Raw genomic sequence first — 922,746 nt, forward strand, 5'->3', positions numbered from 1 at the left:
TCCGAGCGGCTTTTTTTTTGCCTGTCATTTGGCCACGACTTTGTTGGCAGTTATCTCTGGAATAACGGGAAATAGCCTTTTGAGGTATTGAAGTCTGCCCTGCTCCCTACCCCGAAAATACCCCCTCAGCAGCTTATGAATAACTGATACCCCCATGTTATGTTAAGGGCAACCACCATATTCTAAGGGTACCTATGAACACCTTCCCTCTGGACATTACGCTTAATAAACATCCCGCTGAATCCGCTACTCAATTGTGTCAGTTTCTGCAACAACATCGGCAGGATCCAGCATTTATCCCTGTTTTAAATATGGATTTAACATTTATCAGCCCACATGCACGTTCGCTCAACGATTTCGCTATCAGCAAGGTTGAACACCTTCAGGGCAATACCTACGTTCTGTATTACAAAATTAACTATTTCATCTTTAACTTATGTCAGGACATGAATATTGAGGATGTGTACGACACCTCGATTACTTTTGACATTCAGGATGGCTGTTTAGCGTTTAACGTGATTAATAATGACCGCGATACGGTTGATGAGTTTTGATAACTGGCTGTCATTCACTGCCCGAAATATAACGAAGCCGAGGCAGGCCAGGCAGCCGCGTTTTTTCACCCGACCAGCCGACAATTTCCTATAAATCTCCCGTCGATAACTGTACAATCCGTGCCCTGAACATACTATAACTGATTAATTTTTGAACTATGAGCAATGTGAACCCGCAGCCAAAAATCGGCTTTGTCTCCCTCGGCTGTCCAAAAAACCTCGTCGATTCTGAGCGCATCCTGACTGAACTGCGCACGGAAGGCTATGAAGTGGTCCCAAGCTATGACAACGCTGACATGGTTATCGTCAATACCTGTGGCTTTATCGATAGCGCCGTGCAGGAGTCTTTAGAAGCCATCGGTGAAGCGCTTACCGAAAACGGTAAAGTTATCGTCACCGGCTGCCTGGGTGCAAAAGTCGATCAGATTCGTGAAGTTCACCCGAAAGTGCTGGAAATCACCGGTCCGCATAGCTACGAGCAGGTCCTTGAGCATGTGCACCACTATGTGCCGAAGCCAAAGCACAACCCGTTCCTGAGCCTGGTGCCGGAGCAAGGGGTTAAGCTGACCCCGCGCCACTACGCTTACCTGAAAATTTCTGAAGGCTGTAACCACCGTTGCACCTTCTGCATCATCCCGTCCATGCGTGGTGACCTGGTCAGCCGTCCGATTGGCGACGTGCTGGGTGAAGCCAAACGTCTGGTAGATGCAGGCGTTAAAGAGATCCTGGTGATATCTCAGGACACCTCCGCCTATGGCGTCGACGTGAAGCACCGTATGGGCTTCCATAACGGCGAGCCGGTGAAAACCAGCATGGTTGGCCTGTGTGAGCAACTGGCGAAGCTCGGCATCTGGACGCGTCTGCATTACGTCTACCCGTACCCGCACGTTGACGATGTTATTCCGCTGATGGCAGAAGGCAAAATCCTGCCGTATCTGGACATCCCGCTGCAGCACGCCAGCCCGCGCATCCTTAAATTGATGAAGCGTCCAGGCTCTGTAGACCGCCAACTGGCGCGCATCAAGCAGTGGCGTGAAATCTGCCCGGAACTGACTCTGCGCTCCACCTTTATCGTCGGCTTCCCGGGTGAAACCGAAGAAGATTTCCAGATGCTGCTCGACTTCCTGACCGAAGCCCGTCTGGATCGCGTGGGCTGCTTCAAATACAGCCCGGTTGACGGCGCAACCGCCAACGAACTGGCCGATCAGGTACCGGAAGAGATCAAAGAAGAACGCTGGAACCGCTTCATGCAGCTACAACAGAAAATTTCTGCTGAGCGCCTGCAGGAAAAAGTGGGCCGCGAAATTCTGGTCATCATCGATGAAGTGGACGAAGAAGGTGCTATTGGCCGTAGCATGGCGGATGCACCAGAAATTGACGGTGCGGTCTATCTGAACGGCGAAACAAAGGTCAAACCTGGCGATATCGTCCGCGTGAAAGTTGAAAACGCTGACGAATACGATCTGTGGGGAACCCGCGTCTAATCCTGCCGCCGCCTGTCACCAGGCGGCGTTTTTGTTTTGCTACTCCGCCACACGCTCAAAACGGGTCGCTATCAACAGATAGCTGATAACAGCCAGCACCCCGTGCGCTGCTACAAACCACAATGCGTTATTAAACGAACCAGTCACCGCCACCACATAACCAATCACCAGTGGTGTGACTATCCCGGCAATATTACCAATTCCGTTAAACACGCCACCGCACAGACCAATCATGGTCTTCGGTGCTACGTCCGACAACACCGCCCAGCCCACTGCCGCAAATCCCTTACCGAAGAAGGCCATTGCCATCAGCGCAATCACCGCCGCGTTGGTGTCGACATAGTTGGCAAACACCAGCATGGTCGATAACCCCATACCGAGCACAAACGGCGTTTTACGGGCACGTGAAGGATGCACACCACGGCTAATCAGGAAGTCAGAAAGGTAGCCACCGAGTAATCCTCCGCTGAACCCACAGATAGCGGGCAGTGCAGCCACCCACCCGGCCTGCATAATCGTCATGCCACGCCCCTGAATCAGGTAGATCGGGAACCAGGTAATGAAAAAGTAGGTCAACGCCGTGATGCAGTACTGGCCGAGGTAAATGGCCCACAAATTACGGTTGGTGAACAAGCACTTAGTATCACGCAACGACGTTTTTTTGCCCTTTTTCGCCCCTTCGCTGTCGAGATCGACCAGCGCCCCGCCCTCACGCATCAGCGTTTTTTCTTCTTCCGTCAGACGCGGGTCTTTGTGCGGCTCTTTGTACCAGGCAAACCAGACTGCTGCCAGTACCAGGCCCAGCCCGCCCATCCAGATGAAGACGTGCTCCCAGCCCAGCGCGTGGGTCAGCCAGGCCATGATCGGCGTGAACACCACAACCGCCATGTACTGCCCCGAGTTAAACAGCGCCGAAGCCAGTCCACGTTCGCGAGTCGGGAACCAACTGGAGACAATGCGTGAGTTAGCCGGGAAAGCCGGAGATTCAACAAGGCCCAGCATGAAACGCATCAGGAACAGCGTCATCGCCGCCAGGCTGCCCGTCAGCCCCATCCAGCCGACAGTGCCTTGCAACATGGTAAATATCGACCACAATACCAGGCTTGTGCCATACACTTTCTTCGCGCCAAAGCGGTCAAGCAACCAGCCGCCGGGAATTTGCCCTAGTGCATAAGCCCAGGCGAAGGCAGAGAAGATCATCCCCAGCATCATCGGATCCAGACCCAACTCTTTCACCACCGTGGTTCCGGCGATGGACATGGTGGCACGGTCGGCATAGTTAATGACGGTGATGATAAAAATCAGGCTCAGCACCCAATAACGGTGGTGCCCGACGCGTTTGATTTGCTCCAGAGAGACGTCCATTTGTTTGCTCATGATTTACTCACTGTTGTTTTTGTAGGGTACATGGCGTCACGGTGTTACACGCGATGTGGTGGCAACTGACCGCTAAAACAGGCGGCCAGGTTTTCCAGCACAATCGCCCCCATCTCCAGACGCGTCTGGACGGTGGCGCTGGCACGGTGCGGCTGCAGCGTCACGTTGTTGAGCGTATAGAAACCTTCCGGCACATGCGGCTCGTGGGCAAACACGTCCAGACCGGCTCCGGCAATACGCTTTTCCGTTAAGGCGTCGAGCAGTGCGTGCTCATCCACCAGCTTGCCGCGAGCGACGTTGATGAAATACCCCTGCGGCCCAAGCGCTTCCAGCACCGACTGACTAATGATGACCTTGCCGCTGTCGGCAGAGGCGGCAAGAATCAGCACGTCGACTTCCTGTGCCAGCACGTGGATGTCAGAGACAAAGGTGTAATCGAGTGCGGCAATGGCACCCAGATCGGTGTAGAGGATTTTCGTGTTGAAGGCGGCCACACGTTGCGCGATAGCCTGACCGACACGACCCATGCCGATAATGCCCACGGTGGTGCCGCTGACTTTGCGTGCCAGTGGCAGGTTAGTTTGTGGCCAGCGCCCGGTACGGACCACCTGTTCGCCTTCGCTCATCTGGCGGAGTGTGGCGATCATCAGCCCCAGCGCCATGTCCGCCACATCGTCCGTTAGCACGCCCGGTGTGGTGGTGACGAATATGCCGCGTTCAGCGGCATACACCAGGTCAACGGCGTCAGTGCCAATACCGCTTACAGCGACGATTTTCAGTGCAGGCAGGCATGTCATTATTTCGCGTGACAGCCCTTTTGCCCCACCAGTGACCACGCCTTCAATGATGTTGCCAATATCTGCCAGCATCTGTTTCGGCTCACTGGCTTCATAAAGACGATGGACGTGATAATCTCGCAGCAATATTTCATCAATCGGTCCCGGCACCGCCTGAGTTAATAAAATGTGAGTTTTTTGTTGGTCGATTTTATTTTTCATTTCACTGGCCTTTCGAGAGTAATTAATTCGATGATGGACAGCGCAATAATTCATGTCTAATATAAATCCGGTATTCATTAATATAAGAATTGAATTATGGATTTGCACCAACTTCGCTGTTTTATTGCCGTTGCTGAAGAACTGAATTTTGGCCGCGCTGCCGCCCGTTTGCACATGACCCAACCGCCGCTTAGTCGCCAGATTCAGTTACTGGAAAAAAGTCTGGGCGGTTCCTTATTTGACAGGAATAACAGGCATGTGCAGCTCACTCACATGGGTCAGCACCTACTGACTGAAGCGCGATTAATTCTTAAATTAGCGGACAGGCTGGAAACCTCTGTACAGCAACGCGCCACCGGTGAAACCGGCTCGCTTTCATTAGGCTTTACGGCAGTATTTTCGTGGAATTTTATTCCCCAGTTGTTAAAAGAACTGGCGATAAAATTGCCGGGGGTCACTTTTCAGTTACAAGAACTGGTATCGCATAAACAAATAAGCGCGATTGAAAACAACAGTCTTGATATTGGTTTTGTGCGCCATGTCCCACCAAATCCACTGCTGGCGTACCAGCCTCTGCAAGGGGAGACCTTTGTCGGCGCATTTCACTCAGAGCATCCACTGGCGCGTAAGCGAAAAATACCTCTTAGTGCGTTTAACAACGAACCTTTTTTCCTCTATAGCCCCAACGAAGCGCGCCATTTTTACGATCGCATAACCGACCTGTTTGTCTTTAACGACATCACGCCAGACTATAAGTATCAGCTCGCACAAACCCACACAATCCTGGGACTGGTCAATGCTGGCTTAGGGTGCGCCATCGTGCCCGCCTCTTCCCGCTCGTTGGGCATGCCCAACGTGACCTTTATGAATATAGAAGGGGTGAACATTCAGGCGCATAACTTCCTCGTGTACTCAAAAGCCAATCCGAACCCGGTGGTTCCGGTGTTCCTCAAAGCCCTGAGTGAGGCGTTAATTACCCTTTGATTTTCGGGTCCAGCGCATCCCGCAGGCCATCGCCCAACAGGTTAAACGCCAGCACGGTGAGGAAGATGGCCAGTGACGGGAACAGCGCCACATGAGGCGCAATCACCATATCTGCACGGGCCTCGTTGAGCATTGCCCCCCACTCCGGGGTTGGCGGTTGCGCCCCCAGGCCCAGGAACGACAGACTGGCGGCTGAAATGATTGACGTACCGATACGCATCGTGAAATAGACCACAATTGACGAGACCGTCCCGGGAAGAATATGGCTAAACAGAATGGTCATATCGCTGGCCCCAATGCTGCGGGCTGACTCAACAAAGGTTTGTTGTTTCAGCACCAACGTGTTGCCGCGTACCAGGCGAGCAAAGGCCGGGACCGAGAAAACGGCCACCGCAATAATCACGTTGGTCATGCCGCTACCCATCACCGCCACCACGGCAATCGCCAGCAGAATACCGGGGAAGGCAAACAGGACGTCGCAGATGCGCATAATAATGCGATCCCACCAGCCTTCGTAATACCCGGCGAGCAGACCGAGTACCGTCCCAATCGCTGCACCAATGAACACCGAAAATACACCTGCGGCGAGGGAAATTCGCGCCCCCAGCAGGACACGACTCATGATATCGCGCCCCAGGGAATCCACGCCAAACCAGTGCACCAACGAAGGCCCATCGTTGAGACGGTCATAATCGAAATAGTTTTCTGCATCAAACGGGGCAATCCAGGGGGCAATTACCGCCAGCAGGATCAGGATCAACACAAAAAGCCCGGCGGTCATTGCCACCGGTTGACGACGAAAACGCCGCCAGAATTCATGCCATGGAGTTCTGACCTGCCCCGGTTTTACTCCGGGCAGGGCATTTAAAATCGCCTGTCGACGCCAGTTAAACAGTCGCATCCTTACTTGTACCTGATTGCGGGGTTAATGGCGGCGTAAAGCACATCCACCACTAAGTTGATAAGAATAAACTCCAGGGAGAAGAGCAGCACCTCTGCCTGGATAACCGGATAGTCGCGCATCTCAACGGAATCCACCAGCAGGCGCCCCAGCCCCGGCCAGTTGAACACCTTTTCGACCACTATCGATCCACCAAGTAAAAAACCAAACTGCAGCCCCATCATGGTAATGACCGGAATCAGCGCATTGCGCAATCCGTGTTTGAGGATAACCCAGCGTTCACTGACTCCTTTGGCGCGGGCGGTACGCATGTAATCTTCATTCAGCACATCGACGAAAGAGGCGCGGGTAAAGCGTGCCATTACCGCCGCCACCGCCGCACCGAGCGTCATCGACGGCAAAATATAGTGCAACCAGGTGTCTGCGCCGACCGTCGGCAACCAGCCCAGTTCGACGGAGAAAACCTGCATCAGCAGCATACCCAGCGCGAAAGCCGGGAAGGAGATCCCAGTGACGGCCAGCGCCATGCCCAGCCTGTCCGGCCAGCGATTACGCCACACCGCCGCCGCAATACCGGCCACCAGACCGAACAGCATCGCCCAGGTCATACTGGCAATGGTCAGCCAAAATGTCGGGAAAAAACGGCTGGCAATTTCATCAACCACCGGACGGCGAGACGCCATTGAGGTGCCAAAATCACCTTGTAAGACATTGGTAATGTAGTGCCAGAACTGCACGTATAACGGTCTGTCCAGCCCAAGCTGTTGACGCACCAGGTTCACCACCTGTTGGTCAGCCTCCGGTCCGGCAATCAGCCGCGCCGGATCGCCGGGTAAAAGATGCACAAATAAAAACACCAATACCGCCACAATCAGTAGCGTCGGGATAAGCCCCAGCAGGCGTTTTAAAACATAGTTCAGCATGTCTGTTTTCCCTCACCCCACCGCCACACGGGCGGTGGGCATGAGTTTCTTTATTTCAGGTCGGCATTGTCGAAGCTAAAACCGGTGTCAGGCATAATGTAGAACCCGGTCAGGTTCTTGTTATGCGCGGAAACCAGCTTCTCGACAACCAAAGGCACCCACGGAGACTCTTTCCAGATAGTATCCTGGGCGTCTTTGTACAGACGGGCTTTTTCTTCGCTTTTTGTGGTTTTTAGCGCATCCACCAGGTCCTTATCCACCTGAGGATTGCTGTAGAACGCAGTGTTAAACAGGGTTGGCGGCCAGTTCTGTGACGCGAACAGCGGTGACAGCGCCCAGTCGGCTTCACCAGTTGACGCCGACCAGCCGGTGTAGAACATTCTCACGCCGCTCTCTTTCTGCCCTTTCGCTTCCACTTCGGCAGCACGCTGACCCGCATCCATCGCTGTCAACTGTGCCTTAATACCCACCTGCGCCAGCTGTTGCTGCGTAAATTGCAGCACTTTTTGCGCCGTGCTGTGGTTATGTGAAGACCACAGCGTGGTGCTGAAGCCGTTCGGGTAGCCCGCTTCTTTCAGCAGTTCACGCGCTTTTGCCGGGTCGTATTTCCATTCCGGGTAGCTCTGGGCATAGGCCAGTGACGGTGGCACCACGCCCGTTGCCGGAGTGGCATAACCCGCAAAGGCCACTTTCACCAGAGCCTGACGGTTGATAGCGTAGTTAATGGCTTCACGCACTTTCGGGTTATCAAACGGCTTTTGCGTGACGTTCATGCTGATGTAGCGTTGCATGATGGACGGGCTCGCTACCAGCTCCAGCTTGCTGTTCTTCTCCAGTACAGCGGCCTGCTCGTAGGGGATCGGGAAAGCAAATTGCGCTTCGCCCGTTTGCAGCATTGCCGCACGGGTGTTGTTGTCCACGACCGGACGCCAGGTGATGGAATCGAGCTTCGGCAACCCTTTCTGCCAATAGCCCGGGTTCTTCTTCACTTTGACGAAGTCGGTCTGGTTCCACGTATCAAGGGTATACGGACCTGTCCCCACCGGGTGGAAACCAATCTCTTTACCGTATTGCGCGAGCGCCTTCGGTGAGATCATCGCTGTTGCCGGGTGGGCAAGAATATTGATAAACGCCGAGAACGGTTCTTTAAGTGTGATTTTTACCGTCGAGGCGTCAACCGCATCGGTTTTGGCAATGTTTTTGTAGAGGTTATAGCGCTTGAGCTTGTTGTCGACATTGCTGGCGCGGTCGAGGTTGACCTTAACGGCTTCTGCATTAAAGTCGGTGCCATCCTGGAATTTTACCCCCTGACGCAGCTTGATAGTGTAGACCAGGCCGTCGTCCGAAACCGTGTAGCTTTCTGCCAGCACATTCTGCAACTTCATGTCTTTATCGAGGCCAAACAGCCCCTGATAGAAGGACTTCGCTACCGCCTGAGACAGTGTATCGTTCGCATCATACGGGTCGAGGGTGGTGAAATTCGACGCCACGGCGACCACGACATCTTTGGCAGCCAGTGCCGGAGCGGCGGTGAGCACGGCTGCAACAGCAACCCCCACCTGCCATTTACGTGAGACGAATTGTGTCATGTTGTTCTCCTGAGTTTCCCTGCCTGAGTCTGTCAAAAACGGGATTGGGTATTACCGGGCGTCGTGCGTGCGACATAGTGCCCGGCGCTAACGTTGTGTAACTGCACGCGTTCGACCGTGTCGCCGCGTTTATGGATATTGCTGGGTATCTCATCCGACAGCAGAACCCGTTGCGCCCGGTGGTGAGACGGGTCGGCCACAGGTACGGCCGTCATCAGTTTTCGCGTGTACGGGTGCTGTGGATTTTCAAATACCGAACGGCGTGGGCCAATCTCGACAATCTGCCCAAGGTACATCACCGCCACCCGGTGACTGATGCGTTCCACGACCGCCATATCATGGGAAATAAACAAGAAGGCGATCCCCATTTCCCGCTGGAGATCCAGCAGCAGATTGATTATCTGGGCACGAATGGAGACATCAAGTGCGGAGACCGACTCATCGGCAACCACCACACGCGGGTTCAGCGCCAGCGCCCGGGCAATACAGATACGTTGCCGCTGCCCGCCTGAAAACTGATGAGGATAACGCCACGCATGTTCGGGTTTTAGCCCCACCCGCTCAAGCAGCCATAGTACCCGGCGCTGAGCCTCTTCTTCGCTCATGATTCCATGTACCCGCAGCGGCTCCATAATCGAATAACCGACGGTCTGACGCGGGTCGAGCGACGCATACGGATCCTGGAAAATGAACTGAATATCGCGGCGTAATGGCTGCAACTTGTTGGCAGGCAAGGTATCGATGCGCTCACCTTTAAAGGTTATCTGCCCGCTCTGGCTTTCAACCAACCGAAGCAGCGCCCGCCCAGTGGTGGATTTGCCGCTGCCGGATTCCCCCACCAGTGACAGCGTCTCCCCCGGCCACAGATCAAAGCTCACGCCTTCGACCGCATGTACTTCACGGGTCACGCGGTTCAGGATCCCACTGCGAATAGGGAAGCGCGCCACCAGATCGCGAACCTGCAGAATAGGTTCGCCGGGCACGACGGTATCCTGCTCCGTCTCTTCTTCGTGGACGTGCGGATTTTGCGGTGTCATTAACGGAAAGCGTCTTGGCAGATCGCGACCATTCATCGCCCCCAGACGAGGAACAGCTGCCAGCAACGACTGGGTATAAGGGTGCTGTGGCACGCTGAAAATCTGCTCCACCGTACCGGTCTCTACCGCTTCGCCCTGATACATAACCAGCACGCGATCGGCAACATCGGCCACCACGCCCATATCATGAGTGATGAAAATCACCCCCATCGCCATCTCTTTTTGCAGTACGGCGATGAGTTGTAAAATCTGCGCCTGGATAGTGACATCCAGCGCGGTTGTCGGTTCATCGGCAATCAGTACCGCCGGACGACACGAAAGCGCCATCGCAATCATGACGCGCTGGCGCATCCCACCAGAAAGCTGGTGTGGAAAACGCGATAAAATCGCCTGTGATTCCGGGATACGCACCAGATCCAGCATGCGCCGTGCTTCAGCCAGTGCCGCCTCTTTATCCAGCCCCTGATGCAGGCGAATCGACTCGGCAATTTGCTCTCCCACCGGGAAAACCGGGTTCAGGGAGGTCATCGGCTCCTGAAAAATCATCGCAATGTCAGCACCACGCACGCTATGCAGACGGGAAGCACTCAGCGTCGAGAGATCGACGCGTTCACCATTGCGACGCGTCAGTAACATATGGTCGCAGCTAACCTCTCCGCCCGACGTTTCCAGCAGGCGCAGCAGTGACATGGCGGTCACCGATTTCCCTGAACCGGACTCACCGACAATGGCCAGCGTTTCACCCCGTTTCAGCGTAAACGAGAGATTGCGCACAGCCTGGGTAAGCTGTTTTTCCTGGCGGAACTCAACATTCAGATTGCTGACGTCGAGGACATCTTGCCCCCCAGCTTCGGATCCTTGCGACATAGTGCTCCTCTTATTCACGATAAATACCGACGCTCGGCGCATCTCCTGCATAACCCCATGCCCGGTACATCCCTTCACTGTTAAAAGGCAGCGCCACGTTACCTTCGCGATCCACCGCGATAAGGCCACCACTTCCACCCAGCGCCGGGAGTTTTTCCATCACCACCGCCTCGCAGGCTTCATGCAGACTCAGTCCACCGTAATCCATCAGCGCCGCGATATCATAGGCGGCCAGCGTACGAATAAAGACCTCCCCCGTCCCGGTACAGGAGACCGCGACGTTGGCGTTATTTGCATAGCAACCCGCACCGGGCAAAGGACTGTCGCCGACGCGTCCGGGTAACTTATTGGTCATGCCCCCGGTAGACGTCGCTGCCGCCAGGTTGCCCTGTTTATCGAGCGCTACCGCGCCAACGGTGCCAAACTTTTTGCTTTCATCCAGCGGCGCAGTACCATGATCCAGGCGCATCTCACCGCTCGCCCTGGCCTCCAGCAATTGCTGATAACGCTCCTGCGTGGAGAAAATCTCGGGAGAAACGGGCTCCATACCCTCAGCAAAAACAAATTTTTCTGCCCCTTCCCCCACCAGCAGGACGTGTGGGCTGCGTTCCATTACACATCGGGCAGCAAGAATCGGGTTACGCACACGGCTAACACCCGCCACTGCACCCGCCAGCAACGACTCGCCGTCCATGATGCAGGCATCGAGCTCATGGGTTTCATCACGGGTGAAGACTGCCCCAATCCCCGCGTTAAACAGTGGGCACTCTTCCAGCTGACGGACCGCTTCGGTCACCACGTCCAACGCGCTCTCACCCGACTCAAGCATACGTTGACCCTTTTCAACGATGATAGAGAGCGCCTCAATGTAGCGTCGCTCTTGCTCCGGACTAAGCTGTGCGCGGGTAATCGCCCCTGCACCACCGTGTATCGCAATTACTGCTTTGGTCATTTTTTCATCGCCAGGTCAGGTAGCTTGCTGCTTTTTCTATAAATATCATTATCGTCATCACAACTTCATACAATTTTTGAATATAGAAAGACGTTACAGCGATGTAAAGCAGGCTTCGAACTCTCGTCCGGGAGGAGTACATGCAGCGAGAGGGCATTTTCTGCCATAATGCCCACTTTCCTATGTCTTACTGGAGCGCACTCATGGAACATACTGCGGGCCTGATCCCACTCGATTCGGCTATGGCTCAAATGCTGTTGGCCATCACCCCACTTGAACAAAGTGAAACGCTGCCGCTGCTGGCCTGTTTTGGTCGTGTCGTTGCGCAGGATGTAATTTCTCCGCTGAATGTGCCGGGTTTTGATAACGCCGCGATGGACGGTTACGCGGTACGCATGGCGGACATCGACAGCGGTGAACCGCTGCCCGTCGCGGGTAAAGCGTTTGCCGGGCAGCCTTTTAACGGCGAGTGGCCAACGGGCACCTGCGTGCGCATCATGACCGGCGCGCCAGTTCCATCTGGCTGTGAAGCGGTGGTGATGCAGGAAGAGACTGACGTAACGGATACGGGTGTGCGTTTTACCGCCAACGTCCGTGCCGGGCAGAACATTCGCTATCTCGGCGAAGACATTCGCGCCGGCGCCGTCGTGTTCACTCCAGGTACCAAACTAACCGCCGCAGAGCTGCCGGTGCTGGCCTCGCTGGGCATTCCTGAAGTGAAAGTGGTGCGCAAAATTCGCGTCGCTCTGTTCTCGACCGGTGATGAGTTGCAGCTTCCGGGGCAACCGCTGGCTGACGGGCAAATCTATGACACCAACCGTCTGGCGGTGCATCTGATGCTCGAACAGCTGGGCTGCGAGGTCATTAACCTGGGCATCATCCGTGATGACCCGGCACTGCTGCGCGAGACCTTTATTGCGGCCGACCAGCAGGCTGACGTAGTGCTAAGCTCCGGCGGCGTCTCGGTGGGTGAAGCAGATTACACCAAAGCGATGCTCGATGAGCTGGGTGAAATCACCTTCTGGAAACTGGCCATCAAACCGGGCAAACCGTTTGCCTTTGGTCGCCTGCAAAATAGCTGGTTCTGCGGCCTGCCGGGTAATCCGGTGTCTGCTGCTCTCACCTTCTATCAACTGGTACAGCCATTGCTGGCAAAACTGAGCGGTAATACCGAAAGCCCGCTGCCACTGCGTCTGCGCGCTCGCGCTGCCACGCGGCTGAAGAAGACGCCAGGACGTCTTGATTTCCAGCGTGGCGTGCTCAGCCGTGATGAAAATGGCGAACTGGTGGTACGTACCACTGGACCGCAGGGCTCGCACATCTTCAGTTCGTTCAGTCTGGGTAACTGCTTCGTGGTACTGGAACGCGAACGCGGTCATGTTGAGGCGGGTGAGTGGGTTGAGGTTGAGACCTTTAACCATCTGTTCGGAGGTTAGAACGTGGAAGAGCTGAGCGATGCAGAGATGTTGCGCTACAACCGGCAGATTATCCTGCGTGGGTTTGATTTTGATGGTCAGGAGCGGCTGAAAGCCTCTCGCGTGCTGGTGGTCGGCTTAGGTGGTCTTGGCTGTGCGGCGGCGCAATACCTTGCGGCCGCTGGCGTAGGCCAGATGACGCTGCTGGATTTTGACACCGTGGCTCTCTCCAATTTGCAGCGCCAGACGTTGCACAGCGACGCCACAATTGGGCAACCGAAAGTGACATCGGCGAAGGAAAGTCTGGCTCGCATCAACCCCCTCGTTCAGCTCGCCACCCTCAACGCGCTGCTCGATGAGCCCGCGCTGTTTGCGCAGATTGCTGCGCACGACCTGGTGCTGGATTGCACCGATAACGTGACCATCCGCAATCAGCTCAATGCCGGTTGCTTTGCCCACAAAATCCCGCTGGTTTCCGGGGCCGCTATCCGCATGGAAGGGCAAATCAGCGTCTTCACCTGGGGCGAAGGCGAACCCTGCTACCGCTGCCTGAGCCGCCTGTTTGGCGAGAATGCGCTAACCTGCGTGGAAGCGGGCGTGATGGCCCCTCTGGTGGCGGTCATCGGTTCGTTGCAGGCCATGGAGGCCATCAAAGTGCTCACCCACTTCGGCACCCCGGCGTCGGGCAAAATCGTTATGTACGATGCCATGACCTGCCAGTTCAGAGAAATGAAGCTGATGCGCAATCCCGGCTGTGAGGTGTGCGGGGATTAGCAAGAGCGGGGGGTTAGAATGAGAGTGCACATCTTCCCCCTCACCTCTCCTTTCAAAATGTGACCTCCCACACGCTTTAACCCTGCCCTGGCACAACCTGCTCTGGAGTTGACCTTTATCAAATAAACTTTCATTCGAAAGTCATTTAATCTTCATACGCAATATGAGGGTAACTTATGATTTTCAATATTCAGCGCTACTCCACCCACGATGGCCCTGGTATTCGCACCGTGGTGTTCCTGAAAGGCTGCTCACTGAGCTGCCGCTGGTGCCAGAACCCGGAAAGCCGGGCACGCGATCGTGAAGTGCTGTTTGATGCCCGCCTGTGCCTGGAAGGTTGCGATCTCTGTCAACAGGCCGCCCCAACGGCGATTACCCGCGCCCTCAACGACCTGCTGATTCAGCGCGACAAGCTGAACGAAAATGATTTGGATGCCCTCACTACCTGCTGTCCGACCCAGGCACTGACCGTCTGTGGCGAAACCCAGTCCGTCGATGAAATTATGGCGACAGTGCTGCGCGATAAACCCTTCTATACCCGCAGCGGCGGCGGTATTACCCTCTCCGGTGGCGAACCTTTTATGCACCCGGATCTGACCTTATCGCTGTTCAAAGCCAGCCACGATCAGGGCATTCACACCGCCGTTGAAACCTGTCTGCATGTGCCCTGGCACTACATTGAACCGTCGCTGCCGTATGTGGATCTGTTCCTGGCGGACCTTAAACACGTCGACAGTAAAGCCTTTAAACAGTGGACTGATGGCAGCGCCAAACGTGTACTGGATAACCTTAAACGCCTGGCGCAGGCCGGTAAGCAGATGACCATTCGCGTGCCACTGATTCCCGGCTTTAACGCTGACGAACAATCGATTACCGACATCACACGTTTCGCCGCTGACGAACTCAACGTCCGCGAAATCCATTTCTTGCCGTATCACACGCTGGGTATGAACAAATACACCCTGCTTAATCAGCCCTATACCGCTCCGGATAAGCCGCTTGATGCGCCTGCGTTACTGGCTTTTGCCCAGGATTACGCCCGCCAGAAAGGACTCACCTCCACATTACGAGGATAACGCTATGACTACCCTGCAACTGACCACCCTGACCGAACGCATCAAAGCGCACAAAAACGCACTGGTGCACATTGTTAAGCCGCCGGTCTGTACCGAGCGTGCGCGGCACTACACCGAGATGTATCGTGCACATATGGACAAACCGATTCCGGTGCGTCGTGCGCTGGCGCTGGCACACCATCTGGCTGCCCGCACCATCTGGATCAAACACGATGAACTGATCGTCGGCAACCAGGCAAGTGAAGTGCGTGCGGCCCCTATCTTCCCGGAATACACCGTTTCATGGATTGAAAAAGAGATTGATGACCTGGCCGATCGCCCAGGAGCAGGCTTCGCGGTAAGCGAAGAGAATAAACGCGTGCTGCACGAAATCTGCCCGTGGTGGCGCGGTCAGACGGTGCAGGATCGCTGCTACGGCATGTTCACCGATGAGCAAAAAGCGTTACTGGAAACCGGCATCATCAAGGCCGAAGGCAATATGACCTCGGGTGACGCCCACCTGGCGGTCAATTTCCCGCTGCTGCTGGAAAAAGGGCTCGATGGCCTGCGCCACAAAGTGGACGAGCGCCGTTCGCGCATTAATTTGACCGTGCTGGAAGATTTACACGGCGAACAGTTCCTGAAAGCGATTGATATCGTACTGGATGCGGTTAGCCTGCATATCGAACGTTTCGCTGACCTGGCACGCCAGATGGCCAGCGCTGAAACCCGCGAAAGCCGTCGCGATGAACTGTTAGCTATCGCAGAAAACTGCGATGTCATTGCCCATGAGCCGCCAAAAACCTTCTGGCAGGCACTGCAGCTGTGCTATTTCATTCAGCTGATTTTGCAGATTGAGTCTAACGGACACTCGGTCTCCTTCGGACGTATGGATCAGTATCTCTATCCGTTCTATCGCCGCGATGTGGAACTGAATCAGTCGCTTGAACGTGAGCAGGCCATTGAGATGCTGCACGGCTGCTGGCTCAAGCTGCTGGAAGTGAACAAAATCCGCTCCGGTTCGCATTCCAAAGCCTCCGCAGGCAGTCCGCTGTACCAGAACGTGACCATCGGCGGGCAGCATCTGGTCAACGGCAAAGCGATGGATGCGGTGAATCCGCTTTCGTATGCGATTCTCGAATCCTGTGGCCGCCTTCGCTCAACGCAGCCGAACCTCAGCGTTCGCTACCATGCGGGAATGAGCAACGACTTCCTTGACGCCTGTGTGCAGGTGATCCGCTGCGGCTTTGGTATGCCCGCGTTTAACAACGATGAAATCGTCATTCCTGAGTTTATTAAACTCGGCATTGAACCGCAGGATGCCTATGACTATGCGGCGATTGGCTGCATCGAAACCGCCGTCGGCGGCAAATGGGGCTACCGTTGCACCGGCATGAGCTTCATCAACTTCGCCCGCGTAATGCTGGCGGCGATGGAAAGTGGCCGCGATGCGACCAGCGGTAAAATCTTCCTGCCACAAGAGCATGCCCTGTCAAAAGGTAACTTCGCCGGGTTTGATGAGATGCTTGCCGACTGGGACACCCAGATTCGCTATTACACCCGAAAATCCATTGAGATTGAGTATGTTGTCGACACCATGCTGGAAGAGAACGTGCACGACATTCTGTGTTCAGCGCTGGTGGATGACTGTATTGAGCGGGCGAAAAGCATCAAGCAAGGCGGCGCGAAATACGATTGGGTTTCCGGCCTGCAGGTGGGGATTGCCAATCTGGGTAACGGTCTTGCGGCCGTGAAAAAACTGGTCTTCGAGCAAGGTGCCATTGGTCAGAAACAGCTGGCAGAAGCCCTGGCCGCAGACTTTGAAGGACTCACCCACGAACAGCTGCGTCAGCGCTTAATCAACGGCGCACCAAAGTACGGTAATGACGATGACAGTGTGGACAACCTGCTGGCGCGTGCTTATCAGACCTACATTGATGAGCTGAAAAATTACCGCAACCCGCGCTACGGTCGCGGCCCGATTGGCGGCACTTATTACGCCGGGACGTCATCCATTTCAGCCAATGTGCCCTTCGGCGCAGCCACGATGGCAACACCGGACGGGCGCAGAGCGAAGACGCCGCTGGCTGAAGGTGCAAGCCCGGCCTCGGGAACGGATCACCTCGGCCCGACAGCGGTGATTGGCTCCGTGGGTAAATTACCGACCGGTTCCATCCTGGGTGGGGTGCTGCTCAACCAGAAACTGAACCCGGCAACGCTTGAGAATGACAGCGACCGCGAAAAACTGATGCTGTTGCTGCGCACTTTCTTTGAGGATCACAAAGGGTGGCATATCCAGTACAACATCGTTTCGCGTGAGACGTTGGTGGAAGCGAAAAAACACCCGGATCAGTATCGCGACCTGGTGGTGCGTGTAGCAGGATATTCCGCGTTCTTCACCGCGCTGTCACCGGATGCGCAGGACGATATTATCGCCCGTACTGAGCATACGCTGTAACGCTGGGCTCCTCTGCACTCTGATGCCCTCACCTCTGCCCTCTCCCACGTGGAGAGGGAGAAAGGCCGCTCAGGCAAATAATTCACTGCACATATGTGAAACCCTACTTTCATTCGAAATAAATTTGTGCTGCAGGTCACACTGTTATTACAATGTTACTGGAGAAACATATTCCAGGAGCCTATGTATGACCGTGAAAGTTATCGTCACAGATATGGACGGAACTTTTCTTGACGACGCCAAGCAGTATGACCGCGATCGTTTTATGACCCAGTTCACCCAGCTTAAAGAGCGTGATATCGAATTTGTCGTCGCCAGCGGCAATCAGTATTACCAGCTCATCTCCTTCTTCCCTGAGCTCAAGGAAAAGATCTCCTTTGTGGCTGAAAACGGTGCGCTGGTGTACGAGCACGGTCAGCAACTTTTTCACGGGGAACTCACCCGTCACGAAGCCCAGGTGGTGATCGGCGAACTGCTCAAAGACAAGGGGCTCAACTTTGTGGCCTGCGGTCTGAACAGCGCCTACGTCAGTGAGAATGCGCCGGATGCATTCGTACAACTGATGTCGAAACACTATCATCGCCTGCAACGCGTCAGTGATTATCACCAGATTGATGACACGCTGTTTAAATTCTCACTGAATTTGCCAGACAGCGAGATTCCGCAGCTTATCGACAAGCTCCATGTTTCACTGGACGGCATCATGAAGCCGGTGACCAGCGGTTTTGGCTTTGTGGATCTCATCATCCCGGGCCTGCACAAAGCCAACGGGATTACCCGTCTGCTTAAACGCTGGCATCTCACGCCCAAAGAGTGTGTGACCATTGGTGACAGCGGCAACGATGCAGAAATGCTGCGCATGACCGATTTCTCCTTTGCCATGGGCAATGCCGGAGAAGCCATTAAAGCAATCGCCCGTCACCGTACTGATGACAACAACCACCAGGGCGCACTGAACGTGATTCAGGCTGTTCTTGACGGCACCACACCGTTTAACTGACCGACCTGCCGGAGCTGCTGCTCCGGCCTGTTTTCCCTCAGCCTTCACTCCCCCTTTTGCTCTCCCGTGTACTTCTTTTCAGCTTTGTGCTCAGCATCAACTTTTTAAACTTGCATTAACTTATTTTTAACTTAAATTACCATATGTAAGTTTAATCACTTTCGAATGAAAGATTGCGAGGCCATTATGACGTTCACCAGCGAAATCTTACCCGTCGACCACAAAGAAGCGATTCGCCATATGAAGCAGGCATTACGCCAGCAGATTGGCGATGTGCAGGCGGTGTTCGACGCCCTTCATGCGCGCATCCAGGAGCGGGTGGCAGAAATCAATGCCCTGAAAGCCAACGGCGAAGCCATCTGGCCGGTGATTCCTTATGCAGACCTGGCCGCAGGTAACATCACCGAGGCGCAACGCTCTGCGGTCAAGCGCCGGGGCTGTGCGGTGATTAAAGGCCATTTCCCCCGTGAAAAGGCGTTGGGCTGGGATCAGGACATGATGGCCTACCTGGATCAAAACCATTTTGACGACGTCTATAAAGGGCCAGGCGACAGCTTCTTTGGCACCCTGGACGCTTCACGTCCTGAAATCTATCCAATTTACTGGTCGCAGGCGCAAATGCAGGCACGCCAGAGCAATGAAATGGCGTCCGTGCAATCTTTCCTTAACCGCCTGTGGCGCTTTGAGAGTGAAGGCACGCAGTGGTTCGATCCGGATGTGAGCGTCATCTACCCGGATCGCATTCGTCGTCGCCCGCCGGGAACCACCTCGAAAGGTCTGGGTGCACACACCGATTCCGGCGCGCTGGAGCGTTGGCTCTTACCCGCTTATCAACGCGTGTTTGCCAGTGTCTTTAATGGCAACGTGGACGAATACGATCCGTGGAACGCGGCCCACCGCACCGAAGTGGAAGAGTACACGGTAGATAACACCACCAAATGCTCGGTATTCCGCACCTTCCAGGGCTGGACGGCGCTCTCTGATATGATCCCAGGTCAGGGTCTGCTGCACGTGGTGCCGATTCCGGAAGCGATGGCCTATGTTCTGCTGCGTCCGCTGCTTGACGACGTGCCGGAAGATGAGCTTTGCGGCGTGGCACCGGGTCGCGTGTTGCCGATTTCGCAGATGTGGCACCCGCTGCTGATTGAGGCATTAACTTCGATTCCGGCGCTGGAAGCGGGCGATTCCGTCTGGTGGCATTGCGATGTCATTCACTCGGTCGCCCCGGTCAACGATCAGCAGGGTTGGGGCAACGTGATGTACATTCCCGCTGCGCCTATGTGCGAGAAAAACCTCGCCTACGCGCGCAAAGTGAAAGTTGCCCTCGAGAACGGTGCGTCACCCGGCGACTTCCCGCGTGAAGATTATGAGGCCAGCTGGCAGAGCCGTTTCACCGTCGCTGACCTGAATGATTACGGTAAACGGGCGCTGGGGATGATGCGCTAAACGTCATATAACCCCTCGCTTTCCACGGCGGAACGTCGCATTCCCGGGCGTATCCGCCGTACTGATTCACGCACCACCAGCGTCCCATTAAGCAGTAACGATCCCACGGGCGCCTTAGGGCGAATCAACCGTTGTTGTAACAACTGCACGGCTTCACTCCCTAACTCATCACGCGGCACATGCACCGCCGTCAGGGGTACATCCTGGATGGCGGCAAGATTGAAGGCATCAATGCTCATCACTGACACATCCTGCGGCACGCGCAAACCACGTTGTTGCAGGGCGCGCACCGTCCCTTCAGCCATAAAATCGCTCCCCACCAGAAACGCCGTCGGCGGCGATTTATGGGCCGACGCATCCAGCCATGCCCCTACCTGCTCTTCCGCTTGTCTGGAGGCAAAGCTGGGCACGATGATCAGATCCCGCTTGCTCAGAAAACGCTGGTTCCGCTGCTGCCAGGCCGCCTTGATCCCCGCCAGGCGGAGATCCATGGTGTAACGACGCAGGCACATCACCGTCACCACGTCACGATGGCCCAGATCAAACAGGTAGTCCGCCGCAAATTCACCGATCGCCCGGTGATCCGGTGCCACCGAGGGTAAACGCATGCGTTTATCCCGACAGTTGATCAGCACGCAGGGTTTGCCAAAATCTGCCGCCAGATCATGAATATGGGGATCGTCGATACCCAGCAGGATCGCCGCCTGGGTCTCCGGTAAATTCATGCGCTCAATGAAGAGATTGGCATCGCTGTCGAGCTCTTCCAGTGCGCAGTAACGCAGCCGCACCTCATGGGAATCCAGCGCTTTACTGATGCTCTGAATGACGCGGTAATAGAAGATATCCGAGCGCTCATCGAACGCCCTCTGCGGGGCAAAAACCACCAGATTGTTGAGCAACAGGCGACCTGCCGCCATCCCCTCCATCACCCCCATATCACGGGCACAGGTCAGCACCTGATTACGGGCAGCTTCGCTGGTGTTCGCCTTACCGGCCAGCACCCGGGAAACCGTGCTGGTCGACAGATTAGTACGTCGGGCAATTTCGGCAATATTTAGCTTTTTATCCATTCTGTGATCTTGCTCCGTTTCCACCGTGGGAAAACTTTCATGAGACATAACCGCCATGAATACTCACTCAGAAATGATAATGCCCAAAAATGCAGAGCGTTGATGAGAATCCTTGCACAAAATCCGCTATGGCGACCCGTTTTTCTCCCCTACCGTAAATGTGTCGTACAACTTCCATACTAGTTGTATGAAAAGTTAAGGCCTGAAAGACAAAAAATCCCCACGCGAGCCATTTCGGTATAACAAATCACTAATGGCCGCCACGACTTCCCTACAGAACGGTGTGCGGAGAAAAGAATGAGCCAGGGAATCAACAATACAGAAGGGGTGGCAACCAAAAGCCGCCGAATCGTCAAAAACTTACGCTGGTGGGTGCTGGTCCTGTTTTTACTGGGGGTAACGGTGAACTACATCACCCGCAACTCTCTCGGCATCCTCGCCCCGGAGCTGAAAACCAGTATGGGGATTACCACCGAACAGTACTCCTGGATAGTCGGTGCCTTCCAGTTAGCCTATACCCTCTTCCAGCCGCTTTGCGGATGGTTGATTGATGTGATCGGCCTGAAAATAGGCTTTATGGTCTGCGCAACAATCTGGGCCATCGCCTGTATTGCCCATGCCGGAGCCGGAAGCTGGCTGCAACTGGCTATTTTACGCTTCACCATGGGGGCCTCCGAAGCGGCAGCCACGCCTGCCAACGCCAAAACGCTGGGAGAGTGGTTCCCGAAATCTGAACGCCCTGTCGCCGCCGGCTGGGCAGGCGTAGGCTTCTCTATTGGTGCCATGCTCGCCCCACCCATCATCTATTTTGCCCATGCTTCTTTTGGCTGGCAGGGTGCCTTTATGTTTACCGGCTTCCTCGCCCTGGTGTGGGTACTGCTGTGGTGGGCGTTTTACCACAACCCGGATAAGCACCCGAATCTGAGCAAAGACGAGCTGGCCTTTATCAATCAGGACAACGAGCCACCGGCGGTGAAACTGCCCTTCCTGACGGCCCTGAAGACAGTCTCAAAAAACAAGCGCTTCTACGGCATTGCCATCCCGGCATTTATGGCTGAACCGGCATGGGCGGTGCTGAGCTTCTGGGTACCGTTATACCTGGCGAAAGAGCACGGCATGGACCTGAAACAGATTGCCATGTTTGCCTGGCTGCCGTTCCTGGCCGCAGACCTGGGTAGCGTCGCCAGCGGTTATCTCACCAAACTGTATGTGCGCTGGTTTGGTTGCTCCCGGGTGAACTCGGTGGTGGCAAGTTCGGTGACCGGTGCTTTCCTGATGATCTCGCTAGGCGTTGTCGCCCTCACCCGTGACCCGTACATCACCATTGCCTTGATTTCGATTGGCGGATTTGGTCATCAGATTATCTCCTGCATGCTCAGCGCGCTGGTGGTGGAATCTTTTGATAAAGGCCAGATGGCGACCGTCAACGGCATGCGCGGCTCAGCGGCGTGGATCGCCAGCTTCCTCTTCTCACTGCTGATTGGCGTTACCGCCGACAAAATTGGCTTCAACCCGCTGTTTATCGCCATGGGCTTCTTTGACCTCATCGGGGCCATTTTCCTGGTGTCATTTATTGCTGAACGTCGCGCAAAACGCGCCTGATAATGGATATCTGCTATGAAAATCTTGAAAAACTGGACGCTGCAAAACCAGGCCGCTCACCACGTTGAGCTGTGCGTCGACGGACAACACACGTTGTGCCTCTATGTGCTGGAAAACACTCTGTTCCGTGTGCTGCTAAAACGTAAAGGGGAGCTGGCACTGAACAGAACCTGGAGCATTGCACCTGCGCAGGATGTGCCCTGGGAAGGACGCGACCGTGAGGATTTAAGCGGTTTTTCCTGTCCGGCCTGGACACTGAAGCAGCATCCTCAGCAACTGACGATTGCCACCGATCAACTGCGGGTGACCGTCCACCAGCCTCTTTGGCTGGAGTGGCACTACCGTAATGATGCCGGAGAGTGGCAGTGGCTGGCCGAAGACAGACCTACCAGCGCCTATCTGATCAATGCACACGGTGATGGTGTCGCGCATTATCTCAGCCGCAAAAAAGAGGAACGCTTCTACGGGCTTGGAGAGAAAGCGGGTAATTTGCAGCGTACCGGGCAGCGCTATGAAATGCGCAACCTCGACGCCATGGGGTACAACGCGGTCAGCACCGATCCGCTGTACAAACACATCCCCTTCACGCTGACCCGTCGGGATGACATCAGCTACGGCCTGTTTTACGACAACCTCAGCAGTTGCTGGATAGATCTGGGTAATGAAATCGATAACTATCACACCGCCTATCGCCGCTGGCAGGCCGAAGCGGGTGACATCGATTACTACATGTTTACCGGCGCGCGGGCGCTGGATGTCACCAAAGCCTTTGTCCGCCTGACGGGGAAAACCCTGTTCGGGCCGAAGTGGAGCCTGGGCTACAGCGGTTCGACCATGCATTACACCGATGCACCTGACGCGCAAAACCAGTTGATGAACTTTATTCGTCTGTGCGAAGAGCATGCCATTCCGTGCGACTCGTTCCAGCTTTCGTCGGGTTACACCTCCATCAACGGCAAGCGCTACGTCTTTAACTGGAACTACGACAAAGTGCCGCAGCCAAAGGTGATGAGTCAGGCCTTCCACGATGCCGGGCTGAAACTTGCCGCGAATATCAAACCCTGCCTGTTGCAGGATCATCCGCGCTACAACGAAGTGGCTGAACGTGGGCTGTTTATTCGTGACTCCGAAACCAATGCACCGGAACGCTCCAGCTTCTGGGATGATGAAGGCTCCAACCTCGATTTCACCAACCCGGAAACGGTCCGCTGGTGGCAGGAAGGCGTGACCACCCAACTGCTGGAAATGGGCATCGACTCAACATGGAACGATAACAACGAATTTGAAGTCTGGGACGGCGAAGCGCGCTGCCACGGCTTCGGGCAAGAGATCGCCATTAAACATATTCGCCCGGTAATGCCGCTACTGATGATGCGCGCCTCGCTGGAAGCCCAACAGCGCTTCGCCCCACAAAAGCGCCCGTATCTGATTTCGCGCTCCGGCTGCGCAGGGATGCAGCGCTACGTGCAAACCTGGAGCGGCGATAACCGGACCAACTGGGACACGCTGCGTTACAACACGCGGATGGGGCTGGGCATGAGTCTTTCCGGGTTGTTTAACGTCGGTCACGATGTCGGCGGCTTTTCCGGTGATAAACCTGATGCCGAGCTGTTTGTACGCTGGGTACAAAACGGGGTGATGCACCCGCGTTTTACCATTCACTCGTGGAATGACGATCACACGGTCAACGAGCCCTGGATGTACCCGGGCGTGACGCCAGCTATCCGCAGTGCGATTGAGCTTCGTTATCGCTTGTTGCCGTATCTTTATACTCTGCTGTGGCAGGCACATGCTGATGATGAACCGATGCTGCGCCCGACCTTCCTCGATCACGAGCACGACCTGCAAACCTTTGAAGAGTGTGATGATTTCTTGTTAGGGCGGGACATACTGGTGGCCAGCGTTGTGGAGCCGGGTCAGCGTGAGCGTCGCCTCTGGCTGCCTGACAACGAAACCGGTTGGTACGATTTCTACACCCATGAGTGGTTCTCCGGCGGCCAGTGGATTGTGCGCGATGCCCCGCTGGAAAAATTGCCGTTAATGGTGAGAGCGGGGGCTGGTTTGCCGTTGAGCGAGCGGATTACCCATGTGTCAGTTGAAAAAGACGATACCCGTGAGCTCAAGCTGTTCCCGGTGAAAGGCGTCGGGCGTTCAACGGGTCTGCTGTTTGAAGATGACGGCGAATCCTGGGGCTACCAGAATGGCAATGCATTGTGGATCGAATGGGAGATGGCGTGCGACGGCACAAACATTCACCTGACGGTGACATCCAAAGGCGATTACCGCCCGGCATGGAAAGCGCTGAAGATCGCTTTACCGGCGGGTGAGAAACGCAAATTACTGGTGAATGGCGAAGAAAGGGGTGAATGGGTGTTGTAGCGAGGCCTGATGCCCTCACCCTAACCCTCTCCCACCGGGAGAGGGAACAGAAGCAACACTTCTTTCCCTAAGTATTTCGCGTTGCAGGAAGGCGGCAAACCTTTGAATCCCCGGGAGCTTACATAAGTAAGTGACCGGGGTGAACAGGTGAAGCCAACGCATCTGCAGCGTGAAAGACGACGGGAAATTACCCGTCAATCCCTTTACTGCGCAGGTAATCTTCGTAGTTACCGGAGAAGTCGACCACTTTCTCTGGGGTAATTTCAATCACTCGGGTCGCCAGAGAGCTAACAAACTCACGGTCATGGGAGACGAAGATCAGGGTGCCCTGATACATCTCCAGCGCCATGTTCAGCGACTCGATAGATTCCATGTCCAGGTGGTTAGTCGGTTCATCCATGATCAGGATGTTGGGCTTCTGCATCATCAGCTTGCCGAACAACATACGGCCCTTCTCACCACCGGAGAGCACCTTCGCTGGCTTCTTGATATCGTCCTGGCTGAACAGCAAGCGGCCAAGGAAACCACGCACTACCTGCTCATCGTCGCCTTCCTGCTTCCACTGGCTCATCCAGTCAAACACGGACAGATCGTTATCAAAATCGTCAGCGTGATCCTGCGCGTAGTAGCCAATTTGCGCATTTTCAGACCATTTTACGGTGCCGTTATCCGGTGCATGCTCGCCCACCAGCGTTTTCAGCATGGTAGATTTACCGACGCCGTTAGCACCGATAATGGCGATCTTCTCGCCCACTTCCATCATCAGGTTGAAGTTTTTAAACAGCGGACCGTTATCAAAACCTTTGGTCAGCGCTTCCACTTCCAGCGCATTACGGAACAGTTTCTTGTCCTGCTCGAAGCGGATGAACGGGTTCTGACGGCTGGAGGCTTTCACTTCATCCAGTTTGATTTTATCAATCTGGCGGGCACGGGAAGTTGCCTGGCGAGACTTGGAGGCGTTGGCGCTAAAGCGGCTGACGAAGGATTGCAGGTCAGCAATCTGCGCTTTTTTCTTGGCGTTGTCGGCCAGCAGACGTTCACGCGCCTGAGTGGCGGCGGTCATGTACTCGTCGTAGTTACCGGCGTAAACGCGCAGTTCACCGTAGTCCAGATCCGCCATGTGGGTGCAGACCATGTTGAGGAAGTGACGGTCGTGCGAAATGATGATCATGGTGCTTTCGCGTTCGTTCAGCGTCTGCTCCAGCCAGCGGATGGTGTCGATGTCCAGGTTGTTCGTCGGTTCATCGAGCAGCAGAATGTCCGGGTTAGAGAACAGTGCCTGCGCCAACAGCACACGCAGCTTCCAGCCAGGTGCGACTTCGCTCATCAGGCCGTAGTGCTGCTCGACCGGGATACCGACGCCGAGTAGCAGCTCACCGGCACGCGCTTCTGCGGAGTAACCGTCCATCTCGCCGTATTGGGTTTCGAGATCGGCCACTTTGTAGCCATCCTCTTCGCTCATTTCGGCAAGACCGTAGATGCGGTCACGCTCCTGTTTCACTTCCCACAATTCGCCATGGCCCATGATCACGGTATCCAGTACGGTGAAGGTTTCGAAGGCGAACTGATCCTGACGCAGCTTACCGATGCGCTCATTCGGATCGAGTGAGACGTTCCCCAGCGTAGGCTCTAAGTCGCTGCCGAGGATTTTCATAAAGGTTGATTTACCGCTCCCGTTAGCGCCAATCAGGCCGTAACGGTTGCCGCCGCCAAATTTGACGGAAATGTTTTCAAAGAGCGGCTTGCTGCCGAACTGCATGGTGACGTTGCTGGTAACTAACACGGAAGTATCCTGAAATGTGTGACAAACACCATATTATGCCACAATTCCGAATTAGATTCCTGCTTCGAAACGCAGGGCTAAAATGAAACCAAAGGGAAAAAAGTGTGATTTCGTACACATCTGAATTCCCTGCGCGGGGGAATGCACATATAATGCGCTCCCATCCAAGAAAGCATTATTAACCCAACGGCCTGTGGCACGAATCTCGCACAACATGAACATGAAATTAAAAACGCTTTTAGCGGCGGCGTTTGCCGTCGTAGGCTATTGCAATACCGCGTCTGCTGTTACTTACCCGCTGCCAACTGATGGTAGCCGTCTTGTCGGCCAGAACCAGGTCGTGACGATTCCGGAGGGCAACACCCAGCCACTGGAATATTTTGCAGCTGAATACCAGATGGGCCTTTCCAACATGACGGAAGCGAACCCTGGAATTGATGCCTTCCTGCCGAAAGGCGGCACCGTGATGAACATTCCTCAGCAGCTGATTCTGCCGGACACCGTTCATGAAGGTATCGTCATCAACAGCGCCGAAATGCGTCTGTACTATTACCCAGCGGGCACCAAAACCGTAATCGTACTGCCAATCGGTATCGGTCAGTTGGGTAAAGACACCCCAATCAACTGGACCACCAAAGTTGAACGTAAAAAAGCGGGTCCAACCTGGACGCCGACGGCGAAAATGCACGCTGAATACATTGCTGCGGGTGAGCCGCTGCCTGCGGTTGTTCCGGCTGGCCCGGATAACCCGATGGGCCTGTACGCGCTCTACATCGGTCGTCTGTATGCGATTCACGGCACCAACGCCAATTTCGGTATCGGTCTGCGCGTGAGCCACGGCTGTGTGCGTCTGCGTAACGACGACATCAAATTCCTGTTTGAAAACGTGCCGGTCGGCACCCGCGTTCAGTTCATTGATGAGCCAGTGAAAGCGACCACCGAGCCAGACGGTTCACGTTATGTTGAAGTCCATAACCCGCTGTCGACCACTGAAGCACAGTTCACCGAAGGCGAAATCGTGCCAATCTCTCTGACCAAAAGCGTTCAGGGTGTGACCAGCCAGTCTGATGTTGATCAGAGCATCGTAGACCAGGCGATTCAGAACCGTTCCGGTATGCCGGTACGTCTGAACTAAGCGATTGCTGCCAATAAAAAAGCGGGTCTGAGACCCGCTTTTTTTTATCCGTTATTCACCACAATCACACCGCCGTGATCGTAGCGGTAGTGGCAGTGGGCATACTCCAGCGGAGTGCCGTCTTCCAGGTAAATCACCTGCTCCACCTCCAGCACCGGATCGGTTTCCTCGCAGTTCAGGTATTTTTTGTCCTCTTCGCCCGGTTTAAGCGCCCGCACCACACGGTACGACCCCATGATTTTGAGCGACAGCGCATCCTGCACGTAGCTAAAGACTGAACTTTCGAGGTGCGAACGGTTAAGCCCTGGCACCAGGTTCACTGGCATCAGGGTAAACTCCAGCGACATGGGTTCACCTTCCAGCAAACGCAGACGAATGAAGTCATACACCGGATCGTCCGGCCCCACCAGCAGCGAGGCCTGCTCTTTTTCGCTGGGAAAACGCAGCTCAAACTTGATGATTTTACTGGTGACCTGGCCGACATGCTCCCAGGTTTTGGTGGCACCGTAGTAATCGCTGCCGGGTAAATCCCAGCGGCTGAGCTGCAGAAAATTTTTACGAATAAAAGTGCCCTGCCCCTGGCGGGTATAGACCAGCCCTTCGACGATCAGCTGGCGCATCGCCTGCTGAATGGTCATCCGGCTGGTGCTGAATTCATCCGCAAGGGCAAACTGATCGGGCAAGGGCTCGCTGGCGTTATACCGCTGGCTGAGGATTCGCTGTTTGATTTCCCGCGCAATAAGTATGTATTTCGCCGCCATTGCCTTTCCTTAGTTTTATTCAGTTATACCATTGTTTTTTAAGGCCACTCTCTCGGCTATCTTGAGGAAAGGCAGGTAGAAGAATACACCAAAGATGATGATTATCAACTGAACGACCACCGCCCGCCAGTCCCCGGCAGTGGCCAGCCAGGCGCTTAAAACTGGCGGTGTCGTCCAGGGGATCATCACCACGCATCTCGACATTAGCCCCAGCGTTGTGCAAAGCCAGGCGAAGTAAATACCGATGGCGGGCAACAGCACAAAGGGAACCATTAGCGGCAGGTTAAAAACGATCGGCAGGCCGAAAATCACCGGTTCGTTGATGTTAAACAAGCCTGGAGAGATCGAAAGCCTCGCCACCTGGTTAGCCGATTTTTGCTTTGAGAAAATAAATATAGCGATCAGCAGGGAGAGCGTGCTGCCCGTGCCACCAATCATGCCAAAGGTCGGCACAAAGATGCTGTTGATAATATGTGGAATCGGCTGCCCGTTGGCAAAGGCCAGCATGTTCTCGTTGGTATTGATGAGCAGGAACGGCTCCAGGATCACGCCGTTCACCACCGACTGATGGATACCCAGCGTAAACAGGAAGTTGCCGAAGCTATAAATGAAGAGCGTGCCCGGCAGACTGGTGTTGATCAACCGCAATGGTTGCTGAATCAGGGTGGTGATCAGATGGATCAGATCGGTGTGCAGCACGTTCGCCAGCAGCGCGGCCACAATGGCAAAACTCGACAGTGTGATGATGGTCGGAATAAGCGCCGAGAAAGACTTGCCCACCGCAGGCGGCACGTTTTCACCTAACGAAATGTTGAGTTTTTTGATACTCGCAATGCGAATAAACAGCTCGGTCGACAGCAGGCCGATAATCACCCCGGCGAAAATCCCGGTCGAACCAATGTTACCGAAGGAGAGCATCTGGCTGACGGTCACTACTGCTTTGCCGCCTTCAGGTATCACCTCCAGCTTCATCGGCATCATCATGATGTAGCTCGACAGCGCAATCACCACTGCCGAAACCGGGTTGTCAAAATTGCGGTTGCGCGCCAGTGACCAGGCGGTCATGGGCGCAATCAACAGCGCCGCAATGTTCAGCGTGCCATTAATGATGACATCCCCCCAGATTTTGAAACGCGCCAGCGTCTCACCTTCCAGGACCCACGGGAAGACCACGTTGTTTACCAGTACCGCCAACCCGGCCAGGATAAAAATCGGCATCACGGCGGCGAAGGCATCCCTTAGCGATCGTAGATGTACCTGACCTGCCAGGCGAGCGGAAAAATCGACAAACCTGTCGACAAAGGACGGCGTACTTTCGGTCTGTTTTGTGTCAGACATAATGGTCTCCCGTGAATGGCAGAAGCGGCCTTACGCTTTACATCTCGCGCCCGTTGGTGTGGATCACCTGTTTGAGCCAGGCGTAACTCTGTTTCGGAATGCGTTTCATGTCTTTCAGGTCATGGTTTTCACGGTTGACGTAGACCACGCCGTAGCGTTTACGCATATCGCCCTGCGAGCTAAGAATGTCGATAAGTCCCCAGCCGAGGTAGCCAATCACATGCGCACCATCTTCAAACATGGCGTCCTTCATGGCCTGCAGATGGTCGCGGTGATAAGCCACACGGTAGTCATCCTGAATCGGGTTCACGCCATCCCAGCTTTCAATCACTCCAATACCGTTTTCAATCGGGAAGACCGGCAGCCGCCAGTCGTTGTAGTAGCGGGTGATGATGGTACGAAAACCGAGCGGGTCAATCTGCCAGCCCCACTCTGTCGCCTTCAGATGCGGGTTGGGTACATCGCCCTGTTGCAGGTAGTAGTTGACCGGCGCGTCGGGGGTGATGGCGTCGCTGTCCATCGTTTTACTGGCGTAATAGCTGAAGGCCATGTAGTCGCTTTTCACCTGGCTGATGAGCGTTAAGTCTTCAGCCCGATAAATGTCGCCAAAACCTTCGCGTTCCACTACCGCCATCACCGCCGGGCTGTAACCCTGGCCGGCGAATACCCGCAGCAGATTCTGGTTGAGGAATTCGTCGTACTGCTGAGCGCAGAAAACGTCGCGCGGCTTGCAGGTTGCCGGGTACACAAGCTGGTGCGCCAGCATGCCGCCCATCAGCTTGCCAGGTTTCGTCTTATGCAGGTATTGGGTGAGTTGCACATGGGCCATCATCACGTGATGCTGAATCTGATAGAGCTCGCGCAGGGTTTTATCGCCCTTGAGATAACCGCCCACCTTGAAAGCTTCCGGCATGTGGTAGATGTTTTGTTCGTTAAAGGTCAACCACCAGGTCACCCGGTCGCCGAAGCAATCCATCATCTTCTGCCCATAACGCACAAAGGCATCCAGCACACGACGGTCGGTGAAGCCGTTGTATTTTTCCGCCAGCGCCAGCGGCATATCGAAGTGGTACAGGCAGATCATCGGCGCAATGCCACGGGCAATGAGATCGTTAATAAAGCGATCGTAAAACGCGATCCCCTCTTCATTGAACGCACCGTCACCGTCCGGGCAGACGCGGCTCCAGGAAATCTGGAAGCGATAGCAGTTCATACCGAGATCCTGCATACAAACAAAATCTTCGTCATAACGGTGATAGGAATCGGTCGCCACTTTCCAGTCAGAGGCAAATTCGCTGGCTTCACGAATGTCGTACACCGACGGCCCCTTCCCGCCTTCGTTCCATGCCCCTTCGGTCTGCATGCTGGAAACCGAATTGCCCCATAAAAAGCCTGGCGGTAGCGTTTTAGTCATCTCGTCATCTCCGTGTTTACATGTAAAGTCATTTCATTTTCATGACTAGTCATATAGACAAACATGGAAAGTCAGACTACGAAGACGATCGTTTTTTGTGACTCGTGTGGAGAAAAAAGCGTCAGAAAGAAAAAGCCCCGGTGAGCTGAAAAGCACACCGGGGCCAGGTTTACGAAGGGGATTATTTGGCTAACTGATTGCGACGATACTCGCCCTGGCGCTCCAGCATCCAGCCCGGATATTCACGCGGTAACGCACTGACCGCATCGAGCTGGCGCAGTTCGTCTTCGGTCAAACGAATATGGGTCGCGGCGATGTTGTCATCGAGTTGTTCCTGGCGTTTGGCACCAATGATCACGCTACTTACCACCGGCTGGTGCAGCAGCCAGGCCAGCGCAATTTGTGCTACCGACACCCCTTTCGCCTCGGCGATAACGCGCATCACATCCACGCAGTCAAAGGCGCGGTCTTTGTTCACTGGTGGGAAATCAAACTCCAGCCGGCGGCTGCCCGCTTCACTCTGCCCGTCGCGACCATATTTGCCGCTTAACAGCCCACCCGCCAGCGGGCTCCAGACCATCAGACCGACGTTCTCACTCTGCATCATCGGCACCAGTTCACGTTCCAGATCGCGCCCGGCGATAGTGTAGTAAGCCTGTAACGAGGCAAAACGCGCCAGCCCCAGACGTTCAGAGATCCCCAGCGCCTTAGCGATTTGCCAGGCCGCCCAGTTGGAGACGCCGATGTAGCGCACGTGGCCGTGCTGCACAAGATTATCGAGTGCATAGAGCATCTCTTCCATCGGCGTTGCCGGGTCAAAGCCGTGCAACTGGTAGAGATCGATATGATCCAGTTGCAGACGCTTCAGGCTCTCTTTCACGCTGCCGATGATGTGATAGCGCGAACTGCCTCGCGAGTTAACGCCTGCGGTCCCGGTTTCGCCAAAGACTTTGGTCGCCACCACCACGTTCTCACGCGGAATTTTCAGGTTTTTCAGCGCCTGCCCGGTTATCTCTTCCGAACGGCCCTCAGAGTAAACGTTGGCGGTATCGATAAAGTTAATGCCCGCATCCAGCGCGCTGCCGACCAGCTGATCCGCCTGAGCCTGACCCAACTGGCCGATTTTGCTCCACATCCCGCTTTCACCACCAAAGGTCATGGTGCCAAGGCATAATTCAGACACAAACAGACCGGTATTGCCGAGTTTTTGATAACGCATGGGGCGTCTCCTCTCACTGTTGGTTGACGCAAATAGTTATACGCAAAACGTGGCGTGCCGGAATGTGATGTTCCTGTCTGTTTCTTGCCCAATCCTCTGAACTTATCCGCGCGGGGCATCACCCAAAACGTTGTAATCCGGCAATCGCACGTTCTGATACGGCTCCCAGCCACCGCCGAGTGCCTTATACAAAGCCACTAAATCGAGGCTGCTCTGCACTCGCGCCTGCGCGCGCTGCTGCTCGGCCTGTGCCAACTGGCGCTGGGCATCAAGCACATCGATAAAGGTCGCAATACCCTGACGGTAGCTGTCACTGGCCAAATCAAAGGCGTTATGCAGTGCCTCGATGGTTTTTTCCAGCCCCGCTTCACGCTGCTGGTCGCTGCGGTAGCTGACCAGTGCGTTTTCCACATCCCCCAGCGCTTCCAGCACCGTCTGGCGGTAGTTGAGCACCGCCGCCCCCTGCTGGGCACGGGCCAGTTTGACGCTGGAGACCAGTCGTCCACCCTGGAAAATGGGGATCGAGATTTGCGGGCCGAAGCTGTAAAAATGGCTGCTCCAGTCGGTCAGCCAGTCCGTTTCGCTGTTATGCAAGCCAAACTGCCCGCTGAGCGACAGGCTGGGGAAAAGCTGGGCCACCGAGACGCCAATCTGTGCCGTTGCTGCGTGCAGAGACGCTTCAGCTTCACGCACATCCGGGCGGCGACGCGCCAGGGTGGACGGTATCCCGGTGGGGACGATTTTTGGTAACGCAGGCAACGGCTGCACACTGCGCAATTCTCCATCAAGCGCGCCCGGTGGCTTGCCGAGCAGAATAGCCAGCGCATTCATCGCCTGCCGCTCCTGGGCCTGATACTGCGGCAGTTGCGCTTCCAGATTGCCCACCTGCGCGCGGGCATTTTCCACATCCAGCTGCGGCGATAGCCCTCCACGCTGGCGGTTTTCCGTCAGTTCAAAGGTTTGCCGGGCTGTATCGATTTGGGTTTGTAAGGTGGTGATAATGCTTTGCGCGCCGCGCAGTTGCAGCCAGGCACGCGCCACTTCCGCCTGCAGTGAAACCAACGCATCGTTGCGCTGCTCTATAGCCTGCTGTTGCTGAGCTTGCGAAGCCTCTACCTGACGGCGCACTTTGCCCCACAAATCCAGCTCCCACTGGGCGTCGAAGCTGCCCTGGTAGAGATTTACCGGCTGGGTTAATGACCCCAGCGCACCGGAGATTTCCGGGTCGACGTTATCCAGTTGCCCGGCAACGTCGTGGGATTTGAGTTCCCCTTCCAGCCCAAGCTGCTGCCGGGTGGCTTTGAGAGTGCCATTGACCGCCGGTAAATATGCCCCACCGGCCTGGTTTATCTGTTCACGTGCTCCGGCAATGCGCAGCACCGTCTGTTGCAGTGACAGATTACCGGCAATCGCTCGGTCAATCAGGCTGTCGAGCTGAGGAGAGTTGAACGTCTTCCACCAGCGGGGATTGGTCGCCTGAGGAGCCGCTTGCGACGCCACGCTTTTGTCCCCCGGGTCGTTCCAGCGCGCCGGGGTCTGAGGTTTGGGCTGCTGATAGTCCGGCCCGACTGCGCATCCTGCCAGCAACAGTGACAACATCATCAAAGAGAGACCACGCCTGGACATATTAATGTGCTCCTGCGCTACCTTCGCTCTTGATCGGCGAAAGCAGTAAACAAAATGGAATCAAGAGAAACGCCACGACCGCCAGCAGCGTGAATACGTCGATATACGCCAGGAATCGTGCCTGGGCGATCATGGTTTTGTACATCTGCCCCGTTGCCGTATTCAGCGCATCACCGGTGATGGAGGTGAAATTACGGATGGCATCCGCCGACTCGCGCAGTGCCAACTGGAACGACTCATTAAAGGGTGAGGCATGCGTCGAGAGATGGGCGCTATGGGCCTGAGAGCGTTCAGTTATGGCCGCCGTCGAGAGCGAAATACCTATCGAACCCGCGACGTTTCGGAACATGGTAAAGAGCGCGGCCGCATCAGCGTTGAGCTGTCTGGGAATGGTAATAAAGGCGATGGTGGTAAGCGGCACAAACAGGAAGCCTAAACCTATCGACTGGGCGCTACGGAACAGCACCAGGGTTTCAAAGTCGATATCGGGCGTGAGCGTGCGTGACCACCAGAACGATGCCCCGAGGCAGAAAAAGCCGAAGGCGATAATCCACCGCGTCTGCACGATCGGCATCAGTTTGAGCACCAGTGGAATGGTCAGCACAATAAGCACCGCACCGGGTGACAGCACCAGCCCGGACCAGGTGGCGGTATAGCCCAGATCCTGCTGCGCCAGTTGGGGAATCACCACCGAGCTACCGTAAAGGATCATCGCCATCCCAGCCATCAGCAGACTGGAAACGGCAAAGTTCTTATCCGCCATACAGCGCAGATCCACCACCGGCTTTTTGGCGTACAGCAGCCAGTAAATGGCACCAATGATGCCGATCATCGTCAGGACCGCGAAGGTACGGGTAAAATCTGAGGCAAACCAGTCCTCATCTTCCCCTCTGTCGAGCATGACCTGCAGGCAGCCGAGCCCCAGCGCAATCAGGCTGATCCCCGTCCAGTCAATCGAGAGCTTGTCTTTCGATTTGCGCTCCCAGGGCGGATCTTCCAGCAGCGGATAAATTGCCAGCACCGTGACAATCCCAACCGGGATGTTAATAAAGAAGACCCAGCGCCAGGAGTAGTTATCGGTTATCCAGCCGCCAAGCGTTGGCCCCAGCACCGGGGCGACGATAATCGCAATCGATGACAAGCCAAAGGCTTTACCCCTGTCCTCCGGCTTGAAGTAATCAAGCAGAACCGACTGCTGCGTCGGTTGCAAACCGCCGCCAAAGAAGCCCTGCAAAATACGAAACAGAATGATTTGCCATAGCTCCGTGGCGATACCGCATAAAAACGAACAGACGGTGAACATCACAATGCAGATCAAAAAGAACTGTTTGCGACCAAAGACCCGACTAAGAAACGCCGAGATAGGCAGGACGATCCCGTTTGCTACCAGATAACTGGTCAGCACCCAGGTTGATTCGTCATAGCTGGCGGAGAGTGAACCCGCCACGTGAGGAAGCGCAACGTTGACAATGGTCGTGTCGAGAATTTCCATAAACACTGCCAGCGTCACGACCCACGCCACCGCCCAGGGGTTACTGGCCGGACGCCAGTTTTCATGGCTGACGTCCGTCATTCCAGCGTGACCTTAGGTTCAACGGATAAGCCGAGCGGCAGCGGACGGTTGGCGTCCAGCCCTTTGTCGATGACGATTTTCACCGGCACGCGCTGGACGATTTTAACAAAGTTGCCGGTGGCATTTTCTGACGGGAAGGCCGAGAACTTCGAACCACTGCCCTGCTGAATGCTGTCGATATGGCCTTCAAGCTCCATGTCCGGCCATGCATCCACTTTTACCGTCACTTTGTTGCCCGGCCGCATGCGCTCGAGCTGCGACTCTTTAAAGTTCGCCGTTACCCAGATTTGCGGTGAGACCAGCGAAAAGAGCGCCGTTCCCGCCTGCACCAGCGTGCCAATCTGCACGTTGCGTTTGGTGACAAAGCCGTCAAACGGCGCACGCACTTCCGTCCAGGAGAGATTCAGTTCAGCGGTTTCGAGTTGAGCTTTGGCCTGATCGACCTGACGCTGGCGCGCCTCGACGTTGGTTTCCTGTTGTCGTACCTGTAACTGAACCTGTTCGGCGACCTCAAGCTGTGCCTGCGCACTGGCAAGCTGGGCCTGAGCACTGCGTAACTGGGCGTTGGCACTGTCGATATTTTGTTGGGTGGTGGCACGCGGGTCAACGCCGCGCTGGCGTTTGTAAGCCGCCTGGGCGTTGGCTAAATCGGCCTGGGCTTTCAATACCTGCGCTCTGGCTTCATCGCGCTGTGCCGGGTATTGCACTTTGGAAAGGTCAAGCTGCGCCTGGGCCTGGTGAAGCTGCGCCTGCGCAAGTCCCAACTGTGCCTGAGCCTGGTCGCGCTGAGCGGTGGCATCACGTGGGTCAATCACCAACAGCAGATCACCCTTCTTAACCTGTTGGTTATCTTTGACCCGCAGATCGGTCACGTAACCCGCCGCTTTCGGTGCAATGGTTACCGCATCGCCGTCGGTAAAGGCGTCGTCGGTAGTCTCTTCATTGCGGGTCATCATCCACCAGACCAGGGCTACGATCACCATCACAATGACCACAATGCCCAGTATGATCAGGGGCTTTTTTCCGGGGCGTTTGCGGGGGGGTGTTTCTTCATTTTGCTGCCCGTTCTCAGGCGTGGTGGTGGTTTCAGCCATAGCTTGCAACAGTCCTGTTAGTAAACGACGTGGCAATTACGTCGTTTACTAACCGTAGAAGCTTGCTATACATTTGCCAGGATAAACTGACAAATCAGCACTATCTTAGAAGAAGCAGCAATCCGTAACCGACAAGAGCGGCCCAGAGCAACATGGGGAGGGAATAAAGGTGGAAACGCCACCAGATGCGTCGATCGTTGGCCATTCGCAGGGCAATCAAATTTGCCAGGGAGCCTGGCAGGAGTCCAAAACCGCCTACGTTGACCGCCCAGGCCAGCAGCGTATCCGGTTGAACATAGTTGAGCAGCAAAATAGTCGCGGGCACGTTACTGATAAATTGCGACAATCCAATGGCGGTTAGCCATAGGCCTGACGAGGAAAGCTGGCGGGTGGCACTCAACAGGTCGTGCAGGAATGGCAGTTGAATCAGCAAATGTACATCAATAAACATCGCCATAAAGACCAGTAGCAACGTCCAGTCAACGCTCAATACCACCCGACGGGCGAGCACAATAAAGCCCGCCGCAACCAGAGCGAGTCCCCAAAGCTCCTGCTTCAGTTCAAGTGCCGTAATAAAGACGAGATAGAAACCGAGACAGGCCCAGACCAGACGCGGCTGCCAGTTCGGATTTGTGGCACCGCTATGGTAACGCAGCGCGTTCTTGGGAAAGCAGAACCAGCAGAGGATCAGCAGCGAAACCATCATCGCCAGCGCCAGGGGAGCCATCTGCCCGATAAACGCCAGGAACGAACTGCCGGATCGCCCCCAGAGCAGAATGTTTTGCGGATTCCCGATGGGGGTTAACAGCGAACCTGCATTGACCGCCAGCGCTTCGAAGATGATCAGTCGGTTGACCGGGATTTCGCAGAGCTTTTTTAGCGTAATGGTTAGCGGCACCACAATAAACAGTGCCACATCGTTGGTCAGGAAGGTAGAGAGCAGTGCGGCGGCCAGCACCATAAACATGGCCAGCTGCCGCTCGTTGCCAAAACGGCGAACCATGCGCCGCCCTAACACATCAAAATAACCGCTCATCTCTACCCCTTTGGTCAGCAGCATTAATCCACTCAGGGTAATAATGGTGTGCCAGTCAATGGCCGCTGGCCATTTTGCGGGCGCAAAAGGGACCACAAAACAGAGACCGATACCAATAAGAAGTAAGAGATGTAAGAAGTGATCCCGCATTAAGGCGCGGAGAAACGGCAGGTTCATTCAGGCGGTAACCCATGTTGTTGCGTAAAGAGGCGAAAACGCTCCAGCGTCTCTTCGCTCACGTGATGCTCCATACCTTCCGCATCGCGACGGGCGATATCAGGGCTGACACCCAAAACCAATAAAAAGCTTTCGACTATCTGGTGACGTTCACGGCTGGCCTGCGCCAGTTTTTCCCCTTCCGGCGTCAGAAATACGCCGCGCCAGGGAATCTGTTCAATCAATCCTACCGTTGCCAGTCGTTTTAGCATTTTGGCAACGGTAGGTTGTGAAACGCCTAAACGAGCCGCCATATCCACCTGACGAGCTTCCCCCACTTCGCCGATCAAATCAGAAATCAGTTCGACATAATCATCAATCAGCTCGCGACGATGCGCTTCGCGCACCTGACGAAAGCCTTCGACATGCTCTTCAACATTTACCAGCGTCACTTTTTTTATTGTTTGCTTTCCTGCGCGACGATTCATTGTGCTTCCTCTGAGGTGTGACGCGACATCCGCGCCATAAGAGAGGCCTCATTGTAAACCAAACGTGAAGCAGCACAAAAAATTAACGCATTAGCCATAGCTATAAAATATAGCCTATGCTATATCTGTATGCATAACGTTCACTGCCATACAGGAAGGGCAGGCAGGAACGAAGAAGTAAGGAGGTCACCATGAATGAATTTAAGAGGTGTATGAGCGTGTTTAGTCACTCCCCCTTTAAAGTACGTTTGATGCTGCTCAACATGTTGTGCGACATCATCAACGGCAAGCCTAAAAAAGACGATAAGTCTTCACACTAAATGCGGCGTCGCGGTACGCCGCTTCATTTTTCCGTCACAATCCCCCGTTATACTTGGCCTTACCGACCATAATTCCCGCTTATTTTCGGAATTTGCTGTGTTCCTCCCAAAACAATCCCTTAGCGGGTGTTGACCTTCGTCGTCGCTCACTTTATCTTTGCGCTGCCCTGCACAAATTGCGGCTCGCAGAAGTGGACCACTCCCCTCTCCACGCACTGTCCGGCAGGTATTGACCCTTACGCCAGGGTGTTCACATGGCGTTTTCGTGATAGTGACTATGAGCCTAATAATCAAAGAACCTCTTGTCTCCCGTGGGCAAGCGTTAAGCCCGTGGACAGGCTTCTACTTTTTACAATCTATCCTGATTAATCATGCCCTTGGCTATGAATTCAGCTTACTGTATGCGGTGGTGCTGACCTGCTTTATGTGGGTTATGTGGCGTCATGCGCCGCGCACGCAAAAAGTGTTGATCGGAATTTTTTCGCTCGTAGCCGCGTCTTATTACCCGTTTGGTCAAGCCTACGGCGCACCTAACTTTAATACCTTGCTGGCGCTGCACTCTACCAACATGGAAGAGTCAACAGAAATCCTGAAGATCTTCCCGTGGTATCACTATGCTGTCGGCCTGGCTATCTTCGCCCTGGGCGTCGTGTCGATGCGCCGTAAAGCGGAACGCAAAATCCCTTGGGTAAAATGGGATACTCTCGCTGCGGTGTTCTTGTGTCGCCTGCTATTTTGTTGGTCCGGTGCAAAACTATTTCCGTGGCTATGATGTGCATCTGCGCGACACCGGAATTCCAGTGCTGCGTTTTGTGCGCGACGTCGTGGTCAATAACCAGGGCGTCATCGACGAGCAGGCAAGCATGGCGCAGCTCGCGAATATGAAAGATTCCTGGAATGTGACCGCAGTTAAACCGAAGTATCACACCTATGTAGTGGTGATTGGGGAAAGCGTACGCCGCGATGCAGTGGGTGCGTTTGGTGGTCACTGGAATAACACCCCGTTCGCCAGCCAGGCCAACGGTACTTTCTTTATGGATTACATCTCTGCCAGCGGCTCAACGCAAAAATCCCTGGGGCTTACCCTTAACCGCGTGGTGAACGATAAACCGGAATACCAGAACAACTTCGTCACACTGGCTAACCGTGCAGGTTTCCAAACCTGGTGGTTCTCCAATCAGGGGCAGATTGGCGAATATGATACCGCGATTGCCAGTATCGCCAAGCGTGCGGATGAAGTGCAGTTTCTGAAAAATGGCGATTTCGAAGCAGACAAAAATACCCGTGACGAAGACTTGCTGAAGATGACGTCACAAGTGCTCTCCACCCATCGTACACAGACACAGCTCATCGTCCTGCATTTGATGGGTTCACACCCGTCAACCTGCGAGCGCTCTGGCGACAAATACAATGAGTTTGTGCAGTCGAAAGAGACCTCCTGCTATCTCTACTCCATTACCGCGACGGATGAACTTCTCGGTAAACTCTATTCGCAGCTCAATAATAGCGGTGAGAGTTTCTCCATTGCTTATTTCTCCGATCACGGATTAACGTTCAGAGAGCGCGGTAAAGAAGTGCAGTATCTGGCGCATGACGACAAATTTCAGCAGAACTTCCAGGTACCGTTCATGGTGATTTCAAGCGATGACAAAACGCATCGGGAGATTAAAGCGCGTCGCTCAGCGAATGATTTCCTGACCTTCTTCTCGCAGTGGACGGGAATTAGTGCGAAGGAGATTAAAAATTCGTACCCGTTTATGTCCGAGAAAAAAGCCGGGCCAGTCTACGTTACCAACTTTAAGTTACAGAAAATTGACTACAGCCGCCTGGCAACAGATATTTTTGAACCGCGTAACCGTTAAGTTCTGCGCGTAAAGCAGACAAAAAAAATCCGCCATCAAGGCGGATTTTTTTATGGGTTACCGAATTAGAAACGGTAGCCGACGCCTGCGATCCAGGTACCAACGTCAACGTTACGGATGCGAGACTGCTCGTAGGAGAAGTCCAGTGCAACGTTTTCAATCGGGTTGAACTGCATACCTGCGCCGTAGGAGAAACCGTAGTCGCTGTTGCTTGCAGTTTTGATCTGATCTTCAGACTGCTGGAATTTACCGTAGCCTACACCCACAACACCGTAGATGCTTGCCCAGTCGTTCAGACGATAAGCCGGACCTGCGGTGATACCGTAGTACTGACCTTTGTTGTAATCGTTGCCTTCAAAACGATCTTTCTCGGTGTAAGTGAAGGAACCAATCACACCCAGCGGGCTGTTGTCTTCTTCATAACGGTATTTCAGGTTGAAACCGTTCATTTTGTTCTGTACGCCCTGCGCGTCGCTCTGAGCATAACCACCGGTAACGGTAGAAGTTGCAGCGGAAGCAGTACCTACGGAAACAGCCAGAACTGCGGCCAGTGCTGAAAGACATGCAATTTTTTTCATAACCACCTCAAATGTGCTTCAAGTAAATCCTAAGTTTTAAATATATCAAAAATTGTTAAGAAACTCTTCGGGATTAACGATGTCTAAAGAGCCCTTTCATGTAACAGAACATTTCTTCTGCTTACTAACTCTTTCAATAAACAGTCGTTTTTCCACATAACATGCCATTATGAAGGTTCAATAGCGGCATGTTCATCCAGATTAATCCTAATCGGACAGGTTAATTAACCATCAGATGCATTCTATTTTACCTGGTTTGCGCCGTTGATTTTCAACAAAGCCTCAACCAGCCGGGTCTATTTCAAGTAGACTCATTGTTTTACTTCTATTGACATAATTTGACGGGGGGAAAGGATGCCAGGGGTGTCTCGTAAAATGCCGGTCTGGCTGCCAGTCATCGTGCTGCTGGTGGCAATGTGTTCTATTCAGGGTGGCGCTTCGCTGGCTAAATCATTGTTTCCTTTAGTTGGTGCGCCGGGTGTTACCGCGCTACGTATCGCACTGGGTACCGTCATTCTGATTCTGGTCTTTAAACCCTGGCGACTGCGATTTACCCGCGAGCAGCGTCTGCCACTGGTCATGTATGGCCTGTCGCTGGGTGCAATGAACTACATGTTTTATCTTTCTATCCAGACCGTTCCGCTGGGTATTGCGGTCGCACTGGAATTTGTTGGGCCGCTCTCCGTTGCCCTTTTTGGCTCTCGCCGGGCTATTGATTTTCTATGGGTTATTTTGGCTGTTGTCGGCCTTTGGTATTTATTACCGCTGGGTGACAATGTTTCCCATGTGGATTTAATCGGTGCCGCTTATGCATTAGGCGCAGGGGCATGTTGGGCGATTTATATTATTTCCGGCCAAAAAGCGGGAGAAGAGCATGGTCCAGCGACAGTGGCGATGGGTTCGTTAATTGCTGCCATCATATTCGTACCTTTAGGTACATTCCAGGCAGGAGAATTATTATGGCACTGGTCCATCCTTCCAGTTGGCCTGGCCGTGGCTATATTATCTACCGCTTTACCTTATTCACTTGAAATGATTGCCCTGACGCGTATACCTACGCGTACCTTCGGCACATTGATGAGCATGGAGCCAGCGCTGGCTGCCATGTCGGGCATGGTGTTTTTAGGGGAAACTCTGAATCTTCAACAGACTATAGCGCTCATGTGCATTGTCATCGCTTCAGTCGGTTCCACGCTCACGTTGCGTAAAGAGAGTAAAGTCGAAAAAGTGGATATTGGTTAAGATCAGTATTCAGCATGACCGTCGGGGTCATGCTGAATAAATACGCATAACATTACTTCTCTCTTCATGTAATATTTTCATACACCTCAAAACATTTCAATATATAAAAAGACCACAGTTAATGTGTCGCTTTATATTTATGAGAAAGGTTCTAACTTGATAATAATTATTATTTAAACTCAGATTAAACTTAATTAATACCGATGCTATCGGACTGATAGGTATATTCAAATTATCACTCTGAAATCTGGTGCTATACTTAGTTTCAGTCATTACCTGGGACACTAACATCAAGAGGATATGAGATTATGAGTACCGCTAAACTGGTAAAAACGAAAGCGTCTAATCTGCTTTATACCCGCAACGATGTATCGGACAGCGATAAAAAGGCGACCATCGAGTTGCTCAATCGCCAGGTGGTCCAGTTCATTGACCTGTCACTGATTACTAAACAGGCCCACTGGAACATGCGTGGCGCAAACTTCATCGCCGTTCATGAGATGCTGGATGGCTTCCGTACCGCGCTGGTGAATCATCTGGATACGATGGCAGAACGTGCCGTACAGTTAGGTGGCGTTGCACTGGGAACGACTCAGGTTATCAACAGCAAGACTGCGCTGAAAAGCTACCCGCTGGACATCCACAGCGTGCAGGATCACCTGAAAGAACTGGCAGATCGTTATGCAGTTGTGGCTAACGATGTGCGCAAAGCAATTAGCGAAACGAAAGACGAAGATACAGCGGATATTTTCACTGCTGCATCGCGCGACCTCGATCAGTTCCTGTGGTTTATCGAATCTAACATCGAATAAACCCATAAGCTGTCATAATGACCCTTTTGCGCGCCACGCAAAAGGGTTTGCACTTTTATGGTGCGTTAGTTTTTTTACCTCCTCTCAACACCCCCCTTCTCTGTTATCATCACTTCACAAAATTGTTATGAAAAGATTGTTTAATGGTGATTTTCCGCGCTAAATTGCCATGAATGTGTGCAAGCAATGTTCACGCACCAATTAAGAGCCCCAATTTGGTGCAGAAGACCTGTCAGGCAACCATTATCGTGCTATTTCAGAATCTCGCCTCTTTACAAAACAACGGGTTGTAAACCTGGCATGATTTTTTCATACTGCGTACGTTCTCGCAGGGGATTGCCCCGTGGATATAAAAGGAAAAACTATGAAGTCTGTATTCAAACTTTCCCTGGCTACACTCGCACTCGCTTTCGCTGTTTCTTCCCAGGCCGCAGAAAAATTAGTTGTCGCGACTGACACCGCATTCGTTCCTTTCGAATTCAAACAAGGTGACAAGTACGTCGGTTTTGACGTTGACCTGTGGGCTGCTGTCGCTAAAGAATTGAAACTGGATTACGACCTGAAGCCAATGGACTTCAGCGGCATCATCCCTGCGCTGCAGACCAAAAACGTTGACCTCGCACTGGCCGGTATCACCATCACTGACGAACGTAAAAAAGCGATCGACTTCTCTGATGGCTACTACAAAAGCGGTCTGCTGGTAATGGTTAAAGCCAGCAACAACGACGTAAAAAGCGTTAAAGATCTCGACGGTAAAGTGGTAGCAGTGAAGAGCGGCACCGGTTCTGTTGATTACGCTAAAGCGAATATCAAAACCAAAGACCTGCGTCAGTTCCCTAACATCGACAACGCCTACATGGAACTGGGCACCAACCGTGCTGACGCCGTACTGCACGACACACCGAACATTCTTTACTTCATCAAAACCGCTGGTAAAGGCCAGTACAAAGCGGTTGGCGAGTCTCTGGAAGCGCAGCAATACGGTATTGCGTTCCCTAAAGGTAGCGATGAACTGCGTAACAAAGTGAACGGCGCGCTGAAAACACTGCGTGAGAACGGCACTTACAACGAAATCTATAAAAAATGGTTCGGTACCGAGCCTAAATAAGAATGTTGTCTTAGCTATTAGTCTGCCCGCTGACGCTATGCTTATCGGGCAGACTAAAGCTGGTTTATCACCCGTAGGCCAGACTTCTGGCACTATGGGTGTTTGTATATCGCCACCACGGTTTACAGGAATTCATCATGCAGTTTGACTGGAGTGCCATCTGGCCCGCCATTCCGCTTCTGATTGAAGGTGCCAAAATGACGCTATGGATCTCGGTCCTTGGCTTAATTGGCGGCCTGATTATTGGTTTAGCGGCAGGTTTCGCACGCACCTTTGGCGGTTGGATTGCCAACCACATCGCGCTTGTCTTTATCGAAGTTATCCGCGGTACCCCTATCGTTGTTCAGGTGATGTTCATCTACTTCGCCCTGCCAATGGCATTCAACGATTTACGTATCGACCCTTTCAGCGCCGCCGTGGTCACCATCATGATCAACTCGGGCGCCTACATTGCGGAAATCACCCGTGGTGCGGTTCTCTCCATCCATAAAGGCTTCCGTGAAGCGGGGCTTGCACTGGGCTTGTCCAGAGGCGAAACCATTCGCCATGTGATCCTGCCGCTGGCACTGCGACGCATGCTGCCACCGCTGGGTAACCAATGGATCATCAGTATCAAAGATACCTCGCTGTTTATCGTGATTGGCGTGGCCGAACTGACCCGCCAGGGCCAGGAAATCATCGCCGGCAACTTCCGCGCACTAGAAATATGGAGCGCCGTTGCTGTTGTCTATCTGATCATTACCCTGGTACTGAGCTTTGTTCTGCGCCGCCTTGAAAGAAGGATGAAAATCCTGTGATTGAATTTAAAAATGTTTCCAAGCACTTTGGGCAAACTCAGGTGCTGCACAATATCGACCTGAATATCCAGCAGGGCGAAGTCGTCGTGATTATCGGACCGTCCGGCTCGGGTAAATCTACTCTGCTGCGCTGCATCAACAAACTCGAAGACATCACCAGCGGTGAACTGATTGTTGATGGCCTGAAGGTCAATGACCCGAAAGTTGATGACCGCCTTATCCGCCAGGAAGCGGGCATGGTGTTCCAGCAGTTTTATCTGTTCCCGCACCTGACGGCGCTGGAGAACGTGATGTTTGGCCCGCTGCGTGTACGTGGTGCCAAAAAAGCGGATGCCGAAAAACTGGCGAAAGAACTGCTGGCAAAAGTCGGCCTCGCAGAACGTGCGCATCACTATCCTTCTGAGCTTTCTGGTGGTCAGCAGCAGCGCGTGGCGATTGCCCGTGCGCTGGCAGTGAAACCGAAAATGATGCTGTTTGATGAGCCAACTTCTGCGCTCGACCCGGAACTACGCCATGAAGTGCTGAAAGTCATGCAGGATCTGGCCGAGGAAGGGATGACCATGGTCATCGTTACCCACGAAATCGGCTTTGCTGAGAAAGTGGCTTCGCGCCTGATCTTTATTGATAAAGGCCGCATTGCTGAAGATGGCAATCCGCAAACGCTGATCGAAAATCCGCCGAGCCCACGTCTGCAGGAATTCCTGCAACACGTCTCCTGATTTTCAGTACGCGACAACGTACTGCTCAAGCCGGGTTCGCCCGGCTTTTTTACGCCAGAATCTTCCCAAATCCTCCCCTCCCCCGCTTGCCATCTATACTTATCATTTTGCTACTGTTTTTCATTGGAGGAAGCTGTGCCGTGGATCCTGCTGCTGCTTGTTACTCTCTTCTGCGCGCCGGTACAAGCCGTTACCATACCGGGCGTCACCACAGGTGCCACGAGTTCAACAGCACCCGCTGCGACTCCTGAACCGGACGTCGAGCAGAAAAAAGCCGCTTATGCCGCACTGGCTGACGTGCTCGATAATGAACAATCCCGCCAGGAACTGATCGATCAGTTGCGTAAAGTCGCCACGACGCCACCACAGGAACCGGTTCCGATCATTACTCCGCCAGCGATCGCCGAGCAGAAAACCGTACTGGAAAAAGTCACCGAGGTCAGCGGCTATTACGGGGAGGCCTTCTCCTCGCGCTTTGCCCAGCTTTATCGCAACATCACCGGCTCACCGCACAAGGCATTTAATTCACAGACCTTCTCCAACGCGGCAACCTACTTTTTGCTGCTGGCAGCATTAGTCTTCGCCTTCTGGTTCCTCGTACGCTTTAGCATGATGCCGCTGTATCGCAAAATGGGGCATTGGGGGCGGCATAAAAATCGCGACAGAAGCAATTGGCTGCAGTTCCCGTCGATGATCATCGGCGCTTTTATCATTGACTTGTTACTACTGGCCCTAACGCTGTTTATCGGGCAGTTACTCAGCGCTAATCTCAATAACGGCAACCCTACCATCGCCTTTCAGCAGAGCTTATTCCTGAACGCCTTTGCGCTGATCGAGTTCTTCAAAGCCATTCTCAGATTGGTCTTCTGCCCGCGTATTCCTGAGCTGCGCCCGTTCAGAATTACGGATGAGACAGCGCGCTACTGGCACATGCGACTGAGCGCCCTCAGTAGCTTAATTGGCTATGGACTGCTGGTTGCTGTACCCATCATCTCCAATCAGGTCAACGTGCAGGTTGGCGCACTGGCGAACGTGGCGATCATGCTGTGCATTACCGTCTGGGCGCTGTACCTCATCTTCCATAACAAGAAGGTGATTCAGCAGAACCTGCATACCCTTGCTGACCGCTCCCTGGCCTTCTTCAGCCTGTTTATCCGCGCTTTCGCCCTTGTGTGGCACTGGCTCGCCAGTGCCTACTTCATCGTGTTGTTCTTCTTCTCGTTGTTCGACCCGGGTAACAGCCTGAAATTTATGATGGGGGCGTCAGTCAGTAGTCTGGCTATCCTGAGCATCGCCGCGTTTCTCTCCGGCATGTTGTCACGCTGGATCAATAAGACCATCACGCTGTCACCGGAAACGCAACGTAATTACCCGGAGCTACAAAAGCGGCTTAACGGCTGGCTCTCTACTTCACTGAAGGTCGCACGCATTCTTGTGGTTTGCGCCACGGTACTGCTGCTGCTTAACGCCTGGGGATTGTTCGATTTCTGGTACTGGCTGACCTACGGTGCAGGAGAAAAGGCAGTCGATATTCTCATCCGCATCGCCCTGATCCTCTTCTTCTCGGCGGTAGGCTGGACGCTGCTGGCGAGCATCATTGAGAACCGTCTGGCGCTGGATATTCATGGTCGCTCGCTGCCCAGCGCTCGCACACGTACGCTGCTGACGCTGTTTCGCAACGCACTGGCGGTGATCATCAGTACAATAACTATCATGATTGTGTTGTCGGAGATTGGCGTCAATATCGCACCTCTGCTGGCGGGGGCCGGGGCGCTAGGGCTGGCAATTTCCTTTGGTTCGCAAACGCTGGTGAAAGACATCATCACCGGGATTTTCATCCAGTTTGAAAACGGCATGAACACCGGCGATCTGGTGACCATTGGCCCGCTTACGGGAACCGTTGAGCGTATGTCGATACGCTCGGTGGGGGTACGCCAGGATACCGGGGCCTATCACATCATTCCCTGGTCCTCGATCACGACCTTCGCCAACTTTGTGCGCGGCATTGGGTCGGTGGTGGCGAACTACGATGTGGACCGTCATGAAGACGCAGAGAAAGCGAAGAAAGCGCTGGCAGATGCCGTGGCTGAGCTGATGGAGATGGAGGATATTCGCGGACTGATTATTGGTGCGCCGTCGTTTGCGGGGATTGTTGGACTGACTAACACCGCTTTTACCATTCGTGTGACCTTCACCACGCTGCCGCTGAAGCAGTGGTCAGTGCGTTTTGCACTCGACAGCATGGTGAAGAAACATTTCGATCTGGCAGACGTGCGTCCACCGGTGCAAACCTATCAGGTGCTGCCTGCCCCGGTTAGCCAGCCGCATGCGGCGACTTTACCACAGCCGCCTGCTGAGCCGACGTTGTAAAACTTAGCCTTTGAAACGGGTATGCGCCCAGCGCTTGCGCTGGGCATCATCCATAAAGGTCCAGGCGATAAAGCGGCTTTGCTTCTGCCCTTGCGCCATCTCTTTTTTCACTACTTTCACTGCACCGGCCTGCGTTAGCGCACGGTAGAGCAGCGGCAAATTATCGCCGCGAGAGACCAATGAACTGAACCAGAGGACCTGGCGAGCAAACTGTTTGCTCTCATCAATCATTTTGCTGATGAACGCCACTTCGCCGCCTTCACACCACAGCTCCTGCTTCTGACCACCGAAGTTGGCTTCGCTGTCTTTGCTCAGTCCCAGGTTGTGGCGTTTACGCTCACCACCCTCTGCGGCCGCCTCCGCACTGCTGTGGAACGGCGGGTTACACAAAATGGCATCGAAGCATTCATTCTTGTGAATGATGCCCGGCAAAATCAGCGCAGCATCTTTCTGGCGACGCAAGCGAATAGAACGAGTCAACCCTGGGTTGGCGTTCACAATTGCCAGCGCACTGGTCAACGCTTCCTGATTCACTTCACTGCCTGTAAAACGCCAGCCGTATTCATGGACGCCAATCAGCGGATAGATGCAGTTTGCACCGGTACCGACATCCAGCACGCTGGCCTGTGTGGGCACGACACCTTCATTGCTTTCTGCCAGCAGGTCGGCCAGATGGTGGATATAATCCGCACGTCCCGGGACCGGTGGGCACAAAAAGCCCGCAGGAATATCCCATTCGTTCACGCCATAAAAATGCGCCAACAGCGCCTTGTTCAGCGTTTTGACCGCCTGTGGGTCAGCAAAATTGACCGTGGCATCGCCCGCCGGGTTAGCGGTAATAAATTCACGCAAGGACGGCGTCTTCTCACAGAGGGCGTCGAGATCATAGCGGCTATGGTGGCGGTTACGTGGGTGTAAACCCGGCTTCTGGTCATTCATGGCATTCTCCTGTTGGCAGCGGCGTAAGATACCCGTTGACGGCGGCAGGGTAAATAAGTGAGGTTAAAGAAACTCTCATTCCCGGACACTCACCATGTATTTTTATGAACCCGCTCAGGGCCACGGCCTGCCACACGACCCGCTGAATGCCATCATTGGTCCTCGCCCTATCGGCTGGATATCGTCATTAAACGGCAACGGTCAGCAAAATCTCGCACCCTACAGCTTCTTTAACTGCTTCAATTATCGCCCGCCGATCATTGGCTTTGCCAGTAGCGGCTGGAAAGACAGCGTGCGCAACATTGTAGAGACAAAAGAGTTTGTCTGGAACCTGACGACCCGCACGCTGGCTGAGAGAATGAACGAAACCTCAGCCTCACTTCCACACGGAGAAGATGAGTTTGCCTTCGGCGGACTGACACCGCTTGCCAGCCGCATCGTTAAAGCACCGCGTGTCGCAGAGAGTCCAGTACATTTTGAGTGCCGTCTCTCCCAGTGTATTCAACTGACCAAAGCTAATGGCGAGACGCTGGACACCTGGCTGGTGCTGGGTGAAGCGGTAGCGATTCATATTGATGAGTCACTGCTGGAAAACGGCGTATATCAAACAGCCAAAGCACAGCCGGTTTTGCGCGCAGGTGGCCCCACGGCTTATTACACCATTACAGAGGCGCAGCGTTTCGATATGCGTCGCCCGGACGACAGATAATTCTTTTTCAACACGACGTCGCCCGCCACGTTCGCGGGCTTTTTTATGTGCGCCACTTGAAATGGCGAAAAAATGCACAAATATTCATCTTAAGAATGGTCAACAATAAGGTGATGGCGATGGCTTCCGGTTGGGCTAATGATGGTGCAGTGCAGGATCAGATCGACAGTACTATTGAAGATGCGGTTGCGAGGGCGCGTCACGACCTGCCGAAGGGAGAGAGTTTGACGGAGTGTGCCGAGTGTGGGGAACCTATTCCCGACGCGCGCCGTAAAGCGATTCCCGGCGTACGTTACTGTTTGCAATGCCAGCAGCAGAAAGATTTACATAACTCGACACATGCAGGATATAATCGCAGAGGATCGAAAGATAGCCAGCTTCGTTGACTGTTCTTTACCTTCAAACCCAGCGCAAGCGGTTTCGCCGTTGCGCACACTTTTTCCGTTAAAAAGTAGCAATCTGTGCCTAAAATTTCCGTCCTGCATAGCGCAACGGCAATATATATAATCCGCATGAATAAATCACAATTAATTCATTGACTTATTGCTTGTTCAATTTTTTTAAACAAGGTCGTCAATTCTCTTAGATTTTCTCGCTCACAAAAAACCGTGATACTTATCACATCGACGGAACATCGTCCCCTTAACAGAATAACCTGCGAGAGATTAACCATGAAAACCATCAAATATGCTGTAGCTGCTATTGCCCTTTCTACTCTGTCCTTCGGTGCCTTTGCGGCAGAATCTATTACCCCGGCTCAAGCTCAGGGTATGAACAAAATCGGTGTGGTTTCTGCTGATGGCGCAACGACACTGGATGGTCTGGAAGCAAAACTGGCTGAGAAAGCTGCTGCCGCTGGCGCAACGGGTTACAGCATTACTTCCGCGAACAACAGCAACAAAATGAGCGGCACCGCTGTTATCTACAAGTAACTGAAATGAATTTTTACCCCGTAGATTAACCCTCTAACGGATGCTCCACCCTCATTGACCCTGCTGTTATTACCCTTTTTTGGCCCGTCCAGTGATGAGACGGGCTTTTTTTTGCCTGTTAGTCAGAAACTTTGTGCAATTCGTGCCAGCCCGGCATCAAGCGATTCGCTCGCTCCGGTCGCCACCAGACAGCACGCCATCTCAATTTTCAACGATTCCGGCACCGGTTCGCTTCCCGCCAGGCAGCGTTCAATCCAGCGTGCGGTGGTTTCCGGATCCTTCGCCGTCGGCAGCACGGCATCGACCGGGATATCCTGACGCTCAAACAGCACGCGGGAACCCTGGGCATCAATCAGATTGATCTGCGGGCAACGCTGCGGATTGGCGTACACCTCACCTTCCGTTCCATGCATCAACAAACCGCGACCGCCAATATCAGCAAAGAATTTGCCTACGCGCTCCACATACTCCGGGTGAGAAACGCTGGACAGACGCAACGCAGCGTCTTTCTCAAACGGCGTGGCGAGCTTTGCCAGGGTATGCGCGCTGTTACGCACGCCCATCACCCAGCGCAGCGAAAGCTGTTTTTCCAGTGGCGGACACAGTGCGCTCACCGGCATAAAGACCGGCTGGTGCCCTTCAAGCTTCGCCTGCGCCTGGCCTGCATGGTGTGTCGCCTCAATGCCAAGCATGGCAAAGATGGTCTCACTGACCACGCGGGTGGGGTCCACACTCACCCCGTGCACAACAACCGGAAAACCGAGCTTATTCAGCAGAATCGCCAGCAGAGGCGTCAGGTTCGCTTGTTTACGCGCACCGTTGTAGGTGGGGATAACAATCGGCATTGGCTTAGCGACTGGCGGGGTCAGGCGAATAGTCTGCTGCTGCATAGCCTCATAGAAGCCGAGCATTTCTGCTTCACCTTCACCTTTAATACGCAGGGCCAGCAGAATGCCGCCCAGTTCCAGATCCGGGACATCGCCATTTAACATCCGGGAATACAATCCACGGGCAGTGTCAAAATCCAGATCGCGGGCGTGGTTCTTACCCCGACCAATCTCTTTAATGATTTTGCGGTAATCCATCAACACTCCTCACTGACTCACATTTTCAGCGGCGCTTACGGCGGCTTTGCTTCGGTTTCTTCACTATAACGTCTGGCACGTCGGGTTGTGAAATAGGAAACACAGGCAGTGCGTTCAGCAGACGCTTGCCGTAGCTTTTACTCAGTAAGCGATTGTCATAAATGACCACTTCACCGTGGCAGCTGTGGCTACGGATTAAACGTCCGACCTGCTGGATGAGGGTAAAAGAAGCGCTTGGCAAACTTTGCACTTCGAAGGGGTAACGATTGAGGCTCTTTAACCATTCGCCTTCGGTAATGACAACCGGGCTGTCGATGGGGGGGAAGGCGATTTTGTGGATATGCACCTGCGTCAGGTAGTCACCTTTCAGATCCAGCCCTTCCGCAAAGGACTGTAACCCGACCAACACGCTGCGCTCTCCCCCGTCGATACGTTTACGGTGTAACTCCACCAGTCGATAACGCGGCTGATCGCCCTGCACCAGCAGGAGCAGACGTAAGTCAGTGACAAAGGTCAAAAAGAGCTGCATCGCCCGCTGGCTGGCGAACAGCACCAGCATGCCCGTATGCACCTTACTTTCCACCTGTTCACGAAAGTAAGCCGCCATTTCAGCGAGGTGTTCCGCTTCGTTCTCTATCAGCGGCGCATGGCGCATCTGCGGGATGACGATTTTGCCCTGTTCCACGTGGTTAAAGGGAGAATCCAGTGCCACAAAGCGATCGCCGGCTTTCTCTTTGAGGCCGCTCATCTCCTGCAGACGTGAAAAGCTGTTCAGGGAACGCAAGGTCGCGGAGGTAACAACAATGTGCGGCACGCTGCGCCACAGTAGCTTTTCCAGCTGATCGCTAACGCGGATCCCCACACAGTGGAAGAAGAGGTGTATCTGCCCATCGCGCACTTCCCGCGTCGCCCATTTGGAAACAGGAGCCCCTGAAGCCTGGGCCATCGACGCCAACCGCCAGAGTTTACTTTGGGATTCGAACATACCCAGCGCCCGGTTCATCTGCAACAGCACCCGGTGCAGGCGCACGATGTCATGGGTACCGGTTTTCTCGCTGAGATCGTTGAGGAACAACTCCGCCAGCCCACGCAGCATTTCGGTAAGTTTTGCCAGACGCTGGCAAATCACCATCACCTCTTCCGGGAGTTCGCCCATCGTAAAGCGATGTTCCGCTTCCTGGCCCGCAGGCAGGTAGAGATTAAGAATGTTGTTCAGCGAGGCAATGAGCTCATACAACTCTTCGTTGTGAGCATTAAAACGTTCGGGGTTTGCCAGCGGCGGCGTGGTTTTCGGCCGAAACTGCTCCAGGCAGGTCGCCACCAGCTTGCTGAACAGATCGAGTTGCAGGCGAAACCAGGGGGCGGTGATTTCCGCGCTCATTTCCAGCGCATCACGCGCCACGTCCGGCAAATGGTGGCCTTCATCAAGCACCAGCAACAGATTTTTAGGCTCGGGCAGGACAGCTTCGCTCTCCAGCGCCGCCATCACCAGCGCATGGTTCGCCACCACCACTTCCGCTTCCTGAATCTCACGACGCGCCACAAAGAACGGGCATTCGCGATAGTAGTGACAGTTACGGTTGAGACAACTGGCTTTGTCGGTGCTCAGTCGTCGCCAGAGATCGTCGCTGATCGGCTGGTCGGTGTGATCGCGCAGACCGTCCCATTTGTAGCTATCCAGCGATCCCTTCAGCTTTGCACAAAGCTTCTGTTCTTCCTGGTTATTGGGCGTCAGTTCATCTTCCAGAAAAGCCAGCAGATCCTGTTGAGTGGGATCGGTACTCGACAGCGCCGCCAGGTTACGCGGGCAGACGTAGCGGCCACGACCAAAGGCGGCAGTGAAGCGCAGATCCGGGATAATTTTGCGCAGCAGCGGCAAATCTTTACTGAAGATCTGGTCCTGCAAGGCGACGTTAGCGGTGCTGACCACCAGCGTTTTCTGCTCTTCACGGGCAATGGCGATACCGGGAATCAGGTAGGAGAGCGTCTTGCCGACGCCGGTGGGCGCTTCAATCGCCAGATGCCGTCCTTCATCCCCGGCGAGCGTTTTTGCCACATCGGCAATCATCTGCCGTTGCGGTGCGCGAGGGATAAAATCCGGGATCTGTTGTTGCAACGCCTTATACCAGGCGGCAATTTGCGCTTTAAGCGCAGCGGTGAGGGCCATTGATAAACCTGAAATACTGTATAAACAGCCACTATTGTGGCATTTTTCGCGTTTCAGGGGTAATGCTTTTTCCGGTTATGGAAAGGGCCTCGGAAAAAAGGAGCCCACAGGCTCCTGTTCGCTTATTTCAGCTCCGGCCAGTAATCCTTATTCGCCTCAATCAACGCATCCAGCACCTTACGTGCCTTCTTCGCATCAATAATGGTGCGATTCAGCGTCAGTGCCTGCAACGCCTTGGTATACGAACCCTCAAACCAGGCCTCTACCGTCAGACGCTCGTAGGCAAACTGCTGCTCGATCATCCCTTTGTAGAAGGTCGGGATTTTCCCCACGCCATAAGGTCGTGGACCGTTGCTGCCCACTTCCGCCGTGAGTTCCACCATGACGTCATCATCAAGGTTTTCCACCAGCCCGTTGTTCGGCACCATGACGATAAATTTCTTCTTCAGGTTGAAGGCTATGGCTTCCGCCAACTCAACGATCATGTCGCCGTGGGCATCGTTGTGCACCACATGCACGTTACGTGTCGTCCCTTCAGCTACCGCGGTTCTGCACTCATCAAACACCCGTTTTTCACGGCCGTTGATCACCTCGTTGGCACGGGTAAAGTTCGGATCCAGTTTGGAGAACTTGTACTCCGGGTAGAGGTAATATTGCAGATAAGTGTTGGGCAGGTAGTCCGGAAAATCGTGCAGCATATCGGCAACGGCGGCATAGGTATCGAGCCAGGACTGGTCACGCTGCTCGGCATCCGCCGGAATAAATCCATTTTTTGCGATATAGGCTTTCAGCTCAGGCGCTAAATCATGACCGTTCTCATCATACAGATGGGTGAACCAGCCGAAGTGGTTAAGGCCGAAATAGACCGGATCGAAGGTTGCCGGGTCGCGACTTAACAGACGCCCGTAGGAACGCAGCAGGTTCACTGGCTGATCGCAAATGTTCAGAATACGGTCATCGTCCGGAAAACGTTTATTCAGCGCATCGGCCACAATCGCCGCCGGGTTGGTGTAGTTCAGGATCCAGGCGCGAGGCGAACGCACGCGCACTTTTTCCACCAAAGCAATCATGTCGCGAATTGAACGCATACCATAAGCGAATCCGCCCGCACCACAGGTTTCCTGACCGATCACGCCCAGGCTCAGAGGGATTTTTTCATCTTTCTCGCGCATGGCATAGCCACCGGTACGCATCTGGCAGAAGATGAAATCCATATCGGTGAAAGCCACGTTCTCATCCCCGGTATAAACAAATTCCAGCTCCGGATACTCTTCGCGGAAAAGCACTTTGGCATATTCGCCAATGACGGCCTGACGTTCTTCATTGACATCGAACATCACCAGTTTTTTTAACGGCAGACGCTCTTTAAGTTTGCAGAGGGCTTTTAATAAACCCGGTGTCCATGTGGAACCGCCACCGACTAATACAATATTAAATGTTTTCATATCATCTGTTCTCTTATTGCGTCTGTTGAACAAGTAAGTGCTGCTTTACGGCGCTGGCAATACTCTCGACCTGCGGACCGTAAATAACCTGAATATCGTTTTCCGTGGCGCGGACGAATCCACTCGCCCCACTCTGCTTAAGCTGTTTCTCATCGACTTTTTGCATGTCATTAATTTTCACGCGCAGGCGGGTAAAACAGCAGTCCACGTTCTGGATATTCTCCCGCCCACCAAGCCCGGCAATAATTTGTGCGGTTGCGGCGTCACCTTCGATAATGTCGCTGCGCGCAGCAGAAACAGGTTCATCTTCTTCACGACCCGGCGTTCTGGCATGGGTGCGTAAAATTATCCATTTGAAGGCGAAGTAATAGACCGGCGCCCAAATACACCCAAGCAGCAGATCAAACCACCAGTGCGTCTTGGCCCCGCCCAGCACGCCGAAGACCATAAAATCGATAAATCCGCCCTGGATATTGCCAATCATCACCTGCAGCAGCTGCGCGCAGGCAAAAGAGAGGCCGGACATTACCGCGTGGAATAAAAACAGCAGGGGGGAGACAAAGATGAAGCTGAACTCCAGCGGCTCGGTGATGCCGGTGGTAAAGGAGGCGAGCGCCCCGGCCAGCATCAGGGCTTTAACACGTTGTTTATGCTCCGGTTTCGCGCAACGGTACATCGCCAGCGCCGCGGCGGGTAAACCAAACATCATGACCGGGATTTTCCCCTGTGCGAGGAAACGAGTCGCTTCACGTACCACGTCATCTGCCAGCGCACCAGGGTGAGCAAGGGCATAGTTAAAGATGGAGAGCGCCCCAATGACGCTTTCATTATCCACGTGCACCATGCCGCCAACCGGGGTAAAGCGTACGGTTTCATTGAGGATGTGATGTAAGCCAGTCGGGATCAGAATGCGTTCGGTAAACGCATAAATGAAGGTGCCAAACGGGCCGGATTCACCAATGAATTGCCCAAGGTGGATAATGGCGTTAGCAATATAGGGCCAGATAAGTGACATCAGTACGCCGACAATCGGCAGCACAATCACGGTAATAATCGGGACAAAGCGGCGACCACCAAAATAGGCGATGGCCGCCGGGAGTTTAATCGTATAAAAACGGTTATGCAGAATAACGGTGACGAGGCCGGAAATAACCCCACCGAGCACGCTCATCTGATAGGAAAATATCCCTAAGGTGCTGGCAAACTCGGCGGAATACATCACCGCATCAGCCTGGCTGTAACCTTTTTCAATTAATGCAGCTACTGAGGTGGTTTGTGGCGTTAAGCCTTGTGCCAGTAAGCTGTAATTCACTCCTACATGGAAAGTAATAAAACCAATCACCGCTGCCAGGGCTGCCGTGGGTTTTTCATCACGGGCAAGTCCTATCGCTGCGGCAATAGCAAACAGCAACGGGAGATTACCAAACAGCGCTCCTGCCACTTTGCGAATAAAGCCAATAATCTGCTGCATCACTTCAGCATGAATAATGCTCTCGCCGACGATCGCCGGGTTCTGTAACGCTGCCGCCAGACCGAGGAAGATCCCCGCTGCTGCGATCACGGAAATCGGCATCATCAATGCCTTTCCTAAATCCTGAAGAAACTCACCCGTCCGACTCATTGTTATTTTCCTGTTGGGTACTGGCTGAACATGGGCTGAGTATAGCCAGGATGAATGTATAGTTGTCTAGCCCACTAAATTTAAAACGCGGCAGCGATCACAAAGTTGGCTCTTTTCGGATCAAGGACGGGCAGCCGTCAGGGTGAAGCGATAGTGCTGTTGGTTGTAGTAGATCTCTGAGATCTCAAAAGGGATATCTTCGCGCAGAAAGGCGATGGAGGTGGCATGCAGAACGGGTTCATCACGGTTAATACCCAGCATATCGCGCACGTTTTGCGACGGCAGTTCAGCGCGGATCTCTTTCTCGGAACGCTCGACGGTGAATCCTTTGCGGCTGACGTAGGCATATTTAGAGCGATTAAGATCCGCCTCGCTGAGATCCTCAAAGGGATGCGTGACCATCCACGATTGCTCAAAAACAAACGGAATGTCACCCACCAGACGCAAGCGCTGCATAAACCACACGTCGCTGCCTGGCGAGAGTCGCAGCTTCTCCGCGATCTCTTGAGATGCGGGCTGGCGGAACAGGCAAATCAGGCGATTCACGACGGGTTCATCAAGCCCAAGCGTTGCTTCACTTGAGGAGAGATGACGGTCCAGCGGCAGAGAGATACGGACGTTTTTGCCCGACTGCACCACAAAGGTCCCCTGCCCCCGACGACGTTCCACCTTACCCTGGCGCACCAGGTAATCCACCGCTTTACGCGCCGTCATGCGGGAAATCGCAAACTGCTGGCACAGCTCGTTTTCAGAGGGAATCACATCGCCAGGCTTAAGTGAACCGGCGGCAATTTTCCCGGTAAGATACTGTTCAAGCTGTAAATAGACTGGCACGGTGGAATGTTTGTCGATCATTGGCGCAACTCCCTCTTTCATCCCGGTATGGTAGCGATAGCCGCGCAAAGTGACAACGTTTGTCCATCGCGTGCGGTTTTCAGTCTCCCCACATGGTTTCGCAAACCCGATCACAATTTGGCATACGAATTTACTCAAGTCCTTTTGTCGCATTGAATATTTTTTTTCGCAGTGCTAGGTTTTAACTGCATTACGCTTGTTACCGACTATCGGGCAAAACCTAAATGCAGACTGAAGGGCAAAATCCGCCCGTAGCTGTATTTACGTCTTGCCCGTTTTTGTTTTCAGGAGTTGGCGATGCTGGTCAAACAAATATTAAATAATAATGTTGTCAGCGCAGTGGATGAAGATGGCCTGGAGGTTATTTTAACCGGCCGTGGGTTGGGCTTTAATACCCAAAACGGTGCCAGCATCAACCGCGATGCCATTGATAAAATATTCCGTCTGGAAGATTCGCAAGTTTCTGCCCGTTTTAAAGATCTGGTCAGCGAAGTGCCGATGGATATTTTGCAGATTACTGCCGATATCATCACCCATGCCCGTAGCGTGCTGAAGCACAAGCTGAGCGAAGGGCTTTATGTGACTCTCGCCGATCACCTGCATTTTGCTTTGCAACGTCAACAAAACAATGAAATTTTACCCAATCCACTGGAGTGGGAAGTCCGCCATTTTTACACTGCTGAGTATGCCATTGGTCGCCAGGCGCTGGGCATGATTGTTGCCCGCACCGGTACGTTATTACCCGACAGTGAAGCCTGCAGCATCGCTTTGCATATTGTGAATGCCGGGCTCAATGACACCATGGGAAAGACCGCGCAAATTACACGGCTTATTTATCAGTTACAAAACATTGTTAAGTACTTTTTTAATATTCCCCTTGATGAGCATAGTCTGAATTACCAGCGGTTTATTACTCATCTTAAGTTCTTTGCCCAACGGGTGATTGATGGGGTGGTGTTAAATAATGATGATGAAGAGTTCTTTGCACTCGTGCAGCGGCGCTATCAGGCCACGCTGAAATGCGTTGAAGCAATGAATGAGTTTGTCAGCAAGAATTATCACCACACCATGAGCAACTCGGAAAAGCTCTACCTGACGGTGCATATTGAAAATATTGTGCAGCGGACGGCGCCCGACGCAGGAAAAGTTTAACGCGTCAGGATGTCTGAAATATATCGTTATTCCATCCAGGCTTGTTACTGTTAGATCAGGCAAACCCCAGAGGAAACAAGATCCCGGCTAACGCCGGTCATTGTGGATGAAGTCGGTTTTTGGCTTCAGTCTGGAGGAATTTTTTATGAATTATCAGGACACCGCTCGCCAGATCCTCGACAAGATTGGCGGCAAAGAGAACGTACTCTCACTGTTTCACTGCATTACCCGCCTGCGTTTTTTGCTTAAAGACAACGACAAGGCTGACCGTGCTGCCCTCGAAGCGCTTGATGGCGTTATGGGCGTCAATATCTCCGGCGATCAGTTCCAGCTCATTATTGGCAATGACGTCGAACCCTTATGCAAGGCCCTTCTCGCTCAGTTACCTGAACTGGACAACGCCGCCCGCCCGACCCGACGACGTAACCCTGTGTCGGTGATACTGGAAGGGCTGTCGAGCATATTCTCCCCTGTCATCCCTGCCATTGCCGGAGCCGGTATTCTAAAAGGCCTGCTGGCACTGCTGGTGGCAATGAAGTGGGCGGATACCACCAACCAGACGTATCAGATTCTGCTGGCCGTCAGTGACGGGATCTTTTACTTCCTGCCCTTCGCGCTGGCGTTTAGTGCGGCGAGGAAGTTTGGTGCCAACCCCTATGTGGCGGTCGCACTGACTGCGGTGCTCTTTCACCCGGCGATCCAGACGTTGTTTAAGGCCGGCGGTCCGGTCAATTTTATCGGCTTACCGGTCCCGACCGTCAACTACGCCTCGACGGTCATCCCGATTCTGCTCGCCGTGTGGCTGCTCAGTCATGTGGAGCGCATCGTTGACCGCTTCATGCCTGGCCCGCTGAAAACCATGTTTGTACCGCTCCTGTGTCTGCTTATCGTCACGCCCATCACCCTTATCGCCATCGGTCCGGTGGGGATTTATGCCGGTAATGCGCTCTCGGGCGGCATTATCTGGATGGTGGAAAACATGGGGATCGTGGCAGGTGTGGTGGTGGGCGGCACATTGTCGCTGATCATCATTACCGGCATGCACTACGTGATCGTGCCGATCATGATCAACAACATCAGCACCATGGGCTTCGACCCGATTAAGATCCTCTTCTACATCGCCAACCTTGGGCAGGCCGGTGCCGCGTTTGGTGTCTTCCTGCGTGCTCGCGACAAAAAGCTTAAATCGCTGGCGCTCACTACCAGCTTCAGCGCCGCGATGGGGATTACCGAACCGGCGATGTACGGGGTCAACATTCGCTATAAACGCCCGTTTGCGGCAGCCTTGATTGGCGGCGCCTGCGGCGGTGCGTTCGCCATGGCAATGGGAGTAAAAACCTACGCCTTCGCCTTAAGCGGCCTGCCGGGGATCCCGGGTCTGGTCGGCCCCACCTTCTTATGGGCACTGGTCAGTATCGCCATCTCGTTTGTCGGTGCCGCCATCATCACCGTGATCCTCGGCTTTGAAGAAGCCGCCCAACCGGTGGTCGCGGGCGTCAGTCCGATGCCCATCGCTCAATCAGAAGAGAAGTTGTTTGCTCCGGTAAGCGGCGAGTTAAAAGCCCTGAACACCCTTAGCGATCCGGTCTTTGCCGATGAGATTTTTGGCAAAGGGCTGGCGATTTATCCCACCACCGGCGAACTGCGTTCACCCATCAACGGCAAGGTGGAATCGGTGTTCGAAACCCACCACGCACTGGCGCTGCAAAGCGACACCGGGGCGGAAATCCTGATTCATATCGGCATCGACACCGTCAGGCTGGGCGGCAGGCACTTCACCAGCCATATCGAGGCCGGACAATTTATTGAAGTGGGCGACCTGCTGGTGACCTTCGATCTCAATGCACTACAGGCCGAGGGCATTGACCCGAGCGTCATCCTGGTGGTGACCAACAGCGAACGTTACGGTGATATCAGCCCGGTAAAAGCGAATGGCGATGTCGCCAGCCGCGACGAATTTCTGACACTGACCGCATCAGCGGCATGAGGAGTAAGCGCATGACATTTTCTAAATCATTTCCGGAAGGGTTTTTGTGGGGTGGTGCAACGGCGGCAAACCAGCTTGAAGGGGCGTGGAATGTCGACGGCAAGGGGCTGTCCGTGTCGGATGTCTATACCTTTGACATCAACACCCCGAAAGAGCGCTGGCTCGACCAATGGCTGGGAATGACCCACGCGCAGGTGCGTGAAGCGCAGGATCCGAACAGTACGAAGTATTATCCGAAACGCAAAGGCAACGACTTCTACCACCACTTTAAAGAGGATATCGCCCTCTTTGCTGGCATGGGTTTTAAGTGTTTCCGCATGTCGATCGCCTGGACGCGTATTTTCCCGCGCGGAGATGAAAGCGAGCCAAATGAAGCCGGGCTGAAGTTCTACGACGAGGTGTTTGACGCTCTTCTGTCACACGGCATTGAACCGATTGTGTCGCTCTCCCACTACGAAATGCCGCTGGCGCTGGTGACCGATTACGACGGCTGGCCGAACCGCAAAGTGGTGGATTTTTACGTGCGCTTTGCCACCACTTGCTTCACCCGCTATCGCAAAAAAGTGAAGTACTGGATGACCTTCAACGAGATCAACTGCGTGAAGCACCATCCGTACGTCAGCGTCGGGGTGATTGAAGAGGACAACCCGCATCTGGAGCAGGATAAATACCAGGGTGCACACCACCAGTTTGTCGCCAGCGCACTGGCCACCAAAGCCTGCCACGCGATCATTCCTGGCTCTAAAGTGGGCTGCATGATCAGCTACCAGATGCTCTACCCGCACACCTGTCATCCGGACGATTTGCAGGCCTGCGAAGAGATGCAACGCGTGTCGCTGTTCTTCAGCGATGTCCAGGCCCACGGCTACTACCCGGCTTACACTGACCGCATGCTGGCGGAAAAAGGCGTCACGCTGCAAAAAGTGGTGGGCGACGATGAGATCCTGCGTCAGCACCCGGTGGATTTTGTGTCGTTCAGTTATTACATGTCCAGTACCGTCAGCGCACACCCGGAAAAACTGGAAGGGGCGGAAGGCAACCTGATCACCGGCGGCATTCGTAACCCGCACCTACCGACCAGCCAGTGGGGCTGGCAGATTGACCCGAAAGGGCTACGGCTGGCGCTGAATCAACTGTATGACCGCTACCAGAAACCGCTGTTTATTGCCGAAAACGGCCTTGGCGCGGTGGACACGGTGAACCCGGATGGCTCCATCCATGACGATTACCGCATCGAGTACCTGCGCCTGCACATCGAACAGATGCAGGAAGCGCTGGCCGACGGCGTGGATCTGTTTGGTTACACCTGGTGGGGGCCGATTGACGTGGTGAGCGCGGGCACAGCGCAAATCTCTAAACGCTACGGGTTTATCTATGTCGACCAGGATGACATGGGCAACGGCACCCAAAAGCGTTCTTTGAAAAAGAGCTACCACTGGTACAAAAAAGTGATCGCGTCCAATGGCGAAGATTTAACGGATTAAGGAGTGGATATGTCTGTTTTCCCGAAAGATTTCTTATGGGGCGGCGCAATTGCCGCCAACCAGGCGGAAGGTGCATGGAACGTTGACGGTAAAGGGCCATCCATCTCTGATGTGGTACGCGGTGGTATTGCGTCCGGTAAGCATGATGCGGTTATCGACCCGAGCAAATATTACGCCAGCCACGAAGCGGTCGATTTCTATCACCACTACAAAGAAGACGTGGCGCTGTTCGCCGAAATGGGCTTCAAATGCTTCCGTACCTCTATCGGCTGGACACGTATCTTCCCGCGTGGCGACGAGGCCACGCCTAACGAAGCCGGGCTGAAATTCTACGACGACCTGTTTGATGAACTGCTGAAATACGGCATCGAGCCGGTGATCACCCTCTCCCACTATGAGACACCGCTGGCGCTGTATCAGGAGTATGGCGGCTGGAAAAACCGCAAGCTGGTGGATTTCTTTACCCGCTACTGCGAGGTGGTGTTCAAACGTTATCGCGAGAAGGTCAAATACTGGATGACCTTCAACGAGCTGAACAACATGAACCGTATGCCGTTTGCCACTGGTGCCGTAGACCCGAGTTCTACACCGCAGGAGCTGTACCAGGCGAACCATCACCAGTTCGTCGCCAACGCGCTGGCCAACAAGCTGTGCCATGAGATTATCCCGGAGGCAAAAATTGGCTGCATGCTGTCGCTGAGTACCGTCTACCCGGCCACCTGCAATCCTGAAGATATCTTCTCAACCATGCAACTGCGTCGCCGCTCGCTGTTCTACTCCGACGTGATGATGCTCGGTGTTTATCCGGCGTGGACGCCGCGTCTGTTCCGCGAGCAGAACATTGAGCTGGCAATAGAAGAGGGCGACCTGGCGCTGATTGCTGACTATCCCTCCGATTATCTCGGCTTTAGTTACTACCGCAGCGTGCTGCATCAGGCAGGCGGCGAATTCCGTGTGGACACCGGCGGCACTGTCGGCCAGGACAACCCGTACCTGGAAAAAACCGCCTGGGGCTGGCCGATTGACGCCAAAGGGTTCCGTATCGTCTGTAACGAGCTGGCGGATCGCTACCGTAAGCCGCTGTTTATCGTCGAAAACGGCTACGGCGGCGTGGATGAGCCGGATGAAAATGGCGTGATCAACGACACCGCGCGTATTGATTATGGTCGTCAGCACATCCACGAGATGGCGGAAGCCGTGGCCGATGGCTGCGACATCATGGGTTACACCTGGTGGGGGCCGATTGATATCGTCAGCGCCGGAACCGGCGAGATGAAAAAGCGTTATGGCTTTATCTATGTTGATAAAGACAACGATGGGAAAGGCAGCCTGAAACGCAGTAAAAAACGCAGCTTTGACTGGTATAAACAGGTTATCGCCAGTAACGGCGAATCACTGTAAGGTAATGGCGGAGCGGGAGATTTCCCGCTCCGAGACGTTTACCGAGACAGACAAGGCTACATGATGAACACATGGAATTTGGTCGACCCTGAGTTACGCCCGGCACTGGCAGACAGCAGCACCCTCCCCCTGACACAAGACGCCCTCGTCGCGCTTCGCCAACAGCGCCAGCAGGCCGCACTGGCTAACCTGCAGGCTTTCCGGGACACCGGGTTATCGGTGGAAGAACACCTTATCACCTCGCCCGAACTTCCTGCCGTCAGAGTCTGTGTCATTACCCCCAAAACCGCGGGGCAGAACAGAATGGGCATTTTGCATATTCACGGCGGCGGCCATCTGCTGGGTAGCCCCGAGCAATCACTCTCACTGACCGGTATCACCGCACTTCAACACGACTGTGTGATTGTTTCTGTGGATTATCGGCTTGCCCCGGAAACCGTGTTTCCTGGCTCGCTGGAAGATTGCTATAGCGCGCTGGTGTGGATGACAGAGAACGCTGCAACGCTGGGTATCCACCCGGGCCACATCGGTCTGATGGGCGACAGCGCAGGAGCAGGGCTCGCCGCCTCGCTGGCACTACTGGCCCGCGATCGCAATGGCCCAGCGATTGCCTTTCAGAACCTGATGTTCCCGATGCTCGACGATCGTACGGTGACGGAAGAGAACCCTAACCCGGTGACCGGCGAGTTCGTCTGGACGCGGGAATACAACCGCTTCGGCTGGATGTCCCTGCTGGGTTGCGAGCCGGGGTCTGAGAATGTCTCCCCGTATGCAGCGCCGGGTCGGGCAACGGATCTGAGTCGTCTGCCACCGACCTGGCTCGGTGTTGGCACGCTGGATCTGTTCCTTGATGAGAACCTTCGCTTTGCGCAAGGGTTGATTCGTGCGGGCGTTGCCGTAGAGATGGCAATCTGGCCGGGGGCGTATCACGGGTTTAACTCAGATCCGCAGGCGAAGGTAGCCGCCCAGGCTCGCGAGCAGCGTCAGGCGTGGCTGTCGCAATTCAGGCCGACGCAGGGGTAAGCTTTATCCCCAGAAATAAATATCCTCCGGCATAGCCGGAGGTTTTTCAAATGCGCCTATAAGGCTCTGTTACCAGCCGCGCCCTAACAGGCGCATACGATCTGACATTTGCATCAGACTTCGCTACTTACGGCCCGTAAACGGGCTGCCCGGATAAGGGATCGATAACTGCTCCCCCATCTTATCCTCTTCAAGCTGGTGCTTTATGTATTCCTGTATCTTTGCCGTGTTCTTACCCACCGTGTCTACGTAGTACCCACGGCACCAGAACTCCCTGTTTCTGTACTTGAATTTCAAATCCCCAAACTGCTCATAAAGCATCAGACTGCTTTTGCCTTTCAGATACCCCATGAACCCCGACACACTCATCTTCGGTGGGATTTCCAGAAGCATATGAATGTGATCCGTACAGCATTCTGCTTCTAGAATATGGACGTTTTTCCATTCACATAGCTTTCTTAATATGCCGCCTATTGCTCTGCGTTTCTCCCCATAAAACACCTGTCGGCGGTATTTGGGCGCAAAGACTATGTGATATTTACAGTTCCATCGGGTGTGCGCTAAGCTCTTTTCGTCCCCCATTGGGACCCCCTTTTGATTTCTTGTTTAACTTTTGCAGTTGCCAGACCGCAAAGATGTTTTAACAAATCAAAAGGGGTTTTTATATCCGGCTCAAAGCTGAAAGCTTTACTGAACCCCCAGCCTAGCTGGGGGTTTTCTATAGACAACAAAAAGCCCTGCACGCTGGCAGGGCTTTTTATCAGGCGCTCGCCGCTGGCTTACGCGGGCGAGGACGGCGCGGTTTTTCTCCCGCAGGTTTACCGTCCTGAGAGCGGGCCGGTTTTGCGCCGGACTTCGGTGCGCCACCGTCGTTACGACGCGGCTGTTGTTGACCGCGACCGCCGCCGCCCTGACCGCGTCCACCGCGTCCCTGGTTCTGACGACCGTTCACAATCGGCTCTGCCTTGATAGACGGATCCGGCTCATAACCCGGCAGGGCAATACGCGGGATCTCTTTTTTCAGCAGACGCTCAATATCACGCAGCAATTTAAGTTCATCAACGCAGACCAGCGACAGCGCTTCACCGGTTGCCGCAGCACGACCGGTACGGCCAATACGGTGCACGTAATCTTCCGGCACGTTCGGCAGTTCGAAGTTCACCACATGCGGCAGCTCTTCGATGTCCAGACCACGGGCCGCGATGTCGGTTGCCACCAGCACGCGAATGTCGCCAGATTTAAAATCGGCAAGCGCACGGGTACGCGCACCCTGGCTTTTATTACCGTGGATAGCAGCGCTGCGAATGCCGTCTTTGTTCAACTGTTCAGCCAGGTGGTTTGCACCGTGTTTGGTACGGGTAAAGACCAGCACCTGCTGCCAGTTGCCTTCACCGATCATCTGGGAGAGCAACTCGCGCTTACGTTTCTTGTCGACCATGTGCACATGCTGTGTGACCTGCTCAGAAGCGGTGTTACGGCGCGCCACTTCAATTTCCAGCGGGTTGTGCAGCAGCTTTTCAGCCAGACCTTTGATGTCATCCGAGAAGGTCGCGGAGAACAGCAGGTTCTGACGGCGCACCGGCAGTTTTGCCAGCACACGGCGAATATCGTGAATGAAGCCCATGTCCAGCATGCGGTCGGCTTCATCCAGTACCAGGATCTCAACGCTGTCCAGTTTGACGGCGTTCTGGTGTTCTAAATCCAGCAAACGGCCCGGCGTGGCGACGAGGATATCGACACCGCTGCGCAGTTTCATCATTTGCGGGTTAATGCTCACGCCGCCGAAAACCACCAGCGAGCGCAGGTTCAGATATTTGCTGTAATCACGGACGTTTTCGCCGATTTGAGCAGCCAGTTCCCGGGTCGGGGTCAGGATCAACGCACGAACAGGGCGACGGCCTTTTGCATGGGGCTCTTTCTCAACCAGGCGTTGCAGCAGCGGCAGGGTAAAACCAGCGGTTTTCCCGGTACCGGTCTGGGCGCTCGCCATCAGGTCGCGACCTTTCATGACGGCAGGAATGGCCTGCTGCTGGATAGGGGTTGGCTCACGGTAGCCCTGCTCTTCAACTGCACGCAGAATTTCCGGGATAAGGCCAAGGGAATCAAAAGACATAACAACTCCGCACCGCCCCGACCATAACAGGTGTAGTTTTCGAGGAGATAATAATGTGACAGATGACAAAAACCACAATGCCATGAAGCGGCGGAGTGTAGCAGCTTTTGTGACGTAGCGCATAAAATACTGTTGAGCTAAACTTTGAAGAGATATTTCTCCCCCTCACCCGCATCAATAAACCAGGCACCCTTGCTGGACAAAACGAAAAATTAGCCATAAAGTTAATCAATCGATTGATTAACTTTATGCGTCTGGTAAATATGAACACGACAACCAGTAAAGGTGAACAGGCCCGCAATCAGCTGATTGCCGCTGCACTCGCGCAGTTTGGTGAGTATGGCCTTCACGCGACCACCCGTGATATCGCTGCACTGGCGGGGCAAAACATTGCGGCTATTCCCTACTATTTTGGTTCGAAAGAGGATTTGTACCTCGCCTGCGCCCAGTGGATTGCCGACTTTATTGGTGAGAACTTCCGCCCACACGCCGAGGCCGCTGAAGCACTGTTCACCGCCGCAACGCCGGATAAAACCGCCATGCGCGATCTTATCCACCAGGCGTGCCGTAGCATGATCGTGTTGTTAACCCACGACGACACCCTCAACCTGAGCAAGTTTATCTCCCGCGAACAGCTCTCCCCCACCCGCGCTTATCAACTCGTCCATGACCAGGTCATCGCCCCGCTGCACAGCCACCTGACCCGACTGATTGCCGCCTATACCGGTCGTGACGCCAGTGACACGCAGACCATTGTGCACACCCATGCGCTGATCGGGGAGATCCTCGCCTTTCGTCTTGGGCGTGAAACCATTTTGCTGCGTACAGGATGGACGCAGTTTGATGAAGAGAAAGCTGAACTGATTTGCCAGGTTATTACCTGCCATATCGATCTGATTCTTAATGGATTAACAAGGAGCGAAGCCTGATGAAAAAGCCCGTTGTGGTGGTATTAGTCATCGTCATTCTGCTGGCGGCGCTTGGCGGCGGCTGGATGTGGTACCAAAGCCGTCAGAGCGACGACCTGACGCTGTACGGCAATGTTGACATCCGCACCGTGAATTTAAGCTTCCGGGTTGGCGGGCGACTGGCCTCGCTGACGGTCGATGAAGGGGATGCTATCAAAGCCGGACAGCCGCTCGGCACCATTGATAAGGCTCCCTACGAAAATGCGCTGTTGCAGGCGAAAGCCAATGTCTCTACCGCCCAGGCAAAATATGACCTCGTAACCGCAGGCTACCGCGATGAAGAGATAGCGCAGGCCGCGGCAGCGGTAAAACAAGCGCAGGCCGCGTTCGACTATGCGCAGAACTTCTACCAGCGCCAGCAAGGGCTCTGGAAAAGCCGCACCGTCTCTGCCAACGATTTAGAAAACGCCCGTTCTGCACGCGATCAGGCTCAGGCCACGCTGAAATCGGCCCAGGATAAACTCAGCCAGTACCGTACCGGGAACCGACCACAAGAGATTGCTCAGGCAAAAGCGAGTCTGGAACAAGCCCAGGCGCAGCTCGCCCAGGCACAACTGGATTTGCACGATACCCAGCTTGTCGCCCCGTCGGATGGCACCCTGTTGACCCGCGCCGTTGAGCCTGGAAGCATGTTGAATGCGGGCAGCACGGTGCTGACCTTATCGCTCACTAAGCCGGTCTGGGTACGCGCTTACGTCAACGAAGTCAGCCTGCATCAGGCACAGCCTGGCAAAACGGTCCTGCTTTACGTCGACGGGCGTCCTGATAAGCCGTATCACGGCAAAATTGGCTTTGTTTCCCCCACGGCCGAGTTCACACCAAAAACCGTCGAGACGCCGGATCTGCGCACCGACCTGGTCTACCGTCTGCGCATTATCGTGACCGATGCCGATGAAGGGCTGCGTCAGGGTATGCCGGTCACCGTGCGTTTTGACAACGGAGCCCGTGATGAGTGATGCGGTAATCCGCCTGAACGGGCTGATGAAACGCTTTGCCGGAATGGACAAACCGGCAGTGGCGCACCTCGATTGTACCGTGCACGCGGGCTACGTCACCGGGCTCGTTGGACCGGACGGCGCGGGCAAAACTACCCTGATGCGCATGCTGGCCGGGCTGATGAAGCCCGATGCAGGCAGCGCGGAAGTGATCGGCTTCGATCCCATCGCCAACAACAGCGAGCTACACGCTGTACTCGGCTATATGCCACAAAAATTTGGTCTGTATGAAGATCTCACGGTGATGGAAAACCTGAATCTGTATGCGGATTTGCGCAGCGTTATCGGTGAGCAACGCAAAGCCACCTTTGACCGGCTACTGGAATTTACCGCCCTCGGCCCCTTTACCGGGCGGCTGGCGGGTAAACTCTCCGGCGGTATGAAGCAGAAACTGGGGCTGGCCTGTACACTTGTCGGTCAGCCAAAAGTGCTGTTGCTCGATGAGCCTGGTGTTGGTGTGGACCCTATCTCGCGCCGGGAACTCTGGCAAATGGTGCACCAGCTTGCCGGTGACGGGATGCTGATTTTGTGGAGCACATCGTACCTGGATGAAGCGGAACAGTGCCGCGACGTGCTGCTGATGAACGAAGGTGAGCTGCTTTATCAGGGCGAACCACGCGCGCTCACGCAAACCATGGCCGGGCGCAGCCTGCTCGCGAGCTCGCCGCAGGAGAATAACCGCCTGCTGCTGCAACGGCTGCTGAAGCTGCCACAGGTAAGCGACGGCATGATTCAGGGCAAATCAGTCCGCGTGATCCTCAAAAAAGAGGCCACGCCTGATGCATTGCGCGAAGCGGCCGGACTCGACACACTGAATGTTGACGAAACCGCACCGCGTTTCGAAGATGCTTTTATCGACCTGTTGGGCGGCGCCAGTTTTACTCAATCCCCGCTGGGCGCCATTCTGCATACCGTGGAAGGCAATGCGGATGAAACGGTCATTGAAGCCCGTCAGTTAACGAAAAAGTTTGGCGATTTTGCCGCCACCGACAACGTCGATTTTGCTGTAAAACGTGGCGAGATTTTTGGCCTGCTTGGCCCTAACGGCGCGGGGAAATCCACCACCTTCAAGATGATGTGCGGCCTGCTGGTGCCTACCGCCGGTAAAGCGCTGGTGCTGGATATGGATTTAAAAACCAGCTCCGGGAAAGCGCGTCAGCATCTGGGCTACATGGCACAAAAATTTTCTCTCTACGGCAACCTGACGGTCACACAGAACCTGCGGTTTTTCTCCGGTGTCTATGGTCTTCGCGGTCGTGCGCAGCAGGAAAAAATCTCGCGCATGGTCGAGGCATTTGGCTTAAAAGCGATTGCCGATCAGGCAACCGACGCCCTGCCACTCGGCTTTAAGCAGCGCCTCGCCCTGGCCTGCGCCCTGATGCATGAACCGGACATTCTGTTTCTGGATGAGCCCACTTCCGGCGTTGACCCACTCACCCGCCGCGAATTCTGGCTGCACATCAACAGCATGGTGGAGAAAGGGGTAACGGTGATGGTGACCACTCACTTTATGGATGAGGCCGAGTATTGCGATCGCATCGGGCTGGTCTATCGCGGCAAGCTTATCGCACGCGGTACGCCAGATGACCTGAAAGCCCAGACCGCAGACGCCGACAACCCCGATCCGACCATGGAACATGCGTTCATCACGCTGATTCATAACTGGGATAAGGAGCATCACAATGCGCCATAGCCCCCTCTCCCTGCGCCGCGTCCGCGCGTTGTGTGTCAAAGAGACACGACAGATAGTGCGTGACCCCAGTAGCTGGCTGATAGCCGTGGTGATTCCGTTAATGCTGCTGTTTATCTTTGGCTACGGTATTAATCTCGACTCCAGCAAGCTGCGGGTCGGGATTTTGCTGGAACAACAGAGTGAAGAGTCGCTCGATTTTGCCCATACCCTGACCGGCTCACCGTACATTGACGCCACGGTCAGCGACAATCGCCAGCAGCTTATTCAGTTGATGCAGGCCGGACGCATTCGCGGGCTGGTGGTGGTTCCGGTTAACTTCGCTGAACAGATGGCACGACCGGGGGAAACCGCCCCTATCCAGGTGATAACCGACGGCAGCGAACCGAATACCGCAAACTTCGTGCAGGGCTATGTGCAGGGGATCTGGCAGCTCTGGCAACAACAGCGGGCCGAAGATCGCGGCGAGACATTTGAACCCTTAATCGACGTGCAGATGCGCTACTGGTTTAACCCGGCGGCCATCAGTCAGCATTTTATTATCCCCGGGGCGGTGACCATCATCATGACGGTGATTGGGGCGATCCTCACCTCGCTGGTGGTGGCGCGGGAATGGGAGCGAGGCACCATGGAAGCGCTGCTCTCCACTGAAGTCACCCGCACCGAACTGCTGCTGTGCAAACTGATCCCCTATTACTTCCTCGGCATGCTCGCAATGCTGCTGTGCATGCTGGTCTCGGTGTTTATTCTCGGCGTGCCCTATCGCGGGTCGCTGGTTGTCCTGTTCTTTATCACCAGCCTGTTTTTACTCAGTACGCTGGGAATGGGGCTGTTGATTTCGACCGTCACACGCAACCAGTTTAATGCCGCTCAGGTGGCGCTGAACGCCGCGTTTTTACCGTCGATTATGCTGTCCGGGTTTATTTTCCAGATAGACAGCATGCCGGCGATCATCCGGGCAGTGACCTATATCATCCCTGCCCGCTACTTTGTGAACACCCTGCAAAGCCTGTTTCTGGCGGGGAATATTCCGGTGGTGCTGGTGGTCAATGTGCTCTTTTTATTCGCCTCGGCGGTGATGTTCATCGGCCTGACCTGGCTTAAAACCAAACGGCGACTGGATTAGGGAGAACGTCATGTTTCATCGCTTATGGACATTGATTCGCAAAGAGCTGCAATCGTTACTGCGCGAGCCGCAAACCCGCGCCATTTTGATTTTGCCGGTGCTCATCCAGGTGTTTCTGTTCCCCTTTGCCGCTACGCTTGAGGTCACCAACGCGACCATTGCGGTCTATAACGAAGATAACGGCAAACATGCGGTCGAACTGACTCAGCGCTTCGCACGCGCCAAAGCCTTCACCCATGTATTACTCCTGAACAGTCCGCAAGAGATTCGCCCGACCATTGACGAACAAAAAGCGCTACTGCTGGTGCGCTTCCCGGCCGATTTCTCCCGTAAGCTCGACAGTTTTACTCCAGCAGCCATGCAACTTATTCTCGACGGACGCAACTCCAACAGCGCGCAGATAGCCGCAAATTACCTGCAGGAAATCGTGAAAGATTACCAGCAGGAGTTAATGACCGGGAAAACAAAGCCGAACAACAGCGAACTGGTTATCCGTAACTGGTATAACCCCAATCTCGATTACAAGTGGTTTGTAGTGCCGTCGCTGATCGCCATGATCACTACGATAGGCGTGATGATTGTCACTTCGTTGTCGGTGGCCCGCGAGCGCGAACAGGGTACGCTGGATCAACTGCTGGTTTCTCCACTGGCGACCTGGCAGATTTTTGTCGGCAAAGCGGTGCCTGCGCTGGTAGTCGCGACCTTCCAGGCTACCATCGTGCTGGCAGTGGGTATTCTTGCCTACAAAATCCCCTTCGCCGGTTCGCTGCTGCTGTTCTATTTCACGATGCTGATTTACGGGCTGTCACTGGTGGGCTTTGGCCTGCTGATCTCATCCCTGTGCTCAACACAGCAGCAGGCATTTATTGGCGTATTTGTCTTTATGATGCCCGCCATACTGCTCTCCGGGTATGTCTCCCCGGTTGAGAATATGCCGATCTGGTTGCAGGATCTGACGTGGGCGAACCCAATCCGCCACTTTACGGATATTACCAAGCAGATTTATTTGAAGGATGCGAGTTTTGGGATTGTCTGGGGAAGCGTGTGGCCGCTACTGGTGATAACGGCCACGACAGGATCAGCGGCGTACGCCATGTTTAGACGCAAAATCGCGTAGTTTTTTATCTTTCGCCAGCAGCGAAACCAGCGCCGGACCGGCAAGGATAACCAGCCCGGCCAGCGCCAGTAGCAGGTTATTTTGCATAACGCGTGAAAGCAGCCAGAGTACGATCATGGCCACGCCGAAATACCAGGTGGTGGTCAGCTCTTCCAGAACATCACCAATGCCACGCCAGCGCTCTTCATGGTGACGCTGTAAAAACAACATCGACAACACCGTCACCGCGTAGACCACACACAGCCCCAGTCCTACACGCACCATTGCCGCGTTCATCCAGGCCATCACCAGCACCGCCACAATCAGCAAATGCAACATAATCTGCCAGCAACTCAGACCGGTTGCGACACGAACACGTTGTTGCCACTTCATGGACTCTCTCCGGAAGAATGTTTAACTGATCAGAGAGTACTTATATTTACAGAAAATTCCGTAAGCCCGCCTCTTTTTGTGACAGAGACTACAATTTATTTTCATGAGGATAGTGACGCTGGCAGGAGAAAAATGACCCAATTAACCCGGCAATTTTCATTAAAAGTGCTCACCATTAATACACATAAGGGCTTCACCGCATTTAATCGGCGCTTCATTTTGCCCGAGCTGCGTGATGCCGTTCGCACCGTGAGCGCCGATATCGTCTGCCTGCAGGAAGTGATGGGAACGCACGCCGTGCACCCGCTGCATGTGGAGAACTGGCCCGACACCACTCATTACGAATTTCTCGCCGACACCATGTGGAGTGATTATGCCTACGGGCGCAATGCCGTTTACCCGGAAGGTGACCACGGTAATGCAGTGCTATCTCGTTTTCCGATCGAATATTTTGAGAATCGCGATGTGTCGGTGGAGGGGAGTGAAAAACGTGGATTGCTTTACTGTCGCATCGTGCCGCCGGAAATTGAACGCCCGGTGCATGTAATTTGTGTGCATCTTGGTTTACGCGAAGCACACCGCACCGCTCAACTCAACATGCTGGCCCAGTGGGTCAACTCGTTACCTGAGAACGAACCGGTGGTGGTAGCAGGTGATTTCAACGACTGGCGACAACGTGCCAACCATCCGCTTAAAACCCAGGCCGGGCTGGACGAGATTTTTACCCGCGCCCACGGACGCCCGGCACGCACCTTTCCGGTGAGCCTCCCCTTCCTGCGTCTCGATCGCATCTATGTGAAAAATGCTAGCGCCAGTGCCCCAACCGCACTGCCACTGCGTAACTGGCGTCATCTTTCTGACCACGCCCCACTCAGTGCGGAGATCCACTTATGAAATGCAGCTGGCGCGAAGGGAACCGTATTCAGTTGTTGGAGAACGGTGAAAATTACTATCCAGCGGTGTATGAGGCTATCGCCCGAGCGAAGCATAGAGTCATTCTCGAGACCTTTATCTGGTTTGAAGATGAAGTGGGTTGCGAACTGCATGCCGTGCTGCTCAAAGCAGCCCGACGCGGTATCGATATTGAGGTGCTGCTGGATGGCTACGGATCGCCGGATCTCAGTGAGTCGTTTGTCAACGAACTGACCGCTGCAGGCGTGGTATTCCGGTATTACGATCCGCGCCCGCGTCTGTTCGGTATGCGAACCAATCTTTTCCGCCGGATGCACCGCAAAATCGTGGTTATCGATAATACCGTCGCCTTTGTTGGCGGTATCAATTACTCCGCCGAACATGTCACCAGCTATGGTCCGGAAGCTAAGCAGGATTATGCAGTGCGTGTTGAGGGCCCCGTTGTGGAAGACATTTTGCAATTTGAGGTGGAAAATCTGCCCGAAAATGCACAGGTCAGACGCTGGTGGCAGCGCCGTCGCCATCGGGCAGAGGACAACCGCACACCAGGTGAGGCCCAGGCGCTGTTCGTCTGGCGCGATAACGACAGCCACCGCGACGACATCGAACGTCACTACCTGAAAATGCTCGCCAACGCGAAGCGTGAGGTGATCATCGCCAATGCCTACTTCTTCCCGGGTTATCGCCTGCTGCATGCCATGAAAAACGCGGCTCGCCGGGGCGTGCGTGTGAAACTGATTGTGCAGGGTGAACCGGATATGCCGATTGTCAAAGTGGGCGCGGAGCTGCTTTACAACTATCTGCTTAAAGGCGGCGTGCAGGTTTATGAGTATCGCCGCCGCCCTTTGCACGGCAAGGTCGCATTGATGGACGATCACTGGGCAACGGTGGGTTCAAGCAATCTCGATCCGTTGAGCCTGTCATTGAATCTTGAAGCCAATCTGATTATTCACGACAGAGAATTCAACCATACGCTCCGGGAGAATTTGCACGGCATTATCGCCGCAGATTGCCAGCGCGTGGATGAATCCATGGCCCCCAAACGCACCTGGTGGAATCTGGCAAAAGGAGTGGTGGTGTTCCACTTTCTGCGTCACTTTCCCGCTATGGTAGGCTGGCTGCCCGCGCACACGCCGAAGCTGGCGCTGGTTGAACCCCCGGTCCAGCCCGAAATTGAAACCCAGGATCGCCTCGCGCCTGAAAATTCCGAGGTGAAATCAGGATGACAAAATCACATCCGCGCTGGCGGTTAATCAAAAGAATCCTCACCTGGCTGTTCTTCATTGCCGTCGCCGTACTGCTGGTGCTGTACGCGCAAAAAGTCGACTGGGAGGATGTCGGCAAAGTCATCCGCAACTACAACCGTAGCGTGCTGCTCGGTGCAGCGGCATTGGTCGTGGTGAGTTACCTGATTTACGGTTGTTACGACCTGCTGGGGCGCGCCTACTGCGGACATAAGCTCGCCAAACGCCAGGTCATGTTAGTGTCGTTTATCTGTTACGCCTTCAACCTGACACTCAGTACCTGGGTGGGTGGCATTGGTATGCGTTACCGGCTCTATTCGCGCCTGGGCCTGCCGAGCAGCACGATTACGCGTATTTTCTCGCTCAGCATCACCACCAACTGGCTGGGGTACATTTTACTTGGCGGGATAATCTTCACCTTTGGCGTGGTCGATATCCCGGCGCACTGGTATATCTCCGACACAACCTTACGTATTATCGGCGTGGTATTACTGCTGTTTATCGGCTTTTACCTGTGGGCCTGCGGCTTTGCCAAACGCCGTCATTTCACTGTGAAAGGACAAAAGCTGGTCATTCCGTCATGGAAATTCGCCCTCGCCCAGATGGCGATTTCCAGCGCCAACTGGATAGCCATGGGCATCATCATCTGGCTGTTATTAGGGCAGCAGGCCAACTTCTTCTTCGTGCTGGGAGTATTGCTGGTGAGCAGTATCGCGGGAGTAATCGTGCATATTCCGGCGGGGATCGGGGTGCTGGAAGCTGTTTTTCTGGCACTGCTTGCTGGGGAGCACACGTCGCAAGGGGTGATTATCGCCGCCCTGTTGGCCTACCGCGTGCTCTACTACTTTATTCCGTTGCTGCTGGCGCTGATTGCCTACCTGGGGCTTGAAAGTCGGGCCAAAAAGCTGCGAGCAAAAAACGAGAAGGCGATGGCGAAATGAAGACATGCCGGATGGTGATCAGAGCCCCATCCGGCAGAACAGCATTAACGGCGGTTACCGAAGATACGCAGCAGCATCAGGAACAGGTTGATAAAGTCCAGATAGAGCGTTAACGCGCCTAAAATCGAGTACTTACGCAACGTAGATGCATCACGCACATCGAGCTGCGAGCCAATGTTTTTCAGCTTCTGCGTGTCATAGGCCGTCAGGCCGACGAAAACAATCACCCCAATGTAAGTTACTGCCCACATCAGCGCTTCGCTTTTCAGCCAGAAGTTAACCAGCGACGCCAGAATAATTCCAATCAGCGCCATAAACAGCATGTTGCCAAAGCCACTGAGGTCGCGTTTGGTCGTGTAGCCGTAGAGGCTCATGGCACCGAACATACCGGCAGTGACCACAAAGGTTGCAGCAATAGACTCTGCGGTGTAGATGAACAGGATGCTGGAAAGTGTCAGCCCCGTCAGCGCGGAGTAGAGCATGAACAGCGTGGTGGCCACACCGGCACTGAGTCGTTGAATCATGCCTGACAGCACGAAAACCAACCCCAGTTGGGCGATGATCAGACCAAAGAAGGTGATTTTGCTGGAGAAAACAAAGGCCATGACGTTTTCATTGCTGGCGGCATAGCCGGCAACAAACGCGGTCAGCAACAGGCCGCAGGTCATCCAGCCATAGACCTGCGCCATGTAGGTTTGTAGACCCGTACGGGCGGATGAAACTATCGAATCGGATTTCGGAAATCGGTCCATAAATCGCTCCTGATTAATGGGAAAACTTGCTTTAATCCTAACACATCCGGGGTAAAACGTTACCAGCGCTGAGCCGCCTGTTTGTCGCTGTCTCGGGCTGCCACCCAGCGTTCTCCCTGTTCTGTTGCTTCACGTTTCCAGAAGGGGGCTCGGGTTTTTAACTGATCCATGATGAACTGCCCGGCGTCAAAGGCGCTGCTGCGATGTGCGCTGGTGACACCCACAAAGACGATGTCGTCACCAGGCCAAAGTTCACCTACACGGTGGATCACGGTCACCCGCCCGAGAGGCCAGCGCGTGCGCGCTTCATCAACGATTTCCTCAAGGGATTTTTCAGTCATGCCTGGGTAGTGCTCAAGCGTCAACGCACTCACGCTGGTGCCCAGGTTGTGGTTGCGCACCTTACCGGTAAAGGTCACCACCGCACCGTCTTCATCCCGCTGTGCCAGCCAGGTGTACTCATCCCCGACGTTAAACGGCGCAGTGCCGACCAGAATGCGTGTCAGTGTCATTTTCAGCCTCCGGTCACCGGTGGGAAAAACGCCACTTCGTCGCCATCCACTACCGGATTGTCAAAACTCACCAGGGTTTGATTAACCGCAGCTAATAGCTTGCCCTCTTCCAGCGCCAGCGCCCAACGGTCGCTGCGTTGTGCCAGATGAGCGCGAATAGCTTCGACGGAGGAAAACTCGCTCTCAAGCGTTAATCGGTCACAGCCGATCAGTTCACGCACCTGCGCGAAAAAAAGTATGTTAATCATTGCTCTCAACCTTGAAATCGCCGGATTTACCGCCGCTTTTTGCCAGTAATCGTACCGGGCCAATGACCATGTCCTTCTGGACCGCTTTGCACATATCGTAAATGGTGAGCGCCGCAACAGATGCGGCGGTCAGGGCTTCCATCTCCACCCCAGTTTTGCCACTCAGACGGCAGACTGACTCAATACGCACACGGCTATGCTCAGACTGAGCCTCCAATTGCACTTCCACTTTGCTGAGCAGCAATGGATGGCAAAGAGGAATCAGATCCCACGTCCGTTTTGCCGCCTGAATCCCGGCGATACGTGCAGTGGCAAAGACATCACCTTTGTGGTGGCTACCGTTAATGATCATCGCCAGCGTTTCAGGGAGCATGGTGACAAAGGCTTCGGCGCGAGCTTCGCGCACGGTTTCCGCTTTGGCCGAAACATCAACCATGTGTGCTTCGCCATCTGCGTTAATGTGAGTCAGTTGCGTCATCTTTCAGGGCTTAATATGGGAGTGGAAATTACAGGGACGCGTACGGGCATCCAACTGCGGCGCGATGATGTTTTCCCAGGCGGTACGACAGGCTTTTGGTGAGCCCGGCATCGCGAAAATCAATGTTTTATTCGCCACACCTGCCAGGGCACGGGACTGCAGCGTCGAGGTGCCAATCTCTTCAAACGAGAGCATGCGGAACACTTCGCCAAAGCCTTCAATTTCACGATCGAAGAGCGGCAGCAGGGCTTCCGGGGCCTGATCGCCGTCGGTAAAACCGGTGCCGCCATTCACCAGCACCACCTGTACATCGTCACTTGCAATCCATGCTGATACCTGAGCGCGAATGGCATAACGATTCTCTTTGACTATCGCTTTCGCGACCACATGGTGACCGGTGTCCTGGGCTGCATCACGCAGCCAGTGGCCAGATGTGTCGTCTTCTTCGCCACGACGGCTGGACACGGTAAGAATAGCGATACGGGTTGCAACAAACTCCGCGCTGACCTGACTCATTCAATATCTCCTTGTGACGATTATCCGCCAATGTAAGAAAGGTTTTGCGTAATACCGGTATGACCCTGATGCAGAAAATGGGTCTGTTTTTTGTGCGCCAGTGCTTCGGTGATGCGCATTTCCAGCGCCTCTTGCTGCAGGTCTTCCTGTAACAAGTCACGCAGATTAACGCCGCCATCGCCAAACAGACACAGGTGTAACTTGCCCGTTGATGAGACGCGAAGGCGATTACAGCTGGCACAAAAATCTTTCTCATAGGGCATGATGAGGCCAATCTCCCCGGCGTAATCGGGGTGGCAGAACACCTGCGCGGGGCCATCGCTGCGCTGACTAAGCTGGCGAATCCAGCCACGGCGCAGGAGTTCATCGCGCAGGACCATGCCGGAGAGGTGATGTTTGCGGAACAGTTCGCTGCCCTCGCCCGTCTCCATGAGTTCGATAAAACGCAGTTGAATGCGGCGTGGTTGGATCCACTGAAGAAAGGTGTCGAGCTGGTGATGGTTCACATCACGCATCAGCACGGTGTTGACTTTGACCTTTTCGAAGCCCGCCGCAAAAGCAGCATCAATGCCGTCCATTACCTGCCGAAATTTGTCTTGCCCGGTAATGGCATGAAACTGGCGCGCATCAAGGCTGTCGACGCTGACGTTAAGCGCCGTCAGACCGGCATCGCGCCAGTTTGCAACGTCCCGAGCCAGGCGATAACCGTTGGTGGTCACTGCAATCTGGCGGATGTTTTGGTTTTCACGCACGGCAGCGATGATATCGGTGAAGTCACGGCGCAACGACGGTTCGCCGCCGGTCAAACGGACCTTCTCCGTACCCATAGCAGAAAACGCACGCGTAACGCGGCGGATTTCCTCAAGGCTGAGAAAACCGTTATTCGTGACGCCACCAGGCTTGTAGCCGTTCGGCAGGCAATATGTGCAACGAAAATTGCACACATCAGTGATCGACAGACGTAAATAAAAGAACTTACGCGCGAACGTGTCAGTCAGTTGTGTGGTCATGTACACCTTTCCAAATACGGGAGATGCAGTCATTTCTTCCTGCACCCTGGCGGCTGACACCTTCCGGCATCGCCACGGCCAAAATGCCGTATCGTCAGACTTAGGCATAGAGGCTAGAGTGTATGTTGTATGCAACGCTAAGTAGCGTTACGGCGATAGTAGCGCGAACTTTTTCCCTTCGCCATCATGATTATCGTTATATAAACACATATATAACGAGTTAATCGTGTATTTTTGTTATAGAGTACGTGAAAATCATGTTTTTGCTTTGATATGCGTCATTTTCCACCCTGCACTGCATCGTCATTTGGTGGTATTTACGCTAACGTTACAGGGTAATTTTATCTCAAGGATTTCTATGCGTAATCGCACTCTTGCCGATCTCGACCGGGTTGTCGCACTCGGCGGCGGCCATGGCCTTGGTCGCGTGATGTCTTCATTGTCATCATTAGGTTCAAGATTGACCGGCATTGTTACCACCACGGATAACGGTGGTTCCACCGGGCGAATTCGTCGCTCAGAAGGCGGGATTGCCTGGGGCGACATGCGCAACTGTTTAAATCAGTTAATTGCTGAACCCAGCGTTGCTTCGGCCATGTTTGAGTACCGTTTTAGCGGTAATGGTGAACTTTCAGGTCATAACCTCGGAAACTTGATGTTAAAGGCGCTGGATCACCTGAGCGTGCGGCCGCTGGAAGCCATCAATATCATTCGAAATTTATTGAAAGTGGATGCGTTCCTGATCCCGATGTCCGAGCAACCTGTTGATTTAATGGCAACGGACATCGAAGGCAATTTAGTTTATGGCGAAGTGGACATCGACCAACTTGAATCGCCGGTCAAAGAGTTGATGCTATTTCCAAAGGTCCACGCCACTCGGGAAGCCGTTCAGGCCATTGCAGAAGCCGATTTGATTTTGATTGGACCGGGCAGTTTCTACACCAGTTTGCTGCCTTTACTTCTGCTGGAGGATCTTTCGCAAGCGCTCAGACGCACCCCGGCCCCGGTGGTCTATATCGGTAATCTGGGCAAAGAGTTGAGCGTGGCGGCCGCCAGCCTGACGCTAAAAGACAAGCTCAATATTATGGAGCAGTACGTCGGCAAACTCATTATTGATGCCGTCGTGGTAGGGCCCAAAGTAGATGTCTCTGCCGTCAGCGATCGGGTGGTCATTCAGGAAGTACTGGAAGCCAGCGATATCCCCTACCGTCATGACCGCCACCTGTTGCGCATGGCACTGGAAAAAGCTGTGCAAACCCTCGGTTAGTACAAAAGCGGGTCTGGCAATCCCGCTTTTCTCCCATCCTTAATTTCTTAAGGTTGTCTTAAAGAAACTGAACTAACATGACAGTATTGTTTCAGTCAGGATCTCTGTCATGCCTAAGTTTTCGTTGCGTCGGCCGGTGTTTAGCCGCCTGAACTTTATTATCTTTTTCGCGCTCTATATTGCGCTGGTATTAAACATCGCTTTTTATCGCCAGGCTTTTACCTTATTGCCGGTCGACTCTTTGCATAATGCGCTGGTCTTTTTATCGATGCCCGTCGTAGCGTTTAGCGTTATGAATATCGTGATTACGCTGGCGTCGTTTTTCCGCCTTGATCGGCTGGTCATCAGCCTTTTTGTACTGGTCAGCGCCGCGGCACAATATTTCATCATCAGCTTTGGCGTGATTATTGACCGCTCAATGATAACCAATATTGTCGATACCACGCCGGCCGAGAGTTTCGCCTTACTCTCCGTCAGAATGGTGATTGTGCTGTTCTTCTCTGCGGCTTTAATGATTGCCATCGCCTGGTGGGTAAAAGTGAAACCGGCAGTTTCCGTCTGGCGTAGCCTTGCCACACGGTTTATCAGCGTCGTGGTTTCTGCGCTGTTAATCGTCATCGTCGCACTGCTGTTTTATAAAGATTACGCCTCGCTCTTCCGCAACAATAAAGAGCTGGTGAAATCACTGAACCCCTCTAACAGTATTGCGGCATCGCTCTCCTGGTATAGTCATTACAGCCTTGCGAACCAACCGCTGGTGCGCATCGGTGAAGATGCAAAACAGCGCCCGCAGATGCAGCAGGGCCCACGTAAAAACCTGACAATATTGGTGTTGGGCGAAACGTCACGCGCAGAGAATTTCTCCCTGGGCGGTTATTCCCGCGAAACGAATCCGCTATTAAAACAGGATAACGTGGCTTATTTCCCGAACACCGCCTCCTGCGGTACCGCCACGGCGGTTTCTGTTCCTTGTATGTTCTCTGGCATGTCACGAGCACATTACGATGATGCTCTGGCCTCTCATCAGGAAGGCTTGCTGGATATTATTCAACGCGCCGGACTTCAGGTGCTGTGGAATGACAACGACGGTGGATGTAAAGGAGCCTGCGACCGCGTGCCTCACCAGGATATAACAAAGTTAAATCTGCCGGGTCAGTGTATCGATGGGGAATGTGTGGATGAGGTGTTATTCCACCAGCTTGATGATTACATCAATAACTTGCAGCAGGACGGCGTTATCGTATTGCACACCATTGGCAGTCATGGCCCGACCTATTTTAACCGTTACCCGCCAGCGTTCCGTAAATTTACGCCGACCTGCGACACAAACCAGATTCAAACCTGTTCTCAAGAGCAACTGGTCAATACCTACGATAATACAATTCTATATGTGGATTATATTGTCGATAAGACGATTAAATTACTGCAAAGTAAGCAGGATAAATTTACGACCAGCCTGGTCTACCTTTCCGATCATGGCGAATCGCTGGGCGAAAATGGTGTCTATTTACATGGATTACCCTATTCCATTGCTCCGGAAACCCAAAAACATGTGCCGATGCTGGTTTGGCTCTCTGACGATTACCAGAAACGCTATGGCATAGATTATCCGTGCCTGCAAAAAGAAGCGCAGCAGAAAAATGTATCGCAGGATAATCTTTTCTCGACCATGCTGGGATTAACCGGGGTTGAGACGAAGGAATATCGTGCGCAAGATGACCTTTTGACCACCTGCCGTGGGGAAGCAAAATGAAAATTTTGGTCGTAGAAGATGATGCACTGCTGCTTCAGGGGCTGATGCTGGCGATGCAAAGCGAAGGTTATGTGTGCGACGGTGTCTCAACTGCACATGAAGCCGGGTTAAGCCTGGCGACCGGTCATTATAGCCTGATGGTGCTGGATTTGGGTCTGCCCGATGAAGACGGCCTGCACTTTTTACAGCGCGTGCGCCGGGAAAAATACAGCCTGCCAGTGCTGATCCTTACTGCCCGTGACACGCTTGGAGACCGTATTGCAGGCCTCGATACCGGGGCCGACGATTACCTGATCAAACCTTTTGCGCTGGAAGAACTCAACGCGCGAATTCGGGCATTACTGCGCAGACATAACAATCAGGGCGACAATGAGATTATCAACGGTGATCTGACGCTAAATGTGACCCGGCGCCAGGTCTGGCGTGACGGTATCCAGGTCGAGCTCACGCCGAAAGAGTACGCCCTGCTCTCACGTCTGATGCTGAAAGCTGGCAGCCCGGTGCATCGTGAAATTCTCTACAACGATATCTATAGCTGGGACAACGAGCCAGCCACCAACACATTAGAAGTGCATATCCATAACTTGCGCGACAAAATTGGTAAAACACGTATCCGCACCGTTCGGGGCTATGGCTATATGCTGGTCAGTGCAGAAAGACAGGATCAGGTAGGGTGAACATGAATGTCAAAGGCTGGACGATGCGCCGCCGACTGGTCCTGACCATCGGCGTGATTCTGGTATTGTGTCAGCTCGTCAGTGTTTTCTGGCTCTGGCATGAAAGCAAAGAGCAGATCCAGCTGTTGGTGGAAAGTGCGGTTCATAATCACAACAACCACAAGCATATTCAGCATGAGGTGCACGAAGCCGTCGCCAGTTTACTGGTGCCAAGTCTGTTGATTATCGGCCTGGCACTGCTGATCTGTTTGCAAGCCATTAAAATGATCCTGCGTCCGTTATCAGAGTTGCAGCGAGAACTTGACGCCCGTACACCCGATAACCTTGAACCTATCGCCCTGAACAACTCGGTGCAGGAAGTCCAGGCCGTTGAATCAGCCATCAACCAACTGGTGGGGCGCCTGACATTGACACTCGACCGTGAAAGGCTTTTTACGGCAGATGTGGCTCACGAATTACGTACCCCCCTCGCAGGCTTGCGCTTGCACCTCGAATTAATGTCAAAAACGCACGACCTGAACGTTGCGCCGCTGATTCAGCGACTCGATCAAATGACTGAAAACATTGCGCAGTTGCTTCAACTGGCTCGTGTGGGGCAATCCTTCTCTGCGGGAAGCTATCAGCAAGTGATGCTAATGGCGGATGTGGTCCTGCCGGTCTGGGGCCAGTTGGATGCCATGCTGGCGGAAAGAGAACAGGTTCTACTCCTGCCTGAAAGCAACCAGGACGTGGCGGTAGCCGGGGATGCTACGTTACTGCGCGTGCTGGTGAGAAATCTGGTAGAGAATGCGCACCGCTACAGCCCTGAGGGATCCACGATTCGTATCTGCATTGAAGGTGATGATTTCCCGATACTGGCGGTCGAAGATGAAGGCCCGGGCATTGATGAGTCGCGCAGTGGTGAACTGAGCAAGGCGTTTGTCCGCATGGACAGCCGTTATGGTGGTGCAGGTCTGGGGCTCAGTATTGTCACCCGTATTGCCCAACTGCATGATGCTCAATTCTTTTTACACAATAAAAAACCCACACCTGGCGTACGGGCATGGGTTAAATTCAAACCAGTTGTGCGTTAAATCGTGCTCAGTAGCTCAGGATCCAGGCGTGGCTAAAAGCAATAATAATCGCCATTGAGAGTGCAACAGCCAGGTATTGATACAGATTTTCTTTTTGCATTTCGAAATCTCCTGAATTTTGCTACGGAGATTATCGGAACTACCTTAAGCAAACATTAAGGCCCGCTCACGGAATCGTGACGGGCCTCATATCATGAGACGGTAATAAACAGTTCCCGCAGTTGATGCAGCTTGTCACGACATTGCGCGGCTTCCTCAAATTCGAGATTCTGCGCGTGTTGCATCATCTGCCCTTCGAGCTCGTGAATTTTTTGCTGCAACGCTTTTGGCGTCAACGCCATTTCCACTGCTTCGGCCTGCGCTGGTGTCCGCGACTTACCTCGCCCTTTGGCTTTGGTTTTCGCCAGGTTTTCCCCGAGGCTCAGGATATCCACCACTTTCTTATTCAGGCCCTGCGGCGTAATGCCGTTATCTTCGTTGTACTTCTGTTGTTTCTCACGACGACGTTCAGTTTCGCCAATAGCACGAGCCATGGATGGCGTGATTTTATCGCCGTAAAGAATCGCCTTGCCGTTAATGTTACGCGCCGCACGGCCAATGGTCTGAATCAGTGAGCGCTCGGAGCGCAGGAAGCCCTCTTTATCAGCGTCCAGAATCGCCACCAGCGACACTTCCGGCATATCCAGACCTTCACGCAGCAAGTTAATGCCGACAAGCACGTCGAATTCCCCAAGGCGCAAATCGCGGATAATTTCCATACGTTCCACGGTATCAATATCCGAGTGGAGATAACGCACCTTCTCGCCATGCTCTTCAAGATACTCGGTCAAGTCCTCTGCCATGCGCTTGGTCAGCGTTGTGACCAACACCCGTTCGTTAATGGCTGAGCGTTTGCGAATTTCGGAAAGCAAATCGTCAACCTGGGTCGCCACCGGGCGCACCTCAATAATCGGGTCGAGCAAGCCGGTAGGTCGCACGACCTGGTCAATAACTTCATCACCTGATTTTTCCAGTTCATAATTACCCGGCGTCGCAGAAACGTAGATAGTCTGCGGAGCCAGCGCTTCGAACTCTTCAAATCGCAGCGGGCGGTTATCAAGGGCTGACGGTAAACGGAAGCCGTACTCCACGAGCGTCTCTTTACGCGCCCTGTCGCCTTTGAACATGCCGCCAATTTGCGGAATAGTGACGTGGGATTCATCAATCACCAGCAGGCCGTCGGCAGGCAGGTAATCAAACAATGTCGGTGGTGGCTCACCAGGGCCGCGCCCGGACAGATAGCGCGAGTAGTTTTCAATGCCCGAGCAATAGCCCAGCTCGTTCATCATCTCAAGATCAAACTGGGTACGCTGGGTCAAACGCTGCTCTTCAAGCAGTTTGTTGTTGTCCATAAGCGACTTACGGCGAACCGCCAGCTCATCTTTAATCTCTTCCATTGCCTGCACAATACGCTCACGCGGGGTGACGTAGTGCGTTTTGGGATAGACGGTAAAGCGCGGAATAACGGATTCCACATGTCCGGTTAACGGATCAAACAGCGACAACCGCTCTACCTCTTCATCAAACAGCTCCACGCGAAGGGCAATATCGTCAGATTCCGCCGGGAAGATATCGATTACCTCTCCGCGTACGCGGAAGGTACCGCGCTGGAAGGCCTGATCGTTACGGGTGTATTGCAGTTCTGCCAGGCGGCGTAGAATGGCACGTTGATCGATGATCATCCCGTTCGTCAGGTGCAGCATCATCTTCAGATACAAATCAGGGTCACCCAGACCATAAATCGCCGATACAGATGCCACCACAATGACATCCCGGCGCTCAAGCAAGGCTTTGGTCGCCGACAGACGCATCTGTTCTATGTGCTCATTTACCGAGGCATCTTTTTCGATAAAGGTGTCTGAGCTCGGCACATAGGCTTCCGGCTGATAGTAGTCGTAATACGAAACAAAGTACTCCACCGCATTTTCCGGGAAAAACTCTTTCATTTCGCCATACAGCTGGGCAGCCAGGGTTTTATTGGGTGCCAGCACCATCGTCGGGCGCTGCAAATCTGCAATAACATTGGCCACGGTGAACGTTTTACCTGAACCGGTAACGCCCAGCAGCGTCTGATGCGCGAGCCCATCTTCAAGGCCCTCTTTCAGGCGACGAATAGCCTCAGGCTGATCGCCAGAAGGGCGAAAAGCAGAATGCAGTTTTAACGATTTACTCATGGACAGCTACCTGATGAAGGAATGAGCGGGCAGGAAAGTAATTTTACTCACCGCGACGAGAATTGCCAGTCATTAATACTGGATGAAAAAACAGTGGCGATATCATGAATCTGTACTAGCACGAGGGTCGACATCACCTGCTCACCGTCAAAATGCGCCAGGGCGGAATAAAACACCTGTCGAAATGGGTTATCCCCAGAACATTTCGTTTTTTAACACTTGTCAAGAGATGTAATGAAAGTTTTGTGGCAGTGGGTGACACTTTTCTTACAACCATTGCTTTTATTTAATTATTTGAAAATAAAGATTATTTTATAAAAGCCGCCTTTCGCATCAATTCATGCGCAAGCCGCGTGTTTACTCGCTTGTCGCACTTTTTCTAACTCTAATACACAAGGTTATCCACAGGAATAGTGGATAACTGCTTCCAGGCCGTATGCACCGCCAGCCCACAGATTGTTAACAACCCGTGATTTCGCCGCCGTAAAAATTTTTTATCACTTATTTTCGCAGAATAACTGCTAACGAAACGGCAAAACGTCATGAGATCATGCTCACATTTACCCATTTTTCTGCACCAGAATACCTCAGATAAAGCACTGACAAAGTGCACGGATTTTCAACAGTTTTCCTTAAATCGGGTTTTAAATACCTGTTTCATCAGTGGACTCTGAAAACGAGACAGCTTTGGTAAATTGGCAAGCCTTTTGCACCTGTTTTCTGACCTCAAAGAGAGAAAGGAGCAGGTTATGTTGAGTTTACGTTCGGTGAACCAGTACTACGGTAATCAGCACACGTTGTGGAACGTCGACTTCGATTTAGTTCCCGGTACCTGTACCTCTGTAATTGGTCTACCAGGCATGGGAAAGACAACGTTGATCAACTGCATTACCGGATTTTTGCCCGTCGAGAGTGGCAGTATGGTGTGGCAGGACGCGAGCGGGCCGCCGCAAGATATGCTGCATTTGCAGGCTGAACACCGCAGCGCGATGGGGATCGGCTATGTCCCCCAGGACAGGCGAATATTCTCCCAACTGACAGTGGAAGAAAACCTGCACATCGCCCTTCTGGCAGGCGCAGCACCACGCAACGCCGTTAGCAGCGAGATATATGACCTTTTCCCGGAGTTATATGCGTTTCGTCAGGTGAAAGGGGCTGGGTTATCGGAAGATAATCAATATCAGTTAGCAATGGCGCGGGCGATGGTCAACCGCCCGCGTTTATTGATTCTTGACGAGCCGACCCGGGGCCTGGGTCAGGCATTTATTCACAAACTCGGCAATTTAATTGTCCGGCTGAATCAGGATCTGGGCATGACTATCCTGCTGGCTGAACAACACCTGAGCTTTATTCGTCGGGTGGCCGACCGTTTTTGTCTGCTACACCGGGGACGCAATGTTGCCGAAGGTGACGTTAAGCAACTGGATGACGGACTTCTGTCGCACTGGATGACGCCGGAGTCAGTACGCTGAGATCGAGATAATGACCGTTATTTGCCTCATCCGGCGCGTGTGAAAGCCAGGGGATCTCCCCAAGCATCGGGGCTTTTATCACGCGCCGCAGCGTGGCAATGTACTCACTGTGTCGCCTTCCCGGCGGCTGGACATCATTGGCAATCCACCCCGCCAGCCTTAGCCCGGCCTGTTCAATCGCCAGCGCTGTCAGCATCGCATGGTTAATACATCCCAGCTTCACCCCCACCACCAGAATCACCGGCAGTTGCTCGGCAATTACCCAGTCAGCAAAGGTAAAGGTGTCGGATAATGGCGTAAACCAGCCTCCCGCCCCTTCCACCAGCACCCACTGGGCCTGTTCTTCCAGATAACGCAATCCGGTCGACATCCCTTGAGGCGAAATCGGCGTATGGGTCGCCGCACTGACGATATGGGGCGACGTCGGCTCCGCAAATGTCCAGGGGTTCACGGCATCATAAGGCAATGGCAGGCTACTGTTACGCTGAAGCGCCAGCGCATCGCTGTTGCGCAGTCCCTCTGAGGTCATTTCACTCCCCGAGGCGACGGGTTTATATCCGGCGGTACGCCATCCCTGCTGACTGGCGGCCTGTAACAAGGCACAACTGGCGACGGTTTTCCCGACCTCCGTGTCAGTTCCGGTGACAAAATAACGTTCAGTCACGGCTGATAACTCCCCAAAATAGTTGATAACTGAGCGGGTATCTCCCCTCCTGCTGCGGCCAGGCCTGCTGCAACTGCTGCAGTTTTCCCCGCGTCAGACCTGAAGCGCGCCCGGCATGCAGATGCGTTGCCCCTATACCTTTGAGCGAACGCATCGCATCTGCTGCATCATCAAAATGCAGCGTGAGGGTTTCCACCCCGCCCTGATAACGCCACCCACGCAGGGCTGCATGAATCTGCTCTACAGGTAAAAAACGGTTGGCGTGTGAGACTGAATCCAGCGCCCGCCAGGCCTGAGTCAGTTCCGGCAACGACCCGTGCACCAGCGTGGTAAACGCAACATACCCACCCGGGCGCACCACCCGACAGAGTTCGCTTAATGCCTGTTGCAGGTCATCACACCACTGCACGGCAAGGTTGCTCCAGGCCAGGCAAAACTGCCCGTCAGGCAGCGGCATCGCTTCAATATCGCCCTGAACATAATGGTGCGCCGTCTGCTGCTGACGCGCCTCTTCCAGCATGTCCGGGCTGAGATCCAGTGCAGTGACCTGTGCCCCGCGTTGCTGCCAGTAGTGCCCCGTTGAGCCGGGACCACATCCGGCGTCCAGCACATGATGCGTTGCGACATCGCCCAGACGAGCGAGCAGTAATTCGGTGCTTTGGCGCTGTACCCCGTCGTGTTGGCGATAGTGCTGTGCCGCGCGTCCAAAGGCATGTGCAACGGCTTGCTTATTGACGGGCGTCATCCAGCACCTCCAGCAACTGCGCAATATCCTCAGGCTCGTGAGCAGCGGTCAGCGTCAGCCTGAGTCGCGCCGTTCCCGGTGGCACTGTCGGCGGGCGAATCGCGGTCACCCAGCATCCCCGCTCGCGCAGGGTGCTGGCCAGATTGCAGCGCCCGATCGTTCTCGCCAACGATGAGCGGCTGGATGGCGCTTTGCGAGGCGGTCGTTTGCAACCCTAATGATGCGGTGCCTGCGCGAAACTGCGCCACCAGAGCGGCAAGCTTTTCACGGCGTTCGTCCCCTTCAGCACTGCGAATCACATTAAGCGATGCCAGCAATGCCACGGTCTGCGCCGGTGGCATTGAGGTGCTGTAAATCAGGTGACGGGCAAACTGCAATAAGTAATCGGCGACCGGTTCGCGGCACAACACCGCCGCCCCGCTCAGTCCAACGCCTTTACCGAAAGTGACCACCAGAATATCTGGCATCACCTGTTGCGCGTGACAACTGCCGCGCCCCTCTTGCCCCCAGACGCCGATACCGTGCGCATCGTCGACCATCAACCAGCCGTTGGCTTTCTGCGCTGCCGCATGAAGGTCGGCCAGTGGGGCCGAATCGCCGTCCATACTGAAAATGCCTTCGGTGACGACCAGTTGCTCACCGGCTATCGGTTTCTCCAGTAGCGTTGCCAGATGCGCCGCGTCGTTATGCTGAAAGCGGCGTAATTGTGCCGGGCTAAGATCCGCCGCCTCCAGCAACGATGCGTGACTGAGCCTGTCAGCAACAATGCGATCGTCTTTTGTCATCAGAGCAGCGATCACCGCCTGATTGGCGGCAAACCCCGAAATAAACAGCAGTGCTCGCGGGTAGCCCAGCCAGTCAGCCAGCCTCTCTTCGAGTTGACTGTGCGCGTCCGTATAGCCACTGACGTGCCCTGAACCACCGCTGCCAACGCCGTACTGTTCCGCCCCTTGCTGCCAGGCACGGATCACCGCCGGGTGCTGACTGAGCCCCAGGTAGTCGTTACTGGAAAAGTTGAGGTAGCGGCGGTCTTTCTGCACCAGCCAGCGCCCGGCCCCCTGAGTCACACACTGGCGGGTGCGAAAGGCATCCTGTTCACGACGGGACGCAATGGCCCCGTCGATGCGCTGCTGCCAGCTCATACCGTAGCCGCGTTGTAATACTGGTCGGTGTCAGCGTGCAGCAGTTGCTGCTCCAGGTGCTGCTGTTGCTCGTTGTCGCCAGTCTGCACATCCGTCTGCTGAGGATTCAGCCCCAGTTTACGGAACAACTGGACGTCTTTGTCCTCTTCCGGGTTCGGCGTAGTGAGTAGCTTACAGCCATAGAAAATGGAGTTGGCCCCGGCCATAAAGCACATCGCCTGGGTCTGCTCGTTCATCTGCTCGCGTCCAGCAGAGAGGCGCACGTGGGAGGTCGGCATCATAATGCGCGCCACCGCAATGGTGCGGATAAACTCAAACGCATCGACGTCTTCGGTCTCTGCCAGCGGCGTCCCCTTCACTTTAACCAGCATGTTGATGGGTACACTTTCCGGTGGCGTGGGCAGATTTGCCAGTTGCAGCAGCAGCCCGGCACGGTCTTTGACCGTCTCGCCCAGCCCGACGATACCGCCCGAGCAGACTTTGATCCCGGCATCGCGTACTTTCCCCAGCGTGTCGAGGCGCTCCTGATAGCTGCGGGTAGTAATGATGTTGCCGTAAAATTCCGGTGAGGTATCGAGGTTGTGGTTGTAGTAATCCAGCCCGGCCGTCGCCAGTCGCTGCGCCTGCGTTTCGCTGAGCGTGCCGAGTGTCATACAGGCTTCGAGGCCCATCGCCTTCACCCCTTCCACCATCTGCTCCAGATAGGGCATATCGCGGTCATGCGGATTTTTCCAGGCGGCCCCCATGCAGAAACGGGTCGATCCGGCGTTTTTCGCTTTGCGCGCGGAGTCCAGCACCTGATCCACTTCCATCAGGCGTTCGGCTTCCAGCCCGGTCTTATAGCGGGCACTCTGCGGGCAGTATTTGCAGTCTTCCGGGCAAGCACCGGTTTTGATCGACAACAGCGTACTGACCTGCACCTGGCGGGGATCAAAGTGTTGTCGGTGCACGGTTTGCGCATCGAACAGTAACTCAAGAAGGGGTTTTTGAAACAGTTCAGTGACCTGCGACATTGTCCAGCGTGCGTGGTGAGCCATGGGGCTTCTCCAAAGGGTGTTGTTAAATCTCGATTCGGGTTATACTTGTAAACCTAAATGTTTTCAATTTGGTTTACAAGTCGATAATGACAACGGACGATCTCACCTTTGACCAACGCCATATCTGGCATCCTTACACTTCCATGACCGCCCCTCTCCCCGTTTACCCGGTGCAATCGGCTCACGGTTGCGAACTGGTACTGAGCAGCGGCGAGCGTTTGATTGACGGCATGTCCTCCTGGTGGGCAGCGATTCACGGCTACAACCATCCGGCGCTGAATGCGGCGATGAAAGCGCAGATTGATGAGATGTCGCACGTGATGTTTGGCGGTATTACCCATGCGCCAGCGGTTGCGTTGTGCCGCAAACTGGTGACAATGACGCCGCACAATCTGGAATGTGTGTTCCTCGCCGATTCCGGCTCGGTGGCGGTAGAAGTGGCAATGAAAATGGCCCTGCAGTACTGGCAGGCAAAAGGCGACCCACGTCAGCGTTTTCTCACCTTCCGTAATGGCTACCATGGTGACACCTTCGGGGCGATGTCGGTCTGCGATCCGGATAACTCCATGCACAGTCTCTGGCAGGGATACCTTCCTGAAAACCTGTTTGCTCCCGCGCCGCAAAGCCGTTTCGACGGTGAGTGGGATGAGCGCGATATGGTCGGCTTTGCCCGCCTGATGGCCGCTCATCGCCATGAAATTGCCGCAGTGATTCTGGAACCTATCGTTCAGGGTGCGGGCGGAATGCGCATGTACCATCCCGAATGGCTCAAACGCATCCGTAAAATGTGCGACCGGGAAGGAATTTTGCTGATTGCCGATGAAATCGCCACCGGTTTTGGTCGCACCGGCAAACTGTTTGCCTGCGAACATGCGGGCATTGCACCGGATATTCTTTGCCTCGGTAAAGCGCTCACCGGGGGCACCATGACCCTCTCCGCCACGCTCACCACGCGTCTGGTTGCCGAGACCATCAGCAACGGTGAGGCCGGGTGCTTTATGCATGGCCCTACCTTTATGGGTAACCCACTGGCCTGCGCGGCGGCAACCGCCAGCCTGAGTCTGCTGGAGAGCGGAGAATGGAAATCTCAGGTGGCGGCTATCGAAGCGCAACTGCGTGACGCGTTACTGCCGGCCCGCGAAAGCAGCAATGTAGCCGATGTGCGTGTACTCGGGGCAATTGGCGTCATTGAGACGACAAAACCGGTAAACATGGCAGCCCTGCAGCGCTTCTTCGTCGAACATGGTGTTTGGATCCGCCCGTTCGGGCGACTCATCTACCTGATGCCGCCCTACACCATTTCATCAACACAACTGGCGCGCCTGACCGATGCCGTCAATGCCGCTGTGTTACGTGACGAACTCTTTGCCGACTGACCGGAATTCATCGTCTGGCGAGCACGACAATGACGGCGCGTTTTTGCTAAAAAATCGCTGATTTGAGGCCGATTTGCACAATCGGCTTCCCGTTTCGCTCAACTTAGTATAAAAAAGCAGGCTTCTGAGGAAATCACTTAAACTTGCACAGCTGGAGCACCCCTTGAATACATTCTCGGTTTCTCGTCTGACGCTGGCACTGGCTTTTGGCGTGACATTGACCGCCTGTAGCTCAACGCCACCGGATCAACTGCCTTCGACCCAAACTGCACCAGGCACGGCGTCTCGCCCGATCCTGACGGCAGGCGAAGCGAAAAACTTCGTTGCGGCAAATTACTTCGCCTCCCTGACCCCGAACGCTGAAGCGTGGAGACCGTTCGCTATCCGTCTTCCGGCGCAGGCGAACTTTGTGGTTGGCCCGGCAGGCACGCCTGGCGTGACTCACACCACCATTCAGGCGGCAGTGGATGCAGCAATCAACAAGCACTCCAGCGATCGTCAGTTTATCGCCGTGATGCCGGGTGACTACGAAGGTACAGTCTTTGTTCCTGCGGCGTCCGGTAGCGTCACCATCTACGGTACCGGTGAAAAAGCGGTAGATGTTAAAATCGGCCTCGCCATTGATTCTGAAATGGATGCCAACGCCTGGCGTAAGCTGGTCAATCCGTCAGGTAAATACATGCCGGGCAAGCCCGCCTGGTACATGTTTGATAACTGTCAGAACAAACGCACTGCCACTATTGGTGTGATGTGTTCAGCGGTGTTCTGGTCGCAGAACAACGGTCTGCAACTGCAGAACCTGACTATCCAGAATACCCTTGGCGACAGCGTCGATGCGGGCAACCACCAGGCCGTTGCGTTCCGCAGCGATGGTGACAAAGTTCAGTTGAACAACGTCAACATTCTGGGTCGTCAGAATACCTTCTTCGTGACCAACAGCGGTGTGGAAAACGCCTTGCGTACTGACCGTCAGACGCGTACTCAGGTGACCAATAGCTACCTGGAAGGTGACGTGGATATCGTCGCAGGTCGCGGTGCAGTCGTGTTCGATAACACCGACTTCCGCGTGGTGAACTCCCGTACTCAGCAGGCAGGCTATGTTTTCGCACCAGCCACCCTGTCTAACGTTTATTACGGTTTCCTCGCCACCAACAGCCGCTTTACCGCTGCAGGTAATGGTGTGGCGCAACTGGGCCGCTCTCTGGACCTGGATGCCAATACCAACGGTCAGGTTGTGATCCGCGATAGCGTGATCAACGATGGCTTTAATGTGGCCAAACCATGGGCAGATGCAGCCGCTTCTGGTCGTGCGTTTGCGGGCAATACCGGTGCTGTGGATGATAAAGGCAACGTTCAGCGTCAGTTGAATGACAATCAGTTCAACCGCGCGTGGGAATACAATAACCGTGGCGTAGGCAGCCAGGTCGTTGTTGAACCGAAAAAATAAGATTCGCTGAAAAATAAATATCCTCCGGCATAGCCGGAGGTTTTTCAAATGCGCCTATAAGGCTCTGTTACCAGCCGCGCCCTAACAGGCGCATACGATCTGACATTTGCATCAGACTTCGCTACTTACGGCCCGTAAACGGGCTGCCCGGATAAGGGATCGATAACTGCTCCCCCATCTTATCCTCTTCAAGCTGGTGCTTTATGTATTCCTGTATCTTTGCCGTGTTCTTACCCACCGTGTCTACGTAGTACCCACGGCACCAGAACTCCCTGTTTCTGTACTTGAATTTCAAATCCCCAAACTGCTCATAAAGCATCAGACTGCTTTTGCCTTTCAGATACCCCATGAACCCCGACACACTCATCTTCGGTGGGATTTCCAGAAGCATATGAATGTGATCCGTACAGCATTCTGCTTCTAGAATATGGACGTTTTTCCATTCACATAGCTTTCTTAATATGCCGCCTATTGCTCTGCGTTTCTCCCCATAAAACACCTGTCGGCGGTATTTGGGCGCAAAGACTATGTGATATTTACAGTTCCATCGGGTGTGCGCTAAGCTCTTTTCGTCCCCCATTGGGACCCCCTTTTGATTTCTTGTTTAACTTTTGCAGTTGCCAGACCGCAAAGATGTTTTAACAAATCAAAAGGGGTTTTTATATCCGGCTCAAAGCTGAAAGCTTTACTGAACCCCCAGCCTAGCTGGGGGTTTTCTATAGACAATAAAAAACCTCGCCGCGGCGAGGTTTTTTTTGCTCCAGAATTACTGAGCGTTGACCACGACCCACATGGGGCCCTGACCTACCGCATAGCGGGATTTTTCTGTCAGCAGCCCCTGCGCACCGGCAATTTCATACAGTGCGATATGGTGTGATTTCTGCCCGGCAGCAATCAGGAATTTACCGCTGTGATCGACGTTAAAGCCGCGCGGCTGGGTTTCAGTCGGCTGATAACCTTCAATGGCAAGCACGCTGCCATCTTCAGAAACGCTGAATACCGTAATCAGGCTGGCGGTACGGTCACAGGCATACAGGTGACGACCGTCCGGGGTAATATGAATATCCGCCGCCCAGCGGGTATCGGTGAAATCAGCCGGCATCATGTCCAGCGTCTGCACGCATTCGATTTTGCCGTGGGCGTCATTGAGCTGCCAGACATCCACCGAGCTGTTCAGCTCATTCACACAGTAGGCAAAGCGCTGGTTCGGATGGAAAGCGATGTGGCGTGGACCTGCGCCTTCTACGGTGGTCACTTCTGCTGGCTCTTGCGGCAGCAGGTTGCCGTCTTCGGTCAGGGTGAACAGGCAGATGCGATCCTGTTTCAGCGCAGGTACCCACAGCGTGCGGTTATCCGGAGAGATATTCGCAGAGTGACACCCTTCCAGACCTTCTACCACGTCCAGGGTTTCTGTCGGAATACCATCGTCCAGCTTCGTCACACTCACGCAGCCTGCGTTGTAAGAGCCGCTAAACAGGAAACGGCCGCTGCGGTCAGTTGAGATGTGGGTCGGACTGCCCGGCAGAGCCGCTTCGGCCGTAAAGGTCAGTGCGCCATCGTCCGGGGCAATACGGTAAGCGATAACGCGGAATTCCGGGCGCACGCCCACGTAGAGGTAACGCTTGTCAGGACTGATGACCATTGGCTGAACCTGGCCTGGGACATCTACCACCTGCACCAGCGTCAGGGTGCCTTCCGGATTTAAACGCCAGACGTGGATCTGCTGACTTTCTGGACTGGCGGTATAAACGGTCTGCTTCATGAATACTCCTTTCCTCAATACTGCGTTAATTTACCAGGATAGCCTTTTTTCGTCGTTAATGCCGAATTTCACCCGTAGATTTTGCCAGGAGGGCGACTCGGTGTACCATCCCAAAGAGCTAAAATTCATCATTGACCACGGAAAACGACATGACCTCGCGAGTGATTGCACTGGATTTAGACGGTACCTTACTGACCCCGAAAAAAACGCTACTTCCCTCTTCACTGGAAGCGCTTGCCCGCGCCAAAGCAGCCGGACACCAGTTGATTATTGTCACCGGACGGCATCACGTTGCCATCCATCCTTTTTATCAGGCGCTGGCTCTCGATACACCTGCAATTTGCTGTAATGGCACTTATTTGTATGATTATCAGGCAAAAAAAGTGTTAACCGCCGATCCATTGCCCGTTTCACAAGCCGTCCAGCTGATTGAGATGCTGGAAACCCATGACGTTCACGGTCTGATGTATGTCGACAATGCGATGCTTTACGAAAAGCCAACCGGCCATGTGATTCGCACTAATAACTGGGCGCAAACTCTGCCGCCGGAACAGCGTCCGGTCTTTACCCAGGTTGATTCTCTGCGTGCGGCAGCAAGCAACGTGGATGCTATCTGGAAATTTGCCCTGACCGATGAAGATACCGATAAGCTCAAACGCTTTGCTCATACCGTTGAACAGACGTTGGGGCTCGAGTGCGAGTGGTCCTGGCATGACCAGGTGGATATTGCGCGTAGCGGTAACAGCAAAGGCAAACGTCTGACCGAATGGGTGACATCGCAAGGCCTGTCGATGCAGGATGTGGTGGCGTTTGGTGATAACTATAACGACATCAGTATGCTGGAAGCTGCAGGCATGGGTGTTGCGATGGGCAATGCCGATGACGCGGTGAAAGCTCGCGCCAACGTGGTGATTGGCGATAACACCACCGACAGCATCGCCAGCTTTATCTACAGCCACCTGCTCTGATCAGGCTGTAATCGAGACGCTCTTAATTTGGGCGTAGAGCCACTGGTCAGGCTTGATGCTAAGTTCATCCCTGGCCCAGGGGCTGATGCGCGCCCAGAGCGTGCGACCACCAATATCCAGTTGCACTTCAACCTGTCCCTCAGTATCAAAAATCTCCACCACTTTCGCGCGTAAAATATTGCGAATACTGGTATTTGTGGGCGGTTGCAGAACCAGAGATACATCGGTTGCCTGAATACGAATGCGCACAGTAGCCTGCAACGGGCGATCGAGTTTATTCACCCACACATGCTGATCGCCGAGCGCCAGCGCCGTCATGGCGTAATGTGGATGGTGCTCCAGGATACTGGCTTTCAGTACGCTGCTCTGTTGCTCCTGTGGTAGCCAGGGGTTCATGACCCGACTTCCCCAGACATCTTCCAGGTTACCAAACGCTTTGACTTCACCGGACTCCAGCACCATCACTTTGTCCGCCAGATGCAGAATTTCATCCAGCGAGTGGCTGACATAGAGCATCGGAATATTGATCTCTTTTGCCAGACGCTGCAGATACGGCAGGAGCTCACGCTTACGCGGGATATCCAGCGAGGCCAGCGGTTCGTCCAGTAACAGTAATTCAGGTGCCGTTAACAGCGCACGACCAATGGCAACGCGCTGTTTTTCGCCCCCGGAAAGTCCACCCGGTAAACGGTCCAGCAGCTGTTCAATGCCGAGTAATGCCACCAGCTTGTCGAACTGCCCGGTCATGGATTTCGCCATGCCGTAACGCAGGTTACCCAGCACTTTATAGTGAGGGAACAGGCGCGCATCCTGGAAAACATAGCCGACGCGGCGCTTTTCTGGCGGCAAGCAGATTTTCTTCTGCGCATCATAGAGCACGCGTTTGTTGAGGATGATGTTCCCCTCTTCCGGACGCGTAAGCCCGCTGATGGCGTTAATTAATGACGTTTTTCCCGCACCAGAGACGCCAAAAATAGCCGTAATACCGTTGGCAGGCAGTGATTCATTGAGGCGCAGTTTGTGCGTCCCCAGCGTCTGGGTAAAATTGAGTTCCAGCATACGTGTTATCTCCCGATCCGTTCGCGGCTCAGACGCGCCAGCCACTCAGAAATCAAGAGTGAAACCAGCGCCAGTGCGATAGAGATGATACACAGGCGAGCCGCTGCGCCTTCACCACCAGGCATCTGAATCAGGGTGTACATCGCCGACGGAATGGTTCGCGTCTCACCAGGAATGTTGGAGACGAAGGTAATGGTTGCGCCGAATTCACCCAGACGAGCGGGCAAAGGCCAGCACCGTGCCGACAATAATACCGGGTAGGGTTAACGGCAGAGTGATGGTCAAAAAGACTCGCCAGCGACCAGCGCCTAAGGTTCGCGCGGCTTGCTCCAGCTTGGTATCGACCCCTTCAAGAGCCAGACGGATAGCACGCACCATCAGCGGGAATGACATTACTGCCGCCGCCAGCACCGCACCCTCGCCAACTGAAGGCCAGCGTGATACCAAACCAGTCAAAGAGCTTTTCGCCGATAAATCCACGTCTTCCCATGGCAATCAACAGCAGATACCCCACCACAACCGGGGGGAGGACCAGGGGAAGATGAAGGAGGCTATCGAGTAGCGCTTTGCCTGGAAAGGTGCAGCGCACCAGTAACCAGGCAAAGAAGATCCCAAAAGGCAAACTAAAGAGAACCGCAAGGGAAGAGACTTTCAGGCTCAGCAATACCGCCTGCCATTCGGGATCCGTTAATATCATTAGTGGGTCGTAAATCCGTAACGTTTGAACACAGCGGAAGCTTCCGGCCCTTTCAGGTAGTCATAAAACGCGCTGACTGTCGCATTTTTGTGACCTTCGGTGATAGCCATCGGGTATTCCACTTTCTTGTGAGAGCCTTCCGGGAAGGTCCCGACCACTTTCACCCCTTTGCTGGCAACGGCATCAGAACCGTAAACGATACCCAGCGGGTGCTTCGTTACGCTCTACCAGTGCCAGGGCACCACGTACGTCTTCTGCTGGTGCCAGACTTGGGGAGAGTGTTTCCCATGCGCCCAGTTTCTGCAGTGCTTCTTTCGCGTAAATGCCTGCCGGAACGTGTTCCGGATCACCTACCGCCAGACGGCCGCCTTTCAGCAGGTTTTTCCAGTCAGTTTTGGCATCAATGGTGATATTGCTTTGTGCGCTTTCTTTTGGTGCCACAACGACCAGGCTGTTGCCCAGCAGGGTTTCGCGGGTTGCGGTATCAACGTTTTTCTTCTCAACCGCATAGTCCATCCACTTCTGGTCTGCAGAAATGAAGAGATCCGCAGGCGCTCCTGCTTCAATTTGACGCGCAAGCGTCGAAGAAGAAGCAAACGACGAAACAACCTCGACGTTTTTCTCTTTTTTATACGCTGCAGCAATATCCTGCATTGCGTTGGTCAGCGAGGCCGCCGCAAAAACGGTAATCTTCCCTTCCTCTGCCAGTGCATGTCCGGCGACGGAGAGAGATAATGTTGCCCCCGCAAAAAGGCGTAACCATGTACGTGCCATCTGTAACTCCTGTGAGTGTCGTTATATAAGATGAAATATAACGATAACGTCAGACATTTCCTAGCGTTAGATCATACCTATGAAGCATTACAGAGATTTATTTAACAATCGGCAATGGAGTGATGAGCGGGACGTAAAGAGCAAAACGCCCGCAGAAGCGGGCGTTTATTGAAAATCAGCGGCGTTGTGCGGGGCGATCCCGGTGGCCGATATTGGAAAACACGTTAAATACTTCACCCAGGCCATAAATCAACCCCAGGATGATAGCCATCACCACGGGGACCATGATCGACGGCGAAAACCAGACTCTTCAACAACTCTAACATGGTCGACTCCAGATATTGTGAACGGGTTATTCTACCCCGATAAGGCTGAAAATCATGTTCCTTTTGTGCGACGGTCATTGCACTGACGACGAATTACGCCAAAAATAGACGTTTTACGTCAGGACACTACGCTATGCAGGCTGAAATTCTTCTTACCCTCAAACTCCAGCAACGACTGTTCGCCGATCCACGACGTATTGCCCTGCTCAAACAAATAGAACAAACCGGCTCAATTAGCCAGGGCGCAAAAAACGCAGGTATTAGCTATAAAAGCGCCTGGGATGCCATTAATGAAATGAACCAGCTGAGTGAACATACGCTGGTTGAACGTGCCACGGGTGGAAAAGGCGGCGGCGGCGCGATGGTCACCCGCTACGGAAAGCGACTTATCCAACTCTACGACCTGCTTGGGCAGATCCAACAAAAAGCCTTTGATGTACTGAGCGACGACGACGCCATGCCGCTGAATAGCCTGTTGGCCGCCATCTCTCGCTTCTCGCTGCAAACCAGCGCTCGCAACCAGTGGTTTGGCACCATTACCGCTGTCGACCACCAGCAGGTGCAACAGCATGTGGATGTGCTGCTGGCGGACGGCGCAACCTCTCTGAAGAGTGGCGATTACCAGCACAGAGCGTGCAGCGCCTGGATCTGGAACAAGGCAAAGAAGTGCTGGTGTTGCTCAAAGCGCCCTGGGTCGGCATCACGCAGCGATAGCAGCCCTGGCCAGCAAAGCAGATAACCAGCTCCGTGGCCATATCAGCCATATTGAACGCGGCGAATCTGCAATGTGAGGTGCTGATGTCCCTCCCCGACGGTCAGCAGCTTTGCGCCACTGTGCCGGTAGCAGGATAGCGCAAGCATCTGACGGAAGGGGCCGAAGTCACCGCATATTTTAACGCCGACAAGGTTATTCTCGCCACGTTGTGCTGAGTCGATTGACAAGTTTGCTCGTCAGGACGTATCCCTGTGGTTATCGCTGCAAAAAATGGGATAAATAATGTCATCATTGCAAATTTCGCAAGGCACGTTTCGCCTGAGCGACACCCGCAACACTGACCATCGAACATTTAACCCTTCGCGCCGGGGAAAGCTGGGCTTTTGTCGGCAGCAAATGGCAGCGGCAAATCTGCCCTTAGCCAGAGCGCTGGCAGGTGAGCTTACGCTCCTCAAGGGGGAGCGTCAGAGTAGCATTTACTCGCATTACACGCGTCTTTCGTTTGAGCAGCTACAGAAACTGGTGAGCGAGGAGTGGCAACGCAATAACACTGACATGCTCAGTCCTGGGGAAGAGGACACCGGGCGAACCACCGCCGACATTATTCAGGAAGAGGTCAAAGACAGCGCACGCTGCCAGCAATTGGCCGAACGTTTTGGCATTACCCACCTTCTCTCACGCCGCTTTAAATATCTGTCGACCGGTGAAACCCGCAAGACGCTGCTTTGCCAGGCGCTCATGTCGCAACCCGAACTGCTTATCCTTGATGAACCGTTCGATGGCCTGGACGTCCACTCACGCCAGCAACTTGCAGAATTACTCGCCGAACTCAATTCTGAGGGCTACACCCTTGTGCTGGTGCTCAACCGCTTCGATGAGATCCCGGATTTTGTCCAGCATGCCGGGGTTCTGGCCGATTGTGCTCTGACCGAGACGGGTGAGAAATCCGCACTTTTGCAGCAGGCACTGATTGCCCAACTGGCACACAGTGAAAAGCTCTCGGGTATGTCACTGCCGGAGCCCGATGCCCCACCGGCTCGTGAGCTGCTGACGCAGGGCGAGCCGCTTATCGCTCTGCACAAGATGGCGTGGTTTCCTATAACGATCGTCGCCATCATTCATCACCTTAACTGGACAGTGAATCCTGGCGAACACTGGCAGATCAGCGGGCCAAATGGCGCGGGGAAATCAACCCTGTCTCAGCCTGGTCACCGGCGATCACCCGCAGGGTTACAGCAACGATTTAACGCTGTTTGGTCGCCGTCGCGGCAGCGGTGAAACCATCTGGGACATCAAGAAACATATCGGGTATGTGAGCAGCAGTTTGCATCTGGATTACCGCGTCAGCACAACCGTGCGCAACGTGATTTTATCCGGCTATTTTGATTCCATCGGGATCTACCAGGCGGTATCGGATAAACAGCGCAAACTGGCGCAGCAGTGGCTGGACATTCTCGGCTTCAACGCGCAAACCGCCGATGCGCCCTTTCCATAGTCTTTCCTGGGGGCAACAACGCCTGGCACTGATTGTGCGTGCGCTGGTAAAACACCCCACGCTGCTGATCCTGGATGAACCTTTGCAGGGGCTGGATCCACTTAACCGTCAGTTGATCCGGCGATTTGTGGATGTTCTGATCGGTGAAGGTGAAACCCAGCTGTTGTTTGTTTCCCACCATGCGGGTGATGCGCCAGCCTGTATTACCCATCGGCTACAGTTTGTGCCGGACGGCGAGAGCTGGCGTTATCAGTTTGATTGAGTTTCACCGGCGTGGGGCTCCCGCTTCCCGCTCTTCGCCCTAAATCATTTTCAGACTTTATACATCATTACAGCATTCATTCCCCTGATTTATAATGAATTATTCAGGGGAACTATTACGGCGTTTAACTGTTAGTGTAAGCGATTCCACAAACTTATCACATATCACAGTTTTACGCATCTCTGTTATGCTAGAGTTAATTCATAACATACGCCTAATGGAGTGCAAAATGAAAGTTCTTGTCACTGGTGGTAGCGGTTACATAGGAAGCCACACCTGCGTACAATTGCTGCAAAATGGCCACGACGTTATCATTCTCGACAACCTCTGTAACAGTAAGCGCAGCGTCGTTCCGGTACTGGAGCGCTTGGGTGGAAAGTCCGCCCTCTTCGTTGAAGGGGATATTCGCGACGAAGCGCTGCTGGCTGAAATCCTGCACGATCACGCCATCGAAGCGGTTATCCATTTCGCAGGTTTGAAAGCCGTCGGAGAATCCGTTGCTAAGCCGCTGGAATACTACGATAACAACGTGAACGGCACACTGCGGTCTGGTTAACGCCATGCGCGCGGCAAACGTCAAAAACTTCATTTTCAGCTCCTCCGCCACCGTCTACGGCGACCAGCCAAAAATTCCTTATGTCGAAAGCTTCCCGACCGGCACGCCGCAAAGCCCTTACGGCAAAAGCAAACTGATGGTTGAGCAGATCCTTGCGGATCTGCAGAAAGCCCAGCCCGACTGGAGCATTGCGCTGTTGCGCTACTTCAACCCGGTAGGCGCGCACCCGTCAGGTGATATGGGAGAAGATCCGCAGGGTATCCCGAATAACCTGATGCCGTATATTGCGCAGGTTGCTGTAGGCCGCCGCGATTCACTGGCGGTTTTTGGTAACGACTATCCCGACGCCTGACGGCACCGGCGTACGCGATTACATCCACGTGATGGATCTGGCCGACGGCCACGTTGCCGCAATGGAAAAACTGGCAGGCAAAGCAGGCGTGCATACCTATAACCTCGGCGCAGGCGTAGGCAGCAGCGTGCTTGATGTGGTCAACGCCTTCAGCAAAGCCTGCGGCAAGCCGGTGAGCTACCACTTTGCCCCGCGCCGCGATGGCGATCTTCCGGCCTACTGGGCGGATGCCAGCAAAGCGGATACCGAACTGAACTGGCGTGTTACCCGCACGCTCGATGAAATGGCACAAGATACCTGGCGCTGGCAGTCTCGCCACCCGCAAGGCTACGCAGATTAAAGGAAGGGTCATGACGCAATTTAACCCGGTCGATCACCCGCATCGCCGTTACAACCCGCTGACAGGACAATGGATTCTGGTTTCTCCGCATCGCGCTAAACGCCCATGGCAGGGCGCGCAGGAGACGCCGTCAAAAGAGACGCTGCCTAAGCATGACCCGGACTGTTTCTTATGCCCGGGCAACACCCGCGTCACCGGCGATAAAAACCCGGATTACCCGAGCACCTATGTGTTCACCAATGACTTTGCTGCACTGATGACAGACACGCCGGATGCGCCAGAGAGCGACGATCCGCTGATGCGCAGCCAGGGTGCACGTGGCACCAGCCGCGTGATTTGCTTCTCGCCGGATCACAGCAAAACGTTGCCGGAACTGAGCCTCAGTGCCCTGGAAGATGTGGTCAGAACCTGGCAGGAGCAGACGCAGTGAGCTGGGTCAGTTATATCCGTGGGTGCAGGTGTTTGAAAATAAAGGTGCGGCCATGGGCTGCTCCAACCCGCATCCGCACGGGCAAATCTGGGCCAACAGCTTCCTGCCGAATGAAGCCGAGCGCGAAGATCGACTGCAGCGGGAGTACTTCAACAAGTACGGCTCCCCGATGCTGGTGGATTACGCCACCCGCGAAGCGTAAAGACGGCAGCCGCACGGTCGTTGAAACGGAACACTGGATTGCGGTCGTGCCGTATTGGGCCGCCTGGCCGTTCGAAACTCTGCTGCTGCCTAAAGCACACATCCAGCGCATGACGGATTTAACCGCAGCGCAGCGCAGTGACCTGGCCCTGGCGCTGAAACAGCTCACCAGTCGTTACGATAATTTATTCCAGTGCTCCTTCCCCTACTCTATGGGCTGGCACGGCGCACCGTTTATTGAACAAGACAATTCGCACTGGCAGCTGCATGCGCACTTCTATCCGCCACTGCTGCGCTCCGCCACCGTGCGTAAATTTATGGTCGGTTACGAAATGCTCGCGGAAACGCAGCGCGATCTGACTGCTGAACAAGCTGCCGAACGCTTGCGTGCGGTTAGTGACATCCATTTTCGCGAATCAGGAGTTTAAAAAAATGAGTCTGAAAGAAAAAACGCTTGCTCTGTTTGCTGAAAAATTCGGCTACCCTGCCACGCACACCATCCAGGCGCCAGGGCGCGTTAACCTGATTGGTGAGCACACCGATTACAACGACGGCTTTGTGCTGCCCTGCGCCATCGATTACCAGACGGTCATCAGCTGTACGCCGCGCACGGACAACGTCGTGCGCGTGATCGCCGCTGATTATGACAACCAGCAGGATGAGTTTTCGCTGGATGCGCCGATCGTTGCCCACGACAGCCAACAGTGGTCCAACTATGTGCGCGGCGTGGTCAAACACCTGCAAAAACGCAATAACAACTTCCGTGGCGCGGATCTGGTGATCAGCGGCAATGTGCCACAGGGTGCAGGCTCTGAGCTCATCGGCGTCACTGGAAGTGGCAGTCGGTACCGTCTTCCAGCAGCTTTACCATCTGCCGCTGGACGGCGCGCAGATTGCGCTGAACGGCCAGGAAGCGGAGAACCAGTTTGTCGGCTGTAACTGCGGCATCATGGATCAGCTGATTTCCGCGCTGGGCAAAAAAGATCACGCCCTGCTGATTGACTGCCGCTCGCTCGGCACCAAAGCCGTTTCCTTGCCGGAAGGCGTGGCCATCATCATTATTAACAGTAACTTCAAACGCACGCTGGTGGGCAGTGAGTACAACACTCGCCGTGAGCAGTGTGAAACAGGCGCGCGTTTCTTCCAGCAAAAAGCGTTGCGTGACGTCAATATCGACCAGTTTAATGCCGTTGCCCACGAACTGGACCCCATCGTGGCAAAACGTGTTCGCCATGTGCTGACCGAGAACGCCCGCACCGTTGAAGCGGCAGCCGCGCTGGAAAAAGGCGACCTGAAACGCATGGGAGAACTGATGGCAGAATCTCACGCTTCCATGCGCGATGATTTCGAAATTACCGTTCCGCAAATCGACACGCTGGTTGAGATTGTGAAAGCAGCCATTGGTGACAAAGGTGGCGTGCGTATGACCGGTGGCGGCTTCGGGGGTTGTATCGTTTCGCTTGGTACCAGAATCTCTGGTCTCCACCGTCCAACAGGCAGTGGAAGCGCAGTACGAAGCGAAAACCGGCATCAAAGAGACCTTCTACGTCTGCAAACCATCACAGGGGGCAGGACAGTGCTAAATGAAACGACCGGGGCGGCCCCAGACGGCCTGCCCTTTCGTGTGATCACCCTGCGCAACAGCGCAGGGATGGTGGTCACCGTGATGGACTGGGGCGCGACGCTACTATCCGCACGCGTTCCGATGAAAGACGGCTCCGTGCGTGAGGCTCTACTGGGTTGCGCTACACCGGAACATTATCTGCAGCAGGCCGCGTTTCTTGGCGCCTCTGTGGGCCGTTACGCCAACCGCATTGCCAAAAGCCAGTTTATCCTGGGCGGGCAGACCTTACGCGCTGACTCCGAGCCAGGGTGAAAACCAGCTGCACGGCGGGCCGGAAGGGTTCGATAAACGCCGCTGGCAGATTGAGCGCCAAAACGACAGCGAAGCGCTGCTTCACACTCACCTCTCCGGACGGTGACCAGGGCTTACCCAGGCAACGTCAACGCCAGCGTGCTATACCGCCTTGGCGATGATAACCGTCTGGCGATCGAATATCGGGCAACAACCGACAAAGCCTGCCCGGTCAACCTCACCAACCACGCCTATTTCAACCTCGACGGTGAGCAGAGCGATGTGCGCAATCACACGCTGCAACTGCTGGCAGATGAGTATCTGCCGGTAGATGAGATGGGTATCCCGGTGGGAGACCTGAAAAAAGTGGCGCTTGACCAGCTTTGATTTCCGTCAGCCGAAAACCATCGCCCTGGAATTCCTCAGCGATGACGATCAGCGCGCGGTGAAAGGCTACGATCATGCGTTTTTACTGCAGGCCAGGGGTGATGTCACACGAGCCTGCGGCGCATGCTCTGGTCGGCGGATAAGCAGCTGCAGATGGCCGTTTACACCACCGCTCCGGCGCTGCAGTTTTACTCCGGCAATTACCTGGACGGCACCCCGGCGCGCGGCAACAATGTCTACAGCGCATGGCAGGGCCTGGCGCTGGAAAGCGAGTTTTTGCCCGACAGCCCTAACCGACCTGACTTCCCGCAGCTCGACTGTATACTGCAGCCTGGCGACGAGTACATCAGCCTGACGGAATACCACTTTATTCCCGCCTGATGCGAAACCCTCCGTTCGGAGGGTTTTTTTTGCCCATAATGCTGAAATATTCGGTCAGTTATCGACAATATGGCAACCACTGGTTCACAAGCATCTTACACTGCGCGACTATTTTCGCTATGGTTAAGGGTAATCGTTGCCGCTGGTCATCCCAGGGCAATATAATGAGAATTGTTATCATTCAATCAGGCTTATGAGGAGTAAGTGTATGGCTGTAACTAAGCTGGTTCTGGTTCGTCACGGCGAAAGCCAGTGGAACAACGAAAACCGCTTCACCGGTTGGTATGACGTTGATCTGTCCGAGAAAGGCGTTAGCGAAGCAAAAGCAGCAGGCAAACTGCTGAAAGAAGAAGGCTTCAGCTTCGATTTTGCTTATACCTCTGTGCTGAAACGTGCCATCCACACGCTGTGGAACGTACTGGACGAACTGGATCAGGCCTGGCTGCCGGTTGAGAAATCCTGGAAACTGAACGAGCGCCATTACGGTGCGCTGCAGGGTCTGAACAAAGCTGAAACCGCTGAAAAATACGGTGACGAGCAGGTTAAACAGTGGCGTCGTGGCTTCGCGGTAACGCCGCCGGAGCTGACTAAAGATGACGAGCGTTTCCCGGGCCACGATCCGCGTTATGCGAAACTGACTGATAAAGAGCTGCCGCAGACGGAAAGCCTGGCGCTGACCATCGAACGCGTTGTGCCTTACTGGAACGAAACCATTCTGCCGCGCCTGAAAAGCGGTGAGCGCGTGATTGTTGCCGCTCACGGTAACTCCCTGCGTGCGCTGGTGAAATTCCTCGACAACATGGGCGAAGATGAAATTCTTGAGCTGAACATCCCAACGGGCGTACCGCTGGTGTATGAGTTCGATGAAAACTTCAAGCCGATCAAACACTACTATCTGGGCAACGCCGACGAAATCGCTGCAAAAGCAGCTGCCGTCGCTAACCAGGGTAAAGCGAAGTAATTTTTCGATTTGCATAAAAAAAGCGTGGAGAAATCCACGCTTTTTTATTGCCGGGACAAAGATTAACCGCGACGCGCTTTTACTGCCTCTGCCAGCTGACGCAACACGGTTTCAGTGTCTTCCCAGCCAATACATGCATCGGTCACGCTTTTGCCATACACCAGCGGCTCATTGCTTTCCAGGTTTTGGTTGCCTTCCACCAGATGACTTTCGATCATCACCCCCATAATGGCGTTTTCGCCACCGGCGATCTGACCGCAAACATCCGTTCCGACATCCATCTGCTTCTTAAACTGCTTGCTGGAGTTTGCATGGCTGAAATCGATCATCACCTGCGCTTTCAGGCCCGCTTTTGCCAGACCTTGCTTCACGTCTGCAACGTGCGAAGCACTGTAGTTAGGCTCTTTGCCGCCACGCAGGATAATATGACAGTCACCGTTACCCGCCGTATTCACAATTGCAGAGTGACCCCACTTAGTGACGGAGAGGAAGCAGTGCGGTGCACTCGCAGCGTTAATTGCATCAATCGCCACCTTAATCGTGCCGTCGGTGCCGTTTTTAAAGCCAACCGGGCAAGAGAGACCTGAAGCCAGTTCGCGATGCACCTGCGATTCAGTGGTACGGGCGCCAATGGCTCCCCAGCTCATCAAATCAGCCAGATATTGCGGCGTAATCATATCAAGGAACTCACCTGCCGCTGGCAGACCGCTGTCGTTTATCTCAAGCAGCAGCTTACGTGCAATGCGCAACCCATCGTTGATCTGGAAGCTGTTGTCCATATGCGGATCGTTGATGAGCCCTTTCCAGCCAACGGTCGTGCGCGGCTTTTCAAAGTACACACGCATCACGACTTCCAGATCGTCTTTAAGCTCTTCACGCAGGGTGAGCAAGCGGGCAGCATACTCTTTGGCTGCGGCGGGATCGTGAATAGAGCAAGGCCCAATCACTACCAGCAGGCGATCGTCACTGCCGCGCAAAATACCGTGGATGGCTGCGCGCGCGTGAGAAACCGTGTTTGCTGCGTTTTCAGTGGCGGGGAATTTCTCAAGGAGTGCTACAGGCGGTAATAACTCATTGATCTCTTTAATACGTAAGTCGTCATTCTGATAAGTCATGTTCATTCCAGCGTTGCCAAACTATTTTTTGATGAATGCAATCCATCCAATCTAACTTGTCGGTCAAGGAGTGTAAACGCGATTTTACACTTCGGGCAGAAAATTCCTGGAATCCGTCTAATAAACGCCAGAAAGTAGCGAATGAAGATTACGCCGCTACACTTTTTAAGTGTAAACACTTTTTTTTTAATTTATTGCAACATCCCATGCTGCATTTCAATGCACATCAGGAATTTTTAACCACTGAGCGTGATAACTCGTTCGCGCACGTTTTACCGATGACACCTCGGTAAATGACGACCAGAACAGGAGCATCATGATGAAAATGAATAAATTAGCGGCACTTTTACTGACGACTACCTTGACCATGGCGAGTGGTGCAACTTTTGCTGCTGACTCTTCAAGCTCTTCGGCGCAAACCAATAACGGCCAGGCTAACGCCGCAGCGAGTGCAGGTCAGGTCGCGCCGGATGCGAAAGAAAATATTGCGCCAAACAGCACGGGCACGAACAGTGGCACCATGCTACATCCGAGCAACGGCGGCACTCACGGTGTGAGTGGTGACAATATGACCAAAGATGAAATTCACAAAAACTCTCAGTGTAAAGACGGTAAATGTCCGGACATTAATGAAAAAGTCCAGACCGGTAATGACATCAATAACGATGCTAAAACCAAAACCGATGGTACGACCCAGTAATTGAGTCGGCATAAATAATGAGGAGAGCTTCGGCTCTCCTTAATTTTTTCTGTGACAGATGAAAAGATCTGCAATGATGTAAGTCGCTGATATCGTTTTGACACAGGACGCTCGACATGGCGCATTCCCACTCTCATTCGCACTCTGCCCTTCCTGATGACGCTAACGCCCGCCGTTTGCTGCTGGCCTTTAGCGTCACGGCGCTGTTCATGCTGGTTGAAGTGGTCGGAGGATTTATTTCCGGCTCACTGGCTCTGCTCGCTGATGCCGGGCATATGCTCACCGATGCTGCCGCCCTCTTCTTTGCGCTTCTGGCCGTTCATTTTGCGAGGCGACCTCCCAGTACAAAACGGACCTTTGGCTGGCTGCGTCTGACAACGCTTGCCGCCTTCGTCAATGCGATTGCCCTGGTGGTTATCACCATTCTCATCGTCTGGGAGGCGTTTATCCGCTTCAGGCATCCGCAACCTGTTGCCGGGGCGACCATGATGGCTATTGCCATTGCAGGTCTGATGGCGAACATTCTGGCATTCTGGCTACTTCACCGGGGTAACGAAGAAAAGAATTTAAATGTCAGAGCTGCAGCCTTGCATGTGCTCGGGGATTTACTCGGCTCGGTGGGGGCGATCATCGCCGCGCTCATCATTATGTTCACGGGATGGACACCTGCCGATCCGATACTCTCGGTACTGGTCTCCGTTTTGGTGTTACGAAGTGCCTGGTCTCTGTTGCGGGAAAGTATCAATGAGCTGCTGGAAGGCGCACCGGTGACATTGGATATTGAAGCGGTAAAACGTCACCTCCGTCGTTCCATTCCAGCAGTGCGTGATGTGCATCATGTGCATGTGTGGTTAGTGGGGGAGAAAAAATTGATGACCCTGCATGTCCACGTTATCCCACCACATGACCATGACGGCTTGCTCCATCAAATCGAGCATTTCCTGGAGCACCACTATCAGATTGACCATGCAACCATTCAGATGGAGTATCAGCCTTGTCGCGTGCCAGACTGCGACCTCAGCGAGACGCAGTCTGGCCATACACATTCACACCATCATTAATGCGAAAGCGCCCTGGAGCCACGCTCACGGGCGCTCTTAATCCACATCCTGCTACCATTCAGTGCGATGAAGGTCAGCAGCATGTATTCCAGCGACATTGCCCAAACACCCTGCAACGCGAAGATCACCACGCTAATCACATTGATGATGACCCACAGCAGCCAGTTTTCGACATATTTGCGCGTCATCAGGATCATGGCGGCAATCGACAGCACCATCATGCAGGAGTCCCAGAACGGGAAGGCATCCGGTTGCAGTTCCGGCATCGACACGCTAAGTCCAAGCGCTTGCATAATGGAAACCGCAATGCGGGTCAGCAAAGCAAAGACTGGATCAATGAATGCCGTCATCAGGCCAATGGCCGCTATGCAGGCAACCAGCCAGGCGATCGCTTTCGGTAAGGGTAACCAGCGAATCTGCAATACCGCTTCATTCGCCGTGTTTTGCCGAGACCAGGCGTACCAGCCATAGATGTTGGCAGCAAAGAAAAAGAGCTGGAGTAACAGACTGGCGTACAGCTGAATCTGGAAGAAGATGATGGCAAACAACGTCACGTTGATTAAGCCAAACGCATAATTACTGATTTTCTCAAGGCTGGCGAGCCAGATACATAACAGACCCGCCACCGTTCCCACTGCTTCAATCCATGACAGATCGTAGCCACCGGCGCCGATCGGGATATGTACCAGAATGTTCTGCGTGCTAAAAAAATCCATCTTCTCCCCAGAGCGTATTCCTACGCGTTATAGAACGTTAAGGACGTAGTGTAGCCGCAAAATCTAACATACGGTTAAGCGGCAGTAACGCGCCTTCACGCAACGCGGCATCCACATGAATCTCATGGGCTGCACCACCGGTCTCAAGCCCCTCAGCAATCGCTTTAAGGCCATTCATTGCCATCCATGGGCAGTGTGCGCAGCTGCGGCATGTTGCGCCTTCCCCGGCAGTTGGTGCCTCCAGCAATTCCTTATCCGGTACTGCCTGCTGCATTTTGTAAAAGATCCCACGGTCAGTCGCCACAATGAGCTGCTTGTGCGGCAACGTTTTGGCAGCATTAATGAGCTGACTGGTCGAGCCTATAGCATCCGCAAGCTTAACGACGGAGATAGGGGATTCCGGGTGCACCAGAATGGCCGCATCCGGGTAAAGCCCTTTCATCCGACTCAACGCCTGAGTTTTAAATTCGTCATGCACAATACAGGCGCCCTGCCAGCACAATACATCTGCGCCGGTCTGCTTTTGAACATAACTGCCAAGGTGTTTGTCAGGCGCCCAGATAATTTTCTCGCCGAGGCTGTCCAGGTGCTCAATCAATTCTACGGCAATGCTGGATGTGACAACCCAATCAGCACGCGCTTTAACCGCAGCGGAGGTGTTGGCGTACACCACGACAGTCCGGTCGGGATGAGCGTCACAGAAGGCACTGAACTCCTCAATGGGGCAGCCGAGATCAAGTGAACATTCGGCGTTGAGTGTTGGCATCAGAATGGTCTTTTCCGGACTGAGTATTTTTGCCGTCTCCCCCATAAAACGTACGCCGGCCACAAGAAGCGTAGAGGCTGGATGTTTCGCACCAAACCTCGCCATCTCGAGTGAGTCTGAAATACAACCACCGGTCTCCTCCGCCAGTTGCTGAATTTCCGGATCCGTATAGTAGTGCGCCACCATGACCGCATCGCGCTCTTTCAGTAGACGTTTGATTTTATCCCGGTAGTAGTGCTTTTCATCCAGATTGAGGGGCATCGGTTTTGGCGGGAAAGGGTAAATCGCAGCTTCAGGATCAAACATTACGCTCATCATGCATACTCGTTTTACTGGCTTAACAATAATGCCTTTCTTTGACGACAGTAGAGCAAAGACAGGCCAATAAGTTTTATATACTAAACAAGATAGCCGATTGAAGGGTAAAAGTCACAATAAATGAGCGAGAGGGCAAAGGAGTTTGAGAGGGGGAGCGAATCTTATAAATCGCAGATAGCAAAAAAGCGCCGCCAGCGCTTTTTTACATTGGTGGGTCGTGCAGGATGACTCGCTTCGCTCGCCCTTCGGGTCGTCGCCGCACGCGGCTCCGTTGTCTCACTTCGTGAGACCCGAACCTGCTGCAGGTTCGAATCTTATAAATCGCAGATAGCAAAAAAGCGCCTTTAGGGCGCTTTTTTACATTGGTGGGTCGTGCAGGATTCGAACCTGCGACCAATTGATTAAAAGTCAACTGCTCTACCAACTGAGCTAACGACCCCTTGCGGGATTTTTTCTTCGAAGTGGTGGGTCGTGCAGGATTCGAACCTGCGACCAATTGATTAAAAGTCAACTGCTCTACCAACTGAGCTAACGACCCATGCCGGCACTGACTTCGAAGATAATTTTTTACTCGGACCACCAAGTAGATGGTGGGTCGTGCAGGATTCGAACCTGCGACCAATTGATTAAAAGTCAACTGCTCTACCAACTGAGCTAACGACCCGAGTGGTGGGTGATGACGGGATCGAACCGCCGACCCCCTCCTTGTAAGGGAGGTGCTCTCCCAGCTGAGCTAATCACCCGATACTACGCTGGATACTGCTTTAAGTGGTGGGTCGTGCAGGATGACTCGGCTTTGCCTCGCCCTACGGGCCGTTGCTTGTGCAACGTTATCCTTCACGTTTTACTATCGCGTTCCACCAGAACGATTGGTGGGTCGTGCAGGATTCGAACCTGCGACCAATTGATTAAAAGTCAACTGCTCTACCAACTGAGCTAACGACCCACTTTTGCGCTGCTTTTGGTTTGTGTGATATCCCTTGGCAACGGCGGCATATATTACTGATTTAAGAATTCAGCGCAACAAAAATTTCGAGGAAGATCACCTAACTGCTTATGATTCACGCGACAAGACCAGAAATAACGCGATTTCTGGTCAAGCGCTATTCGCTACATAGAACCGAGACGTTTTTGCGCCTGCTTTGCGCCATCAGTACCCGGGTATTTCGCGACCACTTGCTGATAGACAGCTTTCGCTTTTGCTGTATCACCTTTGTCCTGCATGATGACGCCGACTTTATACATCGCATCAGGCGCTTTTGGTGACTTCGGATAGTTTTTCACCACCGAGGCAAAATAATAGGCGGCATCGTCTTTTTTACCCTTGTTGTAATTCAACTGCCCTAGCCAATAGTTGGCATTCGGAATATAGGTTGAATCGGGGTATTTTTTGACGAAGCTCTGAAATGCAGCAATAGCCTCATCCTGGCGCGATTTATCCTGCACCAGCGCGATTGCCGCATTGTAATCCGTATTGGCATCACCGCTTTGAACAGGTGCAGAGGTCGCTGCTGAGGCATCAGGCGCGGCTGCTGCACTCTGATCGCCAGACGCTTGCTGCGCCTGCCCCGCTGCTGCACCTGCACCGCTGCTCAGACCGTCAATTTGCGTCAAAATCTGTTTCTGCCGCTCGTTGACCTGATTGAGCTGATACTGACTTTCCTGAATTTGACCACGCAGGGTGTCAATATCGGACTGGTTATCCGCGAGTTGCTGCTGAAGTTGGGTTAAAAGTTGACTATGAGCATTAGAAATACGCTCGAGTTGAGTGACCCGGTCTTCTACCGAGCCAGAGCCGACACTACTGATTGGCGCCTGAGCAAAAGCGGCCCAGGGGGCCGCTATGCCAACCAGTAACGACAGACTCAAGAGATGATGTCTGAAGTTACTGCTCATGCAATTCTCTTAGTAAACCAGTACGGCACGACGGTTTTTGGAGTAAGCCGCTTCGTCATGACCCAGTACTGCAGGTTTTTCTTTACCGTAAGAAACGATGGAGATCTGGTCAGCGGTAACACCTTTACCCTGCAGGTACATTTTAACGGCGTTAGCACGACGTTCACCCAGGGAGATGTTGTATTCCGGAGTACCACGTTCGTCCGCGTGACCTTCTACGGTGACTTTGTAAGACGGGTTGCTACGCAGGAAGTTAGCGTGCGCATCCAGCATTGCAGCGAAGTCAGAACGAATGTCAAACTTGTCCAGATCGAAGTAAACAATGTTGTTCTGCTGCAGCTGCTGCATTTGCAGACGCGCTTGCTCTTCAGAAGACATGTTGCCATTGCCGTTCATACCAGTACCGGCACCCATCATGCCTTCGCCGCTCTGGTCGTTGCTCACGTTCTTTTTAGAAGAACATGCGGCGATTGCCATTACGGACAGAGCGATAGTCAGCCCTTTCAGCACTTTGTTAAGTTGCATTTCTTTGATCCTTTAGTAATCAATTATTTATTATTTACAGGTACGGCGACCAGGCAGGTGATTTTACCTGTCCATCAGACGCCGGAATACGCGCTTTGAACCGCCCATCTGTAGAAACCAGATTCAGCACGGATCCCATCCCCTGAGAAGAGCTGTAGATTACCATCGTGCCGTTAGGTGCCAGACTTGGCGATTCATCCAGGAACGTTGACGATAAAACTTGCACGCCACCCGCTGCCAGATCTTGTTTGGCAATGTGTTGCTGACCGCCTTCGGAGCTCACCATTACCATAAATTTACCATCTGCACTCACGTCAGCATCCTGGTTTTGTGAACCCTGCCAGGTGATACGCTGTGCTGCCCCGCCATTGATGTTGACTTTATACACCTGCGGGCGACCTGCCTGGTCGGATGTGAATGCCAGGTTCTGGCTATCCGGGAACCAGGTCGGTTCAGTATTGTTGCTACGACCATCAGTGACCTGACGAATCTGTCCAGAAGCCAGATCCATCACATAGATGTTCAGGCTACCGGTTTTAGACAAGGCAAACGCAATTTTGCTGCCGTCCGGTGAGAATGCCGGTGCACCGTTATGACGCGGGAACGAGGCAACCTGACGGGTTGTTGTTGCTGCCAGATTCTGAATAACCAGCGCAGATCGGCCGCTTTCGAACGTCACGTATGCCAACTGAGAGCCGTCCGGAGACCATGCCGGAGACATCAGCGGCTGGGATGAACGGTGGATAACAGCGGTGTTGTGGCCATCATAATCGGAGACACGCAGTTCATAAGGGAACTGGCCACCGCTCGCCTGCACAACGTATGCGATACGCGTACGGAAGGCACCTTTAATACCAGTCAGTTTCTGGAAGACTTCATCACTGGCAGTATGGGCGGCGTAGCGCAGCCACTGCTTAGTAATTTTATAAGAGTTCTGAGCCAGAATCGTGCCCGGTGCACCACCGGTATCCACCAGCTGATAAGCCACGTTGTAGCTACCATCTGGGTTAGGTGTAACCTGACCAACGACAACAGCATCAATACCCAGCGCGGACCATGCAGCAGGCTGAACTTCCTGCGCGGTTGCCGGCGTCTGCGGCAGGCGTGAACGGTCCAGCGGGTTGAATTTACCACTCATGCGCAAATCGAAGGAAACGACGTCACTGATATCCTCAGGTGCAGCGCCAGGGCCTGCCCACTGGAAAGGAACAACACCGATTGGGCGTGCCGAATCCACCCCTTGGGTGATCTCAATACGTACTTCTGCGTGCAGCACCGCTGCCCACAGCATTAAAAAACCAAACGCAACACGTAATGCCTGCTTCATCGTATCTCCCTTATCCGGGCGGAAAACCCGCGATAATTTAGCAGAATGTTAACAAACTCAAAACACGATAATTATACATCCTGACCCGTTACTCGGGTCAGGCATCTTCATATGACAACTTAAAGCTTAAACACCAACGTGGCATCTTTGACACGGTCATACACTTCTTTACTTGGCGGTGTCGGCATGTTTGCTGTGCGTGCAGCCCTGAGTGCCGCTTCGCAAAGCTCCGGATCACCACCTTTCGATTCAATATTGCTTAATGAACCGTCCGATCTTAGCGTGATATGCAGATCGCAGCTTTTACCGGCCAGCAAATCGGCGTTGTAAAGCTTGCTCTGAATCGCACGTTGTATCTGGCCCGTATATTTACTGATGTCAGCATTGCTGGCACCGTTATCGCCATTACGACTATTGTTACCCGAACCTGCCGCTGCCGCGTTGTTTCCTTTTGCGCCACCACCCGTTTTCGGTGCATTCTTACCGGAACTCAGGTCGCCGAAGAGATCGTCAACACCAGATGCTGCAGCGGCTTTATCCGCAGCCGCTTTCTTGGCTGCAGCGGCTTTATCTGCTGCGGCTTTCTTATCTGCTGCTGCTTTCTCAGCAGCAGCTGCTTTCTTGTCTGCGGCAGCTTTATCCGCAGCAGCCTTCTCGGCCGCAGCGGCTTTGTCTGCTGCTGCTTTTTCAGCCGCAGCCGCTTTTTCGGCAGCGGCCGCTTTTTTAGCAGCATCCGCAGCGGCTTTCTTCTCAGCATCCTGCTGAGCTTTCTTCGCCGCTTCTACTTCGGCTTTCTTCTGGGCATCAGCCGCCGCTTTGGCAGCTTCAGCTTCCGCTTTTTTCTGTGCATCTGCTGCCGCTTTAGCTGCATCGGCCTCTGCTTTTTTCTGCGCGTCGGCTGCTGCTTTCTTCGCCGCATCAGCCGCGGCTTTCACCTGTGCATCAGCTTTTGCTTTTGCATCGGCCGCAGCCTTCGCAGCCGCTTCTTCAGCCTGTTTCTGCGCTTCCTGCGCTTTCTTCGCTGCATCTTCCGCTTTTTTCTGCTGCTCAGCTTGCTGACGTGCCGCTTCTTGTGACTGTAGACGTTCCTGCTCAAGCTGCTTCAAACGTTCCTGCTCAGCAGCCTGTTTTTCACGAAGCTCTTCAGCCTGCTGCTGCGCCTGCTTTTCACGCTGCTCTTCAGCACGTTTTGCGCTGGACTGCTGCTGCTGCTGGCGGTTGTAGTTCTGTACGACGGCGCCGGGGTCAACCATTACCGCATCAATAGATGAGCCGCCGCCACCACCGGCAGAAGCGTCAATATTCTCATCGAACGAGCTCCAAATCAGCAGCGCCACAAGCACAACGTGCAGCACGGCTGAAATGATGATCGCCCGTTTAAGTTTGTCGTTTTGTTCGGTTGCCTTTGACACTCTCGGTTCCCAAAAACTGCCCGCCTGTTATGCCGGGGGATCAGATAGGCTGCGTCATCAAGCCAACCTGCTTCACACCCGCGCTATGTAACAGGTTTAGCGCTTTAATGATTTCATCGTAAGGCACCTCTTTGGCGCCACCGATCAAGAAAACGGTTTTCGGATTGGATTGCAGGCGACGCTGCGCTTCTGCAACCACTTGTTCAGGAGGTAGCTGATCCATACGATCTTTCTCGACTACCACGCTGTACTGTCCGACACCTGAGACCTCAATAATGACCGGAGGATCGTCGTTAGTGCTGACGCTTTTCGAATCTGTTGCGTCTGGCAGATCAACTTCAACGCTCTGCGTAATGATCGGTGCAGTTGCCATAAAGATCAGCAGCAATACCAACAACACATCCAGCAGAGGTACAATGTTGATTTCGGACTTGAGGTCACGACTGCCGCGTCCACGCTTTCTGGCCATGGTTTACCCCTTGTTGCTCTCGGTGCTGGTAAACGCCTGACGGTGCAGAATAGCCGTGAACTCTTCCATAAAGTTGTCGTAGTTCATTTCCAGTTTGTTCACGCGCTGATTCAAACGGTTATATGCCATTACCGCTGGAATTGCCGCGAACAGACCAATAGCGGTCGCGATCAATGCTTCGGCAATACCCGGCGCAACCATTTGCAGAGTCGCCTGTTTTACCGCACCCAGCGCGATAAAGGCATGCATGATCCCCCAAACCGTACCAAACAGACCGATATACGGGCTGATGGAGCCCACAGTCCCCAGGAATGGAATATGCGTTTCCAGGTTCTCGAGTTCACGGTTCATTGAAATACGCATCGCCCTCGCCGCCCCTTCCACAATCGCTTCTGGCGCATGGCTATTCGCACGGTGAAGACGGGCAAATTCTTTGAACCCGCTGTAGAACATTTGTTCCGAACCGGTCAGATTTTCGCGGCGCCCCTGGCTTTCCTGGTACAAACGCGACAGCTCAATGCCAGACCAGAACTTGTCTTCAAAGGCTTCAGCTTCACGACCGGCTGCGTTGAGGATGCGCGTTCGCTGGATAATGATGGCCCAGGATGCGATTGAAAAACCAATCAAAATCAACATGATAAGTTTGACCAGAAGGCTAGCCTTCAGGAACAAATCAAGGATGTTCATGTCAGTCACTGCTTAAACTCCGCGACAATAGACTTGGGAAGCGCACGAGGCTTCATTAAGAGTGGATCAACACAGACAATCAGAACTTCGGCTTCATTCAGCACCGTGTTCTCTGCGTTGACAATCCGCTGCGTGAAAACCAGAGAGGTTCCACGCATTGATGTTATTTCCGTTTGGACTTCGAGCATATCGTCGAGTCTGGCGGGCGCAAAATACTCCAGCGTTAATTTACGTACCACGAACGCGACCCGCTCGGCCAGCAGCACTTGCTGGCTAAAGTGATGGTGACGCAGCATCTCAGTGCGTGCTCGTTCATAAAAAGCAACATAGCTGGCGTGGTAAACCACACCACCGGCATCAGTATCTTCGTAATAGACCCGAACCGGCCATCGAAACAGCGTTGTATTCACTTTACATCCCGGTAATGCAAAAAAAGTTTGAGCTTTTAAACGTCGTTACTATACGCGTGGGGAAGGTGGTTTGGAATGGGTTGAGGTAAACGGAGAGTAAAAATATATGGGCTTTTGCAAGCCCATGTCGTAAACGGAGATTTCTTATTCAAAAGAAGAAAAAAATCAAACCAGCAAACAAAACGGCCATGGCGATTAAGGGGCAAAATACGCCTTGCCAGACGATGGCTCGTGGGCGGAAACCGACCCCATGAATCACGCCAGCACACACTGCCCACATCAACAAAAAGCCCTGCCAGATTTCAAGCTCACTGGTTTTTGCCGCAAACTTTGACGGATCCCAGAAGATGCAACCCGCCAGCACCAATGCCATGATTAAGGAAAGCGCCCTTAGCGGGCGCTTGTCCATTACCGCATAAAGCTTTGCGATAATTCCATCCATCAGTGTTCTTCTTTTCCGGCTTTGGTCGCTTCCACGTGCTCAAGCGCCAGGGCCGTAATAATCCCAAAAGCACAGGCAAGAAGCGTTCCTAAAATCCATGCGAAATACCACATAATCAGCTCCTTACTTAGTACATAGAGTGGGTATTGTTTTCGATCTGTTCTTTGGTGATGCGCCCGAACATTTTCCAGTAACACCAGGTGGTGTAGATAAGAATGATCGGAACAAACACCAGTGCCACATAGGTCATCAGGTTCAGTGTCAGCTGAGTGGATGTTGCATCCCACATAGTCAGGCTCGCTTTCATCATTGTGCTGGATGGCATAATGAACGGGAACATCGCAATGCCCGCGGTCAAAATGATGCATGCCAGAGTCAGTGAGGAGAAGACAAATGCCCAGGCGGCTTTATCCAGACGCGCGGTCAGGATAGTCAACAGCGGCAGCACCACACCTAATGCCGGGATAAGCCACAGAATCGGCGCGTTATTGAAGTTGGTCAGCCAGGCTCCCGCCTGCAGGGCAACTTCTTTATTGAGCGGGTTAGAGGCTGCATGATGATCCAGAGCGGAAGTCACAACATAACCATCAATACCGTAAACCACCCAAACCCCCGCCAGCGCGAAGCAGACCAGAGTAACCAGTGCAGCAATTTGTACTGTCGCACGTGAACGCAGGTGCAGTTCACCCACGGTACGCATTTGCAGATAGGTTGCGCCCTGAGTCAGGATCATCCCCACACTGACCACGCCAGCCAGCAGACCAAACGGGTTGAGCAGTTGGAAGAAGTTACCGGTGTAGAACAGACGCATGTCGTTATCAATATGGAACGGAACGCCCTGCAACAGGTTGCCGAATGCCACACCAATCACCAGCGGCGGCACAAAGCTGCCCACGAAAATGCCCCAGTCCCACATGCCACGCCAGCGTGGATCTTCAATCTTCGAACGGTAATCAAAACCGACCGGACGGAAGAACAACGATGCCAGCACAAGGATCATCGCCACATAGAAACCGGAGAACGCCGCAGCGTAAACCGTAGGCCAGGCAGCAAACAGCGCACCACCAGCTGTAATAAGCCAGACCTGGTTACCGTCCCAGTGCGGCGCGATAGCATTGATCATCACGCGACGCTCAGTGTCGTTACGACCCAGGAAGCGGCTTAGCATACCAACGCCCATGTCAAAGCCGTCGGTGACAGCAAAACCAATCAGCAGAATACCGACCAGCAGCCACCAGATAAAACGCAATACTTCATAATCGATCATTTGACGACTCCTGTCTTAGCGTGCCGGCTGCGAAGCGACGGTGGATTGCTCGTAGTGATAGCGACCTGTCTTCAGGCTGCTCGGCCCAAGGCGAGCAAACTTAAACATCAGGAACACTTCCGCTACCATAAACAACGTATAAAGGCCGCAAATCAGAATCATAGAGAACAGCAGATCGCCAACGGTTAACGATGAGTTAGCGACGGCCGTAGGCAGCACTTCACCGATAGCCCAAGGCTGACGACCATATTCCGCCACAAACCAGCCTGCTTCGATAGCGATCCACGGCAATGGCAGACCGTACAGAGCTGCACGCAGCAGCCATTTTTTCGAGCCAATGCGGTTGCGACAAACGGTCCAGAAAGACAAACCGATTATCAGCAGCATCAGGATGCCGCTACCGACCATAATACGGAAAGCGAAGTACAACGGAGCAACGCGCGGAATAGAATCTTTTGTTGCCTGAACAATTTGCGCTTCCGTTGCGTCAGTGACGTTTGGTGTATAGCGCTTAAGCAACATGCCGTAGCCCAGATCTTTCTTCATGCTATTGAATTCGTCACGCACCGACGGGTCTTTCGAACCAGCACGCAGTTGTTCCAAAAGATGATAGGCCTTCATCCCGTTACGGATACGCTCTTCATGCTGAACCATCAGGTCTTTCAGACCGATAACCGGCGTGTCAACAGAACGGGTGGCAATGATGCCCAGAGCGTAAGGAATTTGAATGGCAAAATGGTTTTTCTGCGAATCCTGGTCAGGAATACCAAAGAGGGTAAACGCGGCAGGCGCCGGTTGAGTTTCCCATTCTGCTTCAATGGCAGCGAGTTTGGTTTTCTGCACGTCGCCCATTTCGTAACCGGATTCATCACCCAGCACGATAACAGACAGTACCGCAGCCATACCAAAGCTGGCAGCGATAGCAAAGGAGCGTTTAGCAAACGCAACGTCGCGACCACGCAGCAGATAGTAGGAGCTGATGCCGAGGATGAACATCGCACCGCAGGTATAACCAGATGCAACGGTATGCACAAATTTCACCTGTGCAACCGGGTTCAGCACCAGTTCAGCGAAGCTCACCATCTCCATACGCATGGTTTCGAAGTTGAAATCAGAGGCAATAGGGTTCTGCATCCAGCCGTTAGCAACCAGGATCCACAGCGCAGACAAGTTAGAGCCAAGAGCGACCAACCAGGTCACTGCCATATGCTGTACTTTGCCCAGACGATCCCAACCGAAGAAAAACAGACCTACAAAAGTAGACTCGAGGAAGAAGGCCATCAGACCTTCAATGGCCAGCGGCGCACCGAAGATATCCCCAACATAGTGAGAATAGTAAGACCAGTTAGTCCCGAACTGGAACTCCATGGTCAGACCGGTCGCCACGCCCAGTGCGAAGTTGATACCAAACAACTTGCCCCAGAACTTGGTCATATCTTTATAAATCTGTTTGCCGGAAAGGACGTAGACCGTTTCCATGATGGCCAGCAGGAACGCCATACCGAGCGTCAGTGGCACAAAAAGGAAGTGGTACATCGCGGTCAAGGCAAACTGTAAGCGTGACAGTTCGACAATATCTAACATCTTGACTCCTTGCTCATCGCATGAAGACTCCGAGAGTAAACCCCATTAACGAAGGTCTACACGCATGCCCCAATACAAAGTTGTTGCACTTTTAAATCACCATCATGAATAAAGGTGATGCTGATTCAAAAAAGTTACAACTACGTTAATAAAAAACCCAAATTGATCTCTCGAATATATTACTCCGCAAAACCCTTACAATAAAAAGGTTTTTATTGGGTTTGTTTTACGTTTTTCGACAGTGATCAATTTATACCTAATTTGCCCGTTTTAAGCCAATTTGATCGGCGACAATTTATCGATTTTTAGGGTTTTTTCCAAGCATTTAAATATTGATTTAAATCAATTTTATCCAAACTTGTTAATTTTGTAGCTATCGTATCCACATAGTGAAAACCATGTTAACGATATGTATATTTTAGCGTGAAGAATGGTTATCAATCGGCAGGTAAAGGTAAATTATAACGAGGTTATTTAACGTTAACCGTAGATGCTTTATTGCGGTTTGCACAATAATTTCGGGCACGACAGATAAATCATGACAAAGGGATGATGTTATAATTTTACAATTATTTCACCTTATCAATTATTAGACTTAACACCGCAAAGTGATTATTCAAAAAAACCACGCGAATTTAGCATGGTTTTTTTTTTACATTCACGGTTGTGAAATTCGTTATTAACATTCCCGCTGGTTATGGATTCATCCTTCCCAGCGAACTGCGGCAAGCGTTTCCAGCAGTGTGTCAACGTGCTCTTGCTCGGTACGCCACGAAGATACGCTAATGCGCATGGCCAACCTCCCCTGCCAGCGGGTACTGCCGAACCAGATTTTCCCTGATGCCTGCGCCACCGCCAGAACCGCTTCCGTTTGCTCATCCGTAGCGCAACGGAACAGCACCTGGTTGATCACCACCCGGTTAAGCACCTCAAAGCCCTGAGCAGTCAATCCCTCGCTGATATCGCGCGCCAGTGCGCAATGCTTGTTGATCATGTTACGCACACCTTCACGCCCCAGTACACGTAGCGCAGCCCACACCGGAATTCCGCGTGGGCGACGGGAAAACTCCAGCGTCAGATTTTTTTGCGCATCAGCACTGGCACTCATATAAACGGCATCGCTGTTCATCGCACCGGCCAGAATCTGAGGATCGCGGCAGATAACCATGGCACAGTCATAGGGGGTGTTAAGCCACTTATGGGCGTCGGTCGTCCAGCTATCAGCAAGTTCAATCCCCTCAGTCAGTGCTGCCTGCGATGAAGCACGTGCCCAGAGACCAAATGCACCGTCCACATGAACCCATGCACCCGCTTTGCGTGCCAGAGGAATAAGCTGCGCGAACGGGTCGAATTCTCCGGTATTCACTTCCCCGGCCTGCAGACAGAGGATGGTGTGACTATCCAGCACAGGAAGTTGCGCCACGTCTACGCGACCAAGGCTATCCACTGGGGCAATAATCAGTCTGGAGAGACCAAAACCGAGGATGCGCAGCGCTTTTTTGACGGTGATGTGCACCAGTTCAGAAACCACCACTTTGATCTCTGGTGCGCCTACCAGCCCGTCATTGTCGATATCCCAGCCAACGCGGGCCAGCAATTCTCGCCGGGCCGCAGCCAGAGCGGCCAGCGTACAGGCCGTTGCACTGGTGCCAAACCCAACGGCACTTTCACGTGGCAAATTCAGCGCATCGAGTACCCATTTACCTGCGACACGTTCAACGTTGTCAGCAACCGGGGAATTTAAAAAGGAGGAAGCGCACTGATCCCATGCCATCACCAGTCGCTCTGCTGCTGCCGCAGCCGGTAAGCTCGCGCCTACCACAAACCCGAAATATCCCGGACCATTGGATGCGGTTGTGGCAGGCGAGCCCACGTCATCCAGTAAAGCCAGTGTACTTTCAGCCGACATTCCCGTTTGTGGCAGTGCTTCATCAAATGCGCTCAGGGCCGCTATCGCTTCTGTAGTGGGGAAGACGTGCCGTGTGTCCGTTCCCTCCAGATAACGCAAGCCACGCGCATCAGCCTCTGCCAGCAATTCACGTTCTTTCATCTTATTCCCCTGCCCTCTTCTCATTTCTCTTCTGGCATCAGATGTCGCGTTAATGCCCATATTATTAGCGCCAACAGGCTGACCAGTGCGCCAAGCCAGCAGACTCCCTGCCAGCCAGAGTGCGCGTAAGTTGCTGTTGTCAACGTCGCTCCCGTGCCACTACCCACGGCATAAAACAGCATATAGAGCGCCACCAGCCTGCCATGTAACGCAGGTGCAGCACGCAAAATCAGGCTCTGGTTAGTGACATGCAGCGCCTGTCCACCCAGGTCAAGAAGCACAATACCTGACAACAATAACGGGATAGAGTACTCAAGCCACGAAAGCGGCCACCACGCCAGTACCAGCAGAAGCAATGCAATAAAACTGGTGCGCTGAGCATAACCTCGATCGGCGGCCCACCCTGCTCTTGACGCCGCAAGCGCACCTGCCACACCCGCCAGAGCAAACAAACCAATAACCGTGTGAGAGAAGCGATACGGTGGCGCACTGAGCGGCAACACCATCGCACTCCAGAAAATAGTAAAGGCGGCAAACATCAGCAACGCCAGCATGCCGCGAATTTGCAGGACGCGATCGGTGAGCAGTAATTTCAGCATCGAAGCAATAAGCAGCAGCCAGGACGTCCGCTCACCGCTGGCCCCAAATCGGGGTAAACGCTGCCATAACAGTGGCAGTAAAAGCAGCATAAGGATCGCAGATAAACCATACACCGCGCGCCAGCCAGCAAGATCGCTCACCACGCCAGAGAAAACGCGAGCCAGCAGTAGGCCAATAAAGACGCCACTCTGGGCTGCCCCGACCACCCGCCCACGTTCGTGTTCATCGGATGCACTGGCTGCACAGGCGATCAGTCCTTGCGCCATCGCCGTGCCCAGCAGGCCGACTGACAACATCCCGGCAAGGAGCATCCACGTTGTGCTAGCGAGTGATACCACAGCAAGTGCTGCCACCAACGCCATAAGCTGAATCAACATTAATGTACGCCGTTCAACAATATCACCTAACGGCACCAGCAGTAATAATGCCAGAGCACAGCCCACCTGAGTTGCCGTCACGATCCCCCCTATAGCGGCATAGCTGATGGAAAATTCCCTGGCGAGCGCATCCAGCAGCGGCTGGGCGTAATAGACGTTGGCGACACTCATCCCGCTGGCCACAGCAAACAGCATCACCATGCTCCGTGGCAGGATTTTCGCAGGAGCCATTGGCTCGATGGCACATACTTTCATCTTTAAACCTGGTTGCAAAAGAAAACCAGTTGAAGACTAGAGAAACCAGTTTTAAAATGCAACCGGAATATTTTTCATGAGGCCAGACGATGACATACGATTTACCGCCCTCTTATCAGCCTTGCCCGGTTGCGCGTGCAGTCGACCTGATGGGTGATCGTTGGGCCCTGCTGATCGTCCGCGATGCCTTTGATGGTGTCCGGCGCTTTGGTGATTTTCAGCGTGGTCTGGGGATGGCGCGCAACATTCTCACGGACAGGTTACGCAAACTGGTGGATGCCGGGATATTTATCACGCAGCCCGCATCAGATGGCACTGCATATCAGGAGTATGTACTCACACCGAGAGGAAAATCGCTGTTCCCGGTTATCGTCGCACTGCGTCAATGGGGAGAAGATAATCTGTTTGCGTCGGGAGAACCCCACTCACTGCTCGTGGATGTGCAAACAGGTAAGGCAATTGCCCCAATGCGACCACACACCGATGACGGTAGCGAGTTAATGGCAGAAAATACCCAGGTGAAAAAACTTAAAATCAGAGGGGATTAACTCAGGCTTTTCAGCTGATTTCCAGGCCACCTGACGATGGCCTGGCCTGGAACAAGGACTACATTTTCGCTTTCATGCGCGCGATGGCCGTTTCATAGACGGGCTTGTTTCTTTGTGCATTTGCCAGCTGATAATGCTGCAGTGCATCAGCGTACTGCCCCGCATTTTCATAAATCTTAGCAATGTTGTAGTAGGAGTTTGCGCGAGTCGTTGCCGCATTCGTCCCACTGGCTAAAGAAATAGCTTTGCGGTTTGCCCAAATTGCCTCGGCAATTTTGCCATCCTTCTGATAAACGAGTCCCAGGTTACTGAAGGCCTGGCCATAGCTGCTATCGGCTTCAGTGGCCAGCTGGAAGTACTGAATAGCCTGATCAAGATTACCGTCTTTATAAACTGCTTCCCCCTGGCGGTTATATTGTTTTGCCAGTTCAGGGTTATTGCCAGTTTGTGCTACAGAAGCCACCGTATTATTTGAACGGGCTATTACAGAGGGCACATCGTCCACATCACGATTTGTTTCATTGAAGTTTTCACCACTCATGCGGTTAATATCTTCAAATTCACCATTTGGATTTAACTTAAATACCGTCCAGATATTCCCTGGTGTGCCAGTGGGTACAGAATAGCTTCGTACCAGGGAACTACCGACATACACAAACACTTTTGCACTGCTTGCCGAAAGATTCGCGCTCGATGGGTTACCTTTATTGGTGTAATCCTGAACGGCATAAGTATAGGTATCACCGAAATGCTTTTTAGTAATAGTGATGGTTTCCGGACCATAGCCGTCCGTGTCGTCGACATCCAGATTAGCATCCTGCCCTTGTTTTCTAGCAAAATAGATGTGACCACCAAGGTATGAGAGATGCGAGTCCAAATCGGATGGGATTTGCCCCCAGGTCAGCACCACGCGCATGCCGTCCAGATTGGTCATGACCGGGCTAACCGCGTAGGTCATGCCATCACACGGGCACTTGACGACCAGATTGGAGTAACCCTCTTTTTTAATGATCAGTAATGAGTCCTGATCGTCCTGGAAAGATGAGTTGAGATTCACTTGCCCTGAGGCATTGGTATTACCGGTGACAGACTGGGCGCCATTACGCTGTAAGGTTACCGTCGCCCCATCAATGCGTTTATCTTTTACGGTTGCACTCAGCACATCAATATTGACAGGAGCGGCATAGCTGCCGGCACTCAACCCGATTAATGCAATTGCTGCTGAGATAATAGTTTTTTTCACAAAAATTCCCTTTAAATAATTACATCACATATTATTGCACTTCGACGCATGAATAAATAACGCGTCGTATAATGTATTATCGTTTGAAAAAAGACAAACTTATTAATCAGCTATCACCACACAATTCTTTCACTTTATACAAAGATTTCAAAACTGAATAATCACGCTACGTAGCGTTACGCAAAAAAAGGCCATCATAAGATGGCCAACCATGTCGAACATATTACTGCCCCTTTAATGAGGGGCATTGAGTCTTATTTGATGATGGATTTCAGCGCTTCGCCGATATCCGCCAGGCTGCGAACGGTCTTCACGCCAGCCGCTTCCAGAGCCGCGAATTTCTCATCCGCTGTTCCTTTGCCGCCCGCGATGATCGCGCCTGCGTGACCCATACGTTTGCCTTTCGGCGCTGTCACACCGGCGATGTAGCCGACGACAGGTTTGGTCACATGATCTTTGATATACGCAGCCGCTTCTTCTTCCGCGCTGCCGCCGATTTCACCGATCATCACAATCGCTTCGGTCTGCGGATCTTCCTGGAACAGTTTCAGGATATCGATGAAGTTAGAACCCGGGATCGGGTCACCACCGATGCCCACGCAGGTGGACTGGCCAAAACCGTAGTCTGTGGTCTGCTTAACCGCTTCATAGGTCAGCGTACCGGAGCGAGAAACGATACCCACTTTGCCTGGCTTATGAATGTGGCCCGGCATGATGCCGATTTTGCACTCGCCTGGGGTGATAACGCCCGGGCAGTTCGGGCCGATCATGCGCACGCCTGCTTCGTCCAGCTTCACTTTCACGGTCAGCATGTCCAGCGTCGGGATGCCTTCGGTGATGGTGATAATCAGTTTAATGCCTGCGTCGATGGCTTCCAGGATGGAGTCTTTGCAGAACGGAGCCGGAACGTAGATAACCGTTGCAGTCGCGCCCGTTGCTTCTACCGCTTCACGCACGGTGTTAAACACCGGCAGGCCCAGATGTGTGGTACCGCCTTTGCCTGGGGTCACGCCGCCAACCATCTGCGTACCGTAAGCAATCGCTTGTTCGGAGTGGAAGGTGCCCTGGCTACCGGTAAACCCCTGGCAGATAACCTTGGTATCTTTATTGATTAAAACAGACATTATTTACCCTCCACTGCGGCAACAACCTGCTGCGCTGCATCCGTCAGACTTTTCGCTGCGATAATATTCAGGCCGCTGTCAGCCAGACGCTTCGCGCCCAGTTCAGCGTTGTTGCCTTCCAGACGTACCACGACTGGTACGTTAACGCCCACTTCTTCTACCGCACCGATGATACCGTCTGCGATCAGGTCGCAACGTACGATGCCGCCGAAAATGTTCACCAGTACGGCTTTCACATTGTCGTCAGAGAGAATGATTTTGAACGCTTCAGTTACGCGCTCTTTGGTTGCGCCGCCGCCGACGTCAAGGAAGTTCGCCGGTTCGCCACCGTGCAGTTTAACGATGTCCATGGTGCCCATCGCCAGGCCTGCACCGTTGACCATGCAACCAATGTTGCCATCCAGTGCCACATAGTTCAGTTCCCAGTGAGCCGCCTGCGCTTCGCGCGGGTCTTCCTGAGACTGGTCACGCATCTCACGCAGATCCGGCTGACGGAACAGCGCATTGCCATCCGCGCCCAGTTTGCCGTCGAGGCAAATCAGGTCGCCCTGCTTAGTGATAACCAGTGGGTTGATTTCGATCAGCGCCAGATCACGCTCAAGGAAAATGTTCGCCAGACCCATGAAGATTTTAGTGAACTGCTGAACCTGTTTACCTTCCAGACCCAGTTTGAATGCCAGTTCACGGCCTTGATACGGCATTGGACCTGCCAACGGGTCAAGGGCGATTTTGTGGATCAGGTGCGGAGTCTCTTCCGCCACTTTTTCAATTTCCACGCCACCTTCAGTTGATGCCATGAACACGACGCGGCGGGAGCTACGATCAACCACCGCGCCCAGGTACAGCTCTTTATCGATATCGGTAGCCGCTTCAACCAGAATCTGGTTAACAGGCTGACCGTTAGCGTCCGTTTGGTAGGTTACCAGACGTTTGCCCAGCCAGTGTTCAGCAAAGGCGCGAATCTCTTCTTTGCTTTTCACGACTTTTACGCCGCCGGCTTTACCACGGCCGCCCGCGTGAACCTGGCATTTTACTACCCACGGACCCGCACCAATTTTGGAAGCTGCTTCTTCTGCTTCGCGCGGCGTCGTACACGCATAGCCTACTGGCGCAGGCAGACCGTAACGGGCAAAAAGCTGTTTTGCCTGGTATTCATGTAAGTTCATGTGTTCTGTCCATCCTTCAGGTCATCATTATCTTTGAACCCGCAGGCCTGATGAGCCGCAACAGCGTCGCCATCAGGCGATGCACCAACGCCGGATGGCGGCGTGTACGCCTCATCCGGCCTACGGGGCAGGGGATATTTTTACGTACTACACGTCCAGCAGCAGACGGGTCGGATCTTCCAGCAGCTCTTTAATGGCCACCAGGAAACCTACCGACTCACGGCCATCAATCAGACGGTGATCGTAGGAGAGTGCCAGGTACATCATTGGCAGGATCTCCACTTTACCGTCAACCGCCATTGGGCGGTCTTTGATGGCATGCATGCCGAGGATCGCGCTCTGCGGTGGGTTGATGATCGGAGTAGACATCAGTGAACCGAAGACGCCGCCGTTGGTGATGGTGAAGTTACCACCGGTCAGATCTTCCACCGTCAGCTTACCGTCACGACCTTTGATAGCCAGGTCCTTGATGCGTTTTTCGATATCTGCCATGCCCAGGGTATCAACATCACGCAGAACCGGGGTCACCAGGCCACGCGGCGTAGAAACCGCCATGCTGACATCAAAGTAGTTATGGTAAACCACATCATCGCCATCGATTGACGCGTTCACTTCCGGATAACGTTTCAGCGCTTCAACAACCGCTTTCACGTAGAAGGACATAAAGCCCAGACGGATACCGTGACGTTTTTCGAACGCATCGCCGTACTGCTTACGCAGATCCATAATCGGCTTCATGTTCACTTCGTTAAACGTGGTGAGCATTGCGGTGGAGTTTTTCGCTTCCAGCAGACGCTCGGCTACGCGTTTGCGCAGACGGGTCATCGGTACGCGTTTCTCAGAGCGGCCAGCCAGTTGTGGTACTGCAGGTGCAGCAGCCGGTGCAGCAGGTTTGCTCTCTTCTTTCTTCGCCGGGGCTTTCGCCAGGTGTTTATCAATATCTTCACGGGTCAGACGACCACCCACACCCGTGCCTTTAATGGCATTGGCTTCAATATTATGCTCTGCCAGCAGGCGACGGATCGCCGGGCTGAGTGCATCGTTGTTTTGCTCTTCCAGCGACGCCTGCTGACGTTGAGCCGGGGTAGACTCTTTGGCATCAGATTTAGCGCTGCTCTCTTTACCGCCGCTGTTACCTTCACGCAGGCGACCCAGAATCTGGCGAGACGTTACTGTTGTACCTTCATCTTCCAGCACTGCATCCAGAATGCCGTCTGCTGAAGCCGGTACTTCCAGTACCACTTTGTCAGTTTCGATTTCTACCAGCACTTCATCGCGCTGGACGCTATCGCCCGGTTTTTTGTGCCAGGTCGCAACGGTCGCATCAGCAACGGACTCAGGCAGGTCGGGTACAAGAATATCTACGCTACTCATTATTTATCCTTTATTTAATCGACGTTCAGCGCGTCATTGACCAGAGCTTGTTGCTGTTTCTGGTGAACGGACAGATATCCTACCGCTGGCGAAGCGGAGGCCGGGCGACCTGCATAACGCAGTGAAGCCCCAAATGGAATCACTTCATTGAAATGATGTTGGCTGCAATACCATGCACCCTGGTTAAGCGGCTCTTCCTGGCACCAGACAAAATCTTTCACATGCGCATACTGCTTCAGCACATCCTGAACCGACTGATGCGGGAACGGATAGAGCTGTTCAATACGTACAATGGCAACATCTTTCTGATCATTCTTACGGCGCTGATCAAGCAGGTCGTAATAAACCTTACCAGAACACATAACAACACGCTTAACGCCTTGCGGATCAAGCTCATCAACTTCACCGATCGCAGGCATAAAGGTGCCATTTGCCAGTTCATCAAGTGTAGAAACCGCCTGCGGATGACGCAGCAGAGATTTCGGCGACATCACGATAAGCGGACGGCGCATACCACGTAGTGCCTGACGACGCAGCATATGGTAGACCTGTGCCGGAGTCGACGGAACGCACACTTGCATGTTTTGTTCAGCACACAGCTGCAGGTAACGTTCCAGACGCGCAGAGGAGTGCTCCGGACCCTGGCCTTCGTAACCGTGCGGCAGCAGCATGACCAAACCACACATACGGCCCCACTTCTGCTCCCCGGAAGAGATGAACTGGTCGATAACTACCTGCGCACCGTTGGCGAAGTCACCGAACTGCGCTTCCCAGATTGTCAGGGTACGCGGTTCCGCAGTGGCGTATCCGTATTCAAATGCCAGGATTGCTTCTTCAGAGAGGACGGAGTCCCAGACACGGAATGGCCCCTGACTGTTGTGAACGTGGTGTAGCGGGGTGTAGGTCGAACCGTTGGACTGGTTATGAATCACGGCATGGCGGTGGAAGAAGGTACCACGGCCGGAATCTTCACCTGACAGGCGCACTGAAACGCCCTCGTCCACCAGGGTTGCGTACGCCAGGTTTTCTGCGCCGCCCCAGTCAAACAGCTTCTCACCTGCTGCCATGGCCTGACGGTCAGAGTAAATTTTCGCGACACGCGCCTGCATTTCAATCGCATCTGGTACGGTGCTGATACGCTTCGCCAACTCCTGCACGCGCTTCATCTCCACCTTGTTCGGGTAGCTCTCATCCCACTCGTGGTTGAGGTATGGCGACCAGGTAAAGGAGTGCATGTTCATCGGGCGGTATTCTTCCACCACACACTCACCAGCATCCAGCGCGTCACGGTAGAGATTCACAAGCTCAGTCGCATCTTCCAGCGTCGCGACACCGTCATGCTCCAGCTTGTCAGCATAGAGTTTACGTGGGGTTGGGTGTTTTTTGATTTTCTGGTACATCAGCGGCTGGGTTGCACTCGGCTCATCGGCTTCGTTATGGCCGTGACGGCGGTAGCACACCAGATCGATGAACACATCACGTTTAAAGGTGTTACGGAAGTCCAGCGCGATACGGGTAACAAAGGCGACCGCTTCCGGATCATCAGCGTTAACGTGGAAGATCGGTGCCATCACCATCTTACCGATATCGGTACAGTACGGTGTGGAACGGGCATCCAGTGGGTTGGACGTGGTAAAGCCCACCTGGTTATTGATGACAATACGAACCGTACCGCCCACTTCGTAACCGCGCGCTTTAGACATATTCAGGGTTTCCTGAACCACGCCCTGCCCGGCAACTGCCGCATCACCGTGAATGGTAATTGGCAGCACTTTGTTGCTGCTTGGTTCATCAAGGCGATCCAAACGTGCACGGACAGAACCCATGACCACCGGGCTCACAATTTCCAGGTGCGACGGGTTAAACGCCAGCGCCAGGTGCACCAGGCCGCCTTCGGTTTCCATGTCGGATGAGAAGCCCATGTGGTACTTCACGTCACCGGTACCAAGGTGCTCTTTGTGTTTACCTGCGAACTCGTCAAACAGATCCTGTGGTTTTTTACCCAGAACGTTAATCAGTACGTTCAGACGACCACGGTGCGCCATACCCAGTACCACTTCGCGGGTACCGTTTTTGCCGGCGTGGCGGATCATCTCTTTGAGCATCGGTACCAGCGCATCACCACCTTCCAGTGAGAAGCGTTTTGCACCCGGGAATTTAGCCCCCAGATAACGCTCCATCCCTTCTGCGGCAGTCAGCTCGCTCAGGAAGCGTTTTTTCTCTTCAACGCTGAAGGTCGCATGCCCAACAACGGATTCGATACGTTGCTGAATCCAGCGTTTCTCTTCGGTGCTGGTGATGTGCATGTATTCCGCACCGATAGAACCGCAGTAGGTCTGCTTGAGGGCTTCAATCAGCTCGCTCAACTGCATCGTGTCTTTGCCGATAGCAAACGAACCGACGTTGAACGTCTCCTGGAGGTCTGCTTCGGTTAAATCATGGAAGGACGGATCAAGATCGGCGACCTTGTCCTGCTGCCAGAGTCCCAGCGGGTCCAGATTGGCCTGCTGATGACCGCGAAAACGGTAGGCGTTAATCAACTGCAGGACTTTAACCTGCTTGGCGTTGGTGTCAGGGTCGGAAATGGAAGAAGAATAACGTGACGCGTCCTTCGCTAAACGACGGAAATAGTCACGTGTTTTGGAATGGAATTGATCTGGTTTCACTCCGGTGCCCGGAAGCTCTTCAAACATGGCACGCCAGTTTGAATCAACCGAGTCAGGATCGGTTAAGAAGTCTTCATAGAGCTGTTCTATCCAGCTCTGGTTAGAGCCAGAGAGGTAAGAAGAGTCCAGCCAGGCTTTCAAAGCGCTGTTCTGCATCGTGATCCCTTAAGCATTGTTATGCTTACATCGCCGTGGATAACTACGACGCGCGCAGCAACGCGCACGTCCCGGGGTTCACTTGCGAGCTCTTGTCGGCCCGCGAAGGAACCTTTAAAAACTGCCCCTAATCTTCTTCGTTCGGGCTGCGACTACGGTGGCTGCCTTCACTCACACCGGTCACATAGTTCACTATGCTCCCGGCGATTCGCTCAGTTGCCACCTTGTCTCACCACGAACGCTTCGATTAGTTCAACTGCGTATAGCGGTTTTTAAAGGTTTCCTGCGTTATTCCCTCTCCCCTGTGGGGAGAGGGTCAGGGTGAGGGGAACGGCACTCCCCTCACTTTTATTACGCACTACGTTGTAACAACATCGACTTAATGTGCCCAATGGCGCGCGTCGGGTTCAACCCCTTCGGACACACACTGACGCAGTTCATGATGCTATGGCAGCGGAATACGCTGAAAGCGTCACTCAAGCCTTCCAGACGGCTATCGGTTTCGGTATCGCGGCTATCAATCAGGAAACGATAGGCTGCCAGCAGACCGGCCGGACCGATAAATTTGTCCGGATTCCACCAGAACGACGGGCAGGATGTAGAGCAGCAGGCGCACAAAATACACTCATACAATCCGTCGAGTTTCTCGCGCTGTTCCGGCATCTGTAAATGCTCGCGAGCGGGTGGATTTTGTCCATTATTCAATAAGTAAGGCTTAATCTTCTCATATTGAGCATAGAATTGTCCCATGTCCACAACCAAATCGCGGATAACCGGCAAGCCAGGCAACGGGCGAATCACAATCTTCTGCTTGCCGTTACCCAACGCCGACAGCGGAGTGATACAGGCCAGACCGTTTTTGCCGTTCATGTTCACACCGTCTGAGCCACACACTCCTTCACGGCAGGAACGGCGGAACGACAGACTCGGATCCTGCTCCTTAATCAGCATAAGTGCGTCCAGCAGCATCATGTCACGCCCTTCTTCACCTTCCAGCGTGTAATCCTGCATGCGCGGAGCGTCGTCAACATCCGGGTTATAGCGATAAATTGAAAACTCGAATTTCATTTTCCTGTCTCCGCATTAATAAGTACGAATCTTCGGCGGGAATGCCGGACGCAGTTTCGGTTCCATATTGACGCTACGACGCGTCATGGATTCCGTCTCTGGCAGATACAGGGAATGGCACAGCCAGTTTTCATCATCACGTTCCGGGAAGTCGAAGCGGCTATGTGCACCACGGCTTTCGGTACGGAAGTTGGCAGATACCGCCGTTGCATATGCGGTTTCCATCAGGTTATCCAGTTCCAGGCACTCAACACGCTGGGTGTTGAATTCGCTGGACGTGTCATCCAGACGGGCATTTTTCAGACGCTCACGAATCGCTTTCAGCTGCTCAAGGCCTTTGGCCATCGCATCACCTTCACGGAATACCGAGAAGTTGTGCTGCATACACTCTTGCAGTGCTTTACGAATCACCACCGGATCTTCGCCATCACGGTTGCCGTTCCAGCGGTTAAGACGCGCCAGCGAAGCGTCAACGTCTTCTTCGGTGGCATCGCGCAGTTCACCCTGCTCAGCGATGGATTCCTGCAGATGCAGACCAGCGGCACGACCAAACACCACCAGATCCAACAGTGAGTTGCCGCCGAGGCGGTTTGCACCGTGAACGGATACGCAGGCGATTTCGCCCACCGCGAACAGCCCAGGAATAACCACATCTTCGCCCTGCTCGTTCACGGTCAATGCCTGACCGGTCACTTTGGTCGGGATCCCGCCCATCATGTAGTGGCAGGTTGGGATCACCGGGATCGGCTCTTTAACCGGATCGACGTGAGCAAAGGTACGGGAGAGTTCCAGAATGCCAGGCAAACGCGACTCCAGCACCTCTTTGCCGAGGTGATCGAGTTTCAGTTTGGCGTGCGGGCCCCACGGACCGTCACAACCACGACCTTCGCGGATTTCGATCATGATGGAACGCGCTACCACATCACGACCCGCCAGGTCTTTCGCGTTTGGCGCATAGCGCTCCATGAAACGCTCACCGTGTTTGTTTAACAGATAGCCGCCTTCACCACGGCAGCCTTCGGTGACCAGTACCCCTGCCCCGGCGATACCGGTTGGGTGGAACTGCCACATTTCCATATCCTGCACCGGGACACCGGCACGCAGTGCCATCCCGACGCCATCACCCGTGTTAATGTGGGCATTGGTCGTGGACTGGTAAATACGCCCCGCACCACCTGTTGCCAGTACGGTTGCGCGCGCTTTGAAGTAGACCACTTCACCACTTTCAATACTCAGCGCGGTACAACCCACCACTGCGCCGTCCTGGTTCTTCACCAGATCAAGCGCATACCACTCGGAAAAAATAGTAGTGTGGTTTTTGAGGTTTTGCTGATAAAGCGTGTGCAACAATGCGTGACCGGTACGGTCAGCCGCTGCCGCAGTACGCGCCGCCTGCTCACCGCCGAAGTTTTTCGACTGGCCGCCAAACGGACGCTGGTAGATTTTGCCATCATCCAGACGGGAGAACGGCAAGCCCATGTGTTCCAGCTCCAGAATCGCTTCCGGCCCGGTTTTACACATATATTCAATCGCGTCCTGGTCACCAATGTAGTCCGACCCTTTTACGGTGTCGTACATGTGCCATTCCCAGTTATCTTCATGGGTGTTACCCAGCGCAACGGTGATACCGCCCTGCGCAGATACGGTGTGGGAACGGGTTGGGAAGACTTTAGAGAGCAGCGCACAGGTCTGGCCGCTCTGGGAAATTTGTAGCGCCGCGCGCATACCTGCGCCGCCTGCGCCAATTACAACAGCATCAAATTCTCTGACTGGCAGTTTCATCACACACCCCACACCACAACGAATCCATAAATAACGTAAACCGCGAGCGCAACCACAATCACCAGTTGCAACATCAGGCGTACAGCCACAGGTTTAACGTAGTCGGTCAACACCTGCCACATGCCAATCCAGGCATGAATCAAAATGGAGAACAGAGCCAGCAGGGTGAAGACTTTGGTAAAGGCAGAAGAGAAGAAGCCTGACCAGACTTGCCAGGTGATATCTCCGCTAATGGCGAAGAAACCCACCATATAGATGATGTAAAGCGTGAGGACGATGGCGGTAGCACGGACCAGAATATAGTCATGTACGCCGTTGCGTCCAAGTGCGGAGGCGTTGCTTACCATACGAGGACTCCTGCGAGAAGTGAAAGCACGACAGTCATTGCAAAAGAAATGTTAGCGGAACGTTTTCCTGCCTCAAAAGTCTCTTCCAGCCAGCCAAAATCCATCAACATGTGGCGAATACCGCCAACCGCGTGATAGGCCAACGCAGTCAGAATGCCCCACATAATGAATTTTGCAAAAAAGCTGTTCATGATGGCAGAAGCAGCCTGGAAGCCTTCTTCGGATGACAGCGACAGACCCAGCAGCCACAACAGTATGCCGACCGCGATAAAAGTAATCACGCCGGAAACACGGTGCAGAATGGAGGCTATTGCCGTAACAGGAAACCGGATCGTTGTCAGATCCAGATTGACAGGTCTTTGTTTTTTCACATTTTTTATCATGAATAACGCCCACATGCTGTTCTTATTAGTTTCCTTCCTCCGGTCTGCGTGCGGGTCAGACAGCGTCCTTTTCTATAACTGCGCGTCATGCAAAAAATTTGCTTCCAGATGCTAAACGACAGGTTACAACGCTGGGTGGCTCGGGATTGCAGGGTGTTCCGGAGACCTGGCGGCAGTATAGGTCGTTCACAAAATCATTACAATTAACCTACATATAGTTTGTCGGGTTTTATGCAGAACAGTGATGACCATCACGATAACAACATTTATTTAAAATTTAATCATCTGATTTGACAAAAATTAAACATTCCTGTTACAAACTTCATAAGAAGAGAGATATAATTCGCAAAAGTTATGGGGTCTATCTTTGACCTGCAAATAAGTTATGCAACTACAAATAAGTTATGCAACAGTGTGATGGTGTTGACCGAATTAATCAGGACAGTTATTAGTGATAACCCGTTTTGTAAATTTCGGACTGCCGACTCCCTGATTTGTTGTTGTTTCAACTGAATTTTCAATGCTGACCTGCATGCGCCCATCGCTCTGTACCCTGGTATCTCCTCTCATCAGAGCAGCGAGCCACATAATAATCTGGTAGCGTTAAAAGGCAGTTTGAATGCAAATCCGGTAACAGGTAGTCTTAAGCAATAAGGCGCTAAGGAGACCGTAAATGGCTGATAAAAAAGCAAATCTCACCTATAATGGTGATACTGCTATTGAACTGGATGTGCTAAAAGGCACGCTCGGTGAGGATGTTATTGATATCCGTAGTCTCGGTTCAAAAGGAGTATTCACTTTTGACCCAGGTTTCACCTCTACCGCATCATGCGAATCCAAAATCACCTTTATCGACGGTGATGAAGGCATTTTGCTGCATCGTGGGTTCCCGATCGATCAGTTGGCCACCGACTCCAATTATCTGGAAGTGTCCTACATCCTGCTGTACGGCGAAAAGCCGACCCAGGAACAGTATGATGAATTCAAACTGACCGTTACCCGCCACACCATGATTCACGAACAGATTACCCGTCTGTTCCACGGCTTCCGCCGCGACTCACACCCAATGGCCGTACTGTGTGGTGTGACCGGTGCCCTGGCTGCCTTCTACCACGACTCGCTGGACGTTAATAACTCCCGCCACCGTGAGATCGCCGCCTTCCGCTTACTGTCCAAAATGCCGACAGTAGCCGCGATGTGTTACAAATATTCTATCGGTCAGCCGTTTGTTTACCCGCGTAATGACCTCTCTTATGCCGGTAACTTCCTGCGCATGATGTTCGCGACACCGTGCGAAGAGTATGTGGTTAACCCGGTGCTGGAACGCGCCATGGATCGTATCCTGATCCTGCATGCTGACCATGAGCAGAATGCTTCTACGTCTACCGTGCGTACTGCGGGCTCTTCTGGCGCTAACCCGTTTGCCTGTATCGCGGCTGGTATTGCCTCTCTGTGGGGACCGGCACACGGCGGTGCAAACGAAGCTGCACTGAAAATGCTGGAAGAGATCAGCACCGTTAAGCATATTCCGGAATTCCTGCGTCGCGCGAAAGACAAGAACGATTCGTTCCGTCTGATGGGCTTCGGTCACCGTGTCTATAAGAACTATGACCCGCGCGCAACCGTGATGCGTGAAACCTGCCACGAAGTACTGAAAGAGCTGGGTACCAAAGACGATCTGCTGGAAGTTGCAATGGAGCTTGAACACATTGCACTGAACGACCCGTACTTTATCGAGCGTAAACTCTACCCGAACGTAGACTTCTACTCTGGCATCATCCTGAAAGCCATGGGTATTCCATCCTCCATGTTTACCGTTATCTTCGCGATGGCGCGTACCGTAGGCTGGATTGCACACTGGAATGAGATGCATGACGACGGCCTGAAAATTGCCCGTCCTCGTCAGCTCTACACCGGTTATGCCAAACGCGATTTCAAAACCGATCTCGACAAGCATTAATCGGCTGATAACAAAAAACCCGCTTACTCAGCGGGTTTTTTTATTTCTGGCAGCCAGGACACCAGTAGAACGGCCGGGAAGAGAGGGTCGTTTTTTCAATGATCCCCCCGCAGCGCTCGCACACCTGCCCATCACGATGGAAAACTTTAAAACTGAACAGCGCTCCGTGATGGCGGTTTTCATCCACCCTGCCCCGCGTCTGGTAAGAGAGCCGGGGGAGTTCCAGCATCGCTCTCGCCAGCGTGTCCAGTTGCGCGTCACTCAGACAACAGGCCCGGTGTTGCGCAGCCAGTCCGGCAAACCAGAGGATCTCCACCCGCAGGTAGTTACCTAGCCCCGCGAGAAAAGCCTGATCGAGTAACAGCCCGGAAAACTGACGCCTGGCAAAGCGTGGTGACAACAGACGGGCTTTAACCTGCTCAGCGGTGAGCGACATATCCAGCACATCCGGGCCAACGCGCTGTAAAAAGGGATGCGCCGCCAGCTCATCAGCCGTCAGTATCGCAATATCGGACGCGCTATAGAGCAGAATAGCTTTGTCTGCCGTCTCCAGCCGCACACGCAGCACACGGGTGGTTTCTGCCGTCTGCCCCGCTTCCATCACCCGCCAGACGCCATAAAGCTGGTTATGACTATACATCGTCAAACCATTAGAGAAGTGGGTTAACAAAGCCTTTCCACGGGTTTCGATATGTGTAACCGTGCAGCCAATAAGCGCAGGGGCAAAATGTTGTAACTGGGGAAAGGCAAACCAGACATTGGTTAAGGGCTTGCCTTTGATTGCCACCTCCAGGCTGTCGGCCGCACGGCGGATTTCCGGTCCTTCTGGCATCACATCTCCTGTTAAATCTGTGCACTCACGGTAATATTCTGCTGCGAGAAAGCCTGCCGGAGTCGGCGTGCAAACGCCAGCGCATGTTCCCCGTCGCCGTGCAGACAGACGGTCTGCGCCACCACATCAACCGACAGGCCGTTTACGCTGGTCACTTTGCCGCTGAGCACCATGTCGAGCGTTTGTGCCAGTGCCTGCGTCTCGTCGGCGATCAGTGCGCCGGGCTGCGTGCGAGGCACCAGGCTACCATCATCCTGGTAGCCCCGGTCGGCAAATACTTCCTGCCGGGTCATAAGCTGCCAGCGCTCACCGGCACGGATAAGTTCACTGCCTGCCAACCCCACCAGAATCAATGCCGGATCGGTATCGTGGACAGCTCGGGCGATGGCGTCGGCAAGTTGAGGATCCACAGCGGCCTGATTGTAGAGCATGCCATGAGGTTTAACATGGTGTAACTGGCCCTCTTCCGCCCTGGCGATAGCCGCCAGAGCACCGATCTGATAAAGCACCTGCGCATAAACAACCTCAGGTGGCAGTTGCATCGGCGTGCGACCAAAATTTTCACGGTCGGGAAAACTGGGGTGTGCACCAACGGCGACGCCGTGTTTAAACGCTTCACGCACTGACAGCAGCATGGTCTGCGCATCCCCTGCATGAAAGCCGCACGCAATATTGGCGGAGGAGATCATTTCCATTAACGCCGCGTCATGCGCACAACCCTCGCCAAGATCAGCGTTAAGATCAATTTTCATGTTGAATGCGCCAGGCTAATTGTTCCAGAAAACGCGCCTGCTCGCTCCGTGCCGCCAGCGCCTCTTCCAGCGTACAGGGAACAAAATGGATCGGCTGCCCCAGCGGGATCTGAGCCAGATGATACATATCCGCTTCGATAATACAGGCAATACGTGGGTAACCACCGGTGGTCTGGGCGTCATTCATGAGCACGATGGGCTGACCATTCGATGGCACTTGTACGACACCAGGTAACAGGCCATGTGAGACCAGTTCCCGGTCAGAAGCCCTTACCAGCGAATGCCCCTGTAAGCGATATCCCATCCGGTTACTTTGTGGGTTTAACCGCCAGGGTAAGCGCCAGAACGCCTCCTGTGAGGCCTTATCAAATTCCTGATATTCTGGCCCCGGCAGCGCACGAATGCGATTACCCCACAGAAGTTGTTTGACGCCCTGCGGCCCGGTAAAGTTTTTTAATGCGGGTTTAATGGGTAACACATCGCCATCCCGCAGCAACCGCCCATCCAGTCCGCCAACCCCGGTTTTCAGATCGGTACTGGCTGAGCCCAGGACCTCCGGCACATCCAGCCCGCCCGCCACCGCAAGATAACTGCGCATACCGTGCAGAGGTCGTTTAAGTACCAGCCGCTGCCCGGCTTTCACCGCATTGCGCCAGCCGGTCCAGACAGCTTTGCCATCAAGTTTGGCCTCACACCCTGCACCGGTCAGGGCAAACCAGCCGTCTTTATCAAATTCCACTTCACACTGACCCAGCGTAATTTCAAGGCCTGGCGCATCAAGGTCATTCCCCACCAGCGCATTGGCGATGGAGAGCGCCGGACCGTCAAGTGCACCACAATAGCTCACGCCTGACTGGCGTAGTCCGGTGCGTTTTCCGCCCTGAATGCTGGTGTAGATCCCGGCACGAATGATTGTCAGCATATGCCTTCCTTGTGTGGGATAAACCTGAGGGTATCACCGGGGCGAAGCAGAACCGGTTCGGATAATGCGGGATTAAAAAGAGGTAAATCTGTACGGCCAATCAAATTCCAGCCGCCGGGGGATTGCAAAGGATAGATTCCTGTTTGCACACCGCCAATCCCGACTGAACCCGCAGGGACGCTGACTCGAGGTTCAGCACGACGCGGCGTCGCCAGCGCCGCCGGTAAACCACCGAGATAAGGAAATCCTGGCTGGAAGCCTAAAAACCAGACGACGTAATCAACAGAGGCGTGCAATTCAACCACCTGTTTTTCCGATAAATTCGCATGATGCGCCACCAGCGCCAGATCCGGCCCGGCGTCTTTACCGTATATAACAGGGATCTCAATGGTGCGGGATTCGGGTTCCAGCGCTTCACTCTCCTCCCACCAGCGCTGCAGCCTTTCGATGGCATCCAGCGCCAGCGTCTGAGGATCGCGCAGCACCACGGTGATGTTATTCATGCCGGGAATGGCTTCCACTACCTCCGGCACATCGGCTAAACGCTGGGTTAAGCGCCAGATGCGTTTTTGGGTTGCCAGCGTTACCGGAGGTTCCAGCTCCAGTACCACTGCCGTTTCACCTAACAGATAACAACGTGCTCTCTGCACTCTCCCGCTCCTTTCGCCACAGGTACGTTATCGATACAAGAAATAAGATAACGTGCAATGCTATCCGCGTCGATAAGCATATCTACAGTGAATTTGAGACAATGACGGTTACAGATTTTCAGTATGGCGGGCAAAACAAACGCGCTCGCAAGCGCGTTTATAAAAGCTGAGAGAGATAAAAGCCATATTTAAAAATAGCTCACTATATAAGTCATTTTCCCTGTTGCTTTACCTGGATGGACATCATTGAGCGAAGCCCCTGTCTGAATATAACGAGCCACTAAAGGTAATGTATAATTCGTTCCGATAGAGGAGGTTAAGGTATAGGTCTTTGTCCCTTTACCACTCGAGAAATTCACTTTGGTGTTTGAACTCGCGGTGCCCCAGGCAAGCTGTATCCCCACACCAGCTGCCGAGTAACCATCAGTATCAATCGGCATAATGCCCTGATTACTGGTTGTGGCATTATTTGGCATCAACGTTACGGTCATGACATTACTTTTAACACTTCCAAACGTGGCATTGCTGCGCCCACCGACACCATTAAACACCGGGCAGTTTGTTAGTTTAATACTGGCATCAACCCACGGTGTTGCAAAAGTAGTCCCGTCACGATTCGTAGAATCGGTTTTGTTTCTTTTACCAAGATCAACCAACACATCCGGCGTGTCACATGTAGCAGAAAGAAGTTCAATGGTGCTCGGTCCAAAATGGAAACGGCCTAAGATGAATGGCGAATTAATCGGCATCGGTACCGATGTAGTGGTGTTAATGCTCGTACCACTTACAAATTTGGTGATGACATCCACACTTGGCACACCAGCCAAACTGATGTAACTCACTCCAGCTGGAATATCAGCATACTTAACTAAATTCACATCAATAGAAAGCGAGGTATATCGGAATGCTACGGGTATGGTTCCCCCGCTCATTGTCGCTGGCGAATTTATTATAGGAAGAACTTTCGAAGAACCTTTACTGATAATTAAACCAATTCCCGGAATATTCGTTTTATAGACCGTTGAATTTGCAGGAAAGGAACCTACGCCGCTCAATAACGTTGTTGTTCCACCACTTTGCACAGTATAATCCTGCTGGTAGACTTGAATGGCTTTACCAGAGCAAGTTAATGTGCCAGATCCGTCCGGTATACTCACCGTGTACGCATAAAAGAGAGTTCCGACCGGCGCACCAGGGTCAATGGATATTTTTGCTGCTGGAAAGGTTACAATGTGCTCTTTCATTGTGTAGCTGCACTGTCCAATGGGATAGACAGTATCCGCCTGCGCGAAAAAAGAAAAAAACATCGAAGAAATTAATAATAAGAAAATACGCATAATCGAATCCCTGTTAAAATATTTATATTTCAACTTCAAAATGCTGTACACCACCGAGATCATTAATCACTCGATAGGATAGTACATGTGTATTTAGTGAGATTTTATTTTCACCACCAGATAAATCAATGCTACTAAAGGGGGCTATCATCCCACCATCCAGATAAAACTCTTCCGTACTAACACGCCAACTCACATCCAGCAAAGAAATATAATATGGCGTAGGGTTAATCACACTAAAACCATTTCCTTTTTTTTGCCACTGAAGTTTCTCCATAGCTGAATCTGAGCTTGGCTTTAAGTTTTGTGGACGAAAAAATAATTTAATTCTCGTCTGGAATGCAACTTTTAGATATTGGCCACTGGTTTCATCATCAATACCAGACTTTGGGGGCACTGATAATACGTTCAACCAGAATACTGATTCCCGGTCAGAGGGTAATTCTCCTCCAGTATGGATAATACGCAGGGAGTATCCTTTATTAGCGTCCATTCGTATTAGCGGGGGAATGATAGCAAACGGCACATTAATTTTTTGCGGCAATTCGGTTGGATCGCCAGTATCAATCCAGCTTTGCACTAAGGCAGCCTGAGTGCCTTTATTTGTCAACGCTACCGTCACTTCATTTTTACTTGAAGGAAAAACAACCCTGGTGCCCGTTATTACGACTCCTGCATGTAAAAAAAAGCTGAAAAACATAAGCATCGACAGCAGAAAAGCCCCAGCCATTCTCATAATGAATCATTCCCTGAAATATAAAAGCCACACAAATAATATAATAAGCAATTATAGAATAACCCTTTCACATTCCAATTACATATTACAGATTAGATATTATAAACACAAAAAATTAAGTCACAACCTGAATACATATGGGTTTTAATTGTAATATCGAAGATAAGCAATGCCGGGGGGTAACGATGTGGTTATAGCTCAAGTAGTTACGATAACAGGTAATCAGTCAAGGCCCATCGAAGTTGATAAAATAGCTGAAAAACCGCGGCAACATATTATGCCGCGATTATTCACTCAAGCCGGATTCGGAATATCAATAAACGTAACGTCCAGATCCGTATTTTCGGTCAACCATTCGCTCAAGGCACGAATACCGCCGCGTTCGGTTGCGTGGTGACCTGCGGCGTAAAAATGCAGCCCTTGCTCACGCGCCGAATGAATGGTTTGTTCTGAGACTTCACCGGTAATAAACGCATCCACACCAAAACGTGCGGCGCTGTCGATAAAGCCTTGTCCACCACCGGTACACCAAGCCACACGCTTCACCAGATCCGGTCCGGTATCGCCTGACCAAAGCGGTCTGCGCCCCAGGCGTGCTTCAATCCAGGAAGCCAGTTCCAGCCCAGGTACCGGCATCGACAGCTCGCCCCACGGCAGAAGCTGTTCACCGTCAACGGTGCCCATTACGGTGATGCCCAGCAAAGAGGCTAACTGAACGTTATTCCCCAGTTCAGGATGCGCGTCCAATGGCAAGTGCCAGCCATACAGGTTGATGTCGTTCGCCAGTAGCGTTTTCAGGCGATTGCGCTTCATACCGCGAATGATCGCCGGTTCGTTTTTCCAGAAATAGCCGTGATGCACAATCACTGCATCGGCTTCCTGACGCACTGCTTCATCAAGCAGTGCCTGGCTTGCCGTCACGCCAGTGATAATTTTCTGTACGGCCTCACGTCCCTCAACCTGCAGGCCATTCGGGCCGTAATCGCTGAACGCCGCACTGTTGAGTTTTTCGTTAACCAGCTTTTCCAGTTCGGTATTTTTCATCGTCACTCTCTTTACGATTTACGGGCGGCTTCATAAGCCGCAAGTGTGGCAGTTCGAGCCTGTTTGTGATCCACAATCGGGTGTGGATAGTCCAGCTCGACGCCATTTTTCTCAGCCCACGACCAGGGATCGTGTATCGCCTTGCCCGGCACATGAGCCAGTTGCGGGATCCACTGACGAATAAATTCGCCCTGAGTATCAAATCGCTCACCCTGGGTGGTGGGATTGAAGATGCGAAAATAAGGTGCAGCATCGGTGCCGGTTGACGCCGCCCACTGCCATCCGCCGTTGTTCGCCGCCAGGCAGCCATCGATCAGTTGCGACATAAAATAGTGCTCACCGAGACGCCAGTCGAGCAACAGGTCTTTCACCAGGAAACTGGCGACAATCATACGCAGGCGGTTATGCATCCAGCCCGTGCTGTTCAGTTGCCGCATCGCCGCATCGACAATCGGATAGCCCGTTGCCCCCTGCTGCCAGGCTTTCAATAATTCAGGCGCATCGTTCCATTTCACATGATCTGTCCACGGAATGAAAGGACGATGCTTACATAAATCAGGATGATACGTCATCAGATGGCGGTAAAACTCCCGCCAGATGAGTTCATTGAGCCAGACGGCGCCTTTCCCACCATTCAGCGCATCCGGCTGCTCTGCCAGCAGACGATATAAACACTGGCGCGGGGAAAGTACCCCAATCGCCAGACAGGCGGAGAGTCGGCTGGTGCCCTCTATGGCCGGGAAATCACGTTGTTCTTCATATTCACCCGCATGATGCTGGCAGAACTGACGCAACTGCCCAATCGCACTTTTCTCATCAGCCGGGAACAGCGCAGAGTCGAATGCCTGCTGAGGATAATCAGAGGTGAGCGTCGATACATTCCCGTTTAGCGGCCCCGATTCGCGCACGCGTGGCGCGCCGACGCACTCTGGCAAATCCTCTTTTAACCGGCGCAGGTAAGCGTTTTTGAAGGGCGTAAAGACTTTGTACATCTCATGATTGCCGGTCATCACGCTACCCGGCGCTAACATGACGCTGTCATCAAATCCCTGACACGCCACATCCGGAAGTGCTTTCTCAACGGCAGCATCACGCACGCGTTCGTTGATTTCATACTGATAGTTGTAAAAGAGATGGCTAACCTTTTCCTCTTTGCACACCGCCGCAACGGCATCCACACTGGCCGCAAAATCCGTCACTTCCCGGTAAATCAGAGGAATGCCTTTTTCAGCCAGCGCCTGCTGGAGTGCGTTCAAATGCGCATAAATGTAGGCCGCCTGACGCGGGGCCATCGCGTGCGTTTTCCACTGCCCTGGCGTTGCGATGAACAGGGCCTTAACTGTGGCTGAGCGGCTGCGACAGGCCGCAGCAAGGGCAAAATTATCGTGGACGCGTAAGTCCGCACGAAACCAGACCAGATGGGTGGTCATAACTCTCCTGGTAATAGATATCCGTCAGAAAACAGCACTAGTGTGTTAAAGGAAGGTTACAAGTGCAAGCAGAGGTTGTGTCTCACCGTTGCCAAGTGAAGTAAGTGTAGTCGGAAGGGATGAAAAAAAAGCGAGGCGAAATCCAGAGACAAGATGAAAAAAAACCACCGCAGCAAGCTGGGGTGGTTTTGAGTGAGATTGCTGTATGTAATCAATTGATTAATAAAAATCGCAGGTCGCTTTTTCGGCCTGATCCATCCATACCGGTTTTTCGCTGGTTTTTGCCCAGACGCGATGCAGATAGCTGTAAAAACGTGCGCGGTCTTTCCAGAACATCATCACCGGTAATGCCAGGATACCTGCCAGCACGGCGAAAGTACGACGCATTAATATGATGTGAACTGGAAACACTTTATAGATAGCCATAATTCTCTCCCCTTTTGTTGGCCGGTAATCATCACCGGAAAATGTTTGCCCCAAACGTTGTCGTTTAAAGGACACACTGGAATCTGGTCAAAATAGTACCGTTTTGTTTGTAATTTTACTACTCATCCGACCACTAATTTTTGTCAATTTAAGCTTTATTTACATTCATGCCGTAACTGAGTTACAAAAAAGTTAAATTAATACTAACCATTAGTTAAATTATGGTCTTCGCCATTTTTATACTTTTTTTACACCCACCCTTCTGATTTTTGCGAAATCTTTGCACGCAAAATCCTAACCTCACTGCAATCAACGAAAACACCTGGAGGTGGATTGTGAGTGCAGGCGTCGTAACCGGCATCGTGCTGGTTTTCCTGTTGTTGGGCTATCTGGTTTACGCCCTAATTAATGCGGAGGCTTTCTGATGACAGCCCAGGCATTTTTACTGATTGCCAGCTTCCTGCTGGTACTGTTTATTCTTGCCCGCCCGCTAGGATCGGTGCTGGCAAAAATGATTTCAGGAACACCGCTTACCGGAACCGCCAGAATAGAGTCCGGGCTCTGGCGCATGATGGGAATTGATACCCGTGAAATGGGCTGGGTCCAGTACCTGATGGCTATCCTGTTGCTCAACCTTTTCGGGCTGGTTGTGCTGTTCGCTATGCTGATGTTGCAAGGCATTCTGCCTCTGAATCCTCAGCAACTGCCTGGACTCTCCTGGCATTTGGCGCTGAACACCGCCGTGAGCTTTGTCGCCAACACGAACTGGCAGTCCTACGCGGGTGAAAGCACAATGAGCTACTTCAGCCAGATGGTCGGGCTGACGGTGCAAAACTTCCTTTCTGCCGCTACGGGCATTGCGGTGATTTTCGCGCTCACTCGTGCCTTTGCCCGTCATAGCGTGAATACACTGGGCAACGCCTGGGTCGACATTACACGCATCATTTTGTGGATCTTGTTGCCACTGTCGCTGGTGCTCGCACTGATTTTCATTCAGCAAGGCGCACTGCAAAACCTGTTGCCTTACCAGCCATTCACCTCGCTGGAAGGGGTACAGCACATCCTGCCAATGGGGCCAGTGGCATCACAGGAAGCGATCAAAATGCTTGGGACCAACGGTGGTGGATTCTTTAACGCCAACTCCGCACACCCGTTCGAAAACCCGACCGCAGTGACTAACTTCCTGCAGATGCTGTCCATCTTTTTGATTCCAGCTGCGCTCTGTTTCGCCTTCGGTGATGCCGTCAGCGACCGTCGCCAGGGCCATGCCATTCTGTGGGCCATGTCGGTCATCTTTGTGATTTGTGCTGCGGTAGTGATGTGGGCGGAATGGCAGGGAAACCCGCACTTCCTGACACTCGGCGGCGACAGTGCCAGCAACATGGAAGGGAAAGAGAGCCGCTTCGGCATTCTCGCCAGCAGTCTCTTCGCCGTGGTAACCACCGCCGCATCTTGCGGGGCTGTGAACGCAATGCACGATTCATTCACCGCACTCGGCGGCATGGTGCCAATGTGGCTAATGCAAATTGGTGAAGTAGTGTTTGGCGGCGTGGGATCAGGCCTCTACGGCATGCTGCTGTTCGTGCTGCTGGCGGTGTTTATCGCCGGGCTGATGATTGGTCGCACTCCCGAATACCTCGGTAAAAAAATCGACGTGCGTGAAATGAAAATGACCGCACTGGCGATCCTTGTCACCCCGGCTCTGGTACTGCTCGGTACCGCGCTTGCCATGATGACGGAAGCCGGACGTAGCGGCATGTTCAACCCAGGGATTCATGGCTTTAGCGAAGTGCTCTATGCCGTTTCGTCGGCGGCCAACAACAACGGTAGCGCCTTTGCAGGTCTGAGCGCCAACACGCCGTTCTGGAACTGCCTGCTCGCCGTTTGCATGTTCTTTGGTCGCTTTGGCGTCATTGTGCCGGTCATGGCAATCGCCGGTTCACTGGTCACCAAAAAGATCCAGCCAGCCAGCACCGGGACGCTGCCCACTCACGGCGCACTGTTTATCGGCCTGCTGATCGGTACCGTGTTGCTCGTCGGTGCCCTGACCTTTATTCCCGCGCTGGCCCTGGGTCCGGTGGCGGAATACCTCTCTTTACGCTGAATTTAGGGATCAATTGCTATGAGCCGTACACAAATGGCCCTGCTTGAACCAACACTGGTCCGTCAGGCGCTGATCGATTCCATTACCAAATTAAGTCCGCATACCCAATGGCGTAACCCGGTGATGTTTATCGTCTGGTTGGGAAGCCTGCTAACCACCCTGTTGGCCCTGGCGATGGCGACCGGACATCTTGATGGCAGCGCCTGGTTTACCGGTGCCGTCAGCCTGTGGCTGTGGTTTACCGTGCTGTTCGCCAACTTCGCGGAAGCGCTGGCGGAAGGCCGCAGTAAAGCCCAGGCCAACAGCCTGAAAGGGGTAAAGAAAACTGCTTTTGCCCGTAAATTGCGCGCTCCCCAGCATGATGCTCAGGTTGACCACGTGCCGGCAGAGGATCTGCGTAAAGGCGACATCGTGCTGGTAGAAGCTGGCGATATTATTCCCTGCGATGGTGAAGTCATTGAAGGCGGCGCATCGGTTGATGAAAGCGCAATCACCGGGGAGTCTGCACCGGTGATTCGCGAGTCCGGTGGCGACTTTGCCTCCGTCACTGGCGGGACGCGGATCCTGTCTGACTGGCTGGTCATTCAGTGTAGCGTCAACCCCGGTGAAACCTTCCTAGACAGGATGATCGCCATGGTGGAAGGGGCGCAGCGTCGTAAAACCCCCAACGAAATTGCGCTGACTATCCTGCTGGTTGCCCTGACCCTCGTGTTTCTGCTGGCGACCGCCACGCTCTGGCCATTCTCGGTCTACGGCGGAACGGCTGTCAGCGTGACGGTACTGGTGGCCCTGTTAGTCTGCCTTATTCCCACCACCATCGGCGGTTTGCTGTCGGCGATTGGTGTGGCTGGAATGAGCCGTATGCTGGGCGCAAACGTGATTGCCACCAGCGGGCGTGCGGTAGAAGCCGCAGGCGATGTTGATGTCCTGCTACTGGATAAAACCGGCACCATTACGCTGGGTAACCGCCAGGCTTCTGAATTTCTTCCGGCCCAGGGCGTGGATGAGAAAACGCTGGCCGACGCCGCTCAACTCTCCTCCCTGGCGGACGAGACCCCGGAAGGCCGTAGCATCGTGGTACTGGCAAAGCAGCGCTTTAATATGCGCGAACGCGATGTGCAAAGCCTGCAGGCCACCTTTGTGCCGTTCACTGCACAGACCCGCATGAGCGGAATCAACGTGGGTGAACGGATGATCCGTAAAGGCTCGGTGGATGCTATTCGCCGCCATATTGAGGCCAATAACGGTCAGTTCCCGGCCGATGTTGATACGCTGGTTGAGCGTGTCGCACGTCTGGGTGCCACTCCGTTGGTGGTCGCGGAAGGCGCGCGCGTACTCGGTGTGATTTCCCTGAAGGATGTGGTCAAAGGCGGCATTAAAGAGCGTTTTGCCCAGTTACGTAAAATGGGCATCAAAACCGTGATGATAACCGGTGACAACCGCCTGACCGCCGCCGCAATTGCCGCCGAAGCAGGAGTGGACGACTTTCTAGCCGAAGCCACACCGGAGGCCAAACTGGCGCTGATTCGCCAGTATCAGGCGGAGGGCCGTCTGGTCGCAATGACCGGGGATGGCACCAACGATGCCCCTGCGCTGGCGCAGGCCGATGTGGCTGTGGCAATGAACTCCGGTACTCAGGCTGCAAAAGAAGCAGGCAACATGGTGGATCTGGATTCCAACCCCACCAAACTCATTGAAGTGGTACACATCGGTAAGCAGATGCTGATGACACGCGGTTCGTTAACCACCTTCAGTATTGCTAATGATGTGGCGAAGTACTTTGCCATTATTCCGGCTGCCTTTGCGGCGACCTATCCGCAGCTTAATGCCCTCAACGTGATGCATCTGCACTCCCCTGCGTCGGCCATTCTGAGCGCAGTGATTTTCAACGCCCTGATCATCGTCTTCCTGATCCCGCTGGCGCTGAAAGGGGTGAGCTACAAACCACTAAGTGCTCCTGCCATGTTACGTCGCAATCTGTGGATTTATGGTCTGGGTGGGCTGGTTGTGCCCTTTATCGGTATCAAACTTATCGACCTGCTGTTAACGCTGTTCGGCCTGGTGTAAGAGGAATAAAAAATGTCTTTGATTCGCCCTGCTTTTGTACTCTTAATCGTACTGACGCTGATAACCGGTGGGCTCTACCCGCTGGTGACCACCGCACTGGGCCAATGGTGGTTTAAGGCGCAGGCTAACGGCTCGCTGATTCAGGATGCCGGGCTGGTGCGTGGCTCAAGCCTGATTGGGCAAAACTTTACCGCGCCGGGTTATTTCCAGGGGCGCCCATCCGCGACCGCAGATACGCCTTATAATCCGATGGCGTCCGGCGGCAGCAACCTGGCGGCGAGCAACCCGGAACTGGATAAACAAGTCAGCGCTCGTGTTACCGAACTGCGTGCACAAAACCCACAGGCGGATGCTCAGATTCCGGTTGAGCTGCTCACCACGTCGGCAAGCGGGCTGGATAATAACCTGACGCCTGCGGCCGTCGCCTGGCAAATTCCTCGCGTGGCACAAGCGCGCGGGCTGAGTCGCGATGTCGTTGCGAAGCTCGTCGCGGAACATACGGAAAAACCGCTGGTGGATTTTATCGGTCAGCCAGTGGTAAATATTGTCGAACTGAATCTGGCGCTGGATGCGCGTAAGGATAACTAAGCCATGACAGACGAGCCTTTGCGCCCGGACCCCGACCGGCTGCTGGAACACACAGCAACCACCCACCGTGGAAAACTGAAGATTTTTTTCGGTGCCTGTGCCGGGGTCGGCAAAACCTTCGCCATGTTGCAGGAAGCCCAGCGGCAGCGAGCGCAAGGGCTGGATATCCTTATCGGCGTAGTGGAAACCCACGGGCGGAAGGAGACTGCCGCCCTGCTGAACGGTCTTGCCGTACTGCCACCCAAACGGGTCGCCCATCGCGGGCGACTGATTCAGGAGTTTGATCTCGACGCCGCCCTTGCGCGGCGTCCGGCGTTGATACTGATGGACGAACTGGCGCACAGTAACGCGCCGGGCACTCGCCACCCAAAACGCTGGCAGGATGTGGAAGAGCTGCTGGAAGCTGGCATTGACGTGTTAACGACAGTAAACGTGCAGCATCTGGAAAGCCTGAACGATGTGGTCAGTGGCGTCACCGGCATCCAGGTCCGCGAAACCGTCCCCGATCCCTTCTTTGATGCCGCCGATGAAATCGTGCTGGTCGATCTTCCCCCGGACGACCTGCGCCAGCGCCTGCATGAGGGGAAGGTCTATATCGGCGGACAGGCGGAGCGTGCCATCGAGCATTTCTTCCGTAAGGGCAACCTCATCGCCCTGCGCGAGCTGGCGCTGCGTCGAACTGCCGACCGCGTTGATGACCAGATGCGAGCCTGGCGCGACCGTCTCGGCGATGAAAAAGTCTGGCATACCCGTGATGCTATCCTGCTCTGCGTCGGGCATGGCAACGGAAACGAGAAACTGATCCGCACCGCAGCACGACTGGCTGCCAAACTGGGCAGCGTCTGGCACGCGGTCTATGTTGAAACCCCTACCTTGCACCGACTGCCCGAACCGCAGCGACGGGCTATTCTGGCCTCCCTGCATCTGGCCCAGGAGTTAGGTGCGGAAACCGCTACCCTTTCCGACACCGCAGAGGACAAAGCGATTTTGCGCTATGCCCGGGAGCATAATCTCGGCAAAATTTTGATTGGCAGACGCGCCAGACGCAGCTGGTTTAATCGCGAATCCTTCGCCGATCGTCTGGCGCGACGCGCACCGGATCTTGACCTGGTGATCATCGCTCCTGATGACACGCCCGTCACGCTGCCTTCTCGTCCTGGAGATGCTCGCCCATTTATGGAACGCTGGCGTGTTCAGGTCAAAGGCTGCCTGGTGGCCCTGGCTTTGTGTGCAATTATCACGCTGATTGCAATGCAATGGCTGGTCGCTTTTGATGCCGCCAACCTGGTGATGGTCTACCTGCTCGGGGTGGTGGTGATCGCGCTGTTGTATGGCCGCTGGCCCTCGGCGTTTGCCACGGTTATCAACGTGGTCAGTTTTGACCTCTTTTTCATCGCGCCTCGTGGGACGCTGGCGGTCTCAGATGTGCAATATCTGCTGACGTTTGGGGTGATGTTGACCGTGGGTCTTGTCATCGGCAACCTGACAGCTGGGGTACGCTATCAGGCGCGCGTGGCCCGTTATCGTGAACAGCGCACCCGCCATCTCTATGAGATGTCAAAAGCGCTGGCATCGGGGCGCAGCGCCGCAGACATTGCCGCCACCAGCGAAACATTCATTCGCTCCACCTTTGATGCACGAAGCCAGGTACTGCTGCCAGACAGTTCGGGCAAACTGGTGGCCATTACCGGAACGCATAACATCACCTCCTGGGATGATGCCATCGCCCGCTGGAGCTTTGATAAAGGCCAGCCTGCTGGCGCGGGTACAGATACCCTGCCCGGTGTCCCCTACCAAATTTTACCGCTCAAAAGTGCGCAGAAAACACATGGGTTGGTGGTCGTTGAACCGGCCAATTTGCGCTTGCTGATGGTACCTGAACAACAGCGTTTGCTGGAAACTTTTACCCTGCTGGTCGCCAGCGCGCTGGAGCGCCAGGCGTTGATCTCCAGTGAAGAGCAGGCCCGCTTTGCCAGCGAGCGCGAGAGCATTCGTAACTCACTGTTAGCCGCCCTCTCCCACGACCTTCGCACACCGCTGACGGTGCTGTTCGGCCAGGCGGAAATCCTGACCCTGGACCTGGCAAGCGAAGGGTCAAAACATGCACCGCAGGCCAGCGAAATCCGCCAACACGTACTGAATACAACTCGTCTGGTCAATAACCTGCTTGATATGGCGCGCATTCAGTCCGGCGGTTTTAATTTAAAACGAGAGTGGTTGACCCTGGAAGAAGTAGTGGGTAGTGCGCTGAGAATGATTGAATCCAGCCACGGTGGACGGCATATCGCACTCGACTTACCAGACCCACTAATGCTGGTCCATGTGGATGGTCCTCTGTTCGAGCGCGTGCTGATCAATTTGTTGGAAAATGCAGTGAAATATGCCGGACATCGGGCCAAAATAGGCATTCGAGCGATAACAGAAAATGCCCGCTTAACGCTGGAAGTCTGGGATAACGGGCCCGGTATTCCTGCCGGGCAGGAACAGACCATTTTTGCTAAGTTTGCTCGCGGAAATAAAGAGTCGGCTATCCCCGGCGTAGGACTGGGACTGGCCATCTGTCAGGCTATTGTCGAGGTGCATGGTGGGACCATTTTCGCCGCAAACCGCCCGGAAGGCGGTGCCTGTTTTCATGTTACACTGCCTCTCGATACGCCCCCGCAACTGGATGACTTTGTCGAGGATCTGTGATTAACGTTCTTATTGTCGAAGATGAACAGGCTATTCGTCGTTTCCTGCGTACCGCGCTGGAGGCTGATGGGCTGCGGGTGTTTGAAGCTGAGACATTACAGCGAGGCTTGCTTGAAGCAGCGACGCGCAAACCGGACCTGGTCATCCTCGATTTGGGCCTGCCGGATGGCGATGGCATCGATTTTATCCGTGATCTGCGTCAGTGGAGCCAGATGCCGGTGATCGTTTTGTCTGCCAGAGCGGAGGAGAGCGATAAGATCGCCGCCCTTGATGCGGGCGCGGACGATTACCTCAGTAAGCCATTTGGTATCGGTGAACTGCAGGCCCGACTGAGAGTGGCGTTGCGCCGCCATGCCGGTACTCAGCAGAGCGATCCCGTGGTGAGTTTTTCGGATATTCAGGTTGATCTCGCCAGTCGACGGATTTTACGCGGCAACGAAGAGTTGCACCTCACCCCTATCGAGTTTCGTTTACTCTCGGTGCTGTTAAACAATCACGGAAAAGTGCTTACCCAGCGTCAGTTGTTAAGCCAGGTCTGGGGGCCTAACGCCGTCGAGCATAGCCACTATTTACGCATCTATATGGGTCATCTGCGGCAAAAACTTGAGGCTGACCCCGCGCGTCCGCGCCATCTGCTTACCGAAACGGGTATCGGTTACCGGTTTATGCTGTAATCACCAGCATAAAAAAAGCCCGGTCACGCTTACGCAACCGGGCCTGGTCAATCACTTTACCGCATCAGGCGTTTTTCAGCACTTCACTGACAATCTCTACCGCTTCTTTCTCAATCAGCTTACGGTGTTCTTCACCGAGGAAGCTTTCGCAGTAAATCTTATAAGCATCTTCCGTACCAGACGGACGTGCGGCAAACCAGCCGTTCTCAGTCATTACTTTCAGACCACCGATCGACGCACCGTTACCTGGCGCTGCCGTCAGACGGGCAGTGATCGGATCACCCGCAAGTGTGCTGGCACTGACCATTTCCGGAGAAAGCTTAGAGAGTGCCGCTTTCTGCGCAGAGGTGGCGCTGGCACCCAGACGGTTGTAGCTCGGCGCACCGAAACGCGCAGCCAGTTCGTCATAATGCTGCTGTGGGTTTTTACCGGTGACAGCGGTGATTTCAGCCGCCAGCAGGCACATGATGATGCCGTCTTTATCCGTAGACCACGGCGTGCCGTCAAAGCGCAGGAAAGAAGCCCCCGCGCTCTCTTCGCCACCGAAGCCGAAGCTACCGTCGAACAGGCCATCAACAAACCATTTGAAACCAACCGGTACTTCAACCAGTTTACGACCAAGATCGTTGACCACGCGGTCAATCATAGCGGAGGAAACCAGGGTTTTACCTACCGCAACATCTTTGCCCCACTGTGGGCGATGCTGGAACAGATAGTTGATTGCCACAGCCAGGTAATGGTTCGGGTTCATCAGCCCAGCCGGGGTGACGATACCGTGACGGTCATAGTCCGGGTCGTTGGCGAAAGCTAAATCGAACTTGTCGCGCAGTGCCAGCAGACCGGCCATCGCACACTCAGAAGAGCAGTCCATACGGATCACGCCATCTTTGTCGAGGTGCATAAAGCGGAAAGTCTGATCGACCTGGTCGTTCACGATGGTCAGATCGAGTTTGTAGAATTCAGCAATGCGTTTCCAGTATTCGATACCAGAGCCACCGAGCGGATCAACACCCAGCTTCAGGCCTGCTTTCTGGATTGACGCCATATCAACGATATCTGCCAACCCTTCGATAAACGGCTGCACCAGATCCTGTTCTTTCACATGGCCCGAGGCCAGTGCCGCGTCCAGAGTGATGCGTTTCACGCCTTTCAGACCATCAGCCAGCAGCGCGTTAGCACGGTCTTCCACCACTTTGGTGACGTTGGTGTCAGCCGGGCCACCGTTTGGTGGGTTGTATTTAATACCGCCATCTTCCGGTGGGTTATGCGACGGAGTGATCACAATGCCGTCAGCCTGTGCGCCGCCTTTCTTGTTGTGGACCAGAATGGCGTTAGAAACGGCTGGAGTCGGAGTAAAACCGTTGTTTTCCTGCACAATCAGATCAACGCCGTTGGCAGCGAGGACTTCCAGCACGGAGATGAATGCAGGTTCAGACAAGGCATGGGTATCTTTACCCACATAGCACGGACCGGTGATACCGTTTTTAGCGCGCTCTTCGGCAATCGCCTGGGCAATCGCCAGAATATGTTGTTCGTTGAAGCTATGACGCCCCGCACTGCCGCGGTGACCTGACGTACCAAATTTTACTGCATGTTCAGCGTTACCGACTTCCGGCTTGAGTACGTAGTACTGCGCGGTAAGTTGGGCGACGTTGATCAAATCGCTCTGTTGCGCAGGTTGCCCCGCACGTTCATGGTTAGCCATTGCCTGGTCCTTTTTATGCAAGGATTAAATTGTGCCGCAAACCTTTTCAATCAATTCCGCCGGGAACTGCATTGACTGCATGATGTGTTCGACCATGCTGCATTTACGACCCGTATTGGTGTTGGTGATGACCCAGTATGGAGTATCTGGCACCTGTTTTGGCTTGGTTTGAGTACCGTTTTGCAACAGGGTTTGTTCATCAGACGCAAAGTATACGCGGGTACGCCCATGCAGAGACTCGGTAGATTCTGCAAAAGCGTTATTGTCCAAAGAATAGAGCGTAGACAGCACCAGCATGAAACGGTTGACGGCTTTTTTCTGATCGGCGTACTCATCAGAAAGCAGTAACTCGCGCACCGCACGCACTTTGTCTTTCGCGGTATTGGTCGGTTTGACCTCTTCAACAACCTTAGTTGTAACAGGTGTTTCTTTTACAGCAGCGGGAACCGTGGCGGCGGGTTGCGCAGAGGCAGAAAATTTCAACATGCGCCGTAAAATGTCGGATGCACTCTCACCAATATGCTTCGTGTGGCTGGCAATATAACTGTAGAGTTCATCATCAACTTCAATCGTTTTCATTTTAATCCAGTGCAGTGTCTTATCTGAATACAAGTTATTGAGATTATAAAGTCAAATCTCAACAGCGGATAGCGTTAAACCTGAGAGGCTGCTAAGTTAGATTGTGTCTGAACCTTGCAGCCGGGCGGCAGAATGTTCAACATAATACCCTAATCCGAAAGAGCGAAAAAAAGAACTTTGCCATGAAATTGAATACCCGAGCGCAATCTGCACAACAATCGCACAACAATTCTCCCATCGTGTTGGTCCACGGTTTGTTTGGTAGCCTGGACAACCTCGGTATCCTTGCTCGTGACCTCGTCAATGACCATGACATTCTTCAGGTTGATATGCGTAATCACGGGCTTTCAGACCGTTCAGACGAGATGAATTATCCGGTGATGGCGCAGGATTTGGTCGACACGCTGGACGCACATTCTATAGAGCGCGCAACCTTTATCGGCCACTCGATGGGTGGCAAAGCAGTCATGGCCTTAACTGGCCTCGCTCCTGAGCGTATTGACCAATTGGTTGCGATTGATATTGCCCCCGTTGATTATGCTGTCCGCCGCCATGATGAGATTTTTGCCGCTATCAATGCCGTGACGGATGCGCAAGCCACAACGCGCCAGCAGGCGGCTGCCGTGATGCGTACCGTTATTGATGAAGAGGGAGTGATTCAGTTTTTGCTGAAGTCGTTTATTGACGGCCAGTGGCGTTTTAACGTTCCCGTGCTCTGGGAACAGTACCCGCACATTGTAGGCTGGGAAGAGGTTCCGGCCTGGAACCACCCTGCTCTGTTCATTCCTGGTGGGAACTCACCGTATGTGACTGAACAGTACAGGCAGACGCTGCTCAAACAATTTCCTCAGGCGAAGGCACATGTGATTGCCGGTGCGGGCCATTGGGTGCATGCAGAAAAGCCTGATGCCGTTTTGCGTGCTATCCGTCGTTATCTCGCTGAAAAGACAAACTGATTAAAAACCCGGCGACCGGTCGCCTGAACGCGCCCGGGCGTTGGCGTACCTGCCTCCCTGATGTATGATGGCGCGCTAATCAGCCCGGGCTACGACCCGATTGCTTGTACTTCCCGTAGTATTCTTAAATCATGGCTAAAGAACAAACGGACCGCACGACACTAGATCTGTTCGCGAATGAGCGTCGCCCGGGACGTCCTAAAACCAATCCGCTCTCTCGCGACGAGCAATTGCGTATCAATAAACGCAATCAGCTTAAACGCGATAAATTTCGTGGGCTTAAACGCGTCGAATTGAAAATCAATGCCGAAGCCGTTGATGCATTAAATGCACTGGCCGACGCGCGTCAAATGAGTCGCAGTGAACTCATCGAAGAGATGTTGCTGGAACAGCTCAAAGCGCTGAACAGCATTGATTCCTCTGAATCTTCATCTAAATAACGCTTTCATGTGGCATAGAGTGCAGTCTGGCGCGATTGCAGTTTCCGCGCGCTTGCCTGTTCTGCTATGATTGCCCTTATCCGTGGGCTAAACGCCACCACCATATCATTAAGTTTCAAGAGGTTATTTTACTCATGGCAATCACTGGCATTTTTTTCGGCAGCGACACCGGTAATACCGAAAACATCGCAAAAATGATCCAGGCTCAGCTTGGTAAAGATGTTGCTGATGTTCACGACATTGCAAAAAGCAGCAAAGAAGATCTGGAAGGCTACGACATCCTGTTACTCGGCATCCCGACCTGGTACTACGGTGAAGCACAGTGTGACTGGGATGATTTCTTCCCGACGCTGGAAGACATTGATTTCAATGGCAAACTGGTCGCGCTGTTTGGCTGTGGCGATCAGGAAGATTATGCTGAGTACTTCTGTGATGCGTTGGGTACCATCCGTGACATCATCGAACCACGCGGTGCGGTGATTGTCGGTCACTGGCCGACTGAAGGTTACCACTTCGAAGCGTCCAAAGGCCTCGCCGATGACGACCACTTCGTGGGCCTGGCCATTGACGAAGACCGCCAGCCGGAGCTGACCGCTGCACGTGTTGATAAATGGGTTAAGCAGATTTATGAAGAGCTGAACCTTAAAGATATCATTAATGCCTGATGCTGTTTGGCGCAATCTGCGGGTTGCGCCAGATTGATAGTTAAAACCAATGGAAATAATTGCTACATTTTTTTAACTTTTGCCTCCAGCACTGTACAATATGGCCTGGTTAAAATGGGTATCGCGAAGGACTTTGTTGGCGCTACCACGTTTTATACGCTTACTTTACTTGAGGGCTTGCAGTTTTCATTTAGACATGGCAGTTCTATAATGAGACGCATTTCCCAGTGCATTCCTTGTAGCTTCCCGATGGGGAGCGAACCGTTTAGCAACAGGACAGATTCCGCATGACTGACAACAATACCGCATTAAAGAAGGCCGGCCTGAAAGTCACGCTTCCTCGCTTGAAAATTCTGGAAGTTCTTCAGGAGCCGGATAACCATCATGTCAGTGCGGAAGATTTATATAAGCGCCTGATCGATATGGGCGAAGAGATCGGGCTGGCAACGGTTTACCGTGTACTGAACCAGTTTGACGATGCCGGGATCGTAACCCGTCATAATTTTGAAGGCGGTAAATCCGTTTTCGAACTGACTCAGCAACATCACCATGACCACTTGATTTGCCTCGATTGTGGCAAAGTGATTGAATTCAGTGATGACTCCATTGAAGCTCGCCAGCGTGAAATCGCGTCGCAACACGGTATCCGTCTGACGAACCACAGCCTCTATCTCTACGGCCACTGCGCTGAAGGCGATTGCCGCACCGACGACAATGCCCACGAGATTGCTGGAAAATAATCTTCCGTAAACGTAAAAAGCCAACCCTAAGGTTGGCTTTTTTTATGGCTGGAAAAGTGTTTTTCCTACTGCGTATTGTGGCTACGAATCTCCTGCCAGATACGATCGCAATCGGCTTTTATCGCCTGTCCGTTACCCGTATGGGTCGCTTCGAGGCACTGCTGATAATCCAGTGTACGAACCGTTTCTTCATGGGCAAACTGTTGATGCGCTTTTTCCGATTTGAGCACCTCCAGCACACTACGACAGGCTTCAAGCTTTTGCGGCGACCCCTCCGCCGTATTAATGCAGGCACTGTAAGCGGTTTTCAGACGCATATCTTCCTTTGACGCGCCAGGTTGCTGTACACACGCAGCCAGACCGAGGGTCATTAACAGAATCATCAGGTTATTTTTCATTTTGCTCTCCTTCGCATCAGAAGATCGAGAACGGCGCAATCACGATAAATTTCACGTCGCGCTCATCCTGGAAGATATTGTTGTATCCCCCGCCCCAGCTCGGGATATCAGAGTGGTTATCATATTGCGTGAAGTGCAGCTTGAAGAGTGTGCCTTTCGCCAGACCATCCTGCAGGGTGTAAACCACATCCAGACTGTAAGCAGATTCTTTAATGGAGTTACCGGCATCGTAATATTTGTCGCCAGAAGGAACGTTCGAGGGTTTAGCATCCCAGCCGTAGACATATGACGCCCCCACCGCCCAACCCGGCAGATTTAAATCTTTAAGATCGTACATCGCACCGACAAAGACGGCTTTCTCATTGTGGGCGTTAAAGTCTGAGCGATTATCCCACCAAATATCCAGACGGCCATTTGATGAACCATACAGTGGCGTCATACGCTGGTTGAAGTATCCCTGGCGGCCATCAGCTTTAACCCATGTTCCTTCAAGACGTAAATCAACCGGCCCGACAGCATAATTAAACGTCAACGCCTGTAACCATGCCGTACCATCATAAATATCATTAATCGTATGATTAGTGGCTTTATCCCTCGAACTGTAGAATTGATAACTGGTTGATAACGGACTACCCGCAATATCAAATTTATAACTGGCTTTCGCAAAATACTGATCCACATATCCCTGGGCCTGGCCAAACGCAGCCTCTAATACGAGATCGTTTTTAAAATCATATTTCGCACCGAGAGAGTGCACATAATCAATTTTGGTCACGCGATCATTTTGATAGAAATTATCGGTTTCATTATACCAGGGCGCTTTATATTCATTGGCCCACATATAGGAAAAACTCAACTCGCCTGCTTGCTCAAAATTCAGTTTTACACCAGCCTCGGTACCCTGATAGGTTCCTGGCATAAAACTCCAGTTAGAAGCCAGCAGCGTCTGTCCGGTGGGCTGAATATAGCCCGCTCTGGCCCACACCGGACCGTATTTGAACTTAGCCGCAGCGGTGTAAAGACTTGCACCGCTTCTGTCCCCAGCCCAGTCTTCATCGTAGACTTTATGACTATTAGAGAAAGCTATTTCGTTAGGGTGGGCACTGCCCGACGATTCGGCCATTTCAATGGCTGCAAACGCCGCAATATCGATACCGAACATATCTGCTGCATATCCCGACTGGAAATCCAGATTGGTATTCCAGGTGGAATGCGCAAGGTTAGTTTTATATTTATTGCCGTCGGTGACGTCTTTACGGTCGCGCTCACGCTGCCAGTAATAGACACCGCCAGTAAGAGTCGAATCGTCAACAAATCCTGCGGCAGTGACCGCAGGTGACGCCATTAAACCTGACATTGCTGTAACGCTGGCAATAGCTAACGCTATCGCCTTACGCTTGGCGGTAAACGCGTTCATAATTGTTCCTCTTTGACTAAAATAAAAAGTGCTGTGCAAAGGCATTCAGCAACAAAATAAAATCAGGAAATAACGGAAAGTGCCTAAAAACTTCTTTCACTCCCCGAATCAAGGTTATTTTTGCCCGCACGAATGATCAAGCATTTTGCCCAGGTGAAAACCAGGAATATGACAGGACACACAGATTTCAGGTTGTTTCAGGAGAGTTTTGCAAAGGAGGAGTAAATCGTAATTTACCGTGTAAATTATCAGGATGAACGAGGGTTAAAAATAATAAATTTAAAACTGCATTTCATGTCAAGCACAGACAATTATTGTAAAATCACAAGAAACCTTGTGCGCAGAAATAAAAAAACGCCGCACAAGGCAGCGTTTTTAAATATTAACGTCGATATTACTCGCCGACTTTAGCCCAGGTGTCACGCAGACCCACGGTACGGTTAAAGACCAGCTTATCGGCCGTTGCATAACGGCTATCAAGGCAGAAGTAGCCTTCGCGTTCGAACTGGAAAGCTTTACCCGTTACGGCAGCCTGCAGTGATGGCTCAGCATAACCCTGTTTGATGACCAGAGATTCCGGGTTCATCACCGTCAGGAAGTCTTCCGCCGCACCCGGGTTTGGTACGCTGAACAGGCGGTCATACAGACGAATTTCGACTGGCAGTGCATGTGCCGCACTCACCCAGTGAATCACGCCTTTCACCTTGCGACCATCGGCCGGATCTTTGCTCAGGGTATCTGCATCATAGGTACAGAAGATGGTGGTGATATTACCTTCAGCATCTTTCTCCACACGCTCTGCTTTTACCACGTAGGCATTACGCAGACGGACTTCTTTACCCATTACCAGGCGCTTGTACTGCTTGTTCGCTTCTTCACGGAAATCGGCGCGATCGATCCAGATTTCAGCACTGAATGGCACTTCACGGTTGCCCATTTCCGGTTTGTTCGGATGGTTAGGCATGGTGACGATTTCGCTTCCACCCTGCGGGTAGTTTTCGATAACCATTTTAACCGGATCGATAACCGCCATCGCACGCGGCGCGTTTTCGTTCAGATCTTCACGAATACAGGATTCCAGTGAAGCCATCTCAATGGTGTTGTCCTGCTTGGTGATACCAATACGTTTGCAGAACTCACGGATGGATGCAGAAGTGTAGCCACGACGACGCAGACCAGAAATAGTCGGCATACGCGGGTCATCCCAGCCTTCAACGTGCTTATCGGTCACCAACAGGTTCAGCTTACGCTTGGACATGACGGTGTATTCCAGATTCAGGCGCGAGAATTCGTACTGACGCGGGTGAACCGGAATAGAGATGTTGTCCAGCACCCAGTCGTACAAACGACGGTTATCCTGGAATTCCAGCGTACACAGAGAATGGGTAATGCCTTCCAGCGCATCGCTGATGCAGTGGGTGAAGTCATACATCGGGTAGATGCACCACTTGCTGCCAGTCTGGTGGTGATCGGCAAACTTAATGCGGTACAGCACCGGATCGCGCAGAACGATAAACGGTGAGGCCATATCGATTTTGGCACGCAGACAGGCTTTACCTTCTTCAAAACCACCAGCACGCATTTTTTCAAACAGTGCGAGGTTCTCTTCTACGCTGCGATCGCGGAACGGACTGTTTTTACCCGGCGCCGTCAGCGAACCACGGTATTCACGGATTTCGTCCGCAGAAAGTTCATCAACAAAAGCCAGACCTTTGGTGATCAGCTCAACCGCATATTGATGCAGTTGATCGAAGTAGTCAGAGGAGTAGCGCACATCGCCGGACCAGTGGAAACCCAACCACTCTACGTCATGTTTAATGGAGTCAACGTACTCGATATCTTCTTTAACCGGGTTCGTATCATCGAAACGCAGGTTGCATTGCCCGTTGTAGTCTTGTGCAATACCAAAGTTCAGGCAGATAGACTTCGCGTGACCGATATGCAGATAGCCATTCGGTTCAGGCGGGAAACGGGTGCAAACAGAATTGTGCTTACCAGTAGCAAGATCTTCGTCAATGATCTGACGAATAAAGTTAGTCGGGCGGGCTTCAGCCTCACTCATCGTAGATTCCTCAAAGCGTAAACAACGTATAACGGCACATGATCTTATAAGCGGGTCTTCGAGACAACCCTTAGTTACGGAAAATACCTCTCTCGCAGAAATAATCACTGCAACAGACGCAAAAAAAAGCGGCAGAGAAAATGTCCTCTGCCGCTTTTGGCAAATCTAACGCTAAAAGCAATTAGCCTTTGATGTCATACAGCGGCGTTTGCCCTGCAATGACAGAACCCTGCGCTTTAATAACCAGACCAGAGAAGTCATCAATGTTGCTGCAGACGACGGGACTGATCATCGAACGTGCAGTGGCGTTCAGGTAATCCAGATCCATTTCAAGGATCGGCTGACCTGCAACAACCTGGGCACCTTCTTCGACCAGTCGAGAGAAGCCCTGGCCACCAAGCGCGACGGTATCGATGCCCATATGAACAACGATCTCCGCACCTTTCTCGGTTTCGAGACAGAACGCGTGGTTGGTATTGAAGATTTTCACGATAGTTCCGGCAGCCGGGGACACTACAAATTTATCCGTCGGCTTAATCGCCACACCGTCACCGACTGCTTTGCTGGCGAATGCTTCGTCTGGCACTTCATCCAGAGAAACAACTTGGCCGGTAATCGGCGAGACCAGTTCAGCAATAACAGATGCATTCGGCACTGCCTGAGGCTTAACAGGCGCGACAGTTGCAGTCGCAGCACTGTCGGCGGCTGGCACGTTACCCGCAGTTTTCATCGCATTCGCGATTTTTTCAGCCACAAAGCCCACGATAATCTGCACGCTGGTTTTATTCAGACGAATAATACCCGTCGCACCAAGACGTTTTGCCATCGCTTCATTGACCAACGCAGAGTCTTTTACGTTCAGACGCAGACGAGTGATACAGGCATCAATGCCAGTCAGGTTAGCAGAGCCACCGATAGCGGCAATGTACTGACGAGCCAGACCCACAGCATCCTGCTCAGACCCGGTGCTGACATTCACATCCTGGCCATCCGCTTCATCACCGGCAACCGCGAGTTCCCGACCCGGGGTCAGCAGGTTGAATTTCTGGATAGTGAAACGGAACACCACGTAGTAGATAGCGAAGAACACCAGGCCTTGTAGAATAAGCATGTACCAGTGAACCGCCAGCGGGTTGCGTGACGAGAGCACCATATCTACCAGACCCGCACTGAAGCCGAAGCCAGCAATCCAATGCATGGTCGCAGCAATAAATACGGAAATACCGGTCAGCACCGCGTGGATGAAGTACAGCACTGGCGCCACGAACATGAAGGAGAATTCCAGTGGTTCGGTAATGCCGGTGAAGAAGGCGGCAAACGCACCTGCCATCATAATACCCAGCACTTTGGCTTTGTTTTCCGGACGGGCGCAATGGTAGATAGCCAGCGCAGCGCCAGGCAGGCCGAACATCATGATTGGGAAGAAACCTGCCTGATAACGACCGGTGATCCCGATTTCAGCTTTACCTGCAGCAATAGACTGTGCGCCGCCAAGGAAGTTAGGAATATCGTTGATACCCGCCACGTCAAACCAGAACACGGAGTTCAGCGCATGGTGCAGACCTACCGGAATCAACAGACGGTTAAAGAAGGCATAGATGCCCGCACCCGCAGAGCCCAGTTTCTGGATATGTTCACCAAAGCCTACCAGACCGCTAAAGACGACCGGCCAGATGTACATCAGAATGAATGCCACAACGATCATGACGAATGACGTCAGAATCGGCACCAGACGACGACCACTGAAGAAGGACAGCGCTTTTGGCAGTTCGACACTGCTAAAGCGGTTGTACAGTTCTGCAGCGATAATACCGACCATAATCCCAACGAACTGGTTTTTGATCTTGCCGAACGCGGCAGGAACCTGATCGGCAGGGATTTTCTGGATCATGGCGACGGCGGCTGGCGAACACAACGTCGTTAATACCAGGAAACCAACGAAGCCAGCCAGCGCGGCTGCCCCGTCTTTGTCTTTGGACATACCGTAGGCAACACCCACTGCAAACAGCACGCCCATATTATCGATGATGGCAGAGCCGGACTGGATAAACAGCGCCGCCAGCGCGTTATCCCCACCCCAACTTACCGGGTCGATCCAGTAGCCGACCCCCATTAGAATTGCTGCTGCAGGCAGCGTGGCAACCGGCACCATCAGTGCGCGGCCAACCTTTTGCAAGTAACCTAAAAGACTCACGTTATTCCCCCTCTGACCCCACACCGGGCGCCTGACATAGTATTTTTTATTGTCTTACTTAACCTGAAAGCACGGCCTTTTTTTACGACAGTGTAAGTGTGTGAAAAATTAATTCGCCTCGCAAATTAAATGCACACTTTTTGTGATTTTAGTCACCAAATATCGTTATTAACCCTCCTCTTTGCTGGCTAACAAGCAAAACTTATTTTATGATTAAAAAAATCAAGACGGATTGCCCCCCTGAGGAGCAAAACTGCATTACGCTTACATCAGTACTGGCTTGCAATCCGCGAACTTTTAAACTCAACGTAGAGGTGAATAATGAGACTGATTCCCCTGGCAACAGCTGAACAAGTTGGCAAATGGGCTGCACGCCATATTGTTAACCGCATCAATGCCTTCAAACCGACAGCAGATCGTCCGTTTGTGCTCGGCCTGCCAACCGGCGGCACACCACTGACTGCCTATAAAGCTCTGGTTGAAATGCACAAAGCGGGCCAGGTTAGTTTCCAGCACGTTGTCACCTTCAATATGGACGAATACGTCGGGCTGCCAAAAGAGCACCCGGAAAGCTATCACAGCTTCATGCACCGTAACTTCTTCGATCATGTTGATATTCTGGCAGAAAATATTAACCTGCTGGATGGCAATGCGCCGGATATTGACGCAGAATGCCGTCAATACGAAGAAAAAATCCGTTCCTATGGCAAAATTCACCTGTTTATGGGCGGCGTTGGCAACGATGGTCACATCGCCTTCAACGAACCTGCGTCCTCGCTGGCTTCTCGTACCCGTATTAAAACCCTGACCCATGACACTCGCGTGGCGAACTCACGTTTCTTTGATGGCGATGTGAGCCTGGTACCAAAATACGCCCTGACCGTGGGTGTGGGTACGTTGCTGGATGCAGAAGAGGTAATGATTCTGGTATTGGGTAATCAGAAAGCGCTGGCGTTGCAGGCGGCAGTTGAAGGTAACGTCAACCACATGTGGACCATCAGCTGCCTGCAGCTGCACCCGAAAGCAGTCATGGTGTGTGACGAGCCGTCCACCATGGAACTAAAAGTTAAAACATTGAAATATTTCAATGAATTAGAAGCTGAAAATATTAAAGGTCTGTAATTGTGTTTCCGTTCCGCAAAGGTCAATCTGCGGAGCGGCACCCATTTTTTAACCGGGGGTCGTTATGTATGCTTTAACCCATTGCCGCATTTTCACCGGCCATGAAATTCTGGATGACCACGCGCTGATTGTCGCGAATGGCCTGATTGAGCGTGTTTGTCCGTTGGCAGAATTGCCATCTGACATCGAGCTGCGCCCCCTGCATGGCGCTATGCTTGCCCCCGGTTTTATTGATGTCCAGCTAAACGGCTGTGGCGGCGTACAGTTCAACGATACGGCTGAAGCGGTTAGTGTTAAAACGCTGGAAATCATGCAGCGCGCCAACGAAAAATCCGGCTGTACCAGTTACCTTCCGACGCTTATCACCAGCAGCGATGACCTGATGAAACAGGGCATTCAGGTGATGCGTGATTATCTGGCAAAGCATCCTCATCAGGCGCTGGGTCTGCACCTTGAAGGTCCGTGGCTGAATATCGTTAAGAAAGGGACGCACAACCCGAGTTTTGTGCGTAAGCCTGATACAGAACTGGTGGACTTTCTGTGCCAAAACGCCGATGTCATTACCAAAGTCACTCTCGCTCCTGAAATTGCGGGGGCAGAAGTCATCGCCAAACTGGCAGCATCCGGGATTGTGGTTTCAGCGGGCCATTCCAACGCAACACTAAAAGAAGCCCAGGCTGGCTTTCGTGCTGGTGTCACTTTTGCCACTCACTTATTTAATGCCATGCCGTACATCACCGGACGTGAGCCGGGCCTGACCGGAGCCATTCTGGATGACGCCGATGTTTACTGCGGCATTATTGCAGACGGTCTGCATGTCGATTACGTTAATGTACGTAGCGCTAAACGCCTGAAAGGTGACAAGCTTTGCCTGGTGACGGATGCAACGGCACCCGCAGGTGCGGATATTGACCAGTTCATTTTTGCTGGTAAAACAATATACTACCGCAATGGATTGTGCGTTGATGAAAACGGTACGCTGAGTGGCTCTGCCCTGACGATGATCGAAGGGGTGAGTAATTTGGTTGAGCACGTAGGCATTGCGCTTGATGAAGCATTGCGTATGGCGACTCTCTACCCTGCCCGTGCGATGGGGTTTGCGGACACACTCGGCAGCATTGCGCCTGGCAAAGTGGCGAACCTGACCGCTTTCACGCGCGATTATAAAATAATCAAGACCATCGTTAATGGTAACGAGGTCGTCACTGAGTAAGTAAAGGTATGACATCAGGCGGACAAGCTCAAATTGGTAACGTTGACCTCGTTAAACAACTTAACAGCGCGGCTGTTTACCGCCTGATTGACCAGCTTGGCCCTATTTCGCGCATTCAGATTGCCGAACAGAGCCAACTGGCCCCAGCCAGCGTGACGAAAATCACGCGACAACTTATTGAGCGCGGCCTGATCAAAGAAGTGGATCAGCAGGCTTCAACCGGTGGTCGCCGCGCCATCTCCATCGTCACCGAAACCCGCAATTTTCAGGCCATTGGCGTACGTCTTGGTCGCAGCGACACCACGCTCACACTTTATGATTTGAGCAGTAAAGTGCTTGCAGAAGAGCATTACCCGCTGCCCGAGCGCACCCAGGAAACCCTGGAGCACGCGTTACTCAACACCATCAGTTCCTTTATTGAATCCTGCCAGCGGAAAATTCGCGAACTGATTGCAATTTCGGTCATTCTGCCGGGCCTTGTCGACCCTGAAAGCGGTGTGATTCGCTACATGCCACATATTCAGGTAGAGAACTGGGGACTGGTAGACGCACTGGAAAAACGTTTCAAATTAACCTGTTTCGTCGGTCACGATATTCGTAGTCTGGCCCTTGCTGAGCACTACTTTGGGGCAAGTCAGGACTGTGAAGACTCCATTCTGGTGCGTGTGCATCGCGGAACCGGTGCCGGGATTATCTCGAATGGCCGCATCTTTATCGGCCGTAACGGTAACGTCGGCGAGATTGGTCACATCCAGGTTGAGCCGCTCGGCGAACGTTGTCATTGCGGCAATTTTGGCTGTCTGGAAACCATTGCGGCGAACGCTGCCATTGAGCAGCGCGTGCGACACCTATTGCAACAGGGCCATCAAAGCCGTTTAACGCCTGATGATTGTTCCATTAAGACCATCTGTAAAGCAGCCAATAAAGGTGATGCGTTGGCCTGCGAAGTCATTGAACATGTCGGACGCCATCTTGGTAAAACCATTGCCATCGCGATTAACCTCTTTAACCCTCAAAAAGTGGTGATTGCCGGTGAGATCGTCGAAGCCGAAAAAGTCTTGCTACCGGCCATAGAGGGCTGCATCAATACGCAGTCGCTCAAGGCATTTCGCAAGAATCTTCCGGTGGTGCGATCTACGCTTGATCATCGCTCCGCCATTGGCGCTTTCGCCCTGGTCAAACGCGCCATGCTAAATGGCCTGCTGTTGCAACGTTTGCTGGAAAGCTAAGCGCTCTCAAACGTAGCCAACACATAGGCAACTTGAAGTATGGCGGGTATAGTTACTGCTTCTTTTTTCGAACCGGGTAGTCCATGACCATTCAGAACGTAATCTGTGATATTGACGGCGTGCTGATGCACGATAACGTCGCTGTGCCAGGCGCTGCAGAATTCCTTACGCGTCTCCTGGAAAAAGGGATGCCGCTGGTTGTCCTGACCAACTACCCGTCCCAGACGGGCCAGGATCTCGCCAACCGCTTTGCTTCCGCTGGCATTGATGTGCCTTCCACTGTTTTCTATACCTCTGCGATGGCAACAGCCGATTTCCTTAAACGTCAGGAGGGCAAGAAAGCGTACGTTGTGGGAGAAGGTGCACTGATCCACGAATTGTACAAAGCAGGTTTCACCATTACCGATATCAATCCCGACTTCGTTATTGTTGGTGAAACACGCTCCTACAACTGGGAAATGATGCATAAAGCAGCATTCTTTGTCGCTAACGGTGCCCGCTTCATCGCGACCAACCCGGACACGCACGGGCGCGGTTATTATCCTGGGTGTGGAGCCTTGTGCGCAGGCATTGAAAAAATTTCCGGTCGTCAGCCATTTTATGTTGGTAAACCGAGCCCGTGGATCATCCGTGCGGCACTGAATAAGATGCAGGCACATTCCGAGCAAACCGTCATTGTAGGTGACAATTTACGTACCGATATTCTGGCAGGCTTCCAGGCCGGTCTGGAAACCATCCTGGTTCTCTCAGGCGTCTCAACGCTTGATGATATTGACAGCATGCCTTTTCGCCCGTCGTGGATTTATCCGTCGGTGGCTGAAATCGACGTTATCTAATACAAACCACGTCTCAGGACGTGGTTTTTCATTTCAAGCTACAGCAAAACAACCTCAATTCAATAAAAGACGCCTTAAATTGATAATCCGTCAATAACAGCGCTCATTTCATGTTCTTTTTTCAGCTTTCCATAATCACCATTGCGCTTTTTATTTTTCTGATGGCAAAAGGCTTGCGAACACCTCTTCTTTACGGCATTTTCTTAAACAAGCGATAAGACAACGCGATGACGCGACGTCTGCACACCACAACACTGCAATGCATGAAGGTAACGGAGAAGTCTATGTGTTCTATTTTTGGCGTACTGGATATTAAAACCGACGCGGTTGAATTGCGTAAGAAAGCGCTGGAATTATCCCGCCTGATGCGCCACCGCGGCCCGGACTGGTCTGGGGTTTATGCAACTGATAAAGCCATTCTCGCTCACGAGCGTTTGTCGATTGTCGACGTCAACGCCGGCGCCCAGCCTCTCTACAACGAACAAAAAACACATGCACTGGCCGTTAACGGTGAAATTTACAACCATCAGGCACTGCGCGCGGAGTATGGCGATCGTTACGCTTTCCAGACCGGTTCTGACTGCGAAGTCATCCTGGCGCTTTATCAGGAAAAAGGGCCGGAATTCCTGGATGACCTCCAGGGCATGTTTGCTTTCGTTCTGTACGATACGGAAAAAGATGCCTACCTGATTGGCCGTGACCATATCGGTATTATTCCGCTTTACATGGGTTATGACGAACACGGCAACATGTATGTTGCCTCTGAGATGAAAGCGCTGGTTCCGGTTTGCCGCACGATTAAAGAGTTCCCGGCAGGCAGCTACCTGTGGAGCAAAGACGGTGAAATTCGCTCTTACTACCAGCGTGACTGGTTCGATTACGACGCGGTTAAAGACAACGTCACTGACAAAAACGAACTGCGTCAGGCGCTGGAAGATTCCGTAAAAAGCCACCTGATGTCTGATGTGCCTTATGGCGTACTGCTTTCCGGCGGTCTGGACTCTTCCGTGATCTCCGCCATCACCAAGAAATTTGCAGCACGTCGTGTTGAAGACGAAGAGCGTTCTGAAGCCTGGTGGCCGCAGTTGCACTCCTTCGCTGTCGGCCTGAAAGGCGCACCAGATCTGAAAGCCGCGCAGGAAGTGGCAAACCATCTGGGTACGGTTCACCACGAAATTCATTTTACCGTTCAGGAAGGTCTGGACGCGATCCGCGACGTGATTTATCACATCGAAACCTATGATGTGACCACAATTCGTGCCTCCACACCGATGTATTTGATGTCCCGTAAGATCAAAGCCATGGGCATTAAGATGGTTCTGTCCGGTGAAGGTTCTGATGAAGTCTTTGGCGGCTATCTCTACTTCCATAAAGCGCCAAACGCAAAAGAGCTGCACGAAGAGACCGTTCGCAAATTGCAGGCGCTGCATATGTTCGACTGTGCGCGTGCAAACAAAGCCATGTCAGCGTGGGGTGTGGAAGCCCGAGTGCCGTTCCTGGACAAGAAATTCCTTGATGTCGCTATGCGCATCAACCCGCAGGATAAAATGTGCGGCAACGGAAAAATGGAAAAACACGTGCTGCGTGAGTGTTTCGAGTCCTACCTGCCAGCAAGTGTGGCATGGCGTCAGAAAGAGCAGTTCTCTGACGGTGTTGGCTACAGCTGGATCGACACGCTGAAAGAAGTAGCGGCTCAGCAAGTCAGCGACCAGCAACTGGCAACAGCAAGCTACCGTTTCCCGTACAACACACCGGGTTCGAAAGAAGCCTATCTGTACCGTGAAGTATTTGAAGAGCTGTTCCCACTGCAAAGCGCCGCCGAATGTGTCCCTGGTGGCCCATCCGTGGCCTGCTCGTCAGCAAAAGCCATTGAATGGGATGAATCGTTCAAATCCATGAACGATCCATCAGGTCGCGCAGTCGGCGTTCACCAGTCTGCTTATAAATAACCTCTTGTTATCGTTACAGGCCCTTCGGGGCCTGTTTTCGTTTCAATGCCCGATTTAGGGCACAAAAGCGATAAATAACCAATAATTGCCGAATTATGCGCCAGGCTGTTCGCAACCTAACCAAACAGTCACATTACGGCAATTTTCGATGAAAAAGGTATTGACGCTGCCAGGCCCAATACGCATAATGCGCCCCGCAACGCCGATAAGGTAACGCGAAAAAAAGATGGCTACGTAGCTCAGTTGGTTAGAGCACATCACTCATAATGATGGGGTCACAGGTTCGAATCCCGTCGTAGCCACCATCTTTTTTGCGGGAGTGGCGAAATTGGTAGACGCACCAGATTTAGGTTCTGGCGCCGCAAGGTGTGCGAGTTCAAGTCTCGCCTCCCGCACCATTCACCAGTACGCGTTGCACGGATGGGGTATCGCCAAGCGGTAAGGCACCGGTTTTTGATACCGGCATTCCCTGGTTCGAATCCAGGTACCCCAGCCATATTTCTTCGAGTAAGCGGTTCTCCGCGGTTTTTGGGGTATCGCCAAGCGGTAAGGCACCGGTTTTTGATACCGGCATTCCCTGGTTCGAATCCAGGTACCCCAGCCATCGAAGAAAGCAGTCTGGCTACGTAGCTCAGTTGGTTAGAGCACATCACTCATAATGATGGGGTCACAGGTTCGAATCCCGTCGTAGCCACCATTAAAGATTTAACGTATCGCTGTTTTCAGCGGTGCATGAAGAAAAGAATTATTGGGGTATCGCCAAGCGGTAAGGCAGCGGATTCTGATTCCGCCATCCGAGGTTCGAATCCTTGTACCCCAGCCAATTTCAAAAAGTCGTTTGCTTTCGGGTAAACGCACAGTAGTTGAAGTTTTATGATTAATGCGTAAAATTTCACGCTATTGGGGTATCGCCAAGCGGTAAGGCAGCGGATTCTGATTCCGCCATCCGAGGTTCGAATCCTTGTACCCCAGCCACTTAAAAAGTAAAAAGCTCGCTTCGGCGGGCTTTTTACTTTTCTGCATTCTGAAAATAAAACTGAAGCCTCCCACAAAGTAAGAGGCCTCAGTTGTTACAGACCTAACGCATATTTTAAAGCCTGCCGTTTCAGCACACCCGCACGTTCTGCCGCCATCAAACCGAGATTTCGCAAAATACGCACCGGCCCAAGTGTGTTACTGAATCCGGCGTAGAACACATCCATGCCGCTTTGCATGACGAAATTATCTGCCATTCGGCGCGACTGGTAGCGTTTAAGCACCTGGTGGCTGGCCCAGGCTTCACCGTGGCTGCGCGCCCGCGTTAACACATCCAGCAAACAGTCCACATCGCGGTATCCCAGGTTAACACCCTGCCCCGCCAGAGGATGTATGGTATGGGCAGCATCGCCCACCAGTGCCAGCCCCTGACGGGCATATTGCAAAGCGTGGCGGCGCGCCAGTGGGAAGGCCCCGGCAGCAACAGGCGTGACGCGTCCTAAACGCGCGGGGAAATGACGCTCAATTTCTGTCTGAAGCTGTGGCATGGTCAGAGATTGTAACTGGCGAATCCGGGCAGGCGTGTCGTACCACACCAGCGATGCCCACTTATCAAACAGCGGCAGGAAGGCATGCGGTCCATTCGGCGTAAAGTGTTGCCAGGTGCTGTCGCCCGGATCCTGTTCACATTCAACGGTGATAAGCATGCAGGATTGCTGATACTGCCAGGCATGAATGCCAATACCCGCGGATTGTCTGACCCGAGAGTTAGCCCCATCGGCGCCAATCACCAGTTTTGCGGATAACATGTCACCGTTATCAAAAGTCAGTTCGTGGCTGTCGTGATGAAAATCGATAGTACTGAGCACGGCCGGAGTACGAAGAGTCACCTGCGGATGCGCATCGAGCGCCTCCCACAAGGCACGCTGCAGTACATTGTTTTCCACCATATAGCCGAGCAAAGGGAGCTTTAATTCACGTGCATCAAAGACGACGTGAGCGTTTTCCCACTCCCAGGTCTCCAGCCGCCGGTAAGGATGACATCGCATCGCCTGGATACTCTCCCAAACGCCCAGCCCTCTCAACAAGGCTACCGACGACGCACTAATGGCAGAAATACGCACATCAGGTTGCGCATCCGCTCTGAAGACGGGCGGCGCATTATGCTCAATCACCGTAACAGCATAACCGTGTTGTGCCAGACCCAGCGCCAGCGCCCCGCCGACCATTCCGCCGCCGACAACAGCGACCTCAGTGGATTGATTAATCATGGCTCATTGTCCTTTAACGAGAATCCCTTAAGTTTACCGGATTTTTGCCAGCTTGAGGCTGACAAGCGTCATACTGGTCAGCACGCAACCAAAGCATTACACTATTCCCCCTCCATTTATGGCGTTATACCCATCACACTTCGCATCACCGATGCGTTGGCTGCAAATTACAAGAATCGGGGTATACCAACTTTAAGCGTGAGCAAGTCGATGACAAAAAAACTCCACATTAAAACCTGGGGCTGTCAGATGAACGAATACGATTCATCAAAGATGGCCGATCTGCTGGATGCCACTCACGGGTATCAACTGACCGATGTAGCAGAAGAAGCGGATGTGCTGCTGCTTAATACCTGCTCTATACGCGAGAAGGCTCAGGAAAAAGTTTTCCATCAGTTAGGCCGCTGGAAATTACTCAAAGAGAAAAATCCCGACCTGATCATTGGTGTTGGCGGCTGCGTAGCGTCCCAGGAAGGGAAGCTTATTCGCCAGCGCGCCCACTACGTTGACATTATTTTTGGCCCGCAAACGCTGCATCGTCTGCCGGAGATGATCAACTCAGTGCGCGGCAATCGCAGCCCGGTGGTTGACGTCAGTTTCCCGGAAATCGAAAAATTTGACCGTCTGCCTGAACCGCGTGCCGATGGCCCCACTGCATTTGTGTCCATCATGGAAGGCTGCAATAAATACTGCACCTACTGCGTAGTGCCCTACACCCGCGGTGAAGAGGTCAGTCGCCCAAGCGATGATATTCTGTTCGAAATCGCTCAGCTTGCTGCGCAGGGCGTTCGTGAAGTCAACCTGCTGGGCCAGAACGTTAACGCCTGGCGCGGTGAGAATTACGATGGCAGTACCGGTTCATTTGCTGAGCTTCTGCGCCTCGTAGCGGCCATCGACGGTATTGACCGCATCCGCTATACCACCAGCCATCCGATTGAATTTACTGACGACATCATTGATGTCTATCGGGATACGCCGGAACTGGTGAACTTCCTGCACTTGCCGGTACAGAGCGGCTCTGACCGCGTACTCAACCTGATGGGGCGCACGCACACCACGCTGGAATACAAGTCCACGATTCGTAAGCTGCGCGCCGCCTGCCCGGAAATTCAAATCAGTTCTGACTTCATCGTCGGTTTCCCTGGCGAAACGGTGCAGGATTTTGAGCAGACTATGAAGCTGATTGCTGAGATTAATTTTGATGTGAGCTACAGCTTTGTCTTCTCAGCGCGTCCGGGGACACCTGCTGCGGATATGGTTGACGATGTGCCGGAAGAGGATAAAAAACAGCGCCTCTATATTTTGCAGGAGCGCATCACTCAGCAGGCTACCGCCTGGAGCCGCCGGATGTTGGGCACCACACAGCGTATCCTGGTGGAAGGGACCTCCCGCAAGAGTTTGATGGAACTGACCGGACGCACTGAGAATAACCGCGTGGTGAACTTCGAAGGCACTCCGGACATGGTTGGCAAATTTGTGGATGTCGAAATTACAGAAGTGCTGACCAACTCCCTGCGCGGCACCGTGGTGCGAACCGAAGCAGAAATGGGGCTGCGCGTTGTGCACTCCCCGGCGTCTGTCATTGCCCGCACCCGTAAAGAAAATGAGGCTGGCGTCAGTTTTTATCAGCCGTAATCCTCTCGGCCTGCCCCAGCGGCAGGCCTTGATTTTCCTCTTAAATCCCCCCATATATCTTCCAGTGCTTGCGCCTTTATTCCGTGGCGTGAATAATTCTCTGAAAGGCTTATGGCCACATAGCAGATAAGTGCAGCCCAACCGGCATTCCATAGATAAGAGGAACAGTTTGAATATAGATACGCGTGACATCACCCTTGAGCCAGCGGACAACGCTCGCCTGCTGAGCCTGTGTGGACCGTTTGATGACAACATCAAACAACTGGAGCGGCGACTGGGCATCGAAATTAACCGTCGCGATAACCATTTCAAACTCACCGGACGTCCGATTTGCGTCAATGCAGCAGCCGATATTCTGCTGAATTTGTATGTTGATACCGCACCGATGCGCGGACAAACGCAGGACATTGAACCGGAAAAAATCCATCTGGCTATTAAAGAAGCCCGTGTGCTCGAGCAGAGCGCAGAAAGCGTGCCGGAGTACGGCAAAGCCATCCATATCAAAACCAAGCGCGGTGTGATTAAACCGCGTACACCGAATCAGGCGCAGTACATCGCCAACATTCTCGATCACGACATCACCTTTGGCGTCGGCCCTGCCGGTACCGGTAAAACCTATCTGGCGGTTGCAGCTGCGGTTGATGCGCTGGAGCGTCAGGACATTCGTCGTATTCTGCTGACCCGTCCGGCGGTAGAAGCGGGTGAAAAGCTGGGCTTCCTGCCTGGCGATTTGAGCCAGAAAGTCGACCCTTATCTGCGCCCATTGTATGACGCGCTGTTTGAGATGCTGGGCTTTGAAAAAGTCGAGAAGCTGATTGAGCGCAACGTGATTGAAGTTGCGCCATTGGCCTACATGCGTGGTCGTACGCTCAATGATGCCTTCATTATTCTTGATGAAAGCCAGAACACCACCATCGAACAGATGAAGATGTTCCTGACCCGTATTGGCTTCAACTCCAGAGCGGTGATCACCGGTGATGTAACGCAAATTGACCTGCCTCGCCACATGAAATCTGGCCTGCGCCATGCGATTGAAGTGCTGTCGAACGTCGACGAAATCAGTTTTAACTTTTTCCACAGTGAAGACGTCGTCCGTCATCCTGTTGTCGCACGCATCGTGGATGCTTACGAAGCGTGGGAAGAAGCCGATCAAAAACGCAAGGCGGAACAAGCCGTCGAGCGTAAACGCGAAGCCCAGGAGCATGAGCAAAAATGAGTCAGGTGATCCTCGATTTACAGCTGGCCTGTGAAGATAACAGCGGTCTGCCACAAGAAGCCCAGTTTCAGGGCTGGCTGGACGCGGTTATCCCACAGTTCCAGGAAGAAGCAGAAGTCACCATCCGTCTGGTGGATGAGGCCGAAAGCCATGAGTTAAACCTGACCTATCGCGGAAAAGATAAATCGACCAATGTGCTCTCTTTCCCGTTCGAAGCGCCTCCGGGCATTGAACTGCCGCTGCTGGGAGATTTAATTATTTGCCGTCAGGTGGTAGAGCAGGAAGCCATAGAACAGGGCAAACCGCTGGAGGCACACTGGGCGCACATGGTTATCCACGGCAGTTTACACCTGCTCGGATATGACCATATCGAAGATGACGAAGCGGAAGAGATGGAAGGCCTCGAAACAGAGATAATGCTTGCTCTGGGCTATGAGGATCCGTACATTGCCGAAAAGGAATAACCCCCTGCGCCAGTGACCTGGCGCGCGGGAGTAGTATGCCGTCAGCGCTGAGTTTACGCGTGACGGCTATTTTTTAACTCACATGAGAACCCAAACGACGCCATGAGCGACGACAACTCACACAGTAGTGACAACCTTGCTAACAAAAAGGGCTTTTTCTCCCTTTTACTGAGCCAACTCTTCCACGGTGAACCCAAAAACCGGGATGATTTACTCGCACTGATCCGTGATTCCGGGCAAAACGAGCTTATCGATCAGGATACGCGTGAAATGCTCGAAGGGGTGATGGACATCGCAGACCAGCGCGTCCGCGACATCATGATTCCCCGCTCGCAAATGATCACCCTGAAACGCAACCAGACCCTTGATGAATGTCTCGATGTCATTATCGAATCTGCGCACTCGCGTTTCCCGGTCATTAGCGAAGACAAGGATCACATCGAAGGGATCCTGATGGCTAAAGATCTGCTGCCGTTTATGCGTAGCGATGCCGAAGCTTTCAGCATGGAAAAAGTCTTGCGTCAGGCTGTTGTCGTCCCGGAAAGCAAACGGGTTGACCGTATGCTCAAAGAGTTCCGTTCACAACGCTACCATATGGCGATTGTAATCGATGAATTTGGCGGCGTGTCCGGGCTGGTCACTATTGAAGATATTCTCGAACTCATCGTCGGCGAAATCGAAGACGAATACGACGAAGAAGAGGATATCGATTTCCGTCAACTCAGCCGTCATACCTGGACTGTGCGTGCCCTTGCGCCGATTGAAGATTTCAATGAAACCTTCGGCACACACTTCAGTGATGACGAAGTCGACACCATCGGTGGGCTGGTGATGCAGGCCTTTGGTCACTTACCTGCACGTGGCGAATCTATTGATATCGATGGTTACCAATTTAAGGTCGCCATGGCCGACAGTCGACGTATCATTCAGGTTCATGTCAAAATACCGGACGATTCCCCCGAACCGAAACTGGACGAATAACCTAAATGGCATTTGCCCCCTTGTTTGAACGCCAGCGCGTACGTCTGCTGCTGGCGCTGCTATTCGGAGCCAGCGGAACGCTGGCTTTTTCTCCTTATGACATCTGGCCTGCCGCGCTCATCTCGTTGATGGGTTTGCAAGCGCTCACCCTTAACCGCCGCCCCGTTCAGGCTGCCGCAATTGGCTATTTCTGGGGGATGGGCCTGTTTGGTTCTGGTGTACATTGGGTGTATGTGAGCATCGCGCAGTTTGGCGGAATGCCTGGCCCGGTCAACGTCTTCCTGGTCGTACTACTGGCGGCCTACCTGTCGCTCTATACTGGCCTGTTTGCCGGTGTACTGTCTCGATTATGGCCGAAAACCAACTGGCTACGCCTGGCTGTTGCCGCCCCGGTTATCTGGCAACTCAGCGAGTTTTTGCGCGGCTGGGTCCTGACAGGCTTCCCGTGGCTTCAGTTCGGTTACAGCCAGATTGATGGCCCCCTGAAAGGGCTGGCTCCCGTATTGGGCGTCGAAGCAATTACCTTCCTGCTGATGGCAGTGAGCGGTTTGCTGGTTCTGGCAGCGACAAGACGTTCATGGCGCCCATTCATTATTGCACTGGTACTCTTTGCTCTTCCCTTCCCCCTGCGTTATATCCAGTGGTATCAACTGCTGCCGGAAAGAGCCACTCAGGTTTCTCTGGTGCAAGGCAACATCCCGCAGTCGGTTAAGTGGGATGAAGGGCAACTGCTGGAGACGCTTAAGGTCTATCTCAACGCCAGCGAGTCGGTGATGGGCAAATCACAGTTGATCATCTGGCCGGAATCAGCAATTTCGGATTTGGAAATCAACCAGCAGCGTTATCTGGGGATGATTGACGGGTTGATGCAGTCGAACAACAGTTCACTCATCACCGGGATCGTCGATGCGCGTCTTAACCAGCAGAACCGCTACGACACCTACAACACCATCATTACTTTGGGCAAAGACAACCCATACAGCTACAACTCCACCGACCGTTACAACAAGAACCATCTGGTGCCATTTGGTGAGTTTGTGCCGCTGGAAAGCATCCTGCGACCATTGGCTCCGTTCTTTGACCTGCCGATGTCGTCGTTCAGTCGTGGACCGTATGTTCAACCGCAGCTAGTAGCGCATGGTTTAAAACTGACCCCGGCTATCTGCTACGAGATTATCCTCGGTGAACAAGTGCGGGATAACTTCCGTCCGGACACTGATTTCCTGCTGACTATCTCTAACGATGCCTGGTTTGGTAAATCCATCGGCCCGTGGCAGCACTTCCAGATGGCACGTATGCGTTCGCTGGAACTTGCTCGTCCATTACTGCGTAGCACCAATAACGGCATCACAGCAGTGATTGGTCCGGAAGGTGAAATTCAGGCGATGATTCCACAATTCACCCGTGAAGTGCTGACGACCAAAGTGACACCGACGTCTGGGCTGACCCCTTATGCACAAATGGGCAACTGGCCGCTATGGGTCTTGACCAGTCTGTTTGGCTTTGGTGCCCTTATCATGAGTCTGAGACAGCGTCGCAAATAATTCACACCTTCGACCCTCTCAGCTTCTGAGAGGGTTTCTTGTTGTAAATTTCCCCTAAAGCCATTTCTGGCATATCAATTGCTTAATAAATTCAGGTGCCTGTGATCTTTATGGATGCATAACCTGGTCGCACCATAACGGATCGCATGCAGCACCATAATGGTGCATTGAAAGATTTTTGCCTTTAAACGGTGCGGTGCAGTTCGCAAAAACAAACAATAGCGCAGCAAAATCTTTACATTAAGCCAAACTAAATGCTAACAAAAGCACACAACACTGCACGCAATAGCAGCAGGATATAACAAACACAACACTCACAATGGGTATCAATGCGTCTCTGGCGCGACGATAAAGGAGTTGGATATGCAATTACGTAAACTGGCCACCGCCATGCTGGTGATGGGAATGTCTGCCGGTCTGGCACATGCCGCTGATGAAGCTAAACCTGCCGATGCGGCAGCAGCGCAACAAGCTACGCTGGAAAAAATTGCCAAAAACGGCGTGATCGTGGTCGGACACCGTGAATCTTCCGTACCGTTCTCCTATTACAACAATGAACAAAAAGTCGTGGGTTACTCCCAGGATTACTCCAACGCCATTGTTGAAGCTGTGAAGAAAAAGCTCAACAAACCCGATCTTGAAGTCAAACTGATTCCAATCACCTCTCAGAACCGTATTCCACTGCTGCAAAACGGCACCTTTGACTTTGAATGTGGTTCCACCACTAACAACCTCGAACGTCAAAAACAAGCCGCGTTCTCTGACACCATCTTTGTTGTTGGCACGCGACTGCTGACCAAAAAAGGTGGCGAAATTAAAGATTTCCCAGACCTTAAAGGCAAAGCGGTGGTCGTGACCTCCGGTACCACCTCTGAGATCCTGCTGCACAAACTGAACGATGAACAGAAAATGGACATGCGTATCATCAGTGCGAAAGACCATGGTGACTCTTTCCGTACACTGGAAAGCGGCCGTGCCGTTGCGTTTATGATGGATGATGCCCTGCTGGCCGGCGAACGTGCAAAAGCGAAGAAAGCGGATAACTGGGACATCGTGGGCAAACCGCAGTCTCAGGAAGCCTACGGCTGTATGCTGCGTAAAGACGATCCGGAATTCAAAAAGCTGATGGATGACACCATCGCACAAGCACAGACTTCCGGTGAAGCAGCAAAATGGTTTGATAAGTGGTTCAAAAACCCAATCCCACCGAAAAACCTGAACCTGAATTTCGCACTCTCTGACGAGATGAAAGCCCTGTTCAAAGAACCGAATGACAAAGCTCTGAACTAATTAAAACCATTAGGGGCGGGTTTATCCTGCCCTCTCGATTGTCGAAGTAGCGCGGACAGACTATACGTTGAATGGTCGTTCCCCATTCAGCGCGAACACTAGCTCTTCATACAATCTTCGAGGGTAGCGCTGCTACCCTTTTTTTTCCGGAGTAGATTTATGTCCATAGACTGGAACTGGGGAATATTCCTGCAACAAGCCCCGTTCGGCAACACTACCTATCTGGGTTGGCTATGGAGCGGTTTTCAGGTCACGATCGCCTTGTCGATTACCGCCTGGATCATCGCTTTCCTGGTTGGCTCGCTGTTTGGCATCCTGCGCACCGTTCCCAATCGTTTCCTGTCAGGTATCGGTACCTGCTACGTGGAACTGTTCCGTAACGTTCCGCTGATTGTGCAATTCTTCACCTGGTATCTGGTGGTACCCGAACTGCTGCCTGAAGATCTCGGCATGTGGTTTAAATCCGAGTTAGATCCGAACATTCAGTTCTTCTTATCGTCGATGATTTGTCTTGGCCTGTTTACGGCTGCGCGCGTGTGCGAACAGGTTCGTGCGGCCATTCAATCGCTGCCGCGCGGTCAGAAAAACGCCGCACTGGCGATGGGTTTAACGCTGCCACAAGCCTACCGCTATGTGCTGCTACCTAACGCCTATCGCGTGATTGTGCCGCCGATGACCTCCGAGATGATGAACCTGGTAAAAAACTCGGCCATCGCCTCCACCATCGGTCTGGTTGATATGGCCGCGCAGGCCGGTAAGCTGCTGGATTACTCAGCACATGCCTGGGAATCTTTCACCGCGATCACTGTCGCCTATGTGTTGATTAACGCCTTCATCATGATCGTGATGAACCTGGTCGAACGTAAGATTCGCCTGCCAGGCAATATGGGAGGCAAATAATGTACGAGTTTGACTGGAGTTCGATTGTCCCTTCACTGCCTTATTTAATGGCAGGTCTGGTCATCACCCTAAAAATTACCGTTACTGCCGTGATCTTTGGCATCGTATGGGGAACATTACTGGCGGTGATGCGCCTGTCCAGCTTTGCGCCCATTGCATGGTTTGCAAAAGCTTACGTCAACATTTTCCGTTCTATCCCGCTGGTGATGGTGCTGCTTTGGTTCTATCTGATTGTGCCCGGGTTACTGCAAAACGTACTTGGCCTGTCGCCGAAATCTGATATCCGTCTGATTTCCGCCATGGTCGCGTTCTCCATGTTCGAAGCGGCCTATTATTCTGAAATTATTCGTGCTGGTATCCAGAGTATCTCCCGTGGGCAATCCAGCGCAGCGCTGGCGCTGGGGATGACGCACTGGCAATCCATGAAACTGATTATTTTGCCACAGGCATTCCGTGCCATGGTCCCGCTGCTGCTTACTCAGGGGATTGTTCTGTTCCAGGATACCTCACTGGTGTACGTGTTAAGCCTTGCGGACTTCTTCCGTACCGCCTCCACCATTGGCGAGCGTGACGGTACCCAGGTCGAAATGATCCTGTTTGCCGGCGCCGTTTATTTTGCGATTAGCCTCAGTGCCTCGTTGTTGGTCAGCTATTTGAAAAGAAGGACTGTTTAATGATTACCCTGAAAAATGTTTCTAAATGGTATGGTCACTTTCAGGTGCTGACCGACTGCTCGACCGAAGTGAAAAAAGGTGAAGTAGTGGTGGTCTGCGGGCCGTCCGGCTCGGGCAAATCTACGCTTATCAAAACGGTCAATGGCCTGGAGCCGGTGCAGAAAGGCGATATCGAAGTGAATGGTACATCGGTGAACGATAAAAAAACCGATCTGGCCAAATTGCGTTCCCGCGTCGGGATGGTATTCCAACATTTTGAGCTTTTCCCTCACCTGTCTATCATTGAAAATCTGACGCTGGCGCAGGTCAAAGTACTTAAGCGCGACAAGGCCGCGGCCCGTGAAAAAGGGTTGAAATTGCTGGATCGTGTTGGGCTATCAGCACATGCCAATAAATTCCCGGCGCAGCTCTCCGGCGGCCAGCAACAGCGCGTCGCCATTGCCCGTGCGCTTTGCATGGACCCGGTTGCGATGCTGTTCGATGAACCCACCTCAGCGCTCGATCCTGAGATGATCAACGAGGTTCTCGACGTCATGGTTGAACTGGCGAACGAAGGCATGACCATGATGGTAGTGACCCACGAAATGGGCTTTGCCCGTAAAGTCGCACACAGGGTTATTTTTATGGATGAAGGGAAAATTGTTGAAGACTCGCCCAAAGAAGAGTTCTTTGCTAACCCGAAATCCGATCGTGCCAAAGACTTCCTCGCTAAAATCCTGCATTAATTTTTCCGACGCGCATTCGCCTGAGTGCGCGTCTCATCACGCTTTAACTCTTCACTTCTCGTCTCAATTGCATCAACGTTTTTACCCTTGTCACACAATCTATGCTAACAAGGAGTTGCTATGGTCCAGTCCATTCTTCTTGATTGTGATCCGGGTCATGTGGAACGTTGGGGTGGTGTGGAAACCCAGGGCAAATATACTCAGGGGATGACGGTCGTCGATTACTATTTCCTGGCCGGCAATGCGCCCAATACCACTGTGATGGTCGACGTGGATCGTCAAGGGTTTGCGGATTTGCTGGCGGAACGTTTGACATTCTATAGTACAGCCTGATGCCCTCTCCCACGGGGAGAGGGAGCAAACACTAAAAACGACAACTGACGTTGTCGTTTTGCTTTTACCTAGGGCTCAAACGGCCTGCGCTGAAACTGGTCGTGCCCACATTTCGGGCAAAGCGGCAACACATCAGGTGTGTAGATAGCCAGATGGAAATGGCATTTCTCGCAGACCAGATTGCCCAACCCCACCACTTCACCACTGTGGTAAACGCCGTGATGATTCAAATCCTGGAACACTTCGCGCCACTCAAGCTGAGTTTTATCGGTGATATCCGCCAGCTCCTGCCAGAGGCTTTCTTTAATGACACGCATAAATACGCTGTCTGTCACTTCGTCCTGGCTTTCTTCGTAGCTGCGGGCAAACTCTTCCAGGTCACGGCGCACCGCTCGCGTCAGCTCGTCAATTTCGGTGCGTGTTAATTCCCCGGTCTGACTGACCCTGAGCCTTGCCTGCTCCACCAGCGCGTCGATATCCCTTTCACCATTACGTAGCCGTTCCGTTAATGTCGCAACCAGTTCGCGGTAAAATTGAGCAACCTTGTTCATCGTTTCATCTCCCGGGTCGTTAACCTGTTCTAATAATAGACGTTATTTTTTGCTCACTTTGTCAATTACCCCACAGAGTGCGTAAATTCAGGTCTGCGCTTTTCTCAGGCTTAATGTGCGAAAGGCTGTTTTGACGTTGGCGTTTGGGCTATGCTATGCGGATCTGAAAAACCACGTAATAACGCTACATTTGTAGCCGTATCGAAAACAGGACCACTGGCTGCCATGCAAGAGCAATATCGCCCGGAAGAGATAGAATCCAAAGTACAGCTTCACTGGGAAGAGAAGCGCACCTTCGAAGTAACTGAAGACGAGAGCAAAGAGAAGTATTACTGCCTGTCGATGCTTCCCTATCCTTCTGGTCGACTACACATGGGGCACGTGCGTAACTACACCATCGGTGATGTGATCTCTCGCTACCAGCGCATGTTGGGCAAAAACGTCCTTCAGCCGATTGGTTGGGATGCATTTGGCCTGCCTGCTGAAGGTGCAGCGGTTAAAAACAACACCGCTCCGGCTCCGTGGACCTACGACAACATCGCATACATGAAAAACCAGCTCAAAATGCTGGGCTTCGGTTATGACTGGAGCCGCGAGCTGGCAACCTGTACGCCTGAATACTACCGTTGGGAGCAGAAGTTCTTCACCGAGCTGTACAAAAAAGGCCTGGTGTACAAGAAGACCTCCGCGGTCAACTGGTGCCCTAACGACCAGACTGTACTGGCGAACGAACAGGTTATCGACGGCTGCTGCTGGCGTTGTGACACCAAAGTTGAGCGTAAAGAGATCCCGCAGTGGTTTATTAAAATCACCGCCTACGCTGAAGAGTTGTTGAATGACCTCGATCATATGGATCAGTGGCCTGACACGGTGAAAACCATGCAGCGTAACTGGATTGGCCGTTCTGAAGGCGTAGAAATCACCTTCAACGTCAATGGCTATGACAAAACGCTGACCGTTTACACCACTCGCCCGGATACCTTCATGGGCGCGACCTACCTGGCCGTTGCTGCTGGTCACCCGCTGGCACAAAAAGCTGCGGCAAACAACGCTGAACTGGCTGCCTTCATCGACGAATGCCGCAACACCAAAGTGGCTGAAGCCGATATGGCGACCATGGAGAAAAAAGGCGTTGATACCGGCTTTAAAGCGGTTCACCCATTAACCGGTGAAGAGATTCCTGTCTGGGCAGCTAACTTCGTCCTGATGGAGTACGGCACCGGTGCGGTCATGGCCGTTCCAGGCCACGATCAGCGCGACTACGAATTTGCCAGCAAATATAGCCTGCCGATTAAAGGCGTTATCCTGGCAGCCGACGGTTCTGAACCTGACCTCTCTGCCCAGGCATTGACCGAAAAAGGCACTCTGTTTAACTCCGGCGAGTTCAGCGGCCTGACCTTCGAAGAAGGTTTTAACGCCATTGCTGACAAACTGGCGGCACAAGGTGTAGGTGAGCGTAAAGTTAACTATCGTCTGCGTGACTGGGGGGTTTCCCGTCAGCGCTACTGGGGTGCGCCGATCCCGATGGTGACGCTGGAAGACGGTACTGTAGTGCCAACGCCAGAAGATCAACTGCCGGTTATCCTGCCGGAAGATGTGGTCATGGACGGTATCACCAGCCCAATAAAAGCCGATCCGGAGTGGGCAAAAACCACCGTCAACGGTCAGCCTGCGCTGCGTGAAACGGATACCTTCGACACCTTTATGGAGTCGTCCTGGTACTACGCACGCTACACCTGCCCGCAGCACAAAGAAGGCATGCTGGATTCAAAAGCGGCCAACTACTGGCTACCGGTAGATATCTATATCGGTGGTATTGAACACGCCATCATGCACCTGCTCTACTTCCGCTTCTTCCACAAACTGATGCGTGATGCAGGTCTGGTTAACTCTGATGAACCGGCTAAACAGCTGCTGTGCCAGGGCATGGTACTGGCAGATGCCTTCTATTACGTTGGCGAAAGCGGCGAGCGTAACTGGGTTTCTCCGAAAGATGCCATCGTTGAGCGCGACGAAAAAGGTCGCATCATTAAAGCGAAAGACGAAGCAGGCCATGAACTGGTGTATACCGGCATGAGCAAAATGTCCAAGTCGAAAAACAACGGTATCGACCCGCAGGAAATGGTTGAACGTTACGGCGCGGATACCGTTCGTCTGTTTATGATGTTCGCTTCCCCGGCAGACATGACGCTGGAATGGCAGGAATCAGGCGTTGAAGGGGCGAACCGCTTCCTGAAACGTGTCTGGAAGCTGGTTTACGAACTCAGCTCTCAGGGTTCAGCGGCGCAACTGGATGTGGCTGCACTGAATGAAGATCAGAAAGCCCTGCGCCGCGATGTTCACAAAACTATCGCCAAAGTGACCGATGATATTGGTCGCCGTCAGACCTTTAATACCGCGATTGCTGCGATTATGGAACTGATGAACAAGCTGGCGAAAGCTCCGCAGGACAGCGAGCAAGACCGCGCACTGCTGCAGGAAGCGCTGCTGGCAGTGGTTCGTATGCTCAACCCGTTCACCCCGCACGTCTGCTTTACTCTGTGGCAGGAACTGAAAGGTGAAGGCGACATCGACAACGCGCCATGGCCTGTTGCTGATGATGCCGCGATGGTAGAAGACACGACGCTGGTCGTTGTTCAGGTGAATGGCAAAGTGCGTGGTAAAATTACTGTTGCGGTTGATGCAACCGAAGACCAGGTTCGCGAACGCGCGGGCCAGGAACCTCTGGTCGCAAAATATCTTGATGGCGTTACCCTGCGTAAAGTTATATACGTACCGGGCAAACTGCTTAATCTGGTCGTTGGCTAAGCGCAGGAGGAAGCGTGCGACATCTTGCAACATGGTTGTTATCTCTGGCGGTGTTACTCACCGCCGGTTGTGGTTGGCACTTGCGTGATACCACGCAGGTACCGGCTGAGATGAAAACAATGATCTTTGACTCAGGGGATCCAAATGGTCCACTTAGCCGCGCGGTGCGAAATCAGTTACGTCTGAACGGTGTCGAGCTGGTCGAAAAAGGATCTCTGCGTCAGGATGTACCGTCACTTCGTCTGGGTACAGTGACCTTTGCTCGTGATACAGCGTCTGTATTCCAGAACGGCCGTACTGCGGAATATCAACTGGTACTGACAGTGAGCGCCAGTGTGTTGATCCCAGGTCATGATATTTACCCGATGACCACTAAAGTGTACCGTTCGTTCTTTGATAACCCGCAAACGGCGCTGGCAAAAGATGCAGAACAGGAAATTATCGTGCAGGAAATGTACGATAAGGCAGCGGAACAGCTAATTCGCAAATTGCCAAGCATCCATGCTGCTGATACTGAAAAAGCAACAACGTCACCGCGTGTTGCAAAGACACCGGGTAGCTGATGCTTAAGCTGTATCCGGAACAACTCGGCGCGCAGCTCAAAGAAGGGCTGCGCGCCGCGTATTTACTCCTCGGTAACGACCCTCTTTTACTTCAGGAAAGTCAGGATGTGGTGCGCAAGGCGGCATCTGCACAAGGCTTTACCGAACACCATACTTACGTAATCGATAACAGCACCGACTGGGATGCAATTTATTCAATCTGTCAGGCGCTCAGCCTGTTTGCCAGTCGCCAGACGCTCACGCTCCAGTTACCTGAAAATGGGCCTAATGCGGCGATTAAATGAACGGCTGGCGCTGCTGGTGAGTTTGCTGCATGACGATCTCATGTTGATTGTGCGTGGGAACAAACTCACCAAAGCGCAAGAGAATGCCGTCTGGTATACCGCTCTGGCGAATCGCAGTGTTTGTGTCAGTTGCCAGACGCCGGAGCAGGCAAACCTGCCCCGCTGGGTCGCCGCACGGGCGAAGCAAAACAATCTGCAACTGGACGATGCCGCCAATCAGCTGCTTTGCTACTGTTATGAAGGCAATTTACTGGCAGCCGCCCAGGCGCTGGAAAGACTGGCACTGCTCTTTCCTGATGGAAAATTGACGCTGCCACGCGTTGAGCAGGCTGTTAACGATGCAGCACACTTTACCCCCTTCCACTGGGTAGATGCCTTGCTTGCTGGAAAGAGTAAACGCGCACTTCACGTACTGCGTCAGCTCAGGCTTGAGGCCTGTGAACCGGTCATTTTGCTGCGTACCATACAGCGGGAGCTGTTGCTGCTGGTCAACATTAAACGCCAGTCAGTCAGCACGCCATTGCGTACGCTGTTTGATAGACACCGTATCTGGCAAAACCGCCGAGGAATCACGGGCGATGCCCTCCAGCGTTTGAGCCACGATCAGTTACGCCAGGCGGTACATTTGCTGGGGCGAATTGAGTTGATTGTGAAACAGGATTTTGGTCAGTCGGTCTGGGCAGAGCTGGAAAGCCTTTCTCTGCTACTCTGTCATAAGGCGCTGGCTGACGTTTTTATTGATGGTTGAAATGAATCAGTTGCAGGCACTCTTTGGTGGCACATTCGATCCCGTCCATTATGGACACCTCAAACCGGTAGAAGCGCTGGCAAATCTTATCGGCTTGTCACGGGTTATCATTATGCCCAACAATGTCCCTCCCCACCGCCCTCAGCCTGAGGCAAACAGTGCACAACGTAAGCGAATGGTCGAGCTGGCTATCGCTGATAAACCGCTATTTTCTCTGGATGAGCGGGAGCTCAGACGTGAATCACCGTCTTACACGGCACAAACATTAGCTGCATGGCGACAAGAACAAGGCCCCGTGCGTTCTCTGGCGTTTATCATTGGGCAGGATTCGTTGCTGAGTTTCCCTACATGGCACGATTACGAAACTATTCTGAGCAACAGCCACCTGATTGTCTGCCGCAGACCTGGGTACCCACTCACCATGGCGGACGAGAAAGACCAGCGATGGCTGGAAGCTCACCTGACGCAAAATGCCGACGATCTGCATACTCTACCGGCCGGAAAAATCTACCTGGCGGAGACACCCTGGTTTAACATTTCCGCCACACTCATCCGCGAGAGGCTGGAAAACGGCGAGGCCTGCGATGATTTACTTCCAGCCAGCGTCCTGGACTACATCAGGCTGCAAGACCTGTATCGTTAAACACCGCCTGCATAGCCGTAATCAACACATCGTTCTCTTGAGCGCTACGCACTGCAACACGATAATAGCGGTTATCCAGCCCGGGATAATTCGCGCAGCTACGGATCAAAATCTGTTTTTCCAGTAGTGCCCGTTGCAGATCAATTTCCGGTACATCGCAACGAAGAAACAGATAATTGGCGACACCAGGCCAGATGCTCAGCCCTTTTATCGCTTGCAACGCCTGATATAAACGCGGCCTCTCGGTATTCAACCACGCCCAGCTTGCCTGCTGATAAGCCTTATCCTTTAACACCACCTCTGCGGCCAGTGCGGCAAATGCATTAATCGACCAGGGCATCTGCCGTTCACGCATTAGCTGAACCTTCGCGACATCACTGCTCATCAGGTAGCCCAGGCGTAAACCTGGAATGGCGTAGAATTTCGTGAGGGAACGTAATACCCAGAGATGAGGATTGTCTGCCAGATGGGAAATAAAACCTTCACGCTCGGAGAGAAAATCCATAAAGGCCTCATCCAGAACCAGCGTAATGCCTAATTGCTGACAGCGTTCCGCAATAGATTGCAACAACAACGCATCAGGCAGCAGCCCGGTAGGATTATTCGGGGTGCATAAGAAGAGGCAATCAATCCCCCCGGTCAATGCCTCAAGAATGGCGTCAGTAAGTTGCCAACCCTCCTCTTCGCGCAGGGCATAATCGACGATATCGCAACCGGCCAGCGTGAGTGCACGTCGGTATTCAGCAAATCCAGGCGTAACAAGCATTGCGCGACGCGGACGAAGTCCATTGACGAGGGTAAAAATGGATTCGGTTTCACCGTTGCCGGCCAGTATCCACGATTCCGGCACCTGGTGATGTGCCGCCAGCGCCTGGTGCAGTTGTTGATAGGAGGGGTCCGGATAACGCTCTGCAGCAGACATATTATCCAGCAACGCGCGCTTCAGTGAGTCGGGCATTCCGGCCGGATTGATATTCGCACTGAAATCCAATAAACGCTCGGGTGAAATCCCCAATATTGAGGCCGCTTCGCGAATATTGCCCCCGTGTGCGCTGTGAAATAAAGCCATCTTCCCTTTTGCTCCGCTAAAAGAGGGTATCTTAAACGAAAAAGACCTCACGATTGAGGGTGCGATGATAAACTTTGCCCAGAAATCCGCACGGGAGTGAAAAATGCGACTCTGGCTAATTCGTCATGGGGAGACTGATGCAAATGTTGCCGGTCTCTACAGTGGGCATTCCCCTACCCCCTTGACAGCAAAAGGTCTTTCTCAAGCATACACCCTGCATCGTTTGCTACAGAATGTGCCTTTCGACCAGGTACTGTGCAGCGAACTTGAACGGGCACAGCTTACTGCACGTCTCGCGCTGGAGGGGCGAGAGATTCCAACGCACACCACGCCGTTGCTCAACGAGATGTTTTTCGGTGACTGGGAAATGCGCCACCACCGAGACCTGACACACGAAGATCCCGAGAGTTATGCCGCCTGGTGTACGGACTGGCAAAATGCCATTCCAACCAATGGCGAAGGGTTTCAGGCTTTTTCCGCCCGGGTGCAGCGTTTTATATCGGAACTGCCGACATGGGCGAGATCTGAAAACGTGCTCATTGTCAGCCATCAGGGGGTACTCAGTTTGCTGATCGCCACCTTGCTGAAGATGCCAGCATCATCGCTATGGCATTTTCGTGTGGACCAGGGCACCTGGAGTGCAATTGATATTCATGATGATTTTGCCACGCTACGTGTGCTGAACAGCCGTGCGACGTGGGAAAAAGACGAATAGCGAGTATTTTTCTGACTCAGTGCTTCTTTCAGGGCGATCTGGTCATTGACACACTCAGACAGGCTGCTATTCTCCGCACCGCCATCAGCACCATGCAGAAATTGTTTTACAAAAATGGCGATGCAATCTCGTGCCAGGGGTGGGATGATAGCCCACTTTTTGAAACCTGAGCCGGACATTTGTCCCGAAAATGGTTGCAGTTCAGGTATAATGCCAGGCCATTTATTGTCACCATCATTCTTTTTTTCCCAGGGGGAACACTTGCAGGGTAAAGCACTCCAGGATTTTGTTATCGACAAAATTGATGACCTGAAAGGTCAGGACATCGTCGCGATCGACGTTCACGGTAAATCCAGTATCACCGACTGTATGATCATCTGCACGGGCACGTCGACTCGCCACGTGATGTCTATTGCCGATCATGTGGTACAGGAATCTCGTGCCGCAGGCATGATGCCATTGGGTGTCGAAGGCGAAAATGCCGCAGATTGGATTGTCGTAGACCTGGGCGATGTGATTGTCCATGTTATGCAGGCAGAAAGCCGTGGCCTGTATGAGCTGGAAAAACTCTGGGGTTAATGCGTGAAACTGCAACTGGTCGCCGTCGGCACCAAAATGCCGGACTGGGTACAGACAGGTTTTACCGAATATCTGCGTCGTTTTCCGAAAGATATGCCGTTTGAACTGGTGGAAATCCCTGCCGGGAAACGTGGAAAAAACGCGGATATCAAACGTATTCTCGATAAAGAGGGTGAGTTAATGCTTGCTGCCGCAGGCAAAAACCGAATTGTCACCCTCGATATCCCGGGTAAACCCTGGGATACGCCACAACTGGCGAATGAGCTTGAGCGCTGGAAGCAGGACGGACGCGATGTCAGTCTGCTCATTGGTGGCCCGGAAGGGTTATCTCAGGCCTGCAAAGCAGCGGCAGAACAAAGCTGGTCACTCTCTGCGTTAACGCTTCCTCACCCGCTGGTGCGTGTGCTGGTTGCAGAAAGTCTCTATCGCGCATGGAGCATCACGACCAACCATCCTTATCATCGTGAGTAATGAAGACCAGGTAAACTAAGCAGCGGATGAAATTACAGAATTCTTTTCGCGACTATTCGGCTGAGTCTGCGCTGTTTGTGCGCCGGGCTCTGGTCGCTTTTACGGGGATTTTGCTGCTTACTGGCGTGCTAATCGCCAACCTCTATAATCTGCAAATTGTCCGTTATGCCGACTATCAAACACGTTCCAACGAAAACCGCATTAAGCTGGTGCCGATCCCGCCAAGCCGCGGCATTATTTACGATCGTAACGGCACCCCTCTCGCGCTGAACCGCACCATTTATCAAATTGAAATGATGCCGGAAAAAGTCGACAACGTTGAACAAACGCTCAATGCACTTCGCGATGTGGTGAATTTAACGGATGACGATATTGCCGCCTTTAAAAAAGAGCGCTCGCGTTCGCACCGTTTCACCTCTATCCCGGTAAAAGTCAATTTAAGCGAGATTCAGGTCGCACGGTTCGCTGTTAATCAATACCGTTTCCCGGGTGTTGAAGTTAAAGGCTACAAACGCCGTTTCTATCCCTATGGTTCGGCTCTGACCCATGTCATCGGTTATGTCTCTAAAATTAACGATAAAGACGTTGAGCGACTAGATAAAGACGGCAAACTTGCTAACTATGCTGCCACACACGATATCGGCAAGTTGGGTATTGAGCGTTATTACGAAGATATGCTGCATGGTCAGACGGGCTATGAAGAGGTCGAGGTCAATAACCGTGGGCGTGTGATTCGTCAGCTCAAAGAGGTCCCTCCGCAGGCAGGCAATGACATCTACCTGACGATTGACCTCAAACTCCAGCAATATATTGAAACGCTTCTGCAAGGCAGCCGCGCAGCGGTCGTAGTAAGCGACCCTCGAACTGGCAGCATTCTGGCGCTGGTGTCAACGCCGAGCTATGACCCGAATCTCTTTGTGGACGGTATTTCCAGCAAGGATTACACCTCATTACTGAATGATCCCAATACCCCATTGGTGAACCGCGCTACGCAAGGGGTCTACCCACCCGCATCAACGGTGAAACCTTATGTTGCCGTCTCTGCGCTCAGTTCTGGAGTCATAACCCGCAATACAACTCTTTTTGACCCGGGCTGGTGGCAACTTCCAGGTTCGGAAAAACGTTATCGCGACTGGAAAAAATGGGGCCACGGCCGCCTGAACATCACCAAGTCGCTGGAAGAATCTGCAGATACCTTCTTCTATCAGATTGCCTATGACATGGGTATCGATCGCCTGTCTGAGTGGCTGACCAAATTTGGCTACGGTGAGTACACTGGCATCGACCTTTCGGAAGAGCGTTCCGGAAACATGCCAACACGTGAGTGGAAACTGAAGCGCTTTAAAAAACCGTGGTACCAGGGGGATACCATTCCGGTGGGTATCGGTCAGGGCTACTGGACAGCCACGCCGATTCAGATGAACAAAGCGATGATGATTCTGATTAACGACGGCGTCGTCAAGGTTCCTCATCTGCTGATGAGTACTCTGCAGGATGGTAAACAGGTTCCATGGAAGCAGGAAGAGCAGAAACCGGTTGGTGACATACACTCTGGTTACTGGGAAATCGCTAAAGACGGGATGTATGGCGTGGCTAACCGCCCTAATGGGACAGGCCACAAGTACTTTGCAAGTGCGCCTTATAAAATCGCGGCGAAGTCAGGTACAGCACAGGTATTTGGCCTTAAAGCTAACGAAACCTATAACGCGCACCGCATCGCCGAACGTTTACGTGACCACAAGCTGATGACAGCATTTGCCCCCTATGACCATCCTCAGGTCGCGGTGGCCATGATTCTGGAAAACGGCGGGGCAGGCCCGGCGGTAGGTACTATCATGCGCCAGATTCTCGACCACATTATGCTTGGCGATAACAACACCGATTTACCGGCAGAAAATCCGGCGTCGGTCGCCGCAGAGGACCAATAATCATGACGGATAATCCGAACAAAAAATCGTTCTGGGATAAGATCCACATCGATCCTGCATTTTTGCTGATCGTCCTTGCTCTGCTGTTCTATAGCGCCATCGTTATCTGGAGCGCAAGCGGACAAGATATCGGCATGACGGAGCGTAAGGTTGGCCAGATTGCCATGGGGCTTATCGCCATGGTGGTGTTGGCGCAAGTCCCTCCTCGTGTCTACGAGGGATGGGCACCCTATCTGTATGTCGTCTGCGTTATCCTGCTGGTCGCGGTTGATGCCTTTGGTGCGATCTCCAAAGGGGCACAACGCTGGCTGGATCTGGGGATCGTGCGTTTCCAGCCGTCAGAAATTGCCAAAATAGCCGTACCGCTGATGGTGGCGCGCTTTATCAACCGCGATGTCTGTCCCCCCTCACTGAAAAACACCGCGATTGCGCTGGTGCTGATATTTATGCCCACGCTGCTCGTCGCGGCTCAGCCAGACCTCGGCACCGCCATTCTTGTCGCGCTGTCCGGTCTTTTTGTGCTGTTCCTCTCAGGTCTGAGCTGGCGCCTGATTGGTGTGGCGGTCGTGCTGGTTGCGGCGTTTATCCCGATTCTTTGGTTCTTCCTGATGCACGACTATCAGCGCCAGCGCGTCATGATGCTGCTCGATCCGGAAACCGACCCGCTGGGCGCGGGCTATCATATTATTCAGTCAAAAATTGCAATCGGCTCCGGTGGACTCAGCGGCAAAGGCTGGCTACACGGGACACAATCCCAGCTCGAGTTTCTGCCGGAACGCCACACGGACTTTATCTTTGCCGTTCTTGCTGAAGAGTTAGGGCTGATTGGGATTCTGATTCTGCTCTCGCTTTATGTACTGCTGATCATGCGTGGTTTATGGATTGCCGCCCGTGCACAAACCACCTTTGGCCGCGTTATGGCCGGCGGTTTGATGTTGATTTTGTTCGTTTATGTCTTCGTAAATATTGGTATGGTGAGTGGTATCTTACCTGTGGTGGGCGTACCGTTGCCGCTGGTGAGCTATGGAGGGTCAGCCCTGATAGTGCTGATGGCCGGGTTTGGGATCGTGATGTCCATCCATACCCACAGGAAAATGTTGTCAAAAAGCGTATAAAGAGGTGCGCAATGCGAAAGCTTTGGCTTGGAGTCTGTATAGCGGCAGGATTACTGTCGGCATGTTCTAACGATGATGGGCAACAACAGACGATCGTTGCGCCGCAGCCTGCGGTATGTAACGGTCCGGTCGTTGAAATCACCGGTGCCGAACCTCGTTACGAAACGCTAAATCCTTCTGTAAACCAGGATTATGAACGTGACGGCAAGCGCTATAAAATTGTGCAGGATCCGTCTAAATTCAGCCAGGCGGGCTTTGCCGCCATTTATGATGCCGAACCGGGTAGCAATTTAACCGCCAGCGGCGAAGCGTTCGATCCAACGCAACTCACTGCCGCCCACCCGACGCTGCCCATCCCAAGTTACGTGCGTATCACTAACCTGGCAAATGGACGCATGCTCGTCGTGCGCATTAACGACCGCGGCCCGTACGGCAACGATCGCGTGATTTCGCTGTCGCGTACCGTCGCTGACCGCCTGAACACATCCAACAATACCAAAGTGCGTATTGACCCGATTATTGTGGCTCAGGATGGCACCATGTCCGGACCGGGTACAGCCTGTACTACGGTTGCAAAACAGACCTATGCATTGCCGGCTCGCCCGGATCTGAGTGGTGGAATGGGCAGCGCCTCTTCCGCACCCCAGGCCGCGCAACCTCAGGCAGCGGTAAGAACGATTGATGACAGTTCGCAGATGGGCGCACAGGCCGATCAGCCTGATAACGCATCCACTGCGGCACCAGCCACAACGTCAGGCAGCAGCAACGGTGGATTTTTAGGTGCTGCGACCCCGTTAGCTTCCGGTGTGCTTGAAGGAAGTGAAGCACCTGCAACTTCAGCCGCACCAGCCACAACCGTTCAACCCACGGCGGTTGCGCCCGTGACTCGCCCGGCTCCTGTTACTGCCCCAGGCTCGACGCAAGGTCGCGTAACGCCAGCCGCATCGGCACCTGCCGCCGCTGTCGCCAGTGGAAGTTACATGGTGCAAGTGGGTGCGGTCAGTGATCAGGCCCGCGCGCAGCAGTATCAGCAGCGTCTTGCACAGCAGTTTGCTGTTCCTGGGCGTGTCGTGCAAAACGGTGCGGTATGGCGTATTCAGCTTGGACCATTCACCAATAAAGCCGACGCCAGTCGCCTGCAGCAACGCCTGCAAAGTGAAGCGCAGTTACAGTCTTTTGTCACTGGCGCACAGTAACAGACCGGGCATCTGACTTTGTCAAGTAACGTAAATCGCATTAACAAATCATGCGGAAAGTCGGATGCCTGCCCGTATAGCATTTGCTATAGTAGGGCACTTTTTTTAACTCCATCACGGATGTCGTTGTTCAGACCATGAAGACCACTTTCTCCGCTCGATTCGTACAGCGCCTGGCGCTCACCACGGCACTGGCCGCAGCCTCTCTCGGCGCCGCTCATGCCGACGACCTGAATATTAAAACCATGATTCCTGGTGCGCCTCAAATCGACGCAGAATCCTGGATCCTCATTGATTACAACTCAGGTAAGGTGCTGACAGAACAAAATGCCGATGCCCGTCGCGATCCGGCAAGTTTGACCAAAATGATGACCAGCTACGTCATCGGTCAGGCAATGAAAGCGGGTAAATTCAAAGAGACCGACCTGGTGACCATTGGCAACGATGCCTGGGCGACCGGTAACCCGGTATTCCGTGGCTCTTCGCTGATGTTCCTGAAACCAGGCATGCAGGTGCCGGTTTCTCAGCTTATTCGTGGGATTAACTTGCAGTCCGGTAACGATGCCTGTGTGGCAATGGCTGATTATGTCGCTGGCAGCCAGGATGCATTTGTTGGTCTGATGAATAACTACGTCAATGCGCTGGGTCTGAAAAACTCCCACTTCCAGACTGTACATGGTCTGGATGCCGACGGTCAGTACAGCTCCGCACGTGATATGGCGTTGATTGGTCAGGCACTGGTCCGCGACGTGCCGAACGAATACACCATCTACAAAGAAAAAGAGTTCACCTTTAACGGTATCCGTCAGACAAACCGTAATGGTCTGCTGTGGGATAACAGCCTGAATGTAGATGGCATTAAAACTGGCCATACGGACAAAGCGGGCTATAACCTTGTCGCGTCTGCAACCGAAGGTCAGATGCGTTTGATCTCCGCGGTGATGGGTGGCAGAACCTTTAAAGGCCGTGAAACCGAGAGCAAAAAACTGCTGACCTGGGGCTTCCGCTTCTTCGAAACCGTCAGCCCAATCAAAGCGGGTAAAGAGTTTGCATCTGAACCGGCCTGGTTTGGTGACAGCGATCGTGCGTCATTAGGTGTAGATAAAGATGTTTATCTGACTATCCCACGTGGCCGTATGAAAGACCTGAAAGCCAGCTATGTGCTGACCACCAGCGAACTGCATGCACCGCTGCAGAAAAACCAGGTTGTCGGTACCATCAACTTCCAGCTTGACGGCAAAACCGTTGAGCAGCGTCCGCTGGTCGTGCTACAGGAAATCCAGGAAGGGAATTTCTTCGGCAAAATCATTGATTACATTAAATTGATGTTCCATCACTGGTTCGGCTAAAGATCGGACACTTGAAAGTGTGATCTTCGTCCCCATATACTAAGCATCTCAATAAACTCCTGCCCCTCTGGCAGGAGTTATTATTTTTACGCCGGAGCTGACATGAAAACCAATCTCAAAGAACTGCTTGAATTCCCGACTCCCTTTACTTACAAAGTGATGGGACTGGCGAAACCAGAGCTGGTTGATCTGGTGGTTGAAGTGGTACAGCGCCATGCGCCCGGTGATTACTCTCCGCAGGTAAAACCGAGCAGCAAAGGCAACTACCACTCGGTATCCATCACCATCAACGCGACGCATATCGAGCAGGTTGAAATACTTTACGAAGAACTGGGCAATATCGAAATAGTCCGCATGGTTCTGTAGTGCCTTTGGGTGTTATCCGGCATGGGCTGGGTAACACTTCTCTCTGTGATATACTCCCCGCACCTTTTCCTCTCCCGGAGATGTTGTTTTGTCTCAGGATACAATCCTAATCCGTAATCTGGGCTTACAGCCCTACGATCCCGTTTCCCGGGCAATGCATGAATTCACCGATACTCGCGCCGATACAACCCAGGATGAAATCTGGCTGGTAGAACATCCGCCGGTATTCACACAAGGTCAGGCAGGAAAAGCTGAACACGTACTCGCACCCGGTGATATTCCGGTTGTGCAAAGCGATCGTGGCGGCCAGGTTACCTATCACGGCCCAGGGCAGCAGGTTATGTATGTGCTTATCAACCTTAAGCGACGTAAGCTCGGTGTTCGTGAACTCGTCACGCTACTGGAGCAAACGGTGGTGAACACGCTTGCTGAAGTGGGTATCGAGGCATATCCGCGTGCCGATGCGCCCGGCGTCTACGTGCAGGGTAAGAAGATTTGCTCGCTGGGATTGAGAATTCGTAAAGGCTGCTCATTTCATGGTCTTGCGCTCAATATCAATATGGACCTTACTCCCTTCTTACGTATCAACCCATGCGGTTATGCAGGAATGGAGATGACTCAGGTTAATCACTATCAGCCTGAGGTCAATATGGACAAAATAAGACCGATATTGATAGATAAGTTTTTAGCCCTGCTAAACTATCCACCAAATGAATATAGCCACACTTAATATATAACGAAACGCGGCCCGCATTATGCCGGGTCGTTATTTATTTCCATCCGCAATCTTTACATTTGAAAATATATTTTCTATTTTAATTCACCTCGCACGAAACGGATTATTCGTCATGATATGTACATTTCTGCTCCGTTGAATTTTCTCTCGCCAGATTAAATTTATGCGCGGGATGCAGCATCTTCCTGAAAAACATCCATAATGATGATATGCGATGGAAAAGCACCTCCCATAACTCATGACCACAAAAATAAATTCAACTATCATTCATTATGTGAATGATTACGGAGTACAAGCGTGGATTATAATAACCCGTCGGAACAGCGAATAACGGAACGCCCCGAAGAAGACAAGCCGCAAATCTTCCGCACATTGCGCAATATCGATCTCAATTTATTGACCATCTTTGAAGCGGTATATGTGCAAAAAGGGATAGTAAATGCAGCGAAAGTGCTTAATCTCACGCCTTCTGCTATTAGTCAGTCTATTCAAAAATTACGAACAATATTTCCTGACCCGCTATTTATCAGGAAAGGACAAGGCGTCACGCCGACTGCCTATGCGTCACACCTGCATGAGTATATAAGTCAGGGCCTGGAGTCAATCCTGGGCGCGCTGGATCTAACCGGCAGCTATGATAAGCAGCGGACGATTACGATTGGCACCCCACCATCGCTTGGGGCTATTGTCATTCCTGTTATCTGGAAGGCAATCAAAGAGGCTGCACCGCATTTGCTGATGCGCAACATTCCTATTCATGATGCGGAGAACCAGCTCAGCCAATTCCAGACAGACCTCATCATTGATACTAATATTCCAACCGCCAGAACCCTCAATCATCATGCACTTTACACCGATCGATTAATGCTGGTTTGCCGTCAGGGCCACCCTTGCCTGCGTTCAACTATCAATGAGGATGTTCTGCAGCACTACGATCATACGTTGTTGATGCTGGAAGGACAAAATCTGAGTGGGCTTCGCCAGAGAGTGCAGGATCTCTTCCCGGAGCGTCAGGTCAGCTTCAGTAGTTACAATATGTTTACTATCGCAGCACTGATCGGCAACAGCGATATGCTCGGCCTGATGCCAACTCGCCTGTTTAAACTCTTCAGTGCATGCTGGCCATTAGCTGAGATAGATTTCCCTCCGGTCAGCAATGAAAGACTTGATATATCACTGTATTACAACAAGTTGAGTTTGCGTGACCCGGTACTTGAAAATGTCATCAACGTAATTCGCCGCGCATTTTAACGATTTACCCAGCCTGGCAAAACGGCTAATGCTCTCTGGGCATTTGGCACAAAACAACAACTATTTTACATTTTGCCCCGTTGTCAGGCTGCTTTCTCCCCCTCATCAATGGTATACTGCACGCCGTGAATTCAAAAATAGTTGATAAATACAACATTCCCTTGAATTGAATCACTTACTTCGTTATCCGCAACTGGAACACGCACGCTATGAGTAAACCCATTGTGATGGAACGCGGTGTTAAGTACCGCGATGCCGATAAAATGGCTCTTATCCCGGTTAAAAACGTGGCAACAGAGCGTGAAGCCCTGTTGAGAAAACCGGAATGGATGAAAATAAAACTTCCGGCTGACTCGTCCCGTATTCAGGGTATTAAAGCAGCCATGCGCAAAAACGGGCTGCATTCTGTTTGCGAAGAGGCGTCCTGCCCTAACCTTGCTGAGTGTTTCAACCACGGTACGGCAACCTTTATGATTCTGGGTGCTATCTGTACGCGCCGTTGCCCGTTCTGCGATGTGGCACACGGTCGTCCTGTCGCTCCGGATGCAAATGAGCCGGTTAAGTTGGCACAAACCATCGCTGATATGGCCCTGCGTTATGTGGTTATCACTTCCGTGGACCGTGATGACTTGCGTGACGGTGGTGCACAGCACTTTGCTGACTGTATCAGCGCTATTCGAGAGAAAAATCCAACCATCAAAATCGAAACCCTCGTCCCGGACTTCCGTGGCCGCATGGATCGTGCGTTGGATATCCTCACTGCAACACCTCCGGATGTGTTTAACCACAACCTGGAGAACGTTCCACGTGTATATCGTCAGGTGCGCCCAGGTGCAGATTACAACTGGTCCCTGAAGCTGCTGGAACGCTTTAAAGAAGCGCACCCGCATATCCCGACTAAATCCGGCCTGATGGTTGGCCTGGGCGAAACCAACGCGGAAATCGTGGAAGTTATGCGCGATCTGCGCCGTCATGGTGTGACCATGCTAACACTGGGTCAGTATCTGCAGCCAAGCCGTCATCACTTACCGGTACAGCGCTACGTAAGCCCTGAAGAGTTTGATGAGATGAAAGAAGAAGCGCTGGCTATGGGCTTTACCCATGCTGCATGCGGCCCGTTTGTTCGCTCTTCTTACCATGCAGACCTGCAGGCGAAAGGCATTGAAGTGAAATAACGGTGTAATATCTGATTACACTTGAGACAAAAAAACCGGCCAGTGTGCCGGTTTTTTTATTGAGTCAGCGAGGCTTACTCTTTATGAGAAAGTTTCTCTGCCGTGACGCCATCGTCAGTGGTTTTCTTCGCCGCGGTATCATCATCGTTCATCGCTTTTTTAAAGCCTTTGATGGCCGTGCCCAGATCGCCGCCCAGAGTACGCAATTTTTTGGTACCAAACAGCAGAACGACCAGTGCGGCCACTACCAACAGTTTGGTAATACTAATCTCACCCATAGATACCTTCTTTCGTAAAACACACAGCGTAAAGCGCCATTATACCCTGACGTAATTAACGGTCATCCGGCGCGCGCACACAATAGCAATCTGTAACGAGATGAATCAAGCGTTGTTTAAAAAAACATCACTTCAATGTTGGTGTAGCGAAACGGCGGTTACGTAACACGGGCAGAACTTCTCGTGTCTGCATCAGCCGTGACTTTGTCACCTCAGCAAAAATCAATTGCGGGGATTCCGCTGCCGCTGCAATGGTCACACCCTGTGGATCTATAATCCGGCTCTGACCAATGTTTTTGTTCCCGCACTCGCCTGCCCCCACCACATAGCAGGTGGTGTCCAGCGCGCGTGCAGTCAGTAACGTCGCCCAATGATGCTCTTTAAGCGGCCCACGTACCCACGCAGCAGGCACCGCCAGTAACTCAGCGCCCTGCAGAGCCAGGCTCATTGCCAGCTCAGGGAAGCGTAAATCATAACAGGTCATTAACCCGACTTTCATGCCGTCCACATCAATAAGCGGTGCAATTTCATCACCGGCATCAACCCGGGTAGATTCCTGCATGTTGAAAGCATCATACAAATGCAGTTTGGCATACTGGGCAATGATTTTACCGGCCCGCAGAGCAATCAACGTGTTGACCGCTCTGCCCTGCGTTGACGGAACGTGAACGGTCAGAATGGTCGTCAGGGTATTGTGCTGGCTTTCAGCTAAAAGAAGCTGCAGATATTCACCATCCAGCGATTGGGCGGATTTCACGGATAGATGCGGGTCATTATCATCACGTGCCAGCAATGCTTCTGGCAGCACCAGTAGTGACACATTCTGGCGCGCAGCCTGAGCCATTAAATTCACACAGGTTCCGGCATTGGCACGCCAGTCCGGGGTCACAACAAATTGCCCTGCTGCAACAATCATCTCAGTCTCTCCTGAAGGTGCCGACATAGCCAGCCAATCGGTTCGGCGCTACACTCGTCACTCTAACAAATCAAACAGCGGGATTTCACGGTGTTACAACTTCTTTTGGCGGTGTTCATTGGTGGCGGTACTGGCAGCGTCGCACGCTGGGCGCTCAGCATGAAACTCAACCCTGCCCATCATGCCATTCCTATGGGCACACTGGCAGCGAATTTGATTGGTGCATTTATTATTGGTCTTGGACTGGCCTGGTTCAACCGAATGACCAACATCGATCCAATGTGGAAAGTACTGCTGACAACGGGATTCTGCGGCGGCTTGACGACGTTTTCGACCTTTTCTGCCGAAGTGGTTTTCTTGTTGCAGGAAGGACGTGCTGGCTGGGCGTTGCTGAACGTGGCGGTAAATTTACTGGGTTCGTTTGCGATGACGGCCATTGCGTTCTGGCTGTTTTCCAGCGCAAACGCAAATTAAGGGCAAAAAAAACCCGCTTATCAGCGGGTTTTGAAATTCTGTCTTATTGCTAACTTAGATAGGCATCACGTTAGCAGCAGAAGGACCTTTGGCACCGTTAGTGATTTCGAACTCTACACGCTGACCTTCAGCCAGAGTTTTGAAACCATTGCTCTGGATTGCAGAGAAGTGTACGAACACGTCTTTGCTGCCATCTTCCGGAGTAATGAAACCGAATCCTTTGGACTCATTAAACCACTTAACGTTACCTTTAATCTTAGACATCAATATTACCTTTACATGAAAAACGACACAAATGCTGTGTCGAGTAACAGTACAACAATTGTAGAGACTTTTGTCCAGTCGTTATTCATCAAAAAGTGATAAATGTCGCGAAGTTTGTGCGAATCTACCGTTTGTCCCGTCATTTCCCTTCTGGTCAATAAATGTTCGACCACACTGATGCGCGCCCTTGCAGCGCGCACGCATTTTCAGTCCCGACGGTGCAGCAGTTCATACACCGCAGGGATAACAAACAGAGAAAGCAACGGTGCGGTAACCATCCCACCAATCATCGGAGCCGCGATGCGACTCATCACTTCCGAGCCACTGCCTCCCCCCCACATAATTGGCAATAATCCCGCCATGATCGTAGCCACCGTCATCACTTTTGGCCGTACGCGTAACACAGCACCTTCATGTATCGCCCGGCGAAGCATAGCGTGCCCGCCATCGGGATCGTTTTTGCGGTACTTATCCAGCGCATGATTTAAATAGAGCACCATGATGACACCAAATTCTGCCGCTACCCCCGCAAGTGCAATAAAGCCTACCGCTCCCGCAACCGACAAGTTATAGCCCAGTAACCACAATAGCCAGACGCCGCCTATCAGCGAAAAAGGTAGAGTCCCCATGATGAGTAACGCGTCAGAGATGCGCCGGAACGTAATGAACAGCAAAACGAAAATAATCAGCAACGTCACGGGCAAAACAATTTTCAGTTTCGCACTCGCACGCTCCAGGTATTCGAACTGCCCGGACCAGGAGAGCGTCACCCCTTGCGGCAGCTTCACCTGTTCAGCCACGCGTTGCTGCATCTCATCTACCGCTGATTTTAAATCCCGCCCACGTAAATCCACATATATCCAGTTTGATAAGCGGGCGTTTTCGCTCTTCAGCATCGGTGGGCCTTCGCTCACCACAATGTCAGCCAACTCACCCAGTGCAATCTGACTGCCATTTTCGGTGATAACCGGGAGGGTACGCAGATCATCCACATTTTCACGCAGCTCACGTGGATAACGAATATTGACAGGAAAACGTTCACGTCCTTGCAAAACTTCACCCACGTTTTCGCCGCCCACCAGCGTTGACACCAGCGACTGCAACTCTTTGACCGACACCCCATAGCGCGCCGCCTGCTGCCGGTTAATATTGATATCCACATAACGTCCGCCCGACAGACGCTCAGCGAGTGCAGACGTGACGCCCGGTACGGTTTTCACCACCTGTTCAATTTGCTGCGCCACGCGTTCAATGTCGGCAATGTTATTCCCGTTCACTTTAATGCCGACCGGGCTCTTAATCCCTGTCGCCAGCATGTCCAGCCGGTTACGAATCGGCGGCACCCACACATTAGCGATGCCAGGAATATTCACGGTTTTATCCAGCTCATCCACCAACTTATCTGGCGTCATACCGGGCCGCCACTGGTCACGAGGTTTAAACCGAATGGTGGTTTCGAGCATAGTGAGTGGCGCAGGATCCGTCGCACTCTCTGCCCTTCCTGCCTTACCGAACACGCTCTCTACTTCCGGTACGGTTTTGATCAACCGGTCGGTTTGCTGGAGCAGTCGCCCTGCTTCTCGCGCTGAAATGCCGGGTAACGTTGATGGCATATACAGCAGGTCGCCTTCATTAAGCGGCGGCATGAATTCGCTACCCAAACGACTCAACGGCCACAACGTTACGAGCAACAGTACAAACGCCAGCGCCAGCGTCGCTTTTGGCCAACTCAGCACACGCTCCAGTACGGGTTCATACAGGCGAATAAGAAAGCGGTTAATGGGGTTCGCTTTCTCATCGGGAATTTTTCCACGGATAAACAAGCCCATCAGTACCGGCACCAGGGTGATCCCCAGTCCAGCAGCAACGGCCATCGCCCAGGTTTTGGTAAACGCCAGCGGCGAGAACATGCGTCCTTCCTGCGCCTCAAGCGAAAACACGGGAATGAACGACAGTGTGATGATAAGCAGGCTGCAGAACAGCGCCGGGCCGACTTCCACCGCCGCCTGTTCCGACAAGCGCCAGTAATCACCGGAGACCAGTTGACGACCGGGGTTATCATGCCGCCACTGCTCAATCACTTTGTGCATATTTTCGATCATCACGATCGCCGCATCCACCATCGCGCCTATCGCAATCGCAATCCCGCCCAACGACATGATGTTGGCGTTGATCCCCTGGTAGTGCATCACAATAAATGCACCAAGGATCCCCAGCGGCAGCGAGACGATGGCCACCAGCGCCGAGCGGAAGTGGAACAAGAACAGCGTACACACCAACGCCACCACGATGAACTCTTCAATGAGCTTATGAGTCAAGGTTTCAACCGCATGTTCAATGAGCGTTGAGCGATCGTAAACCGGCACGATCTCTACCCCGGCGGGCAACGTTTTCTGAACTGCCTGTAATTTCTCTTTCACCGCGTGAATGGTTTGCAGCGCATTCTTACCGTAGCGCATGACAATAATACCGCCGGCCACTTCCCCTTCACCGTTGTACTCCGCTACCCCACGGCGTAACTCAGGGCCAAGACGTACGCTGGCGACATCCGAGAGCATCACTGGCACACCGTCACGGCTGGTGATGACCACATGACGGAAATCGTCGAGCGTCTGAAGATACCCGGTAGTACGTACCATGAACTCGGCTTCCCCCATCTCCAGTAGTGCACCACCACTCTCCTGATTGGCGGACTGTACGGCGGTAATCAGTTGTTCATGAGTGACATTCAGCGCCCGGAGTTTTGCCGGATCGGGCAGGATCTGGTACTGACGCACCATCCCGCCTACACTTGCGACCTCCGCTACATTGGGCACGGTTTTCAGCTCAAACTTAAGCGTCCAGTCCTGCAACGCACGCAAATCGGCAAGGTTGTGCTTGCCGCTACGGTCAATCAGCGCATATTCATAAATCCACCCGACACCGGTAGCATCCGGCCCCAGCGCCACATTAACGCCCGTCGGCAGGGACGACTGGATCTGGCTAAGATTTTCCAGCACCCGCGAGCGCGCCCAGTAGAGATCCGTATCGTCATCAAACAGAACATACACATAGGCGTCACCAAACATGGAATAACCACGTACCGTTTTTGCCCCCGGCACGGAAAGCATCGCGGTTGTCAGTGGATAGGTCACCTGGTTTTCGATGATCTGTGGTGCTTTACCCGGATAGCTGGCGCGAATGATCACCTGCACATCCGACAGATCCGGCAAGGCATCCAGTGGAGCGCGCTGTACAGACCAGATACCCCATCCCGTCAGCACAAGCGCGGCAAGCAATATCAGCAGACGGTTACGCAACGAGGCGCGAATAATGGCGGCAATCATTTCATCGCCCCCTCGTTCGCCATCAGATGGGTAATTACCGCACCGTTTTCGTCATCAAGGGTGAAGCTGAACATCACCGACTGACCGACTTTAATCTCCGGTTGCGGCTGTGTGAGCGTGAAATCCATGGTCATCGCCCCCCAGTTCAACGCCACAATGGGCTGATGCGCCAGCGTGACGGACTCCCCGTCAATGGCTTCCACCACACCGACGCTCTCATATTGTTGGGCTTTTTTTGCCACCGGCGCGTCAGGCAATGCGCTACGCAGACTAGCCTCGGAGTCAATCAGGAATTGGCCGGAGGTCACCACATCATCCCCTTCTTTCAACCCGGAAAGGACTTCCGTCCAACCCTGCGCTGTTCTGCCTGGTGTGACATTAGCGGCCTGGAAGTGCCCCTCCCCGGATGCCAGCAGCACTCTGGTAGCCGTACCGGTGGCAATCAGTGCCTCTTCAGGTATCGCCAGCACCGCAGGCTGTTTTGCCGCTTCCGGCTGAGTGACCGTCAGAAACATGCCCGGTTTCAGTTTTTGCTGCGGATTTTCCAGCACAATACGCGCCTTGAGCGTCCGGGTAGTGGTTTCCATTTGTGGCAACAACTCACTCACCCGCCCCATGAACTGCCCACCTGGCCAGCTTGCTGAAGTGGCGATTATCTCGCTGCCGACCGTTAAGGTTTGCGCCTGGGTCTGCGGGTAATCCACTACCAGCCAGACAGGGTCAAGGCTTGCCAGTTCGAACAGCGTTTGAGTCGCAGCGACCTGCGCCCCCTCGCGGGAATCCAGCTTAACCACATACCCGGCCCGCTCCGCACGTAAGGTCAGGCGGGTCTGCGGTTTCCCGCTGCGCTCCACCGCCTGAATAATCGACTCGGGCATAAATTGCAGTGCCAGCCTGTCGCGGGCGGCACGCGTCAGGGCGGTATCGCCAAGCTGACGCACCGCCAGATACTCCTGCTGAGCCGTGGTCCATTGCGGGATCCACAACTGCGCCAGCGCCTCGCCTTTTTTCACCCACTGCTGTGGCGCGCGGACAAACAGCTTTTCAACCACCCCGGACGCCGGAGAAGGCACCGTCTGTATGCCACGCTCATCCGTCGTGACGGTGGCGAACGCAGAAAACGCAGAGGCCAGCACGCGTTTTTCCACCTTTGCGGTGGTCATCCCCAGATTCTGTTGCTGCCGCGGGCTAACGGTGACGCCCGCATTATCCGGCCCTTCGTCGGCGTAGCGCGGCACAAGCGGCATGTCCATAAACGGCGATTTACCGGGTTTATCGAAACGTTGCCCAGGTACCATGGGGTCATACCAATAGAGGACCTTTCGCTCCGCGTCCGGCGTTCCGGCAGTATCACCCGCAGGTGTCACATGCAGCCGTCCCAGGCCGTAGCCCGCAGATGCCGCCAGCCCGGCGGCAATCAATATTGCGATAATCGTCTTATTCATTGCACCAGCTCCTGGGGGATCAACCACTGAATGGCGGCCCAGCTCCGGGCCATCTCTTTTTCTGCCTGTATGACGGAGAGTTCGCTGTCCAATACGGTTCGACGTGCTTCCAGCAGTTCAGGCAACTGGCTTTGACCGCTGCGATACTGAGCCGCCATCAGCGATGCCCGCTGACGCACCAGAGGTAAAACCTCGTCCTTCTGACGTGACCACAGCGCCTGAGCGGCGTTGTACTGCGCGATGAGCGATTGCACCTGTGCCACGTGCTCACGCTCGATAAGCGCCAGCTGATCGTTTGCCTGCATCGTGCGGGAAACGTCAGCTGCGTGATCTTTATCCTGACGCTTTGCGGTAAACAGAGGTAAATCGACGGTCACCATGACACCTGCCATATCCTCGTATCCTTCAGCGCGACGGCCGTACCAGACTTCCACCTCCACATCCGGAATAGCGGCAATTGCTGACTGGGCCGAACGCGCTTTGGCGCTGTTAGCTTCACTGGTCGCCACCACCATTTCCGGGTGCTGCATCACCCCACTTTCCAGGGTGTGCTCATCAGCAGGCAGACGTTCATAACGAGGAAGGGAACCACTGACAGCCGTCACTGTTTGTCCAGTCAGTTGCGTTAACCGTGCCTGAGCCAGCTGCACATCACGTTCGGCCAGGGTGACTTTGTCGCGCATGCCGCTAAGTCCTATCTGAAACGCGAGGACGCTGTCAGGTGCCGCATTACCCGCGCCAACGCTGGCCTTTTGTGCACCCTGCTGAGCGCGGGTTTCGGCCAACCGCTTGCGGGCGGTTTGCAGCGCACGCGTAGACAGCGCGAGATCCAGCCAGGCCTGAGCGGCGTCACGCTGGAGCGTTGCACGGGTGACGGCAGATTTGGCATTCACGCTTTGCGCTTCTGCCAGTAGCGTGTCGGCTTTTCGCTCGCGCTTTTCCGCGCTGACGTATTGCTGCATGACCCCTATCCGCTGCATGGTCATGCCTTCGCGGGTGAAACGGCGGTCATTGCTGCCCTGCACCGGCAGGTTTTCAATACCAAATTTCAGCTTCGGGTCGGGGAGTTGTCGGGCGGACTCCGCCATCGCATCCAGCGCATGGGCTTCATTGCGACGGGCAGACAGCTCGGCAGAATAATGTTCCGTGGCGGCAAGGGTTTGTATCAGAGTGAATGACTCCGCCTGCGCGGCGGAGCACATCAGACCCAACACAACCCCACTCAGCCGCAAGCTAAGTGAGAATCGTTTCATCATTTCCCCGACTAAATTTGAAGTGTCAGAGAGACAATCTGGTAGCCGCTGTCGGTCTGGCTAAAGGTAAAACTGACCTTTTCGCCCACCTTCAGTTCAGGCAATCCGGCACCTTGTGGCAGAACAAACTGCATGGTCATCGGGGGCCAGTTGAGGTCAGGGATAGCCGGGTGAGAAATGGAAACGGATTGTGGGGTGACTTTTTTGATGACACCCTGAGAACGGTAAACCGGTGCCTGCATCGCCGCATGTTGCGACATGTCATGATGCATGCTGTGGTTCATTTCAGCCGCCTGAACGGCAAAGACGGAAAGCAGTGCCAGCACGACGGCCAGCGAACAACGAAGGTAAGAACGCATAGTAGAACTCCTGTTAATCGTAAAAGAATGAAATTTCAACGAATTAACAGGTTTCTACTCTCTGAATCGGCAAAAGCGGATCGTGGCCGGTGGGCCAATAGCAGGCGGGGTTAATGCCCACCCTTGCTGTGCGGTATCAACACAAACGGGTTTCACGACGGCGAGGGTTATACTGACGGGCAACGCCACGAGCGACTGATGCCCGGTCTCTTTTTGCGCGACATCCGGGATACAGTGTTTGTCACACAGAGGAGCCTTCATCGCATGAACGGGAGGTTGCATCGCGCTGTCGGACACCACATTGCCGGTCATCATGTGATCGTAATGCTGCGTCATCACCGTCGCGCCCTGCATATCAAGGTCACAATCGTGTGAAGCAATCGCCACCTGGCTCTGGATCAACAGCCAGCCAAACGCCATCAGCAACATCATAAGATGCCGCTTCATGGCGCGCAGTCGACTTACCCAGCCAGTATGCATAATTACCCAATAATGAATACGGAGACCGGGTGAGTATAGACATTCGGATTTTTATTTTTAAAGGCTTTTTTAATTAATTTACGCGGTGAATGAAACGATAACCTAACAAACGAATGTTATTAACTTTTCATTTTCTTTTTTGTATTTAATTCAGTCACATTAAAGCAAGAACATCGGCAACGGATTTCCGTTAATTTGCATCCACATGTCAAATTTTCACCTTTATATTCTTAAAACGATCCTTCCTTGATTTTAATCATCTACTCTCAGGCCGTTCTTCGGCACATTGCGTTTTTTCGTTTTTCCCGCAGCCGTTTTATCTGACCTTCACCCTGGGATCCAGAACATTATGTTAACGTTTATTGAACTTTTCATTGGCGTGGCCGTTATTGTCGGCGTCGCACGCTATATCATCAAAGGATATTCAGCGACTGGCGTGCTGTTTGTGGGTGGCCTGACGCTGCTCATCATCAGCGCGATCATGGGGCATAAAGTCCTGCCAGGTAGCGCCACCAGCACTGGTTACACCGCGACAGACATTGTTGAGTACGTGAAAATTCTGCTGATGAGCCGCGGCGGCGATCTTGGCATGATGATCATGATGCTCTGCGGGTTTGCGGCCTATATGACGCACATTGGCGCAAATGACATGGTCGTCAAGCTGGCCTCCCGCCCGCTGCGCTTTATTAACTCGCCTTATTTGCTGATGATTGCCGCCTATTTTGTGGCGTGTCTGATGTCATTGGCGGTCTCTTCTGCTACCGGGCTCGGCGTATTATTAATGGCTACCCTGTTCCCGGTGATGGTCAACGTGGGTATTAGTCGTGGGGCCGCCGCTGCTATTTGTGCCTCCCCGGCCGCGATTATTTTATCCCCCACCTCTGGTGACGTGGTGCTGGCCGCTAAAGCCGCAGAAATGCCGCTGGTAGACTTTGCCTTTAAAACCACCCTGCCGATTTCTATCGCTGCCATTATCGCGATGGCGATTGCTCACTATTTCTGGCAGCGCTATCTGGATAAAAAAGAGAATATCACCGCTGAAATTCTCGACGTGAAAGACATCACCACCAAAGCCCCGGCGTTTTATGCCATTCTGCCGTTCACCCCCATCATCGGTGTACTGATTTTTGATGGTAAATGGGGCCCGGAACTGCACATTATCACCATTCTGGTTATTTGTATGCTGCTGGCGGCGGTGCTGGAGTTCTTCCGTGGCTTTAACACCCAAAATGTCTTCTCAGGTCTTGAAGTGGCTTACCGTGGGATGGCTGATGCGTTTGCGGGCGTGGTGATGCTATTGGTTGCAGCCGGGGTCTTTGCCCAAGGCCTGAGCACCATCGGCTTTATCCAGAGTCTGATCTCCATCGCCACCTCTTTTGGCTCAGCCAGTATAATTTTGATGCTAGTGCTGGTTATCCTCACCATGCTGGCGGCAATGACCACCGGTTCAGGCAACGCACCGTTTTATGCGTTTGTAGAGATGATCCCGAAACTGGCACATGAGTCAGCGATCAATCCGGCTTACCTGTCGATTCCGATGCTGCAGGCATCCAACCTCGGTCGTACTATCTCTCCGGTCTCCGGTGTCGTGGTTGCTGTCGCGGGGATGGCAAATATTTCTCCGTTTGAAGTGGTAAAACGCACATCCGTACCCGTGCTGGTTGGCCTGATAGTCGTCATCATTGCCACCGAAATTCTGGTACCGGGCGCGGCGATACGTTAAGTACTGCACTGCTCTGTAAGCAAAAAGCGCCTGTCCGGCGCTTTTTGTGCTTTAATAACTCCCAGAAATTATCTCACCGCAAGTATCAGGACTATCAATGTTAAGAAAGGGTCTCGTCGCCAGCCTCAGTGTCGCTGTGGCGATCCTCTCATACCTGCCTGCTCACGCCGATCCGCTTGTTGCTCAAAATTACAGCGATTTCGACAGCTATGTGCTGGCACTCTCATGGCAGACCGGGTTTTGCCAGAGCCAGCACGATCGGGGTAGCAGAGAGCCGGATGAGTGCCGTTTGCAAAAAGAGCCTGCGCAGAAAAGTGATTATCTGACCGTGCATGGCCTGTGGCCCAGCCTGCCAAAATCCATCGCTGCTCGCGGCGTTGATAATAATCGCTGGATGCGCTACGGATGTGCCAGCCGCCCTGTCCCTAATATGCCGGAAGCAAAAGCCAGCCGTAAATGTGCGGCAGGTGAAACCGGGCTATCACTGGAAATGGCGAACAAACTCAATGCCGTGATGCCAGGTGCAGGCGGTACATCCTGCCTGGAACGCTATGAATATGCTAAGCACGGCGTCTGCTTTGGCTTTGACCCGGATGCCTGGTTTGGCGTCATGGTGCGCATGAACCAGGAAGTGAAGCAGAGTCCATTGGGTGCGTTTCTGGCAGACAACTACGGTAAGCGCGTCAACCGCCGTGATTTTGATGCCGCTGTGGCGAAATCGTGGGGCGACAACAGCATCAAATCCGTTAAGCTGAGCTGCAGTGGAAACCCAGCTTATCTCACCGAACTGCAGTTTAATCTTGATGCCGCGACGATTAACGCCCCACTTTCTACACAGAGTTTTCGTCCACAACCTCATCCGGGCAACTGCGGCGATACGTTTGTCATCGACAGCCAGGGCTACTGACGTTTTATTGTCGGGAAGTTAACCATAAACCCGGCAAATGTGAGCTTAGTCACTTCAAACTTGTCCCCAGTCTCAGTATCATCGGATCTGCTAAACCCTCGCTGCCCGACGGCGAGGGTTTTTCTTTGGATCAATCAGGCGGTACGCCGCTTATGACATGGAGCAAGAGATGTCCAGACCTGCCATCATCATCAACGAACTCGACGCTGAGCGCATTGACCGTCTGCTGGAAAAACCGGCCTACGCGAATTTGCCCGTTGCCCAGGCGTTAAATACAGAGCTGGATCGTGCGCAAATGTGTACTCCTGAGGCCATGCCAGCCAATGTGGTGACCATGAACAGTACCGTCACGTTTCGCGACCTGAAAAGCGGTGAAACACGGACTCGTACGCTGGTCTACCCCACAAACATGACCGATAGCGCTAACCAGCTTTCTGTTCTGGCGCCCGTTGGCGCTGCCCTGCTGGGTTTACGCGTCGGCGATAGCATTCACTGGGAATTGCCAGGCGGCACTGCAACCGATCTCGAAGTGTTAGAACTTGTCTATCAACCTGAAGCAGCTGGCGAATACCGCCTCTAAATCCTCCCCGCTCAGGTTTACAGAGGATGCTCCCGCATCCTCTTGCTTTCACTATTTCATCCAAATGTCGCATTTCTTTGCGGCTGCTTTGATCCTAACCTTGTAAACAGGATATTGCTCCGGGTTAGTCTATGAACGAGATAGTCCTCGTCACGCTTATTTATATCGTCATCGTGGCGATCATTGTCGCAGCGGTGCTTTTCCTTGAACGTCACTGGTAGCCTCTCCTCCCACGCGTCATCCCCCAATTCTTGCATTGGCGAATTATCGAGTTAGTGAATAATTGCCAACCACTTAGCAAAATTAATCTGCCGTTTATGCTGCAATACACAGGACATAACCCACAGGGAGACGCGTTTATGTACCAGACAATTATTATGCCGGTCGATGTATTTGAAATGGAGTTAAGTGACAAAGCCGTGCGACACGCCGAGTTCCTCGCGCAGGAGACAGGCATCATTCATTTGCTGCACGTCCTGCCAGCCTCAGCCAGTTTAAGCCTGCACCGCTTTGCCGCCGATATTCGCCGTTTTGAAGAGCATCTGCAGGCCGAAGCACAAACGAGGCTGGATACGATGGTCAGCCATTTCTCCATTAATCCTGAGCGCATCAGGATTCATGTCCGTTTAGGCAGCGTGAGAGACGTGGTCAATGAAATGGCCGAAGAGCTGAAGGCCGATATGGTGGTGATTGGCTCGCGCAACCCGTCCATTTCTACCCACTTACTGGGCTCGAATGCCTCAAGCGTAGTGCGACACGCGCACATTCCGGTTCTGGTTGTGCGGTAAAAAAAAGAGGCTGCCTTAGGCAGCCTCTTGATTATTGCAGGTGTAGTCTTACTTTCTTTTTATGCAGTTTTAGTGCGAATCAGGTAGTCGAATGCGCTCAGAGAGGCTTTCGCACCTTCGCCAGTGGCGATAATAATTTGTTTGTACGGCACGGTGGTGCAGTCACCGGCTGCGAACACACCTTTGACGCTGGTTTCGCATTTCGCATCAATGATGATTTCGCCCATACGGTTGCGCTCGATCGCGCCTTCCAGCCAGGTGGTATTCGGCAGTAAACCAATCTGCACGAAAATACCGGCCAGCGCGATGTGGTGCACGTCACCGCTCACACGATCACGATACTCCAGACCGGTCAGCTTGCTGCCATCACCTTTCACTTCCGTGGTTTGCGCATTCAAAATAATGTCGACGTTGCCAAGGCTGCGTACTTTATCCTGCAAAACCTGGTCAGCCTTCATCTCTGGAGCAAATTCCAGCAGCGTCACGTGTTCGACGATGCCTGCCAGATCTATAGCCGCTTCCACGCCGGAGTTGCCACCGCCAATCACGGCCACGCGTTTACCTTTAAACAACGGACCATCGCAGTGCGGGCAGTAGGTCACGCCTTTGGTACGATACTGATCTTCGCCCGGCACGTTCATATTGCGCCATTTGGCCCCGGTCGCAATGATGATGCTGCGTGCTTTCAGCACCGCACCCGACGCGGTTTCAATCTGATGCAAACCGCCTTCTACCGCTGCCGGTGTCAGTTTGGTCGCGCTCTGCGAATCAATCACATCCACATCATATTCAGAGACGTGAGCTTTCAGCGCACCCGCCAGTTTCTGACCTTCTGTTTTCGGCACAGAGATGTAGTTTTCGATGTCCACGGTGTCGAGCACCTGACCACCAAAACGCTCACCCATCAGGCCAGTGCGAATACCTTTACGCGCAGAGTACACTGCTGCTGCCGCACCGGACGGACCGGAACCAACAATCAGCACATCATAGGCATCACGCTTATTCAGCTCTTCGGCAGCACGTTTTTCTGCACCGGTATCGATTTTGGCAACGATTTCAGCCAGCGTCATACGCCCCTGACCGAACTCTTTACCGTTGACGAATACCGCCGGAACACCCATCACATTACGATCGGTGATTTCGTTCTGGTAAGTGCCGCCATCAATCGCTGTGTGCTTAATACGCGGGTTCAACACTGCCATCAGGTTAAACGCCTGTACCACGTCCGGGCAGTTGTGGCAGGTCAACGAGTAATAGGTTTCAAACTCAAAATCACCGTCGATATCGCGAATCTGTTCCAGCAGCGCTTGCGCTTCTTTGGACGGGTGACCACCGGTCCACAGCAGAGCGAGAACCAGTGAGGTAAATTCGTGACCCAGCGGTGAGCCTGCAAAACGCGGGCCCTGGTTTGAACCTGGGTTAGTAATGAGGAACGATGGCTTGCGCACGGCAAGCGTGTTGTCTTCTTTGAAAGAGACTTTATCTGACAGTTCAGCAATCTCAGCCAACAGTTCCTTGATTTCTGCCGATCTGGCGCTGTCATCCAGCGTGGCAATCAGCTCAACAGGTTTAGTCAGTTTCTCAAGGTAAGCCTTGAGCTGCGTTTTCATGTTTGTGTCGAGCATTTTCAATCTCCTGGGCTTAAAACATCATCATGCAAGCTGCCTTATTACGGCGGCTTCAATGCAACTTGAATCATGGTGCGCGGGATAAAAATCGGGTGCAAAACTGCACCCGATATCAGACGTCAATTTCCGAGTATCTCGCGTCAGAGCAAGGTGGCTAACCTGAGAGTCCCCGGGAGCTTACATCAGTAAGTGACCGGGGCGAGCAGGTGACGCCAACGCCGCTATGGCACGAAAGGCGACGGAAATTTTAGATTTTGCCGACCAGGTCCAGGGAAGGAGCCAGAGTCGCATCGCCTTCTTTCCACTTAGCCGGGCATACTTCGCCTGGGTGGGAAGCAACGTACTGTGCTGCTTTGATTTTACGCAGCAGGTCAGATGCATCACGGCCGATACCTTCAGCGGTAACTTCGATAGCCTGGATGATACCCTGCGGGTCAACAATGAAGGTGCCACGGTCAGCCAGGCCTTCGTCTTCACGCATGATTTCAAAGTTACGGGTCAGGGCGCCAGTCGGGTCGCCAATCATCGCGTATTTGATTTTAGCGATGGTGTCAGAGCTACCGTGCCATGCTTTGTGAGTAAAGTGGGTATCAGTAGAAACGGAGTAAACGTCTACGCCCAGTTTCTGCAGTTCTGCATGATGGTCAGCAACGTCGCCCAGTTCAGTCGGGCATACGAAAGTGAAGTCAGCCGGGTAGAAGAAGAACACGCTCCAGCGTCCTTCGGTATCTTTCTCAGTAACTTCTACGAACTCACCGTTTTTGAACGCCTGGTTTTTAAAAGGTTTGATTTTAGTGTTGATTAAAGACATCTGTACTTCCTCCGTGTTTTCGTTGAGGTGTAAGTTAACGAAATTTTTCCGACCCGGCTAATGCGTTTGCATTATCAAATCAATAAGCGTTATCTAACAACTCACACAAAACTGCTTAATAAACCGTACATGAACATTCGGTGAAACTGACAAGATTCAGCCGCACCGCGGGAAACAAAAAAGCCACCTCACGGGTGGCTTGATACCTGAAAGACCCATGGGTGCTTCAGTGCCAGTCAGGCTGGCATTGCCTTGTGCAACACGCGATTAAGTTGTCACACAGACGTCAGGGATTAGAACACTCTCGCGCGCGTATAACAACGTGCTCCCGGCAGATACTACCTATGGTTGTGATAGGTGCTGCCTTAATCTCTCTTATGCCCTGATTTAAAGCGTTTTAAACCCGATGGGGTCCTACCGCGCTCGTCGCGCCCACTGGCCATTAAAGATGCGTTCTTTCTTCACGATAACCACTTAAAAGTAAGAATGTATTAAATCGTAAACTGTTATAAATACGCGAGCCTGGCCGTTTCCTCACAATCAACATTCACCAAATGAATATTATAAAAAGCAGTAGTAAAAAAGACTCGAGGTGATTAAAGTGCGCGCAACCTTTATGCTCAGTGAATATATTTCAGCAAACCGCCCCGTACTTCACCATTAATCCGAAATGAATTATCCATTGAACGAATACTTTAAACGTTAACTTTTACATGCAATGACAGACAGAATACCGGTGTTACATCATTCAAACACGGACACATGCTAACAAACAGAACCAGTATGAATGTTACACTGCATGAAAAACAGTTATATAACTGAAATCTATATAAAATTAAAGATTAACCCTTTCATCAAATTCATTATCATTTCACCACGGCTGTTTTATCAAAAAAGAAGAATTGATAATGGAAATTAGAAAACAAATTCTTGAGCAGGATGTGCTTGACGCTAGTCTGGAAAGAATTAGATGGACATTAGGAAATTTCTCTAAAGTGTGTGTTTCTTTTTCTGGGGGAAAAGATTCCAGCATTTTATTGCATTTAACCATTCAGATTGCGCGAGAACTCAAAAAGAAAATAAGCATTCTTTTTATCGACTGGGAAGCCCAGTTCAGTTACACCATCAATTATGTCGAACAGGTACGTATTGCATGCCAGGATATCACTGAGACGTTCTATTGGGTCGCCTTACCTCTTACCACTCAGAATGGATTATCCCAATATTCACCTACATGGCAGTGCTGGCAACCTGGTGCTGAATGGGTTCGTCAACCACCGGAACATGCCATCACACAACCTGGAACCCTACCCTTTTATGAGCATGGAATGACCTTTGAGGCCTTTGTCGGCAAGTTTGCCGATTGGTTTGCCTGTAATCGCCCTGCCGCTGTGATGATTGGCATCAGAGCCGACGAATCGTATAACCGTTTCATGTCTATCGCCTCGCCCCGGAAGATGCGTTATGCCGACGACATTCCCTGGACAACCGCCACACCTCGTGGGCATGCCTGGTGTGTTTACCCTATTTATGACTGGAAAACAGCCGATATCTGGACCTGGTTTGGCATAACGAAAACGGCTTACAACCCCCTGTACGATTTGATGTACCAGGCGGGTGTGCCGATGCGCTACATGCGTATTTGCGAGCCTTTTGGGCCCGAGCAACGTCAGGGGTTATGGCTTTATCACGTTATTGAGCCGGAACGATGGGCCATCATGTGCGAACGTGTAAGTGGTGTAAGTTGTGGTGGTATTTATGCCGGGAGGGACAACATGTTTTATGGCCACCGCAAGCTCACCAAACCGAATCATTTGTCCTGGCAGGAATATGCCCTGTTTCTGCTCGATAGCATGCCAGAAGTCACTGCAGAGCATTACCGTAACAAAATAGCCGTCTACCTGCGGTGGTTTGAAAAGCAGGGGATAGAAAGCATACCCGATGCGCAACCTAAGGATGTGGGCGCAAAAGATATCCCCTCCTGGCGTCGCATCTGCAAGGTGCTTCTTAACAACGATTACTGGTGCCGGGCACTCTCTTTTAGTCCCACTAAAACCAGCAATTACCAGCGTTATCACGACCGCGTTAAAAACAAACGCAAGGAATGGGGGATTTTATGCAACAGCAACTAATTGAGGAACTGCAGGGGTACTTAAGAAAGCTGCCAGAAGCGAAACGCATTGAGGCTATCAACAATTTTCGTCGCGCATTGCATGAACTCAGTCCGTTTCGCGATCAGCCTGTCGACTGCATTATTTGGGTGAAAAGCACTAAAATCGCCCCCAATGACTACAACCCAAATAATGTGGCCCCGCCGGAAAAACGGTTGTTGCTGAAATCTCTTGAAGCAGACGGTTTTACTCAGCCGATCGTGGTACAGGAAGACAAACCCGATCATTTCGAAATCGTCGACGGTTTCCACCGCCATGAACTGGGTACAAGTCGTGCTTCCATAAAAAGCAAGCTTAGGGGTTACTTGCCTGTTGCTTGCCTCAACGAAGAGCGTTCAGGAAAATCAGACCGCATGGCAGCGACCATTCGCCATAATCGGGCTCGCGGGCGGCATCAAATCAGTGAGATGTCAGAAATTGTACGTGAGCTGGCAAGATCGGGCTGGGATGAACAGCGAATTGGCAAGGAACTGGGAATGGACAGCGACGAAGTGCTGCGCCTGAAGCAAATCAACGGCCTGACTGAACTCTTTGCAGGCCGTCGATTCTCACGTGCGTGGACGGTTAAATAGCTGCTGTTAACGCACTACAGCTTGCACAACCGTTCTGCCGCCGCCAGCAGCGTCGATTCCTGCTTCGCAAAGCACAGACGAATCAGCTTATGCGGGAAGGGATCGGCGCAGAACACGGAGAGCGGGATCGCCGCCACACCGACTTCTTTGGTCAGCCACTGACAAAAACTCACGTCATCAAGATCGGAAATCGCACTGTAATCAGCCAGCAGGAAATAGGTGCCTTCGCAGGGCAGAATTTCCAGACGACTGGTGCTGAGCGCATTAATCAGCACATCTCGGCGAGCCTGATAAAACTCAGGCAACTGGCGATAGTGCTCCGGCTCGCTGCGCAGCATATCCGCCAGTGCCAGCTGTGCGGGCGTATTCACCGAGAACGTCAGATACTGGTGTACTTTGCGAAGTTCAGTGCTGATGGCGGCCGGTGCCACACAATAGCCTACTTTCCAGCCAGTCATATGGAAGGTTTTACCGAATGATGAAACGGCAATCGCCCGCTGACGCAGTTGTGGATGTGCCAGTACGCTGGCATGTCCCTCTTCAGCAAAGCAGATGTGCTCGTAAACTTCATCACTCAGCACATAGATTTCTTTATCGCCAATCGCCTGCCACAGCGCGGCGAAATCCTCTTTGCGCCAGACCGTTGCCGATGGGTTGTGCGGCGTGTTGAGGATAACCAGACGCGTTTTCTCGCTCAGCAACGCGGCAAATGCCTGCCAGTCAACGTGAAAATGTGGTGGCTGCAGGGCAATACGTTTCAGCACACCACCAGAAAGTTCTACCGCCGGGGCATAACTGTCGTAGCTTGGATCAAAGCAGATGACTTCATCACCTTTACGCACCAGCGCAGTAATCGCCGCATACAGCGCTTCTGTCGCGCCTGCGGTGACCGTAATATCGGTGCCCGCATCCGGTTTATAGCCGTAAAGTTCTTCAGTTTTGTCAGCAATCGCATCGCGCAGCGCCTGCACGCCGGTCATTGGCGCATACTGATTCGCCCCCTGCGCCACATGGTGCGCCAGTCGCTCCTGCAAATAGCGCGGACCGTCAAAATCCGGGAACCCCTGCGAAAGGTTAATCGCCTGGTACTGCTGCGCCAGAGCGCTCATTTGCGTGAAAATTGTGGTGCCCAGTGCGGGAAGTTTACTTTGCGGAATCAGTGTGTTGTCGCTCATTGTTGCATGCCTGCTTGTAATACTGATGTTGCTGCCACTATAACACGATGTTAGTATTTGGCAATCAAGACGCTTAGACGTCTAAACCATAAGAATATGCCTCCCCATACGCCGCACCGTGCGCATAAAGGAAGACCATGACAGATAACCTGCAACTTCAAGATCTCGTTCACGCCTGTCACTGGATTGGCCAGAAAGGCTGGTCCCCCGCCACCGGCGGCAATATGTCGGTGCGTGAAGATGCGCACTGGTGCTGGCTGAGCGAATCCGGTAAAGACAAAGGCAGCCTGACCACCGCCGATTTCCTGCAGGTGTCGATTGCCGACAACCATGCCCCGTCCGGGCGTAAACCCTCGGCTGAGACCGGCCTGCATACATTGATTTATCGCCTCTTCCCGGAGGCCGGTGCCGTTTTGCACGTTCACACGGTGAATGCTACCGTGCTGTCGCGCGTTGAGCGGGCACCGGAATTGCTCATTAGCGGCTTTGAAATGCAAAAATCCCTGCGCGGGCAAACAACGCATCTGGATACCGTTCCGATTGCAATTTTCGATAACTCTCAGGATATTGATGCCCTCGCCCGCCAAATCGAGCATTATGCGCATGAGCGCCCGCTTAATTACGGCTTTTTACTGCGTGGTCACGGTCTGACCTGCTGGGGGCGTGATGTGGCGGAGGCCCGTCGACACCTCGAAGGGCTGGAATTCCTGTTTGAATGCGAAATGCAGCGTCGTCTGCTGGAGAAATGATGATCCGTGCGATTGTAACCGACATAGAAGGCACCACCAGCGATATCCGCTTTGTGCACAACGTGTTATTTCCTTACGCCCGCGAACGCCTGCCGGCGCTTCTGGCCACGCAGCAGTATGTTGAGCCGGTGAAAACCATCCTCGACAACCTGCGCGAAGAAGTCGGCCAGCCCGAGGCTTCCACCGCGGATCTGCTCGACACCCTGCTGGCCTTTATGGATGAAGATCGTAAATCCACTGCGCTCAAAGCGCTGCAGGGGATTGTCTGGCGTGACGGTTACGTCAATGGCGACTTCACTGGTCATCTCTACCCGGACGTGCTGCCTGCGCTGGAAAAATGGAAAGCCAAAGGCCTTGATTTATATGTTTATTCCTCTGGCTCCGTTGCAGCGCAAAAACTGTTATTTGGCTACAGCGACGAAGGTGATATTACTCATCTGTTCAGCGGCTACTTCGACACCCTGGTGGGGGCGAAGCGCGAGGTGCAATCCTATCGCAACATTGCTGAGCAACTGGGTATCCCTGCGGTGCAAATCCTGTTCCTCTCTGATATCCATCAGGAACTGGACGCCGCTGAAGAGGCCGGTTTCCGTACCGTACAGCTGATTCGTGGCGACAACGACGCCGCAAGCCATCATCACCAGGTTCCCTCTTTCGACCATATTAAGCCGGAGCAGATCCCTTCATGAGCGCACTGACGATTTATTCTGACAAAGACGCCAGCCAGCCCACCTGGCAGAGCACCGACGCCGCCGAGATTCAGCAGAAGCTGAACGCCAAAGCCGTGCGTTTTGAGCGCTGGGAAGCCGACCGCGACCTGGGCACTGATCCATCACCGGAAACGGTCATCACCGCCTACCAGCACGCCATCGACAAGCTGGTTGAAGAAAAAGGTTATCAGAGCTGGGACGTTATCAGCCTGCGTGCTGACAACCCGCAGAAAGAAGCGCTGCGCAGCAAATTCCTCAACGAACACACTCACGGCGAAGATGAAGTACGTTTCTTCGTGGAAGGTGCTGGGTTGTTCTGCCTGCACATTGGCAACGAAGTGTACCAGGTATTGTGCGAGAAAAATGACCTGATCTCCGTTCCGGCAGGCACTCCGCACTGGTTTGATATGGGCTCAGAGCCAAACTTCACCGCCATCCGTATCTTCGACAACCCGGAAGGCTGGATTGCCCAGTTCACCGGCGATGCAATTGCAGACGGGTATCCGAAGCTGGCGTGATGTTTTGAACACGCATGTTTGCTGGCACGTTCACGGGTTCTGGCGCTATAGAAAAGCAAGGAACATAAGGTGAACGGAATGCCCCTCAGAGCCGCATTTTCCCCCTCACCCTAAACCTCTCCCTCAAGGGAGAGGGGACTGTGCGTGCTCGCTTTTTTTGTTAGGTACATACCTGCCTGGTTCAGACACTATTTGCGCACCAGCGTCCTCGCTCTTACCTGGGCAAAAAACACCGGAATCAGCACTTCAAGCATAAACAGCACCAGGCTTATCTTCTGGTTATCTTCACCTGGACGCCAGTTCCCCAGAATCACCGACAGCAGGAAAAACGCCCCACCGACGGTGAGCATTGCCATGCCGTACAGGCGATTGGCGCGATACCATAGCCCGTCATCATTTAGCGTTCGTGAGATTCGAACGCCATACCAGCGGTTCGGTTTCACCTTTTGCAGTACCAACGGAATGGCGATTGCCATCAGGATCAGGCTGACAATCCCCAGCCAGATAAAATTCATGTCCATCATGGACTCTCCCTCTTTGCACGTTTTATCCCCTTGTGGGGATAATCATCACTTTATCCCCACAAGGGGATATTTATTGCCACATTACCCATTTATGGTGACAGCTCTGTCATCTGACGAATTAGGCTGACCTTATGAACAATACATACTTTCCGGCAGAGTAGCATGCCACTCGATGTAAATAGCTTGCGTTCCGTATTTGCCATTTTCAACAAAGGGGATACTCTTTAATCGATGAATTTCATGCAAGGGACAGTAAATGGATATTGCACTTTTTCCAGGGCAACAGGGGCGCACGTGGGCTGAAACCATGATAAACCTGGAAGCCAGAAACTTAATTAATACCGCTAATATAGTCGGTGGAGCACATCTGAGTGACGGACTGACCCGGATTCAGTTTATGGAAGATATTAAGGGATTTATTATGCAACAGTTCAGTGTCGCACGATCGGCCAGAACTGATGAAGAGTGCATGCAGTGCCTTAAAAATATCAAAACCGAGAACTCAAGCCTGCTTGAACAAAGCCGGATGCTGCAAAACCGAACAGCACAACTGTATGCCAAGGTTGAACTCGTCACAGAAAATAACAAAATTGTCGGCTATATGATTTCGTTTATTAAAGTCGCGCTGTCCGGCCTGCAAATAGTTGCTGGGGTTGCTGCGATGATGACGATGACGCCAGTAGGCATGGTCGCAGGAGCAATACTGGTTATGGACGGTGCCAACGGTATATCCCGTGAAATGAACAGGAAAATGCTGGGAAGCCCAACATCCGAAGGCATGGTGGCAGATGGTGTCATGGACATTGCGCAGTTTATGGGATTTCGACGAGAATCTGGGCTGGGCATTTATAACAGCGTCAGTCTCGCGGCAAGTGTCTATACCGTCTTTGGCGCTATCAGAAAGCCAGAAGCCTGGAGGTTGTTCCGTTGGCTCCCGCTCGATTTCTACCGCAGGGTAGATGGGATGAACAGGGCCAAACTCACCATGAAAGTCGTGGGGTGGGGAGTCTCTGCAAAAGTGGTTTTCGATTTGATGTCTAACGCCCCGCAGCAGAATTAATAATCTGTTTTCTGTATCTCCAGGCTTTATAGGTTATTACCGGGGGCTGAAAAAACCAAGTTATCAACAGAACGACAACCAATGAAATGCCCCCGGAAATGACGTTGTATTTTTCTGCGAAAAGAATCAATGAAAAGAAAACTAGCGCCACACAGACAGAAATACCCAACGCCACAATAAATCGTTTACCCAACTCTAGTACGACATCCTGTAGGGAGGAACCATAGCGACTTATATTTTTGTTCAGAAAGTTGAGTTCCTTAGGTGTAAAGCCTGAATTTAGCAATTCCGTTTCAAAATTGGACATATATCCTCCTCATCAATCATGTTTAATCCTGAACTAATTTAACTGATAAAGACCAGGCCGTTTATCTGGCGTTGTCTCCTCGTAAGCAACAAATTATAAGGCAATTCTGTAATGTTCAACTACTGAGAAATGAGAATTGTAATCAGCTCATTTCCAGTAAACTGGAACACCACACTACAAAACACAATGTCACCCTAAAATTTGCCGATTTTGGCGGGACGTTAGCATCGACACCAGCATTCCTAAATCAATGTGAGAGTCTGCCGACCGACACATCACACTAACGTCATATTTTGATTAACTTTATGTAGAGATGTAACAGCTTGCTGCTGGTCATGAGAAAGACTCAGGCCGTAGGATCCACGCTCCTGATGTACGGCCACGAGAATGGATACGTGAAATATTCCCTGTTTTTACTGTTACTGACTTTGCCCGCCATGGCGGCGCAGGCCGATGATGCCATCAAGCTCAACTGCCCACCGCGCGGTCAAATGACGGTCTCTTTTTTTAACTATTACCTCATCACCATGAAATGGGGCGATCACTTCCAGGTGGCATCAGGCAAAACGCAAAGCCACACCAAAGCGGGTGTCCCCTTCTGGTCCACGGAATTTGGCAACGGTGATGAGCTGACCTTCTTCCCGAACAGCGGCCAGTATTACCTCTTTTACGCAGGTGCCAGCGAGCCCGCACAATGCACAGTGCAGGGAAGCTATCTCTACCCGGTGATCACGCCACCCCGTTATGAAAACAATCTGGTGAACGACAAAAGCAGTGCTGAAGCAGAAGCTAAGGCAGAAAGTGAGGAAGGCAGTTCGCGGGTGATCTTGCGCAGGCCAGGCGTGCAAGGATAACCCCCTCTCCGGGTGGAGAGGGGTAAATGCAGATTAACGCAGCTGTTTTTGCGTATGCCACAATGCAGCAACGCTCAGGAACACGGTCACCATCAGGTAGAAGCCCGGTGCAAACTGACTGCCCGTAGCGCTGATGAGCAGCGTACAGATGAATGGCGCAAAACCACCAAACACCGTTACAGCAATGTTGTAACTGACAGACATCCCACTGGCCCGGGTCGAGACCGGGAAGATATCCGCCATCACCGACGGAATGGTCGAGAAGTAGATTGACTTCAGCAGCGCCATCCAGCCCACTAACAGTGAAAGCGACAACGGCGTGACGTTCAGACTGGTCAGCCAGAAAGCCGGCAGCAGCGTAAACGCCAGCAGCCCCAGCGCCGTCCACAACAGACGCTCACGCCCGACACGCTCCGCCAGCAGGCCACCAATCGGCGTCACCACGGTGAGGATTACTCCGGCCAACAAGGTCGCACTGTAGGCGGAAGACGCAGGTAGCCCAAGACTTTTGGTCGCCCAGGTCGGCACGTAGTTGAGCATGTAGTTGATAGCCGTCGAGACCACCATCAAACCAATCGCCAGCAGCAGCAAGCGTTTTTGCGAGCCAAACAGCAGCTTCACCGGGTGGCGTGGTTTCTCAATCTCAACATAGGCCGTTGGCTCATGCACATGGCGACGGATCCAAATCCCTACCGGGCCAATCAGCAGACCAAAGGCAAACGGAATGCGCCATCCCCAGTCGAGCAGTTGTTCCGGGGTCAGCCAGTAGGCAAGCCCCAGACCGAATGCTGACGCCATCAGGGTACTGGCCCCTTGGGTCGCAAACTGCCAGCTGGCAATAAAGGTTTTACGCTCCGGGAAATGTTCCACCAGAAACGCCGTCGAACTGCCAAACTCGCCGCCTGCGGAGAAGCCCTGAATCAGGCGCGCCAGCAAAATAAGCAGCGGCGCTGCGACACCGAGCGTGGCATAACCGGGCATAAATGTGATCATCGCCCCGCCCAGCATCATCAGGTTGATGGAGAGCAGCAGTGAGGCTTTACGCCCATGCTTATCGGCATAAGCACCGAGCACTACCGCACCCAACGGGCGAATCAGGAAGGCAATACCGAAACTGCCAAACGCCAGCAGCAATGAGACCGTCGGGTTAGTCGTCGGGAAAAAGACCTGGGCGATATAGCTGGCAAAGAAGCCATAAACCGCAATATCAAACCACTCAAGGGCATTACCAATACAGGTAGCGAACAGGGTTTTCGCCAGGCTCGGGCGTGCGCTGCCCTGCTCTGATTCACGGGCGAGAGTGGTCATTTAGCACCTCCGTTCTGATGCTCGATGTGGCTATTCAGCAGTTCTGCACCACGCTCATGCAGGTTCCAGAACAAGCGCGTCATGATGGCAAGTCCTTCACGGGCGATGGCAATCGGCAGATGTTCATCCGGCGCATGCTGACCACAGGCCGGGTAAGAGTGCGGCACCCACAGGGTCGGCAGGCCTAAAATACCGGCGAACACATCATTCGGCAGCGAGCCGCCCAGGTTTGGCAACAGTGCCGGCTTTTTACCGGTCGCCTCTGCCATCTCCTCAAGCGTCCATTTAACCAGCGGATCGGTCGGGTCGAAGCGGGTCGCTGGCGTACCACGCACCTCGCTGAGGGTGACCATCTGGAAGCCATGCGCATCCAGATGTGCCCGTACTGCCTGCTCAAGCTGTTCCCACTCGGTGCCTACCACAAAGCGTAGCTGGCAAACCGCCGTTGCCTGGCCCGGGATGGCGTTCATCGGCTGAGCCGGGTTTCCGGTCAGGAACGAGAGCACTTCCAGCGTGTTCCAGCCAAACAGTTTTTCCGCTGCCGACAAGCCAGGCTCACCCCAGTTTGGATCAGTTGTGGGATCGTTCTCGCCCTGCGCTGGCGTGATGTCCGCCAGAATCGCTTTCAGCTCCGGGGTCAACGCTGGCGGTTTCAGGGCCGCAATCTGGATCTCACCTTTGCTGTTCACCAGGCTGGCAATGGCGTTCGCCAACTGCGTGCCGGGGTTGGCCAGCAGACCGCCCCAGTTACCGGAATGATAATCTTTGGCGCGGGCATGGATGGTCAGGCGGAAGTTGATGCAGCCGCGTGAGCCAAGGAATAACGTCGGACGTTCTGCGCTCAGGCGCGGGCCATCGGAAGCAATAAACAGATCCGCGTTGATACGTTCTTTGAGTTGTTCGCACACGGCAGCCAGCCCCGGAGAGCTCATCTCTTCGCCCATTTCACAGAGCCAGACGCAGTTAAAGCCCAGTCGACCGTTACGTGCGTGGTAAACCTGCTCCAGTGCGGCAAGGTTAACCGAATGCTGGCCTTTATTATCAGCTGTACCGCGTCCGTACCAGTTGCCGTCACGCTCTACCAGCGTCCACGGCGACAACCCCTCAGCCCAGCGGGCATCGTCGCCAAAGACCACATCACCGTGTCCGTAACACATCACGGTGGGCAGGGCCGGGTCTTCTTCACGGCTGGCAAGCAAAAACGGTCGGGCTGCATTGACCGGGTTAGCGATAACTTCGGTAGTGAATCCCATCTCCTGAAAAGCAGGAATAAAGGCTTCGTTGTAATAGCGCGTGAGCTGATCGTCCCGGTCGGTACGCTGGCTTTCGCTGGGAATAGCCACCCGGCTGGCAAGGGTGGCTTTGAAATGGCCGCTGTCAAACCACGCCAGCGCCTGATCGACGATTTGTTGTGTTGTCATGTTGTTTACCCTGTCTTCCCCGTCATACTTCAAGCGGCAACTGCGTGGCTGCTACTCAAACTCCTGAGGGATTATTTGCTGCCCATGGCGCAAATAGCTGTTGTTGTCTTTTTGTTCTAAACCGAACGAAGCCTTGCCACAATAATAATAATTGCAATTTTGCGTTGCTTTTTTGATAAGGGTACACTGCACAATTCCAGGGCGTCGCAGAGGATTCAACTATGTTGAGCAACGAATTACGCTACTTTTTCGCGGTGGCGACCACCGGTTCACTCAGCACCGCCAGCGAGCAGCTTTACGTGGCAGGTTCCGCCATCAGTCGGCAGATTCAAAAGCTGGAAACCCGGCTTGGCGTGACGCTGTTTGAACGCCACGCACGCGGTATGGTACTGACCGATGCCGGGCAGATTCTGGCGAACCATGTGCGCAAAAACATGCGTGACATGGAGCTGACCCTGGCAGAGATTCAGGGGCTGAAAGCCGTACGTAAAGCGCTGGTGCGCCTCGCCTGTACCGACGGTATGGCCTTCGACCTGCTACCCGGTTTACTGGCGCGTTTTCGCGAGCAGCATCCTGGCGTAAGCTTTGATTTGCAGGTCGGTACTGCGATGCAGGTAGCGGAGTGGATTCGGCGCAACGACTGTGATGTGGCGTTCCAGTTTAGTCTCGCCCCGGAGCGGGATGTGGAGATTATTGCCGCCTGGCCCGCGCCGGTGCTGTTGCTGCTGGCAGACGAGCATCCGCTCATGCAACAGTCGAGCATCGCCATGGAGGATTTGCACAGCTATCCTCTGGTCTTACCGGAAGCAGGTACCACGCTACGCCAGCTTTTCGATCTCTCTTGTCGCATGGCGGGAACTTTCCTCGAACCAGCGTTCAGCAGCAATAACTTTGCCGCACTGTATGGTTTTACCCGCCACACCCCCAATGCCATGACCGTCTGCAGCCATTTCAGCGTCCTGTGGCGGGCGAAGCAGGATGGCATGACGCTCAAACCCATCAATAACTCGTCGCTGAGCCAACGAACCCTGCAAATTCAAGTCCCCGGTAGCAAACATCGACCGGCGGTGGTCAACGCTTTCCTCGATCTTACCGCGCAGGCGCTGGACAAAGAACACAAGCAGTGGATGGCCGAGCTGAATCAGGCCTAAGCGGCGAGATGCTGCTTGATAGCATCCAGAAACAGACCGAGCGCCGCATGCTGGTGATCGCGGGACTGATAGAGCCCGTAGATGCCCAGCGGCTGCGGCTCAAGATGGGCTAGCACGTTGACCAGACGCCCACTCTCCAGCGCCGATCGCGCCTCAATTTCTGGCACCATTGCCAGACCCACATCGGCCATCGCCATCTCGCAAAGCAGCGACGAAATTCCGGCGCTGAAATTGCCGTTAACCGCAATGGCGACGGCTCCCTTATCTGGATCGCGGAATGACCATGATTGCCCTGAAAAACGGCTGTAATGCAGACAATTGTGCTGGGCCAGATCGTCGAGTGTTTCGGGCTGTCCCGCCTGCGCAAGGTAGCCCGGCGACGCACATAATACTGACCGGCATTCACCCAGCACACGCGCAATGACTCCGGGCTCCGGGGCGTTGGTAATACGAATCGCCAAATCAATGCGCTCTCCGACCAGGCTGACGGGCTGATTATTGATGTCCACTTCAATACGCAGCGCCGGATAGCGCGCCAGGAATGCCGGGATTACCGGTCCAAGCAGGTGAGTCGCCGTAAAGTGGGCGCAGGCAATCCGCAGCGTGCCCGAAGGCGTCAGATGCGTGGCGTCGCCTTCAATGTCCTGCGACAGCAGGGCCAGTTGACGCGTCTTCTCAAGGATTTTTTCACCGGCAGGCGTCAGCGTCAGCCGCCGCGTTGAGCGGTGAATCAGGCGTGCTCCGGCCCATTTTTCCATTTCATCCAGATAGCGGCTGACCATCGGGCGCGACATGCCCAGCGAACGCGCCGCAGCGCTCAGGCTGCCGAGTTCGCAAATCCGGTTGTAGGTCACTGCCGCCATGATCCTGTCCATCATCACTCCATTTGATCGTTTTATCTGATCGTTTTAAGAAATACAGCATGAATTGTTTCAGGAATAGTAGCAGAAGCTGCAATCCGTAGAATGGTTATCACTCAACACTGGAGAACAGCATCATGGGATTTCAACCCGGCCTTTACTGGATAATCGATCCGCTCTGCGGCTGGAGCTATGGCGCACTGCCTTTGCTTAACCGTGTCGCACAGGATTTTACGCAACAGCACATTTTACCGGGCGGGTTGTTTGTCGGGACGCAGCGCAGAAAGCTTGATGCCAACTGGCTCTCGCATGTGCATGAGCATGATGCACGCATTGCCGAATTAACCGGCATGACGTTTGGCAGCGATTACCGGACTAACTTACTGGCTAACAATGAGATTGTGCTGGATTCCCTGCCGTCAACGCGTGGGCTGTTAGCCGCACAACAGTTTGCCGCGCCGGGTACTGACCTGCAGTTTCTGAATGCGATTCAACGGGCCTGGTACGAAAAAGGCCACGATATTACCCGTGCCGACGTGGTCAACGCAGTGCTCAGCCAGTCCGCTCAGGCAGGCGTAGCACTGGGGCAAATCCCGGAGAATGAGGCGCTGGATGCTATTCAACATGGCCGAATGCTGATGGCGCAGACAGGCGGCCAGGGCTTTCCTTCGGCGGTATTCATCAGTTCTGACGGGCAGTACCGACTCCTGCCGGTCTCACGTTATTACGGGCAACCAGAGGCCTTCTTCGCCCTGGTATCCCCGCTTCTCACTTCATTAAGCCATTAAGGACTACCATGAACGCGAAATCCACCGCCCTTTTACTGTCGCTGGCTGCAGCGCCCGCCTTTGCCGCTCCGCTGCAACTGGATGTTTACAACCCACAAGAGAAAGGTATTTTCCCGGTCTCTTCTACGCTGGTTTCCGGGCCGAAAGAAGCCGTGTTGTTTGATGCGCAGTTCAGCGTGAAAGATGGCGAACAACTAGTAAAACTCATCAAAACCCGTGGCAAGATCTTAAAAGAGATAGTGATCACCTCCGGCGATCCGGATTTCTATTTTGGCCTCGAACCGCTGGTGAAAGCCTTCCCGCAGGCTAAAGTCGTTGCCTCTAAAGCAGTGGTTGACCATATCAATGCCACCAAAGAAGCCAAACTGGCCTTCTGGGGGCCGCAGATGAAAGACGGAGCGCCAAAAACGCTCATCGTTCCGCAGGTTTCCACCACTACGCACTTTACCGTTGACGGGGAAGCACTGGAGCTGAAACATGCGGGCGACTATGCCGCTTATGTCTGGATCCCAGCGAATAAGGCGATTCTGGGCGGGACGGGCATTGCGTCGGGAATTCATGTCTGGACTGCTGATACCCAGACGCCAGAAATTCGCCAGGGCTGGATGAACGTATTAAGCGAAATGCAGGCACTGAAACCGCAGCAGGTGATTCCGGGCCACTACCTGGGCGAGCGCCCGGCAGGCGATGGGGCGATTACGTTTACGCATCAGTATCTGAAGACGTTCGAACAGGCGCTTGCCAACCAGAAAGGCTCGACTGCAGTGATTAACGCCATGAAAACGGCTTATCCAGGCCTTGCGGATGAGAGTTCGCTGGAGCTAAGCGCGAAAGTGAATACCGGTGAGATGAAGTGGTAAGAGACTGCTGAGCGGGTTAGGGTTCTAGCGATGTCTGCCCCACCCTCACCCCGGCCCTCTCCCTCAGGGAGAGGGCAATAACCGCATCAGGCTCCGTGAGCAAAGAACCCGGCGCTCACCTGCTCTGGCGTCACTACGCCGCTGTCGAGCACCCAACCGCTGATGAGTGCTGCCGGGGTGACGTCAAACGCCGGGTTATAAACCTGGGCATTTTCCGGTGCCCATTGCACGGCACCAAAGCTTCCGGCCACGCCCGTAACTTCGGTCGCGGCGCGTTGTTCGATAGGGATCGCCTCACCGTTCGGGCAGTTCGGGTCAAGGGTGGTTTGCGGCGCGGCAACGTAGAACGGGATCCCGTGGAACTTCGCCAGCACCGCCAGGGAGTAAGTGCCAATTTTATTGGCAACATCGCCATTGGCGGCAATCCTGTCAGCCCCGACCCAGATCGCATCCACCTGCCCTTTCGCCATCAGGCTGGCGGCCATTGAATCGGTAATTAACTGATACGGCACACCCAGTTCACCTAACTCCCAGGCCGTTAAGCGCCCGCCCTGCAACAACGGACGCGTTTCATCCACCCAGACGTTTGCTACGTTGCCCTGCTGATGGGCCAGAGCAATAACGCCCAGCGCCGTGCCAACGCCCGCCGTTGCAAGGCCACCGGTATTGCAGTGCGTTAACAAGCGACTCCCCGGTTTCACAAGTTGGCTGCCCGCCTGTGCGATGCTGTCGCACAAGGCTTTATCTTCATCGATCAGACGCAGCGCCTCTGCCACCAGCGCCGGAACGAAATTCTCCTGGGCAAGTGCCAGTTTCATCCGGTCGAGGTTATTCATCAGGTTGACCGCTGTCGGGCGCGACGCACGCAGAGTCTCCAGTGACTGAGCCAGCTCGTCACGGCTTTCGCCGTTTTCAGCCAGCAGCGCCAGCAGTAGACTGGCGGAGAGGCCAATCAACGGTGCACCACGCACGCGAAGCGCATGAATATGCTCCACCAGCAAAGCCACCGAGTCCGCCGGTAGCCAGCGTTTTTCCTGCGGCAGTGCCTGCTGGTCAAGAATAAAGAGTTGGTTATCAATAACCCGCAGGCTGGTGGTCTGTAATGTCTGCATAGCGTTAAATCCCTGTTGCGTTGTTGTATCGTATTGTGTCAGGATGAATTACAGATGTATAGACGTCTGAATGGCTTTATTAGCATAAGAACATGAGGAACTGGCAATGTCGCAATACCGTACCTTCAACGCCCAGGATGCTGTGGCGTACGCACAACAATTTGGTGGTCTGGACACTCCGTCCGAACTGGTTGAAGCGCAGGAGGTCGGCGACGGTAACCTGAACCTGGTGTTTAAAATTTTCGATACTCAGGGTGTGAGCCGCATCATCGTTAAGCAGGCACTACCTTATGTACGCTGCGTCGGTGAATCCTGGCCGCTGACCCTCGATCGCGCCCGCCTGGAAGCGCAAACCCTGGTCGAGCACTACAAACACGCTCCGCAGCATACGGTGAACATTCTCCATTACGACCCGGAACTGGCGGTGATGGTAATGGAAGATCTCTCCGACCATCGTATCTGGCGTGGAGAGCTGATTAAAAACATCTACTACCCACAGGCTGCACGTCAGTTGGGTGAGTACCTGGCGCAAACGCTGTTCCATACCAGCGATTTTTACCTGCACCCGCATGCCAAAAAGGCGCAGGTGGCGCAGTTTATCAACCCGGAAATGTGTGAGATCACCGAAGATCTCTTCTTCAATGATCCTTATCAGATTCACGAGCGTAATAACTACCCGGCGGCTCTTGAAACCGACGTTGAAGCCCTGCGTCAGGACATACAACTGAAGCTGGCTGTCGCCTCGCTGAAGCACCGTTTCTTCTCACACGCTGAAGCCCTGCTGCACGGCGATATCCATAGCGGCTCCATTTTTGTCGCCGAAGGCAGCCTGAAAGCCATTGATGCCGAATTCGGTTACTTTGGCCCAATTGGCTTTGACATCGGGACCGCGATTGGCAACCTGCTGCTGAACTACTGCGGTATGCCGGGTCACCTGGGTATCCGCGATGCCGCAGCGGCGCGTGAACAGCGTCTGATAGATATTCAGGAACTGTGGTCCACGTTTGCCGAACGTTTCCAGACCCTGGCTCGCGAGCACACCCGCGATGCCGCCCTGAGTGCACCGGGCTATGCCTCTGAGTTTCTCAAGAAAGTGTGGACGGATGCGGTCGGTTTCTGCGGGACTGAACTGATTCGCCGCACCGTGGGGCTTTCTCATGTCGCGGATATCGACACCATCGCCGACGAAGAGATGCGTCACGAGTGCCTGCGCCATGCCATTGCACTCGGCAAGGTGCTGATTGTTATCGCGCCGCGCGTTGACAGCGTTGAAGAGCTGATTGCCCGAGTGCGTCAGTATAGTTAAGCGCGATCGGGTGCCCTCACCCCGGCCCTCTCCACGGGGAGAGGGAGAAAAGCGGGAGAGGGTTGTGTCACCCCAGATACTCAATCACCGACAACCCGCCATTGTAATCCGTGCTGTAGATAATCCCCTGCGCATCCACAAACACATCGCAGGACTGAATCACTTGCGGACGGCCCGGGCGCGTATCCATCATCTTCTCCGGTGCAGCAGGCACCAGCGCCCCGGTCTCCACCGGACGATACGGATTGGAAATATCATACGCACGTACACCGGCGTTCTGGTAAGTGGCAAAAATCAGCGTTGAACTGATAAAGCTCCCCGGACGGTTTTCATGCAGGTTGTGCGGCCCGAAATGCGCCCCTTTCGCCACGTAGTCAATCTCATCCGGCTGCGGGAAGGTAGAGATGCTTACCGGGTTTGACGGCTCGCGAATATCGAACAGCCAAATCAGCTTCTCACCGTCTTCCTGGTTATCGAGCACCGCTTCATCCAATACCACCAGCAGGTCGCGATCCGGCAACGGCAGCGCAGTGTGAGTGCCACCGCCAAATGGCGGGCTCCAGTTGCGATGACTGATCAGCTTCGGCGCAGTGCGGTCTTTCACATCCAGCAGCGTCAGGCCACCGTCGCGCCAGCTCCCGTAGGCGGTGTCGCCTGCAATAATCGCGTGGTGCAGCGCATAGCGTTTGCCCGCTTCCCAGTCCGGCGTTTCGCCTGCCGCCTGGTTCATCCCCGGCAGCCACCAGCGGCCCGCCACTTCCGGTTTACGCGGATCGGTCAGGTCAATGGTCAGGAAAATGTAGTCGGTAAAACCGTCGATCAACGCCGAGACATACGCCCAGCGACCGCCCACATACCAGATGCGGTGGATGCCGATCCCGTTAAGTGACAGGAAGCTAATTTCACGCGGTTTATCTGGCGTGGAGATATCAAAAATACGCAGCCCGGCGCTCCAGCCTTTGTCCTGCACATCGCTGACCGTCTCACCCACCGAGCGGGTGTAATAGACTTTTTCATCGGCAAAGCGGGCATCGGCAAAGAGGTCGCGGGCGTTAATCACCAGCAGAAGGTCGTCGTGCGCCTGCAAATGCACATTCCAGGTACCGGGAGGGGCCGGAACATAGCCTGCGGGTTTGGGATTTTTGGGGTCACGCACGTCGACGATGGAGAAGCCCTGGGAGACCATGTGGCCGATGTACGCAAAGCCACGGTGCACCATCAGTTGTACGCCATCCGGGCGTCCGCCCTGGTCGCTGTGACCGATCAGTCGCATGTTGCGGCTGTATTCCGGGCGTGGAAGTTCAGTTGCCATTGTGATTCCTTTTAAGCCGGGGTGCGGATTGTTGCCCTCACCCCAACCCTCTCCCACGGGGAGAGGGAGAAAAGCAAACCGCCCTCCCGGAGGGGGAGAGCGAGAACGCATCCGTTACTTCGCTTTTGCTTCCAGGGTGGCGAACCACGGGGCGATAAAGTCTTCGGTCTGGCCCCAGCCAGGGATAATTTTCGCCAGTGACGCCACGTTTACCGCACCCGGTTGAGCTGCCAGCAGAGCCTGTGGGATTGCCGCCGCTTTAAAGTCGTAGGTTGCCGGAGTCGATTCACCTGCAATTTTATTGGCAACCAGACGCACGTTAGTGGCACCAATCAGCTTCGGATCCACCGCCACGCTCACTTTCCACGGGCTGTTGGATTCGCGCATCAACTGCAAGTCCTGGTTAGACACATCGATGCTGTAAAGTTTGATCTCAGTACGACCGTTCTCTTTCAGCGCTTTGTAAGCCCCCTGGCTAAAGGCATCCCAGGTCCCCCAGATAGCGTCAATCTGCCCTTTCGGATATTTAGCCAGCACCGCGCCTACTTTGTTCGCGGTATCGCCCTGCACGTCAGAAGAGACCGCACCAATGGATTCCAGCTCTTTAATGCCCGGATACTCTTTCAGCAGTTCAGCATAGGCCGCCTGACGACGTTCCATCGGCGGGAAACCGGCCACCCACAGTTTGATGATGTTGGCTTTGCCGTTGAAATCTTTTGCCAGTGCGCCAAAGGAGAGTTTGGTCAGCGAGGCGTCATCCTGCTGGGTTACGGTCACGCCAGGAATTTCACCATTGACGGCGGTATCGAACACCGACACTTTGATCCCGGCATCTACCGCTTTTTTGATCAGCGCCGTGGAGTATGGGTCACGACCTTGAGACAGGATAATCCCGTCATACTTCTGGGTTATCGCCTGGTTAACGAAGTCCTGGAACTTGGCATCGTCGCCGTTGCTCAGGAAGGTGCTGATTTTAAAGCCGAGTTTTTTGCCTTCCTGCAGCGCACCAGAAACAAACTGGGTGGTGTTGTCATCGGAACCGAGGTTACGAATCAGCGCAATGCGGATCGGGCCACTATGGCTGGCGATGGCGTCCGGTACCGGTGCAGGTGTTGCCGCATAGCCCGGCAGCGCGCTCAGTAATCCCAGCGTCAGTAAAGAGAGTGCAATCTTTTTCATCTGTTATCCCCTGAATAATTAACGACGCTGGAAGTAAGTCAACGCAAGGGCACCGGCCAGCACCAGCCCCTTAATAATGTCCATGGCGTAATACGGAACGGAAAGCATCACCAGTCCGTTTGAGAGCACGCCGAGAATGACCGCACCGACCAGTGTCCCGAGCGCATTCGGCTTACCGGAACCCGCCAACGAGAACCCGATCCACGCCGCCGCGACCGCATCCATCAGGTAGCCGCCACCGGCATTCACCTGGGACGAGCCGATACGCGAGGCCAGCAGGATGCCGCCTAAACCAGCCAGCAGTGAAGCAATCACGTAGGCCGCCACTTTGTAGCGGGTAGTGCGAATCCCGGATAAACGTGCTGCCTCCGGATTGCCGCCAATGGCGTACATCCGGCGTCCGTGGGTGGTGAGCGACAGGCCAAGCTGCGCCACAATGGTGACCACCAGCATGATGATAACGATAGTCGGCACCTGCCCCAGCAGACCAAAGGCCTCCGGAATCATCCCTTCGGCCATATCACCGCTCGGCAGCACCATGTTTTGGGTGATGGAACCGCCGTAGCTGTAGGTCATCGCCACGCCCTGAATCACAAACAGACTACCGAGGGTCGCCAGCATGTCGGGAATGCGCAGCACCACGATCAGGAAGGCGTTAAACAGCCCCACCAGCGTACAGAGCGCCAGCGTCACAAGAATGGCCTCAGTCGTGCCAAAGCCATGCCAGACGAAGAGTGAAATGACCAGCGCGTTGGCCAGCGAGGCGGTAGAGCCAACCGACAGGTCAAAGCCGCCGATGGTCAGAGAAATAGACACCCCTACCGCAATCACTGTCACGATAGCGATGGAACGTAAGATGTTGATGATGTTGAACGGGTCCAGGAAGTTATCCGACGCCAGACCAAAGATGGCAACCAGCGCGACAACCGTCAGCAGCATGCCCCATTTATAAAGAAAATCGAAAAACTGCTGACGGGGTGACACCGCAGCCTTAACTGAAAGGGCTTTGCTCACGCTGCCGTTCCTCCGGTGGAAAAATAAAGTAATGTCTCTTCGCGGGCCTCCTCGCCCTTCACTTCTGCGACAATGCGCCCATCCCAGAGCACACAAATGCGGTCGCACAGGCCCACCAGTTCGGAAAACTCCCCGGAGGCATAAATTACGCCCTTGCCTTCCCGCGCCAGTCCGTCAATCAACTGGAACAGATCGGTTTTGGCTTTGACGTCGACCCCTTTGGTCGGTTCGTCGAAAATCACCACGTTGGCATTGCCGCGCAGCCATTTGCCAATCGCCACTTTCTGCTGATTACCGCCAGAAAGACGGCGCAAAGTTTGCCCCGGTCCGGTGGTGCGCACGCCGACCCGAGCAATCACTTCCTGCGCCCAGCGCCAGGCCTGGCGGTGACCAAACAGGCTCCAGCGGGAGAAGGTGTTATCCGCACTGATCGAGAGGTTCATGGCAATGGGTTCTTCAATGAAAATACCCTCTTTCCGGCGCTCTTCCGGCACCAGCGCCATACCACGGATAACCGAATCCGCCGGGTCACGTGGTCGCCACGGCTGGCTGTTAAGCTCGCCGCGCGTCACCTTACTTTTGCTGGCACCAAACAGCGCTTTGCACAGTTCGGTTTTCCCTGCACCTGCAAGACCGGCGATGCCCAGAATCTCCCCTTTACGCAGGCGCAAGGAGATATCTTTAAGCAGTTGCTCGTCATGCAGGCCGTCAATACTCAGCAGCACTTCCTCGCTATGCGGCGGGCGGCGAGGCGGATAGATATCACTCAGTTCATGGCCGAGCATCTTCTCAACAATTTGCTCGCCGCTGAGTTCCGCCATCGGGCCGGATTCAATCAGTTTGCCGTCACGCAGCACGGTCAGGGTGTCGCAAATCGCTTTCAGTTCATGAATGCGGTGGGAGATAAACACCACCCCAATCCCCTGCTGTTGCAGGCGTCTCACTACGGTGAACAAGCGCTCACTTTCATGTTGATCAAGCGGCGCGGTGGGTTCATCCAGAATCAGGAAACGGCAGTGGTGAGACAGCGCACGGGCCAGCAGAATTTGCTGCTTCTCGGCCAGCGAGCAGGTGTCGATTGAGCGACGCACGTCCAGCGAAACGTCCAGTTGAGCCAGTGCGTCCTGCGCGTGCTGTCGCATCTCGCCCCAGCGCCAGGCATGACCTGGCTCCGCCAGTCTGTCGAGCATGATGTTTTCTGCAATCGACAAACCAGGTATCAGCGCAACATCCACTTCCTGCTGCACCAGATGAATGCCTAACTGCTTGGCGTCACGTGGGGAACGAATAGAAACGGGCTGATTATTGATGGCGATTTCGCCTTCATAGTGATCATGGGTGCCACACAACACCGCCATCAGCGTCGATTTTCCCGCCCCGTTCGCACCCGTAAGCGCATGCACGGAACCGCCGCGCAGGGTGAAATCGACATGCGACAATGCGCTGAACCCGCCAAACGCCAGGCTAATAGTGCGCATTTCGAGGTGGTTAGTGCTCATCGGACGCGAGTTCCTGATAAATAAGTTTATTTAATGAATTTTTCATAGCCCGCCTTGACTGGCAACGACATAAAAGGCATAAGATAAAGCAAAATAATATTAGCCATCCGGATGTCCAGACATAACATCAGGTTAGCGATAGTACACAAGGACACAACAAATGAGCAACACTAATATTCGCGTCGTCACGGGCCCGGCTAACTATTTCTCCCATGCGGGCAGTCTGGCGCACCTCCATGATTTTTATACCGCTGAGCAGCTTTCCCGCGCGGTGTGGATTTACGGCGAACGCGCCATCGAAGGTGCACGCCCGTTCCTGCCTGAAGGCTTTAACGCACCGGGCGCGAAGCACCTGTTGTTCAAAGGTCATTGCAGCGAACACGACGTCGCAGAGCTGGCGCAGTTATCCGGTGATGACCGCGCGGTGGTGATTGGTGTGGGCGGTGGTGCGCTACTGGATACCACCAAAGCCCTGGCACGCCGTCTCGGTTTGCCGGTCGTGGCTATCCCGACCATTGCCGCCACCTGTGCGGCCTGGACGCCGCTCTCTGTCTGGTACAACGATGCCGGTCAGGCGTTGCAGTTTGAAATTTTCGATGATGCCAATTTCCTGGTACTGGTCGAGCCGCAAATCATTCTCAACGCCCCGGCGGAATACCTGCTGGCGGGAATCGGCGATACGCTGGCGAAGTGGTATGAAGCGGTCGTGCTGGCACCGGAACCAGAAAATCTGTCACTGACCGTCCGTCTGGGGATTAGCAATGCGCTGGCTATTCGCGATGTGCTACTCGCCAGCAGTGAAGAAGCGCTGGCGGATCAGGCGCGTGGGGAAGTGACGCAGGCGTTTCGCGATGTGGTGGATGCGATCATTGCCGGTGGCGGGATGGTCGGCGGCTTAGGCGAGCGCTATACCCGTGTGGCTGCCGCGCACGCTGTGCACAACGGCCTGACCGTGTTACCGCAGACAGAGAAATTCCTGCATGGCACCAAAGTGGCCTACGGCATTCTGGTCCAGAGCGCCCTGCTCGGTCAGGATGAGGTACTGGCGCAGTTAGTGAACGCCTACCAGCGCTTTAACCTGCCGACGACACTGGCGGCGCTGGAAGTGGACATCAACAATCATGAAGAGCTGGATCGCGTGATTACCCATACCCTGCGTCCAGTCGAGTCGATTCACTATCTGCCAGGCGAATTAAGCCCGGCGACACTGCGTGCGGCGTTCGAGAAAGTCGAGCATTTCGCCCGTTAATTCAGGCAGGCCATAACACCATAGCCGAACGGGCAATGCTCAGCAGAGTTTCACGGCTCGCACCATCGCGGGCCTGAATCGACATCCCCTGCTGAATGCTGATGTAGAGGTGCGTCAGTGCCTCTACATCCACTGAAGCAGGCAAGTCGCCCCGTTTTTGCGCCTCCTCCAGCCGTGCTTTGAGCAGAGAATTTCCCGCCGCACGCATACGGCGCACCAGTTGACCCAGCCGGTCATTGCCTTCACTGCCCACGGCGGACAACGTGACCATACAGCCGTGTGGCATGTCGGTCTGCGTCAGCATGTCAGCTGATCGCTCCAGCCATAGCCATACCGCCAGGCGTGGCGACGGTTCGCTGGTCATATGCCCCCAAATCACGGGCGCAACAGATTGCTCGTAGTGCAGTAGCACCTCTTCGTATAAATCTTCTTTGCTGCCGAATGCCGCATACAGGCTGGGCGATTTTATGCCCATCGCTTCGTATAGATCGTTCATCGACGTCGCGGTATACCCCTTCTGCCAGAAGATTTTCATCGCCTGGTTCAGGGCTTCAGTACGGTCAAACTCGCGTGGTCTTCCCCGGCTCATGGTGGCCTCCAAACATTTTGTGCTGATCGGTATATTAATCCCATTGACGGATTCAGGGAAGTGCGTTTACTTTAATTATGTATCAATCGACACATAATTTAATTCAGGAGTCACCATGTCATCATCACTTGCTGGAAAACGCGCGCTGGTTACGGGCGCGAGTCGTGGTTTAGGTAAAGCCATCGCCCTGTCCTTAGCCCGTGCAGGGGCCGATGTGGCGATCACTTTTGAAAAGTCAGCGGACAAAGCCCAGGCCGTCGCCGATGAAATTCGCGCTCTGGGGCGCAACGGAGTGGCCATTCAGGCCGACAGCGCCAGCCCACAGGCTATTCGTGCCGCCGTTGCATCCTCGGTCGAACAACTGGGCGGGCTGGATATTCTGGTCAACAACGCGGGAATTGCCCGTGGTGGGCCTCTGGAAGAGATGTCGGATGAAGATATCGATGCGTTAATCAATGTGAACATTCGCGGCGTGGTGATTGCGACCCAGGCGGTGATTGCCCATCTGCCGGACGGTGGACGCATCATTAACATCGGCAGTTGTCTTGCCAATCACGTTCCATTGCCAGGCATTGCGGTTTACTCGATGACCAAATCCGCACTGAACTCGTTAACTCGCGGGCTGGCACGCGACCTGGGCCCACGCGGGATTACCGTCAACCTGGTGCACCCCGGTCCGACCGACAGTGATATGAACCCGGCAGACGGTGAAGGAGCCGAAACCCAGCGTCAGTTGATTGCGCTTGGGCACTACGGTAAAGCAGAGGATATCGCCGACGCGGTCACCTTCCTGGCAAGCCCGGCAGCGAAGCACATCACCGGAACCGGTATTGATGTGGACGGCGGTGCCAACGCCTGATGATTAAGCCTGCCTCTGTCGCCCGGCAGAGGCAGTTGCGTAGCGGCTCGTAAAATTATTTGCCCAAAGAGGGCTAACAGCACTTCGCGCCGCCCTTGCCACCGTAACGCGCATCCTGACGCTCACGGAAGAACTCTTCGTAGGTCATTGGCGTCTGATCCGGGTGGGTTTTACGGATATGTTCAACGTAGTTGTCATAATCCGGAACGCCAATCATCATTTTGGCGGCCTGGCCTAAGTATTTACCTGCTTTAGAAAGGGTATCGAACATATTTCGTCCTCGTCCCCCCTCACCCTACCCCTCTCCCAACAGGAGAGGGAACGCTAACACCCTCTCCCGCTGGGAGAGGGCCGGGGTGAGGGAAAAAGTTAATGTGCGCTTTTCGCCTGGGTCACAATCTCATCGAGATTTTCCGGCATCGGCTCATACGGGCGCTCTTGCGACGTTGGCTTGTCGATTTTCAGCGACGCCATCGCCGTTTTCACCGAATAGAACGCCAGCACTACCACCACCACCATAAAGAAGATGGTCAGCCCGGCATCCAGACGGTTATTGAACACCAACTGGGAGAGCTGCGACTGAGTGTACTGCGCCGGAATAGTACCACTGTCGATCATCGCCTGGAACTTATTGGCAATCGCCAGGAAACCAACTTTGTTATCCGGGCTGAAGGCTTTCTGCCAGCCCGCGGTCAGGGTACAAATCAGCAACCATGCCGTCGGAACCAGAGCCACCCATGCGTAGCGCTGACGCTTCATCTTGAACAGGACAACCGCGCAGAGCATCAACGCCATTCCGGCCAGCATCTGGTTCGCAATACCGAACAGCGGCCAGAGGGTATTGATACCCCCCAGCGGGTCGACCACGCCCTGGTGGAGGAAGTAACCCCAGGCCAGCACACAGAGCGCCGTGGCAATCAGGTTTGCCGGTAACGAGTCGGTACGTTTAAGCCCCGGAGAGATCACCCCCAGCAAATCCTGCAGCATAAAGCGTGCCGCACGGGTACCGGCATCAACCGCCGTCAGGATAAACAGCGCTTCGAACAGAATCGCGAAGTGATACCAGAACGACACATCCATCATGCCGCCCAGCGCGCCGTGCAGGATGTAGGCCATGCCCACCGCCAGCGTCGGTGCACCGCCCGCACGGGAGATGATCGACTGTTCACCCACCTCGTCGGCAATGTTTTTCAACGTTTCCGGCGTGATGCTAAAGCCCCAGCTACTGACCACCTGGGCGGCAGATGCGACCACATCGGTGGTTCCCGCTGGTGCCAGCACCGCCATCGGGCTGTTCATTGCGAAGTACACGCCCGGATCGATGATACAGGCCGAGACCAGCGCCATAATCGCCACGAACGACTCCATCAGCATGCCGCCATAACCGATAAAGCAGGCTTGCCCCTCGTTCGCCAGCATCTTCGGCGTGGTGCCGGAAGAGATCAGCGCATGGAAGCCCGACACCGCGCCACAGGCAATGGTGATAAACAGGAACGGGAACAGGTTACCTGTCCAGACCGGCCCGGTGCCATCGACGAATTTCGTCAATGCAGGCATGGTCAGGGTTGGGCGCATAATCAGAATGCCAATCGCCAGACCGATAATGGTACCAATTTTCAGGAAGGTGGAGAGGTAGTCACGCGGTGCCAGCAGCAGCCAGACCGGCAGCACTGCCGCCACGAAACCGTAGCCCACCAGCATCCAGGTCAGCTGTACGCCCGTGTAATCAAAGTACGGTGCCCAGGTCGGGCTTTCCGCCACCCATCCCCCGGAGATAATCGCGAAAATCAGGAAGAACAGGCCAATGATGGAGACTTCACCAATGCGCCCTGGACGCAGGTAGCGAATGTAGATCCCCATGAAGATTGCCAGCGGAATGGTAAAGGCAACGGTGTAGGTCCCCCACGGGCTGTGGGTCAGCGCTTTCACCACGATCATTGCCAGCACCGCCAGGATGATCACCATGATCATAAAGGTCGCCACCAGCGCGATGACCCCGGCTGTCGCCCCCATCTCCTCTTTGACCAGTTCACCCAATGAGCGACCGTCACGGCGGGTAGAGACAAACAGCACCATAAAGTCCTGCACTGCCCCGGCGAGCACCACACCGGCGAGGATCCAGATCATCCCCGGCAAGTAGCCCATCTGTGCGGCTAACACCGGCCCGACTAACGGCCCTGCCCCGGCAATCGCAGCAAAATGGTGACCGAACAGCACTTTCTTGTCCGTCGGGACGTAATCCAACCCGTCGTTGTATTTTACGGCGGGCGTCATACGGGTCGGGTCGACGGCCAGTACGTTTTTGGCGATGTACAGGCCATAAAAACGATAGGCAATCAGATAGATACAGACTGCGGCAACGACTATCCACAAGGCGTTGATCTGCTCACCGCGATTGAGCGCGATGTAGCCAAGAGCAAACGCCCCGACAACGGAGAGCAATGCCCAAATTAGGTATTTCCCTGAGTTATTCATAGCGATTATCCGTGTGCGTAAAAGGAGATGTTACATTTTGTTTCTAGAACAAATCGCCAGTTTTAACAACATTGAAACATTGGAATTTCGCTATGAAACCGGGCATTTACTTCAGTGTGCTACGGGGATCACTTATACGGCGTATTTGAATGAGAATGTGGCAGAAGAATGAGAGGGGGGAGCGGGTTTGGATTTGGGGATGGTGCCGCCTGTTCCCCTCTCCCCAAAGGGGCGAGGGAGAAAACCGGCCCCAGCCCACTTCCGGTGAGGGTGAGGGGCAATACCGTTACCCGATCACCGCCGTGCTCAGCCGGCAGGTGCAGCAGCGACGGCCTTTCTCGTCGAACACCACAATCTCCCAGCTCTGATTTTGACGGCCCAGATGCAGTGGCTGGCAGACAGCCCGCACTTTCCCCTGCGACACTGCACGGTGGTGGGTGGCGTTTAGTTCCGTACCCACCACACACTGCCCATCCCCCGTCATCATATACCCGGCCATTGACCCCAGGGTTTCAGCCAGCGCGGCGGATGCGCCACCGTGCAGCAGGCCAAAAGGCTGATGCGTACGGGCATCCACTGGCATTTCGGCTTCCAGCAGATCCTCCCCGAGACGGGTATACACAATGCCTAAATGCTCAACCATCGTACTGGCGCTGGTAGCATTCAGTTCATCCAGGGTTAAATGACGTTTCCAGATCATTTATGCCCCCAGCGTCGAACCGCCATCCACCACGATATCCTGTAACGTGATGTGACTAGCGTAGTCAGAGGCAAGGAACAAAATGGTGTTGGCAATCTCATCCGGACGGGCAATTTTTCCCAGCGGAATGCCAAGCTTAAACTGTTCGCCAAAACCGGCAATGCGCTTCTGCTCCGCATCATTACTGGTCCAGAGGGTGCGCTGCATATCGGTATCAGTGGAGCCGGGTGAAACAATGTTCGCCCGCACGCCGCTGGCTGCCAGTTCAAGCCCGACCGTCAGCGCCAGGCTTTTCAGCGCCGCTTTCGAGGCCCCGTAAGCGCTCATACCGATGCGCGGTGTGTGCGCTGCGTCAGAGGCCACGGTGACAATCGCCCCACCCTGCTGCTGGCGAAACTGCTCCATCGTCGCCTGAAAGAGGTTAAACGCCCCACCGACGTTGACCGCAAATGTCTGTTGCCAGTCGTCCTGTGCGAGGGCATCCGTTGCCCCCATGCGCAAAATCCCTGCCGCGTTAACCAGCACATCCAGCCGTGCGCTCTGCGCCAGAACGCGAGAACAGACCTGCGCGACCTGCTCAGCATCGGCGATGTCCAGCACTTCGGTGGCAAAAGGGTAATGCTCGCCGTCAAAAGCCCGATCAAACCCCGTTACCTGTGCGCCCGCTTTTGCGAACGCCAGCGCCGTAGCGTAACCGATGCCTTTACCGGCCCCGGTCACCCATACCGTTTTCCCTGCAAAATCCATTATTTGACCTCGCGAGAGAGCAGCGCCCACCAGGCATCAATGGTTGGATTCTTCGCCAGCATGACGAAATCGATATCGCCATACACTTTGCGCCAGCGCGCCGCGAGCGCCATCATGCGCACGGAGTCCAGGCCGTAATCAATCAGGTTTTCATCATCGAACGGCTCGTCTGACTCATCCAGCAGCGGCAGAATCAGCGCGCGCAGAGCCGTTTTACTGGTCGGTACTGGCAGCAAGGTTTCAGTCATCACCACGCGACCAGAGCGACCCGCTACGTATTTCAGCGACATCAAATGCTCTTCGCGACTGAAGTCAGCCAGCGCATCGGCCACCATAAACGGCTTGATATCACGCATAAACGCATCGGTGGCGGTGGTCATGCAGCCGATATGCGAATACACGCCGGTAATAATGAGCTGGTTACGCCCGGTCTCTTTCAGCATCTGCTCCAGCGGCGAACGGTGGAACGCGCTGTAACGCCACTTAACCAGCACCGTATCCGCTTCGTCCGGCGCGAGGGCGGCGACGATTTGTTGCTGCTCAGGCGAACGGGTTAAGCCCGGTCCCCACATATCGTTGAGCAGCGCACGATCGTCATCGCTCTGATCTTTCGGCTGGGCGGTGTAGTAGACCGGGATATGGTGTTGCTTACAGAACTGGCGTAGCGCAGCAATATTAGCGACCACTTTTTCCATCATCGGGCAGTTATCGCCCCAGAAGTTGAGGAAATATTCCTGCATATCATGAATCAGCAGCGCGGCACGATCGGGTTCAAATGCCCATTGCACTTTGTTATCAGGAATGTCGTTCGCGGTCGGCAGTGCGTAACCGGTCAGTTTTGGAATAGCCATGTTCTCTCCTCGTTACGCCTGTGCGCGTTGTGCCAGCGACTGGCGTAATTGTTTCTTATCGACTTTGCCTACCGGAGTCAGCGGCAGCGCATCCAGACACTCAACACGGTCCGGCAGTTTAAAATCAGCCACCCCCTGCTCACGCAGGAACCGGCGAATCTCCACCGCACGCACGGGGTGTTTCACCACCAGATATGCGCAGCTCTTCTCACCCAGCAGGCTGTCTTCCATGCTGACCAGCGCGGCGTGGATCACCGCCTCATGGCGCAGCAGTAAATTCTCAATTTCTTCGGCGGCGATCTTCTCGCCGCCACGGTTGATCTGATCTTTCTCGCGCCCCTGCACGGTGATGTAACCCGCCTCATCAATGGCAATCAGATCGCCCGAGCAGTAGAAACCGTTGGCATCAAAAGCGCTGGCGTTATGCTCCGGGCTGTTGAAGTAGCCACGGAAGGTGTACGGGCCGCGCGTCATCAGGCGTCCGACCTCACCGCGTGGCAGGGCATTGCCGTGCTCATCGGCAACCCAGACCTCATCGTCCGGGCACATAGGGCGGCCCTGGGTGTTGAAAATGCGTTCCGGACTATCATCCAGCGCGGTGTAATTCACCAGCCCTTCTGCCATACCGAAGACCTGCTGCAACTGGCAGCCAATCTCATTCGGAATGCGTGCCGCCAGGGTCGCAGACAGACGTGCGCCCCCCACTTGCAGCAGGGCCAGAGAGGAAAGCTGAGTACTGTCCGCCCCTTCCGCAATCGCCTGTAGCCACAGGCTGACCGCAGGCGGAACCAGAGAGGTGACATTGATACGGTGCTTTTCAATCAGCGGGAAGCAGAGCGTGGCGCTGGGATCGTTAGCCAGAACCACGCAACCGCCCGCCAGAAACACACCCAGCGATCCTGGGGAGCTCATCGCATAGTTGTGCGCGGCGGGCAGCGCGTTCAGGTAACGGGTATCCGCGCTAATGGCGCAAATTTCGTTGCTGCGGCGGATACTGTAGTAATAGTCATTGTGGGTACGCGGAATCAGCTTCGGCGTACCCGTGCTGCCGCCGGAGAGCTGGAAGAAGGCCACTTCATCGGCAGGGGTTGGCGTTTCAATAAAGCGCGATGCCGGGGAGGCAATTGCCGCCGCGAGAGATTTATCACTGCTGTCATTAAGGAACAGCGAGACACGTACCGAAGCATGTTCAGTGGTGAAATCCTGCCAGAACGCGTCTGTCGCAAAGAGCGCATGCGCGCGGTCAGCAATCAGTAGCGCCGGTTTGATTTGCACGGCGTAAGCGTTCAGTTCAGTACGCTGGTGGCTAAAGAGCGCATTCACCGGGGCGACGCCGATTTTCAGCAGCGCAAAGAAGGTGATGTAAAACTCCGCCACGTTGCCAAGCTGCACCAGTGCGGTCTCGCCACGCTGAATGCCCTGCTCCTGCAGCCTGGTTGCAAGATTGTCAGAAGCCTGATGAAGCTGCTGATAGCTAAAACAACGCTCACCATCAATTACCGCCACCGCATGGCTCTGTGCATGGCGAGTCAGCATGTCGGTCATTGGCAGATCCAGCCAGTAACCTTTTTCGCGGTAGCGTGTGGCGAATTCATCCGGCCAACGGGTAAAGGGAACGGTCATCATCACTCCTTAATGCAGGCCAAAAACGTTAAGCATGGTGGTCAGTTTGACGCCGGTTTCGCGCCACTCTCCCGCCGGGGACGACGCAGGCACAATGCCCGCACCGGCAAATAATCGAACACGGTTTTCGTGAATGCGCGCGCAGCGGATGGTCACCACCCACTCACCGTTACCGTCGGCGTCGCACCAGCCCACAATCCCGCCAAACAGTTCGCGCTCGAACGGCTCGAGTTCAGCAATCAGCTTTTTCGCCACCTGATGCGGGAAACCGCTCAGGGCAGGCGTCGGGTGCAGCAGGCAGGCCAGCGTCAGCGCGTTTTCGCCCTTCTGCGCTGTGCCTTCAATCGGTGTTGCGAGGTGCCACAAGGTGGGTGTAGTCACCAGTTGCGGTGAATCTGGCAGGGTCAGGTTTCGGCTACGAGCCTGTAACACCTGCTTCATCGCCTGAGTCACCAGCGCATGTTCATGCCTGTCTTTTTCCGATGCCAGCAGCCTGTTGCCCGCTTCACGGTCGAGCATGTCATCGGGCTGGCGACGCGCTGAACCGGCGAGCGGCAGAGAGCTGAAGTGTTCACCGTCTTTACGTAGCAGCAGTTCCGGACTGGCACCTAATAGCACCGCCCCGCTGCTGAGTGGCACATGGAAGTTAAAGCTCGCCGGGTTCTGGGCAATCAGGCGCTCAAGCAGAATCCCGCTATCAATACGGGCATCGGTCGCAATATCAATCAGGCGAGAGAGAACGATTTTGTCCACTTCGGGCGTCGCAGTCAGCGCCGCGCCTTTTGCGACCATGTCCATGAAGACATCCTGCTGCGGAATTTCCGTACGCGTAATGACGTCCGGCGTGTCATGCCCGGAGAAGTATCGGGAGGAGCGCTGCTTAGACGGGCGCGAAAAAGTCTGCCACGAAGCGGGGATAAAGAGTTCAGAGGGCTGGGAGGTATCGAAGGGGATCGCACCCACAACGACCGGGTTGGCTATGCCCTGCGCTTTCGCATCAGTAAAAGCCTGCGTCAGCTTTTGCTGGAACGCACTTTCCGGGCTATCCCCTCCTGCGGCAGGTTCACTGATGCGGGCAAAACACCCCGAGGTCGTGAAACTGCGGAACGGCGACATAAAGAAGAACTGGTCAGATGCCAGTGTTTTTGTCGTGTGCTGAACGTCCTCAGCCAATGACGTATCCATATCATCCTCCAAACATGATAAATAAATTACGAATGATTATCATTTGAATTTAGGTCGGTAAGCTAAAGGTATTGCTCTGGAGTGTCAACCGCAGCGCATTCTGCTAATTCCGCTAACGCTTGCATCCGTCACCCTCAACGATGAAAATGAGAAGCATTAACCTCAACAAAAACAGGATGCGATTTCGTGACTCTCCCTTTGATATGCCGTAAGCCCCTTATCATGCTGGGCATTTTTGTTTTAGGACTTACCTCAGCGATGGCCGCTGACTGGCCACGCCAGGTGACCGACAGCAAGGGCAGCCATACGCTTGAACAGAAGCCACTGCGTATCGTTTCCACCAGCGTCACGCTGACCGGTTCGCTGTTAGCGATTGACGCGCCGGTTGTCGCCAGCGGAGCGACCACGCCGAACAACCGTTTCGCCGATGACCAGGGGTTCCTGCGCCAATGGAGCGATGTCGCCAAAAAACGCAACGTCGCACGTATCTACATCGGTGAACCTAATGCGGAAGCTGTAGCCGCACAGATGCCGGACCTGATTCTTATCAGCGCGACCGGCGGCGACTCCGCGCTCTCGCTTTACGATCAGCTTTCCACTATTGCACCGACATTAGTCATCAATTACGACGACAAAAGCTGGCAGGAACTGTTGACTCAACTGGGCACCATAACCGGTCAGGAAACACAGGCTGCCGCGCGGGTGGCTGAATTCAACCAGCAACTGGCCGACGTAAAAGCCAAAATGACGCTTCCGCCGCAGCCCGTTACCGCGCTGGTCTATAACCCAGGCGCGCACAATGCCAACCTCTGGACCCAGGACTCCGCACAGGGCAAGCTGCTGGCGCAATTAGGTTTTACGCTCGCCACACTGCCGCAAGGGCTTAACACCAGCAAAAGCCAGGGCAAACGCCATGACATCGTGCAACTGGGCGGTGAAAACCTGGCAAGCGGCCTGAACGGCGAAGCCCTGTTCCTGTTCGCCAGCGACCAGAAAGATGCTGACGAACTCAATGCCAATCCGCTGCTTTCCCACCTGACTGCCGTACAGAACAAACGGGTCTATGCGCTGGGAGCGGAAACCTTCCGTCTGGATTACTACAGCGCAACGCGCGTGTTACAGCGTCTGTCAGCACTGTTCGGTTAAGACACCACGGGCTGCTGTCGGAAACGGCGCAGCTCGCTGAGTACCAGCATCAACAGCACCCCGACCATCGCCAGCGCAAAACCACTGCTGCTGGCGGAAGCCGCCGGGGTCATCACTACACCTAACCCGCCTAACAGCGCCGCGCCGATGGCATCACCAGTGACGTTCTGCGCCGTCCACAAACCGTTAATGCGCCCGAGCATCGACTCCGGGGTTTGCGTCTGAATCAGCGTGTACTGCAACAGCGAGCTGATGGCACTCAGCCAGCCAAACAGCACCAGGAACAGCGCGCCCAACGTCCAGTGAGGCATCAGGCTGAACAGGCCAATAGCGACAAACGAGCCCACGCTGGCACCCAACATCAGCAGACCAGGACGCAAATGCTGCGCCAGTCGCCCACTGGTTAACGCCCCCGCTGCCGCACCGAGTGGGATAGCCGCATACAGCAGACCAATCTGCGCCGCCGACATCTGCCAGCCCATCGCCAGCGCCGGGTAGAGTACGCGCACGGCACTGGCCATCGTCAGTAAGCCTCCGAGCAGCGCAATGCCGCCAACCAGCGGGCTGCTAAGCAGGAAACGAAAACCGGCCACCAGCGAGGTGAGCGGGTGTTCACGCGCCTGGGGCGGCGGTGGCAGCACGGGTAAACCCAGCAGCGGTATCAGAGTGATAAACGATCCCGCCGCCGCCAGACCGTAGTTCCAGGCCACACCACCGGTTGCCAGCAATAAGCCGCCGCACATCGGCGAAATCACCGAGCCCAGGCGCACCGTCAGCATGGTGATGGCCCCGGCCTGCATCAGATTTTCACGCCCGACCAGCGCCGGCGTCGCCGCCAGCAGGGCCGTCACGCCAAGCGAGGCGAAGAAACCGTCCCACAAACCGAGCAGGTAAATTGCCAGCAAAGAGGGCTCCGGTAGCAAGGCGTTCAGCCATAAACCAATAAAGCCCACGCCGCAGGTACTGCGGGCAATAAGAATCAGTTTTTTACGTTCGTAGCGGTCAGCCAGCACGCCTCCCGCCATCAGCCCCACAAACATGGCGCTACCGGTCAGGGTGACGGCAAGCCCCACCTGCCAACTTGAATTTGTCATCGCCTGAATCTGAACCGGCACGGCAACGCCCAGCAGACCCAGCGATAAAATAGAGATAAAACGGGCGAGAAACACGGCGCGAAAGGCCGGATGCGTTCGCAAAAGGCTGACGTTCAGCAGCCAGGATTGTCGGTTCATTACAACGCCTTAACATGAACTTTTTTTATTCATTCCAGGGCGTACATGGTAACATACACAAACAAGATCGATAACGATAATTACTATCATTATCAAGTCAGGAAAGTATTATGTCGTTTTCCCGTTCCTCGACACGCGTGCTTACCGTTGTCGGGTTATTGATATTGCTCGTTTTGGCAATGACACTCAGCCTCTTCCTTGGCGCAAAAGCCATGACGCCCACCGTGGTACTGGATGCCCTCACGGGGAGCTGCCAGAGCGCTGACTGCACCATCATCCGTGATGCCCGTTTACCGCGAACCCTGGCTGGATTACTGGCAGGCGGTGCACTCGGCATTGCTGGCGCGTTAATGCAAACCCTCACCCGCAACCCACTTGCCGATCCCGGTTTACTCGGCGTTAACTCAGGTGCCAGTTTTGCCATTGTGGTGGGTGCCGCGCTGTTTGGTGCCGCTTCTCCGGTTGAACAGCTCGGACTGGCCTTTTGCGGCGCGTTCACGGCTTCGTTACTGGTGGCCTTCACTGGTAGTGCGGGCGGCGGACAGCTAAGCCCGGTGCGTTTGACGTTAGCGGGCGTGGCGCTGGCGGCAGTACTTGAAGGACTTTCCAGCGGCATCTCGCTGCTCAATGCCGATGTCTATGACCAGTTGCGTTTCTGGCAGGCCGGTTCGTTGGATATTCGCACCCTGCAAACACTCAAAATTGTGCTGATTCCGGTGCTGCTGGCAGCGGGAGCTGCGCTGATATCGAGCCGTGCGCTGAACAGCCTGAGTCTGGGCACGGACACCGCCACTGCGCTCGGCAGTAAAGTCGCCCGGACGCAGCTATTAGGGCTGATTGCCATCACCGTGCTGTGCGGCAGCGCCACGGCCGTTGTCGGGCCGATAGCGTTTATCGGTCTGATGATGCCGCATCTGGCGCGCTGGCTGGTGGGGGCCGATCACCGCTGGTCACTCCCGGTAACGCTCATTGCCACCCCAACGTTACTGCTGTTTGCCGATATTCTGGGCCGCTTCCTGGTACCGGGCGAACTACGCGTCTCGGTGGTCAGCGCCTTTATCGGTGCTCCAGTATTGATTGTGCTGGTGCGACGCATTCGCGGAGGTGGCCTGTGACCTCCCCTTCTCGTCGTCTGATGTGCAGTTGCCTGTTGATGGTACTCATCAGCCTTGCGCTGGCTGTCTGGGGACTGCGCAGCGGTGCGGTGATGCTCAGCGTCGGGCAAGTGATCGATGCCCTTAACGGCAACGCACCTCTCGCCATGCAACGGGTAGTGACCGAATGGCGTCTGCCACGCGTGTTTATTGCCCTTCTGGTGGGTGCCGCATTGGGTGTCAGTGGCGCAATTTTCCAGTCATTGATGCGCAACCCGCTCGGCAGTCCGGATGTCATGGGCTTTAACACCGGTGCCTGGAGCGGCGTGCTGGTGGCGATGGTGTTCTACGGACAGAGTCTTACCGCAATTGCGCTGGCGGCGATGGCCGGTGGGATTATCACCTCGGTTATCGTCTGGCTGCTGGCGTGGCGTAACGGCATTGAGACGTTCCGTTTGATCATCGTCGGCATCGGGGTGCGCGCCATGCTAGTGGCCTTCAACACCTGGCTGCTGATGCACGCTTCGCTGGAGACCGCCCTCTCCGCCGGGTTGTGGAATGCCGGCTCACTTAACGGTCTGACCTGGGCGAAAACTCTGCCCTCAGTGCCGGTGATTATCGTGATGTTTATCTTTGCCACTCTGCTTTCCCGCCGCCTGCGCCTGCTGGAGATGGGTGATGACAGCGCCTGTGCGCTGGGAGTGAGCGTCGAACGTTCGCGTCTTCTGTTGATGCTGGTTGCCGTCATGCTGACCGCCGCCTCGACCGCGCTTGCCGGCCCTATCTCGTTTATCGCGCTGGTTGCACCGCACATTGCCCGACGTCTTAGCGCCACCGCGCGCTGGGGGCTGACGCAGTCTGCGCTCTGCGGCGCGGTACTGCTGTTGCTGGCAGATATCTGCGCCCAGCAGTTGTTTATCCCCTATCAGTTACCCGTGGGCGTCGTCACCGTCAGCCTCGGTGGCATTTACCTTATCGCCTTGTTGATTCAGGAGTCCCGCAAAAAATGACCGATACAGCAGCCCGTTTGCGTGGCGAAGCCCTCACCCTGGGTTACGGTAAGAAAATTGTCGCCAGCGGCTTGAGCGTGGAGATCCCCAATGGTCATTTCACCGCCATTATCGGACCAAACGGCTGCGGGAAATCGACGCTGTTACGCACGCTGAGCCGTTTGATGACGCCGGAACAGGGGCATGTCTATCTTGATGGTGAGCAGATCCAGCGTTTCGCCAGCAAAGAGGTCGCCCGCCGTGTCGGCCTGCTGGCACAGAACGCAACCACGCCGGGGGATATCACCGTGCAGGAGCTGGTCGCTCGCGGGCGTTACCCGCATCAGCCACTGTTTACCCGCTGGCGTAAAGAAGATGAAGAGGCGGTGAGCCGTGCCATGCACGCAACGGGCGTTGACAGTCTGGCGACCCAGAGTGTGGATACTCTTTCCGGTGGTCAGCGTCAGCGCGCCTGGATTGCAATGGTACTGGCGCAGGAAACCGCCATTATGCTGCTGGATGAACCGACGACCTGGCTCGATATCAGTTATCAGATTGATTTGCTGGAGTTGCTGAGTGATCTCAACCGCGAGCAGGGCTATACGCTGGCGGCAGTGCTGCACGATCTCAACCAGGCCTGTCGTTATGCCACACATCTGATTGCACTGCGCGATGGCAAGATAGTGGCGCAGGGGGCACCGAAGGAGATTGTGACCCCGGAGTTGATTGAAACTGTGTACGGTTTGCGCTGTTTGATTATTGAGGATCCGGTAGCGCATACGCCGCTGGTGGTGCCGCTGGGCAAATACGCAGGGTGAGGTTTGGTGGGCGTTTGCCCCTCACCCTAACCCTCTCCCCGTAGGGGGCGAGGGGACCGTTAAGTGCGGTACCCTGCCCCCAGCGCGTTTACCCCAACAACTCCCGCAATACCGGGCCAATGGACTCAAACGCCTGCGGAGAGATGATATCCACGTGCGCACAATCCTGACGGTACACCTCCAGCTCATCCACCCACGGTGACCAGGCCTTGTGCGGGTCTGTTCCTTCCGGCAGCGTGCGTTCGGCGACAAACAGCGTCACTTTTCCGGCAAAATGCGTACTGTGCGCGGTAGTTAGCAAGCGCACTGCATCACCATAGTTCCCTTCGATAGTGGCAAACATCTCGCTCGACCCCTGCCCTTGCTGGGCGGCAATAAACGCCTGCCGCTCACGCTCGATCTCTGCCAGCACTTCCGGATCCAGACCGTTCGCCTCTTTCTCTGCCCAGTTTTGCGTCTCCGGTGGCCAGGTATCCAGCAGGCCTAAAAACGCCACCGTTTCACCGCGAGCCCGCAGCCGGGCAGCAATGCCCTGCGCCAGCGTGCCACCAAGGGAGTAACCAAACAGGTGATAAGGCCCGTGCGGTTGCTCTTTCAGCAAAGTGGCAAGATGGTGCTCGCACACCTCGTCCAGGTTTGCCGCCTGCTGCATCGGCCCTTCGGGGCGTGGAGACTGAATGCCGGTAATCGACCAGCGAGGGGGGAGATAACGCGCCAGTACGCTGAACTGCCAGGCAAAACCGGAGGCCGGGTGGAAGCAGAACAGAGTCGGGCCGTTCCCTTCGCGTAGCGGCAGCAGCGTCTCCAGCCCCAGGCGGCTGTCGAGAGTATCCTGCGTCACCAGCAGCGCCAGTTTCTCCACGGTGGAAGCCACCATGATTTGCCCCGGGGTCACATGGCGCTCAAAAGTCTTGCTGAGCTGCGAGGCCAGGCGCATCGCCAGCAGCGAGTGGCCCCCGAGGGCAAAGAAGTCAGCCCCGGCATCCTGAACCTCGCAGCCAAGTAAGGCAGAAAACGCCTCAGCCACCTGGGTTTCAGCACCCGTTTCCACCGGACGCGCATCTTTCTCACGTACCGGCGTCGGCAGTGGCAGCGCTTTACGATCCAGTTTGCCGTTAGCACTCAGCGGAAGCTCACTCAGTTGCAACAGGACAACCGGCACCATATGCGCCGGAAGCTGCTGCGTCAGCGTCTCGCGAAGTGCGGTTAAATCAAGCGGCAGGCCTGAGTCTGAAACCACATAGCCCACCAGTTGACGCGCATCGCCGCCACCGACCACCGCCTGATTAAACACGCAGGCATGGGTGACGCCCTGGGCCACATCCGGCTGCGCCTGTAACGCCCGGTCGATTTCGCCGAGTTCGATACGCTGGCCGCGAATTTTAAGCTGATCGTCGCTACGCCCAAGGTATTCCACCGCGCCGTTTTCCAGCCAGCGCGCCACGTCGCCCGTGCGATACATCCGTTCACCCGCGGCAAAAGGATCGGCAATAAAGCGGCTGGCGGTCAGATCAGGTCGCCCCAGGTAGCCTTGTGCAAGCTGGATACCCGTCAGATATAAATCTCCGGCAACACCCGGCGGAACCGGCTGCATCATGCCGTCGAGAATACGCAGCCCGGTGTTCCATACAGGGAAGCCAATCGGCACGCTGGTGCCGGTAACCGCCGCCAGCGTCTCGCCGTGGGCCGGATACCAGCTCACGTCCACCGCCGCTTCGGTTGGGCCATACAGGTTATGTAACGGCGCGTGCGTCAATTGCTCCCACTCCCGGCATAGCTGGGTTGGCAGAGCCTCGCCACTACAGAACACCTTGTCCAGGGTGTGGCAGGTTTCCCGGGCACTCTCCGGCGTCAGTGACGCCACAAAGGCCGCCAGCATCGACGGCACAAAGTGCGTGGTGGTCACACCAAATCGAGCGAAGAACTTCTGCAACGCCAGCGGGTCTCGGTGCGCTTCCGGCTCCGCCATCACCAATTGTGCCCCAGCAATAAACGGCCACCAGAACTCCCACACCGAGACGTCAAAACTGCACGGCGTTTTCTGCGCCACCACATCCTGCGCATTGAGCGGATAGTGGTTTTGCATCCATAGCAGACGGTTAACGATGGCGGTCTGTCCGACCATCACCCCTTTAGGTCGCCCGGTAGAGCCAGAAGTGAAGATGATATAGGCAGTGTGCTCAGGGCGGGACAGCGCAAGGGGTTCGCCGTCCGTCACATTTAACGGCGCGCTATAGCAGAGGTGCGCCAGGTCAGGAATATCACTGAAGCGGGCAAGCTGATCCTCGGAGGTGATGAGCAAACGCGGTTTCGCATCTTCCAGCATCATGCGCAGGCGTTCGTCCGGGTAGCCTGTGTCGAGCGGCAACCAGGCAGCCCCCGCCTCAACAATGCCGTGCAGCGCCAGCGTCAGGAAGACCGAACGCGGCAGGGCGACAGCCACGCTGTCTCCTGGCTTCACGCCTTTCTCACGCAACAGGGTTGCCAGTGCTACCACCTGCTCACGCATCTCGCGGTAGCTGAACTGCCAGTGCGCATCGGCAAGAGCCGGAGCATCCGGGGTTTTCGCGGCCTGCTGCGCCACTAATTCACTCAAGGTCGTCACCGGCAGCATCATGCCTGTGTCGTTAATTTTTTCCAGGTGCTGTAGTTCCTGGTCTGAAACCAGTCGGGCATCACCACAACGCAGCTGCGGATTCGCCGCAAACTGGCTCAGCAAACCATGCAGGCGTGCAACGTGGGCCTGTAAGGTGGCCTGCGCATAACGGCTACGGTTAGCCAGCACTTCCAGCGTCAGCCCTCCCTCTTCATCCGGGAAGAGGGCAATTTCCAGATCGTTGACCGGTCCGGTCGCCAGCGTATGGGTTTGCCCGGCAATCCCGTCGACATCCAGCAGATAGTCGAACATTTTGACGTTGAATACCGGGCCAAACAGCGGTTCGCCCCCTGCGGCACGTCCGGTATCACGCAGGATTTGTTCGGCGTCGTAACGCTGATGGCGGCGCATTTTTTTCAGTTGCCCGGCCAGGTTTGTCGCCAGTTCCGCCAGGGTCTGGCTGGCATCAAGGTGCACGCCGAGTGGCAGCACGTTGAGTACCGGACCGGTGGCAGTCAGAGCCGCGGAGCCCATCCGGCGCATAAAAATAAACCCGGCGGCATAATCAGGTCGGCTGCTGAGTCGACCTAACCATAACGCGACCAGCGCCAGAGCCAGATCGGCAGGCAGGCAACCTTGTGCCGCCTGAGTCAGACGACGAAACGCCGGGGTGTCGAGCGCCAGTTTCAGTCGCCAGATATCGGTGGTAGCGGCACGCCCCGGCAACGGTGCGTCAGAGAGGGAACCAGCTGCCGGTAAGGTGCGTTTATGTTCAGACCAGAAGGCTTTATCCCGCTGCCAGGCCTCACTGTCGCGGTAGCGTTCATATTCGTCCACCACCTCCGCAAAAGGAGTAAAAGGCGATTCAGGCAGGGCGTCATGGTGGCGCATTGCGCGATAAATGGCGGCAATCTGGCGGGTAATAGCCGGGAAACTGAAACCATCCACCAACAAGTGGTGATAACGCTGATACCAGTACCAGCGGGTGTCACTGAGCTGGATAATGGCGTGATGCGTCAGCGGCTTACCGCCGTCGACGCGCAGATTTTGTTCAAGGTCGGCGTTCATCAGAGCCAGGGCCGCAGCATGAGCGTCAGATTCAGCACGCAAATCAACAATCTGCGGCAACGGGAAGCTCTGTGCATTATCTACCCATTGCCAGATTTCACCGTTGTCCTCAGTAAAGCGCATCCGCAGGGTATCTGCCTGCTTCATCCCTTCGACAACCGCCTGCGCCAGGAGAGGCGCATCCAGTGCACCGTCCAACGCCACATAGTGCGCCACGCTCCAGGCGTTGGGCAGTGTGGAGAGTTTTTCCGCCATCCAGATCCCCGGCTGTGCGGCGACCAAAGGTAATCGTGTGGTCATCAGCCTCTCCTTATTGGGCATGGTGCGCAGGTATTAATGTCTGCCAGTGTTGTGCAAGCCATTCATTGCAGGTGTTCTGTGATGCGGGTGCACACACCACCTGCCAGCCTTCTGGCAGCGCGCATGATTCAGGCCACAGGCTGAACTGCTGCCGGGAATTTTGCAGAATATAAAATTGTCCCTCGGGATTATCGAAGGGATTGCTGAATTCCATACCAGACTCCTGTCGTGAAAAAGTGCGCGCTATTCAGCACGCAGCAACGGCTGCCAGAGGGTGATAAGCCCGGATGTCAGCCCACCGCGCCAGCAAAGCGCATCATGCCCGCCATCAACCTGACGCCAGAAAACAGAGGGTTGTGAACGCTGCAACTCACCCAACATCGCCTGATTGGCCCGGAAAATAACCGGTTCCCGCACGCCTGCCTCCAGCACAATGCGCAGCCCTTTTGCCGAGAGTTCATCGCGCCGAAGCGCCTCAATCAGCACCCCATCCGCATGGCCGCCACGGTGTGGCCACCAGTAAGAACCTGACTGGCTCAACACACAGCCAAAACGTTCCGGCCAGTGCAACCCGGCATACAGCGAGGCCAGACCACCAAAGCTCTGCCCGGCGACGACCGTGCGCTCGGCGCGGTCGCTGAACGGCGTCGTCGACTGAACGCGTGGCAGTAACTCCTGCTGAACCGCCAGCCAGAAATCTTCATTGCAGGGCAGTTCCTGGCTGCGATGGGCGGTATCAATGACATCGATAAGCACATAGACCGCCGGGGGCAATGTTCCCTCACGGGTTAAAGCCGCAAGCGCAGGCCAGACGGGCATGCTTTCGGCCCAGAACTGCCCGTCGAGCAGCACTGCCAGCGGGCGTTCCGTGCTGTTCTCATCTCCGGTGGTGTAGACCCACACGCGGCGGTGGTTACCTAACCGTGCGCTCTGCCATTCGAAGCAAACCGGCGGGGTGAATTCGGCATCCGGCTTGTTCCAGCCCGGTTGCTCGGGCGCACCTGGCAAGGCGAGTGGTGAAACCGGGTGACCACGCCCGCCACGCCAGGTGTGAGAATTCAATGGGTCGGCGATGGCATGAGGAAAGAGTGCGCGCCAGCCCTCGCGCAGTGCAGTTCGCTCAGGCGGGGTTTGGCTAAAGACCTGTGGAGAAAAATCATCCTGATTTGTCGAAGGGATCAGGCAATAGCTGCCGCGCCATCCGGCTTCCAGATGGGTCTGCCAGGTCCAGACATCAGTACCTGGAATGCGTTGTAAGGACTGTGGGGCGGACTGTTGATGGTGGTCAGTGACCCCGGTGATGTAGAGCCAGACATGCTGTATGTCTGAAGACACTTCGCTCCCTGCGGGATCCCGCCACCAAAAGGTAACGCGGTACTGTTCTGCCGATGTTTGTTCCCACTCCGGCCCCTGCTTTGATGCCCACCAGGCATCACTTCCTGTCTCTAACACCACCGCATTAACCCCGAATTACATGTGGAAATTTTTGCTTGCATTAACAAATTTCTTGATAATATTATTGATAACTATTTGCATTTGCAATAGCGTATTGCCCGCGCCTGCACCGGCGCGTCTTTCATTATAAAAATGTCACTTGTTGCGATTTTTCTCAGGATGAGCGTCCTTCGTAGCAAGCTGGCGACATCATGCCGCTTTCCTTACCCATTGGGGAAAGGATCGAGCGAGGAGAGTGGCGAAAAAAGCAGGAATGACAATGAACAATAAAATCCGTTCCCTGACCTTATTGGTCAATTTGGGAATATATGGTGTTGCTTTGCCCGCTTTCGCGGCAGAGACCACCAGTGACGCATCCAGCAACGAAGATACCATTGTGGTGACCGCCGCTCAGCAGAATCTGCAGGCTCCGGGGGTTTCTACCATCACCGCCGATGAAATCCGTAAGAATCCCCCCGCACGTGACGTTTCTGAAATTATCCGTACCATGCCGGGCGTTAACCTGACCGGGAACTCCACCAGTGGCCAACGTGGCAACAACCGTCAGATTGACATTCGCGGTATGGGCCCGGAAAACACCCTGATTCTGGTCGACGGTAAGCCGGTCACCAGTCGTAACTCTGTCCGTCAGGGCTGGCGCGGCGAGCGTGATAGCCGTGGCGACACCAGTTGGGTACCTGCGGACATGATCGAGCGTATTGAAGTGCTGCGTGGCCCGGCTGCGGCCCGTTACGGTAACGGTGCGGCGGGTGGCGTGGTGAACATCATCACCAAAAAATCCACTGACCAGGAGTGGCACGGCTCCTGGAACAGCTACTTCAATGCCCCTGAGCATAAAGATGAAGGTTCCACTAAACGCACCGACTTTAGCCTGATGGGGCCGCTGGGTGGCGACGTCAGCTTCCGCCTGTACGGTAACCTGAATAAAACCCAGGCTGATGCGTATGACATCAACCAGGGTCATCAGTCCGAGCGTACCGGAATCTACTCCAACACCCTGGCTGCAGGTCGTGAAGGTGTTGAGAACAAAGATATCAACGGCGTGGTGCGTTGGGCGTTTGCGCCGATGCAGGCGCTGGAATTCCAGGCGGGCTATAGCCGTCAGGGTAACCTGTATGCGGGCGACACCCAGAACACCAACAATGACAGCAGCAGCAACAACTTCGTGAAGGAAAACTACGGCAAAGAGACCAACCGTCTCTACCGCCAGAACTATTCCGTCACCTGGAACGGCGGCTGGGACAACGGCGTGACCACCAGCAACTGGGTGCAGTACGAGCACACCCGTAACTCCCGTCTGGGCGAAGGTCTGGCCGGTGGTCTGGAAGGTCTGTTCAACAGCGATAAATTCTCGGATACCGACCTGTCCGACGTGATGCTGCACAGCGAAGTGAGCGTACCGTTCGACCTGTTGGTTAATCAAAACCTGACCGTGGGTACCGAGTGGAACCAGCAGCGCATGAAGGATTCCGCATCCAACACCCAGGCACTGCAGGGTGGGCCGATTGCCGGTTACACCAGCACCGGTCGTAGCCCGTACTCCAGCGCAGAGATCTTCTCTCTGTTTGCCGAAGACAATATCGAAGCCACCGACAGCACCACCCTGACCCCGGGTCTGCGTTTCGATCACCACACGGTGGTGGGCAACAACTGGAGCCCATCACTGAACCTGTCACAGGGACTGGGTGATGACTTCACGCTGAAAATGGGTATCGCCCGTGCTTATAAAGCGCCAAGCCTGTTCCAGACCAACACCAACTACATTCTGTACAGTAAAGGCCAGGGCTGCTACGCCAGCGCTGCTAACGTCGGCTGCTACATGCAGGGTAATGATGACCTGAAAGCCGAAACCAGCATCAACAAAGAGATTGGTCTTGAGTTTAAACACGAAGGCTGGCTGGCCGGGGTGACCTGGTTCCGTAACGATTATCGCAATAAGATTGAAGCCGGTTATTCTCCGCTGAGCCAGACGGCAGTGGGCAAAACCAAAACCGACCTCTATCAATGGGAAAACGTGCCTAAAGCCGTCGTAGAAGGTCTGGAAGGTACGTTAAACGTTCCGGTTACCGATGCGATCACCCTGAGCAATAACGTCACGTACATGCTACAGAGTAAGAACAAAACCACCGGTGAACGCCTGTCGATCATCCCGGAATATACGTTAAACTCCACCCTGAGCTGGCAGATTGTGCAGGATGTTTCCGTACAGTCCACCTTCACCTGGTACGGCAAGCAAGAGCCGAAGAAATATGACTACCAGGGCAAACCGGTTACCGGTTCTGCGAAAGATGAAGTCAGCCCTTACAGCATCGTTGGCCTGAGCGGTACCTGGGATGTGAACAAATACGTGAGCCTGACCGCAGGTGTCGACAACGTGTTTGATAAACGTCACTGGCGTATGGGTAATGCCCAGAGCACCGGCGGCACGACTGGCTGGATGTATGGCGCAGGTGCCAACACCTATAACGAATCCGGACGTACCTGGTATATGGGCGTGAACACCCACTTCTAAGTTCTGTCTGAATGCACTATCCGCCCTCTCCCTTCCGGGAGGGGGCTGGCCTGAGGTCCATTATGCACACTCATCACCGGGTCCTCACTCTCCATTCCTGCCCGCTTCACCTCGTCACCTTTGATACGTCCACGTTTAACGACAACGACCTGTTGTGGCTTCCTCATCACCGGCAGTTGCTGGATGCGGGCCGTAAGCGCAAAGCCGAACATCTTGCCGGGCGCATTGCCACCGTTCATGCCCTGAGCGAACAGGCAATCAAAACCGTGCCAGGCATCGGAGAAACGGGCGCACCACGCTGGCCCGAGGGCTTATATGGCAGCATCAGCCATAGCGGCAATATTGCGTTGGCAGTTGTCGCTCACGCGCCTGTCGGGGTCGACATAGAAACGTTGTTCACCGACGCGTTATGCCACGAGTTAACCGCAAGCATTGCCACTCCGGCAGAACAGGCGATATTGGCTCACCCCTCCTTGCCACTCCCACTCGCGCTAACGCTGGTGTTTTCTGCTAAAGAGAGCCTGTTTAAGGCCTTTTCTGCGCATGCCCTTCCCTTCCCTGGCTTTCACAGTGCGCAGGTTATTGCTCTGGATAAGACTGCGATTCGCTTGCGCATAGATGCATCGTTCAGCGATAAACTGGCAGGAAAATATGTTGATATTGCATGGATGATGCACGGATCCTGCGTTATCACCTTATTAGCGGAATCGCCCTCAGGATCGTGATCCTTTTCTCCTTTTAAGAAATTAGCTGAGCAAACCGTAGACAGTTTGCTTAAGCCGATTTATCGTTAACTTGAATAATAAATCATTATTGAATAAATATTCAATGTGGAGAAAAAGATGAAAACGACCCTACTGAAATCTGCTGTACTGGCTTCCCTGATCGCCGCTTCCGGCTCGCTGTTTGCCGCGGATAACGGACTGATCGCCATTATCACCCCCTCACACGACAATCCGTTCTTCAAAGCAGAAGCAGACGGTGCGGCGGCGAAAGCGAAAGAGCTTGGCTACACCGTACTGGTGGCTTCACACGATGATGATGTGAACAAACAGAACCAATTAATTGAAACAGCGATTGCCCGCAAAGCAAAAGCCATCATCCTGGATAACGCCGGTGCAGATGCCACCGTCGGACCACTGGAAAAAGCCAAAGCTGCAGGCGTTCCCTCTTTCCTGATCGACCGCGAAATTAACAAAACCGGCGTGGCCGTCGCCCAAATTGTTTCCAACAACTATCAGGGCGCACAGCTCGGAGCCGAGAAGTTCGCCAAGTTGCTGAACGGTAAAGGCAAATACGTTGAGCTGCTGGGCCGCCAGTCTGACACTAACGCCAGCGTCCGCTCTCAGGGTTATCACGACATTCTTGATGACTACCCGGACATGAAAATGGTGGCACAACAGACAGCCAACTGGAGCCAGACAGAAGCCTTCACCCGTATGGAAGCCATTTTGCAAACTAACCCGGACATCGTCGGGGTGATTTCCGGTAACGACACCATGGCGCTGGGTGCAGAAGCTGCCCTGAAAGCCGCAGGCAAAACCAGCGTGATCGTGGTCGGTTTTGACGGCAGCGATTACGTGCGCGACTCCATCATTAATAAAGGCAATATCAAAGCTACCGTGTTGCAGCCTGGCTGGCAGCAAGCGCAGATGGCCGTTGAACAGGCTGACTATTTCCTGAAAAACGGCAAAGCGCAGAAGGATGAAAAACAGTTGATGGACTGCATGCTGATTGACGACAGCAACGCCAGCAAACTGAAACTCTTCAACCTGAGCAAGTAATCGCGGAGACGTTATGTCGTTAAAACAATGGGGTGCTGCATTTATAGGGTGCACCACCCTGTTGCTGACGGCCTGCACCGTGGTGGATCTGGATGAAAACGGCAAGCCGATCATGCCTGCCGATCCGAATGCGAAAGCCAGCTTCGACAACCTGACCCCACAGCAGATCGCGCAACAAACCTGGCAAGAACGCGTCATCGACGCGGCCCATAAACATGCGCTGGACGCCACCGCGCTCACCACTCAACTGAAAACAACCAACGACAAACCCCATAGCGTGTTTGTCCACCTCACCAGTCAGGTAGAACGCGTCGATGTAAGCAACGAACGCGAACAGAAACTGGTGATGACCTTCAACGGGAAACCGCTGGAGATCCAGATGGGCCCGGTCATTCGCGGAAATGCGATTCGCGATGCCACCGGCTTTAAATTTGAAGACTTTACCAACCAGGTTCAGTTCGCTCAGCTCTCACGCGCTTACAACCGTGAAGCGGTGAAAAATCTGCCAAAAATTGACGCAAGCTGGGCAGGTAAACCCGCAACCGTCGTGATGGCGGTGACGATAAACGCGGGTCAGACCGAAGACGCCGTGGCACTGGAGTTGAAACAGGAGGCACAGTAATGAGCGACGTACCTGTGGATGACATTATTCTGCGCACGCGCGGCATCTCGATGCTCTTTCCAGGCACGGTCGCGCTGGATAACGTGGATTACAACGTCTGGCGCGGCAAAGTGAATGTGATTATCGGCGAGAACGGCGCGGGCAAATCCACCCTGATGAAGATTCTCGCCGGTGTGCAGCAGCCGAGCCTCGGCGAAATCGAACTGAACGGCAAGCCCGTACATATTTCCAGTACCCGTGCCGCAGCGGCACTCGGTATTGGCATGGTTCACCAGGAACTGAATCTGTTTGAAAACCTCAACGTGGCCGAGAACATTTTCCTTGGTCGTGAGTTGCAAAAAGGGATAAGCCCGATCAACGAGGCCGAGCAGGAGAAGCGCACCGCTGAACTGCTCAAACGTCTCGACCAGCCGATCTCGCCAAAAGAGCTGGTAGGGAGCCTGAAGGTCGGCCAGCAGCAACTGGTGGAAATCGCCAAAGCGCTGGCAGAAGACGCGGACATTCTGATTCTTGACGAACCCACCTCCGCGCTGAGTAAAACGGAAGTGGAGATCCTCTTTCGGGTGATCCGCGAACTGACCCGCCAGGGGGTATCGATTATCTATATTTCGCACCGCCTTGAGGAGCTGATGGCTATTGGCGATGTCATCACCATTTTGCGCGATGGCAAATTCCAGGCTGAAGCGAAAGTGTGTGATATCGATGTGCCCTGGATAGTGCGGGAAATGCTCGGCAGCGATCCCGTCAGTAATTTTCTGGCTCCGGGACGTACCTTCGGCGCACCGGTTCTGGAAGCAGAGCACATTACCTCCGTGAACAGCGCGGGCAATGCGGTGGTCGACGATGTGACCTTCAAAGTGCACAGCGGTGAAATCGTCGGGATTTACGGCCTGATGGGGGCCGGACGGACGGAGCTGTTTGAATGCATGCTCGGCACCGAACGCAACTATCTGGGCAAATTGTGGCTCGACAGCAAACCGGTGCCGCAGCGGCTGGCAACCGCCGACCGCATTCGAATGGGCATGAGCCTGGTGCCAGAAGACCGCAAACGCACCGGTATCTTCCCGATTTCCTCGGTGGCCACCAACCTGACCATCGCCAGCCTGTGGCGGCGGTTGCAGCGCGGCTTCACCATCTCGGAAAAAGAGGAGCAGGCAGTGGTCGCCAGCACCATCGGCAGCCTGTCAATCAAGGTCTCCACGCCGGAGGTTGAAATTCAGGCGTTGAGCGGCGGTAACCAGCAAAAAGTGGTGATTGGTCGCTCCCTGTTGACCAACCCGAAAGTGCTGTTCCTTGATGAGCCTACGCGTGGCATTGACGTTGGTGCCAAAGCCGATGTGTTCCGCATGATGGTGGAACTCTCGGAACAGGGGATCGCGGTGGTCTTCTCCACCTCGGATCTGAAAGAAATTATGGCGGTATCTGACCGCATTCTGGTGATGTCCGGCGGGAAGCTAACTGCCGATATCGTACGCGATCAGGCCGAAGAGTCGGCACTGGTAACGGCAAGTGCTCAGGGGTTCTGATATGAAAACGACACAATCTGTGACCATGGCCCCGCGCGCGGGCACGTCATTGTCACGTGAAAGTATTCTGCTTTTACTGTTGAAGCTGCGAACCTTTATCGCGCTGTTCCTGATTGTTGGCTTCTTTACCGCCACGGTGCCGGGCTTTTTGTCGACGGGCAGCCTGGTCATCATGATCAAACACATTGCCATTAATGCCTTCCTGGCACTCGGTATCACCTTTGTCATTATCACCGCGGGGATTGACCTCTCCATCGGTGCAACGCTTGGCCTGTGCGGCATGATGGCGGGCTGGATGATCACCAAAGGCATTGTGCTGCCGATGTTTGGCATCGCCATTTTCCCGAGCGTGTGGGTCATCGTCCCGCTGGTGTTACTGATAGGCGGGGCAATAGGGGCGGTGAACGGCTGGATAATCACCCGCTATAACGTAGCGCCGTTTATCTGCACGCTGGGCACCATGTACGTGCTGCGTGGTGCCGCCATGCTGACCTCGGACGGGCAAACCTTCCCTGGCCTTGCGGGCAATCCGCAGCTGGGTAACACCGGCTTTGACGAGATTGGCGCGGGCACGCTGTTTGGCATCCCCTGGGCTATCTGGCTAATGATTGTGCTGGCGGTAGTCATTGCCTATGTTGCGCGCCGACTGCCCTTCGGTCGCCATGTTTATGCCATTGGTGATAACGAACGTGCGGCAGAGCTTTCTGGCGTGAAGGTGAAGCAGGTTAAAGTCTGGGTGTACACCATTTCCGGATTCTGCGCCGCGCTGGCGGGCATCGTGGTCTCCGCCCAGCTTCTGGCAAGCCACCCGGCAAACGGTACTGCGTTTGAAATGAACGCCATCGCCGCAGTGGTACTTGGCGGCACCTCACTGGCAGGTGGTCGCGGCACGGTGCTGGGTACGCTGATTGGCGCATTCGTGATTGGTTTCCTCGCCGATGGCCTGGTGATGATGGGCGTCAGCGAGTTCTGGCAGATGGTGATTAAAGGGATCGTGATTATCGTGGCGGTTATCATCGACCAGATGCAAAACCGTATGCAACAGAAGGCGGCAGTGGTGGCACAAAAAGCCGTCATGGAGAAAAAGTAGTTCTACCGGTTAGTGAATTTGGCCTGAGCATGCTCAGGCCTTTTTTTTACACTAATAATTCCGTAATGCTGTCGGCGCTGAGCTGCACCAGCCCTTTCACGCCGTAGTGATAGCCGGTTTTATAGTGGCGGATAGTGATCTCGCTGATATGCCGGTCCGGGCTGGCATTGAGCATCTCCTGTGCCAGCGGCAGGATCGCATCGCCGTAATCTTCGAACAGCTCCCCGGTCACAATCACCAGCTTGATGTTGTGAATGGGTGCAGTGCAGCAAATGGCGAAAAAGAGCGCTTTCGCCGTTGCCAGCAGGGTTGCGTCCAGGTTCGCATCGTCGACATGAAATGCCTGCTCGATACCCCCTTCATAAGGAAGATGGACAATTTCAGGGTAAAAACCTTGCTCGCCTAACCCCAGTTCTCCGTGGGTGCAATAGCCGTATCCCAGACTGCCAAAGCCCGGCATAAACGCCACGTAAGAGCGCTCCGGAGATAATTTTGCCAGCAGATAGTTGGTGCAGTGGGCAATGTTGTAAATATGCGTAGTCTTGCCGATAGCGTCCTGCAACAGCGTTTTCAGGTTCACGTTGTTGTCAGGAAACAGCGGGCAGTAACGAACGATGCCGGTAACGTGTTCGATACCCCCCTGTAGCGCCACGCTGACCACTTTCACCTTCGACAAGAGAAGATTGGCTGAGGCGCATAGCGCTTTGATGTTTTCAACAATAGCCGCGACCAGTGACGCCGGTGAAAGCGTTTGGGGCAGCGTTTCATTCAGGCTGGCCAGCGCAGGACGCTGGGTATTGTAGTCGTTGAGCGTGCTCTGCAGGCTCCCTTTGCGCAGCATAATGTTGACGCTGAATGCACTGTCACTTTTCACCGCCAGTAGCTGCTGTGGGCGGCCAAAGGCCACATCTTTGACTTCACGCTCTTCAATGATGCGCTCGGTAAGCAGCTGGGACGTCAGCTTGGTGATGTACGCTTTGGTGACCCCCAGTCGACGGGTCATCTCGGCCCGCGACTCGACCTCACTGTGCAAAATATTGAGGATCTGTTTTTTGTAATCCATGGTGTTAGGCCCCTGCGAGCGGCGTGTTCCTCTGTTCCGATATCATAAAGGTCTGGCAGGTTTTTTCATCAAGCCTGTAACGGGAAAACAAGCCTGCCGTAATAAACATGCAGGCCGCAGGTAGCCAGGCATAAAGCAGGGTAAACGTGGAAAGCAGTGCCCCGGATGCGCTGCCCATCGTATCCGGATCGTATCCGTACCATGCCAGCGCATAGCCGATGATAGCGCCGCCGACGGCCATCCCGGCTTTGGTGGCAAATAACATACCGCCGCCAATCATGCCGTTAATACGCACGCCATCACGGTGAAAACCGTAATCGGCAACGTCAGCAACCATTGCCCACATAATCACGGCCGTCAATTCAACCACGAAGGTGGCGAGGATAAACACAATAGCATGAACCCAGACGGCGCTCGCGGGGGTGAGCGCAATGCCGACCGTCATCACTCCGCCCACTAGCTGACTGCTCACCAGCAGAGGAATACGGCGCACTCTGCCCTTTTTCAGCATATAACCGGTCACCAATGGCGCAATAATCCCGGCAACAGACCCCGCCGTCAGCATGAAACTGAGAAATGAGCCCGGCATGCTAAGCACGTACTTTACAAAGTAAGCCGCTGCGCCAAACTTCAGGGTATTCATGATCATCACTATCCATTGCGCGGCAAAGACAATCATGGCCTGATCGTTCTTCAGGACATAACGCACCTGGGTGGCAAGAGTAAGGCGATGTTCGATATCAGGCAGTAATCGCTCCTGCGTATTGAAATAACAGAGCAGCACCAGCAGCGTGGAGAGTAGCCCAATGCCGCACATCACGACCCGATAACCGACAATGTCGTTATCGAACAGCGCAATCAGCGTTGGCACCAGCAGCGAACAGATCAGATAGGCTATTTTTGCCAGCGGGAAACGAATGGCGTTTATCTGGATGCGTTCGTCGCTGTCAGCGGAAATAGCGCCCAGCAGAGAAACATAGGGCACCACGACCAGGCTAAAGCTGAGCACCAGAAAGATATAAGTGACATAGGCGTAGAGCGTACGTCCGCTGTCGTCTAAATCCGGGGAGAAGAAAACAGCCGCACAACTCAGGCCATAGGGAATCGCGAACCATAACAACCAGGGACGATAACGACCGTGGCGAGAACGGGTCCTGTCAGCCAGTGAGCCAATAACCGGATCGCTAATCGCGTCAATCAGGCGAGTAATAAGAAACAGCGTTCCCATTGCCGCCGGACTCAACTTAAATACGTCGGTGTAATAGATGGACAAGAACATCATCGTCATGCCCATAAAGATATTGGCTGAGGTATCGCCCAGGCCGTAACAGAATTTTTCCCGTAAACTCACGGGCGATGCGGGAGAGCGATTCATCATTCTTCTTTAGCAGCCTTCACCGAGCAGGATGAGTCATGGAACACCGGATAAATTAACCCGCCACCAGGCTGCGCGCCGTGGGATAGTCGGTGATCAGCACATCAATGTAGTTTCCCTGCAAGGCACCACGAATGGCGTTCTGCTTGTCAGCCCCGCCCGCCAGCGCAATCACCTGTTTACAGGCGCGAATTTGCTCCAGTTCCATACCAATTACCGGATCTTCTTCATGGCTGAGCACCGGGTTACCGGCCGCATCATAGTAGTGAAGACAGATATCGCCCACCGCACCTCGCTCAGAGAGCAGATGCAGCATGTCTTCGTTGTAGTAGTTACCGGAGTTTTTCAGCAGTTGTGAAGGTTCAAGCTCACCGATGCCGACAATCGCCACGTCCACTTCGGCAAATTTTGCCACCACTGCCGCGACATCCGGGCTGTTGACCAGACGCGAACGTTCTTCCACTGAGTGCTCAATACTTTGTGACGGCAGAAGCCAGGCCGGGCATCCCAGGTGGGCCGAGAGTTGCTGCGTCAGGATAGTCGCCTGCACGTTGCCATTCGGCCCTACGCCACCCAGCAACTGAATCACCCCTGCGGCGCGGATGTTCTGCGGGTGCATCTCATCCACCATGCAGCGAATGGTGCTGCTCCAGGCGGATATACCGACCAGGTCCTCCGGGCGTACGCGGGTTTCAACATAGTGTGCCGCTGCACTGCCAATGGCGTGTTTCATCTGCGCATTAGAGGGGTCTTCGCCCACATCCACTACGATCGCCTGGCGAATGCCGTACTGCTGCTCAATCGCCTTTTCCAGCGAGACAAAAATGTTGGTCGGCTGCACCACGGTGATTTTGACCAGCCCCTCTTTTTGACAACGGGTCAGTGCGCGTGAGACAAAGGACTGAGACAAATTCATCAGAGAGGCAATCTCCGACTGTTTTTTGTTCTCGTTGTAATAGAGCGTGGCAATTTTCACCAGCAGACGCTGTTCATCCTGCTTCGACATAGATTTCCCCTTAATTCATCTCCCGTCATTTTTATTCATACCTGAATAGATAACAAGCCGTCGTGCAGGCTACCGCACAATCCAAATGTGATCGTTTTCTCCTTTCTTCCAAATTTGCCATGACAAGGCATAGACAAAGCCCATTTCTGGGCATATCTTTAATCATGAATAATAAATCAGTAGTGAATATTTATTCCTAGTGCAACAAAACCTGTCTTAAGACCTTGCAATAACCGATTGCAATACGTCTCTCAGGTGCACTTTTTCACCCTGATTGAATATTTATTCACGACAGACTATACATTCAAGAGGTGTACTATGAATCCGTTTTCGCTCTCTGTTGAGGAGCTTGAAAAAAAAGCACGCGCGGTTCGCCGTCGCATCATCGTGCTGAATGCTGAAAGTCCTGCCGGTGGACACACGGGCGCTGACTTGTCTCAGGTGGAGCTGCTGACCGCTCTCTACTTTCGCATTCTGAACTGCTCGCCGGAAACGAAAGACAGCGACGAGCGCGATATTTACATTCAGTCGAAAGGCCATGCGGTTGGCGGCTACTACTGCGTACTGGCAGAAGCTGGATTCATTCCCGTCGACTGGCTCTCTACCTATCAACACGCCGACTCGCATCTGCCGGGCCATCCGGTGAAACACAAAACGCCGGGTATTGAACTGAACACCGGTGCTCTGGGCCACGGTTTACCCGTCGCCGTGGGCATTGCGCTGGCCGCCAAGCGCAGCAACAGCAAACGCCGCGTCTTTGCGATTACCGGTGATGGCGAACTGGCCGAGGGCAGTAATTGGGAAGCCGCGCTGGTCGCCGCCCACTACCAGCTCGACAACCTCATTATTATCAATGACAAGAACAACTTACAGCTCGCGGGTTCCACGAAAGAGATCATGAACACCGACCCGCTGGATGAAAAATGGCGCGCCTTCGGCATGCAGGTTACCGAGTGTAAGGGTAATGACATGGCCGACGTGGTGGCGACGCTGGAAGGATTACAGCCTGGCGGCAAACCGCATGTTGTGATTGCTCACACCACCAAAGGCGCTGGCGTGTCCTTTATTCAGGGGCGTCCGGAATGGCACCACCGCGTGCCAAAAGGTGAAGAAGTTGAACTGGCGCTGGAGGAACTGAAAGATGAGTAATAGCGAACACCTGGCCACCGTGATGGTGAATGCGTTTATGGATGCCGTTGATCGCGGCGTGGATCTGGTGCCGGTGGTGGCGGATTCAACCTCCACGGCCAAAATCTCCCCGTTTATCAAGAAATTCCCGGGGCGTCTGGTGAACGTCGGTATCGCCGAGCAAACCTTAGTGGGTGCTGCCGCCGGTCTGGCGATTGGCGGCAAAGTGGCGGTGACCTGTAACGCCGCACCGTTTTTGATCTCCCGCGCTAACGAACAGATCAAAGTCGATATTTGCTACAACAACACCAACGTAAAGCTGTTTGGTCTGAACTCGGGCGCCAGCTACGGCCCACTTGCCAGTACCCACCACAGTATTGATGACATCTCAGTGCTGCGCGGCTTTGGCAATATCGAAATCTATGCCCCCTCCTGCCCAATCGAGTGTCGGCAGATCATTGATTACGCCCTGGCGCACGTCGGCCCGGTCTATATCCGCCTTGACGGTAAAGCCTTACCTGAACTGCATGACGAACATTACCAGTTCACCCCTGGCAATATTGATGTGCTGCGCAAAGGCAGCGATGTGGCACTGGTGGCGATGGGTTCAACCGTCCATGAAATTGTCGAGGCCGCCACACAACTCGCAGCACAAGGTATTGAGGCCAGTGTTATCAGTGTACCGTCTATTCGTCCCTGCAATACATCACAACTGCTGGATGCCCTGAAAACCTGCAAAGCCGTCATCAGCGTTGAAGAGCATAACGTCAACGGCGGTGTCGGGAGCCTGGTGGCCGAGGTGCTGGCTGAAGCAGGTTGCGCGATTCCACTGCGTCGTCTCGGTATTCAGGATGGGCAGTATGCCATCGCCGCTGACCGCGCCTCGACCCGCGCCCGCCATGAGATTGATGCCGCAGGTGTGGTTAAAAATGCCAAGAAAATCTTAGTCAATCGGCATTAAAAAAATAATAAAGAACAACTTACTGGAGATAATTGCAATGTCCCGAATCCCTCAAAAACTGACCATGGCGGTGATCATCGGCAACCGTGGCTTCTTCCCAAGCTACCTGGTGGCAGAAGCCCGCGAACAAGCCGTCGCCCTGTTCGACCGTCTCGGTATCAACACCATTATGCTTGATGAGACGCAAACGGAGCTGGGCGGCGTGGAAACACGTCAGGACGCAAAAGTGTGCGCTGAGCTGTTCCGCGCGCACCGCGACGAAATCCACGGCGTGGTCGTACTGCTGCCAAACTTCGGTGACGAGAAAGCCATCGCAGAAACCCTGCGACTTTCTGGCCTGAATGTGCCTGTCCTGGTCCAGGCGCAAGAGGATAATCTGGATAAAATGGGGCTGGCGACCCGTCGTGACAGCTTCTGTGGCAAAATCTCCCTGTGCAATAACCTGCGCCAGTACGGCATTCCCTTTACCCTGACCACCCAGCATGTCTGTGCCGTCAGCGGTGAAATCTTTGAGCAAGACCTCAAGCGCTTCGAGCAAATTTGCCGCGTGGTGAGCAGCATGCGCGGTGTGCGCGTCGGCGCAATTGGTGCGCGCCCGGCTGGCTTTAACACCGTGCGTTACAGCGAAAAACTGCTGGAACGTCTGGGCATCGCGGTGGAAACACTCGATCTCTCTGAAGTCTTCACCCGCATCAAAACCCTGCGCGACGATGACATTCGCGTGGATGAAAAACGCCGTCTTCTGATCGACAACGCTGATGCCAGCGGCATTCCGCCGGAAAAACTGGTCACCATGGCCAAACTGTTTGTGGTCATCAGCGAATGGGTTATCGCCAACGATATCGATACCACAGCGATTCAGTGCTGGACCTCGCTGCAGGAAAATCTCGGTATTAACGTCTGCTCCATTATGAGCGTGATGTCCGGTCAGTTGATGCCTTCCGCCTGTGAAGTGGACGTGATGGGCGCGCTCTCTATGTACGCCCTCGCCAGCGCCAATATGAGCCCGGCGTCTATCGCCGACTGGAACAACAACTTCGGCGACGATCGCGACAAATGCGTGCTGTTCCATTGCGGTAACTTCGCCTCAGCCAGTCTGGAAACCCCGCATATGGGCACCGCCGATATCATCGGTACCACCGTTGGCAAAGAGAACACCTGCGGGGCCGTACATGGTCGTCTGAAAGCTGGTTCCCTGACCTACTTCCGTCTGAGCACCGATGACTTAACCGGTGAAATCAAAGCCTATGTTGGCGAGGGTAAGTCCGTCGACGATCCGCTTGATACCGTCGGCTGCCGCGCGGTGATCCAGGTTCCGCGTCTGGAAGAGTTGCTTTCCTTTATTTGCCGCAACGGCTTTGAGCACCACGTCGCCATGAACCATGCGGCCAGCGGAGCGGTGCTCCACGAAGCGTTCACCCGCTATCTGAACGTTGACACCTACCTGCACCGTTAATGCACACGTCCGGGCCTGATGGAGAAAGGGGAATGTCGAAAGATATTGTTATCGCGCTTGATGAAGGGACCACCAACGCCAAAGCCGTTGCGCTGGATGAAAACGGGCAGGTGGTAGCAAAAGCGTCCCGGCCGTTGACCATCCAGACGCCGCGTGAAGGCTGGGTGGAGCAGTCCGGGGAAACCCTGCTGGCTGCCTCGCTGGAGGTGATACAGCAGGTTATTGAACGCGTAGGTGCCGAACGCGTGGCGGCACTGGCGGTCAGCAACCAGCGGGAAACCGCGATGGGCTGGTACCGGGCAAGCGGTCAGCCATTGGGTCCGGCGATCACCTGGCAATGTTCGCGCACCGCTGATTTTTGTCATGCGTTGCGTGCGCAGGGGAAAGAGAGCCAGATTAAAGCCGTAACCGGTTTGCCGGTCGCCCCGCTCTTTTCAGCATCCAAAATGTGCTGGCTGCTGGACTCCGTTCCTGGGGGCAGCGAACTGGCTGAACAGGGTGAGATTTGCCTGGGCACAATCGACAGTTGGTTGCTGTGGAATCTGACGGGCGGCGAAGCGTTTTGCTGCGATTACTCCAACGCCTCACGTACCCAGTTATTGAACCTGAACACCGCAGACTGGGATGCCGAAATGCTGGCGCTCTTCCAGATCCCGCGTCAGGCATTACCCGAGATCCGGCCTTCCAGTGGACTTTTCGGTCACACCAAAGGGCTTAGCGGTATTCCGGACGGCATTCCGGTGATGGCGATGATCGGCGACTCTCATGCCGCCCTCTTCGCTCACGGGCTGGGTGCGGCGGGCTGCGTAAAAGCCACTTACGGCACCGGATCATCAGTGATGGCCCCGGTGACGTCGGCGCAATGTGACGTCAAATCCCTGGCAACCACGGTGGCCTGGCACGACGGCGACAGACTGGTGTATGGCCTGGAGGGCAATATTCCGCACACGGGGGACGCGGTGGCCTGGATGGCAGAAAGCACCGGCCTGAGTGAATTGCCGGAAGCAGAACTCGCCCAGGCCCTGAACACGCTGCCGGCTTCGGTGGATTCGACCCTGGGCGTATACTTTGTGCCTGCGCTAACCGGACTGGGAGCGCCCTGGTGGGATGAAAATGCGCGCGGCCTGATCCATGGTTTAAGCCGCGGCGTGAAACGCGCGCATTTAGTGCGGGCGGCGCTGGAGTCCATCACCTATCAGATTGCGGATGTGGTGGTGGCGATGCGCCAGCACGGTGATTTCGCGCTGAAAGCCCTGATGGTCGACGGTGGCCCGACTAAAAACGACTGGCTGATGCAGTATCAGGCTGACCTGCTCGGCTGCCCGGTCATGCGCAGCGACGTGCCGGAGCTTTCGGCCATGGGTGCCGCTCTGCTGGCGCGCAAGGCGCTGTTAAAGGTAGATACCGAACAGTTGCGCCAGTATCTTCCTGAACATGTCACTTTTACCCCGGATGCACTGCGCCACGGCAGACTGCAAAAACGCTGGCACGAGTGGCAAAGCGCAGTGCAACTGGCCCGCACGCAGAAAATGCAGACCAGCTAAAAAGTTTGGGTGCGTGAGGTTCCAGCCTGACAAGATGATTTGCGGGGATGACTCCCCGCAAAAGTCAGCTACTTCTTCGGTTCGTAAGCGAGACTAGCTTTAAACTCAATACCACGCTGCTTGTAACTCATCTCGCAAAGTGAGTCGCGTACCAACAGCGTGAAACCCAGTGCCGTCATACACAGCACCACGATCGCCACCAGGGCGTACTTTGTCAGCATGTCATTGCCTCCGTGCAAAAAAGAGACTAACATCCAACTTGTCGAGGGTTGGATGATAAGCCTCAGGTTGATAACACTATCTCCTGGGGCTTTCACCTTTCTGAACCCTGCAAATGCCTGATTCAGAAAGCCTCAGGCACCCGCGAGCATGCTATCCCCTTCACTCTCCTGGCACGACTAAAAACTGTATTTATATCCAGTCAATCTCTCTTTTTCGGAATAGAGCCCGTAAGCCCGTGTCATGCCAAAAACATCTGGCTTATGCCTTATGTGCATAAACAAAGACGAATTTAAACTTTAAGAAAAATCGGAAGCAGCCTAATTTAGCGTTACAAAATAATCACTCAAAATTAACTTTACAGGGATCTCATATGACCAAAAAACTGCTGTCTCTCGTCATTATGACGCTGCTCTCTGCCACCAGCTATGCGGCAACGCCGCCGGATACCCTGGTGGTTGCGCAAGGCCTGGACGATATCGTCAGTCTGGACCCGGCAGAGGCCAATGAGCTTTCCAGCATTCAGACCGTGCCGAGCCTGTATGAGCGCCTGGTGCAGCCGGACCGTGAGAACCCTGAAAAGATTAACCCGATTCTGGCCGAAAGCTGGCAAGCCGATGCAGCGGCGAAAACGCTGACCATCAAGCTGAAAAGCAATGCCAAATTTGCCTCCGGCAATCCGCTGCGTGCCGACGATGTGATTTTCTCGTACACCCGTGCGGTCACCATGAACAAATCCCCGGCGTTTATTTTGAACGTGCTGGGTTGGCAGGCTGATAACATCGCCAGCCAGTTAAAGAAAGTGGATGACCACACTCTCCAGTTACACTGGACGGCAGACGTCAGCCCGGCGGTGGCGCTGAACATTTTGTCTACCCCGATTGCCTCGATCGTTGACGAGAAACTGGTCAGCGCCAATGTGAAAGACAATGACTTTGGCAACGCCTGGCTCAAGATGCACTCCGCCGGCAGCGGCGCCTTTAAAATGCGTGTCTATCAACCGCACCAGGCCATCGTACTGGACGCTAACCCGACCTCTCCGGGTGGCGCGCCAAAAGTGAAAAATATCATTATTAAGAACGTCCCGGACCCGGCCTCACGCCGCCTGTTGATTGAACAGGGTGATGCGGATGTGGCCCGTGACCTGGGTGCCGATCAGATCAGCGCCCTGACGGGTAAAAAAGGCATTGAGGTGCTGAGTATTCCGTCCGCCGAGCAGAACTACCTGGTGTTTAACGCCGGTAACAGCGCTAATCCTCTGCTCAATAACCCGGCCTTCTGGGAAGCGTCGCGCTGGCTGGTGGACTATGACGGCATCACCAAAAACTTGCTCAAAGGCCAGTATTTTGTGCACCAAAGCTTCCTGCCGGTCGGTCTGCCGGGTGCGTTAGAAGACAATCCGTTTAAATTCGATCCGGCAAAAGCCAAAGAGATTCTGGCGAAAGCAGGGATTAAAGACGCCCACTTCACGCTGGACGTAGAGAACAAACCGCCATTCATCACCATTGCTCAGTCAATGCAGGCAAGCTTTGCGCAGGGTGGTGTCAAAGTGGATCTGTTACCGGCTGCCGGTAGCCAGGTTTATGCCCGCGTTCGTGCCAAGCAGCACCAGGCGGCCATTCGCTTGTGGATCCCGGATTACTTCGATGCCCACTCCAACGCCAGTGCCTTTGCCTATAATGATGGCAAATCCAGCACCGTAGCCGGTCTGAACGGCTGGCAGATCCCAGAGTTGAGCAAAGCCACGTTGGCGGCCGTTGCTGAGCCGGATGCAGCTAAGCGTCTGGATCTCTACAAAACTATGCAGCAGGAATTGCAGCACAAATCGCCGTATGTCTTTGTGGATCAGGGTAAAACTCAAATCGTGGTGCGTGACAACGTGAAGGGCTACCAGCAGGGGCTGAATGCCGATATGGTCTGGTATGACCGCGTAACCAAGTAATTCTTGTTATGCCCCTCACCCGCCAGGATGAGGGGCACTTTCCAGACAGACGTTATCAATGAGTCATTCATGTCCGCTATTTCACCCCGAGTGATCCGCGCCTTACAGGCCCTTCTCACTCTCGCCCTGACGCTTCTCGGCCTCTTACTGGTCACCTTTTCGCTGTCCGCCTTCTCCCCCGTCGACCGGGTGTTACAAATCGTCGGCGATCACGCGAGCCAGTCCACCTACGATCAGGTTCGCCACCAGCTTGGGCTGGATCAGCCGCTACCGGTGCAGTTCTGGCACTATCTGCTGAATCTTTTTCATGGCGATTTAGGCACTGCCAGCGCCACCGGGCAGCCAGTGTTGCAGGATTTGCTTTCCGCCTTCCCGGCCACGCTTGAACTGGCGACCCTGGCATTGATTATTGGCACCGTGCTCGGCATTATCGCCGGAATTTTGTGCGCCCGCTTCGCCGGGTCGCCCTGGGATCTGGCAGTACGCACCTTTACCCTGCTGGGTAACTCAGTGCCCATCTTCTGGCTTGGCCTGCTGATGCTGGCGCTATTTTATGCCCGTCTGCAATGGAGCGCAGGCCCCGGGCGTCTGGATGATATTTATCAGTACACGGTGACGCCGCACACCGGTTTTGCGCTGATTGATACCTGGCTTTCTGGTGACCGCGAAGCCTTCACAAATGCAATCAGCCACCTGATTCTGCCGGTGCTATTGCTGGCCTATTACTCCCTTGCCAGCATTACCCGTCTTACCCGTTCAGCCTGCCTTGGCGAGATGAATAAAGAGTACATCCTGCTGGCGCGCGCCAAAGGGGCCGGGGAGATGACAATTCTGCTGCGCCACGTGTTGCCCAACATTCGCGGCACCTTGTTGACCGTGGTCGCGCTGGCCTACACCGGGATGCTTGAAGGGGCCGTACTGACGGAGACCGTCTTCTCCTGGCCGGGCATTGGCCGTTACCTCACGACCGCGCTGTTCGCCGGAGACACCACCGCCATCATGGGCGGCACGCTGGTGATTGGCGTCTGCTTTGTGTTGATCAATAACCTGACCGACCTGCTGGTACGGTTAACTGACCCGAGGGTGCACTGATGCCGACGTCTCTCTTTTTGCGCCGTCTGCGCCGCTCCCCTGCCGCCTGTCTTGGACTGCTGATTGTTGTGCTCTTATTGCTGCTGGCTCTTTTTGCTCCGTGGTTAGCGCCGCTCGATCCTAACTGGCAGGATGCCGCCTCACGCCTGCAGGCCCCCAGCGCTGCACACTGGTTGGGTACCGACAGCTACGGGCGAGACCTGCTCTCACGCCTGATTTACGGCACCCGCCCGGCACTCGGTCTGGTAGCACTGGTCACCGTCATTACCCTGCCCGCTGGCCTGCTGATTGGCATTTTATCCGGCTATTACGGCGGCTGGCTGGAGCGCATTCTGATGCGTTTTACCGACGTGGTGATGTCGATGCCGCGTCTGATTCTGGCATTTGCCTTTGTCGCCATGCTCGGCCCGGGTCTGGTCAACGGTGCGCTGGCATTAGCGCTTACCACCTGGCCTGCCTATGCGCGCCAGGCACGCAGTGAGATCCAGCGGCTCAGGCATAGTGATTATCTGGCGGCGGCTGAAATGATGGGCATTCGCGGCGCTCGTTTATTGATTGGCCACATTCTACCGCTCTGCTTACCGTCTGCCATTGTGCGCCTGGCGCTCGATCTGGCGGGCATCATTCTCGCCGCTGCCGGACTGGGCTTCTTAGGGCTAGGTGCCCGTCCGCCCATGGCAGAATGGGGGGCAATGATCGCCGACGGCATGCAGGTCATTTTCGATCAATGGTGGATTGCCGCGGCACCCGGTGCCGTCATTCTGCTGGCGAGTCTGGCCTTCAACCTGTTGGGCGATGGCCTGCGTGATGTACTGGAGCCACAACATGACTGAGACACGCGTTCAGGTATCGGGACTGAACATTGACTACCCTGGTACGCGGGTGGTGAAAAACCTGAGCTTTACGCTGGGGAACGAACGCCTCGCACTGGTCGGCGAGTCCGGCTCCGGCAAATCGATGACCGCTCGTGCCCTGATGGGGCTGGTGCGTCAGCCGGGAAAAGTCAGCGCCACGGAATTAAACGTGCTGGGGCAGGATCTCCGAACGCTGACCCCAAAGGGTTGGCGCGATCTGCGCGGTAACGGCATTGCCATGGTGTTGCAGGACCCGCGTTACGCGCTCAATCCGGTCAAAACCGTCCTGGCTCAGCTTGATGAAGCGCTCACGTTGCATCAACGCCTGAACCGCAAGCAGCGGCTGGAGAAGATCAACGAGGCACTGCGTGCGGTTGAACTCGAACCCACCGTTTTGCAGCGCTACCCCGGTCAGCTCTCCGGTGGCATGGGCCAACGCGTGATGATCGCTATCGCGCTGGTCAACGACCCCAAAGTGCTGATTGCCGATGAACCGACATCAGCGCTCGACGCCAGGCTACGCAACCAGATTCTGGAACTGCTGGTCACTCAGTGCGAGCAGCGGCAAATGGCGATGCTCTTAATCAGCCACGACCTGCCGCTGGTGGCGCAGCACTGTCACCGCGTGATGGTGATGTACCAGGGAGAGTGCGTGGACGCCATGCCCGCTCCAGAATTGCCCAGTGCACAACATCCCTATACGCGTACGCTCTGGACCTGTCGGCCTGGCGCGGACACTTACGGTCAGATGCTCCCCACCCTTGATCGCAGCCAGTCGTTTAGCGAGGTGAATAATGGCAGTCGTTGATATTCGCGGTCTGAAGGTCAGTTTCGGTGAAAAAACCGTGGTGTCAGACGCCAGCTTTGCCGTCGAAAAAGGGGAAACTTTTAGCCTTATTGGCGCATCCGGCTGCGGTAAATCCACCCTACTGCGGGTGCTGGCGGGTCTACAGCGAGAGTGGCAAGGTGAGGTGTCGCTGTTGGGCAACCCGATAAAAGCGCAAACCCGTTTTCAGGGTAGCCTGCGGCGCAATGTGCAGATGGTGTTTCAGGACCCATACGCCTCACTGCACCCGAATCACACGCTGTATCGCACCCTCGCCGAACCGTTAAAAATTCACGGCGAGAAGGAAATTGAGCAAAAGGTAAAAACGGCTCTGGAGCAGGTTGGATTACCAGCTGATGCAGCGCGTCGGTTCCCCCACCAGCTCTCTGGCGGGCAACGTCAGCGCGTCGCCATCGCCCGGGCGTTGTTACTGCACCCGCAGATTTTGCTGCTCGACGAACCCACTTCCGCGCTGGATATGTCAGTGCAGGCGGAAATTCTTAACCTGCTCAACCGCCTTAAAGCAGAGCATGGCATGAGCTACCTGCTGGTAAGTCACGACGCCGATGTGATTGCCCATATGTCTGACCGGGCAGCCTTTATGGCAAACGGGAAGATTGAGCGCTTTTTTGACCGGGATGCACTGGTGCGCGGCGAGCACCGGATGGGGTAAGAAATGCGGCATCATTTGATGCCGCTTATTAATACGCAGAAATCAGAACTTATTGCTTCGCCAGACCACTAAATTGCCCCAGCACGCGGTCAAGAATCGCCAGCCCTTTTTCCACTTCTGCTGCGCTGATGGTGCATGGCGGTACCACGTGGATCCGGTTTTCCACTACGAAAGGCAGCAGGCCTGCGTTGACCAGCGCGCTTTTGATGGCCCCCATATCGGCGGCAGCCACCGGAGCTTTACTGCGCCGGTCAGTGACCAGTTCGAGTGCCTGGAACATGCCACGACCGCGCACGTCGCCAATCAGCGCATATTTCGCGGCCAGCGCATCGAGGCCAGAACGCAGCACGCCATTGCCGATGGTCGCCGCATTTTCCACAACTTTTTCGTCTTTCATTGCGTCCAGCGTGGCAACAATCGCCGACATCGCCAGAGGATGGCCGGAATAGGTCAGGCCGCCAGCAAAGAAATGGTCATCAAAGTAGTGGGCAATTTTTTCAGAAATGATCACCCCACCCGCAGGAACATAACCGGCGTTAACCCCTTTGGCGAAGGTAATGAGATCCGGCACAATGCCGTCCTGTTCGAAGGCGAACCAACTGCCGGTACGACCAAAGCCCGCCATCACTTCATCGACAATCAGGATAATACCGAACTCGTCAGCGAGTGCTCGCACCCCCTGCATATAGCCCTTCGGCGGCACCAGAACGCCTGCTGTACCGGGTACTGACTCCAGCAAGATAGCGGCAATGGAGGTCGGGCCTTCAGACTCAATCATGCGGCGCAGGTGGTGAAGCGCACGCTGACACTCTTCTGCTTCCGTCGTGGCATTAAATTCGCTGCGATACAGGTACGGGTTAAAGAAATGCACATGCCCACGGGCATATTCATTCGGTACACGACGCCAGTCCCCGGTCGCCACAATCGCGCTGCCGGTATTGCCATGATAGGAACGATAGGCCGAGAAAATCTTGTCGCGACCGGTATACATACGTGCCATACGCATGGCGTTTTCGTTGGCGTCAGCGCCCGCGTTCGTAAAGAACACCTTGCTGAATCCTTCCGGAGCCAGATCGACAATGCGCTTTGCCGCTTCACCGCGCGCCAGGTTTGCCGTCGCCGGAGCAATGGTGGTTAGCTCTTCCAGTTGCGCCTTCATGGCGGCCAGAACACGCGGGTGCTGGTAACCGATATTGACGTTGACCAGTTGGCTACTGAAGTCCAGATACGTGTTGCCATCGTAATCCCACAGTTCACAGCCTTTGGCACCAGCAATCACCATTGGATTGAGGTTGCCCTGCATCGACCATGAATGAAATACATACGAACGGTCCAGCTGACGTACGTCATCATTGGTTATCGCCATCTCGCTCTGAAGTGCCAGTTTCATGTCCTGCTCCTCTCATACCGTTGTTGTTGAAGTCATCATGCGGCGTGACGTTTACGAGGGGGTAGAGCCAGTCGTGTTAGCGACTTGTGACACAGGTGTCACACAATGTTCTGTTAACTGGCTCTGTATCGGTCGCGCGCGCGTTTTTATAGTGGTCAACGAAACCCGTACAGGAGCATGAAATGACGAATGTAAACAAAGTGGTCTTTATTACCGGCGCAACCTCCGGGTTCGGCGAAGCCGCCGCCCACGTTTTTGCCAATGCAGGCTGGTCTTTAGTGTTGAGCGGGCGTCGTCTGGCGCGCCTGGAAGCGTTAAAGGATTCTCTGGAAGGACGGGTGCCCGTTCACATTATTGAACTTGATGTGCGTGATAAAGACGCGGTGAAGCAGGCCGTCGCCTCGCTTCCAGCCGAATTTGCCGATGTCACTACGCTTATTAATAACGCAGGGCTTGCCCTTGCACCGCAGCCTGCACAGAAAGTCGATCTGGAAGACTGGCAGACGATGATCGACACTAACGTGACCGGGCTGGTCAACGTGACCCACGCCCTGCTGCCAACGCTGATTCAGCACGGTGCCGGTGCAAGCATCATTAACATCGGTTCGATTGCCGGGCAGTGGCCGTATCCGGGTAGCCATGTCTATGGCGCGACCAAAGCTTTTGTGAAGCAGTTCAGCTACAACCTGCGTTGCGATTTATTGGGAACCGGGGTTCGTGTAACGGATCTGGCACCAGGCATTGCCGAGACAGAATTTACGCTGGTGCGCACCAAGGGTGACCAGGCGGCGTCAGATAATTTGTACCGGGGCACCACGCCGCTGAGCGCGCTGGATATCGCCGAGCAGATGTTCTACGTTGCCACTCTGCCGGATCATATGAATATAAACCGTGTGGAAGTGATGCCGGTGCGCCAGGCCTGGCAGCCGTTTGCGATTGATCGGGATTGAGGTTTCCCCTCACCCTAACCCCGGCCCTCTCCCTGAAAGGGAGAGGGTGAGTGTACTAACGACTCGACTGCAAAAACTTCCTTACCCTGTCCGAATCCGGATTGGTGAAGAACTTCTCCGGTGGCGCTTTCTCAATCAACAATCCTTTCTCTAAAAACACCACTTCATCGGACACCTGACGGGCAAAATCCATCTCGTGGGTTACCACCACCATCGTGTACCCCTCGGCGGCAAGGTTCTTCATCACACCGAGCACTTCGTTGACCAGCTCAGGATCCAACGCAGAGGTCGGTTCATCAAATAAAATCACTTCCGGCGACATGGCCAGCGAGCGGGCAATCGCCACGCGCTGTTTCTGCCCGCCCGACAGGGTAATCGGATAGACGCCGGTTTTATGGCTCATCCCCACCTTTTCCAGTTGAACACGGGCAATCTCCTCCGCCGCATCGCGTTTCATCCCTTTAACATGCACCAGCGCTTCGCTGACGTTTTGCAGTACGGTTAAATGCGGCCACAGATTAAAGCTCTGAAACACCATCCCCACACGCTCGCGCACTTTGGACAGATCTTTGTGTGACATCGCCTTGCCAGTGCTGGCGTCCACACCAATACGCTGACCGCTGATGTGTACTTCGCCGCGATCTGGCTGCTCCAGCCAGTTCATGCAGCGCAGCAGCGTGGATTTTCCGGAGCCAGATGAGCCCAGAATGCTGACTACCGTGCCCTTTTCCACCGTCAGGTTGATGTCCCGCAGCACTTCGACGTTATCAAACTGCTTGGACAGATTTTTGATGCTCACCGCACTTGATTCAGGCATGGGTCATTCCTCGTTTCGCGCCATAGTGACTCAGACGTTTAATCATCAGTTCAAGTAAAATGCTGATGCCCCAGTACAACGCAATCGCGACGATAAAGGCATTGAAGGGAATAAAGTAGGTGGACTGCACACCATTCGCGGCGGCGGTTATCTCCTGAACAGTAATAATGCACAGGAACGCGGTGTCTTTCAGGCAAATAATAAGCTGATTGCCCATTAACGGCAGTGCAGAGGAGAAAATATTCGGCAGTACAATGCGCTTGAATATTTTATAGCGTGAAAAACCTTGTGACACGGCGGCTTCAATATAACCCGCAGAAAATATCCTTCGCTGGCTACGTAATATTTCAAAGAAGTACGCACCGTGGTAAATAATTAACGCCACTAACCCGGCCGTCCAGGCTTCCATACTGATGCCCAATTCTGGCAGTCCATAATAGAGTAAGTAGGCCAGGATCAAAAAGGGAACGGCACGCATTAAACTGACAAATCCAATAATCACTCTGTCAATCAGGCGATTTTGATATTCCATCACGTAGCAAAGAAGAATACCGATGAATAACCCGACAACAGCAGCAATAATAAACAGCTCAAGTGTTGCCAGCAGGCCGTTAAAAAAACTCTCACGCGCTGACCAGATAATGCCCCACTGATTCATACATCCTCCTGCTCTTACCGCGCCAGGCGCTTCGCTTTGCGTTCCGCCATGCTCTGGAATTTCAGCAGCAGACCGATAATGACGACATACAACAGTCCGGCCGCCAGGATCGGCGACAGCGGTTCATAGGTAACTGAAGAGATACGGTTGGTTACACGGGTCAGGTCCACGACCCCAATCACCGCAATCGCCGGGCTTCCTTTAATAAGAAAAGACATTTCGTTCACCAGTGCGGGCAGGCTTTCTATCCACATCTGCGGCAGCATGATGTAACGAAAATAGGTCCAGCGACGCATGCCAACAGACTCTGCGGCTTCGCGCTGTTCACGCGGGAAATTACGAAAAGCGTTACGCCAGATTTCGGCATTAAAGGCCGAGGTGTTTAACGTCAGCGCGACAATCGCCGCCAGCGTTTTATCCATATTGATGCCGAGGGTCGGCAGGGACAAAAAGAGGAATAACACCAGCGTCACCAGCGGTGTCGCACGGGCCAAACTGATATACACCACCAGCACCTGATCGACGACGGGTATTTTCATCATGCGGATGAAAGCAATCACCAGCCCTATCACCACCCCGAACGCAATCGCCACGCCCGAGATCCAGAGGGTCGTCCATGCGCCTTCAATCAGTAACTGCCAGGCCATTGAATCCATAAGCCCTCCTTCTTTAACAGGCGGCGGTTACCCGCCGCATTGAACTTAGAAACCCGCTAACTTATGGAACTGCTCAGCATTGGTGATAGGCTCTTTCGGCATATCGTAGGTTTCACCGAACCATTTTTTCTGCAACTCAGCCAGCTTGCCGGTTTCGGTCATGTGGTTCATAAATTTGGTCATGTAAGCCAGTAATTCCGGGGAGTTTTTCGGAATCGGCCAAGCCATGTAACCCGGTCCCGATACAGCCAGACCTTTGGCAAACACTTTCGGTTTCGCTTTGACCAGGTCGTTCACTGAGATGACCACGTTAATCACGTAATCCACACGCTTGTTGGCCAGATCCGCATAGGCTTCCGGGTAAGACTGGTACTCAACAACCGGCCCTAATTTGCCACCGGTTTTCTCCAGCATCGCTTTCAGTTCTGGCAGACGAGCCAGCAGCGCACTGCCCGCCTGAACGCCCACTTTTTTACCGCTCAGGTCGGCAATAGTGTTCAGGGATTTATCATCTGCACGCTTCACGAAATAGTGCTGCGCAGAGGCCCATGGTGGAGTGAAATTAAATACGTTGAGACGCTCGTCAGTAATAACGGCACCGGTTAAAGCCATATCATATTGCCCTGTTGAGACAGAGGCGAGTAGCCCAGTCCAGGGTAAAATACTTTGCGTGATATTGAATTTCGCATATTTACGAAATTCGTCGAGCATATCTTTGTTAAAACCGTCCGTCTGTCCGTTGGTCATAAAGTTAAACGGTGCATAGTCATCTTCCGTCGCGACTTTCATCGTGCCGGTTTTTTCGATTTCGGGTAAATCCGCTGCGACTGCGTGTAAAGAGAAAGCCAAAGAGAGCATGGCTGCAAGACAATATTTGCCGAATACTTTTTTCATTTCTCTACCCTTAATTAAACATGCCTGGCCGGTACATTCCCGTCGTGCTGGAATCGTTGCAATAAATATGCCGAATGTGTTTTTCACCCGGAATGTTGTGACTGCGTTTTTACAATAGGGAGGCTTCTTGATTTCTGAATAGAGCCAGATTTCGGCAATGTCTGTGTCAGATGCACAAGAGCTGGTATGGAATTTGCTGAATTGTAATCATGATATATCTCTGGGGGAGAGCAACATGATTCGTCACCTGATGCATGTCAATTTCGACGGTCAACGTGGATTACAGGAACAAGTTCGTGAATCGCTGATTAACGCCATTCTGAGCGGCATTTTCCCCGCGGAAACGCCACTCCCCTCCTGCCGACAGCTGGCGGGACAGCTCAATGTCTCACGTAATACGACCGCGTTGGTTTTCGAAAGCCTGGTTAACGAAGGCTATCTGGTGAGCCGCCCACGCAGCGGCTACTACCTGCACCCGGATTATTATGGCGCAGGACAAAATGTCTCCCAGAGTGCACCCGAATGCGAAAGCGGTGCACCACATTGGGGCAAGCGTCTGCACATCACGCCAAGTCAGCAGGAGTCCATCCTCAAACCCGCTGGCTGGATGCACTATCGCTACCCCTTTATTTACGGTCAGCCTGACACCCAGCAGTTCCCACTGGCGACCTGGCGCGCATCGGCAAACTGGCTGCACGGCGGGGTGCGCGATCCGGCATGGGTCATCGATCATATTGATCAGGACGTGCCGATGCTGATTGAACAGATCCGCACACGAGTGCTGCCGAAAAGGGGCATCGTCGCCGCGCCAGATGAAATTCTCATCACTCTGGGATCGCAGAACGCCCTCTATTTATTGACCCGCCTGTTGATGTCTCGCCAGACCCGTGTCGCGGTGGAGAACCCCGGTTTTCGCGAGGCGATTAATACGTTCCTGCTCAGTGAGCCGCAGATTGTGCCTCATCCGGTGGACGAAGAAGGCATTGTGTTGGGCGAAACACCCTGTGATTACTATTACGTCACACCTGGTCACCAGGTGCCAACGGGCGTCACCATGAGCAAAGCACGTCGCGTGCAGTTACTGGATTATGCTGCGCGCCACGATGCAGTGATCATTGAAGACGATTACGATTCGGAGAGTAATTTCACGCAAAACCCCCTGCCCGCGCTCAAAGCCAGCGACCGTAGCGGGCGGGTGATTTACGTCAGCAGCCTCTCTAAGGCGCTGTCCCCTGGCCTTAGGCTCGGGTATATGGTCGCTGCTCCGGAAATTATTGATGAGGCTCGTGCTCTGCGTCGCCTGGTCTACCGCCATCCGCCGACCAACATCCAGTATCAGATGGCCCACTTCCTCGCGCAGGGTCATTACGAAACCCATCTGCGCCGCTACCATGACGATTCCGCACGGCGCTGGGACCGGCTGCACGATGCGCTGCGCATTTATCTGCCTGAGTGCAAAACCTTTGGCGGCAGCGAGCATGCCAACGCTTTCTGGCTGAGTACGCCAGAGCACATCAGCACCCAGCAACTGACCTGGCGCGCGGCTCATGCCGGGGTATTGATTGAGCCCGGTGCCCGCCATTTCCTTGACGGCGCTCCGCCGGATAATTTCTTCCGCATGGGATTTCACGCCATTAACCCGGATGCCATTGTGCCGGGGGTAGAAGTGCTGCGTGGTCAGTTAGCACAACTCGGATAACCCCCACGAGCCGGGTTGGCCGGGCATGCCTATACTTATCTGAAACCTCACATGGAAAGGATAGAGAGTATGCCCCTACCCGATTTTCACGTTTCCGATCCCTTTACCCTGGGCATAGAGCTTGAATTACAGGTGGTTAACCCTCCGGGTTACGATCTGAGTCAGGACTCTTCATCGCTCATTGACGCGGTGAAATCTCAGGTCAAAACCGGTGAAGTGAAGCACGACATCACCGAAAGCATGCTGGAGATTGCCACCGGGGTTTGCAAAGATATCAATCAGGCTGCCAACCAGTTTTCCACCATGCAGCAGATCATTTTGCAAGCGGCCAATACCCACCATGTGGGCATTTGTGGTGGCGGGACTCATCCGTTTCAGAACTGGCAGCGCCAGGAGATTAGCAAAGACGAGCGCTATTTCCGCACGCTGGAGATGTTTGGTTATCTGATGCAGCAGGCGACGGTCTTTGGCCAGCATGTGCATGTGGGTTGCCCGAATGGCGATGACGCCATCTATCTGCTGCATGGCCTGTCGCGCTTTGTGCCGCACTTTATTGCGCTCAGCGCCGCATCTCCTTATATGCAGCGTACGGATACCCGTTTTGCCTCATCGCGTCTGAATATCTTCTCCTCTTTCCCGGACAACGGTCCAATGCCCTGGGTCAGCAACTGGCAGGAGTTTGAAGGGCTGTTTCGCCGCCTGAGCTACACCAGCATGATTGAGAGCATCAAAGATTTGCACTGGGATATTCGTCCCAGTCCCCATTTTGGTACCGTCGAAGTGCGGGTAATGGACACTCCCCTGACGCTGTCTCATGCCATCAACATGGCCGGGTTTATTCAGGCGATTGCACACTGGCTACTGTCTGAGCGTCCCTACAAACATCAGGAACGCGATTATCTGCTGTATAAATTCAACCGTTTTCAGGCCTGTCGCTTTGGGCTGGATGGCGTGATTACCGATGTCCACACTGGCGTTCAGTGCCGCATTGCCGATGACATTGAGCGGATGCTGGAAAAAGTGGCCCCCTGGGCCGACAAACTGAACGCTGGCAGCGCAATTACGGAACTGGGTTATTTTGTGAAGCGAGGGAAAAGCGAAGCGCAACTGATGCGGGATTTTGTCGCTGACGGCGGTTCACTGATAGGTTTGGTACAAAAGCATACCGAAATCTGGGCCGCGAGTTAGCAACACGCAGGGAGATTGCACCAGGGGGCACTTTCCCTGACAATGCTGCTTTTAACACGCGATTAACTGTTATGAAGCATCCACTCGAAACTGTAATCTCCGCTGCCGGTATTCTGGGCATGGCCTTTGTCTCCGTCCTGCTGCTGCCGGCCCCCTCCCTGGGATTAGTACTGGCGCAAAAGCTGATGGACACCTTTCATTTTCAGGATTTAAACCAGCTTTACACCGTGCTGTTTTGCCTGTGGTTCCTGCTGCTCGGCGCAGTGGAGTTTTATGTTTTACGCTTTGTCTGGCGTCGTTGGTTCTCGCTGGCGTAGGCCGGTCATATCTCTTAGCCCATGTACCAACGCCTCAACCCAGGCAGCATAATCATGCCCGCTCGACCATGAATGGAAGCGGGTACTGTAGCCTTTCTCGCGTAGCGTGCTGTCAAACTCAACGCTGTTACGATAAATACCGCCATCAGGTCCCTGAGATTCAAAGCGTCCGGCCTGTACCCAGAAGCGTACCGGGTAACGTGGTGCCTGTGCGTACTGCCGGGTCAACCAGCCTGCTTTTTCACCTTTCGGTGCCCACCAGTAAGAGCCAGAAAGACTCAACACATTGCCGAACAGACGCGGGTAACGCAGCGCGACCCAGGACGACGCAAGGCCACCGTAACTGGCCCCTGCGACAATCGCTTTATTGCGCGGCACGGTAATCCCATGCTGACGCAGCCAGGGAAGCAGGTCGTGAGCCATAAAATCGGCGAAATCGGCATTGGGTGGCAACTCTCGCGAACGGCGGGCATGGTCAAGGCTGTCAATAAAGACAATATTTACCGGCGGCAACTGGTGACGGGCGATAAGTCCATCCAGCACATTGGCCGTGTGGTAATCGTCCTGCCAGATTTGCCCGTCGAACAGGAACAGCGTCCAGCGCGCAGGCTGGCCGCTGTGCGGGCGATAAATAATGATTTCCCGACTGTTGCCCAGGCGTTCGCTGTACAACGATTTACGGGTAAGCGAGCCATGACGAATGGGCTGGGCCATCGCCTCGGTGGAGAAGTAGCGGGTCGGGCCTAAGTCGAGTAACGAGGAGCGGTTCCAGCGATCGGCCCACTGGCTGCTCATGGTCAGAGTATTGAGCGGATCGGCCTGGGCGCTCACCAGAATGGCGCGACGTTGCTCTCTTGGTGACCCGTCGATTTTTGGCACGTCCGGTGCCAGCTTGTACTGCATCCGCGTGTCTGCGGGAACCACATAGCTGCGAAACCAGACATCCGAATGCGCCAGTTTAAACAGCGGATCGTGATCGCCTGCCGGGGAGCCGAGAATAAAGACGTTACTGCGAGCACCGCGCCAGAGGAAAGTGACACGCTTATGGGTTGCGTCCACCGGTTCCACCAGTGGCGAGCCACTTTGCTGGCGCAAAGCCCAGAATGCATCCGTGGTGCCGCCCGCCGCCAGTTCTTTAGCCAGGCGTTGCAAGGTTGGACTGACGGGATCAATCACCAGAGCGCGGGACAGCGGCTCTGTCTCTTTCATCCGCCAGCTAAAGGACCAGCGCACACCTTCCTGGCCGTGGAGCACCAGCGAGGAGGCTTGCTTTACCGGCAGCGAGAAAAGCAACGACTGCTCACCGTCAGACGGCCCCCCTTCCAGCAAGGCACGCAGGCGGCGATTTTGCCCGTCGAGAAGATGTGCGTCCGTGACCCCTTTCAGGGTCGCCTGGACATAGTTTTCGCTGAGTATTGGCAACTGGAAACAGACTTCACCGCTGGCATCGAATTTTCCCTGCTGCTCACCCTGAACGGATGACGACTCACAGGGTGCGGCCATTGCAGACATTGCACTGACCCCAACCAATAACCCACCCCATGCCATCTTCATTGATTTTTACTCCCCATAAAATTGTTATCGACGCTAATGCAAATGGTAATAATTTGCAATATCATTTGCGCCGTTAATGAGGGTTCCCCGCTGTCTCTGGGCAGATTTTGGGGGATCAGTATGGCAAGTAACAACAACGGGAATATAAAAATAATGTTTAAAAAGAACAAAATAATGCAGCTCTGGCTGCTGAGTCTGGCCGTTACAGGAGCAAGCTCTCCAGCGCTTGCGAAAACCGGCGGCGAAGAGACCCTGATCGTCACGGCGGGTGCGGCGGAAGATCCGACCGCGCCAGTCAAAGGGATTGTCGCCACCAAAACCCTGTCGGCGACCAAGACCTCCGCAGACTTGGTGAAAACGCCACAATCGGTTTCGGTGATCACCCGCGATCAGATGAAAGCGCTGGATGTGACCTCAGTATCGCAGGCGCTGCGTTATACCGCTGGTACCTTCACAGAGTACCGTGGCGCGTCCAACCGTAACGATGAAGTGTTCGTTCGTGGATTCAGCTACGTGCCCAAATTCCTTGATGGCCTGAGCTTCGGTGCGACCGCCTCTTCGCAAACCGGCACCGTCGATCCATGGCTGCTGGAGCGTGTCGAACTGGTACGTGGCCCGGCCTCGGTGCTCTTCGGCCAGGTTAACCCTGGTGGCCTTATCAGCATGACCAGCAAACGCCCGACCAGCGAATCGATCCATAGCGTGCAGTTCCGCGCCGGCAATAACGACCTGGCAGAAGGGGCGTTTGATTTTGGTGGCAAGCTCAGCGATGACGGGCGCGTGCTGTACCGTCTTAATGGGATCGCGCGTACCCAGAATAATCAGATAAGCGATTATAAAGAGACCCGTATGGCGATTGCCCCGGCGATCACCTGGTATCCGAACGATCAGACCCGTTTCACCCTGCTGACCAGCTACCAAAAAGATCCGGATGCGGGATACCGTAACTTCCTGCCGTACTACGGCACGGTGGTGAGCGCCAACGGCAAGTATCTGCCGTGGAACATGAACGTGAGCGATCCGGACTACGATCAGTCCTGGCGTGAGCAGACCATGATTGGCTATGAGTTTGAGCATCAACTGAACGATGTCTTCACCTTCCGCCAGAACGCCCGCTACGCCACCATCAAGCAGAAATATCGCTACCTGGTGTACGCAAACAGTGCCGCAAACAGCACTGTGCTCACCCGCCGCGCGCAGCACGAAGAACGTACCACTAACGAACTCGGCCTGGATAACCAGCTCGAAGCACAGTTCGCAACCGCCGATGTCAACCACACCGTCCTGGGCGGCCTGGACTATAAGCAGAGTAAGGATAAGCAACTGCTGCAGCGCGGTTCCGGCACGCAGTATGATTTCGACTGGACGAAGCCAACCTATGGCGTGAGCGTCGATGAAAGCACTTTCGCGACGCTGACCAATGAGCAGCAGAATCTGGACCAGATGGGTGTCTATCTGCAGGATCAGATGAGCTGGAATAACTGGGAACTGCTGCTGTCCGGCCGCTATGACTGGTCAGAAGTGCGCACCACCGACTTTACGGCTTCCGGCGATACCGTTCAGCAAAATGACAGCAAATTCACCTGGCGCACCGGGTTGCTCTACGCCTTCGATTTCGGCCTGTCGCCGTACATCAGCTACAGCACCTCGTTTGAGCCGAACCTGCAAACCAACCGTGCACCGGGCGTCGCACCGTTTGCACCAACCACCGGTAAGCAGACGGAAGTGGGCCTGAAGTACCAGCCGATGGACAACACGCTGATGTCGGTTGCTGCGTACGATCTGCGCCAGACCAACGTGCCGACCTATAACAGTACGGAAGGCTGGTTTGAAAATGCGGGTGAGATTCGCTCAAAAGGGGTGGAAGCAGAAATTCACTCAACCCTATGGGATAGCTGGAACATTATTGCGTCTTATACCTACACCGATGCCGAAGTCACCAGCACCACGGTGGCGGGCGTGAAAGGCAAAACCCCGCAACGTATCCCAACGCATATGGCTTCTGCGTTTACCAGCTACACCCTGCCCTCTGGCCCGCTCAAGAGCCTGACCGCTGGCGTGGGGATGCGTTACATTGGCACCAGCTATGGCGATGCGAAAAACACCTTCAAAGTGGCGTCGGTGGATTTGTATGACGCAATGCTGGGGTACGATCTTGGTGAGCTGAACGGCAACCTGAAAGGGGCAACCGTGCAGTTCAACGTCAATAACCTGGCGAACACCAAGTATGTGGCGTCTTGCGCCAGCGATACGGCCTGCTTCTATGGCGTGGGCCGTACTCTGACCGCTACCGTGAACTATTCCTGGTAATATCAGGCAGAAAAAAAACCGGCTGGGTGACAGCCGGTTTTTTTATCAATGCGTTGGCGGGTGGTTCTCTTTGCGGTACGCGCCCGGCGGCTGATGGAACGTTCGGGTAAAGATACGCGTAAAGGTCTGCTGGGAATCAAAGCCATATTTCAGGCAAATATCGTAGACCTTTTGATCGGTGTTCAATAAATCCTGAGCCGCCATTGAGAGCTTACGCTCGCGGATATAGCGCCCCAGACTCTCCCCTTTGTACTGCAAAAATAGCCGTTGCAGATGCCATTTTGAGTAGCCCGAATAGCGGGCAATATCGTCAATCCGTAATGGTTGGTGCAAATTATCGTCGATCCACCCGACGATGGTGTCGATAACCTGAGCGGAAATAGTCATGTTACGCTCCCCTCTGCTCTTCGAAATAAACCGTTATTCCCACCAGGCCCGGAAGCCTTGTGCACTGTCTGCCGCCAGAACCGGCTCGCCCAGCGTGGGAGTCAACAATCGATACCCTTTACCCTGACTTGCTGCCGCCAGTCGCTTATAAGGATCGTTCCAGGTGTGCTTTGCCAGCACAAAACGTCCGGCGTGGCCCGGCAAAATTGCCTGAGCATGAAGCTCCTCTGCCGCCAGCGCCGCCTCCTCAGGCATCATGTGGATGTACTTCCAGTCCTCGTCGTACTGGCCGTTTTCCAGAATGGCCAAATCCACCTTGCCAAATTGCTCACCAATCGCTTTGAAATGCGGCCCGTAACCGGTGTCGCCGCTGTAATAGAGCTTGCGCTCAGGGGTCACGAACATAAAACTGGCCCACAACGTCTGGTTGCGCTTGAGACCGCGACCGGAGAAGTGCCGCGCCGGTAGCACGTGCACGTCAAATCCGTCTGCCACACTGATTTTCTGCTGCCAGTCGGCTTCCTGAATGATGTCCGGGTTCATGCCCCAGTAGCGCAGATGCGAGCCTACCCCCAGCGGAGTGATCACCCGTTTAATTTTGGGCATTAACGCTTTGATGGTGGCGTAATCCAGATGGTCATAGTGGTCGTGAGAGATAATCAGCAGATCAATCTCCGGCATCGACTGCGCCGTCCACGGATACTCCCCGGCAAAAGCCTTGTTCAGGAAGGAGAACGGTGCGGCGTAGTTGCTCAGCACCGGGTCAATCAGAATGCGTTTTCCGGCCAGTTGCATGTACCAGGACGAGTGCCCCAGCCACACCACGGTATCCTGCTCAAGAGGCAAGCTTGCCAGATCGGTGTTCACCAACGGCAGAGGCTGTTGTGGGCGTGCATTTTCCCGGCGGGTGACCAGAAAATCCCACATTGCCACGAGCATATTTTTCTGCCCGGTATAGTTGGGTGTGGGGAGTTGATTCTGAAATTCACCGTCACGGTAGTGCGGTGACTGTTCTACGCGGGTGCGTTGTTCACCCTGCGGTGGCTGACCAAATCCGGCGTTTAGAACAAAGGGCAAACTGGCGGCTGACACAACGAGCATAATAAGAACCACGCTAAGCAAAAGACGTTTCATCTTCCCTTCCCGAAAGCGGTTCCTGTCCGTTGGAACGCCGAAAGTAAGTTAAACTTGATTATGAGTGAGTAAGCACTCATTATAGAAATGAATAGAAAGTCGTCAAGATGATTTTCGAAGTTTGACATTCAACGTTGCAGCGCTGGAATGGGCATGTTTCAATCGTGGCTTTTAAACCCAGAGGAGAAAAATGTAGTGGCTCGTCCTAAGAGTGAAGACAAAAAACAAGCATTACTGGATGCAGCAGCCGTCGCTATCGGCCAAACTGGCATTGCTGCCTCCACCGCGGTCATTGCCCGTAATGCGGGTGTCGCAGAAGGGACCTTGTTTCGCTACTTTGCCACCAAAGACGATCTGCTCAATGCCCTCTATCTGCACTTAAAATCCGATCTTTGCCGGACCATGATCGACGGTCTGGACCGCTCCGTCACCGACCCTAAGGTGCATACGCAATCGATCTGGAACAGCTATATCGACTGGGGTATTCGCCACCCGACCGGGCACAATGCTATCCGCCAGATTTCAGTAAGTGAAAAAATCACCCCCGAGACGCGCCAGCAGGTTCAGGAGATGTTCCCGGAGCTGCACGAGATTTGTCATCGCTCCGTCACACCAGAGTTTCTCTCCGAAGAATTCTCCCCGTTTGCCGACGCCATTTTTCTGACACTCGCCGAAACCACCATGGATTACGCCAGCCGCGATCCGAATAAGGCCAAAGAGACCAAGCGTCTGGGCTTTGAAGCCATGTGGCGGGCACTGACCAACGAGGAACCTCGTGGACAGTAAAACCCTGCAGACATTTGCCCACCGCATTGCGCTGGAGCTGCCGTTCACCGAACACTGCTGGCCCTTTGGCCCGGAAGCGGATGTCTTCAAAGTGGGCGGCAAGATGTTCATGCTAACCAGCACTGCCCACGGCAGGCCAATGGTGAATCTGAAGTCTGACCCGCAAAAATCCCTGCTCAATCAACAGATTTACCGCAGTATCGAACCGGGTTATCACATGAATAAAAAGCACTGGATCTCGGTGTATGCCGGGGACGATATCAGTGAAGCCCTGCTGACCGACCTGATTAACGACTCACGTAATCTGGTGGTCGATACCCTTTCCCGCAAAGACCAGCAGCGCCTGCGACCACGCTGAATCGGCACTCCTGTTCGTCAACGTTAAAACGCGTTAACGTAGCGGTTCAATGACTGACAGGAGTAGAACACGTGGAATTGCCGATTTATCAGGTTGATGCTTTTAGTCACGGTCCTTTTTCCGGTAATCCGGCCGCTGTGTGTATCACCCCCGACGCCCTGGATTCCGCCACAATGCAGAAGATTGCGGCTGAAATGGCCATTTCTGAAACCGCTTTTCTGACGCTGAATAATCATCAGTTACGCTGGTTTACGCCCCTTGCCGAAGTCGATCTTTGCGGTCATGCGACCCTCGCCACCGCCCATATTTTGCGTCAGACAGGTCTGTTGAATGTGGGCGAGCGCATCGAATTTTCCACCCTCTCCGGCCCGCTCAGCGCTACCGCGCGTGAAGAGGTCATTGAACTTGATTTCCCGCTGGCGCAACCAGATATGCACCATGTTGTGGATGCGCGCATTCTGGCGGCACTGGGCATACACGAAAGTGAGGTAGTGGCCTGCGGGAAATATGGGGCGAAAGAGATGATCGTCGTGGAAGAGGCCCAGTTGATTGAACGTCTGAAGCCCGATTTCCAGGCGCTCGCCGCACTGCCAGGCCGTGGGGTGGCCGTGACCGCACCGGGCAAAGACAGATGGGATTTTGTTTCTCGCTACTTCGCCCCCTGGGTGGGCGTGAACGAAGATCCGGTCACCGGTTCCGCCCATTGTGCCCTCGCCACGTACTGGGCACAACGTTTGGGTAAGCGTTCACTTTGCGCCTGGCAGGCCTCCGCCCGTGGTGGCGACGTGCAAATTGAACTGACCGATTCAGGCCGGGTGCTGCTGTCCGGCAACGCGCATACGGTGCTTGCAGGAACGTTATTCATTTAAGTTCTGCAAGTCGCGACAGCGCCTGCTCGCCCTGCTCATCTATCGGTAAATAGACCAGCAGGCGCGAGCCGTTACGCGGCGCAGAATACCAGTACATTTGCTGCAGTGAAAATTCCCCCAACTCCGGGTGAGTAAAGGTTTTCACCTGATTTTCGACCCCACGCACGTCATATCTTTTATGCCAGAGTGAAGCAAATTCATCGGAGACGGCACAAAAGCGCGCCAGTTTGGCTTCCCACAACGGTTCGCCCCGGTGTTCCGCCATTGCCGCACGGAAATAGGCAACAAAGGTCGGCAATACAGATTCGCGGCGGCCAATGCGGCTTCGCCAGGTGGGATTAGTCAGATAGAGATAAATACAGTTGCGCTCATCTTCCGGCATTGCATCAAAATCCACGCCCATCATCCGCGAAAAGGCGTCATTCCAGGCAACAATATCAAAGTTCGATTTCTGAATGCTGGCCGGTTGTGGCAGAAGGCTATCAAGCATTTTGCGCGTACCAGGACTGATACCTTCGCACTGCGGAATGACGAGAGTCTCCGCAGGCGTGAGTCCCGCGAGTAAAAACAGGTGACGGGTTTCGGTTGCGGAACACTCCAGCGCCGTGGCAATCGCCTGCATGACGGTGGCCGACGGGTTCACATCCCTGCCCTGCTCAAGCCAGGTGTACCAGGTCACCCCCACATCGGCGAGCAGTGCCACCTCTTCACGGCGCAAGCCAGGGGTACGCCGCCGACCGCTTCGGGGCAGCCCGAGGCGCTGCGGATCCAGGCTTTCCCGGCGCGAGCGCAAAAATGCGCCGAGTTGTTTACGCTTCTCATCCTGGATACTCAGCACAGGGTCACGCTCTGACATCACCGACATAACACCTCCAGCAGGGTAGTGCCAGTACCAGTATAAGTAAGAACTGGTACCCGTTTTTCATATCAGCGATGCTACGTCCATCTGATGAATGACGCAATGGAGTAACCATGAATACGTCTGCTGTTTCATCCGGTCGCGCAGCGCTGATACTGCTGCTGACCGGACAGATGTTGCCGCTGATTGACACCTCAATCACCAACGTCGCCCTTGACTCCATCACCCTGTCGTTGCATACCACCACCACGCAACTGGCGCTGATTGTCGCACTCTATGGTGTGGCATTTGCCGTCTGTCTGGCGATGGGCAGCAAGCTGGGTGATAACTTTGGTCGGCGCAAACTCTTTATGTGGGGCGTGGCGCTGTTTGGTCTGGCGTCACTGCTGTGCGGGCTGGCGAACTCTATCACCGCGCTGCTGGTTGCCCGCACGCTACAGGGTATGAGTGCGGCGTTGATCATGCCGCAAATACTCGCCACCTTGCATGTGACCTTAAAAGGCCCGGACCATGCCCGCGCCATCAGCCTTTATGGCGGCATCGGCGGTGTGGCCTTTATCATCGGCCAGATGGGCGGCGGCTGGCTGGTCTCTGCCGATATTGCAGGACTGGGCTGGCGCAACGCCTTTTTCATCAACGTGCCGATTAGCCTGCTGGTGCTGGCGTTAAGCCCGCGCTATGTGCCCGAAACCCGCAACGACACCCCGACGCGTATTGACTGGCAGGGCACCTTCGCGCTGGCGCTGATTTTATGCTGCCTGCTGTTCCCGCTGGCCCTTGGCCCGGAAATGCACTGGCCGTGGCAGAGCCAGGCGGCACTGCTGGCAATTATTCCGCTCGGTTTGTGGATGCGCGCGGGCGCATTACGTCAGGAAAAACGCGGTCAGCACCCGCTGATGCCACCGCGCCTGCTGAAGCTGCATAGCATTCGTTTTGGCATGCTGATCGCCCTGCTGTTCTTTACGGTCTGGTCCGGTTTTATGTTCTGTATGGCACTCACACTTCAGGCAGGTGTGGGTATGGCACCCTGGCAGTCCGGCAACAGCTTTGTGGTGCTGGGCGTGACCTATTTCGCCTCCGCCTGGTATGCGCCAAAACTGATCGCCCACCACAGCACACGCACTATCCTGCTTGGGGGGATTGCCATTCAGATGAGCGGACTGATGGCGCTGCTCGCCACCCTCTGGCTGACGCACGGAAAACTGGATGCGTGGAATCTGGCCCCGTCGACGGCGCTGATTGGCTACGGTCAGGCGCTGATCGTCAACAGCTTCTATCGCATTGGAATGCGCGACATCACCACCGGTGACGCCGGTGCAGGCAGTGCGATTCTGAGCACTCTGCAACAGGCGACATTGGGACTCGGTCCGGCTTTACTGGGCGGATTGTTTATGTACGTGCTGAACCGCACGCAGGGGAACTACAGCGATGCGCTGGCAGGCATTTTGATTGCCGAAGCGGTCATGATGCTGCTGCTTGCCGTCGCGGCCATTGGCGCGCGACAGCAGCTTGCACCGCGTTGCCCGGCGAACTAAATGGCATCAGATCTTTGAGGGCAGCCTCGCCACCAGTCGCCAGCGGAACCACAGCTGTGCTAACAGGATCAGCACACCGCCAAGGATTTTTTGCAACGGCAGGCGTTCGCTGTACCAGATAGAGGCAGCAATAACGGTGAGCAACGGCTCCAGCACCATAATCAACGCCGCGCTGGCAACGGCGGCGTATTTCTGCCCCTGAATTTGCAGGCCAAAACGCAGGCTGGTGGCGATGAAAATACTGGCGACCAGCCACATCGCAGTAGAGGCCGTAAAAGGCTGAGTCCAGTGTTCAAACAATAGCGAGAAGAGCACACCCACCGCGCCTGTCACCGCCAGTTGCACGGTGGTGAGGGGAATTAACGGGACTTCTCGCGCCACACGACTGGTGTAGCAGAATGAGATGGACTGAACAAAGGCAGTCAGCAGGAACCAGCCCTGGCTGGGGTGAAACACAATCGGGGTGTGTAAGCTCAATAACGCCAGTCCTATAATGGCGACCGGCAAACATTCCCAGTAAGCGCGTGCCGGACGTGCGCCCATCATCACCCAGGCCACCAGCGGTACGAACAGCATGGAGAGGCTCATGATAAACGCCCCTTCGCCCAGCGATGGCGTGGTGGAGACCGACCAGATCCACAGGCACATGTTGGTCGCCATCCAGAAACCACTGGTCACCACCTGACGAAGCTGAGTATGTGGGATTAACTGCCCGCGACAAAAAGGCAGTAATATCAGCGCCGCCCCTAAAAAGCGCAGCCCGAGAAAGGCAAAAACCGGCATGCCGGAGATAGCCTCGCGGGAAAAAATCCATCCGCAGGCGGCAATCAGTGTGGTTAAAACGAGAAAGAGTTCGGCTTGTCGTTGCCGGTTCATGGCAGAGCTCCCTGAGCATAAAAAAACCAGCGCAAAACGCTGGTAAAAAATTATCGGCCTAATAATACCCCAATATACCCTAAATAGTTCGGGTTGCAGGAAGGCGGCAAGTGAGTGAACCTCAGGAGCTTACTGCAATAAGTGACTGGGGTGAACGAGTATAGCCAACACACCTGCAGCCCGAAATATGACGGGTAGATTACGCACTGGCGCGAGAAATATACTGCCAGTCCATCATGATTCTTTCGGCTGGAGCTTCCGGGTTGTCGATTTTATTGAGTAGCAACCCTACCGCCTGGCGGCCAATCTCCCGTGAGGGCTGTTGTATCGTGCTGAGCGGTGGCGTCACCATCTCAGCCAGCTCCGTGCCATCAAACCCGACAACCGCGATGTCTTGCGGCATGGCAAGTCCGGCTTCGTGGATAGCCAGTAGCGCCCCGGCGGCCAGCGTATCGGACACCGCAAACACCGCATCAGGGCGTTCATCTGCGCGTAGCAGGTTTTCCATCGCTGCTTTCCCGGCGCTGAAGCTGAGATCCTGAGCGTATTCCACCATCTTCCAGGTGCTCTGTTTTTCCTGCAACGCATTGGTATAACCCTGCTCGCGCAGGCGGGCATATTTGTAACTCAAATCGTGGTTGATGAGCGCTATGCGCTGGCAGCCGCGCGCCAGCAGATGCTCAATAACACATTGAGCGGCATCGACATCATTGATACCTACGCAAGAAACGTCGCCTTCATCAGCATATTCCGCGCATTGCACCCAGGGCGCATTGCCAATCAGGGTGGTCAGCTCCGGCAGGCGGGCAAAAGCATCCATGGTGATAATGCCGTCGACAATTTTCCCGGAGAGCAGTTTGAGCGCGGAGCGAGAGCGTTCCATGTCCGAGCCGGTGTTGCAGAGCAGAATACGAAAACCGTTCTGTTCGGCTTCTTCTTCGATGCCTTTCACTACTTCAGCACAAAAGGGGTTGGCGATATTCGATACCAGCACGAGGATCATGGAGCTACGGGCTGTGCGCAACTGACGCGCCATCAGGTTAGGTTGATAGTTGCTTTCCGCGATGGCCTTCAGCACGCGTTCACGGTTTTTTTCTTTAACGGATTCGCTGTTGTTGAGAACTCGTGAAACCGTGGCAACGGAAACGCCAGCCAGTCTGGCGATTTTCTGAATGGACATAACGTCGATATTTCCTGCGGTTAGCGTCTGGTTAGCAGGCTATCACATTGCCGGAAGGCATGCACGGTGGACGCCCTCTCCATTCAGGGAGAGGGGACCGTACGTGCTCGCTGCCGCGACAATCTCAGTACGCCACCGTCACCCACTTTTGCTGCGCATGACTCTGCAAAATCGCATCAATAATAAACATCACGTTTGCGCCGTCGTGGAACGAGGCAAATTTAGCCTCTTCACGTGCAGGCATCTTCCCGGCTTTTACCGCTGAGTAGAAGTTAAGCATCATGTTCTTAAAGGCGTCCGGCCAGCCTTCGATGTGACCGCCGGGGAAATGGGCGCTTCCGGCAACGTCCGGGGACATCAGGCCCGGGTCGTCGGTGAGGGTTTGATTAGGCTGCTGGCGGTGACCAACCCACAGCTGCTGGGGGATTTCCTGATCCCAACCCAGTGAGCACTCACTACCATTTACCTCAAAACTCAGGCGATTTTTTCGCCCGGCGCTCACCTGCGAGACGCTGAAGCAGCCCTTGCTCCCATCTTCAAAACGAATCAATACCGAGGCGGCATCTTCGGTCGTCACCGGGCGGTCTTCTCTGATCTCCCCCTCTTTCGCTGACGAAAAAGTCGCAGCAGACGGACTGACTTTACGGGTCGGCCAGACGATAGATAAGTCGGCCATCACCTGGGTAATGCGTTTCCCGGTGACAAATTGCAGGGTATCGCACCAGTGCGAACCGATGTCCCCCACTGCCCGTGAAGCCCCACCGACCGCCGCATCCACGCGCCAGTTGTAGTCGGTTTCAAGCTGCATCCAGTCCTGCAAATAGCTGCCATAAACGGAGAACAGCCGCCCTACTTTCCCGCTGCGATTCATGCTCGCCGCCTGCTGCACCATCGCAAACTGGCGATAGACAAAGCTGACGCCGTGCACCACGCCCGCCTCTTCTGCCAGCGCCACCAGCTCGCGGGCCTCATCGGAGGTCATGCACAGCGGTTTTTCAGAAAACACATGTTTTCCGGCACGCAGGATCTGGCGGTTAATCGCCGCATGCAGATGGTTAGGCGTACAGTTGTGCACCACCTGCAAACCCGGATGAGCGAGAAGCTCCTCCACGCTGCCGTAAGCGTGTGGAACCCCCAACGCGCGCGCTTTTTGCGTGGCATCCGCCAGCGACGCATCACACAAAGCCACCACCTCAACAAACCCCAGGCGACGCAGTGCCTCAATATGCGCCGGGCCAATAAACCCGGTGCCAACAATACCTACCTGAATCATTCAACATCTCCCAAACCTAACATCCTGCGCACGCTCACCCGGTCTTCCGTTCCGGCAGCAAAATCATCAAACGCGTGGGCGGAGACAGGAATAATGTGGCGACGAATAAATTCGCAGCCTTCCCGTGCACCCACTTCGCTCGACTTCAGACAGCATTCCCACTCCAGTACCGCCCAGCCCGCATAACCGTACTGGGTGAGCTTGCTGAAGATGGCGCCAAAGTCGATCTGCCCGTCTCCCGGAGAACGAAAACGCCCCGGCCTCTCGCCCCAGTTCTGATAACCGCCATAAACGCCGCTGCGCCCGCTGGCGCGGTATTCGGCATCTTTCACATGGAACGCTTTGATGCGCGAATGATAAATATCGATAAACGCCAGGTAGTCGAGCTGCTGCAAATGCAGGTGGCTTGGGTCATACAGAATGTTGCAGCGCGGATGATGGTCGACCTTCGCCAGGAAACGCTCGAAGGTGACGCCGTCATGCAGGTCTTCGCCTGGGTGGATCTCAAAACAGAGATCCACACCCTGCTCATCAAAACAATCCAGCACCGGCAGCCAGCGGCGGGCCAGTTCGTCGAAGGCTTCGTCAAGCAGCAGCTTATTGTGCGGCGGCCACGGGTACATATAAGGCCAGGCCAGCGCCCCCGAGAAAGTGGCATGCGCTTTCAGGCCAAGGTTTTTTGATGCCACCGCAGCCTGCATGACTTTCTCTACCGCCCACGTCTGCCGCGCCGCCGGGTTGCCGCGCACGGCTTGGGGTGCAAACCCATCAAAGGCCTCATCGTAGGCGGGGTGCACTGCAATCAACTGCCCTTCCAGGTGTGTCGAAAGCTCGCTAATCACCAGCCCATGTTCTGCCAACAGCCCCGTCACTTCATCGCAATAGGCCTGGCTTTGTGCCGCACGGGCAACGTCAAAAATCGCCGGATGGTTGCAGGGAATTTGCAGAGCCTTGTAACCCAGTCCGGAAGCCCAGCCCGCCAGCCCGGCCAGCGAGTTAAACGGCGGTTGCTCACTGATAAATTGCGCCAGAAAAATGCCTGGCCCCTGAATGGTTTTCATCGCATCTCCCAATACTTATGCATGCTCACTGTCTTTATATTTGAACGAGAAAAGGAAAATCAGCGCGATAACGGCAGCCGCAACGGCCGGTATCCACCAGAAAGTGACCCACGCCTGCGGTACGCTCTGCCCTGCCACAATGCGGTTATACAGTGCACCTGAAATCTGCGAGCCCAGCAGCATGCCGATACCGTAGGTAAACATCACAATCATGCTCTGCGCCTGGCCTTTGACCTTTTCCCCGGCCACGCGGTCGGTGTAGATAAAGCCCACCACGAAGAAGAAGTCGTAGCAGACGCCGTGCAGCAGAATGCCGAGGTAGAGCAGGAAGCGCCCCTCTTCACTCACGCCAAGGGCAAAGAAGGCATAACGCACAAACCAGGCGAGCATGCCAATCAGCAGCATGTACTTCACGCCCAGACGGCGGAACAGCAGCGGAATGACCAGCATAAAGAAGATTTCGGACATCTGACCGAAGGACATCGCGGTGCTGACATCCGCCACCCCGGCATCCGCCAGATACGAAGCGGTGTAGGCGTAATAGGTGCCCAGCGGCACTGAAATCAGCATCGCGCACAGCGAGAAGACGAAGAAGTGGCGCGTTTTCAGCAGCGCAAAAGCATCGGCACAGAACAGGTCGCGCAGTGCGACTGGCTGCCCTTTTGCTGGCGCAGGCGTATGGGGCAATGTCAGGCTATAGAGCGCCAGCAGTACGGAACAGGCGGCTGCGACCTGGAAGATGGTCACGCTGGACGAGATACCGGTGACACCGATAAAGATGCCCGCCACAATCCAGCCGATGGTGCCAAACACGCGCACCACCGGGAAGGTTTTGTCGATATTCGCCAGGCTGTGGAACGCAATGTTGTTGGTCAGCGCCAGCGTTGGCATGTAGCAAAGCGTGTAGCCAAACAGCAGTGCAATCAGCATTGAGCCGTTTTCAGCCACCAGCGCCTGCGGCACAAAGAGCAGAATAGCCGCCCCTGCCAGGTGCATTACCGCCATCACTTTTTGTGAGGCGAAGAAGCGGTCAACCAGCATGCCGAGCACAAACGGTGAGAGAATAGAGGCGATCGGCCCCGCAGAGAACGCATCGCCAATCAACAGCGACATGTTGTGCTGCGTCATCACCAGACCTAAGGTGACCGACCAGCTCCCCCAGATAAAGAACTGTAAAAACATCATCAGCGACAGCCGGGGAACCAGCAGTCGGTGCTGTACCTGACTTGCGCTACTTTCGGTTGTTGACACCATTTTTTTGCCTCACCCTTGAAAAGTAATCGATTACAAATAACCTCAAGTGAAAAGTAATCGATTACAAAATAATTTTCCTGTTTGATGAAACAAGAGTGGGAGATCAATCACGATAAATTTTTAGCCAGAAAACGCCCCGCCGGATCCGGCGAGGCGTTAAGCATCAGTCGTGTTTAACGGTACGACGAGAGAGGGTAAAGGCTGCGAATAAGAAGACTATCCAGACCGGCAGCAGAATGGCGGAGGTGCGCATCCCGTCCATCGTGCACATCAGCACCAGGATCATCAGCATAAAGGCGATACACAGATAGTTACCCGCCGGGTAAATCAGCGCCTTGAACAGCGTGTCTCGACCTTTACGGCGCATGGCCGCACGGAATTTGAGGTGCGCCAGCGAGATCATGATCCAGTTCAGCAGCAGTGTTGCCACCACCAGCGCCATCAGCAGACCAAAGGCCTCTTTGGGCAGCAGGTAGTTCACCAGCACCACCAGCGAGGTGATCGCCCCCGACAGGATCAGCGAGTTGACCGGTACGCCGCGACGGCTGACGCGGGTCAGGAACGCCGGCGCATTACCCTGCACGGACAGGCCAAACAGCATGCGGCTGTTCGAGTAAACGCCGCTGTTATAGACCGACAGCGACGCGACCAGAATGACAAAGTTCAGCGCTGAGGCCACCAGATTGCTGTTCAGATCGTGGAAAATCATCACGAACGGGCTGCTGTCAGCGTTGATATCAATCCACGGGTAAAGCGCCAGCAGCACCACCAGAGAACCGATATAGAACAGCAGAATACGGTACACCACCTGGTTAACCGCTTTCGGGATAGATTTGTGCGGATCGCTGGCTTCAGCAGCCGTAATACCAATAAGCTCCAGCCCGCCAAAGGAGAACATGATGACCGCAAGCGACAGTATGAGCCCTTTCCAGCCGGTGGCCAGGAAGCCATCAAAACGCCAGAGGTTTTCGATGCTTGCTTTTTCCCCACCGTGACCGCTAAAGAGCATCCACAGGCCAAAGCCAATCATGCCGATAATCGCCAGCACTTTGATCAGCGCAAACCAGAACTCGGTTTCGCCATACAGGCGCACGTTCACCAGGTTTACGGCGTTAATGATGATGAAGAAGGTTGCAGCCCAGATCCACGTCGGCACGTCCGGGAACCAGTACTGCATGTAAATGCCCGCAGCGGTTAGCTCTGCCATCCCCACCAGCACAAACATGGCCCAGTAGTTCCAGCCAGAGAGGAACCCGGCAAAGGGACCCCAGTATTTAAAGGCAAAGTGGGCAAACGATCCGGATACCGGCTCTTCGACGACCATCTCACCGAGCTGGCGCATAATTAAGAAGGCAATAATGCCTGCGACACCGTAGCCCAGCAGTACCGCGGGCCCCGCCATCTGGATTGCCGGACCAATGCCGAGAAACAATCCGGTGCCAATCGCGCCACCCAGGGCGATTAATTGAATATGGCGATTTTTTAATCCTCGTTGCAGCGTCGGCCCTGTTTCCGACGCGGCATCTGCTGAGTGCTCAGATGCCAGTGACGCGTTTTTCACGTCTTTCCCCTTTATTGTTGTCATGAAGCCGCACCTTTTAACATTTAAGCCAGGGTGTAGCAAGGCCAGGGAAATCGCCTTCAAATCTCACTGCACAATGATCGCTATCCAGGTATGAATGATAGTTAAGATAGATTTTTATACTTTTCATGAATACTATTGATATTCTATTCATTATTTATATACTTTAACTATACTTTTAATGAAGCGTGAGGATGAAATGACAGATTCAACCATCGTTGTGTATACCGCCCGAGGCCTTGAAAGAATGCTTAAAGAAGGGGGTTCTCAAGCCTGGGTGCTCAGTGAAAAGCGTGCGAGAGGGTGTAAGTACGTTGTATGCGTTCAGAATCGGGATCCTGCTGATAACCAGCATAATGACTGGGGGGACGTATCCGACCCACATAAAAATGCCTTTTTTATCGGCAAAATCGCTGACATTGTTCCTTCTCCAACCTGGGATGGTTCACGCCCGAAGAAGTGGCTTATCCAGGTCAGCGAATATGCCCATGTTGCCATTCCCGATATGTGGGATGGGGCCAGAAACCCGGTAGCCTACTCCTCGCTGAAAGAGCTGGGAATTAATGAAAATTCAATTATTTTCAATAAGATGCCGAAACCTGCTATTGAGATTGCACAACCTAAAACGGTTCAACCAACAGAGCCACAACTAAGCGGCATTACTATCCAGCAGGCGAAAAAACTGCTGGCTAAAAAGTATGAAGTCTCAGAAGACAATATCGAAATTATTATTCGGGCATGACATGTAACACTTATCGCATTTTTATGTCTTAACAATTTGAAATAACTCATTAAATAGAGGGTACAGCGTGAACAAAGACTGGGACGGCAATTTTCGTGACATTCCTTTAGATCATTTTGAAAAGATGAAGAGCACAGCACGCATGCTGGCAAAAGTTAAAAAACAGCCTGAAGATGATAAGAAGATTTTCATCCGCATCGGGTTATCCGGTACCGGGGTCAGGCCCAACTATCAGGTAGAGCTGTTTAACAGCGCCGTCACCCCCATCAATGGTATTAATCATGAAGCCTTTGGTGTGGAGGAATTTGACAGGCAGTGGGTATCTAAACGCTATTCTATAGATGACCTGAACACCATGCGGCTTTTTGGCGGCATATTAGAAGCTGACGACGAATAGCCGCGCCAGCTCTGCTGTCAGGTTCGTGTCAGGCGGCTGTCGGGTGGGTGTCGTGTTGCTGTTTCACGATTTGAGCGACGCTGTCATCCTGTTCAAAACGGAGACACCATCATGAGTACCAACAGAGTTAAAGAGTACCGACTTGCCCGCGCCTGGTCGCAGGAACAGCTGGCAGAAATGGCCGCACTCAGTGTGCGCACTGTGCAACGCATTGAGAATCAGGAAGCACCGAGTCTTGAAACCCTGAGCGCCCTGGCGGCGGTGTTTGAAGTGAGCGTCACGGAGCTGTCGGGAAACAATGTCAGTGAAGCGGACGACGCGCTGGATTTGCGCATCAACACTGCGCGAGAAAAACTGGAAGCGGAAACCCGATTCTGGCGAGGGTTGCTGACAGCGGTGATTGTCTGTGCGCTGCTTTATCTCCTCAACCGCAACACCTCTCCCGACAGCCACTGGTCGCTGTGGGTCGCGGCAATCTGGGGAGCACTGACCCTGGTGCGGGGGTTGCGTATCTTTTTGTTTGGCAATCTGATTGCTGACTGGCAAAAAAAACGGCTGCAAAAATTGCTGCGTAAGTAAGGCGCTTTATCTGTGTTGCCAGCATAGTGCCGCTATGCTGGCACTATAACCGCTTTACAAAGCACACCGCTTCAGGCCTGCCAACGTAAACACCATAATTCTCCGTTTGCACATAGCCCTGCTTTTCGTAAAACGCGACCGCATGGTGATTAACCCGACGGGTTTCCAGCTTCATTTCGAGGTATCCCAGGTCTCTTGCCGCCTGTTCCAGATGACTCACGACAGCAGCACCAATCCCCTCACCTGGCCGCAAGGCAAACATACGCTTGAGTTCGGCGGTTTCTGCACTCAGCGGGCGGATAGCACCACAGCCAACGGCAATGCCCAAGCCGTCACGGGCGAGTACCCATAGCGCCCTGTCGGCTTGTACATCATCAAGATTGAAAGAGTTTTTCCCGCTACTGCCGGTGATAACCGCAAGGGTCGCGGACAATTTCTCGATAAGAAAGTGGGAGTCAGGCGAAAACGGATCGGCGTTGGCGACGTGGATCATCAGGGAGTGCTCTTTTTATATGTAGAAAGAGTACCTAACTTAACGAGTTACAGCAGAAAAAACACCCCGACATATTGCCGGAGTGTCAGCCCATAGACTTAGAAGGACATGGTCACACCGGCATAGTAAGCACGGCCCGGTTCGTTGTAGGTCGATGCACCGTCGTTTTCACGGTAAAGACGCTTATCGAAGAGGTTCGAAATCCCGCCATTAAGCAGCAGATTTTTGCTCAGTTGATAGTTCGCGCCCACACCCACGATGGAGTAAGAGCCGACCTCTTTCGAAGACATAGAGGTAACGTCGGTGCGAGACTCAACATATTCACGCGGCTTCTGGCGACCATACATGGTCCAGTTGATATTGGCGGAGAGCTTGTCCGTCGCCTGCCAGTCCAGCATGGTATTGACGGTATACTCAGGAATAATCGACAGCGGGTTACCGGTCTCTTTATTTTTGGATTCAATCATGTACGTACCGTTGGTACGCCAGGTCAGGGTGTCTTCAATCACCGGCACGCTCAGGTTCGCTTCCAGCCCTTCGACCACAGCTTTTCCGCCGTTCTCCCATTGCAGGATGTTGTAATTATTAGAGGTCACGCCCAGCACTTTCGTCCCGGAGACGATCTTGTTCTTATAATCATTGCGGAAGTACGTCACACCCGCCACAAAACCGTTGTGATTGAACTCCAGACCGATCTCTTTGTTAATGCTGATTTCTGGATCCAGATCCGGGTTACCCAGCAGGTAGCAACTGCCGCTGGCAATACTGTTCGGGCAGCCGTTACCGCGCGTTGCCAGCAGGTAGCCTTCGCTGGACTGATAGAGATTCGGGGCTTTATAGGCACGGGCAATACCGGCTTTCAGTTTGAACATGTCGCCCAGATCCTGGGACACGTTCAGTGACGGACTCCAGTTGGTGCCGAACTTATTGTGGTAGTCCATGCGCAGGCCCGGAATGATAAAGGTGCCCGCAAAGGCTTCGATATTGTCTTCAATATAGAAGGCCGTGGTTTCTGCGCTGTTTTTGCTGCTGCGACCGGCCGGATCGCCAGAAATGCCGTTGATCACACCATCGGCTGCCGAGGTAGCCGACATAGACGCCGGATCGTCAAGTTTTTCACTCTCCCACTCTGCGCCCAGCGTTACCATGTTCGGCACCCACAAGGTCAGCGGCAGGTTGATTTCCCCGGTGCCGCGCCAGGTTTCCAGGCGGCTGGTGTCGTTGGTATCGCTGTTGATCATCCCTTCCACGCGACCGGTCGACCCTTCCTGCAGGCGGGTGTTATTGGTCTTCTCGTAATAGACACCGGCTTTGGACTGGCCCCAGTCCCAGATACCGTTCCAGGTCAGACCGTAGTTTTGACGATACATGCGGTTGGTTTCTTCACCGTACAGTGTGGACACCAGCCCGTTCGGACTCAGGTTGCCGTTACTGTACTGCGTGTCCCCCGCATAGATATTGCCCTGACGACTGTAGCCGTAATCAAAATCGACAATCTGCGTTGGGGTCATTTTCCAGGAGAGCTGGCCATTGATGTCTTTGTTACGCACACCTTCGCGCCCGGCAGCATAAGAGCCGTTTTGCGCCAGGTTGATATCGGCATCATCAGCATCGGTCTTGTTGATGTTGCCGTACAGACGCATGGTCAAGGCATCACCGGCCAGCGGACCGCTTAAGTCGAAGTTGGCGCGCTTGGTCGCCCCTTCTTTGTCGTTTTCAGGTTGGTTGGTGTAAAGAGAAAGCGCACCGTGCCAGTCGTTGGTCGGGCGTTTGGTGATGATGTTGACCACCCCACCCGCTGCACCCGAGCCGTAACGGGCGGCTGCCGGGCCACGAATGACTTCAATGCGTTCAACCAGCTCAGGCGGTACCCAGTTGCTGTCGCCACGGGTATCGCGCTCGCCGCGCCAGCTGTAACGCACGGAGTTACGCGAGGTCACCGGCACACCGTCTACCATTATCAGGGTATTCTCCGGCCCCATACCACGGATATCAATCTGACGGTTGTTACCCCGGTTACCGGTGGCGCTGTTGCCCGTAAGGTTCACACCCGGCATTTTGCGAATGATCTGGGAAAGATCGTTGACTGGCGGTTCTTTCTTAATATCTTCTGCAGTGATGATAGACACACCAGGCTGCTGTTTTAGCTCCTGCTCCGCCGTTGCCTGGACGACGATTTCATCCTCCTCTGACGCAGACGTTGCATCCGCGGCAAAAGCGCCCGCGCTCAGACAGGACGCCAGGATCATCACCAGGGGACGTTTCTTGAAAATAGGGGTTACAACCATGCCACTCTTCTCCATTTTTTAACATATTTCGATAATGAGCATGATAATGATTTGCATTTAATCTTCATATTATGAAGAAAAAACTTCATTTTTCTTGCGAAAATCTTCTTCAAATCTCCACAATTTTACGAAATCTGACAGAAAATTCCGCTTAAGATCACCGAATGGGAATAAAAAACGGCAGAAATGGCAGAGTGATGGATTAGGGGGAACAGCAAGGGGAAATGTGAAGAGGACACACCGGGCATCCTTGCCCGGCCAGTCGAGGCGCTCTTTGGTAAAGCGAAGTGAAGAAAATTTAGAAGTCGTAGCTCATAGAGACTTTCAGCGTGCGCGGTTCGCCCTGGAAGATATAGGATCCGTTGTCTTCGACGCTGGCCCAGTATTTCTCGTTGGTGACGTTGTCCACGCCCACACGCCAGGTCATTTCGTTCAGATTCTGGTTCAGACGCATACGGTAGCGCATGCCCAGATCCAGCGTGGTATAGCTGTCCAGTTTTTTGGTGTTGGCGTTGTTGGCATACTGCGAACCGGTGTGGTTTACACGCGCCGTCGCGGTGAGCCCTTCAACCGGTTTGATGTCGTATTCAGCCCCCATCACCGCGTAGAAGTTTGCCACGCCAATCGGTTTATTACCTTTATTCAAACCGTTCTGGGTTTTGGTCAGTTCCGCATCGATCCAGGTGGCGCTGCCGTTCAGACGCAGGCCGAGCATCGGCTCTCCGAACACGTTCAGCTCAATGCCACGGTTACGCTGTTCGCCGTCCAGTGCATAGATGTTGGTGTCACTGTTCTGAATGGCGGTCGGTTTTGTGATCTCAAACAGCGCCAGCGTACCGCCGAGGCGTCCGAAGTCAGTCTTCACGCCCACTTCATTCTGTTTGGAGTGCGCAATCCCGGTGGCCTCGAACTGGTTAGCCGCCCCTCTCGGTGCCACGCTGCCCGGCTGCAGCGCTTCCGTGTGGTTTGCATAGAGCGAGAGCGTGTCCAGCGGTTTGTAAACCACGCCGAAGGTCGGCATCCAGCGATCTTCGGTATAGCGGGAAGAGGTGGTTTCTGCACCAGTGGCATTGCTGTAGTTGCGTACCCATACTTTCTGGTAGCGGGCAGCAGCAGTAAACAGCAGGCTGTCGTCCAGAACGCCCAGAGTATCGCTGAAAAGCCAGCCCTGAGTACGGGTGCGGCTGGTGGTGAGCGGATCGTGATAGTTGCCACCGAAAATCGTATTCGTTGGAATCGCCACATCCTGATTGTCGTAGATATTAACTGCCGCGCCCTTTCCTGCCATCCGCCACGCGGTTTTATCGCGCTTGATATTCGCAGAATAACCGACGTTAACATTATGAGAGACAAAGCCGGTATCGAAACGACCGCGCACACCGGCCATTCCACTTGATGCGTCAATGATACGGTTGGTATCGAGGCGTCCGGCAGTGGCGTCGCCGTCTTTATTAAGCAGTTTCGGCGTGCTGTAAACGCCCTCTTCGTGAGCGTGCTGGGCGCCATATGCCGTGTACGCCGTCCAGCTATCTGTCAGATCGTATTCCGCACGCGCCATCCCGAATTCGTTTTCAATATTGCTGTAACCCCATTTCTGGGCGAAGTTTTTGCTCGGATCGGGAACATCAGGAATAAAATCGACGCCGCTAATGTTCAGCCCGGTCGTGCCGCCATGGAACGTTTTTTTCTGATAACCGACATCTAATGACGTGCGCAGACGATCGCCGCGGTAATCGAGACCTAACGAGGCCAGCGTGGTGCGACGTTTGTCGTCCTCTGCGGCGGCCTCGCCTTCGCGATGCACGAGGTTAACGCGCGCACCAAACTGGTTGTTATCGCCAAAGCGGCGACCCACATCCAGCGAACCACCAACCTGAGAACGCGTACCGTAATCCACACCCACGCGGGTCACGGGGGTGTCTTCAGCGTGTTTTGGCTCAAGGTTGATCATCCCGCCGACGCCGCTGGAGGAAGCACCGTTAAGCAGCGCATTCGCGCCCTTAAAGACTTCGACACGCTCAATCATTTGGGTATCCACCACCTGACGCGGCAGCACACCCGCCAGACCGCCAAACAGCATGTCATCGCCATCAAGTTTAAAACCACGGATGCGGTAGGTCTCGGCAAAGTTGCCGTAACCCTGTACGGCCTGCACACCCGCATCGTTGTTGATCACATCTGCAACGGTTTTTGCCTGCTGATCCTGAATCAGTTTGGAGGTGTAACCGATAACGTTAAACGGCACATCCATCGCGTTTTGTTCGCCCATCATGCCCAGACGACCACCGTGTGCCACCTGACCATCAAGATAAGCGGGCACCAGCTTATCGCCACCGGCTTTGAAATCGTTAGCAGGGGTCGCCTGCACAACAATGGTGTCGTCCTGTGATGTTTTGCTGTTGGCGTCCGTGGTGGCGGCCGTTGCGGAATGCGCGGCTGCACCTATGGCCAGCGCAAGCAAAGTCTTGCGCAAAGGTGTGTGTGTATAAACGTTCATCGTTAACTCGTGGTTAAAAAAAAGAATGGCCCGTTTCCGGGCCGGAATACTTATTGATTCAGCGGGATACGCACCAGGCTGTCAGGGCCATTGGTGGAGTGGTCTTTATTGAAGGCTTGCTTCACGGTGACGTACAGCGTCTGACCATCCGCGGAGAGCAGCAGGCTGTTCGGGTTCGGCTTCAGATCCCAGCTTTTCTTCACGGCATAAGAGATCGCGTCCAGGCTCAGCAGTTTGCCGGACTCACGCTGAGTGATGTAAATCTCGTGGCGAGTCGGGTTGAATTTCACCGCCAGCGCATCACCCGGCAGCGCTTTGATGATTTTGCCCGTGTGGATATCCAGCACCAGCGTGGTTTTGGCTTTGGAGTTATCCGTCACAAACAGACGGCCCGTCTCTTTGTCTTCAGCAATGTTCAACAGCAGAGCGGGTTTGTCGCCCAGCGGCTGCCAGCGCTGCTCAATACGGTTGTTACGCGGGTTGACGACCAGGATTTCACCGCCGCCGTTGGCAACATAAATGCGCTGGGTGAGTTCAGACCAGTGCAGACCGGTCACCCACTTACCTGCATTTTTGATGCGCGTTTTCAGCTTCATGGTTTTGGCATCAACGACCCATACCAGCGCCGGATCGCCGACCGCGCCAATGTAGAGCAGATCGTTGTGCAGCAGAATTTCACGCGCACCGAACGGGAAACCTTCTTTATTACGTTCCGGGAACAGCACACGGTTCAGGACTTTACCGGTAGAGGTATCAACGGCGCTCACGCCGCCGTCCAGGGAGTTAGTCACATAGACGGTTTTGCCATCTTCTGACATCGCCATGCCGAAGTTTTTCAGGTCAGTGTGCGTTGAACCGATGGTTTTCAGGCTGGTCGGGTCGAGTTTGTAGATCATCCCGCCCTGCACATCTTTGAAACCTTCCGCGCTCGCCACATAGAGCGCATCCCCTTTCGGGCTCAGCGCCATTTCATACAGGCCGCTTGCCAGGTCACGTTTTTGCACGTTCACAGTGGTCTCTTCTGCGGCAGGTTTCTGGGCGGTCGCGTCGTTTTTGGTTTGATGGGCAGACTGAGCAGTACAGCCCGCCAGCATCATGGCGGCCATCAGCGCCAGTGCGGATGTCTTCATTTTCATCGGGAGGATCCTTTACCGTTAAAGTCAAAAAAGCAGGCGAAAAAGCGCATCACGCAGGTGACGTTATGATTGTTCCAGGCAGGCATAGGGCCCGGTGCGCTCGCCACGGCTTTTTAGTGTTCCCTGTAAGCGTTTATGCCTACTTTTATCCGGGAAAATCCGTCCTTCCATGCCCGATAACACTAAAGAGAATGAGAACTATACGCATTCTTTTTGTTCATTCAAGTGTTATTGCGCCGGGGGAATTAAGAAAAGTGAAATGGAGGACCGAAAATAAAAAATGCCGGACATCTGCACACATCAGGGGCAGAAAATCCGGCATTTTTAACAAAAATAATCAGAAATTACAGGCCAATAGCTTTAACCACCGCCGCTTTTGCCGGTTCGCCCGTGCGGGTCGTAACGCCGTCTAACCAACCATCCAGCAGTTCAGGGCGTTTTGCCAGTTCCGCACGTGCAGCATCGTTAACGTTTTCCTGGTTTTCCAGCACGCGGGTGATCACCGCATTTTCCAGGGCAACATCAAACTTCAACTGGCTGTAAAAACGGTTCAGGTTCGGGCACTGGGTGGCGAAGTCTTTGCGCGTCACAGTGTTGACCGTCGCACTGCCGTAATTGGCCCCAAAGTAAGCATCTCCCCCGCTGAGGTAGCTAATTTTAAAGCGGGTGTTCATTGCGTGGGGTTCCCATCCGAGGAAGACAATCCACTCTTTGCGCTCCACCGCACGAGTGACCTGGGCTAACATGCCGCTCTCACTCGACTCCACCAGGTTCCAGTTCTGCAAACCAAAGTCATGCTTATCGAGGATTTTTTTCAGGTTCTGGTTAGCGGGGGCGCCCGGCGCGATGCCGTAAATTTTGTGGTGAAACTTGTCGGCATACTTCTGCAAATCAGCGAAATCTTTCACGCCCGCCGCGGCGACATAATCCGGCACGGCCAGGGTAAAGCGCGCCGCTGGCAAATTTGCACCCAGCACTTTAATGGAATCATCGGCGGTGAATTTACTGATGACCGGCTCCTGCGCAGGCATCCAGTTACCGAGGAACACATCCACCTGCCCTGTTTTCAGCCCCTGGAACGCCAGCGCCACCGACAAGTTTTGCACTTTTTGCTGGTAGCCCAGCGCATTCAACACGACACCCGACAGGGCATTGGTGGCCGCGATGTCCGTCCAGCCCGGATCGGACTGGGTTACCGTTGCACAACGCGCATCGTCTGCGGCGAAGCTTTGCAGAGGGAGCAAGCCAGCCGCAGCCAGCAGTACAAGTTGAGATAATTGCTTCAATTTCATTGTTATTTTCCTGCTGGTTATTTTAAAGGACGCGGATAGCGGGCAAAGGCCTCTTGTTCATCCAGCGTTTGGTGATTACGGATGTAGCGTTGTGAGGCTTCCTGATGCGGCTGGAAATCCCATTTCGGGATGGCGTCATGCCCGGCAATGCGCGTCAGGAAAAGGCGTTTTTGTTGACTGGCCACCACGCGAGCACGCAGCGCGTCGAGATCCCAGTGGCTGCTCACCTCAAGGGCAAACGCCGCCACCTGCTGCTGCCACTCCGGCAACGGCGCGAGATTAATTCGCTCATGGGGATCGTCATGCAAATTGAATAACTGCGGGGCTTCACTGAAGGAGTGAATGAATTTCCACGGCCCCCGGCGGATCATCAGCATTGGCCCCAGCGCCCCTTCGGCGAGGTATTCGCTGTACGCGCCATCCGGCCCTTTCTCGCCGCGCAGATGCGGCACCAGGCTGTTGCCATCCAGCGGGGCAATCGCCTGCGCTTTGCGATCTTCGCCGCTTGCCAGTTCCGTAAGCGTAGGGAGCACATCCACCAGCGAGACGCTTTCGGCCACACGTCTGGCATCAAACCGTTTCGGGTTATGGACAATCAGTGGAATGCGCACCGCATTTTCGAAGAAGGTCATTTTGTACCAGAGGTCACGCTCACCGAGCATCTCGCCGTGGTCGGCTATTACCATGACGATGGTGTCATCGCTAAGCCCCGTCTCTTCCAGCGTACGTACCACTTCACCGAAGCAGTCGTCCACATAGGCCAGCGCACCATAATAAGCATGGCGGGCACGGCGAACGTGTTCGTCGTTCAGCAACCCCTCTTCCAGTTGGTACATTGCGCGCAGTCGTGCGGAGTGCGGGTCGTCTTCCACATCAGCGCCACGGGTGTGCGGCATGTCGATCTCATCTTCACTAAATCGGTCCAGATAACGACGTGGAATGGCAAAAGGATCGTGAGGATGCGTCAGGGAGAGCAGCAGCATAAAAGGCTGTTCAGCCGGACGACGCGCCGCGTCATATAACCGCTGGCGAGCAAGGAATAGCGCTTCGTCGTCAAAATCGAGCTGGTTGGTGCGCACACACTCCCCGGCCTCCAGCACCGAACTCATGTTGTGATACCAGTCGAGGCGACGCTCCGGGCGTGCCCAGTCTGGCGTCCAGCCAAAATCAGCCGGGTAAATATCGGTGGTCAGGCGCTCATCAAAGCCGTGCAACTGATCCGGGCCACAGAAATGCATCTTGCCGGAGAGCCAGGTTTTGTAGCCCTGTTCGCGCAGGTAGTGACAAAAGGTGGGCGAGTCGGCATGAAATTCTGCAGCATTATCAAAGACGGCATTTTGCGAAATAAACTGCCCGGTCATTAATGACGCGCGCGACGGCGCGCACAATGGACTGTTGCAATACGCGGATTCAAACACCACGCCTTCGCGGGCGAGCTTATCGATATTCGGTGTCAGACTAACGTTATTCCCGTAAGTTCTTAATGCACTGGCCGTTAATTGATCAGCCATAAGAATAACGATATTCGGTTTATTTATAAGCATGAACCGTCCAAATAATAAAATAGACAAAAAAAACGTGTTAATTTTATCTCACGCTAATTTCCCCGTGTGAAGGGGTTATTTATTTATCATGAAATAAGGTGGGTTTATGGCAGGAAAATTACAACTGCCGCCGTTACAGGCACTGGTCGTATTTGAAGCGGCAGCACGGCTGGGTAATTTTACCGCCGCAGGCAATGAATTAGGGCTGTCGCAACCGGCGGTAAGTCAACGCATTCAGTCGCTGGAAAACCGGGTTAATGCGCCGCTCTTTGAACGCCGTCATCGGGGGGTAAAACTGACCGAGTCGGGAAGCAGCCTGTATCTGATTGTGCGTAACAGCCTGAACGATATCAGCGAACAGCTGGAGCGTACTCGCCATCAGCGCAGCGTACTGCGAATCGACACTGACATGGGCTTTGCCAGTTACTGGTTACTGCCACGGCTGGAGCGGCTTCAGGCGCTGATTCCAGGGGTCGAAGTGCAGGTCACCACCTCGCCTAATGACTATAATTTTCGTGACAGCAATGCCGATTTAGCCATCTATTTCGGCCAGGGAACCTGGCCCGGCGCACAAACCCAACGCCTGTTCCCGGAGAGCGTTTTTCCCGTGTGTAATCAGCACATCAGAAATTCCCTCCCCCGTGACGTGACGCCTGAGGATCTGGTCAATTACCCGCTTTTAAAACTACCGGAAACCCGCCCGCAGCGCTGGTTAACGTGGGAGGACTGGTTTCGCCAGCATCAGGTGTTTGCCCAGAGCCATAGCGCCTCGCGTACCTTTAATGCCTACTCGCTGGTGATTCAGGCGGCCCTTGATGGGCAGGGTGTGGCACTGGGCTGGCTGCCGCTCATAGCCCCGTTTATTGCCAGTCAACAACTGGTGCAATGCGGGCCACAGATACGGACCGAACGCGGCTATTATTTGATTTCTGCCAGCAATAAGCCAGGCACTGCACAGCAGGAAAAAGTAAAAGCCTGGTTATTAGATGAAGCCTGGGGATTTCACGAAAACAGCGTCGCTTTGCCAGAATACAAATAAGCTAATGCGCAAAAAGCATATTCATAAACTAAAAATGAATTTCGTCGCCCATTGTTTTTAAGCTAGTGTGTAACGGTTCTCATAAAATAAAGATCACACCATGTCACAACCTCTATTTGAATTACATTCGGTGAATAAAAATTATTATCCCGGTGGCAAGAAAAGCATTTTCTCTGGTCAGCAAAGCAGCAATAGCGTTAATGCCCTGACGAATATTGATTTACAGATATTCCCCGGTGAAATTTTTGTCATTGTGGGCTTATCCGGCTCCGGTAAATCCACTTTATTGCGCACCCTCAACCATTTGATCCCGGCGACATCCGGGACGGTTGCTTTTCAGGGACGTGCGCTGGCAGAACTTAAAGAAGCGGAGTTGATCACCTTGCGCCGGGAACATATCGGCATGGTCTTTCAGTCTTTCGCCCTGTTTGACGAGCGCAGCGTGCTCGACAATGTGGCTTTCGGGCTGGAAGTGGCCGGGGTTCCCCGTGAAGCCCGCCACTCGCGGGCACAACTGATGCTGGAAAAAGTAGGCCTTGCTCACGTGGCAGAGCAATACCCGCATCAGCTTTCCGGTGGCATGCAGCAGCGCGTGGGACTTGCCCGGGCGCTGGTCGTCAACCCTTCCGTGCTGCTGATGGATGAAGCCTTCTCCGCCCTCGACCCAATTATTCGCCGCGAGATGCAAACATTGCTGCTGACATTACAGGCTGAGCAGCAACGCACCATTGTGTTTGTCACTCATGATATGGAAGAAGCACTGCGTCTGGGTACGCGCATCGCCATCATGGAAAAAGGAGAACTGGTGCAGGTCGGTAAGCCGGAAGCGCTGATTAACGCCCCGGCGACCCCTTATGTACGCCACTTCTTCTCCGGTGTGGACGTTTCCCGCTGGCAAATGGCGGAAGATTACGCCGATATCTGGACCACTCGCTGAGGACACTATGGCCTACCCTTTAGATTTTAGTCGTCAGATTGACGAGGCCGTGCATGCACTCCTGGCCAATGCGGGCGGATTTTTTGACGGCTTTGCGCTGGTTATCGACAGCATTGCCGGTGGACTGGAACAACTCATCACCTGGCTCTCCCCCTGGGGGCTGGTGGTGCTGGCAGTGGTGATTGGTGGCTGGCGCATCGGCAAAGGCTTTGCGCTGTTTGCCCTGCTGGCGACGCTGTACATCATTTACAGCGGCTACAGCGAGCATGCGGCTATTACTCTTGCCCTGACGCTCTCGTCGACCTTTTTCAGCCTGCTGCTGGGGATTCCTCTGGGGATCTGGAGTGCGCGGCGGGCGACTGTTGGCAGCGTGGTTCGCACCCTGCTTGATTTCATGCAGACCATGCCTGCCTTTGTCTATTTGATTCCGGCCACCATTCTGTTTGGCCTGGGAAGACCGCCGGGCATTTTTGCCACCATTCTGTTTTCGATGCCACCCGTGGTGCGTCTGACCGATTTAGGGATTCGTCAGGTCAATACTGCGCGTCTTGAAGCCGGGATAGCCTTTGGTTGTACGCCGTGGCAACTGCTGTGGAAGGTGCAATTACCAGCAGCACAACCGTCGATCATGGCGGGAATCAATCAGACCATCATGATGGCCATGTCGATGGTGATTATCGCCTCAATGGTGGGTGCAGGTGGCTTGGGGAACGATATTCTGAGCAGTATCCAGCAACTGGAAATCGGCCTTGGGCTGCAAAGCGGTTTAGTGGTGGTGCTGATGGCGATTCTGCTGGACAGGATTTCCGCCAGCTTTGCCCGTCGCCCACATACAGCCCGCTAGGTCAGTAGCCTCTGGATTGTGCACGTTGCCAGGCGCCGTCGACAAGTTCGGCGGCCGCCATGGTCTGCTCCCGAAAAGACGCACCGTAGCTTTCCATTAGCGCGGCGTGGCAGGTCAGGTAGCGCATCCCGTCTTCATCTTCCGCAATGCTTTCCAGAAACCAGTCCGGTACTCCCCGTTTAAGGGTGCTTTCACTCAGTGACGTGGTGAACAGTGTTCGCATACTCACATCCGAAAGCCAGGTGGGTTGCATCTGCCCGGAGGTGGCATTAAGTACCCGCAGGGCGCGGTTTGAACGGGACCAGAAGGTGCGTTCTTTTGCCGAACGCCACGCTTTATGGAAGAACAGCCCCATCACGATCGCCACGCCAAACATAATTTCCATTGCTTTCCCAATGTAACGCAAAAAATGCCCGTACGGATACTACTGACAAATACCGTCAAAAGCACCAGGGGTATTGCAGGAAAAGCGATAAAAACGGCGGGAGAGCAAAACGCCTGCCCGGCAAGCAAAACGTTGCCGGGCAGGCGTTGAAGAGGTCAGAACTAGCGCTGCATTCCCCAGCGGCGAATGGTGATTCTTTCCAGCGTGGCAAACACCACGCCTTCCACCAACAGGCCAATGGCGATGACGGTCACCAGACCGGCAAACACGCGGTCGGTAAAGAGCTCATTGCGATTCTGGAAAATGTACCACCCCAGTCCGCCCTCGCCACTGGAGGCGCCAAACACCAGTTCAGCGGCGATCAATGTACGCCAGGCGAAGGCCCAGCCGATCTTTAAGCCAGAGAGGATCGAGGGCAACGAGGCCGGGATCAAAATGGTGAGAACATAACGTGGACCACTCAGTCCATAATTGCGCCCCGCCATGCGCAGGGTTTCCGGCACGCTGCTAAAGCCGGACCAGGTGTTGAGCGCTATCGGCCACATCACCGAATGCACCAGCACAAATACCAGACTGACGTTGCCCAGGCCAAACCATAGAAGTGCCAGCGGCAGAAGTGCGATGGCAGGAAGCGGGTTAAACATCGCCGTTAACGTGCTGAGTAAATCGCGGCCAAACTGGGTGGTGACCGCCAGCGCACTTGCCCCCAGCGCCAGGATACTGCCAATCACGTAGCCTTTGATCAGTGTGCTAAAGGAGTTCACGATTTTCGCCGGAAGCTCGCCGTTGCGCATATCTTCGACCAGGGCATGTAGCGTCTGCACAACCCCTGGCAGCATCAAATCATTTTGTGCAATGCGCGCCCCCAGCTCCCATAACGCCAGAACCAACAACAGGATCAGCGATTTACGCAGCCAGGTCTGGTTCCAGATCCGCTGACCGAGGGGTAGCGGTGTCTCGACGGAGAGGTCGCGTAATGGGGGAAGTTCGCGCTCGAATTCAGGACGAATGTAAGGTGGCTGCGACATAGGCCCGCTCCTTTTTCTGCTCCGGGCGCGGTTCGGTCGCCGTCGTCGGGAATAATAAATCATGAATATGGAGGGCAGCGTGCTGGAAGTCCTCACCACCGTAATCATCAAGAGAGTACTGATGGCAGTTCAGTTCGGCACGAACACGGCCCGGATGCGGCGAGAGCACCAGGATGCGGCTTCCAACCACCAGCGCCTCTTCGATAGAGTGGGTCACAAACAACAGCGTAAAGCGTTCTTCTTCCCACAGCGCCAGCAGCTCTTCCTGCATAGTGCGGCGGGTGAGTGCGTCGAGTGCCGCAAAGGGTTCATCCATCAGCAGGATGCGCGGTTTCATCGCCAGCGCACGGGCAATAGCCACGCGCTGCTTCATACCGCCGGAAAGCATATGCGGCATCACGTTGGCAAAATCCGCCAGCCCCACTTTATTGAGAAAGTGCAGCGCCGTGTCACGCGCTTCTGATTTGCTCGCCTTGCGACTCGCCAGCAGCGGGAACATCACGTTCTCCAGCACCGTCTTCCAGGGAGGAAGCTGGTCAAACTCCTGAAACACCATCATCCGTTCCGGACCGGGTGCGCGAATCGCCTGCCCTTCCAGCAGCATTTCGCCACTGCGTGGCGCAAGAAATCCCCCGGCCGCTTTCAGCAAGCTGGACTTTCCGCACCCCGACGGCCCCAGCAGAATAAAACGATCGCCAGGCCAGACGTCAAAACTGACATCGTGCGTGGCGCGCACCTGGCGCTCGCGGGTCCGGTATTCGATATCCACGTTCCTGACCTGCAGCAACGGGCCGTCGTTGGTCGTTTGTACCATCAGAATCTCCCCTGTCAGGGCTTAACTGCCTGGGTTTTCCCACGCTTCGTTAAAGAAATAGTCTTTCCAGGAGGCGGCTTTGTTTTTCAACACGCCGAGTTCATGGAGTTTTTCGGCATACACGCCGGTCAGTTCCGGGGAAATGGTGAAGCTGATTTCCGGATCATTAACGATTTTTTGTACCAGCGGTAACGGCAGGCGGGATTTCTCTACCCGAATATAGGTTTCAGCCGCCGCATTTTTATCAGCATTGATAATTTTTGCAGCTTCTCCCAACGCGCGATAAAACGCTTTATAGGTCTTAGGATTTTCATCGTGGAATTTTTGCGTGGTATAGAGCACGTTAAATGTCGCCTGGCCGCCTAAGACGTCATACGAACTCAATATTTTATGAACGTTGCTGTGTTCCAGCGCCTGGTACTGGAAGGGCGGGCTGGAAAAATGGGTACTGATTTCTGAACCACCCGCAATTAACGCCGCACTGGCATCGGGATGAGGCAGGCTGACGCTTATTTTATCAAAACGCTTAAAGTCGTCGTCGCCATATAATTTCGCGGTTTCAATTTGTAATGTACGAGACTGGAAACCGACGCCTGCGGCAGGCACCGCAATTCTGTCTTTATCGGTCAGATCTTTGATGGTTTTTACGTTGGGATTATTGCTTAACAGATAATTCGGCATGGAACCCAGTGAGGCAATGGCCTTTACGTTCTGCTTATCTTTGGTGCGGTCCCACAAGGTCAAAAGCGGCGGTACGCCTGCGGAGGCCACGTCCAGTGCACCAGACAGCAGGGCTTCATTCATGCCGGTCGCCCCGGAGATGGTGCGCCAGTCGACGTCAATATCCAGCCCCTCTTTTTTACCTTCTTTCTCGATAAGTTGCTGGTCACGTACAACATCAAGAATTAAATAACCAATACCAAACTGCTGCGCAATGCTGATTTTCCCTTCTGCCAGGGCAGACGCGCTCAGGCCACTTAGCGCGACGGCAAGCATGGCGCTGGCGACCGTTTTCATTTTATTCATCTCATTATCCCAAAGGTGTGTAATCAATATGGGCAAAATGATTGGCCGCGAGGCGCTTAAAAAGGAAATGATTTTATTCGCAATGCTTTTCTGAAAATTAAATATGATTTTTTATTCTGTTTATTTGCTCATGTAAGTTAAAAATCGGCAAAGCTAAGTCAATTTTGATGGTTATGTAAAAAAAACATCCTCGTTATAGTCCGCTGTATAACCCCTGGTTTCAGTGAGATTAATTATGCCTGTATTATCCCACCAGCAATTACGCACACTGCTGGAGCATCATCTTGTGCGTGTGAATACGCCAGCGGAAAGTGCCCGCCTGGTGGCCAATAACCTGGTCGATGCCTCCCTTAAAGGTCATGACTCGCACGGTGTCACCCTGCTGCCGCGCTATATTAGCGCCATTCTGGCAGGCGATTTGAATCCGACTGCACAACTGCGCGTGGTACGTGATGCAGGCCCCCTGCTCTCTTTTAATGGCGAACACGGATTCGGCCAGGTGCTGGGGCAAAAGGCGATGGAAGCGGGTATAGAACGTGCACAGCAGTTTGGCGTGGCGGTGATTAGCCTTGCGGATTCGCATCATCTTGGGCGCATTGGTGCCTGGGCAGAACAGGTTGCCGATGCGGGGCTGGTCTCCATCCATTTTGCCAATGTAGCGGCTCCGTCTGCGGTTCTGCCTTTTGACGGTCGTCATCCACGTCTGGGGACAAATCCGTTTTGCGTGGGCGTACCGGTTGAAGGGCGCAGACCCGTGATCCTCGATTTCGCGACCAGCGCTATTGCCGGAAATAAAGCGCGTATCGCCTGGAATGAAGGTCGGGCGATACCGGAAGGTTGCGCGGTGGATGCCGACGGCCAGCCGACAACAGACCCACGTTGGTTGATGGAAGATCCCCGCGGCGCACTATTGGCCTTCGGCGGCCATAAAGGCGCTGGGCTATCGCTGATTTGTAGCCTGCTGGGGGCAGCACTGAGCGGTGGCGAGACCGAGAGTCATCAGATCCCGCCGCGTCAGGGGATTATTAATAATATGTTGTCGATAATTATCGACCCGGCCCGTCTGGGTGCAGGTGAAGAGTATGCCAACGAGGTTTTCGCGCAACTCGACTGGATGCACCAGGGGCAGGAAGGGCGCGATGTGATGCTTCCGGGTGAACCGGAAGCGCGCGCCTGGGAGCAACGTGTGGTAAATGGGATTCATATTGATGAGGTGAGCTGGCAGCAGTTTGAAGCGCTGGCGCAGTAGGTCCATTTACTCATCAAGCAGCACCTTCTGCGCGGGCGTTTCTTTGTTTTGGGGGATGCCAAAATCACGGCGAATATCATTTACGCACTCCCCCTCCCGGCTTTTACTGGTTGACTGCGTGCAGTCGCGTATCGACGACCAGCGCCCGGACTGGCAGCGGTAAGCCCTTTTGCCATAAGAGACTGACTGCCCTTCAGAATAAAAGCAGACGCGCGACTGGCAACTCTGGGCATCCTTGACAACGAACCAGGCGCAGGATTTGCCGGTGTAATCAAGGTTTTCATCACTCGGTTGGCTCGCCTGAACACTTTTTTTCTGCTTTCCACTCTTATTGCTCGCCAGTTGTTTCATGATGTCAGGCGAGCATTCTGCTGGCATTGCGTTGGCCGGGTCCGGCGTCTCCACCCCCGCCCGGCACATCAGCGCTGGCATAATTTTTTCACGAAATTCATCCGCACCGTGCCGGGCTAACTCTCTGGCCCATGCGGGTACCTGTTCTTCAGGCAACGCGGCGTAGCGGTCATACTCGGCGATTTGTGCTTTTGAAAATTCTATGGCCGCAGCAAGAGAGCCATGGTACTGAATGAGAAATTCTGGCGACGTTTCCAGCCCCTGGCGCTCATCCCCCACCCCGGTGGCGATTTCGTACGCGACCGTCGGATTGGGGCAGTTTTTTTTGCTTTTAACTGGCGACACTTTTGCAGGCGCTTTCGTCGCCCAGGCTGAACATTTATCCAGAATCCGTTTTTCAATATTATTTTTTTCTTGTTGGGTTTGATATTTTTTCCCCGTACTTAAGAGATCATCATAGGTTGAGGCTGCACATAAACATGTCAGGCTAAGCACTATCAATATTATTTTCATTTTGTTTTATTCCATTCAACGTCATGAACTTCGTTATCAATGACGACATGGAAAAACAGTGGCGAATCAAAATTGATATTTTGGGCAATAATGACCCCGCCATACCCTTCACCCGGAGCGAGACGCTTTTCATTTAATGATTCATTCGAGAATTTGGTGTTGATAAAGTCAGATTCGTTTTGAATCTGCTGAGATGTTTGTTCAAGCGAGTTGGTATAGTCAGTGGCCACTGAGGGTTGATTTGTCAGGCCTGCCGCAACGCCCATCAAAATCCCCGAAATCATCGAGAAGGTGTTGTGGGAACTCAGTTTATCACTCTGAACTTTGCTCACATCCGCAGAACTCATCAGCATGACGGGCGAGCTACCATTTTTCACATCAAAATTACGCACACCAAAATCGATGTCATGTTCTGATTTATTCATCGCAGCAACTTTATAGACAGCGCATTTACTGCAGTAGCCTTTTTCATTGTGCAAGTAAGTAATAATAAACCTGGAGTTATTACGTTCCGAGACAATAACCTTTTGCCCCGTATCCGTCACATCCAGCTTTTGATAACTCGTATGATACACCCTGCTATTATACTCATCAGATGAACAAGCACTTAAAAAAAAGGTAGCGACGATGACAGGTAATATTGAAAATCTTAACATGACAGAACCTCGCCAATAGACAACCGACAGATGTTTTAAATCACATCCATTTTGCAATAGCTTTCCTTAGAAGATGGCAGCAGGAAACAGCCATGGTTGCCGACATTAATGTTCAGCGATGGTAGATAGCCGTTTACCCTGTTAAATCCGAGTATAATTTCGACGGGGAAATATCATCTCATTCATTTAGATGAGAGGCGAAAAAATTAACCGTAGACGGCTCTGGCAATCAGCAGCAACTCAGATTGATTGCGAGTATTGGTTTTTCTGAACAGCGCACTCAGATGGGTTCGCACGGTCGCAATGGAGACACGTAAATGGAGTGCACACTCTTCTGCGGTCATCCCATGGATCAGTAATCCAACAAGGGCATTTTCGCTGGGAGTGAGTCCAAAGATATCGATAAGCGGCGTACCGCTCAGCATGGGTACGGGGATGATAATGCTGGCCACCCCGACCAATTGCGCTGAAGGGAGCACCAGCACCGGTATCATCTTGCTATCTGTCGTGTAACACAGACCGGCTTTTGGCTGTGAGTCGGTTACCGTGGCACGCCGAATCGCCTGCTTTAGCTTTTTACTGTCGGTGTTGATATGCAGCGCATCGTGTCGGGTTGCCCAACTGTCCCGGTAACGGTCCTGATAATGTTCTGCATGACGGTTAGCATAGAGCACCCTGCCTGCGTCGTTCACTAACCATACTGGGTAAATATGGTTATCAAGCAACGCATTCTGATATTTTAAATTTTCCCGCAATGACTCAAACCGTGCGTGAAGATGGCTGGCGGCGATCAGTGCGGGTATAAGGCGTTTAAACAGATCAAAATGCGATTGTTGCGGGTAAAGTACTCCGTTGGCGGTCATCAGTGACAGAAAACAGGCATAGCCATTGACTGCACTCAATTTCACGCTGGTCAGGTAATTCATATCATTAGGGCGATGAAATTCATTGTAATAAACGCTTGAGGCAATAAATTTATCGCCCAGGACCTCGCGGTCCTGATAGAGCTGCCCAACCGGGGCCTGGGTTAATATCTTCTCGGCAGGATCCAGCGCCAGAAACACATCCCGATAGGCCGTAAAGACTTTTTCTTCGCACAACAATGCATCCGTCAGCAGTTGTGCATTCCCCTTGTCGTAAAAAAGTAATGCAGCATATTGATGCCCGGCCAGAAAGGCAATTTTTTCAAGCACCCCGGACCACATCTGAGATTCGAGCGTTGCGGCAAGGAGAAGCTCTAGAATTTCTGAGTACAGTTTCTCTTCTTTAAGGGCCATATCTGTACCTGAAGGTGCAATGTTATTTTTGTTTGCGTGCCCACGGAAACCTGCACCATGATTGAAACTAAGAATAGTCCTGGAAATCAGGTTTCGCTTTTAAGAAGAAAAAACCTCAACGCGAAGAGACACTTTCATCCATAACCTTCATTGCCGTATGTACATCGTTGTGACCAGGCACCATCCTGAGCAAGAAAATGTCCACTTCAAGACCTGATCTCACTTTGGAGTCACCACGCCACGTTGTTCCCCCAAAACTTTTTCAAATGTTGCACTAAATTTGGGGTTGATAGATCAGATGATAAAGATTATCTTTCTCATTACCGAATAGTTGAGTGAATCACTCGGGTATTCGGTACGACATTGCTCACATTGCTTCCAGTATTATTTGCCCGCCACTTAGTGCGGGCTTTTTTTTGGCATACGAAAAGCGGCCACGGTTTCGCTTTAGGAACAATAATCTCCCGTTGTTCTCATCTGTAACCTGTTGAAATAAAACCGCAACAAACAGCCTTTATCCTAAGATTATTCTTATTACGGAGCGGCATCAGGATCATGGACTTACCTCTCTCATCGCGACAACTCAATGCGGGCGTCTTGCGCATTGCCGTTCCCCACGTTACTGCGGATGCCAATAACATCCAGGTAATGGCGCTGTTCAATGAACATAAATCATTGATTGGTTTGCCAGTTCTTGAGCAAAACCGCCCGATCGGCATGATCAACCGTCATATTTTTCTTTCGCAGATGAGCCGTCCGTTTTTCCATGAGCTGTACGATCTGAAAAGCTGCATTGCGTTTATGGATAAAACGCCGCTGATCGTTGATGCCACCGCCGGGCTGGATTTCCTCGCCGAGCGTGTGATTGAGACCGGCGATAAAGCCATTACGGAAGGCTTTATCCTGACGGAAAACGATCAGTACATGGGCATTGGTTTAGGTCTTGATTTGATCCGCACCGTTTCTGATTTGCAGGCCAAACAGCATCTGCAAATTATGCAAAGTATTGAATATGCGCGCGTGATTCAGGAATCCATGCTGAGCCGCTCGCGTCAGAGCATCGAAAAAACGCTCACCGACTGGTGCCTTTACTGGCACCCACGCGACTGCGTTGGTGGTGACATTTACGCCTTCCAGCGCTGTGAAAACGGCTGGTTGCTGGTGCTGGCTGACTGCACGGGCCACGGTGTCCCCGGCGCCTTTATGACCTTTATTTTCTCTTCTGCACTGGAAAAAGCGCTCAGCGTGGCGTCAGCCAATGAGCCAGAACGCCTGCTCGCTGTCATCAATGACTACATTAAACAGACATTGAGTCAGGTACATCCGACCGACGATTCCAGCCAGTCTAACGACGGATGCGACGCTATCGCGATGTTTGTGGACACGAAGAATGAGCAACTCATCTGGTCGAGCGCCCGCATGCACGCCTTTATGCTCGGGGTGGATGACGAAGAGGTCTATAACCTGGATAGCGACCGCAAGGGTATTGGTTACACCGATACTCCTGCTGATTATCAGTGGAGCCGCCACCAGCGCCCACTCCGGCCCGGCGATCAGCTTCTGCTGGTCACCGACGGTGTGACGGATCAAATTGGCGGCGCACGCGACATTATGTTTGGTAAGAAACGTATTCAGTCATTGTTGACCGATCAACGTGGGCAGCCAATGTCTGCGGTCTCCGGGGCGCTTCAGGCCGCGTTGACCGAATGGCAGGGCAAGCAACCGTCGCGTGACGACATGACATGGTTTGGTTTTAGCTGGCGATGAACACAATGAAAATTAACGACCTACAGGTCAAAGAGGCCGTACTGTTGCCCCTTTTTACTCTTCAGCGCCAGAGCGCCGTTGAGCTTTTTTATACCGGATATTTTTCACAGCAGAACATCATGTCGATGGGCGGCGTTATTCGCGCCTGGCTGGATAAAAACGAATCCTCATCGGTGACTCGTCGCAAATTATTCTCCGTCTTTATTGAGATGGGACAGAATATTGTGCGTTACTCCTCCGATGAGCGTTTCATGTGTACCGGTCAGGAGGAGCTACGATTTGGTTCACTGTGCTTCCATACCGATAACGGAAATTACTATCTCGAAACTGCCAATCTGGTGGGCCCGGAAGAATCCTCACTGCTAAAGACAAACCTCGAAGTACTGCGCACCATGACCCAGGCAGAAATTCGTGACGCCTGGAAGCAAGGGTTGCGCAGCGAAGCGCCTGCCACCAGCAAAGGGGCGAATATCGGTTTGTTAACTATGGCGCGGGATACCAGTGTACCGCTGGAGTATCGCATTCATCCTCTGGCGGCCAGTTCGCTGTCCGCCTTTCATTTAAAGGCGACTTTTTGCCATGACTGAAGTGACACTGACCCCGTCCATTGAGCAGGCTGCGACGCAGGCCACACCGGAAGTGAATTTCGATTTTTCAGCGCAGCGTCTGGTCCTTAAAGGTGAAGCCTGGCCTGAAAATGCGGCGGCATTTTTTCGCCCACTGTTGCAGGCTATTGAGAGCTGGTTACAGGAAAAACCGGCTAGCAGCGAGCCTGTTCGCTTGCATGTAGCCCTGAGCTATTTTAATAGCTCCAGCACCAAGATGTTGTTTGAGCTTTTCGAATGCATGAACGGGTTTGCCAAAAACGGCACCCCGTGTGAACTCTACTGGTACTACGACGCAGAAGACGATATTTCCGAGGAATTTGGTGAGGAATTGCGTATCGACTTCACTTCTCTGGCGGTTGTTCTCATCCCGGATCTCAACGAATGCTAGATATTAACGAGCTTTTCAAGGATGAATATTCCGTACTCGAAGATGCTCGACTGGCGGCGGCGGACGCCCAACTTCCCGCAGATGACTGTCGCGAAAAATTGTGGACGGTAGCGAAGCACTATCAGCGCCTGATCCGCGAATCCTATCGCTTAATCACCCGCAGCGATCGCGCTGAACGTGAACTCAACCGGATGAATGAGCAGTTACAACAACTGGCCGCTCAGCTCGAGTATGAGGCGACTCACGATCCCCTGACAGCCGTGTTTAACCGCAGCGCCATCATTAACCAGATCAATAAATCACTGACTCAGGCTAACGTTGCGCTGATCCTGCTGGACATCGACCATTTCAAACGCATCAATGACGAATACGGCCACCCGACAGGAGACCGTGTAATTTGTGCTTTGGTGTCACGCATTCGCCGGGCGCTACCTGAGAGCGCATCCATTGGTCGGGTAGGTGGTGAAGAATTTACTATTCTGCTGCCAGAAGCGCGTATCGAAGAGGCGATGATTATCGCCAGCTACATTCACTCGTCACTGAATGCCTCACCGTTGGATGTGCTGCCACAACAACTGGTGACCGCCAGTTTTGGCGTCAGTCTCGGCGCGAAAGACAGTGATTTTGAGACGCTCTACAGTGCCTCGGACGCTGCGCTCTACATGGCAAAAAAACGTGGGCGAAATCAGGTCGTGCTGCATGAAGACTTCTTCCGCCCACCAGTACAACTGCACACCGGAACAGTATTTGCCCGATAGTCTTATCGACTGGCGGGCTGTCCGTCAGTTCAGTAAGTCGCTTAAGAATCGCTGGGCACGAGGATGCTTCGGTGCACGGAAAAACTGCTCCGGCTCCGCTTTTTCCAGAATTTGCCCCTGATCCATAAACCAGATGGTATCCGCTACGTCGCGGGCAAAATGCATTTCATGGGTGACACACATCATCGTCATCCCCTCCTGCGCCAGCGAGCGCATCACACTCAGCACCTCCCCCACCATTTCCGGATCCAGTGCCGACGTTGGTTCATCAAACAACATTACCGGCGGCTTCATGGCCAAGGCACGAGCAATGGCGACACGCTGCTGCTGCCCGCCGGACAACTGCGCCGGATAGGCATGGGCCTTGTGCGACAGTCCGACTCGCTCCAGCAGCTCCCCGGCATGCTTTCGTGCTTCAGAACGCTTAATGCCCAATACTTTAACCGGCGACATCATGATGTTTTCCAGTACCGAGACATGGGGAAACAAATTAAAGTTCTGGAACACAAAGCCAATACGGGTGCGCAATTGATTAAGCCGTGTGCTGCTCCCGTGGATATCCATTCCATCAAACAGGATCTGTCCTTGTTCGATAGGCTCCAGACGATTCACGGTGCGGATCAATGTCGATTTTCCGGATCCGGAAGGACCGCACACCACCACCACCTCGCCCGCTTTCACTTCCGCACTGAGATCGGTCAACGCTTGATACTCGCCGTACCACTTATTGACCTGGTTAAACAAAATCATCGGGATCATGATGTTTCCTTATTGAGGTTGCGGGGAGCAAAAAATGCCGTGTCTTCCGGGGCGTCTATCTGCCGCGCAGGCGTTTGCATGCGCTTATTGACGATCCCCCGTTCCAGCCGGTTGGCCAACCAGGTCAGGCTGTAACAGATGATGTAATAACTCAGAGCGACAATTGCAAAGACCTGGAAAGGTTTGGTCAGTAGCTGATTGCTGACCTGATTTGCCGCATAGGTCAGTTCAGGAACGTTAATCACGTAACCCAGCGTACTGTCTTTAATGATCGACACTAATTGACTTACCAGGCTTGGTAGTGCGTTGAACAGCGCCTGAGGCAATATAACCAGTCTCAATGTTTTCAGATGGCTCATGCCTAGCGCACGGGAAGCTTCATACTGGCCGGAAGGCAGGGCCTGAATACTGCCGCGCACAATCTCCGCAATGTAGGCACTTTCATAAATCACCAGCGTACAGAGCATGGTGGAGAAGCCGCTGATATTTTGTCCAATCAATAACGGCACGCAAAAGTAAGTCCAGAACACCACCATCATTAATGGGATGCCACGTAAGGTGTAGACCCAACAGGCGGCGGGCCAGCTCAGCCATCTCCAGGGGGAGAGCCGCGCCAACCCAACCAACACGCCCAGCGGAAATGAGAGCACCACAGCGAGCAGAGAGATAACCAGCGTGCACAGTACGCCGCCCAATGGGCCATTTGGATACTGCCCCATCAGAAATAGCATGCCGTGATCGTGCAATATGGTGAAAACGTCAAACATGGTCTTTACCTCGCATAGACGCGTTGAAAACGACGTCCCAACAGTGCACCCAGCCCCATCAAAAGCAGTGACATTGCCAGATACCCCACCGTTCCAATGGCATACGCCTCAAACGTGCGGAACGTCTGGTTTTCAATATCACGCGTGACATAGGTCAGCTCTGTCACACCAATCACCATCGCCAGACTGGTGTTTTTAAACAGCAGTACCGTGTGGTTGATCAATGATGGCAGTGCATTGCGTATCCCCTGCGGCAGGATGACCGAACGCATTGCCCGCATATAACCCATGCCGAGTGCACGGGCAGCTTCATTCTGCCCTTCCGGAATGGCACGCAGACCACTACGGATGTCTTCAGAGAAATAGGCCGCCTGGCATAAACCGAGGGCAAACATGGAGAAGAGAAACTCAGCGTTAAAATCGTTGATCCACATCTGCACCGACTCCGGTAACAGTGTGGGAATCGCGAAGTACCACATCATCAGCTGAATGAGCGTAGGTACATTGCGATGATACGAGACGTAGGCTGCCACCAGCCGCACGGCAATACGTTTTTCCGACAAGCGAACCACCAGCAATACCAGAGCGATGAACATTGCCAGCAGCCAGGCGCCCAACGCCAGCTCCAGGGTGATGGTCGCGCCACGCACGATCATCTCGCCTGAACTGCCGGTTAATACAGTACTAAAATCGAGCGCCATAATGAGCCTCCAGTCAAACCTGTCAGACCGCGCTTTCGTCAGGTCGCATGGTGGAAAGTCCCCCCGGTACCTGCAAGGTAGGCAGGATCTCAATATTGCTGATATTCACAGCAACAGGGGCGCTGAGTGCGAAGGCCACGCAATCGGCAATGTCTTTCGCCTGGGGTAGCTCAAACCCTTCAATAAACTGCTTGTGTGCATTTTCATGATCGCCAGAGACGTTGCCGAAAATATCCGTGGCCACACGGCCAGGGCAGATTTCGGTAATCCGGACGCGCTTGCCGTAGCAATCCACGCGCAGCTGCCGTGACAGCGCATGCACCCCCGCTTTGGTGGCGTGGTAAATAGAGTTACCGTTGAAGTTATAAATAGCGGCAATCGAGGTGATGTTAATGACATGACCACGATCGCGAGCCATCATCCCCGGTACCAACAGGCGGCAAAGATGCAAAACGGCGCGCAGGTTAACGTCCACCTGTGTATCAATGGCTTCTTCATCTGCACTTAAAATCGAACCTGGGCGGGAAACACCTGCATTGTTCACCAGAATGTCGACCTGCAAATCACCGCATAAACGGGTCAGTGCATCGAGGTCAGCGACATCAAGCGCATGGGGAATACAGCCCGTACGCTCCGCCAGTGCAGCCAGTTGTTCGCGGCGGCGGGCGACAGCATGAACCGTGATCCCTTCCTGGCATAGCCGCTCAACAATGGCTTCTCCCATCCCGGCTGATGCGCCAGTAACCAGGGCGATTTTGTAATCTGAAAATGGCATATTGCCTCTCCTGTCAGGACGTCGGCTATCTGCGCCGCGTCATATCTGTTACGTATTTTTGACTCTATTCAGTTACGTCTTGTCGGTATAAGACATAAATGGTTTGAGGCGATAAGGGTGACTTATAACCCTGGCCTTACGGGGTTATCGCATTGAATTTTCGCAATTTCTCGCTCAAAGCCCACTGCATCACCATGATCGATTCCAAACGATATGAAGATGCCAGAGACAGGGCTACGCACCGGGAAATAGACAACGCCCACCTTCACGAGCGCCAGTACATCTCCGTGCTTAACGGGCTGACCGGGAGCGATAAAATTCTCAGCGAGCATGGGGTGGCGCAACATGGCCAGACCCGGCGCGGGCGAATAAACAGCAGTGAAAATGGTTGCCTCTTCAGGAGGCGGCATGAAGGGTGATCGCGGCAAGGTGGTCATACGCACTGACCAGTCTTTACCGCTCAGCGCGAGATGTGAAATCGTGGTGGCACGCAGGCTCTGCGCCAGCTGTTCTAATTCCTGGAGAGTCACAGTGTTGTCTTTCCTGTCCGCTAACGTCATCGGTGAATGTCTTTCTTCACTGTATCCCGGCGGCTCTCCTGATCCGTAAGAGGGTTTCGCTTTGCGGTGATAAGGCAGACTTATTAGCTCACCAGCGTCAGCGGGCGGTTATCCGGTGTACGACTTGCCATCAGGGAGAGCAGGATGGCTTTGACGGCTTCGGCGGGTTCAGAAAGCGGCAGGTGGTCGGAGATACAGAATGACAATGAAGCATGCACGTCCGGCTCAACGATTTTCGCCATCCAGGATTCTGAGGCTTTGAGCATGGCTCGCGCCGCTGACTCTGGCATGATAGTGCAACCCATACCGGCTGAGAGTGCAGCATTGAGGGTGGTTTGTGATTCAATTTCACAGGCTACTTTGTAGGTCAGCCCCGCTTTCACGAAGGCATCGTCCACCACTTTGCGCATGATGTTATAAATGCGTGGCAGGAAGAGGTCGTAACGCGCCACCCCGGCGAGGGCGATTTCTTTAACCGGCTTGTCGAGGCTATTCGGACAGACAAAGCAGAGGTGCTCTTTCATCAGGGGAATAAAGCGCAGGCCGTGAATATTACGATTGTCGTAAATCACCGCCATGTCCATTCGCCCGTTCATGATGAGTTCACTCAAGGTGGTACCAAAGTTCTCATTGAAATAGAGTGTGATGCCCGGATGCAGGCGCTGCACTTCTTTCATCAATGGGATGGCAAGCTGCTGCGCGGCCGTGCCGGGTGCCAGCCCTACAGAAACATCACCACAGAGTTCCATGCCGGAACGGTCAATGGCGCTCTGCGCTTGTGCACACTGGCGCATAATTGCCTGAGCATGGGTATACAAAATGTTACCTGCGGTCGTCGGCGTCACGCCACGCTTGGTGCGGATGAGGAGCTGCTGATTCACCTCCCCTTCGAGGGTCGCCAGTTGCTGGCTCAGCGCAGGCTGCGCAATATGCAAAATATCCGCCGCCTGGGTCAGGCTACCCACATCGACAATTTTAATGAAATATTTCAGACGACGCAGATTCATGGCTTCTCTCCAGTGGTGGCTTTCTCATCAATAAAGCAATGGGTGTGCCAGTTCTGGTCGCCGCTCTGTTTATCTATCCACACACGCTACTTATGGCGTTATTGCAATGCCAGGCAGCATGGTACGCACAACTCCGCGCCCCGCCGTGGTTTTAACGCACCGCCAGAGTGCAATATTGCCGTTTCTTGCCTCACGCTGGCTCCTGTTCGTCACCCAGTCATTGCTTTGTATTATGTCCCCACAACAAAGCAGTATTAGCTCCCCGCCTGGCCTGTTCCCTATCCTTTTCTGGCAGAACCCACACCCGCCGAGCCTTAGCGCGGCACCCGCTGAATCTACTGGAACCCCTGTGATATGCCTCAAATAGCCGATCGATTGAAAAACATAGCCATCTCAGCCTCCGTGGCGATGACGCAAAAGGCGCGCGACCTTGCCGCACAAGGAATTGATGTTGTGGGACTCTCAACGGGTGAGCCAGATTTCCCGACGCCACCGCACGCAATCGAAGCGGCCTATGCTGCGGCACTTGCCGGTGATACCCGTTATCCGCCCACCGATGGCACGCCAGCGTTACGCGCAGCCATCCAGCGCAAATTCAAACGCGATAACGGGCTGGATTACGCGGTCAGCCAAATCATCACTGCGGGCGGTGCTCGGCAGATAATCTTTAACGCCATGATGGCAACGCTGAATCCAGGAGATGAAGTGATCATCCCCACCCCGTCATGGATCAGCTACGCCGATATCGTCCGCTTTGCCGGAGCAGTGCCGGTGCCTGTAGCCTGTAAAGAAGAGCATGGGTTTAAGCCACTGCCCGCTGATATTGCCAACGTCATTACCGATAAAACCAAATGGCTGCTGCTCAATTACCCGAGCAACCCGACCGGTTCCGTTGCCAGCCGCGAGGAGTTACAAGGTATCGCTGATGTGATGCTGGCGCATCCCAACATCTGGATCCTGACCGATGATATTTACGAACACCTGATTTACGACGACTGTGTGTTTCTGACGCTCGCCCAGGTTGAACCACGTTTGTATGACCGAGTGCTAACGGTGAATGGCGTATCAAAAGCCTATTCCATGACCGGCTGGCGATTGGGTTTTTGCGGCGGGCCAGAGCCGCTGATTAAGGCGATGAGCAATGTGAACACCCAGAACGCCGGGGGAATCACTACCCTGACGCAAGCTGCCGCGATTGCCGTACTGGATGGCCCGCAGGATTTGCTACAGGAGCGTGCGGCAATTTATAAAATGCGCCGGGATTTTGTGCTGAGCAAACTCGCCGCCATTCCGGGACTGAGCTGCCATAAACCACAGGGAGCGTTTTATCTCTTTGTGAATATCGCGGCCTTTATTGGCAAAACCAGCGCCGGTGGACGCGTCCTGGCATGCGATGCCGATTTTGTGATGGCGCTGATTGAGGAACAGCACGTGGTTTCTGTACCAGGTGCAGCTTACGGTATGAGCCCCTATATTCGTCTCTCTTACGCGACCAGTATGGAGCGTTTACAGACGGGGTGTGAGCGGCTGGCCGCATTTTGTGAAGGCTGTCGCTGAGGCCATATTGCCGGGGAACAATCTGCTGAGTCGGCGGGTTGTTCCGTTCACACCAGGGTCATTTCTTGCGGAGCGCTTCTCCGCCGAATAATGCGTTTTTCGAAGCGCTTTAAAATTGAAGGTTTTGAATTACCGAAATAGTTAACTTTCAAGTGCAGCAAGGATTGCGACTTCCATTTTCTCCGGGGTGGTAAACGGAGCAAAACGCTTGCGCGGTTTCCCGTCACGTCCGATCAGGAACTTAGTGAAGTTCCACTTAATCCGCCCACCCAGTACGCCGGGCAATTCGGTTTTCAGATAACGAAACAGCGGGTGCGCGGCAGTTCCGTTGACCTCGACTTTCTCGAACATCGGAAAGCTCACACCGTAATTAATGTGACAGGTTTTCGCGATATCGTCGGCGCTGCCAGGCTCCTGTTTACCAAACTGGTTACAGGGGAAACCAAGCACCACCAAACCCTGGGCAGCATATTTCTTATAGAGCGCTTCAAGGCCTGCGTATTGTGGCGTGAAGCCACAATGGCTGGCGGTATTAACGACCAAAACCACCTTCCCTGCGTAGTCAGCCATAGAGATAAGCTGTCCGCCCAGACTGGTGGCTGTAAGTTGATGAAAGGTGGTCATATAGGAATCCTCAAAGCAGACCCCGTTCAACGCCGATATTGCCACGCAGCGCATTGCCGCCGGGACACAGGTCAGGGGGGGTGGGAGTTGATCCGGTTCCTGAGTACATGGCAGGTCTGGAATCGTGTGCAAGATATCTTTGCAAAGTCGAACGAAAAGAACAACAGCAGGTGATTTTTAGCCCGGTGGTTAACCGACCGGGCACATTAACGTATCAGTCTGGATAGCACATCTGTTCCGGCTGGCGCTGCATGATAACTTCGCCGTGACGAAGAGATGTCAGCACTTTGGCCTGCCGACGCACCGCCTCATAATCATTTTCTGCATCCAGGATCAGCAGGTTTGCCGGACGCCCTTCGGCAATACCGTAGTTATCGCCCAGGCACATCGCCCTGGCGCTGTTATCAGTAATAAAATCAAGACAGCGCTGCAAATCTTCATATCCCAGCATATGGCAGATATGCAGTCCGGCATCAAGGATACGCATGATGTTGCCGTTGCCCAGCGGATACCACGGGTCCTGAATAGAGTCCTGGGCAAAGCAGACGTTGATTCCAGCGCGATCCAGCTCTGCGACTCGCGTCACGCCGCGGCGTTTCGGCCAGGTGTCGAAGCGCCCCTGCAGGTGAATGCTTTCGGTCGGGCAAGAGATAAAGTTGATACCCGACGCTTTTAGCAGACGGAACAGCTTTGAGCAGTAGGCGTTATCGTAAGAACCCATGGCACAGGTATGGCTGGCGGTCACCTGTGCGCCCATACCGCGTACCCTGGCCTCTTCCGCAAGCACTTCAAGAAAGCGCGACTGCGGGTCATCGATTTCATCGCAGTGTACATCCACCAGGCAGCCGTGGCGCTGGGCCAGATCCATCAAAAACATTACTGAGCTAACACCCTTGTCACGAGTATTTTCGTAGTGCGGAATCCCCCCCACTACGTCGGCCCCCATCTCTATGGCACGGGTCATCAGCTCGCGTCCACCGGGGAAGGATTCAATGCCCTCCTGAGGAAAAGCCACGATTTGCAGGTCGATAAGATGGGCGGCCTCTTTTTTCACCATCAGCATGGCTTCGAGCGCCGTCAGGGAGGGATCAGTAACATCAATATGGGTGCGCACATGCTGCACGCCATTATCACGCAGCATACTAATGGTTTTCAGCGCACGCTGGCGCGTATCTTCAACCGTGACGCTCGCTTTTCGCTGGCTCCAGCGGGCGATGCCTTCAAACAGTGTGCCGCTCATATTCCACTCCGGCTCGCCAGCCGTGAGGGTTGCATCGAGGTGGATATGCGGCTCAACGAACGGCGGGATAACCAGCTTTTGCTGTGCATCGATATCGCAGGCGTCAACTGTCTGCACTGCGGCTTGTGGCACAATGCTTTTAATCAAACCATCTTGTAGATCAAGGGTATAGAGCGCTTCTTTATGGCGCAGGCGCGCATTGATAATTTTCATGGTTGTTCCCGTAAATGGTTTTGTGACATTCGCCAGATCGCTAAGGCGACCGAGGCGTTGAGATGAAATTGTGGATGACTGACCGGATAGCTGGTCAGCTTTTCGATACGCTGGATACGCTGATGCAGCGTGTTGCGGTGGATACCCAACCGCTCGGCGGCCCTGACCACGTTACCGCTCTCCTGAAGCAGCGTTTCCAGCGTCTCCATTAGCAGCCACGGGCTTTTGCGATCGGGCTCAATCAGGCAGCCAAGGATGTCATGCATAAAGTCGTTCAGTAGCGCAGGGTCGCTGACGGCAGAGAGCAGTTTGATAAAGCCCAACTGCTGGTAGTCACTGATGCGCTGCGCCGGGCGAAGAGTATCGCTAAGATCCAGAGCCTGGCGCGCCTGCGACAGCGCACGCTGATATCCCTGCAACTGCTGTACTGGCGCGGAAAGGCCGCACAGCAGCGACAGCCCATCGTTGCCTTCTGCCAGCATCAGTAGCCATTGCTCTAACTCCTTTTTCTGCTGATAAAACTCACCTTCCTCATCCGGGAGCAGGAAAAGAAACATATTGCTGCGCTCAACCAGAGGAAAAGGATTGCCCTGCTGATTGAGCTGCTGTTGCAATCGCTGGCGCACGGTACGGCGGGCCTGCTGTAACCAGGCTTCTGCCTGCTCAGGTGGAAACTGGCGAAACAGGCGCTGGATCCCCTCAAGGCGCAGTGCCGCTACTCTCAGTGGACGAGTAAAATCCAACTGCTGATGGAGCGCACGTTGATGCAGGATTTGCAGGTCAGGATAATCACCGGTTAAGAGCTGCATCAAAATATCGCGCTGTGACTGCAAGGCCGTCTCACTGCGTACCAGTGCGGTGCCGATGCGTTCGGTCACTATCACCATTTTCAACAGATAGGGCTGTTCGATCAGCGGAATACCGAGCTCGTCGGCAAGGGCTAACAGGCGTGGTGGGATCGCCTGAATGTATTTATCACCGGTCAGGATCACCATCCCGGCGATCCCGCGTTGCTTGCCTTCCATCAGCAAATGGATCAGGTTGTCCTCATCGCGGGGATGATTAATTCCGGTGATGAACACCAGTTCCCCGCCCATAACCCATTCGGCGATATTTTCATTTTCCGCAACGTAGTACCAGCGCACCGCCAGTTGCACTCCCTGTTTGCCCGCGCGCAGACGCATGGCGGAGAGCCCATCAAGCGCAAGGATTTCGCTGACCGTCAGACTCATGACTACTGCTCCGCGACCGAATCAGCAGCGGGCTGACGTTTGCTCAGTCGCGTCAGGGCGATATAGACCAGCGCGGAAACCGTAATACCCACCAGCGGCGCGATCCACGGTGACAGATAAGCCACCACTGCGCCCACGGCGTAGGCACCCAGCCCCAGCCAGTTAAAGCGCGGTAAGCGGGTGGTATGCAGCAGGGGATAGCGGCCGCCGCGATAAAACCAATAGTCGGCGAGGATAACGCCACCAATGGGTGGAATGATGCTACCCAGCAGGACCAGGAAAGGGATGAGCATTTCATACATACCGCCAATGGCCAGCAGAATGCCGACGCCCGCAGCGACCACGGTCAGAGTACGACGGCGCTCGCTTCGCAGCAGATGGCAGGCGGCTGCTGAGACGTTATAAATTGTCGGCCCCTGAATGGTCAGCAGGTTGAGGCACAACATCACCACCGCAGCGACGGACAGCCCCTGCAAAATCAGCACTTCCACGATATCGGCCTGCTGATAGACGATAGAGCACCAGGCCCCGGCAACAATCATCAGCCCGTTGCCAACGAGGAAGCTGCTCATGCTGGCGACGATGGCGGTACGACTGGAGTTGGCCAGCCGGGTCCAGTTAGTCGCCTGGGTCGCGCCGCTGGCGAAGGTGCCGAACACCATGGTGATGGCTGCCGACCAGGTCATGGTTTCGCCCGGTTCGATTTTGGTCATCGCTTGCCAGCCACCGGCGTGATGAGCGGCAAGGTACATAGAGACCACCAGCAGAATAAACATCAGCGGTACCGACACGCGCGAGAGTGCATCCAGTCCCTTGTAGCCCACCAGCGCGGTGACGCAGAACAGGATACCGAACAGAACCATCAGCGGAATGGTCATCGCCTCGGGCAGGGCAAGGATTTTAACCAGTGAGATGGCGACCGTTGCGGTCCCCCAGGCGTACCAGCCCAGTTCGGCGAAGCCGAGAATAAAATCAGCGAGCTTACTGCCGATTTCACCGAAGCAAAAACGCCCCATCAGTACGGTATTCAGCCCGCTGCGAGCGGCAATCCAGCCGAGCGACGCGGCGTACAGTGCCAGCAGAGCGTTACCGATAACCGCTATCCACAGCAGGTTCACAATCGAAAAAGAGACGCCTAGCTTGCCGCCCGCGAACATCGTACCGGTAAAAAAGGTGAAGCTGAACAGAACCATGGAAATCGAGAAGACGCCCTTGCGCCCGGAGGCAGGCGCTTCAATAAGCGGAAAATCATTGCTGTTTGACATTGTGGAACCTCTGAGTGGCTATCCGAATAGCGATACCAGAGGGATAGCAAGAGATATGCCAAAAATAACGAGGCAGAGGCAACATAACGAAGTGGTCACCATGCACATAAAAAGACACTTATCTGGCGGTAATCATCAGCTTAGTGTGCATGGTGCAAACTTTCGCACCATGATGGAGCAGTTGCTCATACGCCGCTTCATGTAAACATTCTCAATAAAACGGGTCAGCTGTATGTAAGGAAAATGGCCGCTTGTACGATCGGCCATCATCGGTAATTCGGCTTACTCTCTCTTTAAGCCGCCACTCAGCCATCCGTTGAGCGTGTTATTTTTTCCCATTGTTCTATTTCCTTACCTAAGGCCGCGAGCTTTTGCCGCACCAGACTTAATGCATCACTGCCTAACAACAAATGCACGGGTGGGGTCTGGCTCTCAATTATGGCCAGCATGGCCTGCGCAGCCTTAACAGGATCGCCGGATTGCTTACCGCTTTTTTCCTGACGAGCCTGCCGAATGGGATCGAATAAAGCGTCATAGTCCGGGATGCTGCGAGCACTGCGTACCATGGAGCGTCCGGCCCAGTCGGTGCGAAATGAGCCTGGTGCCACTGCGGTCACGTGTACGTTGAACGGGGCAAGCTCTTTGCTTAACGTTTCGGATATTCCTTCCAGTGCAAATTTGCTGCCGCAGTAATAACTGATGCCAGGCAGAGTAATGAAACTGCCCATTGAGGTGATATTTATAATATGACCATGACGGCGCTGGCGCATGCCCGGTAGCACAGCTTTGATCATCGCCACGGCACCAAACACATTCACATCAAACTGGCGACGTAACTCGGTGAGCGAGGACTCTTCCATTATGCCTTCATGGCCGTAACCGGCATTATTCACCAGCACCTCCACCGGACCGACGGTAGACTCAATCTCCGCCACCACCTCATCTATACGCTCAAAGTGAGTGACATCAAGCAGACGGCCAAAAGCCGCTTGCGGATCGAGCGCCTCGAAAGCCTGCTTTGCTTCGTGGTTACGCACGGTTCCGATGACCCGATGACCTGCGGCAAGGGCTTCCTGCGCCAGCGCACGACCAAAGCCGCTGCTGACACCAGTGATTAAAATCGTTTTTACAGATGTCATAAAAGAACTCCCATGAACAATGAAGGTTGCATGGTATTCTCTGCCCTGCCGTATTTTTAGGCCTTATCTTCTCTTTTTATTGCCTGATTTTATGAGGTGCTGTAATGCCCATGATGATGTCATTACTGAAAGCGCTTGCGGTGCAGGAGGGCTACAACCTCACTGCGTTGCCGGATGTGCGAATTTTGCGTTCCGATCGGCCGCTTGCCAGAACGCCGGTACTTTACGATCCCGGGATCGTGATTGTCTGCCAGGGCAGCAAACGCGGCTATTTCGGCCAACAGACCTATTTATATGATGAACAGCACTACCTGGCCGTTTCGGTACCGGTGCCATTTGTGATGGAGACAGATGCGTCGGCAGAGCATCCGTTGTTGGCGATTTACATGCACCTGGATTTTCAGCTTGCCGCTGAATTGATATTGCAGATCGAACAGCATGACACCCTGCATCCTCCCGCTGCGCCGCAAAGCATGATGTCGAGCCCGATGGACAACGCAGTAAAAACGGCTGTTCTGCGCTTACTTGAAGTCCTGAATAATCCGATTGAGGCGGCGATCCTTGGCCCTGCGCGAGTACGGGAGCTCTATTTCCGCGTACTGACAGGTGCACAGGGCAAGGCCATGCGCGCTGCCCTTACCTTGCAGGGGCAGTTTGGCAAAATAGGCAGAGTGCTGCAGCGCATTCACGCAACCTATGCGGAGCCGTTAACGCTGACACAACTGGCGATGGAATCCGGAATGAGTGTGCCGACGTTTCATAGCCATTTCAAAGCGATAACCCGGATGCCGCCGATGCAGTATGTGAAATCGGTACGCCTGCATCAGGCGAGGATGTTGATGGTGCGTCAGCAAGTCACCGCCGCCGCCGCGAGCTACGCCGTCGGCTATGAAAGTCCGTCACAATTCAATCGCGAGTTCAAACGCCTGTTTGGACTACCACCGGCAGAGGAGATAAAACGCATGCAGCGTAACTTCGCCGTTCCGCCAGCGCAGCAAGCGTCGGTCTTTGTTTCATCACACTAATGCACATTTGGAACTGCTGAATAACCCGTGATGCGTGTTATGACCGCAGCGCCGGAGATAAAGCCGACGTTTGCGGTCATGACCTTTACCTCACGTGATAAAAAGTCATTACGCATGCACTGTTCAGCGCGTCTGACTGAGAATAATTCGGTCGAATACCCTGTCACCCAACCAGACGCGCATGCGGATGAGCATCTTTGCAAACTTACCGGCGGCATACCGTGTACTAGGGTTACTGTCTTTAACTGCACGGGAGACAACGTCAGCAATCAGATCGGGAGAGCTGCCAGTGCCTTGCCCGTAAGTTTTTTTTATCGACATGGCCACCATCTTCACCAGGCGACCATATGGCCCACTGGCCGAACGTTTGGTAATGCTGTCACTGGCGGCATCGCCGAAGCCCGTCTCGATGACTCCCGGTTCGATGATAACGACCTTAATACCGAATTCAGCGACTTCGAGCCTGAGACAGTCAGACCAACCTTCAAGCGCGTGTTTCGTTGCGTGGTACCAGGCACCCAGAATGCTGTACATCTTTCCGCCCATGGAGGTGATATTGACAATATGCCCGGAGCCTTTGGCCCTCATCGCCGGGAGTAACAACTGCGTGAGCCGCGCCGCCCCGAACAGGTTGACCTCAAACTGATAACGCGCTTCATCAATACCGATCTCTTCTACAGGACCATACAGACCAAAACCGGCGTTGTTGACCAGCACATCAACACCGCCAGTTTGGGACAGAATAGTGTTTATGCCGGCGACAATCTCATCATCTTTAGAAATGTCCATCCGTAATGGCTGCGCACCAAGTCTGGCAAGGTCAGCCATGTTTTCGACTTTACGCGCAGCGACGTAAACCTGATAACCATCCTGAATCAGACGACGGGCAATGGCCTTGCCCATCCCGGACGACGCGCCGGTGACCAGCGCGGTTTTGTTTTGCGGAGTAAACATAGGCACCTCGTGTAATGAACTGCAACCAGTGTGCCTTAACCGCTGCTCGAAACATCTTGCATTACGCGCCATCTTCCCTGCCATCTACGCCATCCGTTCTGAACAGAGTGGCTGACTTCAGGGCTGCATATAATTTGTCCTCATTCCGATGAGATTTACGTGCGCCCATTTCATTCGGACTGGGTTCCCAGTGTGATCAACTGGTCAGAAGACAAGGTAACAACCCCTTTAGAGTCAGGAACCGTCTGCGTCAGCGCCCGGGCAACAGCCAGCGCCCTTACTGGCTTGTAAGCGCCAGGAAGAAGGGGAGATAACAGCCTGGCTATCGGTATGGAAATAATCTCCCCCAGTCGAACTGGCTGCCCAAGCCCGGAACGGTAATCAAGCAACAAAGAGGGACGTGCAATGACCAGAGTGGTTAAGGGGAGTGTTCTGAGCGCATCTTCCAGCTCTCCCTTCACTCGGGTGTAAAACATGGCGGATTTCGCATTTGCGGCTCCAGCACTGACCAGTCCTATACGGTTGACTCCTGCCCTTATTGCTGCCTGTGCAACGGCCAGGTTAGCGTCAAAATCCACTGCCCTGAAAGCCTCTTTACTGCCGGCGACTTTTATTGTTGTCCCCAGAGCAAGGTAGGCTTCATCCGCATGAGGAAGCGCTGGCAGTGATGTAAAGTCAACCAGGTGGACCTGCAATTTTGAATGGCTGACTCTCAATGGCTTACGGCTCAGGGCGTGGACGCAGGACACTCCCGGGTCATTCAGCAGGCACTGAAGTAATTGCCCACCGACCAGGCCTGTCGCTCCCGCAAGTAATACAACGCGATTCTTTTCTGGGTTGGTCATGATTTTCTCTTTTAATTAGGACGCATGGCTTCCCTGACCGTTTCAGGAGTCTGGCCTGTCCAGGTCATAAAAGCACGGTAGAATGAATTCGGGTCTTCAAAACCAAGCAGGAATGCGATTTCGTAGCCGGGCAGGCTGGTATTGCGCAGATAGTGGCGAGCCAGATTTTCACGGCTGGTATTAATGAGGGTGCGAAAACTTTCTCCCTCATCCTCAAGTCTGCGCTGTAAGTGTGCGCTTACTCATACCCAGGCGCTCTGCGGTTTTCTCGATAGTCGCTTCGTTCCCCGGCAGCAGTTCCAGGAGTACCGCACGCACGCGTTCAGCGGTTAAAGCCGTTTCATCCAATTGACTGAGACGCCGCCGCAGCTCAGGCTCAAACACCTGCCACATGCCTTCATTCACCGTCAAAAATGGTCGCAATGCATCAGTGGAGGAAAAGCTTATAGCCGGATTTTCACCATACGAGATAGCGGTACCGAAGAATCGGGTAAAGTGGTTGGCCGGTGCTCCGACGGGGGGCTGTGGCAGTTGGACTTTTAATGCCCTGACAGGTTCGCGTGTTGCCAGTCGAACAAGCCGCAACAAGAAGGCCAGTTCTGCTACCTGTAGAGAAAGGGGAATGTCGGTGGCAGAAAGCCAGCGCGGTGATACCGTCAGAATGCCCTTATCATCAACGGTCGTCTCCAGCACCATTGGGGCAATGAGCTGCTTGTATCTGGCCAGCCGCTGGACTGCCTGCATCATATTAGTGCTACACAACGCGGCGAAAAGCGGCGGATCAAACACTTCAGCAGAAACCTTTTCGACAAGGTCCAATGGAAAAGTAGGATTATTTATTCCTGCTTCCATTGCGAGCCACAAACGCGTGTATTCATCGGTATCAAGGCCACGTTCAGTGCCCGAAAACGTATCGTCCGGTAAGCGCGCCTTGCGCAGTATATCTTCCGGTCTAAGCCCGACGTCTTTGAGCAACGTTCTCCAGCCGATATTGAGAGAGAAAGTGCGATTACGTGCCATTTTCAGATTCCTGAAGAGGATATTCTACAGAGAGCAGCTGACATCATATTCCTTCAAATCAGAATTCTACATGCTCATTGCGCCATAATGATGGCAAACCACGCCATTTTTTTAACTGCCTGTTAAGACATACTCTCTGAAAATGTCAGCGTCTTGCACGCAGGCAACGCGTGTTGCAGGTCAAACAATACGTATAGGGTAATGGCCACATTCACCATCGCGGTCATGACCAGATGGGTTAAAAAGGAACAGATAAAATATCATCGCAAAATAAATGCTTAACGGAAGGGATACATACTCAACACTCTGTTTTTTCAATACGCATTTATTCATTAACGTTCATTTTTTACAGAAGGCGTAATGAATAACGGATTATTACCCTGGTGCAACGCCAGACATACTGACCTAAGCCGGAGACTGCTAATAATACTTTCCAGCCAGGTAAAAAGTAGAAATAGTCCCGGTTAAATTATCGGGAGAATGATTTCACCCTGATATTCACCGCTCTCACGAAACGCTAACTTATACATATTTGATATCGCTACAATACGTAACAAATCATTAATATCGTTAAACTATCCTTGTTTTTGCCATTCTATGACCATGAGGGTCCGCCCTAACGTGAGGGCTCAAATCCGTGTCAAAAAAGTCATGATGTCGTCTCTATGCTCAAGACCCCGCCCTCCGTGCCGACAGCAAATAATCATTGATGCCAACCAAATAATCACCGAGATAAACATAAACCTGGTGATTATTAGAAAGGAATTAAAATAATAAATTTCAATTAGATGCAGATAGCATACCTCTTTACCTATCATAAATTGATCATTTATTTTGATGTATAAATCATGTCTATGTTAGCAATTTTGATTGATTATCTTCAGAAGTGATCGAGGCGTTCAATACACAAAAATCAATAGACAAAACCAATTGATTTTTTATTGGTGATAAATTTCACCGATCAATATCATAAAGTTTAGCTTATGCATGCCGATAAAAATCAACAGCATCATAAATGGGTGCCATTGAATTTAATTTAGGGATTGTCACTTGGCAGAGCAAGAGGCCGATAAAAAGCTTATCGCCCCCGCAGTGCCAGTGAAGCAGGATAAATACCTGCTCATTCAAACGAATAGGTTGATGGAGATAACATGAATATTACACGCAGGCTTTTTCTGGCATTTTCACTTCTTTCATTAGCACTCATTATTTTGTTAGCGGCTTCAATTATGGTAATCAACGGGTTTCAGGAACGGTTTCGTAACGTCCAGGCAGACACGCTACCTTCGATTACGCAACTTGGACAAATGGAAGCACTAAGTAATGAGCTTACAATCTGGATGTATAGACATCAAAGCCAGACCGATGTGAGTAAATTACCGCCTATCGAAGGGGCGATCCAAAATAAAATCAGCGATTTGAAAACTCTTACCCAAAATTATTTGAGCAGCCAGATCTCTAATGAGCAGGATCGTGAAATTACACTGCATGCTATGGATAACATCCGCCAATTTGAAGAAAAGCTTCCTGCATTTCTGGACGCCTCAAGGTCTCATAATGATGATTTATCCCTGGGGCTTCTTCAAGGTTCAGAGGGTGTGGGTGCAGTAACTCGAACATTAATTAATGATTTCCATAAACAGGTGCAGCTGAATGTTGAAATAGGCAACACTCTTCGTGAGAAAAATCGGCAGATTTACGGTGCCACAATATTATGGATGCCATTAGTGGCCGGCTTCAGCATTCTTGTTTTGGGACTACTGGCTGTCACTACAACCCTCACTATACGCAGAAAACTTAACAACATGATGGAGGTTATGAATAGTGCGAGTGAGGATCTTGATCTGACGGTCAAGGCTGATGACAGTCAACTGGATGAAGTGGGTCTTACAGCAAAAGCATTCAATGAACTCATAAAACGTGTACACGATGCACTTCTTTCTGTCAGTTCCGCATCCCATTCAGTGAGTTCAGCAGCGTCTCAGATAGCGGCGGGTAACGAAGACCTTTCGTCAAGGACGGAAGAACAGGCCGCATCGTTAGAACAAACAGCCTCCAGCATGGCTCAACTGAGCGAAACAGTAAGAATGACGGCTGAAAACACCCACACGGCAAATCAGTTAACGGAAAATGTACGTCAGCTCTCCGATCTCAGCTCAACAAGAGTACGCACAATGCTTGAGACGATGACATCTATGCGAAGCAGTTCATCAAAAATTACAGACATCATTAGTCTGATTGAGGGCATTGCTTTCCAGACAAATATTCTGGCATTGAATGCTGCTGTTGAAGCAGCCAGGGCTGGCGAACAGGGTCGAGGATTTGCAGTCGTGGCGGGGGAAGTCCGTAACCTTGCCCAGAGGTCATCAACCTCAGCGCGTGAAATCAAAGAGCTAATTGAAGAGTCTTTATCTCTCATTGAAGCAGGCGCACTTCAGGCGGAAGAAGTGGGGGATAATATGACCAGAATGAATGAGGCAATTCTTCAGGTCACTCATTTATCGAGTGAAGTCGCAACGGCAACAACAGAGCAGACTCTTGGGATTGACCAGGTTCATCAGGCAGTGTCGCAAATGGATGATGTCACACAACAAAACGCAGCACTGGTTGAGCAAGCATCAGCAGCGTCACAATCGCTCATGGAACAGGCGACAACCCTTAGAAAATTAGTCAGCGGTTTTATGCTTATGCGTTCCGCCAACCAGGGGAATTATGAGCAAAAAACAGCGCTGAAGGTCGCAACAGTGATGCCTGAGAAATCCAAAAGGGATGAAAAACCGACCCGAGTAGCTGCAGCTTCTGACTGGGAAAACTTTTAAAGGATAAATCACGCGTCGCACTTCGAGGCGGAGTGCGACGCATGTAAAACGATAAGGATGAAAGACATGCCAAGACACCAGGAGTATCTGCAGCGGTACCAGAATGTGGTGAGCGAATTTGAAAGTTTGAGTGTCTTACTTAAACAACTGTCATCGTGCGATTACCATGATTTTTCTATTTATATTAATAATTTAAATCATCTAAAGGACCGACAATCTGTCATCACAAGAAACTGTTGTGAGCAAGGTTTTTGGGAATGGCTGAAAGCTAAGGATGCAGATTTAAGTTGTAATATTATCGCGACGGGGTTGGCGTATCGGATGGTAGATAATTTACTCGTAAATCTACTTACTAATCTGAAATCATTAAAAAACAGTAGTGCAGGCACCTGAGTCATATCAGAAACAATAAATTAGCCATCTGTGTGCCATCAACGGATGGTTACAAAACAGGAACTGGCGACTCGACACGATTACGTGTTTGTACGTTTGATGCTGTCACGGCTGAAATTCAGCACAACCAATGAAAACATAAGTTCCCTGCGCACACTGTCGGCGATTAAAGCCAAATGAAGTTCAGCCGACAGTATGTGCGTCTGTCGGCAATCGTCCCCATCCTCTTTTATTCCCGTCTTTTGACCAAAGACCGACTATCAAGGAACAGGTGGCGTTTCTCAGAAGAGGAGACCCACATCGAATCTCCTGAGAAAGGTTAAATCTATTGCGCTAACACCTCTGCCGCTGGCGCGACCATCGCACCACAAGCTTCAATCTCACTGCGTACAATCTTCGCCAGCCCATAAGACCCCGGCGTATCGCTATGAATCAAAATTGAACGCGCACGCACCGGCAGATGATGCCCTTCTATTGTGGTCACCGTCCCCTCCTGTAAGAACTGGCGGACTCGCCCGCGTACCGCGCCCTCTTCTTTAATGACCGCACCCGGTTTACCCCGCGGTACCAGACGCCCGGCAGCATCGCAGGCCCGGTCCGCCAGAAAAAGCGTCAGACTCGGCAATCTTGCCTGTTTTGCCGCACGTTCAATGATCGTATCGGCCTGACAAAAAATAATCAGGCCCGAATCAAGGCGATAAATCGCCTGCATCACTTGCTGCGCCAGCGCTTCGTCACGGTTAATCATATTGCCCATTGCCGCATGAAAACTGACGTGGGATACCGTCACCCCTTCGTTACGAGCAATGGCCTGCAATGCGCCAATCTGATACACCACCTGCTGGCAGATATCTTCTGCGCTAAATGCCATTTCCCGACGACCAAAACCCTGTTTGTCTGGCAGCCCTGGATGAGCCCCGATACCTACCCCGCGCATTTTTGCCAGTTGCACCATTTGGGTCATGATCGCCGGGTCGCCCGCATGAAATCCACAGGCAATATTTGCCGATGACACCACCTGCATCAGCGCTTCATCATCGCATACGCGCCAGGCACCAAAACCTTCGCCCATGTCGGCGTTCACATCTATTTTCATCATTTGTTGTTACCCGTTCACGGTAGCCAGTGACCGCGAAAAGTCACGCAATCTTGCCAGCCAGTACTCAATGGCCTGATGAGCGAGAATCGCCTGCTTCGCATCACTGTGAATAAATTGAATGGACTGCCCGGCCTGAAGCTGGCCAAGTCGCCAGAGATCTTCTTCAATCACACAGGCTATTTTGGGGTAGCCGCCTGCGGTATTGGCATCACTAAGCTGGATGATGGGTTCTCCGGCGGGTGGCACCTGCACGATGCCAGGAATGAGCCCGTAGGAACGCATCTCGACGGTGCGCGAAGGATGAACAGGCTCGCCGGAAAGACGGTAGCCGGTGCGGTTGCTCTGTAACGAAATTTGCCAGGATTGCTGCCAAAAGCGCTCATGGTCTGCCGCAAACAAACCATACTCGCCTGAAGGGATCACCCGGATCGGCACCACCCCCTGATGCGGCGGACTGAATGCTGTAACCATGGCCACTTCTGGAGGCTCGATACCCAGGCCCCCATCAGGAAACACAGTGGGGGAAGAGACACCCAGAGCCAGCTTGTCACCAGCGACAAGCGGACGACCTTCAACCCCGCCAAAGCTGCCCCGCAGTGCCGTACTACGCGACCCAAGAACCTCGGGCACATCAATTCCGCCAGCCACGCACAGGTAACCGCGAGCCCCAGAGCGTGGGTAACGCATTTCCAGCACCTGCCCCTTCTCCACCCTGCAACTCCACCAGGGCAGCAGTTCCTGCTCATCCAGACGTGCGCGACAATCAGCACCGGTCAGGGCAATATTCGTGGCCTGATGAAAACGCACCCGCAGAGGAAAAACCTGCACTTCAATCGCCGCTGCATTTTCATCATTGCCCAGCAGAATATTGCCCGCTCGTAACGCCAGAGGGTCCATGGCTCCGCTCACCGAGACCCCCAGATGGCGAAAACCACTGCGCCCAAGATCCTGCACCGTGTTCAGTGCACCGGTACGTTCAATCTCAATCACAGTTCGATCCTTTCGGGTAAAAAGCGGATGCGGTCACCAGGTGCCATTAATGCCGGGCTCGTCGCATGAGGATCAAACACCTCAATCTCGGCATAGCCAATCGCATTCCAGCCGTTAGGGCCCGTCAGAACCGAGACACCGGTTTGCGGTCCACCAATGGTGACCGTACCTTTGAGCATATTGAGTGAAGGCACTTTCTTGCGTGGCGTGGCGAGTGCCGGATCCAGACCGTGTAAGTATCCGAAGCCTGGTGCGCTGCCCAGAGCCACTACCGTGTAATGCCCCTGATGGTGGCGACGAATCACCTCTTTCTCGCTAAAGCCGGTATGGCGGCAAACGGCTTCCAGATCGCTTGCCAGCGTACCGCCGTAGTGGACCGGGATCTCAATCAATCGTCCTTCGGGATGCACTTCCCTTGCCTGCTGCCAGTATTCACGCAGCCGACGGGGAAAAGCATCGAAGTCCTCCGGGGTGCATTTAAGTAGCACCAACAGATTTGTCACTCCGGGGATCAGCGATTCAACGTCATCACACTGAGAGAGCCTGTTTGCCAGCGACCAGATCCGCCGCTGGGCCGCCAGACTAAACTCGCCGGGCGCTTCAACCAGCCAGGCGCGACTCCCCATGGTGGAGAGCGTCACATCCGCAGACAGCACTGCCGCCGCTTCATGTTCCAACCACGCCATAACTTATTCCAGTGGCTCAAATTTAAGGTTCGCCAGCGGTTGTACCCGCTCTTCACGAACCATCTTGTATTCAGTATTTGGTCCAATCCAGGTATCCCAGATTTTATCGATGGTGCCGTTGTCATCCATGGTTTTCAGGCCGGTATTGACTGCCGTCAGCAGCGCTGGTTCATCACGTTTCATGCCAATACCAATAGGTTCGAGCGCCATCGGCTCTTTAATCATCGCCAGCTCAATCCCCTCTTTTTTGGCCTGCGAAATCATTTTGATCCCGGTCATGGTGTTGGTGACAAAGCCCACGGCTTTATTCTGCTCCAGAGCCAGGAAGGCAGAGGCTGCATCCTGGAACGTCACCGCTTTGCCCCCTTTAAGGTGAATAGACTGCTCAGAAGTAGTGCCTTTGGTGGCGCTGATACGCTTGCCTTTAAAATCCTCGAGGGTTTTATCTGCGTTCTCTTGCTTCACCAGCAGCATCTCTTTTGCAACGTAATACGGATCGCTGAACTGGATCTGGTTACCACGCGTTTTGGTATAGGCAAGGTTGGCAATTAACACGTCAGCACGGCCAGTGGCGATAACCGCAATACGAGCTTCGACAGAGGTCGGTACGAGGGTTAGCTTCAGCCCCATCTGTTGTGCCAATGCATGGCACAGGTCAACATCCATACCCACTAGCTGACGCGTTTTCGCATCGGGGGAGGAGAATGGCGGCACATCAGAATAGACCGCGCATTTCAGATCCCCGCGAGAAGTGATGTCTGATAGCAGGTCAGCACGAACGCTGGTACAGGCAAGCAACAGCGGTAACAGCGCAGCAGTGGTGAGTTTTTTACCGGTCATATTGTGTTCCCCAAAGTGTTAATTCGTTGAATACATGCTACTTATCGCCTGAATTGAGTGGGACGGCGGACCCTATATTCACGAATATACGGACTTTGTTTCAGGGGGCATAAGAGGTAAACCCTGTCGCGGGATACACAATTTATATGACCAGCATCACAATCAAACCCGGGGGTTGGGTAATAAGAAAACGTGATTCTGGCAGAGGGAAATTATCTTATCAGCCGCCTTTTTTGGCGTTCTAAGGTAGGGCTTTATACCGACCTTCCAGCCGTGATATCGATAAGGTAAGAGAATGAATGCCAGACTTGGCGTGTTGTTGAAAATCATGTCAGCATTGTGCGCAACGCTCATGCTGGCGTGTGTGAAAGGGTTAAATGGCGCTATTCCTACGGGAGAAGTTATCTTCTTTCGTTCGTTTGTCGCCCTCTTTCCTCTGCTGCTGTGGTTAAAAATCCAGGGCAGCGTTATTCAGAGCATCAAAACAAAAAACATCTTCGGACACCTGATTCGCGGTTTTTCCGGCACGGGCGGCATGTACTTTAATTACCTGGCGCTGGTCTACATATCCCTCGCCGATGCCACCGCCATCAGCTACGCCGCACCGCTTTTTACCGTGTTAATGGCGGCGATGCTGCTCAAAGAGAACGTGCACTTTTCCCGCTGGATGGGCGTGGTGGTTGGCTTTAGCGGCATTGTGATTATGCTGTCAGCCAATTTAACCCTCGGCAATGCCTTTCATTCTGCCGGATTTTCGCTGGACGGCGCAGCACTCGGGGCCGTTTTTGCTCTGCTGGCGGCGGCCTGTTCCGCCACCTCTAATGTGCAGATCCGTTTTCTGAACGGTATTGAATCACCGGGGGCAATCGTTTTTTACTTTTCCCTGATGACCACTCTGATTGGCCTGTCTACCGCGCTGTTTGGTTGGGTTCGCCCTACTGGCTGGCAATGGCTGTTTTTGATCGGCTGTGGTTTTTTTGGTGGCGTGGCACAAATTCTGGTGACCCTGAGCCTGCGCTATGCCGATGCCTCTCTGCTTGCTCCGTTTGATTACACAACGCTGGTGTGGTCGATGGTGATTGGCTATCTGTTTCTCGACAGCCTGCCAGGGCATGCGAACCTGGCGGGGGCCACCATTGTGGCTTTTGCGGGGATATTTACTATCTGGTGTGACAGGCGGCAGCGAAAAGGCAGGATTGTCTCCGGGTAATAATGTTTGTGCACACGCCCGTTCCCCTCTCTCCTGCGAAGAGGGGAACGGTTTGCACGGCAGTAGCATGACGACTACGGATATAAACCACGATCCTTACGTGCAGACAAAATGCGCTCGCAGGCCAGCGCATAAGCAGCCGTCCTTAAGGTCACATTCAGCGACTGTGCCTTATTCCACACTGTCTCCATTGCACCTTGCATAATGGTATCCAACCGCTTATCGATCTCCTCCTCGCTCCAGAAGAAGCTGGAGAAATCCTGCACCCATTCAAAGTAGCTGACGGTCACGCCACCGGCGTTGGCAATGACATCGGGCACTACCACCACGCCGCGCTGCTGAAAAATGTCATCTGCTTCAGGAAGTGTTGGGCCATTCGCCCCTTCCAGCACCAGCTTGCTGGTGAGCATAGCGGCACGTTCGGCAGTAATCTGTCCTTCCAGTGCCGCCGGAATCAAAATCTCGTGTTCCAGCGACCAGAACGCCTCATCTGACACAGTGTCAGCGCCGGGGAAACCGAGGAGGGTTCCCTGTGCATTTTGCCAGGCCACCAGCGCTGGAATATCAATGCCCGCCGGATGATAAAGCGTGCAGAACCGATCCTGAATCGCCACTACCCTTGCCCCGTGCTGATGGAACAGCTCGGCGCTGACGCTGCCGACGTTGCCAAACCCCTGTACCGCCACTCGGCTTTGTGCCACGTTAATCCCCAGTGCCTGAGCCGTCTGACAGCCCGTCACATAGACACCACGCCCGGTCGCTTTTACTCTCCCCAACGAACCGCCAAGATGCACCGGTTTCCCGGTGACGACGCCAGTTGAAGGCTTACCGACGTTCATCGACCAGGTGTCCATCATCCACGCCATGATCTGCGCGTTGGTCCCGACATCTGGTGCCGGAATATCCTGCTGTGGTCCAATGAAAATCCCAATCTCACTGGTGTAACGTCGGGTCAGGCGCTCCAGCTCCTTGCGCGACAACGTGGTGGGATCAACGCGCACCCCCCCTTTAGCACCACCGAACGGCAGATTGAGCGCTGCGCATTTGATGGTCATCCACGCGGACAATGCCATGACTTCTTCAAGCGTCACGTCCGGGTGAAAACGCACGCCCCCCTTGCTCGGCCCCCGTGACAGGTTGTGTTGGACCCGATACCCTTCAAAATGGCGCACACTTCCATCATCCATCTCCAGCGGAATATCGACAATTAGCGCACGACGAGGGTGGCGCAAGGTGTCGGCCCAGTGACTCAACTCCCCCAACAGGGGCAGCACACGCTCAACCTGGGCAAGATAAATTGACCATGCCGAGTGACGCGCACCTGACACATAAGAAAGTTCAGACAAAACACACCTCCATAAGCCGCAGAATAAGAACCGTTTTAACTGGCTCTAGGTTACTCCTGAGGCAAGAGGGTCGCCTTTACGAGATTGCTATAACGTCATAGGGAAAATTTATCGCGAGGGAAATAAAAAGCAGTTCAGTTCACTATTCTGGTGCAGAAGACCAGCAAGAAAAACCAGTAAAAGAGGAGAAATACAAAATACCCTCTCCATGCCAGAGAGGGAGGGTTTGCAGGCACGAATTACTTCTCGTGCAGACCGAGTTTTTTCTCCAGGTAATGGATGTTCGTGCCACCCACCTGGAATTTCTCGTCGTTCATGATACGCGTCTGCAGATCAACGTTGGTTTTGATACCGTCGATGATCAGTTCCTGCAGGGCGTTCTTCATGCGGGCAATGGCCACTTCACGGGTTTCGCCAAAGCAAATCAGCTTACCAATCATTGAGTCATAGTACGGCGGTACGGTGTAACCGGCGTAGATATGAGATTCCCAGCGCACACCAAAACCGCCTGGCGCGTGGAAACGGGTGATTTTACCCGGGCTCGGCAGGAAGGTATTCGGGTCTTCGGCGTTGATACGGCATTCCACCGCATGGCCTTTGACCACCACCTCTTCTTGCTTGATTGACAGCGGCTGGCCCGCTGCAATGCGCAGCTGCTCTTTGATCAGGTCCACACCGGTTATCATCTCGGTAACCGGGTGCTCAACCTGAATACGGGTGTTCATTTCGATGAAATAGAACTCGCCGTTTTCGAACAGGAACTCAAAGGTACCTGCACCGCGGTAGCCGATATCCACACACGCTTTCGCGCAGCGATCGCCGATGAAGCTGCGCAGTTCCGGGGTAATACCCGGTGCGGGGGCTTCTTCAACGACTTTCTGGTGACGACGCTGCATGGAGCAGTCACGCTCTGCCAGATAGATAGCGTTACCCTGACCGTCCGCCAGCACCTGAATTTCGATGTGGCGTGGGTTTTCCAGGTACTTCTCCATGTAGACCATGTCGTTGTTGAAAGCCGCTTTGGCCTCCGCTTTGGTCATGGAGATGGACTGAGCCAGTTCTGCATCGCCGCGCACGACGCGCATGCCGCGACCACCGCCACCACCGGACGCTTTGATGATAACCGGGTAGCCAATACGTTTAGCATGGGCACGGTTAAGATCCATATCGTCAGTCAGCGGGCCGTCAGAACCCGGAACAGTTGGAACGCCGGCCTGTTTCATCGCGGTGATCGCCGACACTTTGTCGCCCATCAGGCGAATAGTGTCCGCTTTCGGACCGATGAAGATGAAGCCAGACTGTTCAACCTGCTCGGCAAAGTTGGCATTCTCAGAGAGAAAACCATAGCCCGGGTGAATGGCCGCCGCCCCGGTGATCTCAGCAGCACTGATGATAGCCGGGATGTTCAGATAGCTTTTTACGGACTGAGCCGGGCCAATACAGACCGTCTCATCCGCCAGCAATACGTGTTTTAAATCGCGGTCCGCAGTGGAGTGCACGGCGACAGTCTTGATGCCCAGTTCTTTACAGGCACGCAGAATTCGCAGGGCAATCTCACCACGGTTAGCGATGACAATTTTATCCAGCATCTTCGCCTCGTTATTCGATGATGACCAGCGGCTCGTCGAATTCAACCGGTTGACCGCTTTCGATCAGGATGGCTTTTACCACACCCGCTTTATCAGCTTCGATCTGGTTCATCATTTTCATCGCTTCAACGATGCAGAGCGTGTCGCCCACATTGACTTTCTGGCCCACTTCGCAGAACGCTTTCGCGTCCGGGCTTGGTGTGCGGTAGAAAGTCCCGACCATCGGGGAACGGACTAAATGGCCATTAATCTGGGCCGATTCTGGCTCAGATTCAGGAACCGCTGGCGCAACGGCATTCGACAACGTTGCGGGCTGTTGAATAGCTGGGGGAGCATACATCTGTTGCGCTACGGGAAAGGAAGGTGCGGCAGTCGCACGGCTGATACGGACGGACTCTTCGCCTTCGGAAATTTCCAGTTCAGAGATGCCTGACTTCTCAACCAGCTCAATCAGTTTTTTAATCTTATCAATATCCATAGGGGTTCTCTGCAGTTCGCTTTTTATTCTGGCGGGTTAGCTATAACGTAATTACGCCAGAGTGTAGAAGAGGTTATAACAAAGCGCATGAGAAAAGAGACATACAGAGATCAGGTGGGGTCATAACGAAATACAACGTATTTTTGGAAAAAGCTGGAAGCCAGAAACAGTAAGCCCCGGCAGATGCCAGGGCCTGGTGTTTAAATGAGAGCAAATCGAACAAGTTTGTTTGGCCCCCCGGCGCTTATCTCCGGCACTCACTATTTTGTGGCGTTAGCTCTGTCTGGGGTAGGGCCATAGTAGTCCATCGGAATAATCCTGGCAACGCTCTCATCGTACCAGAATTTCGAATTTATGATGGCGATCATGGTTTCCAAAACGCGTCAAAAATGGTTAACAATTACGCAAAAAAAAGCCAACTCAAAAAGAGTTGGCGGTAACAAGCGCAATACCTTTTACCCGACCATCTCAAATCGGGAAGAGACCATCACTAGCAGTGTCAGAGAGTTTGCATTCCTCATGCTTTATGAGAATAGAAAGCAAAGTAACTGCCTGCTGTAAAACAAGAAAAGTCTTAGCGAAGCGGCTAATGCCACTTATCTATGAGCGGGCCTCGTGCACCGTATACCGGATCGCTTGCCGGAAAAAACGCTTTGGCAATGGTTTCCAGCATCCGCGCCGTGGGCGCTTCACGGCAAAGGTCAAAATCCTGACCAGGCGGATAAGCCCCCACCACGGCGAAATCCGCGCTGCTGCCCAAATTACAGTGCCCGGTTCCGGCGGGGAGTAGCACCACATCCCCAGCCCTGACGTTCAATTCCAGTCCATCCGGTCCACCCAGCATCAACGTCGCCTCACCGGCAACAAACCCCAGCACCTCATGCGCATTGCTGTGGTAATGGTGATAATCAAAGACACCATTGACCCACTGAGGTGGCCAGCCGTTTTTTGCGAACAAGCTCTGTGCCGTCTCTATGTTCACCGGGCCTGTTATGCCCTGCCGGTAGAGCAGAACCGGTAACCTGGGGTTATTTGGCACCCACTGATGCGGTTTGAGCATAAATGCCTGTGTAGCGGGCAGCGATGAAGCTGCGGCATCACCCTTTTCGGCGGCCTGCAGAAGGTAAGGCACAGCCAGCGCCGTACCTGAAAGCATTTTCATAAAACATCGACGTGAAAAATCAGTCATAACACCTCCGGGCTTTACTCTCCTTTCTTCTCCAGGGTTAAATTTTAGCCAGGATACTATCTGCCGGGAAATTGTCGCCACAGTTGCTGGCAGCGATCATTTTTCTTCCAGATAAACTGCTGTAATTTCTAAACGCTTTCGAACCCAACAGTCCCCCTCAAAATCACACCATCAGAAGGATGTTGTTGTGCAGACCTGTAACGTTGAACCCGCCTGTGAACAGGCAAAACCAACACTACTGCAGCTCTATAGTGCCTGTTTTATGCTGGGCGTCACCGGATTTGGCGGCGTGCTGCCGTTAATGCACCGGGCACTGGTGGAGAAAAAGCGCTGGCTTTCCGATACCCGTTTTGCCGAGTTACTTGGGCTCTGCCAGTTCCTGCCTGGCGGAAATGCCGTCAATTTATGTGTGGCGACGGGCGTCGAGTTTCACGGTATCAAAGGCGGTTTTGTGTCGCTGGCGGGGCTGATTACTGCCCCCTTGTTGGTCATCGTCTGCCTGGGGAATATCTGGTCACGCTGGCACGACAATCCCGTCGTGGCTTCGGTCTTTGCCGGAATTTCTGCGGTTGCCGCCGGGATGATTATTGCCACCGGATTAAAGCTGTTGATCGCCATGCCGCGCACCGTCATTTCCTGGCTGATTATGGGGGGAATAATTATCGCTATCGCTGTATTACGTTTGCCGCTCCTGCCGGTACTGCTGGTTGCCGTGCCGTTGACCTTATTCGTGATGTACCGGAAACATAAATGATGACGACATTGCTCGCACTGGCAGGCATCTTCCTTCAGCTCTCCTTTCTTGCATTGGGTGGTGGTAACGCCATTATTCCCGAGCTACAGCGCCAGGTCGTGGAAGTGCATCCGTGGATGACCTCGCGGGAATTCAGTGAACTCTTCGCCCTTGCTCAGGCCTCTCCGGGGCCCAATATGATGATTGCATCACTCGTAGGCTGGCGAGTGGCGGGCATTGCCGGAATGCTGGTCTCAACCCTGTGCCAGTTTGTCCCCTCATCGCTGTTGGTTGTTGGCTGCGTCACGCTGTTGAACCGCAACACCAACGAGAAAATGAAACGCATTCTGAACAGTGCGCTTATTCCGCTCACCGTGGGGCTGGTCATTTCCGGCGGGGCGCTGGTTGCTGGCGCAGTGGTACATAATGCGCTGCAACTGGGGACGATTGCCGTTGCCGTTGTTTTATTCATGAAAACACGTCTTTCCCCACTCATTTTACTGACAGCAGGTGCTCTGGTGGGATTACTGAGCGCCCTTTACGGATTCTGACCTCTCATCTGCCACATCCCCTCCCCCTGACTGTCACTCCCCCTTTTTCAAGGGGGTATGTAAGCTACAAAATACCCCCTTTTTACGTTGTCTTTCCTGTTCATTTCCCTGCCCTTCACCTGCCCCACCAGAAAGCAAACATGTCGACATTTGCACCAATATAGCCATCAAAGTTACTTATATTGCCGACAAATACCGCTGAAAACCTCAATTTCATGCCTGGCACAAAAATGGCATAGGAGAAACAAACCTAACCAGTTAGTCAACAAACAGGGGTGCAGGGGAATGAGCCAGATAATGTACGCGCCGGAGTCCGCCGTGGTCCCACTTAAACCGGCAACCGCTACCGCACGACCAGCTATCAAAGTTAATCAGGCTAATGTTATCTATCCAGCGGCCGATCAGCCGGTTCACGCACTAAAAGATATCAATCTGACGATTCGCCAGGGAGAGTTCGTCTCCTTTATTGGTCCTTCCGGGTGCGGCAAAACCACCTTGCTGCGGGCCATTGCCGATCTGGAACCTATTACCTCCGGCGAAGTGCTGGTCAACGACATGCCCCCGTCTGAGGCACGGCAGGCAGGGGCTTACGGCTATGTGTTTCAGGCACCGGTGCTGCTCCCCTGGCGTACTGTGCTCACCAATGTGATGCTGCCGCTGCAAATCCAGGGGGTGCCACCGGAGCGCTGCGACGAAATCGCCCGTGAGCAGCTTGCCCGCGTGGGGTTAAAGGGGTTTGAGAAGAAATTCCCGTGGCAGCTTTCAGGCGGGATGCAGCAACGTGTATCCATTGCCCGCGCGCTCGGCTTTGAGCCCAAAATTTTGATGATGGATGAGCCCTTCGGCGCACTGGATGAACTGACCCGTGACAATCTTAACCAGCAGTTGCAGCAACTGTGGTTTAACGAGCAGCGCACAATGGTGTTTGTCACCCACTCCATTTCTGAAGCGGTCTATTTGTCGACGAAAATTGTGGTGATGTCGCCGCGTCCAGGACGCATCGTGAAGGTGATTGACTCCCCGCTTCCGGCTCAACGTACCCTCGACATCCGCGATACCCCGGCGTTTTTGCAACTGGCCGCAGAGGTGCGCGAGGCTCTGGTGGAGGGGCACCATGACCATTAATCGTCACTTGCATCTGTACGCGCTTCCCGTTGGCACGGTGCTACTGGCGGCACTGGTTCTCTGGTATTTTCTGGCCTTTGCGCTCAATGCCTCCGGGGTTATTGATCGTGTGCTGACTCCACGCGGCCCCTGGACCAGCAGTGATTTACTCTACGCCTCACTGAACGCGAGTCGCCCGTTATTGCCCGCGCCACACCAGCTGATTATCGATATCTGGAACAGCATGACCCAGTGGCCGCTGACCTCACCGCGTAATCTGCTGCTGCATACCTGGGTCACGGCCAGTGCGGCGCTGACCGGCTTTGCCATGGGGGTGGTGTTGGGCGTGCTGCTGGCAATCTGCATCGTCCATTCCCGCACGCTGGATAAAGCTCTGATGCCCTGGATTGTTGCTTCACAAACTATTCCTGTTCTGGCTATCGCCCCTATCGTACTGATTATTCTCGGCAGTTTTGGCATTACCGGCCTGCTCCCGAAAGCAACAATTGCCATGTACCTCTGCTTCTTCCCGGTGACCATTGCCACCGTTCAGGGGCTGCGTTCACCGCAAAAGATGGAGATGGAGCTGGTGCATACCTACGCCGCCCGTCGCGTCGATATCTTCTGGATGGTGCGATTACCCTCTTCCCTTCCCTGGCTCTTCCCGGCTTTTCGCGTCGCGATCGCCAGCGGTCTGGTGGGTACGATGGTCGCCGAACTGCCCACCGGCGCACAGGCAGGTCTGGGCGCACGCTTGCTAACCGGATCTTATTACGGCAATACCATTCAGATTTGGTCCGCACTGGTGATGGCATCGCTGCTGGGGCTCGCCCTGACCGGGCTTGTGACCTTGACGGAACGTCTGGTGCTCCGCCAGCGTAAGGGGGCTTGATGAACACAAAAACCATATCGGGCGCATTACTGCTGGTCAGTGCCTTTGTGCTGGCTGCACTCTCTCTGATTCAGTTAAGCCTCGCGAGTGACGCCAGCCTGTCTCAATCAGCCTGCTCGCTGTTATTGCTGGTCTGCTCGCTGCTGGCCTGCTCAACCTCCCGTCTGCGTACGCTGTTGTTTACCCTGAGTCTTGCCGTGAGCGCAATCTGGTTTGTCTTGTTGCCTTTCCATGCACTGAGTGCAGGCGTACTGGCGTTGCTGGCGATGGTCAGCGTGCAGCGTCTGGCTCAGGCCTCCGTTCCTGCCGGGGCAGTCGCCGGATTACTTGGCATTTGGTTGCTGGCGTTCTGGCAAATTCTGGTCACCGGGTACGCCGTCCCGCAGGTGATTCTGCCTGCACCACTGGATATTTTGACGGCACTTGTAGATAGCCTGTCCCTGCTGGCAGGTGACCTGGTACAAACCGTGCTCAAGTCGGTGCTGGTCGGCTATCTGTTGGGCTGCGGTGCAGGCATTGGCGTGGCGCTGCTGATTGATCGCCTGCCCTTTTTACAACGCGGCCTGCTACCCGTCGCCAGCCTCACCAGCACGGTTCCTCTGGTGGGGGTCGCCCCCATCGCGGTGATGTGGTTTGGTTTCGACTGGCCTTCAAAGGCCGCCGTCGTCATCCTCGTCACCTTCTTCCCGGCGCTGGTCAGCACGCTGGCCGGGCTTAAAGCCAGCGGCAAGCTGGAGCAGGAGCTGATGTACTGCTATGCCGCCACCCCGCGTCAAAACCTGCTGATGCTGCGTCTGCCCGCCGCAATGCCTTTCATTTTCAGCGCACTGAAAGTCAATGCCACCCTGGCGCTGATCACCGCGATCGTCGCGGAATACTTCGGTTCGCCCACCGCCGGTCTCGGCTTTCGCATCTCGACCGAGTCCGCACGAATGCATATGCCGGTGGTGTGGTCCGCCATTGTGGTCTCCTCGCTGGCGGGGTCGCTTATCTACACCCTGCTGGTTCGCCTGGATAGACGTGTCAATTTCTGGCATCCCTCCCTGCGAGGAGAGGCCACTTCGAAGTAAATAAAGAAAAAACATGGTGATGCACATTAACCCGAGGAGTTATCCAATGATGAAACGTTCTGCTTTTCGCCGGGGGTTGTTGCTGGCGGCAATGTCGGTCTCATTTGCCTTTTCAGCGCAGGCTGCGGAGAAAGTGACACTGCAATTGAAATGGCTACCGCAGTCACAGTTCGCGGGCTATTACGTGGCGCAGGAAAAAGGGTTTTATAAGCAGGAAGGGCTGGATGTCACCATCAAGCCCGGTGGGACGGATATCTCTCCGGTTCAGGTCATTGCCGGAAAATCAGCCGATGTGATCGTCAACTGGTTGCCGGATGCACTGGCCTCACGTGAAGCGGGCGTGCCCCTGGTCAATATCGCGCAGGTGTACGACCGTTCCGGGATGATGCTGACCTGTAAAAAATCGAGCGGTATAAAAACACCGGCTGATTTCAAAGGGAAAACTCTCGGCGTGTGGTACGGCGGCAACGAGTATCCGTTCTTCAACTGGATGAACAAACTGAACCTGAAACCGGGCAAAGATATCACTATCCTCAAACAGGGCTTTAACGTCGATCCGCTGTTACAGGATCAGGCTGCCTGTATCTCGACCATGAATTACAACGAGTACTGGCAGTTGATCGATGCCGGACTGAAAGAAGCTGACCTGATCACGTTCCCGTATGAAGATCAGGGCGTCTCTACGCTGGAAGATGGTTTGTATGTGCTGGAATCGAGTCTGAAAGATCCGGCCTTCGTCGCCAAAATGGCCAAATTCCTCAAAGCCTCGTTCAAGGGCTGGGATTACGCTGTGAAACACCCGGAAGAAGCCGCCAAAATCGTTGTGGCTGAAGATGCCTCCGGTGCAGCCACTGAAGAGGTGCAGACCCGCCAGATGGAGAACGTGGCAAAACTCATCACCAACGCCAACACGCCGAAAATGGGTTATCTCGATCCGGCAGCCTACCGTCGCACTATCGATGTCCTGCTGCATAGCGGTGGCGACACGCCAGTCATCAAGAAAGATCCGGGTGACAGCGCTATGACCCATAGTGTCTGGGACGCTGCGGCAAAACTGAAATAATCCCCCTTGCCAGGGACGGCAAAGTTTACAGGAGCCAGCCATGACCGAGGGACTTCTCAGCGGCATTGCAGAATCACTGGATAAAGGGCGGATTCGCCAGGACAACGAGGCCATCATTCTGCCTGCCGCCGAGCGGGTATTCGCCCGCTACGGTTTTCGTGGTACCACCATGCAGCAAATTGCCGATGCGGCTGAACTGCCTAAAGCCAATTTGCACTACTACTTCGGCAACAAGCAGACGCTCTACCTGAGAGTTCTCGAGGGAATACTTCAGGACTGGCTGGCCCCGCTGGAGGGGATTTCTGCCAGTGCCGATCCCAAAACGGCACTCGCGGAGTATGTCGGGAAAAAGATTGCCTTCAGCTTTGAGCGCCCCGAAGCCTCACGCCTGTTTGCTAATGAGATTTTGCAGGGTGCGCAGGTGGTCTATCCGCTGTTAAAAACACAATTGCACGACCTTGTGGCCCAAAAGGCCCGCATCCTTGATACCTGGATAATTGGCGGAAAGCTACGTCAGGTGGATACCACCCATTTCTTCTTTACCGTCTGGTCGATGACCCAAACCTATGCCGATTTCGATATCCAGATTGCCGCCGTTCTGGGCGACGATTCGCGCACAAAGGCAGCGCAGGCACGGGCTACGGAACACGTTTTTAACTGCATCTGGCGTATTTGCGGGTTAGAGGAAGAAGAGTAACTCTGCCGCCATATGTAGCAAAAGAACTCAATACTGGTGCGAATTGCACCAAAAATGAACAAATTAGCGTTCGTCGCAGCATCACTGAATATAACGATCCCTGAATTCATGGGCTCTGACAGAGAGCCACTGAAAATGGCACGTAATTAGCAAGGTTATTTCGCGAAAACTTAACCAACTGGTCAGGATTTTTACGACAGGGAGCGATAACCCTGCTAACTATTCAGGAGAAGCAATGATGAGCAACGAATCAGGTATCAACGCGCCGGGGTTACAACCCGGTCGCCATGAACCCACTGCGTATGCCCGCGCGTTTGCGGATTGCGCCCCCCCGTTAAGCACCGCCCAGGCTGTTGTTGAAGCCGAACGCTGCCACTACTGTTTTGATGCTCCTTGTACTCGCGCCTGCCCGGCCGAGATCGACGTACCCAGCTTTATTCAACGTATCGCCCAGGGTAACGAATGGGGAGCGGCTGAGATCATTCTGCGGGCCAATGTGCTGGGCGGCACCTGCTCACGCGTTTGCCCCACGGAAACCCTATGTGAACAGGTTTGCGTGCGTAACGATCAGGATGGTCGACCACTCAACATCGCCCTTCTCCAGCGTCACGCTACTGACCATTTCTTTGCCATGCCGGATAAGCCGCTGTTTGTTCGCGCCCCTGCTACCGGCAAACGCATTGCAGTGGTAGGTGCGGGACCGGCGGGTCTGACTGTGGCGCATCATCTGGCGCTTGCCGGACACGATATTGACCTTTTCGATACCCGCAGCAAAGCCGGTGGCCTTAATGAATATGGTCTGGCCCGCTACAAAATCACTGATGACTTCGCTGCCAAAGAGGTGGCCTGGCTGCTTTCCATTGGCGGCATCACTCTGCAGTGCGGCAAAACTCTGGGGGAGGACATCACCCTCGCTGAGTTGCGTAATGGCTACGACGCTGTGTTCCTCGGTCTGGGATTAAGTGGCGTAAACCAACTGGAAGACAACGGTGTGGAACCGGAGGGCGTGCGCGAAGCGGTCGATTTTATCGCCGAGCTACGCCAGTGCACCGATCTCAGCCAGTTACCCGTTGGACGCGATGTGGTGGTGATTGGCGGAGGGATGACCGCCGTGGATGCCGCCGTGCAGGCGAAAAAGCTCGGTGCGCGGGAAGTCACGCTGGTCTATCGCCGTGGCGAAGCGGACATGAAGGCATCTGAAAAAGAGCGGCAATGGGCCAGAGAGTGTGGTGTCACCTTAAGATTGTGGGCTGCCCCGCTACGTTTTGAGGCACATAACCACCAGCTAACCGGCGTCACCTTTAGCGTGATGCATCAGGGTGCTAAGGGGCTGGAGGCCAGTCCAGAGCAGTTCACCCTCGCCGCTGATATGGTGCTGAAAGCCATCGGCCAGACCTTCGACCCGGCACCTGTTGAACGCACTATCCAGCTCAAACAGGGAAGGATTGCGATTGATGATAGCGGTCGCACCTCACTGCCCGGCGTGTGGGCCGGTGGCGATTGCTGCGCTGGTGGGCTCGATCTCACCGTTGATGCTGTCCGCATGGGCAAACTTGCCGCCCGTTCTATTGCGCTGACACTGGCTATCTCAACAGCCGATGCCGCAAACGCCACCTCTTTCCAGGAGCGCATTCATGGCTAGTTTACAGACCGATTTTCTGGGGATTAAAAGTCCAAATCCGTTCTGGCTTGCCTCTGCGCCACCGACCGATAAAGCCTACAACGTTGAGCGCGCGTTTCAGGCGGGCTGGGGGGGCGTGGTCTGGAAAACACTGGGACAGGATCCGCACGTCGTCAACGTGAGCGGCCCGCGTTACGGCACGCTGCTGGGGAACGATCGGCGCATTCTCGGGCTTAATAACATTGAACTGATTACTGACCGCACGCTTGCCATCAATCTCGAAGAAATTACCCGCATCAAGCAGCGCTGGCCTGACCGGGCAGTGGTGGTCTCCATCATGGTGCCCTGCGAGGAAGAGGCATGGCGTACGATTCTCCCGCAGGTTGAAGCGACCGGTGCAGACGGTATTGAGTTGAATTTCGGCTGCCCGCACGGCATGAGCGAGCGCGGCATGGGTGCGGCAGTCGGCCAGGTGCCGGAGTACATCGAGCAGGTTACCCGCTGGTGCAAGCAGTACTGCAGCCTGCCGGTCATCGTCAAACTCACCCCCAATATTACCGACATTCGCTATCCGGCACGGGCAGCACACGCAGGCGGGGCCGACGCAGTGTCGCTGATCAATACCATCAACTCCGTGATCGGCGTGGATCTCGACAAGATGTTGATGTCACCACACACCGGCAGTCAGGGCTCACACGGCGGCTACTGCGGCCCTGCCGTGAAGCCTATCGCGCTGAATATGGTCTCCGAAATTGGCCGCGATCCGCAAACCCGCGGCCTGCCGATTTCCGGTATTGGCGGTATTTCGACCTGGCGCGATGCGGCGGAGTTTATCGCTCTGGGCTGCGGTACCGTGCAGGTCTGCACGGCGGTTATGGTGCACGGCTTCCAGATCGTCCGCGACATGATTAGCGGACTGGAAAATTACATGGATGAGAAAGGGTTCCGTACCCTGGATGACTTTCGCGGAATGGCGCTGCCGAGCGTCACCGACTGGCGCTATCTCAATCTTAATCATGTGGACAAGGCGGTTATCGATCAGGACGCCTGCATTAAATGCGGACGCTGTCACCTGGTCTGTGAGGACACCTCACACCAGGCGATTGCGGCCTTTACCGAGGGCGAGCGCCGCTTTGAAGTCCGGGAAGAGGACTGCGTCGGGTGTAATTTGTGTGCCTCCATTTGCCCCGTAGAGAACTGCATTTCCTTGCGCAGTTTGCAGCCAGGTGAAGTGGATAAGCGCACCGGCAAAGTGGTGACGGACGTTTATGCCAACTGGACCACTCATCCGAATAACCCGATGGCGAAATCGGCGTAAGGTGCGGCGTTTTACCCTCACCCCAACCCTCTCCCTCAGGAAGAGGGAGAAAGGCGCATCCCACTCACATCAAGCACTCTGGAGAATATGACACATGCATACTCTGTTAATTAAAGGCGGCACCGTCGTGAATGCAGACTACCAGCGGCGGGCCGACGTGCTATGCGTCAATGGTATCGTCACCGCCGTCGGTGATGCCACGCAATGGGACATTCCCGCCACAACCGAAACACTGGACGCGGGAGGAATGTACGTCATGCCAGGGGGGATCGACCCACACACCCACATGAACTTCCCGTTTATGGGCACCACCACAGTGGATGATTTCTACAGTGGGACCGCCGCTGCACTGGCGGGTGGCACCACCACGATCATCGATTTTGTCATCCCAAACCCGCAACAACCGCTGATGGAGGCATACCACCAGTGGCGCGGCTGGGCAGAAAAATCCGCTGCTGACTACAGCTTCCACGTGGCCATTACCTGGTGGGATGAGAGTGTCCGTCAGGATATGGGCACGCTGGTGCAGCAGGAAGGCGTTAACAGCTTCAAACACTTTATGGCCTATAAAAACGCCATTATGTGTGATGACGAAACGCTGATGAACAGCTTCCGCCGGTGTCTTGAACTGGGTGCGATGCCGACCGTGCATGCCGAGAACGGTGAAATGGTCTGGCTGTTGCAACAGGAACTGCTCAAACAAGGTATTACCGGGCCGGAAGGCCATCCCCTCTCCCGCCCGCCGGAAGTTGAAGGTGAGGCGGCTAACCGTGCGATTACCGTCGCCAGTATCATGGGGGTGCCAATTTATGTGGTGCACGTCTCCTGTCGTGAATCGGCGCAAGCCATTGCCCGCGCGCGAAGTCAGGGTCAGCGCGTGTACGGCGAGGTACTGGCGGGACACCTGGTGATTGATGACAGCATCTACCGTCACCCGGATTTCAACACGGCTGCCGCGCACGTCATGAGTCCGCCTTTTCGTGATAAATCCCACCAGGCCGCGCTCTGGCATGGTCTGCAATCAGGCCAGCTTCACACCACCGCCACTGACCACTGTACATTTTGTGCCAGCCAGAAAGCGGCAGGCACAGATAACTTCACCAAAATTCCGAACGGATGTGGTGGCGTGGAAGAGCGCATGGCGGTGCTGTGGGATGCAGGCGTTAACAGTGGACGTCTGACCCCCAGCGAATTTGTAGCTATTACCTCTGCCAACACCGCGCGCTTGTTCAACATCTATCCACGTAAGGGATGTATTGCCCCGGGAGCCGATGCCGACCTGGTGTTGTGGGATCCCCTGGGTAGCAAAACACTCTCGGCCAGCACGCACCACTCGCGCAACGATTTCAACATTTTCGAAGGACGCACGGTGACAGGCGTACCTGCTTTTACCGTCAGCCAGGGCAACGTGGTATGGGCAGATGGCGAGCTGCGCGTGCGTGAAGGTGCAGGCCGTTATATCAAACGCCCGGCGTTTGGACCGGATTTTAGCGCCGCAGCCGCATGGGAACGCCACCGTGCACCCAAAGCAGTCGCCCGTTAATCATCTTCAGAGAAGGAGCCTTCTATGAGCAGTGAAGTTGTTACTTTAGACTCGAACGCAATAGATATCAGTAATCTGCGAATTAATGGCGATCGTCTGTGGCAGTCGCTAATGGATCTCGCCCAAATTGGCGCCACCCCGAAAGGCGGTGTCTGTCGTCTGACGCTTACCGATCTGGATCGTCAGGGTCGCGATCGGGTGATCGGCTGGGGCAAAGCTGAGGGGTTGTCCGTCGAAATAGATCAGATAGGCAATGTGTTTATGCGCCGTCCCGGACGCAACAACGCACTGCTGCCGATTGTGGCCGGTAGCCATATCGATACCCAACCGACTGGCGGGAAGTTTGACGGCAATTTCGGTGTGCTCGCCGCGCTGGAGGTGATTCGCACCCTTAATGAACAGGGCATTGAAACAGAGGCTCCGGTTGAAATGGTCTTCTGGACCAATGAGGAAGGCTCGCGCTTTGTTCCCGTGATGATGGGCTCTGGTGTGTTCGCTGGCGTGTTCCCGCTGGAGGTGGCCTGGGCTGCAACCGACACCGAAGGCAAAACCGTGAAAGATGAGCTCTTTAACATCGGCTACGCGGGGGATGTCGTCCCAGGCGATCATCCCATTGGTGCCTACTTTGAAGCGCATATCGAGCAAGGGCCTATTCTTGAAGAGAAGAATATTGAGATTGGCGTGGTGCAAGCCGTACTGGGTATTCGCTGGTATGACTGTATCGTTACTGGCATGGAGTCCCACGCTGGCCCCACGCCAATGGCGATGCGTAAAGATGCGCTACACGTTGCCACTCGTATTATGCAAGAAGTGGTTAACATCGCCGGGCAATTCGCGCCACATGGCCGCGGCACGGTCGGTATGGTTCAGGTGCATCCGAACAGTCGCAATGTAGTACCGGGCAGCGTGAAATTCTCCATCGATTTTCGCAATATGACGGATGCGCAGGTCGATGAGATGGATGCGGTATTAAAAGCATTTCTACAAAAAATCGAAAACGAGACAGGGCTCGACGTTGAGCTTAAATTAGTGTCGCAGTACCCCGCAGCCCCTTTCCATCCTGACTGCAAAGAGGCCGTGCGCCGTGCCGCACAAAAATTGGGTTACTCATCAATGGATATTGTTTCCGGTGCCGGTCATGATGCAGTTTATATGAGCATGCTCGCACCAACTGGAATGATTTTTATTCCCTGTAAAGACGGTATCAGTCACAATGAAATAGAATATTCGTCACCGGAGCAAGTCTCTGCCGGGGCAAATGTGTTATTACACGCTATGCTGGAAAAAGCCGGGACATTGTCGAGAAAGTAGTCTGACGCGTGACGCGTAATGACCCGGTTGCAAGCAACCGGGTCTTTTTTTTATTCGCACGTAAGATGTTTTCGCAAATATTTTGCTTTTTGGCCCCCTGTTTACGCACAAGGGATTTGACTTAAGTCCCTCAGAAGTTTACAAAAGATACTGCCTTTTGTATGACCCACTCGCGTCTTTACCATTTTCGTCCAGGCTACCTTTTTTGACCGTCAACGAAAGTGATGGGGTTAACCGGTTACGTCGTGTCTCCGGACTTGAAATTTGCAGGCATCTGTATGGAGTATCCAATGTTTTCTTTTGTCGCCCGCCAGGCGATTTTTGATGAAAATATGAACACGGTCGGTTACGAGCTGTTGTTCAGAGACAGCATGACAAACCGATTTCCAGACGTTAGTCCGGAATATGCCACTGCTCAGATAATCGTCGAACAATTTCTTGGCGCGCCACTTGGACGCCTGAAGGAATACAGCGCCATTTTTGTCAACTTCCCGTACGAGCTTCTGGTCCAGGGCATGGCGGAAACGTTGCCTAAAGATCGCGTCATCGTTGAGATACTCGAAACGGCTGAACCCACACCACGCCTTCTGAAAACCGTCAAACAACTCTCAAAACATGGTTTTCGCATCGCGCTGGACGACTTTGAACTCGGCGATACGTGGAATGATTTCCTGCCCTACGTCAGCATTATTAAGTTCGATGTACGGGTCAATACGCCGGATGAAATTCAGCAGTACATGCAGGACAAAGCCGACCTGCTGGAAGGAACCGTATTCCTGGCGGAAAAGGTGGAGACACTCGAAGAATACGAATGCTATCGCAGCCTCGGCTGTACGTTGTTCCAGGGCCATTTCTTTAGCAAACCCGTTATCCACGCGGGTAACAAATTGATCCAGAATCAGACGGTCACGCTCAAGCTCATGAAAGAAGCCAATGCCGATTCCCCTGATTTTGGCAAAATTGAAGCGTTGTTAAAGCAGGATCTGGCACTTGCTTTTAAGCTCATGCGTTACGCGCAAAACATCGTTTTCAATGCGCGTGGGATCAATAACTTCCGCAGCCAGTCGCTGCGTGACATCATTTTCTATCTCGGTACCAATGAATTACGCCGCTTTGTGCTGGTGGCCTGTCTGACGTCCGTCAACGTGGTCAAAACAGATGAGATTTACCACCAGTGTCTGATTCGAGGGAAGTTCTGTGAGCTTGCAGCAGCGCGCTCGATCAGCCGCAATTCGTCAGATGATGCGTTTATTGTGGGTCTCTTTTCTCAGCTCGATAGCATTTTTGAAATGCCAATGGCTGACTTAATTGGTCAGATTGATATTTCGGCCAACGTGATGATGGCGCTAAAAGAGCAACGAGGGCCGCTTTACCCTTACCTGCATCTGGCAATTCTGTACGAAGGTCATAAATGGGAAGAGGTTAGCGCGCTGGGACATAGATTAGGGCTTAACCGCAGCGTGATAGCTGAACTGATGAAAACTGCCGGGCAATGGGCAGATGAGATCCCGACCGGAGGAATAAACTAATTCTCTTCGGGCGCTTCCATCAAGCGCCCGCCTATTCGTAGTTAATAATCACCTCTACCGATGCCCGTGCATGGCCCGCCTTCGGTATGGTTTCGGTTTGTATAAAGCGCGCAGCCATTTTTATCGCGGCGGATGGTGCTTTGGTTCCTAAGGGAATGGAAGTCTGGTAACCGCTGACCAGTGTGCTTACCGAAACAGGGATATTAAACACCACCGGTTTTGTCGGGTTCAGGCCTGAAGACTGCGCCGCATAATCTCCCCACGCAAGTTGCACGCCATAACCTTCCGCACCACCTGGATCCAGCGCAATGGTGCCGCTAATAGGATTGCTTAAATGGTCATGTAAAATCGTCGCCGTGTAAGGCACAATTTTAACGGACGGCGGCTTGTTTTTATTATTCGCCGTGGTGCCATTCACTCCGCCATAGCCATAGGCTTGTACCGGACAGTCCATAATAAAAGTCGCATCTTGCCAGTCCGAATAACGCTTAAAATTCATGTGTTTTCCCAGTAAAACAGTCTGGTTGCTGTTTCTGAGATTACAGGTGCCCACGTAAAAACTGGCACTGGAAACAAGATCACGAACACTGAGCGTCCAAAAAGATGTACCCAATGCGCGGTCAGCAGTCATGATGGCCGGGTCTAAACTATCGGATGGACTACCCGGCATCACACCCTGAATAACAGAGGGGGCGATAAGAGCAAATGGCGAAGAGCCAGATGGAATATCGCCGGGGACTTTCCAGATACGAATAGCGACGTTTTGGTGACGCCAGTAATTGAGGTTATTGGGTGAGGCATCTTTCACCTCCAGAGTGGCAGGCCATGCAGGGATGGGGGGTGAACCCGCTGCATCCAGACTGTTCACGGAAATACCGAGACCGCTGATGTTGGTGGGGAAAATTATATAGCCTGATTTTGAGTGGTCACCTGCGCCAGCAACATTGGTGAGCGTCGCCCCAATCACCGCGCTACCACCAGTTGGAGAAGAGGAACAGCGTGCAGAGACGTCGCCGACAATTCGAATTTGCATACGATAAAGCTCGGTATAATCCGTGATATGCGAGCTGACGGTAATTTTTACCGGCGCGATTTCAACCTGTGTGGCTGCAGTGCTTTGCCCTGAAGAACAAGTGATTTCTGTCGAAAGTGATGTTTGGCAGTGGAGAAGCAATAATAAAAAGATCATCCCTTTTTTTATTATTGCTACCCGAAGAAATAATCTGAAGCCGACTATTGAATAAAAACTCACCATATTAAGACTGGCTCAATGATTGTAAAAAAAAGCGGTAACCTGAAGTTACCGCCAGAAAGTAAAAACTACATGGTTTAAAAGGAAAGCGTTAAGGTGCGTTGACAGCGAGTGCCGCACCCGGCGTCGTAGTCCGCCCCGGAGCCTGATAGGTCTGGCAAGGTGTTTCGAACTGTTGTGGCACACCCTGCAGCTCTTTGTCTTTCGGTTCTGGCGCAAGCACATAGCTGACCTGGCAGCGGTTGTGCATCTCTTCACCCCATTTAACGATCAGCGTGCCTCTGTCTTCTTCAACGCGGGCATAAATCAACCCGCCCTGGGTGACAGTACCGACGTTGGCATCTTTATCGTTGAAGACTTCAGCGCCAAAGGGTACCGGTTCGCCACCGAACATAGAGCGGATTAGCACAGGCTGTCCCACGGTGAGTCTCAAATTTCACTTTCACCACCGCACCGGCACGGGGTACCACGTTTTGTGACGTATTTTCGAACTCAACGTCCAGTGATGATCCTTGCGGATCGATGCCAACAGTATTCATGCTATAGGGTATCAACGACGGGTAGAGCGCATAGCCAAACATATCAATAGTGTTATTGGCATAGCCGCCGACCTGCGCACCCTGCGCACCTTTGGCTTCAATCAGAGCAAAAGTGTCACTGCTAAATGGCGATAAAGTAATACCGCCACTATGGATCACCGCCGCACCGTTCATGCTGACAGAAGTACTGCTGTAATTTCGCCCCTTGCTATAACTGCCGTTTAGGGTGGCCGCGCTGCCCTGCCAGCCCGCGCCAAAGCTGCTGGAGGTACCGCTGTAGTTATCGTGGCTGGCGGTCATGTTGTAATTGTATTTATTGTTCTCACCAAGGGTACCGGAAAGCATCGCCTGTTCGCCTTTGCCGCCATCGCTGTTCTGGTTATAGCGCAGACTGAGATACGGCGCGCGGGTTTCGTAGCTGTCCCACAGCGGCATGGAGAGACCAAAATACCAGTTGGTCTGTTCCTTCCCAGAGGCAGATTTACTGCGTCCGACATTTAAACTGTAATTAAAACGCCAGAAATTATTGGAATAACCCAACTGATAATACTTGTTATAGCCTTGCTTGCTGTTCCAGTAGTTTTCCATAGTGGCACTGGTGTAGATATTGCCCCACCCTTGCGGTAGCCCCTGATTTAGACTGATGGTAAAGCGGTTTTTTGAGCGCCAGACGCTATCTGCACTGTAACCCTCTTTCACATAATCACGAGCCTGCAACGCGGTGAGGAACTCCATATAGTTTTTACTGGAGAACCGGTAGGCCGCCAGGGTGATGTTGCTGTCGGTTTCGTTGATCAGTTTACTGTAGCTAATCCGGTAGCTTTGCCCTTTCAGTTTACCGCCGCCGTTTTCACCGACATCGCTGACGGAATAGGTCACGTCGGCACTTAACGCGCCGAGGAAAGTGCCCAGTGCGGTACCCAATTGTGCAGACTGATAATGTTTACTGAACTGCAAGCCGCTATAGGCGGTAAAGTAGTTATTCAGGCCACGCTGGTAGGTGGCTTCGTAGAACATCGGTTCTTCAGAAGTATTGGTTTCGCGCAGTTTACCTGCCGTGAAGCTGTACTGCTGAATGCCAGGGCGCAGTAATTGCGCCACCGAGGCATAGGCCATGGTGTACTGCTGCACGCTGCCATCGGCTTCAGTAATGGTAATATCTAAATCGCCGCCATAGCCTGCCGGGTAGAGATCATCAATGATAAATGCCCCAGGAGTGACGGTGGTTTCGTAGATGATGTTGCCTAACTGGCGAACGGTGACTTTGGCGTTGGTTTTGGCAATACCACGGATTTCTGGCGCGTAGCCACGTTGTACGTCAGGCAACATGCGTTCGTCACTGCGAATACTCGCCCCCGTGAAGGGTAAAGAACTAAAAATCTGCCCGGTGGTGTTACTTTCCCCGGCAACAAACTGGCTGCGCAACGCGGCTATATCACGCTGGATATAGGTATTGGAAACGTTGTATTCGCCACCATTATCTTTATCCCAGTTATACGAGCCGTTGTGGCGTAACTGCCAGGCTCCAATATTTAACCCGGCGTTAAGCGAGGCAAACATTGAGCGAGAGTCATAACCACCGCTGTAGCTGGAATCGTAACCATTGAGGTAGTAACCCAAAGTGAGCGCCGGAATGCCGCTTTCCCATAGCTCAGGACTCACAGCACCACGCATGGCGCGGCTTACCATCGCCTGAGGAAGCGTAATGTCCAGGCGCTGCTCGCCGCTGTCGAAGTCTACTTTGGCCTGGGGAATCAGTTTTTCAAGATCGGTACATTCATGCGCCGCTTCAATGGTTTCACGAGCTTCGGTCTCAAGACGATCTTCTTTTAAATTGATAAGGCGAACCAGCTTTGGGCTTAAACAAGGGTAGACACGTTTGTCTGCTCCCTCTTTAAACTCCACTTCTTCACTGTTCACAATTGGCATGTCATTGAGGTATACGCTGATACGGTATTTGCCCGGCGAAGCGCTGGAACCCTGTGCAAAACGATCGAGGTCAACTTTATTATTGCCCATCATGCGTAACAGATCGTCTTCAAATTCGACCACATTACGTGAATATTCACCCGGATTAGCAGCTGCTATCTCTTCTACATCTTTATTCGCGGCTTCCTCTCCCCACACCGGGAAAGCTATTAATAATGATAACGCCACAGGTGACAAACGACCACAAAATGGCGATGTTTTACATCTGGCGTTAAACAATTCCATGAGAAGCTCCAAAATCTGTTAATCCATTAACCATAAAGTCCAGAGGTCTTGATATTATTAATTTGCTTTAGGCTGTGCAGACGTCAATGCGCCATAATCATTAATTGCGTGATAAGTTATTTTAGTTACATCCGTCACACTACTGACGTCCGGAAATTTATAATGCTGGGTTTCACCAGGAGCGATCATTCTCCCGTCAATGGTTTTACCACCATACTGAATAACTTGCATCGAAACATAATAAGGGGTTGGGTTCGTGACATTAACCCCCTCATTGGCTGGCTTCCATGTCAATTGACCGATAGCCTGCAAGGCATTACCTTTTAATCCTTCCGGACGGTAAAATAATTTAATCCGCGAACGAAATGCAATATTCAGGCGGCTTTGATCTTCTTTTATTCCTTTGACCTTAGCTGGTACTTCCAACACATTAACCCAAAAGATGGATTCTTTATCTTTCGGTAAAGGCGGTGAACCTAAATAAGTAATACGCAGTGTTTGTGCTTTACCTGCATCGACACGATTAATTGGTGGGGTTAAAACAAAGGGAACAGAGACTTTCTCTGGCACCGCTTTGTCCATTCCAGCATCCATCCAGTTTTGAATTAAAACGGGTGATTTATTGCTATTCGTAACGGTAACAGTAACCTCTTTTTTCTTCCCGTTATAAATCACGCGGGTACCACTCAGAATCACACTTGCCTGTGCAAGTTGTACGCCACAGGTCGCCAACGCGATGAGGGCTACCGCAGCGCATTTAAAATAATGGCGCAATCCCATATAGACTCCTGTTTTAAAAAAGAAAGGGGCAATATTTGCCCCTTGTGGCATTACTCGTAATATAAATCGTAAGTTACAAAGCTACGTACCATACCGGCTGTCGCAGCGCCATTGACGGCAATATAATCAACGGCATACGGCAGCAGAGTCTTAGTCCCTCCTGTAACAGTCGCAGAAGTGTTACTTGCCATCTGGCTGGTCGCATCACCCACTTTAATCACTGTGCCGTCATCGTTCAGCAGACGCAATTTCACATTGGTCGCATTGCCATTCGGGGAAACACCCAGGGTAGGATCGAAACTACGCGTGCCATTACCCCCTGTGACTTCAGAAAGGTTATTTAAATAACCAGTCGCAGGGTCGACGTTGGCGTAGTTATATGAAGCATGGGTGCCTGCAGTTGGGCTGAGATAGTTGTTTACATTATTCGTTGATGACAGCGCACTACCAAATATTGCGCGAACTTTGCTCACCTGTACTGAAGACCCCGTCGGAATGTTGTCATCGTTTCTTACTGCAATATTTCCCAACGTACATTCCTCAGTTCCAGTTGCAATATCAGCACGAACCGCGATTTTAAAATTGGTTCTACCCGCATGATCGCCCGCAGCGGCTAACAGGTTTTTTGCCACTGGCTGCAGAAGAACCAGGTTGCCGGCATCGGTCGAAGATCCTGCAACGGCAGCTGTGGTCCCAGCAGTAGACGTACCGTCAACACCCACCCAGCAGGTGGTGTCGGTGATTTCACCGATAAATTCAATGGTGCCGCCGTTCAGGGTCAGCGGGTCAGCATGCGCCGCACCCATGGTCAGTGCTGCCATGACAGATGATGCAATCAGAAGCTTTTTCATATTGTGATGTCCCATAATTGAGATAAAAAATGCAAACGTCCATTTGCTTAATGAGTAAGCAGATAAAGACGGCGTGCCGCTATCAACACTTTCGGCGACAGGCAAGTCGGACCCAGCAAGAGATTTCTTAGCGACACGCCATCTTTTCGGTAGCAAATTTATCTTTAAATGCGAAACAGTCATAACCATCGCAATAATAAACATATAAAACCAAAAAAATCATATAAACCAGTTAAAAAAACCAAAACAAACGGAATCAACTAGCACTTAATGTCTTTCATGTTATGGGTTTTTGACTAACATCAAATTATTTATTCATTTTTTTCTGTATTTTTTTTCGCTTTTTTTGGACAACACAAAACGAACTAAAATTTATTTATTTAAAAAACAGAAAGTTAGACATGGAACCATGTTGGTATACAATAGTCATTTTCAGTAAGGCGAATGTAATTTATGTTGCAGGATTTTCGCAAAAGAAGAATTAATATTGATAAAATAAACACCTGGGAAATATAAAAGCTAATTCTATAATTACGGGGAATATATTCTTTACGAAATCACACTACGAAATACTTATTACACTTCCCCTTACTCACCAAGTCCGTATACTACCCGCGCAGTCATTGCTTATATCTCTCTCTGTTTCACGTATTATCTATCAAGGATGAGAATAATGAACAAAGTATTATTCGGCTACTATATAGGTCAGGACATTCAATTTGACATTATTCATAAACATTTGATCAACACGGGTGTGAAGATAAAACCAGGAACACGCAGCAGAATCCCTTTGCGTGATACCAAGTTACGTCTGTTGATGTTTTTGCTGGCCAACGCCGATAAGGGCGTCATTACCACGCAGCGGTTAATGATTAATGTGTGGGATAAATATGGCTTACGCTCTTCAGCCTCACGCCTGTGGCAGGTGATGCAGGATCTTAAATTGACGCTCAGCAGAATGGGCATTGATGATGACTTTATCAGCCGGGTCGATAACAAAGGCTATCGCGTGAATAGCGCCATTGTGAGCCCCCTTTATTGTGACACCCGATTGCAGAAAATGCAGTCGTACGAGGAACGGTCCTCTCAGACTGTTCAGTACCCTCCCCTTTTTACCGCTGCTGAAAATAATGTCGTCAGAACGGAGTAAAATCACTTTATCCAACACCATCGCCTGAGTAGCTGGTATTATTTCCCTAATTAATTCGCTGTTATCTCATTATGCTCAAACATTTTTTTTTACTTTTCATCCTGTCAACGGCCTCCATTGATCTCTTTGCAGCCCCCTCATGCAAATTGATCAATGGTACCCAAAGTACGTCAGAACCGATCCCGAGCGTTAATATGACGTTAAGCGATAATATTCCTGATTTTACACAGCTCTATTATTTCGCTCGTTCAAATAAAGGTGGATTGGGGTTATGTACCGGAGCCACAACACAATATGCCTTAACGTTAACAAATTTACCTGGGGGAACGACGCCTTATATTCGCGTGGTTAATGGATTAACGCATTATATTTATCCAACGTCGATCAACGGCCTAGGGATTTCAGTCTTCGGCAACGATCCTATGGCCGGATCAGGTGATAAAAACAAGCCGATAAAGGCCTACCCCGATACCACATTCAAGTTTAATGGCGCCTGGAGTGCCGGGGTGATTGACCTGCACTATTACGCATGGTTATGGAAAACCCCCGGAAAACTGGGGCAAGGGACAGAAACGACTGGCGAACTCAATTTCGTCGGCCCGGAAATAACACAGGTTATTGGTCCCTCACCGACCCAACCTATCACGACACCTAACCCGGAACGTCTTCTGGATGCTTCCAAAGGCTTTTTAATCATCAACAGTTTGATTCCCACTGGGACGGTTAACCTCAAAGGGCCAACCTGCAACCTGAGTTCGGGTAAAACCGTGCTAATGGGAACCTGGCACCACTCTGCTGTAAAACGTGCATCACCCTGGGTTAATGCTGATTTTACCCTGACCTGCCCGAAAGCCTACGGCTATAACACCCTGACAGCGAATGCGACGAGCAACCCTGCGAATAACACCCGCAATGCCAACCTCACGCTTATGGTTGTGCCTCGAACAAACATCATGACACACGATTTTTTGGGAAATTTAATTGAGGGCACGATTGCATTGAATGGCAGTGGAGCCAGCGGTTATGGTATCCAGCTTGCGTGGGGAGACAGATCGACACTTTCGGAAAGTGACCCCGCAAATCCGGTGACGTTTAATGTTCCGGTATTAGCCAGCACGATAAATAATCAGTATCAGTCCGGCTACTATGCATTAGGGCAAGAAATGCCCTCACCTGTGATCAAAATGTCCGCTCGATATATAAGAACAGGAACGACCATCTCCCCGGGTCCAGCCAACTCGATGATTGAAATCATCATGAATTACAACTAATCCTCTCCATTAGCCGCTCTTCTGTCACTGCATACTGGAAATTCCATAAGGGAATAAACCCGGTAATAATTATTCATGAAAATTATTTATACATAAGACTTTTGCTCGCAGGCTAACTATTTTGAAGGGGCTTTTGTAACGAATGGCCATATGGTCTCCCCTTCTGAAGAGTTGGATTTCCCTTCAGAAGGGGTATTTTTTGTCACCTGAATCAATCTTCATTCCGGGGTATTTTTCCCGGCCACAACAACCCGGTTTCTCCCCTGCTTTTTCGCTGCATAAAGGGCATTATCAGCGCGGTTAATCAGTGTACTGGCAATCATATGCTGAGGGGTATCCTGCGAGAGTACGCTTTCGCAATCCAGTGTCGCGACCCCAACGCTAATGGTCAAAAAACCCAACGGGCTTGAGGAGTGTGGCAGCTTGAGCGCATTAATTTGCTGACGAAGCCGCTCCGCAACAGCCAGTGCCGCCGCTTTATTGGTATCCGGGAGAATGACGAGAAACTCTTCACCGCCGTATCGGCTGACGTTGTCATCACTATGAATCAAGGATGAGACCAATGACCGCGCAACAATCTGTAAGCACTCATCACCCGCCTGGTGCCCCTGGCTGTCGTTATAAAGTTTAAAGAAGTCGATATCGACCAGGCACAGCGAGAGCGGAAACTTCTCTTCGTATGAACGGGAGATCTCGTTAAGCAGACATTCATCCATGTAACGCCGGTTGAATAACCCGGTCAGGTGGTCGTGTTGGGCATGTCGCTGCAGAACCTGATTCGCCCCCGCGAGCTTCTGTTCTGCCTGGCGACGTGCGGTAATATCCACCCAGGTCACCGACAGCCCCACCACATTGCTGCTGGCATCGCTCACCGCGATGGATTGCGTATCGTAACAGCGATCGTGCCAAATAATTTCTCGCCCAGGGATGCTCTCCCCCATATCGGCCAGCGCAAAATCTTCCTCAAACAGGTGCCAGAATTCCGGCATCAGTTCAGAAAGATGCCGCTGGGTTAACTCCTGCGAATCATTGCTCAGTAACTGCGTCATCGCTTTGTTGGACATCACCAGGTGACCATGTCGGTCTATCATGCAGAGCGCCACTGGCGTGGTCTCATAGATGGTTTCGAGCTGCAGAACACGTTCACCTAAATTCGAGATATTACGATCTACGCCCCGGTAACCACGCAACTCCCCGTTTTCATCAAACAAAGGAATGCCGCTGGTTTCCAGCACAACGACGCGCCCATCGGCACGCTGGTTACGATTGACCAGCCCGGAGAACGCCCTTTTTTCCATCACAATTTCGAGAAACGCGCGAGCTACACGCTCTGCTTCGCCTGGTGGCATAAAATCAAAGGGGGTTTTGCCAATCACCTCTTCTGGCGGAAAGCCAAGTAAGTCGGTAACAACATCGGAGGACCAGGTATAACGCCCCTGAGCGTCGACTTCCCACACCCAATCTGAGTTGTAATTCAGTAATTCATACAGGTGCTCCACATTCTCATTCTGAAGCTTTTCCTGCTTTTTCTTATCATTCATAGTTATTATCCGCATGCCCATAATCCGCCCGGACAGCCAGGGCCAGGTGAGGGTGTCCACCCGCTGAAACACGATTGCATGGCAGCGCATCCATTTGCGATGCGACTTATGTAAGAGTTTTACTTATTCATCACAACAATGGCAACTAAGACAAAGCTGAAACGACGTTTTACTGAAGAACAGCCATTTCATCAGACATACTGCCGAAAAGCGGTATAATTAATGACACATTATATTAGTGAACTAAATTCATAAGCTTTAGTGCATTCCCCTCTCTAATCCTCTTCCTCTCTTCGCGTTAAGATCCTCCCTGACGTTCAACTCAAGGGGAAATAAAGACCCCGCCGCTTTTAACTGAGGAGTCATGCAATGCAAAAACGCATTCTGGGAAATCACGGGCTGGAAGTCTCAGCCATTGGGCTGGGTTGCATGGGACTGAGTTACGGCTATGGCCCGGCGACAGACACGAAGCAAGCCGTGGAACTTATTCGTTCTGCAGTCGCGCAGGGCGTCACCTTTTTTGATACCGCTGAAGTTTATGGCCCGTATCTGAATGAAGAAGTCGTGGGCGAAGCGTTGAAGCCCATCCGTGACCAGGTGGTTATCGCCACCAAATTCGGTTTCACTTTCGGTGAAGACAACAAACAGCAGATTCTGAACAGTCGACCGGAACATATTCGCGAAGCCGTTGAAGGATCGCTACGTCGCCTGAAAACGGATGTCATTGACCTTCTCTACCAGCACCGCGTCGACCCGGACGTGCCTATTGAAGATGTGGCGGGAACGGTAAAAGACCTGATTAACGAAGGCAAAGTGAAGCATTTTGGCCTGTCAGAAGCAGGACCGCAGACGATTCGCCGCGCCCATGCCGTACAGCCCGTTGCGGCCCTGCAAAGCGAGTATTCGATGTGGTGGCGTGATCCGGAACAGGAAATTATCCCGGTACTGGAAGAACTGAATATCGGCTTTGTTCCCTTCAGCCCGCTGGGCAAAGGCTTTTTGACCGGCGCGATTAATGCGCAAACCACCTTCGATCAGAGTGATTTTCGCAACAAAGTGCCCCGTTTCGCCGCCGAAGCGCGAGAAGCAAACCAACAATTGGTTAACCTGATGCACACCCTCGCTGGTGAAAAACAGGCCACACCAGCACAGATTGCGCTGGCCTGGCTACTGGCACAAAAACCGTGGATTGTCCCTATCCCGGGCACCACCAAACTGCCGCGTTTGCAGGAAAACCTCGCCGCTGCGGAGCTCTCGCTGACCATCAGCGATCTGAGCCGTATTAACACGGCGCTGGAAGCCATCCGCATTACGGGTGAGCGTTACCCGGCAGAGCTGCGGGCGCGCGTCGGTCGTTAAATGGTATCCGGGCGGGCAGCTTTCCTGCCCGCCCGACACGTCAGGCTTTGCGCGAAATATTATTCCCCGCGCTGGCTTCCAGGCGGGTCATATCGTACAACCCCACTGCCGTTATCAGGGCGATAATCACGAAGCCCAGTTTGAACGCCATTCCCTGAACATCTTCATACCCCAGCCAGTCGGTGAGCAGACCGCCTGCACGAATACTTAGCGCCCCCATCGTTACCCCTAACCCGCTCGCCAGTTGCAGAGACGTGCTGAACAGCGTATTGGCAGAACTCATCTCACTGGCGGGCACCTCAGCAAAAGCCAGCGAACTGATGCCGGTAAATTGCATGGAGCGGCTTAATCCACCAATAAACAACAGTGCCAGTGTCAGCATCTGCGGGGAATCAGGAACCAGGAAGGCGCAGAAAAAGAGCGACAAGACGCATACCACACCGTTGCCAATCAGCAGTTTTTTGAAGCCAAAGCGGCGAATCAGTGGCGTAGTGGCTGGCTTCATCGCCAGGTTCCCGGCAAACACGGCCAGCACCAGCGCCCCGGCTTCAAACGCATTCATCCCGAATCCAACCTGGAACATCAGAGGCAGCATAAAGGGAGCGGAACTGATGGTGGCGCGTAGAATGAAACCACCGCGCATAGTGACACGAAACGATGGAACCGCCAGTGCCGTCAGACTAATCAGCGGCGTGCGAGCCCGGCGCAAATGGCGCAAACTCCAGACCAGAGCGAGCAGCCCGACAACAAGGGTCGCCGCTGCGCTCGCCAGACTGACATGCTGCTGGCTGAACATTTCCAGCCCGGCTACCAGACACATCATGGTGATGCCCGTCGCCAGGAAGCCTTGCAGATCAAACGGTCGTTTCTCTTCAGCGGTCAGCCCCGGCATCATGCGCAGCGCCAGCACAATCGCCACGATCCCCAGCGGCACATTAAGGAAAAAGATCCAGTGCCAACTGGCGTAGGTGGTAATAAACCCGCCCAGCGGCGGGCCAATAATCGGGGCCACCAGCGCGGGCCAGGTCAGGGTCGCAATGGCTTTAATAAGTTGATTTTTGGGCGTCGTGCGCAGCACCACCAAACGCCCGACGGGTACCATCATCGCCCCACCCACGCCCTGTAGAATACGCATCAAAACGAATTCGGTGACATTATGGGTTAGCCCACAAAGTAGTGAGGCCACGGTGAAAATCAGCAGCGCCAGGCTGAATACCGTGCGGGCACCAAAGCGCTCCGCCACCCAGCCGCTGGCAGGGATAAGCATTGCCAGGGTGAGCAGATAGGCGCTGATACCAATATTCAGATCGATAGCCGAAACGCCAAACGCTTTTGCCATATCCGGCAAGGCCGTGGCAATCACCGTACCGTCGAGAAACTCCATAAAAAACGCACTGGCAACCAGTAACGCCAGGCCGGAAATACGTCCGGAACTGTTTATCTCTTCCCGAGGCGTTTCTGCCTGGGCTGTATCAGACGAGGCCATAAGGCACCCTCAGCATGGATAACCCCCACGGACAGGTAGAGGTCTTACAGGAATGAAAAGTTGTTATACCAAAAAACCGTTAGCAGGATAATGTATTTTGCCGTTGATTGTCCTCGCGTTGATTTTGTGCAATTTTCCCCCCGCCTGATTTCGCCCCAAACTGACATTTTTGTCAGAATATTGTCAGCCTCCTGTTGGTGATGCGCAGTTAATATTATCCTCATAATGACGAAATTCCGTCGCGAGAAAGGCAGACACGATAATGCGACTCCTGCTGGTTGAAGATGAAGAGAAGACCTCTTCCTATATTTACCGGGCACTCAGTGAACTGGGTTTTACCGTCGATGTCGCCGCAAACGGGACGGAGGGCCTGCATCTGGGCATTGAATACGATTACGACGCTATCGTGCTGGATGTGATGCTACCGGGGCTGGACGGCTATAGCGTGTTAAAAGGGCTGCGGGCATCCAAAAATACCCCGGTGCTGATGCTCTCCGCGCGCGGTTCCGTCGATGAGCGGGTAAAAGGCCTGCGCCACGGCGCTGACGACTATCTGCCCAAACCCTTTTCGCTTATCGAACTGGTCGCCCGCATTCAGGCACTGCTGCGCCGCCGCCCCAGCGACGGTGCTGATGCCACCCAGTTGCAAATCCACGACCTGCACCTTGACCTTCTCGCCAGGCGGGTATCCCGCGCGGGCGATCGACTTGAGCTTACCGCCAAAGAGTTCGCGCTGTTAAGCCTGCTGGCACGGCACAAAGGCGAGATCCTCTCGAAAATGATGATCGCCGAGCAGGTGTGGGACATGAATTTTGACAGTGATGCCAACGTGGTCGAAGTGGCCATTAAGCGCCTGCGGGCAAAAGTGGATACCCCCTACGACGTGAAGTTACTGCATACGGTTCGCGGTATGGGATATGTCCTTGAAACCCGGCCGGAGCGCCCTTCCAGATAGAGACAGATGTATGATCAAACGTTCGATTTCAGGACGCCTCGCGTTAATGTTTGCCCTGGCCGCCGTGCTTATTGTCTCGGCGTTCGGGATGCTTTTGCGCCACACCCTGCATGCGTCGTTGCAAAACCAGATGTACAACGAGTTGCTGTTTCGCGAATCCCTGATGGAGCCCTGGCTCGCCTCTCGTACCAATCTGGAGAGCTGGCATATGCTCTCGACCAAATTTGCTGACATGACCACCTCCGAAGGTGGACGAGTGCAGTACTGGGCGCTGAGCGACGATCCCCGTTTTCGGGTCGGCGGAGAACCACCCGGTGGCGTCAGTTGGGCCTCCCTCAGCGAAGGTTTTCACCAGGTGCCAGGCCCCACCGAAGAGGCCTGCTCGCTCTATATTCTGATCAAAAATATTCCAGCCAGAGGCGAGCGCCCTGACATCCGTTACGTGATTGCCATTGATTCGACGCCTTACATGGGCACGCTCAGCGAATTTACCCGCACCTTACTGCTCATCATGGCAGGCGGTGTGGTAGTGGTCGCTCTGCTCGGCTTTATGATTGCCCGTGTCGGCATGAAACCGATCAATTCGATGAGCAAACAGGCACATAAACTCGCACCTGGCGTCAGTGGTCAACGGCTGGACAGCGCCGCACTGCCGGATGAGCTACAAAAACTGGCTGAATCCTTCAACGGCGTCCTTGAGCGTCAGGAAGTCGCCTGGCGGCAGCTTGAAAGTTTTAATGCCGACGTCGCCCACGAACTGCGTACTCCGCTGACTAACCTTATCGGGCAAACGCAGTTGGGCTTATCGCGCGAACGCTCGATGACGGAACTGGAAGATTTACTCGAATCCAACCTGGAAGAGCTGGAACGCATGACCTCTATTGTCAACGACATGCTGTTCCTGTCACATGCGCAGGCAGGCGAACACGCCACGCAATTAACCGAAGTGTCACTGCGTGAAGAGGCCTGGAAAACCGTCGAATACGTTGAGCCGTCGTTCGCTGAAAAATCGCTCAGCATTGAGGTAATGGGGGATGTGGTGGCCTGTATTGACCGCCGCCTGTTCCACCGCTCGCTCGCCAATCTGCTGGAAAACGGTGCACGCCACGCGAAACCCGGTACGGTGGTGACGGTCTCTTTACGTCAGGTCCGCGACCATGCCTTTATCGCGGTGGCTAATGAAGGGGAGCCGATTGCCGCTGAACACCGGGAGCGCCTGTTCGAGCGTTTCTACCGCGTGGATTCTTCGCGCACCCGCAGCGATACCCACCACGGTCTGGGTCTGTCGATTGTCAGAGCCGTCGCGTTGATGCACCGTGGCGAGGTTTTTGTCACCAGCGATCGGGGAGTTAATACCTTTGGCCTGACGATGGCGATGAACAATAAGGGCAAAGGCAGCAGTACTGTTGCAGCCACCTTTGCCACAGAAAACGAAGAGAAGAGTGCACTCAAAAACGCCTGAGAAGAACAGAAAACAGGAGGAGATTCCCTCCTGTTCTGGTGATTATTTGTAGATTTCGGCGACGCCATGGAGTTGATCATTCCCCCCTGCCGCAATAATGCGGTAGGAACTTGCCCCAGCCTGCTCCGCTTTTTGCGCCAACTCGTCATTCAAACCCGACAGCGTTGTCGCCCCCGTTACAGACACGGTTCCGACTCTTTCCATACCGCCACCTGAGTTCACTTGTGTCGCTGCCAGTGCACCCACCGAAAACAGTCCGGTTAATGCCGCAGAAAGAATTAATGTTGTCATCTTCATATTTCCACCTCGCAAATTGATACGTCAGGAAAATTCGCTGACAGAAATCACTTTAGGAGATGGAGCTTACAGTTCCCTGTCGAAATAATAACAATAGTGTCAGATAACATAAATATACATTTATTTTAATTTCGCAGTAAATGCATACAAAATATTAAATGTAAGTTACAAACCTGTCAGGAATGTCATTTTCGCGTCACTCTTCAGACAGCCGCCCTGTTTTAAAATACCCATCCAATGTCATCAGACGTTACTGACATTCTGCATAGAGGGCAAAACCTATGGCCATGCAACAAGCCGTAATCCGCGATGTCCAGACATGGATTGATAACAATATCGACAAACCCCTACGTATTGAGGATGTCGCCACCCGCGCCGGGTATTCTAAATGGCACCTGCAACGTCTTTTCCATGAAATTACCGCAACCCCACTGGGCGTTTATATTCGGAATAAGAAACTGGAAAATGCTGCCTATGATTTATGGGCAACCAATGAATCCATTATCACCATCTCAACCAAATATGGTTTTGATTCACAACAGACGTTTACCCGTATATTCAGCAAAAAATATAATATGCCACCGGGCGCATGGCGCAGGCAGAATCAGCCGGGTTAATCGCCTACTGGCTGCCTGCTAATTGCGGGTTTAACCGACAGCCTGAGCCCCCCGAAGGTTGTCGGTACGAAATACACTCATTAGTTCGACCAGATGTCGTGCCTGGTCGCGCAACTCTTCCGCAGCACCGTTTGAAGCCCCAACCAGAGCTGCGTTTTGCTGTGTCACACGATCCAGTTGAGTAATGGCATCATTTACCTGGCTGACCCCCAGTTCTTGCTCCTGAGTCGTGACACCAATTTCATCGATCATGCCTGCCACATGGTGAGACTGACGAACCAGTTCTCCAATGGTTGTGCCTGCGTGGTTAACCAATGCGGTGCCATTATCTACCCGATCGATACTGTCCTGAATCAGCGCCTTAATCTCTTTTGCTGCCGACGCTGAACGCTGGGCCAACGAACGTACTTCACCAGCGACCACGGCGAAACCTCGTCCCTGCTCACCCGCCCGGGCTGCCTCAACGGCAGCGTTGAGTGCGAGGATATTGGTCTGGAAAGTGATTCCATCAATCACACCGATGATCTCGCTGATTTTCCGTGAACTTTGGCTTATCTCATCCATGGTACGCACGATATTTTCAATCGCCTCCCCGCCCTTCGCCGCGATCCCACTGGCGGTGTTAGCCTGCTGATTGGTAACTCGTACCGTGTCCGCATTCTGGCGAATAGCCTGACCAATTTGCTCCATAGAGGCCGCTGTCTGCTGCAAACTGGCGGCCTGCTGTTCCGTGCGTTGACTCAAATCCGTACTCCCTGCGGCCACATCGCTGGCCCCGGCAGATATCGACTCACTGCTTTCGCGCACCTGCGTCACGATACTGCTCAGACTCTGTCGCATCTCTTCCATCGCCGCCAGTAAACTGCTGCTGTCATTGTTAACCAGCCGAACATGACCCGCCAGATTGCCCTGGGTTATTTCCCGGACCACTTCCAGCGCATAAGCCGGTTCGCCCCCTAACTGACGTTTGATATAGCGTGTCGAGACCCATGCGATTACCACACCCAAGAAGGCAACCACTGCGGCGATAATTAACAGCAAATTACCCGATGCACGTGCGCTCCCTGTCGAGATGGCCGCCGCCGCCGTGGTACTCGCCTGCTGGGTTTCGATCATGCCCGAGATTTCTTCAAATAATCGTACTTGTAGCGGCTGCATTTTATCCACCGCCTGGGACTGGGCATCCAGCATTTGACCATTTTTTGCCAGTCCAACGGTCTGACGGACAATATTGATATACTCCTGCTGGGTCGTTTTGAATTTCTCCAGCATATCCAGTACATCGGTATCACGAATATTTTGCTGCAGTTGCCTTACCAGTGCGTCGTTACGCCCGATAGCTTGTTCGGTCAGTTTCTCTTCTTCCATCTGACTTTTTTCATCATCCTGAAATACCATAATAAAGGTGGCCTTAGTGGCATCATTCAGATTGTCTTTTAATGCCTGCATGCCCAGCAGATTGGTCAGATGGTACTTCTCATAATATTCAATGTGCCGACTGGTATTAATCAATTCCAGGCGCCCAAAGACTGCAACCAATAGCCCAATGACAATGATGGTGGCAAAGCCGGTGCCGAGCAGGGCACCCAAAGAGAAAGGTTTTATGCGCCGCATGAGTCCCTCGCGAATGATAATGATAAAGTGCAGCAAAACGTCCTCATGCCCGTCGCACTCTTGTTCGGCACGGTAGAGGTGGAATCTCGAACAGAATCACTATACGAAGTGAAAAACCCTGGGGAAAATATGAAATAGCAATGGTTTGAGGGTTCAGTAACAGGAAAGAGATGCTGATGCTGCTGGGGTAATTAATGTGCAGACAGTGGGAGTGAAATAAGGAAGCCTCATTTAAATAAGCCGACTCATCCCTGAGTCGTTAGTGTGGAATACAACACAGACAAATTGTGTTGACGTTGCAAGCGATTAATCCGTGAGTTCTTCCATATGTTCGATAGCAAAATCCAGAATCTTTTCTGCGTCAATTGCAGCATAAGGATAGCTTTCAATAATCTGAATCGGCTGCCCTTCTCTAATCAGATTTTTAAGCTCGTTAAGTTTGTACTGGATATGTGGGGCAACAAGAAAACAATCAAACGCTGGGGCGATACTCTCAAATCCCTCAGCCCCGATCCCACTAATTTGGATCTGATAACGCCGTGCATCCGCGACGGTCTGCATTTTCTTCGCCAGCGTTGTCGCTGTATTACCGAAGATGCAACATATTAGTAACCTTTTCATGGCCATGCCCTCCTGGAAGATGGCTCTACACTATGCCAGGAGAAAGTAAAAAAGTGTGGGGCGCATCATTGTTTCATCCTGGAGAGTCTATTTTTTAACCACCACAAAAAATGGGGAGCAGTAAACCTACCGGCGGTGAAATTATTGCGATGCTTTTCGTGTTGTTGATGTTCCGTTTGTACTCCCGTCATTAACAGTAAGCTAACATTGTTCAAGAGGCGCATGCACTGAGCACGCTTATCATCACTCCCTGCATCTGAGGTTTTGCTATGCAACTTGAAGAACAACGGCTTATTGAGGGGCTTTTTCAGCGTCTGAAACAGGCGGAACAGCAAAGTGGTGCACGGGACGCACAGGCAGACAGGCTTATTAGCGAATTCGTCCGACAACAACCTGCCGCAGCTTACTATATGACGCAATCGATCCTGATTCAGGAAGCGGCATTGAAACGCCTGCACGCCCAGGTTCAGGAATTGCAAAACGAAGTTGCGACGCTCAAAACCCAGCAACCTGCCAGCGGAGGCTTTCTTAGCAGCCTGTTCGGCGGCGGTAAAAACCAGCCCCAGCAGCCGACAAACAGCTGGAATACGCCGCAGCAAGCGCCTGCTCAAGGCTATGCGCAGCCCCCTGCGGCGGCACCTTCGCGTGCGGGCGGGTTTATGTCTGGCGCTCTGCAAACCGCAGCAGGTGTCGCGGGCGGAGTGGTGCTGGCAGATATGTTGACCAGTATGTTCCACCATTCGCAGCCGGAAGAGATCGTCAACATCATCGAACAACCGATCGAGCCGGTAGCGAATTTTACCCAGGATCCGAATGTCGGCAATTTCAGCCAGAGCAACTTTATGGAAACCTCGGACCGCAACTTTATCGATCCGAATGACTATAACGATAATAGCTTCATCGATCAGAGCAACGATGATGACTTCGATAGCAATAATGACGACGACGGATTCATTTAACCACGATTAACGCGCCCCATCCGGCATGCTGCATGGATGGGGTCATCACCTGACACATTGTCTCTTTTCTCACCACAACAAAAAAACCAGTTGCTCACTACACTCTTTCAATGTACTGATTTCAAAGCCTTTAAAAAGTGAAATATAGAGGTCACATTTATAAAATGGTCAAAGCGAAGCCCATTTAGTGATCTAAATCACCTAAACAACGTTTTAAAAACTGACATCTGGTTAAAGGAGTCTATTATCTTAATTTAAACAGGAACTTTTATTAATTAAATGTTCGTAATAAACCTAAATGACAACTTAATGACAAAGGAATGACTATCAACATTAATTAAACGAAACCGCGATCCGTAACAAAAACACACAATAGCAACCGACGTTGTTGCAATAGTATCTCTCGCCTCAAGAAAACCCCTAACAGGCTGATTTTAATGGAATAAATAGAAAACACTAAGGACACCCATATCAAATTCATCAACACAAGCTAAACAGAAACTCTTTTAAATGAACGTTAGTGGAGATTAAAACTCTCTTAAGGTTGAGTTAATAAACAACTCATAATCTAGAGATGAACTTCCACTTTAAATGGGCTTTCTGCCTGTCCCTGAATACAGTGCGAATTCATTGCCAGTAACGGTAAGGAAAAATAATGCATGAGTTTCTCCCTTTTTCCCGCCCCTCAATGGGCGAGGATGAATTAACTGCGATTAAGGATGTCCTCAAATCAGGCTGGATAACGACAGGTCCTAAAAACCAGGAACTGGAAGCCGCATTTTGCGCGTTGACCGGCAACCGTCATGCCATTGCTGTGAGTTCAGCCACTGCCGGTATGCACGTCACACTGATGGCGCTGGACATCGGTCCAGGTGATGAAGTCATTACACCATCAATGACGTGGGTTTCGACACTGAATATGATTGTTCTGCTGGGAGCTACACCGGTCATGGTCGACGTGGACCGGGACACCTTAATGGTCACCGCAGATGCCGTGGAAGCCGCGATCACACCACGCACCAAAGCCATTATCCCTGTCCATTACGCTGGCGCACCGGCTGATATTGACGCGATATATGCGCTGGGCGAAAAGCATAATATTCCTGTTATTGAAGATGCCGCACATGCTGCGGGAACCCGCTATAAGGGGAAACACATCGGCTGGCGCGGCACCGCTATTTTTTCCTTCCATGCCATCAAAAACATGACCTGCGCAGAAGGCGGGCTGATTGTGACTGACGACGACACGCTGGCTCAGCGTGCACGCAGCCTGAAATTTCACGGTCTGGGCGTTGATGCCTATGACCGCCAGACCCACGGTCGCGCCCCGCAAGCGGAAGTCATAGCTCCCGGATATAAATACAATCTGGCCGATATCAACGCCGCGCTGGCCCTTGTCCAGCTGGGTAAACTCGAGCATGCCAATCAGCGTCGGGCAGAGATCGCAGCACGCTACTTACGTGAACTGGCGGATACACCCTTTGCTCCGCTGGCACTCCCCGCATGGCCGCATGAGCATGCCTGGCACTTGTTTATCATCCGCGTAGACGAAGAACGCTGTGGCCTTACCCGCGATGCACTGATGGAAACCCTGAAAGCCCGCGGTATCGGCACTGGTTTACATTTCCGCGCGGCTCACACACAGAAATATTACCGCGAGCATTTCCCGGACGTGTCGTTACCGAATACGGACTGGAACAGCGCACGAATCTGTTCTCTCCCTCTTTTCCCGGATATGACCGATGACGACGTCACACGTGTTATCGCCGAACTTCACCAGATTGCGGGGCGATAGCCATGTTTGAAGCCACACCCATTCTTAAAGTGTCGGTCGTGATCCCTGTCTATAACGAGCAGGAAAGCCTGCCGGAATTGATTCGTCGCACCACCGCCGCCTGCGATGCCGTGGGTAAAGATTATGAAATTCTGCTGGTCGACGACGGCAGTCAGGACAACTCCGCCAGCATGCTGGTTGACGCGGCCCAAGCCCCCGGCAGCCACGTCGTGGCAGTGTTATTGAACCGTAACTACGGCCAGCACTCGGCCATCATGGCCGGGTTCAGCCATGTCACCGGGGATCTCATCATCACCCTGGATGCTGACCTGCAAAACCCGCCGGAAGAGATCCCGGCGCTGGTGGCGAAAGCCGAAGAGGGTTACGACGTTGTGGGCACTGTGCGACAGAATCGTCAGGACAGCGTGTTCCGTAAAACCGCCTCACGTTTAATTAACCATCTGATCCAGCGAACCACCGGGAAAGCGATGGGCGATTACGGCTGTATGCTACGCGCCTATCGCCGCCATATTGTCGATGCGATGCTGCACTGCCATGAGCGCAGTACCTTTATTCCTATCCTGGCAAATATGTTTGCCCGCCGGGCGACAGAAATGCCAGTGCATCATGCTGAACGCGAGTTTGGTGATTCAAAATACAGCTTTATGCGCTTAATCAATCTGATGTACGACCTGGTGACCTGCCTGACCACCACGCCGTTACGTCTGCTGAGCGTCTTTGGCAGCATCATCGCACTGACCGGCTTTGCCCTGTCTATCGTGCTTATCGTGATGCGTCTGGTCCTCGGGCCACAATGGGCGGCTGAGGGCGTCTTCACCCTCTTTGCTCTGCTGTTCACCTTTATTGGTGCCCAATTTGTCGGGATGGGCCTGCTCGGTGAGTACATCGGGCGCATCTACAACGATGTGAGAGCCCGCCCCCGCTACTTTATTCAACGCGTTATTAGCCAGAATACTTCGCCTTCTAATGAGGAAACACCGCAATGAAAACCGTCGTCTTTGCCTATCACGATATGGGGTGCACGGGCATCCAGGCCTTACTGGAAGCGGGTTATGACATCGTTGCTATTTTCACCCACTCGGACAAGCCGGGTGAAAATGCTTTCTTTAAATCTGTCGCCCGTCTTGCTGCTGAACAGGAAATCCCGGTTTATGCACCGGACGATGTGAATCATCCCCTCTGGATCGAGCGGATCCGTGGATTTGCGCCGGATGTGATTTTCTCTGTCTATTACCGCAATCTGATCTGCCGCGAAATTCTTGACCTGGCACCACGCGGGGCCTTTAATCTGCACGGCTCGTTACTGCCGAAATATCGCGGTCGTGCACCGCTCAACTGGGTGCTGGCGAAGGGTGAAACCGAAACCGGCGTCACCCTGCACCGGATGATTGGCCGTGCCGATGCTGGCAATATTGTCGCACAACAACAGGTGGCTATCGCCCCTGACGATGTGGCACTCACGCTGCACCACAAACTGTGTAACGCTGCACGTGACCTGTTGCAACAAAGCCTTCCGCTGATTAAATCCGGTGATTTTACCGAACGTGCACAGGATGAATCTCAGGCCAGCTGTTTTGGTCGTCGTACCCCGGAAGATGGTTGCCTGGTGTGGGAAAAACCGGCCGTTGAGCTACACAACCTGGTGCGCGCGGTCTCCGATCCGTGGCCGGGCGCGTTTAGCTATGTTGGCACCAATAAATTCATCGTCTGGAAAAGCCGCGTCATTACCGATCTGCCAGCCGCCCGCCCAGGCACTGTCGTTTCCGTGTCACCTCTGCGTGTGGCCTGTGCCGAAGGCGTGCTTGAAATCGTTACCGGACAGACCGATAACGGTGTCTATATGCAGGGATCCCAGCTGGCGCTGGCGCTCGGTCTGGTGGCAGGCGCGCTGCTTAGCAGCAAGCCAGTTTCTGCGATAAAACGCCGTACCCGCGTACTGATCCTCGGGGTGAATGGGTTTATCGGCAACCACCTGACCGAACGCCTGCTGCGCGATGACAACTTCGAGATTTTTGGTCTCGATATCGGCACCGACGCCATCAGCCGCTTCCTGGATAACCCGCGTTTCCACTTTGTTGAAGGTGATATCAGCATTCACTCCGAGTGGATTGAATACCACATCAAGAAATGCGACGTGGTGCTGCCGCTGGTGGCGATTGCGACCCCGATCGAGTACACCCGCAATCCGTTACGCGTGTTTGAACTCGATTTCGAAGAGAACCTGAAAATCATTCGCGACTGCGTGAAGTACCAGAAGCGCATTATTTTCCCGTCGACTTCAGAAGTGTACGGCATGTGCACCGACAAAAACTTCGACGAAGACACCTCCAATCTGGTGGTCGGGCCGATCAACAAGCAGCGCTGGATCTACTCCGTATCAAAACAACTGCTGGATCGCGTGATCTGGGCTTACGGTGAAAAGGAAGGCCTGCGCTTTACCTTGTTCCGTCCGTTCAACTGGATGGGGCCACGTCTGGACAACCTGAACGCAGCACGTATCGGCAGCTCACGCGCCATTACCCAGCTCATTCTCAACCTGGTGGAAGGCTCGCCAATTAAACTGATCGAAGGGGGCAAGCAAAAACGCTGCTTCACGGATATCAGCGACGGTATCGAAGCGCTGTTCCGCATCATTGAGAACAAAGACAGTCGCTGCGACGGACAGATCATTAACATCGGTAACCCGGAGAACGAAGCGAGCATCAAAGAACTGGCGGAAATGCTGCTGGCAAGCTTTGAGCGCCACCCGCTGCGCGGTAACTTCCCGCCGTTTGCCGGCTTCCGCGATGTGGAAAGCAGCAGCTATTACGGCAAAGGCTACCAGGACGTTGAGCACCGTAAACCGAGCATTCGCAACGCCCGTCGCTGCCTGAACTGGGAGCCGGTTGTTGACATGCACCAGACGGTTGAAGAGACACTGGACTTCTTCTTACGCACAGTTGAGGTCACGGAACAGAAGCCATGAGAAAAGTCGGTCTGCGCATTGACGTTGATACTTTCCGCGGGACGCGCAAAGGCGTGCCGCAGTTGCTTAAGGTATTGCGTCATCACAACGTGCGGGCCAGTTTCTTCTTCAGCGTAGGACCGGACAACATGGGCCGCCATTTATGGCGGCTTATCAAGCCGAAATTCCTGATGAAGATGCTGCGCTCAAACGCGGCGTCACTGTATGGCTGGGACATTTTACTGGCCGGTACGGCATGGCCGGGACGCAACATTGGCCGCGCAAATGCCGATATTATCCGCGAGACGGCAGCCACGCATGAAGTCGGTCTGCACGCCTGGGATCACCACGCCTGGCAAACCTGGTGTGGTGTCTGGGATAACGATCAGCTATTACAGCAAATTTCGTTGGGTAAACAGGAGCTGGAGTCGATCATCAACGCCCCTATCACCTGCTCCGCGGTGGCGGGCTGGCGTGCCGATCAGCGGGTGGTGAAAGCCAAAGAAGCCTTTGGTTTTCATTACAACAGCGACTGTCGTGGCGTCTCTCCCTTCAACCCCCTTGTCGGGGCAGGGGCGACCGGGTCAGTGCAAATTCCGGTCACGTTGCCTACCTGGGATGAGGTGGTGGGGCGCACCGTGAACGCCACCGAATTCAACGACTTTATTCTTGGCAAAATGCTCGATGACCCTGGCGTGCCGGTTTATACCATCCATGCCGAAGTCGAAGGTATTGCTTATGCCGATATGTTTGATGATTTATTGACGCGCGCCGCTGAGGCGGGGATCGTCTTTTGTCCGTTAGGAGAACTGTTGCCGGAAAATGTCCGTTCGTTACCGGTAGGAAAAATCGTTCGCGGGGAGATCGCGGGTCGTGAAGGCTGGCTTGGCTGTCAGCAAATGGAGAGAACAGAATGACGAAACCTTCGCGCTACGGCCTTGCCGTGCTGGCGCTTTTCGCCCTGTATTATCTGGTTCCTGTTGAATGGCGCCTACTCTGGCAGCCTGATGAAACGCGTTATGCTGAAATCAGTCGGGAGATGCTCGCCTCCGGTAACTGGGTGGTGCCGCATTTCCTCGACTTACGTTATTTTGAAAAACCGATCGCCGGTTACTGGCTCAACAGCCTGTGCCAGTGGATTTTCGGCAGTACCAACTTTGCCGTGCGTGCCGGGGCGATTTTCTCAACCGCATTGGTGGCCTGTATGGTCGCAGGGCTCTCCTGGCGGCTCTGGCAGGATAAACGCGTGGCGCTGATTGCCGCCGCCATTTTCCTCACCATGATGGAAGTGTACGGCATCGGGACCTACGCGGTGCTCGATCCGATGATTGCCCTGTGGCTCATCGCCGCCATGTGTATCTTCTGGTTGGCAACCCAGGCGCAAACCCTTTCGCGCAAAGCATTAGGTTATTTCGCCCTTGGCGTGGCCTGTGCAATGGGTGTGATGACCAAAGGCTTTCTGGCCCTCGCCGTACCGGTATTGAGCGTACTGCCCTGGGTCATCATGCAAAAAAAATGGAAAGAAGTACTGGTCTGGGGATGGCTGGCCATTTTCAGCTGCGTGCTGACCATTCTGCCGTGGGGTCTGGCGATTGCTCAGCGTGAGCCGGATTTCTGGCACTACTTCTTCTGGGTGGAACATATTCAGCGTTTCGCCCAGTCAGACGCCCAGCACAAAGCACCGTTCTGGTATTACATCCCAGTGATTGTGTTAGGCAGTCTCCCGTGGCTTGGTCTGCTGCCCGGCACGTTACGCAAAGCCTGGCAGAACCACGACAACCAGCGTGCGACACTCTATCTGCTTTGCTGGATTGTGATGCCCTTCCTGTTCTTTAGCATCGCGAAGGGTAAATTGCTGACCTATGTCCTCCCCTGCTTTGCCCCGCTCGCCATGCTGATGGCGCACTATGCGGTACAAGCAGCAGAGAGAGGATTCCGCTCACTACGGATCAATGCCTGGATCAACATCGGTGTAGGCGTGGTCGGGGTAATCGCAGCCTTTGTGGTCTCGCCCTGGGGGCCGATGAAACACCCGGTTTGGGCCACGATTGAAATCTACAAAGCCTTCTGTGCTGGCATGGCGTTCTTTGTCTGGGCGCTGGTCGGCTGGTACAGCCTGCGTAACACGGAAAAAAACTGGCTCCTTTCCGCCCTCTGTCCGTTGGGGCTGACGCTGCTGATCGGCTTTGCTATCCCTAATCGGGTGATGGAGGCCAAACAGCCGCAGTTCCTGGTCGAGATGAACCGAGAGACGCTGCAAAACAGCCGTTATGTTATCGCCGATAACGTCGGACTCGCCGCGGGTCTGGCCTGGGAGCTCAAACGTAGCGATATCACTCTGTTCAATTTTGGCGGAGAACTGAAATATGGCCTGGACTACCCGGACGCGAAAGGGAAGTTGATTCGGGAGAGCGACTTCAGCGAGTGGCTGGCAGCACACCGTCAGGATGGCATCACGTCTCTGGTGGTACTGCTCGGTAAAAATGAGGACGTCAGTGACCTCGGTTTGCCGCACCCAACCAGCATCTATGTTCAGGGGCGCATCGCCCTGCTTGAATACGCACCGTTGCCATGACCTGGGGCTTATTGATTCTGGCCAGCTTGCTCAGTTTTTCCGGGCAGCTGTGCCAAAAACAGGCGACCCGACCTACCTCAATGGCAGGTCGACGCCGCCATATTATTCTCTGGCTGGGACTGGCACTGACGTGTCTCGGTCTGGGTATGCTGGCCTGGTTACTGGTACTGCAAAAGCTTCCGGTTGGCCTGGCCTACCCGATGCTCAGCCTTAACTTTGTCTGGGTAACCCTCGCGGCCTGGGGTGTCTGGCAAGAACCGGTGAGTGCACGCCATTGGTTAGGGGTTGGGTTGATTATTATCGGGATTATTATTCTGGGAGGGGCTGCCTGATGGGCATCATCTTAGCCCTTGTCAGTGTGTTATTGACTAGCGCCGCGCAGCTCGCCATGGGCTACGCAATGTCGTCGTTACCGCCAGTATCTGATTATGTCGCATTTGCTCATGCGCTCTGGCCTGTTCATCTGGAAACCACACTGCTGCTGGCCGGTCTGGCCGGATATCTGGCATCCATGTTTGTCTGGTATCTGGCGCTGCACCGTCTGGCATTGAGCAAAGCCTATGCGCTGCTGAGTCTGAGCTATGTGCTGGTGTGGTTGGCTTCTCTGCTTCTGCCCGGTTTCCATGGGGTCTTTTCGTGGCAGTCGCTGGCGGGGGTGCTGATTATTATGTCAGGGGTGTGGGTGATTTTTGTGCCGGGGAATGACAGGGGTTCCTGAGAGGGGACTGGTGAAGAATCTGCTTGTTCAGTGGAACTGGAATCTGTTTGTTGAGTGGAATCGTTCCGTTCACCTTAAGTTCAGAGGAACGTTGAACTTAAGGTGAACGGAACGATTCCACTAGACGTAAAAAAACGCCCTAAACATTCAGCGAATCGCCAGCAACAACACACCCGATGTAATCAACAGCAACCCACCAATTTCCCGCAACCCCGGGCGCTCCCCGAGAAAAATCACTGCGAAAATAGCCACCAGAACCACACTCATTTTATCCACGGGTACCACCTTAAAGGCTTCCCCCAGCTTCAACGCCCGGAAATAGCAGACCCAGGATGCCCCCGTCGCCAGCCCCGATAACAGCAGAAAAAACCAGGTCCGTTTACCAATCTCTAACGGATTTTGCCACTTACCGGTCGCAAAGATAAACGCAGCGAGAATGACAATAATAATGGCCGTGCGGATCAGGGTAGCAAAATCGGAGTCAACGTTCTGAATACCCACTTTGGCAAAAATGGCCGTCAGTGCCGCAAAAAAAGCAGAAAGTAGCGCCCAGATAAACCAGTTCGTTAATGAAAACATGACACCTTACCTTCATTTCCTTTCATCAAGATTTAGCGGGCGGCATTAGCCGTTGAAAACCCACGCGTTGCCCATGATGTGGACATCGACCATTGTACCCGCTAACAGGCCAGGCTGGGTGACAGAAGTGACCGTCAGCATTTGATTGTTGTCAGTAAAACAGAGGGTTAAGGTCGAGAGAAACCCGGCAAAATCGATATCAACAACTTTTATCATTGATGGCCTTGTCGCAGGAGCGATCATCAGTTGCTCGGGGCGCAACATAATGCGTCGCGTTCCACTGAGCAGTGGGGAATCCACCGAAATGTCGCCCAGCAGGCAGCGTGCTTTTCCGTTGGTAACGTCTGCCGTGAGGATCAGTGCATCACCCAGAAAAAGCGCCGTTTGTTCATCCACCGGTCGGGCATACACCTCCTGGGGATCTCCAACCTGTGTGAATCGACCCTGCTGGATCACCGCGACCTGACTGGCGAATGAGAGCGCCTCATTTTGATCATGGGTGACCAGAATCGACGCCACACCCGCCTGCGATAACAGTTCTGCTGTTGCCCGGCGTGTCGCAGCACGCAAGCCCGTATCAAGCGCAGAAAAAGGTTCATCGAGCAGCATCAGTGAAGGCTGCTGAGCCAACGCCCGCGCCAAAGCAACACGCTGCTGCTGTCCACCAGAAATCTCATGGGGCCAGTGGCGACCAAGCTCTCTGTCGAGGGAGACCATCTCCATGAGCTCATCGACCCGTTTACGCTTTGCCTCGCGCGAACCCTCAATGCCCCAGGCGATATTTTCTTCGACCCGAAGATGAGGGAAAAGCGCCCCTTCCTGTGGGACAAAACCAATTTTGCGCAAGTGAGCAGGCACGACTTTCACACCATCAAACAGTGACTCACCACGCATCAGTATCTGACCACTGTCAGGCCGCTCAAAGCCTGCGATGATGCGTAGCAGCGTGGTTTTCCCGGAACCGGATGGCCCGACAATCGCTGTTCGGCTACCCGGTGACAGTTGAATGCTCACATCGTCCAGCACCGTCACCGGACCAAAACGTTTCGAAATATGGGAGAGTTCAAACATCTCAAAGCCCCGATAATTTTTGTGATTGTTTATAAAGGAGCCCGGTTAAGGGAAGTGAAATAAGAATCATAAAGAAGGCATAAGGAGCCGCAGCAACATAATCAATTTCACTGGTCAGCGCCCAGAATCCCGTCGCCAGCGTGCGTGTACCAAGTGGCGACAACAACAGCGTAGCAGTCAGTTCGTTACTGACGCCGAGAAAGACCAGCGCGGCTGCCGCCCCTGCCCCCGGAGCGGCAAGACGCAGGGTCACGCTGAAAAGCGCAACAGCAGGCGATTTCCCCAGACTTTGCGCCACCTGCTCCAGCTCGACCGGTGCCTGAGCAATACCCGCACGCAGGTTTATCAGCGCCCTGGGTAAAAACATCAGCACGTAAGCGAGGAACAGGGTCACTTCGGTCTGATAAATGGGGTGCGCGTAATGAATCGTTACCGTGACCAGGGCCAGTGCAGTCACAATACCCGGCAGCGAACTGGCCATGTAATTACACCCTTCCAGCACACGACAAAGTCGACCGGGATGGCGCACTGCAAGCCAGGCGGTGGGGATGGCGCAGCAGGTGGTGAGGACGGCCCCCGCGATGCCCAGATAAAGGGTCTGATGGAGTGAATACCACAAATCTGGTTTCACCCAGTTCTCAAGTCCACCAATCCACATCCAGCGCCCCAGTACCGCAAGCGGCGTGCCCAGCGCCAGCAGGACAACAAGAGCAAACAGGATCTGCCCCAGCCCATGACCGATGGCCCCGAGCGAAGCACGTTGTTGTGCGCGCGCCGAACCGGAACCGACGCGTGAATAGCGCGCACTACCCCTACTCAATCCTTCCAGCGTCAGCAGTAGCAGACAACAGAGAGCGAGCACGCCCGCCAGCATACTGGCCGCAGGTCCGCTAAATGAGGATTGAAACTGATCGTAAATCGCTGTGGTAAAGGTATCGAAGCGGATCATGACATAGAGGCCATATTCCGCCAGAAGATGGATCGCCACCAGCAGTGCCCCACCCCAGATAGCCAACCGAAGCTGGGGCAACACCACGCGGAAAAATATCCGCAACGGCGTTACGCCAAGCGAAGCCGCCACATCTTCGAGATTAGGATCCAGCCGCCGCAGAACGGCGGCAACCGGCATATAAATAAAAGGGTAGTAGGCAAGAACAGAGAGAAACACCACGGCGGACAGGCCATGCATTGACGGAATCACACTGACCCACGCATAGCTTTGCACAAACGCCGGGATCGCCAGCGGCGCGACCACCAGCAATGACCAGAGGCGTCGACCGCGCAATGCACTTCTTTCAGTGAACCACGCCAGCGTCACCCCGGTTATCACACAGCCAGGCACGGCCAGCAAAATAAGCCAAAAGGTATTACTTAACAGCTCAGCCACACGGGGGCGAAAAATGAGCGCCTTCGCGGTTTCCCATCCCGTATCTATTCCGGCGGTAATAACAAATCCGACCGGAAGCAGTGCCAGCAAAGCAATAAACATGGCTAATACCATCAACAGCCTTGCAGAACGCGGTCGATGAGTTTGGCGCTGTTGTTTACGTGCCAGCGGAATGCTTAAACCCGACATAAGACGCTCACTTTTATTTTTAATTTACAGCAGACCCGCCTGGGTCATTAATTCTGTGACTTTTTTACTGTTCAGCGAAGATGGTTCAACTTTTGGCGCATCTAATTTATTCAGCGGGATCAGTTTTTCGTTTGAAGCAGCATTCACACCCACTGCATATTCAAATGCTGTATTGGTACGCAACGTATCCTGACCTTCTTTACCGGTTATCCACTTAATAAAAGCCTGAGCCTGCGCTTTATGTTTGCTGGACGCTAAAACACCGCCACCGGAAATACTGACGAAAGCCCCCGGATCCTGGTGTTTGAAATAATGAAGTTGGGTATTTTTACTGTTTTCGCCCGTTTTAGCCTGATCGACGAAATAGTAATAATGATAGATGATGCCAGCATCAATTTGCCCTGCATTCACCGCTTTCATGACGGTGCTGTTACCCTTGTAAGCCACGAAGTTGGTCTTCATTGCTTTAAGCCAGTCGAGTGTCGCTTTCTCGCCTTTCAGGGAGAGCATGGCGCTGACAATCGCCTGGAAATCGGCACCTGATGGTGACGCAGCCCAACGCCCTTTCCATTCAGGTTTTGCGAGGTCCATCATCGACACTGGAATCTGTGATTCACTGATTTTAGAAGGGTTATAGACGAATACAGTGCTGCGTGCGGCAATACCAATCCAGCGGCCGTGCGCGGGCTGGAATGATGCTGGCACCTGCTTCAGCGTGGCTGAATCTAACGGTGCAAACAGCTTAGCGTTGTCGACCAGCGTCATCGCTGGGGAGTTTTCGGTGAGGAAAACGTCTGCCGGTGAGGCACTTCCTTCCTGCACCAACTGGTTGCCTAACTCGGTATCTCCACCGTTTCTCAGTGTGACTTTAATACCGGTTTCTTTCGTGAAGCCATCCACCCACGATTGAACCAGATTTTCATGCTGCGCGTTATAAACAACGATACCTTCGTCGTTGTCAGCGGCAAAAGCCGCAGGTGCAGCAAGAATTGAAGAGATGACCATAGCTATCGAACACAAAGACGAAAAATGTTTTTTCATCATCATTCCTTATAAAAATATGTGTATAAACGAAGCGTCTGCAAACACGCTGGAGTTTAAACATATAGATAGCGGAATGAGAATCGAAACAATTCTCAATAATTAAGTTCGATATTTAATTCTGGATAGGCGTCACCAGAAAGATATTCTTTCACTCCCAAAATGCTAGAACACGCGAACATTAAGAAAACCTTAAGATAAGCCCCGGCAAGGATTATTTTTCTCTGCCATACTCTTTTTAATCTAATGGCCTTTTCTTCCTGGGCATATAAAATTAATATCATGACGTCTGCGCGTCAGCCTGGATACAACAAATGATAATAAGAGGCTAACAGATACCCACATGAAAGACAGGAAAATAGATCCCATCGCTAAAATTGCCATGCGCAGTCGGGGTCTCACGGTGAAAGAAAAACGGGTTCGTTTCCAGGGTGAAATTATTGTCTTTAAGTACAACGCAGATCGCTATGACGTTTACATCAATGAGGTAAAAGTGGGCGACATCGTCACGAACAACATTAACGACGCTATCGCCACCTGGAAACAGAGCAAGTCGAAAGTCTGAACCTCACCTGAAAACGCTTCTCATCCTGTTTTCATCGCAAGTCTCGGTCATTAAGACAGCATGATGTCGTTATAAAGCGCTGAAAGTCGACTGCGCAGATAACGTACTGCTTTATGTTTACGCGATAACAACGTTTGCACTGGCAATCCTGTTTCAAGCGAAAGCTGTTTAAAGGTGTAGCTCTGTAATGTGGTTTTCTCAAACACCTCTCTTTGCGCTGGTGGTAATTCGGCCAGCGCACTTTCCAGTTCATCCCAGAACAGGTCACTTAGGCGCGCATCTTCCGGCGTGGTCGCCGCGCTGAATAAAACAGCACGGCAATCATTCTCTATGTCCTCATCTTCAGAAAATAACCACTCCCGTTTTTTACGCGATCGATCCACCATTTCATTGCGTGCGGCACGGAACAACCAGGCGGAAACATTCTCAACAGGTTGCTCAACATTAATTAATTGCAGCGTTACGTCCTGGAGAATGTCATCCACATCTTCCCGTACGGGAATACGTCGACGGATAAATGCCCTGAGCTTTGCCTGGCAGGCTAAAAGCGCATCCAGAATGCGTGTAGAACGCGAGTTATCGGCATTATCCATCGCGATCACGCGTTATCGGACGGTTTAACAGGTTCATTATTATTGCCCTGCATTTCTTCCTCTCCGCGACATCTCCACCCACGATGATGACCACGGCGATGACGCATAGCGAAAAAGGCCTGTTTTTCTTCTTCGCTCATATTCATCCATCGCTCATGTAATTGTCGGTTATCCCGCGCCATTTTGAACATCATTGGCCCCATTCCCATGCCGCCAAATAAAACCCGGCAAAGTATCAGTAACCCCAGTGCGCTCCAGAAACTGATGGTTTTAAGACCAAATAGCTCAGGTATTAATGCATTCCACAATGACATAACCAGCAGCGTCATCACGACAGTGATAATAATGAACACTAATCCAAACTTACCAGGACGGCGGCGGTGGCTTCCAAAATGTCTCATTTTTACTCTCCTCTAACGTAGTCGTATCGAGGTAGACGAATGAGCAATGAAAATATTGCTACAAAACGCAAAAAATTTTGCCCTGAAGCGCAAAAAATTTCTCGCTCGCTCACATCTTGACGGAAAAGACCTACGATTTTGCAGGATATAAGCAATGCGTTGCGCTTTTATGGGGCAATACATCATATTTATACAAGTTATGACTCATATCGCTGTGCAAAAAAATATATCACGATGTTAAAAACTGAGCGTCAGTTTAAAAAATAATGCGGTATAGGAGAATTACTCTCTATTGTGGTATTGATTTTTACCCAATAATAACTAAAAATTGTTTTGTTAGATTTTAATTTCCAGGACAAGGAGTAATGTGATGTCAGAAGCACTAAAAAACCTTAACAACATTCGCACCCTTCGCGCGCAATCTCGTGAAGTTTCTCTTGAATCTCTTGAAGAGATGCTCGAAAAGCTGGTTGTTATTGTTGAAGAACGTCGTGAAGAAGAATCTTCACAGAAACGTGAACTCGAAGAGAAAGAAGCCAAGCTAGCTGCTTTCCGTCAGAAATTACTTGATGAAGGTATTGATCCGACTGAACTTCTCTCTTCTCTGAAAACCACCACGACTAAGCGCAAGTCAGTGCGTGAGCCGCGTCCGGCTAAATATAAGTATATTGATGAAGACGGCAGCGAGAAAACCTGGACAGGCCAGGGCCGTACGCCTAAAGCAATTACTGCTGCTATTAAACAAGGCAAGAAACTCGAAGATTTCGCTATCTGATTTCTTTAGCGGGGAGATGACTGTCTCCTCGCTTCTCTTTCTTCATTTCCGCATTCATTCTCACTGTTAACTTTTCTTGTGCGCTTTTACGCACGAATCACCCATAACACTGCTAAGAATAATTCCTGGTTTTCTCGTCGCCATTTACAACTCGTTTAACCCTTCGTTTTTTTCAGGTTAAATTGTCGCCGTAATGTTTGTTCACAATTAAGAAATGTCCTGAATGTTTTTGTTTCTCTGCTTCGCTATTCCTTACGCTGCTGACGTGATTGTCAGAACACTGTCAGCATGACGACATACATGCCACTGTATAATCCCTGTTGTGAACACATGTTTTAAAACAGCAATCGTGTTCGCCGGATTAAAAAGTTTCAGCCGGAGAGACGAATAGTTTCTTCACATTCCCCTGCTTTTTAAAAGGCGTATTTAAAATGCCAGAAGAACATGATTCCACCCGACGTATGCTTCTTACTGTACTCGCCGGGTTAACCCTCACACCGATAAAAATAACACCCGCACTTGCAGCCCGAGCTGATAATAAACATACAACGCTGGTCGCCTGGTTTTCCCGCAGCGGTAACACGCAGGTTATCGCGGGGGTTATTCATCGTCATTTGCACACTGCGACTTTTGAAATTGAGCCTGCCAGAGCTTACCCGGAAGATTATTTTCAAACTGTTGCACAGGCTTCAATGGAGCGTGAGCAGAATTTTCTTCCGCCCCTACGCCGTAACATCCAGGAAATAGCCCAATATCATACCGTTTATTTAGGTTTCCCCATCTGGGGTACAACAGTACCCCAGACGGTAAAATCGTTTCTCAGCACGCATAATCTGGCAGGAAAAACGCTGATTCCTTTTATTACCCACGGTGGATATGGACCTGGCAACAGTGAGGCTATATTGGCAAGTCTGGCGCCAGAGGCGAAACAGGAAAAAGCGCTGGTCATTGAATGCGATCAGGAAAGAAAAACAACCGAGAGGGTCACTGACTGGCTGGAAACGGGACGCAGTTGATATCACACATCTGACGCACGGTGACACCAGATGAGTGCAAACATCAACGCTGAGTCGTTGCCAGCTTCACTGCGAGTCCCAGGAAGACCGCGCCCGCCATTTTATTCATGACCTGTTGTGCGCGAGCCGATTGCCCAAAACGTGCCCCCGCTTTCGCCGCAAACCAGGCCATCGCACTAAACGCGATGAAGGTCGACACTATAAATATCCCGCCCAGCGCGAAAAGCTGGAGAGTTACATGTCCGGCTTGTTGATTCACAAACTGTGGCAGGAACGCCAGAAAGAAGATAGAAACTTTGGGGTTGGTGATGTTCATCAGAATGCCGCGAAAATAGAGGCGGGCATCTTCACGAGCGGTATTGCCATTGGCTTCAGCCACCGAGGGTGTGGCCCTGAAGGCCTGCCAGGCAAGATAGGCAAGGTAAGCAGCACCGGCATATTTCAGCAGGCTAAAGGCCATCTGGGATTTTTGAAAGATAGCAGCCACGCCGAGAGCCACCGCAGTGGTGTGCACAATAAGCCCCGTACACAAGCCCAGAACAACGGTTAATCCTGCTCGTCGCCCGCGAATGGCGGATTGAGTCATCACAAATACATTATCAGGCCCTGGCACAAACGCGAGAAATAGAGCCGTCGCCATAAAAGCTAGCAGGGTTTCAACAGGCATGAGAGTGTCCTTGTGGCGGTTTTTTAGTACGCCGAGAGTAACACTGAATACAGGCGCGAAACACGCCCTTACAAGCGATTCACTCCTCGTGTTACCGCCTCATCACGCCACGTGAGCAATACCGTATACTCCTCTCGTTTAACCTCGCTAAACCCATCAATAAACAGCGCATCGCAAACACTCTGATGTGCCGTATCGCTCACCAGTTCATCCAACGCGTCTCGTAGTAACGAAAGGTCATGCGGTGAAGTACGAGATGAGGTAATCAGCGGCAACCCTGGAGCCTGCGGGCTTTGGTCAATAATCACCAGTCCCTTGAGCAAGTCAGGCTGGTGCCGTTTGAGCAGCGCCCAGGTCACACAATCTATTGCTGCGATATCTGCCGTGCCTTTGTTAAGTTCAATCAGTGAGTTACGGTGACTGTCGCTAAAGAGCACAGATGAGAAAAATGCCCCGTCGGTTGCCAGCGGTGCCGTCATCTTCATGAATACGTTGTAGCCGGACTGCGAATTCGTGCTGTTGCAGACTACCCGACGTCTGCGGAAGGCAGAAAATGGCTGATGTTGATCTTCGTGGCGTGCCACAAGGAAACTGCGATAGCCGTTCCCTTCACAACCGGGAGCGGAATAGTGGAATCCGCCGACGACCTGTACATCCGGCAGTTGGGTCACCAGAGGAAAACCGCAGGCCTGGCTCAATAAAAGGTCTTCACTGCGCCAGTGTGTGCCTAAGTCGCTCTGCGGCCAGACAGGCTCAGCCATTAACCCGCGTTCAGCTAACAGGGATTGCAGCGAACGGAGAAAGGCTTCACTGTCCGGACGGTGCAGATCATACATCGGAAACGCTATCTGATGCGGCATTCGGCTTACTCGTATTAAAACCAGGGTGGACATTAACCTCCACCGCCCGGAACAGGAATTGTCGCAGCCATTCACCATACCCACGCACCAAAAAACCACGGTTACGCTGTTGATAATCGTCGCGATAAAGCAGGTAGATTTTGCGCAGGCCATACCAGGGCACGCCGGGCAAATCATGATGTACAGAATGATAGTTCAGGTTGAGAAACAGGAGCCGCCAGGGCCAGGCAGCTTCATTGATCACTGAACGTGCCAACGGATCGTCTGCCACACGATGCTCAAGGAAAGAGCGGATCTTGGTTAAGGCCAGTGCCGGGTAGCTAATCGCCAGTACAAACCACACAATCGAGAAACCACTCCGGGCAATCCAGGCAACAGTGATGGTCAGCAGTGTCACATGGACAAACCACATGATGATGATTTTCACCTGCCGCTGACGAAATGCCAGAGCCGCATCGCTCAGCATGCCGACAATATCAAATAAGGGAGCCAGTAGAAGTCGTCCGGCAAAGGTATTACGCAACAGAATGAGCTTTCGCTGCAGTCGGGACAGGTGCCGCCAGTGGCGAGTTGAGAAATAGTAGGATTCAGGATCCTCATCCGGCAGTGTCAGAATATGTGCTCGGTGATGCGCAAGATGTGAATCACGGTAGAGCCCATACGGGTACCAGACCGCCAGCGGCATCAGGCCAAAGAGTTGATTGAGCCAGGGCAAACGTGTCGGATGGCCGTGAATCAATTCATGTTGCAATGACATATACCAGGTGGTGAACCAAAGTAACAACAGCGTTGCCGGAATCAGGCCCAGTGTTTGCCAGAATGCCAAAGTACCAAACCAGCCACCGTAGACCACACCGATTAATACCCAGGTGGGCCATTCGGTGCGCCACAGCCATGAGCGGGAGAGCTGCTGAATCAGCACCCGCTGCTGCTCATGCAAATACGCCGTATTACTTTTTGTCATTCACCCGTACGCCTTTCCGCTGATGCTTTGTGGCGACGATGGGAGAAATGCGCCGAAATAACAAAGTATTTAAATGGATTAGCTAATGAAGAAAATCGCTTACAGACTGGGAAAGCTCCGAAGCCCATCATGGAGACAATGTGAAAACATTGTGTTTTTAATATGATAATAATTAAAACACATTAAATTCCCACGCCAACAGAATCAACACAACCAATTGTTTATAAAGTATTTTTTATTTATTTAAAATACACATCTTAATATCTTGATAATGAATTTCATTTCCAATAACGTCGTCAGAGAATAATTGAATAACACAGAGATAAGCCAACAATTACATCCGTAATATGATACTCGCTCTCATTTCATTTTTATGCTGCATCGCCTCATTATTCCTGCCACTCAGGAGGCGCTGTCACGCCTGAAATAATTCTCTGGTGCAGCATTCAGAAAAGAAAAGCGAAGTTCGACAGCACACAGGGAGTCAGAAATGAAACACCGATCGCACTATACACTCGCCATGCTGATCCACATGGTGCTCTGGGGTACTGCCCTCCCGGTACAGGCCGCAGACAACACAACCGCCAAAGCTACGCCCACGGAAAAGAACGAAGACACCCTTGTCGTGACCGCCGCCAGACAAACATTGCAAGCATCTGGCGTGTCGACCCTCACGGCAGATGAAATCGCTAAGCACCCGCCTGCGCGTGATGTGTCTGAGCTGATTCGCACTCAGCCAGGTGTCAATCTCACCGGCAACTCCACCAGCGGGCAACGTGGCAATAACCGCCAGATCGACATCCGCGGAATGGGGCCGGAAAACACGCTGATCCTGGTGGATGGCAAACCGGTCAGTAGCCGCAACGCGGTGCGTTATGGCTGGCGTGGTGACCGTGACAGCCGGGGGGATACCAGCTGGGTGCCTGCCGAAATGATCGATCACATTGATGTGATCCGTGGGCCTGCGGCCGCCCGTTATGGCAACGGCGCGATGGGCGGCGTGGTGAATATTGTCACCAGGCCAACAACCGACGAATGGCACGGTTCATGGAACACCTACCTGAACGCGCCACAACATCGCAAAGAGGGCTCAACCAAACGCACTAACTTTAGCCTGAGCGGGCCGCTCTCCGACACGGTCAGTTTTGACCTGTGGGGCAACATGAGCAAAACCCAGGCTGACGCACAAGATATCAACTCCGGCCATGAAGCGGCGCGTACCGGCACCTATGCTAACTCTTACCCGGCGGGGCGCGAAGGGGTCATCAACAAGGATATTCACGGTAAAGTGCGCTGGGAATTTGCCCCCATGCAAGCGCTGGAGTTTGAATCGGGCTACAGCCGCCAGGGCAATCTCTATGCAGGCGACACCCAAAACACCAACACCAGCACGCTGGTAAAAAATATGTATGGCAAAGAGACCAACCGCCTCTATCGCCAGACCTACGGCCTGACGTGGACAGGCGGCTGGGATAATGGCATCACCAGCAATACCTATGCACAATATGAACACACGCGAAACTCAAGGATGAACGAAGGTCTGGCCGGTGGCACTGAAGGCATTTTTTCCAGCGAAAAATTCTCCGATATTGACCTGGCCGATGTGCTGCTTCACAGCGAGGTCAACATTCCCTTCACGCTCGGGGTGGACCAGAACCTGACCCTCGGCACCGAGTGGAATCAGCAGCGGATGAAAGACGGCATCTCCACCAGCCAGTCGCTCTCCTATGGTTCGATTTCTGATGCGGACAGCACCAATCGCAGCCCGTACACCAGCGCGGAAATCTTTTCTCTGTTCGCTGAAGACAACATAGCGCTCACTGACAGCACCATGCTGACTCCCGCCCTGCGCTTTGATCATCACAGCATCGTTGGCAACAACTGGAGCCCGTCGCTTAACCTCTCCCAGATACTGGCGGAAGACTGGACGCTGAAACTCGGCATTGCCCGTGCGTACAAAGCACCAAATCTTTACCAGCTCAACCCGAACTACATTCTCTACAGCAACGGTCAGGGCTGCTACGCCAGCAGCGCTGCCTGTTACCTGATGGGTAACGACGACCTGAAAGCCGAAACCAGCGTCAATAAAGAGGTGGGGATCGAGTACAAGCACGACGGCTTCCAGGGCGGCATTACTTACTTCCGTAACGACTACCGCAACAAGATTGAGTCCGGTTACTCCGCCGTGGGCACAGCCAGCAATGGCACCACCAACATCTATCAATGGGAAAACGTCCCTAAAGCCCTGGTAGAGGGATTAGAGGGCACGTTCAATGTCCCGGTGACCGACACCCTCAACTGGACGAACAATCTGACCTGGATGTTGCAAAGCAAAAACAAAACCACGGGAGATCGTTTATCCGTCATCCCACAATTTACGCTCAACTCCGGGTTGGCCTGGCAGATACGCGATGACCTGTCGCTGCAAAGCACCTTTACCTGGTATGGTCGCCAGAAACCGAAGCGCTACAACTACAAAGGGGTAGCGGTTTCAGGCAGTGAGTTAAACGAACTGAGTCCATACAGTATTGTGGGCCTGAGTTCGACCTGGACGGTCACCAAAAACCTGAGCCTGACCGGTGGCATAGATAATCTCTTCGATAACCGCCATTATCGTGCCGGTAATGCACAAACCACGGGGAATTCGACCACCGGCGCTTATCTGTATGGCGCAGGTGCTGAAACCTACAATGAATCAGGGCGTACGTTCTATATGAGCATCAACACGCATTTCTGATAAATAATACTCAGTGGTGCATCTTGTTATTACACTCATTGTGACGCACCACAATTTATTCATTTTCTCTTCATTATATCTGGCATTAATTAGTTTATTTTTTACGAGTTCCTTGCGTAGAGCAAAGAATATCAATCCTAACAAACCCTTCCCCCTACCTCTGCGTTCTGGTAGGGGGCTTTTTTATAAAAGGAATAAAAACACTTCTTACATTACGACCAGATACCTGTTGGAGAGAATTATTTCAATAAAGTTCAATATTTAAATAAGTTTTACTCCACCCCATAACATCCATTCTTTCTCCATTGTTTCACCATAATTAAATGTAATTCTGCATTTTTATTCGCGGTGTTTTAAGTAAATTCTGGCATTGCCTGGAAAGCACTCAAAACTTACTTCGTCTGCCACTTTGAAAAATATCTCTTAGACGACACATTCATGTTTAAAAAACGTAATTTCATAGCCGGATTATTACTTTCTCCTTTTACTCTCCAGGCGGCTGACGCGTACCGGATAGATGATATCCGTTTTGAAGGTCTTCAACGTGTTACCCGCGGTGCGGCCCTGCTGAACATGCCCGTAAGAACCGGCGAAGAGGTCACCAATGAAGACATCAGTGATACGCTTCGTGCCCTGTATGCCAGTGGCAACTTTGATAATGTGCAGATCCTGCGTGACGGCAATACGCTGATGGTGAAGGTGAAAGAGCGCCCAACCATCGCCAAAATCAGTTTTTCCGGTAACAAGGCAATCAAAGACGAACTGTTAAAACAGAACCTCAGTGCCAGCGGTATCGATGAAGGGGGCGCACTCGATAGTAATAATCTGGCACAAATAGAAAAAGCACTGCAGGATTTTTATTATAGCGTCGGAAAATACAGCGCCCAGGTACACGCAGTTGTCACCCCACTCCCCCGCAATCGCGTAGATTTAAAATTTGTCTTCCAGGAAGGTCTCTCCGCAAAAATCGTCCAAATTAATATTATCGGCAGCCACGCCTTCAACGAAGAAACGCTAATTGATCAATTACAATTACGCGATAACGTTCCCTGGTGGAACGTGCTGGCCGATCAAAAATATCAGCGCCAAAAATTAGAAGCAGATATTGAAACACTACGCAGTTATTATCTTGACCGTGGCTTTGCCCGTTTTACCATCCGTTCCAGTCAGATCAGCATGACACCGGATAAAAAATCCTTGTATATCACTCTTAATATCGATGAAGGTGAACGCTATCAGGTATCGGGCGTACAAATTACCGGTTTTCTTGCCCGGCATAATAAAGAGATTGAGGAACTGGCAGCCCCCTTAAATGGTAAAGAGTACAGCGGTGGGCAAATTACGGCTGTAGAAAGCAGCATAAAAAAATTGTTAGGCAAGTCTGGTTATGCCATGCCGCAACTGAAGACCATGCCGGAAATAGATGACCTGAAGAAAAGCGTCGTGTTACACATCAGCGTGGATGCCGGACGCCGCTATACCGTACGCCAGATCCGTTTTGAAGGTCATGACACCTCCCGCGATGCGGTGTTGCGCCGGGAGATGCGTCAGATGGAAGGGGCCTGGCTAAATGATGAAAACGTTCAGCAAGGGAAAGCGCGGCTTGATCGTACAGGTTTTTTTGAGTCGGTTGATACGCAAACCATCCCCGTGCCAGGCACCAGCGATCAGGTTGATGTGGTCTATAAAGTCAAAGAGCGCAACACCGGCTCATTCAACGTCGGTGTCGGTTATGGCACCGACAGTGGGATCAGTTACCAGCTTGGCGTCACCCAGGACAACTGGCTGGGCACCGGTAACAGCGTGAGTTTTAACGGCACACGCAGCAGCTATCAATCCTATCTTGAACTGGGCCTTACCGATCCGTACTTCACCGTCGATGGGGTAAGTCTGGGCGGCAAAATTTTCTATAACAGCTATGACGCCTCCGATGCCGACACCGGTAGTTATAACCAGCAGAGTTACGGCATCGGCAGCAATATGGGCTTTCCGATCAGTGAAAATAACACGCTTAATCTCGGACTGGATTTCGTCCACAACCGCTTAACCAACATGGAGCCGGAACTCACGACCTGGCGCTACCTTAATTCACGGGGCATTTACCCGACGGTGGTGGACAAGGATGGTGATAGCGGCGCGGAGTATATCGCTAACGATCTCTTCTCAAGCCTCGGCTGGAGCTATAACACCCTTGATCGCGGCTTCTTCCCCCGTTCAGGTAACAAAAGTAGCTTAACGGGCAAAGTCACTCTACCGGGCTCTGACAACAGCTATTACAAACTGACCTTCGATAGCACCCAGTATGTGCCCATTAATGAAGGCGGTAACTGGGTGTGGATGGAGCATTTGCGTGCGGGTTATGCAGGCGGACTGAACGGTAAAACCGTTCCGTTCTACGACAACTTCTATGCGGGTGGGTCATCATCAGTCCGTGGTTTTTCCTCCAACACTATCGGTGCGAAGTCGGTCTACTACCGCTGCAACGGCTCCGAAAGCAGCTATAGCACCTGCCCGGTAGAAAGTTCGTCCGATGCTGTAGGCGGTAATGCCATGGTGGTGCTCAATAGCGAATTCATCGTACCTACCCCCTTTGTGAGCGACAAATATGCCGACAGCCTGCGCACTTCGCTGTTTGTTGATGCCGGTACGGTCTGGAGCACCTCCTGGCGTAACACACCGCAAACGCTCGCCGCCGGCATACCCGATTACAGTGACCCCTACAACATCCGCGTTTCCGCAGGGATAGCTCTTCAGTGGATGTCTCCCCTCGGGCCACTGGTCTTTTCCTGGGCTGAGCCATTCAAGAAATTCGACGGGGATAAAGCCGAGCAGTTCCAGTTCAATATCGGCAAAACCTGGTGAGAGCCCCTTTCCCGCATGAGCCATAAGACAACGACGTCATGAAGAAAAAAGCACATATTCCAGTCAGTAAAGTGGATTTTTATGACTTCAAATATGAACTGGAACGCGCCGTGCTGGCGACAAACAGGGAGAGTTCTCAGCAATGCCTCACGCGGGCAAAATTTCTGTGTTATCTGCTTTGCCGCAACCTGGGGCATCACTATGTGCAACTCTTTGATGAGACATTCAATAGCGCGGATGATGCTGTCCGCGCCACGGCAAACAAAAGAGAAAAAACGCGCCAGTTCAGAAACCATTTTTCCCGGTTAAAGCATGCGCTCTATGACGAATGAGAGACCGGATCGCCCATCAGCGGAAGCTGAGCCAGCACCTGCCGGCAGGGCTGGGCATTGGGCAGCACATGCAGCCCTCCAGGCTAAAGAGCAGCAAACGGGTGCAACGGCTTTCCGGCGGGTCCCGGCTCACTATCTCTTTTTATGTCATTTGCCCCGAAACGGCCACCAGAGTGCCAGGCTAAGGGGGTTTATGGCCTGGCTGCTCGCACGTTTTAGCGCATTTAAGTGATGTTCGTTGCCGGAAAGAGTCGCTCGCTCAGAAAGTCGATCAGAACGCGTAATTTGGGGGAAGGATGCTTGCTGGCAGGCCAGAGCAGGTGCATCACGCCGGTATGGTTCGCATAGTCAGACAACACCTCGCGTAAGGTGCCTTCCTCCAGACGATCGCGAATGGCAAAGTCAGGCAGCCAGGCAATTCCCAGCCCTCGCAGAGCAAAGCAGACTCGGGTTTCAATGTTGTTGCACACCATAGAGGCCGGTAACGGCAATTCAGTTTCTCCATCATTACCCCGCATCAACCAGCGTTCCACTTTACCGCTCGAGGGGAAACGGTATTGCAGGCAGGCGTGATCCAGCAATTCAGCAGGCATTTGCGGCTCACCTCGCTGCGCAAGGTACGATGGGGCAGCGACGGTAATGAAGCGAAAATGACCGAGTTTACGTGCAGAGAGACGGGAATCTGCCGGGTGGCCTATTCGCAGTACCACATCGTAGCCTTCCGCAACCACATCCACCATGCGGTCGCTGAAGTCGAGCTCCAGTTGGATCTCCGGGTACTGGCGCATAAATTCCCCCAGTACCGGCAGCACCAGCGTACCGACCAATGGCAAACTGAGCCGCAGTTTGCCCATCGGACGCGCGGATGCCTCGGTGAGCTCCTGCTGGGCAGCATCAATTTCCGCCAGGATACGTCGACTACGCTCCAGCAGCAGTTGCCCTTCCGCCGTCAGCGTGAGGCTGCGTGTACTGCGGTGAAACAGGCGTACGCTGAGCTTTTCCTCCAGCCGGGCAATACTCTTCCCCACTGCCGACGCCGAAATGCCCAGATGCCGGCCGGCAGCCACAAAACTCCCCGCTTCAGCCACCTGCACAAACACCACAAAACCGTTAAGACTCTCCATTTCCCCACCTCCGATTACGGACTAATTTGTCCGTAGAGAGATGAAATATACCCCTCTTTTTCCGTAATAGTGAAATCTCTACTGTGGAGTCGTTACTAACAAAGGAGCGAAACCCATGCACGATTTTATAGAAAAGGTCACCAGTAAGGCGCTGAACGAGAAACGACTGGTGGGCGTGGAAGTCATGGTCAGCCACCGCGGACAGACGGTTTTTCACAAGGCGTCTGGCTTCGTTGACCGGGAAAATCAACGCCGACTGGAAAACGGCACCCTGTTTCGTCTGGCGTCGGTGAGCAAACCGATTGTCACCACTGCCGCCATGGTGCTGGTTCAACAGGGTAAGCTGAATCTCGATACGCCGGTTGCACACTACTTACCCACGTTTAACGTGCGTCTGGCAGATGGCAGTACGGCATCGCCAACCCTGCGCCAGTTGATGAGTCACACATCTGGGTTGGGGTATCGTTTTCTTGAAGAGAATGCCGATGGGCCCTATGCCCGCGCAGGTGTCTCCGACGGGATGGACAATTCCGGGCTGACGCTCACTGAAAATGTTCGCCGTATTGCCTCCGTCCCACTGCTGTTTTCCCCCGGAAGCGCATGGTGTTATTCACTGGGTATCGACGTGCTTGGCGCCGTCATTGAGCAAGTGCAGGGTGAGACGCTGGATAAAGCAGTAAAAACGCTGGTGACGGGCCCGCTGGGCATGCACGCGACGGGCTTTTTTGCCTTCCCCGATCAACACGTCGCCATTGCTTATGTTAACGATCATCCGCAACCACACCCATTGCAGGAGGGCGAATATGCCGCTCCCTTTGAGAACACAGTTGGTGTTCACTATAGTCCGGCACGTGTTTTTGATCCGCAGGCTTACCCCTCCGGTGGTGCGGGAATGGTCGGAACGGCAGGCGATCTCATGCGCCTTTTAGAGACGCTGCGCTGCGGTGGGGGCAAACTCTTAACGGAACAATGGGTAACAGAAATGGGCCGAGACCAGATCACCCCCCATGAAATACCAGACACTCCGGGCGTCGGATTTGGCCTTGGTTTTTCCGTGCTGCGTGACCCGCAATTAGCCCACTCACCGGAATCCATCGGCACCTGGCGTTGGGGCGGTGCCTACGGTCATGCCTGGTTTGTTGATCGGGCGCGGGAACTCAGCGTCGTCGCCTTCAGCAATACCTTGTACGAAGGCATGTCCGGGCAGTTTGTGAACGACCTGCGCGATGCGGTATACCTTGGTCTTGAGGGTGCAAAATGAGTTCGACGACCGATCGACTCCCGCTCGTGCCATTGATGGCGCTGTGCATGGCCGCGTTTGTCACGATTGTGACTGAGGCGCTGCCTGCGGGGTTACTGGTACGGATGGCAGAGGATCTGGATGTCAGCGTCGCGGCAACCGGGCAGAGTGTGACGCTTTACGCCATCGGATCTTTTGTGGCAGCTATTCCGTTGATGTCGCTGTTGCAAGGCTGGCGACGCCGGCCTTTGCTCATTACCACTCTCGCAGGGTTTACCCTCGCCAACACGGTGACAGCGTTTGCCACTGATTATGTTGTGATGCTGACCGCTCGTGCGGTTGCCGGTATCGCCGCCGGGGCGTTGTGGGCGCAACTGGCGGGTTACGCCGCCGCTATGGCCCCGATGCATAAACGAGGCAAAGCGATTGCCATTGCGATGGCGGGAACACCGTTGGCACTATCGATTGGCGTTCCTCTTGGCACCTTTATCGGCAATCTGATTGGCTGGCGACTCTGTTTTGCCGCCCTGAGCGCCATGTCGTTATGTCTGATGCTTATTTTGCGACTCAGTGCGCCAGATATTGCTGGTCAATCGGCTCAACAGCGACTTCCTCTGCGCGATGTGGTGCGACTGCCCGGTGTACGAAATGTGTTGCTGCTGGTGCTGACCTTTGTGCTGGCCCATAACCTGCTCTACACCTGGATTGCGCCCTTCCTTGCCCCGGCAGGGCTGACGGCACGGACCGATGCGGTACTGCTACTGTTTGGTCTTTGCTCACTGGTCAGTATTGTTCTCACGGGCATACTGGTGGACAGGCATCTTCATCGCCTCACGTGCACGAGTGTTGGCCTGTTTATGCTGGCCGCCCTGCTGTTGCAGTCAAATGTAACGAGTGCCCCTGTTATCTGGACGGCTGTCATTCTGTGGGGGCTGGCCTTTGGTGGAGCTGCAACGCTGTTTCAGACTGCAATGGTTCACCGGGCTCACGCGGCTACGGATGTGGCGCAATCAATGCTGGTCACCATGTGGAATCTGGCGATTGCTGGCGGTGGCATTCTGGGTGGTCTGGTCTTGCAGAGCACTGGCACAGGCGGGTTCGCCCCCCTGTTGATTCTGCTGCTGGCTGCGGCAATGTGGCTGGCCTGGTTGTCAGGCGGCCGCTCACCAGCGCCCCACCCGGTTGGGCAAGATCCGTTGCCCTGAAATCAATATCCAGACGGGCTAGCCCTGTCTGGACTCCGCAACAGAACAGGGCGCAACCGGAAAACCTTGCGCGATGAGCTGCACGAACGCCACAGAATCAACCGCCGGAGAAAAATAGAATCCCTGGAAAACGGTACAGCCATACTCTTTCATCATTGACCATTGCTGTTCGGTTTCAATCCCTTCGGCGACCACTTCGAGTTCAAGTTCGCTTCCCATCCGCGCAATATTTCTCACAATCACGTCGCCTTTTTCATTCTCGCTGGCACTGGCAATAAAGCTGCGGTCAATTTTTATCTGCTCCAGTGGCAACCCGCGTAAGGTACTTAATGAAGAGAACCCTGTACCAAAATCGTCGAGGGAGAATCTGAATCCTACCGCCGCCAGTTCGTTCATGCGGGCGGCGACGGCCTCGGGTTCTGACACGAAAACACTTTCCGTTAGCTCCAGATGGACCAGGTTACACGGAATATTGTCGGCATAAACCCGCTGAAGAAGTTTGCGAACGAAGCCAGGCTGCATCAGGTGGTCGGCGGTAATATTGATGGAAATCGTTAAATGGCGTGTATCTGCGCTGGACTGCCATTTGAGCAGGTCGCTAAATGCGTGTGTTATCACCCATTCGCCGATCATCGGCATCAGTCCTGCCTCCTGCGCATCGGGAATAAAGGCAGATGGCGGTATTAACCCTGAGGAGGGGTGGTTCCAGCGAATCAGTGCTTCAGCCCCCATCACCTTCCCTTCGGCGTTCACCAGTGGCTGGTACATAAGAGTAAATTGCTCATTATACAAAGCATGCTGAATAGCTTTGGCTCTCATCGCTCTGCGAGAAAAATCGGTATGCATGGCAACAATGCCACCAAACAGGAATAGCGTTGCGAGGACAGGATTCAGCCATGCACTGACAACGCGAAATTTTCGCGAAACGGGGTTATCGATCGAAAATGCACCGTAACTACTGCAGTAAAAAATAAAGGCGACCAGGCTTAATAAAATAATGACGGCCTGTAAGCGCGAACGATCCTGCTGATAATTCATGTATCCCACAAGGGCAATGACGGGCAGGTAAAGATGGGTAGTCCTCTGAATGGAACTATCGGGCACATCGTACCGATAGCAAAAAATAACCACAAAAAGTAAGCAAGCAATCTGGGCAAGCATTAATCCAGTGGAAAAGTTGCCATTGACGGCAAGGCGCCAGCAGGGAAAGACCACAACAGCCAGAATAAGCAAAGAGAGGACAAGTTCCCACTCTTGCAAGGAAATGAAAAATGCCAGCCATCCCAAACAAACCACAACGCCGGTATAAGCCGCAACACGGCAAAGAAAAGCAAGATGTTCAGCAGCAGGAACCATTACGGGATAGCTACGACGCATTGTGTGAACACTCCTTTCGCCCTAAAAATTTCAATATAAAACCATCATCTATAAACTACCAGCCGACGAATATGACAGTTCAGTTAAAACGGCATTGTTGTGCGTGAATGAAACGGTAAAGCTTATTATCACCCATGCACCACAAACAAATGTCAGGATACGTTACGCGACAATGTAATTCACCCAGTAGAATATTAGCATGTGAAGCTTCTTCAAAAAAAGTTTTGTACTTAATTCGTGCTTTAATGCAGTGATGAGTAAAACTCAGCCTCTCGCTCGAATATTCGGAAATTCCTTAGAATAACCACTATCGAACCAGGATAAATCGCAAAGCCTTTCCCGATTAGAATTGCTTTTGCAGAGTGTCTATGTTTTGATCAAGCAATGGATAAGAGGTTGTTGTCTTTTTGATTGGCATGGATGTTTATGTTCAGAAGAAAATTTCATCTCCGCACGCTAATGCTGGCGCTCTCCGTTGGCGGAATTTTGATCACTTCTTTGTTACTTCTCAGTGCGTTAACACTGTTTCAAAAAAGCAATATCGAAGACAGCCTGCTGGAAAGCAACCTCGCCTATGCCCGAAAACTTGCAGACACCACTGACCGCTATCTGATGACGGCGCAAAGAGAACTTGCATACAGTGCCAGTTTGATTAACAGCTTTGATAACATCACGCAATTAAAGCAGGAAGCAAACCGCTTAAGGTTACAGTCTGGTTTCTTCAACTCTGTGGTAGTAGTTAGTGCAGATGCCATTATTACCGCTGCCTCGCCAGAAAGTTTGGGGTTAATTGGGGTGAAAGTGGAGTCCCAGACCAGTGAGCAAGCTATCAAAGCTAAAAAAGCATTTATCTCGGAGCCCTTTATTTCTGCTGCCGGGAATTATGTGGTACTCGTTTCTCAACCTATATTCAGCAAAAGTGGAAAATACCTTGGTTATTTAGGCGGTACTATTTATCTGAAAAAAGAAGGCATACTCAGTGAGATCCTCACTATGCATTTTTACGATAATAAAACCGACGTTAGTATCGTAAGTAGCCACGGGAAGATCATCTTCAATAAAGATACGACGCTGGTCAGTAAAAATTTCAAGCCGGGTGTCATACTCAAAGAGAAATTAACCACTACGCGCAGTGGTTTTTTTTACGATAGCGACGTTAACTCTGGTGAGTTGGTCGGTTATGCGAGTATGAATCAGGCCAACTGGAAAGTGATCATCTCCGGTGCTCCAGATAGCGTGTCGCGCATTTTATCGCAAACCATGATTAATGCATTCTGGTTCACGTTGGCGATTATTGTTCTGACCGCAGCAACGGTAACCTTCTTTTCAGCAAGAATATCTTTCCCGCTCGAAAGACTGGTGGAGTTCGCCAGAGAAGAGGACAGCGAAATCACGCTGAAGAAACTCTCCAAAATTAACGCCTGGTATAATGAAGCCGACCGACTGAGAGAGGCGGTCATGATCCATCTGCAAATGATGACTCGCAGAGTAAACAAACTCAGCGACGAAGCCATGACCGATCCTCTAACCGGACTCTATAACCGCAAAGGGTTCGATGTGCTGGTCAAACGGCATCCCACAACAGATGAGCGAAGCATCATTGCCATCGATGTTGACCATTTCAAAAAGATTAATGATAGGTATGGGCACACCGCTGGTGACGCCGTGCTCGTTGCATTAAGCACCCGATTAAAAAATGTGTGCGTTGAAGACGAAATTCTCTGCCGTTTTGGCGGTGAGGAATTTGTTGTCTTTCTGCCGGACACCTCACTCAGTAAGGCAGCTGCGGCAGCTGAACTAATGCGTTCAAATATTGATGATGAAGATTTCCCCTATACGGGTAACGTGACGATCTCGTTGGGCGTGGCCAGCGTCAGCGAAAACGGCAACGACATCAATCTGGCATTGCAGCAGGCCGATGAGGCGCTTTACGAAGCTAAAAGGACCGGAAGGAATAAGGTTGTCGTCAGTCCAGCCCTGGAGTCATAAACGCGTTATCAGCGAGAATTGACTTAACCTTACGATGGCTGGGTGCTAGCGTATACTGACCTCCTGACTTTGCACAGAATGCAAAAATGATGACACCAGGCTTTGCCGAATATCTCGCTGTTTTCGCCGACGTAGTGCGTGCAGGCAGTTTCTCCGCTGCGTCCCGGCTTCGCGCTCAAACCCCCTCGGCGGTAGTGCGTCAAATCGATGCACTTGAGCAATCACTGGGCACCACACTTTTTATTCGCTCCACCCGTTCCCTGCGACTGACGGATGCCGGGCAAAAACTATACCAGCGCACCCTGCGTCTGCTGGATGAACTCGCGGATGTGCATGCTGAGGTCTCTGCATTTGATATCGCTGTTGCAGGTACGCTACGTATCGCCTGCCTGCCCTCTTTTGGTAAACGCTATGTGCTGCCCATTATCGCAGCCCTGGAAACTGAACATCCGGCATTGCGCACTGAACTGGATTTGACCGAACGCCTTTACGATCCGATTACGGAACGGCTTGATGTGATGGTTCGCATGGGTGACTTGCCCGATAGCACACTAATCGCCAGCACCCTCGCCCCGCTAAAGCGACTGCTGGTCGCCAGCCCCGCTTATCTGGCACGTGCAGGCATACCTGTATCCGTGCCCGATCTTGCCCGCCATCGACTCATCGATAAACTGCACGGCGCCGACTTACTTGGCTGGAAAGATTTACCGGGCTTTTCAGCCGGGGCAGCGGAAAGCGCAGGGGTATTTTTCCGTTGCGATGATTTTGAAGCCCTGCGTAGCGCGGCTCTTTCAGCAATGGGAATCGCTTTTTTGCCCACCTGGATGGTGGGTCAGGATGTGCAGGCAGGTACACTCGTACGCCTGAACATTGAGGGCGAGTGCTGGAATAACACTGCATCATGCATTCATCTTCTTCGTTCACAACCGCAACCAGGGGCAAAAGTTCGTGTCTTTATCGAGGCACTGCGTCAGGCGGTGGGTAGCCCACCTATTTGGGAACCCTGACGCCTTAATTTTGCATTTTTAGCAAAGATGTTGCGCTGAAAACGGCGTTATCACCGCCGCAAGATGCAGATAAAGTGATGACAACCACCTCATACGGGAATGTTGTCATCATGATTATCTCCACACATCAACGCGCCCCGCTCACCTCCACCACAGTATTTCTGATGGCAGTGGCCTGCGCGTTTGCCGTTTCAACCCTTTACTATAATCAACCTTTACTCGCCAGCATTGGCGCGACCTTCGATCGAAGTGATGCTGAAGTGGGGCAGATCGCCATGCTTACCCAGTTAGGATACGCCAGCGGATTACTCTTGCTGGTACCGCTGGGTGACCGGGTCGATCGTAAACAGCTGATCCTCACCCTCCTGTTGCTCAACATGGCGAGCCTACTGGCGGTGGCGCTTGCCCCAGGATTTGGCCCATTAAAACTGGCGAGTTTCGCAGTGGGTATCAGCGCCGTCACCGCGCAAATCATTATTCCGGTCATTTCTGGTCTGGCCTCGCCGCAAACACGTGGGCGGGTTGTGGGCACATTGCTGAGTGGACTCTCCGCGGGGCTGTTATTTGCCCGTACGTTAAGTGGATTTATCGGCACCTGGGGTGGCTGGCGGATGATGTTTTTCCTCGCCGTCGCCATTGATGTCGTGGTAATCGTCGTAGTGATCGCCCGGTTACCCCAGACCGAACGTACGACAACGCTGGCGTATCCGGCATTGCTTACCTCGCTATGGTCACTGATACGCAATGAGCCGGTGCTACGAGCCGCGTGTGTCACCGGTTTTTTAATGTTCGCAGCCTTCTCAGCATTGTGGTCCACCCTTGCGATGCTGATGTCGCGACCGCCTTACCATTTTGGTCCCGATGCGGTGGGTGCTTTTGGCTTCGTGGGTATTGCCGGATTACTCGCTTCGCCGCTGATTGGCCGCCTGGTCGATCGCGTAGGATCAGGCCTCATGCTGCTCGCAGGAGCACTGCTCCTGAGCGTTGCGTTTGTGTTGGTCGGTTTGAGCGCCGTACACCTCGGGTTGCTGATAGCGGCAATGGCCTTAATTGATATTGGCAACCGGGCCGGGCTGGTGGCGAATCAGAGCCGCATCACCGCGCTAAGTGCCACCGCCCGTAGCCGTTTGAATACCTTATTTATGACCAGCTATTTTCTCGGTGGTGCCACGGGTACTGCCGTTGCGGCCAGCATGGGGCTGGCACGGCCTTGCATTAACCGGAGGATTGTTTGCGCTCGCCGCACTCTGCGCCCATCTTTTAATGACGCCTTGCACCGTCATTCCATCGAATACGCATGCCTGACATTTCGGTGCTCGCGTGAAGAACATCAAGACTGGCGACCATGTGGCGGCCTTGATCCCTGGAGGTGGCTACGCACAATATTGTGTAGCCGATGAGAGTAATGCTTTACCACTCCCGCCGGGATTGAGTCTGATTGAAGCCGCCGCCCTGCCCGAAACCTTCATGACCGTCTGGCTGAATATGTTCGAGCGTGGCCTGTTCAAAGCTGGCGACATTATCCTGATTCACGGCGGTGCCTCCGGGATTGGCACCACCGCAACCATGTTGGCAAAAGCTTTCTGCGCGGGGAAAATCATCACAACGGTGGGGTCTGAAGCCCATCAACAGGCCAGCCTGAAGCTGGGGGCTGACGTTGCCATCCTCTATAAAGAGGAGGATTTTGTCGATGCCACGCATCAGGCCACTGACGGTCACGGTGCCGATATTATTCTCGACATTGTTGCCGGGGACTATGTCGCACGGAACTATGCGGCGGCGGCAATGAATGGACGCATTGTGCAGATCGGCGTAATCGGTGGCGTGGCAAAAGAGGTGGATCTGTTCCCGATGCTCAGTAAACGGCTGACCCATATTGGCTCAACCCTGCGCTCCCGCACACCAGCGGAGAAAGCTTCACTGATTAAGTCATTGAATGATAACGTCTGGCCACTGATTGAAACCGGTGCAGTGAAGCCGCAAGTATTTAAAACGTTCCCTTTGGAGAAAGCCAGCGACGCGCATCGATTGATGGATGCCAGTGGGCATATTGGCAAGGTGGTACTCGTTGTCAGCGAAACGATTCGCTGCGCGAACATGAGGTAAGTTTAAGAGGCACAAGGAAATATGCGCACAAAGACACCTGATTTCGAACAAATAATATACTTCGCATTTTCCTTAGGTCTCTAATGCTATAATCATCTAACAGCAAAAACGTTTATCGTCTACATTTCAACCAAACGGCAACATTCGCATAATTCTTATCTACCTGATTTCATTACGCTCTTCTTTTCAAAATTGATCTAAATGTCATGTCATTAAAGACAGTATTGACAGAGTCATAAAAATGACTAAATTAGATATTAACAGCACGTTACTTTAATTCGCTGTTGATACAGAAGATGTTTAAGTTGCTCTTTAATTATTCTGCGATAAAGGCCACGAAGTATTTTTGTATGGGTTAGTTACGTCGAGAAAAAACAGCTTCTCACGCAACAATGCTTTCAGGCCACGTAGTAAATCACGACAATCGCAGAGGGTGTGGACTAACGCGCGATGATGTAAGGCCATGATTTTAAGTTTATTGTTGCGACTGGGTTGAGTTAGCGTCAGGTAATGAACACCGCAACAGCAGTCAGGTTACGCATCAAAGAGTTTATATCGCGCCGGGAGATGTACTTGTTTGTCCGCTGTATTTTCAGCACCAACGAAACCAGCGGAGTGTTTAACGGATAACTAATGGGAGGAATTTTTTTATTTTTTCAGTACCCAATATTATCAGTGATAAACGCGTACATTTAAGGTTGTACAAATAGCAGTACGAACCGATTAAGTGTATTAATGTTAAACAATGTGTTAATCGTAACGTAAAAAGCCCTGACGAATATCGTTGGGGCTTTTTTATTGGTGTAGCAAACGTACTGATATTAAAGGATCTCTTTCTTACTTGCGCGACGTCTGCACGATCCGCTGCTTTATTCTCCTCTTTTGAGGAAGAACTTAGCCCTCGATATAAACCAGCTGATATCCTTCGCCATCCGGGCGTAAATGCGCAAAACCGGGCTTCGCGAAGTGCATACCGGCAACCAGCCATTGCTGCTCGCTTACCTGAGCCATGATGCGCTTGCGCGTCTTCGCGGCCAGCACCGGATCGCAATCAAACTCGATAGAGACAAGGGGCTGTTCCGTCTGGATATGCGGAAAATGCACAATATCGCCCCAAATCATCAGACTGCTTTTAGCAGAATCGATGCGAAACCCAGTGTGCCCGGGTGTATGGCCCGGCAACCATACAGGGGTAATTCCCTCAATAGTTTCATCCTCACGAAGATAATAGAGCCGCTCTTCATACGCTTCCAGCGTGGACCGTGCGAGAAGAAAGTTGCGTTTTCTGCGCTCGATGGCGAGCGCCATCATCGTGTCATCTTTCCAGTACGCAGCCTCCAGAGGATGAATATAGAGCCGTGCATTGTTAAATATCGGGCGTCCGTCGGTGTCCAGTAACCCGCCAAGATGGTCGGGATGGCCGTGCGTGAGAAGTACAGAATCAACCTCTTGCGATTGAACACCAACGGTAGAAAGCGTCTCTCGCAACTGCCCACCTGCGTTATTTAAGCCACCGGTTCCCGCATCAATCAGAATGGTTCGCCCCCGGCCGCGAATCAAATAACCGTGGATATGAATATTACCCGGATCATTGATGCCCGCACGATGCTGAATGTTGTGAGCCTCAGTCATTTCAATACCACTGAGCAGTTCAAGACTGGCGGCCATATTACCGTCGCTAAGGGCTGTAACCTGAAAATCGCCAATCTGGCAGGAAGTAAACGCGGGTAGAGGCATAGGTCGCACCTTATTTAAACAGCGGAACGCTGTGACTTGATGTTTTATCATGCTACCCGCTGTTAAAGCGGCTAAATATCGATATTATTTCATCAATCAGTGATATTTAGTCACTAAATCCAAGACAAATCGCATGTAAGAAGGTATCACAATGCGCAGAAAACTCCCCAGCAGTGCCTCCTTACAAGCCTTCGAAGCCGCGGCAAGACACGGCAATTTTGCCCGAGCAGCGGAGGAGCTTTCGCTGACAGAAGGGGCCATCAGTCGCCAGATTGCACGCCTGGAAGCCCTGCTCAATTGCAAACTGTTTGATCGAACAGGCAGCCGGGTACAGCTCAACCCGAACGGCGCACGTTACGCATACCGGGTTCGCGAAACGCTTGAACGACTTGACCGGGACACCCAGTATCTGACGGGGAGCCCTCAGGGCAGCCGTAGTCTGGAAATTGCTGCGCCGCCAACCTTCGCCAGCCGCTGGCTGATCCCTCGCCTGGTCAGTTTCAGGCAAATACACCCGGATATCATGCTGAACATTGCCGTCCGGACTGATCCGTTCATTTTGACTGGCAGTGGGTTTGATGCCGCCGTCCATTTTGACCACCCGGCCTGGGCGGGTATGCGTATCATTTCCCTTTTCCATGAAAGACTGGTGCCGGTTTGCCATCCGGATCTGCTGAGCAATAACGACACCGCGGCTCTGTTGAACAACCTGCCACGTATTCATCGCCGTCAGACGCCGGAAGCCTGGCATGGCTATGCGCGGGAGACGGGAATCCGGTTGGATAACCCGGCTATGGGTGTACGTTATGACCTTCATGAAATGGCTATTGCGGCCGCCCTGTCAGGGCAAGGTGTGGCCCTCGTACCGCAGGTATATGTCGCCAGCGAACTGCGCAACGGTGCACTGATCGCTCCCTGGCCCGTTGCTAATAGCTTGAATAAACACTTTTGCCTGGTGAAATCCGCACAGACCGGCGTCAACGAAACTGCGTTGACGGTCTTCGAAGACTGGTTAAAGGAAACTGCGAGTTATGAAATATGATTGACCTTCTCTCTGAATACTCATCGCTGGTTGGCAGCAATGGTTTCTCCATCAACCAGTGCGGATCCCGGACTGGCATTCCCGGCAGTCACTTTAGAATCAATTTCAGGTTTAGGGTAACAGCCAGATTTCTCTGGGAGACAGAAGCATCAGCATGTGTCTGAACCACCTTGAGCATCTCATCAAGTCGCTCGGTGCCACATAGAGGACATCAAACAGGGTAAGAACGCCGACTACGTCCAGTTCTACGGCTATGCACTCAGTACTCTTGATCGCACGATGGCTTCATTTGAGGATTAATATTTTAAATAGCGGGATGGTGATATGTTTTTTCATATCATCTTTATGTTAATTTCAAAGATAAAGTTCACAATGGAGAGAGAGAAAATGAGTACTAGCCATGTGCATGCTATATCATCGGTGATCAGAAATCATAATGGATTTGTTAACAGCATCACTGAAAATATCAAAAGCGACATTCCAGCATTCATTAATAACAGCACGATAAATAATGTAATCCATGCTAAATACGATGGCGAATCATTAGAGGTGAAGTTACTGCCTTTTAATTTAACTCTGACGACATCGGATAATTATAAAGCAACTCTGGTTAATGACATTATCAATACTTACAAGGTAATAGAGTTCAACATCTCAGACAGAGATAACTTCAATATTTTTAATTTGTACATCGACATGGAGGGTGGGATTAGTTTTCCAAATCCTGGAGACAATTTCGTCGACTACCATGAGGAAAAAGAACTCCTTGTTCGGCACATCACCGAGTCATTATTTGAACAACTCTTAAACAAAGAGATTATCACACCAAATGTTTTATAACTAACCTGGGTTGAATCTATCAACCCTGTTTGAAGTCTATTGTAATTTCTTACTGTAATGACTATTACTCTTGATAATGCTTGCGACGAAATCAGGATGAAAGTGCCGGTAATTAAGAATATCTTCCGGCATTTTCATGTATTGGTTATTAGAATCCGTTGTGGTTACAAAGCAGCAATGAACGCCGCGTACGACAATCCAAACCATAAAGGCTGCATTACCTTTCGGCTGCGGTCTGTCTGCTTTACTGCTTCAGCAGCTCTTACCGCATGTAAAACAGTCTATTTAAGATTGAGCAACTGCACGGCCTGCAAGCCCATCAGTTGCCAGGTGAAGATATGACTAACATCGCGGTGTGTTAATCAACGATGAGCAACCCAATGGATTTTACTGGTTTTATTTGTCCAACTGAACGATATTAAATATTCACATTGCAGGTAAACGCAAAAGAACATTTCAAGTTTGTCGGTCGTTACCTCAGCATTTCTTAAGGAGAGGTTATGAAATCAGTAGAGGAATCAATTAATGATTTGCAGTGTCGTGCTTTAGCATATGAAATAATTTTTCAGTCCATATGCTCAGATCTGCCTCAATTATTCATAGATAAAGCTATAGAAAACATAGAGTTTAACTTCAAAAAATTTGAATCTAGTACGCAATCAGAATCAGGAAAAGCAAAACTAGAAGCAGCAAAAGCCGTTGCCTCCAGAATTATGGGAGCGAAGATCTAACAATCACTTAAGTTTGATCTTGATGCAGAATTTGGTGACGTTATCTCTTCGCCCTGATGATCATTCTCAAAAGAGTCGATTAGTAGCATTTACAATGCTCTTCTGGGGATGAGAGTCGGTAATGGAGGTGACAGCTTTAATCGTCTCGATTCGTTCGACCGACTGCGTATTGAAGGATACTAAGACGTTTTTCGTCATCTTACCTACAACTGGCTTACACGGGTGTGCTTATCTTTCGAGCATTCGATGCCTGGCGGCGATTGAGCAGCAATACACTGTTTCAACGGTTTGGTGTATAGGGGCTGGGAATCGAAAGAAATGGTACCCTACAGGATTCGAACATAAGCAATAATCACCTGATAAATATGATTTAAAATGTGTTCGATAAAATTTATACCAACGTTTATACCAACATTATGTTTTGTATCATTTATTGCAGGAATGGGGATGGCGGAAAACACATCTGCCAAGTAGCCCCATCCTGCATCCATTTACGTAAAAAACAATCACCAATCGAAATGCTCTACTCCAGGCAACACATCACCAGCCGCATCGAAATGGATGGAGGTGATCGCATACTGATGGCACAGCGCCAGGACCAATCTACGACACGCTTTCGACATACCAAGTCGTTTCAACCGGAGCACCGGGTGTTGCCAGGCGTTGAGCCGAAGTAAATATCCCGTTCCCGTGAAATGTATCCACTCCGCATCACTGTATTCAGACTGATCATGTGACAATTGATAAAACCGTTCGTTGTCCTGGTCCGTTATGTGCGCAGTGCTGCACTGTATGCCGGTAAAGATACAGTGCAGCGGAAGTGCTGGAGTCATTAGCGTCATCCCCTGCCCTCCTTAATGTCTGGTTTTGCATAAGCTACTTTTAGCCCCGTCGCGTAACTTGCCCGCAAAACTTCCAGTGTGGTTAAAAACGGCGACTGTTCCAGCCATGCGAATCTATGCCTGTTGATACGCACCAGTTCATATCGTTCAACCAGAAAATTCACCGCATCGACTAAGGCAACGCCTGCCTCAATATGCTCACTGATAACATTGCCATCATGAAAAGGTGTGTCATCCAGAGTAAGCCCGTAGTGTTTATTCAGCAGATAAGTGAGTAATGTCTGCCATACCTGCTCGGGAGACAGACATGGTGAAACCGGCACCGTAACCGGCGAAGTTAACTGTTTCATACGTGATCCTTAATGAGTAATTTCAGGAGGAATGATGTGTCGGTATGCCGTAAAGCTTTTGGGCAACGATGAACTCGTTATTACTGATTTCGAACCAGATCCAGATATCGGAAACAGGTGTTCCGGCGGGAAAGTGGATAAAAGGCTCACTGATGTTCAGCGTACCTTCTTCTTCGGCTACGGCAATATTTCTCAGCTCGAGCCATAAATCATTCAAGCGTTCAATGGGGACTGGCATATCTGCCACCTTTATTCTGGCTGTGGAGCCGGATAAATTGAGGCGTAGACATAGCCACAACTTCCTAGTGTATCGGCCTCGCAAACAAGACCTTCATTTTCGAGTCTAATGACATGAGCGTTATGCGGGTCCAGGTCGCCAGAACGCAGTGCCGCTTCCATAAGCCCGACAAACATCGGAAAACTGCGATCGAGCATTTGTAACTGAGTTGGTGAGAACGTTCCATAGAGACCGGCACGGTCCCCAAGGTAATGCAGTACATATCCTTCCTGTACCAGACGGGCACCAAAACATGGCGTGACATCACGCCGAAGTCCCCATCGATGGGGAGCGGTTGTAGTCATACTGTTTTCTCTCTTGATAATTGAATGAGGACAGGGGGCTGGCTGTAATGTTGCAAAGGCCAATGGTTATCAGACGTTTACGTGGGATGAGTGAGTGGGATTATCTGTATTCAGGCACGAATACAATGCCTGAATACTTTTATCAGAAAGAAATTAAATCACTGAGACTGCAGAAGTTTCAGTTGGGCTGCATCCGGATTTCCGATTAACAGCTTTTTACCCCCATTACTGTAGAGACCCACGAAGGCTTTCAGGTTGGGTTGGTAAAGATATGCAATATAGTGCTCCCCGCAATTATGCTGTTCGCAGGAAGATGAACGTAACCAGGTCACGCCCGAAATGGTCACTGGCTCCAGAGGTGTCTGGGGCCCACGAAGAATTCCTTCATTTTCCCATAGCTTACCCAGGCCAGCCTTCTCCATTGCATGGCTGACTGTTTTTCTGAATGCCTCATCGGCTTTTTCAACGTCAAATGGATAGGGGCATGCATCACCGGTCCCGGGGGTAGCAGCTGTATTACAGTTCATCGCCTGCTCAGCTGTGACGATATTACTGTCTGCATAGCCATATCCACTGATGAGCAGCAGAGAAAAAATGGTTCTCCTAGTTAAATTATTTATACATAGATTCATAAATTTTCATCCTTAATCAATGAGTTATATTTAACTTGAATAGCAACAACGTAAAAATCCATCACATCAATCCGTGCTCGGCAAAGGATAAAACATCGTGAGTGCCGATAATGAAATGATCAAGCACCCGTATTTCCAGTAGCGCCAGTGCCTGAATGATCTTGCGGGTAATTGCCTTATCAGACTCACTGGGTGCCGTGTATCCGGATGGGTGATTGTGAGCCAGAATGACGGCAGCAGCGTTATGACGTAGAGCTCCTTTAACGATTTCACGTGGGTGAATTTCTGTGTGATTAACCGTTCCCAGAAAAAGTATTTCTTTATCGAGAAACCGGTTCTGGTTGTCGAGGTAAAGCACGGTGAATACCTCACGATCCAGGTTCGCAAACTGCAGACGAACCCAGTCTTTGGCATAATCCGACGTCGTGAATGCCTCTCCTGTTTTCCTTAAATATTTCTCCAGCGTCCGGACTGCACAATCAATAATTCGCCGTTCAGAACTTGTGAACGGCGAAGATGAAGCGAAACAAATATCAGACATAGCAAACTCCCGAAAATAATAAAGAGTCCTGCCAGCGAATGCTGGCAGAACTCTGGTGATATGAATGTGGAAGACATGAGCGAAGTGCTCAGGGACATAAAGACAGACTCAACTTTGACGCGGCAGTCTTGAGGGGAATCTTATGGCTTTATGAAGAGTGTTTATAACGGAAGATTTCCTTTCCTTGGTACAGACCGACGAGATCGTCATAATCGGGATGTGTACTGTTGGGTTGAAACATCACAACCGTGCCGGGACGACATAAGTCCTTAACCGTTACACCAAATTTTTGGTCTGGGGTGATTGTAAAGCCAAGGGATGGTTCATTCCGGTAGATACTGATGAAACCCCAAAATCCCCCTTCACAGTTTTGTGTGGGAGCAGAATGCACAATCACAATCGTACCGGGTTGATCCGCTTCCGTAGCTGCGCATTTGCGTGTCATCTGCAGATGAGCATCGCACCAGAAACGGTTACCGGTCTTGTAATTAACCGCTGCGGGCAGTATTCCGCGAAAAGGCTGAGCCAGAACATTACCTGCATTTATCATTAGTGAACCTGCAGCAAGCAGGATACAAATCATTAATCTCATAAAGTCACCTTTGTAGTTTCCCGCAACGAGAGCGGAAGTAAATGGATACGGGTTGGTCAAGACGATGGTGGAGTGCCTGTAAAAGCTTTTTTGATCGGTAATGAGCAGTTCTATCGCAAGAAATTATTTTAACGAGGGAGTCGGACAGGGTATGGACACTAGAACAAAAATATTTTTAAGCTGAATAATAAAGTAATTACAAGAGGTTATCTTATAAGTAACATATCTGTATTGCGAAGTACTTTGGCAGATTGACAGGTTTTGTCTGCATGAAATAAACACCCCTCTCTATAGGCAATCACGACCATAAATATAGATAGTCACAGCAATAATATATATCCGAGATTATTTTAAAATGAAAACATTACCACTTTAATTGCTCAACTGCAGTATATAAAAAACATTTATTTTATAGATAACTACAGTCTTTTCAGAATGTATTATATTAAACAGCAAGGATAGTGAGTATCTTAGATAATTAATGAATAAAATAACGCGAGCAAAAAATAAAAATGCCAACAATGAAGTACATATAGTTTTAACTGTGATATATCAAGCCACTTTAGGTGCAAATGAGAGCATCAAATAAGGTAAATCTTTCAGGAGAGATAGGTGTAATTGTGAATATATTTATAATTTTTGATGCTAGATCCCTAATTGCAATTCCTATTATAACAACAAGACTTTAATTGCACCATTGATTTACTGAAAGTCACACTGCATTTAATAATTTATTCACTGGAGGTAAATTAGAGGAATAAAAATCAAGCCAACATCTTTTATTGGCATTAATTTAATTAGGAATCAAATCAAATTAATACACACTGTTTACACTATATTCCCAACGATAACACATGCAATAATTTTATTATAAAGTGATAACTTGTTATGGAAATTTTAAGTAAAAGAACATGCTAAATATATATTGCATATTAGCGAAAGATGAGTTTGAATGAGTATAATTTTTCTTCAAGCGGCTAATTTTACTGTAAATTCATACAGGGAAAAGAGTAAAAATGGTAACAATCGAAGCTAGTTCGAAAATCGCAGCTTTCATTTATCAGATAGAACGTGCTCTATACCGCATTTTCGCGAGCGAACACAACCATGTCATGGTTGGTATAGAAACAGCTGATGATGTCGTTGAAGAAATACGTTTTGAAAACGGAAATATTCAGATAAAGTTTGAACAAGATAAACACTCAGTCGATGAAACAGGCCAACCCTACCAAGATAGTAGCAAAAATCTTTGGCATACTTTGCATATCTGGCTTAATTCTATGAATGAAGTAAAATCCCAATATGATGAAATTTTTTATTGCCTCGTCACTAATAAATCTGTTGGTTCTAATACTTTAGCATCATTAATTTCAGGCGCAAAAAACGACCATGAAATAAAAGAAGCCGTCCAGAAACTAAAATCTCATGGCGCAACTATTTCAGGAAAGGTAAAAAAAACCGTTGACATGGTCTTAAATTATTCTGATGAAGATCTTTACTTTCTGATAAAGAGAACTGAGTTATTGGGAGAACATGCAACTAATTCAGGCTTATCTCCGAAGGAAGCAACTATTACATTGATGCACTTACCCACAGAAATATCACATCATTCAGAGCTTATTTACAGCTTGATATTTGGCAATATAGTATCCTATTGTCAAGAGCATTGGAAAGAAAGGAAGCAAGTAGTAATTAAAAAATCAATGATTTCAAAATTACTTTTCGATATAAAAAGAAAGTACATGAATGAAAGGCTGTCTGAGAAATCATTTAGAGAAACATCTTATATAGAGTACATGAAGTTAAATTCATTTAATAATTTTCTATTTATTGGGCAATTAAAAACATTAGGCTTTGATGATGAAGCATGCGAACATGCTTTAAAAAATTATTGGGCATTTTATTCTGAAAAAATTAGACTGCAAGAAATGGGAGAGATTCCACTTAGTGCATGGGAGAATAGAGATAATGCCCTTTATGACCGGTGGAAACAGGTTACTTTTAACACATTATCAAAAGAAAAAAATGATTCATATTATTGTAAAATTTATCAAGACACAGTGGATATTAATTTTCTAGCTCCACTAAACGGATATCCTACAACTCATAACTATTTTACTACTGGTAATTATCATGCGCTTGCTGATGAACCAGACAACGAGAATTTTATTTATTGGCATGATGTTTTCAAGAAATACAGGCCATAAAATTAACGGGGTAATTTATTATGTTTTATGTTGACAAAAACATTATAAACAATAGTGTGTTAGCTTGTTTTTTACTCACAACTTTTATAGCAGAGTTCGAAAAAAATACACTGAACAATAGAAACACTGACATAGCTTTATTATTACTAGTGCTTCCTCTTCTTTGGCACGAGACATCCAGAATCGCAATAAGGAACAAGAAAAAAAACACTCTTCTCAGTACAATAATCGTTGATAATCCTTTAATACAATATTCAATTAAAGACAGAATAACAAATTTTTCAGGCGCAACATTACAAGGTCTCAATCTCGCAGTAGCATCTGGATTGCTTGAAAAATTGGAAATTGATCACAACATTTATTTCAAATGCACTAAGAAGAAAATCCCCAAAGATATAAAAAATGAATTACCTGATGATATGCAAAAATGTATTCCGCGTATTGCTTTTTGGTTTTCTCAGCTAGATACCGCGGAAATATTTAGTTTAATTTTAGGTGAAAAATAATGAAATTTTTAATCGAAAAAATAATTCTCTGGCCTGTAAATTCTAAAAATGCACTAAGAACAATCGAATTTGCACAAGATAAACTCAATATCATTCATGGTATCAGCGGGACAGGGAAATCGTCAATAATATCGATTGTAGACTACTGCTTAGGTTCAAGTAAATGCGCCATCCCCGTAGGTATAATTCGTGAATCGGTTGAATGGTTTGGACTACAAGTCGAAATTAAAGGCACAAAATGCCTTATTTGCAGGAAATCTCCAAATCAAAAAAATGCAGGTAAAGAATTTTATCTATCCCGACTGCAAGGTGAACTACCAGAAATAATTGAAAAAGCGACACATAATTTTTCAAGTTTTAAAGAGACACTAAATCAACTGGTTAAACTAAGCAACTTGGCTATTGATGATGAAAAAGAAAAAATTGGCTTTGATGGCAGAACATCTTATCGGGATATGGCAGCATTCAATTTCCTCCCACAGCATATTGTTGCAAACCCTTATACACTTTTCTTCAAAGCTGATTCTTATCAAAATAAAGAAAGATTAAAGAGGGTAATGCCATTTGCGCTAGGTATAATTGACCGTGAATACATGATAAAAGAAAAAGAATTAATTGACCTTTACAAACGACATGACTCGCTCTTAAGACAACAAGAAATAAATAATAAAGCTCTTTCCGGATGGAAAAATGATATATCGCATTTATGGTATCAAGCAATCGAACTAGGCCTTCTACATGCAAATCAAGAAAATATCAATGAAAGTACGGATAAACTTCTTGACCTACAATTTATAAATAAGAAATACACTGAAGGATCGCTTAGCGATTTATTAGTTAATCCAAATTATACTTACACTAATGAAGCTCTTAAAAAACTAATATTTGAAGGCGAAAAAATTCAAAGAAAAATAGATGATACTCGTTTAAAAATAAGAAATTATGAACAACTTTTTGCCCAAGGGCAGGCTTTTTCAAATGCAATAAAATCAGAGAAAAATCATACAAATGGATTCGAATGGCTGAAGAGAAATCTATCACCAGATGGTAAATGTATTGCCTGCGGTAATAAGACTACGATTACCTCGAATATAATTAATAATCTTGAGAAGAAAATATCAAAGTTAAATTCAATATCTGAAGGATTATTTGACACACCAATTGCAGATAAAGAATTAGATAAACTAAAGAAAACGCTTAGAGATTATCAAGAAACACTGCACTCAATAAGAAAGCAAAAAATTCAACTTGAGAGATTAGACAAATCAACCAGCGACTCATTACAAAAAGTATATGTTTTAATTGGAAGAATTCAAGAAAACCTAGTGTCTTTAGACAAAATTAAAAACACAGGTGATTTAAGTGAGCAAATTAAAGAGCTAAAAAAAACAATCGAACCCTTAAGCGAATACTTTAAAACTACCAATATAAAAAGTAAAGAAAGTGTCACGTATAGTAAAATCAACAGCCTGATAGAGGAATACTCTGACATGCTTAATCTTGAACGTAGAGGCAAGATATTTCTCGACAAAAACGAATTAACACTGAGCTTCAAAGAAAGCGAATATTCAAAAAGTGAATATCTTTGGGAAGTCGGTAGTGGTGCCAACTGGATGGGGTATCATCTTTCAACGTTCCTTGCCCTGCATGAGTTCTTATCTTCGCCGGGAAATGAAAACCTCCCTCCATTTAGTTTCTTAATTATCGATCAACCGAGCCAAGTGTATTTCCCCAGCGCCGCATCCGGGGAAAATATCCTTGATGAAATGAATAGCAACAATCAATTAATGACTGCCAGGGAAAATGACATTTTGGCAACAAAGAAAATATTTGAGATGCTTTCATCAGCAATAGAGTTAAATGCTTTTAAATTTCAGGTGATTGTTCTTGAACATGCAGATCAAACTATTTGGGGTGAGGTTCCTCATACCTATGAAGCAGCACAATGGAAGTCTGAAAAAGATGGCCTAATTCCGAAAGAATGGGTATAACTGACAATTAATACTCGTGCTATTTTTAGAATCTCAGATGCCTATAGAAAAAGCATAAATTACCAATAATTATTAGCAGAGCTATCCCATGGAGGGATAGCTCATAATTTTTATAATATCAAAATAGAACTTTCACACTGGCCTGTCCGTTATACCCCTCAGCACTGTTCCCGCTGATACTGCGGGTATATCCACCCTGAACCCCCAGCGTCACATTTTCCCGAATCTGGGCTGACACACCAGCCAGCAACTCAGCAGACGTACCGTCCTGCGACGGGCTGAACGTGACATTACTGCCCGGAGTTGCGGTACCCATATTCAGGTCGCCCTGTGAGCTGAATGTCCGGACCACCGATGGTCGAATCCACCAGCTTACCGGCAGTTCACTGATGCTGTGCTTCATACCGCGCTCATGGCCCGGGAGTGTGGATGAGCCCTGACCGAAGGCCATTTCAGACTGGTTGCCAAAGCGCAGACCGGCACGGACATGCTGTGCGCTGCCGTGACCAAAATCCACATAGCCGCCATCGTCATGACCGTTATTCAGGCTGAGCCCCTGCCAGACATACTGCAGCTGCGGCTCCAGTACCAGACTGTTGCTGACACTCAGTGGCAGACCGGTTTCCACCGAACCGAGCCAGCCCTGGCCATGGGTATCGAAGCTGTTGTTATCAGACTGTGCTTTCAGGGAATGCCGTGAACCCTGCGCCACCACATCTGCCCACAGGCCTGATGGCTGATGCACGGCAGTCAGGTATCCGCCCAGACTGTATACCGTGTCACGTGCGGTACCGGCAGCAGAGCGGTCATCGTTCTTCACGTCTGAACGGGACTCACCCGCCGCACCGTATATACCCGCCGTCAGTGATAGCGGACCAGTCTGCGCTTTCACCAAGTCGCCCCCGAGCTGCACAAAACCGTAGCTGCCGCTGCTTTCAGGCGTTGCACCCTGTGCAATACCGCTGCGGTCACCGTGACCGGTATGCCCGCCCTGAACACGTCCCCACATCCCTTTTGCTTCCTGCGCCGTGCTGCGCTGGCTGTACGTTCCGGCAAGTGCACGGTCATAGTCCATACTCTGGGCATACAGCGAGGCATAGAGGGCAACTTCGGACCGGTAAACAGATTCACTGCTGAGATACCAGCTTTCATCCGCTGTACCGTGGTTCAGGGTGTAGTTATAGGCCCCAGCCTGCAGCTTATGGCCCAGCGCAAAGGCATCACCGGTGGTCGTCGCCCCGTTCACCGCATCCACCACTTTAATACCGTTGCCGGTGGTGGCCAGGCCCAGTCCGCTGTTCCCGGTGCTGGTGAAGTTCAGCCAGGTTTTCCCGGTCGCCTGACCGCCGTCAATCACCAGCCTGTCGGTCGGGAATGCCGGGTCATCCAGGCGGATAAACATACTGATACTCCCACCGCGACCGGTGAGGTTTTTCACCGTCAGGGTGGCAGGCACAAAGTTATCCTGAGGGGCTGAGAAACTGATGGTCCCAGCGTTGGTGAGCGTGTCGAGCACGGAAGCCACGGTGGAATGACGGTCAATATTCCAGGAGGCACCGTTGTCCAGAATGACATCTGTCGGGTCAATGGCCCCGTTCATCACGGTACTGCCGGTCAGCGTTAGCGAGGTGCCGGACTGTGCGATGATGTCCGTGCTGACCTGCGCATTATCGAGTATCAGTGCTCCCTGATTCAGGTTCACTACAGACTGCGTGAGGGAGCCGTTGCTGACCGTCAGGGTACCGCCACCGTCCTTGAGCAACTGACCACTGCCGCCCAGCGAACCGGAGATAAGTGCCCCTGTTCCCGTCGCGGTAGTGACCTGCACCCTGTCATTGCTGATGGCACTGCCGCTGAGTGTGGCGCTGTCAGTCAGCGTGGTGGTCCCGCTCAGTACACCGCCCTGGCTGACATTCAGTGTGCCGCCACTGCTGACAGTGGTGTTGTCCGCCACACCGTTTGCCCGCACGCTGAACATGCTGCCGTTACCGAGATGCAGGTTACTGGCCATGCCGGTAGCCGCATCAATACCAAAGGTACCCGCAGTGTTCGTCCCGCTGACCGTTGAACCACTGTCCGCAATCAGCACACCGCCCTCATTCATCACGATATGCTGTGCCGCACCGCCGGTGGCCACCGCCAGCACGCCACCATTGCTGACGGTGGTGGAGTCCGCTGAACCACCGGAGAGCACATCGAGGCGACCGCCGTTTTCCAGCAGGACGTTAGTGGCGCTGGCCGTGGCTGCATCCACATTAAAACTGCCGAGACTGTTAATACCGGAGACCGTGGCCGCCGTACTGGTCACCAGTGCACTACCGGCATTCAGGGTGACGTTGCTGGCGGTACCGCCTGCGGCCACACTGAGTTTACCGTCACGGTTCACCGTGGTGGCGTCTGCGGTCCCGGACTGCTGTACCACCTGCCAGCCACCGGCATTCACCGTCGTACCGGTGGCCAGGGCTCCGGCGTGGACATACTGATTACCGCCGTCCAGCGTGGTGCTCTGTGCCTGACCGTGCACGCTCTGGTCGCCACCTGCCTGAATGGTGGTGCCGGTCGATAAGCCACCCGCCGCCACAATCTGCCGTCCGCCTGCATTAATCAGCGTGTCCGTTGCAATGCCGCTGACAAACATCCCGTCGCTGTTCTCCGCATCCGGTCCGCCTTCCGCCCCGGTATTCACCACCGTACCGCTGGTCTGCGCACCGCTTTTCACCAGCTGATATCCCCCGGCATTAATGACGGTACCGGTGGTACTGCCACCGCTCTGTACCCACTGTTCACCGCCGTTCAGTACGCTGTCCGCTGCCTGTCCGTGCACACTCTGACCGCCACCGGCATTAATCGTCGTACGGGCGGCGGAGCCACCGGACAGGACCGCCTGCAGTCCGTTGTGGTTCACCGTAGTGTTGTCTGCCACGCCACCGGACTGCACAAACTGTCCGCCGGTATTGGCATCATCGTTATCACCGTATTCCTGACCGGTATTCACCACCGTGCCGGTGGTGCTGCCCCAGACCTGTTGGGTATCGTGGTTGCTGATAACCGCGCCGTCCACAGTCTGTCCGACGGGAACCGTGGTGCTACCGGCAGCCAGAGCGGCAGTGCTCATCAGCCCGGCCACGGCAATGGCCAGTACGGTGCTGCTGCGTTTACCCCGGGCTGTGACCAGCTCAGAGACCACCACAAATGCACCCAGAACATCATTCCATACCAGCCGGTAGCTGGTGTTCAGGTTTCGTTTCACTGGAGTAACCTTATTGAGTTTTAAGTAAAAAAAGGCCTGCACCCGCAGTACGGGGCAGACCGGTAAGAAACAGAGTTACGGGGAAGAGAGAACATCCAAGGACTGCCGGATACAGCGAAAATGCGGCAGGGCCTGAACGAAGCCGGGGTTTTCCGACAGCCGGTACAGCTGTTCATTCCATCTGAACGTTTCGGCAGTGGGCTGCACGATCTGAATGTCATCGAGCCTGAACACCGCAGGCTGTCCGTTGTGTTCCGCCACCAGATACCAGACACCCTCCTGTGCCACCAGGCGGTAAGGCGACAGGTACTCCGTGCGCTGGCCTTCCGTCTGCAGCCCGACCTGCTGACGTGCTGTTATTGCTTTAATCAGACGGTAAAAGGACAGTGCCAGTGCCGGTGAACTGCCGGAAGGCACCGGCCAGACCAGGCAGGGCGAGGCTTCGCTTTCCAGTAGAGTACTGACCAGACGCCGGTCCAGTCCGGGGAACAGGTCCGCCAGACCGGAACGGTGGGCAAACGTCAGAATGTCCAGCTCACGCTGCGTACCACTGACACCGGAACGCAGACGGCAGATGCCGTTGCGGTACTCCAGGTCCATGTACATCAGCCGCTCGCGGAAATCCCGGCGCAGAGTACGGGGAGAAACGGCAAATTCAGCGGCCAGCTTTTGCACGCTCAGGGTCTCCCCCGCAAGCAGGCGGCTGATGATGATGGAGAGCCGGACAGCCAGCCGGTCATGACGGCGTTCTGTCTGAACCATTGGATACACTCCGTGGCAGTTAACTGACTGAAATGAATGTGATTACTTTAAAGAGGGGGCCGGACAGGGTATGGACACGCCGGGAAATTTTTTTCAGGAAAAGGAAGTGAGTCAGGAAGCGGGCTGACCACGCACCGGGACATTTTCAGGCACCAGGGCGGGCCCCTGACGGACAGGAGATGTCCGTTTACAACATTCCGGTAACAGGCTGAATTTGACTGGAATTTCTCCCTAACCTAAACTGCACCGGCAGGAGCCGCTGTCAGCCCAGTTTTTCCAGCAGTGTTTCCGCCATCACCCACAGTGCCCGGTTGAGCTTCACGTCCCCATCAATACCTTTCACGGCCCGGGTGTGCAGCGGTTCCCCTTCGCATTGAGTCCGTATAATCCGCCCTTAATCAGGTTCTCCTGTACACGCTGGTACGTCGTCCACAAGTCACTGTTTTCATCCTGCCAGCGGCGGGGGGACAGCACCTGCGCTTCGGTCACCGGCTGGTGGTCTTCACCAAAGCGGTAGGTGATGGCCGCCCGGGCAAGGGCTTCCTGTGCCGGAGGTGGCAGCAACAGCGACTGCATCGCCTCGCGCTTTTCTTCCACCCGGTCAAAGATACCCAGCACCTCATACGCCCCTTCAATGACTTTGCCCACCACATCTCCCTTGTGCGGGACTCGAACCTCCCCGAATGACTCACCGCAGATAAGGCCGTTCTGGCAGACGGCACGGAACAGTCCCGGCAGCATCTGATACGAACTGGAGCCGTCGTGGCTGTTGAGCAGAATGATTTCCGGGACCTGATGGCCGGTGATTTGCCCTTCACGACGCAGGCGCAACATATGTTTTGTGTGCTCGCGTTTGCCTTCATCCCGCACCCGCGTCTGGCAGGCAAAGAACGGACGAAAACCTTCCTGCTGCAGGTTATCCAGCAGGGTGATGGTCGGGATGTATGTGTAACGGTCACTGCGTGAAGCGTGTTTGTCTTCGCTGAACACACTCGGTACCGTGCGGAGCAGCTCTTCACGGGTCAGCGGGCGGTCACGGCGGATAAGGTATGTTGCGCCAAAGCGCGAGGCCAGACGGGTCATATTGAACTCCTGGAAATAGTGTGAAAATAAAAAAGCCCCGTCGCGGTGGCGACAGGGCTCAGGTAGAAGTAGCAGATAACGGCTCAGAAGAAAAAATCCCACACGGCGCGGGCAACGGACACGACCGCATCGCGGACACAGCGTATCAGTGTGCTGACAGGAGCAGGAATAAAGGGGCCTTCGGCCACCGTGTCCAGTGAGCGCCCCACTGCCTCACCGAACCCATACCGGGCCCGGGACTTTACCTGCTCAGTGCGAACCTCCTCACGCAGTTGTGTGGATACCGGACTGCCCGCCTGCGCCGGTAAATGCTTCATCATGGCTTCGGCCATCGCGGGCAGTCCCCATCCGGTCCGGGCGGAGATGGCCACCACCGGTGCTGTGTGGGAAAAAAGGTTACCGATATCGATAAGTCTGCTCTGGATATTGAGGTACTGCATCGCGGACGGATTGCCTGTGAGCGCATCCCATTCATGGCAGGGTTCAATTTTATCGGCCTGATTCACCACAAACAGGACCTTATGCCGGTGTGCCTCGCCAATCACCTGCCGGTAAAATTGCTCATCAATGGAGAGCGCCCGGTCATCGGCTTTCATCACCCAGAGGACCAGGTCCAGCCGGGGGAGCCACTCCTGATAGAGAGCCCGGTATTCCTGGTCACGGGCGAGGCTTTCCCCGACACCGGGTAAATCCACCAGCGTCAGGCTGTGCTGTCCGACTGAAATCCGGAGCCGTAACGGTTCACGAGTACAGGCCGAGACATCGCTGACCGCCGACACTTCCCCCTTAAAAAGGGCATTGCACAGGCTGCTCTTTCCCGCACCGGTTTTACCGATGATGCCAATAACGGGTTCGTATTCGGTGATCTTGCGGATATGGTTCAGAATATGTCTGCGTACGGAATCGGGAATGGCGGACAGGGAATGTTCAATAACAGTAAAGCCATTGTTTTCTTGCATGATGGTTTCCTTGAGGGGAAAGAAAGCGGGCTCTGATGAGTCCGCTTTCAGGAATAGTCATGCTGATAACATCTGTCTGATTTTATTTAGAACGAGGGTGTTTTTTATTATGCCATGCAAACTGTATTGCATGCTCAATTACACGGGCATTTGAGATGCCCTCAGATATGGCAATATCTCTCATTTTGTCATAAAACTCTTCTGCTATATGCACATTAAGCTGTTTGGCCCTGGATGCATTTTTCTTTGCTCTTGCCTTTTGGGTACTGAAAGCACTTTTGAACTTATTCTTAAATTTCTCTTCAATTACACCGTCGTGTCTATTTTGCTCACACCAGATAAAATAAGATGCATAACAATACGCGAGTTTTTCGTCGATACTGGAACCACATTGATAGTTCGCAAGAGTAATATTATTATCTTTCAGATAGTCGACCAACCAGTCAATACTTACACCTGATAAACTGTTGACACCTCGAAAAATGTCCCGGCATTCCAGATTACGCTCCCATTCATTATTTAGCTCACGCAAATATTCTCTTGGGGTCAGTATGCCACCCTGATTACGGATTTTGTCCTTTATGTAATCAACCCGAAGCTTATGATTCGGAGGGGTATCATTTTTCTTCGTTCCGAGCTCATCGAGCAAGCTATTACCGGTAGCGATTAGGCCACTCAGAGAATTTATATCATCAGCATGGTCCAGTTTGCACATCAGCCAAAAGCTTGCTCTGGGATCATCATCAAACCAACTGAGTTCGTCCTCGGTGGGCTTCTCTTTTCTGTAGCGTTCCAGGGTATCCGTAAAAAAGGTATCAATACTTACAGCAGAATATCCGTTCCTAATTAAAAAATCTCTGGCCTTGCTTTGATATCGATGAATATTACTTTCAGTTGCTTCCGGAGGGAAATTAACCCCCTTACTTGCCAGATTCATGGACAAAAAAAGAACAGCATCCCTATCCTCAATAAGCCTGACCATAACCCCTCTTGTTAATCACTACGTGATTTTATGTACATAAAGACAAGGCTAACCACAAAAGTCAACAACTTTTCATGTGAATACATGTACAGGATAAAGGTGATTTTATCACCTCAGCCGATAGCAGGCATGCCTGCTATGTACCCTTTTCCCTGAAACAACGAAAGCAGAACCTTGCCCCCTGACGCAAAGACGGGGGCACTACAAAGTTGCTCAGTTTCACCTCGGTGCACTTGTGTAGCGATTTGCGAACTTGCCATTTAACTTCAGAGCAATATCACAGTTTTTATACCGTTATAACCTGCATGAGCTCTGCCTTTCATTAAAAAAAAGCTGTATGTTTTGTATTATATACATCTCATATGTATCTCTTTTTAAATCTTTACAGCTCCATCACCTAACCTCTTACTTAAGTAATGCGAATAAAAAACAGATTTACCTTTTGTTATGGAATATACCACCATGACAGTATCAGAGGCGATAACATGTTTAGTTCATTAAGTCTTAATTATGCTCATGCACCTTTTAATAAGCACTATATTCATCGGATAACGCAAGTCGTAGCCAAATCACTGAGTAATTATCCAAGGACGACTGTGGTGATGCTAATTTTACGACTGCCGGAGTACAGAGATAATGGAGATTCGATTTCCGCATTGGTGAATCTCGATGACGGATTAATGTCGCGATTTATTAACTCCATAAGACAAAAGGTAATAGCTCAAACCAGGCATAAAGAAAAGAATGGTATCAGAGTACATTCCACAACATTGCGTTACCTTTGGGTCAGGGAAGTTTGCAAAAATGGTAAAAAACATTATCACGTTGCTTTACTGGTAAATACTCAGAGATTTCACTCTCTGGGAGGTTTTAATCAGAAGGCCGGTAATCTTGGCTCATTTATTGAAGAAGCGTGGCTAAGCGCCTTAGATTTAGGGGGGTATCCAGAATATCGTACGTTAGTGCATTTCCCGAAAGATTCGCTTTATTATATTAATGCAAAAACACCTGATTTCCATGAAAAATTCCAGAGTTTAATGTTTCGCCTTAGTTATTTTGCGAAAGAGCACAGTAAATGTTACTGCAAAGAGGAGAGATCATTTGGTTGCAGCCAGAACTAACGCCGTATTCTCCCTTTTTCACAGCACCGGCAGTAGCTATGGCAGGCCAACATAACCAAAGAGCCGCCTTTTTCTTTCCACTCACAGGCAGTTTACGGAATGCACCGTTGAAAGCGGTGTGCTTCGGCTGCCTATAATCCAGAATTTAAGGTATTCCACAATGATAACGCCCCCCTTACTCAACCATTATCAGGCCTGGCTTGACGACTTTACCCGTATAAATCTTGCCCATGGATTGTGTCAGCCGGAGATCAAGCACTGGCATAAACTGACGATGACAACCTGCAGACCACTTAATGGTCTTGCGTCATCTCTAGTCATTCCCCACTTTCTACTAAGTGTGACGCAAACACCCGTTACGGATAACCCAACTGGGCAGACCCAAATTACAAAATACGCCGATTACCCCCTCCTTCCCGGAATATTACTCAGTGAATGTGCCCGTCAGGGGTTGCTAAGTCTGACGAAACAACTGAAATCTGCATTCTGGCTAAATACTGCTTTCGGTATGCGGGAGTCCCTTACCCTGTTGTGCTGGTGCGAACTGGCGAAAAACAGCGATGCCTCTGAATGGTGTATTCCGTGTCTACAACCTGAAGAGTTGCAACAGTGGATCTGCGACAGCCAGGAAAAACACCCTGGGTTAAGCAGGCTAACAGGTGCGTATCTCCACGCCATCAAACCGTACTGAGGAGGCACCATGTCAGTTTCAAAATGTTATATGGCCCAGGATGAAAAAGCACGATAGTCGCAGCCCGGGACGTCCATTCCACCATGAACCAAAACTGGTCGTGTCACCACTGTAAGTGCCCACTGATATTTCATTTCCCCACCCAGACTTCGCCGCCGTGGTTTGAGCATGACATCATGCACGGAGATCCGGTCAGTTTCCTGCACTGCCCTTACCTGGCCCCGAAATCAGATCGAACCGACAGAGTGGGAAGGTCTAAAAGGCTGTTAAACCAGTTACCAGCAGTACACACGGCAACCCGCTGGCACTGCACGATGTGTGGGCGACACTACGAAGGAACGAAATTCTGCTCTTTCTGTAAAACAGGCATCTACAGCAAAGAGGTTAGATGAAAACAAACAGGGCCAGCCCGTATATAGGCTGGCCTAAACCCAAATAATGGAACAGTCATGCCATCAGGGCATGACTGCAGAGGAGACCCTCTTACATTTTTTACATGACGACCCGTTGCTATGCCGGAGAGGACAGCAACAACCATCAACACAGCTCCGGTTCCCACAACGCAACCGGAGACATTCATGATGACGACCAAACCAACCTTGCTCGAAGACCAATTTGTCAATATGGCTTTTATTACTCGCCTGACGGGATTAACCGATAAATGGTTTTATAAGCTCATCAAGGACGGGGAGTTTCCGAAACCCATTAAACTGGGGCGTAGTTCCCGCTGGCTGCAAAGCGAAGTGGAGGCTTGGTTACGGGAACGTATTGAACGCTCCCGCTCCTAATAACACCACCACCTTTTTACCTCTTACAGACACTCTGGACTGACCCCGCGCCGGTAGACGATACTGCCCTATAGTTGGACTGACCCCGTCTCGGTAGACGATCCTGCCCTATAGTTTGGACTGACCCCGTCTCGGTAGACGATCCTGCCCTATAGTTTGAGCATAGGGGGAGCATATGGGCACACCACGATTTACACCTGAATTTAAGGAAGAAGCCGTCCGTCAGATAACGGAACGCGGTTATTCCGTCGCCGAAGTATCTGACCGTCTGGACGTCTCTGCACACAGCCTCTACAAGTGGCTACGGGCTATCAAACCTGATAACAGCGAGCAGCATGCCCGGGATTTACTGGAAGCTAAAAGCGAGATCCTGAAACTCCGGGCGCAGTTAAAACGCACCGAAGAAGAACGGGATATCCTGAAAAAGGCCGCGCGGTACTTTGCAAGGGAGCCCGACTGAAGTACCGCTTTATCAATGAGCACCGCACTGTATGGGGTGTGATGACGATGTGTCGGGTACTGAATGTCGCCCGGGCCGGGTTCTATGCGTGGTTGCATAACCCTGTCCCGGCGCGTGATAAAGATAACCAGCGCCTGCTGATACTTATCCGCGACTCATATTCCCTGAGCGGAGGCGTATACGGTTACCGGCGGGTTCATGGCGATCTGAACGAAATCGGGGAAACCTGCGGTAAAAACCGGGTGGGTCGGATTATGCAACTGAACCGGATTAAAGCTGTGCGTGGCTATAAAGCGCCACGTCGTATCGCCGGCAGGCCTTCAGTCGTTGCTCCTAATCGCGTGCAGCGGCAGTTCACCGTTGTCCGGGCCAACCAGGTCTGGGTCACCGATATTACTTATATCCGCACCTGGCAGGGATGGTTATATCTGGCGGTGGTTATCGATCTCTTCGCCCGTAATGTGGTCGGCTGGTCGATGAAACCCACTCTCTCACGCGAACTGGCGCTCGACGCGCTGATGATGGCGGTCTGGCGCCGAAAACCGGACGGCGAGGTCATCGTACACAGCGATCAAGGTAGTCAGTACGGCAGTGACGACTGGCAGCGCTTCTGCCGGGCCAATAACCTGACACCGAGCATGAGCCGGCGTGGCAACTGTCTGGATAATGCAGTGGCCGAATCGTTCTTCAGTTCACTGAAAAAAGAACGCATCAGGAAGAGAATATACAAAACCCGGGATCTGGCCCGGGCGGATATCTTCGATTACATTGAAGTGTTCTACAACCGGGCCCGGCGCCAGCAGTCACCTCGGCGGCGTCAGTCCGGAGGCCTTCGAACAGGCCCAATCGTGAGGACAGAATTTGTCTACGGGCGCGGGGTCAGTCCACTACTCATCATCATGACGTTCAAACTGTATCACAACAGATGGTACATCGAGCAATCCACCTAGCCTGATCCCATGTGTTGGAATGACATTGGCACAGTTAACTGGATCAAAAATGAGCCTGATTTCATCAGTCTGACCGGTTTCAAGCCCTGATACGAGGGCGAGAATGAAATTTTTACCCCGTTCTTTTGCTCGCTGATACTCATTGTTAGACATCTCTATTTGACTTTGAGGACCACGACCAGTTGCTTTCATCTCGATGAACAGTTTCCAGTTAATAACGCCATCGGCACCGACGCCATGATTGCGCCGGAAGTCAATAATCCTCTGATCGTTGGCCGTGTCCAGTGCCTGTGAAAGCAGCTCCCAGCCTCTCTGTTCGAGATCCGCATTCGTATAAGCCACCGGGGTGGAAACTGGAGTGTTTGATCCTTGATTAACCCGGGGCGGTGTTTTTTTTAGCCCATGAGCCCCTTTGCTGCTAGTGGTCGGCTTAGCTGCTCCCGTTCCTGTTTTTACAGAGGCACCGACCATGGCACCTACTGATGGTTTCAATGTTCTTGGTTTTATTTGTGCGGAACGACTTTTTGGTGTGGTAACGTTTATTTTGTTTTTTAAAGTGGCATTAATATTCGTAGCGATATCTTCCATGGCTTCAGTACGTGCCTCATCACTTGCCAGACGGATTGGCTCGGCGACTGAATCGAGACTCTTTTTCCATGCAATGGTCCACTCGGCATCAATGCGTCGACGTTCTTTAGACGGAAACAGCGAAGCAATAACCCGGCCACCGAAATCGCGATCGCCAATGGTGTCTTGGTAAAAATGGAAGGCCTGAGAATGATCCAAACTCACGGCTTTTAGGGCGAGTTCAATAAACCCATCCGGAAATTCCGGCGCTAAAGCGCGGATAGTGATTGGGGTATCGTAAATATAGAGCAGTGTATTTTTGAACTTATCCCAGCTGATAGGCAGTTTATCACGCAGCTCAGGTATACTTTTTGCGAGCTCATTTGAAAGATGTTCGATGGCGTATCCAAAACGCAGCCTTTCCTGTTCTCCTCGCTCTTTTGCGTAGGCGTTATTGCCAACACTCTGAAGTTGGGGATCCAGTTCTGCAACGCGTAGTGCTTTAACCAGTCCTGGAAAATACTGAATATCACAAGGAGGCACCCAGCAATGAAGATTGGGAAGTGCTTTGCCTAATTGCTCTCTGAGCTCTGGATTATCTACTGAGTAAATGGGCCGTTGTGTTACCCAACCTGAAGAGCAGAATAGTGGCAACGTGCGCAATTTATCTTTTGGGCCTCGCTCCTCCTTCTCGAGCCGAGTCTCCATGTAACGATAAACGTCCATTAATTGGGATTCTGTTTCGATACCATACCGCTTGTGAGACAGTTCACGGCAGTACTGAATACAGTCATCAAGACTCGGTTCGGGAATATTCAATGCACGCCAAAGGTTCTGACAATGTGGTGTTATGCCTCCAGGCACGAAAGGCCGCTGGCCATGGAAAATATCTGGCCCTCTGAATAATTCATGGGGTCTGAACCATCCTCTGGCAGGAACATAGATTAACCCTTTATCATCAATAAAACGGCTCCTCAGTTCCTGAACAGTAAGTTCGCCGACTCGTGAGACAAATGTCGCAGTAGGAGGGCATCGTTTTGCGATAGCCCGATAAATCTGTTGAGTCTGGCTATGGTCAACCGCCCCAAGGCTGTCACGCAACGCCTCGAGTCGGGTCATCAGGTCCCCAATTCTGACATCAGTAATGACGCCCAAGGCATTTAAAAGTTCGTAGTTAATGTCTTTGGCATTTACTCCGCTGATGAATGTCTGATAAAGCGTCTGAGTCTCAGGGGTTCTCAATACTGCATCATGAGGTAAAACAGTTTCACCCTGGCCGACGGCAACCCAATTTACGTCTCTTAGTGTATTGAGCCATGAAGCAGTAACATTCCCTTTGGGGTGAAAATGTTTAATTGCTTTATGCAGAGCGGGAACCATTAATACAGATGCATACAGTCTCTGCCAGTTTCTTGAAAGTGTGTTGAACAGAGCAGGGCTTCGCCGTTTTGCGCGTTGCTTTGGTGTTGCTTTAAGATTCTGAACGACTCGTTCGAGGTCAGGTGATTCGTAATCGTATTCAACTAGCTCGGCACCACGTGCCCAGAGTTCTTTGTTGCGGCGGTCTGTTCCCCGGTTCTGATATCTGTTCAGTTTATGTATACGGGGTGAGGATTCGACCCCGAGCAGTAGTAGAAATTTTCTGGCACCGCGGGTTTGCGTTCCATCCTCGCGTTTGCGCTTTGCTCCTCTGCTTATATTAGTTTTTAAAATGATGTCGTATTTTGCGCCAACCCACGGAATGCCCGGTGTTTTATCTGCTGCATCAGGCCAAGTTGAGTTTTCGCTATCAAGAGTTTTACACAGGTAGCTTTCAGAGAGTCTCACTTTTTGCCGTATAGCCTTACCGTTTTTATAGACATAACCATCCAGCCTGAGAATAGAGCCTATTTTGGCGCCCAAAGCCTTTGCTTCTGTATCCCGAACTTTATCAAAAACGTCCCTCATTGAGCGGAGATCATCTTCTGTAATTTCGATACTATCTTGTTCAAACTTTTCTGCGAAGGCTTCGAGCTCAACCACTGTGTCGGCTTGACTGACAAAAGCCGCATTAGCATCCAGCCAGGCGATCACCTGTTCGCCGGCGCCCTCATTCGCGTATGCAGAATGTAGGCGCTGTAAAAGTTGCCATCGTTGAGCAAATTCGGAAGGTGAGTTAAGTACCAAGGGGATATCGGTTTCACCGTAAAGGGCACAAGAAATCGGCTCATTAAGATGGGAGAGCAAAAAGGCCCGGTCAAATAATTCTTTCTCTTCATGATGCTCAACAAGGAGTGCACCTGCCCTGACCCACCATATTGCAGGTTTAAAATTGAAGAGCTGGTTTTCCATAGCTTCAAGCAAAGCCCCCGTGCCGACAAGGCATGAGGCGCCCAGTTCATTTATGACCTTGCGCCAACGATCCTGAGTATCCCTAGCATTTCTGTGCAGAGCATGCTGCTCAGGCTGAATACGTTCAATATCTTCTTCACTAAGAAAGCTGTCCAGTGTTTGTGCTTCATAACTCAGCGCGGAAAAAGGGTAATAACCAGAGGGTAACTGGACTACAGCATGCTGAGCCAACCAGATACGGGTTGTCTTCAATGCAGTTGAAAAACACCGATTAAGAACCGATTGCCGACCTGGATCGACAAGTTCGGTGGTGAGCGGTATAAGGCCCCAGGCAGCTTTTGGGGTCGCTGCGAGCATTCCTGCCGCGATATTTCCCACAACTTCGGCGGTTCGCTCAATAAGCCACCGGTTCCAGTCGTTTTCTATAATGGATTCGCGGGAGGTACTAGGGTCGAACTGTGCATCCAGTGAAAAGGGGAGAGTTGAGGGAATGTCAGTGTGAAATCCAATATAGACGCCGGATTGGGTTTGCTTCGACGGAATGGCAATTGAAATATCTGTGACTTCACTGCGCACTTTATGCGCTGGATGTAAATGCTCGGGAACTGCGACTGATGCTCGCCAGATGGTCCAGTCATTCTCTTGTCCTTCGGCAAATCGACACTGAATTTTGTGTATTCCCGGATGGTGTAGTGCATAGCCCGTATCCGTCCAGTTTGAAAAAGTCAGCGCACGTTGGCTTTTTATACTGCCATCGAGCTCACACCATTTCAACTGGCTTACCGACGTCAGAAAAAGTAATCCGTCGTGGCGCCATGAATCAAACCATGCAGCGAGTTCCGACTCATTAAAGGCGGAGTTCAGTTCCACAACAATTAGTGTGTGTTTCGCCGGATCGTAAAACCCGGGAAGGGCGGGTTCTGGTGGCAGGCGATGAAAATCTAACTGGTTACAGGAGAAGTGATAAGGGGCTGAGTGCACCGAAAGCGAGTCGGCAATACGAAGCAGGGTTTTCATGCCGATACCAAAGCGACCGCGTTGATCGGTCCGATTGGTCTTGGACGTCTGATAGGGGAGGACCATGCCGAGCACATTAAGACAGGTAACGGGGGCTCCGTCGTGAACCAGCAAAAGTTGTTTACCTGCTTTCGTCGGCCTGAGTGCAAACCATACCTGCATGGCTCTGACATCATCGGCGTTCTGTATAACTTCAATGATCCCCTGAAAAGCGGCCACGGCAAGATCTTCTGCGCTTGCTGCTGCACGTTCAATCAGGTCTTTAAAAATGCCGGCCGCGCTTTTAAGTTTGCCAGCTGCAGTATCCATCATGGCGTTCGCAAACTCGATGGTTCGGGGATCGTTGATATGTGCAGCTGCAGGATCATTATCAATGATAAGTCGGGCGGCATTTTCCCCTTTAAGGGTATCTGATACGTCGGGTGCAGTGCTGGTGTACTGGGAAAGGGACATAGAGCAAAAGACTCTCTGGAATAGATAACAAAGACTGGAAGCCTGCTATCAGGCATTCGCGGCCATACCCTGTTTGAAGAGAATGATAGCGGCGCGACTTACTTCAGGCGGCACTATCAATGCGGTATTGCGTTTTTATAAGCGAGAGGTTCGCTTGGTACTAGTCACTAGTCAAGAGATCCACTCTGATAGAATTATCCTTAGCATACCATTTTGCAGTTTTCTAAGGGTGTAGTGATGTGACGGACGCCTGTTTTCTGAAACAGGCAGTGCCATACTTTTGCTGTCTTGACCTGCTCCCCGTTGATTAAAACACGCCAATACCAGTAACGCCCACCTTGACAGTGATTACAATTGCCAACATCCGCTACGTGTCAGAAGCGGTCGTTAACAGCAGGAAAGAGTAGGCTCGCAAAAAATGGCTATTTTCTTTACATTGGAATAGGGTCTGTAGCTGCGATCCAGTCAGACGGAATTTCCATTTTTTTGCCAGATTTATCTGTGCCTTCCATAAAAAGATTTAAGTCTTTTTTGTGCTGTTTTATTGCCCATGTCAAGCTCTGGAACTCAAATGCAACCCGTAAAAATGATTGCGTTGATACCCTAAACCCGCCATCCAAAATATTGCCTGTTGCTGATATTTGAGCATACCAATGCTCGTCTTGTAAGAAAGTAATATGTAGACCATTTCTCTTAAATCTTCTCTTTATGACTTGTAAGTCAAGAAGAACCAAAATACTTAAATTTCCATTTATGAAATTATATATATGTTCGGGGGTTAGAGAAAGTTGGAAAGGTGTATAAGGGTGCCAATTCATTTCTCTTTTGTAGTCGTTCAAATTGAGCATATGAATGTACTTTCCAGGTATCTGGTCAAAAATTTCTTGCTTGAATTTTATTATAGCTAGGTAGTGAATTCCACTCTCTGGTGAGACATGGCTAGTGCCTTCTTCATAGGACTTACTTATGCAATCATTAATAGCTTGCAAGTGATACTGTTCTTTTCCTATGTGTTCGCGTCTTATTACAGGCCCTACACCTCGGAAGTTTTCAGCCTCATCTTTGATGAAAAAGTTATTTAGCTCATCTATGTTTCTAAGTTGTTTCTCCCCTCTTTTTTTCAGTTTATTTGATGTTTTTACTTCAATAGAATAGGGATCATTATGACCTAGTAGGCATACATCGCCATGCCTTAGCGTATTTGTAAGATCGCAAAGCACTGCAGGTACATTTTTTTGAGCCGCTGTTTTTAGAAGCATTATTTCTGATTTGATGCCTTCTTTCCCAGAAATGAATCCGGCAGTTTCCTTTACATGATAATGTTCATTGTAAAGAAAGTGTTTTATTGCATATTTATCACAAAAATGGAATGCAATGCTATCTCCATACATCTTCCATATATAGATGATATATCTATAGCCCTCCATTTTTTCATCAAATTTATTTATAAGAGCTGTTATTTCTTTTGACCGTTCTCTGGTTGGTCTATCATTTGCTTTTTCAAGACGTAATTTTTGACTTATTCCTTTTATGCGAATAATAGCTTTCTCTGCCTCTTTAATTTTCTTCAAAAGCAATAATTGGAAGTCTACGATTGCTCCTATCGACAAATTTTTTTGTGTCTTGATAATGTGAAGCATCATCGTCAATTGTTCAAGACTCTTCTTATATCTGGCAACCATTGATTAGCTCCTCCAAAAAAATACGCATGTAAAACATGTCATGAACTTACCACAAAATCCAGCAGTCTTGCGGCAGCCTTTCACAGTTCCACAACAGACAGCGAAATCTCGCAGCCATCCAACGTTCCGCTCGCCTATCAAGTAATTTAATCGAGATCGAAAGATTGCGCAGCGTTACGCTCGAAACGCTGAGCTAGAAAGTGACCTGCTCCCCGTTGATTAAGACACCCCGATTTAAGTATTGCCTTCATCATGACCCTGAATATTATCTCGTCATAATCAGGGATAACCGGCTATGTGAGACAATCTCGAACTTCCGCTTCCCGCTCACAGCGGACCTCCAGCTCAGTCAGCAATGTCCGCTGTGTGCCAGGCGCGGACATTAAACCAATTAATAATCTGTCTCCTTTTCCGCTTTGGCGAAAATTCCTACTTACTCACTAACCAATAGGCTCTTGTTGCACCACCCTGCATGGCGTAAGAGATTCCGAATGACATTAGATCTGCGAGATGTGCATCGATTTCAGCGTTGCTTATCCCTGGTTGCACGCCCACGACAGTGAATCCAAGTTGAGTTGCCCGAGTGGCGTCAAGTCTATCCTTGAGTGTCTGCAGATCACCCACTACAAACTTAGACGGCGACTTAAAACGCTGACCCATTCGATCCGCCATATGCGCAAGAAGCACAGATACATCGCAATAGAAAACGGACTTCACTAGCTGACCAGCGACTTCGTACACATCATCCACTCGCCCCCCGCTGGGATCACCTCCTGCTCCTTTACAGTGGTACAACGAGATGTCCACGTTGCCATTGGCCTCCACGGTTACCGCAATGTAGTCAGCTGCCTCCCCGGGACGGTGGTCGTAAAACAATGCGACTACATTAGGGAGGCCAAGCAGGTACTGTTCGAGGTGTTCCTGTACAGTCCTTTTACCCTGTAGCTCTGCGCGCTGTTCCCGTGCTTTTTCAGTGTCGTTGTCGATGACAAACTCGACCCTGATTTCGCATTCGTCCCAACCAATGACTTGCGTATCGTCCTTTGTGAGCGAAACTGCCTGTAACTGCGGCGCAAGCATTAAATTCAGCCCTTCAAAGGTAGATTTATCGGAGGCATAGAACATCGGCGGGTGTTCACTCAACCAGTCAGCTAACGGCATCCATAGATCGCTAGCTGATTCGATCTCCAAACCCACATTCTGATCGAGCAATGACACCATTCGCCCTTGAGGCGAAAATCGCATATTGGCACTCGCTTCCTCTGAGTGAATGCTGAAGAGCAATTGGTCTTCTAAGGGTCTGCAGTCAAAGTCTGCCAGGTCCCATTCAGTGAGGCGGCTATAGAGCGGGCGTTGATCCTCAGGGCGACGAATCCTAATCCTCGGATTTGTCTTGAATCCTGATCTGGGCCAAGTCCCTGCAATCACTAGGTCTGGTAGCCTTTGCAACGTCGTTGCCGATCGAATAACATCGAGGCGCGTTTCAGAGAAGGGAGCATTGCCAGCGAGTCGACCATCTAATCGAGCGACCCACTGGTAAAATTCTGCTATAGAGAGGCGCTGATTACTCCAAATGCGCGAGCTACTGCTAGCTCCGATGGTCTCTTTTTCTCCGCCGCTCGAGCCGCTTCCAAAGAAGTGCCCTTGAGCATATGCACGGCTATCACCAGCCGTTACCGCACGTTCCGCTGCCGGCCCTGTTAACGTTCGGTATGTTTCGCTTTGTGAGTTGAATGTCGTATTTTTTAGTCCGACATTGAAGAATCGGACACCCTCCAAACCTGCTCTCGCGCGGCTGGTTTCCTCGTAGCTCAATGAGCGATAACTCTGAGGGCAAACCATGTCCATCAGTCCCAAGTAAATCTTTTCTGTTCTTCGGGTAGAGCCGATATAGCAAAGTTGAGAGTCCGCAAAGTATAAAAGCAGGAAAGCATCATGCCGAATGTTGACAAGCACATCGGATGTGGCGAAATTTGGTGGATTTTCGTCTGAGGTCAGGACGAGTGTCAGGGCTCCATCATCTGACGCCCATTGCTTCACTACTCGCAGGTCACGCCCCAGAGTTTCTTTTATCTGAGCGAAGATTGGAGGTGTGGTGCACCGGAACACGCAGACGTGCGCATAGAGCTCGATTGCTAATGGTGACACTGCATCGTAGTTTGACTCGGCAACTCGCCGCAGCCTGAGCCGTTCAACCATTTCTAACTCAGCAACATCGCCTGCCACCTCTGCTTGTGCTGCAGCATCTATCATGCTCGCAAGATCTACCCCCTCCTTCAGAAGAGCGCTAGGCGCTTCCAGAACTCTTGGGAGCGGCGCAATCAATGTCGCTTGGCCGGTTGCTTGATCCACCCTAGCGAAACGCCCAATGAACTGAATTGTCGGTACCAATGAACGATGTGGAGCGTGTAATGCGGCCACTTTCAGTTTCGGAAAGTCGTACCCCTCCCCAAACATATCCACACACACGATCCCCTGCAGATCCCCACTAACCAAACGCTCCTCGCAGCGATCCTGGGTACGCTTCGTGATTTTACTATCCACCGCTTCAACGTTGACCCCAAGCGCTTGATAGATTGGAACCAAAGCCCTAGCTGCATTGATCGTTGCTGCCCTCACAAAGAGGCGATGATCATACCCTGCAGCTAAGTCCTGATGCAGTTGGTTTACAGCAGTCTCTGCAATGACTTGGTCAATGTGATGATCATCAACCGCGTTTTGAATAGGCGCAGCTCGGAAGGCGACGGGATGAAACGCTCCTTCATCTACGGCCTTCATTACTGGGTAGCGGTAGACCAGCTTCCCTGGAATTACTTGACCATCGCGGCGAAAGGGCGTTGCGGTCAGAAATACGAACCGGGCTTCCGTGTAGTGCTCTAAGTACGCAGCCCATGTATTCGCAGGAGCGTGATGGGCTTCATCAAATACGATCAAATCGAACAAATCTGGCGAGGCGCCTGGTGCAACCGCTGGTGATGAACTACCAGGTGTCGAAACCACAACATCGTGGTTCTCTAAGACCTGCCAATCTTCCTCCGATTGAGGTCTCCCTTCATGTCGGAGCACCGATGGGTTAGCAAGATCCGCCGAAATAGCACCAATACGCTTTAGGGTAGAAAGCTCCGCAAAGTGCGATGATACCTGCTTGCGTAGCGCATTAGACGGCTCAACGACGAGCACTCGTTTTGACTGAACCAGAAACGGCAGTGCCATCATTACAGATGTCTTACCGTACCCAGTAGGAAGGCAGATTATCGCTGGGTCGGAATAGACCGAGTAATGCGCCATTGCAGCATGCAGGGCACCAAGCTGACCAGCACGAAAGCCTTGGTTGGGCACTAACTTTTGTGCGGCTAGATTCAGAACTCCATTCAAATCCCTGAAAAAATTTGGCATCTTCCCCTCGCTGGCTGACGAAGTTTTAACGTAAAACGGCTTTACTGGAGGTACGGAAGCGTCGCCATATGCAGTTGCGCGACCTATGACTTCTTACACTAACGCATATCATGGCTTTGTAACACTTCCTAGCACTCGACAGTTTTATATACAAGGTTGTCTGCAGAGCTAGGTCTGATTCAAAGAACCTGGAAAAGCATACGCAGTCCATACACGCTCTGATCTCCAACAATATAGAATTAATCATTGGAACATTGATCGCCCACATTGAAAATTGCCACCGTATCCAATATATCGGTATAGAGGGCTTCCCTCTTAAACCTCTAAAGGATAACTATCATGGGTCTTAAACCTGGTCCTAAACCAATTGCAAAATCAACCGGAAAACCAGATCAACGTCGACGTGATAATAAAGACACCCCGGGAAATACTCCGGGATTAAAGCCTAGCAAATCAACTGGGAAATAAAATCAACAGGGTATAAATACTTTATTTATACCCTGTTTAATAAATTGGATTATTGAAGATTTTTCTGTAACCAGAGCTTCGCACCGTCAATATCATACGCTTTTTCCCCAAATCCTTTCGCGAGCAGGAATTCAGGTAAATACTCATCGTATTTATCCAAGTACTTTTCTGGAACATCTTTGGCAAGATCAAATGCAGATGGTAAGCCTGACAACAGCATTTCTTTAAGCGCGTGTTGTACGTTAGCCACATTAGCTACACTTGAATTGTCGATCTCTATAACACCAGCAAATGAATTAGCTTTAAAGCCACAACGTATGAGCAAGGCTGTAATCGTATTCACAACTTTATCCCCCATCCAGGGGATTACGTAACAGTGTTGCCCACTCGTAATAAAATATTCATTTTGCAGGTTATAACGCTGGAAGTTACTACAGCCTTCTGCAAAGAGGCCTCTGGCTGTAGCATCGGCATAATCTACTCTCTTGCTACCTATCGCTATGCGGTAATCATTTTCCCTATAGATAGCGAGCATCTCCTGACGAACGGCATCATGAACAGACATTCCTCCTCCACTAAATTGTGGTGGCTGACCGCCTTTGGTTGCCTCTACATAGATAATTTTTTTCTCTGTCTCGATCTCTGTCACTTTCCAGCGCCGCCCACCGAAGATTATGTGTTGATCTGGTAGCAGTGGGGAGTCCACAGGAACTGTTCCAAGGGTTCTGTTTCCGGTGACAATGCGGAACTCTTCTGGTGTATTGAACACGGCATAAAACGTGTAATGGTTAGTCAGTTTCTCCCCCTCAGCCCCAACAACCATTTCGCCGCTCGCAAGTTGAGTGAGCAAACCACATGTTCCCATATGCTTAAGCAGACTTTTGAAATCGTTTAAATCTACATTTCTAAACGGCCCTGTCTGGCATAGTTGTGACCAGAGCTGATCGGCACGAACTCCGCCCCATTGTGCGGTAATAGCAAGAATCTGGTGTAGTAGCGTGGAGTAATGCATCTGTCGAGCATCAGCTGGTTCAAACCATTGTTTAGAGATCATCAGTCTGATCATGGCCATCGACTGGACCAACTGCAGCCGTAGATAGTCAACGATGCTGCTAGTCGCAGTAAGCTCATTTTCTGTAATTAGCATTCTCAGCACTGATGGGGAGTCGCGTCGCCCAGAACGCCCCATACGCTGACGCAAACTGGAAACAGAATGCGGAGGCGTAACTTGTATAACCGACTTAACCTTACCGATATCAATACCCAACTCAAGCGTCATTGTACAAATAGCTGTGGTGGGCAAATTTCCTTTCTGAAGACGAGTTTCAAGCGCCTCACGTAATTCCCTGGCAAGGGAACCATGGTGGGGAAAGAATTCATTGGGAACAATATGTTCTTCACACATGTCGCTCAACGTTGCCGCAATACTTTCAGTACGCTTTCGACTGTTTGCAAAAACCAAATGAGAATCGCCACGGCAAAGTCTAAAAATGTCAGCGCAAACGTCATGTTCAGCTGGACTCTGAAGTTCTTCCCCTTTCTGAAGCACTTGCTCCAGATAACCTTTGACCTGTACCTGAAGAGTGGCCGTGCTATTACTATCTGTAACAGTTACGCAGGATAGTCGTTTATCCGGGCGCAACAGTTCGGGCACTTTGTCCAGTTCTCCCAGAGTGGCACTCAACGCTACGCGGGGAATTGGATTTATCTGGCGTCCTAGCACATGGTCAATTCTATTGAGCAGAGAAAGCAGCTGTACGCCACGCTCTGAGCCAATAAAAGCGTGAAACTCATCAATAACAATGTATGCAACTGAAGAAAACGCCTGTTTGAGCCAGCCCATTGAGTTTATGAGCAAAGACTCAAGTGACTCAGGTGTAATAAGTAAAATGCCAGCCGGGTTCGTCCGTACCTTCTTTTTTTTGCTTTGTGGTACATCCCCGTGCCAGGGAGTCACTGGCATTTCCAATACCTCTCCAAGGCTCTCAAGACGACGGTGCTGATCGTTAATCAATGCCTTCAACGGGCTGATATAGACGATACCAAATCCATTGGTGAGATCTGCAACCGCCGAACAGGCAGGAAGAAAGAAAGCCTCTGTTTTACCCGCTGCTGTACCTGCACTAATTAGCACGTCTCGATCACGGGCTAAAATTGCCGGGATGGCACTCTCCTGCAAGGGCCTTAATGTAGACCAACCCTGCTTGTAAACCCACTTACGGACGCGGGGATCGAGACTATCGTAGGCACTGCTCATTGTTTGAAGCTCGCCAGGCCGTCATCATCGTCGCTTTCCTCCACAATGACGTCATCCATGTCGCTGGGTCTGTCCTCTTCAATCGCCACACCCTCGATTAGTGTTTGCCAGTTCATCGTTCTGTTTTGTTCCAGCACGGCCAACATATCCAGGAAACCTTTTATGGTATTACGGGGGGTACGGAAGTAAGCGTCTCCAATAGTTTTACTACAGTGATGCAGAAATCCAGTCAGGGCATCATCTGGTACCAGATAATTCTCTGGCTCTCCGCCTGCATAAACATGGCGAAGATTTTTCAGTAAAATATACAGTTCCTCAGGAGTGAGGCTGGCAAGATGCAAAGTGGGAGACGAGTAGTCAATCACTCCTGCTTTCTGCGCGAACCTATTTTCTGCCAGACGCGATTGGAGCGCCTCATAGCTGTAAAGACCTTTACGCGGATCGAAAAGAAACTCTGGCGTACCCCCGAGGATAAAACCAATGTTCTCGGCTGAGCCTTGCAGGCAGTCGTTCAGTATCCGTAAAATCTGTTCGTAGTTCGCGGTTCTTGCTTGCGTATTATTCAGCTTAAAGAGGTTCACCATTTCGTCGAGGCTGACCAAAAGACCGGCATAGCCTGCCTGGCGGACAAAAAGGCTCATCAGCTTCAAAGAATCATAGAATGAAGCGTCTGAGATAATAGTCCGAACGTCGAGATCATTACGGGCATCAGTTTTGGTGGTGTACTCTCCCCGCAACCAGCGAATGGCATTGGATTTTAGCGTTTCGTTATCCTGCTCGTGCCCGCGCCAGAATGCATCAATGACCTTCGCAAAGTCATATCCGCCCACCATATCTGACAGAGCAGCCAGGCGTTTATGAATAACTGACGAAACCTGGGAGCCATCCATATCAGCTTCCTTTCTTGCCTCAGTAACGAACCTTTCAACCACGCTAAGTAACGCATTACCATCCGGTTTGTTTCTGGTGGACATGTTTTTCATAAGCTCTGAGTAGAGATTACGAGCCTGACCTCCCGATGAATGAATTCGTCTGTCAGGAGAAAGGTCAGCACTGACTGACACCAGTTTCTTCTCCAGCGCAATAGAGCGCACAACACTCAGAAAGAACGTTTTACCTGAACCATACTCACCGATGATAAGTCTGAAGCTTGCGCCACCGTCAGCAATCCTCTCAATATCCTGATGGAGAGCGGTTATCTCATTCACGCGGCCAACCTGGATATGCTGAATGCCTATCCTTGGCGTTACACCTGATTTAAGTGACTGAATAATAGCGTCGCGTTCTTTCACTCTTATACGTGTTACAGACATTCACTATCCCTCTAATTCTTTGGCAATTTCCAGGTCAACCCAGATATCATCATCGGCATCGTCCAATACAGGAGCATCAACCACCGCATAAGACCAGTCATTGATCACCTCCAGCGCACCGCCGAGCATCAAATTCAAATTTACGCACAATTCTGTCGCCTCTTTCCGGGACCACTGTTCTTTCTCCAGCAAACTGCGATAAAGCTGGCTATGTGCGGGGTCAAGGCCTCCCTCCTCTGCTAATGAGGCTGGAGCGCTTTCTGGTTCTTCCGGTTCTTCTTCAGTGAAAATCGTGTTCAGTAATTTACGAACATCATTCGTGGCAGATTCATGGCGGGCAAGTACATTAGCATCCAGTGTGAACCCTGCCGTTGGCTGATCAGTTGGTACAGACGAGACGAGATCATGTTCAGTTGCGGAATGCTGATGGATATTGCTCAAGACAGATGAGGGGTCCAGACCCAAATTTGAATAAATCTTCTCAAGCTGTTTGATTTCGGCAGGCGCTATTGTGCCATCCGAGCAGGCAACATTAACGATAACTTTACCCACCGCTGATTTTTCCGCAGCGCCCAGCAACTCAATCCTGCTTTTCATTCCCGTCATATTGGCTGGGGTATGTAGCTGCCACGTTAAATATGCGTGTAGAGAGCGCTTTTCATCATCAGTGAAGCCAGTATTGTTGTTGATAGCATTCTCAAGCACTTTCTGTTCGGCTTGATCAAGAGAATTATCAATCAAGGCGACCATCGCCCCTAATCTGAGCGTCATTACTGCTGAGATAAATTCAGGAGAAGGTGAGAAGCGTCCATCTTCACCGGCAGGGAACAGAACAAGAGCGCCATCGACGTCTGCCTTCACATGGTGGTAATACGGATCAGGTGCCAGACAGTAACCCATCTTCTGTGCAAAGGCCTGCATCAAGTCGGCCTCTTTTTTATTAATCTTCGCTGGACAGCTGGCATTCATATGGGCCCAAAAATCAGCAACTGAGACTAACCCCTCCTTATTGAGGATCGCCTCATCAGCCCAGAGTTTGAATGAGCTTAATATTTTTTCTGCACTTTCATTAACGATCTCTGAAGGCAGCAACATAATTGCAGCAGTATCATTTACTGAGGTGCCTTTCCTACCAAGGTAGCGACTATATGCATCAAGTTCATCTGTACATATATCGGCAAGGGCAATAATTTTCTGAACCGGGCCCTTCAATGCACTTGGGTCAGGCAAGTCAGGAACAGGAAGACGAATGCCTCGCAAACTGGGGCTTGCAGGTGTGTAATCTAACCGCAGACGTATTTTATTCGCCTTAACGACCATCCCTTCACCATATTTGAGGGTGTAACGCCGTTTGAAAAGCGCAGCAAACTCTTTGGCACATCGGCGAGCGGGGGTACGCAGCGCATATTCGGTATGGTTTATTACCCAGGCCAACGCCAGTTCGGCTGATACAGGCATTCCCTCATGTACAGTTTTAGCCAAAGCCAGCTTAAATTGCATGCCATTACTGAAACCTGATGCACTATCGAGATCTGTGGCTAAATCCATGTCCGGCCGCAGAATAGACATGGCTTCGAGTAATTGGGTCGAATATCCACGGAAGGAACGGTTCTCACTGAATACCGACCTTAACCGACCGACTTCATTGAACAGGTTACGGAATTCAGCATCAGGGAAATTTTGTTCTGTGGAATCTACAAGCGCTTTTCTTTCCAGACCGTAGAGATATATGAAAACATAGCCTATTGGACACGATGGGTCAGACCTGTCACTGGCAATCCAACTGATATACGCACCACGTGCTTCTGGGGAAAGAGAGGAAAAACTTGGCCAGTATCCTAATGAACTGTCTTCGTAAAGATAAGAAGTGGGTTGTATCTTACATGTGTCATCAATTAACGATGCCTCACTTCCATCGTCATAATAGCCGTTTAGCTCCTGTCCAGTGGGCTTCATACGTTGCCCCAGATAAATGTGACCACCGGTAATTGTTACACCAGCTACAGTTATCATCTCATCCGGAAGTACCCATCGAGCTAATGCACCTGCTGACTTTGAGGTATTCCGGTAATGATTGGTTGTCACCCGAAGTTCGACACCCTGACCGCTGCTCAGTGTAAAAGTTGCCAGGTTGTCATCTTCGCTATCATCTTTTTGCACAACCGTCCCTTTTTTCTTGGTGTCAGCGCTCCATTCTGCTGCTTTTGGTGGTGCTTTGACGCTTCTGGAAACAGGAGACCCTGCAGATTTATGCCTTTTCTTTTTGAAAAACAAAAAATAAATGACATAAATCGCTGCTAAAAATATCCATAACTCCATGAGCATAAACCTTAAAAATGACTTTTCACATACACCGACCGAATGGCGAGAGAAAGCAGGACAAGGGGAATATTCTCAAAATAATACTTCTAAACTGCGAGGGTTAAAAGCAAATCGTAATAAAAATCAACTCACTGATTTAAATAATAAAAATCATTGAATAGTGTGCCAACAATCTGCGTGAATGTGGTAAGAGATCCGAAAACCGCAACCAATTAACTTAAAATTAATTGTCGGAAAATCATCTATTTCATGCAAAAGAAATATCAAAAAGAAAACCTGCACACTTTTTTGCGCAGGTTCCTTTTCTTCTACGCCTCTTTTCTGAGAGGCAACGCGGAGCCGTTTGCTAATGATTCTATATAATCTGCATACCACTGCAGCATCCCTCTCCTGCTCTCTAAATGCTGTGCATGATTATAAGTCCCACGGATGGTATTTTTATCCACGTGTGCAAGCTGTAACTCAATCCACGCAGTATTAAATCCTTCCTCATGTAAGATTGTGCTCATGGTGTGACGAAATCCATGTCCAGTCACTTTCCCATGATAGCCAATCCGTTTTAGTACCTGATTTATGCTGGCTTCACTTATTGGCTTAGCAATGTCGTTACGTCCAGGGAAAACCAGATTATACCGGCCAGTTATCATCTGAAGTTCACGCAATGCCTCTGTAACCTGATCAGATAAAGGCACCAAATGAGGACGCCGCATCTTCATCCTTTCGACCGGAACTTCCCAAACGCGCTTGTCAAAATCAAATTCTTTCCATTCAGCCAGACGAAGTTCAATGGTACGAACCCCCGTTAGCATCAAAATGCGCGTCGCAAGCCGTGTTATTGGACTTCCCGAATAAGCCTCTAAGGCCTTCAAGAAATCTGGCAACTGGTCAGACAGTAGATGAGGATAGTGAGTTGATTTCGCCGTAGTCAGGGCGCTGGCAAGTTCGGCAAAGGGATTGTTTTTCGCTCTACCCGTAACGATGGCATAAGTGCAAACCTGTTTGCAGGCCTGACGAACCTTCCTCAATTTATCGAGTACGCCACGCTTTTCAAGTTTGCGTAGTGTGGTGAGAGCCTCTAACGGTTCAATTTCTGCTATTGGTCGTTTGCCGATATCAGGAAATATATCGTTCTCAAATGCCTCAATCAGATCTTCGGCATACCCCTTTGACCAATTGGGGCGCTTGTATTCATGCCATTCCAGTGCAACAGATTTGAACGTATTTTCTACAGCGACTTTACGCGCTTGCTTCTCTACCTTCTTCTTTTCACTGGGATCAATGGAATTGGCCACTTGCCGTTTTGCTTCATCTCTGCGCTGCCGAGCCTCGGACAATGATATTTCCGGGTAAACGCCGAGTGCCAACATCTTTTGTTTCCCATCGAAACGATATTGCAATCGCCAGTATTTAGACCCATTGGGATGGACCAGCAGATGCATCCCTTCCCCATCAGTAAGCTTATAAGGCTTGTCCATTGGCTTCGCACTTCTTACCTTCACATCGGTTAATGCCATTTGAGGCCCCCATGCTGACTGTTGGTACAAGATTTTATCGAACGGGGAGATACCATCACATATACCAACAAATACTACTTGATGTAGGTTGATACGAGTAGAGTTCGGTAGAGTAGCGACGCGCTAAATTCAGTCAATGTATTGAATTTTAGGCATAAAAAAAGACGTCGGTTGACGTCCGTTTACTTGAAAATGGTACGCCCTACAGGGTTCGAACCTGTGACCTACGGCTTAGAAGGCCGTTGCTCTATCCAGCTGAGCTAAGGGCGCATATCGCGGATGCTCCACCTTTGAGGTGGAAGCGCCTGGAATTATACGGTCAGTGCATGATGAGTCAATGACTTTTCCGCCAGTTGCTTGCGAAGTAAACGACTGATGGCATTTTTCCCCCCTTCACGTGGTTTTCAGGCCATTTCTACCGTTGCGGGTTGCGTAACGACCTGTGGCAGAGCATTTTTTGCCGCAGGTAAAACAGCCGTCACCCTTTAAGAACCGGTTTTATCTGCCGCTATTTTCGCGGCAATAAACGCTCGACGGACTCCTGGATATGGTCATCGGGATTTTCCGCAATATCCCCCGCGCCCGCCAGATAACGCGCGAAGTGGTTTTGTGTCGGCTGCACCGAAGGGGGTTGCGCCGTAGCACTGACGGCAAAACTTAACGTTAATAACAAGAAAAACCAGCCGACGATCTTTCGCTTCCTCACCATATCGCACCTTTCACTGTTTAACTTCCCGCTAACATAGTGCGTTATTGCACGTCAAAAACTGTCAACGTTTTTCAAACCTTCCTGTGCAGTTGTAATCAGCTAACTGGCATTCGGGCTGCACGATGCATCTCCCCTTACCCTTACCCTTACCCTTACCCTTACCCTTACCCTATAGCCTCTTATACCTACGCCGATAATCCTAATGTCGGTTAGGGACATCATCGCATCTGGTAGCAGGACCGTCCTTCTCCGCTGCCACACCCGCTCCTTTCCTCACACATTTCCCGTACTCTTCTCGCGACGTCTTTTCGCACGAAACATAAACGGTAACTGACAGCGCGGCACACTTCTGACAAAATATACACATCCCCCTTTCTTTTTAGTTACAGACGGAATCTTCTCTCTGATGGCAGCAAAGATTATTGATGGTAAAACGATTGCGCAGCAGGTGCGCTCTGAGGTTGCTGAAAAGGTGAAAGCCCGAGTTGCAGCCGGTAAACGAGCCCCAGGTCTTGCGGTCGTGCTGGTTGGCAGCAACCCGGCATCGCAAATTTATGTCGGCAGTAAACGTAAAGCGTGTGAAGAAGTGGGTTTCCTCTCCCGCTCCTACGATCTGCCGGAAACCACCACTGAAGCCGAACTGTTGGAGCTTATTGATAAGCTCAATGCAGACGGTACCATCGATGGCATCCTGGTGCAGTTACCGCTGCCAGCGGGCATCGATTATGTGAAAGTGCTGGAGCGCATTTCGCCAGATAAAGACGTGGATGGCTTCCACCCTTACAACGTCGGTCGTCTGTGCCAGCGCGCACCGCGCCTGCGCCCGTGCACCCCACGTGGCATCGTCACGCTGCTTGAGCGTTACAACATCGATACCTATGGCCTGAACGCCGTTGTGATTGGCGCATCCAACATCGTTGGTCGCCCAATGAGCATGGAGCTGCTGCTGGCCGGCTGCACCACCACCGTGACCCACCGCTTCACCAAAAACCTGCGTCATCACGTCGAGAACGCCGATCTGTTGGTGGTTGCTGTGGGCAAACCGGGCTTTATTCCGGGCGAGTGGATCAAAGAGGGTGCAATCGTCATTGATGTCGGCATCAACCGTCTGGAAAGCGGCAAAGTGGTTGGCGATGTGGTTTATGAAGAAGCCGCAGCCCGTGCCTCCTACATTACCCCAGTTCCGGGTGGTGTTGGCCCGATGACCGTGGCAACGTTGATTCAGAATACCTTGCAGGCATGCGAAGAATATCACGACGCGGAGAACGCATAAGATGGCAACCTTTTCCCTGGGTAAACACCCGCACGTAGAGCTGTGCGATCTGCTGAAACTCGAAGGCTGGAGCGAAAGTGGCGCACAGGCCAAGATCGCTATTGATGAAGGCCTGGTGACAGTCGATGGCAACGTTGAAACCCGCAAACGTTGTAAAATCATTGCCGGTCAAACGGTTGTTTTTCAAGGCCAAAGCGTTACCGTAACGGCCTGATTTTGTTGTTCAGCAGGCCCGTACGTCGGGCCTGTCCTTCATCTTAATACCCCTTCTGCTTTCATGGTCACATTTTGATCGTCTTCGCATAATCACAAATTCCTATGCCCGGAATCATTATTTCTGTTGCGCCGGAGAGTTTACTCTTTCACGATAAGTAGAACGTTCTACTAAAACGTTCTACTCACAATAATAGTGCACAATGTGCGCAGAATAATGGTCCGCACTCGGGGGAAAACAGGATGAGACTGTTATCAGGGTTTATAAAATCGTTATCAAAGCTGTCGATGATTGGTCGTGCATTGATGCTGCCAATTTCACTGCTGCCTGCGGCAGGTTTGTTGCTGGCGTTTGGTGATAAGTTCCACTTACCGCTGATGATGAACGCAGGCGGGGTTATTTTCGATAACCTGCCATTGCTGTTCGCTATCGGTTCTGCGGTAGGTCTGGCGTCAGAGTCGGGTATCGCTGCCCTGTCTGCTGCCGTGTCGGTGTTCATCACCAACATCACTATCGGCACCGTGCTGTCGATTACACCAGAAATGGCCTCGCAGGGCGGTAAGTATGCGATGGTCGTCGGCATTCCAACCCTACAGATGGGCGTCTTTGGCGGTCTTATCTGCGGCATTCTCGCCGCCTGGTGCTACAACCGCTTCCACACCTTGCAGTTGCCAGAATTCCTTGGTTTCTTCTCGGGTAAGCGCTTTGTTGCGATTGCCACGGCGTTCATGTCGTTTATTCTGGGTCTGCTGTTGCCGTACATCTGGGAACATATCCAGGCCGGTATCGATGCACTTTCCGTTATCGTTAACGGTGATAACCAGGCGGCGTCGACCTTTATCTTTGGTCTGACGGAACGTGCGCTCATCCCGCTCGGCCTGCACCACATCTGGTATCCATCTTTCTGGTACTCTTTCGGTGACTACACGACTCAGGCCGGTCAGGTGATTCACGGCGACCAGACAATCTGGTTCAAAATGCTGGAAGAAGGCACCAAGTCCTTCAGCAGCGACACCTACCAGAATGCCGGTAAGTTCATGCAGGGCGAGTTCCCGCTGATGCTGTTCGCTCTGCCTGCGGCCTGTCTGGCGATGTACCATGAAGCCCATACCAAAAACAAAAAAATCGCGGCAGGTATTCTGTTCTCCGCTGCACTGACCTGCTTCTTAACAGGCATTACCGAGCCGGTCGAATTCACCTTTATCTTCGTCGCACCGATCCTGTATGTGTTCAACGCCATCATGGCGGGTCTGGCTTACATGAGCATGTATCTGATGCATGCTCATATCGCTAAGTCCTTCTCTGCCGGGCTTATCGACTACATCTCCTTTGGGATCCTGCCATCGTTCAACGGCTACGAGACTAACTTCCTCAGCGCAGTGTTTATCGGCGTGCCGATGGCGCTGATCTACTACTTCACCTTCCGCTTCGTGATCCGTCGTTTTGACGTGAAAACACCGGGCCGTACTGAAGTCTCTGCAGACGCGAGCGATAAAACAGACGAAGAATTGGTCACGGAAATCATTGGCCTGCTGGGCGGGGCGAAAAACATCGATACCGTAGGTTCTTGTATCACCCGTCTGCGTGTCGAAGTACTCAACGGCGACAACGTGGACAAAGAAGGGCTGAATGGCGTCGGCGCTCGTGGCGTGGTCTTCGTGGGCGACAAAGGCGTGCAGGTTATTTTTGGGGCACGTGCACAATTTATCGCACAGTCCATGGCAACAACGCTTGGCAAATAACCTTGTGCTGATAAGGTAAATAAGTCTCCTGTATTTATACAGGAGGCTTTACTATTTCTGACTGATTATTCTGTACTTTCAGGGAGCACGTTTGAAAAAGGTCAGCATCATTGATGTCGCTAAACTGGCGGGCGTTTCCGTCTCAACCGTGTCGCTGGTGTTGCGTCAGAAAGGCAAAATTTCTGACGCGACCATCGAACGCGTCCATTCAGCCATCAACGAGCTGGGCTACGTACACAACGTGGCGGCGGCTAACCTTCGTTCAAATACCTCGAACCTCATTGGCCTGATTTTACGGGATTTCAGCGACAGTTTTTCCATCAAAGTGATGGCGAGTCTTGTTCAGGAACTGGAGCGTAAAGGCTATATGGTCTTCCTTGGGCAACCGCTCGATGATCACGACCATCTCGAACGCTGCCTGCTCTCCTTCAAACAACAGGGGGTGGCAGGGGTGATTTATCTCGCCAGCGATGCCACCACCACGCAGTTGCCAGAAAAAATTCGTCAATGCCCGATGCCGCTCGTCGTCGTGTCTCAGTCGGTAGTGGATGATCCCTGTAACCTGGTGATGCGCGATAACCGTCAGGCCGCAAGCCTGGCGACCCGCTATCTGATTGAACGTGGCCACCGCAACATCGCCTATGTGGGCGGTATGGAGAACGATCGGGTGCGCCATCAGCGCTTGCTCGGTATGCATAGCGCGCTAAAACAGTACGGCATGGCGCTGCGCGATGAGTTCACTCCCGCCTGCTTCGAAAGTACCGATTCGGTGAGTCTGGCGACCCGTCATCTGCTGGAGAAGAACAACACCATTACTGCCCTGCTCTGCCATTCACCGAACGCGATTATCGGTTCAATCAACGGTATTCATCAGGTTGGGCGCACCGTCGGGAAAGACGTATTCCTGACCCAATCGGTCGCGCTCATCGGCTTTGAAGATATGCTGCATGTAAACCTGACCTCACCGTCGTTTACCTACGTCTCCTCCGCCAGTGAAGAGACCGGGCGTCAGGCGGCGGGTTTAATGATGCGTAAGCTGAAAGAACCTGAATTACAGATGCAGCGCATTACCCTCTCAGGGCAGTTGGTTACCCAGGAGTCGGCCTGAATTCTGCCCGGGCTTATCGTGTTCTGAATTATCCGCGACCCACAAGCGGCATCTTATTGGCCATGATCGTCATCTCCAGCACGTTGGTGGTCACTGGCATAGCGGCAATGGTTGCAATGGCTGCGGCCACATCCGCGACGTTCATCATCTCTTCAGGTGCAATAGAACCGTCTGCCTGGTAGACGCCTTTGCGCATACGCCCGGACATTTCCGTTTCGGCATTGCCGATATTAATTTGCCCGCAGGCGATATTGAACTGGCGGCAATCGAGAGAAATAGATTTTGTCAGCCCGGTAATAGCATGTTTTGAAGCGGTATAAGGCGCTGTATATAAACGCGGTGTGATGGCAGAAACAGAGGCATTATTAATAATACGACCGCCCATTGGCTCCTGCGTTTTCATTATTTTGATCGCTTCCTGTGCACACAGGAAACTGGCGTGGACGTTGACGTTAAATACGCGCAGCCACTCTTCATAAGGGATCTCTTCGATCGATTTCGCCGGGCTGTTATTACCTGCATTATTAAAGAGCACATCCAGTCGGCCAAAATCAGTTTTAACCCGGTTGAACAGGGCTTTCACACCATCAGGCGATGAAACATCCGCAGAAACGGGAACAAAGCGTGCCGGATCAAAGCCTTCAGCGCAGGCTTTCAGTCGTTCCTCATCGCGGGCAACCACAATGACTGTGTACCCCATGTCGTACATCGCTTTGGCTGCCGCGTATCCGATGCCTTTGCTGCCACCGGTGACCAGTGCTACTTTGCTCATGCTAACCCCTGAATTATGTGATGTTTAATACGTCTCTTCAGCACGCTACGCCGATCTTTGGCGAAGTGCATTTGTCATTACCCTGAAAAACGACCGCTATATTTATGCAGCAGACCAAATATTCGCGATCGGTGAGGTTAATTATCGTGCCGCATCACAAAACTGAGTTTTTATTTATTCATTAAAAATTCAGATAACAGGTAACGGGCAATCCTGACGTCTCGTTTATACTTTCCTCTTTTGTTCAAGGACTGACGATGCCAACCATTATTACTCACGCCGCCGTACCGCTTTGTCTGGGACTAAGGCTCGGCAACAAAGTGATCCCCAAAGGTTTATTGCTGGCTGGTATGGCGCTGGCGATGCTGCCGGATATTGATGTGCTTTCCTTTAAATTTGGCGTGGCTTACGGCAACGTGTTTGGCCATCGCGGTTTCACCCACTCGCTGTTATTTGCCTTTGTCGTGCCAATACTGGTTCTCTGGCTGGGAAGACGCTGGTTTAAAGCGAGCCTGATAAGCTGCTGGGCGTTTCTGACGGTGTCGCTGCTGTCACACAGTTTGCTGGATTCGGTGACAACGGGCGGGAAAGGGGTCGGTTGGTTATGGCCCCGGTCGGATGAACGTTTCTTTGCCCCGTGGCAGGTAATCAAGGTCGCGCCTTTTGCCCTGTCGAAATACAACACGCCCTATGGGCATCAGGTGATGATTTCAGAACTGTTATGGGTGTGGGTGCCGGGGATTATATTTATGGGCGTGATGTGGCATTTGCGTCGACGCTGAGGAATGCCCTCTCCCCAGGCGGGGAGAGGGCAAAAGATTACTTACGACGCCAGGTCGTCCCCTGCGCACCGTCTTCCAGCACAATACCCATCTCGTTCAGACGATCGCGTGCCGCATCTGCTGCTGCCCAGTCTTTCGCTTTACGCGCGTCCAGACGCTGCTGAATCAGCGCTTCAATCTCCGCCACTTCACCGTCATCCGCCTGCGCACCGCTTTGCAGGAACAGATCCGGCTCCTGCTCCAGCAAGCCCAGCACGCCAGAGAGCTTACGCAGATGAGAGGCCATCGCGTTCGCAGCCTGTGCATCTTCGGTTTTCAGGCGGTTCACTTCACGCGCCATATCAAACAGCACGGAATAGGCTTCTGGCGTATTGAAGTCATCGTCCATCGCTTCAATGAAACGCGCTTCAAAGGCTTCGCCACCTGCCGCAGCCACCGAAGTGTCGGTCCCGCGCAGTGCCGTGTAGAGACGTTCCAGCGCAGAACGCGCCTGCTTGAGGTTCTCTTCGCTGTAATTCAACTGGCTACGATAGTGGCCCGACATCAGGAAGTAACGAATCGTCTCCGCGTCGTAATACTTCAGTACATCGCGCACGGTAAAGAAGTTACCCAGCGATTTAGACATCTTCTCACGGTCAATCATGACCATGCCGGAGTGCATCCAGTAATTCACGTACTCGCCATCATGCGCGCAGGTAGACTGAGCGATTTCGTTTTCATGGTGCGGGAACATCAGGTCAGAACCGCCGCCGTGAATGTCGAAATGGTTGCCCAGCTGTTTGCAGTTCATCGCAGAACATTCAATATGCCAGCCCGGCCGACCTTCGCCCCACGGGGATGTCCAGCTCGGCTCGCCGACTTTGGACATCTTCCACAGCACGAAGTCCATCGGGTTGCGTTTAACATCCACCACGTCAACGCGGGCACCGGCCTGCAACTGATCGAGATCCTGGCGTGAAAGCTGACCGTAGTTCGGATCTGTCGGCACGGAGAACATCACATCACCGTTATCCGCAACATACGCATGCCCACGGGCAATCAACTGTTCAGTGATTTCGATGATTTCATGAATATGGTGCGTCGCACGCGGTTCAAGGTCCGGGCGCAGGATATTAAGTGCATCAAAATCTTTGTGCATTTCGGCGATCATGCGATCCACCAGCGCAACAAAGTTTTCGTCGTTCTCATTAGCACGCTTGATGATTTTGTCGTCAATATCGGTAATGTTGCGCACGTATTTCAGCTTATAGCCGATAAAACGCAGGTAGCGGGCAACAACGTCAAACGCAACGAAAGTACGGCCATGGCCGATATGACAGAGATCGTAAACAGTAATACCACACACGTACATGCCGACTTCCCCGGCATGGATAGGTTTGAATTCCTCTTTTTGGCGCGTCAGTGTATTAAAAATTTTTAACATCGAAGATTCCATGTAGACGTGTGTGAACAGTTTGTTCCGTATGATACCCATAATTCGTAACGGAAGCAGCACCGATTGCAAGGTGATCCCACCTCTCGGTTATGCTATAACAAGCGACTATCTCTGACCCCTATCGGGTTTGCGCACCACACTATCGGAACAGGATGCAAAAATGGTTACTTTCCACACTAATCACGGCGATATCGTAATCAAAACTTTTGATGACAAAGCGCCTGAAACAGTTAAAAACTTCCTGGACTACTGCAGCGAAGGTTTTTACAACAACACCATTTTCCACCGTGTCATTAACGGCTTTATGATTCAGGGCGGCGGCTTCGAGCCGGGCATGAACCAGAAAGAGACCAAAGACCAGATCAAAAACGAAGCCAACAACGGTCTGAAAAACACCCGTGGTACGCTGGCAATGGCCCGTACTCAGGCTCCGCACTCCGCTACCGCGCAGTTCTTCATTAACGTAGCAGACAACGACTTCCTGAACTTCTCCGGCGAAAGCCTGCAGGGTTGGGGCTACTGCGTCTTCGCAGAAGTGGTTGAAGGTATGGACGTGGTCGACAAAATCAAAGCGGTTGCGACCGGTCGCAGCGGCATGCACCAGGACGTGCCGAAAGAAGACGTTGTGATTGAAAGCGTGACCGTTAGCGAGTAATCGTGGCGACACTCTTTATCGCAGACCTTCATCTGCAAACAGAAGAACCGGCGATCACCGCCGGTTTTCTGCATTTTCTGCAAGGCGTTGCCCGTGAGGCCGACGCGCTCTACATCCTGGGCGATCTGTTTGAAGCCTGGATTGGCGACGACGATCCTACCCCGCTTCATCGGGAGATCGCGGCTGCCATCAAAGCAGTCGTCGACAGCGGCGTTCCCTGCTACTTCATTCACGGTAACCGTGACTTCCTGCTCGGCAAACGCTTTGCCCGTGAAAGCGGCATGCAGCTTCTGCCAGAAGAGCAACTGCTCTCTCTCTACGGCCGCAAGGTGCTGATTATGCACGGCGATACGCTTTGTACCGACGACGCAGGTTACCAGGCGTTTCGCGCCAAAGTGCACAAGCCCTGGCTGCAAAGGCTATTTCTTGCCTTACCGTTGTTTGTTCGCCAGCGCATTGCCGCCAAAATGCGCGCCAGTAGTAAAGCCGCCAACAGCCATAAATCTGTGTCGATCATGGATGTGAACCCCGACGCTGTAGCAGCGACTATGGGTAAACATCATGTGCAGTGCCTGATCCACGGCCACACCCACCGCCCGGACGTTCACGAACTTATTGTTAACGACAAGCCCGCCATTCGCGTAGTGCTCGGTGCCTGGCACACCCAGGGCTCAATGGTGAGCGTCACCGCCGACGACGTTGAGCTCAGCCATTTTCCCTTCTGAGAAGCGTCGGACATGCTCCTGCGTCTACCAGGGCCGGTTGTAGAGTCCCTCTTGTTCCCCCCGTTGCTGATGCGCCTGACGGTTAAACAGATGCAGTCTTTTGATACCGCACTCCACCAGCAAGCCAGACGCGAGCATCGTAGTACACCGGGGGGCCAAATTAACGGCACTATTGATACACCAGTGGGGACACTGATGCCGCGCATTTTCTTTTTTTAACGGACAACAGGTTCCACTGCTCATCGCTACGCAACCGTTTTCCTTGCCGATTTTCCATGCTATTCTTTGTGCCCTCAAAAGCTGTTCGTAGTCACCTCCACAGGAGTTTTCTTAACGCATGTCTTCTGCTAACCAACCGGCGCGTATCGCCATTGTCATGGGATCGAAAAGCGATTGGGCGACCATGCAGTTCGCCACCGAAATCCTCGATATCCTGAATGTCCCGCACCACGTTGAAGTCGTCTCCGCGCACCGCACCCCCGACAAGCTGTTCACCTTCGCCGAAAGCGCCGAAGAGAACGGTTTTCAGGTGATCATCGCCGGTGCTGGCGGCGCGGCACATCTGCCGGGCATGATTGCAGCGAAAACACTGGTTCCAGTGCTGGGTGTACCGGTACAAAGTGCTGCGTTAAGCGGTGTCGACAGCCTCTATTCTATCGTCCAGATGCCACGCGGTATTCCGGTTGGCACGCTGGCGATTGGCAAAGCGGGTGCAGCGAACGCCGCCCTGCTGGCCGCGCAAATCCTCGCCCAGCATGATGCTGAACTGCATCAGCGTCTGACCGAATTCCGCCGCTCACAGACCGACGAAGTGCTGGAGAATCCGGACCCACGGGGTGCGGCATGAAACAGGTTTGCATCTTAGGTAACGGTCAACTGGGGCGGATGCTGCGCCAGGCCGGTGAGCCTCTAAGCATTGCCGTCTGGCCGGTCGGGCTGGATGCCGATCCGGAAGCCGTGCCCTTTGCCCAGAGCGTGATTACCGCTGAGATTGAACGCTGGCCGGAAACCGCGCTGACGCGTGAACTGGCGCGCCACCCTGCGTTTGTGAACCGCGACGTGTTCCCGATCATTGCCGACCGCCTGACGCAAAAGCAGTTGTTCGACAAACTCGGGCTTGCCACTGCCCCCTGGCAGTTGCTGGCAGATAAAAGCGAGTGGGCTTCCGTCTTCAATACCTTGGGCGAACTGGCGATTGTGAAACGCCGCGTCGGCGGTTACGACGGTCGCGGTCAATGGCGTCTGCGCGCAGGTGAAACCGACCAGCTGCCGGACGATTGCTACGGTGAATGCATCGTTGAGCAGGGGATTAACTTCTCCGGCGAAGTCTCTCTGGTAGGCGCTCGTGGGCACGACGGCACAACGGTGTTTTATCCGCTAACCCATAACCTGCATCAGGACGGCATTCTGCGCACCAGCGTGGTCTTCCCGAAACCGAATACAGAGCAGCAGAAGCAAGCCGAAAGCATGCTGACGGCCATCATGAACGAACTGAACTACGTGGGCGTGATGGCGATGGAGTGCTTTATTACTCCGGCAGGGCTGCTGATTAACGAACTGGCACCCCGCGTCCACAACAGCGGTCACTGGACGCAAAACGGCGCGTCCATCAGTCAGTTTGAGCTGCACCTGCGCGCAGTGGTGGATTTACCGTTGCCTCAACCGGTGGTCAACAGCCCGTCCGTGATGATCAACCTGATTGGTAGCGGTCTGAATTACGACTGGCTGAAGCTGCCGCTGGTGCATCTGCACTGGTACGACAAAGATGTACGTCCGGGTCGTAAAGTGGGTCACCTGAATCTGAATGATGACGATAACGGTCGTCTGAGCGCGACTCTGGAAGCACTGGTCCCACTGCTGCCGCCGGAATATGCCAGTGGTATTGCCTGGGCCCAGGCGAAACTCGCCTGATTGAGTAAACCCGGCGCTGCCCGGGTTAAACACCCTCACCTCAGCCTTCTCCCTGAGGGATCCCCACAAAAAATGCGAGCACGATCGGTCCCCTCTCCCCGAGGGAGAGGGCCAGGGTGGGGGAAAATGCGGCTCTGAGGTTAATTCCGTTCACCTTACGTGCAACGTTCCCATGAAGCCTCTCCACACGTGAACGTGCAAGGGAGGCTCGCCGTGTACTGAACCCCACAAAAGTCACCACGCCTACCCCTGAATACAGGTTCCCGCCTCTCCGGCCAGTGTCTCTTCAATGCGGGTTAACGACCCAATCCATGCCGGTTTTCCTTTGCGTTGCACATAACCGCTAACCGCCGCCACTTTTGGCCCCATAGAACCATCGGCTTTGGCGAACGGCGCGAGTTCCGCAGGTGTCGCCTGGCGAATTGCCCGCTGCTGTGGCGTGCCCCAGTTTTCATACACTGCGTCGGCATCGGTCAGAATGATCAGTCCATCTGCGTCGATCTGTTCAGCCAGCAGCGCCGCCGCCAGATCTTTATCGATCACCGCTTCTGCCCCTTTCCCGCACTCGGTCACCGGCACCCCACCGCCGCCGCTGCAAATCACCAGGTGTCCCTCTTTAAGCAGCAACTCTATCGCCCCACTCTCCTCAATGCGCCTGGGCTGCGGTGACGGCACGACCCGGCGCAGGTATTTCCCGTCGCGTTTCATCTGCCAGCCGCAACTGGCCTCCAGCTCAGCCTGCTGCTCAGGCTGATACACCGGCCCAATGTATTTTTCCGGGGAGGTAAAAGCCGGGTCATTTTGCGCCACTTCAATGCGCGTCAACACCGTGGTGATGGGCGGCATATCCGGCTCTTTTGCCAGCCGCTGTGCCAGCATATAACCGATCATGCCCTGACTTTCCGCCACCAGCACATCCAGCGGCCAGGGCTCCACATCCTGTAACGCCAGATTTTGCAGCGCCAGTAACCCCACCTGCGGCCCGTTGCCGTGCACAATGGCAAGGCGATACGTGCGTGCCAGTTTTGCCAGCGCCGGAACGGCACTGTCAATATTGCGATATTGGTTTTCTACGGTCAGCGCTTCCCCGCGCTGCAGCAATGCGTTGCCACCGAGGGCAACTACCAGCGTTTTCATGAACATTCCTTTTGATGGCCCGACCGGAGAACCCGGCCGGGTAAGGGGCGATTACTGCACGCCCATGGCTTCTGCGAGAGCTTCCAGCGCCAGCTCAAAACAGGCCAGCGGCGCGCGAACGGTGCCCGCGCCAATCTGCCCGATGCCCGCTTCTTTATGAGCAATTCCGGTGTTGATCAGCGGCGTGATGCCGGTTTCCACCACCCGACGCACGTCCAGTCCTAAACAGGCCCCCTGGAAATCCCAGCCCGGGATCTGCAACTGCATGTTGCGTTCAAGGAAAATCTCCGCCATCTCTTCAGAGACGGATTTCGCCGCTTCCATGCCGCCTGCGCCGACAAAACGCGTAACGCCGGGAGCCGCAATCATCGCCGCACCACCGATACCGAAGGTTTCCGTAATCGCACTGTCGCCCATATCCGGGTTTGCCAGATCCTGGCTAAATCCGGTGAAGAACAACCCCTGCGGTGTATTCACCGGGGCGGTAAACCAGCGCTCACCCAGGCCGCTGACGCGAATACCGAACATGTCACCGTTGCGGGTCATCGCCGTCACAATACTCCCCGCGCGTACCTGAGCCCCAGCGTCCATGGCCGCTTTGCAGGCCGCCATCGCCAGATTGAGGAAGAACTGATCGGTGATGCTGAGAAAATCCATCACCTCTGCCAGCTCTTCTTTGTTGTGCTCAAGGCGGGTAATGTGTGGGGCCAGGGCGCGCATCAACAGCGCCGAGGTGGCGATGTTGCGCTGATGGAACTCATCTCCCATGGTGATGCCCTGGGCCATCATCGCGCTCAGATCGATACCGCGGTCCATCCGGCTCAGTGCCGCACTCAATACTGGCATCAGGACATCACGCATCCAGCGCAGACGCGTCTGCACATCCTCGCCGTACGCACCAAAACGCATGACTTTGCCGATACCTTCATTCAGGTTGCAGTAAGCGCGATTCCCTTCGGTGATGTTTTCCACCACCAGCATCGGCATACTCGCCGAAGTAATGCCGCCCATCGGCCCGACCGCATTGACGTGGTGGCAAGGTACGAAAGTGACCTTTCCCCCTTCCAGCAACGCCAGCGCAGCCTGCTCATCCTGCGCCCAGCCTTCGAAAAGCGCCGCGCCAATACAGGCCCCTTTCATCGGTCCGGTCATCTCCTGCCAGCGCATCGGCGGCCCGGCGTGGAGCAAGGTTTTACCCTGATTCAATACGCTGATTACCGACGCTGCGGGTTTCACATCCAGCCAGTGCGGACGCGCGCCACGGATTTTTTCAATTACTGCGGTGTTGGCTTGAGCCACTGATGTAAACATTGGAACCTCTTATTGCAAACGTTCGAGTAAACGAGCCAGTTTCTTGTTACCACCCGCCACCGGGGCCCACTGGAAATGAACAACCGGCGTGCCGGCAGCCTGAAGATCAACGGCAAAACTGCGCAGCCCGGCATTGACCACCGCCACGCCATTCAGCAATGCAGCCGGTTTGCCTGAAGGCTTAACAGGGGCTGAACGGCTGAGATTAACCGCAAGCAGGGCCGCTTCCGGCAAGGTGCTGACGACCACGATGCCCGCATCTTCGAGGGTGGCAATTTGTGCCGAGCGGCACTGCGGGTCGCGTTCGGTGCCGGTAACAGTGGCAATCGCATGAAGGGGATTGTCCGGATCGCGCCCGGCGCAGGCCTGCTGATACGCCTCGACCAGCGAGGCCGCCGGATCGGCGGTTGCCCCATAGCCAATCACCACATCGAGCAGTAGCACGCGCACGGTTGGCGTGGTAGCAAGCCCGGCAATCAACTGGTTACGTAATGAGGGGTCGATCATCGGGTGCGGTCGACCCACGGTGTAGAAATCATCGCCCAGGTCAATGACCTGGTGCCCCATCGCGTCAAGCATCATGCCGTGATGGTGGGCGGCATCGGGCGCGACACCGAGGTGGCTGGCGAGCAATCCCGCCGCTTCAGCCGCCAGCGTGCCTCCGGTATAGAGGCCGCGGATCGTCCCGCCGGTGCTGGCAGGCAGCATGTTCTGGCGGGAAACCACCCGCGCCAGTAAGCAGGCCAGCCGTGCAGCTTCGTCAATGGTCGCCGCAAACCAGATGTTTTCCTCGCGGGCACGCGGTGCATGGTAGCCAAGAAACAGCGCAACGACCGGTTTGTCGCTGGCCTTCATCACCGAAACAATCTGCTCGCGGACTGCATCGGCAGGCGGTTTAGAGACAAATGCCAGCACCTGACTCGGTGCATCGTTTGTCAGCATCTCCAGCGCCGTTATGGCGCTGATGCCCCCCACTTCGGCACTCAAATCGCGCCCACCCAGACCTATCGCATGAGTGACCCCTTCTCCGCCCAGCGCGATTTGCGAACACAACTCCTGAATGCCGGTACCGGATGCACCCACCACGCCAATGCACCCTTCCGGCATCACGTTGGCGAAGGCCAGCGGCGTGCCCGCAATCATGGTGGTGCCGCAGTCCGGCCCCATCACCAGCAGGCCTTTGTCCCGGGCGCGGCTTTTCAGGGCAATTTCGTCTGCCAGGGTCACATTGTCGGAGAAGATCATCACGTTCTGCTCACGATCCAACGCCTGATGCGCCAGTTCCGCCGCGTATTCGCCAGCGACGGAAATCAAGGTCAGATTGGCATTGGGCAGCTTCTGACAGGCGCTTTCCCAGCGCCGCGCCTGCGGCAGCGCCTGGCTTGATCCCGCCCCCTGAGCCAGCGCCTGCAGCGCATCGTCCAGCTGCTGTAGAATAAGCGCGGTGATGCCATCGTCATCCGCATCGGTTCGAATCGCCACACAGATGTCGTTCGGGGTGGCGGTGTGAAAATCGTCATGCCAGAAACCGGTGGTTTCGAGCAGCGATTTGTTGGCAGGCGTACCCATCATGACTGATACATCATCCACTTTTTCCGCGGCACTGAGTTTGCGCGAAATAAGCATTAAACTGACTGAGTCCTGAAAACATCCTTTTTTTATAAAGGCGTGGATCATAACGTCTCCTCAATAATTGCACCCATTGCAATTTAACGAGCCTTGCTGATTGATATTTACGTTATCCAGCAACGAGGCTTATTTGAGTGACACTCATCACACTTGAATTATTAACAAAAGAATTTAAACAGTACTGGTATGATTGCCAATTATTTCTAAATCCCGTTTATTTAAAACCACCCAATTAATTAATGGCGATTATCAAATAAATTCTAACTATATATTTTCACCGACACAGATCACAAATCAGGTTTATTTTCCCGGTATGTTTAGGGCAGTCATGCTTCACACCGCCGTCAAAAGGAAGACAGATGAGAGTCAGTCGGGAAACACTCCATCAGCTTATCGAGAATAAGCTGCATAAAGCCGGGCTTAATCGTGAGCACGCCGCCACTATTGCAGAAGTATTAGTTTTTGCCGATGCCAGAGGCATTCACTCCCACGGTGCAGTACGCGCTGAATATTACGCCGAGCGTATTGCGAAAGGGGGGACCAATCGTCACCCCGAATTTCGTTTCGAACAGACTGGCCCCTGTACCGCCATCCTCCATGCCGACAATGCTGCCGGCCAGGTGGCGGCAAAAGCGGGGATGGAATTTGCTATCGACATAGCACAAAAACAGGGTGTGGCGGTCGTCGGCATCAGCCGCATGGGCCACAGCGGCGCTATCTCTTTCTTTGTGCAACAGGCCGCACGCGCCGGGCTGATTGGCCTGTCGGTCTGCCAGTCCGACCCGATGGTTGTGCCCTTTGGCGGAGCGGAAATTTACTACGGCACGAACCCGTTAGCCTTTGCCGCACCGGGCGAAAACGACGATATCGTGACCTTTGATATGGCCACCACCGTACAGGCCTGGGGCAAAGTGCTGGACGCCCGTTCACGTAATGAAAGCATTCCGGAAGGTTGGGCGGTCGATAAGCATGGCGCGCCGACCACCGACCCGTTTGCCGTGAACGCGCTGTTACCCGCGGCAGGCCCGAAAGGCTACGGGCTGATGATGATGATCGACGTGCTCTCCGGCATTCTGCTCGGTCTGCCGTTTGGTCGTCAGGTCAGTTCCATGTACGCAGATTTAGGTGCAGGACGTAATCTGGGACAGTTGCACATTGTGATTAACCCGAATTATTTCACCTCGGACACCCTGTTCCGCCAGCATTTAAGCCAGACTCTGCGCGAGCTGAATGATATCCCTCCCGCCCCTGGTTTTAACCAGGTTTATTATCCAGGGCAGAATTTAGATATCAACGAGAAAAACTCAGCGATTAATGGCATCGATATTGTTGATGATATTTACGATTATTTGGTTTCCGATGCGATATATAACCAATCCTATGAAACCAAAAGTCCTTTTGCTCAGTAACTTTTATCCTACAGGAATTGACCATGGTAAATACATTTCGCAGTGCGATTGAAGAAACGCTTCCCTGGCTCTCATCCATTGGTGCTGATCCAACGGGTGGCATGACCCGCTTACTTTATTCTCCGGAGTGGCTGGAAACCCAGCAAAAATTAAAACAGCGAATGACCGATGACGGTTATCAAACCCACTTTGATGACGTCGGCAATTTATATGGCCGTCTCGAAGGAAGTCGCTACCCCAATGAGGTTGTCATTAGCGGTTCGCATATTGATACCGTGGTCAACGGCGGCAATCTCGACGGCCAGTTTGGCGTGCTCGCCGCCTGGCTTGCCACTCGCTGGCTGAAAGAGACCTACGGCGCGCCGCTGCGCAGTGTTGAAGTGCTGTCGATGGCAGAAGAAGAAGGCAGCCGCTTCCCGTATGTCTTCTGGGGCAGTAAGAACATTTTCGGCCTCGCCAGGCCAGAAGAGATGAAAAACATTCAGGACGCCAAAGGGATTAACTTTGTCGATGCCATGAATGCCTGCGGGTTCACTTTGCCAACGGCTCCTCTGGCCCCGCGCCAGGATATTAAAGCCTTTGTCGAACTGCACATCGAACAGGGCAGCGTGTTGGAAGCGAACAAGCAGTCGGTCGGGGTAGTGAATGCGATTGTCGGCCAGCGCCGCTATACCATCACGCTGGAGGGGGAGTCCAACCACGCAGGCACCACGCCGATGAGCTACCGCCGCGATACGGTGCAGGCTTTCAGCCGCATTTGCTGCGAGTCGATTGCCAAAGCCAACGCGCACGGCGACCCGCTGGTGCTGACTTTCGGTAAAGTCGAACCACAGCCGAATACCGTCAACGTGGTACCAGGCAAAACCGTCTTCACCCTCGACTGCCGCCATACCGACGCACTGGCGCTGCGCAATTTCACCGAGCAGTTAGAGCACGACATGCGCGCCATCTGCGCCGGGATGAACATCGGTATCGACATTAACCTGTGGATGGACGAAGCGCCGGTTCCGATGAGCAAAGAACTGGTCGCTACCCTCGCCGCCCTTTGCGAGAAAGAGAAGATTAACTACCGCCTGATGCACAGCGGAGCCGGTCACGATGCGCAGATTTTCGCGCCACGCGTGCCGACCTGCATGATCTTCATGCCGAGCATCAAGGGGATCAGCCATAACCCGGCTGAAGCCACCCACATCGATGACCTTGCCGAAGGGGTCAACACACTGGCGTTAATGCTGCACAAACTTGCCTGGCAGGAATAAGAGGGATTTATGGGATATCTGAATAACGTGACGGGCTACCGTGACGATTTACTGGCGAACCGCGCCATTGTGAAACACGGTAACTATGCGCTGCTGACGCCGGACGGTCTGGTGAAAAACATCATCCCGGGCTTCGACAACTGCGATGTGACTATTCTGTCCACACCGAAGCTGGGCGCAACCTTTGTTGATTATCTGGTGACCTTGCACCAGGGCGGCGGTAACAGCCAGGGCTTTGGCGGCGAAGGCATTGAGACCTTTGTGTATGTGATTTCAGGCAAAATGAAAGCGCAGGCGCAGGATCATACGTTCTCGTTAAGCGAGGGGGGTTATCTGTACTGCCCGCCGGGCGTGGTGATGACGTTCAGCAACGATCAGGCCGCCGACAGCCAGTTGTTCCTGTATAAACGCCGCTATGTGCCGGTTGAAGGGCATGCGCCGTACCTGGTGTCCGGTAACGTCAGCCAGCTTGAGCGCATTCATTATGAAGGCATGGACGATGTCATTCTGATGGATTTCCTGCCCAAAGAGCTGGGTTTCGATATGAATATGCACATTCTGTCGTTCGAACCGGGTGCCAGCCACGGCTACATTGAAACCCACGTGCAGGAGCACGGCGCGTATATTCTTTCCGGCCAGGGGGTATACAACCTCGACAACCACTGGGTGCCGGTGAAAAAAGGTGATTACATCTTTATGGGCGCGTACTCCCTGCAGGCCGGTTATGGCGTCGGGCGCGGCGAGCCGTTCAGCTATATCTATTCGAAAGATTGTAACCGGGACGTAGAGATTTAATACCCTCGCGAACCGTCACAATGTTCAGGTGTACCGGGGGGTAACCCTGAATAACATTAGAAACTGAAGCTTAGCTATGTTGGATTTGCCACGGTGAAAACCGTGGCTTTTTTGTTTGGGGGGTTGGGGCTGGTATGTGCCAGGAGCGGACATAAATAATCGTCAGTGGTAATTGCTGATAATTCCTTGAGTCCAGATGGCAGCCTTAAGAGTTGTGCTCTCATGTTAATGAACGTTAGAGTTGCTCAAAATGATGATGGGTAATATCAGGAAGTAGCTTATGGCACGTCGAAGTGAATTAAAAGGTATCGCGAATGCTATTAATTCAAGTTTTGTTAGCAGAAACAATGACTTTAATGGATACTGGTCGATTGGACAGATTAAATCATTCGCTATAGATAACGGCCTTACCTCAGTGACTTTTCCTCTCACCCTTCCTATGAACAACCCTGCATCCAATCTGCAAAGCTACACGGTTAATCGCTACGCTAAAATGCTCAAAAGCCTAGTAACCAAACAAAAACTACCTAGCCGCTGGGTAAGCAACGTGGTCATTAAGATCGACTTTAACGCTAATGCGAAACATGCAAAATTAAACGAAGACAGTAACTCAGGCGAACCTTACCAATGCACCTGTAAGATAACTGATGATACTGACCGAGATTACTTATCCATAATATATGGACGTTGCTTGCCGCATTCTGTTGTTCGAGAGTTAAAATCGACTCGAAATTCAACATCAGTTTAACTTCCGCAGATCGCTCACAGCAGACCTTCAGCTCAGTTGGCTTATCTGCTCCGAGCCAAAATCTGATGTTGGCATTTATTACAGTGACAAATTACTCAGATAGCTGCTGACCTTAAGGGATTATCTACGGGGGGCAGTCACAGTGATCCTATTCAGCCTGTAGCTGCTTACATAGTGCACTTCCCTTCGCATGACAGACTTATCAGGTTCTCTCTCGTGCCTGGAGGTAAGACATTATCATCCTCGTCGCTTCTCTTTTTATAACGGGCGACATGAGTTCATTTCGGCGAGAGGCGGAATGAACGATGCCCTCCAGCGCATCTGCGAGAATGCGGGCTGCGACTAAGTGATCCGTTCCAGTATCGTCTGACGTGGCTGCCGCCCGGATAAGATCTTCATAGCGACGATGATATTCACGCTCAAAAGCGTCATAAAATTCCCTCGGCGCGAGCGGAACCTCATCGATCAGAACGCGATGCAGATCCTGGTTGGTCGCATGAAGCGCAACAACCGCATCAATCAATCGGCCAATATGTTCCTCGAGCGGAACCCCTTCTCCTTGCCTCTTGATATCAGGAAGCACTTGCAGGATTTCATCGAGATGCCGTTTCCGAATAGCCTCAGCAATCGCCAGATTATTTGGAAAATACTGATACAGCGATCCAATGCTGACGCCGGCAGTGTGCGCCACCTCGTTAGTCGTGAAGTTTGCCCAGCCTTTCTGCGCTAAAACGCGAGCGCCAGCCTCGACAATACTCTCCACCGTGCTCTGGGAACGCTGCTGTTTAGGGCGTTTGCGCATCGCGCGGTGTTCTGTGGGAATGCGAGTAGCCATAAACAACCTCCATTATTAATATGAGTATGTGCTCACATTTTTGTAAATGTACCAGAAAGAGCGAAATGAGTCTTATGGAGCGACCATCATGTCTGCAGGTTCATCAAACAACAGAGAAGTTAAACTTATCCGCCATGTGCAGGGAGAAATTCACCCCGAAGATTTTGCCATCATGGAAACGACCATTCCTGCGCCCGGACCGCATGAAGTCGTCATCCGCAACCGTTGGTTCCGTGTATCCATCTCAACACGGTTGATGGCGCAGGAGGATGCAAAGGCCGCCGAAGGCATTCCGTTCCCACCTCTCAACCCCGGAGATACTCTGGCGGACGGCGCGATCGGAGAAGTCGTCCAGACCGGAGCGGCCTGCGGCCTTCCTGTTGGTAGCCTTGTCATGCATCCGTTCGGTTGGCGGGAATATGCAGTGGTCCGCGAACACGACTGTAAGCTCATCGACTGCCGCGAACCTGACCCAGCGGCTTATCTCGGCCATGGCTGGACGGCATACGCCGCGTTGACCCTGGGCGTTCAGGTCAAGAAAGGTGACACCGTGTTCGTTACCAGCGGCGCGGGGGCCATTGGTTCGATGGCTGGACAAATCGCGCGGTTCCTCGGCGCGACACGTGTGGTTGGTAGCACGAGCAGTTCCAGCAAAGCTCGCTGGATGCAAGAGGAACTGGGCTATGATGCCGTCGTCACCCGCGACGGCGGCCCAATGATAGAGCAATTGGCGAAAGCCGCACCCGAAGGCATTGATGTCATCGTAGACATGGTGGGTGGTGAACAGCTCGCGGCGGCCATCAAGCTGGCAAGGGATGGTGCCCGTGGCGTTCTGCTCGGAGCACTCACTGCTGAGCTGAACGCAGAAAAGGCGTCCTTACAGGCTCCTGTTACCCTGGACAGCTTTCAAATCATCTTCAAAGGTATGACATTACGCGGCTTCAGCGCGGATCATTCGCCCGATGCGTTTGAATTCTGGCTGCGTGATCTGAAGACATGGAAGCGTGACGGACACATCCATCTTCCGTCTACGACCTTCAAGGGAATTGAAAGCGCGATATCAGCATTGCAGGAAGCCTGTGCCGGTCGCCTCAAAGGCGTGGTCCTGATCAAGCTATAAGACGGAAGTCGCCATCTGGCATAGCCACACGGATGACTCACCCGCCATTCTAAAACCTTACCGATTAAATAGCCGTGTGATCGTCACGCAGGCTAAAGACCACATCCCTTTCTCATTGGAGTCAATATGACTAACACATACCATCGCGTGGGTAACGGTCCCCACCACGTCCTCGTTCTTCACGGCTGGTTCGGTGATGGGCACTCGTTCGAGGAGATCGAACCCTGGTTAAATGGCCACGCGTTTAGTTACGTATTCATGGATTATCGCGGCTATGGAGGCATGCAGGAAACGCGTGGCGCATACACAATCGATGAGATCACCTCCGATGCGCTGGCTCTTGCTGACGCTCTCGGCTTTCACGACTTCAGCCTGATCGGTCATTCGATGGGGGGGATGGCGATAGAGCGGATTGCATCGCGCGCACCCAATCGAGTGCGTGCACTCGTTGCTGTTGCGCCCGTTCCGTGCGGCGGCATTTCGTACGATGCTGCAACGCGCCGCCTGCTTGAAGATGCTGCTGAACAACTGGACAATCGCAGAACCATCATAGACCGCAGTACCGGCGGACGTTTGCCGCTATCCTGGGTCGAATGGAAAGCAGCGTACTCAGTAACGCATTCCTCTCAGGAAGCATTTTCTGCATATTTTCATGCATGGGCAGATACTGATTTCAGCGATGAGATTGCCGGATTGCATCCGGTAAAAGTGCTCGTGGGTGAGCACGATCCAACATTCAATGCCGGGTTAATGGCCAAAACCTATCTTCAACGCTATTCCCGTGCAACGGTTGAGATTCTGGAAAACGCCGGCCATTATCCGATGAACGAGACGCCGCTCGCGCTTGTCAGGGCTATCGAATCCTTCCTTGCCGAAACATCCCCTGTTGGAAATGTACCTTCACCCACCTGGTGACGAGAGTTGGCCTCTAAAATCATCAGCTTTGGACAACGGATATTCCAATCTCTGCTTGAGGCGGGTGCAGCGATCCTGAAAGGATTACTCTTCTTTCTCTGTTGCTACTGGTTCTTTCACTATGAAACCTGGCATGTACCGGAATCCTTGCCCAGGAGCTCATCGGCCAGGAAATGACACTTAACCAGGCGTCTCTCCACACCAGGAGAGACACCCACGCTACAAACTCTGTTCAGCAGCACACCCCAGATACCCTACACCGCCCTCTGCCCTAACTTCAGCGTGCTGGCGATATTGCGGGCGCAGTAGTAGAGGTTGGCCTCGCCTTCGGCCAGCACGTCGGACAATGGCGCGAGACGTGGCAAAATGCTGAACACCACGTCGATACCATGCTGATGCACCACTTCCACGCCCTCCCCCAACACGCCTGCAATGCCAATCACCGGCACGTTGTGCTGCCTGGCAATACTGGCAACGCCGACCGGCGCTTTGCCACCTGCGGTTTGCGAATCAATGCGCCCTTCCCCGGTAATCACAAAAGTGGCGTCTTCCACCGCCTGTTCAAGCTTCACCGCACTCAGCACAATATCGATGCCGGGTTTAAGCTCTGCGCCGAGGAAAACGCCTGCGGCAATGCCCATTCCACCGGCTGCACCACCTCCTGCAAGAGTGGAAAGGTCATCACCGGTCAGCGCCTCTAACACCCTGGCGTAATTGACCAGCCCGCGTTCGAGCGCCTCCACCATTACCGGAGTCGCCCCTTTCTGCGGACCGAATACCGCCGCTGCGCCCCGCGGCCCCGTCAGCGGGTTGTCCACATCGCATGCCACTTCAATCACACATTCATGAAGGCGCGTGTCCAGACCCGCCATATCGATCTGCGCCAGCCGCGCCAGTGCCTCACCACCTGCCATAAGCGTCTCGCCCTGCGCATCAACAAAACGCACACCCAGCGCTTGCGCCATCCCCATGCCACCGTCAACGGTCGCACTGCCGCCAATACCCAGAATAATATGGCGAATACCGGCATCCAGCGCGTGGCGGATAAGCTCTCCGGTACCATAGCTGCTTGCCACCATCGGGTTGCGCGCCTGCGGGGAGACCAGCATTAAACCGCTGGCTGCCGCCATCTCGATAACCGCCGTCTTGCCCTCTCCGGTCAGGCCATAAAAGGCTTTCACGGGTTCGCCCATCGGCCCGGTTACCACCAGGTGAACAATGCGACCACCAGTGGCCGCCACCATCGCCTCGACGGTGCCCTCACCTCCATCGGCAATGGGCAGACAAACGTACTCCGCATCAGGAAAAACATCGACAAACCCGGCTTTGATGGCCTGCGCGCATTTATCGGCACTCAGGCTCTCTTTAAACGAATCCGGCGCAATCACTATTTTCATCATGAATCCTTAAACGCTATGCCTTAGAGACAACAATGCCCGTCCGAAGACGGGCATAACCAGAGGCAAAATTACTGTTTATGTTTGAGAATGAACTGGCCTTTCGGTGTGCGCGGGAAGCCCTGCTCGATGTCGTAAATCACATCGCCACGCAGCAGCGTTTTGGTGATGCGCGCCCCGATGGTGCGACCCACATACGGGCTGACCTTGTGGCGATACTCCAGATCGCTGGCTTTCAGCACATAGCTGCTGTTTGGCTGAATAAAGACGAAATCCGCATCTTTACCCGGTGCGATGCGCCCTTTCTGTTTCAGGCCGAAGATATCCGCGGCGTTGGTCGCCATCAGCTTGCCAAACTGGGTCAGAGACATACCACGTTTCTGCACGGCTTCATCAAACATGATGTCCATGCAGCTTTGCAGCCCGGCAATGCCGCCCCACGCCTGCATGATGTTGCCAGCTTTCATTTCCGGCGGGCACGGTGAATGGTCGGAGACCAGGCAGTCGATTTCGCCGTTGAACAGTTTTTCCCACATCCCTTTCTGGTTTTCGGCATCGCGGATAGGCGGGGAACATTTCGCCAGTGTGCCAATCTCTTCAAACTGGGCAGTATCCAGCGCAAAGTAGTGCGGGCAGGATTCACAGGTCACGTCCTGACCCTCCTGACGCGCACGGGTCACTTCCGCCACACCTTCCGGACTGCTGACGTGGCAAATATGCAGGCGGCAACCGGCCACTTTTGCCAGGTAGAGAATGCGACGAATCGCTTCCACTTCGGTGAAGACCGGACGAGAGGCGACATAATCGTGCGCCGTTACGCGACCTTCACGTTTCGCTTCTTCGCCCATTTCATCGCAGATCAGCGCATTTTCGCAGTGCACCAGTACCACCTGATCCATCTCCGCCAGCTTCTGCACGCCTTTGAAGAACTGCCAGTCGTTCACATCGCGAAAATCATTATCAATGCCGCGATCGCCGCAGGTCGCCACAAAGCATTTGAAGCCAACCACGCCCACTTCATCCAGCTCATGTAAACGATCCAGATTGTAGGAGACCAGCCCACCAAGCTGGGCAGAATCAATGGTCAGTTTGCCTTTCGCCGCATCGAACTTCAGTTCGATGGTTTCGCGGTCAACGGTCGCCGGGAGCTGGTTGAGGGGCATTTCGATCATCGTCGTAATCCCGCCCTTCGCCGCCGCACGGGTACCGGTTTCGTACCCTTCCCAGTGGGTGCGACCCGGCTCTGAAATATGCGTGTGCGCATCGACCATGCCAGGGGAGACCACCAGACCGCTGGCGTCCATCACCTCTTTAGCGTCACCCAGGTTTTCACCAATGGCCGCAATTTTGCCGTCACGTACCGCAATATCCACGATGCGTGCTTCGTTTTCTAAAATAACGGTGCCGTTTTTAATAATTAAATCAAAAGACATAATAAACTCCTTGTAGGGATACAGATATTTTGATCAATGTGTCATTCCTGACAGTACAACTCCGGTGCATACAGGTTTAGCCCGTAATTTTCTGCTCATTTACCACTTCAATAACGCTGCGTTTCTTTAATAGTGCGTAGGCACCAAAAGCAATAATGACGCCCACAAACCAGGAGACGCGGGATAATGGTTCCAGCACGGGTATAAACTTGCCGCCAAGAGAAAAAATAACCGCGACCAGCGTGACTAAAAATGCCGTCAGATTAAAACCGTTATCGAAATACTGATAATCACCACTGGCGGTATATAATTCGTCGAGATTAATTTGCCCGCGCATCACCACAAAATAGTGCGCCAGCATGACGCCAATCACTGGCCCTAACATGCCGCCGATAATATCGAGGAACAGATAAATGCTGTCCTGATTCTCCATCAGCTTCCAGGGGCAAATCAGCAGGCTGATAATGCTGGCAATCAAAACCCCATTTTTGTAAGTCAATTTTGTCGGTGCAATCGCGGCAATCTGGTAGCCCGCCGGAATAATGTTCCCCGTGGCATTGGTCGAAATGGTGGTCATCAGAATAACCAGCACGGCAAAGAACGAGGCAAAAAGGCTGTCCCAGCGCTGAACGATATCCAGCACGTTCCAGGTGTCTGCGCCGTAGTGAATACTCGCACCGGCGATGATGCACACCCCGGCAACGGCAAAGAGTACGTAAGCCACCACTAACCCTAGCGTTTGCCCTAGCGCCTGTTCGCGAAACGAATGGGCGTTTTGGGTAAAGTCAGATGCACTCACCGCCGGGGCGGCCCAGACGGCGACCACTGCGTTGATCACCACCAGGAACAGAAAGCCGCTGTTTTCTGCTTTGGCCACGCCGGTGGGCAGGTAATCGAGGATCGGACCGATGCCAACCAGCATAATGGCCCACACCGCCATGCCGCCGAACACGATGTAAATGCAGGGGTTGAGGATAGCGGTGAATTTGTTCAACACCTTACCGCCGCCAAAACCAATACCTACGTTAATCAGCCAGAAGATGAGAAACGCGATTAACCCCGGCAGGGAAATCCCCAGCAGTTTAAAATCGCCGCCCAGCGCCAGAAAGTCCGGCCATATTTTGCCGATGAGGATCAAAAAGGCCAGCGACCCGGCGTAGCACTGCAAGCCGAACCACATAATGGCCGCAATGCCCCCACGCAATAAGCCGGGAAATAACGCACCGCGCACACCGTATGATGCCCTGAGAATCATCGCAAAAGGTACACCGTATTTACTACCCGCCGCACCGTTCATCACCATCACAAAAGCAATGACCAGTGCACTTAAAATAATGGCGAGCATAATATTAAATGTTGATAACCCCAGGATGAAAAAGCCGCCAACCATAACGTAATTAGGAACGTTATGTACCGACCCCATCCATAAAGTAAAATAATTAAATGTTTTCCAGTTTCTTTGTTTATCTATTTTGGGCAACAGGTCTTCGCTATAACCGCGTTCCTGGTAGAGTTTTCTGTGATGTTCCATAAGTCCCTCTGTGGTTTTAATATAATAATTAATGGGCTTAGCTATGCGGAACAAAAATTTAATTAATAAAATACAATCAAGATGCTATTTTTATATTTAAACAATTAAGCAGAAGCGGTAACGGCTGCTTCTTTTTTTCTACGCAGGGCAACGGCTGCAAAAATAAGGGTTCCGGTAATAACCAGACAGGCTGAGATAACAAAGCTGATCTCTTTGGAACCGGTGATATCAGAAATAAAGCCGGTGAGTGTGGGGGCCACCACCGCAGAGCTCATACCGAAGAAGTTGAACAAACTAAATGCACGTCCGAGGGTTTTGGACGAGGCCTGTTCTGAAACGAAAGAGATTAAAATCGGGTCGACCGCCATTTTGCCCAGTAATCCATACAGCACCAGGCTTATCATCAGCGTGGTGGTGTTGGGCGAGAGCACCGTCAACATCAGCATCACAGCGGCGACAATTTCCAGGCCGAGGATCACTTTCACTTTGCTGTTACGGAATTTATCCGACAGGTTGCTGAAGAAGAGCGCCCCCGGAACCCCGACCACCGCCACCAGTGCCGAGGCAAGACCAATCGCCCCACCGTCAAATCCTCGCTCGGTCTGCAGATATGAAGGCAGCCAGGTAACAATCAGGTAATAGCCGTAGCAGGTACAGAAATAGAGAAAGTAGACGCTGCATAGCAGTGGTGAGAAGAGCGGTGCGTTTTTCTCCTCTACGTCCTGGGCCGCCGCCGCACTTTTTTGAGTGGCAGCAGGCGCGGCTTTTTTGGCTTTCGCCCGGATGATTAACGTGAAGGTCACCAGCATGATAACCAGGATGGCGGCGACGATGTACAGGACCTGCTGCCAGGGCATGTGCATGCTTTTCACCAGAATGCTTGAGCCAATAAGGCCAATCCCCATCCCGATGGCCGAACCACTGTTGATAATGGCATTGGCTAGCGCTCTGCGCTCCTGTGGCACGTTGGCGGAAGAGAGCGAGTAGGCAGAGCTAAAGAAAGAGGCACAGCCTGCACCCGCCATCAGCGAACCGATGTAGATCATCGTCAGGTTACTGGCATGAGCGATACTCAGCGTGCCGAGAATAAAGAGCGAGAAACCACACATCAGCATGATTTTCTGCCCGAGTTTATCGACCAGGATGCCGCAAGGGATCTGCATGCTGCAATACGCTAAGAAATAAAAACTGGCAATCGCACCAATTTCGGCGTTATTCACATTCCCGAGTGATGCCTGTATTTCCGGATAGATAGGCGTTAATACGGTACGATAAATCCATATTGCTACCCAGCCAAGGCTCATCACGACGACAATTTTCTTCCAGTATTCAATACCGGTTTTGTCCGTTGTACTCATAAACATTACCTTTATTCGGATTTAAGCTATAAAAAAGAATCGCTGCATACTGCAGCGATAGAGGTCATTAGCTCACTTTATGATTTGCCATTAATTCCAGCGCCTGAACCAGTGCCGAGTGGTCAAGTTCACTGCCCCCGTTTGCCGCACATGTATTAAACAGTTCCTGGCAGGTCGCCGTATTGGGGAGGTTAATTGACAGTGCTTTAGCACTTTGCAAGGCTAAATTGAGATCTTTTTGGTGCAGCGCAATTTTAAATCCAGGGTTGAATGTGCGCTTAATCATTCTCTCCCCGTGTACTTCAAGAATTCGTGATGACGCAAAGCCGCCCATTAATGCCTGACGCACGCGCACCGGATCGGCTCCTGCTTTAGAGGCGAAAATTAATGCCTCAGAAACCGCTTCGATGTTCAGCGCCACAATAATTTGGTTGGCAACTTTGCACGTTTGTCCGTCGCCATTGCTGCCAACCAGCGTGATATTTTTCCCCATGATGTCAAAGAGCGGTTTAACACGTTCAAAGACTGCCGGTTCCCCGCCGACCATGATGGATAAGGTGCCTTCACGCGCGCCTATTTCTCCACCCGAAACCGGCGCATCCAGATAATCACCACCCTGTTCATTAATCTGACGTGCAAAGCGTTTGGTTTCGATGGGTGAGATTGAACTCATGTCCACCAGCGTTTTGCCCTTAAGCGGCGCGCTGGCACAGCCATTTTCGCCAAACAGCACGGCTTCAACATGGTGAGTATCCGGCACCATGATAAAGACAATGTCAGATTTTTCAGTTACCTGCTGCGCAGTCTCAACGTTTACCGCACCCAGTTTCAGCAGTTCTTCCGCCACCGGTCCGATGGTGGTGACATGTAATGCATGCCCGGCTTTTGCCAGATTGAGCGCCATTGGTGTGCCCATGATCCCAAGACCAATAAATCCCAGTTTCATACTCTTCCTCTTATTCAAACGTGGTTTTCCCGAATTCAGGCAACAGCAGTCCCTTCCACATGACGTGGAGAAAAAGCGTTGCCAGAATGCGTTAAATATTAACGATAGCGATTAAACCAGGTCATTCCTGCTTCCGTGGTGGTTAAGGGCTTATATTCACACCCGACCCAGCCGTTATAAGGCGACTGTTCAATCACGCTAAATAAATAGTCGTAATTAATTTCTCCGGTTCCTGGTTCTCCACGCCGTGGATTATCAGCGATTTGCAAATGACCAATGCTGTCGGCAAAGGTCGTCATGGTCTGGGCTAATTCCCCTTCCATACGTTGCATATGGTAAATATCGTATTGGATCTTGATATTCTTACTGCCCGTGTCCTCAATAAGGGCCAGCGCCTGATGCGTACCGGTAAGGTGGAACCCTGGAATATCAAAATGATTAATCGGCTCAATTAATAACAGGATATTCTCTTTTTCCAGCGCATCAGCCGCAAAGCGTAAATTCGCTACCAGCGTGGCATGGACTTGCTCTGCTGAATACCCCTGCGGCGTTTTACCGACCAGACAGTTGATCTTTTTGTTTCCCAGCGCGCGGGCATAGCGAATGGCTTCTGATACTCCTTCACGAAATTCCGCTTCGCGACCTGGAATACAGGCTATACCCCTTTCACCGGCTGCCCAGTCACCCGCCGGTAAATTATGCAGTGTATGCTCAAGATTATTCTCGCTGAGCTTTTGCTTTAATACGTCAATATCAAAACCGTAGGGAAACATAAACTCGACGCCCTGAAATCCGCACTCCGCTGCTTTTTCAAAGCGATCAAGAAAGTCATATTCCAGAAATAGCATGGAGAGGTTGGCAGAAAAACGTAACATGGTTGCCTCACTTATTCATATTTCATGAAACAGGTTTCGGTTGGCGCGTCGGCGGCGGACTCTGCCACCTCTTCAAATTCGTTGACGTTATCAAGTTCGCTGCCCATCGAAATGTTGGTGACGCGTTCCAGAATCACTTCCACCACCACCGGCACACGATATTGCGCCATCAAGGCTTTGGCTTGTTCGAAGGCCGGGGCGATATCTTCAGGTTTAAACACGCGAATGGCTTTGCAACCTAACCCTTCTGCCACTTTCACGTGATCCACACCGTAGCCATTCACTTCACTGGAGTTGATGTTTTCGAAGGCCAGTTGCACGCAGAAATCCATGTCGAATGCGCGCTGCGACTGACGAATCAGCCCCAGGTAGGCGTTATTCACCAGCACGTGGATGTAAGGAATGTTGAACTGCGCGCCTACGGCGAGCTCTTCAATCATAAACTGGAAGTCGTAGTCGCCGGAGATGGCCACCACGTTGCGCTTCGGATCGGCCACGCATACCCCCAACGCCGCCGGAATGGTCCAGCCAAGCGGGCCGGCCTGTCCGCAGTTGATCCAGTGGCGGTCTTTGAAGACATGTAGCATCTGCGCAGCGGCTATTTGCGACAGGCCAATGGTGGTGACGTAACACACGTCGCGACCAAAGGCTTTATTCATCTCTTCATACACACGCTGCGGCTTCACTGGCACATTATCGAAGTGTGTTTTGCGCAGTAACGTGCGTTTGCGCTGCTGGCACTCAGCCACCCATTCGTTACGACGCGGCAGGCGCCCGGCTTTTTGCATCTCCAGCGCGATCTCGACCAGCAGCTCCAGTGCGGCTTTTGCATCCGAGACAATCCCCAGATCCGGGCATAGCACGCGGCCAATCTGCGTCGGTTCAATATCGATATGGATGATTTTGCGCCCGGCGGTGTATTTCTCAACGGAGCCGGTATGGCGGTTGGCGAAGCGGTTGCCAATCCCGAAAACCATGTCCGACGCCAGCAGCGTGGCATTACCGTAGCGGTGCGCGGTTTGCAGGCCAACCATGCCGGCCATCAACTCATGGTCATCCGGAATGCAGCCCCATCCCATTAATGTGGGGATAACGGGGACATCAGTGATTTCAGCAAAGCGCTGCAACAGGGCTGCGGCATCGGCGTTGATCACCCCACCACCTGCCACTATCACCGGACGTTCGGCTGCCATCAGCATTTCTACTGCCCGCAGAGCCTGCGCACGGGTAGCGGCAGGCTTGTAGGCCGCTAAAGGTTCGTACATGTCCGGGTCGAATTCGATTTCCTCTACCTGAACATCGTACGGCAGATCGACCAGCACGGGGCCTGGACGGCCGGAACGCATCAGATGGAAAGCCTGCTGCAGTACGCGCGGTACCAGCGCCGCTTCACGCACGGTCACCGCCATTTTGCTGACCGGTTTGGCAATAGATTCAATATCCACCGCCTGGAAATCTTCTTTGTGCAGACGGGCACGAGGGGCCTGACCGGTAATACACAAAATGGGAATGGAGTCGGCGGAGGCGGAATAGAGTGCGGTGATCATGTCGGTCCCCGCTGGCCCGGACGTGCCGAGGCAAACACCAATATTGCCTGCCGTGGCCCGGGTGTATCCCTCGGCCATGTGTGATGCGCCCTCAACATGACGAGCCAGAACGTGGCGAATGCCGCCGTGCTTGCGCATGGCAGAATAGAAGGGGTTAATTGCCGCTCCCGGTACGCCAAACGCCGTGGTGACGCCCTCTTTTTCCAGAACATACATTGCCGCATCCACGGCTCTCATTTTTGCCATTTTCGTTTACCTCATATTTATTGGAAAAACTTTCCAACATTAAAATGTGCCAAAAAATTCCCGCTCCGGTGAGCGGGGTGTGGTGCTGGTCAGGCGTCGGGCGTTTTCAAACCCAGCGCTTTACTGATATCTCTGGCGGTATCGCGTACCAGCTCTCCCTGGCTGATAAAACGATCGGCCGTCAAACGTGATGCCGGGCCGGAGATGGAAATCGCCGCAACCGCATTACCGACATCGTCAAAAATAGGGGCGGCAATACAATTCAGCCCTGTCACATGTTCTTCCTGATCAATGACATAACCACGTTCACGGGCAGTATCCAAATCTTTTTGCAGCGTCGGTAAATCAATTAACGTGGTCGGCGTAAAACGTTGCAGCCCCGTTTTGACTATCGCATCCATCCGTTCCTCTTCCGCCAGCGGATAAAGCAGCGCTTTTCCCGCACCGGAGGCGTGTAGTGGAAGGCGACTGCCGAGCGGAGCGCACATCCTGACCATCGATTTGCACTCCTGCTGCCCAATGAGCACCGCTTCATTACCGTTACGGATAGCCACATTGACCGTTTCGCCCGACATCAGCATCAACCGGCGCATAAAGGGGCCCGCCACGGAGAGCACATCACGATTATGGATGTATGCGGCCCCCACGTTGAACACGCCCAGCCCAATATGCCACCAGCCTAACTGACTGTCCTGAGAGACAAAATCGGCCCCCTGTAACACCTTCAGCAAGCGGAACGTGGTCGACAGTGGCAGATCCAGATTGAGTGCAATGTCGCTGACCGACGAACTGCCACCACTCTTTTCCAGATACTGCAGAATCGCGATCCCTCTTTCGAGCGCCTGCGCGCCTTTCTGCGCAGCAGGCTCTGCCTGACCCGGCCTGCCGCGACGCCTAACTTCTGTCATACCTCAATCACTCCGGCTCAAAACTGAGCATAAACAATGAAAAATACGCTCATCTTAAGCAAGAAGATCTGAGGCGTCACGCGTTACCTCATGCAAAACAAAGCTCATGGGTGGGGATACTCTTCACATCACAGTTATCCAGTCCACCGCGATCCACGGTCAGAAAATCAGTGACGTTTTGCCAGGCAAACAGCGGATGATGCCAGACATTGCGATGGTAATTCACCCCCTGGTCGCCGTTCGAAATGAAGGCACGCAGCGTGGTCAGATCCGGGGTTTCTCCCCCTTGCGCCACAATCACCACAAAAGGTTCACGGTTCATGGGAATAAACGCCTGCGTTCCCAGAGGGTGGCGCTCAAGTTCATGAATCACAATCGGCATTGCGGCTGGTTGCGCCCGGTTAATGCTAATGAGCGTGCGATCCTGCGCGAGAATTTCGACCGTCGCCAGGTCGTGATAGCGCTCAACCAGGCCATCATTGATATGGAAAAAGTCATGCCCCTGCGTTTCAATCACGTCGCCATAAGCGCCAAACGTCGCCTGGCTTAACGGTAATACCTGAAGTTTCATTGCAATTTCCTTGTGAAAAAAATCCTCTCACCTGGCCTTTCGGCACGTTGCGGCTTCAATGTGAGCAATCTAAAACCTTCTCCTGGCAACATCAATATAAAAGTTGGAATAATTTTCCAAAATAAGATTCAGACCACATTTCATTTGAAGGGAAAATGCAAAAATACTTGTAAATCAATGGTGAAGACATTCGTTTTGTTGAATCAAAAAGGACGGATAAACAGATGCTTGACCCCGAAACCCTGCGCACGTTCATGAGTGTTGCCGAAAATGGTAGCTTCTCGAAAGCAGCAGAGCGGCTGTGCAAAACCACCGCCACCATCAGTTACCGTATCAAGCTACTGGAAGAGAACACGGGCGTGCCGTTGTTTATCCGCACCACACGCAGCGTTTCGATGACGCCTGCGGGGCAACATTTGCTGGCTCAGGCACGGGAATGGCTGGGCTGGCTCGACAGCATGCCGGGGGAGCTTCAGCAGGTGAACGACGGCGTGGAGCGGCAGGTCAATATTGCGGTGAATAACTTACTTTATAGCCCCGCCGCCGTGGCACGGTTGCTGGCCTGGCTGACGGCACGCTATCCCTTCACGCAGTTTCATTTTTCCCGGCAGATTTATATGGGCGTGTGGGATTCATTGCTGCACGAGGGATTTTCTCTGGCGATTGGCGTTACCGGTACAGAACCGCTGGCTAATAGTTTTGCGCTGGAGCCGCTGGGGGAAATTCAGTGGCTGTTTGTGATGTCACCAGACCACCCACTGTCCCGGATTAAAGAGCCGCTGGGTGAAGCGCAGTTACGCAGATATCCGGCGGTGAACATCGAAGACAGCGCGCGCACCCTGACCAAACGTGTGGCCTGGCGATTACCGGGGCAGAAAGAAATTGTCGTACCGGATATGGAAACCAAGATAGCCGCACATCTGGCGGGGGTCGGCGTGGGCTTTTTACCGAAACAAATTTGCCAGCCACTGATTGAAAGGGGCGAACTGGTGAGCAGCACAATCCCGTCAATGCGCCCGCCTTCGCCGTTAAGCCTGGCCTGGCATAAGTACCATCATGGGAAAGCCGTGGACGACATTGTGGCGTTGTTTACTCAACGGCAGCCGGAAGTCGCTGGGTTTTTGACGGCGTTTGATACTCAGGTAAGGAGGGCCACCGGGGCTCTCCTCACCGCATCATGACAACTCAGTGCCTGTCGCGTTTATCTGCCCGTTGCGCCAGCCAGTCGCCGAGCATCTGCACGACCTGTACCAACACAATCAGCGCGATAACGGTGACAACCATGACCTGGGTTTCGTAGCGGTAGTAACCGTAGCGAATTGCCAGGTCACCGACACCGCCGCCGCCCACAATCCCCGCCATTGCCGAGTAACCAATCAGGCTGACCAGCGTAATAGTCAAACCGCGCAGCAGGCCCGCACTGGCTTCCGGTAGCAGCACGGTGCAGATGATGCGCATCGGGCTGGCACCAAAGGCTTCCGCCGCTTCAATAATCCCCTTGTCCACTTCGCGCAGTGCGCCGTCAACCAGTCGGGCGTAGAAAGCAATCGCCGCCACGGATAACGGTACTGAGGCAGCAATCGGGCCGATGGTATTGCCGAGTAAAAATTGGGTTAAAGGCAACAGCAGTACCAGCAGGATCACAAAGGGCACCGAGCGGATGATGTTCACCAGCACGGAGCTGATGAGATAGACCACGCGGTTCTGCCAGAACAGGTTTCGGTCGGTCACGAAGATGAGGAATCCCAACGGTAGGCCGCCGATGATCGCCAGTACCGTTGAGATGCTCAGCATCTGGAAGGTTTCGCCAAAGGCGAGACTCAGGTCCGCCAGTAAATCATCCACGGATCACCTCCACCTGTGCGGTACGGTTACGAATGTAGTCCACTGCCTGGGTGACCGCTGCCGGGTCGTCGGCGGTCAGTTGCACCACCAGGATGCCCAGCGCACGTTCACCGATGTACTCGATTTTGCCGTGCAGAATGTTCACCGCCACGCCAAAGTTGATGGCCGCGTCGGAGAGAACAGGCTGCTCGGCGGAATCGCCAATAAACAGGATCTTCAGTAACTGGCCTGGCAGATGCTCGCGCAATCTTTCCGGCAGCGTCAGGTTGAGAGTGCGTGAAACCAGCTGTTGGGTAAACGCATGCTGCGGATGAGCAAAAATATCAAACACATCGCCGCTCTCCACCACCTTGCCACCGGACATCACCGCCACGCGATCGCAGATGGATTTGATCACGTTCATCTCGTGGGTGATCAGCACGATCGTGATCCCCAGTTGCGCGTTGATCTGTTTGAGTAGTTCGAGAATGGTGGCCGAGGTTTCCAGATCCAGCGCCGAAGTGGGTTCATCGCACAACAGCACATCCGGGTGGTTGGCAATCGCACGGGCAATGCCGACGCGCTGCTTTTGCCCGCCGCTCAACTGCACCGGGAAGCGATTGGCTTTGTCGCTCAACCCCACCAGCTCAAGAATTTCCGCCACCCGTGGGGCGATTTTCGCCCGCTCCCACCCTGCTGCTTTCAGGCTGAAGGCCACGTTCTGTGCCACGGTGCGGGTATGCATTAAATTGAAGTGCTGGAAGATCATGCCGATGCGCTGGCGCGCTTTGCGCAGCGTCAGCCCTTCCATCTGCGAAATGGCGACACCGTTCACTTTCACGCTGCCTTCACTCGGGCGCTGCAACGCATTCAGGGTGCGCAGCAGGGTACTTTTCCCGGCGCCACTGGTGCCGACAATGCCAAAAATCTCCCCGGCTGCAATACGCAGGCTGACATCATCCACTGCACGCGTCGGCGTGGCCCCGCGTACGGCAGGAAAGTCCACGCAGACCTTGTCTATCTCAATCATGTTTCCCTCAAACGGCAAAAGGCAGGCCGCAGCCTGCCTGTTAACTCAGTCTCCGCGCTTACTTCTTGTCAGCGGCGGTCATCCAGTCTGGTTTCTGGAAGGCGGTATAGACGTGTTGCGGCGAGTCGATCACGGCGCGGTAAGCCGGTGATTTCACGACTTCAACGATATCTTTGGCAAAAGGTTTGTCCGCATCTTCGCTGCGTACGGCGATGATGTTTTTGAGATTTTCGTCCAGGTGTTCCTGCTTGATGGCAGTGGAGAGATCCAACCCGGCGGCAATGGCGAAGTTACCGTTGACCAGCGCGGCGGTGGCGCTATCCAGCGTACGCGGCAGCTGTGCGGCTTCCAGCGGTTTGAACACCAGCCCTTTCGGATTGCTGGCAATATCACGCTCGGAGGCTTTGGTCGGATCGATATTCTCTTTGATGGTGATGAGATCCAGTGACGCCAGGAAACGCAGGCCACGGGCCAGATTGGTCGGATCGTTGGAGAGCGTCACGATGTCGCCTTTTTTCAGCTCATCAAGACTTTTAATTTTATGGGAGTAGAAGCCCATACCCGCTGTCGGCACGCTGATGAGATTGGTCAGCTTCAGCCCTTTATCGGCGGTGAATTTATCGAAATAGAGCGAGTGCTGGAACAGGTTAGCGTCGATGCTGCCGTTAGACAGTGCCATATTCGGCTGCACATAGTCGCTGAATTCGCGCACCACGACTTTGTAGCCTTTCTCTTTTAATGACGGCGCAATGGCCTGTTTGACCATGTCACCGTACGGCCCTGGGGCTACGCCGAAAACAATGGTGTGCGGATCGCTGTTCGCCAGTGCGGAGCTTAAACCGCAGGCCAGAAGCAGTGCCCCAAAAGTGGCGCGTAAACCGAGACGACGTCCCATACATTCTCCCTAACGAAGTGTGTCTGCTGTGTGGCGCACCGTTCCACGCGGCGCGCTCCATTTTCATTTCACGCAATAAGATGGCACAAAGCGAACGCAGCGGTAATTGAAAAAAATTCATGTTGTTGTGAACTATGTCACTGAATGATGTGGAGATTTGGAAGGGTAACGCGATGAAGCATAAAGAAAAGCGAAACACATCCGCCTCTCTTTATGCTTTTTTTAACTTAGCAAAGTCAGATCTTTGCTAATAAGACATCAATATTGGGTCAGTTGGCGTTAACAGCCCGAGTTCAAACGGGCAAGCAAGATAGCCTAATGACCCAGAATGTCAGAAGTCGTAGCGAAGACGCACTAAGTTCATATCGCCCAGATCGTCGGTGCTGGAGGTAAACACGTGTTCGTAATCCACACGGAAACCGTAATCCAACTGGAAGCTCACACCTACACCGTTGTCGATACGCTGGTAGTTACGACCATTGACGTATTCGATACGGTCGCCCATCACGTACGGCTGGACGGATTTCAGCGCGAACTGACCAACAGGGATTTTATAACCTGCAAAGTATTCAACGCCCCACGCATCACCTGCGAAGTAGTTGTTAACAGATACTTTTTTGGTGGTCATAAAGTTCTGGTACCAGCCACCGCCTGCGGAGAAGGTCCAGTTATCCGGCGTCCAGCTCAGTGCCGTACCCAGGATATTCTGGTCGTAGGTTTTGCCTTCGCCATTATTCGGGTTACGCATTTCAGCACGGGTGTAGTTCCATGCAGCACCCCAGGTGAGGTCAGTGGTCAGATGGTAATCCAGACCCAGTGAACCGCCGCCTTTACGTTTGTAACGCAGGCCGTTACCTGGCAGATATTCGCTGTCATCAAACAGGTATGACGCGTAAACATCCGCATCACCGAAGCTGTTTTTGTATTTCAGCATATTGCGGGAACGGTAAGAACCATCGTAGTCACCATTGATACCGTTACCTGGTGCCTGACCGACCATATCGTAGTCCCAGATATCGGTTTTCGCGCCCACTACATCGTAATACACGCTGTTCTGCTGACCGTAGGTCAAGGTACCCCAGGTTTTGCTTTTCAGACCGGTGTAGAGCATACGGCGTGAGGTGTCGTTGGCACCGTCCGCGTGGTGGTTATCCCAGTCGAAAACCGCCGGAATATTGACGCCAAGCTCGTAGTAGTTGATCCAGCTGATGTCATCAAACAGGTAGTAATCGGTCGCGAAGCGGAAACGGGTGCCGCCATCAAAGCCGTTACGTTTGTATGAACCTTTATCGCCATCACCGGTCATCATGTTGAACTGCGGACGAATACTACCGCCCACGGTGAAATTCAGACGGCTCAGTGGGTTGCCCGCCTCAGGATCTTGTTTCAGCAGAGTGATTTCTGCTTGTGATGCAAATGAAGTCAGCGCCAGTGCTGCGCCGATCGTCACCGCCAGCGCTTTAATTTTATGTGCCATGCTTTTTCCTTGGTTAATGAGCAGCCAAATAATTGCCCGCTGAATATTAACGCCGAACAAGCATGCTATGTTGTCGAGTTTTTGGTGGTTTGTGCTGTTAAAAATCAGGCGGTTAGCATTTTGTGCACTTAAAAAAATACACGCCGATGGTTTAACCGGCGTGTAATGAAATCGCCATATTATGAGAGGTTGAATTGCCGGAACAGCGCCTTGCCCTTGAGTAAGCGCGTACCCAGCCAGCCGCCGCAGACCGAAAGCAGCAACGCGCCGCAGACGGGCAACGTTACCCACAAACGCCAGTCCGGTTCCCATGGGAAGTCAAAGACATACGTTTGCAGCACCGCCAGCGCCGTTTCCGCGCCAATCGCCGCGACCAGTCCTGAAACAAACCCGAGCAGGGCGAACTCACACCATAAGGTAGTACGCAGCAGCCGCTTGCCTGCCCCGAGCGTGCGGTAAACCACCAGTTCCTGATGACGCTGACGCATCCCCACCTGCACCTGCGCTAACAACAGCAAAATACCGCAGGCGGTGACCAGTACCACCATCACCTCAAGCGCACGACTGACCTGCTCCAGCACCTGACCGACCTGTTTTAAAATCGCGCCAATGTCGAGCAGGCTAATGGTCGGGAATTCGCGATTAAGCTGGGTGAGCATACCGTTGCCGTTCTGCCAGCGGAAACTGGTCAGCCAGCTTTGCGGCTGCCCGTCCAGTGCGCCCTGCGGGAAGATAAAGAAAAAGTTCGGGCGCAGGCTCTCCCAGTCCACTTTACGCAGGCTGGTGACTTTGGCACTGAACTCCTGGGTATCGCCAGTGAAGGTGACGGAATCTCCGAGCCTGAGTTTGAGGCGTTTTGCCAGCTCTTGCTCAATAGACACTTCCCCGGCTTTCGGCGGCCAGGTGCCCGCGGTCACCGGATTGTGGTTCGCTTCCACTCCCTGCCAGGTCAGGTTCAGCTCGCGGTTAAGCGACTCATCACTGTTACCGTCGGTGGCCTGGCCGTTAATCTGCGTCAACCGGGCACGCACGATAGGCCAGAACGTTTGCGGGATCACGTGATGTTCGGAAAGGAAGGCTTTTACTGGCACCACCTGTTCCGGGGCGATGTTAATAAGAAAATAGTTTGGGCTTTCCGGCGGTAACTGCTGCTGCCAACGATCAAGCAAGTCCCCACGCAGCACCAGCAGCATCGCCAGTAGCATAAAGGAGAGGGAAAACGCCGATAGCTGACTAAACGTCGCCCCCGGCTGGCGCAGGAGACGGTTCACCGCAAGACGCAACGGAAGTGCCTTCAGCGTCAGCTTTTTCATCACCCGCAGCAGCAGCCAGCCCACCACGCCACAGACCAGCGCCAGGACCACTGCGCCCGCCAGTACCGACCACAGCAGCATGCTTGCTCCCATCAGCCAGGCCAGCAGCAATACAGCTACGCCACAAATAACCGGGAGATAAAACTTCAGCGGCCAGACGTCTGCTACCGCATCACGACGCAGCACTCTCAGTGGCTGCGTGGCCAACAGCAGGCGATAGGGGCGCAGCCCCACCAGCAATGAGATCACACACATCGCGCCAATCGACCACACCCACGGCCAGCCGCTGGCAGCCGGCAGTGACACCGGCAGCACGGGTTTGAGCAGCACCATCAGGACTTTTTCAAAGCCAAGGCCAATCACGCCCCCGGTCACAGCCGACAGTACTAGTACCATCAGCCACTGGCCGACAATCAGTTTGCGCAGTTGCGCCCTGCCCGCCCCCAGCGTTTTGAGGATGGCGACCAGATCATAGCGGCTGCGACAGTAATGGCTCATCGCCACGGCAACGGCTGCCACCGCCAGTAAGAGCGTCAATAATGCAGAGAGCAGCAGGAACTGCTGCGAGCGTTGCAATGACTTGCCCAGCGCCCCTTCATCCTGCTCAAGGCCATACCAGCGGTGCTCCGGTTTGAGCTGCGGCAGCAGCCAGCTTTCGTAAGCCTCCAGTTGCGCATGCGTACCGGCAAACTTTACCCGCCAGCTCACGCGACTGCCCGGCTGAACCGCGCCGGTTTTCGCCACATCAGCGGTGTTCATCAGCAGACGCGGTGCCATTTCAAACGGGTTAAACCCGGAATCCGGCTCCTGAATCACCTCCCCGGCAATGCGCAGGGTGGCGTCGCCCACATCAATGGTGTCGCCGGTTTTCAGATTCAGCAGCGCCATCAGGCGTGGGGCCAGCAACACCGTTCCGGCTTTCGGTTTGACCTCAGCAGGCATGGTTTGCAGGTCGCCGTATAATGGGTAGCTATCGTCAACGGCTTTGACGTTTGCCAGTTGCGGCGTGTCACCCGCAAAGGTCATGGTGGCAAAAGAGAGTTGTTCACTGACTTTCAGACCGTTTTTACGCGCTTCATCCAGCCAGGCGTGTGGGATTTCACGGGAGCTGCGTAGCGCCCGATCGCCGGCCAGAAATTCACGGCTCTGCTGGCTTAAGCCCTTTTCCATACGGTCGCTGATATTGCCGAGTGCCAGCACGCAGGCCACGGCCAGACTCAACGCCAGCCAGACAATTAATAATGAGGGGGAACGCCATTCGCGCCAGAACCAGCGGGCTATCATGCTTCCTCCCGCAGTTCACCGTTCACCAGACGCAGGCGTCGATCACAACGCGCTGCCAGCGCCGGATCATGGGTCACCAGGATTAACGTGGTGCCATATTGCTGATTCATGGAGAAAAGCAGGTCGGCAATTTTATCGCCCGTCTGGCGGTCGAGGTTCCCGGTGGGTTCATCGGCAAACAGCAGATCGGGTTGACCATTAAAGGCGCGGGCCAGCGCCACGCGCTGCTGCTCACCGCCGGAAAGCTGTGCCGGAAGGTGATCGAGGCGTTTGCCCAGACCTAATGTTTCCAGTAGCGCTTTTGCGCTCGCCCGGCTTTCGCCGCTGTTTTCTCCGCGCAGCAGCGCCGGAAGCTCGACGTTCTCCAGCGCATTCAGGGTCGGGATCAGCATGAAGGACTGGAAAACGAAGCCGACGCTATCGGCTCGCAGCTTCGCACGTGCCTCTTCATCCATCGCATGCAGCGGCTTGCCAAGCAGGTTCACTTCGCCGCTGCTACCATCATCCAGTCCGGCGAGGATCGCCAGCAATGTCGACTTACCCGAACCGGACTCCCCAATCAGGGCAATGGTCTGCGCCCGTTTGACAACCAGCTCAACTCCGGTAAGGATGGAAAGTTCATGCTCCCCTTGACCGACGGACTTCTTAAGATGATGAACTTCAACAATGTTTTCCGCTGGCATTTGGCCTTCCTGTTTCTGCTTCTGTTTAGCCTGCGCGCCGCCGCGGCGGACACGTTACTGGTTCTTGGAGACAGCCTGAGCGCGGGCTATCGTATGGCGGCTAATACCGCCTGGCCTGCACTGCTCAATGATAAATGGCAGCAAAAGCCACCGGTCATCAACGCCAGTATCAGTGGCGATACCTCCCAACAGGGGCTGGCGCGTTTACCTGCGTTGCTCAAAGAGCATCAGCCACGCTGGGTGCTGGTGGAGCTCGGCGGCAACGACGGTTTGCGTGGCTTTGCACCGCAGCAAACGGAAGCGACGCTGCGTACCATTTTACAGGCGGTGAAAGCGGCAAACGCCGAACCTCTTCTCATGCAAATACGACTGCCCGCTAACTACGGTCGCCGTTATACTGAGTCATTCAGTGCGTTGTATCCTAAGCTCGCTAAAGAGTTTGATATTCCTCTGTTGCCCTTTTTTATGGAAGAGGTCTATCTGAAACCCCAATGGATGCAGGATGACGGTATTCACCCAAACCGTGACGCTCAGCCCTTTATTGCTGACTGGATGGCAACCCGGTTGGCTCCTTTAGTTAATCACGACTCCTGATTTATCAGGGACGCTTTCAGGTAAAGTTATGCAAAAAACGGTCTTAATTACAGGATGTTCCAGCGGAATCGGTCTGGAAAGCGCCCATGAACTCAAACGTCAGGGGTTCCGCATACTGGCTGCTTGCCGGAAAAGCGACGACGTGGAACGCATGAACCAGGCCGGATTTACCGGCGTGCTGCTGGATCTTGACTCCCGCGAGAGCGTGGAGCGCGCCGCCGATGAAGTGATCGCCCTGACGGAAAATCGCCTGTACGGCATCTTTAACAATGCGGGCTTCGGCGTTTATGGTCCACTCACCACCGTGAGTCGCGAAAAGATGGAACAGCAATTTTCTGCCAACTTTTTTGGCGCGCATCAGCTCACCATGCGTCTGCTTCCGGCGATGATCCCGCATGGCGAAGGGCGTATTGTGATGACCTCGTCGGTGATGGGCCTGATTTCCACCCCTGGCCGAGGCGCTTACGCAGCCAGCAAATATGCGCTGGAAGCCTGGTCGGACGCGCTGCGTATGGAACTGCGCCACTCCGGTATCAAAGTGAGCCTGATTGAACCCGGCCCGATCCGCACCCGCTTTACCGAAAACGTCAATCAGACCAGCGATAAAGCAGTGGAAAACCCGGGCATTGCCGCACGTTTTACCCTCGGCCCGGAGGCCGTTGTCGCCAAAGTGCGCCATGCTTTTGAGAGTCCGAAGCCGAAACTGCGCTACCCGGTGACCGTGGTGACCCACGTAGTAAGCCTGCTTAAACGCCTGCTCCCGGCGCGCGCAATGGATAAAATTTTACACGGGTGAGTTGAAGGCGTAGCGCCTGTCCCCCATGTATGTGTAAACACTTAAACAGAGAAAGGCCCATGTCTGTACAGAACATCGTCAACATTAACGAAGCAAACCTACACCCGACGCTTGAGCAGTCAGCCACTGTCCCGGTGCTGTTCTATTTCTGGTCTGAGCGCAGCCAGCACTGTCTGCAACTGACCCCGGTGCTGGAAAGCCTGGCCGCACAATATAACGGTCAGTTTATTCTGGCGAAGGTAGACTGCGATGCTGAACAGATGCTCGCGTCCCAGTTTGGTCTGCGAGCGATCCCGACGGTTTACCTGTTCCAGAACGGCCAGCCTGTCGATGGCTTCCAGGGACCGCAACCAGAAGAGGCGATTCGCGCCCTGCTGGATAAAGTTCTGCCGCGTGAAGAAGAGCTGAAAGCCCAGCAAGCCATGCAGTTGATTCAGGAAGGCAACCACGCCGATGCGCTGCCGCTGTTGAAAGACGCCTGGCAGCTCTCGAATCAAAACAGCGAAATCGGTCTGCTGCTGGCTGAGACCCAGATTGCCCTTAACCGTTCGGAAGATGCCGAAGCCGTGCTGAAAACCATTCCGCTGCAGGATCAGGACACCCGTTATCAGGGGCTGGTCGCGCAGATTGAACTGCTGAAACAAGCCGCCGACACACCAGAAATTCAGCTATTACAACAACAGGTTGAGCAGAACCCGGCGGATGCGCAACTTGCCACGCAACTGGCATTGCAACTGCATCAGGTGGGCCGTAACGAGGAAGCGCTGGAACTGCTGTTCACCCATTTGCGCAAAGATCTGGGTGCCGCCGATGGCCAGGCGCGCAAAATGCTGCAGGAGATTCTGGCGGCTTTAGGGACCGGTGATGCGCTGGCCTCGAAGTACCGTCGCCAGCTCTACTCTCTGCTTTACTGATCCCGCCTGCTAAATTTGGGGATCGCGCTGTTATGATCCCCAAATTTGTTTAGAATGACATCAAATTAAACAGGAGGTTTATTTGATGCTCATCGTTATCCCCATTCTTATCTTCGTCGCGCTGGTTATTGTCGGTGCCGGTGTCAAAATCGTGCCGCAAGGCTATCAGTGGACGGTGGAACGTTTCGGGCGTTATACCCGTTCGCTCCAGCCGGGCCTGAGCCTTGTCGTGCCATTTATGGACAGGATTGGTCGCAAGATCAATATGATGGAGCAGGTGCTCGACATCCCTTCTCAGGAAATCATTTCCAAAGATAACGCCAACGTCTCCATCGACGCCGTCTGCTTTATTCAGGTGATTGACGCGCCCAAAGCCGCCTATGAGGTGAGCAATCTGGAACTGGCCATCATCAACCTGACCATGACCAACATCCGTACCGTTCTCGGCTCCATGGAACTGGATGAAATGCTCTCCCAGCGCGACAACATCAACACCCGTCTCTTGCATATTGTGGATGAAGCCACCAATCCATGGGGCATCAAAATCACCCGTATTGAAATTCGCGACGTCCGCCCACCGGCTGAACTGATTGATGCCATGAATGCGCAGATGAAAGCCGAACGTACAAAACGTGCCTACATTCTGGAAGCGGAAGGGATTCGTCAGGCAGAAATCGTGAAAGCCGAAGGTGAGAAGCAGTCAAAAATCCTCAAGGCAGAAGGTGAGCGTCAGTCTGCCTTCCTCGAAGCAGAAGCCCGTGAACGTTCGGCGGAAGCGGAAGCCCGGGCAACCAAAATGGTTTCTGAGGCGATTGCCGCTGGCGACGTGCAGGCGATCAACTACTTCGTGGCACAGAAATACACCGAAGCGCTGCAAAAAATTGGTTCCGCGAACAACAGCAAAGTGGTGATGATGCCGCTGGATGCGAGCAGCCTGATGGGCTCGATTGCCGGTATTGCTGAACTGGTGAAAGACAGCAGCAGTGAGCGGAAAAAACCATGATTGCCCTGCTCTTTGAACATGCGTATATCTTCTGGCTGAGTCTCGGTGGTCTGTTGCTGGCCGCTGAGATGCTCGGCGGCAATGGTTACCTGCTCTGGAGCGGCGTGGCAGCGGTCATAACCGGCCTGCTGGTATGGGTCGTGCCCTTTGGCTGGGAGTGGCAAGGGGTGCTTTTTGCGGTGCTGACGCTTATCGCAGCCTGGCTCTGGTGGCTGTGGCTGTCGAAGCGTGTGCGAGAGCAGAAACCCGCAGATGCCGCGCTCAATCAGCGTGGTCAGCAGCTGGTTGGCCGTCGCTTTACGCTGGACAACGCGCTGGTCAACGGACGTGGGCATATGCGTGTCGGTGACAGTTCCTGGCCTGTTAGCGCAGATGAGGATTTCCCGGCTGGCGCAAAAGTTGAAGTGGTCGCCGTCGAAGGCATTACGCTTCGCATCAAACTCTTTTCAGAAAAAATCTAAAAATGCCTAAATTGAAAACAGGGAAATGGGTTTTCCTCGCGACGGCTCTCGCCAGCGCAAACGCCTTTGCATCGTCGGATATGGGGAGTTGCCCCTGGGGCGTTGAAGGTTGCTACCTTTCCAGCCCACCCGTGCTGGGAACCGGCAACGATACCCGCGATAACCTGCTGCGTCTGACGGGCGAAAAGCTGTCACTGACTCCACTGCGCCAGCCGGTACCGCAAGATATCACCCGTAGCCGCAACTACTATTTCGGCGAGCATATCGAAGAGTGGTATGCCGCTCCGGCACAAACTGAGACGCCCCCCGTCGAAGACACGACGCTGGATGAACAGCTCAAACAGCTCGCACTGCCACCGGAGCTAATCAAAGAGACTACCCTGAAAGGGAATGATGCCGAAGGGCGCTTTGTCTCCAATAATCGCGATTCGGTCTCCCATTTCTATGCCGCGTTGCTGGCTGAACCGTCATTCACGGCGGAACAGCGAACGACGCTTGCCAAAGCCCGACTCCAGATCCCGGGCGATGAGTCCGATCTTAAAGAACTGACCGCCCTGGCTGCTGATGCTGATTCTGCGGCGGCACATTTTCGTGATTACCTGCTGGCAGCCAACGATTTCTATCTGGGCAATTACGGCGAAGCGGCTGAAACCTTTACCCACCTGAAAACGGTACAACAACCGTGGCTTGCCGAAACGGCGGCCTACATGTTGATGCGCACGTCGCTTAACCAAAGCGCGACCAATGCCAATGGCGAATATGGTGATTTTGACGTTAAAAAGGTCGACAAGGCCGCCGTCGGTCAGGCCCGTGATTTTGCAAAAGCCTATCTCGACCAGTGGCCGAAGGGTGAGTATGCGGAGTCCACTCAGGGGCTACTTCGCAGAATCAACTGGTACCTTGAAGACTGGGATGCGCTGGCTGCACTGTATGAAAAAGCCTTATTGCAGGCCAAAAGCGATGACGCACTGGTGGCGTTGATTGCTGAAAATGACAGCAAAATGCAGAGCAAAGATCTGACGCAGTACGACGGATACTTTGTCAGCGCGCCGGATGCCCCGCTTATTACCTTCACCCAGACGCTGCGCCTGATGCGCCCGACAAAATGCAATGACCGGGCTCCCTGTGTGGACGACGCGTTCCTGCAAAACATCAAGCCCATCTTTGAGAAGAGCAATACCACCGATCTGTGGCGCTATCTGACGCTTAAACTCGACTACGCGCAGGAAAAATTCCCGCAGGTCGTACAGGCGATTAAACCGGCAGACACCCTGCCCGCCAATAATATTCTGTTGTTCAGCGAGCAGTCGCTGTATGGCGAAGCATTGATGGCGCAAAAGCAGTGGCCGCAAGCGCGTGCCCACTGGTTGCATTTGCTGAAGCTGACTACCGACGTTGAGCAACAGCAGTATCTGCAGGCCAAAGTGGCCGCGACGGATGCGCTGAGCGGCAATGCTGATGCCATCTTTGCCGCCGACAGCGCGGTGAAAAACCTCCGTTACCGCTCACTGGTGCTGAAAACACTCGCCACACCGGAGCGTCTGCGCGAGCAGGTCGTGAACGGCCCGAACAACGAAGAACGCACTATCGCCCTGCATACGTTGCTCATCAAAGATTTGATTGGCGGCGAATACAAAAGCTGGCTGGAAGACAAAAAACTCAGCAGCCATATTGCGCAGCCGGTGATTGATAAAGCGTTCGACGATGTGAGTCTGAATGTCTTTGGCTGGGACGGGAGTCAGGCGGATGGCGAATATCAATGCGCATCGCTGGAAAAAACCGTCGGTGTACTGGCACAAAGACCGCAGGACGCCCATGCCCTGAACTGCCTCGGTGAGTTCTTCCGTACCACCAGCGCCAGCGTCTCCACCTGGAAAGAGTCAGAAGGCAACGGCATGCTCGATAGCGCGGTAGAAAAAGCGCTGGAGAGCGGCAAGTCTGACCGTCAGCGCTACTATCAGCAGGTCATCGCGGACAAAAAAGCGGAGCCGGAAGATAAGAGCTTTGCCCTCTACCGTGCCGTGATGTGCTATTCCCCGTCTGGCTATAACGACTGTGGCGGTGAAGAAGTCGATAAGGCGCAGCGCAAAGCCTGGTTCACGCAGCTTAAAAAGCAATATCCGGGCAGCGTGTGGGCACAACAGCTCAAGTACTACTGGTAATTGCCGCGTTGCTACTGCCGCCAGCCACATCGGCGGCAGTCAAGGCGGATGAGCATCGTGCGTTCTGGCTGTGGTCGGGGGTCAAACCGACTTCAGCGCTGAAGGGTGCGCAGACCGTTTATCTGCATCAGGCTGAGATTTTGCTGCGCCCCTCTGGCGTTGTGTTTCAAAAAGTTGGCCTGCCGGTCAGTCACCTCACCTTCCCTCGCATCTGGCTAACAGTGCGTATCGAAACGCTGGACGTGCCGGACGCGTACTTCCGGCGTCTCAACACACTGCTCGATAACTGGCAAAAAGCGGGTAATCAGGTGGTGGGTCTACAAATCGATTTTGATGCGGCGACACGTCGACTGGGTGACTACGGAATGTTCCTCAAGCGCGTAAGGGTGCTGATGCCGCCGCAGTATGCACTCGGCGTCACCGGGTTACTCGACTGGGCGAAAACGGGCAATATCGCGGTACTCAATACGTTGCCCGTTGATGAACTGGTCATTCAGAGCTATCAGGGACGTCATACCGTGCCCAACTACGCCGAGTATCTCCCAGCCCTTACCGGGCTGCATATTCCCTTTAAGCTGGGCCTGGTGCAGGACGGTGAGTGGGACCCGGCCCAGGTACCCCGGTTCTCTGAAGCGTATCGTGGAACGGTTATCTTTATGCTCAACCCCATCAGGCGTTAGCTTTATGGTGGCAGCAGCCGGAGAGGTTCTCGATTATCGGGCAGTCCGCGCTGTCATCCCCCGGACAGGCGTCTGCCAGGGAGAGAAGCTGCTTACGCATCGCTTCCAGTTCCACAATGTGACGCTCAATTTCCGCCACTTTTTGCAACGTACGGGCTTTTACATCCGCGCTGTGGCGAGCCGGATCGTTAAACAGATTCACCAGTTCACCGCACTCTTCGAGATTAAATCCCACCTGGCGCGCCTGGCGTAACAGCGTCAGTTCGTTGATGTGCTGCTGGGTGTAGCTGCGGTAACCGTTGTCCCCGCGCAGTGGCGGTGTTACCAGACCTTTGTCTTCATAAAAGCGAATCGCTTTGCTGGTCAGCCCGGTCTTTTTGGCCACGATACTGATATTCACATTTCCCCCTTGACCTTCCCCTTGATGGAAGGTTTAACCTGTTCCACAGTCAGTACACGTGATTAATCAGGTCAATGTTTATACGACCAATCATACAGGAAATTAATTATGTCTCACATTATAGAGCTGGAACTGGATGGGCTCTCCTGCGGCCACTGCATCAAACGGGTCAAAGAAAGTCTGGAGCAACGTGCCGATGTCGAGCAGGCTGAGGTCACCATTACCCATGCGCAGGTAACCGGCAGCGCAGATGCCTCTGCACTGATCGACACCATCAAACAAGCCGGGTACGACGCGAGCGTCAGCCACCCAAAGGCTAAACCGCTGGCAGAGTCATCAATCCCGTCGGAAGCACTGACAGCGGCCACTCCTGAGCTTCCGGTAGCCGATGACCTTGATGACAGCCAACAGCTTTTAATCAACGGCATGAGCTGCGCCAGCTGTGTCTCCCGGGTGCAGAAAGCCTTACAGGCGGTACCAGGCGTGACGCAGGCACGGGTCAACCTTGCGGAGCGCTCTGCGCTGATCATGGGCAGTGCCTCCGCATCTGATTTAGTCCTCGCCGTCGAAAATGCCGGATACGGCGCGGAAGCGATTGAAGATGATATGAAACGCCGGGCGCGTCAGCAGGAAACGGCGCTCGCCACCATGACGCGTTTCCGCTGGCAGGCGATTGTCGCCCTGCTGCTCGGCGTGCCGGTGATGGTGTGGGGCATGCTCGGTGACAATATGATGGTCACCGCTGACAACCGCACCTTGTGGCTGTGTATTGGCGTACTGACACTGGGCGTGATGATTGTGGCCGGTGGACATTTCTACCGCAGCGCCTGGAAAAGCCTCACCAATGGTACCGCCACTATGGACACGCTGGTGGCGCTGGGTACGGGTGCGGCCTGGCTCTATTCAATGAGCGTCAACGTCTGGCCGCAGTGGTTCCCGATGGAAGCCCGACATCTCTATTACGAAGCCAGCGCGATGATTATTGGTCTGATCAACCTCGGCCATATGCTTGAAGCCCGCGCACGTCAGCGTTCGTCAAAAGCGCTGGAAAAGTTACTCGACTTAACGCCGCCCACCGCACGTGTGGTGACCGAACAGGGTGAAAAAAGCGTACCGCTGGCGGACATTCAGCCGGGAATGACGCTGCGCCTGACCACCGGCGACCGCGTACCGGTCGATGGCAATATCACCCAGGGCGAAGCCTGGTTCGACGAAGCCATGCTGACCGGTGAACCGGTACCGCAGGAAAAAAGCGCAGGCGACGGTATTCACGCAGGGACCGTGGTGCAGGACGGCAGCGTGCTGTTTACTGCTAGCGCCGTCGGCAGCCACACCACGCTGTCGCGCATTATCCGCATGGTGCGTCAGGCCCAGAGCAGCAAACCGGAGATTGGTCAGCTTGCCGATAAGATCTCCGCTGTATTCGTTCCGGTCGTGGTCGCCATTGCCCTGTTGAGTGGGGCTATCTGGTATCTGTTTGGCCCGGCGCCGCAAATTGTTTACACGCTGGTGATCACCACCACGGTGCTCATCATCGCCTGCCCTTGTGCTCTGGGGCTTGCCACACCGATGTCGATTATTTCTGGCGTAGGCCGTGCAGCAGAGTTCGGCGTGCTGGTGCGTGATGCTGATGCGCTGCAACGCGCCAGTACGCTGGACACTTTGGTGTTTGATAAAACCGGTACCCTGACCCGCGGCATGCCGCAGGTGGTAGCGGTTAAAACGATGAACGGTTTTAGCGAAACGCAGGCTATCGCGTTTGCTGCCGCGCTGGAACAAGGCTCCAGCCATCCGCTGGCGAAAGCGATTCTGGAAAAAGCGGGCGACAGCGTGCTGCCTGACGTACAGAACTTCCGAACACTGCGTGGGCTTGGGGTGAGCGGAGAAAGTCAGGGACGTTCGCTGCTGCTGGGCAATCAGGCATTGCTTACCGGGCAGAATATTGCGCTGGATGGCCTCAACGATGAGGTTAACGCGCAGGCATCGCAAGGTGCGACGCCGGTACTGCTGGCGGTGGACGGAAAAACGGCCGCGCTCTTTGCTATTCGCGACCCTTTACGTGATGACAGCGTCAGCGCCCTGCAGCGTCTGCATCGTGCGGGCTATCGTCTGGTGATGCTCACCGGAGATAACCCGGTAACCGCCAACGCCATTGCCAAAGAAGCGGGCATTGATGAGGTCATTGCCGGTGTGCTGCCGGATGGTAAAGCCGATGCGATTAAAAAATTGCAGTCGGAGGGTCGCCGGGTCGCCATGATTGGTGACGGGATAAACGACGCGCCAGCACTGGCTCAGGCGGAGGTGGGTATTGCAATGGGCGGCGGCAGCGATGTCGCTATCGAAACCGCTGCGATTACCCTGATGCGTCATAGCCTGACGGGTGTGGCTGATGCACTGGCGATTTCTAAAGCCACGCTGCGTAATATGAAACAGAACCTGCTGGGTGCATTTGTCTACAACTCGTTGGGTATTCCGATTGCCGCCGGGATTTTGTGGCCACTCACCGGCACTTTGCTGAACCCGGTAGTAGCAGGTGCGGCGATGGCGCTGTCGTCCATAACGGTCGTGAGCAATGCGAACCGGTTGCTGCGTTATACCCCAAAGGAGTGAACACCATCCCCACCACTGCGGTGGGGAATTTGCACCTTTTCCCCCTACGCGCTAGCATGGCTTTTTCATTTCAGGAAGCGCGTATGGGGCTGTTTCAACGGATAAAAAAATTCTTTCGGCGCCGCTATACCTGGCCTGCCATTGATATCACTCTGCCCGGTAATCGCCATCTCCACCTGGTCGGCAGTATTCATATGGGCACCGAGGGCATGTACCCCCTTCCCGTAGGCCTGCTGCGAAAACTGTACAATGCAGATGCACTGCTCGTAGAAGCGGATGTCGCCACCGGCGGTTCCCCTTTTTTAAATCTTCCTGAGTGTCCACCTCTTGCTGAGCGTCTCTCCGCTGAACAGCTTACGGCGCTTGACGACACGCTTAGCGTTCTGGGTCTGACGCGGGAAGAGTTCGATACCCGCCCTGCCTGGCACATTGCACTGGTGTTACAGGCCACGCAGGCGCAACGTCTTGGGCTGCGGCCAGACTTCGGCATCGATTATCAGTTACTGAAATCGGCACATGAACTTTCGACGCCCATCATTGAGCTGGAAGGCACCGAAAGCCAGGTGGAAATTTTGCTGAAGCTTGCCGATGGCGGGAATGAACTGCTACAGGATACGCTCACCCACTGGCATGAGAACGCACGCCTATTACAGGTGATGTTGAGCTGGTGGCTGGAGTCGCCACCGAACGAAGAACCACTGACCCTGCCGACAACCTTTAGCGCCTCGTTGCACGATGTGTTGATGCATCAGCGTAACCAGGCCTGGTGTGAGCGATTGCTGGCGCTGCCTGCGGGGCATTACGTTGTGGCGGCGGGCGCGCTGCATCTGTATGGCGAAGGGAATTTACCGGCACTCTTGCGGCAAAAAAATGGCCAATAATAGTATTGGCCCGTCAAAGAGGAATTTCAGTTTTATTATTATGCCGAAGCTCGCGCTCCGGGTGGCAAGATTGTCGCTCAAACTTTTGCCACTGCCAATACTCTTGCGCAAGATAGTACTATTTTTGCGTCCCCGGACGGGCGTATGCTGATTGCGTGAAATGACTGTGGTTTAAAGGATTGCTATGACTCCCGCCGTTAAGTTACTCGAAAAAAACAAAATCTCTTTCCAGATCCATACTTACGATCATGACCCGAATGAAACCAACTTCGGTGACGAAGTGGTGCGCAAGCTGGGGCTGAACCCCGACCAGGTGTATAAGACGCTGCTGGTCGCAATGAATGGCGACATGAAGCAACTGGCCGTTGCCGTCACGCCGGTCGCCGGGCTGCTGGATCTCAAAAAGGTGGCAAAAGCGCTGGGCGCGAAGAAAGTGGATATGGCCGATCCGATGGTGGCGCAGCGCGTCACTGGCTATCTGGTGGGTGGCATCAGTCCTCTGGGGCAGAAAAAGCGCCTGCCAACGGTGATTGATGCTCCGGCGCAAGAATTTGCCACCGTTTATGTGTCCGGTGGCAAACGCGGCCTGGATATTGAACTGGCGGCAAGCGATCTGGCAAAAATCCTTGATGCGAAATTTGCCGAGATTGCCCGCCGGGATTGAGGTTTTGTGCAGGTTGAGTACCCTAACCCTCTCCCTCAAGGGAGAGGGGACAAGGGAATCTCCGTGTTACTGCCAGCTCACCTCGCCTTTCGGCTCGTAAGCACCCGCATCCAGCGGCGAGTTTTGCTCAATAAACTGCTTGAGCACCTCGGCGTCAATAAAGCCGGTATTCACATAACCCGATTTATCGTCGATATGCGGATAGCCGTCCCCACCGGTGGCATTAAAACTTAACGTCGCCAGACGGTAGGTCTTCGCCGGATCAATGGCTTCACCTTTGATTTTGAGGTCATTGAGCACCCCGTCTTTTGCCACGAAGCTAACGTTCGCGAACTGCGGATAGGCACCCGAGTCGGGCTTCATCTTCGCCACCAGGGTCAGGTAGTCAGCCAGCTCTTTACCGCTCATGTCGGCATAGACCAGCGTGTTACCAAACGGCTGCACTTTAAGCACATCTTTATAGGTGATATCGCCAGCTTCGATAGAGTCACGTACTCCACCGCCGCTCATCACTGCAAGGTCTGCATTGGTACGGGCCATTTGTGCCGCCAGCAGCACACGTGCAAGATTGGTCTGAACAAAACGAACCTTGCTGCGATCCCCTTCCAGATGACCATTGACGTTACCGACTTTGACCTCAAGCTGCGCTTTGCCTTTGTTCTGGAATGGCGTCAGCAGGGAGAGCATTTGCGCGTTTTCCTGAATTTCAGGCGTGTAGAGTACGCGCTCACTTTTTCCGTTGTCGTAAGTGACTTTCTTCTTCAGGTTCACCGGGATGAGCTGGTAACGCACCATCTTCATCTCACCATTGCGGAACTCAAAGTCAGCACGACCGACATATTTGCCCCACTCGTGGGCCTGAACGATCCAGATGCCGTTCTGCTGATCCGGTGCGCAAGGTGTACCCGGTACGTAATCGACCTGCTTTTTATTCTCCGATGCCATGCAGACCGGGTCTTGTGAGTGACCACCCACAATCATCGCCAGCGCCCCTGTTGGCAGGCTGCGCGCCATCTCCACATCACCCGGTGCGTTTGAACCGTGCTCACCGTTATCGTAGTGGCCCATATGGGTCGTGGCGATGATGACGTCCGGTTTCTGATTCTGCTTGAGCTCGTCAATCACCAGCTTCGCTTCCTCAGCCGGTTTGCGAAACTCAATGTCAGTGAAGAACTCCGGGTTACCGATTTTGGCCGTGTCATCAGTGGTTAAACCGATGACCGCAATTTTCAGCCCCTGACGGTCGAAAATCATCCACGGCTTAAACAGGCGCTCGTTGGTGCTTTTCTGATAGATATTGGCGGACAGGAACGGGAATTTGGCCCACTTTTCCTGCTGACGCAGAACGCTCATCGGGTTATCAAACTCATGGTTGCCGACGGCCATCGCATCGTAGCCAATCAGATTCATGCCGCGAAAATCGGGTTCAGCATCCTGCAGATCGGATTCAGGAACGCCGGTGTTGATATCACCGCCAGAAAGCAACAGTACGCTGCCGCCTTCGGCTGCAACCTCTTTGCGAATGCCGTCTACCAGCGTTTTTTGCGCTGACAGACCATATTCGCCGTAATCACTACGCCAGAAGTGACCGTGGTGGTCGTTGGTATGGAGGATGGTGACCTTATAGGTTTTATCCTGCTCATAAGCCTGAACCTGCATGCTGGCCAGTCCCAGAGCGGCCAATATTGCCAGTGCCATGCTCTTTTTTAACAATTTCATGCTTCTCTCCCTGATTCATTAACAACCGCAAAAGTACTGTGCATTGCAAGAATAGACAAATAAGTTTTCAGAATTGCGACTTCCTTCAAACCTTAAGCGCAGGTATGTTAGCCAGATAATTATTACAGTTCCGATACTTTTACATCGCAAACTAAGACAGAGTATTTATGGCAATCAGTGAAAACCCTCAGCCGCTGACCGCACCTTCCGGGTCGGCAGCGAAAGCACGAACCTCGTTTGGTATTCTTGGCGCTATCAGCGTGTCGCATCTGTTAAATGACATGATTCAGTCGCTTATTCTGGCGATTTATCCCATTCTCCAGGGCGAGTTTTCCCTCTCTTTTATGCAGATCGGAATGATTACCCTGACCTTCCAGCTCTCTTCATCCCTGCTTCAACCGATAGTGGGCTACTGGACCGACAAACACCCGATGCCCTGGTCACTGCCAATTGGCATGTGCTTTACCCTCTGCGGGCTGGTGCTGTTGGCAGTGGCGGGCAGTTTTGGCACAGTCTTGATTGCCGCAGCATTGGTGGGAACCGGCTCTTCGGTCTTCCATCCTGAATCCTCCCGCGTGGCGCGTATGGCCTCGGGCGGACGTCATGGCCTTGCACAGTCCATCTTCCAGGTTGGTGGGAATTTTGGCAGCTCATTAGGTCCATTGTTGGCCGCCATCGTCATTGCGCCTTATGGCAAAGGTAACGTGGCCTGGTTTGTGTTGGCGGCATTACTGGCGATTGTTGTGCTGGCACAGGTCAGCCGATGGTATGCGGCTCAGCATCGAGTTAATGCCGGGAAAAAATTCTCCCCGGTTATCAATCCATTGCCGCGTAATAAAGTTATTCTCGCCGTTTGCGTGCTGTTAATCCTTATTTTCTCGAAATACTTCTATATGGCGAGCATCAGTAGCTATTTCACCTTTTATCTGATGCATAAGTTCGATTTATCGGTGCAAAGTGCCCAGGTTCATCTGTTTATCTTCCTGTTCGCTGTTGCCGCCGGAACCGTCATTGGTGGGCCTGTTGGCGATAAGATCGGGCGTAAATATGTCATTTGGGGCTCTATCCTCGGTGTTGCGCCCTTTACCCTGCTTTTACCCTACGCCACGTTGTTCTGGACCGGTGTATTAACGGTGATCATTGGTTTTGTGCTGGCATCAGCCTTCTCCGCCATCCTGGTGTACGCACAGGAGCTGTTACCGGGTCGTATCGGTATGGTTTCTGGACTCTTTTTTGGTTTTGCGTTCGGCATGGGAGGCCTCGGTGCAGCGGTTCTGGGCGTCATTGCCGACCACACCAGTATCGATTTGGTCTATAAAATCTGCGCTTACCTGCCGTTACTGGGAATTCTGACTATATTCCTGCCCGATAACCGCCATAAAGTGTAGTTTCTTCGGGGTCAAAGCCTGGCTTTGGCCCCCAATTTCGCTGACATAAAAGCCTTTACGACACGATCACTGCTTTTGAACTCCCTCATCCCCTCTTTTTTCGCTCAACGTGCCGTTTTCTTCAAAATTCAATAATTATTCATAAACACAATGGTTAAAATTGTCATAAACTGTAACTCGGGTTTTGGCTAATCAGCCAAAATGGATCCACGCATTAACGAAAGGAGACGGAATGCATCACGCCACACCGCTAATCACCACCATTGTGGGCGGGCTTGTTCTCGCTTTTATCCTCGGTATGCTCGCCAACAAACTGCGCATTTCCCCTCTGGTGGGTTATTTGCTTGCGGGCGTACTCGCCGGGCCGTTCACCCCGGGTTTTGTGGCGGACACCAAGCTCGCACCTGAGCTGGCGGAATTAGGCGTGATTTTGTTGATGTTTGGCGTGGGTCTTCATTTCTCGTTAAAGGATTTGATGGCGGTAAAGGCCATCGCCATCCCCGGAGCGATAGCGCAGATAGCTGTTGCGACGCTCCTGGGTATGGCGCTCTCCGCAACGCTGGGCTGGTCGCTGATGACCGGCATCGTGTTTGGGCTCTGTCTTTCAACCGCCAGTACCGTGGTGCTGCTGCGTGCGCTTGAAGAACGACAGTTAATCGACAGCCAGCGCGGGCAAATCGCCATCGGCTGGCTGATTGTTGAAGATTTGGTGATGGTGCTGACACTGGTCCTGCTGCCCGCCGTTGCAGGAATGGTTGAGAAAGGTGATGTCGGCCTGGCAACACTTGCCGTTGATATGGGCATTACCATCGGCAAAGTGGTCGCCTTTATCGCAATTATGATGGTGGTAGGACGCCGCCTGGTGCCGTGGATTATGGCGCGAAGCGCTGCAACCGGCTCGCGTGAGCTCTTTACCCTTTCGGTGCTGGCCCTGGCACTCGGTATCGCTTTCGGTGCCGTCGAACTCTTTGATGTCTCCTTTGCACTCGGTGCTTTCTTCGCCGGGATGGTACTGAACGAATCCGAGCTGAGCCATCGTGCCGCGCATGACACGCTGCCGCTACGCGATGCATTCGCGGTGCTGTTCTTTGTCTCCGTCGGCATGCTGTTTGACCCGCTGGTGCTGATTGAGCAGCCTCTGGCGGTTCTGGGTACGCTGGCGATCATCATCTTTGGTAAATCCGTGGCGGCCTTCCTGCTGGTACGCATGTTTGGTCACTCGCAACGTACGGCGTTGACCATCGCGACCAGTCTGGCGCAGATTGGTGAATTCGCCTTTATACTCGCCGGCCTGGGCATGGCGCTGGACCTGCTACCGCAGGCAGGGCAAAACCTGGTACTGGCAGGAGCTATCCTCTCCATCATGCTGAACCCTATCCTGTTCGCAGTGCTGGAAAAATATCTCGATAAGACCGAAACCCTTGAAGAGCAAACGCTGGAAGAGGCAATTGAAGAAGAGAAGCAGATCCCGGTGGATATCTGCAACCATGCGCTGCTGGTGGGCTTTGGCCGCGTTGGCAGCCTGCTTGGCGAGAAGCTGATGGCGCAGGGTATTCCGCTGGTGGTGATTGAAACCTCGCGAACTCGCGTTGATGAACTACGTGAGCGTGGTATCCGTGCGGTGCTGGGCAATGCCGCCAACGAAGAGATCATGAATCTGGCGCATCTCGACTGCGCCCGCTGGCTGCTACTGACCATCCCGAACGGTTACGAGGCCGGTGAGATTGTTACCACCGCACGCGAGAAATGCCCGAATATCGAGATTATTGCCCGCGCACATTACGATGACGAAGTGGATTACATCATGGAGCGCGGCGCCAATCAGGTCGTGATGGGCGAGCGTGAGATTGCCAATACGATGCTGACGTTACTTGAGAAGCCGCCAATTGAAGAGGCGGTGACGGGCTAAGAGTTGTACAGTCTGATGCCCTCACCCCGGCCCTCTCCCACTGGGAGAGGGAGAAAAACCGAGGGTAGTCGTTTTGGTTTTTAGCGTGCCCAGTAAGACTCTTCCAGACTGTCTTCCCGCTCTGGCAGGCCACGCGATAAACGTGGCGCATGCTGGTTCAACACCTGATAGCTCACGCGGTTCGCGTACTTGCACACCTGTGCCAGAGACGAATAGGTCAGCCAGGTGAAGTTATGCTTGCTGGAGTTCGGCACGTTCAGGCGGTGGTAGTTATTGGCGGTAATATCATGCAGCAGAGCTGCCAGCGCACCGTCGCCTGCTCCGTTGGTATTCATAATTTTTTCCGGACCGCCCATATAAGGCGCGATGTGCGAGAAGATGCGCAGCGGATTAATACAGTCTTTATGGCGCATCGCACGGCTAAATTCATACTGGTTAAACTCGGCAATGGCTCCCGGCAGCAACGGATGCTGAGTTTTCCGTTTGGCTTCGTCTTCCGTAAACCCGGCCATGTAAAGACCAATTGGACCCGCGGTACAGAGCACCAAATCAACCCAGTCTAACGCCTTATCGGATGCCACTAACGGGTCACTTTCCCCGGTCAGCGCATGGGCCTCTTCTTCGTTCATCGCCAGAATCGACACATGCTCTTTGAGGAAGTCACGCCACCATTGCGGGTTGTCAGCAATGACGTATTTAGTGCCCAGCGTCAGTACCACCGGCACGTTGTGTTTTTTGGCGTAGTTAATCGCCTGCATGGTCGCGTCCGGCATCGGTTCGCCAGGGTTACAGCGCACCAGATACGCCGTCAGAACCAATGCTGAAGCACCAGCAATCACTGACTCAGGAATGCTGTCAGCACGCAGTTGATTCATCAGCCCCGGACTGATGGCAAAAGTACGTTCACCGGAGTCGCTGATCAGCGTAAAGCAGCGGCCAATCGCACCATCCACACCCTGCAGATAGTTCAGGTCGGTACGGCTGGAGGTATTGCACAGGTAGCGATAGGCGTAGCTGCCAATCTCGATGTTGTTGCACATCACCCCGAGCAGGACGGAACGGTCATCAGCCAGCACGGAATAGTTGTGCATGGTATTACCGATGGTGCCACCGGCAAACTGATGGGTAATGAGGTTGTCGCGTACCAGCTCCTGATACAGGGCCTCTGCTACGTCGTCGGCAATCACCAGTGAATGACCGGCACTCAATCCATAACGCGCGATAAAGGCGTCATCCACTTTGGCTTCAATGTCCACCAGCGTCTGATCAATGCCTACCACCCAGGTAGCCGTAGTCTCATTTTCAGGCTGGATTTGCTGCAGCAGAGGATCGCGAGCATTAACAGGGAAATAGTGTTTGGATTTGCGTTTACCGGGAAATTTCATGGTCGTCATTACGGCGTGAGGAGTGGGCCGGGAATGGTAGCACATTCCCCGCCCGGCAGGCGATTAGCGATATTTTTCCGTAAGATTGACCATCATCTCGATATGATCGGGGGAATCATTAAGTGCAGGAATGTATTCGTATTTCTGCCCACCTGCTTCGAGGAAGAATTCCCGGTTTTGCACCGCAATTTCCTCCAGCGTCTCCAGGCAATCGGCAGAGAATCCTGGGCTCATCACCTGAATATGTTTCACTCCCTTCTCACCCAGCATTTTCATGGTTTCGTCCGTGTAAGGCGTCAACCAGGGCTCGCGGCCAAAGCGCGACTGGAAGGTCATCATCACTTTTTCCGGCGGTAATTCCAGGGCGGAAACCAGTTCGCGGGTGGTATCACGGCAGCGCTGCGGGTAATCATCCCCTTCATCAGCATAACGCTGGGGAATACCATGATAAGAGAGCAACAGCACGTCTGGTTCGCCGTGAAGGGCAAAGGAGGCCCGCACGCTGTTTGCCAGCGCCGTAATATAAGCCTGCTCGTCAGCATAGTCGCGAATAAACGAAATACCGGGGATCTGGCGTTTCTTCGCCAGAATGCGCCCCAGCTCATCCCACACCGCAGCAACGGTAGAGCAGGAATACTGCGGATAGAGTGGCAGCACGACAATATGATCTACATCCTGGGCCAGTAACTCGTCAACGGCACTTTCCAGCGACGGCGAGCCGTAGCTCATGCCCAGAGCAACGGGCACATCAGGAAGGCGAGCGGCCAACGCCTGCTGCTGTCTGCGGCTGAAGACCATGAGCGGTGAGCCCTCTTCCATCCAGACGGATTGATAGAGTTTGGCAACTCGGGGGGAACGAATCGGCAAAATCACGCCACGCAACAGCGGCCACCACAGCAGACGGGGAGTATCGACAACGCGACGGTCACTTAAGAACTGCCGAAGGTAGCGTTTAACCGCATCGGGAGTGGGTGCTTCGGGGGTACCAAGATTGGCCAGCAGAATACCTGTTTTCGCCTGACTCATTCGCGCCTCTTAACCATTGAACTGGTTAATGATTGTAACTGAAAAGCGCGTAAACGAAACCAATTGCAGCGATTGTTAAAGCATCCCCGGCGGACGCCGGGGACGGTCAGGCTTAGCCGAGGATTTTTTCCAGTTCGGCGCGCACATCGCTCACGGCTTTGGTGCCGTCAACTTTAGCGTATTGGGTGTTGCCGGATTTCGCTTCGTTCTGGTAGTAACCGATCAGCGGTGCAGTCAACTGATGGTATTCCACCAGACGCTTACGCACGGTCTCTTCCTGGTCATCTTTACGGGTGGTCAGCTCTTCGCCGGTCACGTCGTCTTTACCTTCCACTTTCGGCGGATTGAATTTGATGTGGTAAACACGACCGGAAGCCGCGTGCACACGACGACCAATGATACGGTCAACGATCAGTTCGTCCGGTACATCAAATTCCAGAACGAAATCAACATTGATGCCCGCTTCTTTCATGGCATCTGCCTGCGGGATAGTGCGCGGGAAGCCGTCGAGCAGGAAGCCGTTGCGGCAATCTTCCTGGGTAATGCGCTCTTTCACCAGGGCGATAACCAGTTCGTCAGTCACCAGTTTACCGGCATCCATGATGTCTTTTGCTTGTTTGCCCAGCTCGCTGCCAGATTTCACTGCAGCACGGAGCATGTCGCCCGTGGAGATTTGCGGAATACCGTATTTCTCCATAATGAACTGTGCCTGAGTTCCTTTACCCGCGCCCGGAGCGCCAAGCAGAATAATACGCATTGCGGAAATCCCCTCAAATGTCGATTCAAATTTTCAAAAAAGCGCTAAACGATACCACCAGAATGAATATGGCTCAAGGAAGGCGAAACGGCTGAAACGGTTAGTGGCGCAGTTATTGTGGATTTAGGGCGATTTGATGCCCTCACCCCGCCCTTCTCCCCCCTGGAGGGGGAGAAAACCAGCACGGGATGAGGGTTCTGGGAGGATTACGACAGCAGCAGTTGGTTCATACGACGGATGAACTGGTTCGGATCTTCCAGCGTGCCGCGTTCAGCGAACAGCGCCTGATCCATCAGCAGTTCAACCCATTGCGCAAACTGCGCATCATCTTGCGTTTCCGCCGTGCGCTTGACTAACGGGTGATCCGGGTTCAGTTCAAAGAGATATTTCACCTCCGGAACGCTCTGTCCCGCAGCAGCAAACAGTTTTGCCATCTGTGTGCTCATCTCGTCGTTGTCAGTGGTGACAATCGCCGGGGTATCCGTCAGACGATGGGTCAGGCGCACCTCTTTCACACGATCGCCCAGCAGGTTTTTCACGCGCTCAACAAACGGCTCAAGAGCTTTTTCTGCCTCTTTAACGCTTTCATCCACTTCGTCAGCCAGTTTATCCAGTGACTCGTCGGCTTTGGATACGGACTGGAAAGCTTTACCGTCAAACTCGGTCAGGTAGCTCATCATCCATTCGTCGATACGATCGGAGAGCAGCAGAACCTCAATGCCTTTTTTGCGCAGCAGTTCCAGATGCGGGCTGCTCTTCGCGGCGGCATAGCTGTCGGCGGTGATGAAGTAGATTTTCTCCTGGCCTTCTTTCATGCGGGAGAGGTAATCATCCAGCGATACGGTCTGCTCAGAAGAGTCGTTGTGGGTGGAAGCAAAGCGCAGCAGCTTAGCAATCGCCTGCTGGTTGGCATTATCTTCCGCCGGGCCTTCTTTCAGCGCCAGACCAAACTGGGTCCAGAAGCCCTGGTATTTTTCCGCATCATCTTTTGCCAGTTTTTCCAGCATCTGCAATGCACGCTTGGTCAGCGCATTGCGCAGATTGCGGGTCACGGTGCTGTCCTGCAGAATTTCGCGGGAGACGTTCAGAGGCAGATCGTTGGAATCTATCAGGCCACGCACAAAGCGCAGGTAATTCGGCATGAACTGCTCAGCTTCATCCATGATAAACACACGCTGCACATACAGTTTCAGTCCGTGTTTGTGGTCGCGGTTCCACATATCCCACGGCGCCTGCGACGGAATAAACAGCAGGCTGGTGTACTCCTGCTTCCCTTCCACACGGTTGTGGCTCCAGGCCAGCGGGTCAGTAAAGTCATGAGCGATGTGTTTGTAGAACTCTTTATACTCTTCGTCTTTGATTTCAGACTTGCTGCGGGTCCACAGCGCCTGTGCTTTGTTGATTTTTTCCCAGGACAGCACGGTCTCGCCGTCGACTTCTTCCTGTTTTTCAATTTCAACCGGCAGAGCAATGTGGTCAGAGTATTTGCTGATAACGGAACGTACGCGCCAGTCATCGAGGAAATCATCTTCACCTTCACGCAGGTGCAGCGTGATTTCAGTACCACGATCGGCTTTGGTGATGTCGGCTACGGTGTATTCACCTTCACCCTGAGATTCCCAGAACACGCCGTTTTCCGCGCTTTCACCGGCCGCACGGGTACGCACGGAGACTTTATCTGCAACGATAAACGCGGAGTAGAAACCGACGCCAAACTGGCCAATCAACTGGCTGTCTTTAGCCTGATCGGAACCCATGGATTCGAGGAAAGATTTGGTGCCCGACTTAGCAATGGTGCCAAGGTTTTCAATGACTTCATCGCGGCTCATCCCGATACCGTTATCAGCAATGGTCAGCGTGCGGTTCTCTTTGTTGAAAGAGACGCGTACGCGCAGCTCGCCATCACCTTCGTACAGATCCGGTTTAGACAGTGCGCGAAAACGCAGTTTATCCGCCGCATCCGAGGCGTTGGAAATAAGCTCACGCAGGAAGATTTCTTTATTGGAATACAGGGAATGGATCATCAGGTGCAGAAGTTGTTTAACTTCTGACTGGAAACCGCGCGTTTCTTGTCCTTTCATCTGGGTCGACCTCAACAATGCCATTTAATGGATTTAGCCGTCATCGCGAATGACTTAGGCTATTGAAATGATGAAGGGGAGATGGGGACGTAGGGGAGATTTTTCAAGCGGAGGCCGACAGCGCAGCCTCCGTTTGGTCAGAATTTAATCTTGTGGCGACCCGCCAGAGAGTGAGACAGCGTGGTGCCATCCACCATTTCCAGTTCACCGCCGACCGGCACGCCATGGGCGATACGGCTGGCTTCAACACCATATTGCGCGCAAAGCTCAGCAATATAGTTAGCGGTGGCCTCACCTTCGACCGTTGGGTTGGTGGCGAGAATCACTTCGGAGAGCGTTTCCGCTTCCAGACGCTGTTCCAGTCGGTCCAGACCAATATCGTCTGGCCCAATGCCATCCAACGGAGAGAGGTGGCCCATCAGCACAAAATAGCGACCGGAAAACTGCCCGGTCTGCTCAATGGCATAGATGTCTGCCGGGCTTTCCACGATGCAGATTTGGCCATTTTCCTGCCGACGTGGATTACTGCAAATATTGCAGACTTCCTGCTCGGTGAAGGTACGGCAATCTGCACAATGGCCGATTTCCGACATGGCACGGGTCAAGGCCTGTGCCAGGCGCATTCCGCCGCTGCGATCGCGCTGCAAAAGCGTAAACGCCATACGTTGCGCCGACTTCGGGCCGACACCCGGCAGGCAGCGCAGCGCTTCCATTAGCTGCGTTAACAGCGGACTGGTCTGCATCAGAACGGCATCTTAAAGCCTGGCGGCAGCTGCATTCCGGAGGAAACAGAGGCCATTTTCTCTTTCTGAGTTTCGTCAATGCGACGGGCCGCATCGTTGAAGGCTGCAGCGACCAGATCTTCCAGCATCTCTTTGTCGTCTTCCAGCAGACTTGGGTCGATTTCAACGCGACGGCAGTTATGCGCACCGTTGATGGTCACTTTCACCAGGCCCGCACCGGATTCACCGGTCACTTCCAGCTGAGCGATCTCTTCCTGCATCTTCTGCATTTTTTCCTGCATCTGCTGAGCCTGCTTCATCAGGCCACCCAGACCGCCTTTTCCACCGAACATAGGCTTCTCTCTCTTTCACGTTTAAGGATTACAACCGTAAGTCAGACTCACGATCAAAGGGGGCGAATACTCTCTTCATCCAGATCGGCGTCGAAGAAACGACGCAGGGTCTGGATATTGTTATCCGCGATAATCGCCTCACGCGCCTGCGCGAGTTTTTCTTCATAGATGGCCTGTCGCCACTCCAGCGGCGTACGCACCGCCGGATTATCATCTTCAATGATAGTCAATTCAACCGTCACGCCGTGAAGCCCACTCAGCGCATCCGCCAGCGTCTTTTGCGCAGACGGTGAATTCAAATGCCGCTGCGTCGAACGTAAATGCAACGCGATGCGATGTTCATCCTGCTCTTTCCAGGCGTTCAACGCCACCTGCTCAACCAGCTTCGGCAAAGTCAGTTTGTTGACCTCTGCTGCCCAGGCGTCGCGCTCAAGCGACTCTTCCGCCAGTTTTTTTGACAGCTCCGGGGTTTTCTCGTGCTCCAGCGCCTTTTTCAACGCCTTCGGTGTGGCAACAACCTCTTTAACTTCGTCAACAATGGTCGTTGCTTTCCAGCGATACGCTTCTTTCTTGACCGGCACCTCAGCTTTTGCGGCTGCCGGGCGGGATTGCACCCGCTCGGTCACTGACGCCAGTCTTTCCAGGGCGCTATTACTCACCGGCCGCACGCGGGTTGCGGCTGCCGGTTCACTCTTTTTTGCTTTATCCACTCCCTGAGCACGTTGCAACTGACGACGGGCGGCCAGCACCTGGTTGGTCGCTTCAGGAAGCGCGGCATCATGCTGCGGTTGCGGCTGGGCGGCTGGAGCCTGTGGTGCAATCTGCGGCGGCGTTAACACCGCAGTGGGTGCAACAGGGGCAAAAGAGTGCTGCGGGGCATCCGGTACGGTCAGCGGTTCACGCGGGTGAAAGGCCAACGCACGCAGGAGGGTCATTTCCATGCCCATGCGTCTGTCAGGCGCATAGGGCAGCTCTTTGCGACCAATCAACAGCGTCTGATAATAAAGTTGAACATCCGTTGGCGGGATAATCCGTGCCAGTTCACGCATCCGCTGTTCGATAGCGGCCATATCGCTGCCCAGTGCAGCGGGCGTTAACTGCACCATGGCAATGCGGTGGATTAGCGTTTGCATTTCGACCAGCAACGCTTCCCACTCCACGCCACGGGAAGCGGCGTCATTCACCAGCGTCATCGCCCGTTCACCGTCAGCCGCCGCAATGGCTTCTATGAGCGCCAGCGCCTGATCGTCATTAAGGGTGCCGAGCATGGTGCTCACCACCTGCGCAGTGAGATTGCCATCACCGCTGGCAATCGCCTGGTCGGTCAGACTCAGCGCGTCACGCAGGCTGCCATCGGCCGCACGCGCGATAAGCTGAAGCGCCCGGGTCGCATGGGTAATTTTCTCTTCGTCGAGAATATGCTCAAGCTGCTGGCGAATCTGATCAACATCCAGCGCCTTAAGATGGAACTGCAGGCAGCGAGAAAGTATGGTCACCGGCAGTTTTTGCGGATCGGTGGTCGCCAGTAAAAATTTGACGTGCTCTGGCGGCTCTTCAAGCGTCTTTAATAGCGCGTTAAAGCTGTGGCGCGAGAGCATGTGCACTTCATCGATAAGATAGACTTTGAAACGACCACGGGCCGGGGCATATTGCACGTTATCCAGCAGGTCGCGCGTATCTTCGACTTTGGTACGGGAGGCGGCGTCGATTTCAATCAGATCGACAAAACGCCCCTGTTCGATTTCACGACAGCTGTCACACACGCCACACGGCGTCGCAGTGATTCCCGTTTCGCAGTTCAGCCCTTTTGCCAGCAGTCGGGCAATAGAGGTTTTACCGACACCACGCGTACCGGAAAACAGATAGGCATGGTGAATGCGTCCGGAGGTTAAGCCGTTCGCCAGTGCAGTGAGCACATGCTCCTGGCCGACTACGCTCGCGAAAGTTTGGGGTCGCCATTTTCGGGCTAAGACCTGATAACTCATTGGCAGGCTCTGAAACGCTGGAAGGTGAATTTATTGAGGGGAATGCTATCACAACCTCACCCATTGGGCGAGGTTGTGGGGCGGGGATTAATGACCCGGGAACGGTACTAAGCTATAGCTGGTGATACCCTGTTTTTCCAGGCGTTGTTCGCCGCCCAGATCGAACAGGTTAATGATGAATGCTGCGTCGGTCACTTCGCCACCCAGACGGCGGATCAGTTTCACCGTGGCTTCGATAGTGCCACCGGTCGCCAGCAGATCGTCAACCACCAGCACTTTGTCGCCAGCCTGAATCGCATCAACGTGGATCTCTAACTGGTCGGTGCCGTACTCGAGCTCATAGCTTTCCGCGATGGTTTCACGTGGCAGTTTACGTGGCTTGCGTACGGGGACAAAACCGACACCCAGGCCCAATGCAACCGGTGCACCGAACAGGAATCCACGTGCTTCGGTTCCTACTACTTTGGTAATCCCGGCGTCCTTAAAACGCTCAACCAGCAGTTCAATGCTGAGAGCGTAGGCTTTCGGGTCTTCCAGCAAACTGGTGACATCACGGAACAGAATGCCCGGTTTTGGGTAATCCTGAATGCTTTTGATGCTGTTTTTTAGAAATTCAAGCTGCTGCGCAGTCGCTGTCATGGATTTTTGCCTGATAGAAACGGTATTACTCACGGTACGCGTTACGTTTTACTGTAACCGATGGTTAACATTTAACCAGTCGTACCTGTGCTCGAAAACGCCAGAATTTACTGGCTGAGCGCGACAATTGCAACAGCCATTACTGCCCTTTACGGTTTTTGTTGCTTTGCATCAATCACCGGCAGTCGCCACATAAAAATGAGCAGGCAAGTCAGGATCACCAGAAGCAGTATCCGCACCCACATCATCTTGACCAGCCACAATGAGATGGCAAAGGTCACCAGAATAACGGCAATAGCGCGCGGCTTTGCCCCTGGTGGCATCGCCCGGTACGTTTGCCAGTGACGCAAATAGCCACCAAACCAGGAACGGTAGAGCAGCCAGTTATGGAACCTCGGGGAGGAACGTGCGAAACACCACGCCGCCAGCAGAATGAATGGCGTTGTGGGTAACAAGGGTAAAACCACGCCCAGCGTCCCTAACACTACCGCCAGCCAGCCAATGATGATTAAAATAGTTCGTTTCATAATGCGAATAATTATCAGGATGAGCGGCCAATGTAACATAGTCGCAGGTTTTGCAGAGGGGTAAGAAGTGAAAAGCACATTGCTGTTACAGACACTGGAACAAAAATTAGTGCTGCTGGCGAAAGAGATAGAGCCACTGTCTCAACATGCCACGGTAGGCCCCCGCTTCGATCGTCATCTGTTTCGTACACGTAGTACCCTGATGCGCGCATATCTCAACGAAGCACGGGAGAATCTGCACGCACTGCGTCATGCCGTAGAATCCCAGCAACTTCCTCAGGTTGCCTGGCTTGCCGAGCAACTGACTTCCCAGGTTGCTGCCCTGGTTCGCGAGAGTGCAACCTGGTCGCTACGCAGCTGGGACGCGGCAAAGCCGAGTATTAACAAATGGCAGCGCCAGCGGCTTCAGCATCAGGAGTTTGAACAACGTCTGCTTAACATGAAGCGTGAACGTGAAGAACGGGTAACGCAGGTTGCAACCCTGGCCGAGCAACAGCAACTCCATAAAGAAATTATCGCGTTTGAGGAGCGGATACGCCGCTGCCGCCATGCGCTGGACAAAATTGAGCGCGTACTGGCTCACCTGACGCGTTAAGACGAGGAGAAGATATGTCACTGGAAAACGCCCCGGACGAAGTCAAACTGGCGGTCGATCTGATTATGCTGCTCGAAGAGCATGAGGTTGCACCAGACACGGTGCTCAAAGCACTGGAGATGGTGCGCCGGGATTTTGAGAAAAAAATAGCGCAGATGCCATCAATGACAACCCCTCCTTCTCCGTAAGGGAGAAAGAGGGGCAGAGTGTTAATCAATCGAGGGCTGGCGTCGGATCGTCACCTTTGATCTCACGCTTCACTTCCCGATGCTCTTCACCTTTCTCATTGTGCAGGTGCACCTCAAGTTGGTTGAAGGCAATATTGATATCATTCTCACGGCATAATCTGTCGATCGTGCGGTTTAGCTCATCCACCGTGTAACTGCGGTCGCGCAGTTCACGCACGTACAGACGCAGTTCATGGTCAAGCGTACTCGGGCCAAAGGTGGTGAAGAAGACCGACGGTTCCGGATCGTGCATCACTTTCGGATGCTCCATTGCCGCCTGTAGCAAGATCGCTTTCACTTTGTCCAGATCCGAACCGTAAGCCACACCCAAGCGGATCACCACGCGGGTGATGGTGTCGGACAGTGACCAGTTGATCAGACGCTCAGTCACAAACGCCTTGTTCGGGATAATGACCTCTTTACGATCAAAATCGGTGATGGTCGTGGCACGAATGCGAATTTTACTGACCGATCCGGAGAAGGTGCCGATAGTGACGGTATCGCCGATACGCACCGGGCGTTCGAACAGGATAATAAGGCCGGAAACAAAGTTACCGAAAATCTCCTGCAAGCCAAAACCGAGACCGACCGAGAGCGCTGCTGCCAGCCATTGCAGCTTGTCCCATGACACACCCAACGAGCCGAACACCGTCATCGCACCGGCCCCAATAATGACGTAATTGAGAATGGTGGTAATGGCGTACGATGCCCCCTGGCGCATGTTCAGCCGCGAGAGCACCAGCACTTCCAGTAAGCCCGGCAAATTTCGAATCAGCGCCCAGGCAATAACAGAGGCAATAAGCGCAAAGAGCATGCTACCCATGGTGACACTTTTCATCACCGCAGCACCCGCTTCCGTGCCATTGTAGTGCCAGAGCACAACGCTATCCAGATAGGCAAACACGGTGATTAAATCAGACCAGATTGCCCAAAACACCACGGCAAACAGGGAAACCATCAACAGCATCGTAATACGTAGCGTTTGCTGGTTGACCTGCTCAAGTGCGATGGTTGGTTCTTCCTGCGGCTCTGCCCCTTCTGCCCCCTCTTTCACCATGTTCTGGCGACGAGCCAGGGCACGACGGTAGGCAATACGCCTTGCGGCCACGCTCAGACCGCGCAATACCGTCTGATAGAGCAGATTCCAGACAATTACCAGATAGACCGTTTCAATCCAGCGTCCCGACAAACGTAGCGTGGTATAGAAGTAGCCCGTTGCTGTCAGCACCATCAAGGCAACCGGTACAAAGGCCAGCACAGTGATGGTGATGAGTCGGATGCTGTGGGACTCTTTATCACGCCAGCTTTCACGGAACATCGGCCAGACCAGGCCGGAGATGACCAGCAGGTTGAGCAGAATTACCGTCTGCCCTAACACATCGTCCATCAGGTGCAGCGGCGAGAGTTCTGAGACCACCGACCAGAAATGCAGAGGCAGCAACGCAAGGCTGATGCGGACAATCTGACGACGCCAGTGACTGGTCAGTTGCTCCGGCATATTGAAGTGGTTGACCGCTACGCCATCTTTTTCCAGGACTTTCCAGCACAAACCAAATACCAGCCAGAACACGGCCAGTTTTTTACTGAATGCCCACAGCAGTTCACTGATATTAAGCTGCATGGTCAGGAGAATCAGACCTGTTGCCAGAATAATCAGGCACACCGGCAGTGCGCGGATCAGATCGATCAATATGGCTTTCGGCGTGTGCAACTGGCTGTCGTTACGCAACTGACCGACCTGCAATGCCAGCTTCGCCTGATAGCTACGTAGCCAGCTCAAACGCCAGCGAATCAGACCGGCAATCAGCAATAAAGGCAAACCGGTCAGGAAAGCGATGACCACTGCAGGCCAGGCCTTCTCCCAGTTAACGGTGATTTTCATCTTGCCAATCTGATCTTTGAGCGCCTGCGGGAAGGATTTAATCCAGTCCCAGTCCATCGGTTTATTGCTGTTCACCCAGAAAATTTGCTGGGTCAGAATTTCCTGCAAGCTTTTCGACACGCTCATCAACTGCTGCTGATTGACCTGCAGGTTGATCGCCATCATCAGTTGGTTACCCAACTGCTTGTTCAATTGATCCAGCAGCTCACGGCGCATGTCCACGACCTGGAGCAGCGCATCATGCACTTCGTCATTGACGTCACTCTGATGGCCCTCTTCCAGTTTGGCGACGAAGGTATCGCTCTGGAACAAGGCATCGCGCTGTTGGTTGACTTCAAACTGCTCAAGACGCAAATCCGCAATGCGGTTGGTCATGTCTTCAAGTTCATCTGCCGAAGGCAAGGTTTGCTGTTGCTGGTAGAGAATACGCGACAAAAGCAGGCTTCCCTTCAACACCGAAATCTGTTCTTTAATGGTGCGCTCAGATTGCAGGGCACGGTCGAGCCAGTTTTTCACTTTGATATTCTGCTGCACCAGCGCGTTGCCATTCTGGGTAGCGGTGATGAGCTTTTGGCTAAGCTGATGGTTAACATCCAGCTCCTGCTTCACTAACGGTACGGCCTGGATACGCGCTGTCTCATCCGGCGTGACGGCTTCCTGGGCAGTTTTTTCGGTTAATGTCAGACGTTTATTGTTAACCGCTTCCTGTAGAAGCTGTAACTGGTGCTCAAGGCGATTGCTGTTGGCGGTGACATAATCACGCTGTTTTTGCAGCGTATCCTGTAACGTCGTGTTGCCTTCCAGACTCTTACGCAGTTGTTCGATTTGCGCATTCAGCAACGCCTGCTGGGTCAGCAGTAACGTCTGCTGAGTCGGGCGCAGAGCCCCTTCTCCCGCAGCGGTGCCATTTAAGCGATTACGAATCTGCTGCAACTGCTGAGAGGCCGTGTACATCTGATTCTGCACACGTTCCGGCTGCGTCTGCAAAGACACTAACTGGCTGTTGTAATTCGATAAATCGTTTTGCGATGTCTGAAGGTCATCGAGCAACTGAGCCAACCGTGACTCCAGTTGGCGCAGCGATAATGTGGAGAGCGTTTTACGCGTTTCATCATCGTTGTCTTTATCGCTCAAGCCGCTCAGGGCATCCGTCGCCTGGCGCAGTTTGTCCGGTGCCTGCGTCACCTTCTGCTTGAGCAGGGTCGTTTCCTGCTTCACCCGGTCAAGTTTATCCAGGGTATCCAGCGTTGCGGTCAAATCTTCAATAACGAGCTTGTCTACCGCAGAGTGATCTTTTTGCTTATTGAGCGCATCAAGTTGGCTTTGCACATCATTGCGGGAGGGTAAATCGTTACCGGTCGTTGCCCCGACGGCATTTCCGGTGAAGAAGGCGAAAACAATAAACAGCATGACAGCCAAAGCTGACAGCGGGCGGCGCGAGCGAGTGAAATGCAGCATCATTTGCGTGATTAATCTGTGTACAGGGAATATGGCCGAAACTAGCCACTGGCGAAGGATAGCATGCCACGAATGTACAACCTAGTTGTGTACGATTTCGTTCTATAATTTCCGCACGGAAGAAACTTAAGCTGTCAGATTTTCCGCGCTATTATGAAGCGTTGGGCAAAAGCTGCACATTTCGAGTAGAATTGCCACATACTCCCTGGCTTCTTTTTTTAAGTCAAAGGATTGAGGGGCAAAAAGCCAGTTTTCCATAATGCCGGAAATGTAGCCGCGCATCAGTATGGCTGCGCGTCTCGTTAACAGATTTGCTGGCAGTAATTTAGCATCCATACAGTCTTTGAGCGTTTGTTCAATACGGTCGTAACTTTCGAGGCATAAATTACGCTGTGCTTGTTGAACAACAGCCATTTCGCCAACGAACTCACATTTATGAAATATGATCTCCATCATCAGACGTCGGCGTTCTTCAATGACGGTGGCTTCAAGGACATAGACCAAAATTTCCCTTAAAACTGAGAGTGGATCACCAGGGAATTTTGCCCGATACTCAGTTTCAAGATCGCTAATGCTGGATTCTGACAATTCCCAGATTTCACTGAATAATTCCGACTTGTTTTTGAAGTGCCAGTAAATCGCACCACGTGTTACCCCCGCCGCCTGAGCAATATCTGCAAGGGAGGTTGAAGAGACGCCCTGCTCAGAGAAAAGACGCAAAGCCACATCAAGGATGTGTTGACGCGTTTCCAGAGCCTGCTGTTTGGTTTTTCGTGCCATATGTTGGTGAATTGACAGGAGTCAGATTTACATACATTTGTGAATGTTTGTACTATAGCATGACGATAATATAAACGCAGCAATGGGTTTGGGATACGTGATCCATTGATCAATTTGAAATCGGACACTCGAGGTTTACATATGAACAAAAACAGAGGGTTTACGCCTCTGGCGGTCGTTCTGATGCTTTCAGGCAGCTTAGCGCTTACAGGATGTGACGAAAAACCCGCTCAACAACAGGGTGCGGGGCAGATGCCAGAAGTGGGCGTGGTTACGCTCAAAACTGAACCTCTGCAAATCACAACAGAACTTCCAGGCAGGACCAGCGCATTCCGCGTTGCAGAAGTCCGTCCGCAGGTCAGTGGTATTATTTTAAAGCGCAACTTCACTGAAGGCAGCGACATTGAAGCGGGTGTCTCACTTTATCAGATTGATCCGGCCACCTATCAGGCCGCTTATGAAAGTGCAAAAGGTGATTTAGCGAAAGCGCAGGCCGCTGCAAACATCGCGCAAATGACCCTTAACCGCTATCAAAAACTGGTCGGCACGAAGTACATCAGCCAACAGGACTTTGATACCGCACGGGCTGATGCTCAACAGGCATCCGCTGCTGTCGTTGCTGCGAAAGCCGCTGTTGAAACAGCACGTATCAACCTCGCGTATACCAAGGTGACGTCGCCAATCAGTGGACGTATCGGCAAATCTTCCGTTACAGAAGGCGCACTGGTGCAAACCGGTCAGACTACCGCGCTGGCGACCGTTCAGCAGCTTGACCCAATCTATGTTGACGTGACCCAATCCAGTAATGATTACCTGCGTCTGAAGCAGGAGCTGGCGAACGGTACGTTGAAACAGGAAAACGGCAAAGCGAAAGTAGAACTGGTGACCAACGACGGCATGAAGTATCCGCAGTCCGGTACGCTGGAATTTTCTGATGTGACCGTCGATCAAACCACCGGTTCAATTACGCTGCGTGCCATTTTCCCGAACAAGGATATGACGCTGCTGCCGGGTCTGTTTGTCCGCGCGAAACTGGAAGAAGGCACCAATCCAAACGCGCTGCTGGTTCCGCAACAGGGGATCACCCGCACACCGCGTGGGGAAGCGACAGCAATGGTTGTCGGTGAAGGCGACAAAGTTGAAGTTCGCAGCCTTACTGCATCGCAGGCTATTGGTGACAAATGGCTGGTAACCGATGGCCTGAAAGCGGGCGACCGCGTCATCATCACCGGTTTGCAGAAAGTAAGGCCAGGCGCGCAGGTTAAAGCTCAGGAAGTGACGGCAGACAATAAAGAGCAAGCCCCGGCAGGTGAGCAGTCCAAGCCGTCTAAGTCTTAACTTAAACAGGAGACGTTAAGACATGCCAAATTTCTTCATTGATCGCCCCATATTTGCGTGGGTGATCGCGATTATCATCATGCTGGCTGGGGGTCTTGCGATCCTGAAGCTGCCTGTTGCGCAATATCCAACGATTGCGCCACCGGCAATTCAGATTAGCGCATCCTATCCAGGTGCTGATGCGAAAACGGTGCAGGATACCGTTACACAGGTTATCGAACAGAACATGAACGGTATCGATGGCCTGCTGTATATGTCCTCCACCAGTGATTCCTCTGGTACGGTGCAGATCACAATTACCTTTGATTCCGGTACTGATGCGGACATCGCGCAGGTTCAGGTGCAAAATAAACTGCAGCTGGCCATGCCGCTGTTACCACAAGAAGTACAGCAACAGGGTGTAAGCGTTGAGAAGTCTTCCAGTAGCTTCCTGATGGTTCTCGGTATGATCAGTACCGATGGTTCAATGACGCAGGAAGATATCGCGGACTACGTCGGCGCAACCATTAAAGACCCGGTCAGCCGTACTACTGGCGTGGGTGACGTGCAGTTGTTTGGTGCGCAGTATGCGATGCGTATCTGGATGGATCCGACCAAACTGAATAACTTCCAGTTGACACCTGTTGACGTCATTGCGGCTATCAAAGCACAGAACGCCCAGGTCGCAGCAGGTCAGTTAGGCGGTACTCCGCCGGTGAAAGGCCAGCAGTTGAACGCCTCCATCATCGCGCAGACTCGCCTGACGTCGACCGAAGAGTTCGGCAAAATCATGCTGAAAGTGAATCAGGATGGTTCACAGGTTCGTCTGCGTGATGTGGCGAAGATCGAACTGGGCGGCGAGAACTATGACGTTATCGCACGCTACAACGGTCAGCCGGCTTCCGGTCTGGGGATTAAACTCGCGACCGGTGCTAATGCCCTGGATACAGCTAATGCGGTACGTGCCACCATTGCCAAGCTGGAGCCGTTCTTCCCGCATGGCCTGAAAGCAGTTTATCCGTACGACACTACCCCATTCGTTAAGATCTCCATTAACGAAGTGGTAAAAACGCTGGTAGAAGCGATCGTACTGGTATTCCTGGTTATGTATCTGTTCTTACAGAACTTCCGTGCCACGTTGATTCCAACCATCGCGGTGCCGGTCGTCTTGTTAGGGACGTTCGCTATCCTCTCTATCTTTGGCTATTCGATAAACACCCTGACCATGTTTGGTATGGTGCTTGCGATAGGCTTGCTGGTGGATGACGCCATCGTCGTGGTAGAGAACGTTGAGCGTGTGATGTCTGAAGAGGGGCTACCGCCAAAAGAAGCCACGCGTAAATCCATGGGCCAGATTCAGGGCGCACTGGTAGGTATCGCGATGGTACTGTCAGCGGTATTTATTCCGATGGCGTTCTTCGGTGGTTCAACAGGTGCGATTTATCGCCAGTTCTCCATCACCATCGTTTCAGCCATGGCACTGTCCGTACTGGTGGCATTGATTCTGACCCCTGCACTTTGTGCCACCATGCTCAAACCGGTCGCCAAAGGCGACCACGGTGAAGGCAAGAAAGGGTTCTTTGGCTGGTTCAACCGCGTATTTGATAAGAGCACACACCACTATACCGATAGCGTTGGCAACATTCTGCGCAGCTCTGGTCGCTATCTGCTGCTCTATGTCATCATCGTTGCGGGTATGGCGGTCCTGTTTATTCGTCTGCCAAGTTCCTTCCTGCCAGATGAAGACCAGGGCGTGTTCCTGACCATGGCGCAGCTTCCAGCAGGTGCGACGCAAGAGCGTACGCAGAAAGTGCTGGATGAAGTGACCAAATACTACCTTGATAACGAAAAAGATAACGTGAACTCCGTGTTTACAGTTAACGGATTCGGCTTCTCAGGTCGTGGGCAGAACACCGGCCTTGCGTTCGTCTCGCTGAAAAACTGGGATGAGCGACCGGGTGAAAACAACAAGGTTCCGGCGATTGCAGGGCGTGCAAGTGCGCACTTCTCGCAGATTAAAGATGCGATGGTGTTCGCCTTTAACCTCCCGGCAATCGTGGAGCTGGGTACGGCGACCGGCTTTGACTTCCAGTTGATTGACCAGGCAAACCTTGGGCATGACAAACTGATGCAGGCACGTAACCAGCTGTTCGGTGAAATTGCCAAGCATCCTGATCTGCTCGTCGGTGTTCGTCCGAACGGTCTGGAAGATACACCGCAATTCAAGATCAATATCGATCAAGAAAAAGCGCAGGCACTGGGCGTTTCTCTTAGCGACATCAACACCACGCTGGGTGCTGCCTGGGGTGGTAGCTACGTGAACGACTTTATTGACCGTGGCCGCGTTAAGAAAGTGTATCTGATGTCTGAAGCGAAATATCGTATGTTGCCAGATGACATCGGTCAGTGGTTCGTTCGTGGGTCCAACGGACAGATGGTACCGTTCTCCGCCTTTGCGACGTCGCATTGGGAGTATGGTTCACCGCGTCTGGAACGTTACAACGGCTTACCGTCCATGGAAATCCTTGGTCAGGCTGCACCGGGTAAGAGTACGGGTGAAGCCATGACGATGATGGAAGAGTTGGCGGGTAAACTGCCAACAGGTATTGGCTATGACTGGACGGGTATGTCCTACCAGGAACGTCTGTCCGGTAACCAGGCTCCCGCCCTGTATGCTATCTCGCTGATCGTGGTATTCCTGTGTCTGGCAGCGTTGTACGAAAGCTGGTCGATTCCGTTCTCGGTCATGCTGGTTGTGCCGCTCGGGGTTGTCGGGGCGCTGTTAGCTGCCACCTTCCGTGGACTGACGAACGACGTGTACTTCCAGGTGGGCCTGCTAACAACCATTGGCTTGTCGGCGAAGAACGCGATACTTATCGTGGAATTCGCCAAAGACCTGATGGATAAAGAAGGCAAAGGACTTATTGAAGCGACGCTGGAAGCTGTACGTATGCGTCTGCGACCTATCCTGATGACCTCTCTGGCGTTCATCCTTGGGGTTCTGCCTCTGGTTATCAGCTCTGGTGCAGGCTCTGGCGCGCAGAACGCCGTAGGTACTGGCGTAATGGGCGGTATGATCACGGCGACCGTTCTGGCTATCTTCTTCGTTCCAGTGTTCTTTGTGGTGGTACGCCGCCGCTTTAGTCGCAAGAGTGAAGATGTAGAGCACAGTCATAAGGTTGAGCAACACTAAGTTTGCTAAATGAAAGGCCGCGCAAGCGGCCTTTTTCATATCTTTACTTCAAAATCATTAAATACACTTATTGTCTGATTGTTTATTTTGTGCCTGATAAATAAGGCTTAGAATTAATACGGCATTGAGAGTACATCTTATATATTGAGGTATAATTCTTAATAAACTGGTACAATCAGTTTAAGTAAGAATATTCCTGGTTATTCTCTGCGCAAGATATTTATATAATCTTAAATAACCGTTGCGGTATGCTAACCTGATGAAGTTTAAGGATTGTTATCACCGTAATTGCTGGAAATTCAATAGTAAAAGCCCTACTTTAGATTCGTGATTTAACCAAACTTGGGTGATAAAACGCAATAATTGTAATTTTTCGTAATAGCGCAATGAAATCTTTTTAAGACTAGCTTATAGTTAAATCAATGAGGAAGGCAGCATATGCTGCTGGTCAGATCAGAAGTTTCCATCCCGAGCAATGTTTGGTTAGTAAAAAAAAGCGACTCAGAAGGGGATGCGTTATGGACGAATACTCGCCAAAAAGGCATGATATCGCGCAGCTTAAATTTCTCTGCGAAACGTTGTACCATGATTGCCTCGTCAATCTTGAAGAAAGCCATCATGGATGGGTTAACGATCCTACTTCCGCAATCAATTTGCAGTTAAATGAGTTGATTGAACATATAGCAACCTTCGCACTTAATTATAAAATTAAGTACAATGAAGATAATAAGTTGATTGAACAGATAGATGAATACCTTGACGATACGTTCATGCTGTTCAGTAGTTATGGTATCAACACACAAGACTTACAGAAATGGCGTAAATCAGGCAACAGCCTTTTCCGTTGTTTCGTCAATGTGAGCAAGGCTAACCCCGTTAGCCATTCCTGTTAAATATTACAACCAGTAAAGGTAAATTTATGTCTGACAAGCCATTAACCAAAGTTGATTATTTGATGCGTTTACGACGCTGTCAGTCAATTGACACCCTGGAACGCGTTATTGAAAAAAATAAATACGAACTACCAGACGATGAACTTACGGTGTTTTATTCAGCAGCCGATCATCGTCTGGCTGAACTGACAATGAATAAACTTTATGACAAAATCCCCTCTTCTGTGTGGAAATTTGTACGCTAGTCTTCAGCCACATTATATGGCTTCAGTTTATCCTTTGCTTTAGCAGGTGCGCGTTATCTTCATGAATGAAGAAAAACAAAAAATGATTTCGGGACTTCCCTACCAGCCTGCTGATGAGACCTTGCGTGCTGACCGTATGCGCGCCAGAGAGTTACTTCACCGCTATAATCACTCAAGTCCATCCGACAAAGCCGAACGTAAGGCGATACTTTCAGAATTATTGGGTCAAGGCACGGGAGCCTATATCGAACCCAGCTTTCGCTGTGACTATGGCTACAATATTTATTTAGGTAAAGAATTCTACGCCAATTTTGATTGCGTGATGCTGGATGTCTGTCCTATTCATATTGGTGACAACTGTATGTTGGCGCCAGGGGTGCATATTTACACAGCTACTCACCCACTGGATGCAACCGAGCGTAATAGCGGTGTCGAATTTGGTAAGCCCGTTCGCATTGGCAATAACGTCTGGATTGGTGGCCGTGCGGTGATTAACCCAGGCATTACCATCGGTGATAATGCCGTTATCGCATCCGGGGCCGTCGTGGTAAAAGATGTCGCAGCGAATACCGTTGTGGGTGGCAACCCGGCGCGTGTCATTAAAACGTTAGTGAAAGGAAACGCATAACTGTTATCATTTTTTGCCGCACAACTGTTACTTTTTTCACACATTGCGGCAACTTAAAATACGCTATTACCTGCATACCACATTATTGAAGGCGTCAGATGACAGAGATCCAGCGGCTGCTCAACGAAACCATTGACGACATTAACCAACGCGAAAAACGTGACAATCGTCCACGTTTTAGCATCAGCTTTATTCGCAAACACCCAGGCCTTTTTGTCGGCATGTACGTCGCTTTTTTTGCGACCCTCGCCGTTATGCTGCAATCCGATACCCTGGCGGGTTCCGTCTGGCTGCTGTTTGTGTTGTTTGCTCTGCTTAACGCGTTCTTTTTCTTTGATGTCTATCCGCGCTATCACTACGACGATATCGACGTGCTGGATTTTCGCGTGTGCTATAACGGCGAATGGTACAACACTCGTTTTGTGCCACAGGAACTGATCAGCGCCATTCTCGCGTCACCCGGGGTGGATATCGACAGCAAATCCCAGTTACAGAAAATGGTTGCCCGCAAAGGTGAACTCTCTTTTTACGATATCTTCACGCTTGCCCGTCCCGTTAGTGTTTAGTAAACCGACCCGGCATCCGCCCCCTGGCGGGAACGGGCTGCCGGCAGGGTAAAAGTAGCTCCGTAGACCTACTCAAAATGGACGATGTGTATCTTTCACCAGACACTCAGATTATTTAAATTTATACGACAGGATAAAAATCCCAAACAATACTCTGCAGAATGATTATCATGCAGCACCTTATTTCAGTGAAGGTATGTAATATCTTTTCTTGCGGAACTATTGTGCGACCATTAGCGAGAATGGTTTAGCAACAGGGATGATATTATGTGGCGTTATCTTTTACTGATTGGCATTGTTTTTTATAGTATCTCGCCTGCGGTCTATGCAGCAGTTGTAACCTGCACGGGTCCAGCGAAAAACAGTACGTTTACCCTTCCTCCTGTGAATGTGGTATTGGGAAGCAACATCCCGGACTACACCGCGCTATATGCCATCCGACGATCTTATAATGTACTTGCTGACCTTCGCTGTGACTCTTCCTGGATCAAATTAGCATTGACGCTAAACGGCACCACTTCAGGGGATAAATTACCAAATGAGCCGAGCTATGACGGCTACACGCATAAAATTTACCCAACGAATATTCAGGGATTGGGTATCTCTGTAATTACTGACGAAATATCTGTAGGCGTACAGCGTGTACCGGTATCCGCATGGCCCGATTTTGCATTTTCATTTGCGCATGCACAACTTTCTACCACTGCGTACGGCAACTGGTTCAGTCTTTATCTGTGGAAGATTCCCGGTAATCTTCCCGCCGGTTCACTGGACTTTACCGGACCAACGGTGGAGTTTTTAATCGCCCCGAATGGTACTGATACGCTCTCGTCTTCCTCAATGGTGGCGAGAGGTACAAACCTCGTTTGGGCCAGTATGGAAACAAAAGGTTCTGCGGCATTGATCAATGGCACCTGCAATATAGTCGGCGGGAGTAAAATCGTTCAGTTGGGCCGCTATGATGGCTCGGGTGGGGGTAAATCGGAGTGGGTGGATTCCAGCTTTAGACTGAGTTGCCCAAATGCAGCGGGTTATGGCGGGGGAGCAAGCTTAACGGCGGGGACATCTTCCGGCTTACCTGCGCTAGTGGCAAACGGCAGTCAAAATGGTCCAGTCCGTATCCAGATTCATCCGCGAACAGGTATTGTTTCTGGCCTTAATGCCCCCGCCAGCACGATTGAACTGGATGGAGCCGGGGCAAGAGGTTACGGCATCCAACTTGCCTGGGGTGATGCTTCGACACTTGGTACAGGAACGCCTGCCAGTCCTGTGATTTTTGACACCTGGATACACGCAAATACCCTCAACCCGACAGCATACCGATCAACTGCTTATCCGATTAACAGTGCGGCTATGACTGGCGATGGCACTATCAAAATGGCAGCACGCTATGTACGGATTCCCGACCGTGATGTTTCCGGCGGCCCCGCTAAAGCTTCGGTGGAAGTGATCGCTAGCTACGAATAACACCTGAACTCAAGGGACGGGAGAATCAACACACCCACCCTGAGAGCACATAATCAGGCGCACGAGCGTACGCACACCACCGCGAAACAGACTGGCAGAGGTATTACCGTAACCCAGCACCAGGCCGCTGACTCCCGGTGTTGGCTGTAAGTAAAAACGACTGAGTGCATGAGGAGCAAGGTTAAATTTTCGCGCCTCACGCACAACCGCCAAATCGTCAATCCCCGGTATAGCCAGCGTCAAATGCATTCCCCCTTCTCCGCCCAGTATCTGGTAAGGAAAGTCGCCCCATTCACCCTTGATGGTTTCCCGTAGCTGCTCCTGCCGTTTACGATAGAGACGCCGCATAGCCGCCAGGTGGCGCGAGTAATGTCCTTCTTCGATAAAGTGCGCTAATACTCGTTGCTCCACGCGATGCCCGCCGCGTAGCAGACTGCTAATCACCGGCGCGGCGACCTGTGCGAGTGAGGGCGGCATCACCATAAAGCCAATACGTAGAGACGGGAATAACGTCTTACTGAACGTCCCCAGATACACCACCGGCGGGTGAGGAAGCATGCCAAGCATTGCCGGAACGGGATCGCCGAGATAGCGAAATTCGCTGTCATAATCATCTTCGATTATCCAGCTCCCGGCGCTTCTCGCCGCCTCCAGTATCTGTAATCGCCTTGCCGCACTCATCACATAGCCCAGTGGGTACTGGTGGGAAGGAGAGGTATACATGATGCGTGGCAAAGGTTCGCCAGTCGGTAATATCATGCCTTCACCATCCAGCGGTATACCGGTGACATTCAGTCCCGCCGCAAGAAATGCACTTTTCGCTCCGTTATACCCCGGCTCTTCAACCCACGCGTTGTCGCCGGGATCGCAGAGCAAATGGATACAGAGCATCAACGCATCCTGTGCACCTTCGGTAATCACAATCTGCTGCGCATCACAGTGAATACCGCGTGCTAAAGCCAGATGGCGGGCAATCGCCACCCGTAAGCGCAATTCCCCAGCAGAATCGCCATATCCCAGCAATGCACTTCCCTCTTCACGCCAGACGCGCTCCGAAAGTCTTCGCCAGGTCGCCATCGGAAAGTAATTCACCGCAGGTAGCCCCGGTGTAAACGTGAAAATAGGGGAGTTACGGGTGACGCCCTGAGGCAGGGTTTTTACCCGCCGGGCCAGCGCGACAGCGGGAGCTTCCTGTACTTCTGGCGCACTGGCTAACATGCGTACACGCGTTCCCTGACGTTCACGCGCCACAAATCCCTCGATGGCTAACTGGTCGAGCGCCGCATTCACCGTATTGCGTGAAACGCCCACATCTTTCGCCAGTATCCGCGAACCGGGTAGCAGACTGTCAGCTTTCAGCCGATCGCTAAGAATCGCGTCCCGCAACGTCAGGTAAAGCACGCGCTGGCGGGTTAAGCCATTGCGCTCATCCAGCGCCGGGCACAGGAGCGCTTTAAGCGCTTCATCGGGGATATTCATCTTCAGGCTCCATAAGTGGTTCCATAAAAATATAGCCTGATGGCACTTCTTATGGAACCAGCGAAGCCCTACGCTGAATCTCACTGCACAAAGGAGCCACTATGAGTCAACTCAATCTTTACGGACAACCCGTGGGCGATGCGCTTCCCGACTGGCAACCGCGCCCTGTTCCACAACGCGTGACGCTGGAAGGCCAGTACTGTCGTCTCGAGCCTCTGCGACTGGAACATGCACCGGCTCTGTTTGCCGCGCACAGCCTGGCGGGCAATGCCAGTAGTTGGACCTGGCTGCTACGTGAGCCGGATAAAGACCTGGAATCCTATACCGCATGGGTCGCCAGCGTCTGCGAATTAAACGATCCGGTTCACTTTGCGGTGATAGATAAGCGCACGCAGTCAGCGGTCGGTTCGCTCTCGTTAATGCGAATTGATGCCAGTAACGGCGTCGTGGAGGTAGGTAGTGTTCATTTCTCACCACTGATGACACGGACTATTGCCGCGACGGAAGCACAGTGGCTGCTGATGCGTTATGCCATGGAGACGCTCGGCTACCGCCGTTATGAGTGGAAATGCAACAGCCTGAACGAGCCGTCACGACGGGCAGCACAGCGGTTAGGATTTCAGTATGAGGGGCGCTTTCGCCAGGCGCTGGTCACGAAAGGGCACAATCGCGATACCGACTGGTTTTCAGTGATTGATAGTGAATGGCCACATCTGGATCGGGCATTTTGCCAGTGGCTTGCCGCCGACAACTTCACGACCGACGGCAAGCAACGGCAAACCCTGGAAGGCTTTCGCGGTTAACGTTTTTTCTTTCTACCCTGCACCGCTTTAAAGCGCGGGTTGGATTTGCAAATCACATAAATACGCCCCTTGCGCCGGACAATCTGGCAGTCAGGGTGGCGTTGTTTCGCACTGCGTAAAGAGTTAAGCACCTGCATAATTTAGTCCCGCTTGGTTCCAATAAAACGGCCATAACGCTGCTGGAAGCGCGCCGCACTCCCTTCTGTTCCCACCACTTTTTGCTTGCCCGTGTAATACGGGTGTGATGCCGAAGAGACATCCAGCGTGACGTACGGGTAGGTTTCGCCTTCCAGTTCAATCTCGCGATCGGTTTTGATCGTCGAGCCAACTTTGAAGTACTGGTTCGCACTGGTGTCATGAAACACCACGGTGCGGTAGTGCGGGTGAATATCGGGTTTCATCTTACTCTCGCGTGTATTGTTATAACATAACAAAAGTCTATCGAATTTATTCGCCCACTGCAACCACCTGGCTTTATCTGTTTTTCGCAAAAGCAACGAACCCCACGCGGACATAAATTAGAAAAGAACGTTATTGGTTGAATTTTTTCGCTTAAGGCAAGCTGCCTTTAAACCACATGTGAGGAAAGCATCATGATGCGCTGCTGTTGTGCCGAACCCCGGACTCTAAAAAGAACGAACACCTGCGAACCTTTATTCGGAGAACACAATGAACGCCACCACCTTACCGATCCTCAACCTCGCGCGGTACTTCAATCCCGCTGAGCGGGATGCCTTTCTCGAACAACTGCGCACCGCCGCGCGCGATATCGGCTTCTTCTACCTCACCCATCACGGTGTTAATGACGACCTGCAACGCGCCGTTCAGCAGGAAGCCCGCCGCTTTTTTGCCTTAAACGATGAACAAAAACAGCAAGTGGCGATGATTCACTCTCCCCATTTTCGTGGCTATAACCGTGCCGCTTCAGAGCTGACCCGCGGCAAGCCGGACTGGCGTGAACAATTTGATATTGGTGCCGAGCGTTCTGCACTGTTGGTGAGCGACAATGACCCGCGCTGGCGTCGACTGCAAGGGCCAAACCTGTGGCCACAAGAACAACCCTCCCTGAAAACCACGCTGTTGGAATGGCAGAAATCAATGACCGAAATGGCCATTGTCCTGTTGCGTGCGTTTGCCGAAGCGCTGGAACTGCCCGCCAATGCGTTTGATACCCTCTATGGTGATAAGCCTAACGAACACATCAAACTGATTCGCTATCCAGGCCAGGAGAATAACCAGAGCAATCAGGGCGTGGGCGCGCACAAAGACTCCGGCTTTTTAAGCTTCCTGTTGCAGGATGAGCAGAAAGGTTTACAGGTCGAAATTTCGCCGGATAACTGGATTGATGCCACCCCGCTGCCGGGCAGCTTTGTTGTCAATATTGGTGAACTGCTGGAACTGGCAACCAACGGCTACCTGCGTGCCACCGTGCACCGCGTGATCTCCCCACCGGCGGGACAAGATCGCTTGTCGATTGCCTTCTTCCTTGGCGCTCAACTGGACGCCGTCGTCCCGGTCTATGCCTTACCTGAATCACTGGCACGTGACGCACTGGGGCCAGAAAGCGATCCACATAACCCCCTTTTACGAGATGTAGGCTGGAACTACCTGAAGGGCCGCTTACGTTCTCACCCGGATGTAGCCGAGCGGTACTACCGCGATGTGCTGCGCGAACGCAGTGAACAATTGATCGTATAAACCATAACAACATAAGGAAAAACATCATGAAATATGCCGCATTTAAACTGGCAGGGGTGGCGTTGTCTCTTTCTCTGGCATGGGGTACTGCTCAGGCTGAAACACTGCGTATTGCAGCGGACCCGGTTCCGCACGCAGAGATCCTCAACTACGTTAAAAAACTGGATCCAAAACTGGATATCAAAATCGTTGAACTGACCAGCGGCGCCAACGCCAATGAACTGCTTGCGAGCGGTGACGTGGATGCGAACTACTTCCAGCACGTGCCGTACCTGAAAAGCCAGGAAAAAGCGCTGGGTAAAACCTTTGCCGTTGCCGCCACAGTACATATCGAACCGCTGGGCATTTACTCGCATAAATACAAAGATTTCAAATCCGTACCGGATGGTTCTACCGTCGCCGTGCCGAACAATGTCACCAACCTGAGCCGTGCGCTGTTCCTGCTGCAAAGCCAGGGCCTCATCAAACTGGACGCGAAATTCACCGACCCGGCGAGCACGCTGGCCACGCCGAAAGATATCGTGGAAAACCCGAAACATCTGAAGATTCTGGAAGTGGAATCGCCACAGATCCCACGCTCACTGGATGATGTCGCCCTGGCGGTGATTAACGGTAACTATGCGCTGGAAGCGGGTCTGTCACCGGCCAAAGATGCTCTGGGCCTGGAAAGTGCTGACCACAACCCGTATGCCAACATTCTGGTGACTAACCCGAATCTTGCCAACGATCCGCGTATCAAAGAGCTGGCAAAAGATCTGACCTCGCCGCAGGTAGCCGAATTTATTCGTAAAACCTACAACGGCTCCGTGATCCCGGTTGCCCCGCAGTCATGATTGACATTGAAGGGCTGAGTAAAACCTATGCCGGAACGGGCCGACCGGCACTGAACAACGTGTCGCTGAGCGTACCGAAAGGAGCCATTTACGGCATCCTGGGGCGCAGCGGCGCGGGGAAAAGCACCCTGATCCGCTGTCTGAACTTGCTGGAGCGGCCCACCACGGGCCGCATCACCATCAACGGCAGTGATATCACGCAACTCGACAAAGCCGGACTGCGCGAGCACCGCCTGCGCACCGGCATGATTTTCCAGCACTTCAATCTGCTCCATGCCCGCACGGTGGCGGACAACGTCGCCGTACCGCTGGAGATTGCCGGTACACCGAAAGCACTGCGCCAGGAGCGAGTGGAAGAACTCCTCTGGCTGGTAGGGCTCAGTGACAAAGCGCAGGCCTTCCCTTCTCAGCTTTCCGGCGGGCAGAAACAGCGTGTAGGTATCGCCCGGGCACTGGCGGCTCGCCCCGATGTGCTGCTTTGCGACGAGGCCACCAGCGCGCTCGACCCGGAAACCACCGCCTCGGTGCTGGAGCTTCTGGCCGACATTAACCAGAAGCTGAAGCTGACCATTGTGCTGATTACCCATGAGCTGGAGGTGGTGAAAACGCTCTGCGATCACGCAGCTCTGCTGGAAAACGGCGAAGTCATTGAGAGTGGAAAAATCGCCGACCTGCTGGTCGCCCCCTGGTCCAGATTGCGCCAGGCGCTACTGCACGATCCGCAGGCTGAACGCGATTTCCTTGCTCGTCACGGTTTTAACGGGAGGCCATTATGCGGGGTAGCATGAGTTGGGAAGACCTCTGGCCGTTGCTGGTCGACGGCACGCTGGATACTCTCTATATGGTGGCGCTGGCGTCACTTTTTACCGTACTGATTGGCTTACCACTTGGCGTGATTCTGTTTATTTCACGCAAAAATGGCCTGGTGCCGATGCCACGGCTCAACGCCCTACTGGGTGCGATAATCAACTTTGGTCGTTCACTGCCGTTTATCGTGTTGCTGATAGCACTGATTCCATTTACCCGCTTGCTGATTGGCACAACGCTGGGCAGCACGGCGGCGATTGTGCCGATTACCATTGGCGCCTTTCCCTTCTTCGCCCGCCTGACGGAAAGCGCGCTGGATGAGGTCGACTACGGGCGTATTGAAGCTATTCTCTCAATGGGTGGTAGCCCGTGGCATGTGATTACCAAAGCACTGTTGCCGGAAGCGCTCCCTACCCTGCTGGCAGGGATCACGCTGACCGTGGTGATGCTGATTGGCTTCTCATCCATGGCGGGGGTTATCGGGGGAGGCGGATTAGGTGATTTGGCGATTCGTTATGGCTATCAACGTTTTAACGATCAGGTGATGCTCGGGACGGTAGTGATTTTACTGGTGATGGTTCAGGGCGTGCAAATGGCCGGAGACCATCTGGTGCGCCGACTGGCGCACCGACGGTAAGTTATTCAGTGGTTTCTTTTCCCACCAGCATGGTGGTTAACACAAAAGAGAGCACCAGGGCCATCACCACGCCGGAGAGGGCATAAACAAAGTACGGACCAATATAGGCTGGCAGACTGAAGATACTCGACAAAATGTAGCCATAGAGCCGGACACCGAAGAAGGCAATAAACGCGGAGGCCAGGGAGCTTGCCACCGTGGCGGCAATAAAGGCCTTTTTATAGCGGGTCAGCACCCCAAACAGCGCCGGTTCAGTGATCCCCAACAGGGCAGAAATCGCCGCTGACAGGGTGACCGTTTTGTCCTGGCGGTTTTTGCTGATACGCCAGATGGCAAAGGTGGATCCAGCAATTGCCATATTCGCCATAAACATCATCGGCATCAGCATGTCGTAGCCACGGTCGCTGAAGTTTTGCAGGGCGATCGGGGTCATGGCATGGTGCATGCCGGTGAGGATCGCCACCGGGCGAATCGCTCCCACCACCAGTCCGGCAAAGCTGGCCGAGACGCCAAATAGCCCTTCGATAAACCACGCCAGCGCTTTGCCGAGATAAATACCGATTGGGCCGATAATAACCAGCGCCGCCAGCGCACCGAGGAACAGAGTCAATGTCGGGGTAAAGACCGTTTTCAGCACGTCCGGCATGAATCTGTCGACCCAGCGGTGGATGTAGCTCAGCGCCAGAATAGAGAAGATGACCGGAATGACGCTGGAGGCATAGTTAAATACCGACACCGGGATCGCATTCAACAACCACAGGGCGCTCACTGCCCCGTCCTGGTGTGTCGCCAGCGCTTTCGCTGCATCAATCAACGACGGATACATCAAACAGGCCGCCACCGCCGCCGCCAGGTATTCGTTGGTTTTAAAGATTTTTGCGGCTGATACGGCAAGGAAAAACGGCAGGAAGTAAAAGACCCCGCTGGCGATCAAATCAATAATCACCACCGTGTCGCTCTTCGCAGAAACCAGCTTCAGGGCAATGAGTCCGGCCAATAGTCCTTTGATCATCCCGGCACCGGCAATGGCGGGTACAATCGGCCCAAATACGCCGGAAACAGTATCCATAAACATTGAGACCAGGCTTTTACGCCCTTTTGCCGGGCTGGCGGCATCCGGTTTATTGCCTAGCACGGTCAGCATTTGCTCGTACCAGCTGTTTACTTTCGGGCCAATAACAATCTGGAACTGGTCGCTCTGCAACTGCGCGCCCATGACACCGGGCAGCGCTTTGATCGCTCCCTGGTCAACTTTGTTATCGTCAATAAGATCAAAGCGTAAGCGCGTCATGCAATGCCAGACATTGTTGATATTATCCTTCCCACCCACCAGACGGATAATATTGTTGATGGCTTCTTGCGTCCCCATAAAAGCTCCTGCAGGAATATTGTCGTTTTAATACTTGTCTTAAAGAGTAAAGAAAGAAAAATGACAAAACAAACCAATAAAAGATGACTCACATCACAATTCGCCACCATAAAGCAGTAAAATCACCTCCATACATGAAATTGGTATGGTTTTTAATTAAAAACAAATCAAATAACTGACCAAAATATTTATATTAAAAAAGGGTTTACCTTGAGCGAAAATTAAGGGGAAGATAATAACCATTCTGGCTATCACCTCGTTGTAAAGGAGTCTCCCCGTGACGCCAACGCTGATTCAAAATGTCGAATGTTTTATCACCCGTCCTGACCGACACAACCTGGTGACCGTGCGCGTCACTACGGACAAAGGCATAACAGGACACGGTTGTGCCACCTTCCAGCAGCGCCCGTTGGCGGTTAAAGCGATGGTGGATGAGTACCTTAAACCGCTGCTGATCGGTCGTGATGCAAACCACATTGAAGATCTGTGGCAGATGATGAACGTCAATGCGTACTGGCGGAATGGCCCGGTGATGAACAACGCAATTTCCGGTGTGGATATGGCACTCTGGGACATCAAAGGACAGCTGGCGGGAATGCCCCTTTACCAGTTGCTCGGCGGGCAATCGCGCAATGCCATCCCGGCCTACAGCCATGCCAGCGGTGAGACCCTGGAGGAACTGTTCGCCAGCGTAGACCGTCTTCGCGAGCAGGGCTACCGCCACATTCGCTGCCAGTTAGGCTTTTACGGCGGTACACCTGAGCAGTTGCATACGCCCGGCAATCCCACGCCAGGTGCGTATTTTGATCAACAGGAATACATGAGCAACACCGTGGCGATGTTCAAAGCGCTGCGGGAAAAATATGGCTACGGCTTGCAGATTTTGCACGACGTGCACGAGCGCCTCTTTCCGCAACAGGCGGTACAACTGGCTAAACTACTGGAGCCATATCAGCCCTATTTTATTGAAGATATTCTGCCGCCTCAGCAGAGCGGCTGGTTTGAGCAAGTCCGCCAGCACAGTAGCGTTCCGCTGGCGATGGGGGAGCTTTTCAATAACCCGGCAGAGTGGCACGAACTGATTGTGAACCGCCGCATCGATTTTATTCGCTGTCATATTTCACAGATTGGCGGCATCACGCCAGCGCTGAAACTGGCGGTGCTATGCCAGGCCTTTGGCGTACGCCTCGCGTGGCACGGTCCTGGCGACATGACGCCGATTGGCGTGGCGGTAAATACACATCTGAATATTCACCTGCACAATGCCGCTATTCAGGAGTACATTCCGCGCTCAGCCACCACCGACGCCGTTTTCCCTGGCGCGCCGGTTGTCAAAGACGGTTTTGTCTATCCGACGCAAACGCCAGGCATTGGCGTCACGTTTAACGAAGAAGAGGGGCTGCGCCACCCGGTACTCTATCGCCCGCATGAATGGACGCAGAGCCGCTTACCGGACGGGACAATTCATACGCCCTGATCACTGCTCGCCTTTGCGGAACGCCAGGTTCTGGCGATTATGGGGGATGACGTAAGTGCAGGTGTAGTTGATGTCGATGATGTCGCTTATTTCGTACACCCGTCCCCCTTCCAGAATACCGCGATTGCTGATGTGCATGGCCGGGCTGCCCTTTTTGCAGCCCAGTAATGCCGCCTGATCTCGGCTAACGGAAACAGCACGGTAGGTCGTCAGCATGTGGGAAATCTGATACCCCTTCCCCAGCACATACTGCTGCAATGAGCTTTCAATCACCTGCTGATTAAGATCGCTAAAATCCTCGACCGGCATACGTGATATCTCAATCTGTACCGCCTCTTCATCGACAAAACGCAGGCGGCAGAACTGCCAGATAAAGCGCTCATCGCTGAGGCCAAAAATCTGCTGTTCGTCTCTGTCCGGGCGTTTTTTATGCAGGCTGACCATGCGAAAGCGAATCTGATCGAAGCGTTTTTCGGTGATCGAGTTGTAGACCAGCGGGTTGTTGCGCGCCTGCTCATTGATCCAGATCCCGGATCCTTGCACGATCCGCACCACGCCAATGCTGGCAAGTTTCTCAATCGCCTGGCGCACGGTAAATCGCGAAACGCCGTACTCTTCGGCAAGCTGTCTTTCAGGGGGGAGTTTTCGCGGACCAGAATCACTAAATTGATAAATTTTGCTAAGGAGATCCTGGGTTACGAATTCTTTTTTCTTCATCCCGCAATTCCTGAAAGAAATCAATCATTGTCGCGTGTTATAACATTTGTGGACTTCAAATACGCATGTTTCTCAGTATCAAACAGGGATTTTTGATCATGACAAACCGACGATTGGTTAGCCTTATTACCGCTGTTCTCCTTTTCGCCGTTCTTGTACCTGTAGCCCTGAGTATCTGGCTTTCGCATCGTCAGGCGGAAGAGACATTTATGCACGAGCTGGACACCTTCTCCCGGCTTGTGAAAATGCGTGCCGAAAAGGTAGTGAATCAAGGAAAAGCAGCTCTTCGTCACCTGGATAGTTTCGAGGGCGTACCCTGTAGCCCGGAACATCTACTGATGATGCGCCGGGTCTCCTATACCTTTCGCTATGTGCAGGAAGTGATTTATCTCGATCACAACATGCCTGAGTGCTCATCGCTGGAAAGTGACAGTGAAGGCACGGCATTTCCTCCCCCGGAAAAAATGACGACTGACGGGTTTCGTGCCTGGCTCACCAGCCATAACGATCTGGGGCTGACGCAGTACATGGTCGCTATCGGGACCGAACGTCATATCATCATGACCGATCCCCAGTCATTTATTGACGTCGTCTCATCCGGCTCCTGGCCGATTAACGTGGCGCTCATTGGTATCAACACCAAACGGGTCATTACCAGCAACAGCAAAGCCCCGACTGCCGAGGTGCTTAATCAGATTAACAGCCAGCATCCGGTTCAGATTCAGGCAAGTAATGCCGCATGGAATATCACACCAGTCCCGGAGATGGGGATCGCCATCATCACATGGGCTTCACTTGCTCCCCTGGAGCAAAGCTGGCTGCGGTTGCTCGCCATCTGGCTACCGGTGGGGTTACTGCTCAGTCTGGCGATCGCTTTCTTATTAATTCGTATTCTTCGCCGCTTGCAGTCCCCCAGTTACCGTTTACTGGATGCCATTCGCGCGCGGGAAATTGAGATGTTTTACCAGCCGATTGTCGCGCTTGAGAGCGGAAGAATCGTCGGCGCAGAAGCGTTAGTTCGCTGGCGGCAACGTGACGGAGGACTGCTTTATCCGGATACCTTTATCCCGCTTGCGGAACAAACTGGGCTGATGCCACAACTGACAAAACTCATCATAGAAAAAGTGTTCGAGGATATGGGGCCCTGGCTAAAAGCCCACCCGGATCAGCATGTCTCCATCAATCTTGAGCCTTCTGATTTGCTCACCTCGACGGTACCGAACCAGATACACGCATTACTCACACAATGGCAGCTCTCTTCCTCGCAAATCGCCCTGGAAGTGACCGAACGCGGTTTTGCCGATCCGGCCACCAGCATGCCGACCATCTCTGCCCTGCGCGCCGCCGGACACGCCATCTTTATCGATGATTTTGGCACGGGGTATTCAAGCCTCAGTTATCTGCAAAATCTGGACGTCGATATCATCAAAATCGATAAATCCTTTGTCGATGCCCTCGAATATAAAAATATGACTACCCATATCGTCGAGATGGCAAAAGCCCTGAAACTGGCAATGGTGGCAGAAGGCATTGAAACCGAAGGTCAGCTATCCTGGCTTTACCAGCATGGCGTACAGTTCGGGCAAGGCTGGCTGTACAGTAAGGCATTGCCGAAAGACGCATTTATAAGCTGGGCAGAAAATAATCTTGGAAACTGCGCGCGAAATGAAAGGTAGCAAAGCCGCAACCGGTGTGGCAGTGCGTTCTGCATAACCGGTTGAGCTTGTGAGCGAAGGGGATACTCACTCATCGAGGATCGGGGCAAAGCCGCCGTAGATCATGCGTTTGCCGTCGAAAGGCATCGCATCGCCCATTTCCCGCATGCGGGGATCGGCCATCATTTTTTGATTGGCGGCATCGCGGACTTCTTTGGAAGGGTACTCAATCCAGCTGAAAACCACCTCTTCATGATCTTCAGCTTTTACCGCCATGCGAAAATCGGTGATATTGCCTGAGGGCACATCGTCTGCCCAACACTCCACCACACGCGTGGCACCAAACTCTTTGAACAGCGGTGCCGCTTTGGCCGCCAGTTGCAGATAGGCCTCCTTCTTATCTGCAGGCACCGCTACCACAAACCCATCAACATACTTCATGAGAACATCTCCGAAGTGAGTTACGCGACGGGTGGATTCCCGCCGCGCCTGACGAGTTAAGTTTAGTCCTGAGACCAGAGGAAGGTGTAACGCACCGCGTTTTCACTCAGTACAAATTCCGGTGACACGCTCGGACTCCAGGAGTCATCGCCCCCCAGCCCCATATGGAACGCATCTAACTGTAACCAGCATCCGGCTTCTTCACGCAGCAAATGGCGATGAGTCGTCTCATTCAACTGCTGCTGACTGTAGCGGCTTAACGAGAAATGGAATCGACCATTCAGTTGATGCGCGCCATAACGTAGCGCCCGCGTGTCGCAACGAAGTCCGTTCTCACTGGGGAAAATATAGGGCGTGTGCAACTGCGACAGATCCTGCGTCCACAACCCCTGGCGGGCCGCCAGCTTGCGGTCCGGGTAGTTCTCATAAGGCCCCAGCCCAAGCCAGGTCGCTTGCGGCGGCACTTCTGCAAGCTGACAGTGCAAGCCAATACGCGCCGGCGGTGGAACGTCTTCTGCAACCTGCACATCAACCTCAACCTGCAATGCTCCGTCACCAGCAATGCGCCACCACTTCTGACTGATAAACAGCGTCTTGCCGTTGTGTTGCCAGCCATGACGCGTAATCACTGTAATGTCTCTGGCATTTTCCTGCACTTCGCACTGCAACAGCAGCGGTGTTAGTTCATACATACCTGCGGCTTTCCAGCGCTCCACCCACGCATTCGGATCGATACGCGTCACTTCACTCACGCCAATATCGTTGTCCAGCGGCGCACGGGTAAAGTTGTCGATAACCGGAGAAAGCAGCGTCGGTTGCCCGTTACGCCACCACTGTGTCAGATGCCCACTTTGACGGGAAAATGCCCAACGCTGCTGCGCCCGTTCAACAACAAAGGTGTCGTTACCGATGGTCAATGTTGGGCGTTCAGAAACGTCGGAAACCGGTGCAACAAACAGCGGTGCAGGCAGTGACCACTGATCCCAGGCGCAGAGATGATGCTGCGGCGACCACGGCGTGGCATCTCGCTGATAAACATCGACATTCAGCCAGACTTCACCCGAAGCGGCAGCAAGCGTTGGTACAGACAGTTCAATACGCTGCGTCCCTTCTGCCGGGATCGACAGCACCACGTCACCCTTCGCGAGGGTGTCCCCATCACGCACAATCGACCAGTGCAGGGTTTCGTTATCGGTATCGCGGAACAGGAATTCGCTGGTCACCTCAATCGCCAGTGGCGAGGTGCTGATAAGCGTAAACTGGAAAAATTGCTGCGCACGCTGAGCTTCATACAACGCCGGATGTGGCGTGCGGTCCGGGAAGACCAGACCGTTCATGCAGAACTGACGATCGTTTGGCGTGTCTCCAAAGTCGCCGCCATAGGCCCAGAAGGTCTCACCGTTTTCATCGGTTTTGGTCAGCGCCTGATCGACCCAGTCCCAGACAAAACCGCCCTGCAGGCGGGGGTAAGCACGGAACGCCTCCCAGTATTTAGCGAACCCGCCAAAGCTGTTACCCATTGCATGCGCATATTCACACAGGATCAGCGGACGAGTTTCATCTGGCATGCTGACCCATTTTTTGATCGACCACTTTGGCACCGCCGGGAAAGGCTGATCCTGATCGACTCGGGCATACATCGGGCAAATAATATCGGTTGCCGCCGTGTTCGCACCACCTCCCTCGTACTGCACCGGGCGCGTTGGATCGGTGGTTTTCACCCAACGGTAAAGCGCATCATGGCTGGCTCCGTGGCCCGATTCGTTGCCCAGTGACCAGATGATGATCGACGGGTGGTTGCGGTCACGTTGTACCATGCGGGTAACGCGCTCGCTCATCGCCGGGAGCCATTGAGGATCATCTGACAGACGGCTCATCGGGATCATGCCGTGCGTCTCGATGTTGGCTTCATCTACCACATACAGACCGTACTGGTCACACAGGCGATACCACAACGGATGGTTGGGGTAATGAGAGCAGCGCACCGCGTTAAAATTGTGCTGTTTCATCAGCTCAATGTCGCGACGCATGGTGGCTTCATCCACCACCTGGCCATTTTCCGGGTGGTGCTCATGGCGGTTGGTCCCGCGAATCAGCAGCGGCTTACCATTGAGTTTGAGTAAGCCATTGCTGATTTCCACTTCACGGAAGCCCACATCGCAGGCTTCCACTTCCAGCAACCGGCCGTCAGCGTGATACAGCGCGACCGTTAAGCGGTATAAATTCGGCGTTTCAGCGCTCCACAGCAGCGGATTTTCGACGGGCATTGCCACGCTTAAACGTTCAGCCCAGACGCCTCGTTCATCAATAATCTCGCTGCCAGGCGCCTGTCGCGCCTCAGCAATTTTGTCCTGACCCTGCCACAAGGCAAACGCCACTTCGCAATCGGCGTAATCACCGGCAAGTTCGGCATCCACCTGAAGCAGCGCATGGTTAAACTCCGCGTTCAGGTGGGTCACATGGTGGAAGTCAGCAATGCGCGCCAGAGGTTTATGTAGCAAAGAGACATCACGGAAAATCCCGCTCATACGCCACATATCCTGATCTTCCAGATAGCTACCGTCGCTCCAGCGCAGCACCATCACCGCCAGTCGGTTAGTCCCTGTTTGTAACACCTTGCTGAGGTCGAATTCAGCCGGCAGGCGGCTGTCCTGCGAGTAGCCCACCCACTGGCCGTTACACCACAGGTAGAAGGCCGAATTCACACCATCGAAGATAATTCGTGTCTGTCCACTGGCGAGCCACTTCGCATCCACCTCAAATGTGAGCGAGTAACAACCGGTAGGGTTTTTCTGCGGCACAAACGGTGGATTGACCGGAATCGGGTAAGTCACATTGGTGTAAATAGGAGTGTCAAAACCCTGCATTTGCCAGTTTGATGGTACCGGCATGCTTACTGAATCGGCACAATCATCCTCGATCCAGCTAGTTGGCACCTCTTCTGGCGCATCAAAAAAGCGGAATTGCCACTCGCCATTCAGTAAACGCCGGGAGGTCGCGGTATTGTCGTCACGCGCAGCTTCAATATCCCGCCAGCTTTGCATGGGTGCATGGGCGGCAAGGCGGTGCCAGTGGGTGATGACCGGATTTTCCCAGTCCCGACGGGATAACAGCATACTCAAAGCGTTGGTGGACATATTGACCTCATTTGCGAAGCGCTCACAATTTTAGATAACATGCACGTTTTCAACTGGCGAGTAAAGCAGCACCAGGAGAGAAAGCCGGGAAGATCACAAAACTAATTACGTCGATCGAGCTGAGCCGCCATCCGGGCGAGCTCGTGTAGCTGCCTTGCCAGATTCTCACCGCTAATCTCTGCTTGATTCTCCGGCGAGGTTGATGCGCGTTCGACCAGAGTGACAGGCAGTCGGGTTTGCCACTCGCCCTCTCCTTTCGCGGATTGCTGCGCGAGCAGCCAATCGACGCTCTGCTCTCCGGCATCGCGGAAAGCCTGGCGGATAGTCGTCAGCGGAGGCGAGTACCAGGCGCTGTCGGCGGTATCGTCATAGCCGACGATGGAAATGTGTCCTGGTACGCGCAACCCTTTTTCCGTGCAGGCGCGGATCGCCCCAAGAGCCATTTGATCGTTGGCGACCAGGATGGCCTGCGGCTGTACGCCCGAAGCCAATAACTGGTGCCCTTTCTCATAACCTGATGCAGCACTCCAGTCACCGAACTCACATCCACAGGGTGAAAGCCCTGCCGTATCCAGTGCCGATACCCAACCGGCCATGCGTGCCCGCGCAGAGACAGAGGAGGATGGCCCTCCCAGCAGCGCGATGCGCTGGTGTCCTTGATCAAGAAGATGGGTAACGCCCAGATAAGCCCCCTGCCCGGCATCAAAGACCAGACTGTTTACCGTCGCGGATTGGCTCACATCGAGGAAGAGAGCAGGAACCGGATGGGCCAGCTCGGCCAGCATGCCGGCGGGTTTGTCCTCAAGCGGGACATTAATGACCAGGCCTTCAACCCGCTGAGCCAATAACTCCTGCAATGCCAGCGTGCAGGCAGCATCGTCGTGTTGCTCGAGCATGGAAATGATCACCCCAACGCCAACCTGTCCGGCCCGGGATTTCACCGCTGCGGCAATCTGTGACGGTGCGTGAAGGGCCAGATCTGTGGTCAGTAACCCCAGCGTCCGGGTCCGTTTTCCCGCCAGCTGTTGGGCGCCACGATTGGGGATGTAATGCAGCTCTGTCATTGCCGCCATGACCTTTTCCCGCGTACGGGGCGAGACATGTGCGCCCTGATTAATAACACGGGACACGGTCTGGTAAGAGACACCCGCGTGGCGGGCAACATCATAAAGCGTAATAGGTTTCATGGCGTTCATCGAGGCAACAGAGTTGGCTGAGTGTAACGCATTACGCGCAGCACTGTTATGTGCAGCTGCGGTCGTAGAGTGGAATGAAGGAAGACAAAAGAAAAAACAAATGTCGACGAGCCCGGACAGGCCCGCCGTAAACATCATCCATGATGAATTGAGATGGTTACATATTATATTTTGCGCATATCATCACAAAACTTTGTGCAATTAACATGACAGTTTCATGATGAAAGTATTACTGCTGGCGAGGAATCGGAAAACCTTTTAAGGAAATGATAAAACTGTTCCCTTCTTTTTTAATTTTTGCACCAGCATCGCACCAGTCACTCGCAATACGAAAGAACTCATCCGTTCCAATATTCCAGTTCAGGCGAACCTGCTTAACGAAACCCGAACGCAACAGTTCGCATGCTTCACCGTAGTTACTGGCTATAGATAGCAGTTGTTGGTTCATTTTTTCTTCTTCAGGAGTTTGCGCAGCGCTTTGATTTCTTTAGAACTTAGTGGAGCAGCATTGTCTTCTTCAAGATGCTGATTATCGATTTCATCTTCAGAAACACCGCCCGCTTCATCTGCCTCAAGAGCCAGAAGCAGCAGTTTCTCCGTTGCTGTACTTAGGTTCTCATTATTCACTTCTGCATAATGACGAAGTTTCTCTTTCAACGCCTCATCAATTTTGACGTTTAAAACCGCAGTGGTCATGATTATCCCTTCTCGTGTGAATAAGATGAAATATTAATACACGAAGTTAATACCTTGATCCAGAGTTATATTTAACTGTTATGACAGTTTGAATATTTCCCATCATTATTTTGCAGAGGATTTATGACAGTTATATGAAGGTAATATTTCAAGTGAATGACAAGAGCTAAAAAAAGAATAAATATATTACCAAATACATGGTTATCTGCTACCGCCCACATAAACAAGGAGGCAGGGCCAGCCTGGGCTTTACTTGCCTTAATGGTTGATTAGTATAAACGACTGACAAACAAGAATATACCCACATCAATATAATTACATGACGAAACTGATTCTGGGACTCAGATAACATGAAACTTAAAAAGAGATATGCGCTGGCAGGATTACTCGCTGCATGTTCTACCTCCGTTATAGCAGCGGAAGGTTACCGGGATATGAAATTTGGGGCTTCAACCACCCAAGTGCTCTCCCAGGCAAAGTGCACCATCGGTGAACCGGAAGAAGCACCTATCGGCAAAATGTACGCTTGCGAAGATTTCAACTTCGCAGGCAAACAGACTGAAGCGGTGTTTTTCTTTGCCAACGATAAATTTATCCGAATAGCGATCGCCCTGCCGGATGAAGATATTGTGAAAACCATCGAAACGTTGAAAAGGAAATATGGACTGGCATCACACTCAACGCAGAAAGAGATTGAAAGCGTCGATATGAGTCCGAACAAGACGGCATACATCAATTTTGATAACGACCATATCTCACTGGTACTGACCAGCGATGAAGATGGCGACAGTAGCGCAACCCTGATGTATGACTCTGAAGATATGATGGCATTGCAGAAATCACGCAGTTCCGTTTCCAGCGACGATCTCTAACCTCTCAGGCATGGAGCATACGCTTCATGCCCCAGCCTCTTATTCTTGTTGTGCAAACCACTCATCACGGGTGATTTCCCACAATTCCGTCTCCAGCTCACCGGCAACATATTGCCCTTTTTCACAACGGATCAGCGTCATTCCCGTCTGCACTGAGAGATTTTTTGAGCGCTCGTTTGCCACCGCTTTCGGTGCCCGGAGCGTCGGTTTATTTAATTCCGTAAACCAGAATCGCGTCACGGCCTCACAGGCTTCGCGCATATAACCCTGCCCTTGCCACTCGGGTACCAGCCAGAAACCACGATTATTATCAGGCGTATCCATTAAACAGATGCCCCCCATCAGCTGTTGCGCATCTTCTTTACGACGTAACGTCCAGTACCAACCGGTTCCGGCTTTTGCTGCGGGCAGCGCAACATTATCGACATAATGACGAGCAGCGCCCTCTGGATAGGGCCATGGCACGCTGGCAATCAGGTAGCGCACGATTTCCCAACGTGGAAAAACTCGCTGAATCTGTTCTGCGTCTGCAGAGACCAGGGGTTCGAGAATTAATCGCTCGGTAACAAGTGGTGAAGCATTCACGGCAATAGCATCCTGCGTAAGTGGCGTTTAATTGACCATACGGCAGAAAAGCGGGCGCGATCAAGCAGAGAAATGAAGAAACGGAGGGGCTGAAATGGGTGGAGGCCCTGCCAGCTACATCCCGGCACACGCGTTCTTTGCCTTGGCTGCTTCCTTCCGGACCTGACCTGGTAAACAAAGTAGCATTGCGGGAGAACCAACAGGGCCTCCATTGAGAGCGTTGTTATCCAACGCGCTGGCGCATTATCCCTGTCCATTACTTCAATTGCAAGCTGATGACAAACAGATGCTGTTTTCTTGCACGATTCCCCCTTCACAGACGCTAACACCCTGATATTCTGGAGACTCACGCATCAGGAAGCTTGTATGGATAATCACGATTCTTTCCCACAACGGGTCTGGCAAATCGTCGCCTCAATCCCAGAAGGGTATGTAACGACCTACGGTGATGTCGCCAGACTGGCGGGCACTCCACGCGCGGCGAGACAGGTAGGAGGGGTGCTCAAACGTCTCCCGGAAGGCAGTTCTCTTCCCTGGCATCGGGTGGTTAATCGTCATGGTTGTATTTCGCTAACCGGGCCAGATTTACAACGTCAGCGCCAGGCATTGATGCAAGAAGGTGTGGTGGTGTCAGGAAGTGGGAAAGTCGATTTACAGCAATACAGATGGATGTATTAACGCCCCTTCCCCGTCAGGAGAAGAGGCGTCGTTAAGTTACATTTGTGTCGGAGCCGGGGTTGCCGCCGAAGGGGTGACCTGAGTCGGAGAAGTTGAAGGCACCGTGGTTGCTGCGCCCCCACCTTCCTGCAGCGGAACAGCTGTCTGCTGTACCGGAACCAGCGTCAACTCGGCTTTCGTGCCGCCCTGGTTGATGATTGGCTTAACGGTATCAGTGATAAAGACAATTTTGTCGTTAATCGTGATAGCCGCACTCAGCAGAATACGGGCATTAGGCTGAACGTCCGCAGGGTTGAACGGGAGTACAAAGCTAAACGGTGACTGTTTGCCTTCGGTACGTACCGCTTTTTGCGCAATAATTTTCGATGGCGCATCGGCCATGCTCGCGTCAGAAACCGTCACGGTTAAGACCGCATCAGGTGGAAGCGCAACTTTTTGACGAATCCACACCGTACCCGAAACATTAGGCTGTGTAATTGCGGCCTGATTGACTGCCGCCGGGGCATTAGGATTCGGCGTTGGGGTTGGAATATCCGCACCTTTTTTGGCGCAGCCGGCCAGCGCAACCGCCACGGCCAAACCACTTAACATGTGCACGAGTTTCATGAGTTCTCCTTATCTTCTATGCACCAACAGGACACCGTCCTGCCAGAATGTGTGGTCAAATCCTCGTAACGTGTTCAAGTGTGGCACATATCACTGATTTCTTCCTGCAAACCCCTATCTATTCAGATTATTGCACCCATCGGACCACTTTAATTTCCAGGTTATACTATTCGAAGCATTCGCTTCGGCGGCGTATACATTATTGAGGACACCTATGAGTCAGGCGCTTAACAATCTGCTGTCATTATTGAATCTGGAAAAAATTGAAGAGGGTCTTTTTCGTGGGCAGAGCGAAGATTTAGGGCTGCGCCAGGTCTTCGGAGGCCAGGTCGTCGGGCAGGCATTGTATGCCGCTAAAGAGACCGTTCCGGCCGAACGTCTGGTTCACTCTTTTCACAGCTATTTTCTGCGTCCTGGCGATAGCCAGAAACCGATTATTTATGATGTGGAAGTGTTGCGCGATGGCAATAGCTTCAGCGCCCGTCGTGTCGCCGCCATTCAAAACGGCAAACCCATTTTCTATATGACTGCGTCGTTCCAGGCGCCGGAGCCGGGCTACGAGCATCAAAAAACCATGCCAGAGGCACCGGGTCCGGAGTCGCTGAAATCAGAAACCGAAATTGCCCGCGAGCTGTCGGCCTTCCTACCGCCGCTGGTGAAGGAGAAGTTTCTGGGCGACAAGCCGATTGAAATCCGCCCGGTTGAATTCCATAACCCGCTGAAAGGCCACAAGGCCGAGCCAACCCGTCAGGTCTGGATGCGCGCGAACGGTACACTACCGCAAGATTTGCGCGTGCAGCAATATCTGCTTGGATATGCCTCGGACTTCCACTTCCTGCTGGTTGCGCTTCAGCCACACGGCGTAGGCTTCCTCGAAAAAGGTATGCAGGTGGCAACTATCGATCACTCAATGTGGTTCCATCGACCCTTCGATTTGAACGACTGGCTGCTCTACAGTGTAGAAAGTACATCGGCTTCCAGCGCAAGGGGATTTGTACGCGGTGAGTTTTATAACCGTGACGGTGTACTGGTGGCGTCTACCGTACAGGAAGGCGTGATGCGTAACCGCGGGGCCTGATATCGCGCAGATATGAAAAAGCCTCCCAGCGGGAGGCTTTTTTTGCTTTGGAGATAACTCAGTTCTGTCAGGCGTTGTAGGCGTTTTCGCCGTGGCTGTTGACGTCCAGCCCTTCGCGCTCTTGATCTTCCGGTACACGCAGACCCACGGTCATGTCAGCCAGCTTGTAACCGATAAAGGCAACCACACCTGACCACACGATGGTGATAGCGATACTTTCCAACTGAACCAGAAGCTGATGGCCCATAGTCACGCCTTCCGCATAACCCACGCCACCCAGAGAGGTCGCAGCGAAAATACCGGTCATGATGCAACCAACAATACCGCAGACACCGTGAACACCAAACACATCACACGGATCGTCCACACGCAGCCAGCGTTTCAGGGATGTTACACCCCAGAGACCTGCCAGACCTGCAACGAGACCAACAATCAGCGCACCACCAACCCCCACATAACCACATGCTGGTGTAATACCTACCAGACCTGCAATCGCACCGGAACAGGCGCCCAGAAGAGAAGGTTTACCGCGCAGTGCCCACTCACCAAAGACCCAGGAGAGGATAGCACCCGCTGTCGCAACAACGGTGTTAACGAACGCCAGCGCAGCAATTTCGTTAGCTGCACTTGCAGAACCTGCGTTGAAGCCAAACCAGCCAAAGTAGAGGATCGCAGTACCACTGAAGACCATCGGCAGATTGTGCGGTTTGAATGCTTCTTTACCGAAGCCCACACGTTTGCCAATCAGGTAGGCACCGACCAGCCCTGCGACCGCGGCGTTGATGTGTACGACAGTACCACCCGCGAAGTCCATTGCACCATGCGTTGCCAGCAGACCACCGCCCCAGACCATGTGCGCAATCGGCACATAAGAGAGGGTCAGCCACACCACAACGAAGATCAGGACCGCAGAGAAACGGATACGTTCAGCCAGAGCACCAACGATGAGGCCGACAGTAATACAGGCGAAAGAACCCTGGAATGCGACATGGATGTACTGGTAGAAGCTACCCATCACCGCTTTGAGTTCGATATTTTTCAGCATCGCCCAGTTAAAGCTACCGAAGAAGCTATTGCCTTCACTGAAAGCCAGGGAGTAACCGTAAACCACCCACAAGACACAAACCAGAGCAAAGGTGACCGCCACCTGTGTCAGCATGGAAAGTACGTTTTTGCCGCGGATCAAACCGCCATAGAACAAGGCAATGCCCGGAATTGTCATGAACAGCACCAGCGCGGTGCAGATCATCATAAAGGCGTTATCGGCTTTATCAGCGACCGCCGGAGCGGCCATCGCAAGGCCAGGCAGTAATGCCAGCGAGGCAAGACCTGCTTTCAATGTTGCTTTCTTCATTTTATTCCCCATCCTTCTCACTGTGTGCAGGTATTACAGTGCCGCTTCGTCGGCTTCGCCGGTACGAATACGAATGACACGTTGCAGCTCAGCAACGAAAATTTTGCCGTCGCCAATTTTTCCGGTGTAGGCCGCTTTGCTAATGACATCAATCACTTCATCGAGTTGATCATCAGCGATTGCCACGTCAATCTTCACTTTCGGCAGGAAGTTAACGCTGTACTCAGCACCACGGTAAAGTTCAGCATGCCCTTTCTGACGCCCAAACCCTTTCACTTCAGTAACAGTCAACCCTTGAATACCAATTGAAGACAGCGCTTCACGAACGTCTTCCAGCTTAAATGGCTTAATGACCACGGTAACCAGCTTCATAGATCCCCCTCCAGTCGAAAATCGATAATGGCCGCAGCTAACACGTAGAAGATATTGCAAGGGCTGTGCCAGAAATGAAAAATGAGACATTTTCAGGCTCTTAAGCCTCCGAATGGGGGTGAGGTTATCGGGCGATGAAAACGAGAAGGGTTCAGATTGTTCCTGGAAAAGAAAAACGCACCACGACAGTGCGTGATGCGTTAGTTTTTTGCACCAACAGTGATAGCTGTCAGTAGCGTGCCTGATTATGGTGCATCAGGCGATTAGCGATTCTTCTTGTAAGCTAGCGGCTAGCTCTTCACCCGCCAGTTGGAGCTGGTACATTTGCCAGTAACGTCCTTTTGTTTCAAGGAGTTGCTGGTGCGTCCCTCGTTCAACAGCCTGTCCACGATGGAGCACAAGAATGGTCTGGGCCTCAACAATAGTCGACAATCGATGAGCAATCACTACCAGCGTCGTGTGCTCCCGTACCGCGGTGAGAGCCTGCTGAATCGCCTGCTCGGTGCCTGAATCGATATTAGCGGTAGCTTCATCGAGGATCAGGATTTGCGGCGTATCGACCAACACACGCGCCAGCGCAAGCAGCTGTTTTTGCCCGACCGAAAGATTGTTCCCCTGCTCACCCAGACGCGTATAGATGCCATCACCCATACCGCGCGCCAGATCTGCAAGCTGCACGGTCTCCAAAGCCTGCCAGACCTGCTCCTCAGAAATATCACGACCCAACGTCACGTTAGCGAAGAAACTGTCAGCCATCACGACCGGATCCTGCTGCACCATGGCCACCCCTTTGCGCAGCGAAGCATGGCTCAGTGCCGAGAGCGGACGACCATCAAGGCGGATTTCACCTTTAGTCAGTGGGTAATAGCCCATGAGCAGATTCGCGAGCGTACTTTTACCGCTGCCGGTATGTCCCACCAGCGCCACAAAACTGCGCGGCGGTACGCTCAGGTTGATGTCCTGCAAGACCAGTTGGTCATCCCGGTATGCAAACGACACATTATCGATGTCGATAGCACCGCTTTTCAGCGGCTCATCGTCGTAACCATAAGTCTGGCGCGGGCAGTCCATCAGTTCGAAGACACGCTCCCCCGCTACCACCGCCTGTTGCAGCATGGATTGCTGGGTGGTGAGTTCAATTAACGGTTCGTTCAGTCGCCCCAGATAGCTAATAAAGGCATACAACACCCCGACCTCAACCGAGCCCGTGGCACTAAACCCAAACAGCATCAGCAGGCCGCACAGGATAAGCGTGGTGAATAAGCTCAGTAGCGGACGCAGCAGGAAGCCGTCGAGACGCAGAGTCTGCATACGTGCCAGATAATGTGAGCGACTTGCCTCCCCCATTCTCTCACCAAAGCGCCCCTGCTGACGGAACTGCTGAATAACACTCATCCCGTTGATGACTTCGTTAAAGCCGTCGTTAATGTCTGCCAGATAGGCACGCATCCGGCGCACAATGGGCGTGCTATAACGCTGGTAAATAAGCATCACAATCAGTACCGCCGGGAAGATGGCGATCGCCACCAGTGCCATACGCCAGTCGAGGCTAAACATCGCCACCAGCATCGCGCCAATCAACGCTGCACTGCGCAGGACTGTCGCTACCACGGTAACGTACAGATCGCGGATGACTTCCGTGTCATTGGTGACGCGGGAGATGATCTGCCCCACAGGCTGGGTATCGAACGCGTTAAGCGGTTGGCGTAACGCCGCATCCATCACATCGGTACGTAACTGTTGCACCACGCCAACGGCGGCCTGATTGAAGAGCAACGCCTGGGCGTAGTGGAGTCCCGCCGCCAGGAATTGCAGGCCGACATAAGCCACAACTAACCCGGCCACCAGGCCAAGGGGCAGATAGCTTTTCGCTACCATGTTATCGATGAAATAACTGATGAGCGCCGGGCCAGTCACTTCCGCTGCCGCCGCGATCCACAACATGAATACCGCTTTAATCAGTTGCTTGCGCCAGGGTTTTCCATATTCCAGCAGCCGCTTCAAGGTCGGCCATAACTGTCCAAAATTACGCATTGCTGGCCTCCTCTGGCGCATCATCCAGCGCCGCTTCCAGTTGCTGGTAACGGTGCATATCGCGATACCAGCCCGGTTGGCGGGCGAGCTGCTCGTGCTCACCTCGCTGGACAACGTGTCCGTGCTGCATCACCAGAATTTCGCTGGCTTCGGCCAGGGCCGACAAACGGTGCGCACTGATAATGACCGTGCGGCCCTCCCCCCACTGGCGGAGATTGTGCAGAATCTGATGTTCAGTGCGCCCATCAACGGCAGAGAGGGCATCGTCCAGCAGCAGAATTTCCGCATCCAGCAACAGCGCACGGGCAATAGAAATACGCTGTTTTTGTCCGCCGGAAAGCATCACACCTCGCTCGCCGACTTCCGTCTCATAGCCCTGCGGCAGACGGAGAATGTCTTCATGCACGCTGGCCAGTCTGGCGACATGTTCAATTTCTTCCTGGGTAGCACCTGGTTTGCCCAGCGCAATATTACTGCCGACCGTATCGGAGAAGAGGAACGGTGTCTGATTGACGACCGCAAGGCGGCTGCGCCATTCATCCAGTTTAAGTTTCGTCAACGGAATCGAATGGAATCGAATGTCACCCTGCTCAACGTCAAAGTGGCGCTGAATTAAGGAGAGCAGCGTACTTTTTCCTGAGCCTGTCGGCCCGCAGATGCCGAGCATCTGACCGGGTTCCAGGCTGACGTTGACGTTGCTGAGGACAGGCTGCGCGGTGTGCGGATAGATAAATTCACGGATCGCGACGTCCAGCTTACCGCGCCCCACCGGCACCGATGTGTTGCCGTCGCTGACCACTGGCGCTTCTGCCAGCATGTCACGAATGCGGGTATACGCGGCGCTACCGCGCTCAACGATATTGAACATCCAGGCCAGTGCGAGCATTGGCCAAATCATCAGCCCCAGATACATCATAAAACTGGTCAGTTGCCCCAGCGTCAGTGAGCCTTGCACCACCATCCAGCTCCCGCCGCCGATGGCCAAGAGGTTAGCCATGCCGATGGCGATGTAAATCGTGGGATCAAAACGTGCATCTACGCGCGCGACACGCATATTTTTCGCACCGGTGTCCGCAGCCTCACCGGCAAACAGAGCTGACTGGCGGTCTTCCAGACCAAAGGCTTTGATCATCCTGATGCTGGTCATGCTCTCCTGGGTTCGATCGTTGAGCGCAGAAAAAGCCGCCTGCGCGAGCTTGAAGCGCTGGTGCAACTGATCGCCATAGCGTTTAATGACCAACGCCATGATCGGCATCGGGAGCAGAGAGAGTAAGGTAAGCTGCCAGCTGATTTGCGTCGACATCACAATCAGCACCACACAGCCCATCACCAGCGAATCCACCAGCGTCAGTACCCCTTCTCCGGCGGCAAAGACCACACGGTCAACGTCATTCGTTGCGCGCGCCATTAAGTCCCCGGTGCGATGACGAAGGTAGAACTCCGGATGTTGACGGCTGAGCTGACGATAAAAATCTTCGCGCAGTTCAACTGCCAGTTGATAAGAGGCTCCAAACAACCAGACGCGCCAGACATAACGCAGCAGGTAGGTGACGATGGCTATCAGCACCAGCGAACCAATCCACATCATGATTTGAGAGGTGGTGTAATGCTGTCGGGTTACGCCATCCACCAGCACGCCCACCACTTTTGGAGGAACAAGCTGCAAAATGGCAATGATGATAAGTAAGCCAACAGCACCGAGATAGCGTCGCCATTCCCGGCGAAAATACCAGCTTAACTGAGCAAATAATCGCACGCGGTTACATCCTGAACGTGATTTTTCCGACATAAGCCGGGAGGGTTATTCAATGGGTAAAGCCGTGGTGTATTTAATCTGTTCCATGGCGAAACTCGACGTCACATCCGATAGCCCAGGCACACTGTTGACCAGTTTCTTGTAGAAATCATCGTAACGCTTCATGTCTGCCACCTGCACACGCAGCAGGTAATCATATTCACCTGCCATACGCCAGAAGCCGAGCACTTCGGGCATTTCCGTCACCACAGCGGTGAAACGGGAATACCAATCGCTACTGTGGTGCTGGGTCTTGATCAGCACAAATGCGGTCAGGCTAAGCCCGAGTTTCTCCGCATCCAGCATCGCCACCCGCGCCAGAAGAATACCGTCATCTTCCAGGCGTTTTAATCGTTTCCAGCAGGGTGTGGTGGTCAGATTAACGGCATCCGCGAGTGCCTGCAAAGAGAGGGAACAGTCCTTCTGCAGTAATGAAAGCAACTTACGGTCAATTTTATCTATCATAGCCGCCTCATAGAGAAAATATTTCTCTTCACATTCTATTCCAAAGGCAAAATGGCAACAATTTTTTCTGCGCTTTGCTCTATTCTGGGCACAAAATGATAAACGGAATAGATGAATGAACAGTGACTGGGTAAAACACGCGATCAGCGAAATTAATGCCGACTATCAACGCTCAGCGGACACGCACCTGATTCGCCTGACGCTGCCCGCCTTTGCCGGGATCCAACTCTATTTAAAAGATGAAAGCACACACCCGACCGGCAGTCTTAAACACCGGCTGGCACGTTCGCTGTTCCTGTACGGTCTTTGCAATGGCTGGATTAAAGAAGGCACAACCATTATCGAAGCCTCTTCCGGTTCAACTGCCGTATCGGAAGCCTATTTCGCCCGGTTACTTGGGCTGCCGTTTATTGCGGTTATGCCCCGCTGTACCGCGAAGCGCAAAGTTGAACAGATCGAGTTTTATGGCGGACGCTGCCATTTCGTGGAGAGCGCGTGCGAAATCTACGCCGCATCGGAAATGCTGGCCCGCGAACTGAACGGTCACTACATGGATCAGTTTACCTTTGCCGAACGCGCCACCGACTGGCGGGGTAACAACAATATCGCTGACAGCATTTTCCGGCAGATGAAAAATGAACCCCATCCGGTACCCGAGTGCATTGTCATGAGCGCCGGAACGGGCGGTACGTCTGCAACGATTGGCCGCTATATCCGCTGCCAGGGGTATGACACCAGGCTGATGGTGGTTGACCCGGAAAACTCCGTCTTTATGGATTTCTGGCAGACCCGAGATACCGCACTGCGTGCTTCGGTCGGCAGCAAAATTGAAGGCATCGGGCGACCGCGCGTCGAGCCCTCCTTTATTCCTGATGTGGTCGACGAAATGCTGCGGGTGCCGGATGCAGCAAGCGTGGCGACCGCACTGTGGCTGGAAACCCAACTGGGTCGCAAAGTCGGAGCATCCACCGGTACCAATATGTGGGGGGCGCTGAACATGGCCGTTCGCATGCGTGAAGAGGGCCGCACGGGCTCTATCGTCACCTTATTGTGCGACAGCGGCGAGCGCTATCTGGAAACCTATTACAACCCCCAGTGGGTGGCGAGTAACATTGGCGATATCCGCCCCTGGCAGGCAGAGATAAACCGGTTAGTGAAATAAAAAAAGCCAGACAAAGCGTCTGGCTTGCTGGAAAAATCTCGTCATTCGGGGGAATAAGGAAGATGTGGTGTGTCCAGCCAATGCGTTAAATAGTGGGACACGGCCTGATTACGGCAGTGTCCTATCACCGGTAAATTGGGGAGGGCAGCGCGCAGTTGTGGCATCGCGTTACCCATAATTAATCCGCGCCCGACGCTCGCCAGCATCTCTGCGTCGTTCATGGCATCGCCGAACGCCATGCAATCCTGCATCTGCACATTCAGCAGACCGCTTAGCATGGTGAGCGCAGCGCCTTTGTTACATCCGAGAGGCAAGACTTCAAGACAATAAGCGGCCGAGAAACAGAGCGTCGCCCGCCCATCCAGCACCTCATTCAACTGCACACGCAGACGACAAAGGTCGTCATGTTCGCCAACAAAACAGATCTTGGTGACGTGATGTGCTGGCAGGCGTTTTAAATCCACCAGTTGATAAGTGAACCCGCTATAGAGATGTTCGTTCATCTCGTCCGGAATCGGTTTATTGGTCAGCCAGCCGGAATCATTAAAAGCGTGAATACTGGCCTGGGTATCCCATTTGCTGTGCAGCACCCGCTCCGCAATTTCCGGGTCGAGATCCTGATGATGTAAGAGTTCCCCTTCCAGTGAATGAATACGGGTACCGTTGCCGGTAATGAGAAAAGCATCCAGCGCAATGGTTTTGACGATCTTGCGCATCTCCAGCGCATGTCGACCGGTGGCAAACGCCAGGGTGATGTCGCGTTCACGCAGACGGCGTAGCGTCGCGAGCGTCAGGTCGCCCAATCGGTGATCGGGCATGAGCAAAGTGCCATCCATATCAAAAGCTGCCAGCCGGGCCATATTTCATCTCCAGATTTCAACGCCTCGTATTGCGCAAAAGTATTGCCTGATATATACGGAAGTAATAGTGAGCAGATAGGAAAAATTGTTCCGGGTTTATGCGACAACTTAACCGACTCAACCAATACCAGCGCTTGTGGCAGCTTTCATCAGGGGAAAACCTGCAGGTGAGCGTTGCAGGCCTTGCCGCCGACTGCTTTTGCAGCGAGCGACATATGCGCACGTTGTTACGTCAGATGCAGGCAGCGGGATGGCTATCCTGGCAGTCCCGGTCAGGGCGAGGGAAACGGGGAGATTTGCAGTTTTTACGCACCCCGGAATCATTGCGCCAGGAGATGATGGAAGCTGCCCTGAACACCGGACAGCAGCATAACGCCCTGGCGCTGGCGCAACTCGCTCCGGAAGATTTGCGGACGTTGCTCAATCCTTTCTTAGGCGGTTACTGGCAAAACGACACGCCGACCCTGCGCATCCCCTATTACCGCCCACTGGAACCGCTGTATCCCGGCTTTCTACCCGGCCGCGCGGAGCAGCATCTGGCAAGCCAGGTGTTTTCTGGCCTGACGCGTTTTGCAAGCGACAGTGTTTTGCCGCAGGGAGACCTGGCGCACCACTGGGACATCAGCGAAGACAAGCTTTGCTGGCGTTTTCACATCCGGCCAACCCTGCACTGGCATAACGGTGATGCGGTGGATGCACGTCAGTTGCAACAGCGCTTTATGATGTTGCTGGATCTTCCCGCGCTACGTACCTTGTTTGCCAGCGTGAATACCGTGGAGGCTACGCACTCCCACTGCCTGACGTTCAGACTCCATCACCCGGACTTCTGGCTGGCGCATCGGCTTGCCAGCTACGCCTGTGTACTGGCACACCCGCATTTGCCCATGTCGGGTACCGGACCTTTTCAACTGACCTCCTTCAGTAAGGAACTGGTGCGACTCGAAAGCCATGAGCATTACCATCTCAATCACCCGTTTCTGAAAGCCGTGGAGTACTGGATAACGCCGCTGTTGTTCGAGCAGGATCTCGGGACCAGTTGCCGCCATCCGGTGCAAATTGCCATTGGTGAACCGGATGAACTGGTTCATCTCAAGCCCGTAAGCAACAGTACGAGTCTCGGCTTTTGTTATCTCGCCCAGCGCGCCGGATCGACGCTGAGCCCGGCGCAATCCCGCCGACTGGTGCAGATTATTCATCAGACTACCCTGCTACAGACACTACCAGTGGATGAAGATCTTATTACCCCCAGCAAAGCACTCATTCCCGGCTGGGACATGCCACACTGGTCGCAACAAGAGACGGTTGATCTGCCCGCCACCCTGACGCTGGTTTATCACCTGCCAGTGGAGTTGCACACCATGGCGCAGCAGTTGAAACACTACCTGGCAACGCTGGGCTGCGAATTGACCGTTATTTTTCATGATGCCAAAACCTGGGAGGGGTGCGAGGCGCTATCCAGTGCTGACATCATGCTGGGTGACAGGCTGATTGGAGAAGCTCCGGAGTACACGCTTGAACAGTGGCTTCGCTGCGATCCCTTGTGGCCGAACGTGCTCAGCATTTCGCAGTTTGCGCATCTGCAAGTCACCCTGGACGCAGTACAAAGCCTGGCGGATGAACAGACAAGGATCGCCGCGCTCCAGGCCGTATTCAGTCGCCTGATGGACGAGGCCATTCTGACACCGCTGTTTAACTACCAGTATCGTATTAGCGCACCGCCGGGCGTTGAGGGCATTCAGTTAAATACCCGCGGCTGGTTTGATTTCACTCAGGCCTGGCTGCCACCGCCGATGCAGTGAAGAAGCTGGTCGATGCCAGCCGCTCGCGTTACCATATTGCTTTATGAATGAATCCGGGAAGAATTATGAAACGTGCCGTTGTCGTGTTTAGTGGCGGGCAAGATTCCACGACCTGTCTGGTGCAGGCGTTACAACAATACGATGAAGTGCATTGCGTCACCTTCGATTATGGTCAGCGCCATCGTGCCGAAATCGATGTTGCTCGTGAACTGGCACTCTTCCTCGGCGCTCGGGCACATAAAGTGCTGGACGTCACCTTGCTGAATGAACTGGCGGTGAGCAGCCTGACGCGGGACAGCATCCCGGTCCCGGATTATGAGCCTGATGCCAGTGGCATCCCGAACACCTTCGTTCCTGGCCGTAATATCCTGTTCTTAACCCTGACTGCCATTTATGCGTATCAGGTGCAGGCCGAAGCCATCATTACCGGCGTCTGTGAGACCGATTTCTCTGGCTACCCTGACTGCCGTGATGAGTTCGTTAAAGCACTCAACCACGCCGTGAACCTCGGCATGGCAAAAGATATTCGCTTTGAGACGCCGCTGATGTGGCTGGACAAAGCAGAGACCTGGGCACTGGCCGACTACTGGGGCAAACTTGACCTGGTTCGTACCGAGACGCTGACCTGCTACAACGGCATCAAGGGTGATGGCTGTGGGCAGTGCGCAGCCTGTAACTTGCGTGCTAACGGGCTGAACCACTACCTGGCGGACAAACCGGGCGTGACGGCGGTAATGAAACAGAAAACCGGCCTGAAATAAGTTAAATTCCCCGGTGGCGTCTTACCTGCCGGGGATTCTTTTGAAAAATAATCAGATCGCTACATCTCCTCGCGGATCATCTCCTCCAGTTTTGTACGTAACTCACCATCCAACGACAGCGCTTTCTGCGTTTTTAGATCGATGCAAACAAAGGTGACCAGCGCATCCGCAACCACCTCACCTTCAGGATCCAGCGTCACCACCTGACTGAGTACGCCGCTTCTGCCGTTGATCTGCTTAACGTGGCTTGTCACCGTCAGACGATCGCCAAGCACAGCCGGTCGGCGGTAATTAATATTGATGTTGACGACCACGAACGCGATGTTATTCGCCGTCATCCATTGAAAGTTTTCGTTGTTCTCCAGTCCATCCCATCTCGCCTCTTCGAGAAACTCAAGGTAGCGGGCATTGTTGACGTGTTGATAAACATCAAGATGGAAACCACGAACTTTAATCTGAGTCTGCATAGCGCTTTTGCCTTCACTTTTGTTATAGGAACAGAGGTCATCACTGGTATGACCTCTTTAGCATGGCAAAGATTAGCAACTGCGCAAGGGGGAACTTCAGAGAGTGAGATGGTTGAGGTTACGTTCCACCAGCGAATGCCCCATTCCAGGTACCTGTTTCAGATCTTCCAGGGTTTTGAATGGACCGTACTCTTCACGGTAGCTGACAATCGCTTGTGCCTTTTTCATGCCGACACCATTCATGACACGCGCCAGTTCTTCCGCACTCCCCGTATTGATACTGACCTGGGTGCCACCTTCATCATCGGTGCTTTTCACCCCTTCCATTTTTTTGCTTTGTGTGGTGGATGTGTTGTCCGCTTTCGACTGAACAACCGTTGCTTTGGCTCCGGCGTCGGAAGGCGCGGCATAAGCGCTTTGCGCCATACCTGCGCAAGCAAAAGTAAGGGTAATTAAGAGTGCCTTGATTCCATGTTTCATACTGTTTCTCCTTGTTTGTTAACAGTGAGCACACGATAAACAAGGCATGAAATCAGGACAAATGGCAAAACGCAGAAATGGAAAAGGCCGCGAAAGCGGCCTTTGAGTTTGCATTACATTGCAAAATTTGTGGAAGGCATCTCGTTATTGCTGCGGATCGAGTTGGCTACCTAATTTGATTTTGGCTTCTTTACGCAGGTTGTTCATCATCGCTTCGAAAGCGATCTGAGCGTTGTTCTGGGTAATGCCCTGGACCATCGCTTTTTTCTGCGCATCCGGCATGGTACCGGCTTTAACTTCATCCAGCGCCAACACAACTACGTTGCCCTGCATATCATTGGCTACGCCATAGCCCGGCTTATCTTTCGCCGGCAGCGGTAAGGAGAATGCCGCCTGGCTGATAGGATCTTGTCCGGTACGTGCCAGCGTTTTAGCCGCACCAAAGCTCACACCCGCCGCTTTCAGCGCCTCATCGCCTTTACCATCTTTCAGGGCAGCAACCAGCTTCTCTGCATCCAGTTTCGCCTGCTGTTCAGCTTTATTGTGTTTAACAATATCGCTCACCTGGGCTTTTACTTCATTCAGAGGCTTAGTCGCTTCAGGTTTATGCTCGCTGACGCGCAGTACGAACGCACGATCACCATCTACCGTGATGATATCGGAGTTGCTGCCCGGAGCACCGTTTGCCCCCACCAGACCACCGTCAAAAATAGCATTAGTGACCGGTTTAAAGTTCAGCTCTTCTGGCAGGTTGTCACGACCAAACCAGCCCGTCTCAACCGCTTTCACACCCGCCGCTTGTTCTGCACCGGCCAGGGTTTCGTTGTCGTTGCTGGCAGCTTCACTGACTTTCTGTTGCAGCGCATACCACGCATCCAGCGCCTTTTCCTGCTTCACTTTCGCTGCAATTTCATCATGCACGTCGCTCAGCGGTTTGGCTTTCGCTGGCTGAATGTCATCAAGACGGACAACGAGGAAACCGACGGAGGATTTGATCACACCCGAAAGCTGGCCTTTGTCTTTCAGACCAGAATTTTTCAGTTCATCCGGCGTGGTGGAAGGTTCCAGCCACCCCATATCACCGCCGTTACGGGCAGAGATGATATCTGCAGATTTTGCTTTCGCCAGCGCGGCGAAATCGCCACCTTTGTTAAGCTCATCGAGAATCGCTTTCGCTTCATCTTCTGTTTTGGTCTGAATCACGCTGTAGCGGTTACGCTGCGGCTGCGTGAACTGATCCTGATGCTGATCGTAATAGGACTGAATGTCGGTATCGCTGACAGCGGTCTGCATATTAGCGGCATCCAGTTTGATGTAGCTAACGCGGAATTGTTCAGGTGTTACGAAACGGCCTTTGTTTTGCTCATAGAAGCCAGCAATTTCTTCATCGCTAACGGTCTGCGTGGCGGCCAGTTTGTTCACGTCAATAACCGCTTCACGCACGATACGCTGCTGAGCAACCAGTTCAGCTAGCTCATCCGTTTCGCCTTTCAGCATGAAATCTGTACCCGCGACAGCATTAATCAGCTGCTGGGAAATAAGTTGATTGCGCAGAGCCTGTGCATATTGATCGGCACTCATGCCCATCTGATTCACGATGCCGTTGAAGCGGGCGTTATCAAATTTGCCATTCGACTGGAAAGCCTGAGTGGCGAAAATGGCGCTTTTAACCTGCTCATCGCTGATGCCAAGGTGCAGCTGTTTCGCATACTGGTCAAGCAGCGCTTCATCGATAAGACGATTCAGAACCTGCTGACGCATAGATTTAATGTAGTTTTCGTTGGCAGCCAGTTCAGAGTACTGATCGCCAAGTTGCTGCTGCATGCGGTTACGTTCGCTGGCAACGGCATTTTCAAATTGCCCGCGACCAATCTCCTGACCGTTAACTTTTGCGGCATAGGTATCGTTACCGCCGATGAGATAGCTACTGACGCCGGTCAAAATGAACGACACAATAATGATGCCGAATATGATCTTGAGCACGATGCTGTTTGCTGCCGTGCGTAAATTGTCCATCATGGTGTAACAACACTCCGCTGTAGGTGACTGTAGACCTCGCGCAGTCACTCAGTTTCCCGACGCTGCGTACAAAGATGTATTTTGACAAGAAAAGGGGTCGATTGTCAGCCCAGAACACGTAGAAACTCAGATAAAGATGGCTGAACAAATAAAAAAAGGCACATCTCTCGATGCGCCCTTGTTCTTTTTCACCTTCCCTAATGGGAAAGCGATCAGTTTACCGCGTCTTTCAGCGCCTTGCCTGCGCGGAAGCCAGGAACTTTAGCGGCGGCGATGGTGATTTCTTTACCTGTTTGCGGGTTGCGGCCAGTACGCGCAGCACGCTCTTTAACAGCGAAGGTACCAAAACCTACCAGCGCTACGTCATCCCCAGCTTTCAGAGATTCAGTAACCGAAGCAATTAAAGCATCTAACGCACGTCCAGCTGCCGCTTTAGAGATATCGGCCCCTGCGGCAATCTTGTCTATCAGTTGAGATTTATTCACTCTTCTCTTCCTCTCTTTATAATTTATATCGCACCTGCATCCTTCACAGTGCGACCGCGCAGCAGTTATATCAGGCCTGTCATGCCCTTACAACACCAGTTGATGATGACACACCCAACCAGCAATCTAAATTAGCTATACAAAAAAAGGCTGGCAAGTACGAAATGCCTTACCAGCCTTGTTTTTATCAACGCTCTTTGCGCGGTGTCACTATTTTGCCGTTACAACCTGCATACCGAAGGGTTCATTCTGCAATGCAAGCGCCAGAACTTCGTCGATACGTTTAACCGGGTGAATATCCAGATCAGCAATAACGTTTTCCGGAATTTCCTCAAGATCGCGTTTGTTCTCGAAAGGAATCAGGACGGTTTTAATGCCACCACGGTGGGCAGCCAGCAATTTCTCTTTCAGGCCACCAATAGGCAGAACCTGACCACGCAGCGTGATTTCACCGGTCATCGCAACATCGGCACGCACCGGGTTACCTGTCAGACAGGAAACCAGTGCCGTACACATGGCAATACCTGCGCTCGGACCGTCCTTTGGCGTAGCCCCTTCCGGTACGTGAACGTGAATATCACGTTTTTCGTAGAAGTCGCCGTTAATGCCCAATTTCTCAGCACGAGCACGCACAACGGTCAACGCGGCCTGGATAGATTCCTGCATCACTTCACCCAAAGAACCAGTGTAGGTCAGCTTGCCCTTACCCGGCACGCACGCTGTTTCGATGGTCAACAGATCGCCGCCCACTTCTGTCCAGGCGAGACCTGTAACCTGACCAACGCGGTTTTCATCATCCGCACGGCCATAGTCAAAGCGCTGAACACCCAAGTAGTCGTGCAGGTTTTCACCGTTGATCTCGATATGTTTAAGCGCCGGATCCAACAGCAGTTGTTTAACCGCTTTACGGCACAGCTTAGAGATTTCACGCTCAAGGCTACGCACACCCGCTTCGCGAGTGTAATAACGAATGATGCCAACAATAGCGCTGTCATCAACCGTCAATTCACCTTTTTTCAATGCGTTGCGTTCAATCTGTTTCGGCAACAGGTGCTGTCTTGCGATGTTCAGTTTTTCATCTTCGGTATAACCGGACAGACGAATCACCTCCATACGATCGAGCAACGGCGCTGGGATATTCATGGAGTTCGACGTGGCGACAAACATCACGTCGCTCAGGTCGTAATCCACTTCCAGATAGTGGTCGCTGAACGCCACGTTCTGTTCCGGATCCAAGACTTCCAACAGCGCTGAAGCCGGATCGCCACGCATGTCCGAAGACATTTTGTCGATCTCATCAAGCAGGAACAGCGGGTTTTTAACGCCCACTTTGGCCATTTTCTGGATCAGTTTACCCGGCATAGAACCAATGTAGGTACGGCGGTGACCGCGGATTTCCGCTTCATCACGTACACCACCCAGTGCCATACGGATGTACTTGCGCCCGGTGGCTTTCGCAATGGACTGGCCCAGAGAGGTTTTACCCACCCCCGGCGGTCCTACCAGGCACAGAATCGGCCCTTTCAGCTTGTTAACACGGCTTTGAACCGCGAGGTACTCAAGGATGCGATCTTTGACACGCTCAAGACCATAGTGGTCCGTGTCCAGAATCTCTTGCGCCTGACGCAGGTCTTTTTTGACCTTGCTGCGGGCATTCCACGGAACCTGAACCATCCACTCAATGTAGCCACGCACCACTGTCGCTTCCGCAGACATCGGGGACATCATTTTGAGTTTTTGCAGTTCAGCTTCGGCTTTTTCTTTTGCCTCTTTCGGCATTTTCGCCGCGTCGATTTTGCGTTTCAGCGCTTCGTTTTCGTCCGGGGCGTCGTCCATCTCACCCAGTTCTTTCTGAATGGCCTTCATCTGCTCATTCAGATAGTACTCACGCTGAGATTTCTCCATCTGCTTTTTGACGCGATTACGGATGCGTTTCTCAACCTGCAGCAGATCAATTTCCGATTCCATCATCGCCATCAGATATTCCAGACGTTCATTAACGTCGGACATCTCCAAAACAGACTGCTTATCAGCCAGCTTCAGCGGCATGTGTGCTGCGATGGTGTCTGCCAGACGTGCAGGATCGTCAATGCTGTTCAGCGACGTCAGCACTTCCGGTGGGATTTTTTTGTTGAGCTTGATATAGCCTTCGAACTGGCTAATCGCGGTGCGTACCAGCACCTCTTGCTCACGTTCATCAATGGCCGGAGAATCAAGGTACTCCGCCTTCGCCGAGAAGTGTTCACCATTGTCTGATAAAGCGGTAATACGCGCGCGCTGCAAGCCCTCGACCAGCACTTTTACAGTACCGTCCGGTAATTTCAGCATTTGCAGAATAGAGGCCACGGTCCCGACGGTGAAAAGATCGTTTACACCCGGCTCATCCGTTGAGGCTTCTTTCTGCGCAACCAACATGATTTTTTTATCATGATCCATGGCGGCTTCAAGGCAACGGATAGATTTTTCCCGCCCTACGAATAAGGGTATGACCATGTGCGGATAAACCACCACATCGCGCAACGGCAATACGGGGATTTCAATGCGTTCAGAACGCTCAGGATTCATAGAGCTCTCTCTTAGTTTAGTGTCCGCCAGGTAATCCGGTGACGTGACTGTGCAACACGCACCGTTAACATGTAAACCAGTATATGGGGATGTTTCCCACACATTCAACGGCGGGAATAAGGAAAAATAAAAGGGGGGATAAAATCCCCCCTTTTTTATTAACTGACTGTATGGATTGGCGAATTATTCACCAGATGCCTGTTGCGCTTCCGGCTTGCCGTAAATCAACAGTGGTTTACTTTGCCCACCGATGACGGATTCATCGATAACCACTTTTTCGACTTCATCCATAGATGGCAGGTCGTACATGGTGTCCAGCAACGCCGCTTCGACGATGGAACGCAGACCACGAGCACCGGTTTTACGTACCATTGCTTTCTTCGCAATAGCGGTCAGCGCTTCGTCGCGGAATTCCAGATCCACACCTTCAAGGTTAAACAGCGCCTGGTACTGCTTGGTCAGGGCGTTTTTAGGCTCTTTCAGGATTTGGATCAGCGCTTCTTCACTCAACTCATTGAGCGTTGCAACAACCGGCAGACGACCAATGAATTCAGGGATCAGACCAAACTTGATCAGATCTTCTGGTTCCACCTGCGAAAGCAACTGGCCTTCGTTCGGTTTCTCAGCGGTTGATTTCACTGTCGCACCGAAACCGATACCCGATCCGGTTTCAACACGGTGAGAAATCACTTTATCCAGACCGGCAAATGCACCGCCACAGATGAACAGGATCTTCGAGGTATCAACCTGTAAGAACTCCTGCTGCGGATGTTTACGACCACCCTGCGGCGGAACAGCAGCAACGGTCCCTTCGATCAGTTTCAGCAGTGCCTGCTGTACACCTTCACCGGAGACGTCACGAGTAATAGACGGGTTGTCAGATTTACGGGAAATCTTGTCGATTTCATCGATGTAGACAATACCGCGCTGCGCTTTTTGCACATCGTAATCGCACTTCTGCAGCAGCTTCTGGATGATGTTTTCAACATCTTCACCCACATAGCCCGCTTCGGTCAGGGTGGTAGCATCAGCCATGGTAAACGGTACATCCAGCAGACGTGCCAGCGTTTCAGCCAGCAAGGTTTTACCGGAGCCGGTAGGACCGATCAGCAAGATGTTACTTTTGCCCAATTCAACACCGTTACTGGTGTCACCATTGCGCAGACGTTTGTAGTGGTTGTACACCGCCACGGCCAGCACTTTTTTCGCCTGTTCCTGGCCGATAACATAATCGTCCAGATGATGGCGAATTTCGTGCGGGGTCGGCAATGCGCTGCGCTCCCGATGTGGCGCAACTTCTTTAATCTCTTCGCGAATAATGTCGTTACACAGATCAACACATTCGTCGCAGATATACACGGACGGCCCGGCAATCAGTTTGCGCACTTCATGCTGGCTTTTGCCGCAGAAAGAGCAGTACAACAGTTTGCCTGAACCGTCTTTGCGTTTATCTGTCATGAGTCAAAACCTCTTTTCTGTTCTTTGTGCCGCACATGACGACGCAGATGCCATTCCAGGCGCAAAACGCTGCTAAAGCGCATCGCCGCTTTCACTTAGTATAGCGGTACACCTGCTGCCTGGGCATTAATTACGATGGGTCAAAATTGAATCGACCAGTCCGTATTCGACAGCTTCATTTGCATTGAGGAAGCGGTCACGTTCGGTATCGCGTTCAATCTGTTCTAAAGGTTGACCCGTATGGTGCGCCATGAGTTCATTCATACGCCCTTTTACTTTCAGGATTTCGCGAGCATGGATTTCAATATCCGTTGCCTGACCCTGATAGCCGCCCAGCGGCTGGTGAATCATTACACGTGAGTTTGGCAGGCAGAAACGCTTGCCTTTTGCTCCCGCCGTCAGCAGGAATGCGCCCATGGACGCCGCCTGGCCCATACAAATGGTGCTAACGTCAGGCTTAATAAATTGCATGGTGTCATAAATTGACATCCCGGCAGTGATCACGCCACCAGGAGAGTTAATGTACAGGTAGATATCTTTTTCCGGGTTTTCTGCTTCCAGAAACAGCATCTGCGCGACGATCAGGTTAGCCATGTGGTCTTCAACCTGACCCGTCATGAAAATGACACGTTCTTTAAGAAGACGGGAGTAGATATCGAAAGAGCGCTCACCACGCGAGGTCTGTTCAATAACCATTGGCACCAGGGCCATATGGGGTGCAAAGGAATCTCGTTCGCCGCTGTATGACATTTCCGTCTCCTGGGTATAAAAATAAATAACCTGCTGTACTGATTGTACTTGAGTGGGCCTGGTCTGACTATGACCGGCACACAGACGGAGTATCAGTCAGAGTGTTTACATTCATCTTCCCGTTATGGGGATGAGCACACCTTATTTCAAGCATAACAACCTTTTGCTGTTACGCTAACACTGAAACACCCTTTTAGCACACTTCTGATAACGTCAATGCGATAAAAAAAGCCCGCCACCTGACGGTGACGGGCTCATTGTTTACTCTTTGTACGGGAGTAATTAAGCCTGCTGGTTCATCAGTTCCTGGAAGCTGGTTGCTTTCTCAGTCACTTTCGCTTTCGCCAGAACCGCTTCAACCGCTTGTTCTTCCAGAGCAACATTACGCATGTTGTCTGTCAGTTCTTTGTTTTTGCTGTAGAATTCGATAACTTCAGTCGGATCTTCGTAGGCAGAAGCCATCTCTTCGATCAGACCTTTAACGCGCTCTTCGTCAGCTTTCAGCTCGTTGGTACGAATTACTTCGCCCAGCAGCAGGCCAACAACAACGCGACGTTTAGCTTGTTCTTCGAACAGCTCACGCGGCAGTTCAAGCGCTTGTTTCTCGTTACCACCGAAACGCTGAGCAGCCTGGCGACGCAGAACGTCGATTTCGCTGTCGATCAGTGCTGCCGGGATCTCGATGTCATTTGCTTTTACCAGGCCGTCGATAGCCTGAGACTTGATGCGGTTACGCACAGCGCCTTTCAGTTCGCGCTCCATGTTTTTACGCACTTCGCCACGCAGGCCAGCCAGAGAACCATCTTCAACGCCGAAACGTTTGATGAACTCTTCGGTGAATTCCGGCAGTTCACGCTCTTCAACTTTTTTCAGGTTGATAACGAACTTAGCGGCTTTACCTTTCAGGTTTTCAGCGTGGTAGTCTTCCGGGAAGGCCACATCAATAGTGAATTCTTCGCCTGCTTTGTGGCCTTTGATACCGTCTTCAAAACCTGGGATCATACGACCCTGGCCCATTGCCAGTACGAAATCAGTCGCTTTGCCGCCTTCGAATTCTTCGCCGTCTACAGAGCCGGAGAAGTCAACGGTAACACGGTCTTCAGCGTCAACTGCGCCGTCTTTATCTTTCCAGGTCGCCTGCTGCTTACGCAGGGTGTCCAGCATAGTGTCGACGTCTTCGTCGTTCACTTCTACAACTGGTTTTTCAACTTCGATAGTTTCCAGGCCTTTCAGCTCAACTTCTGGATACACTTCGAACTCGACGGAATAGGTAAAGTCTTCACCCAGTTTGTATTCGCCCGGAACGTAGTTCGGTGCGCCAGCTGGGTTGATTTTTTCCTGGATGATCGCATCAATAAAGTTGCGGCTCATCAGTTCGCCCAGCACGTCCTGGCGAACAGAAGCGCCATAACGTTGAGCAACAACGGTCATCGGTACTTTGCCTTTACGGAATCCGTCGATACGTACTTTTTTCGCTACGTTGACCAGTTCGCTCTTAACAGCGGTCTCGATGCTGTCAGCAGCGATAGTAATCGTTACACGGCGCCCAAGGCCCTGAGTGGTTTCAACTGAAACTTGCATCTTGTTACCTCAAAAAATCACGGTGCTCGGTCAACTCTTCACTGGAAGCTGTCGTTGGCTTCACATAACCGGGATGCTTTCTCAAATTAGATAAACATTCCCTGTCGCCAGAATCATCCCGAAGACGTTCATATATAAGACGCGGCATTATAGCGGCATCACTTTAGTGAGTCGAGAACGGTAATGCCGCATTGTTGCGCCATTTTTCACAATTCCGAGGTAATTTTGACCTAAAAATTGCGCTTCTCGCTCAAATCTCAGACAAAACAAAACGGCCCGTAGGCCGTTTTCACATAATCTGTACGCAACATACTGGAAAAGTTCAGGCAGTTGCAAATGCGTTTTACGCGATGGTGCCTGCTCCCTTGCAGGGTGGCGAGGCAAAAATGGTGTCTTGCAGACCTGCCCACTCCTTAATTGTATAGGTATGCAACGCTAGAGCATGGACGGTAGAGGACAACTCCGCCGCCAATGTACCGTAGATCATACGGTGGCGATTAAGAAAACGCTCACCGCTGAAGCGATCGCTCACCAGGACGACTTTAAAGTGGCTTTCGGAACCGGCCGGTACATTGTGACGATAGCTTTCATCAACAACTTCGAGGAACACGGGTTCAAACGCTGCCCTTAACTTATCTTCTATCTGTTCACGTATCATCATGAAATGACTCCTCCGCAACGCTGAGATGCTACCCATCCCTTTAAATGTTAGCCGCTTTTATCCTGTCCATAACAAGAAAACAACAAAAATTTAGCTTTCGTCCTATATTCTCAGCCAAAGGTATGAACTCTACTGAAATAGCCTCATTCGGGGTCATCAGAAGCGGGGAAAATCGTCTTAATGAGTAAATATCATACAAGGCGATGAATTTACATGCGTTGAGCCCTTCCCCTTGTTGACGGCGATGTTATGATGGCGCAAATTTTCCCACTTTACGTTTACGATCTGCAGAGAGCCTGAACATGTTAAAAAAACTTCTTCTCCCGTTGGTCGCTATGTTTATGCTGGCCGGGTGTGCAACACCTCCGACCACTATTGATGTTGCGCCTAAAATGACCCTGCCTCAGCAGGACCCAAGTCTGATGGGCGTAACGGTAAGCATCAACGGTGCAGACCAACGCCAGGACCAGGCTCTGGCAAAAGTAAACCGTGATAACCAACTGGTCACTCTGACCGCGTCACGTGACCTGCGTTTCCTGCTGCAGGAAGTTCTTGAGAAGCAAATGACTGCTCGCGGTTACATGATTGGGCCGAACGGTGCTGCTAACCTACAGATCATCGTTAACCAGCTTTATGCCGATGTTTCTGAAGGCAACCTGCGTTACAAAATCTCCACCAAAGCAGATATCGCCATCATTGCCACCGCAGCTAACGGCAATAAGATGACCAAAAACTATCGTGCGAGCTATAACGTCGAAGGCGCGCTTCAGGCTACGAACAGCAAAATCGCTAACGCGGTTAACAACGTGCTGACCGACACCATCGCCGATATGTCTCAGGACACCGCTATTCATCAGTTCATCAAGCAGAACGCGCACTAAGTTCCGCTCTCTGGCCCGGTTCGCCGGGCCAGTCTTACACCATGTCCAACAACTACTTCCGCATTTTTCAGCAACCTAAGTCAGCCATTTTGCTGATTTTGGGTTTTGCCTCCGGACTTCCTCTGGCCCTGACGTCTGGCACGCTTCAGGCGTGGATGACTGTCGCTAATGTCGATCTGAAAACCATCGGTTTCTTCTCGCTGGTCGGCCAGGCCTATGTCTTTAAATTCCTGTGGTCCCCGGTGATGGATCGCTATACACCCCCTTTCCTTGGGCGTCGACGCGGTTGGTTACTGCTTACTCAGCTCGGCCTTATGGTGGCCATTGCGGGGATGGGATTCCTGGAACCAATGAGTCAGTTGCGCTGGATGGCGGCTCTTGCCGTTGTTATTGCCTTCTGCTCCGCATCACAGGATATCGTGTTCGACGCCTGGAAAACCGATGTGCTGTCGGCTGAAGAGCGTGGAACTGGCGCTGCTATTAGCGTACTGGGCTATCGTCTGGGGATGTTGATTTCCGGCGGACTGGCCTTGTGGCTCGCCGACCGCTGGCTGGGCTGGCAGGGTATGTACTGGCTGATGGCTGCACTGCTCATTCCTTGTATCATCGCAACCTTTCTGGCACCTGAGCCTGATGACGCGATTCCTGCTCCCCGCAGTCTGGAACAAGCTGTTGCCGAACCGCTGCGCGATTTCTTTGGCCGCAACAATGCGTGGCTGATTCTGTTACTGATCGTGCTCTACAAACTCGGCGATGCCTTTGCCATGAGCCTCACCACTACATTTTTAATTCGTGGTGTGGGTTTCGATGCGGGTGAAGTGGGCGTGGTGAATAAAACACTCGGGCTTATCGCAACCATTATTGGCGCATTATGGGGCGGCATGCTGATGCAGCGACTGAGCCTGTTCCGGGCGCTGATGATTTTTGGTGTGCTGCAGGGCATTTCGAATGCAGGGTACTGGCTGTTAGCTGTTACACCGAAAGACATTATCAGCATGGCGTCTGCGGTTTTTCTGGAAAACCTCTGTGGTGGAATGGGCACATCAGCCTTTGTCGCACTGCTGATGACTCTCTGCAACAAGTCATTCTCAGCAACTCAGTTTGCCCTGCTCTCCGCGTTATCTGCGGTAGGACGTGTTTACGTGGGGCCTCTGGCCGGTTGGTTTGTTGAAGCCCACGGCTGGTCAACGTTTTACCTGTTTTCTATTGCCGCTGCCCTGCCGGGCCTGCTGATGCTGATGCTCTGTAAAGACACCCTCGAATTCACGCAGCGCACCGAGCGTTTTATGCCACGCACTGAATTTGCCGCTGCCTACCGTCTGGCGTTACGCATACTGGCTGCGGGTTGCCTGCTGCTGGGCATCTGGCTGGTTACGCTAATGATCAATGCCAGTGGATGGGTGCATATCACCATGGGTAATGCGTTTCTGGAACTCGGCGCATTACTGGCACTTGTTGGTATCCTCTATGGCGGGTTGCTGGATTTTCTGGCGCTACGTAAAACGCGTGTTGCCTGAAAGCGCCAGCATTGCTGGCGCTCAGGGCGGTAATTAATTGAAAAAATAGATCCACTTAATCACGTAGCTATATAAAGGTGGCAGGGTGATGAGCCCCACGACATTGACCATCGGCGGCAGTTGCCTCAGGAACAGAATAGGCAACATGATCAGTTTTACGACACCATTAAATGGCATAGCGTACCACTGATGTAAATTACTGCGCACCAGCCACCAGACCGGGTAAGCAATCACTGCTGTAAACATGCATACCCGCGCAACACCCGATCCCGCAGGCGGATAGTTATAAAGCAACGCATAGATGTGGAACAGAGGTACCGCCATAATCCCCCATGAAAGTAGCCAGAAGAAAATATGGCTTATGCGGGCGAGCAGTTTCTTACGTACATAGTACGACAGCAGTAAAGGCGCCCCCCACAAGTAGACAATCACAATTCCCACCATAGTGACTGCCTGCCAGGCTAAATGTGCAGAATCCCTTACCTGGATATATAGGGCGAATCCCCAAAACCAGATAGCGATCAACGCCCCCCAGGAGAGGGCAAGCGTAGGGGTCGCGATAAGACGGATCAGTTCAGGGTTCACACGTTCAAGCAACTGCGGGTAAGCACGTCTGATTTCCGCAACCTGATTAGCCAACCCAGGAACAAAATCCGGAATAAGTCGCGCCCACCAGGGCACTCGAGGTAGGTCACCACTCAGAATGCGCCACGCCAGCCTGCCTTGCCAGTCTAAGCTACTTTGCCGACACAAATAGTCCCAGTGATGGTCCGCCGCAGTGGTATCAATTTGCGCTTCCAAAGCCTGAATGACCCAATAAGGCAAATGAGAGTCGCGATAGCCACCCAGGTCCCACCCCATGATGTCTGACACATTATTCACCAGGCTACGGGAAATGCCTCGCCGCTGGCTCAGCGCCTGGGCCAGCTCAAGACTGAATACACGCCGGGCTTCCAGCGCATCGGGCAGGCGATGGTCAAGGTAAAATCGCAGCGCATTGAGCGTGTCGCTTTCATCAGCGAGCAACTGGACGGAAAAACGCTCAGCGTCTTCCTCCAGGGTTTCTCGTTGCCACTCTGGCTGCAGAGGAACACCAGACGGTAAGACGTCTGGTGATTTAACTTGCGGTAATTCAGACAGCGCCAGGTCAAGGTTAATCACCGCCTGTACACTGTCATTGTCCCCCCAGATTATCTCGCCTTTAGCGAACTCTTTCGCCGCATCGAACGCTTCACGCAACTGCTGATAGCCTTGTGGATCCTGATCGGGTCGATGCAGTTTAAGCTCACGTGCATACGCCCGGCGAATAACCGACTCATCGGCCGTCGGCTCGATACCCAGTGTTTCCCAAATTGTCGCCATCACTTACATCCCATCATCAAATTGATTGAGTACCTGGCGCAATTCGTCCCGCGCGGCGGCGATCATGCGCACATCCTGGCGATCAAGTGACTGCTCAAACTGACTGGCATAATGATCGATAATTTGCCGGCGTTCACCGAGATGCTGCTCATAACGACGGGAGGCTTCCGCCAGCAGATGACGGTTTTCAGGCACATCTCTGGGGTGCATTTTCAGGCCATCAAGCTGATGCAGACGCTCACGAATCTCCTCTTCGCTTAGCTGGCCTGGCACTTTTTCAATGACTAGCGTGGACGCGGTCTCTTCACCCTGAACCTTACATTCCACTTCCAGGATGCCGTCTAACGTATAGGTAAACCGGATATCCGCGCTCACATCACCCGCTTTGCGGCGCGGCACGTTGAGTTTCATTTTGTCCAGTAGCAGGTTGTCGCTGACACGACGGGCTTCCCCTTGATAAACCTCTATCTCCAGATACTGCTGATTATCAAACAACGTATGCACGGTTTTCACCACGCTCACTGGCACAAAAGCGTTACGCTCAATAATCGGCAGGAAATAGCCGGTATCAATTTTGTCGCCATTTCTTCGGGAGACTTCGATTCCCAGTGAATACGGCATCACATCCGTCAGGACGATATCATCCAGCGCACGCGCCTGGGCAATCAGCCCCGCCTGAACGCCCGCGCCAATTGCTACCACCTCATCAGGGTTTAATTCGTTACGCGGAAAACGCCCGAACATGCGGGTCGCCATCTGGCGAACAACGGGCATACGGGTCGCACCGCCCACCAGAATCACATGGTCGAGATGTTCAGGATCGAAATGTGCGTCTTGCAAGGCCTGAACAACCGGTTTTTTAAGCCGGGTCAGTAACGGCGCGACACGTTCGGCAAAGGTCTCTGCCGTCAGCGTCCAGCTAAACTCCTCGCCTTGCCAGCTTAGCGTTGCACGGGTTTCATCCTGCTGGCTCAGTGTACATTTAAATGTTTCAGCAATTCGAGTTAACTCCGCTGCGCACTCTGCATTCGGATGCGCTAAAGCGGGGTACTGCTCCTGCATCCACTGGCGAATGATATGGGTGAAATCATCGCCACCCAGCCAGGCATCACCGCTGCTGGCGCGTACTTCAATCACACCTTCAAACATATCCACGATGGAGACATCAAAGGTGCCGCCGCCAAGATCGAAAATCAGGAATTTTTGCTCACGATTATCCGCGAGACCGTAGGCCAGGGAAGCCGCAGTGGGTTCGTTGAGTAGGCGCTCGACCTCAAGACCTGCCAGTCGACCGGCCGCTTTGACCGCCTTACGTTGAACATCGTTAAAATACGCAGGTACAGTGATGACCGCGCGAGAAACAGGTCCACCCAGTATCACTTCAGCATCAGTCTTGAGTTTACGCAGTACCAACGCCGACAGCTCTTCCGCCCTGAACTGGCGTGAACCTAAACGCCACGTCTTCTCCGTTCCCATATAGCGTTTGAAACTGGCAACCGTGAGATGGGGGTGGCTCACCAACCGCGATTTTGCCGCTTCACCAACGAGCAAATTACCGCTGTCGTCCAGCCCTACCACTGAGGGCGTTAATCTTTCGCCCTGTGCTCCAACGAGCAACTGCGGGTTTGCGCCATCAAACCACGCAACCGCACTATTAGATGTTCCCAGATCAATACCAATAATTGGCGAGTCGTTTCCTGTTACGGCCATTTCCATCCCTTAGTCAAAGATAAAAAAGCAAAACGAATCACAATATAATAATCAGCAAGTTACGCGGATTCGTTTTTAGATATTAACTTTCAGTTATTATTTCGCTCAATAAACAAGCAAGGATAAAATATTCAGCGTGCGGTTATTTATCGAGAAGTGAAGAAAATTTCTTTAATTATTTTGTGCGGTATAAATTAAGGGCTACTCTTTAACGATTCAGCACCGTTATTAAATTACGCTTTCCAGTAATGTTCAATAAATGCTGAATTGTTGTTAATTAAATGTTTATTAAATTGATTGGTTATACCAATTTACCCACACCCATTATTGTAAGGTAGTGTTTTCGTTATAACCTTGGGAAGAGGTTGCGCGAACGCCCGATTTTACAGATTGTTGCATTCCACGTGACACAATCGGCAGAACTCAGTAACACCATACTGACACTACGCCATTCATGTTTACAGTAATGTAACCTTCCCGTAAAATGCCCGCACACTTTAAACGCCACCAGACCCCCGTGGAATTGAGGTCGTTAAATGAGACTCAGGAAATACAATAAAAGTTTGGGATGGATGTCATTAATCGCAGGTACTGTTTTACTCAGTGGTTGTGATTCTGCGCTCCTTGACCCAAAAGGACAGATTGGACTGGAGCAACGTTCGTTGATACTGACGGCATTTGGCCTGATGTTGATTGTCGTGATTCCCGCCATCTTGATGGCAGTAGGTTTTGCCTGGAAGTACCGTGCAAGCAATAAAGATGCGAAGTATAGCCCTAACTGGTCACACTCCAACAAAGTTGAAGCTGTTGTCTGGACTGTGCCAATTCTGATCATCGTGTTCCTTGCCGTTCTGACATGGAAAACCACTCATGCGCTTGAGCCTAGCAAACCGCTGGTTCACGATGAGAAACCGATTACGATCGAAGTCGTCTCCATGGACTGGAAATGGTTCTTCATCTATCCGGAACAGGGCATTGCTACCGTGAATGAAATCGCCTTCCCGGCGAATACTCCGGTGCAGTTCAAAGTGACCTCAAACTCCGTGATGAACTCCTTCTTTATCCCGCGTCTGGGTAGCCAAATCTACGCGATGGCCGGTATGCAGACTAACCTGCACCTGATCGCTAACGAAGCAGGCACCTACGATGGTATCTCCGCCAGCTACAGTGGCCCTGGCTTCTCTGGTATGAAGTTCAAAGCCATTGCCACCCCTGACCGTGCCGCTTTCGACCAATGGGTCGCTAAAGCCAAGCAGTCAACGAACACCATGTCTGACATGGCTGCGTTCGACAAAGTGGCAACACCTAGCGAATACAACAAGGTGGAGTACTTCTCCGACGTGAAACCTGATTTGTTCAAAGATGTGATCAACAAATTTATGGACCACGGCAAGAGCATGAACATGGCCCAACCAGAAGGTGAGCACGCCTCACACGAAGGAATGGAAGGCATGGACATGAATCACGCGGAAACCTCTCACTAAGGGGCCGAGGAAGAAAATGTTCGGAAAATTGACACTGGATGCAGTGCCCTACCATGAACCCATTATTGTGGTTACGGTGGCTGCGATTATCATCGGTGGCGCGGCCTTAGTCGGCCTGATCACTTACTTTGGTAAGTGGAGCTACCTGTGGAATGAATGGCTGACTTCGGTCGACCACAAAAAACTCGGCATCATGTACTGCATCGTCGGTATCGTCATGTTAATTCGTGGCTTTGCGGATGCGATCATGATGCGTAGCCAGCAGGCGCTTGCTTCGGCAGGTGAAGCCGGCTTCTTGCCACCGCACCACTACGATCAGATATTTACCGCTCACGGCGTTATCATGATCTTCTTCGTGGCGATGCCGCTGGTTATCGGTCTGATGAACGTTGTTGTACCGCTGCAAATCGGTGCTCGCGACGTAGCATTCCCGTTCCTGAACAACCTGAGCTTCTGGTTCACGGTTGTCGGCGTAATCCTGGTTAACCTGTCACTGGGTGTGGGCGAGTTCGCACAGACCGGCTGGCTGGCTTACCCACCGCTATCGGGAATCGAATACAGTCCTGGCGTAGGTGTCGACTACTGGATTTGGGCGATTCAGCTCTCCGGTGTAGGTACTACCCTGACCGGTATTAACTTCTTCGTGACCATTATCAAGATGCGTGCCCCTGGCATGACCATGTTCAAGATGCCAGTATTTACCTGGGCATCTCTGTGCGCCAACATCCTGATTATTGCCTCCTTCCCAATTCTGACCGTCACCGTCGCGCTGCTGACCCTGGACCGCTACCTGGGCACCCATTTCTTCACGAATGATATGGGTGGCAACATGATGATGTACATCAACCTGATTTGGGCCTGGGGTCACCCGGAAGTGTACATCCTGGTTCTGCCGGTCTTCGGTGTGTTCTCCGAAATCGCAGCGACCTTCTCGCGTAAACGTCTGTTTGGTTACACCTCGCTGGTGTGGGCAACCGTCTGTATTACCGTTCTGTCGTTCATCGTTTGGCTGCACCACTTCTTCACCATGGGTGCGGGAGCTAACGTAAACGCCTTCTTCGGTATTACCACGATGATCATCGCTATCCCGACCGGCGTTAAGATCTTCAACTGGCTGTTCACCATGTACCAGGGCCGCATCGTGTTCCACTCAGCAATGCTGTGGACCATCGGCTTTATCGTGACCTTCTCAGTCGGCGGCATGACCGGCGTACTGCTGGCGGTTCCGGGTGCAGACTTCGTCCTGCACAACAGCCTGTTCCTGATTGCGCACTTCCATAACGTTATCATCGGTGGCGTGGTCTTCGGCTGCTTCGCAGGTGTGACCTACTGGTGGCCAAAAGCCTTCGGCTACACGCTGAACGAAACCTGGGGCAAACGCGCATTCTGGCTGTGGATCATCGGCTTCTTCGTTGCGTTTATGCCGCTGTATGTGCTGGGCTTCATGGGTATGACCCGTCGCCTGAGCCAGCAGATTGATCCACAATTCCACCCGATGCTGGTTGTTGCAGCCGGTGGTGCAGTGCTGATTGCCTGTGGTATCGCGTGTCAGCTGATTCAGTTCTACGTCTCTATTCGCGACCGCGAGCAGAACCGTGACCTGACCGGTGACCCGTGGGGTGGCCGTACGCTGGAGTGGGCAACCTCTTCTCCACCTCCGTTCTATAACTTTGCCATTGTGCCGCAGATTCATGAGCGCGACGCATTCTGGGAAATGAAAGAAAAAGGTGAAGCGTACAAACAGCCTGCGCACTATGAAGAAATTCATATGCCGAAAAACAGCGGTGCCGGTATCGTGATTGCCGCCTTCGCGACGGTGTTTGGTTTCGCCATGATCTGGCATATCTGGTGGCTTGCCATCGCGAGCTTCGCGGGCATCGTTATCAGCTGGATCGTGAAGAGCTTTGACGAGGACGTGGATTACTACGTACCGGTTGCGGAAGTCGAAAAACTGGAAAATCAGCATTTCGATGAAATCACTAAAGCAGGGCTGAAAAATGGCAACTGATACTCTGACGCATGACACTGCCCACGCGCACGAGCATGGGCACCATGATACAGGGCCGATGAAAGTCTTCGGTTTCTGGATCTACCTGATGAGCGACTGCATTCTGTTCTGTTGCTTGTTCGCAACCTATGCCGTTCTGGTGAACGGCACTGCAGGCGGCCCGACCGGCAAAGAGATTTTCGAACTGCCGTTCGTGCTGGTAGAAACCGCGCTGCTGTTATTCAGCTCCATCACCTACGGCATGGCGGCTATCGCCATGTACAAAAACAACAAAAGCCAGGTTGTTTCCTGGCTGGCGTTGACCTGGTTGTTTGGTGCGGGCTTCATCGGGATGGAAATCTATGAATTCCATCACCTGATTATGGAAGGTTTTGGTCCTGATCGTAGCGGCTTCCTGTCAGCGTTCTTCGCGCTGGTTGGCACCCACGGTCTGCACGTGACCTCTGGTCTTATCTGGATGGCGGTACTGATGTTCCAGGTATCCCGTCGCGGTCTGACCAGCACTAACCGTACCCGTATCATGTGCCTGAGCCTGTTCTGGCACTTCCTGGACGTAGTATGGATCTGCGTGTTCTCGGTTGTTTATCTGATGGGGGCGATGTAATGAGTCATTCTAACGATCATGGCGCTTCCCACGGCAGCGTAAAAACCTACATGACAGGTTTCATCCTGTCGATCATCCTGACGGTCATTCCGTTCTGGATGGTGATGAACGGGACGGCTTCTCACGGCGTGATTCTGGGTACGATCCTGGTGACTGCGGTGATTCAGATTCTGGTGCATCTGTCTTGCTTCCTGCACATGAACACCAAGTCTGATGAAGGTTGGAACATGACGGCCTTTGTCTTTACCGTGATTATCATCGCTATCCTGGTAGTGGGCTCCATCTGGATTATGTGGAACCTGAACTACAACATGATGGTTCACTAAGAGCGGCGAGTATGTTTAAGCAATACCTGCAAGTAACGAAGCCTGGCATTATTTTTGGCAACTTGATCTCGGTGATCGGTGGATTTCTGTTGGCCTCCAAGGGCCATATTGACTACCCGCTGTTCGCCTGCACGCTGATTGGCGTGTCGCTGGTTGTCGCCTCGGGTTGTGTATTTAACAACTACATTGACCGTGACATCGATAAAAAGATGGAACGGACGAAAAACCGCGTACTGGTTCGGGGTCTGATCTCGCCGAAAGTCTCGCTGGTGTACGCTGCCTTGCTGGGTATTGCTGGCTTTATGCTGCTTTGGTTTGGTGCAAATCCCCTGGCCTGCTGGCTGGGGGTGATGGGCTTCGTGGTGTATGTGGGCGTCTATAGCCTGTATATGAAACGCCACTCGGTCTACGGTACGCTGATCGGCTCGCTTTCTGGCGCAGCACCACCAGTTATCGGCTATTGTGCCGTGACGGGTAACTTCGACAGCGGTGCAGCCATTCTGCTGGCGATTTTCAGCCTCTGGCAGATGCCGCATTCGTACGCCATTGCCATTTTCCGCTTTAAGGATTACCAGGCGGCAAACATTCCGGTTCTGCCGGTAGTTAAAGGCATCTCTGTTGCTAAAAACCATATCACGCTGTACATCATCGCATTTGCGGTGGCGACACTGATGCTCTCCCTCGGCGGCTATGCCGGGTACAAGTATCTGGTGGTTGCAGCGGCGGTGAGCGTCTGGTGGCTGGGTATGGCACTTCGCGGTTACAAAGTGGAAGATGATAAAGTCTGGGCACGTAAACTGTTCGGCTTCTCTATCATCGCCATCACCGCCCTGAGCGTGATGATGTCAGTGGATTTTATGGTACCTGATTCGCATAGCCTGCTGACTTACGTCTGGTAAGACGCATGTTGTGAAAAACCGGGTTTATTAACCCGGTTTTTTTTATGTCTGTCATTCAGAGCCCCTGTCTGACCTCTCCAGCGATTCCCCCTTCCCCTCTCGCCCCTTTCCATCACTTTTTCTTATTTCAACATCACGATTAAACCGTACGGGCTGCGCGACTCATCACACTTTGAGTAAAAAGCCGTTGGTTTACCCCACTGCTTAAAATAGTTTTTCAATATGTTTGCTAATTCGAGTTAGCAAAAACTGTCATAAAAAGGTTACTTTAGATTCAGGCACCTGAAACCTGTCTGATAAGCGCAATCTGACCTGCCGGGCCAAGACGGGCAGATAAGCGAATAAAAAATAATAGTTATAGAAAACAGAGAAATAAAAAGCAGCAAACACGCAAACGCGCTGCACAACACAACAACACCTTAAGACGGCCAGGAATTAAGCGAGGATCCTTATGTCTGTAGCATCAGAACCCATCCAGAAACCCGTTATGAAGCAGCTGGGCCTTCCGGCTTCCTTTCTCTTACTCGGCGTATCATTGCTCTTTATTATCCTCGGCTACACCCTGCTGGAGATAAAACTGGAGGCACTGCTATGCATTACCGCTGTCGCCATCTCCTTTGTTGCGATGTGGCTCGGGCATACCTTTGAAGAAATCATCGACGAGATTGTGCAGAAATTTGCTCAGGCCCTGCCCTCTCTGATGATCGTGATGTGCGTCGGCGGGGTTATCGGCGTCTGGATGAGCTCAGGCACTATCCCTTATCTGATCACCATCGGTCTGAAAATCATTAACCCGCAGTACATCGTGGTGATCGCCTTTATTGTCACCAGTATTGTGGCAACCTGTACCGGCACGTCATGGGGATCTGCAGGAACCATCGGTGTCGCGCTGATGGGTGTCGCTCACGGACTGGATGCGAATCTCGCGGCGGTGGCAGGCGCAATCGTTGGCGGTGCCTATTTTGGCGACAAGATTTCGCCATTAAGTGGATCATCAAACTTTGCTGCCATCGTCAATAATCTCGATCTCTACGAGCACATCAAGCACCTGTCGAAAACCACCATTCCGGCTTACCTCATTTCGGTGGTTATCTACCTGGTAATTGGCCTGAACAACAGCGCGACGGCAGGTAATATTGATTCTGCCCAGCAGACGGTTGATCAGATTAATCAGCTCTATCACACTCACTGGATCCTGGCGGTACCGATCTTTATCGTCTTCGCGGGGGCATTGCTGAAAAAGCCGGTGATTCCCGTTTTGCTTTTTGCCACTGGCATCTCTATTGCTATTTCCTGGTTCACGCAGGGGATCGGCATTATTGAAAACCTCAACGTCTGGGTCTCCGGGTTTAGCGTCAGCGTATTGCCAGGCCAACCGCAAAATGTACCCGAAACCATTCGTAGCCTGCTGGAACGCGGCGGTGTGGCCTCCATGATGCCGCTGATTCTGGTTATCCTCTGCGCCTTCTCCTTTGCTGGCCCGCTTTCGCTGACCCAGGCGCTGGATACCATCATCAACTACTTCACCCGTATCGTAAAAAGCGCTGCCGGGCTTATCTTCTCAACCATTGCTGCCTGCGTGGCCCTGATTGCCGCTACGGGTAACAACAACATAGCCTGCCTGCTGCCGTCAGAATTGTTTCGTAAGGCTTTTGAAAACAATGGCCTGCACCGAAAAAATATCTCCCGCACGGTAGAAGATTCCGCCACCGTTATCGAGCCGCTCATTCCATGGACCGCTGCCGGGGTATTTATGGCTGCCACCCTCGGGATACCGACACTCGATTACGCACTATGGGCAGTGCAGTGTTACGCCGGATTGATCATCGCTGGCTTCTATGCCGTGACCGGAATATGCATCGCAAAAACGGACGCCCATCAACAAACAGGGGACATTATCAATGAGTAACACGACCTACACGCCAGACTGGACAAGCCTCGACAGCCGTAAGATGCCGGAATGGTATAACGACGCAAAATTCGGCATTTTCATCCACTGGGGCGTCTTCTCGGTACCCGCGTGGCGCAAAATTGATAACTCCCTGTTTGGCTCCTACGCCGAGTGGTATTACGCCAGCGTCTATGGTCAATACCGTAACAACGACGATGATTTTCACGAGAAGCACTACGGTAAGGATTTTCTCTACCGCGATTTTGCGCCGCAATTCAAAGCTGAACTCTTCCAGCCGGATGCCTGGGCCGAGTTGTTCAAGGCGTCCGGGGCAAAATATGTGGTATTGACCACCAAACACCACGATGGCTTCTGCCTGTGGCCCACGAAAAATCCGCACAAGACGGGCTGGAACAGCGGTGATGTCGGCCCGCAGCGCGACTTGCTTGGCGATATCACCCACGCCGTGCGTGACAGCGGCCTGAAGATGGGCATCTATTATTCCATCATCGAGTGGGAAACCAACTGGAGTCACCGTCCCGAGGGTGGCTATTTTGTGCCTCAACGTGACCGCGAAAAATTCGGTATTCCGGAGCAAAACTACCCGGGCGAAATTCTTATCCCGCAACTGAAGGAACTGGTGCAAAACTACCAGCCGTGCCTGATTTTCTCTGATGGCGGTGAATGGGATCTCAGTGAAGAGTACAGCCAGACCAAACCGTTCCTCTCCTGGCTTTACAATGAAGCGCCCAACAAAGACGAAGTCGTGGTGAACGACCGTTTTTGTAAAGGCATGCCGGGTGAACACGGTGACTACTACAGCACCGAGTACAACGACAAAGAAGGCTTCGGCGTCCACCATCCGTGGGAAGAGAGCCGGGGTATTGGCAAATCCTACGGCTTTAACCGCGCGGAGCAGCTCGAAGATTACTGCACCTCTCAGGAGCTGATTAACCAGTTGGTGGGGATCGTCTCCAAAGGCGGTAACTTCCTGCTCAACGTTGGCCCCACCGCTGACGGGCGCATCCCAACATTGCAACAAGAGCGGCTGCGGGATATTGGTCGCTGGATGACAGTGAACGGCGACGCGATCTACGGCAGTGATATCTGTACTCGCCTGAAAAGTGACGCTCCGCATTGTGCGTTCACCAGCAAAGGCAGTGATGATTTTCTCATTACCACGCAGTGGCCCACTGAACCGTTGCATATGCAGTGGCTTGAGGGTGACACACCGCGCGCCTGTGCCCTGCTCTGCCTCGGCGAGGAAATTGAGGTTGCCTTTGAGATTAAGGAAGGCGCTCTCATTTTACAGCCCCTGCCCTGGCGGTTCGATCGCGGTCTGGAGTACGCTTACACCTTCAGGCTGAGTCGATAAAGCAGAGGGGTTTCGTCGACAATGTTCTTTTTGGGCTGCAAATGAGGTGCCGGAGATGGCAAAAACCGTTGAACAGATAGCCAACGATCTGAACTTATCCGTCACCACGGTACGTCTGGTACTCAGTGGTAAGGCGCAGAAGTACCGGATCAGCGAGAAAACGCAGACGCGCATCAACGAACATGTTGAGCGTTATGGTTACACGTTGAACCACTCCGCACGCAGCCTCAAATTGAACAAAACGGAGACGCTCGGGCTGATTGTCCCCAACATCTCGAACGTCTTCTTTGCGACCCTGGCGGAAAAACTGGAACTGCGCTGCCGCCGCTCCGGTTATCAATTAACCATCAGTTGTTCTTACGACGATGTGGATTATGAGAACCAGCTCGTCCACGCCCTGATGGCAAGAAATGTCGACGGTCTGTTTATCGTCCCGACCACGCTGGAAAATCAGCAGCACCATTTACGGCAGGTTAAAAAGCCGCTGGTGCTGCTCGACCGGGATTTTCGTTTTACCGATAACGCACTGGTGGAAAGCCACAACGCCGAAGGGGGGGAGATCCTCACCCGCAACCTGCTGGAAGCAGGCAAAACGCCGCTGTGGTTTTTACTGGGCAATACCGTGCTGCCCAGCATCAATGACAGACTTCAGGGCTATCTCACCGCGCTAAAACAACAGGGCATTACGCATCAGGAGTGGGTCTGCGAAGGCCCGGATAACACGCCGGAAGAAGGCCACAATTTGATGACCCGGCTGATTGAATCCCACGGCGTGCCGCAGGCGTTTATTGCCTCGTCATTGCCCGTACTTGAAGGGGCGATTCGCGCGATTCGCGACAAAGCGGGCAGCGTGCCGGTGGATCTCAATATTGGCACCTTTGATGAACACCCCATGCTGGGGTTTCTCGCCAACAACGTCTGGTCAATGCAGCAGGACGAAGACGCCTGGGCCGAAAATGCCTTTCAGATGATGCAATCCGCCATTGAAGGCCATCCGGTAAATGAAACCGTTCGTGTGGATATGCGCCTGAAAAAGCGCACTCGCCAGTAGTGTCTGTTCTCCCCTGACGGCACGTCCTTTCTGACAGAAAATGCCGTTTACAGCCTCGTAATAACTATTAAACAAACATCTGTTTACCCCGCCTGACACCCCGCCTACACTATGGCCTGCTTTCGAATTGAGGTGGTAATGAACGATAATAAAATGACGCCAGGCGAGTTGCGCGCAACCTGGGGTTTAGGGACTGTTTTCTCATTGCGCATGCTTGGCATGTTTATGGTCCTGCCCGTTCTGACCACGTACGGCATGGCATTACAGGGCGCCAGCGAAGCCTTAATTGGCCTGGCTATTGGCATATACGGTCTGGCTCAGGCAGTTTTTCAAATCCCCTTCGGTTTGCTCTCTGACCGTATTGGTCGTAAGCCGCTGATTATTGGTGGTCTGGCTATCTTTGTGCTGGGCAGCGTGATTGCGGCATTGTCCGACTCCATCTGGGGAATCATTCTTGGCCGGGCGCTACAGGGCTCCGGCGCAATTGCCGCCGCCGTCATGGCCCTGCTTTCTGACTTAACCCGCGAACAGAATCGTACCAAAGCGATGGCCTTTATTGGCGTCAGCTTCGGTGTGACCTTTGCTATCGCAATGGTACTGGGGCCGATTATTACCCACCAGCTTGGTCTGCATGCCCTGTTCTGGATGATTGCCGCCCTGGCAATGGCGGGCATTTTGTTGACAATGTGGGTCGTGCCGGACAGCGAAAATCATGTTCTGAACCGCGAGTCCGGCATGGTCAAAGGCTGCTTTAGCCTGGTCATTGCCAGCCCGAGGCTGCTCAAACTGAATTTCGGCATCATGTGTCTGCACATCCTGCTGATGTCGACCTTTGTTGCCCTCCCGGGTCAGCTTGAAGCGGCCGGTTTCGCCGCTGCAAACCACTGGAAGATTTACCTGGTCACCATGCTGGTGTCGTTTGTCTCTGTCGTGCCGTTTATTATCTACGCTGAAGTGAAGCGCAGAATGAAGCGCGTGTTCCTGTTCTGTGTGGCGCTGCTGCTGATTGCTGAAATCGTGCTTTGGGGTGCCGGGCCACATTTCTGGGAGCAGGTACTGGGTGTACAGATTTTCTTTATTGCCTTCAACCTGATGGAAGCGTTACTGCCCTCTCTCATCAGCAAAGAGGCCCCTGCAGGATATAAAGGCACCGCAATGGGCATCTACTCCACCAGCCAGTTTATTGGCGTGGCCATTGGTGGTGCGCTGGGCGGATGGGTGGATGGCTGGTTTGATTCGCAAACCGTCTTCCTCGCAGGCGCGCTGCTGGCGATGGTGTGGTTACTGGTCGCCAGTACCATGCAGGAGCCACCGTATGTCAGTAGCTTGCGTGTAGAGATCCCTGAGGATGTGGTGCTGGACGATGCGCTACAACAGCGGCTACAAGAAAAGCCGGGGATCAGTGATGTGCTGGTCGTTGCCGAAGAGCGCAGCGCCTATGTCAAAATCGACAATAAGCTGACGAACCGATTTGAGGTCGAGCAGGCCATCAAAGGGGTGTAAAAAAAGCGGGGATTACCCCGCTTTTTTCATTCATCTTCCGTTAGTCGCGGAAGTTTTTGAACTGGAACGGCTGCCCCAGATTGCCACCGCGCACCAGCGCCATCGCAGCCTGAAGGTCATCACGGGCTTTGCCAGTCACACGTAGCTCTTCCCCCTGAATCTGGGTCTGCACTTTCAGTTTGCTCTCTTTGATAAGCTTAACGATTTTCTTCGCCACGTCGCTCTCAATACCCTGCTTGAGCTTGGCTTCAACAAACCAGGTTTTGCCACTGTGTACAAACTCTTCAGGAACTTCCAGAGACGTGCCTTCAATGCCGCGTTTCAGCAACTTAGCGCGCAGAATATCCAGTAACTGATTGACCTGGAAATCAGACTCACTGAGTACTTTGATGGTCTTATTCTTCTCGTTCAGCTCAATTGTGGCTTCAACATTACGAAAATCGAAACGGGTTTCAAGTTCGCGAGTCGCATTCTCGATCGCGTTGCGGACTTCCTGAAGTTCAACCTCAGAAACAATATCGAAAGATGGCATCTTTTCTTCTCCCTCAGTGTTTATTGCGATGCATAATACCCGCAACGAAGCATAACTCAACTTGTAATGGCCGGAAGCATCCCCGACGGCGCTATACTGAAAGCAGTAACACCTGGCGCAGTTGCAGGTGAGGAGGAAAAATGAAAATTACCGTACTTGGATGCGGTGCGTTAGGGCAATTGTGGCTGACAGCACTGCACAAGCATGGGCATGAGGTTCAGGGCTGGTTACGTGTTCCTCAGCCCTTTTGCAGTGTGAACGTGGTTGATGAAGATGGCTCTATTTTTAATGAATCCCTGACCGTGAACGATCCGGAATTTCTTGCACATAGTGATTTGCTGCTGGTGACGCTAAAGGCCTGGCAAGTTTCCGACGCCGTTAAAGGCCTCGCAGGCACACTGCCAAAATCCACCCCGATTTTGCTTATCCATAACGGTATGGGCACCGTCGATGAACTGAAAAGTCTTGAACAGCCACTGCTAATTGGTACCACTACCCATGCGGCTCGCCGCGACGGGAACGTCATTGTGCACGTCGCCAGTGGTACCACGCACATTGGCCCGGGCCGCCAACAGGATGGTGATTTCAGCTACCTGGCAGAAATTCTGCAAGAGGTGCTCCCTGACGTCGCGTGGCACAACAATATTCGCCCGGCGCTGTGGCGTAAACTGGCCGTTAACTGCGTAATCAACCCGATTACCGCGCTCCAGGAGTGCAAAAACGGCGAGCTGCGCGACTTCCCTGAAGAAATCAGAAAAGTCACCCACGAAGTTGCCGCCGTCATTGAACGCGAAGGCCACCATATTTCTGCTGATGAACTGCTGGATTACGTCTATCAGATTATCGAAAACACAGCGGAAAATGTCTCATCCATGCTGCAGGATATTCGTGCCATGCGGCATACAGAGTGTGATTACATCACTGGCTATCTGCTGCGTCGCGCCCGGGCGCACGGCATTGCGGTACCGGAAAATGCCCGCTTGTATGATTTAGTGAAACGTAAGGAGAGTGAGTATGAGCGCGTCAGCTCTGGTATGTCTCGCCCCTGGTAGTGAAGAGACCGAAGCGGTCACCACTATCGACCTTCTGGTGCGTGGTGGCATTGCTGTCACCACCGCCAGCGTTGCCAGCGACGGCAGCCTCGCGGTCACCTGCTCGCGCGGTGTCAAACTTCTTGCCGATGCGCCGCTGGTCGCCGTGGCTGACGGGGATTTTGACGTGATAGTGTTACCCGGCGGCATCAAAGGCGCAGAAAATTTCCGCGACAGTCCGCTGCTGGTAGAAACCGTCAGACAATTTCATCTCTCCGGTCGTGTGGTCGCCACCATTTGTGCTACAGCCGCTACGGTACTGGTGCCCCATGATTTGTTCCCGATTGGCAACATGACCGGTTTCCCGGCACTCAAAGAGAAAATCCCGGAAGACCAGTGGCAGGATAAACGCGTCGTCTGGGACCCAAGGGTAAAGCTCATCACCAGTCAGGGACCAGGAACCTCTATCGATTTCGCGTTGAAGATTATTGACGTGCTGGTCGGGCGGGAAAAAGCCCATGAAGTGGCAAAACAGCTGGTGATACCGGCCGGAATTTATAACTACTACGAAGCCTGAAAAAACACTGCCGGATGGCGACTCAACGCCACCCGGCAAAACCACTACGGGCGATAAACTTTCACGTTTTTAAAGCCCTGCTCCAGCAGATAGAGCGCCTGCAGACGGCTCATCACACCGCGCTCACACCACAGCAGCCAGTTTTTGCTCTGGTCGAGGTCGCCAAATTTGGTGCTCAGTTTGTAGAACGGCAGCGAGACCACTTCCACGCCGTCAACCACCAGTGGTTTAGCATCCTGTTCATCAATTGAACGGATATCCAGCAGCATGTCGTTCGGACCGAAACCGCTCACCGTTTCGACTTCAACAACCTCTTGTGTCGTCTGCTCGGCAATCACACGAATGTCGATATTAGAGGCTTCAGCCACGACTTTATCGAGGATGGTGAAATCGAAGTTCCCTTCTTCCGCTTCGATTTTGGCTTTCACAGCTTTCACGGTCGGGCTTTTTGAAATCACGCCGCAATATTCCGGCATGGTACGCGCGAAATCTTCAGTACCAATTTCACGGGCCAGATCGATGATGTGCTCTTTATCGTAAGAAATCAGTGGGCGCAGGATCAGCGTGTCGGAGACGTTATCAATCAAGCGCAGGTTGGTCAGCGTCTGGCTGGAGACCTGCCCCAGTGCTTCGCCGGTGACCAGTGCCTGCACGCCGTAACGTTCGGCAACCTGAGAGGCAGCGCGAACCATCATGCGTTTGAGCACCACGCCCATCTGCCCATCTTCAACTTTTTCGAGAATTTCGCCTACAACCGGTTCAAAGTTGATCGCGACAAAACGCACGCGGTGGGAGCTGCCGAAGCGGTTCCACAAATAGTGCGCCACCTGGCGAACACCGATTTCATGCGCAGCACCACCGAGGTTGAAGAAGCAGTAATGCACGCGGCAGCCGCGACGCATCAGCATGTAGCTGGACACACCGGAGTCGAAACCACCAGAGATCAGCGACAGGACGTCTTCCTGAGTGCCGATTGGGAAACCACCGATACCTTCGTAGCGGCCTTTAACCAGCAGCAGACGATCGTCTTCGATTTCCAGGTTTACGGTGATATCCGGATGGGTCAGCTTCACGCGGGCCGTTTCGATATGCTGGTTCAGCCCACCGCCGACATAGCGCTCGACTTCAATGGAGCTGAATTCGTGTTTACCACGACGTTTTGCACGTACGCAGAAGGTTTTGCCTTCCAGCTTCTCGCGCCAGGCTTCCAGCGTTTTTTCGAAGATGTCATGCATGGAGGTGAAAGGCACATCTTCCACTTCCAGAATATGGTGAATACCCGGAATACGGGTCAGCGCATCGCGAATAACCAGACGCTGGTTTTCATCTTTTGCGCGGACTTCAATGTTATCCCAGTGGCGAACGACCGCGAGGGTCTCGTCGTATTGCTTCAGAACGTTACGAATATTCCCGGTCAGGATCTTAATAAAGCGCAAACGCACAGATTGGCTTTTGATGGTGATTTCCGGGAACAATTTAATGATAAACTTCATGGCGGCAAGGGTTCGTTGGCAAGCCCGGTTGGGCTTCTCAGAAAAAAATACAGCAGCCCACACCTGCGGCTGCATCCAGGCGCAGAAGTATACCACCATCACGGCGCTCCTGTGTATTTTGCATGACCCTTGCGCGTTATTTGCTTAGCCTCGCGACTTCGCTACCATAGTAAAGTCGGAACACAATGAGAGTCAGACAGTCATTATGCCAAAGAAAAAAGACGCACCTGCCAGCTTTGAAACCGCGCTGAGCGAACTGGAACAGATTGTTACTCGTCTTGAAAGCGGCGACCTGCCGCTGGAAGATGCCCTCAATGAATTCGAACGTGGCGTACAACTGGCCCGACAGGGGCAAGTCAAACTCCAGCAGGCGGAGCAGCGTGTGCAAATTTTGCTGTCCGATAACGAGGAAGCGCCCTTAACGCCGTTCACCCCGGATAACGAGTAAATGGACTTTAATCAACAGCTCCAGGCGTGCGTTGAGCACGCCAACGATGCCCTGCGACGCTTTATCGCCCCCCTGCCCTTTCAGAACTCTCCTCTGGTTGAAGCGATGGAGTATGGCGCATTATTAGGTGGCAAACGCCTGCGTCCCTTCCTGGTGTACGCGACGGGCATGATGTTCGGCGTCAGCCGGGAAACGCTGGATGCGCCAGCCGCAGCGGTAGAGTGCATCCACGCTTACTCGCTGATTCATGATGACTTGCCTGCCATGGACGATGACGATCTCCGCCGTGGTCAGCCAACCTGCCATATCAAATTTGGCGAAGCCAATGCGATTCTGGCAGGCGATGCACTGCAAACGCTGGCATTTTCAATTCTCAGCGAGGCCCCGATGTCAGATGTCGCTGCCGAAGATCGCCTGGCGATGGTCCGTGAGCTGGCGTTCGCCAGCGGTGCGGCAGGCATGTGTGCCGGGCAGGCGCTGGATTTAGCGGCGGAAGGAAAATCCGTCGATTTGCAGGCACTTGAACAGATTCATCGTCATAAAACCGGTGCCCTGATTCGTGCTGCCGTGAAAATGGGCGCATTAAGTGCCGGAAAAGCGGGCCGGGAATGGCTGCCAATACTGGATAAATACGCGCAATGTATTGGTCTGGCGTTCCAGGTTCAGGATGACATACTGGATGTTGTCGGCGATACTGCGACCCTTGGAAAACGCCAGGGAGCCGATCAGCAACTCGGTAAAAGTACCTACCCTGCGTTACTGGGCCTTGAGCAAGCCCAGGTAAAAGCCCGTTTGCTGATTGCAGAGGCTCGCCAGTCGTTAGACCTGCTGGCGGCGCAATCACTGGATACAACGGCACTGGAAGCACTGGCTGATTACATAATCCAGCGTGATAAATAATGACAACACGAATGAGTCTCCGATGAGTTTTGATATAGCCAAATACCCGACGCTGGCGCTGGTCGATTCCACTGCGGAATTGCGTTCGCTGCCAAAAGAGAGCCTGCCGAAACTGTGCGATGAACTGCGTCGCTACCTGCTCGACAGCGTGAGCCGCTCCAGCGGGCACTTTGCCTCCGGGCTTGGCACGGTGGAATTAACCGTGGCACTGCACTACGTCTATAACACGCCGTTTGACCAACTCATCTGGGATGTCGGCCATCAGGCATACCCGCATAAAATTCTGACCGGACGCCGTGACCGCATTGGCACGATTCGCCAGAAGAACGGCTTACACCCCTTCCCCTGGCGTGGCGAGAGCGAGTACGACGTCTTGAGCGTTGGCCACTCGTCAACCTCTATCAGCGCGGGCATCGGGATTGCCGTTGCCGCCGCAAAAGAGGGCAAACAGCGTCGCACCGTTTGTGTGATTGGCGATGGCGCGATCACCGCAGGTATGGCGTTTGAAGCGATGAACCACGCGGGCGATATTCGTCCGGATATGCTGGTCGTGCTTAACGATAATGAGATGTCGATTTCCGAGAACGTGGGCGCGCTGAACAACCATCTGGCGCAACTGCTCTCCGGCAAGCTCTACTCCACCCTGCGTGAAGGTGGCAAAAAAGTTCTTTCCGGCGTGCCGCCGATCAAAGAGCTGATTAAACGTACCGAAGAACACATCAAAGGCATGGTCGTGCCGGGAACGCTGTTTGAAGAACTGGGCTTTAACTACATAGGCCCGGTGGACGGGCATGACGTGCTCGGTCTGGTACAAACCCTGAAAAACATGCGTGGTCTGAAAGGCCCGCAGTTCCTGCACATCATGACCAAGAAAGGCCGTGGCTATGAGCCCGCCGAAAAAGATCCGATCACCTTCCATGCGGTGCCGAAGTTCGACCCCACCAGCGGAACGTTGCCGAAAAGCAGCGGCGGCATGCCCAGCTACTCTAAAATCTTTGGTGACTGGCTGTGCGAAATGGCGGCCAAAGACAGCAAATTAATGGCCGTTACCCCCGCAATGCGTGAAGGTTCCGGCATGGTGGAGTTTTCCCGCAAATTCCCGGATCAATACTTTGACGTGGCGATCGCTGAACAGCATGCCGTCACCTTCGCCGCAGGGCTGGCGATCGGTGGCTATAAACCGATCGTAGCGATCTACTCCACCTTCCTGCAGCGCGCTTACGATCAGGTGATCCACGACGTTGCTATTCAAAAACTGCCGGTGCTGTTTGCTATCGACCGTGCGGGGATTGTGGGTGCGGACGGTCAGACCCATCAGGGCGCGTTTGATATCTCTTATCTGCGCTGCATTCCGGATATGGTCATCATGACCCCAAGTGACGAAAACGAATGCCGCCAGATGCTCTTCACCGGCTACCACCACAATGAAGGCCCAAGTGCTGTGCGCTATCCACGCGGGAACGCAGTTGGCGTGACGCTGGAACCGCTGCAGAAATTGCCTCTGGGCAAAGGGGTGGTGAAGCGTGAAGGCGAGAAAATTGCCATTCTCAACTTCGGTACGCTGTTGCCGGAAGCCGAGAAAGCCGCAGAAGCACTGAACGCGACGCTGGTCGACATGCGTTTCGTTAAACCGCTGGATACCACGCTGATTTTGCAAATGGCTGCACGCCATGAGGCATTAATCACCCTGGAAGAGAATGCGATTATCGGTGGTGCTGGCAGCGGGGTGAATGACGTCCTGATGTCCCACCGTAAACCGGTTCCGGTACTGAACCTGGGATTACCGGATTTCTTCATTCCTCAGGGTACCCAAGATGAAGCCCGTGCCGAAGTGGGCCTGGATGCCGCTGGTATAGAATCCCGCATCACGCGCTGGCTCGCATAACCTCCTCTACCGCTCCTGCTATGCTTAACGGTAACGAATTTAATCATAAGCAGGAGTGGACCCATGCAATACAACACGTTAGGAAAAACAGACCTTAAGGTTTCGCGCCTTTGTCTTGGCTGCATGACGTTTGGCGAACCTGACCGGGGTAATCACGCCTGGACGCTGCCGGAAGAGAGCAGCCGTCTTCTTATCCAGCACGCGCTAAATGGCGGCATTAACTTTTTCGATACCGCAAACAGCTACTCCGACGGTAGCAGTGAAGAGATCGTGGGCCGTGCGTTGCGTGATTTTGCCCGCCGTGACGAGGTCGTCGTGGCAACCAAAGTCTATTACCCGTCCGGTACGTTAAGCGAAGGGCTTTCACGCGCACAGATCCTGCGTTCCATTGACGACAGCCTCACGCGCCTGGGCATGGATTACGTGGATTTGCTGCAAATCCACCGCTGGGACTACAACACCCCGATTGAAGAGACGCTCGAAGCACTGAACGACGTGGTGAAGGCCGGGAAAGCACGCTATATCGGAGCGTCTTCCATGCATGCCAGCCAATTTGCCCAGGCTCTTGAGCTACAGAAAAAGCACGGCTGGGCACCGTTTGTCACCATGCAGGACCACTACAACCTGATTTACCGTGAAGAAGAGCGTGACATGCTGCCGCTTTGCTATCAGGAAGGTGTCGCTGTGATTCCGTGGAGCCCCCTGGCACGCGGTCGCCTGACACGCCCCTGGGGCGAAACCACGGCGCGTCTGGTGTCCGATCAGGTAGGGAGAAATCTCTATAACGAAAATGATGAAAACGACGCGCAGATTGCCGAACGTCTGGGCGCTATTGCTGAAGAAACCGGTGCCACGCGCGCGCAGGTCGCACTGGCATGGCTGCTGAGCAAACCCGGCGTTGCCGCACCCATTATTGGTGCATCACGCGAAGAGCAGCTTGAGGAGTTATTGCAGGCGGTGGATCTGACGTTGAAACCTGAGCAAGTTGCCGAAATGGAAACCCCTTACAAACAGCACCCGGTGGTCGGGTTTAAGTAAGAAGCCAGATGCTTCCCTCTCCAGCCGGAGAGGGAATGCTCACATGATGCCAATCGGCCAGTGATGGCCCACTGCATACAGAATGCCTGCGGAGATAATCCCGGCGATAATATCATCCACCATAATCCCCATCCCGCCGTGAACATTGCGGTCAAACCAGCGGATTGGCCAGGGCTTCCACATATCCAGAACGCGAAAAATCACAAACCCTGCGGCGACCCACTGCCAGTCATAAGTCGGTAGTGCCATCAGCGTTATCCACATCCCGATGAACTCATCCCAGACAATGCTGCCGTGGTCATGAACCCCCATGTCTTTTGCGGTGCGATGGCAAAGATAGACACCGAGGCTTATCCCGAGCATCACCAGCAGCGAATAGAGCTGCCAGGGAAGAAAGGTCATCAGATACCAGAACGGAATCGACGCCAGCGACCCCATTGTGCCTGGCATGATGGGACTTAACCCGCTGCCAAATCCTGTAGCCAACAGGTGCCACGGGTTACTCATTTTGAGACGGTTTTTGGCAATATCTTTCTTAAAGAGTGGCAAAATGGTCGTATCCTTTCCAGTCGAGCGTCACTGCCTTGTCGTCACGGGTAAAATGCATGCCTTCAACATCGGCACTCATCTGCCCAATACAGGTTATCGGCGCACCCAGATGGGCAACAGCAACGTCCAGCGCCCCCCGGTTCAGTTCAGGAACGGTAAAGCACAACTCGTAATCCTCACCACCGGAAAGCGCCCAGCGGAGCGCCTGATCCGCATCAACATGGCGTTTAACCGCCTCTGAATACGGCAGCGCGTCCAGGTCAATGCGCGCACCACACTCGCTTGCAGCAAGAATATGGCCGAGGTCAGAAATCAGTCCGTCAGAAAGATCGATAGCCGCATTGGCCAGATTACGCAACGCCTGCCCGTGTAGTACGCGAGGGGTTGGGCGCAGATGACGCTGAATCAGGTAGCGGGAGTCCGTTTCATTACTGACCTGCAATCGGTCCTGCAAAATGGCCAGCCCGGCCGCGCTGTCACCCGGTGTCCCGGTCACATAAATCCAGTCTCCCGGTTTAGCCCCGGAACGCTTAATAGCCCGGCCAACCGGCACATAGCCGTGAATACCCAGCGTCATGGAAAGTGGACCCCGCGTGGTGTCCCCGCCAATAAGCTGCATATCGTAATAACTGAGCTGTTCGAAAAGACTATCGCTGAAAGCCTTAAGCCAGGCTTCGTCAACGTTTGGTAGGGTCAGTGCCAGCGTAAGCCACGCAGGATCGGCGCCCATGGCAGCCAGATCGCTCACGTTTACCGCCAGCGCTTTATAGGCCAGATCGGCAGGATCAATATCAGGAAGAAAATGAATGCCCGACACCAGAGTGTCAGTGCTGATTGCCAGAGTCTGTTTTTCAGGGACGTTGAGCAGTGCACAGTCGTCACCAATGCCCGTTTCGACATCGCGACGCGCGTTTTTTACACGGTCAAAATAACGGGCAATCAGGGAAAATTCGCCGCATGCCATACGTTATGCCTCAGCATAGAAAAGAAAAAAGCCGGATAGAGTGCGGTTAGACATCGCACCCCATTCCGGCTTGAGGATCATTTTTTGTTGGGACGAATCACAGGCGCGGCTTTGTCGAGCACACCATTAACAAACTTATGGCTATCTTCAGCACCGAAGGTTTTCGCCAGTTCGATAGCTTCGTTAATCGCCACTTTGTACGGCACGTCTGAACGTTTGGAGAGCTCAAACAGTGCAATACGCAGTACCGCTTTCTCTACCTGGCCCAGCTCTTCGAGCAGACGGGACAGGTACGGCTTCATCAGGCCGTCGAGATACGCGCTGTTAGTCGCCACCCCGCTTAACAGTTCACGGAAGTACGCGACGTCAACATCTTTAACGTCCTGTTCCGCCAGGAACTGGTATTCGACATCAGCGACGTCGTTTTGGGACAACTGCCAGGAGTAGAGTGCCTGGACAGCACACTCACGGGCGCGGCGACGAGCAGCAGGTTTCACGGATTTCCCCTTACAAAAAATCAGGCCTTAATGGCTTTCAATACATTAATCATTTCAAGCGCGGTCAATGCAGCTTCCGCACCTTTGTTGCCAGCTTTGGTGCCAGCACGCTCAATAGCTTGTTCAATGCTTTCGGTGGTCAACACACCAAAAGCAACCGGGATTTCGCTGTCCTGTGCAACATGCAACAGGCCATTGCTTGCACCACCGGCCACATATTCAAAGTGAGCTGTACCGCCACGAATAACCGTACCCAGCGCAATCACCGCGTCATATTTACCGGTTTTTGCCAGTGCACCTGCCGCCAGTGGCAGCTCGTAAGCACCTGGAACCCATACAACGGTAATATTTTTATCTTTTACCTGGCCGATACGTTTCAGGGCGTCAACCGCACCTTCAAGCAGGCTGTCATTGATAAAGTTGTTGAAACGCGCAATGGTGATGGCGACGCGAGCGTCCGGGGCAGCAACGTTAGCTTCAATAATGTTCATACTCTTCCTTCACAGGTTCAGTTCAGACCCCGCAGGGGGGCGGATTTTATCATAATATTTGACGCGCTGCTTCCCTTTTACAGGAGTGGCTACGCGTGGGTGAGATGCAGGCAGACATCGGGGCCAACCTGGCGTATCTCGTTGAATTTAAAACCAGGTGCATCTGCGAGTGCATCAAGCCCTGGCAGCACACACAATCCTCTGGCATTAGAACCCAGGAGTTTCGGTGCCAGATATACAATCAGTTCATCCACAAGACCCGCCTGCAGCAGCGCGCCTGCCAGATTTGCCCCCGCCTCAACCCAGATGCTGTTGATCTGCTGTTTACCCAGCAACATCATCATTGAGACAAGATCGACGCGCCCGTTGTATTCCGGCACGGAAATATCGCGCACTGACTCAGGCCAGGCGCGGCTGTCAGGCGCGGTGCGCGCAAACCAGGTTTCGCCCGGTTCGTGAACCAGTGCATGCTCCGGCGTCACGCGGTTTTTGCTGTCCACCACAATGCGCAGCGGCTGGCGCACATTTTCTTGCGGATAAAGCGCCTGAATATCGGCACTCAGTTCATCCCAACGCACCGTCAGTTTAGGATTGTCTGCCAGTACAGTCTCGCTGCTGGTGAGGATAGCGTGACTTTGTGCACGCAGGCGCTGAACATCGCGACGGGCTTGTGGTGAAGTGATCCACTGGCTTTCGCCGTTTGCCATCGCGGTTCGACCATCCAGCGAGGCACCCAGTTTTAGCTGTACATAAGGGAAGCCCGTGCGCATACGCTTGAGGAAGCCTTTATTCAACGCTTCAGCATCCGCCATCATCAGGCTATGGCTGACTTCAATACCTTCCTGTTGCAATCGATAGAGACCACGGCCCTGCACCTGAGGGTTAGGATCCTGCATAGCCGCAACGACACGCGTCACGCCGGCATTGATCAAAGCCTCACAACACGGAGGCGTGCGACCATGATGGCTGCAAGGTTCAAGGGTGACATAAGCCGTTGCCCCTTTTGCCTTCTCACCCGCCATGCGCAGTGCGTGGACTTCGGCGTGCGGCTCACCTGCACGATAGTGGAATCCTTCGCCCACGATTTCGTCGTCTTTGACGATAACACACCCGACATTCGGGTTAGGGTGTGTTGTGAAACGCCCGCGTTGCGCTAGTTTCAGCGCCCGCGCCATGTACATTTCGTCCTGCATGATCAGTCCTGTAAGCGGGCGATCTCTTCGCCAAATTCACGAATATCTTCGAAACTGCGATAAACCGAAGCAAAACGGATATAGGCCACTTTATCGAGCTTCTTGAGCTGCTCCATGACCAGATTGCCAATCATCTTACTGGCAATTTCACGTTCACCGGTCGCACGCAATTGTGACTTGATATGATTCAGCGCCATTTCAACGTCATCCGCGCTGACCGGGCGTTTTTCAAGGGCTTTCAGTATGCCACGACGCAATTTGTCTTCATTGAACGGTTCACGAACATCATTACTTTTGATGACCCGCGGCATCACCAGCTCTGCCACCTCAAAGGTAGTGAAACGTTCATTGCATACCAGACACTGACGACGGCGGCGAACAGATGATCCTTCCCCCACAAGGCGAGAATCGATTACTTTGGTATCCACGGCGAAACAGAATGGGCAATGCATACGACGTCCTGACGTGTGAGTTAATTAAAATCTATTTTACCCTGAACTGGCGTGACAACAAAGACGGGCCGATTTTGAGACAATGGATAGATGGCAACACAGCCGTTGCTGGCTACCATTAAGAATATCTTCAATTTCAAGGAAACAGACACAATGACAAGACGTTACCTAAGATCCCTGTTACTGGGAAGCGTTTTTGCCCTCAGCGCCTGCGCGCAGCAAGGTGAAGTACAACAGCTGCATCAGAGCGTGAGTACATTGAATAATGAAATGAGCAAGCTGAACAAGGAAACCGTGAAAATCACCCAACAAAACGCACTGAACGCAAAATCCAGTAGTGGTGTGTATTTGCTTCCTGGTTCCAATACCCCGGCGCGACTGAACAGCCAGGTAGGCATGCTGCGTATGTCACTGAAAAATATCGCCCCTAATGCAGGCGGTACACGCATAACGCTGCGTATCCAGGGTGAATCAAACGATCCACTCCCCGCATTTAACGGTACCGTGGAATGGGGTCAGATTCAGGGAACGACTGAAAACTATCAGGAAGTTAACGTCCAGAATCAGTTGATGAGCGCCCCGGCAAGCACGCTCGCGCCGAGTGATGTTGACGTCTCACTCCAGTTAAATGGCATCACCCCCGATCAGCTAGGCTTTGTTCGCATCCACGACATTCAACCCGCCACGGCTGAATAATTCACAGGGAATTTGTCGCCCTTTTTCATACTTTGTAACCCCTCCTCCGCCGTCTGATCACAATCAGGCGGCTTTCATTTATTGGCAACAATGATGATCCTCAGTACAATCCTCGCTGTTTATTACACGCAAACGTGAACGCAATCGATTACGTATGTGTTAGTAATGTGAAACAACACATATTTTTGTGAGCAAGGATACTTATAATAACCTCGCAGAAACATGAAACATTTAGAAACGCAATGCGTGCATTCTTTCATTCCCGCAAGGGATCTCTTATTAGTGGCATAACTATGAAAAATACATTACTTGCAGCTGGCGCTGCGCTGGCGATTTCAACGTCTTTCTCCGTGAGTGCGGCGGAAACCAACAAACCTGAATATGTCTCCGACTGGTGGCATCAGAGCGTTAACGTTGTGGGCAGCTACCACACCCGCTTCGGACCGCAGATTCGTAACGATACCTACCTGGAATACGAAGCTTTCGCGAAGAAAGACTGGTTCGACTTCTACGGTTATATGGATGCACCGGTATTCTTCGGTGGTAACACTGACGCGAAAGGTATCTGGAACCACGGTTCTCCGCTGTTTATGGAGATCGAACCGCGCTTCTCCATCGACAAGCTGACCGGTGCAGACCTGAGCTTCGGCCCGTTCAAAGAGTGGTACTTCGCGAACAACTACATTTATGACATGGGCCGTAATGAGACTGGTCGCCAGAGCACCTGGTACATGGGTCTGGGTACCGATATCGACACCGGCCTGCCAATGAGCCTGTCTCTGAACGTATACGCGAAATACCAGTGGCAGAACTACAAAGCCGCTAACGAGAACGAGTGGGACGGCTACCGTTTCAAAGTGAAATACTTTGTGCCGATCACCTCCCTGTGGGGCGGTCAGTTGAGCTACATCGGCTTCACTAACTTCGACTGGGGTTCAGATCTGGGTGACAAAGATTTCCGTGACCTGAACGGTAACAAAGCGCGTACCAATAACTCCATCGCATCCAGCCACATCCTGTCTCTGAGCTACGATCACTGGCACTACTCTGCTGTTGCGCGTTACTGGCACAACGGTGGTCAGTGGAATGACGATGCAAGCCTGAACTTCGGCAACGGCGATTTCAGCGTACGTTCTACCGGCTGGGGTGGTTACCTGGTTGTGGGTTACAACTTCTAAGCGAAGTTGTCCCTGTCCTGAAAAGGATGACCAGAAGCGAAAAAGCACCGAACGAGATCTTCGTCGGTGCTTTTTTTATTCATAACTCTCTGTTGGCGCGGTAAGACTGTTTTACTTCTTCTTATTCAACATCGATTTCAGATCGGCGAAGGGATTATAGGTCGCCTCTCCCACATCCTTTTGTGCATCCTCACCCGCAACAACCGTAGAACCATACTGATCCGCTTCGGTATATTTCGAATGTTCATGATCGTGACAGAACAAGCAAAGCAGTTCCCAATTACTGCCGTCTTCAGGGTTGTTGGTATGATCGTGATCCATATGGTGCACGGTTAGTTCACGCAGGTTCGAATACACAAACTCACGTGAACAACGACCGCATACCCACGGAAACAGTTTTAATGCCTTTTCACGATAGCCGCTTTCCAGCCGCGTGTAGTTTTTAGGGATAATTGCCATAAGGATGTCAGTACCTGAGTCAGTATCGGATTAGCGACAGTTTCATGTGCTCCTGCCTTTTTATCAATGATAAAAAAAACCGCAGCACGAAGGCTACGGTTTTTCAAAGCAGAGGCCAGATTAAGGCAGAATTGACGGTTGATCCGCCCCTTCTTTCTCCACTTTCTGCTGGAGCAAGTGCTCACGCTTCATGCCCAGTTTCAGCGCCAGTGCGGAAGCCACGTAAATAGACGAGGCAGTACCGATAGAAACACCGATTAACATGGTCAGTGAGAAGCCAGCCAGAATCGGACCACCAAACAGATACAGCATCAGAATAACCACCAACGTCGTACCGGACGTGATCAACGTACGGTGTAGCGTCTGAGTCAACGACACGTTAAAGATCTCGTATGGCGTGCCGCGGCGGATCTTACGGAAGTTCTCACGAATACGGTCAGATACCACGATACTGTCGTTCAGCGAGTAACCGATAACCGACATTAACGAGGCCACAATGGTCAGGTCAATTTCGATATGGAACAGTGACAGAACGCCCATGGTGATTACCACGTCGTGCGCAAGTGCAATAACCACACCTGCAGCAAGACGCCACTCGAAGCGGAAACCGACATACGTCAGGATACAGAGCAGCGCCACCAACAACGCCATCGCACCGGTCTGGGCCAGATCTGCACCGACGCTAGGGCCAACGAATTCAATACGTTTAACCGTCGCGTGCTGGTTGGTCGATTCGTTGATCACGTTAACGACCTTGCTCCCCAGCTCCTGACTGCCATTGGCATCTTTCACTGGGGGCATACGTACCATGATGTCACGGCTGCTGCCGAAGTTCTGCAGCAGAGGCTCCTCAAAGCCCGCCTTTTCCAGTGACAGGCGCATTTGGTCCATATCAACCGGGTTTTCCAGCGTAATTTCGATAACCGTACCACCGGTAAAATCCAGGCCCCAGTTAAAACCGCGTACACCCATAATGGCGATGGACACGATCAACAGCAGACCTGAGATACCGAACGCCCAGTTATCCCAGCGCATAAAGTCCCAGACTTTACGGCCGTAGTTCAATTGTTCAACAGTATATTCCTGTGCCACAACGCACTCCTCAGATAGACAGCTTTTTAACGCGCTTGCCGCCGTACAGCAGGTTCACGATGGCACGGGTGCCGACGATAGCGGTAAACATTGAGGTCGCCACACCGATACCGGTGGTAATAGCAAAGCCTTTAATGGCACCAGTACCGACTGCGTACAGGATAAGAACTTTGATAAGCGTCGTGATGTTCGCATCGAAAATAGAACTGAACGCCCCACGGTAACCTTCGTCGATCGCCTGTTGTACTGTACGTCCGTTGCTCAACTCTTCTTTGATACGTTCGTTAATCAGTACGTTAGCATCAACCGCCACCGCAAGGGTTAGCACGATCCCCGCAATCCCCGGCATGGTTAGTGTCGCCCCAGGCAGCAGCGACATAATGCCGACAATCAGCACAAGGTTCGCAATCAGCGCGCTTGTCGCAATCAGACCGAACTTCTTATAGAAGAAGATCATGAAGATGATTGAAACGACGAGGCCTGCCAGACACGCTTCGAGACCCTGAGTGATGTTTTGCATCCCAAGGGTTGGACCAATTGTACGTTCTTCAACAATCTGGATTGGGGCAATCAGCGCACCCGCACGCAGCAGCAGAGAAAGCTGGCGCGCTTCATTCGGGTTGTTGATACCGGTGATACGGAAGCTGTTACCCAGACGAGACTGGATGTTGGCGATGTTAATCACCTCTTCCTCTTTCACCAGCACTGAACGACCGTTAGCATCTTTCTTACCGCTGTCTTTGTACTCCACAAACAAGGTCGCCATCGGTTTACCGATATTGTCCTTAGTGAAGTTAGACATGATGTTACCGCCTGCGCTGTCCAGCGAGATGTTAACCTGCGGCTGGTTGTACTCGTCCTGGCTGGAGGTGGAGTCGGTAATATGGTCACCGGTCAGGATCACGCGTTTGTACAGCACAACTGGCTGACCTTCACGGGTCTGTTTGACCTCAGAATCACCCGGCACGCGGCCTGCTGCAGCGGCAGACTGGTCCACATTGCTGTTGACCAGACGGAATTCCAGCGTCGCCGTAGCGCCCAGAATTTCTTTTGCACGTGCGGTGTCCTGGATACCTGGCAATTCGACGACGATACGGTCAGCACCCTGACGTTGCACCAGCGGCTCAGCAACACCCAGTTGGTTAACACGGTTACGCAGAATGTTGATGTTCTGCTGAACCGCATACTCACGCGCTTCGCTCAAACGGGCATCGGTCATGACCGCACGCAGAACGTTATCGCCCTGGTTCGTCAGAACCAGATCGCGGTGGCGGGCAGTGAGGTAGGTGTTTGCCTGATCGCGGGTTGCAGAATCGCGGAACTGAATGCTCAGACCGTAATTATCTTCCTTACGCACATTGGTGTAAGGAATGCCTTTCTCGCGCAGATCGCTACGCAGGCCATCGGTATTTTGTTCCTGAAGCTTGCCGAGCGCGGTATCCATATCGACTTCCATCAGGAAGTGCACACCGCCACGCAGATCGAGACCCAGTTTCATGGGCTCGGCATTGATTTTGGTCAGCCAATATGGGGTCGCAGGAGCAAGGTTGAGCGCCACGACAAATTGATCGCCGAGTTCAGTCACCAGCGCTTCACGAGCGCGTAACTGAATGTCGGTAGTGTCAAAGCGAGCAAGAATAGCGCCGTTTTCCAGTGCCACAGACTTCGCGTTGATTTTTTCTTCTTGTAGAGTTTTCTGGACCTGGATCAGCGTTTGTTCACTGGCGGCGACACCGCGCGCGCCAGTGACCTGAACAGCCGGATCCTCACCATACAGGTTGGGAAGTGCGTACAGCAGGCCGACGATAATAACGACGACCAGCATGATGTACTTCCACAAAGGATAACGGTTTAACACGGCAGTTCCCTTTGGGAAAACAAGAAATTACAGCGCCTTCATTGTGCCTTTCGGCAGAACGGCAGCTACGAAGTCACGTTTGATAACCACTTCAGTGGTATCGTTCAGTGCGATAGCCAGGTAGCCAGTGTCAGCTACTTTGGTTACGCGACCAACCAGACCGCCAGTAGTCAGAACTTCATCGCCTTTAGCAATGGAGCTCATCAGGTTTTTGTGCTCTTTAGTACGCTTCTGCTGAGGGCGCAGGATCATGAAATAGAAAATCAGACCAAACACCGCCAACATCAGGATCAGAGACATCGGGCTACCCTGCGCCGGTGCGCCGCCTGCTGCTACCGCATCAGAAATAAAAAAGCTCATTCAAATTCCCTCATTATTTATATTAATCAACGTTCAAAGCCGGAACATCCCGTCCCTGACGTTGGTAAAAATCGGTCACGAAGCTCTCTAATTTACCCTCTTCAATAGCCTTGCGTAAACCAGCCATTAAACGCTGGTAATATCGCAAGTTATGAATGGTATTGAGTCGCGCGCCCAATATCTCGTTGCAACGGTCAAGGTGATGCAGGTAAGCGAGAGAATAATGGCGACAGGTATAGCAATCGCACTCAGCGTCGAGTGGGCCAGTATCGCTCTTATATTTCGCATTACGGATTTTCACCACACCGTTGGTCACAAACAGATGACCATTACGGGCATTACGGGTTGGCATTACGCAGTCGAACATATCGATGCCACGACGCACACCTTCCACCAGATCTTCTGGCTTCCCGACGCCCATCAGGTAACGCGGTTTATCTGCCGGAATTTGCGGGCAAACATGTTCCAGAATACGGTGCATATCTGCTTTAGGCTCGCCAACAGCCAAACCGCCGACAGCGTAGCCATCAAAGCCAATCTCTACCAGACCTTTGACGGAGATATCACGTAAATCTTCGTAAACACTGCCCTGAATGATACCAAACAGCGCATTGGGGTTTTCCAGCGAATCAAAACGGTCACGGCTGCGTTTTGCCCAGCGCAACGACATTTCCATCGAGCGCTTAGCATAATCCCAATCCGCCGGATATGGCGTACATTCGTCAAAGATCATCACGATATCGGAACCGAGATCGTACTGAATCTCCATCGACTTTTCAGGATCAAGGAAAATCGGATCGCCGTTGATCGGATTACGGAAGTGTACGCCCGCCTCGGTTATCTTACGGATGTCCCCCAGGCTGAAGACCTGGAAGCCACCTGAATCGGTGAGAATCGGCCCTTTCCACTGCATAAAGTCATGCAGATCGCCGTGCAGCTTCATGATCTCCTGACCAGGACGCAGCCATAAATGGAAGGTATTACCGAGGATGATTTGCGCACCGGTCTCTTCAACTTCTTCCGGCGTCATCCCTTTGACGGTGCCGTAGGTGCCGACAGGCATAAATGCAGGCGTTTCCACCACGCCACGGTCAAACACCAGACGGCCGCGGCGTGCGCGACCATCAGTGGTATCCAGTTCAAATTTCATGTTTTCTCCAGCGTCAGAAAAACAGTCTGACGTTTATATCAATGTCGCGGATTTATTCCCCGACACGCTCAGAAATAGCCTGCGGATTGTACGTGATAAACATCGCATCACCGTAACTAAAAAAGCGATATTTGTGCGCAACCGCTTCCTGATAGGCGTGCATGGTGTGCTTATAGCCTGCAAAGGCTGAAACCAGCATGATCAGGGTCGATTCCGGCAGGTGGAAGTTGGTCACCAGCGCATCAATCACTTTGTACTGATAGCCCGGGTAGATAAAGATTTGCGTATCACCAAAGAACGGCTCAATCAGATCCTGTTTTGCAGCCTGAGCAGCGCTTTCCAGCGAACGAACCGAGGTGGTACCGACGGCAATCACTCGGTTTCCACGCGCTTTTGCCGCCAGAACTGCGTCCACCACCTCTTGCGGCACTTCCGCATATTCGGAGTGCATAATGTGATCTTCAATGCTGTCCACGCGTACGGGCTGGAAAGTGCCCGCACCGACGTGCAACGTGACAAACGCCATTTCGATGCCTTTCTCGCGCAGACGCGCTAACAGCGGCTCGTCAAAGTGCAGACCGGCTGTCGGGGCGGCAACCGCACCAGGTTTCTGGCTGTAGACAGTCTGATACAGTTCACGGTCAGCGTCTTCATCCGGGCGGTCGATATATGGCGGCAGCGGCATATGGCCGATGGCATTAAGAATATCCAGCACCGGGCGTACATCATTAAACTCAACTTCGAACAGCGCATCGTGACGCGCCACCATCGTGGCCTGAATGCTTTCATCGTCGCCGAGCAGCAGTTCTGCCCCCGGTTTTGGCGCTTTAGATGCGCGAATATGTGCCAGAATACGTTTATCGTCGAGCATGCGCTCAACCAGCACTTCAATCTTACCGCCGCTGGCTTTACGCCCAAACAGGCGCGCCGGAATCACACGGGTGTTGTTGAAGACCAACAGGTCGCCAGGGTTGAGCTTGTCGAGCAAATCGGTGAAAGTGTCGTGCGACAGCGCGCCCGTCGGCCCCTCCAGTGACAGCAAGCGGCAACCGCTGCGTTCAGGCTGTGGATAGTGGGCAATCAGGGATTCTGGCAACTCAAAGGAAAAATCGGCAACGCGCATGACACTAACTCGAGACATAATTAAGAGGCGGGTAGTCTAGTGCCCACGCTCTCTCGCTGCAACTGATAGCGACTTTTGGAACCCATATAACAATGAATTTTCTGGCTCACCTGCATCTGGCTCATCTCGCGGACAGTTCACTGTCCGGCAATTTACTGGCCGATTTTGTTCGCGGAAACCCGGACTCGCTCTACCCTGCCGACGTGGTCGCGGGGATTCATATGCATCGCCGCATTGATGTGCTGACCGATAATCTGCCGGAAGTGAAGGAAGCACGTCAGTGGTTCCGCCCGGAAACCCGCCGCGTCGCCCCCATTACGCTTGATGTGATGTGGGACCATTTCCTCTCGCGCCACTGGGCAGAAATCGCCCCACAAACCCCGCTCGTCGAGTTTGTCGACTATGCCCAGGCGCAAATAAACACCATCCTTCCTGACGCCCCGCCACGCTTCGTTAACCTCAACGACTATTTGTGGTCGGAACGCTGGCTGGAGCGCTACCGTGAGATGGATTTTATTCAGCGCGTACTCAATGGCATGGCCAGTCGTCGCCCCAAACTCGATGCTTTGCGCGACTCCTGGCAGGATCTGGACCAACATTATGCCGAGCTGGAGCAACTGTTCTGGCAGTTTTACCCGCGCATGATGGCGCAGGCAAAAGCCCGGACGCTCTGAGTCAGGTAGCGTTATTGTCTTTTTGAATATCTCGCCAGATTCGCAGCGCCATCCATGCCAGCGCCAACACTCCGAGAACCAGCACGCCCCAGACTAACAGAGTTTGCCACTGGCTCTGTCTGTCAGCCGGAGAAACCGCACTCAGTCGGGATTCCCCCCCCAGTTTGATGCGCTCATGCGCCACCGCATCCGGCAAATTTTCCGGTGCGTGCTGCGCGCGCAGGCCTGCAGGAATGAGACTGTCGAGCGGAATAGCCGCCTGCGTCGCCGCTTTATTGCCCCAGGCAAGGATAAACGGCCCGCTGCCCTGCGCATTGAAGATAAGGCGCTGGCTTTCACGCAGGCCAGACACCTGCGGCAGCATATCCGGAAGATGCGCATTAACTGTCGTCAAGCGGATCCCCTGAATCAGGTGCCCCGGGATCGCAATGTCATCCGACACCTGATCGTTGAGATGGAACAGCACGTCTTTGGTCAGAGGCTGCCATTTGTCTTCTGCCGTCGCACGCCAGGCCAGTTCAACAGGCAATACGCCCTCGTCCTCCAGCTTGATGGAGAGCGCGCTCAGCGGCTGCGGTTGCGACCATTGATACTGAGCTTCATCCGCAGAAATACGGTTTGCCCAACCGACAAGACTGACATTTTCCGCCACATTTTCCTGAACATTCTCAACAACAGTCGCACGGGTCAGTGTGACGGGCAGTTTCGGCGTATCAAACACCAACAACAAGTAGCGAGGCCCTTCCGTCGACATCGTGAGACTGGCATTGATTTTGTTCAGCGTCAGCCGATCACTTCCGCTGGCAATATCCATTAACGGCGCGTCTTTTTGCAACAGCCCCCACTCGCGCATATCGGTACTGTAATAAAGCGACGCTTTGCCCTGCCAGTTCACCATGGGTTTATCCCAGCCGAGCTGTAGCTGTGAGACGCTCATTGCATCGGATGCTTTTTCCGGCAGTGCCAGTAAGTAACTCTGCCCAATACCCTCGATGCGCTCACCTTCTAGCTTGATTTCATAACCATTCGGCGATCGCAGCCAGACCCGCTCCCCCTGCACATCATCGCTGTTCATCGGCTCAACGGGCGATGCAGAAAGCGGGAAGATACGCAAATCAGTCGTGTTAGCGGTTGTCGGTGCCTGTTTTTGCGCTTCGAGTGAGAATGGGACGCGCTCGCCCTGGTGGTTGAATACCCGCAGGTCACGGAGATCGGGCCACGCGCTCTGCTGGTAAACTTCAGCAGGCAAATTAACGCGATACCAGGGAGAGTCCTCAGTGGTGGCAAGCGCCCGCCCCCAGCCGTAATCTTGCGGCGTTTCGGGCGTGTCGTCACGGGCAAATCCGGTTGATGCTACGCTGAGGAGTGCGCCAATAGCGACGTATCTCATCCATTTCATGATTTTTCTTCCTCGTTGAACGCTTTTGTCTCTTTTGGCGGTAACGGGGAAAAATAGCCCACAATCAGCACCAGCACAGCAACGCCAATAAAGGCTACCGCCCGCGCCAGACCACCGCCACCCGCACTGTCCACCAACATCAATTTGATAATCACCACACCCAGCAGCCCGGCACCGCAGAGCCATTCACGCCTGGAACCACGGCGATTGGCCAACAGCATCACCACCAGCGCACCCAGCATCCAGAACAGGGCAAAGGTCGTCTGGATTAAACGAGAATGCCAAAGAGCATCAACATTCCAGTCCACACCCGCGTAATTTGCCAGGGCGCGCAACAGCACGCCATTTATCCACCAGAAACTCAGTGCCAGTAATAGCATCGGAACCACACGGGGTACCCATGGCAGATAACGCGCTAAGTGAGGCGTACAGTACCGCACCCACGCAAAAAGTCCGAGCAGAGCAAATGCCGCCCCCTCTTCCAGTGGGTTAATCAGCGGCAGATAAAGCATGTGAATAACCCGTGCATCCTGCACATTGGCCATCACCAGCAAAATAACGAGCACGGGTACCAGAGGAGCTAACCCCAGAGTGCCATAGAGTTCAGGCCAGACCCGAAACGGCCAGATGCCACGGCGGATACCCGCAAGAGTGAGCAAAATAACGACGCCGCACGCCGCCATCAGCAGGCCACTACTCCACGCTCCCATTCCCCATGGCAGCGTGTCGACGAACCAGTAAAGTTCCGCGCCAAATGCCAGCAATACCATCCAGGCCAGTGAAAGATGCAAGATACGTGAGAGCAGTGCGACAAGCGCTCCCCCTTCACGATGCAGCAACAACAACGCCGACGGCAAAGCCACACACCAGGCCAGGTTTTGCCAACCCGCAGCAAGCAGATGTGACTCATTTGCCAGTTGCCAGAATAAAACGACCAGCATGGCAGGCCACAGCAGCCACACGGCGAAATGGATCGCCTCCCAGCCCAGTCGCTGGCTGGCAGTGCGCCAGATCCAGACTGACAGGCTCAGCAGGGCAAGCAGACCAAAAGCCTCTTCGACACCAGGTGGTCTGGCAAGCCACGATAATCCCCATAGCGCAACAAGCCAAAAGGCAATGCCTCCGGCAAGCAAGACTTCGCTACCGATACGTTGAATGCCGCGCCAAAGCCAGGCGGCCACCAGCCAGGTAACACTGAGCACGGCAAAAATCACCAGCATGGACAAGGCCGTCAGAGCGTCATTAAGTGCCCAGAGTGCACTGCCCAATGCCAGTACCAGCAATCCGGTACCGCTGTAGCTCATGCGCCGCTGTCCTTGCATCACGCCCAACCAGAGAATACCGAGCCCTTCCAGTGCCCAGGCCATCGCCGTCCAGCGGGCAGAGAGCGCCAGTGGAATCGCCAGCGTGGCGAAGGCACCTCCGAGGGCCAGAGCCGCCAGCACCAGGGGTTTTCCGGCCGCCGGGAAACGCTTCAGTGCACCATAGGCAAGTAGTAGGTAGAACGCACCAAAACCCAGAGAACTCAACGCCGGGCCGTAGGTCAGATGCTGCGTGATGGCGTATTGCATCCCGAACCCAACCAGCGGCGGAGCAAAGAGCAGAACGCCATCCACAATGCGCTCGCCACGTTTTTGTGCGCGCAATGACAGCACGACGCTCAGCACGCCAAAGAGGATCAGGTTCGCCATCAGGAATAGCAGGCAACTCAGATAATAATCCGGACGGTAATCGGCAATGCCCCAGACTCCAGCAACACCAAAGGTGAACAGCATGCCCAGCAGGTTAAGCTCACGCCAGTGCTGCCAGATGCTGATAATCAGAATGCCAGCGGAGAGTAAGAGGTAGAAAGAGAACAGTGCAATATGGCTACCACCGCCGGTCGAGAGCAATAACGGTGCCGCATAACCGCCAAGACTTGCCAGCATCGCCAGACTGAGCGCACGTTGCAGCACGGCAAGCCCAACACTCGCGGCACAAATCATCAGCAACAGGCCAAACGCCAGGGTCATGGGCAGCATTTGCCATAGCCGGAAGGCACCGAACACCGTCATATAGAGCGCGCCCGTTGCACCACCTTGCAGAATGAGCGAAAAGACCGGCTGTTTTCGCCGTAAGCGCCAGCCGATAAACAGCAGCGCGATGGCTCCCAGCGCGGCAACCACCAGACGCAGAGAGAGCGGGAAGAGAGAATTTTCGACACTGTAACGGAACAGGAAGCCCAGTCCGAGGAACAGCAGCACAATACCCAGTTTTGCCAAAGGGTTGCCCTGCATAAACCAGCGAACCAGCGAGGTGGTCATGCCGCCAAACGGACTGGGGGTTTTCGCCGCACTAACAACAGCTGCAGGTGTAGCCGCCATTTTCGCCGCAACAGGCGTCCCCCTTGCCCACACATTAGCAGGCGCGGATTCAGGCTCAACCCTTTTTTCAGGTTCAGGTGCAGGTTCCGGCTCAACGGCTGCGGGAGGAGAAAGAGGCGCGTCTACCTGCGCCTCCGGCGCCAGGCTCACCGGTTGCCCAACGAGGCGTTGTTCGAGCGTCGCCACTCGCTGTCGCAGTTGCGACAGCTCACTTTGCGCGGCGTTACTTCTTCGGAATGCAATAACCGCCAGGGCGGGTACAACCACCACCAGCATAAACAGTACGAGACAGGCTAACAGCACCAGTTCATCCATGATCTCACCTTCATTTCTGAGCGTGAGTATACTGTGGCACAAATCGCTACAATTGCGCTATTCCGCTTCGTTTATCCATACGGGTTAATTCCCCTGCCACACCGTCGCTGAGATCGCCGGGAGCGACAGTACCTCATCCGAAAGCGTGCCTTTGCCCTCTTTGCAGTGCCACACTTTGGCATCCAGCAGCGGGGAATCGGCGAGCACCACTTCGCAGGGTTCTCCCCGGTTAATGGCAACCAACACGCGTTCCTGCTGCCAGACACGCAGGAACACCACCACGTTTTCCTCGGCATAAACAACCTGACAGCCGCCATAGCAGAGCGCCTGGCTACGCCGACGCAACCGGGTCATGCGCTGGTAGAGCGCGAGCAATCCGCTATCCTGCTTAGCTTTATCCCACGGGAAGGGTTTGCGGCAGAAGGGATCGTTAGCCCCGTCCAGCCCCACTTCATCGCCGTAATAAATGCAGGGAACACCGGGCCAGGTAAACAGCCAGATCACCGCCAGCGGCAGCCGTGCGACATCCTTACCCAGAACGGTTTTGAAACGCGGGGTGTCGTGGCTGTCGAGCTGGTTGAACATGCGAATTTGCTGCTGATGAGACAATCCGGCGCGGTAGTTATCCATCCATGCCATACAGGTCTGGGCATCAATACGCTGCGGATCCATAGAGATATCGGTATTCGCCAGGAATGCCCAGACCGGGAAGGTAAAACCACGATAGTTCATAGCCGCATCTTCCACATCTGCCTGTAACCACTGGCGTGCATCACCAAAATGTTCGCCAACGATATAAGCCTGCGGCTGCGTCTCTTTCGCCGCCTTTGCGATACCCGCGACATGCTGCAAGTTATTGCGCGACCCACCCGCTTCACCCAGCATATGCACCACGTCGAGACGCCAGCCGTCCATATTCCATGGGGCTTTCAGCCAATGGCGAACAATGCTGTCCTCACCCTGATAAATCTCTTCGACCAGGGTTTGCGCCTGATAATCAAGTTTTGGCAGGCTGGCATAGCCCAGCCAGTCGCGGGCTTGTCCATCATCGTGAAAACTGTACCACTCGCGCCAGGTCGAGGCGGGGTTGTGACATGCCCCGGTCGTCCCCTGATTATGCCTGTCAAACCAGGCGTGCGAGTCGCCGCTGTGGTTGAACACACCGTCCAGCACCATCCGCATGCCTAATTTATGGGTGTTACGCCGCAGGCGAAACAGCGCCTGATCACCACCGAAACGCGGATCCACCCGGCGGTAATCTTCCGTATCGTATTTGTGCACGCTGGGTGCGACAAAAATAGGGTTCAGGTAGAGCGCCGTTACACCGAGCTTACGCAACCAGGGCAACTTTTCGCTGATGCCATCCAGGCATCCGCCATAAAACGTAGAGCCACCCGCCTCTCCCGTCAGCGGCTCATCCCAGTCACGCAGCACGATCTCCTGCTTTGCCGCATGATGAAAATAGACGTCATTCTGCTGCTCATTGCCCTTCTCACTGCGAGCAAAACGATCCGGGAAGATCTGATAAAACACCTGTTCAGCTACCCATTGCGGCCCGTCGTCAGGGTAATCCACAGCAAACTGCTCCAGACGAGCCGGGGGAAAGCGGCTGAAACCCTGCGGTGTGAACCATAACTGGCGATCTTCCCATAGCAGTTTGAAACTGTAACGACGACGCGGCTGACCGCTCTCCAGCGGGAGCGCTGCTCGCCATGCCGTCACGCCCGGTTTTGGTGACAGACGCACCCGGCGCATCACCAGCGGCGTCTCTTCGTTATCGATATCGACCCGAAGTGTGACGCGGGTTGGGAGCTTATTTCCGGTGAGCCAAAGAGTAATGACCAGTTGGTCATTGTTCTGTTTCACAAATGGCGCAACAGGCAAATGCCAGGCATGCAACATCGACTTTCCCCTCGATCAAAAATGGCGTCACTCTTGCACAAATGTAGTCCCACAAACTCATTCTTTCTGCTTTTTTATGGGGTTGAGAGCCAGGGCGCAGAAATTCCCCCCTCAGCATTTTTTCCCACAGACAGATGTGATCTGGTGGGATTTCCACCGGGCATATGCGCGAGTATTTTCAAGTTGGGTTCGTGCGATTGCCCGAAGTCTCACTCTCGTGCTGTTTTTATACTGTTTCAAACCCCAGCGTGAGAAAGGATTTAGCATGAGCAGCAAACCTGAGATTCTTGTCATCACTGAAATCCCGCAGGCGATGATCGATGTTCTTGAACAGCATTTTGTAGTGCATAAATACTGGTTGCAGGATCCGGAATCATTTCTGCGTGAACATGCGCATTCCATTCGTGGCGCATTGACCCGCGCAGCAAAAGGGATCAAAAAAGAGTTGATTGAAAAACTGCCCGCACTGGAAGTGATCAGCGGATTCGGTGTTGGCGTGGATGCAACCGACCTCGATACCTGCCGTCGCCTCAACATCAACGTCAGCAACACGCCGCGTGTCCTGAACGAATGCGTGGCCGATACCGGCCTTGCGCTGATGCTCGCCGTCTCTCGTAAGATTTGTGCCGCAGACAGCTTTGCCCGCTCCGGCGCATGGGAAAACGCGCAGTTTGAAAGCGCATGGAAAATGACTGGCAAACGCTGCGGTATCGTTGGCATGGGAAACATTGGTCATGAAGTAGCAAACCGCGCGGCGGCGTTCAATATGCCGATTCACTACTTCAGCCCGAATGCCGCGCAGAATACCGCGTGGACGCACCACAATTCACTCATTGAGTTAGCCAAAGCGGTGGATTTTCTCGTCCTGACCCTGCCGGGCGGCGCAGAAACCCACCACATCATTAATCGCGAAGTCCTGGAAGCGCTTGGGCCAGACGGCATCCTGGTGAATATTGCGCGTGGCACGGTCGTCGACACCGAGGCACTGATTGCCGTATTGCAGGAAGGCAAACTGCGCGGTGCAGGTCTGGATGTGTTCGAGAAAGAGCCGCACATTCCAGCAGCCTTAATGAGTCTGAAAAACGTGGTGTTGCTGCCGCATATCGCCAGCAACACCGCGGAAACCCGTCAGGCCATGGCTGACCTGACCATCGAAAACCTCGTTACTTACTTCAATGAAGGAAAACTGATCACGCCGGTTATTTAACGTTTTTCTGGTTCACATTGCCGTACAGAAAACAGGATTCTACTCCCGCTGGCAACAGCGGGAACTGCTACAAGGATCGCATTATGAACCGTTATCTGAAAGTGCTTATCTGCGCCATCGTTGCGCTCGCTATCTGGTTTTTTCCCGTGCCTGAAGGTCTGACGCCCCTGACCTGGCATATTCTCGCCATCTTTATCACCACCGTCGTTGCCTTTATTCTTCAACCGCTGCCGGTTGGCGCAGTGGCGCTTATCGCCATCAGCTTTATTATGCTCACCGGCATGATGACCACCGCTGAAGCACTGAAAGGCTTTAGCAGCACCACCGTCTGGTTGATTGTCGCAGCCTTTCTTTATGCCAAAGGATTTATCAAAACCGGACTCGGGCGGCGCATTGCTTATATGTTGATTCGTAGCTTCGGCGGCAGCTCATTACGTCTTGGCTACACGCTGGCGCTCAGCGACATGATTATCGCCCCGGCTACGCCGTCAAACACGGCTCGTGCGGGCGGCATCCTGTTCCCCATCGTACGCGGTGTCTCCAGCAGCTTTGGTTCCGAGCCGGATCAGAATCCGCGCAAGATCGGCGCTTTCCTGATGCAGACCGTGTTTCACTCCAACTGCCTGTCATCGTCCATGTTTATGACTGCCAGCGCCCCCAATGCGCTGATTGTCTCGCTGGCTGCCAGCACGCTGTTTGTCGATATTTCATGGGGAATGTGGACACTGAGTGCACTGGTACCCGGGGTGATTGCGTTTATCACCCTTCCGCTGGTCATCTACAAACTCTATCCGCCGGAAATCAAAAAGACCCCGCAGGCGAAAGCGCTTGCCCATGAAGAACTGCAAAAAATGGGGCCAGTCACCCGCGACGAGAGGATGACGATTGGCATTTTCCTGCTCTCCCTGCTGGCGTGGAGTACCTCGAAATGGACGGGACTCGATGCCACCGCCGTGGCACTTTCCGGCGTCTGCCTGATGCTCATGACCAACGTTATCAACTGGCAGGACGTGCAGTCGGAGAAGGGGGCATGGGATATTCTGGTCTGGCTGGGCGTGATGATCTGCCTGGCTGACAAGCTCAACCAGCTTGGCTTATTCAAATGGTTTGCCGTCACCACCTCTGCGCTGTTTACCGGCATTCCGTGGGAAATCACCCTCACCGTCCTGCTGATTGTCTACTGCTACTCCCACTACTTTTTTGCGGGGAGCACACCGCATGTCGTGGCGATGTATGCCGCCTTTGGTAGCGTTTCGGTTGCAACAGGGGCTCCACCGATGATGGTTGCGCTCTCTCTGGCGTTCGTAACCAACCTGATGAGCGGAATTTCGCACTACGGCAACGGTCCAGCGGTGATCTACTACGGCGCAGGCTATGTCGCGCAGCGTGACTGGTGGCGTCTGGGCTTTATTGTGATGCTGATTAACATCGTGATTTGGTTCGGGCTGGGTGCAGTGTGGTGGAAGATTTTAGGTTTGTGGTAACAAATCAGCCCGGTGGCGTGAGCGCACACCGGGCTTACACATTTTGCGTTATGCCAGTTTCTTACGGACAAACAGCCAGCCCACCAGCAGCAACAAAATCCACGCACATCCCACATAGAGTGAAATGCGGGTTTCCGGGTGCCAGCCAATCAGCGCAATGATAAATACCAGGAAAAGCAGACCGACAATCGTGGTCGCTACGCCGCCAGGCACTTTAAATTTCAGCGCCTTAACTTCATCTGCGGAGAGACGGCGACGGAAAGCCACCTGTGAGAGCAGGATCATGATCCACACCCAAACCGTGGCAAAGGTCGCCAGTGACGCAATCACCAGGAAGACGTTTTCCGGCATGATGTAGTTGAGATAAACCGCGGACAACAGCGCCAGCGTCATCACCAGTACGGTGACCCACGGGATCCCTTTGCGTGAGGTTTTGGCAAAGATTTTCGGCGCACTGCCCTGCTCCGCCATTCCGTGCAGCATACGGCCCACACCAAAGACATCGCTGTTAATGGCCGAAAGGGACGCGGTCAACACCACAAAGTTCAGAATACTGGCCGCAAAGGTGATACCCAGATGCTGGAAGGTGAGAACAAATGGGCTGCCCTCGGTGCCGACCTGGTTCCACGGATAGATAGACATAATCACGAACAGCGTACCCACGTAGAACACCAGAATACGCATGGGAACGGAGTTAATGGCACGTGGAATGGATTTCTCCGGGTCTTTCGCTTCCCCGGCGGTAATGCCAATGATTTCAATGCCGCCGTAGGCAAACATCACCATTTGCAGCGACATCACCATACCTATCCAGCCGTTACTGAAGAACCCACCGTTGGTCCACAGGTTGTGTATCCCGGTCGGCTGACCGCCGTTTCCAATACCCCAGATGATGATGCCAAACCCGGCTGCAATCATGATGATAATGGTGGCGACTTTGAAGAAGGAGAACCAGAACTCCAGTTCGCCGAACACTTTCACGCTCATCAGGTTAATGGCGCAGATGATCAGCACGACGCTGAGCACCCAAATCCAGTGCGGCACGGTGGGGAACCAGACGCCCATGTAGATACCAAAGGCCGTAACGTCAGCAATGGCAACTATCAGAATCTCAAAACAATAGGTCCAGCCGGTGATGTAACCAGCCAGTGGACCAAGGTTTTCCTGAGCATAACGGGAGAACGAACTGGCGGAGGGGTTGTGCACGGACATCTCGCCCAGCGCACGCATAATGATATAAGCCGCGACGCCGCCGATGATGTAGGCCAGCAGGACGCTCGGCCCCGCCATCTTTATGGCATCTGCGGAGCCGTAAAACAGCCCGGTGCCAATCGCCGACCCAAGGGCCATAAAGCGGATGTGGCGGGTACTCAACCCTCGCTTTAATTTATTCGTACTTTCCATCGTTCCCCGTTCCAGGATTCAAAAAAACAAAAAACCACGGGACCATAAGTCCCGTGGTTAGCAAACCATTTTGCACGACGTCTTAGTGTGCGCTGGAGGCAACCTGACGCCCGGCGACACGGTCCCAGCCTGCAGCCAGAATCACCATCACCAGCGTTGGCATCAACCAGGCAAGACCTTGCTCTGCCATTGGCAGGCGCTGAGTCCAGGCGGGTAACACATCGCTAAATGCAGAGGCTTTAATCCCGTCCAGCACGCCAAACGCGAGGCTGATGAACATCGCTGGCGCGATAACGCGGGACGAATTATGCCACCACGAACGGGTGAAGCTCAACACGACCAGAGCAATACACGGCGGGTAGATCATCGTCAACACCGGAATGGAGATCTGGATCAGGTGGCTCAGCCCCAGATTCGATACTGCCATGGAGAAGATACCGAGGATAAATACCAGCGTGCGATAGGAGAGCGGCAAATACTGCGCAAAAAACTCCGCACAGGCACAGGTCAGGCCAACCGCCGTCACCAGGCAGGCAATGAAAATCAATGCCGCCAGCAGGAAGCTCCCGGCACCACCAAAGGTGTGTGCAACGTAGGCATGCAGAATCGCAGCACCGTTAGCAGACTGATCCACCAGAGAGGAGCTATCTGAACCCAGACGGAACAGCGCCAGATACAGCAGGGTCAGGCCTACACCGGCCATCAGGCCAGCCCAGACGGTGTAACGGGTCAGCAGACGGGCTTCGGTCACACCACGCGAACGGGCGGCGTTCACGATGACGATACCAAACACCATCGCACCGAGGGTATCCATCGTCAGGTAACCATTGACGAAGCCATTAGAGAAGGCGGCGTGCTGGTAAGCGTCCATTGCATGGCTGATCGGACCCGCTGGCCAGACGATCGCCGCAACAGAGAGAATAATCAGCGCAATAATTTTCAGCGGGGCCAGGAAATTGCCGACGGTATCAAGCAATTTGCCAGGATAGAGCGACACCAGAATCACCAATGCGAAATAGATAACGCTGTAGATCAGCAGCGGCAGAGAACCTTCGCCCGTCAGCGGTGCAATACCCACTTCAAACGAAACGGTTGCAGTACGCGGTGTGGCAAACAGCGGTCCAACCGCCAGGTAACAAACCGTCGCCAGTAGAACGCCTGCAATTTTACCGATAGGTGTGCTGAGGCTGTCCACCCCACCACCCACCTTCGCCAGTGCAACAACCGTGAGCACAGGAAGACCGACAGCCGTAATCAAAAAGCCAAGTGATGCAGTCCAGACGTGCTCGCCTGCCTGCAAACCGACCATGGGAGGGAAAATGATATTGCCTGCGCCGACGAACAACGCAAAGGTCATAAAGCCCAGAGCAACGATATCTCGTGGTTTTAAATGATGGGTCATAAACGTTTACTGCCTGTGGATGTGGTGATGCAAATGTTGAAATTTTCGCCTTACCGTGCGGAACATTACAGCAGTAAGAGCCTGAAAATGAAGCGGGAAACACTTCCCACCCTGCGTGACGGAGAATAGTTTTTCGATTTACCACGCAAATACAGTGGGTCTGACGACCTACGGGGCGCAATTTAAACGCTTATAACGTTTAAAGGCAATAAGGGATCGCAAAACCAGATGGATATGCCAGATCTAAAAAAAACACCAGAGAATGATGCTGTATATAAGAAAAACGGATGGCTAATCATGCGAACAAAAAAGCAGCAAAGCCATATTCTGTGGATGAATAGATGTAAAGAGGGGTGAAAAAAGTGAAGTTCTGACACAAGTGGAAAGAAAAGCTGACACCCTGGGTGTCAGCTTGCGTTCTTCACGACCAGTCTTTCAGGCAGAATAAAGCTAAAGCGCGTGCCTTTGCCGGGCGTACTTTCGATTTCAAGCTTGCTGTCATGATGATTAACCGCATGTTTGACGATCGCCAGTCCCAGCCCACTTCCACCCGTTTGACGAGAGCGCGCTTTGTCCACGCGGTAGAAACGTTCTGTCAGACGCGGAATATGCTCCGCCGCAATGCCCGGCCCGTTATCCTCGACGCTGAACTGCACGCCGTGCGCCACGCGCCTCCACTGAACCGTGATGTGCGTACCAGCTGGAGTATGGTTCACCGCGTTATAAACCAGGTTCGAAATCGCACTGCGCAGTTGTTCATCGTTACCCAGCACTTTCACCCCGGCATCGACCACAAATTCCAGCTCATGCTTTTTGTGGCTGAGGGTTTGCGCCTCACGCTCCACAACCCGCAGCATCATCGGTACATCGATGATTTCATTGGGTGGCGTGATGGGCGCTGCTTCGATTTTCGACAGCGTCAGCAGCTGTTTAACCAGCCCTTCCATACGCGAGGTTTGCTCCCGCATGGTGTGCAGCGCTTTCTCACGCGGGAGTCCTTCCAGCGTCTGCTCCTGCATCATCTCCAGATAACCTTGCAATACCGTAAGCGGCGTGCGCAGTTCATGGCTGACGTTGGCAAAGAAGTTGCGTCGCGCCCCTTCAAGCTGGTGCATTTGTGTCACATCGCGCGCCACCATAAGCAACTGGTGCTCGCTGTAGGGCATCATGCGCATTTCGAGGTGACGGCCATTGTTGAGCACCAGATTAAGCGGCCTATCGAACTTTTGTGCTTTGTAGTAGCGGGTAAATTCAGGGTAACGCAGCAGGTTGAGGATGTTTTGTCCGTTATCATCCGGCCAGCGCAAGTTCATAAGCTGCTGAGCCAGACCATTACACCAAAAAATCGCGCCATCTTCGGTCGTCAGCACCACTGCATCCGGTAAGGACTCAGCCCCACTACGGAAGCGCTTGATCAGATTGCCCAGCTCACGGCGACGTTTTTTATTACGCATCTGCATTTGATGCAGGCCATAAAGCAGGGGTTCCCAACTTCCGGTGCCCGGCGGCGGGGTCATACTTTTATCGACCCATAACCACCAGGAAAGACGCATTAAATTCCAGAAATGCCAGGCCAGTAACCCGGTCACTGCCGCCAGTAAAAACCACGGCAAATAACCAAAGAATGCGCCAAGCAGTGCGGCAGGTAGACAACAAAGGATGAGTTCGAGTACCAGCCTTTTCCATGACAGCCGTTCCAGCACGCGTCACACTCCTGTCAGATTTCAGAAACGGGTTGAGAACCGATAACCCGTGCCGCGAACTGTTTGTACCATACGATCGTGGCCGCTGGTTTCCAGTGCTTTACGCAAGCGGCGAATATGCACGTCAACCGTGCGATCTTCTACATAGACATTGGTTCCCCAGACGTGGTTAAGCAGCTGTTCACGGCTGTAGACACGCTCCGGGTGCGTCATGAAGAAGTGCAACAGCTTAAACTCCGTCGGCCCCATGTCCAGGGGATTTTCACCGGTCATGACGCGGTGAGAGCTCGGATCGAGGCTCAGTCCCTGCATTTCGATGACTTCTTCAACCGCCATCGGCGAAATACGACGCATGACCGCTTTAATACGTGCGACCAGCTCTTTTGGGGAGAATGGCTTGGTAATATAATCATCTGCGCCGGTCTCGAGCCCACGCACACGATCTTCTTCTTCACCACGTGCCGTCAGCATCATCACCGGGATTTCACGGGTCATGGCTTCACGTTTAAGGTGTTTAATGAACTGAATACCAGAACCACCCGGCAACATCCAGTCCAGTAAAATCAGGTCGGGCCAGGGTTCATTCAGTTGGTTCACCGCGCTGTCATAATCTTCCGCTTCGACAGGTTGAAAGCCGTTTTGCTCAAGCACGAAACAAACCATCTCACGAATGGGTGCTTCATCTTCTACGACCAGAATGCGTCTTGCCATAATTTGCCCTGTTTAATTAAAGTCATCAGTCAACCGCGGCGCCAGTATGCGTCACTTTTGTGACAGATTTATGAAACAAATGACCGACAGATGACTCATGATTTTACTTTATGACAGCGGCGACGTTGCTTTCGCTGGCGGCTCATATGCCCTTGAATGTTATAATACTGTTTATGCTTTTTTGCCACGGAACCGCTATGCGCATCATTCATACCTCGGACTGGCATCTCGGTCAGAACTTTTACAGCAAGAGTCGGGCCGCAGAACACGACGCCTTCCTTACCTGGCTGCTGGCAACGGCAGAAGAACATCAGGTCGACGCGATCATTGTGGCGGGCGATATCTTCGATACCGGTTCGCCCCCCAGCTATGCTCGTGAGTTATACAACCAGTTTGTGGTGAAGCTACAGAGCACCGGCTGCCATCTGGTCGTACTGGCGGGTAACCACGACTCTGTCGCCACCCTTAATGAGTCGAAAGACATCCTGGCCTGGCTGAAAACCACCGTGGTTGCCAGCGCAGGAAGCCCACCTTTCTTCTTACCGTTGCGCGACGGTTCTCCTGGCGCAGTCTTCTGCCCGGTGCCGTTTTTACGCCCACGCGACATTGTAACCAGCCAGGCCGGACTCTCCGGGCAAGAAAAGCAACAGCATCTGTTAGGTGCTATCACCGACTATTATCAGCAGCAATACGATGCGGCCAGCGCCATGCGCGGCGATAAACCGCTGCCTATTATCGCCAGCGGCCACCTTACTACGGTTGGGGCCAGTAAAAGCGACGCCGTACGCGAGATCTATATCGGCACGCTTGACGCCTTCCCGGCCCAGAACTTCCCGCCTGCCGATTACATTGCGCTTGGCCATATTCATCGCCCACAGAAGATTGGCGGGCAGGAGCACATCCGCTACTGCGGTTCCCCGATTGCCCTGAGCTTTGACGAAACCGGCAAAGGCAAATATGTCAATCTGGTGACATTCGTTGAGGGAAAACTGGCGGATGTGACAGCGCTGGAGGTTCCCGTAACCCAACAGTTAGGGGTGATAAAAGGCGATCTGGAGGCGATCCGCAGCCAGCTTGAACAGTGGCGAGAGCATGATGCAGAACGCCCCGTCTGGCTTGATATTGAGATTGCCACCGACGACTACCTCAGCGACATGCAGCGTAAAATCCAGTTGCTCACCGCCGACCTGCCGGTCGAGGTGCTGCTGGTGCGGCGCAGCCGGGAACAGCGGGAGCGCATTCTTGCCAGTGAGCGCCGGGAAACCCTGAGCGAGCTGAAAGTGGAAGATGTCTTCGCCCGCCGTCTGGCGCAGGAAGAACTGGATGAAGCCCAACAGGCTCGTTTACAGGTCCTGTTTTTAGAAACACTGCACGGATTACATCAGGAGCACGATGCATGAAAATTCTTAGCCTGCGCCTGAGAAATCTCAACTCCCTGAAAGGGGAATGGAAGATTGATTTTACCGCCGAGCCTTTTTCCAGCAACGGTCTGTTCGCCATCACTGGCGCGACCGGGGCGGGTAAAACCACGCTGCTGGATGCCATTTGCCTCGCGCTTTATCACGAAACGCCACGCCTGAATAACGTCTCTCAGTCGCAAAATGATCTGATGACCCGCGACACCGCCGACTGCCTGGCGGAAGTGGAATTTGAAGTCAAAGGCATTGCCTACCGGGCGTTCTGGAGTCAGACCCGCGCCCGCAACCAACCGGACGGCAATTTACAGGTGCCGCGTGTTGAACTCGCGCAATGTGCCGATGGCAAAATCCTCGCCGACAAAGTCAAAGATAAACTGGAACTCACCGCCTCGTTAACGGGTCTCGATTATGGCCGTTTTACCCGTTCGATGCTGCTTTCTCAGGGGCAATTCGCCGCGTTTCTGAATGCCAAACCGAAAGAACGTGCAGAACTGCTGGAAGAGCTCACCGGGACAGAGATTTACGGCCAGATTTCTGCAGACGTCTTTGAAAAACACAAACTCGCCAAAACGGAGCTAGAAAAATGTCAGGCCCAGGCCGAGGGGGTTGTGCTGCTTAATGATGAGCAGCGCGGCGCACTGACATTAAGTTTGCAGGCACTCACTGACGAGGAACAGCGCCTGCTGAAAGGGCAACAAGCCGCACAAACGCAGTTGAACTGGCTCAACCGTAGCCATGAGTTGCAACAGGCTCACCAGCGTGCACAAGTGGCAAACCAGCAAGCGTTGCAAGCTCGCGCCGATGCGCAGCCTGAGTTGGTACGACTCAGCCGTGCACAGCCCGCTATAGTGCTGCGTCCGGTCTGGGAGCGAGTACAAGAGCAGCGCGTACAGTGGAAAAACAGCCACCGTCAGAATGAAGAAGTGAATACTCGCTTACATGCAACTCGTACCCTGCGGGCGCGCATACGCGCCAGTGCTTTGTGTCAACACGAACAACTCACGGTATCGCAAACCACGCTGAAAACCTGGCTGACGGATAACGCCCGTTTTGAGCGCTGGCAAAGCGAACTGGCAGGCTGGCGCGCCATGCTCAATCAGCAGGAAGAGGATAAAAAACCCTGGCAGGCTCTGCAGTCACGTATTGAGCAAAATGAACTAAAATTGCGTAGCCTGGCGACCGTTTCGCTGGAGATGACAGCAGATGAGGTCGCTTCAGCGCTGGCGTTAAGTGCGCAACATCGCCCGTTGCGCCAGCAATTGCATACGCTTCACGCCCGTTTTGCCCCTTTGCAAAAGCATCTCGCCCAGCGCCAGCAAAATCTTCTCGAACTGGAATCCGAGCGGAAAAAACGCGAGGAAGAACTGACACAGAAACGCGCCCAGTATAAAGAGAAGAATGCGCTGCTTACGGAAATTCGTACCGTCTGCGAACTCGAAGAGCGTATTCGCAGCCTGGAAAGCGAACGCGCCCGTCTCCAGCCCGACAGCCCCTGTCCACTTTGTGGCTCAACAACTCACCCGGCGATCGCGGAATATCAGGCCATCGTGCCGGGCGTGAATCAGGCACGCCGCGATGCGCTGGATCTTGAAGTCCGTAAGATGAAAGAGGACGGTGTTGCCCTCGGCGAGCGTCTGAAAGGGCTGGCGGAGCAGTATGAAAAAGATGAACGCGAAGCCAAAACCTTGCAGCAGGATGAACAGACGCTGTTGCAGGAGTGGGCGCACGTTTGCAGCGAGCTGGGTATCAGTATGCAGCCACAGCACGATCTCCAGAGCTGGCAGGCCGCGCAGGATGCACACGAACATCAGCTTTACCAGCTCAGCCAGCAGCAGTCGCTACAGACTCAAATCAACGAACTGCGCCAGCAGGTGGAGCAATATCAACAGGCTGCCGACGCCCGTCGCACAAACCTTGCCGCCCTGCTCGAACCACTAGGGCTGATGCTCCCCCCAGAAGGCGAAGAAGCAATCTGGCTGGCAGCCCGCACCCAGGAAGCGGCGCAATGGCAGGAAAAACAGACGGCCTTCACCGCTTTACATGACAACATTGCCCGCCTGTTGCCGGTTATTGATACCTTGCCGGACGAACCCGCGTTTGCCGATGAAGCCCCGGCCCCACTGGATAACTGGCAGCAGGTGCATAACGACTGCGTCTCACTGCAAAGCCAGTGGCAAACGCTGCAACAGCAGCTGAGCCAGGAAGCCGAACGCCTGGCGGCACTGGAGAAGCAGTTTGCCGATGCCCTGGCGGCGAGCGAATTTGCCGACCAGCAGGCGTTTCTCGAAGCACTCCTGGATGAAGCAGAACGTCTGCGGCTGGAGCAGCTCCACCAGCGTCTGGAGAGTGAATGTCAGCAGACGCAGACGCTGGTCGCCAGTGCAGAACAGACGCTGAATGCCCATATCGCTCAGCCGCCCGCGGCGATGGACGACAATGTCACGGCGGAAAAGAGTCAGGAATCTCTGGCCGCAGTGGCAAGCGAGCTTCGCGAAAATACCACCCGCCAGGGGGAATTCCGTCAGCAACTGAAGCAGGATGCTGACAATCGTCAGCGCCTGCAGGCACTGATGCAGGAGATGGAGCGCGTCGCGGTACGCTGCGACGACTGGGGCCATCTTTCACAGCTTATCGGCTCCCGCGATGGCGATAAATTCCGTAAATTCGCCCAGGGCTTAACGCTCGATAACCTGGTGTGGCTGGCGAACAATCAGCTTAACCGCCTGCACGGTCGCTACCTGCTGAAGCGTAAAGCCAGTGAAGCGCTGGAGCTGGAAGTGGTCGATACCTGGCAAGCCGATGCGGTGCGAGATACTCGCACACTTTCCGGCGGCGAAAGTTTCCTCGTCAGTCTGGCGCTGGCCCTGGCGCTGTCGGATCTGGTCAGCCATAAGACACGGATTGACTCGCTGTTCCTTGATGAAGGTTTTGGCACCCTGGACAGTGAAACGCTGGATACCGCCCTTGATGCCCTCGATGCGCTCAATGCCACGGGCAAAACCATAGGTGTTATCAGTCACGTTGAGGCGATGAAAGAACGAATTCCGGTGCAGATTAAGGTCAGGAAGATAAACGGACTGGGCTACAGCAAACTCGATAAAGTCTTTGCGGTGGAATAATGATAAAAACACCCGGCAATCGCCTGATTACCGGGTGTATCAATCGGTTTATTCTTGCGGCCACAACCAGGCAGCGCCGCGAACACCGCTCGAATCTCCGTGCAGTGCTTTGCGAATCGGGGTTTCAAACTCACCGCCGAAGACCCAGTTTTTTACCAGACCTGGCACCGTTTTATAGAGCCGTTCAACGTTACTCATACCGCCGCCGAGCACGATGACATCCGGGTCAAGAATATTCACCACGTGGGCCAGCGATTTTGCCAGACGCAGCTCATAACGGCTCAACGCCAGTTCCGCCAGCGGATCCTGTACTTCCACCAGCCGGATGATTTCGTTTCCTTTAAGCGATTTGCCACTCAGTCGCTGATAGTCCGTGCCAAAGCCAGTGCCGGAAATAAAGGTTTCAATGCAGCCTTGCTTGCCACAATAACAAGGCACTTCAGCACGATAGCGCAGTTCGTCTTCATCCATCCACGGCAGCGGATTGTGGCCCCACTCGCCCGCCGTACCGTTGCCGCCGATAAGTGAGCGACCACCTAATGCCACACCCGCACCGCAACCTGTACCGATGATCACGGCAAAAACGGTTTGTGCCCCTGCCGCTGCGCCGTCCACGGCCTCAGAAACCGCCAGGCAGTTGGCATCGTTGGCAAGCCGGACGTCACGTTTTAAGCGCTGGCTCAAATCTTTATCAAAAGGTTTGCCGTTGAGCCAGGTCGAATTGGCGTTTTTCACCACCCCCGTATAGGGCGAAATCGAACCAGGAATACCCATCCCCACCGTCCCGGTCTGGCCGGTCTCTTTTTCGGTAAGGTCAACAAGAGAAGCAATCAATTCAATGGTTTGATGATAATCACGCGGTGTTGCCTGGCGATGGCGAAACAACTCTTCACCGCCGTCGCTGAGTGCGATTATCTCTGTTTTTGTGCCACCTAAATCAATACCAATACGCACATAATGCTCCTCATAGTTGAACAACGCATTCGCATGCAAGCGCGGCGACAATTGGTTATCATGCCCGCTGCATTTAACGACAAGGCCGTGGAAAAAATCATGCTGTGGTTTAAAAATTTAATGGTATACCGTCTCAGCCGCGATGTAGCGTTGCAGGCGGAAGAGATGGAAAAACAGCTTGCCCCACTATCGTTTACCCCATGCGGTAGTCAGGATATGGCGAAAACCGGGTGGGTTCCACCGATGGGTTCACACAGTGATGCGCTAACGCACACTGCCAACGGCCAGATTATTATTTGCGCCCGCAAAGAAGAGAAAATTCTGCCTTCCCCGGTGATTAAACAGGCGCTGGAAGCCAAAATTTCCCGTCTCGAAGCCGATCAGGGCCGCAAACTGAAAAAAACTGAAAAAGACTCACTGAAAGACGAAGTGCTGCACTCATTGCTGCCGCGTGCGTTCAGCCGCTTCAGCCAGACCATGATGTGGATTGATACGGTCAACGGGCTGATTATGGTCGATTGCGCAAGCGCGAAAAAAGCCGAGGACACCCTGGCACTGCTGCGCAAAAGCCTCGGTTCCCTGCCCGTCGTTCCGCTGACGCTGGAAAATCCGATTGAACTGACGCTGACCGAATGGGTACGCTCCGGGACCGTTGCACAAGGCTTCCAGTTGCTGGATGAAGCAGAACTGAAGGCCATTCTGGAAGACGGCGGCGTAATTCGTTGCAAGAAACAAGAGCTGGTCAGCGACGAAATCGCGGTACACATCGAAGCCGGAAAAGTGGTGACCAAACTGGCCCTCGACTGGCAACAGCGTGTGCAGTTTGTCGTCTGCGACGATGCATCCATCAAGCGTCTGAAATTTGGTGATGAGATTCGTGACCAGAACGAAGACATTGATCGTGACGACGTGGCGCAGCGTTTTGATGCCGACTTTATTCTGATGACGGGTGAGTTGACGACGCTGATTCACAATCTGGTTGAAGGTCTGGGCGGCGAAGCCCAACGCTAATCCTGAAGTATTGCCCAAAAAAACGCCCGGTTAAACCGGGCGTTTTTTATTGAAAAAGGCTTACAGGTAGCGGCAGAGATAAGAAGATGGCTCTGCAACCTGCAGGTGGAATTCACTGTTGCCAGGCACGTTGAACACATCACCGGCAGCATAGGTTTTCCACTCGGTCTCACCTGGCAGCAGAACATGAAGCGAACCGCTGACGACCGTCATCTCTTCAGGCTGCGCCGTACCAAAGGTGTACTCCCCTTCAGCCATTACGCCAACGCTGGCACGGCCAGTGCTGCTGCTGGTAAAACCAATGGATTTCACTTTACCGGAAAAGTATTCGTTACTCTGAAGCATGAACTGGCCCTTTTTGTATTCAGAAAATATATGGAAAACCACTATAGAGGCCAGACTTCGTTCCTGTCACGCGAAATTGGCCTACACCAGCAGTTCTGACGCCAGTCGCGCCACCAGCACGTTAGAGAGTAACACTGGCACATCCAGCGATTTCTGGAGTAAATCCCGGTGCCATTGATGAAAACCAAGGCAATCAAGCATTAATACATCCGCCCCCTGGTCAATCAGCGTTTTTCCCGCCCCCACCAGTTCATATTCCGTCGCCTGGAAGGGGTGTGCCAGTGCGTAGTAGGGTTCGTTCTCCAGCAGATTCCATTTTTGCTGTTGCTGAACCATCAATTCGGGAATCGGTACAATCACGCCAACCTGGTGGCCATCAACAATTGAGGCGACAAGGGGCGGAATAATGCGTTGTGGTTCAATCAGGATGGCGTTTCGCGCATTAAGGCCGCGAATCGGCGCAGTACTCATCAGTAAAATGACGTCGTAGCCTTGATTATCAAGCACTTCAATAACGCTCTGTAAATCACGCTCGACTTTCTCACGTGAAACACTCACGACACTGTCGTCACGCAACCGCGTTGGCATCGGGGTTTGCCCTGGCTCAATAAAGTAATCGTCAAGAACCTCAATGGGGTCCATTTTGCCGAGCAAGCTAACGTGGGTGATCTGCTGTTCAGAAATATGTTCGGTCAGCAACGGTAAGATCTCTTTTACAGGCACCACACCAACAGTGAGGATCGCCAGGGTCGCACTCATTCTTTTTCCGCCTTGCAACACTGCTCATTTATTCACGCTTCGACGAAAGCTGGAGAGCCGCCAAAGCCGCCCCCAGTAACCATTACGTCGGATAACCACATATCATCCAGTTTCCGGTAATTTCCAGAATGAACTAATAACATTTGATTATTATCGGTCATCACCCACTTCGCCAGCGCTAAAAGTGCGATGAAAACCTCTTTTTTTGTTTTTTCAGAACAAGCGAAACGGCAGACCCGGAGGGTCAATTTTTGTCGGGATCCTCGTAGCGACTCTTCGCGTCCAGGGCTTCCTGCTCGGTGGGGTGTTCGCTGATCAACGCATCAGGTTTAGGATGATCGGCTCGAAGTTGATACCAGGTGACAGTTTGCCCGGCAGCGCCTTTTTCAATAGCGACAACACGGGCTTCTCGAGGATACGGAGGTTTACTGGCCATGACTTTTCCTTTTACTTAGGTCAGGCCTTAAGTATAGACCCTAAATAATTCGAGTTGCGGGAAGGCGGCAACGCAGCGAGTCCCCAGGAGCTTACTCTGGTAAGTGACTGGGGTGAGCGAGTATAGCCAACGCACATGCAACTTGAAGTATGACGGGTATAGACAATCGTTTCGCTAACTGGCACAGGCCAGGCGCATAGCATTGCGGATTTCCGCCAGCACCTCGTCAAGGCTTGCTGAAGCGTCAACAACATGGTGCGCTGTTTCACGGTAGAGCGCGTCACGCCCGGCAAGAATTTCCCCCACCTCTTCGCGAATCGGTTTACCGGTCAGGGTCGGACGCTGACTCTCTTTCGGATACGCTTCAAGGCGATCAACCAGCACGGAAACAGGAGCGCACAGGTAAATCACCAGCCCCTGCTCACGCATAAATTTGCGATTATATTCACTCAGAATAATGCCGCCCCCGGTCGCGACGACGTGTGAAGGGGCCGTGACTGCTTCCAATGCCTGAGTTTCACGCTCACGAAAACCGTGCCAGCCTTCTTTGCTGACCAGTTGCGCGACGGTCATTTGCGCTTGTTCCTGCAGCCAATGGTCGGTATCAACAAACTGACGTTCTTGTAACTCAGATAACGCATGGCCGACGGTCGTTTTGCCGCAACCGCGAGCGCCAATTAAAAAGATGGGTAGCGTCATGAACTGGTGTTCCCTCAGATATCGCAAGGTGCAAATGGAAAATGAATGTGTGTGAACTCACCCTGCCAGGTGTCGAGCGGTCGTAAATAAATCATTACACGTGAATAGATAATTCGCATCCCGCTTCGACTAACTCCAGAAACGACGCCCGATTTGAGTGTAAAGATTTTAATGCAACCCGTGTAGCGATAACCTTACTTAAAGTAGTGTTCGTTGACAAGCCCACAGGCGCGGTTAGCGTAACATATTCATATGTCAGTTGATGCATTACTGCTTTGCCTGACGGCGCGCGCGCTCAAGCAGCCACTTATCAAGCTCGGCGGCAAACTGTTGGCGATCGCGCTGGGAGAGGCTGTCAGGGCCGCCGGTTTGAATACCGCTCGCCCGCAGCGTATCCATAAAATCACGCATCGTCAGCCTTTCGCGAATCGTTGCTTCCGTATAGCGCTCACCGCGCGGATTGAGGGCGGCGGCACCTTTGGCGATCACTTCTGCCGCCAGTGGAATATCGGCAGTAATGACGAGATCCCCGTCTTTGCAAAGACGAACAATTTCATTGTCGGCAACATCAAACCCCGCCGCCACCCGCACTGAGCGAATGAATCGTGACGGTGGAACCCGGATGTTCTGGTTTGCCACCAGCGTAACCGACGTTTGCGTGCGATCCGCCGCACGGAACAATATCTCTTTAATAACATTCGGACAGGCGTCCGCATCAACCCAAATTACCATTATTAGCCCTCATTCATGTCCGCGCATTGTCGCGTTAAATCCAGGCTGCGCAAAGCACAACGTTAAGGTTTAGCCCTGCACGACCGTCATGCGTTAAGCTATAGCCCACAACACACTATCAGCAGAGAGACAGACGTGATGGAGAAAAAAATCGGTTTTATCGGCTGTGGCAACATGGGCAAAGCGATTCTGGGCGGACTGATTGCCAGCGGCCAGGTGCAGCCTGGCCAGATCTGGGTCTACACCCCGTCGGCAGATAAAGTCGCCGCACTGCATGATGAATACGGTATCAATGCTGCCCAGAGCGCGCAGGAAGTGGCGCAAGTGGCCGATATCGTCTTCGGCGCGGTCAAACCCAACATTATGATTAAAGTCCTCAGCGATGTGGCATCGAGCCTGAACAAGGATACGCTGGTTGTCTCCATCGCCGCGGGCGTCACGCTGGATCAACTGGCACGCGCACTGGGCCACGATCGCAAAATCATTCGTACCATGCCTAACACCCCTTCTCTGGTGAATGCAGGCATGACCTCCGTCACCGCCAACGCGCTGGTGACGGAAGAGGATATTGCCGATGTCCTGAGCATGTTCCGCAGCTTTGGTGAAGCAGAAGTGGTCTACGAGTCGATGATCCATCCGGTCGTTGGCGTGAGCGGCTCGGCCCCTGCCTATGTATTTATGTTTATTGAAGCGATGGCAGATGCCGCTGTGCTGGGCGGTATGCCACGCGCACAAGCCTACCGCTTCGCCGCGCAGGCGGTGATGGGTTCGGCGAAAATGGTGCTGGAAACCGGCAAACACCCGGGTGAGCTGAAAGACATGGTCTGCTCACCAGGCGGTACCACGATTGAAGCGGTGAAGGTGCTCGAAGAGAAAGGCTTCCGCGCTGCCGTTATCGATGCGATTCAGGCCTGCATGGCGAAATCTGACGCGCTGAGTAAATAAACGCTCTGGCGCCACCGAAGAGATTCAACGGTGGCGCACACGCATCAGGCCAGCATCTCACTGGCCGCCTCGACGCTCAGCGGCTGCTGCATTTTCAGCAGTAATGCCGCAGTTTCGGTGTACTCCCCGGTGCTCAGTACCGCTTTCAACATCCCCTCTTCCCCATACAGCACGGCAAAGCGTTTGCTGTCGAAGGAACCCAGCATCTTCATGCTGTCCCAGTCCGGCGCATAGCCGAGATACTCGAAACGCGTGCCAAAATGGGTCGTCCAGAAAAATGGCACCTGGTTGAACACCCGCTGTTCGCCGAGCATATTAAACGCCGCCAGATGCCCCTGCTGCTGGGCCACACGCCAGTGTTCGATCCGCCGACGCCCTTCCGGCGCAGGGTAGCTGGCAATGTCCCCTACTGCCCACACATCGGGTGCCGCACTTAGCGTCTCATCCACGGTCAGGCTGCCATCTTTCTCACGGTGAAGATCATGGGCAAGCGCAGTGGAAGGATGCACGCCGGTAGCAAACACCACCACGTGCGCAGGGAGCGTACGGCCATTTTTGAGCTGCACACTTTTTACCTGTCCATTCCCCTCCAGGGCGACAGGTTCGCCGGTCACAAATTTCACCCCATTTTGTTTGTGCAATTCGAGAAAACGACGCCCCATTTCTTCACCGAACTGCGGAACAAAAGGCAGTGCATGGCGGGAGACGACGGTGACATCAATATCCTGATTGCGCAGCGCCGCAGCCAGCTCCATTGCAATAAAGCTGTTACCGATAATCACCAGTTGCTGCTCACGCTCAACATCATTCAGCAATTGCTGCGCCTGATGGATATCACGCAACACGTGCACCCCCTTCAGATTATTGCCTTCTATGTCGGGCCAAACCGGCTGCCCGCCGGTGGCCAGCAGCAATTTATCAAAATGTAGCTCTCGTCCACTGGCAAAGGTTATCTGGTGCTCGCGGCTGTTCACATCGGTCACCTCTTCACGCAGACTCTCAACGCCCGGTTGCTGGTAGAAGGCGTCGTCGAGCATGTGAGGGACATCGCTGATTTTCATTTTTCCGGCCGGCACAAATTTGCTCAATGCCGTGCGATCGTAGGGCGCATCATCTTCTTTATCGACCAGCACCAGGCGGCCTTTGTAACCGGCATCCCGCAACGTTATCGCTGCCGCGCTGCCTGCAGCCCCGGTCCCGACAATGACGGTTGTCTGTGCTTTCTCATCGCGAATCTGCGGATTACTCGCCGGTGACATCGGGCGCGGGTTGACCATCACGCGGTTTTGCTCAAGTAGCACCGGGTATTGCTTCAGGCTGGTCAGGGCTAACGGCTCAAGCCACTGTCCATTTTTGATATCGAATTCTGCTTTATGCCACGGGCAGATAAGCCGACCTTCACACACGGCCCCCTGCTCCAACGGTGCGCCCGCATGAGGGCATTTGCTTTGAAACGCCCGCACCTGAGTCAGGGTACGAATGAGGATCATGGCGGTTCCAGCCACTTCAACCTTTACGGGCTGATTTTCTGGTAACTTATTGAGTTCAGTAACAAATTTATAGTTCATAACATTGCTCTCGTGTCAGTGTTGGAGATACGGTCGTAACGCCAGACAGCGCACACCACGAGGAAAAATAAAGGCACACATTTGATAATGATGACTCTTTAAGCCTGGCAGAGAATGCGTTTTGAGCAACAAAGCGGGGGGTTCAGGCAGCAACTTCGGTACGGTTGCGCCCGGCTTTCTTGGCTTTATACAGCGCTAAATCGGCTGCTTTTAACCACTCACGATAGTGGCCCATCTCTTCGGTCAGTGGGGCAACCCCGACGCTAATGTGCAACACCAACTGAGGAGCACTGGTCAGGTGGAACGTCGCAAGGCGATCGTGAACGCGCGTCATTGCCGCAATGGCGCTTTCGGACGACGTTCCCCCCATTATCACCGCAAATTCATCGCCCCCGAAGCGACCAATAATATCGCTGCCGCGCAGGCTCAGTTGAAGGTGACGAGTAATCGCAATGATCGCTTCATCGCCCACATCGTGGCCCCAGGTGTCGTTAATTGTTTTGAAATGATCGACATCAATAAGCAATAACGTGGCCTCTCGCTGATGGCGGCGACAGTTATCGTATTCATCACGGAGGAGAGTTTCCCAATGACGTCGGTTATAGACCCCTGTCATACCGTCACGAATGCTCATCACCTGCAGGCGACGCTGGTACTCCTCCATGTGTTTCGAAGAACGGTAATTGACCCAGGAAAACAGCAGCGGATACATCAGTAATACAGGCACGGTCAGCCAGACTGTGAGCGGTGGGCTGACGAGATCAAAAGTAGTCCCGGTCAACTGAAGTGTGACCAGGCTTGCAACCAGCGTCAGGATTGCACCTGCGATGCAAAGGCGTGGTCCGCCCGCACCCATGGTGGTGATGAAGACCATCATCGCCAGCGCCAGTGACGGCATGAGATTGACCCCTGTAAGAGCAATCCATATACCCGCGAGGATAGCGTCAGCTTTCAGATTATGCGTTTCACTGGCGAGCGGGTCGCTGGACCGTGATGCCAGTTGCCAGGCCAGATGGGGCCAGACGAACGACCAGAGAACCAGCAGCACCCACCAGCCGCCGGCCATCGGTTTCGAGACCATTTCGGCTGCAAGAGGGAAAAATAAGCAGGCAAGCCCAACGGCACGAGGCAGCCTTTCCCGCTGCGCGAATTGAAGACCGTCGTTGTAGTGGTCTTCGTTGCTCAGGGCAGGGTTTCTCTCCTTGCTCGAACTGTCTGAGGTATAAAAATTATTATCATTCATCGTCTTTGGGAACATTCTGAAACATTTTCCCAAATTATAGAGAGGGGACGTGCGGAGAAAGTATGAAATTTCGGGTGAGTCGAGAGCCCCGCTCACCCGTTTGGCTTAGCCTGTTTTTTTCAGGCAGGCACTCATAAATTTACTGCGATCCTCGCCCTTCAACGATTGCTGAGTGGCTTGCGCATTGCACTCACGCATTTTTTGCTGCTGCGGCGACAGGCTCTTTTGACCCGGTTCCGTTTTGGTATTTTTCAGGCAGTCACTCATAAAACTCTTACGGGCATCGCCGGAGAGGGTCTGGGTTTTCGCCTGTTGATTGCAGAGGGTCATACGTTGTTGTTGAGGGGTAAGCGTTTTTTCGGCAGCGCTAAGCGCCGTGACGAACACAAGACCGAACAGGAGCGTTACCAGTAATGTTATTTTCATAGCACCATCCTTCGTGAAGTGTTGCCCCTTAAGGATGGTCGGTACTGGAGAAAAAACCACCCGACGAGAACAATTCCCGCCGGGTGGACTTTATTTCAGGCCAAGCGCTGCTTTCATGGTGAAGAACAGGTCAGTCTGGTCGGTCAGGCCGACAACGTTAGCAGCATGCGGACCATAGGCCGCAATACGAATCTGCGTGCCGGTATGTTCCATAGACTCTTCTTCAGAGTTGCCATAGGTCATCGCCATCACCGTACCATCTTTGGTGTTCAGCAGTTGACTCAGGCCAGGTGCTTTGGTTTCCGGCGGGATGATCTGGCTGGCGTGGGCATGGTCAGCGGTGACGATAACCAGCGTGTTGCCGTCTTTTTTAGCGAAGGCCAGTGCCTTCTGCACAGCTTCATCAAGATCAACGGTTTCGCCGATCTGGCCACAGGGGTTCGCTGCGTGGTCCTGCTTATCAATGGACGCGCCTTCGACCTGCAGGAAGAAGCCCTTCTCATTTTTGCTCAGCAGATCCAGCGCTTTATCCGTCATCTGCGCCAGCGTAGGTACAGTATCGTTACGTTTCGCATTTGGCGTACAGGTCACCGCAGGCTTATCAATGTTGCCATGCAGGGAGGCTTTCGGACCTTCCCAACGCACCGGCATGTTGCCTTCGGAGAACAGACCTAACAGCGGCTTATCCTGGTTTGCCACTGTGATAGCAGCCAGGCTTGAAGCATCGCCCACCATCTGGTAACCGCGTGCAATAGCCTGCTCACGCAGGGTTTTACCTTTCCATTCACCAGCGGTTGCCGCTTCGCTAAAGGTCTTGGCTCCACCGCCCAGGGTAACGTCAGCGCGGGCATTCAGCAACTGCTCAGAGATGGAACCCTTACCGCCTTTTTCCAGAGCATTAGAGGCACATTTTTCTGTAGTGACGCTCGGACCATAGCATTTACGAGAGGTGACGTGAGAGATCAGTGCAGCCGGGGTGGCATCCTGCAACTCAGCAGTAGAGACGTTACCGGTCGCCAGACCAGCAGCCTTTGCCATTTCCAGAATCGTCATGTGATCTTTTTCGTGAATATCGACGCCCAGCGCTCCGTTGTAGGTTTTCACGCCGGTCGACCATGCCGTTGCAGATGCAGCAGAGTCCGTCACATAGTCAGGTTTGCCCGTTTTTTTATCGAGCGCATAGTGCGTGTATTGGCCCGTTAACGGTAAGGCATCAATACCTTTAAAGAATCCACCGGCACCTTCAGCATAATTTCGGGCAGCGGTAATTTCGGAATCGCCCATTCCATCACCAATGAGCAAAATGATATTTTTGGCGGGCTTATCATTCAGTGATGCGCGAATTGCATCTGTCTGATCGCCGCTTAAACGACGTGCACCACCTTGCGTTGTAATATCCCCCTGAGCAGCACGATTTTCGAGTACTGTCGTCGAAGGCGTTTCGGCGTAAATAACGGGGGTAAACAGCATGGGGAATAAAGCGATGAATAATGCGCTCTGTTTCAATTTATTTTCTCCGTGTATAAATACTTAAAAGAAATAAAAAACAGAGCGACTATAGGCACCACGCGTGACAGAGAGATGACAGCATGACTTATCTCAAAAGTCCTAGGTGCGGGGGTGCCTTAAAAGCTTTTTTATGTACTGTTGCAGTAACTCCGTATCCTGGAGTGAGACATCTGAATCCGGAGTCACATCATCCAGCGCACCTTCGATACTTTGAATAAGCGCTTGCTGTTCAGGCTGTGCCATCTGGCGCAACAGCGCGGTAACGACGATCTCCAGCGCTTCCACCTGCGCGACCAGCTCTTTGGATTCCTCTTCCTTTTCCGCAAGTTTTACTAATAGTTCAGCAATGAGGTTTTTCATAGCGCTATTTCCTTATGTAGTATCCGCTGACGTTATCACTCTCATTAGTTGTTGCAAAGTAGATGCATCTATTATTTTTCGCGAAATTTTGACCTGTGCAAAATCGCTATATCAAAACAATTACAACGAAACGTTTCTCTTGACTTAATGCAAACCAATTAAAGAGTTAGAGGTAATGCTAATTAAGGAGAATATATTCTTTATATAAAGAAAACTTATTGAAGAACCGGGGTGAGATACCCCGGTGAACATGCTGTTTTAATTTTTGGCTTTGCGCAATGCTGCCGCCAGTTGCCAGATATTGCAAAGCACGACCAGGGCGGTGGCGACAAAGACCCAGCGGAATCCGGCCATGGCGGAAACCGATGCTCCCATCAGTGGCCCCACGACATTCCCAAGGTACATAAACGATTGGTTATAACCGAAGATACGCCCGGTGACCTGATCGCTGGAGTATTTGAGCAGCAAGGTCTGTACGGCTGGCAGCATTGCACCATCAGCAAAACCGAGCAGGAAACGCAGAATGCCCAACTGCAAAGGCGATGTGACGAACGACATGGCAAAGAATAGCACCACTGCACACACCAGCGTTGCCATCAAAATACGCGCCGTACCAATGCGATCGCCAAGCTTACCGAGTCGGGGGGCAGACATCAGCGCCGAGACACCAGGGATAGCGGCAATCAGACCACTCAAAAACGCGATGTTATTGCTGTCCGGGGTCATCGATTGAATAAAGAGCGCGAGAATCGGCCCAACCGAACCATTGCATAACTGAATCACCATGGTGGTGACAAACAGGCTGATGACCAGTCCAGGGTAAGGCAGCGTAGAGAACACCGCTTTGCCACTTAACCGCTGTGCTTTACTGATTTTCGGGCGTGCGCCCTCTTTAATCAGGAACAGCGTCACCAGGAAACTGACCACCAGCAGAATGGCGGTGATGAAAAAGACCGTGCGCAGACCGAAGTGGTCAGCCAGGAAGCCCCCCATCAGCGGGCCGCCAATCACACCGCTAATCTGCGCGGTAGAAAGCGTGCTGAGCGCCCAGCCGCTGCGCTCCCTTGGGGCTTGTGAAGCCACCAGCGCCATGGCATTGGGAATATATCCCGAGGTCAGCCCCATCACCCCACGCAGGATAAGCAGTTGCCAGACGTTGGTGGCAAAGGCTTGCAGCAGGATAGCAATCGCCATACCGAGCGAGGCACGCAGGAGCATCAGTTTGCGCCCTTTTCGGTCGGCCAGACTTCCCCACAATGGTGACACCACGGCAGAGACCATAAAGGTAATGCTGAACGTAAGCCCAGACCACATCGACAGCGCTTCATGTGAGGTCACACCAAGCTGGGCAACATAGAGCGGTAAGAACGGTAAAATTTGGCTGATCGCAAGGCCAGTGAAAAAGCAGCCGAACCAGACAGAGATAAGATTAACCTTCCAGGATTCCATAAACAGCAACAATAATTCAGTTTTTGGCAAATTAGAAACAGAGTAACAAGAAGCCGCAGAAGAATACGTACCACTAATGCGTTTAAGGGTATTTTAGTGCTTTATCCCCCCGGTTTAACGACAGCCGGGAGGAGAGAGCAACAACCTAAATAATAACGACAGTTTATGCTTTAGCGGCAAATTCCAAAACCACGCATGCCTAAATGGAAATGGTTAGCGTGAGCCGCGTTGTACTCGGGTCCAAGACCGTTGCCGTAATAGCCGCAACTTGCACTTAATATCGCACGCAACCAGGGTTGTGTTGTCGCATCAGGCCACCCTTTTAACACTGTCACGACCTTGCCATTTGAAAGTCGAAACCCGCTGATATCCAGTGCCTCAGCGCTGGCATGTTCGCTGCGTCGCCCCTCTGCCCGGTTATAGATATTGCGACATGCATAGCTGCCAAGATGGTCAACACCTGTCAGCGTGTGCTGCGTAAACTGTTGGGTAAGCGGGCGGGCCTGCTGCGCTACAAACAGCGCGGAACTCAGTGCCAGAGGGCAACTGGCTAAAAAGCTGCTGCTCAGTTTAACCGAGCCAAAATCACGCACCCGCACAACATCCGTGAGCGGACACTCCCCTTTGCTGTCGGCGACAGGCGTGGATGAGATCAGTTGCTGCTGATTAGCCTGTTCAAGTAATGCCTGACACGCTAGCGGATCCAGCCTGCGTAATTTGTACTGCGTGATGCGCCCTGGCGGATCGCTTAATTGAAGCGGCGCAAAGGGGTTGTAATAAGACGGCAAGTAGCGATAACCGACGCCCGCCACCGCCAATAAAATGCAGACCACAATCAGGCGTTTTCCTTTCACGCATCCCCTCCATTTATCACTGAAATCAGTATGGCAGAAGTGATATGGTATGTGCTTTCTGATTGATGTGAGTGAAAGGTGTGATGGCAAAACTGCGGGTAGGTGTCGTGTTTGGCGGTAAGTCGGCTGAGCATGAAGTGTCGCTGCAATCGGCGAAAAATATTGTCGATGCAATGGATAAGTCGCGTTTCGAGGTGTTGCTTTTAGGCATTGATAAACAAGGACAATGGCATATCAATGACGCAAATAATTATCTGCAAAACGCCAGCGATCCGGCCCATATTGCCCTTAATCCTTCGGAAGAAAATGTCTCCCTCGTTCCGGGGCAGTCCGCTCAGCAACTGATTAACGCCCACAACGGCTCGCCGTTTGCCCAGGTTGATGTCATCTTCCCTATCGTTCACGGAACCCAGGGAGAAGATGGCACACTGCAGGGATTGTTGCGTATGGCGAATTTACCCTTTGTCGGTTCAGATGTTCTGGGATCAGCTGCCTGTATGGACAAAGACGTCACCAAGCGCCTGCTGCGTGACGCCGGGCTGGCAATCGCTCCTTTTGTGACACTGACGCGCAACAACCGCGATCGTATCACCTTTGAGGAACTTCAGGCCAAACTGGGATTGCCTTTGTTTGTTAAGCCCGCAAACCAGGGCTCATCCGTGGGCGTCAGTAAGGTCATGAACGAAGCGCAATATGCTGCGGCAGTGCGCCTGGCCTTTGAGTTTGACCACAAAGTCGTGGTCGAAACGGGGATAACAGGTCGTGAGATTGAATGTGCGGTGCTGGGGAACGACGACCCGCAAGCCAGCACCTGCGGCGAAATTGTGCTCAACAGCGAGTTTTACGCCTACGACACCAAATACATCGACGATAACGGCGCACAAGTTGTAGTGCCGGCGAACATCGATCCAGAAGTGAATGACCGTATTCGGGCGATTGCTGTTGAGGCTTATCAGACGCTGGGCTGCGCAGGAATGGCACGTGTTGATGTATTCCTGACGCCGGACAATGAAGTGATCATCAATGAGATCAATACGCTGCCCGGCTTCACCAACATCAGCATGTATCCGAAACTATGGCAGGCTAGCGGTATCGGCTACACCGATTTAATCACCCGCCTGATTGAACTGGCACTGGCGCGCCATCAGGCCGATAGCGCGCTGAAAAGTTCGATGAACAGCTAATCCAGAGATTTATCTTCCTCTTTATTCGCCGCGGCTTCTGCATTGTCTTCAGGACGGCGGCGAATAATTAATCCGGCTAACCAGAAACTAATAACCCAGGTCACAAGGCCAACGGCGTACTCCTGCCAGCCTTTGGCTTCGAACCCCAAAAGCCCGACCACTCCATTCAAAATAAAAATCAAACCAATCGCAAATGCGTAGTAATGCCAGTCACGGCGTATTTTCGCGGGTAGCTTCATGACAACTCCGGCAATAAAAAAAATATCGTCGCACATTCCCGCGTTCCCGTCTGTGGCGTGTACGGAAATTCTGAAATGTTAATTACGTAATAAAAACATTAAGGAAATGTGAGCACTTCCAAAATTTACTCAACTGGAAACCTTCCCGCAATGAAATTATCACCATTCCGATGTTGACAATTTCGATGTGCTGTCAAAATGACAAGGTGTCACAGGCTTCGGGCCAGTAAATTGAATAAAGCGGAGGTCTCTATGGCTGACTTTACATTGTCGAAACCCTTTACGGGGAAGAAAAAACGCGACGCCTCCACGCCAGGTAACATTGCTTATGCGGTTTTTGTGCTGCTCTGTTTTTGGGCAGGTGCGCAACTGCTGAATCTGTTGGTCCATGCACCGGGTGTGTTTGAACATCTGATGCAAGTGCAGGATGCCAGCCGACCTCAGGTTGAAATCGGCTTTGGCGTCGGCACCATCTTTGGCCTGGTGCCGTTTCTGGTCGGAAGCGCAATACTAGGCGTTATCGGTCTGATTCTGCGCTGGCGCCGCCATCACTGATTAGCCATACACTGCGCCCGACGATCGTCGACGCGCTTCGCAAACCAGGCGGTTGTGAGGTTGCGGGTGATTTTCGGGCTCTCTAACTGGATCCCCGGCAACATTTCCCTCGGTAAGGTTTTCCCGGTTTTCTGTTCTGCCAGTCGATAAACGTTCTGATAGAGCGCCGTTTTTTCAAAGGCGATACTGTCTCCCGTGGCGAGCTGTCGGTGGATATCACGATCGCTCATGCCCAGTTTCGCACCCAGTTTTCTGACGGCCAGTTCAGTACTCCCCGCGTCACTACTGTTGTACAGAATCACGTCACCATCCAGCGCCAGCTTAACGCCCGTTGCTTTGCTAACCGCGTTCTGGAATGCCGCATTACGGCTGGCGTACCACCCCGCATTGAAATCAGCAAAGCGGAAGATTGGGGCACTGTAGTTAGCCGGATAGTTGAGCAAATGGTAAGTGCCAAACCACAATCCGCCACGACGGGTAAAGACCTCCTGACGCACAGTGCCAGAGATTGTCCAGGGGTATCCTTTGGTGTGCTTTTCAGAAAAAGCGATGCTGATTTGCATCGGCCCCCCAGTGTGTACCGGGTTGTAAGAACCGAACAACTTCTGCCCCATCGGCACCGTACCGATAAAATCGTCGAAAATTTCGCTCAACTGTTTTTCCGTGCGGACTGTATCGAGGCGCTCGCTGTAACTTTTGCCGTTCGGCGACTCAATCTTCAGCGCGGTATGAACCAACACCTGCGGGATATGTAGCCGCGCTGCCCGGCGATCAATCTCTTTCCAGGCGATCTTATTCAGCCCGGCGACTCCGGGATCGGCCTGATAATTTGACTCTTGCTGTACAACAGCCAACACGGAACAGATATTTTCCAGCGTCGGGTCAATGCCCTGGCTGGAAAAGATAGTCGCCAGATCTGTTGCCCACTCATCTCTGTCTTTCACGCTGGCAGGCATTTTTTGCCTGACAATGCTCGCCACATCCTGCGGTTTTTCAGCTTCACGGGCTTCAGTCGCTGTGGTGCTTTTTGTTGTGTTTGTATTTTTACTGGTGGTACAACCGGCGAGAATACATCCCGCCAGCAGGGTCATTGTGGTCGCGAGAAGACGCGGCGCGCAAACTGACATAGTGTTCCTTGCGTTAGCTAAAGTGGTTGGTCATTTGCGAAACCGGCTGGCCATCCAGCTCATGTTCGAAACTGCGCAAACGTTTATAGATAGACATTAATTCAACCAGCGTGGTCCAGGAGGCAATCAGATACTGGAACGAGCTACGCACCTGCTCAAAGACGTTGGTAATCTGACGCATCAAACCAAAGGTAATTGCACCGGCCGCAATGGTCGGGAACAGCACGATCAGGCCGAAAACCACGTCGACCTGCAGGTATAGAATACGGGCGATATTGAAATACATGTAGTGGAAATAGAGACGAAAATAATTGCGGCGCACGGCAGCAAACAGCTCGCGGACAGTGTTCGGTTTAGCGCGTTCTGCATCATCCTCACCGTAAACCAGTTCTTTACGGTAAGCGGCTTCAACGCGTTGATTTTTAAACTCCAGCCCAGGCAGTTTGATACCCACTGCTGCCAGCAAAAACGTTCCCAGTAGCGACCAGGTAATCGCAGCAATGACCAGGCCATAAGGAATATGCCCCACCAGCGGCAGTTCAGGCACGTGCGACGAGAGCGCAACCAGTACTGGCAGGAACGCGATCAACGTCATGATGGCATTAATGAAACTGACGCCCATATCTTCAAGCGTGGTGGCAAAACGCATGGTGTCTTCCTGCACCCGTTGCGCGGCCCCTTCTATATGGCGCAAATGACCCCAGTGCGCCATATAGAATTCATTCATCGCCGTACGCCAGCGAAAAATATAGTGACTGACAAAGAAATTATTCAACACCGCCACGGTCACGGCAATCAGTGCAATCCACAAGAAGGTGCCGATTTCGCTATACAGTTGGCCGATCTTGACGGTATTGGGCGCACTCAAAGCTTTCTGAATAAGATCGTAAAAAGGGGCGTACCAGGCGTTGATCGCAACATTCACTTCCACCAAAAACCAGGTGACGAAAATAATCAGTGCGGTCCCGAGAATAGACCAGCGCTGCCAACGGTGTGGCGAAAGAAAGAACCAGGCGAACGCAAAAATGCCGGTACAGAGCGCATAGTAAGCATAAAAAAGCAGGAAATTACCTGACCAGAAACGTGCTGCGCTGATGGGCAACTCTGCAGATGCTCCCGTGAGTCGCAATAACCAGGCTTCTCCACCCGCTTGCCAGAACACCACGGCGATCATTGCCCAAATAAAAGCCGAGAGGAAAAACAATTTCGGCGTTGGGAAAAAAGATTTAAACATAATGCTCTCCTGCTCTTTCTTATTTTTGCATTGCTCACACGACGACAACACCCACACCGGATATCAAAGATACCCGGTGTCAGCCTGTTTGAGACGGATAATCAGACCTGAGCGTAACGCCTTAGTTCGTCTGCCACTCGTTAAGAATTGTTTCGACGGATTTCACGTAAACAGGATTACCTGGAACGGTAAGGGTGCGCCAGACGTCATTATAATGAGCGATGAGGGTTTCGGCCTGTGCGGCGGGACGATGGGCGGTGGTATGTGCATCACCAGCAACAGTAATGGCATACCCCCGGCTGGCACCGTTTTTCAGGGTAGTGTCTACACAGTAATCAGTCGCACAACCGCAAATAACAAACTGACCGATGTCATTCTCGCGAAGCGCGTCTGTTAAATGCGTTTTGTAGAAACTGTCACAGGCGGTTTTCGTCACGTAGAGTGCGTTGTCAGGCTGATAGAGTTCAGGAAGTAACTGGAACCCTTCGCTTCCCTCTTCCAGCCCCCCCTCTTCGATATGCTGGATAAAAATCACCGTATCCGCAGCGTGCGTCAGTTTATTGATTTGCTCCACACACTGTTCGCGCTGAACACGCGGGGTCGCAAACACCCCTTGCTGCATATCCACGACCATTACGACTCGCTTACCTGACATGACCCGCCTCTCCTTTGAATAACCGTTTGCAAAGAGCCTACCACAGGCCCCTGCTTCTGTAGCCGTCAGGAAAAAAGTTCATGTTTACGCATCGTTACGTAATTTCCAGAAATTATGCCTTTTTCGGTGCTTTGAAATACGCCGCCAGGTAGTATAAATACGCACTATCCACCTCCTTCTTATACGGATGCTTTCGTTGAAACGTTGTTTGCTTTTCTCCGCTGTGCTGTACGCCTTCACATTGACGCCAACTCATGCTGCGCAGACGTCACCCGACCCGGCTTTTGCGTCCGAGATAGTTGATCGTTACGCTAATCATATTTTTTATGGCAGTGGTGCAACAGGCATGGCCCTGGTTGCCATCGACGGAAATCAGAGAGTGTTCAGAAGCTTTGGCGAAACGCGTCCAGGAACGAACGTGCGTCCGCAACTGGATTCGGTTATCCGCATTGCATCGCTTTCAAAATTAATGACCAGCGAGATGCTGGTCAAAATGTTTGATCAGGGCGTTGTCAAACTTAACGATCCGTTGAGCAAATATGCGCCTCCTGGTGCGGTTGTACCGACCTGGCAGGGTTCGCCTATTACGTTGCTGAATCTGGCGACTCACACCAGTGCCTTACCTCGTGAGCAGCCGGGCGGCGCGGCGCACCGGGATGTTTTTGTCTGGCCCACACAGCAACAGCGCTGGAACTGGCTTTCAACTGCAAAACTAAAAGTCAGTCCGGGTACGCAAGCAGCCTACTCCAACCTGGCTTTTGATTTGCTCGCAGATGCGTTAGCTAAAGCGGCTGGGAAGCCCTATCCACAGCTTTTTGAAGAACAAATTACACGTCCACTCGGTATGAAGGACACGACCTTTACCCCGTCACCAGATCAATGCAAACGTTTGATGATTGCCGAGAAAGGTGCCAGCCCGTGTAACAATACACTGGCGGCTATTGGCAGTGGAGGAGTCTACTCCACACCGGGCGATATGATGCGCTGGATGCAGCAATTCCTTTCATCAGATTTCTATCATCGTAATAATCAGGCGGATCGTATGCAGACCCTGATTTATCAACGCAGCCAGTTAACTCGTGTGATTGGTATGGATGTGCCTGGTAAAGCAGATGCATTAGGGATGGGTTGGGTCTATATGGCACCAAAAGACGGGCACCCAGGTATTATCCAAAAAACGGGCGGTGGTGGCGGTTTTATTACTTATATGGCAATGATTCCGCAGAGTAATGTCGGTGTCTTTGTTGTTGTCACCCGTTCACCATTAACGAAATTTACCAGCATGAGCGATGGGGTGAATGACCTGGTCAGCGAAATGAGTAACAACAAACCTATCGTTGTTCCTGCATCCTGATGCATCGCATCAGAACTAATAGTCAAAAGGCAAGCGGTTAACTTTTAGCAGCTTGCCTTTATACATTACGATGTAATTTCCTTTGCGTAGTGCGGAGAGCACTTCGGCAATGACCGAGCGAGAAATACCCGTCCGCCGCTGAATGTAGTACATGACTCCTACTCGCGAACGTAACGTTTCATCCCAATCAGCCATAGTCAGTAACGTTGAACGTATCTGGTCATAAGTGCTACTGCCAATGAGCTGGATATCACGAGTTTCAGCCAGCCGATGCCACCAGGTTAGCCAGGCAAAGGCTTCTCGCCAGAGTTGATTTTCATCCAGCAATGCCAATACCTTTTCAGAGGGTAAATAATAACCCGTACAAATACTTTGCGTGGTGTAAATATATTCTGTCGGTTGGGCAACCATGCTCGCACTGAGACCATTTATAAAAGGAGCTTGCGCAATTCCTAACAGAACATCATTGTATTTCCGGCTAATCGCTATTTCACCTTGTTCAAAAAATATAGCGACATCACCAGGATTAACGTTATCAAATGTAAGTACCGTATTCTCTGGTAAGTCAAAAAATGAGCCGTGGGGCGAAAGACATTTATCTAATAAATAAAATTCCGCAAGCGGTTTATGCAGTGAAATCATTTACTGTCCTTGTAAGTAAAAAATTCCCGCCAGTCCATAGCGGGAATTTTGTCAAAGTGAAAAATAGCAGGGAAATTAACGTCCCTGCCAGTTTTATTACCAGGTGTATTTCACACCCACTTTAGCACCCCAATCCTGCTCAACGTCACCGCCGCCCAGGTAGGTTGCATCAGTGTAAGCACTGAAGTTTTTGGTGAAGCTGAACTGCGTACCCAGACCAACACGTACCGCAGAACCTTCAACGCCATTGTCGATAGAATCACCGTTCACTTTTGCAGTGTTGTTGGAATCATCATAGACATAAGCCAGTTTGAAGTACGGGGTCAGTGCCTGATCGCTGCCGTAGTTGAAGGTGTACCCTGCATCCACGCCCAGTTCATAACGCAGGCTATCGTAATCCTGATCGCCCGCTTTCATGTTGTTGCTCAGGCGGTAGTTATCGCCTGACTGGAACAGACCAGAAATTGCCGCATACGGGGTAACATAGCCTTTGTCGTTAACTTTCCAGTCATAACCGGCTTTCAGACCGAAGCCCCAAGCATTCGTAGACGAATTACCATCAACATATTGGCCGTTAGACATGGTTGCAGACAGGTCGTTGCTGAAACGGCTGTAGCTTAAGTTGCCGTCAACGAAGACATTGTTGTCAAAACGCGCAGAAGAGTAGATGTAGGCAGACTGGCTATCCTGATCAACTTTACCAGAACGATCATTCATGTCGCCTTTAGCAAAGCCAGCTGCGGCACCGACGGTCCATTTCGCATTGTTGCCATCAACGAAGGTGTCTACGCCGACCATGATACCGCTGACATCTTGATCGTATTCGATAACACCGTTGTCGCCGTTGAAGCTGCCGCCGAAGTAGCTCACCCATGCGCCACCGTTATCAGCCAGGCCATGACGACCATTGGTCAGACGGGTAGACAGGGTATCCTGTTGCAGGTTCCAGACGTTGGTATTTGAAGAAGGAATGCTCAGCGCCATGTTCGCGTAGTCGGTCAACTCACGCTGACGCAGAACAACGGTGTTACCTTTCTGCTGCACGTCATAGGTGTACGCGCCCAGATCGGCTTTGTTGGCTGCGCTGAAGGTTGCTGCGGTATTCTTATCGTTGACATAGATAAGTTCTTTACCTTTGTAGTCAGCGATACGGCCAGCACCAGTGGCGTTGTCGATACGAACTTTGTAGTTGCCTTTGGCAGCAGTTACGTCGTCGCTAGCACTGTTATCCAGTTCATTACCGCCATTGATGTCTCCGTTGCCGTTGATAGTCAGGTGACCATCGGAGTTCATCGCAATAACACCATAGCCATAGTTAGCTTTGGTTTTATCGTTGGTACGGTCGTTGACCAGGTCAGTATTCATAACATAGTTGCTGCTATGAATATCAAACACACCTGCATGGATATTACGATGAGTGTCGGTGGTGCTGGTCAGATTCAGGGTATCAGCCTGGAATGGATATGCATCAAACTCATTAACGTTGACATCCAGGACACCGTGATTTGTTACAGTGATGGTGTTGGCGTACAGAGCCGCAGAATAGTTCCAGCCAGAGGCAATATCATCAGCCAGTTTTACGGTACTGTTATCAATAGACAGGCTATCGGTCGCAACATGACCATCTTCGCCGATGTTCAGCAGAGAGTTATTTGTTAATTTAATGCTATCGGAAACGAGTGAGGAATCACCAACATTAACTTTAGATCCGCTATCGATAGTCAGCGTATCAATATTAGATGCATTGACAGTGTTCCAGGTTGAGCCGTTCTTCAATGCGACATTGAATACGCCGCTCTGGAAGACCTTATTATCAGCCGTACGTCCCCAGGCATTTGCTTCGATAATTGCGCCAGGGTAAAGGCTATTACCTGTAACATCGTACCAATCAGTTGAAGGCATAGACTCAACATCAACGTTTGTAGAAGTGGTCGCAGAACCCGTCCACTTAGAACCATTGTCCAGAGTAATATTGAGTTCATCAACATTCAGAGCGTCGTCAGCCCAGCCGCCGTTGGTATCTTTAGCGCCATCAGCATTGCTGTCGTGGCCCTGAGGATAGAATCCAGCGTTGAAAGTACTTTCAAAAACAACATCGCCAAGCAGAGTAGAGTTGTTGAAATTAACATTGTTTTTCATTGAATAGTGAGATGCTGAGCTATCGCTGAAATACAGTGCTACGTCATTGGCAGTGCCATTACCAGTATATTCACTCGGTTCAGCAGAATTACCATAGAAACCACGAGTTTCGAGTGAATCAACTGAACCTGAGGTAACAGTAGAGTTGGAGACGTTGATGTTGTTATCCCAGGTATGGGATTCAGTCGTGTAGGTATTGTTAACTGTATTACCTTGAGTCAGGCTGATTCCCGCAACACGAGAATTGTTTGAAATATTGATATTGCTTTCAACATCAAGGTTTACAGCCAGACCGAGGCCAGCACCATCTGTAAACTGGTAGCCTTCACCAGCAGCAGTAGTGAATTTCTCATGAGTAGATTTTGTGACGTCACCATCCAGATAAGAATCGGTGAAGTACAGTGCTTCATAATCGTCGTCAATAGTGGAGTTAGAAATGTTCAGTGTGAACACATCACCATCGTGCCAGTTATTATCGATTACACGGTCGGTGCCATATTCGGAGAATTGATAAGCATAACTACCATCACTACTTACACCAATCGGCAGAAGAGAGGTGATTGAGCCATGAATGACTGAATTGCTAATACTTAATGTGTTATCAACACTATCAGTATAATCATGGTTCAGATAATAGGTAGAGATCGTACCGTTAACAGTGTCACCACTGAAGGTCTGATCAAAATCACCACTCGCATTATTATGGTAAACAAAACCGCTATAATTTACATAATTGCCATCTACGGTACCCGGTGCATCCATATTGCTCCAGTCAAGAGCTGTCAGAGGATTATCGATGTAATTCCAGGTGTCATAAGTAGCCGCATTTGCCTGAGAAGCGATTGCCAAAGTGCAGGCTAATGCCAGTTGAGATACTACAAGTTTCTTTTTCCAGGAGTGCATTTGTCATCCCTCCTCAGGGATATTATCGTTGGTCCATCAATTATTAATGCATCAAATACAATCAAGTTTCGTTGCGGAGAAAATTATGCCGTACATAAACCAAATGGTTCAATTAAACTTCACGTAAAGTCCGAATTCGGACAAATTAACAAGAGCATCAATTTCAATTAGCAGGTAAAAAATAAAAACAATAAAAATCATAACTTTAAAAACAATCACAAAAAAAAATCTTAAAGAATAAAAAATGAAAAACATATTAATAATTAAAAATATCCAAACAAAACATATAAACCACAAAAATAAAATAAAAAGAAAGAATGGGAAGGAATTAAAAATTCAAAACATGAATATAAACAAGGATTGCCTCTACTATTTTTTCGATTCATATAGAAGTCTTCGAGACTGCTCGCATTTAAAGGCGATTTTGGTAAAACACACTCCCCCCTTTTCGGATACACTGTCCCCACTGTTCCTAAGACTTCAGGCAAATCATGACTGACTTAATCACACGCCCGCGCCGCCTGCGCAAATCCGCTTCGCTTCGCGCTATGTTTGAAGAGACAACACTCAGCCTGAACGACCTGGTGTTGCCTATCTTTGTTGAAGAAGATATCGACGATTACAAAGCCATCACCGCCATGCCAGGCGTAATGCGTATTCCTGAAAAGCACCTTGCTCGTGAAATTGAACGTATCGCCAACGCGGGAATCCGCTCAGTCATGACCTTCGGTATTTCCCACCACACGGACGCAACCGGTAGCGATGCCTGGAAGGAAAACGGTCTGGTGGCACGTATGTCGCGCATTGCCAAAGATGCCGTGCCAGAGATGATCGTGATGTCCGACACCTGTTTCTGCGAATATACCTCGCACGGTCACTGCGGTGTGTTGTGCGATCACGGCGTCGATAACGATGCCACCCTGATTAACCTCGGCAAACAGGCCGTTGTGGCTGCTGCCGCAGGTGCCGACTTTATTGCCCCTTCGGCGGCAATGGACGGTCAAGTGCAAGCCATTCGCCAGGCGCTGGACGCGGCAGGCTTTACTGACACGGCCATCATGTCCTACTCAACTAAGTTTGCGTCCTCTTTCTACGGCCCGTTCCGTGAAGCTGCCGGTACCGCACTAAAAGGCGATCGCAAAACCTATCAGATGAACCCGATGAATCGCCGCGAAGCCATCCGTGAATCGCTGATTGATGAAGCCGAAGGCGCTGATTGCCTGATGGTGAAACCTGCTGGTGCATATCTCGATATCCTGCGTGATATCCGTGAACGTACCTCTTTACCGCTGGGGGCTTATCAGGTCAGCGGCGAGTACGCGATGATCAAATTCGCCGCTCAGGCCGGAGCCATTGATGAAGATAAAGTGATCCTCGAAAGCCTTGGCGCAATCAAACGCGCGGGTGCCGATCTCATCTTCAGCTACTTTGCTCTCGACCTCGCAGAACGTAAGATTTTGTAAGCCCTCAGGCCCGGCGGCATCTGCCGGGCCATCTCGTTGTGATTAATGGGATTGTCATTTATTCACAAAGGTGAAATGTAAGTGTCATCTGGAGCTTCTACTGTCATCGCAAGACGGCAGGAGGAGCCACCATGTTTAGTCTCGATAGTGTTCTTGATGACCTCTGGCCACAGGCCAAACCCGCACCCTGGCAAAAAAATCTGCTCAGACGCCTGCTATATGAGAAAGAGTTTCAGCAGTTTGCCGCCAACCACCCGCATCTGAAAGGTCTGGACATGGTTGAGCAGGTTCTGGAGCATTTGCAGATCCGCTGCACCATCCCCGCCTATGACATCGAACAAATCCCCGAACAAGGCCCACTGGTCATTGTCTCCAACCACCCGACAGGTACCCTGGACGGACTGGCATTGCTGTACGCCGTTTCTCGCGTACGCCGCGATGTAAAAGTGGTGACAAACCGGATGCTCAGCCACCTTGAGCCGCTCAGTTCATTGTTCATTCCCGTGGATAATATGGGTGGACGTACACGCAAAGCCTCGCTGCAACAGATGGAAAGTCAACTGCAAAGCGGTGGCGTGTTAATTTTCTTCCCGGCAGGCGAAGTGTCACGTCTCACGCGCAAAGGGATCCGCGACGGCAAATGGCACCCGGGCTTTGTGAAGCTGGCGAAAAAATTCCGCACACCGTTGCTGCCAATGTGGATCAACGCCCGCAACAGCCCACTGTTCTATGGTGCAGCATTGCTTTCCGACACGCTGCCCATGCTGCTGTTAATGCAGCAGATGTTTCGCCGCCAGGGCACGCAGCTTCCTATTACTATCGGCCAACGTATTCCCTGGGACAGCTGGCAATCGCCTTCTCTCTCCGCCCGTGATGTGGCAGATAAATGTCGCAAGCATGTTCGTCGGTTGGGCAAAAAAGTGCCTGGCGTCTTCAAAACCGAGTGTGCTATTGCACGTCCGGAAGACCGGGCAACATTGCGTCGCGAGCTAAACAAGGCTGAGTGCCTTGGGCGCACCGCTGATGGCAAAATGATTTATCTCTGGGAGCGTAAAGGTGAAGAGGATGTACCGCTGCTGCGTGAACTGGGCCGCCTGCGCGAAATCGCCTTCCGTGCTGTCGGAGAAGGCAGCGGCAAACGACGTGACACCGACAAATACGATGACGACTATCTCCATCTGATCCTTTGGGATGAAACCGATCTGGAGATCGTTGGCGCATACCGCTTTATGCCCACCGCTCGTCAGGTTGAAAAACGCGGTCCGGACGGGCTCTACAGTCACAGCCTGTTCCATTACGACCAACGCATGTCAGAAGTGCTGGAGCACGGCATCGAACTGGGGCGCAGCTTTATCCAGCCGCGCTACTGGGGACGTCGCGGCCTCGATTATTTATGGTCCGGCATCGGTGCCTACCTGGCTCGCTATCCAGAATACCGTTACCTGTTTGGCCCGGTGTCGATTTCCGGTGGTTTCCCACCTGCGGCTCGCGATTTATTGGTGGCCTTCTATCGCCTGTGGTTCCCGGCAAGCTGGCCGCTGGCTGAGTCCCGTCGCCCCTGGCCTGCCACGTTACCGGATGTGCTGGCACAATTTACCGGCGACGATTACACCGAAGATTTAACGCGACTGAAATCGATGTTGGGCAACCTTGGCTGCGCAATCCCGCCACTCTATAAGCAATATTCAGAGTTGTGTGAACCTGGCGGTGTGCAGTTTATCGATTTTGGTTGTGACCCGGATTTTAACAACTGCGTAGATGGCCTGGTGCTGGTCGATTTGACCCGCCTGAAAGCCAATCGCTACGAACGTTATATCGGTGTGCATCTGGACAATACGACGGCGGCCTGAGAGCGGCTCTGGTCACATCGTTCCGGGCAGTAAATATTGCAATTTTGTTACATTGATTGCATATCGCTGACCGGAACGTTGCCAGCCCGAAACCAGACGGCATCATAAAGCTTTTCGCTTGCGAGAGTGCGTTATGGTACGTGTGGTTCTGGTGGATGATCATGTGGTGGTGCGTTCCGGGTTCGCTCAGTTACTGGGGCTGGAAGAGGATCTCAGCGTCAGCGGGCAGTACAGTACCGCTGCCGAAGCCTGGCCTGCACTGCTCAAAGATGACGTCGACGTTGCTGTGCTGGATGTCGCCATGCCGGACGAAAACGGCTTAAGCCTGCTTAAGCGCCTGCGCCAACAGCGCCCTGAATTCCGTGCCATTATTCTCAGCATCTATGACACCCCGGCTTTCGTGCAAAGCGCCCTCGACGCGGGTGCCAGCGGTTATCTGACAAAACGTTGTGGCCCGGAAGAGTTGGTGCGCGCGGTTCGCTCCGTTGGCCTGGGTGGTCACTATCTGTGCGCTGATGCCCTTAAAGCGCTGCGTGGTGACGTACAACCGGTCAAAGTCCTCGCCACCCTCACACCGCGTGAACGTGAAATCTTTGATTTGCTGGTGAAAGGCGACAGCGTGAAAGAGATCGCCTTCAAACTGGAACTCAGCCACAAAACCGTCCATGTCCACCGGGCCAACGTCCTGGGTAAACTCAACTGTGCAACCACCATTGATTTGGTGCATTTCGCCCTAAACCACAATTTGCTGGCGAACCACTGATGTCGCGATCGCTGCGCCACGGCATCATATCGCTGTTTATTATTCTGGCCTGGGGGCCGGGCTGGCTGATGCTCTGGACACTGAGCTTTTATCTGACCCACAACGGTCAACAGGCGGTGTTATTCCTGCCCCACGGCGTCTACCTGGCCTTGCTGATTCTGCTTTCCAGGCGATTCTGGCCCGCGCTGCTGTTGCCGCAGCTGGCGATAATTCTCTGGCTCTACAGCGAGCAACTGGTGACTGGCTACAGCATGCTGGCCGCCCCCTTGATCAGCCTGTTACCGGCACTGCTGGCCCAACATTACTGGCACCGTTTCCCCTTATACTGGCAGCGTCTGACGCTACTGTTAGCCGCAATTACCGCGAGCGCGTTGCTTCACACTCTGCTGCTGGCCCCGTTTTTACATAGTCCGGTGCTGCTCGCCGGGTTGGCATCCTTTACCGGCGGCGTGCTGCTCACCCCCTTTACCTATCTGATTTTCGAATTTCTGCGTCAGCAGCATCGCCACCATCTGCTGGGGCTCGATACCATTGCCCCGCCGCTGCGCACTTCACTGATCATCTGGTGCAGCCTCTTTTTTATCATCGGTATCGGCACGCAAATGGTGTTGTCACCGCAGATTGAACGCCTGCTGCTGATCGTGGTGTTCCTGCCCAACGTGGTGATGGCATGGAAGTTTGGCTGGCAGGGCGGCGTGATGTCGGGCCTGCTCGGCAGCATGCTGATTACGATTGCCCGCCAGGTCGGCGTCGGTTTTACCGACCTGCTGGAGCTGGAGATTTTCCTCGCCACGCAGGCACTGCTGGGCATCGGGCTGGGCATCGCCATCAGCCGCCAGCAGCATCTGGCCCTCAATCTGGACCACTATCGCCGTCGGCTGGAAGGAGAACTCCGGGCACGTCAGGCCCTGACGGAAAAGCTGATTCACACGGAAGAGGACACGCGCAAAAGCCTTGCCCGCGAGCTACACGATGAAATCGGCCAGAACATTACCGCCATTCAGATCCAGTCGCAGTTGGTTAAACGGGCTGGCGATACCCCTCAGGCGCTGGAAGCAGCTGAGCAAATCAATGCCCTGGCCCGGCGTATTCACCACTCCACGCGGCAATTGCTTCGCCAGCTACGCCCACCAGTGCTTGATGAGCTCTCACTACAGGAAGCCTTACATCATCTGGTAAACGAATTTGCCTTCACCGAGCGAGGTATTTTCTGCCATTTCGAATACCGACTCAGCACCCCACCCACCAGCGAAACCCTGGTGTTTACGCTCTATCGGTTATTGCAGGAACTGCTTAACAACGTCTGCAAACACGCCAACGCCAGCGAAGTGCGCATCACCCTCAGTGAGCAAGGCGACCGCTTATGCCTGGTCGTTCATGACAACGGGATTGGCATCGCCGCCGAGAAAATGCCCGGTTTTGGCATTCAGGGCATGCGCGAACGTGTCCATGCCCTCGGCGGTGAACTGACCCTCGAATCCCGCCAGGGAACATGCGTAACTGTTAACTTGCCCACATTTTTGCAACAAACACCGCACTGACCAGGAAAAAGTCTTAGTCACCTGGGGAGTTTCTCTCATCCGCTTTCGTCTGCGCTTACCTATAGTCAGCGCAACTGGAGACCGCTATGCACGCCATCTCGCCAACTGACATTGACCACCGTTACAGGACGTTACGTTCACGTCTGTTGCTCTCTATGGTGGTGGGTTACGCCGCGTTTTATTTGACGCGCAAAAGCGTGAACTACGTGCTCCCGGCGCTGCAAAGCGATTTGGGTCTCGATAAGGGCGATATTGGCCTGCTGGGATCGCTGTTTTATCTCAGCTACGGCTTGTCGAAATTCGCCGCCGGACTCTGGCATGACAGTCACGGGCAGCGCGCGTTTATGGGCTGCGGCCTTTTTGCCACCGGGCTTCTGAACGTGGTGTTTGCGTTTGGTGATTCACTGCCGCTACTGCTGGTGGTCTGGACGTTAAACGGCTTTTTCCAGGGCTGGGGCTGGCCGCCCTGTGCACGACTACTGACCCACTGGTACTCGCGCAACGAGCGCGGTTTCTGGTGGGGCTGCTGGAACATGTCTATCAACATCGGCGGGGCGATTATTCCGCTGATTTGCGCCTTCGCCGCCCACTGGTGGGGCTGGCAGGCCGCGATGCTGACGCCAGGGATCATCAGCATGGCATTGGGTGTGTGGTTGACGATGCAACTGCGGGGGACACCGCAGGAAGAAGGCTTACCGAGCGTGGGTGAATGGCGGCACGACCCACTGGAGCTGCGCCAGGAGCAGCAAAGCCCGCCGATGGGCTTATGGCAGATGCTGCGTGAGACGGTGCTGCGCAACCCCATGATTTGGCTGCTGGGCTTCTCCTACGTGCTGGTCTATTTGATCCGCATTGCGCTGAACGACTGGGGCAATCTCTGGCTGTCGGAAAGCCACGGCGTCAACTTACTGAGCGCCAACGCGACAGTAATGCTGTTTGAGATTGGCGGCCTGCTGGGCGCGCTCTTTGCCGGATGGGGCTCAGACCTGCTGTTCAGCGGACAGCGCGCACCGATGATTTTGCTCTTTACGCTAGGGCTAATGGTCTCGGTAGCCGCACTCTGGCTCGCGCCGGTTCATCACTACGCGCTACTGGCAATGTGCTTTTTCACGGTGGGATTTTTTGTCTTTGGTCCGCAGATGTTGATTGGCCTTGCCGCCGTCGAATGTGGGCACAAAGCCGCAGCAGGCTCGATAACCGGTTTTCTCGGCGTCTTCGCCTACCTTGGCGCTGCGCTGGCGGGCTGGCCACTGTCACAAATTATTGAACGCTACGGCTGGCCGGGGATGTTCAGCTTGCTCTCCGTCGCTGCCGTACTGATGGGTTTATTACTGATGCCGCTGTTAATGGCGGGCATTGCAACATCACGCAGTTCTGGTACCTCGTAAGAAGGATAAAATAATGAAAGTGACCCTACTCTCTACCCTGGTAGCAACCGGCCTCGCCCTCGCAGCATTCAGCGGTGTGGCCAAAGCAGAAGGTCGTCTGGTGGTCTATTGCAGTGCCACCAACGAAATGTGTGAAACAGAAACTCAGGCTTTCGGCGAAAAGTACAACGTCAAAACGTCGTTTATTCGTAACGGCTCTGGCAGCACCCTGGCGAAAATCGACGCTGAGAAGAAAAACCCGCAGGCTGACGTCTGGTACGGCGGCACTCTGGATCCGCAGTCTCAGGCCGGGGAAATGGGGCTGTTGCAGGCATACAAATCCCCCAATCTTGAGCAGGTGATGGAGAAATTCCGCGACCCGGCAAAAGTAAAAGGCAACCTCTCCTCCGCAGTCTACGTGGGCATTCTGGGCTTTGGTGTCAACACCCAGCGCCTGAAAGAGAAAAACCTGCCGGTGCCACAATGCTGGAAAGATCTGACCAAACCGGAATACAAAGGCGAGATCCAGATTGCCGATCCGCAAAGCTCCGGCACCGCATACACCGCACTGGCGACCTTCGTCCAGCTGTGGGGTGAAGATCAGGCCTTTGATTACCTGAAACAACTCAACACCAACGTCTCGCAGTACACCAAATCCGGTATTGCCCCGGCGCGTAACGCCGCCCGTGGCGAAACGGCCATTGGAATCGGCTTCCTGCATGACTACTCTCTGGAAAAAGAGCAAGGCGCACCGCTGGAGCTGATCTCCCCTTGCGAAGGCACGGGTTATGAAATCGGCGGCATCAGCATCCTGAAAGGGGCGCGCAACATCGATAACGCCAAACTGTTCGTGGACTGGGCGCTCTCCAAAGAAGCTCAAGAGCTGGCGTGGAAAAAAGGCAAGTCCTACCAAATTTTGACCAACACCACGGCAGAAACGTCACCGAACTCGCTGAAGCTTGATGACCTGAAACTGATCAGCTACGACATGGACAAATACGGCTCAACAGACGTCCGTAAAGCACTGATTAACAAATGGGTTAGCGATGTGAAGATGGGCAAATAAACCCACACCTGCAGCCTTTGCCGGGTGGGGGTATTCACGCCCTACCCGGCCTACAACACCGGAACGCTTATGTCACACACACTCACTCTCCATCCCGCCAAAAAACGGGATGCGGTCTTCCTTTGGGTTTTACTCGGCTGGCTGGCGTTTGCGCTGCTGCCGAGCTGGAGCCTGGATTACGGCCTGACCGACTCAACGTCCGATGAAATCTTCGCGGCCTACGGCTGGTCACACGTCAACGTCAGTTGGCTTTGGTATCTGCTCCCCAGCGTACTGGCATTTCGCCCGCTCAGTGAGGCGAAGCGTGAACAGCGTGGCCGCCACTACTTTGATGCCGCCTGGGCACTGCTGTGTATCGCCTTTGTCGCCATCAGCGCCACGGTTGAAGGCCGCGGCCTGGGCTACGCCAGCATCGTCCTCTTTGTCGCGTTAGGCGCGATTATGACGCTGGCACTGACCCGTCTGGAGTGGCTCGGCGGTGACCGTTTTGTCATTGGTTCACTGATAACCATTGTGGCGGGCATCAGCGTCTTTATTGTCTGGCCAAGCATCGCCATCTTTATTCCGATGTTCACCACCGACAGCGGCGAGTTTGCCCCGCTGGCGTTTATGAGCGTGCTCTCGCAGGCACACATCATTCAGGTGATCCTCAACTCCATCTGGCTGGCCATGGCGGTTGGCGTCGGCTGTACCTTCTTCGGCCTAGTGCTGGCGATTTACACCACGCGCATTGCCAAACGCAGCGCCATTATTGGCCGCGTATTTTCCATTCTGCCCATCGTCACCCCGCCGTTTGTGGTCGGCTTAGGCGTCACCCTGATGATGGGACGCTCTGGCTACGTGACCGAGTTGATGGTCGACTGGTTCGGGCTGACCAACACCAACTGGCTGTACGGGTTCACCGGCATCTGGCTGGCACAGGTACTGGCCTTTACTCCGATGGCTTTTATGATCATCGACGGGGCCATCAAAACCATTCATCCTTCCCTGGAAGAAGCCTCTTACACGCTGCGTGCCAGCCGCTGGCAGACCTTTAACGGTGTCTTTGTACCGCTGCTGAAGCCCGCGCTGGCTAACGCCTTCCTGATCGTGGTCGTGCAGTCGCTGGCTGACTTCAGTAACCCGCTGGTGCTGGGCGGCAACTTTGACGTACTGGCAACGCAGATTTACTTCTACATCACCGGTTCTCAGCTTGATTATCAGGCAGCGAGTACGCTGGGTGCCTTCCTGCTGCTCTTCTCGCTGCTGGTCTTCTGCGTGCAGTACATGTGGATTGGCAAGCGCTCCTACGTGACCGTTTCCGGGAAATCGTACCGCGGCGATGTGCAACCATTGCCGGTCACGCTGGTGTGGGCCGTGATTGCGCTGCTGTCGATTTGGGTCGCCTTCAATGCCCTGCTATACGGCAGCATTTTCTACGGCAGCTTCACCGTCAACTGGGGCGTGGATTACACCCTGACGTTAGATAACTTCATCAAACTGTTCGGCCAGGGGATGAGCGACGGGGCATGGCCTTCACTGCTCGACACGCTGCTTTATGCCGGTATTGCCGCGCCGATCACCGCTGCGTTTGGTCTGCTGATTGCCTGGATTGTGGTGCGCCAGCAGTTCAAAGGCAAAAAGACCATCGAGTTCACCACCATGCTGTGCTTTGCCGTACCGGGCACCGTGGCAGGCGTCTCTTACATTCTCGCCTTTAACAGCGCCCCGGTTTACATCACCGGTACAGCAGCAATTGTCATCATGTCGATGGTCATGCGTAACGTACCGGTCGGTATTCGTGCCGGTATCGCGGGCCTCGGCCAGATAGACAAATCGCTCGATGAAGCCTCGCTCAGCTTGCGCGCCGGGTCACTGCGCACCATCACGCAGATCCTGTTACCGCTGCTGCGTCCGGCTATTTTGTCGGCACTGATTTACAGCTTTGTTCGCGCCATCACCACCGTCAGCGCCATCGTCTTCCTGGTCACCCCGGACACCCGCGTGGCAACGGCCTACATCCTCAACCGTGTGGAAGACGGCGAATACGGCGTAGCGATTGCCTACGGCTCAATTCTTATTGTGGTGATGCTCGCCATCATCTTCATTTTTGACTGGCTGATCGGTGAGGCACGTATCTCCCGTTCTAAAGCCAAAAACCAGGCGTAACGGAGCATGACCATGACACAAAAACATTTCGTTGAATTGCGTAACGTGAACAAGCAGTTCGGCAATAACACGGTGATTGAGAGCATCAACCTCGCCATTCCACAAGGCGAGATGGTCAGTTTGCTGGGACCATCGGGTTGCGGTAAAACCACCGTACTGCGTCTGGTGGCTGGGCTGGAAAAACCTACGGGTGGGCAGATTTTTATCGATGGCGAAGATGTCACGCACCGTTCTATTCAGCAGCGTGACATCTGCATGGTGTTTCAGTCCTACGCCCTCTTCCCGCATATGTCGCTGGGCGAGAACGTCGGTTACGGGTTGAAAATGCTGGGTGTACCGCGTGCAGAGATTAAAACTCGCGTCAAAGAAGCGCTGGCGATGGTCGATCTGGACGGCTTCGAAGACCGCTTTGTGGATCAGATTTCTGGCGGGCAACAGCAGCGTGTGGCGCTGGCCCGCGCCTTGATCCTGAAACCCAAAGTCCTGCTCTTTGATGAGCCGCTGAGTAACCTCGATGCCAACCTGCGCCGCAGCATGCGCGATAAAATTCGCGAGCTGCAAAAGCAGTTCAATATTACCTCTCTGTACGTGACGCACGACCAGAGTGAGGCCTTCGCAGTATCCGACACCGTACTGGTGATGAACAAAGGCAATATTATGCAGATGGGCTCGCCGCAGGATCTCTATCGCCAGCCTGCATCACGCTTTATGGCAAGTTTTATGGGCGATGCCAACCTGTTCCCCGCCACCTTCCAGCAGGACAGTGTGGATATTTACGGCTACCGTTTGCCGGTTCCCGCGCACTTTGCCGCTAAAGGGGCTGGCACGGTGGGCGTGCGCCCGGAGGCGATTACGCTGGGTGAACATGGCGAGGAGAGCCAGCGCTGCGTGATTCAGCACGTGGCCTATATGGGTCCGCAGTATGAAGTGATCGTGGAGTGGCACGGGCAGCGCATTCTCCTGCAGGTGAATGCTACCCGTCTGCAGCCCGACGTGGGAGACAGTTACTACCTGCAAATTCACCCGTACGGAATGTTCGAACTGGCGGAGAGTGCGTAGGGTAATCCCCGCACGGACGGTCCCCTCTCCTCTTTGGGGAGAGGGGACCGTCAGAACTCAGTTTTAAGTGCTCAGAAAGCGATATAGCTCACCCCTGACTGGCTACAAGGCGAAGCCTTGCCCGCCGATGGGTTAACCGTGGATTGGTGGTAAAGATGACATACAGAATTGGACGCCAGGCCATATTCCCCTCCTTAGTTAAATATAATCCTGGATTTGCCTGAAAAATTCACACTCAAACTAAAGTGCGAAATCATTCCGGTCAACTCATTCCCAGTAATTAAATTCAACATCAGGCAGTTATCTTAATAGCGTGTGATTCACACATGCACGACCCAGAGTTATAAAAATAAAAACAATTTTGTAATCAATATGTAAACCAAGAAATCAGAAAACATTAAAGATATAAATAAAATTAAAGCATCCAATAATAAAAACAGGTGTAAGAATAATCGGATTTACCCACCTCTCATTTACTACAATATTTTAATCATCCTCGTTGAGGATGCATATTATGCTACCTGGCGGGACAAAATTTCGCTCTGGTCATTATTTTTGTTTATCTCAACATTCTTATAAAGCGCATGAATTTCATTGGCATAGCTAATAGTTTCACCCTTTTTCACCATGGCGGGGCACACTGCACCAGGTGCTGGTTATCCGCGGTGCATCCTGAACCCATTTTGCATAAAGTCATTCACTCGCACTCAATAACCCAATGAAAAAAGAGGATTTATACAATCTGGCATCACCTTTGCAGTTACGCCACCACTCTGTTTAATGGCGAGGCAGTAGAAGATGACCACAGAATCAACCACACTAAAAAGAACACTTGGCAGCTTTCGTTTATGGGGCATTGCCGTTGGGCTGGTAATTTCAGGGGAATATTTCGGCTGGAGTTACGGCTGGTCTCAGGCCGGTACAATGGGCTTTTTGATTGTCGCCCTGGCGATTGCCGCCATGTACTGCGCTTTTATTTTTAGCTTTACCGAATTGACGACGGCGATCCCGCATGCGGGCGGCCCTTTCGCTTACGCTTATCGGGCGTTTGGTCCAACCGGTGGGTTTATTGCCGGTTTCGCTACCTTAATTGAATTTGTGTTTGCTCCTCCAGCCATTGCAATGGCTATTGGCGCTTATCTTAACGTCCAATTCCCCTCGCTCGATCCTAAATGGGTGGCCTGCGGTGCATACGTTATATTTATGACGTTGAATATTTTGGGTGTCGGTATTGCTGCGACTTTTGAATTAATTGTCACACTGCTCGCGATATTCGAACTGCTGGTCTTTATGGGCATTGTTGCACCCGGTTTCTCCTGGGATAACTTCACCGCCAACGGTTGGGCGGGTGCAGAGAGCTTTAGCGGACTGGCCCTGCCGGGTATGTTTGCCGCCATTCCGTTTGCCATCTGGTTCTTCCTTGCCATTGAAGGTGCGTCTATGGCGGCAGAAGAAGCCAAAGATCCTCAGCGCACCATTCCTCGTGCGCTGGGCGGCGGGATTCTGACCCTCACCGTACTGGCAGTCGGCGTGATGGTATTTGCCGGTGGTGTCGGCGACTGGCGCACACTGTCGAACATCAACGATCCTCTGCCGCAGGCGATGAAGGTGGTAGTAGGCAGCAGCAGCGGCTGGCTGCACATGCTGGTCTGGCTGGGGCTGTTTGGCCTGGTGGCATCTTTCCACGGCATCATCATGGGCTACTCACGCCAGATCTACTCCCTGGCACGTGCAGGCTACCTGCCCGCCAGCCTGGCGAACCTGAACCGCAAAACCCGTACTCCACACCTGGCTATTCTGGCGGGGGGAGTGGTCGGTATTGCCGCTATCTTCTCCGATTCACTTATCACCATCAGCGGCATGCCGCTCACCGCATGCATTGTGACGATGTCGGTATTCGGCGCTATTGTTATGTATATCACCTCAATGGCTGCATTGTTCAAACTGCGTCGTAGTGAACCGAACCTTGAGCGCCCGTTCAAAGCACCGCTGTTCCCGATTGCACCGGCATTCGCTCTTGGCATGGCAGTACTCTGCCTGGTCGCAATGGTTTGGTACAACACGCTGCTGGCGCTTATTTTCGCGCTGATGATGTTGGGCGGTTACATGTGGTTCCGCAAAACAGCATCGGCACGTGAACGTGCTGCGTTGGACCCACAGCTGCGTGCTCTCTCCTGAGGAGACAGAATGTACAAGACCACTCTGGCGCACCGGGTCTACCGGTTCGCCAGCTTAAAAGAACTGATGGCAAAAGCCTCCCCGGCGCGTTCCGGGGATGTGCTGGCCGGTGTGGCGGCGCAGTCGGCAGAAGAGCGGATGGCCGCCAAAATGGCCCTCGCCGATCTTCCTTTGCGTGAGATCCTCGATACCCCGCTTATTCCCTATGAAAGCGATGAGGTCACCCGGCTGATCATCGACACACATGATGCCGAAGCCTTTCGCGCAATCAGCCACCTGACGGTGGGGGATTTTCGTGACTGGCTACTGGCAGATACCACTGACAGTAGCGTTCTGAGTGCAGTGGCCCCGGCAATTACCCCGGAAATGGCGGCGGCGGTCAGTAAACTGATGCGTAACCAGGACCTGATCCTGGCAGCCAGTAAATGCAGTGTAATCACCCGTTTTCGTAACACTATCGGCCTGCCCGGTCACCTCAGCGTGCGCCTGCAACCGAACCATCCGACCGATGATTTAAAAGGCATCGCCGCCAGCATGCTCGATGGCCTGCTCTATGGTGCGGGAGACGCAGTAGTGGGCATTAACCCCGCCAGCGACAGCCTGCCGGTACTGGACAGGCTCAATCATATGATGGACGACATCATCAACCGCTTCAGCATTCCCACTCAGTCCTGCGTGTTGACCCATGTCACCAACACGCTGCAATTGATTGAGCGTGGCTCTCCCGTGGATCTGGTTTTTCAGTCCGTAGCAGGCACCGAGGCAGCAAACAGCGGTTTTGGTATCAACCTCGAGATGCTCAAAGAGGCGCATGAAGCCGCGCTGAGCTTGAAACGCGGCACACTTGGCAACAACGTAATGTATTTCGAAACCGGCCAGGGCAGTTGCCTGTCGGCCAATGCTCATTACGACGTGGACCAGCAAACCTGCGAAGCGCGCGCTTACGCCGTGGCACGCCACTTTAACCCGCTACTGGTCAACACGGTAGTCGGTTTTATCGGGCCGGAATATCTCTACGACGGTAAGCAGATTATCCGCGCCGGGCTGGAGGATCACTTCTGCGGCAAGCTGATGGGACTGCCGATTGGCTGCGATGTCTGTTACACCAATCATGCGGAAGCTGATCAGGATGATATGGACACATTGCTCACGCTACTGTGTAACGCCGGACTGACCTTCCTGATCGGCGTACCGGGTGCAGACGATATCATGCTCAACTACCAGAGCACTTCTTTCCATGACGCACTCTACGCCCGCCGCCTGCTGGGGCTAAAACACGCTCCGGAATTTGCCGAATGGTTAACCCGCATGCAAATTATTGATGTACATGGACAGCTACGCCTGACAGGGGCCAACCATCCCCTGCTCAGCGCCCTGCCACAAGGAGCACATGCATGAACCCACCCGATGCCTGGACGTTACTGCGCGAATTTACCGATGCCCGTATTGCGCTTGGGCGCAGCGGTGCCAGCCTGCCAACGCGTGAAGTGCTGAATTTTGGTCTGGCCCATGCGCAGGCCCGTGATGCTATCCATCAGCCGTTTGACAGCGAAAACCTGGCCCGACAGATCCAGGCGCTGGGTCTGCAAACACTGGAGGCGCACAGTGCCGCGACAGATCGACACATCTACCTCAACCGCCCCGATTTGGGGCGCAAGCTAAGCGATGAGAGCCGTGCAGATCTCGCTACCAGCCGCACCCCGGCGCACGACCTGCTGCTGGTGATTGGCGACGGCTTGTCATCTCACGCGGTGCAGCGTCAGTCTCTGGGCCTGATTACCGCCCTGTTGCCCTATCTGCAAACGCTTGGAATTTCACTGGGTCCCGTGATCCTGGCGCACCAGTCGCGGGTGGCCCTCGGCGATGATATCGGTGAAACCCTCAACAGTAAGGCGGTGGCGATTCTGATTGGTGAGCGACCGGGCTTGTCCTCACCGGACAGTTTAGGCGTGTACCTGACATGGAAGCCCGAGCGCAAGCGGCTGGAGTCAGAGCGTAACTGCATCTCCAACATCCGTCCGGAGGGGCTAAATTTTGAGGCCGCTGCGTTTAAACTCGCCTGGCTGCTGGAGCAGGCATTTTTACGCAGGCTGACGGGCGTCAAACTGAAAGATGAGAGTGATAATCCGGCACTTCACGATCGGGTTAAACCGCGTATCGCCCTGCCTCGGTAACGCCTTCCCTGCCGCGTTTTACCGTCTGACGGAAGAACGCGGTTCTGTGTTTATCCTTATTCGCGCCACCACGCTGCAAGCTCTGGCTTATATCTGCTGCAACGTAAAGTGGATACCGCACGCACTTGCATAGCGTAACAGCGTTTCATAACTCATTTTTATCGCATTTTTTTCCATACGCGATACGGTTGGGGGTTTAACACCCATTCGTTCTGCCACCTGAGCAGAGGTTATCCCGGCACTTTTTCTCCATTCGGCAAGTGTCTTTTGTAGGCGCTCGCGCTCGATTTCTTCATCCCACGCATTACGATAATTCTCGTCTTGCAGGGCGGATGCGTGAATCTGGGCAAGTGTTTTATATGCTTTAGTCATTTTTCTTCATCTCCTCCACTCTGGATCGAGCCAATGCAATGTCCTGAGCCGATGTTTTGGACGTTTTCTTTATGAATATTCTCACTACGTAAATCTTTTTACCTGACTGGTAAACCCATAACCCGCGTGCGATATCACCAGCCTTTGCACGAATCTCAAACAGCCCATCGCCAAGGTATTTAGTATCCGGTTCCCGTAGCTGCTGGGGACATGCCTCCAGCTTCTGGAGCTGTCGGACCATTCTGGCGCGCAATGAAACCGGTAGAGATAACAACTCTTCTTCCGCTTCATTATGAAAAATAACAGTGAACATCCTGTTCTTCCCTTCCCTATCGCCACATTAGCCTAAAAGCTAATTTAGCACAACTTTTGACCATTAAAATCAAGGTCAAATTCCTAATCCTGCCCATTGATGTTAGGTAGCAAAAAAATCCAATTTCCATAAAAAAATTCATAACCATTCTTCATGCTTACCACCGTAATTGTGCTCTCCGCCTTTCATTTTTGATTTTTAACATCACTAATTTTCTTCAAAGAAAAATAAACATGGTCTGTTTAAAAATAATCTCACAATGTTAAATAAATTGTGAGGGAACATGTTAAAAGATTGTAACAACCAACCTAATCTCGAAATTAAGACTCTTCGAAATCGCATTATTTTTTCTGATCATTAAATACTAAACCCCACCTTAATATGGCTTATTTTCTGAAACAAGATCCTGATCACACTTAATTAATTTATTTAAAATCAATGGCATAGATAACATTGATTTTAAATGAGAGCCACATCAACATATTTCACCCTCACATTGATTGACGCCAATGCACACGTGTGCATAAATTAAGTCAATTCAGAAAAGACGTTAAAATCAGATTCGTAAAATGTTATTCATGGTTATTAACATGCCTAACATTTTGAGATTGAGAGATATACCCCGTAGCAGACATGTCACGATTTACGTTACCGCTAGGAAACTGTTTCGCATATTTATGACGTGTTTGAACCGTTTGAGAAAACAAGTTAATTACAGGTGTATGCATGGAAACGTGTTTTAAAGATCTTTCAGCCAATCAGGATGCTATACGTGATGTATTGCACACAATGGGGTTAATCCATGACGATGAAATCTTGCTCGTCAAACCGCTAACAGGCGGCGTCTCCTCCAATATTTTAAAAGTTAGCGTCGGTGAAAAACATTACTGCCTGAAACAGGCGCTGCCAAAACTCAAAGTTGCTAAAGAGTGGCATGCCCCGCTTGAGCGCGTTTTCGCAGAAATTGACTGGATGAAAACCGTCGCCCAAATTGCTCCGAATGCCGTGCCGCGTATTCAGGGTATTGACCGAAGCGCCCTCTGTTTTGTGATGGATTATTTACCCGTTGAGCAATTTGACAACTGGAAATCTCAGCTGTTAAACGGTGACATCGATAGTGAATTTGCAGGATTAATGGGTGACGTATTAGGTCACATTCATCAGCAGACCGCCAAAAATAGCGAGCTGGCGAAAGTGTTCGCTTATGACGAAAATTTCTTCTCGCTGCGCCTTGATCCTTATTTGGGAGAGGTTTCTCGCGTCCATCCAAAATATGCAGGCTTTATCCGGTCAGTATTAGAAAGAACGCAGTCAACAAAGCTGGCACTGGTTCACGGTGATATCAGCCCGAAAAATATCTTACGCGGCCCGAATGGGCCGGTCATTCTGGATGCGGAATGTGCCTGGTACGGTGACCCGGCATTTGATCTCGCTTTCTGCTTAAACCATTTCTTATTAAAAACGCTTGTCGCCAGCACCCGGGAAGCCCAGCAGCAATTAATGCTCTCGTTCGAGAAATTATATCAACGCTATTTCAATTGCATTACCTGGGAATCCGTCGATGCCTTTGAAACCCGCGTCGCCACATTATTACCGTGCCTGGTTCTGGCACGCGTCGACGGAAAATCACCCGTTGAATATTTTACAGAGGATCATGCGCGAAATGTACGCCGTACCAGCTGCGCATTACTGGAGCTTCAATTTACGAAATTGAAAGACATTACATCATTTTGGAGGAAGGAGAACGGGTTATGAGTCGAATTAAAAGTGTGTTGGGTCGTCGCGTGTGGGATTCCCGTGGCTGGCCAACGGTCGAAGTGGAAGTCCATCTGGACAACGGTATTTTTGGCCGCGGCATGGCTCCGGCTGGTGCGTCCTGCGGGATGCATGAAGCGGTGGAACTGCGTGACGGCGGTAAAGCGCTGTCAGGTAAAGATGTGCAGAAAGCGCTGCTCAACATCAAAAATGAAATCGCCCCTGCACTGATTGGCACTGACATTAACGATCAGCAGTTAATCGACAGCATCCTGATTGAACTGGACGGCACGGGTACCTTCTCTCGTCTGGGCGGCAACGCCTCTGTCGCCTGCTCAATGGCGGCGATTTATGCCGCAGCAAACAACGCACATCTGCCGCTGTGGAAGTACCTGGCAGGCGACAAAAAAGTAGCAATGCCACTGCCGCAAATCCAGATTTTCGGCGGGGGTGCCCACGCAGGTCGTCGTATTGATATTCAGGATTTGATGGTCATCGCCAACGGGGCGAAATCCTTCGAAGAAGCGCTGGTGATGACCGCTGAGGTCTACCACAGCGCCGGGCGCATCATGAAACAACGCGGACATTTAAGCGGTGTGGCAGATGAAGGCGGCTGGTGGCCGGAATTCAACAGCAATGAACAGGCGCTGGATACGCTGGTAAAAGCCATTGAAGGCGCGGGTTATATTCCAGGCCAGGATGTCTCCATTGCGCTGGATATTGCCTCTTCTGAATTCGGTAAAGAGGGCCGTTATCGCCTGGCGCTGGAATCGTCAGAATATGATTCTGACGGCATGTGCGATTTACTGCTCGGCTGGCTGGATCGTTATCCGATTCTCTCGATTGAAGATCCGTTAGCAGAAGATGATGAAGCAGGATTAATTGCCTTCACCAAAGCCGCTGGCTCGAAAGTGCAAATCGTAGGTGATGATTATTTCGTTACCAATGGCGACCGCGTAAAAGCGGCCGCGGAATTAGGTGCCTGTAATGCCGTGTTATTAAAAGCCAACCAGGCCGGGACTATTACTCAATTACGTCATGCATTTGCCGAAGCGCAAAAAGCAGGATATGGCTCAATTGTTTCTGCCCGTTCTGGTGAAACCGAAGACAATATTATTGTGCATCTCGCATTAGGGTTAAATGCGGGACAATTGAAAGTGGGTTCTATGACCCGTTCCGAGCGCACGTCAAAATGGAATGAAGCCATTCGTCTGGAAGATTCCAACGCGCTGGAATATTTTGGTGTGACCGCATTGGATCATAAATAACTATTTAAAGATTTGTGTTTTATATCTTAAATACTTCTAGTGGCATGAAGTATGCCAGGTATATCCGCTTAGCGGAACAGGCGTTATCTCCGGGCCCTACACCTGAATTTTAAATGTCTGTTCTGGTTGTATGAGTTTTTCAAAAATTAGCTAATACATAATTGAAGGAGATTCAAATGACCGAGTCCAGTGCCCAGGCTTTGCCTGCGGCCAAACATAAAATGCAGGTGAAGCCCATCGTTCAGGTGGGTGCGGGCAATGCCCTGGAAATATATGACTTTATGGTTTATGGCTATTATGCCCGTTATATTTCTCAGGCTTATTTCCCGTCAGATAATGAGTATGTTTCGTTAATGCTCACCCTGATGACATTCGCCTTAGGCTTCTTCGCCCGTCCATTCGGGGCGATTATTCTGGGGGCTTACACTGACCGCCACGGACGCAGAAAAGGGCTGATTATGGCTCTGGCTCTGATGTCCGTGGGTATTCTCTGCGTGGCGTTGACACCAACCTACGCGTCGATAGGCATGGCGGCACCGGTTATCGTCATACTGGGACGTTTGCTACAAGGCTTCTCGGCGGGTGCTGAACTCGGTGGCGTAGTGGTGTATCTGGCAGAGATTTCGCCGCCAAACCGTCGCGCCTTCTATACCTGCTGGCAGGTGGGCTCGCAGCAGTTCGCGGTAATGGCTGCATCACTCATCGGTCTGGTACTGCTTTACACCCTGAGTACTGAGGAGTTGCACGACTGGGGCTGGCGTATTCCGCTATTGATTGGCTGTGCCGTTATTCCGTTGATGTTCTGGCTGCGTTCTAATCTGCAGGAAACCGAAGTCTTTGCGAAGAAGAAAACCACACCTAGCGTGAAAGAGATCTGCTCAAGCCTCGTCTCCGGCTGGCGCATCATTCTGACCTGTATGGGTATGGTGGCCATGGCGACCGTCACCGCACAGACCGTCACCACTTATGCCCCGACCTTTATCAAGAGCCTGAATCTGGGTGAACACGTTGGCTTTATCACCCTGTTCTTCGTCGGTCTGTCCATCCTGTTGTGGTTACCGATCACGGCAATGATTGCCGACCGTGTAAACAGAAGAACCATGCTGATTGTGGTGACACTGACCGGCGCCATTACCGCCTGGCCGCTGCTCTCCTGGCTGGCAGCAGACCCCACCGTGTTCAAGTTTGTGGTCTTTGAACTGTGGTTCTCGTTTATGTACGCCTGCTATAGCTCCGTTCAGGTGGCTGCGATGGTCGAACTGGTACCGGCACATGCGCGCACAGCAGGGTACTCCTTTGCTCAGGCCGTTGCCGCCGCAGTCCTCGGCGGCCTGACCCCGGCAATTTGTACCTGGTTGAACCACACCTTCAGCAGTAATGCGATGGTCGGTGTGTGGCTTGGCTTTAACGCCGTGCTCAGTTTGCTGGCTGTATTAACCCTCGACCATAAACAAACAGCAATTAACCAGACCAAAGAATTGCATTAATTAATTGCTGACCAAACAGCAGTACATCGATTAAGTTGGTGTACTGCTGCAATAACACTGGAACAGGTAAATTATGAAAATTGTTATTTTAGATGGTGGTGTACTTAATCCTGGCGATCTTTCCTGGGACAAACTTCAGCAACTGGGAGAAATAACCGTTTACGACACATCTGAACCCGCACAGGTTGTTGAAAGAATCGGTGATGCTGATATCGCAATAATTAACAAAGTGGTCTTAACAGAAAAAGAATTCAGCCAGTGCCCGAACCTGAAATTTATTGGTGTGACGGCAACCGGCTATAACGTGATTGATTTAGAGGCGGCGAAAAAACATGGCGTCGTCATTTCCAACGTGCCGACCTATGGCACCTCCACCGTTGCCCAGTTCACCACCTCACTAATGCTGGAACTCTGTAACCAGGTTGGCCTGCATGACACTGATGTCCATGCGGGTGGCTGGGGTAAAAAACCGGACTTCTGCTACTGGCTGAAACCGATGCTGGAAGTGGCGGGCAAAAATGTCGGCATCATCGGTTACGGGCGCATCGGTCAGGCATTTGGCGTGGTCGCGCAGGCGCTGGGCATGAACGTGCTGGCCTATGACGAATACCAAAACAAAGCACTGGAAAACGACCGCGTACGCTATGTCGACCTCGACACCCTGTACGCTGAAGCCGATGTCATCAGCCTGCACTGCCTGCTGACACCTAAAACCCAGGGCATGATCAACGCCGATTCCCTGCGCAAAATGAAGAAATCTGCGCTGCTACTGAATGCCTCTCGCGGCGACCTGGTGAATGAAGCTGACCTTGCTGACGCACTGAACAATGGCGTGATTGCCGGTGCTGCGGTTGATGTGCTCTCCAAAGAGCCACCAGTGCCAGACAACCCGATGCTGACCGCGAAGAACTGCATCATTACGCCACACATTGCCTGGGCCTCGGTTGAAGCTCGTGGGCGCATCCTGTCGACCACCGTCGACAATGTTAAAGCGTTTATCGATGGCGAGCCGCAGAACCGGGTCGGCAATTAACAGCTTTCACAAATTTGAAGAGAGAAAAGATGGAAAACAACATCATCAAAGCGGCCGATTTGCTGCGCCAGGCCTGGGATAACAACGAAGCGGGCGAGCCGATTCGTGACATGGTGGACAGCGAAAACCTCACCACCGCTTACATGATTCAGGATTACAACGACAAAATCTGGCAGGCGCAGGGTCGTCGCCTGGTGGGTCGTAAGCTGGGTCTGACCAACAAAGCAGTACAAAAGCAGTTCGGTATTTCTGACCCGTGCTACGGCAACATTTACGCCGACATGGTGCTGGTCGACGGCGCTGAAATCACTAAACCGGTGGTGAGCGACCTGCGTGTCGAGACCGAAATTGCGGTGGTGCTGAAAAAAGACCTGACGCAAACCGAGCACACCATCCTCGATATTATCAATGCCGTCGATTACATCCTGCCAGCTTTCGAAGTCTGCGACAGCCGCGTCACGGGCTGGAACGTAAAATCCTGCGACTTCGTGGCCGACAACGCTGCCGCTTGCTTAGTCGTGCTCGGTACCAAACCGGTTTACCTCTGCGACTGTGATATTACCCGCAGCGAGATGGTCACCAGACGCGGTGAAGAGGTGGTTTCACAAGGTAAAGCCACCGCCATCCTCGGTCATCCGCTGCACGCGCTGAAGTGGCTGGCTGATGACCTGGTGCGTATTGGTAAGCCGCTGCGTGCAGGTGAATTTGTGATTACCGGCGCGATTGGCCCGGCTGTCTCGGCCAAACCGGGTGATGCGTTCGATGCAGAAATCACCGGCGTCGGGCTCATCAGCGCCAGCTTTGCCAAATAAAAGGAGCTCTCCTGTTAAGTCCCCCCACTTAAAGGAACCGTTATGGAACTGCCAAAGAATCATTTTAAACACGCCATAAAAAACAATACCGTACAGCTGGGCCTCTGGACCCAGCTCGGGAGTTACATCGCCGCTGAGATGCTCTCCGGCTGCGGCTATGACTTTATCGGCCTCGACGCTGAGCATGGCCCAAGTGAATACATCGAGATTTACACTCAGTTGCAGGCCTGCGCCGCAGGTGGCCCAACGCAGCCTATCGTGCGCGTGCCTAACCATGATATTTCGCTGATCAAACGTTATCTCGACGCGGGCGTAAACACCCTGATGGTGCCGCAGGTGGACACCGTCGAGCAGGCCAAAGCGCTGGTTTCCGCCGTGCGCTACGCCCCTAACGGCATACGCGGCTACTGCGGTGCGCCACGCGCTTCCGGATTTGGCCGTATCAAGAATTACGCCACCACCTGCGAAGAAGAGATCTGCCTGATTGTGATGCCGGAAACCACCCAGGCGCTGGAAAATATTGAAGCCATGGCGGCCATTGATGGGGTTGATGCGTTCTTTATCGGCCCAGGCGATCTCGCGGCCAGCCTGGGCTACATCGGGCAACCGATGCACCCGGAAGTGATTAAAGTGATTGAAGAAACCGGCAGACGCGTCAAAGCAGCCGGAAAAGCCGTCGGCATTTTGTGTACCGATGAAGTCCAGACTCGCCGCTATATCGAACTGGGCTTCCAGATGGTTGCCATCGGGTCTGACCAGGGATTACTGACGAAAGGCGCGGAGCAGCTGCTGGCAAAATTCAGATAGTTTCTCGAAGCTTGTGTATTGGCATTGGATTTATGTTTCCGGATGCGCCTTACGGCCCATCCGGTTTTTTTCTTACTGCCCGGCGTCGAACGCTTTCGTGGAGCCGCCCAGCACCAGTTGCGGCGTAAAGAGCTGGCTTTCAGTGCTGGCGTAAAACAGCTCTGGCGACAGCGGCGCATCCTGATTCATCAGTCTGTCGATAATGCTAATGCAGGCGTCGGAAATCTGCTTCTCAGGCAAGGAGATAGAGGTCAGTTTTACCTCCAGTAAACTCCCCCAGGACACATCTCCGTAGGCCACCAGTGAGAGGTCATCAGGAATAGAAATATTCAGCTCTTTGGCGGCAAGCAAAATGCTCATGGCGTAGCGTGGGCTACCCAGCACCAGCGCACTGGGCGGTTGGGCAGCACGCATGATCCGCCTGAAGGCATCGCCACCAAACTCAGCCTGCGGCGGACCGACGTAGACAATGTCTTCAAGCGCCTGCTGTTCAGCGGTCGAGAAGTTTTGCAAAAAACCCTGCAGACGTTCAGCCCCGGTGCTTAACTGCTGGGCCGAACCGATGTAGCCAATACGCGTATGGCCCAGTTCACGCAGGTGCTGGACCGCCTGGGTAATGCCGTACCGCTCGTCTATAGCAATCACCGGCGTCGGCAGATTGTCGTGGTGACGTAATAGCTGGACGGCATTGGTGCGCCTCACCAGTTCCTGGGTTTCCGGCAGCGGGTTGGCGGTAGGCGCGAAGATAATGCCATCAACCCGCGCCGTCATCAGACGCAGTAGCGCCGCGTGCTCCATCTCAGGCTTGTCGCCGCTGATGCTAAGCATCATCTGCCAGGAACGTTCCGCCGCCACATGGGCAATCGCGTTGGTGATGGTAATAAAGAAGTCGTTCTGGATATCAGGAATGACCAGACCAAAAGCACCAGTACTGGCATTACGCAACGCACGGGCGGCGCTGTTCGGGATGTAGCCATACTCGCGGGCAGCCTGCAAAACGCTGTCTTTGGTCGCCTGGCTGATGGCTGGATGATCGTTTAATGCACGTGATACCGTGGTGTGTGATAAGCCTAAAATTGCAGCCAATTTTTTTATTGTCACTGCGTCACCTTATTGTCGTCCTGACCTGACCGCCCCTATTTACCAGGGAAGCCGGAAAGTTAATTATAATCCTGAAGTTTTTTATTGTGGGGATGCATGAGATATATTGTGCAGAAGCCATAATAACAGGTTCTTATATCTGGCACTATCGTTTTGCCATGGTAACATTCATTTGAATTAATTAGATAATTAGTTAGACATAGCGCAAATTTATAAATATTTTACCTTGCCTTATATTCTTTTTATTATTAGCGGAGTTTAAGGGTAATCATATTGATTTAATCCGCCCTCTTCTGTTCAATTTTTCTAATTGTGCTGAGACTATTTCCCTTTCCCCACTCCCCCCACCTCTGCGACACTGGTCACATTTTCGTATCAGGGGCTATGCTTTAGGCTGGACCCGATTTTCGTCAGAGGAGTTGTTAATGACCATTTCCCACCCGCTCTTTCCGCGTCGCCAGCCCGACACAAGCCCCTCCGATTCACACGTGCTGAACTGGGCAAAAAATACGACGCTTGCACCGGCAAGCGCGGTGGTTACGCCAGAGACCGAGGAACAGTTGCAGGAAGCAATTGTCCATTGCCGGGGGAAAATCCGCATCATGGGGAGTCGCATGTCACCAGGCCGCATGCTGGCAGTCGCAAATCCGGATGATGTACTGGTCGATCTGTCTCGTCTTCGTGGCCTGCTGGCGGTAGATGACAACAGTGTTACCTTTGCCGGAGGAACGCCGCTGCACGAGGTATATGAACTTCTGACCTCCATGAACCGCATGCTCAACGCCTCACCGGGTGTGATTGCCTCACAAACCCTGGCGGGCGCGATCTCCACCGGCACCCACGGGCAGGGCTTACAGCAGAGCGCGATTGCCGACGAAGCGCTAAGCATCCGCTTTGTCGATGGAACCGGTCATCTGCATAACATGGACTGCAGCCATCCGTGGTTTGGTGCAGTGCAGTTGGGCCTTGGTACATTGGGAGCTATCACCGCCGTCACCCTGCGTACCCGCCCTGCCACGTTATTCACCTGCTTCAAAGATGCCGTCAGCGCCGATACCCTGGAAAACGATTTAATCGAGTGGAATGAGTCGTGGACCTTCAGCAAAGCCTGGTGGTTCCTCGAAGAGAACAAGGTTCACACCTGGAATGCGCGTGAAGCGAATGAAGAGGAACGCCACGCATGGGAGCAGAATCACCGCGATCTGGTCACGCTGGACGACACCCGGGATGAAATGAACAAAGCGGTGGATAAAACATTAGAACATATGCGTAATGACACCCGCATTGTTGATGAGAATGGCAAACCTTTTCGCACGGTGACGCGGTTTAAAGATTTTTCGGATGTGATCGGCGACGTCTACCAGGTGTTTTGCCGGGGCATCGCCACACCGCAGATCAATATCGAAATCGGCGTGCCGCTGGCGAATACCCCTGCGGCCATTTCCCACATCAAAAAGTGGTTTGCGCAGACGCATCCGCATATGCATTACCCGATTATTTTACGCTGCACGGGGCCATCCAATGCCTGGCTCAGCCCGTCATGGCAGGAACCGACCTGTTTCTTTGGCTTCGTGGTCTATTACGCCGAAGACGGTTCATTGTCTGAAGAGGGACTCGAATTTTTACGTGCCGTCGAACCGCTGCTGGCACGTGAAGGTGGCAAACCTCATTGGGGGAAATACTTTGACGCCCGGCTGTATGACTGGTCAACGTGCTACCCGCAATGGGCGGATTTTCAGGCCGTCCGTCAGGCGTTCGATCCGCGTGGCGTGTTCCTGAACGACTTTATGGCGGAGGTGATGTCATGAGCACATCCACTTTCGCGTGGGTCACATTATTAACGCAGCCAGGCTATCTGCCCGGTGTAGAAGCCCTTCATACTTCATTAGTCAGGAGCGGGACAGCCTGGCCGCTGGAGGTGATGGTAACGCCTGAGATTGATGCGCCAACCCGTGAACATTTACAAGGGCTGGGCTGCCGGGTGCGCGAAGTATCGGTGATTGGCCCTAATCCAGAGCTGGCACATCGTTACGCCAACGCACGTTTTGCCGACGTCTGGAGCAAACTGGCGGTGTGGACGATGACCGAATACGCCCGCGTTGCCTTCCTCGACGCCGACATGCTGGTGGTGAAAAATATGGATGAGGTGTTTGAGCTGCCTTTACAGGAAGGCTTTATTGCCGCCTGCCACGCCTGTCGCTGTAACCCAAATCAGATTGAGAGCTACCCCTTAAGCTGGCAGCCGGATAACTGTTACTACAGCTGGTGCGAAGATGAGGAGATGACCGCCCACCCACCGGCCACGCTCGACAACTACTTTAATGCCGGTTTTCTGGTGCTAACGCCCGACCAGGCACTTTACGATCTGATGCTGACAAAAATCGTCGCCATGGCGGACATCAGTAGCTACGTTTTTGCCGAGCAGGATTTCCTCAACGATGTTTTTCACGACCACTGGCTGCCCCTGCACTATGGCTATAATGCGCTGAAAACTCTCGAACTCCAGCACCCCAGAATGTGGGAGATGAAGCGGGTGAAGAACCTTCATTACATTATTGATAAGCCCTGGCAAAAACGGCCGGAGCCCGGTGATAAGTGGTATCAACTTCATCGGGTGTGGTGGGAATATTATCCGCACTGAGCGGTTTGTTCCCCTCACCCCAACATATCAAGGTAAATCTTGCGTAATAACTGGGTGATTTGCCCGGGTTTGCCATCACCAATTTGCTGGCCATCAACATTGACGACCGGCCAAACGAAGGTGGTGGCAGAGCTTATAAAGACCTCGCTCGCCCGTCGAACTTCCTCGGGCGTGAACAACCGCTCCTCAAAAGTCACACCGTGCTCTTCGCCCAGCCGTAGCAGCGCCTTACGGGTGATCCCGTGCAAAATATGGTTACTCAAAGGTCGGGTGACGATGGTTTTATCCGCCAGCACGATGTAGCAGTTGCAGGCGCTCCCTTCGGTAACAAACCCATCCTCAACCAGGAAGGCGTCATCAGCACCGTTCGCCTCAGCCCAGGCTTTTGCCAGACAGGGGGCCAACAGCTGCACGGTTTTGATGTCGCGTCGCTGCCAGCGAATATCCGGACAGGTCACCACCCGAATGCCCTTCACAGCGGCAGGATTTTCAACCACCGCCCGCGCCTGAGTAAAGAGCACCAGCGTGACGGGCGTCTGGGCAGGTGGATAATGGAAGTCCCGATCGCCACTGTTGCCCCGAGTCAGTTGCAGGTAAATTCCCCCTTCAGTAAGACCGTTTTCCACCAGCAGACGCTGATGGATTTCCCGCAGTTCGTTTTCTGACTGCGTCAGACTCAGTCCTAACTCGCGGCAGGAACGTGCCAGACGCGCATAATGACCGGCAAAATCCACCAGCTTGCTGTTCACCACCGCGGTCACTTCATACACCGCATCCGCAAATAAAAAACCCCTGTCGAAAACAGAGATCTTCGCTGCCTCTTCCGGCAGATACTCTCCGTTCAGATATACCGTGCGTGACATATCTATCTCCTCAAATCGGTGCGTCACTAGCCCCACAACGCTGGGACAGGTGGAAAGAGTTCACTGCCGTCATAGTGCAACCCGTGTTCGCGATCCTCTGCCAGCAGCAGCGGGCCATCAAGATCAACCACACTCGCCTGCTGCGCCACCACTACCGCCGGGGCCATCGATAACGACGTACTGACCATACAGCCCACCATCACCTGCAAACCCAGACGCATGGCCTCATCACGCACGCGCAGGGCTTCCGTCAGGCCGCCAGTTTTATCCAGCTTGATATTAACCATCTCATAGCAGCCGGCAATCGCACCCAGCGAGGCAACATCGTGGCACGACTCATCAGCACAGAGCGGCACCGGGTGCGGCAAGGTCGCCAGCACGGCATCCTGACCTGCGGGCAGCGGCTGCTCAATCAGCGAAACGCCCAGACGCGCCAGCTCAGGAGACTGACGCAAATACATCGCTTCGTCCCAACCTTCGTTTGCATCAACAATAATTTTCGCTTTTGGCGCCCCTTCACGCACGGCGGTAACCCGGGCAATATCCTGCGCATCGGCAAGCTTAAGTTTAAGCAATGCACGCCAGCTGTTCTCCTCGGCCATCTGCTGCATCCGCTGCGGGGTATCGAGCGATAACGTGTAAGCGGTCTGCAAATTGCGCGGCATGTCGTGTGCCGCCCGCTGCCAAATGGTCTGCCCGGCGGATTTACACTCCAGATCCCAAAATGCACAATCCAATGCATTACGTGCCGCACCCGCAGGCAGCGCTAGCTGCAACTGCGCACGCGTCATGCCTGCCGTCAGTGCACCACGCAGCGATTCAATGTCGGCCATCACACTGTCAACCGACTCGCCGTAGCGCGCATAGGGTAAACACTCCCCTCTACCGGTAAAGCCGCTTTGCTGCAACGTCACCGTCACCACATCGGCCTGAGTGCGACTGCCTCGCGCGATAGTAAACGCCTGACGTAAAGGCCAGCGTTCGTGAGCGTATGTTATCTCCATTACAGCGCTGCCAGCCTGTCGACAATCGCGCCAACACCCTGACGGAACGGATCAACAACCGGCAAACCGTGACGGTTTTCAAGCTGAGCCATCAGGGTGAGTGCGTCCGATTCACTGAGTGCTGAGGTATTAAGGGAGATCCCCACAAAGCGGGCATTCGGATTGGTGAGTTGTGCCATCTTCAGGTTCAGTGCCATACAGTCAGCAATGTCCGGAATCGGGTAGTCCACACCGCGCATGTGCGTGCGAGTCGGTTCGTGGCAGAGAATAAGCGCGTCAGGTTGCGCTCCGTGAATAAGACCAGTCGTCACCCCGGCAAAGGAGGGGTGAAACAGCGAGCCCTGGCCTTCGATGATGTCCCAGTGGTCAGCATCATTCGCCGGTGCCAGCGTTTCTACCGCACCGGAGACAAAATCCGAGACCACCGCATCCACGCTGACGCCTGCGCCGCTGATCAAAATACCGGTCTGACCGGTAGCACGAAACGTCGCTTTACCACCGCGTAGCAGGATCTCTTTTTCCATTGCCAGCGCGGTGTACATTTTTCCGCAGGAGCAATCGGTCCCGACCGGCAGCACGCGCTTACCGCTGCGTTTACGCCCACTGGCAACCGGGTACTGCTCAACCGGATGGCGCACATCGAACAGGTTACGCCCCAGTCTTTGCGCCAGCGCTTTTAATTCCGGCACATCGGCCAGTTTGTTATGCAGACCCGCCGCCAGATCCAGACCATTTTCCAGTGCCGCACTCAGAATGGAAATCCACTCTTTTGAAATAATACCGCCACGGTTAGCCACGCCAACAACGAGTGTTTTTGCTCCAGCGTTAACCGCAGTTTCAATATCCATATCGGTGAGGTGACAGTCGGCATGGCAATTCGACATGCGATATTGCCCAACACAATATTCGGGGTGCCACTGTTTAATTCCGTCAGCCACTTTTGCCGCAAGCTGATCGTGTGCATCCCCCAAAAAAAGCAGGTAGGGTTTTTGAATATTCATTATTTATCCCCCTCAGGATAAGGACGAAATTAATTAACGAAGAAATAACATTTCAAATAAATTAAATATCGACTGACTGGTTATGCAGAATATCAAGGGTTTTACTCTTGTCAACAGGCGCTTTTACAGGCGCTTTTTACCATGGCAATTGCAATAATCCAGTTTTTTATCCTGTCAGGCGTTTTAAATAAAACGCTTATGAAAATATTAATCTTCAAATCGGCACACCCCCACCAGGTGAGCATAAAAAATAATTATCATAATGTGATCTCACTACTACCTATGCACCACAAGCGAGCAGCGCACTATTCCAGAACACCAAAACGGTGCTATTACCGATGATAAATCTATAAGAATAATGGATGAGAGTATTTTAATTAATGGATGTAAGGTAATTCTTGTTATTGATGAAATATGTGGCTGTAAATAAACAGTTCATGCATAAAAACATCATTCAACATTCCCTATTAATAGCTTTCTTTCATATTGCACTGGAATAACAGGCAAAGGGATGAAGAAGGCTGCAGAACGACGGCAGCACATCGCAAATGCACCGGTCATGTTTATTACGCCGGACGCATCGGTATTCAGTGTTACGCGGTATTTGGTGATTAAAACATTCTCAATTAACTGACGGACGGTGAGGTAACAATGAAGAGTATTTGTGGGAAAGTCTCTTTGCTGGCAGTGCTGGTTTCCGGGCTGGCTGGCGTACACAGCGCAACGGCGGCAGAGATCAAAATCGGCGTCGTGTTGCCCTTAAGTGGTGCACTAAGCGGCTATGGTCAGCCTTCGCAAAAAGGGCTGGAGCTGATCCAGAGCATCACACCAACCCTGAAAAATGGCGACACCATCAAACTTATCGTCATTGATGATAAGAGTGACAAAGTCGAAGCGGCCAACGCCATGCAGCGCCTGGTCTCCAGCGATAAAGTTGATGCCGTAATCGGCGAGGTGACCTCGGGTAACACCCTGGCCATGGTTAAAATTGCCGATGACAGCAAAACCCCGCTGGTCTCCTCTACGGCAACCAATGACCGCGTCACCCGTAACCACCCGTATGTCAGCCGCGTCTGCTTCTCCGACAGCTTCCAGGGTGTGGTGGGCGCCAACCTCGCCTCCCGTGACCTGAAAGCCAAAACGGCGGCCATTGTTTTTGACAGCAGCAACGACTACTCCGTTGGCCTTGCCAAAGCGTTCCGCGCTCAGTTCCTGAAAAACGGTGGCACCATTCCTATCGAAGTACAAGCACCGTCCGGCAGTAAAGACTTTAAAGCCCAACTCTCCAGCGTGAAGGCCAAAAACGTCGACATGATCTACATGCCGATTTACTACACCGAAGGCGCCCTGATTGCCGTACAGGCGAAACAACTGGGCTTAAGCAAACCGGTGGTGGGCGGCGATGGTCTGGCAGCGGATCCCGTGTTCTTTGATGTGGGTAAAGACGCCGTTAACGGCTATATGACCACTGACTACTACTCACCCAATGCTAAAGAGCAGACTCCGGCAGGCGAAACCTTCATCAAAGCCTGGGAAGAGAAATACAAAACGCCAACCCACACCTGGGGTGCCATGGCAGCAGATGCTTACAACGTGATCGTCAACGCCATGAACCAGTGTACCGATGCCAAAGACCGCGTCTGCGTGAATGAGAAGATCCGCGCCACCAAAGACTTTGTGGGCGTGACCGGCACGCTGACCCTGAAAGATGGCGATGCAGTACGCAGTGCGGTAATCAATGAAGTGAAAGATGGACAACTGGCCTTCAAAACCGTGGTCAATCCATAGTCTGTATAAGAGGTTAACGTATTAATGGATGGCGCCATTTTTCTCCAGCAGGTAGTTAACGGCATGAGCCTGGGCGGCATGTACGCCCTGATCGCCATTGGCTACACCATGGTGTATGGGGTCCTGCGCTTGATCAACTTCGCCCACGCGGATGTGATGATGGTCGGCGCCTTTGCGACTCTGTTTTTGTTCTCTTCCATTGGGCTGCCCTTCGGGGCAGCTATTTTGCTCACTCTCGGTTTATGTGGCCTGTTGGGCATGTTTATTGACCGCGTGGCTTATCGCCCCCTGCGTCAGGCATCAAAAATCTCCATGCTGATCACCGCCATCGGCGTCAGCTTCTTTCTGGAAAACCTGTTTAACGTCCTGTTTGGTGGCAGTTCACGCTTCTTTTCCGCACCTGACTGGTTCAACAACACGCTGACCTTCGGTCAGATCATTATTACCAACGTGGCATGGGTCGTCCCGGTGATCACCGTCCTGTTGCTGCTGGCGATCCTCTGGCTGCTCTACCGCACCCGATACGGTATGGCGATCCGCGCCGTGGCTTTCGATGTGAACACCGTGCGGCTGATGGGGATTGATGCCAACCGAATTATCTCGCTGGTCTTTGCCCTGGGCAGCAGCCTGGCGGCACTCGGGGGCGTGTTTTACTCCATCAGCTATCCGACGATTGACCCACTGATGGGCGTGCTGATTGGTCTGAAAGCTTTTGCAGCTGCCGTACTGGGTGGCATTGGCAGCGTCACGGGGGCCGTACTTGGGGGCTTTATCCTTGGCTTTACCGAAGTGGTCGCTGTTGCCCTTTACCCGGAGCTTGGCGGCTATAAAGATGCCTTCGCCTTTATGTTCTTGATTCTGGTCTTGCTGTTCCGCCCGGTGGGCATTATGGGTGACGAACGTCTGGAAAGGAGCCGTTTCTAATGTTTAATGCTTCCACCACCCTCGGCGCTCAGGGGCGAAATCTGGCGATTATTCTTCTCGCTGTGGCGCTACTCGCCGGGATCAACCTGGTCTTCAATGACTACATTATCCGGGTTATCAGCACCGTATTCGTCTTTATGATTCTGGCGGTCAGCTACAACCTGATCAACGGTGTAACCGGGCAACTCTCGCTGGAACCCAACGGCTTTGTGGCCGTGGGGGCATATGTGACGGCAATTTTGATACTCTCCTCCGAGAGCAAAATGGACATGTATGAAATGGCGGCCCCCAGCCCCTTTGTCCTGATGCTGCACGCCAGTTTCCTGCCCGCCCTGTTGATAAGCGGCCTGTGCGCTGCCGTGCTGGCCGTGTGTCTCGCCTTTCCGGTCTTTCGGGTACGCGGCGACTATCTGGCTATCGTCACTCTGGGATTCGGCTTTATCATCAAAATCCTTGCTATCAATAACCCGCAAATTACCAACGGCGCGATTGGGCTTAACGATATTCCCCAGCAGCCTCACCTGCTGTTCTGGTGCGGAATAACTGCGCTCCTGGCAACAGGTATGATCCTGCAACTGGTGTGGTCTAAGTATGGCCGCATGATGAAAGCCATTCGTGATGACGAAGATGCGGCCATTGCCATGGGTGTCAATACGTTCAGAATCAAGACCTGTGCATTTGCCACCAGTGCCTTCTTCGAAGGGATTGGCGGTGGTCTGCTGGCCTCGCTACTGACCACCATTTCCCCCAACCTTTTCGACTTTATGCTCACCTTCCAGCTGCTGATCATTATTGTATTAGGCGGTCTGGGGAGCACTACAGGCGCATTGTTAGGCACTATCGTGGTGGTCGGCAGCGGTGAGTGGTTGCGCTTCCTTGACCAGCCGTTGACGATGTTCGGCTACGGCCTTGGCTCATATCCTGGGCTGCGAATGGTGGTCTTCTCCCTGCTGCTATTGCTGATCATGCTGTTTGCCCGCGAAGGGTTACTGGGTAAGAAAGAGCTCTGGCAGGTACGTTTCAGGAGGCACCGCCATGACGTCAAATAAAGCTATTCTGGAAGTTCAGGATGTGGTGATGCAGTTCGGCGGACTGCGGGCTATTGATAACGTCAGCTTTCATGTTGATGAAGCCGAAATTTTCGGTCTGATTGGCCCCAACGGGGCTGGAAAAACCACACTGTTTAACGTGATTACCGCCAACTACAAACCCACCAGCGGCAACGTGGTGCTGGACGGAAAATCGGTAAAAGGGCTGAAACCCAACAAAGTCGTGAACGCCGGGATCGCACGCACTTTCCAGAACATCCGCCTGTTTAACTCCATGACGGTACTGGAAAACGTGATGGTCGGTCTCGACCACGCCAGCCACTACTCTCTGTTGGAAGCCGCGCTGCATATCGGCCGCTATTATCCTGCAGAGCGAGCGGCCAGGGCCAAAGCTATGGAACTTCTGGAGTACATCGGCATAGCGCAGTTTGCCAACATGCAGGCCACCAACCTCAGCTATGGCAATCAGCGCAAAGTCGAGATCGCCCGTGCGCTGGCGACCGGGCCGAAACTGTTACTTCTCGATGAACCCGCCGCAGGGATGAACCCGAAAGAGACCGAAGATCTGGCAACCCTGATTTTCCGTATGCGTCAGGATCATCAACTCAGTGTGCTGCTGATTGAACACGACATGCCTTTCGTCAATGCCCTGTGCGAACGTGTGATGGTACTGGAGTATGGCAAACCGCTGTTTAGCGGGTTGATGGCCGATGCCATTCAACATCCGGAGGTGATCTCCGCCTACCTGGGAGACGTTAACTATGCTTAGCGCCCGCGAGCTAAAAGTGTTTTATGGCGTCATTCAGGGGCTGAAGGGCGTGGATATTGAAATTAACGATCGGGAGATTGTGACACTGATTGGCAGTAACGGGGCCGGGAAAACCTCAACCCTTAACGGCATCATTAACATGGTGCGTTCGACCGGGACGGTGAATTTTCTCAATGAAGATATCTCCCGTAGCCAGACACACCACATCGTGCGTAAAGGACTGGCGCTGGTACCGGAAGGTCGCAAGATCTTCACCAATCTGACCATCGAAGAGAACCTGCGGATGGGGGCGTACAATAACCTCGCCAACTTTACCCGTTTGCGCGATCGGATGTTCAGTCTGTTCCCGCGTCTTAAAGAGCGGCGCAAGCAGATGGCAGGCACCATGAGCGGTGGCGAACAGCAGATGCTGGCTATCGCCCGTGCGTTGATGAGTGAACCGGTGCTGTTAATGCTCGATGAACCGAGTCTGGGGCTGGCACCGAAAATCGTCGGCGAACTGTTCGGCATTATTCGCCAGCTTCGTGAAGAGAACATCACGATTTTGTTGGTTGAACAGAATGCCACGGCGGCACTGAACATTGCTGACCGGGCGTATGTGCTTGAAAACGGTAAAATTGTGTTATCAGGTGAGGCCCGGGATGTGCTCGTCAACCCGGAAGTGAAGAAAATGTATTTGGGTGGGTAATGCGGTGTGGGGACAGAGGCATTTGCGCTATCTGTTCCCCTCACCCAGCACGCTTCCCAGAGGGGCGATGGCTGATTGTACCCGTCATCAACTGCGTACCCCGTAGGCCGGATAAGGCAATTGAACCGCCATCCGGTATCTTACTTATTCTGCGGCCTGCTTCTGTTCAATCACACCGTACCAACCCAGTCCCTGATAACTCTCATACCCTGGCGTTAAGGCAAAAGAGACCGTGCTGCCATCATTATTCTGATAAAAGCCCGACGTTTTACCGTCGGCACGCAGCGGGAAAAGATCCCCGGTTTTGCCGTCAGAGGAGGCAATCACACGGAAAGTCGAGTCAACGATCATACAACGAGTACGCTGCCACTCTTCTTCGTTCAGGCGCACACTGCTCACTACACCGGACGCCTGCGGTGCCCAATCAAAGAAAATGAGTAACGCACCAGCAGCACGCCCATGCTCTTCGCCCTTTTCTCGGATCGCTGTCGCATAGGTCGCTACCGTAGCGTTATTTAAAAAGGGCACCGTGGCAATATCCGCGGCAACATAGTCGCTGCCACTTTTCGTTGCCATCGCCTGGCGGAATATTTTCATATCGTTGATATTTTTCCCGGCAACGGAATAAGTATCGCCACGCCCGTTTGCCATAATATTCCCGGCACTGTCTACCACCCACAGATCCAGATAAACGGTGTAACTGGCCAGAATCACATTTAAACGTTCCGCAGCGTGCTGACACAATGCCTGATCCGGCAGGGTGGCGCAGTCGACCACCGCCGCGTCCGTTGCCCACCAGCGGACGTCACAGGAACGCTCATAGAGGTTGCGATCAACGATATCAATCATATTCAACGCCAGATCGACATTACGCTGACTTTCATGCTGATGCAGAGTGGTAATCATGATGTCACCAAGCTGCGTCAGCTTTGACAGCGATCCTGCCAACTCTTTATTTAACGAATCCGTTATCTGCCCAATCAGTGCCGAAATATGTTTGACCTGATTAGCCACTACGGCAAATCCTCGCCCTGCATCTCCCGCACGGGCAGCTTCAATCAACGCATTTAATGCCAGAAAAGTAGCTTCACGGTTGATATCATTAATATCAGAGATCTTATTTTCAGCAACCTTTCTAATTTGATAACTTAACTCAACAATTTCAGTTGGATTTGCCATGCTATTTACAACACTCCTGAACATATAAATAAAACATCAATAAATTTAGGCATGCGCAGGCATTACTCCAATTAAAATTAGTAGCAATAATAAATCAGCGACGTATATTCATATTATTTGCATCGATATTAACCACAGCCAACCTCAAATTGCAAGGAGAGCTAATTATCGAGGCTCTATCCTAATAAATAAAAAAATCAAAATGATAAAATAAGACGTGATGACACACTATAAATTTGCGACTGACCAACGTCATATTTCATAAAAATGACAATAATCCTGCATTCTGACCATGAAAGACTGTGTAACCCGCATTCTGCCTGAATATCATCCTTTCATCATCATTAAGTAAAAACGATACCCTAAGTAAAATCCATAAGAAAATGCTATGACAAAGTGCTTTGATATATTGATTGACTTAATCAACCTGGAATCGTAAAGTCTGACGGACGGGATTGATAATGACTCAATGAAACAGTTTCTTTGCTATATTAACATTTCTTTCATTTCAAGTTGTAAAATATTGAAGTAGATCTGGTTTTTTTATTTTTCAATTTCATGAAAACAAAAAACAACCTCATTTAATTCACACCATTGGCACATAGTATTTTCTTAATAAGAACATTAATAAACATCCATTTATTCCCCTTGAAATATTCTTTGCGACGAACTTCAATTTAATTTTTATAAAAATATGCGTTTTGTGCATTAATACAATTATAAATACCCCTTTTTATTAATCACCACAATTCATTACCCCTTTGTGAGGAGTAAGTTCTAATTCCCTCAAATAAAGTGGTTAATAATATGAGCAGGCTTACCAAACTTCTTGTTGTATTCGGTATTGGCATCGTTATTTGGTTTTTACCCATTCCGGGGGGGATTTCACCCGAGGCGTGGCATGTCTTTGCAGTCTTTATCGCGACAGTTTTTGGCTTCATTCTCCAACCGTATCCCTTCAGCGTCGTCTCCCTGTTGGCGCTGGGTGTCGTCGCCGTTCTCAAAGTTATGCCCATTAACGCTGTGCTCCATGGATACCAGTCCACGGTTGCCTGGCTTATCCTGGTGGCATTCCTCTACTCCACCAGCTTCGTAAAAACCGGGCTGGGCAATCGCATCGCCTACCTACTCATCAAATACATGGGTACCAGCTCTCTGCGACTGGCCTATATCCTGGGGTTGGCGGATGTGATCATCGCCCCGGCGACCCCATCCAATACGGCACGCGCGGGTGGGATTATTTACCCTATCGTCAAATCGGTGACCGAAGGCTTTGACTCATACCCGGATAAACAGCCGCAGAAAATCGGCACCTTCCTGATGATGTCGACCTTCTATTCCAACACTATTTCGTCATCGATGTTCATGACGTCCAGCGCATCCAATCCCCTGCTGTGTTCACTGGTGCTTTCCACTGTAGGTATCCATATAGGCTGGGGACTCTGGTCTCTTGCAGCGTTTGTACCCGCATTGGTTTCGTTTATTTTCTTCCCTCTGTATCTTTATTACGTTTGCCCTCCAGAAATAAAAGCCACGCCTGAGGCAAAACTCATGGCAGTCAAAAAACTGGACGAACTGGGCCCAATCAGTCAATCAGAGGGCATCACGATCGCCATTTTCCTGGTCTCTCTGTTAGCCTGGAGCACCTCTACGATCACCGGTATCGACCCTACTGCTATCGCCATTCTTTCTGTCTCGGTGATGTTGCTGACCAAAGTCATCGACTGGGCCGATTGCTTAAAGGAGAAGTCCGCCTTCGATACCTTCGTCTGGCTGGGAGCCATGCTTTCACTCGCGGACCAAATGAGTTCGCTGGGGCTGTTCAAGTGGTTTTCAGAAAACCTGGCAACCGTATTCGCCAATATTCCCTGGCCGCTGACGCTGCTTTTGCTGGCCGTCTTCTATTGTTACACCCACTACTTTTTCACCGGGATGACAACGCACATTGTGGCCATGTTCGTCGCCTTGTTGACCGTTGCCGTGGGGGCGGGGACACCGCCAATGCTGGCTGCATTGGGACTTATCTTCCTCGATAATTTAATGGCGGTCCTGACCCACTATGGTAACGGCCCGGCGGTGGTCTACTTCGGCTCGGGTTACATCAAGCAATCGACATGGTGGAAGCACGGCGTCATCAGTATGGGACTGCTGCTATTTTTCTGGCTTGGGCTGGGTTCCGTCTGGTGGAAAGTACTGGGACTGTGGTGAGTGAAACGGGGAAATGCATCCTGTTATCCCTGAAATAAAATGCGGCAACCCAAACAGAGGGTTGCTGTTTTTTTATTCGAGAGAAATCTTTACGTTAAAGAAAGGTTAAAATTTTTTTGTGACGGATGTTGCAGGCTTAAAAAAGGGTGACTAATTTTATTCAGGGCTTGGCTCTCTCACCCATTACTAAGAGGCCATTTAATCTTTACAGGAATGACTATGCGCACAACAACCGAGGAACAGTTAAACGCACACTTTGAAAGCACCCTGCATGCCTTTGACGTGGAGCTAAAATTGATTGCCGACCTCAAAAAAAGTATCGGTCGCAGAAAACCAGATGTACATAACAAGGATCTTATTCTGGCACTGATACAACTGCTCGAAACGGAAGAAGATGTGGTAAAGCTGGATGTGTACAGAAATGCGCTGGAAATAATTGTTCAGAAAACGCCAGACGATCTTTAAGCCTGCCCGTTAAACGGCATGTCTTGCTTCGGTAATGCCTTCGCCAGGCGGGTAAAGGCATTACGCGATGACGATACGAGAAATATTGCCTTTTTCAGGCTGATTTCACGAGTTTTCGAGCAAGATGCTGCAGCGTCGCCTCCAGCACAACCTTCTGCTTTACGTTAGTGGTAATAATTAATTGTGCACGAAGTACCATCATGATGTTATCTGCCTTCACGGGAAGGCGAGAATTCATAAGGTATGTTGCCGCCTGGCCAATCGTTGCGTGTATTTCTTCAAGCTGAACTTGCTCATCGTCGTTCAATGACACTCCATGCTACAGGGTGAATCTCTTCTGGAGCCCGAGGGCTCAACCAAATTCACATTTAGCATTCTCGGGAACATGCCGGAGTAATTCTGATTGGAAGTTTTTTTGTGGGAGGACAAGATCCTGTTAATCCGACCGATTAAACAGGGGAAACATCGTTAATGCTTTACGGTCTTTTCATTCATCACAAGGCTGGCACACTGCAACCGGCTGTGGCGATGGTTAACTTGCAAACGTTTTGAGGCGCGCGTTTCGACGGGATGCGTGCAAAAATCATGAACGCCGCCAATGGCCGTTCTGATTGCATCCTGCTTTTCACCGTTATCTTCCGCACTAAGACTTTCTTGTAACCGCCTAATCAATGCATCAAAAGACACCTCGTCCCCTGATTCCATAATGGAAAGAATGGCTTCCCCAATAACGGTATCTACCAATTTATCCTTATCATTTTTACTCATTTCGCCTCACGAAGTTTACGGCAGGGGTCTGGATCAGACCTAATCAGTATGCACATATATCCCACGTTTGCCGAATTTTTACTTAGTGTGCCAGGTTATCGACTCAAAGATGCGAAGCCGCCGTGCCGGGAGAGCCACGCAACCATAACGCACAAGGGCGGTGATGATGGAAGGGTATGGCTTACGGCAGTGAAATCCATTTATAGCCCAGGGCGATCGTCGCCAGCACGATGGTCACGGTCGCAGCGAGATGCATGGCAAAATCCGCCACGCTGACGTGTGTTGGATGGCAAAGCGCGAGCAGGGTCAAGGCCATGCAGGCCACACCGGCTCCGGCTGCACCCAGACTGCGGGCCGGAAATAAGCTGCGGGTACGGCGTAAATAGCCAATCACCATTGCCATCATCGGCACGCTGACCACCACCATAAACAGGTAACAGTTTGGCCCTTCCCCGTGGCTGGTCGCCGGAACAGTATGGTGCAGGTGCATATTGGCAAAGGTGATGCCAAACCAGGTGATAATCAGCGGGGCAAATAATTTCCAGCTAAGCGGACGCTGCCCGGCGATACTCAGTAAAAACGCATTACGAATGGCCAGCGCGCCCACCACAAAGGTCAACAGAAGCTGTACCACCGCCCATCCGGCACCGCTTTGGGTCCAGTCGGTGAACGTTCGATGCACCAGCAAACTGGCCATTGCGCCCGCAGGCATCGCCATCGCGACCCATGCCACCACGCGCCAGCCGGGAGAAAAGGGGCGTTTCACCGGGGTCATGGTGCGGCTTAACTGCTCAATTAACAGATCATGATCGGCCATGATGTGCTCCTAACCGACGAAGATTACTTAATGCGCGATGCAGCAATGATTTGACGGCAGAGACCGTCAGATTGTTGCGCGTCGCCGTTTCTGAAAGCGTCATTTCACGCAGATGGATCTGCTCAACGACATCCCGTTGCCGTGGGGGCAACTGGTTGAGCAACATAATCAGTTCCTCGTGAGAACTCTGTATATCCAGGCCGCTCACGAGGGCGTATTCAGGCATCGCGCTATCGTCCACTTCCCGGTGCTGATACCGCCCACGTCGGCGTAGCGCATCGACAGAACGGGCATGGGTTATCGCCATCAGCCACGGTAAAAAAGGCGAGTCCGGGCAGTAGGTATGCCGCACACGGTGCACTGTCAACAGCACATCCTGAATCACATCATCCATCAGCACATCATCAGCAATATGCTTGTACACCAGGGAACGAATGACCGGGACCAGCGCCTTCAGCAACCGCGTATAGGCAGCCTGATCCCCGGCCTGCGCAAGCGCCATTAGTTCTGGCCATTCGTCTCGCGATGCCTCACATTTATCCATATTCCGCCTTTATTTGCGGACTCACGTTTTTTTCCCGCTGGCCTGGGTGAGGGCATTCACCACAATCGAGGGCGTGAGCACCTGCGGCAAAATCTTCGGCGCACTGCCGTCTGCCGGATAGACCACATACAGCGGTAAACTCCCACCGCCCAGCTCACTCATCGCATCATCAATATCGGCGTTAAATTTAGTCGAATCCGCCACCATGTAGAGCGTGTCGGTGCGCGCCAGCGCATCCTTGACCGTTTGAGTAGAGAGCGAGGTACGTTCATTCACCTGACAGGTGATACACCACGACGCCGTGAAATTCACGAAAATCGCTTTGCCATGACCACGATTGTCCGCCACGGTTTGCGGCGACCATTTCATCTCTTCAACTTTCGCCACCGTCGGTTCAGGCGTGGCGTTTTTGATAACAGAAGGCAGCGGAACGATCACCGCCAGAACCAGTGCCGCCGTCACCGCAAACAGCACCACATGCCGCTTCCCGGCAAAACGACGCTGCTGAGCCATACCATAAAGCCAGGCGGCAAAGCTCAGCACCACGGCAGCCGCAAGGATTGCCGCCAGCGCCGTCGTCCCTGCCTGCTGAGCCAGCACCCAGACCAGCCAGCCAAACGCACCAAACATCGGAAATGCCAGACCGTGTTTAAGCGTGCTCATCCATGCACCGGGGCGCGGCAGCCATTTACCGAGTACCGGGAACAGCGAAACTGCGCTAAACGGTGCGGCAAAGCCCAGCGCAAGGGCGAAGAAAATCGCCAGCGCTACCGTGGGTGGCTGCACCAGGGCGTAGCCAATGGCTCCCGCCATAAAGGGTGCGGCACACGGCGTGGCAACAATAATGGAGAGGGCCCCGGTTAGTGCTGCACGCACAAACGCACCACGTTCTACGGAGATCTCCCCTGCCCGCTGCATAGAGAGTCCGACTTCAAATACGCCCAACAGGTTGAGCGCGGCTCCGAGAATTACCAGCGCGAGGAAGGCAATCACCAGCGGTGACTGCAACTGGAATCCCCAACCGACGGCCGTCCCACCTGCACGCAGTGCCAGCAAAACACCCGCCAGCGCCATCATCGTCACGACTGTGCCGAGCAGAAAACCGAGCCCCTCTTTACGGGTCTGTGCCGTACTTTGGGAATGACGGATGAGCCCCAGCGCCTTGAGCGAAATAATCGGAAAAACGCAGGGCATAAAGTTGAGAATAATGCCGCCTGCAAAGGCGGCGAGCATAGCGGTCAACATAGCGATTCTCGGATGACGAGTGAGTGAATGAACAGGCGCGTTTTATGAATGCGAGTTCTTGTATTCTTTCACGGCGTCCATCGTTTTCTGAATATGTGCTTCCGGGTTTCTGTCAGTGTAGCTCAGCAGGATTTTGCCATCCGGGGCGATGACGTAAGAGGTGCGATCAGAAAGCGTTTTGCCCTTCATCTCCATCAGCGTCTTATACTCGCCTGCGATTTTGGCCCCCGGATCGGCAGCGACAGTAAACTTATCGCGGCACTCCAGTTTCGAGAACTCATCCACCTGATCAACGTTCCCGGCGGTCACGCCCACTACCGTGGCCCCGAGTTTTTTGAAATCATCCGTTGCTTCTGCAAAGGCATGGGCTTCGATAGTACAGCCCTGGCTGAAGGCTGCCGGGAAGAAGTAGAGTACGACCGGTCCTTTCTGCAGTTCTTGCTTGAGTGAGAAGGTCAGCGGTTTTCCTGCCAGTGCGCCCTGCAACTGAAAGTCTGGCGCCTGCGCGCCAACGGGCAACGCAGCCAGGGCGCTGGTCGACAGCATCGAGACGCTAAACAGTACGGCAGAGGTGAGGCTCAGAAAGGTCTTTTTCATTGAGATCATGTTGCACTCCACGAAGTGATTTTCGGTTCGAATAAGTTAACGCTCATAGACAGTTCGCTCGGGCGCTTGAGAAAGTTTCGCTCACCGCAAAAAAATTTCCTCCCGTGTCGTCTGCAATGCGCCGTAACGGTTAACTGCGGGCGTACGTGCGTGTTTTCCCCCTATACTGGCGTCGTTAATTCCCTTTACCCTGCACAGTTTCGTTCACTTTTCGGACAATAAGATGAAAACAACGCTCGCCGTGTTACTGACAGCTACCCTGCTGACGCCGATGTTTGCCTCCGCCGACAGCACCTACGTCTTTTTTCGCCACGGGGAAAAGCCGGACAATGAAAGCGGGCAGTTGACCTGCAAGGGTTTAAACCGTGCCCTGAGTCTCCCTTCGGTGCTGCTCGGCCGCTACGGCACGCCGGATGCGCTGTATGCCTCCGCACCGAAAGAGAAAAAGCTCGGCAGTTCTCTACGCCCGCTGACCACCCTCACCCCACTTGCCATTCAGGTATCCAAACCTATCGATCTGCGCTTTCATGCCGACCAGACCGAGAAACTGGTGACGGAGTTACTCGCGTTGAAGCCGGTTCCACTGACCTTCCTCTCCTGGGAACATAAAAACCTGGTCACAGCAGCCAGAGCGCTGGTCAAAAACAGCGGCGGCGATGCCAGCCAGGTTCCGTCGTGGCCATCAGCCGATTTTGATTCGATTTACGTCGTGAAGCTGGATGACCAACAACGCTTTAAATCGTTCAGCCGTGAAAGTGAGGGGTTGAATGGGGTGTCTGATCAGTGTTCAGGGGCAGTGAAGTAACCGCCAGTGCTTGCTCGTTTTCTCGTTCGCCCCAGGGGAATGAGGGATTCCAATGCAAGCACTTAACGGTCCCCTCTCCCTTGAGGGAGAGGGTTAGGGTGAGGGGGAACATGCGGCTCTGATGGTCATTCCGTTCACCTTATGTTCCTTGCTTTTCTGTCACGCCAGAACCTGTGAACGTGCCAGGGCGGCTCATCGCCACCGCCCTGGCGACCCGGGCTCCCGGCCAGGAAAATCGCCGTTGGCGCGGTACATTCGTCTTATGTCGTCTGACTTTCGGGTCGGGGACCAGCCTACATCCTTGTAGGCTATCCCCTCCGCCCGCTTCCCTGCGGGCGGCCCCGGTCAGCCGTCAACGCCTCATCGATTTTCAGCCGGACCCTGTCATCGCGGTGGCTGTTTTATTCTCATGGCGCGGTGTTATCGCTGTAAAACGTAATATTACTGGGGATTCCTCTCCCTCAAGGGAGAGGAGACAGACAGTGCTCGTTTTTTTGTAGGATTTCCTCAGCCCACAACCCCTTCCCTGTCGCAAAAGTGAAATAAAACCACTGCTTTTGCACACTATTTCCGCATTGCATGCGAAACGTATTATTACCACGCTAAGACTGTACAAACCGTTACACGGAAACGCTCATCACCTGTGATGCCCCTGGTATATAGTGTCAGATATAAAGAAGTCGATTTATTGTGAATTTAAAACTCACAAATTTTAAACAAATTAATACCAGGTCGTTTCACATTTATAATGAAAATAAAAAATACACTCTGCCTACATATCTTGATGGCGACGCTCGCCATCTTGTTCCTCTGTATACATCCGGTGGTGACGAGCTTCTCTCCGCCGCTTAAATTTCATCCGTTGATCAAATCAATGGAAGGAACGCAAAAAGAACAGGCCGATAAAATAGCGACGATTTCCCATGCGTTAAAAGGGAATGCTATTTTCTTTATTGGTGCATCTGAAGTAGCAACGTCCGCCAATGAGCATTATGCGATTTATAATTACTTTAATAACCAATTACATAAACCTGTTGTCGCCTATGGTGATGCATTCGTTGATGACATTACGCAGTTCTTAATGTTTTCCCGTTTTAAAGATGATCTGAATGAAAAAAGTAAAGTTGTCTTGCTGTTAGCGCCGGACAGTTTTTATTCCAAGGGCATTCCGCCAGCCATTTTTGCCGACCATTTCCCGTCGCCGATTTTTGATCCACTGATGAAGGATCCACAGGCACGTCCACTACTGGTTAATTACTTAAAAAATATTGATAAAGAAGAAGTCAGCCATTTGACCTTCGCCCAAATGAAAGAATCCGGTTGGGATTTCGACATGGTCTGGAATGAGGTCAGTTTCCAGTTTGCCAATTTCTGCACGCTGGTGAAAAACGACTGGTATGCCCTGCTCAACATTGAGACGAAAACCGCGCCGTCATGGCCGGTACCGCAGACTGCCAGCGCTCAGCCCGACTGGGATCAGGAACTGGCTCATGCACGCGAGCTGAACAAAAGACGCCAGCAAAGTGCCGCCACTATGTGGATGGATAAATCCATTTATGAAGTGGGTGATACAGCGGAACAGTGGGATGACACACCGGTCGTACCGAAGCAAATCGAGGTTTTCCGTCAGACCGTTCAGCTCCTGAAATCACGCCATGTACAGGTGATTGCGATCGTCGATCCGATTAACCCGTGGGCGCTGTACAACACCGATACGTTCCAGTCTACGGATAAACAAATCCAGGCCATTCTCAAAGAAAACCAGGTGCCTTATCTGGATATGTATGCCCAACCTTATCAGAACGGCTGGAACTGGGATCGCCTGCACCCGACTGAACTGGCGTGGGTGCCGATGGACCGTTTTATTGCGGAGAATTTTAAATGATGAAATATGCAATGCGCCTTTTTTTCCTTTATCTCTTTCTGGCAGTGACGGTCGTTGCATGGTCCACCGTGGACGACAGCAAAAATATTAAAGTCCATTTTGAATACCAAAAATTCTGAGGGTGAATGATGTATAGCTCTGGCACATTCTTTTTCTGGCTTTTTTCATCCGCGCTGATTTTTGCGCTGGTGAATCGCATCCTCAGTTTTCGCCTGACCTATTTATCGGCATTTTCAGTGCTGGCCGCAGTGGGTTGGGGATATATTTTCCAGGATGACTATCTTATTCCGGTGGCGGTATTTTTCGCTTTTTATGGTCTCGTCACATTAAAAGACAAAGGTTGGTTAAAAACCTGGCAGGCGGTCACTTTAACATTGCTGCCGCTACTGCTGGTAAAACTGCACCTGAACAACCACTGGGGCATGATTGGCCTTTCATTTATGACGTTTCGCGCCATAGATGTACTGCTTTATCGCAACAAGAAAGACGGTCGCAATTTCCTGCACTATTTCTGCTATCTGTTTATGCCCTTTATTATTCTCGCTGGCCCAATGTACCGCTGGCGGACTTGGGTAAATGACATTAATAAACCGGTATTTGCCATCAATCGCGAGCAGTTTTTAACCGCGATGGAACAGATTTTCACCGGAATTATCCAGAAATTCCTGCTGGCGATGCTGATCGACAACCTGGTGATTCAGTCCTGGAGCCATCGCCCGTTTGACTGGACCGTCGGCGTGGTGATGTCGGTGGCCTACAGCACCTATCTCTACTTTGACTTTGCGGGTTACAGCAACATGGCTATTGGGGCTGGTCGCTTGTTTGGTCTGAACATTCCGGCCAACTTCAACCTGCCGATTCTGGCAAAAAACCCACAGGATTTCTGGCGTCGATTCCACGTCAGCCTCTCTGAGTGGCTGCGTGACGTGGTCTTTATGCCAATTTATATGAATCTGATGAAGCTCGACTTTTTCCGTCAGAACAAAACTCTCGCGCAGAATATTGGCATCTTCTGCACCCTGTTTTGTATGGGGGCATGGAACGGGCTGGAACGGCACTACGTCATCAGCGGCGCGCTCTTTGGCGCCATCTCTGTTGCTCACAACATGCTGCTTTGGTCTGCCAAACGCAATCCGGCATTGAGCAACTGGCTTCAGCTACCGGTTATCGCTTTTTTGGGACGAATTCTGACGCTGGGAAGCGCCGCGGCCTCCCTTTACATCTTTAGTGGAATGTCTCCCCTATGAAAAATCAAACTGAACTCGTTGAATTACAAGACTTCCTGCGTGCAGCGTTACGTGCCCCTGCCAACCCGCACCAGCTGGCGATCAGCGGCAGTGATGATGCCCTGACCTGGCTTGAATTGTCCGATGCAGTGGTCGACTGGGCTGAACGTTATAAAGAGTGCCAACAGCCAGCCGGTACGCCGGTGGTGTTGTACGGCCACCAGCAGGCGGAATTTGCCGTCGCCATTTATAGCTGCCTTCTGCACAACATTCCGTACATTCCGGTCGATTGCATCTACCCTCAGGAACGTCTGAGAGAGATCTGCCATCTCGCCAATGCGCCGTACTACTATGATGTGGTGACGAAGCAATTTATTAAAACCGCCGAGGCGGGACAGGTGCTCGCCGAGCAGGATCTGGCGTACATCATGTTCACCTCCGGCAGCACCGGCAAACCCAAAGGGGTGCAGATTGGCCGCGAGAGCGTGTGGCACTTTATGAAATGGGTGCGCGACGACTTTTCTCTGCCTGCCAACCCGGTGCTGATGAACCACGCGGTGTTCAGTTTTGACCTGTCGCTTATCCCGCTGCTGGCCAACCTGGCGACCAGGGGGCACATCGTGCTGAACGCCAAAGAAGACATTGCCGCTGAAAACTGGCTGGATCGTCTGAAAGAGAATGACGTTTCCGTCTGGGTATCGACGCCGTCGTTTGCCTACCAGCGCCTGCTCTCGCCACAGTTCAACAGCGACTATTTGCCGCAGCTTGGGGTGTTTGTGTTTATTGGTGAGGTGCTGAACAAAGCGCTGGTGAAACAGTTACGCCGCCGCTTCCCGCACGCCAAAATCCTCAACTCCTATGGCCCAACGGAAGCGACCATCGCCACCACGGTCATCGAAATCACCGATGAGATCCTCAACAACGACATCGATCTGCTGCCCGTTGGCGCGATGATGCCGGAATCCCATATGGAGATTACCGCCGAAGGCGAGTTGATCATCTGGGGTAAAAACGTGATGCGTGGCTACCTGGGCCTGGCACAGGAGAATGCCGAAAAACTGCTGCACCGCGAGAGCGAACAGTATCGCGGTTACCGCACCGGCGATCTTGGCTACGAAGACGGCCTGCTCTACTGCCAGGGCCGCAACGACAGCCAGATCAAGCTGAACGGCTATCGCATTGAAATTAACGAAATTGAAAACCGCCTGCTGGCGATGTCTGGCATCAACGAAGCCGTGGTGTTACCGCTGATGAAATCCGGCGGTGGTGTTCTGCGTATTGCGGCGTTCTGCGTGACGGATCTTGCCCCCGAGGCGATCAAGTCATCGCTGTCTGAGGTGATACCGCACTACATGGTGCCGTCTCAGATCATCATTAAAGACGCGTTGCCGCTGAACCCTAACGGCAAAATTGATCGTAAGTTGCTGGACACTCACGCCCGCACAAACTAATTATCCAGGAAAAAAAGATGGAACAAGAAATTCTCGCGCTGTTTGAAAAAGTGTTATCCCGCAAAGTGGGTTTCCACGACGAGCTGATTGAGTCCGACATTCTCGACTCCATTCTGGCCGTGGACCTGGTACTGGAAGTGCAGGACGTTTACGGCTGCATGATCCCTCCCACCGAAGTGGCTACCGTGCTGAAAACGCCAGCAGACCTGGCATACTACATTGAAGAGAACCGCGGATAAGTCTCCACGCGGTTGACCGGGTTTGGGAGAGAGTAAAGCCCCCGGGTGCGCTGGCATTCGGGGGCTTTTTTTTACAGGTTAGATTTTTTGTCGGCCGATGCCGGAGCGCTTTGTTTTAACGGCGCGCCGAGAGTCTGTCTGAACCAGTTCACCACATGGTCAATCACCTGCGGCTGATACCAGTTGATATCACCATGTTCTGCACCTTCTATCAGCACATACTCAGCGGTCTCTTTTTTGGCTTTCAGCGCCTGATAAAGCTGCGCACTTTGCTGCGGAGAAACCAGTGAATCTGCGCTGCCGTGCATGATCAAAAACGGCGGTTCGTGCCCGGTAATGTGCCCCATCGGGCTGGCAGCGAGTGCCTTTTTCGGGTCGCTATCGATGGTTGCACCTGCAAAGTTGCGAAACGCCGAGCCGTGAACCAATAGCGCTTCGGTGACCGCTGGCGAACGATGTACCTGCTGTACCTGTTCCGGGAAGCCTTCACCAATATTCAGCAGATTCGAGATGCCATAAAGCGTCGCGACCGCCTGCACGTCGGAAGACTGCTCTGCGTAATCGCCTTTATCAAAGGTTTTGTCACCGTTGGTGGTGCCGAGCATTTGCGCCAGCCATCCGCCCGCAGAGTCCCCCAGAACAGCAATACGGGCCGGATCGATATTGAACTCCTTCGCGTGCGCCCGCAGGTAACGGACGGCGGTTTTGCCGTCCACGACGGGTGCCGGGAATTTATCCGGAACCACACGGTATTCCGCCGCTGCGACCACATAGCCCGCATTCGCCAGCGCCATGCGCATCGCAATGTACTTATCGTGATTAGCGGTCATAAACCCACCGCCAGGGAAGTAAACAATCGCTGGCTTCAGGTCGTTATTACGCGGTACCAGCAGTGACATTTTGAGCTGGCGGAACGCAATGCCCTCTTTCACCTGCGAATAGATAATGTTGCTGAAGAGATCGGTCTGGCCCTGCGACGGGGTGACTTTCATCACCTGCGCACCTTCAGCAAAACCGGGTAGCGTTTCGGTGGCAGCAAACGCCTGCGAAACCGTAGATGACAGTAGCATGCAGCCTGCCAGTACAAGGGAGGTGGATTTCATCATGTCCTTCTTATGTAGGGGTCATTATTCCTGGGCGTGAGGCAGATTATCATTCGGATCTGGCGATGAATAATGCAAGAAGTCGATGTAATTGATTCAAAAATCAGATGGGTTAAGGTTTCTCAAATTCCACGGCATGCCAGTAGCCTTTCCCGGTTTTTGCGGTCACGCTGAACCCGACTTTTTTCAACATCGCCCCCAGCATACGGTTGAAGATCCCGTGCCCCATCAGCACTACGGTTGGGTTATTTTCCGCCAGTTGGATAAGTTTACCTGCCGCTAGCGCAGCACGCTTTTGCGCAAGGGAGCGCGATTCAACCTTTCCGGCAAATCCTGCCAGCCATAATATCCGCAGCCAGAACGCGTAAGTTAAAGGCGATATTTTCAGCCACAGAAGATTGATTAACGGTAATTGCGCTTCCCTGAAGTCGGAATCAATAACCGTAGGTTCAATCCCCAGTTTTTTTATTGAGGTGATGGCTCTGGGTAATGAACTGGCAACAGCAACACGTGGAGGGGTTGAAAGGAAATGTATTAATGCCGCTGGCGGGTTTTCGCTAACTTCGCTGCGATCATAAGCGGCAATCCACTGTGCCATCTCATCTGAGGAGAGCTTCTGATGGGTATCTACATCCGGCTTACCGTGTCTTATCAGCCCGCGCTTCTTTCGCCAGCAGGTCAAAATCACCCCGGTAGTGCCACTGCTCACGCAGCGCCGGGCTGCCGTCCGCGTAGCGCTTTTCACTCGCCGACAGCGCCATACCATGCCACTGATAACGAACCTCACTGACCGGGTGTTGCTGATGCTTCCACGCCGCGCGGATGACGCTGCGCTTCGCCGTTCTGCGCCCGAACGCATCATAGCGGTACTGCCACACCTCCCCGTCCGGCGTCCTCACCTCCCGCAGGCGGTCAAAGTCATCCCAGCGGTAGCGCCACTCCTGCGCCCGGAAGCCCCGCTTCTGTTCGGTGCGTTTTATCACCCGTCCGCAGGCATCGTATTCATAGCGACTGTCCCCCGCCTGCGTCACGCACTCGTTGCGGTAGTCGTGCCGGGAGAGGATGCCGTTCATCCGGCTTTCCGCTATCTGCTCACTGAGCGTATAGCGGTAGCGTTCTTCCACCGCCGGGCCGTCGGCGTTCAGCCGCAGCACGTGCGTGACCTGGTCGCGGCGGTCATAGCTGTAACGCGTTTCCCGTTCCGTGTGCGTTTTTGACCGCACCTCATGGCCCGTCAGGCGGCCCGATTTATCCCACGTATAACGATGCTCACCCAGGGCCCGCCACGGCATCACGCTCTCATGGCTGCCTTCCAGCCGCTCTGCTCCCTGCCGGTGTTCTTCATCCTCTGGACGGTACTGCCAGCTCGTGCTACGCCCCTCGGCGTGAGCATGCAGAAAAATGGACAATGCCAGTACTGAGCTGGAATTTGACATTGTCACAGTTAGCGATTTTTTGGAGGGAGTCTCGATAATTGCGGGCGGAAGTCGTATTTAAAGACAGTACCTTTTATTTTTTACACATTTATTTTTATTGTTTTATAAAATAGCCCAGGTTTCTTTAGTGTATAAATACCCAACATCATCACACCTGGCATCAAGTAACTCATTCAACTCTTTTATACCTATTATTAAATTCAGATCAACGCCAGAATTAACGAGTTTTTTCTTAATCATTCGCAAAACAGCAATCCATTCTCCAATGAAATAATTCCTCCCACATTCTAATGAGCTAACACTATTTAAAACTGACTCAACGCCTCCGCCCACACTTTCCCACACAGTATTACATTGAATACTTTCACTTTTCCAAGAGATACACCAATCACTACTGAATGTGTTGGAAGGCCAAAAAACATTAATCATTCCATTTTGAGACGAACTTATATTTTCAACCATCCTGATTATATCATCAAAAATAACTGGAATATCATACTTATAACTCAGTGAAAAACGAACGCCGCTCCAACAAATTATTAAACCCTCTGTTCCCAAAGGGAATAAATCTTCAATAACCTCAGTTATCCCAACTTCATTTTTTACATTCATGGCATTAATTCTTGGATTGCTTAATTGAATATAGAAACTCATTATTTACTCCATTGGGTATGCATGTACTGTCTTACCATTACTATTATGCCTAACCCAGACTTTTGTGGCGGGAACAGTTTGTCCATATGGCAAATGAAGAACTGATGAATGACCTTCAGGTAGGTCACAAACGCTATATTGTTCTTTATATATTTGTAAAATTTTCAGAGGGGCAGATGTTACCGGAATGTTTTGTTGATAAACTGGCATTTTCAATTTTGCAGAATAAAGCTTACATGACTAATCAAACCGATAAGAAGCCATAATCGTGGCTGTTAGTGAACATTATCAAAACCCAACAGTTTTCATCAATCAAAAAATGGAGGCGCAACCCTATTTGGACACTTGATCTTTCCAATTATAATATCGAATACCTGCTTCCTCACTAATGGAAATAACATATCTTGGTCGCATAGAAAACAGCGGTGATATTATAAATGGTCTGGAGCATCCTTTTTCCGCACTAAACTCCAAACCTAAGAAATGTAACAAGTCATTTTTCAAACATGAAACAAGCGTACCTTTGAAAAACTGTTTCCTCCCTTTTGTTACAATCAGATTAAGTGCAATATAATACTCATCATCAGTCATCACACCTTTTAATTCAGACAGCGAGTCAATCCAAGTAGGCTTGCTATTTTCGCCAATGAAGTTACGCATTGAAAAAAACACTGCATCTTTATCATGCATGCTAAATTCTTTCTTTGTCGCTATTAACCTTTCAAAAGTGAACTTATCTTTCATAACCTACCTTAATCACAATCTAATTGGGGATATTGTAAAAAATATGGCCATCTGTTCCATTGTTATAATATTTAATATGAGAAAGATCCAAAAAGCCCTCTTTCTGAGCTGAACGCATGTGTTGCTCATAACCTTTAGGGTATTTGGGTACGCCATCAGCTCTCCCTGAGTTAGCATTCATTGAATAATGATTCATATTTCCTTGAGCTTCACTCAGAAATGCTTTTGCATCAGTGCTTGACTCAACTCTCACCTGAAATTTTTCACCATTGCTCACAGCTTCTTGCATTGCCTTAACCGCTTCCTTCCATTCCTTTGTTCCCCTCTTCAAAGATTTTAATTGCTCAGATACATTACCATTTTTTTCTAAATCATCTGCTTTGCCTTTATAAAATTTTAAGGGACAATCTAATAACCCCCACGGATCGCACCAGCCCACCGGGTTATGCACATACGACTGCGTATTTAAACCACCCGCCAGCCCTATCGGGTCCTGGCTTACATACTGCCCGGTTCCGGCATCGTAGTAGCGGTGTAAATTATACCACAGCCCGCTTTCCTCATCCTGCCACTGGCCCATAAAACCCGCGTCACAGCTTTCACGCGCGTTATATGGCGAGTCGTTCGCCGCAACCCGTCCCCACAGGCTGCGCTGCCGCGTCCACACCTTTCTTCCGTTCGCACTGTACATCTCCTGCGGCGCACCGTCCGGGCCGCTCACTATCGGGTAGAAGTCACTCCGCTCATCGTTCGCCGCCCGCGCTTCTTTCGCCAGCAGGTCAAAATCACCCCGGTAGTGCCACTGCTCACGCAGCGCCGGGCTGCCGTCCGCGTAGCGCTTTTCACTCGCCGACAGCACCATGCCCTGCCACTGATAACGAACCTCACTGACCGGGTGTTGCTGATGCTTCCACGCCGCGCGGATGACGCTGCGCTTCGCCGTTCTGCGCCCGAACGCATCATAGCGGTACTGCCACACCTCCCCGTCCGGCGTCCTCACCTCCCGCAGGCGGTCAAAGTCATCCCAGCGGTAGCGCCACTCCTGCGCCCGGAAGCCCCGCTTCTGTTCGGTGCGTTTTATCATCCGTCCGCAGGCATCGTATTCATAGCGACTGTCCCCCGCCTGCGTCACACACTCGTTGCGGTAGTCGTGCCGGGAGAGGATGCCGTTTATTCGGCTTTCCGCTATCTGCTCACTGAGCGTATAGCGGTAGCGTTCTTCCACCGCCGGGCCGTCGGCGTTCAGCCGCAGCACGTGCGTGACCTGGTCGCGGCGGTCATAGCTGTAACGCGTTTCCCGTTCCGTGTGCGTTTTTGACCGCACTTCATGGCCCGTCAGGCGGCCCGATTTATCCCACGTATAACGATGCTCACCCAGAGCCCGCCACGGCATCACGCTCTCATGGCTGCCTTCCAGCCGCTCTGCTCCCTGCCGTTGCCACGCTGTACGTCCGCAGGCGTCATAGCCCTGCGACTGGGTATAGACCGCATGGTTCAGCGGCGTCTGCTCCAGCCAGCGTTCTTCATCCTCCGGGCGGTAGCGCCGCTGTTTTTCCTGGCCGGAACGCGTATGCCCAAAATCCACCCGGTGGTTGTTGCTGCGGTACGCCGTCAGTACGCCAGAGGCATCGTATTCCCGGGCCGTTTCGCCGTCGGCGGTTTTTGTTCCCGTCAGCCGTCCCGCCTCATCGTAGCGGTATTCCGTGCGCTGACCGTCCTGCTCCTCCGCCACCAGCCGGTGCTGCGCATCCCACTCCAGCGTGATGCGGCTGGTCAGCGCGAAGTCCTTCAGTGTGGCATCACTGCACTCATACACTTCCGCGCTCACCATCCGGTCATGGCGGTCATAACCGTAGCGCATGTGCTGATGGTCGCTGGTTATCGCCGTCACCCGGCCATACTCATCCCGCGTATAGCGCCACGCGCTGCCGTCCGGGCGGATTTTCTCAGTCAGACGGCCCTGCTCATCACGGTGGTAAACCGTCCGACGCCCTGACCAGTCATCCTCCCCTGCCAGTTGCCCTGCCGCGTCGTAATACAGCCGCCAGCACTGGTTGCCCGGGCGTGTTAGCTGCGTCAGCCTCGCGGCGCCATCGTAGTCGCAAACAATACGCTGCCCCCCCGCGTCCTCCACCTCACGCAGCAGGTCAAATGCCCCGTGCCGGTAGCGTGTGGTCTGGCCCATTGCACCGGTATGGGCGGCGATTTTTCCTTCGCCATCGTAGTGGAATGTCTCTGCGCCGCCGTCAGCACGGATAACCGTGCTGACCTTTTCATGCGGGTTGCCCTCACCCGGACGATACTGCCAGCTCGTGCTGCGCCCTTCGGCATCGGTCATCGCCGTCAGACGCAACCATCGGTCTTCCGCGTAATGTGTCGTCCTGCCTGCCGCGTCGGTATGCGCCGTCAGACTGCCCTGAGCGTTATAGCTCCACTGCTCACAGCTGCCGTCCGGGTGAGTCACTTCCTTAATCTGACCGTCTTCGGTATGGCGATACTGCCATTTCCGGCCATTCACCTCTCGGTAGACCAAATTTCCTTCATTGTTATATCGGTATGCCGCCGTGGTACGGTGGTCGCGGTATGCGGTTATCAGCCCAAATGCATCCCGCTGCCATTCCCGCTTGCGCCCGTCTGCGTCGGTTTCACTCAGAATACGCCCGGCGTAATCGCGTTTGATTTGCGTAACACGCCCGCCCGGTTGTCGGATGCACAGCGGATGGTCGTATTCATCGCGTTCCCACTCGGTGGTGTGTCCCAACGGGTCGAGCTGTTTTATCAGCAGCCAGGTTTCATCAAACCACAGGGTGGTAACCGCGCCCGTCGCGTCGATGTACTCCGTTTTACGTTCTGCCGGAAAATAGCGGAAGGTGTCGTTGTACAACCCCTCTTCGGTACCCGTTGCCACCACCCGTCCTTCGTCGTCATAACGCAGGTGAAAGTGTGTGGGGCCGTTGTCACGCCAGGAATTTAGCCAGCCCTGTTCCGTGTAGGTGTAGTGCAGCGTACCGTTAAACCGTGTTTGCGCATCACGCAGTCGCCATTCATCGGCGTGGTGAACATAGTCGTAGCGCACCAGTTCACTGCCGTCTGCCTCGTCACTGACGCGGTAAATCAGCCCTTCCTGGCCGCACATTACCCGCAGGCGCAGGCCGCCGCTATGTTCGACGTTTGTCAGATGGCCCACACCGTTATAAAGAAAACGGATTTCGTTACGGTTACGATCTTTGATGGCGGAGAGCCGCAGGCGGCGTGCACCGGGTGAAACAGGGGTAAAGATATAACTTTGCTGCGTGTGCTCATCGAAAATGATGGCCCGGTTGCGGCTGCCCATCAGCCGGTAGTGTGGCACCAGCAGATTGCGGCAATTGTACGGCTCCTGCTCCGTGGCATAGGCCGGACATAAGCCTTCGGCATCATACAAAGTGACGCTCTGCCCATCGGAGTCGAACTCCAGGTACTGTGACCAGTTGCACTGCCAGCGACTGCCCAACAGGCCGCTCACAGTGTGACGCCCCGTATAGGCGCGCTTTAGCGTTAATGGCAGAGTATGCGGCCAGTGGAAATCAGTGCGGTAGTCCAGATATTCGCCTGTTCCCGCATCCACCGGGTCGCTGAATCCTTGGTTGATACGCTGATTGGCAGCACGGTTTAACTGTCTTGCACCCCACAGGGCTGAAAGGACCTCTATACCGGATATGATTGATTGTTCTGTAACAGACATATCCGCATTTATCGGCCCATACTGCCCGGTAGTCTTATCCGCAGTGATGGTTTTACACCCGTCCTGAATCACTGCCGAACAGGTGATTTTATGCCCCTTACGCGCCAGTGGCAGACCGTTTACGGAAATGATTTGACTGCCTTCAGCAATCTGCGGCGGCGGTTGGCCCGGATCTTTGCTGCAAATAACCGGATCGGTTACCCGTGCTACTGCTTTTCCTTCAAAGGTAACGTTGGGTGAACCTTCAGCAATTTCTCCGGTATCTGAGGCCCAGCGGGAGCCAATAGCCATAACTGCACCGCCGATAAATCCCCCTGCCAGCCCCCCGGCTCCGGCCGCGACGGTAGCGGCAAGTACGCCAAGTGCTGCTCCCCCAGTCGCAACAACCAGAGCCCCCACCGCAACCCCGACAATAAGTCCGCCGATCAACCCACCAATTGCGCCAAGAAAGGAATTGTTATGAACGATGTGATGCCCCACACACGCCGGAATCTCAGTGGGACCAGAAACGGCGTGATCTTTGCCCCAGGTGTCCATAAACCAGTCACCTGCTTTGGTGCCCAGCCATCCTCCCAACATCCCTCCTGCCATTCCGGCAATCAGAGGGCCGCCAAAACCAGCAACGGCTTTGGCTACGCCAGCTGCACAGGTATTTGCCGCTGCTGCTGCCAGTCCTACTTTTGCCGTTGCCCCCACCATACTGACGACCATTATTCCGGTACTGGCGATATGTCCTGTCGTGGCTATATTTTCTACTGATTCGGCATTACTGCCCCGTTGGTCCAGCTCCGCCAGCTTTTCCTGCGCGCTTTTTTCCGTCATTTATCCGTCCTCCCTGCGGAACCAACAGAACTATTTGCCCTGCGGCATCCCAAAACGAAAATGCAGCAGCGCTCCCTGCATGGCTTTACGGTCTTCCTCTGCCAGCGCCTGCGTTGAGGAATAAGTCAGCGTCAGAACCTGTCGACCGTTGAGCATCACCAGCAGTAGCTGCTGTATCGTTATGCCGTTGTTGTTCCAGCTAAACTCCCAGTATTCCGCAGGACGCTCTTCAACATGGCAGGGCTCTTCTACCGTGAACGTCATCGCTTTCAACTCAGTGCGAAATTTCTTCTTCTGCACGGCCAGGTAGTCGCTGAATTCCGCCCCTTCCGGCAGGTTTTCGCGAGTCACCACCAGATTTGCGCCTGCGACGTCGCTCAGTACTGGCGTTAGGATGTTCATTGTGCTGTCCTGCCAGTTTCCGGGCAGGGAAAAATGACCTTCATTAATAAGGTATTGCATAGGGATATATCCTGTTGAATACAGCGATTTTTACTGTGGATTGAGTGCCAGATGGGTGGGGCCATCCAGTATGATGGTGCCGTCTGAATTCATGGTGAGAGAGCTTTTGCCTACGGTTAGCGTAATTTGTGTTTTAGCTGTCAGATGAATAGCCCCGGAGAGAGAAGTTACTGAGATATCTTTTTCGACCGTTTCAGTACTGGTACCTGTTTTTACGATCACCTCCCGTATCCCTTTTTCCACCGTGAGAAACTGATCTCCTTCCGTCACCTTAATTTCACGCGTTCCTTTAATTGTTTCGGTATGTTTGCCAAAGACATCTTCTGTGCGATCGATATGCACTTTCGTAATTTCGTTATGTATGATGGTCTTTGTCCGGTCGGCATTTACCGTATGTGTTTCATTGTTTTTTACCGTTGTATTCAGGTCTTTTTCGGCATGGAATTTCACTTCCTCCGCGCCTGTTTTGTCATCAAACCTCAGCATGTTCCCGTTCGTTGGTCCGCCATAGAGCGAGTGACTGAATATCCCGCTTTGCGACGCCATTCCTGGCAACCCCCACGGCGGCATAGTGTCCTGGTTATAGGTACGCCCGATAATGATGGGCAGATCCGGGTCGCCATTTTTAAAGTCCACTAACACTTCCTGACCAATACGCGGGATCTGTATCATCCCGAAGCCCTTGCCTGCCCAAGGGTAGCTGACGCGTATCCAGCAGGAGCTGTTTTCATCCATTTTGCCGTAGCGATCCCAGCCAAACTGCACCTTTACCCGCCCGTATTTATCGGTCCAGATCTCCTGCCCCGCCGGGCCGGTAACGATGGCGCTTTGCGGTCCTTTGGTATGCGGTTTGCTTATTGTTCGTTGTGGACGAAACACCTCACGGGTTGGATGCAGTTCAAAGGTGGTCGAATAAGAAAAGTGTTGAGCCTGGCCGCTGTGCTGCGCGTTGTCCTGTAAAAACAACGTGGTCTGTACCAGTAGATATTCCTGATTAACTTCGGCAGTGGGGTGATTTGTTAGCGTAAAAGCGTATCCCGTCATTAGGGTGCGAATGTGTCCACCGCCGTGAACGCGGCTGCCGGGGCTGCGCTGCGCTTCCATACGGATGCGCGTCAGCATTTCGCCTTCGCCTTTATCGAAATAGTCGCCCGGCCATTCATAGTGTTCGTAGCTGGCGTGGCCCGTTTCTCGGGGGTTTGCTACGGTGCTCCCCAGTTGCGATCGTGGCCTGGTAAAATCAAAATCATCCAGCACCCACTGTCCTGCTCGCAGATCCTCCGTAGCTGTGATGGTATCGATAAACTCCTTGTCCAGCTTCAGTCCTTCCTGGTGCCACTCCACTACCGGCGAGTCCGGGCAGGTGTGATGCCCACTGATAGCGTCTGCCAGCACCAGTGTGTGGCTGTTCTCGCTGTGCTCAAACCACCAGTAGATGCCCCACTCCTGCATCAGCCGCTGGAGAAAGGTGAAATCGGTTTCGCCGTACTGGACCTGCCAGGCGCGCACCGGATAAGTCTCCACCAGGCGCTTTTCCACCGGGTAGGGGTATTCGGTCAGGACTTCATCAAGAATGTCCACCACGGTTTTGTTTTGAAATGCTTTGTAGTCGCTGGTGTGAGTCAGCAGTTTAAACCACGGCTCCATACATAATTCATACGTAACCGACCGGCCCTCATGCCCTACTACCCGCGCCGCCGTCACCAGCCCGCTGATATAACGTTTGCCGCCGCCGTCCAGTTCGATGTTGATGCACAGGTCCTTGCCCACCATTGGCTTGAGCGGCAGATTGGCAGCAGGTGAAACGTAACCCATATTCAGGATATCCGGGGTTTTTAGCTCGATGATATAAGTAAATAAACAACTAAGTTTTTCCGAACCATTCAGACCAGCAAACAACAATGCCCCTGGAGGTACAGCACTGCCACTGATCATCACGTTATGCACACCTGCCGCACCTGCCTCACCGGACAACGCCAAATCCTGTATTGCTCCAATCGCACCGGACGTACTGGCAGTTGCCGCCACAGCCGCTTTCACCAATCCAGATAGTTCAGGCAGGTCCCCCATCAGCCATTCCACGACCTGCTCAGCTGCTGTTTCTATAACACCGGACACGCTTCCAGCGGCTGAATTTTCTGTAACTGTACCGCTTTCACCAGCGATGGGCGGTGTGGTGATAGCTGGCACGCCGCCTTGACCGGATTTATTACCTGTATAAACAAAACTCATAATAATCATTCCTTAAATACCGAATTAAAATTGAGCCCCTGGTGGCCAGAAAACATACGCAATAGCTATCCACTTCCCATCTTTGTAATGAAACCAACATGTTAAATTTAAGTCATCATTAAAATTCCAGAATAATTCTTTAATAAGAACCTCCCTAAACTTAGGGTTTGTCGAACGATAAGTATCCTCTATGCCGTTGTAATATATGCCGACAAATTTATAACGTGGCTTTATAAGCTCATGTTTAGGACGACCATACTTACTAATAAAAAAAACATCACTATCTCCGTTTTTTATATTACTTTTTTGCTCATAATACTCTGGGGGTTGAGTTATATCTGCTGCTATCCCAGTACTGATTGCCCAAGCAAAGGTCAAAAACAGGAAGAAACGAATCATTTCGTTACACTCACAAGAGAAAAATAAGTATCCGGGATTATTACATTAAGCATTGTATTGACGCTATTAAGATAACGTTCCCGAAGTTCCATACCAATATTCATTAATGCACTCGCATCATCACCAAAAAGCTTATCTGCTTTATCTGATTCATCATCTTGATAATATTCATCATTTGCCTCAATCAAATGACCCACTTCGTGCTCCACATTTGATTGGTATCTGCAAATAGCCTGTTTTAGCCCCAAGCATTTTCTTACCGCCACTGTATCAGTAGAATAAAGCTGAATGAATTTAGTTCGCCATCGAACAAATGTCATTTTATTTTCTTCATTTAAATCAGGCTTTATTACCGTCACGTTCCAATCTGGATATTTGTCAACCGGAATTATTTCTATGCGGAAAGATAGTTTTTTCCCCTGAAATCTTTTAGCAAAATCCGAAGTTCCTGATGTACAATACAATATCTTCCCATTCCACTGTTTACAAACAGCCATGTAAACGTTAGTTATATATTGAGTCTTCTCTACTAACGTCCAGTTATACTTTACATCCGAATGATTCAACCATGTGTATTTCCATCGAATTCTTAACGAAATATCCCCGGTTACAGCACTAATAACGAATTCTCCGAGACGACACTTATGAATAAAAAACGATCCAACAATTTCCGTTTTGACAAAAAATTCCGCTAATGGACTCTGAGGATCATACTGTAATTTTGTCATTTTATTTCTCACCTTTAATACCGGATTAAAAACGCGCTCCTGGCGGCCAGAAAGCATAGGATATAACTACCCACTGTCCGTCTTTATAATGGAAAAAGCATGTTAAATTCAGGTCGTCATTAAAATGCCAAAACATTTCTTTAATCGGAACATTTCTAAATTCTGGATTGGTTGATCGGTAAGTATTTTCAATGCTGACATAGAACTCACCCACAAATTTATATCGAGGTTCTACGAATGAAAACGTCGGAGAACCGTATTTTTTGATAAAGTAACTCTCATTCTCTCCATCTTTTATATAACTTCTTTGTTCATATACAGGAGGCTTTGCATAAATAATGCAACTCATGAACGTAAGGAACATCAAAAGAAAAAATCCAAACAATAAACGAGTCACCTTTCCGCCCTCACAAGAGAGAAATATGTATCTGGTATTATTACATTTAATTCAACAGGAATAATCTCCAGATGGTTGCTACTTTAATGCCGGATTAAAAAATCGCGCCTGGCTGCCAGAACATTTCTTTAATAAAAAATGTCTAAACTCAGGCGTATTCGAAGGATATACTCTTTCTTTGCCCCTGTAATACACCCCTATAAAATCGTGACGAGAATTAATAAACTCATGCTCAGGTAAACCAAATTTATTAACCAAAAAAAATTTCATCATCTTCTACTAGCACATCAGGCAGTGAGATATCACGGGCGAAGCTGCTGATCGCAAAAAAAAGCAGGAATAATAAAAAAATACTCTTCATTTTTTATACTCGCAAAAATAAATCCAGTTCCTATGCAGGTATTATTGAATCTTTCGTAGTACATTCAGGATATCGAGGGAAAATTCCTATTACAAAATTCATTAATGCAGCAACATCCCATCACCATTTCTCACCCATTATATCTGTACTAAAAAATAATAACCGACAGATTTATAACCTGTACTATCTGATCTTTTTAAAAGCTAGCAATATGAGTGGCACCCCGAGAGAAAAACCAACTAATGAAGCTATTGCTGAATTGTCATAATCTGATAGCAATTCACTGGCAAATCCGATGCACTGAGATTCAGTAAAATCGCCCATATCCATGGTAAAAGAATAAGTTAATGAAAACATCAAACCGAAAAAAAACTGGGCGGCATAATAAATAATAAAAATAAATAAAATAACACCCCAACGTAGCAAAAATTTACCTGCCATCAAACCTCCATTCAATTAAGATATAAATAACACATTATTTGATAATAGCTCCACGTGGCGTTAATTAAACCAGCAGTAATCCAGATTCAAGGCAACGGTGTATATTTGTTATCATCATTCATCTTAAATATTACCCCATTGCTTTTCATTATATTAAAACCATAATATTTCTTCTCACCATTTTTAATGATGACATAGTGCCCAATATAAGTAACACTCTCTAACAGTCCTTTCGAATCTACGCACAGAACGTTACTTTTTCCTGCCATTATAGCCATTTTTATTTTATCCCCCCGAACACCTTCGAATAAGACATAGTTTGAAATTACATTTCCATCATGTGATCTTGCACAAAATTCACTACCCAAACTGTAGATCTCCCCTGACGAAAGAGGAGGAATATAATCACCCATTGTACATCCACACAGGAAAAGCAAAAAAACACTAACTTTTTCTATATTACGCATCGCGAAAATAACCCTACTTTTTTATATTTCGTCTGCAAGGCATTAACTGATTCGGAAGTATCTCCAATATAATATACATTTGATAAATCAGCATTCAGGCCATAGCTCTTTAATAGCCAGTAATCAGAAACAATAGATGTCTGTTGCTCCACCCCATAGAAATAAAGCGATTTAAGATTAAGGTCATAATGATAATCCACTATCCCTGAAGCTAAGCCATGAAGTTTAACAAAATATCCCTTTGATATATTCAGATATGCGTCATTTCATGGATAAACAAATGTAACACCATGGTCACCCCTCACAATACTACGTGGTTTGTATTAATAAAAAAATCGAGACTATATACATCATCAAGACAATATATTTCCCCGCAAGGGGAAACAAAACTCATAGTGTTGACTTCTTTAAGACAGAGCTAAAATATTGCGCCTGGCGGCCAGAATATGTAAGAAATGACTTTCCACTGCCCGTCTTGTTGATGAAACCAGCATGTCAGATTTAAATCATCACGAATGTGCCAAAGCATTTCCTTTATTGGATAATTTTTAAACTTGAGATTCGTAATGGGTAAGTTTGGTTCAAACCAATATTGTACTCCCCAATAAACTTATAGCGCGGCGCTATAAACTCATATGCCGTCACACCGTATTTCTTGATAAAATAGACATCACTATCGCCGTTTTGTATATCATTCTGCTCATAATATTTAGATTCTTGAGAAGTCATTGATGGTTCGAAAAAAGTCATTTTTATTATAAAAATAGCCGAGATGATAATTATAGAAAAAGAGATACACTTCATTTAATTACCCTTCAGACTGACACTTTAATCAGAAAATATTAGAAATCACTTAAAATAAGATGTTCAAAAACCTTTCAGCACTTCTTTAGAGACAAAATACAAACCTGCCCCACTCCCTATATAAACTCCTTCTGATTCCCATCTGATCGCTCCCCACTGCGCAACCACATCAGGAAGATTAATATCATTATTATTAAAATCAGACGTACCGATCACACCAAGATTGTGTGAAAGAAATTTATTTTCATCAGTGTAAACTTTCGCTCTTATTTCAACCTTTCCATTTTTCACATCCCCTGTATAAACATAAACACTATACTTATGATTAGCATCAAAATCCTTTTGGGACCACTTGATAGTGATGATTCTGGTATGGTAAAAATGATCATGGTAAATAAAAAAGATTGAAAACATCAATAAAATAAACAAAAGTAAGAAATAATAAATATTTATTTTCTTTTTCATGATGCCACTTTATATTTTTTCAATTAGCGATGCTCAGCTAAAATCTCTTTTGAAATAAAATACACATTACCAATAGCGACGCCTTCTGGAGTCCAGACAATGTCTCCCCACGCGTCAAAATCATTATTTTCAGCCATACCGATAACACCCAAATCCCTGTAATAAGAAATAAAATAGAAATTCTGGCGACCGATATAAACTATTGCTTTTACCTGAACCTTATTTTCTTTTTCCGCACCTTTATAAACATAGACACCATACATAGCTCTCCCGTACGGCCCATCCCCCCAACTGACAGCGATAAGATTACGGTATATGTAATAATATTGTTTAAAGTAAACCGAACCGATAAACGCCAAAACAATATAAGCCAGAAAATATGTTTTGCATATCCACTTCACTTTAGAGTAAACCATGTTATCGGAGTCTCCTCATCTGTTTTATAGACACCATATATATTAAACTCTTTGGCGAAGCATTGTTGATACCATAATACAAATTCCTTTCATCATTAAAATATCCACGCATGTCTTCGAGGAGATGTTTCACACCATTAATACCGGATTAAAACTTAGCGCCTGGCGGCCAGAATAAGTAGGCGATAACTTTCCATTCTCCATCTTTATAATGAAACCAGCAGGTCAAGTTTAACTTTTCATTAAAATGCCAGAAAATTTCTTTGATGGGGATATCTCTGAATTCCGCTTTTGTGGACGGATAGGTATTCTCAATGGCAACATGGTATTCACCAACAAACTTATAACGAGGATTAATAACTAGCCGTGAGGGCGCTCCATACTTTTTAATAAAAAAAGACTCATTCTCTCCATCTTGTATATAACTTTCTTGCTCATATACAGGATGAGCATTACAAGAGAAGGAACTAATTATAAAAAAAATAAGTACAAAAATAAAACGTATCATTTACTCACACTCGCAAGAGAAAAAAAAGTGTCCGGAATCATTACACTCAAGGTGGCGTCTAGATATTTAACATATCGTTCACGGAGTTCCATTCCCACATTCATTAAACCATCAACATCTCTGCTATAAATACTCCCAACAGTACTTAATGGATCGTCGAAAGAAAGTCCATTGCTGTCTTCAAGATTTAAATAACTAGAATCAAAAACATCAGGAGGTTGAAGATATTCATCATCAGCAAGAATTAAATGCCCTATTTCATGACTCACAGATATCTGATAGCGACAATCGATCTGAAGCATACCCGTGCATTTGTATACGGCTATTACATCATTCGAATCAAGTTGAATGAATTTATCTTTCCAACTAACAAAAGTTACCCGGTCAACATCAGAATTCACTTTTGTCGTATTAACACTCCAGTGAGAATTGTTGTTGACTGGAATGATATTTATACTGAAAGGCAATTTCTGCCCCTGGAATTTTCTGGCAAAATCTGAACTCCCAGAAACAGAAAAAAATATTTTCTTGTTCCATGCAAAACTAACAACTCTGTGGACATTAGCTATAAATAATGATTTTTCCGTCGTCGTCCAGTCAGACATAGCATTACTGGCCTTCAGCCAGGAATATAGCCATCGCATCCTTAATACAATTTCACCAGTTGTACTATTTATTACATACTCTCCCCCTTCAGTATCCTGTTTAATATACCCCCCATCAACTTCAGTTCTGGAATAATACTCAGCCAACGGGCTTTCCGGATCATATTCTATTTTGCTCATTATGTTTACCGTATATTATTTTATGTCAATCATGATAAATACGGACCAGCAAAGACTGCTATAAGTAGAATAATCATGGGATATTTTTCTATGTCGCTTATCTCTATGCACTTTCCCGCTCCGCTCGCCCAATCCTGCTATTCATCTACACACTCAAATCCACCGCATTGAACAATTTAACTTGCAAACAAGCACATATTTCGCTGACTATAGCGTCATGCATGGTATCTTCAATACCAGATATATTTCACATAGAAACAAGACCCATATTAGTTATTATTTTAATACCGAATTAAAATATTGCCCCTGGCGGCCAGAATATGTAAGAAATGACTTTCCACTGTCCATCTTGTTGATGAAACCAGCATGTCAGATTTAAATCATCACGAATGTGCCAAAGCATTTCCTTTATTGGAATGTTGCTAAACTCAGGGTTTGTTGATCGATAGGTTTCTTCTAGACCAATGTAATACTCTCCGACAAAAGCATAACGAGGCCTTACAAACTCGTGTTCAGGAACGCCATATTCACTCAAAAAGAAACTGTCATTCTCTCCGTTGATTATATTATTGCGTTCATAATACTTTAATGCCTGATGGTCATTTTCTTTTTCAATCGACTCATTAACATAATTATTGCTTACATTATCGCCCGTCGACAAAGTGGTCGTATTTATCATTATTCCATACAGTATTACACGCATCGGAATAATAAAAGAATTCATCATTTGCTTACACTCACAAGATAAAATTACGCCCCTGAAAGACCACTAATCATGTTCTATAAAATAACAACCAACATATTTATAACTTGTACTACCTGATCTTTTTAAAGGCTAGCAATATAAATGCCACACTGGCTAAAAAACCAACCAATGAAACTATCATCGTATTGTCATGGTCTGACAGTAATTCCCTTGCAATCGCATGACACTGAGCAGCAGTAAAACCCCCGCCCATACTCATGTTTTCTGAAAAATCCAATTGAAATATAAAATGAAAGAAAAAAAAGACAATGTAGTAAATGATAAAAATAAATAAAATAGCCATCCAACGTAGCAAGAACTTTTTTGTCATCACCTTCCTCTCTAATACTAATCTAAAAAACAGCTCCTGACGGCTAGAACATATACGCTGCAATTGCTCAAGAGAATTACTTAATTACTTAATTACTTAATTAAAATCAAGAATTAACTCATGAAATCAAATGCCAGTACTATCTTATTCTTTTAAATACTAACAATATAAGCGGCACACCGATTGAAAAGCCAACAAATGAAGCCATTGCTGTATTATCATGATCTGCCAGTAATTGACTGGCAATTCCGAAGCACTGATACTCAGTATAATCACCCTCAGCACCTGCGTATTTCGAAAAATTAAATCTAAATATAAAATCAAAGAAAAACATGACAATATAATAAATAAAAAAAACAGATAGAATAACTCTCCAGCGTAGTAAGAATTTATTTTTCATTATATGACCCTCCGAGTAAGCCACCAAATGTACCACCAGAAACTGGAACTGAATGACCTACTGAAGAAACACTTGCTACCCCCAGTTCTATCAGAACAGTGCTCAATCCCTTATCTGGAACACTTTTATTACCAACATTATAGTATTGTTGTCGAAATCGGTCCGTCATATCAATAACAGCCATCGATGAGAAATCTGAGTTTTTCTCAATAAGGAATTTATGTAATGAATAAGGAATTGTAAAATCCACCTCAGTGCCGTCACTTACCTGGTCATTCCAAATGCTGAATGTAGCTTAAATTGGTTTTCAAATATTTTTGAGCCAGAGTACTTAATCCCTTCCACTGAATGTGTCGTACAATTATTTCCTGTAACATCATAAACATCGATGGTACGCCCCCGAGACTTTGTACTGTCCTGCATTAACACTGTAGGAACAGGTGACTTGGCTGCACTCCACATTTCTTCAAAATATTCCCGGACCAGTACAGGATTTGCATCATTTATTTTAAATACACGAGCTCCCAGCTTATAAAGCTCATAACGATAATATGAACGCGCATCCTCACCTTCAAAGAAATTTAAAATACCATCACCGACAGAATCAATGGATCCAGTTCTGCCGTACCGACCATAGGTGTATAAATACACAATATTGTTCATATGCACAGAGACAAAAGCATGGCCATAACGAGTAATTTCAACCCACAAAAAGACGCCATGCAACAATGCATTATCTTCTGGCTTACAGATATCAGGGAAATTACTTCTCCTTTTTTCAGACATTGCAGACTGCAATAAACCTTTCATGTTTTTCACTTATCTCTCCCGGACGGCAACTCTTCTCTATTCACAATGACGTCAAATCGTCTTAATTTAGAGCACAACAGGTGCTTATAAAAATCATTATCACCCATTACCTTATTTTCTTAAAAACAAAAAGTATCAATGACGTACATATCAAAAAACCCAATAATGAGGAAAGAATGGTATTATCAAAATCCGCCTGTAATTGTTCCCCGAACCATAAACATTGAGGAGAAATAAATTCCCCACCCATGTTAGTGATATTGGAATAATTTAGTAAAAATATAAAGCTGGACCATAAAACCACTACGCAGTAAGCAATACCAATCAGGGTAATGCATCCCCAACGTAGCAATAATTTATTTTTCATTACCTCAGCCTCTTTAAATATCTTATTTTTTAATTATATTTTCAGAACCTTAATACAAAACATTGTTATATCCCCAGCCGCAGCGCATCCACGTAGCGTCCTTCGCTGTTTTGCTGCCAGAACCACCCCTGCCCCGTAGTTGACAGCGCAAGCGTTTTACCTGGCCAGCCCGGCCATGGCAGATAGCGTACGCCTGGCAGTTCCCCCAAGGGCGTTGCATCTCCTAAACCCGCAAGTTTCCGGCTACGCTGGGGCGCAAGCTTTCGCCCTCGAAGCCATTGTGTCCACCACGGCCCTGGTTGCCACATCGCCCATAACCTATCCGTCTGCTCTGATAGCCGTCCGCGTTGTATTGTGTCCGGCGTGACATGTTGCGCCGTCAGTTGTGCCAGCCAGTACAACCAGCCCTGCGTTTCCTGCAAACTCTCGTCCAGCCACTCCCGCCCGCAACGCTGGTAAATCACCAGTGGCCAGGGGCGCCCCACGCTGTCGCGTGATGCCGTGAGCACACCGGTCAGCCAGTCATTCGTCCCCTCGGGAGACAAAAAACCCGGAGACATCACAAAGCTCCATGGCAGCGGATGGTGTTGCGGCGTCGGTGTTTCCCGCGGCGTCAAATACATCCAGCCGTCAGGTTCTTTTTTCGTTTCAAGGCTTTCCGGTTGCACAATATGCCGCCCGCACCCCACCCACGTCTGGCGGTTCAGCCAGGCCTGCCATAACTGCCCTTCTTCCGCGCTTACCCGCCAACGCACGTAATCACGCAGGTCCGGCAGCCGGCCAAACATTGCCGGAGAAGAGACTCTCATCGACCGACGCATCACAGCGCTCTCGCCGGGCAACTGAATCCCTGTAATAAGTTCCGGTTAACCGGGTTAAAGTCCCGCCTGGCCGTAATTTCCAACACCACGCGCCGACCATCAAAGTTGTATTCGACCAGTTGCTGACCACGCACGGCTGTTTCCTGCACCTTCCCGGCGTCAAGCAGACGGAAGAGCGCCCAGGGTCCGCCTTCCAGCAACGTGGAGGTGTCCTGACGAATACGTGGGCTGGCGGTGATTTCTGCCATTGAGCCATTGCGCGGCCCCGGCCATCTCACTTGCATCGGTCTGTCCGGGCCGTGGGCGTAACGCAGCACCTGGCCATCAATATCAATCACCAGTTCTGTAATGGCCGGATCCATGTCCACTACGCTTACCTGCATTGACCAGGAAAATTTTTTCCCGCCTTCACCGTTGAAAAACACGCGCCGGATCTGCGCCGCCTGCTGAAAAGGTGTTAAATCCGGCCCCTGCAAAACTCTGTTACCGTCCGTCGGTTTGTAGCGCCACGGCTCGCTGGCGATGTCTGCCAGCGGCGCCAACTGTTTGCTCCAGAATGCATCCAGCACGCCACCAGTGGCGAAAATGCGGTTAAAGTCCTCCGCACTGACCTCCTGCTCGCTGTCGGTAAAAGGGTAGCGTCCGTCAATGGCGTCTCGGCAGTCGTCGCCGATCATCGCTTCCATCTGGGCATTCAGCACGTCGCCCGTTCCGGCATTGATTTTGCGCGTCCCTTGTTTCGTCAGATCCAGCAAAATGTTTTTTAGTGGCGCAGGCAATTTCGCCCCTTCCAGTTGCAACTTGTCGGCGGCGGTAATGCGCTGCGGTAGCGTTCCTGCCGCTAATGCGGTGTCAGCAATGGTCAGTTGGGTGTAATACTCGTTGAGCGTCGTCAGTAGGGAGTTGATCTGCATTGTGCCGCCGCCCTGCGCGCCATCTGCCCGCCCGGAAATGACTTCGCGTAACGCAGCAAAACGGTCATCTACCAACGTTTTTTCCAACCGTTCTTCCGGGTGGATATCCTGGTAGAGTTTCGCCGTTTGTACGGCTTTTCCTGCATTAGCGGACACACGCTCGGCCAGTTGCTTCTGCTTTGCCAGCGGATCGAGCGGCGGCACCAGAGTCGTCTGGTCTACGACGGCTTTTCCCAGCCTCATCAGCGGCGAGTCCGGGGACGCGAAGGTGCGCAGCACCTGTAAGTCATACGCCAGACCGGAACTGCCCTCTTCACCGGCGCTGTTGATACTGTGAATACTTTCCAGAAAGGCTTGCCAGTGGCGTGAGTAGTCCGTGAGATACAGCCGACGAACTTCACGGGCGACAGACTGCTCCTGCCCCGGAAGATGACTTCGCAAACTTGCAGCCCCCTTTTTTGACGCACTTTCCCGGCCCATCACCCAGTCATCATTCACCGTTGCCGAAGCCACAAATTCCGGCAACCGTTTGTCGAACAGCTCGCGGTAGCCTTCACGGGTAAAAATACCCGGCACCCCCCGGTCAAGCGGAGCACCGTTGCTGCGTACAAAGACCGTTCCTGCATCGGCCCCTACGGCGCGGACCAGCGTAAACTCCTGCGGCGCTTCGCTCTCCATTGCCGCCAGTGCTCGCGTATAGATACGCTCGGTGCTGGTATGGCCGTCGAGAAACGCCCGCGCATGGCGGATCAGCGCCTGATCCTTTTCATAAGGCGAATGTACAATTCTGCTGCCGTCAAACAACGCTTCGATATGCGTTAGCAGCGCGGCGCGTCCCCCAAACCCAGCCATGCTGTCACTGTTCCCTAAATCGTTAAGCAACCACGACTGGATCTCCGCGGCGTTATATTTATCCTCATGAGAGGGATCCAGATTTAGCAGCAGGTAAACGCGCAATGCGTTGTACGCCGCTTTGCTGTCCTGACGATTAATAGCGTCTGCCAGCACGTGCTCCATGCGTTTCACTAACGGCGGCAGCAACAACTGATCCAGCAGGCGGTTGTAAAGTGACGCCACACTGTCAGTCACTGGCGGCACGCTGTACAGGCCGTAACGCCAGGTCAGCGGTGGCGCATCGGGGTCGAGTTCCGGCCAGGCGGACAGTTCTCTTGCGCTATCCAGCAGCAAGGGCACCGGAGCCATCGTCGGTTTTGCGGTGTAGGCTTTCACTTCATTTTCAAGATGGGTGGCGCGGGCGCTGATTTCATTCATGTAGTCGCCATTGTTCTGCTGGCTGGTCAGCATTCCCTGCCACAGCCAGAAGGCCAGCACGAGCACCAGCAGGTGTCCACAAAGGCGCAGCAGGCGATAGCGCCAGGCCCACTGCAGATTTGGCTCCACCAGGTGCGCTTCACGGAAAATAAATGTTTTCAGTAGATCGTGCAGGAAGTAGCTGCGGTTGCCATCGGGCAGCGTATGTGCGGGGGAAACAGCACAATCCCCACGGGCCGTTTTTATCGCCCGAACAAAGCGCTGCCAGATACTCATCCTGTCGGCCACCGCATTGGCCTGTGCCTGCGCGGCACTGGTGAAGAATACCCCCCGCAGCATGTTGTTTAACTGTGTGGCATCGAATTTCGAATCGAGGAAAATGTGCTCTATGGCCTCAATTAACGGCGTGCCAAGGGCGGCAAACTCTCGCGGGAAGATGTACAGCCGCTGGCGGCTTTTAAGGTCATACTCTTCCTGTAATCGGGTATCCAGCCCCTGATCCAGTCGCAGCGTCAGGCGCGAGAGTTCCTGAGTGCAGGTAGCGTGCAGCGCTTGCGGATCGTTCGCTTTACGCCCGCGGCTGAAGGGCAAAGTAAAGCCCCAGATTTGTGCACGAAGATGGCTGTTCAGAGTGCGAAAATAGTCGCCGAAACCTGGCAGCAAATCCATTTTGGTGACGACCAGGTACACCGGAAAGCGAATGCCCAGCGTTTCTCGCAGATCGGCAAGCCGGGCACGCAAGGCGGCACACGCCGCCATTCGTTCCGTCGGTGACTGCGCGGTTAAATCCGCTACGTTCAACGTCACAATGACGCCGTTGAGTGGTGCTCCGGGGCGATGTTTGCGCAGTAGCCCGAGAAAACCCTGCCACTCGCCGGCGTTGCGCAGTGCCGCACCCGCTTCGCCGCCGTCATCGTGACGTGCATAGCGTCCGGCGGTATCAATCAGCACCGCTTCATTGGTGAACCACCAATCGCAATGCAGCGTCCCCCCTCCTGGTACCGTGAGAATATGTGAGCTTTGCTCCATCTGTTCTGCCAGGGGGAACTGCAATCCGGTATTCAATAGCGCCGTGGTTTTGCCGTCACCAGGGCTACCGATCACCATGAACCACGGAAGCTCATACAAAAAGCGTTTGCCTTCGAATATTTTTCGCCAGCCGGGTATCTCTACGCGTAATTGTTTCAACTGTCGGATAGCCCGTGTGACGATCTGGCTAACGGTGCGCAGATCGGCTTTGATCTCTCCGGCTACCGGTACCTCTTCCCCCCGCGGATTCAAAAAGCGGCGCAGCAGTTGTTCATCCATACGCAGTGCACGCCATAAGCGATACAGGCCATACAGCGCATAGACCAGCAGGATGAAACCTATCAGGGTCAGGCGAACCCAAAGTGGTGCAAACGGATGAACATCGCCAAAGGCCAGCAGCGGTGTGATAAACCCTATCACCAGGCACAAAACAGTAATGCCGACGATGCTCATCGACCAGTTGACCAGCCACAACACCAGCAGCATCAGCAACAGGGCAATGGTCACCACCCGACTGCCCACGGAGGCGAGCGGGCGCAGGGTATCAAATGACACCAGTGGCCCAACAAACCAAACCAGCAGCGACAGCACTATCACGCCCATAATAGCCAACGCTCGTCGGGAAAAAAGCAGACTAAGAAATTTTTGCATTATATTTCAACTCGCCATCTATTAATCAAAAACTTCGGAACACTAAGAACAAAGAAATACGACCTAAGCATATTAATTTAAAAAGATCCGAGAAAACCTTATTAGACTGACATTAGAACCAAAGCTTATAAATTTAAATTACTCTATGTAAAATTTACACATGCCAATTCTTTCTGATTCAGAGCATTATATTTAATTGATTTTTTATAACGCATAAGAAGCAACCTATATTTTCACTTCAACTCCCAGAACCAAATTTCCTTACAGGTAAAATAGCAATGTGAATGGCATATCACTCCTGCGTTGCCCGGCTCAATTAGATCAATATGACTCCCGCCACCACCATTGTATCCATCAATTTTCCAGAAAAAGACCACACCTCTTTTATTACCAAGGCCTGCCTGAAATTTTTTTGAATCATGCCAGATAATCGGCTTACCAAAAACGATTGGTTGGGAAAGTATATCTGCCAGGTTTTTTGCACCTGTTTCAAGGCGCTGACCTTTCCATTTACCCTCTTTAATGGATAGAAGACGGCCCTTAAATTTAACACTTGATTTAATTAATGCCACACTCATACGAGCAGCACAGGTATTTTCAAATTGAATGCCAAGTTTAACCTGATCGTAACCAATACTTGCATAGAAATCTTTCGACTCAACAAAATCAGGACTTCCAAAATATGATGAGCTATGATTAGCTTTTAGCACTGCGTATGAAGGCTTCATTTTTTAAGTTCTTCCCCACATGGATAATCTATTAATTTATTCATAATAATTTCAGCCGCGCGAGAATTAAGCTCCTCATGCGTTTTATTTTTAAGAAATATATAGACAAGCTCGTTTAATGTTAAAGTTTTGAATGTATCGTATCCGCACCATATTTTCCTCTCCGTTGCATCCTCCACACCAAGCAGATAGATACCTGCCCGAAGTTTATCCAATTGACTACCAGATACCCAAAACCGATAAAAATCATTACCTGAAAGGTTGAGTGAATCTGGCGTCAGATATTGAGCAGGAGATAACTGAGGGGCAATGTGTACGGATGGCTCATTTCCCTGGCAGGGGTAATTTTTAACTAATGCTTCCTCAATGAGTACTGAGGCTCTTATATCATGCTTTGTAATTGCATGTCGTTCAAGCCAGGTCAAAACAATATGGTTGATTGTGATACTGCTAATCTGACCATACCCGCACCAGGTTTTGCTTTCTGTAGCATCCGAAACACCCAGCACATACATCAGCGTATTATCTTTTTCCTGCAAGCTTTCACTGTTATAAAATCTCAGAAAGTCCCGGGTGCTAAGGTTGGTTTTATCGGGGGATATTAATTCTCCATTAACCCATGGACCGGCTAAAACAGCATCGGATAATAAGCAACCTATGACGGTCAAAAAAACGCGGAGAGATCGTTTTATGTTATATTTTGCTGTTGTCAGGTTATGGTCATCAGGCGTACTGCATACTGACGAATAATGGGGCGCGCCACTGGCTGATATTTTCATCATTAACTTATTCCACTACCAGAATTTCCACCCGACGGTTTTTCGCCCGCCCGGCTATACTGCCGTTATCCGCTATTGGCACCGTGTCCCCCTTCCCGACGACGTGTACCCGATCCAGTGGCACCCCACTGGAATTCAGCAAAGCTGCGACTTCCGCCGCCCGTTTTTCTGACAATACCTGGTTGGAACGAAATTCAGCCGAATGAATAGGCTGGCTGTCGGTATGCCCCGTTACGGTCACGGCGCCACCCACGCGGGCGATTTCACGCGCGGCTTTGTTAATCACCGGGCGAAGTGCATCGTTAACCGTTTTCTGCCCTGGTACAAACATCGCATCGCCACTGAAGATGATTCGACTTTTCTGGTCATCTTCATCCACGGTCAGCAGGCCGCGAGCAATTTCGTTTGCCAGCAAACTTTTCAACCGCAGCTTAGGAACTGGCGAGGGGGGTGGCGGCAGTTCTTTTCCGATAGCGTCAATATTCTGTTGTACGGTAGCGGTCCGAACATCCATTCGATGGCTGTATAAACCAAACAGCGTCAGCATCACCAGCATCATAATTCCCGCGCTCAACCAGACGGGTACCCGTCGCATCCGCCGCGATCGTCCCCCCATTGCCCCCTGAAAATCAGGCGAGAGCGCGGGTATTACCGGGTCACGACGCTGTGAAAGTTGAGTAAGGAGTTGCTGGCGAATAGTGTCCAGTTGCTTATGCCCATCGGGCTGTACGCTGTAACGCCCTTCAAACCCCAGCCCCAGCAGGTGATAGAGGACCTCCAGCACATTGCTGTGTTCCTGGAAACTGGTGGCCAGGCGCCCAATAATCTGGAACAGCTTGATACCGCCCTCACTTTCACCGTGAAATGTCACCAACAGGCTTTTCCCGGCCCAGACGCCGTGCCGCCCCCAGGACGTATTGTTTGCGGCTTCGTCCAGCGCAGTACACAAGCAGTAGCGGACCGCCAGCACATGTTCGCGCCGCAGGTTCGCTTGATCGCAGAGAGCCTGATACAACTGCACCTCACGGACCAGCAGCGTCCGGTAAGGCTCTACGAATGCGGCCTCCAGTTTATTGGGCATTTCCGCCAATGCGCACAACAGGGGCCTGGCGGCAGCGAGCAGCGGATTTATCGCTGCACTGATTTCAGCTAATCGGAGCTTGCTGTCGGGACCATCTTCAACAATGACATTACTGTCAGCGCGATACTGATCCTGAACGGTCTGTTGGTTTTCATCGTCGCTGTGCGCTGGCATGGCGGATAAAAAGGCCCTCATATCCCTTGCAGGTGGTGGAAGCGTGTGGTCTGTCATTTATCGCGAACTCCCCACATTTCTATCTCCAGCCCCGGAAATTCTCCGGCGGTATGCATGGCCATTCCACCGTAACGGGCAATATGCTCCCACATCGCCCCCTCGCGGCGGATGTCGTAATAGATGTATCCGGACTGAAACGGAATCTGCCGTGGCGGCACGGGCAATACCTGCAAAGCCAGCCCCGGGAGATGTGAACGAATGAGCTCCGGCAGACGCTCCGATGGCCCAATTTTTGTTTGAGCGGAAAAATATTGCAGCAGGGCATCGGTGGGCATTGATGCCTTTACAGCCAGCACCAGGGTACTGAAATCGGCGAGATCGGAAGGCGCGACGACGGCATTCAGAATGCCATATGTTCCCTCTTTCAGTTCGATACGCTGCGCGCCCCGAATCAGCACTGCATTGAGCAGGTATTGCAATTCATCGACCAGGGATTTCAGACCGGCATAGGGCGTGAGATGTCGATACTCTTTGTATTCAGCAGGCCGCCGCGTTTTGGGACGGACATAGGTCGATAATTCGCCGGCAAGCTCGGACAGGTAGCGATACAGCCTCTCCGGGGCCAGAGGCGTTTTTGCCAGGTGGCTCAGCAACGGCTCAAAACGATTGAGGATTTGCAGCAACAGATAGTCAGAGACCTCTGCGGCTTCATGACCGTGGCTATCACTACCGGTCAATCGTTCCGCCAGTGAATCCGCTCGCATTCGAATCAAATCGTTAATCCATGACAGCCATGTACATATCAGCGAGCTGGCCTGGTAATTATTGACCGGGGGAATAAGGTCATGGTCAATATCGACCCGTCCGTCAGGATTCATCCCGGTAATGCGGGTCAGCGGAAGGCCGATCCAGGCACCCGTCACCGCTTTTTCCGGCAACAGGCGCAGGCGCAAGTGGCTGAGCTGCAAAAGCTGTGCCCCCCTCCCCAGCGAATTGGCATCACGGATGTCGTGCTCATGAATTGAGAACCGCGCGAGTGACTCCGGATTATTGTCAAAAGTGGTCTCTTCGCTGTTCGGCGTGCGTACCGGCACGGCCAGGCAAATCTGCTGATTGAGGTGTTCCGGCAGGATAGTCAGTGGCGGTGGCAACGGAGTATGGTCTGGTGCGTTAAACGGCGTGCCATCAGGAAAAATCCCTGACGCCTCTTTCAATATCAGTTTACCGATGTTCAGCGCCTCGCCATCAATATTGTAATGACTGAAGCCCCAGAAAAAAGGATCCAGTGGCAAGCTGCGGTAATGCATGACATGTTCCAGATAACGCTCCTGCTGCTGAAACATTTGCGGCAGCAGAAATTGTCCTTCACTCCAGACCACCCGGTCATTCCAGCTCATAATTCATTTTCCCGCTCAGTAATCAAAATGGCACTTTGTTGAAGCTCGGCATTCAACTGCACTTTTTTCCCCGGCATCATGCCGCTGAACCAGCTTTTTTCCGGGGGGGTTGGGACTTTGTACGTCGCCTGCCAGACGGATTTCGCCAGATTTCGATAGCTGGCGATCACGCCTATTGCTGTGGTCTGAACATTCAGTGGGCGACGCAGCTTTTTCTCCTCGCCCGGGTGCAAAATAAAGCTGTCGCGATGCAATAAATCGTCGGTAAGAACTGACTTGTCGTTATCGTGGAGAGACCAGTAATCAGCAGCGGTGAATGTGGCATCATTTTTCAGTTCATAAACACGTATCTCAATGGGGGCAGCCTTGTTCTGATGACCAGAATTCACTTTGTCAGAGGCTTTTACGCTCAGGTCGAGTCGTTGCCGCTCAGGGGCAGGTTGCGTGTCGCTGCCGCCGCATCCGTAAAGCAAGAAGAATGCAAAAGGCATAGCTACCGCACATAACCGCCCGCCGGGGTTACGCCATTTATTCACTTGAAATTCCTTTAAAATCATTCAAATAAAAACGGCCAGACAACATTCCTGGCCGAGTTAAGCAGTTAAATTTCTTTGTTAGCCTTGAAGTCGTAGCCTGCGGTGATGGTGCCGCCGCTGCCACCCTGCTGGTTCTGCACCACGTATTCCTGTTTCACAGTGCTGAAGGAGAGCTCTACCGTTTCACGAGAGGCAATCTCGCCGTCACGACTACCACTCGGAGAAACCACAGCAACAATCAGGTCGGTAAAGGTGTACTTGAGATATTCCAGTGGATTGCCGCCGGCTTTACGCATTACCAGAATGGCCTGTGGAATGTGCTTGCCGGAGGAGCAGTATTTGAAAAGGTTTGGGCTGGCGCGATCGATGTAGTGATCAAAGTCCAGATTAGTGACGGAGACCTTACCTGAGCCAAGGCCGCTACCAGCATGCATAGTGGATTCCTGATGGATATTCCAGCGCCAGCTCAGTACCTCGATTTCATTTTTGTGTTTGTCATCCATTGACTCGCCGTCAATGCCATCAATTTTCAGAAAAATGTCATAAGCCATTTTTATATCCTTATTAAAATTTACTTAAAATAAACCTAATTCATCCCGTCACTTGACACGGAGACAAATCATTGCCGTACAGAATCTCCTCTCCAAAATTTTAAGAAGAACTGGAGCCTGTATATTTCCTTCGGTATTGAAAACACCGAGAACACATTTAATTACTGAATGACTTTGCGTTAATCAATCATGTAAATGACACTTTATAACTTCGGTTAATAAATACCATCGCCTGAGCTGAAACATTCACATCTCAAATCACTCATTACAGATAAAAGATACAAATGAGTCTTGTGGCGATCCTTCAAAATCACGGGTCTTACAGCGCGTTGAAGAAGCAGGTATTGATTGCGTCAACCATACCTGTGCGTGACCATAAATACATGAAACCCAATATCGATCGATTTCCTTATCGCTAAGCCGCTCTGTTTCCCATACAGACCAACTTTCACCGTTTACTTTTTTAGTCTCTGGTTTCAGATCCATCAGCTTTTCAGGTTTACCCTGCGTGACCCCAATACCACTTAACCATAAACGTGACATATAGCGAGGAGAAAGCTGCCACGGTTCTGGTACATCAGACTTCAGGCTCACTGTAGATGTCTGGGTATCAATAACAGCCGGGCAACTGACTTCCCAGGCTACGGCATATTGCGAAAAAAGCAGAATAATACCAGGCAACAGGTAAAAAGCTGAGCGTACGGTCATAGTATGTATTCCCTACTCAATGATATAAAAGGACTCAGCATTATTATTGATATCAATAATACATATCCTCCGTATATTTCCACCTTTCTGCTTACTGATGTTTTCCGTCTGATATTCATAAAAAATATATATCAGCTATTACTCTGCTTAATTGAAGGCAGCTTCGTTACCAGACGCAGCGAACCTGTCAGACCTTCAAGTTGGAAATGCGGGCGCAGGAAGAATTTGGCATCGTAATAGCCTGGATTACCTTCAACTTCTTCTACCACAACCTCAGCGGCGGCAAGTGGACGACGCGCTTTGGTTTCCTGGGATGAGTTCACCGGATCGGCATCGACGTAATTCATAATCCACTCATTCAGCCAGCGCTGCATATCCTCGCGCTCTTTAAAGGAGCCGATTTTGTCGCGCACAATGCACTTGAGAAAGTGAGCGAAGCGCGAGCAGGCAAACAGATACGGCAGACGGGCGGACAGGTTGGCATTCGCCGTCGCATCCGGGTCGTAATATTCCTGAGGTTTTTGCAACGACTGTGCGCCGATAAAGGCGGCATAGTCTGAGTTTTTGCGGTGAATTAACGGGATAAAGCCGTTTTTAGCCAATTCGGCCTCGCGACGGTCGGAAATTGCAATTTCCGTCGGGCACTTCATGTCTACGCCACCGTCATCTGTAGGGAAGGTATGGCAAGGGAGGTTTTCAACTGCCCCGCCGGATTCCACACCGCGGATCAACGTACACCAGCCGTAGTGTTTGAATGAACGGTTGATGTTTACGCCCATCGCGTAGGCGGCATTACTCCAGACGTATTTAGAATGATCAGCGCCATCTGCATCTTCCTCAAAGTCGAACTCATCGACCGGATTGGTTTTTGCGCCATAAGGCAGGCGGGAAAGGAAACGCGGCATTGTCAGGCCAATGTAACGGGAGTCTTCGCTGGCGCGCAGCGAGTTCCACGGCGCATATTCCAGATTTTGGGTGACGATTTTGGTCAGATCGCGAGGATTGGCCAGTTCCTGCCACGAATCCATTTGCAGGACGGAAGGCGACGCCCCGGCAATAAATGGCGCATGTGCCGATGCGGCAACTTTGGCAATTGAGCCAAGCAGGTCCACATCTGGCGGTGTATGGTCGAAATAGTAATCCGCAATAATGCAACCATACGGCTCACCACCCAGTTGACCGTACTCGGCCTCATAAAGCTTCTTGAACATCGGGCTTTGATCCCACGCGATGCCTTTGTAACGCTTCATATTGCGCCGCAGCTCATCTTTAGACAGATTCATGAAGCGGATTTTCAGCTTTTCGTCGGTTTCAGTGTTGTAAACCAGATGCTCCATGCCACGCCAGGAAGATTCCAGTTGCTGCCAGTCTGGGTGTTGCAGGATCAGTTTGATCTGTTCCGTCAGTTTAAAATCGATCTGTGCAATGATTGCGCTAATGCTTTTATAAGCATCGTCGCTGACGGTGACAGTGTTCGTCAGCGCTTGCTGTGCCAGGGTCTGCACCGCCGCTTCCACTGCCTTTGCCGCCTGAGTCGTTTTAGGTCGGAAGGCCTGGTTAAGCAATGCATCAAATTCGCCAGATGCTGCAACCGTGGTTGTATCCTGAGCAACCACGTCGGTTGCATGCATGTTACTGTTCGCCATAACAATTCCTTAATAGTCGACGTTATTCCGCTGGTTCAGAATCACCGGCTGACACACTATTCTGCGTAGCGGCAGGTTTGGGCGCATTCGCCAGCGTTTTCAGCAGGGTTGGGTCCTGCAACAGTCTATTGACCAGATTTTCCGCACCGGCTTTACCATCCATATAGGTTTGCAAGTTTGCCAGTTGGGTGCGGGCTTCCAGTAACTGATTAAGCGCGTCGACTTTGCGCGCAATCTGCGCGGGCGAAAAATCGTCCATATTTTCCAGCGTGATATCGACCATCAGTTGGCCCTCACCCGTCAGCGTATTTGGCACTGCGAATGCCACGCGTGGTGCAATGGCTTTCATCCGTTCGTTAAAATTATCAATATCAATATCGAGGAATTTACGATCCGTCACCGACGGTAATTCTTCACGTGGCTTCCCGGCCAAATCTGCCAACACCGCCATAACAAACGGCAACTCGATTTTTTTCTCGGAGCCGTAAATTTCGACGTCATATTCAATCTGCACGCGCGGCGCTCGATTTCGCGCGATAAACTTTTGCGCACTGTTGTTGATTGCCATAATCCTTCATTTCCTTATCAGTCGACCGTCAGCCCTGACAGCAGTGCAACGGTACAGTTTAAAAACCACACAACAAATTCTTTTTATCCGTCTGATTTATTTGATATTTACATGCAGACATCAGCTATTGCGTCTCAAAAACAATCTGCGCCTCGCCATCCATGGTGACAAAAATTTTTCTGATGGCGGTTTTCTCCGTCATGGCCTGCAGCCAGTAGCGAGAGAGAGGTGGCAGAATGTGTTGTTCGATATAGCCAATCAGCAATCGTGCCCCCATTTCATGCATTGGGCAGTGCGCGACAATATGCGCGACCAGCCCCTCGCTGTAGGCCAACGTGACGCCATGTTGTTCACGCATCCGCGCCACAATGCGGTCAAGATGCAAGCGAACAATCACAGCACGTGCTGATTCATCTAATGGGAGGTAAGGGATAACAGTCACGCGGCCTAAAAAAGCAGCCGGAAAGTGTTTACGTAGTTCCTGGGTTAGCGCCTCTTTGAGTCCTGCAGGATCAGGGAGTAGCGCAGGATCTTCACTCATCAGGGTGATAAGCTCAGAGCCGATGTTGGTGGTCAGCAACAGCGTGGTATTTTTAAAATCGACATGCGTCCCCTCACCGTCTTCCATCCCTCCCTTGTCAAAAACCTGGTAGAACAGTTCATGGACGTCGTGATGCGCTTTTTCTATTTCATCAAGCAGTACCACGCTCCAGGGATGGCGGCGCACCGCTTCCGTCAGCACGCCTCCTTCACCATAACCCACATAGCCGGGCGGCGCCCCTTTCAGCGTAGATACCGTGTGGGCTTCCTGAAATTCACTCATATTGATGGTTATCAGGTTTTGCTCACCGCCGTAAATAGCTTCGGCTAATGCCAGCGCAGTTTCTGTCTTACCGACACCTGACGGTCCGGCCAACATAAACACGCCTACTGGCTTACATGGATCGCTTAGCCCCGCCCTGGCGGTCTGGATACGTTCGCCAATTTGCGCCAGTGCACTGTTCTGCCCGACAACACGCTGCGCCAGCCTCGCAGGCAGCTCCAGTACCTGGCTGGCTTCATCTTTGACCATGCGCCCCGCGGGAATGCCGGTCCAGTCAGCGACAATCGCCGCAACGACGGCTGCGTTGACTTCAGGGAATACAACCGGCTCATCGCCCTGCCATTCCCTTAATGCCATTTCAGCCTGTATCAGCAAGGTTTTATTGCCCACAACCGGCTCTACGGCTGGCTGCCCGTCGTCAGACTCAGCATCAGGAGTGGCAACACGCTGCATTTGCAATGTATGCACCAACTCCATTTCACGCTGCCAACGGGCTTCAGATTCACCCCGTTTTTCGTTGAGGGACGCAATCCGCGCCTTCAGGGCATCGCACCGTTCATCAGCTCGGATCCCCATTTGTTCCTGCTTTTGCAACAGAGATTGTTCCATCTCCGCCGCTTTGATTTGCTGACGCAGATACTGAACATGAGCAGGGGGCGTGTGCAACGATAGCGCTACGCGAGCAGCTGCGGTATCAAGCAAACTGATAGCTTTATCCGGCAATTGTCGGGCGGGGATGTATCGGTGAGAAAGTTGTACCGCTGCACGAACAGCCTCATCCAGAATCAGCACGTTATGGTGTTTTTCCAACGTTTCCACCAGGCCACGTACCATCTCCATTGCCGGGATTTCTTGAGGCTCGGCAATCTGCAGAACCTGAAAACGCCGGGTCAACGCCGGATCTTTTTCAATATGGCGTTTGTACTCGCTCCAGGTTGTTGCCCCGATGGTGCGAAGCGTGCCCCGCGCCAACGCCGGTTTAAGCAGGTTTGCGGCATCACCCGTACCGGATGCTCCACCAGCCCCCACCAGAGTATGAACCTCATCCACAAACAGAATAATCGGCTGTAATGAACGCGCGGCCTCTTCCAACAGCGCTTTCAGTCGCGATTCAAACTCTCCTTTTAGCGCAGCGCCCGCCAGTAATGCGCCGACATCCAGAGCCATAAGCCTGACGTTCTGAAGCGCGGGTGGCACTTCGCCCTGCGCAATAGCCAAAGCAAAGCCTTCAACGACCGCCGTTTTACCGACACCCGCTTCACCAGTCAGCAGTGGATTATTCTGGCGACGACGCAGCAGGATATCGGTCATGGTACGGATGTCATGCTCACGCCCGGTTACTGGATCAATTTTGCCTTCACGCGCAAGTGCCGTCATATCCTGACAGTATTTCGCCAGCGCTGACTTATCACCCTGAGCCTCAGCGGGGATAGCACGACAGCTCTCACCGGGGACAGCAGATGCAAAATCAGAACCGTCATACGATGGTTCCTGCGCCTCTGACGAGATTTCAGTCAATGAGGGCAGGATGTCTGCCAGGTTATCAACGGGCAGATCTGCAAGCGGCGTACAAATATTGACCAACACACGCCGCAGTTCTGGTGTGGTCAGCCAGGCCAGTAGCAACCAGCCACTGCGAATTTTGTTATCACCGTAACGGATACTCGCCAGCATCCAGGCCTTCTCAACGCTGAGATCAATATGGTGGGAAAAATCACTGATGGCACTGGCCCCAGAGGGCAAGGTATCCAACTGACGGAGCAATGCTTTTTCCACATCAGAAAAGGGAATCTGGTAATACCGAAGAACATGGATGATATCGTTATTGGGCTGCTGCATTAACTGATAAAGCCAGTGAGTCAATTCAACCCAAGGATTAGCGCGTAACTTGCAAAATGCGGTTGCAGATTCCAGCGACCGAAATAACGAACTGGAAAGCTTTCCATATAATGCACTGCGTGAAACAAGAGTATCCATCTGTTATGCCTTATGACATAAAAATCCATAAAATAGCGCACACAAAAATCTGCGAATGAATAAATCACATTGCATTAACAGCATCGTTAAAATACCGAATAAAAACAATGATGCAGATCACGGATTGATTATTAACAAAACCACTATTATTAATAAAAAATAAAACAAAGAAGTCATGAAAATTTATAAACAAACACCAATAAAACTTAAAATAAAATGCATGGAAAGTTATGAATAACGGAGGTAAATATATTCATGAAAAAAATAACATCAATATCATAAGTAATGAATCGGTAATACATTAAGTTAAGTATATTGAAAATCACAAAACACTCTTTTTCAGAAAATTGAATACACTTAAATAATGTCATGAAAAAAGAAAAAACATGGATACTACAGAAAATTCAGGTACAGGGTATTGTTGATGACAAACAATATCCCGCCGGAACACTGGTGTTCTTCACGGCTTCCGCGCCCTACATTCCAGTGTTTGAGCCGAATGGAAAAAATGACATTGCTCTCAGCTTTGTTCGACATGAGGAGGCCTGGTGGATTGTGAATCACTCGAGCGAACTGTCCTGCGCCGTTAATGATCAGATAATAGAACCTCATCACCGCATGCGACTTAACGATAGTGACAGAGTGGAATGGGGCCTGTCGTCCTGGCTGCTAATCCGTGCCAGTGATGAGTCATATTCCGATGTTCCACAACCTCAAATAGCCCAACCGGCAGAATCGGTGGTTAAATATCTGGATCTGGACTGGTTTAAACAGCAACAACTTAACCCGCAAAACCCGTTTGATATTATTCCCGTGAGGGAGAATGCGAACACTTGTGCAGGACAACAAGCCAATAATCCGCTGTATCAACTCTACCTCGAATATCAGCAAGCATTGCACTCTCCCGAGCAGGAAGCGCCTGCCAGGAATGGGTCGCATCTCCTGAACGAAGACCTTGTCATTCAGGATTTAACATCCCTGTACGAACAGAAAACATATAACAATGCATTGCAAGACATGGTAGCGGGTGTGCCCGGAATTGATGCCATTCTGGATAGTCTGGATATTACTGGTGAAGATGAAATGACCTGGCTGGAGGCAGAATCACTGCCCGATATCCTGCTTTTACTTTCCCCTGAACTCATTCGCAAAACCACACATAGCAACACACTGCCCGACCTGACTCAACGAGAGCACCATATCATCGGCATCGATAGCCACTACCGAATTACCCCTGCACAGAAAAACGGAGATAGCTCACATGAACAAAACTAACAGGCTCCCTGCCACCCTCACTGCTCTGTTGGAGGAACGATCTATTGAAGAGGGAATTATGTTGGCAGAGCAGCAGGTAAGGGAAAATCCGGCGAAGGCACTCTACCGCAACGTTCTGTTCCAGTTATTGTGTGTGGTCGGCAACTGGCCACGAGCACTGCATCAACTTCAACTCGTCGTCAGGCTGGATGCTAGCTACACGCAGGAAGCCAGACTGTATCGAGAGCTTGTACGCTGCGAAATCTTCCGGCACAGCGTCTTTCAGGGTGACCTGCGCCCAGTTTTTCTTCTGCCGCAACCCACCTGGATGGAGCCACTCCTGGCGGCCCTCGCCTGCAAGAATGATGGCAAGAAGATCGATGAATGCCGTAATACCGCATTGAAATTGATAAGAGATACAGGTGGGGAGTGGAGCGGCGGGAGATTTGACTGGGCAAGTGACAGCGATTCCCGTCTTGGCCCCGTGCTGGAACTGGTCACTGGCGGCGTATATGTCTGGCTGCCGTTTTCTCACATTCGCTCACTGGAGTCAGCACCGCCGGAGCGCCTGACTGATTTGCTCTGGGCACCAGCCAACATCACGCTGGTGAGCGGTAAAATATGTAGTGCATGGATGTTTACCCGCTACAACGGTTCGGAAAACGCGTCAGATGCCCTGCGCCAGTGCAAGGAAACCCAGTGGCAAGACGGCCCCGGAGAAACCACCGTACGTGCACAAGGGCAGAAAGTCTGGCTTACCAGTCACGGTGATATAAGCCTGCTGGACATGACTCAGTGCATTTTTCACAACCTGGAAGGTGATTCCCTATGACTGCCCCCCGCATGACATCAGCAGACCCACTGCTGCCCACACTGTTTGACAGGCTTTGTGACAATGCCCCCTATCAGAAAAATGATCGGAGGGTCAACGTCACGCCGGTCCAACTGAAAGAGATTATTCGACGAGATCTCTCTTATCTGCTCAATACCATTAACCATGAGGACGATATTGATGCCGGGCGCTATCCACAGGCGGCGGCGTCAGTCCTCAACTACGGCCTGCCGCCACTCGCAGGTTGCTTCATGTATGAACATAAGTGGGGTGATATCAGTCAGGCAATCCGAAACACCATCATCCGCTTTGAACCACGGTTAATAGCCTCTACGCTCCAGGTGACACCGTTGCTGGATGAAGTCAGGCAGGGCAGCCACAACATCATACAGTTTGAAATTCGCGGACAGATACTGACGCAGCCGTATCCCACCGGGTTTTTAGTTCGAAGCGCGCTGGATATGGAACAGAGCCGCATTACATTTTTTTAATACAAGGCATTATTCATGGATCCACGGCTTCTGGAATATTACAACCGTGAACTAAGCTACCTGCGCGAGACTGGCACTGAGTTCGCCATTCAGCATCCCAAAATTGCCGCCAGGCTAGGTATGCAGGGCACCGATATTGCTGACCCGTATGTGGAACGTATGATCGAGGCATTCAGCTTTCTGACGGCCCGCACCCAGCTAAAAATTGATGCTGAATTTCCCCGCTTCACACAGCGTCTGCTGGAAGTCGTCAGCCCTAACTACGTCACGCCAACACCATCGATGGCGGTAGCAAAGCTGTTCCCGGATAAACAGGAAGGCGATCTGGCGAAAGGTTTCACTGTTCCTCGCGATACTGCGTTCTTTTCTCACATACCGGAAGGCGAAAATACAGCATGCCAATTCCGTAGCAGCCAGGATGTCACACTGTGGCCGATATCCATAGAAGAAGTGAGACTAACAGCAGCACCACCGGACATGCCCGCCCTCCACCGCTATCTGCCACCCAATATCCATGTCGCTGGGGCGCTGCGCATTACCTTGCGAACCTTTGGGGAACTGACATTTAATGAGTTATCTGGGCTCGACAGACTCCCCTTTTACCTCTGTGGTGAAGAGCGTACAGCGTCACATCTTTTTGAACTCCTGCACACCAGCGTAGTCGCTACAGTGGCAGGAGAAGCCGGTCACTTTGAAGATGAACTGGATGTGAATCTGAAACATCCGTTGGAGCATGAAGGGCTGAGGCCGGGTCAGGGGCTTTTGCCGCTCGCCTGGAATGTCTTTCACGGCCACAATCTTTTGCACGAATTTTTCGCTTGTCCGGAGCGGTTTTACTTCTTCACCCCAACCGGATTATCCATTGGGCTGCAAAAAGTGAAGCGCAACATTGCAGAAATCGTTGTGCTGCTTAACCGTCTGCCGCCGGACTGGCTTATTCATCAGACTAATGCGGCGCAGTTCAGCCTCTTTTGTACGCCGGTGATTAATCTGTTTCCGCGTACCACAACCCGGGTCGAAGTCACTCACAGCGTAACCGAACAGCATCTCGTGGTGGATCGCACTCGCCCACTGGATTACGAAGTGTTTTCGGTCCAGGAAGTGGAAGGACTTGAAGCCGACACAACCCAAAAAATACATTTTCGCCCTCTGTACCACACGCGGAATAATGATGAAGGCAACCACGGTCGCTATTTTTCATTACGCCGCGAGCCGCGTCGCCCATCGGAAAACGCACGCCGTTATGGAACCCGTACGTCCTACACAGGTTCAGAAGTTTTTTTGTCACTGGTCGATCAGCATGAAGCACCCTATCCGGAGAACCTGCGTCATATCAGTGTTACGGCCATGGTGACTAACCGCGATCTACCGTGCCTGCTTCCCCGCAATGGTCAAGATGATCTGACCGTAGATGCAGCCATCCCGGTTGCAAGCGTTGGCCTTATCAAGCCGCCACGCCCACCGCAACCGCCACTGGCCGAACGTGAAATGGCCTGGAGATTGATCCGCCAGCTATCGTTCAACTATCTGCCGTTAGCCGATATGGATCACCGTAACGGTGGCCAGGCGCTGCGAGATTTGTTGAAGCTGTTTATTCCGCTCCACGACAGCCCACAATCACGCCAGGTGAGTAGTCTGATTGGCTGCAAGACCACACCAGTAACACGTCGCCTGCCGGGTTCTACTCTTCTGGTATATGGTCGGGGCGTCAGCTGTGAACTCACTGTAGATGAAGAAGGGTTTTCAGGGATTAGCCCTTACCTGTTCGGGCTGGTACTGGAACATTACATTGCCCGGCATGTATCCATTAATACGTTTTCGCAAATGACGCTGATCTCGATCCAACGCGGGCCCATTGTGACCTGGCCTGTAAGAACCGGACAACGGGGTAGCGTATGACAAGCGCACTTGACCAGGTACAAAAAGCCCCCTGGCGCTACGGATTTCTGAACTTAATGAGGCGGGTGGATGCACTGCTCTGTGAGGCATCGCCGGGCAGTAGTTGGCAACCACAAATGGAAAAATTTCGCCTGGGGCAGACACCAACGATGACCTTTGCGCCACGCGAAATCGCCCAGGTCAAATGGCTGGAAGGTCGTCTACACCTGAGTTTGTATAGTCTCGGATTATGGGGGCCAAACGGTCCTTTACCGTTGCACTTTACGGAACTCGCGCTAAATCGCGCCGAGAGCCGTCACGATCCGACACTGGTTGATTTTTCCAATATTTTTCACCATCGATGGTTGACACAGTTCTGGCAGGCATGGCGCTGTGGGCAGTCTGCCGGTGGTGGGCTGGATAAACCAGAACACGATCGTTTTGGATTTTATATCGCCAGCCTCAGTGGGCAGGATTTACAAGAGAGTACCGAAAGCCCGCTTTTGGATCATGTTCGCCTTGCCGCCTCAGCCCACCTGGTTCGAGAATCCCGTAATCCTGATGGACTGACTGCCACACTGGCAAACTATTTCAGCGTCCCTTTTGAGATAGAAGAATTCACTCTGCAATGGATATCAGTGGCAGACGATGAAATCACACGTATTGGTGCGCCAGTCCAGTCCTCGGTTATCGGCAACGGCGCGCTTATCGGCCAAGCGGTACCGGATATGCAGTATAAATTTCGCCTAATCATCGGCCCACTCGAGCTGGAAGAGTACCTGCGCTTTCTCCCTCGTGGCAAAAATTTGCCTGCTTTGACAGAGCTTGTACGCGCATTTATCGGTTTCGAATTTTGCTGGGAAATTGAACTCCAGATGAAATCCTTTTCCGCTCCCTCAGCAGTGCTTGGCGCTACGCAGCGGCTTGGTTGGACGACCTGGGCAGGTAAAGCCATACATAACCATCCGGTTACCGGCATGATTTTTGAACCTGAACACGACTTGACAGATTAAGAGTAACGATATGGAAATGATCCTGACTGAACCGGTAAGTACTGAACAACCCTGCGGTCCCGATCTGGAGTACGATCCGGAGTACCTGCTCCTGTTCAGTCGTGCCGCGCCCCAGCCAGAGGCGCAGTATGGTGATTTTGTCAGCACACCTGAAACCGTGAACTGGGCAGAAATTGAGCGTGATGCACGCCGCCTGCTGGCGAGAAGTAAGGATATTCGCGTGTTGATCTTGCTGTTACGCAGCCGTATCCAGCAGGCTGGTGCTCTGGGGCTGGCGGAAATGCTTACTCAAATTGCGGAACTGAGTGCGATTTGGTCTGACACGCTTCATCCGCAGTTGCTCACCAGCGAAGACAATTCCGTAGAATCCATAGAGGATGCATTACTGGCGCGCAGCAATGCACTGTCGGCGCTTTTGGATCATGAAGGCGTAATGGCAGACATTCGTAGTATCACGCTTTCAAATAGTGCCGCACTACGCCTCCAGGTGCGTGATGTTGAACGTTCAGTATCTATCCCACGCCCAAATGATGCACTTGCTGCTGAATCTGTTCGTCAACAACTGGCCGACCTTGAAGCTCGTGGGGCATTACCACTCACGGCATTTCATCAGGCGCAGGAAAGTACAGAGCGACTACAAATGTGGGCGCGGGGAACATTAAAAGATCTGGCGCCGGATTTTTCGCGTCTGCAAGAGCTGTTAGTACTCCTGCCTGGCATGGTAATGACATCCACAACTCAGAAGTCGCCGCCAGATGCATCAACGCCCATACCAGACATGACCAGTGCCATTATGATTAATCACATTACGACAGAACTTGTTCCACCTGTCTGCGCACTCCCCGACATATCCATCCTACCCCGCCCTGAACCGGTAGCCATTCGCGATCGTAACGATGCACTGGAGCGTTTGAAGGACATTCGTCGCTGGTTTGAGGAAACTGAACCCAGCAGTCCGACCATTCCGCTATTACGCCAGGCTGAGCGACTGGTGGGAAAACGTTTTTCGGAAGTGATTAGCGAAATACCGATTGAGTTGCTGGAAAAATGGGATCGGCCTGAGTGTTAAAATAGATAAAAATTATCTGGCTTAAATCGTAACTGTCTTGAGTTGATAAGATCTACGTAAAAGTGCATTACGCCATGCCAAGGGGAGTAAGATACGGATTTTATTAAGGAAAACTGGTGCCGATAAGAGGAACAAAAACAAGACGTAATGCATTGATTTAATTGATATAAATTAACATAAAGTGAAGGGGTGCCCCCAAAAAGACCCCCTTCATAACTGTATACGAAACTCTGTTCTATTACGTCTTAATCAATCAAAAAATCCCACAATTTCCTCAATGTATGGAAGTTTTGATTTCCACCTTTCATATACTCATCACACATTTTTTCAAGATCATCATCGTCTATTGACAGGATAAAACCTCTTCCATCATTTGCGGTGTCAAGACAACGTTGTCTAAATGTTTTTTTATCTTCAATCTTCCTACATACAAGAATACCTACATTTCCCCTATTCCTTGAGAACCGACCAGATAACTGATCTAACTCAGGATTAGCAATTTCTGACGTGTAGTTTTTACACTCAACATAAATTCTAGGACATGTGTAATGTTGCGAAAGCCAATGAAAGAAACCATATTTAGCTTCATTATTATAAGTAATATCAATCCTCTTTCTACCATCATGAATTTTGTGCTGTTTCGTCGGATAAGATAATGAAGGATAAAATATTGCAGAAAATATTTCCTCAATGAGATCTTCGTACTCCCCAGCTTGTTTTGCCCCAGTCTTTAATAATTTTAATTTTTTGAGGGTTGGATAGATATCAATTTTGTCCTCAATTTCTTCTAACCTATTGAAAACTTCATGTGATAATGGTGCAGATGGATTTTTTTCTTTATGTTGTTTGTAATCTTCAAATACATCAGGTCGTTGTAAGGTTTGATTTATTACAGAGGGCTTATCACTTCCATATCTATTTTTTAAACTTTTTTTAGTTACTCGCCTATCGCCGTTTTTCAAAACTTCAACCAAGGAAGAGTTATTTCTTAAATGTTCATCTTGCATTTCCGGCAATAAATAATGGTTATAAAACTCATCATATTGCAAACATAACCTATGTCTAACCAATAGTTTAGGAACCAATATAACTTTCCCATAACGGGTCATTGGTAAGGATACAAATTCACTATACCACTTACCTTCATGTGGATCCCATATTGGACCGGAATCAATATTAGGTGTTAACTTTACACCATAATACTCACATATTTCCTGAGTATACTTTATTAAAGGCCCCCTTAAGATATTGCTTACTGCATCAGAAATCATGTCAGTACCGATGCCTGATATTAGTAGCGCTGTATCTTCAAGATCTTTTAACAACCCAGTAGTGACGGCTTTACTTTGAGTTAGAGCGTTCCAAACCGAATGAGCTGAACCAGCACCAAAACCATGGCCACGAGATCTTTCGGACGAGTATCCTAAATGAAATTCATTTCTCTCATTCAATGAGGCTAGCAAATTTTGGGCTTCAGTATTTTTGCCATTCTTAATTAATTTTAAAACCTTCTCAAAAAAACTTTGCAAATGAGAAGTCAGCTCTTGTCCCCAATTCGAATCTAAGGATTTAATAGCACCTGGATCTAGAAACACTGGTATATCGGTATCTAGTGGTATATCAACAAAATCCAAATAAGCTTGAGAACGATTGAGTTTGAAATATTCCGAAAAGCGCATAAAGACTCCTAAAATTCGAATGATTTTTCAAAAAAAACCATAAGGCTACAGAGAATCAATTACAAATCAATGAAGTGGGGAACTGCTATAGCTGAGATATTTTATGTTGAACTATCAAACTCATCATCTCAAGTAAAGATAAATATGGCAAGCATGTATCGTGGAAAAACGGTTGAGAAACTATTGCCTCATCTATCAAAACCCCCAGTGAATATCAAGAAAAATAAAAAATATATCATCACTTAAAATCACTTGATGACCAAAATCGCACTACACCGCACCCGCCTGCCACTTTCATATCTAGCATTTTTTTCAGTTTTCTTTTCCTTCAAATCATACGCCCGTAGTGCGCCATTGCTGGCTTCTTCCGTCAAAATACCTACTGAAAAGATTGAAAGAAATTTCAGTTTTTTTCAGTTTTCGGTCCAGTACCGTTAACGCGAAAACTCAATATCAAATTGATTTATAAAGAATTTTTTATTTTTCGTGGAATTTAATAGCAGAGGTGAGAGAATTATTAGTGACAAAAAAAATGGCAACCCATTTAAAAACAACAGGTTGCATAAAGTAGCATTGAAATAAAAACTGTAAACCATTCATAGCATGAATGCTGAAAAAAACGTTTTTATGCCTTTCTTTTATGCCGAGTGACCACAGGTTTCAATAGTTCAAGGGCTGCTTGCTGTCGTTCTTTTTTTTCCTCTTCCTGCGCATTAACGAGAAGGTCAATCATATTCTGGCGATTCTGAGGTAAGGTTCCATCAACAACGATTTTCAGTAACTGACCATGTGTTTTCGCGCTTGGGCTAAGGGTATGTGAAAACGTCAAACTCATTACAAATGTATGGCCACATTCGACAGAACTACACGCGCAATAAAGGTCTGAAACTTTAGGATGTTTACGGTTAGTTTTCGTGATTTTCGCAACTTCACCGCACTCAGGGCACATAATGCGCATTACCCTCATATTGCTGACTCCTAAGTTTTTTAAAAGCTTGCCTGCCAGGGATAAAGCCCCAACGGCCGGATTTGCTTATGCTTTTATGTCCATTACTGGTAACGGAGGTAACACTGGCAACATCATTGTTTTAAAAAGGAAAAATCCGTTACCAGTGCCTGTTTATTAGTGGTAACACGAGGTAACACACTCTGGATTGTTACCAGTGTTACCAGTCATCATTTTTAACTGGTAACACCTGAACACCTTACCGCGTCTGGTTGTTACCTCTGTTACCAGTGTTACCTCATAAAAATAAGACTCACGCGAAATTAGTCTTCTTCCGGATCGCCTAGCACGTTGGTGCTGAACTGATATACCCGCTTGAGGCCTATTTCTGGCAGGCGCATGTTTATCTGGGTGCGGCCGTCCTTACCCGCCTCAAGCCAGCCTGCATTAACACAAAGTCGTGCAACCTTACGGGCATCAAACCCTTTGCAGATTTCCTTCCACCCGGATGGCAAGACATAGAAGGTGGTCACCGTTTCCGTGTTCGCTGAACCTTTATCCACCTTGCGGAACCCCATCATTGCAATCGGGCGGTTTTTATCGTCATGCCAGTCAGCAAAACGGCTGTACTGGTTGCGCGTGAAGAAATCCCTCACCTGCTCCAGCGCCGCCCTGTCCTCCTGGTTTGCCGAGTGCCCGCGGTCTGCCATCCATGCCGCCAGACAACGTTCAGCCGCTGCAAAGGCTTCCCCTTCCGGCCAGCCCGTTATGCCTGCACGTGTGGCCAGCTCTCCGGCCATCGCCACCAGGGCAAAACGGGTCACTGCCCGCCCGACCTGGTTCCCCGCATCCTGAGGCGTCAGCCTGCGCGTGAAATCTTTCAGTATCGCCTTAGCCTGACTGGTCACCTCCGGCAGTGAGGCCGTGATGTGGCGCAGCCAGTCACGGAAAGGTGCACCATGGAACTGCGCCACACTCTGCTCAAGATGTTCAGACAGGGCTTTTCCGCCCGTAAAGCCGTGTAGATCCTCAAACACCCCATACTTACCGGAATCACTGGGGATCTGAATCATCCTCACTTCAACCCCGGCATAGGTACGCTCGCCCGCACTGGCCGCATGCTCCACCAGTGACAGTTCCCCCGTAGACAGGAAAAGCAGATTCCAGCGATTTGTTTCACGGACAGAACCATCCGTTCGTGCCCTGGCTTTCCCCTGTCCGTTGGCCAGCATGTAGGCGATATTCCCGGCTTCTCGCCCGTCGACTTCACGAATCTCATCCAGCATCAGCGTGGCATCATTTCGGCGGCTGGCTGTACCTTCCAGCGCGTTTCCCGTCGCCCTCCATGTATGCCAGAAGTCGGTTCCGCCACAGACTGATGCGGCTACTTTCATGGTCGTGGTTTTCCCATCCGTGGATTCCCCTTTGAGGTGATATCCGCCGCCTCCCATACCCACCAGTTGCAGCAAGGGGGCGGCAAAAGACAGACTCACGCTGAATGCCAGGCGAGCATTGCCCACACAATAGCGCGCAATATGCTCCCGCCAGTCTTCTGACGTTCCACTCACACGGAAATCTCTTCCCTGTACACTTGACGTCTGGAGAATGACTGACCGCGCATCCCGCCCGATTACTTCATCCTGGAGGACATACACACCGCCATGCCACCCGGTTTTATTCACACAGGTGACTTTGTTTTCTGGTTTGCACAGGGAGATGTATTCCATCAGGTGTGCGCGCGCTGCGCCATTAACGTTGATGTATGAAAGGCCGTTAACCAGAAGCACACGGCGCAACTCTTCGCCGCTACCACCCAGCATTTCCATCGGCATAGCCCATTTGCGGCTGCTTCCATTTGTGTCATCCCATTCAAGGAGCCGCCCGTAATTACTACCATCCGCATCACTGGTGATGGCCGTTACCCGGATTGGGCTGCAAATTTTGATGTTACGGATTTCGGTATCGCCGTCTGACTTATTAACCAGTTTGTCGTACCACAGATATTCCTTAGTCAGACGGAAACCTTCCGGCAGTCGGGTCAGACCTTTGCCGTGGAGGGTCATTTCCTCCCTGAATGCCTCACGAGCGCGCTCCAGCCCGACCTCCTGACGGAAATCATCCCAGTCAGCTTTATGCCGTGTCGGCGGTAGTGTTACCCATGCACTCACTGCTTTCGCCGCTTTCTCAGCCCATATACGCCCGGTATTTTCCTTACCATCGAGTAAGTCGTTATCACCCGCTATTACGATCCGGATATCAGGCCATTTTTGCCGGATTCTCTCTGCCACTCTGACCAGATTAGTGGCGGCTACAGCAGCAACCACCCAGCTGGAAGACAGCCGCGATACCGTCAGTGCAGTGGCAAAACCTTCTGTAATGATGACCTGCTCAGGAGGCGCTGAAGGCATCTCAGTCAGAGCAATAAATGCCCCGGTAAGCTGACTCCCCGGCAGAAGATTTTTTTCACCTTCCGGGCTGATGAGCTGGCCACCCGTGATTAGCCCGTCAGTTTCAGCCAGGGCAAGCAAAAGAGAGCCAGCCGGGAACACTGTTCCGGCTACCGTCACAGAATGCCCCAGCAGCGCTGACACATGGCCAAACAATCCACGCCCGGTCAGGTATGGGGTTTCTCCCTGGACAGAGGTTTTCTCTAACTGGTGAAAACGTGCTTTGCCATTCGCTTTCCGCACCGCTTCATTCCTGGCAGGCGCAGCGGGTTTGATGCCAGCCTCCGGCATGGACAACGTTCCGGCGACCAGACCTGAGACTTCCAGTACACTTTTGCCCGTAACAAGACGAATAAGATCCAGCCCGTCACCGTTTCCACACTGGTTACAGAACCAGGTCCCCCGCCCTTCTTTATCATCCAGGCGAAAACGGTCTGTTCCGCCGCATTTCGGGCAGGCTCCGTGTCTGTGTCCTGCCGGAACGGTAATACCGAGCGCTGAAAGGATATATGGCCAGCGACCACGGGCAGCAGTGGATACCTCACTAACAGTTTGCAGTCTCACTGGCTCGTCTCCCTTTCGTCACTCAGCACAAATTCATAACCAGCGGGCAATTCGCCGTCCGGGGCGCCAAAAATAATGTCGCGGTAGACTTCCCGCATTTCGGTGACACCTTCCACGGACAGGCGTAATGCTTCACCCATAAAGCCAGGAACCAGCATTCTTTCAAGCATTTCAGCCGCAAGTCTGTTGCCATCTTCCATCCCGAACTCGTCCATCCAGGGGGCTTCAATGTGGAATAGAATATTCAGCGCAACTTTTTCAGTCGTCAGAAGCACTGTTTCGCCATCCTCAATGTAAACAGGTTTCCCGTTCACACGGGTCATGAGGGAGATAAATGCTTCAGCCACATAACGGCGTAACAGCGCGGTGCGAAATGCCGGGGTCATTACTGTTTCACTGGTCATGATGGCCTCCCTGTAGGGTGCTGGTTTCTTTCACAACGCCATCGAGTAGTTCAGCAAAACAGGCAAACATAGCCGCCACACCCTCAGTGGACACCGTACTTACGCCGGAACTGCCTTTATCTGATAACGCATCTGCCAGAAACTCACTGGCCAGCGCGACTCTCAATAGACGGTTTTCCCCTTCGTCGGACAGGGTGCAAGGCAAGCAATGTTGATTGAGATGTTTCATGCGTTCACCTCCACTGGCAGACGTCCGGCAAAACACAGGATGAAGTCAGCGACAAGACGCAGCCGTGCATCATGTTCATTGCATGCAGTGATACGAACAGGAAAAGGACGCGAGGTGCAGTCAGCACGGCGCACAGCAAGAAAAAGAAAGGTAAATTCAGAGTAAAAATAAGCAGGGATCGAAGCCATAGCGGCAACCTCCTTCAGATAGCGGTTAACGCCACCACCGGAGTTCCTACGCTCATGGGTGGTAGCCCGGACGGGGGTAGGAATACCGGCTCTGAAGGATACCGGCCAGCCCGAAAGCTGCCCCGCCCGGACTACCATAATTTTGACAATGTGGCGTAAGAGGCAGAGAAACGCCATAAAACACCACACCATAAAAAACAGGTGTGTCAGAGCTGCGACATAAAAAAACACGCCAGGCGCGTGTTGTGTCGCCTTCAGATTACACGGGTTCCTACGCCCGGTTGCCGATTTTGCGGCAACGCCGAGACTATAGCCTGCCGAATTGTTGCGGTGCAAGAAATTTATAACCGAATCTGGTCGATTGAATAAAATTAAAAAAGCTGCCATGCTCAAAATCCAATGAAGTTTAACTTATTAATATGTCGTAATTGCCAACCAGACCCGCGTAATGCGGGTCTTTTTGTTTTCTATATTCACTCAACAAGTTCAATTGAATGCTCATCTACTGCGGCATAAAGTTCCGGATTGCCCAGTGCATACCCTTCATTGCGAAGATAGGAATGTACGTATTCGCAGTTATCATCATCAAATTCCGCTCGAAATAACCGAGAATTGGCCTGCGTGTAAATATGCAAATTACTGAGTGTGGTCACGGCTAGTCGCTTACCAGGCATAAACGGCGGGATAAAAGCAAAGCGTCCCGCAATAGAACTGGTGGCCATTTGTGCCGCACTGACATTCGCCGGACGGTCAGCTGCATTAAACAAGCGAAGACGCTGTTGCGCGGCCAGTTCGGCACCAATTAACACAACGAGGCGTGGATCTTCACGGTACGGTTCAGCAATCAGATTGTTAATAAGATGGTTCGCCAGTAAATCGATATTTTTCCATTGCCCCGTTTCACCCAGCGTCAACGGTTCCGAAACAATCTGTTTCCCTTCCATATAATCTTTTGCGAGGGCATGCCAGCCAATATTGACATCCTCACCTTTCTTATTTACTTCCGGATCGGTTGTTTCTGAAATAGATGAACCATTGAAACCAATTCGCAGCATATCCAGTGAATAAGCCTGGCTGAAAAAGGTATCTATGGCATCATCAAAATTACTGGCATGACCAAGGTTGTAAATATCCGACATTTCACCGTAACCGATGGTGGCACTGGTATCCGTTTCCGAAAGCCAAAATTCCGTTCCGTTTATCGATACTTTTTTACGAAAGCGTCCGCCATCAACCCGGCCAGTATGAAGCTCACTGGCTCCAGTATTGATAGCATTGCCGGAAACTGCATTCACATCACGAAGTGTGATTTGCTCCATCATCCAGCCTGATTCCAGTATAGATGCCCGGAGAATATTTTCTTTATTACCATCAAGGGAAAAACGACGCCCCTCATAATAATTACCATTTACAGACTTTTTCTTTTTTTCATGGTAGCGACGTGCCGCATCGGGCTTTTCAACTTTAAAAGCAAACATAAATCACCTTTTTAATTAATTTGAGAAGATTCTTTTTTTCTGTTCAATACGTTTATTTCTTTCTAGAACAGATAAAACGTACTCATCCGCATTCACCTGTGAGCGAAGAAAATCATTCTCAACATGGTAATAATGCTTATATGCCTGCGACTTTAAAACACCGCCATTCGCCAGCTCATAACGATCCATGGGTAGCGTACATTTTTTAGTAATCTCTCGAACGGCTTTTGTAAGTTCATCAAGGGCTTCGCAAGTAAACCTTACAGCATTTACGGCATCACTTTTCTGTAAAGCGCAGATTAACTCTGTTGAAATACGTGTTGCTTTATGAAAAGAATGGAGCAACGGTAAATTAACCCCATTACCAATGTAAGCCGCCTCGTCTACCAACAAACCCGCAATGGATTTGAAGTGAAATAATCGCTCACTGTGTTCAGCAAGGCGACTCTGCGCCATTTTATACTTGTGTTCCGCATCCGCACGTTCTGTTCGTCCGGCTCTACGTGTTTTCACTTCGGAGATGCTTCGACTCACACCAGTGGCCTGATTGACATCGAGTTTCGCTTCATGAACAGCTCTCTGACGGACACTCAACTCCTTATCTTCAATGCTACATAATTTAGTGCAACGGGAGAGCAGCAAGTTAATTTCCTCTGCGGTTGCTTCCGTATCAGGAATATTTAACCCGGTTATAGAAGTGAGTTTTTCACCTTCATAACGAAGTTTATTCAGGGTGAAAATCTCAATAATACGAGATACACAAGCCGCATCCGAATGTAGTTCGTTGAAAGGGATAACGTCATACCCTTGGATATTGCTTACATGGATGTCTTTTTGAAAATGAAAAGAAACACTACAACTTTGATCTAAATCTAAATTCATTACTTAACCCCAGAAAGTTAATTATAAAAATAAGTTATTTAGCCACAGAGTGGCTATCTCTCCATGCATAATAATCTCCAGCACGCCAGCGTGACATCCTGCCTAACTTTATTGGTTTAGGAAATCGTCCCAATGAGATCAATTTATAAATCCATTTATCCGTAAACATACAATCGGAAGTAATGAATTTCATATCAATTAATGCATCTAAATTAGGCCTTACATACTGATTGAATGGATTTGTATTCACAATTCCTCCCATACTGTTCATCATTTATCGTCAACATGGGTAATCTAGTAGGAACAGGAAAACAAATTAAGAGTGAGTAATGAGATATAAACCTTAAATCTATTACTCACCCCTTTTGTTATTAAAATGTTAAATCAAAGACTAAACTTGAGAGCTTTTCTCAATAACTTAACAATCTCATCTTCCGATAAAGGCGCTTCGCCATCTTTCCAAAACTGGGACCTTCTTTCCCAGAGAAGCTCACCCCACTTCGTAGCATTTTTAGAGCATATTTCAGGTGATTGTTTGTAAAGAGAAATAGCTGCCATTAGAACAGACTCTCTTTTTAATGCATGACGTTCTTTCTGGGCAAGGCTTTGTGATGAGTAGCTATACTCTCGTTTCTTAGGTGCTAAATCCCCATCCAGATAAATATCGAAAAGTTTATCAAAACCGTTTTTATCTATGTAAAGCTGCGGAGCATAAGAAATGGTTTTCAGTGACCGGCATCTTATAGGAAGTGATTCACTACCATCACCAAAAGGAATTAATTCATTAATTTTCAGTAAGGGAAGGATATTTTTCCTTAAACAGCTTGCAATATAATGAGAGTTTATACTCCAGAATCCATTCAGTTCATATTCAGTATTTGCAGAGATACCCATCTCATTCCAATAAAAACTTGGTGTAGCGCCACACCATTTACTGAACATAACATAATCACTAAATTCGTTATTGCTCTGATTATATGATTGAATAGCATTACCCAGTTCATTCACTACAAATAACTGAGTAGTAAACCCTTCATTCTCATCTAAATTAATTGTTATTGAAATTTCATATTTTATGCAATCACGAAGTATATCTGATAAGCGCAAATTAACTCGTTTCGCAACATCATCCAAAGGTAAAAATTTATCCATTCTAAATCTCACTTGAATTTAGAAAATCAGAATACCATTGCATCATTTCTCTACGACCTTCGAGATACTGTGCATGGTTGTAAATTCCACGAATTGAATTTTTATCAAGGTGGGCAAGTTGAGTTTCAATCCATGCACTGTTAAATCCTTTTTCGTGCAAAATTGTGCTCATGGTATGCCTAAAACCATGGCCGGTAACCCGCCCCCCATACCCTATGCGCTTAAAAAGCTGATTTATACTGGCTTCACTCATGAACTTACTGGGATCGTTACGACCGGGGAACATCAGCGGATAATTCCCTGTCAATTCTTTCAACCTTTCAAGATGGACTAAGGCTTGTTTTGACAGCGGAACAATATGAGCACGACGCATTTTCATGCGCTCTTTAGGGATTTCCCATACAGCGTTATCGAAATCCACTTCACGCCATTCAGCTGCGCGTAGTTCTCCAGTTCTCAATCCTGTCAGAATAAGCAAATGTGCCCCCAATAAAACGATGGGGCTTCCAGTGTAGGCATTCAGTGCCGTGAAAAATTCAGGCAGTTCGCTGGCTTTAAGGAAAGGATAATGAACGGCCTCATGCCCTTGCATTGCACTAGCGAGATCAGGCGCAGGATTATAGATAGCCCGCCCCGTTACGATGGCGTAGCGGAAAACCTCTCCACAACGCTGGCGAACTTTCTTCGCTTTTTCCATCGCCCCTCTTGCTTCTATCAGCCTCAGGACATCCAGTAGCTCCAAAGGCTGAATGCCAGCTATAGGACGGTGGCCAATATGCGGGAAAATATCTTTATCAAATGCCTCAAGAATGTCGGAAGCGTAGCCCTCTGACCATTTAGGCGACTTCATCTTATGCCACTCTAACGCAACCTCTCTGAACGGGTTGAGGATCTCAGTGGAAGCGGTTAAAGCCAGCTTCTTTGCTTTCTTTACTTCACCGGGGTCTTCACCCGCTGCGAGTAGTTTCTTTGCCTCTTCGCGTTTTTGTCTGGCATCAGCAAGAGAGACGGTGGGATAGACACCAAAGGACAGGCGTTTCTCTTTACCACCAAAACGGTACTTCATACGCCAGTAGCGCGAGCCATTGGGTTCAACTTGGATATACAGACCACCACCATCAGATAGCTTGTAGCTCTTCTCTTTTCCTTTCGCGGCTTCAACCTTTCGGGCATTCAGCATCATTGGGGGCACATTTCCTAGACCGAACAGAACATGCCCCTGATTGTGCCCCCAAAGGCATGTTGATTTCAATAGATAGAGGTTGACGTCAAATGACTAAAAACAGGTAAACCACTATGTTTTTAAAGGGTTTTATTGATGTTAGTTGACTTGAGAAAACTAGGGGATGGTGCCGATAAGAGGAGTCGAACCTCCGACCTTCGCATTACGAATGCGCTGCTCTACCAACTGAGCTATATCGGCCCTGAGAGGGACGGATTCACGTTGTGAACCACGGGGCAAAAGGTTAGATCTAACAGGGTGATGCGTCAATGCCCTTGAGAATCAAACGGCTACTTTTGCATCACCCTGCAGTTATTTAGGCACGAATGGTATCGTCGCCGAAGCCAATCCATTTGTAGGTGGTCAGGGCTTCGAGGCCCATCGGGCCACGTGCGTGCAGCTTCTGCGTGCTCACGGCCACTTCCGCGCCGAGGCCAAACTGGCCGCCGTCGGTGAAGCGTGTGGAGGCGTTAACGTACACGGCAGACGAATCCACCTCGTTAATAAAGCGGTCCGCATTGCGCAGCGTACGCGTCAGGATGGCATCTGAGTGCTGGGTGCCGTGCGCGCGAATGTGGGCGATGGCATCATCAAGATCGGCCACAATCTTCACATTCAAGTCCAGCGACAAAAACTCGTCGTCGTACTCTTCCGCTTTGACCGGCACAACTGCTGCCGGGCCGGATTGCAGCGTCATCAGCGACTGTGCGTCCGCATGCAGCGTCACACCGCTTTCCGCCATCTGCTTACTCAGCGCGGGCAGGAAGGTATCTGCAATGCTCTGATGCACCAGCAGCGTTTCCACGGTGTTACAAGTGCTCGGACGCTGGGTCTTGGCATTGACGATGATTTTCAGCGCCGGGGCGAACTCAGCGGAATCATCCATGAAGATATGACACACGCCGATGCCACCAGTGATCACCGGAATGGTGGACTGTTCGCGGCACAGCTTGTGCAGGCCAGCGCCACCACGCGGGATCAGCATGTCGATGTATTTGTCCATGCGCAGCATTTCGTTGACCAGCGCACGATCCGGGCTTTCAATAGCCTGCACCGCACCGGCTGGCAGGCCGCACTCTTCGAGCGCCTGCTGAATCACTTTCACCGTGGCGGCGTTGGTCCGCCAGGTCTCTTTGCCACCGCGCAGAATCGCGGCGTTGCCGGTTTTCAGGCATAAAGAGGCAACATCTACGGTGACGTTCGGGCGGGCTTCATAAATCACGCCAATCACGCCCAGTGGCACGCGGCGACGTTCGATGCGCAGTCCGCTGTCCAGCAGACCGCCATCCATCACCTGCCCTACCGGGTCAGCGAGTTTACAGACCTGGCGAACGTCGTCCGCAATCGCTTTTAAACGCGCCGGGGTTAGGGCCAGGCGATCGAGCATCGCTTCGCTCAAGCCGTTACGGCGAGCTTCCAGCACGTCCTGCTCGTTCGCCAGCAGGATCTCTTCGGTCTGGGCTTCCAGATAGTCGGCAATTTTTTCCAGCACGCGGTTTTTTTCGCGGCTGGAGAGCAACGCCAGTTTGTACGACGCTGCTTTGGCAGCAATGCCCATTTGTTCCAGCATACTTCTGCTCCTTAACGGATGATCATGTCATCACGGTGCACAGCCACCGGGCCATATTCATAGCCGAGGATGGAATCGATCTGCTGCGAGTGATGACCCGCAATACGGCGCAGCGCGTCACTGTTATAACGGGTGACGCCGTGGGCGATATCGCGACCTTCGAGATTACGAATACGGATAACTTCACCACGGGAGAAGTTGCCTGTCACGTTTTTAATCCCTTTAGGTAACAATGAGCTTCCGCGTTCCAGAATCGCGGCGGTTGCCCCTTCATCCACGGTAATCTCACCTGCTGGCGGCGCACCAAAGATCCAGCGCTTACGATTCTCCAGCGGAGAAGCCTGAGGGTGGAAACGGGTTCCGACGGGCGTGCCTTCCATCACGTCGCCAATCACGCCAGGTTTGCTACCCGCTGCAATCACCGTTTCAATGCCCGCACGACAGGCGACGTCAGCGGCCTGCAGCTTAGTGCCCATTCCGCCCGTGCCGAGGCCAGAGACGCTGTCGCCCGCAATGGCGCGCAGAGCATCGTCGATGCCGTAAACGTCTTTGATCAGTTCAGCGTCTGGATTATTACGCGGATCGGCCGTGAAAAGCCCCGGCTGATCGGTCAGCAACAGCAATTTGTCGGCACCGGCCAGAATCGCGGCCAATGCAGAAAGGTTGTCGTTGTCACCAACTTTGATTTCAGCCGTAGCGACAGCGTCGTTTTCATTGATAACAGGAACAATATTGTTGTCGAGAAGCGCACGTAAGGTGTCGCGGGCGTTGAGGAACCTTTCCCGGTCTTCCATGTCGGCGCGAGTCAGCAGCATTTGCCCAATATGGATGCCGTAAATAGAAAAAAGTTGTTCCCACAGTTGAATCAGGCGGCTTTGCCCAACGGCAGCTAAGAGTTGTTTCGAGGCAATGGTAGCGGGCAGTTCCGGGTAACCCAGGTGCTCGCGCCCGGCAGCAATAGCGCCAGACGTAACGATAACAATGCGGTGCCCTGCGGCGTGTTGTTGTGCGCACTGGCGAACCAGTTCAACAATGTGGGCGCGGTTCAGGCGGCGTGAGCCACCTGTTAACACACTGGTGCCTAATTTCACGACCAGCGTCTGGCTGTCACTCATGATTCTCTGCCGTTCAACGTGTAAGAAAAAAAGTAAACAGCCTTTGTAACAGGATCAGCGTCAACTTCCAACTGTGAGTTTTCACAACTTAAGAAAATCCTTGAAGCCAATCAGAAAGTCTACTTACAAAACTTGACGTTTTTATTACATAAGATGTAAAACACGATTTCTAAAAAATAAATAAGAATTGTCATAAAACTTTAATTCGCAGACGTTACAACCTCACCTGAATTTTTCAAGTGAGCGGTGACGCTCGGTGAATCGAAGCGCGTTAATTAAAAATAAATCAGGAAACATAATGAAAAAAACTACTTTGGCATTAATGATGATTGGCGTTGGCGTTGTTTCTGCATCTTCACACGCAGCGGAAATCTACAACAAAAACGGTAACAAAGTTGACCTGTATGGCAAAATCAAAGCCATGCGTTATATCAGCGAAGATGATTCCAACAACGTCGATAAAACCTACGTTCGTCTGGGCTTCAAAGGTGAAACGCAGATCAACGATCAACTGACCGGTTTCGGTCGTTGGGAAGGCGAATTCGCTGGCAACAATGAAGAAGGTAACGCAAACTCCTTCAAAACGCGTCTGGCGTTCGCTGGCCTGAAAGTGAAAACTTACGGTTCTGTCGACTACGGTCGTAACCTCGGTATTCTGTACGATGCAGAAGCAGCAACCGATATGTTCCCGGAATTCGGTGGTGACTCACTGGGTCGTACCGACAACTTCATGGCCAAGCGTACCACTGGTCTTGCTACTTACCGTAACACTGACTTCTTCGGTGCAGTTGAAGGCCTGAACTTTGCCCTGCAATATCAGGGTAAAAACGAGCAGGGTCGTACCTCTGCCAGCAACATCATGAAACAGAACGGTGACGGTTACGGTACCTCTCTGTCTTACAACTTTGGCGGCAGCCCGGTAACTGTTACCGGCGCTTATGCTAACTCTGACCGTACTGTTGCTCAGGAAGGACTGGCACTGGCTCAGGACAGCAAAAACGCAGAGGCCTGGGCGACCAGCGTTAAATATGATGCAAACAACCTCTACCTTGCTCTGATGTATGCCGAGTCTCTGAACATGACTCCAGTATCCACTCTGGGCTTTGCTAACAAAGCACAGAACTTTGAAGCGGTTGCTCAGTACCAGTTCGACTTCGGTCTGCGTCCGTCCCTCGGCTATGTCATGACCAAAGGTAAAGACCTCGAAGGTTACGGCGACCAGGATCTGGTTAAATACATTGACGTAGGTGCGACTTACTACTTCAACAAAAACTTCTCTGCCATGGTCGATTACAAAATCAACCAGATTGACAAGTCTGACTTCACCACCAAAGCAAAAATCAGCACCGACGACATCGTTGCTGTTGGCGTGACTTACCAGTTCTAAGTCTTGCCTGCATAAAAAAACGCCCTTCATTGAAGGGCGTTTTTGTTTGAATCATCTTGTAACGCGATTCAGGCAGTGAGCTTAATTTCATCAGCGAAGTTATCTGCAGGCTCCAGTTTCAGTTCCAGGGTGGCAAGCAGGTCACGCGCACGGCCATGAAAATCCCGCAGCGTGTATTCCAGTCTGTCAGTCACTTCTGAATCTTTAATCGCCGTTGGCTTCCATTCCCCTTCTTTATCGAACAGTCCAAAATGATAACTGTAGGTAAAGCGGTCTTCCTGTGCTTCCATCTCCATCCACCAGCCCCAAAACTCACGCTTCTCAGGTGCTGGCTTTACATTGACGCATACGGCCAGGCAATCGAAAAAAAAGCGATTGTCTGCACACTGCTCTTCCCGAATATAAGGGCCAAGCGCGGTAAACTTTTTAATGAGTCTGCTCTTCGGATGTCCACTCGGTAACGTCATTGCGATCTCCTTTTGTGATGCAACTGTTTTACCAAACCAATAGAAATTAGCAATCTATTAACCTAATCAATTAACGGAATCTATTACTGATCCACGCCGTGATATCGCGCAACGCTTTATCAAAATTGCGGTAAACCGGATTAAACGGGATCTCCAGCAATTTACCTTCCGAAGATGACGAGGTGATTAATCGCGACTCTTCCTCTGGGCTGAACGGATCATCTTTCCAGAAACCCGAGAGCATAGGAGTGGGACAACGACGGCCCAGTAGCCCCTGAGTTTTCAGCGAGTAACGGTTAAGCTCAACATGCAGTGCTTCATCTGACGCATCGTGCATACCGAGGCGGCTGGCGAGCACATCCATGTACATCTCAGGAATGTGCCCCAGTTGCTGCGGATTCGCCATCAGCGCGTGTACCACCGGCCCCAGACAGGCAACAGCTTTCAGCCTCGGTGATTCGAGGTAGCCCAGGCGCACCGCCACGTTGGCGCCAAAACGGAAACCAAAGGCCGCCACACGGGTATGATCGACCCACGGAATATTGGGCAACGCTTGTAAGACATGTTGATGAAGCAGGCTGGAGTCCTGGGTCAGTTTCCACTTGGAAGAGAATCCCACGGAGGGCATGTCGAGCGTCAGCATCGCAATCCCCTGCGGAGCAAAATAGCGTTCATACAGGGTGTAGTAATCGCTTTGCAGATGATCCAGACCACCACACATCAGAATAGTAGGGAACGGCCCCTCTCCTTCAGGCATATGCAAGAAGCCGACGACCGATGAGCCGCCTGGAATCGCAAATTCCATCTCACGCATTTTTCCCGGCAAACGCTGCGCAGCCTCTTCATAAGCGCGATTTGCCAGCGCCTGAGCCTGATCGGCCAGCACATCGCCCTTTATATGCGGATACGCCGCAATGCTGTAGAGATTAGAAGCATGCAGCCAATGGCGCCCACTCAGCGCTGGGTCTTGTTCCTGGTTCGCTTTTTGCTGCCACAACATGGCCTGGGTAGACCATTCGTAGATCCAGTTGCCACCGCGATACCCCACGACCGTGTCGTAAAGTTCCGGGCTGGTGCGTTCAGCCTCGCTCATCACAATGCGGGATTGCACATCCATGATCTCTCGGGGGTCAACACCACGCCACACCCACATCAAGCGGTTGATCATGCGATACCACTGCGGGGCATTACTGCCATCCAGCGTGGAATCGATGTGTGCTTTTGTACCCGAATTAAAACGGCGCACCAGCGTCGACGTTTCCGGGTGCTTAAAACGCGGTTTAAACAAAGTTTCGCTGAGGTTAGCTTGTGCCATGTACGCAGCCTCCATGATGAACGTCCTGGCAGCTATTGTAACCCGGCATGCGCTAAAAAGAACAACGCCCGGCAAAGCCAGGCGTTGGAGATAACAAAGATGTGATTAGCGTGAGGAAATCGGCGGTACGAAGACGACGCCCATGTCCCACGGTTGCTCAATCCAGGTATCCTGCGGGATATCAATCACATAATCATCAACCAGCGGGCGACCCGCCGGCTTCGCAAAAATGGTCACAAAATGCGCTTTTGGGTACATTTCGCGGATAGCGACTGCAGTACCGCCGGTATCCACCAGGTCGTCAATCACAATAAAGCCTTCACCGTCGCCTTCGGCGCGTTTGAGGACTTTCATCTCACGCTGGTTGTCGTGGTCATAGCTGGAGATGCAAACGGTATCAACATGACGAATACCCAATTCGCGAGCCAGTAACGCCCCCGGTACCAGACCGCCACGGCTGACGGCGATAATGCCTTTCCATTGCTCAGACGGCATCAGGCGATTTGCCAGTTTGCGTGCGTGAATCTGCAACATGTCCCAGGTGACGACGTATTTTTCGCTCATGTGAAGTGTCCCAGCCTGTGTATCTACGGCTTAAAAAGTGTTCTACGGGGAAATAGGTTGCGCGAGATTATAGAGATCTGACGCACTAAAAACCAGTGCTACCCGGTATCTATGGGGCTTTTTACGCGACGCGTACTAACAGGAGGGGAATAAAGTGGTATTCTCAGGGCCATCTCGCAAGCCCGTCTTGTGATGTCCGTTTATTTAACCCCATGACCTGTAAGGTATCTTTCGCAGGTCTCTCGAAGGAGACGCATCGTGTCTGAACTGTCTCAACTGTCGCCACAGCCACTGTGGGACATTTTTGCCAAAATCTGTTCTATCCCCCACCCGTCTTACCATGAAGAGCAGCTTGCTGAGCATGTGATGAGTTGGGCGAAAGAAAAAGGCTTGCATGCAGAGCGCGATCAGGTCGGCAATATTTTGCTGCGCAAAGCCGCAACTGCAGGGATGGAAAACCGCAAACCGGTAGTTCTGCAGGCGCACCTCGACATGGTGCCGCAGAAAAACAACGACACCGTGCATGACTTCACCAAAGACCCGATTCAGCCCTATATTGATGGCGAATGGGTGAAAGCTCGTGGCACCACGCTGGGTGCAGATAACGGCATCGGTATGGCGTCCGCACTGGCGGTTCTGGCTGACGACAGCGTTGAACACGGCCCGCTGGAAGTGCTGCTGACCATGACCGAAGAAGCCGGTATGGACGGCGCATTTGGTCTCCAGGCTAACTGGCTGCAGGCTGATATCCTGATCAATACCGACTCCGAAGAAGAAGGCGAGATCTACATGGGTTGCGCCGGGGGTATCGACTTCATCACCACCCTGCCACTTTCCCGTGAAGCCATTGCGGCAGGCACTCAGACCTTCAAGCTGACGCTGAAAGGGCTGAAAGGCGGCCACTCCGGCGGCGACATTCACTTAGGTCTCGGCAACGCCAACAAACTGCTGGCTCGTTTCCTGGTCGGCCATGCCGCAGAACTGAACCTGCAACTGGTCGATTTCAACGGCGGTACGCTGCGTAACGCCATCCCGCGTGAAGCGTTCGCGACCGTCACCGTTCCGGCTGACAAAGCAGAACAGCTGAAAACGCTGGCAGCGACTTACCAGGGCATCCTGAAAAACGAGCTGGAAATTAAAGAGAAGAACCTGGTGGTCCTGCTGGAGAGCGTGTCCAGTGACAAACAGGCGCTGACCTCTACGTCCCGTGATGCATTCATTCAGTTGCTGAACGCTACCCCGAACGGTGTTATCCGCAATTCTGACGTGGCGAAAGGCGTGGTGGAAACCTCCCTGAACGTTGGCGTGGTCACCATGCAGGACGACAATGTAGAAATCATCTGCCTGATCCGTTCGCTTATCGACAGCGGCAAAGATTACGTGGTGAGCATGCTGGAATCTCTGGGTCACCTGGCGGGCGCGAAAACCGCACCGAAGGGCGGCTATCCAGGCTGGCAGCCGGATGCAAACTCCCCGGTTATGCACCTGGTGCGCGAGACCTATCAGCGTCTGTTTAACAAGACGCCGAACATCCAGATCATTCATGCCGGTCTGGAATGTGGTCTGTTCAAAAAACCGTACCCGGACATGGACATGGTCTCTATTGGGCCGACCATCACCGGTCCACACTCTCCGGATGAACAGGTTCATATCGAAAGCGTAGGACAGTACTGGACGCTGCTGACTGAGCTGCTGAAATCCATTCCGGCGAAGTAATACGCTGAATCGCCGGATGGTGTTGTTAATCACCATCCGGCTTTGTTACCTCTGACTATCTTTCCCTGAACGCCATGCCTGTGAACGTTCGCACCGGATTTCCACGTTCAATCTGATGATGGAACATCCGCCGCTCCGCCTTTGAGGCCGCATCCCCCTCCTGACGCATATGCTCCAGCCGCCAGGCAATCAACAGTTTTGCCAGTCGCTTGTTAGCATGCTGACTACGCTCCGACTGCACTTTTACGCTAATCCCGCTTGCCAGATGGGTCGCACGCACGGCCGAATCCGTTTTATTGACGTGCTGCCCGCCAGGCCCGGAGGATCGCAACGCCTCGAAACGAATCTCCCCGGAGATATCCTGCTCCTGAGCCGCAAAACACCCGATGCCCACATACCAGTTTTTACGCCCATGATTCGCACGCCAGGGGCTGGCACAAATCCACTGCACGGTGCCATTCCAGCGCTCACTCAGCGCCATTGCATGGTTACCTTCGAGTGAGACCAGCGCGGAACGCAATGTGCCAGCACGTGCGCCCTCTTCCGTCTCCACCAGCGTCAACGCCACCTGCATTTTTGCGGCTTCGATGATCAACTGATCCAGCGTTTTTTTCACTGCCAGGCAGCACTCGTCCGGCCCCTGAGCTGCTGAGAGTTGCAATAACATCATGCGGACTTCCCTCCACTGGTTTTGAGCGTTAATACCGGGCGCAGACGCGCAACCGGCATCACCAGCCCGGCGTCCATCAGGCAGTTAAGCACGCTTTCGGCTGACTTATAGGCCTGGGGAGCTTCTTCGTAGATCAGCTGCTTATCACGGCAAATCACCCGACTGCCAAGCTCAGTACGCGCCAGTTGCTGTGGGCTGAACTTGCCAGAAAGCCGCCCTTTGCACTCAGTGCGCATCCATTTTCGCCCTGCGCCGTGCGCCAGCGAATGCAGTGTCTCTTCGCTCACCACCGGCTGCACCAGCCAGCTGTAATCGCCTCTGGAACCAGGGATGACCACCAGGCCACAGCCATCCGGTGTAGCCCCTTTACGGTGTAACCAGCCTGATTCTCCACTGATGTTGCAGGGCTCAACGAAGTTGTGTGCAATGCCCAGTACCGCTTCACCGTCAGCGCGAATCTGCTGCAAAATGCGCATGGCAATCAGTTGTCTGTTCACTCTGGCAAACGCCAGGGCATCGTTATGCTCAGCCAGATAACGCAACGCTTCTTCACTTTCTTCTGCCAGACCCGAGTGGGAAAACGCAGTGATATGCTGTTGCAAAATCGCCTGTCCCAGCCCACGGGAACCGCTGTGAACCAGAAGCTGGAGGCTGTCAGTATTCAGTCCGGCTTGTTGAAAACAAGCGGCATCGAAAACCTCATCAGTCTGCTGTAATTCAGCAAAGTGGTTACCGCCACCTATCGACCCCAGCGCGCTCCGCCAGGCGTGCTGGGCGTGGCTTTCGGGAAGATGCTCCGCCAGCCACACATCGTCAGCATGGTCATCTAACGCCGCCAGCCGCTTTTCGAGCTTATCGGCGTTATATTTGCGGCGCAGGATGTCCGTTTGCCACAGCGCCATACCGCAGCCAATGTCATTGCCGACCAGCGCCGGGTAAAAACGACCGAGTGAGAAAAATGCAGCACCAATGGGGTAACCGCGACCAGGATGTAAATCCGGCATTCCCACGACACGATGCATGCCGGGTAAATTAGCGGTGGTGAGTAATTGTTGAGTCGCTAAACCTTCGACCCATAAATCGTCCGACGCAATATAAGAAACCGCGTCAGAGAGATAATGAACATGAGTGCCCATATACCAATCCATCTTAAAAATTTAAATAAGGATGTGGCAGACACAATCAGAGGAAAAAGAAGTTAATCCTGGAAAGGTCTGCAAATTGAGTTATTAAAATATGTTTTCATGATAAACCCCCTTTGCAGTCAAATATGTGGAAAGTGCGCGTATAGTAATCAGCCACTATTTTCATTGCAAGGTAATTTTGTCGACCTTTTCAGTGCCATGTGATAATTCACAAACCGCACGCCGCGTGACTCAACCGATTGTTGCTGCAAAACCTGAAACCCATGGCGCTCAAAAAAAGGCCTCGCGGTAATACTGGCATCGACGGTTATCATCCCGGCCGGAAGCTGTACAACAAGCGCATCAAATAATGTACTGGCGACACCACGATGGATATATTCCGGCGAGACAAACAGCAAATCGATATACCGTTCAATCGCGGTAATAAACCCCACCGGTTGGTCATTAATGACCGCGACCAAAACCGTTGAATGGGTTAATTTATGCTGCCAGCGCGACGCATCGATTTGCGCCCAGGCGGCAATCTGGCGCGGGGAATAATCCTGACTGGCAGTTTCAATGACCGCGCGCAGAAATATTTCACACAGGTATTCGAAGTCACTCTCTTTATATTTTCTGATTTCCAGCATTTTTATAGTCCCAAAACCAATTGTCGCTCCAGTTGTGGATCGAGCAGCGTCACGTGCAGCCCCACTAAGCGTACCCCACGGCCGCTGCGTCTTTCATCCCAGGCTTTGCGCGCCGTCGCCAGGAGATCGGCTTTGTTCAGACGCGGCCAGATGTGCTCCTGGGTGGTGAGCTGAAAATCAGCAAATTTCAGCTTCACCCCCTGCCGGGCAATCAGCAAATCGGGTTTCACTTTCAGCAGCCGCCGTTCAAGTTCCTCATAGAGATTCTCGATGATCGCTTCACACTCGTCCCACTGGTGAATATCGTCCAGCAAGGTGCGTTCGACACCGACGGATTTACGCAGTCTTTCGCTGCTGATCTGCCGCTCATCAATTCCCTGGCTGCGTTCCCATAACACCCGGCCAAACTTACCAAACCGCTTGAGTAGCATCGCCAGGTCGCTGTTTTGCACATCTTCGCAGGTACGCAGGCCGAGCGTTTCCAGTTTTGCTGCCGACACCTTGCCGACACCCGGAATCTTGCTGAGGGGCAACGTGCGGATAAAGGCCGGAACGTCGGCGGGAGTAATCACATACTGCCCATCAGGCTTGTTCAGATCAGAGGCGATTTTGGCGAGAAACTTGATGGGTGCGATTCCCGCAGAGGCCGTCAGTTGCGTTTCACGGAAAATAGTTGCGCGGATCTCTTCAGCCATCAGGGTGGCGGAGCCGTGGCACTGCGGGCTGTCAGTCACGTCGAGATAGGCTTCATCCAGCGACAGTGGTTCAATAAGGGTGGTGTAGCGGGAAAAGATATCGCGAATCTGGTTAGAGGCTTCTTTATAAGCGTCAAAACGCCCCGGTAACAAGGTGAGGTGCGGGCAGAGTTTTAACGCCATCGCGGTCGGCATGGCACTGCGCACGCCAAATTTTCGTGCCGGATAATTGGCCGTGCTGATCACCCCACGCTTGACCCGACTGCCGCCAATGGCGATAGGAATATCGCGCAGGGCGGGGTTGTCGCGCATCTCTACCGCCGCGAAAAAGCAGTCCATATCGACATGTATGATTTTGCGCATAGGCTCGCCCTCTAAAACACTGGATAAGTATACAGCATCTTTTATTGGAAATGATAAGTTACCGAAAAAACCTGCCACATTCGTGTAAAAAACAGCCAGTAGTGTTGTTATTTCAGGGGTTTTCATCTGACAATCATTAGCGGGGGGATCGTGGCGAAAAAAGTAATGTGAAAACTCCACGTTCCGGGCTTGCGAAAAACTACCGTGATGCTAATGTGGGCGCGCCCAAACCGGATTATTCTGATTTTTGGGGACTCTTTTTGCCGTCCTGGCAATGTGGTATCCGCTTTATCAAGGAAACAAGCAGTATGCGCAAAATCGCATTTTTTCTTGCGATGCTTCTGATGCCGTGCGTCTCGTTTGCTGGTTTATCCAGCAACGGCTCAACAACGCCGATCAGCAAAGAATATAAGCAGCAGTTGATGGGGTCGCCGGTTTACATCCAGATCTTCAAAGAAGAGCGCACCCTTGATCTTTACGTCAAAATGGGCGAGCAGTACCAGCTACTGAACAGCTACAAAATTTGTAATTACTCCGGCGGCCTTGGGCCAAAACAGCGTCAGGGTGATTTCAAAAGTCCGGAAGGGTTCTATTCCGTTCAACGTAGCCAGCTCAAGCCGGACAGCCGTTTCTACAAAGCCATTAATATCGGCTTCCCGAACGCCTTTGACCGTGCTCATGGTTATGAAGGGAAATATCTGATGATCCACGGCGCGTGCGTCTCTATTGGCTGCTACGCGATGACGGATTCACAAATTGATGAGATTTTCCAGTTCGTGACGGCAGCCCTGGTGTTTGGCCAGCCAACGGTTCAGTTAAGCATTTACCCGTTCCGTATGACCGATGCAAATATGCAGCGCCACAAATATTCGACCTTCGCGAACTTCTGGCAGCAGCTTAAGCCGGGATATGACTTCTTCGAACAGACGCGTAAGCCGCCGGTAGTCTCCGTTGTCGACGGGAACTACGTGGTCAGCAAACCGCTGAGCCACGAAGTTGTTCACCCGCAACTGGCGTCAAACTACACGCTCCCCGAGGCAAAATAACGCCCATTCGCCTGGCATGATCTTTTGCCAGGTTTCATTGCCTGTCAGCGGTTGCGTGGCAATCACGGTGACCACATCATTCGGTGTGGTTTCCCGCTGAAAATCAATTTCAACATCCTGATCCAGTAACGTCGCCACGCCAAACGGTGCCCGGCGAGTAATCCAGAACAGGTTGGTCGAGCAGAACGCCATCACGTAGCGCCCGTCCGACAGCAGCATGTTAAACACGCCCTTCTCACGCAACTCCGTCGCCAGTGTCGCAATGTATTTAAACACCGCTTCCATATTGCCTGGCGTGCGTGGATAGCGCGTCGTCAGCTTGTCCAGCAGCCAGCAGAACGCTTTCTCACTGTCGGTTTCGCCAATCGGGCGGAAATTCCCGGTCTGCAGCGTTTTATAGCCCGTCAGTTGTCCGTTATGGGCGTAGGTCCAGTTGCGGCCCCACAGCTCACGGGTAAACGGATGGGTATTTTCCAGCGCCACTTCGCCCCGGTTCGCCTGGCGAATATGAGCGACGACGGAACAGGATTTGATCGGGTATTCCTGCACAAGGCGGGCAATGGGAGAGTTAAAGCTGGGTTGCGGGTCTTTAAACGTACGACAGCCTTTGCCTTCGTAAAAGGTAATTCCCCAGCCGTCTTTATGCGGCCCAGTGCCTCCACCACGCTGAACCAGCCCGGTGAAACTGAAGCAAATATCGGTCGGCACATTGGCGCTCATCCCGAGCAGTTCGCACATACAACACCCCCACAACGCCTGACAAAAAAGAAGGCGTAATTGTTGCAGCCAGCCTGGACACGGACAGCGCGCAAAAACCGGAGCGTACACGGAGTACGTGAGGATTTTGAGCACTGCCCAGGTTCAAAATGGCAAATAAAATAGCCTTCTTAGGCTTTTGCCATCTCTTTTTCGATAAGCAGAATCAAGATATGAATCACTTTGATGTGAATTTCCTGGATACGGTCAGCATAACCGAAATGCGGCACACGGATCTCAACATCCGCAGTCCCGGCCATTTTGCCGCCATCTTTACCGGTCAGGGTGATAACTTTCATGCCCTTAGCGCGCGCAGCTTCAATGGCTTTGATGACGTTCGCCGAGTTGCCGGAAGTGGAAATCCCCAGCACTACGTCACCTTCACGGCCTACTGCTTCGATGTAACGCGAGAAGACGTGATCGTAACCGAAGTCGTTGCTCACACAGGAAAGGTGGCTGACGTCAGAAATCGCAATGCCTGGGTAGCCCGGGCGGTTTTCACGGTAGCGACCAGTTAACTCTTCTGCGAAGTGCATCGCATCGCAATGCGAGCCGCCGTTACCACAAGAGAGCACTTTGCCACCCGCTTTGAAACTGTCTGCCAGCAAGACCGCTGCACGCTGAATGGTATGAATATTGGCGTCGTCTTTGAGGAAGTTAGCCAGCGTCTCTGCGGCTTCGTTTAATTCGTTACGAATCAGATCCTGGTACATGAGGATATCCTTCAGTAAGCAGTATGAATGTAAATTCTCGAGCGCAGTTTACCGGATAGGATCAGCAGGGAGAAGCCAAAGCCATACATATCACCCGGTGTTTTCGTTTTTCGTGCCACAATTCACCCCAACAATGTGAACCAGGTTGTAATTATTTTGTAAACACATTGCTAAAAGAAATGACATCCACTAAAACGATATCATCACAAGTGGTCAGACCTCCTACAAGCCAGGGAGCTTTTCTCTATGATGATTTTGAGTCTTCTCGCAACAATCGTTCTTCTCGGTGTCCTTTTCTACCACCGGGTCAGTCTGCTGCTCAGCAGCGCAATCCTGCTGGCATGGACTGCCCTTCTCGGCGCCTCCGGCCTGTGGTCTATCTGGGTACTGGTGCCGCTGGCCATTATCCTCGTTCCGTTTAACGTCGTACCCATGCGCAAATCGCTGATTTCCGTACCGGTCTTCCGTGGTTTCCGCAAGGTGATGCCGCCAATGTCCCGCACCGAGAAAGAAGCGATCGACGCAGGCACCACCTGGTGGGAAGGCGACCTGTTCCGGGGTAATCCGGACTGGAAAAAACTGCATAACTACCCGCAACCGCGCCTGACGGCTGAAGAGCAGGCCTTTATTGATGGCCCGGTGGAAGAAGCCTGCCGTATGGCAAATGACTTCCAGATCACGCATGAGATGGCCGATTTACCACCGGAACTGTGGGCCTTCCTGAAAGAGCACCGCTTCTTCGCGATGATCATCAAAAAAGAGTACGGCGGCCTGGAATTCTCCGCATATGCCCAGTCTCGCGTACTGCAAAAACTCTCCGGTGTCTCCGGCATTCTGGCGATTACCGTAGGTGTCCCCAACTCCTTAGGGCCGGGCGAATTGCTGCAACACTACGGCACTGAAGAGCAAAAAAACCATTATCTGCCGCGTCTGGCGCGTGGGCTGGAAATCCCTTGCTTTGCCCTGACCAGCCCGGAAGCGGGTTCAGATGCGGGCGCAATTCCGGATACCGGCATCGTCTGCATGGGCGACTGGCAGGGTGAGCAGGTGTTGGGTATGCGCCTGACCTGGAACAAGCGATACATTACGCTTGCCCCAATCGCCACCGTGCTGGGTCTGGCCTTTAAACTCTCCGACCCGGATAACCTGCTGGGCGGTGAAGAAGATCTCGGCATTACCTGCGCGCTCATCCCCACCAGCACACCGGGTGTGGAAATTGGCCGTCGCCACTTCCCGCTTAACGTGCCGTTCCAGAACGGTCCGACGCGCGGTGAAGATATCTTCGTACCGATTGATTACATCATCGGTGGTCCGAAAATGGCCGGTCAGGGCTGGCGCATGCTGGTAGAGTGTCTGTCCGTCGGTCGCGGCATTACATTGCCATCCAACTCAACGGGCGGCCTGAAATCTGTCGCGCTGGGAATTGGTGCTTACGCCCATATCCGTCGCCAGTTCAAAGTAGCTATCGGCAAGATGGAAGGGATTGAAGAGCCACTGGCACGTATCGGCGGTAACGCCTATGTGATGGACGCTGCTGCGGCACTGATCACCTACGGCATCATGCTGGGTGAAAAACCTGCCGTGCTCTCCGCAATCGTGAAATACCACTGTACCCACCGTGGGCAGCAGTCCATCATCGACGCGATGGATATCGCAGGCGGTAAAGGCATTATGCTCGGCGACAGCAACTTCCTCGCCCGTGCGTATCAGGGTTCGCCAATTGCCATCACCGTTGAAGGGGCCAACATCCTGACCCGCAGCATGATGATCTTCGGCCAGGGGGCGATCCGTTGCCATCCGTATGTGCTCGAGGAGATGGCTGCCGCGCAGAACAATGATGCAGATGCTTTCGACAAACTATTGTTCAAACATATCGGTCACGTCGGCAGCAATAAAATGCGCAGCTTCTGGCTTGGCCTGACTCACGGGCTGACCAGCGCGACACCAACGAACGACGCCACCAAACGCTACTACCAGCACCTGAACCGCCTGAGTGCGAACCTTGCGCTGCTGTCAGATGTATCGATGGCGGTACTGGGCGGTAGCCTGAAGCGTCGCGAACGTATCTCAGCGCGCCTGGGCGACATTCTGAGTCAGACCTTCCTCGCCTCCGCAGTGCTGAAACGCTATGACGATGAAGGCCGCAATGAGATGGACCTGCCACTGGTGCACTGGGGCGTGCAGGATGCGCTCTACAAAGCAGAACAGGCAATGGACGACCTGCTGGTGAACTTCCCGAACCGCATCGTAGCAGGCCTGCTGCGGGTGGTGATTTTCCCGACCGGGCGTCACTACTTTGCCCCGTCTGATAACCTGGACCATCAGGTGGCGAAAATTCTGCAAACGCCGTGTGCTACTCGTTCACGTATTGGTCGTGGTCAGTATCTGACGCCGAGCGAACATAACCCGGTTGGCCTGCTGGAAGAGGCGCTGCTGGATGTGATCGCCGCCGACCCGATTCATCAGCGCATTTGTAAAGAGCTGGGTAAAAACCTGCCGTTTACACGCCTGGACGAACTGGCGAAAGAAGCGCTGGCGGGCGGGCTCATTAATCAGGACGAAGCCGACATTCTGCATAAAGCCGAAATCAGCCGCCTGCGTAGCATCAATGTGGATGATTTCGAGCCGGAGGAACTGGCGACACAGCCGGTAAAGCCAGCAGAAAAAGTGCGTAAGCCGCAAGCCGCGTAACGCACACTTCGGGAGACCTTGCCCCGCCTCGTGCGGGGCTTTTTATTCCCACAACATCTCTTTTTCTCGTGCTACAGTGTAAAAATGCTGTTTCAGGAGAGCTTAATCGTGCCGGGTTTAAAATTAACGCTGCTACAACAACCGCTGGTCTGGATGGACGGCCCAGCGAACTTGCGCCACTTCGACCGTCAACTGGAAGAGGTTACCGGGCGTGATGTCATCATCCTGCCGGAAATGTTCACCACTGGCTTTGCCATGGAAGCGGCAAAGCAGTCGCTGCCCCAGCAAGATGTGGTGGCCTGGATGCAGAGCAAAGCCAAACAGACGAACGCGTTGATTGCGGGCAGTGCTGCGCTGCAAACCGAACGCGGCCCGGTCAACCGCTTCCTGCTGGTTGAGCCGGAAGGGCAGGTCCATTTCTACGATAAACGCCATCTGTTCCGCATGGCCGATGAACATCATCACTACGAAGCAGGTCACGAGCGCGTGGTGTTTGAATGGCGCGGCTGGCGAATTTTGCCGCTGGTCTGTTACGACCTGCGCTTCCCGGTCTGGTCACGTAACCGCGATGATTACGATCTGGCGCTGTATGTGGCGAACTGGCCTGCACCGCGTTCGCTGCACTGGCAGTCGCTGCTGGTGGCGCGTGCAATTGAAAACCTGGCCTATGTGGCAGGGTGTAACCGCGTCGGTACCGATGGTAATGGCCATCATTATCGCGGTGACAGCCGGGTGATTAACCCGCAGGGTGAAGTGATTGCGACGGCCGAGCCGCATCAGGCCACGCGCATTGATGCAGAGCTGTCGCTGACCGCGCTAAAAGAGTATCGCGAGAAGTTCCCCGCCTGGCAGGACGCCGATCCGTTTACATTGGATTGAGTGTTTAACGCTGTTCCAGACTGTTCCCCTCACCCTAACCCTCTCCCCAAAAGGGCGAGGGAACCGTTTTGAGCGGTCTGAGGTGAGGGGAACCGCACCCTACTAAATCAGCTTGCGGAGCGCTGCACTGTACGCCCGCAGCGCCTGCGCCACATCCTCCGCCAGCACGCTTTCAGCCGGGTGATGACTGATCCCCCTGTCGCAGCGCACAAACAGCATCGCCGACGGCCAGCGTTCAGCAATCGCAATGGCATCATGACCGGCGCCGCTTGGCAGCAACAGCGCCCTGCCCTGTACTTCGCTGACCGCGTCAGCCAGCACATCGCGCAATGCTGCATCACAGGGTGTCGCCGCAATCGAGTAGAAAATATCATGGCTGAATGACAGCCCGCGCTCAGCAGCAATGCGCCCGGCTTCATCCAGCAACGTTGTCAGCAACGCTTCGCGCTGTTCATCATTGGGACTGCGGATATCCAGCGTCAGTGTCACCGAGCCCGGAATCACGTTCACCGCCCCCGGCTCACACTGCAGTGTCCCGACGGTCGCCACCTGCTCAGGGCCTGACTTATGCGTCTGTTGTTCCACGAAGGTTATCCACTGCGCTGCGGCGGTCAGGGCATCCCGACGATGGCTCATTGGTACCGTACCCGCATGCCCGGCCTCTCCGGTAAAGCGACAGGTCAGCCTGCGCGCACCGTTGATAGCAGTAACCACGCCGAGGGGTAAATCGGCCTGTTCCAGTACCGGCCCCTGTTCAATGTGCAGCTCAAGATAGGCAGAGAAGTCCGCTTTTTTTCGCTCAGCCAGCGCAAGCCGTGCCGGGTCCAGCCCCACATTCACCATCGCCTGCGCCACGCTCACACCCTGCGCATCTTCACACTCCAGCCAGTCTGAAGGCCAGCTGCCGGTTAACCCACGACTCCCCAACAGAGTAATGTTAAAACGCGTGCCTTCTTCATCGGCAAAACCGACGATTTCCACCGCCTGGTCACCTTGTAGCCCCTGACGATGCAAACTGTCGACCACTTCGATGGCGGTCAGTACGCCGAGCATGCCGTCGTAACGCCCGGCATCCCGCACGGTATCGAGGTGCGACCCCAGCAGCACTGCCGGAGCCCCCTCACGGGCGGCTTCATAGCGACCGCAGATATTGCCTACCGCATCCTGCCAGGTGAGCATACCGGCTTCCTGCATCCATTGAGCAACCAGCACGTTGGCACGCATGTGCTCCGGGGAGAGGTACACCCGGGTCAGTTGACCCGGTGTTTCACTGATCTGCGCCAGCGCATCGCAACGCGCCATCACCCGGCGTGCGGCGCGATCAGCCTCATCGGCCGTCATCATCACACCGCCCCTTCATAGACGTTCCACGCCGCCTGCATCCCTTCACCCTGTACGGTACGGAAACCAAGCCGATTGAGCACCGCTTCCAGCGCGGTCAGGGTTTGCAGCACGCAGTCTTTACGGGCGTTATAGCCCATAGTGCCGATACGCCAGATTTTGCCCTGCAGTGGGCCAAAGGAGGTGCCGATCTCGATATGGAAATCATCCAGCAGGCGCTTACGTACCTCTTCGCCGTGAACAACAGACGGGATCACCACGCCGAGCACGTTATTCATTTTGTGGCGAATGTCACCGAACACGTCCAGCCCCATGCCCTGGATGCCCGCCAGCATGGCGCGACCGTGCAGCTCATGACGTGCAATCAGCGCATCCATCCCCTCTTCAAGCATAATGCGGGCGCATTCACGGGCAGCAAACAGCATGCTGGTGGCTTCAGTATGGTGGTTCAGGCGCTCCGGCCCCCAGTAGTCCATCACCATGCCAAGATCGAAATAGTTGGAGTAGATCATCTCGTCATCGCCATCGTGGTGGGTGTCGGTACGGATCCCCTGCTCCACGCATTTACGCGCGCGAATGACCTCTTCCATTTGTGGACTGAGGGTGATGGGGGAACTACCGGAGGGGCCACCGAGGCATTTTTGCAACCCGGCGGAAACGGCATCCAGCCCCCAGGCGTCGGTTTCCAGCACGTTGCCGCCCAGTGACGCGGTGGCATCGGTATAAAACAGCACGCCGTGACGGCGGCAAATCTCACCGAGTTGCTCCAGCGGTTGTAACAACGTCGTGGAGGTGTCGCCCTGTACGGTAAGCAGCAGGCGCGGTTTCACCCGCTTGATGGCATCTTCAATCTGATCCGGGGTAAAAACTTCACCCCAAGGTACTTCAATGGTATGCACTTCGGCGCGGCAACGGCGGGCGATTTCGCACAACAGATGCCCGAAACGACCAAACACCGGCACCAGAACTTTGTCACCCGGACGAATAGCAGAGACCAGCACGGCCTCGATCCCGGCGCGGGAGGTGCCATCCACCAGCATGGTCCAGTGGTTTTCGGTGCGAAACACGCCCCGGTAGAGGGACATCACTTCATTCATGTAGCCGGTCATCACCGGGTCATACTGCCCCACCAGTTGGCTCGCCATAGCACGCAGGACGCGCGGGTCGGCATTAATGGGACCAGGCCCCATCAGCAGGCGGTGTGGCGGATTAATTTGCAAACATTGCTGAGCATCAAACATGGGCGTGTCCTGTGGTAGACAAAAGCGATATTTGTGAAACAAAAGATTCGTTAGTATATTTTCTGCAACTAATGTGCCACACGCTCATGGCTGATGCCAGCACGGCAGCCAGAGGAAATTGCTCTTTTTTCGTACTTATTACGCCACATATTTTGCGCCACCAGTGATCACCACAAGAGTGCAAGAGCACCATTAAGGTGCGCTAGCGCTGTTCCAGTTCATCCAGCTCTGCGTACAACGACGCTATCTGATGAATACGCTGGCGGCCCTCGGTCAACGCGTTATGTAGCAACGCATTCGCCAGCAGATTCACCAGGCTCATTGCCCCGCTATAGCTGTCAAACGCCGAGACGCTATCGAGCGGCACGCCCAGATGCCAGCGACTCAGGGTCGCAATGCCCGCGGCCTGCGGCTCACTGATAGCAACGACCGGAACGCCCTGCTTTTGCAGAGACTCAAGCACCGGGCGGATCACCCGTGGGCGACGACGAAATGCCACCACCACCACCACGTCCGCCGGGGTGATATCCACCAACTCCTCCGCCAGCGTCTGTCCCGGCTGCGGCATCACATACACCTGCCCCCGGCTTTGCATGAGCTGCTGGCGCAGGTGCAGTGCCACAGGTGCGCTGTTACGCAGGCCCAGAATAAATACCCGCCGCGCCTCGCCCAGTGCCTGCACCACCTCACCAAATTGTACGGCATCCAGCGCATTCACCCACTGAGTCAGGTTAGCCATCTCCTGCTTGTAATGGCGTGCCAGCAACGTGTTGCCCTGTACCGCGTCGCGGTTTTCGGTAAGCGGCATTCCACTCTGGCGAAGCGTACGCAGCTCGTCGCGCATCTCCTTGAAACGATCATAACCCAGGCGCTTAAACAAACGGCTGACGGTGGCCTTCGACACGCCGCTCAGGCGCGCCAGTTCAGCGCTGTTATAACTCACCAGATCGTCGAAATGATCCATAATGAATGAAGCAACCCGTTGTTCCTGCGGGGATAATTCACTGTAACACTCACGCAAGCGCGTATCTAACTGCTGCATAGGCCCTCCTGCAACTTTCGTTTCACTCTAAGCTGACACACTGAAACGCTTATCGTCAATCTGGAACAGCTCTTGCTTAGCTCTCTGACTACACCGAAAAAGAGAGCGTGACGATGCAAAGTAATATGGCCCCCTCCGGTATGGCCGTAACGCCCCACCACCTTGCCAGCGAGTCGGCATTGTCGGTACTGCGCCACGGCGGTAACGCCATTGAAGCGATGGTTGCTGCTGCCTCCACCATTGCGGTGGTTTACCCCCATATGAACGGGATTGGCGGCGACGGATTCTGGCTGATTGTGCCTGCGGAGGGAGAACCGCTGGCCATCGATGCCAGCGGTGCTGCCGGACAGAAGGCCACACTGGATTTTTACGCCGGGCATACGCAGATCCCCCATCGTGGTACGCTTGCCGCCCTCACCGTACCGGGCACGCTCAGTGGCTGGGATGAGGCGCTAAAATTTTCTGCCACCCTCGGCGGCGGGCAGTTACCGCTCTCGCGCCTGCTGGCAGATGCCATTCGTTACGCCAGCGACGGAATTCCGGTCACTCAGTCTCAGGCCTGCGCCACCCAAAGCAAATACCCGGAATTGGTCGATGTTCCCGGCTTCGCGGAGACCTTTCTGGTGGAAGACAACGTGCCTCAGGCGGGCAGCCGTTTTTGTCAGCCGCGTCTGGCTCGTACCCTGACACGCCTCGCCACCGATGGGCTGGACAGTTTTTATCGCGGTCCGCTGGCAGAGTTGATGGCTGCTGAGATGCAGACCCTCGGCCTGCCGCTGACCGCCAGCGATTTAGCGTCTCATCGCGCCCATCGCCGGGTACCGCTGCGCCTGGCACACAGTCAGGGCGAGGTGTTCAACATGACGCCGCCGACCCAGGGGCTGGTCTCTCTGGCGATCCTCGGCATCACAGACCATCTGGAGATGGCGCAGGCCAGCGAAGTGCAGACCATCCACCGCATTGTAGAAGCCACCAAAAAAGCCTTTGGCCTGCGCGATCGCTACATTACCGATCCTCGTCATGTCACCCTCCCGGTGCAGAGTCTGCTGGAACAAACCCCACTGGAAACCCTGGCTGCCAGCATTGATGAATCCCGCGCTGCGCCCTGGGGCAAAGGTAAAGGCCCCGGCGATACCGTCTGGATGGGCGTGGTGGACAAAAACGGGCTGGCAGTGTCGTTTATTCAGAGCATTTATCACGAATTTGGCAGCGGTGTGGTGCTGCCGGAGAGCGGCGTTCTCCTGCAAAACCGGGGAGCCGCCTTTAGCCTCGACCCGGACCATCTGCTGGCGTTAATGCCCGGCAAACAGCCGTTCCACACACTCAACCCCGCCGCTGCGCGCCTGAAAGATGGCCGTACGATGGTCTACGGCACCATGGGTGGGGACGGGCAACCGCAGACCCAGGCCGCCATTTTTACCCGCCATGTGATGCAGAACATGCCCTTACAGCAGGCGGTGTGCGCCCCGCGCTGGCTGTTAGGCCGCACCTGGGGCCAGGCTTCTGAAAGCCTGAAACTCGAAGGCGGATTCAGTACAGAAACTTACCAGGCTCTGCGTGACCTGGGGCATGAGGTGGAGTGGCTGCCGGGTCTGAGCGAGGCCACCGGGCACGCAGGGGCGATAGTGCGCCACCCCAACGGGATGCTCGAAGGGGCATTCGATCCACGCAGTAACGGCAGTGCAGCCGGTTTTTAAGGAGCAACCATGACTGACAATACCTTTGACTGGCCGGGCTATATCCGGTTGATGGAGCAGCTACTGGCTGTGCCACTGGACGATGCCCGCCGTGCTGAACTGGAAATACAACTGACCCGTATTGCGGCGATGGCTGAACCACTGATGGCCTTTCCCCTGCCGCAGCGTCAGGAAGGGGCGGGAGAATATCGACTATGAATCTGTCCATTCGGGAAATTCAGCAAGGATTGCGGGCGAAAAGCTTCAGCGCAGGCGAACTGGCACAACAGTCGCTGGCGCACATTGAGCAGGCTAACCCGCTGATTAATGCCTTTACGGGCGTCACCGGCACGCGAATGCTGAGTGAAGCCGCTCGCATCGATGCACATCTGTCTTCCGGTGATGCCCTGCCCCCCCTCGCCGGAGTGCCTTATGCAGTGAAGAATTTGTTCGATGTGGAAGGGGTAACCACGCTTGCCGGGGCGAAACTGTTCAGCACCCAGCCGCCCGCAGTGAAAGATGCCTTTGCGTTACATCAGTTGAGCCAGGCCGGGGCGATGCTGGCAGGGACGCTGAATATGGATGCTTACGCCTACGGTTTTACCACCGAAAACAGCCATTATGGTGCCACGCGCAACCCACGAGATACCTCACGGGTGGCGGGCGGATCGTCCGGGGGATCGGCGGCTGCCGTGGCCGCCGGGATGGTCAATTTTGCCTTGGGTACGGATACCAACGGATCTATTCGCGTTCCCGCCTCTTTGTGTGGCGTGTTGGGACTAAAACCAACCTTTGGGCGCTTGTCCCGTTCCGGCAGTCATCCGTTTGTCGCCAGTCTGGATCACATTGGTCCGCTGGCACGCAGCGTGGAAGATCTGGCCTGTGTGTACGACGCCCTGCAGGGGCAGGATGCTGAAGACCGCTGGCAATCGGAACATGCGAGCACGATGACGTTGCCAGCACTTAGCGCAAACGGGTCGCTACGATGTGCGGTGCTGGAGGGCTATTTCTCCACCTGGTGTGACAACGATGCCCGTGAGGCTGTCGCTGCCGTGGCGCGGGCACTGGGCGCTGAACAGTCGTTGATTCTGCCGGAGGCCGAGCTGGCCCGCAGCGCTGCCTTTTTGCTGTCTGCCGCCGAAGGGGGAAACCACTATCTGCCCGCACTGCGTACCGATGCGCAAGCATTCGAGCTTAACTCCCGCGAGCGTTTACTGGCAGGGGCCATGACGCCTTCCGCCTGGTACACTCAGGCCCAGCGTTTTCGCGCCTGGTTTCGTGATAAAACCTTGCCGCTGTTTGAGGGGATCGATCTGTTGCTGGCTCCCGCAACGCCTTGCAGTGCCACGCCGATCGGTGCCCAGACAATGCGCATCAACAATGCGGATCTTCCGGTTAAAGCCAGTATGGGCATGCTGACCCAGCCAATATCGTTTCTGGGTCTGCCAGTGGTGACCGTGCCCGTCAGGACGGCCTCGGGGCTACCGATTGGTGTCCAAATTATTGCCGCCCCCTGGCAGGAGTCGCGCTGCTTACAGGCCGCGTGGCGACTGGAGCAGACAGGTATTCTTTACTCACAGGAAGCATGATGAACAGAGAAAATATCGATCGCCCCGCCGTGTTGAATGAGGTCACTGCCGCGTTTTACCGCTATGAGCAGGCGCTTATCAGTAATGATGTCGAGGTGCTGGATGAGCTGTTCTGGTCCGATCCCCGCACGGTACGTTATGGCGCAACGGAGAATTTGTACGGCATTGAGGCGATTCGCGAGTTTCGCAATGCCCGTCCATCAGCCGGGCTGGATAGGCTGCTGCGCCATACCACGATTACGGCCTATGGAGAGGATATGGCGGTGGCGAGCACGGAATTTACACGTGAGAACAGCGAGCGGATTGGCCGCCAGATGCAAACCTGGGTGAAATTTCCTTACGGCTGGCGAATTGTGGCAGCACATGTGAGTTTGATGGGGTGAGGTAGATGGTTTGCTCCCTCTCCCTTTCAGGGAGAGGGTAAAAACTCACTCTGGAGTATACGGGTGTGTCTTCATCCAGTGCTCGGCGATCTCCTGGCGGCGGCAGATCCATACCCCTTCATGCCCCTGCACGTAATCAAGAAAACGCTGCAACGCCTTAAAGCGCCCTGGACGTCCCAACAGGCGACAGTGCATACCAATCGACATCATCTTCGGCGCGATCTCCCCCTCTTCATACAACACATCAAAACTGTCTTTCAGGTAGGTATAGAACTGCTCGGCGGTGTTAAAGCCCTGCGCAGTGGCAAAGCGCATATCATTGGCATCAAGCGTGTAGGGCACGATCAGATGCGGCTTCCGATCGACCATTGTCCAGAACGGCAGATCGTCGCCGTAGTAGTCACTGTCATACAACAGGCCCCCCTGCTCCACCACCAGCTTGCGGGTATTCGGGCTGTCGCGCCCGGTGTACCAGCCGATCGGCGTTTTGCCAAACAGCGTGGTCAGGATCTCCAGCGCCTGCTGCATGTGCTGGCGCTCGGTCTGGATATCGAGATCCTGATAGTGGATCCAGCGCCAGCCGTGACTGACCACGTCGTAATCCGCCGCTTTGATCGCTGAGACGATCTCCGGGTTGCGCGCCAGCGCCATCGCCACGCCAAACACCGTGAGCGGCAAACCGCGCTTCTGAAATTCGTTGTGTATACGCCAGAAGCCTGCGCGGGAGCCGTATTCATACAGTGAGTCCATCGACCGATGTACCGCCGGGTAGCTGGCAGCGCCGATGATGTCGGACAGGAACTGCTCGGAGCCCGCGTCACCATGCAGCACGTGGTTTTCTCCGCCCTCTTCAAAATTAAGGACAAACTGCACGGCAATACGCGCACCGCCAGGCCACTGCGCATGGGGAGGGTTTCCGGCGTACCCCGCCATATCGCGCGGGTAGTCGGTGGTAAAGTGCCAGACGGGCTTGTCCATATCTGAATGCATGCTAATTCGACCTCTTTTTGGGGCCACCCTCAGCTCAGCATTTCAAAGCATCCGGAGAGTGGCTTTTTATTGGGATACGCGAGGTCGCCATATTTGCTGGTGCCAAGCCCCAGTCCGATGAGGGCTTCCACCATCTTCACCGCCGCCGTGACGCCATCAATCACCGGAATCCCCAGCTCCTGCGTCAGCTCCTGCGCCAGGTTCGCCATCCCACCGCAACCGAGAACAATCGCACCGCTATTGTCTTCCCGTTTGGCTTGTATACAACGCTCGCGTACTTTCTGCTGAGCAAGACCCGTGCCATCTTCGAGCGCCAGCACCGGTAAATCGATCGCATGCACCGCAGCACAGTGGTGTTCAAAACCGTATTGCTGCAATAAATGGCGGGCAATGATCACCGTGCGCGGCAGCGTGGTGACGATGGAAAAGCGTGTCGCGACAAGCGTTGCCACGTGCATCGCGGCTTCCGCAATACCGACGACCGGCCCGCTTGCCAGCTCGCGCGCAGCCAGCAAACCCGGATCACCAAAGCAGGCAATCACATGCCCCTGCGCCCCCTGCTCTTTACCGTGCTTGATTTGCTCCAGCACGCCGATGGCAGCAATGGCTTCATCAAAGTGACCTTCAATAGACTCTACGCCCTGCGTCGGACAGCTCGCCAGTATGGTGGTGCCCGGTGCGGCAACGCTGCGGGCGGCACTGGCAATGGTATGGGTCATCTCCGGACTGGTGTTGGGATTGATCACTTGTATACAGATTGCTGTCATGACTGTTCTCCTGCTGCGCCAAACAGACGCGCAAAGTCGGGAAGGACCTCGCCACCGCGCTCAAAACTGAGGCTGGAAACGATGTGATCGAAGTGGTGCGACAGCGCGTGACTGAGCGCCTTGAGGTCTTTTTTACGCAGTAATTCGATGAGTTTGTCGTGATCATCGCAGCGGCATCCCTGCTGCCAGGGCGCGCCCCAGGCGGCAATCACCAGCGAAGAGCGCTGGGCAAGCGTAGTGACGATGTCGGTGACTACCGCATTGCCAGAAATGGCCTGCAACTGAATGTGGAAGGCAGCGGAATGGCGAATAGCCGCCGCACCGTCGTGTTGCTGATGCGCCTCTTCTTCCTGGGCGATAATTTTCTCAAGCCCAGCCAGATGCGGCGACTGTAGATGCGCCAGCACCTGCGGCAGGTTGGCGCACTCGATCATTTTACGCGTGGCGAATATCGATTTTGATTCTTCGATGTCAGGTCTTGCGACAAATGCACCACGCCTGGGCGTCATCGTGATCATTTGCACCGTCGCAAGGCGCGTCAGTACTTTACGGATCCCGGTTCGGCTGACACCAAATACGTCAGCCAGCGCTTCTTCCGGCAGTTTGCTGCCCGGCGGCAGTTGATGCTCAACAATGGCGGTCATCAGCGACTGCCAGATGAAATTCTCTTTGTCTTCCAGATCTGCTGGGGTTTGTAGCCCCGTTTGCTGCTTCATTCTGAAATTCCTTTGTTACGTTTTGCTTATCTTTTGTATACATCATTAAAGTATTTTGTATACATAAAATTAAAACCTGGCCTGGTTCGTGCAACTCCTGATGGCAGACACAACGTCGCTATCTGTATTCAGAGGAGCAGATTCCATGCCAAACCTTGAACCAAATTATAAAGACAGTTACAGCCCGAGACTGACCAACAACGACCTCGCCCCAACGCGCGATCAGAACTGGACGTGGTACAACATCTTCTCTTTCTGGATGTCCGACGTGCATAGCATGGGCGGTTACGTGGTAGCCGCGAGTTTCTTTGCCCTCGGTCTTGCCAGTTGGCAGGTGTTGCTCTGTCTGTTGCTGGGTATTTGCATTGTGCAACTGTGCGCCAACCTTGTTGCCAAACCAAGCCAAATGGCTGGCGTGCCCTATGCGGTTATCTGTCGCCAGGCATTTGGCGTGTTCGGTGCCAATATCCCCGCGGTCATTCGTGGCCTTATTGCCTTTGCCTGGTACGGTATTCAAACTTATCTGGCCGCGAACGCCCTGATGCTGGTGGCACTGAAGTTCTGGCCGTCGTTAGCCCCCATGACCGAAGGGCATTTCCTCGGACTGTCGCACTTAGGCTGGGTCTGCTTTGGCATTATGTGGGTACTGCAGGCGCTGGTGTTCTGGCATGGGATGAGCGCAATTAAACGCTTTATTGATGTGGCAGGCCCGGCTGTCTATGTGGTGATGCTCGCACTGGCGGTGTGGATCCTGTCGCAAACCGGCTTTAGCGGCATCTCCTTTACGCTTGCCAGTAAGGAACTCACCGCTGGTGAGCAGACCTGGCAGATGATTACCGCCACCGCGCTGGTGGTCTCCTACTTCTCCGGACCGCTGCTGAACTTTGGCGACTTCTCCCGCTACGGTAAAAGCATGCAAGAAATTCGCCGTGGCAACCGCTGGGGTTTACCGTTTAATTTCCTGCTGTTCTCCATCGTTACCGTAGTGATTGTCTCCGGCACGCAATCCCTGTTCGGCAAGATGATCACTGATCCAATTGAAACGGTCAGCCACGTGGGCAACAGCCTGGCGATGGCAATTGGCCTGCTGACGATGATCATCGCCACTATCGGGATCAACATCGTGGCGAACTTTGTCTCTCCGGCGTTCGACTTCTCTAACTGCTCGCCGCAGAAGATCAGCTTCCGCACCGGTGGGATGATTGCTGCCGTTGGCTCCGTGCTGCTGACGCCGTGGAACCTGTTCCAGTCACCCGAGTTGATCCATTACACACTGGACGTACTGGGCTCCTTTATCGGGCCGCTGTTCGGCATCCTGCTGGCGGACTTCTACCTGATTAAACGTGGGAAAGTGTTTGTCGACGATCTGTTTACCGTCTCCCCGAGCGGGCGCTACTGGTACAAAAACGGCATTAACCCGAAAGCGGTCGCCGCACTCATACCGTCGGTTGCTGTGTGCCTGATCATTAGCTTTATTCCGTCGCTGCATGAAATGGCAAACTTTAGCTGGTTTATTGGCGTCTTCCTGGGCGGTGTCAGCTACCGCTGGATTGCCCGTCATGACCGTGAAGGGGTGAGTGAAGGGTTTGCTCCTCGCCGCGCAACGGCGAAAGAGTGAAGACAAAAAGGCCCGGACTGAGGTGGTCCGGGCCTTCTTTATTGCATCGAAAGATGATTTATAGAAAGTGCACAGACGAAAAAAAACCGCATCCGTTTTGCAACGTTGCGGTTTTCTTACTTATCAGATGTCGCGGACACCTGAACAAAATGTTGGCGGAACGGACGGGACTCGAACCCGCGACCCCCTGCGTGACAGGCAGGTATTCTAACCGACTGAACTACCGCTCCGCGATGTTCCCGTTGGGGAACGAGGCGCATATTACGTATTGTATTCAGGGCCGTCAACGCTTTTTCTGATGATTTGCACCGTTTGCTGCAAAAACCACCCAACGGGCCATTTTATCGACATAAGTGAAGAGGTTACGCGCGCCAGAGGCAGCTTCCGCCCTTCTTCTGCACCAGGTCGAGACGCGATTCGTGGTTCACCAGCTCTTCATCACTCGCTAAAACAACCTTTAACTTACTTGCCTGGCGAACAACGCGCTGAATCCCACCCACATCACCTTGCTGCTGTCCTTCCCCTTCCATAGAAAATGACATCAGGGTTTGCCCGCCGGTCATGAGCAGGTAGACATCGGCCAGGATCTGGGAATCGAGTAATGCGCCGTGCAGCGTACGCTTACTGTTGTCTATATCGTAACGGGAACAGAGCGCGTCAAGGCTGTTACGCTTTCCGGGGAACATTTTACGGGCCAGCGCAAGGCTGTCCGTTACCTTGCAGAAGGTATTGGTCTTAGGGATTTCACGATTTAGCTTGCTGAATTCATAGTCGAGAAAGCCGATATCGAACGATGCGTTATGGATGACCAGCTCTGCGCCGCGAATGTACTCAATAAAGTCATCAGCGATGTCACCGAATTCAGGCTTATCCAGCAAAAATTCATCGGCAATACCGTGTACCCCAAAGGCTTCAGGATCGATAAGACGATCCGGCTTGAGGTAGATATGGAAGTTGTTGCCCGTCAGGCGACGGTTGATCACCTCGACAGCACCAATCTCGATGATTTTGTGCCCTTCGTAATGGGCGCCAAGTTGGTTCATACCGGTGGTTTCGGTATCGAGAACGATCTGGCGTGTAATTGCAGTGCTCATAGCGGTCATTTATGTCAGACTTATCGTTTTACATATCGATTTCTAATACAGGAAGTCTACCAGAGATGCTCAAGCAGGTAGAAATTTTCACCGATGGTTCTTGTCTGGGTAATCCAGGGCCCGGTGGTTATGGCGCAATTTTACGCTATCGCGGTAACGAAAAGCTTTTCAGCACCGGTTATCGCCTGACAACGAATAATCGTATGGAGCTGATGGCGGCCATTGTCGCGCTGGAAGCGCTCAAAGAGCATTGCGAAGTGGTTCTGAGCACCGACAGCCAGTATGTACGACAGGGGATTACCCAGTGGATCCATAACTGGAAAAAACGTGGCTGGAAAACTGCCGACAAAAAGCCTGTTAAAAACGTCGATCTCTGGAAACGTCTTGATGCGGCACTTGGCCAGCACCAAATCAAATGGGAGTGGGTTAAGGGGCATGCGGGTCACCCGGAGAACGAACGTTGCGATGAGCTGGCACGCGCCGCGGCCATGAGTCCGACACGTGATGATGTAGGCTACCAGACTGAAAATCAGGGCTGACGCGTTTGCCGTGTTGCGCCGACGGTCTGCCGCACCTGAGACTTGTTACGGCGCATTTTCATCGGCGTGAGCGTCAGCGGGATTGTGCGTTTACGGGCAACAATTAACTGCATGCAGCCCAGTGCCGGCAGATGTGTACTCAGCAACTTGCCCCCCTGTTTTGTCCAGGGAAGTACATGAAAGCGGCTGTAATGCAGAACTTCAAAATTGAGCAGTGAGAGCCAGTCCATCTGGCGCATCAGGGTAAACATGCGGCTGCTCACCGAGAGCGAACGCCGAATCACGGGTATCATCTTGCCCATGCCCAGCAAGCTCACCGGGTTAAAACCGCTAATGACCAGCCAGCCATCATCAATTAACACCCGATCCACTTCCTGCAGCAGGCGATGGGGATCTGTGCACCAGGGAAGCGTGTGCGCAAGTAAGCAGGCGTCGACAGATTTAGCCGCAAAAGGCAGATGTAACGGATCTGCCCGAACCTGTGCAGGCTCGCCGCCGAGCGAAACATTAACCTGATGGGAGATAGCGCAACTTTCGGCATTGATTTCCGCGCTGAGATTGCCAATCTTAAGCAGATGAAACCCATACATTTTTGCAAACCACGGCTTGAGTTCCTTTTCCAGTGCTTCACGATAATGCCCGTCTCCTGGCAGTTCAGCCCAGTGGGTCGGTGCTATGTATTTTCGGGGAGTCCTTGCCGGTTTCATCACAACCTTCCGCTACGCTTTGAGAGGTATTTATGAATCTTACCAGTATTCCCGCTTTTCAGGACAACTACATCTGGGTGTTGAGTGAAGATGATGGTCGCTGCGTGATCGTCGACCCAGGTGAATCGGCCCCTGTGCTGCAAGCCATTGATGAAAATGGCTGGCAACCGCAGGCCATTCTGTTGACGCACCATCACAACGATCATGTGGGCGGGGTGAAAGATCTGCTGCAGAAATTTCCTCAACTAGTGGTTTACGGCCCGGCTGAAACGCAGAGCAAAGGAGCAAATAAGATTGTGGGCGAAGGGGATCACCTACAGATCCTGGGGCATGAGTTCACCGTATTTCACACACCGGGTCACACTTTAGGACATATCTGTTACTTTAGCACTCCTTATCTTTTCTGTGGCGATACGATGTTTTCTGGTGGATGCGGAAGACTCTTCGAAGGCACGGCAGATCAGATGTTTGCCTCTTTTTGTAAGATTGACGCGCTTCCTGAAGATACGCTTATCTGTTGCGCACATGAGTATACTTTAGGAAATATTAAGTTTTCGTTGAGCCTTTTACCCGAAGATCCTGACCTTAACGAATATTATCGAAAAGTTAAGGAGTTACGTGCAAAAAATGAAAAAACACTCCCCACAAATCTGAAAATTGAACGGCGAATTAATATATTTTTACGCACGCAAGACAATGATTTAATTGAAGTAATAAATAAAGAAACAAAGTTGCAACAACCTAGTGAGCATTTTGCCTGGTTAAGGGCAAAGAAAGATAACTTCTGACAATTGTGGGTTGCCTTTTTAAAACTTCGCCGTTATGATCGCTCGTCTTTTAAGCAACTATTGACACACACATGAAGGCAAAAGCGATATTATTCGCCTCTGTCCTGCTTGTAGGGTGCCAGGCGTCTAAGCACGACGGTACCGTACAACAGCACGCACAGAGCCTTTCTGCAGCTGGTCAAGGGGAAGCAGGGAAGTTTACGAGTCAAGCGCGGTGGATGGACGATGGGACATTCTCCGGGCAGGAACAAGACTTGTGGGCTTCCATAAGCGACGAGCTAAAGATGGGAATTCCGGAAAATGTCCGGATTCGCGAGCAAAAACAGAAGTATTTGAGCAATAAGAGCTATCTCCACGATGTAACTTTACGGGCAGAGCCGTATATGTACTGGATAGCAGGGCAAGTTAAGAAACGTAACATGCCCATGGAACTGGTACTACTACCCATAGTGGAGAGCGCTTTTGACCCACATGCGACGTCTGGTCGTAATGCCGCTGGCATTTGGCAGATCATACCGAGCACGGGTCGTAATTATGGTTTGAAACAGACTCGCAGCTACGATGCGCGTCGTGACGTGGTGGCCTCAACAACCGCCGCGCTCGATATGATGCAGCGTTTGAATCGTATGTTTGATGGCGACTGGTTGTTAACGGTTGCTGCCTATAACAGCGGTGAGGGTCGTGTACTGAAGGCAATGAAAGCGAATAAAGCGCGGGGTAAACCCACGGATTTCTGGTCGCTTTCACTGCCACAGGAAACCAAAATTTACGTGCCAAAAATGCTGGCATTGAGTGACATACTCAAAAACAGCAAACAGTACGGTGTAAGTCTGCCTACGTCAGATGAAAGCCGTGCGTTGGCGCGCGTCAGATTGAGCAGTCCTGTAGAGGTTGATCAACTGGCAGACATGGCCGGTATTTCGGTAAGCAAGCTTAAGACCTTTAACGCAGGCGTTAAGGGATCAACCTTAGGTGCAAGCGGACCGCAATACGTAATGGTGCCGCAGAAACACGCTGACCAATTGCGTGAATCTCTGGCTTCCGGCGAAATTGCTGCCGTTCAGCCAACGTTAGTTGCGGATAACACGCCATTGAGCGGCCGCAGCTATAAAGTACGTTCAGGTGATACGTTATCAGGCATCGCTTCGCGTCTTGGTGTGACAGCGAAAGATCTCCAGCAATGGAACAGCCTGCGTGGCGCAAACCTGAAAGTGGGTCAGAATCTGACAGTAGGAGCAGGTACAAGCGCACAGCGTCTTGCCAGCAATGCTGACAGCATCACCTACCGCGTACGTAAAGGAGATTCGCTCTCCAGCATTGCAAAACGTCACGGCGTTAATATCCGCGACGTCATGCGCTGGAACAGCGATACCGCTAATCTACAGCCGGGCGATCAGCTTACGTTGTTTGTAAACAACAGCAGTTCGCCAGACTCCTGACAGCAGACTAAAAGCAAAAAAGGCACCGTTTCCCCCGGTGCCTTTTTTATTATGCGACTTTCTGCGCTTCCGCCATGATGGTATCACTGGCAAACGATCCGTCCTCCGTCAGCTCAAAATAGCGTTTCACGTCCACAGAGGCACTTTGCTGATACAGTCTGATGGCATCGCTCAATGCCTGAGGCGTACGCATACGCGCAATCCAGGAACTGAACTCCAGCGTCAGGCGATCGGTTAACAGGTTGCGTGTCGTCAGCCCGGCGTCGTTAAACAGCGCCAGCCACTCACCGCTAGAGTAATTTCGTACATGTGAGGTATCGCGCAGCGCTTCAATCGTCTGCAACCAGATATCCCGTACCGGGTGCCCTGGAGACATAATATCCATGATGATAAATGTGCCGCCAGGCTTCAGGACACGTCGTACTTCACGCAAAGCCTGCCCGACGTCATGCCAGTGGTGTGCAGAATAGCGGCTGATCACGACATCAAAGGATTCGTTCTCAAACGGCAGCGCTTCAGCATACCCCTGACGCGTTGCTACGTTATCCAGACCTTTCTCTTTCGCGGCGGCGGTAACAACCTCCAGCATCTGGCTGGAGAGATCATAAGCCGTCACCTGCGCACACTGGCCCGCAGCAACAAAGCTTGCATGCCCTGCTCCACATCCCATATCCAGAACATGTGCCTGCGGGAAGGCGCTGAGACGCTCTGCCAGACGCTGCAAATCGCGCCCGGAGGCATGCACCGCGCTGGTTAAGTAGGCATTGGCCTGGTCGCCAAACTGTTTTTCGACATTGTCATGATGAGAGCCTGTGGTCATTGTGTTGTCCTTAGTGAGTGAAAAGAAAGGGCAGCACCAGTGCATATGGCCTGCCCGACGGCAGACCTGACACACCATTATTTATCAGGCTTGCCGGGACTGAATTCGACGAGTAGAGGATTATGATCGGAGGCGCGGGTCACCAGCACAGACGCTTCGTGCACGTTCAGACCGCGATAGAACACAAAATCCAGAGGACGACCAAATGCCCGGCGTCGATTGTCATCCGTGAAGCGCACCTGCCGCAGAGACATCTCTCTCGAAAAGCGATACAGCGCGTTCATACGAGGACGACTCCAGGCGTTGAAGTCACCCGCCATAATAACCGGGCCATTGTGGTGCATTATCTGGTCACCAATTGGCAGCAACTGTTTACTGTAAACATCCACCCCAATACTGAAATTCACCGCATGCACGTTCACCACCATCAGATTACGCATATCCGGTAACGGGTACACCGTCACCAGCGCAGATTTTGCCAGGCGCAAAATGGGCTCACGCTCTCGCAATGGGCAGCAATACACCGGATGGGCAGATGAGAGCGTCATCACGCCTGAAGGGTGCTGGGGCAGAACAAAAGCGGGAACCTGATCGGCAGCAAGATAGTTAGTGGTCGCAAACCTGACCAGCTCGGGTGTGGTTTGCGCTTCCTGTAAGAGGACAAGGTGCGCATCTTTACCGAAGTTTTGCAGTACCGATAACCACTCCGCACGCTGCTGTTTGAAGATATTCCATACCAGAACGCGGATTTTATCTTCGCTGCTCAGCGGGACACCTGCGGGCAATGCCTTGCCAATAGTCGCGAAAGACCCAGGCGGCATAATGCGCTCCGCAGGCTGTCCGGCAACGTATCGCATGGCATAAGTATTCTTCGGCACTTTCGGTTTTATACCTCTTCACTTAACCCTCCATCTCATGGAGTGGTCATTCAGTTATAGGGATTTTAGCGCAGAGTTTCAACGGCGAAAGGCAGAAAAGCGCCAGTTTCAAGTTAGTAAGTGCTTAGTAACTTGCATACACAACACGGGTGACATCCCATGATAATGGGTGGTTAAATAGCAGAATCACCATAATATCTGCCAACTATTGCTACAGGTGCAACAATGAAAGCCAGCTCAGAAGAACTCACCATTTTCGTTGCGGTTGTTGAGAGCGGCAGCTTTAGCCGTGCGGCTGAACGCCTCGGTCAGGCAAACTCGGCGGTCAGTCGGGCGGTGAAAAAACTTGAGAGTAAACTGGGCGTTAATCTTCTTAATCGCACTACACGTCAGCTAAGCCTCACCGAGGAAGGCGAACGCTATTTCCGCCGAATTCAAGGGGTGCTGCAGGAAATGGCTGCGGCAGAAACTGAGGTGATGGAGGCGAAACTGACGCCGCGTGGAACGCTGCGCATTGATGCAGCTACCCCTGTCATGCTCCATTTTTTGATGCCAATGATTAAGCCGTTTCGCGAGCGCTATCCGGAAATTTCGCTATCACTGGTCTCCAGTGAGACATTTATCAATCTGATAGAACGCAAAGTCGATGTGGCGATCCGCGTAGGAAAATTGACCGACTCCAGCTTACGCGCACGTCCGCTTTTCAGTAGTTCTCGAAAAATGATTGCCTCCCCGGGATATCTTGCTCGCTACGGTATGCCGGACGCATCCGCCGATCTTAAAAATCACATGTGTCTGGGATTTACTGAACCCGTGTCGTTAAACACCTGGCCGGTCGCTTCCAGTGACGGTCAACTGTATGAGGCAGAGTGTGGGTTAACGTCCAACAGTGGGGAAACCCTCAAACATCTCTGCCTGAGTGGCAACGGTATCGCCTGTCTGTCCGACTACATGATCAACAAAGAGCTGCAAAGCGGGGAGCTAGTTGAGGTTCTCGCCGACAAACGTCTTCCCGTTGAAATGCCTTTTAGCGCTGTCTACTACAGTGACAGAGCAGTCAGCACGCGTATTCGCGCTTTTATCGACTTCGTCAGCGAGCACCTCGCTATCACACCGCTAGCGTAGAAATCCCCTTCCCCGCACGATCAACTTGCTCAAGTAGCTCATGCACCCACATAGTAACTTGCATTTTGATAGTTACTATGTGAATGTGATCCACACAATGGTAATGGAGAGAAAATGAAAAACGAGCCGCTGTGTGAAGCCCCTTGCCCCATCGCCCGAAGCCTCGGCCGTATTGGCGACAGCTGGAGCATGATGATTTTGCGTGACGCCTTCTCAGGTTTTACACGTTTTGATGAGTTTCAGAAAAGCGCAAACGTTGCGCCGAACATTCTTTCGCGACGCCTGAAAGAACTGGTTGAAGAGGGTCTGCTGGAAAAAGTGTGTTACAGCAGCACCCCTCCCCGCTATGAGTATCATCTGACCGAACGCGGACGCGATTTCCGTCCGGTGATCCTGGCGCTGGCTGAATGGGGTAACCGCCATTTCGCTCCGGAAGGTCGACAGATTCAGTTGGTTGAGAAAGCGACTCAACGCTTGGTACATGCCGTTATGGTTGATGAAGCAACCGGCCAGCCTCTCACCCCGGAGAAATATGCCATGGTACCAGGCCCGGCAGCCTCGCCACTTATCCACTATCGCCATGAATATTTGCAACGCAAAAGTGCGGGCGATAGCACTCAGAAATTTAGTCCCGGCGATTTATCCGGCAAAAGCCATCCTGGGGAAGCCTGACCATATCTGGAGATTTTTATGCACGATTTAAAGCAACGTATCGTCATCACAGGGATGGGCATCGTCAGCCCGCTGGGTTGCGGCGTTAAACACGTCTGGCAGTCCCTGCTGGCAGGAAATTCAGGCCTTCGTTCTTTACCTGAAACGCTCGTGGAAGACATTGCTTGTAAGGTTGCGGGCCAGGTGCCTGGCATTGAAGAAGATCCTCAACACGGTTTCGATCCTTTATCCGTCATTCCGGCAAAAGATCGCAAGAAAATGGATCGTTTTATTGAGTTTGCCATGGTTGCAGCCCATGAAGCTCTTGAGCAAGCGAACTGGCATCCTCAGGATCAAGCATCAAGAGACAGAACAGCCACAATCATTGCCACCGGCATCGGCGGTTTTAGCCAAATTGCAGATGCAGTTACGACCACTGAGCACCGCGGTCCACGTAAGCTATCTCCTTTTACGATCCCCTCTTTTCTTGCCAACCTGGCTGCAGGCCATGTCTCTATCGCATACGGTTTCCGCGGTCCGATAGGTGCACCGGTGACAGCTTGCGCAGCAGGGGTACAGGCTATCGGTGATGCAGCCAGATTAATTCGTGCCAGCGAGGCTGATATAGCTTTATGCGGAGGTAGTGAGGCGGCGATTCATCGGGTAAGTCTCGCGGGTTTTGCGGCCGTGAAAGCACTTTCATCCGGGTTTAATGAATGTCCGCAGGAAGCATCACGCCCCTTTGATCAGGACCGAGATGGATTTGTGATGGGTGAAGGTGCAGGGTTGTTGGTGATCGAGTCACTGGAGCATGCGCTTTCACGCGGTGCAACACCATTAGCCGAGCTCGTGGGCTATGGCACAAGTGCAGATGCATACCATCTCACCGCAGGGCCAGAAGATGGCAATGGCGCACGACGAGCAATGGAGGCGGCGTTGAATCAGGCGGGTATCCAGCCAGAAAACGTTCAACACATAAACGCTCACGCAACGTCTACGCAAGTCGGAGATAAAGGGGAGTTAGCAGCAATTCGCGGCCTGTTTGCCGATCATCAGGTTGCGATCACCTCAACGAAATCCGCAACAGGGCACCTACTCGGAGCTGCCGGGGGCATAGAAGCTATATTCACAATTCAGGCTCTCCGCGAGCAAATTGCGCCACCGACGTTGAATCTGCATAAACCTGATGCTGCTGCATCTGGTATGAATCTGGTGAAGTTGACAGCACGTCCACTGGCAATGGAATACGCATTATCTAATGGGTTTGGCTTTGGGGGGGTGAATGCCAGTTTGCTGCTGAAACGGTGGGATAACTGATAAATATAAGGCAAGGGGTGAATGCTCCTTGCTTATTTTTATGGTGAGTTTAAAGAATGACAGGCAAAAAAAACCGCATCTCATATGAGATGCGGCTCTTAATAAGTGGCGGAACGGACGGGACTCGAACCCGCGACCCCCTGCGTGACAGGCAGGTATTCTAACCGACTGAACTACCGCTCCACCGAATTTCGTCACACTCCGGTTTATTGCCCCGGTTTACTGCTAATTTGATGCCTGGCAGTTCCCTACTCTCGCATGGGGAGACCCCACACTACCATCGGCGCTACGGCGTTTCACTTCTGAGTTCGGCATGGGGTCAGGTGGGACCACCGCGCTGTTGCCGCCAGGCAAATTCTGTTATCAACACGTCCTCTGGACCTGTCGATTAATCCGGTTCAAGCTAAAAATTTCGTCTCTTCACGCCAAAACACCTTCGGCGTTGTAAGGTTAAGCCTCACGGTTCATTAGTATCGGTTAGCTCAACGTATCGCTACGCTTACACACCCGACCTATCAACGTCGTCGTCTTCAACGTTCCTTCAGGACTCTCAGGGAGTCAGGGAGAACTCATCTCGGGGCAAGTTTCGTGCTTAGATGCTTTCAGCACTTATCTTTTCCGCATTTAGCTACCGGGCAATGCCATTGGCATGACAACCCGAACACCAGTGATGCGTCCACTCCGGTCCTCTCGTACTAGGAGCAGCCCCCCTCAATTCTCCAGCGCCCACGGCAGATAGGGACCGAACTGTCTCACGACGTTCTAAACCCAGCTCGCGTACCACTTTAAACGGCGAACAGCCGTACCCTTGGGACCTACTTCAGCCCCAGGATGTGATGAGCCGACATCGAGGTGCCAAACACCGCCGTCGATATGAACTCTTGGGCGGTATCAGCCTGTTATCCCCGGAGTACCTTTTATCCGTTGAGCGATGGCCCTTCCATTCAGAACCACCGGATCACTATGACCTGCTTTCGCACCTGCTCGAGCCGTCACTCTCGCAGTCAAGCTAGCTTATGCCATTGCACTAACCTCCTGATGTCCGACCAGGATTAGCTAACCTTCGTGCTCCTCCGTTACACTTTAGGAGGAGACCGCCCCAGTCAAACTACCCACCAGACACTGTCCGCAACCCGGATTACGGGTCTACGTTAGAACATCAAACATTAAAGGGTGGTATTTCAAGGTTGGCTCCACGCAGACTGGCGTCCACGCTTCAAAGCCTCCCACCTATCCTACACATCAAGGCTCAATGTTCAGTGTCAAGCTATAGTAAAGGTTCACGGGGTCTTTCCGTCTTGCCGCGGGTACACTGCATCTTCACAGCGAGTTCAATTTCACTGAGTCTCGGGTGGAGACAGCCTGGCCATCATTACGCCATTCGTGCAGGTCGGAACTTACCCGACAAGGAATTTCGCTACCTTAGGACCGTTATAGTTACGGCCGCCGTTTACCGGGGCTTCGATCAAGAGCTTCTCCTTGCGGATAACCCCATCAATTAACCTTCCGGCACCGGGCAGGCGTCACACCGTATACGTCCACTTTCGTGTTTGCACAGTGCTGTGTTTTTAATAAACAGTTGCAGCCAGCTGGTATCTTCGACTGATTTCAGCTCCACGAGCAAGTCGCTTCACTTACCATCAGCGTGCCTTCTCCCGAAGTTACGGCACCATTTTGCCTAGTTCCTTCACCCGAGTTCTCTCAAGCGCCTTGGTATTCTCTACCTGACCACCTGTGTCGGTTTGGGGTACGATTTTGTGTTACCTGATGCTTAGAGGCTTTTCCTGGAAGCAGGGCATTTGTTACTTCAGCACCGTAGTGCCTCGTCATCACACCTCAGCGTTAAAAAGAGTCCGGATTTACCTAAACTCTCCGCCTACATGCTTAAACCGGGACAACCGTCGCCCGGCTAACATAGCCTTCTCCGTCCCCCCTTCGCAGTAACACCAAGTACAGGAATATTAACCTGTTTCCCATCGACTACGCCTTTCGGCCTCGCCTTAGGGGTCGACTCACCCTGCCCCGATTAACGTTGGACAGGAACCCTTGGTCTTCCGGCGAGCGGGCTTTTCACCCGCTTTATCGTTACTTATGTCAGCATTCGCACTTCTGATACCTCCAGCAACCCTCACAGGCCACCTTCAACGGCTTACAGAACGCTCCCCTACCCAACAACACATAGTGTCGCTGCCGCAGCTTCGGTGCATGGTTTAGCCCCGTTACATCTTCCGCGCAGGCCGACTCGACCAGTGAGCTATTACGCTTTCTTTAAATGATGGCTGCTTCTAAGCCAACATCCTGGCTGTCTGTGCCTTCCCACATCGTTTCCCACTTAACCATGACTTTGGGACCTTAGCTGGCGGTCTGGGTTGTTTCCCTCTTCACGACGGACGTTAGCACCCGCCGTGTGTCTCCCGTGATAACATTCTTCGGTATTCGTAGTTTGCATCGGGTTGGTAAGTCGGGATGACCCCCTAGCCGAAACAGTGCTCTACCCCCGAAGATGAGTTCACGAGGCGCTACCTAAATAGCTTTCGGGGAGAACCAGCTATCTCCCGGTTTGATTGGCCTTTCACCCCCAGCCACAAGTCATCCGCTAATTTTTCAACATTAGTCGGTTCGGTCCTCCAGTTAGTGTTACCCAACCTTCAACCTGCCCATGGCTAGATCACCGGGTTTCGGGTCTATACCCTGCAACTTAACGCCCAGTTAAGACTCGGTTTCCCTGCGGCTCCCCTATACGGTTAACCTTGCTACAGAATATAAGTCGCTGACCCATTATACAAAAGGTACGCAGTCACCCTGATAAATCAAGGCTCCCACTGCTTGTACGTACACGGTTTCAGGTTCTTTTTCACTCCCCTCGCCGGGGTTCTTTTCGCCTTTCCCTCACGGTACTGGTTCACTATCGGTCAGTCAGGAGTATTTAGCCTTGGAGGATGGTCCCCCCATATTCAGACAGGATACCACGTGTCCCGCCCTACTCTTCGAGTTCACAACGTGTGCACTTTCGTGTACGGGGCTATCACCCTGTATCGCCGGACTTTCCAGACCGTTCCACTACCACACGCGCTGATTCAGACTCTGGGCTCCTCCCCGTTCGCTCGCCGCTACTGGGGGAATCTCGGTTGATTTCTTTTCCTCGGGGTACTTAGATGTTTCAGTTCCCCCGGTTCGCCTCATGCCACTATGTATTCATGACATGATAGTGTGTCGAAACACACTGGGTTTCCCCATTCGGGTATCGCCGGGTCAAAGGTTCATATCACCTCGCCGACGCTTATCGCAGATTAGCACGCCCTTCATCGCCTCTGACTGCCAGGGCATCCACCGTGTACGCTTAGTCGCTTAACCTCACAACCCGAAGATGTTTCGTAAAACACCGTCCGATGTCGTGAAAATTTGAGAGACTCGAACACACCGCTATTCTGTTCTTATTACGGAGAACAGACACGATGTGTCGTTTCAATTTTCAGCTTGATCCAGATTTTTAAAGAGCAAAACTTCGCAGTGAACCTTTTCAGGTACACTCTGAAGTTTTCTTATAGTGTGCAGTAAAGGATGGTGGAGCTATGCGGGATCGAACCGCAGACCTCCTGCGTGCAAGGCAGGCGCTCTCCCAGCTGAGCTATAACCCCATCGTAATACTGAATCTCTGTCACCGGAATTTTTCCTGAGGCAAGGCGCGGAACGGCGAAGCATACTGAAGTATGCGAGCTGTTTCGCAACGTAGCATTCAGGGAAAATTTGGTAGGCCTGAGTGGACTTGAACCACCGACCTCACCCTTATCAGGGGTGCGCTCTAACCACCTGAGCTACAAGCCTGCAGAGATTTCTTTACTGCTAATTTTCATCAGACAATCTGTGTGAGCACTACAAAGGCAGGTTCTTTAAGGTAAGGAGGTGATCCAACCGCAGGTTCCCCTACGGTTACCTTGTTACGACTTCACCCCAGTCATGAATCACAAAGTGGTAAGCGCCCTCCCGAAGGTTAAGCTACCTACTTCTTTTGCAACCCACTCCCATGGTGTGACGGGCGGTGTGTACAAGGCCCGGGAACGTATTCACCGTGGCATTCTGATCCACGATTACTAGCGATTCCGACTTCACGGAGTCGAGTTGCAGACTCCGATCCGGACTACGACATACTTTATGAGGTCCGCTTGCTCTCGCGAGGTCGCTTCTCTTTGTATATGCCATTGTAGCACGTGTGTAGCCCTACTCGTAAGGGCCATGATGACTTGACGTCATCCCCACCTTCCTCCAGTTTATCACTGGCAGTCTCCTTTGAGTTCCCGGCCGAACCGCTGGCAACAAAGGATAAGGGTTGCGCTCGTTGCGGGACTTAACCCAACATTTCACAACACGAGCTGACGACAGCCATGCAGCACCTGTCTCAGAGTTCCCGAAGGCACCAAAGCATCTCTGCTAAGTTCTCTGGATGTCAAGAGTAGGTAAGGTTCTTCGCGTTGCATCGAATTAAACCACATGCTCCACCGCTTGTGCGGGCCCCCGTCAATTCATTTGAGTTTTAACCTTGCGGCCGTACTCCCCAGGCGGTCGACTTAACGCGTTAGCTCCGGAAGCCACTCCTCAAGGGAACAACCTCCAAGTCGACATCGTTTACAGCGTGGACTACCAGGGTATCTAATCCTGTTTGCTCCCCACGCTTTCGCACCTGAGCGTCAGTCTTTGTCCAGGGGGCCGCCTTCGCCACCGGTATTCCTCCAGATCTCTACGCATTTCACCGCTACACCTGGAATTCTACCCCCCTCTACAAGACTCAAGCCTGCCAGTTTCGAATGCAGTTCCCAGGTTGAGCCCGGGGATTTCACATCCGACTTGACAGACCGCCTGCGTGCGCTTTACGCCCAGTAATTCCGATTAACGCTTGCACCCTCCGTATTACCGCGGCTGCTGGCACGGAGTTAGCCGGTGCTTCTTCTGCGAGTAACGTCAATCAACACGGTTATTAACCGTATTGCCTTCCTCCTCGCTGAAAGTACTTTACAACCCGAAGGCCTTCTTCATACACGCGGCATGGCTGCATCAGGCTTGCGCCCATTGTGCAATATTCCCCACTGCTGCCTCCCGTAGGAGTCTGGACCGTGTCTCAGTTCCAGTGTGGCTGGTCATCCTCTCAGACCAGCTAGGGATCGTCGCCTAGGTGAGCCATTACCCCACCTACTAGCTAATCCCATCTGGGCACATCTGATGGCAAGAGGCCCGAAGGTCCCCCTCTTTGGTCTTGCGACGTTATGCGGTATTAGCTACCGTTTCCAGTAGTTATCCCCCTCCATCAGGCAGTTTCCCAGACATTACTCACCCGTCCGCCACTCGTCACCCAAGAGCAAGCTCTCTGTGCTACCGTTCGACTTGCATGTGTTAGGCCTGCCGCCAGCGTTCAATCTGAGCCATGATCAAACTCTTCAATTTAAGTTTGATGCTCGTAGAATTAAACTTCGTAATGAATTACGTGTTCACTCTTTGAGACTTGGTATTCATTTATTCGTCCGAGGACGTTAAGAATCCATGTCACTTTGAGTGCCCACACAGATTGTCTGATAAATTGTTAAAGAGCAGTGCAACTGCGGCTTTCGCTCACCGTTGCGAGGTGTGCGTATATTACGCTTTCCCTCTTTCAGAGTCAAGCGCTTATTTTCGCCTTTCTCTTCAACCGAACCGGCTCGTTAGTGTGAAGTGATTCACATCCGCCGTGTCGATGGAGGCGCATTATAGGGAGCTCTCGATGAATGACAAGCGGAAAAATGCATTTTTATTTCAACCGCTCATCTTTTCATCATAACGGTTATTTTTGGTGCTTTTTGATAGCTGCTGGCAGGTCTGCAAGACTATTAATCACCCAATCTGCTGCATTTTCTGCTTCTGGCGTGACAGGCTTCCCGGTACGAACCAGCACACGCGTGCCAACCTGCGCAGCATCAGCTGCCTGCATATCTTCAATTTTGTCGCCAACCATATAAGAAGAAGACATATCAATGTGCAGATGATCGCGAGCAGAGATGAACATCCCCGGATGCGGTTTACGGCAATCACAGGTCTGGCGGAACTCTTCAACGGTCCCCTGCGGATGATGCGGGCAATAATAGATGCCATCCAGTTCAACATCACGATCGGCCAGCGACCAGTCCATCCACTCGGTCAAGGTTTCAAACTGCGCTTCAGTAAACTTGCCGCGCGCAATACCAGACTGGTTAGTCACGACAACCAACGCAAAGCCCATTGCCTTTAATTCACGCATGGCATCTATGACACCATCAATAAACTCAAAATTGTCGATCTCGTGAACATAACCGTGATCGACATTAATAGTCCCATCACGATCGAGAAAAATTGCAGGTACTGATTTCGCCACCGGTTTGCTCCTGAATAAGGCATGTCTCTTCATTATCTCACGTTTCATCATGCAGGAAAGTGCTCATCTCACAGGGCGCGATTGATTTAGACGTCTGGATGCCTTAACATCCGCTCTGTTTACGGCATTGCCCGTAACCGGCAGAAGAAAATGCCACGGCTCACTCTTAATACGATAAAAATAATCTGATGATTAAACTTTCGAATATCACCAAAGTGTTCCAGCAGGGGACGCGATCGATTCAGGCACTGAACAATGTCAGCCTGCACGTCCCTGCCGGGCAAATTTATGGCGTCATTGGCGCATCAGGCGCAGGTAAAAGTACGCTGATTCGCTGCGTCAATTTACTGGAACGCCCAACCCAAGGCAGCGTTCAGGTTGATGGTCAAGAGTTAACTGCACTTTCTGAATCTGAACTGACCAAAGCACGTCGCCAGATTGGCATGATTTTTCAGCATTTTAATCTGCTCGCCTCCCGCACCGTATTCGGCAACATCGCGCTGCCTCTGGAGCTGGATAACACACCGCGCGAAGAAATTAGCCGCCGAGTGAAAGAGCTACTCGATCTGGTTGGCCTGAGCGACAAGCAAGACAGCTACCCGGCAAATCTGTCCGGTGGTCAAAAGCAGCGCGTTGCTATCGCCCGCGCACTCGCCAGCAACCCAAAAGTATTGCTGTGTGACGAAGCCACCAGCGCACTTGATCCTGCCACTACCCGTTCGATTCTCGAACTGCTGAAAGACATTAATCGTCGCCTCGGCCTGACCATTCTGCTGATTACCCATGAGATGGATGTCGTGAAACGCATTTGTGACTGCGTCGCCGTCATCAGCAATGGTGAACTGATTGAGCAGGACACGGTTAGCGAAGTGTTCTCTCATCCGAAAACCCCGCTGGCACAGCAGTTTATCCAGTCGACATTACATCTGGATATTCCGGAAGATTATCTGCAGCGTTTAAAAGCACAGCCGCTGGCTGATAGCGTTCCAATGCTGCGTATGGAATTCACCGGCCAGTCAGTCGACGCACCGTTGCTGTCCGAAACCGCCCGTCGCTTCAATGTAAACAACAACATTATTAGCGCGCAGATGGATTATGCCGGCGGCGTTAAGTTCGGGATTATGCTCACCGAAATGCACGGTACACAGCAGGATACTCAAGCGGCCATCGCCTGGCTTAAAGAACACCATGTAAAAGTAGAGGTACTGGGTTATGTCTGAGCCAATGATGTGGTTACTGGCAAAGGGCGTCTGGGAGACGCTGGCAATGACCTTCGTGTCCGGCTTTTTCGGTTTTGTGCTGGGCTTACCAGTAGGCGTGCTGCTTTATGTTACACGCCCGGGGCAGATTTCTGAAAATGCGAAGCTTTACCGCACAGTATCCGCGCTGGTCAATATCTTCCGTTCTATTCCTTTTATTATCCTGCTGGTCTGGATGATTCCGTTTACCCGTATTGTCGTCGGCACCTCAATCGGTCTTCAGGCCGCGATTGTTCCTTTAACCGTCGGGGCAGCTCCCTTTATTGCCCGTATGGTAGAGAACGCGCTTCTGGAGATCCCAACAGGTCTTATCGAAGCCTCCCGCGCAATGGGTGCTACGCCGATGCAAATCGTACGTAAGGTCCTTCTACCAGAAGCATTACCCGGTCTGGTTAACGCAGCAACCATTACACTGATTACCCTGGTGGGTTATTCAGCCATGGGTGGTGCCGTCGGTGCTGGCGGACTGGGTCAGATTGGCTATCAATACGGTTATATCGGCTATAACGCCGTGGTCATGAATACGGTTCTGGCCCTTCTGGTGATTCTGGTTTACTTAATTCAGTTTGCAGGCGATCGTATCGTTCGCTCTGTTACGCATAAATAACGTTGCTCACAACACAACGACTCTGAAAGAAAGGAAAAACACATGGCGTTTAAATTCAAGACCTTTGCGGCAGTAGGTGCTCTGATTGGCTCCCTGGCCCTGGCGGGTTGCGGTCAGGATGAAAAAAATCCTAACCACATTAAAGTGGGCGTAATTGTTGGTGCAGAACAGCAGGTTGCTGAAGTTGCACAGAAAGTTGCGAAAGAAAAGTATGGCCTGGACGTTGAGCTGGTCACCTTCAACGACTACGTTCTGCCGAACGAAGCGCTGAGCAAAGGCGACATTGATGCTAACGCCTTCCAGCACAAACCGTACCTGGACCAGCAGATCAAAGACCGTGGCTACAAGCTGGTTGCCGTAGGCAATACCTTTGTTTACCCGATTGCGGGCTACTCTAAAAAAATCAAATCCATTGATGAACTGCAGGAAGGCGCACAGATTGCCATTCCAAATGACCCTACTAACCTTGGCCGCTCACTGCTCCTGCTGCAGAAACAGGGTCTGATCAAACTGAAAGATGGCGTTGGTCTGTTGCCAACCGCTCTGGACGTTATCGAGAACCCAAAAAACCTGAAGCTTGTTGAGCTGGAAGCTCCGCAGCTGCCGCGTTCCCTGGACGACGCGCAAATTGCCCTGGCCGTTATCAACACCACTTACGCCAGCCAGATCAACCTGACTCCTGCTAAAGATGGTATCTTCGTTGAAGACAAAGATTCCCCGTACGTAAACCTGATCGTTAGCCGTGAAGATAACAAAGACGCTGAAAACGTGAAGAAATTCGTACAGGCTTATCAATCTGATGAAGTGTACGAAGCCGCGAATAAAGTATTCAATGGTGGTGCGGTTAAAGGCTGGTAATCCCTCTCTTCCGTATTATCCTTCAGGACGGGCGTATGCCCGTCTTGTCATTTGTTCAAGCACCTGATTCAATAAGCGACGTTAAGAAATTTTATTGAGGATATATTATGCGTGCTTTACCGATCTGTTTATTGGCACTCATGCTGAGCGGCTGTTCAATGCTAAGCAGATCCCCCGTCGAACCTGTTAAAAGCACTGCAACGCCTCCGAAAGAGGAACCGGCAAAACCAAAACCGCCGCGTCCAGCCCCGGTCCGAATCATTACCAACGCTGAAGATTTAGTGGGTAAAACATTCCGTGATTTAGGGGAAGTAACGGGAGACTCTTGCCAGGCCAGCACCCAGGACTCTCCGCCGAATATTCCAACTGCGCGCAAACGCCTGCAGATTAACGCCTCTAAAATGAAGGCAAATGCCGTGCTGTTACACAGCTGCGAAATCACCAGCGGCACGCCAGGATGCTATCGTCAGGCCGTTTGTGTCGGTTCCGCCCTTAACGTATCGGCGAAATGACCGCATTTTCCTTTGAACAAATAGGCGTCATCCGCTCCCCATATAAAGAAAAGTTTGCCGTTCCCCGCCAGCCAGGGCTGGTAAAACACGGGAGCGGCGAGCTGCATCTTATCGCCCCTTACAACCATGCTGAAGCCGTACGTGGGCTCGATGCATTTAGCCATCTCTGGGTATTATTCGTTTTTCACCAGACGATGGACGGTGGCTGGCGTCCCACGGTACGCCCTCCTCGTCTGGGTGGTAATGCCAGAATGGGGGTCTTTGCCACACGTTCGACCTTTCGCCCCAACCCTGTAGGTATGTCCCTGGTTGAACTCAAGGATATTCGTTGCGAGAAAGATCAGGTGATATTGCAGCTGGGCAGTCTGGATCTGGTTGATGGCACACCCATTATTGATATCAAACCCTATCTGCCCTTTGCCGAAGCGCTTCCCGATGCCCAGGCCAGCTATGCTCAGCATGCTCCTGCAGCTGACATGCCCGTGAGTTTTAGCCCAGAAGTTGAAGCACTATTACCTGGGCTGGAAAAGCGTTACCCTCACCTGTCCTCCTTTATTTGCGAAGTACTGGCGCAGGATCCTCGTCCGGCCTACCGTAAAGGTGAAGAGTTGGGGAAAACCTATGCCGTCTGGCTGCTGGATTTTAATGTGCGCTGGCGTGTCACCGAAGCGGGTTTTGAAGTGTTTGCACTTGAAGACCGTTAATTTATCCCGCCTCTACTTTTGACATCCCCGTCTCGCTGGTAAACTGAAGCACTTTTTTTAAATCAGGCTCCCTTTGAGCCTGTTCCAATCGTCCAACTGGAAACGTAACAACATGCGTACTAGCCAATACCTGCTCTCCACTCTGAAGGAGACACCTGCCGACGCCGAAGTCATCAGCCATCAGCTGATGCTACGCGCCGGGATGATCCGCAAGCTGGCCTCCGGGTTATACGCCTGGCTGCCAACCGGCCTGCGCGTCCTGAAAAAAGTCGAAAACATCGTACGTGAAGAGATGAACAACGCCGGTGCGATTGAGGTGTCAATGCCAGTGGTCCAGCCTGCAGAACTGTGGCAGGAAAGTGGTCGTTGGGAGCAGTATGGCCCGGAATTGCTGCGTTTTGTTGACCGTGGCGACCGTCCGTTCGTCCTCGGCCCGACGCACGAAGAAGTGATCACCGATCTGATTCGCAACGAGCTGAACTCTTACAAACAGCTGCCGCTGAATTTCTTCCAGATTCAGACCAAATTCCGCGATGAAGTTCGCCCGCGCTTTGGTGTGATGCGTTCCCGCGAGTTTCTGATGAAAGATGCTTATTCATTCCATACATCTCAGGAATCTCTGCAGGAAACCTACGACACGATGTATGCCGCCTACAGCAAAATCTTTACCCGTATGGGGCTGGATTTCCGTGCTGTACAGGCTGACACCGGTTCTATCGGCGGTAGCGCCTCCCATGAATTCCAGGTACTGGCGCTGAGCGGTGAAGATGATGTCATCTTCTCTGACAGCTCCGACTACGCAGCAAACATTGAGTTTGCTGAAGCCGTCGCGCCTAAAGAGCCGCGCGCTGCCGCTACCCAGGAAATGACGCTGGTTGATACGCCAAACGCGAAAACCATCGCCGAGCTGGTCGAGCAGTTCAATCTGCCAATCGAGAAAACCGTGAAAACCCTGCTGGTGCAAGCCGTGGAAGGCAGCACGTATCCGCTGGTTGCTCTGCTGGTTCGCGGCGATCACGAACTGAACGAAGTGAAAGCAGAAAAGCTGCCGCAGGTTGCCAGCCCGCTGACTTTCGCAACTGAAGCTGATATCCGCGCTGTTGTTAACGCCGGTCCTGGCTCACTTGGCCCGGTTAACATGCCGATTCCGGTTGTAATTGACCGCACCGTTGCTGCGATGAGCGATTTCTCTGCAGGCGCCAACATTGATGGTAAACACTACTTCGGCATTAACTGGGATCGCGACCTTGCGACACCAGAAGTGGCAGATATTCGTAACGTCGTTGCCGGTGATGCAAGCCCGGATGGTCAGGGTACTCTGCTGATTAAACGCGGTATTGAAGTGGGCCATATCTTCCAGCTTGGCACCAAATATTCGCAGGCAATGAATGCCGCCGTGCAGGGTGAAGACGGTCGTAACCAGGTTCTGACCATGGGTTGCTACGGCATCGGGGTAACACGTGTGGTTGCCGCGGCTATCGAACAGAACTTTGACGATCGCGGTATCCTGTGGCCGGACAACATCGCACCGTTCCAGGTCGCGATTCTGCCAATGAACATGCACAAATCCTATCGCGTGCAGGAACTGGCTGAGAAGCTCTACAACGAACTGCGTGCGCAGGGCATCGACGTACTGATGGACGACCGTAAAGAGCGTCCGGGCGTGATGTTTGCTGACATGGAACTGATTGGTATCCCGCACACAATCGTCATTGGCGATCGCAACCTGGATAACGACGATATTGAATACAAATACCGTCGCAGCGGCGAGAAGCAGATGATTAAGACCGGTGACATCATGAACTACCTGGTCAGCGCCATTAAGGGCTAATCGCTCTGAGAATAAAAAAGGCCTCGCATGCGAGGCCTTTTTTATTGATGGTTACAGTCTTTTCCGGCGATGAATGTCGCGTTTTTATCCGCCACCAGCGTTTTGGTCATTACGCCGCTGTCCGGGTTAGGCGTCATCGTAAAGTGACCATTCACTTCCAGCAGAACGGGCTGGGCGCTCTTGCCCCCTGCCAGACCAAATTTCTGCTCAAGTTGAGCATTGTTGTTAACCGGGATCCGTTTACCGGTGGCACAGTCCGTAAAGGTCGCGGCATCGGCATAATAGAGGTACATTCCACGCATTGCCATTGGCGTGGTTGGCAAGGACGCTTTCATTGGCTGCAACGTATAATTGAGTTGAGAGTGAATCGGGTTCCCCTCTCTGTCTAACATTTCCAGCGCTTCACCTTTGGCACGGAAATAGAGCTTCTCACCGCTTGCATCCGTCAATACCAGTTTGTCCGCCGTACGCGCCCAGGAGCCATAAGCAGCAAAATCAGAGGCTGCTTTGCCGCCTTTATAACCCTGGTTCATCACCCAAGTGCCATCTTTCTCCAGGAAAAGCGAGGTATCGATGCCTTCACAGTCTGCACAGGGTAAAACCCCACGCCAGCTTTGCTGCATCGGTTTTAGTTCTTGCTGCAACGGTGGCGAGACGGTTTGTACCTCTCCCCGGTTGTTACACCCCATCAACCCAAAGAGTGTCATGACTGCAGCCAGGGACAAAATCGCTTTTTTCACTCTCTTTTCCTTATGAATCATTCTCATGACATCCATCATTCCGGTGGGCGACGGACTTTTCCACGCAGCGCTTTCACCGACGACTTTTGCGACTTCGTCGCCAGGCGCCGCTCTTTCGACGCCCGCGTGGGCCGCGTTGCCTGACGGCTCTTTTGCACCACCGTCAGTTCTTTAATTAACGCCACCAGCCGGGCCACCGCCGCTTCGCGGTTCATTTCCTGACTGCGATACTCTTGCGCTTTGATGATCACCACGCCATCGGCGGTGATGAGATGATGCGAAGCGCCAAGCAGCCGTTCTTTATAAAAATCTGGCAGGCTGGATGCGCGAATATCAAAACGCAGGTGAATCGCCGTCGACGTTTTATTCACATGCTGGCCGCCCGCCCCCTGGGCACGAACAGCTGTTATTTCCAGCTCGTCATCCGCAATGCTGGCATGACGGGATATCTCAATCATTCGTGGTGCTGCCAGGTGGTTAACTGAATTTCCAGATTATTTTGAGTATCGCTGAGCCAGATAGTTCCATCCTGAATGGTCGCTTGCAGCACCATCGTGCGCGTGGCAAATTCGCTCAGTTTCGCCAGTTGCTCATCATCAAGATACCAGATGCTGAGGTTCTTAAATCCGGCGAGTTTTGTCTGGTTCTGCTGCCACCAGATTTGTGCCGCCCTGTCGTTATAAGTAAACAGCGCCACGTCCTGAGACTGACTACAAGCTTTTTTGATTCGCCTCTCATCGGGTAATCCCAACTCAATCCACAAATCGATGCCCAGATGATCGTTACGAAGCCAGGCTTCCGGCTCATCTTCGGCACTGAGGCCACGCGTAAACTGCAGTCGCTCATCAGCATACTTCAGCCATGCCACCAGGCGCAGCATCATGCGTTCCTGCGTCTCGGAAGGATGACGAGCAAGCGTCAGGGTGGTATCGATAAATTTATTCCGATCCAAATCAGCCACATTCACTGTCGCTTTATAAATAGTTGCTTTTAATGCCATACCGCCTCCTGGGCAAAACAGGCGCTATTGTAGCGAATAAAGGTATAACGCGCTGTTATCTCTTTGCCTTAGGGTAATTCATCGCCCTGATAATGATTAGCTGGCTGTGGTATAGTCACCTTGCGAAACAGAGCGTATCTTCGTAGGCTTAATGGTATCTCACAGTAAAGCCAGGGCGCTTACAGGAGGACATGTGGGAAATTATTGTGAATTAATACGCAAGCGGTATGCGGAAATTGCCAGCGGAGATTTGGGGTATATTCCGGATGCATTAGGATGTGTATTGAAAGTGTTGAATGAGATGGCATCGGACGATACCGTTTCAGAGTCGGTCAGGGAAAAGGCGGCGTACGCTGCCGCGAACTTACTGGTGAGCGATTATGTCAATGAATGATACCTATCAACCCATCAATTGTGATGATTATGACAACCTGGAACTCGCCTGTCAGCATCATCTCTTACTGACGCTGACGCTGAAAGATGGCGAAGAGTTGCAGGCGAAAGCCAGCGATTTGGTCTCACGTAAAAACGTGGAGTATCTGGTGGTGGAAATCGCAGGCACTATGCGTGAACTGCGCCTCGACAAGATTGCCAGTTTCAGTCACCCGGAAATCGGCACCGTTGTGGTGAGCGAATCCTGATGTCCTCTTACGGGCAGTGTTACTGCCCGTTACTTCTCCCACTTTAATTGCACACCTTGTTCGCCAGCCCCCACTGCACCTTCCCGGGTCACAAATCGTCCTGAAGCTGCAATCAGCGTTTCTCCGTAGAACAACAGTGGCGTGGTGTCCCGTAGCCAGGGAGGCACGCCCAATTCCTGCCAGATTTTTTTGAGCTTTCGCCCGCCATTGCGCCCGACAATGTGCAATATGCCGCTTGCTGTGAAACGAATCGATACGGTTTCATCGGGTGTCGGAGCACGTAACTCACCACCCACTATTAGCGACAAGACACCGTAATCCTCCGGCAGCCTCAGCGGGGAATAGGGCGAAGGCCAGTTGATAAGGGTGTCACGTACCACTGGTAGCGCCTTAATCAGCCACAATTGCCCCTGATAGCGACGAACGTCCCGGTTTCCCAACCGCAGGCAAGGTATTGCATCTTCCCGGGCAAGTGCCACTTCCTGCCAGAGGCGAGCAAGCATTTCCCGTGATGGCATCGGCGCACGCAGTGATGTCAGCCAGCGGCGTAGAATGGCCCCTCGTCTGGCAGAACTTAGCGGCGCTAATGCGGCAATGATCAAACCGCCGTCTGGGCTCATCGCAGCGGCAAGCTCATCTGCCAAAAGCTCATTCAGCAGTTGTTCTTGCTCACCACATAATGCCGCGCTGCGTGCCACTGCATCAGCAAAATGCGGCCAGCGGTTAGTGAGCTGAGGTAAAACATGCAACCGCAGGAAATTACGGTCATAGCGATCATCGCGATTACTTTCGTCTTCAATCCACTGTAAACCGTGCTGCTGCGCCCAGTTTTCCAGTGAGTCCCTCGTTTCATTCAGTAAGGGGCGTAAGAGCTGTGTTCCTGCAAATGGCATGACTTGCGGCATACCTGCTAACCCTGCCGGGCCACTGCCCCGCTTTAAGGCCAGAAGGAAGGTTTCAGACTGATCGTCCAGATGCTGCGCCGTCAGTAACAGTTCCCCGGGCAGGAGAGCCTGCTCGAACGCGCTATAGCGTGCTTTTCTCGCCTGCGCTTCAATGCCATTACCCTCATCCACAAGATGGACACGACACACTGTCAGAGGAACCTGCCAACTATCACACAACTGCTGGCAATGCGTGACCCAACTGTCTGCATTTGGGCTTAGCCCGTGATGGATGTGGATGGCACGCAGCGAAATTCCGGGTTGCTGATTACGCCAAAGCATCAACTGATGCAAGAGAACCGTAGAATCCAGGCCACCACTGAACGCCAGCAGAAACTGACGCTGAGAAGCGGGAAGATGAGACAGTAATGGCAGGGTCATGGCAGTAACCGAAACAGAGTTCATGCCCGGCACGTTACCGGGCATTGTGAAAACTGGCAAGGCCTACTGCTGGTAGAGCTCCAGCGGCAGGTTATCCGGATCTTTAAAAAAGGTAAAACGTTTGCCGGTGAAGGGATCGACACGGATAGCTTCGCAGGGCACGTCGTGCATCTCAAGGTGAGCAACGGCCTTATCGATATCCTCCACGCTGAACGCCAGGTGACGTAACCCGCAGGACTCCGGCCCACTGGCACGCGCAGGCGGGAACGGAAATGAAAAGAGCTCAATGACATATTGCCCGTTAAGCGCCAAATCCCCTTTCCATGAATCGCGCTCTTCGCGGTAAAACTCGCTTTGCAGCGTAAAACCTAAAATATCGCAGTAGAACGCTTTGCTCTTCCTGTAATCCGTCGCAATGATGGCGATATGGTGTACCTGTTTCAAACCCAGCATAGTGCCTCCTGTTGTCTTTCAGCACGTTACCCTCGCGGCGGATAACCCGCAAGAGGCTACGGTTTTTTTAAGACACGTACCCAATACACGCCGTCCTCGCCCCGCTTCGCGCCGTGGATATCGGTCTCGAAGCCTGGATAATGCCGCCCTATTGCGCAGAGCATTAATAAAAAGTCGAGCACCGAGCGACTCTGCTCCGTGATCATCTCTCCCGGCATCAGCAGGGGTACGCCAGGCGGATACGGCAGAATCATATTGGCAGATATGCGCCCGGTCAGTTTTTCCAGCTCGATGGTTTCCACCTCTCCCCGGATCTGCTTCTGCCATGCCTGATGCGGCGTCATTTTCATTTCAGGCAAAACATCAAAAGCACGGAGCATTAATTGTGGAAGATCGTGCTGACGGATCAGTTTGTGGATCCCCTGCGCCAGATCCTGGATACGCATGTTGCGATAAAAATCGGGATCTTCGGCATAGAGATCCGGCAGCATGTTCTTCACCCGCAGATTCAGATCGTAAGCACGTTTAAACTCCATCAGGCCACGCAGCAATCCCATCGCACGGGTTTTGTCGATGCCAATGCTGAACAAGAACAGCAGGTTATAGGGTCCGGTTTTTTCCACCACCACACCGCGCTCGTCGAGAAACTTCGCCACCAGCGCGGCCGGGATCCCCTCATCACTCATATTGCCCTGCTCGTCCATGCCGGGCGTGAGGATCGTCACCTTCACCGGATCGAGGAACATATGATCCGCATCGGCATCGCGGAATCCGTGCCACCCCTCTCCAGGGGCAACCGGCCAGCAATCAGCTTCGTCAATCTCTTCCGGCTGCCAGATATCAAAGAACCAACTGTCTGCTTCGTCTTTAAGACGTTGCACCTCTTTGCGAAAATGCAGCGCTCGCTCGACCGAGCGGTTAATCAACCGCTTGCCGGGATTTCCGCGCAGCATTGCCGCTGCCGTTTCAATGGAGGCCACCAGCGGATAGCTGGGAGAGGTGGAGGTGTGCATCATAAAGGCTTCGTTAAAGGTATCTTCGTCATAGTCCCCTTTTACGTGAATCAAGGAAGCCTGCGACAGAGCCGCCAGCATCTTGTGCGTCGACTGAGTCTCAAAAATCACTTTGCCCGGCACTCGCTCCCCGCTCATCCCGCTTTTGCCAGCGTAAATGGGGTGAAAATTGGTGTACGGCACCCAGGCAGAATCAAAATGAATGGACGGGACATCCAGCGTTTTCTTAATCCAGTCGGTGTTGTAGAGCAAACCATCATAAGTTGAGTTGGTAATCACCGCATGTGCAGGCCAACTCGCGCCCGGCGTGGTGGCGACCTTCTGCTCAATACTGGCGTGGGTAAATTCGCGACGGGGAATACCGCCCAGAATTCCCAGAGCGTTGCGTCCGGGTTTCAGCCACAACGGCGTAACATCGCTCATCATCAGTAAGTGAGCGAGCGATTTGTGGCAGTTACGGTCAATAAGCAGAGTACTGCCCACCGGCGCGGCATACATTCCTACAATTTTGTTCGAGGTGGAGGTGCCATTGGTAACCATGTAGCTCTGTTCAGCACCAAAGGTACGGGCAATGTACTCTTCAGCTTCAAGATGTGGACCGCTGTGATCCAGTAATGATCCCAGTTCCGTCACCGAAATGGATACGTCAGCTTTAAGCGTATTACTGCCAAAGAAATCGTAAAACAGGCAGCCCACCGGGCTTTTCAGGTACGCGGTGCCACCCATATGCCCTGGTGTGCAAAACGTGTATTTGCCCTCTTTCACATAGGTGAACAGCGCTTTGGTGAACGGTGGCGTGATGTTATCAAGATATTCCCGGGTGTATTGCTCGATACGGGTCGCGATGTCATCTGCCGTCCCCAATGCATATTCGAAGAACCACAACGCCATCCGCATGTCATGGGCACTGACGTCCATCGTCGAGTGGGTATTGATAAAAGCGTACAGCGGCAGATATTCATTGAGCTGATTAATTTCGCTGCACAAATCGAGGTCGTATTCATCCCAGTCAAAGATGACACCGCAGATACGCGGGTTATGCTCAATAAACTTCAGCAGGTCATTGCTGTTCTGCGGCCAGATAAGCTGAAAGCCTTGCGTCTTAAGCGCCTGCTCAAGTTCCTTGATCGGCTCATCTTTATAGAAAACGCCGTGCGGCCCCATGATGGCAATAATATTCACGCTTACCTCCTTAAAAAACATGAGTTAAGCATAGTTGAGGTAAACCGCAGGTATAAAAAAAGCCACACTTGCGTGTGGCTTTTCAGAATGGTCTTTCGCGTGGATTACGCGTAGCCGTAGCTCATCAGACGCTGGTAACGGCGGTTACGCAGATCGTCTTTGCTCAGCACATCGAGATCCGCCAGATCGGCAATCAGCTGTGCTTTCAGTGATGCAGCCATCACTTCGGCATTACGGTGAGCGCCGCCCAACGGTTCCGGGATAATAGAATCGATCAGTTTCAGCTCTTTCAGGCGCGGAGCAATGATACCCATCGCTTCAGCAGCCAGCGGAGCTTTGTCGGCACTTTTCCAAAGAATGGAGGCACAACCTTCAGGGGAGATAACGGAATAGGTGCTGTACTGCAGCATATTCACTTTATCGCCCACGCCAATCGCCAGTGCGCCACCGGAACCGCCTTCGCCGATGACGGTACAGATGACCGGCACATTCAGGCGAGACATTTCGCGCAGGTTGCGGGCAATCGCTTCGGACTGACCACGCTCTTCCGCGCCCACGCCCGGGTAAGCACCCGGGGTATCGATGAAGGTGATGATAGGCATGTTGAAACGATCGGCCATTTCCATCAAACGCAGCGCTTTACGGTAGCCTTCTGGAGCAGGCATACCAAAATTGCGACGAATTTTTTCTTTGGTTTCACGGCCTTTCTGATGACCAATGATCATCACTGGACGACCGTCGAGGCGAGCAATGCCGCCCACGATGGCTTTATCATCGGCATAGGCACGATCACCAGCCAGCTCGTCAAACTCATCAAACGCGAGGCGGACGTAATCCAGGGTGTATGGACGCAGCGGATGGCGAGCCAGCTGGGCTACCTGCCATGCACCGAGATCGGCGAAAATTTTGCGCGTCAGCTCTACGCTTTTTTCACGCAGACGATGCACTTCTTCGTCAATGTTAATATCCAGTTTTTCATCCTGACGGCTCACGGCGGTCAGAGAATCGATTTTCGCTTCCAGCTCAGCAATCGGCTGTTCGAAATCAAGGAAATTCAGACTCATAGTATTCCTGTATTAGTCAAACTCCAGTTCCACCTGCTCCGAACCAATAAGGCCACGGAGATCGTTCAGTAAACGATCGCTCGGAGAGACACGCCACGTCGCGCCAAAACGCAATCGTGCTCGTGCATCCGCCCTCTGATAGTAGAGATGTACTGGAATTGTCCCCGAGCGATGGGGTTCCAGAGACTGGCGGAGTCGGGTCAAAAGCTGGTCATCAATTTGCCTGTCCGTCAGCGAGATAGCAAGCCCGCGAGCATATTTTTCACGGGCTTCGTCAATATCCATCACTTCACGGGCCATCATTTTAAGCCCACCGCTGAAGTCATCAAAGCTGACCTGTCCGCTGACGATAAGTATGCGGTCGTTTTCCAGCAAATGCTGGTACTTTTCCAGAGCTTCAGTGAACAACATCACCTCTAATCGCCCGGAACGGTCATCTAACGTACAGATGCCAATACGATTGCCGCGTTTGGTGACCATAACCCTGGCAGCAATCACGAGCCCCGCCGCCGTGGTGACCTTGCCACGTTCGGTTGGGTGCATGTCTTTTAGCCTAAGGCCGCCGACATAGCGATCGATTTCTTTCAGATACTGGTTGATTGGGTGCCCCGTCAGGTACAACCCTAACGTTTCACGCTCCCCTTCCAGTACCGTATGCTCTGGCCAGGGCAGACAGTTTGCATAGGATTGCTCTATCTGCTCTGGCTCTTCGGCCAGCACGCCAAACATATCTGCCTGCCCAATGGCTTCGGCTTTGGCATGCTGATCGGCGGCTTTCAGCGCGTCACCCAATGAATTCATGAGCGCAGCGCGGTGCGGCCCAAGGCGGTCAAATGCCCCGGACATAATCAATTTTTCCAGCACCCGGCGGTTCAGCTTTTTAGTGTCGGTGCGCGCGCAAAGATCAAACAGCTCGCGGAAATAGCCACCTTCATTACGCGCTTCGATGATGGCTTCGATTGGCCCTTCACCCACACCTTTAATTGCGCCGATACCATACACGATTTCCCCGTCATCGTTGACGTGGAAGTGATACAAACCGGAGTTAATGTCCGGCGGCAGGATTTTAAGCCCCATTCGCCAGCATTCATCCACCAGGCCAACCACTTTTTCTGTGTTATCCATATCGGCGGTCATTACCGCCGCCATAAACTCGGCAGGATAGTGTGCTTTAAGCCATAACGTCTGGTAAGAGACTAAAGCATAGGCAGCAGAGTGCGATTTGTTAAATCCATAGCCAGCGAATTTCTCCACCAGGTCAAAGATTTTCATCGCCAGTTCGCCATCAACGCCGTTTTTCTTCGCCCCTTCTTCAAAGGTGCCGCGCTGCTTAGCCATCTCTTCCGGCTTTTTCTTACCCATCGCACGGCGCAGCATATCCGCACCGCCAAGGGTATAACCGGAAAGCTCCTGGGCAATCTGCATAACCTGTTCCTGGTACAGGATAATGCCGTAGGTCGGCTCCAGTACCGGTTTCAGGCACTCATGCTGCCATTGCACGTCAGGATAAGAGATCTCTTCACGCCCGTGTTTACGGTCGATAAAGTTATCTACCATCCCGGATTGCAACGGGCCCGGACGGAACAGGGCCACCAGTGCGATCATGTCTTCGAAGCAGTCTGGCTGCAGACGTTTAATCAGATCTTTCATGCCGCGGGATTCAAGCTGGAAGACTGCGGTGGTCTCCGAGCGTTGCAGCATATCGAAACTTTTCTTATCGTCCAGCGGGATCGCGGCGATATCGATAGGCTCAAGCCCCTGTTTCGCCCGACGCGGGTTGATCATCTTCAACGCCCAGTCGATGATGGTCAGCGTACGCAACCCCAGGAAGTCAAACTTCACCAGGCCGGCATATTCAACGTCGTTTTTATCGAACTGGGTAACCGGATGATGGCCCGCTTCATCGCAATAAAGCGGTGCAAAATCGGTAATTTTAGTGGGCGCAATAACCACCCCACCTGCGTGCTTACCGGCGTTACGGGTGACACCTTCCAGTTTGCGCGCCATGTCGATAAGCGCTTTAACCTCTTCATCTGCCTCATAGATTTCCGGCAATTGCGGCTCAGCTTCAAAAGCTTTAGCCAGTGTCATGCCCGGATCGGGCGGCACCAGCTTTGAAATCCTGTCAACAAAACCGTACGGGTGCCCCAGCACACGGCCCACATCGCGGATAACCGCTTTCGCTGCCATCGTACCGAAGGTGATGATCTGCGAAACCGCATCACGACCGTACATTTCCGACACGTGCTCAATGACCTGATCGCGTTTCTCCATACAGAAGTCAACGTCAAAGTCAGGCATGGAGACGCGCTCCGGATTAAGGAAACGTTCGAACAGCAGGTCAAATTCCAGCGGATCAAGGTCGGTGATTTTCAGCGCATACGCCACCAGTGAACCGGCACCCGAACCACGCCCAGGCCCAACCGGCACGCCGTTATCTTTAGACCACTGGATAAATTCCATTACGATGAGGAAGTAACCCGGGAACCCCATCTGGTTGATAACCTGCAGTTCGATGTCCAGACGCTCGTCATACTCCGGGCGCTTCTCTTTACGGACTGCTTCATCCGGGAACAAGAACTCCAGACGCTCTTCCAGTCCCTCTTTGGATTTAACCACCAGGAAATCTTCGGTGGTCATCTCCCCCGTCGGGAATTGCGGCAGGAAGTACTCGCCCAGACGCACGGTGACATTACAGCGCTTGGCGATTTCGACACTGTTTTCCAGTGCTTCCGGGATGTCGGCAAACAGCTCGCACATCTCATCTTCGGTGCGCATATATTGCTGCGCCGAATAATTACGCGGGCGCTTGGGATCGTCGAGGGTAAAACCATCATGGATGGCAACGCGGATTTCGTGCGCGTCAAAATCGCCACCGTCAATAAAGCGTACGTCGTTCGTGGCGACAACGGGCAGGCCGCGCTCTTCAGCTAACTCTACTGCGGCATGCAGATAACTCTCTTCATCGGCACGTCCGGTGCGGATCAGCTCCAGAAAGTAGCTGTCGGGGAAATGGGTTTCATAGAAGCTGACACACTGATCGACCAATGGAGCATTGCCACGCAGCAGGCTTCTTCCAACATCGCCCATGCGGCCGCCAGAGAGCAGGATCAGGCCCTCTTTATGCTCAACCAGCCAGTCTCTGTCAATCCACGGCCCCGCCGCACCGTATCCGCGCTGATAGGCTCGCGAGATAAGCAGCGTCAGGTTTTGATAACCCGCATTGTTTGCCGCAAGAACCGTCAGTTGCGTGAGCTCATCGCCAAGGACTTCACTCTGAACGTGAAAATCAGCACCCACGATCGGCTTCATACCCGCACCGTGGGCCGTTCCGTAAAACTTAACCAAACCACAAAGATTGGTAAAATCAGTGATCGCCAGTGCGGGCATGCCAAGCGAGGCCGCCTTTTTCACCAGCGGCCCGGTTTTTGCCAGCCCATCAATCATGGAATAGTCGCTGTGCACCCGCAGGTGTACGAAACGTGGTTCAGCCATTTTCAGATTCCGGTTTTATTGTGTGACAAGAATCAGGACACAAGGCCCAACGCGCGTTTGACCGGAGCAAAACTGCGCCGGTGATGTTCGGTTGCGCCGTGCTCAACCAGTTTTTCCAGATGAAAAGCGGTTGGGTAGCCTTTGTGCTGCGCAAAACCATACTGGGGAAAAGTGAGATCCAATGCTGCCATCTCCGCATCGCGCGAAACTTTGGCAAGAATAGACGCTGCGCTAATTTCCTGCACCCGGCTATCCCCTTTAACGACCGCCAGCGATGGCATCGGTAATTTAGGGCAACGGTTGCCGTCAATCAGCACAAACTCGGGCACAATATGCAGGCCTGCAACCGCACGCTGCATCGCCAGCATTGTGGCGTGCAGAATGTTCAGCTCATCAATTTCATGAGGTTCTGCGCGGCCAAGGCTCCAGGAAAGTGCCTTTTCTTTAATTTCGTCATAAAGCGCCAGGCGGCGCTTTTCTGATAACTTTTTAGAGTCGTTCAACCCCACAATCGGCCGCGCGGGATCTAAAATAACCGCAGCAGTCACCACTGCACCAACCAGCGGCCCACGGCCAACTTCATCCACACCCGCAACCAGATGGGTATGGGGATATTCAAATTCAATCATTTTGCCAACTCCAGTACAGCATCAGCGGCCTGTTCATCGGCATTACAGCGAATCTGCAGGTGCAGTTCGCGGAAAATGTCATGCATGGCATGGTGCGCCTTGCCATTCGCCAGCAACGGAAGCAACGCATCCGCTAATTTTTGCGGCTGGCAGTCATCCTGCAGCAATTCCTTCACCAGTTCGCGACCTGCCAGTAGATTCGGCAGTGAAACGTAATCGGTTTTCACCAGCCGTTTTGCCAGCCAGAAGGTGAAGGGTTTCATGCGATAACCCACCACCATCGGACATTTTGCCAGCATACATTCCAGCGCGGCGGTACCGGAAGCCAGCAGCGCAGCATCACTGGCAATCATGGCATCACGCGCCATGCCATTGAGCATGTGTACCTGCAAATCAGGGGCAACATCGTTCTTGATGCGCTCAAATTGTTCACGTCGTTTGGCGTTAACAAGCGGCACAACAACATGGAGATCGGGGTAATGCTCACGCAAAATTTGCGCCGTTCGCAGGAAATCGGCGCTGAGCATCTCCACTTCAGCACCGCGACTGCCCGGAAGCAATGCAAGACAGTGTGCGTCGTGAGGAATACCTAAGGTATCTCGTGCCGCGTTTTTATCGGGATCCAGTGGCATAGCATCCGCCATTGTATGGCCAATAAAACGGCAAGGGACATTAAATTTGTCGTAAAACGCTTTTTCGAAAGGCAGAAATGCCAGGACCAGATCGGTGGATCTGCCTATTTTGAAAACGCGTTTCTGACGCCAGGCCCAGACTGACGGGCTGACATAGTGAATGGTCTTAATTCCCTGCTTTTTCAAATTACCCTCGAGGGTAATATTGAAATCAGGAGCATCGATACCGACAAAAACATCGGGCTGGAGTTCGGTAAAACGGCGGGTCAGATCGGCGCGAATATGCAGCAGACGACGCAAGCGCCCAAGCACTTCGACAATCCCCATCACTGCCAGTTCTTCCATTTCATACCAGGCTTCACAACCTTCAGCCTGCATCAATGGGCCCGCAACTCCAACAAAACGAGCGTTGGGAACACGCGCTTTCAGGGCACGGATAAGACCTGCACCAAGAATATCGCCGGAGGTTTCTCCGGCGACGAGGGCAATCGTTAACGGGCGATGCTCGACCATTACCGAATCAGACCACGCGTGGAGCGCTCAAAGAATTCGGTGAACGCTTTCACTTCTGGATGCAGCTCTGCAAGTTCGGCAATCTCAGGTTTCGCTTCATCAAACGTTTTTCCGCTACGGTAAAGCAGCTTGTATGCGTTACGAATTGCGTGAATCGCCTCACGGCTAAAGCCGCGGCGTTTCAACCCTTCAATGTTAACGCCGAACGGCGTTGCGTGGTTGCCCTGTGCGATAACGTACGGCGGTACGTCCTGTGCAACACCAGAGCAGCCGCCAACCATGACGTGCGCACCGATGATGCAGAACTGATGAACAGCAGTCATTCCGCCGATGATCGCAAAATCATCAACCGACACATGCCCAGCCAGCGTAGCGTTATTCGCGAGGATGCAGCGATTACCGATAGTACAGTCATGCGCAACGTGCGTATTCACCATCATCAGGTTATCACTGCCCACCTTCGTTAATCCGCCGCCTTGTACCGTGCCACGGTGAATGGTGACGCTTTCGCGAATGCGGTTGCGATCGCCAATTTCCACGCGCGTCGGTTCACCAGCATATTTAAGATCCTGGTTAACTTCCCCGATGGAAGCGAACTGATAAATCTCGTTATCACGACCAATTTTAGTGTGGCCGTTTACGACAACATGAGATTTCAGTACGGTACCTTCGCCGATCTCGACGTTAGCACCAACAATACAAAACGGGCCAATGTGAGCATTAGCACCAATAATGGCACCGTCTTCAACAATGGCAGAAGGATGAATAAAGGCGGTTTTATCAATCACGTATCAGGCCTCCCGGCTACGTGCACACATCATAGTAGCTTCGCAGACAACTTTACCGTCGACCAATGCAACGCCTTTAAAGCGAGTCAGACCACGGCGCGTTTTTTCAAAAGTCACTTCCATGATCATCTGATCGCCAGGCACAACCGGGCGCTTAAAGCGCGCTTCATCGATACCTGCGAAGTAGTAAAGCTCTCCTGGCTCGAGTTTACCGACGCTTTTAAACGCCAGAATGCCAGTAGCCTGCGCCATTGCTTCCAGAATCAAAACACCTGGGAAGATGGGTTTACCAGGGAAATGCCCCTGGAAAAACGGCTCATTTACGGAGACATTTTTCACTGCGCGCAGAAAACGACCTTCTTCAAAATCCAGCACACGGTCTACCAGCAAAAACGGGTAACGGTGCGGCAGAAGCTCCAGAATCTCTTCAATGTGCAGAGTATGAGTGTCAGTAGTCAAAATACTCTTCCTGTCTAAATATACTAAAAGGCAATAATAACACGGCCCGCGGCAATCGTAAGAATGCCTACAGGCCGGGAAGTTTACATGTTAACGAGCGAGCTATTAGTCTTCTTTATTGACCTTGCGCTCAACAGCTTTGAGGCGCTTGCTCATGTCATCAATGTTCATTACGAGAGCAGCGGTTTTACGCCACACTTTATTTGGCTGCAGCGGGATACCGGAGGAATACACGCCAGGCTCAGTGATAGGACGCATCACCATACCCATTCCCGTCACGGTGACCTTATCACAAATTTCCATATGACCATTGATGACGCTGGCGCCACCAATCATACAGTAACGACCAATTTTCAAACTGCCGGCCATGATGACGCCGCCTGCAACGGCAGTATTGTCGCCAATCACGACGTTATGTGCAATCTGACACTGGTTATCAATGATAACGCCGTTACCAATGCAGGTGTCATCCAGTGCCCCGCGATCGATGGTGGTACACGCACCGATCTCGACGCGATCGCCAATAATAACGCGACCGAGCTGAGGGATCTTCACCCAATTGCCGCGATCGTTAGCGTAGCCGAAGCCATCTGCACCGATCACGGTACCAGATTGGATCAGGCAATTTTCACCGATCTCGATCTCATGGTAAATGGTCACATTGGCCCACAAACGCGAACCTGCACCGATTTTCGTCTTTTTCCCAACGAAGCAGCCAGGGCCAATGACCACGTCATCACCTAAAATAACATCAGATTCGATAACGGCATTGGCACCAATGGCAACATTGTTACCCAACGTCGCAGCAGGGTCGATCACTGCACTGGGTGCAATGTTCTGAGCCGGTTGCGGCGTTGTATCAAGAATTTGAGCCATGCGAGCATAGGTGAGATAAGGATTTCTCACCACTAAGGCTGCACTTTTAGCAAAAGGAAGATCGTCCTGCGTCATGACGACAGCTGACGCCTGGCAGTCATTCAGGTTTTCACGGTACTTAGGATTAACCATGAAGGTGATTTGACCTGCTTTAGCAGATTGCATGGACGCAACGCCGGTGATGACGATATCGCCATCACCGTGTAATTCTGCATCCAACTGTTGAGCTAAATCAGACAGTCGAATTGAAGGCATTACTTATTTAACCTGTTTCAGTACATCAGCAGTGATGTCTTTAACGTCATTGCTGTTGTAGATAGCAGCGTTAGCCGGGAGAACCAGGTCTACGCTCTGATCCGCAGCAACTTTCTTCACTGCAGCCTGAATACGCGTCATCATCTTGCCACGTTCTTCGTTAGAACGACGAGCCTGATCCTGCTCGAAGGCCTGGCCTTTCTGTGCCAGATCCTGGCGCTGTGCCTGAATGTCTTTTTCCAGCTTAGTGCGATCCGCCGCTTTCATGGTGGAACCATCACGCTGATAACGCTGCATTTTGGTCTGCAGATCGGATTCCAGACGCTGAAGTTCGCTGGCACGGCCACCGAATTCATTTTTCATTGTCTGAGCAACACCGGAAGTCTGCGCAACCTGTTGGAACAGGCTGTTCATATCCACGATAGCAATTTTGTCAGCTGCCTGAGCAGAAGATACCATTGCCAAACCGAAACCTGCAGCTAATAACAACTTTTTCACAATAAACTCCTCACCATCCCAATTGTACCCTCAGGTACCGTTCTTTGCGTGGGCGGGCGGTGAGTGTCACCGCCACAACCATCACTACATCATGCATTCCATCGCAGTGGCACGTTACCAGGTTTTACCAATGTTAAACTGGAACTGTTCTGCCTTGTCTCCATCGTACTTCTTAAACGGCTGGGCGTAGGAGAAGACCAACGGCCCCAATGGGGACATCCATTGTAGTGCGATACCCGCAGACATACGGATATTGCTTGGATCACTATAGTCAGGAACACCTTCTGCCTTCATCTGTGCAGTATTCTGCCAGTTGGTGTCCCACACCGTACCTGCATCCCAGAAGAAGGATGTGCGTACAGAGTTTGCATACTTATCGCTGATGAATGGCGTTGGCGTAATAAACTCTACGCTGGCCACACCCATGGCGTTACCGCCAACCGCATCGTTCGAGCTACAAATGGAATCAGCTACCGTATTTTTACAGTTAGACTGGTTATTGCCACCATAGTATACGGCCTTCGGACCAATGTTATTGGACTGGAAACCGCGCACGGTGCTGGAACCACCGGCATAGAAGTTCTCATAGAAAGGCAGTTCTTTTCCGCCTAAACCATCACCATAGCCCCAGCGTGTACGCCCCAGAACCACCCATTTGTGATCATCGTCAATTGGGAAGTAGGAAGCCGTGTCGACAGTAATTTTATAGAACTCGTTGTCCGATCCAGGGACCGTGACCTTACCATTCAGGTTGACGCGTGAGCCCTTAGTTGGGAAATAGCCCCGGTCAAGGTTGTTGTACGTCCAACCATAGTTGAAGGTGAAGTCATCTGCAGCAAAACCGTTATTATCACTGTTTTTGCTTGAGCTCTGCCCGACTGAATCCAGATAACGCCACATCGCCACTTGCGGTTCCATATTGGACAGGTCGTTATGAACGTAGCCTAAGCCCAGACGCAGTGTGTTGTATTCGTTAATCGGGAAGCCGAGCGTGCCATCCACACCGTAACTTTTGTTGGTATAGGAGGATAGGTCCGCATTATCCGCTTTGAAATCATTATAGAAGATACGACCGCCGAGGCTCACACCATCAACCGTAAAGTACGGGTTGGTCACGGAGAACTCAGAGTAGGTCTGGTAATCGTTCTTGGTACCATTAATACCAACGGAATACCCTGTACCCAACCAGTTATCCTGCTGGACACCGACCTGGAAGCTTACGCCGCTTTCCGTGCCATAGCCCACACCAAAGTTGAAGCTACCGGTGTTACGCTCTTTCACTTTATAAACGACATCAACCTGGTCCGGGCTGCCCGCAACACGTTGCGTATCAGTGTCTACGGTTTCAAAGTAACCCAGACGATTCAGACGCTCTTTACCCTGATCAACCAAATCGCTGCCCAACCAGGCGCCTTCCATTTGACGCATTTCGCGACGCAATACGGCATCTTTGGAAGTATCGTTACCTTCAAAACGAATTTTACGTACGTAGTAACGGTTACCTGCATCCACGTTCACATGCAGCTTAACGGTTTTATCCGTATCGTTAATTTCTGGCTGCGACTGAACGCGCGGGTAGGCATAGCCATAGCGACCCAGAAGCTTTTTAATGTCATCTTCCATTTTGGTCACTTTGGCGCCGTTATACAGCTCACCCGGTTCAATCTTCGTCAGGCTTTCGATCTCAGCAGAGTGGCCTGCGAGATTACCCGTAACCTGAACGCCGGAGAGTTTGTATTGATCGCCTTCCGTCACGTTGACGGTGATGTAGATGCCTTTTTTGTCAGGCGTCAGACTGACCTGCGTGGAATCAATGTTGAAACGCGCATAGCCACGATCCAGATAGTAGCTGCGCAGGGATTCGAGATCACCTGACAGCTTCTGCTTCTGATATTTACGATCGCCGACTACGTTCCACCATGGCACTTCATCGCGCAGTTGGAATGAAGAGATCAGCTCTTCAGTACTGAACGCATGGTTCCCGACAATATTGATCTGTTGGATCTGCGCAGAAACGCCTTCCTGGAAGACCAGTTTAAGGTCGACACGGTTGCGCGGCAATGGGGTTACAACAGCCTTCACGCTGGCGCTGTATTTACCCACGCTGTAATAGAAATCTTCCAGCCCTTTTTCGATATCGGAGAGCGTGGTGCGATCAAGTGATTCACCGACACGCACGCCAGAAGCCTCGAGGTTCTGCTTAAGCATGTCATCTTTCACCGCTTTATTACCGGAGAAAGTGATGCTGGCGATTGTTGGGCGTTCTTTCACTTGAACAAGAAGGGTATCACCGTCGCGTAGTACGCGAACGTCCTCGAAGTTGCCAGTGGCAAACAAGGCACGAATGGTGTTACTGACGTCTTCATCATTCACCGTATCGCCTGGGCGGACCGGCATACTGAGGAGGGCCGCACCAACGGCGACACGCTGCAGGCCTTCGAAATGAATGTCCTTCACTACGAACCCGTCAGCACCGTATACGGTGGCGCTGCTAAACAGCAGCGACGCTATGAGCAACTTTTTCATCGCCATCGTTATTATGCGTTCTTCCTAACAAACTCTCTTACAACCGAGAGAAATCATTGAAAAGTGCAAGCCCCATTAACAACACCAGCAAAATCGAGCCAATGCGGTAGCTAAAGTCTTGAACTCGCTCGGATACCGGTTTACCTTTCAGCTTTTCAAGCGCCAAAAACAACAGATGTCCCCCGTCCAGGACAGGGAGTGGAAACAGGTTGATAATGCCCAGGTTCACGCTGATTAAAGCGAGGAACATCAGGTAGTAAATCACCCCAAACTCTGCTGACATCCCAGCCCCCTGAGCGATCGAAATCGGCCCACTGAGGTTGTTCAGTTTTACGTCACCCGTTATCAATTTCCCCAACATACTGACCGTCAGCTTCATTAACTGCCATGTCTTGTCCGTGGCCTCGACAATGGCGCTGAATGGTCCGTACTGGCGTACTGTCTTGTATTCATCCGGCAGCGGAATAATTTTTGGCACAACGCCAGCAAAACCCTCTGCCTTACTACCGGGCTTTGTATCCGGTATCAACGTTAAAGACAAGGAACTCCCATGCCTTTCGATGTCCAGCGCTAACGGAGTACCCGGATTATCTCTCACCAAAGTGACAAACGTCATCCACTGCGTTAGTTGCTGACCATCGACTTTAACGATCCTATCGCCCGCTTGCAAACCTGCTTTGCTCGCGGCAGACCCTGATTGTATCTCAGCAAGCACCGGTTCAATCTGCGGGCCACGTGGGCGGATCCCAAGTGATGATACCGGGTCTTCCCTGTCAGGTTCAAAGGCCCATTGACGTAAATCAAGCACCTTATCCTGACGGCTGTCGCTGCCAAACGGCGCCACACTGAGGGTAGTTTGTTTGTCACCAATTTTTGACACCAGTTGCAAACGCACTGCATCCCAATCAGGCGTTTCGATACCATCAATTGCTTTAAGTTCCGTGCCGGATGTAATTTGAGCATGTGCAGCGATGGAATCGGGTGTTATTTCACCAATTACCGGGCGAACGCCAGGGACACCGATGATAAACACCAGCCAATAGGCAAAAATAGCAAAGAGGAAATTGGCGATAGGGCCAGCAGCGATCACTGCCGCTCGTTGGCCTACAGATTTGTTGTTGAAAGCGGTATGACGCATTTCCGGCGTAACCGGTTCAACGCGCTCGTCCAACATTTTGACGTAGCCGCCAAGAGGAATGACGGCAATAACGAATTCTGTTCCTTGCTTATCCGTCCGACGCCATAGCGCCTTACCGAAACCAATGGAAAAGCGTTCTACTCTCACGCCGCAACGGCGAGCAACCCAGAAATGGCCAAATTCATGCACTGTGATAAGGATACCAAGCGCAACAATAAATGCCGCCAGATTCCAGAGAATGCTCAGCATAAAACCTTCCGTCAAATCGTCCTGAAAACCAGCAATAACAGGCAAGCAAATACAGGGACTGCCGCTGTAAGGCTGTCGATGCGATCCAGTATACCGCCATGACCCGGAATTAGATGACCACTATCTTTAATTCCTGCTTCACGCTTAAACATACTTTCCGTCAAATCACCTAACACCGATGCCAGTGCAGCCACGACGGAACAGATAAACAATGTTGAGGATGCTACATCCAGGTTTGCCCACGCACCGTATACCCAAGAGATAACGGCAGCAGTAAATAAACCGCCGATAAAACCTTGCCAGGTTTTGCCCGGTGAAACTTTTGGAGCCAGCTTATGCTTCCCAAAAAGTTTACCAAACATATACGCGCCTGAATCTGCACCCCAGACCAGAATCATGACATACAGCAACCACAACGCACCGCTGTAGTGGTTGTCATCATAGTGCCAGGATCGTAATGCCAGCATACCCCAGAAAAAAGGAATGATGGTCAGGATACCGAAGATCAAACGTAAGGTCTTAGACTGTCTCCAGACCCCCGCAGAAGCCGGGTAACCTAACACCAATAACAACGCGACGATCCACCAGACTAATGATGCCCAGAGAGATATCTCAACAACCGGTTGATGAATATTATGATGATATTCCGGTATGGCTAACAGCATCGCGGCCAGTAAGAAGCCACATAGCACGGAAAGCCAGACGCGTTGTGTACGGGAGGTGAAACCACTCAGTTGCCCCCATTCCCATGCAGCCAGCATACAAACGACCAACGTCACAATCGCAAAGCCCATTGGCGGCAGCAAAAACAGCGCTGCGATGACAATAGGTATTAATACAAACGCGGAAATCAGGCGATACTTCAGCAAAAGCTACCCCCATCAGGCATTGTCGCCGCCGGGCTCAGTGCCGCCGAAGCGACGCTCACGATTGGCAAAGGCATGCAGCGCACCTTCAAAGTCTTGTTCATCGAAATCGGGCCAAAGAACATCTGTAAAGTAAAGTTCGGCATACGCAATTTGCCAAAGTAAAAAGTTACTTATGCGATGTTCCCCACCAGTCCTAATCACTAAATCTACGGGGGCCAGTTCATGCATGCAGATTTGCTGACTCAGCGCCTCTTCATCAATTTGGTCGGGACGCAGTAATCCTTCCTGAACCTGAACAGCCAATTGCCGTACTCCCTGTACGATATCCCAGCGCCCACCGTAATTCGCCGCGATATTTAGCGTCAGCCCGGTATTTTGAGCCGTTAACGCTTCCGCTTTACGAATACGCTCCTGCAAGCGCGTGTTGAAACGACTTGTGTCGCCAATTATCCGCAGACGTACATTGTGTCGATGCAGGCTTTTTACTTCGCTATCCAGCGCCCACACAAACAATTCCATTAACGCGGTCACTTCTTGCGCCGGACGATTCCAGTTCTCGCTACTAAACGCATACAGCGTCAGCGCACCGATTCCGCTATTCGCGGCAAAAGAAACCGCGCGGCGAACCGATTTCGCGCCCGCCCTATGCCCAAAGGCACGGATTTTCCCTTGTCTTTTCGCCCAGCGACCATTGCCGTCCATAATTATTGCAACATGACGGCAGCCATGCGCAGGCAAATTTTCGCTTATTGGTTGATTAGCAGACAACATAACGCGTTTTAGTCCCTGAAAAGGATTTAGCGGTACTCAGGAATACAAAAGCCCTTACGCAAAAAAGCCGTGTCAACCACGGCTTCACCTCAGAGCCAGGTATCAACCTGGCAATCGGGTGCGCAGACTATATCACTGAAGCCTAACGCTAACAAATAGCATGACGAAGAGTGGCTGTATTATCACCAGCTTGCGAAGCGCATCACTTGTTTCTGCGCAACGTCGCGAGCCATATGATCCACTGACAAAACATCATCAATACTATGTGGTTCACACAACGTCATCTGTTCAAGAACAGACAAATTAAGGGCAGCAATATCCGTAAAACGAATCTTCGACGCCAGGAACGCTGCAACCGTCACCTCGTTCGCCGCATTTAACGCCGTCGTCGCTGCCTGTCCTTCAGCAAAAGCATCAATCGCCAGCTTCAGACAAGGGTAGCGCTCGTAATCGGGCGCGGCAAAACTCAAGGAGCTGAGTTTACAAAAATCGAGGGTATTCACACCGGAAGGCACGCGACCAGGCCAGGCCATGGTGTGTGCAATTGGTGTGCGCATATCCGGTTCACCCAGTTGTGCCAACACGCTGCCATCCAGATAACGCACCATGGAGTGGATCACCGATTGCGGATGGATCAACACTTCCATCTGGCGGGCAGAGGCATTAAACAGCCAGCGCGCTTCAATGTATTCCAGACCTTTATTCATCATAGTGGCTGAATCAACGGAGATTTTTCTCCCCATCGACCAGTTCGGATGGCGGCAAGCCTGATCCGGCGTCATTGCAGCCAGTTCAGATAATGGCGTCTCACGAAATGGGCCACCAGACCCGGTAAGCAAAATAGACGACACGCCATTTTGCTCTAAATCAGCGTACCCCAGGTTCTGTTGGATTGTTTCCGGTAAACTCTGAAAAATAGCGTTATGTTCACTGTCTACCGGCAGAAGTTGGGCACCACTTTCCTGAACCGCCTCCATGAAAAGACGGCCACAGGTCACCAGGGACTCTTTATTGGCGAGCAGAACGGTTTTGCCAGCACGAATAGCGGCAAGCGTAGGGACCAGACCCGCAGCACCTACAATTGCAGCCATAACCTGGTCTACGTCGTCAAGCGCCGCCATTTCACATGCTGCCTGCTGGCCGCTCATCACTTCGGTACGACTACCGTGCTGCCGCAACGTGACGCGAAGTTCGCGCGCACCTGCTTCATCGTCCATCACAGCAAAACGCGGCATAAACTCCAGGCACTGCTCCACCATGCGAGCCACATTTTTACCTGCGACAAGCGCGGTCACAGAAAAACGATCAGGATTGTGGCGAACCACATCGAGCGTGCTGCAACCTATGGAACCTGTTGAGCCCAGAAGGGTTATATGCTTCATGAAACGCTCACAATGTTGCGCGGATAAAAAGCAAAACGCCGCCAGCAAAGCCGCATGGCAGCTCTCTGTACGGCGTTTTAATGGATGGCAGTATTAGAACTGCATCAGTTCGGCTTCTTTATCTGCCAGCGCCGCATCAATTTTCTTGATGGCTGCGTCAGTCAGTTTCTGAACATCGTCCTGAGAACGACGATCGTCATCTTCACTGATTTCTTTATCTTTCAGCAGAGCTTTAACTTTATCGTTCGCATCACGGCGTACGTTACGCACGGACACACGCCCCTGCTCAGCTTCACCACGGACCACTTTGATCAGGTCCTTACGACGCTCTTCCGTCAGCGCTGGCAGCGGTACACGGATATCCGTGCCCGCAGAGCTTGGGTTCAGACCTAAATCAGACGCCATGATGGCTTTCTCAACAGCCGGGCCCATAGAGCGATCGAATACGTTGATTTTCAGTGTACGGGTATCTTCTACCGTAACCTGCGCCAACTGACGCAGCGGGGTTGGCGTGCCGTAGTATTCCACGACAATGCCATCCAACAGGCTTGGGGAAGCACGGCCAGTACGAATTTTGCTGATTTGGTTTTTGAACGCTTCTACGCATTTATCCATGCGTACTTCAGCATCTTTTCTGATGTCGTTAATCACGTTACGAATCCTTGAAATCTTGTCTCGGGCAAACCATACGCCACAGGTGTGGTTAGTATAGTCTCGTTCGGTACAAGGCATCGCGAAAGATGCCTGCCACAATCGCTAAATAATAAAGCGGAATCTTACCTTTATTTGTTGCCTACGGGAATTATTCCGTAATCAACGTGCCTTCTTTTTCGCCCATAACAACGCGACGCAGCGCACCAGGCTTATTCATATTGAAGACACGGATTGGCAACTTGTGGTCACGCGCCAGCGTAAACGCGGCCAAATCCATGACTTTCAGCTCTTTATCCAGAACTTCGGTATAGGTCAGCTGTTCGTACATGGTAGCCGTTGGATCTTTTGCCGGATCTGCAGTAAACACACCATCGACTTTAGTGGCTTTCAGTACCACGTCGGCTTCGATTTCAATGCCGCGCAGGCACGCTGCGGAATCGGTGGTAAAGAACGGGTTACCCGTACCGGCGCTCAGAATAACCACGCGGTTATTACGCAGCAAGCTGATGGCTTCAGCCCAGCTGTAGTTGTCACACACGCCATTCAGAGGAATAGCGGACATCAGGCGGGCGTTCACATAGGCGCGGTGAAGCGCATCGCGCATGGCCAGGCCGTTCATGACAGTGGCCAGCATGCCCATGTGGTCGCCCACAACGCGGTTCATACCCGCTTTCGCCAGACCAGCACCACGGAACAGGTTACCGCCACCAATCACCACACCAACCTGAATGCCCAGTTCCACCAGTTCTTTGATTTCCTGAGCCATACGATCAAGGATGCTTGCGTCAATACCGAAGCCTTCCGTACCCTGAAGAGCTTCACCACTCAACTTAAGCAGAATACGTTTGTAGACGGGTTTTGCATTGGTAGCCATGTTTCTTTCCTGAGACTGTCAACGATTGAAATGAGTTAATTCCGGCGACATTGTACGTCGCTTTTCAGCGCAACCACTATAAGGGTTAACTGAATTTACAAGAGGGGCGCAAAAAGAAGCCGCCCTCAGGCGGCTTCTTTTTTTAATTAAGACTGTTTGGACATTGCAGCAACTTCTGCTGCGAAGTCAGTCTCAACTTTCTCGATGCCTTCGCCCACTTCAAAGCGGATGAAGTTAGTTACGTCAGCATTGTGCTCTTTCAGCAGCTGAGCAACAGTTTTGCTCGGATCCATAACGAAAGGCTGACCAGTCAGAGAAACTTCGCCGGTGAATTTCTTCATGCGGCCTTCAACCATTTTCTCTGCGATTTCTTTCGGCTTGCCAGACTGCATGGCGATGTCCAGCTGAACCTGGAACTCTTTCTCAACCACTTCAGCAGACACGTCTTCCGGTTTAACGAACTCAGGCTTGCTTGCAGCGATGTGCATTGCCAGCTGTTTAACCAGCTCTTCATCAGCGCCTTTAGCTGCAACCAGAACACCGATACGTGCGCCGTGCAGGTAAGAACCCAGAACTTCGCCTTCCAGAGCAGAAACACGACGGATGTTGATGTTCTCACCGATTTTAGCAACCAGCGCAACACGTTCTTCTTCGAACTGTGCTTTCAGAACTTCAACGTCAGTGATTTTGCCTGCAACAGCTGCGTCCAGAACTTTGTTAGCAAATGCCTGGAAACCGCCATCTTTAGCAACGAAGTCAGTCTGGCAGTTAACTTCCAGAATGATGCCGTAGGTACCGTCGATCTTAGTGATGATCACGCCGTCAGCAGCAACGTTGCCTGCTTTTTTCGCTGCTTTGATAGCACCGGACTTACGCATGTTTTCGATTGCCAGCTCGATGTCGCCGTTAGCTTCAGTCAGTGCTTTTTTGCAATCCATCATGCCTGCGCCAGTACGCTCGCGCAGCTCTTTTACCAGGGATGCGGTAATTTCAGCCATTCTTTAATCCTCGGGAGAGATGACCTGCCCGGCCATTAGCCGAACAGGTTTAAAAGTGAAAAAGGGGCCCAAAAGTGGCCCCTATCCATACTCGGTACTAATAAGGGATGGACCTTATTATTCAGCTTCTACGAAGCTTTCTTCCGCCTGAACAGCCAGATCCTGAGAACGGCCTTCACGTACGGTAGCAGCAACAGCATTCAGATACAGGCTAACTGCACGGATTGCGTCGTCGTTACCCGGGATAACGAAGTCAACACCGTCCGGATCGGAGTTGGTATCAACGATAGCAAATACCGGGATACCCAGGTTGTTTGCTTCTTTGATCGCGATGTGTTCGTGGTCAGCGTCGATAACGAACAGTGCGTCCGGCAGGCCGCCCATGTCTTTGATACCGCCCAGGCTGTTTTCCAGCTTGTCCAGTTCACGAGTACGCATCAGCGCTTCTTTCTTGGTCAGCTTGTCGAAAGTACCGTCCTGAGACTGAGTTTCCAGGTCTTTCAGACGTTTGATTGACTGACGAACGGTTTTCCAGTTAGTCAGCATGCCGCCCAACCAGCGATGGTTCACGAAGAACTGATCGCAGTTGTTAGCTGCTTCTTTCACCGCTTCGCTTGCAGCGCGTTTAGTACCAACGAAAAGGATTTTACCTTTGCGAGAAGAGATCTTGTTCAGTTCAGCCAGAGCTTCGTTGAACATCGGTACAGTTTTCTCAAGGTTGATGATGTGAACTTTGTTACGTGCGCCGAAGATGAAAGGCTTCATTTTCGGGTTCCAGTAACGGGTCTGGTGACCAAAGTGAACACCAGCCTTGAGCATGTCGCGCATGGAAACAGTTGCCATGATTTAGAACCTCTATATAAAAGTTGGGGTTATGCCTCCACGTATCCCATATTACCGACCCCAAAGGGCACCCCGGAATATGTGTCGATACGTGTGTGTTATTTACACAAAGTGAGATTTGTCGACTTCGTTCCGAAGAGGAACGTGAGTCCGGCGCGCTTTATACCACAAACAGCCGCCAGACTCCAATCATTGTTCATGCAGAACCGCCGGCTGAACAGTGAATTTCGTGTGACACACTCACCCCGTACAGCAGACAAGGGTAGCACCTCTCCACAATTGCGGCACAAAAGGCGACACGTCGAATGATTCTCAATTTGGCAGCGGGCGGGCCAGACTGTTACCATTAACAGCACTTGAACTAAATAATGTCGAAAAGTCGGCACTGATGGACAGAATCAATGGCTATCTCAATTAAGACCCCTGAAGAAATCGAAAAAATGCGCGTGGCCGGACGCCTTGCTGCTGAAGTGCTGGAAATGATCGAGCCTTACATCAAACCGGGCGTAAGTACCGGCGAACTGGATCGCATTTGCAACGATTATATCGTTAACGAGCAGCATGCCGTTTCTGCCTGCCTCGGCTATCACGGCTTCCCGAAATCCGTATGCATCTCCATCAACGAAGTGGTTTGCCACGGTATTCCGGATGATGAAAAACAGCTGAAAGATGGCGACATCGTGAACATCGACGTGACCGTCATTAAAGATGAGTACCATGGCGATACGTCCAAAATGTTTATCGTGGGCAAGCCAACCATTCTTGGCGAACGTCTGTGCCGCGTAACCCAGGACAGCCTTTATTTGTCCCTGCGCATGGTTAAGCCAGGTATCCGTCTGCGTACCCTGGGTGCCGCCATTCAGAAGTATGTTGAAGGCGAAGGTTTCTCTGTTGTACGCGAATATTGTGGTCACGGTATTGGCCGTGTTTTCCATGAAGAACCGCAGGTTCTGCACTATGACGCGGATGACGGCGGAGTCGTTCTGCAGGCCGGTATGACCTTTACCATTGAACCAATGGTGAACGCTGGTGATTACCGCATCCGTACCATGAAAGACGGCTGGACGGTGAAAACGAAAGACCGCAGCCTGTCAGCACAGTATGAGCACACGATCGTTGTTACCGAAAATGGCTGTGAGATCCTGACACTGCGCAAAGATGACACCATCCCGGCAGTCCTCACGGCAGAATAATGTCTGACTAATGTCATCACTAAGCGGTCTGCAAGAGGGCCGCTTTCTTTTAATAAATCACCCAGAAAACTTGCTTATTTTTTGAGTAAGAAAACACAGGTTTCCCTTATCCCTCCTGTCATGTTTCATAAACATAAACGTCTTTTCATTTATCATTATCTCTTTTAACTTGTCTGATTAGACGTATGTCTTAACCTTTATTGAATACGCTTTGTCCGCACCGGCATATTTAAGGGCCAGTGAGGCGGTTCGCTGTCCCATTGATTAGGGTGGCCTGTTAATGAGCAATACATTTTCTGAACAATTTGTCAGTACGGTAAAACCAACCCTACCCGGTCAGCCTGAATATCCCGGTGACTGGTCATCAAGTGAGTTGACCGTTGCAAGTATTAAAGCCCGCATAGACAACTTCCAGCAGTGGCTGGGCCATGTCTTTGATGCCGGGCTCTCCGCCGAACAACTTATAGAGGCGCGAACTGAATTTATCGACCAGTTGCTGCAAAGACTGTGGCTGGACTTCGGTTTTGGTGATCAGAGTGATGCTGCTCTGGTCGCGGTTGGAGGCTATGGTCGTGGCGAGTTACATCCTCTTTCTGATATAGACTTGCTCATTCTGAGCCGAGCAAAACTCTCTGATGAACGCGCACAAAAAATTGGCGAGCTACTCACCCTGCTCTGGGATGTGAAGCTGGAAGTCGGTCACAGCGTACGTACACTGGACGAATGCCTTCAGGAAGGGCTGTCTGATTTGACCGTTGCTACCAACCTGATTGAATCGCGCCTGCTTATTGGTGACGTCGCGCTGTTCCTGGAACTGCAAAAACATATCTTCAGCGAGAAGTTTTGGCCGTCAGAGAAATTTTTCCCGGCAAAAGTCGTCGAGCAGAACGAACGTCATCAGCGTTATCACGGCACCAGCTACAATCTGGAGCCGGATATAAAAAGTAGTCCAGGTGGCCTGCGTGACATCCACACATTGCAATGGGTCGCTCGCCGGCATTTCGGTGCAACATCAATGGATGAAATGGTCGGTTTTGGGTTTTTAACCGAGGCTGAACGTAATGAGCTCAATGAATGTCTGCATCTGCTATGGCGAATCCGCTTCGCACTGCATCTTGAAGTGAATCGCTACGACAACCGCTTGTTGTTTGATCGTCAGTTAAGTGTTGCCCAGCGTCTGAACTATGTCGGCGAAGGCAATCAACCCGTTGAACATATGATGAAAGACTTCTATCGGGTCACACGCCGGGTCACTGAGCTGAACCAGATGTTGCTGCAACTATTCGACGAAGCCATTCTGGCGCTGACGACAGATGAAAAACCGCGCGCCATTGATGATGAATTCCAGCTACGTGGCACATTGATTGATCTCCGTGATGAGACGCTGTTCATTCGCGAACCGCAGGCTATTCTGCGCATGTTTTACATCATGGTACGAAACAGCACGATCACCGGGATCTACTCCACCACGCTGCGCCATCTGCGCCATGCGCGCCGTCACCTGACGCAACCCCTGTGTTACATCCCGGAAGCGCGATCGATTTTCCTCAGCCTGTTACGCCATCCGGGTGCAGTGAAACGCGGGCTCCTGCCCATGCATCGTCATAGCGTACTTTGGGCCTATATGCCCCAGTGGTCGCATATTGTTGGTCAGATGCAGTTTGATCTCTTCCACGCTTACACCGTTGATGAACACACCATCCGGGTCATGCTCAAGCTTGAAACATTTGCCAATGAAGAGACCCGTCCGCGCCATCCGCTTTGCGTCGATCTGTGGCCGCGCCTGACCCACCCTGAGCTTATTTTGATTGCCGCACTGTTCCACGATATCGCTAAAGGGCGCGGCGGCGACCACTCGGTGCTTGGTGCGCAGGATGTGCTGAAATTTGCCGAATTGCACGGGCTCAATTCACGCGAAACGCAACTGGTCGCCTGGCTTGTCCGTAATCATTTATTGATGTCGGTTACTGCCCAGCGTCGTGACATCCAGGATCCGGAAGTCATTAAGCAGTTCGCCGAAGAGGTACAAACAGAAAACCGCCTGCGCTTCCTGGTCTGTCTGACCGTCGCCGATATCTGCGCGACCAATGAAACGCTGTGGAATAGCTGGAAGCAAAGCCTGCTGCGCGAACTCTACTTCGCCACCGAAAAACAGTTGCGTCGTGGCATGCAAAATACGCCAGATATGCGCGAGCGCGTCCGCCATCATCAGTTACAGGCGCTGGCGCTGCTGCGCATGGACAACATTGATGAAGAAAAACTGCATCAGATCTGGGCACGTTGTCGCGCCAACTATTTTGTGCGACATAGTCCAAACCAACTGGCCTGGCACGCACGACACCTTCTGGAACACGACCTCAGCAAGCCACTGATTTTGCTTAGTCCCCAGGCAACGCGTGGTGGGACGGAAATCTTTATCTGGAGCCCTGACAGGCCCTATCTGTTCGCTGCAGTGTGCGCAGAGCTGGATCGACGTAATTTGAGCGTACATGATGCGAAAATTTTCACGACCCGCGATGGTATGGCGATGGACACCTTTATTGTGCTGGAACCCGATGGCAGCACGCTCTCTGCCGACCGGCATGAAGCAACCTGTTTTGGCCTGGAACAAGCCATTACGCAGCATTCGTGGCAACCGCCGCAACCGCGTCGCCAGCCAGCGAAATTACGTCACTTTAACGTAGAGACTGAGGTCAATTTCCTGCCGACGCATACAGACAGAAGAACCTTCCTCGAGTTAATTGCGCTCGACCAGCCAGGCCTGCTGGCACGCGTCGGCAAGGTGTTTGCAGACCTGGGCATTTCACTCCACGGGGCGAGAATTACGACAATTGGTGAGCGAGTAGAAGATTTATTTATAATCGCAACAGCCGAGCGGCGTGGCCTTAATAATGAGCTGCAACGCGAGGTGCAACAACGGTTGACAGAGGCCCTCAATCCAAACGATAAAGGGTAACGTTTTTTTTTACATAGATGGAAAGAGTCATAATGCAGCAGTTACAGAACGTTATTGAAGCCGCTTTTGAGCGTCGCGCAGAGATCACCCCGGCAAACGCGGACACCGTTACCCGCGAAGCGGTTAATCAGGTTATCTCCCTGTTGGATTCAGGCGCACTGCGCGTCGCTGAAAAGATTGACGGCCAGTGGGTCACCCACCAGTGGCTCAAAAAGGCAGTTCTGCTCTCCTTCCGCATTAACGATAACCAGGTTATCGACGGTGCTGAAAGCCGCTACTTCGATAAAGTGCCGATGAAATTCGCCAACTACGACGAAGCACGTTTCCAGAAAGAAGGTTTCCGCGTGGTACCACCTGCGGCCGTTCGTCAGGGTGCATTCATTGCACGCAACACCGTACTGATGCCGTCCTATGTCAACATCGGTGCTTATGTTGATGAAGGCACCATGGTCGACACCTGGGCCACCGTTGGTTCATGTGCGCAGATCGGTAAAAACGTTCACCTGTCTGGTGGCGTAGGCATTGGTGGCGTCCTGGAGCCGCTGCAGGCAAACCCGACCATCATTGAAGACAATTGCTTCATTGGCGCACGTTCTGAAGTGGTGGAAGGTGTTATCGTTGAAGAAGGTTCCGTGATCTCCATGGGCGTCTACATCGGTCAGAGCACCCGTATTTACGATCGCGAAACCGGTGAAGTGCACTATGGTCGCGTACCAGCGGGTTCCGTGGTTGTTTCCGGCAACCTGCCTTCTAAAGACGGTAAATACAGCCTGTACTGTGCTGTAATCGTTAAGAAAGTTGACGCGAAAACGCGTGGCAAAGTAGGTATCAACGAACTGCTTCGCACCATCGATTAAGTGATACCCTCTCCCAATTCGGGAGAGGGTGATATATACCGCCTTTTTAGCATTTTGGGGTGGCGAAAATAGATTTTTTCGTTAATTATTCATAGGTTATGTTGAGCTTAAGGGTACCGCTATGTACGATAATCTGAAAAGTTTAGGCATTACCAATCCTGATGAAATTGACCGTTACAGCCTCCGCCAGGAAGCCAATAACGACATCCTGAAAATCTATTTTCACAAGGACAAAGGCGAGTTTTTTGCCAAAAGCGTAAAGTTTAAATACCCTCGTCAGCGTAAGACGGTGGTCGCAGATGGCGTAGGTCAGGGCTATAAGGAAGTGCAGGAAATCAGTCCCAACTTGCGCTACGTTATCGATGAGCTAGACCAGATTTGCCAGCGTGATCGCACCGAAGTCGATCTCAAACGTAAGATCCTTGACGATCTGCGCCACCTCGAAAGTGTCGTAACGAACAAGATCAGCGAAATTGAGGCGGATCTCGAGAAACTGACCCGCACGAAGTAAAAGTAAAACGGTAACCCAAGGGTTACCGTTTTTAGTTTCTGGTCCCTTCCTCATTGGACAGGGTTGGACAAGGGCATCAAGCCACGCTTAATCCAATCATCTCTGTTCATCCAATTGCAGCGCCACATACAGCAGCAACCTGTCGTCAAAATTCCCCAAATCCAGTCCCGTTAACTCAGAAATGCGATTCAGACGATATTCCAGCGTATTACGGTGAATAAAGAGCGCTTTTGACGTCGCCAAAGGCTGCACGTTATGGCGGAACCATGCCGACAGAGTACGACGCAACAGGCCATTGTTATCCATCGCCTTGAGCCGCTGAAGTGGACGAGAAAGTTCGTTGGCCTGCCAGCCGCCACGCAGGCTGTCGAGCAAAACAGGCAGCATCAAATCCTGATAGAAGTAGCTGCGGCTCTCGGGCATGCGCTGCTTACCCACCATCATAGTGGTACGCGCAGTACGGTATGAACGGGCAATACTTCCCGGCCCGGTAAAGTAGTTACCCAGTGCGACACGGAAACGCAGCTGACCATTTTCTTTCATGCGTTGAATGAGTTGTTCAACGCGTTTGCGGTGATCTTCAGCATCCCAACGACCAAACTGATTCAGTGCCGGTTTCAGCACCACCATTTCAGTCAGAGAGACAATGGCAATAAGGTTGTTGCGTTCAGGCGTCGTCAGGGCATTTTGCAGTTGTTGAAGCTCGGCCATCGCGCTGTCGACACCTAACTGGCCGCTATCGACTTCCACCACCGCAACAACACGTGGCTGATTCAGATCGATACCTAAACGCTGGGCCCATTCGGTTAATGCAGGCGTATGCTCTTCTGCCTGAATCAGGTTCATGACCAGTTCTTCGCGCAGACGACTGTCCTGCGCAAGCAGATGCATTAGACGGGATTGCTCAAGCATCATTTCGGCGGTCATACAGACCAACTCACCGTATTTGCGCAGCGACTCAGGTTCACCCGTCAGGCCGATAACGCCCACGATCTCCCCTTCCAGACGCAACGGCAGGTTGATACCCTGGCGTACACCATGCAAATGGCGGGCCACGGCATCATCAATATCGACCACGCGCCCCTGCGCGAGCACAAGCAGCGCACCTTCGTGCAATTCACCAATTCGTTCGCGATCGCCACTGCCAATGATGCGGCCACGTGCATCCATCACGTTAATGTTTGTATCGATGATACGCATTGTGCGTGCCACGATATCCTGTGCCATTTTAGTATCAAGATGCCAGCCAGCCATGTAACCCTCCCGTGAGCAGGGCCCAAGCATATGGCAGAAAACCAGGCCATGCACTGTGCATATGCACAAAGCCTGACTCAGAAGTATGGAGTTGTGGAAGGCCTCACAAAATCTGAGGTAAGCCCCTCTCCTCCCGGATGGGAGAAGAGGGCCAGAGTGGTTACTGCATGAGCAGGTAGAGGGAAGTGTCACCGCGCTGGATGTTCAATGCCAGCACTGAAGGTTTGCTATCGAGGACTTTGCGCAACTCGCCGAGATTTTTAATCGGCTGCTGATTTGCCCCAATCACCACATCGCCTTTCTTAAGACCAATCCGCGCAGCTGGTGTATTAGGCTTAACCTCATTGACCGCCACGCCTTCATCTTTGCCTTTATTACTCATTTCAGCGCCTTCAATGCCGCTGAACACTGTTGCGGTTTCAGCTGGGGTCTGACTCCCTTGCTGCAATTCAATGCTGACGTTCACCGGCTTGCCATCACGCACCAGGCCAAGGGTCACTTTGCTACCAATAGGCATAGAACCCACTTCTGCACGCAGGGCTGCGAAGCTACCAATCGGTTTGCCATTCAACGAGGTAATGACATCACCGGCTTTCACACCCGCTTTCGCCGCCGCAGAATTTGGCATCACCTGGCTGACAAAGGCCCCGCGTTGCGCATCGACTTTCATCGCTTTCGCCAACTCGGAGTTGAGTTCAGTACCCATGATACCCAGCTCACCGCGGCGTACCTGGCCATATTGCACCATTTGCGCCGTCAGGTTTTTCACCATATTGCTTGGAATAGCAAAGCCGATCCCGATATTGCCACCGTCAGGTGCCAGAATCGCGGTGTTGATACCGATCAGTTCGCCGTTCAGGTTGACTAGCGCACCACCGGAGTTGCCACGGTTAATTGCCGCGTCTGTCTGAATAAAGTTCTCGTAGTTCTCGGCGTTCAGGCCGCTACGGCCCAACGCAGAAACAATACCTGAAGTTACGGTTTCACCCAGACCAAATGGGTTACCGATAGCCACGGTGTAGTCGCCGACACGCAGCGCATCAGAATCCGCCAACTGGATAGCGGTCAGGTTTTTAGGTTCCTGAATTTGAATCAGCGCGATATCAGAGCGCGGGTCTTTACCCACCACTTTGGCGTCAAACTTGCGCCCATCGCTCAACTGAACCTTGATAGTCGTGGCGTTATCCACGACGTGGTTGTTAGTCACCACATAACCTTTCGCTGCATCGATAATGACACCAGAGCCCAGTGCCATAAATTTCTGCTGCTGGCCACCGCCCTGGTCACCCTGACCTCCCTGGCAGAATGGGGAGCTCTGGAATGGAGAACCATCCTGACAGAACGGGGAGTTATCACCAAAGAACTGCTGGAAATTACGCGGCATACGCGGAGTATTAACCGTCGTACTACCTTCAACATTGATACTGACTACCGACGGCATGACTTTTTCGAGCATCGGCGCCAGGCTTGGAAGTTGTTGTGACGTCGTAGCCGACGATGCCGTCTCAGCCGCCATGGAAGATACCGGGAACAGCGCCAGACTTAAACTCAGCGCCAGAGCACTCATTGCTAACGTAGTTTTTTTCATGTCTCTCAATCTCTTTACTGATAACGCAAAACGGCTGTGTATGTGCTTCTCAGAGTCGTTTTATAACGTGAAGTTCCGGGATTAATTTTTTGGAAAAAGTAAAAATTTATTGTCCGTCTTTACAATTCCCGACTTATTATTCCACTGCCATCAGGCGGCGGTATTCATCCCACGCATACAAATCTGTCATGCCACTGATGTAGTCCTGGATTAATCGACAACGATGATAATATTCCAGAATTGGATAATCAGTCGCCTCCCGGGATAATTTACTCACCGCTTCAACGTAGGCCAGTCGATGGCGCGTTGAGAGCTTTTGCAATAACCGGGATTCAATCGGTAAACGCCGCACTCTGTCTTTTTCCACCAGCTCTGAAAAATCCGCGAGGGATAACTGTAACAACGGACGATAAATCTCCAGCAGCCCACTAATTACCCGATACCCTTGCAGCTCCAGTTGCTCAACATCAGGATGGCTGAACACCTCTTTAATGGCGACATTTTTATATAATTCAAGTAGCTGGCTATAATCACTGTCATCTTCCAGCAGCGCATGATTAAATTCACCGCTGTAGATTTGTGGCAAATTTTCGATAAATCGCTGGGCGGCATACGGCACCAGTTTATTTAAGGTGTTCACCCGCAAATACATAAAAAATTGATCTTCAGCGCTGCGACTCAGGGTATTTGCACGGGATTTATCCCAGGCATTTTCGACCACCTGTGAAAAAAGTGAGCCTTTTGTATGTTCGCCCCAGGCATCGTAAAGATGCTGATAAAGCTGCTCAGCCGAGAAAATACGCTTCTCGACCGCATCCTCCAGGTCAGCCACGCAATAAGAAATGTCATCCGCCGCTTCCATAATCCAGGTCAATGGGAAGCGACTGTAAGTATCCAGGTTTAATTCTTTACGCAGGCGCTCAACATACGCCTCTTCAGAAAAATAGAAGCCTGGCTTTTTCATTAAATAACTGTGTGACGGGAGCGTTTTCCCCGTCCACCAGGCCGGGCGAGTATATTTTAAGATACAGCCCACCTGCGCCCAGGTGAGGTTCATACGCATCAGCGTATGTACCAAACGAATGCCCTGAGCATTACCTTCAAAATGGCTTAAATCCTGCCGCACCTTACGCCGCAGCGCATTGAGATTGTCTTCGCCCTCCCGCAGACGAAGGGTGACCACCTCACAGCGATCGTCAGTCAGCGGCTGGCTGGTGGCATCGTCAGGTGCAAGACGCTGGCGGAACCAGTCATTGATTGCCGCCTCACCAAAATGGCCGAATGGCGGGTTGCCGATGTCATGCATCAGACACGCCATCTCGACAATGCTTTCAAACGGCCCGGTCAACTCATCCAGCCCATAGGTTTCGAGCAGGCGCATCTCTTTCAGGCGACTGAGGATCTCTTTGGCGATATAGCGACCAACCTGCTGTACTTCCAACGAATGGGTCAGGCGCGTGCGTACCGCCGCGTTACGCTCAAGCGGGAAGACCTGAGTTTTTTGTTGGAGTCGACGAATGGCCGCAGAGTTGACGATCCGCCCACGATCGCTTTCGAAAATGCGCAGGATTTCACGTTCGGTTTTCACTCCCTGGGGAGAACGATAGCGACGGTGCCAGTTTATTTTTTTTCGAAAATCGATCTCAGTCATTTCCTCTCCTGTCAGCGAGGCATCACGGGATGTCATGCAATTCTGTATGCCATGATAGACTATGCCCTGTAAACGTAATCCTGTCTCATCACTTTAGCGAGTATCTCCATGAAAATTGGCATTATTGGTGCAATGGAAGAAGAAGTTACGCTGCTGCGTGACAAAATCGATAATCGTCAGACGCTGACTATTGGCGGCTGTGAAATTTACACCGGTACGCTGAATGGTACAGAAGTCGCTCTGCTGAAATCCGGCATTGGCAAAGTGGCAGCCGCCATGGGCGCGACGCTGCTGCTGGAGCGCTGCAAGCCTGACGTGATTATCAACACCGGTTCCGCAGGTGGCCTGGCATCAACCCTGAAAGTAGGTGATATTGTGGTCTCTGATGAAGCACGCTATCACGATGCCGACGTCACCGCCTTTGGCTACGAGTTCGGACAACTTCCTGGCTGCCCGGCCGGTTTTAAAGCGGATGAAAAACTGGTTGCTGCGGCAGAAGCCTGCATCAATCAACTCAACCTGAATGCTGTTCGCGGCCTGATTGTCAGCGGTGATGCCTTTATCAACGGTTCCGTTGGCCTGGCAAAAATCCGCCATAACTTCCCTCAGGCTGCCGCTGTAGAAATGGAAGCCACGGCTATTGCCCATGTCTGCTATAACTTTGGCGTCCCATTCGTGGTGGTTCGCGCTATCTCTGACGTTGCCGATCAGCAGTCCCACTTGAGCTTTGACGAGTTCCTGGTGGTTGCCGCGAAACAGTCCAGCCTGATGGTTGAGACGCTGGTGCAGAACCTGGCACGTGGCTAAGCATTTTTTCAGGGCGCTGGCCGCCCTGTTTCTCCTTTCTCCTGCATGGCTCAATGCCGCGCCCCGCGTGATTTCTCTCTCTCCGGGTAATACTGAACTGGCCTTCGCCGCAGGCATTACGCCTGTTGGGGTGAGCAGCTATTCTGATTACCCTGCCGAAGCCACCAACATCGAACAGGTCGCCACCTGGCAAGGGATGAACGTTGAGCGGATTGTGGCGTTGAAGCCCGATGTCGTACTTGCCTGGCGCGGTGGTAACGCCGAACGTCAGGTTGAGCAGTTAGGGCGTCTGGGCATTACGGTCAAGTGGATAGACGCAGTGACCATCGAACAGGTTGCAGAATCACTCGATCAACTTGCGCAATATAGTCCACACCCTGAACAGGCCAGACAAGCCTCTGCACAACTTCTCGATCAGTACAACGCACTCAAAAAACAGTATGCCGATCAGACGAAAAAACGCGTTTTCCTGCAATTTGGTGGGGAACCGCTTTTCACCAGCGGCAAAGGCTCTCTACAAAATGAGGTGCTGGAACTGTGCGGAGGTGAAAACATCTTTGCCGCCAGTCGGGTTCCCTGGCCACAGGTCAGTCGTGAGCAGGTGCTGTCACGCAATCCTCAGGCTATTGTCGTAGCAGGCGGGGCGAGCGAGATTCCTAAAATCGAACAATTCTGGCACAGGCAGCTCGATATTCCGGTGATTCCCCTTACCGGAGACTGGTTTGAACGCGCCAGCCCGCGTATTATCCTCGCCGCTCAACAACTCTGCTCTGCCCTTGCGCAGGTGAAATAACCGGGGATTGAACCATGCTTGTCTACTGGCTGGATATTGTCGGCACCGCTGTTTTTGCCATATCAGGTGTGTTACTGGCCGGGAAGCTGCGGATGGATCCCTTTGGCGTGCTGGTGCTTGGCGTAGTCACCGCGGTCGGCGGCGGCACCATCCGTGACATGGCCCTCGCCAACGGGCCGGTATTTTGGGTGAAAGATCCAACTGATCTGGTGGTGGCAATGGTCACCTGTATGCTGACTATTTTGTTAGTCCGTCAGCCGCGACGTTTGCCGAAGTGGATATTACCGGTGCTGGATGCCGTTGGGCTGGCCGTGTTTGTGGGGATCGGCGTAAACAAAGCGTTTCTGGCCGGAACCGGCCCCTTAGTCGCCATTTGCATGGGCGTACTGACCGGCGTCGGCGGCGGGATTATTCGTGATGTCCTCGCCCGCGAGGTGCCGATGATATTGCGTACGGAAATCTACGCCACCGCCTGTATTGCGGGCGGGATTGTTCATGCCACCGCCTGGTATGGCTTTGGTATACCGCTGGATGTCGCCAGTATGATCGGGATGGTCGTGACGCTGGGCATCCGTCTGGCCGCCATTCGCTGGCATTTAAAACTGCCCACCTTTGCACTGGACGAGAATGGCAGATAGCAAAAAGCCGTGTCACTGACACGGCTTTTTTGTCACATCCGGCACATCAGATGCTGAAGGACGAACCACAGCCGCAGGTGCTGGTCGCATTCGGGTTTGTTACCACGAAGCGAGAGCCTTCAAGGCCTTCGGTATAATCAACAGCGCCACCCACCAGATACTGCAGGCTCATCGGGTCGACAACGAGACCAACACCCTGCTTCTCAATGGTCATGTCGCCATCGTTAATTTGGTCATCAAACGTGAAACCATACTGGAAGCCGCTACAACCACCGCCGGTGATGTAGACACGCAGTTTCAGGTTTGGATTCTCTTCATCTGCGATCAGATTCTTTACTTTGCTGGCGGCTGCGTCGGTAAACTGCAGCGGCAGCACTACGTCATCACTCATCTTTTGCTCCCATTCATACTGCGACCTGGGCAAATAATGACCCGATCTTTTCGGCTATTATCCATCACACACACTAATCCTTCAAGTCTTCTCCCCCAGGCTTGTCTATCCTTTCCGTGCGCAAAACTTTTATAACAATCATCGGATCCCTTAGAATGGCCCCCACTTTCGAAAATTCACCAGGAACGATTTCATGAGTAAGTCAGAAAACCTCTACAGCGCCGCTCGCAAGCTTATCCCGGGAGGCGTGAACTCTCCGGTTCGTGCTTTTACAGGTGTGGGTGGTACGCCGCTGTTTATTGAGCGTGCTGACGGCGCTTATCTCTACGACGCCGACGGCAAAGCCTACATTGACTACGTCGGCTCCTGGGGCCCGATGGTGCTGGGTCATAACCACCCGATCATCCGCAACGCGGTCATTGAAGCGGCTGAACGCGGGCTAAGCTTTGGCGCACCGACGGAGATGGAAGTCAAAATGGCGGAGCTGGTGACAGAGCTGGTGCCATCAATGGACATGGTACGTATGGTGAACTCCGGCACCGAAGCCACCATGAGTGCCATCCGCCTGGCACGTGGTTTCACCGGCCGTGACAAAATTATCAAGTTTGAAGGCTGCTACCACGGTCATGCCGACTGCCTGCTGGTGAAAGCCGGCTCCGGCGCACTGACGCTGGGCCAGCCGAACTCACCGGGCGTCCCGGCTGACTTCGCCAAACACACCCTAACCTGCACCTACAACGACCTCTCCTCTGTTCGTGAAGCGTTTGAACAGTATCCACAGGAAATTGCCTGCATCATCGTTGAACCGGTTGCGGGCAACATGAACTGTATCCCGCCGAAAGAGGGCTTCCTGCAGGGCCTTCGCACACTGTGCGATGAGTTTGGCGCGCTGCTAATTATCGATGAAGTGATGACCGGCTTCCGCGTTGCTCTGGGCGGTGCGCAAGCTTATTACGACGTCACGCCGGATCTGACCTGCCTGGGCAAAATTATCGGTGGCGGCATGCCAGTGGGGGCTTTTGGCGGTCGTCGCGACATCATGGACGCACTGGCACCGACCGGCCCGGTTTACCAGGCGGGCACACTTTCGGGTAACCCGATTGCGATGGCGGCGGGCTATGCCTGCTTAACCGAAGTGTCGCAGGTTGGCATTCACGAAACTCTGAATGACTTAACGGCACTGCTGGCAGACGGTTTGCTCGATGCCGCTCGTGGTCAGAATATCCCTCTGGTGGTTAATCACGTAGGCGGTATGTTTGGTCTGTTCTTTACCGATGCACAGGAAGTCACCTGCTATCAGGACGTCATGGCATGTGATGTAGAGCGCTTCAAGCGCTTCTTCCATCTGATGCTCGAAGAAGGGGTCTATCTGGCTCCGTCAGCCTTCGAAGCAGGCTTCATGTCCGTTGCCCACTCCGAAGAAGACATTCGTAACACCGTAGACGCCGCGCGTCGCGTGTTCGCGAAGCTGTAAGTAAGGTGCATCAGGTCAGATTTGTGCGGCCTGGCGCCCTCAGCCCGTCCCTCTCCCACCGGGAGAGGGAGGACGAATTACCGACTCTGCTTTCTCAGCAAATAGATAAAGTACGGTGCACCGATAAAGGTCGACAGTAAGCCTGCCGGAACCTGATACGGGAACATCATCATTCGCCCGCACCAGTCTGCAATTACCAGCAGTAATCCCCCGACCAACGCCGAGATAACGATGTGCGGCATCGTGCGTCGGAACCCCATCATGCGCGCAATATGCGGAGCCATCAGGCCAATAAAGCTCAGCGGGCCGATCGTCATCGTCGCCGTCGCCGTGAGACACGCCGCCAACAGCAGCAGAGCGACACGTGACGAAGTAAGCGCCATCCCCACCGACCGCGCCGTATCGCCACCCAGCGGAAGCACGGTCAGCCAACGACGGCACAGCGGCACAAGTGCCAGCAGCACGATCATCATCAGGCCGGTACGGACAACCTGACCGAAGGTCGCACTATAGGTCGAGCCAGAGATCCAGGTCAGGATCTGCGCCATACGCGGGTCACCGCTCGCCTGCAACATCATCAGCAGCATGGTGAATGCGGTACTGAGTGCCATCCCTGCCAACAACATCCGGTGCGGTGAAAAGCCGCCGCGCCCCGCTGCGATAAGAATGATAAGCAGCGTGCCAGCCGCCCCCAGGCTCCCCGCAGGCATCAACCAACCAAAGGCGTTGCCCGGTACAAAGAACAACATCACCACAACGCCAAATGCGGCACCTGAGCTGATGCCTAATACTTCCGGGCTCGCCATCGGGTTGCCGGTCAGACGCTGGATAATACACCCGGCCACCGCCAGCATGATCCCCGCCGTCATTGCCGCCAGAATACGCGGCATGCGCCACTGCATCACATCATCCAGCATCGCGCCACTTAACCAGCGCCAGCCTTCGGCATCACGCCCGAAGGAGAGTGCCGCCAGCATGCCCAGCAGTAAAACGATCAACCCGACGAGAGCAAACCACTGCACGTTCTGACGCTCCACCGGCACATTGTCGCCTGCGTCCATCGACGGCGCACTCATGCTGCGTAAACGCGGCAGCAGCCACAACAGCAGCGGTGCGCCAATCAGCGCAGTCACTGAACCGGTGGAGACTTCCATCCACACGCGGGTCAGCCACAAAATCAGCTGATCAGAGAGCCACAGAATCAGCGCACCAATCAGCGGAGCCAGCATCAGTCGCGCCAGCAACCGCCGCGCACCGAGCATCCTGGCCAGCAGCGGGGCAAACAGGCCGATAAACCCAATAATCCCCACCGCGTTGACCAGTAACGCACTCAGCACGATCGCCAGCGTTAAGGCCCCCAGACGCGCCAGAGACAACGCGAGCCCCAGGTTACGCGCAACACCATCATCCAGCCCCATCAGGGTCAGTGGACGTAGCAGCAGTAACGTTAACGCCACGCCGCCAAGCAGTTGCGGCCACAGATGCTGCACGCCGCTCCAGTCGGTTTGTGTGAGCGTCCCGGTGCTCCAGAGGAACATGCTTTGCAGTTGATCGTGATGGAAAATCACCAGCAGCTGATTTACCGCGCCGCAATAGAGGCTGACCACCAGGCCCGCCAGAATCAGCGTCACCGGCGAGAGGCGTTTCCCCCAGGCGACACCAAAGACCAGCGCTCCCACTACGCAGGCTCCCGCCAGGGCAGCAAACTGCGTGGTCAGCACGCCAGGCATTGTCCAGAGCGTGGCGATGGTGATGCCAAGCTGCGCACCCGTCGAGACCCCAAGGGTTGTCGGTTCCGCCAATGGATTACGCAGTACCTGTTGAAACAGTACCCCCACCAGCCCCAGACCGGCCCCCACCAACAGCGCAATCGCCAGACGTGGCAACAGGCTGTAGTGGAAAATCATCTGTTCGATGACATCAATGTCCGGCGCCGTAATGGCCTGCGACCACTGCGCACGCGGCAATGCGGCGTTGAAATTAATCCAGGTCAGCCAGACACCAGCAACAAAAAGTAGCGACAGTAAGATCGCCGGAAGGCGTGCAATACGCGTCCTCATGCTTTCCCCCCAAGAGCATTATCCAGAACACGAACAAAATGCATGGCGGAAAGGGTCGCGCCGTAGAACCAGACGGCAGGCACACGCTGAAAACGTCCGCTACGGACGAACGGCATGGACTGCCACAGTGGCGTTGCCATTAGCTTATTCATTTCAGCATCATTGCCATGATCAAAGCACAAAACGTCGACATCTTTGAAGCCCGCCAGTCGGTCAATACCGATGGTCGTACTGCCCCAGAAGGTGGTCTCCCCCTGCCAGGCATTACGAATACCGAACTCATCCATCACTTCCTGGAACAGACAGTTTTGAGTAAAGACCAGCATATGGCGCGCATCCAGCAGCGTTACCATCAGCAGCGGGCGTTCACCACGACCAGCAAAATGGGGCTTTCTGCTTTCAATAAAGTGGTCGAATTCATCCAGATGTTTCTGCGCCGCCGTTTCCATATTTAACAACTGTGCCATCTCGTTCAGGGAACGTCTTGCGGTCGCCAGCGGTTTTTTCCCGTCGCTGAAGCTAAACCCACGCCCCGGTGCGATTTGCGCCAGCACGTCCGCAGAGGGGCCGTATCCTGCTGACCACATAAGGTAAGAGGGCTTCATTTGCGTGAGCAGCTCAAGATTCGGCTCGGTGCGCAGCCCAACGTCAATCACCCCTTCGGGGATCGCGGGCTCATTGACCCACCGGGTGTAATTGGGGATATCAGCAACGCCGTAAGGCTTAATGCCCAGCGCCAGCAGCAGCTCGACCGGTAGCCATTCGAGGCCAACAATGCGCTGCGTGTCGATTGCCGCAGCCTGTGCACTGCGCATCTGCCATAGCAAAGGGGAAAGTGCCATCATCGTCAGCAGACGACGACGGCTAATCTGATTAAAACCATCCATCAGTAAACAAAGCTCACCGGTGCAGCCCCTGACGGGTGAGGCAGTATCCCCATGGGGATACCATAAATTTGTTCGAGGGTTTCGGCGCGCATAAGCTCATCCGGCGTTCCTTCGGCAATCTTCTCGCCACCACGCAGCGCGACCAGATAGTCGCAGTAGCGCGCAGCCATATTAATATCGTGCAGAACGGCAATCACCGTTAGCCCACGCTGTTGGCTTAAGCGGTGCACCAGTGCCAGCACATCCACTTGATGGGCAATATCCAGCGCTGACGTCGGTTCATCCAGCAACAGGCAGCGGCTGTCCTGGGCTACCAGCATCGCAATCCACGCCCGCTGGCGTTCGCCACCGGACAGGCTATCCACCAGACGATGTGCCAGGGGTTTGAGTCCTACCAGCGAAATCGCCTCTTCCACTTTCTCACGGTCAGCCACACCAAAGCGGCCCAACGCACCATGCCACGGGTAACGTCCAATTGCGACCAGTTCACGCACGGTCATGCCTTCAGCCTGGGGTAACTGCTGCGGCAGATAAGCCACTTTCCGGGCAAAGGACTTGCTGTTCCAGCTCGCCAGCGGCTGGCCATCCAACAGCACATCGCCTTCAGAAGGCGGCTGATGACGGCCAAGCATTTTGAGCAAAGTGGATTTACCGGAGCCGTTGTGACCAATCAAGCCCGTCACTTTCCCGACCGGAAAGGTCAGCGAGAGCGGGTGCAGAAGGGTACGACCAGGTACACGGAAGGTGACGTCGGAGAGTTGAAACGTGGTATCGGGAAGCGCGATGTTTTCCTGCATGGGTGCCAACTTATAAAAGGGCACGGCGAACCGTGCCCGAAGAGAGATTAGAAGCGGAAGGTTGCTGTTGCCACCACCTGGCGCTCAGCACCCCAGAAGCAGCCGTAGGAGTTGAAGCAGCTTGCAACGTATTCACGATCGAACAGGTTGTTTACGTGTACCGCAACGTTAGAACCCGCCATACCAACGCGTGCCAGGTCATAACGTACCAGCGCATCAACAACGGTATAGCTACCCACTTTGAACGTGTTACCTGGGTCACCCTGGCTTGAGCCGGTGAAGCGAGCTCCTGTACCCAGCGTCAGGCCAGACAGCGCACCATCAAAGAAGGTGTAATCGCCCCACGCAGACGCCATATGTTTAGGCACTTGCGGCGGTGTATTGCCTTTGTTGTTGGTGTCAGTAGTGTACTCAGCATCCGTATAGGTATAAGAACCGACCACGTTGATGTTGGCAGACAGTGCCGCTTTCGCTTCAACTTCAACGCCGCGCGCACGAATTTCGCCGCCTTCAACAGACCAGACGGAACCCGCAGGGTCAGCCATCAGGTTGTTCGTTTTGGTCAACTGGTAGACAGCACCGGTCAGCACAATCGGACGATCCTGCGGCACGTATTTCACGCCAGCTTCATACTGCTTGCCTTTAGACGGAGCAAAAATCGCGCCATCGGCACCGGTAGTGGAGGCCGGCTCGAAGGATTCGCTGTAGCTAAAGTAAGGCGTTACACCATTATCAAACAGGTAGTTAACACCACCACGCCAGGTGAACTGGTTGTCGTCACGTGCAGCCTTGGTGCCATAGTCACGGTTAAAGGAGCTCTGTTTGGCCCAATCGTAACGGCCCCCCAAAGTCACTAATACCTTATCCCACTGCGCCTGATCCTGCGCATAAACACCGGTCTGTTTCTGTTTGAGCAGAACACGGTAAGGGCCAGAAGGTCCGTCATGCGCACCGAAGTCATAATCGCTGCGGTCAAGATTGTAGATATCAGACGGGGTCACAGAGCCTGCATAACCAAACCAGGAGTCGATATCGTTACGCATGCGCATAAAGTCAACACCGGTCAACAGGGTATGATCGATAGCACCGGTCGCAAATTTGCTCTGCAGTTGGGTATCAACGGTAAAGGTCTGCAGTTTCTCGCGGTCAATCACATACTGACGGGTCAGCGTATGATCCCAGTCAGACTGCGCAACGCTTGCACAAGGACTTGTGGACGGGTTGCTGGAATAGAGCTTATCGGAACACATTCCGTAACCGTAAACGCTGTTCTGCGCGGTTTTGTTCTCCGCAAAACGCAGGTTCTGACGCACGGTGAAGGTGTCATCAAAGCCGTGTTCGAAGCTGTAGCCGACCATTTTCTCGTTACGAGAATAGGAGTTGTTCTCGGCACCCTCGTTGAAATCTCTGGAGAGGCGTTTGCCGTTCGGCAGCGGTTGAACCGTACCCTCTTTTGGCAACCAGCCGTAGTAACCGGTGTCCGGCTCGTTCTGGAAGTAAGAGAGGAAGGTGAAGTTCGTTTTATCATCCGGACGCCAGCTGAAAGATGGCGCAATGGTATAACGCTGCTCTTTCGCGGTCTCTTGCTGTGCATTCGCAGAGCGAGCCAGGCCGGTCAAACGGTAAGAGTAAACGCCATCGTCATCCAGCGCATCGCTGAAGTCAAAACCGGTCTGATAAAGGTTATTGGTGCCCATCTTGAACTGCACTTCATACAGCGGCGTCGTGGTTGGACGCTTGCTGACCATGTTCAGTAATCCGCCTGGGCTGCTTTTTCCGTACAGTACGGAAGCCGGGCCGCGCAGGACTTCCGCACGTTCAAGCATGTAAGGATCAATCACCGCGTCGTTATAGAAGTTGCCCTGCATCTTCATACCGTCGAGGTAGTTGTTCTGGCTCTGCTGATCGGCGGCAAAGCCACGAATGATCAGGTAGTCATAGGTGTTCGACGCACCGCGCGTACCCACGGCAACGCCTGGGGTATAGCTCAATGCTTCTTTAACCGATTTTGGCTGGTGCAGTGCCATCTCTTCACTGGTCACCACGGAAATTGATTGCGGAGACTTCTCAATCGAGGTATCCGTTTTGGTCGCCGTTGCAGAATGTCGAGCAGCTATTGTCGCAGCCGGTCCCCACGCGCTCTCTTGCGGAGCGGCAGCAGCGTTAACAGTGATGGTATCTTCTTTTTGGGTCGTAGCAGCCTGTGCATATACAGACATGCCGCTAACCGCTGTGGCTACAACTACTGCGATTTTACGCAGTGAGATGTTGACTGGCTGAGCAGTTTTTGGACGCGCCATTGTTATTTTCTCTGACAATGAGTGAATGATAACGTAAACGATAATTATTATTATGACGGCAGCATAATATGCGAAGCATTGTCTGCGTAGCAAGCAATATGCATCCCTGAAGGACGAAGGGGATTAAGAAATAACCAGATGAAATGCAGGGCGTTAATAAAGAATTATGTACTCTTTAAAACGAGGTTAGCCGGTTGTTTACGGAACATCAGTTGAGGGAAGAAAAACCCTCAGCCTGACGACTGAGGGTTTGGGGATCAGTTACTACCAAACATGTCTTTAATCCAACCTGCGACGCCATCACTCTTCTCTTGCTGCGGTGGCTGTTGCTGTTGTTGCTGCTGAGGCTGTTGTTGCGGCTGAGCAGACTGATCAAACGGATTGCCCTGCTGCTGTTGCTGCATCATCTGACTTTGCTGACACAACGCATCCGGGTTGGTGGTCCATACCGGTAATGAACGCGTTCCGCCGCCCGCACACATAAAGTTGCCCATGTCATCCACGCTCATGGTGGTGATATCTTCCGGCGGCGTCAGGTCCAACGGGATAGGTGACTGGTTAGCCAGGTAACGCTGATAAATCGCCATAGCCCCGCTGGCTCCGTAGAGCTTGGTAGGCTGGTTGTTATCGCGCCCTACCCAGGTAATGGTCACTTCACGCCCATCAATGCCCGCAAACCAAGTATCCACGTTGTTGTTGGTGGTCCCGGTTTTCCCTGCCAGATGCAGGTTCGGATACTTCGCCCCTAACTGACGCCCCGTACCGCGCTGGATAACCTGCTGCATGGTCCAGAGCGTCATGTACGCCGCCTGGGCAGGCACCGCACGCTCGGACTGCGGGAAGCTCTGATAGAGCACCGTACCGTCTTCTGCAATCACGGATCGCAGCGCAGATAAGGTGGCGCGGTTGCCGCCGCTGGCGATAGTCTGGAACGCCTGCGCCACTTCAATAGGCGTCAGGTTAAGCGCACCGAGCAACATCGACGGATTCGCCGTCAGCTGGTCTTTAGGCGCACCCAGTTTCAACCAGGTATCCGTCACCGCAGGCAGGCCCATTGCCATCCCCAGGTTAACCGTCGGTACGTTCATGGAACGGGTCAGCGCATCCACCAGCATGACCTGGCCGCTGAAGCGATGATCATCGTTCTGCGGTGCCCACGTCTGACCATTCGACAGACGCAGCGAAATCGGCGCATCGGCAATGGAGGTGTTCAGACGGAATTTATCCGGCTGGCTCAACGCTGTCAGATAGGTCGCCGGTTTCGCGAGTGAGCCGATAGAGCGGCGCGCCTGCATCGCACGGTTATAGCCGGCAAACTGCGGCGTTGCACCACCGACCATCGCACGCACTTCACCACTAAAGCGGTCCACCACGACCATCGCAGTTTCAAGATCGTCCAGCTTGCGCTGTTTGATCAGCGCCGGAATCCCTTCGACTGCGGCTTTTTCAGCGGCATCCTGGTCCAGCGAGTCAAAAGTGGTGAAAATCTTCACGCCGGAGAGATCTTTAACTTTATCGCCGAGCTTAGCCTGCAACTCCTGACGCACCATCTGCATGAATGCAGGCTGCGGGGAGATAACCCCACCGCGCGGCTGTACACCAAGCGGACGTGCGCTGAGCATGTCGTACAGTTCCTGATCGATAACCTGCTGCTGCTGCATCAGGCGAAGTACCAGGTTACGGCGCTCGAGGGCCAGTTTCGGGTTGCGCCATGGGTTGTAAATCGATGCGCCTTTCACCATCCCCACCAGCATTGCCTGCTGATCAAGGCTCAACTCTTCCACCGGGCGACCAAAGTAGTACAAACTCGCCAGCGGGAAGCCGCGGATCTCATTGTCACCGCTCTGACCGAGATAGACCTCGTTCATATACAGTTCAAGAATACGATCTTTGCTGTAGCGGGCATCCATAATCAGCGCCATCAAGGCTTCGTTCGCCTTACGCCAGTAGGAACGCTCGCTGCTCAGGAACAGGTTTTTTACCAACTGTTGCGTCAGCGTACTCGCGCCCTGCACAGTGCGCCCGGCAGTCAGGTTTGCCAGCACCGCACGACCAATGGAGTAGAAACTGATGCCGTCGTGCTCATAGAAGTGACGGTCTTCGGTCGCCAGTAAGGTATCCACCAGCAGGTCCGGGAAACCGCTACGCGGCACAAACAGGCGCTGCTCACCGTTAGGTGAAGAGAGCATGGTGATTAAACGCGGATCGAGACGGAAGAAACCAAACTGACGGTTACTGTCCATGTTCTCAATGGTTTCCAGCCTGTCACCGTCAAAGGTCAGACGTGCACGTACCTGCCCTTCTTTACTGTCCGGGAAATCGAACGGGCGACGGATCATCTCAATGCTTTTGCCCTGCACGGTAAATTCACCAGGACGGGTCATCTTCGTCACCTGGCGGTACTGCGTAGATTCCAGCAGTTTTACCATCTCATTTTTGCTGACAGGCATATCCGGCTCAAGGTTGACCATTCGGCCATACACCGCCGCAGGAAGCTGCCAGACTTTGCCATCAATACGTGCGCGGATCTTCTGATCGAGATACACACCGTAAATGGCTAACAGGACTGCGCCAACGAGGCAAATCTTGAACAGCAACCAGAACCAACGGCGTTTACCGCGAGGTTTGCCGCCCCGACCTTTCCCTTTACGCGGGGCTGGCGTTTCATCGCCATCCTCATCGTCGTAGTCGTCGTATTCCTCTTCTGTGGCTCGACGACGACTGATTTTCTCTTTCGCCGGACGCGTCGTTCTACTCTTACGTCCAATTGGCTCGCGGTCATTCCCCGCCATGCTCTCTCTCCGCAACATTCAGGCGCAAAGGCCCGATTCTCAGTTCTTACTCCAGATGGAGGAAGAAGAAATCTCTCAAAATAAACATGTCATTTTCGCCCTCTCCCTGTGGGAGAAGGCCGCACTCACGTAAACACACTCAGGAATACTTTTTCGTCCGCCGCGTCGGTGCCGTATTCGCAGGATCATCAGGCCAGACATGCTTGGGATATCGCCCCTTCATCTCCTTTTGCACCTCCCGATACGCCCCCTGCCAAAACGCCGCTAAATCGCGGGTTATTTGCAGCGGCCTCTGCGCCGGAGACAATAGCTCAAGCACCAGCGCAATCCGCCCTTGCGCAATAGCTGGCGTAGTCGCCTCACCAAACATCTCCTGCATGCGGACTGCCAGTGCCGGAGGATTATCTTCATGATATCGAATGGCAAGGCGGCTTCCCGTGGGCACAGTGTAATGCGCCGGGAGTTCACTATCCAGCCGTTGACGCAAAGGCCAGGGAAGCCAGGACTGTAATGCGTGCTGAAGATCCAGCGCCTTCAGGGCACGCAGCGAATGCACGCCATTCATCTGCGGCAGTAACCAGTTCTCAAGTTCTGCCAGTAGCGAGGCATCATCCACCGCCGGCCATTCTGCTTCAGGCAACCACTTTGCAGCACAATGTAACCGCAAACGCAGCTGGACGGCCTCAGGCGTCCAGTTCAGCACATCAAGGCCCTTCTCGCGAATGCCGTTGAGCATCGCCTGATGCAGTTCCGCTTCTGACGGCTTCGCCAGCGGCTGAACGTTAACCGTGAGCTGACCTATCTGGCTGCGGCGAAACGCTTTTAACGTCCCCAGCGCATCATCCCATTCTACAGTATCGGATTGTCGCAAAATCGCCGGGCACGCCGCTACCAGTGCATCAATATCCAGCGGCAGCGCCAGTAAAATACGCGCATCCGGTGACTGACTGCCTTGTAGCAACAACGGGGCAAGCAGCCATTCATGGCGATTTAATGCATCATCGGCATCAAGCATCGCCCCCATGCCGTTTGCCAGTTGATAGCGTCCGTCCTGTCCACGCCGCCGTGCAATGCGATCGGCAAAGGCGCGGGCCAGCAGTGGCGCCAGTAAATCACTGTCCGGCTCACTGTCGCCACTTTTCAGGCGGCGAGCCAACTGCCGGGCGCGCTGTTGCCACTGCGGCTGATTGCGGGCAAAGGCGGCTCCAAGATCGGCATTGCCCCCACGCGGTGGTTCCTCAAGAATAGCCGCAAGCTTAGCCGCGGTGGCAATCTCATCCGCACTCTTCGCGCCTGCAAGCATTGCGGCAAGCCGGGGATCGTTGCCTGATACCGCCATTTTTTGCCCGAAGGCGGACAAACGCTCGCCGTCCAGTGCACCCAATTGGTTTAACAGTTTACGGGCGGCTGCAAGGTTCGTCGCAGGCGGCACATCGAGCCAGCTTAGCTGAGCAGGATCCTGGCATCCCCACTGTAACAACTCCATCAACAGACCGGATAAATCACTCTGGGTTATTTCCGCATCGCCCTGCGCCGCCGCCCGCTCCGCCTGCTCTTTACCAATCAGGTGCAAACAGATACCGGGTTCAAGGCGTCCGGCGCGGCCCGCACGCTGCGTCATGGAGGCCTGGCTTATGCGCTGGGTGACCAGCCTGGTTAGCCCGGTTCGCGGATCAAAACGCGCGACCCGCTCCTGCGCGCAGTCGACCACCAGACGGATCCCTTCAATGGTCAGGCTGGTTTCTGCAATATTGGTTGCCAGCACCACTTTGCGAAGCCCCGCCGGGGCAGGCAAAATCGCTTTACGCTGTTCAGTAAGCGGCAGTGCGCCATACAGCGGGCAGAGCAACACATCACGGCTCACCCGGCTGGCGAGTTGCTCCTGCACGCGCTGTATTTCGCTTACACCGGGCAAGAACAGCAGCAGGGAACCTGTTTCTGACCGCAGCAATTCCGCGGTCGCCGATGCGACAGCTTCATCAAAACGGGTGTGAGCGCTCAATGTCTGGTAACGGCGATCTACCGGGAACATACGGCCTTCTGAAACAATAAGCGGCGCGTCCGGCAGTAAGGTCTGCAAGCGAGTGTTATCCAGAGTCGCGGACATCACCAGTAGCTTGAGGTCGTCGCGCAGCCCTTGCTGCACATCCAGCAGCAGGGCAAGGGCCAAATCAGCCTGCAGGCTGCGCTCATGGAATTCATCGAGGATCACCAGCCCCACACCGCTCAGTTCTGGATCCTGTTGGATCATGCGGGTAAGAATCCCTTCCGTCACCACTTCAAGCCGGGTCTGGGGCCCTACGCAGGTTTGTGCCCGCATACGGTAGCCCACCGTTTCGCCAGGTTGTTCACCCAACTGTTCTGCCAGGCGCTGCGCGACATTACGTGCCGCCAGTCTTCGCGGTTCAAGCAGTAAAATACGCCCCTGGCCTTCCCTCTGCTGCAAAAGCTGTAACGGCAGCCAGGTGGATTTCCCTGCCCCAGTGGGCGCAATAAGCAGCACCTGCGGCGCATGGTGTAAGGCGTTTAAAAGATCGGGCAGTACGGCGGCAACCGGCAAAGAGGACACGCAAGGCTCCAGAGAGATGACAATGAGTAAAGCAGTGGTCGCAATTGTACATGAACTCTGCGCCTTTGCAGTGTCCTGGAATTTGCGGGTTGCCGCCCGGCGCTGTAGCATCCCTGCACACATTTACGGAGAGCCCGCTATGCCCGAATCGAAAAGGCTGTTTTTTGCCCTCGAATTGCCTGATGAAACCCGTCAGGACGTCGTGCGCTGGCGAGCAGAGCACCTGGCGCAGGATGCGGGCAGGCCTGTCGCCGCCGCCAACCTGCATCTGACGCTAGCCTTTCTCGGCGAGGTCAGTGCTGAAAAGCAAAAAGCGCTGGAAGCCATGGCCGGGCGCATCACACAACCTGGCTTTACGCTACGGCTGGATGATGCCGGACAGTGGCTGCGATCCCGCGTCGTCTGGCTTGGGTGTCGTCAGTCTCCCCGAGGACTGATTCAGTTGGCCGATATGCTGCGCGCGCAAGCATCCCGCAGTGGCTGCTACCAGAGCCCAACGCCTTTTCACCCTCATATCACGTTGTTGCGTGATACCAGCCACGCCGTCGCGCTGCCTCCACCGGGCTTTAGCTGGTCGGTTCCGGTGACCGAGTTTGTACTGTACGAATCACACTTTACCGGTGGTCGCCTGCGCTATACCCCGTTAAACCGTTGGACGCTGAAAACCTGACAAGGATCCTTTATGGAGTTTTCCCCTGCCCTGAAACCCGCCACGCTTATCCAGCGCTATAAACGTTTTCTCGCTGATATCGTTACGCCAGAAGGTGAAACCTTAACAATTCATTGCCCAAATACCGGTGCAATGACCGGTTGTGCGACGCCTGGTGACACCGTCTGGTATTCGACATCAGAAAATACTAAACGCAAATATCCGCACACTTGGGAATTAACTCAAACGCAACTCGGTGAATTTATTTGTGTTAATACGCTCAGAGCAAATAGCCTGACCAAAGAGGCGATACTGGAAAATACCCTGCCCGAGCTTGCCGGGTATAGCACGCTGAAAAGCGAAGTAAAATATGGTTCAGAGGCCAGCAGAATTGATTTCCTGTTACAGGCAGATGACCGCCGCAACTGCTATATTGAAGTGAAATCAGTAACGCTCGCCGAACAAAAGAACGGTTTTTTCCCGGATGCAGTAACTTTGCGTGGTCAGAAGCACCTGCGCGAATTGATGGGCGTAGCGGCTAATGGCGATCGTGCCGTTATCCTCTTTGCTGTACTGCATTCAGCCGTTGAACATTTTTCTCCAGCGCGCCATATTGATGAGCAATACGCACGATTGTTAAATGACGCACAACGTCAGGGCGTAGAAATACTGGCTTATAAAGCGGAACTTTCTGCTAATAATATGACTCTGAGATTGCCGCTGCCTTACACTTTATGAAGGCGGTCAATGATTAAGATGTGTTCTGGTCGCGTGCGCAAATACGCTTTTCCTCACAGGCTTGTCAAGTGTTACGTTTAGATATTTGCCATCCGGAAAAGCATCTGCTATTTATAGCGGCCTGATTTTCCCCCGAACACGGGGATCGATAGTGCGTGTTAAGGAGAAGCAACATGCAAGAAGGGCAAAACCGTAAAACATCGTCCCTGAGTATTCTCGCCATCGCTGGGGTGGAGCCGTATCAAGAGAAACCGGGCGAAGAGTATATGAACGAAGCCCAGCTGGCGCACTTCAGGCGTATTCTTGAAGCGTGGCGTAATCAACTTAGGGATGAAGTCGATCGCACCGTCACCCACATGCAGGATGAAGCGGCAAACTTCCCGGATCCAGTCGATCGCGCGGCCCAGGAAGAAGAGTTTAGCCTCGAACTGCGTAACCGTGACCGCGAGCGTAAACTGATTAAAAAGATCGAAAAAACGCTGAAAAAAGTGGAAGACGAAGATTTCGGCTTCTGCGAATCGTGCGGTGTAGAGATCGGTATTCGTCGCCTGGAAGCGCGTCCAACTGCTGACCTGTGCATCGACTGTAAAACATTGGCTGAAATCCGCGAAAAACAGATGGCGGGTTAAGTTTTCTCCTGACCAACAGCCGGTCAACTCTCTGACGGCGCAGTGCTGATATCAGCCTGCGCCATCAATTCAGGCTGTGCTATAGTCGGGAAAATTTTTTCCCGTATTGGTCCTTTTGCCTGTCAATATGTCAGAACCTCACTATATCGGGCGCTTCGCGCCATCACCCTCCGGTGAACTCCATTTTGGTTCCCTTATTGCCGCACTCGGCAGCTATCTTCAGGCTCGCGCCAGAAACGGCACCTGGCGAGTACGCATCGAAGATATCGATCCCCCACGCGAAGTTCCGGGCGCTGCAGATACCATCCTGAATCAGTTAGAAAACTATGGCCTTCACTGGGACGGCGACGTGCTCTGGCAATCGCAACGCCACGATGCGTACCGCGAGGCACTTGCCTGGCTTAGGGCACAAGACCTGAGCTACTACTGCACCTGCACCCGCGCGCGCATTCAAAGCACCGGCGGCTTCTACGACGGACATTGCCGCACGCTGAATAATGGCCCGGACAATGCCGCCGTCCGCATTCGCCAGCATCATCCGGTGGCTCATTTTCATGACAAACTGCGCGGCGACATTCATGTTGATGAAAATCTGGCCCGTGAAGACTTCATTATCCATCGTCGTGATGGCCTGTTTGCCTATAACCTGGCCGTCGTGGTGGATGACCATTTCCAGGGGGTGACTGAGATTGTGCGCGGCGCGGATTTAATCGACCCTACGGTCAGGCAAATTTCGCTGTATCAACAATTTGGCTGGCAACCACCGGACTACATTCATCTGCCGCTGGCGTTAAATGCGCAGGGGGATAAACTCTCCAAGCAAAACCACGCGCCCGCCTTGCCGAGCGGCGATCCACGCCCCATAATAATCAGGGCTTTACAATTCTTAAACCAGAACGCAACAAACGAATGGCAGGACCTCAGCCTTGACGACTTACTGTCACTGGCAGTGGCAAACTGGACACTTTCCAGCGTGCCTGATGCAGTGGATGTGAATACGTCATTCTCAAACGCTTCGCGCTGAGCTATGATTAGCCGCTATTTTTTTGTCCCGACGTTTGACACTACGAGGTGCACTATTTTTACCCGAGTCGCTAATTTTTGCCGCAAGGTGCTAAGCCGCGAAGAAAGCATGGTCGCTGAGGCAATAGAACAACCTCAGATGACGGTTATTCCGCGTGAGCAGCACGCTATTTCCCGCAAAGATATCAGTGAAAACGCGCTCAAAGTGCTCTATCGGCTGAACAAAGCGGGTTACGACGCCTACCTTGTGGGTGGCGGCGTGCGTGACTTATTGCTGGGCAAAAAACCAAAAGATTTTGACGTGACCACCAGCGCCACACCGGATCAGGTACGTAAACTGTTCCGCAATTGCCGCCTTGTCGGTCGCCGTTTCCGTCTGGCCCACGTGATGTTTGGCCCGGAAATCATTGAAGTCGCCACCTTCCGTGGTCACCATGAAGATACCGAAGCCGATCGTGCCACCTCTCAGCGTGGGCAAAACGGTATGCTGCTGCGTGACAACATCTTCGGGTCCATTGAAGAAGATGCTCAGCGCCGCGACTTCACCATCAACAGCCTTTATTACAGCGTTGCCGATTTTACCGTTCGCGATTATGTCGGCGGTATGCGCGACCTGGAAGATGGCGTGATTCGCCTGATTGGCAACCCGGAAACCCGTTATCGGGAAGATCCGGTACGCATGCTCCGTGCCGTGCGTTTTGCCGCAAAACTGGGTATGAGCATCAGCGCAGAAACAGCCGAACCTATTCCGCGGCTGGCCACTCTGATTAACGATGTGCCACCAGCTCGTCTGTTTGAAGAAGCGCTGAAGCTGCTGCAAGCCGGTTACGGTTTTGACACCTACATGCTGCTGCGCGAATACAATCTGTTCCAGCCTCTTTTCCCGACCCTCTGCCGCTACTTCACTGAAAACGGTGACAGTTCGATGGAGCGCATCATCGCTCAGGTTCTCAAGAATACCGATACCCGCATTCACAATGATATGCGCGTAAACCCGGCATTCCTGTTTGCCGCTATGTTCTGGTACCCGCTGCTGGAAACCGCCCAGCGCATCACTCAGGAGAGCGGGCTGGCCTATTACGATGCGTTCGCGCTGGCGATGAATGACGTGCTGGATGAAGCCTGCCGCACCCTGGCGATTCCGAAACGCATTACCTCGCTGGTGCGTGATATCTGGCAACTGCAGCTACGTATGTCCCGCCGCCAGGGCAAACGTGCCTGGAAGCTGATGGAGCATCCTAAATTCCGCGCCGCTTACGACCTGCTGGCCTTGCGTGCAGAGATCGAACGCAATGTTGAATTGCAGCGTCTGGTGAAATGGTGGGGTGAGTTCCAGGTTTCCGCACCACCGGATCAAAAAGAGATGCTCGACGACCTGGGTGATGAGCCTGCTGCGCGTCGTCGCCACCGCCGTCCGCGAAAACGCGCACCACGTCGTGAAGGCGCATAATACGTTTGATTTTCAGGCCTGCCACGTGCAGGCCTGATGCTTTAGAGAATCCGCCTCAGGAGCCGACATGTCACCGACGCTTTGCTACATCGCCATTGGCAGCAACCTTGCCTCCCCTCTGGAGCAGGTTAAGGCGGCAATTGCCGCTCTGGGTGAAATCCCCCACACCCGTGTAATTGCCGTTTCCTCACTTTACCGTACACCGCCGCTCGGCCCGCAGGATCAGCCTGATTACCTCAACGCCGTTGTCGCGCTGGAAACCACGCTTTCGCCAGAAATGTTGTTGGATAACACGCAACGCATTGAGCTACAGCAGGGTCGTGTACGTAAAGCAGAACGCTGGGGGCCGCGTACCCTGGATCTGGATATCATGCTGTTTGGTGACGACATCATTCAGACGCCGCGCCTGACAGTCCCACATTACGACATGCACAACCGCGGCTTTATGCTGTGGCCGCTCTTTGAGATCGCGCCCAACCTGCGCTTCCCGGATGGCACACTGCTTACTGACGCCCTCACACAATGCGGTGCAGACAAACCCGCCTTATGGTAAAACCCCTTTTCTGCCGATGCAGCTGTGATCCCTGTTGAACGATTGCCTAAAATCATTGTTCACCTGAATCAGACTGCTAGAATGCGCCAGGATTCGTTTTTAGCCATCAGGAAACGTTATGAAACCAACCACCCTCTCCTTGCTGCTTAAATGCAAACAGGAAAAAAAACGCTTCGCCACCATCACTGCCTATGACTACAGCTTTGCAAAGTTGTTTGCTGAAGAGGGCATCAACGTGATGCTGGTTGGCGACTCGTTAGGGATGACGGTACAAGGTCATGATTCCACCCTTCCCGTAACGGTAGACGATATCGCCTATCACACACGTGCCGTACGCCGTGGCGCCCCCTACTGCCTGCTGCTGGCTGACCTGCCTTTTATGGCGTATGCCACACCAGAACAGGCCTTTGAAAACTCGGCGGCGGTAATGCGCGCCGGGGCCAATATGGTCAAAATCGAAGGCGGTCGCTGGCTGAGCGACACGGTGAAAATGCTCACCGAGCGTGCCGTACCAGTATGCGGGCACCTCGGCTTGACCCCGCAGTCCGTCAATATCTTCGGTGGCTACAAAGTTCAGGGTCGTGGCGAGGATGCCGCACAAACGCTGTTGGATGATGCGTTGGCGCTGGAAGCCGCAGGGGCTCAGCTACTGGTACTGGAATGCGTGCCGGTCGAACTGGCAAAACGCATCACTGATGCGCTGACAATTCCGGTTATCGGCATTGGTGCCGGCAATGTGACCGACGGTCAGATTCTGGTGATGCATGATGCCTTCGGCATCACCGGGGGTCATATCCCCAAATTTGCCAAAAACTTCCTCACCGACACTGGCGATATGCGCGCTGCCGTGCGCCAGTATGTGACCGACGTTGAGTCCGGGGTATATCCGGGCGAAGAACACAGTTTCCATTAAGGAGTACCGTTGTGTTGATTATCGAAACGCTGCCGCTGCTGCGTCAGCATATCCGCCGTCTTCGTCAGGAAGGTAAACGCATTGCACTGGTGCCAACCATGGGTAACCTGCACGACGGGCATATGACGCTGGTTGATGAAGCCAAAGCCCGTGCAGACGTCGTGGTCGTCAGTATTTTCGTCAACCCAATGCAGTTCGATCGTGCAGACGATCTGGCGCGCTACCCGCGTACGCTGCAGGAAGATTGCGAAAAGCTGAACAAACGCAAAGTAGATTTCGTTTTTGCGCCGGCTCCGACAGACATTTACCCTGCTGGCACGGATACGCAGACGTTTGTCGATGTGCCAGGCATTTCTACCATGCTCGAAGGGGCCAGCCGTCCGGGTCATTTCCGTGGCGTCTCCACCATCGTCAGTAAGCTGTTCAACCTCGTGCAGCCAGACATCGCCTGCTTTGGGCAAAAAGATTATCAGCAGTTGCAACTCATCAGCAAAATGGTTGCCGACATGGGCTACGATATCGAAATTGTCGGCGTCCCCACCGTGCGCGCCAAAGACGGTCTGGCACTGAGCTCCCGCAATGGCTATCTCACCGCAGATCAACGCAAAATTGCCCCAGGTTTAAGCAAAACCATGAATGCTATGGCAGCCAAACTGCACGCAGGCGATCGTAATCTCGACGAAATCATTGCGCTGGCAGAGCAGGAACTTAATGACGGCGGTTTCCGTGCAGACGATATTCAGATTCGCGATGCGGACACGCTGCTGGCGTTAACCGGAAGCAGTAAACGTGCGGTCATTCTGATGGCGGCATGGCTCGGCCAGGCGCGTTTGATCGACAACATTGTGGTTGATTTGGCGCAGTAGACTTTGGTGAAAAATCGGGCAATACTCCAGCTCTGACATGCCCCACGCCATATACAGCGAGGGGAAAATGCAAGGGTGAATCGCAGGGAGCCGCCCTTTCTTTAGCGTTAATTATCAGTAACAAAGGTTCAATTTATGATTCGCACTATGCTGCAAGGCAAGCTCCACCGCGTCAAAGTGACTCAGGCCGACCTGCACTATGAAGGTTCCTGCGCGATTGACCAGGATTTCCTTGAGGCGGCTGGTATTCTGGAATACGAAGCCATCGATATTTACAACGTGACCAACGGTAAGCGTTTCTCCACTTACGCCATTGCCGGTGAACGTGGCTCACGCATTATTTCGGTCAACGGCGCGGCAGCACACTGTGCCGATGTCGGTGACATTCTGATCATCGCAACCTATGTCACCATGCCCGATGAGCAGGCACGTAGCTGGCAGCCCAAAGTGGCCTATTTTGATGGTGACAATGAGATGAAACGCACCGCAAAAGCCGTACCGGTGCAGGTGGCGTAAGCCATCCGAGAGTAATGCATCGCTGCCCCAATCAGGGGTAGAAGGCAAATAAGATAGCCTTCTACCCCTGATTTTAGCCCTGAGGCTGGTTACTGATAAGCCTCGACATATCTTCCAGCGAATCAGTTCTTAATATATAGAGCCGCTTGAGCAGCATCGGGTTATCTCCCGGTTTAACCTTTCCTCGTACCGTCGTCACTGCCATGTGAAAACCCGCGTCCCCTGCCGCCTGCACCGCTTTGTCGTTATAGCCGCCAAAAGGATAGGAGAGGAACCAGACGTGGGTGTTGAACTGAGACAGTGCCCGACGTGAATGTTTGAAATCCATCAGGATGTTTTCATAGCTGCGGCTAAGCAGAATGGGGTGATTCGCATCATCTACCCGGTGTAAAAAGTGGGTGTGTGACTGGAAGTCGAACACGTTGGCTATCTGGTTTAATTCCTGGATGCTCATAAACTGCAGAAATTTCGGGTCCCACGGCTGTGGTCGCAGTTTGATGCGGGATGAAATAATAAAAGCGGTCGCTTTGAAACCGTACTCACGCAGCACCGGCCAGGCATAACGACTGACTGATTTCAGGCCATCATCAAAGGTGATCACAATCGAACGCGCGGGTAAATTCATGCGGTTGCGCACATACCCTTCCAGTTGATACATGCTCAATGTGGTGTAACCCTGGTCACGCAGCCAGGTCATCTGGTTGGTAAAGGCGCGCACCGACGTGGTGGTTGAGGTGTGGCGAAAACGCGTATTCTCTTCATCATGCAGGATATGGTGATAAGTCAGCACCGGAATGCCGTTATCTTCCTGCGCATCCAGGCTGCTTATCCACGCCAGACGGTCGCCAATGCGAATCTGAAACCAGGTCTGGTTCAGTCTGTCTTTGAGCTTACTGATGATGGGATAGCGCAGATTAGAGGCGAGCACCCCGAAAGGTTCGCTTTTTAGATCCGCCGCGTTATACATCGGCGTGTCCTGCCAGGTAATCAGATTCTGATTGCTGAGTGGCTTCTTAAGGTCACCCAGACTGTCTTCCACCCGCTCATTGCCACGTAATGTGCCAAGGTGGCCTTTATCAATCCAGGCTTTACCAAAACCAAAGCGGAATGCGTAATAGTCTTCAACGCCTGGCTCCACGGCAATAATCTGCCCGGCGCGGACATTGCCGACGGTCACAACGTTGTTACCAATTTGCCCCCAGATATCCGCGTCTTCGGTCACCTGCATATAGCGAGCGGGTTCGGGATTATCACTGACCAGACGCGCCGAAGCGGCACAGGAAAAAAACAGCAGGAAAATGATGAGTAAACGAGGCATCAGACCAACCGGATGGTAAAAAACTGGCGGTATTGTAACAAAAGCCTGGTGAATACCAATGACTATTTTTCGTACAAATCATGCAATAAAATAAAGGGAGGATTCTTCTGCTGCTGATGCCACAGGCTGCTCACTGTCGGCCCGCCTACGGACACAATTTCATTGCGAAAGCCACTGCTGTTGAGCTTTTCACGCATGGGATACATAGCCAGTAATAATGAACTATCGACGCCGGATATCACTTCACAATTGTCGTGCTTATGGCTTAAAAGCGCCGCGGCCCGGTAAGGTGGAGCGCCGGTAATATCAGTGAGAAAGACCACTCCGTCGCCGGTATCTGTCTCATGCAACGCGTCGCACATCATGCGGCTGAGCATATTGGTACTCAACCCACGATGAAAGTTAACCGCCCGACATTGCACCAGTGGCGCAAACTGTTCTTCCAGACTGTTCAGCAGTTCCTGTGCGCGCTCATCATGACAGGCAATGACCCATCCCAGCATACGTATCTCCTTAGCAGACTTGCAGTTTAGCTAAGTGACCATCCGACGTCGGTGACAGATATCATAGAATGGTGGAGCTGAAATGCCCGGCGAACATCGCCCGCCGGGTAGAGAGGATTAGCTGCGCAGGCCACGTCCGCGCTGGATTAAGTACCAGCACAAACCATAAAACACGACAATGAAGACCGCCAGTACCGCCACGGTAGTAAACAGTGGCACATCGGTAATTCCGAGGAAACCAAAGCGGAAACCACTGATCATATATACGATGGGGTTAAGGTGTGACAGCGTCTGCCAGATAGGCGGCAGCAGCGTCAGGGAGTAGAACACCCCACCGAGGTAAGTCAGCGGCGTCAGCACAAAGGTCGGGATCAAGCTGATATCGTCAAAAGTGGTCGCAAACACAGCATTCAGCAACCCTGCCAGCGAGAACAGTACCGCGGTTAACAGCAGCGTTAAGCCAACAAACACCCATGAATGCACCTGGAACGGCACGAAAAACAGCGACACGGCGGTCACCAGAATACCGACGCAAATCCCACGCGCGACACCGCCGCCGACGTAGCCAATGATGATGACATGGGTCGGTACCGGGGCAACCAGCAATTCTTCAATATTGCGTTGGAATTTAGCACTGAAGAATGACGAAGCCACGTTGGCGTAAGCGTTGGTGATCACCGCCATCATGATCAGCCCTGGCACGATGAACTGCATGTAGGTAAAGCCGTGCATTTCACCGATTCGTGAACCAATCAGGTTACCGAAGATGATGAAGTAGAGCGTCATGGTGATGACAGGCGGTACCAGGGTCTGGATCCAGATACGCATAAAACGCTGGATCTCTTTGTACCAGATACTTTTCAGCGCGACCCAAAAAAGCTGCATCATGCGCGATCTCCTTTTTTATCGTGAACCAGCGAGACAAACAGCTCTTCCAGACGGTTCGCTTTGTTACGCATACTCAATACCTGAATCCCCTGCGCGCTTAACTGACTGAACACACTATTAATGCCCTGCTCACGCAGCACTTCCACTTCAAGCGTTGAGGTGTCCACCAGTCGGTAGTCATAGCCTTCGAGTTTCGGCAGCGGACTCTTCGCCGCCAGATCGAGAATGAAGGTTTCCGATTTCAGCTTCGCCAGTAGCGATTTCATCGAGGTGTTTTCCACCAGTTCACCGCTCTGAATAATGCCGATGTTACGGCACAGCATCTCAGCCTCTTCCAGATAGTGAGTGGTGAGAATGATGGTGGTGCCTCTGTCATTGAGATCTTTAAGGAATCCCCACATCGAACGACGCAGTTCGATATCCACACCTGCCGTTGGCTCATCAAGAATGAGCAGCTTCGGCTCGTGCATCAGGGCGCGGGCAATCATCAGGCGACGCTTCATACCACCGGATAACATCCTGGCACGTTCGCCGCGTTTTTCCCACAGATCGAGCTGCTTCAGGTATTTTTCGCTACGTTCTACCGCTTCTTTGCGTTCAACACCGTAGTAGCCCGCCTGGTTCACCACGATTTGCTGAACGGTCTCAAACGGGTTGAAGTTGAACTCCTGCGGAACAAGCCCGAGCTGGCGTTTGGCGTTCACGACATCTTTTTCAAGGTCGTAACCAAAGACGCTGACCCGCCCCGACGTTTTATTTACCAGCGAACTGATAATGCCAATGGTGGTGGATTTCCCCGCACCGTTAGGTCCCAGAAGGGCATAGAAATCACCGGCTTCGACTTTAAGATCAATACCGCGCAGCGCCTGGACGCCACCCGGATAGGTTTTTTTAAGCTGCTCAAGCTCCAGTGCAATGGTCATGAATTTTCACTTACCTTTTTTCTTACACTCGAATGTGTGGTTTAAAAAAAAATGGAGTTGACCTATATTAGCGCAACGCACTTCTTTAGTTACAGGTCGTTAACTTCCATGAAAGACATAGATACACTCATCAGCAACAATGCACTATGGTCAAAAATGCTGGTGGAAGAGGATCCTGGATTCTTTGAAACGCTGGCGCAGGCACAAAAGCCGCGCTTTCTATGGATTGGATGTTCTGACAGTCGCGTTCCTGCCGAGCGTCTCACTGGTTTAGAGCCAGGTGAACTTTTTGTACACCGAAATGTTGCAAACCTGGTCATTCACACCGACCTTAACTGCCTTTCCGTTGTTCAGTACGCGGTAGACGTACTGGAAGTCGAACATATCATCATCTGCGGCCACTACGGTTGTGGTGGTGTGCAGGCGGCAGTAGAAAACCCGGAGCTGGGGCTGATTGATAACTGGCTGCTGCACATCCGTGATATCTGGTTCAAACACAGTTCGTTGCTGGGCGAGATGCCGCAGGAACGCCGCCTGGATACCCTTTGCGAGCTTAACGTGATGGAGCAGGTCTATAACCTGGGTCACTCCACGATTATGCAATCCGCCTGGAAACGCGGTCAGAAAGTGACGATTCACGGTTGGGCTTACGGTATTCATGATGGCCTGCTGCGTAACCTGGATGTCACCGCGACAAACCGCGAAACGCTGGAACAGCGCTATCGCCAGGGTGTGTCTAACCTCAGCAAGAAACACGTCAATCATAAGTAATGCTGTGCAAGCCGGTGTTTAGCCGGCCTGAAAAATGAAGCCGGGTAAATCCCGGCTTTTTTGTGCTTACTCGTCCAGCATGACCACTTTGCCCACGTACGGCAGGTGGCGGTAACGCTGGGCATAGTCAATGCCATAGCCGACAACGAATTCGTCAGGAATCGAGAAGCCAACAAACTCCACGTTCACCTGCACTTCGCGGCGATCGGGCTTATCAAGCAGCGTGCAGATGGCGAGGGATTTCGGCTCACGCAGGCTCAGAATTTCACGCACTTTAGAGAGCGTATTGCCGGAGTCGATGATGTCTTCGACGATCAAAACATCTTTACCACGAATGTCTTCATCCAAGTCTTTCAGGATTTTCACATCGCGAGTCGTGGACATGCCGCTACCATAGCTGGAGGCGGTCATAAAATCGACTTCATGAGGAACCTGCACCTCACGACACAAGTCCGCCATAAACATGAATGAACCACGCAGCAGGCCCACCAGCACCATTTCACTGCCGCTGTCTTTGTAATGTTCGGTGATTTGACGACCCAGTTCCGCGATACGCGCTTTGATCTCCGCTTCCGGGATCATCACTTCAACAGTATGTTTCATTTTAACTAACCATCTGATTTAAAAACAAATCATTCAATAACGGTAACAGAGTTTCGGTTATTGAAGCGCAAGGCGAGCAGTATACCAGCAAACGCATTTCTGATGCTTAACTGTCGATAAAGCTCATTTTGTGATGACGATCACACTTGTTAAATCCTATAATTAATTGCTACTAAAAAATTAACAAATTTAATGGTGTCTTTTTATGGCAGAAACAAAATCGCAACAGTCGGGGATCCTCGTGACCCTGACTGCACTGTTCGCTGCGTTTTGCGGACTGTATTTACTCATCGGCGGTGTCTGGCTGGTGTCCATTGGTGGATCCTGGTACTACCCTGTCGCTGGGGTGGTGATGCTGGGCGTGACCGCTCTGCTCTGGCGGCGCAAGCAGTCAGCACTATGGCTTTATGCCGCACTGCTGCTGGCCACCATGATCTGGGGCGTGTGGGAAGTCGGCTTTGACTTCTGGGCGCTGACTCCGCGCAGTGACATCCTGGTCTTCTTCGGCATCTGGCTGATTCTGCCATTTGTCTGGCGTCGACTGTCTGTTCCATCAGGTGGCGCGGTTGCCGCATTGGTGGTGGCGCTGTTAATTAGCGGTGGCATTCTGACCTGGGCCGGATTTAACGATCCGCAGGAAGTCAAAGGCACCCTGAGCGCCGACTCTTCGCCTGCGGCGGCTATCTCTCAGGTCGCTGACGGTGACTGGCCCGCCTATGGCCGTAACCAGGAAGGTCAGCGCTACTCGCCGCTCAAGCAGATTAACGCCGATAACGTCAAAAATCTGAAGGAAGCCTGGGTGTTCCGCACCGGCGACCTGAAGTTGCCGACCGATCCGGGCGAACTGACCAACGAAGTAACGCCAATCAAAGTGGGCGACATGCTCTATCTGTGTACCGCTCACCAGCGCTTGTTTGCACTGGATGCGTCGACCGGTAAAGAGAAGTGGCACTTTGACCCGCAGTTAAATGCTAACCAGTCCTTCCAGCATGTCACCTGCCGTGGTGTCTCTTACCATGAAGCCCGTGCTGACAACGCCAGCCCGGACGTCGTGGCTGACTGCCCGCGCCGCATCATGCTGCCGGTCAACGATGGTCGCCTGTTTGCCATCAACGCTGACAACGGTAAGCTGTGCGAGACCTTTGGCAACAAAGGTATTTTGAATCTGCAGACCAATATGCCGGATACCACGCCGGGTCTGTATGAGCCCACCTCTCCGCCAATCATCACTGACAAGGTGATTGTGATTGCCGGTTCAGTAACCGATAACTTCTCCACCCGCGAAACCTCCGGCGTTATCCGTGGTTTTGACGTCAACACCGGTAAACTGCTGTGGGCCTTCGACCCGGGCGCGAAAGATCCAAACGCTATCCCGACCGACGAGCACACCTTTACCTTTAACTCGCCTAACTCCTGGGCACCGGCTGCGTATGATGCGAAGCTGGATCTGGTCTATCTGCCAATGGGTGTGACCACGCCGGATATCTGGGGTGGCAACCGTACGCCGGAGCAGGAACGTTATGCCAGCTCCATCGTTGCGCTGAACGCCACCACCGGTAAGCTTGCCTGGAGCTACCAGACCGTTCACCACGATCTGTGGGATATGGATATGCCGTCCCAGCCTACGCTGGCAGACATCACCGTTAACGGCAAAACCGTGCCGGTGATTTACGCTCCTGCGAAGACCGGTAACATCTTCGTGCTGGATCGTACTAACGGCAAGCTGGTCGTTCCGGCACCGGAAAAACCGGTTCCTCAGGGTGCAGCCAAAGGCGATTACGTCACCAAAACCCAGCCGTTCTCTGATCTCAGCTTCCGTCCGAAGAAAGATCTGAGCGGTGCGGATATGTGGGGCGCCACCATGTTCGACCAACTGGTGTGCCGCGTAATGTTCCATCAGTTGCGCTATGAAGGCATTTTCACGCCGCCATCAGAGCAGGGTACGCTGGTCTTCCCAGGTAACCTGGGGATGTTCGAGTGGGGCGGGATCTCCGTTGACCCGAACCGTCAGGTGGCGATTGCTAACCCAATGGCCCTGCCGTTTGTTTCGAAACTGATTCCACGCGGTCCGGGTAACCCGATGGAGCAGCCGAAAGACGCCAAAGGCAGCGGTACCGAAGCCGGTATTCAGCCGCAGTACGGCGTGCCGTATGGCGTGACGCTGAACCCGTTCCTGTCACCGTTTGGCCTGCCGTGTAAACAGCCTGCATGGGGTTACATCTCCGCGATGGATCTGAAAACCAACCAGGTTGTGTGGAAGAAACGTATTGGTACGCCGCAGGACAGCATGCCGTTCCCGATGCCCGTTCCGGTGCCGTTCAATATGGGTATGCCAATGCTGGGTGGCCCGATCTCCACCGCCGGTAACGTGCTGTTTATTGCCGCAACCGCAGATAACTACCTGCGTGCGTACAATATGAGCAACGGTGAGAAACTGTGGCAAGGTCGTCTGCCAGCCGGTGGACAGGCCACGCCAATGACCTATGAAGCGAAGGGCAAGCAGTACGTTGTCATCTCCGCAGGCGGTCACGGTTCGTTTGGTACGAAGATGGGTGACTATATCGTTGCCTACGCGCTGCCGGACGAGAAGTAAGGTAAAAGTAAAAAGGCAACGTAAGTTGCCTTTTTTAGTGTTTTCTCCCTCTCCCTCGGGGAGAGGGAGAGGACCGGGGTGAGGGCATCAGGCCTCACCCATTTTAAACAGTAAACCCCAACATCATTCCCGTATCTTCATGCTCAAGCAGATGGCAGTGCGCCATATAGGCAAACTCCTGCGGCGCATGATGATTAAACTTCACCAGCACTTCGCTTCGCGCTCCGTCCACACTCACCATATCTTTCCAGCCGGAACGATGCGCGGCAGGCGGTTTTCCGTTCTCCGATAAAATACGGAACTGCGTGCCATGAATGTGGAACGGGTGCAGCATCATGTCCCCCTCCCCCGAAATGACCCAGCGCTCCCAGGTGCCTTGCTCTGCGGCAAATGCCGGGGTTTCCATATCAAAGGCTTTGCCGTTAACCCGGTTGCCGTTGTGGAAATCGAATCCGCTATCACCGTGGTTCATCTGCCCATGATTCATCTGACCGTGGTTCATTTGTCCATGATTCATTTGCCCGTGGTGCATGCCCATACCGCCCATTGCCGCATCACCGTATTTCTGCTGCAGCGCCTGCATGCCCATCATGTCGAGCATCGGGTCCATAGAGAGTTGCAGCGTACGCTGAGTAATACCATCAAGCCCCGGCAACGCAGGTAGAGTTGCCAGTGTGTCAGGCATCGTTGCAGATGCTGTTACCATCAGCGGCTGAATACGCAGCACGGGGTGCGGTTTATCGAAAGGCGCAACGGCCATGCCCATTTGGGTGACAGGCAAGGTTACAATGTCAAAAGCCTCACGATCGCGGTTCTCCACCAGCACCTCGAAACGCTCACCGGGCAATATCGCCAGTTCAGTGACTTTGACCGGCTCGCCAAGCAACCCGCCGTCGCTGGCAATCACATACAACGGCCGATTATCACTCACTGCAATGTTCATCGAGCGCGCGTTACAGCCATTAAGCAGGCGCAGGCGTAACCAGCCACGCGGTGCCGCATGTTGGGGGTAGACAGCACCGTTAGTCAGCAGCGTGTCACCAAACCAGCCCACTGCAGCACTCATGACATCCAGCTGATAATCAATCTGTCCGTCAGCCGTGAATTTTTTGTCCTGCATGACGACAGGAATGTCGTCAATGCCCCACTGCTGCGGCAAACGCAATGTCTGACTGTAATCATCTTCAATCAGTACCAACCCTGCGAGGCCCATCGCCACCTGACGTCCTGTCTTGCCATGCTGATGGGGATGAAACCAGCAGGTCGCCGCGGGCTGATTAGGGGTAAAACTGACCGTACGACTTGCGCCCGGTTTAATCACACCCTGCGGTCCGCCGTCCACCTCACCGGGGATTTCAAGCCCATGCCAGTGGAGCGTTGTCTCTTCAACAAGTGAGTTAATAATCGACACATTCACGGTTTTCCCACGTCGCAGCTTCAGCGCAGGCCCCAACAGATTGCCGTTATAGCCCCAGGTTGCCGCCTGCTTACCCGCAAAGGTCGACTTGCCTGCCTGAACGCTAAGCTGAATGTTGTTTTGCGCATCGGGCGCTAACAGCGTGGGAATGGGAAGCACTGGTCTGTCCGCCGCCAGCACCGCACGACTCCACAGCGGCAGCACACTGGCTGCCCCCAATGCGGCTGAATATTTCAAAAACTCACGACGTTGCATCTCTATTTCCTTATTCTCTGCAGGCGATGTTTTGAGCATAAACCCTCCCCCTGGCGGAAGGTCAAGCAAAGAGGTTATTCCGGACGATAATAAATATCGTCGCCTCGTCTGCAGTATGCTAACGTTTAATTTCCGTTTTGCCCTGGTAGAAAAGATGAAGACGTTTTTCAGAACAGTTGTGCTTGCCAGCCTGTTGGCTGTCTCCGCGAATAGCTACGCCCTTAATGAATCCGAAGCGGAAGATATGGCCGATCTTACGGCAGTATTTGTCTTTCTGAAAAACGATTGCGGCTACAATAACCTGCCTAATGGTCAAATTCGCCGCGCGCTGGTCTTTTTCGCGCAACAGAACCAGTGGGACCTCGCCAACTACGATACATGGGACATGAAATCCCTGGGCGAAGAGAGCTATCGCGATCTGAGTGGTATCAAAATTCCTACCGCGAAAAAGTGCAAAGCGCTGGCCCGTGACTCGCTGAGCCTGCTCGCTTACGTGAAGTAATCCCTCTCCCTGGTTTACGCTCTGGCCGTGCAACGACGGTCAGAGTTAGCTATGATGTTGCGCTTTGTTTGAGCAGATGTTAACAAAGGAGCAACCGATGGCCGATTCCCCCCTGTGGCATGAAACGCTGCACGACCAGTTTGGACAATACTTTGCTGTAGACCAGGTGCTATATCACGAGAAAACAGAGCACCAGGATCTCATCATCTTCGAAAACGCCGCGTTTGGTCGCGTCATGGCGCTGGATGGCGTGGTGCAAACCACCGAACGCGATGAATTCATCTATCACGAAATGATGACCCACGTCCCGCTGCTGGCCCACGGCCATGCGAAACACGTGCTGATCATCGGCGGTGGCGACGGTGCCATGCTGCGTGAAGTCACCCGGCATAAACATATCGCCTCCATTACCATGGTGGAGATCGATGCGGGCGTAGTCTCCTTCTGCCGCCAGTATCTGCCAAAACACAATGCCGGTGCTTACGACGATCCGCGCTTCCAGCTCGTCATCGACGACGGCGTGAATTTCGTCACTCGCACGACACAAACCTTTGATGTGATCATTTCTGATTGCACCGATCCGGTTGGCCCTGGCGAAAGCCTGTTTACCTCCGCATTTTATGAAGGCTGCAAACGCTGTCTCAATCCGGGGGGAATTTTTGTGGCGCAAAATGGCGTCTGTTTCCTGCAACAGGACGAAGCGCTGGACAGCCATCGTAAGCTGGGCAACTACTTCGCTGACGTGAGCTTTTACCAGGCCGCGATCCCCACCTACTACGGTGGCATCATGACCTTTGCCTGGGCGACGGATAACGAAGCACTGCGCCATCTCTCCACCGAAATTATTCAGGCACGGTTCCACACTGCGGGTTTGACCTGCCGTTACTACACGCCGGCTGTGCACACCGCGGCTTTTGCCTTGCCTCAGTACCTGCAAGATGCGCTTGCGTCATCGTCGTCTTAGGGAGAAGAGAAGAAATTGAAAAAACTGAAACTGCATGGCTTTAACAACCTGACCAAAAGTCTGAGTTTTTGTATTTACGATATCTGTTACGCCAAAACCGACGCCGAGCGTGATGGCTACATTGCCTATATCGACGAACTGTACAATGCCAATCGCCTGACGGAGATCCTGACCGAGACCTGCAATATTATTGGCGCCAATATTCTGAATATCGCCCGTCAGGATTATGAACCTCAGGGGGCAAGCGTGACCATTCTGGTCAGCGAAGAGCCTGTCGATCCAAAGCTTATTGATAATACTGAACATCCTGGTCCACTGCCGGAAGCCGTCGTGGCCCACCTCGATAAAAGCCACATTTGCGTGCATACCTATCCGGAGAGTCACCCTGAAGGGGGCTTGTGTACCTTCCGGGCAGATATTGAAGTCTCGACCTGCGGAGTGATTTCACCTTTAAACGCCCTGAACTACCTGATTCATCAGCTTGAATCGGATATCGTCACGGTCGATTACCGTGTGCGCGGGTTTACGCGTGATGTGAATGGCATGAAGCATTTCATCGATCATGAAATCAATTCGATTCAAAACTTTATGTCTGATGATATGAAGTCGCTGTATGACATGGTGGATGTGAACGTTTACCAGGAGAACATCTTCCATACCAAGATGTTACTCAAAGCGTTCGATTTGAAGCATTACATGTTTAATACCCGCCCGGAAGACCTTACTGCGCAGGAACGAAAAGAGATCACCGAAGCATTGTGGAAAGAGATGCGGGAGATTTACTACGGTCGCAATATTCCCGCCGTGTAACGTCCCCTGGCGCAAGGATGCGCCTGACTGTCAGCCAGAGCGCATCGCTCATTCCAGTACATTTCGCGCGTGAAGCGGTGTTCAGCGTGTTGTTTGGTCATGGAACCACTCCACGTCTACATTGGCGATATCTACACCGTAGAGGCTGGCGACGGCCAGCAGTGACTCCATCACGCGCCGACTATTATGTTCCGCATCATCGCGCTGTTCGCGCGGGGTGTTTCGCAAAAAATAACGAGAAATAAACGCTTTCATGGTCATCTCCGTGAAGTGTCCGGAAGACCATAAAAGCCTAATTAAGCGTCAAAAGGAAATGCGAAAAACGTCTGACGTTTTTCATTCCTCGCATGACGGACGGCAACGAGCACTAACAAACCTCGTTGCCTGACGGTACAGACTAACGCTGACTCAGGAATTTCCGGTAGGCTGCCACAACCTGGAGAAAATCTTCCACGCCGCATAGCGAGAAACTCTCTTCGTCGTAATAGCTCATTCCCTCTTCCATTTCATCACCCGAAATTTCAAGCTGATTGGCGCGAACCATGACTTCTTCGCCATCCAGCCACAGAGTGTATTCATGCCCGGTGCGTTGCCAGGAGCGCTCACTGCCCTTAACGGTTTTCGCCGCCTGTTCCACTTCATCCAGCAGGGCCAGGTTCTCTTTCACTTCTTCATTGAACCAGTGCCCAACTACCTCGTGGCCCATCGACATGCGGACTTTTACCCCACCGGTAATATCACGCAAAAATTCATAATCCATAATCTCTTCCTCATGCAGGCTTAGCGTCAGCCCATGTCTTAATTATCGCAGCACAACGGAAGAAAAAAAGCGTGGCGGTGGGAAGGATGCAATAAAAAAGCGGAGAAGGCTCTCCGCTTTTAGCTTGGGTGCGCTCTGATGCCCTCACCCTGGCACTGAACGGTCCCCTCGCCCCTTTGGGGAGAGGGTTAGGGTGAGGGGAACCCGCTTACACCGCCGTCTGGAAAATAACGCCGTCGGCTTTCTCGGTGTACTGGTTCAACTGGTCAAAGTTCAGATAACGGTAGGTATCCACCGCCGTCTTATCAACCTGAGCAATGAAGGTCTGGTACTCTTCCGGCGTCGGCAGTTTGCCGAGCAGAGAAGCCACCGCCGCCAACTCCGCAGACGCCAGATAGACGTTTGCACCGGTACCTAAACGGTTCGGGAAGTTACGGGTCGAAGTGGAAACCACCGTCGCACCGTCCGCCACACGCGCCTGGTTACCCATACACAGGGAGCAACCCGGGATTTCAATACGCGCACCGCTCTTACCAAACACGCTGTAGTACCCTTCTTCGGTCAACTGGGCCGCATCCATACGCGTTGGCGGCGCAACCCACAAGCGGGTCGGCAGCTGGCCTTTATGGGCATCCAGCAGTTTACCTGCCGCACGGAAGTGACCGATGTTGGTCATGCAGGAACCGATGAACACCTCATCGATCTGCGCACCCTGAACATCAGACAGAAGACGAGCATCGTCCGGATCGTTCGGTGCACACAGAATCGGCTCTTTGATTTCGGCAAGATCGATGTCGATCACCGCAGCGTATTCTGCATCTGCATCGGCTTCGAGCAGTTGTGGATCCGCCAGCCATTTTTCCATGCCCTGAACGCGACGTTCCAGCGTACGACGATCGCCGTAACCTTCTGCGATCATCCATTTGAGCAGGACAATGTTGGAGCTCAGGTATTCGATGATCGGATCTTTGCTCAGCTTGATCGTACAGCCTGCAGCAGAACGCTCAGCGGATGCATCGGTCAGCTCAAAGGCCTGTTCGACTTTCAGATCCGGCAGACCTTCGATTTCGAGGATACGGCCAGAGAAGATGTTTTTCTTGCCTTTCTTCTCAACGGTCAGCAGGCCCTGTTTGATAGCGTACAGCGGGATAGCATGCACGAGATCACGCAGAGTGATACCCGGCTGCATTTCGCCTTTGAAACGCACCAGAACAGATTCCGGCATGTCCAGCGGCATCACGCCGGTCGCAGCAGCAAAGGCCACCAGACCAGAGCCCGCCGGGAAGGAGATACCGATCGGGAAACGGGTATGGGAGTCACCACCGGTACCGACGGTATCCGGCAGCAGCATGCGGTTGAGCCAGGAGTGGATAACACCATCGCCCGGACGCAGTGAAACACCGCCACGGTTCATGATGAAATCTGGCAGCGTATGGTGCGTGGTCACGTCAACCGGCTTCGGATAAGCCGCCGTGTGGCAGAAGGACTGCATCACGAGATCGGCAGAGAAGCCCAGGCACGCCAGGTCTTTCAGTTCATCACGGGTCATTGGACCGGTAGTGTCCTGAGAACCCACAGAGGCCATTTTCGGTTCGCAATAGGCACCCGGACGGATACCTGTCACGCCACATGCGCGACCAACCATTTTCTGCGCCAGTGAGTAGCCACGGCTGCTTTCAGCCACGTCTTTCGCCTGACGGAAGACATCGCTGTGCGGCAGACCCAGCGCTTCACGCGCTTTAGTGGTCAGCCCACGGCCGATGATCAGAGGAATACGGCCACCGGCACGCACTTCGTCGATCAGGACGTCAGTTTTCAGTTCGAAGGTCGCCAGCAGTGCGTTGGTGTCATGGTTGCGTACTTCGCCTTTGAACGGATAAACGTCAATGACGTCGCCCATATTCAGGTCGTTTACGTCCACTTCAATTGGCAGTGCGCCCGCATCTTCCATGGTGTTGAAGAAGATAGGCGCAATTTTGCCACCGAGGCAAAGACCGCCGCCGCGCTTGTTCGGCACATGAGGGATATCATCACCCATGAACCAAAGAACGGAGTTGGTTGCGGATTTACGGGAAGAACCAGTACCCACAACGTCGCCGACGTAGGCCAGCGGGAAACCTTTCTGTTGCAGAGCTTCGATCTGTTTGATCGGACCCACTGAACCCGGTTGATCCGGTTCAATGCCTTCGCGGGCGTTTTTCAGCATCGCCAGGGCATGCAGCGGGATATCCGGGCGGGACCAGGCATCCGGTGCCGGAGAGAGGTCGTCGGTGTTGGTTTCGCCGGTGACTTTGAAGACGGTAACGGTAATTTTATCAGCAAGCTGAGGGCGGCTCAGGAACCACTCGGCATCAGCCCAGGATTTCATTACCTGCTGCGCGTAAGCATTGCCCGCTTTGGCTTTTTCTTCTACGTCGTAGAAGTTATCGAACATCAGCAGGGTGTGGGAAAGCGCTTTAGCAGCAATAGGGGCCAGTTTGGCATCGTCCAGCGCATCAATCAGGGGATGGATGTTGTAACCACCCTGCATCGTACCCAGCAGTTCAACGGCTTTCTCAGCGCTGACCAGTGGAGAGGTCGCTTCACCTTTGGTGACGGCAGCAAGGAAACCCGCTTTGACATAGGCGGCTTCATCAACGCCCGGCGGGACACGGTTGGTTAAGAGGTCTAACAGGAAATCTTCTTCGCCAGCAGGCGGGTTCTTCAGCAGCTCAACGAGCGCTGCCATTTGGGTTGCATCTAATGGTTTTGGCGCAATCCCCTCAGCGGCACGTTCGGCTACGTGCTTACGGTATTCTACTAGCACGACGGTTCTCCTCGCTCTCATTGTCATAGTGCGGCAGGCGATTCTCTTCACGCTCCTGTGAGACAGCAGTTTGTAGGGTAAATCCGCGATACCGCGACGGCAGCATAGCAGGATTTACAGGGGGTGTTAATCTGTTTACAAAAAAGCAACATTAAAAATTGGCTGAATCGTTAAGGGCAGAATAAAGCAGAGGAAATCAGGTTTTGTGGGAACAGATTACACGTTAGAAACCATACTAAATGGCCCCGAAGGACCATTTATCATTAACCTACATGTCATTCAGCAACTTTTTAAGCGTCTCACGATTGTATTTTTCTGGCGTATTGATTTCATCCACCAGATCGCCCATCACGTATTTCTTCATCGTTTCCAGGTTGTTTACCTGAGTCTGATTTTTGATGCTCGCCAGCAACCCCTTAGCGTTGTAATTCAGGGTCGTGGTGTTGATTTCATCATTTTCCAGCGTGTGGTAAATATAGTTTTGCGACGTCTTATCTTTATTCAGCGACAACGGAATGGACGGGTCCAGTTGTTGGTACCAGGACGCGCTTAAGTGGTTGTGCGCCGTCTGTTTCACGCTGCGCGAACCATCATAGCTTCGGCTCTCTTCGGTGGTTTGAGACGCCTGGTAAGAGAAACTCTCTTTTTCATCTGCACGAGCCGGGTTAATTGATTTCGACGTCTGCGTCAACGAAAGAGAGAAATCATTCAGCCCATTAGACGGTGTACTGCTACCACTGTCGGCACGAACTTCAGCACTCTTACCTGTGATATCAATCCCTTCGCTTTGCGGTGTATTCAACGCATGGAACACTGACTTGAGCAGCTCCATCTGGTTCCTGTCACCGTGCCCGTCAAGACGTGCTTTATCAAACTGTTTATCGTAGGCCGCCAGCGCGATTTGCTGCGCAACCCGATCGCCCGGGTCATTACTGGAGCTGCGATCGCTGGTCATTTTCAGAGAGAAGTCGGCGTCCTGATAGGCCACCCAGCTCTCATCACTGTCGGTGTGGAAGTTGAGTGACTGCAGTGAGTCATCACCATTACGAACATCAGTTTTCAGGTCGACGGATTTCAGCACGTTGCTGTTAAACTTTGTCAGTCCAGAAATATCAAGCTCAGGTGGCTGCTTGCTCAGTCCATCCAGAACCGACTGGAACGCTTTGCCCAACGAAGCTACCGCTTCTGCTTCATCATCATTAAGTTGATTGCCCTCCGTTTTAACGGAGACCGCAATACCATCACCCTGTTTCGTCAGAGTAAGATGTAGTGTGGAACCCGAACGGGTCGTGATATCCAGAGAGATAGCGGATTTGCTGCCTGAAGCAGAGCTCATCTCTGTATCTGTTCCCGTCACGGCTTGTGAAAAATCACCCCGATTCTCTTTCAGATTGTCGAGTAGCGCGCGCCCCAGGCTGCTGAATGACGAAACAGAACTCCCACCTAAAGCGGACTGCATCAGATCCTGAATCGCCGAATTAGATTCAGTGGATGCGCTGGCGCTGACTTTTTGTGGCGACAAGCTGTAAATAGCAGCTATGGCCTGCGTCTGGCTGCCAAATGTCACTTTGGTTGAAGCATTTGCCGCAGCGGGCAAAGCGGCAGTATTGGTTACCCGCGGCGTACCCACACGGGTGGAAGACGACATGTTCGATAACATAGTCGACAAAGGCGATTTAATTCCGGTAACCATGACGATAAAACTCCCTATCTCGTCGATATAGATTCAGTGCTATTACATCGGCAGGAGTTGGGTAAATTTTATGCTAAAGGCGAAAAAAAGAGAGATAGATCACGGATTTTGGGCAAAAAAAACGCCTCCGAAGAGGCGCTTGGCATGAAGCGAAATTACTTTTTCTTCGCTTTCGGGTTCGGCAGGTCGGTGATGCTACCTTCGAACACTTCAGCGGCCAGGCCCACGGACTCGTGCAGAGTCGGGTGCGCATGGATGGTCAGTGCGATGTCTTCAGCGTCACAGCCCATTTCGATAGCCAGACCGATTTCACCCAGCAGCTCGCCGCCGTTGGTGCCGACAATAGCGCCACCGATAACACGGTGAGTCTCTTTGTCGAAGATCAGTTTGGTCATACCATCAGCACAGTCGGAAGCGATAGCACGGCCAGAAGCAGCCCACGGGAAGGTGGCGGTTTCGTAGCTGATGCCTTTCTCTTTCGCTTCTTTCTCGGTCAGACCAACCCAGGCAACTTCTGGCTCGGTGTACGCGATGGACGGGATCACTTTCGGATCGAAGTAGTGCTTCTTACCAGAAATGACTTCAGCGGCAACGTGACCTTCGTGAACACCTTTGTGCGCCAGCATCGGCTGACCGACGATATCGCCGATAGCAAAAATGTGCGGTACGTTGGTGCGCAGCTGTTTGTCTACGCGGATGAAGCCACGGTCGTCGACTTCAACGCCAGCTTTGCCTGCGTCGAGGTTCTTACCGTTCGGTACACGACCGATAGCGACCAGTACGGCATCGTAACGCTGTGCTTCAGCAGGTGCTTTTTTGCCTTCCATGGAAACGTAAATACCGTCTTCTTTTGCTTCAACGGCAGTGACTTTGGTTTCCAGCATCAGGTTGAATTTCTTGCTGATGCGTTTGGTGAAGACTTTAACGATGTCTTTGTCTGCAGCCGGGATAACCTGGTCGAACATTTCAACCACGTCAATCTCTGAGCCCAGAGCATGGTATACGGTACCCATTTCCAGGCCGATGATACCGCCACCCATAACCAGCAGGCGTTTAGGAACAGTTTTCAGTTCCAGTGCGTCGGTGGAATCCCAAACGCGCGGATCTTCATGCGGAATGAACGGCAGTTCGATCGGACGGGAACCCGCCGCGATGATTGCGTTGTCGAAGTTGATCACGGTTTTGCCGTTTTCGCCTTCTACTTCCAGAGTGTTGGCACCGGTAAATTTACCCAGACCGTTAACCACTTTCACTTTACGACCTTTCGCCATGCCTGCCAGGCCGCCGGTAAGCTGAGTGATAACTTTCTCTTTCCAGGTACGAATTTTGTCGATATCGGTTTTCGGCTCGCCGAAAACAATACCGTGTTCAGCCAATGCTTTGGCTTCTTCGATAACTTTTGCTACGTGCAGCAGCGCTTTAGAAGGGATACAGCCGACGTTCAGACAAACACCGCCGAGGGTGCTGTAACGTTCTACGATCACGGTTTCCAGACCTAAATCCGCTGCACGGAACGCTGCGGAGTAACCTGCCGGGCCTGCCCCAAGTACTACGACCTGAGTTTTGATTTCTGTGCTCATCATGACCTCTTAATTTATACCCGTCGTCCACCGGGTCGTTCTATCCGCTCGTATTTTACAAAATCGTTAACAATTTTGAAACAACAAACGGCTCACGAATGCTGGTTTCGCTAATAACCTCACAGAGACTGTGAGGTTAAGAGGTAAAAAGCCGGCCGACTGGCCGGCTTTTCGATTACATCACCAGGCGGCGAATATCGCTCAGGGTGTTGTTGATGATGGTGATAAAGCGAGCACCATCAGCACCGTCAATCACGCGGTGGTCGAAGGACAGAGAGATCGGCATCATCAGACGCGGAACGAACTCTTTACCATTCCAGACCGGCTCCATCGCAGACTTGGAGACACCCAGGATTGCCACTTCCGGCGCGTTAACAATCGGTGCGAAGTGGGTAGTACCCAGGCCACCGATGCTGGAGATAGTAAAGCAACCACCCTGCATTTCGCCAGCGGTCAGCTTGCCATCACGCGCTTTCTTGGAGATCACGGTCAGTTCACGAGACAGCTCAGTGATGCTCTTCTTGTTCACATCTTTGAAGACCGGAACAACCAGACCGTTCGGGGTATCAACCGCAACACCGATGTTGATGTATTTCTTCAGCGTCAGACGTTGCGCGTCTTCAGACAGGGAGCTGTTGAAGCGTGGCATCTGCTCAAGTGCAGCGGCAACGGCTTTCATGATGAAGACAACTGGGGTGAATTTCACGTCCAGTTTGCGCTTCTCAGCTTCCGCGTTCTGCTGCTTACGGAACGCTTCCAGGTCAGTGATATCGGTTTTGTCGAAGTGCGTAACATGTGGGATAACGACCCAGTTACGACTCAGGTTCGCACCAGAGATTTTCTGGATACGGCCCAGTTCCACTTCTTCAACTTCACCAAACTTGCTGAAATCAATTTTCGGCCACGGCAGCAGACCAGGCAGAGAACCGCCAGTTGCAGCGCCTGCAGCAGGTGCAGATTCAGCACGTTTGATAGCATCTTTAACGTAAGCCTGAACGTCTTCGCGCAGGATACGGCCTTTACGACCCGTACCTTTCACTTTCGCCAGGTTCACACCGAATTCACGGGACAGACGGCGAATCAGCGGAGTCGCGTGGACGTATGCGTCGTTTTCAGCGAACTCAGATTTGCCTTCTGCTTTAGCAGCAGGGGCAGCAGCAGGTTTAGCTGCCTGAGCCGGTGCAGCAGTAGGTGCCGGAGCGGCGGCAGCCGGGGCCGCAGCAGGCGCAGCGCCTTCCACTTCGAAGACCATGATCAGAGAGCCGGTAGACACTTTGTCGCCGGTGCTGATTTTGATCTCTTTAACGGTACCCGCAAACGGCGCCGGAACTTCCATAGACGCTTTGTCGCCTTCGACGGTGATCAGTGACTGTTCAGCGGCAACTTTATCACCCACTTTCACCATCACTTCGGTCACTTCAACTTCGTCACCGCCGATATCCGGTACGTTAACGTCTTTCGCGCCAGCGGCCGCAGCCGGAGCAGCTGCTGCTGGAGCCGCCGCCTGTGCTGGTGCAGCAGCAGGTGCAGCACCCGCCACTTCGAAGACCATGATCAGGGAGCCAGTAGACACTTTGTCACCGGTGCTGATTTTGATCTCTTTAACGACGCCCGCGAACGGAGCCGGAACTTCCATAGAGGCTTTGTCGCCTTCTACAGTGATCAAAGATTGCTCAGCGGCAACGGTGTCGCCCACTTTAACCATGATTTCAGTGACTTCTACTTCGTCGCCACCGATGTCCGGTACATTAACGTCTTTTGCCGCTGCAGCAGCAGGTGCTGCCGCTGGAGCCGCTTCTTTCTTCTCTTCTGCCTTGGCAGGTGCAGCAGCTGCTGCACCGTCGGCGGAATCGAAAATCATAATCAGTTTGCCAGTCTCAGTTTTGTCGCCGACAGAGACTTTGATCTCTTTTACGACGCCAGCCTGCGGAGAGGGGACTTCCATAGAGGCTTTGTCGCCTTCTACGGTGATCAGCGACTGTTCTGCTTCTACTTTGTCGCCAACTTTGACCAGGATCTCGGTGATTTCAACTTCATCAGCCCCGATGTCCGGTACATTGATTTCGATAGCCATTGTTCTTTTACCTCTTATGCCAGACGCGGGTTAACTTTATCTGCATCGATGTTGAACTTGGTGATTGCTTCTGCCACCACTTTCTTGTCGATTTCGCCACGTTTAGCCAGTTCGCCCAGTGCTGCAACAACCACATAAGAAGCATCAACTTCGAAGTGGTGACGCAGGTTTTCACGGCTGTCAGAACGACCGAAGCCGTCAGTACCCAGTACGCGATAGTCATCAGCCGGTACGTAAGTACGAACCTGCTCAGCGAACAGTTTCATATAGTCAGTAGATGCTACAGCCGGAGCGTCGTTCATCACCTGAGCGATGTACGGAACGCGCGGAGTTTCCAGCGGGTGCAGCATGTTCCAGCGCTCACAATCCTGGCCATCACGTGCCAGTTCAGTGAAGGAAGTGACGCTATAAACGTCAGAGCCTACGCCGTAGTCGTTCGCCAGGATCTGCGCAGCTTCACGAACGTGACGCAGGATAGAACCGGAGCCCAGCAGCTGAACTTTACCTTTGGAACCTGCAACGGTTTCCAGTTTGTAGATACCTTTACGGATACCTTCCTCGGCACCTTCCGGCATCGCAGGCATGTGGTAGTTTTCGTTCAGGGTGGTGATGTAGTAGTAAACGTTCTCTTGCGCTTCACCGTACATACGGGTCAGACCGTCATGCATGATGACCGCAACTTCGTACGCGTAAGACGGATCGTAAGAGATACAGTTCGGGATAGTCAGAGACTGAATGTGGCTGTGACCATCTTCGTGCTGCAGACCTTCACCGTTCAGCGTCGTACGACCAGAAGTACCACCTACCAGGAAGCCGCGAGCCTGTTGGTCGCCAGCCTGCCAGCACAGGTCACCGATACGCTGGAAACCGAACATGGAGTAGTAGATGTAGAACGGAATCATCGGCAGGTTGTTGGTGCTGTAAGAGGTTGCAGCAGCCAGCCAGGATGCGCCTGCGCCCAGCTCGTTGATACCTTCCTGCAGAATCTGACCTTTCTCGTCTTCTTTGTAGTAAGCAACCTGCTCACGGTCCTGCGGGGTGTACTGCTGACCGTTCGGGCTGTAGATACCAATCTGACGGAACAGACCTTCCATACCGAAGGTACGCGCTTCATCGGCAATGATTGGAACCAGACGGTCTTTGATAGACGGGTTCTTCAGCATCACGTTCAGGGCACGAACGAAAGCGATAGTGGTGGAGATCTCTTTGTTCTGCTCTTCCAGCAACTGGTTGAAGTCAGACAGAGCAGGCAGTTCCAGCTTCTCGGAGAAGTTAGGCTGACGAGACGGCAGGTAGCCGTTCAGCTTCTGACGCTGTGCGTGCAGATAGGTGTGCTCTTCAGAACCTTCCGGGAAGGTGATGTAAGACAGTTTTTCAACTTGCTCATCGGTTACCGGAACATTGAAGCGGTCGCGGATATAACGCACGCCGTCCATGTTCATTTTCTTAACCTGGTGCGCGATGTTTTTACCTTCGGCGGTGTCACCCATGCCATAACCTTTAATGGTATGAGCCAGGATTACAGTTGCTTTGCCTTTGGTGTCCTGCGCTTTTTTCAGTGCAGCGTAGACTTTCTTCGGATCGTGACCACCACGGTTCAGGGCCCAGATCTGCTCGTCAGTCCAGTCAGCAACCAGTGCTGCGGTCTCCGGGTATTTACCGAAGAAGTGCTCGCGCACGTATTTGCCGTCTTTGGATTTGAAGGTCTGATAGTCGCCGTCAACGGTTTCGTTCATCAGCTGGATCAGTTTACCGCTGGTGTCTTTACGCAGCAGCTCATCCCAACGACCGCCCCACATCACTTTGATAACGTTCCAGCCAGCACCTGCGAAGATGCCTTCCAGTTCGTTGATGATCTTGCCGTTGCCGGTTACCGGACCATCCAGACGCTGCAGGTTACAGTTGATGATGAAGCACAGGTTGTCCAGTTTCTCACGGGTCGCGATGGTGATCGCACCTTTAGATTCCGGCTCATCCATTTCACCGTCGCCCAGGAAGGCGTAAACGGTCTGCTCAGAGGTATCTTTCAGGCCACGGTGTTCCAGGTATTTCAGGAATTTAGCCTGGTAGATAGCACCGATTGGACCCAGACCCATAGAGACGGTCGGGAACTGCCAGAATTCTGGCATCAGTTTCGGGTGCGGGTAGGAAGACAGGCCTTTGCCATGAACTTCCTGACGGAAGTTGTTCATCTGCTCTTCAGTCAGACGACCTTCCAGGAAAGCACGTGCGTAGACGCCCGGAGAGATGTGGCCCTGGAAGTAAACCAGGTCGCCGCCGTCTTTCTCGGTACGAGCACGGAAGAAGTGGTTGAAGCAAACTTCATACACGGTTGCGGAAGACTGGAAGGACGCCATGTGGCCGCCCAGCTCGAGGTCTTTTTTGGAAGCACGCAGAACCGTCATGATGGCGTTCCAACGAATGGCCGAACGAATACGGCGTTCCAGCTCCAGATTCCCCGGGTATTCCGGTTCGTCTTCAACGGCAATAGTGTTGACGTAGTTGCCAGCTCCGGTACCAGCGGCAACTTTCACGCCGCCTTTGCGGGCTTCGGAAAGCAGCTGGTCAATCAGATACTGAGCACGCTCAACACCTTCTTCACGGATTACCGATTCGATCGCCTGTAGCCAGTCGCGAGTTTCAATCGGATCCACGTCATTTTGGAAACGTTCTGACATGGGGGGTATTCCTTATCTATCTAATACGTTGATTTGTCTGGAACCTGTCCCATTGCACTTTCATGTGTATCTACGCAAAAAAGCACAATAAGACAGGTTCTGCGTTTAGTTGCCGCGCTCTAAATTTGGCGCTCAGGGTTACAACTCTTCCGGCACAAACTCCGCCAGAAAATGCTAATTCTTTCGCTGCTGTTCGAGTCGGCGTAGTGAACGTTCACGACGGCTTTGCTCACGACTGCGATCCAGCAAAATCTCTTCGATAAAGGCCAGGTGGCGATGCGACGCTTCACGCGCTTCTTCCGGCTCGCCGGCCATGATCGCAGCAAAAACGCTACTACGATGTTTGCTCACCAGCGGCAACATTTCGCGGCGCGCGTAGAGCAATTCGAAATTCTCACGAACATTCTGTGCCAACATCGGCTCCATGCAGCGTAGCAAATGCAGTAGCACCACATTATGCGCCGCTTCGGTTACAGCGATTTGATACTGCACGACGGCGCTGGATTCAGCGTCGAGGTCACCAGACTGCTGCGCAAGCTCAATGGCCTGATGCAGTTCGCCGATTCTGACCTTGTCTTCGTCTGTACTGCGCAATGCGGCGTAATAAGCGGCAATGCCTTCCAGCGCGTGACGCGTCTCAAGCAGATCAAATTGGGATTCGGGATGATCGGAGAGCAATTCGACGAGTGGATCGCTGAAGCTCTGCCAGAGGCTACTTTGAACAAAGGTACCGCCACCCTGGCGACGAAGCAGGAGCCCTTTCGCTTCGAGACGCTGGATGGCCTCACGCAATGAAGGACGAGAAACGTCAAACTGTTTAGCCAGTTCGCGTTCTGGAGGAAGTTTTTCACCGGGGCGCAGAGTCCCCTCAAGAATCAAAAACTCCAGTTGCTGCTCAATCACATCGGATAGTTTTGGCTGGCGGATTTTGCTGTAGGCCATTGTTCCCTATCTCTACCATTCGCCCGGAGTAAATTGGTCTTACCAATTTCATATTCGTGACGCTAAAGTAACAAAGTATTCACCTTCTGTCCATACAGGTTTTGATTGAAATCAGGAAACCATGCACATTTTAACAACGTTACAGAAATAACGTTTCAAACATGTAACGTTGCACAAATCTCTCCTTTACTACTTAAGAGGCAATTTTAACGTAATTGAAACGGATTCAAACGAGTTTGAACCGGTTCAGCATGAATAAAATTCGCTTTTTATGTTAAATTAATGAATAAATACTCACCTGTTTATAAAACAGGCAATAAAGCAGCAATTTACAAATGGTTTCTTTTTATTCAAGTCGTCATCTGCCATTCACAAAGCAGGTGCAAACACTGGCGCTTACCACTATTCTGAGCCGTACGAAAGGGATGGGTGAAAATTCACGTCAGCGCTTCGTAAATAAAACAATACAAAAAATGGAATTACTTAATTACACGCAAACGACAGCGTACACATAATAACCACACACGAGGTTTCATGATGGAAGGTCAACAGCACGGCGATCAGCTTAAGCGCGGCCTTAAGAACCGCCATATACAGCTTATCGCGCTGGGTGGTGCTATCGGGACTGGGCTGTTTCTGGGCAGCGCGTCAGTCATCAAATCGGCAGGCCCGGGTATTATTCTGGGTTATGCCATCGCAGGTTTTATTGCTTTTCTGATTATGCGTCAGTTGGGCGAAATGGTTGTTGAGGAACCGGTTGCAGGTTCTTTTAGCCACTTTGCTTATAAATACTGGGGCGGGTTCGCGGGTTTTGCCTCTGGCTGGAACTACTGGGTTTTATACGTTCTGGTGGCGATGGCCGAATTAACGGCTGTCGGCAAATATATCCAGTTCTGGTGGCCTGAAATTCCTACCTGGGTTTCTGCTGCCGTATTCTTTATCGCCATCAATGCCATTAACCTGACCAACGTAAAAGTGTTTGGTGAAATGGAGTTTTGGTTTGCCATTATTAAAGTCGTTGCCGTTGTGGCCATGATCCTGTTCGGCGGCTGGTTGCTGTTCAGCGGAAGTGCAGGCCCGCAGGCAACAGTACGTAACCTGTGGGAACAGGGCGGCTTCCTGCCAAACGGCATGTCGGGGCTGGTGATGATGATGGCGATTATCATGTTCTCCTTCGGCGGTCTGGAGCTCGTCGGTATCACCGCCGCCGAAGCTGATAACCCGCAAGAGAGCATCCCGAAAGCCACCAACCAGGTTATCTATCGCATCCTGATTTTCTATGTGGGTTCCCTGGCTGTCCTGCTCTCTCTGATGCCGTGGACCCGCGTTACCGCTGACACCAGTCCGTTCGTGCTGATTTTCCACGAGCTGGGCGATACCTTCGTGGCAAACGCCCTGAACATTGTGGTACTGACTGCGGCGCTGTCTGTTTATAACAGCTGCGTTTACTGTAACAGCCGTATGCTGTTCGGCCTGGCACAACAGGGCAACGCCCCGAAAGCCCTGCTGAGCGTCGATAAACGCGGCGTGCCTGTTAACACCATCATCGTTTCTGCGCTGGTCACGGCACTCTGTGTGTTGATCAACTACATGGCCCCGGAATCCGCTTTTGGTCTACTGATGGCGCTGGTGGTTTCTGCACTGGTGATCAACTGGGCGATGATTAGCCTCGCGCACATGAAGTTCCGTCGTGCCAAGCAACAGCAGGGTGTGACCACCCGCTTCCCGGCGCTGCTCTACCCGCTGGGTAACTGGATCTGTCTGGTCTTTATGGCGGCTGTTCTGGTTATTATGCTGATGACTGACGGGATGGCGATCTCCGTCTATCTGATCCCGGTCTGGCTGGTGATTCTGGGTATCGGCTACATGTTTAAACAGAAAACGGCAAAAGCGGTGAAAGCCAACTAATTGCCTCTCCTTCCCTCTCCCGCCCGGGAGAGGGTTGTTATCCTAATGTTACCTTCCTCACACTTTCCTTTACATAGCCATTTTGTCCATGTCTCTGCCAACATCCTGTAACGCAAATTATGGGTAGCAGGCGAATAATTATTCCCACATCTCACTGGGAGTATCACCAATGGACACGACTAGACTGTCTGTTAAAGAGAAAATCGGCTATGGCATGGGCGACGCCGGGTGCAACATCATCTTCGGCGCTATCATGTTGTTTGTTAACTATTTCTATACTGATATTTTCGGACTGGCACCGGCACTCGTCGGCGTTTTGCTGCTTTCAATTCGCGTTATCGACGCGATAACCGACCCGATAATGGGCGCAATCGCGGATCGTACCCAGAGTAAGTACGGTCGTTTTCGCCCCTGGCTATTATGGATAGCCTTACCCTATGCGGTCTTCAGCGTGTTGATGTTTACCACCCCTGACTGGACCTACAATAGCAAAGTTATCTATGCCTTTATTACCTACTTCCTGCTCTCTCTGACCTATACCGCCATCAATATTCCATACTGTTCATTGGGCGGCGTGATCACTAATGACCCGAAAGAACGCGTAGCCTGTCAATCCTATCGCTTTGTGATGGTGGGGATTGCCACCCTATTGCTGTCATTGACGCTGCTGCCGATGGCGGAATGGTTCGGCGGCGAAGACAAAGCCAAAGGCTATCAGATGGCGATGACGGTGCTGGCGTTTATCGGCATGTGCATGTTCCTCTTCTGCTTTGCCACGGTGCGTGAACGTGTTCGTCCAGCGGTGCCGACCAATGACGACATGAAGAAAGACATGAAGGACGTGTGGAAAAATGACCAGTGGGTGCGGATTTTGCTGCTCACGCTGTGTAACGTCTGCCCTGGCTTTATTCGCATGGCAGCCACCATGTACTACGTCACCTGGGTAATGGGTGAAAGCACCCATTTCGCCACCATTTTCATTAGCCTGGGCGTGGTGGGAATGATGATCGGCAGCATGCTGGCGAAGGTGCTCACCGACCGCTGGTGCAAACTGAAAGTCTTCTTCTGGACCAATATCGCGCTGGCCATTTTCTCCTGCGCCTTCTATTTCTTCGACCCAAAAGCCACCATGATGATTGTGGCGCTCTACTTCCTGCTTAACATCCTGCATCAGATCCCGTCACCGCTGCACTGGTCACTGATGGCGGACGTCGATGATTACGGCGAGTGGAAAACCGGCAAACGTATTACCGGCATCAGCTTCTCCGGTAACCTGTTCTTCCTGAAAGTGGGCCTCGCGGTGGCCGGTGCGATGGTCGGCTTCCTGCTCTCCTGGTACGGTTATGATGCGGGCGCTAAAGCACAAAGCCCAAGTGCCGTTAATGGCATTGTGCTGCTCTTCACGATCATTCCGGGCGTGGGCTACCTGATTACGGCGGGCGTGGTTCGTCTGCTGAAAGTGGACCGTGAACTGATGAAAACCATTCAGGCGGATCTCGAAAAACGTCGGGTTAACTACCACGAACTGAGTGAAACCCAGACCGTACCGATGAGCGAACAAGCAAGGAAAGCATGATGAACTGGCCAAATCCTTTTATTGAACAGCGCGCCGATCCCTACATCCTCCATCACGAGGGCAGCTACTATTTTGTGGCTTCAGTGCCTGAGTACGACCGGCTTGAAATTCGCCGGGCGACATCATTGGCGGGCCTGCGGGATACCGAGGGGTTGACCGTCTGGCGTAAACCCACAACCGGCCCAATGAGCGAACTCATCTGGGCACCAGAACTGCATCATATTGATGGCAAGTGGTATCTCTACTTTGCTGCCACCTGGACCAAAGCGCTGGATGCATTGAACATGTTCCAGCACCGGATGTTCGTGCTGGAGTGTGCCGATGCCGATCCGTTGAGCGGAAACTGGGTAGAAAAAGGTCAGGTCAAAACGCCTTTCGATACCTTTGCACTCGACGCGACCACCTTCGTTCATCAGGGCAAACGCTGGTATCTGTGGGCACAGAAATCCCCGCACATTGCGGGTAACTCAAACCTCTATCTGGCGGAAATGGAGAATCCCTGGACGCTCAAGGGCGAGCCCGTCATGTTGAGTAAGCCTGAATTTGACTGGGAGTGTCGTGGCTTTCTGGTCAACGAAGGGCCCGCGGTGCTGTCCCACGGCGACAAGCTGTTTATCAGCTACTCTGCCAGCGCCACCGATGAAAACTACTGCATGGGATTGCTGTGGATTGATATCAACGCCAACCCGCAAAACCCGGCAAACTGGCACAAATCAGCAGAGCCGGTGTTCAGAACCAGTTATGAAAATCGCCAGTATGGCCCTGGTCATAACAGCTTTACGCAAACGGAATCAGGTGAAGATGTACTGGTGTATCACGCACGGAATTACACCGAAATTGAAGGTGACCCGCTGTATGACCCGAATCGCCATACCCGGTTGAAGCTTATTCGTTGGCAAGAAAACGGGATGCCCGACTTCGGCATCCCGTCTGCGGATACGCAATAACCTTTATGGCGCGCGGTTAAATCAGCGTACCGTAAATCGTGAGCAGAGCGACCACGACGACCACCACAAACGAGGTCTTTTTCGCCATCGAAACAGCGGCTTTCGGTGTCTCGACCTTATCCATATGAGGTTCACGCGCCAGTGAAAACTGCGCAAGGCGCGTGAGCACCTGATATTGCGAAGAGTGCTTGTCCGCCAAAGAAGCAAACCAGGCGGGTAGCGCTTTTTCACCGTGACCAATCAACGCATAAAACACGCCAGCCAGGCGAACCGGGATCCAGTCCAGTACATGCAAGATGGCATCAACACCGGACTGTTGACGCTCATTGGGCGTTTGATATCGCGCCAGCCAGGATTGTAAGGCTCGCAGGAAACAGTACCCCACCAGCGTTACCGGTGCCCAAACGCCCCCCACGATAAACCAGAACAGCGGGGCAAGGTAATAGCGAAAGTTAATCCACAGCAGCGCGTTTTGCAGCTCACGAAGATATTCACGCTCACTGCATCCTGGCGGTACACCGTGGATCAGCGTCAGTTCGTTCGCCATTGCACTATGCGCATGCTCGTCATTACGTGAGGCAGCTTTCAGATAGGCGTGGTAGTGCATGCGTACTTTGCCAGCCCCGATGCACAACAGGCCGAGCAGGATCCAGACCACCAGTAGCGGCACGTTAAAAAAGAGCCCCGTCAGCGCACGCAGAATAAGGAACGTCACTAACATGGCACCGGCGGTCATCAGTAACGTACGTACGATGGAGTAGTGCTTAATTCTACGGAACAGCACCTCCAGACGGTGGTCCAGGTGCCAGTGCTCACCGAGTTTAAATAGCCGCTCGGCAATCAGTACCAGCAGCATGGTAAACAATGTCATGGCATCTCCTTATCTGATTTATCCGTCACAAGTGCACGAAAACGATCCCAGTCAAATGCCGGGCCGGGGTCGGTCTTACGGACGGGGGCAATGTCGCTATGCCCGGTCATGTTACTGGCGATCATCGGATAAAGACCGATCAGTGCACAGGTCACCTTTGCCAGTTGTGTATATTGCGCATCGGTATAGGCCAGGTTGTCCGTCCCTTCCAGCTCAATACCGATAGAAAAATCATTGCAACGCTCACGTCCTTCATACACCGAAATACCCGCATGCCAGGCGCGCTTATCAAAAGGAACGTACTGAACAATCTCACCATCCCGGCGAATTAAACAGTGTGCGGACACCCGAAGGTGGACAATTTCAGCAAAAAAAGGATGAGCATCAGGATCCAGCGTACCGGTGAAAAGCGCATCAATCCAGGGGCCGCCAAACTCGCCAGGGGGCAAGCTGATATTGTGCACCACCAGCAGCGAGGGGGCTTCGTCATCGGGACGGCAGTCATAGTGAGGAGACGGTACGTGTCGCGCGTCCACCAGCCAGCCCTGTTTTAACAGCATGCAGAATCTCCTTATTTATGGTGCTCATACACGCTCTAGAGTAGCATGTTCATACGCTGTCCTGTCATTGTAAGTTGAGCATATCCTCAATAACAGAACACACGCTAACTTTCTGATTCGCTACCCTTTTTGGAGTTTTATCATGCCGCCTCGCCGTTACAACCCCGATCTTCGACGTGACGCGCTTTTGCAACGCATTGAACTGGACATCCCCGCTGCCGTCGCGCAAGCCCTGCGCGAAGATCTGGGCGGCGAAGTGGATGCCAGTAACGATATTACCGCGCAATTGTTGCCGGCAGACAACCAGTCTCACGCGGTCATCATTACCCGTGAAGAGGGTGTTTTTTGCGGCAAGCGTTGGGTCGAAGAGGTCTTTATCCAGCTTTCGGGCGACGATGTCCAGATTACCTGGCATGTGGCTGATGGCGATGCCGTGACGCCCGATCAGCCACTCTTTGAGCTGCAAGGACCGTCACGGGTCCTGCTGACCGGTGAACGTACCGCGCTCAATTTCGTGCAAACCCTGTCAGGCGTTGCAAGTGAAGTCAGCCGCTATGTTGCACTGTTAGATGGCACGAAAACCCAGCTACTGGATACACGTAAAACTCTGCCGGGCCTGCGCACGGCGCTGAAATATGCCGTTCTCTGCGGTGGCGGCGCCAATCATCGTCTGGGGCTTTCGGACGCATTTTTGATTAAAGAGAACCACATTATCGCTTCCGGTTCTGTTCGTCAGGCGGTCGAAAAGGCCTTCTGGTTGCACCCTGACGTGCCGGTTGAAGTGGAAGTCGAAACGCTGGATGAGCTGGACGATGCACTAAAAGCGGGTGCCGATATCATCATGCTCGACAACTTCAAGACGGAGCAAATGCGCGAAGCCGTAAAACGTACCAATGGGCAGGCACGTCTTGAAGTTTCCGGTAATGTGACGTTTGAGACTATCCGAGAATTCGCTGAAACCGGCGTTGATTTTATCTCCGTCGGCGCACTGACTAAACATGTGCGTGCGCTGGATTTGTCGATGCGTTTTCGTTAATTAGCAGTCAGCCCCTCTCCTGCGGGTGGGGGGTTTTGCGATCCCGCTCGTAAGCGTTCCTCTACCCAATGCAACAGCGTTAAAAACGGCTGAATCTCCGTCCACACTCAGCATTTTCCCCAGTCGTCTGCCTTCTCTTCTGCTGCCAAAGTGGCCTCCATTCATCCAAGGAGCGAAACATGAAGCAGAAAACGGACAGACAACGAGGATTCACCTTAATTGAGCTGATGGTCGTCATCGGCATTATTGCCATACTGAGCGCCATCGGTATTCCCGCCTACCAGAACTACCTGCGCAAAGCCGCGATGACCGACATGTTGCAAACCTTTGTGCCCTACCGCACCGCAGTGGAACTGTGCGCACTCGATCATGGTGGCGTTGACAGTTGCAACAGCGGTACCAACGGCATTCCCAGCCCGGCAACTACTCGCTATGTCTCCGCCATGACCGTGACCAAAGGGGTTATTGCGCTTACTGGCCAGGAGAGCCTTACCGGTATGCGGGTAGTGATGACACCACAATGGAACAACAACAGCGGGATGGCTGGTTGGTCGCGCACTTGCGAAACGACGAACAATGAATCGCTGAAACAAGCCTGTGAAGATGTCTTTCGTGTAAACAGCCAGTAAGGAGACGTGGCTATGCAACAGGATAAACTGAACACCTTGTGTAAGCGGCATCGCGCCATCTTGCTTAACAGCGATACACACATGCTCAATATTGCCGTCGTCGGTGAACCGGCGAATGAATTGCTGGAAGCACTCCGGTTCGCGACTCAAAGACGTGTGGATATCGAGTGCTGGACCCAGGAGCAGATGGACAGCCATCTTCAGCAGGCGAATGACTCCCCAACGCCCGTTGTTCAGGAAGAATCAGGATCAGCGGTGGCATTACTGAATCAGACGCTTGAGCAAGCACTGGCCCAGCGCGCTTCGGATATTCACTTCGAACCCGGTGAACACCGCTACCGCATCCGCCTGCGGGTGGACGGTGTACTGCACCCTCTGCCGCCCATCGCCAGCACCATGGCCAGTACGCTAACAGCCCGTTTAAAAGTACTGGGTAATCTGGATATCGCCGAACGCCGCGTACCGCAGGATGGACAGTTCAGTGTGACACTCGCCGGGCAAGAGGTTTCTTTTCGCATCGCAACCCTCCCCTGTCGCCATGGCGAGAAGGTGGTTCTTCGTCTGTTACATCAGGTCAGCCAGCCCTTAGATCTCATCCAGCTTGGTATGACACAACAACAACTCGCTCAGTTTAAAGCGTCACTCAATAAACCACAGGGGCTGATGCTGGTAACCGGCCCCACGGGCAGCGGAAAAACCGTAACGCTCTACAGTGCCCTCCAGGCACGGAATAATGTGGGGGTGAATATTTGCAGCGTGGAAGACCCGGTGGAGATTCCGTTGACGGGCCTGAACCAGACGCAAATTAACCCCCGTGCCGGGCTGACGTTTCAGGCCGTCCTCAGGGCCCTGCTGCGACAGGATCCAGACATCATCATGATCGGTGAGATCCGCGACGGTGAAACAGCAGAAATTGCGATCAAAGCAGCGCAGACCGGGCATCTTGTCCTCTCTACATTACACACTAACTCCACCACCGAAACGCTGGTGCGTATTCAGCAAATGGGGGTGGCCCGATGGATGATCTCTTCAGCCCTCTCACTGGTGATTGCTCAGCGCCTGGTACGAAAATTGTGTCCTCACTGTCGCCAGCGTATGCCGGAGAACACCCATGTGCCAGCGTCACTTTGGCCGCGTCCTTTACCACAATGGCAGGCGACGGGTTGCAATCGCTGCTATCACGGATTTCATGGCCGCGTGGCACTGTTTGAGGTACTGGAGGTCGATACCCCCCTTCGCCACGCCATTGCCAGCGGTCTGCCTGCAGGGGAAATCGAAGCCCTCTCCAGACAAGCGGGGATGACAACGCTGTTCCAGAATGGGTGCCAGGCTGTCGAGCAGGGCCTGACCTGCATCGAAGAAATTGTTCGCGTACTGGGGATGCCCGATGACCACTAAGGCGCTCTGGAGCTGGACCGGGATCAATGCGGCGGGCGATCTGGTACAAGGATCAAGTTGGGAGGTTCAGCGTCAACGGGTGCTGCTTGCCTTGCACCAGCAGCACATCCACCCAATCTCGCTCAAGCGCCAGAACGTACGCAGCACCCTATGGCGAGGCGAACATAGCAGCGAAATCATCCGTCAACTCGCCACGCTTTTGCAGGCAGGACTCACACTACCCGAAAGCCTGATTTTGCTTTCACAACAGCAATCAACACTACAGTGGCGAGCATTGCTTTACACCCTGGCAGAGAAGCTTGAACAGGGGCAGCCTTTTTCCGATGCCATGGCGCAGTGGCCTGATGTCTTTCCACCGCTTTATCTGGCGATGGTGCATACAGGCGAACTGACCGGTAATCTCGATGAGTGCTGTTTCAAGCTTGCGGATCAACAGAAAAACCAACTGGCACTCGCCCGTAAAGTGAAAAAAGCACTGCGCTATCCGCTGATTATTCTCGCACTGGCATTCGTGGTTGTGCTGGCAATGGTCTATCTGGTGCTCCCGGAATTTGCCACCATCTATCAGACATTTAATACGCCTCTCCCTGCTTTAACGCGCGGTGTTATTGCCTTCGCCGACCTCATGCAGCAGTGCGGCCTCCCACTCCTTTTACTCTGCATCCTGGGCGCAGGAGTGTTAACAGGGCTGAGGCGACATCAGGGATGGTTGCGATATCGGCAGCGCATCCTTCTCGCCTGCCCGCAGATGGGTCAGTTAGTACGCGGTCAACGACTCAGCCAGATTTTCACGGTACTTGCACTTACGCAACGTTCAGGGATTGCCTTTCTGCAAGGTTTGGAAAGCGTGGGTAACACACTGAGCTGCCCCTGGTGGAGGGAGAAAATCCAGGTTATTCAGCATGATATTACTCAAGGCCAGGCTATCTCGGCAGCAATGCATGCCAGTGGCATGTTTACGCCGCTCTGCATTCAACTGGTGAGAACCGGTGAAACATCGGGCGCACTGGATACCATGCTGCAAAACCTGGCGAACCACCATAGCGAGCAAACATCGCACCAGGCTGATAATCTGGCATCGTTACTTGAACCGCTGTTGCTGGTCGTGACAGGAATCATTATTGGAACGTTAGTTGTGGCAATGTATCTGCCGATTTTTCATCTGGGCGACGCGATGAGCGGTGCGGGGTAAAGCAGGCGCAGAAAGCTGCGCCTGCCAACGATCAGAGACTATTGAAAACGCGGTTTTCCTGCTCCTGAACGCGGATAAAAGTCGTACGTTTGGTCAGTTCTTTCAAGCGAGAAGCGCCCACATAGGTGCAAGCAGAGCGCAGGCCACCAAGGATATCGCGGGCGGTATTCTCTACCGGCCCACGCAGAACCAGCTTAACGGTTTTGCCTTCTGCTGCACGGTACCCTGCAACACCACCGACGTGGCGGTTCATTGCTGATTCAGAGCTCATGCCATAGAAGAGCATGACTTTTTCACCATTTTCTTCAACCACCGTGCCGCCGCTCTCTTCGTGCCCTGCCAGCATACCGCCAAGCATCACGAAATCAGCGCCACCGCCGAAAGCTTTGGCAACATCGCCAGGGACAGTACAGCCGCCATCACTGACGATTTGACCACCCAGACCGTGCGCGGCATCCGCACACTCAATAACAGCAGACAACTGCGGGTAACCGACACCGGTTTTCACGCGCGTCGTACAGACGGAGCCTGGGCCGATGCCTACTTTAACAATATCAGCACCAGACAGAATCAGCTCTTCACACATTTCACCGGTCACTACGTTGCCCGCACAAATGGTTTTGTTCGGCCAGGCTTCACGTGCTTTCGCTAAGAACTGCACGAAGTGTTCTGAGTAACCATTCGCTACGTCAATGCAAACGAAGTTCAGCTGCGGGTGCAGGGCAAGGATCTGTTTTGTCTTTTCGAAATCGGTATCAGAGGTACCGGTTGAAACCATCACGTGACGCAGCACGGATTCCGTTTCGCGTTGAACAAAGCCTTTCCAGTCTTCAACGGAGTAATGCTTGTGTACCGCAGTCAGAATATCAAACGAAGCCAGCGCTTTCGCCATTGCAAAGGTGCCTACGGTATCCATATTGGCCGCGATAACCGGTACGCCAGACCAGCGCATGCCTGAATGCTTAAAAGTGAATTCGCGCTCCAGTTCAACATCGGAACGGCTTTTGAGGGTAGAACGTTTAGGGCGGATAAGAACGTCTTTAAAACCTAATTTCAGATCTTCTTCAATACGCATTTCGGATTCCTGGGGTTAATGGCGAACAACACAGACTTGCAAACACACAACTCCAGTGACGTTATCATACGCACTAATAAGGACTCCGCAAGACTGCGAAATTCTCTTTTTTTACGCTACAATCCTATAAATTTACCTGCTGGATGGGTGAGCGATCGGGTTATTACGTGATGTTGTATTGATTAAATTACAACCTATTGATTCAGCATGGAAATACATATTTCATCCCCGCGCTTCGTTTGTTGACGCTGGCTATTTCGCCAACCGGATAACGTAAAAATTGCTGGTTATATTTTCAGGGCAGACATTTTTGAGACAGAATGCTATGGGTTATACGGTCGCCTTAACCGGGGGGATTGGTAGCGGCAAAAGCACAGTGGCGAATGCATTCGCTGTGCATGGCATTGAAGTGGTGGATGCCGATCTTATCGCTCGTCAGGTCGTGGAACCGGGAATGCCGGCATTGGCAGCTATCGAAACACATTTTGGTGCAGATATTCTCAATCAGGATGGCTCACTGAACCGTCGGGCACTTCGGGAGCGTGTGTTTGCGTCCCCGGACGAAAAAATTTGGCTCAACGGTTTGCTGCATCCGCTTATTCATCAGCAGACTCAGCTTCACCTGGCTGAAGCGACTTCTCCCTATGTGCTTTGGGTAGTCCCACTACTGGTTGAAAACCAGTTACAGAGCAAAGCTGACAGAGTGCTGGTTATTGACGTGTCACCCGAGACACAAATTTTACGGACCATGCAGCGTGATGGCGTCAGCCGTGAACATGCTGAACAAATTCTTGCCGCGCAAGCTTCGCGTGAAGCACGTCTTGCGGTCGCGGACGATGTTATTGACAATAATGGCGCACCAGATGCAATTGCATCGGATGTTGCCCGCCTGCATGCTGCCTATCTGGGCTATGCGTCGCAGGCTGTATCACAGGAAACGCCCTAATGCAGACCCACGTATTATTTGAACACCCACTAAACGAAAAGATGCGTACCTGGCTGCGTATCGAGTTTTTACTCCAACAGCTTACTGTCCGCCTGCCTCTCGCCGATCATGCCGATGCACTGCATTTTTTCCGCAACGCAGGGGAATTGCTGGATGTGTTCGAGCGTGGCGATATTCGTACCGAACTGCTGAAAGAACTTGAACGCCAGCAGCGTAAACTGAAAGCCTGGGTCGAAGTCCCGGGTGTGGATATCAGCCGCATTGACGCTATCCGCGAGCAGCTAAAAGAGACCAGTACGATGTTGATGAGTGCGCCGCGCGTCGGCCAACTTGTGCGTGAAGACAGGCTGATTGGCCTTGTTCGCCAACGTCTGAGTATTCCTGGTGGTTGCTGCAGCTTCGACCTGCCGACACTGCATGTCTGGCTACATATGCCGCAAGAACTTCGCGATGCGCAGGTGAAAGTTTGGCTTGATAGTCTGGCTCCGCTTATTCACACCTTGTCGATGATTCTGGATTTAATTCGTAACTCCGCTGAGTTTCGTAAGCAAACCAGTCTCAACGGTTTCTACCAGGATAACGGTGAAGATGCGGATCTCCTGCGCCTGAAACTGACGCTAGCCGATCAGATCTACCCGCAAATCTCAGGTCATAAGAGTCGCTTTGCGATTCGCTTTATGCCTCTGGATAGTGAAAACGGTATTGTTCCTGAGCGTCTGGATTTCGAACTGGCCTGCTGCTAAGGAGCAAAAATGTCAGAAATTATGCACGTAAACTGCCCCAACTGCGGGCAATCCGTCGTCTGGAATGAAACCAGTCCATTCCGTCCTTTTTGTTCGAAACGCTGCCAGCTTATTGATTTAGGCGAATGGGCAGCGGAAGAAAAACGCATCCCAAGTTCAGGGGATCTCACTGATAGTGACGACTGGAGTGAAGAGCAACATTAATATGCTTGTGGTGCGGGACGATGATGTCTCCCGCACTGTTTATACTCAGTTATTGTGACGTTGCTGCATTAATTTCGCGATAACAGGTCCGTTTGCAGGCGGAAACTTATCAGCATCCGCCTCACTCAGCACAACCCAACTGCCAGGCTGCCCTTCTTTTCCCCACGGCTCCCCTTCCCACTGCTCGATAAGATAAAACCACAACGTGATGTGACGATCCGGGAACTGATATTCCAGCGTGTCAAAAAGCTGTGGTAAACGGGCAATGATCCCTACTTCCTCCTCAAGCTCGCGAATAACAGCTTGCTCAGGGGTCTCGCCCTGCTCTATTTTGCCGCCGGGAAATTCCCATTTATTCGCCATATGAGCATCAGCGGCGCGCTGGGTGATAAAGATTTCATGTTGTGGGTTGCGAATAATCCCCACGGCGATTTGCAGTATTTTCATGGTGATAACTCCATAAAAAAGGCGCAGATCTCTGCGCCTTTCTTTGTTATTCGTACCTTTTAGCTCAAGCGGCCATGGCACTGTTTGAATTTCTTACCGGACCCACAAGGGCAGGGATCGTTACGTCCCACTTTGCGGTCGCCCGTCTGGGCGGCCAGATCCGCCGCCGCTTCCGCATTGTCGTCACGATGGCTCAGTTGCTGCATTTGGGCCAGACGCTCCGCTTCTTCACGGCGCTGCTGTTCCATTGCCTCAACTTCTTCCGGCATGCGTACCTGTACTTTGCTCAGCGTGCTGATCACTTCATATTTCAGCGATTCGAGCATGGCTGCGAACATTGAGAAGGACTCACGCTTGTATTCCTGCTTCGGATCTTTCTGCGCATAGCCACGCAGATGAATACCCTGACGCAGGTAATCCATTGCGGCCAGATGCTCTTTCCACAGGGAGTCGAGAGTCTGCAACATGACGCCTTTCTCGAAATGACGCATCATTTCAGCGCCAACTACCTCTTCTTTGCGTTTATAAACTTCAATCGCCTGTTCAAGGATACGCTCACGCAGCGTTTCTTCATGCAGCTCAGGCTCTTTATCCAGCCATTCTGCAATCGGCAGTTCGAGGTCGAAATCGTTTTTCAGACGCTCTTCCAGGCCAGCAATATCCCACATCTCTTCCAGAGATTGCGGTGGAATATGTCCGTCGATAGTCGCTTTAAACACATCTTCACGAATGCTGTTGATGGTTTCGCTGACATCAGAAACGTCCAGTAACTCGTTACGCTGAGTATAGATCGCGCGACGTTGATCGTTCGCCACATCATCGTATTCAAGCAGCTGTTTACGAATATCAAAGTTACGGCTTTCTACTTTGCGCTGTGCATTGGCGATGGCTTTGGTGACCCACGGGTGTTCAATCGCTTCGCCTGGTTTCATCCCGAGTTTACGCATCATGCCCGACACGCGGTCCGAGGCGAAAATACGCATCAGCGCATCTTCCATAGACAGGTAGAAGCGGGAAGAACCAGCATCACCCTGACGACCAGAACGGCCACGCAGCTGGTTATCGATACGACGAGATTCATGGCGCTCAGTACCGATAATATGCAGACCACCCGCAGCAAGGACAGCATCATGGCGAATCTGCCAGTCGGCTTTGATTTGCGCAATTTGTTCAGCCGTTGGATCGGTTAGTTCAGCCACTTCAGACTGCCAGCTACCACCCAGTACGATATCAGTACCACGACCCGCCATGTTGGTAGCGATGGTCACGGCTGCGGTATAACCGGCTTGCGCAACGATGTCCGCTTCTTTCGCATGGAATTTGGCGTTCAGAACATTGTGTTTAATGCCTGCTTTGGTCAGTTCTTCGGAAACCACTTCGGATTTCTCAATGGAAATGGTCCCCACCAGAACCGGCTGGCCCGCCGCTGTGCGTTCACGAATATCTTCGATGATTGCCTGAATTTTTTCCGCTTCGGTCATGTAGACCAGATCCGGCATATCTTTACGGATCATTGGGCGGTTTGTCGGCACCACGACAGTATCGAGTTTGTAGATAGAGCTGAATTCGAAAGCTTCGGTGTCGGCAGTACCGGTCATACCGGCCAGTTTTTCATACAGACGGAAGTAGTTCTGGAAGGTGATGGAAGCCAACGTCTGGTTTTCGTTCTGAATATCCACGCCTTCTTTCGCTTCAACAGCCTGATGCAGGCCATCAGACCAGCGACGACCTTGCATAGTACGGCCGGTGTGCTCATCGACGATGATGACTTCACCATCTTTAACGATGTAGTCAACGTCGCGGGTGAAGAGTGCATGTGCACGTAAAGCCGCCGTCACGTGGTGCATAAGCATAATGTTGGTCGGAGAGTACAAAGACTCACCCTCTTCCATAATGCCCTGGTTCACCAACAGCTCTTCAATCATCACCAGACCACGTTCGGTCAGGTTTACCTGGCGAGATTTCTCATCAACAGAGAAGTGCCCCTCACCCTGGAAGGTGTCGGAATCTTCTTTTTCCTGACGAATCAGGTGAGGAATGATTTTGTTTACTTTACGGTACAGCTCAGAACTGTCTTCAGCCGGGCCGGAGATGATCAGCGGTGTACGTGCTTCGTCAATCAGGATGGAGTCCACCTCATCGACCAGCGCATAATGCAGCTTACGCTGTACGCGGTCTTCCGGGCTGAATGCCATGTTGTCACGCAGGTAGTCAAAGCCGTATTCGTTGTTGGTACCGTAAGTGATGTCAGCAGCATAAGCAGCACGTTTCGCCGGCGCTGGCATTCCTGGTAAGTTGATACCGACGGTTAAGCCGAGGAATTCGAACAGAGGACGGTTGTTTTCCGCATCACGCTGGGCGAGGTAATCGTTCACGGTCACTACATGCACGCCTTTACCGCTCAAGGCGTTGAGGTAAGCAGGCAACGTTGCGGTCAGTGTTTTACCTTCGCCGGTACGCATTTCAGCGATGCAGCGTTCGTTAAGCACCATACCGCCGAGCAACTGCACGTCAAAGTGACGCATGCCAAAGACGCGTTTACTGGCTTCACGGACGACGGCGAAGGCATCCGGGATCAGGCTTTCAACCGTCTCACCTTTCTCAATACGGGCACGAAACTCTACGGTCTTACCTTTCAGCTCATCATCAGTGAGCTTCTCCATCGC

815 protein-coding genes, 18 tRNA genes, 3 rRNA genes, 2 other RNA genes, 20 pseudogenes, 1 riboswitch and 1 other annotated feature (1 of these 860 running past the window's edge) are annotated in these 922,746 nt (G+C 52.7%); of the genes and pseudogenes, 389 read left to right on the plus strand and 469 right to left on the minus strand.

Annotation, left to right across the window (positions count from 1 at the left end; genetic code table 11):
• The first annotated feature begins 194 nt into the window (after positions 1–194).
• Positions 195–554 carry a hypothetical protein gene (locus AC5JPW_RS06715; RefSeq protein ID WP_494239082.1) on the plus strand — a complete coding sequence of 120 codons (360 nt, stop codon included), beginning with the start codon at positions 195–197 and terminating at the stop codon, positions 552–554.
• A gap of 158 nt (positions 555–712) precedes the next feature.
• On the plus strand, positions 713–2,038 hold the full coding sequence (gene rimO / locus AC5JPW_RS06720) for a 30S ribosomal protein S12 methylthiotransferase RimO (RefSeq protein ID WP_494239083.1): 1,326 nt from the start codon (positions 713–715) through the stop codon (positions 2,036–2,038).
• A 39-nt stretch (positions 2,039–2,077) separates the two neighbouring features.
• Here the strand turns inward: rimO and AC5JPW_RS06725 are convergent, their stop codons facing one another.
• Entirely contained in the window at positions 2,078–3,415 is a 1,338-nt protein-coding gene (locus AC5JPW_RS06725; RefSeq protein ID WP_494239085.1) for an MFS transporter, read from the minus strand.
• 44 nt (positions 3,416–3,459) lie between these two features.
• Positions 3,460–4,413, minus strand: a complete 954-nt coding sequence (locus AC5JPW_RS06730; protein ID WP_494239087.1) for a 2-hydroxyacid dehydrogenase — start codon at positions 4,411–4,413, stop codon at positions 3,460–3,462.
• Positions 4,414–4,509: 96 nt separating this feature from the next.
• Here AC5JPW_RS06730 and AC5JPW_RS06735 point away from each other — a divergent pair, with 96 nt between their 5' ends.
• The gene (locus tag AC5JPW_RS06735; RefSeq protein WP_494239089.1) at positions 4,510–5,397 is read left to right on the plus strand and encodes a LysR family transcriptional regulator; all 888 of its coding nucleotides are present in this window, start codon (positions 4,510–4,512) and stop codon (positions 5,395–5,397) included.
• On the opposite strand, the gene gsiD is transcribed toward AC5JPW_RS06735, so the two are convergent.
• The 5 genes from gsiD to iaaA are packed head-to-tail and all read right to left on the minus strand — an operon-like array spanning position 5,387 to position 11,666.
• Positions 5,387–6,298 (minus strand): glutathione ABC transporter permease GsiD, encoded by a 912-nt coding sequence (gene gsiD, locus AC5JPW_RS06740; protein WP_494239091.1) that lies wholly within the window; start codon positions 6,296–6,298, stop codon positions 5,387–5,389. The genes AC5JPW_RS06735 and gsiD overlap by 11 nt on opposite strands.
• Before the next feature lie 2 nt (positions 6,299–6,300).
• Positions 6,301–7,221: a glutathione ABC transporter permease GsiC gene (gene gsiC, locus AC5JPW_RS06745; protein WP_494239093.1), complete on the minus strand. Its 921-nt coding sequence runs from the start codon at positions 7,219–7,221 to the stop codon at positions 6,301–6,303.
• Between the two features lie 50 nt (positions 7,222–7,271).
• The gene (gsiB, locus tag AC5JPW_RS06750) at positions 7,272–8,810 is read right to left on the minus strand and encodes a glutathione ABC transporter substrate-binding protein GsiB (RefSeq protein WP_494239095.1); all 1,539 of its coding nucleotides are present in this window, start codon (positions 8,808–8,810) and stop codon (positions 7,272–7,274) included.
• Positions 8,811–8,842: 32 nt separating this feature from the next.
• The gene (gene gsiA / locus AC5JPW_RS06755) at positions 8,843–10,714 is read right to left on the minus strand and encodes a glutathione ABC transporter ATP-binding protein GsiA (protein ID WP_494239097.1); all 1,872 of its coding nucleotides are present in this window, start codon (positions 10,712–10,714) and stop codon (positions 8,843–8,845) included.
• 10 nt (positions 10,715–10,724) lie between these two features.
• Complete coding sequence (gene iaaA / locus AC5JPW_RS06760; protein WP_494239098.1) at positions 10,725–11,666, minus strand: beta-aspartyl-peptidase; 942 nt, start codon at positions 11,664–11,666, stop codon at positions 10,725–10,727.
• Between the two features lie 203 nt (positions 11,667–11,869).
• Here iaaA and moeA point away from each other — a divergent pair, with 203 nt between their 5' ends.
• The 6 genes from moeA (at position 11,870) to AC5JPW_RS06790 (ending at position 19,814) form a co-directional block, all read left to right on the plus strand.
• Complete coding sequence (gene moeA / locus AC5JPW_RS06765) at positions 11,870–13,102, plus strand: molybdopterin molybdotransferase MoeA (protein WP_494239100.1); 1,233 nt, start codon at positions 11,870–11,872, stop codon at positions 13,100–13,102.
• Positions 13,103–13,105: 3 nt separating this feature from the next.
• Positions 13,106–13,855, plus strand: a complete 750-nt coding sequence (gene moeB / locus AC5JPW_RS06770; RefSeq protein ID WP_494239102.1) for a molybdopterin-synthase adenylyltransferase MoeB — start codon at positions 13,106–13,108, stop codon at positions 13,853–13,855.
• 176 nt (positions 13,856–14,031) lie between these two features.
• Entirely contained in the window at positions 14,032–14,931 is a 900-nt protein-coding gene (locus AC5JPW_RS06775; RefSeq protein WP_494239104.1) for a glycyl-radical enzyme activating protein, read from the plus strand.
• 4 nt (positions 14,932–14,935) lie between these two features.
• A complete protein-coding gene (locus AC5JPW_RS06780) occupies positions 14,936–17,368 on the plus strand; it encodes a formate C-acetyltransferase/glycerol dehydratase family glycyl radical enzyme (protein ID WP_494239106.1) in 2,433 nt (810 codons plus the stop codon).
• Positions 17,369–17,555: 187 nt separating this feature from the next.
• Complete coding sequence (locus tag AC5JPW_RS06785) at positions 17,556–18,368, plus strand: Cof-type HAD-IIB family hydrolase (protein ID WP_494239108.1); 813 nt, start codon at positions 17,556–17,558, stop codon at positions 18,366–18,368.
• Between the two features lie 186 nt (positions 18,369–18,554).
• Entirely contained in the window at positions 18,555–19,814 is a 1,260-nt protein-coding gene (locus AC5JPW_RS06790; protein ID WP_494239109.1) for a DUF1479 domain-containing protein, read from the plus strand.
• On the opposite strand, the gene AC5JPW_RS06795 is transcribed toward AC5JPW_RS06790, so the two are convergent.
• Positions 19,811–20,941 (minus strand): LacI family DNA-binding transcriptional regulator, encoded by a 1,131-nt coding sequence (locus tag AC5JPW_RS06795; RefSeq protein WP_494239110.1) that lies wholly within the window; start codon positions 20,939–20,941, stop codon positions 19,811–19,813. The genes AC5JPW_RS06790 and AC5JPW_RS06795 overlap by 4 nt on opposite strands.
• A 240-nt stretch (positions 20,942–21,181) precedes the next feature.
• On the opposite strand from AC5JPW_RS06795, the gene AC5JPW_RS06800 reads away from it, so the two are divergent.
• Positions 21,182–22,486: an MFS transporter gene (locus AC5JPW_RS06800; RefSeq protein WP_494239112.1), complete on the plus strand. Its 1,305-nt coding sequence runs from the start codon at positions 21,182–21,184 to the stop codon at positions 22,484–22,486.
• Between the two features lie 15 nt (positions 22,487–22,501).
• Entirely contained in the window at positions 22,502–24,865 is a 2,364-nt protein-coding gene (locus AC5JPW_RS06805) for a glycoside hydrolase family 31 protein (protein ID WP_494239113.1), read from the plus strand.
• Positions 24,866–25,052: 187 nt separating this feature from the next.
• On the opposite strand, the gene AC5JPW_RS06810 is transcribed toward AC5JPW_RS06805, so the two are convergent.
• Positions 25,053–26,648: an ABC-F family ATPase gene (locus AC5JPW_RS06810; RefSeq protein WP_494239115.1), complete on the minus strand. Its 1,596-nt coding sequence runs from the start codon at positions 26,646–26,648 to the stop codon at positions 25,053–25,055.
• Positions 26,649–26,862: 214 nt separating this feature from the next.
• On the opposite strand from AC5JPW_RS06810, the gene ldtB reads away from it, so the two are divergent.
• Positions 26,863–27,783, plus strand: coding sequence for a L,D-transpeptidase (gene ldtB / locus AC5JPW_RS06815; RefSeq protein ID WP_494239117.1), 921 nt, complete (start codon positions 26,863–26,865; stop codon positions 27,781–27,783).
• A 44-nt stretch (positions 27,784–27,827) separates the two neighbouring features.
• On the opposite strand, the gene AC5JPW_RS06820 is transcribed toward ldtB, so the two are convergent.
• The 9 genes from AC5JPW_RS06820 to mntR all read right to left on the minus strand — a co-directional run bounded on the left by AC5JPW_RS06820 (position 27,828) and on the right by mntR (position 38,488).
• Positions 27,828–28,544, minus strand: a complete 717-nt coding sequence (locus AC5JPW_RS06820) for a GntR family transcriptional regulator (protein WP_494239119.1) — start codon at positions 28,542–28,544, stop codon at positions 27,828–27,830.
• A 15-nt stretch (positions 28,545–28,559) separates the two neighbouring features.
• Complete coding sequence (locus tag AC5JPW_RS06825) at positions 28,560–29,882, minus strand: PTS sugar transporter subunit IIC (RefSeq protein ID WP_494239121.1); 1,323 nt, start codon at positions 29,880–29,882, stop codon at positions 28,560–28,562.
• A 37-nt stretch (positions 29,883–29,919) separates the two neighbouring features.
• A complete protein-coding gene (locus AC5JPW_RS06830) occupies positions 29,920–31,296 on the minus strand; it encodes a glycoside hydrolase family 1 protein (protein WP_494239122.1) in 1,377 nt (458 codons plus the stop codon).
• Positions 31,297–31,477: 181 nt separating this feature from the next.
• Entirely contained in the window at positions 31,478–32,515 is a 1,038-nt protein-coding gene (locus AC5JPW_RS06835; RefSeq protein WP_494239124.1) for an aldo/keto reductase, read from the minus strand.
• Between the two features lie 102 nt (positions 32,516–32,617).
• Complete coding sequence (locus tag AC5JPW_RS06840) at positions 32,618–34,141, minus strand: efflux transporter outer membrane subunit (RefSeq protein ID WP_494239126.1); 1,524 nt, start codon at positions 34,139–34,141, stop codon at positions 32,618–32,620.
• Position 34,142: 1 nt separating this feature from the next.
• The gene (locus AC5JPW_RS06845; protein ID WP_494239127.1) at positions 34,143–35,714 is read right to left on the minus strand and encodes a DHA2 family efflux MFS transporter permease subunit; all 1,572 of its coding nucleotides are present in this window, start codon (positions 35,712–35,714) and stop codon (positions 34,143–34,145) included.
• Positions 35,711–36,808 carry an HlyD family secretion protein gene (locus AC5JPW_RS06850; protein ID WP_494239128.1) on the minus strand — a complete coding sequence of 366 codons (1,098 nt, stop codon included), beginning with the start codon at positions 36,806–36,808 and terminating at the stop codon, positions 35,711–35,713. Before AC5JPW_RS06850 ends, AC5JPW_RS06845 begins: the two co-directional genes overlap by 4 nt.
• Before the next feature lie 100 nt (positions 36,809–36,908).
• Positions 36,909–38,021, minus strand: coding sequence for an anion transporter (locus AC5JPW_RS06855; RefSeq protein ID WP_494239129.1), 1,113 nt, complete (start codon positions 38,019–38,021; stop codon positions 36,909–36,911).
• Positions 38,018–38,488 (minus strand): manganese-binding transcriptional regulator MntR, encoded by a 471-nt coding sequence (gene mntR, locus AC5JPW_RS06860; protein WP_494239131.1) that lies wholly within the window; start codon positions 38,486–38,488, stop codon positions 38,018–38,020. Before mntR ends, AC5JPW_RS06855 begins: the two co-directional genes overlap by 4 nt.
• A gap of 191 nt (positions 38,489–38,679) precedes the next feature.
• Here mntR and mntS point away from each other — a divergent pair, with 191 nt between their 5' ends.
• Positions 38,680–38,808 carry a manganase accumulation protein MntS gene (mntS, locus tag AC5JPW_RS06865; protein WP_494239132.1) on the plus strand — a complete coding sequence of 43 codons (129 nt, stop codon included), beginning with the start codon at positions 38,680–38,682 and terminating at the stop codon, positions 38,806–38,808.
• A gap of 277 nt (positions 38,809–39,085) precedes the next feature.
• Positions 39,086–40,670, plus strand: a pseudogene (locus tag AC5JPW_RS06870) (phosphoethanolamine transferase).
• Between the two features lie 65 nt (positions 40,671–40,735).
• Here AC5JPW_RS06870 and ompX read toward each other — a convergent pair.
• Positions 40,736–41,248, minus strand: coding sequence for an outer membrane protein OmpX (ompX, locus tag AC5JPW_RS06875; RefSeq protein ID WP_494239134.1), 513 nt, complete (start codon positions 41,246–41,248; stop codon positions 40,736–40,738).
• 354 nt (positions 41,249–41,602) lie between these two features.
• On the opposite strand from ompX, the gene rhtA reads away from it, so the two are divergent.
• The 6 genes from rhtA (at position 41,603) to ybiO (ending at position 48,296) form a co-directional block, all read left to right on the plus strand.
• Positions 41,603–42,490, plus strand: a complete 888-nt coding sequence (rhtA, locus tag AC5JPW_RS06880; RefSeq protein WP_494239136.1) for a threonine/homoserine exporter RhtA — start codon at positions 41,603–41,605, stop codon at positions 42,488–42,490.
• 308 nt (positions 42,491–42,798) lie between these two features.
• The gene (gene dps, locus AC5JPW_RS06885; protein ID WP_494239138.1) at positions 42,799–43,302 is read left to right on the plus strand and encodes a DNA starvation/stationary phase protection protein Dps; all 504 of its coding nucleotides are present in this window, start codon (positions 42,799–42,801) and stop codon (positions 43,300–43,302) included.
• A 364-nt stretch (positions 43,303–43,666) separates the two neighbouring features.
• Entirely contained in the window at positions 43,667–44,410 is a 744-nt protein-coding gene (gene glnH, locus AC5JPW_RS06890; RefSeq protein WP_494239139.1) for a glutamine ABC transporter substrate-binding protein GlnH, read from the plus strand.
• A 137-nt stretch (positions 44,411–44,547) separates the two neighbouring features.
• Positions 44,548–45,207 (plus strand): glutamine ABC transporter permease GlnP, encoded by a 660-nt coding sequence (gene glnP / locus AC5JPW_RS06895; RefSeq protein WP_437431002.1) that lies wholly within the window; start codon positions 44,548–44,550, stop codon positions 45,205–45,207.
• Positions 45,204–45,926, plus strand: a complete 723-nt coding sequence (gene glnQ / locus AC5JPW_RS06900) for a glutamine ABC transporter ATP-binding protein GlnQ (protein ID WP_494239141.1) — start codon at positions 45,204–45,206, stop codon at positions 45,924–45,926. Before glnP ends, glnQ begins: the two co-directional genes overlap by 4 nt.
• Positions 45,927–46,061: 135 nt before the next feature.
• Positions 46,062–48,296 (plus strand): mechanosensitive channel protein, encoded by a 2,235-nt coding sequence (gene ybiO, locus AC5JPW_RS06905; RefSeq protein ID WP_494239143.1) that lies wholly within the window; start codon positions 46,062–46,064, stop codon positions 48,294–48,296.
• A gap of 3 nt (positions 48,297–48,299) precedes the next feature.
• Here ybiO and rlmF read toward each other — a convergent pair whose 3' ends face one another.
• On the minus strand, positions 48,300–49,235 hold the full coding sequence (gene rlmF / locus AC5JPW_RS06910) for a 23S rRNA (adenine(1618)-N(6))-methyltransferase RlmF (protein ID WP_494239144.1): 936 nt from the start codon (positions 49,233–49,235) through the stop codon (positions 48,300–48,302).
• Between the two features lie 94 nt (positions 49,236–49,329).
• On the opposite strand from rlmF, the gene AC5JPW_RS06915 reads away from it, so the two are divergent.
• The 3 genes from AC5JPW_RS06915 (at position 49,330) to ybiJ (ending at position 50,876) form a co-directional block, all read left to right on the plus strand.
• Positions 49,330–49,944, plus strand: coding sequence for a flavin reductase family protein (locus AC5JPW_RS06915; protein ID WP_494239145.1), 615 nt, complete (start codon positions 49,330–49,332; stop codon positions 49,942–49,944).
• 119 nt (positions 49,945–50,063) lie between these two features.
• Positions 50,064–50,330: a DksA/TraR family C4-type zinc finger protein gene (locus AC5JPW_RS06920; protein WP_494239146.1), complete on the plus strand. Its 267-nt coding sequence runs from the start codon at positions 50,064–50,066 to the stop codon at positions 50,328–50,330.
• A gap of 285 nt (positions 50,331–50,615) precedes the next feature.
• A complete protein-coding gene (ybiJ, locus tag AC5JPW_RS06925; protein WP_494239147.1) occupies positions 50,616–50,876 on the plus strand; it encodes a DUF1471 family protein YbiJ in 261 nt (86 codons plus the stop codon).
• A 122-nt stretch (positions 50,877–50,998) separates the two neighbouring features.
• Here the strand turns inward: ybiJ and ybiB are convergent, their stop codons facing one another.
• From ybiB to AC5JPW_RS06950, 5 genes are all read right to left on the minus strand, one after another.
• Positions 50,999–51,961 (minus strand): DNA-binding protein YbiB, encoded by a 963-nt coding sequence (gene ybiB, locus AC5JPW_RS06930; RefSeq protein WP_494239148.1) that lies wholly within the window; start codon positions 51,959–51,961, stop codon positions 50,999–51,001.
• A 25-nt stretch (positions 51,962–51,986) separates the two neighbouring features.
• Positions 51,987–54,128, minus strand: coding sequence for an ATP-dependent DNA helicase DinG (dinG, locus tag AC5JPW_RS06935; RefSeq protein ID WP_494239150.1), 2,142 nt, complete (start codon positions 54,126–54,128; stop codon positions 51,987–51,989).
• Between the two features lie 122 nt (positions 54,129–54,250).
• On the minus strand, positions 54,251–55,573 hold the full coding sequence (locus tag AC5JPW_RS06940; RefSeq protein WP_494239152.1) for a 6-phospho-alpha-glucosidase: 1,323 nt from the start codon (positions 55,571–55,573) through the stop codon (positions 54,251–54,253).
• A gap of 13 nt (positions 55,574–55,586) precedes the next feature.
• Positions 55,587–57,194, minus strand: coding sequence for a PTS transporter subunit EIIC (locus AC5JPW_RS06945; RefSeq protein ID WP_494239154.1), 1,608 nt, complete (start codon positions 57,192–57,194; stop codon positions 55,587–55,589).
• Between the two features lie 120 nt (positions 57,195–57,314).
• Positions 57,315–58,049: a GntR family transcriptional regulator gene (locus AC5JPW_RS06950; RefSeq protein ID WP_494239156.1), complete on the minus strand. Its 735-nt coding sequence runs from the start codon at positions 58,047–58,049 to the stop codon at positions 57,315–57,317.
• A gap of 297 nt (positions 58,050–58,346) precedes the next feature.
• On the opposite strand from AC5JPW_RS06950, the gene licT reads away from it, so the two are divergent.
• The 5 genes from licT to AC5JPW_RS06975 all read left to right on the plus strand — a co-directional run bounded on the left by licT (position 58,347) and on the right by AC5JPW_RS06975 (position 65,096).
• On the plus strand, positions 58,347–59,201 hold the full coding sequence (gene licT, locus AC5JPW_RS06955) for a BglG family transcription antiterminator LicT (protein WP_494239157.1): 855 nt from the start codon (positions 58,347–58,349) through the stop codon (positions 59,199–59,201).
• A gap of 145 nt (positions 59,202–59,346) precedes the next feature.
• A complete protein-coding gene (locus AC5JPW_RS06960; protein ID WP_494239159.1) occupies positions 59,347–61,188 on the plus strand; it encodes a beta-glucoside-specific PTS transporter subunit IIABC in 1,842 nt (613 codons plus the stop codon).
• 11 nt (positions 61,189–61,199) lie between these two features.
• Positions 61,200–62,672 carry a glycoside hydrolase family 1 protein gene (locus AC5JPW_RS06965; protein ID WP_494239161.1) on the plus strand — a complete coding sequence of 491 codons (1,473 nt, stop codon included), beginning with the start codon at positions 61,200–61,202 and terminating at the stop codon, positions 62,670–62,672.
• Between the two features lie 9 nt (positions 62,673–62,681).
• Positions 62,682–64,073 carry a glycoside hydrolase family 1 protein gene (locus AC5JPW_RS06970; RefSeq protein ID WP_494239162.1) on the plus strand — a complete coding sequence of 464 codons (1,392 nt, stop codon included), beginning with the start codon at positions 62,682–62,684 and terminating at the stop codon, positions 64,071–64,073.
• A gap of 63 nt (positions 64,074–64,136) precedes the next feature.
• Positions 64,137–65,096, plus strand: a complete 960-nt coding sequence (locus tag AC5JPW_RS06975; RefSeq protein ID WP_494241153.1) for an alpha/beta hydrolase — start codon at positions 64,137–64,139, stop codon at positions 65,094–65,096.
• A 123-nt stretch (positions 65,097–65,219) separates the two neighbouring features.
• On the opposite strand, the gene tnpA (AC5JPW_RS06980) is transcribed toward AC5JPW_RS06975, so the two are convergent.
• Entirely contained in the window at positions 65,220–65,678 is a 459-nt protein-coding gene (tnpA, locus tag AC5JPW_RS06980) for an IS200/IS605 family transposase (RefSeq protein ID WP_494238354.1), read from the minus strand.
• Between the two features lie 178 nt (positions 65,679–65,856).
• Positions 65,857–67,209 (minus strand): ATP-dependent RNA helicase RhlE, encoded by a 1,353-nt coding sequence (rhlE, locus tag AC5JPW_RS06985; protein ID WP_494239164.1) that lies wholly within the window; start codon positions 67,207–67,209, stop codon positions 65,857–65,859.
• A gap of 248 nt (positions 67,210–67,457) precedes the next feature.
• Between rhlE and cecR the strand changes: the two genes are divergently transcribed.
• Genes cecR through AC5JPW_RS07010 form a run of 5 tightly spaced genes read left to right on the plus strand, consistent with a single transcriptional unit; the run spans position 67,458 to position 73,105 of the window.
• Positions 67,458–68,138 (plus strand): transcriptional regulator CecR, encoded by a 681-nt coding sequence (gene cecR / locus AC5JPW_RS06990; RefSeq protein ID WP_494239165.1) that lies wholly within the window; start codon positions 67,458–67,460, stop codon positions 68,136–68,138.
• On the plus strand, positions 68,138–69,133 hold the full coding sequence (gene hlyD / locus AC5JPW_RS06995) for a secretion protein HlyD (protein WP_494239167.1): 996 nt from the start codon (positions 68,138–68,140) through the stop codon (positions 69,131–69,133). The genes cecR and hlyD overlap by 1 nt, the downstream gene beginning before the upstream one ends.
• On the plus strand, positions 69,126–70,865 hold the full coding sequence (locus tag AC5JPW_RS07000; RefSeq protein WP_494239169.1) for an ATP-binding cassette domain-containing protein: 1,740 nt from the start codon (positions 69,126–69,128) through the stop codon (positions 70,863–70,865). Before hlyD ends, AC5JPW_RS07000 begins: the two co-directional genes overlap by 8 nt.
• Positions 70,855–71,988, plus strand: a complete 1,134-nt coding sequence (locus AC5JPW_RS07005; protein ID WP_494239170.1) for an ABC transporter permease — start codon at positions 70,855–70,857, stop codon at positions 71,986–71,988. The genes AC5JPW_RS07000 and AC5JPW_RS07005 overlap by 11 nt, the downstream gene beginning before the upstream one ends.
• Before the next feature lie 10 nt (positions 71,989–71,998).
• Positions 71,999–73,105 (plus strand): ABC transporter permease, encoded by a 1,107-nt coding sequence (locus AC5JPW_RS07010; RefSeq protein WP_494239172.1) that lies wholly within the window; start codon positions 71,999–72,001, stop codon positions 73,103–73,105.
• Here AC5JPW_RS07010 and AC5JPW_RS07015 read toward each other — a convergent pair.
• Complete coding sequence (locus AC5JPW_RS07015; protein ID WP_494239174.1) at positions 73,067–73,477, minus strand: YbhQ family protein; 411 nt, start codon at positions 73,475–73,477, stop codon at positions 73,067–73,069. The genes AC5JPW_RS07010 and AC5JPW_RS07015 overlap by 39 nt on opposite strands.
• Before the next feature lie 132 nt (positions 73,478–73,609).
• Between AC5JPW_RS07015 and AC5JPW_RS07020 the strand changes: the two genes are divergently transcribed.
• Genes AC5JPW_RS07020 through AC5JPW_RS07030 form a run of 3 tightly spaced genes read left to right on the plus strand, consistent with a single transcriptional unit; the run spans position 73,610 to position 76,574 of the window.
• The gene (locus AC5JPW_RS07020; RefSeq protein ID WP_494239176.1) at positions 73,610–74,371 is read left to right on the plus strand and encodes an endonuclease/exonuclease/phosphatase family protein; all 762 of its coding nucleotides are present in this window, start codon (positions 73,610–73,612) and stop codon (positions 74,369–74,371) included.
• Positions 74,368–75,615, plus strand: a complete 1,248-nt coding sequence (gene clsB, locus AC5JPW_RS07025) for a cardiolipin synthase ClsB (protein WP_494239177.1) — start codon at positions 74,368–74,370, stop codon at positions 75,613–75,615. The genes AC5JPW_RS07020 and clsB overlap by 4 nt, the downstream gene beginning before the upstream one ends.
• The gene (locus AC5JPW_RS07030) at positions 75,612–76,574 is read left to right on the plus strand and encodes a lysylphosphatidylglycerol synthase domain-containing protein (RefSeq protein ID WP_494239178.1); all 963 of its coding nucleotides are present in this window, start codon (positions 75,612–75,614) and stop codon (positions 76,572–76,574) included. Before clsB ends, AC5JPW_RS07030 begins: the two co-directional genes overlap by 4 nt.
• A 44-nt stretch (positions 76,575–76,618) precedes the next feature.
• Here AC5JPW_RS07030 and AC5JPW_RS07035 read toward each other — a convergent pair whose 3' ends face one another.
• The 6 genes from AC5JPW_RS07035 to moaA all read right to left on the minus strand — a co-directional run bounded on the left by AC5JPW_RS07035 (position 76,619) and on the right by moaA (position 80,090).
• Complete coding sequence (locus tag AC5JPW_RS07035; protein WP_494239179.1) at positions 76,619–77,326, minus strand: Bax inhibitor-1/YccA family protein; 708 nt, start codon at positions 77,324–77,326, stop codon at positions 76,619–76,621.
• A gap of 59 nt (positions 77,327–77,385) precedes the next feature.
• Positions 77,386–77,838, minus strand: coding sequence for a molybdopterin synthase catalytic subunit MoaE (moaE, locus tag AC5JPW_RS07040; RefSeq protein ID WP_494239181.1), 453 nt, complete (start codon positions 77,836–77,838; stop codon positions 77,386–77,388).
• 2 nt (positions 77,839–77,840) lie between these two features.
• Positions 77,841–78,086 (minus strand): molybdopterin synthase sulfur carrier subunit, encoded by a 246-nt coding sequence (gene moaD, locus AC5JPW_RS07045; RefSeq protein ID WP_494239182.1) that lies wholly within the window; start codon positions 78,084–78,086, stop codon positions 77,841–77,843.
• Complete coding sequence (gene moaC / locus AC5JPW_RS07050; RefSeq protein WP_494239184.1) at positions 78,079–78,564, minus strand: cyclic pyranopterin monophosphate synthase MoaC; 486 nt, start codon at positions 78,562–78,564, stop codon at positions 78,079–78,081. The genes moaD and moaC overlap by 8 nt, the downstream gene beginning before the upstream one ends.
• 3 nt (positions 78,565–78,567) lie before the next feature.
• Positions 78,568–79,080 carry a molybdenum cofactor biosynthesis protein B gene (gene moaB, locus AC5JPW_RS07055; RefSeq protein ID WP_494239185.1) on the minus strand — a complete coding sequence of 171 codons (513 nt, stop codon included), beginning with the start codon at positions 79,078–79,080 and terminating at the stop codon, positions 78,568–78,570.
• Positions 79,081–79,100: 20 nt separating this feature from the next.
• Positions 79,101–80,090, minus strand: a complete 990-nt coding sequence (moaA, locus tag AC5JPW_RS07060; protein WP_494239187.1) for a GTP 3',8-cyclase MoaA — start codon at positions 80,088–80,090, stop codon at positions 79,101–79,103.
• Positions 80,078–80,223: riboswitch (molybdenum cofactor riboswitch) on the minus strand. It overlaps the preceding gene by 13 nt.
• Positions 80,224–80,448: 225 nt before the next feature.
• On the opposite strand from moaA, the gene yvcK reads away from it, so the two are divergent.
• The 4 genes from yvcK to pmrB all read left to right on the plus strand — a co-directional run bounded on the left by yvcK (position 80,449) and on the right by pmrB (position 84,860).
• Positions 80,449–81,357, plus strand: coding sequence for a uridine diphosphate-N-acetylglucosamine-binding protein YvcK (yvcK, locus tag AC5JPW_RS07065; protein WP_494239188.1), 909 nt, complete (start codon positions 80,449–80,451; stop codon positions 81,355–81,357).
• 109 nt (positions 81,358–81,466) lie between these two features.
• Positions 81,467–83,110: a phosphoethanolamine transferase EptA gene (eptA, locus tag AC5JPW_RS07070; protein ID WP_494239190.1), complete on the plus strand. Its 1,644-nt coding sequence runs from the start codon at positions 81,467–81,469 to the stop codon at positions 83,108–83,110.
• A complete protein-coding gene (pmrA, locus tag AC5JPW_RS07075; RefSeq protein ID WP_494239192.1) occupies positions 83,107–83,787 on the plus strand; it encodes a two-component system response regulator PmrA in 681 nt (226 codons plus the stop codon). The genes eptA and pmrA overlap by 4 nt, the downstream gene beginning before the upstream one ends.
• A 2-nt stretch (positions 83,788–83,789) precedes the next feature.
• Positions 83,790–84,860, plus strand: coding sequence for a two-component system sensor histidine kinase PmrB (gene pmrB, locus AC5JPW_RS07080; protein WP_494241155.1), 1,071 nt, complete (start codon positions 83,790–83,792; stop codon positions 84,858–84,860).
• Positions 84,861–85,051: 191 nt separating this feature from the next.
• Here pmrB and uvrB read toward each other — a convergent pair whose 3' ends face one another.
• On the minus strand, positions 85,052–87,073 hold the full coding sequence (uvrB, locus tag AC5JPW_RS07085; protein ID WP_494239193.1) for an excinuclease ABC subunit UvrB: 2,022 nt from the start codon (positions 87,071–87,073) through the stop codon (positions 85,052–85,054).
• 749 nt (positions 87,074–87,822) lie between these two features.
• On the opposite strand from uvrB, the gene AC5JPW_RS07090 reads away from it, so the two are divergent.
• A complete protein-coding gene (locus AC5JPW_RS07090; protein WP_494239195.1) occupies positions 87,823–88,545 on the plus strand; it encodes an ABC transporter ATP-binding protein in 723 nt (240 codons plus the stop codon).
• On the opposite strand, the gene bioD is transcribed toward AC5JPW_RS07090, so the two are convergent.
• The 4 genes and pseudogenes from bioD to bioB form a co-directional block, all read right to left on the minus strand.
• Positions 88,487–89,209 (minus strand): dethiobiotin synthase, encoded by a 723-nt coding sequence (gene bioD, locus AC5JPW_RS07095; RefSeq protein ID WP_494239196.1) that lies wholly within the window; start codon positions 89,207–89,209, stop codon positions 88,487–88,489. The genes AC5JPW_RS07090 and bioD overlap by 59 nt on opposite strands.
• Positions 89,202–89,954, minus strand: a complete 753-nt coding sequence (bioC, locus tag AC5JPW_RS07100; RefSeq protein ID WP_494239198.1) for a malonyl-ACP O-methyltransferase BioC — start codon at positions 89,952–89,954, stop codon at positions 89,202–89,204. Before bioC ends, bioD begins: the two co-directional genes overlap by 8 nt.
• A pseudogene (bioF, locus tag AC5JPW_RS07105) lies at positions 89,938–91,096 on the minus strand (8-amino-7-oxononanoate synthase). The gene bioC and the pseudogene bioF overlap by 17 nt, the downstream one beginning before the upstream one ends.
• On the minus strand, positions 91,093–92,133 hold the full coding sequence (bioB, locus tag AC5JPW_RS07110) for a biotin synthase BioB (RefSeq protein WP_494239199.1): 1,041 nt from the start codon (positions 92,131–92,133) through the stop codon (positions 91,093–91,095). Before bioB ends, bioF begins: the two are co-directional and overlap by 4 nt.
• Before the next feature lie 86 nt (positions 92,134–92,219).
• Here bioB and bioA point away from each other — a divergent pair, with 86 nt between their 5' ends.
• Together bioA and AC5JPW_RS07120 are read left to right on the plus strand one after the other, a co-directional pair.
• Positions 92,220–93,509 carry an adenosylmethionine--8-amino-7-oxononanoate transaminase gene (gene bioA / locus AC5JPW_RS07115; RefSeq protein ID WP_494239201.1) on the plus strand — a complete coding sequence of 430 codons (1,290 nt, stop codon included), beginning with the start codon at positions 92,220–92,222 and terminating at the stop codon, positions 93,507–93,509.
• 163 nt (positions 93,510–93,672) lie between these two features.
• Positions 93,673–94,956 carry a putative acyl-CoA thioester hydrolase gene (locus tag AC5JPW_RS07120; RefSeq protein ID WP_494239202.1) on the plus strand — a complete coding sequence of 428 codons (1,284 nt, stop codon included), beginning with the start codon at positions 93,673–93,675 and terminating at the stop codon, positions 94,954–94,956.
• Between the two features lie 121 nt (positions 94,957–95,077).
• Here the strand turns inward: AC5JPW_RS07120 and tnpA (AC5JPW_RS07125) are convergent, their stop codons facing one another.
• Together tnpA (AC5JPW_RS07125) and pgl are read right to left on the minus strand one after the other, a co-directional pair.
• Positions 95,078–95,536 carry an IS200/IS605 family transposase gene (tnpA, locus tag AC5JPW_RS07125; protein WP_494238354.1) on the minus strand — a complete coding sequence of 153 codons (459 nt, stop codon included), beginning with the start codon at positions 95,534–95,536 and terminating at the stop codon, positions 95,078–95,080.
• Between the two features lie 186 nt (positions 95,537–95,722).
• Entirely contained in the window at positions 95,723–96,718 is a 996-nt protein-coding gene (gene pgl / locus AC5JPW_RS07130) for a 6-phosphogluconolactonase (protein ID WP_494239204.1), read from the minus strand.
• Positions 96,719–96,867: 149 nt separating this feature from the next.
• Between pgl and AC5JPW_RS07135 the strand changes: the two genes are divergently transcribed.
• Positions 96,868–97,686, plus strand: coding sequence for a pyridoxal phosphatase (locus AC5JPW_RS07135; protein WP_494239206.1), 819 nt, complete (start codon positions 96,868–96,870; stop codon positions 97,684–97,686).
• On the opposite strand, the gene modC is transcribed toward AC5JPW_RS07135, so the two are convergent.
• The 4 genes and pseudogenes from modC to AC5JPW_RS07155 all read right to left on the minus strand — a co-directional run bounded on the left by modC (position 97,687) and on the right by AC5JPW_RS07155 (position 100,542).
• Positions 97,687–98,745, minus strand: a complete 1,059-nt coding sequence (gene modC / locus AC5JPW_RS07140) for a molybdenum ABC transporter ATP-binding protein ModC (protein WP_494239208.1) — start codon at positions 98,743–98,745, stop codon at positions 97,687–97,689.
• Positions 98,746–98,750: 5 nt separating this feature from the next.
• Positions 98,751–99,442, minus strand: a pseudogene (modB, locus tag AC5JPW_RS07145) (molybdate ABC transporter permease subunit).
• Positions 99,442–100,216 (minus strand): annotated as a pseudogene (modA, locus tag AC5JPW_RS07150) (molybdate ABC transporter substrate-binding protein). The pseudogenes modB and modA overlap by 1 nt, the downstream one beginning before the upstream one ends.
• Positions 100,217–100,391: 175 nt before the next feature.
• Positions 100,392–100,542: pseudogene (locus AC5JPW_RS07155) on the minus strand (AcrZ family multidrug efflux pump-associated protein).
• A 133-nt stretch (positions 100,543–100,675) separates the two neighbouring features.
• Here AC5JPW_RS07155 and modE point away from each other — a divergent pair.
• The 9 genes and pseudogenes from modE (at position 100,676) to gpmA (ending at position 108,477) form a co-directional block, all read left to right on the plus strand.
• A pseudogene (modE, locus tag AC5JPW_RS07160) lies at positions 100,676–101,472 on the plus strand (molybdenum-dependent transcriptional regulator).
• Positions 101,473–101,539: 67 nt separating this feature from the next.
• Positions 101,540–103,014 (plus strand): annotated as a pseudogene (gene modF, locus AC5JPW_RS07165) (molybdate ABC transporter ATP-binding protein ModF).
• Positions 103,015–103,243: 229 nt separating this feature from the next.
• Positions 103,244–104,262, plus strand: a pseudogene (galE, locus tag AC5JPW_RS07170) (UDP-glucose 4-epimerase GalE).
• Between the two features lie 10 nt (positions 104,263–104,272).
• Positions 104,273–105,321, plus strand: a pseudogene (gene galT, locus AC5JPW_RS07175) (galactose-1-phosphate uridylyltransferase).
• A gap of 4 nt (positions 105,322–105,325) precedes the next feature.
• Positions 105,326–106,476, plus strand: a pseudogene (gene galK / locus AC5JPW_RS07180) (galactokinase).
• Complete coding sequence (locus AC5JPW_RS07185; RefSeq protein ID WP_494241156.1) at positions 106,365–106,769, plus strand: aldose epimerase family protein; 405 nt, start codon at positions 106,365–106,367, stop codon at positions 106,767–106,769. Before galK ends, AC5JPW_RS07185 begins: the two are co-directional and overlap by 112 nt.
• Positions 106,708–106,875, plus strand: coding sequence for an aldose epimerase family protein (locus tag AC5JPW_RS07190; protein WP_494239209.1), 168 nt, complete (start codon positions 106,708–106,710; stop codon positions 106,873–106,875). Before AC5JPW_RS07185 ends, AC5JPW_RS07190 begins: the two co-directional genes overlap by 62 nt.
• A pseudogene (locus tag AC5JPW_RS07195) lies at positions 106,872–107,516 on the plus strand (galactose-1-epimerase). Before AC5JPW_RS07190 ends, AC5JPW_RS07195 begins: the two are co-directional and overlap by 4 nt.
• A 208-nt stretch (positions 107,517–107,724) precedes the next feature.
• Entirely contained in the window at positions 107,725–108,477 is a 753-nt protein-coding gene (gene gpmA / locus AC5JPW_RS07200; protein WP_437890249.1) for a 2,3-diphosphoglycerate-dependent phosphoglycerate mutase, read from the plus strand.
• 62 nt (positions 108,478–108,539) lie between these two features.
• On the opposite strand, the gene aroG is transcribed toward gpmA, so the two are convergent.
• Complete coding sequence (gene aroG / locus AC5JPW_RS07205; protein ID WP_494239211.1) at positions 108,540–109,592, minus strand: 3-deoxy-7-phosphoheptulonate synthase AroG; 1,053 nt, start codon at positions 109,590–109,592, stop codon at positions 108,540–108,542.
• Positions 109,593–109,911: 319 nt separating this feature from the next.
• Here aroG and AC5JPW_RS07210 point away from each other — a divergent pair, with 319 nt between their 5' ends.
• Both AC5JPW_RS07210 and zitB read left to right on the plus strand, forming a co-directional pair.
• Positions 109,912–110,292 (plus strand): protein YbgS, encoded by a 381-nt coding sequence (locus tag AC5JPW_RS07210; RefSeq protein WP_494241158.1) that lies wholly within the window; start codon positions 109,912–109,914, stop codon positions 110,290–110,292.
• A 116-nt stretch (positions 110,293–110,408) separates the two neighbouring features.
• Positions 110,409–111,353 carry a CDF family zinc transporter ZitB gene (gene zitB / locus AC5JPW_RS07215; protein ID WP_494239213.1) on the plus strand — a complete coding sequence of 315 codons (945 nt, stop codon included), beginning with the start codon at positions 110,409–110,411 and terminating at the stop codon, positions 111,351–111,353.
• On the opposite strand, the gene pnuC is transcribed toward zitB, so the two are convergent.
• From pnuC to AC5JPW_RS07320, 21 genes are all read right to left on the minus strand, one after another.
• Positions 111,350–112,069 (minus strand): nicotinamide riboside transporter PnuC, encoded by a 720-nt coding sequence (gene pnuC / locus AC5JPW_RS07220; RefSeq protein WP_494239215.1) that lies wholly within the window; start codon positions 112,067–112,069, stop codon positions 111,350–111,352. The two genes, zitB and pnuC, sit on opposite strands and share 4 nt — an antisense overlap.
• A gap of 37 nt (positions 112,070–112,106) precedes the next feature.
• On the minus strand, positions 112,107–113,150 hold the full coding sequence (gene nadA, locus AC5JPW_RS07225; RefSeq protein ID WP_494241159.1) for a quinolinate synthase NadA: 1,044 nt from the start codon (positions 113,148–113,150) through the stop codon (positions 112,107–112,109).
• A 211-nt stretch (positions 113,151–113,361) separates the two neighbouring features.
• Positions 113,362–113,487, minus strand: a non-coding RNA gene (locus tag AC5JPW_RS07230) — RtT sRNA.
• 29 nt (positions 113,488–113,516) lie between these two features.
• Positions 113,517–113,592: transfer RNA gene (locus AC5JPW_RS07235), tRNA-Lys, on the minus strand.
• Positions 113,593–113,615: 23 nt separating this feature from the next.
• Positions 113,616–113,691 (minus strand) — tRNA-Lys (locus AC5JPW_RS07240).
• A gap of 50 nt (positions 113,692–113,741) precedes the next feature.
• Positions 113,742–113,817: transfer RNA gene (locus AC5JPW_RS07245), tRNA-Lys, on the minus strand.
• 3 nt (positions 113,818–113,820) lie between these two features.
• A tRNA-Val gene (locus AC5JPW_RS07250) sits at positions 113,821–113,896 on the minus strand.
• Between the two features lie 127 nt (positions 113,897–114,023).
• A tRNA-Lys gene (locus AC5JPW_RS07255) sits at positions 114,024–114,099 on the minus strand.
• Between the two features lie 164 nt (positions 114,100–114,263).
• The gene (cpoB, locus tag AC5JPW_RS07260; protein WP_494239216.1) at positions 114,264–115,049 is read right to left on the minus strand and encodes a cell division protein CpoB; all 786 of its coding nucleotides are present in this window, start codon (positions 115,047–115,049) and stop codon (positions 114,264–114,266) included.
• A 9-nt stretch (positions 115,050–115,058) separates the two neighbouring features.
• Positions 115,059–115,574, minus strand: coding sequence for a peptidoglycan-associated lipoprotein Pal (gene pal, locus AC5JPW_RS07265; RefSeq protein ID WP_494239218.1), 516 nt, complete (start codon positions 115,572–115,574; stop codon positions 115,059–115,061).
• Positions 115,575–115,608: 34 nt separating this feature from the next.
• The gene (gene tolB, locus AC5JPW_RS07270) at positions 115,609–116,901 is read right to left on the minus strand and encodes a Tol-Pal system beta propeller repeat protein TolB (RefSeq protein WP_494239219.1); all 1,293 of its coding nucleotides are present in this window, start codon (positions 116,899–116,901) and stop codon (positions 115,609–115,611) included.
• A gap of 119 nt (positions 116,902–117,020) precedes the next feature.
• Positions 117,021–118,313: a cell envelope integrity protein TolA gene (gene tolA / locus AC5JPW_RS07275; RefSeq protein WP_494239221.1), complete on the minus strand. Its 1,293-nt coding sequence runs from the start codon at positions 118,311–118,313 to the stop codon at positions 117,021–117,023.
• A 40-nt stretch (positions 118,314–118,353) separates the two neighbouring features.
• A complete protein-coding gene (gene tolR / locus AC5JPW_RS07280; RefSeq protein ID WP_494239222.1) occupies positions 118,354–118,782 on the minus strand; it encodes a colicin uptake protein TolR in 429 nt (142 codons plus the stop codon).
• Positions 118,783–118,785: 3 nt separating this feature from the next.
• Positions 118,786–119,478, minus strand: coding sequence for a Tol-Pal system protein TolQ (gene tolQ / locus AC5JPW_RS07285; protein WP_494239223.1), 693 nt, complete (start codon positions 119,476–119,478; stop codon positions 118,786–118,788).
• Positions 119,475–119,879 carry a tol-pal system-associated acyl-CoA thioesterase gene (ybgC, locus tag AC5JPW_RS07290; RefSeq protein WP_041852070.1) on the minus strand — a complete coding sequence of 135 codons (405 nt, stop codon included), beginning with the start codon at positions 119,877–119,879 and terminating at the stop codon, positions 119,475–119,477. Before ybgC ends, tolQ begins: the two co-directional genes overlap by 4 nt.
• A gap of 148 nt (positions 119,880–120,027) precedes the next feature.
• Positions 120,028–120,321: a cyd operon protein YbgE gene (gene ybgE / locus AC5JPW_RS07295; protein WP_494239225.1), complete on the minus strand. Its 294-nt coding sequence runs from the start codon at positions 120,319–120,321 to the stop codon at positions 120,028–120,030.
• The gene (gene cydX / locus AC5JPW_RS07300) at positions 120,321–120,434 is read right to left on the minus strand and encodes a cytochrome bd-I oxidase subunit CydX (RefSeq protein ID WP_049292487.1); all 114 of its coding nucleotides are present in this window, start codon (positions 120,432–120,434) and stop codon (positions 120,321–120,323) included. The genes ybgE and cydX overlap by 1 nt, the downstream gene beginning before the upstream one ends.
• A gap of 14 nt (positions 120,435–120,448) precedes the next feature.
• The gene (gene cydB, locus AC5JPW_RS07305; RefSeq protein WP_494239226.1) at positions 120,449–121,588 is read right to left on the minus strand and encodes a cytochrome d ubiquinol oxidase subunit II; all 1,140 of its coding nucleotides are present in this window, start codon (positions 121,586–121,588) and stop codon (positions 120,449–120,451) included.
• 15 nt (positions 121,589–121,603) lie between these two features.
• Positions 121,604–123,172: a cytochrome ubiquinol oxidase subunit I gene (gene cydA, locus AC5JPW_RS07310; RefSeq protein WP_494239228.1), complete on the minus strand. Its 1,569-nt coding sequence runs from the start codon at positions 123,170–123,172 to the stop codon at positions 121,604–121,606.
• Positions 123,173–123,875: 703 nt separating this feature from the next.
• Positions 123,876–125,222: a pyridoxal phosphate-dependent decarboxylase family protein gene (locus AC5JPW_RS07315; RefSeq protein WP_494239229.1), complete on the minus strand. Its 1,347-nt coding sequence runs from the start codon at positions 125,220–125,222 to the stop codon at positions 123,876–123,878.
• A gap of 20 nt (positions 125,223–125,242) precedes the next feature.
• Entirely contained in the window at positions 125,243–126,454 is a 1,212-nt protein-coding gene (locus AC5JPW_RS07320) for an MFS transporter (protein ID WP_494239230.1), read from the minus strand.
• Between the two features lie 89 nt (positions 126,455–126,543).
• On the opposite strand from AC5JPW_RS07320, the gene AC5JPW_RS07325 reads away from it, so the two are divergent.
• The gene (locus AC5JPW_RS07325) at positions 126,544–127,002 is read left to right on the plus strand and encodes a winged helix-turn-helix transcriptional regulator (protein ID WP_494239231.1); all 459 of its coding nucleotides are present in this window, start codon (positions 126,544–126,546) and stop codon (positions 127,000–127,002) included.
• A gap of 58 nt (positions 127,003–127,060) precedes the next feature.
• Here the strand turns inward: AC5JPW_RS07325 and AC5JPW_RS07330 are convergent, their stop codons facing one another.
• From AC5JPW_RS07330 to sdhC, 9 genes are all read right to left on the minus strand, one after another.
• Positions 127,061–128,245, minus strand: coding sequence for a tetratricopeptide repeat protein (locus AC5JPW_RS07330; RefSeq protein ID WP_494239233.1), 1,185 nt, complete (start codon positions 128,243–128,245; stop codon positions 127,061–127,063).
• 254 nt (positions 128,246–128,499) lie between these two features.
• Positions 128,500–129,369 (minus strand): succinate--CoA ligase subunit alpha, encoded by an 870-nt coding sequence (gene sucD, locus AC5JPW_RS07335; RefSeq protein ID WP_006809578.1) that lies wholly within the window; start codon positions 129,367–129,369, stop codon positions 128,500–128,502.
• A complete protein-coding gene (gene sucC, locus AC5JPW_RS07340; RefSeq protein WP_494239234.1) occupies positions 129,369–130,535 on the minus strand; it encodes an ADP-forming succinate--CoA ligase subunit beta in 1,167 nt (388 codons plus the stop codon). The genes sucD and sucC overlap by 1 nt, the downstream gene beginning before the upstream one ends.
• Before the next feature lie 147 nt (positions 130,536–130,682).
• Positions 130,683–131,909, minus strand: coding sequence for a 2-oxoglutarate dehydrogenase complex dihydrolipoyllysine-residue succinyltransferase (odhB, locus tag AC5JPW_RS07345; RefSeq protein ID WP_494239235.1), 1,227 nt, complete (start codon positions 131,907–131,909; stop codon positions 130,683–130,685).
• A 14-nt stretch (positions 131,910–131,923) separates the two neighbouring features.
• Positions 131,924–134,731 (minus strand): 2-oxoglutarate dehydrogenase E1 component, encoded by a 2,808-nt coding sequence (sucA, locus tag AC5JPW_RS07350; RefSeq protein WP_494239236.1) that lies wholly within the window; start codon positions 134,729–134,731, stop codon positions 131,924–131,926.
• A gap of 351 nt (positions 134,732–135,082) precedes the next feature.
• Complete coding sequence (locus tag AC5JPW_RS07355) at positions 135,083–135,799, minus strand: succinate dehydrogenase iron-sulfur subunit (RefSeq protein ID WP_494239237.1); 717 nt, start codon at positions 135,797–135,799, stop codon at positions 135,083–135,085.
• 15 nt (positions 135,800–135,814) lie between these two features.
• Complete coding sequence (gene sdhA, locus AC5JPW_RS07360; protein ID WP_494239238.1) at positions 135,815–137,581, minus strand: succinate dehydrogenase flavoprotein subunit; 1,767 nt, start codon at positions 137,579–137,581, stop codon at positions 135,815–135,817.
• The gene (sdhD, locus tag AC5JPW_RS07365; RefSeq protein WP_494239239.1) at positions 137,581–137,928 is read right to left on the minus strand and encodes a succinate dehydrogenase membrane anchor subunit; all 348 of its coding nucleotides are present in this window, start codon (positions 137,926–137,928) and stop codon (positions 137,581–137,583) included. Before sdhD ends, sdhA begins: the two co-directional genes overlap by 1 nt.
• The gene (sdhC, locus tag AC5JPW_RS07370) at positions 137,922–138,326 is read right to left on the minus strand and encodes a succinate dehydrogenase cytochrome b556 subunit (protein WP_494239241.1); all 405 of its coding nucleotides are present in this window, start codon (positions 138,324–138,326) and stop codon (positions 137,922–137,924) included. The genes sdhD and sdhC overlap by 7 nt, the downstream gene beginning before the upstream one ends.
• 658 nt (positions 138,327–138,984) lie before the next feature.
• Between sdhC and AC5JPW_RS07375 the strand changes: the two genes are divergently transcribed.
• On the plus strand, positions 138,985–140,271 hold the full coding sequence (locus AC5JPW_RS07375) for a citrate synthase (RefSeq protein ID WP_494239242.1): 1,287 nt from the start codon (positions 138,985–138,987) through the stop codon (positions 140,269–140,271).
• Between the two features lie 40 nt (positions 140,272–140,311).
• Here AC5JPW_RS07375 and nei read toward each other — a convergent pair whose 3' ends face one another.
• The 9 genes from nei to AC5JPW_RS07420 form a co-directional block, all read right to left on the minus strand.
• Positions 140,312–141,103 carry an endonuclease VIII gene (gene nei, locus AC5JPW_RS07380; RefSeq protein WP_494239243.1) on the minus strand — a complete coding sequence of 264 codons (792 nt, stop codon included), beginning with the start codon at positions 141,101–141,103 and terminating at the stop codon, positions 140,312–140,314.
• An 11-nt stretch (positions 141,104–141,114) separates the two neighbouring features.
• Positions 141,115–141,855, minus strand: a complete 741-nt coding sequence (pxpA, locus tag AC5JPW_RS07385; RefSeq protein ID WP_494239244.1) for a 5-oxoprolinase subunit PxpA — start codon at positions 141,853–141,855, stop codon at positions 141,115–141,117.
• The gene (gene pxpC / locus AC5JPW_RS07390) at positions 141,845–142,777 is read right to left on the minus strand and encodes a 5-oxoprolinase subunit PxpC (protein WP_494239245.1); all 933 of its coding nucleotides are present in this window, start codon (positions 142,775–142,777) and stop codon (positions 141,845–141,847) included. The genes pxpA and pxpC overlap by 11 nt, the downstream gene beginning before the upstream one ends.
• Entirely contained in the window at positions 142,771–143,427 is a 657-nt protein-coding gene (pxpB, locus tag AC5JPW_RS07395) for a 5-oxoprolinase subunit PxpB (protein WP_494239247.1), read from the minus strand. Before pxpB (AC5JPW_RS07395) ends, pxpC begins: the two co-directional genes overlap by 7 nt.
• A 188-nt stretch (positions 143,428–143,615) precedes the next feature.
• Positions 143,616–144,764 carry a fimbrial protein gene (locus AC5JPW_RS07400; RefSeq protein WP_494239249.1) on the minus strand — a complete coding sequence of 383 codons (1,149 nt, stop codon included), beginning with the start codon at positions 144,762–144,764 and terminating at the stop codon, positions 143,616–143,618.
• 22 nt (positions 144,765–144,786) lie between these two features.
• Positions 144,787–145,500 (minus strand): fimbrial biogenesis chaperone, encoded by a 714-nt coding sequence (locus AC5JPW_RS07405; RefSeq protein ID WP_494239251.1) that lies wholly within the window; start codon positions 145,498–145,500, stop codon positions 144,787–144,789.
• Between the two features lie 294 nt (positions 145,501–145,794).
• Entirely contained in the window at positions 145,795–146,544 is a 750-nt protein-coding gene (locus AC5JPW_RS07410; RefSeq protein WP_494239252.1) for a type 2 GTP cyclohydrolase I, read from the minus strand.
• Between the two features lie 11 nt (positions 146,545–146,555).
• Positions 146,556–147,974 (minus strand): deoxyribodipyrimidine photo-lyase, encoded by a 1,419-nt coding sequence (gene phrB, locus AC5JPW_RS07415; RefSeq protein ID WP_494239254.1) that lies wholly within the window; start codon positions 147,972–147,974, stop codon positions 146,556–146,558.
• 219 nt (positions 147,975–148,193) lie between these two features.
• Entirely contained in the window at positions 148,194–148,400 is a 207-nt protein-coding gene (locus AC5JPW_RS07420) for a YbfA family protein (protein WP_494239256.1), read from the minus strand.
• Between the two features lie 335 nt (positions 148,401–148,735).
• Here AC5JPW_RS07420 and kdpF point away from each other — a divergent pair, with 335 nt between their 5' ends.
• Genes kdpF through kdpE form a run of 6 tightly spaced genes read left to right on the plus strand, consistent with a single transcriptional unit; the run spans position 148,736 to position 156,524 of the window.
• On the plus strand, positions 148,736–148,825 hold the full coding sequence (kdpF, locus tag AC5JPW_RS07425; protein WP_041852093.1) for a K(+)-transporting ATPase subunit F: 90 nt from the start codon (positions 148,736–148,738) through the stop codon (positions 148,823–148,825).
• Positions 148,825–150,504 (plus strand): potassium-transporting ATPase subunit KdpA, encoded by a 1,680-nt coding sequence (gene kdpA, locus AC5JPW_RS07430; RefSeq protein ID WP_494239258.1) that lies wholly within the window; start codon positions 148,825–148,827, stop codon positions 150,502–150,504. Before kdpF ends, kdpA begins: the two co-directional genes overlap by 1 nt.
• Positions 150,505–150,522: 18 nt before the next feature.
• Positions 150,523–152,571 (plus strand): potassium-transporting ATPase subunit KdpB, encoded by a 2,049-nt coding sequence (kdpB, locus tag AC5JPW_RS07435; RefSeq protein WP_494239259.1) that lies wholly within the window; start codon positions 150,523–150,525, stop codon positions 152,569–152,571.
• Positions 152,572–152,583: 12 nt separating this feature from the next.
• A complete protein-coding gene (kdpC, locus tag AC5JPW_RS07440) occupies positions 152,584–153,159 on the plus strand; it encodes a potassium-transporting ATPase subunit KdpC (protein ID WP_494239261.1) in 576 nt (191 codons plus the stop codon).
• A 3-nt stretch (positions 153,160–153,162) separates the two neighbouring features.
• The gene (kdpD, locus tag AC5JPW_RS07445) at positions 153,163–155,850 is read left to right on the plus strand and encodes a two-component system sensor histidine kinase KdpD (protein ID WP_494239263.1); all 2,688 of its coding nucleotides are present in this window, start codon (positions 153,163–153,165) and stop codon (positions 155,848–155,850) included.
• The gene (kdpE, locus tag AC5JPW_RS07450) at positions 155,847–156,524 is read left to right on the plus strand and encodes a two-component system response regulator KdpE (RefSeq protein ID WP_494239264.1); all 678 of its coding nucleotides are present in this window, start codon (positions 155,847–155,849) and stop codon (positions 156,522–156,524) included. Before kdpD ends, kdpE begins: the two co-directional genes overlap by 4 nt.
• Before the next feature lie 64 nt (positions 156,525–156,588).
• Here kdpE and pgm read toward each other — a convergent pair whose 3' ends face one another.
• Complete coding sequence (gene pgm, locus AC5JPW_RS07455; RefSeq protein ID WP_494239266.1) at positions 156,589–158,229, minus strand: phosphoglucomutase (alpha-D-glucose-1,6-bisphosphate-dependent); 1,641 nt, start codon at positions 158,227–158,229, stop codon at positions 156,589–156,591.
• A gap of 24 nt (positions 158,230–158,253) precedes the next feature.
• On the minus strand, positions 158,254–158,808 hold the full coding sequence (seqA, locus tag AC5JPW_RS07460; RefSeq protein ID WP_494239268.1) for a replication initiation negative regulator SeqA: 555 nt from the start codon (positions 158,806–158,808) through the stop codon (positions 158,254–158,256).
• 182 nt (positions 158,809–158,990) lie between these two features.
• Between seqA and ybfF the strand changes: the two genes are divergently transcribed.
• From ybfF to fur, 4 genes are all read left to right on the plus strand, one after another.
• Entirely contained in the window at positions 158,991–159,764 is a 774-nt protein-coding gene (gene ybfF / locus AC5JPW_RS07465) for an esterase (protein ID WP_494239269.1), read from the plus strand.
• Positions 159,765–159,895: 131 nt separating this feature from the next.
• Complete coding sequence (ybfE, locus tag AC5JPW_RS07470; protein ID WP_494239270.1) at positions 159,896–160,204, plus strand: LexA regulated protein; 309 nt, start codon at positions 159,896–159,898, stop codon at positions 160,202–160,204.
• A gap of 134 nt (positions 160,205–160,338) precedes the next feature.
• On the plus strand, positions 160,339–160,869 hold the full coding sequence (gene fldA, locus AC5JPW_RS07475; RefSeq protein ID WP_494239271.1) for a flavodoxin FldA: 531 nt from the start codon (positions 160,339–160,341) through the stop codon (positions 160,867–160,869).
• 287 nt (positions 160,870–161,156) lie between these two features.
• Positions 161,157–161,609 carry a ferric iron uptake transcriptional regulator gene (gene fur, locus AC5JPW_RS07480; protein WP_494239273.1) on the plus strand — a complete coding sequence of 151 codons (453 nt, stop codon included), beginning with the start codon at positions 161,157–161,159 and terminating at the stop codon, positions 161,607–161,609.
• A gap of 65 nt (positions 161,610–161,674) precedes the next feature.
• On the opposite strand, the gene chiQ is transcribed toward fur, so the two are convergent.
• From chiQ to nagE, 4 genes are all read right to left on the minus strand, one after another.
• Positions 161,675–162,007, minus strand: a complete 333-nt coding sequence (chiQ, locus tag AC5JPW_RS07485) for a ChiQ/YbfN family lipoprotein (protein WP_494239274.1) — start codon at positions 162,005–162,007, stop codon at positions 161,675–161,677.
• A 16-nt stretch (positions 162,008–162,023) separates the two neighbouring features.
• Positions 162,024–163,424, minus strand: a complete 1,401-nt coding sequence (chiP, locus tag AC5JPW_RS07490) for a chitoporin ChiP (protein ID WP_494239276.1) — start codon at positions 163,422–163,424, stop codon at positions 162,024–162,026.
• Between the two features lie 394 nt (positions 163,425–163,818).
• Complete coding sequence (glnS, locus tag AC5JPW_RS07495; protein ID WP_494239277.1) at positions 163,819–165,486, minus strand: glutamine--tRNA ligase; 1,668 nt, start codon at positions 165,484–165,486, stop codon at positions 163,819–163,821.
• Between the two features lie 181 nt (positions 165,487–165,667).
• Complete coding sequence (gene nagE / locus AC5JPW_RS07500) at positions 165,668–167,680, minus strand: N-acetylglucosamine-specific PTS transporter subunit IIBC (RefSeq protein WP_494239279.1); 2,013 nt, start codon at positions 167,678–167,680, stop codon at positions 165,668–165,670.
• A gap of 321 nt (positions 167,681–168,001) precedes the next feature.
• Between nagE and nagB the strand changes: the two genes are divergently transcribed.
• The 12 genes from nagB to AC5JPW_RS07560 all read left to right on the plus strand — a co-directional run bounded on the left by nagB (position 168,002) and on the right by AC5JPW_RS07560 (position 175,004).
• On the plus strand, positions 168,002–168,802 hold the full coding sequence (gene nagB / locus AC5JPW_RS07505) for a glucosamine-6-phosphate deaminase (protein WP_494239280.1): 801 nt from the start codon (positions 168,002–168,004) through the stop codon (positions 168,800–168,802).
• 64 nt (positions 168,803–168,866) lie between these two features.
• Positions 168,867–170,015 (plus strand): N-acetylglucosamine-6-phosphate deacetylase, encoded by a 1,149-nt coding sequence (nagA, locus tag AC5JPW_RS07510; protein WP_494239282.1) that lies wholly within the window; start codon positions 168,867–168,869, stop codon positions 170,013–170,015.
• A gap of 8 nt (positions 170,016–170,023) precedes the next feature.
• Entirely contained in the window at positions 170,024–171,244 is a 1,221-nt protein-coding gene (gene nagC / locus AC5JPW_RS07515; protein ID WP_494239283.1) for a DNA-binding transcriptional regulator NagC, read from the plus strand.
• Between the two features lie 83 nt (positions 171,245–171,327).
• The gene (locus tag AC5JPW_RS07520; RefSeq protein WP_494239284.1) at positions 171,328–172,080 is read left to right on the plus strand and encodes an HAD-IIA family hydrolase; all 753 of its coding nucleotides are present in this window, start codon (positions 171,328–171,330) and stop codon (positions 172,078–172,080) included.
• 284 nt (positions 172,081–172,364) lie between these two features.
• Positions 172,365–174,029 (plus strand): asparagine synthase B, encoded by a 1,665-nt coding sequence (gene asnB / locus AC5JPW_RS07525; RefSeq protein ID WP_494239286.1) that lies wholly within the window; start codon positions 172,365–172,367, stop codon positions 174,027–174,029.
• A 228-nt stretch (positions 174,030–174,257) separates the two neighbouring features.
• Positions 174,258–174,334 (plus strand) — tRNA-Met (locus AC5JPW_RS07530).
• Positions 174,335–174,342: 8 nt separating this feature from the next.
• Positions 174,343–174,427: transfer RNA gene (locus AC5JPW_RS07535), tRNA-Leu, on the plus strand.
• Positions 174,428–174,450: 23 nt separating this feature from the next.
• Positions 174,451–174,525, plus strand: a tRNA-Gln gene (locus AC5JPW_RS07540).
• 33 nt (positions 174,526–174,558) lie between these two features.
• Positions 174,559–174,633, plus strand: a tRNA-Gln gene (locus tag AC5JPW_RS07545).
• A 16-nt stretch (positions 174,634–174,649) separates the two neighbouring features.
• Positions 174,650–174,726, plus strand: a tRNA-Met gene (locus AC5JPW_RS07550).
• Between the two features lie 52 nt (positions 174,727–174,778).
• Positions 174,779–174,852, plus strand: a tRNA-Gln gene (locus AC5JPW_RS07555).
• A gap of 78 nt (positions 174,853–174,930) precedes the next feature.
• Positions 174,931–175,004 (plus strand) — tRNA-Gln (locus AC5JPW_RS07560).
• Between the two features lie 95 nt (positions 175,005–175,099).
• Here the strand turns inward: AC5JPW_RS07560 and ubiF are convergent.
• A complete protein-coding gene (gene ubiF / locus AC5JPW_RS07565; RefSeq protein WP_494239288.1) occupies positions 175,100–176,275 on the minus strand; it encodes a 3-demethoxyubiquinol 3-hydroxylase in 1,176 nt (391 codons plus the stop codon).
• 210 nt (positions 176,276–176,485) lie between these two features.
• Here ubiF and miaB point away from each other — a divergent pair, with 210 nt between their 5' ends.
• The 10 genes and pseudogenes from miaB to rihA all read left to right on the plus strand — a co-directional run.
• Positions 176,486–177,910, plus strand: a complete 1,425-nt coding sequence (gene miaB / locus AC5JPW_RS07570) for a tRNA (N6-isopentenyl adenosine(37)-C2)-methylthiotransferase MiaB (RefSeq protein ID WP_494239289.1) — start codon at positions 176,486–176,488, stop codon at positions 177,908–177,910.
• A 169-nt stretch (positions 177,911–178,079) separates the two neighbouring features.
• On the plus strand, positions 178,080–179,126 hold the full coding sequence (locus AC5JPW_RS07575; protein ID WP_494239291.1) for a PhoH family protein: 1,047 nt from the start codon (positions 178,080–178,082) through the stop codon (positions 179,124–179,126).
• Entirely contained in the window at positions 179,123–179,590 is a 468-nt protein-coding gene (ybeY, locus tag AC5JPW_RS07580) for an rRNA maturation RNase YbeY (RefSeq protein WP_494239292.1), read from the plus strand. The genes AC5JPW_RS07575 and ybeY overlap by 4 nt, the downstream gene beginning before the upstream one ends.
• A 102-nt stretch (positions 179,591–179,692) precedes the next feature.
• On the plus strand, positions 179,693–180,571 hold the full coding sequence (gene corC, locus AC5JPW_RS07585) for a CNNM family magnesium/cobalt transport protein CorC (RefSeq protein ID WP_494239293.1): 879 nt from the start codon (positions 179,693–179,695) through the stop codon (positions 180,569–180,571).
• Positions 180,572–180,576: 5 nt separating this feature from the next.
• On the plus strand, positions 180,577–182,115 hold the full coding sequence (gene lnt / locus AC5JPW_RS07590; protein ID WP_494239295.1) for an apolipoprotein N-acyltransferase: 1,539 nt from the start codon (positions 180,577–180,579) through the stop codon (positions 182,113–182,115).
• A 363-nt stretch (positions 182,116–182,478) separates the two neighbouring features.
• A complete protein-coding gene (locus tag AC5JPW_RS07595; RefSeq protein WP_494239297.1) occupies positions 182,479–183,405 on the plus strand; it encodes an amino acid ABC transporter substrate-binding protein in 927 nt (308 codons plus the stop codon).
• Positions 183,406–183,564: 159 nt separating this feature from the next.
• Positions 183,565–184,305, plus strand: coding sequence for a glutamate/aspartate ABC transporter permease GltJ (gene gltJ, locus AC5JPW_RS07600; protein ID WP_494239298.1), 741 nt, complete (start codon positions 183,565–183,567; stop codon positions 184,303–184,305).
• Positions 184,305–184,979, plus strand: coding sequence for a glutamate/aspartate ABC transporter permease GltK (gltK, locus tag AC5JPW_RS07605; protein WP_494239300.1), 675 nt, complete (start codon positions 184,305–184,307; stop codon positions 184,977–184,979). The genes gltJ and gltK overlap by 1 nt, the downstream gene beginning before the upstream one ends.
• Complete coding sequence (locus AC5JPW_RS07610; protein ID WP_494239302.1) at positions 184,979–185,704, plus strand: amino acid ABC transporter ATP-binding protein; 726 nt, start codon at positions 184,979–184,981, stop codon at positions 185,702–185,704. The genes gltK and AC5JPW_RS07610 overlap by 1 nt, the downstream gene beginning before the upstream one ends.
• A gap of 159 nt (positions 185,705–185,863) precedes the next feature.
• Positions 185,864–186,037 (plus strand): annotated as a pseudogene (rihA, locus tag AC5JPW_RS07615) (pyrimidine-specific ribonucleoside hydrolase RihA); the annotation flags it as partial.
• Positions 186,038–186,105: 68 nt separating this feature from the next.
• Here rihA and AC5JPW_RS07620 read toward each other — a convergent pair.
• Positions 186,106–186,588 carry a zinc ribbon-containing protein gene (locus AC5JPW_RS07620; RefSeq protein WP_494239304.1) on the minus strand — a complete coding sequence of 161 codons (483 nt, stop codon included), beginning with the start codon at positions 186,586–186,588 and terminating at the stop codon, positions 186,106–186,108.
• A gap of 225 nt (positions 186,589–186,813) precedes the next feature.
• On the opposite strand from AC5JPW_RS07620, the gene leuS reads away from it, so the two are divergent.
• The 4 genes and pseudogenes from leuS (at position 186,814) to nadD (ending at position 191,634) form a co-directional block, all read left to right on the plus strand.
• Positions 186,814–189,396, plus strand: coding sequence for a leucine--tRNA ligase (gene leuS / locus AC5JPW_RS07625; RefSeq protein ID WP_494239306.1), 2,583 nt, complete (start codon positions 186,814–186,816; stop codon positions 189,394–189,396).
• A gap of 14 nt (positions 189,397–189,410) precedes the next feature.
• Positions 189,411–189,959: an LPS assembly lipoprotein LptE gene (gene lptE / locus AC5JPW_RS07630; RefSeq protein ID WP_494239308.1), complete on the plus strand. Its 549-nt coding sequence runs from the start codon at positions 189,411–189,413 to the stop codon at positions 189,957–189,959.
• Positions 189,959–190,991, plus strand: a pseudogene (gene holA / locus AC5JPW_RS07635) (DNA polymerase III subunit delta). The gene lptE and the pseudogene holA overlap by 1 nt, the downstream one beginning before the upstream one ends.
• Before the next feature lies 1 nt (position 190,992).
• Positions 190,993–191,634, plus strand: coding sequence for a nicotinate-nucleotide adenylyltransferase (gene nadD, locus AC5JPW_RS07640; protein ID WP_494241161.1), 642 nt, complete (start codon positions 190,993–190,995; stop codon positions 191,632–191,634).
• On the opposite strand, the gene cobD is transcribed toward nadD, so the two are convergent.
• Complete coding sequence (cobD, locus tag AC5JPW_RS07645; protein ID WP_494239309.1) at positions 191,609–192,703, minus strand: threonine-phosphate decarboxylase CobD; 1,095 nt, start codon at positions 192,701–192,703, stop codon at positions 191,609–191,611. The genes nadD and cobD overlap by 26 nt on opposite strands.
• 103 nt (positions 192,704–192,806) lie before the next feature.
• On the opposite strand from cobD, the gene AC5JPW_RS07650 reads away from it, so the two are divergent.
• The 11 genes from AC5JPW_RS07650 to lipA all read left to right on the plus strand — a co-directional run bounded on the left by AC5JPW_RS07650 (position 192,807) and on the right by lipA (position 203,584).
• Positions 192,807–193,418: an adenosylcobalamin/alpha-ribazole phosphatase gene (locus AC5JPW_RS07650; protein ID WP_494239311.1), complete on the plus strand. Its 612-nt coding sequence runs from the start codon at positions 192,807–192,809 to the stop codon at positions 193,416–193,418.
• Between the two features lie 261 nt (positions 193,419–193,679).
• Entirely contained in the window at positions 193,680–193,997 is a 318-nt protein-coding gene (gene rsfS / locus AC5JPW_RS07655; protein WP_494239313.1) for a ribosome silencing factor, read from the plus strand.
• Positions 193,998–194,000: 3 nt separating this feature from the next.
• Positions 194,001–194,468 carry a 23S rRNA (pseudouridine(1915)-N(3))-methyltransferase RlmH gene (gene rlmH, locus AC5JPW_RS07660; RefSeq protein ID WP_494239314.1) on the plus strand — a complete coding sequence of 156 codons (468 nt, stop codon included), beginning with the start codon at positions 194,001–194,003 and terminating at the stop codon, positions 194,466–194,468.
• Between the two features lie 26 nt (positions 194,469–194,494).
• Complete coding sequence (gene mrdA / locus AC5JPW_RS07665) at positions 194,495–196,396, plus strand: peptidoglycan DD-transpeptidase MrdA (RefSeq protein WP_494239316.1); 1,902 nt, start codon at positions 194,495–194,497, stop codon at positions 196,394–196,396.
• Between the two features lie 2 nt (positions 196,397–196,398).
• Complete coding sequence (gene mrdB, locus AC5JPW_RS07670; RefSeq protein ID WP_494239317.1) at positions 196,399–197,511, plus strand: peptidoglycan glycosyltransferase MrdB; 1,113 nt, start codon at positions 196,399–196,401, stop codon at positions 197,509–197,511.
• Between the two features lie 11 nt (positions 197,512–197,522).
• A complete protein-coding gene (gene rlpA / locus AC5JPW_RS07675) occupies positions 197,523–198,707 on the plus strand; it encodes an endolytic peptidoglycan transglycosylase RlpA (protein ID WP_494239319.1) in 1,185 nt (394 codons plus the stop codon).
• A 137-nt stretch (positions 198,708–198,844) separates the two neighbouring features.
• Positions 198,845–200,056, plus strand: coding sequence for a D-alanyl-D-alanine carboxypeptidase DacA (gene dacA / locus AC5JPW_RS07680; protein ID WP_494239321.1), 1,212 nt, complete (start codon positions 198,845–198,847; stop codon positions 200,054–200,056).
• A 102-nt stretch (positions 200,057–200,158) separates the two neighbouring features.
• Positions 200,159–200,422 (plus strand): DUF493 family protein YbeD, encoded by a 264-nt coding sequence (ybeD, locus tag AC5JPW_RS07685; RefSeq protein WP_263097532.1) that lies wholly within the window; start codon positions 200,159–200,161, stop codon positions 200,420–200,422.
• Between the two features lie 88 nt (positions 200,423–200,510).
• The gene (gene lipB, locus AC5JPW_RS07690) at positions 200,511–201,152 is read left to right on the plus strand and encodes a lipoyl(octanoyl) transferase LipB (RefSeq protein WP_494239323.1); all 642 of its coding nucleotides are present in this window, start codon (positions 200,511–200,513) and stop codon (positions 201,150–201,152) included.
• Positions 201,153–201,455: 303 nt separating this feature from the next.
• A complete protein-coding gene (locus tag AC5JPW_RS07695; RefSeq protein ID WP_494239324.1) occupies positions 201,456–202,409 on the plus strand; it encodes a YbeF family transcriptional regulator in 954 nt (317 codons plus the stop codon).
• 209 nt (positions 202,410–202,618) lie between these two features.
• Entirely contained in the window at positions 202,619–203,584 is a 966-nt protein-coding gene (gene lipA / locus AC5JPW_RS07700) for a lipoyl synthase (protein WP_494239326.1), read from the plus strand.
• A 74-nt stretch (positions 203,585–203,658) separates the two neighbouring features.
• Here lipA and tatE read toward each other — a convergent pair whose 3' ends face one another.
• Complete coding sequence (tatE, locus tag AC5JPW_RS07705; protein WP_494239327.1) at positions 203,659–203,862, minus strand: twin-arginine translocase subunit TatE; 204 nt, start codon at positions 203,860–203,862, stop codon at positions 203,659–203,661.
• Between the two features lie 127 nt (positions 203,863–203,989).
• Positions 203,990–204,778, minus strand: coding sequence for a deaminated glutathione amidase (locus AC5JPW_RS07710; RefSeq protein ID WP_494239329.1), 789 nt, complete (start codon positions 204,776–204,778; stop codon positions 203,990–203,992).
• 90 nt (positions 204,779–204,868) lie between these two features.
• On the opposite strand from AC5JPW_RS07710, the gene crcB reads away from it, so the two are divergent.
• Complete coding sequence (crcB, locus tag AC5JPW_RS07715) at positions 204,869–205,252, plus strand: fluoride efflux transporter CrcB (protein WP_494239330.1); 384 nt, start codon at positions 204,869–204,871, stop codon at positions 205,250–205,252.
• Between the two features lie 54 nt (positions 205,253–205,306).
• Here crcB and cspE read toward each other — a convergent pair whose 3' ends face one another.
• From cspE to AC5JPW_RS07745, 6 genes are all read right to left on the minus strand, one after another.
• The gene (cspE, locus tag AC5JPW_RS07720) at positions 205,307–205,516 is read right to left on the minus strand and encodes a transcription antiterminator/RNA stability regulator CspE (protein ID WP_004100146.1); all 210 of its coding nucleotides are present in this window, start codon (positions 205,514–205,516) and stop codon (positions 205,307–205,309) included.
• Positions 205,517–205,722: 206 nt separating this feature from the next.
• Positions 205,723–208,842, minus strand: a complete 3,120-nt coding sequence (locus tag AC5JPW_RS07725) for an efflux RND transporter permease subunit (RefSeq protein ID WP_494239332.1) — start codon at positions 208,840–208,842, stop codon at positions 205,723–205,725.
• Positions 208,839–210,287, minus strand: a complete 1,449-nt coding sequence (locus tag AC5JPW_RS07730) for an efflux RND transporter periplasmic adaptor subunit (protein ID WP_494239334.1) — start codon at positions 210,285–210,287, stop codon at positions 208,839–208,841. Before AC5JPW_RS07730 ends, AC5JPW_RS07725 begins: the two co-directional genes overlap by 4 nt.
• Complete coding sequence (locus tag AC5JPW_RS07735; protein ID WP_494241162.1) at positions 210,284–211,540, minus strand: TolC family protein; 1,257 nt, start codon at positions 211,538–211,540, stop codon at positions 210,284–210,286. The genes AC5JPW_RS07730 and AC5JPW_RS07735 overlap by 4 nt, the downstream gene beginning before the upstream one ends.
• 11 nt (positions 211,541–211,551) lie before the next feature.
• Complete coding sequence (locus AC5JPW_RS07740) at positions 211,552–211,899, minus strand: copper-binding protein (RefSeq protein ID WP_494239335.1); 348 nt, start codon at positions 211,897–211,899, stop codon at positions 211,552–211,554.
• Positions 211,900–211,953: 54 nt separating this feature from the next.
• Complete coding sequence (locus AC5JPW_RS07745; RefSeq protein WP_494239336.1) at positions 211,954–212,379, minus strand: DUF2946 domain-containing protein; 426 nt, start codon at positions 212,377–212,379, stop codon at positions 211,954–211,956.
• Between the two features lie 349 nt (positions 212,380–212,728).
• On the opposite strand from AC5JPW_RS07745, the gene dcuC reads away from it, so the two are divergent.
• The 5 genes from dcuC to uspG all read left to right on the plus strand — a co-directional run bounded on the left by dcuC (position 212,729) and on the right by uspG (position 216,377).
• On the plus strand, positions 212,729–214,102 hold the full coding sequence (gene dcuC / locus AC5JPW_RS07750; protein ID WP_494239338.1) for an anaerobic C4-dicarboxylate transporter DcuC: 1,374 nt from the start codon (positions 212,729–212,731) through the stop codon (positions 214,100–214,102).
• A 97-nt stretch (positions 214,103–214,199) separates the two neighbouring features.
• Positions 214,200–215,009, plus strand: coding sequence for a ribonuclease I (rna, locus tag AC5JPW_RS07755; RefSeq protein ID WP_494239340.1), 810 nt, complete (start codon positions 214,200–214,202; stop codon positions 215,007–215,009).
• A gap of 169 nt (positions 215,010–215,178) precedes the next feature.
• The gene (gene rnk, locus AC5JPW_RS07760) at positions 215,179–215,589 is read left to right on the plus strand and encodes a nucleoside diphosphate kinase regulator (RefSeq protein ID WP_494239341.1); all 411 of its coding nucleotides are present in this window, start codon (positions 215,179–215,181) and stop codon (positions 215,587–215,589) included.
• 131 nt (positions 215,590–215,720) lie between these two features.
• On the plus strand, positions 215,721–215,810 hold the full coding sequence (gene yldA / locus AC5JPW_RS07765; protein WP_494239343.1) for a small membrane protein YldA: 90 nt from the start codon (positions 215,721–215,723) through the stop codon (positions 215,808–215,810).
• 138 nt (positions 215,811–215,948) lie between these two features.
• On the plus strand, positions 215,949–216,377 hold the full coding sequence (gene uspG, locus AC5JPW_RS07770) for a universal stress protein UspG (RefSeq protein ID WP_494239344.1): 429 nt from the start codon (positions 215,949–215,951) through the stop codon (positions 216,375–216,377).
• 59 nt (positions 216,378–216,436) lie between these two features.
• On the opposite strand, the gene ahpF is transcribed toward uspG, so the two are convergent.
• Together ahpF and ahpC are read right to left on the minus strand one after the other, a co-directional pair.
• The gene (ahpF, locus tag AC5JPW_RS07775) at positions 216,437–218,002 is read right to left on the minus strand and encodes an alkyl hydroperoxide reductase subunit F (RefSeq protein WP_494239345.1); all 1,566 of its coding nucleotides are present in this window, start codon (positions 218,000–218,002) and stop codon (positions 216,437–216,439) included.
• A 250-nt stretch (positions 218,003–218,252) separates the two neighbouring features.
• Positions 218,253–218,816 carry an alkyl hydroperoxide reductase subunit C gene (ahpC, locus tag AC5JPW_RS07780; protein WP_494239346.1) on the minus strand — a complete coding sequence of 188 codons (564 nt, stop codon included), beginning with the start codon at positions 218,814–218,816 and terminating at the stop codon, positions 218,253–218,255.
• A 908-nt stretch (positions 218,817–219,724) separates the two neighbouring features.
• Here ahpC and AC5JPW_RS07785 point away from each other — a divergent pair.
• Positions 219,725–220,948 (plus strand): phosphoadenosine phosphosulfate reductase, encoded by a 1,224-nt coding sequence (locus tag AC5JPW_RS07785; RefSeq protein WP_494239348.1) that lies wholly within the window; start codon positions 219,725–219,727, stop codon positions 220,946–220,948.
• The gene (locus AC5JPW_RS07790; RefSeq protein WP_494239349.1) at positions 220,921–221,559 is read left to right on the plus strand and encodes an IbrB-like domain-containing protein; all 639 of its coding nucleotides are present in this window, start codon (positions 220,921–220,923) and stop codon (positions 221,557–221,559) included. The genes AC5JPW_RS07785 and AC5JPW_RS07790 overlap by 28 nt, the downstream gene beginning before the upstream one ends.
• A 14-nt stretch (positions 221,560–221,573) precedes the next feature.
• On the opposite strand, the gene AC5JPW_RS07795 is transcribed toward AC5JPW_RS07790, so the two are convergent.
• Complete coding sequence (locus AC5JPW_RS07795; protein WP_494239350.1) at positions 221,574–222,734, minus strand: pyridoxal phosphate-dependent aminotransferase; 1,161 nt, start codon at positions 222,732–222,734, stop codon at positions 221,574–221,576.
• A 137-nt stretch (positions 222,735–222,871) separates the two neighbouring features.
• Between AC5JPW_RS07795 and AC5JPW_RS07800 the strand changes: the two genes are divergently transcribed.
• Genes AC5JPW_RS07800 through AC5JPW_RS07810 form a run of 3 tightly spaced genes read left to right on the plus strand, consistent with a single transcriptional unit; the run spans position 222,872 to position 224,711 of the window.
• Positions 222,872–223,483, plus strand: coding sequence for a methylthioribulose 1-phosphate dehydratase (locus AC5JPW_RS07800; protein WP_494239351.1), 612 nt, complete (start codon positions 222,872–222,874; stop codon positions 223,481–223,483).
• Complete coding sequence (mtnC, locus tag AC5JPW_RS07805) at positions 223,483–224,172, plus strand: acireductone synthase (protein WP_494241163.1); 690 nt, start codon at positions 223,483–223,485, stop codon at positions 224,170–224,172. The genes AC5JPW_RS07800 and mtnC overlap by 1 nt, the downstream gene beginning before the upstream one ends.
• On the plus strand, positions 224,169–224,711 hold the full coding sequence (locus AC5JPW_RS07810; protein WP_494239353.1) for a 1,2-dihydroxy-3-keto-5-methylthiopentene dioxygenase: 543 nt from the start codon (positions 224,169–224,171) through the stop codon (positions 224,709–224,711). The genes mtnC and AC5JPW_RS07810 overlap by 4 nt, the downstream gene beginning before the upstream one ends.
• 188 nt (positions 224,712–224,899) lie before the next feature.
• On the opposite strand, the gene AC5JPW_RS07815 is transcribed toward AC5JPW_RS07810, so the two are convergent.
• Complete coding sequence (locus AC5JPW_RS07815) at positions 224,900–225,235, minus strand: SdpI family protein (RefSeq protein ID WP_494239355.1); 336 nt, start codon at positions 225,233–225,235, stop codon at positions 224,900–224,902.
• Between the two features lie 256 nt (positions 225,236–225,491).
• Here AC5JPW_RS07815 and AC5JPW_RS07820 point away from each other — a divergent pair, with 256 nt between their 5' ends.
• A complete protein-coding gene (locus AC5JPW_RS07820) occupies positions 225,492–226,295 on the plus strand; it encodes a DUF4225 domain-containing protein (RefSeq protein WP_494239356.1) in 804 nt (267 codons plus the stop codon).
• On the opposite strand, the gene AC5JPW_RS07825 is transcribed toward AC5JPW_RS07820, so the two are convergent.
• On the minus strand, positions 226,273–226,602 hold the full coding sequence (locus AC5JPW_RS07825; protein ID WP_494239357.1) for a hypothetical protein: 330 nt from the start codon (positions 226,600–226,602) through the stop codon (positions 226,273–226,275). The genes AC5JPW_RS07820 and AC5JPW_RS07825 overlap by 23 nt on opposite strands.
• A gap of 395 nt (positions 226,603–226,997) precedes the next feature.
• Here AC5JPW_RS07825 and AC5JPW_RS07830 point away from each other — a divergent pair, with 395 nt between their 5' ends.
• Positions 226,998–227,456, plus strand: a complete 459-nt coding sequence (locus AC5JPW_RS07830; RefSeq protein WP_494239358.1) for a hypothetical protein — start codon at positions 226,998–227,000, stop codon at positions 227,454–227,456.
• 33 nt (positions 227,457–227,489) lie between these two features.
• Here the strand turns inward: AC5JPW_RS07830 and AC5JPW_RS07835 are convergent, their stop codons facing one another.
• Complete coding sequence (locus AC5JPW_RS07835) at positions 227,490–228,764, minus strand: MFS transporter (protein WP_494239360.1); 1,275 nt, start codon at positions 228,762–228,764, stop codon at positions 227,490–227,492.
• The gene (locus AC5JPW_RS07840; RefSeq protein ID WP_494239361.1) at positions 228,761–230,185 is read right to left on the minus strand and encodes a M20 family metallopeptidase; all 1,425 of its coding nucleotides are present in this window, start codon (positions 230,183–230,185) and stop codon (positions 228,761–228,763) included. Before AC5JPW_RS07840 ends, AC5JPW_RS07835 begins: the two co-directional genes overlap by 4 nt.
• Positions 230,186–230,406: 221 nt before the next feature.
• On the opposite strand from AC5JPW_RS07840, the gene AC5JPW_RS07845 reads away from it, so the two are divergent.
• Positions 230,407–231,336 carry a LysR family transcriptional regulator gene (locus AC5JPW_RS07845; protein ID WP_494239363.1) on the plus strand — a complete coding sequence of 310 codons (930 nt, stop codon included), beginning with the start codon at positions 230,407–230,409 and terminating at the stop codon, positions 231,334–231,336.
• On the opposite strand, the gene AC5JPW_RS07850 is transcribed toward AC5JPW_RS07845, so the two are convergent.
• Complete coding sequence (locus AC5JPW_RS07850; RefSeq protein ID WP_494241165.1) at positions 231,333–232,211, minus strand: LysR family transcriptional regulator; 879 nt, start codon at positions 232,209–232,211, stop codon at positions 231,333–231,335. The two genes, AC5JPW_RS07845 and AC5JPW_RS07850, sit on opposite strands and share 4 nt — an antisense overlap.
• 122 nt (positions 232,212–232,333) lie before the next feature.
• Here AC5JPW_RS07850 and AC5JPW_RS07855 point away from each other — a divergent pair, with 122 nt between their 5' ends.
• Positions 232,334–232,984, plus strand: coding sequence for a DsbA family protein (locus AC5JPW_RS07855; RefSeq protein WP_494239364.1), 651 nt, complete (start codon positions 232,334–232,336; stop codon positions 232,982–232,984).
• Positions 232,985–232,992: 8 nt separating this feature from the next.
• Positions 232,993–233,844, plus strand: a complete 852-nt coding sequence (locus tag AC5JPW_RS07860) for a Vmh family MBL fold metallo-hydrolase (protein ID WP_494239365.1) — start codon at positions 232,993–232,995, stop codon at positions 233,842–233,844.
• A gap of 86 nt (positions 233,845–233,930) precedes the next feature.
• Here AC5JPW_RS07860 and mtnA read toward each other — a convergent pair whose 3' ends face one another.
• Positions 233,931–234,956 carry an S-methyl-5-thioribose-1-phosphate isomerase gene (mtnA, locus tag AC5JPW_RS07865; protein WP_494239367.1) on the minus strand — a complete coding sequence of 342 codons (1,026 nt, stop codon included), beginning with the start codon at positions 234,954–234,956 and terminating at the stop codon, positions 233,931–233,933.
• Between the two features lie 106 nt (positions 234,957–235,062).
• Here mtnA and mtnK point away from each other — a divergent pair, with 106 nt between their 5' ends.
• A complete protein-coding gene (gene mtnK / locus AC5JPW_RS07870) occupies positions 235,063–236,262 on the plus strand; it encodes an S-methyl-5-thioribose kinase (RefSeq protein ID WP_494239369.1) in 1,200 nt (399 codons plus the stop codon).
• A 67-nt stretch (positions 236,263–236,329) separates the two neighbouring features.
• Here mtnK and AC5JPW_RS07875 read toward each other — a convergent pair whose 3' ends face one another.
• The 4 genes from AC5JPW_RS07875 to AC5JPW_RS07890 all read right to left on the minus strand — a co-directional run bounded on the left by AC5JPW_RS07875 (position 236,330) and on the right by AC5JPW_RS07890 (position 241,266).
• On the minus strand, positions 236,330–237,574 hold the full coding sequence (locus tag AC5JPW_RS07875; RefSeq protein ID WP_494239370.1) for an LVIVD repeat-containing protein: 1,245 nt from the start codon (positions 237,572–237,574) through the stop codon (positions 236,330–236,332).
• Between the two features lie 114 nt (positions 237,575–237,688).
• Positions 237,689–238,753 (minus strand): sugar ABC transporter substrate-binding protein, encoded by a 1,065-nt coding sequence (locus tag AC5JPW_RS07880; protein ID WP_494239371.1) that lies wholly within the window; start codon positions 238,751–238,753, stop codon positions 237,689–237,691.
• Between the two features lie 18 nt (positions 238,754–238,771).
• The gene (locus AC5JPW_RS07885; protein WP_494239372.1) at positions 238,772–239,767 is read right to left on the minus strand and encodes an ABC transporter permease; all 996 of its coding nucleotides are present in this window, start codon (positions 239,765–239,767) and stop codon (positions 238,772–238,774) included.
• Complete coding sequence (locus tag AC5JPW_RS07890) at positions 239,764–241,266, minus strand: sugar ABC transporter ATP-binding protein (RefSeq protein ID WP_494239374.1); 1,503 nt, start codon at positions 241,264–241,266, stop codon at positions 239,764–239,766. The genes AC5JPW_RS07885 and AC5JPW_RS07890 overlap by 4 nt, the downstream gene beginning before the upstream one ends.
• A 160-nt stretch (positions 241,267–241,426) precedes the next feature.
• On the opposite strand from AC5JPW_RS07890, the gene AC5JPW_RS07895 reads away from it, so the two are divergent.
• Complete coding sequence (locus tag AC5JPW_RS07895; protein WP_494239376.1) at positions 241,427–242,515, plus strand: oxidoreductase; 1,089 nt, start codon at positions 241,427–241,429, stop codon at positions 242,513–242,515.
• Between the two features lies 1 nt (position 242,516).
• Here AC5JPW_RS07895 and AC5JPW_RS07900 read toward each other — a convergent pair whose 3' ends face one another.
• The gene (locus AC5JPW_RS07900; RefSeq protein WP_494239377.1) at positions 242,517–243,104 is read right to left on the minus strand and encodes a TetR/AcrR family transcriptional regulator; all 588 of its coding nucleotides are present in this window, start codon (positions 243,102–243,104) and stop codon (positions 242,517–242,519) included.
• A 115-nt stretch (positions 243,105–243,219) separates the two neighbouring features.
• Here AC5JPW_RS07900 and AC5JPW_RS07905 point away from each other — a divergent pair, with 115 nt between their 5' ends.
• Positions 243,220–243,963: an SDR family NAD(P)-dependent oxidoreductase gene (locus AC5JPW_RS07905; RefSeq protein ID WP_494239379.1), complete on the plus strand. Its 744-nt coding sequence runs from the start codon at positions 243,220–243,222 to the stop codon at positions 243,961–243,963.
• A gap of 73 nt (positions 243,964–244,036) precedes the next feature.
• Here the strand turns inward: AC5JPW_RS07905 and AC5JPW_RS07910 are convergent, their stop codons facing one another.
• From AC5JPW_RS07910 to entC, 7 genes are all read right to left on the minus strand, one after another.
• Positions 244,037–244,234: a YbdD/YjiX family protein gene (locus AC5JPW_RS07910; RefSeq protein ID WP_458043931.1), complete on the minus strand. Its 198-nt coding sequence runs from the start codon at positions 244,232–244,234 to the stop codon at positions 244,037–244,039.
• 98 nt (positions 244,235–244,332) lie between these two features.
• Complete coding sequence (cstA, locus tag AC5JPW_RS07915; RefSeq protein ID WP_494239381.1) at positions 244,333–246,438, minus strand: pyruvate/proton symporter CstA; 2,106 nt, start codon at positions 246,436–246,438, stop codon at positions 244,333–244,335.
• Between the two features lie 286 nt (positions 246,439–246,724).
• Positions 246,725–247,138: a proofreading thioesterase EntH gene (gene entH / locus AC5JPW_RS07920; protein WP_494239382.1), complete on the minus strand. Its 414-nt coding sequence runs from the start codon at positions 247,136–247,138 to the stop codon at positions 246,725–246,727.
• Entirely contained in the window at positions 247,139–247,885 is a 747-nt protein-coding gene (entA, locus tag AC5JPW_RS07925; RefSeq protein WP_494239383.1) for a 2,3-dihydro-2,3-dihydroxybenzoate dehydrogenase EntA, read from the minus strand.
• Positions 247,885–248,736: an isochorismatase gene (locus tag AC5JPW_RS07930; protein ID WP_494239385.1), complete on the minus strand. Its 852-nt coding sequence runs from the start codon at positions 248,734–248,736 to the stop codon at positions 247,885–247,887. The genes entA and AC5JPW_RS07930 overlap by 1 nt, the downstream gene beginning before the upstream one ends.
• A 12-nt stretch (positions 248,737–248,748) precedes the next feature.
• Positions 248,749–250,359, minus strand: a complete 1,611-nt coding sequence (entE, locus tag AC5JPW_RS07935) for a (2,3-dihydroxybenzoyl)adenylate synthase EntE (protein ID WP_494241166.1) — start codon at positions 250,357–250,359, stop codon at positions 248,749–248,751.
• Positions 250,360–250,368: 9 nt separating this feature from the next.
• Positions 250,369–251,544, minus strand: coding sequence for an isochorismate synthase EntC (entC, locus tag AC5JPW_RS07940; protein ID WP_494239386.1), 1,176 nt, complete (start codon positions 251,542–251,544; stop codon positions 250,369–250,371).
• Positions 251,545–251,730: 186 nt separating this feature from the next.
• Here entC and fepB point away from each other — a divergent pair, with 186 nt between their 5' ends.
• On the plus strand, positions 251,731–252,690 hold the full coding sequence (gene fepB / locus AC5JPW_RS07945; protein WP_494239388.1) for a Fe2+-enterobactin ABC transporter substrate-binding protein: 960 nt from the start codon (positions 251,731–251,733) through the stop codon (positions 252,688–252,690).
• Here the strand turns inward: fepB and entS are convergent.
• Positions 252,687–253,922, minus strand: a complete 1,236-nt coding sequence (gene entS, locus AC5JPW_RS07950; protein WP_494239390.1) for an enterobactin transporter EntS — start codon at positions 253,920–253,922, stop codon at positions 252,687–252,689. The genes fepB and entS overlap by 4 nt on opposite strands.
• A 110-nt stretch (positions 253,923–254,032) precedes the next feature.
• Between entS and fepD the strand changes: the two genes are divergently transcribed.
• The 3 genes from fepD to fepC are packed head-to-tail and all read left to right on the plus strand — an operon-like array spanning position 254,033 to position 256,823.
• Positions 254,033–255,037 carry a Fe(3+)-siderophore ABC transporter permease gene (fepD, locus tag AC5JPW_RS07955; protein WP_494239391.1) on the plus strand — a complete coding sequence of 335 codons (1,005 nt, stop codon included), beginning with the start codon at positions 254,033–254,035 and terminating at the stop codon, positions 255,035–255,037.
• Between the two features lie 20 nt (positions 255,038–255,057).
• Positions 255,058–256,026, plus strand: coding sequence for an iron-enterobactin ABC transporter permease (gene fepG, locus AC5JPW_RS07960; RefSeq protein ID WP_494241167.1), 969 nt, complete (start codon positions 255,058–255,060; stop codon positions 256,024–256,026).
• Positions 256,023–256,823 carry an iron-enterobactin ABC transporter ATP-binding protein gene (gene fepC / locus AC5JPW_RS07965; RefSeq protein WP_494239392.1) on the plus strand — a complete coding sequence of 267 codons (801 nt, stop codon included), beginning with the start codon at positions 256,023–256,025 and terminating at the stop codon, positions 256,821–256,823. The genes fepG and fepC overlap by 4 nt, the downstream gene beginning before the upstream one ends.
• A gap of 88 nt (positions 256,824–256,911) precedes the next feature.
• Here the strand turns inward: fepC and entF are convergent, their stop codons facing one another.
• Genes entF through fes form a run of 3 tightly spaced genes read right to left on the minus strand, consistent with a single transcriptional unit; the run spans position 256,912 to position 262,242 of the window.
• Complete coding sequence (gene entF / locus AC5JPW_RS07970) at positions 256,912–260,787, minus strand: enterobactin non-ribosomal peptide synthetase EntF (protein ID WP_494239393.1); 3,876 nt, start codon at positions 260,785–260,787, stop codon at positions 256,912–256,914.
• 10 nt (positions 260,788–260,797) lie between these two features.
• Entirely contained in the window at positions 260,798–261,001 is a 204-nt protein-coding gene (locus tag AC5JPW_RS07975) for an MbtH family protein (protein WP_494239394.1), read from the minus strand.
• 29 nt (positions 261,002–261,030) lie between these two features.
• Complete coding sequence (gene fes / locus AC5JPW_RS07980; RefSeq protein WP_494239395.1) at positions 261,031–262,242, minus strand: enterochelin esterase; 1,212 nt, start codon at positions 262,240–262,242, stop codon at positions 261,031–261,033.
• Positions 262,243–262,501: 259 nt separating this feature from the next.
• Between fes and AC5JPW_RS07985 the strand changes: the two genes are divergently transcribed.
• The 6 genes from AC5JPW_RS07985 to AC5JPW_RS08010 all read left to right on the plus strand — a co-directional run bounded on the left by AC5JPW_RS07985 (position 262,502) and on the right by AC5JPW_RS08010 (position 269,776).
• Positions 262,502–264,754, plus strand: coding sequence for a TonB-dependent siderophore receptor (locus AC5JPW_RS07985; protein ID WP_494239397.1), 2,253 nt, complete (start codon positions 262,502–262,504; stop codon positions 264,752–264,754).
• Positions 264,755–264,816: 62 nt separating this feature from the next.
• Positions 264,817–265,479: an enterobactin synthase subunit EntD gene (gene entD / locus AC5JPW_RS07990; protein ID WP_494239399.1), complete on the plus strand. Its 663-nt coding sequence runs from the start codon at positions 264,817–264,819 to the stop codon at positions 265,477–265,479.
• Positions 265,480–265,596: 117 nt separating this feature from the next.
• Entirely contained in the window at positions 265,597–266,538 is a 942-nt protein-coding gene (locus tag AC5JPW_RS07995) for a D-ribose ABC transporter substrate-binding protein (protein ID WP_494239400.1), read from the plus strand.
• Positions 266,539–266,551: 13 nt separating this feature from the next.
• Positions 266,552–267,160, plus strand: coding sequence for a DUF2291 family protein (locus AC5JPW_RS08000; RefSeq protein WP_494239402.1), 609 nt, complete (start codon positions 266,552–266,554; stop codon positions 267,158–267,160).
• The gene (locus tag AC5JPW_RS08005) at positions 267,160–268,686 is read left to right on the plus strand and encodes a sugar ABC transporter ATP-binding protein (RefSeq protein WP_494239404.1); all 1,527 of its coding nucleotides are present in this window, start codon (positions 267,160–267,162) and stop codon (positions 268,684–268,686) included. The genes AC5JPW_RS08000 and AC5JPW_RS08005 overlap by 1 nt, the downstream gene beginning before the upstream one ends.
• Position 268,687: 1 nt before the next feature.
• A complete protein-coding gene (locus AC5JPW_RS08010) occupies positions 268,688–269,776 on the plus strand; it encodes an ABC transporter permease (protein WP_494239405.1) in 1,089 nt (362 codons plus the stop codon).
• A 46-nt stretch (positions 269,777–269,822) separates the two neighbouring features.
• On the opposite strand, the gene AC5JPW_RS08015 is transcribed toward AC5JPW_RS08010, so the two are convergent.
• The 3 genes from AC5JPW_RS08015 to AC5JPW_RS08025 are packed head-to-tail and all read right to left on the minus strand — an operon-like array spanning position 269,823 to position 273,220.
• Positions 269,823–270,839 carry a NagC family transcriptional regulator gene (locus AC5JPW_RS08015; protein ID WP_494239407.1) on the minus strand — a complete coding sequence of 339 codons (1,017 nt, stop codon included), beginning with the start codon at positions 270,837–270,839 and terminating at the stop codon, positions 269,823–269,825.
• Between the two features lie 4 nt (positions 270,840–270,843).
• On the minus strand, positions 270,844–272,217 hold the full coding sequence (locus tag AC5JPW_RS08020; RefSeq protein WP_494239408.1) for an MFS transporter: 1,374 nt from the start codon (positions 272,215–272,217) through the stop codon (positions 270,844–270,846).
• Between the two features lie 52 nt (positions 272,218–272,269).
• Complete coding sequence (locus AC5JPW_RS08025) at positions 272,270–273,220, minus strand: sugar-binding transcriptional regulator (protein WP_494239410.1); 951 nt, start codon at positions 273,218–273,220, stop codon at positions 272,270–272,272.
• A 318-nt stretch (positions 273,221–273,538) separates the two neighbouring features.
• Here AC5JPW_RS08025 and AC5JPW_RS08030 point away from each other — a divergent pair, with 318 nt between their 5' ends.
• Genes AC5JPW_RS08030 through AC5JPW_RS08045 form a run of 4 tightly spaced genes read left to right on the plus strand, consistent with a single transcriptional unit; the run spans position 273,539 to position 278,309 of the window.
• The gene (locus tag AC5JPW_RS08030) at positions 273,539–274,369 is read left to right on the plus strand and encodes a transketolase (protein WP_494239411.1); all 831 of its coding nucleotides are present in this window, start codon (positions 273,539–273,541) and stop codon (positions 274,367–274,369) included.
• Positions 274,362–275,309, plus strand: a complete 948-nt coding sequence (locus AC5JPW_RS08035) for a transketolase family protein (RefSeq protein WP_494239412.1) — start codon at positions 274,362–274,364, stop codon at positions 275,307–275,309. Before AC5JPW_RS08030 ends, AC5JPW_RS08035 begins: the two co-directional genes overlap by 8 nt.
• Positions 275,310–275,346: 37 nt before the next feature.
• Positions 275,347–276,765, plus strand: coding sequence for an L-fucose/L-arabinose isomerase family protein (locus AC5JPW_RS08040; protein WP_494239413.1), 1,419 nt, complete (start codon positions 275,347–275,349; stop codon positions 276,763–276,765).
• A 32-nt stretch (positions 276,766–276,797) separates the two neighbouring features.
• Positions 276,798–278,309: an FGGY family carbohydrate kinase gene (locus tag AC5JPW_RS08045; protein WP_494239414.1), complete on the plus strand. Its 1,512-nt coding sequence runs from the start codon at positions 276,798–276,800 to the stop codon at positions 278,307–278,309.
• 68 nt (positions 278,310–278,377) lie between these two features.
• Here AC5JPW_RS08045 and AC5JPW_RS08050 read toward each other — a convergent pair whose 3' ends face one another.
• Positions 278,378–278,530, minus strand: a complete 153-nt coding sequence (locus AC5JPW_RS08050; protein WP_494239415.1) for a Hok/Gef family protein — start codon at positions 278,528–278,530, stop codon at positions 278,378–278,380.
• Positions 278,531–278,901: 371 nt separating this feature from the next.
• On the opposite strand from AC5JPW_RS08050, the gene AC5JPW_RS08055 reads away from it, so the two are divergent.
• From AC5JPW_RS08055 to AC5JPW_RS08075, 5 genes are all read left to right on the plus strand, one after another.
• Entirely contained in the window at positions 278,902–280,470 is a 1,569-nt protein-coding gene (locus tag AC5JPW_RS08055; RefSeq protein ID WP_494239416.1) for an ABC transporter substrate-binding protein, read from the plus strand.
• Positions 280,471–280,539: 69 nt separating this feature from the next.
• A complete protein-coding gene (locus AC5JPW_RS08060) occupies positions 280,540–281,562 on the plus strand; it encodes an ABC transporter permease (RefSeq protein ID WP_494239418.1) in 1,023 nt (340 codons plus the stop codon).
• Complete coding sequence (locus AC5JPW_RS08065; protein WP_494239420.1) at positions 281,562–282,395, plus strand: ABC transporter permease; 834 nt, start codon at positions 281,562–281,564, stop codon at positions 282,393–282,395. Before AC5JPW_RS08060 ends, AC5JPW_RS08065 begins: the two co-directional genes overlap by 1 nt.
• Positions 282,388–283,224 carry an ABC transporter ATP-binding protein gene (locus AC5JPW_RS08070; protein ID WP_494239421.1) on the plus strand — a complete coding sequence of 279 codons (837 nt, stop codon included), beginning with the start codon at positions 282,388–282,390 and terminating at the stop codon, positions 283,222–283,224. Before AC5JPW_RS08065 ends, AC5JPW_RS08070 begins: the two co-directional genes overlap by 8 nt.
• Positions 283,211–283,915 (plus strand): ABC transporter ATP-binding protein, encoded by a 705-nt coding sequence (locus AC5JPW_RS08075; protein WP_494239422.1) that lies wholly within the window; start codon positions 283,211–283,213, stop codon positions 283,913–283,915. Before AC5JPW_RS08070 ends, AC5JPW_RS08075 begins: the two co-directional genes overlap by 14 nt.
• 49 nt (positions 283,916–283,964) lie before the next feature.
• Here AC5JPW_RS08075 and AC5JPW_RS08080 read toward each other — a convergent pair whose 3' ends face one another.
• Positions 283,965–285,305 (minus strand): aspartate aminotransferase family protein, encoded by a 1,341-nt coding sequence (locus AC5JPW_RS08080; RefSeq protein WP_494239423.1) that lies wholly within the window; start codon positions 285,303–285,305, stop codon positions 283,965–283,967.
• A gap of 182 nt (positions 285,306–285,487) precedes the next feature.
• Here AC5JPW_RS08080 and AC5JPW_RS08085 point away from each other — a divergent pair, with 182 nt between their 5' ends.
• Complete coding sequence (locus tag AC5JPW_RS08085) at positions 285,488–286,255, plus strand: SDR family NAD(P)-dependent oxidoreductase (protein WP_494239424.1); 768 nt, start codon at positions 285,488–285,490, stop codon at positions 286,253–286,255.
• Positions 286,256–286,310: 55 nt separating this feature from the next.
• Here the strand turns inward: AC5JPW_RS08085 and AC5JPW_RS08090 are convergent, their stop codons facing one another.
• Genes AC5JPW_RS08090 through AC5JPW_RS08105 form a run of 4 tightly spaced genes read right to left on the minus strand, consistent with a single transcriptional unit; the run spans position 286,311 to position 289,280 of the window.
• Positions 286,311–287,072 (minus strand): amino acid ABC transporter ATP-binding protein, encoded by a 762-nt coding sequence (locus AC5JPW_RS08090; RefSeq protein ID WP_494239426.1) that lies wholly within the window; start codon positions 287,070–287,072, stop codon positions 286,311–286,313.
• The gene (locus AC5JPW_RS08095) at positions 287,065–287,730 is read right to left on the minus strand and encodes an amino acid ABC transporter permease (protein WP_494239427.1); all 666 of its coding nucleotides are present in this window, start codon (positions 287,728–287,730) and stop codon (positions 287,065–287,067) included. The genes AC5JPW_RS08090 and AC5JPW_RS08095 overlap by 8 nt, the downstream gene beginning before the upstream one ends.
• A gap of 14 nt (positions 287,731–287,744) precedes the next feature.
• Positions 287,745–288,386, minus strand: coding sequence for an amino acid ABC transporter permease (locus AC5JPW_RS08100; protein WP_494239429.1), 642 nt, complete (start codon positions 288,384–288,386; stop codon positions 287,745–287,747).
• A gap of 45 nt (positions 288,387–288,431) precedes the next feature.
• Positions 288,432–289,280 (minus strand): transporter substrate-binding domain-containing protein, encoded by an 849-nt coding sequence (locus AC5JPW_RS08105; RefSeq protein WP_494239430.1) that lies wholly within the window; start codon positions 289,278–289,280, stop codon positions 288,432–288,434.
• A 235-nt stretch (positions 289,281–289,515) separates the two neighbouring features.
• Between AC5JPW_RS08105 and pdxR (AC5JPW_RS08110) the strand changes: the two genes are divergently transcribed.
• From pdxR (AC5JPW_RS08110) to AC5JPW_RS08120, 3 genes are all read left to right on the plus strand, one after another.
• Positions 289,516–290,979 carry a MocR-like pyridoxine biosynthesis transcription factor PdxR gene (pdxR, locus tag AC5JPW_RS08110; protein ID WP_494239432.1) on the plus strand — a complete coding sequence of 488 codons (1,464 nt, stop codon included), beginning with the start codon at positions 289,516–289,518 and terminating at the stop codon, positions 290,977–290,979.
• Between the two features lie 69 nt (positions 290,980–291,048).
• Positions 291,049–292,167, plus strand: a complete 1,119-nt coding sequence (locus AC5JPW_RS08115) for a YbdK family carboxylate-amine ligase (protein ID WP_494239433.1) — start codon at positions 291,049–291,051, stop codon at positions 292,165–292,167.
• Positions 292,168–292,238: 71 nt separating this feature from the next.
• Positions 292,239–292,484 (plus strand): DUF1158 domain-containing protein, encoded by a 246-nt coding sequence (locus AC5JPW_RS08120; RefSeq protein ID WP_494239435.1) that lies wholly within the window; start codon positions 292,239–292,241, stop codon positions 292,482–292,484.
• On the opposite strand, the gene AC5JPW_RS08125 is transcribed toward AC5JPW_RS08120, so the two are convergent.
• A complete protein-coding gene (locus AC5JPW_RS08125; protein WP_494239436.1) occupies positions 292,446–294,038 on the minus strand; it encodes an alpha/beta hydrolase-fold protein in 1,593 nt (530 codons plus the stop codon). The genes AC5JPW_RS08120 and AC5JPW_RS08125 overlap by 39 nt on opposite strands.
• Positions 294,039–294,191: 153 nt before the next feature.
• On the opposite strand from AC5JPW_RS08125, the gene AC5JPW_RS08130 reads away from it, so the two are divergent.
• Positions 294,192–296,348, plus strand: coding sequence for a TonB-dependent siderophore receptor (locus AC5JPW_RS08130; protein ID WP_494239438.1), 2,157 nt, complete (start codon positions 294,192–294,194; stop codon positions 296,346–296,348).
• 45 nt (positions 296,349–296,393) lie between these two features.
• Here AC5JPW_RS08130 and AC5JPW_RS08135 read toward each other — a convergent pair whose 3' ends face one another.
• Entirely contained in the window at positions 296,394–296,735 is a 342-nt protein-coding gene (locus tag AC5JPW_RS08135; protein ID WP_494239439.1) for a RamA family antibiotic efflux transcriptional regulator, read from the minus strand.
• 33 nt (positions 296,736–296,768) lie between these two features.
• The gene (locus AC5JPW_RS08140) at positions 296,769–297,869 is read right to left on the minus strand and encodes an MBL fold metallo-hydrolase (RefSeq protein WP_494239441.1); all 1,101 of its coding nucleotides are present in this window, start codon (positions 297,867–297,869) and stop codon (positions 296,769–296,771) included.
• A gap of 195 nt (positions 297,870–298,064) precedes the next feature.
• Between AC5JPW_RS08140 and AC5JPW_RS08145 the strand changes: the two genes are divergently transcribed.
• From AC5JPW_RS08145 to AC5JPW_RS08155, 3 genes are all read left to right on the plus strand, one after another.
• On the plus strand, positions 298,065–298,655 hold the full coding sequence (locus AC5JPW_RS08145; RefSeq protein WP_494239443.1) for a TetR/AcrR family transcriptional regulator: 591 nt from the start codon (positions 298,065–298,067) through the stop codon (positions 298,653–298,655).
• On the plus strand, positions 298,645–299,013 hold the full coding sequence (locus AC5JPW_RS08150) for an MmcQ/YjbR family DNA-binding protein (protein WP_494239444.1): 369 nt from the start codon (positions 298,645–298,647) through the stop codon (positions 299,011–299,013). The genes AC5JPW_RS08145 and AC5JPW_RS08150 overlap by 11 nt, the downstream gene beginning before the upstream one ends.
• A gap of 71 nt (positions 299,014–299,084) precedes the next feature.
• Positions 299,085–299,882: a PhzF family phenazine biosynthesis protein gene (locus AC5JPW_RS08155; protein WP_494239446.1), complete on the plus strand. Its 798-nt coding sequence runs from the start codon at positions 299,085–299,087 to the stop codon at positions 299,880–299,882.
• On the opposite strand, the gene AC5JPW_RS08160 is transcribed toward AC5JPW_RS08155, so the two are convergent.
• Positions 299,875–300,747 (minus strand): helix-turn-helix transcriptional regulator, encoded by an 873-nt coding sequence (locus tag AC5JPW_RS08160; protein WP_494239447.1) that lies wholly within the window; start codon positions 300,745–300,747, stop codon positions 299,875–299,877. The genes AC5JPW_RS08155 and AC5JPW_RS08160 overlap by 8 nt on opposite strands.
• A gap of 107 nt (positions 300,748–300,854) precedes the next feature.
• Between AC5JPW_RS08160 and AC5JPW_RS08165 the strand changes: the two genes are divergently transcribed.
• Complete coding sequence (locus tag AC5JPW_RS08165; RefSeq protein ID WP_494239448.1) at positions 300,855–302,276, plus strand: MFS transporter; 1,422 nt, start codon at positions 300,855–300,857, stop codon at positions 302,274–302,276.
• A gap of 6 nt (positions 302,277–302,282) precedes the next feature.
• Here the strand turns inward: AC5JPW_RS08165 and AC5JPW_RS08170 are convergent, their stop codons facing one another.
• The 6 genes from AC5JPW_RS08170 to pheP form a co-directional block, all read right to left on the minus strand.
• Entirely contained in the window at positions 302,283–303,152 is an 870-nt protein-coding gene (locus AC5JPW_RS08170) for a DMT family transporter (protein WP_494239450.1), read from the minus strand.
• Between the two features lie 199 nt (positions 303,153–303,351).
• Positions 303,352–304,332, minus strand: a complete 981-nt coding sequence (locus AC5JPW_RS08175) for a LacI family DNA-binding transcriptional regulator (protein ID WP_494239452.1) — start codon at positions 304,330–304,332, stop codon at positions 303,352–303,354.
• Positions 304,333–304,456: 124 nt separating this feature from the next.
• On the minus strand, positions 304,457–305,605 hold the full coding sequence (locus AC5JPW_RS08180) for a Gfo/Idh/MocA family protein (RefSeq protein ID WP_494239454.1): 1,149 nt from the start codon (positions 305,603–305,605) through the stop codon (positions 304,457–304,459).
• Complete coding sequence (locus AC5JPW_RS08185; RefSeq protein WP_494239456.1) at positions 305,602–306,666, minus strand: sugar phosphate isomerase/epimerase family protein; 1,065 nt, start codon at positions 306,664–306,666, stop codon at positions 305,602–305,604. Before AC5JPW_RS08185 ends, AC5JPW_RS08180 begins: the two co-directional genes overlap by 4 nt.
• 15 nt (positions 306,667–306,681) lie before the next feature.
• The gene (locus AC5JPW_RS08190) at positions 306,682–307,920 is read right to left on the minus strand and encodes an MFS transporter (protein ID WP_494239457.1); all 1,239 of its coding nucleotides are present in this window, start codon (positions 307,918–307,920) and stop codon (positions 306,682–306,684) included.
• Positions 307,921–308,083: 163 nt separating this feature from the next.
• Positions 308,084–309,481 carry a phenylalanine transporter gene (pheP, locus tag AC5JPW_RS08195; protein WP_494241169.1) on the minus strand — a complete coding sequence of 466 codons (1,398 nt, stop codon included), beginning with the start codon at positions 309,479–309,481 and terminating at the stop codon, positions 308,084–308,086.
• Between the two features lie 220 nt (positions 309,482–309,701).
• Between pheP and AC5JPW_RS08200 the strand changes: the two genes are divergently transcribed.
• The 3 genes from AC5JPW_RS08200 (at position 309,702) to AC5JPW_RS08210 (ending at position 311,220) form a co-directional block, all read left to right on the plus strand.
• Entirely contained in the window at positions 309,702–310,244 is a 543-nt protein-coding gene (locus AC5JPW_RS08200) for a hypothetical protein (RefSeq protein WP_494239458.1), read from the plus strand.
• A 67-nt stretch (positions 310,245–310,311) separates the two neighbouring features.
• Positions 310,312–310,641, plus strand: a complete 330-nt coding sequence (locus AC5JPW_RS08205) for a hypothetical protein (RefSeq protein WP_494239459.1) — start codon at positions 310,312–310,314, stop codon at positions 310,639–310,641.
• A 111-nt stretch (positions 310,642–310,752) separates the two neighbouring features.
• Positions 310,753–311,220, plus strand: coding sequence for a helix-turn-helix domain-containing protein (locus tag AC5JPW_RS08210; protein WP_494239461.1), 468 nt, complete (start codon positions 310,753–310,755; stop codon positions 311,218–311,220).
• A 43-nt stretch (positions 311,221–311,263) separates the two neighbouring features.
• Here the strand turns inward: AC5JPW_RS08210 and AC5JPW_RS08215 are convergent, their stop codons facing one another.
• The 6 genes from AC5JPW_RS08215 to betC all read right to left on the minus strand — a co-directional run bounded on the left by AC5JPW_RS08215 (position 311,264) and on the right by betC (position 320,470).
• Entirely contained in the window at positions 311,264–311,713 is a 450-nt protein-coding gene (locus tag AC5JPW_RS08215) for a GNAT family N-acetyltransferase (protein ID WP_494239463.1), read from the minus strand.
• Positions 311,714–311,811: 98 nt separating this feature from the next.
• Positions 311,812–314,001 carry a TonB-dependent siderophore receptor gene (locus AC5JPW_RS08220; RefSeq protein ID WP_494239464.1) on the minus strand — a complete coding sequence of 730 codons (2,190 nt, stop codon included), beginning with the start codon at positions 313,999–314,001 and terminating at the stop codon, positions 311,812–311,814.
• Positions 314,002–314,299: 298 nt separating this feature from the next.
• A complete protein-coding gene (locus tag AC5JPW_RS08225; RefSeq protein ID WP_494239466.1) occupies positions 314,300–316,498 on the minus strand; it encodes a TonB-dependent receptor in 2,199 nt (732 codons plus the stop codon).
• Between the two features lie 50 nt (positions 316,499–316,548).
• Positions 316,549–317,634 (minus strand): YncE family protein, encoded by a 1,086-nt coding sequence (locus AC5JPW_RS08230; protein WP_494239468.1) that lies wholly within the window; start codon positions 317,632–317,634, stop codon positions 316,549–316,551.
• A gap of 344 nt (positions 317,635–317,978) precedes the next feature.
• On the minus strand, positions 317,979–318,926 hold the full coding sequence (gene choX, locus AC5JPW_RS08235; protein ID WP_494239469.1) for a choline ABC transporter substrate-binding protein: 948 nt from the start codon (positions 318,924–318,926) through the stop codon (positions 317,979–317,981).
• 17 nt (positions 318,927–318,943) lie between these two features.
• The gene (gene betC / locus AC5JPW_RS08240; RefSeq protein ID WP_494239471.1) at positions 318,944–320,470 is read right to left on the minus strand and encodes a choline-sulfatase; all 1,527 of its coding nucleotides are present in this window, start codon (positions 320,468–320,470) and stop codon (positions 318,944–318,946) included.
• Positions 320,471–320,576: 106 nt separating this feature from the next.
• Here betC and AC5JPW_RS08245 point away from each other — a divergent pair, with 106 nt between their 5' ends.
• The 3 genes from AC5JPW_RS08245 (at position 320,577) to AC5JPW_RS08255 (ending at position 323,290) form a co-directional block, all read left to right on the plus strand.
• Positions 320,577–321,509, plus strand: a complete 933-nt coding sequence (locus AC5JPW_RS08245) for a LysR substrate-binding domain-containing protein (RefSeq protein ID WP_494239472.1) — start codon at positions 320,577–320,579, stop codon at positions 321,507–321,509.
• A gap of 100 nt (positions 321,510–321,609) precedes the next feature.
• The gene (locus AC5JPW_RS08250) at positions 321,610–322,446 is read left to right on the plus strand and encodes an ATP-binding cassette domain-containing protein (RefSeq protein ID WP_494239474.1); all 837 of its coding nucleotides are present in this window, start codon (positions 321,610–321,612) and stop codon (positions 322,444–322,446) included.
• A 7-nt stretch (positions 322,447–322,453) separates the two neighbouring features.
• Positions 322,454–323,290, plus strand: a complete 837-nt coding sequence (locus AC5JPW_RS08255; protein ID WP_494239476.1) for an ABC transporter permease — start codon at positions 322,454–322,456, stop codon at positions 323,288–323,290.
• A 1-nt stretch (position 323,291) separates the two neighbouring features.
• Here AC5JPW_RS08255 and AC5JPW_RS08260 read toward each other — a convergent pair whose 3' ends face one another.
• The 4 genes from AC5JPW_RS08260 to AC5JPW_RS08275 form a co-directional block, all read right to left on the minus strand.
• Positions 323,292–323,675, minus strand: a complete 384-nt coding sequence (locus tag AC5JPW_RS08260; protein ID WP_494239478.1) for a hypothetical protein — start codon at positions 323,673–323,675, stop codon at positions 323,292–323,294.
• Positions 323,676–323,836: 161 nt separating this feature from the next.
• Positions 323,837–324,703 (minus strand): ABC transporter permease, encoded by an 867-nt coding sequence (locus AC5JPW_RS08265; RefSeq protein ID WP_494239479.1) that lies wholly within the window; start codon positions 324,701–324,703, stop codon positions 323,837–323,839.
• Positions 324,675–325,517: an ABC transporter ATP-binding protein gene (locus tag AC5JPW_RS08270; protein ID WP_494239481.1), complete on the minus strand. Its 843-nt coding sequence runs from the start codon at positions 325,515–325,517 to the stop codon at positions 324,675–324,677. Before AC5JPW_RS08270 ends, AC5JPW_RS08265 begins: the two co-directional genes overlap by 29 nt.
• Positions 325,518–325,538: 21 nt before the next feature.
• Complete coding sequence (locus tag AC5JPW_RS08275; RefSeq protein ID WP_494241171.1) at positions 325,539–326,513, minus strand: ABC transporter substrate-binding protein; 975 nt, start codon at positions 326,511–326,513, stop codon at positions 325,539–325,541.
• Between the two features lie 265 nt (positions 326,514–326,778).
• On the opposite strand from AC5JPW_RS08275, the gene AC5JPW_RS08280 reads away from it, so the two are divergent.
• Complete coding sequence (locus AC5JPW_RS08280; RefSeq protein ID WP_494239483.1) at positions 326,779–327,792, plus strand: malate/lactate/ureidoglycolate dehydrogenase; 1,014 nt, start codon at positions 326,779–326,781, stop codon at positions 327,790–327,792.
• 6 nt (positions 327,793–327,798) lie between these two features.
• Here AC5JPW_RS08280 and AC5JPW_RS08285 read toward each other — a convergent pair whose 3' ends face one another.
• From AC5JPW_RS08285 to AC5JPW_RS08295, 3 genes are all read right to left on the minus strand, one after another.
• Positions 327,799–328,488 (minus strand): hypothetical protein, encoded by a 690-nt coding sequence (locus tag AC5JPW_RS08285; protein ID WP_494239484.1) that lies wholly within the window; start codon positions 328,486–328,488, stop codon positions 327,799–327,801.
• Positions 328,489–328,652: 164 nt separating this feature from the next.
• Positions 328,653–329,312: a hypothetical protein gene (locus AC5JPW_RS08290; RefSeq protein ID WP_494239485.1), complete on the minus strand. Its 660-nt coding sequence runs from the start codon at positions 329,310–329,312 to the stop codon at positions 328,653–328,655.
• Between the two features lie 206 nt (positions 329,313–329,518).
• On the minus strand, positions 329,519–330,589 hold the full coding sequence (locus AC5JPW_RS08295) for a helix-turn-helix transcriptional regulator (protein WP_494239486.1): 1,071 nt from the start codon (positions 330,587–330,589) through the stop codon (positions 329,519–329,521).
• Between the two features lie 555 nt (positions 330,590–331,144).
• Between AC5JPW_RS08295 and AC5JPW_RS08300 the strand changes: the two genes are divergently transcribed.
• The 4 genes from AC5JPW_RS08300 to AC5JPW_RS08315 are packed head-to-tail and all read left to right on the plus strand — an operon-like array spanning position 331,145 to position 334,110.
• On the plus strand, positions 331,145–332,356 hold the full coding sequence (locus tag AC5JPW_RS08300) for a SpoIIE family protein phosphatase (RefSeq protein WP_494239488.1): 1,212 nt from the start codon (positions 331,145–331,147) through the stop codon (positions 332,354–332,356).
• 5 nt (positions 332,357–332,361) lie between these two features.
• The gene (locus tag AC5JPW_RS08305) at positions 332,362–332,943 is read left to right on the plus strand and encodes a SiaB family protein kinase (protein ID WP_494239489.1); all 582 of its coding nucleotides are present in this window, start codon (positions 332,362–332,364) and stop codon (positions 332,941–332,943) included.
• The gene (locus tag AC5JPW_RS08310; protein ID WP_494239491.1) at positions 332,936–333,352 is read left to right on the plus strand and encodes a DUF1987 domain-containing protein; all 417 of its coding nucleotides are present in this window, start codon (positions 332,936–332,938) and stop codon (positions 333,350–333,352) included. Before AC5JPW_RS08305 ends, AC5JPW_RS08310 begins: the two co-directional genes overlap by 8 nt.
• Positions 333,346–334,110 carry a GGDEF domain-containing protein gene (locus tag AC5JPW_RS08315; RefSeq protein ID WP_494239492.1) on the plus strand — a complete coding sequence of 255 codons (765 nt, stop codon included), beginning with the start codon at positions 333,346–333,348 and terminating at the stop codon, positions 334,108–334,110. The genes AC5JPW_RS08310 and AC5JPW_RS08315 overlap by 7 nt, the downstream gene beginning before the upstream one ends.
• 24 nt (positions 334,111–334,134) lie before the next feature.
• Here the strand turns inward: AC5JPW_RS08315 and AC5JPW_RS08320 are convergent, their stop codons facing one another.
• The 6 genes from AC5JPW_RS08320 to nac all read right to left on the minus strand — a co-directional run bounded on the left by AC5JPW_RS08320 (position 334,135) and on the right by nac (position 338,679).
• Entirely contained in the window at positions 334,135–334,869 is a 735-nt protein-coding gene (locus AC5JPW_RS08320; protein WP_494239493.1) for an amino acid ABC transporter ATP-binding protein, read from the minus strand.
• Positions 334,866–335,636 (minus strand): amino acid ABC transporter permease, encoded by a 771-nt coding sequence (locus tag AC5JPW_RS08325; RefSeq protein ID WP_494239495.1) that lies wholly within the window; start codon positions 335,634–335,636, stop codon positions 334,866–334,868. Before AC5JPW_RS08325 ends, AC5JPW_RS08320 begins: the two co-directional genes overlap by 4 nt.
• 5 nt (positions 335,637–335,641) lie before the next feature.
• A complete protein-coding gene (locus AC5JPW_RS08330; RefSeq protein ID WP_494239496.1) occupies positions 335,642–336,337 on the minus strand; it encodes an amino acid ABC transporter permease in 696 nt (231 codons plus the stop codon).
• Positions 336,338–336,359: 22 nt separating this feature from the next.
• Complete coding sequence (locus AC5JPW_RS08335; protein WP_494239497.1) at positions 336,360–337,112, minus strand: SDR family oxidoreductase; 753 nt, start codon at positions 337,110–337,112, stop codon at positions 336,360–336,362.
• A gap of 122 nt (positions 337,113–337,234) precedes the next feature.
• Positions 337,235–337,642 (minus strand): biotin/lipoyl-containing protein, encoded by a 408-nt coding sequence (locus AC5JPW_RS08340; protein WP_494239499.1) that lies wholly within the window; start codon positions 337,640–337,642, stop codon positions 337,235–337,237.
• A 113-nt stretch (positions 337,643–337,755) separates the two neighbouring features.
• Entirely contained in the window at positions 337,756–338,679 is a 924-nt protein-coding gene (gene nac, locus AC5JPW_RS08345) for a nitrogen assimilation transcriptional regulator NAC (protein WP_494239501.1), read from the minus strand.
• A gap of 354 nt (positions 338,680–339,033) precedes the next feature.
• Between nac and AC5JPW_RS08350 the strand changes: the two genes are divergently transcribed.
• A complete protein-coding gene (locus tag AC5JPW_RS08350) occupies positions 339,034–340,236 on the plus strand; it encodes a pyridoxal phosphate-dependent aminotransferase (RefSeq protein WP_494239503.1) in 1,203 nt (400 codons plus the stop codon).
• Positions 340,237–340,377: 141 nt separating this feature from the next.
• On the opposite strand, the gene AC5JPW_RS08355 is transcribed toward AC5JPW_RS08350, so the two are convergent.
• From AC5JPW_RS08355 to AC5JPW_RS08375, 5 genes are all read right to left on the minus strand, one after another.
• The gene (locus AC5JPW_RS08355; RefSeq protein WP_494239505.1) at positions 340,378–340,860 is read right to left on the minus strand and encodes a glutathione peroxidase; all 483 of its coding nucleotides are present in this window, start codon (positions 340,858–340,860) and stop codon (positions 340,378–340,380) included.
• Positions 340,861–341,074: 214 nt separating this feature from the next.
• Positions 341,075–342,313 (minus strand): cytosine deaminase, encoded by a 1,239-nt coding sequence (gene codA / locus AC5JPW_RS08360; protein WP_494239507.1) that lies wholly within the window; start codon positions 342,311–342,313, stop codon positions 341,075–341,077.
• Positions 342,310–343,545 carry a PucR family transcriptional regulator gene (locus AC5JPW_RS08365; protein WP_494239509.1) on the minus strand — a complete coding sequence of 412 codons (1,236 nt, stop codon included), beginning with the start codon at positions 343,543–343,545 and terminating at the stop codon, positions 342,310–342,312. The genes codA and AC5JPW_RS08365 overlap by 4 nt, the downstream gene beginning before the upstream one ends.
• 2 nt (positions 343,546–343,547) lie before the next feature.
• A complete protein-coding gene (gene codB, locus AC5JPW_RS08370) occupies positions 343,548–344,810 on the minus strand; it encodes a cytosine permease (protein ID WP_494239511.1) in 1,263 nt (420 codons plus the stop codon).
• Positions 344,811–345,115: 305 nt separating this feature from the next.
• Complete coding sequence (locus tag AC5JPW_RS08375) at positions 345,116–345,949, minus strand: oxidoreductase (RefSeq protein ID WP_494239513.1); 834 nt, start codon at positions 345,947–345,949, stop codon at positions 345,116–345,118.
• 104 nt (positions 345,950–346,053) lie between these two features.
• Between AC5JPW_RS08375 and AC5JPW_RS08380 the strand changes: the two genes are divergently transcribed.
• Positions 346,054–346,974, plus strand: coding sequence for an AraC family transcriptional regulator (locus tag AC5JPW_RS08380; protein ID WP_494239515.1), 921 nt, complete (start codon positions 346,054–346,056; stop codon positions 346,972–346,974).
• Positions 346,975–347,097: 123 nt separating this feature from the next.
• Here the strand turns inward: AC5JPW_RS08380 and AC5JPW_RS08385 are convergent, their stop codons facing one another.
• From AC5JPW_RS08385 to AC5JPW_RS08395, 3 genes and pseudogenes are all read right to left on the minus strand, one after another.
• A complete protein-coding gene (locus AC5JPW_RS08385) occupies positions 347,098–347,928 on the minus strand; it encodes an oxidoreductase (RefSeq protein ID WP_494239517.1) in 831 nt (276 codons plus the stop codon).
• 170 nt (positions 347,929–348,098) lie between these two features.
• Positions 348,099–348,773: an NAD(P)H-binding protein gene (locus AC5JPW_RS08390; protein WP_494239519.1), complete on the minus strand. Its 675-nt coding sequence runs from the start codon at positions 348,771–348,773 to the stop codon at positions 348,099–348,101.
• Positions 348,774–348,784: 11 nt separating this feature from the next.
• A pseudogene (locus AC5JPW_RS08395) lies at positions 348,785–349,793 on the minus strand (AraC family transcriptional regulator).
• 1,151 nt (positions 349,794–350,944) lie between these two features.
• On the opposite strand from AC5JPW_RS08395, the gene AC5JPW_RS08400 reads away from it, so the two are divergent.
• Positions 350,945–352,612: a methyl-accepting chemotaxis protein gene (locus AC5JPW_RS08400; RefSeq protein ID WP_494239520.1), complete on the plus strand. Its 1,668-nt coding sequence runs from the start codon at positions 350,945–350,947 to the stop codon at positions 352,610–352,612.
• Between the two features lie 718 nt (positions 352,613–353,330).
• Here AC5JPW_RS08400 and AC5JPW_RS08405 read toward each other — a convergent pair.
• Genes AC5JPW_RS08405 through AC5JPW_RS08420 form a run of 4 tightly spaced genes read right to left on the minus strand, consistent with a single transcriptional unit; the run spans position 353,331 to position 356,620 of the window.
• Entirely contained in the window at positions 353,331–354,101 is a 771-nt protein-coding gene (locus tag AC5JPW_RS08405; RefSeq protein WP_494241173.1) for a 5-oxoprolinase subunit PxpA, read from the minus strand.
• 9 nt (positions 354,102–354,110) lie between these two features.
• Positions 354,111–355,094: a 5-oxoprolinase subunit C family protein gene (locus tag AC5JPW_RS08410; protein ID WP_494239521.1), complete on the minus strand. Its 984-nt coding sequence runs from the start codon at positions 355,092–355,094 to the stop codon at positions 354,111–354,113.
• On the minus strand, positions 355,091–355,780 hold the full coding sequence (gene pxpB, locus AC5JPW_RS08415; RefSeq protein ID WP_494239523.1) for a 5-oxoprolinase subunit PxpB: 690 nt from the start codon (positions 355,778–355,780) through the stop codon (positions 355,091–355,093). The genes AC5JPW_RS08410 and pxpB (AC5JPW_RS08415) overlap by 4 nt, the downstream gene beginning before the upstream one ends.
• Before the next feature lie 3 nt (positions 355,781–355,783).
• On the minus strand, positions 355,784–356,620 hold the full coding sequence (locus tag AC5JPW_RS08420) for a transporter substrate-binding domain-containing protein (protein WP_494239524.1): 837 nt from the start codon (positions 356,618–356,620) through the stop codon (positions 355,784–355,786).
• 295 nt (positions 356,621–356,915) lie between these two features.
• Here AC5JPW_RS08420 and AC5JPW_RS08425 point away from each other — a divergent pair, with 295 nt between their 5' ends.
• Entirely contained in the window at positions 356,916–357,830 is a 915-nt protein-coding gene (locus tag AC5JPW_RS08425; RefSeq protein ID WP_494239525.1) for a DMT family transporter, read from the plus strand.
• Between the two features lie 74 nt (positions 357,831–357,904).
• Here AC5JPW_RS08425 and AC5JPW_RS08430 read toward each other — a convergent pair whose 3' ends face one another.
• The 3 genes from AC5JPW_RS08430 to accB all read right to left on the minus strand — a co-directional run bounded on the left by AC5JPW_RS08430 (position 357,905) and on the right by accB (position 361,243).
• The gene (locus AC5JPW_RS08430) at positions 357,905–359,176 is read right to left on the minus strand and encodes a Glu/Leu/Phe/Val family dehydrogenase (RefSeq protein ID WP_494239526.1); all 1,272 of its coding nucleotides are present in this window, start codon (positions 359,174–359,176) and stop codon (positions 357,905–357,907) included.
• Between the two features lie 239 nt (positions 359,177–359,415).
• Positions 359,416–360,765, minus strand: coding sequence for an acetyl-CoA carboxylase biotin carboxylase subunit (gene accC, locus AC5JPW_RS08435; RefSeq protein WP_494239527.1), 1,350 nt, complete (start codon positions 360,763–360,765; stop codon positions 359,416–359,418).
• Between the two features lie 10 nt (positions 360,766–360,775).
• The gene (gene accB / locus AC5JPW_RS08440) at positions 360,776–361,243 is read right to left on the minus strand and encodes an acetyl-CoA carboxylase biotin carboxyl carrier protein (RefSeq protein WP_494239529.1); all 468 of its coding nucleotides are present in this window, start codon (positions 361,241–361,243) and stop codon (positions 360,776–360,778) included.
• A gap of 354 nt (positions 361,244–361,597) precedes the next feature.
• Between accB and AC5JPW_RS08445 the strand changes: the two genes are divergently transcribed.
• The gene (locus tag AC5JPW_RS08445; protein WP_494239530.1) at positions 361,598–361,804 is read left to right on the plus strand and encodes a hypothetical protein; all 207 of its coding nucleotides are present in this window, start codon (positions 361,598–361,600) and stop codon (positions 361,802–361,804) included.
• A gap of 25 nt (positions 361,805–361,829) precedes the next feature.
• Here AC5JPW_RS08445 and AC5JPW_RS08450 read toward each other — a convergent pair whose 3' ends face one another.
• Entirely contained in the window at positions 361,830–362,432 is a 603-nt protein-coding gene (locus AC5JPW_RS08450) for a cupin domain-containing protein (RefSeq protein ID WP_494239532.1), read from the minus strand.
• Positions 362,433–362,619: 187 nt separating this feature from the next.
• Between AC5JPW_RS08450 and AC5JPW_RS08455 the strand changes: the two genes are divergently transcribed.
• The 12 genes from AC5JPW_RS08455 (at position 362,620) to AC5JPW_RS08510 (ending at position 375,864) form a co-directional block, all read left to right on the plus strand.
• Entirely contained in the window at positions 362,620–363,186 is a 567-nt protein-coding gene (locus tag AC5JPW_RS08455) for a chromate transporter (RefSeq protein WP_494239533.1), read from the plus strand.
• Positions 363,183–363,716, plus strand: coding sequence for a chromate transporter (locus tag AC5JPW_RS08460; RefSeq protein WP_494239535.1), 534 nt, complete (start codon positions 363,183–363,185; stop codon positions 363,714–363,716). The genes AC5JPW_RS08455 and AC5JPW_RS08460 overlap by 4 nt, the downstream gene beginning before the upstream one ends.
• 285 nt (positions 363,717–364,001) lie before the next feature.
• On the plus strand, positions 364,002–364,841 hold the full coding sequence (locus tag AC5JPW_RS08465) for an ABC transporter ATP-binding protein (protein WP_494239536.1): 840 nt from the start codon (positions 364,002–364,004) through the stop codon (positions 364,839–364,841).
• Entirely contained in the window at positions 364,831–365,712 is an 882-nt protein-coding gene (locus AC5JPW_RS08470; protein ID WP_494239538.1) for an ABC transporter permease, read from the plus strand. The genes AC5JPW_RS08465 and AC5JPW_RS08470 overlap by 11 nt, the downstream gene beginning before the upstream one ends.
• Positions 365,712–366,782 (plus strand): ABC transporter permease, encoded by a 1,071-nt coding sequence (locus AC5JPW_RS08475; RefSeq protein WP_494239539.1) that lies wholly within the window; start codon positions 365,712–365,714, stop codon positions 366,780–366,782. Before AC5JPW_RS08470 ends, AC5JPW_RS08475 begins: the two co-directional genes overlap by 1 nt.
• Positions 366,783–366,828: 46 nt before the next feature.
• A complete protein-coding gene (locus AC5JPW_RS08480; RefSeq protein WP_494239540.1) occupies positions 366,829–367,845 on the plus strand; it encodes an ABC transporter substrate-binding protein in 1,017 nt (338 codons plus the stop codon).
• Between the two features lie 40 nt (positions 367,846–367,885).
• Complete coding sequence (locus tag AC5JPW_RS08485; RefSeq protein ID WP_494239542.1) at positions 367,886–368,542, plus strand: TetR/AcrR family transcriptional regulator; 657 nt, start codon at positions 367,886–367,888, stop codon at positions 368,540–368,542.
• 235 nt (positions 368,543–368,777) lie between these two features.
• Positions 368,778–370,184, plus strand: coding sequence for an NAD(P)-dependent oxidoreductase (locus AC5JPW_RS08490; RefSeq protein WP_494239543.1), 1,407 nt, complete (start codon positions 368,778–368,780; stop codon positions 370,182–370,184).
• On the plus strand, positions 370,177–371,481 hold the full coding sequence (gene preA, locus AC5JPW_RS08495; protein ID WP_494239545.1) for an NAD-dependent dihydropyrimidine dehydrogenase subunit PreA: 1,305 nt from the start codon (positions 370,177–370,179) through the stop codon (positions 371,479–371,481). Before AC5JPW_RS08490 ends, preA begins: the two co-directional genes overlap by 8 nt.
• Positions 371,482–371,575: 94 nt before the next feature.
• Positions 371,576–373,024, plus strand: a complete 1,449-nt coding sequence (gene hydA / locus AC5JPW_RS08500; RefSeq protein ID WP_494239546.1) for a dihydropyrimidinase — start codon at positions 371,576–371,578, stop codon at positions 373,022–373,024.
• A 24-nt stretch (positions 373,025–373,048) separates the two neighbouring features.
• Entirely contained in the window at positions 373,049–374,335 is a 1,287-nt protein-coding gene (locus AC5JPW_RS08505) for a Zn-dependent hydrolase (RefSeq protein ID WP_494239547.1), read from the plus strand.
• A 290-nt stretch (positions 374,336–374,625) separates the two neighbouring features.
• Positions 374,626–375,864, plus strand: coding sequence for an EAL and HDOD domain-containing protein (locus tag AC5JPW_RS08510; protein WP_494239548.1), 1,239 nt, complete (start codon positions 374,626–374,628; stop codon positions 375,862–375,864).
• A 31-nt stretch (positions 375,865–375,895) separates the two neighbouring features.
• Here AC5JPW_RS08510 and AC5JPW_RS08515 read toward each other — a convergent pair whose 3' ends face one another.
• From AC5JPW_RS08515 to AC5JPW_RS08535, 5 genes are all read right to left on the minus strand, one after another.
• Positions 375,896–377,119, minus strand: coding sequence for a hypothetical protein (locus AC5JPW_RS08515; RefSeq protein ID WP_494239549.1), 1,224 nt, complete (start codon positions 377,117–377,119; stop codon positions 375,896–375,898).
• Between the two features lie 88 nt (positions 377,120–377,207).
• Positions 377,208–377,525, minus strand: a complete 318-nt coding sequence (locus AC5JPW_RS08520; protein WP_494239550.1) for a FimD/PapC C-terminal domain-containing protein — start codon at positions 377,523–377,525, stop codon at positions 377,208–377,210.
• Positions 377,476–379,869: a fimbria/pilus outer membrane usher protein gene (locus AC5JPW_RS08525; RefSeq protein ID WP_494239551.1), complete on the minus strand. Its 2,394-nt coding sequence runs from the start codon at positions 379,867–379,869 to the stop codon at positions 377,476–377,478. Before AC5JPW_RS08525 ends, AC5JPW_RS08520 begins: the two co-directional genes overlap by 50 nt.
• Positions 379,870–379,926: 57 nt before the next feature.
• Positions 379,927–380,649, minus strand: a complete 723-nt coding sequence (locus tag AC5JPW_RS08530; RefSeq protein WP_494239553.1) for a fimbria/pilus periplasmic chaperone — start codon at positions 380,647–380,649, stop codon at positions 379,927–379,929.
• A gap of 50 nt (positions 380,650–380,699) precedes the next feature.
• Complete coding sequence (locus AC5JPW_RS08535) at positions 380,700–381,704, minus strand: fimbrial protein (protein WP_494239555.1); 1,005 nt, start codon at positions 381,702–381,704, stop codon at positions 380,700–380,702.
• 469 nt (positions 381,705–382,173) lie between these two features.
• On the opposite strand from AC5JPW_RS08535, the gene AC5JPW_RS08540 reads away from it, so the two are divergent.
• Together AC5JPW_RS08540 and AC5JPW_RS08545 are read left to right on the plus strand one after the other, a co-directional pair.
• A complete protein-coding gene (locus AC5JPW_RS08540) occupies positions 382,174–382,650 on the plus strand; it encodes a winged helix-turn-helix domain-containing protein (protein WP_494239557.1) in 477 nt (158 codons plus the stop codon).
• Positions 382,651–382,844: 194 nt separating this feature from the next.
• Entirely contained in the window at positions 382,845–383,921 is a 1,077-nt protein-coding gene (locus tag AC5JPW_RS08545; protein WP_494239558.1) for a fimbrial protein, read from the plus strand.
• A gap of 218 nt (positions 383,922–384,139) precedes the next feature.
• Here AC5JPW_RS08545 and AC5JPW_RS08550 read toward each other — a convergent pair whose 3' ends face one another.
• Positions 384,140–385,462: a sensor domain-containing diguanylate cyclase gene (locus AC5JPW_RS08550; RefSeq protein WP_494239559.1), complete on the minus strand. Its 1,323-nt coding sequence runs from the start codon at positions 385,460–385,462 to the stop codon at positions 384,140–384,142.
• A gap of 369 nt (positions 385,463–385,831) precedes the next feature.
• Between AC5JPW_RS08550 and AC5JPW_RS08555 the strand changes: the two genes are divergently transcribed.
• Positions 385,832–386,821: an aldo/keto reductase gene (locus AC5JPW_RS08555; RefSeq protein ID WP_494239560.1), complete on the plus strand. Its 990-nt coding sequence runs from the start codon at positions 385,832–385,834 to the stop codon at positions 386,819–386,821.
• Positions 386,822–386,861: 40 nt separating this feature from the next.
• On the opposite strand, the gene AC5JPW_RS08560 is transcribed toward AC5JPW_RS08555, so the two are convergent.
• A complete protein-coding gene (locus AC5JPW_RS08560; RefSeq protein ID WP_494239562.1) occupies positions 386,862–388,307 on the minus strand; it encodes an MFS transporter in 1,446 nt (481 codons plus the stop codon).
• Positions 388,308–388,569: 262 nt separating this feature from the next.
• Between AC5JPW_RS08560 and AC5JPW_RS08565 the strand changes: the two genes are divergently transcribed.
• Positions 388,570–389,262, plus strand: a complete 693-nt coding sequence (locus tag AC5JPW_RS08565) for a heavy metal response regulator transcription factor (RefSeq protein ID WP_494239564.1) — start codon at positions 388,570–388,572, stop codon at positions 389,260–389,262.
• 10 nt (positions 389,263–389,272) lie between these two features.
• Positions 389,273–390,724 (plus strand): heavy metal sensor histidine kinase, encoded by a 1,452-nt coding sequence (locus AC5JPW_RS08570; protein WP_494239566.1) that lies wholly within the window; start codon positions 389,273–389,275, stop codon positions 390,722–390,724.
• Between the two features lie 42 nt (positions 390,725–390,766).
• Here AC5JPW_RS08570 and AC5JPW_RS08575 read toward each other — a convergent pair whose 3' ends face one another.
• The gene (locus AC5JPW_RS08575) at positions 390,767–391,015 is read right to left on the minus strand and encodes a YdgH/BhsA/McbA-like domain containing protein (RefSeq protein ID WP_494239568.1); all 249 of its coding nucleotides are present in this window, start codon (positions 391,013–391,015) and stop codon (positions 390,767–390,769) included.
• Positions 391,016–391,302: 287 nt separating this feature from the next.
• Here AC5JPW_RS08575 and AC5JPW_RS08580 point away from each other — a divergent pair, with 287 nt between their 5' ends.
• Positions 391,303–391,638 (plus strand): helix-turn-helix domain-containing protein, encoded by a 336-nt coding sequence (locus tag AC5JPW_RS08580; RefSeq protein ID WP_494239570.1) that lies wholly within the window; start codon positions 391,303–391,305, stop codon positions 391,636–391,638.
• A 30-nt stretch (positions 391,639–391,668) separates the two neighbouring features.
• On the opposite strand, the gene AC5JPW_RS08585 is transcribed toward AC5JPW_RS08580, so the two are convergent.
• Together AC5JPW_RS08585 and AC5JPW_RS08590 are read right to left on the minus strand one after the other, a co-directional pair.
• Positions 391,669–393,252, minus strand: a complete 1,584-nt coding sequence (locus AC5JPW_RS08585) for a methyl-accepting chemotaxis protein (RefSeq protein ID WP_494239572.1) — start codon at positions 393,250–393,252, stop codon at positions 391,669–391,671.
• A gap of 306 nt (positions 393,253–393,558) precedes the next feature.
• Positions 393,559–393,873, minus strand: a complete 315-nt coding sequence (locus tag AC5JPW_RS08590) for a PTS sugar transporter subunit IIB (RefSeq protein WP_494239574.1) — start codon at positions 393,871–393,873, stop codon at positions 393,559–393,561.
• A 269-nt stretch (positions 393,874–394,142) separates the two neighbouring features.
• Here AC5JPW_RS08590 and AC5JPW_RS08595 point away from each other — a divergent pair, with 269 nt between their 5' ends.
• The 8 genes from AC5JPW_RS08595 (at position 394,143) to arnF (ending at position 402,864) form a co-directional block, all read left to right on the plus strand.
• On the plus strand, positions 394,143–394,832 hold the full coding sequence (locus AC5JPW_RS08595) for a DUF2076 domain-containing protein (protein WP_494239576.1): 690 nt from the start codon (positions 394,143–394,145) through the stop codon (positions 394,830–394,832).
• Positions 394,833–395,487: 655 nt separating this feature from the next.
• Positions 395,488–396,627 carry a UDP-4-amino-4-deoxy-L-arabinose aminotransferase gene (arnB, locus tag AC5JPW_RS08600; RefSeq protein WP_494239578.1) on the plus strand — a complete coding sequence of 380 codons (1,140 nt, stop codon included), beginning with the start codon at positions 395,488–395,490 and terminating at the stop codon, positions 396,625–396,627.
• 2 nt (positions 396,628–396,629) lie between these two features.
• Positions 396,630–397,613 carry an undecaprenyl-phosphate 4-deoxy-4-formamido-L-arabinose transferase gene (gene arnC, locus AC5JPW_RS08605; protein WP_494239580.1) on the plus strand — a complete coding sequence of 328 codons (984 nt, stop codon included), beginning with the start codon at positions 396,630–396,632 and terminating at the stop codon, positions 397,611–397,613.
• A complete protein-coding gene (gene arnA, locus AC5JPW_RS08610) occupies positions 397,610–399,592 on the plus strand; it encodes a bifunctional UDP-4-amino-4-deoxy-L-arabinose formyltransferase/UDP-glucuronic acid oxidase ArnA (RefSeq protein WP_494239582.1) in 1,983 nt (660 codons plus the stop codon). The genes arnC and arnA overlap by 4 nt, the downstream gene beginning before the upstream one ends.
• Complete coding sequence (gene arnD, locus AC5JPW_RS08615) at positions 399,589–400,488, plus strand: 4-deoxy-4-formamido-L-arabinose-phosphoundecaprenol deformylase (protein ID WP_494239584.1); 900 nt, start codon at positions 399,589–399,591, stop codon at positions 400,486–400,488. Before arnA ends, arnD begins: the two co-directional genes overlap by 4 nt.
• Complete coding sequence (arnT, locus tag AC5JPW_RS08620; protein WP_494239586.1) at positions 400,485–402,146, plus strand: lipid IV(A) 4-amino-4-deoxy-L-arabinosyltransferase; 1,662 nt, start codon at positions 400,485–400,487, stop codon at positions 402,144–402,146. Before arnD ends, arnT begins: the two co-directional genes overlap by 4 nt.
• The gene (arnE, locus tag AC5JPW_RS08625; protein WP_494239588.1) at positions 402,143–402,478 is read left to right on the plus strand and encodes a 4-amino-4-deoxy-L-arabinose-phosphoundecaprenol flippase subunit ArnE; all 336 of its coding nucleotides are present in this window, start codon (positions 402,143–402,145) and stop codon (positions 402,476–402,478) included. Before arnT ends, arnE begins: the two co-directional genes overlap by 4 nt.
• On the plus strand, positions 402,478–402,864 hold the full coding sequence (arnF, locus tag AC5JPW_RS08630; RefSeq protein ID WP_494239590.1) for a 4-amino-4-deoxy-L-arabinose-phosphoundecaprenol flippase subunit ArnF: 387 nt from the start codon (positions 402,478–402,480) through the stop codon (positions 402,862–402,864). The genes arnE and arnF overlap by 1 nt, the downstream gene beginning before the upstream one ends.
• A 147-nt stretch (positions 402,865–403,011) precedes the next feature.
• On the opposite strand, the gene AC5JPW_RS08635 is transcribed toward arnF, so the two are convergent.
• Genes AC5JPW_RS08635 through AC5JPW_RS08650 form a run of 4 tightly spaced genes read right to left on the minus strand, consistent with a single transcriptional unit; the run spans position 403,012 to position 407,131 of the window.
• A complete protein-coding gene (locus tag AC5JPW_RS08635) occupies positions 403,012–403,443 on the minus strand; it encodes an EamA family transporter (protein ID WP_494239592.1) in 432 nt (143 codons plus the stop codon).
• A gap of 45 nt (positions 403,444–403,488) precedes the next feature.
• Positions 403,489–404,514, minus strand: coding sequence for an ABC transporter ATP-binding protein (locus AC5JPW_RS08640; RefSeq protein WP_494239594.1), 1,026 nt, complete (start codon positions 404,512–404,514; stop codon positions 403,489–403,491).
• Between the two features lies 1 nt (position 404,515).
• The gene (locus AC5JPW_RS08645; protein WP_494239596.1) at positions 404,516–406,090 is read right to left on the minus strand and encodes an ABC transporter permease; all 1,575 of its coding nucleotides are present in this window, start codon (positions 406,088–406,090) and stop codon (positions 404,516–404,518) included.
• A 24-nt stretch (positions 406,091–406,114) separates the two neighbouring features.
• Positions 406,115–407,131 carry an iron ABC transporter substrate-binding protein gene (locus tag AC5JPW_RS08650; protein WP_494239598.1) on the minus strand — a complete coding sequence of 339 codons (1,017 nt, stop codon included), beginning with the start codon at positions 407,129–407,131 and terminating at the stop codon, positions 406,115–406,117.
• A 343-nt stretch (positions 407,132–407,474) separates the two neighbouring features.
• Between AC5JPW_RS08650 and AC5JPW_RS08655 the strand changes: the two genes are divergently transcribed.
• Positions 407,475–407,696 carry a cupredoxin domain-containing protein gene (locus AC5JPW_RS08655; protein ID WP_494239599.1) on the plus strand — a complete coding sequence of 74 codons (222 nt, stop codon included), beginning with the start codon at positions 407,475–407,477 and terminating at the stop codon, positions 407,694–407,696.
• Between the two features lie 50 nt (positions 407,697–407,746).
• Here the strand turns inward: AC5JPW_RS08655 and AC5JPW_RS08660 are convergent, their stop codons facing one another.
• Both AC5JPW_RS08660 and AC5JPW_RS08665 read right to left on the minus strand, forming a co-directional pair.
• Positions 407,747–408,289 (minus strand): RNA polymerase sigma factor, encoded by a 543-nt coding sequence (locus tag AC5JPW_RS08660; protein ID WP_494239600.1) that lies wholly within the window; start codon positions 408,287–408,289, stop codon positions 407,747–407,749.
• 5 nt (positions 408,290–408,294) lie between these two features.
• The gene (locus AC5JPW_RS08665; protein ID WP_494239602.1) at positions 408,295–408,690 is read right to left on the minus strand and encodes a hypothetical protein; all 396 of its coding nucleotides are present in this window, start codon (positions 408,688–408,690) and stop codon (positions 408,295–408,297) included.
• Between the two features lie 370 nt (positions 408,691–409,060).
• Between AC5JPW_RS08665 and AC5JPW_RS08670 the strand changes: the two genes are divergently transcribed.
• Positions 409,061–409,465: an H-NS family histone-like protein gene (locus AC5JPW_RS08670; protein WP_485886528.1), complete on the plus strand. Its 405-nt coding sequence runs from the start codon at positions 409,061–409,063 to the stop codon at positions 409,463–409,465.
• Positions 409,466–409,896: 431 nt separating this feature from the next.
• Entirely contained in the window at positions 409,897–410,481 is a 585-nt protein-coding gene (locus AC5JPW_RS08675; RefSeq protein ID WP_494239603.1) for a flavodoxin, read from the plus strand.
• 43 nt (positions 410,482–410,524) lie between these two features.
• On the opposite strand, the gene AC5JPW_RS08680 is transcribed toward AC5JPW_RS08675, so the two are convergent.
• From AC5JPW_RS08680 to AC5JPW_RS08690, 3 genes are all read right to left on the minus strand, one after another.
• Positions 410,525–411,148 (minus strand): LysE family translocator, encoded by a 624-nt coding sequence (locus tag AC5JPW_RS08680; protein WP_494239605.1) that lies wholly within the window; start codon positions 411,146–411,148, stop codon positions 410,525–410,527.
• 68 nt (positions 411,149–411,216) lie between these two features.
• Complete coding sequence (locus tag AC5JPW_RS08685; RefSeq protein ID WP_494239607.1) at positions 411,217–412,008, minus strand: phosphate/phosphite/phosphonate ABC transporter substrate-binding protein; 792 nt, start codon at positions 412,006–412,008, stop codon at positions 411,217–411,219.
• Positions 411,977–412,972, minus strand: coding sequence for a fatty acid desaturase (locus AC5JPW_RS08690; RefSeq protein WP_494239609.1), 996 nt, complete (start codon positions 412,970–412,972; stop codon positions 411,977–411,979). Before AC5JPW_RS08690 ends, AC5JPW_RS08685 begins: the two co-directional genes overlap by 32 nt.
• Before the next feature lie 490 nt (positions 412,973–413,462).
• On the opposite strand from AC5JPW_RS08690, the gene AC5JPW_RS08695 reads away from it, so the two are divergent.
• The 3 genes from AC5JPW_RS08695 (at position 413,463) to AC5JPW_RS08705 (ending at position 418,903) form a co-directional block, all read left to right on the plus strand.
• Positions 413,463–415,709: a TonB-dependent siderophore receptor gene (locus tag AC5JPW_RS08695; protein WP_494239611.1), complete on the plus strand. Its 2,247-nt coding sequence runs from the start codon at positions 413,463–413,465 to the stop codon at positions 415,707–415,709.
• Between the two features lie 438 nt (positions 415,710–416,147).
• Positions 416,148–418,571, plus strand: coding sequence for an outer membrane protein assembly factor BamA (gene bamA / locus AC5JPW_RS08700; protein WP_494239613.1), 2,424 nt, complete (start codon positions 416,148–416,150; stop codon positions 418,569–418,571).
• Positions 418,572–418,609: 38 nt separating this feature from the next.
• The gene (locus tag AC5JPW_RS08705; protein ID WP_494239615.1) at positions 418,610–418,903 is read left to right on the plus strand and encodes a hypothetical protein; all 294 of its coding nucleotides are present in this window, start codon (positions 418,610–418,612) and stop codon (positions 418,901–418,903) included.
• Positions 418,904–419,127: 224 nt separating this feature from the next.
• Here AC5JPW_RS08705 and AC5JPW_RS08710 read toward each other — a convergent pair whose 3' ends face one another.
• Complete coding sequence (locus AC5JPW_RS08710) at positions 419,128–420,027, minus strand: LysR family transcriptional regulator (RefSeq protein WP_494239616.1); 900 nt, start codon at positions 420,025–420,027, stop codon at positions 419,128–419,130.
• Positions 420,028–420,142: 115 nt separating this feature from the next.
• Between AC5JPW_RS08710 and AC5JPW_RS08715 the strand changes: the two genes are divergently transcribed.
• A complete protein-coding gene (locus tag AC5JPW_RS08715) occupies positions 420,143–421,288 on the plus strand; it encodes a serine hydrolase domain-containing protein (protein WP_494239618.1) in 1,146 nt (381 codons plus the stop codon).
• A complete protein-coding gene (locus AC5JPW_RS08720) occupies positions 421,285–422,472 on the plus strand; it encodes an MFS transporter (protein WP_494239619.1) in 1,188 nt (395 codons plus the stop codon). Before AC5JPW_RS08715 ends, AC5JPW_RS08720 begins: the two co-directional genes overlap by 4 nt.
• A gap of 18 nt (positions 422,473–422,490) precedes the next feature.
• Here the strand turns inward: AC5JPW_RS08720 and AC5JPW_RS08725 are convergent, their stop codons facing one another.
• Positions 422,491–423,849 carry a putative bifunctional diguanylate cyclase/phosphodiesterase gene (locus AC5JPW_RS08725; protein ID WP_494239620.1) on the minus strand — a complete coding sequence of 453 codons (1,359 nt, stop codon included), beginning with the start codon at positions 423,847–423,849 and terminating at the stop codon, positions 422,491–422,493.
• Positions 423,850–424,275: 426 nt separating this feature from the next.
• Between AC5JPW_RS08725 and AC5JPW_RS08730 the strand changes: the two genes are divergently transcribed.
• The 4 genes and pseudogenes from AC5JPW_RS08730 to AC5JPW_RS08745 form a co-directional block, all read left to right on the plus strand.
• The gene (locus tag AC5JPW_RS08730) at positions 424,276–425,838 is read left to right on the plus strand and encodes a sensor domain-containing diguanylate cyclase (protein ID WP_494239622.1); all 1,563 of its coding nucleotides are present in this window, start codon (positions 424,276–424,278) and stop codon (positions 425,836–425,838) included.
• 86 nt (positions 425,839–425,924) lie between these two features.
• Positions 425,925–426,845, plus strand: coding sequence for a LysR family transcriptional regulator (locus AC5JPW_RS08735; RefSeq protein WP_494239624.1), 921 nt, complete (start codon positions 425,925–425,927; stop codon positions 426,843–426,845).
• A 164-nt stretch (positions 426,846–427,009) separates the two neighbouring features.
• A complete protein-coding gene (locus AC5JPW_RS08740; RefSeq protein WP_494241175.1) occupies positions 427,010–428,245 on the plus strand; it encodes an MFS transporter in 1,236 nt (411 codons plus the stop codon).
• Positions 428,160–428,951, plus strand: a pseudogene (locus AC5JPW_RS08745) (NAD(P)H-quinone oxidoreductase); the annotation flags it as partial. The gene AC5JPW_RS08740 and the pseudogene AC5JPW_RS08745, both read left to right, overlap by 86 nt.
• Before the next feature lie 894 nt (positions 428,952–429,845).
• Here AC5JPW_RS08745 and AC5JPW_RS08750 read toward each other — a convergent pair.
• Positions 429,846–430,688: an MBL fold metallo-hydrolase gene (locus AC5JPW_RS08750; RefSeq protein WP_494239625.1), complete on the minus strand. Its 843-nt coding sequence runs from the start codon at positions 430,686–430,688 to the stop codon at positions 429,846–429,848.
• A 151-nt stretch (positions 430,689–430,839) separates the two neighbouring features.
• Here AC5JPW_RS08750 and AC5JPW_RS08755 point away from each other — a divergent pair, with 151 nt between their 5' ends.
• From AC5JPW_RS08755 to AC5JPW_RS08765, 3 genes are all read left to right on the plus strand, one after another.
• Entirely contained in the window at positions 430,840–431,730 is an 891-nt protein-coding gene (locus tag AC5JPW_RS08755; RefSeq protein WP_494239627.1) for a LysR substrate-binding domain-containing protein, read from the plus strand.
• Positions 431,731–432,117: 387 nt separating this feature from the next.
• Entirely contained in the window at positions 432,118–432,570 is a 453-nt protein-coding gene (locus tag AC5JPW_RS08760) for a hypothetical protein (RefSeq protein WP_494239629.1), read from the plus strand.
• A 500-nt stretch (positions 432,571–433,070) separates the two neighbouring features.
• Positions 433,071–433,301 carry a hypothetical protein gene (locus tag AC5JPW_RS08765; RefSeq protein WP_494239630.1) on the plus strand — a complete coding sequence of 77 codons (231 nt, stop codon included), beginning with the start codon at positions 433,071–433,073 and terminating at the stop codon, positions 433,299–433,301.
• Positions 433,302–433,807: 506 nt separating this feature from the next.
• Here the strand turns inward: AC5JPW_RS08765 and AC5JPW_RS08770 are convergent.
• The 7 genes from AC5JPW_RS08770 to AC5JPW_RS08800 form a co-directional block, all read right to left on the minus strand.
• Positions 433,808–434,143, minus strand: a complete 336-nt coding sequence (locus tag AC5JPW_RS08770; RefSeq protein ID WP_494239632.1) for a DUF5983 family protein — start codon at positions 434,141–434,143, stop codon at positions 433,808–433,810.
• Entirely contained in the window at positions 434,140–434,493 is a 354-nt protein-coding gene (locus tag AC5JPW_RS08775) for a TA system toxin CbtA family protein (protein WP_494239633.1), read from the minus strand. The genes AC5JPW_RS08770 and AC5JPW_RS08775 overlap by 4 nt, the downstream gene beginning before the upstream one ends.
• A gap of 22 nt (positions 434,494–434,515) precedes the next feature.
• Positions 434,516–434,731 (minus strand): hypothetical protein, encoded by a 216-nt coding sequence (locus AC5JPW_RS08780; protein WP_436873407.1) that lies wholly within the window; start codon positions 434,729–434,731, stop codon positions 434,516–434,518.
• An 11-nt stretch (positions 434,732–434,742) separates the two neighbouring features.
• Entirely contained in the window at positions 434,743–435,075 is a 333-nt protein-coding gene (locus AC5JPW_RS08785) for a type IV toxin-antitoxin system YeeU family antitoxin (protein WP_494239635.1), read from the minus strand.
• 158 nt (positions 435,076–435,233) lie between these two features.
• Positions 435,234–435,707: a hypothetical protein gene (locus AC5JPW_RS08790; RefSeq protein ID WP_494239637.1), complete on the minus strand. Its 474-nt coding sequence runs from the start codon at positions 435,705–435,707 to the stop codon at positions 435,234–435,236.
• A gap of 61 nt (positions 435,708–435,768) precedes the next feature.
• Positions 435,769–436,248, minus strand: coding sequence for a RadC family protein (gene radC, locus AC5JPW_RS08795; RefSeq protein ID WP_369935644.1), 480 nt, complete (start codon positions 436,246–436,248; stop codon positions 435,769–435,771).
• A gap of 148 nt (positions 436,249–436,396) precedes the next feature.
• A complete protein-coding gene (locus AC5JPW_RS08800) occupies positions 436,397–436,840 on the minus strand; it encodes a hypothetical protein (RefSeq protein WP_494239639.1) in 444 nt (147 codons plus the stop codon).
• A 1,016-nt stretch (positions 436,841–437,856) separates the two neighbouring features.
• Between AC5JPW_RS08800 and AC5JPW_RS08805 the strand changes: the two genes are divergently transcribed.
• Genes AC5JPW_RS08805 through AC5JPW_RS08815 form a run of 3 tightly spaced genes read left to right on the plus strand, consistent with a single transcriptional unit; the run spans position 437,857 to position 441,544 of the window.
• The gene (locus tag AC5JPW_RS08805; RefSeq protein WP_494239640.1) at positions 437,857–439,047 is read left to right on the plus strand and encodes an ABC-three component system protein; all 1,191 of its coding nucleotides are present in this window, start codon (positions 437,857–437,859) and stop codon (positions 439,045–439,047) included.
• A 20-nt stretch (positions 439,048–439,067) separates the two neighbouring features.
• The gene (locus AC5JPW_RS08810; protein ID WP_012885540.1) at positions 439,068–439,553 is read left to right on the plus strand and encodes a three component ABC system middle component; all 486 of its coding nucleotides are present in this window, start codon (positions 439,068–439,070) and stop codon (positions 439,551–439,553) included.
• Positions 439,553–441,544 carry a DUF3732 domain-containing protein gene (locus tag AC5JPW_RS08815; RefSeq protein ID WP_012885539.1) on the plus strand — a complete coding sequence of 664 codons (1,992 nt, stop codon included), beginning with the start codon at positions 439,553–439,555 and terminating at the stop codon, positions 441,542–441,544. Before AC5JPW_RS08810 ends, AC5JPW_RS08815 begins: the two co-directional genes overlap by 1 nt.
• Positions 441,545–441,662: 118 nt before the next feature.
• On the opposite strand, the gene AC5JPW_RS08820 is transcribed toward AC5JPW_RS08815, so the two are convergent.
• The 5 genes and pseudogenes from AC5JPW_RS08820 to AC5JPW_RS08840 form a co-directional block, all read right to left on the minus strand.
• On the minus strand, positions 441,663–444,794 hold the full coding sequence (locus tag AC5JPW_RS08820; protein WP_494239643.1) for an AIDA repeat-containing protein: 3,132 nt from the start codon (positions 444,792–444,794) through the stop codon (positions 441,663–441,665).
• A 75-nt stretch (positions 444,795–444,869) separates the two neighbouring features.
• Complete coding sequence (locus AC5JPW_RS08825) at positions 444,870–445,556, minus strand: helix-turn-helix transcriptional regulator (protein WP_494239644.1); 687 nt, start codon at positions 445,554–445,556, stop codon at positions 444,870–444,872.
• A 262-nt stretch (positions 445,557–445,818) separates the two neighbouring features.
• Positions 445,819–446,639 (minus strand): annotated as a pseudogene (locus tag AC5JPW_RS08830) (DUF932 domain-containing protein).
• A gap of 83 nt (positions 446,640–446,722) precedes the next feature.
• On the minus strand, positions 446,723–447,598 hold the full coding sequence (locus AC5JPW_RS08835; RefSeq protein WP_494239646.1) for a GTPase family protein: 876 nt from the start codon (positions 447,596–447,598) through the stop codon (positions 446,723–446,725).
• An 82-nt stretch (positions 447,599–447,680) separates the two neighbouring features.
• On the minus strand, positions 447,681–448,580 hold the full coding sequence (locus tag AC5JPW_RS08840) for a hypothetical protein (protein ID WP_494239647.1): 900 nt from the start codon (positions 448,578–448,580) through the stop codon (positions 447,681–447,683).
• Between the two features lie 485 nt (positions 448,581–449,065).
• Between AC5JPW_RS08840 and AC5JPW_RS08845 the strand changes: the two genes are divergently transcribed.
• The 5 genes and pseudogenes from AC5JPW_RS08845 to AC5JPW_RS08865 all read left to right on the plus strand — a co-directional run bounded on the left by AC5JPW_RS08845 (position 449,066) and on the right by AC5JPW_RS08865 (position 452,492).
• Positions 449,066–449,701 (plus strand): inovirus Gp2 family protein, encoded by a 636-nt coding sequence (locus tag AC5JPW_RS08845; RefSeq protein WP_494239648.1) that lies wholly within the window; start codon positions 449,066–449,068, stop codon positions 449,699–449,701.
• Positions 449,702–449,861: 160 nt separating this feature from the next.
• Positions 449,862–450,392, plus strand: coding sequence for a secretoglobin family protein (locus AC5JPW_RS08850; RefSeq protein WP_494239650.1), 531 nt, complete (start codon positions 449,862–449,864; stop codon positions 450,390–450,392).
• A gap of 83 nt (positions 450,393–450,475) precedes the next feature.
• On the plus strand, positions 450,476–450,784 hold the full coding sequence (locus AC5JPW_RS08855) for a putative zinc ribbon protein (RefSeq protein WP_494239651.1): 309 nt from the start codon (positions 450,476–450,478) through the stop codon (positions 450,782–450,784).
• Between the two features lie 189 nt (positions 450,785–450,973).
• Entirely contained in the window at positions 450,974–451,180 is a 207-nt protein-coding gene (locus tag AC5JPW_RS08860; protein ID WP_110296113.1) for a helix-turn-helix transcriptional regulator, read from the plus strand.
• 175 nt (positions 451,181–451,355) lie between these two features.
• Positions 451,356–452,492, plus strand: a pseudogene (locus tag AC5JPW_RS08865) (IS3 family transposase).
• 35 nt (positions 452,493–452,527) lie between these two features.
• Here the strand turns inward: AC5JPW_RS08865 and AC5JPW_RS08870 are convergent.
• The 9 genes from AC5JPW_RS08870 to AC5JPW_RS08910 all read right to left on the minus strand — a co-directional run bounded on the left by AC5JPW_RS08870 (position 452,528) and on the right by AC5JPW_RS08910 (position 470,619).
• Complete coding sequence (locus AC5JPW_RS08870) at positions 452,528–456,958, minus strand: sacsin N-terminal ATP-binding-like domain-containing protein (RefSeq protein WP_494239652.1); 4,431 nt, start codon at positions 456,956–456,958, stop codon at positions 452,528–452,530.
• Between the two features lie 431 nt (positions 456,959–457,389).
• Complete coding sequence (locus AC5JPW_RS08875; RefSeq protein WP_494239653.1) at positions 457,390–458,640, minus strand: hypothetical protein; 1,251 nt, start codon at positions 458,638–458,640, stop codon at positions 457,390–457,392.
• 429 nt (positions 458,641–459,069) lie between these two features.
• Positions 459,070–462,036: a DEAD/DEAH box helicase gene (locus AC5JPW_RS08880; RefSeq protein WP_494239654.1), complete on the minus strand. Its 2,967-nt coding sequence runs from the start codon at positions 462,034–462,036 to the stop codon at positions 459,070–459,072.
• 517 nt (positions 462,037–462,553) lie between these two features.
• A complete protein-coding gene (locus AC5JPW_RS08885) occupies positions 462,554–464,761 on the minus strand; it encodes a DEAD/DEAH box helicase (protein WP_494239656.1) in 2,208 nt (735 codons plus the stop codon).
• Positions 464,758–466,074, minus strand: a complete 1,317-nt coding sequence (locus AC5JPW_RS08890) for an ATP-binding protein (protein ID WP_494239657.1) — start codon at positions 466,072–466,074, stop codon at positions 464,758–464,760. Before AC5JPW_RS08890 ends, AC5JPW_RS08885 begins: the two co-directional genes overlap by 4 nt.
• Positions 466,075–466,077: 3 nt before the next feature.
• Positions 466,078–468,393 carry a TerB N-terminal domain-containing protein gene (locus AC5JPW_RS08895; RefSeq protein ID WP_494239659.1) on the minus strand — a complete coding sequence of 772 codons (2,316 nt, stop codon included), beginning with the start codon at positions 468,391–468,393 and terminating at the stop codon, positions 466,078–466,080.
• Between the two features lie 311 nt (positions 468,394–468,704).
• Positions 468,705–469,910 carry a tyrosine-type recombinase/integrase gene (locus tag AC5JPW_RS08900; RefSeq protein WP_494239660.1) on the minus strand — a complete coding sequence of 402 codons (1,206 nt, stop codon included), beginning with the start codon at positions 469,908–469,910 and terminating at the stop codon, positions 468,705–468,707.
• Positions 469,911–470,103: 193 nt separating this feature from the next.
• Positions 470,104–470,180: transfer RNA gene (locus AC5JPW_RS08905), tRNA-Arg, on the minus strand.
• 238 nt (positions 470,181–470,418) lie between these two features.
• Positions 470,419–470,619, minus strand: coding sequence for a hypothetical protein (locus tag AC5JPW_RS08910; protein ID WP_494239662.1), 201 nt, complete (start codon positions 470,617–470,619; stop codon positions 470,419–470,421).
• 406 nt (positions 470,620–471,025) lie between these two features.
• Between AC5JPW_RS08910 and folD the strand changes: the two genes are divergently transcribed.
• The 4 genes from folD (at position 471,026) to malI (ending at position 474,956) form a co-directional block, all read left to right on the plus strand.
• Positions 471,026–471,892, plus strand: coding sequence for a bifunctional methylenetetrahydrofolate dehydrogenase/methenyltetrahydrofolate cyclohydrolase FolD (gene folD, locus AC5JPW_RS08915; RefSeq protein ID WP_494239664.1), 867 nt, complete (start codon positions 471,026–471,028; stop codon positions 471,890–471,892).
• A gap of 1 nt (position 471,893) precedes the next feature.
• A complete protein-coding gene (gene ybcJ / locus AC5JPW_RS08920) occupies positions 471,894–472,106 on the plus strand; it encodes a ribosome-associated protein YbcJ (protein ID WP_494239666.1) in 213 nt (70 codons plus the stop codon).
• 242 nt (positions 472,107–472,348) lie between these two features.
• Positions 472,349–473,848 (plus strand): PTS transporter subunit EIIC, encoded by a 1,500-nt coding sequence (locus tag AC5JPW_RS08925; protein ID WP_494239667.1) that lies wholly within the window; start codon positions 472,349–472,351, stop codon positions 473,846–473,848.
• A 91-nt stretch (positions 473,849–473,939) separates the two neighbouring features.
• Positions 473,940–474,956, plus strand: coding sequence for a Mal regulon transcriptional regulator MalI (malI, locus tag AC5JPW_RS08930; protein WP_494239668.1), 1,017 nt, complete (start codon positions 473,940–473,942; stop codon positions 474,954–474,956).
• A 28-nt stretch (positions 474,957–474,984) separates the two neighbouring features.
• On the opposite strand, the gene AC5JPW_RS08935 is transcribed toward malI, so the two are convergent.
• Positions 474,985–475,728, minus strand: coding sequence for an SDR family oxidoreductase (locus AC5JPW_RS08935; RefSeq protein ID WP_494239670.1), 744 nt, complete (start codon positions 475,726–475,728; stop codon positions 474,985–474,987).
• A gap of 257 nt (positions 475,729–475,985) precedes the next feature.
• Here AC5JPW_RS08935 and AC5JPW_RS08940 point away from each other — a divergent pair, with 257 nt between their 5' ends.
• Entirely contained in the window at positions 475,986–476,510 is a 525-nt protein-coding gene (locus AC5JPW_RS08940; protein WP_494239671.1) for a metal-dependent hydrolase, read from the plus strand.
• A gap of 37 nt (positions 476,511–476,547) precedes the next feature.
• Here the strand turns inward: AC5JPW_RS08940 and cysS are convergent, their stop codons facing one another.
• Complete coding sequence (gene cysS, locus AC5JPW_RS08945; protein WP_494239672.1) at positions 476,548–477,933, minus strand: cysteine--tRNA ligase; 1,386 nt, start codon at positions 477,931–477,933, stop codon at positions 476,548–476,550.
• Between the two features lie 172 nt (positions 477,934–478,105).
• Between cysS and ppiB the strand changes: the two genes are divergently transcribed.
• From ppiB to purK, 4 genes are all read left to right on the plus strand, one after another.
• The gene (ppiB, locus tag AC5JPW_RS08950; RefSeq protein WP_494239673.1) at positions 478,106–478,600 is read left to right on the plus strand and encodes a peptidylprolyl isomerase B; all 495 of its coding nucleotides are present in this window, start codon (positions 478,106–478,108) and stop codon (positions 478,598–478,600) included.
• Positions 478,601–478,602: 2 nt separating this feature from the next.
• Entirely contained in the window at positions 478,603–479,325 is a 723-nt protein-coding gene (lpxH, locus tag AC5JPW_RS08955; RefSeq protein ID WP_494239674.1) for a UDP-2,3-diacylglucosamine diphosphatase, read from the plus strand.
• A gap of 337 nt (positions 479,326–479,662) precedes the next feature.
• Positions 479,663–480,172: a 5-(carboxyamino)imidazole ribonucleotide mutase gene (purE, locus tag AC5JPW_RS08960; RefSeq protein WP_494239676.1), complete on the plus strand. Its 510-nt coding sequence runs from the start codon at positions 479,663–479,665 to the stop codon at positions 480,170–480,172.
• On the plus strand, positions 480,169–481,236 hold the full coding sequence (purK, locus tag AC5JPW_RS08965; protein WP_494239677.1) for a 5-(carboxyamino)imidazole ribonucleotide synthase: 1,068 nt from the start codon (positions 480,169–480,171) through the stop codon (positions 481,234–481,236). The genes purE and purK overlap by 4 nt, the downstream gene beginning before the upstream one ends.
• A gap of 243 nt (positions 481,237–481,479) precedes the next feature.
• Here the strand turns inward: purK and AC5JPW_RS08970 are convergent, their stop codons facing one another.
• Genes AC5JPW_RS08970 through AC5JPW_RS08980 form a run of 3 tightly spaced genes read right to left on the minus strand, consistent with a single transcriptional unit; the run spans position 481,480 to position 485,361 of the window.
• Entirely contained in the window at positions 481,480–482,373 is an 894-nt protein-coding gene (locus AC5JPW_RS08970) for a carbamate kinase (protein WP_494239679.1), read from the minus strand.
• A 51-nt stretch (positions 482,374–482,424) separates the two neighbouring features.
• Positions 482,425–483,684, minus strand: coding sequence for a YlbE family protein (locus AC5JPW_RS08975; protein ID WP_494239681.1), 1,260 nt, complete (start codon positions 483,682–483,684; stop codon positions 482,425–482,427).
• 9 nt (positions 483,685–483,693) lie between these two features.
• Positions 483,694–485,361 carry an acyl-CoA synthetase FdrA gene (locus AC5JPW_RS08980; RefSeq protein WP_494239683.1) on the minus strand — a complete coding sequence of 556 codons (1,668 nt, stop codon included), beginning with the start codon at positions 485,359–485,361 and terminating at the stop codon, positions 483,694–483,696.
• Between the two features lie 311 nt (positions 485,362–485,672).
• On the opposite strand from AC5JPW_RS08980, the gene allD reads away from it, so the two are divergent.
• The 4 genes from allD to AC5JPW_RS09000 all read left to right on the plus strand — a co-directional run bounded on the left by allD (position 485,673) and on the right by AC5JPW_RS09000 (position 489,524).
• Positions 485,673–486,722 carry an ureidoglycolate dehydrogenase gene (gene allD / locus AC5JPW_RS08985; RefSeq protein WP_494239685.1) on the plus strand — a complete coding sequence of 350 codons (1,050 nt, stop codon included), beginning with the start codon at positions 485,673–485,675 and terminating at the stop codon, positions 486,720–486,722.
• Positions 486,723–486,745: 23 nt separating this feature from the next.
• Positions 486,746–487,981, plus strand: coding sequence for an allantoate deiminase (allC, locus tag AC5JPW_RS08990; protein WP_494239687.1), 1,236 nt, complete (start codon positions 486,746–486,748; stop codon positions 487,979–487,981).
• 9 nt (positions 487,982–487,990) lie between these two features.
• Entirely contained in the window at positions 487,991–488,776 is a 786-nt protein-coding gene (gene allE / locus AC5JPW_RS08995; protein ID WP_494239689.1) for a (S)-ureidoglycine aminohydrolase, read from the plus strand.
• Between the two features lie 280 nt (positions 488,777–489,056).
• Positions 489,057–489,524 (plus strand): hypothetical protein, encoded by a 468-nt coding sequence (locus AC5JPW_RS09000; protein WP_494239691.1) that lies wholly within the window; start codon positions 489,057–489,059, stop codon positions 489,522–489,524.
• A 202-nt stretch (positions 489,525–489,726) separates the two neighbouring features.
• On the opposite strand, the gene AC5JPW_RS09005 is transcribed toward AC5JPW_RS09000, so the two are convergent.
• Complete coding sequence (locus AC5JPW_RS09005) at positions 489,727–490,359, minus strand: TetR/AcrR family transcriptional regulator (RefSeq protein WP_494239693.1); 633 nt, start codon at positions 490,357–490,359, stop codon at positions 489,727–489,729.
• Positions 490,360–490,447: 88 nt separating this feature from the next.
• Here AC5JPW_RS09005 and AC5JPW_RS09010 point away from each other — a divergent pair, with 88 nt between their 5' ends.
• Positions 490,448–491,479: an MDR family NADP-dependent oxidoreductase gene (locus AC5JPW_RS09010; RefSeq protein ID WP_494239695.1), complete on the plus strand. Its 1,032-nt coding sequence runs from the start codon at positions 490,448–490,450 to the stop codon at positions 491,477–491,479.
• Positions 491,480–491,605: 126 nt separating this feature from the next.
• Positions 491,606–492,394, plus strand: a complete 789-nt coding sequence (locus AC5JPW_RS09015; RefSeq protein ID WP_494239697.1) for an alpha/beta fold hydrolase — start codon at positions 491,606–491,608, stop codon at positions 492,392–492,394.
• Between the two features lie 254 nt (positions 492,395–492,648).
• On the opposite strand, the gene glxK is transcribed toward AC5JPW_RS09015, so the two are convergent.
• From glxK to allA, 9 genes are all read right to left on the minus strand, one after another.
• Positions 492,649–493,791 (minus strand): glycerate 3-kinase, encoded by a 1,143-nt coding sequence (gene glxK / locus AC5JPW_RS09020; protein ID WP_494241177.1) that lies wholly within the window; start codon positions 493,789–493,791, stop codon positions 492,649–492,651.
• A 71-nt stretch (positions 493,792–493,862) separates the two neighbouring features.
• Positions 493,863–495,224: an allantoinase AllB gene (gene allB, locus AC5JPW_RS09025; RefSeq protein ID WP_494239698.1), complete on the minus strand. Its 1,362-nt coding sequence runs from the start codon at positions 495,222–495,224 to the stop codon at positions 493,863–493,865.
• 76 nt (positions 495,225–495,300) lie between these two features.
• Entirely contained in the window at positions 495,301–496,755 is a 1,455-nt protein-coding gene (locus AC5JPW_RS09030) for an allantoin transporter (protein WP_494239700.1), read from the minus strand.
• 104 nt (positions 496,756–496,859) lie between these two features.
• The gene (locus AC5JPW_RS09035) at positions 496,860–498,113 is read right to left on the minus strand and encodes an MFS transporter (RefSeq protein ID WP_494239701.1); all 1,254 of its coding nucleotides are present in this window, start codon (positions 498,111–498,113) and stop codon (positions 496,860–496,862) included.
• Between the two features lie 67 nt (positions 498,114–498,180).
• Entirely contained in the window at positions 498,181–499,059 is an 879-nt protein-coding gene (glxR, locus tag AC5JPW_RS09040; protein ID WP_494239702.1) for a 2-hydroxy-3-oxopropionate reductase, read from the minus strand.
• Between the two features lie 98 nt (positions 499,060–499,157).
• On the minus strand, positions 499,158–499,934 hold the full coding sequence (hyi, locus tag AC5JPW_RS09045) for a hydroxypyruvate isomerase (RefSeq protein WP_494239704.1): 777 nt from the start codon (positions 499,932–499,934) through the stop codon (positions 499,158–499,160).
• An 11-nt stretch (positions 499,935–499,945) separates the two neighbouring features.
• Positions 499,946–501,727: a glyoxylate carboligase gene (gcl, locus tag AC5JPW_RS09050; protein WP_494239705.1), complete on the minus strand. Its 1,782-nt coding sequence runs from the start codon at positions 501,725–501,727 to the stop codon at positions 499,946–499,948.
• Between the two features lie 89 nt (positions 501,728–501,816).
• Positions 501,817–502,635: an HTH-type transcriptional repressor AllR gene (gene allR / locus AC5JPW_RS09055; protein WP_494239707.1), complete on the minus strand. Its 819-nt coding sequence runs from the start codon at positions 502,633–502,635 to the stop codon at positions 501,817–501,819.
• Positions 502,636–502,723: 88 nt separating this feature from the next.
• Positions 502,724–503,206 (minus strand): ureidoglycolate lyase, encoded by a 483-nt coding sequence (allA, locus tag AC5JPW_RS09060; protein ID WP_494239709.1) that lies wholly within the window; start codon positions 503,204–503,206, stop codon positions 502,724–502,726.
• 224 nt (positions 503,207–503,430) lie between these two features.
• Here allA and allS point away from each other — a divergent pair, with 224 nt between their 5' ends.
• Positions 503,431–504,387, plus strand: coding sequence for an HTH-type transcriptional activator AllS (allS, locus tag AC5JPW_RS09065; protein WP_494239711.1), 957 nt, complete (start codon positions 503,431–503,433; stop codon positions 504,385–504,387).
• A gap of 4 nt (positions 504,388–504,391) precedes the next feature.
• Here the strand turns inward: allS and AC5JPW_RS09070 are convergent, their stop codons facing one another.
• The 6 genes from AC5JPW_RS09070 to ybbA all read right to left on the minus strand — a co-directional run bounded on the left by AC5JPW_RS09070 (position 504,392) and on the right by ybbA (position 511,712).
• The gene (locus AC5JPW_RS09070; RefSeq protein WP_494239712.1) at positions 504,392–505,051 is read right to left on the minus strand and encodes a methionine ABC transporter permease; all 660 of its coding nucleotides are present in this window, start codon (positions 505,049–505,051) and stop codon (positions 504,392–504,394) included.
• Positions 505,044–506,060, minus strand: a complete 1,017-nt coding sequence (gene sfbB / locus AC5JPW_RS09075; protein WP_494239713.1) for a virulence-associated ABC transporter ATP-binding protein SfbB — start codon at positions 506,058–506,060, stop codon at positions 505,044–505,046. The genes AC5JPW_RS09070 and sfbB overlap by 8 nt, the downstream gene beginning before the upstream one ends.
• Positions 506,061–506,118: 58 nt before the next feature.
• Complete coding sequence (locus tag AC5JPW_RS09080) at positions 506,119–506,955, minus strand: MetQ/NlpA family ABC transporter substrate-binding protein (protein WP_494239715.1); 837 nt, start codon at positions 506,953–506,955, stop codon at positions 506,119–506,121.
• 331 nt (positions 506,956–507,286) lie between these two features.
• Positions 507,287–508,432 carry a porin gene (locus AC5JPW_RS09085; protein ID WP_494239716.1) on the minus strand — a complete coding sequence of 382 codons (1,146 nt, stop codon included), beginning with the start codon at positions 508,430–508,432 and terminating at the stop codon, positions 507,287–507,289.
• 179 nt (positions 508,433–508,611) lie between these two features.
• Positions 508,612–511,029 carry a putative ABC transporter permease subunit YbbP gene (gene ybbP / locus AC5JPW_RS09090; protein WP_494239717.1) on the minus strand — a complete coding sequence of 806 codons (2,418 nt, stop codon included), beginning with the start codon at positions 511,027–511,029 and terminating at the stop codon, positions 508,612–508,614.
• Positions 511,026–511,712, minus strand: a complete 687-nt coding sequence (gene ybbA, locus AC5JPW_RS09095; RefSeq protein ID WP_494239719.1) for a putative ABC transporter ATP-binding protein YbbA — start codon at positions 511,710–511,712, stop codon at positions 511,026–511,028. The genes ybbP and ybbA overlap by 4 nt, the downstream gene beginning before the upstream one ends.
• Here ybbA and tesA point away from each other — a divergent pair.
• From tesA to AC5JPW_RS09130, 7 genes are all read left to right on the plus strand, one after another.
• Complete coding sequence (gene tesA, locus AC5JPW_RS09100) at positions 511,680–512,306, plus strand: multifunctional acyl-CoA thioesterase I/protease I/lysophospholipase L1 (RefSeq protein WP_494239721.1); 627 nt, start codon at positions 511,680–511,682, stop codon at positions 512,304–512,306. The genes ybbA and tesA overlap by 33 nt on opposite strands.
• 28 nt (positions 512,307–512,334) lie before the next feature.
• Positions 512,335–513,102 (plus strand): SDR family oxidoreductase, encoded by a 768-nt coding sequence (locus tag AC5JPW_RS09105; protein ID WP_494239722.1) that lies wholly within the window; start codon positions 512,335–512,337, stop codon positions 513,100–513,102.
• 59 nt (positions 513,103–513,161) lie between these two features.
• Complete coding sequence (locus AC5JPW_RS09110; RefSeq protein WP_494239724.1) at positions 513,162–514,016, plus strand: co-chaperone YbbN; 855 nt, start codon at positions 513,162–513,164, stop codon at positions 514,014–514,016.
• 85 nt (positions 514,017–514,101) lie between these two features.
• Positions 514,102–515,019, plus strand: coding sequence for an SPFH domain-containing protein (locus AC5JPW_RS09115; RefSeq protein WP_494239725.1), 918 nt, complete (start codon positions 514,102–514,104; stop codon positions 515,017–515,019).
• Positions 515,016–515,480, plus strand: a complete 465-nt coding sequence (locus AC5JPW_RS09120; protein ID WP_494239726.1) for an NfeD family protein — start codon at positions 515,016–515,018, stop codon at positions 515,478–515,480. The genes AC5JPW_RS09115 and AC5JPW_RS09120 overlap by 4 nt, the downstream gene beginning before the upstream one ends.
• Positions 515,481–515,482: 2 nt before the next feature.
• Positions 515,483–517,642, plus strand: a complete 2,160-nt coding sequence (locus tag AC5JPW_RS09125) for a PA5441 family protein (RefSeq protein ID WP_494239728.1) — start codon at positions 515,483–515,485, stop codon at positions 517,640–517,642.
• Complete coding sequence (locus AC5JPW_RS09130) at positions 517,612–518,322, plus strand: DUF3142 domain-containing protein (protein WP_494239729.1); 711 nt, start codon at positions 517,612–517,614, stop codon at positions 518,320–518,322. The genes AC5JPW_RS09125 and AC5JPW_RS09130 overlap by 31 nt, the downstream gene beginning before the upstream one ends.
• Here the strand turns inward: AC5JPW_RS09130 and cueR are convergent.
• The gene (gene cueR / locus AC5JPW_RS09135; RefSeq protein WP_494239731.1) at positions 518,312–518,722 is read right to left on the minus strand and encodes a Cu(I)-responsive transcriptional regulator; all 411 of its coding nucleotides are present in this window, start codon (positions 518,720–518,722) and stop codon (positions 518,312–518,314) included. The two genes, AC5JPW_RS09130 and cueR, sit on opposite strands and share 11 nt — an antisense overlap.
• Before the next feature lie 108 nt (positions 518,723–518,830).
• Here cueR and copA point away from each other — a divergent pair, with 108 nt between their 5' ends.
• The 3 genes from copA (at position 518,831) to ybaK (ending at position 522,877) form a co-directional block, all read left to right on the plus strand.
• Positions 518,831–521,332 (plus strand): copper-exporting P-type ATPase CopA, encoded by a 2,502-nt coding sequence (gene copA / locus AC5JPW_RS09140; protein ID WP_494239732.1) that lies wholly within the window; start codon positions 518,831–518,833, stop codon positions 521,330–521,332.
• Between the two features lie 83 nt (positions 521,333–521,415).
• Positions 521,416–522,213 carry a TraB/GumN family protein gene (locus tag AC5JPW_RS09145; RefSeq protein ID WP_494239733.1) on the plus strand — a complete coding sequence of 266 codons (798 nt, stop codon included), beginning with the start codon at positions 521,416–521,418 and terminating at the stop codon, positions 522,211–522,213.
• A 184-nt stretch (positions 522,214–522,397) separates the two neighbouring features.
• The gene (ybaK, locus tag AC5JPW_RS09150) at positions 522,398–522,877 is read left to right on the plus strand and encodes a Cys-tRNA(Pro)/Cys-tRNA(Cys) deacylase YbaK (RefSeq protein WP_494239734.1); all 480 of its coding nucleotides are present in this window, start codon (positions 522,398–522,400) and stop codon (positions 522,875–522,877) included.
• Between the two features lie 66 nt (positions 522,878–522,943).
• On the opposite strand, the gene ushA is transcribed toward ybaK, so the two are convergent.
• Positions 522,944–524,596: a bifunctional UDP-sugar hydrolase/5'-nucleotidase UshA gene (gene ushA / locus AC5JPW_RS09155; protein WP_494239735.1), complete on the minus strand. Its 1,653-nt coding sequence runs from the start codon at positions 524,594–524,596 to the stop codon at positions 522,944–522,946.
• 167 nt (positions 524,597–524,763) lie between these two features.
• Between ushA and AC5JPW_RS09160 the strand changes: the two genes are divergently transcribed.
• Both AC5JPW_RS09160 and ybaL read left to right on the plus strand, forming a co-directional pair.
• On the plus strand, positions 524,764–525,984 hold the full coding sequence (locus AC5JPW_RS09160) for an MFS transporter (RefSeq protein ID WP_494239736.1): 1,221 nt from the start codon (positions 524,764–524,766) through the stop codon (positions 525,982–525,984).
• Between the two features lie 232 nt (positions 525,985–526,216).
• Positions 526,217–527,893: a YbaL family putative K(+) efflux transporter gene (gene ybaL, locus AC5JPW_RS09165; protein ID WP_494239737.1), complete on the plus strand. Its 1,677-nt coding sequence runs from the start codon at positions 526,217–526,219 to the stop codon at positions 527,891–527,893.
• An 80-nt stretch (positions 527,894–527,973) separates the two neighbouring features.
• Here ybaL and AC5JPW_RS09170 read toward each other — a convergent pair whose 3' ends face one another.
• From AC5JPW_RS09170 to AC5JPW_RS09210, 9 genes are all read right to left on the minus strand, one after another.
• Positions 527,974–529,278 (minus strand): inosine/guanosine kinase, encoded by a 1,305-nt coding sequence (locus AC5JPW_RS09170; protein WP_494239738.1) that lies wholly within the window; start codon positions 529,276–529,278, stop codon positions 527,974–527,976.
• 63 nt (positions 529,279–529,341) lie between these two features.
• Complete coding sequence (gene hemH / locus AC5JPW_RS09175) at positions 529,342–530,304, minus strand: ferrochelatase (protein ID WP_494239740.1); 963 nt, start codon at positions 530,302–530,304, stop codon at positions 529,342–529,344.
• 112 nt (positions 530,305–530,416) lie between these two features.
• Positions 530,417–531,061, minus strand: coding sequence for an adenylate kinase (gene adk / locus AC5JPW_RS09180; RefSeq protein WP_494239741.1), 645 nt, complete (start codon positions 531,059–531,061; stop codon positions 530,417–530,419).
• Positions 531,062–531,267: 206 nt separating this feature from the next.
• Positions 531,268–533,142: a molecular chaperone HtpG gene (gene htpG / locus AC5JPW_RS09185; protein ID WP_494239742.1), complete on the minus strand. Its 1,875-nt coding sequence runs from the start codon at positions 533,140–533,142 to the stop codon at positions 531,268–531,270.
• Between the two features lie 137 nt (positions 533,143–533,279).
• Positions 533,280–533,885 carry a recombination mediator RecR gene (recR, locus tag AC5JPW_RS09190; RefSeq protein WP_494239743.1) on the minus strand — a complete coding sequence of 202 codons (606 nt, stop codon included), beginning with the start codon at positions 533,883–533,885 and terminating at the stop codon, positions 533,280–533,282.
• A complete protein-coding gene (locus AC5JPW_RS09195; RefSeq protein WP_003858972.1) occupies positions 533,885–534,217 on the minus strand; it encodes a YbaB/EbfC family nucleoid-associated protein in 333 nt (110 codons plus the stop codon). Before AC5JPW_RS09195 ends, recR begins: the two co-directional genes overlap by 1 nt.
• A gap of 53 nt (positions 534,218–534,270) precedes the next feature.
• A complete protein-coding gene (gene dnaX, locus AC5JPW_RS09200) occupies positions 534,271–536,202 on the minus strand; it encodes a DNA polymerase III subunit gamma/tau (RefSeq protein WP_494239745.1) in 1,932 nt (643 codons plus the stop codon).
• Positions 534,871–534,935: a sequence feature (DnaX frameshifting element), on the minus strand. It overlaps the preceding gene by 65 nt.
• 87 nt (positions 536,203–536,289) lie before the next feature.
• Positions 536,290–536,841: an adenine phosphoribosyltransferase gene (apt, locus tag AC5JPW_RS09205; protein WP_494239747.1), complete on the minus strand. Its 552-nt coding sequence runs from the start codon at positions 536,839–536,841 to the stop codon at positions 536,290–536,292.
• A 149-nt stretch (positions 536,842–536,990) separates the two neighbouring features.
• On the minus strand, positions 536,991–537,368 hold the full coding sequence (locus tag AC5JPW_RS09210; RefSeq protein ID WP_494239748.1) for a DUF454 family protein: 378 nt from the start codon (positions 537,366–537,368) through the stop codon (positions 536,991–536,993).
• Positions 537,369–537,435: 67 nt separating this feature from the next.
• Here AC5JPW_RS09210 and priC point away from each other — a divergent pair, with 67 nt between their 5' ends.
• Both priC and rsmS read left to right on the plus strand, forming a co-directional pair.
• Positions 537,436–537,963 (plus strand): primosomal replication protein N'', encoded by a 528-nt coding sequence (gene priC, locus AC5JPW_RS09215; protein WP_494239750.1) that lies wholly within the window; start codon positions 537,436–537,438, stop codon positions 537,961–537,963.
• Positions 537,964–537,977: 14 nt separating this feature from the next.
• Positions 537,978–538,151, plus strand: coding sequence for a pleiotropic regulatory protein RsmS (gene rsmS, locus AC5JPW_RS09220; protein WP_494239752.1), 174 nt, complete (start codon positions 537,978–537,980; stop codon positions 538,149–538,151).
• Between the two features lie 25 nt (positions 538,152–538,176).
• On the opposite strand, the gene mscK is transcribed toward rsmS, so the two are convergent.
• Together mscK and acrR are read right to left on the minus strand one after the other, a co-directional pair.
• Positions 538,177–541,482 carry a mechanosensitive channel MscK gene (mscK, locus tag AC5JPW_RS09225; RefSeq protein ID WP_494241179.1) on the minus strand — a complete coding sequence of 1,102 codons (3,306 nt, stop codon included), beginning with the start codon at positions 541,480–541,482 and terminating at the stop codon, positions 538,177–538,179.
• 174 nt (positions 541,483–541,656) lie between these two features.
• Positions 541,657–542,310 carry a multidrug efflux transporter transcriptional repressor AcrR gene (acrR, locus tag AC5JPW_RS09230; RefSeq protein WP_494239754.1) on the minus strand — a complete coding sequence of 218 codons (654 nt, stop codon included), beginning with the start codon at positions 542,308–542,310 and terminating at the stop codon, positions 541,657–541,659.
• A gap of 141 nt (positions 542,311–542,451) precedes the next feature.
• On the opposite strand from acrR, the gene acrA reads away from it, so the two are divergent.
• The 7 genes from acrA (at position 542,452) to AC5JPW_RS09265 (ending at position 550,619) form a co-directional block, all read left to right on the plus strand.
• Positions 542,452–543,648: a multidrug efflux RND transporter periplasmic adaptor subunit AcrA gene (acrA, locus tag AC5JPW_RS09235; RefSeq protein ID WP_494239755.1), complete on the plus strand. Its 1,197-nt coding sequence runs from the start codon at positions 542,452–542,454 to the stop codon at positions 543,646–543,648.
• Between the two features lie 22 nt (positions 543,649–543,670).
• On the plus strand, positions 543,671–546,820 hold the full coding sequence (acrB, locus tag AC5JPW_RS09240; protein ID WP_494239756.1) for a multidrug efflux RND transporter permease subunit AcrB: 3,150 nt from the start codon (positions 543,671–543,673) through the stop codon (positions 546,818–546,820).
• Positions 546,821–547,338: 518 nt separating this feature from the next.
• Positions 547,339–547,713: an Hha toxicity modulator TomB gene (tomB, locus tag AC5JPW_RS09245; protein WP_494239757.1), complete on the plus strand. Its 375-nt coding sequence runs from the start codon at positions 547,339–547,341 to the stop codon at positions 547,711–547,713.
• Between the two features lie 26 nt (positions 547,714–547,739).
• The gene (gene hha / locus AC5JPW_RS09250) at positions 547,740–547,958 is read left to right on the plus strand and encodes a hemolysin expression-modulating protein Hha (protein WP_458044183.1); all 219 of its coding nucleotides are present in this window, start codon (positions 547,740–547,742) and stop codon (positions 547,956–547,958) included.
• A gap of 61 nt (positions 547,959–548,019) precedes the next feature.
• A complete protein-coding gene (gene maa / locus AC5JPW_RS09255; RefSeq protein ID WP_494239759.1) occupies positions 548,020–548,586 on the plus strand; it encodes a maltose O-acetyltransferase in 567 nt (188 codons plus the stop codon).
• A 98-nt stretch (positions 548,587–548,684) separates the two neighbouring features.
• Positions 548,685–549,152, plus strand: coding sequence for a YlaC family protein (locus tag AC5JPW_RS09260; RefSeq protein WP_494239760.1), 468 nt, complete (start codon positions 548,685–548,687; stop codon positions 549,150–549,152).
• Positions 549,153–549,419: 267 nt separating this feature from the next.
• On the plus strand, positions 549,420–550,619 hold the full coding sequence (locus AC5JPW_RS09265) for a fimbrial protein (protein WP_494239762.1): 1,200 nt from the start codon (positions 549,420–549,422) through the stop codon (positions 550,617–550,619).
• A 9-nt stretch (positions 550,620–550,628) separates the two neighbouring features.
• Here the strand turns inward: AC5JPW_RS09265 and pdxR (AC5JPW_RS09270) are convergent, their stop codons facing one another.
• Positions 550,629–552,098 (minus strand): MocR-like pyridoxine biosynthesis transcription factor PdxR, encoded by a 1,470-nt coding sequence (gene pdxR / locus AC5JPW_RS09270; RefSeq protein WP_494239763.1) that lies wholly within the window; start codon positions 552,096–552,098, stop codon positions 550,629–550,631.
• A 101-nt stretch (positions 552,099–552,199) separates the two neighbouring features.
• Here pdxR (AC5JPW_RS09270) and AC5JPW_RS09275 point away from each other — a divergent pair, with 101 nt between their 5' ends.
• Positions 552,200–552,901: a GNAT family N-acetyltransferase gene (locus AC5JPW_RS09275; RefSeq protein WP_494239764.1), complete on the plus strand. Its 702-nt coding sequence runs from the start codon at positions 552,200–552,202 to the stop codon at positions 552,899–552,901.
• On the opposite strand, the gene ykgO is transcribed toward AC5JPW_RS09275, so the two are convergent.
• Both ykgO and AC5JPW_RS09285 read right to left on the minus strand, forming a co-directional pair.
• Positions 552,898–553,038 carry a type B 50S ribosomal protein L36 gene (gene ykgO, locus AC5JPW_RS09280; RefSeq protein ID WP_494239765.1) on the minus strand — a complete coding sequence of 47 codons (141 nt, stop codon included), beginning with the start codon at positions 553,036–553,038 and terminating at the stop codon, positions 552,898–552,900. The two genes, AC5JPW_RS09275 and ykgO, sit on opposite strands and share 4 nt — an antisense overlap.
• A 3-nt stretch (positions 553,039–553,041) precedes the next feature.
• Positions 553,042–553,302 (minus strand): type B 50S ribosomal protein L31, encoded by a 261-nt coding sequence (locus AC5JPW_RS09285; protein ID WP_458044188.1) that lies wholly within the window; start codon positions 553,300–553,302, stop codon positions 553,042–553,044.
• A 268-nt stretch (positions 553,303–553,570) separates the two neighbouring features.
• On the opposite strand from AC5JPW_RS09285, the gene AC5JPW_RS09290 reads away from it, so the two are divergent.
• From AC5JPW_RS09290 to AC5JPW_RS09305, 4 genes are read left to right on the plus strand one after another with little or no spacing between them, the layout of a single operon-like run.
• A complete protein-coding gene (locus AC5JPW_RS09290) occupies positions 553,571–554,599 on the plus strand; it encodes an isopenicillin N synthase family dioxygenase (RefSeq protein WP_494239767.1) in 1,029 nt (342 codons plus the stop codon).
• 26 nt (positions 554,600–554,625) lie between these two features.
• The gene (locus tag AC5JPW_RS09295) at positions 554,626–555,432 is read left to right on the plus strand and encodes a MetQ/NlpA family ABC transporter substrate-binding protein (protein WP_494239769.1); all 807 of its coding nucleotides are present in this window, start codon (positions 554,626–554,628) and stop codon (positions 555,430–555,432) included.
• On the plus strand, positions 555,429–556,220 hold the full coding sequence (locus AC5JPW_RS09300) for a methionine ABC transporter ATP-binding protein (protein ID WP_494239770.1): 792 nt from the start codon (positions 555,429–555,431) through the stop codon (positions 556,218–556,220). Before AC5JPW_RS09295 ends, AC5JPW_RS09300 begins: the two co-directional genes overlap by 4 nt.
• Positions 556,217–556,876 (plus strand): methionine ABC transporter permease, encoded by a 660-nt coding sequence (locus AC5JPW_RS09305; RefSeq protein WP_494241181.1) that lies wholly within the window; start codon positions 556,217–556,219, stop codon positions 556,874–556,876. Before AC5JPW_RS09300 ends, AC5JPW_RS09305 begins: the two co-directional genes overlap by 4 nt.
• Before the next feature lies 1 nt (position 556,877).
• On the opposite strand, the gene AC5JPW_RS09310 is transcribed toward AC5JPW_RS09305, so the two are convergent.
• Positions 556,878–558,245 (minus strand): PTS transporter subunit EIIC, encoded by a 1,368-nt coding sequence (locus AC5JPW_RS09310; RefSeq protein WP_494239771.1) that lies wholly within the window; start codon positions 558,243–558,245, stop codon positions 556,878–556,880.
• Between the two features lie 277 nt (positions 558,246–558,522).
• On the opposite strand from AC5JPW_RS09310, the gene AC5JPW_RS09315 reads away from it, so the two are divergent.
• Positions 558,523–559,722, plus strand: a complete 1,200-nt coding sequence (locus tag AC5JPW_RS09315) for an enolase C-terminal domain-like protein (protein WP_494239773.1) — start codon at positions 558,523–558,525, stop codon at positions 559,720–559,722.
• Here AC5JPW_RS09315 and AC5JPW_RS09320 read toward each other — a convergent pair whose 3' ends face one another.
• Positions 559,723–560,439 (minus strand): GntR family transcriptional regulator, encoded by a 717-nt coding sequence (locus AC5JPW_RS09320; RefSeq protein ID WP_494239774.1) that lies wholly within the window; start codon positions 560,437–560,439, stop codon positions 559,723–559,725.
• A gap of 98 nt (positions 560,440–560,537) precedes the next feature.
• Between AC5JPW_RS09320 and AC5JPW_RS09325 the strand changes: the two genes are divergently transcribed.
• The gene (locus AC5JPW_RS09325) at positions 560,538–562,115 is read left to right on the plus strand and encodes an EAL domain-containing protein (protein ID WP_494239776.1); all 1,578 of its coding nucleotides are present in this window, start codon (positions 560,538–560,540) and stop codon (positions 562,113–562,115) included.
• A gap of 66 nt (positions 562,116–562,181) precedes the next feature.
• Here the strand turns inward: AC5JPW_RS09325 and AC5JPW_RS09330 are convergent, their stop codons facing one another.
• The 5 genes from AC5JPW_RS09330 to AC5JPW_RS09350 form a co-directional block, all read right to left on the minus strand.
• Positions 562,182–562,535: a DUF1428 domain-containing protein gene (locus AC5JPW_RS09330; RefSeq protein WP_494239777.1), complete on the minus strand. Its 354-nt coding sequence runs from the start codon at positions 562,533–562,535 to the stop codon at positions 562,182–562,184.
• A gap of 62 nt (positions 562,536–562,597) precedes the next feature.
• Positions 562,598–565,672 carry a beta-galactosidase gene (locus AC5JPW_RS09335; protein ID WP_494239778.1) on the minus strand — a complete coding sequence of 1,025 codons (3,075 nt, stop codon included), beginning with the start codon at positions 565,670–565,672 and terminating at the stop codon, positions 562,598–562,600.
• A gap of 101 nt (positions 565,673–565,773) precedes the next feature.
• A complete protein-coding gene (locus tag AC5JPW_RS09340; RefSeq protein ID WP_494239780.1) occupies positions 565,774–566,859 on the minus strand; it encodes a LacI family DNA-binding transcriptional regulator in 1,086 nt (361 codons plus the stop codon).
• Positions 566,860–567,097: 238 nt separating this feature from the next.
• Positions 567,098–567,316 (minus strand): hypothetical protein, encoded by a 219-nt coding sequence (locus AC5JPW_RS09345; RefSeq protein ID WP_494239782.1) that lies wholly within the window; start codon positions 567,314–567,316, stop codon positions 567,098–567,100.
• On the minus strand, positions 567,313–567,564 hold the full coding sequence (locus AC5JPW_RS09350) for a hypothetical protein (RefSeq protein WP_494239783.1): 252 nt from the start codon (positions 567,562–567,564) through the stop codon (positions 567,313–567,315). The genes AC5JPW_RS09345 and AC5JPW_RS09350 overlap by 4 nt, the downstream gene beginning before the upstream one ends.
• Positions 567,565–567,914: 350 nt before the next feature.
• Between AC5JPW_RS09350 and AC5JPW_RS09355 the strand changes: the two genes are divergently transcribed.
• Positions 567,915–568,436 carry a hypothetical protein gene (locus AC5JPW_RS09355; RefSeq protein ID WP_494239784.1) on the plus strand — a complete coding sequence of 174 codons (522 nt, stop codon included), beginning with the start codon at positions 567,915–567,917 and terminating at the stop codon, positions 568,434–568,436.
• Positions 568,437–568,475: 39 nt separating this feature from the next.
• On the opposite strand, the gene AC5JPW_RS09360 is transcribed toward AC5JPW_RS09355, so the two are convergent.
• Both AC5JPW_RS09360 and ffs read right to left on the minus strand, forming a co-directional pair.
• The gene (locus AC5JPW_RS09360) at positions 568,476–569,021 is read right to left on the minus strand and encodes a GNAT family N-acetyltransferase (RefSeq protein WP_494239786.1); all 546 of its coding nucleotides are present in this window, start codon (positions 569,019–569,021) and stop codon (positions 568,476–568,478) included.
• A 105-nt stretch (positions 569,022–569,126) separates the two neighbouring features.
• An RNA gene (gene ffs / locus AC5JPW_RS09365) (signal recognition particle sRNA small type) lies at positions 569,127–569,223 on the minus strand.
• Between the two features lie 84 nt (positions 569,224–569,307).
• On the opposite strand from ffs, the pseudogene AC5JPW_RS09370 reads away from it, so the two are divergent.
• Positions 569,308–569,699 (plus strand): annotated as a pseudogene (locus AC5JPW_RS09370) (MGMT family protein).
• A 36-nt stretch (positions 569,700–569,735) separates the two neighbouring features.
• Here the strand turns inward: AC5JPW_RS09370 and AC5JPW_RS09375 are convergent.
• Entirely contained in the window at positions 569,736–570,305 is a 570-nt protein-coding gene (locus AC5JPW_RS09375; RefSeq protein WP_494239787.1) for a YbaY family lipoprotein, read from the minus strand.
• Positions 570,306–570,519: 214 nt separating this feature from the next.
• On the opposite strand from AC5JPW_RS09375, the gene tesB reads away from it, so the two are divergent.
• Positions 570,520–571,383, plus strand: a complete 864-nt coding sequence (gene tesB, locus AC5JPW_RS09380) for an acyl-CoA thioesterase II (RefSeq protein WP_494239788.1) — start codon at positions 570,520–570,522, stop codon at positions 571,381–571,383.
• Positions 571,384–571,450: 67 nt separating this feature from the next.
• On the opposite strand, the gene amtB is transcribed toward tesB, so the two are convergent.
• The 5 genes from amtB to AC5JPW_RS09405 form a co-directional block, all read right to left on the minus strand.
• Positions 571,451–572,737 carry an ammonium transporter AmtB gene (amtB, locus tag AC5JPW_RS09385; protein WP_494239789.1) on the minus strand — a complete coding sequence of 429 codons (1,287 nt, stop codon included), beginning with the start codon at positions 572,735–572,737 and terminating at the stop codon, positions 571,451–571,453.
• A 33-nt stretch (positions 572,738–572,770) separates the two neighbouring features.
• Positions 572,771–573,109 (minus strand): P-II family nitrogen regulator, encoded by a 339-nt coding sequence (glnK, locus tag AC5JPW_RS09390; RefSeq protein ID WP_002891893.1) that lies wholly within the window; start codon positions 573,107–573,109, stop codon positions 572,771–572,773.
• A gap of 255 nt (positions 573,110–573,364) precedes the next feature.
• Complete coding sequence (locus AC5JPW_RS09395) at positions 573,365–575,143, minus strand: SmdB family multidrug efflux ABC transporter permease/ATP-binding protein (RefSeq protein WP_494239792.1); 1,779 nt, start codon at positions 575,141–575,143, stop codon at positions 573,365–573,367.
• Positions 575,136–576,899, minus strand: a complete 1,764-nt coding sequence (locus AC5JPW_RS09400; protein WP_494239793.1) for a SmdA family multidrug ABC transporter permease/ATP-binding protein — start codon at positions 576,897–576,899, stop codon at positions 575,136–575,138. Before AC5JPW_RS09400 ends, AC5JPW_RS09395 begins: the two co-directional genes overlap by 8 nt.
• A gap of 45 nt (positions 576,900–576,944) precedes the next feature.
• Entirely contained in the window at positions 576,945–577,403 is a 459-nt protein-coding gene (locus AC5JPW_RS09405) for an Lrp/AsnC family transcriptional regulator (RefSeq protein ID WP_458044206.1), read from the minus strand.
• Between the two features lie 115 nt (positions 577,404–577,518).
• On the opposite strand from AC5JPW_RS09405, the gene AC5JPW_RS09410 reads away from it, so the two are divergent.
• Positions 577,519–578,565, plus strand: a complete 1,047-nt coding sequence (locus tag AC5JPW_RS09410; RefSeq protein ID WP_494239795.1) for a PLP-dependent cysteine synthase family protein — start codon at positions 577,519–577,521, stop codon at positions 578,563–578,565.
• A 41-nt stretch (positions 578,566–578,606) separates the two neighbouring features.
• On the opposite strand, the gene cof is transcribed toward AC5JPW_RS09410, so the two are convergent.
• Entirely contained in the window at positions 578,607–579,425 is an 819-nt protein-coding gene (cof, locus tag AC5JPW_RS09415; protein ID WP_494239797.1) for an HMP-PP phosphatase, read from the minus strand.
• A gap of 98 nt (positions 579,426–579,523) precedes the next feature.
• Here cof and AC5JPW_RS09420 point away from each other — a divergent pair, with 98 nt between their 5' ends.
• Together AC5JPW_RS09420 and queC are read left to right on the plus strand one after the other, a co-directional pair.
• Complete coding sequence (locus AC5JPW_RS09420) at positions 579,524–581,224, plus strand: SgrR family transcriptional regulator (protein ID WP_494239799.1); 1,701 nt, start codon at positions 579,524–579,526, stop codon at positions 581,222–581,224.
• A 65-nt stretch (positions 581,225–581,289) separates the two neighbouring features.
• Entirely contained in the window at positions 581,290–581,985 is a 696-nt protein-coding gene (gene queC / locus AC5JPW_RS09425; RefSeq protein ID WP_494239800.1) for a 7-cyano-7-deazaguanine synthase QueC, read from the plus strand.
• A 59-nt stretch (positions 581,986–582,044) separates the two neighbouring features.
• On the opposite strand, the gene AC5JPW_RS09430 is transcribed toward queC, so the two are convergent.
• From AC5JPW_RS09430 to bolA, 9 genes are all read right to left on the minus strand, one after another.
• Complete coding sequence (locus AC5JPW_RS09430) at positions 582,045–582,452, minus strand: YbgC/FadM family acyl-CoA thioesterase (RefSeq protein ID WP_494239802.1); 408 nt, start codon at positions 582,450–582,452, stop codon at positions 582,045–582,047.
• A 96-nt stretch (positions 582,453–582,548) separates the two neighbouring features.
• Entirely contained in the window at positions 582,549–582,932 is a 384-nt protein-coding gene (locus AC5JPW_RS09435) for a helix-hairpin-helix domain-containing protein (RefSeq protein ID WP_494239804.1), read from the minus strand.
• Positions 582,933–583,076: 144 nt separating this feature from the next.
• Positions 583,077–584,951, minus strand: a complete 1,875-nt coding sequence (ppiD, locus tag AC5JPW_RS09440) for a peptidylprolyl isomerase (RefSeq protein WP_494239805.1) — start codon at positions 584,949–584,951, stop codon at positions 583,077–583,079.
• Between the two features lie 212 nt (positions 584,952–585,163).
• On the minus strand, positions 585,164–585,436 hold the full coding sequence (gene hupB, locus AC5JPW_RS09445) for a nucleoid-associated protein HU-beta (RefSeq protein WP_437432482.1): 273 nt from the start codon (positions 585,434–585,436) through the stop codon (positions 585,164–585,166).
• 210 nt (positions 585,437–585,646) lie between these two features.
• Positions 585,647–588,001 carry an endopeptidase La gene (gene lon / locus AC5JPW_RS09450; RefSeq protein WP_494239807.1) on the minus strand — a complete coding sequence of 785 codons (2,355 nt, stop codon included), beginning with the start codon at positions 587,999–588,001 and terminating at the stop codon, positions 585,647–585,649.
• A gap of 183 nt (positions 588,002–588,184) precedes the next feature.
• Positions 588,185–589,459, minus strand: coding sequence for an ATP-dependent protease ATP-binding subunit ClpX (gene clpX / locus AC5JPW_RS09455; protein WP_494239809.1), 1,275 nt, complete (start codon positions 589,457–589,459; stop codon positions 588,185–588,187).
• A 126-nt stretch (positions 589,460–589,585) separates the two neighbouring features.
• Positions 589,586–590,209, minus strand: a complete 624-nt coding sequence (gene clpP / locus AC5JPW_RS09460) for an ATP-dependent Clp endopeptidase proteolytic subunit ClpP (RefSeq protein ID WP_494239811.1) — start codon at positions 590,207–590,209, stop codon at positions 589,586–589,588.
• 282 nt (positions 590,210–590,491) lie between these two features.
• Positions 590,492–591,790, minus strand: coding sequence for a trigger factor (gene tig, locus AC5JPW_RS09465; RefSeq protein ID WP_494239812.1), 1,299 nt, complete (start codon positions 591,788–591,790; stop codon positions 590,492–590,494).
• A gap of 343 nt (positions 591,791–592,133) precedes the next feature.
• Entirely contained in the window at positions 592,134–592,451 is a 318-nt protein-coding gene (bolA, locus tag AC5JPW_RS09470) for a transcriptional regulator BolA (RefSeq protein ID WP_494239814.1), read from the minus strand.
• A gap of 302 nt (positions 592,452–592,753) precedes the next feature.
• Between bolA and AC5JPW_RS09475 the strand changes: the two genes are divergently transcribed.
• Positions 592,754–593,332 carry a lipoprotein gene (locus tag AC5JPW_RS09475; RefSeq protein ID WP_494239816.1) on the plus strand — a complete coding sequence of 193 codons (579 nt, stop codon included), beginning with the start codon at positions 592,754–592,756 and terminating at the stop codon, positions 593,330–593,332.
• Between the two features lie 41 nt (positions 593,333–593,373).
• A complete protein-coding gene (gene ampG, locus AC5JPW_RS09480; protein ID WP_494239817.1) occupies positions 593,374–594,849 on the plus strand; it encodes a muropeptide MFS transporter AmpG in 1,476 nt (491 codons plus the stop codon).
• Between the two features lie 33 nt (positions 594,850–594,882).
• Here the strand turns inward: ampG and AC5JPW_RS09485 are convergent, their stop codons facing one another.
• Positions 594,883–596,211: a molecular chaperone DnaJ gene (locus AC5JPW_RS09485; RefSeq protein ID WP_494239819.1), complete on the minus strand. Its 1,329-nt coding sequence runs from the start codon at positions 596,209–596,211 to the stop codon at positions 594,883–594,885.
• A gap of 3 nt (positions 596,212–596,214) precedes the next feature.
• Positions 596,215–597,921, minus strand: coding sequence for an Hsp70 family protein (locus AC5JPW_RS09490; RefSeq protein ID WP_494239820.1), 1,707 nt, complete (start codon positions 597,919–597,921; stop codon positions 596,215–596,217).
• Between the two features lie 536 nt (positions 597,922–598,457).
• On the opposite strand from AC5JPW_RS09490, the gene cyoA reads away from it, so the two are divergent.
• From cyoA to AC5JPW_RS09535, 9 genes are all read left to right on the plus strand, one after another.
• Positions 598,458–599,405 (plus strand): cytochrome o ubiquinol oxidase subunit II, encoded by a 948-nt coding sequence (cyoA, locus tag AC5JPW_RS09495; protein ID WP_494239822.1) that lies wholly within the window; start codon positions 598,458–598,460, stop codon positions 599,403–599,405.
• A gap of 16 nt (positions 599,406–599,421) precedes the next feature.
• A complete protein-coding gene (cyoB, locus tag AC5JPW_RS09500; RefSeq protein WP_494239823.1) occupies positions 599,422–601,413 on the plus strand; it encodes a cytochrome o ubiquinol oxidase subunit I in 1,992 nt (663 codons plus the stop codon).
• Positions 601,403–602,017: a cytochrome o ubiquinol oxidase subunit III gene (locus AC5JPW_RS09505; RefSeq protein ID WP_494239824.1), complete on the plus strand. Its 615-nt coding sequence runs from the start codon at positions 601,403–601,405 to the stop codon at positions 602,015–602,017. Before cyoB ends, AC5JPW_RS09505 begins: the two co-directional genes overlap by 11 nt.
• Positions 602,017–602,343 (plus strand): cytochrome o ubiquinol oxidase subunit IV, encoded by a 327-nt coding sequence (locus tag AC5JPW_RS09510; protein WP_437887265.1) that lies wholly within the window; start codon positions 602,017–602,019, stop codon positions 602,341–602,343. Before AC5JPW_RS09505 ends, AC5JPW_RS09510 begins: the two co-directional genes overlap by 1 nt.
• 11 nt (positions 602,344–602,354) lie before the next feature.
• On the plus strand, positions 602,355–603,242 hold the full coding sequence (cyoE, locus tag AC5JPW_RS09515) for a heme o synthase (RefSeq protein WP_494239826.1): 888 nt from the start codon (positions 602,355–602,357) through the stop codon (positions 603,240–603,242).
• A 487-nt stretch (positions 603,243–603,729) separates the two neighbouring features.
• Positions 603,730–605,151, plus strand: a complete 1,422-nt coding sequence (gene nhaC / locus AC5JPW_RS09520) for a Na+/H+ antiporter NhaC (protein ID WP_494239827.1) — start codon at positions 603,730–603,732, stop codon at positions 605,149–605,151.
• Positions 605,144–606,508, plus strand: a complete 1,365-nt coding sequence (locus tag AC5JPW_RS09525) for an alpha-L-fucosidase (protein ID WP_494239828.1) — start codon at positions 605,144–605,146, stop codon at positions 606,506–606,508. Before nhaC ends, AC5JPW_RS09525 begins: the two co-directional genes overlap by 8 nt.
• Positions 606,509–606,563: 55 nt before the next feature.
• Positions 606,564–607,559: a LacI family DNA-binding transcriptional regulator gene (locus AC5JPW_RS09530; protein WP_494239829.1), complete on the plus strand. Its 996-nt coding sequence runs from the start codon at positions 606,564–606,566 to the stop codon at positions 607,557–607,559.
• Positions 607,560–607,697: 138 nt separating this feature from the next.
• Positions 607,698–609,062: an MFS transporter gene (locus AC5JPW_RS09535; RefSeq protein WP_494239831.1), complete on the plus strand. Its 1,365-nt coding sequence runs from the start codon at positions 607,698–607,700 to the stop codon at positions 609,060–609,062.
• A gap of 40 nt (positions 609,063–609,102) precedes the next feature.
• Here the strand turns inward: AC5JPW_RS09535 and AC5JPW_RS09540 are convergent, their stop codons facing one another.
• Entirely contained in the window at positions 609,103–609,594 is a 492-nt protein-coding gene (locus AC5JPW_RS09540; protein ID WP_494239833.1) for a YajQ family cyclic di-GMP-binding protein, read from the minus strand.
• Positions 609,595–609,734: 140 nt separating this feature from the next.
• Here AC5JPW_RS09540 and panE point away from each other — a divergent pair, with 140 nt between their 5' ends.
• Positions 609,735–610,646: a 2-dehydropantoate 2-reductase gene (gene panE, locus AC5JPW_RS09545; protein WP_494239834.1), complete on the plus strand. Its 912-nt coding sequence runs from the start codon at positions 609,735–609,737 to the stop codon at positions 610,644–610,646.
• Entirely contained in the window at positions 610,609–611,202 is a 594-nt protein-coding gene (yajL, locus tag AC5JPW_RS09550) for a protein deglycase YajL (RefSeq protein WP_494239836.1), read from the plus strand. The genes panE and yajL overlap by 38 nt, the downstream gene beginning before the upstream one ends.
• A gap of 44 nt (positions 611,203–611,246) precedes the next feature.
• Here the strand turns inward: yajL and thiI are convergent, their stop codons facing one another.
• The gene (gene thiI / locus AC5JPW_RS09555; RefSeq protein WP_494241183.1) at positions 611,247–612,695 is read right to left on the minus strand and encodes a tRNA uracil 4-sulfurtransferase ThiI; all 1,449 of its coding nucleotides are present in this window, start codon (positions 612,693–612,695) and stop codon (positions 611,247–611,249) included.
• Between the two features lie 205 nt (positions 612,696–612,900).
• Here thiI and xseB point away from each other — a divergent pair, with 205 nt between their 5' ends.
• The 4 genes from xseB (at position 612,901) to AC5JPW_RS09575 (ending at position 616,966) form a co-directional block, all read left to right on the plus strand.
• A complete protein-coding gene (gene xseB / locus AC5JPW_RS09560) occupies positions 612,901–613,143 on the plus strand; it encodes an exodeoxyribonuclease VII small subunit (protein ID WP_494239837.1) in 243 nt (80 codons plus the stop codon).
• The gene (ispA, locus tag AC5JPW_RS09565; protein WP_494239839.1) at positions 613,144–614,043 is read left to right on the plus strand and encodes a (2E,6E)-farnesyl diphosphate synthase; all 900 of its coding nucleotides are present in this window, start codon (positions 613,144–613,146) and stop codon (positions 614,041–614,043) included.
• 22 nt (positions 614,044–614,065) lie between these two features.
• The gene (gene dxs / locus AC5JPW_RS09570; protein WP_494239841.1) at positions 614,066–615,928 is read left to right on the plus strand and encodes a 1-deoxy-D-xylulose-5-phosphate synthase; all 1,863 of its coding nucleotides are present in this window, start codon (positions 614,066–614,068) and stop codon (positions 615,926–615,928) included.
• 63 nt (positions 615,929–615,991) lie between these two features.
• The gene (locus tag AC5JPW_RS09575; RefSeq protein WP_494239843.1) at positions 615,992–616,966 is read left to right on the plus strand and encodes an aldo/keto reductase; all 975 of its coding nucleotides are present in this window, start codon (positions 615,992–615,994) and stop codon (positions 616,964–616,966) included.
• 39 nt (positions 616,967–617,005) lie between these two features.
• Here AC5JPW_RS09575 and pgpA read toward each other — a convergent pair whose 3' ends face one another.
• From pgpA to nrdR, 6 genes are all read right to left on the minus strand, one after another.
• The gene (gene pgpA / locus AC5JPW_RS09580) at positions 617,006–617,518 is read right to left on the minus strand and encodes a phosphatidylglycerophosphatase A (RefSeq protein WP_494241185.1); all 513 of its coding nucleotides are present in this window, start codon (positions 617,516–617,518) and stop codon (positions 617,006–617,008) included.
• Positions 617,502–618,479 (minus strand): thiamine-phosphate kinase, encoded by a 978-nt coding sequence (gene thiL / locus AC5JPW_RS09585; protein ID WP_494239844.1) that lies wholly within the window; start codon positions 618,477–618,479, stop codon positions 617,502–617,504. Before thiL ends, pgpA begins: the two co-directional genes overlap by 17 nt.
• Before the next feature lie 77 nt (positions 618,480–618,556).
• Positions 618,557–618,976: a transcription antitermination factor NusB gene (gene nusB / locus AC5JPW_RS09590; protein WP_494239846.1), complete on the minus strand. Its 420-nt coding sequence runs from the start codon at positions 618,974–618,976 to the stop codon at positions 618,557–618,559.
• 20 nt (positions 618,977–618,996) lie between these two features.
• Positions 618,997–619,467 (minus strand): 6,7-dimethyl-8-ribityllumazine synthase, encoded by a 471-nt coding sequence (ribH, locus tag AC5JPW_RS09595; protein WP_494239848.1) that lies wholly within the window; start codon positions 619,465–619,467, stop codon positions 618,997–618,999.
• 89 nt (positions 619,468–619,556) lie between these two features.
• On the minus strand, positions 619,557–620,660 hold the full coding sequence (gene ribD / locus AC5JPW_RS09600; RefSeq protein ID WP_494239849.1) for a bifunctional diaminohydroxyphosphoribosylaminopyrimidine deaminase/5-amino-6-(5-phosphoribosylamino)uracil reductase RibD: 1,104 nt from the start codon (positions 620,658–620,660) through the stop codon (positions 619,557–619,559).
• A gap of 2 nt (positions 620,661–620,662) precedes the next feature.
• Positions 620,663–621,112, minus strand: coding sequence for a transcriptional regulator NrdR (gene nrdR, locus AC5JPW_RS09605; RefSeq protein WP_458044238.1), 450 nt, complete (start codon positions 621,110–621,112; stop codon positions 620,663–620,665).
• A 153-nt stretch (positions 621,113–621,265) separates the two neighbouring features.
• On the opposite strand from nrdR, the gene AC5JPW_RS09610 reads away from it, so the two are divergent.
• Both AC5JPW_RS09610 and AC5JPW_RS09615 read left to right on the plus strand, forming a co-directional pair.
• On the plus strand, positions 621,266–621,808 hold the full coding sequence (locus AC5JPW_RS09610) for a SadB/YajI family lipoprotein (protein ID WP_494239851.1): 543 nt from the start codon (positions 621,266–621,268) through the stop codon (positions 621,806–621,808).
• 293 nt (positions 621,809–622,101) lie between these two features.
• Complete coding sequence (locus tag AC5JPW_RS09615; protein ID WP_494239852.1) at positions 622,102–622,986, plus strand: nucleoside-specific channel-forming protein Tsx; 885 nt, start codon at positions 622,102–622,104, stop codon at positions 622,984–622,986.
• 111 nt (positions 622,987–623,097) lie between these two features.
• On the opposite strand, the gene yajD is transcribed toward AC5JPW_RS09615, so the two are convergent.
• The 6 genes from yajD to queA all read right to left on the minus strand — a co-directional run bounded on the left by yajD (position 623,098) and on the right by queA (position 629,028).
• Positions 623,098–623,445 (minus strand): HNH nuclease YajD, encoded by a 348-nt coding sequence (gene yajD / locus AC5JPW_RS09620; protein ID WP_494239853.1) that lies wholly within the window; start codon positions 623,443–623,445, stop codon positions 623,098–623,100.
• A gap of 120 nt (positions 623,446–623,565) precedes the next feature.
• Entirely contained in the window at positions 623,566–624,537 is a 972-nt protein-coding gene (secF, locus tag AC5JPW_RS09625) for a protein translocase subunit SecF (protein ID WP_494239855.1), read from the minus strand.
• A 10-nt stretch (positions 624,538–624,547) separates the two neighbouring features.
• Complete coding sequence (secD, locus tag AC5JPW_RS09630; protein WP_494239856.1) at positions 624,548–626,395, minus strand: protein translocase subunit SecD; 1,848 nt, start codon at positions 626,393–626,395, stop codon at positions 624,548–624,550.
• Between the two features lie 27 nt (positions 626,396–626,422).
• Positions 626,423–626,755: a preprotein translocase subunit YajC gene (yajC, locus tag AC5JPW_RS09635; RefSeq protein ID WP_437887293.1), complete on the minus strand. Its 333-nt coding sequence runs from the start codon at positions 626,753–626,755 to the stop codon at positions 626,423–626,425.
• A 22-nt stretch (positions 626,756–626,777) separates the two neighbouring features.
• Positions 626,778–627,905, minus strand: a complete 1,128-nt coding sequence (tgt, locus tag AC5JPW_RS09640; protein WP_494239857.1) for a tRNA guanosine(34) transglycosylase Tgt — start codon at positions 627,903–627,905, stop codon at positions 626,778–626,780.
• Between the two features lie 52 nt (positions 627,906–627,957).
• The gene (gene queA, locus AC5JPW_RS09645; protein WP_494239858.1) at positions 627,958–629,028 is read right to left on the minus strand and encodes a tRNA preQ1(34) S-adenosylmethionine ribosyltransferase-isomerase QueA; all 1,071 of its coding nucleotides are present in this window, start codon (positions 629,026–629,028) and stop codon (positions 627,958–627,960) included.
• Positions 629,029–629,120: 92 nt separating this feature from the next.
• Between queA and acpH the strand changes: the two genes are divergently transcribed.
• Positions 629,121–629,702, plus strand: coding sequence for an ACP phosphodiesterase (gene acpH / locus AC5JPW_RS09650; RefSeq protein ID WP_494239860.1), 582 nt, complete (start codon positions 629,121–629,123; stop codon positions 629,700–629,702).
• A gap of 1 nt (position 629,703) precedes the next feature.
• Here the strand turns inward: acpH and AC5JPW_RS09655 are convergent, their stop codons facing one another.
• The 3 genes from AC5JPW_RS09655 to malZ all read right to left on the minus strand — a co-directional run bounded on the left by AC5JPW_RS09655 (position 629,704) and on the right by malZ (position 635,681).
• A complete protein-coding gene (locus tag AC5JPW_RS09655; protein ID WP_494239861.1) occupies positions 629,704–631,101 on the minus strand; it encodes a DUF3999 family protein in 1,398 nt (465 codons plus the stop codon).
• On the minus strand, positions 631,098–633,779 hold the full coding sequence (locus AC5JPW_RS09660; RefSeq protein ID WP_494239863.1) for a DUF2339 domain-containing protein: 2,682 nt from the start codon (positions 633,777–633,779) through the stop codon (positions 631,098–631,100). Before AC5JPW_RS09660 ends, AC5JPW_RS09655 begins: the two co-directional genes overlap by 4 nt.
• An 84-nt stretch (positions 633,780–633,863) precedes the next feature.
• On the minus strand, positions 633,864–635,681 hold the full coding sequence (malZ, locus tag AC5JPW_RS09665) for a maltodextrin glucosidase (protein ID WP_494239864.1): 1,818 nt from the start codon (positions 635,679–635,681) through the stop codon (positions 633,864–633,866).
• 265 nt (positions 635,682–635,946) lie between these two features.
• On the opposite strand from malZ, the gene AC5JPW_RS09670 reads away from it, so the two are divergent.
• Together AC5JPW_RS09670 and AC5JPW_RS09675 are read left to right on the plus strand one after the other, a co-directional pair.
• Positions 635,947–636,888, plus strand: a complete 942-nt coding sequence (locus tag AC5JPW_RS09670) for a 2-hydroxyacid dehydrogenase (protein WP_494239866.1) — start codon at positions 635,947–635,949, stop codon at positions 636,886–636,888.
• An 83-nt stretch (positions 636,889–636,971) separates the two neighbouring features.
• A complete protein-coding gene (locus tag AC5JPW_RS09675) occupies positions 636,972–638,372 on the plus strand; it encodes an anion permease (protein WP_494239868.1) in 1,401 nt (466 codons plus the stop codon).
• A 48-nt stretch (positions 638,373–638,420) separates the two neighbouring features.
• On the opposite strand, the gene proY is transcribed toward AC5JPW_RS09675, so the two are convergent.
• From proY to phoB, 4 genes are all read right to left on the minus strand, one after another.
• Positions 638,421–639,776 (minus strand): proline-specific permease ProY, encoded by a 1,356-nt coding sequence (gene proY, locus AC5JPW_RS09680; RefSeq protein ID WP_494239869.1) that lies wholly within the window; start codon positions 639,774–639,776, stop codon positions 638,421–638,423.
• An 82-nt stretch (positions 639,777–639,858) separates the two neighbouring features.
• Positions 639,859–641,178: a branched-chain amino acid transporter carrier protein BrnQ gene (gene brnQ, locus AC5JPW_RS09685; RefSeq protein ID WP_494239870.1), complete on the minus strand. Its 1,320-nt coding sequence runs from the start codon at positions 641,176–641,178 to the stop codon at positions 639,859–639,861.
• A gap of 407 nt (positions 641,179–641,585) precedes the next feature.
• Entirely contained in the window at positions 641,586–642,881 is a 1,296-nt protein-coding gene (gene phoR, locus AC5JPW_RS09690; protein ID WP_494239871.1) for a phosphate regulon sensor histidine kinase PhoR, read from the minus strand.
• Positions 642,882–642,902: 21 nt separating this feature from the next.
• Positions 642,903–643,592, minus strand: coding sequence for a phosphate response regulator transcription factor PhoB (phoB, locus tag AC5JPW_RS09695; RefSeq protein ID WP_437433796.1), 690 nt, complete (start codon positions 643,590–643,592; stop codon positions 642,903–642,905).
• Between the two features lie 197 nt (positions 643,593–643,789).
• Between phoB and sbcD the strand changes: the two genes are divergently transcribed.
• Together sbcD and sbcC are read left to right on the plus strand one after the other, a co-directional pair.
• Complete coding sequence (gene sbcD / locus AC5JPW_RS09700; protein ID WP_494239873.1) at positions 643,790–644,992, plus strand: exonuclease subunit SbcD; 1,203 nt, start codon at positions 643,790–643,792, stop codon at positions 644,990–644,992.
• Positions 644,989–648,129 (plus strand): exonuclease subunit SbcC, encoded by a 3,141-nt coding sequence (sbcC, locus tag AC5JPW_RS09705; RefSeq protein ID WP_494239874.1) that lies wholly within the window; start codon positions 644,989–644,991, stop codon positions 648,127–648,129. The genes sbcD and sbcC overlap by 4 nt, the downstream gene beginning before the upstream one ends.
• 48 nt (positions 648,130–648,177) lie before the next feature.
• Here the strand turns inward: sbcC and mak are convergent, their stop codons facing one another.
• Positions 648,178–649,083, minus strand: a complete 906-nt coding sequence (gene mak, locus AC5JPW_RS09710) for a fructokinase (RefSeq protein ID WP_494239875.1) — start codon at positions 649,081–649,083, stop codon at positions 648,178–648,180.
• Positions 649,084–649,182: 99 nt separating this feature from the next.
• Between mak and rdgC the strand changes: the two genes are divergently transcribed.
• Positions 649,183–650,094 (plus strand): recombination-associated protein RdgC, encoded by a 912-nt coding sequence (gene rdgC / locus AC5JPW_RS09715; protein WP_494239876.1) that lies wholly within the window; start codon positions 649,183–649,185, stop codon positions 650,092–650,094.
• Between the two features lie 60 nt (positions 650,095–650,154).
• Here rdgC and ppnP read toward each other — a convergent pair whose 3' ends face one another.
• From ppnP to AC5JPW_RS09740, 5 genes are all read right to left on the minus strand, one after another.
• On the minus strand, positions 650,155–650,439 hold the full coding sequence (gene ppnP, locus AC5JPW_RS09720) for a pyrimidine/purine nucleoside phosphorylase (RefSeq protein ID WP_494239878.1): 285 nt from the start codon (positions 650,437–650,439) through the stop codon (positions 650,155–650,157).
• 81 nt (positions 650,440–650,520) lie between these two features.
• Positions 650,521–651,198: an AroM family protein gene (locus tag AC5JPW_RS09725; RefSeq protein ID WP_494239880.1), complete on the minus strand. Its 678-nt coding sequence runs from the start codon at positions 651,196–651,198 to the stop codon at positions 650,521–650,523.
• Positions 651,199–651,442: 244 nt separating this feature from the next.
• A complete protein-coding gene (gene yaiA, locus AC5JPW_RS09730) occupies positions 651,443–651,634 on the minus strand; it encodes a protein YaiA (RefSeq protein ID WP_494239881.1) in 192 nt (63 codons plus the stop codon).
• Positions 651,635–651,808: 174 nt separating this feature from the next.
• Positions 651,809–652,333, minus strand: coding sequence for a shikimate kinase AroL (gene aroL / locus AC5JPW_RS09735; protein WP_494239883.1), 525 nt, complete (start codon positions 652,331–652,333; stop codon positions 651,809–651,811).
• 267 nt (positions 652,334–652,600) lie between these two features.
• On the minus strand, positions 652,601–653,065 hold the full coding sequence (locus AC5JPW_RS09740) for a YaiI/YqxD family protein (protein ID WP_494239884.1): 465 nt from the start codon (positions 653,063–653,065) through the stop codon (positions 652,601–652,603).
• A 138-nt stretch (positions 653,066–653,203) separates the two neighbouring features.
• Between AC5JPW_RS09740 and proC the strand changes: the two genes are divergently transcribed.
• On the plus strand, positions 653,204–654,010 hold the full coding sequence (gene proC, locus AC5JPW_RS09745) for a pyrroline-5-carboxylate reductase (RefSeq protein WP_494241187.1): 807 nt from the start codon (positions 653,204–653,206) through the stop codon (positions 654,008–654,010).
• Positions 654,011–654,054: 44 nt separating this feature from the next.
• Here proC and AC5JPW_RS09750 read toward each other — a convergent pair whose 3' ends face one another.
• From AC5JPW_RS09750 to AC5JPW_RS09780, 7 genes are all read right to left on the minus strand, one after another.
• Complete coding sequence (locus AC5JPW_RS09750; protein WP_494239886.1) at positions 654,055–655,578, minus strand: FAD-dependent oxidoreductase; 1,524 nt, start codon at positions 655,576–655,578, stop codon at positions 654,055–654,057.
• A 142-nt stretch (positions 655,579–655,720) separates the two neighbouring features.
• Positions 655,721–656,836 carry a diguanylate cyclase AdrA gene (gene adrA / locus AC5JPW_RS09755; RefSeq protein WP_494239887.1) on the minus strand — a complete coding sequence of 372 codons (1,116 nt, stop codon included), beginning with the start codon at positions 656,834–656,836 and terminating at the stop codon, positions 655,721–655,723.
• 90 nt (positions 656,837–656,926) lie between these two features.
• Positions 656,927–657,247: a phosphate starvation-inducible protein PsiF gene (psiF, locus tag AC5JPW_RS09760; protein ID WP_494239889.1), complete on the minus strand. Its 321-nt coding sequence runs from the start codon at positions 657,245–657,247 to the stop codon at positions 656,927–656,929.
• Positions 657,248–657,337: 90 nt separating this feature from the next.
• Entirely contained in the window at positions 657,338–658,753 is a 1,416-nt protein-coding gene (gene phoA, locus AC5JPW_RS09765; RefSeq protein ID WP_494239891.1) for an alkaline phosphatase, read from the minus strand.
• A gap of 102 nt (positions 658,754–658,855) precedes the next feature.
• Complete coding sequence (gene iraP / locus AC5JPW_RS09770; protein ID WP_494239893.1) at positions 658,856–659,116, minus strand: anti-adapter protein IraP; 261 nt, start codon at positions 659,114–659,116, stop codon at positions 658,856–658,858.
• Between the two features lie 258 nt (positions 659,117–659,374).
• A complete protein-coding gene (locus AC5JPW_RS09775) occupies positions 659,375–660,565 on the minus strand; it encodes a multidrug efflux MFS transporter (protein WP_494239895.1) in 1,191 nt (396 codons plus the stop codon).
• A 170-nt stretch (positions 660,566–660,735) separates the two neighbouring features.
• Positions 660,736–661,419 (minus strand): extensin-like domain-containing protein, encoded by a 684-nt coding sequence (locus tag AC5JPW_RS09780; RefSeq protein ID WP_494239897.1) that lies wholly within the window; start codon positions 661,417–661,419, stop codon positions 660,736–660,738.
• 83 nt (positions 661,420–661,502) lie between these two features.
• On the opposite strand from AC5JPW_RS09780, the gene ddlA reads away from it, so the two are divergent.
• Positions 661,503–662,603: a D-alanine--D-alanine ligase gene (gene ddlA, locus AC5JPW_RS09785; RefSeq protein WP_494239899.1), complete on the plus strand. Its 1,101-nt coding sequence runs from the start codon at positions 661,503–661,505 to the stop codon at positions 662,601–662,603.
• On the opposite strand, the gene AC5JPW_RS09790 is transcribed toward ddlA, so the two are convergent.
• A complete protein-coding gene (locus AC5JPW_RS09790) occupies positions 662,600–662,842 on the minus strand; it encodes a DUF2754 domain-containing protein (protein WP_494239901.1) in 243 nt (80 codons plus the stop codon). The genes ddlA and AC5JPW_RS09790 overlap by 4 nt on opposite strands.
• 252 nt (positions 662,843–663,094) lie before the next feature.
• On the opposite strand from AC5JPW_RS09790, the gene AC5JPW_RS09795 reads away from it, so the two are divergent.
• Entirely contained in the window at positions 663,095–663,397 is a 303-nt protein-coding gene (locus tag AC5JPW_RS09795; protein ID WP_494239902.1) for a YaiY family protein, read from the plus strand.
• Here AC5JPW_RS09795 and AC5JPW_RS09800 read toward each other — a convergent pair.
• The 3 genes from AC5JPW_RS09800 to AC5JPW_RS09810 form a co-directional block, all read right to left on the minus strand.
• On the minus strand, positions 663,391–664,524 hold the full coding sequence (locus tag AC5JPW_RS09800) for a DUF1615 domain-containing protein (RefSeq protein WP_494239904.1): 1,134 nt from the start codon (positions 664,522–664,524) through the stop codon (positions 663,391–663,393). The genes AC5JPW_RS09795 and AC5JPW_RS09800 overlap by 7 nt on opposite strands.
• 13 nt (positions 664,525–664,537) lie before the next feature.
• A complete protein-coding gene (gene sbmA / locus AC5JPW_RS09805) occupies positions 664,538–665,758 on the minus strand; it encodes a peptide antibiotic transporter SbmA (RefSeq protein WP_494239905.1) in 1,221 nt (406 codons plus the stop codon).
• Between the two features lie 121 nt (positions 665,759–665,879).
• A complete protein-coding gene (locus AC5JPW_RS09810) occupies positions 665,880–666,413 on the minus strand; it encodes an isochorismatase family protein (protein WP_494239906.1) in 534 nt (177 codons plus the stop codon).
• Positions 666,414–666,609: 196 nt separating this feature from the next.
• Between AC5JPW_RS09810 and ampH the strand changes: the two genes are divergently transcribed.
• Positions 666,610–667,767: a D-alanyl-D-alanine-carboxypeptidase/endopeptidase AmpH gene (ampH, locus tag AC5JPW_RS09815; RefSeq protein ID WP_494239908.1), complete on the plus strand. Its 1,158-nt coding sequence runs from the start codon at positions 666,610–666,612 to the stop codon at positions 667,765–667,767.
• 15 nt (positions 667,768–667,782) lie between these two features.
• On the opposite strand, the gene AC5JPW_RS09820 is transcribed toward ampH, so the two are convergent.
• Both AC5JPW_RS09820 and AC5JPW_RS09825 read right to left on the minus strand, forming a co-directional pair.
• On the minus strand, positions 667,783–668,409 hold the full coding sequence (locus tag AC5JPW_RS09820) for a helix-turn-helix domain-containing protein (protein WP_494239910.1): 627 nt from the start codon (positions 668,407–668,409) through the stop codon (positions 667,783–667,785).
• Between the two features lie 96 nt (positions 668,410–668,505).
• Positions 668,506–671,451 (minus strand): autotransporter YaiT-related protein, encoded by a 2,946-nt coding sequence (locus tag AC5JPW_RS09825; protein WP_494239912.1) that lies wholly within the window; start codon positions 671,449–671,451, stop codon positions 668,506–668,508.
• A gap of 491 nt (positions 671,452–671,942) precedes the next feature.
• Here AC5JPW_RS09825 and hemB point away from each other — a divergent pair, with 491 nt between their 5' ends.
• From hemB to eutC, 11 genes are all read left to right on the plus strand, one after another.
• Positions 671,943–672,914, plus strand: a complete 972-nt coding sequence (hemB, locus tag AC5JPW_RS09830; RefSeq protein WP_494239914.1) for a porphobilinogen synthase — start codon at positions 671,943–671,945, stop codon at positions 672,912–672,914.
• A 131-nt stretch (positions 672,915–673,045) separates the two neighbouring features.
• Positions 673,046–674,764 carry a bifunctional ornithine lipid synthase OlsF gene (gene olsF / locus AC5JPW_RS09835; protein WP_494239916.1) on the plus strand — a complete coding sequence of 573 codons (1,719 nt, stop codon included), beginning with the start codon at positions 673,046–673,048 and terminating at the stop codon, positions 674,762–674,764.
• 133 nt (positions 674,765–674,897) lie between these two features.
• The gene (locus AC5JPW_RS09840; protein ID WP_494239918.1) at positions 674,898–675,527 is read left to right on the plus strand and encodes a response regulator; all 630 of its coding nucleotides are present in this window, start codon (positions 674,898–674,900) and stop codon (positions 675,525–675,527) included.
• Positions 675,527–677,068, plus strand: a complete 1,542-nt coding sequence (locus AC5JPW_RS09845) for an MASE1 domain-containing sensor histidine kinase (RefSeq protein WP_494239920.1) — start codon at positions 675,527–675,529, stop codon at positions 677,066–677,068. The genes AC5JPW_RS09840 and AC5JPW_RS09845 overlap by 1 nt, the downstream gene beginning before the upstream one ends.
• An 86-nt stretch (positions 677,069–677,154) precedes the next feature.
• A complete protein-coding gene (uhpC, locus tag AC5JPW_RS09850; RefSeq protein WP_494239922.1) occupies positions 677,155–678,456 on the plus strand; it encodes an MFS transporter family glucose-6-phosphate receptor UhpC in 1,302 nt (433 codons plus the stop codon).
• 13 nt (positions 678,457–678,469) lie between these two features.
• Entirely contained in the window at positions 678,470–679,501 is a 1,032-nt protein-coding gene (locus AC5JPW_RS09855) for an ABC transporter substrate-binding protein (protein ID WP_494239923.1), read from the plus strand.
• Positions 679,502–679,570: 69 nt separating this feature from the next.
• Positions 679,571–681,649, plus strand: coding sequence for an ABC transporter permease (locus tag AC5JPW_RS09860; RefSeq protein WP_494239924.1), 2,079 nt, complete (start codon positions 679,571–679,573; stop codon positions 681,647–681,649).
• A 12-nt stretch (positions 681,650–681,661) separates the two neighbouring features.
• Positions 681,662–682,708, plus strand: coding sequence for a ferric ABC transporter ATP-binding protein (fbpC, locus tag AC5JPW_RS09865; protein ID WP_494239925.1), 1,047 nt, complete (start codon positions 681,662–681,664; stop codon positions 682,706–682,708).
• Positions 682,709–683,506: 798 nt separating this feature from the next.
• Positions 683,507–684,886, plus strand: a complete 1,380-nt coding sequence (eat, locus tag AC5JPW_RS09870) for an ethanolamine permease (RefSeq protein WP_494239927.1) — start codon at positions 683,507–683,509, stop codon at positions 684,884–684,886.
• Between the two features lie 9 nt (positions 684,887–684,895).
• Positions 684,896–686,284, plus strand: coding sequence for an ethanolamine ammonia-lyase subunit EutB (locus AC5JPW_RS09875; protein WP_494239928.1), 1,389 nt, complete (start codon positions 684,896–684,898; stop codon positions 686,282–686,284).
• A complete protein-coding gene (gene eutC, locus AC5JPW_RS09880; protein ID WP_494239929.1) occupies positions 686,281–687,060 on the plus strand; it encodes an ethanolamine ammonia-lyase subunit EutC in 780 nt (259 codons plus the stop codon). The genes AC5JPW_RS09875 and eutC overlap by 4 nt, the downstream gene beginning before the upstream one ends.
• A gap of 87 nt (positions 687,061–687,147) precedes the next feature.
• Here the strand turns inward: eutC and AC5JPW_RS09885 are convergent, their stop codons facing one another.
• Together AC5JPW_RS09885 and AC5JPW_RS09890 are read right to left on the minus strand one after the other, a co-directional pair.
• Positions 687,148–687,432 carry a helix-turn-helix domain-containing protein gene (locus AC5JPW_RS09885; RefSeq protein WP_494239930.1) on the minus strand — a complete coding sequence of 95 codons (285 nt, stop codon included), beginning with the start codon at positions 687,430–687,432 and terminating at the stop codon, positions 687,148–687,150.
• Positions 687,425–687,745 (minus strand): type II toxin-antitoxin system RelE/ParE family toxin, encoded by a 321-nt coding sequence (locus tag AC5JPW_RS09890; protein WP_494239932.1) that lies wholly within the window; start codon positions 687,743–687,745, stop codon positions 687,425–687,427. The genes AC5JPW_RS09885 and AC5JPW_RS09890 overlap by 8 nt, the downstream gene beginning before the upstream one ends.
• Positions 687,746–688,534: 789 nt before the next feature.
• Here AC5JPW_RS09890 and AC5JPW_RS09895 point away from each other — a divergent pair.
• The 6 genes from AC5JPW_RS09895 (at position 688,535) to AC5JPW_RS09920 (ending at position 694,907) form a co-directional block, all read left to right on the plus strand.
• A complete protein-coding gene (locus tag AC5JPW_RS09895) occupies positions 688,535–689,500 on the plus strand; it encodes a phosphotransferase family protein (RefSeq protein ID WP_494241189.1) in 966 nt (321 codons plus the stop codon).
• Positions 689,497–690,768 (plus strand): phosphopyruvate hydratase, encoded by a 1,272-nt coding sequence (eno, locus tag AC5JPW_RS09900; protein WP_494239933.1) that lies wholly within the window; start codon positions 689,497–689,499, stop codon positions 690,766–690,768. The genes AC5JPW_RS09895 and eno overlap by 4 nt, the downstream gene beginning before the upstream one ends.
• Before the next feature lie 176 nt (positions 690,769–690,944).
• Positions 690,945–692,255 carry a tricarballylate/proton symporter TcuC gene (gene tcuC / locus AC5JPW_RS09905; RefSeq protein WP_494239934.1) on the plus strand — a complete coding sequence of 437 codons (1,311 nt, stop codon included), beginning with the start codon at positions 690,945–690,947 and terminating at the stop codon, positions 692,253–692,255.
• Positions 692,256–692,328: 73 nt separating this feature from the next.
• Positions 692,329–693,288, plus strand: a complete 960-nt coding sequence (locus AC5JPW_RS09910; RefSeq protein ID WP_494239935.1) for a D-2-hydroxyacid dehydrogenase — start codon at positions 692,329–692,331, stop codon at positions 693,286–693,288.
• 29 nt (positions 693,289–693,317) lie between these two features.
• The gene (locus AC5JPW_RS09915; RefSeq protein ID WP_494239936.1) at positions 693,318–694,100 is read left to right on the plus strand and encodes a 2-keto-4-pentenoate hydratase; all 783 of its coding nucleotides are present in this window, start codon (positions 693,318–693,320) and stop codon (positions 694,098–694,100) included.
• 42 nt (positions 694,101–694,142) lie between these two features.
• Positions 694,143–694,907 carry an HpcH/HpaI aldolase family protein gene (locus tag AC5JPW_RS09920; RefSeq protein ID WP_494239937.1) on the plus strand — a complete coding sequence of 255 codons (765 nt, stop codon included), beginning with the start codon at positions 694,143–694,145 and terminating at the stop codon, positions 694,905–694,907.
• A 72-nt stretch (positions 694,908–694,979) separates the two neighbouring features.
• Here AC5JPW_RS09920 and AC5JPW_RS09925 read toward each other — a convergent pair whose 3' ends face one another.
• Complete coding sequence (locus AC5JPW_RS09925; RefSeq protein WP_494239938.1) at positions 694,980–696,008, minus strand: LacI family DNA-binding transcriptional regulator; 1,029 nt, start codon at positions 696,006–696,008, stop codon at positions 694,980–694,982.
• Between the two features lie 425 nt (positions 696,009–696,433).
• Here AC5JPW_RS09925 and AC5JPW_RS09930 point away from each other — a divergent pair, with 425 nt between their 5' ends.
• Complete coding sequence (locus tag AC5JPW_RS09930) at positions 696,434–697,816, plus strand: D-arabinono-1,4-lactone oxidase (RefSeq protein ID WP_494239939.1); 1,383 nt, start codon at positions 696,434–696,436, stop codon at positions 697,814–697,816.
• Positions 697,813–698,649 carry a glycosyltransferase family 8 protein gene (locus AC5JPW_RS09935; RefSeq protein ID WP_494239941.1) on the plus strand — a complete coding sequence of 279 codons (837 nt, stop codon included), beginning with the start codon at positions 697,813–697,815 and terminating at the stop codon, positions 698,647–698,649. Before AC5JPW_RS09930 ends, AC5JPW_RS09935 begins: the two co-directional genes overlap by 4 nt.
• Positions 698,650–698,663: 14 nt before the next feature.
• Here the strand turns inward: AC5JPW_RS09935 and AC5JPW_RS09940 are convergent, their stop codons facing one another.
• The 3 genes from AC5JPW_RS09940 to dgcN are packed head-to-tail and all read right to left on the minus strand — an operon-like array spanning position 698,664 to position 701,517.
• On the minus strand, positions 698,664–699,512 hold the full coding sequence (locus AC5JPW_RS09940) for a D-amino-acid transaminase (protein ID WP_494239942.1): 849 nt from the start codon (positions 699,510–699,512) through the stop codon (positions 698,664–698,666).
• 26 nt (positions 699,513–699,538) lie between these two features.
• The gene (gene dgcA / locus AC5JPW_RS09945; RefSeq protein WP_494239944.1) at positions 699,539–700,516 is read right to left on the minus strand and encodes an N-acetyl-D-Glu racemase DgcA; all 978 of its coding nucleotides are present in this window, start codon (positions 700,514–700,516) and stop codon (positions 699,539–699,541) included.
• Positions 700,516–701,517, minus strand: a complete 1,002-nt coding sequence (gene dgcN / locus AC5JPW_RS09950; RefSeq protein ID WP_494239945.1) for an N-acetyltransferase DgcN — start codon at positions 701,515–701,517, stop codon at positions 700,516–700,518. Before dgcN ends, dgcA begins: the two co-directional genes overlap by 1 nt.
• A gap of 681 nt (positions 701,518–702,198) precedes the next feature.
• Between dgcN and AC5JPW_RS09955 the strand changes: the two genes are divergently transcribed.
• The 5 genes from AC5JPW_RS09955 to AC5JPW_RS09975 are packed head-to-tail and all read left to right on the plus strand — an operon-like array spanning position 702,199 to position 706,735.
• Positions 702,199–703,305, plus strand: a complete 1,107-nt coding sequence (locus tag AC5JPW_RS09955) for an ABC transporter substrate-binding protein (protein ID WP_494241191.1) — start codon at positions 702,199–702,201, stop codon at positions 703,303–703,305.
• A gap of 24 nt (positions 703,306–703,329) precedes the next feature.
• Positions 703,330–704,229 (plus strand): branched-chain amino acid ABC transporter permease, encoded by a 900-nt coding sequence (locus AC5JPW_RS09960; RefSeq protein ID WP_494239947.1) that lies wholly within the window; start codon positions 703,330–703,332, stop codon positions 704,227–704,229.
• On the plus strand, positions 704,229–705,278 hold the full coding sequence (locus AC5JPW_RS09965) for a branched-chain amino acid ABC transporter permease (RefSeq protein WP_494239948.1): 1,050 nt from the start codon (positions 704,229–704,231) through the stop codon (positions 705,276–705,278). Before AC5JPW_RS09960 ends, AC5JPW_RS09965 begins: the two co-directional genes overlap by 1 nt.
• On the plus strand, positions 705,265–706,047 hold the full coding sequence (locus tag AC5JPW_RS09970) for an ABC transporter ATP-binding protein (protein WP_494239950.1): 783 nt from the start codon (positions 705,265–705,267) through the stop codon (positions 706,045–706,047). The genes AC5JPW_RS09965 and AC5JPW_RS09970 overlap by 14 nt, the downstream gene beginning before the upstream one ends.
• Entirely contained in the window at positions 706,040–706,735 is a 696-nt protein-coding gene (locus tag AC5JPW_RS09975; RefSeq protein ID WP_494239951.1) for an ABC transporter ATP-binding protein, read from the plus strand. Before AC5JPW_RS09970 ends, AC5JPW_RS09975 begins: the two co-directional genes overlap by 8 nt.
• 144 nt (positions 706,736–706,879) lie before the next feature.
• Here the strand turns inward: AC5JPW_RS09975 and AC5JPW_RS09980 are convergent, their stop codons facing one another.
• Positions 706,880–707,914: a cache domain-containing protein gene (locus AC5JPW_RS09980; RefSeq protein ID WP_494239952.1), complete on the minus strand. Its 1,035-nt coding sequence runs from the start codon at positions 707,912–707,914 to the stop codon at positions 706,880–706,882.
• An 807-nt stretch (positions 707,915–708,721) separates the two neighbouring features.
• On the opposite strand from AC5JPW_RS09980, the gene AC5JPW_RS09985 reads away from it, so the two are divergent.
• Together AC5JPW_RS09985 and AC5JPW_RS09990 are read left to right on the plus strand one after the other, a co-directional pair.
• Positions 708,722–710,122 carry a DASS family sodium-coupled anion symporter gene (locus tag AC5JPW_RS09985; RefSeq protein ID WP_494239953.1) on the plus strand — a complete coding sequence of 467 codons (1,401 nt, stop codon included), beginning with the start codon at positions 708,722–708,724 and terminating at the stop codon, positions 710,120–710,122.
• A 219-nt stretch (positions 710,123–710,341) separates the two neighbouring features.
• Positions 710,342–710,587: a biofilm development regulator YmgB/AriR family protein gene (locus AC5JPW_RS09990; RefSeq protein WP_494239955.1), complete on the plus strand. Its 246-nt coding sequence runs from the start codon at positions 710,342–710,344 to the stop codon at positions 710,585–710,587.
• Positions 710,588–710,681: 94 nt separating this feature from the next.
• Here AC5JPW_RS09990 and AC5JPW_RS09995 read toward each other — a convergent pair whose 3' ends face one another.
• The 6 genes from AC5JPW_RS09995 to AC5JPW_RS10020 form a co-directional block, all read right to left on the minus strand.
• On the minus strand, positions 710,682–710,894 hold the full coding sequence (locus AC5JPW_RS09995; RefSeq protein WP_494239956.1) for a hypothetical protein: 213 nt from the start codon (positions 710,892–710,894) through the stop codon (positions 710,682–710,684).
• A 161-nt stretch (positions 710,895–711,055) separates the two neighbouring features.
• Positions 711,056–711,355, minus strand: a complete 300-nt coding sequence (locus AC5JPW_RS10000) for a biofilm development regulator YmgB/AriR family protein (RefSeq protein WP_494239957.1) — start codon at positions 711,353–711,355, stop codon at positions 711,056–711,058.
• A 181-nt stretch (positions 711,356–711,536) separates the two neighbouring features.
• Positions 711,537–712,172: a DUF1109 domain-containing protein gene (locus AC5JPW_RS10005; RefSeq protein WP_494239958.1), complete on the minus strand. Its 636-nt coding sequence runs from the start codon at positions 712,170–712,172 to the stop codon at positions 711,537–711,539.
• Entirely contained in the window at positions 712,159–712,716 is a 558-nt protein-coding gene (locus AC5JPW_RS10010) for a sigma-70 family RNA polymerase sigma factor (RefSeq protein ID WP_494239959.1), read from the minus strand. Before AC5JPW_RS10010 ends, AC5JPW_RS10005 begins: the two co-directional genes overlap by 14 nt.
• A gap of 21 nt (positions 712,717–712,737) precedes the next feature.
• A complete protein-coding gene (locus AC5JPW_RS10015; protein WP_494239961.1) occupies positions 712,738–713,961 on the minus strand; it encodes a protein-disulfide reductase DsbD family protein in 1,224 nt (407 codons plus the stop codon).
• 42 nt (positions 713,962–714,003) lie between these two features.
• Positions 714,004–714,507, minus strand: coding sequence for a peroxiredoxin (locus tag AC5JPW_RS10020; RefSeq protein ID WP_494241192.1), 504 nt, complete (start codon positions 714,505–714,507; stop codon positions 714,004–714,006).
• A 283-nt stretch (positions 714,508–714,790) separates the two neighbouring features.
• On the opposite strand from AC5JPW_RS10020, the gene AC5JPW_RS10025 reads away from it, so the two are divergent.
• The 5 genes from AC5JPW_RS10025 (at position 714,791) to AC5JPW_RS10045 (ending at position 720,173) form a co-directional block, all read left to right on the plus strand.
• Positions 714,791–715,372 carry a histidine phosphatase family protein gene (locus AC5JPW_RS10025; protein ID WP_494239963.1) on the plus strand — a complete coding sequence of 194 codons (582 nt, stop codon included), beginning with the start codon at positions 714,791–714,793 and terminating at the stop codon, positions 715,370–715,372.
• Positions 715,373–716,120: 748 nt separating this feature from the next.
• Positions 716,121–717,257 (plus strand): D-alanyl-lipoteichoic acid biosynthesis protein DltD, encoded by a 1,137-nt coding sequence (locus AC5JPW_RS10030; RefSeq protein ID WP_494239965.1) that lies wholly within the window; start codon positions 716,121–716,123, stop codon positions 717,255–717,257.
• A gap of 128 nt (positions 717,258–717,385) precedes the next feature.
• A complete protein-coding gene (locus tag AC5JPW_RS10035; protein WP_494241193.1) occupies positions 717,386–718,504 on the plus strand; it encodes a membrane-bound O-acyltransferase family protein in 1,119 nt (372 codons plus the stop codon).
• A complete protein-coding gene (locus AC5JPW_RS10040; RefSeq protein ID WP_494239967.1) occupies positions 718,501–719,934 on the plus strand; it encodes an AMP-binding protein in 1,434 nt (477 codons plus the stop codon). The genes AC5JPW_RS10035 and AC5JPW_RS10040 overlap by 4 nt, the downstream gene beginning before the upstream one ends.
• Before the next feature lie 17 nt (positions 719,935–719,951).
• Positions 719,952–720,173: an acyl carrier protein gene (locus AC5JPW_RS10045; RefSeq protein WP_494239969.1), complete on the plus strand. Its 222-nt coding sequence runs from the start codon at positions 719,952–719,954 to the stop codon at positions 720,171–720,173.
• 71 nt (positions 720,174–720,244) lie between these two features.
• On the opposite strand, the gene AC5JPW_RS10050 is transcribed toward AC5JPW_RS10045, so the two are convergent.
• From AC5JPW_RS10050 to AC5JPW_RS10065, 4 genes are all read right to left on the minus strand, one after another.
• Complete coding sequence (locus AC5JPW_RS10050; RefSeq protein ID WP_494241195.1) at positions 720,245–721,276, minus strand: alpha/beta hydrolase fold domain-containing protein; 1,032 nt, start codon at positions 721,274–721,276, stop codon at positions 720,245–720,247.
• Positions 721,277–721,388: 112 nt separating this feature from the next.
• Complete coding sequence (locus AC5JPW_RS10055; RefSeq protein ID WP_494239971.1) at positions 721,389–721,958, minus strand: histidine phosphatase family protein; 570 nt, start codon at positions 721,956–721,958, stop codon at positions 721,389–721,391.
• Positions 721,915–722,712, minus strand: coding sequence for an RHS repeat domain-containing protein (locus tag AC5JPW_RS10060; RefSeq protein WP_494239973.1), 798 nt, complete (start codon positions 722,710–722,712; stop codon positions 721,915–721,917). Before AC5JPW_RS10060 ends, AC5JPW_RS10055 begins: the two co-directional genes overlap by 44 nt.
• A 102-nt stretch (positions 722,713–722,814) precedes the next feature.
• Positions 722,815–723,366 (minus strand): hypothetical protein, encoded by a 552-nt coding sequence (locus AC5JPW_RS10065; RefSeq protein WP_494239975.1) that lies wholly within the window; start codon positions 723,364–723,366, stop codon positions 722,815–722,817.
• Between the two features lie 86 nt (positions 723,367–723,452).
• Here AC5JPW_RS10065 and AC5JPW_RS10070 point away from each other — a divergent pair, with 86 nt between their 5' ends.
• Complete coding sequence (locus tag AC5JPW_RS10070) at positions 723,453–723,632, plus strand: hypothetical protein (RefSeq protein ID WP_494239977.1); 180 nt, start codon at positions 723,453–723,455, stop codon at positions 723,630–723,632.
• Positions 723,633–723,699: 67 nt separating this feature from the next.
• Here the strand turns inward: AC5JPW_RS10070 and AC5JPW_RS10075 are convergent, their stop codons facing one another.
• The 31 genes and pseudogenes from AC5JPW_RS10075 to tssH form a co-directional block, all read right to left on the minus strand.
• Entirely contained in the window at positions 723,700–724,110 is a 411-nt protein-coding gene (locus AC5JPW_RS10075) for a hypothetical protein (protein ID WP_494239979.1), read from the minus strand.
• Positions 724,111–724,129: 19 nt separating this feature from the next.
• On the minus strand, positions 724,130–728,656 hold the full coding sequence (locus tag AC5JPW_RS10080; protein ID WP_494239981.1) for an RHS repeat-associated core domain-containing protein: 4,527 nt from the start codon (positions 728,654–728,656) through the stop codon (positions 724,130–724,132).
• A 30-nt stretch (positions 728,657–728,686) separates the two neighbouring features.
• A complete protein-coding gene (locus AC5JPW_RS10085) occupies positions 728,687–729,118 on the minus strand; it encodes a DcrB-related protein (RefSeq protein ID WP_494239983.1) in 432 nt (143 codons plus the stop codon).
• 30 nt (positions 729,119–729,148) lie between these two features.
• Entirely contained in the window at positions 729,149–731,350 is a 2,202-nt protein-coding gene (locus AC5JPW_RS10090) for a type VI secretion system Vgr family protein (RefSeq protein WP_494239985.1), read from the minus strand.
• 24 nt (positions 731,351–731,374) lie between these two features.
• Positions 731,375–731,749 carry a hypothetical protein gene (locus AC5JPW_RS10095; RefSeq protein ID WP_494239987.1) on the minus strand — a complete coding sequence of 125 codons (375 nt, stop codon included), beginning with the start codon at positions 731,747–731,749 and terminating at the stop codon, positions 731,375–731,377.
• Positions 731,746–732,477: a hypothetical protein gene (locus AC5JPW_RS10100; RefSeq protein WP_494239989.1), complete on the minus strand. Its 732-nt coding sequence runs from the start codon at positions 732,475–732,477 to the stop codon at positions 731,746–731,748. Before AC5JPW_RS10100 ends, AC5JPW_RS10095 begins: the two co-directional genes overlap by 4 nt.
• A 25-nt stretch (positions 732,478–732,502) precedes the next feature.
• Positions 732,503–732,841 (minus strand): hypothetical protein, encoded by a 339-nt coding sequence (locus AC5JPW_RS10105; protein WP_494241196.1) that lies wholly within the window; start codon positions 732,839–732,841, stop codon positions 732,503–732,505.
• A 577-nt stretch (positions 732,842–733,418) separates the two neighbouring features.
• Positions 733,419–733,676 carry a hypothetical protein gene (locus AC5JPW_RS10110; RefSeq protein ID WP_494239991.1) on the minus strand — a complete coding sequence of 86 codons (258 nt, stop codon included), beginning with the start codon at positions 733,674–733,676 and terminating at the stop codon, positions 733,419–733,421.
• A gap of 86 nt (positions 733,677–733,762) precedes the next feature.
• Complete coding sequence (locus tag AC5JPW_RS10115; RefSeq protein ID WP_494239993.1) at positions 733,763–734,089, minus strand: hypothetical protein; 327 nt, start codon at positions 734,087–734,089, stop codon at positions 733,763–733,765.
• Positions 734,090–734,561: 472 nt separating this feature from the next.
• Positions 734,562–734,893, minus strand: a pseudogene (locus AC5JPW_RS10120) (hypothetical protein).
• Between the two features lie 117 nt (positions 734,894–735,010).
• Complete coding sequence (locus AC5JPW_RS10125; RefSeq protein WP_494239994.1) at positions 735,011–735,412, minus strand: hypothetical protein; 402 nt, start codon at positions 735,410–735,412, stop codon at positions 735,011–735,013.
• Between the two features lie 23 nt (positions 735,413–735,435).
• Positions 735,436–735,828 carry a hypothetical protein gene (locus tag AC5JPW_RS10130; protein WP_494239996.1) on the minus strand — a complete coding sequence of 131 codons (393 nt, stop codon included), beginning with the start codon at positions 735,826–735,828 and terminating at the stop codon, positions 735,436–735,438.
• Between the two features lie 148 nt (positions 735,829–735,976).
• Positions 735,977–736,336, minus strand: coding sequence for a hypothetical protein (locus AC5JPW_RS10135; RefSeq protein WP_494239997.1), 360 nt, complete (start codon positions 736,334–736,336; stop codon positions 735,977–735,979).
• On the minus strand, positions 736,333–737,121 hold the full coding sequence (locus tag AC5JPW_RS10140; RefSeq protein WP_494239999.1) for a hypothetical protein: 789 nt from the start codon (positions 737,119–737,121) through the stop codon (positions 736,333–736,335). The genes AC5JPW_RS10135 and AC5JPW_RS10140 overlap by 4 nt, the downstream gene beginning before the upstream one ends.
• Positions 737,122–737,413: 292 nt before the next feature.
• Entirely contained in the window at positions 737,414–737,800 is a 387-nt protein-coding gene (locus tag AC5JPW_RS10145) for a hypothetical protein (protein WP_494240001.1), read from the minus strand.
• 136 nt (positions 737,801–737,936) lie between these two features.
• Positions 737,937–738,197, minus strand: coding sequence for a hypothetical protein (locus tag AC5JPW_RS10150; protein WP_494240002.1), 261 nt, complete (start codon positions 738,195–738,197; stop codon positions 737,937–737,939).
• A gap of 139 nt (positions 738,198–738,336) precedes the next feature.
• Positions 738,337–738,597 (minus strand): hypothetical protein, encoded by a 261-nt coding sequence (locus tag AC5JPW_RS10155; protein ID WP_494240004.1) that lies wholly within the window; start codon positions 738,595–738,597, stop codon positions 738,337–738,339.
• Positions 738,587–738,847 carry a hypothetical protein gene (locus AC5JPW_RS10160; RefSeq protein ID WP_494240005.1) on the minus strand — a complete coding sequence of 87 codons (261 nt, stop codon included), beginning with the start codon at positions 738,845–738,847 and terminating at the stop codon, positions 738,587–738,589. Before AC5JPW_RS10160 ends, AC5JPW_RS10155 begins: the two co-directional genes overlap by 11 nt.
• A gap of 14 nt (positions 738,848–738,861) precedes the next feature.
• Positions 738,862–739,416 carry a hypothetical protein gene (locus AC5JPW_RS10165; protein ID WP_494240007.1) on the minus strand — a complete coding sequence of 185 codons (555 nt, stop codon included), beginning with the start codon at positions 739,414–739,416 and terminating at the stop codon, positions 738,862–738,864.
• Between the two features lie 423 nt (positions 739,417–739,839).
• Positions 739,840–740,595, minus strand: a complete 756-nt coding sequence (locus tag AC5JPW_RS10170; RefSeq protein WP_494240008.1) for a TagF domain-containing protein — start codon at positions 740,593–740,595, stop codon at positions 739,840–739,842.
• Positions 740,595–744,461 (minus strand): type VI secretion system membrane subunit TssM, encoded by a 3,867-nt coding sequence (gene tssM / locus AC5JPW_RS10175; RefSeq protein WP_494240009.1) that lies wholly within the window; start codon positions 744,459–744,461, stop codon positions 740,595–740,597. Before tssM ends, AC5JPW_RS10170 begins: the two co-directional genes overlap by 1 nt.
• 233 nt (positions 744,462–744,694) lie before the next feature.
• Positions 744,695–745,189, minus strand: a complete 495-nt coding sequence (locus tag AC5JPW_RS10180) for a T6SS effector amidase Tae4 family protein (protein WP_494240011.1) — start codon at positions 745,187–745,189, stop codon at positions 744,695–744,697.
• Entirely contained in the window at positions 745,186–745,971 is a 786-nt protein-coding gene (locus tag AC5JPW_RS10185; RefSeq protein ID WP_494240013.1) for a Rap1a/Tai family immunity protein, read from the minus strand. Before AC5JPW_RS10185 ends, AC5JPW_RS10180 begins: the two co-directional genes overlap by 4 nt.
• A gap of 4 nt (positions 745,972–745,975) precedes the next feature.
• A complete protein-coding gene (gene tssL, locus AC5JPW_RS10190) occupies positions 745,976–747,280 on the minus strand; it encodes a type VI secretion system protein TssL, long form (RefSeq protein WP_494240014.1) in 1,305 nt (434 codons plus the stop codon).
• A complete protein-coding gene (tssK, locus tag AC5JPW_RS10195; RefSeq protein ID WP_494240015.1) occupies positions 747,277–748,620 on the minus strand; it encodes a type VI secretion system baseplate subunit TssK in 1,344 nt (447 codons plus the stop codon). Before tssK ends, tssL begins: the two co-directional genes overlap by 4 nt.
• Positions 748,617–749,156, minus strand: a complete 540-nt coding sequence (tssJ, locus tag AC5JPW_RS10200; RefSeq protein WP_494240016.1) for a type VI secretion system lipoprotein TssJ — start codon at positions 749,154–749,156, stop codon at positions 748,617–748,619. Before tssJ ends, tssK begins: the two co-directional genes overlap by 4 nt.
• A gap of 65 nt (positions 749,157–749,221) precedes the next feature.
• On the minus strand, positions 749,222–749,707 hold the full coding sequence (locus tag AC5JPW_RS10205; RefSeq protein WP_494240018.1) for an Hcp family type VI secretion system effector: 486 nt from the start codon (positions 749,705–749,707) through the stop codon (positions 749,222–749,224).
• A 258-nt stretch (positions 749,708–749,965) separates the two neighbouring features.
• A complete protein-coding gene (locus tag AC5JPW_RS10210) occupies positions 749,966–750,415 on the minus strand; it encodes an STY0301 family protein (protein ID WP_494240019.1) in 450 nt (149 codons plus the stop codon).
• A 131-nt stretch (positions 750,416–750,546) separates the two neighbouring features.
• Positions 750,547–752,061, minus strand: a complete 1,515-nt coding sequence (tssC, locus tag AC5JPW_RS10215) for a type VI secretion system contractile sheath large subunit (protein WP_494240021.1) — start codon at positions 752,059–752,061, stop codon at positions 750,547–750,549.
• Positions 752,062–752,083: 22 nt separating this feature from the next.
• Positions 752,084–752,629: a type VI secretion system contractile sheath small subunit gene (gene tssB / locus AC5JPW_RS10220; RefSeq protein ID WP_494240022.1), complete on the minus strand. Its 546-nt coding sequence runs from the start codon at positions 752,627–752,629 to the stop codon at positions 752,084–752,086.
• Positions 752,630–752,753: 124 nt separating this feature from the next.
• Entirely contained in the window at positions 752,754–755,429 is a 2,676-nt protein-coding gene (gene tssH, locus AC5JPW_RS10225; RefSeq protein ID WP_494240023.1) for a type VI secretion system ATPase TssH, read from the minus strand.
• Positions 755,430–755,798: 369 nt separating this feature from the next.
• On the opposite strand from tssH, the gene tagK reads away from it, so the two are divergent.
• Genes tagK through AC5JPW_RS10255 form a run of 6 tightly spaced genes read left to right on the plus strand, consistent with a single transcriptional unit; the run spans position 755,799 to position 761,966 of the window.
• On the plus strand, positions 755,799–756,704 hold the full coding sequence (gene tagK, locus AC5JPW_RS10230) for a type VI secretion system-associated protein TagK (RefSeq protein WP_494240024.1): 906 nt from the start codon (positions 755,799–755,801) through the stop codon (positions 756,702–756,704).
• Positions 756,691–757,515, plus strand: coding sequence for a type VI secretion system accessory protein TagJ (locus AC5JPW_RS10235; protein ID WP_494240026.1), 825 nt, complete (start codon positions 756,691–756,693; stop codon positions 757,513–757,515). The genes tagK and AC5JPW_RS10235 overlap by 14 nt, the downstream gene beginning before the upstream one ends.
• Positions 757,512–758,006: a type VI secretion system baseplate subunit TssE gene (gene tssE, locus AC5JPW_RS10240; RefSeq protein WP_494240028.1), complete on the plus strand. Its 495-nt coding sequence runs from the start codon at positions 757,512–757,514 to the stop codon at positions 758,004–758,006. The genes AC5JPW_RS10235 and tssE overlap by 4 nt, the downstream gene beginning before the upstream one ends.
• A gap of 15 nt (positions 758,007–758,021) precedes the next feature.
• Entirely contained in the window at positions 758,022–759,905 is a 1,884-nt protein-coding gene (gene tssF / locus AC5JPW_RS10245) for a type VI secretion system baseplate subunit TssF (protein WP_494240030.1), read from the plus strand.
• A complete protein-coding gene (gene tssG, locus AC5JPW_RS10250) occupies positions 759,902–760,897 on the plus strand; it encodes a type VI secretion system baseplate subunit TssG (protein ID WP_494240032.1) in 996 nt (331 codons plus the stop codon). The genes tssF and tssG overlap by 4 nt, the downstream gene beginning before the upstream one ends.
• 10 nt (positions 760,898–760,907) lie before the next feature.
• Entirely contained in the window at positions 760,908–761,966 is a 1,059-nt protein-coding gene (locus AC5JPW_RS10255) for a type VI secretion system protein TssA (RefSeq protein ID WP_494240034.1), read from the plus strand.
• Between the two features lie 245 nt (positions 761,967–762,211).
• On the opposite strand, the gene AC5JPW_RS10260 is transcribed toward AC5JPW_RS10255, so the two are convergent.
• The 14 genes from AC5JPW_RS10260 to proB form a co-directional block, all read right to left on the minus strand.
• Positions 762,212–763,645, minus strand: a complete 1,434-nt coding sequence (locus AC5JPW_RS10260; RefSeq protein WP_494240036.1) for a DUF8370 family protein — start codon at positions 763,643–763,645, stop codon at positions 762,212–762,214.
• Positions 763,646–764,270: 625 nt separating this feature from the next.
• Positions 764,271–764,612 carry an Ogr/Delta-like zinc finger protein gene (locus tag AC5JPW_RS10265; protein ID WP_494240038.1) on the minus strand — a complete coding sequence of 114 codons (342 nt, stop codon included), beginning with the start codon at positions 764,610–764,612 and terminating at the stop codon, positions 764,271–764,273.
• 302 nt (positions 764,613–764,914) lie between these two features.
• Positions 764,915–767,602: a DUF927 domain-containing protein gene (locus AC5JPW_RS10270; protein ID WP_494240040.1), complete on the minus strand. Its 2,688-nt coding sequence runs from the start codon at positions 767,600–767,602 to the stop codon at positions 764,915–764,917.
• Entirely contained in the window at positions 767,599–768,006 is a 408-nt protein-coding gene (locus tag AC5JPW_RS10275; protein ID WP_494240042.1) for a DUF5375 family protein, read from the minus strand. The genes AC5JPW_RS10270 and AC5JPW_RS10275 overlap by 4 nt, the downstream gene beginning before the upstream one ends.
• Entirely contained in the window at positions 767,996–768,235 is a 240-nt protein-coding gene (locus tag AC5JPW_RS10280; RefSeq protein ID WP_494240044.1) for a hypothetical protein, read from the minus strand. The genes AC5JPW_RS10275 and AC5JPW_RS10280 overlap by 11 nt, the downstream gene beginning before the upstream one ends.
• The gene (locus AC5JPW_RS10285) at positions 768,232–768,810 is read right to left on the minus strand and encodes a host cell division inhibitor Icd-like protein (RefSeq protein WP_494240045.1); all 579 of its coding nucleotides are present in this window, start codon (positions 768,808–768,810) and stop codon (positions 768,232–768,234) included. The genes AC5JPW_RS10280 and AC5JPW_RS10285 overlap by 4 nt, the downstream gene beginning before the upstream one ends.
• Before the next feature lie 86 nt (positions 768,811–768,896).
• A complete protein-coding gene (locus AC5JPW_RS10290) occupies positions 768,897–769,901 on the minus strand; it encodes a P2 family phage major capsid protein (RefSeq protein ID WP_494240047.1) in 1,005 nt (334 codons plus the stop codon).
• Positions 769,902–769,916: 15 nt separating this feature from the next.
• Entirely contained in the window at positions 769,917–770,783 is an 867-nt protein-coding gene (locus tag AC5JPW_RS10295) for a hypothetical protein (protein ID WP_494240048.1), read from the minus strand.
• 34 nt (positions 770,784–770,817) lie between these two features.
• Positions 770,818–771,045: a helix-turn-helix transcriptional regulator gene (locus AC5JPW_RS10300; protein ID WP_494241198.1), complete on the minus strand. Its 228-nt coding sequence runs from the start codon at positions 771,043–771,045 to the stop codon at positions 770,818–770,820.
• Positions 771,046–771,167: 122 nt separating this feature from the next.
• A complete protein-coding gene (locus tag AC5JPW_RS10305; RefSeq protein ID WP_494240050.1) occupies positions 771,168–771,935 on the minus strand; it encodes a hypothetical protein in 768 nt (255 codons plus the stop codon).
• A 1-nt stretch (position 771,936) separates the two neighbouring features.
• Positions 771,937–773,118 (minus strand): tyrosine-type recombinase/integrase, encoded by a 1,182-nt coding sequence (locus tag AC5JPW_RS10310; RefSeq protein WP_494240051.1) that lies wholly within the window; start codon positions 773,116–773,118, stop codon positions 771,937–771,939.
• Positions 773,119–773,282: 164 nt separating this feature from the next.
• Positions 773,283–773,358, minus strand: a tRNA-Thr gene (locus tag AC5JPW_RS10315).
• Between the two features lie 115 nt (positions 773,359–773,473).
• Complete coding sequence (gene proA, locus AC5JPW_RS10320; protein WP_494240053.1) at positions 773,474–774,727, minus strand: glutamate-5-semialdehyde dehydrogenase; 1,254 nt, start codon at positions 774,725–774,727, stop codon at positions 773,474–773,476.
• Between the two features lie 11 nt (positions 774,728–774,738).
• Positions 774,739–775,842 carry a glutamate 5-kinase gene (gene proB / locus AC5JPW_RS10325; protein ID WP_494240054.1) on the minus strand — a complete coding sequence of 368 codons (1,104 nt, stop codon included), beginning with the start codon at positions 775,840–775,842 and terminating at the stop codon, positions 774,739–774,741.
• Positions 775,843–776,140: 298 nt separating this feature from the next.
• On the opposite strand from proB, the gene AC5JPW_RS10330 reads away from it, so the two are divergent.
• Positions 776,141–777,229 (plus strand): porin, encoded by a 1,089-nt coding sequence (locus AC5JPW_RS10330; RefSeq protein WP_494240056.1) that lies wholly within the window; start codon positions 776,141–776,143, stop codon positions 777,227–777,229.
• 68 nt (positions 777,230–777,297) lie between these two features.
• On the opposite strand, the gene crl is transcribed toward AC5JPW_RS10330, so the two are convergent.
• The 3 genes from crl to gpt all read right to left on the minus strand — a co-directional run bounded on the left by crl (position 777,298) and on the right by gpt (position 779,575).
• A complete protein-coding gene (gene crl / locus AC5JPW_RS10335) occupies positions 777,298–777,696 on the minus strand; it encodes a sigma factor-binding protein Crl (protein WP_494240058.1) in 399 nt (132 codons plus the stop codon).
• A gap of 70 nt (positions 777,697–777,766) precedes the next feature.
• Positions 777,767–779,011: an esterase FrsA gene (gene frsA / locus AC5JPW_RS10340; RefSeq protein WP_494240060.1), complete on the minus strand. Its 1,245-nt coding sequence runs from the start codon at positions 779,009–779,011 to the stop codon at positions 777,767–777,769.
• Between the two features lie 105 nt (positions 779,012–779,116).
• On the minus strand, positions 779,117–779,575 hold the full coding sequence (gene gpt, locus AC5JPW_RS10345; RefSeq protein WP_494240062.1) for a xanthine phosphoribosyltransferase: 459 nt from the start codon (positions 779,573–779,575) through the stop codon (positions 779,117–779,119).
• A gap of 258 nt (positions 779,576–779,833) precedes the next feature.
• On the opposite strand from gpt, the gene pepD reads away from it, so the two are divergent.
• On the plus strand, positions 779,834–781,291 hold the full coding sequence (pepD, locus tag AC5JPW_RS10350) for a cytosol nonspecific dipeptidase (protein WP_494240063.1): 1,458 nt from the start codon (positions 779,834–779,836) through the stop codon (positions 781,289–781,291).
• Positions 781,292–781,346: 55 nt separating this feature from the next.
• Here pepD and prfH read toward each other — a convergent pair whose 3' ends face one another.
• The 4 genes from prfH to dinB form a co-directional block, all read right to left on the minus strand.
• The gene (gene prfH / locus AC5JPW_RS10355; RefSeq protein WP_494240065.1) at positions 781,347–781,961 is read right to left on the minus strand and encodes a peptide chain release factor H; all 615 of its coding nucleotides are present in this window, start codon (positions 781,959–781,961) and stop codon (positions 781,347–781,349) included.
• Entirely contained in the window at positions 781,958–783,097 is a 1,140-nt protein-coding gene (locus tag AC5JPW_RS10360; RefSeq protein ID WP_494240067.1) for an RNA ligase RtcB family protein, read from the minus strand. Before AC5JPW_RS10360 ends, prfH begins: the two co-directional genes overlap by 4 nt.
• A gap of 158 nt (positions 783,098–783,255) precedes the next feature.
• Entirely contained in the window at positions 783,256–783,735 is a 480-nt protein-coding gene (locus tag AC5JPW_RS10365; RefSeq protein WP_494240068.1) for a GNAT family N-acetyltransferase, read from the minus strand.
• 2 nt (positions 783,736–783,737) lie between these two features.
• Positions 783,738–784,793, minus strand: coding sequence for a DNA polymerase IV (dinB, locus tag AC5JPW_RS10370; protein ID WP_494240070.1), 1,056 nt, complete (start codon positions 784,791–784,793; stop codon positions 783,738–783,740).
• A 308-nt stretch (positions 784,794–785,101) separates the two neighbouring features.
• Between dinB and dpaA the strand changes: the two genes are divergently transcribed.
• Positions 785,102–785,839, plus strand: a complete 738-nt coding sequence (gene dpaA, locus AC5JPW_RS10375) for a peptidoglycan meso-diaminopimelic acid protein amidase (protein ID WP_494240071.1) — start codon at positions 785,102–785,104, stop codon at positions 785,837–785,839.
• Here the strand turns inward: dpaA and AC5JPW_RS10380 are convergent.
• Positions 785,810–786,577, minus strand: coding sequence for a class II glutamine amidotransferase (locus AC5JPW_RS10380; RefSeq protein WP_494240073.1), 768 nt, complete (start codon positions 786,575–786,577; stop codon positions 785,810–785,812). The two genes, dpaA and AC5JPW_RS10380, sit on opposite strands and share 30 nt — an antisense overlap.
• A gap of 149 nt (positions 786,578–786,726) precedes the next feature.
• Positions 786,727–787,308 (minus strand): D-sedoheptulose 7-phosphate isomerase, encoded by a 582-nt coding sequence (gene lpcA, locus AC5JPW_RS10385; RefSeq protein WP_494240074.1) that lies wholly within the window; start codon positions 787,306–787,308, stop codon positions 786,727–786,729.
• Between the two features lie 246 nt (positions 787,309–787,554).
• Between lpcA and fadE the strand changes: the two genes are divergently transcribed.
• Both fadE and AC5JPW_RS10395 read left to right on the plus strand, forming a co-directional pair.
• A complete protein-coding gene (gene fadE / locus AC5JPW_RS10390) occupies positions 787,555–789,999 on the plus strand; it encodes an acyl-CoA dehydrogenase FadE (protein ID WP_494240076.1) in 2,445 nt (814 codons plus the stop codon).
• Between the two features lie 108 nt (positions 790,000–790,107).
• Positions 790,108–790,878, plus strand: coding sequence for an amidohydrolase (locus AC5JPW_RS10395; RefSeq protein ID WP_494240077.1), 771 nt, complete (start codon positions 790,108–790,110; stop codon positions 790,876–790,878).
• Positions 790,879–790,980: 102 nt separating this feature from the next.
• On the opposite strand, the gene hpxK is transcribed toward AC5JPW_RS10395, so the two are convergent.
• The 3 genes from hpxK to AC5JPW_RS10410 form a co-directional block, all read right to left on the minus strand.
• Positions 790,981–792,222, minus strand: coding sequence for an allantoate amidohydrolase (hpxK, locus tag AC5JPW_RS10400; protein WP_494240078.1), 1,242 nt, complete (start codon positions 792,220–792,222; stop codon positions 790,981–790,983).
• Positions 792,222–793,460, minus strand: a complete 1,239-nt coding sequence (locus AC5JPW_RS10405) for a pyridoxal-phosphate-dependent aminotransferase family protein (protein ID WP_494240079.1) — start codon at positions 793,458–793,460, stop codon at positions 792,222–792,224. Before AC5JPW_RS10405 ends, hpxK begins: the two co-directional genes overlap by 1 nt.
• 202 nt (positions 793,461–793,662) lie before the next feature.
• A complete protein-coding gene (locus AC5JPW_RS10410; RefSeq protein ID WP_494240081.1) occupies positions 793,663–794,502 on the minus strand; it encodes a MurR/RpiR family transcriptional regulator in 840 nt (279 codons plus the stop codon).
• A 113-nt stretch (positions 794,503–794,615) separates the two neighbouring features.
• Here AC5JPW_RS10410 and AC5JPW_RS10415 point away from each other — a divergent pair, with 113 nt between their 5' ends.
• From AC5JPW_RS10415 to hpxZ, 4 genes are read left to right on the plus strand one after another with little or no spacing between them, the layout of a single operon-like run.
• The gene (locus AC5JPW_RS10415; protein ID WP_494240083.1) at positions 794,616–796,199 is read left to right on the plus strand and encodes a gamma-glutamyltransferase family protein; all 1,584 of its coding nucleotides are present in this window, start codon (positions 794,616–794,618) and stop codon (positions 796,197–796,199) included.
• 9 nt (positions 796,200–796,208) lie between these two features.
• On the plus strand, positions 796,209–796,397 hold the full coding sequence (gene hpxX, locus AC5JPW_RS10420) for an oxalurate catabolism protein HpxX (protein WP_494240084.1): 189 nt from the start codon (positions 796,209–796,211) through the stop codon (positions 796,395–796,397).
• Positions 796,394–797,767 (plus strand): AtzE family amidohydrolase, encoded by a 1,374-nt coding sequence (locus AC5JPW_RS10425; RefSeq protein ID WP_494240086.1) that lies wholly within the window; start codon positions 796,394–796,396, stop codon positions 797,765–797,767. The genes hpxX and AC5JPW_RS10425 overlap by 4 nt, the downstream gene beginning before the upstream one ends.
• Positions 797,764–798,150: an oxalurate catabolism protein HpxZ gene (gene hpxZ / locus AC5JPW_RS10430; protein ID WP_494240087.1), complete on the plus strand. Its 387-nt coding sequence runs from the start codon at positions 797,764–797,766 to the stop codon at positions 798,148–798,150. Before AC5JPW_RS10425 ends, hpxZ begins: the two co-directional genes overlap by 4 nt.
• Before the next feature lie 45 nt (positions 798,151–798,195).
• On the opposite strand, the gene puuE is transcribed toward hpxZ, so the two are convergent.
• Genes puuE through AC5JPW_RS10445 form a run of 3 tightly spaced genes read right to left on the minus strand, consistent with a single transcriptional unit; the run spans position 798,196 to position 800,623 of the window.
• Complete coding sequence (gene puuE / locus AC5JPW_RS10435; protein WP_494240088.1) at positions 798,196–799,140, minus strand: allantoinase PuuE; 945 nt, start codon at positions 799,138–799,140, stop codon at positions 798,196–798,198.
• Between the two features lie 29 nt (positions 799,141–799,169).
• A complete protein-coding gene (locus AC5JPW_RS10440; protein ID WP_494240089.1) occupies positions 799,170–799,907 on the minus strand; it encodes an aspartate/glutamate racemase family protein in 738 nt (245 codons plus the stop codon).
• Positions 799,904–800,623, minus strand: coding sequence for a GntR family transcriptional regulator (locus tag AC5JPW_RS10445; protein WP_494240090.1), 720 nt, complete (start codon positions 800,621–800,623; stop codon positions 799,904–799,906). The genes AC5JPW_RS10440 and AC5JPW_RS10445 overlap by 4 nt, the downstream gene beginning before the upstream one ends.
• 145 nt (positions 800,624–800,768) lie before the next feature.
• Here AC5JPW_RS10445 and AC5JPW_RS10450 point away from each other — a divergent pair, with 145 nt between their 5' ends.
• Positions 800,769–802,241, plus strand: coding sequence for an NCS1 family nucleobase:cation symporter-1 (locus AC5JPW_RS10450; protein WP_494240091.1), 1,473 nt, complete (start codon positions 800,769–800,771; stop codon positions 802,239–802,241).
• A 153-nt stretch (positions 802,242–802,394) separates the two neighbouring features.
• Here AC5JPW_RS10450 and AC5JPW_RS10455 read toward each other — a convergent pair.
• Positions 802,395–802,471, minus strand: a tRNA-Asp gene (locus AC5JPW_RS10455).
• A 132-nt stretch (positions 802,472–802,603) separates the two neighbouring features.
• Positions 802,604–803,335: a DNA polymerase III subunit epsilon gene (dnaQ, locus tag AC5JPW_RS10460; RefSeq protein WP_494240093.1), complete on the minus strand. Its 732-nt coding sequence runs from the start codon at positions 803,333–803,335 to the stop codon at positions 802,604–802,606.
• Here dnaQ and rnhA point away from each other — a divergent pair.
• A pseudogene (gene rnhA, locus AC5JPW_RS10465) lies at positions 803,289–803,874 on the plus strand (ribonuclease HI). The gene dnaQ and the pseudogene rnhA sit on opposite strands and share 47 nt — an antisense overlap.
• Here rnhA and AC5JPW_RS10470 read toward each other — a convergent pair.
• Entirely contained in the window at positions 803,865–804,581 is a 717-nt protein-coding gene (locus AC5JPW_RS10470) for a class I SAM-dependent methyltransferase (RefSeq protein WP_494240095.1), read from the minus strand. The pseudogene rnhA and the gene AC5JPW_RS10470 overlap by 10 nt on opposite strands.
• Before the next feature lie 32 nt (positions 804,582–804,613).
• Here AC5JPW_RS10470 and gloB point away from each other — a divergent pair, with 32 nt between their 5' ends.
• Together gloB and mltD are read left to right on the plus strand one after the other, a co-directional pair.
• Positions 804,614–805,369 (plus strand): hydroxyacylglutathione hydrolase, encoded by a 756-nt coding sequence (gene gloB / locus AC5JPW_RS10475; RefSeq protein ID WP_494240096.1) that lies wholly within the window; start codon positions 804,614–804,616, stop codon positions 805,367–805,369.
• 71 nt (positions 805,370–805,440) lie between these two features.
• Positions 805,441–806,808: a murein transglycosylase D gene (mltD, locus tag AC5JPW_RS10480; protein WP_494240097.1), complete on the plus strand. Its 1,368-nt coding sequence runs from the start codon at positions 805,441–805,443 to the stop codon at positions 806,806–806,808.
• A gap of 49 nt (positions 806,809–806,857) precedes the next feature.
• On the opposite strand, the gene AC5JPW_RS10485 is transcribed toward mltD, so the two are convergent.
• On the minus strand, positions 806,858–807,628 hold the full coding sequence (locus tag AC5JPW_RS10485) for a class I SAM-dependent methyltransferase (RefSeq protein ID WP_494240098.1): 771 nt from the start codon (positions 807,626–807,628) through the stop codon (positions 806,858–806,860).
• Between the two features lie 77 nt (positions 807,629–807,705).
• Positions 807,706–808,506: an endonuclease/exonuclease/phosphatase family protein gene (locus AC5JPW_RS10490; RefSeq protein ID WP_494240099.1), complete on the minus strand. Its 801-nt coding sequence runs from the start codon at positions 808,504–808,506 to the stop codon at positions 807,706–807,708.
• A 225-nt stretch (positions 808,507–808,731) separates the two neighbouring features.
• Between AC5JPW_RS10490 and yafC the strand changes: the two genes are divergently transcribed.
• The 3 genes from yafC to fabF all read left to right on the plus strand — a co-directional run bounded on the left by yafC (position 808,732) and on the right by fabF (position 811,599).
• Positions 808,732–809,631 (plus strand): DNA-binding transcriptional regulator YafC, encoded by a 900-nt coding sequence (gene yafC, locus AC5JPW_RS10495; protein ID WP_494240100.1) that lies wholly within the window; start codon positions 808,732–808,734, stop codon positions 809,629–809,631.
• 114 nt (positions 809,632–809,745) lie between these two features.
• The gene (locus tag AC5JPW_RS10500; RefSeq protein WP_494240101.1) at positions 809,746–810,303 is read left to right on the plus strand and encodes a winged helix-turn-helix transcriptional regulator; all 558 of its coding nucleotides are present in this window, start codon (positions 809,746–809,748) and stop codon (positions 810,301–810,303) included.
• Between the two features lie 18 nt (positions 810,304–810,321).
• Positions 810,322–811,599: a beta-ketoacyl-ACP synthase II gene (gene fabF / locus AC5JPW_RS10505; protein WP_494240104.1), complete on the plus strand. Its 1,278-nt coding sequence runs from the start codon at positions 810,322–810,324 to the stop codon at positions 811,597–811,599.
• A 106-nt stretch (positions 811,600–811,705) separates the two neighbouring features.
• Here the strand turns inward: fabF and AC5JPW_RS10510 are convergent.
• The 7 genes from AC5JPW_RS10510 to gmhB form a co-directional block, all read right to left on the minus strand.
• Positions 811,706–811,782 (minus strand) — tRNA-Asp (locus AC5JPW_RS10510).
• 52 nt (positions 811,783–811,834) lie between these two features.
• Positions 811,835–811,950, minus strand: a 5S ribosomal RNA gene (gene rrf, locus AC5JPW_RS10515).
• Positions 811,951–812,045: 95 nt separating this feature from the next.
• Positions 812,046–814,953: ribosomal RNA gene (locus AC5JPW_RS10520) — 23S ribosomal RNA — on the minus strand.
• Positions 814,954–815,161: 208 nt separating this feature from the next.
• A tRNA-Ala gene (locus AC5JPW_RS10525) sits at positions 815,162–815,237 on the minus strand.
• A 110-nt stretch (positions 815,238–815,347) separates the two neighbouring features.
• A tRNA-Ile gene (locus AC5JPW_RS10530) sits at positions 815,348–815,424 on the minus strand.
• Positions 815,425–815,495: 71 nt separating this feature from the next.
• Positions 815,496–817,035, minus strand: a 16S ribosomal RNA gene (locus AC5JPW_RS10535).
• Together the 16S, 23S and 5S rRNA genes with 3 tRNA genes alongside form the textbook arrangement of a ribosomal RNA operon.
• Positions 817,036–817,408: 373 nt before the next feature.
• Entirely contained in the window at positions 817,409–817,975 is a 567-nt protein-coding gene (gmhB, locus tag AC5JPW_RS10540) for a D-glycero-beta-D-manno-heptose 1,7-bisphosphate 7-phosphatase (RefSeq protein WP_494240106.1), read from the minus strand.
• Positions 817,976–818,163: 188 nt separating this feature from the next.
• On the opposite strand from gmhB, the gene metN reads away from it, so the two are divergent.
• The 6 genes from metN (at position 818,164) to proS (ending at position 823,746) form a co-directional block, all read left to right on the plus strand.
• Entirely contained in the window at positions 818,164–819,195 is a 1,032-nt protein-coding gene (metN, locus tag AC5JPW_RS10545) for a methionine ABC transporter ATP-binding protein MetN (protein WP_494240108.1), read from the plus strand.
• Positions 819,188–819,841 carry a methionine ABC transporter permease MetI gene (locus AC5JPW_RS10550; RefSeq protein WP_494240110.1) on the plus strand — a complete coding sequence of 218 codons (654 nt, stop codon included), beginning with the start codon at positions 819,188–819,190 and terminating at the stop codon, positions 819,839–819,841. The genes metN and AC5JPW_RS10550 overlap by 8 nt, the downstream gene beginning before the upstream one ends.
• A 42-nt stretch (positions 819,842–819,883) precedes the next feature.
• The gene (gene metQ, locus AC5JPW_RS10555) at positions 819,884–820,699 is read left to right on the plus strand and encodes a methionine ABC transporter substrate-binding lipoprotein MetQ (protein WP_494240111.1); all 816 of its coding nucleotides are present in this window, start codon (positions 819,884–819,886) and stop codon (positions 820,697–820,699) included.
• Between the two features lie 107 nt (positions 820,700–820,806).
• The gene (gene rcsF / locus AC5JPW_RS10560; protein ID WP_494240112.1) at positions 820,807–821,211 is read left to right on the plus strand and encodes an Rcs stress response system protein RcsF; all 405 of its coding nucleotides are present in this window, start codon (positions 820,807–820,809) and stop codon (positions 821,209–821,211) included.
• Positions 821,208–821,915 carry a tRNA (N6-threonylcarbamoyladenosine(37)-N6)-methyltransferase TrmO gene (gene tsaA, locus AC5JPW_RS10565; RefSeq protein ID WP_494240114.1) on the plus strand — a complete coding sequence of 236 codons (708 nt, stop codon included), beginning with the start codon at positions 821,208–821,210 and terminating at the stop codon, positions 821,913–821,915. The genes rcsF and tsaA overlap by 4 nt, the downstream gene beginning before the upstream one ends.
• A 112-nt stretch (positions 821,916–822,027) precedes the next feature.
• Positions 822,028–823,746 (plus strand): proline--tRNA ligase, encoded by a 1,719-nt coding sequence (proS, locus tag AC5JPW_RS10570; protein ID WP_494240116.1) that lies wholly within the window; start codon positions 822,028–822,030, stop codon positions 823,744–823,746.
• Positions 823,747–823,787: 41 nt separating this feature from the next.
• Here the strand turns inward: proS and nlpE are convergent, their stop codons facing one another.
• Genes nlpE through AC5JPW_RS10585 form a run of 3 tightly spaced genes read right to left on the minus strand, consistent with a single transcriptional unit; the run spans position 823,788 to position 825,486 of the window.
• Positions 823,788–824,486, minus strand: a complete 699-nt coding sequence (gene nlpE, locus AC5JPW_RS10575; RefSeq protein ID WP_494240117.1) for an envelope stress response activation lipoprotein NlpE — start codon at positions 824,484–824,486, stop codon at positions 823,788–823,790.
• Positions 824,487–824,521: 35 nt separating this feature from the next.
• Positions 824,522–824,944, minus strand: a complete 423-nt coding sequence (arfB, locus tag AC5JPW_RS10580) for an alternative ribosome rescue aminoacyl-tRNA hydrolase ArfB (RefSeq protein ID WP_494240119.1) — start codon at positions 824,942–824,944, stop codon at positions 824,522–824,524.
• Positions 824,941–825,486, minus strand: coding sequence for a YaeQ family protein (locus AC5JPW_RS10585; RefSeq protein WP_494240120.1), 546 nt, complete (start codon positions 825,484–825,486; stop codon positions 824,941–824,943). Before AC5JPW_RS10585 ends, arfB begins: the two co-directional genes overlap by 4 nt.
• Positions 825,487–825,679: 193 nt before the next feature.
• On the opposite strand from AC5JPW_RS10585, the gene AC5JPW_RS10590 reads away from it, so the two are divergent.
• A complete protein-coding gene (locus tag AC5JPW_RS10590) occupies positions 825,680–825,880 on the plus strand; it encodes a YaeP family protein (RefSeq protein WP_437886896.1) in 201 nt (66 codons plus the stop codon).
• Entirely contained in the window at positions 825,867–826,127 is a 261-nt protein-coding gene (gene rof, locus AC5JPW_RS10595) for a Rho-binding antiterminator (protein WP_494240121.1), read from the plus strand. Before AC5JPW_RS10590 ends, rof begins: the two co-directional genes overlap by 14 nt.
• A 29-nt stretch (positions 826,128–826,156) precedes the next feature.
• Here rof and tilS read toward each other — a convergent pair whose 3' ends face one another.
• From tilS to rpsB, 20 genes are all read right to left on the minus strand, one after another.
• Positions 826,157–827,452 carry a tRNA lysidine(34) synthetase TilS gene (tilS, locus tag AC5JPW_RS10600; protein WP_494241199.1) on the minus strand — a complete coding sequence of 432 codons (1,296 nt, stop codon included), beginning with the start codon at positions 827,450–827,452 and terminating at the stop codon, positions 826,157–826,159.
• Between the two features lie 63 nt (positions 827,453–827,515).
• Positions 827,516–827,905: a VOC family protein gene (locus AC5JPW_RS10605; protein WP_494240123.1), complete on the minus strand. Its 390-nt coding sequence runs from the start codon at positions 827,903–827,905 to the stop codon at positions 827,516–827,518.
• A gap of 56 nt (positions 827,906–827,961) precedes the next feature.
• The gene (locus tag AC5JPW_RS10610) at positions 827,962–830,100 is read right to left on the minus strand and encodes a lysine decarboxylase LdcC (protein ID WP_494240124.1); all 2,139 of its coding nucleotides are present in this window, start codon (positions 830,098–830,100) and stop codon (positions 827,962–827,964) included.
• Between the two features lie 104 nt (positions 830,101–830,204).
• Positions 830,205–831,164, minus strand: coding sequence for an acetyl-CoA carboxylase carboxyl transferase subunit alpha (accA, locus tag AC5JPW_RS10615; RefSeq protein ID WP_494240125.1), 960 nt, complete (start codon positions 831,162–831,164; stop codon positions 830,205–830,207).
• Between the two features lie 12 nt (positions 831,165–831,176).
• The gene (gene dnaE, locus AC5JPW_RS10620) at positions 831,177–834,659 is read right to left on the minus strand and encodes a DNA polymerase III subunit alpha (protein WP_494240127.1); all 3,483 of its coding nucleotides are present in this window, start codon (positions 834,657–834,659) and stop codon (positions 831,177–831,179) included.
• 32 nt (positions 834,660–834,691) lie between these two features.
• A complete protein-coding gene (rnhB, locus tag AC5JPW_RS10625; RefSeq protein ID WP_494240129.1) occupies positions 834,692–835,288 on the minus strand; it encodes a ribonuclease HII in 597 nt (198 codons plus the stop codon).
• The gene (lpxB, locus tag AC5JPW_RS10630; RefSeq protein WP_494240131.1) at positions 835,285–836,433 is read right to left on the minus strand and encodes a lipid-A-disaccharide synthase; all 1,149 of its coding nucleotides are present in this window, start codon (positions 836,431–836,433) and stop codon (positions 835,285–835,287) included. Before lpxB ends, rnhB begins: the two co-directional genes overlap by 4 nt.
• Positions 836,433–837,221, minus strand: coding sequence for an acyl-ACP--UDP-N-acetylglucosamine O-acyltransferase (gene lpxA, locus AC5JPW_RS10635; RefSeq protein WP_494240133.1), 789 nt, complete (start codon positions 837,219–837,221; stop codon positions 836,433–836,435). Before lpxA ends, lpxB begins: the two co-directional genes overlap by 1 nt.
• A gap of 3 nt (positions 837,222–837,224) precedes the next feature.
• Positions 837,225–837,680, minus strand: a complete 456-nt coding sequence (gene fabZ, locus AC5JPW_RS10640) for a 3-hydroxyacyl-ACP dehydratase FabZ (protein ID WP_007373234.1) — start codon at positions 837,678–837,680, stop codon at positions 837,225–837,227.
• A 105-nt stretch (positions 837,681–837,785) separates the two neighbouring features.
• Positions 837,786–838,811: a UDP-3-O-(3-hydroxymyristoyl)glucosamine N-acyltransferase gene (gene lpxD / locus AC5JPW_RS10645; RefSeq protein WP_494240136.1), complete on the minus strand. Its 1,026-nt coding sequence runs from the start codon at positions 838,809–838,811 to the stop codon at positions 837,786–837,788.
• A gap of 3 nt (positions 838,812–838,814) precedes the next feature.
• A complete protein-coding gene (gene skp, locus AC5JPW_RS10650; protein WP_494240138.1) occupies positions 838,815–839,309 on the minus strand; it encodes a molecular chaperone Skp in 495 nt (164 codons plus the stop codon).
• Between the two features lie 114 nt (positions 839,310–839,423).
• Positions 839,424–841,841 (minus strand): outer membrane protein assembly factor BamA, encoded by a 2,418-nt coding sequence (gene bamA / locus AC5JPW_RS10655; RefSeq protein WP_494240140.1) that lies wholly within the window; start codon positions 841,839–841,841, stop codon positions 839,424–839,426.
• A gap of 31 nt (positions 841,842–841,872) precedes the next feature.
• Positions 841,873–843,222: a sigma E protease regulator RseP gene (gene rseP / locus AC5JPW_RS10660; protein WP_494240142.1), complete on the minus strand. Its 1,350-nt coding sequence runs from the start codon at positions 843,220–843,222 to the stop codon at positions 841,873–841,875.
• A gap of 11 nt (positions 843,223–843,233) precedes the next feature.
• On the minus strand, positions 843,234–844,091 hold the full coding sequence (gene cdsA, locus AC5JPW_RS10665; protein ID WP_494240144.1) for a phosphatidate cytidylyltransferase: 858 nt from the start codon (positions 844,089–844,091) through the stop codon (positions 843,234–843,236).
• Between the two features lie 12 nt (positions 844,092–844,103).
• Complete coding sequence (gene ispU, locus AC5JPW_RS10670; protein ID WP_494240146.1) at positions 844,104–844,862, minus strand: (2E,6E)-farnesyl-diphosphate-specific ditrans,polycis-undecaprenyl-diphosphate synthase; 759 nt, start codon at positions 844,860–844,862, stop codon at positions 844,104–844,106.
• A 182-nt stretch (positions 844,863–845,044) separates the two neighbouring features.
• Entirely contained in the window at positions 845,045–846,244 is a 1,200-nt protein-coding gene (ispC, locus tag AC5JPW_RS10675; protein WP_494240148.1) for a 1-deoxy-D-xylulose-5-phosphate reductoisomerase, read from the minus strand.
• Positions 846,245–846,337: 93 nt separating this feature from the next.
• On the minus strand, positions 846,338–846,895 hold the full coding sequence (gene frr / locus AC5JPW_RS10680) for a ribosome recycling factor (protein WP_494240150.1): 558 nt from the start codon (positions 846,893–846,895) through the stop codon (positions 846,338–846,340).
• A gap of 151 nt (positions 846,896–847,046) precedes the next feature.
• Positions 847,047–847,772, minus strand: a complete 726-nt coding sequence (gene pyrH, locus AC5JPW_RS10685) for a UMP kinase (RefSeq protein ID WP_035891961.1) — start codon at positions 847,770–847,772, stop codon at positions 847,047–847,049.
• A gap of 146 nt (positions 847,773–847,918) precedes the next feature.
• Positions 847,919–848,770 carry a translation elongation factor Ts gene (gene tsf, locus AC5JPW_RS10690; RefSeq protein WP_485886977.1) on the minus strand — a complete coding sequence of 284 codons (852 nt, stop codon included), beginning with the start codon at positions 848,768–848,770 and terminating at the stop codon, positions 847,919–847,921.
• 117 nt (positions 848,771–848,887) lie between these two features.
• Positions 848,888–849,613 (minus strand): 30S ribosomal protein S2, encoded by a 726-nt coding sequence (gene rpsB / locus AC5JPW_RS10695; RefSeq protein ID WP_437433359.1) that lies wholly within the window; start codon positions 849,611–849,613, stop codon positions 848,888–848,890.
• Positions 849,614–850,014: 401 nt separating this feature from the next.
• Here rpsB and map point away from each other — a divergent pair, with 401 nt between their 5' ends.
• The 4 genes from map (at position 850,015) to AC5JPW_RS10715 (ending at position 855,130) form a co-directional block, all read left to right on the plus strand.
• On the plus strand, positions 850,015–850,806 hold the full coding sequence (map, locus tag AC5JPW_RS10700) for a type I methionyl aminopeptidase (RefSeq protein ID WP_494240153.1): 792 nt from the start codon (positions 850,015–850,017) through the stop codon (positions 850,804–850,806).
• 280 nt (positions 850,807–851,086) lie between these two features.
• On the plus strand, positions 851,087–853,762 hold the full coding sequence (glnD, locus tag AC5JPW_RS10705) for a bifunctional uridylyltransferase/uridylyl-removing protein GlnD (protein WP_494240155.1): 2,676 nt from the start codon (positions 851,087–851,089) through the stop codon (positions 853,760–853,762).
• 32 nt (positions 853,763–853,794) lie between these two features.
• On the plus strand, positions 853,795–854,619 hold the full coding sequence (dapD, locus tag AC5JPW_RS10710) for a 2,3,4,5-tetrahydropyridine-2,6-dicarboxylate N-succinyltransferase (protein ID WP_494240157.1): 825 nt from the start codon (positions 853,795–853,797) through the stop codon (positions 854,617–854,619).
• 121 nt (positions 854,620–854,740) lie between these two features.
• Entirely contained in the window at positions 854,741–855,130 is a 390-nt protein-coding gene (locus AC5JPW_RS10715) for a DUF3461 family protein (RefSeq protein WP_494240159.1), read from the plus strand.
• Between the two features lie 96 nt (positions 855,131–855,226).
• On the opposite strand, the gene cdaR is transcribed toward AC5JPW_RS10715, so the two are convergent.
• The 3 genes from cdaR to dgt form a co-directional block, all read right to left on the minus strand.
• Positions 855,227–856,384, minus strand: a complete 1,158-nt coding sequence (gene cdaR, locus AC5JPW_RS10720; RefSeq protein ID WP_039078427.1) for a DNA-binding transcriptional regulator CdaR — start codon at positions 856,382–856,384, stop codon at positions 855,227–855,229.
• 160 nt (positions 856,385–856,544) lie between these two features.
• Complete coding sequence (degP, locus tag AC5JPW_RS10725) at positions 856,545–857,972, minus strand: serine endoprotease DegP (protein WP_494240160.1); 1,428 nt, start codon at positions 857,970–857,972, stop codon at positions 856,545–856,547.
• Between the two features lie 136 nt (positions 857,973–858,108).
• Positions 858,109–859,623 carry a dGTPase gene (gene dgt / locus AC5JPW_RS10730; protein WP_494240161.1) on the minus strand — a complete coding sequence of 505 codons (1,515 nt, stop codon included), beginning with the start codon at positions 859,621–859,623 and terminating at the stop codon, positions 858,109–858,111.
• Positions 859,624–859,731: 108 nt separating this feature from the next.
• Between dgt and mtnN the strand changes: the two genes are divergently transcribed.
• From mtnN to AC5JPW_RS10745, 3 genes are read left to right on the plus strand one after another with little or no spacing between them, the layout of a single operon-like run.
• Entirely contained in the window at positions 859,732–860,430 is a 699-nt protein-coding gene (gene mtnN, locus AC5JPW_RS10735; RefSeq protein WP_494240163.1) for a 5'-methylthioadenosine/S-adenosylhomocysteine nucleosidase, read from the plus strand.
• Positions 860,423–861,223 carry a vitamin B12 ABC transporter substrate-binding protein BtuF gene (gene btuF / locus AC5JPW_RS10740; protein WP_494240165.1) on the plus strand — a complete coding sequence of 267 codons (801 nt, stop codon included), beginning with the start codon at positions 860,423–860,425 and terminating at the stop codon, positions 861,221–861,223. Before mtnN ends, btuF begins: the two co-directional genes overlap by 8 nt.
• A 14-nt stretch (positions 861,224–861,237) precedes the next feature.
• A complete protein-coding gene (locus AC5JPW_RS10745; protein ID WP_494240167.1) occupies positions 861,238–861,861 on the plus strand; it encodes a TRIC cation channel family protein in 624 nt (207 codons plus the stop codon).
• 46 nt (positions 861,862–861,907) lie between these two features.
• Here the strand turns inward: AC5JPW_RS10745 and erpA are convergent, their stop codons facing one another.
• Complete coding sequence (erpA, locus tag AC5JPW_RS10750; RefSeq protein ID WP_485886993.1) at positions 861,908–862,252, minus strand: iron-sulfur cluster insertion protein ErpA; 345 nt, start codon at positions 862,250–862,252, stop codon at positions 861,908–861,910.
• A 193-nt stretch (positions 862,253–862,445) separates the two neighbouring features.
• Between erpA and hemL the strand changes: the two genes are divergently transcribed.
• Positions 862,446–863,726, plus strand: coding sequence for a glutamate-1-semialdehyde 2,1-aminomutase (hemL, locus tag AC5JPW_RS10755; RefSeq protein WP_494240169.1), 1,281 nt, complete (start codon positions 862,446–862,448; stop codon positions 863,724–863,726).
• Positions 863,727–863,803: 77 nt separating this feature from the next.
• On the opposite strand, the gene fhuB is transcribed toward hemL, so the two are convergent.
• The 6 genes from fhuB to hrpB all read right to left on the minus strand — a co-directional run bounded on the left by fhuB (position 863,804) and on the right by hrpB (position 875,131).
• Positions 863,804–865,786: a Fe(3+)-hydroxamate ABC transporter permease FhuB gene (gene fhuB / locus AC5JPW_RS10760; protein ID WP_494240171.1), complete on the minus strand. Its 1,983-nt coding sequence runs from the start codon at positions 865,784–865,786 to the stop codon at positions 863,804–863,806.
• Complete coding sequence (gene fhuD, locus AC5JPW_RS10765; protein WP_494240172.1) at positions 865,783–866,673, minus strand: Fe(3+)-hydroxamate ABC transporter substrate-binding protein FhuD; 891 nt, start codon at positions 866,671–866,673, stop codon at positions 865,783–865,785. Before fhuD ends, fhuB begins: the two co-directional genes overlap by 4 nt.
• Positions 866,673–867,470, minus strand: coding sequence for a Fe3+-hydroxamate ABC transporter ATP-binding protein FhuC (gene fhuC / locus AC5JPW_RS10770; RefSeq protein ID WP_494240173.1), 798 nt, complete (start codon positions 867,468–867,470; stop codon positions 866,673–866,675). The genes fhuD and fhuC overlap by 1 nt, the downstream gene beginning before the upstream one ends.
• A gap of 47 nt (positions 867,471–867,517) precedes the next feature.
• Entirely contained in the window at positions 867,518–869,770 is a 2,253-nt protein-coding gene (fhuA, locus tag AC5JPW_RS10775; protein ID WP_494240175.1) for a ferrichrome porin FhuA, read from the minus strand.
• Positions 869,771–870,027: 257 nt separating this feature from the next.
• Complete coding sequence (gene mrcB, locus AC5JPW_RS10780) at positions 870,028–872,562, minus strand: bifunctional glycosyl transferase/transpeptidase (RefSeq protein ID WP_494240176.1); 2,535 nt, start codon at positions 872,560–872,562, stop codon at positions 870,028–870,030.
• 139 nt (positions 872,563–872,701) lie between these two features.
• The gene (gene hrpB / locus AC5JPW_RS10785) at positions 872,702–875,131 is read right to left on the minus strand and encodes an ATP-dependent helicase HrpB (protein WP_494240177.1); all 2,430 of its coding nucleotides are present in this window, start codon (positions 875,129–875,131) and stop codon (positions 872,702–872,704) included.
• A 139-nt stretch (positions 875,132–875,270) separates the two neighbouring features.
• Between hrpB and thpR the strand changes: the two genes are divergently transcribed.
• The 9 genes from thpR (at position 875,271) to panD (ending at position 882,468) form a co-directional block, all read left to right on the plus strand.
• Positions 875,271–875,801: an RNA 2',3'-cyclic phosphodiesterase gene (gene thpR / locus AC5JPW_RS10790; protein ID WP_494240178.1), complete on the plus strand. Its 531-nt coding sequence runs from the start codon at positions 875,271–875,273 to the stop codon at positions 875,799–875,801.
• 12 nt (positions 875,802–875,813) lie between these two features.
• A complete protein-coding gene (gene sfsA, locus AC5JPW_RS10795) occupies positions 875,814–876,518 on the plus strand; it encodes a DNA/RNA nuclease SfsA (RefSeq protein ID WP_494240180.1) in 705 nt (234 codons plus the stop codon).
• A gap of 173 nt (positions 876,519–876,691) precedes the next feature.
• The gene (dksA, locus tag AC5JPW_RS10800; protein WP_002463986.1) at positions 876,692–877,147 is read left to right on the plus strand and encodes an RNA polymerase-binding protein DksA; all 456 of its coding nucleotides are present in this window, start codon (positions 876,692–876,694) and stop codon (positions 877,145–877,147) included.
• A 127-nt stretch (positions 877,148–877,274) separates the two neighbouring features.
• Positions 877,275–878,171: a tRNA glutamyl-Q(34) synthetase GluQRS gene (gene gluQRS / locus AC5JPW_RS10805; protein WP_494240181.1), complete on the plus strand. Its 897-nt coding sequence runs from the start codon at positions 877,275–877,277 to the stop codon at positions 878,169–878,171.
• Between the two features lie 54 nt (positions 878,172–878,225).
• Positions 878,226–879,620, plus strand: coding sequence for a polynucleotide adenylyltransferase PcnB (gene pcnB / locus AC5JPW_RS10810; protein ID WP_494241201.1), 1,395 nt, complete (start codon positions 878,226–878,228; stop codon positions 879,618–879,620).
• Between the two features lie 67 nt (positions 879,621–879,687).
• Positions 879,688–880,173 (plus strand): 2-amino-4-hydroxy-6-hydroxymethyldihydropteridine diphosphokinase, encoded by a 486-nt coding sequence (gene folK, locus AC5JPW_RS10815; protein ID WP_494240183.1) that lies wholly within the window; start codon positions 879,688–879,690, stop codon positions 880,171–880,173.
• Positions 880,174–880,291: 118 nt separating this feature from the next.
• Positions 880,292–881,086, plus strand: a complete 795-nt coding sequence (gene panB, locus AC5JPW_RS10820; RefSeq protein WP_494240184.1) for a 3-methyl-2-oxobutanoate hydroxymethyltransferase — start codon at positions 880,292–880,294, stop codon at positions 881,084–881,086.
• 11 nt (positions 881,087–881,097) lie between these two features.
• Positions 881,098–881,952, plus strand: coding sequence for a pantoate--beta-alanine ligase (gene panC, locus AC5JPW_RS10825; protein ID WP_494240185.1), 855 nt, complete (start codon positions 881,098–881,100; stop codon positions 881,950–881,952).
• Positions 881,953–882,087: 135 nt separating this feature from the next.
• Positions 882,088–882,468, plus strand: coding sequence for an aspartate 1-decarboxylase (panD, locus tag AC5JPW_RS10830; protein WP_494240186.1), 381 nt, complete (start codon positions 882,088–882,090; stop codon positions 882,466–882,468).
• A gap of 73 nt (positions 882,469–882,541) precedes the next feature.
• Here the strand turns inward: panD and AC5JPW_RS10835 are convergent, their stop codons facing one another.
• From AC5JPW_RS10835 to AC5JPW_RS10850, 4 genes are all read right to left on the minus strand, one after another.
• Positions 882,542–883,786, minus strand: a complete 1,245-nt coding sequence (locus AC5JPW_RS10835; RefSeq protein ID WP_494240188.1) for a polysaccharide deacetylase family protein — start codon at positions 883,784–883,786, stop codon at positions 882,542–882,544.
• A 62-nt stretch (positions 883,787–883,848) separates the two neighbouring features.
• Entirely contained in the window at positions 883,849–884,289 is a 441-nt protein-coding gene (locus AC5JPW_RS10840; RefSeq protein WP_494240190.1) for a PTS sugar transporter subunit IIA, read from the minus strand.
• Positions 884,290–884,406: 117 nt separating this feature from the next.
• Positions 884,407–885,177 (minus strand): ABC transporter permease, encoded by a 771-nt coding sequence (locus AC5JPW_RS10845; RefSeq protein WP_494240191.1) that lies wholly within the window; start codon positions 885,175–885,177, stop codon positions 884,407–884,409.
• The gene (locus AC5JPW_RS10850; RefSeq protein WP_494240192.1) at positions 885,174–886,100 is read right to left on the minus strand and encodes an ABC transporter ATP-binding protein; all 927 of its coding nucleotides are present in this window, start codon (positions 886,098–886,100) and stop codon (positions 885,174–885,176) included. The genes AC5JPW_RS10845 and AC5JPW_RS10850 overlap by 4 nt, the downstream gene beginning before the upstream one ends.
• Before the next feature lie 108 nt (positions 886,101–886,208).
• Between AC5JPW_RS10850 and can the strand changes: the two genes are divergently transcribed.
• Positions 886,209–886,871, plus strand: coding sequence for a carbonate dehydratase (gene can, locus AC5JPW_RS10855; protein WP_494240193.1), 663 nt, complete (start codon positions 886,209–886,211; stop codon positions 886,869–886,871).
• 66 nt (positions 886,872–886,937) lie between these two features.
• On the opposite strand, the gene hpt is transcribed toward can, so the two are convergent.
• On the minus strand, positions 886,938–887,474 hold the full coding sequence (hpt, locus tag AC5JPW_RS10860) for a hypoxanthine phosphoribosyltransferase (protein WP_494240195.1): 537 nt from the start codon (positions 887,472–887,474) through the stop codon (positions 886,938–886,940).
• A 205-nt stretch (positions 887,475–887,679) separates the two neighbouring features.
• On the opposite strand from hpt, the gene AC5JPW_RS10865 reads away from it, so the two are divergent.
• Positions 887,680–890,067, plus strand: a complete 2,388-nt coding sequence (locus AC5JPW_RS10865) for a glucose/quinate/shikimate family membrane-bound PQQ-dependent dehydrogenase (RefSeq protein ID WP_494240197.1) — start codon at positions 887,680–887,682, stop codon at positions 890,065–890,067.
• A 103-nt stretch (positions 890,068–890,170) separates the two neighbouring features.
• Here the strand turns inward: AC5JPW_RS10865 and cueO are convergent, their stop codons facing one another.
• A complete protein-coding gene (cueO, locus tag AC5JPW_RS10870; protein WP_494240198.1) occupies positions 890,171–891,739 on the minus strand; it encodes a multicopper oxidase CueO in 1,569 nt (522 codons plus the stop codon).
• A gap of 154 nt (positions 891,740–891,893) precedes the next feature.
• On the opposite strand from cueO, the gene AC5JPW_RS10875 reads away from it, so the two are divergent.
• The 3 genes from AC5JPW_RS10875 to speD all read left to right on the plus strand — a co-directional run bounded on the left by AC5JPW_RS10875 (position 891,894) and on the right by speD (position 894,015).
• Positions 891,894–892,241 carry a YacC family pilotin-like protein gene (locus AC5JPW_RS10875; protein ID WP_494240199.1) on the plus strand — a complete coding sequence of 116 codons (348 nt, stop codon included), beginning with the start codon at positions 891,894–891,896 and terminating at the stop codon, positions 892,239–892,241.
• 97 nt (positions 892,242–892,338) lie between these two features.
• Entirely contained in the window at positions 892,339–893,205 is an 867-nt protein-coding gene (speE, locus tag AC5JPW_RS10880; protein ID WP_494240201.1) for a polyamine aminopropyltransferase, read from the plus strand.
• Between the two features lie 15 nt (positions 893,206–893,220).
• Complete coding sequence (gene speD, locus AC5JPW_RS10885; RefSeq protein WP_494240202.1) at positions 893,221–894,015, plus strand: adenosylmethionine decarboxylase; 795 nt, start codon at positions 893,221–893,223, stop codon at positions 894,013–894,015.
• Positions 894,016–894,096: 81 nt separating this feature from the next.
• Here the strand turns inward: speD and AC5JPW_RS10890 are convergent, their stop codons facing one another.
• From AC5JPW_RS10890 to pdhR, 8 genes are all read right to left on the minus strand, one after another.
• Entirely contained in the window at positions 894,097–894,276 is a 180-nt protein-coding gene (locus tag AC5JPW_RS10890; RefSeq protein ID WP_494240204.1) for a hypothetical protein, read from the minus strand.
• A 136-nt stretch (positions 894,277–894,412) separates the two neighbouring features.
• Positions 894,413–894,775 carry a protein YacL gene (gene yacL / locus AC5JPW_RS10895; RefSeq protein ID WP_494240205.1) on the minus strand — a complete coding sequence of 121 codons (363 nt, stop codon included), beginning with the start codon at positions 894,773–894,775 and terminating at the stop codon, positions 894,413–894,415.
• Between the two features lie 208 nt (positions 894,776–894,983).
• A complete protein-coding gene (gene acnB, locus AC5JPW_RS10900) occupies positions 894,984–897,581 on the minus strand; it encodes a bifunctional aconitate hydratase 2/2-methylisocitrate dehydratase (RefSeq protein ID WP_494240206.1) in 2,598 nt (865 codons plus the stop codon).
• A gap of 268 nt (positions 897,582–897,849) precedes the next feature.
• Complete coding sequence (locus tag AC5JPW_RS10905; protein WP_494240208.1) at positions 897,850–899,274, minus strand: hypothetical protein; 1,425 nt, start codon at positions 899,272–899,274, stop codon at positions 897,850–897,852.
• A 155-nt stretch (positions 899,275–899,429) separates the two neighbouring features.
• Positions 899,430–900,854, minus strand: coding sequence for a dihydrolipoyl dehydrogenase (gene lpdA / locus AC5JPW_RS10910; protein ID WP_494241203.1), 1,425 nt, complete (start codon positions 900,852–900,854; stop codon positions 899,430–899,432).
• A gap of 175 nt (positions 900,855–901,029) precedes the next feature.
• Positions 901,030–902,928 (minus strand): pyruvate dehydrogenase complex dihydrolipoyllysine-residue acetyltransferase, encoded by a 1,899-nt coding sequence (gene aceF, locus AC5JPW_RS10915; RefSeq protein ID WP_494240210.1) that lies wholly within the window; start codon positions 902,926–902,928, stop codon positions 901,030–901,032.
• Positions 902,929–902,942: 14 nt separating this feature from the next.
• Positions 902,943–905,606 (minus strand): pyruvate dehydrogenase (acetyl-transferring), homodimeric type, encoded by a 2,664-nt coding sequence (gene aceE, locus AC5JPW_RS10920; protein WP_494240211.1) that lies wholly within the window; start codon positions 905,604–905,606, stop codon positions 902,943–902,945.
• A gap of 174 nt (positions 905,607–905,780) precedes the next feature.
• Positions 905,781–906,548 (minus strand): pyruvate dehydrogenase complex transcriptional repressor PdhR, encoded by a 768-nt coding sequence (gene pdhR, locus AC5JPW_RS10925; RefSeq protein WP_494240212.1) that lies wholly within the window; start codon positions 906,546–906,548, stop codon positions 905,781–905,783.
• A gap of 534 nt (positions 906,549–907,082) precedes the next feature.
• Here pdhR and aroP point away from each other — a divergent pair.
• The 3 genes from aroP (at position 907,083) to AC5JPW_RS10940 (ending at position 910,979) form a co-directional block, all read left to right on the plus strand.
• Complete coding sequence (gene aroP / locus AC5JPW_RS10930; protein ID WP_494240213.1) at positions 907,083–908,456, plus strand: aromatic amino acid transporter AroP; 1,374 nt, start codon at positions 907,083–907,085, stop codon at positions 908,454–908,456.
• Positions 908,457–908,625: 169 nt separating this feature from the next.
• Positions 908,626–910,032, plus strand: a complete 1,407-nt coding sequence (locus AC5JPW_RS10935) for a glycoside-pentoside-hexuronide (GPH):cation symporter (RefSeq protein WP_494240214.1) — start codon at positions 908,626–908,628, stop codon at positions 910,030–910,032.
• Positions 910,029–910,979, plus strand: coding sequence for a glycoside hydrolase family 43 protein (locus AC5JPW_RS10940; RefSeq protein ID WP_494240216.1), 951 nt, complete (start codon positions 910,029–910,031; stop codon positions 910,977–910,979). Before AC5JPW_RS10935 ends, AC5JPW_RS10940 begins: the two co-directional genes overlap by 4 nt.
• Positions 910,980–910,995: 16 nt before the next feature.
• Here the strand turns inward: AC5JPW_RS10940 and ampE are convergent, their stop codons facing one another.
• Positions 910,996–911,850, minus strand: coding sequence for a beta-lactamase regulator AmpE (gene ampE / locus AC5JPW_RS10945; RefSeq protein WP_494240217.1), 855 nt, complete (start codon positions 911,848–911,850; stop codon positions 910,996–910,998).
• Positions 911,847–912,410, minus strand: coding sequence for a 1,6-anhydro-N-acetylmuramyl-L-alanine amidase AmpD (gene ampD, locus AC5JPW_RS10950; protein WP_494240219.1), 564 nt, complete (start codon positions 912,408–912,410; stop codon positions 911,847–911,849). The genes ampE and ampD overlap by 4 nt, the downstream gene beginning before the upstream one ends.
• A gap of 142 nt (positions 912,411–912,552) precedes the next feature.
• Between ampD and nadC the strand changes: the two genes are divergently transcribed.
• From nadC to hofC, 4 genes are all read left to right on the plus strand, one after another.
• A complete protein-coding gene (gene nadC, locus AC5JPW_RS10955) occupies positions 912,553–913,446 on the plus strand; it encodes a carboxylating nicotinate-nucleotide diphosphorylase (protein WP_494240220.1) in 894 nt (297 codons plus the stop codon).
• Between the two features lie 179 nt (positions 913,447–913,625).
• Positions 913,626–914,075 (plus strand): prepilin peptidase-dependent pilin, encoded by a 450-nt coding sequence (ppdD, locus tag AC5JPW_RS10960; protein WP_494240221.1) that lies wholly within the window; start codon positions 913,626–913,628, stop codon positions 914,073–914,075.
• A gap of 12 nt (positions 914,076–914,087) precedes the next feature.
• Positions 914,088–915,473 (plus strand): type II secretion system protein GspE, encoded by a 1,386-nt coding sequence (gene gspE / locus AC5JPW_RS10965; RefSeq protein ID WP_494240223.1) that lies wholly within the window; start codon positions 914,088–914,090, stop codon positions 915,471–915,473.
• On the plus strand, positions 915,463–916,665 hold the full coding sequence (hofC, locus tag AC5JPW_RS10970; RefSeq protein ID WP_494240225.1) for a protein transport protein HofC: 1,203 nt from the start codon (positions 915,463–915,465) through the stop codon (positions 916,663–916,665). Before gspE ends, hofC begins: the two co-directional genes overlap by 11 nt.
• A 31-nt stretch (positions 916,666–916,696) precedes the next feature.
• On the opposite strand, the gene AC5JPW_RS10975 is transcribed toward hofC, so the two are convergent.
• The gene (locus AC5JPW_RS10975; protein ID WP_494240226.1) at positions 916,697–917,740 is read right to left on the minus strand and encodes a GMP reductase; all 1,044 of its coding nucleotides are present in this window, start codon (positions 917,738–917,740) and stop codon (positions 916,697–916,699) included.
• A gap of 325 nt (positions 917,741–918,065) precedes the next feature.
• On the opposite strand from AC5JPW_RS10975, the gene coaE reads away from it, so the two are divergent.
• Genes coaE through yacG form a run of 3 tightly spaced genes read left to right on the plus strand, consistent with a single transcriptional unit; the run spans position 918,066 to position 919,633 of the window.
• Positions 918,066–918,686, plus strand: a complete 621-nt coding sequence (gene coaE, locus AC5JPW_RS10980) for a dephospho-CoA kinase (protein WP_494241204.1) — start codon at positions 918,066–918,068, stop codon at positions 918,684–918,686.
• Positions 918,686–919,429 (plus strand): cell division protein ZapD, encoded by a 744-nt coding sequence (gene zapD / locus AC5JPW_RS10985; RefSeq protein ID WP_494240228.1) that lies wholly within the window; start codon positions 918,686–918,688, stop codon positions 919,427–919,429. Before coaE ends, zapD begins: the two co-directional genes overlap by 1 nt.
• A 9-nt stretch (positions 919,430–919,438) precedes the next feature.
• On the plus strand, positions 919,439–919,633 hold the full coding sequence (gene yacG, locus AC5JPW_RS10990; RefSeq protein WP_494240229.1) for a DNA gyrase inhibitor YacG: 195 nt from the start codon (positions 919,439–919,441) through the stop codon (positions 919,631–919,633).
• A gap of 45 nt (positions 919,634–919,678) precedes the next feature.
• Here yacG and mutT read toward each other — a convergent pair whose 3' ends face one another.
• Positions 919,679–920,080, minus strand: coding sequence for an 8-oxo-dGTP diphosphatase MutT (gene mutT, locus AC5JPW_RS10995; protein WP_494240230.1), 402 nt, complete (start codon positions 920,078–920,080; stop codon positions 919,679–919,681).
• A 59-nt stretch (positions 920,081–920,139) separates the two neighbouring features.
• Positions 920,140–922,746, minus strand: the 3' portion of a protein-coding gene (gene secA / locus AC5JPW_RS11000; RefSeq protein ID WP_494240232.1) for a preprotein translocase subunit SecA. It continues 99 nt past the right edge of the window; 2,607 of the gene's 2,706 nt are visible here — the last part of the coding sequence; the start codon falls outside the window, past its right edge; its stop codon occupies positions 920,140–920,142.

This window comes from Phytobacter sp. (assembly GCF_059074235.1).

What these genes read in the sequence shown, in the direction of transcription:
- AC5JPW_RS06715 (WP_494239082.1), top strand. Translation starts at nt 195, where the DNA reads ATGAACACCTTCCCTCTGGACATTACGCTTAATAAACATCCCGCTGAA.
- rimO (WP_494239083.1), top strand. Translation starts at nt 713, where the DNA reads ATGAGCAATGTGAACCCGCAGCCAAAAATCGGCTTTGTCTCCCTCGGC.
- AC5JPW_RS06725 (WP_494239085.1), bottom strand. Translation starts at nt 3,415, where the DNA reads ATGAGCAAACAAATGGACGTCTCTCTGGAGCAAATCAAACGCGTCGGG.
- AC5JPW_RS06730 (WP_494239087.1), bottom strand. Translation starts at nt 4,413, where the DNA reads ATGAAAAATAAAATCGACCAACAAAAAACTCACATTTTATTAACTCAG.
- AC5JPW_RS06735 (WP_494239089.1), top strand. Translation starts at nt 4,510, where the DNA reads ATGGATTTGCACCAACTTCGCTGTTTTATTGCCGTTGCTGAAGAACTG.
- gsiD (WP_494239091.1), bottom strand. Translation starts at nt 6,298, where the DNA reads ATGCGACTGTTTAACTGGCGTCGACAGGCGATTTTAAATGCCCTGCCC.
- gsiC (WP_494239093.1), bottom strand. Translation starts at nt 7,221, where the DNA reads ATGCTGAACTATGTTTTAAAACGCCTGCTGGGGCTTATCCCGACGCTA.
- gsiB (WP_494239095.1), bottom strand. Translation starts at nt 8,810, where the DNA reads ATGACACAATTCGTCTCACGTAAATGGCAGGTGGGGGTTGCTGTTGCA.
- gsiA (WP_494239097.1), bottom strand. Translation starts at nt 10,714, where the DNA reads ATGTCGCAAGGATCCGAAGCTGGGGGGCAAGATGTCCTCGACGTCAGC.
- iaaA (WP_494239098.1), bottom strand. Translation starts at nt 11,666, where the DNA reads ATGACCAAAGCAGTAATTGCGATACACGGTGGTGCAGGGGCGATTACC.
- moeA (WP_494239100.1), top strand. Translation starts at nt 11,870, where the DNA reads ATGGAACATACTGCGGGCCTGATCCCACTCGATTCGGCTATGGCTCAA.
- AC5JPW_RS06775 (WP_494239104.1), top strand. Translation starts at nt 14,032, where the DNA reads ATGATTTTCAATATTCAGCGCTACTCCACCCACGATGGCCCTGGTATT.
- AC5JPW_RS06780 (WP_494239106.1), top strand. Translation starts at nt 14,936, where the DNA reads ATGACTACCCTGCAACTGACCACCCTGACCGAACGCATCAAAGCGCAC.
- AC5JPW_RS06785 (WP_494239108.1), top strand. Translation starts at nt 17,556, where the DNA reads ATGACCGTGAAAGTTATCGTCACAGATATGGACGGAACTTTTCTTGAC.
- AC5JPW_RS06790 (WP_494239109.1), top strand. Translation starts at nt 18,555, where the DNA reads ATGACGTTCACCAGCGAAATCTTACCCGTCGACCACAAAGAAGCGATT.
- AC5JPW_RS06795 (WP_494239110.1), bottom strand. Translation starts at nt 20,941, where the DNA reads ATGGCGGTTATGTCTCATGAAAGTTTTCCCACGGTGGAAACGGAGCAA.
- AC5JPW_RS06800 (WP_494239112.1), top strand. Translation starts at nt 21,182, where the DNA reads ATGAGCCAGGGAATCAACAATACAGAAGGGGTGGCAACCAAAAGCCGC.
- AC5JPW_RS06805 (WP_494239113.1), top strand. Translation starts at nt 22,502, where the DNA reads ATGAAAATCTTGAAAAACTGGACGCTGCAAAACCAGGCCGCTCACCAC.
- ldtB (WP_494239117.1), top strand. Translation starts at nt 26,863, where the DNA reads ATGAACATGAAATTAAAAACGCTTTTAGCGGCGGCGTTTGCCGTCGTA.
- AC5JPW_RS06820 (WP_494239119.1), bottom strand. Translation starts at nt 28,544, where the DNA reads ATGGCGGCGAAATACATACTTATTGCGCGGGAAATCAAACAGCGAATC.
- AC5JPW_RS06825 (WP_494239121.1), bottom strand. Translation starts at nt 29,882, where the DNA reads ATGTCTGACACAAAACAGACCGAAAGTACGCCGTCCTTTGTCGACAGG.
- AC5JPW_RS06830 (WP_494239122.1), bottom strand. Translation starts at nt 31,296, where the DNA reads ATGACTAAAACGCTACCGCCAGGCTTTTTATGGGGCAATTCGGTTTCC.
- AC5JPW_RS06835 (WP_494239124.1), bottom strand. Translation starts at nt 32,515, where the DNA reads ATGCGTTATCAAAAACTCGGCAATACCGGTCTGTTTGTGTCTGAATTA.
- AC5JPW_RS06840 (WP_494239126.1), bottom strand. Translation starts at nt 34,141, where the DNA reads ATGTCCAGGCGTGGTCTCTCTTTGATGATGTTGTCACTGTTGCTGGCA.
- AC5JPW_RS06845 (WP_494239127.1), bottom strand. Translation starts at nt 35,714, where the DNA reads ATGACGGACGTCAGCCATGAAAACTGGCGTCCGGCCAGTAACCCCTGG.
- AC5JPW_RS06850 (WP_494239128.1), bottom strand. Translation starts at nt 36,808, where the DNA reads ATGGCTGAAACCACCACCACGCCTGAGAACGGGCAGCAAAATGAAGAA.
- AC5JPW_RS06855 (WP_494239129.1), bottom strand. Translation starts at nt 38,021, where the DNA reads ATGAACCTGCCGTTTCTCCGCGCCTTAATGCGGGATCACTTCTTACAT.
- mntR (WP_494239131.1), bottom strand. Translation starts at nt 38,488, where the DNA reads ATGAATCGTCGCGCAGGAAAGCAAACAATAAAAAAAGTGACGCTGGTA.
- mntS (WP_494239132.1), top strand. Translation starts at nt 38,680, where the DNA reads ATGAATGAATTTAAGAGGTGTATGAGCGTGTTTAGTCACTCCCCCTTT.
- ompX (WP_494239134.1), bottom strand. Translation starts at nt 41,248, where the DNA reads ATGAAAAAAATTGCATGTCTTTCAGCACTGGCCGCAGTTCTGGCTGTT.
- rhtA (WP_494239136.1), top strand. Translation starts at nt 41,603, where the DNA reads ATGCCAGGGGTGTCTCGTAAAATGCCGGTCTGGCTGCCAGTCATCGTG.
- dps (WP_494239138.1), top strand. Translation starts at nt 42,799, where the DNA reads ATGAGTACCGCTAAACTGGTAAAAACGAAAGCGTCTAATCTGCTTTAT.
- glnH (WP_494239139.1), top strand. Translation starts at nt 43,667, where the DNA reads ATGAAGTCTGTATTCAAACTTTCCCTGGCTACACTCGCACTCGCTTTC.
- glnP (WP_437431002.1), top strand. Translation starts at nt 44,548, where the DNA reads ATGCAGTTTGACTGGAGTGCCATCTGGCCCGCCATTCCGCTTCTGATT.
- rlmF (WP_494239144.1), bottom strand. Translation starts at nt 49,235, where the DNA reads ATGAATGACCAGAAGCCGGGTTTACACCCACGTAACCGCCACCATAGC.
- AC5JPW_RS06915 (WP_494239145.1), top strand. Translation starts at nt 49,330, where the DNA reads ATGTATTTTTATGAACCCGCTCAGGGCCACGGCCTGCCACACGACCCG.
- AC5JPW_RS06920 (WP_494239146.1), top strand. Translation starts at nt 50,064, where the DNA reads ATGGCTTCCGGTTGGGCTAATGATGGTGCAGTGCAGGATCAGATCGAC.
- ybiJ (WP_494239147.1), top strand. Translation starts at nt 50,616, where the DNA reads ATGAAAACCATCAAATATGCTGTAGCTGCTATTGCCCTTTCTACTCTG.
- ybiB (WP_494239148.1), bottom strand. Translation starts at nt 51,961, where the DNA reads ATGGATTACCGCAAAATCATTAAAGAGATTGGTCGGGGTAAGAACCAC.
- dinG (WP_494239150.1), bottom strand. Translation starts at nt 54,128, where the DNA reads ATGGCCCTCACCGCTGCGCTTAAAGCGCAAATTGCCGCCTGGTATAAG.
- AC5JPW_RS06940 (WP_494239152.1), bottom strand. Translation starts at nt 55,573, where the DNA reads ATGAAAACATTTAATATTGTATTAGTCGGTGGCGGTTCCACATGGACA.
- AC5JPW_RS06945 (WP_494239154.1), bottom strand. Translation starts at nt 57,194, where the DNA reads ATGAGTCGGACGGGTGAGTTTCTTCAGGATTTAGGAAAGGCATTGATG.
- AC5JPW_RS06950 (WP_494239156.1), bottom strand. Translation starts at nt 58,049, where the DNA reads ATGATCGACAAACATTCCACCGTGCCAGTCTATTTACAGCTTGAACAG.
- licT (WP_494239157.1), top strand. Translation starts at nt 58,347, where the DNA reads ATGCTGGTCAAACAAATATTAAATAATAATGTTGTCAGCGCAGTGGAT.
- AC5JPW_RS06960 (WP_494239159.1), top strand. Translation starts at nt 59,347, where the DNA reads ATGAATTATCAGGACACCGCTCGCCAGATCCTCGACAAGATTGGCGGC.
- AC5JPW_RS06965 (WP_494239161.1), top strand. Translation starts at nt 61,200, where the DNA reads ATGACATTTTCTAAATCATTTCCGGAAGGGTTTTTGTGGGGTGGTGCA.
- AC5JPW_RS06970 (WP_494239162.1), top strand. Translation starts at nt 62,682, where the DNA reads ATGTCTGTTTTCCCGAAAGATTTCTTATGGGGCGGCGCAATTGCCGCC.
- AC5JPW_RS06975 (WP_494241153.1), top strand. Translation starts at nt 64,137, where the DNA reads ATGAACACATGGAATTTGGTCGACCCTGAGTTACGCCCGGCACTGGCA.
- tnpA (WP_494238354.1), bottom strand. Translation starts at nt 65,678, where the DNA reads ATGGGGGACGAAAAGAGCTTAGCGCACACCCGATGGAACTGTAAATAT.
- rhlE (WP_494239164.1), bottom strand. Translation starts at nt 67,209, where the DNA reads ATGTCTTTTGATTCCCTTGGCCTTATCCCGGAAATTCTGCGTGCAGTT.
- cecR (WP_494239165.1), top strand. Translation starts at nt 67,458, where the DNA reads ATGCGTCTGGTAAATATGAACACGACAACCAGTAAAGGTGAACAGGCC.
- hlyD (WP_494239167.1), top strand. Translation starts at nt 68,138, where the DNA reads ATGAAAAAGCCCGTTGTGGTGGTATTAGTCATCGTCATTCTGCTGGCG.
- AC5JPW_RS07000 (WP_494239169.1), top strand. Translation starts at nt 69,126, where the DNA reads ATGAGTGATGCGGTAATCCGCCTGAACGGGCTGATGAAACGCTTTGCC.
- AC5JPW_RS07005 (WP_494239170.1), top strand. Translation starts at nt 70,855, where the DNA reads ATGCGCCATAGCCCCCTCTCCCTGCGCCGCGTCCGCGCGTTGTGTGTC.
- AC5JPW_RS07010 (WP_494239172.1), top strand. Translation starts at nt 71,999, where the DNA reads ATGTTTCATCGCTTATGGACATTGATTCGCAAAGAGCTGCAATCGTTA.
- AC5JPW_RS07015 (WP_494239174.1), bottom strand. Translation starts at nt 73,477, where the DNA reads ATGAAGTGGCAACAACGTGTTCGTGTCGCAACCGGTCTGAGTTGCTGG.
- AC5JPW_RS07020 (WP_494239176.1), top strand. Translation starts at nt 73,610, where the DNA reads ATGACCCAATTAACCCGGCAATTTTCATTAAAAGTGCTCACCATTAAT.
- clsB (WP_494239177.1), top strand. Translation starts at nt 74,368, where the DNA reads ATGAAATGCAGCTGGCGCGAAGGGAACCGTATTCAGTTGTTGGAGAAC.
- AC5JPW_RS07030 (WP_494239178.1), top strand. Translation starts at nt 75,612, where the DNA reads ATGACAAAATCACATCCGCGCTGGCGGTTAATCAAAAGAATCCTCACC.
- AC5JPW_RS07035 (WP_494239179.1), bottom strand. Translation starts at nt 77,326, where the DNA reads ATGGACCGATTTCCGAAATCCGATTCGATAGTTTCATCCGCCCGTACG.
- moaE (WP_494239181.1), bottom strand. Translation starts at nt 77,838, where the DNA reads ATGACACTGACACGCATTCTGGTCGGCACTGCGCCGTTTAACGTCGGG.
- moaD (WP_494239182.1), bottom strand. Translation starts at nt 78,086, where the DNA reads ATGATTAACATACTTTTTTTCGCGCAGGTGCGTGAACTGATCGGCTGT.
- moaC (WP_494239184.1), bottom strand. Translation starts at nt 78,564, where the DNA reads ATGACGCAACTGACTCACATTAACGCAGATGGCGAAGCACACATGGTT.
- moaB (WP_494239185.1), bottom strand. Translation starts at nt 79,080, where the DNA reads ATGAGTCAGGTCAGCGCGGAGTTTGTTGCAACCCGTATCGCTATTCTT.
- moaA (WP_494239187.1), bottom strand. Translation starts at nt 80,090, where the DNA reads ATGACCACACAACTGACTGACACGTTCGCGCGTAAGTTCTTTTATTTA.
- yvcK (WP_494239188.1), top strand. Translation starts at nt 80,449, where the DNA reads ATGCGTAATCGCACTCTTGCCGATCTCGACCGGGTTGTCGCACTCGGC.
- eptA (WP_494239190.1), top strand. Translation starts at nt 81,467, where the DNA reads ATGCCTAAGTTTTCGTTGCGTCGGCCGGTGTTTAGCCGCCTGAACTTT.
- pmrA (WP_494239192.1), top strand. Translation starts at nt 83,107, where the DNA reads ATGAAAATTTTGGTCGTAGAAGATGATGCACTGCTGCTTCAGGGGCTG.
- pmrB (WP_494241155.1), top strand. Translation starts at nt 83,790, where the DNA reads ATGAATGTCAAAGGCTGGACGATGCGCCGCCGACTGGTCCTGACCATC.
- uvrB (WP_494239193.1), bottom strand. Translation starts at nt 87,073, where the DNA reads ATGAGTAAATCGTTAAAACTGCATTCTGCTTTTCGCCCTTCTGGCGAT.
- AC5JPW_RS07090 (WP_494239195.1), top strand. Translation starts at nt 87,823, where the DNA reads ATGTTGAGTTTACGTTCGGTGAACCAGTACTACGGTAATCAGCACACG.
- bioC (WP_494239198.1), bottom strand. Translation starts at nt 89,954, where the DNA reads ATGACGCCCGTCAATAAGCAAGCCGTTGCACATGCCTTTGGACGCGCG.
- bioB (WP_494239199.1), bottom strand. Translation starts at nt 92,133, where the DNA reads ATGGCTCACCACGCACGCTGGACAATGTCGCAGGTCACTGAACTGTTT.
- bioA (WP_494239201.1), top strand. Translation starts at nt 92,220, where the DNA reads ATGACAACGGACGATCTCACCTTTGACCAACGCCATATCTGGCATCCT.
- tnpA (WP_494238354.1), bottom strand. Translation starts at nt 95,536, where the DNA reads ATGGGGGACGAAAAGAGCTTAGCGCACACCCGATGGAACTGTAAATAT.
- pgl (WP_494239204.1), bottom strand. Translation starts at nt 96,718, where the DNA reads ATGAAGCAGACCGTTTATACCGCCAGTCCAGAAAGTCAGCAGATCCAC.
- AC5JPW_RS07135 (WP_494239206.1), top strand. Translation starts at nt 96,868, where the DNA reads ATGACCTCGCGAGTGATTGCACTGGATTTAGACGGTACCTTACTGACC.
- modC (WP_494239208.1), bottom strand. Translation starts at nt 98,745, where the DNA reads ATGCTGGAACTCAATTTTACCCAGACGCTGGGGACGCACAAACTGCGC.
- gpmA (WP_437890249.1), top strand. Translation starts at nt 107,725, where the DNA reads ATGGCTGTAACTAAGCTGGTTCTGGTTCGTCACGGCGAAAGCCAGTGG.
- aroG (WP_494239211.1), bottom strand. Translation starts at nt 109,592, where the DNA reads ATGACTTATCAGAATGACGACTTACGTATTAAAGAGATCAATGAGTTA.
- AC5JPW_RS07210 (WP_494241158.1), top strand. Translation starts at nt 109,912, where the DNA reads ATGAAAATGAATAAATTAGCGGCACTTTTACTGACGACTACCTTGACC.
- zitB (WP_494239213.1), top strand. Translation starts at nt 110,409, where the DNA reads ATGGCGCATTCCCACTCTCATTCGCACTCTGCCCTTCCTGATGACGCT.
- pnuC (WP_494239215.1), bottom strand. Translation starts at nt 112,069, where the DNA reads ATGGATTTTTTTAGCACGCAGAACATTCTGGTACATATCCCGATCGGC.
- nadA (WP_494241159.1), bottom strand. Translation starts at nt 113,150, where the DNA reads ATGAGCGTAATGTTTGATCCTGAAGCTGCGATTTACCCTTTCCCGCCA.
- cpoB (WP_494239216.1), bottom strand. Translation starts at nt 115,049, where the DNA reads ATGAGCAGTAACTTCAGACATCATCTCTTGAGTCTGTCGTTACTGGTT.
- pal (WP_494239218.1), bottom strand. Translation starts at nt 115,574, where the DNA reads ATGCAACTTAACAAAGTGCTGAAAGGGCTGACTATCGCTCTGTCCGTA.
- tolB (WP_494239219.1), bottom strand. Translation starts at nt 116,901, where the DNA reads ATGAAGCAGGCATTACGTGTTGCGTTTGGTTTTTTAATGCTGTGGGCA.
- tolR (WP_494239222.1), bottom strand. Translation starts at nt 118,782, where the DNA reads ATGGCCAGAAAGCGTGGACGCGGCAGTCGTGACCTCAAGTCCGAAATC.
- ybgE (WP_494239225.1), bottom strand. Translation starts at nt 120,321, where the DNA reads ATGGATGGAATTATCGCAAAGCTTTATGCGGTAATGGACAAGCGCCCG.
- cydX (WP_049292487.1), bottom strand. Translation starts at nt 120,434, where the DNA reads ATGTGGTATTTCGCATGGATTTTAGGAACGCTTCTTGCCTGTGCTTTT.
- cydB (WP_494239226.1), bottom strand. Translation starts at nt 121,588, where the DNA reads ATGATCGATTATGAAGTATTGCGTTTTATCTGGTGGCTGCTGGTCGGT.
- cydA (WP_494239228.1), bottom strand. Translation starts at nt 123,172, where the DNA reads ATGTTAGATATTGTCGAACTGTCACGCTTACAGTTTGCCTTGACCGCG.
- AC5JPW_RS07315 (WP_494239229.1), bottom strand. Translation starts at nt 125,222, where the DNA reads ATGAAAGAACGTGAATTGCTGGCAGAGGCTGATGCGCGTGGCTTGCGT.
- AC5JPW_RS07320 (WP_494239230.1), bottom strand. Translation starts at nt 126,454, where the DNA reads ATGAAAGTATGTGCCATCGAGCCAATGGCTCCTGCGAAAATCCTGCCA.
- AC5JPW_RS07325 (WP_494239231.1), top strand. Translation starts at nt 126,544, where the DNA reads ATGACATACGATTTACCGCCCTCTTATCAGCCTTGCCCGGTTGCGCGT.
- sucD (WP_006809578.1), bottom strand. Translation starts at nt 129,369, where the DNA reads ATGTCTGTTTTAATCAATAAAGATACCAAGGTTATCTGCCAGGGGTTT.
- sucC (WP_494239234.1), bottom strand. Translation starts at nt 130,535, where the DNA reads ATGAACTTACATGAATACCAGGCAAAACAGCTTTTTGCCCGTTACGGT.
- odhB (WP_494239235.1), bottom strand. Translation starts at nt 131,909, where the DNA reads ATGAGTAGCGTAGATATTCTTGTACCCGACCTGCCTGAGTCCGTTGCT.
- sucA (WP_494239236.1), bottom strand. Translation starts at nt 134,731, where the DNA reads ATGCAGAACAGCGCTTTGAAAGCCTGGCTGGACTCTTCTTACCTCTCT.
- AC5JPW_RS07355 (WP_494239237.1), bottom strand. Translation starts at nt 135,799, where the DNA reads ATGAAATTCGAGTTTTCAATTTATCGCTATAACCCGGATGTTGACGAC.
- sdhA (WP_494239238.1), bottom strand. Translation starts at nt 137,581, where the DNA reads ATGAAACTGCCAGTCAGAGAATTTGATGCTGTTGTAATTGGCGCAGGC.
- sdhD (WP_494239239.1), bottom strand. Translation starts at nt 137,928, where the DNA reads ATGGTAAGCAACGCCTCCGCACTTGGACGCAACGGCGTACATGACTAT.
- sdhC (WP_494239241.1), bottom strand. Translation starts at nt 138,326, where the DNA reads ATGTGGGCGTTATTCATGATAAAAAATGTGAAAAAACAAAGACCTGTC.
- AC5JPW_RS07375 (WP_494239242.1), top strand. Translation starts at nt 138,985, where the DNA reads ATGGCTGATAAAAAAGCAAATCTCACCTATAATGGTGATACTGCTATT.
- nei (WP_494239243.1), bottom strand. Translation starts at nt 141,103, where the DNA reads ATGCCAGAAGGACCGGAAATCCGCCGTGCGGCCGACAGCCTGGAGGTG.
- pxpA (WP_494239244.1), bottom strand. Translation starts at nt 141,855, where the DNA reads ATGAAAATTGATCTTAACGCTGATCTTGGCGAGGGTTGTGCGCATGAC.
- pxpC (WP_494239245.1), bottom strand. Translation starts at nt 142,777, where the DNA reads ATGCTGACAATCATTCGTGCCGGGATCTACACCAGCATTCAGGGCGGA.
- AC5JPW_RS07400 (WP_494239249.1), bottom strand. Translation starts at nt 144,764, where the DNA reads ATGCGTATTTTCTTATTATTAATTTCTTCGATGTTTTTTTCTTTTTTC.
- AC5JPW_RS07405 (WP_494239251.1), bottom strand. Translation starts at nt 145,500, where the DNA reads ATGAGAATGGCTGGGGCTTTTCTGCTGTCGATGCTTATGTTTTTCAGC.
- AC5JPW_RS07410 (WP_494239252.1), bottom strand. Translation starts at nt 146,544, where the DNA reads ATGAAAAATACCGAACTGGAAAAGCTGGTTAACGAAAAACTCAACAGT.
- phrB (WP_494239254.1), bottom strand. Translation starts at nt 147,974, where the DNA reads ATGACCACCCATCTGGTCTGGTTTCGTGCGGACTTACGCGTCCACGAT.
- AC5JPW_RS07420 (WP_494239256.1), bottom strand. Translation starts at nt 148,400, where the DNA reads ATGGCTATCTATAAAGTGTTTCCAGTTCACATCATATTAATGCGTCGT.
- kdpA (WP_494239258.1), top strand. Translation starts at nt 148,825, where the DNA reads ATGACAGCCCAGGCATTTTTACTGATTGCCAGCTTCCTGCTGGTACTG.
- kdpB (WP_494239259.1), top strand. Translation starts at nt 150,523, where the DNA reads ATGAGCCGTACACAAATGGCCCTGCTTGAACCAACACTGGTCCGTCAG.
- kdpC (WP_494239261.1), top strand. Translation starts at nt 152,584, where the DNA reads ATGTCTTTGATTCGCCCTGCTTTTGTACTCTTAATCGTACTGACGCTG.
- kdpD (WP_494239263.1), top strand. Translation starts at nt 153,163, where the DNA reads ATGACAGACGAGCCTTTGCGCCCGGACCCCGACCGGCTGCTGGAACAC.
- pgm (WP_494239266.1), bottom strand. Translation starts at nt 158,229, where the DNA reads ATGGCTAACCATGAACGTGCGGGGCAACCTGCGCAACAGAGCGATTTG.
- seqA (WP_494239268.1), bottom strand. Translation starts at nt 158,808, where the DNA reads ATGAAAACGATTGAAGTTGATGATGAACTCTACAGTTATATTGCCAGC.
- ybfF (WP_494239269.1), top strand. Translation starts at nt 158,991, where the DNA reads ATGAAATTGAATACCCGAGCGCAATCTGCACAACAATCGCACAACAAT.
- ybfE (WP_494239270.1), top strand. Translation starts at nt 159,896, where the DNA reads ATGGCTAAAGAACAAACGGACCGCACGACACTAGATCTGTTCGCGAAT.
- fldA (WP_494239271.1), top strand. Translation starts at nt 160,339, where the DNA reads ATGGCAATCACTGGCATTTTTTTCGGCAGCGACACCGGTAATACCGAA.
- fur (WP_494239273.1), top strand. Translation starts at nt 161,157, where the DNA reads ATGACTGACAACAATACCGCATTAAAGAAGGCCGGCCTGAAAGTCACG.
- chiQ (WP_494239274.1), bottom strand. Translation starts at nt 162,007, where the DNA reads ATGAAAAATAACCTGATGATTCTGTTAATGACCCTCGGTCTGGCTGCG.
- chiP (WP_494239276.1), bottom strand. Translation starts at nt 163,424, where the DNA reads ATGAACGCGTTTACCGCCAAGCGTAAGGCGATAGCGTTAGCTATTGCC.
- glnS (WP_494239277.1), bottom strand. Translation starts at nt 165,486, where the DNA reads ATGAGTGAGGCTGAAGCCCGCCCGACTAACTTTATTCGTCAGATCATT.
- nagB (WP_494239280.1), top strand. Translation starts at nt 168,002, where the DNA reads ATGAGACTGATTCCCCTGGCAACAGCTGAACAAGTTGGCAAATGGGCT.
- nagA (WP_494239282.1), top strand. Translation starts at nt 168,867, where the DNA reads ATGTATGCTTTAACCCATTGCCGCATTTTCACCGGCCATGAAATTCTG.
- nagC (WP_494239283.1), top strand. Translation starts at nt 170,024, where the DNA reads ATGACATCAGGCGGACAAGCTCAAATTGGTAACGTTGACCTCGTTAAA.
- AC5JPW_RS07520 (WP_494239284.1), top strand. Translation starts at nt 171,328, where the DNA reads ATGACCATTCAGAACGTAATCTGTGATATTGACGGCGTGCTGATGCAC.
- asnB (WP_494239286.1), top strand. Translation starts at nt 172,365, where the DNA reads ATGTGTTCTATTTTTGGCGTACTGGATATTAAAACCGACGCGGTTGAA.
- ubiF (WP_494239288.1), bottom strand. Translation starts at nt 176,275, where the DNA reads ATGATTAATCAATCCACTGAGGTCGCTGTTGTCGGCGGCGGAATGGTC.
- miaB (WP_494239289.1), top strand. Translation starts at nt 176,486, where the DNA reads ATGACAAAAAAACTCCACATTAAAACCTGGGGCTGTCAGATGAACGAA.
- ybeY (WP_494239292.1), top strand. Translation starts at nt 179,123, where the DNA reads ATGAGTCAGGTGATCCTCGATTTACAGCTGGCCTGTGAAGATAACAGC.
- corC (WP_494239293.1), top strand. Translation starts at nt 179,693, where the DNA reads ATGAGCGACGACAACTCACACAGTAGTGACAACCTTGCTAACAAAAAG.
- lnt (WP_494239295.1), top strand. Translation starts at nt 180,577, where the DNA reads ATGGCATTTGCCCCCTTGTTTGAACGCCAGCGCGTACGTCTGCTGCTG.
- AC5JPW_RS07595 (WP_494239297.1), top strand. Translation starts at nt 182,479, where the DNA reads ATGCAATTACGTAAACTGGCCACCGCCATGCTGGTGATGGGAATGTCT.
- gltJ (WP_494239298.1), top strand. Translation starts at nt 183,565, where the DNA reads ATGTCCATAGACTGGAACTGGGGAATATTCCTGCAACAAGCCCCGTTC.
- gltK (WP_494239300.1), top strand. Translation starts at nt 184,305, where the DNA reads ATGTACGAGTTTGACTGGAGTTCGATTGTCCCTTCACTGCCTTATTTA.
- AC5JPW_RS07610 (WP_494239302.1), top strand. Translation starts at nt 184,979, where the DNA reads ATGATTACCCTGAAAAATGTTTCTAAATGGTATGGTCACTTTCAGGTG.
- AC5JPW_RS07620 (WP_494239304.1), bottom strand. Translation starts at nt 186,588, where the DNA reads ATGAACAAGGTTGCTCAATTTTACCGCGAACTGGTTGCGACATTAACG.
- leuS (WP_494239306.1), top strand. Translation starts at nt 186,814, where the DNA reads ATGCAAGAGCAATATCGCCCGGAAGAGATAGAATCCAAAGTACAGCTT.
- nadD (WP_494241161.1), top strand. Translation starts at nt 190,993, where the DNA reads ATGAATCAGTTGCAGGCACTCTTTGGTGGCACATTCGATCCCGTCCAT.
- cobD (WP_494239309.1), bottom strand. Translation starts at nt 192,703, where the DNA reads ATGGCTTTATTTCACAGCGCACACGGGGGCAATATTCGCGAAGCGGCC.
- AC5JPW_RS07650 (WP_494239311.1), top strand. Translation starts at nt 192,807, where the DNA reads ATGCGACTCTGGCTAATTCGTCATGGGGAGACTGATGCAAATGTTGCC.
- mrdA (WP_494239316.1), top strand. Translation starts at nt 194,495, where the DNA reads ATGAAATTACAGAATTCTTTTCGCGACTATTCGGCTGAGTCTGCGCTG.
- mrdB (WP_494239317.1), top strand. Translation starts at nt 196,399, where the DNA reads ATGACGGATAATCCGAACAAAAAATCGTTCTGGGATAAGATCCACATC.
- rlpA (WP_494239319.1), top strand. Translation starts at nt 197,523, where the DNA reads ATGCGAAAGCTTTGGCTTGGAGTCTGTATAGCGGCAGGATTACTGTCG.
- dacA (WP_494239321.1), top strand. Translation starts at nt 198,845, where the DNA reads ATGAAGACCACTTTCTCCGCTCGATTCGTACAGCGCCTGGCGCTCACC.
- ybeD (WP_263097532.1), top strand. Translation starts at nt 200,159, where the DNA reads ATGAAAACCAATCTCAAAGAACTGCTTGAATTCCCGACTCCCTTTACT.
- lipA (WP_494239326.1), top strand. Translation starts at nt 202,619, where the DNA reads ATGAGTAAACCCATTGTGATGGAACGCGGTGTTAAGTACCGCGATGCC.
- tatE (WP_494239327.1), bottom strand. Translation starts at nt 203,862, where the DNA reads ATGGGTGAGATTAGTATTACCAAACTGTTGGTAGTGGCCGCACTGGTC.
- AC5JPW_RS07710 (WP_494239329.1), bottom strand. Translation starts at nt 204,778, where the DNA reads ATGATTGTTGCAGCAGGGCAATTTGTTGTGACCCCGGACTGGCGTGCC.
- cspE (WP_004100146.1), bottom strand. Translation starts at nt 205,516, where the DNA reads ATGTCTAAGATTAAAGGTAACGTTAAGTGGTTTAATGAGTCCAAAGGA.
- AC5JPW_RS07725 (WP_494239332.1), bottom strand. Translation starts at nt 208,842, where the DNA reads ATGATTGCCGCCATTATTCGCGCCTCGTTGCGTAACCGTCTGCTGATA.
- AC5JPW_RS07730 (WP_494239334.1), bottom strand. Translation starts at nt 210,287, where the DNA reads ATGAATAAGACGATTATCGCAATATTGATTGCCGCCGGGCTGGCGGCA.
- AC5JPW_RS07735 (WP_494241162.1), bottom strand. Translation starts at nt 211,540, where the DNA reads ATGAAACGATTCTCACTTAGCTTGCGGCTGAGTGGGGTTGTGTTGGGT.
- AC5JPW_RS07740 (WP_494239335.1), bottom strand. Translation starts at nt 211,899, where the DNA reads ATGCGTTCTTACCTTCGTTGTTCGCTGGCCGTCGTGCTGGCACTGCTT.
- AC5JPW_RS07745 (WP_494239336.1), bottom strand. Translation starts at nt 212,379, where the DNA reads ATGCATACTGGCTGGGTAAGTCGACTGCGCGCCATGAAGCGGCATCTT.
- dcuC (WP_494239338.1), top strand. Translation starts at nt 212,729, where the DNA reads ATGTTAACGTTTATTGAACTTTTCATTGGCGTGGCCGTTATTGTCGGC.
- rna (WP_494239340.1), top strand. Translation starts at nt 214,200, where the DNA reads ATGTTAAGAAAGGGTCTCGTCGCCAGCCTCAGTGTCGCTGTGGCGATC.
- rnk (WP_494239341.1), top strand. Translation starts at nt 215,179, where the DNA reads ATGTCCAGACCTGCCATCATCATCAACGAACTCGACGCTGAGCGCATT.
- yldA (WP_494239343.1), top strand. Translation starts at nt 215,721, where the DNA reads ATGAACGAGATAGTCCTCGTCACGCTTATTTATATCGTCATCGTGGCG.
- uspG (WP_494239344.1), top strand. Translation starts at nt 215,949, where the DNA reads ATGTACCAGACAATTATTATGCCGGTCGATGTATTTGAAATGGAGTTA.
- ahpF (WP_494239345.1), bottom strand. Translation starts at nt 218,002, where the DNA reads ATGCTCGACACAAACATGAAAACGCAGCTCAAGGCTTACCTTGAGAAA.
- ahpC (WP_494239346.1), bottom strand. Translation starts at nt 218,816, where the DNA reads ATGTCTTTAATCAACACTAAAATCAAACCTTTTAAAAACCAGGCGTTC.
- AC5JPW_RS07785 (WP_494239348.1), top strand. Translation starts at nt 219,725, where the DNA reads ATGGAAATTAGAAAACAAATTCTTGAGCAGGATGTGCTTGACGCTAGT.
- AC5JPW_RS07790 (WP_494239349.1), top strand. Translation starts at nt 220,921, where the DNA reads ATGGGGGATTTTATGCAACAGCAACTAATTGAGGAACTGCAGGGGTAC.
- AC5JPW_RS07795 (WP_494239350.1), bottom strand. Translation starts at nt 222,734, where the DNA reads ATGAGCGACAACACACTGATTCCGCAAAGTAAACTTCCCGCACTGGGC.
- AC5JPW_RS07800 (WP_494239351.1), top strand. Translation starts at nt 222,872, where the DNA reads ATGACAGATAACCTGCAACTTCAAGATCTCGTTCACGCCTGTCACTGG.
- mtnC (WP_494241163.1), top strand. Translation starts at nt 223,483, where the DNA reads ATGATCCGTGCGATTGTAACCGACATAGAAGGCACCACCAGCGATATC.
- AC5JPW_RS07810 (WP_494239353.1), top strand. Translation starts at nt 224,169, where the DNA reads ATGAGCGCACTGACGATTTATTCTGACAAAGACGCCAGCCAGCCCACC.
- AC5JPW_RS07815 (WP_494239355.1), bottom strand. Translation starts at nt 225,235, where the DNA reads ATGATGGACATGAATTTTATCTGGCTGGGGATTGTCAGCCTGATCCTG.
- AC5JPW_RS07820 (WP_494239356.1), top strand. Translation starts at nt 225,492, where the DNA reads ATGGATATTGCACTTTTTCCAGGGCAACAGGGGCGCACGTGGGCTGAA.
- AC5JPW_RS07825 (WP_494239357.1), bottom strand. Translation starts at nt 226,602, where the DNA reads ATGTCCAATTTTGAAACGGAATTGCTAAATTCAGGCTTTACACCTAAG.
- AC5JPW_RS07835 (WP_494239360.1), bottom strand. Translation starts at nt 228,764, where the DNA reads ATGACCACTCTCGCCCGTGAATCAGAGCAGGGCAGCGCACGCCCGAGC.
- AC5JPW_RS07840 (WP_494239361.1), bottom strand. Translation starts at nt 230,185, where the DNA reads ATGACAACACAACAAATCGTCGATCAGGCGCTGGCGTGGTTTGACAGC.
- AC5JPW_RS07845 (WP_494239363.1), top strand. Translation starts at nt 230,407, where the DNA reads ATGTTGAGCAACGAATTACGCTACTTTTTCGCGGTGGCGACCACCGGT.
- AC5JPW_RS07850 (WP_494241165.1), bottom strand. Translation starts at nt 232,211, where the DNA reads ATGGACAGGATCATGGCGGCAGTGACCTACAACCGGATTTGCGAACTC.
- AC5JPW_RS07855 (WP_494239364.1), top strand. Translation starts at nt 232,334, where the DNA reads ATGGGATTTCAACCCGGCCTTTACTGGATAATCGATCCGCTCTGCGGC.
- AC5JPW_RS07860 (WP_494239365.1), top strand. Translation starts at nt 232,993, where the DNA reads ATGAACGCGAAATCCACCGCCCTTTTACTGTCGCTGGCTGCAGCGCCC.
- mtnA (WP_494239367.1), bottom strand. Translation starts at nt 234,956, where the DNA reads ATGCAGACATTACAGACCACCAGCCTGCGGGTTATTGATAACCAACTC.
- mtnK (WP_494239369.1), top strand. Translation starts at nt 235,063, where the DNA reads ATGTCGCAATACCGTACCTTCAACGCCCAGGATGCTGTGGCGTACGCA.
- AC5JPW_RS07875 (WP_494239370.1), bottom strand. Translation starts at nt 237,574, where the DNA reads ATGGCAACTGAACTTCCACGCCCGGAATACAGCCGCAACATGCGACTG.
- AC5JPW_RS07880 (WP_494239371.1), bottom strand. Translation starts at nt 238,753, where the DNA reads ATGAAAAAGATTGCACTCTCTTTACTGACGCTGGGATTACTGAGCGCG.
- AC5JPW_RS07890 (WP_494239374.1), bottom strand. Translation starts at nt 241,266, where the DNA reads ATGAGCACTAACCACCTCGAAATGCGCACTATTAGCCTGGCGTTTGGC.
- AC5JPW_RS07895 (WP_494239376.1), top strand. Translation starts at nt 241,427, where the DNA reads ATGAGCAACACTAATATTCGCGTCGTCACGGGCCCGGCTAACTATTTC.
- AC5JPW_RS07900 (WP_494239377.1), bottom strand. Translation starts at nt 243,104, where the DNA reads ATGAGCCGGGGAAGACCACGCGAGTTTGACCGTACTGAAGCCCTGAAC.
- AC5JPW_RS07905 (WP_494239379.1), top strand. Translation starts at nt 243,220, where the DNA reads ATGTCATCATCACTTGCTGGAAAACGCGCGCTGGTTACGGGCGCGAGT.
- AC5JPW_RS07910 (WP_458043931.1), bottom strand. Translation starts at nt 244,234, where the DNA reads ATGTTCGATACCCTTTCTAAAGCAGGTAAATACTTAGGCCAGGCCGCC.
- cstA (WP_494239381.1), bottom strand. Translation starts at nt 246,438, where the DNA reads ATGAATAACTCAGGGAAATACCTAATTTGGGCATTGCTCTCCGTTGTC.
- entH (WP_494239382.1), bottom strand. Translation starts at nt 247,138, where the DNA reads ATGATCTGGAAACGTCATTTAACCCTGGATGAACTGAATGCTACCAGC.
- entA (WP_494239383.1), bottom strand. Translation starts at nt 247,885, where the DNA reads ATGGATTTTGCAGGGAAAACGGTATGGGTGACCGGGGCCGGTAAAGGC.
- AC5JPW_RS07930 (WP_494239385.1), bottom strand. Translation starts at nt 248,736, where the DNA reads ATGGCTATTCCAAAACTGACCGGTTACGCACTGCCGACCGCGAACGAC.
- entE (WP_494241166.1), bottom strand. Translation starts at nt 250,359, where the DNA reads ATGACCGTTCCCTTTACCCGTTGGCCGGATGAATTCGCCACACGCTAC.
- entC (WP_494239386.1), bottom strand. Translation starts at nt 251,544, where the DNA reads ATGGATACGTCATTGGCTGAGGACGTTCAGCACACGACAAAAACACTG.
- entS (WP_494239390.1), bottom strand. Translation starts at nt 253,922, where the DNA reads ATGAACCGACAATCCTGGCTGCTGAACGTCAGCCTTTTGCGAACGCAT.
- fepD (WP_494239391.1), top strand. Translation starts at nt 254,033, where the DNA reads ATGTCGTTTTCCCGTTCCTCGACACGCGTGCTTACCGTTGTCGGGTTA.
- fepG (WP_494241167.1), top strand. Translation starts at nt 255,058, where the DNA reads ATGTGCAGTTGCCTGTTGATGGTACTCATCAGCCTTGCGCTGGCTGTC.
- fepC (WP_494239392.1), top strand. Translation starts at nt 256,023, where the DNA reads ATGACCGATACAGCAGCCCGTTTGCGTGGCGAAGCCCTCACCCTGGGT.
- entF (WP_494239393.1), bottom strand. Translation starts at nt 260,787, where the DNA reads ATGACCACACGATTACCTTTGGTCGCCGCACAGCCGGGGATCTGGATG.
- AC5JPW_RS07975 (WP_494239394.1), bottom strand. Translation starts at nt 261,001, where the DNA reads ATGGAATTCAGCAATCCCTTCGATAATCCCGAGGGACAATTTTATATT.
- AC5JPW_RS07985 (WP_494239397.1), top strand. Translation starts at nt 262,502, where the DNA reads ATGAACAATAAAATCCGTTCCCTGACCTTATTGGTCAATTTGGGAATA.
- entD (WP_494239399.1), top strand. Translation starts at nt 264,817, where the DNA reads ATGCACACTCATCACCGGGTCCTCACTCTCCATTCCTGCCCGCTTCAC.
- AC5JPW_RS07995 (WP_494239400.1), top strand. Translation starts at nt 265,597, where the DNA reads ATGAAAACGACCCTACTGAAATCTGCTGTACTGGCTTCCCTGATCGCC.
- AC5JPW_RS08000 (WP_494239402.1), top strand. Translation starts at nt 266,552, where the DNA reads ATGTCGTTAAAACAATGGGGTGCTGCATTTATAGGGTGCACCACCCTG.
- AC5JPW_RS08005 (WP_494239404.1), top strand. Translation starts at nt 267,160, where the DNA reads ATGAGCGACGTACCTGTGGATGACATTATTCTGCGCACGCGCGGCATC.
- AC5JPW_RS08010 (WP_494239405.1), top strand. Translation starts at nt 268,688, where the DNA reads ATGAAAACGACACAATCTGTGACCATGGCCCCGCGCGCGGGCACGTCA.
- AC5JPW_RS08015 (WP_494239407.1), bottom strand. Translation starts at nt 270,839, where the DNA reads ATGGATTACAAAAAACAGATCCTCAATATTTTGCACAGTGAGGTCGAG.
- AC5JPW_RS08020 (WP_494239408.1), bottom strand. Translation starts at nt 272,217, where the DNA reads ATGATGAATCGCTCTCCCGCATCGCCCGTGAGTTTACGGGAAAAATTC.
- AC5JPW_RS08025 (WP_494239410.1), bottom strand. Translation starts at nt 273,220, where the DNA reads ATGTCGAAGCAGGATGAACAGCGTCTGCTGGTGAAAATTGCCACGCTC.
- AC5JPW_RS08030 (WP_494239411.1), top strand. Translation starts at nt 273,539, where the DNA reads ATGAATCCGTTTTCGCTCTCTGTTGAGGAGCTTGAAAAAAAAGCACGC.
- AC5JPW_RS08035 (WP_494239412.1), top strand. Translation starts at nt 274,362, where the DNA reads ATGAGTAATAGCGAACACCTGGCCACCGTGATGGTGAATGCGTTTATG.
- AC5JPW_RS08040 (WP_494239413.1), top strand. Translation starts at nt 275,347, where the DNA reads ATGTCCCGAATCCCTCAAAAACTGACCATGGCGGTGATCATCGGCAAC.
- AC5JPW_RS08045 (WP_494239414.1), top strand. Translation starts at nt 276,798, where the DNA reads ATGTCGAAAGATATTGTTATCGCGCTTGATGAAGGGACCACCAACGCC.
- AC5JPW_RS08050 (WP_494239415.1), bottom strand. Translation starts at nt 278,530, where the DNA reads ATGCTGACAAAGTACGCCCTGGTGGCGATCGTGGTGCTGTGTATGACG.
- AC5JPW_RS08055 (WP_494239416.1), top strand. Translation starts at nt 278,902, where the DNA reads ATGACCAAAAAACTGCTGTCTCTCGTCATTATGACGCTGCTCTCTGCC.
- AC5JPW_RS08060 (WP_494239418.1), top strand. Translation starts at nt 280,540, where the DNA reads ATGTCCGCTATTTCACCCCGAGTGATCCGCGCCTTACAGGCCCTTCTC.
- AC5JPW_RS08065 (WP_494239420.1), top strand. Translation starts at nt 281,562, where the DNA reads ATGCCGACGTCTCTCTTTTTGCGCCGTCTGCGCCGCTCCCCTGCCGCC.
- AC5JPW_RS08070 (WP_494239421.1), top strand. Translation starts at nt 282,388, where the DNA reads ATGACTGAGACACGCGTTCAGGTATCGGGACTGAACATTGACTACCCT.
- AC5JPW_RS08075 (WP_494239422.1), top strand. Translation starts at nt 283,211, where the DNA reads ATGGCAGTCGTTGATATTCGCGGTCTGAAGGTCAGTTTCGGTGAAAAA.
- AC5JPW_RS08080 (WP_494239423.1), bottom strand. Translation starts at nt 285,305, where the DNA reads ATGAAACTGGCACTTCAGAGCGAGATGGCGATAACCAATGATGACGTA.
- AC5JPW_RS08085 (WP_494239424.1), top strand. Translation starts at nt 285,488, where the DNA reads ATGACGAATGTAAACAAAGTGGTCTTTATTACCGGCGCAACCTCCGGG.
- AC5JPW_RS08090 (WP_494239426.1), bottom strand. Translation starts at nt 287,072, where the DNA reads ATGCCTGAATCAAGTGCGGTGAGCATCAAAAATCTGTCCAAGCAGTTT.
- AC5JPW_RS08095 (WP_494239427.1), bottom strand. Translation starts at nt 287,730, where the DNA reads ATGAATCAGTGGGGCATTATCTGGTCAGCGCGTGAGAGTTTTTTTAAC.
- AC5JPW_RS08100 (WP_494239429.1), bottom strand. Translation starts at nt 288,386, where the DNA reads ATGGATTCAATGGCCTGGCAGTTACTGATTGAAGGCGCATGGACGACC.
- AC5JPW_RS08105 (WP_494239430.1), bottom strand. Translation starts at nt 289,280, where the DNA reads ATGAAAAAAGTATTCGGCAAATATTGTCTTGCAGCCATGCTCTCTTTG.
- pdxR (WP_494239432.1), top strand. Translation starts at nt 289,516, where the DNA reads ATGATTCGTCACCTGATGCATGTCAATTTCGACGGTCAACGTGGATTA.
- AC5JPW_RS08115 (WP_494239433.1), top strand. Translation starts at nt 291,049, where the DNA reads ATGCCCCTACCCGATTTTCACGTTTCCGATCCCTTTACCCTGGGCATA.
- AC5JPW_RS08120 (WP_494239435.1), top strand. Translation starts at nt 292,239, where the DNA reads ATGAAGCATCCACTCGAAACTGTAATCTCCGCTGCCGGTATTCTGGGC.
- AC5JPW_RS08125 (WP_494239436.1), bottom strand. Translation starts at nt 294,038, where the DNA reads ATGAAGATGGCATGGGGTGGGTTATTGGTTGGGGTCAGTGCAATGTCT.
- AC5JPW_RS08130 (WP_494239438.1), top strand. Translation starts at nt 294,192, where the DNA reads ATGTTTAAAAAGAACAAAATAATGCAGCTCTGGCTGCTGAGTCTGGCC.
- AC5JPW_RS08135 (WP_494239439.1), bottom strand. Translation starts at nt 296,735, where the DNA reads ATGACTATTTCCGCTCAGGTTATCGACACCATCGTCGGGTGGATCGAC.
- AC5JPW_RS08140 (WP_494239441.1), bottom strand. Translation starts at nt 297,869, where the DNA reads ATGAAACGTCTTTTGCTTAGCGTGGTTCTTATTATGCTCGTTGTGTCA.
- AC5JPW_RS08160 (WP_494239447.1), bottom strand. Translation starts at nt 300,747, where the DNA reads ATGTCGGTGATGTCAGAGCGTGACCCTGTGCTGAGTATCCAGGATGAG.
- AC5JPW_RS08165 (WP_494239448.1), top strand. Translation starts at nt 300,855, where the DNA reads ATGAATACGTCTGCTGTTTCATCCGGTCGCGCAGCGCTGATACTGCTG.
- AC5JPW_RS08170 (WP_494239450.1), bottom strand. Translation starts at nt 303,152, where the DNA reads ATGAACCGGCAACGACAAGCCGAACTCTTTCTCGTTTTAACCACACTG.
- AC5JPW_RS08175 (WP_494239452.1), bottom strand. Translation starts at nt 304,332, where the DNA reads ATGTCCATTCAGAAAATCGCCAGACTGGCTGGCGTTTCCGTTGCCACG.
- AC5JPW_RS08180 (WP_494239454.1), bottom strand. Translation starts at nt 305,605, where the DNA reads ATGATTCAGGTAGGTATTGTTGGCACCGGGTTTATTGGCCCGGCGCAT.
- AC5JPW_RS08185 (WP_494239456.1), bottom strand. Translation starts at nt 306,666, where the DNA reads ATGAAAACCATTCAGGGGCCAGGCATTTTTCTGGCGCAATTTATCAGT.
- AC5JPW_RS08190 (WP_494239457.1), bottom strand. Translation starts at nt 307,920, where the DNA reads ATGGTGTCAACAACCGAAAGTAGCGCAAGTCAGGTACAGCACCGACTG.
- AC5JPW_RS08200 (WP_494239458.1), top strand. Translation starts at nt 309,702, where the DNA reads ATGACAGATTCAACCATCGTTGTGTATACCGCCCGAGGCCTTGAAAGA.
- AC5JPW_RS08210 (WP_494239461.1), top strand. Translation starts at nt 310,753, where the DNA reads ATGAGTACCAACAGAGTTAAAGAGTACCGACTTGCCCGCGCCTGGTCG.
- AC5JPW_RS08215 (WP_494239463.1), bottom strand. Translation starts at nt 311,713, where the DNA reads ATGATCCACGTCGCCAACGCCGATCCGTTTTCGCCTGACTCCCACTTT.
- AC5JPW_RS08220 (WP_494239464.1), bottom strand. Translation starts at nt 314,001, where the DNA reads ATGGTTGTAACCCCTATTTTCAAGAAACGTCCCCTGGTGATGATCCTG.
- AC5JPW_RS08225 (WP_494239466.1), bottom strand. Translation starts at nt 316,498, where the DNA reads ATGAACGTTTATACACACACACCTTTGCGCAAGACTTTGCTTGCGCTG.
- AC5JPW_RS08230 (WP_494239468.1), bottom strand. Translation starts at nt 317,634, where the DNA reads ATGAAAATGAAGACATCCGCACTGGCGCTGATGGCCGCCATGATGCTG.
- choX (WP_494239469.1), bottom strand. Translation starts at nt 318,926, where the DNA reads ATGAAATTGAAGCAATTATCTCAACTTGTACTGCTGGCTGCGGCTGGC.
- betC (WP_494239471.1), bottom strand. Translation starts at nt 320,470, where the DNA reads ATGCTTATAAATAAACCGAATATCGTTATTCTTATGGCTGATCAATTA.
- AC5JPW_RS08245 (WP_494239472.1), top strand. Translation starts at nt 320,577, where the DNA reads ATGGCAGGAAAATTACAACTGCCGCCGTTACAGGCACTGGTCGTATTT.
- AC5JPW_RS08250 (WP_494239474.1), top strand. Translation starts at nt 321,610, where the DNA reads ATGTCACAACCTCTATTTGAATTACATTCGGTGAATAAAAATTATTAT.
- AC5JPW_RS08255 (WP_494239476.1), top strand. Translation starts at nt 322,454, where the DNA reads ATGGCCTACCCTTTAGATTTTAGTCGTCAGATTGACGAGGCCGTGCAT.
- AC5JPW_RS08260 (WP_494239478.1), bottom strand. Translation starts at nt 323,675, where the DNA reads ATGGAAATTATGTTTGGCGTGGCGATCGTGATGGGGCTGTTCTTCCAT.
- AC5JPW_RS08265 (WP_494239479.1), bottom strand. Translation starts at nt 324,703, where the DNA reads ATGTCGCAGCCACCTTACATTCGTCCTGAATTCGAGCGCGAACTTCCC.
- AC5JPW_RS08270 (WP_494239481.1), bottom strand. Translation starts at nt 325,517, where the DNA reads ATGGTACAAACGACCAACGACGGCCCGTTGCTGCAGGTCAGGAACGTG.
- AC5JPW_RS08275 (WP_494241171.1), bottom strand. Translation starts at nt 326,513, where the DNA reads ATGCTTGCCGTCGCGCTAAGTGGCCTGAGCGCGTCTGCCCTGGCAGAA.
- AC5JPW_RS08280 (WP_494239483.1), top strand. Translation starts at nt 326,779, where the DNA reads ATGCCTGTATTATCCCACCAGCAATTACGCACACTGCTGGAGCATCAT.
- AC5JPW_RS08290 (WP_494239485.1), bottom strand. Translation starts at nt 329,312, where the DNA reads ATGTTAAGATTTTCAATATTACCTGTCATCGTCGCTACCTTTTTTTTA.
- AC5JPW_RS08295 (WP_494239486.1), bottom strand. Translation starts at nt 330,589, where the DNA reads ATGGCCCTTAAAGAAGAGAAACTGTACTCAGAAATTCTAGAGCTTCTC.
- AC5JPW_RS08300 (WP_494239488.1), top strand. Translation starts at nt 331,145, where the DNA reads ATGGACTTACCTCTCTCATCGCGACAACTCAATGCGGGCGTCTTGCGC.
- AC5JPW_RS08305 (WP_494239489.1), top strand. Translation starts at nt 332,362, where the DNA reads ATGAAAATTAACGACCTACAGGTCAAAGAGGCCGTACTGTTGCCCCTT.
- AC5JPW_RS08310 (WP_494239491.1), top strand. Translation starts at nt 332,936, where the DNA reads ATGACTGAAGTGACACTGACCCCGTCCATTGAGCAGGCTGCGACGCAG.
- AC5JPW_RS08315 (WP_494239492.1), top strand. Translation starts at nt 333,346, where the DNA reads ATGCTAGATATTAACGAGCTTTTCAAGGATGAATATTCCGTACTCGAA.
- AC5JPW_RS08320 (WP_494239493.1), bottom strand. Translation starts at nt 334,869, where the DNA reads ATGATCCCGATGATTTTGTTTAACCAGGTCAATAAGTGGTACGGCGAG.
- AC5JPW_RS08325 (WP_494239495.1), bottom strand. Translation starts at nt 335,636, where the DNA reads ATGTTTGACGTTTTCACCATATTGCACGATCACGGCATGCTATTTCTG.
- AC5JPW_RS08330 (WP_494239496.1), bottom strand. Translation starts at nt 336,337, where the DNA reads ATGGCGCTCGATTTTAGTACTGTATTAACCGGCAGTTCAGGCGAGATG.
- AC5JPW_RS08335 (WP_494239497.1), bottom strand. Translation starts at nt 337,112, where the DNA reads ATGCCATTTTCAGATTACAAAATCGCCCTGGTTACTGGCGCATCAGCC.
- nac (WP_494239501.1), bottom strand. Translation starts at nt 338,679, where the DNA reads ATGAATCTGCGTCGTCTGAAATATTTCATTAAAATTGTCGATGTGGGT.
- AC5JPW_RS08350 (WP_494239503.1), top strand. Translation starts at nt 339,034, where the DNA reads ATGCCTCAAATAGCCGATCGATTGAAAAACATAGCCATCTCAGCCTCC.
- AC5JPW_RS08355 (WP_494239505.1), bottom strand. Translation starts at nt 340,860, where the DNA reads ATGACCACCTTTCATCAACTTACAGCCACCAGTCTGGGCGGACAGCTT.
- codA (WP_494239507.1), bottom strand. Translation starts at nt 342,313, where the DNA reads ATGAAAATTATCAATGCGCGCCTGCGCCATAAAGAAGCGCTCTATACC.
- AC5JPW_RS08365 (WP_494239509.1), bottom strand. Translation starts at nt 343,545, where the DNA reads ATGAGTCTGACGGTCAGCGAAATCCTTGCGCTTGATGGGCTCTCCGCC.
- codB (WP_494239511.1), bottom strand. Translation starts at nt 344,810, where the DNA reads ATGTCAAACAGCAATGATTTTCCGCTTATTGAAGCGCCTGCCTCCGGG.
- AC5JPW_RS08375 (WP_494239513.1), bottom strand. Translation starts at nt 345,949, where the DNA reads ATGACATCTGTAAAAACGATTTTAATCACTGGTGTCAGCAGCGGCTTT.
- AC5JPW_RS08380 (WP_494239515.1), top strand. Translation starts at nt 346,054, where the DNA reads ATGCCCATGATGATGTCATTACTGAAAGCGCTTGCGGTGCAGGAGGGC.
- AC5JPW_RS08385 (WP_494239517.1), bottom strand. Translation starts at nt 347,928, where the DNA reads ATGTTTACTCCGCAAAACAAAACCGCGCTGGTCACCGGCGCGTCGTCC.
- AC5JPW_RS08390 (WP_494239519.1), bottom strand. Translation starts at nt 348,773, where the DNA reads ATGACCAACCCAGAAAAGAATCGCGTTGTATTACTTGCGGGAGCGACA.
- AC5JPW_RS08400 (WP_494239520.1), top strand. Translation starts at nt 350,945, where the DNA reads ATGAATATTACACGCAGGCTTTTTCTGGCATTTTCACTTCTTTCATTA.
- AC5JPW_RS08405 (WP_494241173.1), bottom strand. Translation starts at nt 354,101, where the DNA reads ATGAAAATAGATGTGAACGCCGACATGGGCGAAGGTTTTGGTGCCTGG.
- pxpB (WP_494239523.1), bottom strand. Translation starts at nt 355,780, where the DNA reads ATGGCGTGGTTGGAACATGAAGCGGCGGCAGTGCTGTCTGCGGATGTG.
- AC5JPW_RS08420 (WP_494239524.1), bottom strand. Translation starts at nt 356,620, where the DNA reads ATGACCGGTAAAAAACTCACCACTGCTGCGCTGTTACCGCTGTTGCTT.
- AC5JPW_RS08425 (WP_494239525.1), top strand. Translation starts at nt 356,916, where the DNA reads ATGAATGCCAGACTTGGCGTGTTGTTGAAAATCATGTCAGCATTGTGC.
- accC (WP_494239527.1), bottom strand. Translation starts at nt 360,765, where the DNA reads ATGCTGGATAAAATTGTCATCGCTAACCGTGGTGAGATTGCCCTGCGA.
- accB (WP_494239529.1), bottom strand. Translation starts at nt 361,243, where the DNA reads ATGGATATTGATAAGATTAAAAAACTGATTGAGCTGGTTGAGAAGTCA.
- AC5JPW_RS08445 (WP_494239530.1), top strand. Translation starts at nt 361,598, where the DNA reads ATGATGGCGATCATGGTTTCCAAAACGCGTCAAAAATGGTTAACAATT.
- AC5JPW_RS08450 (WP_494239532.1), bottom strand. Translation starts at nt 362,432, where the DNA reads ATGACTGATTTTTCACGTCGATGTTTTATGAAAATGCTTTCAGGTACG.
- AC5JPW_RS08460 (WP_494239535.1), top strand. Translation starts at nt 363,183, where the DNA reads ATGATGACGACATTGCTCGCACTGGCAGGCATCTTCCTTCAGCTCTCC.
- AC5JPW_RS08465 (WP_494239536.1), top strand. Translation starts at nt 364,002, where the DNA reads ATGAGCCAGATAATGTACGCGCCGGAGTCCGCCGTGGTCCCACTTAAA.
- AC5JPW_RS08470 (WP_494239538.1), top strand. Translation starts at nt 364,831, where the DNA reads ATGACCATTAATCGTCACTTGCATCTGTACGCGCTTCCCGTTGGCACG.
- AC5JPW_RS08475 (WP_494239539.1), top strand. Translation starts at nt 365,712, where the DNA reads ATGAACACAAAAACCATATCGGGCGCATTACTGCTGGTCAGTGCCTTT.
- AC5JPW_RS08480 (WP_494239540.1), top strand. Translation starts at nt 366,829, where the DNA reads ATGATGAAACGTTCTGCTTTTCGCCGGGGGTTGTTGCTGGCGGCAATG.
- AC5JPW_RS08485 (WP_494239542.1), top strand. Translation starts at nt 367,886, where the DNA reads ATGACCGAGGGACTTCTCAGCGGCATTGCAGAATCACTGGATAAAGGG.
- AC5JPW_RS08490 (WP_494239543.1), top strand. Translation starts at nt 368,778, where the DNA reads ATGATGAGCAACGAATCAGGTATCAACGCGCCGGGGTTACAACCCGGT.
- preA (WP_494239545.1), top strand. Translation starts at nt 370,177, where the DNA reads ATGGCTAGTTTACAGACCGATTTTCTGGGGATTAAAAGTCCAAATCCG.
- hydA (WP_494239546.1), top strand. Translation starts at nt 371,576, where the DNA reads ATGCATACTCTGTTAATTAAAGGCGGCACCGTCGTGAATGCAGACTAC.
- AC5JPW_RS08505 (WP_494239547.1), top strand. Translation starts at nt 373,049, where the DNA reads ATGAGCAGTGAAGTTGTTACTTTAGACTCGAACGCAATAGATATCAGT.
- AC5JPW_RS08510 (WP_494239548.1), top strand. Translation starts at nt 374,626, where the DNA reads ATGTTTTCTTTTGTCGCCCGCCAGGCGATTTTTGATGAAAATATGAAC.
- AC5JPW_RS08515 (WP_494239549.1), bottom strand. Translation starts at nt 377,119, where the DNA reads ATGGTGAGTTTTTATTCAATAGTCGGCTTCAGATTATTTCTTCGGGTA.
- AC5JPW_RS08525 (WP_494239551.1), bottom strand. Translation starts at nt 379,869, where the DNA reads ATGGAATTGTTTAACGCCAGATGTAAAACATCGCCATTTTGTGGTCGT.
- AC5JPW_RS08530 (WP_494239553.1), bottom strand. Translation starts at nt 380,649, where the DNA reads ATGGGATTGCGCCATTATTTTAAATGCGCTGCGGTAGCCCTCATCGCG.
- AC5JPW_RS08535 (WP_494239555.1), bottom strand. Translation starts at nt 381,704, where the DNA reads ATGTTTATTATTGCGATGGTTATGACTGTTTCGCATTTAAAGATAAAT.
- AC5JPW_RS08540 (WP_494239557.1), top strand. Translation starts at nt 382,174, where the DNA reads ATGAACAAAGTATTATTCGGCTACTATATAGGTCAGGACATTCAATTT.
- AC5JPW_RS08545 (WP_494239558.1), top strand. Translation starts at nt 382,845, where the DNA reads ATGACGTTAAGCGATAATATTCCTGATTTTACACAGCTCTATTATTTC.
- AC5JPW_RS08550 (WP_494239559.1), bottom strand. Translation starts at nt 385,462, where the DNA reads ATGAATGATAAGAAAAAGCAGGAAAAGCTTCAGAATGAGAATGTGGAG.
- AC5JPW_RS08555 (WP_494239560.1), top strand. Translation starts at nt 385,832, where the DNA reads ATGCAAAAACGCATTCTGGGAAATCACGGGCTGGAAGTCTCAGCCATT.
- AC5JPW_RS08560 (WP_494239562.1), bottom strand. Translation starts at nt 388,307, where the DNA reads ATGGCCTCGTCTGATACAGCCCAGGCAGAAACGCCTCGGGAAGAGATA.
- AC5JPW_RS08565 (WP_494239564.1), top strand. Translation starts at nt 388,570, where the DNA reads ATGCGACTCCTGCTGGTTGAAGATGAAGAGAAGACCTCTTCCTATATT.
- AC5JPW_RS08570 (WP_494239566.1), top strand. Translation starts at nt 389,273, where the DNA reads ATGATCAAACGTTCGATTTCAGGACGCCTCGCGTTAATGTTTGCCCTG.
- AC5JPW_RS08575 (WP_494239568.1), bottom strand. Translation starts at nt 391,015, where the DNA reads ATGACAACATTAATTCTTTCTGCGGCATTAACCGGACTGTTTTCGGTG.
- AC5JPW_RS08580 (WP_494239570.1), top strand. Translation starts at nt 391,303, where the DNA reads ATGGCCATGCAACAAGCCGTAATCCGCGATGTCCAGACATGGATTGAT.
- AC5JPW_RS08585 (WP_494239572.1), bottom strand. Translation starts at nt 393,252, where the DNA reads ATGCGGCGCATAAAACCTTTCTCTTTGGGTGCCCTGCTCGGCACCGGC.
- AC5JPW_RS08590 (WP_494239574.1), bottom strand. Translation starts at nt 393,873, where the DNA reads ATGAAAAGGTTACTAATATGTTGCATCTTCGGTAATACAGCGACAACG.
- AC5JPW_RS08595 (WP_494239576.1), top strand. Translation starts at nt 394,143, where the DNA reads ATGCAACTTGAAGAACAACGGCTTATTGAGGGGCTTTTTCAGCGTCTG.
- arnB (WP_494239578.1), top strand. Translation starts at nt 395,488, where the DNA reads ATGCATGAGTTTCTCCCTTTTTCCCGCCCCTCAATGGGCGAGGATGAA.
- arnC (WP_494239580.1), top strand. Translation starts at nt 396,630, where the DNA reads ATGTTTGAAGCCACACCCATTCTTAAAGTGTCGGTCGTGATCCCTGTC.
- arnA (WP_494239582.1), top strand. Translation starts at nt 397,610, where the DNA reads ATGAAAACCGTCGTCTTTGCCTATCACGATATGGGGTGCACGGGCATC.
- arnD (WP_494239584.1), top strand. Translation starts at nt 399,589, where the DNA reads ATGAGAAAAGTCGGTCTGCGCATTGACGTTGATACTTTCCGCGGGACG.
- arnT (WP_494239586.1), top strand. Translation starts at nt 400,485, where the DNA reads ATGACGAAACCTTCGCGCTACGGCCTTGCCGTGCTGGCGCTTTTCGCC.
- arnE (WP_494239588.1), top strand. Translation starts at nt 402,143, where the DNA reads ATGACCTGGGGCTTATTGATTCTGGCCAGCTTGCTCAGTTTTTCCGGG.
- arnF (WP_494239590.1), top strand. Translation starts at nt 402,478, where the DNA reads ATGGGCATCATCTTAGCCCTTGTCAGTGTGTTATTGACTAGCGCCGCG.
- AC5JPW_RS08635 (WP_494239592.1), bottom strand. Translation starts at nt 403,443, where the DNA reads ATGTTTTCATTAACGAACTGGTTTATCTGGGCGCTACTTTCTGCTTTT.
- AC5JPW_RS08640 (WP_494239594.1), bottom strand. Translation starts at nt 404,514, where the DNA reads ATGTTTGAACTCTCCCATATTTCGAAACGTTTTGGTCCGGTGACGGTG.
- AC5JPW_RS08645 (WP_494239596.1), bottom strand. Translation starts at nt 406,090, where the DNA reads ATGTCGGGTTTAAGCATTCCGCTGGCACGTAAACAACAGCGCCAAACT.
- AC5JPW_RS08650 (WP_494239598.1), bottom strand. Translation starts at nt 407,131, where the DNA reads ATGAAAAAACATTTTTCGTCTTTGTGTTCGATAGCTATGGTCATCTCT.
- AC5JPW_RS08655 (WP_494239599.1), top strand. Translation starts at nt 407,475, where the DNA reads ATGAAAGACAGGAAAATAGATCCCATCGCTAAAATTGCCATGCGCAGT.
- AC5JPW_RS08660 (WP_494239600.1), bottom strand. Translation starts at nt 408,289, where the DNA reads ATGGATAATGCCGATAACTCGCGTTCTACACGCATTCTGGATGCGCTT.
- AC5JPW_RS08665 (WP_494239602.1), bottom strand. Translation starts at nt 408,690, where the DNA reads ATGAGACATTTTGGAAGCCACCGCCGCCGTCCTGGTAAGTTTGGATTA.
- AC5JPW_RS08670 (WP_485886528.1), top strand. Translation starts at nt 409,061, where the DNA reads ATGTCAGAAGCACTAAAAAACCTTAACAACATTCGCACCCTTCGCGCG.
- AC5JPW_RS08675 (WP_494239603.1), top strand. Translation starts at nt 409,897, where the DNA reads ATGCCAGAAGAACATGATTCCACCCGACGTATGCTTCTTACTGTACTC.
- AC5JPW_RS08680 (WP_494239605.1), bottom strand. Translation starts at nt 411,148, where the DNA reads ATGCCTGTTGAAACCCTGCTAGCTTTTATGGCGACGGCTCTATTTCTC.
- AC5JPW_RS08685 (WP_494239607.1), bottom strand. Translation starts at nt 412,008, where the DNA reads ATGCCGCATCAGATAGCGTTTCCGATGTATGATCTGCACCGTCCGGAC.
- AC5JPW_RS08690 (WP_494239609.1), bottom strand. Translation starts at nt 412,972, where the DNA reads ATGACAAAAAGTAATACGGCGTATTTGCATGAGCAGCAGCGGGTGCTG.
- AC5JPW_RS08695 (WP_494239611.1), top strand. Translation starts at nt 413,463, where the DNA reads ATGAAACACCGATCGCACTATACACTCGCCATGCTGATCCACATGGTG.
- bamA (WP_494239613.1), top strand. Translation starts at nt 416,148, where the DNA reads ATGTTTAAAAAACGTAATTTCATAGCCGGATTATTACTTTCTCCTTTT.
- AC5JPW_RS08705 (WP_494239615.1), top strand. Translation starts at nt 418,610, where the DNA reads ATGAAGAAAAAAGCACATATTCCAGTCAGTAAAGTGGATTTTTATGAC.
- AC5JPW_RS08710 (WP_494239616.1), bottom strand. Translation starts at nt 420,027, where the DNA reads ATGGAGAGTCTTAACGGTTTTGTGGTGTTTGTGCAGGTGGCTGAAGCG.
- AC5JPW_RS08715 (WP_494239618.1), top strand. Translation starts at nt 420,143, where the DNA reads ATGCACGATTTTATAGAAAAGGTCACCAGTAAGGCGCTGAACGAGAAA.
- AC5JPW_RS08720 (WP_494239619.1), top strand. Translation starts at nt 421,285, where the DNA reads ATGAGTTCGACGACCGATCGACTCCCGCTCGTGCCATTGATGGCGCTG.
- AC5JPW_RS08725 (WP_494239620.1), bottom strand. Translation starts at nt 423,849, where the DNA reads ATGCGTCGTAGCTATCCCGTAATGGTTCCTGCTGCTGAACATCTTGCT.
- AC5JPW_RS08730 (WP_494239622.1), top strand. Translation starts at nt 424,276, where the DNA reads ATGTTCAGAAGAAAATTTCATCTCCGCACGCTAATGCTGGCGCTCTCC.
- AC5JPW_RS08735 (WP_494239624.1), top strand. Translation starts at nt 425,925, where the DNA reads ATGATGACACCAGGCTTTGCCGAATATCTCGCTGTTTTCGCCGACGTA.
- AC5JPW_RS08740 (WP_494241175.1), top strand. Translation starts at nt 427,010, where the DNA reads ATGGCAGTGGCCTGCGCGTTTGCCGTTTCAACCCTTTACTATAATCAA.
- AC5JPW_RS08750 (WP_494239625.1), bottom strand. Translation starts at nt 430,688, where the DNA reads ATGCCTCTACCCGCGTTTACTTCCTGCCAGATTGGCGATTTTCAGGTT.
- AC5JPW_RS08755 (WP_494239627.1), top strand. Translation starts at nt 430,840, where the DNA reads ATGCGCAGAAAACTCCCCAGCAGTGCCTCCTTACAAGCCTTCGAAGCC.
- AC5JPW_RS08760 (WP_494239629.1), top strand. Translation starts at nt 432,118, where the DNA reads ATGAGTACTAGCCATGTGCATGCTATATCATCGGTGATCAGAAATCAT.
- AC5JPW_RS08765 (WP_494239630.1), top strand. Translation starts at nt 433,071, where the DNA reads ATGAAATCAGTAGAGGAATCAATTAATGATTTGCAGTGTCGTGCTTTA.
- AC5JPW_RS08770 (WP_494239632.1), bottom strand. Translation starts at nt 434,143, where the DNA reads ATGACGCTAATGACTCCAGCACTTCCGCTGCACTGTATCTTTACCGGC.
- AC5JPW_RS08775 (WP_494239633.1), bottom strand. Translation starts at nt 434,493, where the DNA reads ATGAAACAGTTAACTTCGCCGGTTACGGTGCCGGTTTCACCATGTCTG.
- AC5JPW_RS08780 (WP_436873407.1), bottom strand. Translation starts at nt 434,731, where the DNA reads ATGCCAGTCCCCATTGAACGCTTGAATGATTTATGGCTCGAGCTGAGA.
- AC5JPW_RS08785 (WP_494239635.1), bottom strand. Translation starts at nt 435,075, where the DNA reads ATGACTACAACCGCTCCCCATCGATGGGGACTTCGGCGTGATGTCACG.
- AC5JPW_RS08790 (WP_494239637.1), bottom strand. Translation starts at nt 435,707, where the DNA reads ATGAATCTATGTATAAATAATTTAACTAGGAGAACCATTTTTTCTCTG.
- radC (WP_369935644.1), bottom strand. Translation starts at nt 436,248, where the DNA reads ATGTCTGATATTTGTTTCGCTTCATCTTCGCCGTTCACAAGTTCTGAA.
- AC5JPW_RS08800 (WP_494239639.1), bottom strand. Translation starts at nt 436,840, where the DNA reads ATGAGATTAATGATTTGTATCCTGCTTGCTGCAGGTTCACTAATGATA.
- AC5JPW_RS08805 (WP_494239640.1), top strand. Translation starts at nt 437,857, where the DNA reads ATGGTAACAATCGAAGCTAGTTCGAAAATCGCAGCTTTCATTTATCAG.
- AC5JPW_RS08810 (WP_012885540.1), top strand. Translation starts at nt 439,068, where the DNA reads ATGTTTTATGTTGACAAAAACATTATAAACAATAGTGTGTTAGCTTGT.
- AC5JPW_RS08815 (WP_012885539.1), top strand. Translation starts at nt 439,553, where the DNA reads ATGAAATTTTTAATCGAAAAAATAATTCTCTGGCCTGTAAATTCTAAA.
- AC5JPW_RS08825 (WP_494239644.1), bottom strand. Translation starts at nt 445,556, where the DNA reads ATGGTTCAGACAGAACGCCGTCATGACCGGCTGGCTGTCCGGCTCTCC.
- AC5JPW_RS08835 (WP_494239646.1), bottom strand. Translation starts at nt 447,598, where the DNA reads ATGCAAGAAAACAATGGCTTTACTGTTATTGAACATTCCCTGTCCGCC.
- AC5JPW_RS08840 (WP_494239647.1), bottom strand. Translation starts at nt 448,580, where the DNA reads ATGGTCAGGCTTATTGAGGATAGGGATGCTGTTCTTTTTTTGTCCATG.
- AC5JPW_RS08845 (WP_494239648.1), top strand. Translation starts at nt 449,066, where the DNA reads ATGTTTAGTTCATTAAGTCTTAATTATGCTCATGCACCTTTTAATAAG.
- AC5JPW_RS08850 (WP_494239650.1), top strand. Translation starts at nt 449,862, where the DNA reads ATGATAACGCCCCCCTTACTCAACCATTATCAGGCCTGGCTTGACGAC.
- AC5JPW_RS08855 (WP_494239651.1), top strand. Translation starts at nt 450,476, where the DNA reads ATGAACCAAAACTGGTCGTGTCACCACTGTAAGTGCCCACTGATATTT.
- AC5JPW_RS08860 (WP_110296113.1), top strand. Translation starts at nt 450,974, where the DNA reads ATGACGACCAAACCAACCTTGCTCGAAGACCAATTTGTCAATATGGCT.
- AC5JPW_RS08870 (WP_494239652.1), bottom strand. Translation starts at nt 456,958, where the DNA reads ATGTCCCTTTCCCAGTACACCAGCACTGCACCCGACGTATCAGATACC.
- AC5JPW_RS08875 (WP_494239653.1), bottom strand. Translation starts at nt 458,640, where the DNA reads ATGGTTGCCAGATATAAGAAGAGTCTTGAACAATTGACGATGATGCTT.
- AC5JPW_RS08880 (WP_494239654.1), bottom strand. Translation starts at nt 462,036, where the DNA reads ATGCCAAATTTTTTCAGGGATTTGAATGGAGTTCTGAATCTAGCCGCA.
- AC5JPW_RS08885 (WP_494239656.1), bottom strand. Translation starts at nt 464,761, where the DNA reads ATGAGCAGTGCCTACGATAGTCTCGATCCCCGCGTCCGTAAGTGGGTT.
- AC5JPW_RS08890 (WP_494239657.1), bottom strand. Translation starts at nt 466,074, where the DNA reads ATGTCTGTAACACGTATAAGAGTGAAAGAACGCGACGCTATTATTCAG.
- AC5JPW_RS08895 (WP_494239659.1), bottom strand. Translation starts at nt 468,393, where the DNA reads ATGGAGTTATGGATATTTTTAGCAGCGATTTATGTCATTTATTTTTTG.
- AC5JPW_RS08900 (WP_494239660.1), bottom strand. Translation starts at nt 469,910, where the DNA reads ATGGCATTAACCGATGTGAAGGTAAGAAGTGCGAAGCCAATGGACAAG.
- AC5JPW_RS08910 (WP_494239662.1), bottom strand. Translation starts at nt 470,619, where the DNA reads ATGGTGAGGAAGCGAAAGATCGTCGGCTGGTTTTTCTTGTTATTAACG.
- folD (WP_494239664.1), top strand. Translation starts at nt 471,026, where the DNA reads ATGGCAGCAAAGATTATTGATGGTAAAACGATTGCGCAGCAGGTGCGC.
- ybcJ (WP_494239666.1), top strand. Translation starts at nt 471,894, where the DNA reads ATGGCAACCTTTTCCCTGGGTAAACACCCGCACGTAGAGCTGTGCGAT.
- AC5JPW_RS08925 (WP_494239667.1), top strand. Translation starts at nt 472,349, where the DNA reads ATGAGACTGTTATCAGGGTTTATAAAATCGTTATCAAAGCTGTCGATG.
- AC5JPW_RS08935 (WP_494239670.1), bottom strand. Translation starts at nt 475,728, where the DNA reads ATGAGCAAAGTAGCACTGGTCACCGGTGGCAGCAAAGGCATCGGATAC.
- AC5JPW_RS08940 (WP_494239671.1), top strand. Translation starts at nt 475,986, where the DNA reads ATGCCAACCATTATTACTCACGCCGCCGTACCGCTTTGTCTGGGACTA.
- cysS (WP_494239672.1), bottom strand. Translation starts at nt 477,933, where the DNA reads ATGTTAAAAATTTTTAATACACTGACGCGCCAAAAAGAGGAATTCAAA.
- ppiB (WP_494239673.1), top strand. Translation starts at nt 478,106, where the DNA reads ATGGTTACTTTCCACACTAATCACGGCGATATCGTAATCAAAACTTTT.
- purE (WP_494239676.1), top strand. Translation starts at nt 479,663, where the DNA reads ATGTCTTCTGCTAACCAACCGGCGCGTATCGCCATTGTCATGGGATCG.
- purK (WP_494239677.1), top strand. Translation starts at nt 480,169, where the DNA reads ATGAAACAGGTTTGCATCTTAGGTAACGGTCAACTGGGGCGGATGCTG.
- AC5JPW_RS08970 (WP_494239679.1), bottom strand. Translation starts at nt 482,373, where the DNA reads ATGAAAACGCTGGTAGTTGCCCTCGGTGGCAACGCATTGCTGCAGCGC.
- AC5JPW_RS08975 (WP_494239681.1), bottom strand. Translation starts at nt 483,684, where the DNA reads ATGTTTACATCAGTGGCTCAAGCCAACACCGCAGTAATTGAAAAAATC.
- AC5JPW_RS08980 (WP_494239683.1), bottom strand. Translation starts at nt 485,361, where the DNA reads ATGATCCACGCCTTTATAAAAAAAGGATGTTTTCAGGACTCAGTCAGT.
- allD (WP_494239685.1), top strand. Translation starts at nt 485,673, where the DNA reads ATGAGAGTCAGTCGGGAAACACTCCATCAGCTTATCGAGAATAAGCTG.
- allC (WP_494239687.1), top strand. Translation starts at nt 486,746, where the DNA reads ATGGTAAATACATTTCGCAGTGCGATTGAAGAAACGCTTCCCTGGCTC.
- allE (WP_494239689.1), top strand. Translation starts at nt 487,991, where the DNA reads ATGGGATATCTGAATAACGTGACGGGCTACCGTGACGATTTACTGGCG.
- AC5JPW_RS09000 (WP_494239691.1), top strand. Translation starts at nt 489,057, where the DNA reads ATGGCACGTCGAAGTGAATTAAAAGGTATCGCGAATGCTATTAATTCA.
- AC5JPW_RS09005 (WP_494239693.1), bottom strand. Translation starts at nt 490,359, where the DNA reads ATGGCTACTCGCATTCCCACAGAACACCGCGCGATGCGCAAACGCCCT.
- AC5JPW_RS09010 (WP_494239695.1), top strand. Translation starts at nt 490,448, where the DNA reads ATGTCTGCAGGTTCATCAAACAACAGAGAAGTTAAACTTATCCGCCAT.
- AC5JPW_RS09015 (WP_494239697.1), top strand. Translation starts at nt 491,606, where the DNA reads ATGACTAACACATACCATCGCGTGGGTAACGGTCCCCACCACGTCCTC.
- glxK (WP_494241177.1), bottom strand. Translation starts at nt 493,791, where the DNA reads ATGAAAATAGTGATTGCGCCGGATTCGTTTAAAGAGAGCCTGAGTGCC.
- allB (WP_494239698.1), bottom strand. Translation starts at nt 495,224, where the DNA reads ATGTCTTTTGATTTAATTATTAAAAACGGCACCGTTATTTTAGAAAAC.
- AC5JPW_RS09030 (WP_494239700.1), bottom strand. Translation starts at nt 496,755, where the DNA reads ATGGAACATCACAGAAAACTCTACCAGGAACGCGGTTATAGCGAAGAC.
- AC5JPW_RS09035 (WP_494239701.1), bottom strand. Translation starts at nt 498,113, where the DNA reads ATGAGTACAACGGACAAAACCGGTATTGAATACTGGAAGAAAATTGTC.
- glxR (WP_494239702.1), bottom strand. Translation starts at nt 499,059, where the DNA reads ATGAAACTGGGATTTATTGGTCTTGGGATCATGGGCACACCAATGGCG.
- hyi (WP_494239704.1), bottom strand. Translation starts at nt 499,934, where the DNA reads ATGTTACGTTTTTCTGCCAACCTCTCCATGCTATTTCTGGAATATGAC.
- gcl (WP_494239705.1), bottom strand. Translation starts at nt 501,727, where the DNA reads ATGGCAAAAATGAGAGCCGTGGATGCGGCAATGTATGTTCTGGAAAAA.
- allR (WP_494239707.1), bottom strand. Translation starts at nt 502,635, where the DNA reads ATGACAGAAGTTAGGCGTCGCGGCAGGCCGGGTCAGGCAGAGCCTGCT.
- allA (WP_494239709.1), bottom strand. Translation starts at nt 503,206, where the DNA reads ATGAAACTTCAGGTATTACCGTTAAGCCAGGCGACGTTTGGCGCTTAT.
- allS (WP_494239711.1), top strand. Translation starts at nt 503,431, where the DNA reads ATGCTTGACCCCGAAACCCTGCGCACGTTCATGAGTGTTGCCGAAAAT.
- sfbB (WP_494239713.1), bottom strand. Translation starts at nt 506,060, where the DNA reads ATGATTGAGATAGACAAGGTCTGCGTGGACTTTCCTGCCGTACGCGGG.
- AC5JPW_RS09080 (WP_494239715.1), bottom strand. Translation starts at nt 506,955, where the DNA reads ATGGGACGTCGTCTCGGTTTACGCGCCACTTTTGGGGCACTGCTTCTG.
- AC5JPW_RS09085 (WP_494239716.1), bottom strand. Translation starts at nt 508,432, where the DNA reads ATGGCACATAAAATTAAAGCGCTGGCGGTGACGATCGGCGCAGCACTG.
- ybbP (WP_494239717.1), bottom strand. Translation starts at nt 511,029, where the DNA reads ATGATAGCCCGCTGGTTCTGGCGCGAATGGCGTTCCCCCTCATTATTA.
- tesA (WP_494239721.1), top strand. Translation starts at nt 511,680, where the DNA reads ATGATGAACTTCAACAATGTTTTCCGCTGGCATTTGGCCTTCCTGTTT.
- ybbA (WP_494239719.1), bottom strand. Translation starts at nt 511,712, where the DNA reads ATGCCAGCGGAAAACATTGTTGAAGTTCATCATCTTAAGAAGTCCGTC.
- AC5JPW_RS09105 (WP_494239722.1), top strand. Translation starts at nt 512,335, where the DNA reads ATGCAAAAAACGGTCTTAATTACAGGATGTTCCAGCGGAATCGGTCTG.
- AC5JPW_RS09110 (WP_494239724.1), top strand. Translation starts at nt 513,162, where the DNA reads ATGTCTGTACAGAACATCGTCAACATTAACGAAGCAAACCTACACCCG.
- AC5JPW_RS09115 (WP_494239725.1), top strand. Translation starts at nt 514,102, where the DNA reads ATGCTCATCGTTATCCCCATTCTTATCTTCGTCGCGCTGGTTATTGTC.
- AC5JPW_RS09120 (WP_494239726.1), top strand. Translation starts at nt 515,016, where the DNA reads ATGATTGCCCTGCTCTTTGAACATGCGTATATCTTCTGGCTGAGTCTC.
- AC5JPW_RS09125 (WP_494239728.1), top strand. Translation starts at nt 515,483, where the DNA reads ATGCCTAAATTGAAAACAGGGAAATGGGTTTTCCTCGCGACGGCTCTC.
- copA (WP_494239732.1), top strand. Translation starts at nt 518,831, where the DNA reads ATGTCTCACATTATAGAGCTGGAACTGGATGGGCTCTCCTGCGGCCAC.
- AC5JPW_RS09145 (WP_494239733.1), top strand. Translation starts at nt 521,416, where the DNA reads ATGGGGCTGTTTCAACGGATAAAAAAATTCTTTCGGCGCCGCTATACC.
- ybaK (WP_494239734.1), top strand. Translation starts at nt 522,398, where the DNA reads ATGACTCCCGCCGTTAAGTTACTCGAAAAAAACAAAATCTCTTTCCAG.
- ushA (WP_494239735.1), bottom strand. Translation starts at nt 524,596, where the DNA reads ATGAAATTGTTAAAAAAGAGCATGGCACTGGCAATATTGGCCGCTCTG.
- AC5JPW_RS09160 (WP_494239736.1), top strand. Translation starts at nt 524,764, where the DNA reads ATGGCAATCAGTGAAAACCCTCAGCCGCTGACCGCACCTTCCGGGTCG.
- ybaL (WP_494239737.1), top strand. Translation starts at nt 526,217, where the DNA reads ATGCATCACGCCACACCGCTAATCACCACCATTGTGGGCGGGCTTGTT.
- AC5JPW_RS09170 (WP_494239738.1), bottom strand. Translation starts at nt 529,278, where the DNA reads ATGAAATTTCCCGGTAAACGCAAATCCAAACACTATTTCCCTGTTAAT.
- hemH (WP_494239740.1), bottom strand. Translation starts at nt 530,304, where the DNA reads ATGAGTCAGGCGAAAACAGGTATTCTGCTGGCCAATCTTGGTACCCCC.
- adk (WP_494239741.1), bottom strand. Translation starts at nt 531,061, where the DNA reads ATGCGTATTATTCTGCTTGGCGCTCCGGGCGCGGGTAAAGGAACTCAG.
- htpG (WP_494239742.1), bottom strand. Translation starts at nt 533,142, where the DNA reads ATGAAAGGACAAGAAACGCGCGGTTTCCAGTCAGAAGTTAAACAACTT.
- recR (WP_494239743.1), bottom strand. Translation starts at nt 533,885, where the DNA reads ATGCAGACCAGTCCGCTGTTAACGCAGCTAATGGAAGCGCTGCGCTGC.
- AC5JPW_RS09195 (WP_003858972.1), bottom strand. Translation starts at nt 534,217, where the DNA reads ATGTTCGGTGGAAAAGGCGGTCTGGGTGGCCTGATGAAGCAGGCTCAG.
- dnaX (WP_494239745.1), bottom strand. Translation starts at nt 536,202, where the DNA reads ATGAGTTATCAGGTCTTAGCCCGAAAATGGCGACCCCAAACTTTCGCG.
- apt (WP_494239747.1), bottom strand. Translation starts at nt 536,841, where the DNA reads ATGACAGCGACTGCGCAGCAGCTTGAATTTCTAAAAAACAGCATCAAA.
- AC5JPW_RS09210 (WP_494239748.1), bottom strand. Translation starts at nt 537,368, where the DNA reads ATGAAACGAACTATTTTAATCATCATTGGCTGGCTGGCGGTAGTGTTA.
- rsmS (WP_494239752.1), top strand. Translation starts at nt 537,978, where the DNA reads ATGTCACTGGAAAACGCCCCGGACGAAGTCAAACTGGCGGTCGATCTG.
- mscK (WP_494241179.1), bottom strand. Translation starts at nt 541,482, where the DNA reads ATGCTGTTTATTGTTTTCGCCTTCTTCACCGGAAATGCCGTCGGGGCA.
- acrR (WP_494239754.1), bottom strand. Translation starts at nt 542,310, where the DNA reads ATGGCACGAAAAACCAAACAGCAGGCTCTGGAAACGCGTCAACACATC.
- acrA (WP_494239755.1), top strand. Translation starts at nt 542,452, where the DNA reads ATGAACAAAAACAGAGGGTTTACGCCTCTGGCGGTCGTTCTGATGCTT.
- acrB (WP_494239756.1), top strand. Translation starts at nt 543,671, where the DNA reads ATGCCAAATTTCTTCATTGATCGCCCCATATTTGCGTGGGTGATCGCG.
- tomB (WP_494239757.1), top strand. Translation starts at nt 547,339, where the DNA reads ATGGACGAATACTCGCCAAAAAGGCATGATATCGCGCAGCTTAAATTT.
- hha (WP_458044183.1), top strand. Translation starts at nt 547,740, where the DNA reads ATGTCTGACAAGCCATTAACCAAAGTTGATTATTTGATGCGTTTACGA.
- maa (WP_494239759.1), top strand. Translation starts at nt 548,020, where the DNA reads ATGAATGAAGAAAAACAAAAAATGATTTCGGGACTTCCCTACCAGCCT.
- AC5JPW_RS09260 (WP_494239760.1), top strand. Translation starts at nt 548,685, where the DNA reads ATGACAGAGATCCAGCGGCTGCTCAACGAAACCATTGACGACATTAAC.
- AC5JPW_RS09265 (WP_494239762.1), top strand. Translation starts at nt 549,420, where the DNA reads ATGTGGCGTTATCTTTTACTGATTGGCATTGTTTTTTATAGTATCTCG.
- pdxR (WP_494239763.1), bottom strand. Translation starts at nt 552,098, where the DNA reads ATGAATATCCCCGATGAAGCGCTTAAAGCGCTCCTGTGCCCGGCGCTG.
- AC5JPW_RS09275 (WP_494239764.1), top strand. Translation starts at nt 552,200, where the DNA reads ATGAGTCAACTCAATCTTTACGGACAACCCGTGGGCGATGCGCTTCCC.
- ykgO (WP_494239765.1), bottom strand. Translation starts at nt 553,038, where the DNA reads ATGCAGGTGCTTAACTCTTTACGCAGTGCGAAACAACGCCACCCTGAC.
- AC5JPW_RS09285 (WP_458044188.1), bottom strand. Translation starts at nt 553,302, where the DNA reads ATGAAACCCGATATTCACCCGCACTACCGCACCGTGGTGTTTCATGAC.
- AC5JPW_RS09290 (WP_494239767.1), top strand. Translation starts at nt 553,571, where the DNA reads ATGAACGCCACCACCTTACCGATCCTCAACCTCGCGCGGTACTTCAAT.
- AC5JPW_RS09295 (WP_494239769.1), top strand. Translation starts at nt 554,626, where the DNA reads ATGAAATATGCCGCATTTAAACTGGCAGGGGTGGCGTTGTCTCTTTCT.
- AC5JPW_RS09300 (WP_494239770.1), top strand. Translation starts at nt 555,429, where the DNA reads ATGATTGACATTGAAGGGCTGAGTAAAACCTATGCCGGAACGGGCCGA.
- AC5JPW_RS09305 (WP_494241181.1), top strand. Translation starts at nt 556,217, where the DNA reads ATGAGTTGGGAAGACCTCTGGCCGTTGCTGGTCGACGGCACGCTGGAT.
- AC5JPW_RS09310 (WP_494239771.1), bottom strand. Translation starts at nt 558,245, where the DNA reads ATGGGGACGCAAGAAGCCATCAACAATATTATCCGTCTGGTGGGTGGG.
- AC5JPW_RS09320 (WP_494239774.1), bottom strand. Translation starts at nt 560,439, where the DNA reads ATGAAGAAAAAAGAATTCGTAACCCAGGATCTCCTTAGCAAAATTTAT.
- AC5JPW_RS09325 (WP_494239776.1), top strand. Translation starts at nt 560,538, where the DNA reads ATGACAAACCGACGATTGGTTAGCCTTATTACCGCTGTTCTCCTTTTC.
- AC5JPW_RS09330 (WP_494239777.1), bottom strand. Translation starts at nt 562,535, where the DNA reads ATGAAGTATGTTGATGGGTTTGTGGTAGCGGTGCCTGCAGATAAGAAG.
- AC5JPW_RS09335 (WP_494239778.1), bottom strand. Translation starts at nt 565,672, where the DNA reads ATGTCCACCAACGCTTTGAGTATGCTGTTATCCCGTCGGGACTGGGAA.
- AC5JPW_RS09340 (WP_494239780.1), bottom strand. Translation starts at nt 566,859, where the DNA reads ATGAAACCTATTACGCTTTATGATGTTGCCCGCCACGCGGGTGTCTCT.
- AC5JPW_RS09345 (WP_494239782.1), bottom strand. Translation starts at nt 567,316, where the DNA reads ATGAACCAACAACTGCTATCTATAGCCAGTAACTACGGTGAAGCATGC.
- AC5JPW_RS09350 (WP_494239783.1), bottom strand. Translation starts at nt 567,564, where the DNA reads ATGACCACTGCGGTTTTAAACGTCAAAATTGATGAGGCGTTGAAAGAG.
- AC5JPW_RS09355 (WP_494239784.1), top strand. Translation starts at nt 567,915, where the DNA reads ATGAAACTTAAAAAGAGATATGCGCTGGCAGGATTACTCGCTGCATGT.
- AC5JPW_RS09375 (WP_494239787.1), bottom strand. Translation starts at nt 570,305, where the DNA reads ATGAAACTCGTGCACATGTTAAGTGGTTTGGCCGTGGCGGTTGCGCTG.
- tesB (WP_494239788.1), top strand. Translation starts at nt 570,520, where the DNA reads ATGAGTCAGGCGCTTAACAATCTGCTGTCATTATTGAATCTGGAAAAA.
- amtB (WP_494239789.1), bottom strand. Translation starts at nt 572,737, where the DNA reads ATGAAGAAAGCAACATTGAAAGCAGGTCTTGCCTCGCTGGCATTACTG.
- glnK (WP_002891893.1), bottom strand. Translation starts at nt 573,109, where the DNA reads ATGAAGCTGGTTACCGTGGTCATTAAGCCATTTAAGCTGGAAGACGTT.
- AC5JPW_RS09395 (WP_494239792.1), bottom strand. Translation starts at nt 575,143, where the DNA reads ATGCGTAATTTTGGACAGTTATGGCCGACCTTGAAGCGGCTGCTGGAA.
- AC5JPW_RS09405 (WP_458044206.1), bottom strand. Translation starts at nt 577,403, where the DNA reads ATGATAGATAAAATTGACCGTAAGTTGCTTTCATTACTGCAGAAGGAC.
- AC5JPW_RS09410 (WP_494239795.1), top strand. Translation starts at nt 577,519, where the DNA reads ATGAACAGTGACTGGGTAAAACACGCGATCAGCGAAATTAATGCCGAC.
- cof (WP_494239797.1), bottom strand. Translation starts at nt 579,425, where the DNA reads ATGGCCCGGCTGGCAGCTTTTGATATGGATGGCACTTTGCTCATGCCC.
- AC5JPW_RS09420 (WP_494239799.1), top strand. Translation starts at nt 579,524, where the DNA reads ATGCGACAACTTAACCGACTCAACCAATACCAGCGCTTGTGGCAGCTT.
- queC (WP_494239800.1), top strand. Translation starts at nt 581,290, where the DNA reads ATGAAACGTGCCGTTGTCGTGTTTAGTGGCGGGCAAGATTCCACGACC.
- AC5JPW_RS09430 (WP_494239802.1), bottom strand. Translation starts at nt 582,452, where the DNA reads ATGCAGACTCAGATTAAAGTTCGTGGTTTCCATCTTGATGTTTATCAA.
- AC5JPW_RS09435 (WP_494239804.1), bottom strand. Translation starts at nt 582,932, where the DNA reads ATGAAACATGGAATCAAGGCACTCTTAATTACCCTTACTTTTGCTTGC.
- ppiD (WP_494239805.1), bottom strand. Translation starts at nt 584,951, where the DNA reads ATGATGGACAATTTACGCACGGCAGCAAACAGCATCGTGCTCAAGATC.
- lon (WP_494239807.1), bottom strand. Translation starts at nt 588,001, where the DNA reads ATGAATCCTGAGCGTTCTGAACGCATTGAAATCCCCGTATTGCCGTTG.
- clpX (WP_494239809.1), bottom strand. Translation starts at nt 589,459, where the DNA reads ATGACAGATAAACGCAAAGACGGTTCAGGCAAACTGTTGTACTGCTCT.
- clpP (WP_494239811.1), bottom strand. Translation starts at nt 590,209, where the DNA reads ATGTCATACAGCGGCGAACGAGATTCCTTTGCACCCCATATGGCCCTG.
- tig (WP_494239812.1), bottom strand. Translation starts at nt 591,790, where the DNA reads ATGCAAGTTTCAGTTGAAACCACTCAGGGCCTTGGGCGCCGTGTAACG.
- bolA (WP_494239814.1), bottom strand. Translation starts at nt 592,451, where the DNA reads ATGATGATACGTGAACAGATAGAAGATAAGTTAAGGGCAGCGTTTGAA.
- AC5JPW_RS09475 (WP_494239816.1), top strand. Translation starts at nt 592,754, where the DNA reads ATGTTAAAAAAACTTCTTCTCCCGTTGGTCGCTATGTTTATGCTGGCC.
- ampG (WP_494239817.1), top strand. Translation starts at nt 593,374, where the DNA reads ATGTCCAACAACTACTTCCGCATTTTTCAGCAACCTAAGTCAGCCATT.
- AC5JPW_RS09485 (WP_494239819.1), bottom strand. Translation starts at nt 596,211, where the DNA reads ATGGCGACAATTTGGGAAACACTGGGTATCGAGCCGACGGCCGATGAG.
- AC5JPW_RS09490 (WP_494239820.1), bottom strand. Translation starts at nt 597,921, where the DNA reads ATGGCCGTAACAGGAAACGACTCGCCAATTATTGGTATTGATCTGGGA.
- cyoA (WP_494239822.1), top strand. Translation starts at nt 598,458, where the DNA reads ATGAGACTCAGGAAATACAATAAAAGTTTGGGATGGATGTCATTAATC.
- cyoB (WP_494239823.1), top strand. Translation starts at nt 599,422, where the DNA reads ATGTTCGGAAAATTGACACTGGATGCAGTGCCCTACCATGAACCCATT.
- AC5JPW_RS09505 (WP_494239824.1), top strand. Translation starts at nt 601,403, where the DNA reads ATGGCAACTGATACTCTGACGCATGACACTGCCCACGCGCACGAGCAT.
- AC5JPW_RS09510 (WP_437887265.1), top strand. Translation starts at nt 602,017, where the DNA reads ATGAGTCATTCTAACGATCATGGCGCTTCCCACGGCAGCGTAAAAACC.
- cyoE (WP_494239826.1), top strand. Translation starts at nt 602,355, where the DNA reads ATGTTTAAGCAATACCTGCAAGTAACGAAGCCTGGCATTATTTTTGGC.
- nhaC (WP_494239827.1), top strand. Translation starts at nt 603,730, where the DNA reads ATGAAGCAGCTGGGCCTTCCGGCTTCCTTTCTCTTACTCGGCGTATCA.
- AC5JPW_RS09525 (WP_494239828.1), top strand. Translation starts at nt 605,144, where the DNA reads ATGAGTAACACGACCTACACGCCAGACTGGACAAGCCTCGACAGCCGT.
- AC5JPW_RS09530 (WP_494239829.1), top strand. Translation starts at nt 606,564, where the DNA reads ATGGCAAAAACCGTTGAACAGATAGCCAACGATCTGAACTTATCCGTC.
- AC5JPW_RS09535 (WP_494239831.1), top strand. Translation starts at nt 607,698, where the DNA reads ATGAACGATAATAAAATGACGCCAGGCGAGTTGCGCGCAACCTGGGGT.
- AC5JPW_RS09540 (WP_494239833.1), bottom strand. Translation starts at nt 609,594, where the DNA reads ATGCCATCTTTCGATATTGTTTCTGAGGTTGAACTTCAGGAAGTCCGC.
- panE (WP_494239834.1), top strand. Translation starts at nt 609,735, where the DNA reads ATGAAAATTACCGTACTTGGATGCGGTGCGTTAGGGCAATTGTGGCTG.
- yajL (WP_494239836.1), top strand. Translation starts at nt 610,609, where the DNA reads ATGAGCGCGTCAGCTCTGGTATGTCTCGCCCCTGGTAGTGAAGAGACC.
- thiI (WP_494241183.1), bottom strand. Translation starts at nt 612,695, where the DNA reads ATGAAGTTTATCATTAAATTGTTCCCGGAAATCACCATCAAAAGCCAA.
- xseB (WP_494239837.1), top strand. Translation starts at nt 612,901, where the DNA reads ATGCCAAAGAAAAAAGACGCACCTGCCAGCTTTGAAACCGCGCTGAGC.
- ispA (WP_494239839.1), top strand. Translation starts at nt 613,144, where the DNA reads ATGGACTTTAATCAACAGCTCCAGGCGTGCGTTGAGCACGCCAACGAT.
- dxs (WP_494239841.1), top strand. Translation starts at nt 614,066, where the DNA reads ATGAGTTTTGATATAGCCAAATACCCGACGCTGGCGCTGGTCGATTCC.
- AC5JPW_RS09575 (WP_494239843.1), top strand. Translation starts at nt 615,992, where the DNA reads ATGCAATACAACACGTTAGGAAAAACAGACCTTAAGGTTTCGCGCCTT.
- thiL (WP_494239844.1), bottom strand. Translation starts at nt 618,479, where the DNA reads ATGGCATGCGGCGAATTTTCCCTGATTGCCCGTTATTTTGACCGTGTA.
- ribH (WP_494239848.1), bottom strand. Translation starts at nt 619,467, where the DNA reads ATGAACATTATTGAAGCTAACGTTGCTGCCCCGGACGCTCGCGTCGCC.
- ribD (WP_494239849.1), bottom strand. Translation starts at nt 620,660, where the DNA reads ATGCAGGACGAAATGTACATGGCGCGGGCGCTGAAACTAGCGCAACGC.
- nrdR (WP_458044238.1), bottom strand. Translation starts at nt 621,112, where the DNA reads ATGCATTGCCCATTCTGTTTCGCCGTGGATACCAAAGTAATCGATTCT.
- AC5JPW_RS09610 (WP_494239851.1), top strand. Translation starts at nt 621,266, where the DNA reads ATGACAAGACGTTACCTAAGATCCCTGTTACTGGGAAGCGTTTTTGCC.
- AC5JPW_RS09615 (WP_494239852.1), top strand. Translation starts at nt 622,102, where the DNA reads ATGAAAAATACATTACTTGCAGCTGGCGCTGCGCTGGCGATTTCAACG.
- yajD (WP_494239853.1), bottom strand. Translation starts at nt 623,445, where the DNA reads ATGGCAATTATCCCTAAAAACTACACGCGGCTGGAAAGCGGCTATCGT.
- yajC (WP_437887293.1), bottom strand. Translation starts at nt 626,755, where the DNA reads ATGAGCTTTTTTATTTCTGATGCGGTAGCAGCAGGCGGCGCACCGGCG.
- tgt (WP_494239857.1), bottom strand. Translation starts at nt 627,905, where the DNA reads ATGAAATTTGAACTGGATACCACTGATGGTCGCGCACGCCGCGGCCGT.
- queA (WP_494239858.1), bottom strand. Translation starts at nt 629,028, where the DNA reads ATGCGCGTTGCCGATTTTTCCTTTGAGTTGCCAGAATCCCTGATTGCC.
- acpH (WP_494239860.1), top strand. Translation starts at nt 629,121, where the DNA reads ATGAATTTTCTGGCTCACCTGCATCTGGCTCATCTCGCGGACAGTTCA.
- AC5JPW_RS09655 (WP_494239861.1), bottom strand. Translation starts at nt 631,101, where the DNA reads ATGAAATGGATGAGATACGTCGCTATTGGCGCACTCCTCAGCGTAGCA.
- AC5JPW_RS09660 (WP_494239863.1), bottom strand. Translation starts at nt 633,779, where the DNA reads ATGGATGAACTGGTGCTGTTAGCCTGTCTCGTACTGTTTATGCTGGTG.
- malZ (WP_494239864.1), bottom strand. Translation starts at nt 635,681, where the DNA reads ATGTTGCATGCCTGGCATTTGCCTGTTGCGCCATTTGTGAAACAGAAC.
- AC5JPW_RS09670 (WP_494239866.1), top strand. Translation starts at nt 635,947, where the DNA reads ATGAGCAGCAAACCTGAGATTCTTGTCATCACTGAAATCCCGCAGGCG.
- AC5JPW_RS09675 (WP_494239868.1), top strand. Translation starts at nt 636,972, where the DNA reads ATGAACCGTTATCTGAAAGTGCTTATCTGCGCCATCGTTGCGCTCGCT.
- proY (WP_494239869.1), bottom strand. Translation starts at nt 639,776, where the DNA reads ATGGAAAGTACGAATAAATTAAAGCGAGGGTTGAGTACCCGCCACATC.
- brnQ (WP_494239870.1), bottom strand. Translation starts at nt 641,178, where the DNA reads ATGACCCATCATTTAAAACCACGAGATATCGTTGCTCTGGGCTTTATG.
- phoB (WP_437433796.1), bottom strand. Translation starts at nt 643,592, where the DNA reads ATGGCAAGACGCATTCTGGTCGTAGAAGATGAAGCACCCATTCGTGAG.
- sbcD (WP_494239873.1), top strand. Translation starts at nt 643,790, where the DNA reads ATGCGCATCATTCATACCTCGGACTGGCATCTCGGTCAGAACTTTTAC.
- sbcC (WP_494239874.1), top strand. Translation starts at nt 644,989, where the DNA reads ATGAAAATTCTTAGCCTGCGCCTGAGAAATCTCAACTCCCTGAAAGGG.
- rdgC (WP_494239876.1), top strand. Translation starts at nt 649,183, where the DNA reads ATGCTGTGGTTTAAAAATTTAATGGTATACCGTCTCAGCCGCGATGTA.
- ppnP (WP_494239878.1), bottom strand. Translation starts at nt 650,439, where the DNA reads ATGCTTCAGAGTAACGAATACTTTTCCGGTAAAGTGAAATCCATTGGT.
- AC5JPW_RS09725 (WP_494239880.1), bottom strand. Translation starts at nt 651,198, where the DNA reads ATGAGTGCGACCCTGGCGATCCTCACTGTTGGTGTGGTGCCTGTAAAA.
- yaiA (WP_494239881.1), bottom strand. Translation starts at nt 651,634, where the DNA reads ATGGCCAGTAAACCTCCGTATCCTCGAGAAGCCCGTGTTGTCGCTATT.
- aroL (WP_494239883.1), bottom strand. Translation starts at nt 652,333, where the DNA reads ATGACGCTACCCATCTTTTTAATTGGCGCTCGCGGTTGCGGCAAAACG.
- AC5JPW_RS09740 (WP_494239884.1), bottom strand. Translation starts at nt 653,065, where the DNA reads ATGGTAATTTGGGTTGATGCGGACGCCTGTCCGAATGTTATTAAAGAG.
- proC (WP_494241187.1), top strand. Translation starts at nt 653,204, where the DNA reads ATGGAGAAAAAAATCGGTTTTATCGGCTGTGGCAACATGGGCAAAGCG.
- AC5JPW_RS09750 (WP_494239886.1), bottom strand. Translation starts at nt 655,578, where the DNA reads ATGAACTATAAATTTGTTACTGAACTCAATAAGTTACCAGAAAATCAG.
- adrA (WP_494239887.1), bottom strand. Translation starts at nt 656,836, where the DNA reads ATGTTCCCAAAGACGATGAATGATAATAATTTTTATACCTCAGACAGT.
- psiF (WP_494239889.1), bottom strand. Translation starts at nt 657,247, where the DNA reads ATGAAAATAACATTACTGGTAACGCTCCTGTTCGGTCTTGTGTTCGTC.
- iraP (WP_494239893.1), bottom strand. Translation starts at nt 659,116, where the DNA reads ATGAAAAACCTCATTGCTGAACTATTAGTAAAACTTGCGGAAAAGGAA.
- AC5JPW_RS09775 (WP_494239895.1), bottom strand. Translation starts at nt 660,565, where the DNA reads ATGGAATCCTGGAAGGTTAATCTTATCTCTGTCTGGTTCGGCTGCTTT.
- ddlA (WP_494239899.1), top strand. Translation starts at nt 661,503, where the DNA reads ATGGCAAAACTGCGGGTAGGTGTCGTGTTTGGCGGTAAGTCGGCTGAG.
- AC5JPW_RS09790 (WP_494239901.1), bottom strand. Translation starts at nt 662,842, where the DNA reads ATGAAGCTACCCGCGAAAATACGCCGTGACTGGCATTACTACGCATTT.
- AC5JPW_RS09795 (WP_494239902.1), top strand. Translation starts at nt 663,095, where the DNA reads ATGGCTGACTTTACATTGTCGAAACCCTTTACGGGGAAGAAAAAACGC.
- AC5JPW_RS09800 (WP_494239904.1), bottom strand. Translation starts at nt 664,524, where the DNA reads ATGTCAGTTTGCGCGCCGCGTCTTCTCGCGACCACAATGACCCTGCTG.
- sbmA (WP_494239905.1), bottom strand. Translation starts at nt 665,758, where the DNA reads ATGTTTAAATCTTTTTTCCCAACGCCGAAATTGTTTTTCCTCTCGGCT.
- AC5JPW_RS09810 (WP_494239906.1), bottom strand. Translation starts at nt 666,413, where the DNA reads ATGTCAGGTAAGCGAGTCGTAATGGTCGTGGATATGCAGCAAGGGGTG.
- AC5JPW_RS09820 (WP_494239910.1), bottom strand. Translation starts at nt 668,409, where the DNA reads ATGATTTCACTGCATAAACCGCTTGCGGAATTTTATTTATTAGATAAA.
- AC5JPW_RS09825 (WP_494239912.1), bottom strand. Translation starts at nt 671,451, where the DNA reads ATGCACTCCTGGAAAAAGAAACTTGTAGTATCTCAACTGGCATTAGCC.
- hemB (WP_494239914.1), top strand. Translation starts at nt 671,943, where the DNA reads ATGACTGACTTAATCACACGCCCGCGCCGCCTGCGCAAATCCGCTTCG.
- olsF (WP_494239916.1), top strand. Translation starts at nt 673,046, where the DNA reads ATGTTTAGTCTCGATAGTGTTCTTGATGACCTCTGGCCACAGGCCAAA.
- AC5JPW_RS09840 (WP_494239918.1), top strand. Translation starts at nt 674,898, where the DNA reads ATGGTACGTGTGGTTCTGGTGGATGATCATGTGGTGGTGCGTTCCGGG.
- AC5JPW_RS09845 (WP_494239920.1), top strand. Translation starts at nt 675,527, where the DNA reads ATGTCGCGATCGCTGCGCCACGGCATCATATCGCTGTTTATTATTCTG.
- uhpC (WP_494239922.1), top strand. Translation starts at nt 677,155, where the DNA reads ATGCACGCCATCTCGCCAACTGACATTGACCACCGTTACAGGACGTTA.
- AC5JPW_RS09855 (WP_494239923.1), top strand. Translation starts at nt 678,470, where the DNA reads ATGAAAGTGACCCTACTCTCTACCCTGGTAGCAACCGGCCTCGCCCTC.
- AC5JPW_RS09860 (WP_494239924.1), top strand. Translation starts at nt 679,571, where the DNA reads ATGTCACACACACTCACTCTCCATCCCGCCAAAAAACGGGATGCGGTC.
- fbpC (WP_494239925.1), top strand. Translation starts at nt 681,662, where the DNA reads ATGACACAAAAACATTTCGTTGAATTGCGTAACGTGAACAAGCAGTTC.
- eat (WP_494239927.1), top strand. Translation starts at nt 683,507, where the DNA reads ATGACCACAGAATCAACCACACTAAAAAGAACACTTGGCAGCTTTCGT.
- AC5JPW_RS09875 (WP_494239928.1), top strand. Translation starts at nt 684,896, where the DNA reads ATGTACAAGACCACTCTGGCGCACCGGGTCTACCGGTTCGCCAGCTTA.
- eutC (WP_494239929.1), top strand. Translation starts at nt 686,281, where the DNA reads ATGAACCCACCCGATGCCTGGACGTTACTGCGCGAATTTACCGATGCC.
- AC5JPW_RS09885 (WP_494239930.1), bottom strand. Translation starts at nt 687,432, where the DNA reads ATGACTAAAGCATATAAAACACTTGCCCAGATTCACGCATCCGCCCTG.
- AC5JPW_RS09890 (WP_494239932.1), bottom strand. Translation starts at nt 687,745, where the DNA reads ATGTTCACTGTTATTTTTCATAATGAAGCGGAAGAAGAGTTGTTATCT.
- AC5JPW_RS09895 (WP_494241189.1), top strand. Translation starts at nt 688,535, where the DNA reads ATGGGGTTAATCCATGACGATGAAATCTTGCTCGTCAAACCGCTAACA.
- eno (WP_494239933.1), top strand. Translation starts at nt 689,497, where the DNA reads ATGAGTCGAATTAAAAGTGTGTTGGGTCGTCGCGTGTGGGATTCCCGT.
- tcuC (WP_494239934.1), top strand. Translation starts at nt 690,945, where the DNA reads ATGACCGAGTCCAGTGCCCAGGCTTTGCCTGCGGCCAAACATAAAATG.
- AC5JPW_RS09910 (WP_494239935.1), top strand. Translation starts at nt 692,329, where the DNA reads ATGAAAATTGTTATTTTAGATGGTGGTGTACTTAATCCTGGCGATCTT.
- AC5JPW_RS09915 (WP_494239936.1), top strand. Translation starts at nt 693,318, where the DNA reads ATGGAAAACAACATCATCAAAGCGGCCGATTTGCTGCGCCAGGCCTGG.
- AC5JPW_RS09920 (WP_494239937.1), top strand. Translation starts at nt 694,143, where the DNA reads ATGGAACTGCCAAAGAATCATTTTAAACACGCCATAAAAAACAATACC.
- AC5JPW_RS09930 (WP_494239939.1), top strand. Translation starts at nt 696,434, where the DNA reads ATGACCATTTCCCACCCGCTCTTTCCGCGTCGCCAGCCCGACACAAGC.
- AC5JPW_RS09935 (WP_494239941.1), top strand. Translation starts at nt 697,813, where the DNA reads ATGAGCACATCCACTTTCGCGTGGGTCACATTATTAACGCAGCCAGGC.
- AC5JPW_RS09940 (WP_494239942.1), bottom strand. Translation starts at nt 699,512, where the DNA reads ATGTCACGCACGGTATATCTGAACGGAGAGTATCTGCCGGAAGAGGCA.
- dgcA (WP_494239944.1), bottom strand. Translation starts at nt 700,516, where the DNA reads ATGGAGATAACATACGCTCACGAACGCTGGCCTTTACGTCAGGCGTTT.
- dgcN (WP_494239945.1), bottom strand. Translation starts at nt 701,517, where the DNA reads ATGAATATTCAAAAACCCTACCTGCTTTTTTTGGGGGATGCACACGAT.
- AC5JPW_RS09960 (WP_494239947.1), top strand. Translation starts at nt 703,330, where the DNA reads ATGGATGGCGCCATTTTTCTCCAGCAGGTAGTTAACGGCATGAGCCTG.
- AC5JPW_RS09965 (WP_494239948.1), top strand. Translation starts at nt 704,229, where the DNA reads ATGTTTAATGCTTCCACCACCCTCGGCGCTCAGGGGCGAAATCTGGCG.
- AC5JPW_RS09970 (WP_494239950.1), top strand. Translation starts at nt 705,265, where the DNA reads ATGACGTCAAATAAAGCTATTCTGGAAGTTCAGGATGTGGTGATGCAG.
- AC5JPW_RS09975 (WP_494239951.1), top strand. Translation starts at nt 706,040, where the DNA reads ATGCTTAGCGCCCGCGAGCTAAAAGTGTTTTATGGCGTCATTCAGGGG.
- AC5JPW_RS09980 (WP_494239952.1), bottom strand. Translation starts at nt 707,914, where the DNA reads ATGGCAAATCCAACTGAAATTGTTGAGTTAAGTTATCAAATTAGAAAG.
- AC5JPW_RS09985 (WP_494239953.1), top strand. Translation starts at nt 708,722, where the DNA reads ATGAGCAGGCTTACCAAACTTCTTGTTGTATTCGGTATTGGCATCGTT.
- AC5JPW_RS09990 (WP_494239955.1), top strand. Translation starts at nt 710,342, where the DNA reads ATGCGCACAACAACCGAGGAACAGTTAAACGCACACTTTGAAAGCACC.
- AC5JPW_RS10000 (WP_494239957.1), bottom strand. Translation starts at nt 711,355, where the DNA reads ATGAGTAAAAATGATAAGGATAAATTGGTAGATACCGTTATTGGGGAA.
- AC5JPW_RS10005 (WP_494239958.1), bottom strand. Translation starts at nt 712,172, where the DNA reads ATGGCCGATCATGATCTGTTAATTGAGCAGTTAAGCCGCACCATGACC.
- AC5JPW_RS10010 (WP_494239959.1), bottom strand. Translation starts at nt 712,716, where the DNA reads ATGGATAAATGTGAGGCATCGCGAGACGAATGGCCAGAACTAATGGCG.
- AC5JPW_RS10015 (WP_494239961.1), bottom strand. Translation starts at nt 713,961, where the DNA reads ATGTTGACCGCTATGCTCGCCGCCTTTGCAGGCGGCATTATTCTCAAC.
- AC5JPW_RS10020 (WP_494241192.1), bottom strand. Translation starts at nt 714,507, where the DNA reads ATGCTGTCGACCAGCGCCCTGGCTGCGTTGCCCGTTGGCGCGCAGGCG.
- AC5JPW_RS10025 (WP_494239963.1), top strand. Translation starts at nt 714,791, where the DNA reads ATGAAAACAACGCTCGCCGTGTTACTGACAGCTACCCTGCTGACGCCG.
- AC5JPW_RS10030 (WP_494239965.1), top strand. Translation starts at nt 716,121, where the DNA reads ATGAAAATAAAAAATACACTCTGCCTACATATCTTGATGGCGACGCTC.
- AC5JPW_RS10035 (WP_494241193.1), top strand. Translation starts at nt 717,386, where the DNA reads ATGTATAGCTCTGGCACATTCTTTTTCTGGCTTTTTTCATCCGCGCTG.
- AC5JPW_RS10040 (WP_494239967.1), top strand. Translation starts at nt 718,501, where the DNA reads ATGAAAAATCAAACTGAACTCGTTGAATTACAAGACTTCCTGCGTGCA.
- AC5JPW_RS10045 (WP_494239969.1), top strand. Translation starts at nt 719,952, where the DNA reads ATGGAACAAGAAATTCTCGCGCTGTTTGAAAAAGTGTTATCCCGCAAA.
- AC5JPW_RS10050 (WP_494241195.1), bottom strand. Translation starts at nt 721,276, where the DNA reads ATGAAATCCACCTCCCTTGTACTGGCAGGCTGCATGCTACTGTCATCT.
- AC5JPW_RS10060 (WP_494239973.1), bottom strand. Translation starts at nt 722,712, where the DNA reads ATGTCAAATTCCAGCTCAGTACTGGCATTGTCCATTTTTCTGCATGCT.
- AC5JPW_RS10065 (WP_494239975.1), bottom strand. Translation starts at nt 723,366, where the DNA reads ATGAGTTTCTATATTCAATTAAGCAATCCAAGAATTAATGCCATGAAT.
- AC5JPW_RS10070 (WP_494239977.1), top strand. Translation starts at nt 723,453, where the DNA reads ATGGCAAATGAAGAACTGATGAATGACCTTCAGGTAGGTCACAAACGC.
- AC5JPW_RS10075 (WP_494239979.1), bottom strand. Translation starts at nt 724,110, where the DNA reads ATGAAAGATAAGTTCACTTTTGAAAGGTTAATAGCGACAAAGAAAGAA.
- AC5JPW_RS10080 (WP_494239981.1), bottom strand. Translation starts at nt 728,656, where the DNA reads ATGACGGAAAAAAGCGCGCAGGAAAAGCTGGCGGAGCTGGACCAACGG.
- AC5JPW_RS10085 (WP_494239983.1), bottom strand. Translation starts at nt 729,118, where the DNA reads ATGCAATACCTTATTAATGAAGGTCATTTTTCCCTGCCCGGAAACTGG.
- AC5JPW_RS10090 (WP_494239985.1), bottom strand. Translation starts at nt 731,350, where the DNA reads ATGAGTTTTGTTTATACAGGTAATAAATCCGGTCAAGGCGGCGTGCCA.
- AC5JPW_RS10095 (WP_494239987.1), bottom strand. Translation starts at nt 731,749, where the DNA reads ATGATTCGTTTCTTCCTGTTTTTGACCTTTGCTTGGGCAATCAGTACT.
- AC5JPW_RS10100 (WP_494239989.1), bottom strand. Translation starts at nt 732,477, where the DNA reads ATGACAAAATTACAGTATGATCCTCAGAGTCCATTAGCGGAATTTTTT.
- AC5JPW_RS10105 (WP_494241196.1), bottom strand. Translation starts at nt 732,841, where the DNA reads ATGTTCCTTACGTTCATGAGTTGCATTATTTATGCAAAGCCTCCTGTA.
- AC5JPW_RS10110 (WP_494239991.1), bottom strand. Translation starts at nt 733,676, where the DNA reads ATGGCAGGTAAATTTTTGCTACGTTGGGGTGTTATTTTATTTATTTTT.
- AC5JPW_RS10115 (WP_494239993.1), bottom strand. Translation starts at nt 734,089, where the DNA reads ATGGGTGATTATATTCCTCCTCTTTCGTCAGGGGAGATCTACAGTTTG.
- AC5JPW_RS10125 (WP_494239994.1), bottom strand. Translation starts at nt 735,412, where the DNA reads ATGAAAAAGAAAATAAATATTTATTATTTCTTACTTTTGTTTATTTTA.
- AC5JPW_RS10130 (WP_494239996.1), bottom strand. Translation starts at nt 735,828, where the DNA reads ATGGTTTACTCTAAAGTGAAGTGGATATGCAAAACATATTTTCTGGCT.
- AC5JPW_RS10135 (WP_494239997.1), bottom strand. Translation starts at nt 736,336, where the DNA reads ATGATACGTTTTATTTTTGTACTTATTTTTTTTATAATTAGTTCCTTC.
- AC5JPW_RS10140 (WP_494239999.1), bottom strand. Translation starts at nt 737,121, where the DNA reads ATGAGCAAAATAGAATATGATCCGGAAAGCCCGTTGGCTGAGTATTAT.
- AC5JPW_RS10145 (WP_494240001.1), bottom strand. Translation starts at nt 737,800, where the DNA reads ATGATAAATACGACCACTTTGTCGACGGGCGATAATGTAAGCAATAAT.
- AC5JPW_RS10150 (WP_494240002.1), bottom strand. Translation starts at nt 738,197, where the DNA reads ATGACAAAAAAGTTCTTGCTACGTTGGATGGCTATTTTATTTATTTTT.
- AC5JPW_RS10155 (WP_494240004.1), bottom strand. Translation starts at nt 738,597, where the DNA reads ATGAAAAATAAATTCTTACTACGCTGGAGAGTTATTCTATCTGTTTTT.
- AC5JPW_RS10170 (WP_494240008.1), bottom strand. Translation starts at nt 740,595, where the DNA reads ATGCGTCGGTCGATGAGAGTCTCTTCTCCGGCAATGTTTGGCCGGCTG.
- tssM (WP_494240009.1), bottom strand. Translation starts at nt 744,461, where the DNA reads ATGCAAAAATTTCTTAGTCTGCTTTTTTCCCGACGAGCGTTGGCTATT.
- AC5JPW_RS10180 (WP_494240011.1), bottom strand. Translation starts at nt 745,189, where the DNA reads ATGAAGCCTTCATACGCAGTGCTAAAAGCTAATCATAGCTCATCATAT.
- AC5JPW_RS10185 (WP_494240013.1), bottom strand. Translation starts at nt 745,971, where the DNA reads ATGATGAAAATATCAGCCAGTGGCGCGCCCCATTATTCGTCAGTATGC.
- tssL (WP_494240014.1), bottom strand. Translation starts at nt 747,280, where the DNA reads ATGACAGACCACACGCTTCCACCACCTGCAAGGGATATGAGGGCCTTT.
- tssK (WP_494240015.1), bottom strand. Translation starts at nt 748,620, where the DNA reads ATGAGCTGGAATGACCGGGTGGTCTGGAGTGAAGGACAATTTCTGCTG.
- AC5JPW_RS10205 (WP_494240018.1), bottom strand. Translation starts at nt 749,707, where the DNA reads ATGGCTTATGACATTTTTCTGAAAATTGATGGCATTGACGGCGAGTCA.
- AC5JPW_RS10210 (WP_494240019.1), bottom strand. Translation starts at nt 750,415, where the DNA reads ATGACCGTACGCTCAGCTTTTTACCTGTTGCCTGGTATTATTCTGCTT.
- tssC (WP_494240021.1), bottom strand. Translation starts at nt 752,061, where the DNA reads ATGGCGAACAGTAACATGCATGCAACCGACGTGGTTGCTCAGGATACA.
- tssB (WP_494240022.1), bottom strand. Translation starts at nt 752,629, where the DNA reads ATGGCAATCAACAACAGTGCGCAAAAGTTTATCGCGCGAAATCGAGCG.
- tssH (WP_494240023.1), bottom strand. Translation starts at nt 755,429, where the DNA reads ATGGATACTCTTGTTTCACGCAGTGCATTATATGGAAAGCTTTCCAGT.
- tagK (WP_494240024.1), top strand. Translation starts at nt 755,799, where the DNA reads ATGAAAAAAGAAAAAACATGGATACTACAGAAAATTCAGGTACAGGGT.
- AC5JPW_RS10235 (WP_494240026.1), top strand. Translation starts at nt 756,691, where the DNA reads ATGAACAAAACTAACAGGCTCCCTGCCACCCTCACTGCTCTGTTGGAG.
- tssE (WP_494240028.1), top strand. Translation starts at nt 757,512, where the DNA reads ATGACTGCCCCCCGCATGACATCAGCAGACCCACTGCTGCCCACACTG.
- tssF (WP_494240030.1), top strand. Translation starts at nt 758,022, where the DNA reads ATGGATCCACGGCTTCTGGAATATTACAACCGTGAACTAAGCTACCTG.
- tssG (WP_494240032.1), top strand. Translation starts at nt 759,902, where the DNA reads ATGACAAGCGCACTTGACCAGGTACAAAAAGCCCCCTGGCGCTACGGA.
- AC5JPW_RS10255 (WP_494240034.1), top strand. Translation starts at nt 760,908, where the DNA reads ATGGAAATGATCCTGACTGAACCGGTAAGTACTGAACAACCCTGCGGT.
- AC5JPW_RS10260 (WP_494240036.1), bottom strand. Translation starts at nt 763,645, where the DNA reads ATGCGCTTTTCGGAATATTTCAAACTCAATCGTTCTCAAGCTTATTTG.
- AC5JPW_RS10265 (WP_494240038.1), bottom strand. Translation starts at nt 764,612, where the DNA reads ATGAGGGTAATGCGCATTATGTGCCCTGAGTGCGGTGAAGTTGCGAAA.
- AC5JPW_RS10275 (WP_494240042.1), bottom strand. Translation starts at nt 768,006, where the DNA reads ATGACCAGTGAAACAGTAATGACCCCGGCATTTCGCACCGCGCTGTTA.
- AC5JPW_RS10280 (WP_494240044.1), bottom strand. Translation starts at nt 768,235, where the DNA reads ATGAAACATCTCAATCAACATTGCTTGCCTTGCACCCTGTCCGACGAA.
- AC5JPW_RS10285 (WP_494240045.1), bottom strand. Translation starts at nt 768,810, where the DNA reads ATGGCAGCTTTTTTAATTTTATTCAATCGACCAGATTCGGTTATAAAT.
- AC5JPW_RS10290 (WP_494240047.1), bottom strand. Translation starts at nt 769,901, where the DNA reads ATGTTTGCTTTTAAAGTTGAAAAGCCCGATGCGGCACGTCGCTACCAT.
- AC5JPW_RS10295 (WP_494240048.1), bottom strand. Translation starts at nt 770,783, where the DNA reads ATGAATTTAGATTTAGATCAAAGTTGTAGTGTTTCTTTTCATTTTCAA.
- AC5JPW_RS10300 (WP_494241198.1), bottom strand. Translation starts at nt 771,045, where the DNA reads ATGGGAGGAATTGTGAATACAAATCCATTCAATCAGTATGTAAGGCCT.
- AC5JPW_RS10305 (WP_494240050.1), bottom strand. Translation starts at nt 771,935, where the DNA reads ATGGATAAATTTTTACCTTTGGATGATGTTGCGAAACGAGTTAATTTG.
- AC5JPW_RS10310 (WP_494240051.1), bottom strand. Translation starts at nt 773,118, where the DNA reads ATGATGCTGAATGCCCGAAAGGTTGAAGCCGCGAAAGGAAAAGAGAAG.
- proA (WP_494240053.1), bottom strand. Translation starts at nt 774,727, where the DNA reads ATGCTGGAACAAATGGGCATTGCTGCCAAAGCAGCGTCGTACAAACTG.
- proB (WP_494240054.1), bottom strand. Translation starts at nt 775,842, where the DNA reads ATGAGTGACAGCCAGACGCTGGTCGTGAAATTAGGCACCAGTGTGTTA.
- AC5JPW_RS10330 (WP_494240056.1), top strand. Translation starts at nt 776,141, where the DNA reads ATGAAAAAAACTACTTTGGCATTAATGATGATTGGCGTTGGCGTTGTT.
- crl (WP_494240058.1), bottom strand. Translation starts at nt 777,696, where the DNA reads ATGACGTTACCGAGTGGACATCCGAAGAGCAGACTCATTAAAAAGTTT.
- frsA (WP_494240060.1), bottom strand. Translation starts at nt 779,011, where the DNA reads ATGGCACAAGCTAACCTCAGCGAAACTTTGTTTAAACCGCGTTTTAAG.
- gpt (WP_494240062.1), bottom strand. Translation starts at nt 779,575, where the DNA reads ATGAGCGAAAAATACGTCGTCACCTGGGACATGTTGCAGATTCACGCA.
- prfH (WP_494240065.1), bottom strand. Translation starts at nt 781,961, where the DNA reads ATGATGTTATTGCAACTCTCAGCAGCTCAGGGGCCGGACGAGTGCTGC.
- AC5JPW_RS10360 (WP_494240067.1), bottom strand. Translation starts at nt 783,097, where the DNA reads ATGGGCACTCATGTTCATTATCTCTCTGACGCGGTTTCTTATATTGCG.
- AC5JPW_RS10365 (WP_494240068.1), bottom strand. Translation starts at nt 783,735, where the DNA reads ATGCTGGAAATCAGAAAATATAAAGAGAGTGACTTCGAATACCTGTGT.
- dinB (WP_494240070.1), bottom strand. Translation starts at nt 784,793, where the DNA reads ATGCGCAAAATCATACATGTCGATATGGACTGCTTTTTCGCGGCGGTA.
- dpaA (WP_494240071.1), top strand. Translation starts at nt 785,102, where the DNA reads ATGCGCAAAATCGCATTTTTTCTTGCGATGCTTCTGATGCCGTGCGTC.
- AC5JPW_RS10380 (WP_494240073.1), bottom strand. Translation starts at nt 786,577, where the DNA reads ATGTGCGAACTGCTCGGGATGAGCGCCAATGTGCCGACCGATATTTGC.
- lpcA (WP_494240074.1), bottom strand. Translation starts at nt 787,308, where the DNA reads ATGTACCAGGATCTGATTCGTAACGAATTAAACGAAGCCGCAGAGACG.
- fadE (WP_494240076.1), top strand. Translation starts at nt 787,555, where the DNA reads ATGATGATTTTGAGTCTTCTCGCAACAATCGTTCTTCTCGGTGTCCTT.
- hpxK (WP_494240078.1), bottom strand. Translation starts at nt 792,222, where the DNA reads ATGATGACGGCCGATGAGGCTGATCGCGCCGCACGCCGGGTGATGGCG.
- AC5JPW_RS10405 (WP_494240079.1), bottom strand. Translation starts at nt 793,460, where the DNA reads ATGTTTGATGCTCAGCAATGTTTGCAAATTAATCCGCCACACCGCCTG.
- AC5JPW_RS10410 (WP_494240081.1), bottom strand. Translation starts at nt 794,502, where the DNA reads ATGCAGCAGTTAGATACGCGCTTGCGTGAGTGTTACAGTGAATTATCC.
- AC5JPW_RS10415 (WP_494240083.1), top strand. Translation starts at nt 794,616, where the DNA reads ATGCAAAGTAATATGGCCCCCTCCGGTATGGCCGTAACGCCCCACCAC.
- hpxX (WP_494240084.1), top strand. Translation starts at nt 796,209, where the DNA reads ATGACTGACAATACCTTTGACTGGCCGGGCTATATCCGGTTGATGGAG.
- AC5JPW_RS10425 (WP_494240086.1), top strand. Translation starts at nt 796,394, where the DNA reads ATGAATCTGTCCATTCGGGAAATTCAGCAAGGATTGCGGGCGAAAAGC.
- hpxZ (WP_494240087.1), top strand. Translation starts at nt 797,764, where the DNA reads ATGATGAACAGAGAAAATATCGATCGCCCCGCCGTGTTGAATGAGGTC.
- puuE (WP_494240088.1), bottom strand. Translation starts at nt 799,140, where the DNA reads ATGCATTCAGATATGGACAAGCCCGTCTGGCACTTTACCACCGACTAC.
- AC5JPW_RS10440 (WP_494240089.1), bottom strand. Translation starts at nt 799,907, where the DNA reads ATGACAGCAATCTGTATACAAGTGATCAATCCCAACACCAGTCCGGAG.
- AC5JPW_RS10445 (WP_494240090.1), bottom strand. Translation starts at nt 800,623, where the DNA reads ATGAAGCAGCAAACGGGGCTACAAACCCCAGCAGATCTGGAAGACAAA.
- AC5JPW_RS10450 (WP_494240091.1), top strand. Translation starts at nt 800,769, where the DNA reads ATGCCAAACCTTGAACCAAATTATAAAGACAGTTACAGCCCGAGACTG.
- dnaQ (WP_494240093.1), bottom strand. Translation starts at nt 803,335, where the DNA reads ATGAGCACTGCAATTACACGCCAGATCGTTCTCGATACCGAAACCACC.
- AC5JPW_RS10470 (WP_494240095.1), bottom strand. Translation starts at nt 804,581, where the DNA reads ATGAAACCGGCAAGGACTCCCCGAAAATACATAGCACCGACCCACTGG.
- gloB (WP_494240096.1), top strand. Translation starts at nt 804,614, where the DNA reads ATGAATCTTACCAGTATTCCCGCTTTTCAGGACAACTACATCTGGGTG.
- mltD (WP_494240097.1), top strand. Translation starts at nt 805,441, where the DNA reads ATGAAGGCAAAAGCGATATTATTCGCCTCTGTCCTGCTTGTAGGGTGC.
- AC5JPW_RS10485 (WP_494240098.1), bottom strand. Translation starts at nt 807,628, where the DNA reads ATGACCACAGGCTCTCATCATGACAATGTCGAAAAACAGTTTGGCGAC.
- yafC (WP_494240100.1), top strand. Translation starts at nt 808,732, where the DNA reads ATGAAAGCCAGCTCAGAAGAACTCACCATTTTCGTTGCGGTTGTTGAG.
- AC5JPW_RS10500 (WP_494240101.1), top strand. Translation starts at nt 809,746, where the DNA reads ATGAAAAACGAGCCGCTGTGTGAAGCCCCTTGCCCCATCGCCCGAAGC.
- fabF (WP_494240104.1), top strand. Translation starts at nt 810,322, where the DNA reads ATGCACGATTTAAAGCAACGTATCGTCATCACAGGGATGGGCATCGTC.
- metN (WP_494240108.1), top strand. Translation starts at nt 818,164, where the DNA reads ATGATTAAACTTTCGAATATCACCAAAGTGTTCCAGCAGGGGACGCGA.
- AC5JPW_RS10550 (WP_494240110.1), top strand. Translation starts at nt 819,188, where the DNA reads ATGTCTGAGCCAATGATGTGGTTACTGGCAAAGGGCGTCTGGGAGACG.
- metQ (WP_494240111.1), top strand. Translation starts at nt 819,884, where the DNA reads ATGGCGTTTAAATTCAAGACCTTTGCGGCAGTAGGTGCTCTGATTGGC.
- rcsF (WP_494240112.1), top strand. Translation starts at nt 820,807, where the DNA reads ATGCGTGCTTTACCGATCTGTTTATTGGCACTCATGCTGAGCGGCTGT.
- tsaA (WP_494240114.1), top strand. Translation starts at nt 821,208, where the DNA reads ATGACCGCATTTTCCTTTGAACAAATAGGCGTCATCCGCTCCCCATAT.
- proS (WP_494240116.1), top strand. Translation starts at nt 822,028, where the DNA reads ATGCGTACTAGCCAATACCTGCTCTCCACTCTGAAGGAGACACCTGCC.
- arfB (WP_494240119.1), bottom strand. Translation starts at nt 824,944, where the DNA reads ATGATTGAGATATCCCGTCATGCCAGCATTGCGGATGACGAGCTGGAA.
- AC5JPW_RS10585 (WP_494240120.1), bottom strand. Translation starts at nt 825,486, where the DNA reads ATGGCATTAAAAGCAACTATTTATAAAGCGACAGTGAATGTGGCTGAT.
- rof (WP_494240121.1), top strand. Translation starts at nt 825,867, where the DNA reads ATGTCAATGAATGATACCTATCAACCCATCAATTGTGATGATTATGAC.
- tilS (WP_494241199.1), bottom strand. Translation starts at nt 827,452, where the DNA reads ATGACCCTGCCATTACTGTCTCATCTTCCCGCTTCTCAGCGTCAGTTT.
- AC5JPW_RS10605 (WP_494240123.1), bottom strand. Translation starts at nt 827,905, where the DNA reads ATGCTGGGTTTGAAACAGGTACACCATATCGCCATCATTGCGACGGAT.
- accA (WP_494240125.1), bottom strand. Translation starts at nt 831,164, where the DNA reads ATGAGTCTGAATTTCCTTGATTTCGAACAGCCGATTGCTGAGCTGGAA.
- dnaE (WP_494240127.1), bottom strand. Translation starts at nt 834,659, where the DNA reads ATGGCTGAACCACGTTTCGTACACCTGCGGGTGCACAGCGACTATTCC.
- rnhB (WP_494240129.1), bottom strand. Translation starts at nt 835,288, where the DNA reads ATGATTGAATTTGAATATCCCCATACCCATCTGGTTGCGGGTGTGGAT.
- lpxB (WP_494240131.1), bottom strand. Translation starts at nt 836,433, where the DNA reads ATGGTCGAGCATCGCCCGTTAACGATTGCCCTCGTCGCCGGAGAAACC.
- lpxD (WP_494240136.1), bottom strand. Translation starts at nt 838,811, where the DNA reads ATGCCTTCAATTCGACTGTCTGATTTAGCTCAACAGTTGGATGCAGAA.
- bamA (WP_494240140.1), bottom strand. Translation starts at nt 841,841, where the DNA reads ATGGCGATGAAAAAGTTGCTCATAGCGTCGCTGCTGTTTAGCAGCGCC.
- rseP (WP_494240142.1), bottom strand. Translation starts at nt 843,222, where the DNA reads ATGCTGAGCATTCTCTGGAATCTGGCGGCATTTATTGTTGCGCTTGGT.
- ispU (WP_494240146.1), bottom strand. Translation starts at nt 844,862, where the DNA reads ATGTTGTCTGCTAATCAACCAATAAGCGAAAATTTGCCTGCGCATGGC.
- ispC (WP_494240148.1), bottom strand. Translation starts at nt 846,244, where the DNA reads ATGAAGCATATAACCCTTCTGGGCTCAACAGGTTCCATAGGTTGCAGC.
- pyrH (WP_035891961.1), bottom strand. Translation starts at nt 847,772, where the DNA reads ATGGCTACCAATGCAAAACCCGTCTACAAACGTATTCTGCTTAAGTTG.
- tsf (WP_485886977.1), bottom strand. Translation starts at nt 848,770, where the DNA reads ATGGCTGAAATTACCGCATCCCTGGTAAAAGAGCTGCGCGAGCGTACT.
- rpsB (WP_437433359.1), bottom strand. Translation starts at nt 849,613, where the DNA reads ATGGCAACTGTTTCCATGCGCGACATGCTCAAGGCTGGTGTTCACTTT.
- map (WP_494240153.1), top strand. Translation starts at nt 850,015, where the DNA reads ATGGCTATCTCAATTAAGACCCCTGAAGAAATCGAAAAAATGCGCGTG.
- glnD (WP_494240155.1), top strand. Translation starts at nt 851,087, where the DNA reads ATGAGCAATACATTTTCTGAACAATTTGTCAGTACGGTAAAACCAACC.
- dapD (WP_494240157.1), top strand. Translation starts at nt 853,795, where the DNA reads ATGCAGCAGTTACAGAACGTTATTGAAGCCGCTTTTGAGCGTCGCGCA.
- AC5JPW_RS10715 (WP_494240159.1), top strand. Translation starts at nt 854,741, where the DNA reads ATGTACGATAATCTGAAAAGTTTAGGCATTACCAATCCTGATGAAATT.
- cdaR (WP_039078427.1), bottom strand. Translation starts at nt 856,384, where the DNA reads ATGGCTGGCTGGCATCTTGATACTAAAATGGCACAGGATATCGTGGCA.
- degP (WP_494240160.1), bottom strand. Translation starts at nt 857,972, where the DNA reads ATGAAAAAAACTACGTTAGCAATGAGTGCTCTGGCGCTGAGTTTAAGT.
- dgt (WP_494240161.1), bottom strand. Translation starts at nt 859,623, where the DNA reads ATGACTGAGATCGATTTTCGAAAAAAAATAAACTGGCACCGTCGCTAT.
- mtnN (WP_494240163.1), top strand. Translation starts at nt 859,732, where the DNA reads ATGAAAATTGGCATTATTGGTGCAATGGAAGAAGAAGTTACGCTGCTG.
- AC5JPW_RS10745 (WP_494240167.1), top strand. Translation starts at nt 861,238, where the DNA reads ATGCTTGTCTACTGGCTGGATATTGTCGGCACCGCTGTTTTTGCCATA.
- erpA (WP_485886993.1), bottom strand. Translation starts at nt 862,252, where the DNA reads ATGAGTGATGACGTAGTGCTGCCGCTGCAGTTTACCGACGCAGCCGCC.
- hemL (WP_494240169.1), top strand. Translation starts at nt 862,446, where the DNA reads ATGAGTAAGTCAGAAAACCTCTACAGCGCCGCTCGCAAGCTTATCCCG.
- fhuB (WP_494240171.1), bottom strand. Translation starts at nt 865,786, where the DNA reads ATGAGGACGCGTATTGCACGCCTTCCGGCGATCTTACTGTCGCTACTT.
- fhuD (WP_494240172.1), bottom strand. Translation starts at nt 866,673, where the DNA reads ATGGATGGTTTTAATCAGATTAGCCGTCGTCGTCTGCTGACGATGATG.
- fhuC (WP_494240173.1), bottom strand. Translation starts at nt 867,470, where the DNA reads ATGCAGGAAAACATCGCGCTTCCCGATACCACGTTTCAACTCTCCGAC.
- fhuA (WP_494240175.1), bottom strand. Translation starts at nt 869,770, where the DNA reads ATGGCGCGTCCAAAAACTGCTCAGCCAGTCAACATCTCACTGCGTAAA.
- mrcB (WP_494240176.1), bottom strand. Translation starts at nt 872,562, where the DNA reads ATGGCGGGGAATGACCGCGAGCCAATTGGACGTAAGAGTAGAACGACG.
- thpR (WP_494240178.1), top strand. Translation starts at nt 875,271, where the DNA reads ATGCCCGAATCGAAAAGGCTGTTTTTTGCCCTCGAATTGCCTGATGAA.
- sfsA (WP_494240180.1), top strand. Translation starts at nt 875,814, where the DNA reads ATGGAGTTTTCCCCTGCCCTGAAACCCGCCACGCTTATCCAGCGCTAT.
- dksA (WP_002463986.1), top strand. Translation starts at nt 876,692, where the DNA reads ATGCAAGAAGGGCAAAACCGTAAAACATCGTCCCTGAGTATTCTCGCC.
- gluQRS (WP_494240181.1), top strand. Translation starts at nt 877,275, where the DNA reads ATGTCAGAACCTCACTATATCGGGCGCTTCGCGCCATCACCCTCCGGT.
- folK (WP_494240183.1), top strand. Translation starts at nt 879,688, where the DNA reads ATGTCACCGACGCTTTGCTACATCGCCATTGGCAGCAACCTTGCCTCC.
- panB (WP_494240184.1), top strand. Translation starts at nt 880,292, where the DNA reads ATGAAACCAACCACCCTCTCCTTGCTGCTTAAATGCAAACAGGAAAAA.
- panD (WP_494240186.1), top strand. Translation starts at nt 882,088, where the DNA reads ATGATTCGCACTATGCTGCAAGGCAAGCTCCACCGCGTCAAAGTGACT.
- AC5JPW_RS10835 (WP_494240188.1), bottom strand. Translation starts at nt 883,786, where the DNA reads ATGCCTCGTTTACTCATCATTTTCCTGCTGTTTTTTTCCTGTGCCGCT.
- AC5JPW_RS10840 (WP_494240190.1), bottom strand. Translation starts at nt 884,289, where the DNA reads ATGCTGGGATGGGTCATTGCCTGTCATGATGAGCGCGCACAGGAACTG.
- AC5JPW_RS10845 (WP_494240191.1), bottom strand. Translation starts at nt 885,177, where the DNA reads ATGATGCAGCTTTTTTGGGTCGCGCTGAAAAGTATCTGGTACAAAGAG.
- AC5JPW_RS10850 (WP_494240192.1), bottom strand. Translation starts at nt 886,100, where the DNA reads ATGACCATTGCACTGGAGCTTGAGCAGCTTAAAAAAACCTATCCGGGT.
- can (WP_494240193.1), top strand. Translation starts at nt 886,209, where the DNA reads ATGAAAGACATAGATACACTCATCAGCAACAATGCACTATGGTCAAAA.
- hpt (WP_494240195.1), bottom strand. Translation starts at nt 887,474, where the DNA reads ATGAAACATACTGTTGAAGTGATGATCCCGGAAGCGGAGATCAAAGCG.
- AC5JPW_RS10865 (WP_494240197.1), top strand. Translation starts at nt 887,680, where the DNA reads ATGGCAGAAACAAAATCGCAACAGTCGGGGATCCTCGTGACCCTGACT.
- cueO (WP_494240198.1), bottom strand. Translation starts at nt 891,739, where the DNA reads ATGCAACGTCGTGAGTTTTTGAAATATTCAGCCGCATTGGGGGCAGCC.
- AC5JPW_RS10875 (WP_494240199.1), top strand. Translation starts at nt 891,894, where the DNA reads ATGAAGACGTTTTTCAGAACAGTTGTGCTTGCCAGCCTGTTGGCTGTC.
- speE (WP_494240201.1), top strand. Translation starts at nt 892,339, where the DNA reads ATGGCCGATTCCCCCCTGTGGCATGAAACGCTGCACGACCAGTTTGGA.
- AC5JPW_RS10890 (WP_494240204.1), bottom strand. Translation starts at nt 894,276, where the DNA reads ATGACCATGAAAGCGTTTATTTCTCGTTATTTTTTGCGAAACACCCCG.
- yacL (WP_494240205.1), bottom strand. Translation starts at nt 894,775, where the DNA reads ATGGATTATGAATTTTTGCGTGATATTACCGGTGGGGTAAAAGTCCGC.
- AC5JPW_RS10905 (WP_494240208.1), bottom strand. Translation starts at nt 899,274, where the DNA reads ATGGTTACCGGAATTAAATCGCCTTTGTCGACTATGTTATCGAACATG.
- lpdA (WP_494241203.1), bottom strand. Translation starts at nt 900,854, where the DNA reads ATGAGCACAGAAATCAAAACTCAGGTCGTAGTACTTGGGGCAGGCCCG.
- aceF (WP_494240210.1), bottom strand. Translation starts at nt 902,928, where the DNA reads ATGGCTATCGAAATCAATGTACCGGACATCGGGGCTGATGAAGTTGAA.
- aceE (WP_494240211.1), bottom strand. Translation starts at nt 905,606, where the DNA reads ATGTCAGAACGTTTCCAAAATGACGTGGATCCGATTGAAACTCGCGAC.
- pdhR (WP_494240212.1), bottom strand. Translation starts at nt 906,548, where the DNA reads ATGGCCTACAGCAAAATCCGCCAGCCAAAACTATCCGATGTGATTGAG.
- aroP (WP_494240213.1), top strand. Translation starts at nt 907,083, where the DNA reads ATGATGGAAGGTCAACAGCACGGCGATCAGCTTAAGCGCGGCCTTAAG.
- AC5JPW_RS10935 (WP_494240214.1), top strand. Translation starts at nt 908,626, where the DNA reads ATGGACACGACTAGACTGTCTGTTAAAGAGAAAATCGGCTATGGCATG.
- AC5JPW_RS10940 (WP_494240216.1), top strand. Translation starts at nt 910,029, where the DNA reads ATGATGAACTGGCCAAATCCTTTTATTGAACAGCGCGCCGATCCCTAC.
- ampE (WP_494240217.1), bottom strand. Translation starts at nt 911,850, where the DNA reads ATGACATTGTTTACCATGCTGCTGGTACTGATTGCCGAGCGGCTATTT.
- ampD (WP_494240219.1), bottom strand. Translation starts at nt 912,410, where the DNA reads ATGCTGTTAAAACAGGGCTGGCTGGTGGACGCGCGACACGTACCGTCT.
- nadC (WP_494240220.1), top strand. Translation starts at nt 912,553, where the DNA reads ATGCCGCCTCGCCGTTACAACCCCGATCTTCGACGTGACGCGCTTTTG.
- ppdD (WP_494240221.1), top strand. Translation starts at nt 913,626, where the DNA reads ATGAAGCAGAAAACGGACAGACAACGAGGATTCACCTTAATTGAGCTG.
- gspE (WP_494240223.1), top strand. Translation starts at nt 914,088, where the DNA reads ATGCAACAGGATAAACTGAACACCTTGTGTAAGCGGCATCGCGCCATC.
- hofC (WP_494240225.1), top strand. Translation starts at nt 915,463, where the DNA reads ATGACCACTAAGGCGCTCTGGAGCTGGACCGGGATCAATGCGGCGGGC.
- AC5JPW_RS10975 (WP_494240226.1), bottom strand. Translation starts at nt 917,740, where the DNA reads ATGCGTATTGAAGAAGATCTGAAATTAGGTTTTAAAGACGTTCTTATC.
- coaE (WP_494241204.1), top strand. Translation starts at nt 918,066, where the DNA reads ATGGGTTATACGGTCGCCTTAACCGGGGGGATTGGTAGCGGCAAAAGC.
- zapD (WP_494240228.1), top strand. Translation starts at nt 918,686, where the DNA reads ATGCAGACCCACGTATTATTTGAACACCCACTAAACGAAAAGATGCGT.
- yacG (WP_494240229.1), top strand. Translation starts at nt 919,439, where the DNA reads ATGTCAGAAATTATGCACGTAAACTGCCCCAACTGCGGGCAATCCGTC.
- mutT (WP_494240230.1), bottom strand. Translation starts at nt 920,080, where the DNA reads ATGAAAATACTGCAAATCGCCGTGGGGATTATTCGCAACCCACAACAT.